This is a genomic window from Acinetobacter larvae, assembly GCF_001704115.1.
GTDB lineage: Bacteria > Pseudomonadota > Gammaproteobacteria > Pseudomonadales > Moraxellaceae > Acinetobacter > Acinetobacter larvae.
The window spans coordinates 1,211,101-2,133,846 of the sequence record NZ_CP016895.1 but is presented as its reverse complement, the minus strand read 5'-3'; the positions used below and the strand labels follow the sequence as shown (position 1 = coordinate 2,133,846).

General features: G+C 40.8%; 809 protein-coding genes, 4 tRNA genes, 39 pseudogenes, 1 riboswitch and 2 other annotated features (1 of these 855 only partly in view). Of the genes and pseudogenes, 326 read left to right on the top strand and 526 right to left on the bottom strand.

Annotated features, from left to right (window positions below; genetic code table 11):
* Together BFG52_RS09675 and BFG52_RS09670 are read left to right on the top strand one after the other, a co-directional pair.
* Positions 1 to 1,584 (top strand): annotated as a pseudogene (locus BFG52_RS09675) (ShlB/FhaC/HecB family hemolysin secretion/activation protein); it begins 164 nt to the left of the window's first position.
* Positions 1,585 to 1,655: 71 nt separating this feature from the next.
* Positions 1,656 to 2,192: pseudogene (locus tag BFG52_RS09670) on the top strand (two-partner secretion domain-containing protein); the annotation flags it as partial.
* Between the two features lie 22 nt (positions 2,193 to 2,214).
* Here the strand turns inward: BFG52_RS09670 and BFG52_RS09665 are convergent.
* Positions 2,215 to 3,077: pseudogene (locus BFG52_RS09665) on the bottom strand (IS982 family transposase).
* A gap of 152 nt (positions 3,078 to 3,229) precedes the next feature.
* Between BFG52_RS09665 and BFG52_RS09655 the strand changes: the two are divergent.
* Together BFG52_RS09655 and BFG52_RS09650 are read left to right on the top strand one after the other, a co-directional pair.
* Positions 3,230 to 4,449: pseudogene (locus tag BFG52_RS09655) on the top strand (IS3 family transposase).
* Positions 3,505 to 3,613 (top strand) — a sequence feature (AL1L pseudoknot). (Overlaps the previous pseudogene by 109 nt.)
* Before the next feature lie 122 nt (positions 4,450 to 4,571).
* Entirely contained in the window at positions 4,572 to 5,780 is a 1,209-nt protein-coding gene (locus tag BFG52_RS09650) for an IS256 family transposase (RefSeq protein WP_067555315.1), read from the top strand.
* A gap of 17 nt (positions 5,781 to 5,797) precedes the next feature.
* Here BFG52_RS09650 and BFG52_RS09645 read toward each other — a convergent pair whose 3' ends face one another.
* A complete protein-coding gene (locus BFG52_RS09645; protein WP_067555312.1) occupies positions 5,798 to 6,148 on the bottom strand; it encodes an HAD family hydrolase in 351 nt (116 codons plus the stop codon).
* A gap of 260 nt (positions 6,149 to 6,408) precedes the next feature.
* Between BFG52_RS09645 and BFG52_RS09640 the strand changes: the two genes are divergently transcribed.
* Positions 6,409 to 6,813, top strand: a complete 405-nt coding sequence (locus BFG52_RS09640) for a transposase family protein (protein ID WP_067552566.1) — start codon at positions 6,409 to 6,411, stop codon at positions 6,811 to 6,813.
* A complete protein-coding gene (locus BFG52_RS09635) occupies positions 6,746 to 7,258 on the top strand; it encodes a transposase family protein (protein ID WP_067552569.1) in 513 nt (170 codons plus the stop codon). Before BFG52_RS09640 ends, BFG52_RS09635 begins: the two co-directional genes overlap by 68 nt.
* Before the next feature lie 264 nt (positions 7,259 to 7,522).
* On the opposite strand, the gene BFG52_RS09630 is transcribed toward BFG52_RS09635, so the two are convergent.
* Positions 7,523 to 8,521 carry a DUF4349 domain-containing protein gene (locus BFG52_RS09630; RefSeq protein ID WP_067555309.1) on the bottom strand — a complete coding sequence of 333 codons (999 nt, stop codon included), beginning with the start codon at positions 8,519 to 8,521 and terminating at the stop codon, positions 7,523 to 7,525.
* Positions 8,522 to 8,941: 420 nt separating this feature from the next.
* Between BFG52_RS09630 and BFG52_RS09625 the strand changes: the two genes are divergently transcribed.
* The 16 genes from BFG52_RS09625 to BFG52_RS09550 all read left to right on the top strand — a co-directional run bounded on the left by BFG52_RS09625 (position 8,942) and on the right by BFG52_RS09550 (position 23,832).
* Complete coding sequence (locus tag BFG52_RS09625; RefSeq protein ID WP_067559409.1) at positions 8,942 to 9,718, top strand: HesA/MoeB/ThiF family protein; 777 nt, start codon at positions 8,942 to 8,944, stop codon at positions 9,716 to 9,718.
* Positions 9,719 to 9,852: 134 nt separating this feature from the next.
* Positions 9,853 to 11,151, top strand: coding sequence for an ABC1 kinase family protein (locus BFG52_RS09620; protein WP_067555306.1), 1,299 nt, complete (start codon positions 9,853 to 9,855; stop codon positions 11,149 to 11,151).
* Positions 11,152 to 11,333: 182 nt separating this feature from the next.
* Positions 11,334 to 11,714: a dihydroneopterin aldolase gene (gene folB, locus BFG52_RS09615; RefSeq protein ID WP_067555303.1), complete on the top strand. Its 381-nt coding sequence runs from the start codon at positions 11,334 to 11,336 to the stop codon at positions 11,712 to 11,714.
* Positions 11,671 to 12,141 (top strand): 2-amino-4-hydroxy-6-hydroxymethyldihydropteridine diphosphokinase, encoded by a 471-nt coding sequence (locus BFG52_RS09610; RefSeq protein WP_067555300.1) that lies wholly within the window; start codon positions 11,671 to 11,673, stop codon positions 12,139 to 12,141. Before folB ends, BFG52_RS09610 begins: the two co-directional genes overlap by 44 nt.
* Positions 12,142 to 12,400: 259 nt before the next feature.
* On the top strand, positions 12,401 to 13,462 hold the full coding sequence (locus tag BFG52_RS09605; RefSeq protein ID WP_067555297.1) for a DUF475 domain-containing protein: 1,062 nt from the start codon (positions 12,401 to 12,403) through the stop codon (positions 13,460 to 13,462).
* A gap of 409 nt (positions 13,463 to 13,871) precedes the next feature.
* Positions 13,872 to 15,125, top strand: coding sequence for an NADP-dependent isocitrate dehydrogenase (icd, locus tag BFG52_RS09600; protein WP_067555293.1), 1,254 nt, complete (start codon positions 13,872 to 13,874; stop codon positions 15,123 to 15,125).
* A gap of 427 nt (positions 15,126 to 15,552) precedes the next feature.
* Entirely contained in the window at positions 15,553 to 16,578 is a 1,026-nt protein-coding gene (gene moaA / locus BFG52_RS09595; RefSeq protein WP_067559406.1) for a GTP 3',8-cyclase MoaA, read from the top strand.
* Between the two features lie 222 nt (positions 16,579 to 16,800).
* Entirely contained in the window at positions 16,801 to 17,724 is a 924-nt protein-coding gene (gene moaCB, locus BFG52_RS09590; RefSeq protein ID WP_067555291.1) for a bifunctional molybdenum cofactor biosynthesis protein MoaC/MoaB, read from the top strand.
* Positions 17,721 to 19,007 (top strand): molybdopterin molybdotransferase MoeA, encoded by a 1,287-nt coding sequence (locus tag BFG52_RS09585; RefSeq protein ID WP_067555288.1) that lies wholly within the window; start codon positions 17,721 to 17,723, stop codon positions 19,005 to 19,007. The genes moaCB and BFG52_RS09585 overlap by 4 nt, the downstream gene beginning before the upstream one ends.
* A 104-nt stretch (positions 19,008 to 19,111) precedes the next feature.
* Positions 19,112 to 19,744, top strand: a complete 633-nt coding sequence (locus tag BFG52_RS09580; protein WP_067555285.1) for an NTP transferase domain-containing protein — start codon at positions 19,112 to 19,114, stop codon at positions 19,742 to 19,744.
* Positions 19,745 to 19,994: 250 nt separating this feature from the next.
* Positions 19,995 to 20,246 (top strand): MoaD/ThiS family protein, encoded by a 252-nt coding sequence (locus BFG52_RS09575; protein WP_067555282.1) that lies wholly within the window; start codon positions 19,995 to 19,997, stop codon positions 20,244 to 20,246.
* A 2-nt stretch (positions 20,247 to 20,248) separates the two neighbouring features.
* Positions 20,249 to 20,683, top strand: a complete 435-nt coding sequence (locus tag BFG52_RS09570) for a molybdenum cofactor biosynthesis protein MoaE (protein WP_081408675.1) — start codon at positions 20,249 to 20,251, stop codon at positions 20,681 to 20,683.
* Between the two features lie 228 nt (positions 20,684 to 20,911).
* A complete protein-coding gene (fdhD, locus tag BFG52_RS09565; RefSeq protein ID WP_067555279.1) occupies positions 20,912 to 21,697 on the top strand; it encodes a formate dehydrogenase accessory sulfurtransferase FdhD in 786 nt (261 codons plus the stop codon).
* A gap of 55 nt (positions 21,698 to 21,752) precedes the next feature.
* Positions 21,753 to 22,511, top strand: coding sequence for a molybdate ABC transporter substrate-binding protein (gene modA, locus BFG52_RS09560; protein ID WP_067555276.1), 759 nt, complete (start codon positions 21,753 to 21,755; stop codon positions 22,509 to 22,511).
* Positions 22,512 to 23,213, top strand: coding sequence for a molybdate ABC transporter permease subunit (gene modB / locus BFG52_RS09555; RefSeq protein WP_067555273.1), 702 nt, complete (start codon positions 22,512 to 22,514; stop codon positions 23,211 to 23,213).
* Positions 23,206 to 23,832, top strand: coding sequence for an ATP-binding cassette domain-containing protein (locus tag BFG52_RS09550; protein WP_067555270.1), 627 nt, complete (start codon positions 23,206 to 23,208; stop codon positions 23,830 to 23,832). Before modB ends, BFG52_RS09550 begins: the two co-directional genes overlap by 8 nt.
* 4 nt (positions 23,833 to 23,836) lie before the next feature.
* Here the strand turns inward: BFG52_RS09550 and BFG52_RS09545 are convergent, their stop codons facing one another.
* Complete coding sequence (locus BFG52_RS09545) at positions 23,837 to 24,868, bottom strand: AraC family transcriptional regulator (RefSeq protein WP_228703737.1); 1,032 nt, start codon at positions 24,866 to 24,868, stop codon at positions 23,837 to 23,839.
* A 914-nt stretch (positions 24,869 to 25,782) separates the two neighbouring features.
* Here BFG52_RS09545 and BFG52_RS09540 point away from each other — a divergent pair.
* The 4 genes from BFG52_RS09540 to proB all read left to right on the top strand — a co-directional run bounded on the left by BFG52_RS09540 (position 25,783) and on the right by proB (position 29,658).
* Positions 25,783 to 26,472 (top strand): hypothetical protein, encoded by a 690-nt coding sequence (locus tag BFG52_RS09540; RefSeq protein ID WP_067555264.1) that lies wholly within the window; start codon positions 25,783 to 25,785, stop codon positions 26,470 to 26,472.
* A gap of 224 nt (positions 26,473 to 26,696) precedes the next feature.
* Positions 26,697 to 27,098 carry a winged helix-turn-helix transcriptional regulator gene (locus BFG52_RS09535; RefSeq protein WP_067555261.1) on the top strand — a complete coding sequence of 134 codons (402 nt, stop codon included), beginning with the start codon at positions 26,697 to 26,699 and terminating at the stop codon, positions 27,096 to 27,098.
* Between the two features lie 199 nt (positions 27,099 to 27,297).
* Positions 27,298 to 28,506: an Obg family GTPase CgtA gene (gene cgtA / locus BFG52_RS09530; RefSeq protein ID WP_067555257.1), complete on the top strand. Its 1,209-nt coding sequence runs from the start codon at positions 27,298 to 27,300 to the stop codon at positions 28,504 to 28,506.
* A gap of 18 nt (positions 28,507 to 28,524) precedes the next feature.
* On the top strand, positions 28,525 to 29,658 hold the full coding sequence (proB, locus tag BFG52_RS09525; protein ID WP_067555254.1) for a glutamate 5-kinase: 1,134 nt from the start codon (positions 28,525 to 28,527) through the stop codon (positions 29,656 to 29,658).
* Positions 29,659 to 29,971: 313 nt separating this feature from the next.
* Here the strand turns inward: proB and BFG52_RS09520 are convergent, their stop codons facing one another.
* The 4 genes from BFG52_RS09520 to BFG52_RS09505 all read right to left on the bottom strand — a co-directional run bounded on the left by BFG52_RS09520 (position 29,972) and on the right by BFG52_RS09505 (position 33,313).
* The gene (locus BFG52_RS09520) at positions 29,972 to 31,072 is read right to left on the bottom strand and encodes a type VI immunity family protein (protein ID WP_067555251.1); all 1,101 of its coding nucleotides are present in this window, start codon (positions 31,070 to 31,072) and stop codon (positions 29,972 to 29,974) included.
* A 14-nt stretch (positions 31,073 to 31,086) separates the two neighbouring features.
* A complete protein-coding gene (locus tag BFG52_RS09515; RefSeq protein WP_267284024.1) occupies positions 31,087 to 31,401 on the bottom strand; it encodes a VRR-NUC domain-containing protein in 315 nt (104 codons plus the stop codon).
* 86 nt (positions 31,402 to 31,487) lie between these two features.
* The gene (locus BFG52_RS09510; protein WP_067555248.1) at positions 31,488 to 32,138 is read right to left on the bottom strand and encodes an HAD-IB family hydrolase; all 651 of its coding nucleotides are present in this window, start codon (positions 32,136 to 32,138) and stop codon (positions 31,488 to 31,490) included.
* Positions 32,105 to 33,313, bottom strand: coding sequence for a DUF1615 family protein (locus BFG52_RS09505; protein WP_067555246.1), 1,209 nt, complete (start codon positions 33,311 to 33,313; stop codon positions 32,105 to 32,107). Before BFG52_RS09505 ends, BFG52_RS09510 begins: the two co-directional genes overlap by 34 nt.
* Before the next feature lie 451 nt (positions 33,314 to 33,764).
* Here BFG52_RS09505 and BFG52_RS09500 point away from each other — a divergent pair, with 451 nt between their 5' ends.
* On the top strand, positions 33,765 to 34,118 hold the full coding sequence (locus tag BFG52_RS09500) for a hypothetical protein (RefSeq protein WP_067555243.1): 354 nt from the start codon (positions 33,765 to 33,767) through the stop codon (positions 34,116 to 34,118).
* Positions 34,119 to 34,245: 127 nt separating this feature from the next.
* Complete coding sequence (locus tag BFG52_RS09495) at positions 34,246 to 35,193, top strand: acyltransferase family protein (protein WP_067555240.1); 948 nt, start codon at positions 34,246 to 34,248, stop codon at positions 35,191 to 35,193.
* 183 nt (positions 35,194 to 35,376) lie between these two features.
* Here the strand turns inward: BFG52_RS09495 and BFG52_RS09490 are convergent, their stop codons facing one another.
* On the bottom strand, positions 35,377 to 36,081 hold the full coding sequence (locus BFG52_RS09490) for an XAC2610-related protein (protein ID WP_067555237.1): 705 nt from the start codon (positions 36,079 to 36,081) through the stop codon (positions 35,377 to 35,379).
* Positions 36,082 to 36,426: 345 nt separating this feature from the next.
* On the opposite strand from BFG52_RS09490, the gene BFG52_RS09485 reads away from it, so the two are divergent.
* Positions 36,427 to 36,741 carry a hypothetical protein gene (locus BFG52_RS09485; protein ID WP_067555234.1) on the top strand — a complete coding sequence of 105 codons (315 nt, stop codon included), beginning with the start codon at positions 36,427 to 36,429 and terminating at the stop codon, positions 36,739 to 36,741.
* A gap of 339 nt (positions 36,742 to 37,080) precedes the next feature.
* On the opposite strand, the gene BFG52_RS09480 is transcribed toward BFG52_RS09485, so the two are convergent.
* Positions 37,081 to 37,968 (bottom strand): DUF3829 domain-containing protein, encoded by an 888-nt coding sequence (locus tag BFG52_RS09480; RefSeq protein WP_067555231.1) that lies wholly within the window; start codon positions 37,966 to 37,968, stop codon positions 37,081 to 37,083.
* Positions 37,969 to 38,180: 212 nt separating this feature from the next.
* A complete protein-coding gene (locus BFG52_RS09475; RefSeq protein ID WP_067555228.1) occupies positions 38,181 to 38,642 on the bottom strand; it encodes a hypothetical protein in 462 nt (153 codons plus the stop codon).
* A 233-nt stretch (positions 38,643 to 38,875) separates the two neighbouring features.
* Between BFG52_RS09475 and BFG52_RS16890 the strand changes: the two genes are divergently transcribed.
* Both BFG52_RS16890 and BFG52_RS09470 read left to right on the top strand, forming a co-directional pair.
* Positions 38,876 to 39,076: a DUF2158 domain-containing protein gene (locus BFG52_RS16890; protein WP_081408672.1), complete on the top strand. Its 201-nt coding sequence runs from the start codon at positions 38,876 to 38,878 to the stop codon at positions 39,074 to 39,076.
* Between the two features lie 193 nt (positions 39,077 to 39,269).
* Positions 39,270 to 39,479 (top strand): hypothetical protein, encoded by a 210-nt coding sequence (locus BFG52_RS09470; protein WP_067555225.1) that lies wholly within the window; start codon positions 39,270 to 39,272, stop codon positions 39,477 to 39,479.
* A 155-nt stretch (positions 39,480 to 39,634) separates the two neighbouring features.
* On the opposite strand, the gene bioB is transcribed toward BFG52_RS09470, so the two are convergent.
* The 6 genes from bioB to BFG52_RS09440 form a co-directional block, all read right to left on the bottom strand.
* Entirely contained in the window at positions 39,635 to 40,624 is a 990-nt protein-coding gene (gene bioB / locus BFG52_RS09465; RefSeq protein ID WP_067555222.1) for a biotin synthase BioB, read from the bottom strand.
* A gap of 329 nt (positions 40,625 to 40,953) precedes the next feature.
* Positions 40,954 to 42,075, bottom strand: coding sequence for a tRNA epoxyqueuosine(34) reductase QueG (queG, locus tag BFG52_RS09460; RefSeq protein ID WP_067555219.1), 1,122 nt, complete (start codon positions 42,073 to 42,075; stop codon positions 40,954 to 40,956).
* A 229-nt stretch (positions 42,076 to 42,304) separates the two neighbouring features.
* Complete coding sequence (locus BFG52_RS09455; protein ID WP_067555216.1) at positions 42,305 to 42,727, bottom strand: HIT family protein; 423 nt, start codon at positions 42,725 to 42,727, stop codon at positions 42,305 to 42,307.
* Positions 42,728 to 42,748: 21 nt separating this feature from the next.
* Positions 42,749 to 43,009, bottom strand: a complete 261-nt coding sequence (locus BFG52_RS09450; protein ID WP_067555213.1) for a YARHG domain-containing protein — start codon at positions 43,007 to 43,009, stop codon at positions 42,749 to 42,751.
* Between the two features lie 76 nt (positions 43,010 to 43,085).
* Positions 43,086 to 43,958 carry an NAD(P)-dependent oxidoreductase gene (locus tag BFG52_RS09445; RefSeq protein WP_067555210.1) on the bottom strand — a complete coding sequence of 291 codons (873 nt, stop codon included), beginning with the start codon at positions 43,956 to 43,958 and terminating at the stop codon, positions 43,086 to 43,088.
* A gap of 134 nt (positions 43,959 to 44,092) precedes the next feature.
* Positions 44,093 to 45,208, bottom strand: coding sequence for an alpha/beta fold hydrolase (locus BFG52_RS09440; RefSeq protein WP_067555207.1), 1,116 nt, complete (start codon positions 45,206 to 45,208; stop codon positions 44,093 to 44,095).
* 153 nt (positions 45,209 to 45,361) lie between these two features.
* On the opposite strand from BFG52_RS09440, the gene BFG52_RS09435 reads away from it, so the two are divergent.
* From BFG52_RS09435 to BFG52_RS09410, 6 genes are all read left to right on the top strand, one after another.
* Entirely contained in the window at positions 45,362 to 46,555 is a 1,194-nt protein-coding gene (locus BFG52_RS09435) for an O-succinylhomoserine sulfhydrylase (RefSeq protein ID WP_067555204.1), read from the top strand.
* A gap of 68 nt (positions 46,556 to 46,623) precedes the next feature.
* The gene (locus BFG52_RS09430; protein WP_067555201.1) at positions 46,624 to 46,953 is read left to right on the top strand and encodes a YbaB/EbfC family nucleoid-associated protein; all 330 of its coding nucleotides are present in this window, start codon (positions 46,624 to 46,626) and stop codon (positions 46,951 to 46,953) included.
* Positions 46,954 to 46,962: 9 nt separating this feature from the next.
* Positions 46,963 to 47,559 carry a recombination mediator RecR gene (gene recR, locus BFG52_RS09425; protein WP_067555198.1) on the top strand — a complete coding sequence of 199 codons (597 nt, stop codon included), beginning with the start codon at positions 46,963 to 46,965 and terminating at the stop codon, positions 47,557 to 47,559.
* Positions 47,560 to 48,133: 574 nt separating this feature from the next.
* Positions 48,134 to 49,276: a ribonuclease D gene (locus BFG52_RS09420; RefSeq protein ID WP_067555195.1), complete on the top strand. Its 1,143-nt coding sequence runs from the start codon at positions 48,134 to 48,136 to the stop codon at positions 49,274 to 49,276.
* A 57-nt stretch (positions 49,277 to 49,333) separates the two neighbouring features.
* Positions 49,334 to 49,537, top strand: coding sequence for a hypothetical protein (locus tag BFG52_RS09415; RefSeq protein WP_067555192.1), 204 nt, complete (start codon positions 49,334 to 49,336; stop codon positions 49,535 to 49,537).
* Between the two features lie 260 nt (positions 49,538 to 49,797).
* A complete protein-coding gene (locus BFG52_RS09410) occupies positions 49,798 to 50,049 on the top strand; it encodes a hypothetical protein (RefSeq protein WP_157758095.1) in 252 nt (83 codons plus the stop codon).
* Between the two features lie 330 nt (positions 50,050 to 50,379).
* Here the strand turns inward: BFG52_RS09410 and BFG52_RS09405 are convergent, their stop codons facing one another.
* The 5 genes from BFG52_RS09405 to BFG52_RS09385 form a co-directional block, all read right to left on the bottom strand.
* Positions 50,380 to 53,568, bottom strand: coding sequence for an efflux RND transporter permease subunit (locus tag BFG52_RS09405; protein ID WP_067555186.1), 3,189 nt, complete (start codon positions 53,566 to 53,568; stop codon positions 50,380 to 50,382).
* Position 53,569: 1 nt separating this feature from the next.
* The gene (locus BFG52_RS09400) at positions 53,570 to 54,712 is read right to left on the bottom strand and encodes an efflux RND transporter periplasmic adaptor subunit (protein ID WP_407639250.1); all 1,143 of its coding nucleotides are present in this window, start codon (positions 54,710 to 54,712) and stop codon (positions 53,570 to 53,572) included.
* A 423-nt stretch (positions 54,713 to 55,135) separates the two neighbouring features.
* Positions 55,136 to 57,643: a TonB-dependent siderophore receptor gene (locus tag BFG52_RS09395; protein ID WP_067555180.1), complete on the bottom strand. Its 2,508-nt coding sequence runs from the start codon at positions 57,641 to 57,643 to the stop codon at positions 55,136 to 55,138.
* Positions 57,644 to 57,750: 107 nt separating this feature from the next.
* Positions 57,751 to 58,767: a FecR family protein gene (locus BFG52_RS09390; RefSeq protein ID WP_081408670.1), complete on the bottom strand. Its 1,017-nt coding sequence runs from the start codon at positions 58,765 to 58,767 to the stop codon at positions 57,751 to 57,753.
* 3 nt (positions 58,768 to 58,770) lie between these two features.
* Positions 58,771 to 59,295, bottom strand: a complete 525-nt coding sequence (locus BFG52_RS09385; protein WP_067555174.1) for an RNA polymerase sigma factor — start codon at positions 59,293 to 59,295, stop codon at positions 58,771 to 58,773.
* Between the two features lie 273 nt (positions 59,296 to 59,568).
* Between BFG52_RS09385 and BFG52_RS09380 the strand changes: the two genes are divergently transcribed.
* Positions 59,569 to 60,276: a response regulator gene (locus tag BFG52_RS09380; RefSeq protein ID WP_067555168.1), complete on the top strand. Its 708-nt coding sequence runs from the start codon at positions 59,569 to 59,571 to the stop codon at positions 60,274 to 60,276.
* Positions 60,277 to 60,301: 25 nt separating this feature from the next.
* On the opposite strand, the gene coq7 is transcribed toward BFG52_RS09380, so the two are convergent.
* Positions 60,302 to 60,940 carry a 2-polyprenyl-3-methyl-6-methoxy-1,4-benzoquinone monooxygenase gene (gene coq7 / locus BFG52_RS09375; protein WP_067555165.1) on the bottom strand — a complete coding sequence of 213 codons (639 nt, stop codon included), beginning with the start codon at positions 60,938 to 60,940 and terminating at the stop codon, positions 60,302 to 60,304.
* A 2-nt stretch (positions 60,941 to 60,942) separates the two neighbouring features.
* On the bottom strand, positions 60,943 to 62,265 hold the full coding sequence (locus BFG52_RS09370; protein WP_067555162.1) for an MFS transporter: 1,323 nt from the start codon (positions 62,263 to 62,265) through the stop codon (positions 60,943 to 60,945).
* A 248-nt stretch (positions 62,266 to 62,513) separates the two neighbouring features.
* Here BFG52_RS09370 and BFG52_RS09365 point away from each other — a divergent pair, with 248 nt between their 5' ends.
* The 3 genes from BFG52_RS09365 to BFG52_RS09355 all read left to right on the top strand — a co-directional run bounded on the left by BFG52_RS09365 (position 62,514) and on the right by BFG52_RS09355 (position 70,375).
* Positions 62,514 to 65,372 carry an autotransporter assembly complex protein TamA gene (locus tag BFG52_RS09365; protein WP_067555159.1) on the top strand — a complete coding sequence of 953 codons (2,859 nt, stop codon included), beginning with the start codon at positions 62,514 to 62,516 and terminating at the stop codon, positions 65,370 to 65,372.
* Positions 65,373 to 65,401: 29 nt separating this feature from the next.
* A complete protein-coding gene (locus BFG52_RS09360) occupies positions 65,402 to 69,907 on the top strand; it encodes a translocation/assembly module TamB domain-containing protein (RefSeq protein WP_067555148.1) in 4,506 nt (1,501 codons plus the stop codon).
* Positions 69,908 to 70,009: 102 nt separating this feature from the next.
* A complete protein-coding gene (locus BFG52_RS09355) occupies positions 70,010 to 70,375 on the top strand; it encodes a hypothetical protein (RefSeq protein WP_067555144.1) in 366 nt (121 codons plus the stop codon).
* A gap of 222 nt (positions 70,376 to 70,597) precedes the next feature.
* Here BFG52_RS09355 and map read toward each other — a convergent pair whose 3' ends face one another.
* Entirely contained in the window at positions 70,598 to 71,395 is a 798-nt protein-coding gene (gene map, locus BFG52_RS09350) for a type I methionyl aminopeptidase (protein ID WP_067555142.1), read from the bottom strand.
* Between the two features lie 586 nt (positions 71,396 to 71,981).
* Here map and BFG52_RS09345 point away from each other — a divergent pair.
* Positions 71,982 to 74,621, top strand: coding sequence for a bifunctional aconitate hydratase 2/2-methylisocitrate dehydratase (locus tag BFG52_RS09345; protein ID WP_067555139.1), 2,640 nt, complete (start codon positions 71,982 to 71,984; stop codon positions 74,619 to 74,621).
* A gap of 235 nt (positions 74,622 to 74,856) precedes the next feature.
* The gene (locus BFG52_RS09340; RefSeq protein WP_067555136.1) at positions 74,857 to 75,237 is read left to right on the top strand and encodes a DoxX-like family protein; all 381 of its coding nucleotides are present in this window, start codon (positions 74,857 to 74,859) and stop codon (positions 75,235 to 75,237) included.
* 182 nt (positions 75,238 to 75,419) lie between these two features.
* Here BFG52_RS09340 and BFG52_RS09335 read toward each other — a convergent pair whose 3' ends face one another.
* Positions 75,420 to 75,683, bottom strand: a complete 264-nt coding sequence (locus tag BFG52_RS09335; RefSeq protein WP_067555133.1) for a hypothetical protein — start codon at positions 75,681 to 75,683, stop codon at positions 75,420 to 75,422.
* Between the two features lie 165 nt (positions 75,684 to 75,848).
* A complete protein-coding gene (gene putA, locus BFG52_RS09330) occupies positions 75,849 to 79,619 on the bottom strand; it encodes a trifunctional transcriptional regulator/proline dehydrogenase/L-glutamate gamma-semialdehyde dehydrogenase (RefSeq protein WP_081408669.1) in 3,771 nt (1,256 codons plus the stop codon).
* A 123-nt stretch (positions 79,620 to 79,742) separates the two neighbouring features.
* Here putA and BFG52_RS09325 point away from each other — a divergent pair, with 123 nt between their 5' ends.
* Positions 79,743 to 80,249: a winged helix-turn-helix transcriptional regulator gene (locus BFG52_RS09325; RefSeq protein WP_067555127.1), complete on the top strand. Its 507-nt coding sequence runs from the start codon at positions 79,743 to 79,745 to the stop codon at positions 80,247 to 80,249.
* A 55-nt stretch (positions 80,250 to 80,304) separates the two neighbouring features.
* Here the strand turns inward: BFG52_RS09325 and putP are convergent, their stop codons facing one another.
* Together putP and ilvA are read right to left on the bottom strand one after the other, a co-directional pair.
* The gene (gene putP / locus BFG52_RS09320) at positions 80,305 to 81,819 is read right to left on the bottom strand and encodes a sodium/proline symporter PutP (RefSeq protein WP_067555124.1); all 1,515 of its coding nucleotides are present in this window, start codon (positions 81,817 to 81,819) and stop codon (positions 80,305 to 80,307) included.
* A gap of 380 nt (positions 81,820 to 82,199) precedes the next feature.
* Positions 82,200 to 83,744: a threonine ammonia-lyase, biosynthetic gene (gene ilvA, locus BFG52_RS09315; protein ID WP_171257345.1), complete on the bottom strand. Its 1,545-nt coding sequence runs from the start codon at positions 83,742 to 83,744 to the stop codon at positions 82,200 to 82,202.
* A gap of 110 nt (positions 83,745 to 83,854) precedes the next feature.
* On the opposite strand from ilvA, the gene rpiA reads away from it, so the two are divergent.
* A complete protein-coding gene (rpiA, locus tag BFG52_RS09310; RefSeq protein WP_067555118.1) occupies positions 83,855 to 84,532 on the top strand; it encodes a ribose-5-phosphate isomerase RpiA in 678 nt (225 codons plus the stop codon).
* A gap of 1 nt (position 84,533) precedes the next feature.
* On the top strand, positions 84,534 to 85,220 hold the full coding sequence (locus BFG52_RS09305) for a M48 family metallopeptidase (RefSeq protein ID WP_067555115.1): 687 nt from the start codon (positions 84,534 to 84,536) through the stop codon (positions 85,218 to 85,220).
* Between the two features lie 102 nt (positions 85,221 to 85,322).
* Here the strand turns inward: BFG52_RS09305 and BFG52_RS09300 are convergent, their stop codons facing one another.
* The 3 genes from BFG52_RS09300 to BFG52_RS09290 form a co-directional block, all read right to left on the bottom strand.
* A complete protein-coding gene (locus BFG52_RS09300) occupies positions 85,323 to 86,588 on the bottom strand; it encodes a mechanosensitive ion channel family protein (protein WP_067555112.1) in 1,266 nt (421 codons plus the stop codon).
* 201 nt (positions 86,589 to 86,789) lie between these two features.
* Positions 86,790 to 87,485, bottom strand: a complete 696-nt coding sequence (locus tag BFG52_RS09295; protein WP_067555109.1) for an LrgB family protein — start codon at positions 87,483 to 87,485, stop codon at positions 86,790 to 86,792.
* 2 nt (positions 87,486 to 87,487) lie between these two features.
* Entirely contained in the window at positions 87,488 to 87,937 is a 450-nt protein-coding gene (locus tag BFG52_RS09290; protein WP_067555106.1) for a CidA/LrgA family protein, read from the bottom strand.
* A gap of 112 nt (positions 87,938 to 88,049) precedes the next feature.
* Between BFG52_RS09290 and BFG52_RS09285 the strand changes: the two genes are divergently transcribed.
* Positions 88,050 to 88,949 (top strand): LysR family transcriptional regulator, encoded by a 900-nt coding sequence (locus BFG52_RS09285; RefSeq protein ID WP_067555103.1) that lies wholly within the window; start codon positions 88,050 to 88,052, stop codon positions 88,947 to 88,949.
* Between the two features lie 86 nt (positions 88,950 to 89,035).
* Here BFG52_RS09285 and BFG52_RS09280 read toward each other — a convergent pair whose 3' ends face one another.
* The 4 genes from BFG52_RS09280 to BFG52_RS09265 form a co-directional block, all read right to left on the bottom strand.
* The gene (locus BFG52_RS09280) at positions 89,036 to 89,572 is read right to left on the bottom strand and encodes a DUF2058 domain-containing protein (protein ID WP_067555100.1); all 537 of its coding nucleotides are present in this window, start codon (positions 89,570 to 89,572) and stop codon (positions 89,036 to 89,038) included.
* Positions 89,573 to 89,584: 12 nt separating this feature from the next.
* Complete coding sequence (locus BFG52_RS09275) at positions 89,585 to 90,262, bottom strand: YoaK family protein (RefSeq protein ID WP_067555098.1); 678 nt, start codon at positions 90,260 to 90,262, stop codon at positions 89,585 to 89,587.
* Between the two features lie 33 nt (positions 90,263 to 90,295).
* Positions 90,296 to 91,495, bottom strand: coding sequence for a serine/threonine transporter SstT (gene sstT / locus BFG52_RS09270; RefSeq protein WP_067555095.1), 1,200 nt, complete (start codon positions 91,493 to 91,495; stop codon positions 90,296 to 90,298).
* A gap of 226 nt (positions 91,496 to 91,721) precedes the next feature.
* Positions 91,722 to 93,452 (bottom strand): SulP family inorganic anion transporter, encoded by a 1,731-nt coding sequence (locus BFG52_RS09265; protein WP_218921007.1) that lies wholly within the window; start codon positions 93,450 to 93,452, stop codon positions 91,722 to 91,724.
* 414 nt (positions 93,453 to 93,866) lie between these two features.
* Between BFG52_RS09265 and BFG52_RS09260 the strand changes: the two genes are divergently transcribed.
* On the top strand, positions 93,867 to 95,015 hold the full coding sequence (locus BFG52_RS09260) for a diaminopropionate ammonia-lyase (RefSeq protein ID WP_067555092.1): 1,149 nt from the start codon (positions 93,867 to 93,869) through the stop codon (positions 95,013 to 95,015).
* 192 nt (positions 95,016 to 95,207) lie between these two features.
* Here the strand turns inward: BFG52_RS09260 and BFG52_RS09255 are convergent, their stop codons facing one another.
* The 4 genes and pseudogenes from BFG52_RS09255 to BFG52_RS09240 form a co-directional block, all read right to left on the bottom strand.
* The gene (locus BFG52_RS09255) at positions 95,208 to 96,704 is read right to left on the bottom strand and encodes a nicotinate phosphoribosyltransferase (protein WP_067555088.1); all 1,497 of its coding nucleotides are present in this window, start codon (positions 96,702 to 96,704) and stop codon (positions 95,208 to 95,210) included.
* Between the two features lie 134 nt (positions 96,705 to 96,838).
* A complete protein-coding gene (locus BFG52_RS09250; RefSeq protein ID WP_067555085.1) occupies positions 96,839 to 97,717 on the bottom strand; it encodes a phosphoribosyltransferase family protein in 879 nt (292 codons plus the stop codon).
* A 619-nt stretch (positions 97,718 to 98,336) separates the two neighbouring features.
* Positions 98,337 to 99,481, bottom strand: a protein-coding gene (locus tag BFG52_RS16885; RefSeq protein WP_099092664.1) for an IS3 family transposase whose coding sequence is annotated in 2 segments (ribosomal slippage) — positions 98,337 to 99,229 and positions 99,229 to 99,481 — 1,146 coding nt in all. Because the reading frame shifts where the segments join, the coding sequence is not laid out codon by codon here.
* 108 nt (positions 99,482 to 99,589) lie between these two features.
* Positions 99,590 to 100,060: pseudogene (locus BFG52_RS09240) on the bottom strand (transposase); the annotation flags it as partial.
* A 352-nt stretch (positions 100,061 to 100,412) separates the two neighbouring features.
* Here BFG52_RS09240 and BFG52_RS09235 point away from each other — a divergent pair.
* A complete protein-coding gene (locus BFG52_RS09235) occupies positions 100,413 to 101,009 on the top strand; it encodes a hypothetical protein (protein ID WP_067555082.1) in 597 nt (198 codons plus the stop codon).
* A gap of 182 nt (positions 101,010 to 101,191) precedes the next feature.
* On the opposite strand, the gene BFG52_RS09230 is transcribed toward BFG52_RS09235, so the two are convergent.
* The 6 genes from BFG52_RS09230 to BFG52_RS09205 form a co-directional block, all read right to left on the bottom strand.
* Positions 101,192 to 102,265, bottom strand: coding sequence for a fimbrial protein (locus BFG52_RS09230; RefSeq protein ID WP_067555079.1), 1,074 nt, complete (start codon positions 102,263 to 102,265; stop codon positions 101,192 to 101,194).
* On the bottom strand, positions 102,265 to 104,838 hold the full coding sequence (locus BFG52_RS09225) for a fimbria/pilus outer membrane usher protein (RefSeq protein ID WP_067555076.1): 2,574 nt from the start codon (positions 104,836 to 104,838) through the stop codon (positions 102,265 to 102,267). Before BFG52_RS09225 ends, BFG52_RS09230 begins: the two co-directional genes overlap by 1 nt.
* Positions 104,838 to 105,599 carry a fimbrial biogenesis chaperone gene (locus BFG52_RS09220; RefSeq protein WP_067555073.1) on the bottom strand — a complete coding sequence of 254 codons (762 nt, stop codon included), beginning with the start codon at positions 105,597 to 105,599 and terminating at the stop codon, positions 104,838 to 104,840. Before BFG52_RS09220 ends, BFG52_RS09225 begins: the two co-directional genes overlap by 1 nt.
* Positions 105,600 to 105,623: 24 nt before the next feature.
* On the bottom strand, positions 105,624 to 106,163 hold the full coding sequence (locus BFG52_RS09215; protein ID WP_067555070.1) for a fimbrial protein: 540 nt from the start codon (positions 106,161 to 106,163) through the stop codon (positions 105,624 to 105,626).
* A gap of 590 nt (positions 106,164 to 106,753) precedes the next feature.
* A complete protein-coding gene (locus BFG52_RS09210; RefSeq protein WP_067555067.1) occupies positions 106,754 to 107,203 on the bottom strand; it encodes a BLUF domain-containing protein in 450 nt (149 codons plus the stop codon).
* Positions 107,204 to 107,455: 252 nt separating this feature from the next.
* Positions 107,456 to 108,835 carry an amino acid permease gene (locus BFG52_RS09205; protein ID WP_067555064.1) on the bottom strand — a complete coding sequence of 460 codons (1,380 nt, stop codon included), beginning with the start codon at positions 108,833 to 108,835 and terminating at the stop codon, positions 107,456 to 107,458.
* 238 nt (positions 108,836 to 109,073) lie between these two features.
* Here BFG52_RS09205 and BFG52_RS09200 point away from each other — a divergent pair, with 238 nt between their 5' ends.
* A complete protein-coding gene (locus BFG52_RS09200; RefSeq protein WP_067555061.1) occupies positions 109,074 to 110,060 on the top strand; it encodes an ion transporter in 987 nt (328 codons plus the stop codon).
* A 23-nt stretch (positions 110,061 to 110,083) separates the two neighbouring features.
* Here BFG52_RS09200 and BFG52_RS09195 read toward each other — a convergent pair whose 3' ends face one another.
* From BFG52_RS09195 to metE, 3 genes are all read right to left on the bottom strand, one after another.
* Complete coding sequence (locus BFG52_RS09195) at positions 110,084 to 111,271, bottom strand: MFS transporter (protein WP_067555058.1); 1,188 nt, start codon at positions 111,269 to 111,271, stop codon at positions 110,084 to 110,086.
* A 217-nt stretch (positions 111,272 to 111,488) separates the two neighbouring features.
* Positions 111,489 to 112,148 carry an epoxyqueuosine reductase QueH gene (locus BFG52_RS09190; protein WP_067555056.1) on the bottom strand — a complete coding sequence of 220 codons (660 nt, stop codon included), beginning with the start codon at positions 112,146 to 112,148 and terminating at the stop codon, positions 111,489 to 111,491.
* A 212-nt stretch (positions 112,149 to 112,360) separates the two neighbouring features.
* Positions 112,361 to 114,658 (bottom strand): 5-methyltetrahydropteroyltriglutamate--homocysteine S-methyltransferase, encoded by a 2,298-nt coding sequence (gene metE, locus BFG52_RS09185; RefSeq protein WP_067555053.1) that lies wholly within the window; start codon positions 114,656 to 114,658, stop codon positions 112,361 to 112,363.
* A 140-nt stretch (positions 114,659 to 114,798) separates the two neighbouring features.
* On the opposite strand from metE, the gene BFG52_RS09180 reads away from it, so the two are divergent.
* Positions 114,799 to 115,719 carry a LysR family transcriptional regulator gene (locus tag BFG52_RS09180; RefSeq protein ID WP_067555050.1) on the top strand — a complete coding sequence of 307 codons (921 nt, stop codon included), beginning with the start codon at positions 114,799 to 114,801 and terminating at the stop codon, positions 115,717 to 115,719.
* Positions 115,720 to 115,794: 75 nt separating this feature from the next.
* Here BFG52_RS09180 and BFG52_RS09175 read toward each other — a convergent pair whose 3' ends face one another.
* Positions 115,795 to 116,253 (bottom strand): DUF441 domain-containing protein, encoded by a 459-nt coding sequence (locus BFG52_RS09175; RefSeq protein ID WP_067555047.1) that lies wholly within the window; start codon positions 116,251 to 116,253, stop codon positions 115,795 to 115,797.
* Between the two features lie 296 nt (positions 116,254 to 116,549).
* Here BFG52_RS09175 and BFG52_RS09170 point away from each other — a divergent pair.
* Positions 116,550 to 117,242, top strand: a pseudogene (locus tag BFG52_RS09170) (pseudouridine synthase); the annotation flags it as partial.
* A gap of 346 nt (positions 117,243 to 117,588) precedes the next feature.
* On the opposite strand, the gene BFG52_RS09165 reads toward BFG52_RS09170, so the two are convergent.
* Both BFG52_RS09165 and BFG52_RS09160 read right to left on the bottom strand, forming a co-directional pair.
* Positions 117,589 to 117,942: a type II toxin-antitoxin system RelB/DinJ family antitoxin gene (locus BFG52_RS09165; RefSeq protein ID WP_067555044.1), complete on the bottom strand. Its 354-nt coding sequence runs from the start codon at positions 117,940 to 117,942 to the stop codon at positions 117,589 to 117,591.
* Positions 117,943 to 118,046: 104 nt separating this feature from the next.
* Complete coding sequence (locus BFG52_RS09160) at positions 118,047 to 118,958, bottom strand: pseudouridine synthase (protein WP_067555042.1); 912 nt, start codon at positions 118,956 to 118,958, stop codon at positions 118,047 to 118,049.
* Positions 118,959 to 119,096: 138 nt separating this feature from the next.
* Here BFG52_RS09160 and tsaE point away from each other — a divergent pair, with 138 nt between their 5' ends.
* From tsaE to hfq, 4 genes are all read left to right on the top strand, one after another.
* Positions 119,097 to 119,582 (top strand): tRNA (adenosine(37)-N6)-threonylcarbamoyltransferase complex ATPase subunit type 1 TsaE, encoded by a 486-nt coding sequence (gene tsaE / locus BFG52_RS09155; RefSeq protein WP_067555039.1) that lies wholly within the window; start codon positions 119,097 to 119,099, stop codon positions 119,580 to 119,582.
* Between the two features lie 154 nt (positions 119,583 to 119,736).
* Positions 119,737 to 121,746, top strand: a complete 2,010-nt coding sequence (gene mutL, locus BFG52_RS09150; protein WP_067555035.1) for a DNA mismatch repair endonuclease MutL — start codon at positions 119,737 to 119,739, stop codon at positions 121,744 to 121,746.
* A gap of 18 nt (positions 121,747 to 121,764) precedes the next feature.
* Complete coding sequence (gene miaA / locus BFG52_RS09145; RefSeq protein WP_407639197.1) at positions 121,765 to 122,697, top strand: tRNA (adenosine(37)-N6)-dimethylallyltransferase MiaA; 933 nt, start codon at positions 121,765 to 121,767, stop codon at positions 122,695 to 122,697.
* A gap of 100 nt (positions 122,698 to 122,797) precedes the next feature.
* Complete coding sequence (gene hfq, locus BFG52_RS09140; protein ID WP_067555031.1) at positions 122,798 to 123,307, top strand: RNA chaperone Hfq; 510 nt, start codon at positions 122,798 to 122,800, stop codon at positions 123,305 to 123,307.
* 616 nt (positions 123,308 to 123,923) lie between these two features.
* On the opposite strand, the pseudogene BFG52_RS16635 reads toward hfq, so the two are convergent.
* Positions 123,924 to 124,132: pseudogene (locus tag BFG52_RS16635) on the bottom strand (transposase domain-containing protein); the annotation flags it as partial.
* A 764-nt stretch (positions 124,133 to 124,896) separates the two neighbouring features.
* On the opposite strand from BFG52_RS16635, the gene dusB reads away from it, so the two are divergent.
* From dusB to BFG52_RS09105, 7 genes are all read left to right on the top strand, one after another.
* Positions 124,897 to 125,898: a tRNA dihydrouridine synthase DusB gene (gene dusB / locus BFG52_RS09135; RefSeq protein ID WP_169817566.1), complete on the top strand. Its 1,002-nt coding sequence runs from the start codon at positions 124,897 to 124,899 to the stop codon at positions 125,896 to 125,898.
* A 413-nt stretch (positions 125,899 to 126,311) separates the two neighbouring features.
* Positions 126,312 to 127,727: a type I glutamate--ammonia ligase gene (gene glnA / locus BFG52_RS09130; protein ID WP_171257344.1), complete on the top strand. Its 1,416-nt coding sequence runs from the start codon at positions 126,312 to 126,314 to the stop codon at positions 127,725 to 127,727.
* A gap of 221 nt (positions 127,728 to 127,948) precedes the next feature.
* Complete coding sequence (hrpA, locus tag BFG52_RS09125; RefSeq protein ID WP_067559383.1) at positions 127,949 to 131,806, top strand: ATP-dependent RNA helicase HrpA; 3,858 nt, start codon at positions 127,949 to 127,951, stop codon at positions 131,804 to 131,806.
* A 67-nt stretch (positions 131,807 to 131,873) separates the two neighbouring features.
* Positions 131,874 to 132,989, top strand: a complete 1,116-nt coding sequence (locus BFG52_RS09120) for a beta-ketoacyl-ACP synthase III (protein WP_067555025.1) — start codon at positions 131,874 to 131,876, stop codon at positions 132,987 to 132,989.
* 186 nt (positions 132,990 to 133,175) lie between these two features.
* Positions 133,176 to 133,784 carry a glutathione S-transferase family protein gene (locus BFG52_RS09115; RefSeq protein WP_067555022.1) on the top strand — a complete coding sequence of 203 codons (609 nt, stop codon included), beginning with the start codon at positions 133,176 to 133,178 and terminating at the stop codon, positions 133,782 to 133,784.
* 459 nt (positions 133,785 to 134,243) lie between these two features.
* Complete coding sequence (locus BFG52_RS09110; RefSeq protein ID WP_407639249.1) at positions 134,244 to 136,562, top strand: TonB-dependent hemoglobin/transferrin/lactoferrin family receptor; 2,319 nt, start codon at positions 134,244 to 134,246, stop codon at positions 136,560 to 136,562.
* A 486-nt stretch (positions 136,563 to 137,048) separates the two neighbouring features.
* Positions 137,049 to 139,367: a TonB-dependent hemoglobin/transferrin/lactoferrin family receptor gene (locus BFG52_RS09105; RefSeq protein ID WP_407639248.1), complete on the top strand. Its 2,319-nt coding sequence runs from the start codon at positions 137,049 to 137,051 to the stop codon at positions 139,365 to 139,367.
* 150 nt (positions 139,368 to 139,517) lie between these two features.
* On the opposite strand, the gene BFG52_RS09100 is transcribed toward BFG52_RS09105, so the two are convergent.
* From BFG52_RS09100 to BFG52_RS09080, 5 genes are all read right to left on the bottom strand, one after another.
* A complete protein-coding gene (locus tag BFG52_RS09100; RefSeq protein WP_067555016.1) occupies positions 139,518 to 140,303 on the bottom strand; it encodes a thiazole synthase in 786 nt (261 codons plus the stop codon).
* A gap of 13 nt (positions 140,304 to 140,316) precedes the next feature.
* Positions 140,317 to 140,514 (bottom strand): sulfur carrier protein ThiS, encoded by a 198-nt coding sequence (gene thiS, locus BFG52_RS09095; protein ID WP_067555013.1) that lies wholly within the window; start codon positions 140,512 to 140,514, stop codon positions 140,317 to 140,319.
* Between the two features lie 93 nt (positions 140,515 to 140,607).
* On the bottom strand, positions 140,608 to 140,976 hold the full coding sequence (locus BFG52_RS09090) for a DUF423 domain-containing protein (RefSeq protein WP_067555010.1): 369 nt from the start codon (positions 140,974 to 140,976) through the stop codon (positions 140,608 to 140,610).
* 236 nt (positions 140,977 to 141,212) lie between these two features.
* Entirely contained in the window at positions 141,213 to 142,079 is an 867-nt protein-coding gene (gene rpoH, locus BFG52_RS09085; protein ID WP_067555007.1) for an RNA polymerase sigma factor RpoH, read from the bottom strand.
* Between the two features lie 138 nt (positions 142,080 to 142,217).
* A complete protein-coding gene (locus BFG52_RS09080) occupies positions 142,218 to 142,442 on the bottom strand; it encodes a sulfurtransferase TusA family protein (protein ID WP_067555004.1) in 225 nt (74 codons plus the stop codon).
* Positions 142,443 to 142,856: 414 nt separating this feature from the next.
* Here BFG52_RS09080 and BFG52_RS09075 point away from each other — a divergent pair, with 414 nt between their 5' ends.
* Complete coding sequence (locus BFG52_RS09075) at positions 142,857 to 143,069, top strand: cold-shock protein (RefSeq protein WP_067555000.1); 213 nt, start codon at positions 142,857 to 142,859, stop codon at positions 143,067 to 143,069.
* Between the two features lie 120 nt (positions 143,070 to 143,189).
* Positions 143,190 to 144,341 (top strand): ATP-dependent RNA helicase RhlB, encoded by a 1,152-nt coding sequence (rhlB, locus tag BFG52_RS09070; protein ID WP_067554997.1) that lies wholly within the window; start codon positions 143,190 to 143,192, stop codon positions 144,339 to 144,341.
* A gap of 149 nt (positions 144,342 to 144,490) precedes the next feature.
* On the opposite strand, the gene BFG52_RS09065 is transcribed toward rhlB, so the two are convergent.
* A complete protein-coding gene (locus tag BFG52_RS09065) occupies positions 144,491 to 145,279 on the bottom strand; it encodes a pseudouridine synthase (RefSeq protein WP_067554994.1) in 789 nt (262 codons plus the stop codon).
* Between the two features lie 186 nt (positions 145,280 to 145,465).
* Between BFG52_RS09065 and BFG52_RS17495 the strand changes: the two are divergent.
* Both BFG52_RS17495 and BFG52_RS09060 read left to right on the top strand, forming a co-directional pair.
* Positions 145,466 to 145,818 (top strand): annotated as a pseudogene (locus BFG52_RS17495) (structural cement protein Gp24).
* A gap of 141 nt (positions 145,819 to 145,959) precedes the next feature.
* Positions 145,960 to 146,241, top strand: a complete 282-nt coding sequence (locus tag BFG52_RS09060; protein WP_067554991.1) for a hypothetical protein — start codon at positions 145,960 to 145,962, stop codon at positions 146,239 to 146,241.
* 901 nt (positions 146,242 to 147,142) lie between these two features.
* Here the strand turns inward: BFG52_RS09060 and BFG52_RS09055 are convergent.
* The 4 genes from BFG52_RS09055 to BFG52_RS09035 form a co-directional block, all read right to left on the bottom strand.
* A complete protein-coding gene (locus tag BFG52_RS09055) occupies positions 147,143 to 148,147 on the bottom strand; it encodes a hypothetical protein (protein WP_067554989.1) in 1,005 nt (334 codons plus the stop codon).
* Positions 148,148 to 148,759: 612 nt separating this feature from the next.
* A complete protein-coding gene (locus BFG52_RS09045; RefSeq protein ID WP_067554986.1) occupies positions 148,760 to 149,416 on the bottom strand; it encodes an HNH endonuclease in 657 nt (218 codons plus the stop codon).
* Position 149,417: 1 nt separating this feature from the next.
* Entirely contained in the window at positions 149,418 to 150,800 is a 1,383-nt protein-coding gene (locus tag BFG52_RS09040; RefSeq protein ID WP_157758094.1) for an AAA family ATPase, read from the bottom strand.
* A gap of 446 nt (positions 150,801 to 151,246) precedes the next feature.
* Positions 151,247 to 151,510 (bottom strand): hypothetical protein, encoded by a 264-nt coding sequence (locus BFG52_RS09035; RefSeq protein ID WP_157758093.1) that lies wholly within the window; start codon positions 151,508 to 151,510, stop codon positions 151,247 to 151,249.
* A 175-nt stretch (positions 151,511 to 151,685) separates the two neighbouring features.
* Here BFG52_RS09035 and BFG52_RS09030 point away from each other — a divergent pair.
* Positions 151,686 to 152,548 (top strand): annotated as a pseudogene (locus BFG52_RS09030) (IS982 family transposase).
* Here BFG52_RS09030 and BFG52_RS09025 read toward each other — a convergent pair.
* The 3 genes from BFG52_RS09025 to BFG52_RS16880 all read right to left on the bottom strand — a co-directional run bounded on the left by BFG52_RS09025 (position 152,497) and on the right by BFG52_RS16880 (position 157,185).
* Positions 152,497 to 154,434 (bottom strand): DEAD/DEAH box helicase, encoded by a 1,938-nt coding sequence (locus tag BFG52_RS09025; protein ID WP_067554978.1) that lies wholly within the window; start codon positions 154,432 to 154,434, stop codon positions 152,497 to 152,499. The pseudogene BFG52_RS09030 and the gene BFG52_RS09025 overlap by 52 nt on opposite strands.
* A 59-nt stretch (positions 154,435 to 154,493) precedes the next feature.
* A complete protein-coding gene (locus BFG52_RS09020) occupies positions 154,494 to 155,705 on the bottom strand; it encodes a site-specific integrase (RefSeq protein WP_081408666.1) in 1,212 nt (403 codons plus the stop codon).
* 347 nt (positions 155,706 to 156,052) lie between these two features.
* Positions 156,053 to 157,185 (bottom strand): IS3 family transposase gene (locus BFG52_RS16880; protein ID WP_228703735.1). Its coding sequence is split into 2 segments (ribosomal slippage): positions 156,053 to 156,933 and positions 156,933 to 157,185, totalling 1,134 coding nucleotides; the frame shifts between segments, so codons are not numbered across the junction.
* A gap of 99 nt (positions 157,186 to 157,284) precedes the next feature.
* Between BFG52_RS16880 and BFG52_RS09005 the strand changes: the two genes are divergently transcribed.
* The gene (locus tag BFG52_RS09005; RefSeq protein ID WP_067554974.1) at positions 157,285 to 157,569 is read left to right on the top strand and encodes a hypothetical protein; all 285 of its coding nucleotides are present in this window, start codon (positions 157,285 to 157,287) and stop codon (positions 157,567 to 157,569) included.
* On the opposite strand, the gene BFG52_RS09000 is transcribed toward BFG52_RS09005, so the two are convergent.
* A complete protein-coding gene (locus BFG52_RS09000) occupies positions 157,555 to 158,067 on the bottom strand; it encodes a transposase family protein (protein WP_067552569.1) in 513 nt (170 codons plus the stop codon). The genes BFG52_RS09005 and BFG52_RS09000 overlap by 15 nt on opposite strands.
* Positions 158,000 to 158,404, bottom strand: a complete 405-nt coding sequence (locus tag BFG52_RS08995; protein WP_067552566.1) for a transposase family protein — start codon at positions 158,402 to 158,404, stop codon at positions 158,000 to 158,002. Before BFG52_RS08995 ends, BFG52_RS09000 begins: the two co-directional genes overlap by 68 nt.
* Positions 158,405 to 158,477: 73 nt before the next feature.
* Between BFG52_RS08995 and BFG52_RS08990 the strand changes: the two genes are divergently transcribed.
* On the top strand, positions 158,478 to 158,840 hold the full coding sequence (locus BFG52_RS08990) for a hypothetical protein (protein WP_157758092.1): 363 nt from the start codon (positions 158,478 to 158,480) through the stop codon (positions 158,838 to 158,840).
* A gap of 136 nt (positions 158,841 to 158,976) precedes the next feature.
* Positions 158,977 to 159,316, top strand: a pseudogene (locus tag BFG52_RS17490) (RHS repeat-associated core domain-containing protein); the annotation flags it as partial.
* 100 nt (positions 159,317 to 159,416) lie between these two features.
* Here the strand turns inward: BFG52_RS17490 and BFG52_RS08985 are convergent.
* Positions 159,417 to 160,665, bottom strand: a pseudogene (locus tag BFG52_RS08985) (IS256 family transposase).
* Positions 160,666 to 160,993: 328 nt separating this feature from the next.
* Here BFG52_RS08985 and BFG52_RS16870 point away from each other — a divergent pair.
* Positions 160,994 to 162,127, top strand: a pseudogene (locus BFG52_RS16870) (IS3 family transposase).
* 233 nt (positions 162,128 to 162,360) lie between these two features.
* Here BFG52_RS16870 and BFG52_RS08970 read toward each other — a convergent pair.
* From BFG52_RS08970 to BFG52_RS08955, 4 genes are all read right to left on the bottom strand, one after another.
* On the bottom strand, positions 162,361 to 163,170 hold the full coding sequence (locus tag BFG52_RS08970) for a siderophore-interacting protein (protein WP_067554968.1): 810 nt from the start codon (positions 163,168 to 163,170) through the stop codon (positions 162,361 to 162,363).
* Between the two features lie 1,040 nt (positions 163,171 to 164,210).
* Positions 164,211 to 166,733 (bottom strand): TonB-dependent siderophore receptor, encoded by a 2,523-nt coding sequence (locus tag BFG52_RS08965; RefSeq protein WP_067559369.1) that lies wholly within the window; start codon positions 166,731 to 166,733, stop codon positions 164,211 to 164,213.
* 179 nt (positions 166,734 to 166,912) lie between these two features.
* The gene (locus BFG52_RS08960; RefSeq protein ID WP_067554965.1) at positions 166,913 to 167,869 is read right to left on the bottom strand and encodes a FecR family protein; all 957 of its coding nucleotides are present in this window, start codon (positions 167,867 to 167,869) and stop codon (positions 166,913 to 166,915) included.
* A 24-nt stretch (positions 167,870 to 167,893) separates the two neighbouring features.
* Positions 167,894 to 168,406 carry a sigma-70 family RNA polymerase sigma factor gene (locus BFG52_RS08955; RefSeq protein WP_067554962.1) on the bottom strand — a complete coding sequence of 171 codons (513 nt, stop codon included), beginning with the start codon at positions 168,404 to 168,406 and terminating at the stop codon, positions 167,894 to 167,896.
* A gap of 230 nt (positions 168,407 to 168,636) precedes the next feature.
* Here BFG52_RS08955 and BFG52_RS08950 point away from each other — a divergent pair, with 230 nt between their 5' ends.
* The 8 genes from BFG52_RS08950 (at position 168,637) to BFG52_RS08915 (ending at position 180,478) form a co-directional block, all read left to right on the top strand.
* Positions 168,637 to 168,948, top strand: coding sequence for a hypothetical protein (locus BFG52_RS08950; protein WP_067554959.1), 312 nt, complete (start codon positions 168,637 to 168,639; stop codon positions 168,946 to 168,948).
* Positions 168,945 to 170,630 (top strand): PepSY-associated TM helix domain-containing protein, encoded by a 1,686-nt coding sequence (locus BFG52_RS08945; RefSeq protein WP_067554957.1) that lies wholly within the window; start codon positions 168,945 to 168,947, stop codon positions 170,628 to 170,630. The genes BFG52_RS08950 and BFG52_RS08945 overlap by 4 nt, the downstream gene beginning before the upstream one ends.
* Positions 170,627 to 170,980 (top strand): DUF3325 domain-containing protein, encoded by a 354-nt coding sequence (locus tag BFG52_RS08940; protein ID WP_067554954.1) that lies wholly within the window; start codon positions 170,627 to 170,629, stop codon positions 170,978 to 170,980. The genes BFG52_RS08945 and BFG52_RS08940 overlap by 4 nt, the downstream gene beginning before the upstream one ends.
* 8 nt (positions 170,981 to 170,988) lie before the next feature.
* Positions 170,989 to 172,194 (top strand): efflux RND transporter periplasmic adaptor subunit, encoded by a 1,206-nt coding sequence (locus BFG52_RS08935; RefSeq protein ID WP_067554951.1) that lies wholly within the window; start codon positions 170,989 to 170,991, stop codon positions 172,192 to 172,194.
* 3 nt (positions 172,195 to 172,197) lie between these two features.
* Positions 172,198 to 175,296: a multidrug efflux RND transporter permease subunit gene (locus BFG52_RS08930; RefSeq protein ID WP_067554948.1), complete on the top strand. Its 3,099-nt coding sequence runs from the start codon at positions 172,198 to 172,200 to the stop codon at positions 175,294 to 175,296.
* A complete protein-coding gene (locus BFG52_RS08925) occupies positions 175,293 to 178,397 on the top strand; it encodes an efflux RND transporter permease subunit (RefSeq protein WP_067554945.1) in 3,105 nt (1,034 codons plus the stop codon). The genes BFG52_RS08930 and BFG52_RS08925 overlap by 4 nt, the downstream gene beginning before the upstream one ends.
* Positions 178,398 to 178,409: 12 nt before the next feature.
* Positions 178,410 to 179,807 (top strand): efflux transporter outer membrane subunit, encoded by a 1,398-nt coding sequence (locus tag BFG52_RS08920; RefSeq protein WP_067554942.1) that lies wholly within the window; start codon positions 178,410 to 178,412, stop codon positions 179,805 to 179,807.
* Between the two features lie 197 nt (positions 179,808 to 180,004).
* Entirely contained in the window at positions 180,005 to 180,478 is a 474-nt protein-coding gene (locus BFG52_RS08915) for a hypothetical protein (protein WP_067554939.1), read from the top strand.
* 195 nt (positions 180,479 to 180,673) lie between these two features.
* Here BFG52_RS08915 and BFG52_RS08910 read toward each other — a convergent pair whose 3' ends face one another.
* The 4 genes from BFG52_RS08910 to dnaE form a co-directional block, all read right to left on the bottom strand.
* The gene (locus BFG52_RS08910) at positions 180,674 to 181,579 is read right to left on the bottom strand and encodes an ABUW_2363 family tetratricopeptide repeat lipoprotein (protein ID WP_067554936.1); all 906 of its coding nucleotides are present in this window, start codon (positions 181,577 to 181,579) and stop codon (positions 180,674 to 180,676) included.
* A 369-nt stretch (positions 181,580 to 181,948) separates the two neighbouring features.
* Complete coding sequence (gene cysE / locus BFG52_RS08905; protein WP_067554933.1) at positions 181,949 to 182,854, bottom strand: serine O-acetyltransferase; 906 nt, start codon at positions 182,852 to 182,854, stop codon at positions 181,949 to 181,951.
* The gene (locus tag BFG52_RS08900; RefSeq protein WP_067554931.1) at positions 182,839 to 183,708 is read right to left on the bottom strand and encodes an RNA methyltransferase; all 870 of its coding nucleotides are present in this window, start codon (positions 183,706 to 183,708) and stop codon (positions 182,839 to 182,841) included. The genes cysE and BFG52_RS08900 overlap by 16 nt, the downstream gene beginning before the upstream one ends.
* Positions 183,709 to 183,842: 134 nt before the next feature.
* Complete coding sequence (gene dnaE / locus BFG52_RS08895) at positions 183,843 to 187,418, bottom strand: DNA polymerase III subunit alpha (RefSeq protein ID WP_067554928.1); 3,576 nt, start codon at positions 187,416 to 187,418, stop codon at positions 183,843 to 183,845.
* A gap of 290 nt (positions 187,419 to 187,708) precedes the next feature.
* Between dnaE and BFG52_RS08890 the strand changes: the two genes are divergently transcribed.
* On the top strand, positions 187,709 to 188,692 hold the full coding sequence (locus tag BFG52_RS08890; protein ID WP_169817565.1) for a tetratricopeptide repeat protein: 984 nt from the start codon (positions 187,709 to 187,711) through the stop codon (positions 188,690 to 188,692).
* Between the two features lie 391 nt (positions 188,693 to 189,083).
* Here BFG52_RS08890 and BFG52_RS08885 read toward each other — a convergent pair whose 3' ends face one another.
* Positions 189,084 to 190,142 carry an asparaginase gene (locus tag BFG52_RS08885; RefSeq protein WP_067554922.1) on the bottom strand — a complete coding sequence of 353 codons (1,059 nt, stop codon included), beginning with the start codon at positions 190,140 to 190,142 and terminating at the stop codon, positions 189,084 to 189,086.
* Positions 190,143 to 190,429: 287 nt separating this feature from the next.
* A complete protein-coding gene (locus BFG52_RS08880; RefSeq protein ID WP_067554918.1) occupies positions 190,430 to 191,665 on the bottom strand; it encodes a pyridoxal phosphate-dependent aminotransferase in 1,236 nt (411 codons plus the stop codon).
* A 149-nt stretch (positions 191,666 to 191,814) separates the two neighbouring features.
* On the opposite strand from BFG52_RS08880, the gene msrB reads away from it, so the two are divergent.
* The gene (gene msrB / locus BFG52_RS08875; protein ID WP_067554916.1) at positions 191,815 to 192,234 is read left to right on the top strand and encodes a peptide-methionine (R)-S-oxide reductase MsrB; all 420 of its coding nucleotides are present in this window, start codon (positions 191,815 to 191,817) and stop codon (positions 192,232 to 192,234) included.
* A gap of 362 nt (positions 192,235 to 192,596) precedes the next feature.
* Here the strand turns inward: msrB and BFG52_RS08870 are convergent, their stop codons facing one another.
* Positions 192,597 to 193,238 (bottom strand): NAD(P)H-binding protein, encoded by a 642-nt coding sequence (locus BFG52_RS08870; protein ID WP_157758091.1) that lies wholly within the window; start codon positions 193,236 to 193,238, stop codon positions 192,597 to 192,599.
* 257 nt (positions 193,239 to 193,495) lie between these two features.
* Positions 193,496 to 194,260, bottom strand: a complete 765-nt coding sequence (locus tag BFG52_RS08865) for a DUF481 domain-containing protein (protein ID WP_081408663.1) — start codon at positions 194,258 to 194,260, stop codon at positions 193,496 to 193,498.
* Between the two features lie 398 nt (positions 194,261 to 194,658).
* On the opposite strand from BFG52_RS08865, the gene BFG52_RS08860 reads away from it, so the two are divergent.
* From BFG52_RS08860 to BFG52_RS08850, 3 genes are all read left to right on the top strand, one after another.
* Entirely contained in the window at positions 194,659 to 195,144 is a 486-nt protein-coding gene (locus tag BFG52_RS08860) for a glutathione peroxidase (protein WP_067554910.1), read from the top strand.
* Positions 195,145 to 195,282: 138 nt separating this feature from the next.
* Complete coding sequence (locus BFG52_RS08855) at positions 195,283 to 196,131, top strand: helix-turn-helix transcriptional regulator (protein WP_179946356.1); 849 nt, start codon at positions 195,283 to 195,285, stop codon at positions 196,129 to 196,131.
* 59 nt (positions 196,132 to 196,190) lie between these two features.
* Positions 196,191 to 196,802 carry a LysE family translocator gene (locus BFG52_RS08850; RefSeq protein ID WP_067554907.1) on the top strand — a complete coding sequence of 204 codons (612 nt, stop codon included), beginning with the start codon at positions 196,191 to 196,193 and terminating at the stop codon, positions 196,800 to 196,802.
* Between the two features lie 94 nt (positions 196,803 to 196,896).
* Here the strand turns inward: BFG52_RS08850 and dapC are convergent, their stop codons facing one another.
* The 3 genes from dapC to purT form a co-directional block, all read right to left on the bottom strand.
* Complete coding sequence (gene dapC / locus BFG52_RS08845) at positions 196,897 to 198,066, bottom strand: succinyldiaminopimelate transaminase (protein ID WP_067554903.1); 1,170 nt, start codon at positions 198,064 to 198,066, stop codon at positions 196,897 to 196,899.
* 143 nt (positions 198,067 to 198,209) lie between these two features.
* Positions 198,210 to 200,882, bottom strand: a complete 2,673-nt coding sequence (gene glnD, locus BFG52_RS08840; RefSeq protein ID WP_067554900.1) for a [protein-PII] uridylyltransferase — start codon at positions 200,880 to 200,882, stop codon at positions 198,210 to 198,212.
* Between the two features lie 288 nt (positions 200,883 to 201,170).
* A complete protein-coding gene (gene purT / locus BFG52_RS08835; protein ID WP_099092632.1) occupies positions 201,171 to 202,391 on the bottom strand; it encodes a formate-dependent phosphoribosylglycinamide formyltransferase in 1,221 nt (406 codons plus the stop codon).
* A 369-nt stretch (positions 202,392 to 202,760) separates the two neighbouring features.
* Here purT and BFG52_RS08830 point away from each other — a divergent pair, with 369 nt between their 5' ends.
* Positions 202,761 to 203,381, top strand: coding sequence for a DUF4198 domain-containing protein (locus BFG52_RS08830; protein ID WP_067554894.1), 621 nt, complete (start codon positions 202,761 to 202,763; stop codon positions 203,379 to 203,381).
* Between the two features lie 171 nt (positions 203,382 to 203,552).
* On the opposite strand, the gene BFG52_RS08825 is transcribed toward BFG52_RS08830, so the two are convergent.
* A complete protein-coding gene (locus BFG52_RS08825) occupies positions 203,553 to 204,566 on the bottom strand; it encodes an LLM class flavin-dependent oxidoreductase (RefSeq protein ID WP_067554891.1) in 1,014 nt (337 codons plus the stop codon).
* A 291-nt stretch (positions 204,567 to 204,857) separates the two neighbouring features.
* Positions 204,858 to 205,313 (bottom strand): glycine zipper domain-containing protein, encoded by a 456-nt coding sequence (locus BFG52_RS08820; RefSeq protein WP_067554888.1) that lies wholly within the window; start codon positions 205,311 to 205,313, stop codon positions 204,858 to 204,860.
* A gap of 382 nt (positions 205,314 to 205,695) precedes the next feature.
* Here BFG52_RS08820 and prfA point away from each other — a divergent pair, with 382 nt between their 5' ends.
* Both prfA and prmC read left to right on the top strand, forming a co-directional pair.
* Positions 205,696 to 206,784 carry a peptide chain release factor 1 gene (gene prfA / locus BFG52_RS08815; RefSeq protein ID WP_067554885.1) on the top strand — a complete coding sequence of 363 codons (1,089 nt, stop codon included), beginning with the start codon at positions 205,696 to 205,698 and terminating at the stop codon, positions 206,782 to 206,784.
* Positions 206,784 to 207,611, top strand: a complete 828-nt coding sequence (gene prmC / locus BFG52_RS08810; protein WP_067554883.1) for a peptide chain release factor N(5)-glutamine methyltransferase — start codon at positions 206,784 to 206,786, stop codon at positions 207,609 to 207,611. The genes prfA and prmC overlap by 1 nt, the downstream gene beginning before the upstream one ends.
* Before the next feature lie 139 nt (positions 207,612 to 207,750).
* Here prmC and BFG52_RS08805 read toward each other — a convergent pair whose 3' ends face one another.
* From BFG52_RS08805 to BFG52_RS08785, 5 genes are all read right to left on the bottom strand, one after another.
* Positions 207,751 to 208,188, bottom strand: a complete 438-nt coding sequence (locus tag BFG52_RS08805) for a putative hemolysin (RefSeq protein WP_067554880.1) — start codon at positions 208,186 to 208,188, stop codon at positions 207,751 to 207,753.
* A gap of 57 nt (positions 208,189 to 208,245) precedes the next feature.
* A complete protein-coding gene (locus tag BFG52_RS08800; RefSeq protein WP_067554876.1) occupies positions 208,246 to 209,163 on the bottom strand; it encodes an alpha/beta fold hydrolase in 918 nt (305 codons plus the stop codon).
* Between the two features lie 10 nt (positions 209,164 to 209,173).
* Positions 209,174 to 209,734: a PadR family transcriptional regulator gene (locus tag BFG52_RS08795; protein ID WP_067554872.1), complete on the bottom strand. Its 561-nt coding sequence runs from the start codon at positions 209,732 to 209,734 to the stop codon at positions 209,174 to 209,176.
* A gap of 459 nt (positions 209,735 to 210,193) precedes the next feature.
* Positions 210,194 to 210,577: a winged helix-turn-helix transcriptional regulator gene (locus BFG52_RS08790; protein ID WP_067554869.1), complete on the bottom strand. Its 384-nt coding sequence runs from the start codon at positions 210,575 to 210,577 to the stop codon at positions 210,194 to 210,196.
* Positions 210,578 to 210,711: 134 nt separating this feature from the next.
* Positions 210,712 to 211,365 (bottom strand): A1S_1983 family putative colistin resistance protein, encoded by a 654-nt coding sequence (locus BFG52_RS08785; protein ID WP_067554866.1) that lies wholly within the window; start codon positions 211,363 to 211,365, stop codon positions 210,712 to 210,714.
* Positions 211,366 to 211,466: 101 nt separating this feature from the next.
* On the opposite strand from BFG52_RS08785, the gene ispF reads away from it, so the two are divergent.
* Complete coding sequence (gene ispF / locus BFG52_RS08780) at positions 211,467 to 211,952, top strand: 2-C-methyl-D-erythritol 2,4-cyclodiphosphate synthase (protein ID WP_067554863.1); 486 nt, start codon at positions 211,467 to 211,469, stop codon at positions 211,950 to 211,952.
* 60 nt (positions 211,953 to 212,012) lie between these two features.
* Here ispF and BFG52_RS08775 read toward each other — a convergent pair whose 3' ends face one another.
* The 3 genes and pseudogenes from BFG52_RS08775 to BFG52_RS08765 form a co-directional block, all read right to left on the bottom strand.
* Positions 212,013 to 212,546, bottom strand: a complete 534-nt coding sequence (locus BFG52_RS08775) for a protein-tyrosine phosphatase family protein (RefSeq protein ID WP_067554860.1) — start codon at positions 212,544 to 212,546, stop codon at positions 212,013 to 212,015.
* Positions 212,547 to 212,769: 223 nt separating this feature from the next.
* Positions 212,770 to 213,861 (bottom strand): 3-deoxy-7-phosphoheptulonate synthase, encoded by a 1,092-nt coding sequence (locus BFG52_RS08770; protein ID WP_067554856.1) that lies wholly within the window; start codon positions 213,859 to 213,861, stop codon positions 212,770 to 212,772.
* A 203-nt stretch (positions 213,862 to 214,064) separates the two neighbouring features.
* Positions 214,065 to 214,868 (bottom strand): annotated as a pseudogene (locus tag BFG52_RS08765) (sulfite exporter TauE/SafE family protein); the annotation flags it as partial.
* A gap of 253 nt (positions 214,869 to 215,121) precedes the next feature.
* On the opposite strand from BFG52_RS08765, the gene lpxB reads away from it, so the two are divergent.
* Positions 215,122 to 216,291, top strand: coding sequence for a lipid-A-disaccharide synthase (lpxB, locus tag BFG52_RS08760; protein WP_099092662.1), 1,170 nt, complete (start codon positions 215,122 to 215,124; stop codon positions 216,289 to 216,291).
* Between the two features lie 279 nt (positions 216,292 to 216,570).
* Here lpxB and BFG52_RS08755 read toward each other — a convergent pair whose 3' ends face one another.
* On the bottom strand, positions 216,571 to 217,443 hold the full coding sequence (locus tag BFG52_RS08755) for a DUF2797 domain-containing protein (RefSeq protein WP_067554853.1): 873 nt from the start codon (positions 217,441 to 217,443) through the stop codon (positions 216,571 to 216,573).
* Between the two features lie 33 nt (positions 217,444 to 217,476).
* Between BFG52_RS08755 and BFG52_RS08750 the strand changes: the two genes are divergently transcribed.
* Positions 217,477 to 217,950 carry a DUF6231 family protein gene (locus BFG52_RS08750; RefSeq protein WP_067554850.1) on the top strand — a complete coding sequence of 158 codons (474 nt, stop codon included), beginning with the start codon at positions 217,477 to 217,479 and terminating at the stop codon, positions 217,948 to 217,950.
* 85 nt (positions 217,951 to 218,035) lie between these two features.
* On the opposite strand, the gene BFG52_RS08745 is transcribed toward BFG52_RS08750, so the two are convergent.
* The 3 genes from BFG52_RS08745 to BFG52_RS08735 form a co-directional block, all read right to left on the bottom strand.
* A complete protein-coding gene (locus BFG52_RS08745) occupies positions 218,036 to 218,665 on the bottom strand; it encodes an OB-fold-containig protein (RefSeq protein WP_067559356.1) in 630 nt (209 codons plus the stop codon).
* A 175-nt stretch (positions 218,666 to 218,840) separates the two neighbouring features.
* Positions 218,841 to 219,668 carry a hydroxyethylthiazole kinase gene (thiM, locus tag BFG52_RS08740; RefSeq protein WP_407639247.1) on the bottom strand — a complete coding sequence of 276 codons (828 nt, stop codon included), beginning with the start codon at positions 219,666 to 219,668 and terminating at the stop codon, positions 218,841 to 218,843.
* A 152-nt stretch (positions 219,669 to 219,820) separates the two neighbouring features.
* On the bottom strand, positions 219,821 to 220,981 hold the full coding sequence (locus BFG52_RS08735) for a hypothetical protein (protein ID WP_067554843.1): 1,161 nt from the start codon (positions 220,979 to 220,981) through the stop codon (positions 219,821 to 219,823).
* A 243-nt stretch (positions 220,982 to 221,224) separates the two neighbouring features.
* Here BFG52_RS08735 and pepN point away from each other — a divergent pair, with 243 nt between their 5' ends.
* A complete protein-coding gene (gene pepN, locus BFG52_RS08730) occupies positions 221,225 to 223,834 on the top strand; it encodes an aminopeptidase N (protein WP_067559351.1) in 2,610 nt (869 codons plus the stop codon).
* Between the two features lie 255 nt (positions 223,835 to 224,089).
* On the opposite strand, the gene rplI is transcribed toward pepN, so the two are convergent.
* Genes rplI through rpsF form a run of 3 tightly spaced genes read right to left on the bottom strand, consistent with a single transcriptional unit; the run spans position 224,090 to position 225,170 of the window.
* Positions 224,090 to 224,536, bottom strand: a complete 447-nt coding sequence (rplI, locus tag BFG52_RS08725; protein ID WP_067554840.1) for a 50S ribosomal protein L9 — start codon at positions 224,534 to 224,536, stop codon at positions 224,090 to 224,092.
* A gap of 8 nt (positions 224,537 to 224,544) precedes the next feature.
* Positions 224,545 to 224,772, bottom strand: a complete 228-nt coding sequence (gene rpsR / locus BFG52_RS08720) for a 30S ribosomal protein S18 (protein ID WP_004719336.1) — start codon at positions 224,770 to 224,772, stop codon at positions 224,545 to 224,547.
* 11 nt (positions 224,773 to 224,783) lie between these two features.
* Positions 224,784 to 225,170 (bottom strand): 30S ribosomal protein S6, encoded by a 387-nt coding sequence (rpsF, locus tag BFG52_RS08715; RefSeq protein WP_067554837.1) that lies wholly within the window; start codon positions 225,168 to 225,170, stop codon positions 224,784 to 224,786.
* A gap of 293 nt (positions 225,171 to 225,463) precedes the next feature.
* Here rpsF and BFG52_RS08710 point away from each other — a divergent pair, with 293 nt between their 5' ends.
* Entirely contained in the window at positions 225,464 to 225,952 is a 489-nt protein-coding gene (locus BFG52_RS08710) for a hypothetical protein (RefSeq protein ID WP_179946355.1), read from the top strand.
* A 129-nt stretch (positions 225,953 to 226,081) separates the two neighbouring features.
* On the opposite strand, the gene ntrR is transcribed toward BFG52_RS08710, so the two are convergent.
* Entirely contained in the window at positions 226,082 to 226,831 is a 750-nt protein-coding gene (gene ntrR, locus BFG52_RS08705; protein ID WP_067559342.1) for an ADPR responsive transcriptional repressor NtrR, read from the bottom strand.
* A 249-nt stretch (positions 226,832 to 227,080) separates the two neighbouring features.
* The gene (locus tag BFG52_RS08700) at positions 227,081 to 227,827 is read right to left on the bottom strand and encodes an IS5 family transposase (RefSeq protein WP_067554834.1); all 747 of its coding nucleotides are present in this window, start codon (positions 227,825 to 227,827) and stop codon (positions 227,081 to 227,083) included.
* A gap of 94 nt (positions 227,828 to 227,921) precedes the next feature.
* On the opposite strand from BFG52_RS08700, the gene BFG52_RS08695 reads away from it, so the two are divergent.
* The gene (locus BFG52_RS08695) at positions 227,922 to 228,389 is read left to right on the top strand and encodes a hypothetical protein (protein ID WP_067554832.1); all 468 of its coding nucleotides are present in this window, start codon (positions 227,922 to 227,924) and stop codon (positions 228,387 to 228,389) included.
* Positions 228,390 to 229,080: 691 nt separating this feature from the next.
* Here the strand turns inward: BFG52_RS08695 and BFG52_RS08685 are convergent.
* Positions 229,081 to 229,545 carry an Lrp/AsnC family transcriptional regulator gene (locus BFG52_RS08685; protein WP_067554826.1) on the bottom strand — a complete coding sequence of 155 codons (465 nt, stop codon included), beginning with the start codon at positions 229,543 to 229,545 and terminating at the stop codon, positions 229,081 to 229,083.
* 76 nt (positions 229,546 to 229,621) lie between these two features.
* Entirely contained in the window at positions 229,622 to 230,539 is a 918-nt protein-coding gene (locus BFG52_RS08680) for a LysR family transcriptional regulator (RefSeq protein WP_067554823.1), read from the bottom strand.
* Positions 230,540 to 230,628: 89 nt separating this feature from the next.
* Here BFG52_RS08680 and BFG52_RS08675 point away from each other — a divergent pair, with 89 nt between their 5' ends.
* From BFG52_RS08675 to BFG52_RS08630, 10 genes are all read left to right on the top strand, one after another.
* Positions 230,629 to 231,870, top strand: a complete 1,242-nt coding sequence (locus tag BFG52_RS08675; RefSeq protein WP_067554820.1) for an acyl-CoA dehydrogenase family protein — start codon at positions 230,629 to 230,631, stop codon at positions 231,868 to 231,870.
* A 249-nt stretch (positions 231,871 to 232,119) separates the two neighbouring features.
* A complete protein-coding gene (locus BFG52_RS08670; protein ID WP_067554817.1) occupies positions 232,120 to 233,241 on the top strand; it encodes a phosphotransferase family protein in 1,122 nt (373 codons plus the stop codon).
* Positions 233,238 to 233,936, top strand: coding sequence for a histidine phosphatase family protein (locus BFG52_RS08665; RefSeq protein WP_067554814.1), 699 nt, complete (start codon positions 233,238 to 233,240; stop codon positions 233,934 to 233,936). Before BFG52_RS08670 ends, BFG52_RS08665 begins: the two co-directional genes overlap by 4 nt.
* A 15-nt stretch (positions 233,937 to 233,951) precedes the next feature.
* A complete protein-coding gene (locus BFG52_RS08660) occupies positions 233,952 to 234,698 on the top strand; it encodes an SDR family oxidoreductase (protein ID WP_067554811.1) in 747 nt (248 codons plus the stop codon).
* A 94-nt stretch (positions 234,699 to 234,792) separates the two neighbouring features.
* The gene (locus BFG52_RS08655; protein WP_067554808.1) at positions 234,793 to 235,557 is read left to right on the top strand and encodes an SGNH/GDSL hydrolase family protein; all 765 of its coding nucleotides are present in this window, start codon (positions 234,793 to 234,795) and stop codon (positions 235,555 to 235,557) included.
* A 74-nt stretch (positions 235,558 to 235,631) separates the two neighbouring features.
* Positions 235,632 to 236,216, top strand: coding sequence for a uracil-DNA glycosylase family protein (locus tag BFG52_RS08650; RefSeq protein ID WP_067554805.1), 585 nt, complete (start codon positions 235,632 to 235,634; stop codon positions 236,214 to 236,216).
* A gap of 215 nt (positions 236,217 to 236,431) precedes the next feature.
* Positions 236,432 to 236,899, top strand: a complete 468-nt coding sequence (locus tag BFG52_RS08645; protein ID WP_067554802.1) for a VOC family protein — start codon at positions 236,432 to 236,434, stop codon at positions 236,897 to 236,899.
* Positions 236,900 to 237,033: 134 nt separating this feature from the next.
* Positions 237,034 to 237,543 (top strand): sigma-70 family RNA polymerase sigma factor, encoded by a 510-nt coding sequence (locus BFG52_RS08640; protein ID WP_067554799.1) that lies wholly within the window; start codon positions 237,034 to 237,036, stop codon positions 237,541 to 237,543.
* Positions 237,544 to 238,536 carry a FecR family protein gene (locus tag BFG52_RS08635; protein WP_067554797.1) on the top strand — a complete coding sequence of 331 codons (993 nt, stop codon included), beginning with the start codon at positions 237,544 to 237,546 and terminating at the stop codon, positions 238,534 to 238,536.
* 298 nt (positions 238,537 to 238,834) lie between these two features.
* A complete protein-coding gene (locus tag BFG52_RS08630) occupies positions 238,835 to 241,273 on the top strand; it encodes a TonB-dependent siderophore receptor (RefSeq protein ID WP_067554794.1) in 2,439 nt (812 codons plus the stop codon).
* 75 nt (positions 241,274 to 241,348) lie between these two features.
* On the opposite strand, the gene BFG52_RS08625 is transcribed toward BFG52_RS08630, so the two are convergent.
* Entirely contained in the window at positions 241,349 to 241,987 is a 639-nt protein-coding gene (locus BFG52_RS08625; RefSeq protein ID WP_067554791.1) for an FMN-binding negative transcriptional regulator, read from the bottom strand.
* A 65-nt stretch (positions 241,988 to 242,052) separates the two neighbouring features.
* Complete coding sequence (locus BFG52_RS08620) at positions 242,053 to 243,540, bottom strand: phospholipase D family protein (protein ID WP_067554788.1); 1,488 nt, start codon at positions 243,538 to 243,540, stop codon at positions 242,053 to 242,055.
* Positions 243,541 to 243,872: 332 nt separating this feature from the next.
* On the opposite strand from BFG52_RS08620, the gene BFG52_RS08615 reads away from it, so the two are divergent.
* From BFG52_RS08615 to cysK, 4 genes are all read left to right on the top strand, one after another.
* A complete protein-coding gene (locus BFG52_RS08615; RefSeq protein ID WP_067554785.1) occupies positions 243,873 to 244,646 on the top strand; it encodes an alpha/beta fold hydrolase in 774 nt (257 codons plus the stop codon).
* A gap of 447 nt (positions 244,647 to 245,093) precedes the next feature.
* On the top strand, positions 245,094 to 245,759 hold the full coding sequence (locus BFG52_RS08610; protein WP_067554782.1) for a hypothetical protein: 666 nt from the start codon (positions 245,094 to 245,096) through the stop codon (positions 245,757 to 245,759).
* A 311-nt stretch (positions 245,760 to 246,070) separates the two neighbouring features.
* Positions 246,071 to 246,784, top strand: coding sequence for an MgtC/SapB family protein (locus BFG52_RS08605; RefSeq protein ID WP_067554779.1), 714 nt, complete (start codon positions 246,071 to 246,073; stop codon positions 246,782 to 246,784).
* Between the two features lie 200 nt (positions 246,785 to 246,984).
* Positions 246,985 to 247,983 carry a cysteine synthase A gene (gene cysK / locus BFG52_RS08600; protein WP_067554776.1) on the top strand — a complete coding sequence of 333 codons (999 nt, stop codon included), beginning with the start codon at positions 246,985 to 246,987 and terminating at the stop codon, positions 247,981 to 247,983.
* Between the two features lie 143 nt (positions 247,984 to 248,126).
* Here cysK and gcvH read toward each other — a convergent pair whose 3' ends face one another.
* The 4 genes from gcvH to BFG52_RS08580 all read right to left on the bottom strand — a co-directional run bounded on the left by gcvH (position 248,127) and on the right by BFG52_RS08580 (position 252,361).
* Positions 248,127 to 248,501, bottom strand: a complete 375-nt coding sequence (gene gcvH / locus BFG52_RS08595) for a glycine cleavage system protein GcvH (RefSeq protein WP_067554773.1) — start codon at positions 248,499 to 248,501, stop codon at positions 248,127 to 248,129.
* 325 nt (positions 248,502 to 248,826) lie between these two features.
* A complete protein-coding gene (locus tag BFG52_RS08590; RefSeq protein ID WP_067554770.1) occupies positions 248,827 to 249,288 on the bottom strand; it encodes a MaoC family dehydratase in 462 nt (153 codons plus the stop codon).
* A 3-nt stretch (positions 249,289 to 249,291) separates the two neighbouring features.
* Positions 249,292 to 251,139 carry an ABC transporter ATP-binding protein gene (locus BFG52_RS08585; RefSeq protein WP_067554767.1) on the bottom strand — a complete coding sequence of 616 codons (1,848 nt, stop codon included), beginning with the start codon at positions 251,137 to 251,139 and terminating at the stop codon, positions 249,292 to 249,294.
* Positions 251,140 to 251,326: 187 nt separating this feature from the next.
* Complete coding sequence (locus BFG52_RS08580; RefSeq protein WP_067554764.1) at positions 251,327 to 252,361, bottom strand: SMP-30/gluconolactonase/LRE family protein; 1,035 nt, start codon at positions 252,359 to 252,361, stop codon at positions 251,327 to 251,329.
* A gap of 461 nt (positions 252,362 to 252,822) precedes the next feature.
* Between BFG52_RS08580 and BFG52_RS08575 the strand changes: the two genes are divergently transcribed.
* Both BFG52_RS08575 and BFG52_RS08570 read left to right on the top strand, forming a co-directional pair.
* The gene (locus BFG52_RS08575; protein ID WP_081408661.1) at positions 252,823 to 253,188 is read left to right on the top strand and encodes a hypothetical protein; all 366 of its coding nucleotides are present in this window, start codon (positions 252,823 to 252,825) and stop codon (positions 253,186 to 253,188) included.
* 270 nt (positions 253,189 to 253,458) lie between these two features.
* A complete protein-coding gene (locus BFG52_RS08570) occupies positions 253,459 to 253,815 on the top strand; it encodes a hypothetical protein (protein ID WP_157758090.1) in 357 nt (118 codons plus the stop codon).
* A 145-nt stretch (positions 253,816 to 253,960) separates the two neighbouring features.
* On the opposite strand, the gene BFG52_RS17075 is transcribed toward BFG52_RS08570, so the two are convergent.
* Positions 253,961 to 254,125, bottom strand: coding sequence for a hypothetical protein (locus BFG52_RS17075; RefSeq protein ID WP_157758089.1), 165 nt, complete (start codon positions 254,123 to 254,125; stop codon positions 253,961 to 253,963).
* Positions 254,122 to 255,384 carry a YbfB/YjiJ family MFS transporter gene (locus tag BFG52_RS08565; RefSeq protein WP_067554755.1) on the bottom strand — a complete coding sequence of 421 codons (1,263 nt, stop codon included), beginning with the start codon at positions 255,382 to 255,384 and terminating at the stop codon, positions 254,122 to 254,124. Before BFG52_RS08565 ends, BFG52_RS17075 begins: the two co-directional genes overlap by 4 nt.
* A 153-nt stretch (positions 255,385 to 255,537) precedes the next feature.
* Here BFG52_RS08565 and BFG52_RS08560 point away from each other — a divergent pair, with 153 nt between their 5' ends.
* Positions 255,538 to 256,404 carry a LysR family transcriptional regulator gene (locus BFG52_RS08560; RefSeq protein WP_228703731.1) on the top strand — a complete coding sequence of 289 codons (867 nt, stop codon included), beginning with the start codon at positions 255,538 to 255,540 and terminating at the stop codon, positions 256,402 to 256,404.
* Between the two features lie 267 nt (positions 256,405 to 256,671).
* Positions 256,672 to 258,660, top strand: coding sequence for a transketolase (gene tkt / locus BFG52_RS08555; protein WP_067554750.1), 1,989 nt, complete (start codon positions 256,672 to 256,674; stop codon positions 258,658 to 258,660).
* Between the two features lie 158 nt (positions 258,661 to 258,818).
* Here the strand turns inward: tkt and BFG52_RS08550 are convergent, their stop codons facing one another.
* From BFG52_RS08550 to BFG52_RS08535, 4 genes are all read right to left on the bottom strand, one after another.
* Entirely contained in the window at positions 258,819 to 260,402 is a 1,584-nt protein-coding gene (locus BFG52_RS08550) for an ATP-binding cassette domain-containing protein (protein WP_067554747.1), read from the bottom strand.
* A 663-nt stretch (positions 260,403 to 261,065) separates the two neighbouring features.
* On the bottom strand, positions 261,066 to 261,974 hold the full coding sequence (locus tag BFG52_RS08545) for a bile acid:sodium symporter family protein (RefSeq protein WP_067554746.1): 909 nt from the start codon (positions 261,972 to 261,974) through the stop codon (positions 261,066 to 261,068).
* A gap of 256 nt (positions 261,975 to 262,230) precedes the next feature.
* Positions 262,231 to 262,932 (bottom strand): DUF1826 domain-containing protein, encoded by a 702-nt coding sequence (locus BFG52_RS08540; RefSeq protein ID WP_067554742.1) that lies wholly within the window; start codon positions 262,930 to 262,932, stop codon positions 262,231 to 262,233.
* Positions 262,933 to 262,994: 62 nt separating this feature from the next.
* Complete coding sequence (locus BFG52_RS08535) at positions 262,995 to 263,888, bottom strand: LysR family transcriptional regulator (RefSeq protein ID WP_067554739.1); 894 nt, start codon at positions 263,886 to 263,888, stop codon at positions 262,995 to 262,997.
* Between the two features lie 106 nt (positions 263,889 to 263,994).
* Here BFG52_RS08535 and BFG52_RS08530 point away from each other — a divergent pair, with 106 nt between their 5' ends.
* Both BFG52_RS08530 and BFG52_RS08525 read left to right on the top strand, forming a co-directional pair.
* Positions 263,995 to 264,750 carry an SDR family oxidoreductase gene (locus BFG52_RS08530; RefSeq protein ID WP_067554736.1) on the top strand — a complete coding sequence of 252 codons (756 nt, stop codon included), beginning with the start codon at positions 263,995 to 263,997 and terminating at the stop codon, positions 264,748 to 264,750.
* Positions 264,751 to 265,346: 596 nt separating this feature from the next.
* Positions 265,347 to 268,742 carry a DEAD/DEAH box helicase gene (locus BFG52_RS08525; RefSeq protein WP_067554733.1) on the top strand — a complete coding sequence of 1,132 codons (3,396 nt, stop codon included), beginning with the start codon at positions 265,347 to 265,349 and terminating at the stop codon, positions 268,740 to 268,742.
* Between the two features lie 225 nt (positions 268,743 to 268,967).
* Here the strand turns inward: BFG52_RS08525 and BFG52_RS08520 are convergent, their stop codons facing one another.
* Complete coding sequence (locus tag BFG52_RS08520) at positions 268,968 to 270,308, bottom strand: D-serine ammonia-lyase (RefSeq protein ID WP_067554730.1); 1,341 nt, start codon at positions 270,306 to 270,308, stop codon at positions 268,968 to 268,970.
* Positions 270,309 to 270,419: 111 nt separating this feature from the next.
* Between BFG52_RS08520 and BFG52_RS08515 the strand changes: the two genes are divergently transcribed.
* The gene (locus BFG52_RS08515) at positions 270,420 to 271,400 is read left to right on the top strand and encodes a LysR substrate-binding domain-containing protein (RefSeq protein WP_081408761.1); all 981 of its coding nucleotides are present in this window, start codon (positions 270,420 to 270,422) and stop codon (positions 271,398 to 271,400) included.
* Between the two features lie 292 nt (positions 271,401 to 271,692).
* The gene (locus BFG52_RS08510) at positions 271,693 to 272,928 is read left to right on the top strand and encodes an NADH:flavin oxidoreductase/NADH oxidase family protein (protein ID WP_067559340.1); all 1,236 of its coding nucleotides are present in this window, start codon (positions 271,693 to 271,695) and stop codon (positions 272,926 to 272,928) included.
* Here BFG52_RS08510 and BFG52_RS08505 read toward each other — a convergent pair whose 3' ends face one another.
* Entirely contained in the window at positions 272,929 to 273,336 is a 408-nt protein-coding gene (locus tag BFG52_RS08505) for a MerR family transcriptional regulator (protein WP_067554727.1), read from the bottom strand.
* A gap of 335 nt (positions 273,337 to 273,671) precedes the next feature.
* Between BFG52_RS08505 and BFG52_RS08500 the strand changes: the two are divergent.
* Positions 273,672 to 274,088: pseudogene (locus tag BFG52_RS08500) on the top strand (M23 family metallopeptidase); the annotation flags it as partial.
* A gap of 133 nt (positions 274,089 to 274,221) precedes the next feature.
* On the opposite strand, the gene BFG52_RS08495 reads toward BFG52_RS08500, so the two are convergent.
* Entirely contained in the window at positions 274,222 to 276,951 is a 2,730-nt protein-coding gene (locus BFG52_RS08495; RefSeq protein WP_067554724.1) for a TonB-dependent receptor, read from the bottom strand.
* A 284-nt stretch (positions 276,952 to 277,235) separates the two neighbouring features.
* On the opposite strand from BFG52_RS08495, the gene amaB reads away from it, so the two are divergent.
* Entirely contained in the window at positions 277,236 to 278,729 is a 1,494-nt protein-coding gene (gene amaB / locus BFG52_RS08490) for an L-piperidine-6-carboxylate dehydrogenase (RefSeq protein WP_067554722.1), read from the top strand.
* Positions 278,730 to 278,818: 89 nt separating this feature from the next.
* Positions 278,819 to 280,120, top strand: a complete 1,302-nt coding sequence (amaA, locus tag BFG52_RS08485) for an L-pipecolate oxidase (RefSeq protein WP_228703821.1) — start codon at positions 278,819 to 278,821, stop codon at positions 280,118 to 280,120.
* Between the two features lie 140 nt (positions 280,121 to 280,260).
* Here amaA and BFG52_RS08480 read toward each other — a convergent pair whose 3' ends face one another.
* Positions 280,261 to 281,190 carry a LysR substrate-binding domain-containing protein gene (locus BFG52_RS08480; protein ID WP_067554716.1) on the bottom strand — a complete coding sequence of 310 codons (930 nt, stop codon included), beginning with the start codon at positions 281,188 to 281,190 and terminating at the stop codon, positions 280,261 to 280,263.
* A gap of 498 nt (positions 281,191 to 281,688) precedes the next feature.
* On the opposite strand from BFG52_RS08480, the gene BFG52_RS08475 reads away from it, so the two are divergent.
* Complete coding sequence (locus tag BFG52_RS08475) at positions 281,689 to 283,089, top strand: amino acid permease (RefSeq protein ID WP_067559336.1); 1,401 nt, start codon at positions 281,689 to 281,691, stop codon at positions 283,087 to 283,089.
* Between the two features lie 201 nt (positions 283,090 to 283,290).
* Here BFG52_RS08475 and BFG52_RS08470 read toward each other — a convergent pair whose 3' ends face one another.
* The gene (locus BFG52_RS08470; RefSeq protein WP_067554713.1) at positions 283,291 to 283,509 is read right to left on the bottom strand and encodes a YdcH family protein; all 219 of its coding nucleotides are present in this window, start codon (positions 283,507 to 283,509) and stop codon (positions 283,291 to 283,293) included.
* Positions 283,510 to 283,801: 292 nt separating this feature from the next.
* Here BFG52_RS08470 and BFG52_RS08465 point away from each other — a divergent pair, with 292 nt between their 5' ends.
* On the top strand, positions 283,802 to 285,274 hold the full coding sequence (locus tag BFG52_RS08465; RefSeq protein ID WP_228703820.1) for an FAD-binding oxidoreductase: 1,473 nt from the start codon (positions 283,802 to 283,804) through the stop codon (positions 285,272 to 285,274).
* 299 nt (positions 285,275 to 285,573) lie between these two features.
* Positions 285,574 to 286,503: a TauD/TfdA dioxygenase family protein gene (locus BFG52_RS08460; RefSeq protein WP_067554708.1), complete on the top strand. Its 930-nt coding sequence runs from the start codon at positions 285,574 to 285,576 to the stop codon at positions 286,501 to 286,503.
* A gap of 146 nt (positions 286,504 to 286,649) precedes the next feature.
* On the opposite strand, the pseudogene BFG52_RS08455 reads toward BFG52_RS08460, so the two are convergent.
* Positions 286,650 to 286,982, bottom strand: a pseudogene (locus BFG52_RS08455) (efflux RND transporter permease subunit); the annotation flags it as partial.
* Between the two features lie 346 nt (positions 286,983 to 287,328).
* A complete protein-coding gene (locus BFG52_RS08450) occupies positions 287,329 to 288,027 on the bottom strand; it encodes an alpha/beta fold hydrolase (protein ID WP_067554702.1) in 699 nt (232 codons plus the stop codon).
* A gap of 354 nt (positions 288,028 to 288,381) precedes the next feature.
* Between BFG52_RS08450 and BFG52_RS08445 the strand changes: the two genes are divergently transcribed.
* The 5 genes from BFG52_RS08445 to epsC (BFG52_RS08425) all read left to right on the top strand — a co-directional run bounded on the left by BFG52_RS08445 (position 288,382) and on the right by epsC (BFG52_RS08425) (position 291,560).
* On the top strand, positions 288,382 to 288,570 hold the full coding sequence (locus BFG52_RS08445; protein ID WP_067554699.1) for a Sec-independent protein translocase subunit TatA: 189 nt from the start codon (positions 288,382 to 288,384) through the stop codon (positions 288,568 to 288,570).
* A gap of 89 nt (positions 288,571 to 288,659) precedes the next feature.
* On the top strand, positions 288,660 to 289,079 hold the full coding sequence (locus tag BFG52_RS08440; RefSeq protein WP_067554696.1) for a hypothetical protein: 420 nt from the start codon (positions 288,660 to 288,662) through the stop codon (positions 289,077 to 289,079).
* Entirely contained in the window at positions 289,076 to 289,816 is a 741-nt protein-coding gene (tatC, locus tag BFG52_RS08435) for a twin-arginine translocase subunit TatC (RefSeq protein ID WP_067554693.1), read from the top strand. Before BFG52_RS08440 ends, tatC begins: the two co-directional genes overlap by 4 nt.
* A 166-nt stretch (positions 289,817 to 289,982) precedes the next feature.
* Positions 289,983 to 290,492, top strand: a complete 510-nt coding sequence (locus BFG52_RS08430; protein ID WP_067554690.1) for a rhodanese-like domain-containing protein — start codon at positions 289,983 to 289,985, stop codon at positions 290,490 to 290,492.
* 138 nt (positions 290,493 to 290,630) lie between these two features.
* Positions 290,631 to 291,560 (top strand): serine O-acetyltransferase EpsC, encoded by a 930-nt coding sequence (epsC, locus tag BFG52_RS08425; protein WP_067554687.1) that lies wholly within the window; start codon positions 290,631 to 290,633, stop codon positions 291,558 to 291,560.
* Positions 291,561 to 291,662: 102 nt separating this feature from the next.
* Here epsC (BFG52_RS08425) and BFG52_RS08420 read toward each other — a convergent pair whose 3' ends face one another.
* The 6 genes from BFG52_RS08420 to BFG52_RS08395 all read right to left on the bottom strand — a co-directional run bounded on the left by BFG52_RS08420 (position 291,663) and on the right by BFG52_RS08395 (position 298,888).
* A complete protein-coding gene (locus BFG52_RS08420; RefSeq protein WP_067554684.1) occupies positions 291,663 to 292,004 on the bottom strand; it encodes a DUF3325 domain-containing protein in 342 nt (113 codons plus the stop codon).
* 1 nt (position 292,005) lies between these two features.
* Positions 292,006 to 293,850, bottom strand: coding sequence for a PepSY-associated TM helix domain-containing protein (locus tag BFG52_RS08415; protein ID WP_067554682.1), 1,845 nt, complete (start codon positions 293,848 to 293,850; stop codon positions 292,006 to 292,008).
* Positions 293,851 to 293,856: 6 nt separating this feature from the next.
* Positions 293,857 to 294,180, bottom strand: coding sequence for a hypothetical protein (locus BFG52_RS08410; protein WP_067554680.1), 324 nt, complete (start codon positions 294,178 to 294,180; stop codon positions 293,857 to 293,859).
* A gap of 94 nt (positions 294,181 to 294,274) precedes the next feature.
* Complete coding sequence (locus BFG52_RS08405; protein ID WP_157758088.1) at positions 294,275 to 294,685, bottom strand: Fur family transcriptional regulator; 411 nt, start codon at positions 294,683 to 294,685, stop codon at positions 294,275 to 294,277.
* Between the two features lie 360 nt (positions 294,686 to 295,045).
* Positions 295,046 to 298,072 carry a TonB-dependent receptor gene (locus tag BFG52_RS08400; protein ID WP_067554674.1) on the bottom strand — a complete coding sequence of 1,009 codons (3,027 nt, stop codon included), beginning with the start codon at positions 298,070 to 298,072 and terminating at the stop codon, positions 295,046 to 295,048.
* A gap of 72 nt (positions 298,073 to 298,144) precedes the next feature.
* Positions 298,145 to 298,888, bottom strand: coding sequence for a FecR family protein (locus BFG52_RS08395; protein WP_067554670.1), 744 nt, complete (start codon positions 298,886 to 298,888; stop codon positions 298,145 to 298,147).
* A 56-nt stretch (positions 298,889 to 298,944) separates the two neighbouring features.
* Here BFG52_RS08395 and BFG52_RS08390 point away from each other — a divergent pair, with 56 nt between their 5' ends.
* The 3 genes from BFG52_RS08390 to BFG52_RS08380 all read left to right on the top strand — a co-directional run bounded on the left by BFG52_RS08390 (position 298,945) and on the right by BFG52_RS08380 (position 303,484).
* Entirely contained in the window at positions 298,945 to 300,177 is a 1,233-nt protein-coding gene (locus tag BFG52_RS08390; protein ID WP_157758087.1) for a TonB-dependent receptor domain-containing protein, read from the top strand.
* A 408-nt stretch (positions 300,178 to 300,585) separates the two neighbouring features.
* Positions 300,586 to 301,521 carry a family 2A encapsulin nanocompartment shell protein gene (locus tag BFG52_RS08385; RefSeq protein WP_067554663.1) on the top strand — a complete coding sequence of 312 codons (936 nt, stop codon included), beginning with the start codon at positions 300,586 to 300,588 and terminating at the stop codon, positions 301,519 to 301,521.
* Positions 301,496 to 303,484: a family 2A encapsulin nanocompartment cargo protein cysteine desulfurase gene (locus BFG52_RS08380; RefSeq protein ID WP_067554660.1), complete on the top strand. Its 1,989-nt coding sequence runs from the start codon at positions 301,496 to 301,498 to the stop codon at positions 303,482 to 303,484. Before BFG52_RS08385 ends, BFG52_RS08380 begins: the two co-directional genes overlap by 26 nt.
* Before the next feature lie 179 nt (positions 303,485 to 303,663).
* Here BFG52_RS08380 and BFG52_RS08375 read toward each other — a convergent pair whose 3' ends face one another.
* The 4 genes from BFG52_RS08375 to BFG52_RS08360 all read right to left on the bottom strand — a co-directional run bounded on the left by BFG52_RS08375 (position 303,664) and on the right by BFG52_RS08360 (position 310,767).
* The gene (locus tag BFG52_RS08375; RefSeq protein WP_067559332.1) at positions 303,664 to 305,901 is read right to left on the bottom strand and encodes a TonB-dependent receptor domain-containing protein; all 2,238 of its coding nucleotides are present in this window, start codon (positions 305,899 to 305,901) and stop codon (positions 303,664 to 303,666) included.
* Positions 305,902 to 306,505: 604 nt separating this feature from the next.
* The gene (locus tag BFG52_RS08370; RefSeq protein WP_067554657.1) at positions 306,506 to 308,953 is read right to left on the bottom strand and encodes a TonB-dependent siderophore receptor; all 2,448 of its coding nucleotides are present in this window, start codon (positions 308,951 to 308,953) and stop codon (positions 306,506 to 306,508) included.
* 186 nt (positions 308,954 to 309,139) lie between these two features.
* Positions 309,140 to 310,210 carry a FecR family protein gene (locus BFG52_RS08365; RefSeq protein ID WP_157758086.1) on the bottom strand — a complete coding sequence of 357 codons (1,071 nt, stop codon included), beginning with the start codon at positions 310,208 to 310,210 and terminating at the stop codon, positions 309,140 to 309,142.
* 20 nt (positions 310,211 to 310,230) lie between these two features.
* A complete protein-coding gene (locus tag BFG52_RS08360; protein ID WP_067559329.1) occupies positions 310,231 to 310,767 on the bottom strand; it encodes a sigma-70 family RNA polymerase sigma factor in 537 nt (178 codons plus the stop codon).
* A 193-nt stretch (positions 310,768 to 310,960) separates the two neighbouring features.
* Between BFG52_RS08360 and hutC the strand changes: the two genes are divergently transcribed.
* Positions 310,961 to 311,713 carry a histidine utilization repressor gene (gene hutC, locus BFG52_RS08355; RefSeq protein WP_067554650.1) on the top strand — a complete coding sequence of 251 codons (753 nt, stop codon included), beginning with the start codon at positions 310,961 to 310,963 and terminating at the stop codon, positions 311,711 to 311,713.
* Between the two features lie 64 nt (positions 311,714 to 311,777).
* On the opposite strand, the gene hutG is transcribed toward hutC, so the two are convergent.
* The 5 genes from hutG to hutU all read right to left on the bottom strand — a co-directional run bounded on the left by hutG (position 311,778) and on the right by hutU (position 319,153).
* Positions 311,778 to 312,797, bottom strand: coding sequence for a formimidoylglutamase (gene hutG, locus BFG52_RS08350; protein ID WP_067554647.1), 1,020 nt, complete (start codon positions 312,795 to 312,797; stop codon positions 311,778 to 311,780).
* A 126-nt stretch (positions 312,798 to 312,923) separates the two neighbouring features.
* Positions 312,924 to 314,138, bottom strand: a complete 1,215-nt coding sequence (gene hutI / locus BFG52_RS08345) for an imidazolonepropionase (protein ID WP_067554644.1) — start codon at positions 314,136 to 314,138, stop codon at positions 312,924 to 312,926.
* Between the two features lie 153 nt (positions 314,139 to 314,291).
* A complete protein-coding gene (locus BFG52_RS08340) occupies positions 314,292 to 315,719 on the bottom strand; it encodes an amino acid permease (protein ID WP_067554641.1) in 1,428 nt (475 codons plus the stop codon).
* 96 nt (positions 315,720 to 315,815) lie between these two features.
* A complete protein-coding gene (gene hutH, locus BFG52_RS08335) occupies positions 315,816 to 317,357 on the bottom strand; it encodes a histidine ammonia-lyase (RefSeq protein WP_067554638.1) in 1,542 nt (513 codons plus the stop codon).
* Between the two features lie 119 nt (positions 317,358 to 317,476).
* Positions 317,477 to 319,153 carry a urocanate hydratase gene (hutU, locus tag BFG52_RS08330; protein ID WP_067554635.1) on the bottom strand — a complete coding sequence of 559 codons (1,677 nt, stop codon included), beginning with the start codon at positions 319,151 to 319,153 and terminating at the stop codon, positions 317,477 to 317,479.
* A gap of 329 nt (positions 319,154 to 319,482) precedes the next feature.
* Here hutU and BFG52_RS17485 point away from each other — a divergent pair.
* From BFG52_RS17485 to BFG52_RS08315, 4 genes and pseudogenes are all read left to right on the top strand, one after another.
* Positions 319,483 to 319,768, top strand: a pseudogene (locus BFG52_RS17485) (serine O-acetyltransferase EpsC); the annotation flags it as partial.
* Between the two features lie 65 nt (positions 319,769 to 319,833).
* Positions 319,834 to 320,424 (top strand): annotated as a pseudogene (gene epsC, locus BFG52_RS17480) (serine O-acetyltransferase EpsC); the annotation flags it as partial.
* A 276-nt stretch (positions 320,425 to 320,700) separates the two neighbouring features.
* Positions 320,701 to 321,633 carry a family 2A encapsulin nanocompartment shell protein gene (locus tag BFG52_RS08320; protein ID WP_067554628.1) on the top strand — a complete coding sequence of 311 codons (933 nt, stop codon included), beginning with the start codon at positions 320,701 to 320,703 and terminating at the stop codon, positions 321,631 to 321,633.
* Positions 321,634 to 321,937: 304 nt separating this feature from the next.
* Positions 321,938 to 323,380, top strand: a pseudogene (locus tag BFG52_RS08315) (SufS family cysteine desulfurase); the annotation flags it as partial.
* A gap of 91 nt (positions 323,381 to 323,471) precedes the next feature.
* On the opposite strand, the gene BFG52_RS08310 reads toward BFG52_RS08315, so the two are convergent.
* Positions 323,472 to 324,533 carry a 3-deoxy-7-phosphoheptulonate synthase gene (locus BFG52_RS08310; protein WP_067554625.1) on the bottom strand — a complete coding sequence of 354 codons (1,062 nt, stop codon included), beginning with the start codon at positions 324,531 to 324,533 and terminating at the stop codon, positions 323,472 to 323,474.
* 620 nt (positions 324,534 to 325,153) lie between these two features.
* Here BFG52_RS08310 and BFG52_RS08305 point away from each other — a divergent pair.
* From BFG52_RS08305 to BFG52_RS16865, 4 genes and pseudogenes are all read left to right on the top strand, one after another.
* On the top strand, positions 325,154 to 327,058 hold the full coding sequence (locus tag BFG52_RS08305; RefSeq protein ID WP_067554622.1) for an acyltransferase family protein: 1,905 nt from the start codon (positions 325,154 to 325,156) through the stop codon (positions 327,056 to 327,058).
* A 205-nt stretch (positions 327,059 to 327,263) separates the two neighbouring features.
* Positions 327,264 to 328,127 (top strand): annotated as a pseudogene (locus BFG52_RS08300) (IS982 family transposase).
* Between the two features lie 159 nt (positions 328,128 to 328,286).
* Positions 328,287 to 328,817, top strand: a complete 531-nt coding sequence (locus BFG52_RS08295; protein WP_067554619.1) for a lecithin retinol acyltransferase family protein — start codon at positions 328,287 to 328,289, stop codon at positions 328,815 to 328,817.
* 86 nt (positions 328,818 to 328,903) lie between these two features.
* Positions 328,904 to 330,036, top strand: a protein-coding gene (locus tag BFG52_RS16865) for an IS3 family transposase (RefSeq protein ID WP_228703813.1) whose coding sequence is annotated in 2 segments (ribosomal slippage) — positions 328,904 to 329,156 and positions 329,156 to 330,036 — 1,134 coding nt in all. Because the reading frame shifts where the segments join, the coding sequence is not laid out codon by codon here.
* 69 nt (positions 330,037 to 330,105) lie between these two features.
* On the opposite strand, the pseudogene BFG52_RS08280 reads toward BFG52_RS16865, so the two are convergent.
* Both BFG52_RS08280 and BFG52_RS08275 read right to left on the bottom strand, forming a co-directional pair.
* Positions 330,106 to 330,375, bottom strand: a pseudogene (locus tag BFG52_RS08280) (transposase); the annotation flags it as partial.
* 474 nt (positions 330,376 to 330,849) lie between these two features.
* Positions 330,850 to 331,533 (bottom strand): superoxide dismutase, encoded by a 684-nt coding sequence (locus BFG52_RS08275; protein ID WP_067554613.1) that lies wholly within the window; start codon positions 331,531 to 331,533, stop codon positions 330,850 to 330,852.
* A gap of 347 nt (positions 331,534 to 331,880) precedes the next feature.
* Here BFG52_RS08275 and BFG52_RS08270 point away from each other — a divergent pair, with 347 nt between their 5' ends.
* Positions 331,881 to 333,188, top strand: coding sequence for an IS4 family transposase (locus BFG52_RS08270; RefSeq protein ID WP_067554610.1), 1,308 nt, complete (start codon positions 331,881 to 331,883; stop codon positions 333,186 to 333,188).
* A gap of 22 nt (positions 333,189 to 333,210) precedes the next feature.
* Here the strand turns inward: BFG52_RS08270 and BFG52_RS08265 are convergent, their stop codons facing one another.
* A complete protein-coding gene (locus BFG52_RS08265; protein ID WP_067554607.1) occupies positions 333,211 to 333,957 on the bottom strand; it encodes an IS5 family transposase in 747 nt (248 codons plus the stop codon).
* A 165-nt stretch (positions 333,958 to 334,122) separates the two neighbouring features.
* On the bottom strand, positions 334,123 to 334,326 hold the full coding sequence (locus BFG52_RS08260; protein WP_067554604.1) for a hypothetical protein: 204 nt from the start codon (positions 334,324 to 334,326) through the stop codon (positions 334,123 to 334,125).
* A 669-nt stretch (positions 334,327 to 334,995) separates the two neighbouring features.
* Here BFG52_RS08260 and BFG52_RS08255 point away from each other — a divergent pair.
* From BFG52_RS08255 to BFG52_RS08245, 3 genes are all read left to right on the top strand, one after another.
* Positions 334,996 to 335,072 (top strand) — tRNA-Val (locus BFG52_RS08255).
* Positions 335,073 to 335,224: 152 nt separating this feature from the next.
* Entirely contained in the window at positions 335,225 to 336,244 is a 1,020-nt protein-coding gene (locus BFG52_RS08250) for a tyrosine-type recombinase/integrase (protein ID WP_067554601.1), read from the top strand.
* A gap of 193 nt (positions 336,245 to 336,437) precedes the next feature.
* A complete protein-coding gene (locus BFG52_RS08245; protein WP_067554598.1) occupies positions 336,438 to 337,133 on the top strand; it encodes a hypothetical protein in 696 nt (231 codons plus the stop codon).
* A 158-nt stretch (positions 337,134 to 337,291) separates the two neighbouring features.
* On the opposite strand, the gene BFG52_RS08240 is transcribed toward BFG52_RS08245, so the two are convergent.
* The 28 genes from BFG52_RS08240 to BFG52_RS08105 all read right to left on the bottom strand — a co-directional run bounded on the left by BFG52_RS08240 (position 337,292) and on the right by BFG52_RS08105 (position 357,659).
* Positions 337,292 to 337,777 carry a hypothetical protein gene (locus BFG52_RS08240; RefSeq protein WP_067554595.1) on the bottom strand — a complete coding sequence of 162 codons (486 nt, stop codon included), beginning with the start codon at positions 337,775 to 337,777 and terminating at the stop codon, positions 337,292 to 337,294.
* Positions 337,774 to 338,283: a lysozyme gene (locus tag BFG52_RS08235; protein WP_067554592.1), complete on the bottom strand. Its 510-nt coding sequence runs from the start codon at positions 338,281 to 338,283 to the stop codon at positions 337,774 to 337,776. Before BFG52_RS08235 ends, BFG52_RS08240 begins: the two co-directional genes overlap by 4 nt.
* Complete coding sequence (locus tag BFG52_RS08230) at positions 338,273 to 338,554, bottom strand: phage holin family protein (protein ID WP_067554589.1); 282 nt, start codon at positions 338,552 to 338,554, stop codon at positions 338,273 to 338,275. Before BFG52_RS08230 ends, BFG52_RS08235 begins: the two co-directional genes overlap by 11 nt.
* A 63-nt stretch (positions 338,555 to 338,617) precedes the next feature.
* Positions 338,618 to 339,022 carry a hypothetical protein gene (locus tag BFG52_RS08225; RefSeq protein WP_067554586.1) on the bottom strand — a complete coding sequence of 135 codons (405 nt, stop codon included), beginning with the start codon at positions 339,020 to 339,022 and terminating at the stop codon, positions 338,618 to 338,620.
* Entirely contained in the window at positions 339,022 to 340,668 is a 1,647-nt protein-coding gene (locus BFG52_RS08220) for a tail fiber protein (RefSeq protein WP_067554583.1), read from the bottom strand. Before BFG52_RS08220 ends, BFG52_RS08225 begins: the two co-directional genes overlap by 1 nt.
* On the bottom strand, positions 340,668 to 341,273 hold the full coding sequence (locus tag BFG52_RS08215) for a DUF2612 domain-containing protein (protein WP_218921016.1): 606 nt from the start codon (positions 341,271 to 341,273) through the stop codon (positions 340,668 to 340,670). The genes BFG52_RS08220 and BFG52_RS08215 overlap by 1 nt, the downstream gene beginning before the upstream one ends.
* Before the next feature lie 20 nt (positions 341,274 to 341,293).
* Positions 341,294 to 342,490 carry a baseplate J/gp47 family protein gene (locus BFG52_RS08210; RefSeq protein WP_067554578.1) on the bottom strand — a complete coding sequence of 399 codons (1,197 nt, stop codon included), beginning with the start codon at positions 342,488 to 342,490 and terminating at the stop codon, positions 341,294 to 341,296.
* Positions 342,487 to 342,840, bottom strand: coding sequence for a hypothetical protein (locus BFG52_RS08205; protein ID WP_067554575.1), 354 nt, complete (start codon positions 342,838 to 342,840; stop codon positions 342,487 to 342,489). The genes BFG52_RS08210 and BFG52_RS08205 overlap by 4 nt, the downstream gene beginning before the upstream one ends.
* Positions 342,837 to 343,520: a Gp138 family membrane-puncturing spike protein gene (locus BFG52_RS08200; RefSeq protein WP_067554572.1), complete on the bottom strand. Its 684-nt coding sequence runs from the start codon at positions 343,518 to 343,520 to the stop codon at positions 342,837 to 342,839. Before BFG52_RS08200 ends, BFG52_RS08205 begins: the two co-directional genes overlap by 4 nt.
* Positions 343,504 to 344,376, bottom strand: a complete 873-nt coding sequence (locus BFG52_RS08195; protein WP_067554569.1) for a baseplate hub protein — start codon at positions 344,374 to 344,376, stop codon at positions 343,504 to 343,506. The genes BFG52_RS08200 and BFG52_RS08195 overlap by 17 nt, the downstream gene beginning before the upstream one ends.
* The gene (locus BFG52_RS08190) at positions 344,369 to 344,644 is read right to left on the bottom strand and encodes a phage baseplate plug family protein (RefSeq protein WP_067554566.1); all 276 of its coding nucleotides are present in this window, start codon (positions 344,642 to 344,644) and stop codon (positions 344,369 to 344,371) included. The genes BFG52_RS08195 and BFG52_RS08190 overlap by 8 nt, the downstream gene beginning before the upstream one ends.
* A 2-nt stretch (positions 344,645 to 344,646) precedes the next feature.
* A complete protein-coding gene (locus tag BFG52_RS08185) occupies positions 344,647 to 345,276 on the bottom strand; it encodes a phage baseplate protein (protein WP_067554563.1) in 630 nt (209 codons plus the stop codon).
* 373 nt (positions 345,277 to 345,649) lie between these two features.
* On the bottom strand, positions 345,650 to 346,036 hold the full coding sequence (locus BFG52_RS08180; protein ID WP_067554560.1) for a hypothetical protein: 387 nt from the start codon (positions 346,034 to 346,036) through the stop codon (positions 345,650 to 345,652).
* Positions 346,037 to 346,067: 31 nt separating this feature from the next.
* Entirely contained in the window at positions 346,068 to 346,265 is a 198-nt protein-coding gene (locus BFG52_RS08175) for a DUF4282 domain-containing protein (protein ID WP_267284036.1), read from the bottom strand.
* A gap of 166 nt (positions 346,266 to 346,431) precedes the next feature.
* A complete protein-coding gene (locus BFG52_RS08170; protein WP_157758085.1) occupies positions 346,432 to 346,929 on the bottom strand; it encodes a hypothetical protein in 498 nt (165 codons plus the stop codon).
* Positions 346,930 to 347,004: 75 nt separating this feature from the next.
* Complete coding sequence (locus BFG52_RS08165) at positions 347,005 to 347,421, bottom strand: hypothetical protein (protein WP_067554552.1); 417 nt, start codon at positions 347,419 to 347,421, stop codon at positions 347,005 to 347,007.
* Positions 347,421 to 350,417 carry a glycoside hydrolase family 19 protein gene (locus BFG52_RS08160; RefSeq protein ID WP_067554549.1) on the bottom strand — a complete coding sequence of 999 codons (2,997 nt, stop codon included), beginning with the start codon at positions 350,415 to 350,417 and terminating at the stop codon, positions 347,421 to 347,423. Before BFG52_RS08160 ends, BFG52_RS08165 begins: the two co-directional genes overlap by 1 nt.
* Before the next feature lie 195 nt (positions 350,418 to 350,612).
* A complete protein-coding gene (locus tag BFG52_RS08155; RefSeq protein WP_067554546.1) occupies positions 350,613 to 351,023 on the bottom strand; it encodes a hypothetical protein in 411 nt (136 codons plus the stop codon).
* Entirely contained in the window at positions 351,023 to 351,469 is a 447-nt protein-coding gene (locus BFG52_RS08150) for a phage tail fiber protein (RefSeq protein WP_081408655.1), read from the bottom strand. Before BFG52_RS08150 ends, BFG52_RS08155 begins: the two co-directional genes overlap by 1 nt.
* Before the next feature lie 11 nt (positions 351,470 to 351,480).
* Entirely contained in the window at positions 351,481 to 352,947 is a 1,467-nt protein-coding gene (locus tag BFG52_RS08145) for a DUF3383 domain-containing protein (protein ID WP_067554543.1), read from the bottom strand.
* A 1-nt stretch (position 352,948) separates the two neighbouring features.
* A complete protein-coding gene (locus BFG52_RS08140; RefSeq protein WP_067559319.1) occupies positions 352,949 to 353,440 on the bottom strand; it encodes a phage neck terminator protein in 492 nt (163 codons plus the stop codon).
* On the bottom strand, positions 353,428 to 353,811 hold the full coding sequence (locus BFG52_RS08135; RefSeq protein ID WP_218921015.1) for a hypothetical protein: 384 nt from the start codon (positions 353,809 to 353,811) through the stop codon (positions 353,428 to 353,430). The genes BFG52_RS08140 and BFG52_RS08135 overlap by 13 nt, the downstream gene beginning before the upstream one ends.
* Positions 353,801 to 354,226, bottom strand: coding sequence for a hypothetical protein (locus BFG52_RS08130; protein WP_067554540.1), 426 nt, complete (start codon positions 354,224 to 354,226; stop codon positions 353,801 to 353,803). Before BFG52_RS08130 ends, BFG52_RS08135 begins: the two co-directional genes overlap by 11 nt.
* A complete protein-coding gene (locus tag BFG52_RS08125) occupies positions 354,227 to 354,634 on the bottom strand; it encodes a DUF4054 domain-containing protein (protein ID WP_067554537.1) in 408 nt (135 codons plus the stop codon).
* A 1-nt stretch (position 354,635) separates the two neighbouring features.
* The gene (locus BFG52_RS08120; protein WP_067554534.1) at positions 354,636 to 354,986 is read right to left on the bottom strand and encodes a hypothetical protein; all 351 of its coding nucleotides are present in this window, start codon (positions 354,984 to 354,986) and stop codon (positions 354,636 to 354,638) included.
* A gap of 60 nt (positions 354,987 to 355,046) precedes the next feature.
* Positions 355,047 to 356,048: a DUF2184 domain-containing protein gene (locus tag BFG52_RS08115; protein WP_067554531.1), complete on the bottom strand. Its 1,002-nt coding sequence runs from the start codon at positions 356,046 to 356,048 to the stop codon at positions 355,047 to 355,049.
* Between the two features lie 11 nt (positions 356,049 to 356,059).
* The gene (locus BFG52_RS08110; RefSeq protein ID WP_067554528.1) at positions 356,060 to 356,533 is read right to left on the bottom strand and encodes a structural cement protein Gp24; all 474 of its coding nucleotides are present in this window, start codon (positions 356,531 to 356,533) and stop codon (positions 356,060 to 356,062) included.
* A 10-nt stretch (positions 356,534 to 356,543) separates the two neighbouring features.
* On the bottom strand, positions 356,544 to 357,659 hold the full coding sequence (locus tag BFG52_RS08105) for a DUF2213 domain-containing protein (RefSeq protein WP_067554525.1): 1,116 nt from the start codon (positions 357,657 to 357,659) through the stop codon (positions 356,544 to 356,546).
* 334 nt (positions 357,660 to 357,993) lie between these two features.
* Here BFG52_RS08105 and BFG52_RS08100 point away from each other — a divergent pair, with 334 nt between their 5' ends.
* Positions 357,994 to 358,182: a hypothetical protein gene (locus BFG52_RS08100; RefSeq protein ID WP_067554522.1), complete on the top strand. Its 189-nt coding sequence runs from the start codon at positions 357,994 to 357,996 to the stop codon at positions 358,180 to 358,182.
* Between the two features lies 1 nt (position 358,183).
* On the opposite strand, the gene BFG52_RS08095 is transcribed toward BFG52_RS08100, so the two are convergent.
* From BFG52_RS08095 to BFG52_RS07965, 26 genes and pseudogenes are all read right to left on the bottom strand, one after another.
* Entirely contained in the window at positions 358,184 to 358,366 is a 183-nt protein-coding gene (locus tag BFG52_RS08095; RefSeq protein ID WP_067554519.1) for a hypothetical protein, read from the bottom strand.
* On the bottom strand, positions 358,363 to 359,157 hold the full coding sequence (locus BFG52_RS08090) for a phage head morphogenesis protein (protein ID WP_071890110.1): 795 nt from the start codon (positions 359,155 to 359,157) through the stop codon (positions 358,363 to 358,365). The genes BFG52_RS08095 and BFG52_RS08090 overlap by 4 nt, the downstream gene beginning before the upstream one ends.
* Positions 359,123 to 360,331 (bottom strand): annotated as a pseudogene (locus BFG52_RS08085) (DUF1073 domain-containing protein). Before BFG52_RS08085 ends, BFG52_RS08090 begins: the two are co-directional and overlap by 35 nt.
* 292 nt (positions 360,332 to 360,623) lie before the next feature.
* On the bottom strand, positions 360,624 to 361,580 hold the full coding sequence (locus BFG52_RS08075) for a PBSX family phage terminase large subunit (protein WP_228703819.1): 957 nt from the start codon (positions 361,578 to 361,580) through the stop codon (positions 360,624 to 360,626).
* A complete protein-coding gene (locus BFG52_RS17285; protein WP_228703818.1) occupies positions 361,556 to 361,777 on the bottom strand; it encodes a hypothetical protein in 222 nt (73 codons plus the stop codon). Before BFG52_RS17285 ends, BFG52_RS08075 begins: the two co-directional genes overlap by 25 nt.
* Positions 361,778 to 361,878: 101 nt before the next feature.
* Positions 361,879 to 362,335 (bottom strand): annotated as a pseudogene (locus BFG52_RS08070) (DUF2280 domain-containing protein).
* Positions 362,336 to 362,393: 58 nt separating this feature from the next.
* A pseudogene (locus BFG52_RS08065) lies at positions 362,394 to 363,035 on the bottom strand (putative metallopeptidase).
* 222 nt (positions 363,036 to 363,257) lie between these two features.
* Positions 363,258 to 363,917 carry a hypothetical protein gene (locus tag BFG52_RS08060; protein ID WP_067554508.1) on the bottom strand — a complete coding sequence of 220 codons (660 nt, stop codon included), beginning with the start codon at positions 363,915 to 363,917 and terminating at the stop codon, positions 363,258 to 363,260.
* A 69-nt stretch (positions 363,918 to 363,986) separates the two neighbouring features.
* Positions 363,987 to 364,457, bottom strand: coding sequence for a terminase small subunit (locus BFG52_RS08055; protein WP_067554505.1), 471 nt, complete (start codon positions 364,455 to 364,457; stop codon positions 363,987 to 363,989).
* A 14-nt stretch (positions 364,458 to 364,471) separates the two neighbouring features.
* Positions 364,472 to 364,687, bottom strand: a pseudogene (locus BFG52_RS08050) (beta-sandwich lipoprotein); the annotation flags it as partial.
* Positions 364,688 to 364,891: 204 nt separating this feature from the next.
* The gene (locus BFG52_RS08040; RefSeq protein ID WP_067554502.1) at positions 364,892 to 365,206 is read right to left on the bottom strand and encodes a hypothetical protein; all 315 of its coding nucleotides are present in this window, start codon (positions 365,204 to 365,206) and stop codon (positions 364,892 to 364,894) included.
* An 83-nt stretch (positions 365,207 to 365,289) separates the two neighbouring features.
* On the bottom strand, positions 365,290 to 365,556 hold the full coding sequence (locus BFG52_RS08035) for a hypothetical protein (RefSeq protein ID WP_067554498.1): 267 nt from the start codon (positions 365,554 to 365,556) through the stop codon (positions 365,290 to 365,292).
* 466 nt (positions 365,557 to 366,022) lie between these two features.
* Positions 366,023 to 366,515 (bottom strand): annotated as a pseudogene (locus BFG52_RS08030) (hypothetical protein).
* 161 nt (positions 366,516 to 366,676) lie between these two features.
* On the bottom strand, positions 366,677 to 367,048 hold the full coding sequence (locus tag BFG52_RS08025; RefSeq protein ID WP_407639246.1) for a DUF559 domain-containing protein: 372 nt from the start codon (positions 367,046 to 367,048) through the stop codon (positions 366,677 to 366,679).
* A 32-nt stretch (positions 367,049 to 367,080) separates the two neighbouring features.
* Positions 367,081 to 367,308 carry a hypothetical protein gene (locus tag BFG52_RS08020; protein ID WP_067554490.1) on the bottom strand — a complete coding sequence of 76 codons (228 nt, stop codon included), beginning with the start codon at positions 367,306 to 367,308 and terminating at the stop codon, positions 367,081 to 367,083.
* 90 nt (positions 367,309 to 367,398) lie between these two features.
* Positions 367,399 to 367,791 carry an HNH endonuclease gene (locus BFG52_RS08015; protein WP_067554487.1) on the bottom strand — a complete coding sequence of 131 codons (393 nt, stop codon included), beginning with the start codon at positions 367,789 to 367,791 and terminating at the stop codon, positions 367,399 to 367,401.
* The gene (locus BFG52_RS08010) at positions 367,788 to 368,108 is read right to left on the bottom strand and encodes a hypothetical protein (protein ID WP_067554485.1); all 321 of its coding nucleotides are present in this window, start codon (positions 368,106 to 368,108) and stop codon (positions 367,788 to 367,790) included. Before BFG52_RS08010 ends, BFG52_RS08015 begins: the two co-directional genes overlap by 4 nt.
* Positions 368,095 to 368,313, bottom strand: coding sequence for a hypothetical protein (locus tag BFG52_RS08005; RefSeq protein WP_157758083.1), 219 nt, complete (start codon positions 368,311 to 368,313; stop codon positions 368,095 to 368,097). Before BFG52_RS08005 ends, BFG52_RS08010 begins: the two co-directional genes overlap by 14 nt.
* Positions 368,310 to 368,534: a hypothetical protein gene (locus BFG52_RS08000; RefSeq protein ID WP_067554477.1), complete on the bottom strand. Its 225-nt coding sequence runs from the start codon at positions 368,532 to 368,534 to the stop codon at positions 368,310 to 368,312. The genes BFG52_RS08005 and BFG52_RS08000 overlap by 4 nt, the downstream gene beginning before the upstream one ends.
* Positions 368,531 to 369,444: pseudogene (locus BFG52_RS07995) on the bottom strand (DNA cytosine methyltransferase). Before BFG52_RS07995 ends, BFG52_RS08000 begins: the two are co-directional and overlap by 4 nt.
* Before the next feature lie 56 nt (positions 369,445 to 369,500).
* On the bottom strand, positions 369,501 to 370,256 hold the full coding sequence (locus BFG52_RS07990) for an ATP-binding protein (RefSeq protein WP_067554474.1): 756 nt from the start codon (positions 370,254 to 370,256) through the stop codon (positions 369,501 to 369,503).
* Entirely contained in the window at positions 370,256 to 371,116 is an 861-nt protein-coding gene (locus tag BFG52_RS07985) for a hypothetical protein (RefSeq protein ID WP_067554471.1), read from the bottom strand. The genes BFG52_RS07990 and BFG52_RS07985 overlap by 1 nt, the downstream gene beginning before the upstream one ends.
* The gene (locus BFG52_RS07980; protein WP_067554468.1) at positions 371,113 to 371,412 is read right to left on the bottom strand and encodes a hypothetical protein; all 300 of its coding nucleotides are present in this window, start codon (positions 371,410 to 371,412) and stop codon (positions 371,113 to 371,115) included. Before BFG52_RS07980 ends, BFG52_RS07985 begins: the two co-directional genes overlap by 4 nt.
* Positions 371,409 to 371,669: a hypothetical protein gene (locus BFG52_RS07975; protein ID WP_067554465.1), complete on the bottom strand. Its 261-nt coding sequence runs from the start codon at positions 371,667 to 371,669 to the stop codon at positions 371,409 to 371,411. Before BFG52_RS07975 ends, BFG52_RS07980 begins: the two co-directional genes overlap by 4 nt.
* A gap of 58 nt (positions 371,670 to 371,727) precedes the next feature.
* Positions 371,728 to 372,012, bottom strand: a complete 285-nt coding sequence (locus BFG52_RS07970; RefSeq protein ID WP_067554461.1) for a hypothetical protein — start codon at positions 372,010 to 372,012, stop codon at positions 371,728 to 371,730.
* A gap of 9 nt (positions 372,013 to 372,021) precedes the next feature.
* The gene (locus BFG52_RS07965) at positions 372,022 to 372,231 is read right to left on the bottom strand and encodes a helix-turn-helix domain-containing protein (protein WP_067554458.1); all 210 of its coding nucleotides are present in this window, start codon (positions 372,229 to 372,231) and stop codon (positions 372,022 to 372,024) included.
* A 123-nt stretch (positions 372,232 to 372,354) separates the two neighbouring features.
* On the opposite strand from BFG52_RS07965, the gene BFG52_RS07960 reads away from it, so the two are divergent.
* The 7 genes from BFG52_RS07960 (at position 372,355) to BFG52_RS07930 (ending at position 379,231) form a co-directional block, all read left to right on the top strand.
* Positions 372,355 to 373,071 (top strand): S24 family peptidase, encoded by a 717-nt coding sequence (locus tag BFG52_RS07960; protein ID WP_067554455.1) that lies wholly within the window; start codon positions 372,355 to 372,357, stop codon positions 373,069 to 373,071.
* 139 nt (positions 373,072 to 373,210) lie between these two features.
* Positions 373,211 to 374,377 carry a type I restriction endonuclease gene (locus tag BFG52_RS07955; protein ID WP_067554452.1) on the top strand — a complete coding sequence of 389 codons (1,167 nt, stop codon included), beginning with the start codon at positions 373,211 to 373,213 and terminating at the stop codon, positions 374,375 to 374,377.
* 218 nt (positions 374,378 to 374,595) lie between these two features.
* Positions 374,596 to 375,057 (top strand): hypothetical protein, encoded by a 462-nt coding sequence (locus BFG52_RS07950; RefSeq protein ID WP_067554449.1) that lies wholly within the window; start codon positions 374,596 to 374,598, stop codon positions 375,055 to 375,057.
* Complete coding sequence (locus BFG52_RS07945; RefSeq protein ID WP_067554447.1) at positions 375,057 to 376,166, top strand: ATP-binding protein; 1,110 nt, start codon at positions 375,057 to 375,059, stop codon at positions 376,164 to 376,166. Before BFG52_RS07950 ends, BFG52_RS07945 begins: the two co-directional genes overlap by 1 nt.
* Positions 376,163 to 377,437 (top strand): hypothetical protein, encoded by a 1,275-nt coding sequence (locus tag BFG52_RS07940; RefSeq protein ID WP_067554444.1) that lies wholly within the window; start codon positions 376,163 to 376,165, stop codon positions 377,435 to 377,437. Before BFG52_RS07945 ends, BFG52_RS07940 begins: the two co-directional genes overlap by 4 nt.
* A 132-nt stretch (positions 377,438 to 377,569) precedes the next feature.
* Positions 377,570 to 377,857 carry a DNA-binding protein gene (locus BFG52_RS07935; protein WP_067554441.1) on the top strand — a complete coding sequence of 96 codons (288 nt, stop codon included), beginning with the start codon at positions 377,570 to 377,572 and terminating at the stop codon, positions 377,855 to 377,857.
* Positions 377,858 to 378,217: 360 nt separating this feature from the next.
* A complete protein-coding gene (locus BFG52_RS07930) occupies positions 378,218 to 379,231 on the top strand; it encodes a tyrosine-type recombinase/integrase (RefSeq protein ID WP_067554438.1) in 1,014 nt (337 codons plus the stop codon).
* Positions 379,232 to 379,826: 595 nt separating this feature from the next.
* Here BFG52_RS07930 and BFG52_RS07920 read toward each other — a convergent pair.
* From BFG52_RS07920 to BFG52_RS07910, 3 genes are all read right to left on the bottom strand, one after another.
* Positions 379,827 to 380,366: a hypothetical protein gene (locus tag BFG52_RS07920; protein ID WP_067554432.1), complete on the bottom strand. Its 540-nt coding sequence runs from the start codon at positions 380,364 to 380,366 to the stop codon at positions 379,827 to 379,829.
* Positions 380,366 to 380,884 carry a PAAR domain-containing protein gene (locus BFG52_RS07915; RefSeq protein WP_067554430.1) on the bottom strand — a complete coding sequence of 173 codons (519 nt, stop codon included), beginning with the start codon at positions 380,882 to 380,884 and terminating at the stop codon, positions 380,366 to 380,368. Before BFG52_RS07915 ends, BFG52_RS07920 begins: the two co-directional genes overlap by 1 nt.
* Positions 380,885 to 380,967: 83 nt before the next feature.
* A complete protein-coding gene (locus BFG52_RS07910) occupies positions 380,968 to 381,156 on the bottom strand; it encodes a hypothetical protein (protein ID WP_067554427.1) in 189 nt (62 codons plus the stop codon).
* A 492-nt stretch (positions 381,157 to 381,648) separates the two neighbouring features.
* On the opposite strand from BFG52_RS07910, the gene BFG52_RS07905 reads away from it, so the two are divergent.
* Entirely contained in the window at positions 381,649 to 382,827 is a 1,179-nt protein-coding gene (locus BFG52_RS07905; protein WP_067554424.1) for a hypothetical protein, read from the top strand.
* A gap of 13 nt (positions 382,828 to 382,840) precedes the next feature.
* On the opposite strand, the gene BFG52_RS07900 is transcribed toward BFG52_RS07905, so the two are convergent.
* The 37 genes from BFG52_RS07900 to BFG52_RS07720 form a co-directional block, all read right to left on the bottom strand.
* Positions 382,841 to 383,326: a hypothetical protein gene (locus BFG52_RS07900; protein WP_067554421.1), complete on the bottom strand. Its 486-nt coding sequence runs from the start codon at positions 383,324 to 383,326 to the stop codon at positions 382,841 to 382,843.
* Complete coding sequence (locus BFG52_RS07895) at positions 383,323 to 383,868, bottom strand: glycoside hydrolase family protein (protein ID WP_067554418.1); 546 nt, start codon at positions 383,866 to 383,868, stop codon at positions 383,323 to 383,325. Before BFG52_RS07895 ends, BFG52_RS07900 begins: the two co-directional genes overlap by 4 nt.
* Positions 383,855 to 384,139 carry a phage holin family protein gene (locus tag BFG52_RS07890; RefSeq protein WP_067554415.1) on the bottom strand — a complete coding sequence of 95 codons (285 nt, stop codon included), beginning with the start codon at positions 384,137 to 384,139 and terminating at the stop codon, positions 383,855 to 383,857. Before BFG52_RS07890 ends, BFG52_RS07895 begins: the two co-directional genes overlap by 14 nt.
* Positions 384,140 to 384,186: 47 nt before the next feature.
* Positions 384,187 to 386,673 carry an SGNH/GDSL hydrolase family protein gene (locus BFG52_RS07885; RefSeq protein WP_067554412.1) on the bottom strand — a complete coding sequence of 829 codons (2,487 nt, stop codon included), beginning with the start codon at positions 386,671 to 386,673 and terminating at the stop codon, positions 384,187 to 384,189.
* A gap of 56 nt (positions 386,674 to 386,729) precedes the next feature.
* Entirely contained in the window at positions 386,730 to 389,219 is a 2,490-nt protein-coding gene (locus tag BFG52_RS07880) for a phage tail protein (protein ID WP_067554409.1), read from the bottom strand.
* Positions 389,219 to 389,641, bottom strand: coding sequence for an NlpC/P60 family protein (locus BFG52_RS07875; protein ID WP_067554406.1), 423 nt, complete (start codon positions 389,639 to 389,641; stop codon positions 389,219 to 389,221). Before BFG52_RS07875 ends, BFG52_RS07880 begins: the two co-directional genes overlap by 1 nt.
* Positions 389,641 to 390,498 (bottom strand): DUF2163 domain-containing protein, encoded by an 858-nt coding sequence (locus BFG52_RS07870; RefSeq protein ID WP_067554403.1) that lies wholly within the window; start codon positions 390,496 to 390,498, stop codon positions 389,641 to 389,643. Before BFG52_RS07870 ends, BFG52_RS07875 begins: the two co-directional genes overlap by 1 nt.
* Complete coding sequence (locus BFG52_RS07865) at positions 390,495 to 391,145, bottom strand: DUF2460 domain-containing protein (RefSeq protein WP_067554400.1); 651 nt, start codon at positions 391,143 to 391,145, stop codon at positions 390,495 to 390,497. Before BFG52_RS07865 ends, BFG52_RS07870 begins: the two co-directional genes overlap by 4 nt.
* Before the next feature lie 10 nt (positions 391,146 to 391,155).
* Positions 391,156 to 394,905: a tape measure protein gene (locus BFG52_RS07860; RefSeq protein ID WP_067554397.1), complete on the bottom strand. Its 3,750-nt coding sequence runs from the start codon at positions 394,903 to 394,905 to the stop codon at positions 391,156 to 391,158.
* Between the two features lie 90 nt (positions 394,906 to 394,995).
* Positions 394,996 to 395,514, bottom strand: coding sequence for a hypothetical protein (locus BFG52_RS07855; RefSeq protein WP_067554394.1), 519 nt, complete (start codon positions 395,512 to 395,514; stop codon positions 394,996 to 394,998).
* Positions 395,515 to 395,609: 95 nt separating this feature from the next.
* Positions 395,610 to 396,047: a hypothetical protein gene (locus BFG52_RS07850; RefSeq protein WP_067554391.1), complete on the bottom strand. Its 438-nt coding sequence runs from the start codon at positions 396,045 to 396,047 to the stop codon at positions 395,610 to 395,612.
* An 84-nt stretch (positions 396,048 to 396,131) separates the two neighbouring features.
* Positions 396,132 to 396,368, bottom strand: coding sequence for a hypothetical protein (locus BFG52_RS07845; RefSeq protein ID WP_071890106.1), 237 nt, complete (start codon positions 396,366 to 396,368; stop codon positions 396,132 to 396,134).
* Positions 396,369 to 396,394: 26 nt separating this feature from the next.
* Positions 396,395 to 396,709 carry a hypothetical protein gene (locus tag BFG52_RS07840; RefSeq protein ID WP_067554385.1) on the bottom strand — a complete coding sequence of 105 codons (315 nt, stop codon included), beginning with the start codon at positions 396,707 to 396,709 and terminating at the stop codon, positions 396,395 to 396,397.
* A 6-nt stretch (positions 396,710 to 396,715) separates the two neighbouring features.
* Positions 396,716 to 397,480, bottom strand: a complete 765-nt coding sequence (locus tag BFG52_RS07835; RefSeq protein WP_067554382.1) for a hypothetical protein — start codon at positions 397,478 to 397,480, stop codon at positions 396,716 to 396,718.
* A 60-nt stretch (positions 397,481 to 397,540) separates the two neighbouring features.
* Entirely contained in the window at positions 397,541 to 397,981 is a 441-nt protein-coding gene (locus BFG52_RS07830; protein ID WP_067554379.1) for a hypothetical protein, read from the bottom strand.
* Positions 397,974 to 398,453, bottom strand: coding sequence for a hypothetical protein (locus BFG52_RS07825; protein WP_067554376.1), 480 nt, complete (start codon positions 398,451 to 398,453; stop codon positions 397,974 to 397,976). The genes BFG52_RS07830 and BFG52_RS07825 overlap by 8 nt, the downstream gene beginning before the upstream one ends.
* Positions 398,454 to 398,461: 8 nt before the next feature.
* Positions 398,462 to 398,650: a hypothetical protein gene (locus BFG52_RS07820; RefSeq protein WP_067554373.1), complete on the bottom strand. Its 189-nt coding sequence runs from the start codon at positions 398,648 to 398,650 to the stop codon at positions 398,462 to 398,464.
* 9 nt (positions 398,651 to 398,659) lie between these two features.
* Positions 398,660 to 399,043, bottom strand: coding sequence for a DUF4054 domain-containing protein (locus BFG52_RS07815; RefSeq protein ID WP_067554370.1), 384 nt, complete (start codon positions 399,041 to 399,043; stop codon positions 398,660 to 398,662).
* 7 nt (positions 399,044 to 399,050) lie between these two features.
* Positions 399,051 to 399,407, bottom strand: coding sequence for a hypothetical protein (locus tag BFG52_RS07810; protein ID WP_067554367.1), 357 nt, complete (start codon positions 399,405 to 399,407; stop codon positions 399,051 to 399,053).
* 13 nt (positions 399,408 to 399,420) lie between these two features.
* Positions 399,421 to 400,395 (bottom strand): DUF2184 domain-containing protein, encoded by a 975-nt coding sequence (locus BFG52_RS07805; RefSeq protein ID WP_067554363.1) that lies wholly within the window; start codon positions 400,393 to 400,395, stop codon positions 399,421 to 399,423.
* Positions 400,396 to 400,400: 5 nt separating this feature from the next.
* On the bottom strand, positions 400,401 to 400,871 hold the full coding sequence (locus BFG52_RS07800; RefSeq protein ID WP_067554360.1) for a structural cement protein Gp24: 471 nt from the start codon (positions 400,869 to 400,871) through the stop codon (positions 400,401 to 400,403).
* Between the two features lie 11 nt (positions 400,872 to 400,882).
* Entirely contained in the window at positions 400,883 to 402,073 is a 1,191-nt protein-coding gene (locus tag BFG52_RS07795) for a DUF2213 domain-containing protein (protein ID WP_067554357.1), read from the bottom strand.
* Between the two features lie 95 nt (positions 402,074 to 402,168).
* Entirely contained in the window at positions 402,169 to 403,110 is a 942-nt protein-coding gene (locus BFG52_RS07790; RefSeq protein ID WP_067554354.1) for a hypothetical protein, read from the bottom strand.
* A 43-nt stretch (positions 403,111 to 403,153) separates the two neighbouring features.
* Complete coding sequence (locus BFG52_RS07785; protein WP_067554351.1) at positions 403,154 to 403,963, bottom strand: phage head morphogenesis protein; 810 nt, start codon at positions 403,961 to 403,963, stop codon at positions 403,154 to 403,156.
* The gene (locus BFG52_RS07780) at positions 403,938 to 405,245 is read right to left on the bottom strand and encodes a DUF1073 domain-containing protein (protein WP_067554348.1); all 1,308 of its coding nucleotides are present in this window, start codon (positions 405,243 to 405,245) and stop codon (positions 403,938 to 403,940) included. Before BFG52_RS07780 ends, BFG52_RS07785 begins: the two co-directional genes overlap by 26 nt.
* An 8-nt stretch (positions 405,246 to 405,253) precedes the next feature.
* Entirely contained in the window at positions 405,254 to 406,780 is a 1,527-nt protein-coding gene (terL, locus tag BFG52_RS07775; protein WP_067554345.1) for a phage terminase large subunit, read from the bottom strand.
* Positions 406,758 to 407,234: a DUF2280 domain-containing protein gene (locus tag BFG52_RS07770; RefSeq protein ID WP_067554342.1), complete on the bottom strand. Its 477-nt coding sequence runs from the start codon at positions 407,232 to 407,234 to the stop codon at positions 406,758 to 406,760. The genes terL and BFG52_RS07770 overlap by 23 nt, the downstream gene beginning before the upstream one ends.
* A 46-nt stretch (positions 407,235 to 407,280) precedes the next feature.
* Complete coding sequence (locus BFG52_RS07765) at positions 407,281 to 407,913, bottom strand: putative metallopeptidase (protein ID WP_067554339.1); 633 nt, start codon at positions 407,911 to 407,913, stop codon at positions 407,281 to 407,283.
* A gap of 546 nt (positions 407,914 to 408,459) precedes the next feature.
* The gene (locus BFG52_RS07760) at positions 408,460 to 408,987 is read right to left on the bottom strand and encodes a hypothetical protein (protein WP_067554336.1); all 528 of its coding nucleotides are present in this window, start codon (positions 408,985 to 408,987) and stop codon (positions 408,460 to 408,462) included.
* Between the two features lie 3 nt (positions 408,988 to 408,990).
* Positions 408,991 to 409,392, bottom strand: coding sequence for a DUF559 domain-containing protein (locus tag BFG52_RS07755; RefSeq protein WP_067554333.1), 402 nt, complete (start codon positions 409,390 to 409,392; stop codon positions 408,991 to 408,993).
* Positions 409,393 to 409,504: 112 nt separating this feature from the next.
* Positions 409,505 to 409,801 (bottom strand): hypothetical protein, encoded by a 297-nt coding sequence (locus BFG52_RS07750; RefSeq protein WP_067554329.1) that lies wholly within the window; start codon positions 409,799 to 409,801, stop codon positions 409,505 to 409,507.
* Entirely contained in the window at positions 409,798 to 411,060 is a 1,263-nt protein-coding gene (locus tag BFG52_RS07745; RefSeq protein ID WP_067554326.1) for a DNA cytosine methyltransferase, read from the bottom strand. Before BFG52_RS07745 ends, BFG52_RS07750 begins: the two co-directional genes overlap by 4 nt.
* On the bottom strand, positions 411,057 to 412,004 hold the full coding sequence (locus BFG52_RS07740; protein WP_067554323.1) for a helix-turn-helix domain-containing protein: 948 nt from the start codon (positions 412,002 to 412,004) through the stop codon (positions 411,057 to 411,059). Before BFG52_RS07740 ends, BFG52_RS07745 begins: the two co-directional genes overlap by 4 nt.
* The gene (locus tag BFG52_RS07735) at positions 412,001 to 412,297 is read right to left on the bottom strand and encodes a hypothetical protein (RefSeq protein WP_067554320.1); all 297 of its coding nucleotides are present in this window, start codon (positions 412,295 to 412,297) and stop codon (positions 412,001 to 412,003) included. The genes BFG52_RS07740 and BFG52_RS07735 overlap by 4 nt, the downstream gene beginning before the upstream one ends.
* Positions 412,294 to 412,575, bottom strand: a complete 282-nt coding sequence (locus BFG52_RS07730) for a hypothetical protein (protein ID WP_067554317.1) — start codon at positions 412,573 to 412,575, stop codon at positions 412,294 to 412,296. Before BFG52_RS07730 ends, BFG52_RS07735 begins: the two co-directional genes overlap by 4 nt.
* A 54-nt stretch (positions 412,576 to 412,629) precedes the next feature.
* The gene (locus BFG52_RS07725) at positions 412,630 to 412,863 is read right to left on the bottom strand and encodes a hypothetical protein (protein WP_067554314.1); all 234 of its coding nucleotides are present in this window, start codon (positions 412,861 to 412,863) and stop codon (positions 412,630 to 412,632) included.
* A 16-nt stretch (positions 412,864 to 412,879) separates the two neighbouring features.
* Positions 412,880 to 413,068 (bottom strand): Cro/CI family transcriptional regulator, encoded by a 189-nt coding sequence (locus tag BFG52_RS07720; RefSeq protein WP_067554311.1) that lies wholly within the window; start codon positions 413,066 to 413,068, stop codon positions 412,880 to 412,882.
* A gap of 101 nt (positions 413,069 to 413,169) precedes the next feature.
* On the opposite strand from BFG52_RS07720, the gene BFG52_RS07715 reads away from it, so the two are divergent.
* From BFG52_RS07715 to BFG52_RS07680, 8 genes are all read left to right on the top strand, one after another.
* Complete coding sequence (locus BFG52_RS07715; protein ID WP_067554308.1) at positions 413,170 to 413,895, top strand: S24 family peptidase; 726 nt, start codon at positions 413,170 to 413,172, stop codon at positions 413,893 to 413,895.
* Positions 413,896 to 413,935: 40 nt separating this feature from the next.
* The gene (locus BFG52_RS07710) at positions 413,936 to 414,235 is read left to right on the top strand and encodes a hypothetical protein (RefSeq protein WP_067554305.1); all 300 of its coding nucleotides are present in this window, start codon (positions 413,936 to 413,938) and stop codon (positions 414,233 to 414,235) included.
* A 104-nt stretch (positions 414,236 to 414,339) separates the two neighbouring features.
* Positions 414,340 to 414,720 carry a hypothetical protein gene (locus BFG52_RS07705; protein ID WP_081408652.1) on the top strand — a complete coding sequence of 127 codons (381 nt, stop codon included), beginning with the start codon at positions 414,340 to 414,342 and terminating at the stop codon, positions 414,718 to 414,720.
* A gap of 92 nt (positions 414,721 to 414,812) precedes the next feature.
* The gene (locus BFG52_RS16610) at positions 414,813 to 415,049 is read left to right on the top strand and encodes a hypothetical protein (protein WP_071890103.1); all 237 of its coding nucleotides are present in this window, start codon (positions 414,813 to 414,815) and stop codon (positions 415,047 to 415,049) included.
* 333 nt (positions 415,050 to 415,382) lie between these two features.
* Positions 415,383 to 415,847 carry a hypothetical protein gene (locus BFG52_RS07695; RefSeq protein ID WP_067554299.1) on the top strand — a complete coding sequence of 155 codons (465 nt, stop codon included), beginning with the start codon at positions 415,383 to 415,385 and terminating at the stop codon, positions 415,845 to 415,847.
* Positions 415,847 to 416,956: an ATP-binding protein gene (locus tag BFG52_RS07690; protein ID WP_067554296.1), complete on the top strand. Its 1,110-nt coding sequence runs from the start codon at positions 415,847 to 415,849 to the stop codon at positions 416,954 to 416,956. Before BFG52_RS07695 ends, BFG52_RS07690 begins: the two co-directional genes overlap by 1 nt.
* Positions 416,953 to 418,227, top strand: a complete 1,275-nt coding sequence (locus BFG52_RS07685; protein WP_067554293.1) for a hypothetical protein — start codon at positions 416,953 to 416,955, stop codon at positions 418,225 to 418,227. The genes BFG52_RS07690 and BFG52_RS07685 overlap by 4 nt, the downstream gene beginning before the upstream one ends.
* 132 nt (positions 418,228 to 418,359) lie before the next feature.
* Positions 418,360 to 418,644, top strand: coding sequence for a hypothetical protein (locus BFG52_RS07680; RefSeq protein ID WP_067554291.1), 285 nt, complete (start codon positions 418,360 to 418,362; stop codon positions 418,642 to 418,644).
* 464 nt (positions 418,645 to 419,108) lie between these two features.
* Here the strand turns inward: BFG52_RS07680 and BFG52_RS07675 are convergent, their stop codons facing one another.
* The 14 genes from BFG52_RS07675 to BFG52_RS17275 all read right to left on the bottom strand — a co-directional run bounded on the left by BFG52_RS07675 (position 419,109) and on the right by BFG52_RS17275 (position 433,322).
* Entirely contained in the window at positions 419,109 to 419,474 is a 366-nt protein-coding gene (locus BFG52_RS07675) for a hypothetical protein (protein WP_067554288.1), read from the bottom strand.
* The gene (locus BFG52_RS07670) at positions 419,471 to 420,055 is read right to left on the bottom strand and encodes an N-acetylmuramidase family protein (protein WP_067554285.1); all 585 of its coding nucleotides are present in this window, start codon (positions 420,053 to 420,055) and stop codon (positions 419,471 to 419,473) included. The genes BFG52_RS07675 and BFG52_RS07670 overlap by 4 nt, the downstream gene beginning before the upstream one ends.
* A gap of 52 nt (positions 420,056 to 420,107) precedes the next feature.
* A complete protein-coding gene (locus BFG52_RS07665) occupies positions 420,108 to 420,485 on the bottom strand; it encodes a hypothetical protein (RefSeq protein WP_067554282.1) in 378 nt (125 codons plus the stop codon).
* A 55-nt stretch (positions 420,486 to 420,540) separates the two neighbouring features.
* Complete coding sequence (locus BFG52_RS07660) at positions 420,541 to 422,904, bottom strand: hypothetical protein (RefSeq protein WP_067554279.1); 2,364 nt, start codon at positions 422,902 to 422,904, stop codon at positions 420,541 to 420,543.
* 58 nt (positions 422,905 to 422,962) lie between these two features.
* Positions 422,963 to 425,824: a host specificity factor TipJ family phage tail protein gene (locus tag BFG52_RS07655; protein WP_067554276.1), complete on the bottom strand. Its 2,862-nt coding sequence runs from the start codon at positions 425,822 to 425,824 to the stop codon at positions 422,963 to 422,965.
* Positions 425,821 to 426,129 carry a hypothetical protein gene (locus BFG52_RS07650; RefSeq protein WP_067554273.1) on the bottom strand — a complete coding sequence of 103 codons (309 nt, stop codon included), beginning with the start codon at positions 426,127 to 426,129 and terminating at the stop codon, positions 425,821 to 425,823. Before BFG52_RS07650 ends, BFG52_RS07655 begins: the two co-directional genes overlap by 4 nt.
* Positions 426,126 to 426,611 (bottom strand): DUF1833 family protein, encoded by a 486-nt coding sequence (locus BFG52_RS07645; RefSeq protein ID WP_067554270.1) that lies wholly within the window; start codon positions 426,609 to 426,611, stop codon positions 426,126 to 426,128. Before BFG52_RS07645 ends, BFG52_RS07650 begins: the two co-directional genes overlap by 4 nt.
* A complete protein-coding gene (locus tag BFG52_RS07640; RefSeq protein ID WP_067554267.1) occupies positions 426,608 to 427,087 on the bottom strand; it encodes a hypothetical protein in 480 nt (159 codons plus the stop codon). Before BFG52_RS07640 ends, BFG52_RS07645 begins: the two co-directional genes overlap by 4 nt.
* A 71-nt stretch (positions 427,088 to 427,158) precedes the next feature.
* Complete coding sequence (locus BFG52_RS17065; RefSeq protein WP_157758082.1) at positions 427,159 to 427,332, bottom strand: hypothetical protein; 174 nt, start codon at positions 427,330 to 427,332, stop codon at positions 427,159 to 427,161.
* 119 nt (positions 427,333 to 427,451) lie between these two features.
* Complete coding sequence (locus tag BFG52_RS07635) at positions 427,452 to 427,895, bottom strand: Sbal_3080 family lipoprotein (RefSeq protein ID WP_067554264.1); 444 nt, start codon at positions 427,893 to 427,895, stop codon at positions 427,452 to 427,454.
* A gap of 81 nt (positions 427,896 to 427,976) precedes the next feature.
* Positions 427,977 to 431,822 (bottom strand): tape measure protein, encoded by a 3,846-nt coding sequence (locus BFG52_RS07630; protein WP_067554261.1) that lies wholly within the window; start codon positions 431,820 to 431,822, stop codon positions 427,977 to 427,979.
* An 81-nt stretch (positions 431,823 to 431,903) separates the two neighbouring features.
* A complete protein-coding gene (locus BFG52_RS07625) occupies positions 431,904 to 432,251 on the bottom strand; it encodes a hypothetical protein (protein WP_067554258.1) in 348 nt (115 codons plus the stop codon).
* 57 nt (positions 432,252 to 432,308) lie between these two features.
* Positions 432,309 to 432,647 carry a hypothetical protein gene (locus tag BFG52_RS07620; protein ID WP_067554255.1) on the bottom strand — a complete coding sequence of 113 codons (339 nt, stop codon included), beginning with the start codon at positions 432,645 to 432,647 and terminating at the stop codon, positions 432,309 to 432,311.
* A gap of 114 nt (positions 432,648 to 432,761) precedes the next feature.
* On the bottom strand, positions 432,762 to 433,322 hold the full coding sequence (locus BFG52_RS17275) for an Arc family DNA-binding protein (RefSeq protein WP_228703816.1): 561 nt from the start codon (positions 433,320 to 433,322) through the stop codon (positions 432,762 to 432,764).
* Between the two features lie 87 nt (positions 433,323 to 433,409).
* On the opposite strand from BFG52_RS17275, the gene BFG52_RS16995 reads away from it, so the two are divergent.
* The 3 genes from BFG52_RS16995 to BFG52_RS07605 all read left to right on the top strand — a co-directional run bounded on the left by BFG52_RS16995 (position 433,410) and on the right by BFG52_RS07605 (position 435,244).
* Complete coding sequence (locus tag BFG52_RS16995) at positions 433,410 to 433,574, top strand: DNA-binding protein (RefSeq protein WP_099092628.1); 165 nt, start codon at positions 433,410 to 433,412, stop codon at positions 433,572 to 433,574.
* Positions 433,571 to 434,368, top strand: coding sequence for an ORF6N domain-containing protein (locus tag BFG52_RS07610; protein WP_067554250.1), 798 nt, complete (start codon positions 433,571 to 433,573; stop codon positions 434,366 to 434,368). Before BFG52_RS16995 ends, BFG52_RS07610 begins: the two co-directional genes overlap by 4 nt.
* Before the next feature lie 84 nt (positions 434,369 to 434,452).
* Positions 434,453 to 435,244 (top strand): BRO-N domain-containing protein, encoded by a 792-nt coding sequence (locus BFG52_RS07605; protein ID WP_067554246.1) that lies wholly within the window; start codon positions 434,453 to 434,455, stop codon positions 435,242 to 435,244.
* An 18-nt stretch (positions 435,245 to 435,262) separates the two neighbouring features.
* Here the strand turns inward: BFG52_RS07605 and BFG52_RS07600 are convergent, their stop codons facing one another.
* Entirely contained in the window at positions 435,263 to 435,691 is a 429-nt protein-coding gene (locus BFG52_RS07600) for a hypothetical protein (protein ID WP_067554243.1), read from the bottom strand.
* Positions 435,692 to 435,773: 82 nt separating this feature from the next.
* Positions 435,774 to 436,385 (bottom strand): porin family protein, encoded by a 612-nt coding sequence (locus tag BFG52_RS07595; protein ID WP_067554241.1) that lies wholly within the window; start codon positions 436,383 to 436,385, stop codon positions 435,774 to 435,776.
* 174 nt (positions 436,386 to 436,559) lie between these two features.
* Between BFG52_RS07595 and BFG52_RS07590 the strand changes: the two genes are divergently transcribed.
* Positions 436,560 to 437,864 carry an IS4 family transposase gene (locus BFG52_RS07590; RefSeq protein ID WP_067553729.1) on the top strand — a complete coding sequence of 435 codons (1,305 nt, stop codon included), beginning with the start codon at positions 436,560 to 436,562 and terminating at the stop codon, positions 437,862 to 437,864.
* Positions 437,865 to 437,937: 73 nt separating this feature from the next.
* Here BFG52_RS07590 and BFG52_RS07585 read toward each other — a convergent pair whose 3' ends face one another.
* Together BFG52_RS07585 and BFG52_RS16595 are read right to left on the bottom strand one after the other, a co-directional pair.
* A complete protein-coding gene (locus tag BFG52_RS07585) occupies positions 437,938 to 438,828 on the bottom strand; it encodes a phage antirepressor N-terminal domain-containing protein (protein ID WP_081408757.1) in 891 nt (296 codons plus the stop codon).
* 74 nt (positions 438,829 to 438,902) lie between these two features.
* The gene (locus tag BFG52_RS16595; protein WP_071890097.1) at positions 438,903 to 439,055 is read right to left on the bottom strand and encodes a toxin-antitoxin system HicB family antitoxin; all 153 of its coding nucleotides are present in this window, start codon (positions 439,053 to 439,055) and stop codon (positions 438,903 to 438,905) included.
* A gap of 106 nt (positions 439,056 to 439,161) precedes the next feature.
* On the opposite strand from BFG52_RS16595, the gene BFG52_RS07580 reads away from it, so the two are divergent.
* Together BFG52_RS07580 and BFG52_RS17060 are read left to right on the top strand one after the other, a co-directional pair.
* Complete coding sequence (locus tag BFG52_RS07580; RefSeq protein WP_067554234.1) at positions 439,162 to 439,413, top strand: Arc family DNA-binding protein; 252 nt, start codon at positions 439,162 to 439,164, stop codon at positions 439,411 to 439,413.
* Between the two features lie 27 nt (positions 439,414 to 439,440).
* Positions 439,441 to 439,947: a hypothetical protein gene (locus tag BFG52_RS17060; RefSeq protein ID WP_067554232.1), complete on the top strand. Its 507-nt coding sequence runs from the start codon at positions 439,441 to 439,443 to the stop codon at positions 439,945 to 439,947.
* 289 nt (positions 439,948 to 440,236) lie between these two features.
* On the opposite strand, the gene BFG52_RS07570 is transcribed toward BFG52_RS17060, so the two are convergent.
* The 37 genes from BFG52_RS07570 to BFG52_RS07380 all read right to left on the bottom strand — a co-directional run bounded on the left by BFG52_RS07570 (position 440,237) and on the right by BFG52_RS07380 (position 462,221).
* The gene (locus tag BFG52_RS07570) at positions 440,237 to 441,019 is read right to left on the bottom strand and encodes a hypothetical protein (RefSeq protein ID WP_067554229.1); all 783 of its coding nucleotides are present in this window, start codon (positions 441,017 to 441,019) and stop codon (positions 440,237 to 440,239) included.
* Between the two features lie 14 nt (positions 441,020 to 441,033).
* On the bottom strand, positions 441,034 to 441,567 hold the full coding sequence (locus tag BFG52_RS07565) for a Panacea domain-containing protein (RefSeq protein WP_067554226.1): 534 nt from the start codon (positions 441,565 to 441,567) through the stop codon (positions 441,034 to 441,036).
* Positions 441,568 to 441,815: 248 nt separating this feature from the next.
* On the bottom strand, positions 441,816 to 442,055 hold the full coding sequence (locus BFG52_RS07560; protein ID WP_067554223.1) for a hypothetical protein: 240 nt from the start codon (positions 442,053 to 442,055) through the stop codon (positions 441,816 to 441,818).
* 29 nt (positions 442,056 to 442,084) lie between these two features.
* The gene (locus tag BFG52_RS07555) at positions 442,085 to 442,555 is read right to left on the bottom strand and encodes a hypothetical protein (protein ID WP_067554220.1); all 471 of its coding nucleotides are present in this window, start codon (positions 442,553 to 442,555) and stop codon (positions 442,085 to 442,087) included.
* A gap of 40 nt (positions 442,556 to 442,595) precedes the next feature.
* Positions 442,596 to 443,513, bottom strand: coding sequence for a phage tail tube protein (locus tag BFG52_RS07550; protein ID WP_067554217.1), 918 nt, complete (start codon positions 443,511 to 443,513; stop codon positions 442,596 to 442,598).
* An 85-nt stretch (positions 443,514 to 443,598) separates the two neighbouring features.
* Positions 443,599 to 444,141 carry an antA/AntB antirepressor family protein gene (locus BFG52_RS07545; RefSeq protein WP_067554214.1) on the bottom strand — a complete coding sequence of 181 codons (543 nt, stop codon included), beginning with the start codon at positions 444,139 to 444,141 and terminating at the stop codon, positions 443,599 to 443,601.
* A 177-nt stretch (positions 444,142 to 444,318) separates the two neighbouring features.
* A complete protein-coding gene (locus BFG52_RS07540; protein ID WP_067554211.1) occupies positions 444,319 to 444,537 on the bottom strand; it encodes a hypothetical protein in 219 nt (72 codons plus the stop codon).
* 1 nt (position 444,538) lies between these two features.
* Positions 444,539 to 444,946, bottom strand: coding sequence for a phage tail terminator-like protein (locus BFG52_RS07535; protein WP_067554208.1), 408 nt, complete (start codon positions 444,944 to 444,946; stop codon positions 444,539 to 444,541).
* Entirely contained in the window at positions 444,943 to 445,335 is a 393-nt protein-coding gene (locus BFG52_RS07530) for a hypothetical protein (RefSeq protein ID WP_067554205.1), read from the bottom strand. The genes BFG52_RS07535 and BFG52_RS07530 overlap by 4 nt, the downstream gene beginning before the upstream one ends.
* 35 nt (positions 445,336 to 445,370) lie before the next feature.
* Positions 445,371 to 445,973: a hypothetical protein gene (locus BFG52_RS07525; RefSeq protein ID WP_067554202.1), complete on the bottom strand. Its 603-nt coding sequence runs from the start codon at positions 445,971 to 445,973 to the stop codon at positions 445,371 to 445,373.
* Positions 445,974 to 446,030: 57 nt separating this feature from the next.
* Positions 446,031 to 446,408 (bottom strand): glutamate 5-kinase, encoded by a 378-nt coding sequence (locus tag BFG52_RS07520; RefSeq protein ID WP_067554199.1) that lies wholly within the window; start codon positions 446,406 to 446,408, stop codon positions 446,031 to 446,033.
* Entirely contained in the window at positions 446,408 to 446,785 is a 378-nt protein-coding gene (locus BFG52_RS07515; RefSeq protein ID WP_067554196.1) for a hypothetical protein, read from the bottom strand. Before BFG52_RS07515 ends, BFG52_RS07520 begins: the two co-directional genes overlap by 1 nt.
* Before the next feature lie 4 nt (positions 446,786 to 446,789).
* Positions 446,790 to 447,203 carry a hypothetical protein gene (locus tag BFG52_RS07510; RefSeq protein ID WP_067554193.1) on the bottom strand — a complete coding sequence of 138 codons (414 nt, stop codon included), beginning with the start codon at positions 447,201 to 447,203 and terminating at the stop codon, positions 446,790 to 446,792.
* A gap of 39 nt (positions 447,204 to 447,242) precedes the next feature.
* Positions 447,243 to 448,208: a phage coat protein gene (locus BFG52_RS07505; protein WP_067554190.1), complete on the bottom strand. Its 966-nt coding sequence runs from the start codon at positions 448,206 to 448,208 to the stop codon at positions 447,243 to 447,245.
* Between the two features lies 1 nt (position 448,209).
* Positions 448,210 to 448,935 (bottom strand): hypothetical protein, encoded by a 726-nt coding sequence (locus BFG52_RS07500; protein WP_067554187.1) that lies wholly within the window; start codon positions 448,933 to 448,935, stop codon positions 448,210 to 448,212.
* Positions 448,936 to 449,035: 100 nt separating this feature from the next.
* Entirely contained in the window at positions 449,036 to 449,458 is a 423-nt protein-coding gene (locus BFG52_RS07495) for a hypothetical protein (RefSeq protein WP_081408650.1), read from the bottom strand.
* Entirely contained in the window at positions 449,455 to 450,564 is a 1,110-nt protein-coding gene (locus BFG52_RS07490) for a phage minor head protein (RefSeq protein WP_081408649.1), read from the bottom strand. The genes BFG52_RS07495 and BFG52_RS07490 overlap by 4 nt, the downstream gene beginning before the upstream one ends.
* Positions 450,545 to 451,942 carry a DUF4055 domain-containing protein gene (locus BFG52_RS07485; RefSeq protein ID WP_067554181.1) on the bottom strand — a complete coding sequence of 466 codons (1,398 nt, stop codon included), beginning with the start codon at positions 451,940 to 451,942 and terminating at the stop codon, positions 450,545 to 450,547. Before BFG52_RS07485 ends, BFG52_RS07490 begins: the two co-directional genes overlap by 20 nt.
* Positions 451,943 to 451,981: 39 nt before the next feature.
* On the bottom strand, positions 451,982 to 453,268 hold the full coding sequence (locus BFG52_RS07480) for a terminase large subunit domain-containing protein (RefSeq protein WP_067554178.1): 1,287 nt from the start codon (positions 453,266 to 453,268) through the stop codon (positions 451,982 to 451,984).
* Positions 453,207 to 453,749 (bottom strand): DUF2280 domain-containing protein, encoded by a 543-nt coding sequence (locus BFG52_RS07475; RefSeq protein ID WP_067554176.1) that lies wholly within the window; start codon positions 453,747 to 453,749, stop codon positions 453,207 to 453,209. The genes BFG52_RS07480 and BFG52_RS07475 overlap by 62 nt, the downstream gene beginning before the upstream one ends.
* A 58-nt stretch (positions 453,750 to 453,807) precedes the next feature.
* Positions 453,808 to 454,449: a putative metallopeptidase gene (locus BFG52_RS07470; RefSeq protein WP_067554173.1), complete on the bottom strand. Its 642-nt coding sequence runs from the start codon at positions 454,447 to 454,449 to the stop codon at positions 453,808 to 453,810.
* 84 nt (positions 454,450 to 454,533) lie between these two features.
* Positions 454,534 to 454,776, bottom strand: coding sequence for a hypothetical protein (locus BFG52_RS07465; protein ID WP_067554171.1), 243 nt, complete (start codon positions 454,774 to 454,776; stop codon positions 454,534 to 454,536).
* 451 nt (positions 454,777 to 455,227) lie between these two features.
* Positions 455,228 to 456,133 carry a hypothetical protein gene (locus BFG52_RS07460; protein ID WP_067554168.1) on the bottom strand — a complete coding sequence of 302 codons (906 nt, stop codon included), beginning with the start codon at positions 456,131 to 456,133 and terminating at the stop codon, positions 455,228 to 455,230.
* Positions 456,134 to 456,210: 77 nt separating this feature from the next.
* On the bottom strand, positions 456,211 to 456,702 hold the full coding sequence (locus BFG52_RS07455; RefSeq protein WP_067559305.1) for a hypothetical protein: 492 nt from the start codon (positions 456,700 to 456,702) through the stop codon (positions 456,211 to 456,213).
* Positions 456,703 to 456,712: 10 nt separating this feature from the next.
* Entirely contained in the window at positions 456,713 to 456,979 is a 267-nt protein-coding gene (locus BFG52_RS07450; RefSeq protein WP_228703815.1) for a hypothetical protein, read from the bottom strand.
* A 2-nt stretch (positions 456,980 to 456,981) separates the two neighbouring features.
* A complete protein-coding gene (locus tag BFG52_RS07445; RefSeq protein WP_067554165.1) occupies positions 456,982 to 457,395 on the bottom strand; it encodes a hypothetical protein in 414 nt (137 codons plus the stop codon).
* Entirely contained in the window at positions 457,396 to 457,617 is a 222-nt protein-coding gene (locus BFG52_RS07440) for a hypothetical protein (RefSeq protein ID WP_067554162.1), read from the bottom strand. It lies immediately after the preceding gene.
* 96 nt (positions 457,618 to 457,713) lie between these two features.
* Positions 457,714 to 458,067 carry a hypothetical protein gene (locus BFG52_RS17270; RefSeq protein WP_228703814.1) on the bottom strand — a complete coding sequence of 118 codons (354 nt, stop codon included), beginning with the start codon at positions 458,065 to 458,067 and terminating at the stop codon, positions 457,714 to 457,716.
* 198 nt (positions 458,068 to 458,265) lie between these two features.
* Positions 458,266 to 458,547, bottom strand: a complete 282-nt coding sequence (locus BFG52_RS07425; protein WP_067554156.1) for a hypothetical protein — start codon at positions 458,545 to 458,547, stop codon at positions 458,266 to 458,268.
* A 198-nt stretch (positions 458,548 to 458,745) separates the two neighbouring features.
* Entirely contained in the window at positions 458,746 to 459,318 is a 573-nt protein-coding gene (locus tag BFG52_RS07415; RefSeq protein ID WP_067554152.1) for a hypothetical protein, read from the bottom strand.
* Positions 459,315 to 459,578 carry a hypothetical protein gene (locus BFG52_RS07410; RefSeq protein WP_067554149.1) on the bottom strand — a complete coding sequence of 88 codons (264 nt, stop codon included), beginning with the start codon at positions 459,576 to 459,578 and terminating at the stop codon, positions 459,315 to 459,317. The genes BFG52_RS07415 and BFG52_RS07410 overlap by 4 nt, the downstream gene beginning before the upstream one ends.
* Positions 459,575 to 459,868: a hypothetical protein gene (locus BFG52_RS07405; RefSeq protein WP_067554146.1), complete on the bottom strand. Its 294-nt coding sequence runs from the start codon at positions 459,866 to 459,868 to the stop codon at positions 459,575 to 459,577. The genes BFG52_RS07410 and BFG52_RS07405 overlap by 4 nt, the downstream gene beginning before the upstream one ends.
* Positions 459,865 to 460,608 carry a hypothetical protein gene (locus tag BFG52_RS07400; RefSeq protein ID WP_067554143.1) on the bottom strand — a complete coding sequence of 248 codons (744 nt, stop codon included), beginning with the start codon at positions 460,606 to 460,608 and terminating at the stop codon, positions 459,865 to 459,867. Before BFG52_RS07400 ends, BFG52_RS07405 begins: the two co-directional genes overlap by 4 nt.
* Positions 460,596 to 461,429: a replication protein gene (locus BFG52_RS07395; protein WP_067559296.1), complete on the bottom strand. Its 834-nt coding sequence runs from the start codon at positions 461,427 to 461,429 to the stop codon at positions 460,596 to 460,598. The genes BFG52_RS07400 and BFG52_RS07395 overlap by 13 nt, the downstream gene beginning before the upstream one ends.
* A complete protein-coding gene (locus BFG52_RS07390) occupies positions 461,426 to 461,686 on the bottom strand; it encodes a hypothetical protein (RefSeq protein ID WP_067554140.1) in 261 nt (86 codons plus the stop codon). The genes BFG52_RS07395 and BFG52_RS07390 overlap by 4 nt, the downstream gene beginning before the upstream one ends.
* 59 nt (positions 461,687 to 461,745) lie before the next feature.
* Entirely contained in the window at positions 461,746 to 462,021 is a 276-nt protein-coding gene (locus BFG52_RS07385) for a hypothetical protein (RefSeq protein WP_067554137.1), read from the bottom strand.
* Positions 462,022 to 462,029: 8 nt separating this feature from the next.
* A complete protein-coding gene (locus BFG52_RS07380) occupies positions 462,030 to 462,221 on the bottom strand; it encodes a Cro/CI family transcriptional regulator (RefSeq protein ID WP_067554134.1) in 192 nt (63 codons plus the stop codon).
* Positions 462,222 to 462,295: 74 nt separating this feature from the next.
* Between BFG52_RS07380 and BFG52_RS07375 the strand changes: the two genes are divergently transcribed.
* The 4 genes from BFG52_RS07375 to BFG52_RS07360 all read left to right on the top strand — a co-directional run bounded on the left by BFG52_RS07375 (position 462,296) and on the right by BFG52_RS07360 (position 465,215).
* Positions 462,296 to 462,964 (top strand): LexA family protein, encoded by a 669-nt coding sequence (locus BFG52_RS07375; RefSeq protein WP_067554132.1) that lies wholly within the window; start codon positions 462,296 to 462,298, stop codon positions 462,962 to 462,964.
* 11 nt (positions 462,965 to 462,975) lie between these two features.
* A complete protein-coding gene (locus BFG52_RS07370; RefSeq protein ID WP_067554129.1) occupies positions 462,976 to 463,278 on the top strand; it encodes a hypothetical protein in 303 nt (100 codons plus the stop codon).
* 147 nt (positions 463,279 to 463,425) lie between these two features.
* A complete protein-coding gene (locus BFG52_RS07365; RefSeq protein ID WP_067554126.1) occupies positions 463,426 to 464,478 on the top strand; it encodes a DUF262 domain-containing protein in 1,053 nt (350 codons plus the stop codon).
* Positions 464,479 to 464,480: 2 nt separating this feature from the next.
* Positions 464,481 to 465,215 carry an MAE_28990/MAE_18760 family HEPN-like nuclease gene (locus BFG52_RS07360; RefSeq protein WP_067554123.1) on the top strand — a complete coding sequence of 245 codons (735 nt, stop codon included), beginning with the start codon at positions 464,481 to 464,483 and terminating at the stop codon, positions 465,213 to 465,215.
* On the opposite strand, the gene BFG52_RS07355 is transcribed toward BFG52_RS07360, so the two are convergent.
* Positions 465,203 to 466,240 (bottom strand): DNA cytosine methyltransferase, encoded by a 1,038-nt coding sequence (locus tag BFG52_RS07355; protein ID WP_171257342.1) that lies wholly within the window; start codon positions 466,238 to 466,240, stop codon positions 465,203 to 465,205. The two genes, BFG52_RS07360 and BFG52_RS07355, sit on opposite strands and share 13 nt — an antisense overlap.
* Before the next feature lie 253 nt (positions 466,241 to 466,493).
* Between BFG52_RS07355 and BFG52_RS07350 the strand changes: the two genes are divergently transcribed.
* From BFG52_RS07350 to BFG52_RS07305, 10 genes are all read left to right on the top strand, one after another.
* On the top strand, positions 466,494 to 466,955 hold the full coding sequence (locus BFG52_RS07350) for a hypothetical protein (protein ID WP_067554120.1): 462 nt from the start codon (positions 466,494 to 466,496) through the stop codon (positions 466,953 to 466,955).
* 38 nt (positions 466,956 to 466,993) lie between these two features.
* Entirely contained in the window at positions 466,994 to 467,671 is a 678-nt protein-coding gene (locus BFG52_RS07345) for a DEAD/DEAH box helicase family protein (RefSeq protein WP_067554117.1), read from the top strand.
* Between the two features lie 20 nt (positions 467,672 to 467,691).
* The gene (locus BFG52_RS07340; RefSeq protein ID WP_067554114.1) at positions 467,692 to 468,420 is read left to right on the top strand and encodes a hypothetical protein; all 729 of its coding nucleotides are present in this window, start codon (positions 467,692 to 467,694) and stop codon (positions 468,418 to 468,420) included.
* 72 nt (positions 468,421 to 468,492) lie between these two features.
* Entirely contained in the window at positions 468,493 to 469,176 is a 684-nt protein-coding gene (locus BFG52_RS07335; RefSeq protein ID WP_067554111.1) for a 3'-5' exonuclease, read from the top strand.
* Positions 469,173 to 469,487, top strand: coding sequence for a hypothetical protein (locus BFG52_RS07330; RefSeq protein ID WP_067554108.1), 315 nt, complete (start codon positions 469,173 to 469,175; stop codon positions 469,485 to 469,487). The genes BFG52_RS07335 and BFG52_RS07330 overlap by 4 nt, the downstream gene beginning before the upstream one ends.
* Positions 469,484 to 469,858, top strand: a complete 375-nt coding sequence (locus BFG52_RS07325) for a nucleoside triphosphate pyrophosphohydrolase family protein (RefSeq protein ID WP_067554103.1) — start codon at positions 469,484 to 469,486, stop codon at positions 469,856 to 469,858. Before BFG52_RS07330 ends, BFG52_RS07325 begins: the two co-directional genes overlap by 4 nt.
* A 12-nt stretch (positions 469,859 to 469,870) precedes the next feature.
* Entirely contained in the window at positions 469,871 to 470,194 is a 324-nt protein-coding gene (locus tag BFG52_RS07320) for a hypothetical protein (RefSeq protein WP_067554100.1), read from the top strand.
* Complete coding sequence (locus tag BFG52_RS07315) at positions 470,194 to 470,523, top strand: hypothetical protein (RefSeq protein WP_067554097.1); 330 nt, start codon at positions 470,194 to 470,196, stop codon at positions 470,521 to 470,523. Before BFG52_RS07320 ends, BFG52_RS07315 begins: the two co-directional genes overlap by 1 nt.
* A complete protein-coding gene (locus tag BFG52_RS07310; RefSeq protein WP_081408648.1) occupies positions 470,520 to 471,218 on the top strand; it encodes a phage antirepressor KilAC domain-containing protein in 699 nt (232 codons plus the stop codon). Before BFG52_RS07315 ends, BFG52_RS07310 begins: the two co-directional genes overlap by 4 nt.
* A complete protein-coding gene (locus tag BFG52_RS07305) occupies positions 471,218 to 471,481 on the top strand; it encodes a hypothetical protein (protein ID WP_067554094.1) in 264 nt (87 codons plus the stop codon). The genes BFG52_RS07310 and BFG52_RS07305 overlap by 1 nt, the downstream gene beginning before the upstream one ends.
* A 39-nt stretch (positions 471,482 to 471,520) precedes the next feature.
* Here the strand turns inward: BFG52_RS07305 and BFG52_RS07300 are convergent, their stop codons facing one another.
* Complete coding sequence (locus tag BFG52_RS07300; protein ID WP_067554091.1) at positions 471,521 to 472,768, bottom strand: site-specific integrase; 1,248 nt, start codon at positions 472,766 to 472,768, stop codon at positions 471,521 to 471,523.
* 159 nt (positions 472,769 to 472,927) lie between these two features.
* Between BFG52_RS07300 and BFG52_RS07295 the strand changes: the two genes are divergently transcribed.
* Positions 472,928 to 473,004 (top strand) — tRNA-Ile (locus BFG52_RS07295).
* A gap of 39 nt (positions 473,005 to 473,043) precedes the next feature.
* On the top strand, positions 473,044 to 473,304 hold the full coding sequence (locus BFG52_RS17055) for a hypothetical protein (protein ID WP_157758081.1): 261 nt from the start codon (positions 473,044 to 473,046) through the stop codon (positions 473,302 to 473,304).
* 56 nt (positions 473,305 to 473,360) lie between these two features.
* On the opposite strand, the gene BFG52_RS16855 is transcribed toward BFG52_RS17055, so the two are convergent.
* Positions 473,361 to 474,874, bottom strand: a protein-coding gene (locus BFG52_RS16855; protein ID WP_099092610.1) for an IS3 family transposase whose coding sequence is annotated in 2 segments (ribosomal slippage) — positions 473,361 to 474,430 and positions 474,430 to 474,874 — 1,515 coding nt in all. Because the reading frame shifts where the segments join, the coding sequence is not laid out codon by codon here.
* Between the two features lie 76 nt (positions 474,875 to 474,950).
* Here BFG52_RS16855 and BFG52_RS07280 point away from each other — a divergent pair.
* The 4 genes and pseudogenes from BFG52_RS07280 to BFG52_RS16845 all read left to right on the top strand — a co-directional run bounded on the left by BFG52_RS07280 (position 474,951) and on the right by BFG52_RS16845 (position 477,927).
* The gene (locus BFG52_RS07280; RefSeq protein WP_067554088.1) at positions 474,951 to 475,292 is read left to right on the top strand and encodes a hypothetical protein; all 342 of its coding nucleotides are present in this window, start codon (positions 474,951 to 474,953) and stop codon (positions 475,290 to 475,292) included.
* Positions 475,293 to 475,352: 60 nt separating this feature from the next.
* Entirely contained in the window at positions 475,353 to 475,550 is a 198-nt protein-coding gene (locus tag BFG52_RS07275; RefSeq protein WP_179946360.1) for a hypothetical protein, read from the top strand.
* 91 nt (positions 475,551 to 475,641) lie between these two features.
* Positions 475,642 to 476,504: pseudogene (locus BFG52_RS07270) on the top strand (IS982 family transposase).
* A gap of 290 nt (positions 476,505 to 476,794) precedes the next feature.
* Positions 476,795 to 477,927 (top strand): IS3 family transposase gene (locus BFG52_RS16845; protein WP_228703813.1). Its coding sequence is split into 2 segments (ribosomal slippage): positions 476,795 to 477,047 and positions 477,047 to 477,927, totalling 1,134 coding nucleotides; the frame shifts between segments, so codons are not numbered across the junction.
* A gap of 61 nt (positions 477,928 to 477,988) precedes the next feature.
* Here the strand turns inward: BFG52_RS16845 and BFG52_RS16840 are convergent.
* The 16 genes and pseudogenes from BFG52_RS16840 to BFG52_RS07180 form a co-directional block, all read right to left on the bottom strand.
* A pseudogene (locus BFG52_RS16840) lies at positions 477,989 to 478,467 on the bottom strand (transposase); the annotation flags it as partial.
* A gap of 23 nt (positions 478,468 to 478,490) precedes the next feature.
* A complete protein-coding gene (locus BFG52_RS07250) occupies positions 478,491 to 478,844 on the bottom strand; it encodes a hypothetical protein (protein WP_067554082.1) in 354 nt (117 codons plus the stop codon).
* 596 nt (positions 478,845 to 479,440) lie between these two features.
* Positions 479,441 to 480,379, bottom strand: a complete 939-nt coding sequence (locus tag BFG52_RS07245; RefSeq protein ID WP_067554079.1) for a DUF6708 domain-containing protein — start codon at positions 480,377 to 480,379, stop codon at positions 479,441 to 479,443.
* On the bottom strand, positions 480,376 to 482,295 hold the full coding sequence (locus BFG52_RS07240; protein ID WP_067554075.1) for a hypothetical protein: 1,920 nt from the start codon (positions 482,293 to 482,295) through the stop codon (positions 480,376 to 480,378). Before BFG52_RS07240 ends, BFG52_RS07245 begins: the two co-directional genes overlap by 4 nt.
* A gap of 79 nt (positions 482,296 to 482,374) precedes the next feature.
* A complete protein-coding gene (locus BFG52_RS07235) occupies positions 482,375 to 483,238 on the bottom strand; it encodes an IS982 family transposase (protein ID WP_067554000.1) in 864 nt (287 codons plus the stop codon).
* Between the two features lie 86 nt (positions 483,239 to 483,324).
* The gene (locus BFG52_RS07230; protein ID WP_067554073.1) at positions 483,325 to 484,356 is read right to left on the bottom strand and encodes a toxin VasX; all 1,032 of its coding nucleotides are present in this window, start codon (positions 484,354 to 484,356) and stop codon (positions 483,325 to 483,327) included.
* The gene (locus BFG52_RS07225) at positions 484,349 to 485,200 is read right to left on the bottom strand and encodes a DUF4123 domain-containing protein (protein WP_067554070.1); all 852 of its coding nucleotides are present in this window, start codon (positions 485,198 to 485,200) and stop codon (positions 484,349 to 484,351) included. Before BFG52_RS07225 ends, BFG52_RS07230 begins: the two co-directional genes overlap by 8 nt.
* Positions 485,200 to 487,459, bottom strand: a pseudogene (locus BFG52_RS07220) (type VI secretion system Vgr family protein). Before BFG52_RS07220 ends, BFG52_RS07225 begins: the two are co-directional and overlap by 1 nt.
* Before the next feature lie 20 nt (positions 487,460 to 487,479).
* A pseudogene (locus tag BFG52_RS07215) lies at positions 487,480 to 490,118 on the bottom strand (ATP-binding protein).
* Positions 490,119 to 490,270: 152 nt separating this feature from the next.
* A complete protein-coding gene (gene kdpC / locus BFG52_RS07210; RefSeq protein WP_228703810.1) occupies positions 490,271 to 490,903 on the bottom strand; it encodes a potassium-transporting ATPase subunit KdpC in 633 nt (210 codons plus the stop codon).
* Positions 490,904 to 490,914: 11 nt separating this feature from the next.
* A complete protein-coding gene (gene kdpB / locus BFG52_RS07205; RefSeq protein WP_067554064.1) occupies positions 490,915 to 492,915 on the bottom strand; it encodes a potassium-transporting ATPase subunit KdpB in 2,001 nt (666 codons plus the stop codon).
* Between the two features lie 3 nt (positions 492,916 to 492,918).
* Positions 492,919 to 493,116: pseudogene (locus tag BFG52_RS16585) on the bottom strand (potassium-transporting ATPase subunit KdpA); the annotation flags it as partial.
* 23 nt (positions 493,117 to 493,139) lie between these two features.
* A protein-coding gene (locus tag BFG52_RS16835; RefSeq protein ID WP_099092610.1) for an IS3 family transposase occupies positions 493,140 to 494,653 on the bottom strand; the annotation gives its coding sequence in 2 pieces (ribosomal slippage) (positions 493,140 to 494,209 and positions 494,209 to 494,653; 1,515 coding nt in all).
* A gap of 59 nt (positions 494,654 to 494,712) precedes the next feature.
* Positions 494,713 to 496,338, bottom strand: a pseudogene (locus BFG52_RS07190) (potassium-transporting ATPase subunit KdpA); the annotation flags it as partial.
* Between the two features lie 505 nt (positions 496,339 to 496,843).
* Positions 496,844 to 498,328: a bifunctional ADP-dependent NAD(P)H-hydrate dehydratase/NAD(P)H-hydrate epimerase gene (locus BFG52_RS07185; protein ID WP_067559284.1), complete on the bottom strand. Its 1,485-nt coding sequence runs from the start codon at positions 498,326 to 498,328 to the stop codon at positions 496,844 to 496,846.
* Between the two features lie 152 nt (positions 498,329 to 498,480).
* A complete protein-coding gene (locus tag BFG52_RS07180; protein ID WP_067554058.1) occupies positions 498,481 to 500,655 on the bottom strand; it encodes a TonB-dependent receptor in 2,175 nt (724 codons plus the stop codon).
* A gap of 246 nt (positions 500,656 to 500,901) precedes the next feature.
* Here BFG52_RS07180 and BFG52_RS07175 point away from each other — a divergent pair, with 246 nt between their 5' ends.
* The 4 genes from BFG52_RS07175 to BFG52_RS07160 all read left to right on the top strand — a co-directional run bounded on the left by BFG52_RS07175 (position 500,902) and on the right by BFG52_RS07160 (position 503,794).
* Complete coding sequence (locus tag BFG52_RS07175; RefSeq protein ID WP_067554055.1) at positions 500,902 to 501,243, top strand: DUF5713 family protein; 342 nt, start codon at positions 500,902 to 500,904, stop codon at positions 501,241 to 501,243.
* 298 nt (positions 501,244 to 501,541) lie between these two features.
* Entirely contained in the window at positions 501,542 to 502,516 is a 975-nt protein-coding gene (locus BFG52_RS07170) for an NAD(P)H-dependent flavin oxidoreductase (protein WP_067554052.1), read from the top strand.
* A gap of 270 nt (positions 502,517 to 502,786) precedes the next feature.
* Positions 502,787 to 503,233 carry a hypothetical protein gene (locus tag BFG52_RS07165; protein WP_067554049.1) on the top strand — a complete coding sequence of 149 codons (447 nt, stop codon included), beginning with the start codon at positions 502,787 to 502,789 and terminating at the stop codon, positions 503,231 to 503,233.
* 3 nt (positions 503,234 to 503,236) lie between these two features.
* The gene (locus tag BFG52_RS07160) at positions 503,237 to 503,794 is read left to right on the top strand and encodes a toprim domain-containing protein (RefSeq protein ID WP_067554046.1); all 558 of its coding nucleotides are present in this window, start codon (positions 503,237 to 503,239) and stop codon (positions 503,792 to 503,794) included.
* Between the two features lie 81 nt (positions 503,795 to 503,875).
* On the opposite strand, the gene BFG52_RS07155 is transcribed toward BFG52_RS07160, so the two are convergent.
* From BFG52_RS07155 to atzF, 5 genes are all read right to left on the bottom strand, one after another.
* On the bottom strand, positions 503,876 to 504,688 hold the full coding sequence (locus BFG52_RS07155; RefSeq protein WP_067554043.1) for a MetQ/NlpA family ABC transporter substrate-binding protein: 813 nt from the start codon (positions 504,686 to 504,688) through the stop codon (positions 503,876 to 503,878).
* Positions 504,689 to 504,708: 20 nt separating this feature from the next.
* Positions 504,709 to 505,380, bottom strand: a complete 672-nt coding sequence (locus tag BFG52_RS07150; RefSeq protein WP_067554040.1) for a methionine ABC transporter permease — start codon at positions 505,378 to 505,380, stop codon at positions 504,709 to 504,711.
* Positions 505,381 to 506,412 (bottom strand): methionine ABC transporter ATP-binding protein, encoded by a 1,032-nt coding sequence (locus BFG52_RS07145; protein ID WP_067554037.1) that lies wholly within the window; start codon positions 506,410 to 506,412, stop codon positions 505,381 to 505,383.
* A gap of 328 nt (positions 506,413 to 506,740) precedes the next feature.
* The gene (uca, locus tag BFG52_RS07140) at positions 506,741 to 510,361 is read right to left on the bottom strand and encodes an urea carboxylase (RefSeq protein ID WP_067554035.1); all 3,621 of its coding nucleotides are present in this window, start codon (positions 510,359 to 510,361) and stop codon (positions 506,741 to 506,743) included.
* 111 nt (positions 510,362 to 510,472) lie between these two features.
* Positions 510,473 to 512,311, bottom strand: coding sequence for an allophanate hydrolase (gene atzF / locus BFG52_RS07135; protein ID WP_067554032.1), 1,839 nt, complete (start codon positions 512,309 to 512,311; stop codon positions 510,473 to 510,475).
* 262 nt (positions 512,312 to 512,573) lie between these two features.
* Here atzF and BFG52_RS07130 point away from each other — a divergent pair, with 262 nt between their 5' ends.
* Both BFG52_RS07130 and BFG52_RS07125 read left to right on the top strand, forming a co-directional pair.
* Entirely contained in the window at positions 512,574 to 514,196 is a 1,623-nt protein-coding gene (locus BFG52_RS07130; protein ID WP_067554029.1) for a purine-cytosine permease family protein, read from the top strand.
* 421 nt (positions 514,197 to 514,617) lie between these two features.
* Positions 514,618 to 515,589: an omptin family outer membrane protease gene (locus BFG52_RS07125; RefSeq protein ID WP_067554027.1), complete on the top strand. Its 972-nt coding sequence runs from the start codon at positions 514,618 to 514,620 to the stop codon at positions 515,587 to 515,589.
* Positions 515,590 to 515,756: 167 nt separating this feature from the next.
* On the opposite strand, the gene trpA is transcribed toward BFG52_RS07125, so the two are convergent.
* Both trpA and trpB read right to left on the bottom strand, forming a co-directional pair.
* The gene (gene trpA / locus BFG52_RS07120) at positions 515,757 to 516,536 is read right to left on the bottom strand and encodes a tryptophan synthase subunit alpha (RefSeq protein ID WP_067554024.1); all 780 of its coding nucleotides are present in this window, start codon (positions 516,534 to 516,536) and stop codon (positions 515,757 to 515,759) included.
* A complete protein-coding gene (gene trpB / locus BFG52_RS07115; RefSeq protein ID WP_067554021.1) occupies positions 516,533 to 517,741 on the bottom strand; it encodes a tryptophan synthase subunit beta in 1,209 nt (402 codons plus the stop codon). The genes trpA and trpB overlap by 4 nt, the downstream gene beginning before the upstream one ends.
* Positions 517,742 to 517,843: 102 nt before the next feature.
* On the opposite strand from trpB, the gene BFG52_RS07110 reads away from it, so the two are divergent.
* Positions 517,844 to 518,734 (top strand): LysR substrate-binding domain-containing protein, encoded by an 891-nt coding sequence (locus tag BFG52_RS07110; protein WP_067554018.1) that lies wholly within the window; start codon positions 517,844 to 517,846, stop codon positions 518,732 to 518,734.
* A 156-nt stretch (positions 518,735 to 518,890) separates the two neighbouring features.
* Here the strand turns inward: BFG52_RS07110 and BFG52_RS07105 are convergent, their stop codons facing one another.
* The 3 genes from BFG52_RS07105 to BFG52_RS07095 form a co-directional block, all read right to left on the bottom strand.
* The gene (locus BFG52_RS07105; RefSeq protein WP_067554015.1) at positions 518,891 to 521,464 is read right to left on the bottom strand and encodes a TonB-dependent siderophore receptor; all 2,574 of its coding nucleotides are present in this window, start codon (positions 521,462 to 521,464) and stop codon (positions 518,891 to 518,893) included.
* Positions 521,465 to 521,597: 133 nt separating this feature from the next.
* Positions 521,598 to 522,548 carry a FecR family protein gene (locus BFG52_RS07100; protein ID WP_067554012.1) on the bottom strand — a complete coding sequence of 317 codons (951 nt, stop codon included), beginning with the start codon at positions 522,546 to 522,548 and terminating at the stop codon, positions 521,598 to 521,600.
* A complete protein-coding gene (locus BFG52_RS07095) occupies positions 522,548 to 523,060 on the bottom strand; it encodes a sigma-70 family RNA polymerase sigma factor (RefSeq protein ID WP_067554009.1) in 513 nt (170 codons plus the stop codon). Before BFG52_RS07095 ends, BFG52_RS07100 begins: the two co-directional genes overlap by 1 nt.
* Positions 523,061 to 523,319: 259 nt before the next feature.
* Between BFG52_RS07095 and BFG52_RS07085 the strand changes: the two are divergent.
* A pseudogene (locus tag BFG52_RS07085) lies at positions 523,320 to 524,539 on the top strand (IS3 family transposase).
* Positions 523,595 to 523,703, top strand: a sequence feature (AL1L pseudoknot). (Overlaps the previous pseudogene by 109 nt.)
* Before the next feature lie 406 nt (positions 524,540 to 524,945).
* Here the strand turns inward: BFG52_RS07085 and BFG52_RS07080 are convergent.
* Positions 524,946 to 525,809, bottom strand: a complete 864-nt coding sequence (locus tag BFG52_RS07080) for an IS982 family transposase (RefSeq protein WP_067553485.1) — start codon at positions 525,807 to 525,809, stop codon at positions 524,946 to 524,948.
* A gap of 192 nt (positions 525,810 to 526,001) precedes the next feature.
* Between BFG52_RS07080 and BFG52_RS07075 the strand changes: the two genes are divergently transcribed.
* Together BFG52_RS07075 and BFG52_RS07070 are read left to right on the top strand one after the other, a co-directional pair.
* The gene (locus BFG52_RS07075) at positions 526,002 to 526,481 is read left to right on the top strand and encodes a DUF4349 domain-containing protein (RefSeq protein ID WP_067554003.1); all 480 of its coding nucleotides are present in this window, start codon (positions 526,002 to 526,004) and stop codon (positions 526,479 to 526,481) included.
* An 85-nt stretch (positions 526,482 to 526,566) separates the two neighbouring features.
* The gene (locus BFG52_RS07070) at positions 526,567 to 527,430 is read left to right on the top strand and encodes an IS982 family transposase (protein ID WP_067554000.1); all 864 of its coding nucleotides are present in this window, start codon (positions 526,567 to 526,569) and stop codon (positions 527,428 to 527,430) included.
* A gap of 191 nt (positions 527,431 to 527,621) precedes the next feature.
* Here the strand turns inward: BFG52_RS07070 and pgaD are convergent, their stop codons facing one another.
* The 7 genes from pgaD to BFG52_RS07035 all read right to left on the bottom strand — a co-directional run bounded on the left by pgaD (position 527,622) and on the right by BFG52_RS07035 (position 537,214).
* Complete coding sequence (pgaD, locus tag BFG52_RS07065; RefSeq protein ID WP_067553997.1) at positions 527,622 to 528,113, bottom strand: poly-beta-1,6-N-acetyl-D-glucosamine biosynthesis protein PgaD; 492 nt, start codon at positions 528,111 to 528,113, stop codon at positions 527,622 to 527,624.
* Positions 528,114 to 528,115: 2 nt separating this feature from the next.
* Positions 528,116 to 529,357 (bottom strand): poly-beta-1,6-N-acetyl-D-glucosamine synthase, encoded by a 1,242-nt coding sequence (pgaC, locus tag BFG52_RS07060; protein ID WP_067553994.1) that lies wholly within the window; start codon positions 529,355 to 529,357, stop codon positions 528,116 to 528,118.
* Positions 529,354 to 531,153 carry a poly-beta-1,6-N-acetyl-D-glucosamine N-deacetylase PgaB gene (gene pgaB, locus BFG52_RS07055; RefSeq protein WP_067553991.1) on the bottom strand — a complete coding sequence of 600 codons (1,800 nt, stop codon included), beginning with the start codon at positions 531,151 to 531,153 and terminating at the stop codon, positions 529,354 to 529,356. The genes pgaC and pgaB overlap by 4 nt, the downstream gene beginning before the upstream one ends.
* Positions 531,153 to 533,627 (bottom strand): poly-beta-1,6 N-acetyl-D-glucosamine export porin PgaA, encoded by a 2,475-nt coding sequence (gene pgaA, locus BFG52_RS07050; RefSeq protein WP_157758080.1) that lies wholly within the window; start codon positions 533,625 to 533,627, stop codon positions 531,153 to 531,155. Before pgaA ends, pgaB begins: the two co-directional genes overlap by 1 nt.
* A gap of 666 nt (positions 533,628 to 534,293) precedes the next feature.
* Entirely contained in the window at positions 534,294 to 536,168 is a 1,875-nt protein-coding gene (locus tag BFG52_RS07045; protein ID WP_067553988.1) for a SurA N-terminal domain-containing protein, read from the bottom strand.
* Positions 536,169 to 536,297: 129 nt separating this feature from the next.
* On the bottom strand, positions 536,298 to 536,570 hold the full coding sequence (locus BFG52_RS07040; RefSeq protein ID WP_067553985.1) for an HU family DNA-binding protein: 273 nt from the start codon (positions 536,568 to 536,570) through the stop codon (positions 536,298 to 536,300).
* Positions 536,571 to 536,728: 158 nt separating this feature from the next.
* Positions 536,729 to 537,214 carry a phasin family protein gene (locus BFG52_RS07035; RefSeq protein ID WP_067553982.1) on the bottom strand — a complete coding sequence of 162 codons (486 nt, stop codon included), beginning with the start codon at positions 537,212 to 537,214 and terminating at the stop codon, positions 536,729 to 536,731.
* Positions 537,215 to 537,417: 203 nt separating this feature from the next.
* Between BFG52_RS07035 and BFG52_RS07030 the strand changes: the two genes are divergently transcribed.
* The 8 genes from BFG52_RS07030 to fdx all read left to right on the top strand — a co-directional run bounded on the left by BFG52_RS07030 (position 537,418) and on the right by fdx (position 543,615).
* Positions 537,418 to 538,077, top strand: coding sequence for a hypothetical protein (locus tag BFG52_RS07030; protein ID WP_067553979.1), 660 nt, complete (start codon positions 537,418 to 537,420; stop codon positions 538,075 to 538,077).
* A 143-nt stretch (positions 538,078 to 538,220) separates the two neighbouring features.
* The gene (locus tag BFG52_RS07025) at positions 538,221 to 538,694 is read left to right on the top strand and encodes an Rrf2 family transcriptional regulator (protein ID WP_067553977.1); all 474 of its coding nucleotides are present in this window, start codon (positions 538,221 to 538,223) and stop codon (positions 538,692 to 538,694) included.
* 1 nt (position 538,695) lies between these two features.
* The gene (locus tag BFG52_RS07020) at positions 538,696 to 539,916 is read left to right on the top strand and encodes an IscS subfamily cysteine desulfurase (RefSeq protein WP_067553975.1); all 1,221 of its coding nucleotides are present in this window, start codon (positions 538,696 to 538,698) and stop codon (positions 539,914 to 539,916) included.
* 86 nt (positions 539,917 to 540,002) lie between these two features.
* A complete protein-coding gene (gene iscU, locus BFG52_RS07015; protein ID WP_067553972.1) occupies positions 540,003 to 540,389 on the top strand; it encodes a Fe-S cluster assembly scaffold IscU in 387 nt (128 codons plus the stop codon).
* A gap of 30 nt (positions 540,390 to 540,419) precedes the next feature.
* The gene (gene iscA / locus BFG52_RS07010) at positions 540,420 to 540,740 is read left to right on the top strand and encodes an iron-sulfur cluster assembly protein IscA (protein WP_067553969.1); all 321 of its coding nucleotides are present in this window, start codon (positions 540,420 to 540,422) and stop codon (positions 540,738 to 540,740) included.
* 107 nt (positions 540,741 to 540,847) lie between these two features.
* A complete protein-coding gene (gene hscB, locus BFG52_RS07005; protein WP_067553966.1) occupies positions 540,848 to 541,363 on the top strand; it encodes a Fe-S protein assembly co-chaperone HscB in 516 nt (171 codons plus the stop codon).
* Positions 541,364 to 541,397: 34 nt separating this feature from the next.
* Positions 541,398 to 543,263 carry a Fe-S protein assembly chaperone HscA gene (hscA, locus tag BFG52_RS07000; protein WP_067553964.1) on the top strand — a complete coding sequence of 622 codons (1,866 nt, stop codon included), beginning with the start codon at positions 541,398 to 541,400 and terminating at the stop codon, positions 543,261 to 543,263.
* 13 nt (positions 543,264 to 543,276) lie between these two features.
* On the top strand, positions 543,277 to 543,615 hold the full coding sequence (gene fdx / locus BFG52_RS06995) for an ISC system 2Fe-2S type ferredoxin (RefSeq protein ID WP_067553962.1): 339 nt from the start codon (positions 543,277 to 543,279) through the stop codon (positions 543,613 to 543,615).
* A gap of 41 nt (positions 543,616 to 543,656) precedes the next feature.
* Here fdx and BFG52_RS06990 read toward each other — a convergent pair whose 3' ends face one another.
* From BFG52_RS06990 to BFG52_RS06955, 8 genes are all read right to left on the bottom strand, one after another.
* The gene (locus BFG52_RS06990; RefSeq protein ID WP_067553959.1) at positions 543,657 to 545,138 is read right to left on the bottom strand and encodes an adenylate/guanylate cyclase domain-containing protein; all 1,482 of its coding nucleotides are present in this window, start codon (positions 545,136 to 545,138) and stop codon (positions 543,657 to 543,659) included.
* 45 nt (positions 545,139 to 545,183) lie between these two features.
* The gene (locus tag BFG52_RS06985) at positions 545,184 to 545,618 is read right to left on the bottom strand and encodes an HIT domain-containing protein (protein WP_067553956.1); all 435 of its coding nucleotides are present in this window, start codon (positions 545,616 to 545,618) and stop codon (positions 545,184 to 545,186) included.
* 193 nt (positions 545,619 to 545,811) lie between these two features.
* Positions 545,812 to 549,273 (bottom strand): transcription-repair coupling factor, encoded by a 3,462-nt coding sequence (gene mfd / locus BFG52_RS06980; protein WP_067553954.1) that lies wholly within the window; start codon positions 549,271 to 549,273, stop codon positions 545,812 to 545,814.
* A 202-nt stretch (positions 549,274 to 549,475) separates the two neighbouring features.
* On the bottom strand, positions 549,476 to 550,204 hold the full coding sequence (gene ispD / locus BFG52_RS06975; RefSeq protein WP_067553951.1) for a 2-C-methyl-D-erythritol 4-phosphate cytidylyltransferase: 729 nt from the start codon (positions 550,202 to 550,204) through the stop codon (positions 549,476 to 549,478).
* Entirely contained in the window at positions 550,167 to 550,559 is a 393-nt protein-coding gene (locus BFG52_RS06970) for a septum formation initiator family protein (RefSeq protein WP_067553948.1), read from the bottom strand. The genes ispD and BFG52_RS06970 overlap by 38 nt, the downstream gene beginning before the upstream one ends.
* 13 nt (positions 550,560 to 550,572) lie before the next feature.
* The gene (gene eno, locus BFG52_RS06965; RefSeq protein ID WP_067553946.1) at positions 550,573 to 551,862 is read right to left on the bottom strand and encodes a phosphopyruvate hydratase; all 1,290 of its coding nucleotides are present in this window, start codon (positions 551,860 to 551,862) and stop codon (positions 550,573 to 550,575) included.
* 45 nt (positions 551,863 to 551,907) lie between these two features.
* Entirely contained in the window at positions 551,908 to 552,765 is an 858-nt protein-coding gene (kdsA, locus tag BFG52_RS06960) for a 3-deoxy-8-phosphooctulonate synthase (RefSeq protein ID WP_067553943.1), read from the bottom strand.
* 62 nt (positions 552,766 to 552,827) lie between these two features.
* Positions 552,828 to 554,468, bottom strand: coding sequence for a CTP synthase (locus BFG52_RS06955; RefSeq protein WP_067553940.1), 1,641 nt, complete (start codon positions 554,466 to 554,468; stop codon positions 552,828 to 552,830).
* Between the two features lie 225 nt (positions 554,469 to 554,693).
* Between BFG52_RS06955 and BFG52_RS06950 the strand changes: the two genes are divergently transcribed.
* Positions 554,694 to 555,155, top strand: coding sequence for a hypothetical protein (locus BFG52_RS06950; RefSeq protein WP_067553937.1), 462 nt, complete (start codon positions 554,694 to 554,696; stop codon positions 555,153 to 555,155).
* Positions 555,156 to 555,340: 185 nt separating this feature from the next.
* Here the strand turns inward: BFG52_RS06950 and BFG52_RS06945 are convergent, their stop codons facing one another.
* Together BFG52_RS06945 and ybaK are read right to left on the bottom strand one after the other, a co-directional pair.
* Entirely contained in the window at positions 555,341 to 555,697 is a 357-nt protein-coding gene (locus tag BFG52_RS06945; protein ID WP_157758079.1) for a hypothetical protein, read from the bottom strand.
* Positions 555,698 to 555,798: 101 nt separating this feature from the next.
* Positions 555,799 to 556,269: a Cys-tRNA(Pro) deacylase gene (gene ybaK / locus BFG52_RS06940; protein WP_067553931.1), complete on the bottom strand. Its 471-nt coding sequence runs from the start codon at positions 556,267 to 556,269 to the stop codon at positions 555,799 to 555,801.
* A 5-nt stretch (positions 556,270 to 556,274) separates the two neighbouring features.
* On the opposite strand from ybaK, the gene BFG52_RS17150 reads away from it, so the two are divergent.
* The 5 genes from BFG52_RS17150 (at position 556,275) to BFG52_RS06920 (ending at position 560,583) form a co-directional block, all read left to right on the top strand.
* The gene (locus BFG52_RS17150) at positions 556,275 to 556,421 is read left to right on the top strand and encodes a hypothetical protein (RefSeq protein WP_169817564.1); all 147 of its coding nucleotides are present in this window, start codon (positions 556,275 to 556,277) and stop codon (positions 556,419 to 556,421) included.
* A 147-nt stretch (positions 556,422 to 556,568) separates the two neighbouring features.
* Complete coding sequence (locus BFG52_RS06935; protein WP_067553929.1) at positions 556,569 to 557,168, top strand: undecaprenyl-diphosphatase; 600 nt, start codon at positions 556,569 to 556,571, stop codon at positions 557,166 to 557,168.
* Between the two features lie 304 nt (positions 557,169 to 557,472).
* On the top strand, positions 557,473 to 558,120 hold the full coding sequence (locus BFG52_RS06930) for a lysophospholipid acyltransferase family protein (protein ID WP_067553926.1): 648 nt from the start codon (positions 557,473 to 557,475) through the stop codon (positions 558,118 to 558,120).
* A complete protein-coding gene (locus BFG52_RS06925; protein ID WP_067553923.1) occupies positions 558,117 to 559,067 on the top strand; it encodes a phosphatidate cytidylyltransferase in 951 nt (316 codons plus the stop codon). Before BFG52_RS06930 ends, BFG52_RS06925 begins: the two co-directional genes overlap by 4 nt.
* 430 nt (positions 559,068 to 559,497) lie before the next feature.
* Positions 559,498 to 560,583 carry a porin gene (locus BFG52_RS06920; RefSeq protein ID WP_067553921.1) on the top strand — a complete coding sequence of 362 codons (1,086 nt, stop codon included), beginning with the start codon at positions 559,498 to 559,500 and terminating at the stop codon, positions 560,581 to 560,583.
* A gap of 236 nt (positions 560,584 to 560,819) precedes the next feature.
* On the opposite strand, the gene BFG52_RS06915 is transcribed toward BFG52_RS06920, so the two are convergent.
* A complete protein-coding gene (locus BFG52_RS06915; RefSeq protein WP_067553918.1) occupies positions 560,820 to 562,085 on the bottom strand; it encodes a D-amino acid dehydrogenase in 1,266 nt (421 codons plus the stop codon).
* Positions 562,086 to 562,268: 183 nt separating this feature from the next.
* Positions 562,269 to 562,355: riboswitch (glycine riboswitch) on the bottom strand.
* A gap of 423 nt (positions 562,356 to 562,778) precedes the next feature.
* Here BFG52_RS06915 and mqo point away from each other — a divergent pair.
* Positions 562,779 to 564,437, top strand: coding sequence for a malate dehydrogenase (quinone) (gene mqo, locus BFG52_RS06910; protein WP_067553915.1), 1,659 nt, complete (start codon positions 562,779 to 562,781; stop codon positions 564,435 to 564,437).
* Positions 564,438 to 564,599: 162 nt separating this feature from the next.
* Here the strand turns inward: mqo and BFG52_RS06905 are convergent, their stop codons facing one another.
* Entirely contained in the window at positions 564,600 to 565,511 is a 912-nt protein-coding gene (locus tag BFG52_RS06905; protein WP_067553912.1) for a DMT family transporter, read from the bottom strand.
* Entirely contained in the window at positions 565,511 to 566,104 is a 594-nt protein-coding gene (locus BFG52_RS06900) for a TetR/AcrR family transcriptional regulator (protein ID WP_067559273.1), read from the bottom strand. Before BFG52_RS06900 ends, BFG52_RS06905 begins: the two co-directional genes overlap by 1 nt.
* Positions 566,105 to 566,236: 132 nt before the next feature.
* Here BFG52_RS06900 and BFG52_RS06895 point away from each other — a divergent pair, with 132 nt between their 5' ends.
* Entirely contained in the window at positions 566,237 to 566,545 is a 309-nt protein-coding gene (locus BFG52_RS06895; RefSeq protein ID WP_067553909.1) for a putative quinol monooxygenase, read from the top strand.
* 206 nt (positions 566,546 to 566,751) lie between these two features.
* Here BFG52_RS06895 and BFG52_RS06890 read toward each other — a convergent pair whose 3' ends face one another.
* The 7 genes from BFG52_RS06890 to BFG52_RS06860 form a co-directional block, all read right to left on the bottom strand.
* Positions 566,752 to 568,935: a TonB-dependent receptor gene (locus tag BFG52_RS06890; protein WP_081408643.1), complete on the bottom strand. Its 2,184-nt coding sequence runs from the start codon at positions 568,933 to 568,935 to the stop codon at positions 566,752 to 566,754.
* Positions 568,936 to 569,163: 228 nt separating this feature from the next.
* Positions 569,164 to 570,165 carry a siderophore ABC transporter substrate-binding protein gene (locus BFG52_RS06885; protein ID WP_067553906.1) on the bottom strand — a complete coding sequence of 334 codons (1,002 nt, stop codon included), beginning with the start codon at positions 570,163 to 570,165 and terminating at the stop codon, positions 569,164 to 569,166.
* 3 nt (positions 570,166 to 570,168) lie between these two features.
* Positions 570,169 to 570,939, bottom strand: a complete 771-nt coding sequence (locus BFG52_RS06880; RefSeq protein ID WP_067553903.1) for an iron ABC transporter ATP-binding protein — start codon at positions 570,937 to 570,939, stop codon at positions 570,169 to 570,171.
* Positions 570,936 to 571,883: an iron chelate uptake ABC transporter family permease subunit gene (locus BFG52_RS06875; protein WP_067553901.1), complete on the bottom strand. Its 948-nt coding sequence runs from the start codon at positions 571,881 to 571,883 to the stop codon at positions 570,936 to 570,938. The genes BFG52_RS06880 and BFG52_RS06875 overlap by 4 nt, the downstream gene beginning before the upstream one ends.
* Positions 571,880 to 572,854, bottom strand: a complete 975-nt coding sequence (locus BFG52_RS06870) for an ABC transporter permease (RefSeq protein ID WP_407639237.1) — start codon at positions 572,852 to 572,854, stop codon at positions 571,880 to 571,882. The genes BFG52_RS06875 and BFG52_RS06870 overlap by 4 nt, the downstream gene beginning before the upstream one ends.
* Complete coding sequence (locus BFG52_RS06865) at positions 572,851 to 574,593, bottom strand: ABC transporter ATP-binding protein (RefSeq protein ID WP_067553898.1); 1,743 nt, start codon at positions 574,591 to 574,593, stop codon at positions 572,851 to 572,853. Before BFG52_RS06865 ends, BFG52_RS06870 begins: the two co-directional genes overlap by 4 nt.
* Entirely contained in the window at positions 574,587 to 576,446 is a 1,860-nt protein-coding gene (locus BFG52_RS06860; protein ID WP_067553895.1) for an ABC transporter ATP-binding protein, read from the bottom strand. Before BFG52_RS06860 ends, BFG52_RS06865 begins: the two co-directional genes overlap by 7 nt.
* Before the next feature lie 280 nt (positions 576,447 to 576,726).
* Between BFG52_RS06860 and BFG52_RS06855 the strand changes: the two genes are divergently transcribed.
* Both BFG52_RS06855 and BFG52_RS06850 read left to right on the top strand, forming a co-directional pair.
* Positions 576,727 to 577,395, top strand: coding sequence for a TetR/AcrR family transcriptional regulator (locus tag BFG52_RS06855; protein WP_067553892.1), 669 nt, complete (start codon positions 576,727 to 576,729; stop codon positions 577,393 to 577,395).
* A gap of 386 nt (positions 577,396 to 577,781) precedes the next feature.
* A complete protein-coding gene (locus BFG52_RS06850; RefSeq protein WP_228703809.1) occupies positions 577,782 to 578,480 on the top strand; it encodes a hypothetical protein in 699 nt (232 codons plus the stop codon).
* A gap of 363 nt (positions 578,481 to 578,843) precedes the next feature.
* On the opposite strand, the gene aroC is transcribed toward BFG52_RS06850, so the two are convergent.
* From aroC to BFG52_RS06835, 3 genes are all read right to left on the bottom strand, one after another.
* Positions 578,844 to 579,935 carry a chorismate synthase gene (gene aroC / locus BFG52_RS06845; protein WP_067553889.1) on the bottom strand — a complete coding sequence of 364 codons (1,092 nt, stop codon included), beginning with the start codon at positions 579,933 to 579,935 and terminating at the stop codon, positions 578,844 to 578,846.
* Positions 579,936 to 579,941: 6 nt separating this feature from the next.
* The gene (gene prmB, locus BFG52_RS06840; RefSeq protein WP_067553886.1) at positions 579,942 to 580,967 is read right to left on the bottom strand and encodes a 50S ribosomal protein L3 N(5)-glutamine methyltransferase; all 1,026 of its coding nucleotides are present in this window, start codon (positions 580,965 to 580,967) and stop codon (positions 579,942 to 579,944) included.
* 222 nt (positions 580,968 to 581,189) lie between these two features.
* Positions 581,190 to 581,423: a hypothetical protein gene (locus BFG52_RS06835; RefSeq protein ID WP_067553883.1), complete on the bottom strand. Its 234-nt coding sequence runs from the start codon at positions 581,421 to 581,423 to the stop codon at positions 581,190 to 581,192.
* A 452-nt stretch (positions 581,424 to 581,875) separates the two neighbouring features.
* On the opposite strand from BFG52_RS06835, the gene BFG52_RS06830 reads away from it, so the two are divergent.
* Positions 581,876 to 582,181 carry a hypothetical protein gene (locus BFG52_RS06830; protein ID WP_067553881.1) on the top strand — a complete coding sequence of 102 codons (306 nt, stop codon included), beginning with the start codon at positions 581,876 to 581,878 and terminating at the stop codon, positions 582,179 to 582,181.
* Between the two features lie 115 nt (positions 582,182 to 582,296).
* Here BFG52_RS06830 and BFG52_RS06825 read toward each other — a convergent pair whose 3' ends face one another.
* Together BFG52_RS06825 and BFG52_RS06820 are read right to left on the bottom strand one after the other, a co-directional pair.
* Complete coding sequence (locus tag BFG52_RS06825; protein ID WP_067553878.1) at positions 582,297 to 583,058, bottom strand: class I SAM-dependent methyltransferase; 762 nt, start codon at positions 583,056 to 583,058, stop codon at positions 582,297 to 582,299.
* A 346-nt stretch (positions 583,059 to 583,404) separates the two neighbouring features.
* A complete protein-coding gene (locus BFG52_RS06820) occupies positions 583,405 to 583,914 on the bottom strand; it encodes a metal-dependent hydrolase (protein ID WP_067553875.1) in 510 nt (169 codons plus the stop codon).
* A 679-nt stretch (positions 583,915 to 584,593) separates the two neighbouring features.
* Here BFG52_RS06820 and BFG52_RS06815 point away from each other — a divergent pair.
* The 3 genes from BFG52_RS06815 (at position 584,594) to metK (ending at position 588,254) form a co-directional block, all read left to right on the top strand.
* Entirely contained in the window at positions 584,594 to 585,970 is a 1,377-nt protein-coding gene (locus tag BFG52_RS06815) for an ABC1 kinase family protein (protein WP_067553872.1), read from the top strand.
* Between the two features lie 385 nt (positions 585,971 to 586,355).
* Positions 586,356 to 586,844, top strand: coding sequence for a GNAT family N-acetyltransferase (locus BFG52_RS06805; RefSeq protein WP_067553867.1), 489 nt, complete (start codon positions 586,356 to 586,358; stop codon positions 586,842 to 586,844).
* 240 nt (positions 586,845 to 587,084) lie between these two features.
* Positions 587,085 to 588,254 carry a methionine adenosyltransferase gene (gene metK, locus BFG52_RS06800; protein ID WP_067553865.1) on the top strand — a complete coding sequence of 390 codons (1,170 nt, stop codon included), beginning with the start codon at positions 587,085 to 587,087 and terminating at the stop codon, positions 588,252 to 588,254.
* A gap of 98 nt (positions 588,255 to 588,352) precedes the next feature.
* Here metK and BFG52_RS06795 read toward each other — a convergent pair whose 3' ends face one another.
* Positions 588,353 to 588,604, bottom strand: coding sequence for a hypothetical protein (locus BFG52_RS06795; RefSeq protein WP_067553862.1), 252 nt, complete (start codon positions 588,602 to 588,604; stop codon positions 588,353 to 588,355).
* A 160-nt stretch (positions 588,605 to 588,764) separates the two neighbouring features.
* On the bottom strand, positions 588,765 to 589,820 hold the full coding sequence (locus BFG52_RS06790; RefSeq protein ID WP_067553860.1) for a Rieske 2Fe-2S domain-containing protein: 1,056 nt from the start codon (positions 589,818 to 589,820) through the stop codon (positions 588,765 to 588,767).
* A gap of 240 nt (positions 589,821 to 590,060) precedes the next feature.
* Between BFG52_RS06790 and BFG52_RS06785 the strand changes: the two genes are divergently transcribed.
* Entirely contained in the window at positions 590,061 to 591,017 is a 957-nt protein-coding gene (locus BFG52_RS06785) for a LysR family transcriptional regulator (RefSeq protein ID WP_067553858.1), read from the top strand.
* Between the two features lie 10 nt (positions 591,018 to 591,027).
* On the top strand, positions 591,028 to 591,954 hold the full coding sequence (puuE, locus tag BFG52_RS06780; protein ID WP_067553857.1) for an allantoinase PuuE: 927 nt from the start codon (positions 591,028 to 591,030) through the stop codon (positions 591,952 to 591,954).
* Here puuE and BFG52_RS06775 read toward each other — a convergent pair.
* Together BFG52_RS06775 and alc are read right to left on the bottom strand one after the other, a co-directional pair.
* Positions 591,951 to 592,484 carry an ureidoglycolate lyase gene (locus tag BFG52_RS06775; RefSeq protein ID WP_171257341.1) on the bottom strand — a complete coding sequence of 178 codons (534 nt, stop codon included), beginning with the start codon at positions 592,482 to 592,484 and terminating at the stop codon, positions 591,951 to 591,953. The genes puuE and BFG52_RS06775 overlap by 4 nt on opposite strands.
* 120 nt (positions 592,485 to 592,604) lie before the next feature.
* On the bottom strand, positions 592,605 to 593,666 hold the full coding sequence (gene alc, locus BFG52_RS06770) for an allantoicase (protein ID WP_067553855.1): 1,062 nt from the start codon (positions 593,664 to 593,666) through the stop codon (positions 592,605 to 592,607).
* Between the two features lie 300 nt (positions 593,667 to 593,966).
* On the opposite strand from alc, the gene hpxO reads away from it, so the two are divergent.
* Positions 593,967 to 595,124 (top strand): FAD-dependent urate hydroxylase HpxO, encoded by a 1,158-nt coding sequence (gene hpxO / locus BFG52_RS06765; RefSeq protein WP_067553853.1) that lies wholly within the window; start codon positions 593,967 to 593,969, stop codon positions 595,122 to 595,124.
* A gap of 140 nt (positions 595,125 to 595,264) precedes the next feature.
* On the opposite strand, the gene BFG52_RS06760 is transcribed toward hpxO, so the two are convergent.
* The 11 genes and pseudogenes from BFG52_RS06760 to BFG52_RS06710 all read right to left on the bottom strand — a co-directional run bounded on the left by BFG52_RS06760 (position 595,265) and on the right by BFG52_RS06710 (position 605,375).
* Positions 595,265 to 596,632, bottom strand: a complete 1,368-nt coding sequence (locus BFG52_RS06760) for a nucleobase:cation symporter-2 family protein (protein ID WP_067553851.1) — start codon at positions 596,630 to 596,632, stop codon at positions 595,265 to 595,267.
* A gap of 36 nt (positions 596,633 to 596,668) precedes the next feature.
* A complete protein-coding gene (uraH, locus tag BFG52_RS06755; RefSeq protein ID WP_067553849.1) occupies positions 596,669 to 597,004 on the bottom strand; it encodes a hydroxyisourate hydrolase in 336 nt (111 codons plus the stop codon).
* Entirely contained in the window at positions 597,005 to 597,541 is a 537-nt protein-coding gene (locus BFG52_RS06750; RefSeq protein ID WP_067553847.1) for a 2-oxo-4-hydroxy-4-carboxy-5-ureidoimidazoline decarboxylase, read from the bottom strand.
* Positions 597,542 to 597,861: 320 nt separating this feature from the next.
* Positions 597,862 to 599,403 carry an amidophosphoribosyltransferase gene (gene purF, locus BFG52_RS06745; RefSeq protein WP_067553845.1) on the bottom strand — a complete coding sequence of 514 codons (1,542 nt, stop codon included), beginning with the start codon at positions 599,401 to 599,403 and terminating at the stop codon, positions 597,862 to 597,864.
* A 24-nt stretch (positions 599,404 to 599,427) separates the two neighbouring features.
* Entirely contained in the window at positions 599,428 to 600,015 is a 588-nt protein-coding gene (locus BFG52_RS06740) for a CvpA family protein (RefSeq protein WP_067553843.1), read from the bottom strand.
* On the bottom strand, positions 600,012 to 601,022 hold the full coding sequence (locus tag BFG52_RS06735; RefSeq protein ID WP_067553841.1) for a quinone-dependent dihydroorotate dehydrogenase: 1,011 nt from the start codon (positions 601,020 to 601,022) through the stop codon (positions 600,012 to 600,014). Before BFG52_RS06735 ends, BFG52_RS06740 begins: the two co-directional genes overlap by 4 nt.
* Positions 601,023 to 601,112: 90 nt before the next feature.
* Positions 601,113 to 601,592, bottom strand: coding sequence for a type II secretion system protein GspM (gene gspM, locus BFG52_RS06730; protein ID WP_067553839.1), 480 nt, complete (start codon positions 601,590 to 601,592; stop codon positions 601,113 to 601,115).
* Entirely contained in the window at positions 601,589 to 602,791 is a 1,203-nt protein-coding gene (gene gspL, locus BFG52_RS06725) for a type II secretion system protein GspL (protein WP_169817563.1), read from the bottom strand. The genes gspM and gspL overlap by 4 nt, the downstream gene beginning before the upstream one ends.
* 101 nt (positions 602,792 to 602,892) lie before the next feature.
* Entirely contained in the window at positions 602,893 to 603,351 is a 459-nt protein-coding gene (locus tag BFG52_RS06720; RefSeq protein WP_067553835.1) for a phosphoglycerate mutase family protein, read from the bottom strand.
* A gap of 244 nt (positions 603,352 to 603,595) precedes the next feature.
* Positions 603,596 to 604,668, bottom strand: a pseudogene (locus tag BFG52_RS06715) (NAD(P)H-dependent glycerol-3-phosphate dehydrogenase).
* A 137-nt stretch (positions 604,669 to 604,805) separates the two neighbouring features.
* Complete coding sequence (locus BFG52_RS06710; RefSeq protein WP_067553830.1) at positions 604,806 to 605,375, bottom strand: nitroreductase family protein; 570 nt, start codon at positions 605,373 to 605,375, stop codon at positions 604,806 to 604,808.
* A 195-nt stretch (positions 605,376 to 605,570) separates the two neighbouring features.
* Between BFG52_RS06710 and BFG52_RS06705 the strand changes: the two genes are divergently transcribed.
* Positions 605,571 to 605,948: a hypothetical protein gene (locus tag BFG52_RS06705; RefSeq protein ID WP_067553828.1), complete on the top strand. Its 378-nt coding sequence runs from the start codon at positions 605,571 to 605,573 to the stop codon at positions 605,946 to 605,948.
* Between the two features lie 167 nt (positions 605,949 to 606,115).
* On the opposite strand, the gene BFG52_RS06700 is transcribed toward BFG52_RS06705, so the two are convergent.
* The gene (locus tag BFG52_RS06700) at positions 606,116 to 607,825 is read right to left on the bottom strand and encodes a M61 family metallopeptidase (protein ID WP_067553827.1); all 1,710 of its coding nucleotides are present in this window, start codon (positions 607,823 to 607,825) and stop codon (positions 606,116 to 606,118) included.
* Between the two features lie 224 nt (positions 607,826 to 608,049).
* Between BFG52_RS06700 and BFG52_RS06695 the strand changes: the two genes are divergently transcribed.
* The 3 genes from BFG52_RS06695 to slyD all read left to right on the top strand — a co-directional run bounded on the left by BFG52_RS06695 (position 608,050) and on the right by slyD (position 611,600).
* The gene (locus tag BFG52_RS06695) at positions 608,050 to 609,315 is read left to right on the top strand and encodes a D-alanyl-D-alanine carboxypeptidase family protein (protein ID WP_067553825.1); all 1,266 of its coding nucleotides are present in this window, start codon (positions 608,050 to 608,052) and stop codon (positions 609,313 to 609,315) included.
* Positions 609,316 to 609,513: 198 nt separating this feature from the next.
* Complete coding sequence (locus BFG52_RS06690) at positions 609,514 to 610,800, top strand: NAD(P)/FAD-dependent oxidoreductase (protein ID WP_067553823.1); 1,287 nt, start codon at positions 609,514 to 609,516, stop codon at positions 610,798 to 610,800.
* Between the two features lie 314 nt (positions 610,801 to 611,114).
* Complete coding sequence (gene slyD, locus BFG52_RS06685) at positions 611,115 to 611,600, top strand: peptidylprolyl isomerase (RefSeq protein ID WP_067553822.1); 486 nt, start codon at positions 611,115 to 611,117, stop codon at positions 611,598 to 611,600.
* 130 nt (positions 611,601 to 611,730) lie between these two features.
* On the opposite strand, the gene BFG52_RS06680 is transcribed toward slyD, so the two are convergent.
* The 3 genes from BFG52_RS06680 to BFG52_RS06670 form a co-directional block, all read right to left on the bottom strand.
* Positions 611,731 to 612,519, bottom strand: a complete 789-nt coding sequence (locus BFG52_RS06680; protein ID WP_067553820.1) for a Rossmann-like and DUF2520 domain-containing protein — start codon at positions 612,517 to 612,519, stop codon at positions 611,731 to 611,733.
* 134 nt (positions 612,520 to 612,653) lie between these two features.
* Positions 612,654 to 613,898 (bottom strand): dihydroorotase, encoded by a 1,245-nt coding sequence (locus BFG52_RS06675; RefSeq protein WP_067553819.1) that lies wholly within the window; start codon positions 613,896 to 613,898, stop codon positions 612,654 to 612,656.
* Positions 613,899 to 613,909: 11 nt separating this feature from the next.
* Positions 613,910 to 614,926, bottom strand: coding sequence for an aspartate carbamoyltransferase catalytic subunit (locus BFG52_RS06670; RefSeq protein ID WP_067553818.1), 1,017 nt, complete (start codon positions 614,924 to 614,926; stop codon positions 613,910 to 613,912).
* A 256-nt stretch (positions 614,927 to 615,182) separates the two neighbouring features.
* On the opposite strand from BFG52_RS06670, the gene rlmKL reads away from it, so the two are divergent.
* Entirely contained in the window at positions 615,183 to 617,390 is a 2,208-nt protein-coding gene (rlmKL, locus tag BFG52_RS06665; RefSeq protein WP_067553816.1) for a bifunctional 23S rRNA (guanine(2069)-N(7))-methyltransferase RlmK/23S rRNA (guanine(2445)-N(2))-methyltransferase RlmL, read from the top strand.
* A gap of 166 nt (positions 617,391 to 617,556) precedes the next feature.
* Here rlmKL and BFG52_RS06660 read toward each other — a convergent pair whose 3' ends face one another.
* The 7 genes from BFG52_RS06660 to BFG52_RS06630 all read right to left on the bottom strand — a co-directional run bounded on the left by BFG52_RS06660 (position 617,557) and on the right by BFG52_RS06630 (position 626,486).
* Positions 617,557 to 619,095 (bottom strand): GH3 family domain-containing protein, encoded by a 1,539-nt coding sequence (locus BFG52_RS06660; RefSeq protein WP_067553814.1) that lies wholly within the window; start codon positions 619,093 to 619,095, stop codon positions 617,557 to 617,559.
* A complete protein-coding gene (locus BFG52_RS06655; protein ID WP_067553813.1) occupies positions 619,095 to 619,931 on the bottom strand; it encodes a hypothetical protein in 837 nt (278 codons plus the stop codon). The genes BFG52_RS06660 and BFG52_RS06655 overlap by 1 nt, the downstream gene beginning before the upstream one ends.
* 293 nt (positions 619,932 to 620,224) lie before the next feature.
* Positions 620,225 to 621,070: a DMT family transporter gene (locus tag BFG52_RS06650; protein WP_067553811.1), complete on the bottom strand. Its 846-nt coding sequence runs from the start codon at positions 621,068 to 621,070 to the stop codon at positions 620,225 to 620,227.
* A 169-nt stretch (positions 621,071 to 621,239) separates the two neighbouring features.
* Positions 621,240 to 622,385 (bottom strand): hypothetical protein, encoded by a 1,146-nt coding sequence (locus BFG52_RS06645; protein WP_067553809.1) that lies wholly within the window; start codon positions 622,383 to 622,385, stop codon positions 621,240 to 621,242.
* Between the two features lie 222 nt (positions 622,386 to 622,607).
* Entirely contained in the window at positions 622,608 to 625,187 is a 2,580-nt protein-coding gene (gene clpB, locus BFG52_RS06640; protein WP_067553807.1) for an ATP-dependent chaperone ClpB, read from the bottom strand.
* 294 nt (positions 625,188 to 625,481) lie between these two features.
* Positions 625,482 to 625,913: a GNAT family N-acetyltransferase gene (locus BFG52_RS06635; protein ID WP_081408640.1), complete on the bottom strand. Its 432-nt coding sequence runs from the start codon at positions 625,911 to 625,913 to the stop codon at positions 625,482 to 625,484.
* A gap of 147 nt (positions 625,914 to 626,060) precedes the next feature.
* Positions 626,061 to 626,486: an OsmC family protein gene (locus BFG52_RS06630; protein ID WP_067553806.1), complete on the bottom strand. Its 426-nt coding sequence runs from the start codon at positions 626,484 to 626,486 to the stop codon at positions 626,061 to 626,063.
* A gap of 151 nt (positions 626,487 to 626,637) precedes the next feature.
* On the opposite strand from BFG52_RS06630, the gene crp reads away from it, so the two are divergent.
* Complete coding sequence (gene crp, locus BFG52_RS06625) at positions 626,638 to 627,339, top strand: cAMP-activated global transcriptional regulator CRP (protein WP_067559248.1); 702 nt, start codon at positions 626,638 to 626,640, stop codon at positions 627,337 to 627,339.
* Between the two features lie 207 nt (positions 627,340 to 627,546).
* Here crp and tsaD read toward each other — a convergent pair whose 3' ends face one another.
* Positions 627,547 to 628,557: a tRNA (adenosine(37)-N6)-threonylcarbamoyltransferase complex transferase subunit TsaD gene (gene tsaD, locus BFG52_RS06620; protein ID WP_067553804.1), complete on the bottom strand. Its 1,011-nt coding sequence runs from the start codon at positions 628,555 to 628,557 to the stop codon at positions 627,547 to 627,549.
* A gap of 141 nt (positions 628,558 to 628,698) precedes the next feature.
* Between tsaD and rpsU the strand changes: the two genes are divergently transcribed.
* Positions 628,699 to 628,914 (top strand): 30S ribosomal protein S21, encoded by a 216-nt coding sequence (gene rpsU / locus BFG52_RS06615; protein WP_001136722.1) that lies wholly within the window; start codon positions 628,699 to 628,701, stop codon positions 628,912 to 628,914.
* 33 nt (positions 628,915 to 628,947) lie between these two features.
* A complete protein-coding gene (locus BFG52_RS06610) occupies positions 628,948 to 629,394 on the top strand; it encodes a GatB/YqeY domain-containing protein (protein ID WP_067553802.1) in 447 nt (148 codons plus the stop codon).
* A 198-nt stretch (positions 629,395 to 629,592) separates the two neighbouring features.
* Here BFG52_RS06610 and BFG52_RS06605 read toward each other — a convergent pair whose 3' ends face one another.
* Both BFG52_RS06605 and BFG52_RS06600 read right to left on the bottom strand, forming a co-directional pair.
* The gene (locus BFG52_RS06605; RefSeq protein ID WP_456049103.1) at positions 629,593 to 631,071 is read right to left on the bottom strand and encodes a M48 family metalloprotease; all 1,479 of its coding nucleotides are present in this window, start codon (positions 631,069 to 631,071) and stop codon (positions 629,593 to 629,595) included.
* Between the two features lie 65 nt (positions 631,072 to 631,136).
* Positions 631,137 to 632,108 (bottom strand): 2-hydroxyacid dehydrogenase, encoded by a 972-nt coding sequence (locus BFG52_RS06600; protein ID WP_067559245.1) that lies wholly within the window; start codon positions 632,106 to 632,108, stop codon positions 631,137 to 631,139.
* 665 nt (positions 632,109 to 632,773) lie between these two features.
* Here BFG52_RS06600 and BFG52_RS06595 point away from each other — a divergent pair.
* Together BFG52_RS06595 and BFG52_RS06590 are read left to right on the top strand one after the other, a co-directional pair.
* Entirely contained in the window at positions 632,774 to 633,322 is a 549-nt protein-coding gene (locus BFG52_RS06595) for a sigma-70 family RNA polymerase sigma factor (RefSeq protein WP_067553798.1), read from the top strand.
* 59 nt (positions 633,323 to 633,381) lie between these two features.
* Positions 633,382 to 634,380, top strand: coding sequence for a FecR family protein (locus BFG52_RS06590; protein WP_067553796.1), 999 nt, complete (start codon positions 633,382 to 633,384; stop codon positions 634,378 to 634,380).
* 66 nt (positions 634,381 to 634,446) lie between these two features.
* Here BFG52_RS06590 and BFG52_RS06585 read toward each other — a convergent pair whose 3' ends face one another.
* Both BFG52_RS06585 and BFG52_RS06580 read right to left on the bottom strand, forming a co-directional pair.
* Positions 634,447 to 635,364 (bottom strand): transferrin-binding protein-like solute binding protein, encoded by a 918-nt coding sequence (locus BFG52_RS06585; protein WP_067553794.1) that lies wholly within the window; start codon positions 635,362 to 635,364, stop codon positions 634,447 to 634,449.
* Positions 635,365 to 635,459: 95 nt separating this feature from the next.
* On the bottom strand, positions 635,460 to 638,807 hold the full coding sequence (locus tag BFG52_RS06580; RefSeq protein WP_067553792.1) for a TonB-dependent receptor domain-containing protein: 3,348 nt from the start codon (positions 638,805 to 638,807) through the stop codon (positions 635,460 to 635,462).
* Between the two features lie 471 nt (positions 638,808 to 639,278).
* Here BFG52_RS06580 and BFG52_RS06575 point away from each other — a divergent pair, with 471 nt between their 5' ends.
* Positions 639,279 to 640,499, top strand: coding sequence for an MFS transporter (locus BFG52_RS06575; protein WP_067553790.1), 1,221 nt, complete (start codon positions 639,279 to 639,281; stop codon positions 640,497 to 640,499).
* A 142-nt stretch (positions 640,500 to 640,641) separates the two neighbouring features.
* On the opposite strand, the gene BFG52_RS17200 is transcribed toward BFG52_RS06575, so the two are convergent.
* Together BFG52_RS17200 and BFG52_RS17195 are read right to left on the bottom strand one after the other, a co-directional pair.
* Positions 640,642 to 641,469: a siderophore-interacting protein gene (locus tag BFG52_RS17200; RefSeq protein WP_067553788.1), complete on the bottom strand. Its 828-nt coding sequence runs from the start codon at positions 641,467 to 641,469 to the stop codon at positions 640,642 to 640,644.
* Positions 641,470 to 641,480: 11 nt separating this feature from the next.
* On the bottom strand, positions 641,481 to 641,957 hold the full coding sequence (locus tag BFG52_RS17195; protein WP_067553786.1) for a PadR family transcriptional regulator: 477 nt from the start codon (positions 641,955 to 641,957) through the stop codon (positions 641,481 to 641,483).
* Between the two features lie 433 nt (positions 641,958 to 642,390).
* On the opposite strand from BFG52_RS17195, the gene BFG52_RS06560 reads away from it, so the two are divergent.
* Genes BFG52_RS06560 through BFG52_RS06545 form a run of 4 tightly spaced genes read left to right on the top strand, consistent with a single transcriptional unit; the run spans position 642,391 to position 646,059 of the window.
* Positions 642,391 to 643,344: an ABC transporter permease gene (locus BFG52_RS06560; RefSeq protein ID WP_067553784.1), complete on the top strand. Its 954-nt coding sequence runs from the start codon at positions 642,391 to 642,393 to the stop codon at positions 643,342 to 643,344.
* The gene (locus BFG52_RS06555) at positions 643,337 to 644,311 is read left to right on the top strand and encodes an iron chelate uptake ABC transporter family permease subunit (RefSeq protein WP_067553782.1); all 975 of its coding nucleotides are present in this window, start codon (positions 643,337 to 643,339) and stop codon (positions 644,309 to 644,311) included. Before BFG52_RS06560 ends, BFG52_RS06555 begins: the two co-directional genes overlap by 8 nt.
* Positions 644,296 to 645,060 (top strand): iron ABC transporter ATP-binding protein, encoded by a 765-nt coding sequence (locus tag BFG52_RS06550; RefSeq protein ID WP_067553779.1) that lies wholly within the window; start codon positions 644,296 to 644,298, stop codon positions 645,058 to 645,060. The genes BFG52_RS06555 and BFG52_RS06550 overlap by 16 nt, the downstream gene beginning before the upstream one ends.
* A gap of 9 nt (positions 645,061 to 645,069) precedes the next feature.
* The gene (locus tag BFG52_RS06545) at positions 645,070 to 646,059 is read left to right on the top strand and encodes a siderophore ABC transporter substrate-binding protein (RefSeq protein ID WP_067553777.1); all 990 of its coding nucleotides are present in this window, start codon (positions 645,070 to 645,072) and stop codon (positions 646,057 to 646,059) included.
* Between the two features lie 243 nt (positions 646,060 to 646,302).
* Here BFG52_RS06545 and BFG52_RS06540 read toward each other — a convergent pair whose 3' ends face one another.
* Positions 646,303 to 647,214 carry a bestrophin family protein gene (locus tag BFG52_RS06540; protein WP_067553775.1) on the bottom strand — a complete coding sequence of 304 codons (912 nt, stop codon included), beginning with the start codon at positions 647,212 to 647,214 and terminating at the stop codon, positions 646,303 to 646,305.
* A 525-nt stretch (positions 647,215 to 647,739) separates the two neighbouring features.
* On the opposite strand from BFG52_RS06540, the gene BFG52_RS06535 reads away from it, so the two are divergent.
* Positions 647,740 to 648,798, top strand: coding sequence for a 2,3-butanediol dehydrogenase (locus BFG52_RS06535; RefSeq protein WP_067553774.1), 1,059 nt, complete (start codon positions 647,740 to 647,742; stop codon positions 648,796 to 648,798).
* 143 nt (positions 648,799 to 648,941) lie between these two features.
* On the opposite strand, the gene BFG52_RS06530 is transcribed toward BFG52_RS06535, so the two are convergent.
* The 7 genes from BFG52_RS06530 to BFG52_RS06500 form a co-directional block, all read right to left on the bottom strand.
* Positions 648,942 to 649,700, bottom strand: a complete 759-nt coding sequence (locus BFG52_RS06530) for an SDR family NAD(P)-dependent oxidoreductase (RefSeq protein WP_067559238.1) — start codon at positions 649,698 to 649,700, stop codon at positions 648,942 to 648,944.
* Positions 649,701 to 649,818: 118 nt separating this feature from the next.
* Positions 649,819 to 650,871 (bottom strand): enoyl-CoA hydratase/isomerase family protein, encoded by a 1,053-nt coding sequence (locus BFG52_RS06525; RefSeq protein ID WP_067553772.1) that lies wholly within the window; start codon positions 650,869 to 650,871, stop codon positions 649,819 to 649,821.
* A 175-nt stretch (positions 650,872 to 651,046) separates the two neighbouring features.
* Entirely contained in the window at positions 651,047 to 651,829 is a 783-nt protein-coding gene (locus BFG52_RS06520; protein ID WP_067553770.1) for an enoyl-CoA hydratase-related protein, read from the bottom strand.
* A 67-nt stretch (positions 651,830 to 651,896) separates the two neighbouring features.
* Complete coding sequence (locus tag BFG52_RS06515) at positions 651,897 to 653,030, bottom strand: acyl-CoA dehydrogenase family protein (protein ID WP_067553768.1); 1,134 nt, start codon at positions 653,028 to 653,030, stop codon at positions 651,897 to 651,899.
* A gap of 229 nt (positions 653,031 to 653,259) precedes the next feature.
* Positions 653,260 to 654,912 (bottom strand): AMP-binding protein, encoded by a 1,653-nt coding sequence (locus BFG52_RS06510; RefSeq protein WP_067553766.1) that lies wholly within the window; start codon positions 654,910 to 654,912, stop codon positions 653,260 to 653,262.
* Positions 654,913 to 655,188: 276 nt separating this feature from the next.
* Entirely contained in the window at positions 655,189 to 656,097 is a 909-nt protein-coding gene (gene mmsB / locus BFG52_RS06505; protein WP_067553764.1) for a 3-hydroxyisobutyrate dehydrogenase, read from the bottom strand.
* A 10-nt stretch (positions 656,098 to 656,107) separates the two neighbouring features.
* A complete protein-coding gene (locus BFG52_RS06500; RefSeq protein WP_099092653.1) occupies positions 656,108 to 657,622 on the bottom strand; it encodes a CoA-acylating methylmalonate-semialdehyde dehydrogenase in 1,515 nt (504 codons plus the stop codon).
* A gap of 197 nt (positions 657,623 to 657,819) precedes the next feature.
* On the opposite strand from BFG52_RS06500, the gene BFG52_RS06495 reads away from it, so the two are divergent.
* Positions 657,820 to 658,725: a LysR family transcriptional regulator gene (locus BFG52_RS06495; protein WP_067559235.1), complete on the top strand. Its 906-nt coding sequence runs from the start codon at positions 657,820 to 657,822 to the stop codon at positions 658,723 to 658,725.
* Positions 658,726 to 658,876: 151 nt separating this feature from the next.
* Here the strand turns inward: BFG52_RS06495 and BFG52_RS06490 are convergent, their stop codons facing one another.
* The 3 genes from BFG52_RS06490 to BFG52_RS06480 all read right to left on the bottom strand — a co-directional run bounded on the left by BFG52_RS06490 (position 658,877) and on the right by BFG52_RS06480 (position 662,067).
* Positions 658,877 to 659,185 (bottom strand): hypothetical protein, encoded by a 309-nt coding sequence (locus BFG52_RS06490; RefSeq protein ID WP_081408638.1) that lies wholly within the window; start codon positions 659,183 to 659,185, stop codon positions 658,877 to 658,879.
* Positions 659,186 to 659,577: 392 nt separating this feature from the next.
* Positions 659,578 to 660,732 (bottom strand): MFS transporter, encoded by a 1,155-nt coding sequence (locus BFG52_RS06485; RefSeq protein ID WP_157758078.1) that lies wholly within the window; start codon positions 660,730 to 660,732, stop codon positions 659,578 to 659,580.
* A 483-nt stretch (positions 660,733 to 661,215) separates the two neighbouring features.
* On the bottom strand, positions 661,216 to 662,067 hold the full coding sequence (locus BFG52_RS06480; protein ID WP_067553758.1) for a hypothetical protein: 852 nt from the start codon (positions 662,065 to 662,067) through the stop codon (positions 661,216 to 661,218).
* Between the two features lie 432 nt (positions 662,068 to 662,499).
* Between BFG52_RS06480 and BFG52_RS06475 the strand changes: the two genes are divergently transcribed.
* Positions 662,500 to 663,246 carry a YebC/PmpR family DNA-binding transcriptional regulator gene (locus BFG52_RS06475; RefSeq protein WP_067553756.1) on the top strand — a complete coding sequence of 249 codons (747 nt, stop codon included), beginning with the start codon at positions 662,500 to 662,502 and terminating at the stop codon, positions 663,244 to 663,246.
* Between the two features lie 127 nt (positions 663,247 to 663,373).
* On the opposite strand, the gene BFG52_RS06470 is transcribed toward BFG52_RS06475, so the two are convergent.
* The 13 genes and pseudogenes from BFG52_RS06470 to BFG52_RS06410 form a co-directional block, all read right to left on the bottom strand.
* On the bottom strand, positions 663,374 to 664,228 hold the full coding sequence (locus BFG52_RS06470; RefSeq protein WP_228703808.1) for a hypothetical protein: 855 nt from the start codon (positions 664,226 to 664,228) through the stop codon (positions 663,374 to 663,376).
* 73 nt (positions 664,229 to 664,301) lie between these two features.
* Positions 664,302 to 664,502: a helix-turn-helix transcriptional regulator gene (locus BFG52_RS06465; RefSeq protein ID WP_067553754.1), complete on the bottom strand. Its 201-nt coding sequence runs from the start codon at positions 664,500 to 664,502 to the stop codon at positions 664,302 to 664,304.
* Positions 664,499 to 664,876, bottom strand: coding sequence for a hypothetical protein (locus tag BFG52_RS06460; protein ID WP_067553752.1), 378 nt, complete (start codon positions 664,874 to 664,876; stop codon positions 664,499 to 664,501). Before BFG52_RS06460 ends, BFG52_RS06465 begins: the two co-directional genes overlap by 4 nt.
* 102 nt (positions 664,877 to 664,978) lie before the next feature.
* Positions 664,979 to 666,037, bottom strand: a pseudogene (locus BFG52_RS16985) (RHS repeat protein); the annotation flags it as partial.
* Between the two features lie 55 nt (positions 666,038 to 666,092).
* Positions 666,093 to 666,881, bottom strand: coding sequence for a tetratricopeptide repeat protein (locus BFG52_RS16980; protein ID WP_067553748.1), 789 nt, complete (start codon positions 666,879 to 666,881; stop codon positions 666,093 to 666,095).
* Positions 666,882 to 666,900: 19 nt separating this feature from the next.
* Positions 666,901 to 667,647: a hypothetical protein gene (locus BFG52_RS06445; protein ID WP_067553746.1), complete on the bottom strand. Its 747-nt coding sequence runs from the start codon at positions 667,645 to 667,647 to the stop codon at positions 666,901 to 666,903.
* A gap of 23 nt (positions 667,648 to 667,670) precedes the next feature.
* Positions 667,671 to 670,790 carry a type VI secretion system tip protein TssI/VgrG gene (gene tssI, locus BFG52_RS06440; RefSeq protein WP_067553744.1) on the bottom strand — a complete coding sequence of 1,040 codons (3,120 nt, stop codon included), beginning with the start codon at positions 670,788 to 670,790 and terminating at the stop codon, positions 667,671 to 667,673.
* 507 nt (positions 670,791 to 671,297) lie between these two features.
* Entirely contained in the window at positions 671,298 to 674,384 is a 3,087-nt protein-coding gene (locus BFG52_RS06435) for a MexW/MexI family multidrug efflux RND transporter permease subunit (protein ID WP_067553742.1), read from the bottom strand.
* Positions 674,381 to 675,499, bottom strand: a complete 1,119-nt coding sequence (locus BFG52_RS06430; protein ID WP_067553740.1) for an efflux RND transporter periplasmic adaptor subunit — start codon at positions 675,497 to 675,499, stop codon at positions 674,381 to 674,383. Before BFG52_RS06430 ends, BFG52_RS06435 begins: the two co-directional genes overlap by 4 nt.
* On the bottom strand, positions 675,499 to 675,933 hold the full coding sequence (locus BFG52_RS06425; RefSeq protein WP_067559230.1) for a DoxX family protein: 435 nt from the start codon (positions 675,931 to 675,933) through the stop codon (positions 675,499 to 675,501). The genes BFG52_RS06430 and BFG52_RS06425 overlap by 1 nt, the downstream gene beginning before the upstream one ends.
* Positions 675,934 to 676,245: 312 nt before the next feature.
* Positions 676,246 to 678,465 carry a TonB-dependent siderophore receptor gene (locus tag BFG52_RS06420; protein ID WP_067553739.1) on the bottom strand — a complete coding sequence of 740 codons (2,220 nt, stop codon included), beginning with the start codon at positions 678,463 to 678,465 and terminating at the stop codon, positions 676,246 to 676,248.
* Between the two features lie 119 nt (positions 678,466 to 678,584).
* Positions 678,585 to 678,941 carry a hypothetical protein gene (locus BFG52_RS06415; protein ID WP_067553737.1) on the bottom strand — a complete coding sequence of 119 codons (357 nt, stop codon included), beginning with the start codon at positions 678,939 to 678,941 and terminating at the stop codon, positions 678,585 to 678,587.
* Positions 678,942 to 679,120: 179 nt separating this feature from the next.
* On the bottom strand, positions 679,121 to 679,990 hold the full coding sequence (locus BFG52_RS06410) for an EamA family transporter (RefSeq protein ID WP_067553735.1): 870 nt from the start codon (positions 679,988 to 679,990) through the stop codon (positions 679,121 to 679,123).
* Between the two features lie 343 nt (positions 679,991 to 680,333).
* Here BFG52_RS06410 and BFG52_RS06405 point away from each other — a divergent pair, with 343 nt between their 5' ends.
* Positions 680,334 to 680,753 (top strand): hypothetical protein, encoded by a 420-nt coding sequence (locus tag BFG52_RS06405; protein WP_067553733.1) that lies wholly within the window; start codon positions 680,334 to 680,336, stop codon positions 680,751 to 680,753.
* A 136-nt stretch (positions 680,754 to 680,889) separates the two neighbouring features.
* Here BFG52_RS06405 and fba read toward each other — a convergent pair whose 3' ends face one another.
* Positions 680,890 to 681,924, bottom strand: a complete 1,035-nt coding sequence (fba, locus tag BFG52_RS06400; protein WP_067553731.1) for a class II fructose-bisphosphate aldolase — start codon at positions 681,922 to 681,924, stop codon at positions 680,890 to 680,892.
* Between the two features lie 168 nt (positions 681,925 to 682,092).
* Here fba and BFG52_RS06395 point away from each other — a divergent pair, with 168 nt between their 5' ends.
* Positions 682,093 to 683,397, top strand: coding sequence for an IS4 family transposase (locus tag BFG52_RS06395; RefSeq protein ID WP_067553729.1), 1,305 nt, complete (start codon positions 682,093 to 682,095; stop codon positions 683,395 to 683,397).
* Between the two features lie 49 nt (positions 683,398 to 683,446).
* Here the strand turns inward: BFG52_RS06395 and BFG52_RS06390 are convergent, their stop codons facing one another.
* Together BFG52_RS06390 and BFG52_RS06385 are read right to left on the bottom strand one after the other, a co-directional pair.
* The gene (locus BFG52_RS06390) at positions 683,447 to 683,725 is read right to left on the bottom strand and encodes a hypothetical protein (protein WP_067553727.1); all 279 of its coding nucleotides are present in this window, start codon (positions 683,723 to 683,725) and stop codon (positions 683,447 to 683,449) included.
* 135 nt (positions 683,726 to 683,860) lie between these two features.
* Positions 683,861 to 685,048 (bottom strand): phosphoglycerate kinase, encoded by a 1,188-nt coding sequence (locus BFG52_RS06385; RefSeq protein WP_067553725.1) that lies wholly within the window; start codon positions 685,046 to 685,048, stop codon positions 683,861 to 683,863.
* 138 nt (positions 685,049 to 685,186) lie between these two features.
* Here BFG52_RS06385 and BFG52_RS06380 point away from each other — a divergent pair, with 138 nt between their 5' ends.
* From BFG52_RS06380 to BFG52_RS06365, 4 genes are all read left to right on the top strand, one after another.
* The gene (locus BFG52_RS06380; RefSeq protein WP_067553723.1) at positions 685,187 to 685,570 is read left to right on the top strand and encodes a DUF2237 family protein; all 384 of its coding nucleotides are present in this window, start codon (positions 685,187 to 685,189) and stop codon (positions 685,568 to 685,570) included.
* On the top strand, positions 685,570 to 686,178 hold the full coding sequence (locus tag BFG52_RS06375; RefSeq protein WP_067553721.1) for a Maf family protein: 609 nt from the start codon (positions 685,570 to 685,572) through the stop codon (positions 686,176 to 686,178). Before BFG52_RS06380 ends, BFG52_RS06375 begins: the two co-directional genes overlap by 1 nt.
* Before the next feature lie 111 nt (positions 686,179 to 686,289).
* Positions 686,290 to 687,456 (top strand): cupin domain-containing protein, encoded by a 1,167-nt coding sequence (locus tag BFG52_RS06370; protein WP_067553719.1) that lies wholly within the window; start codon positions 686,290 to 686,292, stop codon positions 687,454 to 687,456.
* Between the two features lie 203 nt (positions 687,457 to 687,659).
* A complete protein-coding gene (locus BFG52_RS06365; RefSeq protein WP_067553717.1) occupies positions 687,660 to 689,330 on the top strand; it encodes an FMN-binding glutamate synthase family protein in 1,671 nt (556 codons plus the stop codon).
* Positions 689,331 to 689,484: 154 nt separating this feature from the next.
* On the opposite strand, the gene BFG52_RS06360 is transcribed toward BFG52_RS06365, so the two are convergent.
* The 4 genes from BFG52_RS06360 to BFG52_RS06345 are packed head-to-tail and all read right to left on the bottom strand — an operon-like array spanning position 689,485 to position 693,219.
* Positions 689,485 to 690,519, bottom strand: a complete 1,035-nt coding sequence (locus tag BFG52_RS06360) for an alpha/beta hydrolase (RefSeq protein WP_067553715.1) — start codon at positions 690,517 to 690,519, stop codon at positions 689,485 to 689,487.
* Positions 690,519 to 691,649 carry a YdcF family protein gene (locus BFG52_RS06355; protein WP_067553713.1) on the bottom strand — a complete coding sequence of 377 codons (1,131 nt, stop codon included), beginning with the start codon at positions 691,647 to 691,649 and terminating at the stop codon, positions 690,519 to 690,521. Before BFG52_RS06355 ends, BFG52_RS06360 begins: the two co-directional genes overlap by 1 nt.
* Entirely contained in the window at positions 691,646 to 692,689 is a 1,044-nt protein-coding gene (murB, locus tag BFG52_RS06350; protein WP_067553711.1) for a UDP-N-acetylmuramate dehydrogenase, read from the bottom strand. Before murB ends, BFG52_RS06355 begins: the two co-directional genes overlap by 4 nt.
* A gap of 11 nt (positions 692,690 to 692,700) precedes the next feature.
* Complete coding sequence (locus BFG52_RS06345) at positions 692,701 to 693,219, bottom strand: low molecular weight protein-tyrosine-phosphatase (protein ID WP_067553709.1); 519 nt, start codon at positions 693,217 to 693,219, stop codon at positions 692,701 to 692,703.
* A gap of 346 nt (positions 693,220 to 693,565) precedes the next feature.
* Here BFG52_RS06345 and BFG52_RS06340 point away from each other — a divergent pair, with 346 nt between their 5' ends.
* Positions 693,566 to 695,269 (top strand): Hsp70 family protein, encoded by a 1,704-nt coding sequence (locus BFG52_RS06340; protein ID WP_067553707.1) that lies wholly within the window; start codon positions 693,566 to 693,568, stop codon positions 695,267 to 695,269.
* A 249-nt stretch (positions 695,270 to 695,518) separates the two neighbouring features.
* Here the strand turns inward: BFG52_RS06340 and BFG52_RS06335 are convergent, their stop codons facing one another.
* The 4 genes from BFG52_RS06335 to BFG52_RS06320 all read right to left on the bottom strand — a co-directional run bounded on the left by BFG52_RS06335 (position 695,519) and on the right by BFG52_RS06320 (position 702,800).
* Positions 695,519 to 697,624 (bottom strand): hypothetical protein, encoded by a 2,106-nt coding sequence (locus BFG52_RS06335; protein ID WP_067553705.1) that lies wholly within the window; start codon positions 697,622 to 697,624, stop codon positions 695,519 to 695,521.
* Positions 697,625 to 697,878: 254 nt separating this feature from the next.
* Positions 697,879 to 700,209, bottom strand: a complete 2,331-nt coding sequence (dnaX, locus tag BFG52_RS06330) for a DNA polymerase III subunit gamma/tau (protein WP_067553703.1) — start codon at positions 700,207 to 700,209, stop codon at positions 697,879 to 697,881.
* A gap of 247 nt (positions 700,210 to 700,456) precedes the next feature.
* Entirely contained in the window at positions 700,457 to 701,323 is an 867-nt protein-coding gene (locus BFG52_RS06325; protein ID WP_067553701.1) for a MaoC family dehydratase, read from the bottom strand.
* Between the two features lie 85 nt (positions 701,324 to 701,408).
* Entirely contained in the window at positions 701,409 to 702,800 is a 1,392-nt protein-coding gene (locus BFG52_RS06320) for a 3-oxoacyl-ACP reductase (RefSeq protein WP_067553699.1), read from the bottom strand.
* A gap of 471 nt (positions 702,801 to 703,271) precedes the next feature.
* Here BFG52_RS06320 and BFG52_RS06315 point away from each other — a divergent pair, with 471 nt between their 5' ends.
* Positions 703,272 to 704,810, top strand: coding sequence for an acetyl-CoA C-acetyltransferase (locus BFG52_RS06315; RefSeq protein WP_067553698.1), 1,539 nt, complete (start codon positions 703,272 to 703,274; stop codon positions 704,808 to 704,810).
* A 119-nt stretch (positions 704,811 to 704,929) separates the two neighbouring features.
* Here the strand turns inward: BFG52_RS06315 and aceI are convergent, their stop codons facing one another.
* A complete protein-coding gene (aceI, locus tag BFG52_RS06310) occupies positions 704,930 to 705,361 on the bottom strand; it encodes a chlorhexidine efflux PACE transporter AceI (RefSeq protein ID WP_067559227.1) in 432 nt (143 codons plus the stop codon).
* A 141-nt stretch (positions 705,362 to 705,502) separates the two neighbouring features.
* On the opposite strand from aceI, the gene aceR reads away from it, so the two are divergent.
* From aceR to BFG52_RS06265, 9 genes are all read left to right on the top strand, one after another.
* Positions 705,503 to 706,393, top strand: a complete 891-nt coding sequence (gene aceR / locus BFG52_RS06305) for an HTH-type transcriptional regulator AceR (RefSeq protein ID WP_067553691.1) — start codon at positions 705,503 to 705,505, stop codon at positions 706,391 to 706,393.
* Between the two features lie 144 nt (positions 706,394 to 706,537).
* A complete protein-coding gene (gene tal, locus BFG52_RS06300) occupies positions 706,538 to 707,524 on the top strand; it encodes a transaldolase (RefSeq protein WP_067553690.1) in 987 nt (328 codons plus the stop codon).
* 259 nt (positions 707,525 to 707,783) lie between these two features.
* Complete coding sequence (gene leuE, locus BFG52_RS06295; RefSeq protein WP_067553688.1) at positions 707,784 to 708,443, top strand: leucine efflux protein LeuE; 660 nt, start codon at positions 707,784 to 707,786, stop codon at positions 708,441 to 708,443.
* A 143-nt stretch (positions 708,444 to 708,586) separates the two neighbouring features.
* Positions 708,587 to 709,756 (top strand): benzoate/H(+) symporter BenE family transporter, encoded by a 1,170-nt coding sequence (locus BFG52_RS06290; RefSeq protein WP_067553686.1) that lies wholly within the window; start codon positions 708,587 to 708,589, stop codon positions 709,754 to 709,756.
* A 270-nt stretch (positions 709,757 to 710,026) separates the two neighbouring features.
* Positions 710,027 to 711,337, top strand: coding sequence for a branched-chain amino acid transport system II carrier protein (gene brnQ / locus BFG52_RS06285; RefSeq protein ID WP_067553684.1), 1,311 nt, complete (start codon positions 710,027 to 710,029; stop codon positions 711,335 to 711,337).
* A 480-nt stretch (positions 711,338 to 711,817) separates the two neighbouring features.
* Entirely contained in the window at positions 711,818 to 712,057 is a 240-nt protein-coding gene (locus tag BFG52_RS06280; RefSeq protein ID WP_067553682.1) for a hypothetical protein, read from the top strand.
* A gap of 282 nt (positions 712,058 to 712,339) precedes the next feature.
* Positions 712,340 to 713,194, top strand: a complete 855-nt coding sequence (locus BFG52_RS06275; protein ID WP_067553680.1) for an alpha/beta hydrolase family protein — start codon at positions 712,340 to 712,342, stop codon at positions 713,192 to 713,194.
* A gap of 497 nt (positions 713,195 to 713,691) precedes the next feature.
* Positions 713,692 to 714,015, top strand: a complete 324-nt coding sequence (locus BFG52_RS06270) for a hypothetical protein (protein ID WP_157758075.1) — start codon at positions 713,692 to 713,694, stop codon at positions 714,013 to 714,015.
* 135 nt (positions 714,016 to 714,150) lie between these two features.
* A complete protein-coding gene (locus BFG52_RS06265) occupies positions 714,151 to 714,615 on the top strand; it encodes a MarR family winged helix-turn-helix transcriptional regulator (protein ID WP_067553678.1) in 465 nt (154 codons plus the stop codon).
* A gap of 253 nt (positions 714,616 to 714,868) precedes the next feature.
* Here the strand turns inward: BFG52_RS06265 and mnmG are convergent, their stop codons facing one another.
* A complete protein-coding gene (gene mnmG, locus BFG52_RS06260) occupies positions 714,869 to 716,749 on the bottom strand; it encodes a tRNA uridine-5-carboxymethylaminomethyl(34) synthesis enzyme MnmG (RefSeq protein WP_067553677.1) in 1,881 nt (626 codons plus the stop codon).
* A 215-nt stretch (positions 716,750 to 716,964) separates the two neighbouring features.
* On the opposite strand from mnmG, the gene prmA reads away from it, so the two are divergent.
* The 10 genes from prmA (at position 716,965) to ruvC (ending at position 727,291) form a co-directional block, all read left to right on the top strand.
* Positions 716,965 to 717,867, top strand: coding sequence for a 50S ribosomal protein L11 methyltransferase (gene prmA / locus BFG52_RS06255; protein ID WP_067553674.1), 903 nt, complete (start codon positions 716,965 to 716,967; stop codon positions 717,865 to 717,867).
* A 10-nt stretch (positions 717,868 to 717,877) separates the two neighbouring features.
* Positions 717,878 to 718,735, top strand: a complete 858-nt coding sequence (locus BFG52_RS06250; RefSeq protein ID WP_067553667.1) for a DUF3426 domain-containing protein — start codon at positions 717,878 to 717,880, stop codon at positions 718,733 to 718,735.
* 357 nt (positions 718,736 to 719,092) lie between these two features.
* A complete protein-coding gene (fis, locus tag BFG52_RS06245) occupies positions 719,093 to 719,362 on the top strand; it encodes a DNA-binding transcriptional regulator Fis (RefSeq protein WP_001086304.1) in 270 nt (89 codons plus the stop codon).
* 84 nt (positions 719,363 to 719,446) lie between these two features.
* Entirely contained in the window at positions 719,447 to 721,018 is a 1,572-nt protein-coding gene (gene purH, locus BFG52_RS06240; RefSeq protein WP_067553665.1) for a bifunctional phosphoribosylaminoimidazolecarboxamide formyltransferase/IMP cyclohydrolase, read from the top strand.
* Positions 721,019 to 721,175: 157 nt separating this feature from the next.
* The gene (gene purD / locus BFG52_RS06235) at positions 721,176 to 722,465 is read left to right on the top strand and encodes a phosphoribosylamine--glycine ligase (protein WP_067553663.1); all 1,290 of its coding nucleotides are present in this window, start codon (positions 721,176 to 721,178) and stop codon (positions 722,463 to 722,465) included.
* Between the two features lie 218 nt (positions 722,466 to 722,683).
* A complete protein-coding gene (locus tag BFG52_RS06230) occupies positions 722,684 to 723,739 on the top strand; it encodes an isopenicillin N synthase family dioxygenase (RefSeq protein ID WP_067553661.1) in 1,056 nt (351 codons plus the stop codon).
* Positions 723,740 to 723,767: 28 nt separating this feature from the next.
* A complete protein-coding gene (locus BFG52_RS06225; protein WP_067553660.1) occupies positions 723,768 to 724,640 on the top strand; it encodes a MetQ/NlpA family ABC transporter substrate-binding protein in 873 nt (290 codons plus the stop codon).
* Between the two features lie 69 nt (positions 724,641 to 724,709).
* Positions 724,710 to 725,738, top strand: coding sequence for a methionine ABC transporter ATP-binding protein (locus BFG52_RS06220; RefSeq protein ID WP_067553658.1), 1,029 nt, complete (start codon positions 724,710 to 724,712; stop codon positions 725,736 to 725,738).
* Complete coding sequence (locus BFG52_RS06215; RefSeq protein WP_067553656.1) at positions 725,735 to 726,430, top strand: methionine ABC transporter permease; 696 nt, start codon at positions 725,735 to 725,737, stop codon at positions 726,428 to 726,430. Before BFG52_RS06220 ends, BFG52_RS06215 begins: the two co-directional genes overlap by 4 nt.
* A 315-nt stretch (positions 726,431 to 726,745) precedes the next feature.
* Positions 726,746 to 727,291, top strand: coding sequence for a crossover junction endodeoxyribonuclease RuvC (gene ruvC, locus BFG52_RS06210; RefSeq protein ID WP_067553654.1), 546 nt, complete (start codon positions 726,746 to 726,748; stop codon positions 727,289 to 727,291).
* 160 nt (positions 727,292 to 727,451) lie between these two features.
* Here the strand turns inward: ruvC and BFG52_RS06205 are convergent, their stop codons facing one another.
* Complete coding sequence (locus tag BFG52_RS06205; protein ID WP_067559225.1) at positions 727,452 to 729,176, bottom strand: glutamine--tRNA ligase/YqeY domain fusion protein; 1,725 nt, start codon at positions 729,174 to 729,176, stop codon at positions 727,452 to 727,454.
* A gap of 160 nt (positions 729,177 to 729,336) precedes the next feature.
* Between BFG52_RS06205 and BFG52_RS06200 the strand changes: the two genes are divergently transcribed.
* Both BFG52_RS06200 and BFG52_RS06195 read left to right on the top strand, forming a co-directional pair.
* Complete coding sequence (locus BFG52_RS06200; protein ID WP_067553652.1) at positions 729,337 to 729,846, top strand: peptidylprolyl isomerase; 510 nt, start codon at positions 729,337 to 729,339, stop codon at positions 729,844 to 729,846.
* A 24-nt stretch (positions 729,847 to 729,870) separates the two neighbouring features.
* A complete protein-coding gene (locus BFG52_RS06195; RefSeq protein WP_067553650.1) occupies positions 729,871 to 730,590 on the top strand; it encodes a UDP-2,3-diacylglucosamine diphosphatase in 720 nt (239 codons plus the stop codon).
* A gap of 186 nt (positions 730,591 to 730,776) precedes the next feature.
* Here BFG52_RS06195 and BFG52_RS06190 read toward each other — a convergent pair whose 3' ends face one another.
* The 3 genes from BFG52_RS06190 to BFG52_RS06180 all read right to left on the bottom strand — a co-directional run bounded on the left by BFG52_RS06190 (position 730,777) and on the right by BFG52_RS06180 (position 735,626).
* Positions 730,777 to 732,942, bottom strand: coding sequence for a malate synthase G (locus BFG52_RS06190; protein ID WP_067553648.1), 2,166 nt, complete (start codon positions 732,940 to 732,942; stop codon positions 730,777 to 730,779).
* A gap of 404 nt (positions 732,943 to 733,346) precedes the next feature.
* Positions 733,347 to 734,501: a cell division protein ZapE gene (gene zapE, locus BFG52_RS06185; RefSeq protein WP_067553646.1), complete on the bottom strand. Its 1,155-nt coding sequence runs from the start codon at positions 734,499 to 734,501 to the stop codon at positions 733,347 to 733,349.
* An 81-nt stretch (positions 734,502 to 734,582) separates the two neighbouring features.
* Positions 734,583 to 735,626: a helix-turn-helix domain-containing protein gene (locus tag BFG52_RS06180; protein WP_067559222.1), complete on the bottom strand. Its 1,044-nt coding sequence runs from the start codon at positions 735,624 to 735,626 to the stop codon at positions 734,583 to 734,585.
* Between the two features lie 262 nt (positions 735,627 to 735,888).
* Here BFG52_RS06180 and BFG52_RS06175 point away from each other — a divergent pair, with 262 nt between their 5' ends.
* Entirely contained in the window at positions 735,889 to 736,797 is a 909-nt protein-coding gene (locus BFG52_RS06175; RefSeq protein ID WP_067553644.1) for a lysine exporter LysO family protein, read from the top strand.
* A gap of 126 nt (positions 736,798 to 736,923) precedes the next feature.
* On the opposite strand, the gene pyrF is transcribed toward BFG52_RS06175, so the two are convergent.
* The 25 genes and pseudogenes from pyrF to BFG52_RS06050 form a co-directional block, all read right to left on the bottom strand.
* Positions 736,924 to 737,619: an orotidine-5'-phosphate decarboxylase gene (gene pyrF / locus BFG52_RS06170; RefSeq protein ID WP_067553642.1), complete on the bottom strand. Its 696-nt coding sequence runs from the start codon at positions 737,617 to 737,619 to the stop codon at positions 736,924 to 736,926.
* Positions 737,620 to 737,965: 346 nt separating this feature from the next.
* Positions 737,966 to 738,331, bottom strand: coding sequence for a lipopolysaccharide assembly protein LapA domain-containing protein (locus BFG52_RS06165; RefSeq protein ID WP_067553641.1), 366 nt, complete (start codon positions 738,329 to 738,331; stop codon positions 737,966 to 737,968).
* A 20-nt stretch (positions 738,332 to 738,351) separates the two neighbouring features.
* Positions 738,352 to 738,657: an integration host factor subunit beta gene (locus tag BFG52_RS06160; RefSeq protein ID WP_067553640.1), complete on the bottom strand. Its 306-nt coding sequence runs from the start codon at positions 738,655 to 738,657 to the stop codon at positions 738,352 to 738,354.
* 164 nt (positions 738,658 to 738,821) lie between these two features.
* Positions 738,822 to 740,498 (bottom strand): 30S ribosomal protein S1, encoded by a 1,677-nt coding sequence (gene rpsA / locus BFG52_RS06155; protein WP_067553639.1) that lies wholly within the window; start codon positions 740,496 to 740,498, stop codon positions 738,822 to 738,824.
* A 107-nt stretch (positions 740,499 to 740,605) separates the two neighbouring features.
* Positions 740,606 to 741,301 carry a (d)CMP kinase gene (cmk, locus tag BFG52_RS06150; RefSeq protein WP_067553638.1) on the bottom strand — a complete coding sequence of 232 codons (696 nt, stop codon included), beginning with the start codon at positions 741,299 to 741,301 and terminating at the stop codon, positions 740,606 to 740,608.
* Positions 741,302 to 741,313: 12 nt separating this feature from the next.
* Entirely contained in the window at positions 741,314 to 741,745 is a 432-nt protein-coding gene (locus BFG52_RS06145; RefSeq protein ID WP_067553634.1) for an SRPBCC family protein, read from the bottom strand.
* A 70-nt stretch (positions 741,746 to 741,815) separates the two neighbouring features.
* Positions 741,816 to 742,346, bottom strand: coding sequence for a tRNA adenosine(34) deaminase TadA (gene tadA / locus BFG52_RS06140; protein ID WP_099092624.1), 531 nt, complete (start codon positions 742,344 to 742,346; stop codon positions 741,816 to 741,818).
* 39 nt (positions 742,347 to 742,385) lie between these two features.
* Positions 742,386 to 743,495, bottom strand: a complete 1,110-nt coding sequence (locus BFG52_RS06135; protein WP_407639236.1) for an enoyl-CoA hydratase/isomerase family protein — start codon at positions 743,493 to 743,495, stop codon at positions 742,386 to 742,388.
* A gap of 8 nt (positions 743,496 to 743,503) precedes the next feature.
* Entirely contained in the window at positions 743,504 to 744,217 is a 714-nt protein-coding gene (ung, locus tag BFG52_RS06130; RefSeq protein ID WP_067553629.1) for a uracil-DNA glycosylase, read from the bottom strand.
* A gap of 67 nt (positions 744,218 to 744,284) precedes the next feature.
* Positions 744,285 to 744,881 carry a 6-pyruvoyl trahydropterin synthase family protein gene (locus tag BFG52_RS06125; protein ID WP_067553627.1) on the bottom strand — a complete coding sequence of 199 codons (597 nt, stop codon included), beginning with the start codon at positions 744,879 to 744,881 and terminating at the stop codon, positions 744,285 to 744,287.
* 197 nt (positions 744,882 to 745,078) lie between these two features.
* Positions 745,079 to 746,044 (bottom strand): type II secretion system minor pseudopilin GspK, encoded by a 966-nt coding sequence (gene gspK / locus BFG52_RS06120; protein ID WP_067553625.1) that lies wholly within the window; start codon positions 746,042 to 746,044, stop codon positions 745,079 to 745,081.
* A 236-nt stretch (positions 746,045 to 746,280) separates the two neighbouring features.
* A complete protein-coding gene (gene gspJ / locus BFG52_RS06115) occupies positions 746,281 to 746,958 on the bottom strand; it encodes a type II secretion system minor pseudopilin GspJ (RefSeq protein WP_323807461.1) in 678 nt (225 codons plus the stop codon).
* Positions 746,959 to 747,097: 139 nt separating this feature from the next.
* Positions 747,098 to 747,457: pseudogene (gene gspI / locus BFG52_RS06110) on the bottom strand (type II secretion system minor pseudopilin GspI); the annotation flags it as partial.
* 40 nt (positions 747,458 to 747,497) lie between these two features.
* The gene (locus BFG52_RS06105; protein WP_067553620.1) at positions 747,498 to 748,112 is read right to left on the bottom strand and encodes a type II secretion system protein; all 615 of its coding nucleotides are present in this window, start codon (positions 748,110 to 748,112) and stop codon (positions 747,498 to 747,500) included.
* 3 nt (positions 748,113 to 748,115) lie between these two features.
* Positions 748,116 to 748,733, bottom strand: coding sequence for a TetR/AcrR family transcriptional regulator (locus tag BFG52_RS06100; protein ID WP_067553618.1), 618 nt, complete (start codon positions 748,731 to 748,733; stop codon positions 748,116 to 748,118).
* Positions 748,734 to 748,772: 39 nt separating this feature from the next.
* Positions 748,773 to 749,546, bottom strand: coding sequence for a TatD family hydrolase (locus tag BFG52_RS06095; RefSeq protein WP_067553616.1), 774 nt, complete (start codon positions 749,544 to 749,546; stop codon positions 748,773 to 748,775).
* A gap of 429 nt (positions 749,547 to 749,975) precedes the next feature.
* Positions 749,976 to 750,977 carry a DNA polymerase III subunit delta' gene (locus tag BFG52_RS06090; RefSeq protein WP_067553614.1) on the bottom strand — a complete coding sequence of 334 codons (1,002 nt, stop codon included), beginning with the start codon at positions 750,975 to 750,977 and terminating at the stop codon, positions 749,976 to 749,978.
* Positions 750,978 to 751,074: 97 nt separating this feature from the next.
* Positions 751,075 to 751,836 carry a 3-deoxy-manno-octulosonate cytidylyltransferase gene (gene kdsB, locus BFG52_RS06085; protein ID WP_067553612.1) on the bottom strand — a complete coding sequence of 254 codons (762 nt, stop codon included), beginning with the start codon at positions 751,834 to 751,836 and terminating at the stop codon, positions 751,075 to 751,077.
* 14 nt (positions 751,837 to 751,850) lie between these two features.
* Positions 751,851 to 752,867, bottom strand: coding sequence for a tetraacyldisaccharide 4'-kinase (lpxK, locus tag BFG52_RS06080; protein WP_067553610.1), 1,017 nt, complete (start codon positions 752,865 to 752,867; stop codon positions 751,851 to 751,853).
* A 3-nt stretch (positions 752,868 to 752,870) separates the two neighbouring features.
* Entirely contained in the window at positions 752,871 to 754,601 is a 1,731-nt protein-coding gene (gene msbA / locus BFG52_RS06075) for a lipid A export permease/ATP-binding protein MsbA (protein WP_067553608.1), read from the bottom strand.
* A gap of 461 nt (positions 754,602 to 755,062) precedes the next feature.
* Positions 755,063 to 755,956, bottom strand: coding sequence for a ParB/RepB/Spo0J family partition protein (locus tag BFG52_RS06070; protein ID WP_067553606.1), 894 nt, complete (start codon positions 755,954 to 755,956; stop codon positions 755,063 to 755,065).
* Between the two features lie 3 nt (positions 755,957 to 755,959).
* Entirely contained in the window at positions 755,960 to 756,733 is a 774-nt protein-coding gene (locus BFG52_RS06065; protein WP_067553605.1) for a ParA family protein, read from the bottom strand.
* Positions 756,734 to 756,824: 91 nt separating this feature from the next.
* Positions 756,825 to 757,457, bottom strand: a complete 633-nt coding sequence (rsmG, locus tag BFG52_RS06060; protein ID WP_067553604.1) for a 16S rRNA (guanine(527)-N(7))-methyltransferase RsmG — start codon at positions 757,455 to 757,457, stop codon at positions 756,825 to 756,827.
* 85 nt (positions 757,458 to 757,542) lie between these two features.
* Positions 757,543 to 758,238, bottom strand: a complete 696-nt coding sequence (gene murU, locus BFG52_RS06055; protein WP_067553603.1) for an N-acetylmuramate alpha-1-phosphate uridylyltransferase MurU — start codon at positions 758,236 to 758,238, stop codon at positions 757,543 to 757,545.
* Entirely contained in the window at positions 758,235 to 759,254 is a 1,020-nt protein-coding gene (locus BFG52_RS06050) for an aminoglycoside phosphotransferase family protein (protein ID WP_067553602.1), read from the bottom strand. Before BFG52_RS06050 ends, murU begins: the two co-directional genes overlap by 4 nt.
* A 119-nt stretch (positions 759,255 to 759,373) precedes the next feature.
* Here BFG52_RS06050 and BFG52_RS06045 point away from each other — a divergent pair, with 119 nt between their 5' ends.
* Positions 759,374 to 761,818, top strand: coding sequence for an LPS-assembly protein LptD (locus BFG52_RS06045; protein ID WP_067559220.1), 2,445 nt, complete (start codon positions 759,374 to 759,376; stop codon positions 761,816 to 761,818).
* Positions 761,818 to 763,149, top strand: a complete 1,332-nt coding sequence (locus tag BFG52_RS06040; protein WP_067553600.1) for a peptidylprolyl isomerase — start codon at positions 761,818 to 761,820, stop codon at positions 763,147 to 763,149. The genes BFG52_RS06045 and BFG52_RS06040 overlap by 1 nt, the downstream gene beginning before the upstream one ends.
* A gap of 273 nt (positions 763,150 to 763,422) precedes the next feature.
* On the opposite strand, the gene BFG52_RS06035 is transcribed toward BFG52_RS06040, so the two are convergent.
* The 8 genes and pseudogenes from BFG52_RS06035 to BFG52_RS05995 all read right to left on the bottom strand — a co-directional run bounded on the left by BFG52_RS06035 (position 763,423) and on the right by BFG52_RS05995 (position 774,553).
* Positions 763,423 to 764,136, bottom strand: a complete 714-nt coding sequence (locus BFG52_RS06035; RefSeq protein ID WP_067553598.1) for a hypothetical protein — start codon at positions 764,134 to 764,136, stop codon at positions 763,423 to 763,425.
* Positions 764,137 to 764,427: 291 nt separating this feature from the next.
* Positions 764,428 to 765,096 carry a hypothetical protein gene (locus BFG52_RS06030; protein ID WP_157758074.1) on the bottom strand — a complete coding sequence of 223 codons (669 nt, stop codon included), beginning with the start codon at positions 765,094 to 765,096 and terminating at the stop codon, positions 764,428 to 764,430.
* Between the two features lie 429 nt (positions 765,097 to 765,525).
* Positions 765,526 to 767,217, bottom strand: a complete 1,692-nt coding sequence (locus BFG52_RS06025; RefSeq protein WP_067553593.1) for a T6SS phospholipase effector Tle1-like catalytic domain-containing protein — start codon at positions 767,215 to 767,217, stop codon at positions 765,526 to 765,528.
* Positions 767,218 to 767,239: 22 nt separating this feature from the next.
* Positions 767,240 to 767,674 (bottom strand): hypothetical protein, encoded by a 435-nt coding sequence (locus BFG52_RS06020; protein WP_067559217.1) that lies wholly within the window; start codon positions 767,672 to 767,674, stop codon positions 767,240 to 767,242.
* A gap of 183 nt (positions 767,675 to 767,857) precedes the next feature.
* The gene (locus BFG52_RS06015) at positions 767,858 to 768,625 is read right to left on the bottom strand and encodes a DUF4123 domain-containing protein (RefSeq protein ID WP_323807460.1); all 768 of its coding nucleotides are present in this window, start codon (positions 768,623 to 768,625) and stop codon (positions 767,858 to 767,860) included.
* A pseudogene (locus BFG52_RS06010) lies at positions 768,625 to 771,249 on the bottom strand (type VI secretion system Vgr family protein). The gene BFG52_RS06015 and the pseudogene BFG52_RS06010 overlap by 1 nt, the downstream one beginning before the upstream one ends.
* 236 nt (positions 771,250 to 771,485) lie before the next feature.
* Positions 771,486 to 771,956 (bottom strand): Lrp/AsnC family transcriptional regulator, encoded by a 471-nt coding sequence (locus BFG52_RS06005; RefSeq protein WP_067553591.1) that lies wholly within the window; start codon positions 771,954 to 771,956, stop codon positions 771,486 to 771,488.
* A gap of 1,832 nt (positions 771,957 to 773,788) precedes the next feature.
* Positions 773,789 to 774,553, bottom strand: a complete 765-nt coding sequence (locus BFG52_RS05995) for a glutathione S-transferase family protein (protein ID WP_067553587.1) — start codon at positions 774,551 to 774,553, stop codon at positions 773,789 to 773,791.
* Positions 774,554 to 775,097: 544 nt separating this feature from the next.
* Here BFG52_RS05995 and BFG52_RS05985 point away from each other — a divergent pair.
* The 8 genes from BFG52_RS05985 (at position 775,098) to BFG52_RS17045 (ending at position 783,882) form a co-directional block, all read left to right on the top strand.
* A complete protein-coding gene (locus BFG52_RS05985) occupies positions 775,098 to 776,303 on the top strand; it encodes an SfnB family sulfur acquisition oxidoreductase (protein ID WP_067553583.1) in 1,206 nt (401 codons plus the stop codon).
* Between the two features lie 11 nt (positions 776,304 to 776,314).
* Positions 776,315 to 777,595, top strand: a complete 1,281-nt coding sequence (locus tag BFG52_RS05980; RefSeq protein ID WP_081408634.1) for an SfnB family sulfur acquisition oxidoreductase — start codon at positions 776,315 to 776,317, stop codon at positions 777,593 to 777,595.
* Positions 777,595 to 779,043 (top strand): LLM class flavin-dependent oxidoreductase, encoded by a 1,449-nt coding sequence (locus BFG52_RS05975; RefSeq protein WP_081408633.1) that lies wholly within the window; start codon positions 777,595 to 777,597, stop codon positions 779,041 to 779,043. The genes BFG52_RS05980 and BFG52_RS05975 overlap by 1 nt, the downstream gene beginning before the upstream one ends.
* Positions 779,044 to 779,163: 120 nt before the next feature.
* Positions 779,164 to 780,024 (top strand): MetQ/NlpA family ABC transporter substrate-binding protein, encoded by an 861-nt coding sequence (locus tag BFG52_RS05970; protein ID WP_067553581.1) that lies wholly within the window; start codon positions 779,164 to 779,166, stop codon positions 780,022 to 780,024.
* Between the two features lie 21 nt (positions 780,025 to 780,045).
* Complete coding sequence (locus BFG52_RS05965; protein WP_067553579.1) at positions 780,046 to 781,116, top strand: methionine ABC transporter ATP-binding protein; 1,071 nt, start codon at positions 780,046 to 780,048, stop codon at positions 781,114 to 781,116.
* Complete coding sequence (locus BFG52_RS05960; RefSeq protein ID WP_067553578.1) at positions 781,109 to 781,768, top strand: methionine ABC transporter permease; 660 nt, start codon at positions 781,109 to 781,111, stop codon at positions 781,766 to 781,768. Before BFG52_RS05965 ends, BFG52_RS05960 begins: the two co-directional genes overlap by 8 nt.
* A gap of 122 nt (positions 781,769 to 781,890) precedes the next feature.
* The gene (ychF, locus tag BFG52_RS05955; RefSeq protein WP_067553576.1) at positions 781,891 to 782,982 is read left to right on the top strand and encodes a redox-regulated ATPase YchF; all 1,092 of its coding nucleotides are present in this window, start codon (positions 781,891 to 781,893) and stop codon (positions 782,980 to 782,982) included.
* A 525-nt stretch (positions 782,983 to 783,507) separates the two neighbouring features.
* A complete protein-coding gene (locus BFG52_RS17045; RefSeq protein ID WP_157758073.1) occupies positions 783,508 to 783,882 on the top strand; it encodes a hypothetical protein in 375 nt (124 codons plus the stop codon).
* Between the two features lie 156 nt (positions 783,883 to 784,038).
* On the opposite strand, the gene BFG52_RS05950 is transcribed toward BFG52_RS17045, so the two are convergent.
* The gene (locus BFG52_RS05950; protein ID WP_067559205.1) at positions 784,039 to 784,500 is read right to left on the bottom strand and encodes a hypothetical protein; all 462 of its coding nucleotides are present in this window, start codon (positions 784,498 to 784,500) and stop codon (positions 784,039 to 784,041) included.
* 152 nt (positions 784,501 to 784,652) lie between these two features.
* On the opposite strand from BFG52_RS05950, the gene BFG52_RS05945 reads away from it, so the two are divergent.
* Complete coding sequence (locus BFG52_RS05945) at positions 784,653 to 785,408, top strand: AzlC family ABC transporter permease (RefSeq protein ID WP_067553574.1); 756 nt, start codon at positions 784,653 to 784,655, stop codon at positions 785,406 to 785,408.
* Positions 785,405 to 785,749, top strand: coding sequence for an L-valine transporter subunit YgaH (gene ygaH / locus BFG52_RS05940; RefSeq protein ID WP_067553572.1), 345 nt, complete (start codon positions 785,405 to 785,407; stop codon positions 785,747 to 785,749). The genes BFG52_RS05945 and ygaH overlap by 4 nt, the downstream gene beginning before the upstream one ends.
* Position 785,750: 1 nt before the next feature.
* Here the strand turns inward: ygaH and BFG52_RS05935 are convergent, their stop codons facing one another.
* A complete protein-coding gene (locus BFG52_RS05935; protein WP_157758072.1) occupies positions 785,751 to 786,566 on the bottom strand; it encodes a hypothetical protein in 816 nt (271 codons plus the stop codon).
* A 153-nt stretch (positions 786,567 to 786,719) separates the two neighbouring features.
* Positions 786,720 to 787,556 carry a posphoenolpyruvate synthetase regulatory kinase/phosphorylase PpsR gene (ppsR, locus tag BFG52_RS05930; RefSeq protein ID WP_067553568.1) on the bottom strand — a complete coding sequence of 279 codons (837 nt, stop codon included), beginning with the start codon at positions 787,554 to 787,556 and terminating at the stop codon, positions 786,720 to 786,722.
* Positions 787,557 to 787,710: 154 nt separating this feature from the next.
* On the opposite strand from ppsR, the gene ppsA reads away from it, so the two are divergent.
* The 7 genes from ppsA to cyoE all read left to right on the top strand — a co-directional run bounded on the left by ppsA (position 787,711) and on the right by cyoE (position 796,108).
* Positions 787,711 to 790,089 (top strand): phosphoenolpyruvate synthase, encoded by a 2,379-nt coding sequence (gene ppsA, locus BFG52_RS05925; protein WP_067553566.1) that lies wholly within the window; start codon positions 787,711 to 787,713, stop codon positions 790,087 to 790,089.
* A gap of 66 nt (positions 790,090 to 790,155) precedes the next feature.
* Positions 790,156 to 790,941, top strand: coding sequence for an RDD family protein (locus tag BFG52_RS05920; RefSeq protein ID WP_067559202.1), 786 nt, complete (start codon positions 790,156 to 790,158; stop codon positions 790,939 to 790,941).
* A gap of 292 nt (positions 790,942 to 791,233) precedes the next feature.
* Positions 791,234 to 792,286 (top strand): ubiquinol oxidase subunit II, encoded by a 1,053-nt coding sequence (cyoA, locus tag BFG52_RS05915; RefSeq protein WP_067553564.1) that lies wholly within the window; start codon positions 791,234 to 791,236, stop codon positions 792,284 to 792,286.
* Positions 792,287 to 792,289: 3 nt separating this feature from the next.
* Positions 792,290 to 794,272, top strand: coding sequence for a cytochrome o ubiquinol oxidase subunit I (cyoB, locus tag BFG52_RS05910; protein ID WP_067553562.1), 1,983 nt, complete (start codon positions 792,290 to 792,292; stop codon positions 794,270 to 794,272).
* Positions 794,273 to 794,276: 4 nt separating this feature from the next.
* Complete coding sequence (gene cyoC, locus BFG52_RS05905; RefSeq protein ID WP_067553560.1) at positions 794,277 to 794,891, top strand: cytochrome o ubiquinol oxidase subunit III; 615 nt, start codon at positions 794,277 to 794,279, stop codon at positions 794,889 to 794,891.
* Positions 794,891 to 795,220, top strand: coding sequence for a cytochrome o ubiquinol oxidase subunit IV (gene cyoD, locus BFG52_RS05900; RefSeq protein WP_067553558.1), 330 nt, complete (start codon positions 794,891 to 794,893; stop codon positions 795,218 to 795,220). Before cyoC ends, cyoD begins: the two co-directional genes overlap by 1 nt.
* A 9-nt stretch (positions 795,221 to 795,229) precedes the next feature.
* Positions 795,230 to 796,108, top strand: coding sequence for a heme o synthase (gene cyoE, locus BFG52_RS05895; RefSeq protein ID WP_067553556.1), 879 nt, complete (start codon positions 795,230 to 795,232; stop codon positions 796,106 to 796,108).
* A 259-nt stretch (positions 796,109 to 796,367) separates the two neighbouring features.
* On the opposite strand, the gene gloA is transcribed toward cyoE, so the two are convergent.
* Together gloA and BFG52_RS05885 are read right to left on the bottom strand one after the other, a co-directional pair.
* A complete protein-coding gene (gloA, locus tag BFG52_RS05890; RefSeq protein WP_067553555.1) occupies positions 796,368 to 796,895 on the bottom strand; it encodes a lactoylglutathione lyase in 528 nt (175 codons plus the stop codon).
* A 193-nt stretch (positions 796,896 to 797,088) separates the two neighbouring features.
* Positions 797,089 to 797,886, bottom strand: a complete 798-nt coding sequence (locus BFG52_RS05885) for an AraC family transcriptional regulator (protein WP_067553553.1) — start codon at positions 797,884 to 797,886, stop codon at positions 797,089 to 797,091.
* A 94-nt stretch (positions 797,887 to 797,980) separates the two neighbouring features.
* On the opposite strand from BFG52_RS05885, the gene BFG52_RS05880 reads away from it, so the two are divergent.
* From BFG52_RS05880 to BFG52_RS05845, 7 genes are all read left to right on the top strand, one after another.
* Entirely contained in the window at positions 797,981 to 799,162 is a 1,182-nt protein-coding gene (locus BFG52_RS05880; RefSeq protein ID WP_067559194.1) for an MFS transporter, read from the top strand.
* A gap of 458 nt (positions 799,163 to 799,620) precedes the next feature.
* Positions 799,621 to 800,226, top strand: coding sequence for an MptD family putative ECF transporter S component (locus tag BFG52_RS05870; RefSeq protein WP_067553550.1), 606 nt, complete (start codon positions 799,621 to 799,623; stop codon positions 800,224 to 800,226).
* A 15-nt stretch (positions 800,227 to 800,241) separates the two neighbouring features.
* Positions 800,242 to 800,910 carry an energy-coupling factor transporter transmembrane component T family protein gene (locus tag BFG52_RS05865; RefSeq protein WP_067553548.1) on the top strand — a complete coding sequence of 223 codons (669 nt, stop codon included), beginning with the start codon at positions 800,242 to 800,244 and terminating at the stop codon, positions 800,908 to 800,910.
* Positions 800,898 to 802,334, top strand: a complete 1,437-nt coding sequence (locus BFG52_RS05860; protein ID WP_067553546.1) for an ABC transporter ATP-binding protein — start codon at positions 800,898 to 800,900, stop codon at positions 802,332 to 802,334. Before BFG52_RS05865 ends, BFG52_RS05860 begins: the two co-directional genes overlap by 13 nt.
* 256 nt (positions 802,335 to 802,590) lie before the next feature.
* The gene (locus tag BFG52_RS05855; RefSeq protein WP_067553544.1) at positions 802,591 to 803,103 is read left to right on the top strand and encodes a sigma-70 family RNA polymerase sigma factor; all 513 of its coding nucleotides are present in this window, start codon (positions 802,591 to 802,593) and stop codon (positions 803,101 to 803,103) included.
* Between the two features lie 10 nt (positions 803,104 to 803,113).
* Positions 803,114 to 804,190 (top strand): FecR family protein, encoded by a 1,077-nt coding sequence (locus tag BFG52_RS05850; protein ID WP_067553542.1) that lies wholly within the window; start codon positions 803,114 to 803,116, stop codon positions 804,188 to 804,190.
* A gap of 211 nt (positions 804,191 to 804,401) precedes the next feature.
* Entirely contained in the window at positions 804,402 to 807,146 is a 2,745-nt protein-coding gene (locus BFG52_RS05845) for a TonB-dependent receptor (protein ID WP_067553540.1), read from the top strand.
* A gap of 211 nt (positions 807,147 to 807,357) precedes the next feature.
* Here the strand turns inward: BFG52_RS05845 and catM are convergent, their stop codons facing one another.
* Complete coding sequence (gene catM / locus BFG52_RS05840; protein WP_067553538.1) at positions 807,358 to 808,275, bottom strand: cis,cis-muconate-binding transcription regulator CatM; 918 nt, start codon at positions 808,273 to 808,275, stop codon at positions 807,358 to 807,360.
* Positions 808,276 to 808,376: 101 nt separating this feature from the next.
* Between catM and BFG52_RS05835 the strand changes: the two genes are divergently transcribed.
* The 6 genes from BFG52_RS05835 to pcaD all read left to right on the top strand — a co-directional run bounded on the left by BFG52_RS05835 (position 808,377) and on the right by pcaD (position 813,554).
* Positions 808,377 to 809,486, top strand: a complete 1,110-nt coding sequence (locus BFG52_RS05835; protein ID WP_067553536.1) for a muconate/chloromuconate family cycloisomerase — start codon at positions 808,377 to 808,379, stop codon at positions 809,484 to 809,486.
* 15 nt (positions 809,487 to 809,501) lie between these two features.
* Positions 809,502 to 809,792, top strand: coding sequence for a muconolactone Delta-isomerase (gene catC / locus BFG52_RS05830; RefSeq protein WP_067553534.1), 291 nt, complete (start codon positions 809,502 to 809,504; stop codon positions 809,790 to 809,792).
* Between the two features lie 138 nt (positions 809,793 to 809,930).
* Entirely contained in the window at positions 809,931 to 810,602 is a 672-nt protein-coding gene (locus tag BFG52_RS05825; protein WP_067553532.1) for a 3-oxoacid CoA-transferase subunit A, read from the top strand.
* A 17-nt stretch (positions 810,603 to 810,619) separates the two neighbouring features.
* The gene (locus BFG52_RS05820; RefSeq protein ID WP_067553531.1) at positions 810,620 to 811,264 is read left to right on the top strand and encodes a 3-oxoacid CoA-transferase subunit B; all 645 of its coding nucleotides are present in this window, start codon (positions 810,620 to 810,622) and stop codon (positions 811,262 to 811,264) included.
* 126 nt (positions 811,265 to 811,390) lie between these two features.
* A complete protein-coding gene (gene pcaF / locus BFG52_RS05815) occupies positions 811,391 to 812,596 on the top strand; it encodes a 3-oxoadipyl-CoA thiolase (protein ID WP_067559191.1) in 1,206 nt (401 codons plus the stop codon).
* Positions 812,597 to 812,774: 178 nt separating this feature from the next.
* Positions 812,775 to 813,554 (top strand): 3-oxoadipate enol-lactonase, encoded by a 780-nt coding sequence (gene pcaD, locus BFG52_RS05810; RefSeq protein WP_067553529.1) that lies wholly within the window; start codon positions 812,775 to 812,777, stop codon positions 813,552 to 813,554.
* Positions 813,555 to 813,971: 417 nt separating this feature from the next.
* Here pcaD and BFG52_RS05800 read toward each other — a convergent pair whose 3' ends face one another.
* Genes BFG52_RS05800 through catA form a run of 3 tightly spaced genes read right to left on the bottom strand, consistent with a single transcriptional unit; the run spans position 813,972 to position 817,792 of the window.
* Positions 813,972 to 815,525, bottom strand: a complete 1,554-nt coding sequence (locus BFG52_RS05800) for a GTPase (RefSeq protein ID WP_067553525.1) — start codon at positions 815,523 to 815,525, stop codon at positions 813,972 to 813,974.
* Positions 815,522 to 816,844, bottom strand: a complete 1,323-nt coding sequence (locus BFG52_RS05795; RefSeq protein ID WP_228703807.1) for a GTPase — start codon at positions 816,842 to 816,844, stop codon at positions 815,522 to 815,524. Before BFG52_RS05795 ends, BFG52_RS05800 begins: the two co-directional genes overlap by 4 nt.
* Positions 816,845 to 816,856: 12 nt before the next feature.
* Positions 816,857 to 817,792 (bottom strand): catechol 1,2-dioxygenase, encoded by a 936-nt coding sequence (gene catA / locus BFG52_RS05790; RefSeq protein ID WP_067553519.1) that lies wholly within the window; start codon positions 817,790 to 817,792, stop codon positions 816,857 to 816,859.
* A gap of 687 nt (positions 817,793 to 818,479) precedes the next feature.
* Here catA and BFG52_RS05785 point away from each other — a divergent pair.
* Positions 818,480 to 818,881 carry a hypothetical protein gene (locus BFG52_RS05785; protein WP_067553517.1) on the top strand — a complete coding sequence of 134 codons (402 nt, stop codon included), beginning with the start codon at positions 818,480 to 818,482 and terminating at the stop codon, positions 818,879 to 818,881.
* A gap of 184 nt (positions 818,882 to 819,065) precedes the next feature.
* Here BFG52_RS05785 and lptB read toward each other — a convergent pair whose 3' ends face one another.
* Genes lptB through BFG52_RS05760 form a run of 5 tightly spaced genes read right to left on the bottom strand, consistent with a single transcriptional unit; the run spans position 819,066 to position 822,471 of the window.
* On the bottom strand, positions 819,066 to 819,812 hold the full coding sequence (lptB, locus tag BFG52_RS05780; protein ID WP_067553512.1) for an LPS export ABC transporter ATP-binding protein: 747 nt from the start codon (positions 819,810 to 819,812) through the stop codon (positions 819,066 to 819,068).
* Positions 819,812 to 820,336, bottom strand: a complete 525-nt coding sequence (lptA, locus tag BFG52_RS05775; RefSeq protein ID WP_228703830.1) for a lipopolysaccharide transport periplasmic protein LptA — start codon at positions 820,334 to 820,336, stop codon at positions 819,812 to 819,814. The genes lptB and lptA overlap by 1 nt, the downstream gene beginning before the upstream one ends.
* 25 nt (positions 820,337 to 820,361) lie before the next feature.
* Complete coding sequence (gene lptC / locus BFG52_RS05770) at positions 820,362 to 820,904, bottom strand: LPS export ABC transporter periplasmic protein LptC (RefSeq protein WP_067553505.1); 543 nt, start codon at positions 820,902 to 820,904, stop codon at positions 820,362 to 820,364.
* A gap of 26 nt (positions 820,905 to 820,930) precedes the next feature.
* Entirely contained in the window at positions 820,931 to 821,476 is a 546-nt protein-coding gene (locus BFG52_RS05765; protein ID WP_067553503.1) for a KdsC family phosphatase, read from the bottom strand.
* Between the two features lie 2 nt (positions 821,477 to 821,478).
* Entirely contained in the window at positions 821,479 to 822,471 is a 993-nt protein-coding gene (locus tag BFG52_RS05760; protein ID WP_067553500.1) for a KpsF/GutQ family sugar-phosphate isomerase, read from the bottom strand.
* A gap of 192 nt (positions 822,472 to 822,663) precedes the next feature.
* On the opposite strand from BFG52_RS05760, the gene cysS reads away from it, so the two are divergent.
* The gene (cysS, locus tag BFG52_RS05755) at positions 822,664 to 824,082 is read left to right on the top strand and encodes a cysteine--tRNA ligase (protein ID WP_067553498.1); all 1,419 of its coding nucleotides are present in this window, start codon (positions 822,664 to 822,666) and stop codon (positions 824,080 to 824,082) included.
* Between the two features lie 65 nt (positions 824,083 to 824,147).
* A tRNA-Gly gene (locus BFG52_RS05750) sits at positions 824,148 to 824,223 on the top strand.
* A gap of 126 nt (positions 824,224 to 824,349) precedes the next feature.
* Here BFG52_RS05750 and BFG52_RS05745 read toward each other — a convergent pair.
* From BFG52_RS05745 to BFG52_RS05735, 3 genes and pseudogenes are all read right to left on the bottom strand, one after another.
* Positions 824,350 to 825,036 (bottom strand): tetratricopeptide repeat protein, encoded by a 687-nt coding sequence (locus BFG52_RS05745; protein WP_067553497.1) that lies wholly within the window; start codon positions 825,034 to 825,036, stop codon positions 824,350 to 824,352.
* A 303-nt stretch (positions 825,037 to 825,339) separates the two neighbouring features.
* Positions 825,340 to 825,897, bottom strand: a complete 558-nt coding sequence (locus BFG52_RS05740; RefSeq protein WP_067553495.1) for a hypothetical protein — start codon at positions 825,895 to 825,897, stop codon at positions 825,340 to 825,342.
* 763 nt (positions 825,898 to 826,660) lie between these two features.
* Positions 826,661 to 826,924 (bottom strand): annotated as a pseudogene (locus tag BFG52_RS05735) (PAAR domain-containing protein); the annotation flags it as partial.
* 380 nt (positions 826,925 to 827,304) lie between these two features.
* On the opposite strand from BFG52_RS05735, the gene BFG52_RS05730 reads away from it, so the two are divergent.
* Positions 827,305 to 827,586, top strand: a complete 282-nt coding sequence (locus tag BFG52_RS05730; RefSeq protein WP_067553493.1) for a YciI family protein — start codon at positions 827,305 to 827,307, stop codon at positions 827,584 to 827,586.
* A 441-nt stretch (positions 827,587 to 828,027) separates the two neighbouring features.
* A complete protein-coding gene (locus BFG52_RS05725; RefSeq protein WP_067553491.1) occupies positions 828,028 to 828,714 on the top strand; it encodes a hypothetical protein in 687 nt (228 codons plus the stop codon).
* A gap of 265 nt (positions 828,715 to 828,979) precedes the next feature.
* Here BFG52_RS05725 and BFG52_RS05720 read toward each other — a convergent pair whose 3' ends face one another.
* A complete protein-coding gene (locus BFG52_RS05720) occupies positions 828,980 to 829,237 on the bottom strand; it encodes a CPCC family cysteine-rich protein (RefSeq protein ID WP_067553489.1) in 258 nt (85 codons plus the stop codon).
* A gap of 642 nt (positions 829,238 to 829,879) precedes the next feature.
* Between BFG52_RS05720 and BFG52_RS05715 the strand changes: the two genes are divergently transcribed.
* Positions 829,880 to 830,230 (top strand): DUF3147 family protein, encoded by a 351-nt coding sequence (locus BFG52_RS05715; protein ID WP_067553487.1) that lies wholly within the window; start codon positions 829,880 to 829,882, stop codon positions 830,228 to 830,230.
* 249 nt (positions 830,231 to 830,479) lie between these two features.
* Here BFG52_RS05715 and BFG52_RS05710 read toward each other — a convergent pair whose 3' ends face one another.
* Together BFG52_RS05710 and BFG52_RS05705 are read right to left on the bottom strand one after the other, a co-directional pair.
* Entirely contained in the window at positions 830,480 to 831,343 is an 864-nt protein-coding gene (locus BFG52_RS05710; RefSeq protein ID WP_067553485.1) for an IS982 family transposase, read from the bottom strand.
* A gap of 208 nt (positions 831,344 to 831,551) precedes the next feature.
* Positions 831,552 to 831,641, bottom strand: a tRNA-Ser gene (locus BFG52_RS05705).
* A gap of 234 nt (positions 831,642 to 831,875) precedes the next feature.
* Here BFG52_RS05705 and greB point away from each other — a divergent pair.
* On the top strand, positions 831,876 to 832,367 hold the full coding sequence (gene greB, locus BFG52_RS05700) for a transcription elongation factor GreB (protein WP_067553484.1): 492 nt from the start codon (positions 831,876 to 831,878) through the stop codon (positions 832,365 to 832,367).
* Between the two features lie 61 nt (positions 832,368 to 832,428).
* Here greB and BFG52_RS05695 read toward each other — a convergent pair whose 3' ends face one another.
* Positions 832,429 to 833,772 carry an amidase gene (locus BFG52_RS05695; protein WP_067553482.1) on the bottom strand — a complete coding sequence of 448 codons (1,344 nt, stop codon included), beginning with the start codon at positions 833,770 to 833,772 and terminating at the stop codon, positions 832,429 to 832,431.
* Entirely contained in the window at positions 833,769 to 835,049 is a 1,281-nt protein-coding gene (locus tag BFG52_RS05690; protein ID WP_228703806.1) for an MFS transporter, read from the bottom strand. Before BFG52_RS05690 ends, BFG52_RS05695 begins: the two co-directional genes overlap by 4 nt.
* A gap of 111 nt (positions 835,050 to 835,160) precedes the next feature.
* Here BFG52_RS05690 and BFG52_RS05685 point away from each other — a divergent pair, with 111 nt between their 5' ends.
* Together BFG52_RS05685 and BFG52_RS05680 are read left to right on the top strand one after the other, a co-directional pair.
* Positions 835,161 to 836,117 carry an Lrp/AsnC family transcriptional regulator gene (locus BFG52_RS05685; protein WP_067553478.1) on the top strand — a complete coding sequence of 319 codons (957 nt, stop codon included), beginning with the start codon at positions 835,161 to 835,163 and terminating at the stop codon, positions 836,115 to 836,117.
* 770 nt (positions 836,118 to 836,887) lie between these two features.
* Positions 836,888 to 838,000, top strand: coding sequence for a transglycosylase SLT domain-containing protein (locus BFG52_RS05680; RefSeq protein ID WP_067553476.1), 1,113 nt, complete (start codon positions 836,888 to 836,890; stop codon positions 837,998 to 838,000).
* Between the two features lie 156 nt (positions 838,001 to 838,156).
* Here the strand turns inward: BFG52_RS05680 and BFG52_RS05675 are convergent, their stop codons facing one another.
* Together BFG52_RS05675 and ttcA are read right to left on the bottom strand one after the other, a co-directional pair.
* A complete protein-coding gene (locus BFG52_RS05675; RefSeq protein WP_067553474.1) occupies positions 838,157 to 838,540 on the bottom strand; it encodes an SCP2 sterol-binding domain-containing protein in 384 nt (127 codons plus the stop codon).
* 221 nt (positions 838,541 to 838,761) lie between these two features.
* Positions 838,762 to 839,676, bottom strand: coding sequence for a tRNA 2-thiocytidine(32) synthetase TtcA (gene ttcA, locus BFG52_RS05670; protein WP_067553472.1), 915 nt, complete (start codon positions 839,674 to 839,676; stop codon positions 838,762 to 838,764).
* Between the two features lie 458 nt (positions 839,677 to 840,134).
* On the opposite strand from ttcA, the gene BFG52_RS05665 reads away from it, so the two are divergent.
* Both BFG52_RS05665 and htpX read left to right on the top strand, forming a co-directional pair.
* The gene (locus BFG52_RS05665; RefSeq protein ID WP_067553471.1) at positions 840,135 to 840,995 is read left to right on the top strand and encodes a lytic transglycosylase domain-containing protein; all 861 of its coding nucleotides are present in this window, start codon (positions 840,135 to 840,137) and stop codon (positions 840,993 to 840,995) included.
* Between the two features lie 245 nt (positions 840,996 to 841,240).
* Positions 841,241 to 842,146 (top strand): protease HtpX, encoded by a 906-nt coding sequence (htpX, locus tag BFG52_RS05660; RefSeq protein ID WP_067553470.1) that lies wholly within the window; start codon positions 841,241 to 841,243, stop codon positions 842,144 to 842,146.
* A gap of 78 nt (positions 842,147 to 842,224) precedes the next feature.
* Here the strand turns inward: htpX and mgtE are convergent, their stop codons facing one another.
* The gene (gene mgtE / locus BFG52_RS05655; RefSeq protein WP_067553469.1) at positions 842,225 to 843,571 is read right to left on the bottom strand and encodes a magnesium transporter; all 1,347 of its coding nucleotides are present in this window, start codon (positions 843,569 to 843,571) and stop codon (positions 842,225 to 842,227) included.
* A 337-nt stretch (positions 843,572 to 843,908) separates the two neighbouring features.
* Positions 843,909 to 847,010 (bottom strand): multidrug efflux RND transporter permease subunit, encoded by a 3,102-nt coding sequence (locus BFG52_RS05650; RefSeq protein WP_067553468.1) that lies wholly within the window; start codon positions 847,008 to 847,010, stop codon positions 843,909 to 843,911.
* Positions 847,011 to 847,258: 248 nt separating this feature from the next.
* Here BFG52_RS05650 and BFG52_RS05645 point away from each other — a divergent pair, with 248 nt between their 5' ends.
* Positions 847,259 to 848,377 carry a glycerophosphodiester phosphodiesterase gene (locus BFG52_RS05645; protein ID WP_067553467.1) on the top strand — a complete coding sequence of 373 codons (1,119 nt, stop codon included), beginning with the start codon at positions 847,259 to 847,261 and terminating at the stop codon, positions 848,375 to 848,377.
* Positions 848,378 to 848,465: 88 nt separating this feature from the next.
* Positions 848,466 to 848,843, top strand: a complete 378-nt coding sequence (locus BFG52_RS05640; RefSeq protein ID WP_067553466.1) for a diacylglycerol kinase — start codon at positions 848,466 to 848,468, stop codon at positions 848,841 to 848,843.
* Positions 848,844 to 849,020: 177 nt separating this feature from the next.
* Here the strand turns inward: BFG52_RS05640 and BFG52_RS17260 are convergent, their stop codons facing one another.
* On the bottom strand, positions 849,021 to 850,844 hold the full coding sequence (locus BFG52_RS17260; RefSeq protein WP_067553465.1) for a YadA-like family protein: 1,824 nt from the start codon (positions 850,842 to 850,844) through the stop codon (positions 849,021 to 849,023).
* Positions 850,845 to 851,524: 680 nt separating this feature from the next.
* On the opposite strand from BFG52_RS17260, the gene BFG52_RS05630 reads away from it, so the two are divergent.
* Entirely contained in the window at positions 851,525 to 851,896 is a 372-nt protein-coding gene (locus BFG52_RS05630) for a transcriptional regulator (RefSeq protein WP_067559184.1), read from the top strand.
* Here the strand turns inward: BFG52_RS05630 and BFG52_RS05625 are convergent.
* The 4 genes from BFG52_RS05625 to BFG52_RS05610 all read right to left on the bottom strand — a co-directional run bounded on the left by BFG52_RS05625 (position 851,886) and on the right by BFG52_RS05610 (position 857,687).
* On the bottom strand, positions 851,886 to 852,074 hold the full coding sequence (locus BFG52_RS05625; protein WP_067553464.1) for a hypothetical protein: 189 nt from the start codon (positions 852,072 to 852,074) through the stop codon (positions 851,886 to 851,888). The genes BFG52_RS05630 and BFG52_RS05625 overlap by 11 nt on opposite strands.
* A gap of 548 nt (positions 852,075 to 852,622) precedes the next feature.
* Positions 852,623 to 854,092 (bottom strand): sulfatase-like hydrolase/transferase, encoded by a 1,470-nt coding sequence (locus BFG52_RS05620; RefSeq protein ID WP_067553463.1) that lies wholly within the window; start codon positions 854,090 to 854,092, stop codon positions 852,623 to 852,625.
* A 158-nt stretch (positions 854,093 to 854,250) separates the two neighbouring features.
* A complete protein-coding gene (locus tag BFG52_RS05615; RefSeq protein ID WP_081408631.1) occupies positions 854,251 to 856,566 on the bottom strand; it encodes a TonB-dependent receptor in 2,316 nt (771 codons plus the stop codon).
* Between the two features lie 53 nt (positions 856,567 to 856,619).
* Positions 856,620 to 857,687: an ABC transporter substrate-binding protein gene (locus BFG52_RS05610; protein WP_067553462.1), complete on the bottom strand. Its 1,068-nt coding sequence runs from the start codon at positions 857,685 to 857,687 to the stop codon at positions 856,620 to 856,622.
* 381 nt (positions 857,688 to 858,068) lie between these two features.
* Here BFG52_RS05610 and BFG52_RS05605 point away from each other — a divergent pair, with 381 nt between their 5' ends.
* Positions 858,069 to 858,905, top strand: coding sequence for a Crp/Fnr family transcriptional regulator (locus BFG52_RS05605; protein ID WP_067553461.1), 837 nt, complete (start codon positions 858,069 to 858,071; stop codon positions 858,903 to 858,905).
* A 12-nt stretch (positions 858,906 to 858,917) separates the two neighbouring features.
* Here BFG52_RS05605 and BFG52_RS05600 read toward each other — a convergent pair whose 3' ends face one another.
* The 9 genes and pseudogenes from BFG52_RS05600 to BFG52_RS05560 form a co-directional block, all read right to left on the bottom strand.
* On the bottom strand, positions 858,918 to 860,081 hold the full coding sequence (locus BFG52_RS05600) for an MFS transporter (RefSeq protein WP_067553460.1): 1,164 nt from the start codon (positions 860,079 to 860,081) through the stop codon (positions 858,918 to 858,920).
* Positions 860,082 to 860,208: 127 nt separating this feature from the next.
* On the bottom strand, positions 860,209 to 860,613 hold the full coding sequence (locus BFG52_RS05595) for an ExbD/TolR family protein (RefSeq protein ID WP_067553454.1): 405 nt from the start codon (positions 860,611 to 860,613) through the stop codon (positions 860,209 to 860,211).
* Positions 860,613 to 861,350 carry a MotA/TolQ/ExbB proton channel family protein gene (locus BFG52_RS05590; protein ID WP_067559178.1) on the bottom strand — a complete coding sequence of 246 codons (738 nt, stop codon included), beginning with the start codon at positions 861,348 to 861,350 and terminating at the stop codon, positions 860,613 to 860,615. The genes BFG52_RS05595 and BFG52_RS05590 overlap by 1 nt, the downstream gene beginning before the upstream one ends.
* 39 nt (positions 861,351 to 861,389) lie before the next feature.
* Positions 861,390 to 862,241: an energy transducer TonB gene (locus BFG52_RS05585; protein ID WP_067553453.1), complete on the bottom strand. Its 852-nt coding sequence runs from the start codon at positions 862,239 to 862,241 to the stop codon at positions 861,390 to 861,392.
* Between the two features lie 13 nt (positions 862,242 to 862,254).
* Positions 862,255 to 863,073, bottom strand: a complete 819-nt coding sequence (locus tag BFG52_RS05580) for an ABC transporter ATP-binding protein (protein ID WP_067553452.1) — start codon at positions 863,071 to 863,073, stop codon at positions 862,255 to 862,257.
* 3 nt (positions 863,074 to 863,076) lie between these two features.
* Positions 863,077 to 864,657 carry an ABC transporter permease gene (locus tag BFG52_RS05575; protein ID WP_407639245.1) on the bottom strand — a complete coding sequence of 527 codons (1,581 nt, stop codon included), beginning with the start codon at positions 864,655 to 864,657 and terminating at the stop codon, positions 863,077 to 863,079.
* Positions 864,658 to 865,000: 343 nt separating this feature from the next.
* Positions 865,001 to 865,810: an OmpA family protein gene (locus tag BFG52_RS05570; RefSeq protein ID WP_067553446.1), complete on the bottom strand. Its 810-nt coding sequence runs from the start codon at positions 865,808 to 865,810 to the stop codon at positions 865,001 to 865,003.
* A 69-nt stretch (positions 865,811 to 865,879) separates the two neighbouring features.
* Positions 865,880 to 874,933: an ESPR-type extended signal peptide-containing protein gene (locus BFG52_RS16975; RefSeq protein ID WP_067553440.1), complete on the bottom strand. Its 9,054-nt coding sequence runs from the start codon at positions 874,931 to 874,933 to the stop codon at positions 865,880 to 865,882.
* A 403-nt stretch (positions 874,934 to 875,336) separates the two neighbouring features.
* Positions 875,337 to 886,064, bottom strand: a pseudogene (locus tag BFG52_RS05560) (ESPR-type extended signal peptide-containing protein); the annotation flags it as partial.
* 1,305 nt (positions 886,065 to 887,369) lie between these two features.
* Between BFG52_RS05560 and BFG52_RS05555 the strand changes: the two are divergent.
* Positions 887,370 to 888,224 (top strand): hypothetical protein, encoded by an 855-nt coding sequence (locus BFG52_RS05555; RefSeq protein WP_067553438.1) that lies wholly within the window; start codon positions 887,370 to 887,372, stop codon positions 888,222 to 888,224.
* Positions 888,225 to 888,294: 70 nt separating this feature from the next.
* Here BFG52_RS05555 and tauD read toward each other — a convergent pair whose 3' ends face one another.
* From tauD to BFG52_RS05525, 5 genes are all read right to left on the bottom strand, one after another.
* Positions 888,295 to 889,155: a taurine dioxygenase gene (tauD, locus tag BFG52_RS05550; protein ID WP_407639244.1), complete on the bottom strand. Its 861-nt coding sequence runs from the start codon at positions 889,153 to 889,155 to the stop codon at positions 888,295 to 888,297.
* A gap of 1 nt (position 889,156) precedes the next feature.
* Positions 889,157 to 890,035 (bottom strand): taurine ABC transporter permease TauC, encoded by an 879-nt coding sequence (gene tauC / locus BFG52_RS05545; protein WP_081408628.1) that lies wholly within the window; start codon positions 890,033 to 890,035, stop codon positions 889,157 to 889,159.
* Complete coding sequence (locus BFG52_RS05540; protein ID WP_067553433.1) at positions 890,032 to 890,823, bottom strand: taurine ABC transporter ATP-binding protein; 792 nt, start codon at positions 890,821 to 890,823, stop codon at positions 890,032 to 890,034. The genes tauC and BFG52_RS05540 overlap by 4 nt, the downstream gene beginning before the upstream one ends.
* A 3-nt stretch (positions 890,824 to 890,826) precedes the next feature.
* Entirely contained in the window at positions 890,827 to 891,861 is a 1,035-nt protein-coding gene (gene tauA / locus BFG52_RS05535) for a taurine ABC transporter substrate-binding protein (protein WP_067553427.1), read from the bottom strand.
* Between the two features lie 277 nt (positions 891,862 to 892,138).
* Entirely contained in the window at positions 892,139 to 893,494 is a 1,356-nt protein-coding gene (locus tag BFG52_RS05525; RefSeq protein ID WP_067559169.1) for a dicarboxylate/amino acid:cation symporter, read from the bottom strand.
* Positions 893,495 to 894,119: 625 nt separating this feature from the next.
* On the opposite strand from BFG52_RS05525, the gene BFG52_RS05520 reads away from it, so the two are divergent.
* A complete protein-coding gene (locus tag BFG52_RS05520) occupies positions 894,120 to 895,139 on the top strand; it encodes a glycosyl transferase family protein (protein WP_067553423.1) in 1,020 nt (339 codons plus the stop codon).
* Positions 895,140 to 895,353: 214 nt separating this feature from the next.
* Here BFG52_RS05520 and BFG52_RS05515 read toward each other — a convergent pair whose 3' ends face one another.
* Complete coding sequence (locus tag BFG52_RS05515; protein ID WP_067553421.1) at positions 895,354 to 895,617, bottom strand: YeaC family protein; 264 nt, start codon at positions 895,615 to 895,617, stop codon at positions 895,354 to 895,356.
* Positions 895,614 to 896,525, bottom strand: coding sequence for an NAD(+) kinase (locus BFG52_RS05510; protein ID WP_067553420.1), 912 nt, complete (start codon positions 896,523 to 896,525; stop codon positions 895,614 to 895,616). The genes BFG52_RS05515 and BFG52_RS05510 overlap by 4 nt, the downstream gene beginning before the upstream one ends.
* 185 nt (positions 896,526 to 896,710) lie before the next feature.
* Between BFG52_RS05510 and mrcB the strand changes: the two genes are divergently transcribed.
* A complete protein-coding gene (gene mrcB / locus BFG52_RS05505) occupies positions 896,711 to 899,092 on the top strand; it encodes a penicillin-binding protein 1B (RefSeq protein ID WP_067553419.1) in 2,382 nt (793 codons plus the stop codon).
* A 9-nt stretch (positions 899,093 to 899,101) separates the two neighbouring features.
* Positions 899,102 to 899,695: a tetratricopeptide repeat protein gene (locus tag BFG52_RS05500; protein WP_228703805.1), complete on the top strand. Its 594-nt coding sequence runs from the start codon at positions 899,102 to 899,104 to the stop codon at positions 899,693 to 899,695.
* A gap of 167 nt (positions 899,696 to 899,862) precedes the next feature.
* On the opposite strand, the gene BFG52_RS05495 is transcribed toward BFG52_RS05500, so the two are convergent.
* Complete coding sequence (locus BFG52_RS05495; RefSeq protein WP_067553413.1) at positions 899,863 to 900,765, bottom strand: NUDIX domain-containing protein; 903 nt, start codon at positions 900,763 to 900,765, stop codon at positions 899,863 to 899,865.
* A 223-nt stretch (positions 900,766 to 900,988) separates the two neighbouring features.
* Between BFG52_RS05495 and hemP the strand changes: the two genes are divergently transcribed.
* Positions 900,989 to 901,159 carry a hemin uptake protein HemP gene (gene hemP / locus BFG52_RS05490; protein ID WP_067553412.1) on the top strand — a complete coding sequence of 57 codons (171 nt, stop codon included), beginning with the start codon at positions 900,989 to 900,991 and terminating at the stop codon, positions 901,157 to 901,159.
* A gap of 143 nt (positions 901,160 to 901,302) precedes the next feature.
* On the opposite strand, the gene BFG52_RS05485 is transcribed toward hemP, so the two are convergent.
* The 4 genes from BFG52_RS05485 to tsaA form a co-directional block, all read right to left on the bottom strand.
* The gene (locus BFG52_RS05485) at positions 901,303 to 902,670 is read right to left on the bottom strand and encodes a sensor histidine kinase (protein WP_067553410.1); all 1,368 of its coding nucleotides are present in this window, start codon (positions 902,668 to 902,670) and stop codon (positions 901,303 to 901,305) included.
* A 48-nt stretch (positions 902,671 to 902,718) separates the two neighbouring features.
* Entirely contained in the window at positions 902,719 to 903,381 is a 663-nt protein-coding gene (locus BFG52_RS05480) for a response regulator transcription factor (protein ID WP_067553409.1), read from the bottom strand.
* A gap of 59 nt (positions 903,382 to 903,440) precedes the next feature.
* Entirely contained in the window at positions 903,441 to 903,794 is a 354-nt protein-coding gene (locus tag BFG52_RS05475; RefSeq protein ID WP_407639243.1) for a NirD/YgiW/YdeI family stress tolerance protein, read from the bottom strand.
* Between the two features lie 194 nt (positions 903,795 to 903,988).
* Positions 903,989 to 904,693 (bottom strand): tRNA (N6-threonylcarbamoyladenosine(37)-N6)-methyltransferase TrmO, encoded by a 705-nt coding sequence (gene tsaA, locus BFG52_RS05470; RefSeq protein ID WP_171257363.1) that lies wholly within the window; start codon positions 904,691 to 904,693, stop codon positions 903,989 to 903,991.
* A gap of 118 nt (positions 904,694 to 904,811) precedes the next feature.
* Between tsaA and BFG52_RS05465 the strand changes: the two genes are divergently transcribed.
* Positions 904,812 to 905,591, top strand: a complete 780-nt coding sequence (locus BFG52_RS05465; protein ID WP_067553408.1) for a ferredoxin--NADP reductase — start codon at positions 904,812 to 904,814, stop codon at positions 905,589 to 905,591.
* A 96-nt stretch (positions 905,592 to 905,687) separates the two neighbouring features.
* On the opposite strand, the gene BFG52_RS05460 is transcribed toward BFG52_RS05465, so the two are convergent.
* The 5 genes from BFG52_RS05460 to BFG52_RS05440 form a co-directional block, all read right to left on the bottom strand.
* The gene (locus tag BFG52_RS05460; RefSeq protein ID WP_067553407.1) at positions 905,688 to 906,578 is read right to left on the bottom strand and encodes a hypothetical protein; all 891 of its coding nucleotides are present in this window, start codon (positions 906,576 to 906,578) and stop codon (positions 905,688 to 905,690) included.
* 73 nt (positions 906,579 to 906,651) lie between these two features.
* Positions 906,652 to 907,788 (bottom strand): toxic anion resistance protein, encoded by a 1,137-nt coding sequence (locus BFG52_RS05455; protein ID WP_067553406.1) that lies wholly within the window; start codon positions 907,786 to 907,788, stop codon positions 906,652 to 906,654.
* A gap of 9 nt (positions 907,789 to 907,797) precedes the next feature.
* On the bottom strand, positions 907,798 to 908,580 hold the full coding sequence (locus tag BFG52_RS05450; RefSeq protein ID WP_067553405.1) for a hypothetical protein: 783 nt from the start codon (positions 908,578 to 908,580) through the stop codon (positions 907,798 to 907,800).
* A gap of 277 nt (positions 908,581 to 908,857) precedes the next feature.
* The gene (hda, locus tag BFG52_RS05445; RefSeq protein WP_067553403.1) at positions 908,858 to 909,565 is read right to left on the bottom strand and encodes a DnaA regulatory inactivator Hda; all 708 of its coding nucleotides are present in this window, start codon (positions 909,563 to 909,565) and stop codon (positions 908,858 to 908,860) included.
* A 21-nt stretch (positions 909,566 to 909,586) separates the two neighbouring features.
* On the bottom strand, positions 909,587 to 910,783 hold the full coding sequence (locus BFG52_RS05440; RefSeq protein ID WP_067553402.1) for an AI-2E family transporter: 1,197 nt from the start codon (positions 910,781 to 910,783) through the stop codon (positions 909,587 to 909,589).
* A 136-nt stretch (positions 910,784 to 910,919) separates the two neighbouring features.
* On the opposite strand from BFG52_RS05440, the gene purM reads away from it, so the two are divergent.
* Positions 910,920 to 911,993 carry a phosphoribosylformylglycinamidine cyclo-ligase gene (gene purM / locus BFG52_RS05435; RefSeq protein ID WP_067553400.1) on the top strand — a complete coding sequence of 358 codons (1,074 nt, stop codon included), beginning with the start codon at positions 910,920 to 910,922 and terminating at the stop codon, positions 911,991 to 911,993.
* Complete coding sequence (gene purN / locus BFG52_RS05430; protein ID WP_067553399.1) at positions 911,990 to 912,622, top strand: phosphoribosylglycinamide formyltransferase; 633 nt, start codon at positions 911,990 to 911,992, stop codon at positions 912,620 to 912,622. The genes purM and purN overlap by 4 nt, the downstream gene beginning before the upstream one ends.
* A gap of 143 nt (positions 912,623 to 912,765) precedes the next feature.
* Here the strand turns inward: purN and BFG52_RS05425 are convergent, their stop codons facing one another.
* Together BFG52_RS05425 and sppA are read right to left on the bottom strand one after the other, a co-directional pair.
* The gene (locus BFG52_RS05425; protein WP_067553398.1) at positions 912,766 to 913,581 is read right to left on the bottom strand and encodes an alpha/beta fold hydrolase; all 816 of its coding nucleotides are present in this window, start codon (positions 913,579 to 913,581) and stop codon (positions 912,766 to 912,768) included.
* A 22-nt stretch (positions 913,582 to 913,603) separates the two neighbouring features.
* A complete protein-coding gene (sppA, locus tag BFG52_RS05420; RefSeq protein WP_067553396.1) occupies positions 913,604 to 914,638 on the bottom strand; it encodes a signal peptide peptidase SppA in 1,035 nt (344 codons plus the stop codon).
* Between the two features lie 143 nt (positions 914,639 to 914,781).
* On the opposite strand from sppA, the gene BFG52_RS05415 reads away from it, so the two are divergent.
* Entirely contained in the window at positions 914,782 to 915,762 is a 981-nt protein-coding gene (locus BFG52_RS05415; protein WP_067553394.1) for a lysophospholipid acyltransferase family protein, read from the top strand.
* Positions 915,763 to 915,832: 70 nt separating this feature from the next.
* Here BFG52_RS05415 and BFG52_RS05410 read toward each other — a convergent pair whose 3' ends face one another.
* The 3 genes from BFG52_RS05410 to BFG52_RS05400 all read right to left on the bottom strand — a co-directional run bounded on the left by BFG52_RS05410 (position 915,833) and on the right by BFG52_RS05400 (position 920,567).
* Positions 915,833 to 918,388 (bottom strand): DNA internalization-related competence protein ComEC/Rec2, encoded by a 2,556-nt coding sequence (locus BFG52_RS05410; RefSeq protein ID WP_067553392.1) that lies wholly within the window; start codon positions 918,386 to 918,388, stop codon positions 915,833 to 915,835.
* A gap of 270 nt (positions 918,389 to 918,658) precedes the next feature.
* Positions 918,659 to 919,339: a lipoprotein-releasing ABC transporter ATP-binding protein LolD gene (gene lolD / locus BFG52_RS05405; protein ID WP_067553389.1), complete on the bottom strand. Its 681-nt coding sequence runs from the start codon at positions 919,337 to 919,339 to the stop codon at positions 918,659 to 918,661.
* Complete coding sequence (locus BFG52_RS05400; RefSeq protein WP_067553387.1) at positions 919,332 to 920,567, bottom strand: lipoprotein-releasing ABC transporter permease subunit; 1,236 nt, start codon at positions 920,565 to 920,567, stop codon at positions 919,332 to 919,334. Before BFG52_RS05400 ends, lolD begins: the two co-directional genes overlap by 8 nt.
* Before the next feature lie 22 nt (positions 920,568 to 920,589).
* Here BFG52_RS05400 and BFG52_RS05395 point away from each other — a divergent pair, with 22 nt between their 5' ends.
* On the top strand, positions 920,590 to 921,201 hold the full coding sequence (locus BFG52_RS05395) for a hypothetical protein (protein ID WP_067553385.1): 612 nt from the start codon (positions 920,590 to 920,592) through the stop codon (positions 921,199 to 921,201).
* A gap of 48 nt (positions 921,202 to 921,249) precedes the next feature.
* On the opposite strand, the gene BFG52_RS05390 is transcribed toward BFG52_RS05395, so the two are convergent.
* Both BFG52_RS05390 and BFG52_RS05385 read right to left on the bottom strand, forming a co-directional pair.
* Complete coding sequence (locus BFG52_RS05390) at positions 921,250 to 922,143, bottom strand: DMT family transporter (protein WP_067553383.1); 894 nt, start codon at positions 922,141 to 922,143, stop codon at positions 921,250 to 921,252.
* Between the two features lie 106 nt (positions 922,144 to 922,249).
* Entirely contained in the window at positions 922,250 to 922,723 is a 474-nt protein-coding gene (locus BFG52_RS05385) for a YaiI/YqxD family protein (RefSeq protein WP_067553381.1), read from the bottom strand.
* Between the last annotated feature and the right edge of the window lie 23 nt (positions 922,724 to 922,746).

The window sequence follows — 922,746 nt, the reverse complement described above, 5'->3', positions numbered from 1 at the left end:
ACGCCTTGAGGCTGACAAAGCTGTAGCAGCTACGCAGCAATTGCAGTTTCTACAGTCACATAGTGAACAACTATGCTTTGCTATTAAAAACATTGAACTTGATGGGGAGGATGCGCAAAAATTTAAATTTGCCCTGAAGGCGATAACGCGTGGTGAGCATCGGATTATAGGGCGTTGCTTAGGGGTACAGGGCTTAAACCAAGCCGTAGATTTGGTACAAAATAACATTATTAGTCGGGGTTATGTCACAACGCGTGTAATGTTGCCACAACAAAATATTGCTTCAGGTGAAGTCGTTTTAAAGTTAATTGCTGGGCGGGTGAATCAAGTACAATTTGCTGAAAATACATCAAAGCGTGCACATCGTTGGAATGCGTTACCGATTCAAACTGGCGATCTATTAAATATTCGGGCATTAGAACAAGGTTTAGAAAACTTTAAAAGAGTACCGACAGTTGAGGCAGATTTTAAAATTCAACCTTCAGAAAGTAATGATGCGCCTGGTTATAGTGATGTCATTTTGGCATGGCAACAGGTCAAGCCTTATCGACTACATTTGGGGATTGATGATGCGGGTTCAAAATCAACAGGGAAATATCAGGGTACCGCAACATTATCTTTAGATCATTTACTCACATTAAATGATTTATTTTATATCAGTTATAACCATGATCTTGGCGGGGGTGATTCCGGTAAGCGTAGTACAGATGGTTTTTATGCAAGTTACAGCATTCCATTTGATTATTGATTATTGATTATTGGTTATTGAGTAGTAGTTATAGCCGTTCTAATTACTTACAAACTGTGGCTGGAGACAGTCAAAGCTATGAATATAGCGGTGAAAGCGAATTAATTTCTGCCGATTTAAGTCGATTAATTTATCGTGATGCACATCGTAAAACCACAGCGACTTTGGGTGGCTGGTATAGAAGCTCACGTAATTTTATTGAAGATGTAGAAGTTGAAGTTCAACGTCGTAAAACAGCGGGCTGGAAAGCGAGTATCGAGCATACAGAATATCTATCCAATGCCACAGTGAATGCGAATATCAGTTATAAACGGGGCACAGGAGCATTTTCTGCCTTGCGAGCTCCTGAAGAAGATTTTGCTGAAGCCTATACCCGCGTTGGTATTTTAAACGCTAATGCCAGTTTACAAGTACCTTTTAGGATAGGTGCACAAAACCTGCAGTATTTGGCTGAATGGCGTATGCAACATAGCGATAAACCCTTAACCGCACAGGATCGTTTCTCGATTGGTAACCGTTATAGCGTACGTGGTTTTGATGGTGAACAGACCTTGATGGCAGATAATGGTTTTTTAGTGCGCAATGAGCTGAGTGGTTCTATTTTTCAAAAACCACATTATTGGTATGCCGGCATTGATTATGGTGAAGTCGGCGGTCGAACAGCATATTCTCCCAATCCTTTACCTGGCACGAGTTTATTAGGGGCGGTACTTGGGCTGCGTGGTCAAATTAAATCGGTCAGTTACGATGCCTTTGTTGGGGCACCTTTAAAAAAGCCTGAGTATTTTAATAGCGATGATTATAGTGCTGGTTTTAGTCTGAACTGGTCATATTAATGAACCATATTAACGAACTATTTTTATTGAACTCCCATATTTAAAAATTTGAGTCTTAAGGTCGAACAAAAATGAATAAGAATGCTTATCGTATTATCTTTAGCCAAGCCCGTGGTATGTTTATTGCAGTTGCTGAAATTGTAAAAAGCCGCTGTAAAAGCACTGGTCAGTCGCAGAATAGCGTATCAGCCCTACAACAACAAGAAATAGTCAAACCGGTGCATTATAAAAAAATGAACCCATTGAATTTTGCGGTGATGCGTCTATTGGGGGCCGTCATTTATACATTACCGTTAAGTAATATTGCCAGTGCGCAGATTATTGCTGATCAAGGCGCACCGACTGCACAACAAGCAACGATTCTGAATAGTGGTAATGGCACGCCACAAGTGAATATTCAAACGCCGAGTGCAGGAGGCGTGTCTCGGAATACCTATAGCCAATTTGATGTGGGTGAGAAAGGTGCCATTTTAAATAACTCGCGCAATAATACGCAAACTCAAATTGGGGGATGGGTACAGGGCAATCCTTGGCTCGCCAAAGGTGAAGCCAAAGTTATTTTAAATGAGGTCAACAGTGCCAACCCAAGTCAGCTGAAAGGTTATTTAACCTGAGTTCGATGAAAAACGTTCAACCTTTCAGCATATTTTTGAAAGTTGGCTTATTCGGATTTAAACAATAAGCCACTACAGCAGCCATAATATTTACCATGAAATTATTCACAGAACGATGACGCGAATGGTCAAGTTGATGTAAGTTTTTTAACTGATCATTCACCGTTTCTATTAATCCTCTTCTGCCAAGCAATTGTTTTTCTTCTTCAGTTCGGAGTGGCTTGTTTTTCATATTCTTACGTGATGGAGTCAATATTTTTAATCCTCTTGCTGCTAAAGCCTCTGTCTTAGCTTTGCTTAAATAGCCTTTATCTCCTAATAAAACGCCTTTTAATTCTTTGGTTAAAGACTCTAGTACAGCAATATCATGGATATTCCCTGATGTTACTTTAATATTAATAATTCACCTAAGTTATTGATAACCACATGTAATTTAAAACCATAGAACCACCCAGTACTACTTTTTCCACGATTCGCTAAGCCTTTAAATACGCGGTTTCTTTTAATTCTAAGATTATGACAAACTACAAGTTTGGTTGAATCAATAATACTAATTCCTGTATCAGTTCCTTTAACCTGATGAAAAAAGCTACTCAAAGCTTGTAAACAACGTGGCATGATTTCAATAAAACGATTATAGTTCAGCAGCTTAGGAAATGCTGATTTCCAAAAAGGGATGACCATGTGGCAGTAAAAATATTTAAAGAATCTAAAACCTGATTGGTGAAATAAGATAACAATTGTCATGATCTCAGATAAACTTAAAGCTGACTTTTGAACTGGCTTATTTTGCTCAGGAATAAGAGCTTTCTCTAGAGATTCGTTAAATATTTTGCAAAAATCATCCACTTTACAGAATAATTCGGTAATATGATCCATAGAAAAGCCTTGTGTTTTAACTTTTGTCTTAAGAACCAATAAGTTACAAACATTAAGGCTTTTTTATACTTTTTTTATGTCGAACTCAGGTTAATATAGGAATGAACCGTACCGGGTTCGTCGGAGACCCAACTTTCTGAGAAACTACTCCGATGAAAAAAACAAACTATACCCCTGAGATCAGAGAACGTGCTGTTCGCTTAGTTCTAGAATCCAAAAAAGATTATCCCTCGAATTGGGCTGCAATCACTGCTATTGCGCCTAAAATAGGCTGTACTCCTGAAACACTTCGCACCTGGTATCAGAAACACCTTGATCTTCAAAATCCTAGCAAAGTTCAGAAGATGTCTGATCAAGAACGTATTAAAAAACTTGAGCGTGAAAATAAAGAACTACAACGTGCGAATGAGATTCTTCGTAAAGCAGCCACTTTTTTCGCCCAGGCGGAGCTCGACCGCCCACGCAAATAATGGTGGATTTTATTCACAACAATAAAATCAAATATGGCGTAGAAGCAATTTGCACCATATTGCCCATTACAGCATCAACTTATTATCGCCACTTAGAGTTGATTGAAAATCCAGATAAACGTTCCAAACGAGCTTTGCATGATAAGCATTATGCAGAAGAAATTAAGCGAATATAGCGTGATAGTTCAGGTCGTTATGGCGTTCGTAAAGTGTGGGAGCAATTGAAAAAAGAAGGCTATAGTATTGCACGTTGCCGTATTGCGCGATTAATGCAACAGCTTGGTATACAAGGGATATGGCGTGGTAAGAACAAACAAACCACGCGGAGTCGTGATGATCAAAAACGTGCGGATGATTTAGTTAAACGCGATTTTACAGCACAACACCCGAACAACCTCTGGGTGGCTGACTTCACCTATATTCAGACCAATTCAGGCTGGGTATATACGGCATTTATCATTGATGTATTTTCAAGGGCAATCGTGGGCTGGAAAGTTTCTACACGTATGAATACTGATATGGTCCTTGATGCATTAGAACAAGCATTACATGATCGAGGGATGCCAAAGAATGTGATTCATCATTCTGACAGAGGTGTGCAATATTTATCGATTCGCTATACCAATCGCCTAGAATCAGCAAATGTAAAAGCCTCCGTTGGTACTACAGGTGATTCATACGATAATGCTTTGGCTGAAACAGTGAATGGTTTATACAAAATGGAGGTGATTGAATATTTAAAATCTGATTGGACGGGTCTATCTGATGTTGAACTTGCAACATTGAATTGGGTGGATTGGTTTAATAAAAAACGGCTACATAGCGCAATTGGATATGTATCTCCATTTGAATATGAAACGATATACTATGCTAAGATGAATCGGTTAGGTCAAGTGGCCTAACTTAAATAAAAAGTCTCCGACAAACCCGGTACGGTTCAGAAAATCAGAGCCTGTAAATAAAATTGTGTAAATGCTTGGAAATAATGCCCTGCTAATGTAGGTCAAAAAAACAGGTATTTATCATGAATGAAACAACAATGATGGCATTGGCAAAAGAACTTGCTAAAGGCTTAAAAACAGAATCAGACTTAAATGATTTCACCCAAGCGTTGAAGAAACTGACGATCGAGACTGCTTTAAATGCGGAACTGACTGAGCATTTAGGACACGAAAAGCACAATCGTAAATCAGGAAGTAATACTCGCAATGGCTATACGTCAAAGCGCTTATTAACCAATGAAGGGGAATTTCAACTCGACACACCTAGAGATCGTGATGGTACATTTGAACCCGCTTTAATCAAGAAGAATCAGACCCGCATTACGACTATGGATAGTCAAATTCTATCCCTATACGCCAAAGGCATGACGACCAGAGAAATCGTTGCAACATTCAAGGAAATGTACGACGCTGACGTGTCTGCGACACTCATATCTAAGGTTACAGATTCAGTAAAAGAACAAGTAGTAGAGTGGCAAAATCGCCCCTTAGATGGGCTCTATCCAATCATATACATGGATTGTATTGTCGTTAAAGTAAGACAAGATGGCTCAGTCATCAACAAATCAGTATTTCTAGCATTAGGGGTGAATACAGAAGGTCAAAAGGAGTTACTTGGCTTGTGGCTTGCCGAAAATGAGGGGGCTAAATTCTGGTTATCGGTTCTGACAGAACTTAAAAATCGTGGCTTAAAAGATATTTTAATTGCCTGTATAGATGGTCTAAAAGGTTTTCCTGAAGCGATCAATACGATCTACCCCGATACCCATATCCAATTATGCATCGTTCATATGGTGCGCAACAACTTGAAGTATGTGAGCTGGAAGGACTATAAGGCTGTCACAGCAGATTTAAAGAAAATCTATCAATCTGCGACAGAAGACGCAGCGTTACAAGCCTTAGATGAATTTGGTGAGAAGTGGGATGGTCAGTATCCTCAGATCAGTAAATCGTGGCTCGCCAACTGGACCAATTTAAACACATTTTTTTCCTATCCCACCGATATACGCAAAGCGATTTATACAACTAATGCGATTGAATCACTCAACAGCGTTATCCGTCATGCGACGAAGAAAAGAAAGATATTTCCTACTGATGATTCTGTGAAGAAAGTGATATATTTAGCGATCATCTCAGCCAGCCAAGAATGGACGATGCCGATTCATAATTGGAAAGCGGCGATGAGTCGTTTCATTATCATGTTTGAAGATCGTATGGCTGATTATATGTAAGGTGTGTTTACACAGAATTATTTACAGGCTCGAAAATCATCTTCAATATCGTCACTATAGGTTGCATACCACGGTCCTTTTACACCACAAAGTTTTAGTCGTCTAAGTTTTTCATCATGTCTACAATGCTTCCCACCAACCCAACCACCAATTTTTCTTTTTAGCGGTGTTCCAATAACTTTAGCTTGTATACCTATTGATGCCACTAATACACTAGCAAGCTTTTCTGGTGCTGCTGTAACAACAATAACTTTTTTTCCATTCTTAACATGTTCATTCAGAATATGTATCCCATCTTTAAACCAATGTAACTCATCAAAATAGTCTGCCTTAATATTCTCAGAAAACTTTATTAAACTATTCTTCAATTAAGCATCATTTAAACCACATGTAGCTATCAAAAGAAATAAAGAAGTTCCAATAGATTTATATTTTTTAATTTTCATTAGAGGTATTGCTAATGGCATAATTAATACAGCACCTGAAAATATAAAAATATTCGATTTTAATGATTTCTTAATCCATATTTTAGTTGAATCACTAGACTTCCTTCATAAATTAAAAAATACACAGCTGTTTGATTACCAACTATACAGCTAAAAATCTAATTCTTAGCGATAATATCTCAATGAGATATAAAGACGTTAAAAAGTTACCTGATGATAAGTTTCGCAGACTTACAGGCATTAGTTGGTCCACATTTAATTTAATGATGGATGAATTAAGAGTTCAATTACCAGTCAATACTGGCAAGGGTCGCCCTCCAAAATTGCCCTTAGAAGACCGTCTTCTCTTGTGTTTAGAGTATTGGCGGGAATATAGAACGCTATTCCATGTCGGCATGAATTATGGTGTTTCAGAAACCAGTGCACTCCGAACCACCCGTAAGATTGAAGATATTCTGATTAAATCAGGGAAATTTAGTCTACCCAAACAAATGCCTGATCGAGAAGAAGCTAATTGGGATGTTGTTGTCGTTGACGCAACAGAGATTTTCGTGCAACGTCCAAAAAAAACAGAAAAAATGGTATAGCGGCAAAAAGAAACGTCACACGATTAAATTTCAAGTTTCAATGCACTATATGACCGGTAAAATACTGAGTGTTTGTTGCGATAAAGGTAGAGTTCATGATTTTAAGATATTTAATAAAAGTATTAAATATCTTAAATTTAAACCATTTTTTATAGTTGACAAGGGCTATTTAGGTATAGAAAAACTTGGATTTGGTTGCTTGGTTCCTTTTAAGGCTAAAAGAGGGTGTGCTCTAGATAAGCAGCTGAAAAAATTCAATAAAGAAATCAGCCGTAGACGAATTGGTATTGAGCATGTTTTTGGAAGAATGAAAATCTTTAAAATCTTATCCTGTGTGTACAGAAATCGGCGAAAAAGAATAAATTTAAGATTCAATTTATTAGCAGGTATATATAACCTTGAGTGGGCGGGAGATCAAAAAGATGGCTGTTTAAAAAATGATTAATGAAGGAAGTCTAATTGAAAGCAGTGTCCCATCTATATCAAAAACTACAACTTCAGTTATATTTACCTCTATAATTTATATACAAGATGGTTACTAAGTTTATTTATGCTTGGAAATTCCATAATACAGTTGGATCAATATTAATTTTATATTTATCAGAAACCACCATAGCGCAGTCGATCAATATCGCGCTATGGTGGTTTAAAAGAGACGGAGTTTTTATCGCTTAGTCGTTCAATATTCGACTGAAGCGATAAATGCTGATCATAAACTTTGATCTTTAGTATTATCTTTGGGATCTTCTGGTTTATTGTGTTGGTTGTTTGAGTGCTGTCTTATTGTGCTAAATTTATTGTAGTATGGCTTAATCAAACGATAAGCAAGGAGCAGCAATACTACAATTAAATAAATAGGCCAAATAGTAATAAGAAAGATCACTAAATTTAAAATAAAATACCAGCCTGTATATAAACCTTGCCAAGCACGTTGCCAAAAACTATTACCATGTTGAGCTGTCACAGCTGCAATATCAATATCTATGCGCTCACGCACCGTAGCAGGCTGATGGATATTCAATTGAATGGTACTGTAACGCACACGATCATTTACTTCTAACTGGGTTAATCGATCGATTTCATTGCGTTGTGGGTTAGGGGTGTTTTGTTCTACACGCTGCGTTTGTTGTATTTTTTGCTCTAATAATGTGAGTTCATAACGTTTTGCTGAGTACTGTTGTTGGTTTAGAAAAAACATTAGCGGTAAAAGTTGATTGACATATGCGGCAGTTTTTTCACTTGGGATACGAACAATAATATCGGCGAAAGGTTCGACTTTTTCGAATATTTTAATTTTACCATCACCAATATATTGCTGTTTATATTCGCTCACAGCATAACTGATATTTTTTTGTTCAACCAAACCTCCAGCATCTAAACTTAATTTATCAATGGCTAAAGTTGTTTTGATTAAGTCTTGTGTGGTGAAATCGATGCCGGCTTGCCGGACCATACGACGATATTGCTCAGCTGGATTGATACTGGCATCTAAAATCTGTTGAGGTTTATCGGTTGTGGCGGGTTGGGTGTCTACAGAAGGATCGGGTGACGGCGTTGTGTCATTTATCTCATTGCTTGTACGTTGTTGTGCTTGTGGCGATGCCGCGTCATTTTCAGCATGCTCCATCGGTTTGGAACATCCATTGAGTAATAAACCAATCAATAATACCAGTGTGAGTTTTTTATTTATATCAAGTCTTTTATTCATTTCAAGAGTGCTCTGAAAGTTTTAAGAATATAGGGGTGTCGTTAAATGGAGCATAGCATGCTCTATATTGTTCTTACTTAAACCTCTCAGAAAATGCCAGAATTTTAGAATATTCACAACACCCATAAGGCTTTGATTTTAACTCTAGATGCAATATCTGGATTTTAAGCATTTGATATAGGACCATAAGATCGGCTTATATCTGCAATTTAAAAACGAGAAGAAGGGCTTTGTTGGATTTTAATAGCAGCATGTCAATATACCCAATGGTGCTGCATGCCATGCTACTCAAACAGAGAAACTGCGGTTGAAGGTGGCTATTTTGCATCAGTCAGGATAAGAAAACTAATTTGGGTTTTGAGTTGCGTTTTATTTGCGTATAAGCTTTGTGCTTATGAGTGGTTTTGAGAAATGGATGTGATGACTGACACGCAAAGTTTAGATTTTTCTTTAACAGATGATGAACTACATTTATATAGCCGTCAGGTTTTACTCGCAGATTGGGATATCGAGGCACAAGAGAAATTAAAATTATCCAATATTTTAATCGTGGGGTGTGGTGGTTTGGGTTGTAGCAGTGCTGAGTATCTAGCACGTGCTGGGGTTGGTAAAATAACTTTGCTTGATGCAGATGTGATCGAAGTAAGCAATTTACAACGACAAATTGCTTTTGGACCGCAACATGTCGGATTTTATAAAGCGGAAGTTTTGGCAGAACGTCTGCGACAGATTAATCCGCATATTGAAATACAGTGTCATACGGTTAAATTACAAGAAGAGAATATTGAACATTTCTTTGCTGGGCAAGATTTGATTTTAGATGGTTGTGATAACTTTAGCACTCGCTACTTGGTTAACCAACACTGCGTTGCACAAGGCATTGCATTGATCAGTGCATCGGCGATTGCTTTGCAGGGGCAGATGTTTATGGTGATGCCAGATTCAGCATGTTATCAATGTCTATTTCCCAAACAACAACTGAGTGATGAAGGGCTACGTTGCGCAGATTCAGGGGTGTTGGCGACGACACCAGCGGTTATGGCGAGCTTACAAGCACACCATGCCTTATTATATTTAGGCTTGGGATTGACGCCATTAAAACAAAAATTATTACTTTGGGACGGACGCACTTTACAACAACGTATTTTGGATTTTCAAGCTGATCCAGATTGTCCTGTGTGCCAGCAGTCGTTGTAGTCGTTGCATAGAGACCGCTATTTGTTTTGTTAAGGTCGACCTACGATCGTGTTGATATGTGAATTGTTATCGGACGCTACTGTGATTTTTTAAAGTTTGCTACACTGTGGCAAACTCATGTTTATATAGATGCTATGAAAAAAAATATGTTGTTAGATGGGCTGCGTTCCATTGCGCGTATTGGAGAAACTGCAGTCATTGCAGCCAAAGCAGGAATACGTTATGCAGCAGAGAAACCCAGTAATGCCAAATTAATGCGTGAGACTTTTGAATCTTTGGGTTCAACTTATATTAAGTTAGGTCAGTTCATTGCCAGCACACCCTCCTTATTTCCACGTGAGTATGTTGAAGAATTTCAAGGCTGTTTAGATCAAACCCCCTCGTTACCTTTTAGTTATGTTGAGCAAGTACTACAAGAAGAATTTGCTGGTCGGGATCTCACTGAAATTTTTGCCAGTATTGAACCAACCCCATTGGCATCGGCATCTATTGCACAAGTCCATGCTGCCAAACTGGTGAGCGGCGAAGATGTGGTCATTAAAGTACAAAAACCCGGTGTAGAAACTATTTTATATACGGATCTCAATGTTTTGCATTGGGCAACCAAATTGTTAGAAAAAGCTGTACCCAAAGTCAAATTTGCTTCTTTGGCCGATATCGTAGAAGAAATTAAATTACGTATGGTGCGTGAAGTCGATTTTATTGAAGAAGCCAAAAACATTGATGACTTTAGAGATTATCTCAATGCGACGCAAAACCAAGTTGCCACAGCACCAAGGGTGTATCATCAATTTTCTACGCGCCGTGTCTTGACCATGCAACGTCTATATGGCGTGCCCTTGACTGATTTTGATGTGGTGCGTGATGTTGCAAAAGATCCGTCCCAAGTTTTAATCGCTGCCATGAATACTTGGTTTGGTAGTTTAATGTTATGCCAAAGTTTCCATGCCGATCTCCATGCGGGGAATTTAATGTTGTTGGATGACGGTCGTATTGGCTTTATCGATTTTGGCATCGTCGGGCAGCTTAATCCAGAAGTTTGGTCTGCATGTATTCAGTTTATGGATGCATTACAGAAAACAGATTATGCTGCGATGGCGCAAAATATGTTGAAAATGGGAATGACCGATCGTGCGGTAGATGTGACACGATTAACAGCAGATTTGGAACGTCTATTTAATGGCGTTTTACTGGGCGACCCACAGCAGCTGCTGAATAGTAAGCCAAATGATTTGAATGATATTATGCTCGATATTGTGGCGGTTGGTGAACGACATGGTATTCGCTTCCCGCGTGATTTTGCATTGTTGTTTAAACAAATGTTGTACTTCGATCGCTTCATGCGTGTTTTAGCACCTTATACTGATATCTATGCAGATCAACGTTTGCAATTGTTGCAAAATTTTGAACCTGCACAACAGTTTAAGCACTAAACCCTAAACCTTAAGCACTCAGTGTTAAACCCTTCGTGCTAACCGCAAAGCGCTAGACCCAAAGCACTGGGTTCTCAGCATTATGTTTGTTTAGTCAGCAATTCATGTGTGATTATGCGTTGCTGACTGCGCCGATTATTTTTCTATCCTGATTATTTCTCTGTATTGTAGGTCGAGTTGCTATGGATGCAATTGTTATTGAAGGTTTAAATGTCAATACCGTGATTGGTTGTTTTGATTGGGAGCGACAAATAGAGCAGCCTTTATCGATAGACCTAACTTTAAATACTAGCCTAGCACGTGTTGCTGAATCTGATCTTTTAGCAGACACGCTGAATTATGTTGAGATCTGTGAAATAACTGCACAAACGATTCAACAAGCACAGCCTAAAATGTTAGAACATGCAGCAAAATTGGTGATTGACGCGTTATTTACTACCTTTTCAACAGTAGAATCGATTATTATGGTCGTTCGCAAGCCAGCGATTCTTCCGCAAGCTAACTCTGTAGGAATTCGTCTTGAACGTCACAGAAACGATATTCGCGCTCGCGCTAGCGAGTAATTTACATCCTAAACAACATATTCAATATGCCATCGAACAGTTGCGCCCACATGGTTTAATGCAATTGTCTTCTATTTATGAAATCCCATGCCGCGATGGTGTGGGTGCTGACTATTATAATGCAGCAGCATTATTATCTAGTCATCAAAGTGTAGCGCAAATCCAAGATTTATTTAAACAGCTTGAGCAATCTTGTGGTCGGCATAGACCGAGTCATGACATTAGTTTAGATGTTGATTTAATCGCGTGGGGAGCGGATTTGCAGCAGATGCAATTTAATCCTAAAAAACTCCCTTTGGCATTGGATGTGAAAATACCACTCTATGAAATATGGCAACATGCAGATTTAAAACATATAGCACATCATTATCCGCAATTTAGTCTAGCAGATTTAGGGCAGAGCTCATTTGTGGCACAACCAGCTTAATTTACCTCAATACCGTTAATTTGACGGCTAAAGATCTAGCTTATTTAAATAGGGTCGCAAGATGTAATGTCTAAAGTCCTTCGCCTGACCTGCATAGTCGGTTAAAATAGCAAGCGAGCGTATTGCAATGAGGCAAGAAGCGATTTAAAAGTCATTTCAAATAATTAAAAGTCTATAAATGGGTTGCAGCTGTTGTTCAGCTAAGTCTGTTTTGTGGCTCGGTCTTGAAATGTGCTGACCATCATTTCAGAGCAAATCTATGAGACATTTTTCTTTTTCAATAATTTTTTCAATTATATGTTTGGCGATCGCCGCATATTGGGGCTTTAACCATGGTCCCGAAGCTGGTGTTTCGATGATGTTTAAAGCGTTATTTATTACTGCGATTTTAGCGATTATGGAAGTATCTTTATCTTTTGATAATGCCGTAGTCAATGCATCGGTGCTTAAACATTGGAATAAATTCTGGCGAACCTTATTTTTAACGGTTGGTATTTTGATTGCTGTCTTTGGTATGCGTTTATTATTTCCTTTATTGATTGTCGGAATTACCGCAGATATGGGAATTATCCAAGTTGCTCAATTGGCATTGAATGATCCAAAACAGTATTCAGAAAAATTGATGAATCATCATCCTGAAATTGCGGCTTTTGGGGGAATGTTCTTGTTATTGGTCTTTTTGAATTTCTTATTAGATGATGAAAAAGATACCCATTGGTTTCGTTTATTAGAAGAGCGTTTATCTAAACTCGCCAGTGTCCCTGCAATATCGGTATTTATTGCTTTAGTAAGTTTATTAATAACAACACATTTTGTGGCATTAGAGACTAAGCTCGCAGTCTTGTCTTCCGGTATTTGGGGAATAGTTGTTTATGTTGGCGTACAGGTTTTGGGTCATCTTTTAGAGAGTGGGCAACAGCCAGAAGGACAAGCCAATACAGCAGTTAAAAGTAATATGATCAAAGCAGGAATTGGTGGTTTTATTTATTTGGAAGTTCTAGATGCATCGTTTAGCTTTGATGGCGTGATCGGGGCTTTTGCGATTACCCAAGATGTTGTCATTATTATGTTGGGCTTGGCGATTGGTGCCATGTTTGTTCGTTCTATGACGGTATTTTTGGTCGAAAAAGAAACCTTGGATGCATATATTTTTTTAGAACATGGCGCGCATTATGCGATTGGCGCACTGGCATTTATTATGTTGGCGAGCGCAACCGGCATGCATATTTCTGAAGTGATCACCGGTTTGATTGGGGTGACTTTTATCGCATGGGCGGTACTCTCTTCCATTGCTTGGAATCGCAAACATCGTTTAAATTAAGTTAGCTACAACGCCATTCAACCTGAAAAAGAAGTCTTGTTAGATAAAATAATATTGCTTTTAAACATCAAGTAAAACCAAATAAAGCAAGGCTTCTTATGGACTCGATTGCCGAATTATTTTTTGCCTGTCCAGAATTCGTGTATTCGACCGTACTTGCTTAGAAGTGATGTTCACTGGCATTTATAGTATTTACAGTACTTATAGTATTTACAGTGGAGTGGCATTTTGCCAAGCCTAGAGACTGACCTACTATATTCTATTTAATTGGAAAATAATGTTATTTTCTATATAAATCTGAACAGATCAATATATCGACTAGAATAAAGAATATGCAAAAAAGTGCAAAATATTGTCGCTAGACAATTATTTTAAGATTCGCCAGCTACAACAGGGAGAACCATATAACATGGGTTATCAAAAGATCGTAGTGCCTGCGGATGGTACTAAAATAACAGTTAACGCAGATTTGTCATTAAACGTTCCCAATCATCCTATTATTCCATTTATTGAAGGGGATGGTATTGGTGTCGATATTAGTCCAGCAATGAAGGCTGTGGTCGATGCCGCAGTACAAAAGGCTTATGTAGGCAAACGTTCGATCGAATGGATGGAAGTATATTGCGGCGAAAAAGCCAATAAAATTTATGGCAGCTATATGCCAGAAGAAACTTTTGAAGCTTTGCGTGAATTTGTGATTTCAATTAAGGGACCATTAACAACGCCCGTTGGCGGTGGGATTCGCTCTTTAAATGTTGCGCTGCGCCAAGAACTTGATTTATATGTTTGTGTGCGTCCAGTACGTTGGTTTGAAGGTGTACCATCTCCCGTACAGCATCCAGAGTTAACCGATATGGTTATTTTCCGAGAAAACTCAGAAGATATTTATGCTGGAATAGAATGGCAAGCAGATTCTGAAGAAGCTAAAAAAGTTATTCGCTTTTTGCGTGAAGAAATGGGCGTGACCAAGATCCGTTTTCCTGAGGGATGTGGTATTGGGGTTAAACCTGTTTCTAAAGAAGGCACACAACGTTTAGTTCGTAAAGCCATTCAATTCGCGATTGATAATGATAAGCCCTCTGTGACGTTGGTACACAAGGGTAATATTATGAAATATACCGAAGGGGCTTTTAAAGAATGGGGCTATGAATTAGCCATGGATCGTTTCGGCGGAGTATTCATTGATGGTGGACCATGGATTAAAATCAAAAATCCTAAAAATGGGAAAGACATCATCATTAAAGATGTGATTGCAGATGCTTTCTTACAGCAAATTCTCATGCGCCCTGCGGATTATTCTGTTATTGCGACTTTAAATTTAAATGGTGATTATATCTCTGATGCTTTGGCGGCAGAGGTTGGTGGAATTGGTATTGCACCTGGTGCGAATATTGGTGGTGCTATTGCGGTATATGAAGCAACACATGGCACGGCGCCCAAATATGCGGGTCAAGATAAAGTAAACCCAGGTTCAATTATTTTATCCGCTGAAATGATGTTACGTGATATGGGGTGGGTTGAGGCTGCCGATTTGATTATCACAGGAATTTCCGGTGCAATTGCCGCCAAAACCGTAACCTATGACTTTGAGCGGTTAATGCCTGGTGCAACGTTATTACGCTGTTCTGAGTTTGCTAAAGCCATCATTGCAAATATGGATTAGTCGATTTACTTTGATCAAAGTATAAAAGTATCGAATCGCTTTGATGGGTTCTGGCGTGCTGTCAAGCAGGAAGCTGCGGTTGAATAAATGACTTAGGCTTGACAGCAGCCTATGTAAAAATATATTGAAATTGGCTAATATCTAGCATATTGTCATTTTATTGAATTAAAAAAATGAACGGTTAAAAATGCATTACAGTAAAAGAACGCTGATCATTGCATGAACATGAGTTAACAAATTAGCCAGTAAATTAGCCAACGAATGAACAAGAGAAGGTCGCAACTGGCTTCTTAAAGCACTTTATCATCGCTTATGGTATGAAGTTTAAATAAAAAGAGTTTGCATAAAAACGTGTAAATAAAAAATGTCTAAATAAAAAGAGCAATAGCATTTTCTATGGAGGGCGTAGACAATGGCATATATCCAAATGAGCAATTCGACTGGTTCAATACCGAACGATCAGCATTTGAGTTTGAACGATCCATTAAAACTTGTTGATCAGTATCAACGTCATAAAACTAAATTGCGTATTTCATTAACGGATCGTTGTAATTTCCGTTGTCTATATTGTATGCCTGAACATCCAGTTTGGTTAAATAAAAAAGAGATTTTAACCTTTGCACAGCTTTATAAATTTTGTCGCGTCATGGTGCAACTGGGGATTACGCATATTCGTTTGACTGGTGGTGAGCCATTAATGCGGCAAGGTGTTGTCGAGTTTATTCAGCATTTACAGCAACTTCGCGCTTTGGGTTTGCAGCGTATTTCGATGACCAGCAATGCTTTTTATTTAGCACCTTTAGCACATGCTTTGAAACAAGCAGGTTTAGATGATTTAAATATTAGCCTAGATAGTTTGGATGCTGACCATTTTTTGCATATGACACATAAAGCATTGCAACCGGTACTTGCTGGTATTAGCGCGGCATTAGAAGCCAATATTGCGCTAAAACTAAATTGTGTTTTGCTAAAAGGTGAAAATGATCAAGAGATTTTAAACTTAGTACATTGGGCTTATTTACAGCAAATACCATTGCGTTTTATAGAATATATGCCGCTCGATGCACCACAACATTGGCAACGTGAGAAGGTTGTAGATGAAGATGATATTATCGCTTTAGTTTCCCAACATTATCATGTGGAAAAGCAACAGCGCCAACATGATCCAGCAACCATTTATTTGCTGAATCAACACTATCCATTGGGTATTATCTCAACCATCAGTAAACCATTTTGTCTGAGTTGTAATCGTTTAAGGCTTACCGCAAACGGTGAATTTTTAAGTTGTTTGTTTTCCAATCAGGGTGGCTCTCTAAGCGACCTTTTGCGTGAACCAGATGAGCAAGCACTTATTCAGACAATTTTAAGCAGCGTATGGCATAAACCAGCGGGTTATATCGCTCACCAAGCAGCGCCGCAGCGTAAAATTACTATGCATAATATTGGCGGTTAATCTTTATCTTCGCGCTGAGCAATATACAAATGAGTCGTTTAGAGATCGATTTTTAAAATAAACCATTTAAAATAGACCGCCCTAAACAGGTTATTATAAAAACGAACTATTATAAAAACGAGCTATTAGAAAAACAGATGCGTAGAGAATAGATTATTAGAACTCGTTTTTAGAAAAATGCAATGCATGGATTTAGATAAAAAATATCTTTAGAGCATAAATATGAAAAATATAACCATGAAGCCAGAAAGTTACCGAATGGCGCAGGCAAGTTCAAGCGTATTGGCACCAGCACATTGTTTGGCATTATTAGCTGAAGGAAAGACGGAAAAAGGTGATGCTTTAAAAACTGCACGCATTGCAGGTATTTTGGCAGCGAAGCGTACCGATGAGTTGATCCCTTTGTGTCATCCTTTGCCCATTCATGCTGCAGAAGTAACATTTGAGTTATTGACTGATCGTGTGGTGATACATGCGACAGTCGAAACCATTGCTGCAACAGGGGTAGAGATGGAAGCGCTTACCGCAGCAAGTCTTGCAGCATTGACCATTTATGATATGTTGAAACCGCATTGCAGCGCACATGAGCTTAGTATTGCTGCCTGTCAATTAGATTTAAAAACAGGTGGTAAATCAAGTTTTAGCAGGAAGTTACATCGAAAAATTGCTGCGGCAGTGATTGTGCTATCTGACCGTGTTGCCGCGGGGAAAAAAACAGATACGGCAGGGCAATCTATAGTGTCTTGTTTAGAAGAAACAGGATTTTCCCCGATACACTATCAAATCATTGCCGATGATTCAGAAATACTTAAACAACTGATCACGCAATTAACGTCACGTTATGCATGCATTATTACCGTGGGAGGAACTGGGATCGGGCAACGAGATATTACTGTTGAAACTGTACAGCCCTTATTACAACAAGAATTACATGGTTTGATGGAAGCTGCACGTGCTTTTGGTCAAAAACGTACACCTTATGCAGCATTGTCTCGTGGTGTTGCTGGTTTTATTGATCAGGCATTGTTATTGACGTTGCCTGGTAGTCGTCGCGGAGCATCCGAAACGATGGCGGCGATCCTTCCGGCATTGATTCATATTTTTGCAGTTCGCGGTAATCTGCCACATGGTGGAGATTATCAATGACTCAACAAGATATGATTAGCATCGATCAAGCTTTTGAATTTTATGAACAATATTCAGTTAGCTCCATTTATACCTGTCCTTTATCTGAGGCACATCGACATTATTTAGCACAAGATGTCATTTCTCAGATTGCCTTACCGCTATTTGATCAAAGTGCTGTGGATGGCTATGCATTGTCTAGTCAAGATATTCTTGATGGAATCCGACAATTTGAATTATTGGGTGAAATCCGTGCAGGTGTTCGCAATTCTGTCGCAGTCACAACAGGGCAATGTTTGCGCATTTTTACAGGTGGATTATTGGCTGCTGGTACAGATAGCGTTGCACGTCAAGAAATAGTGAGTCTAGCACATGGAAAAATACAACTACATCAAACGATTGAAAAAGGCTGTGATGTACGTTATCAAGGTGAAGAACTAGGCGTGGGTACTGTATTAGCCCGTCGTGGACAATGGCTAAATAGTGGTCTCATTGCAGCATTAAGTATGGCGGGTGTAACGCAGCTAAGTGTATATCGTCGACCACGTATAGCCGTATTGATCACTGGTGATGAGGTTGCTACGACTTACGATCCAGCTCAGTATTCGAGGGTTGGTGATCCACCTAAAACGTCAATAGATCGAGAAGATCATCATGTCTATGATGCGAACGCCCCAATGATTTTAACTTGGCTGCAAGCCCAAGGTTATGCGGGGATTTATTTAGAGCATGTAGCAGATAATCACGAGGCGGTACAGCGGGCATTATCGAATGCGCTAAATCATTATGATGTGGTGATTAGTACTGGTGGTGTTTCGGTTGGTGATTATGATTTGATTCGCCCCGTGTCGAAGACTTTGGGTGCTGAAGAAATTTTTTGGAAAGTAGCACAAAAACCTGGTAAGCCGATGTATTTTGCACGTTATCAGCATGCTGGTCGGCATTGTTATTTATTGGGATTACCCGGTAATCCTGCTGCGGTTTGGGTGGCTTTATGGGTGCATGTGGCGACGTTATTGAATGCATTACAAGGCTGTCCAAGTGCTCGACCTAGATGGCAGATGGCAAAATTAAAGACTGGCAATATTTTAAAAATGGATTCAAGAGAACAACTGCTCAGGATGCGGTTAGATGTTGATGCGCATGGTCAAGGTATTGTATCGACTTTACATAAACAACAATCACATATGCTTAGTAACTTAGCCACGGCTAATGTGATTGCGCGTATACCTATTTTTAATGATCCTCAGCAAGCTCCAGATTATATTGCGTGTATACCAACAGTTGCCGAACCCTTGTTGTAAAGGCTTCTGTGCTAGTAAGCATGGTTAAGGCTATATCGATAGACCTTATTAACGACCATATCAAAAGAGCGTTTTTTAAAGACCTGCTGTTGGTAGGAGCAGCTATGGAAAAATCAAATTTTTTATATTATCCCGCAACAGACTTAGTCATTTTGGCGGGTGGTCAGGCGCGGCGTATGGGAGGGCAAAATAAATTACGACTTAATATAGATGGTGCACTACAATTTATTAAAATTTACCGAGCTTTTTATGATCAGGTTGCACAGATTTGGATTAATAGCAGTCAAGATATTGCCTATTATCGAGCAGTCTATCCCGCTTTAAAATATTTTGCAGATGATACGGCGGGGTACTATGGTCCGTTAATGGGAATGAAAAGCGCATGGTCTCATGTAAATACGGATTATATTTTATTTATACCTTGTGATATTACTTATATTGCAGCAGATATTTTATTGCATATGCATCGCTGTTTGGCGGCTCATCAATCATCACAGGTTGTCGTGGCATGCTGTAATGGACAGCTGCTTTATCCTTTTTGTTTGTTAAAACGTGCAAGTTTGTCTGCGCTGAAACAATCTCTACAACAGCAACAATTCAGTTTAAGGCGATGTTTTAAAGCATTGCATATGCAATCGATAGCAGTGCAATGCCCCACAGATTTTCATAGTATTAACTCAACCACAGCATTACTTGATTATCAGCAAGCCTTAAAAGCGATAGGTCATAAGATTTAGGCATAGAAAAACATTTGGTTTATATCAACAGCGGTTATATGGTTGTGAAGCTTGAATACACAGCGTTTAACCAACGATTGTTATTTAGAAAAGACCAATTCTACAATAGCCGCAGAATGAATAAAAATACTGAGCTAAAAGAGTAAAACGGCGAAGGGAAAGCGAATAAAACCTAGCATAGACAGCTTTTAAATAAAAATATGCGTAATACGCGTAACAACAGCATGATATCGTTTAAGAGGAATTGATTATGACAGCGCTTAGAATTCAGATTATGTGTTATGGCGCGGTAGAGAAATATTTGCCTGAAGGCTTAATACTGTATTGTACGCCACAAAATAGTGTAGCCAGTGTCTTGGAACAGTTGCACACTCAATATCCCGATGCGGTGGACCTAATCGAAAACTGTGCGTGTGCCATTGCTGAAAATATTGTGCAACGACAAGATATTTTGCAGCAGGATTGTATCTTGGTTCTTCTGTCACCAGTCGCAGGAGGATAATCATGCAACAACATCCTAGAATTCAAGAGCAGCCATTAAGTTTGGCGGATTTTGATGCTATTCAGCATTATCCAGAATGCGGCGGCACCAGTATTTTTATGGGCACGGTGCGTAATCATCAACAAGGACGCCGTGTTATCGCTTTGAAGTATACTGCTTATCGTCCCATTGCTGAAAAATGGATTCGAGAAATCGAAGACGCATTAAAACAAAAATATGCCGTGTCTTATATACGGGTGATCCATCGTATCGGTGTCTTGGAAGTTGGTGAATATGCCATTATGGCAGTGGTTTATGCTGCGCATAGGCAACAAGCTTTTCGTGCTTGTGAGGCATTAATCACTCGAGTTAAACATGAAGTTCCTATCTGGAAAGAAGAGTTTTACCAAGATGGTGACAGCCAATATGTGAGCGGTTGTTGTATTCGTCATGATTAAACTGATTACCCATCAAAGGGCGATTTAAAATAACAACAATAGTGAACACCGAACACTTCGATATTTAAAATCAAGGCACTTAAAGATCAAGATAGTCGAATTTTTAGTTTTCAAAACCTCAATTTTCAAAATCTCAATCTTAAAATCTAAGGGTTCGAAATCTAAATGTTCGACAACAGTATCGTTAAATATATGCCATAGAGAATGACCGTGGCGGTGGAGGTATGATTGGAGATTTTATTTGCAGGTTATGATGATGTACAGGTCACGCGTTACCATGCTGGGCAAATACAGCCACAGCAAGATCATGTGGTACAAGAATATCCCGTTGCACTGGTTTATAACGGGATTTCTCACGCCGTGATGATGGCGACACCGACTGATTTAAAACTATTTGCACAAGGCTTTAGTTTATCTGAAGGGATTATTAATCAGTTAAAACAACTGTATGCAATTGATATGATCAGACATGACGATGGTATTGAAATCATTATGGAAATTTCATCGCAAGCAATGATGGCACTCAAAAGTAAGCGTCGCGTGCTTACAGGGCGTAGCGGTTGTGGGTTATGTGGAATTGATAGTTTGCAACACCTCCAACAGGATTTACCCAAAGTGAGCCACCATTTACAGCAAAGATGGTTACAAGATATACCCAAAACTGTGCAAGCCTTATCTGCGCAGCAAACAATTAGTGCCGTGACTGGTGGGGCACATGCTGCGGCATGGATTGAAAATGGTCAGATCATGGCGGTATTCGAAGATGTGGGGCGGCATAATGCACTGGATAAATTATTAGGTTGGCTGAGTGTTGAACAACGTGATAGCGCCTGTGGTTTTGTGCTGATGACGAGCCGGGCCAGTTATGAGTTGATTCGTAAATGTGCTGTATTCAATATTGCATTATTGGCTACGATTTCTGCACCCACTTCTATGGCTATAGATTTGGCAAAATCAGCAGGTTTAAGTTTGGCTAGTTTTTGTCGGGGTGATAATTTTGTAATCTATAACTGATAACTGATAACTGATAACTGATAACTGATAACTGATAACTGATAAAGGAACGACGATGATAAGCATAAAATACTTTATTGCGAGCTGCGTATTTGTATGTATGACTAATCTGTATGCGCAAGCCCAAATTACAGTTTATGCCGCGGCTAGTTTAAGCAATGCACTAGATGAAATTGAACAGCGCTATAACCAGCAAAATAAATTAGAGATTAAACGTTCTTATGCTGCCTCCTCAACCTTAGCTAAACAGATTGAAGCAGGCGCACCTGCCAATTTATTTATTTCTGCTGATGAGCAATGGATGGATTATTTACAACAGAAAAAACTATTAAATGTACAAGATCGCGTCAATTTGCTGGGTAATCGTTTGGTGGTGATTCATCCTAAAAATCAATCCATCACTTTTAAAATGGAGAAAAGTTTTCAGCCTAGTACAGCATTTCAAGGAAAATGGTGTACCGGGCAAACCGATAGTGTTCCTGTGGGTAAATATGCCAAACAGGCTTTGACTTATTTTGGTTGGTGGAACAGTTTAAAACCACGCTTGGTTGAAACTTCAGATGTTCGTGCGGCATTAAATTTTGTTGCGCGAGGTGAATGTGCAATGGGCATTGTTTATGCAACAGATGCTGCTATTAGTGCTCAGGTCAAAGTTGCTGCAGTATTTCCGCAGCAGAGCCATACAGCGATTATTTATCCAATGGGGATATTAAAAAAAGATCCTGCTACGCTTAAATTTTATCAATATTTACAAGGCAGCGAAGCCGGTAGCATATTTAAAAAATACGGTTTTAGTGTGCTTGGACGTTCATAGATGATATTTACAGCGCTTTCTCCAGCAGAATTTAGCGTGCTTATTTTATCCTGTAAGGTGGCTGTTTTCTGTTTGCTCTTGAGTATTATGCCAGCGATTGCTTGCGCTTGGTTATTGGCACGAAAAGAGTTTTATGGCAAATCTCTGCTAGAGACCTGTATTTTTTTACCATTGATTCTACCCCCTGTGGTACCGGGCTATTTATTACTACAAGTATTTGGTCGAAATGGGGTATTGGGACAATCTCTAGCAGCAATGGGCATTGAGATAGCATTTAATTGGAAGGGTGCTGTATTGGCCTCAGCAGTGATGGGTTTTCCATTATTGGTACAGTCTATTCGTTTGGCAATAGAACTGGTTGATCAAAAGCTAGAAATGGCTGCTCAATCCTTAGGAGCTTCATCTTGGCATACATTTATACAAGTGACATTACCTTTGGCAAGCAGTGGTATATTGGTTGGTGCGATTTTATGTTTTTGTCGTAGTCTTGGAGAATTTGGTGCCACCATTACTTTTGTTGGCAATATAGAAAATGAGACCCGAACAATCGCAATCGCGATGTATAGCCTTATGCAGCAAGCTGATCAAGAGATTGCATTGCAACGCCTAATGCTGATTTCTTTATCGATCGCGTTTTTAGCGTTATGGTTTGCCCAATGGTTTAATCGTTATCAGAAGAAAAAGCGTGGTGCACATGCCTAAATATTTTGATTGTTGCTTGGATTTAAAATTAGGTACCTTTAATTTACGACAGTCATTTGCAACGGATGCGGTATCCATTGGTTTATTCGGTGCCTCTGGAGCAGGTAAGAGTAGTATTTTACATGCGGTGGCTGGTTTAATCAGACCTCAAGCTGGTTGGATTAAAATCAATCAACACATCTGGTTTGATCAGCGTAAGCATATTTGTTTATCTGTACAAAAGCGCCGTATTGGGTTGGTATTTCAAGATGCACAACTTTTTCCACATTATTCGGTACAGAAGAATTTATGCTTTGGTCTGAAACACGTCTCTCCTCCAGATCGTAAGTTTGATTTTAATGAAATCGTCGATTTATTTAAATTGGAACATTTGTTGACACGTATGCCTGCCAAGTTATCTGGTGGTGAGAAACAACGTGTGGCTTTTGCACGTGCCTTATTATATTCACCTGATCTTTTATTATTGGATGAACCCTTATCTGCATTAGATACAGCACATAAAAATGAAATTATTCCTTTTTTGCAGCTGATGAAAAATCAACTGCATATTCCTATGTTATATGTCAGCCATGATTTACAAGAATTGCAACATATAACCGAAACGATTTGGTATCTTTAACTTACTAAATCACATAGTCGATTTGATTTAGATTTTCTTGTCGCCATTGTAGCGGGCTAAGTCCAGTCCATGATTTGAAAGCACGATTAAATGAAGCAGGTTCGTGATAAGCCAATAAACTCGCAATATCACTAATATGTAATGAAGCATCTTCTAGATATTGTAAGGCAAGTGATTTACGAATCTGTGTTAAATGCTGAGAAAAATGGCTGTGATGTTGTTTTAGGCGATGTTGCAATAAACGGCTCGACATACCTAAAGATTCTGCTACGAAATGAATATCTGAACGATGTTGTTGTATGGCTTTAATAATGGCACGATTTATAATCTCATTAAAATCGGCATCCTCGGGATATTTAGATAGAAGCTGGTTAGCATTCTTTTCTAAAATGCGGTGTAATATCTGCGTATCACGTTGACAAGGTTGTTTTATTTTAAGCTGCAGCATAGCTTTGTCATATTCAATATAATTCACTGGTGCATTAAAATGAACAGGACAATGAAAAAATTGTTCATGTTGCTGTGTACTACTGGGAGCTGTTGTACTAAATGCCATATTTAATGGATAAAAATGAGCAGGTTCAACCAAGTGGTTTACAAAATTGACGATCATTGCAAAGGCCGTATCATTTACCAAACGTGCTTCATTATGTAGATCACCTGCTAAAATATAAGCTGGGCTTTGCCAGGTATAGCGAATACAGGTATTATTTTCTTGGACTTCAACGTTGGAAATGTGATACCAAATACGCTGATAACGTTGGATTAAATCGAATACTTCAGCCACTGTTGTGCAACTCATACAGAGATAAGCCACAATGCCAATATCGGAGGCTCGACTTATTTTGCCAAGGGCAATACCTAAATCCGGTTTTTGATAGCGTTCATTTAAATAAGTTAAAATACGATGCCATTCAGTTAATGGGATGCGCTCATCAACGTCATATATTTTATGAATAGGGCTTGTGATGTTGTGCTGTTCACAGAAACGATTGACCATATTGGTTAGGCTGCTGCTCACGCCTTTATTATCCATAAATGATTTCATGCTTTGATCTACTCACCCAATTTAGAAATGAACGGTTTTAAAAATTTATATAATTTTTCAAAGCTGTGTATAAACAGAAGCAAATATATCGCCGTATATTTATGTACACTACTATATTCTCACAGATGTTATTTCATGCCGAATAGTGGGAGAAAATAGCATGAAATAGATTATCTGTTATAACGTGCTTTTCAGTAAAACCGAATAGCGATGTCACTTATTATATTTGATGTAGCGCTAAAATGACTATCATACAGTGGTTTTAATGTTTACATTTTTGTGAATCGATGTGTGAATAAGAGCGGTGGTACTGCTCACTCTGTAGACGAATTAAGCCGCGTAAGTGAGATGCTAAAGAACGTTTCAGATACACCTGACGTTATTTGGGAGGCATCAAAACAATGAATTTTGAAGAATACATTATTAGTAAATATCCAAACAGATCACCAGCGGTTTTAACCCAACAGTTTAAAGATGCTGACGGGACCATGGTCTACAATCTTGAATCCACATCAAGAAAAAGGATTGGCTCCAAAACGTGAAATACAACGTGCTGTTTTAGAGGAAATTTATCTTAAAAGTATACCAAAAGCATTGAATAAAAATGAGATATCCAAGTAATAAGTTTATGAAGAGGAAGTTTTTCCTAGCCCTTTATCTTGGATCGTGGTCTTGACTTGCAATTATATGGTTTGTTTTTTTGATTACGATACTTAATTCAAACATTACTTTTGATGATGTGAGAGTTGGTAAAGTTATTGCTCTAGGAGCAGTTGCATTTCTATTAAGCCTACAAAGTAGAGAATAGTGTCTAACAATAAGACTCACTGTTCAATACTAAGTGCCACTCGGTGTCCACTTGAATAAGAATACGCACACAGCAGTAAACAGGGAGCTTATCTATGTTTTGGGTTTCGCGATTTTATGGGCAGATGTTGGTTTTTTTTACTGTGGTCATGTGTTTGGTCAGCTTGTTGTTCTGGGTATATTTAAATTTAAGCGCCTCGATGTCGGTCAGTGCAGACCATGCTAATATCCGTTTGTCAGATCAGCTAGCCACACATATACAGGTAAATCGACCTTTGGCTGCACATGCCGCGGGTACACTCGATACCGCAATCAATTTTAATCAACCCTTACATATTCCTTTGAAGGGACGTTATGCGGCAGATTTGACCTTTGCAACAACCACGATCATGCAGGTCGATATCGATTATGCCACGACCATAAACGTACAGAGTAATATGCCGCTAGAAACGAGTACGGACTTGGTTTATCAGCATAAATTTTTGCCCCGGTTGTCATTAAGCATGAATATTCCAATTCGACTGGCTGTGCCATTTCATTTAAAACGCCGTTATCACTTACCGGTTCGGATTCAATTTAATGGTCCGGTCGATTTTGCTTTTGATGAGCAATTAAACTTAGCTGTGCAACAGGTTTTGCATCCTAAGCTACAGATCAATGATGACTTGGTGATGCAGCAGATTAGTCATTTTAATGCCACGATGTACAATGTCCGCCGTGATACCAGCGCAAATTTGGCGATGCAATTGCAATTGCCATTACAACAGATTCAAATAAATCAGTAGGCTGATTGCTCAAATGGCTCAATAATCCATGCATAACGCGGATAAGGACTGGTTATTCATTAAGCATCCAGGTATGATGGCTTGAGTTAGAAACTATCTATAAGTAAGTTGCTTAATGCAAACCGACTTAATCTAAACTAACTTAATTTAAACCCGCTTAATCTAAACCCATAAGCCAAAATGTTTGGCACACAGCATTCGCTAAACTTTACTGGGAGCTTGTTATGAACCGTTATGCAAAAAGTGAATTGCTCGGACAAGTCTTGTCGAGTCAATGTCCATCCCGAATGGTTTTGGAGCATCTCACCAGTAAATGGTCGGTATTGGTTTTACATTGCCTGATGGATGGTGTACAGCGTTTTAGTGAATTGCGTAAACGCATAGAAGGGGTCAGCGAAAAAATGCTGGCACAAACCTTAAAAACATTAGAACAAGATGGTTTTGTCTTACGTACGGTTTATCCCGAAATTCCCCCCAAGGTTGAGTATCAACTGACCTTTTTAGGCGCGCAAGCTGCGGAAAAACTCAATTATTTTATCCAATGGATTGAGATGAATTTTCCAGATGTTGTTGCGGCACAACACGCCAGTCAGTCTTCATTACACAGTAATCTTCCAAGCATTTAGCGCTCATGCAGGCATTTTAGTCATTTAGTGATGGCGCGAATGCGCTTAGTGATGGGTGATATTCTTATATAAAATATCAGTTTGTCTAAAAACTAAGTGGCTAAAAGCAGTATTTTGCAAATTCTTGCATAATACTATTCGAGTAATTTGCTGAATTATGGCAAAATATGCGGCTTAGTCGTTTTTGAGGATTGGCAGTATGCGCTTTGTTGATGAAGCAGTCATTACCGTAGAGGCTGGCGACGGTGGCAATGGCGTAGCCAGTTTTCGCCGTGAAAAGTTTGTACCCTTTGGTGGACCAGATGGTGGTGATGGCGGACGTGGCGGAAGTATTTATATAGAGGCCGACGACAATACCAGTACATTGGTTGACTATCGTTATACCCGTAGATTCCGTGCTGAGCGCGGTAAAAATGGTTCTGGCGCCAATTGTGCTGGACGTGGTGGTGAATCTATTACATTAAAAGTTCCTGTTGGCACAACCATTGTCGACACGGAGTCGGGCGATATTATTGGTGACTTGGTTACACATGGTCAAAAAGTTTTAGTTGCTGCGGGCGGTGATGGTGGTTTGGGGAATACCCATTTTAAATCGTCGACCAACCGTGCACCACGCAAATGTACGCATGGTATTACTGGTGAATTCCGTGAAATTCGTCTGGAATTGAAAGTACTTGCCGATGTCGGTTTATTGGGGATGCCCAATGCGGGTAAATCTACTTTGATTCGTGCAGTGTCAGCTGCGAAACCTAAAGTTGCAGATTATCCATTTACCACGATGGTGCCAAACTTGGGTGTGGTCGATGCCGATCGTCATCGCTCATTTGTGATGGCAGATATACCCGGATTAATCGAAGGCGCTGCTGACGGTGCAGGACTTGGGATTCGTTTCTTAAAGCATTTGGCACGCAGCCGTATTTTGTTGCATATCGTTGATGTACAGCCTATAGATGGCTCAGATCCCGTCTATAATGCTAAAGCGATTATGCAAGAGCTCGCAAAGTTCTCTCCAACTTTGGCACAGTTACCTGTCGTGTTGGTGTTGAATAAACTAGATCAACTCGATGAAGATACGCGTGAAGAGTGGTGTCAACATATCTTAGATGAGCTTGAATGGACTGGTCCAGTCTTTAAAACCTCTGGTTTATTGGCTGAAGGGACCAAACAAGTGGTTTATTATTTGATGGATCAACTTGAGCAACAACGCGAACGCGAAGTTGAAGATCCGGATTATGCAGCACAAGTTAAAGCATTCCGTGAGCAGCTTGAAGCTGAAACACGTGAGCAAACCATTGCCGCCAAAGAAGCCTATCGTGCTATGCGTAAGGCACAGCGTAATGCTGGGCTAGACGATGATGATGACTTTGATGACGACGATGATGAAATGGAAGTGGTTTACGTACGCTAAGTACAACTGAGGAACATCATGATAGACGTGGTCGATGGGCAGCGCCAATTACAGGCGTGTAAACGAATCGTAGTGAAAATCGGATCGTCTCTACTCACTGCAAATGGGCAAGGTTTAGATTTGCAAGCAATTGCACATTGGGCTAAACAAATTGTCGATTTACATCAAGCAGGGCATGAGATCATTCTCGTTTCTTCTGGTGCAGTTGCCGAGGGAATGGTTCGTATGCAATTGCCGACACGACCGACTGACTTGCCCAGTTTGCAGGCCTGTGCCGCAATTGGGCAAATGGGATTGATTCAAACTTGGTCCAGCACTTTGGCTCAACATCAAGTCCAGTCTGCACAAATTTTGTTGACCCATGATGACCTCAGTGACCGTCGACGTTATCTTAATGCATGCGATACCTTACAGCATTTGATCGATTGGCGTGTCATTCCTGTGATTAATGAAAACGATACCGTCTCTACCGATGAAATTCGCTTCGGTGACAATGACACTTTGGCTGCTATGGTTGCTGGTCAGGTTCACGCAGATTTGCTCATTATTCTGACTGATCAACCCGGTATGTTTGATGCAGATCCCCGCAACAATCCCAATGCGCATCTGTTGCAGAGTGTGCGTGCCTTAGATGATCAGTTATTTGAAATGGCTGGTGGTGGCGGTAAATTAGGTCGCGGTGGTATGGTGACCAAAGTTCGTGCTGCGCGTTTAGCGGCTAAATCTGGTTGCCCAACTTTAATCGCCAGTGGTGATAGTGAAAATGTTTTAACCCGCTTGATGGCAGGTGAAAGCTTGGGGACATTGTTCTTAACCGACGATGATCGCATGACTGCCCACCAACAATGGTTAGCAGCACATTTGCAAACTGCAGGACGTCTGGTGATCGATGCTGGTGCCGTGCGTGCTATTAAACAACAACATCGCAGCTTATTGCCTGTGGGGGTTAAAGCGGTAGAAGGGCACTTTGATCGGGGTGATGTGGTGGAGTGTGTCGATCCAACAGGTCAGCGCATTGCGGTTGGACGTGTTAATTTTAGTTCACGTTCGGCAGAATTGGTCAAAGGTCTAGCTTCTGATAAAGTCTTCCAAGTCTTGGGTGAGTCACGTTCGCTGGAAATGATTCATCGCAATCATATGGCAATATATTAGCAAAAACCTACCATAACCAAACATAACGCTAAGGCTTGATTCTGAAAGGGATTGAGCCTTTTTGTTGTGTGGTGCAAAAACATTGCAACAGACTAGCAGGAGGTTGAAAATAATTCATTGCCATAAATGCAAAAAAATGATGATGATTTTTTGGGTGGTATTAGCGACTGAGCAAAAATTTCTGTTTAGTGTAAAAGATGAATGATTTTCTGAATGAGCATAGGCACATATATTTTCTATCATCCCATTGGGGTAAAAGTAAATGAGGATGATATGGCCTATGCAAAATGCGATTTAAGTTAGATCTTTAAACTTACCAGTCGATACGTTTATCTAAAAAGGCGTGTTTACCATTTAGCTTAGGTTCATTTTGTAATTTCCCAAAGTATTCGAGTTTTTGATCATCTTCAATATCAAAGCGTTTCATCCACGCTTCAGCACGATAACCTTTGATTAGAGGTATTTCATCAGTTGAGTAGTTCCCTCGATGTAGTGTTTGTATCTTATTGACTCGTAATGGCTTGAGAATACGATTAAGTAAGATATATGGAGCAGGTAATGGGTCTACCTCATCAGAACCGCTTAAAGGTAAATTACCCGCTTGAATCACAACACCCGTACCATAGTCATAACCAATAAACCAACTCATGGCTAACTCACTGTTTAGAACTTCTTGTTCTCGAATTTTATTAAACCATTCGTAGTTAATGGCAGTTAGCCAGCTCACCGTTTTTATTCCGTTGATTAAATGGCTTGCTTCAAGGAACGGATTACCGACATTCATTGCCCAAAATTTGCGAGAAAAGTAAGCTTCAGTCGGTTCATTTTTATCTTCTCGAATTTGAGAAATAATACAAGCATAGCCAGCATAGCCGTGATTGGCTTTTAAGCGTTGCGCGCAGTTGATAAATAACTTAATAAAGGCTTTCGTATTTTCTTCCACCCACTCAATAGGCATCGAAAAAGTTAAAACGCTTTGATATGTTCCATTTTCAGTTTGCCACTTACTCTTACCACCAATATTAAATTCCCATGCCCCTGTAGCAAATCGTTGTTTTCCACTAGTATATAAAAAACTAAGGGCTTTCATAGGACTATAAAACTTAAATATTTCACGTATGGGTTTTGCATTTCTAAATTCAGTACTGTCAGAACCTGCACCTTTTGGAGGTTCTGATAACCACAGCCATGTTAAATGATCTTTAGCATAGACCTTATAATCATCAAAACATTGAGCAATAGCTTCACGCATTTCATCGCTATAGCCTTCCTTAAAATAAAGTACAGCACGAATGGCAGGGATTGCTCCCACATAATCTTCAGGACCTTTGGGGGTAAAAATTCCCCCACCAATAGCCCCTTTTTCTTGTTGGTCAGCCCAAACTTTATAATCATCTTGATTTTTAAAATGCATAATTTTGTCCAAAATTACCAAGCTGGTGCTGGTTTAGGTAAAGGAAAGCGAGGTTTAGGCATTTTTCCTCGAGATAAAATATATAAAAGTGTTCCTGCTATCGCAGCAGCCCAAGCTCCGGCAGTAGAAACTTCTGTTGCATTACTCTCTTTTTGATTACTACAGTCACACTCGTCAGCATCTAAAAGTTTTACTTTATGTTCACCACCTGCAATCTTTGCATAATCCTCTTTTTGATCATGACTAAATACATCATTGCCAAATTTTATTTCAACCACATGCTTAATATTGTCTTGCGTAGGTGGTTTGGTTGGGTCTTTAATAATCACAACATCAGGTCTGCGAACCATGCCTTGCCCAGCTTCATAAGGATAACCTTATAGGTGGGGGCTAATTTTTGTTTTGAGCAAGTGCCTTAAGCACGTTGTTGCTGTCGTGATTTTAAGCAAGGTAATCTATGGTCTTGACCAACCATATAAGGATGATGGGCAAGTTGAAGCATGGCTAGATCCTCATGGCTATTGCCATAGGCATAAATTTTTTGATAATCCTGCAATGGATAATGCTGTTGTAAACGAATAGCTTTTTGCTCTGCGCTACAGTCGGGCGTCATCAATTGTCCTGTCAATTGCCCTTGTTTAACTTCAGTCTCAGTACAGATCAAGGCTATATTTAATAACTGGCAAATGGGTTGTAAATATAAATCAAGTGAAGCCGAAATCAACACCACGTCATCGCCCAATGCTTGGTGCTGCAATAACTGCTGATAGAGTTCGGGATTAAGCTCTACGATTAATTTTTCTGCATATTGTTGTGCAATCGCCGATATTTGTTTGGCATCTGCTTGTCCAAACATTGCTTGATATAATTTAGGACGCATCGCATGTGCGGGATAAATGTTGAGATAATAAGCTTGTATCCAAGGTAATATCTTCAAACCTTGTTTAACGATATGGCGTTTAGACAATGCGTAGAAAATAAACCCAGTAAAGCTATCTTTGGGACATAATGTTCCATCAAAATCAAATAGGGCTAAAGTTTTATTCGTTTTGCTTGATGCATGCATTTTTCATAGCGTCCATTGACTCGGCTGGCATACCAGTTGGTATTATAGTCCCGGCTTAATTTGGGACCAGAAATCACTACCTCTGGCATGATGGCATAGGGCGGATCTTTGTGCGTTTTTTCAGTATATAAAGTAGAAATAGCTGTGTAAGTTTGTGTTTTTTCAAAGCCTTGGGTCTTTTCTTTGCTGAGATCTTTACGTAATTGTTTAGCACTCATGAGAATTTGATGTTTGGCAAATACTGCCATGATTGCTTTTTCGGTTTCCGTCGTCATTACTCGAGGGTTGGCATTTTTATCATAAGATAATAAGTCACCATCTAAACTGAGATCAGTCTCTGCAATTTTATTAACCATTTTTTGAAATGCAGCATTACGGCTAGAATACATACCCGAGTTATAATCTGCGAAACGATAAATGGCTTTATCATATTGTGTTGGGTACAACATTAAACGATGAATGCCGTAGTATAAACCGCCATACTGGCTATATAAGTCATCACGTAATTCATTATTATTGACACTATTACGCTTATGATCACGAGCATATTGAATGTGTACTTGCATAGAACCCAATGTGGTAATTGGATTCATTTTTTCTGATAAATCTTGACCGACAAATTTAGCAGCACCAGTTAAAGCGCTTATATGATAGTGCTTAGACATATAGTCAAAAATTTCACGGTATAGTACATCAAGTTGTTGTTCATTTTTAACTTTGCCCATTTGTTTTAAATAGTTATCTTCGGGCGAGGGTTGGGTGCGCAGTACTTCTTCAAAATAACTGGCCAATGGACCGCCTAGGGTTTCTCCAAGTTTGTCCTCAAACTTTTCTTGTAAGCGAGAACTTACTTCTTTAACCGCTTTTTGCCCTAAACCAGGGACATTGGGGTTGGCAACAAAATTGGATTCTTGATCGACCACGGCAACGATACTGCAAATATTTTCTTTATTTGCGGGAATTTTAAGCTGTTGGCTAATCTGTGCGATATCATCAGCCCAACTCGCACGATCTTTAACGCGGCTTGGAATTAACTTTTTGATTTGTTCACTATTCAGTTGCGTATCTTCTGTTGATGACCACCAGGAGTTCTTTCCACAGCCAATCAGCAATACACTACTGGCAAGTACCGTGCTTAGACCTAGGATAGGCCATTGAAATTTATATCTGTGCATGAAGATAAAAACCATCGAAAATCAGGTGATCTAACTTCGCGCGATTATACTATGTTTACCGTATATTGTTTAATTATTATGTAATTGCAGCGATGTTAAATAATAAAACTTAAGCTCTTTTACAGGACTAAACCTTATTTTGCTATGCGCTATACTTGGGCTTATGGAAGTGTTTTTGTGGCTTAGAAATATGTAAAATATTGAAATAATTTAATATTTTATGGTGTAAAAATGATGATTCTTTATTTTCTGGCATATACGCTATGCCAGATCAACAGGGCTAAGATGTAATGGAATGTGAATAATACGGGCTAAAGTGAAAAAACAGGTTAGCATAAGTTGCTAGGTGATCGATTTAATTGTTTAACTTTTGATGATTTAACTTTTTATTATTTTGATATTGTTGCTTGGCTCAGGATGGTATAAGCATAAAATATGGGGAGTACGGTGAATGTGGGGCTATGATTATAAAAGTTTTTGGTATGAGGCACCGGATTTTCTTTTAGAATATTGTGAGGCACATCCAGAACAAAATAATGATGATGCATTACGCGCTTTCGGTTATGGCTCAGATGCCAATTTATTATTACGACAGGCAGAGCAATTACAAGGACCGTTAACCGTATTTCAGCAATCTGAACATGCGACTTTACCACGTTACTTGGTACGTTTTTTTCCATCAAAATCTTATTTAGAATATTTTGTTTGTGAAAATATCCCCAGTTTAATTGAGCTACTCAATAAATTGACGCCTCTTATACAGACCATGATCATATCAGATCAATCCATCATGCAAGCAGAATAAACTGATTAAAATATATTCCAGCTTGTATGATCGCGTGCTGGTGCTGGAATTGAGAGTGTGACACAGAAAAATTGAACTAAGTTGGTTACAATGACCAGTTATGATTATTGTTAGATAGATAAAAAATATGCGGGATCAATATTTAGATGCATGTAAAGGCATTTTGATTTTTTTAGTGGTCTTTGGGCATTTTTTAGAACGCTTTATGGGGTGGAATTTCACCGAAAGTAAATTTTTATTAAGTGCAATCTATAGTTTGCATATGCCTGCTTTTATTTTTATATCTGGTCTATTGTTTAAAGATAAACAGATCACCTTTAAAGTCTTATATTTCTTATCTTTACTAGTACCTTTTCAGTTGTTTTATATTGGGTTGGACTATGCTTTAACTGGGCATTGGTTTACTGCGTGGTATAGCAGACCCTATTGGATTTTATGGTATTTATTTGCAATGTTGGCTTGGGTAATATTAACACCGTTACTCAAAAAAACACCTTATCCGCTTGCTGTCGCATTGCTTCTGGCTTGTGCGATTGGATTTTCACCAATCAATAATTATATTCTCTCAATTGGGCGTATTTTTACTTTTTTACCGTTTTTTGTTGCTGGGCATTTATATGGCGCTACGATTGTACAGTGGTTAAGAACAAAATCTTTTCTTGTACTCAAAGGGTTTATCGCGCTGATGGTCATTGCAGTATTATGCCAATATTTTTCCATTCGACCTGCATGGCTATATGGTAGTTTCAGTTACCAGCAATTAGCAGTAACACCCGTAACGGGCAGTGTATTCCGTCTCATGTTATTGGGGTTATCGAGTATGGGGATTCTAGCAATTTTATCTTTCACGACAGGCTTCATTCAAGTATTTGCACGATTGGGACAAAAGTCTTTAAGCGTTTATTTATTTCATGGTCTTTGGATTATGTGTTTGACGACGCTATTTAAACCAGCTCTGCATCCGATTTATTTGCTCATACTATGCTTGGGGCTATCGATGATGAGCTGTATAATTTTTCAGGCAGAGATATTTGATAAGTTTTTAAAAAAGATCAGTTATAAAGTACGTCATTAATGCTGTTAAGGTAAGTAAAACTAGACTTGAACCACTATTTATGCGTGCAGTTCTGCAACCAATAATCGTTATTTAGTGCTGTGCTATTATGATGTTGTTGTAATGCTCATGCCTGTGAATGGTTTACTCAACACTGCTAATAGCGCTATGAATATCTTTGTTGTTGAATTTAGCTGATGAAGTTTATTCGAGATAATATTGATCAAGGTCATAATAACGTATGGTCTGTTGCCACCGTTGCTGATAGAGTTTGCGTTCAATCACTTTGACTTTTTCACCATTACTGTGGGTTGCATCTTCAATAAACTCACGAACCAGTTCTAAACCGCGTTGCGGAATAACATGGTATTCTTGAGTAATATGGTAGCAGCAGCCACTTTTGTTATAGGTGCGAATACGCTTCATATTCTTATCAATTTCAAACATGCCTAGACTGGTTAAAGTCAGTTCGGAAAGTTCTTTGCTATAAATAAATTTATGCTGTGTTTTATGCCAGACATATATGTCATAACTTGGACCATGATAAGCGCCATTATTGCCATTACGAATAGCCAAATCAGTTGAACCATCAAAATTAAAGTCATCAAAAATTAAACTGCTTTGCTCACCATAAAGTTCGACTTGATTGACAGAGGGTTGTAGCTCTTCATCAAGATATTGGGTTAAGTCCTCCGTATGAAATCGTTGTACTATCTCTGGTTGGGCATGTTTATAGAGTATGATTTCAGCAGGACCACCACATTGATCTTTTTGGCAAAGCACATTGATTTGAGCATCATATTCAGGTGATGCTGATTGAATAAAAAAGCTTTGTGCGTAGCCCGTCGACATCAACAATATATACAAGGCAGCTAGAGTGGTTAAGCGATATGATAAATTATTTTGCATAAGGTCTTTATCTTTATCATGATGACAATTGAAGGCTTTGCATAAAACGATAAGCACATTTTAAATAACACAATAAACAGCGTTTGTTTTAGTTTAATTATTAAACAATATCTTGGAGGGGAATTTCAACTAAAATATTATTTTTAATTAGCTTTTCGAAGTTTCCATCCTGATTGATCATAGCGATGTAGTGTAAATATGTAAATTGATTAAAATTCATACTAACATAAATTGGAATGTAATTTCTAGTAACTAGATACTCATACATGATATTGACCACTGTTAAACTATTGCATTATTCGATATTTTAAAGATTAACTCATATTTCTGTGCAAGGGAGTGCTGATGGCAAAATGTCAATCATGTGGGAAACGTTGGTGGTTTAGCCGTCAAGTAAAGTGTGATTGCGCTCAAGGCTTAGACCGTATTTTTGGACAACAGGTAACGATAAAACGTACGGTACAAAATGGCGTTGTTTCTCAGCAAGTTATTATTTATCAAACCAGCACATCACCTAGCATTTTTGATCAAAATTCTACCGTGAACCATGCTAGTGACCATCATCATTCACATGATTGCTCAAGCAGTAGCAGCACCAATCATAGTGATTCGGGCTGTAGTGATGCTGGTGGCTCTGATAGTTCATCTTCAAGTGATTAATTAACTTACGTTCGACATAAAAATGTGGTCTAGTCCTGAAGTTGATATGTATCTCAAGGATAGAATGCCTAATGAACTTTTATTATTTAAGGCAAAGTGAGGTCGTATTGTCTTGTCAATGTCTACAGACTCAGCAACTATTTTTATTGCTTTTTTTATTGTTTCTTCAATATTAGCAGGTTTGAACTAGCACATTTTATATTGACTTGATTTGCTGGCAAATAGTATTGCGTTTATCAGCTAGAACGGTTGGTGAATGCATTTAACAAGGTACTGCTAAGAACCACGTATCTTGATGTAGATATGTGGTTCTTAGCATTGGTCAATACCGACCATTCATCAACGGTTTGCTGACTTTACCGCACTGTTATAACCATCAATCATAAATTTAAAATCATATTGACTTTTAGTTTCTTTGAATTGACGATAATACTTCAAACAAGCAGTCAGATTACTGAGTACAGTATCTGCATTAATATTTGGATCTTGTGCTTTCTTTTTATTATATTCAGCATCTAATGCACTGAGTTCAGTTTGTAACTCAGCAGCAAATTGATCTGCTTGCTTGATTTTGTCAGCATTATTTAAGTCTGTTTCTGATTGGAATACACTGACTAAGTTTTCAGCAGTACTTAATGCAGCGCGACGATGGTAATTATAGTCATCGCCAGATGTTTTAAGTTTTTCCAACTCAGCTTTTTTCTGCTGTTGATAGATTACAGCAAGCTCTTGTTGAAATGCATCGAAACTATCAGAAGCTTGTTGAAAATGCTCACGAATAGAGGCATCTGCAGCTTTGCCTTTTGCCAGTTGGTCGGTTTTGTATTCACCACTACTATAGTAAAGATTGAAATCATTATAGTCTTTTTCTAATTGCGCAATCTTTTGCTTGAGATCAGCTGCTTTGCTTTCTAGGGCAGGATTATTTTTAGTGCTTTGTTCTGCTTGAGTGAACTGATCATTTAAGTATTTATAATTCATACTTGGATAGCTTAAAGCCTGACTAGGCATTGCTTGCGTAATATTTAACTTGTGATAGGCGTCCTGTGTTGCCTTTAAACCATTTAAGCCAATGAGCTGATTAGAAATCGCAATATAAGCATTGATATTTGAACTCTGTTCTGTTGTGGCAGTAGCAGCTTGCTCTTTCTGACCTTCCTTATTTCCACAAGCAGTTAAACTTAGGGCTGAAACGAATGCTGTGATAACCAGTGTATTAAAGCGCATAAAATAATCGATATCCATATTGAGGAATATTTATAATATCGTGAAATGTTTTATTTCTTTTAGTTTAGTTACATTAAACTAATAAAAATGCTTTTTAGCTTTAGATTAGATGGATATTTAAGCAAAATATAAAGCCAAGCCCAGACAGTTGCATATAGATTAAACATAATACATAAAGCCGTCGTGTGGCGGCTTTAATTTTAGGATGATATTTAAGGGCGTATAATCTCTTCATTATTTAATATTTTGAAAGTTCTTAGGTCGACAAAATCAGTGAGTTTATAGTTATGGTTTTTAAATAAATTAAAGCGAAAAGCACCCAGATATTCCAATTGAAAACGAGTTGTACAGCTATCAAACCATTCAATGAATGTTATGTTTGCATCAACTTGTCCAATCTTCTGTTGACGATATTTCATTTCAATATTTTTGGCTGCTTTTGTATCCATGACAAATGCTCTAGTACCGGGTAAGCAATCATGATGAATACCCACAAAGCAGCAGCGGCAATCATGATGAATCGTCGTAAGAATTTGAGCTTCTTGAATGGAGAATCGAGTACCATCTAGGCATGCACAGACAAGATTACTTCTGCCATCAAGTACACTCAGTAAAACGACTTGTTTAAAGCCTAAATCTCTCCAAACGCCTAAAGAATTCCTTATTATTTGCATGGTGTATTTCCTTGTTTAAATTTTATGCAATTGAATGCTTTTTTATACATTTTGTTGCTTATTCAAATAAAAATAATAAATGAAAATTCTCACTTAAGATATTATTAATTGAAGAATAGTTTGTTTTTTTTACAACTTCTTGGTCGTTAAATATTCACTTTATTTATTTTCAATCGTTTAAACTGATGTTATGTGCTTTGAACACCGTTAGAAGTTCATGTTTGAGGTGGTTTATGACAATAGAAATAGGCAGTGTTGTGGTCTTTGTTTTAGGAGGGCCAGAAATGATGGTTTATTCGGTTTCTATGAAAAGTGTAGCCTGTAAATGGATTTGTCCAGATGGGCATTTGCAAAAAGCTAAGTTTAAAAGAAATGAAATCATTGCAACAGGTCAAAAATTTTTACCAGAGGGTTCCAAAAATTTAATGATTTGACCTGCATTGTTGCTCTATCAGCCGCTATGCTATAGAAAAATCCCAACCTACATATTGGACGGCAATCAAGAACGTGTTATTGAGTAGATTGGAACGCTGTTATACTGAATTCAACGGCATGAGCACCTTAGGGTGCTTTTTTTAAATAACTCAGCTTAAAATAGCCTAAGCATATTAATCGGTCATTTTCACCATGAATAAAGACTTCCAAGCCATGCAATATATTGTCGATGATAATATTGCCGACACCATGCACTGGTTATTACAGCATCAAGATTGTTTTGATGAACTTTGCTTTGATGTACATTCACAACAGCTCAGGGTGATTCATGCCAATGGGACAGATATTATTCGTGAGGGGATGTATCTCAATGCTGGTTATGGTTTATTAATCACATCTTAAGCATCGAAATCTCGCCTTAACGTAGCGACAGTCAGTTGTTTGGGAGTTGGTGCGCCTATAAACTTTTATTTTCTTTAAAATAGCCTAAGCATAATTAAAATAGCGTTGTAAAATATGCAACGCTATAGAAAAATTTATTTTGATTAAAACTGAAATTAACTCGCCATTGCATCAACAGCAAGTTCAGCAACAGTTGCTTTGGCTTTTTCAGTTTTTAAACCTAATTTTGCAAAAAGTATTTGATCTTTATCGCCACCGGCATTGGGGGTAGTGAGTAGTTTTTCGCCCGAGAATAAAGAATTTGCACCAGCTAAAAATGCTAAAGCTTGATCTGAATCGGATAAGGCTTCTCGACCAGCAGATAATCGAATATAGCTTTTCGGCATAATAATACGCGCGACAGCAATGGTTCGAATCCACTCTGTAACATCTAACTTTTCTACATCGGCAAGTGGAGTTCCTTCAATTGGAACCAACATATTAATTGGAACCGATTCCGGATGAACTGCCAAAGTTGATAACTCATGTAATAGTCCAATGCGATCTTTGCGATTTTCGCCTAGTCCAACAATGCCACCACTACAGACCTTCATACCCGCAGCACGTACAGTGTCGAGCGTATCTAAACGATCATCAAAACTACGGGTGCTAATAATATGTGAATAGTATTCGCGTGAAGTATCTAAGTTGTGGTTGTAATAATCAAGCCCAGCATCTTTTAAACGTAAAGCCTGTGATTGGTTTAACATCCCCAAAGTCATGCAGGTTTCTAAACCAAGTGCCTTAACTTCTTTAACCATTTCTAAGACATAGGGCATATCACGTTCATGTGGGTTACGCCATGCAGCCCCCATGCAAAATCTCGAGGAGCCAGCAGCCAAAGCTTGTTTTGCTTCTTGAATGACTTTTTCAACAGCAATTCTTTTTTCAGCTTCTAGTTTAGAAGAGTAGCGCACAGATTGTGAACAGTATTTACAATCTTCAGGGCATTTTCCGGTCTTAATTGACAACAGTGTGCTGACCTGAATGGTATTGGCATCGAAATATTCACGATGAACACGTTGTGCTTCAAAAACTAAATTTAAAAAAGGTTGCTCATATAAAGCTTGAATTTGTTCACGGGTCCAATCATTGCGTACTTGCATATTTTATCCATGGAATTTTTTAAGACTATAAGAATCATACAGCATCTTTGCTAAGTTTGAAGTGTAAAAAAGTTCAATCTCATTATTTTTTAATCATATGATAATAAATGGTATTTTGGATTTTAAATTTATTTTACTTGCAAAGTATTGGTTTTTTCCACATTTTAGCTGCAAGTTTTTAGAACTTTTAAAAAAATAAGCTTTTTTTTATAGTTGCTTATTCTAACTTTAATTAAAACTTTGCAAGTATCTTTTGTTTTAAGATGGATTTCTATTTAAAAAATTAAGCATGGTAAAAACAGGTGTAGTTTACAAAGTTGAAAAATATCTTAATCCAAACCAAGGGCTATTTTAACTTGTTTGTTTTTTTGCTCATCTAATGCCCAATCAATATGTTGTTGTACTAGCGGAGATAATTCCGCGTAGCGTTGTACTAAGGCTTGGCTAATATCTGCATGAAATGGTGCATTGCCGAGCGCAATCGCGATATTTCTCATAAAACTCTCATAACCAGTACGACGTATAGGGCTGCCTGCAGTACGCTCTAAAAATGTTGTTTCATTCCATCGCCATAAATCGAGTAAATTAATGTGGTCTAAATCATGGCGCGCTTGAAAATCGTCAATCACTGCTAGCTTCGCATAGCGATTCCATGGGCAGATTAGCTGACAGTCATCACAACCAAATACCCGATTACCAATAGCGCGACGTAATGCTATGGGAATAACACCTTTATATTCGATGGTTAAATAAGCAATACATTTTCGTGCATCCAGCATATACGGTGCAACGATTGCCTGAGTCGGGCAGATATCAATACATGCATGACAAGAACCACAATGTGATGTGGTTGGGCGGTCAAAGGGCAATGCAAGTGAACAAAATAACTCTCCTAGCACAAAAAAAGATCCAGCTTTTTTCTGAATTAATAAAGTATGTTTACCTGTCCAGCCCATACCTGCACTTTCAGCCAGAGCCTTTTCAAAAATAGGCGCTGAATCGGCAAATGGTCGTGATTCAAAATCGCCGATTTTATCGCGTATTCGTTGTGCCAGAGTTTTAAGGCGACCACGCATGATTTTGTGGTAATCCCGACCACGCGCATAGCGTGCAATAATAGCCTGATTCGGTGCATAGGGAATATGCCGCGGTTTGGGGCTGGCAACCAAGTAGTCCATACGCACACAAATAATGCTTTTTGTGCCAGGGACCAATAGGCTTGGGTCAGCGCGTTTTTCTAAGTTTTCTGCCAGATAGCCCATTTCACCATGATAGCCACGCTTAAGATATTCTTTAAAACGTGACAACTCAGCACTGGCATCAGGTTTGGCAATCACACAATCGGCAAAACCAAGTTGTAAAGCTTGTTGTTTGATCCATTCTTTTAATTGTTCAGGATCATAAGGTTGTAGTGTAATTTGTTGCGTAGATAGCGCTGAGGTAGACGGCATGACACTGACTGATAGTAGAGTGATTGAGAAGTGGCAGCATAGTCTAGCATAAAAAGCTTTTAGAACTTTTTGCATAGCGTATGGGATAAGAGCTTAACTAGAGCAGCCCCACTTATAAATACGCTTTGAGTTGTTTAAAATACTGGAATCACCTCTAAAAAAAGAAGAAGCCGAAGCTTCTTCTTTTTTTTCAATTAGATAAAACACGCGTTTTAAGGTGTTCATTGGATCATTGTGTTGCTAAAGCAGCTTTAATTTTGTCAGCAAATGCTTGGATCACTGCAGGGTCACCCGGCGTCGCTGCATGGCGACCCAATTGATGGATGGAGCTGGGAATCAAATGAAAATGTACATGTGGCACAGTTTGACCCGCAGCAGCACCCGATAATTGCATTAAAACAATACCTTTGGCATCTAATGCTGACTCAATTGCTTTGGCAATTTTTTGCACCACTTGGATGGTATAGGCTGCGATCTCTGGGTCTAGATCTAGTAATGTGGTCGCTGGGGCTTTTGGAATGACCAAGGTGTGACCATCGGCTTGCGGCATAATGTCCATAAATGCAAGGACTTGATCATCTTCATACACTTTAAGTGCTGGAAGTTCGCCTGTTAAAATTTTTGCAAAAATATTTTGGTCATCATAGGCCATAGCACTTTCCTTATTGGTGAATTATTTACAATTCAGTTCTTTTTGACGTTCTTTAATTTCGTCAAGACGTTTCTGTTCTTTGTCTGAAAATTTTGGTTTGTTGGTAAAGCAGTTTTCATTACCGTGTTTGGCTTTGGCTTCTGGGTCTTTAAAACAAAATCCTTTTGAAGCATAGATGACATTATGTTCATCTTTCAGTTTTTGGCACTCTTGTTGTGCGTCTGCTGCATATAAGGCAGATGCCGCACATAGTGCGAATGCAGAGATAATAAGTTTCTTCATTGTTCTTCCTTTTATTTAGAACAGTAGAGCCTAAGCATCATTATAGGGACGAATTGTGTATATTCAATGCACAGCATTATTCTAATTTTATTTTGTTCAATGATTCATAAAGTTGTGCTGCGGTTGAGAAGTCACTGTCGGCGGGTTGTTGTTGCGCTGCGGCTTGAATTAAGCTTTGGCATAGTCCCATGAGGGGGGTGACCAATTTTGCCTGATGCACCAAATCAACTGCAATACGGGTATCTTTAGCCAATAAAGGCAATGCAAAGGTTAATGGAAATGAACGATTGAGTATTCGTTCTGGTAAGGCATGTTGGGTAATAAAGCTTTGACCACTAGATGCATTAATACAGTTTAAAGCCTTGTCTAAATTGACGCCATGTGCCTTGAGTGTACTGAAGCCTTCTGTTGCTGCACATAAATGCATTGCCATCATCATATTATTTACTGCTTTTACTGCAAAACCGGCACCGGAATGCCCGACATGTTGAATCAGTTGCCCCATTGCTTGCATGGCTGGGCGGGCTTGATGAAATGCGTGTTCATCGCCACCAACCATAAAGGTTAAACTTGCATTTTCTGCACCAATGGTTTGACCACTTACCGGTGCATCTAAAAATGCAACCTCAAATTGTTGTAAACGCTCTGCTTGAGCGCGTGCAGCTTGTGGTTCACCACTGGTACAGTCGACCCAAATTGCGCCTGCTTTGGGTTGGATTTGCTGGAGTATTTCATCTACTTGTTGGCTGGTGGGTAAGCAAGAGAAAATAATATCGGCGTCTGCAATTTGCGCTAAGGGCACAGCTTGGCTTTGGTATTGTTGCGCATGCTGTTGCGCTTTAGCAAAATTACGATTCCAGACATAGACCTGTGCAAAATGCTTGGGAAGGTGCGCCGCCATACGATAGCCCATTGCGCCAAGACCGATAAATGCTACAGTTGTTGTCATGATATGTTCCTCTTTTGCATGTGACCAAGAAATACAACAAATGGATGTCGTTCAAATGAAAGCCTGAGATTACAACATAGCCTAGTCGACGTGATGTTCTAAATTTCTGCTAACGATAGTCATTTTATTGCTTTTTAACAGTTTATGTTTTCGGTTGAGTCATTAACGGTACAACGTTGTTGTAACCATGCGAGTAAAAATGGCCAAAATTGTTGTGCACTTTGTTGGCTGGACATTAAACCGAGATGCCCGCCCGGAATCAGCTGAAAACTTAGGTCTTGGCTACTGGTCAAATAGGTGAGGGGATACACTGCTTCACGACTAACAATTTGATCATTTTGTCCTGCACCTACCAAAAGTGGGCAATCAATATTTTTTAGATCAAACTGACGATCTTGTAAGGTGATTTTTCCAGATAATAAAGCATTTTTAAGCCAGATCTGAAATAGCATGTCTTTGACAATACCACCAGGATAATCAAACATATGATTGAGAAAACTGCCCATGGTCGCATGTTCACGTACACTTTGCCGGTCTGCCAATTTGAGTAGCAGATTTTTTTGGGCATTGAACCAGCCTTTAGGATCGACCAATTTAAACGCTAAACTATTGAGAATACCTGATGTTTGCAGTAAATAGCTGGGAATTTTTTCTTGGTAACATATCTTGTGCAAAGTGGGCTGGCTGCGAATGATCCGGTCGAGTGTTTGGCATATTTTTCCAATATAACCAGAAGCATGACTATCGATAGGACTGCCTAAGACTACGAGATTTTTAACGCTTTGCTGGCTTTGTGCGCTGGTATATAGTGCTGCAAATAAACCAGCCATGCTCCAACCATGCAGGGTAATTTGCGCGCTATGGGCGTGTTGGCAAATCTGCTCAATACACTGTGGTAAATACTGTTCAATGAAAGATAAGAAATTAAGTTGGTGATGACTTTTGTTGATGACCCCCCAGTCGAGTAAATAAACCTCAAAGCCATGCTGGCTAAAATATTGCACTAAGGAGCGATATGGCAATAAATCATAAATAGACATATCAATTGCTAGAGGTGCGACAAAGACCAAGGGTTCCAGATAGCGTTTTTGCACAGCAGGATAGTAACGAACTTGTAAGTGTTCGAGGCGGTAAATCACATCAAATGGTTGTTGTTGTGAAAGACGTAATTGATGGGCATTAAAAAGACGTGCAGCAAGATTGTGTGCTTTGCGGTTTGATGCAGTAAAACGCTGATAGAGTGGCTTCATTCCTCATCCATTGTATTTGACTTGGTGGTGAATTTTGCAAAATCGCAAATCATCTCTGTAAAAATATAGATTTTACCTTGACCTGAAATGGCTAAAACGCTCAAAATGTTTGTAATTATTTAGCAGGGCAGTCCAAGTGACTGAAAAATAATCATGAATCACCACGATGATAATAGCTTTCAATTTAATACTTTGGCCATTCGCAGCGGACATACCCGTAGTTTTGAAGGCGAGCATGCAGAGCCAATTTTTTTAACATCATCGTTTACCTATCAAAGTGCAGCAGAAGCTGCGGCTAAATTTTCAGGTGAAAGTGCGGGTAATATTTACTCTCGTTTCACCAATCCAACGGTTAATACATTTGAAAAACGTCTTGCAGCGATGGAAGGTGCAGAACGTGCGGTAGCGACCAGTTCTGGTATGGCTGCCATTATGGCTGTGGCGATGACTTTCTTAAGTCAGGGCGATCATGTGATTTGCTCCCGTGCAGTATTTGGTTCAACCATTGCTTTATTTGAAAAATATATTCGTAAATTTGGTATCGATATCGACTTTGTCGACTTAATGGATGTATCGGCTTGGCAAAATGCGATGTGTAGTCAAACCAAGCTATTATTTGTTGAATCGCCATCCAATCCACTGAGTGAAGTTGCAGATATTGCCGCGCTATCACAGTTGGCAAAACAACATGGTGCTTTGTTGGCAATTGATAATACGATTTGTACCCCAATTTTTCAGCGTCCGCTACAGCTTGGTGCGGATTTGGTGATTTATTCAGGCACAAAATATTTAGATGGTCAAGGGCGTACTTTAGGTGGAGCTGTGTTGGGTAGTCAAGCTTTATTGGAAGAAGTACATGGCTATGTCCGTACTACTGGACCGTCTATGAGCCCATTTAATGCTTGGGTGTTATTAAAAGGTTTGGAAACTTTGCGTTTACGCATGATGGAACATAATCGTAATGCCTTACGCTTGGCTGAATGGTTACAACAACATCCCAAAGTTCATGCTGTACATTATGCAGGCTTAGCAGATCATCCAAGTCATGCTTTGGCAAAAAAACAGCAAACTGGTTTTAGTGGTATTGTCAGTTTTGAAGTGAAAGGTGGGCGTGAACAAGCATGGACGGTGATAGATCAAACCCAGTTTATTTCGATTACAGGAAATCTGGGCGATGCGAAAAGTACCATTACCCATCCTGCAACCACCACACATGGCAAATTATCCGTAGAGGCAAAACAGGCAGCAGGTATTTCTGAAGCTTTGATTCGTGTTTCTGTTGGCATAGAGGATATTAATGATATTATCCATGACCTTTCACGTGGCTTAGACTTGATAGCGCTCTAATCGACCGGATATCAAGTTAACCCTAACCTGTTGAAATATTTATTTTAGCCCTTTGCTTGGAGTGAATTATGAACATTAATATGCTTATGCAGCAAGCCCAGCGTATGCAAAAAGAAGTTGAGAACAACGTTAAAAAAGCCAAAGCTGAGTTGGCGCAAACCGAAGTTCAGGCTGAAGCAGGTGGTGGTCTGGTCAAAGTGACCATGACTTGTCGCAATGTTGTAAAACGTATCGAGATTAATCCTGAATTATTACAAGATGATCCAGAGATGATTGAAGATTTGATTGCTGCCGCAATCAATGATGCAGCGCGTCAAGTAGAAACCATCAGCGATGAAAAACTGAAATCTGCCAATTCTGGTATGGGCTTACCACCAGGTTTATCTGGTTTATTCTAGGATTCAACTGTGTTTAGTGATCGTTTTGATCAGTTGGTGCAGGCGTTGCGAATTTTGCCGAGCGTTGGGCCGAAATCGGCACAACGTATGGCTTTACATCTGATGATGAAAAATCGTGATGGCGCTGTACAGTTAGCACATGCTTTACATGAAGCCGCCAATTATATTCATGCGTGTCAAGTTTGTCATTCCTTAACCGAACATGATATTTGTGATATTTGTCAGTCTAAGGAACGCAACGCACAATTATTGTGTGTGGTTGAGTCGCCAGCAGATGTTTTGGCGATAGAGCAAAGTGGCAGCTTTAATGGGCGTTATCATGTACTTGGTGGTCACTTATCGCCCTTAGATGGTATTGGTCCAGATGAAATAGGTATTCCGCACTTATTACAGCGTTTGGCAGAAGAACCGATAGAGGAAGTGATTTTGGCGACCAATGCCACTGTAGAAGGGCAAGCAACCGCACATTATCTGCAGGAAGCAGCAAAGCATTTGGCTGTGCGAATGACACGTATTGCACAAGGTGTACCACAAGGTGGCGAGTTGGAATATGTCGATAGCCATACTTTAAGTCAGGCGGTACATAATCGAATGCAAATGAAATAAATTGTTTTGAGATGGGTGTGTTAACAATGCTTGGCAAGCCCATACCTTTATGCTAAATAATGAACCTATCATTGCTTTACAACTTATATTGATTTTCCAAATACTGATTTTCCAAACTACATTGCTTTCCGAGTGACTTAGCTTCTCCAAGCTGCTTCGTTTTAAAGTTAGTTTTAAAGCTTTTGCTAAAGATTGTTTTTTCTAAAAATTGCTTTTTGCATGATGTCTTTAAATGTGCACTGATTTAAAGTTTGACCAGCAGTACATCGTCTTCATTCATTGACATTATTTTAATATTGAGTTTCTACATTGATAAGCTTAATTATTCGACACTTAATTTATTAGATGAATTGAAAGCCTAATTTTGATCAACCTTGTGCTCGATATTAAACACAAACGCTGTCGTATTGTGATAAAGTGTGAGTTACTTGTTCAAAAAACAGATTGTAAAATCATTTTCGTTCAAAAAACTAACTTAATGAAAGACTTTAAAATGATCATAATGTATTTTAATTTTTTGAATTAAGTTAAAATCCCTTTTAATTTGAATATATTATTTTGACTCAAAATTCACATGTTTCAATTCATCCAACAACAGACAGAACTTGATCAAGTTCTGAATCTCATGAGTCAACACTCGATTTATGGCATCGATACCGAATTTATTAAGGTCGATACGTTTTGGCCAAAATTGGGTGTATTACAGATTAATATCAATGAACAGGTGTTTTTATTGGATGGCACCAGTTTAGATCTCAGTACTTTCTGGCATAAAGTTTTTCAAGCACAACAGAATATCTTCCACGCATGTAGTGAGGATATTGATTTGATTTACTACTATTCAAATAACAAAAAAATTGAAAATGTTTTTGATACGCAAATTGCGATGTCTTATTTGGGTTATGGTCTACAAGTGAGTTATCAGAATGCCTTAAAGCACGTTCTAAATATTGATATTGCCAAGGATCAAACGCGTTCTGATTGGTTAGCGCGTCCCTTGAGTTCTGATCAATTACAATATGCGGCCAATGATGTTTTATATATTACCCAGTTGGCAGAACAGATAAAGTCTCATTTGGTAGAAAAACAACTCTATGATTTTGTGCTTGAAGATTGCAAGCATTTGGCTTATGAAATTGCCCAAGAGGTACCCCAAGACAAACTATTTACTGAAGTTGGAAATTATCGCCATACACCAAAACAATTAATGCAGTTACAACAACTCAGTGTCTGGCGTGAACAGATGGTGAAAGCACTGAATCAGCCACGTAGCTTTATTTTAAAAAATGCCACCATGATTGATTTGGTTGAGAAGAGACCTAAGAATAATTTCCAATTGTCACAAATCAAAGGTATGCGTCCAGTCATTGTGCGTGAATATGGCAAAATCATTTTAGATTTACTGAATTATTTACCCGAACCAGATAAATGGCCACTGCGTTTGGCACGTCCCATTAAGCAGTCATCACAAGGTGTAACTTTGGTGGTGGACCAGCTGATTGCTCAGGTGTCTGAGCAGATACATGTGCCTAAAGAAGTATTAATGCGTAAGAAATGGCTCAATCAGCTGTATCAATATGTGGTATTTCAAGGTCAAGCACAAGATTTAAGCCCATATTTATTGGGCTGGCGTCATGAGTTATTAACCCAGCCGATTATTACGTTGTTACAGCAAGATGTTGACTATTTGAGCCGACAGATGAAACTGAGCGATTAATTTTACAGGATACATTGCCATAAATTGATTAAAAGTAATGCATGAAGGACATCTCATATGAATGATGTAGAAAATGAAATCTTGGCGCAACAGCAAGATCAACTTGATGCAAATAAAGAAAAAACCAGTGACTATACTGCTGCAATCAATCCAGATCCGATTGATGTTGTCGAGCTGGTCTTGGATGCGGGCAAGTTGGTGGTGGAAAGTGGAAAAGAAATCGTAACGACGATTGTAGAACATATCGATTTTAATTTTTAAGAAGACATCTACCCATAAGATCGAGTACGGTAATGCGCGTGGTCTTTAGGCTTTACTTAAAGGAAATATAAACCTAGGGAAAAATATAAACCCAAGGGGAAAATATAAAAGCGCCATCGCAAGTCTATATCGCGGTGTATCGTATTGTAAAAATACACGATGTTTTGAGAATATCGCCGTTTTAAACTACATTGTCGCAACAATTTTTTAAAAAATGCGATGCTATATTAACGATTTAAATTTCACAGATGGGCATTCAAATGCATACTAACAAGAAACATTGGTATTTGGTTTATGCGACATATGAAGACGCTAGAAATTCATCAAAACATATGGCTGAAGGTACTTTTTCACTGTCATCTACAAATATAAATAAATCGATGTTGGCAATCATTCGAACGGATTTAATAAAACGTGTCCTTGAACAAAATACCGATTTAGAGATTGAAAATTTTAAATTACATGCGTTGTCTTATTTGGGGGAAATGACTGAGCAAGCGTTTAATGCTTAGTCTAAACGTTTTAATACTTAGTCTGAAATCGCTTGAATATAGCATGAAGCATTCAAGGTTTAGCAAGTTGGATAAAATATAAAGCAGCGATGGCAATAGAAAAGCGTTGAACATCGTGATTGAATAGCCTGACCATTATTTATTTATAAAAATATTAGCCTGTCTAGATTTAAAGGTTGGTTTTAAGCAATGAATGGTCAGCGCATTTTATTTTAGTTGATATAAAAAGTTGATAGAAAAAATAGTAAACCGCTGGGCATGATGTTTTTAGTGAATGCACAAGCACTGAGAAAAAGCGTGTTTGTGCATTTTAGATCTTAACGCAAAGGCTTATGATTGCTTGACAACTTTTCCTTTTTTAAAGCAAGACAGCAACTTTTGTTTGATATCATCAATAACAGTATAGACCACAGGAATCACCAATAATGACAATAACGTACTGGTGATCAAACCACCAATTACGGCAATCGCCATGGGCGCTCTAAAACTTGGATCTGTACCAAATCCCAGTGCGATTGGCAACATACCTGCACCCATCGCCAAGGTGGTCATCACAATTGGACGTGCGCGTTTATGGCAAGCATCTAATAATGCATTGAAGCGTGAATAGTGATGCTTTTCTTGGGCCATAATGGCATAGTCCACCAGTAGAATAGAGTTTTTACTGGCAATACCCATTAACATAATCAAGCCGATCAGACTCGGCATAGAAAAATTACTCTGAGCCAAAAGCAGTAATAAAAAGGCGCCACCTAAGGACAGCGGTAAAGCCACTAAGATACTGATAGGCTGTAAAAAGTCTTTAAACAACAGGACTAAAACAACATAGATACAAAGTATTCCTGTCAACATAGCCAAACCGAAACTTGCAAATAACTCTAACATCGCCTCAGTATCACCTACATCTGTACGTTTTATACCAGGCGGTAGTTTTTGCATGATCGGAAGTTGCTCAACCGCATTGGTTACATCGCCAAGTGATTGATTATTTAATTCAATGCTAAAGTGGATATTACGTAAGCGATTGAAGCGATCAATTTGTGACGGTCCGCCTTCGATGTCGATGCTGGCAATACTGCCCAGCATTACAGCCCCCTTACTACCCGGTATCATTAAGCGTTTGATCAGTTCGCTGTCTTGCCGTGCGGTAAGCGGTAGTTTAATCACTATCGGGACTTGGCGTTGTGATAAATTTAATTTGGCAAGGTTCTGATCAAAATCGCCAGCAGTAGCTATGCGTAATGTATCGGCAATACTTTGTGTGGTGATGCCTAAATCTGCAGCTTTGGCAAAGTCTGGGCGTACCACTAATTCTGGTCGAATCAATGCTGTACTAGAAAGAACTGCACCGACATTTGGAATGCTACGCATTTCTCTTTCTAACTGTTGTGCGGTCTGGACTAATATTTCTGGATCATCACCAGAAAGCGACAATTGGTATTGATTATTCGCACCGGCATTGCCCACTTCAATACGCGCACCGGGTATAACAGCTAAGCGATCACGAAACTCACTTTCAATATCTTTTAAACTTTCAGAGCGTTCTGAACGGTTTAACAATTGAATCGTCAACGTTGCTTTACGTGGTTCACTGGCAATCCCGCCAGCAAAGATATCATTCGTTCCTGCGGTTCCTGCACCAATTGTGGTGTAAATGCTTTTAATATTGGGATTATCTTTAATCAGCTGACGGGCATATTCAGCGGCTTTCAGTGTTTCTGGAAATTGTGTTCCCGGTGGTAGCCCGATATTGACTTGTGTTTGTCCAGTATCTTCAGCCGGTAGAAATTCTGTTGGAACCAAAGGAATAAGAATCAACGAACCTATAAAAAACACAAAAGCTGCAAAAACAGTTAACCAGCGATGGTTTAAGCACCAGCTTACCCATTGCATATATTTTTGCATGATCGCACCGTCCTGTGCACGTTCTGCTGCCAATTGCTGGCTTCCTGCACCATGATCAAGATGTGTTACATCATGTTGTTCTGATGGATCAAATTTCTGTTGTTCGACAGCGCTGGTTTCCAGCTCTTTTGATGATTTCACCCAAGGCTTTAAGATATAAGCTGACATCATTGGGGTCAATAAACGTGCAACCAATAACGATGCAAAAATTGCCAAAGATGCAGTCCAGCCAAATTGGGCAAAGAAACGACCATTAATACCGCTCATAAAAGCGGTCGGTAGAAAAACCGCAATCAGGGTGAAGGTGGTCGCAATCACGGCCAAACCAATTTCATCCGCAGCTTCCATGGCTGCTTGATAGGGACTTTTACCCATTCGTAAATGCCGAATAATATTTTCTATCTCTACGATGGCGTCATCGACTAAAATTCCGACCACCAACGACAATGCTAAAAGCGTGATCATATTCAGACTAAAGTCCAAATAATACATGCCAATCAATGCCGGTAAAATTGAGAGCGGTAGGGCAATGGCTGCAATCAGTGTTGCACGCCAGTCACGTAGAAATAACCAAACCACTAAAATGGCTAAAATGGCGCCTTCATAGAGTAAAGCAATTGAACCCTCATAGTTATCAATCACAGGATTGACAAAGTTAAAGGCTTCAGTGAGTTGAATATCTGGATGTGCCAGTTTGAGTTTTTGCAGTGCTTGCTCGATCCCTTGCGCGACTTCGACCTCACTAGCACCCTTACTACGTGAAATTTCAAAACCAATTGCAGGCTGACCATTCAATAAAGCCGCACTGCGTCGTTCAGCTATACCATCACGCACGGTGGCAACTTGATCTAGACGTATCCGTTTGCCATTGCTTAGGGGAATATCCATTGCGGCAATTTCAGCCGCAGTTTTTACTGTTGCAATGGTGCGAATAGATTGTTCACTACCACCAATTTTAGTTTGACCACCTGATGTTTCTTGTTGTACTAAACGTAATTGCTGTGTTACATCTGCTGCTGTTGCATTCAATGCCAGTAATTTTTCTGGATCAAGTTCAACATTGACTTGGCGGGTTACGCCACCGACCCGTGAGACGGCACCAACCCCTTTGACTTGCAGCAGGGCACGCGCGACATTATAGTCGACAAACCATGATAGCGCCTCTTCATCCATCTGAGGGGATTGTATGGTATAGGTCAAGACTGGCATGCTGGATAAATCGACTTTACTTACAATCGGATCACGTAAGTCTAGCGGTAAATCAGAGCGTACTTGTGCAACGGCGTTGCGGACATCATCTAATGCTTCTTGGATTGGTTTTTCTAGTTGAAATTCGGCGGTAATCTGTACCACACCATCTTTGATGGTGGAATATTGATTTTTTAGACCTTGAATACTGGCAAGTGAATTTTCAATTTTACGCGCCACTTCTGTTTCAAGCTGCGGTGGTGCTGCACCTGGTAGGGCTGCAGCAATGGTCACCATGGGGAGTTCAACATCTGGAAATTGCTGAACTTTCATCCATTTAAAGCACATTAGACCCGCTAAGCCCAACATGATAAACAGTAGAATACCAGCAATAGGATTGCGTATAGACCAAGCAGAGAAATTCATATTATTTCTCCTGTTCCGTCGTCAGTTGCTTGGTTAAAGGCGTGTCGGGAATGGCTTTACTGATACTGACCAAATCACCATCTGCTAAGAATCCTACACCCGCAGCCACTAAGTTGACATTATCGGCATTGGCAAGATCGAGAACTTCAACACGATCATTGAGACGTCGCCCAATACTAACTTTTTGTTGGCGAATGTGCTTATCTGGACTAATAATAAAGACATAGCTAAAGCCATCACGCATTAAAATCGCACTTTGCGGTACAGTGATTGCCATTTTGTCGCCTAAATCAAACTCACCTTTGACATACATACCCATACGTAACGCATTATTAGGGGGCAGATCGACATAGACCAGACCATAGCGATTTTGCGGATCAATGGCAGGAGGCAACATACGAACAGTTGCTTTAATTGCAGCTTGATTGGGATCAGGTGGAATAACCTTAACTGACATACCTGGTTTTAATTGATATAAATCAGTTGAAGTCACTTCTGCTTGCCATTCCAAGCGATTATCGCGAATCAATCGAAACATCTCTTGTCCCGCTTGCGCCAAGGAGCCAACAGTTGCCGTCCGTGCAGAAATCACCCCTTGATCAGATGCAATAATTTGGGTTTGCTGCAGGCGAATTTTTTGGCTATTGATTTGTGCTTTTGCAGCATCAAGCTTGGCTTGAGCAGTTTGCGTGGTGGTCAGATATTGGTTGGCTTCTTGTTTTGAAATCGCACCAGTATCTTTAAGTTGTTGAATACGAGTCAGATTCGCTTTTGCCTCAGCCAATACTGCCTGAGCTTCCGCTGCATTGGCTTGTGCTGATGCCAGCTCTGCACGAATGCTATCACTATTGATCTCGGCAAGTAGTTGCCCTTTACGCACGTGATCTCCAACATTCACCATAACTTTGGTAATGCGTTGTCCGGAAAGCTCACTCCCAATAACAACTTCTTGCCAAGCCGCAACGTTACCGTTGGCATTGAACTGCTGCGGCCAATTTTGCCGTTCTGGTCGAACGGTATTTACACTCAAGACAGCCTTGCTACTTTGCGCAGCTGGACCTTCTTCTGCGATTTGCTTTGGAGAAGATTTTAAGAATTGATATGCCATAAAAATGACGAGCAATATTATAATGATCATCATCATTAAGCGTTTACGCGGTATTAGTTTTTTTTTCAAAGCATCATACACGGACATTTTTAGTATTTAAAAGAATGGAGAGGGCAGTGAGTATTAGATACACACCACAGTTCGTCAATAAAAATTGACATAATTAACAATAAATAAAACTTAATTTAATAATTTATATTACTTTAAAATAATGACAAATTTCATGGTTGTTGTATGCGAAAGTTATTTCTGTCTTTGCAGGAGAAATCTGTCTTGCAGTAGATTTATACTGTGCAATAGAATATCAACAAGCCGATATGATTTTAAGCCAAGCGCAACAACAGTACCAATCGATCATCTCCTGATTTCTTTGTTGTTGGACCTGGCTGAGTTTATTCACCACTGTAAATATCGCGAATCAATTGAATTATTGCCACAGCAATATTCGAGCTCTTTTATTTAAAATTTATATTTTGCAGTGATCATAAAATTTCGCGTTGCGCCAAAAGCAGTTCCGCCACTATTCCAACCTAAACTGGTATAGTAATTTTTGTTCAATAGGTTATTTAGATTGAATTGCAGATTGAGGTCTTTATTGACAGCATAGTTGCTATATAACGAAACCAACGCATAGCCAGCTTGGCGTATATGAGGATCATCACTTGATGAAGTTGCATTTTGTGCATAAATACTGCCACCGACTCGCCATTGGTTAAATTGAGCTGGAAGTTGATATTGCGTTGAGAGTTTAAATTGCTGCTTCGGGAGACTTGGATTAAATATTTTACCTACATTTTCAGCATTGCTGTCCTTACTATATTCGGTGTTGACATAGGTATAGCCTGCCGATAACTGCCAATACTCAGTTAATGCACCATTTAGCTCAAGCTCAAAACCTTTACTTTCCACTTCACCAGATGCTCTAGAACAGTAACCTTGCGTGTTACCTGGACAGGGATTAGGTCCCTCTAAATCACTGATGGAGCGGTTTTGTTGTTGTACCAAGAAGCCTGCAATGCTGGCATTGAGTTGACCATCAAAATATTCACCTTTTAGACCAATTTCATAGTTAACACCGGTAATGGGTTGCAATTGTTCACCATAACGGTCAACCGCACTTTGCGGTTCAAATATTTCAGTCCAACTGGCATAGACAGAATGTTGCGGATTGAGATCATAGATGATCCCTAAATAGGGCGTAAACTCAGCCTTTTGTTCATAACGGCTATTGTTGCGTAGGTTTTTACTGCTATACCAACTCCAACGGGAACCCAAAATAATTTTCAGTGGGTCCGCCAAGTTTAGCCGTGTCGCAGCATAAATACCTTGTTGATTGGTTTTGTTGTCGATATTCCATAAATCCATATCGATTTCTGGTCTGGTGACTTGCCAAGCATCCCAATGTGAAAGATCAATGGCAGGTGCTTGGTTTGTCCAAGCATAATCTGCCCAACCTCCCCAGTTTTTATTATGTTTTTCACGATGGCTCAGCCCAAACATAATGTCGTGTTTGCGTTGTAACAGTTGATAGTGCCCATCAACAGCCAAATCATAGCTGTCTGCAGTATTATCTAATTGGTAGGCTTGGCTATGTTGTCGCCAAGGTTGTTGGGTAGAAGCAGCTTGTAAACTGGTAAATAATAGATCTTGTTGTGGGCGTTTCCAAAGGCTGGAGAACTTAAGGTTCCAATCTTCATTGATCTTATAAAGAAGCTCAGAAAAAACAGATAGATCCTCTTGCTTCCAATAATCGAAAGCATTCGAAAGATTGCTTGTGGGGGTGAATTGTAAAAGCTCGCCATTGCTGATATTGGGTAAATTTTGTGAACCACCATGATTATCGACTTTGCGATAATGCACACCCAATGTGGCAAGTAACTGTGGGCTGAGGTCTGCTTCTACAATACCGTAAAACTGATAATTTTTCGCATCAGCTTGGTCGTAGAACTCATTACGATCTTGTGCTGAAACAACCGTTCTCGCACGTAAGGCACCTGAGCGATTGAGCGGTCCGGCATAATCAAGACTGGTTTTATAGTTTTGCCAACTTCCTAGACTTATGGTCGCGGCTCCTTGTGCTTGGGTGGTGGGGCGTTTACGCACAAGATTGATACTGGCAGATGGTGTACCTACACCGGTTGTCAAACCTGTTGCACCACGGACCACTTCAACACGATCATAAATATCTAAGGCATCATTATCGCCATTAAATGTGCCATTTGCGCCCAAGGTCATCGGCACACCATCGATCAAGATATTAGACAGGGGGAAACCACGGGCACTAATACTGCCTGAGTCACCGGTATAGTAGCCTTTTTGCATAACCAAACCGGTGACATTCTGCGCGGCATCATCCAATGTGGTCAGTGCTAAATCATCAATTTGCTGACGTGTCAGTACGCTTACAGACTGTGGCGTTTCGCGCATCGATAGCTTCAGTTTTGTCGCAGTATTCATTTGCCCCGTGGTATAGGAATTCCGACCTTCGGTTTTGGTGGTATCTTGTTGTGCTTGTAATTCGATCACAGCCAGTTCTGCTACGGTTGTTTCAGCATCGACTGCGGCAGCTTCAGGCGGGAGTTGAGTGACGGCTTGGGCGCTTGTATTTGGCTGTTGCGCTTTTTTGACGATAATATAACCTTGCGCAGTTTGTTGTGCCTGAAAAGCAGTATTGGCCAATAACGTATTAAAACCCTCTGGCACGCTATAAGACCCATGTAAACCAGCACTTTTATAGTGCGCTAATTGTGCACCATCCATCGCAATAGCAATGCCTGATTGTGCTGCGAAGAGGTTGAGGACTTGGTTCAGGTTGGCTGCAGCTATTTTATAATGACTGCGCTGCATGTGTTGTGCCGCAAATACAGCACTCTGTGTGGTATATAACCCCGCACATAACACCATCTGTAACGATATAACGATGGGTTTCAGTGTGATTTTTTTGTGTCGCTTGTGATAGAACGCCATTATTTTCACCAGACAAAAGATTGATAAATAGAAAGTTGCAATATTTTTCATCTATAGGTCGGTTGAAAAGTAAAAACACGCAAAAATAATTTAAATTTTTAGCGTAATTAGCGAGCTGCTTTGCGATAAATATGTTTACGTTTTAAAAAGTCTTGTTCGACCTGTATATCTAAGCTTTGTTGTAATAATTCTAACGCGCTACCATTTAAAGGTAACATTGCAGTGACTTTAATCGATTTGAGTTGATCCGGATCATATTTAAAGCGAGCAGCGTCGTAACTTTGCAAAATGGCAAGTACTTGATCCAGTGGCATTAAGTCGACCATGAGCATGTGTTTTTGCCAAGCGGTGTGGGCGAGTTCAACTGAAATGTGTTGTACAGGATGTATACCTTGATGATCAATAATGACTTGTTCACCCGCATGAATTTTCTGCTGAAGCTGTAAACCTGATGGTGTGGTCGTAGTGACTTCAGTTGTGGACTCCAACATGGTCAAAATAGTTGCATGTGCATGTTGTTGCACAATAAAGCGTGTGCCTAATGCTTTAATGTGCGCAAAGCGTGTTTGGATAATAAATGGGCGTTGAGCGTCTTTGGCAACATCGACCAATATGTTGCCATCGATTAAATCAACCACACGTTGTTGTTGATTAAACTGAATGTTATATGCCGATTTACCACTGATTTGAATATCAGAATGGTCTGGTAGCTGTTGTTGTGACCAATTTTGATAGTCTGAGCGGGTATCTGCCAACCAGTAATTGATCGGTAAGCATTGCCAAAGGACGCCAAAACCACAGAATACTGCCGCTATACTCAAGAGATGTAAGCGTTTAAAGCGCTGGTCTGTCTGACTTTGTTGGATGGCATCTTCAATGATGGTATGCGGAATCATCTGACTATGTTGCTGGCGCAGTTGATGAAGTTGCCCCAGTGATTGGCGCATTTGTTGAAAAACTTGTTCATGTTTGGGGTTTTCTTGCCGCCATTGCAAGCACGCTTGTTGGGTGGCCGCCGTACAGTCTTCACTTTCTAATTGTAATAGCCACAATGCAGCCTGTTCCATTAGCGCATCATCGCTAGCGCATTGATCTGTCTGCATTTTAGAATGTGAAGAATCCATAATTTAGTGATGTTGCTGTAGCCATTGATGGCAATGTACCATGGCTTTGGCCAAATCGTATTGTGTTGTGCGTACACTTACAGCAAAATGTTCTGCAATATATTTTTGACTACGACCTTCTAAGTAATAGAGTAATAAACTCATGCGTTGACGTTCGGCTAGATCATGAATGGCGTGACTTAAACGTTGTAATAACTCGATATACATGAAAAGTTGTTCTGGGCTGTTTACAACGTCATGTTGCTGGTTTTCACTTAGAAAGTTTAAGTATTGACGTTCAATGATTTCATGGCGGGTATGATCGATTAAAATACCGCGTGCAGTGGTGGCTAAATATGCTTTGGGTTCACAGATTAAATGGGCTTTTTGAGAAATAAATAATTTTAAGAAAGTATCTTGCACCAAATCTTCGAGATGTGTTTGTGATTTTAGATGACGATATAACCACTGGCAGAGCCAGCGATAATGATTGACATAAATATGTTGGAAGCACTGAGCTTCTTCTTCTGAAGATGCTTGAGCCGTCATGGTTTACCTCAGGGTGCGAGATGTGCAGTAAAGTATGCAAGTATACAGATGAATGAGAATTATTTTCAACATGATGCGGGGAAAGTACTGGTCTGGTCAAGGCGTGGGCATGAGGTCGTTATTCCCATTGCCGCCAATGCAGCATAGACTTGTAGGCAGATAGCATGAGTTTAAATTGAAAAGTCTTTCAAGTCTTTCAAGCTTTAGTTGGCGGCGATGGTCGTGCAGCTAAGCTTTTTATCCACGCTATAACGATTGAGGTTATTTGATACGATGGCAAATAGCACATCACGCCCACAAATTCTCATTATTGATGATGAATTGCAGGTGCAAAAATTTTTGGCAATTGCCTTAAAGGCACAAGGCTATCATGTATTACAAGCGGACTGTGCCGAACAAGGACTGCAACGTTTGGTGTTGCAAGGCGCTGATTTAGTCATTCTAGATTTGGGTTTGCCAGACCAAGATGGTCGGGATGTTTTAGCCGAAATTCGTAGCTGGTCACAGTTACCCGTTTTGGTGCTGTCGGTACGCGCAGATGAATCAGAAAAAGTTGCGCTCTTAGATGCTGGCGCCAATGACTATGTGACCAAGCCCTTTAGCATTCAAGAATTATTGGCAAGGATTCGGGTATTGTTGCGTCAGCAACCACAACAACGTGAAGCGGCAATTTTTGATGATGGTCAATTAAAAATTGATTTTGCCCAGCATCAAGTCTATTTACATGGTCAGGTACTGACTTTATCGCGTAAAGAGTATCAACTCTTGGCTTTATTGGCACAACACAGTGGTCAATTACTCACACAGCCGCATATTTTAAATGCACTTTGGGGGCCGAGCCATCAGCAAGATACGCATTATTTAAGAATTTTATTGGCTAAGATACGGCATAAACTGGCGGATGATCCAGTACATCCGCGCTATATTGCCACAGAACCGGGTGTTGGTTTGCGCTTTTTGGCAAAGTCAATGCTGCCGTAGAGGCTTAAATATAGAGGCTTAAATCTTAAATATAGTAACTGGTTTTGGTCATGAGCTTAGAGATAGCCGTCATGGTTATACGAACTGGTAGCGGTAGATCAACACCACCGGCATCAATTGCTGTATCACGATGATGCAGCTCATCTTCATTCATTTGCGCCAAGATTTTTTTGGAGCGCTCATCTTGTACAGGCAGTTGAGCAAGATGATCCAATAAATGCTGGCTGACTTGACGTTCTGTTTCTGCCACAAAGCCTAAGCTATATTCATCACCAGCTAGGCCAGCCAAGGCACCCATACTATATGACAGACCATACCACAGTGGATTGAGAATGCTGGTTGGACTGTTGAGCTCAACCAAGCGTTGTTCACACCATGCCAAGTGGTCTTGTTCCTCAATGGCTGCAAATTCCATTTCTTGGCGTACCCGTGGTAATTTGGCTGTTAACGCCTGCCCATGATACAGCGCTTGGGCACAGACCTCACCACTATGGTTAACACGCATGAGACCTGCAACATGGCGCGCCTCGTGTACGCTGAGTTGGGCGCGATCTTCACTTTGTGCAGGGCAGTCACGATGTGCTGTGGTACTGCCTGGAATGAGACTACGTAAAGCTTGATCAAAGGATTGGATCAATTTGTCAACTGGGCTGTATTGACGCATTTTTAATTCTCCAAAGATTGTTGTGCACTTGCTAATTTTGGTTTCAGCTTTTTCAGCAAGACATAGGTAAAGATGGCACTGAGTACTGCGGTACAACTAAATAAAATTCGAATGTCTAATTTCAGTATACTTAAAATAATGATAGAAAAAACAGCAGAGCTGACCATAAATAGTGCATTTAAAATATTATTGGCAGCAACAACACGCGCACGGTGACTTTGTGGTGCAAAGGCTTGCATCATGGTATAGAGCGGTACGATATAAAACCCGCCACAGATCCCCAGTAAAATAATAGCAAACATGACATGATAATAGGCTGCCCCGAGTTGGAATACATCGGCTATGCTTAAATACTGGCTACTATGATGTGGTGGAATAAAACTTAAGCTGATCACAAGATAAAATGCACAGACTGTAAGCCCTATTGCACCCGCGATGACAATCTTAATATTGGGGCGATCACCACCAATTTTACGACATAATAACGATCCAATCCCTATGCCGACAGAAAAGAAGGTCAATAATAAGCTCACCACATTTTCAGAGCCATGTAAGTTCTGCTGCGTCATTTGTGCAATTTGGGTGAGATAGGTGGCACCATAAAACCAGTACCATGAGTTACCCAATAAAATAATAAAGACCAATGGTAGGCTGCGTGCATAAGCTAAGGTCTTGAAACTGGTACGGAAGAAATTCCAATCAATGTCAAGTTTGGGGCTGGATACCGGTTGTTTTAAAATAGCGCGACTACAGCAATAACCTATAACGGCAATCGTCACAACGGTTAAACTAATCCACAACATATTGCCATGTGAGTTGGCAATAACAGCAGCACTTAAAATCATCCCTAATAAAATTGCAATCGATGTGCCTGATTGAAATAAAGCATTTCCTGAGATAAGTTCTTGTGGTTTTAGGATATCAGGTAAAATCGCATATTTAATCGGTCCAAAGAAGGTACTGTGGGTTCCCATTAAAAATAAAGCGAACAACAATAACCATAAATTGCCCGTTAAAAAGCCAACTGTGGCAATCAGCATAATCAAAATCTCTAAAATTTTAATCATACGAACTAAAAATGAACGTTCGTATTTATCTGCGATCTGCCCAGCAGTGGCTGAGAAAATAAAATAGGGTAAGATAAACAACAAAGCAGCAAGATTATTTAAGGTGCTAATGTGGCTATTCTGTAAATTAATCCATCCATAGGTAATTACCAGTAATAATGCGTTCTTAAATACATTATCATTAAGCGCTCCGAAGAACTGGGTGAGAAACATCGGCAAAAAACGCCGTGTAAACAAGATATGTTCTTTATTTTCCATTGATAACTTCACTGAGCTATATTAAGTTTTGAGTGATTTGAAACATTATATCTTGAAACTGCAGTATGATTTGATAGATGCTTAATTTGATGCGATTTATTTTACAATAGCGCCAATATAAGAGCCGTGTATGCTAGACAGTGACAGCTTTTATATCATTGTTGCTTTATGTAATTAAACCAATATGTTTTGGAAGATAAGCCACATTCGCCTTGTCATGATGCCATAAATTTTTTGTAGAGCTTGCAATGTCAGCCATTAAATTATTTAAAAAGACCACGCTCAACACTGCAATGCAGCATTTATGCAGCAGCCATGTGATACAGAAAGGCTGGTGCTGTAGTTTTATGCTGAGTTTGTGGGTATCACCCGCCTTATATGCTGAACAGCCGCGTTCTGCTCAGCCCAGTGCGGTCACGTCAGCATCTGAAAAAGCAAGCGTTGAGCATAATAGCCAGAGCATATCTACAGTGGCGCCCACCGCGCAAAGCCCAGCACAGTCGGCACAAGGCGCCGCAACAGATAGGCAAAAGACACCGCCCAATACGGCAGACGCTGTTGCTGCAGCACCTGCCGATGATGCTGATTTAACGGCTGAGGCACAAGCCGCTTTGACCTCAGCCCAACAACAGGCTCAAGCTGGTGTGTCGCCAGAAGCAGTAGATAGTGCACTATTATTACAACAGCAAGTGCAACATCCAGAACAATTACAAGAAATTTTCCAGCCCATCGAGTTTGAGGCGCTAGAAAACATGCCGATCATGCCGGTCGATCAAGCCATGGCGAATGAAATCTATGCAACAGCAGAAGAAGCAAAAAAACAAGCCAATGCCTTTCGTCAAGGTGCCAGCGCACAACCTGATCAGCCTGTTGCAGATATTAGCCAACAACAAATTCAAGAACTGGCACAGGCACCGATTGATGTTGAGCAGTTGGTAGAGAGTATTCAAGCAGATCGTGAGATTTTGGTCAGTGCGCCAGAAAAAGGTGAGATTATATTAGATCCGACTTGGCAAGATCCCGAGACTGAAGCAGAAAAAGGTAATTGGTTGCAACGGACGCTGGCGAAAATTCGCCCCAAAAATGACAATATCCCTGTGATTCCAAAGATTAGTGTGGCTGTCAATGGTGCACCGAGTGATTTGTCGAATAATATCAAAGCCAAATTGTCGACCTTTACGGTAGAAGCGTATTCGGACTATAACTCAGCCATTCCTCAAATTCGGGATATGTCTAAACAGGCTGCGCAAGCAGTAGGTTATTATGATGCGGAGTTTAAGTTTTTTAAACTTGATAGTAATCGGCTTTTAGTGCGTGTTAAACCGGGTGATCCGGTACGTGTTGCTGCACAAAATATTGAGTTTAGTGGGGATGGGCAAAACTTAGCGCAGTTTCAAGTTATTCGTTTCTTGCCTGATTTGAGTGAGGGCGACATTTTAAACCAAGGCAAATATGAAAATACCAAGAGCCGCATTGTAGAAGCAGCCAATAATAACGGTTTCTTTGATGCCTATTGGCGTTTACATGATGTGAAAGTCAAGCTGCCAGATGATACGGCAGATATCAATTTGCGTTATGACACGGGTGCGCGTTATACCATGGGTGAAGTGGAGTTCCGGATGAGTGATCCATCTAAACCCCTGCCAATTGACCTTGAGGTTTTAAAAACACTGGCACCATGGCAAGAAGGCGATGATTATACCTCTTGGCGTGTCAATACCTTAGCCAATAACCTAACCAATACCCGTTATTTTAATTATACTTTGGTCAATGCGGTTAAACCCGACCCATTGCTGAAAGCGCTAGAGCTACCCGATGATTTACAAGCATTGGTTGATCAGCAAAAAATTGAAAAATCAGCTTTTGCCGATAAGACTGAGCAGACGAAAGCAGCACTTGCAACAGCAGATGTTCCGGTTGAAGCACGGCAGCAAAAGGTTGATGAAAATCAGTTTGCCGGGACCAGTAATGAAGATATGCTGCGGCAAAGTCATAGTGATTCTATAGGCAAAAAACAAGAAGAAATTGAGAATGACCGACTCAAAGATTTGGCACGTGAGCAACGCCGTATTCCTGTGATCGTGACCTTAAATGCCGATAAACTCAATAGCTTAGAAACGGGTTTGGGTTATGGTACCGATACCAGTGTGCGTTTTCGTGGTCAATACCGCCGTGCCATTGTCAACCATTATGGTCATTCTTTCGATGCCAACTTAGAATTGTCTAAAATTCGTCAAGCAATCGATGGGCGTTATAACATTCCGTATAAGCATCCGCTGAATGACTACTTTAGTTTGGTCGGTGGGTATGAGCGTGAAGAGCGTGACGGGGTTGGACCTGATATGAACTTGGTGATTGAGTCTGGCGTTGCTGGGGCAGACCGTATCATTAAAAATGCTCGCAGTGATTGGCAGCTGGTTTATGGGGTACGTTATCGTTTAGACCGTATTACGCAAAATGGTGTGGTCGATAGCAGCAAGATTCCAGATGCCTTTTTGGTGCCCGGTGCGCAATCTGAGCAAGAAGCTCTTTTGCTCGGTGCAGAGGCAACCAAAATTAGCAGTAATAACCGCCTCAACCCAACCCGTGGTTTTAGACAAACCTATAAATTAGAGTTAGGCAGCCAGTCGGTGATTAGTGATACCGATATGGCAATCGTCAATGCGACGTGGCGCTTTATTTATTCGTTGGGCGATAATGATAACCATCAGTTTGTGGGGGGCAGTAATCTCGGTTATATCTTTGCCAAAGACTTCAATCAAGTCCCTTATAACTTACGTTATTTTGCTGGTGGTGACCAAAGTATCCGTGGTTTTGACTATAAGAGTTTATCGCCACGGGAATATGGCTATAAAGTTGGTGGGCAAGCATTGGCGGTGGGGAGCTTAGAATATAACTATCAATTTAAAGATGGCTGGCGCGCTGCTGTTTTTAGTGATGTCGGTAATGCCTATGACAAGGATTTCAACAATAAAACCGAATATAGCGTTGGGCTAGGGCTGCGCTGGCGTTCACCGATTGGTCCAATTCGGATTGATGTGGCATCTGGGATTTCTGATCCAGATAAACCGATTCGCGTACACTTCTTTATTGGTTCACAACTTTAATTAAACAAAAAGAGACTTCTGGAATTACTATGGCTGAACTCGAGCAACAGCAACCGTTGACAGAACAAGCGCCGAAAAAGAATAAAATTTTACGGCGGATTGCTTGGGGGGTGCTATTGCTGTTGCTGACACTGATTGTCAGTGTGATTGCAATGATCTCTACCGATCGTGGTAGTCGTTTCTTATTGGATCGGGTCATGAGCCAACAACAAATGATTCAGTACCAATATCATAGTGGTAATTTATTACGTGGTATTCGTCTTGATCATTTGCATATTCAGTTGCCTGAGCTTGAGATTAAAGCTGATAGTGCGGATGTCTCTTTGGGATGGCGGGCATTATTACAAAAAGAAATTCACTTAAGCCATGCAAATTTAAGCCAACTGCAAGTGATTAATCATGCGCCACCAAGCGATGAGCCATTTAAATTTAGCCCGATTGAGTTGCCTTTTGTACTTCGTATCGATAAAGCCAAACTGGATGCCTTGCATATTATTAATCAAAGCTCACGCTTAGAAATCAAGGATATAGCCCTTAAAGATGCGCTATGGAAAGGCACGCGTTTGAGCTTTGAAGATGCCGAATTAGATATGGGCTATTTGAATGTCAAAAAAGCCAAAGGCAGTATGCAGTTTGAGCAAAAATACCCGATCCAAGCGGATGCAATCTTACAGATTCCGGCTTTGGAAAGTTTAAATATTCAAGAGATTAACCTAAAGGCGCGTGGTAGTCTGGATCACTTGAAAGTTGGTGTAGCAACCCAGACCCCTGATTTATTGACCGGTTGGGCGGTACTACATCCAGTGCGTGATTTGGTGCCGATGCAAGCACAATTACAATTTAAAAATTATCATTGGCCGTTGCTGACAGATCAAGCATTGCTTTCCAAAGCGGGCACGCTTGATCTTAAGGGCAATATCGATCAATTAAATTTAGTGCTCAATACCGATTTGGCAGGTCAAGCGATTCCCAAAGGGCAGTATTTCGCAGAGATGCATACCGATTTGGTCAATAAGCTGGTAATCGATCGTTTTGATGGACAATTGATGCAAGGTGCAGTCGATTTAAAAGGGGAAGTCAATTGGGCGAAGACTGTCAATTGGGACATCAAAGGTCGTTTAAATCGCCTCAATGCCAAAGACCCAGTGATTCCAGCCGCTGTTGCAGATTTTCTACCGCATGATTTAGATGCTGCTATTGCCTCTACCGGGAATTTACAGGACGGCTTGCATGTACAGGCACAGCTTGATTTTGACCGACATGAAGCTTGGCAACTTAAACTTGATCAAGCTGAAGCAAAAAATGAGCATGCCGCACCGATGTTACTCAATGTGGCATGGCAAAAAATGAATCGTGAAATGCCTTATATTGGGTGGCTGCAAAGTGATCATGGGCAAGTGGATTTGGTTTTAAATGCACAGCAGCAAGACATTCAGCTCGATGCCAAGTTACAACAGCATGAAAAATCGATGCTGCCTGCTGGGCAATATCAAGCAAAAGTACAGGTTAAGGGCGATGATTTAAGCATTCCGAGCTTTAGCCTGAATACTGGCAAAGGTCGTTTGGCAGGGCAAGCACAGGTTGAACTGCCCACAGAGAAACGTCAGTTAAAATGGCAAGCCAAACTACAAGCACATGATTTTAATCCGCAAAGTATATCGCCACAAGCACCGTTGGATGTATTAACCGGTCAGATTGATGCCAGTGGTTTTGCCCGACCGCAACAACAAATTATCAGCTTAGATCGAATTGATCTGCAAGGTCATTTGGCTGGTGAGCAAGCCGATCATATTCACTTGACCGGCAAGAGTAGCATCGCTTTATTATTTGCCGATGAACAACAAGGCGGTGCTTTTAAAAGCTTTGGGGTGAACTATGCCGGTCATTTACAATCGACCAAGTTTTCACAAGGGAGTGGGACGCTCAATTTTGAGATTGCGGGTACGCCCGATGTGATTAAAGTTAATCATTTCAAACATGATGGTGCAGCTGGTAAGCTCAACCTCAGTGGGCTACTCAATTTAAAAAATGGTATTGGGTGGAATATCGATGCATCTTTATTGAACTTTAAGCCGCATTATTTTGTGTCTTCCATTCGAGGGGATATCTCGGGTCAGCTGAAATCTCAGGGGATTTGGGCAGAGAAGATTAAGCGCATGAGTGTGCAGCAGTTAAATCTGGCCGGGACCATTAATAACAAGATTTTACGCGGCAATGGTAATCTCGCCGTGGTTTTAGGTGGGGCGCAGCAAGGTCTATTGCCTGAGCAGTTTGAAGCCAACCATTTAAATCTGTTATATGCGGGCAATCAGTTACAAGTGACTGGTAATGCACAAAACTTACGCCTGAAAGTCGATGCACCTAAGTTATACGAGCTCTATCCTGGGCTGCGTGGCAGAATTAGTGGTTATTTAAATTTACAAGCGAAACCTCGTCTGAGTGCAACCGCCAATTTGGTGGTGGATGACTTTGGTCTGAATGACTTAAGCATTAAGCGCCTAAGCTTAATCGGTGAATTGCCAACCTCAGATCAAGTTGCTTCACAAATGAAAGCACAGTTAACGACTTTGCGTACCGGCGGACGAGAGATTCAACATGCGGCGGTGACTTTATCTGGAACGCGTAAAACACATTTATTGCAATTGCAGGGATGGAATAATTTCTCCAAATTTTATGTGCAGTTGTCGGGTGGTTTTAATGACAATAATGATTGGTTAGGGCAAATTCAAAAAGGTGAGTTTGACTCGGTACGGGCGCATTTATTCCAAAATGAAAATGCACCCGTTATTTATAATGCCGCGAAGTCTGAGCTTTATGTGGGGCAACATTGTTGGAGCAGTAAGCAAAGCCAATTGTGTTTTGATCAACCGGTACGTGTGAGCCAAGCTAAAGGTAATATTTCCTTTGTGTCAAATAACCTTGATTTAAAAGACTTTGAAGCTTTTATGCCAGAAGGCTTGGCGATGAGCGGTAAACTGAATGGTCATGCTAAAGCGTCATGGGCTCAAGGGAGTCATCCAAAAATAGATGCACAACTGGTAACCCGTAATGGTGAAATTGGTTTGGCAGCCGTTGATCCGGGTGATCCTGCTTCGACCATGCATTATGATGAAGCCAGTTTGGTCTTGAAAAGCATCCAAGATAAACTTTTATTGCGCGTAGATTTAAAAGCCCCCAATATCGGTACCGGTTATGCCAATGTGGTGATTAATCCTTATAGTGCCAACAAGGACATGCAAGGTGAGGTTGCCTTTAATCAAGTCCAGTTAAAACTATTTAAGCCCTTTGTTGCCGATATTCGTAAGCTAGAAGGAACTTTGTCAGTAGCGGGTAAAATTGGCGGTACATTGACGCAGCCATTATTTAATGGTGATTTGCGCGTCAAAAATGGCTCGATCAGTATGATTTCTTTGCCAGTCAACTTGAGTAATCTACAGTTGTATTCGGCAATTCGACAAGACAATGCCACGATTGACGGCGCATTTAACAGTGGTAAAGGTGTCGGTACGCTGAAAGGCAGTATCGACTGGCGAAATGAACCGCGTATTCAATTAAAACTTAAAGGCGATCAATTACAAATCCGTCAAGCACCGATGATTAATGCAGTGGTCAATAGTGAAGTTGATGTCAATATCTTGCCATTCAATCGTAAGATTACCGTACATGGGGATATTGACGTACCTGCGGCACTGATTTCCATGCCTGAAACTTCTGCAACGGTGATCAACGTTTCACCTGATGTCCGTGTGGTACGTGAAGGTGATGATCCACTGGCGATTTTAAGAGCAGCTAAACCATGGGATGTACGCGCAGATATCAATGTCAATTTAGGTAAAAAAGTTATTTTCCAAGGCTTTAATAGTCGTATTCCATTGGTAGGACGTCTTTACTTAACACAACGTGGTTTAGAAACCGCCATGAATGCCAATGGCGCTATTGGGGTGAGTCAAAAAGTAGTGATCGAGGCTTATGGTCAAAAGCTGAACTTAAACCGTGCCATTGCGCGTTTTAATGGCCCGATCTCTACACCGAGCCTAGATGTTGATGCCACCAAAATTGTGTCCGGCAGTACCGTTGGTGTTCGTGTCACGGGGACTGCTGCAGTACCGAGTATTCAAATTTATAATGATGCGGGTTTGTCTGAGCAAGAAGCATTGAATGCCTTGATTACAGGGCGGATCAATGAAGGTTCAAGTAGTGTCAGTCAAACTGAAGGTTTTAAGTCTGATGTCAACAATACCATTGCCGCGGCAGGAATTAGTTTGGGTCTAGGGGGAACACGTGCCTTTACCAATCAGATCGGTCGCACCTTTGGTTTAAGTGGTTTGGCATTTGATGCAGAAGGTACTGGTGATGATACCCAAGTGAGTTTGACGGGTTATATTACCCCAGATCTTTATATTCGTTATGGCGTTGGGGTCTTTACGCCAGTGAATAAACTGACTTTGCGTTATCAAATGAACCAGCGCTTATATCTAGAAGCGAGTCAGTCACTCGAAAAAGCCATTGATATCTTTTATCATTGGCGCTTCTAGAGCAAAACGCCGTAAGAGAGCCGCAAGAGAGAAGTTGCCTTAATCCATTGCATAGGATTAGGGCTCAGATTCAAGATGATATGGCGCTAAGGAGCGTGATGAATGAAGAAAATTTTGATTTTAATCGGAGCTTTAGTCGGGGCAGCATGTAGTGAAAAACCACCAGCGACACCTGAGCAGCGCTGGGAAGGTTATTGCCGTAGTGTCGGTTATGCTGCACGTACCATTAGCTTTGATCGTATCAATGGAATTAGTTTGGCAGAAGCCAAAGAACATGCTAATAAAATCAAAGATAAGACGACATTGACACTGATTAGCCAGCAAATTGAAAAGATTTATGCAGCGCCGATTGATGAACTTAGAGCGGATAAAGACAAGACCCAAGAGAAGTATCAGCAACAAGCCTTTGAACAATGTTTGGCAACACCGCATGATCCCAATCATATGCCAGACTATAAACCGTTTTAAGCCGGGCAGTTAGGTTGTTCAAAATTAAATGCTTAAAAATTATATGGTTAAAAATTAGATGGTTAAAAATAGAGTCATAACGGACTCTATTTTTTGCAGTCGATCAACATCGCACAACCATAACGAACAGACTGGTGCTACGGCAATTCACCACAATCATGGTGTTAGGTGCTTAATTTTGCATGTGTATTCGCCACGCTATGCATACTTAGGTGTTCGGTGTTAATTGTTGACCAGTGATTTATGTCCGAGTAAATGCTGAAAAGATTCTTCTGGTCGACGGGTGAGTACTTCCACGCCATGTTGTGTGACCAATACGGTATGTTCAAACTGGGCAGATAGTAACTGATCATGCGTGACCACCGTCCAACCATCGTCACGTACATATACGGTACGTTTACCCTGATTTAACATCGGCTCAATGGTAAAGGTCATACCTGCTTGTAAAATCATGCCAGTATGGGCACTGCCAAAATGAAGTACAGACGGTTCTTCATGCATTTTACGCCCAATACCATGACCACAATAATCGCGCACCACACTATAACCATGCTGTCGAGCATAGCTTTCAATGGCATGCCCGATATCGCCTAGGCGTGCACCGGCTTTGACTTGCGCAATCCCAATACACATGGCGGCATAGGTGGTATCGACTAGGCGTTTGGCTTCAGCAGAGACTGGACCGACACAATACATTTTACTAGAGTCTGCAATATAACCATTTTTTTCCAGCGTAATATCAAAATTGACTATATCGCCAGTTTTGAGAATGTCTTGCGCGGAGGGCACGCCGTGACAGACTACTTCGTTGATGGATGAATTTAACACGTAAGCAAAACCATACTGTCCTTTACTGGCGGGACGAGCCTTGAGTACATCGACAATATAACGTTCTACCAAGTCATTCACAGCTAAAGTGGACATGCCGGTTAAATCAAGTTGATCAATTTGTGCGAACACTAAGGACAATAAACGGCAAGATTCACGCATGAGCTGAATTTCTTTGGCGTTTTTAATCATGCTGTTTTTCCTGTATGGGTACATATGACGTTATGCTCACTCATGCTGTATTAAGGAGGTATTTATAATATATTTCATATATAAATCATGTCTGTAGTTTTGCCAAGCCCATCGGCGCTCAATGCATGTACGGATCAGTCTGGTCGGTGATAATCAATTAAAATAGCAAAACAGGCATTTGTTCTGCGCAGAGCATCAGCACATCTAGTAGTAGATAGTAGACCAGACCATGGGACTATCTTGCGTCTGTTGAGTTTATCGGCTAAGCGCTGATTTTGGCTCTGCTAGTGTATCATGCGTTTATTCTTGTAGGTGATTAGGATCACAACTTAGACTTTAGTGGTGCAGTGTTGAATAGATGAAACTGTTATAGTGCGCCCTGACATTGAAAAGTAGCAAGTTGCATAGGTTTGACAAGGCAGCCAAAGTCTTACCATTTATTTATAAAATAATGATCATCACGAATTAACACCTTGGCTGCATTAACTTTTGCCTTGATATTTAGTAATATTCGTCTATCCATATTATTGGTGAAGCTTAATCGCAGGAATTCACCAATAATTTTTTAAAGAAGAGGAATTACACCGTGCTAGAAGCTTACCGCCAACACGTTGCCGAACGTGCCGCACTCGGAGTCCCACCGAAACCACTTGATGAAGCTCAAACAGCTGCACTCGTTGAATTATTAAAAAACCCACCAGCTGGCGAAGAAGCTTTTTTAGTTGACTTACTTGAAAATCGCGTACCTGCTGGGGTTGACCAAGCTGCCTATGTCAAAGCTGCTTTTCTTGCTGCGGTTGCAAAAGGTGAAACAACTTCACCTTTGATTAGTAAAGAACGTGCGGTTTATTTGCTGGGTACGATGCTCGGTGGTTATAACGTTGCGCCATTGGTTGAGTTACTTGATGATGCTGCATTGGCTGAGCTTGCTGCAGAAGCACTGAAAAAAACTTTATTGGTATTTGATGCATTCCATGATGTGGCGGACAAAGCCAAAGCCGGTAATGCCAATGCAAAAGCGGTTTTACAATCTTGGGCTGATGCGGAATGGTTCACCAGTCGCCCAGACGTGCCAGAAGAAATTAAAATCACTGTGTTGAAAGTCACTGGTGAAACCAACACAGATGACTTGTCTCCTGCACAAGACGCTTGGAGTCGTCCAGATATTCCATTGCATGCCAATGCAATGTTGAAAAACGAACGTGATGGCATCTTCCCTGAAAAACCAGGTGAAGTCGGTCCATTAAAACAAATCGAAGCATTAAAAGCACAAGGTAACCAAGTCGCTTATGTGGGTGACGTTGTCGGTACCGGTTCTAGCCGTAAATCTGCAACAAACTCTGTACTGTGGTTTACAGGTGATGATATTCCACACATTCCGAACAAAAAGGATGGTGGTGTTTGCTTGGGTTCAAAAATTGCTCCGATTTTCTTCAACACCATGGAAGATGCAGGTGCGTTACCTGTTGAAATCGACGTGTCAAATATGAACATGGGCGATGAAGTAGTATTGAAAATCGATCATGCTGCAGCGAAAGTCACTGCATTTAAAGACGGCGCACAAATCGCTGATGCAGCATTGAAAACACCTGTATTGCTCGATGAAGTTCGTGCTGGTGGCCGTATTAACTTGATCATTGGTCGTGGTTTAACTGCGAAAGCACGTGAAGAACTCGGTTTGCCTGTTTCTACAGTATTCCGTAGCCCAGTACAACCAGAAGATACCCATAAAGGCTTTACTCAAGCGCAAAAAATGGTAGGCCGTGCATGTGGTCTTCCTGAAGGTCAAGGTATTCGTCCGGGTACATATTGCGAACCACGTATGACAACTGTCGGTTCTCAAGATACTACCGGTCCGATGACACGTGATGAATTGAAAGACTTAGCATGTCTTGGCTTCTCTGCTGATTTAGTGATGCAATCATTCTGTCATACGGCTGCTTATCCAAAACCTGTTGACGTACAAATGCAACACAGCTTGCCTGACTTCATCATGAACCGTGGTGGTGTGTCTCTACGTCCGGGTGATGGTATTATTCACTCTTGGTTAAACCGTATGTTGCTTCCAGATACCGTAGGTACAGGTGGTGACTCACATACCCGTTTCCCAATTGGTATTTCTTTCCCAGCGGGTTCTGGTTTGGTGGCATTCGCAGCAGCGACCGGTGTCATGCCACTCGATATGCCTGAATCGATCTTGGTGAAATTCAAAGGTAAAATGCAGCCTGGTATCACTTTACGTGACCTTGTACATGCTATTCCTTACTATGCCATCCAATCTGGCGATTTGACTGTAGAGAAAAAAGGTAAGAAAAACATTTTCTCTGGTCGTATTCTAGAAATCGACCTAACAGAAATGGAAACAGAATTAACCGTAGAGCAAGCATTTGAATTATCTGATGCGTCTGCTGAACGTTCTGCTGCGGGTTGTTCAATTACCTTGTCTGAAGAGAAAGTTGCTGAATACTTGCGTTCAAATATCACCATGTTGAAATGGATGATTTCTGAAGGCTATGGTGATGCACGTACGATGGCGCGCCGTGTGGAAAACATGGAAAAATGGTTGGCAAATCCAAGCCTACTACAAGCCGATGCCGATGCTGAATACACCAAAGTATTTGAAATCGATCTCGCTGACATTAAAGAACCTATTCTATGCTGCCCGAACGACCCAGATGACGCTAAATTATTGTCTGATGTACAAGGCGTGAAAATTGATGAAGTATTCGTCGGTTCATGTATGACCAACATTGGTCACTTCCGTGCTGCGGGTAAATTGCTCGATAAAGTACCGGGTGGCTCATTGTCTACACGTCTATGGTTGGCACCGCCAACTCGTATGGACGAACGTCAATTGATGGAAGAAGGTTTCTATAACATCTATGGTAAAGCGGGTGCACGTACCGAAATGCCAGGCTGTTCATTGTGTATGGGTAACCAAGCACGTGTTGCGCCAAATACTACTTGTGTATCGACCTCAACACGTAACTTCCCGAACCGTCTTGGTCAAGGTGCTAACGTTTATCTTGCCTCTGCTGAACTTGCTTCTGTTGCGGCAGTATTGGGTAAATTGCCAACACCTGCTGAATATCAAGAATATGCAGCACAGATCGACAGCATGTCTTCTGATATCTATAAGTACTTGAACTTCGATCATATGGAAGATTATATCGACGCAGCAGCTGAAGTAGATACTAAAAAAATCTCTGCAGCACAGTTATCTTAAGTCATATCGTCATGAGCATGGTTGAAATCTTAGATCGCCGTGCTTAGATCTCAATGAGGGCTGATTCATCAGCCCTCATTTTTTTTGAACGAGACACCAGATACTCGACCGTTTGGCAAATATTGTTGCTGGAATATCTGCGAGATGTATCTGATTATGGATAAAAAATTGACAAAAAAGTCGCGGCGCATTAATTTGACCAACATGATGATTCTTCTGATATAGGCAAAAAGCTATGCCACAGCAACAGATATTAAAATTGATCAATTATATGCTGGCGGCATTATGGGTTTATCAAGGTTTATTGCCGAAATTAATTTTTACGAATCCCGTAGAGATTGCTGTATGGCAATGGTTGGGTTTATCGGTACAGCAGGCGACATGGGCAGGGCAAGCCAGTGGCGTCATCGAAATATTATTTGGTTTAGCTATTATTTTTATCCGCCATCGCTTTATGCATTATTTGAGTATTTTCGGGTTATGCGGTCTTCTGGTTTTAATGGTGATGCTGATGCCAAGTAGTTTGGTTGCAGCATTTAATCCCGTAGTGATGAATGGTGCAATGATGGCATTGTCTGTGGTGGCACTGGCTGTATATCCCTCAGAAGGTATCTAAATGGGTTGATGCTGCCGATGTGCCCACAGACCTAGCCAGTGGTTCGTTTTTCTCATTTTTCGTCGGCATTCAAAATTCCAGTCTTTATCTATAGCACATGTGAAATAAAGAACACATGCGAAATAAAGACTGGGACAGGGTGATATTTACAATAGAAACGTCATAATCGGATGAAGTGCAGTTTAGCGTATATCGAATACCGGATATGGGCTATAGGGAGTGGCATGGTGTACGGTGCGAAAAACTTGGTTATTACGAATTTCATACTGTGGTAGCGCTAAAAAGCCATCACGATGCGTCACGGTACGGTAGATCAAATGATTACGAATGTGGTATTGGGCTAAAGGCAAATAACCTTCTTGGTGTTGTTGGGTGCGGAAAATTTGTTGGTCTTTGATATGAAACTGTGCAAGATGCGGTTGTTGATGATCATATAGACTTTGCATTGCTGTTTGATCCTTGTTGATTGTTATATATAGATATGCATAGAAATAAATCAAACACCAGTATAAAGATTTTAAGCAGATTTGTGTAGAAAATCATCGATAAAAAAATAGTGCAGTATAAATAAATGCTTATACTGCACTACGTGTTTGCTTATGTGATAGGGCTTAGCTTAAAGCCATCAGACTGGCATTGCCGCCTGCAGCCGCAGTATTAATACTGGTTGCCCGTTCAAAAACCAAACGTTCGATGGCAATGTCGTGCTGACTAAGGTGCTGATGATGAATAGCGATAATCGCACCTTGACGGTCGGCAATGGTCTTTTGTAGTGCCAGTAACTGTTCCTCAGAGCCATGGTGAAGCACCGCATCAAAGTGATCTCTTTCTAGGTCATCAATCATTCTAATCTGTTGCAACAGTGCATCGGGTAAATGTGCAACCAGATCTTGACTGACTTTGCAGGATTTCAATAAGACAATTTCAGCTGAAATCTGTAGTGCAAGACTGATTTGATAGAGTAAATCTTGCTTGTCGGTCGCGAGACATAAAATTTTTGGTCGGGCTAGTAGTAAATATTGGTTATCTTCACCAGTTGGCCCTTGTAAAATCATCACTTGACCCACAGGCAAAGCGGTTGCTTTTAACTGAAGCGTTGGCACATGTTGTTGGCACCATTGCAACAATTGATCATAGGCTTTGGGTAAGGGGTGTTTTGGATTAAACATTTTGGTCGCAAAAAGTGGATCAAGTTGTTTATGATTGCAAGCATGCATTAAACGATAGATGTACAGTGGACCACCTGCTTTCGGACCAGTACCAGATAATCCTTCGCCCCCAAAGGGTTGTACTCCAACAACTGCACCAACAATATTACGGTTGATGTAGAGATTGCCCACCTCAGCATTGTCGACCACGGTTTGAATGGTATCGTCAATGCGGGTATGTAAGCCCATGGTCAAACCATAGCCTTTATCATTAATTTGCTTTAATAGGTTATCTAATTGACCTTGTTTATAACGAATGACATGCAGAACAGGACCAAAAACTTCACGTTTGAGATCGTCTAAATGCGGTAACTCAATCAGGGTCGGATAAATAAAGGTACCATCAGCGAGTGCTACATCATCAACATTTGCAGCCAATTGCTCAACTTTATAGCCTTTGGCTTGCATTTTATCGATATGATTTTGAATATTGATTTGCGCTTCTTGGTCAATCACTGGACCAATATCTGTATTGAGATAATAAGGCTGACCTACTTTTAATTGCTGCATCGCGCCTTTCAGCATATTAATCACGCTATCGGCATTATCTTCTTGTACGCATAGAATACGTAGCGCAGAGCAACGTTGACCAGCACTATCAAAGGCGGAGTTGACCACATCTAACACCACTTGTTCAGTCAATGCCGATGAGTCAACAATCATGGCATTTTGTCCACCCGTTTCGGCAATAAGCGGAATGGATTGACCAAAACGGCTGACACGTTGTGCCAAGGTTCTTTGTAAAATTTTGGCAACTTCTGTCGATCCAGTAAACATAATGCCTTGAATACGAGGATCTTTGGTCAGCTGAGCACCGACTTTCTCGCCATCACCAGGCAATAGCTGCAAAATATCTTGTGGAATACCAGCTTGCCAGAATAAGTCCACCGCCAAGGCCGCAACCAAAGGTGTTTGTTCGGCTGGTTTGGCAATGACGCTATTGCCTGCCACCAAAGCGGCAGCCACTTGCCCACTGAAGATCGCCAATGGGAAGTTCCATGGGCTGATACACAGTACTGTACCCAGAGATTCGATTTTTGTATCGGCATCCAGTGCAATGATTTGCGCTGCATAATAACGTAGAAAGTCTATGGCTTCGCGCACTTCTGCTATGCCATTGGCATAGGTTTTACCACTTTCACGACTGAGTAATACCAACAGATGCAAGAGATGTTGTTGCATCAGATCGGCGGCACGTTGTAAGCAGGCAGCACGTTCATTTTTAGGACGTTGTGACCATGCAATTTGCGCTGCTTCTGCATTGTCGAGCGCCTGATTGATTTGTGCGCTATTGCTTTCAATGACCTCACCGACAAGATCCGAATGCAAGGCAGGATTGCGAATGGAGACTGCAAGTTGAGGATCAGCTAATTCGCTCAAGCCCAGCCCCATAGCACCAGCAGCCCATAGTTGTTTAGACCAACGTTGTGCATATTCATTGAGCTGTTTGAGGTCGACGTCGTTGGCTAAATCTATGCCATGCGAGTTGACACGGGTTGTACCATATAAATCTTTTGGCAATGCCAATGCTGGGTGCATTGCACCTACGACATGATGATCCGTTTGAGCCGCTGCTAAAATGTGTTGACGTGGATCTTGGATTAATTTTTCCAGATCCATATTTTTATCGGCAATTTGGTTGACAAAAGAACTATTGGCACCATTTTCAAGTAGGCGGCGAACCAGATAGGCGAGTAGTGTTTCATGGTTGCCCACAGGCGCATAAATTCGACATGGTACGCCCAATTTATGCTCTGACTTGCTGCCCACCACATGTTGATAGAGTGCTTCACCCATACCATGTAGGCATTGGAACTCATATTGACCTGGGTAATATTTGGCAGGATCGGCCAAGTTATAAATCGTTGCCATACTCAAGGCATTATGCGTTGCAAACTGCGGATAAACTTGTTCAGGTGCCGCCAATAATTTTTTAGCACAAGCAATATAAGATAAATCGGTATGCACTTTACGGGTAAAGACTGGATAATCTGCCATGCCATCTATTTGGGCTTTTTTGATTTCACTATCCCAATAAGCACCTTTAACCAAACGAATCATTAAGCGTTTTTGGCTGCGTTTTGCGAGATCAACAATATAATCGACCAAATAGAAACAACGTTTTTGATAGGCTTGGATCACAAAGCCTATACCTTTCCAACCTGCCAATTGTTCTTCAAAACACAGGCGTTCTAGCAGTTGTAAAGAGAGTTCTAGGCGCTCAGTTTCTTCAGCATCAATGTTTAAACCAATCCGATAATGCTTGGCAAGCTTAGCCAATTCCAAAACTTTCGCATAAAGCTCATCCAGCACACGCGTGACTTGGGCGCGTTGATAGCGTGGATGTAATGCTGATAATTTGATTGAAATCCCGGGACCGCTATATTCGTCTTCGCTATGAGAGGCTTTGCCAATGGCGTGAATGGCATTGAGATAGTCTTGGTAATAACGATCGGCATCTTGTTCTGTGAGTGCTGCTTCACCTAACATGTCATAAGAATAGCGAAATCCTTTGGCTTCAAGTGCTTTAGCATTTCTCAGTGCTTCATCGATGGTTTCGCCAGTAACAAATTGCTCGCCCATCATACGCATCGCACTATCTACCGCTTTACGTATAACACCACGACCACAGCGTTCTAGTAGACCCGTCAGCATGCTGGATAATGATTTTTGTTTGGGGGTTTCCATGAGTTTGCCTGTCAGCATTAAACCCCAAGCGGCTGCATTGACAAACATCATGCTACTTTGACCAACGTGTTCTTTCCAATTTCCTTGATTAATCTTGTCTCGAATCAATAGATCACGTGTGGCTTGGTCGGGAATACGCAACAGCGCTTCGGCCAGGCACATGAGGGCGATCCCTTCTTGGGAACTGAGCGAAAATTCTTGTAATAAGCCCTGTACGATGCCAGATTTACCCGAAGCACTTTTTTGATCACGTAATTGATGTGATAGCTCTAAGGCAAGATCGTGAATACGTTGATTGATTTCATCTGGTATTGCGCTGGCATTCAGCAGTGTTTCGACACATTCTGGCTCAGCACGACGCCAAGCGCGATTCAGCTCACGTTCAGCCTCATTTGCCGTGTGGAAGGTGGTAATAGCGTCGTTCTTAAAAATATCTTGTTGATTTTCAGAATTTTCAAGGTCTGCTGTCATATCCGTCATGTTCATTGCGTCCTGTAAAACGTATTTTTTGCTGTTCTATACTGAATTTTCTGAATCATGACAAAAAAAATGCTGAATATCTCACTATAATTCAGGTAAAATTTAGTGGATTATTCATAGAGTCTCCCAATGCACGTTCTAGACCGTATCGATATTAAAATTTTAGATTTACTACAGAATGATGGGCGTATCTCCAATGCTAAATTGGCCGAGGAAGTCAATCTTTCGCCAACCGCAGTATTGGCACGGGTGCAGAAACTGAGTCGTGATGGTTATATCTTGTCTTATCAGGCCAAACTCAATCCCAAACTGCTAAAACGCAGTTTTGTGGTTTTTGTGGAAGTCTTATTAGATAAGACCACGCCCAATGTATTAGAAGCTTTTTCCGATGCGATTTTACATTATTCAGAAATTGTAGAGTGTCATATGACCAGTGGAGGCTTTGATTTTCTGATTAAAATTCGCTGTCAAAATATGGAAGAATTCCGCAAAATTTCTGGGCAGATTTTATGGCAATTGCCTGGGATCAAAGAAACCCGCAGTTATCCAGTGATGGAAGTGATCAAGGAAAGTACGCAAATTAATTTAAAATATGCGCGTACCAATAGCACAAAAAAACTGTCTGGCAATAGCTAAAAAACCCGATGTTGCAGCGAGACAACATCGGGTTTGAGCAAGGGGGGATTGAGGGTTATTGACCAGTTTTCATGGCAGCGATTTCAGCTTTATAACGTTGATCTGCTTCTTCAAAACGTTGTTGTACGTCAGCAGCAGGGGCTTTGTCGATTAAGCTCACCACAAAAATTGCAATACTAGAAAATAAGAAACCAGGAATAATTTCATAGATCCCTAAATGATCCAGCGTATTTTTCCAGATAATCACCGTTGCAGCACCGACCACCATACCAACAATAGCAGCATTGAGGGTCATGCGTTTCCACAAGAGTGAGATGATGATCAATGGTCCAAAAGCAGCACCAAAACCAGCCCAAGCATAAGCGACTAAGCTCAAGACTTTGCTGTCTGGATTACTCGCCAAAAATATTGCCAAAATCGATACCGCCAAGACCATGAAGCGACCGACCCAAACCAGTTCTTTTTGTGAAGCATTCTTACGAATAAAGGGTTTGTATAAATCTTCAGTCAAGGTACTTGAGCAGACCAAAAGTTGACAGCTGAGCGTACTCATCACTGCAGCCAAAATACCGGCCAAGACCACACCTGCAATCCATGGATTAAATAGAATTTTAGTAAATTCCATAAAAATGGTTTCAGGATTGGCATTCACGGCAGCGGCTAACTCTGGATGAATCTTAAAGTAAGCAATACCGATATAACCGACAGCAACGGCACCACCTAAACAGAGAATCATCCATGTCATGGCAATACGGCGTGCAGCCGGAATAGCGCGTACCGATTCGGCAGCCATGAAACGGACCAAAATATGCGGTTGACCAAAATAGCCTAAGCCCCAGGCAACTGCAGATAAAATCGCGATACCACTGATACCAGAAAATAAAGCATTGGCATCGGGGCGAGCAGATGCAATGATCATTGTCACTTGATGGTGATTATCGCCAATCGCCAGATACGCCATAATCGGTGTGATTAACAAGGCAAAAATCATCAAACCAGCTTGAAAAGTATCCGTCCAACTGATCGCCAGGAAGCCACCGATACAGACATAACTGATTGTGGCAATAGCACTAATCCACAGCGCAGTGGTATAAGAAATACCAAAAATACTTTTGAAGAGTTGTGCGCCAGCGACCATACCAGATGCACAGTAAATCGCGAAGAAGATTAAAATGACCAAGGCCGAAATAACCCGTAATATCCGTTTATGATCGGAAAAACGGCTGGCAAAATAGTCGGGTAGGGTCAAGGCATTGTGTTGAATTTCAGTGTGAACGCGTAGACGACCCGCAACAAAAATCCAGTTTAACCATGCACCTACAGTCAAACCGATGGCAATCCAAGCTTCTGTGAGACCGGATAAATAAATGGCGCCGGGTAGCCCCATCAATAACCAACCACTCATGTCAGATGCCCCAGCGGATAAGGCTGTGACTAAACTACCTAGACTACGACCACCTAAAATATAATCAGAAAAATCATTTGTAGCTTTGTAGGCGTAAAGTCCGATTAGGACCATGGCCACGATATAAAATATAAACGTTATTAACGTTGGATTGAGTTGACTCATAAATCCTTCATCCTTCAGCTTTATGCTTGTGACATCTTTCCCAGATGTTATGTTTCCATTTCAGGAGCACGATTCAAGCACAAAAATAATTTTACGTACTGTAACATTTGCACGGTTTTTATGTGATAGTTTTGTAACTTAAATTTTGAACGGATAAATCTGATAAAAGTTATTTTATATCAATATATTATTTATATTTTTCCATTCAACTTTATTTTATTGGCTTTGGAGATTTGCACTAAAAGTTCAAAATTCAGTAAAAAAATGAATTTTTACAGCGCGAGTGTGATTATTGTGTAAGCGGAAAAATTATGTGAATCATAAAAAATGAGCCGATAAGGGCTCATTTTTCTGTAAAGATGCTTTTTAAGTCGACTGTTTTACTTTAAAAAACGTAAATAGCCTAAGTTGTTTGAAATTTCTTCAAACGGATAATCGATGCTTTGTAATGTCTCAATGAGACCATCTGGATTTTGCTGCGCATCGGTTGCTTCAAGTCCTACCAAAACCCGACCTTCTGCTGCACCATGGTTACGGTAATGGAACAGTGAAATATTGTGGTTAGGTCCTAGACGTTCTAAGAAGGTTAATAATGCCCCTGGGCGTTCTGGGAATTCCACACGGAATAAGCGTTCATTGGCAATTTTAGCATGACCACCAATCAGATAACGAATATGCAGCTTTGCAACTTCATCATCAGAAAGATCATCGACTTGATATTTCGCTTGTAGGGTTTCAAAGATCTCTAAACGTTCTTTTTCACCAAATTTTAAACTAATACCCACAAAAACATGGGCTTCATTTGATGCAGAAGCACGATAGTTAAACTCGGTAATATTACGTCCTTGTAAGGTACGACAGAATGCGAGGAAGGCCCCTTTGGTTTCTGGAATGGTGACAGCAAAAATGGCTTCACGACGTTCGCCTAACTCGGTACGTTCAGCAATATAACGAAGTCGGTCAAAATTCATATTTGCGCCGCAGATGATCGACACGATATTTTTATCACGGATACCTTGTTGAGCAACATATTTTTTAATGCCTGCCAATGCCATTGCACCAGAGGGTTCTACGATGCTGCGATTTTCATCAAAGGTATCTTTGATGGCTGCACAAATTTCATCGGTATTGACCAAAACGACATTGGGTTCCACGATGGGACCTGAGCGATCTGACTTCATCAATTGCAGTACTTCAAAAGGTTTGGCACCAATTTGTGCGACGGCTGTACCATCTGCAAATAAACCAACATGTGGCAATACAACACGTTGTTGGGTTTCGAAGGCAGCTTTTAAGCACGCAGACTCGTCATATTCAACGGGAATGACTTTGACATGCGGGGCAACCTCACCTAAATATGCAGCAACTCCTGCAATCAGCCCACCGCCACCCACAGCAACAAAGACGTAGTCTACATCACGCCATTGTCTTAAAATTTCATTGGCAATGGTGCCTTGACCGGCAATGACCAATTCATCGTCATAAGGGGGAATAAACGTTAAACCTTCTTGTTCAGCCTTTTGAATGGCGAAAGTATTGGCAATGTCAAAAGAATCGCCATGTAAAATGACTTCACCACCGAGTTGGCGCACAGCTTGTACTTTAATGTCGGGTGTTGTTTTCGGCATGACAATCACTGCACGAATACCCAGTTTTTTCCCAGACAGTGCCACACCTTGAGCATGGTTACCTGCTGAAGCCGTAATAACGCCACGTTGCAACTGAGATTTTGGCAATTGGCTAATACGGTTATAGGCACCGCGTAGCTTAAAAGAAAAAACCGGTTGCAAGTCTTCTCGCTTGAAACGAATGGTATTGTTGAGTTTTTGACTAATTCGTGGCGCTGCTTCGAGTGGAGTTTCGATTGCAACATCATAGACCGTTGCTTGTAAAATTTGTCGAACCAAACGAGACAGCATGTTCATTTTCCATTTAACAGTTTAAAATAGCGTTCCATTGTAACAAAAGCTTGCTATTTGTCGTGCTAAATTTGCACGGAAATGCAAAATGAATGAAATTAAACGAGTGATAGGCCATGGCTTTATATACGACCCAAGATCAAAAAAAACAAGCAGCTGCAGAAGCCGCTTTAAAACATTTACCCAAAGGGGGGATTTTGGGAGTGGGCACAGGGAGTACAGTAAACTTTCTGATTGACTTATTACCTGAACTACAGTTAGAAGCAGCTGTTGCGAGTTCTGAAGCAACAGCACAACGCCTGAAAAAACTCGGCATTGATGTGGTCGATATGAACCATGTGGGTGGTTTAGATGCCTATGTGGATGGCGCAGATGAAATTGATCGTCACTTACATATGATTAAAGGTGGTGGCGCAGCATTGACACGGGAAAAAATCGTAGCATCTATTGCGAAAAAATTTATCTGTATTGTAGACGACTCTAAATGGGTGAGTCAGTTAGGACGTGATTTTCCGTTACCCGTAGAAGTTATTCCGATGGCTCGCTCTGCCGTTGCGCGTAAATTGGTTGCAATGGGGGGAGATCCTGCATATCGTGAAGGGGTTGTGACTGACAATGCTAATGTCATTCTAGATGTCTATAATCTAAGTATCCTCAATGCCTTAGAACTTGAAAAAAGCATCAATGATATTCCCGGCGTTGTTACTAACGGTATTTTTGCGATCAATAAAGCAGATTTAGCGATAGTGGCAACAGATCACGGCATTGAGGAACGTACAGCCGTTATAGAATAGAATGCAAAGTCTGATTGTACAGCCAGAAATTAAGATTGTTCGCCATGCAAGCGCTAAACATATGCGCTTGCGGGTTGATGCGCATAGTATTCGTTTAACCGTGCCTAAATTCTGTCATGATCAACAGATCCAGCAGTTTTTGGCGCAACATCAACAATGGTTAGCACGGGTTTGGGCTCAGCAACAAGCCAAACTCAATACACAAACATCGCCAGATCATTTCACCTTATTTAATCGTCAAAATGCTGAGCAGCGCTTCCATATTCAAGCGGTCTCTACCCTAAAAACCTGGCAGCTCGACGTAGAGCAGCAGATTTTATATGTGAATGATCAAGCTGTGACGCTGCATTTTCGTAACTTTGTTTTAGCATATGCTAAAAAATATTTAGCGGGCTATCTACAACAGGTCGCTCAACAATGTGCTATCCATTATCAGCGGTGTAATATTCGTTTGGTCAAAACCCGTTGGGGCAGTTGTAGTCAACGTCATGCCATTATGCTCAATGCCAGTTTGGTTTTGTTGCCTGAAAAATTAGTGCGCTATGTTTGTGTACACGAGTTAGCGCATACGCGTCATTTTGATCATAGCCCAGCGTTTTGGGCTGAAGTGGCGCGGCATGATGCCGATTTTCAACAACATCGTCGTGCCCTGAAACAAATTCAATTGCCGCACTGTTTATATCGCTAAAAGCAAATAGGCCTGCCCATTGTCAATAGACCAAGTCTCGATAAGACTTGGTCTATTGATGGCGATCAAGTGATCCGTCAGCGTAGCAGGTATGTTTGCTGATTAGACATTCGGCGCAGTTGTATGTGGAGCCAATGCTAAGGATTTGACATCACTACCAGATGGCGCTTGGTAAATGCGGATTGAAAAATATGGTGCAATAGCCAAAATATGATCAAAAATATCTGCTTGAATGCCTTCATATGCGACCCATGCTGTGTTATTGGTAAAGGCATAGATTTCTAAGGGAATGCCTTCCGCTGTTGGCTGTAATTGACGTACCATCAAGGTTTGGGTTTCAGCAATGCCGGGATGTTGTGCCAAATATAATTTGATATAGGCACGAAATGTTCCGATATTGGTCAATTGACGCATATTCCAATGTGACTGCGCAGAAAACTGTTGATTAAACTGCTCTAATTCTGCTTGTTTCTCATCAAGATATGGATTCAAAATCACCAATTCACGCAATTTCTCAATTTCTTGTTGCGTTAACAGATGGACACTGGTTTGATCAATAAAAATGGAACGCTTAATACGACGTACGCCAGCATCAAACATGCCGCGCCAGTTTTTAAAGGTATCGACCACCAGTTTATTGGTCGGTATGGTGGTAAAGGTGCGATCAAAATTCTCAACGGTAACGGTGTGGAGGGACATATCGACCACAGTTCCATCGGCATTGAGGCTTGGCATTTCAATCCAGTCACCAATGCGAACCATGTCATAGGATGCAATTTGTACTGAGGCCACCAAAGATAGAATGGTATTTTGGAATACCAACATCAATACTGCCGCCATGGCACCAAAACCTGCCAATAGAGTGAAAATATCTTTTTTCAGGAAGGTTCCAACAATCAATAATGTGCAGACAATAAATACCAGCAGTTTGATTAACTGTAAGTAGCCTTTAATAGGTTTGTCGCGTGATTTTGCATTTTTCTGATACATCAAATTAAAGACATTGAGTAATTCACTTATACTCAGTGCAATGGTCAGAATAATAAATGCTTGGGCAAATAACTGCACTAAATCGACTAATTTAGCAGTAAGATGCGGGACGGTACTGATACCATTTAAAATAATGACCGCAGGTACGATATTGGCAATACGTCGAATAACACTATGTTGTGCGAAAATAGGCGTATTTTTAAATTTAAAACGATTAATCAGACTGCGTATGCCACGAACCACAATGTGCTTGGCAACAAAGTTGGCGAGCATTGCCAGTAAAATTAAAATAGCTAAATGAACGAACATTTCTAGCCATGGATATTGGTCTAACCAGTGCTTAAATATCTGGATAAATTTCAAGTCATCTAGCAAAATATACCCCTATTTCTGATTTATATATCGGCTGATTGTATCGGAAATTATTGGGCGGGTCGGATTGTTTAAACTTTTATATACAATCAAATGATTTTTTCTACTTGAAATTGCTATATTTCTATTTTGCAGTGCAAGCATTGTGCATGGGCAATCCCTTGCCATAACAGTATCTTTATAGGCTGTACTGAACGATCAAACCAATTAAGACAATACTTTTACAATAATATGTACCAAGAAGGGGCCAACCAACACCATAAATACCCCGGCCAGAACCATGGTTAAACTGGCAATCACACCTTGTTCACGATGGCGCGAATAAGCTTTGGATGTACCAAAACCATGTGCGGCATTGCCCAAAGATGCACCGAGCGCAAAATGTGATTTTAAACGAATTGCTGCCAATACACTGTCACCGATTAATATACCGACGACACCGGTAATCATGGTAAATAAAATGACCAGTTCTACTGAACCACCAATATGACGGGTTAATTCCATGGCAAACGGTGTGGAAATAGAGCGCGCCATTAAACTATAGGTGGTCGTTTGATCAAAGTGAAATAATGCTGCCAAATAAAATGAGCTAATCATGCCTGTGAGCATACCAATGACAATCCCCATACTGATGGCAAGTACGTGCTGTTTAATAATCTGACGATATTCATAAATAGGGATCGCAAAAGCCACTGTTGCCGGACCAAGCATCCAAACAATCCACTGTGCTTCATACATATAAGTATCATAAGAGATATGGGTGATCAGCAAGAGGATAATCAAAACAATGGGCGTAAAGAGTGCAGGGGATAACAGTAAATAAGGATATTTACGGTAGATTTTTTTGGCGATGAGGTAAAGTAATACTGTGACCACTACACATAAAAATGAAATCAGAGCCATGATTAATGCCCACCATGATGTATTGCGTCAGGGTCTGATGGCGTAAAATGTGCTTTTAGTTTCTGTTCCAGTTTAAAGCCTAGGTAAACACTATAAGCCGTGGTGACCATGACACAGATGGTTCCAATTGCAACTGCGACCAACAATTGCCAGCCTTCACTTAGAAATAGATCTTTGTACTTTAATACTGCGACAAAGCAAGGAATAAAAAATAAAACCAACTCAGCCAAAATAAAGTCAGCACCTCGTTTAATCCAATGTAATTTAATCAGCCCCGTAAGCAGAGCGATTAATACTAAAAATAAACCAACGACTGCACCAGAAACAGGAAGATGAAAAAAGGCTTGAACATAGCAACCCATCCACCAAAACAAAAATAATAGACCAATTTGTAAACTGACTTTGAGATAATGGCTATGTCTGAGGCTTTGCCCCAGTGGGCTATTTAACATTTTGGCACTGCTATTGAAGGAGATGCCTTATTTTAAGCCCAAAGTTTATGTTAAATTATGAATAATTTAATCAAGATTATTCTGATTAGGCATAATCAATTGAGGCGAATGTGTGGATTTAAAAAGTTTAAGAATCTTTGTTGAAGTCGTTGAGTGTCAGAGTTTTAGCCTTGCTGCGGAGCGTTTGTTTCTGACGCAGCCGAGTATTAGTAAAAGCATTAAAGCACTGGAGGATGAACTTGGAGAGGCATTATTTAAAAAAGGAGAAGCCAAGCGTAAACGGGATGTGGCGCTCACCTATAGTGGTGAATTAATTTATCAACATGCTTTAAAGATACTCAAAGAAGAAATGCGTCTTTATGATACGGTAGCACAGGTTAAACAGCTTCAAACAGGGACTTTAACCTTGGGTCTACCTCCCTTAGGTTCAGTATTATTTAGTTCCTTAATTGCGTTGTTTCACAAACAGTATCCCGATATACAACTGAGTTTCTTAGAAGTCGGTGCCAATGGGATTGATGAAGCCTTGGCAGATAAAAGTATTGATGTCGGTATTTTGCTTTCCAATTTAAGACCGAGTTTTCAAGCAATTCCTTTGGTAGATTCTCCGATGTGTTTATTATCGATTAAAGAATCGCATTGGAAAAATAAAGCCACGGTGGCTTTAAGTGAATTAAAAGAAGAGTCATTTTTATTATTTTCAGATACCTTTACTTTAAACAGTATGATTATTAAAGCTGCTAATAGTGTTGGTTTTGAGCCCAAAGTGGTATGTAAAAGTAGTCAATGGGAGTTTATTGCAAAAATGATTGAGTCCAATATGGGCATCGCTTTATTGCCACAGATGTATTGTGAGCAACTGGATTTAAATAAATATAATATTTCAAGATTGGTTAAACCCACTCTAAATTGGACTCTAAATATGGCTTGGAATAGCAGTGTCGCGATGAGTCCTGCAACACGCGCTTGGTTAAGTATTGTTGAGCAAAACCGTCATCAAATCCATTTTTAATATGCTTGGTTGTGCGGATCAACAAAAACACCATGTCGTATAACAACATGGTGTTTTTGTTGATCTAAAGGTATGACGGTGCCGTATTACCACATGAGATCATCAGGAATAACATATGCAGCATAGGGATCATCTTCTGCAGTGATCTCAGTATTTTTCTGGCTATTATCTACCAATATAAACCCTGTCATTTTTTGCTCAATACGTTCAGCCAACGCTTTGGGGAGATAAGCATAACTGTCATGATCTTTGGCAATCACCAAACTACCGCTGACCAAAGCATTATAAACTTGCTGATTGATATAAACTTTTTTGATTTTCTTATCATCAATGAATTGATAGTTAATATCACCGTCAAAATCTTTGATTTTATGCTGACTGATCATTTGAATGATCGCCGCTTGCAGGGCTTTTTCATCAAGAATACGTTGTTTTTCTTGATTTAAAGACTGATCTTTTTGCAATTTCTGTTGCTGGTCCTGTGCAATTTTAGCTTTAATTTCAGCTTCTTGACTTTGTCCAGTTCGAGACTCATGTTGAGCTTGTTTGGAGAGCTTTTTGGCTTTTTTATTGTCAACCAAACCGGCTTTGAGTAATTGCGCTTGTAAGGCATTTTTAACCATAACAACAACCTACTATTTAACTTGGTGAGACACTTTCTTTAAATAAATGCCCCAATACACCACACAGAGACTAAGACTCAATGCGGCAGGAATTAAGAATGCTTGTAATTGTAAATAAGGATAAGTTACCGATGCAATCGCGCCGCCCATTAAAAAACCTAAAATGATCAATAAATGCAGTGCAACGCGTCGCGGCTCAACCGCTAAGCCACGTAGTTTATAACCTAAGGCTAAGCCTAAATCTGTCAGTACACCAGATAAATGTGTGGTACGAATAATCATACCTTTATAATGGCTGATCATGGCGTTTTGCACACCCATTGCGGCAGTGGCCCATAATAAGCCATAACGCGGGTAATACGGTAAAAAAGCCCAACACAAAACAATAAAAGCAGCCACTAAGCACAGCGGCGTGCCATAACTACGCCCCAACTTAAAATGGCTGTTGCCTAAAATAAAACCACTATAGCTTGAACCGAGTACATAGCTACAGATAATCAAAAATAGATAAATAAAATTTTCAGAATGGCCTTGTACAATTGCTTCAGCCAATAAACTGACGTTTCCCGTCATATGGGATACCGCTTGGTGCAATACTGTAAATAACCCCAGTACGTTGATCATGCCAGCATTCATTGCCAGTAAAAAAGCCCCAAGTTGTATCCATAAAGGTAAATATTGTATTGGCATTTGCTTCAAACTTTTCAGTTTGCTGCAAAAGATCTACTGCTTGGCAAGATCCACTGCAGCAATAAATAAGATATCTGTTGATGAGTTTAGTGCGGTTTCAACAGAGTCTTGAATTACACTAATTACCATACCAATCGCAACCACTTGCATGGCGATTTCAGTGGGTATTTTAAATAAGCCACAGGCTACAGGAATCAGTAGCAAAGAACCGCCCGCTACGCCTGATGCGCCGCAGGCAGTAATGACCGCGGTGATACTCAGAATAATCATGGTACTGATATTGACATCAATATGTAGGGTATTGACAGCAGCTAAAGTTAAAACCGTAATGGTCACAGCAGCACCAGACATATTAATGGTTGCACCAAGAGGCACAGTAACGCTGGATAGAGTTTCATTCACTCCGAGCTTTTTTGCAAGTGCTAAATTTACTGGAATATTTGCTGCAGAGCTTCGAGTAAAGAACGCGGTTATACCACTTTCACGTAGACACTGAATCACCAACGGAAAAGGATTTTGTCGCATAACCAAACCCACCATAATGGGGTTAATGATGAAAGCAACAAACATCATGGTACCTACTAGCACTAAGATTAAATGCCCATAGCTTTTTAAAGTTGTCATACCTGCATCAGCAAAAGTCACCACCACTAAACCAAAAATCCCAAGTGGTGCAAAATTAATGACGATTTTAATAATATAACTAATCGCATTGGATAAATCGCCAATCATGGTTTTAGTGGTTTCAGCACTATGACGTAATGCTACACCGAGGGCAATTGCCCATGCCAAAATACCAATAAAATTAGCTTCACTAATCGCAGTGACAGGGTTACTAATAAAGCTTAATAATAAATTTTTTAAAATTTCTGCGACACCCGATGGTGCTTCAATCGGCGCAGCTAAATTTGTCGATAAAATTAATTGGCTAGGGAATAATATACTGCTCGCTACCGCACTAAGTGCAGCAAAAAACATCCCCAATAAATATAGAAGCATAATCGGTTTGAGTTTTTCACCGCCACCTTGATTGATTTTAAAATTGGCAATCGAAGACATCACCAAGATGAAAACTAATATTGGCGCAACTGATTTCAAAGCTTTAATAAATAGCTCACCCAATAAACTCACATAGGGACTAGCTTCTGGGAAAAAAAATGCAACATTGATACCGATTACAATAGCAATCATAATCCGAACGACAAGACTAAGACGGGCAAGGGCTGAAAACATAATCGAGCCTTATTTAAGTTATTGGGGCAAAATTGCTGGCTATTCTATACTGATTTATCCCGAATAAAACAAGAAAATCGTTGTCAACGCATATTCTATTGAATAAAAAGCATATCTTTAGTAATTTTTATGCAATAAAACCCGAGTATAGAATCGACAGACTGGGCGCAATGAATCTAATTGCAATGCCTAGCGCTAATCTTAGTGCCGAGTTATAGAACCTACTTCACGGTGGTGATGATCCATCCTGTTGCAATTGTTGTACAGCTTGGTAATGGGTTAAAAAGAATTGCCCCGTTAAGTCTTGTGGAAGTGTTGAATACTGTAATTTATCCATGACAGGTCCTTTCACTTCGGAGAAATGTAAGGCGATATCGAGCTTTTGTAGCTGGTGGTTAATATCTTCTAAGCTTTCTAAGGCACTGAGATCGATATTACTAATACTCGAACAATTGATAATAACGTGTTTTAAGCCATTATGCTGGCTGACTGTTGCAATAATAAATTCTTTGAGCGTATGTACATTGAGGAAGTTAAGGCTTTCATCTATACGAATAGAAATCAATTCTGGTGTAGTAATCACCTGATGGCGTTGTATATTTCTAAAATGCTGTGTACCTTGTACACGACCAATTACGGCAATATGTGGTCGGCTGACACGCCATAACATCAATAAAAAGGTAGAAGCAATTCCTAAGATTAAACCCGTTGAAATATCGATAAACAACACCGCAAAGAAAGTAATCCACATGGCAATACCATCTGCCTTAGAATAGCGCCAGGTATCAATAAACGGTTTGAAATCTACCAATTTCCAAATAGAGACTATAATGGTAGCAGCCAAAACCGTGAGTGGTAATAATTGTAGATATTGGCTTAAGTAAAAACTAGCAATCATCATCATGATTGAAGAGATAAAACCGGCTAATGGTGTTTTAGCACCCGCATCGGCATTTACCACGGTCCGCGATAAACTTCCAGTGACCGGAAATGCAGCACTAATGCCGGCGCTTATATTGGCAACACCGAGTGCAATAAGTTCTTGGTTACTGTTGAGCTGATGACGGTTTTGAAAGGCTGTGGCTTGTGCAATCGAAATAGATTCAACAAAACTCACCATCGCGATCATAAATGCACCCGGTAACAGTTGTAGTAGCATTTGCCATGACCAAAAAGGCATAGCGATGGGGGGCAATGCGGCAGGAATTTCCCCCACTACCTGAATGCCATATTCTGGTAAAGCAAAAACATAGGTAATGATAATAATCAAGATAATCACCAATAGCGGGATTAACTTCAGTACAATGGCTAAAAACTTATTGGGTAAAATATGCCCAAAACGGGTATGACGTAATAATTGCGGTAAACCTAATAATAATGCAATGGTTGATAAACCCAATGCCAAAGTCGCTAAATCGATAAAGCGCCAATAATGATAAAAACTAGTGAGAAATGCAGCAAGATTTTCGATGTCGAGCGGTATTGCCAAGAATAATTTGAACTGACTCAGTGCAATTAATAGTGCAGATGCAATAATAAAACTTTTAATGACGGGATGACTAATCAGACGAATCAAAAAACCAAAACGGAAAATACCCAATAGTAATGAGATCAATCCGACCAGTAAAGCCAATAAACACGCAGCTTGGATATAAGTTGGTGATCCAATTTGATAGAGGGGATTCAGTGTGGCGTAGACCATCATAGAAATAAGTGCCACAGGACCAATCGATAGCGTTGCGCTACCCCCCAAACAAGCATAGACCATCATCGGCAGTACGCTGGCATATAAACCTGTAATTGGCGGAAGACCAGCAACGATGGCATAGGCCATACCTTGCGGAATTAAGATCGCAATGACGATCAATGCGGCAATAAAATCAGCTTTAAATTGGCCGCTGTCATAACGTTTCAGCCATCGCCAGGCAGGAAATATAGTTGCTAGATCGAGGCGCAAGGTGCATACAACCCTAGAAAAAGATGAACTGCATTATTATGCAAGCAGACAATTGAAAAGTCATGTTTTAATCGATGATTGTGATTTAGCCAACAGAGCAGTAAGAGAAGCATTCAAAGGCACTGAAGTGGCACTATAAATAGCCTAAGACCTAAGTAAAGAAAGATCGGATACTCCCAATAGCGATCTAAATACTAAATAGCAGAGCAAATAGCGCCTGATCAACTCATCACTCCGAAATTATCCCAAGCAAAAAAGTTGCACAAAAAGCGTAATTAAGCAAAAAAATTGCAGACTGATTAGGCAATATAAGATAAAGCTGCATTTTTGATTTAAGTGAATGATTAATTTTGACTTTTTGGGTGGTGATTGCCAAGCTTTAGATCAAATAGCAGCGAATAGATAACATCATTTATGATTAGCAGTAAAATTAATCCACACCGAAAAGCGCATCATAGTGCGTTATTTAATGTAGCAATTGCACAGCAAATCCGTGGTTTACACGAAAAAATGCCGCAATACCGTAATACGCCCTTATTGAGTTTACAGAATTTGGCAGATCATCTGGGGCTCAAGCATATTTATGTGAAGAATGAAGCTGATCGATTAAGTTTAGGTGCATTTAAAGTTTTGGGAAGTGCTTATGCCTTGGCACGTTTGCTCAGTGAAAAACTGGCAATTCCTTTGGCTGATTTTGACTTTGAACAGATTGCAAGGGATCATGCACAGTCGATGGTTTTTATTACTGCTACCGCCGGAAATCATGGTCGTGGAGTGGCATGGATCGCCCGTGAAATGAAACAAAATGCAGTCATTCTCATGCCCAAAGGTTCATCACAAGCAAGCGTCGATAAAATACTGGCATTGGGCGCAAAATGCCACGTGAGTGATTTAAATTATGATGATACTGTGCGCTTGGCACAGCAATTGGCAGAACGTTATCAATGGGTTTTGGTCCAAGATACAGCATGGGAAACCTACCAAGAGATTCCAACATGGATTTCTCAGGGCTATATGACTATGGCAGATGAAGCGATACAACAGCTTTTATATATGGATTTAGCTCTGCCGAGTCATGTAATGTTGCAAGCTGGGGTTGGGGCAATGGCTGGTGGGGTATTGGGCTATTTGCTCGATCGCTTAGAGAACACAGCATCGGCCCCTTTAACAGTCATGTTGACCGAACCACAACAGGCGGCGTGTTTATTGCATTCTGCCCAGCAACCACAGGCAATACCAGTTGCGATTACTGGTGCATTAGAGTCCATCATGGCTGGGTTGGCATGTGGTGAGGTGAATCCTGTTACGTGGCCAGTATTAAGAGATGGCACAAGCATCTTTACGGCAGTATCGGATCAATTGACGCTACGAGGGATGGATTTATATGCTCATCCCATTGCAGGTGATCCTATTATTTCGAGTGGTCCATCTGGTGCCGTGACCCTAGGATTATTAGATTATATCTGCCGTGCCAAAGACAATGCAGCGATGCAACTCAAACAAGACTTTGGTTTAAACCAAGACAGTGTGGTGTTGTTATTTAATACAGAGGCTGCATTGTAAAACTACAATCCTTTGGCTCAAACTTGAACGGTGCAAGTCTGAAAAACTGAAATTTTGCGTTTGAAAATATTTCGATATGCATCTATAGCTTAAGCTACACGCGTCCCTGGTTGTAGACCTGTGCGATAAGCTTAAGCTGTTAGTTTACAGGATAAGGTATTCTATATTGATTCTTCATTAAAGCACAAAATATTACAGTGCTTCATTTAGGCGCTGTCGTATCTCTGCCAAGCGATGTTGAATATATAATTGCCCATTTTCAAATACTGTGTGTAATTCACCTAGCTGTTCTTGCTCTGGGCTTTGTTGATCAAAGAGCACATAACCATTCGTATTTTTTTCAACGCGCAGTAAACCTTTGGCAGATTTCTTAGTGCCATTATCGGTGATTGGGTCTTTGACTAAATCGCGTGCCACACCATTCACTTGCCCCCAAGTTGCTTTTACGGCGAAACCAAAACTATCACGGGTTATATAGTTATAAGTATAACTGCCGATGCCGAAGACTAGGTTGTTGGAGGCAAAACCTTGGGCTTCAAGTTGCATTAAAATGGCTTGTGCACGCGCTAAGGTAATGGAGTCACCATAAATTAATCCAATTCGTTCATGGAGCACCTTATAGCCTTTTGCTGTGGTTTGACCGCCAAATATTTCCCATAAGCACTGTACAGCACCTTTATAGGCTGGGCTATTTTGTGGCGCATCGGGATCACCACAAATAATTTTTATAGGGTCGCCTGAGTCTGGACGAAATACAACTTTTGCCAGACCGAGTGCATTGGGTTGGCGATTTAAAATATCTTGCTTTAATTGCACACTGAATTCGGTGATTACACGCCAGAAATCCCAAGTATCGGAAACAATACTGACAATCCCGCTTGGATATAAATCACAGATTAAGCGTCTAAAAGTTTCCAGTTCATGGTCTTCATTGCCCATGCACATCACGCTATGTTCTGTTGCGGGTACAGAAACCCCAATCACACCCTCGGCTTGATAATATTCTTCAACATAATCAATTGCAGCAACAGCATCTGTGCCAATAAAACTGGTTAAATGTCCTGCGCTGGATTGTGCTGCGTCATAAATACCACTCATACCACGACTGCTAAAATCATGGGCTTGTAGTATGACATTGTCGATTGGTGCTGCGGTTTTGTGTGCATATTGGGTCAGTAGTCTTTTGTATTCAAAAGCAATAGTGGCAGTAGTACAGCTTTTCCATAGTTCAGCACTGAGCACAGTTTCAATATAATTGGTTAACCAGAAAAATTCTGGCTTAGTATTGATGATGGTGAGTACGGGTACCCGCATATTAACCCGTGTACCTTCAGGAAGCGCTTTGATTTTAAGCGGTAAATAACCTAGGTCATGCAATGCTGCGATATGTTCTGTCGGAATGGCAGCTTCACCCAAAGCTAAGTCCATACGGCGCTGATAACGAGACAATACTTTTTCTTTATCCTGTTGAAAAAAACCTTCATTCCATGTCTCTATCAAGAAGTGTTGGATAAAACCTTGCAGTCCAAAGAACACAATTTTGTCATCAGAATCTGGCAACATCACCGCTAAACGTGCAGAGCGAGCTGTGAAGTTGGCATAAACATATTCTGTACCTTGAGGATATTGGCGTCTATGATCCGCTTTATAAAAATCAATGGCATGTAGTGGGTTAATTTGAAAGCTCATTTATTATTCTCCGAGATAATTGCTACGCAATATGATGCTTGAGATGGGGCTAAGCCGAAGCTTTGAGGCAAAGGGTGTACCGTAGGCTGTGATTGTTCAGACATTGTTTTTGAGCATGTATGGCCGATATCATATTAAAGTGCTTCAAAATCAATAATATTTAAGTGAGGGTGCTGGACTTGAGGACGGCTATTGCTACAAAATACTTGCTCTATTAACCCATCAAATACCTCGAGCCCGCGACTAAAGATGCCGTGTGTTACATATAAAACAATATGTTGGCAGTGCAGCGCACGTAGTTGTTTGGCAATGCCGATAAAGGTTGCACCACCATCGCAGATATCATCACAAATGATGGCGGTTTTGCCTCGCAAATCTTTTGCGTGTAAACAGCTAGACGTAATTTTTCCACTGCTGGGATCACGGACTTTATCGCAATAGATGACCTCAATGGCTTGTTGTCGCAATGGATTAAAATGCGCTGCAATGTCTTGGCTACGTGTGATGGCACCCTGATCAGGACAGACCAAAATGCTATGAGGGGCGGTTAGTAAAGCGCTTAACTCAGCGTCATGTTGCATGATTTTTGTTGCTGGAATATGGGTAATCTGATGAAAAGACTTGAGCTGTTGCAGTAAGTGTAATGTTACATCACTATGTACATCCCATAAGATAAGTTCTTTCTGATGTGTTGCAATTTCTTGATTGTCCAATAAGCGACAAAAAACTTGTAGAGAGAAGGCTTGTCCATCTGTGCATACCCGATCTTGTCTGGCGTAGGGGAAATAAGGAATTTCAAGACGAATATTTTTTTGATGTTGAATCAGAATATCTTCTAATAATAAGTAATCTAAAATGTCATGGCTTTGTAGTAGCTCGGCACGAATATTCACGTTTGGAGCGAGTGTTTTTAAGTCGTTAGGATCGAGTTGAATGTGGCGTTCACCGCCTGAAAATTGTTTAAAGTCGATGTTAGTCTTTTGCTTATTGGAAGAAAGTAATTGGATCGGCATAATATTTACTCTTTATAGTGGCTTAAAGCCAATAAACATATATTGGCATAAAGACACCTTTGTATAAAATAGCTATTTACATAAATTAACAATTGTTTGAATAGGGTGGATTAAGGCTCGTTTGCTTATCTCTTATTGCTTATTTGAATAGGAAGACGATGTATTATTATTTTAATGCAAATACTATGGTGCTCAGAGTACCGGGCAAGCTGTGATATTGTCGAAAAGTACTTTGTAATCACAAGAAAATCAAAGACTTTTAATTTGAAGTGGGTTTTAAAATATATTGTGAATATGCAAAAACAAAATAGTTAAGCCTGACCTATCATAGCTCAGTTGTACTGAATGGATGGGGTGATGACATGCCGAGTCTTTTTATTACTTATTTCTGATGTCTATGTGCGCAACTGAATCTTCAGTGCCAGTGATTCGGCAATCTACAATAAATGGTGACAACGATCTTGACACGTCCCCGCTATTTAAAAAGATGGTTTGTTTTAGAAAACAATTAAGTAAGGAATATGTGATTTAGAAGTGGCCCAGGAAATTTGATGTGGCTCCGTTAATTAGACCACTAAAACCATTTTTATAAGTAATAAATCCACTCTAAATATTCAAATTATGCTGCCATTAATTTTGGTAAATGTCGATCATAGAATTCATCTGGTGTTGCTTTGTTTAAACTTGAGTGTGACCGTTTTTGATTATAAAACTTGAAATAATCAGCGATCGATTGCTTCGCTATTTTAACCGTATCATAAGCCTTTAAATAAACTTCCTCATGCTTCAAACTGCGCCACAACCGCTCAATCATGACATTATCCATCCATCGCCCTTTACCATCCATGCTAATGCGGATATTACGCAATTTCAGTTCATTCAAGAACGCTTCGCTTGTAAATTGACTGCCTGAGCGGCACTGCTGCGCAAGGGTGTTAAACACTTCAGGGCAACCATATTTAACAATTGCTTCTTGTAAAGCTGCTATGCAAAAGTCCGTTTCCATACTAATAGAAACACGATGAGCCAAAACCTTGCGGCTATGCCAATCCATAATCGCACATAGATAGACAAAGCCCTTTGCCATCGGAATGTACGTTATATCTGTACACCAGACTTGATTAGAACGCTCTATAACCATGTTTTTCAACAGATACGGATAAATACGGTGTGCAAGATTTGGCTTGCTCGTATTCGGCTTAGGATACAAGGCATGTATTCCCATCAAGCCCATTAAACGCCGGACTTTACGCCGACCAATTTGATGCCCTTGACGTTGTAACATGTCACGTATCATTCGACTGCTCATAAACGGGTAATCGAGATGAATTTCATCGATCAGACGCATCAAACTCAAATCGGTTGATGAAACCTCTTTAGGCTTGTAATACAACGTACTACGATTGATCTGAACCAATTGTGCTTGTTGTCGCACCGAAAGTTTATGGGTCTTATCGATCATTTTTTGACGCTCAGTTGCCCTGTTTTTCTGAGCGCACCCTCTAAAAAATCAATTTGCAGTGCCTGATGTCCGATTTTGGCATGTAGGGCTTTTAGATCAATATCAGGTTCTTTATTTGGGCATGCCTGATCGAAAATGCTGCTTGATTGTTCAAGCAGTTGGTTCTTCCAGGCAATGATTTGATTCTGATGCAAATCAAACTCAGTAGAAAGCTCAGCGAGGGTATGATCGCCTTTGAGTGCAGCAAGTGCAACTTTAGCTTTGAACTCTGCTGAGTGGTTACGACGTTTTCTTCGTGTCATCTTTGACTCCAAAAACAAGCATTTCCCATGCTTATTGGGGAGTAGAATATCACTTATAGCCATGGTCTGAAATCTTGAGTCCACATCGTTTAAAAGCACAGTGGCAAGATGTTCATCTTGCCACTGTGCTTTTAAACGACTAATCGTATTCGAGGACAGACCTTGAGCATGTTCTCCAAGTAAGGCAGACAATGCTTCTTGGTAATCACCTGTGGAGATACCTTTTAAGTAAAGCCAAGGCAGTAGCTCCTCTACAGACCGTGTTCGCTTTAAATATGGTGGCAGTAATGAGCTATTGAAATGAATACCGGAACCACTACGATCTCGGACTTTAGGAACCTTGATTTCCACATCGCCAATGCCTGTTTGGATCGTGCGTTCAGGTAGATAGCCATTACGGACCACAGCTTTACGCCCATCATCTAGCAGTAGGTCTTGATGTTGTTGTAAAAGAACGTCTAGCTCAGCCTCGACAGCTTGAGCAATCAGCGCACGAGCACCACTTCTAAGCAAGGCAGAAAGTGGATCTGTTTCAATTTGTTGTGGCTGTTCAACCACGGATAGTTTAGAATTTTTCATAGCGTGTCCTTTGTGCTTTGTTCCGGCAAGAACTGTACTTAGGATACGCTACCTGATTTTCTCATACACCAGAAATGACTATAACTCCAACCGAATTAGATTACAGCACAAAGTCCTCTATTAGCAATGAAAAAATACCTTATTTATTGGACGAAAACTTAAAACATCAGCTAGATATGCAATCATGTAGTACATTTGTGATGTGTTTAGCTAATTTATAGAAATAGCTCGGTTAATATAATATATTTTCAAAATACTCAAACTGCAATGTGAAAAACCATATCAGTACTGTCTGTTCAATCCATAATTTTATAGCTCTAAGATTTAGTTGCTAAAATGTTTAGAGGAAAAAATGAAAAAAGCTTTGGTATCCATTACTTTTTTGCCAATACTATATTTGGCTGCTTGTAGCGCATCGAATCATATGTGGACGCAAACAGCAAATAGTGTGGGTGTACTCGCAGAGATTTTGAACGATGCCAACCCCTTCCTTGAAGAATCTAATGAATGGGAGGCTTATGGTATAAAAATGGCGCAACAAGACTTGTCCTATGTTCCTGCAAATTCAGCTGAGCAAGCTTTTGTCAGTAAAAAAATGGATCAAGAGTATCCTGCAGCAATCAATCGTCTAGCGGCAGCTTTTACCCGAACAGACAAAGCGCGTGAAGAATTGGCAAGAGAAAATCAGGGCTATCGTTTTAAATATAATCATGTGATTACGGTAAAAGATAAAAAGACGCAGCAGACTATAGGGTATTGTGCCAATTATGATGGTGATCGTTATCGTGAGGGTAAAATACTGCCTGAAACAGATAAAACACGAATAAGAAAAGATTTTGTTTTTATGACTCAGGATAAACCTTTATCGCTAACCACATCGAATAAAACCTTTATAAAAAGAGTTTGTGGTGAAGATTTTTATCGAAAATATAAAGATCCCCGAGAATAACTCATCACAAAAATCGATCTTCATGATAGAGCCCAAGTTGAGGATATAATGTTGAAGAGGCTGGTGGCATTGAAGCTAAATCATTTCAATAAATCAGAATCAATCGAATAAATAGGCTCACTCATCATATACTGTCGGACTAAAACTTGAGCTTCGGCAGTATATGATGAATGAGCCTCGTTCTATTTGTAAACCACGCTAAAAATCGCTTGACCATTGACTTTACCTGCGACCGTGGCTTGATTATTGCTCTTATAATAATTTACTCTAAATTGCTTTAATACCGTATTTTGTGAGGACGTTCCCGTAAATTGACCATAATCAAAATTATTTTGAAAGCTTATAGCTTGATTGGTTTTTACATCATATATTTTTAAAGCAACATTGCTGTTTTTATTGGCATTGCTCAAAATGTTGGAGTTGTTATTTAAATTACTACTGTCAACGATTTTAGCGACCAGTTTTTTACCACTTGCTTCTGTTGGACATCGCGTGGTAATGGTGAAATTGGTCGTACCAGCCTCATCGCCACTTTTCTTTAGCGTGTTAGCAGACAAAGTCGGCAGAGTAATGGTTTGACTATTGACACTACAGGTGGGGAATACGGGAGGATTATATTGGAAGCTTAAGTAAGCAACTTGCTGGTCACGGATAACATTATTATTATCTTGAGTTAAAGACAAATATAATGTGCCTAATTTTAGATTATTGATATTAATCTTAGTCGTGGGTTCTTGGTCAAAAATAATATTCGGCTTTATAATGGCTATACCTTGTGTTGATGATTCATTTTTTCCTGAAACGTTATTATAGAATGTAATTCTTGATGAAATATTGTGAAACTGGCTGCCACTTTTATTTTCTCGAATTTGAAAGGTGATATAACCATGCGCATTGGCAAATGCGTCATTGCTGCCGATTATTTTATAATAAGTCCTTGATGCAATGTTTAAGCTTTTTGCCAAATCTAGATTGCTTGATGATCCGTCTATATTGAAATATGAGCTTTTGTTTTTTGCACTATTATTTGCGATCATATTGATACAGTCTACGAGTTTACTGGCTGTATATTGTCCTGTTGCTTCAGGAGTCGGGGTATAGACACCATTGGTAATTTTGTTAGAAATATTCGCAGTAATGGTTGTAACATTTGCAGATAAGCTGTCTCTATTGCTATTACAGGGTGCTGCCCAGAGGGATGGAGCATAAATCAGCGTTAAAATAATGCTTATTGCAAATAAATAGGTGCTTTTCATTATTTGCACTCCACTTCGATAGATTTATAACCTGTCTTATTAATATGTACTGGCTGTGAGATTTGATCAATATGACAACTGTGTTGATTATTGCTTCCCCATTTGACTTGAATTTGTTCGTCTAATGCTTTGGCATCTTCTATAAATAGTAAGTTGGACTGTCCAAACATCGCCAAAGGGCGACCTTCTCGGTTTTTAACTTGTGTGCCAATAGGAATTTTTTGCTTGGGATGCACATTCACTTTCAATAAGATATTGCTACTCCGTTTGGTTTCAAATTCAATCAAAGTACTACTAAATAGACGTGGCGTAACGTATGTTTGGTTAGATTTAAACTGTAAGTCGACAGGAAGATTATTGCCATTCATTGCGATTTCATTGTGATTATAGGCAGAGATATTGGGATAAATAGCATTGCCAAAACGGTCTAATTTTACTCCCCATGCATTTTGTACATCGGCACCTTTGGCATCATTGGCATGAATAATGGTAAATGTTTCTGAAGGTTGGTTACCTAGTGTAATACCTTTAGGATGTGCAACAATTGCTCCCTTTGCCGATAATCCCAATTGCTTTTGTTGTGAGCCAAGACTTGAAATAATACCCAGTTGCATCTGTGGTAATAAATAATTGGCGTGGGTCGATAAGGTTTGTTGATGCTGATGATCTTGCCACTGACTTTGCGTAGAGAGTCCATAATTGAGCTGATTATGCTGACCATACACACCGGATAAGCCTAGAATAGCCGTGCTTTGATTATTTTGACCATATTGGTGTTGAATATTACTATTAAATTGGGTGCGTTTGTTTTTCCATTCTAATGGCATACTGAAACTTAAAGAAATACGTCGATCTTTATGTTGTTGAGCAAGCAATGCTGAACTTTGATTGATACTCAAAGCATAGCTCAATTGCTTCCAACGATTAGAATAACCTATATCATATTGCTTAAAGTCTTTGGTTTGTTGCCAATATTGCTGATGAGATAATCTTAAGTATAAAGTGCCGAATTTTTCTTTAAATAAGTTTTGATGAACGGAAAGATTAAAACGTTGTTTTAGCCCATAACTCAAATAGAAAGCATCACGTTCAGTTTGGTCAAGTTCATTTGGATTAACCAATGACATGCTATTGCTCAGGCTTAAAAAATGTTTATTTTGATACAGTATATCTGTATTGAGCGTAGTCCCAGATTTAACAAAATTATATTGATAGGCAACTTTATATTTTTGTCCTTGGCGCTGATGTGGTTTGAGCTGTGTTTTACTAAATTCACTTTCAAGATTAAAACCACCGATAGCGGTATTACTACTCAAGCCCAGTAATAGGCTTTTATAAGCTTTACTGACATTTGCACCCGAATAGGTACTGAGGTAATTATTGATCCCATACTCAATGCTGGCTTGCGCAATAACATCATTCAGGCTTTTTTGATTGAGTTTATAACGTCCTGCAGCAAAATTATAATTAAACTGATCGACGCGAAGCAGGTTAAAATTTCCTTGCATTGGAACAATAAAACCATGTTGCTCACCACCATTTTCGGTGACCAGCACAGTTAAATCTCCATTGTTTTGCATGAGCGTGAGATCATTAATTTCAAAACTACCTGCTGGCACCGTACGCTCATATAATATGCGACCATTTTGCGAAATAGTCACAAGCGCATTGGTATTGGCGATACCTTGAATTAAAGGTGCATAGCTTCGTTGTGACATTGGACGCATATTCGTGTCGGAAGCCAATTGTGCACCAATAATAGTTGCTGATTCTAAATGCGTTGGTGTGGTGCTAAATTCACCCAGCATTAAACGTGATTTTAACGCTAAAATGTCAGTCGATAGGGCATTGAGGTAAGATTGATATTGTCCTAAAGTTGTGTCTTGGGTGGACTGGAAATTTCCAGCATGTCTAAAGTTGAAACCTGCAATGTTTAAGCCCGCAGCTAAACCAAGATAAGTGTTTTGCTGCGTCTTTTGGGGGGCGGTATTGTGTTTGGATGAGCTGAGCTGATTATGATGCACGTTAAAATCATAGTTTAAATACGCTGCTGTGACGCCCTTATCAAACTGTGATGGTGCAATATAGCCGGCAGGGCGGTTATTGCTAATATTTAGGGGTAAAGAAATATACAGTGATAAGTTTGCAGCATCATAGTCAAAATAGGCATCTGCACTGAGATCTTTAAGGGTTAAACAGTCCTTTTGAGGGAGTTGTTTTAACAGATCAGCACGTAAATCGAATAACGACAATAAGCTTTCATCAACACATAGAGTTGCACCAGCACTGGCATCTAAATGGTCGAATTTAATCGTTAATGGTCCCAAGACTTTTTCATTTACTTGGGTCTGAAGAGAATAAATACCGGCAGTTATTGTTTCGCTAGAACTAAAATGATTTAAATCGATTTCTTTGTTCTGGCTACCAAATAAACCGCGTGCATCAAAGCTATAAAGCTTAGATTTAGATGGATGATATTGAATAGTCTGTAATGATGCAGATTCTAAATTATATTCATGAGCGAGTGCTGATTTTGTACAGCATAGCAAAATAATTTTGAAATAATATTTCATTAAGGGGTACTTTCTATGTGTTTTTCGAACGCTAAAGTGCCACCAAAATCATTAATCAAACTATATTTGACTTGCTTGAGGTGCATGGCATCTGGAAGTCGAATAGATTGTTGTGAAAATGGTGCCAGCATAAGTGTTTCGCTATATGCTGTTTTTTCAGATTGAGGGTTAAACGTTAAATCACTAAAGTTAATAAAATAGGGGCTTGGATTGGAAATATGGAGCAGTTGCTGTGCACTAGAATAGTTAAAACCCAGTGTCTCATATGCTTTTTCGGGGGAAGCTTTTAATTTTTTAGGTCGATAAAATACTTTGATACGGCTACGGATAGAAACTTGCAGTTTATTTTCTTCTTGATTTTCTTTATGACTATTTTCTTGATTGTTTTCATCTTGCATTACCGTTGTTGCAGGGATATCTAAAATATTAAACCAATATAAACTTTCACGATCTTGGGGGAGTTGATCGGTTTCTTTGGCAATCAGCCGAATCATTTGACCTTTTTGTGCCTCAATTCGAGTTAATGGTGGAGTCAGAATAAATGGAATACGATCTGCATCGGGTATGTCATTGGCATCGCCATCGTCTAGCCATGCCTGTATTAGGGCTGGTTGATCGGATGGGTTATTCAGTTGAATGGTTATACTATTTTGCTGAGCAGGAAAAATAATACGTGTACCAGTAATGGTGACGCCGGCAAATAACGTTTGAGTTGCAACAACATTTACGAGCAAAGCATAAATACTATGATGAATACGCATTATTAATCCTACCCAAATCTTGGTTTATTTATAGATGATGCTATAACTGGTAGATGAATTTACTTTGCCAGCTTCAGCTGCATCGGTTGCATAATATTGAGCGTAATAGCGATAAGTCGTGGTATCGCCGCTGGTATTGGCAGTAGCAAATTTTTGTTCATTGGCATCTTTGGATAGGTCAATAACCGCTTGATCTTGGTCTAAGATTTGAATATCAATATTTTTGGCATTGCCGGTATTAATGAGGCGACCACTACTATTAATTTTATTGAGTTCAGGTTCAAAATAAGGCTTTGCAACAACTTTATCTTGTACACATCCTGCGCCAGATAAACGAATTGAAAATGGTGTTGCACCAGCAGTCTGTGCAGCTGTTTTTAAAGCAGAAGCATTGATTGTTGGCAAAGACACTTCGCTGCTTGCCTGATTGGAACCATTGATATCTACATTACAGGTTTCTGCAACAATATTGCCGCTAAAGTTAATCGTACCATCTGCTGCCAGTGCCGATGTTGCATAAAGCGCTGTTGTACATAACGCTAGTCCAAGTTGGGTCTTTTTCATTGAAATGTCCTAAGTAATAATTAAATCTAATGTTGATGTGTCCGAACAGGTGTATTAGGTTTCGGTGTGAGCGTTATACATTTATTTTGGTATTTAATGCCATGAATTTCACATTATGCTGTATAGATCTTGCGATAATTAACAGTCGATAACATAGACTACACCGAAATGGTAGTTTTGTAAGTTATTGAATTTATTTAAATAAATGTTAAAATATCGTTCAAATAAAGATATATTTAAGTCTGTGAGTTATATGGTATTTTTGATTGTTTTTGCCAATAAAATAGAATTTAAAAATAAGAAATACCTAGAAATTTCTGTAAATTTATAACAATTGGTTGGTGAAAATTCAGAACAGTATTTTTGAATATTTATTTTAAGTTTTTGTTTAAATTATATTTTATAGAGATTGAGCAATTGTGTTGTGTCCTAATTAATCGTGTTCTATCGGAGCACGATGTTGAAATAGACTCAGGGGCTTGAGCGGTGGATTTGTATGAATGGTCTTGTAAGTGATTTGATCGCTATTGGATAAATCATAGCGCCACTTGTTGATCAAACTTAAGTATGCTTCAACAAGCAGCGCAGGCTTAAATTGTTTCGTGATAGTCTTCAATATGACAGGCTGGTTGATTGGCGAGGATCTCAATAAACTGCTGAACATTTTGTGTTGTTAACTGATAGGGATCAAAGTTGATCATATGCCGTTGTTGAAAGAAGTCGATAATTTTTTTATTAATGGGTGCAAATTTCATACTCCACTGCTTGAATAATTTTTCTTCACATGGTGCATAATGTAAAAGTTGGCAATTATAATGCCGTGGGTCTTTTAATATACGATTATAATATAGATTTTCAATGGTGCTTTTTTCCCCTTCAATACACTGCGTAAAATATCCATAACCATAATAAAGTACGCCTGAGACTTCCTGTCTTGAGTTAAAACGTACTGAGCTATTTAAAATGTCAAACAGCTGCGAGTAAACATCAGATTGGGCATCTGAAATTGTACTCGCATATAATAGCCGTACTAAGCCCATGATCCACCCCATTTATAAAAAATTAAAAAATAATAACTGCCTATATTTACCTTCTAGGTCTGTTAAATTTTAGCCTGTATTATAATTGTAGTGCAACCATGTAGTTAGTTTTAATGAAGCGCAGCATAAAAAAAGCTGCCTGACGATGCAGGCAGCTTAAACAATTTGTTAAATTAGACAGCTTGATTAAATTAGATAACCTACTAAAACAAATAAACTGAATCTTGTGATCTGTCTTAGATTATTGTCTGTTTATTCGTGGCGAGCAGGCGGTAAGTCCGCAGTCGAATTCGTTTTGCCTTTGAGTTTATACGCAATGATCAAACAGATTAACCAGATTGGTATTAGAATGACTGCAATACGCATATCCGGCGTCATCCACATTACCACTAAAATACCCAACATAAAAATGACACATAAATAATTGGTCAGTGGATAGGCAATACTTGGGAATAATGAGGATTTATGCTGTTGTTGCATTTTACGTTTAAAGCGCATGTGAGTAAGCGATAACATCATCCAGTTAATCACGATTGCTGAAACCACTAAGCTCATTAATAATTTAAAGGCTTTTTCTGGGAATACATAGTTAAGCACGACACAGATTGCAGTCACCAAAGCAGAACACAAAATCGCTGCATAGGGAATACCACGATGATTAATCTTGCTTAAAACACGTGGTGCATTCCCTTGTTGTGCTAAGCCCAATAACATACGACTAGTCCCGTAACTGGTGCCGTTATATACAGAAATAGCTGCGGTTAACACAATAAAGTTTAAAATCATCGCTACATAAACACTGCCTAGGGCATCAAAGATCAACACAAAAGGACTGCCGCCTTCAGCGATTTGATTCCATGGATAAAGTGAAAGTAGAATGAAAATAGTACCGATATAAAACAGTAAAATACGGTAAACAATTTGATTAATTGCTTTGGGAATGGTTTGGGTTGGGGTTTTAGTTTCAGCTGCTGCAATGCCGACCAACTCAATTCCACCAAAGGAGAACATAATGATCGCCATGGCCATAATCAGTCCAGTCACCCCATTGGGGAAAAAGCCACCCAATGCCCAGAGATTCGATACAGAGGCGGTTTCACTGGCATGACCACTGATCAGGATATATGCACCAAAAGCAATCATCCCGATAATCGCTAAAATTTTGATGATGGAAAATAAAAACTCCATTTCACCAAAGACTTTAACATGCAGTAAGTTAATGCCATTTATCAGCACAAAGAAGAATAAAGCAGAGACCCAACTGGGAATGTCGGGAAACCAATATTGCACATATAGCCCGATGGCACTGAGTTCAGCCATACAGACTAAAATATTGAGTACCCAATAATTCCAACCTGACATAAAGCCTGCAAAAGGGCTCCAATAACGATAAGCAAAATAACTGAAGGAACCACTGACCGGTTCTTCAACCACCATTTCACCCAACTGGCGCATCATAAAAAATGCAATCAAACCGGCAATAGCATAGCCCAATAATACTGACGGACCTGCCAATTTTATGGTCTGTGAAATCCCTAAGAACAATCCTGTGCCAATTGATCCGCCAAGCGCAATTAATTGAATATGACGATTGCTAAGCTCGTGTTTAAGCTTCCTTTGTTGTGAAGACATGACCTAACCCAAATGTGGTGGTTTAATACAAAAACCACAGCGATATAATCAAAAAAATTGCCTTACTATAATGAGCTTTTTCAAAATAATGAAATTTTATTTGTGAATGATGCGAAGATTCAGCTTTTAATCGAAAGTAGTGCTTGTGTATTAAATGTGAATTAGATCATTTTCAACGCTTGGCAAAGTGATTAATGAAAGATTAACATACGGCAAATTGCCCAATTAAGACGCGCTTATGATGTTGCAAGCATGGTTTAGCTTAAGAAAATTTGTATATAACAATTTACATAATGACGAGTATGAAACTAAGTTTAGCCGCTGCATTAACTATAGTCTGATTTTTTTAATCGTTGCCAATGTCATCGCTGTATTATTGGAGTCCGTCAATGATATCTATAAGTCTTATCAGCTCTATTTTGATATTTTTGAGAATTGTTCCATTATCATTTTCAGTGCCGAATATATTTTAAGATTTTGGAGTGTGGCTGATCAAAATCCAGCGCAGTCGGCTTGGCGTAACCGCTGGCAATGGGTGCGAAGTGGCGGTGCAATTATCGATTTATTGGCGATTTTACCGGCTTATATCAATTATTTCGTGCATTTCGATTTACGTATGTTACGTATTTTAAGATTGCTACGGTTATTGAAACTGACTCGTTATTTTGTTGCTTTACAGATTTTATTACGTGTGATTGAACGAGAGAAGAGTTCTTTCCAAGCAGTAATTTTTATTTTAATTATTATGATTGTGATGGCGGCAGCCGGCGTTTATGTGGTTGAAAATAAAACCCAGCCCGAAGTCTTTAGCTCTATTCCTGCCTCGATGTGGTGGGCGGTGGTGACCTTAACCACAGTAGGTTATGGCGATGTGACCCCAATTACCCCAGTCGGTCGTTTTTTGGGTGCCATGATTACCATTTTAGGGGTAGGTTTGGCGGCATTACCTGCGGGTATTTTAGCAACCGGTTTGGCGAATGAACTGGAAGGACGCAAACAACGTTTAGAAGAACAGTTTGAACATTTGATTCATAGTCGTGGTATCGATTTGATTCATGATCATCAAACCATTGAGCAAATCCGTCATCAAGTTGGTTTAACTGAAGAACAAACTGAACAGATTATTATCAATTTAATCCGTGAGCAGAAACAGAAGGCGGAACGTAAAAGCTGCTGTTACTGCCCACATTGTGGTCATCAACTGCCTCAAGATATATCTGATTAAACAGTTTGTTGAATATAGCGATGTCAAGCCTGACGTTTTTCAACCCACAATGCAAATAGAAAAATCATTAAACCGGCAAGACTGAGCACCACACCAACCCACATGGGAGCTGTCCAACCATAGTGTTGCTGAATCACCCAGCCACCTAAAAAGGCGCCGATGGCATTGGCAAAATTAAAGGCAGAGTGATTTAAAGACGCTGCCAAGGTTTGGGCTTCGCCAGCAACGTCCATTAGGTGAGTTTGTAGTGCACCACCAAGCCCAATTACCGAAAAGCCGATTAAAAATAGTGCCAATAGCGCCGTATAAAGATTCGCCATCATAAAACTGGTAATCACAAAGATCAGACTGGCATGGATTAAAATACCAATAATCGTGGCTTTTAAATGACGGTCCGCCAAGTAACCTGCGGTTAAGCCACCCAATACCATACCAGAGCCAAAGACAGCCAAGGCAATAGGGACCATTTCTATGCCTACTTTGGTGTATTCGGTCAAAATTGGTGAGGCATAACTATATACGGCAAACATGCCACCAAAGCCAATCGCACCAACGGCTAAACTGAGCCACATATTGAGGTTTTTTAGCCCGGCCAATTCAGTTTGAATACTGGCACTGGCGCGTAATGGAATATTGGGAACTGCATAGGCAATGGCAAATAAAGTTATCACAGCAATACTGGCTGAGAACTGAAAACCCGCCCGCCAGCCAAACTGTTGACCTAACCAAGTGGCCAGTGGTACGCCCAGCACGGTTGCAATGGTTAAACCTAACATGATTTGGGCAATCGCTGTGGCACGTTTATGTGGACCTGCCAGTTCAGCAGCAACCAAGGCGGCAATACCAAAATAAGCGCCGTGTGGAAAACCAGCAATAAAGCGCGAGATAAGAACGTGTGATGCTGTAGTGGCGTAGGCTGTCGCCAAATTGGCCAGTGCATAAAACAGCATCAATAAAATTAATAACCGTTTACGTGGGACTTTGGCGGCAAAAATCGCAATCAGTGGTGCACCAACAACAACACCGAGCGCATAGGCACTAATAAAATGCCCAGCTTGTGCCAAATCAATCTGTAGGTCGGTGGAAATTTCTTGGATCAGTCCCATCGCCACAAATTCAGTGGTACCAATACCGAAGCCACCAATGGCTAAAGCAAAAATAACGGCAAAGAGGGAGTAGGCAGGCGTAGAGCTTTGAGGGGCAGTATTCATGTTCAGCTTAAAGAGTTGGTAGAAAGGCGCAATGAGGTAAAACCTTTGCAGATTATACAAAACTGCGCACTTTTCAAATATCTTTCAGTGAAAATAAACAAAAACTTTGTTTGGTTAATGCTTTGCTGCTCTAGCTTGTCTCGTTCTGAAATAAGTTGAGAGAGATCATTTTGGGCGGTATCGGCTTTTGCCCAAGTCCAGTCAACGTGGTGACAGCTCAGTCTTCCATGGCATTGCTATAAAATTTGACCCCTAATTTAATCCGGTCTCGTCCTTGGCTTTTGCGCCAGCGATTGGTATCACGTAGAGAATAGACACAACCGCAATATTCTTGTTGATAAAATTCTTCCCGTTTACTGATTTCAATCATGCGACTCGAACCGCCATTTTTACGCCAGTTATAATCCCAATATTGAATTCCATCATAATGTTGTGCAGCACGATGCCCACAGTCATTAATCTGTTTCATATTTTTCCAACGTGAAATACCGAGTGAACTGCTGATTAAACTAAAACCATTTTCTGCGGCATATAATGCGGTACGTTCAAAGCGCATATCAAAACACATGGTACAGCGTATACCGCGTTCGGGTTCTTCTTCCATACCTTTGGCACGTTCAAACCAATTGTCTGTATCATAGTCACAGTCAATAAATGGGATATTGTGCTTTTCCGCGAAGCGAATATTTTCCTCTTTACGAATAAGATATTCTTTCACTGGATGAATATTGGGATTATAAAAGAAAATCGAAAAGGGAATTTCTGATGTAATCAGCGCTTCCATGACTTCACCAGAGCAAGGTGCACAACAAGAATGCAATAATAATTGCGAGTGACCTTCTGGAAGTTGTAGTTTTTCACGTGCGGCGTTGTTCATGTCTTTATTCAATCTCAAAGCATTGCTGGCTATTATAAAACTTATTCGACCTAAGCGGATGACTGTAATGTGAAATCTTTTCAGCCTAGGTAGAAGCGGCTATGTTATGCAGTTTGTGGACTGCTGGCAAGGAATACGGTCGCTCAGGCTTGCTGTCAGCGCATCAAAAAAACCGCTCGATTGAGCGGCGTGGAGTTAAAAAGTTCAGCGGCTTAGGACTGGGCGCTGAGTTCGGCACGTAGTTGCTTGGCCATGTGAACTAACTCGGTCAGTGCTGCACGCGTTTCTTCCCAGTTTCGTGTTTTGAGCCCACAGTCTGGATTGATCCAAAGACGTTCTGCAGGAATGCTTTGCAAAGCCTTGTCGATCACCTGACGCATATGTGCTGCATTCGGTGTGCGTGGGCTATGAATATCATAAACGCCCGGACCGACCGCATTGGGATAGGCATGTTGCTGGAATACATCCAGCAATTGCAAACCAGAGCGAGAGGTTTCGATGGTTATGACATCAGCATCCATTGCGCTAATCTGTGCGAGGCAATCTTTAAAGTCTGAATAGCACATATGGGTATGAATCTGGGTATCGACTCTGGCACTACTGGCGCAATGTTGAAAGGATTTTACTGCCCAATCCCAATATTCTGCTTGATCTGCTTTACGTAAAGGTAAACCCTCACGGAAGGCCGCTTCATCGATTTGAATAATCGCAATGCCTGCGTCTTGCAAGTCAGCTACTTCTAGGCGGATAGCTTCGGCGAGCTGTAAACAGACTTCACGACGACTGCGATGTGCCGGTGGGAAAGACCAGTTCAGCATTGTTACTGGACCCGTCAGCATTGCTTTGACGATTTTATTTGTAAGTCCGTTGGCATAGCAGATCCATTCAACAGTCATCGCTTGCGGGCGATGGATATCTGCCACAATGATCGGTGGGCGTACACAACGACTACCATAGCTTTGTACCCAGCCAAATTTAGATAGCCAAAAACCGTCTAGCAAACTGGCAAAATATTCAACCATATCGGTACGTTCTGCTTCGCCATGTACCAAGACATCCAGACCTAGCTGTTGTTGTTGCGCGATGGCATAGGCGATTTCTTTTTGCATTGCTGCGCGGTAATCGGCATCGGAGAGCTGACCTTTATTCCATGCGGCACGTGCAGCACGGATGCTACTGGTTTGTGGGAAAGAGCCAATGGTTGTGGTCGGTAGTAAAGGTAAGTTTAATTTTGCTTGCTGTGCTTTGAAGCGTACGGCAAAGGGTTCCGCGCGTGATTGGGCAAGTAAAGCAAAACTGTGGTCTGGTGTTGTGGTGGGTTGAGTCTTGCTGTCCAGACGCCCTTGTGCCAGACTGACCAGCTCATCCAGCTTCTGTCTGGCAAAAGCCAATTTACCAGCAATGTCTGCCGGAACCTGTTCTGAGCTTAAATCGACTGGGACATGGAGTAGTGAACAGCTGGTCGCAAGCCAAAGCCGATCGCCTAAGGCTTGTTCTGCAGTGCGTCGGATTTCATTCAGTGCCAGTAGATCACTGGCCCAGACACTACGACCATTGATAAGACCAATCGATAAAATTTTATGGGCTGGTAATTGGTCTATGACTTTTTTCCAGAAAAATTCTCCTGCTTTTTCACGACTGATATCGATGTGTAAGCCAGCAACAGGCAAATTGACAGCAAGATTGAGATTGGCGCCAAGCGTTTCAAAATAGCTGGTGAGGATCAGCCCTAAGTCATCACGGCGTTGCAGAACGTTATAGACCCGTTCAAAGGCAGCTTGCCATTCTACAGCAAGATCGAGTACTAAAATTGGCTCATCAATTTGTACATAGTCCACACCACGGGCTTTGAGCTGGTCAAATAAATCAGCATAAATCGGCAGTAAGGCATCAACAAATTGTAATGTTGTTGGGTCGGCATTGACGCTTGTATGATCATTGCCACAAGCACAGGCGGGGAGTACATGGCTGCTGTGCTCTGTTGCCACAATACGAGATAAGTATAGGAAGCTCAATAGACCAGGAAGTACCACTTTAATCGGGGTGTTGAAGGCTTTGGCACGGTCAACTTGGGCGAGTAGCTCACTAAAATCTGCCTTGAATTGTTGTTGTGGTACGAGTTCTGGAACCAAATAGTGGTAATTGGTATCAAACCATTTGGTCATTTCAAGCGCGGCAACATCTTGGCAGTTTGCTGCACGACCACGTGCCAAATAAAATTGTTGATCAAGCTGATTGAGTTTCGCCGCCTCTGTCGCGAAGCGTGCGGGTATTATACCCAGCCGAACAGCATGGGTTAAAATGGCATCATAATAGACAAAATCCCCAACTGTGAGCAATGACAGCCCAGCATCAATCTGTGCCTGCCAATTACTATGTTCTACAGCCTGTGCTTGTTGTAAAAGTTGCTGTTGTGAAATTTCACCTTTCCAATACTGTTCTTCGGCAAATTTTAATTGACGTTTTGCGCCTATACGGGGATACCCGAGAATATGTGTTTGTAGTGTCATAGGGTTTTACCTTTATAATCGGAATCTATAATCTGAATTGTTCGCTTTGATGGCATGAATTTATCATTAAATATTTTTTAAGCTGAGACAAACTAATAAATTTCACTGTATAATGAAAGAAATTCACTTGTGGCGTAGTCATGTTAGAAATCAGACATTTAAGAACATTATTGGCGCTTAGAGAACATGGTTCATTGGTGGCAGCAGCCAATGATCTGTGTTTGACACCTTCAGCAATTTCACATCAACTCAAAGAGCTAGACCATTGGTATGGTGTAGAGGTGGTGAATCGCCGTAGCCGTCCAGTCAGTTTTTCTAATGTCGGGCAGCGTTTGTTGGCGCTTGCCGATGATGTTATACCGCAGATTCAAATTGCCCAGACCGATATTACCCGTATTGTGCATGGTCAAACCGGGCGTATTGTATTTTCATCTGAGTGTCATAGCTGCTTTGATTGGCTGATGCCATTGCTGAATCAATATCGACAGCATTATCCCGATGTAGACCTTGATTTTGCATCTGGTTTTGAGGCAAACCCACATGAGTTATTGCAAACGGGTGAGTTTGATTTGCTGATTACCGCAGATCCAATCAAGCTAAAAGGCATTGAATATTTCCCAATCTTTGAATATGAATCACGTTTGGTGCTTTCCAGTACGCATCGTTTTGCACGACAAGAGCAGATTACGATCAAAGATTTGGCTGAAGAAACTTTAATTACCTATCCTGTAGATAAGCATCGGTTAGATATCATGGCGCATGTATTTATCCCTGCCAATGTGCAACCGAAACAGATTCGTACCACAGACTTAACCCAAATGTTAATTCAACTGGTTGCCAGCGGTCGAGGCATCGCCGCCTTACCAGATTGGGTGGTCAATGAGTATGAAGTCAAAGGTTGGGTGATTTCTAAACGTCTAGATTGTGTGGGAAAAAATGGTTTGAGGCGTACGCTGTATGCGGGCTATCGTAAAGCAGAAAAAGATAAGAATTATTTTGAAGGTTTTCTCAAGCAATTAGAACGGTTCTCGCAGCAACGTTCTAGCTATTATAACCACTAGTTCAGCTACTGGCGACGCATCATGAAGTTTCGCCAGTCAAACCTGTTCGCTTAGCTTATATACACCGCACGGTATTTACTTTAAGCCAAGGGCGAGTGATAGAATACCTGCGGCAATTAAGGGACCTACAGGAACTCCTCGTAATAATGCCACACCCGCTACAGTCCCTATTAATAAGCCTGCCACCACATCGGGTTGGCTACTCATCAATTTAACACCACGTCCACCGAGCCAAGCGACCAGTAAACCGACTGCAATCGCCATGAGCGATTTGAAACTTAAAAAAGATTTTAAAATGGCTTGCCCTGGAATAGTACCGCTGGCAATCGGAGTCAAAACACCAATGGTTAAGATTAGAATGCCTAGGTGTAAACCATATTGCTGTATGACTGGAAAATAAGCATCGAGTGGGGTGATTCGAACCACGATCAATACTGCGGCGGCAATACTAACAGCGCTGTTGTGACTTAAAATACCACAGGCTAATAGGACGATTAAGACCATCAAGTTGAGGTCTAATGCAGACAAACTCATAGTAGAAAACCAAATGTTGATACATCAAAAGCATGCAGCTGCGTAATATGCTGCCAAATACAATATGGGTCAGTAGAATTGATCATTGCATAGAAATATGCTGGTCAGTGCAAGCGTACGCATAGCAATTACGTGACTATACTAGCATTTTTCGCCCACAATAGCCGCCTATTGTGGGCGAAATTTCGGGCGCAAGTGAGTGTAAAAGTATTGCAATGCTATGACACAGCAAGATAAGGCTTGTATCTCCGACCTTGCTGCATACAATGGTGGCGATGCGATGAAGGGTGTAGCTCATGTTATTGGAAAAACTTTTACAGTCTCAAGGTTTTGGTTCACGGAAACACTGTCAGCAATTGATTCGGCAAGGTGCTGTCGCTGTGGCGGGAGAAACGCTGAGCAATCCGAAGCAAAATCTGGAGAGCCAAGATTTGTGTTTTGAGGTTTTTGGACAACAGTACCAATACCGTGAGAAAGTTTATATTGCCCTGCATAAAGCATCTGGCTACGAATGCTCACATCAGGCAACACATCATTTTAGTGTATTTGACTTATTTGATTCAGTTTTATTGCAAAGAGGTTTGCAATGTGTCGGGCGCTTAGATCAAGATACCTCAGGTCTATTACTCCTGACCGATGATGGGCAGTTTCTACAAGCCTTAACGCATCCTAAAAAGCATGTCCCTAAACGTTATCGTGCCGTATGTGCCGATCCTATCGATGCCGCACAAATCATGCAATTGCAACAGGGCGTTGCTTTGCATCAAGAAAAAGGTCTATTTGCCGCTACGGATATTGCTCTGCTCAGCCCTAAGCAGATTGAATTGACCATTCATCAAGGTGTTTATCATCAAGTCAAACGGATGCTGGCGGCTGTGGGCAATCGTGTAATGACCTTGCACCGTGTACAAGTGGGGCAATTGCAATTACAACATTTAGCAGCGGGCGAATGGTGTTACTTAGATGCAACGCAAATTGCTGCGGCAAAAAATACACTGAAAATTTTATCTCTTGCTGGCTCCGCGCAACAACTGCCAGCAGAACAGGATTTGGAGCAGATCGAGTCTGATCAGCAGCAGTATATCGTCATTTAAGTAAGCGCATTTAAATGAAAGACTCAGTCCGATTGCCAGCCATTGGTTTTCTGCTGGCGTGATGTGCTTGGGGAAAGCAGTATTCGATCAGTGCTTTTGAAATACAGTCTCTGCTTGTATACCATATACCGTGTGGCGTTTGAGACCTTTGTGATGGGGCATGCTGTCGGTATGACGGTCAATTGTGTGCTGAGTCTGGTTAATTTTTTAGGGATTAGCTTGTTTTGGGGATTAGCTTGTTTTAGGGATTATCTTGTTGGCTTTCCCCTAAAATGGCATTTAATTCGGCGAAAATATCTTCATGCTCATTGTGATCGGGATCTACTTGGCTGGATTGCGCTGTGTTGTGCTGTAGTGCCGTATCATGCTGCACGGCATAGTCCTGATCGAGTTTGCTTTTCTTGGGCTTGAGTAAGGTATCGGTATTGATGCTTTGGTTTTCAATGGCAAATGGAATGGACTTGGTCAAAACCACTTGTTTGAAGAATAAACGAACTGCTTGTGCAGGTGTAATCCCTAGCTGTTTAAATACAGCAAAAGCCTGTTTTTTTTCTTGTGAATCAAGGCGGACTTGATAGACTTCTGTCTTTCTCATAAATAAAACCAAACATTGTCAAGTTTGAATACATATATTAAACAAAGAGATTGTAGTGATATTGCCAGTCAAAATGCAAGTTTAATTTCGTAATTACATTGACATTATAATGACAGGTTAAAGTGTGAGTTATACTGCTGTACTGTGCCACTAAAGGGATCTTGAAAGCGAATCTGCTTGGCAAGTAACTGTAAGGGATGGCTAAAATCATCTGCTGCTTTATGTGAAATGTGCGGATAAAGGCGATCATTACGTATTGGTATGCCCAAGTGATTGAGGTGAACGCGCAATTGATGCTGTTTGCCCGTCTCTGGACAGAGTAAGTATTTTGCCCAGTCTTGCTGCCGTTCGATTAAGTTAATACGGGTACGAGAGTTTTGAGGTCCATCAACCATACGCATGGTATAAAAAGGCTCTGATTTAACCATTCTGAGGTTGAGTTGTAGTGGGAAGGCTAAATCAGCACGATATGGCGCAATGGCGTGGTATTGTTTTTCAACCAGGGCTTCTGCAAAGAGTTGTTGGTAGGCTGCGCGGCTACGGGCTTGTTTGGCAAATAATATTACCCCCGCCGTTTCACGGTCTAAGCGATGGATCGGGCTCAGTTCTGGGTTTTGTGTGGCTTTTTTCAGTCTGACCAATAAGCTTTGTTGTACATACTGTCCTGTAGGGCTCACTGTAAGAAAATGAGGTTTATCGACTACGAGTAAATGTTCATTTTCAAATAAAATTTTCTCTTGAAATGGTACCACCGCTTCATGTGCCAAAAAACGATAATAAAAAATATGCGTGTGCGCTAGATAGGCGCTGTGTTGTGTTAAGACTCGACCGGACTGATCGAAAATTAACTGCTGCTCAAAGCGGCGTTGCCATTCGCTGGCTGCAATATGTGAAAATTCTTGGCATAAGTATTCAAAAACAGTGGTCGCATCACTGTTGGGTAAATAGACTTGACTGGCACTAACACCATCACGCATCGGTGGCTGCCAAAGGCTATTGGAGGTGGAGCTATACATGATCAACGCATCGTATGGAGAGATAGAATGAAAATAAAAAGCAGCTATGACTTGGTCACGTCCACAGCAAAGACGACATAGGTTTTCAAGTGACCTAATGGTATCATACTGTTCATTTTGAATCATGTTGTGAGCAATATGCAGTACTCATTTCAAGCAAATCTTTCTTCAGAACAAGATACCCAGCAGATCGCAGCAATAATTGCGCACCATATTCAGCAAGGTGTAGTGTATTTGGTGGGTGATTTGGGCGCTGGGAAAACAACATTTACCCGTTATTGGTTACACAGTTTGGGTCACCGTGCTGCGGTTAAAAGCCCGACCTATACCTTGGTCGAGCCCTATCAATTGGCCGGAATAAATATCTTTCATTTCGATTTATATCGTTTAAATGATCCCTATGAATTGGAACTGATGGGGATTCGTGATTATGTTGAAGCAGACAATGCACTGTTGCTTTTTGAGTGGCCAAGTCGCGGTGGTGATGAAATTCCTGCAGCTGAACTCAATATTGTGTTAGAAAAACATGCAGATCATGATGAAAGTGCACAACGATATCTAAGGCTAGAAACAGATAATGCAGCGTTATTTACTGCGTTGCAGCAGTGGCAAGCTGCACGCTAAAGCAGACGAGTAGACAGACAAGTAAGATATTAGACCAGATTGGTAGATATGAGATCTATACTTTTATATCGATATCCTGATGTGATTCACCCACATAAGCACCAGCAGAAGTAAGAATTTAACTACAACATTATCCATCAGTCATGAGAGTACTATGAGCGAAGATCAAGTGCGTTATAAGCGTATTCATCATTTAAATCCAGCATTGGCAAACCAGATTGCAGCAGGTGAAGTGATTGAACGACCTAGCTCAGTGGTCAAAGAATTACTTGAAAATGCCATTGATGCTGGTGCAACCGAATTGACCATCCGTGTTGAACAAGGTGGTAGCACACTGATTGAAATCATTGACAATGGGCGCGGCATTCATGCAGAAGATTTGCCCTTGGCTGTGACACGACATGCGACCAGTAAGATTCAAACAGCCGATGATTTACATGCCATTGTCAGTTTAGGCTTTCGTGGTGAAGCACTGGCATCAATTGCAGCAGTTTCTCGTTTGACCATCTGTAGTAGTCAAGATGACTCTGGTATTGGTTATCAGCTCGAAGTCAATGGTACGGCTTATGATCATCAAGAAATTCAAGCACAAGCTATGCCGAAAGGTACACATATTCGGGTACAAGACTTATTTTTTAATGTACCTGCACGGCGTAAATTCCTCAAAAAACCAGCCACAGAGTTTGGGCATATCGAAGAAATTGTACGTCGTATGGCGCTGACGCATTTTGATATTCATTTTATTTTGGAGCATAACCAAAATATACGTTTAAATTTACCCATTGCGGATAGCGGGACTTTACGTTTTCAACGTGTTGAGCAGTTGTTAGGCAAAAAATTTACCGAAAACGCTTACTGGATCGACGCGGACAGTATCAGTATGCGTATCTCTGGTTGGTTAGGACATCCCTCCGATGCACGTTCACAAGCCGATTTACAATATGTCTATGTCAATGGGCGCATCGTCAAAGATAAGACCATTGCACATGCCTTACGTATGGCATATGACGGAATTTTACATGGTCATCAATATGCAGCGTATTTATTATTCTTAGAAATTGATCCTGAAAATATTGATGTCAATGTGCATCCGACCAAACATGAGATTCGCTTTATTAACCAACGTGAAGTGCATGAGTTTGTCCGTCATTTTGCCAAAGACACCTTGGCGCAGTTTCAAACCGCCAGCACTGATTTAGCGGCTGCAATGAAACAAACAGATCAACCGGCTCAGATCGCACAACCACGCTATCAGGAACAATTTAGTTTACATCGTGATACCACGGCAGATAGCATAGAAACGCCTAGCTCATCGCAATCTATGCCCGATACAGCTACGAATGCGCAGAACTTAAACGTTTTAACTGATTTTAGTCAAGCAACGCCGCAGGGAGTCGATTATACTTCCCGCCCTGCGCAAAGTCGCTCACAAGGACCCAGTACTGCTACAGTGAGCCAACAGGCGATTGAGAACTACTTGGCGCCGTTACGTGATGTTGCGGCTGTTCCGGTAACAGAAACGGATCAGGTCGAGGCAACGGCGGTGTTGGATACCACGATCAAGTCTGCTGTGGATGAGTACCCGCTTGGGGTGGCGATCGCTCAGCTGCATGGAATCTATGTCTTAGCACAAAATAGCGAAGGCTTAATCATTGTCGATATGCATGCTGCACATGAGCGTATTGTATTGCAACAAATGAAAGCAGCTTGGGATAAGCCAGAATTTTGGGTTTCACAACAACTTTTGATTCCCAAGGTGATTAGTATTACCCGTATGCAGGCTACACGGATTGAGGAGCTACAACCACAATTACAGCGTTTAGGCTTAGATATCGATCAGTATGGTGATGAGCAAGTCATTGTACGAGGGGTTCCTGCGATTTTATTAAAGGCTGATTATGCAGCGTTGCTGGCCGAGTTATTAAATGACTTGGATCCGAATGATCAAGCCTTGTTATTGCAGCAGAAACGAGACCAAATTTTAGCTGGCATGGCCTGCCATGGTGCGATTCGAGCGCATCGTATGCTAAGTCTATCTGAAATGAATGCGTTACTACGACAAATGGAACAGACTGAATTTGCGAGCCAGTGTAATCATGGCAGACCAACTTGGCGAGCATTTCCATTGTCACAACTCGATAAACTTTTTGCGCGAGGGGAATAAGGCGTGCTGGTCAACCATATGAACGTGATTAATTTGATGGGTCCAACGGCGAGTGGCAAAACAGCGTTGGCTTGTGAATTATATGAACGTGGTAATTTTGAATTGATCTCTGTGGATTCTGCCTTGGTTTATCAGGATATGGATATTGGAACAGCCAAGCCAACCAAGGCAGAGCAAGAACAGTATCCACATCATTTAATTGATATTATTACACCTTTACAAAGCTACTCAGCTGCTGAGTTTGTCAGCGATGCTTGTCGCTTGATCGATCAAATTCATCTGCAAGGTAAAACACCGATTTTAGTCGGTGGTACAATGTTGTATTTCAAGGCACTGCTAGAAGGATTATCAGATCATCTGCCGGCGGCTGATGCTGAAATTCGTGCGGAAATCGAGCAGATGGCAGCGCAACAGGGATGGGAAGCGGTACATGCAGAATTACAGCGCGTTGATCCTAAAGCTGGTGAAAAATTTAAAGTAAGTGATAAACAAAGAATTATTCGTGCCCTAGAAGTGTATCGCATGACAGGACGCCCCATTACGCAGTTACAAGCCGAGCAGCCCAAGCAACAAGATTACCGTTATCATTTTAAAAATTATGCTTTAATGCCTGATCGCGCAGAATTACATCAAAGAATTGAACAACGATTAAAAAAAATGTGGGATATCGGTTTTTTGCGTGAGGTCGAATTTATTATGGAAAAATACGATTTACCAGAAAATTTACCCGCTGCACGCTCTGTTGGGTATAGGCAGGCGATAGATTTTTTAAAAAATAGTGATAGAAGTCACGAAAATTTGTGTATTATGGAGGATAAGGCGTTGTTTGCGACACGACAATTAGCCAAACGTCAATACACTTGGTTACGTTCATTGCAAGAACAGCATAATTTTACTGTTTATTTAACAATAAACCATGCGCGAGAAGACTTGCGAAACTTATACGGATAAAGCAAAATTTACTGACTATCTTATTTATAAATTTTTATAAATTTTAATTGAAAAATAAAGATAGTTTTTGCGCTGATTTTTTATATTTTTGGAGTATTAAATGTCTAAAGGTCAAACTTTACAAGATCCGTTCTTAAATTCTCTCCGTAAAGAACGCATTCCAGTTTCTATTTTTTTGGTAAACGGGATTAAATTGCAAGGTCACATTGAATCATTTGACCAATACGTTGTGTTATTAAAAAATACCGTTAGTCAAATGGTATACAAGCATGCAATTTCTACAGTCGTTCCTGCACGTAATCCTCGCCCAGTTGGTGCACCTGCGGGTGGCGCACAATCTGCTGGTGGCTTCGGTGGTCAAGGCGGCTTCGGTGGTCAAGGCGGTTTCGGTGGTCAAGGTGGCTTCGGCGGTCAAGGTGGCTTCGGTGGTCAAGGTGGCTTCGGTGGTCAAAGCGGTTTTGGTGGTCAAGGCGGCTTCGGTGGTCAAGGTGGCTTCGGCAACCAAGGTGGCTTCGGCAACCAAGGTGGTTTCGGTGGTCAACCTGCAGCGCCTAGCTTTGACAATGAAGGTAAATTCGAAGACACACAAGACGACGAAAACAATCGTTAAAATGTGGGATCGTGACTGAGTTATCAGTTTCGTATTCAAGCCAATGACGTCAGTCATTGGCTTTTTTTTGTTTATTACTTTTGTTGGAAGCGTTCATGTGATCACTTTGCGGTTTAAGCACGAATGAAGAGGGGATTGTTTGGTCATCTTGTACTGTGGTGAGCAGACTGAATAAATTGGAAATTTCATTTAAATTTATAGTGAGTTTTTTGCTTATTTAAGGTCTATCTGATGCTTATCGTGTAGATAATCACCTATAGCATTGTTCAGCTGATTGATCGGTTTTGTTGAGACTTTCGATGTAAGTGAATATAACTTTTTGAAATATATAAATATGCTTTAAAATTCATGTCTAGAATTGCGTTGTAGCGGCAAATCATGCTGATGTTCAATCGATGCGATAGCAGGGTTATAGGATGACTCTGGTTTTTTTGTAATTTCACTCAAATTTATTATTGAATATTCATTTAATTTTGCAGTTTACTTTTGTCTTAGGTTTTGTCATAAGCTCAGGATTAAAAGACATTGTGCATTTAAATGTGCGTGTCTGGTATCTGGACGTCAGCTCTGATCCAACTCGGATGAGAGCACAGTAATGTAAGCATCTGCTCAAGCCCTATTGATTTTCTAAGGCTTGCCAGTTATGCGGTAGTAATTCTTCGATATTTTTCATTTTATGTGTTGGCAGACGTTTGAGTACATCACTCAGATAAGCATACCTAGACCGTTGAGTTTGGCTGATTGAATCAAGGTCATGATATTGGCAGCACGTTGCCCGCTACGAAATGATCCTGAAAATAGCCAGTTTTTAGCCCCTAAGCACTGTAATCGAGTATCATCAGATAACTTTGAATTACTAGGGCTGAATTACTACAACTTCTGTTATTCCCAAGTAGAAATGACCGCCTTTAAACTAAATAGAAATGTCCTATGTGCCTTCAGCAAAATCTTCCTGCAGACCAAATCGAATGATTCCACTTTCTTGATTTTGTTTAAATTTTAAAATAACCGTATTATTAATAACTAATATATTTTTGGCGTGACTTAGTAATAATTCACTATTAGGTGTTAGCTCTAGTAGTCTTCCGTGTTTTCTTAATAACTTGCAACTGGTTTTGACTCTCTGGAGCGCGACTAGCCAGTAGGGGCTTAACCATTAGATTGATCTCTAAAGTTGAAAGATGACGTTGATATTGTTGATCAGACTTCATCTAAATAATAATGATGAATAAATTGTTCTAAAGTTTTTGACACAGATGCTTGTTCAGGATTTAGAATAGCGGGGTTAATCAGTATCTCCGCCTTAATCCGCTTGATCCATTCTTGGGCTGGCTTCTTTGGCAAAAGTTCTTGTATGAATGAATATTGGTAAGCCTTTACGGTTTATTCGTATCTGTGCTCTATACTGTGTTTTACCATTGTGATGCGTTCAGCAATTGTACCTATGAATTTACGCCATATCTTTATTATGGTGCAAATATGGCGTAACCAAAGCGTAAAATAAGTCAATAACATGGCATTAAACGAAACAAATGAGGTTCAATAAATTGAGCAAAAACAAAGTAATTACTGCATTGTTCGATAAACCAATGGATCAGAAGATTTGGGTTGCTCCGATGGCAGGGGTAACGGATCGACCATTTCGAACATTATGTAAATATTTTGGTGCAGGTCATGCTGTTAGTGAAATGATGACGGCAGATAAAACGCTACGCATGAGTAAGAAAAGTTTATATCGCGCTAATTTTGATGGTGAAATTGCTCCCATTTCTGCTCAAATTGCTGGTTCAGATCCTGCTGAATTGGCAGAGGCGGCCCGATATCAAGTGGCTAACGGTGCACAGATTGTAGACATTAATATGGGGTGTCCTGCCAAAAAAGTGTGCAATAAACTGGCTGGTTCTGCGTTATTACAAGACGAAGACCTAGTTGCTCGAATATTAGATGCTGTTGTTGCTGCAGTTGATGTTCCTGTAACCCTTAAAACACGTTTAGGTTTTCTAAACGGTCAAGAAAATATTATGCGTATTGCAGATCAAGCAGAAAAGTCCGGTATTGCCGCATTGGTATTGCATGGGCGTACACGTGAAGATATGTATCTTAATACTGCACGTTATGAATTAATTAAACAGGTCAAATCCAGTATTCAAATTCCGGTGATTGCCAATGGAGATATTGATAGTCCTGAAAAAGCTCAATATGTGATGGATTACACCGGTGCAGATGCCATTATGATTGGTCGCGCTGCGCAAGGTCGACCATGGATTTTTCGGGAGATTGCACATTTTTTACGAACAGGACAGCATCTGGCTGCACCAGAAATATTAGAAGTTAAACAGGTGCTTATTGAGCATTTAAGTGAATTGTATCAGTTTTATGGTGAATATTCAGGTTGTCGTATCGCACGTAAACATATTGCTTGGTACACCAAAGGTTTATATGCCAGTAATGAGTTTCGACAAAATATGTATCAAGTTGAGAGTACCGCAACACAAGCTGCTGTTGTGGAAGCATATTTTGACCAATTGCTCAATCGGGGTAGCCGCATGAGCGATGTACAAGTGGATCAGGTCAACTTACTTGCTATTTAAATTGTGGGGCTCAATGAAGTTTCGGGTTTATCGCGAAATGCCTTACATGTTGGTCATGCGATGGATCGAATTTAAACTCGTTATCAGAACTAAATAGCAAATTCAATTTTTTAAAAAAATTTATATAAGCATCATGTGTTTGTTCTATGCTTTTTGATTTAAAGATAGATATTGCACTATTTTAGTACAAATAAAAAAAGTTTTTGATCAATTCGGAACAAGCATGGGTGAACATGGTGCATTTGTATGAGCAGCCAGTATAATGTGCCATAGCAAAACAGATATTGATCAGTGATCTCATAAGCGATTCATGATTTTAACGTTTTACTGTTAAGTTGGTACGGGAATTGCTTAGTCATGATCAACTACACAAACGCACTTGATAAGTGCAAGTAATAATTCACTGGAGCAAAATGAGCATGGCGAACAAGGTCCTTCAACTCATACAAGAAAGTGGCGCAAAATGGGTCGATTTTCGCTTTACAGATACCAAAGGGAAAGAGCAGCATGTGACTTATCCTGCTGACTCTGTGGATGAAGATACTTTTGAAGACGGTAAAATGTTTGATGGTTCTTCTATCGCAGGTTGGAAAGGCATCGAAGCTTCTGACATGATTTTGCGTCCAGATGCTGAAACAGGTTTTATCGACCCATTCTTTGCAGAACCTACCGTCGTTGTAACCTGTGATGTAATCGAGCCTTCAACAGGTCAAGGCTATGAACGTGATCCACGTTCTATTGCCCGTCGTGCTGAAGAGTATCTCAAAGCAACAGGTATCGGCGATACGGCTTATTTCGGTCCAGAGCCAGAATTCTTTGTTTTTGATGAAGTAAAATGGGATATTGACATGTCTGGTGCACGTCATACCCTCATCGCTGAAGAAGCAGCATGGTCTACTGGTAAAGATTACGAAGCGGGTAACTCGGGTCACCGCCCACGCGTAAAAGGTGGATACTTCCCAGTCCCACCAGTTGATTCTTCACAAGATATGCGCGCAGAAATGTGTGCCAAAATTGAAGAAATTATGGGACCTGGTCGTGTTGAAGTACATCATCATGAAGTTGCTTCTTGCCAGTTAGAAATCGGTGTGAGCTTCAATACCTTGGTACGTAAAGCTGATGAAGTTCAACAGTTTAAGTATGCAGTATGGAATGTGGCACATCAGTATGCCAAAACAGCAACCTTTATGCCTAAACCTATGGTGGGTGATAATGGTTCTGGTATGCATGTTCACGTTTCTATTTCTAAAGATGGTAAAAACTTATTTGCTGGTGATGAATATGCCGGTCTTTCAGAAACAGCATTGTATTTCATCGGTGGTGTGATTAAACATGCACGCGCTTTGAATGCGATTACCAATCCATCAACAAACTCTTATAAACGCCTTGTGCCACATTTTGAAGCACCGATTATGTTGGCCTATTCTGCACGTAACCGTTCCGCTTCAATCCGTATTCCTTATGTTTCCAGCCCCAAAGGTAAACGTATCGAAGCACGTTTCCCTGATCCAATGGCGAACCCATATTTAGCTTTTGCTGCTTTATTAATGGCAGGGCTTGATGGTATTCAAAACAAAATTCATCCAGGTGAAGCAGCAGATAAGAACTTATATGACTTACCGCCAGAAGAAGAAGCTAAAATCCCAACTGTGGCACATAGCTTAGATATGGCATTGGAAGCACTTGCTGAGGATCATGAGTTCTTATTAAAAGGCGGCGTATTTACGGAAGAAATGCTAAATGCGTATATTGAATTAAAAACTGAAGAAGTTCGTCGTTTAAATACTACGACACACCCAGTAGAATTCGATATGTATTACAGCTTATAAAATTGTTGATATTGGCGATATTGCACTAAATTGGTGTGATGTTGCATTAAAATAGCTCACTATTTTTGTGGGCTATTTTTTTTGCATAAAAGAATAAAGCTTTTGCAAGCGTGATCTTTAGTACAAATATTGAGATTTTGCTCAGCAATTGTAGCTATCGCAATTATGATTTTAAGCGTAAAATACGCGGTTCATTTGTGGGTTTTTAGGGTTTTATGGCTGTGCGTATAGATTTAAATGTCGATCAATTGGTACTTGCACGTGACCGTCATCGTTTAAATCGACTTCGTAAAGGTAAAGAAGCCAATCCTAAACTATGGCAAGCACTGTTTGAAAAATCGAATCAACAGGTACGACAACGCTTGGCAGCTTTGCCGCAGATTCGCCTCAATCAAGATCTTCCTGTGAGTCAATATGCAGATCGCCTGATTGCAGCCATTCAACAGCATCAAGTGATTATTGTGGCTGGGGAAACGGGTTCAGGTAAAACCACTCAACTCCCACAAATTGCAATGTTGGCAGGTCGTGGATTGACTGGCATGATTGGCCATACCCAGCCACGCCGCTTAGCTGCACGTAGTGTATCTGAACGAATTGCACAGGAGGTTGGACAAAAACTCGGTGCAGCGATCAGTTATAAAGTGCGTTTTAATGAACAGAGTTCAACACATTCAATCGTCCGCTTGATGACCGATGGTATTTTGCTGGCTGAATTAGCACATGATCGTTATCTACAAAAATATGACACGATTATTGTCGATGAAGCACATGAACGTTCGCTGAATATTGACTTCATTATGGGGTACTTAAAGCAATTACTCGCCAAACGCCCCGATTTAAAAGTGATTATCACCTCAGCAACCTTAGATGTTGAGCGTTTTAGCCGGTATTTTAACCAAGCCCCTATCTTTGAAGTCGAAGGGCGAAGCTATCCAGTTGAAGTGCGTTATCGCCCTGTATCAGAAATGAATATTGTGGGGAGTGATGATGATGACTTTGATGATTTTGAAGAAAATTTACCACGTGCTGTGGTACAAGCAGTTGAAGAATGTTATCAGGATGCACAAGCCAAAGGGCATGCCGAATATGCAGATATTCTAATTTTTGCCAGCACAGAACAAGAAATTCGTGAACTACAAGAAGCTTTACAGAAATACGGACCAAGACATACGCAAATTTTACCACTTTATGCACGCTTAGCGTTGGCCGAACAGCAAAAAATATTTAACCCTAGTGGTGGTGGGCGCAGAATTATTATTGCGACCAACGTTGCTGAGACAGCGTTGACTGTTCCCAATATTCGCTATGTGATTGATAGCGGATTTGCACGAATTTCCCGTTATAACTATCGTTCACGGGTACAACGTCTACCTATCGAGGCAGTGTCTCAAGCAGCAGCCAACCAGCGTAAAGGGCGCTGCGGGCGTATTGCAGCAGGTGTTTGTATTCGTTTATATAGTGAGGATGATTTTTTAGGTCGTCCAGAGTTTACAGAGCCAGAAATCAAACGCACCAATTTAGCTTCTGTCATTTTGCAAATGCAGAATTTGGGCTTGGGTGAGGTTGAGAACTTTGATTTTATTGATCCGCCAGATTATCGCTTGGTCAATGATGGTAAAAAGTTACTTTTAGAATTAGGGGCTTATCAGGAGAAACCCAAAGGTTTAACCAAAATTGGTCGCATGATGGCGAAGATGCCGATTGATCCTAGACTCGCACGTATGCTGATTGGAGGTTCACATTTTGGTGCACTCAATGAGGTATTGGTCATTGTAGCTGCGTTGGCAGTACAGGACCCAAGGGAACGACCTGCGGATAAACAAGCACAAGCCGATCAAAAGCATGCATTATTTAAACAGCCTGATTCAGATTTTTTATTTTATTTAAAATTATGGGATAGTTTAAACGACCCCAAACAAAATTTTACCGAAAATAAGCGCCGTCAATTTGCGCGTCAGCATTATCTTAGTTGGTTACGCCTACGAGAATGGCGTAAAACTTATGAGCAATTGCTGGATATGACACAAGCATTAAAATTATCCTTTAATGAGAAAACTACAGATTATGAAAATTTACACCGTGCATTATTAACAGGTCTCTTGTCTTTTATTGCCAATAAAACAGACGAAAAAAATGTTTATATGGCAGTTCGCCAGCAAAAAGCACGTATTTTTCCTGCTTCAACCTTGCATAAAGCCAATGCTGCTTGGGTTATGGCATTTGAAATGGTGGAAACCTCGCAAGTTTATTTAAGAACCCTTGCTAAAATTGAACCAGAATGGATTTTATTGGCAGCACCGGATTTATTAAAACATCATTATTTCGAGCCACACTGGTCGAAGAAAAATGGTGTGGTCAATGCATATGATCAAATTTCTTTATTTGGTTTGATTATTGAAGCGAAACGTCTTTGTAATTATGAAAAAATAGACCAGAGCGTTGCGCATGAGATTTTCCTACGTGATGCATTAACTACTGGGCATTTGGGTATTCAACCAGGTTTTTTACAGCATAATTTACAAAAGTTAGCAGAAGTTGAAAGGGTCGAAGATAAATTACGACGTCGTGATTTATTGGTAGATGAACAAACGATTTATGAGTTTTATGCTGCAAAAGTACCGGTAGAAATTGCGAGTCGGCGTAGTTTTGAAGATTGGCGTGCCACAATCGAAGCCGAACAACCGCGCCATCTCTATGTTGATGATGCAGCACTATGGCAAAATGATCGCCCAGCTACCACGAAACAGTTTCCAGATTATATTTTGAATGGTGCTCTACGTCTTGCAGTGAGCTATCGTTTTGACCCGAGTCATGACCAAGATGGTGCGACCGTGAAGATTCCATTGGTCGCACTGCCGCAAGTCGACGATAATATTTGGTCATGGGGCATACCGGGGTGGCGCCAAGCCTTAATAGAAGCTTTACTCAAAACCTTGAGTAAAGAAAAACGCCGTGCTTTAGTGCCAATTCCTGAGACTGCTGCCAAGTTAATGGCGCAGTTAACCGAAAAAGATTTACAACAACATATATTAAACTATTTATCTTTTCAGCTTCGTGCCGAACAAATTAAAGCAGAAGACTTTGATTTAAGTCGTGTAGATAATTATCTTATTCCATTTATTCAGATTATAGATGAGAAAGGTCGGATAATAGCCAAGGGGCGAGATTTAACGGAACTGATGGCGCGTTGCCGTACAGAAACACATCGACCCATACAGAAAATGCAAGGTGAGTTTAAAACTTTCCCAGAAGATTTTATTTTTGAAGCTGCACAGAAAGTATCTGGTGTAGTGGTTAAGCAATATCAAGCGCTGGTGCCTGTAACAGCATTTCAAGCGTTGGATATAAAATCGACTGCTGGGGTTGTCATTCAGCATTTTAATGATGCTGAGCAAGCTTTAGTACAACAGCGTTTGGGTGTAATACACCTACTTTATTTGCAACTGGGCGATTTAAACCGACAGCTTAAAAAGCAAATTTCAAAGCCTTTGGCTTTGGCATATTCACCTTTGGGTGATAAAAGCAAATTAGAACAAATGTTGATTTATGCGAGTTTAAGTTTAAGCTTAAAGAGCTTGCCGCAAGATGCCAAACATTTTGAAGAGGTCTTACAACAAGTAAAACGCGATTTTTTAAGCTGTGGTCAGCAAGCACTGGCGATCATGACGAATATTTTCACCCAATGGCAGCAAATAAGACAGCAACTTGCCTCACTCGATTCAACGGTATTTGCTAAAAGTATTGATGATATTGAAGATCAGCTCGACTTAATGCATTTGGCAGATTATGTTTACCGTTGTTCTAATGATGTTTGGGTTGAATATCCGCGTTATCTAAAAGCAGTTTTAGCACGACTTGAGCGCTTGCCACATAATCTAAACCGTGATATTGCTGCGATGAAAGAGGTAGATCCATGGATGGATCGGTTATTTGATCATCAGGATGATGAACGGTTAAAAGCATTATATTTTATGGTTGAAGAGTTTCGAATTTCTTTATTTGCCCAACCCATGAAAACCAAGATCCCGATCTCTGTAACCCGTTTACAAAAAGCGTGGGAACAACTCAATATCCGTTAATTTCTGCTTTGTGTTCTGGTTGAATATAAGCAAATCTATATTTAAATTTTTTAAGAAGGAGTTTTACATGGGCATACGTATTACTGGCACAGGGTTATATCATCCAGAGCATGTGATTACCAATGAAGAGTTGGTTGAGAGTTTAAATGCTTATGTGGAACAGTATAATCAAGCACATGCTGAAGACATTGCAGCGGAAACAGTTCCTGCTTTACGTGGTTCTAGCGCTGAATTTATTGAAAAAGCCTCTGGGGTTAAACGCCGCTATGTGGTCGAAAAAACAGGTATTCTAGATCCAGCGCGTATGCGTCCATATTTACGTGAGCGTGAAGACGATGAATTATCTTTACAAGCAGAGTGGGGGGTAATTGCTGCCAAACAAGCCATGGCAAATGCTGGGGTAACGGCTGAAGATATCGATGTGGTTATTTTGGCATGTTCAAATATGCAGCGTGCTTATCCTGCGGTCGCTATAGAGATTCAAACGGCTTTGGGAATACAAGGTTATGCCTATGATATGAATGTTGCGTGTTCTGCGGCGACTTTTGGATTGAAACAAGCACGTGATGCCATTCAATCGGGTGCTCGAGCAGTATTATTGGTCAATGTTGAAATTACATCCGGACATAATGATTTCCGCTCACGTGATTGTCATTTTATTTTTGGTGATGTTGCGACGGCATCTATTATTGAAAATACCGACCAAAAAACAGGATTTGATATTGTAGATACTTCACTTCACACCCAGTTCTCTAATAATATTCGCAATAACTTTGGCTTTTTAAATCGTAGCGAAGATGCTGTTAAAGATGACAAACATTTTCGTCAAGATGGTCGTAAAGTATTTAAAGAGGTCTGTCCTTTAGTTGCAAAAATGATTGCTCAGCAGCTCGAAAAAAATAATATTCAGCCTGACCAAGTAAAACGTTTTTGGCTGCATCAAGCCAATGCCAGTATGAATGAGTTAATTCTTAAATTGGTGGTTGGCAAAGCAAAAGCTGATGCTGATCCAAATTTAGTCCCTATTATCTTAGATGAATTTGCCAATACATCTTCTGCGGGTGTGATGATTGTGCTGCATCGTACCCAACATGAGGTAGCAGATGGTGAATATGGTGTCTTGTGTTCATTTGGTGCGGGGTATTCTGTTGGTGCAATTTTAGTTCAAAAGCATGTGGTTTAATATACTGGTACAGCATACAATCCAAAGCATGATTTGTGTTTTTGTCTAAATCTAAAGCAGTATTGTGATGCGATCATAATACTGCTTTTTTATATGATCGAAATTTATACGGAATAAAGCATGCAAGACTTGCATGCTGGCGCAAAGCGTTTTAAAACTAAAGAGAAGTCATAATCGAGAAATAAGATGAAATTATATTATTCGCCTGGCGCATGTTCATTAGCCGCACATATTTTGCTCAATGAGATTAATGTTGATTTTGATTTAGAGCGTGTTGATCTAAAAACGCATCTTACTGAAAAAGGTACAGACTTTTATCAAATTAATGCCAAAGGTTATGTGCCAGCCCTAGAGATTAATCCTGGTTTAGTTTTGACTGAAAACGTTGCAGTACTTCCTTTTTTGGCACAACACGATCCACAGCAAAATTTAATTCCACCATCAGGCTTAGGTCGTGCCAAAGTTTTAGAGTGGTTGGGCTATTTAAATTCCGAATTACATGATGCATATGCGGTATTTTTTACAGCGCAGTTAGATGAAACACAAAAAGCAGCTGCATATGCAGAGATTAATAAAATTTTAAATTATATTGAACTCTATTTGGAAAATAGTGATTTTGATTATTTGGTGAATGATAACTTTGGTCCAGCTGATGCATATTTATTTGTGTTGACGAACTGGTCGAAATTAATCCAGCATGATTTAGCACCGTTTAAACATATTGCTGCGCTAAGAGATAAAGTTGCACAGCGACCTTCTGTACAAATGGCTATGCGAGATGAAGGTTTAATTTAATTAAAAAGCCGATACTAAGCGAAAAGTCGTATCATCTAGAGATGATGCGACTTTTTGATTGAAAAATCATAAAAATAAACAATTGATTTTAAATTATTTATTTAATTTTATTACAATAAGTTCTTTTTAGTGGTTTACAAAACTGCAAATAAAAATAATAATTACTATTATTTACAAGGTTGTCATTATATGACTTTGCGATTTCGCGCTTTGTAATATTACTGCACCTTAAGAATGAAATGTCCTTATAAATGGATTATGACGACATTGGTGTGGTAATAAATCTTTTCTCCTACGTCTTATTTAATGTCGTATTGCTTATTGCATAAACAGCAATAGCGAAGCTATGCGTTTTAAATAACACTCATTCGGTTTTTCAGCATGCAACTGTCATCCAAGTTTTTTTATTCACGACCTAAACCCTTAAGTATATGTATGGCTTTATTGATGACGGGATTTATGGGCGGGCAACAAAGTTTTGCACAACAAAATCCTGTATTAAGTGCCACCGATCTAGAAACAAAGGCAATCGATAACATTAAGCCTAAAATGACGCCATCTCAGTCAGTCATGGCAACGCAAAATCATAAACGTGGTGTGGAAAATCAGATTTATGAGATGACACCGATTTATTTGCAGGCTCAAACCGAAGATACCATTCAGTTTGGTCAAAGTGTTTTAAATCAAAAAGCAATTGATCGATTCCAAGCCAATAATGTCGCGCAGTTATTAGATACCATGCCTGGAGTCGGTATGGCAGGTTCACCTCGACCTGGTGGGCAAACCATTAATATTCTTGGTATGGGAGGGCATGCAGATGTACCGATTACATTGGATGATTCGTTAAAGGGCTTTGATAAATATCGTCAGGGTTCAGTATTTGTGGAGCCGGAAATTTTAAAACGAATTACCGTGGATAAAGGTCCGCATAATGTAGAAGTGGGCAATGGTGGTTTTGGTGGAAAAGTAACCCTAGAAACTAAAGATGCACAAGATTTACTCAGAGAAGACCGTTTAATTGGGGCTTTCTTAAAATATTCTCGGTTTAGCAATAACAGCCAAAATACTTATACTGGTGCTGTATATGCTAAAGCTCCTAATAATATCATCGATGGTCTAATTTACTTTACCAAACGCGATAGCGGTAATGTCGAACGACCAGATGGTAGTAAGTTCCTGTTTTCTGAACAAGAGCAGGATACTTATATGGCAAAATTTAATTTCCGTCCAAGTGAGGGACACAAAATATTTATCAACGCGATGCAAAGTGGTCATAAAAGCTGGGAGCCTTTTGCCGCAATGCGTGATGTCGATTTAACCTCACCGACACAAGAAGAAATTGATGAATTAGGATATGACGAAGCTTGGCGGAGTAAGTTGGTTTATCGTGATCAGGATGATCGCAGTTATTCTATGGGGTATGAGTTTAATCCCTCAAATAATCCTTATATTAATTTCAAAGCCGTGGCTTCTTATTCCAAAACCAACCAGCACGATACTCGAACAGAACATGGTGTGATTAGTGCTGGAACATTAGGTAGCCAAAGTTGGATTGAATATACCAACAAAGCAATTAAGTTAAGCAACGTCAGTGAAATTGATAGTCGCTATGGTTCACATAAAGTAAAAGTTGGTGCGCAATATCAAAATATGTATCAGCAAGCCTTAAACTTTGTAGATACTAAAATTGATGATCCAGACTTTAACCATGGATATTATCAACCATACTTTATGCCAGAAGGTCAACAAACCATGTTGAGTGGTTTTATTGAAGATCAATATCAGATTGGTTCAGTCACCATTACGCCATCTCTAAGATACGACCATATCGTCAATAAAGGAAAAGAGAATTTAGCCAATGCCTATAATAAACCAGAGGTCGGGCATGATTATTCATCAAAAACCTATACTGGATGGTCGCCACGTTTAGCTTTATCATGGCAACAAGCTCAGTATTTAACATGGTTTGCCAATATTAGCCAAACATGGCGTTCACCGCGTATAGATGAACTCTATTCGGTACAGTATGACCGTGCGGCGGCACCATCAAGTAGTTTATATTTAAAACCTGAAAAAATGTTGGCGATTCGTTTGGGGAATGAAATGAATTTCCAAGATTTATTTGCAGAAGAAGATCATTTGCAAGTACGTTTAACCTATCATCATAATCGCGGTAAGAATGAGATTTTTAAAAACTTATCAACATTTTGTGAAGCACAAGTGATAGATAAACAAAATGGTGGTAAAGGAAATATTAGTGTGTGTGGCGGAGATTATGACCACGGTTGGTATCGTAATGTAAAAGACTACACCATTAAGGCATATGAAGCTGAGCTTTTTTATAATCAACCGATGTGGTTTGCAGGGATAACCTATGCTTATGTACGAGGGCAGCGTGATCAATCTCCAGTGAACCCGTGGTTAGGGCATAAAACTTGGATGACTGCTATTCCACCACGTAAAGCGACTGCAACATTAGGTATTACCGTGCCTGAACATCATTTAACCATGGGCTGGCGTGGTATTTTTGTCGATGCACAACGCCGTAGTTTAAGAGATGATGATGATGCAATCGCTGCACGAACTTATTCTCTTCCGAAAACTAAAGGTTATGCCTTACATGGTATTTTTACTGAATGGCAGCCATATGGAGATACCGGACCTACATTAAACTTCTCCATCGATAATCTATTTAATCGAGACTATAAAATGTATTTAGGGGAATATATGACAGGAACAGGACGAGATTTTAAACTCAGTATTAGTCAACGTTTCTAATCCTTGCACGCTCGTTTAGCTTATACATTCTCACGGATAAGAGTGATGGCTAAGCGAGCGTATCGTGCTCTACTTTTATTAGAGCATTATGGTGCATTGTCCTTGTGGCGAGTAGGTTATTTTTTTGCGCTAGTCCTTGGCGCAGAATAACGACTGTTATATTTAAATGCAGTTTTATATTTACATTCTATTAAATAAAAATGATAATTAATAACATTTGAATTTGGTCACAATGTTTTTGTTTCTATTTTAAACAATCATTAAAAGTGATTTGAATCAAAACAGCTGGATTGCGATTGGTCTTACAGTGTACCAATGCGATTTATAATGTGGTCATATGATGTCATATTCTCTCCCAATTATTTTCAGCATCATGCTTTATGGCCGAGTCAGGCTGTTGCTGATCATCAATTTTATGGTTTAAACATGCGTGTAATTTTAAATTCTTCCGCTCCTATACCGAAAAAACTGAGTATTGCTATTGCGATGGTAATTGCTCATAGCTGGGCAAGCCCCCATGTTTTTGCACAGTCGCCAATAGATCAATCCACAGTAATCGCCGCATATTCTGCTACTGAGGATGCATCTAAATTAGATCCAGTTGTACGTCAGAAGCAACAACGTACAGATAACCAAATTTATGAGATGACAACCATTCACTTGCAGGCTGATCATGATGAAACGATTCAGTTTGGGCAGAGTGTCCTCAATCAAAAAGCGATTGATCGTTATCAAGCCAATAATGTCGCGCAGTTATTAGATACCATGCCTGGTGTTGGGGCTGCGGGATCACCTCGACCTGGCGGACAAACCATTAATATTTTAGGTATGGGAGGTCCAGCAGATGTGCCGATTAGTTTGGATGACTCTTTAAAGAGTTTCGATAAATATCGCCAAGGGTCTGTATTTATTGAGCCTGAGATTTTAAAGCGCGTTACCGTAGATAAAGGACCACATAATGTCGAGGTGGGCAATGGTGGCTTTGGTGGTAAGGTGGCTTTAGAAACCAAAGATGCTACAGATTTATTAATAGATGATCATTTGATCGGAGCATTCTTAAAATATTCTCGCTTTAGCAATAACAGTCAAAATACCTATACCGGCGCAGTATATGCTAAAGCACCCAGTGGTATCGTTGACGCTATGATTTATTTTACCCAACGTGATAGTGGGGAAGTGAAACGACCAGATGGTAGTAAATTTATGTATTCTGCACAGACGCAGGATACATATTTGGCAAAATTTAATATTCATCCGAGTGATGGACATAAAATCTCGTTTAATGCGATGCAAAGTGGGCATAAGGCTTGGGAACCTTTTGCTGCAATGCGAGATGTGGATGCTTTCCCAACGACTGCCGAGATTGAAAAATATGGTTTAGATGAAGCGTGGAAGCGTAAATTGGTTTACCGTGATCAGGAGGATAGTAGTTATTCTGTTTCATATGAGTTTAATCCAGATCAAAATCCTTATTTAAACTTAAAAGCGACAGCTGCTTATTCTAAAACCAAACAACACGATACACGACCTGAATCGGCGAGTGCATTTTCTTCTGGAAATTTAGGTAATGAAAGCTGGGTTGATTATGTAAATACCACGTTTAAAATCAGCAATACCAGTGATTTGGCAACAGATTATGGTCTGCATAAATTAAAAGTTGGTGCGCAATTGCAACGTATGGAACAACAGTCTTTTATGCTCGATAAAAGCAAGTTAAAAAATGCAGATTATAATTATGGTTATTATCAGCCACCTTATATGCCGCAAGGCAAACAAGATATGTGGAGTGTTTTTGTAGAAGACCAATATCAAATTGGTGCTGTAACGATTACACCATCATTACGTTATGACCATATTCGAAATCAAGGCGAGGAAAATATTGCCAATGCATATAATGTACCAACAGTTGGGCATGATTATTCATCAAAGACCTATAGTGGTTGGTCACCGCGTTTGGCATTTGCTTGGCAACAAGCAGATTATATCAGTTGGTTTGCAAATATTAGCCAAACATGGCGCTCACCGCGTTTAGATGAGTTATATGCTGTTCAATATAGTCAAGCCGCAGCGCCAGCCACAAGCCTTTATTTAAAACCAGAAAAGATGTTGGCTATTCGCTTAGGGAATGAAATGAATTTTCAGGACTTACTGAGTGATGATGACCACTTACAAGTTCGTTTAACTTATCATCATAATCGCGGTAAAAATGAAATTTTCAAAAATTTATCTTCATTTTGCCAGGCTCAAGGTGAAGACCGTGCCAATGGTGGTAATGCTGGTATAGATGTTTGTCAGGGTGATTATGATCATGGTTGGTTTAGAAATGTTAAGGACTACACCATTAAAGCTTATGAGGCAGAGGTATTTTATAATCAGCCAATGTGGTTTGCAGGTTTAACCTATGCTTATATTCGTGGTCAACGCGATCAATCGCCAGTTAATCCATGGTTAGGGCGTAAAACATGGATGAGCAGTATTCCACCACGCAAAGCGACAGCAACATTGGGGGTTAATGTACCTGAGCATCATATAACAATGGGGTGGCGTGGTATTTTTGTTGATGCACAGCGCCGTAGTTTAAGAGATGATGATGATTCAGTGGCGGCAATGACGTATTCTTTGCCGAAAACAAAAGGTTATGCTCTACATGGTATATTTGTAGATTGGTCGCCTATTGGTGGGCGTGGGCCGCAACTAAATTTCTCTATTGATAATTTATTTAATCGAGATTATAGCGTTTATCTAGGCGAGGCAATGACTGGTACAGGTCGGGATTATAAATTCAGTATTACCCAACGTTTTTAAGATGATATATTGATCTGTATAGTTTAGCCCCTTATATAAAAAACCTGTATTTGAACTAAACCCCATAAGTTGGACACAACTTATGGGGTTGTTTTATGAAATACAATTTAACTGCTGAAGCATGAAATAGACTGGATGGTATTTCAAAAGTTATTTAAAGAAATACCCCGTTTCTGGTGAGCTGGCATTTGCCATGCGTTTGGTTGGCATACGACCCGCTAAATACGCTTCACGTCCTGCTTCAACGGCTTTACGCATAGCACTCGCCATGAGAATAGGGTTTTGAGCTGCGGCAATGGCTGTATTCATCAGTACACCATCACAACCTAATTCCATGGCAATAGCGGCGTCGCTTGCTGTTCCTACACCAGCATCAACCAAAATAGGCACCTTGGCATTTTCTTTAATAATGGACAGTGTATGTGGGTTTAAAATACCAAGCCCTGAGCCGATTAAACTTCCCAATGGCATAACAGCAACACAACCCATTTGCTCTAGTTCTAAAGCAATAATCGGATCATCTGAGGTATAAACCATCACTTCAAAACCATCATCAATGAGCCGTTTTGCGGCTTTTAAAGTTTCAGTAACATTGGGGTATAGGGTTTTATCGTCACCTAAAACTTCGAGTTTGACGAGGTTATGCCCATCCAATAATTCTCGAGCAAGCATACAAGTGCGTACAGCACTTTCTGCATCAAAGCAGCCGGCTGTATTGGGTAAAATCGTGTATTTTTCAGGTGGGATGACGGACAGTAAATTGGGCTGGTCAGCATGCTGACCAATATTTACCCGCCGTATAGCAACTGTGACAATTTCTGCAGCACTGGCTGTAATAGCCTGTTCGGTTTCTTGAAGATCTTTATATTTTCCAGTCCCGACCAATAAACGGGATTGAAAACTACGGCTACCAATCTGTAGAGGGGTATCTTGCATGCAAAGCTCCATATTAGCCGCCACCTACGGCATGAATAATTTCTATACGGTCATGTTCTGAAATAGCGGTCTGCTGCAGCTGACTTTTAGGAATAATATTTTGATTGAGTTCCACTGCAAAACGTTTACCTTCTAAATCCAATTGCTGAATCAGCTGGTTTAAGTTATTGGCATCACATGTTTGTAAGGCACCATTTAAATAAATCTGCATAGCGAACCTGATAGAGATATTAGAAATAAGCGATTAGATATTGGCTATATATTACAGTTAATAATATTACAGTTAATATATCTGAATATGGCTTTAGGCTTTAGAGGCTTTAAAAGCATTCCAAGCAAGGCTTAACCAACCTAAAATCATGAGTGCACCGCCGATTGGTGTAATCGCACCAAAATAACGTGGCACGCCCACGCCCATAAGATAAAGTGAACCGCAGAAGAAAATAATACCAATTTGAATACTGATAAAACTAAATTTAATGGGTATATTGGGAGATACTTTGTGGAGTATGGCTAAGCCAAATAATGCCAAACCATGGTAAAAGAAATAATCTGTGGCTGTTTTCCACCAGGCAATTTGTTCTGGGCTGGCAAAAGATTGTAAGCCATGTGCACCAAATGCACCAAGGGCTACGGCTAAGGCTAAATTAAGTGCTGCGATCACGATGAACATAGATGGTTTATCCCCATGCGAAGTGGTTTTACCATACCATAACTTAGGTAAGTCGAGAAGATAAAAGCCAGTGAGGAAGGTGTTACTACATGAAAAATAACCAGTATAGTTATTAGGTAAGCAAACTCATGCAACACTTTAAATGTTGTAGAGCTAAATTTGAAAGGAAGAGTGGGAGAGTAAAGAATATGCCCATCACATGGACTACATTGGCGTGATGAGCAGATAGATCAGATTTAATTGGAAGACATAGCAACTTTAATTTTTTCCATTGCATTTTTTTCGAGCTGGCGAATACGTTCGGCAGATACATTATATTCAGCAGCGAGCTCGTGGAGAGTCGATTTTTCATCATCTAACCAACGGCGTTGCAAAATATTGCGTGAACGATCATCCAACTGGCGCATGGCATCATGCAATGCAGATGTACTTTGTTCTTCATAATCTTCAGATTCAATTAAACGAGCTGGGTCATAACGGTTATCTTCAAGATAAAGTGCTGGTGCAACATGGTGGCTGTCTTCGTCATCATCACCTTGTGCTTCAAAAGCAGCATCATAAGCCGTTAACCGACCTTCCATCTCAAGTACTTGTTCGGGGGTAACATTGAGATCGTCAGCAATCGCTTGTGCTTCTTCGAGTGTTAAGTTCTTACTCGACTTTTTTAGGCTACGTAAGTTAAAAAATAATTTACGTTGGGCTTTGGTTGTCGCAATTTTAACAATACGCCAATTACGAATAACGTATTCATGGATTTCAGCTTTGATCCAATGTACAGCAAAAGAAACTAAACGGACACCCATGCTTGGATCAAAGCGTTTTACAGCTTTCATGAGACCGAGGTTGCCTTCTTGAATGAGATCACCTTGTGGGAGCCCATAACCTGCGTAACTACGTGCAATATGTACTACAAAACGTAGATGAGACATCACCAACATTTTTGCAGCTTCCAAATCCTGATCATAGAAATAACGTTCGGCAAGTTCTTTTTCTTGCTCTGCTGTAAGAATTGGGATTTGGTTGATGGTGCTGATGTAAGCACCAAGATTGACACCAGGCGCAGATAAGGACAGGGGCATCAATTGATTGCGGCTGTCACTCATAAGTTCTCCTTATCGGAAGCACGTTGTTTTAGCAATGCATCCATCTTAATGTGATTAACGTGGGTTAGTAAGCAAAATTGGGTAGAGAAATGTAAATTTAAATACATATTTTAGAAGCAAGAGTTTAAATGAAATTTTTTAAGATTCAATTAAGTAATGAAACTCAGACGCAGAGATTTTATGCATTTGGCAACGATATTGATGTACCTGACAATAGCGTAAAATATCGATTTCACTGTGTGGGTCTGAAGCCATTAACAGAAATTTTTGTGCGGTCGTTGTAGACTTAAGTGCGCGCTTTAGCATCAATAACGGCATTGGGCAGGGTTTGCCTAAAGCATCGATGAGAATCGGATTACACATGTAGAAATGATACTACCTTATATCAAAAAAAATTGCAGTGTTAATTAGCACAATAGTATAGCGCAAAAGCCCGTGAGAGCGATGGGGCAATGCAGAAAAAACCACGAATGACTGTTCTAAAAAGTGAGTAATGATATTTAAGTAAGCTTAAATAAACTTTTAATAAAAATTTATTTAAAAATTTCTATTATTTGCACGCACCCCATGGTAACATCGATGTGTACTTGGATTTTAGGATAATCTTTTGAATTGTTTTAAAAACCGAATACTTAATGGATGTAACCGGGAAATTTGTTGATAGTTTTAACAGAATGATTACAAGCTTTGAAATACAAAAATATTTTAAACACTTGTTTGCTCTGCTGTTTGCAACACCGGATGGTCCCTTTATCTAAAATAACTGAGGATTAACTTATGACAGCTCGCGAACAAGGCGTAGTGAAATGGTTTAATGACACAAAAGGTTTTGGCTTTATTCAACGCAGCGGTGGTGATGATGTATTTGTTCACTTTCGTGCTATCTTAGGTGACGGTCATCGTTCACTTCGTGATGGTCAACGCGTAGAGTTCAGTGTTGTACAAGGTCAAAAAGGCTTTCAAGCTGAAGAAGTTCAGCCGTTAGACTAAAACCGACTCTATAAGAAAACGATGACGCTCCAATTTTAATGAATTGGGGCGTTTTTTGTTTCTATCATTTGTTTATAATGGTTCCGTTTATTCCTGTTAGTTTGTGTAGAGTGCAGATATATGTCATCCAACTTCCAAACCCTTAATTTACATCCGCAATTAAAACAAGCGATCGATGCTTTAGGGTTTAAAGAAATGACCCCAATTCAACAAAAAGTGCTCAAGTATACCTTGGCTGGTCATGATGCGATTGGTCGTGCGCAGACTGGAACGGGTAAGACTGCCGCTTTTTTGATTAGTGTGATTAATGATCTGCTCAATCATCCCATTACAGAACAACGTTATCGCGGTGAGCCACGTGCAGTTATCTTAGCACCGACCCGTGAACTGGCGATTCAAATTGAAAGTGATGCGCGCGAGTTAACACGTTTTAGTAATCTCAATGTGATGCCTTTGGTGGGTGGTGTTGACTTTGATAAACAGCGCAAACAACTCGATCAAAATTTTATAGATATATTGGTTGCCACGCCAGGGCGTTTAATTGATTTTATTGAGCAGCGTGAAGTTTGGTTAGATCAAATCGAGTTCTTGGTCATTGATGAAGCTGATCGACTATTGGACATGGGTTTTATTCCCTCAGTAAAACGGATCGTGCGTTATGCGCCGAAAAAAGAGCAGCGTCAGACCCTAATGTTCTCAGCAACCTTTAGTTATGATGTGCTCAACTTAGTGAGACAATGGTTATATGAGCCAGTTACGGTAGAAATTGAACCGGAAAAGAAAACCAATACCGATGTAGAACAGCGGGTGTATATGGTTGCTAATAAAGATAAGTATAAATTATTGCGTGAAATTTTAAGAGATGAGCCGATTGAAAAAGTCATGATCTTCGCCAATCGCCGCGATCAGGTGCGTAAACTTTATGATCATCTCAAACGTGATGATTACAAAGTTGTGATGTTATCTGGTGAAATTGCCCAAGATCGTCGTTTAAAAATGCTCGATCAATTTAAAAATGGTAAACACAACATCATGATTGCTACTGATGTTGCTGGGCGCGGTATTCATGTTGATGGTGTATCACATGTGATTAATTTTACCTTACCTGAACAGTCTGACGATTATGTACATCGTATTGGTCGTACTGGACGTGCAGGAAGCCGTGGTGTGAGCATCAGTTTTCTATCTGAAGATGATGCTTTCTATTTGTCTGGAATTGAAAAAGCCATTGGTCAAAAACTACCACTGACACGCTTAGAAGGTTATTGTTAGGACTGTTGATATCATTAAATATTTGTTTAGTATGCATTTTTCTGAAGTATAAGTTAGCTCAAACGACACCAATGAATACTGAAAAACCGCTAATTTGAAAAGATTAACGGTTTTAGACAGATTAAGCTGTATGAATTAAGCGTTTTATCTTAGCTACGTTGTCGACGACCACGATTTTTGGTATTGGGGCGTGTCGTACCATTGGTTTTACGACGTGGCTTTTGATCTTCCTCCATTTGCCAAATACGTGGTGTACCACCAGATTTCTTTTTATTATTTTTATGTGCTGAACTTTTGCCTTTGTTTGGACTGGTGGATGCATCGGCTTTTTTAACATACGAACGCGGTGTATAAGGCTTATCTGCAGGTAAGTCTTTAAAGTCTGGATAAAGCAAAGGTTCTATTTCGAGCTGTTCACCAGGTTGTAAATTGAGTTGAACCAAATCAAGGGAACCAATGCGTGTGCGAATCAGTCGTAGCGTTGGGAAACCTACTGCAGCAGTCATACGGCGAACTTGACGATTACGACCTTCACAAATTTGAATTTCAATCCAAGAGGTTGGAATATTGGCACGGTAACGTACCGGCGGTTGGCGTTCCCAAAGCCAAGTTGGTTCGGCAACTTTTTCAACTTGGGCAGGCAAGGTTATACCATCATTCAATTCGATACCTTGACGTAATTTTGCAATTGATTGTTCATCGATATCGCCATCAACTTGTGCATAGTACGTTTTATATTTTTTATTGCTCGGCTGGGTGATGAATTGGTTAAGACCGCCATGATCGGTCAAAAAAATTAAACCTTCTGAGTCCATATCCAAACGACCTGCAATACGGAGACTTGGATCTTGTACATAGTGCGATACGGTGAGGTGACTTTCATCCTCACGAAACTGAGAAAGCACATTAAAAGGTTTGTTGAGAACGACGACTTTCACTTTAAATCTCTGATAAGTAATAACTAAAAATATATGGATTGGTACGTTACCCGTTGCGATGCCCGTTTTGGATGTGATAGGTAAAATATAGCCCACTAGATGTGGGCTACTATATCAGATTTGGGTTTATGCTCTTCAACTTTATTTTTTACGTAAGACGAGTACCAGAACACATCTTTTTCGGTGATGCGTATAGGTCGTAAATTGCATTCAATCATTGAAGCTCATATTGCCAAAGGAAAATTTGGCGCATTCGGGATTTTGGGGAAATTGATGGCGAATGGATTTGAGTCATTGGTTGCAGATGACGAAACCGTTCACGGCTTAATTATTCGTTCATATTCAACACTATCCGCTGTCAATGGTATGGGTGCGCAGCAGCGACACCAGAAGAGGGCATTATGCAGGTGCTGATCTTAAGCCTATTGGTGGAATTGAAGCAGTGGCTGATGCCAAACAATACAATTGAGCTGAAGAATGCCTTGTTTATGCATGATACGGACGCTCAGGGCAATGTAGAAATCTCTTATAACATTTAAGTAAATAGACATGGAACATGGCGCTTTAGGCGTCTTTTTTATGTCTGGAGAAAATGAATATATGAGTAAATTACTCTTAGCTACAACCATGGCACAAACTACTTGGTCCAAGCAGATGCCCTGATCCAAGAAAAGCTAATAATGCAGAAACTTTTAGATGCGGTGAGAAACTACAATGCTCAAATCAAACAAATTACTGTTGATGTTCGCGCCGCTGATCTTGCTGCAGATAGCTTGTCAAAGCAACTCAGTGAAGCCCAGCACCGTGTGCCCACAGCTACCACCAAAACCATCACTGAATACATTGATACCAGCGCAGGCGTACTCAAAGCGTGCATCGCTAAATATCGAACAGTGGCAGAAGCGGCTGACGGACACGCAGCTGATGCGCGGCGATTAAGTGATGGGTGGTCAGTAGATTAGACAAAGAGGGTGTTAGTGGGTTTTTTAGGATTTATTTTGTGTGCTTACATAGTGCTTACATGGAAAGCAGAAACAAAAAAGAACTTTCCGTATTTTAACGTAAGTCCTTGATATATATGGTGGGCCCACCCTGACTTGAACAGGGGACCAACGGATTATGAGTGGAGATAAGTTTTAATTATTTTACTATATAAAACAATGTCTTACATTCATATGGGATGGTCGTAACGAATAAAATCAAGGAGACCGCGGATAAATTTGCAAGTGTAAGAAAACTAAGGTTTTTGACTCTTCCACAGTACATATGAGCCAAATGTAAGTTTTGCTAGGTATAAGAATAATAAGCTGTTTTTTGTGCGAAAAGCTTACGAAAACCGCAAAAAGACCGCGGTCTACTACTGGACAGCAAAGATAGACCCCAGAAATACAAGAAGTTTTTTATAGACCGCAGAGACCATGCTTGCTTTGTAGACAAAGCGTTGGACTGCAACCCCTTGTTTTGATAGCTAAGAATCGTCAACTACATGCTATTATATGAGGTAACTGTATCGAATACCCGTCATCACAGATCAGATCACACATAAGAATTTTCTCAAAAATAACAAAACTCCCCCTATAGTTTTCTCACAAGCTGATGCCACTGAATACAAGCACAGATTTTGCCAATCACAAAAAAATCCCCCCACTGTAATGCTGCAACATTGTGCAGAATCCCAATATCTTCGGTTCGAGCCTCACCTCAAATGCGAGAGCGGAAAATATCGGGATTGTGGACATTTGCTGGGAAATGGCTATGGATGTAAAAAGAGTATCTGTCAAAATAAGTCTGAATATATACACTGAATGCTTCTTAAGTTGAAGTTGCAGACAATTTCAAGTTGTACTAGTTCACACTAAAGAGTTATCTATTTCTGCGAATAGTTCCTTCAGGTGCCCAATCTTCACCACCAATTGAAAAAAAACCTTTTCTTATTTCAGGATCTATTAGTTCAATAGAAATATTATGTTTTGTTTTCCGAGTAACTTTATCCGAATATAAGTAATAATTTAAGTTTGGTGTATTTTCATCGGCAGTCCAGAGTTTTATAAGTATTGCGCTAATATCAAATGTGTAACATTCAGCTAGTATTTTAGATTTCTTTGCAGGTAGATCTTTTTTTAATTTTTCATTATATTCAGGTTCAAAATATCGAATCAAAGCAGCCTCAATAATTGCAGTTTTCTGTTCTAAAGATAACTTAAAATTACTTATGCGAGTCAATCTAAAAAAATCCTCATCGTCAAATATTTTAGACTGATCCATTCCATCTACAAATGAATATAAACGTACTGGGCTAAAATTAAATAGTCCAATTAATACTGAACGATCAGGGTACTTTGCATTTCTATCAGCTAGAATTTTCTGTAATGTACTATGTTTTTTTACTCGTTCTAATGCATTTTTCTTTTGCTTAATTCCTGTGCTCTTACCGATATACAGTACTTTCATTGAAATAACATCCTGCATACCACTTATATATGCCAGCTTTAAGGCAGTACAAGACATGACTATATTATCATTAGCATCTAACAAGAGAATATCTGAATGAGGGTATTTATCAATTTTCACTTTTTTTATATTTGATTCGATTTCTAATTCATCTTTAAAATGAACTATTTTCTTCTTTCCATTAACTCTATATTCTAAAGACACGATATATGTGATTGTATTATCTAAAATTTCATATTCAAGAGAATCAGGAATAAAAGATATTCTTGGACAGTCGACAACACAATAAATATGGCATTCATCTATTTTTTTATCGTAAATTTCTGGAAACTTATGATCTAAAGAGTGAGAAGTAATGAAAATAAAATTATCATTACCTGTCTCAATACCAAAATTTGTCATGTAACTTTTATTCATAATTAAATTGCTTGTATAGTTTAAATTCTTCATTATTAAACATAATTATTTATTTTAAAATCATTATTTGGTGAGTATTTGTTACTAGTATTTATTGAAGTTTAAAATATTAACTTTTATTAATTTTTTATTAAGTATACCATTATAAAATTTAAAATTATTTCTGATGATTATTATGGGTAATCTACATATAATTCATCAGGGTTTTATATTTGGATATTAGGTAGATCTTTTTGTAAATTCTGCATGCCATGATCCTAGCCAAAATAGTGGACATGCTGTCCCTCTAAAGATAACGTAACGTACTTTGGAGATGTAAAAATGGCTAAACGCTTTAGTCCAGAATCTAAACAGCAAACAATTGATTATGCACTGTCAAACTCGCATGAATCTATGGTGGCTATCGCCCAAAAATTAGGTTCGTGCCTCACCTCAAACGCAAAAGCAGAAAATATTGGGATTGTGGACATTTGCTTGAAATGCTCCAAATTCTGATGTTTCCTACATCATTTAGAGAGTAGCTTATCACTTTATATGTACTGTTCAAATTTTTGAACCACTATTGTATTCAGCGAATACTTAAAATTTTATTAATATAAGTGATTATGAAAATTAGCAATCCAAATATTTTGGCGGTAAATTTCGGGGTAGTGCTGCCACGAAAAATGCTTTAGCACTTTCATGAGATAGACTTGAGTGAGAATCAATATAATCTGAAAAGGAAATAAGTAATTCTTCATTTATCTCTTCTGCATCATAAAACTGCATAGTGAAACGAAGTAAATTACAGTGATTAAAAACGGTTTTACCTTTATTCGTAATAGGAATATGCATGATTTTACCACTTGGGCTCTGAAGAATACGCATATGCTCACTATACTTATCAAAATGAGGATGAATAATAGAATATTTATCTGATTCCTTAGGATATTTCTTATATTTGTATGAGTGATTGGAAAAAACAGATTTATCTGATTTTTCATCATTACATTCCTTACATGAAAGACTGAGATTTTGTTTTTCAAATAAAAATGATGGAAATAATGCTTTTGGTACAATGTGCTCAACATCCCAAGTACAACCATGCTTTTCTTGCTTAAGCATTTTACAATAACAGCATCGATTTTTTTGTTGGGCTAAATAATGATTTCTTAAATTTAAACGTAATGGAGCAAGCTCTTTTACCTTAATTGACCAAAAATTATGATCAACCATATCATAAGTATCAATAATTGATTGCTCCTCATTGGTATAATTGTAATATTTCATATTATAGTTTCACCAATGCATTTATTTGCTCAATAAGAAATGATACAGGATCATCTGTAGGTAAATCACATAATATACTATTTAAAAGATTAAGATTCTCTGTATCTAATTCGTTGAGCTCTATTTTTTTTGAAATTTTAGATAAGATGGTTAACGCTACTCTAATTAAATATTCATTATTATATCCTGGTGAATTAAATATCTTTGCCAACTGAAAATCAGCAGATTTTTTTGAATATTCTTCTTTTGAAAATGTAATATTTTTTTCCAAGTCAATAATATATCCTGATTCTGAACTAAGACCCGAAACAATTTGAGGTGAATGTGTTGCAATTATGAAGTGACAACCTTTATAGTCTAAAAATAACTCTTGAAGTTGTATTATGAAATCCATTTGCCATTCTGGGTGTAAACTTATTTCAGGTTCATCTATACATATTAAACTATTATCCTCAATACAGCTTGATAAGCTTATAAAAATATTTAATAAGGCTTGCTGTCCTGAACTCAGATTGCTGAAGCTAATGAAATCATCAGTTAGTTTATTTATATTTAAAGGGCTTGGAATTTCTTCTGAGTACATTAGCAAATTTACGTCTGTAATTCTTAAGATATTATTCTCTAAAAGTATTTTTATCTCTTCATGTGAAAAAGCAGATGTGCGAGATCTGTAAGAATAATAATGATTAATATCAAATTTTTTAAATTTTACATGATTATTTCCGAAAAAAATATTATAGATAAGATTGAATTCACTTTGCTTTATACTCTTTTTTCTAAAATAAATTTTTCTTAATGTATAAAAAAAGAGTTGCTCATTTTCAGAAGGGCTTTCTGTGTTTAAAGTGAAATTGACATTATCAAAAAGTGAATAATATCTTTCGTGAATTTCTATTAACTCAAGTGGTGATAGAGTATTTTTTTTCAATGTGTGTGAAAGAGTTATCTTTAAGAAAGGTAAAAAACCTAGATAGTAAAAAGTATGACAAATACAATCATAATTAAGATCATCTCTCATCATTAGCTGTTTGATAGAGGCGTATCTATCATAGATAATACTGCCATTGGATTTATTACCAAAATATTCATATATGCGGGATTTACTATTCTTTTCTGGGAACTTATCGCTTAAAGCATTTGTTATTGCAATAATCTTATTTGGCATTTGAATCGGGTGATCAATCAAAATACTATCAACGTCATACATTTCATATTTTTTACTATAAATTAAGTATGACTGTATAATACTTGTGAGTAATCTACTTTTTCCTATAGCATTCATACCAGTAATTAATGAAAAAGTATGTTCTGAATTAAATTGGTGGTCTTTTGCTAATATTATATTTTGATTTTTGAATAGAAAATCATTAACTCGAAAAGCCATTTCTATATGTCTCATGTCATCTTTAAAAACAAATCATTTAAGTTTCAATTAACAATTAGTTGACTGAAAGCTATTTAAATTCCAAGATAACAAGAAATAATATTAAAGTCACTTGTTTTTAAAGGATTTATTCACTTTCAGCATGATTTTTTCTTATTAGCTGGCGTGATCATTATAATAGTTGTAACAGAATAATTTCTCAAAAATAACAAAACTCCCCCTACAGTTTCCTCACAAGCCGATGCCACCAAATACGAGTACAGCTTTTGTCATTCAAAAAAAAATCCCCCCACTGTAATGATGCAACATTGTGTAGAATCCCGATATCTTCGGCTCGAGCCTCACCTCAAACGCGAGAGCGGAAAATATCGGGATTGTGGACATTTGCTGGGATATAAAGATAACTTGGTTAGAGTTACAAGGCTTTTGACCCACGCATAATGTGATTACTTGCGTTTGATGACCTGACCACTATAGGGAGCGTATCGTTTACCATTCAGCTCAAAATCTACTTTTGTTGCTATAAAGGCATTTTGTAGATCGTGTATATGTAAATACTCAAAACCACCTACAGCAATACCATGAAATTCGAGATAACGTTTTTCAGGTTTGTTCTTATTACGATCTTTGACTTCAAAATAAGTCGCAATAAAGTTCAACGCTTTTCCTGCTGCTACCTCGATTTCATCTGTTTTGTAATTATAATGCATCCCTTTGATCAGTCGTTCTTTGATGATTGTATGCATTGGGAGATAGGTGTGTTTCTGCACAGCTTTAATGGTATTGGTAAGTAACCTGAGTTCGACATAAAAAAAGTAGAAAAAAAGCCTTAATGTTTATAACTTATTGGTTCTTAAGACAAAAGTTAAAACACAAGGCTTTTCTATGGATCATATTACCGAATTATTCTGTAAAGTGGATGATTTTTGCAAAATATTTAACGAATCTCTAGAGAAAGCTCTTATTCCTGAGCAAAATAAGCCAGTTCAAAAGTCAGCTTTAAGTTTATCTGAGATCATGACAATTGTTATCTTATTTCACCAATCAGGTTTTAGATTCTTTAAATATTTTTACTGCCACATGGTCATCCCTTTTTGGAAATCAGCATTTCCTAAGCTGCTGAGCTATAATCGTTTTATTGAAATCATGCCACGTTGTTTACAAGCTTTGAGTAGCTTTTTTCATCAGGTTAAAGGAACTGATACAGGAATTAGTATTATTGATTCAACCAAACTTGTAGTTTGTCATAATCTTAGAATTAAAAGAAACCGCGTATTTAAAGGCTTAGCGAATCGTGGAAAAAGTAGTACTGGGTGGTTCTATGGTTTTAAATTACACATGGTTATCAATAACTTAGGTGAATTATTAATATTAAAGTAACATCAGGGAATATCCATGATATTGCTGTACTAGAGTCTTTAACCAAAGAATTAAAAGGCATTTTATTAGGAGATAAAGGCTATTTAAGCAAAGCTAAGACAGAGGCTTTAGCAGCAAGAGGATTAAAAATATTGACTCCATCACGTAAGAATATGAAAAACAAGCCACTCCGAACTGAAGAAGAAAAACAATTGCTTGGCAGAAGAGGATTAATAGAAACGGTGAATGATCAGTTAAAAAACTTACATCAACTTGACCATTCGCGTCATCGTTCTGTGAATAATTTCATGGTAAATATTATGGCTGCTGTAGTGGCTTATTGTTTAAATCCGAATAAGCCAACTTTCAAAAATATGCTGAAAGGTTGAACGTTTTTCATCGAACTCAGGTTAAGTAATGTACTTGCCTGTGAACCAGTAATTTTATGCCCATCGCATAAATACTTCTCAGGGGTTCGGCCATAGAACTTTCGTAACATATGCCTTACAAATTCATTTTTTGCATATGCTTCAGCTACCTTGGAAATCTCACTAAATCTTTTCTGAATCAAAATCTCTTTGATGTCATGCAGGTTAGAGATATGTTGTGCCAAATAGATCGTTTCATTTAATACCCTAGCAGTTTGCTCATGGTGCGGAATATCATCACCAGCGAATAACACCAGATCATCTATATAGTCTTCGTTTTTTTGTTTGGTCTGAATGAACTTATCTGAAATTTCCTTTAAGGTCTTGGGCTTAAAGGTAGAAGACTGAAACTCATCAAGAAACATGCTGATTCCCAAATCTATGCTATTTGCGTAGGCTTGATCAGACAGGTTTTTTTGTTCATCAAAGAAGTCTTTGACATGTTGGGGTGTTTCAAGCTCATCATTTTCGATGAAAGTAATTTCACTATTAGGTAGAAATTTCTTGATGCGCCATGCAAGATATTCAAAGCTACTGTAAATATGTCCTGTATCCATTTGGTAGAGTGTAGATACTAAACTGGCAATATTTTGAATTGACTTACAGTTATAGACTGTAAATAGTTTGCAATCAAACCAATCTTTGAAACTCTCGTTCATACGATTGATTATGTCATAGATGTTTTGAATCTTTTCTTCATTTTGATAAAATTTATAATCATGAACCAAACGAGAAAGTCCTTCACCAATTTGGTATACCCTAGTGATAAATTCATCCATCATTTTTAGGTGTTTTTGGTGAACTGTTTCAATATCTTGGTTTGTCTGTAAAATCTCAGTATGCAATAAAATACAGCAAGGGACATTTGCCAAACGAAGTCTTCCAATGAATTGGACTAACTCTTCAACATGCGCCTGTTTACCTATCACAAATACTGAATCTATTTCAACTTGCTCATTATTTAGATTGACCGCCTCATCCATAATAGAAGTGGTAAAGACGATATCAATACCTTGAGGAATTTTTTGTGACTCAAAAATTTCTCGAACTTCAGAGTCATTTTTAGACTTACTATGTACCACTAAGCATTTAAGCTTATATTTTTTTTCAAAATAGCATCTAAAATTATGGCATTTCTCTCGTGAGTTGACACGTACAAGTATAGTCTTACGAGGGTGATTTTTAGGCAGTTTTTCATACTCTTTCTTAAGCTGCTTAATCCTTTTTTCAATGACAGCAATACTGGTATATTGGTCACCTTTGAGTAAAGAAATGACTTCAATATTTCGTACTATGGGGTCACTATGTTCAACAACATATTCATGATCAATTTTAATCTTTAATTGATTAAAGAGTTCATCAGTTTTAGTTGCAGTGAGACATAGTGCTGAGGGTATAGTTCTATTTTTCAAATGCCAAAGCACAGGTGTGAGTGCATCATCTCGAAATGACCCTGCTGAATAAAGTTTATGTGCTTCATCAACGACTAACAACGCCTTTGATTTTTGTGATGGCGTCATAAGCCCCATAATTTTGTCAAACTTATCATAAGTCGCAACAATGACACCTTTGAAGTTACGAACACTCTCATCGGGGCTATGGTTACCATAAAAAAATAAATATTTTGAAGTGACAGTACCATAATGGTTTTTCAGCTCAGAGACTTTGTTTTGAGTAGGAACTAAAATGACTACCAATTCAAATTGATGTCTGAGTTCTTCCATTGTATAAGTTGTCTTGCCAACTCCAGTTGGCGCGACCAAGAACGTAAATTGAGAAGCTGGAGTTTTTAAGTTCAAATCAGCCAAATATTGATCTTGTTCCAATACATATGATTTTTTAAGCATGACGAATCCTTAGAGCATATCGCTTTACGCCATATGCTCTGTAAAATGTGAGTTAAAGTTTAGGTATTAGGGCGAGCTTCGTTGATACGTTCAGCTAACATCTCTGAAGCATTACGTAGAGTGTCCTGACGTAGGTGGGCATAACGTTGTGTGGTTGTCGGCGAAGTATGTCCTAGCAAATGCTGAACAACATAGATATCGCAACCATTGTTAACAGCCATGCTGGCAAAGTTATGTCTAAGGTCATGGATACGAAAATTTTCAATTTGTGCTGCTTGCAGAATATTTTGAAAAGTTTTACGTATATCGTTATATGGCAAAGCGGTTGCTGGATTTGCAAAGACATACGGATATTTGCGTGACATCTTTCGTATGGTTTGCTGTGCTTGGCTATTCAACTGAATAATGCGTGGTTTACCAGACTTATTCTCATTGAGTTTCCAAAGGTGATTAACCTCATCAAGATCACTCCATTTTAAGTTAAGCACTTCACCTTTACGTGCTCCTGTTAGCAGTAGCATTTCTACAATGCCGACAATGATTTGATTATCAATTCCATAGTAGGCATGATTTGCAAGAACCTTCATTAAGCGCTTGAGTTCATCTTCAGATAAATAGCGCTCAATATGATTTTGCTCTACAAATTTTTTTACTCGACTCATTGGGCTAATATCAATCAGTTCACGCTCAAAGGCGAGATTGAACATGCTACTGAGTAGAGCTCTAGAACGGTTCACTGTGGCATTAGATCGATTTTCTCCTTTTACCGTCAACATTAAGTCACTTAACATTGCAGCGGTGATTTTATTCAGCTGAATAGCACCTAAGATGGGCTCAATATGATTTTTGAATCTTGAGATATCATCTTTCCAAGACTTTTTGTTGAGCTTGGCAAGAGGCAAGTAAGTTTTGTAAAAGAAATCACTTAATGTCGCTACATTTTCAAAATGCTCCAATTCTGCAATTGGATTAATGCCTTGCTTCATTTTCGCGAGAAATGTTAGAACAATATTAATCGCCTGATCTAACGTGAGATCAGGATATTTGCCAAGGACCTTGCTGATTTTCTTTCCTTGATAAACACCTCTGAACATAAATGTTTTACTGACTTTAGAGACAACCACTTTTAAGGATTGTTGATAAGGAACTGAGTATTCGACTTTAGATTTTCCTTCAGGTATTACAAGACTATTCACATCAAATATAATTGGGCTATTAACAACCAATCTATTAGTTTGTGAATGAAAATCATGGAGACTTCGGTGAGTCATTCTTCCTCCAGACAAAAAATAAGCGCACTAATCCCTGATCTTAAGACCATATCTTATGAAAAAGAGGGGGGAAGTGCGCTGGGTTAAAGATACTAGTTCAAAACTCTTGAGCTAGAAAAATGAGTATTTGTGGACCTTATTCATATCCAAGCTTATATTTGAAATCAAAATATTTGGGAGCTTTAGCATGTATATAACGACTTAACTCATAGTTATAACCAGTGTCTATCAAGCCCACAACTGAATTCTCTAAGTCATCATAACCAATACCCTCAAATATTAATATTAATGTGGCTCCGATGTTTTGAACAACTAAAAGTCTTTTTATAAGTGATATTCTGCTTTAGTTAAGCTACCTGTTTTTGTTTAGGTAACTGGTTATAGTAAAACTCATTCGGTGTTAATTTGTCTAGACTCGAATGAGGTCGTTTGTGATTATAAAAATCAATGTACAGCTTTAATTGGCATCTTGCATCAGCAACATTGCTGTACGCTTTGAGATAAACCTCCTCATATTTAACACTTCGCCATAAGCGTTCAACCATGACATTATCTATCCAACGACCTTTGCCATCCATACTGATTTTAATCTCATGTGTTGTAAGAACACTGATAAATGCATCACTGGTGAATTGACTCCCTTGATCCGTATTAAATATTTCTGGGGCACCATATTTTTGAATAACTTCATTTAAAGCCTCAATACAAAAATCTGACCCCATGCTAATCGATACTCGATGTGCCAACACTTTACGACTGTGCCAGTCTAAAATCGCGCATAAGTACACAAATCCTTTCGCCATTGGGATATAGGTGATGTCGGTTGCCCAGACCTGATTGCTATGCGTAATTTCAAGCCCCCTAAGTAAATAAGGGTACTTTCGATGAGCCTTATTTGGCTTACTCAAATTAGGCTTGCGATACAGCACACGTATCCCCATTTTTTTCATCAGTGTCCGAGTATGACGTCGGCCAATATGATGACCTTCTCCTCGCAATAGATCACGCATCATTCGGCTCCCTGCAAAGGGGTACATGAGATGTAACTCATCAATACGACGCATCAGCTTTAAATCTGAATCGCTTGTTGGTTTAGGGCGGTAGTAATAGCTACCACGAGAGACCTTCAGTAACTTGGCTTGCCTAGTCACTGAAAGCTGCTGTGAATCGTCTATTAACTTTTGTGGTTGAAGCGGCCCAGTTTCTTCAACACACTTTCTAAAAAATCAATTTCCAAAGCTTGTTCACCAATTTTAGCATGTAGCTTTTTTAAATCGACTTGCGGCTCTGTGTCCTTTTTAGGGTTTGCAAAGGCTTGTGCTGACGCAGCGATGAGTTGATTCTTCCAGTCTATAATTTGGTTCTGATGAATATCAAAGTCAGCACTTAGCTCAGCAAGTGTTTTTTCACCTTTGATTGCAGCAAGTGCTACCTTTGCTTTAAAGTCATCTGAATGATTTCTTCTTGGTCTACGCGCCATGAAATGCTCCATTTTTAGATGTTTCCCACATCGTTTAGGGGGCAGTTTATCACTTATACGTGTTGTTCAAATTTCCTGGGCCACTTCTAAATCTTACAAATGCGTGATATATCTGATTTACTAGCGATTAGTGATGATAATCATCCAGATTTTGGTATGAATGAGGTTAGTTTTGAATGCGGTAGGGAGAATAAAGAAGAAGATGAAGCTAAAAAATCTTATCAATGTTTTCGTCAAATTTTAGATCAAGCTAAAAAGAATGGATGGAATTTTTTTATTGATCTTGATAAGCCAAGAATTACGGGTAAAGACTCTTATGAGTTGCTCAATCATAATCTTAAAACACAGGGAGATATTAGACTTCCTTCATTAATCATTTTTTAAACAGCCATCTTTTTGATCTCCCGCCCACTCAAGGTTATATATACCTGCTAATAAATTGAATCTTAAATTTATTCTTTTTCGCCGATTTCTGTACACACAGGATAAGATTTTAAAGATTTTCATTCTTCCAAAAACATGCTCAATACCAATTCGTCTACGGCTGATTTCTTTATTGAATTTTTTCAGCTGCTTATCTAGAGCACACCCTCTTTTAGCCTTAAAAGGAACCAAGCAACCAAATCCAAGTTTTTCTATACCTAAATAGCCCTTGTCAACTATAAAAAATGGTTTAAATTTAAGATATTTAATACTTTTATTAAATATCTTAAAATCATGAACTCTACCTTTATCGCAACAAACACTCAGTATTTTACCGGTCATATAGTGCATTGAAACTTGAAATTTAATCGTGTGACGTTTCTTTTTGCCGCTATACCATTTTTTCTGTTTTTTTTGGACGTTGCACGAAAATCTCTGTTGCGTCAACGACAACAACATCCCAATTAGCTTCTTCTCGATCAGGCATTTGTTTGGGTAGACTAAATTTCCCTGATTTAATCAGAATATCTTCAATCTTACGGGTGGTTCGGAGTGCACTGGTTTCTGAAACACCATAATTCATGCCGACATGGAATAGCGTTCTATATTCCCGCCAATACTCTAAACACAAGAGAAGACGGTCTTCTAAGGGCAATTTTGGAGGGCGACCCTTGCCAGTATTGACTGGTAATTGAACTCTTAATTCATCCATCATTAAATTAAATGTGGACCAACTAATGCCTGTAAGTCTGCGAAACTTATCATCAGGTAACTTTTTAACGTCTTTATATCTCATTGAGATATTATCGCTAAGAATTAGATTTTTAGCTGTATAGTTGGTAATCAAACAGCTGTGTATTTTTTAATTTATGAAGGAAGTCTATTTTTTAGATCCATTTTATTTGGACTCTTTTGAGAAATGGTCATATTACTACCCATTGCTTGATAAGATGTCGCGTAATATGTATTTCTTTGAAAAAAATGGTGTTATTATTCAGGTGAACTATTATTCATCTTATTATGGTGGTGCTGAAATTCGTTTAATAAGCCCTTTAGCATACTATTATTTTAAATATGATGTTGAAGAAGCTGTACGGCGTAAAGAATGGAAAAACTATCTAAGAGAGGATTTAAAGAAATGGGAATTACAGCGCCAGAGTGAAGAAGATAAATATCGCAAGTTAGGGATTACGATAGATGAGAAATATCAAAACAAACCGCTAAGATTTTAATAAGAAAAGTGTTTTGATATTTTTATAGAAGGCTTTCGATGAAAATGGTCATCATCGTGAATATGGTTATAATACAACTCATCAATTAATCTGCTATATCGAACCGGTTGCGGTCAAAATATTCGTTATGACTCTACGTGCAGAACTGGAACGTACTTTATTTTATCACTGCGATCAAATTGGTACGCCACAGGTGTTAAGCAATGAACTTGGTGAGTCTGTTTAGGATATTTGTTTTAATACATGGGACCAAGCCTTAGAGATTAAAGCCAGTGATAATCTATTGGAACAAACCAATATTCATTTCCAAGGGCAATATTATGATGTAGAAACAGGATTACATTATAACCGCTACCGTTATTATGAACCGTATAGTGCACGATATATTGGGAAAGACCCGATTGGATTGAATGGTGGGTTAAATACTTCGGCTTATGTGAGTAATCCAAATGTTTGGATTGATCCGATGGAATTAAGAGGCGTCGGCGGTGCGAGAACGATTACAACATTACCAAGACAATCTATGAGAGAAAGGTGTTTTTGTTGAGATATAGTCAAATCTGGTGTATGGCTCCATTAGGCAGCGTCCCGATCTAACTGTTCTTGCACACCATCAATAAATCTGACTTGATCAATTACAAGCTGTAGCTTCTCAAATCCTCGTATTCTGCGCCAACGTTTCTCAGCGCTTTGTATCAACTTAAATACCATCACCAATACTGTCTCTCTGCTCCCGCAATTGCGACATTTGTTCGTTCTCAACCTCACTGTCGCAAAGGTCGATTCAATTGGATTGCTGGTCCGTATATGCTGCCAATGCTCTGCCGGAAAATCATAAAAAATCAGTAAAACATCACGATCTTTCCTGAGCTTTTCCATCGCTTTTGGATATTTAGCACTGTGCAAAGACACTGTATCATCAAAGGCTTTCTGCCTGCTCCCGTGTTGCAGCCATCCAAATATTATGCAAGTCAGCCTTTACTTTCGACTGCATTGACTTAGGCAGGGCGTTGAGTACATTTGCTGTCTTATGCACCCAACAGCGTTGATGTTTGGTTGTGGGAAACTGTTGGCTCAGCGCATTCCAGAAGCCTAAAGCGCCATCACCTATTGCAAGCTTTGGTGCTTTTGTTAGACCTCGCTGCTTTAGTTCTTGCAAGACCGTGACCCAGCTCGCTGTGGACTCTCGATAACCATCATCTATGGCGAGTAGTTCTTTTTTACCTTGAGCTGTCACCCCCATAATCACCAGTAAGCAAAGCTTATCCTGATCTAGTCGGATATTACTGTAGATACCATCTGCCCAAATATAGACATAGTGTTCAGTGCTTAAGTCTCGTCGTGACCATTGCCGATGTTCGTCTTGCCACCGTGCTTTTAAACGGCTAATCGTATTCGAGGACAGACCTTGAGCATGTTCTCCAAGTAAGGCAGACAATGCTTCTTGGTAATCACCTGTGGAGATACCTTTTAAGTAAAGCCAAGGCAGTAGCTCCTCTACAGACCGTGTTCGCTTTAAATATGGTGGCAGTAATAAGCTATTGAAATGAATACCGGAACCACTACGATCTCGGACTTTAGGAACCTTGATTTCCACATCGCCAATGCCTGTTTGGATCGTGCGTTCAGGTAGATAGCCATTACGGACCACAGCTTTACGCCCATCATCTAGCAGTAGGTCTTGATGTTGGTGTAAAAGAACGTCTAGCTCAGCCTCGACAGCTTGAGCAATCAGCGCACGAGCACCACTTCTGAGCAAGGCAGAAAGTGGATCTGTTTCAATTTGTTGTGGCTGTTCAACCACGGATAGTTTAGAATTTTTCATAGCGTGTCCTTTGTGCTTTGTTCCGGCAAGAACTGTACTTAGGATACGCTACCTGATTTTCTCATACACCAGAAATGACTATAACTCGTTTTTGTTCACCTTGTGGTGCAAGTATGAGATATTCCAGAAATCCACTGCCTTCAAATTATCCATCGCAAAGAGCTGAGGGAAGTATCAATATTAGAGATGCCTTTAATGCTAGAAACAAGCCAAATTTATTTGCAAGAAGTCATTACTTTCAGAAGTGGCCCAGGAAATTTGAACAACACGTATAAGTGATAAACTGCTCCCTAAACGATGTGGGAGACATCTAAAAATGGAGCATTTCATGGCGCGTAGACCAAGAAGAAATCATTCAGATGACTTTAAAGCAAAGGTAGCACTTGCTGCAATCAAAGGTGAAAAAACACTTGCTGAGCTAAGTGCTGACTTTGATATTCATCAGAACCAAATTATAGACTGGAAGAATCAACTCATCGCTGCGTCAGCACAAGCCTTTGCAAACCCTAAAAAGGACACAGAGCCGCAAGTCGATTTAAAAAAGCTACATGCTAAAATTGGTGAACAAGCTTTGGAAATTGATTTTTTAGAAAGTGTGTTGAAGAAACTGGGCCGCTTCAACCACAAAAGTTAATAGACGATTCACAGCAGCTTTCAGTGACTAGGCAAGCCAAGTTACTGAAGGTCTCTCGTGGTAGCTATTACTACCGCCCTAAACCAACAAGCGATTCAGATTTAAAGCTGATGCGTCGTATTGATGAGTTACATCTCATGTACCCCTTTGCAGGGAGCCGAATGATGCGTGATCTATTGCGAGGAGAAGGTCATCATATTGGCCGACGTCATACTCGGACACTGATGAAAAAAATGGGGGATACGTGTGCTGTATCGCAAGCCTAATTTGAGTAAGCCAAATAAGGCTTATCGAAAGTACCCTTATTTACTTAGGGGGCTTGAAATTACGCATAGCAATCAGGTCTGGGCAACCGACATCACCTATATCCCAATGGCGAAAGGATTTGTGTACTTATGCGCGATTTTAGACTGGCACAGTCGTAAAGTGTTGGCACATCGAGTATCGATTAGCATGGAGTCAGATTTTTGTATTGAGGCTTTAAATGAAGCTATTCAAAAATATGGTGCCCCAGAAATATTTAATACGGATCAAGGGAGTCAATTCACCAGTGATGCATTTATCAGTGTTCTTACAACACATGAGATTAAAATCAGTATGGATGGCAAAGGCCGTTGGATAGATAATGTCATGGTTGAACGCTTATGGCGAAGTGTTAAATATGAGGAGGTTTATCTCAAGGCGTACAGCAATGTTGCTGATGCAAGATGGCAATTAAAGCTGTACATTGATTTTTATAATCACAAACGACCTCATTCGAGTCTAGACAAATTAACACCGAATGAGTTTTACTATGACCAGTTACCTAAACAAAAACAGGTAGCTTAACTAAAGCAGAATATCACTTATAAAAAGACTTTTAGTTGTTCAAAACATCGGAGCCACCGCTAGCTTTAATATTATAAGAATAGCGCTTGTAGGTGAAATTGCACTGCAATATAGAGGGGCAGTTAAATCATCGTATGCAATAAGCCAGACATTCAGTGCTGCATCCACACTCGTCCAAGTTCGAGGCTGTAATCATGATGCAAAATAATGCAGACTATTTCACTATGCAGGAATTAATCATCAACGCGTTTAGATAAACGTTCACTGTCTTTTTTACCAATTTGCCAATAAGCACAGGCATAGCAGTCTTGTTTACTCCAGTCACTGTGCTGACGTAAAATATTTCGGCACGCGCGCACGGCTTGTAATTCGGCTGTAATATGTGCAAAGCGCGGAGCAGGCAATTGAATAAGCTCTGGATGTTGCGTTAGGCAATCTGCTAATAAACTATGTTGTAATGGATTGTCATTATTTAACCAGATTGTTTTGAGCTCAGCTTTACTTTGCAATGGGATGCGATCTGCATCGCTGGGCGTTTCTGCAATCACATAAGCTTTAGCATGATGATCTAGACTTTCTAAAATGGCTTGTGTGACAGCAAGACCTGTTGGGTCAGTAATGATTAAATAATGTGATAAAGCTGCGGGGACCAATTCTCTAGGCTGTTTTCCCATGGTAATGCCAATCTGATCGCCAACTTGAGCTTGATCAACCCATCGACAAGTTAGCGTATCTGTGCCATGCATGGCGAACTCTATGGTTAAGGTGTTTTCGAGCAAGTCTATTGCACGGTGGGTATAGGTTCGGATATGTGGCATGCATTCTGGATGCTCTACTCTCCATTTGCGTTGCTCAAAGTCAAATTGAGGTAATTCAATCTGTGATTGTGTCGCATCGGGAATAAAGAGTTTGTTATTATCGCCAATTGTAGTTTGACTAAACTGGTGCACATCTTCGCAATGAAAGATGATTCGAACATAATTGGGGCTGAGGTAAATTTTCTCTTTAACTTGAATAAAAGTACTTTGAAAGTTCGCGCTCATTAGTGGACTCCAGCTTATAAATAAAAACCATTCTCATTAGCCTATAAGCTTTAATACTTAAAATCTATCAAAAAGTTAAATTTACTGTGATTGTATGATTTACATGGATGGCACTTTGTGCAGAAAGGTATTCTCAGCTGGTCATTACATGCAGTGTTAAAGTTTAGAATTTAGAATGATGTTGCGTGCACAGCAAAGCAGAAGTTTGTGTGTGCTGAGTGTTTCAAAGGCATAGAACTTTTTGTAAAAACGATAGATTGTTGCAGTTTTAGTAAAGAGGCTGAATAACGCCATTGAAGCCATTCGGCTATGAGCAAAACCATTGCACAGCATCCATAATTGCATTTACAGACCCATTTACAGGTTGCTTTGTCGATTTGCATATAGACCATAGATTTGGCTATGCACCTTGCTGGATTGGACCTTTGCTTATCATCTGCTGTGGCGTAAACATCAAGGGTTTTATGCGCGTTTAGATGCTGTGATTCAATATTTACAGCAGTGATTATAAATAGCCTAAGCAATATTTTGCTAGAAGGTAAACATATAATCTCATTATAGAAAAATGTTACGTTTCTTCTAAACCATCAGTGCGATGGTGAACCCAAGCTCATCAAAATTGAATGAACAAGATACCTTCTAAACCATCAGTGCGATGGTGAACCACGTAGGTCATGAAGGGATGGTCGTTGATTTCTTCTAAACCATCAGTGCGATGGTGAACGATACTCATGAGAGGTTTCGATGTGACGTACTCTTCTAAACCATCAGTGCGATGGTGAACTGGAATATAAATCAAATTACACTCTATTTATTCAATATTTAGCTTGTTAATGAGTCAAAATACTTCAATGAAAAGATATTTTGTAAGCTTTTGATTTTATTTTAAAAAATATCAAGGCTTCAATTGAAGTTTAACAAAGCCTTGTGCTGTTTAAAAGTAAGTTATTTGCAGATTGTTAAATTTAGAATCATAAACCATAAAATCAAACGACAGTTCGCCTGATTTTATGGTGGAGAAGTTAAAACAGCTTCAGGCTTTACCAGTTATATTTTAATGCAACATTAAAATTGGTCGGAGCGCCATAATAGCTATTGCCAGCTGTGAGATAATATTTTTCATTGAACAGATTATTGACATTAAGGTTAAGGACTAAACTGTCTGAGACTTTATAACGCGCCATGAGGTCGACCAACGCGTAACTGCCTTGGGTAAAACGTGTTTTAAATGGTCCTTGATTGTCATTATAGATTTGACTTTGCCAGCGTACACCAGCACCAATGGTTAATGCATCGTCAAAGTATGGCAATTGGTAGGTACTAAATAACTTGGCAGTATTTTTAGGAATCTGGCTATTGAGTGAGTCACCTTTATTATCTTCGCTAAGATTACGACTAAAACTGCTGGAAATTTGCCATGCATTACTGATTTTTCCTGTGGCTTCAACTTCAAAACCGCGACTTTTACTACCAGATTCTGCACGATAAGCTTGTGAACCGTCTGGTGCTTTGACATCCGTGATCGCAACGGCCAAGTTGTCTTCTTTAGTCTGATAGATTGCTGCACCAATATTGAGTTGATTATCAAAAAACTCACCTTTGATCCCCAGTTCGGTACTGTTACCCAGCAATGGATCTAAATAGTCGCCAGCTTCATTTTTATAGTTTTGTGGCGCAAAAATATTGGTATAGCTGGCATATGCAGTCCAATGATCTGTGAGATCATAGGTGATGCCAAAATAGGGCGTCACTTTACCGGTTTCTTTGAGTTTTTTGATGTCAAGTTGATCGGTCTTCTGATCATAACTTGAGATTTTACGATCCCAGTTTTCAACACGTGCACCTAAAATAACGGCCAATGGGTCAATAATTTTAAAGCGTACCGTACTAAAGGCCGATAAATTATGTTCATTGGTACCATACCAACCACTGATCATGGTTTCTGGACGAGCTGGACGGCGACCATCCCAGCTAAAGATATCATCAATGTGGCTGTCCCAAGTGAAATTATTATTCCAGCCACTATAACTTGGGCGCTGACTTTCACTTTTACTATAAGTTGTGCCCATAACGATATCATGGCTTTGATTCCAAAGATCAAAAGAGCCATTTAAGGTGAGGTTAAATAAATCTTGTGTGGGTTTATACACCCAACGTGTCGCGTACATGATTACGCCTTTACCGGTTTCACGTTCTACGCCATCTGTGTTGTAGGCATAACCAACCACTTCATCTGAATCGGTAATAGTACGCGATACCACACCTTTTAAGCTCCAGCGTTCATTGAAGTGATGTTCGATATCGGCGAAGTAGGCGGTGGTACTGCGATCTGAATAGGTCCAGTCTGCTGCGGCAGAACGGGAACGTGACCAGTCAATTAAAGCACCATCTTGATAATACGAAGGTAGCCCACGACTGGCGATACCATGTAAATAAATCTGCTGAAAACTAGCACCTAAACTGGCTTTGGTTTGTGGTGTCAAGTCTGCTTCAACCACAGCATAAGCAATTTTACGTTCTTCATCAGCGCGGTCGATATAGGAATTAGCTGTTTGATAGGCGAGTACCATGCGCCCACGCACCGTCCCCTCGGCATTGAGTGGGCTAGATACATCAACTTCACTGCGGTATTTATCCCATGAACCAGCACTTAGCGTGACGGATGCTTTTAAATCTTCAAAAGGTTTTTTACGCACCATGTTCATACTGGCACTGGCTGAACCTGCACCTGTCATTAAGCCATTTGCACCACGCACGACTTCTACACGGTCAAATAATGCCATGTCCTGACTTTGGAAAATGCTGCTATAAGAGTTTAAGAGTTTGACACCATCTAATAGATAGTTATCTACTTTTTTCCCACGCGCATAGATATGGGAGCTGTCAGTACCTGCAGTACCCACTTGGTTTAAAGACAGCCCAGCCGTTTGACTGGCGACTTCGGTAAGTAAACTAATGTTCTGATCTTCCATTTGTTGTCGTGTCAAAACACTGACCAATTGCGGTGTTTGCTTCAGGCTGAGGGCTAGACCATTGGATGCTGTGGTTGCTTGTGCGGTATAAAGCCCAGTACCTTCGGTGGTGAGGGCAGAGCGGGCAGACAAGGTAATGGTTGGCAGTGCCGCAACATCACTGTCAGTCGTTACTGCATTGGATTGCGCTGCATTTTTTTGCTGAGCTGTTAGGTTGATGGTTTCAAGTTGTACGATTTGATTGGCATGGTTTGGTATGGGCTGAATGCTATAACCGCCATTATTGAGCCGTACCCAACGTAATTGATGCGGTTCTAAGAGAAGCTGCAGCGCTTGTTCAACAGAATATTGCCCTTGTAGCTGGGGGCTCTGCAATTTAGCCAAACGGTTTGCATCATAACTCAGTGTGCTACCGGTCTGAATCGCTAATTGTTGTAAGGCTTTATCTAAAGTGCTGTTGCTGATAGAAATAGTTTGTACAGTTGCCGCATAACTGGCATTTGTTGTGATACAGAGCATTGCAAGCGGTAGACCCGATAAGACCGCACGAATCGCAATGGCTAATGTTGTTGTGTTTTGACGTTGTTTCATGAGTTTGCTCATATCATGTACTTTCATATGCTAAGTCGAAGCAAAGTGAAAAACAGCTCAAAAATTTTTAATTTTGGTTCAATTTTTTTTAGATCTTGATTGGTGCTTTGGTTTAAGTATTTGTTTATATGGTATTTAAAGTAAATATTTTATAACGAATGTTTTGCTGCTTTGAGCCATCATTTTTGTTGGACACGTAACAAATAGGGGCTATAGAAGTTTAAGCTTAGGTTTTCCTGATAGGCGAGTACTTCCAGACTTTGTTCAATATCTTTGAGGGAGAATACCCCCGATACAGGTATTTTTGCCAAGCGTGGATCAAGCAGATACGTGCCTTTCTTATAGCGATAGAGCTCGGTGAGTACTTTGTCTAAAGGCCAATGTTCTACCACCAACAATTGCTGTGTCCAATAAGGTTGCTGGTTTTTTAGTTGACGTACTGTAGAGACATGATGTTCATCATATTGTGCGTATTGTCCGGCGCCAATGCGCTGACTGTGCGGTTGTTGCTTGGGTTGAATCGCCACAGCATGCTGATAAACATGGACTTGACTTTGTACGGCACGATCATCTTGTCTTACTGTAAATTGGGTGCCGAGTGCGGTGACATCACCATGATCTGTACGGACCACAAAGGGGCGATGTTGTGGATCTTTGGCTGTTTGGATGTAAATTTCACCAGAGATGAGTTCAATTTGCCGTTGTTGTTGGTCAAAGTGAATATTGATATAACTGTTACTCGCCAAAATCAGTTGTGAACCATCCGCTAAGTTTATTCTTTTAATTTCCCCCACCGCACTATATTGATCTGCCTGCCATTTATCCCAAGGTATGAGGTAGAGTGTGCCACCGAGTAGACAGAGCCCAGCAAGACCGAATACGATATTTTTCTTGATTTGATGAAAACTATGTTTGGCTTCTAGCAGTTGCTCAGGTTGAAAATGTGCGGGAAGTTGTGCGAGACCAGCAGTCATTTTTTCAATATACTGAATCGCTTGAGCATGGCGTGGGTCAGCCGCTTGCCAGTTTAGAAACTGCTGGTATTGCTGTTCGCTCAAATCTCCAGCGTGCAACAGCACCATCCAATCTGCAGCTTGTTCTAAGATTTGCGTAGGAAGGGCTGAGTTGTTCGGCATCATCAAGCAGTCGTTAAAATAAAATTACGCTTCATTATAAAGACTTATGCAGGCTAAGAAAGCTTGTTTCATATCTCTTTTGACCGTTGCCTCTGAAATGGTCAATTGTGCGGCGATCTCTTTATAACTGAGCCCATCCAATTGCGACAATAAAAATACCCGTGCAGCCCGCTGGGGGATTTTTTCTAACACCAGATGTACTTGATAGAGTGTTTCTCGAATACACAGTTCATGCTCAACCGAAGGATAGAATTGCTCAGGAAGCTGTGCTAAGGCTTCTAGATATAAGCGCTCGATATGCTGACGGCGCCAATGGTCAATAATCACATGTTTTGCAATGCCCATCAGCCATGCACGTGGCTCTTTGATCAACTGAAAATGATAGTCACTTTTGAGCGCCCGATAAAAAACCTCTTGGCTTAGGTCTTCAGATTGATGGTGTTGCTGTAATTTGTGTTTAAACCACGCCAGTAAGTTACTCTGATGTGTTTGATAAATTTGACTGAACCAAAGTTGCTTATCAACATCGATATTCATAAACTTTCCTCACCCGCATGATTGACCGTTCCCCCAAAATATAAAATAAATGCGCAAATATGGTTTTTTTACTATGAATTTTAATAATAATCATTATCATATGCAATGAGAGAAGTTACAAATCGCAACATTTAATTTGAGCTTTTTCATCTTTTCAACCGTCTAAGTAGTAAATAGCAATGGATGTTCGCAGTACGCCGTTACTGTGCTTAATCGAGTGAATAGTTTTAATGAAGCTTAAAAACGCTGATACACCGCATCAATTGGGTTATCGATTGCAGGTTTTAACACGCATTTTACTGGCAAGTATAGCGGGTTTTATCATTGCCAATCTATCGATCCCTGCAATCGCATTGTTCTTCCCAACTCAGCTGGCAATTGCAACCTATAGTGCCACTTTATTGAGTTTTATTATTTGGCTGGTTTTTATTATGAGCATGTTTACGATCAAGAAAATTCGACATTGTATCGGTCTAAGTATTTTGCTCATCGGGGGATTGGGTTGCTTGGTTTGGCTGCTGAAGTTGTGGGGGGCAGCATGAAGGAAGGATTTCGCCAATGTATGGCATGGTTGCATACTTGGACTGGCTTGGTGGTCGGTTGGGTACTATTTTTTGTATTTTTAACGGGTACTGCAGGTTATGTGCAAGTTGAACTGACACGTTGGATGCAGCCAGAACGTGCTTTGCTCAGTAATGATATTCCCAGTGTTGAACAACAGTTGAGCAAGGCCTATCAGTTTTTGCAAACTGATCCGCAAGCACAACAGGCTGAACGCTGGGGCATCAGTATCATGAGCAAGCATCGTGGTCAGGATGAGTTTGCGGTGAACTGGTCGATGCCTGCGGAAGAGGGGCAGCGCTATGGGCGTTATCAACAACAAGCTTTAGATCTACAGACTGGACAGGCTTTAGCCGACCAAGTCAAAGCCCGAGAAACAGGCGGCGGCTTTACTTTGTATCGGATGCATTATGCACTGCATTATTTACCCTATGATTGGGCGATCCGCATTGTAGGCATATGTACCATGTTTATGTTTGTGGCGATTATCACTGGCGTGATTACCCACAAAAAAATCTTCAAAGATTTCTTTACATTTAGACCCGCAAAAGGGCAACGCTCATGGCTAGATGTGCACAATGTGTTGAGTGTCATTGCCTTACCTTTTTATATCATGATCACTTATAGTGGTTTGATCTTCTTCTTGAATGCCTATATGCCACTGGGCATGCCAATGGTCTATGGCTTTGGTGATCAAGGGCGTGATCGTTATTATGCTGAGTTGTATCAGAGCAATCGTTATAGTTCTCAGCAAAACCAGCAGAAAATTCAGCCCTTGGGACAGAGTGCTAAACAGTTTGTGGAAATCATGCCGATTTTGCAGCAAGTGCAGCAGCAATGGGGGCCACAGCAAATCAGCAGTATCAATCTTTATCCGAGCAAATCGAATGATCCGGCCAAAATTGAGTTTTATAAGATCAATACGGACAAGGTTGCTCGTAGTCGGGATTCGTTACAGTTCAATTTAACGACGGGACAACAGATTCAAGAAGGTCAATCTAATCAAGATCGTGCTGCGATGCAATTCGGTAGTACAGTCTTGGGTTTACATGAAGGAAGCTTTGCTGCACCCTTGCTGCGTGTGTTGTATGTCATTACAGGTTTGTTGGGTACAGCCATGATTGCAACGGGCTTGGTGCTCTGGACGGTGAAGCGTCGTCCAAAACAAATTAAGGCTGGCAAAATGACTTTTGGTCATGCTTTGGTCGAACGCCTCAATATTGCTTTAGTTGCTGGTTTACCCTTGGCAATTGCCGTATATTTCTGGGCTAATCGTCTGATTCCTGCAAACTTTGCCGAGCGTGCTGCGTGGGAAGTACACAGCATGTATATCTGCTTATTGTTGTGCTTTATCTATGCGCTATGTCGACCAATCGTGCGTGCTTGGTTGGAAATTTTGTGCCTGGCGGCAGTGGCATATTTATTCTTGCCGATTTTGAACGTATTGACCTCAGCGCGACATTTAGGCGTTACCTTAGCACATGGCGATTATGCGCTGGCCAGTGTTGATATCGGCTTTTTCTTGTTCGGTTTGTTATTGGCTTGGGCGACATACGCCGTTTGGCGCAAACGTGCTGTTATTTTACAAAAACCGCAACCGAAAAAACGCGTGCCTGCAGCAAAAAATGTTGTTAGTTCAAAGACCTCTGAGGATGAATCATGAGTATTGAGCTGATGAATATATTGACTGCCCTCAGTTGTATGTATCTAGCGATGATGGCATTTAATTTGGCCATGGAACGTAATGCCAAACTGACCCTAAAACAGCCACTGTCTGCTCAATGGTCTCGTATGAGCTATGGTCTAGCATGGCTGCTTTTGGCTGGGTCAATCTTTGCAAGCGTTGCCGCATGGGGGCTTGCCGTTGGTTTAACTGCGAGTTGCGGTCTAGCGACCATGATGGTCGGCGCTATTATTTTTATACAGTCTTATCGACCACGTTGGGTGTGGTATATCGCCCAGATCACGGTTATTTTTGCCTTAGGGCTTCAGTTATTTAGAATTTTTACATAGAGGCTGTAATGAGCGAGCAACCCCTAAACCTTGAACCTCAAACGTCGTCACGTCGTGGCAAACTAAAATGGTTGATTGCCATTTTGTTGCTCATTGGCTTGGCGGCGCTGGCTTGGAATTATTGGCAAAAGTCCAAAGCGCAAAAACCACAAAGTTATAGTCAATGGGCGAAGCCAGTACCTGTTCGGGTGACGCCCGTGGTGCGTGGTGATATGCAATTACAAATCAAGGCTATTGGTACTGTGGTTCCCGCACAAGTGGTCAATGTCCAAAGTCAGGTGTCTGGCGTATTGCAGCAGTTGTATTTTCAAGAAGGTCAGCAGGTCAACAAAGGGCAGCTGCTCGCCCAAATTGATCCAGCACCTTTTCAAGTGGCTTTGGCGCAAGCACAAGGTAATTTGCAGCAAAATATCGCTCAACTCAATCATGCGCAGACTGAATTATCGCGTTATCAACTGTTGTATAAACAAGACTCTATTGCCAAGCAGCAGTTAGATCAACAACAGGCAACCGTCAATCAACTCAAAGGTCAGATTCAGGCCAATCAAGCACAGGTTGATGCAGCCAAGTTACAGCTTTCTTATACCAAGATTTATGCACCTGTTGCGGGGCGTGCAGGCTTTAGACAAAAAGATGTGGGCAACTTGGTACAAGCCAATGACAGCACCGCATTGCTGAGCATTACCCAAGTCCATCCGATTTATGTCCAGTTTGCAGTAGCGGAAAATTACTTAGATGTCGTCCGTGCACAAAATAAATTACAGGCATTAACGGTATCTGCTTGGGATCGTAGTGAAAGCAAACAACTGGCTGTGGGGCGTGTACAAGCTTTAGATAATCAAATTGATTTGACGACGGGGACACTGAAGCTCAAGGCGGTGTTTGAGAATAACGATGATGTGTTATTTCCCAACCAATTTGTCAATGTACGTTTAAATGCGCAAACCATTCAAAATGCCGTTCAGGTTCCGAGTGATGCCATTCAACGCGGTGCCAAAGGCGATTATGTTTATATCATCAATAAAGACAATAAAGCCGAAATCCGCATGTTAAAACTTGGTCTCAGCTCACAAGGGAAAACCCAAGTATTATCAGGGATTAATGCAAATGAACGGGTGGTATTAGAAGGAATCGACCGACTTTCTGAAGGCAAAGAAGCTCAAATTGTACAAGATGATACGCAAACTGCTGCGAGTGCTGTGCGCACCGGATAAATTATGAATATTTCTCGTTTCTTTATCCTTCGACCTGTTGCCACCACCTTGTTGATGCTGGCGTTGTTGGTCAGTGGTTTGTTGGTCTGGCGGATGCTGCCTGTATCGGCATTGCCACAAGTCGATTATCCTATTATTCAAGTTTTTAGCTTTCAACCTGGTGCCAATCCAGATACGGTGCAGCGTACGATCACCGCACCGCTGGAACGGGAAATGGGGAAAATATCCGGGCTGAAACAGATGTCATCGACCAGTTCGGTTGGGGCTTCTGTCATTACCTTGCAATTTGAGTTGAGCGCTGAGCTGGGCGTGGTCGAGCAAGAAGTACAGTCTGCACTGAGTACCGCTGGTAGTTTACTACCCAATGATTTACCCACACCGCCAATTTACCGTAAGGTCAACCCGGCAGATGTGCCAGTGATGACTTTGGCAATCAGCTCGAAGAGTCTGCCCTTGACCGAAGTCTATGACATGGTTGATACCCGTGTGGCGCAAAAACTATCGCAGTTGACTGGCGTGGGGATGGTCAGTTTGGCGGGGGGGCAGCGCCCTGCGATTCGGGTACAGATGAACCCGAGTGCATTGGCAGCTTATAAGTTGAGTGCCGAAGATGTGCGGAGCGCGATTCGTGCAGCCAATGCCAATCAACCCAAAGGTAGTTTTGATGGACCTTATCGTTCTACCATGCTGGACGCCAATGATCAGATTCGCAGTATTACGGATTATGAAAACTTGATTTTACGCTGGCAAGACAGTGCGCCCATTCGTTTAAAGGATGTGGCTAAAATTATTGAAGGCAGTGAAGACCGTTATATGGCGGCTTGGGCCGATAGTCAGTCTGCGATTTTGGTTAATGTACAACGTCAGCCCAATGCCAACGTGATTCAAGTGGCTGATCAAATCAAAGCGATCTTACCTGAATTGCAGAAAAACTTACCCGACAATGTTGAAATTCGGGTATTAACCGACCGTACCGATAGTATTCGTAGTGCAGTCAAGGATGTACAAAAAGAATTGGTCTTTGCTGTGTGCCTCGTGGTGATGGTGACTTTCTTATTTTTACGTAACTTGTCTGCTACGCTCATTCCAAGTATTGCGGTACCTTTATCGATCATCGGAACCTTTGTACTGATGTATTTCTTGGGTTTCTCAGTCAATAACCTAACCTTAATGGCACTGACCATTGCCACAGGTTTTGTGGTCGATGATGCCATTGTGATGCTGGAAAATATTGCCCGACATCGCGAGCAGGGTGAGAGCTTACTCAATGCCGCGCTTAAGGGGGCACATGAAATTGGTTTCACCTTAATTTCACTCACAGTATCTCTTATTGCGGTTTTGATTCCTTTACTGTTTATGGGTGATGTGGTGGGACGGTTGTTCCATGAGTTTGCCGTCACTCTGGCTGCCGCTATTGCTTTGTCCTTGTTGGTGTCGCTAACGCTCACCCCAATGATGTGTGCTTATTTACTCAAAGATCAGCCTAAGTCCAAAGAACAGACCGAGCAAAAAGCCGCTTCGAAATGGAATCTGGATGCTATAGTCAATGGCTATGGCAAAATGCTGCATTGGGTGCTGAAGCATCAAGCACTGACCATGACGGTGATGCTCAGTACAGTGGTTTTGGCTGGTGTATTGTATTGGTTTATTCCCAAAGGCTTTTTCCCAGTACAAGACAGTGGTGTGATTCAGGTGGTGACTGAAGCACCGGATGATATTTCGTTCCAAGCCATGAGTGAAAGTCAGCATCGTTTAGCCGATAAGATTTTAGAAAATCCTGCCGTGGCTAGTTTGTCGTCTTTTATTGGGGTTGATGCCAATAATCCTAAGCTCAGCAGTGGGCGGATTTTAATTAACTTAAAACCGCATAACGAACGTGAAAGCGCTGAAGCAGTCATGACGGATTTACGCGCTAAATTTAGTCAAGTGCAAGGCATAAAAGGTTGGATGCAACCGGTACAAGAACTGAGTATCGAAGACAAAATCAGTCGTACCCAATACCAAATGAGTGTTACGGCACCGCAAGCGCTACAGTTACAGCAATGGACTCCACAAATTGTCGAGGCTTTGCGTGAACATGCTGAGTTTGCTGATGTGAGCAGTGAGGATGAAGGGCATGCTTTACAGGCTTATATCGATATCAATCGCGATGCGGCAGCGCGATTGGGGCTGAGTATTGAAGACATTAGTTTGGCTTTGCAAAATTTATTTGCACAGCGACAAATCGCTACGCTCTATACCCAGTCTAACCAATATCGTATTGTGTTAGAGCTGGCACCTGAGTTGACCCAAGGCATCGAAGCACTGAATCAGACTTATATTCATAACAAAGCTGGGGAAACGGTGTTATTGAGTTCGGTGGCAAGTATTGCACAAAAGCGTGCACCGATTATTTTACAGCAGCAGTCACAGTTTCCTGCCAATGCCATTTCTTTCAATCTGGCCAAAGGGGTTTCTTTGGGTGAAGCTTTGGCGATCATTCAGCAAGTCGAGCAACAACTGCAATTGCCTGCGGATGTGCAGATACAATTACAAGGTGCGGCTGCTGCATTTGAAAACTCAATGCAACATACCTTCTGGTTGGTGGTGGCAGCCATTGTCACCATGTACATCGTGTTGGGTATGCTATACGAGAGCTTTATTCATCCGGTAACGATTTTGTCGACTTTACCCTCAGCTGCGATTGGTGCGCTGTTGGCATTGCTGATTTTAGATCGACCATTAGACATGATTGCCTTGATTGGGATTATTTTGCTGATTGGTCTGGTCAAAAAGAACGGCATTATGATGGTCGATTTTGCTTTGGCAGCACAGCGCAATGACGGGCTGGCACCGGAGCAAGCCATTTATCAAGCTGCATTGTTGCGTTTCCGCCCGATTTTAATGACCACTTTGGCAGCATTGGTGGGCGCGATTCCCTTGATGCTGGCAGCTGGTTCTGGGGCAGAGTTACGTCAGCCATTGGGCATCGTGATGGTGGGGGGCTTGATTGTGAGTCAGGTCTTGACTTTATTTACCACACCTGTGGTGTATTTGTTCTTTGATCGCTTACAAACACGAAAAAAGCAGCCTGATTCGGATCAAGCGGGAGTCGCCTCTTGAACTTTATCGCGACCTTTATTCAGCGTCCAATCGCCAGCTTCTTATTGGGCGTGGCTATTATTTTATTAGGGATTTTGGCTTATTTCAGACTTCCTGTGGCGGCTTTACCGGTAGCAGATATTCCAACCATTGTGGTGCAGGCGAGTCTGCCTGGTGCCAGCCCCGAGAGTATGTCGGCGACGGTGGCAACGCCTTTGGAGCGCGCCATGATGGGCGTGTCTGGGGTCAAAGCGATTAATTCCTCCAGTAACCAGAACTCGACTCAGGTGGTGCTACATTTTGACTTAAAAACCGATATCAATGAAGCAGCACGTGAAGTGCAGGCTGCCATTAATGCCGCGATGTCGCAGTTGCCCTCGGGGATGCCCAGCCCACCGCAATACTTTAAGATCAATCCCAGTCAAAAGGCGATTTATTATCTGGCATTGAGTTCCAAAAACTTATCTGCAGCCAAATTATATGAAATCGCCAGCCATCAGTTACAACCCAATTTGGCACAAATTCGCGGTGTGGGCAAAGTCAGTGTAGATGGTGCATCTATGCCTGCGGTACGCATTACCCTCAATCCCAATGCGTTGATTTCACAAGGTGTCTCTTTGGAGCAAGTGCGAGAGGCGCTGGTGCAAAGTAATGTCATTCAAGCCTTGGGCGTGGTGGAGCTGGAGCAAACACGCTGGCAGGTTGAATTATCTGCCAACTTAAAAGATGCCGATGACTTTGCCGAATTGGTGGTGGTACAACGTCCCAATGCGGCAGTACGTTTAAAGGATATTGCACAAGTTGAAGATTCGGTTGAAAACCGCTACGTCAATGGCTATCACAATGGTAAACCCGCGGTGATCTTAGGGATCAGCCGACAACCCAATGCCAATACAGTTGCCACCATTGATGAAATTAATAAACGTTTGCCGAGTCTGAGAAGCCTAATTCCTGCCGATGCTGAATTGACCGTGGTCATGGATGGTTCCAATGTAATTCGGTCCAGTTTGGATGAAGCACGGCATACTTTGTTATTTTCTATGTTGTTGGTGATTGTGGTCGTGGCTTTGATGTTGGGGCGTTTGCAAAGTGCCATTATTCCAACCATCGCCATGGGCGTTACCCTCATCGGTGTTTGTGCTTTGATTTATTTGGCAGGTTTTTCCCTTAATAATCTGTCGATTATGGCGATTATTGTTGCCACAGGACTGGTGGTGGATGATGCCATTGTGGTGCTGGAAAATATAGAACGTAATATTGAGCAAGGGCTTCAACCCTTGGCTGCGGCATTGCAAGGCATACGTGAAGTCGGTTTTACCTTGATTGCCATGAACCTAGCTTTGATTGTGATTTTCATTTCAGTGCTGTTTATGGGCGGGGTGATCGAGCGTTTATTCCGCGAGTTTTCGCTGACCTTGGTATTTGTGGTCTGTACCTCGGTATTTGTTTCTTTGATTTTAACCCCAAGTTTATCGGCACGATTTTTAAAGCCCTTGTCGGCCTATCAACATCAAAGGCTGTATCGGTCGAGTCATGCACTGTTACAGGCTTTAACGGATCGCTATATGCGTTCACTACGCTGGATTACCAAACACAGTTATGTGGTGGTGGTCTGCTGGATTGCTGCGATGAGTGCATCGGTCTATCTGTACAATACTTTGCCCAAACGCGTCTTGCCGGAGCAAGATACGGGGCGGGTTGAGGGCTTTATTCGCGGTGATGATGGTTTTTCATTTCAAGTGATGCAGCCGAAAATCTATGCATTTAACCAGTATTTATTGACAGACCCTGCGGTACAGGATGTGATTGGTATTGCTGGGGGCGAAACGGGATTGACCAACTCTTTCTTTATGGTGAGCTTAAAACCCAAGGCAGAACGTGACAGTCTATCGACGCATGAGGTCGTCGAGCGGATTAAACGCAATGCACCTTGGCAAGCCGGTTCAGTCTTCTCTGCGCGCGTGGTGCAGGACTTACAATTGGATGATCCTTTTGGCAGTGCCAATGCCCAAGAATATTTGTTATTGCTACAGTCCGATGATGTGACTTTATTACGTCAGTGGGTGCCTAAAGTTGCAGAGGCGATGAAGACCTTGCCAGAGCTGGAAGAAGTAGAAACCCAAGGCGATGAGGGGGCACAGCATGTGGTGCTGGATATTGACCGTGAAGCCGCGAAGCGCTTGGGTGTAGATTTATCGAGTATTGCGAGTGTGCTGAATAACTCATTTTCACAACGACAGATTTCGACCATTTATGATCAGACCAATCAGTTTCATGTGGTGATGGAAATCGATAAACATTTTACCGAACATCCGGAGTCTTTGGCGGATGTGCGGGTGCCGAATTTGACCGGTGGCTTTGTGCCGTTAAATAACTTTGCTACATGGTCTTATGGCATTAGTAATGATCGTGTGCATCGACGTAATCAGTATGCTGCCATGGGTATTGGTTATGTGGTGAAAGACGGATATAGCTATGAACAGGCGGATGCCGCCATTCGCAGTATCTTGCCTGATTTAATGCTCCCCAATCAGATCTTTATTACCACAGATCGTGATGCAGAGAGTGAAAGCTTACAAACAGGCTTGTCTACACCGATGTTAATTGTGGCGGTGATTATTTTGATCTTTATTGTACTGGGCGTAACTTACGAAAGTGTGGTGCATCCCTTTACCATTTTATCGACCATTCCCGCCGCCGCCGTAGGAGCACTGCTCATTTTATGGTTATTTAATATTCACTTTACCTTAATCGCTTTATTGGGCATGTTCCTCTTGATTGGGATTGTGGTGAAGAATGCCATTTTATTGATTGACTTTGCTTTATTGCAACAGCGCGCAGGAAAGTCCAGTGTCGAAGCCGTGTTGAGTGCGGCAAGATTACGCTTTAGACCCATTTTAATGACCAATGCTGCTGCATTACTTGGGGCAATTCCCTTGGCGTTGAGCTGGGGCGAGGGGGCAGAAATGCGTCAGCCACTGGGTGTTGTGATTGTCGGCGGTTTAATTTTGGGACAGTTACTCACTTTATATACCACACCGATTATGTTTTTAATCTTTGAAAATATCGCACAGCGCAGCAAAAAACTGCTGCGAAAACCGCAGCCACTTCAGCGAGATTAATGGGCATTAGTTATGAAATATTCAGTAATTCAGCTCAGTATTGTACTGAGTGGCAGCATGTTATTGAGCGCATGTCAATCGAGTTTAGAGCTTAAGCCCGCCGACTATGTTGTGCCCAGCATCGACAGCGCACAACGCTATAAATATGCCGATTTAAATTGGGTGTCGAGTGCGGATGTGGTCACTGAGGGGGATTGGTGGCAGCTCTACCAAGATCCAGTGCTCAGTCAGTTGATGCAACAGCTTAATCAGGACAACCTGAGTTTACAACAAGCTCAGGCGCGTTATCGTTCGGCGGCTGCATTGCTCGATGCTGAGCGCGCGCGACGCTCGGCACGTATTGATGTAACCGGCGATGCGAAGCGCAGTGGCGTCAAACACCAAGGCGCAGATAATCAATTTAGTGCTGGCATTCAAGCCAGTTGGGTACCCGATTTGTGGGGGCGCGTTGCCAAAGCGATTGAGGGGCAACAAGCCAATCTCATCGCTGCAGCGGCAGATCTCGCTGCGATTCGCTTAAATCAGCAATTACTTGCCGCAGATGCGTATTGGAATATACGGACTTTGGACTTACGTTTGGCGGTGCTTGATCAAACTGCTAAAAGTTATCAACGTTCAGTCACGATTTTAAATAACCAATACCAAGCGGGTTTTATTGCCCGTGCCGATGTGATTCAAGCCGAAACGCAGGCCAAACAAGTTGCTATTCAACAAACTGAATTACAGCGTGAGCGCAGCTTGCAGGAAAACGTTTTGGCTGTATTGTTAGGGCAAGCTGTGGTTGATTTTCAGTTGAATCGCAGTGCTTACCAATTTAAATTGCCACAGATTCCACAGCAAATTCCGAGTCGTATCTTGAGTCAACGCCCAGATGTGATTCGGGCTGAACGACAATTGGCGGCGCTCCATGCCGAATTAGGCTTAGCACAAACTGCATGGTTACCCGATGTCAATATTGGGGTGAATGCTGCGCTGAATAGCACCACGTTCAGCCACTTATTACAATCGCCGAATTATCTATGGTCGGTTGGTTTAAGTACCGTAGCCAATATTTTTGATGCTGGTAAACGCCAAGCTGACATCGCGCAAGCTGAGGCAAATTATCAAGAAAAACTTGCAGCGTATAAACAGAGCATCTTGACCGGATGGCAAGAGGTTGAGGATGCCTTGCTGCGTTCATCAAGCTTAGCGCAGCAAGCACAACAACAGCAGCAGTTATTGGATTTGGCAATTGAAAATGAGGGGGTGGTCACACGCCGTTATCAGGCGGGCTTGGTGAGTTATTTGGAAGTGGTGACTGCTCAGAATCTGCGTTTAAACAATGAACAGCAGAGCTTACAATTGCAACAGCAGCAAATGCACAATACGGTACAGCTTCTGGCGGCATTAGGCACGGGTTGGACGCAGTAACAGACCGCTGCCTTTTCGCTTTAGCAAGACTGATCTACTGGACTGCAAAATTCGCGCGCTCCCGTTGAGGATGAACGTGAATTTTGCAACTTTAAGTGGATTGCTTTGATTTGTTCTTTAAAAGTTATTTTTACATGCTATAGTCCTAAGCTATGCTAATTTATACTGTATAAATCTAGAGTTGATCCTGATAAATTATGAATAAAATCATCTTAATATCTACTGTTTTAAGCTTGGCTGCTGTTGGCACACATGCAGCTGAAACACCACAACCTGTCGCTGTTGCCACAAATGCGACACCCATTACCATTGAGACTCGCCCAGAAATTTTAGGATTGTGGGGCATGACCATTCAGGATAAAAATAAAAAATGTACGGAGTACTATAATTTCCGTGCCAATAACGAAGTTGTCATTCATAGTGCCAAAGAATGGTCTACCGGGATTTATCAGTATATTCCTTCACCCGACAATACCTTAAGCAAGGCACCGGTGTTGTTGATGGAAATTCAATATGATAATAATTTAAAAGATTGCTCTGGCATGCAAGAAGACCAGACTGGTGAAGTATCGCAATATTACATCCGTTGGGATGATGCCAAAACCATTCAGTTCTGTAACAATGAAAAAGCGGATAAGTGTTTTGCCATCCTACGCCGTGTTTCGCCTTAACCGCATTGCGGGAGAGGGTGAGATCAGGTCAGCACTGCGACAACATAGACCTTGATCAGCCATTATCTGAATCATCATCGATATAAAAAGCGCCTAAAGTTTGAACTCTAGGCGCTTTTTGATGTGACTGACTTTTGATGCGACTGATATGTTGATTGTGGCTCGCATGTCAGTCTGCATAATGGACTGTACGACTTAGTTTTTAAGCACTTGCCAGACGTTATAGCGACCTTTTTTATCGATTTCACTCAATAGACGGTCGACGACTTCTGCCTCGGATGGATATTTGACTTTATAATTTTTTAAAGTCTGAATCGCATTTTTCTTTTGTTCCATATAGATGTAGTTATTGGCAGCAGACAGATATGCTTCTTGTACACCTGCTTTCATTGCACGATCTAAATAAGGAATCGCTTCACGCTGACCACCACCTTCAGACAACGAGAAACCGAACCATAAATTGGCTTCAGGATCATCTTTGTTCATTTTTAAGATCCGCTGAGCATAGTTCAACGACTTGGTGGTATAAGCTGGGCCTAAGTCTAGGTTACGCCCTAAGATGCTGGCTTTGAATGCACGAATTAACACATCAAATGATGCATTCGGGCGTCCAGCCAATTGATCGAGTTCAGCAGAGACTTCTTTTAATTTACTTTCAAAACCATAGCGTTCTTGACGATCGGTGAAATTTGGTGGGTAATGACGTGCTTTGCCTTCAACCATTTGTAAGAAGTCATCAATCGCAGTAATGTCGATTTCATTTTGACCCGCCAAAACAGCATATTTTATGTTGCGGCTGTTGCTATTGATGGTGGGGATAATTAACTTATTGGTCTCTAGAATGATTTTTTTACCACTAGGATCAGTCACTTCCATTTTTTGGACCGGCGCTGCGGCAGCTTTTACCAATTCAAGTTCAAACACAGGCGGTTGATCATAATCAAATGGATTCAGTGCATAGAACGGAGGAGATAAATCAGGCTCAGTAAAAACGATAGGGTCGTTGTTATTGGTTGGCGTGTGTTTGCTAATACTTGGGGCATTACAGGCAGAAAGCAGGGATGCTGCGAGTAATGTCAATGCCAAGGGCTTTAGAGTCATATCCTTCATCCAATAATTTGTTGTAAAAAGTAAAGAATTTACCGCATACCAGTCTAAAAAAAGTCATTAGGACATGCAACTTGAAATGCCTGATGTTATTAAAATTAATACACTGAACACCTGAGTAATTTCATTTATGGTGTTTTTCGGCCATCCCGTTGCATCTCTCTGTCTATCGTATGCAGTTTTTGCTATTGCTCGATTTTTGCAATTACTCGATATGCTGTGACAATTCTAGTCTGTATCAGAAGTAATAGGCAATAATAGTGTGAGCAATAATACATTATTTAAAATGAATAGACAGTGGATCAAATGCTTTTGCACCACTGTCCAGTCAGTTTGTTGTTATTTGTCTGAAAATTAAGCGCATTAAGGGCTGGAGCTATTTTGTGCCTGACATTCACGGCGTAAGTTTTCCAAAATATCATGCTCTGCAGCAGTGAGTTTTTCTGGGTCATCTTGCTGAAAACTGGGGTCTAGCTGGCTTAAGCGTTGGCATAAAAATTGGATTTGTCGTTCATTGCTGTGTAGACGATCGAGTAATACCGCTAAACCTTGCAAGACTGGGTCAGACAAATCGTGGGTTGCTGCATAAGGTTCAAAACCAATACTGGCCGCATAATCTCGACGTTGTTGCTCCGCCGCATGTTGTTCCGCAGTATGGGGAATTGGCGAGACTGTGGGGCAAGGGGCCCGGTTTGCGTCTTTGACCTGCTCGCTGATGTGGTCTTTGGCTTGTTCTTTGATCTGATCTTTGGCTTGTTCTTTGAGAATGAAACGCGCTGGGTTGCCCACGGCTGTTGCACCGGCAGGCACGGCTTTGGTGACGACGGCATTGGAACCAATCTTCGCCCCTGCGCCAACGGTAAAGGGACCGAGGATTTTAGCCCCCGCACCAACGACCACACCATCTTCTAGCGTAGGATGGCGTTTGCCTTTATTCCATGTGGTGCCACCAAGGGTAACCCCATGATACAACGTGACATCATCACCAATTTTTGCTGTTTCACCAATCACCACACCCATACCGTGATCGATAAAAAAGCGTTTACCGATTTCAGCACCAGGATGAATCTCAATGCCCGTGACCATGCGATTGAATGAAGATAATATCCGTGCAGAGGTTTTACATTCTTTACGCCATAGTCGATGCGCGACACGGTGCATCATCAAGGCGTGAATGCCAGGATAAGTACTTAGGACTTCAAAGCTGTTACGTGCCGCTGGGTCACGTGCAAATACGGCTTGAATATCTTCTTTCAGCTGTTTGAGCATGCGTTGTCTTTCTCTTGCGGGGTTGATTTTTTCCAAGTGCCATGACTTAAGGCTTGTACTCGCGTGAATACGCCGCGTAGTAAATGATATTCCATACGATCTAATTGTATACGTCCAAAAAGGCGGCGCAAGCGCAAAGGCAATAATCTTGGGTTATTGGGGTCCATAAACTCAATATCGACCAACATTTTTTCTAAATGCGGGTAAAACTGTTGCATTTGTGCTTGATCAACCAGAGGTTCATCCCATTGCATCTGCGTTGTGTTGCCCAGTAGTGGCATTTGTTGTTGTGAATCTGGCTGTGCTGCTGGGGTGATTGCATGTTGCCGTGCCAGTTCAGCCATACGCATTTCATAGCAAATAATCTGAATGGCTTGCGCAACATTGAGCACACCATAGTCGTGATTGACCGGAATGGTGAGATGGTAGTGGGCAAGGGCGAGTTCTTCATTGGTGAGCCCGCGGTCTTCACGACCGAATATCACTGCGATTTGCTGTTGTTTTTCTGCCATGGCGTTAATGGCAAGCGCTGCAGCCGGTCTTGCTTCAAGTAAGGGCCAAGGAATGGTGCGGCTTCTGGCGCTGGTGCCAAAAACCAGATGGCAATCGGCAATGGCTTGTTGTAGCGTTTCCACCACTTCGATGTGTTCAATCAGATCTGCTGCACCTGCTGCCAAGGCATCGATATCTGGATGCGGAAAGTTTTTCGGTGCGACCAAAACCAGCCGTGATAAGCCCATGGTTTTCATTGCCCGTAATGCGCTACCAATATTGGCGGCAAGCGTGGTATTGACCATGACGATACGAATCTGCTGCAAGGCGGTATTGACTGCAGTATTGTGTGGTTCTTGCATAATTGTCCTAAATCTTGGGGTGAGCGATGTTCACTGTGCCGATCACGACTTTACTGATCATTATTTTGCTGATCCTTACTTTAGCGCTGATCATTTAGATCGTTTTTAGATCACTGGGATTAGGTGGAGCTTCGCTATTCGCTATATTGTGGCATATCTTGCGCCTCAAGCGATTGTTGATATTGATCCAGTGCCTGATCGATATCTTGGCTATGATCGAAGGTCTGTGCTGGATAGCTTTGCCGCTGCGGTTGTGCTGCTTTGGATTTTACTTGGTATTCAACATAAATATTGTCTTTACCGAAGTAGTCTCTTAATTGTGCCAATAGCGCATCTAAAGGTGCAACCAGACAGCGTTGGCTGAGTTGTAAATCGGCCGTGGCATACTCAAAGTCCAGATGGAGCAAAATCGGAATATGGCGATTATCATCGACCTGATGATAAGGTGCCAAGATCTTGGCTAATTCTTGTGCCAACTGGGCATGAAGATGATCCGCTGTGAGCTGGATCGCAATGTGTGTTGCACGTTTTTGTCGAATTTCATTGAGGCTAAAGGCTTTGGTCAAACGACCCATCGGGCGTTCATAGCCTTCACGCTCATAGATTTCACCTTCAATGACGACCAGTTTGTCATTTTGAATGATGTCTTTAAAACGTTGAAAACGTTCGTGGTTGGCAGAAATTTCTATACGCGCTGTACCATCATCGAGGGTGATCATGATACGGTTGGGGAAGTTGGCGACATCAACCACATAACCAGCAAAAACAGTGGTTACCCCGCGACGCGTTGGGCTGAGTTCATTAATTTTATGCGGAATAAAAGCTTTTAACTCTGCTTTATAGACATCGATAGGGTGACCCGTGAGATAAAGTCCTAAGGTGTCTTTTTCACCTTTTAACCGAACTTCATCACTCCACGGCTTCACTGGTTTCATCGGCTTACGTTGCACTTCTGCAACTTCACCAAATAAGTCCATGATGCCCGTTTCGCGGTTTTGCCGTGCTTGGTCTGCGGCTTGTACCGCTTCAGGCAGTTCCGCCATTAGGGTTGAACGCTCAGCACCCAAACAATCCAATGCACCGGCGCGAATCAAGGCTTCTAAAGTCCGTTTATTGATTTTTTTGAGGTCAATACGGTGACAGAAATCAAATAAATCTTTGAATTCACCATCTTGTTGGCGTGACTCAATCACGGATTGCATGGCTTGTTCGCCAACGCCTTTAATCGCACCTAAACCATATACAATGGTTTGCGCATCTATGGCGTGGAAACGATATAAAGATAAATTGACCGAAGGTGGCAGTACCGCTAGGCCGTTACTACGACAGTCATCGATAAGAAACACCACACTGTCTGTGTTTTGCATTTCCGATGACATAACCGCCGACATAAATTCGGCCGCATAATGTGCTTTTAGCCAAGCAGTTTGATAGGCAACCAGCGCATAGGCGGCGGCATGTGATTTGTTAAAACCATAGCCGGCGAATTTTTCCATATAGTCAAAGATATGGTTTGCTGTCGCTTCATCGATATCTTTTTTGGCAGCCCCTTCAATAAAAATCTGCCGCTGCTTAACCATTTCTTCGGGTTTCTTTTTCCCCATCGCACGGCGTAATAAATCCGCACCCCCAAGGGTATAACCCGCACAGTACTGCGCTGCCTGCATCACCTGTTCTTGGTAAACCATAATGCCGTAAGTGGGTTCTAATACGCCTTCTAGCAAAGGATGTAAGTACTCGAACTCACCGCCGTGCATACGGTGAATAAAGTCTGGGATGAGATCCATCGGACCGGGGCGGTATAAAGAAACGAAGGCAATAATTTCTTCAAATTTGCTTGGGCGTGCTTCTTTGAGCATGCGTTTCATACCGACGGATTCAAACTGGAATACCGCAGTGGTATTGGCTTCAGCAAAGATTCGGTACGCTGCTGCGTCATCAAGCGGGATGTGCTCAATGCGTAATGCGTGTTCGGTTGGAAGGCGTTTATTGATATTCTGGAGTGCATCTTCGATGACAGTCAGGTTTCTTAGCCCCAAGAAGTCAAACTTGACCAGCCCAGCAGCTTCTACATCGTCTTTATCGAATTGGGCAACACGGTTGGTACCATCTTCATCACACAGTACCGCAGAGAAGTCGGTAATTTTAGACGGTGAAATCACCACACCACCAGCATGTTTACCGGTATTTCGGGTAATGCCTTCGAGTTTAAGCGCCATTTCCCAAATTTCAGCAGCATCGTCATAATCTGGGTTGGATGGATTGGTGACAATGTCTTTAAGCTGTGGCTCCATATCGATGGCCGTTCGTAGATCGACGCCCAACGGTTTGGTGGGAACCATTTTCGAAATACGATCCGCCAGACCATAAGATTTACCCAAGACACGGGCAACATCTCGAATAGCACCTTTGGCTGCCATGGTCCCGAAGGTTGCAATCTGTGAGACCGCATCACGACCATAATGGCGTGAGACATAATCGATTACCCGGTCACGTCCAGCAATACAGAAGTCGACATCGAAGTCGGGCATTGAGACCCGTTCTGGGTTTAAGAAACGTTCAAAGAGTAGATCATAACGCAATGGGTCAAGGTCGGTAATTTTTAAGCTAAAGGCGACCAACGAACCGGCACCAGAACCACGACCAGGACCAACAGGTACGCCATTATTTTTCGACCACTGGATAAAGTCCATGACGATGAGAAAGTAACCCGGAAAACCCATGGAGTTAATGATATTAATCTCATAGGCCAAACGCTCATCATAAGGTTTACGCACCTCAGCCCAATCTTCAGCACGTTTTTCGAGCGGATAAAGTTGTAATAAACGTTCTTCTAGCCCTTGTTGTGAGATGTGCTCAAAGAAGGTGTCAATGGTATGACCTTCTGGAATAGGATAGTCGGGGAGATAATAGGTTCCGAGCTTGAGATTGACGGTACAACGCTGGGCAATGGCGTAGCTGTTGCTGATGGCTGTAGGAATATCTGCAAAAAGTTCAGCCATTTGTTCGGCTGTTTTAAAATACTGTTCTGCCGTATAGTTTTGTGGACGGCGTTGATCGGCTAAGACATAACCGTCGGCAATACAGACGCGCGCTTCGTGCGCTTCATAATCTTCTGGCTTAATAAAATGTACGTCATTATGCGCAACCACCCCAATTTGATACTGAGCAGCATAATGTAAGGCATGTTGAATAAAATCTTCTTCTTGTGGGCGTTGGGTGCGGGTAATGGCAAAATAAACCCGATTGCCAAACTTTTCAATCCACGCTTCTAATAAAGGTTCCGCTTTTTGTGGATTAGAAGAACAGAGCATTTTGCCCACATCACTGTGCATGCCCAATAATACAATCAGGTGTTCAGACTTTTCTAAAATCCATGATTTATCGACACAGGGAATACCTTGTTGTTGCCCTTTAATAAAGCCATCAGAAACAATCTCGGTCAGTGCCCGCCAGCCGTCATTGTTAATGGCATATAAGGTGGCTTTGTGTTCGGGATCATTTAAGCGAATGGTACTACCAAAGATTGGTTTGATTCCTGCACCGACACAGGCTTTATTAAACTTGACTGCGGCATGCAAGTTGCTCAAATCAGTAATCGCCAGCGCCGGCATCTGTTCCGCAGCTGCGACTTTAATCAATTCAGGTATTCTGACGATCGATTCAGTAATCGAAAATTCAGTATGAATGCCTAAGTGAACAAACTGCATGAGAAAACCCTAAAATAAAACCGCCGCTATTTTAGCATGCTCTGTAGCATGGCGGCAGCGTTAACTACAGCAAACACCGCTTTCTGCTGTTTGTTTGGGTAAATATCGTAGTATTGCGGGATAAGACTGGGAGAAAAACGCTGGGTAGATTAAAAAATAACACGTCAAGTGGGTGTGAGGATTTTAGCTGTATTGTTTAAATTCAAAAACTGAATGGCACTACTTTTCAAATTCTGAAAATACCCATAAGATAAACGAACTTATCTAAACCATTCATGTGTAGAGACTTCATGACAATAAAAAAACTTATGCAAGCCATTTGCCTATCTGGGGCAATGTTTGGATCAATGGCTTATGCTGCAACGGAAGCTGTAGAGCCGGAAGTGTACAGTCAGCAGTTGTTGCAAAAAGCCAAACAAGGTAATGCCGATGCGCAATACAATATTGGCGAAGCGTATTATCAAGGCTATGGCGTTGATGAGGACTTAGACGAAGCATTTAAATGGTATAAAAAAGCCGCAGCACAGGGTCAAGTCGAAGCGATTTATTCTATTGGCTACATGTATGACGAAGGTGAGTCGGTCGATGAAAACAATGTTGAAGCGGTTAAGTGGTATACTCAAGCCGCCAACAAAGGTCATAACTTGGCGGCTTATAATCTTGGCATCATGTATGAAGAAGGCGAAGAAGGTGTTGCCGCAAATGCCAAAAATGCTATCTTTTGGATGAAAAAAGCAGCCGATAATGGCTATGCCGATGCCCAATATCATTTGGCCAATCATTATGACAACGGGGATTATACTGCGGTTGATAAAGCCAAGGCGGTATATTATTTTAAACTCGCAGCAGATCAAGGTCTGGACGCTGCACAAAATAATCTTGGTGTAATGTACGAGCAAGGTGAGGGGGTAAAACAAAATTACGCAGAAGCAATGCGCTTATATAAAGCTGCGTCTGAACAAGGGCATGCCTTAGCAACTGCCAATCTCGCTAGCCTCTATGAAAATGGTTATGGTGTTGCCAAAGATTATAAAACTGCGGTCAAGTATTATGAACAAGCCAATGAGCTTGGGCATTATCAGGCATTGAATTCTTTGGCAAAGCTCTATGAAGAAGGGGGTTTTGGTTTAAAGAAAAATATTCGTAAAGCCAAGCAATATGCGGATGAGTTTATACAATACCAAGAATACTACGCAGAAGAAGTTGATGGCGAAGACGCTGATGAAGCAGCAGCCGAGGCTGTGGCAGATGCTGCGGCTGAAGCACTGGATTAAACCGTGATCATGCTATAACGTGATCACGCTATAAAAAGTCATAGCTTTTAAAAACAGCATGTTTAAAAGCAACATGCTGTTTTTTTGTTTTCTGATCAAAAAGAAAGACTTGTTTTTATAGTGATGGCATATCGCAAGGCGTTGGTCATCTTTTTTCGGCGACGCCTTTGCAAATAAGTTTTTTCTTCATAAGATAAGCGCTCATTGCCCAATGTGTCAGAAGTGTGCGAGGACCATTGAGCAATGTATGCGCCGCTTTATAACAATCTGTCTATGCCACAATAATAAATGACCGCCCTCATCTAAGCATGTTTAGATGAGGTTTTTTTCTGTTGCGACAGATTCGCTGCGTTGCAGTGAAATCACTTAAAATAGCGCCTTGCTATCAGTCTTAATATTCCCAAAACATGGTTTGTAATTGCTTGGCATCTTTGCTTTTCGTCAGCGCTAATGCGGTGAGTATACGGGCTTTTTGCGGGTTGAGATCATGTGCAACCACCCAGCCATATTGATCATCGGGTTGCTCGGCATTGCGCAGTACAAAACCGGCAGCAACCCGTGAAGCACGCACGATTTGTATCCCTTGTTGTTGTAATTGTTTTAGTGTTGGCACAATCTGTGCAGCAACCGAACCATTTCCCGTACCGGCATGAATAATCGCCTGCGCGCCATTTTTGGCATAGGCAAGATAAGCATCGGGTGACATATTGGTCGCAGCATAGACAATTTGCACATTGGGGAGCTGATCGCCCTGAATATTTTCAATATTAAATTCAGACTGTTGGTTGAAGCGCTTACTGACCTGTCTAAACCAATACGTTTTGCCTTCAACCACACTGCCTAAAGCGCCCCATTGGCTTTGAAAGGCATCCGTGTGGATATTAATACTTTTACTGACATCACGTGCTGCATAGATATTATCATTCATCATCACCAGCACGCCTTTGCCCCGCGCACTGTCACTGGCAGCCAAAGCCACAGCACTATAGAGGTTCAGTGGACCATCGGCAGATAAGGCGGTTGCTGGACGCATAGCGCCCACCAAGACGATGGGTTTGTCACTGGCAATGACCAGATTTAAGAAAAAAGCGGTTTCTTCTAAGGTGTCTGTACCATGGGTGATCACCACACCATGTACATCAGGTTTTTTTAGTAAGCTATTGACTTGGCGCGCTACGGACAATAGTTCTTTGTCGGTGATGCTTTCTGAGGCAATTTGCAGGGCTTGTACACCGCTCACATCAGCCAGTTCTTTGAGTTGTGGAATCGCGTTGATCAGTTGTTGCACGGGTACTTTGGCCGCAGTATAGGTCGCACTATTGCTGGCACTGGCACCAGCACCGGCAATGGTCCCGCCAGTTGCAACCACCACCACATGATTTTTAGCCCAGCTATTTAGGGGCAATAACAGACTTAAGCTTAAGCCGAGAACACTCCATGTTTTACGCATCTTTTTTCCTCATTGTTTTACACGTTTTGTTTTTTACAATCGTTGTTTTTGCAATCATTGCTTTTGCAAGCATTGTTTTGAAATTGTGCTATTGGCTGTTGCAAGAATAAATTCAAGATAGCTCATAGCAATATAATGCGAAATATCAGAATGCACTAGCCTCTAGGCGAAGATTTTAACGATGATGAGTTGAAATTGCAGTAGCACAGTACCCTGCAATTGCATTGCAGGGTACTGATTATGAGGGGTTTAGATTGTCTTTATTGGCTTTTGTTTCGCGTATCTATTTAGCGGATTTTGGCCAAGAAACGGCTAAGGCGCTGAATGGCTTCACGTAGTTCATTTTCAGCTGGTAGAAAGACTACACGGAAATGGTCTGGTGTTGGCCAGTTAAAACCGGTGCCTTGGACCAAAAGCACTTTTTCGGCACGCAATAGGTCAAGCATTAACTGTTCATCATCTTGGATGGGATAAACATCCGGGTCTAAGCGTGGGAAGCAGTACATTGCACCTTCAGGTTTAACACAACTTACACCAGGGATGTCATTGAGCATTTCCCAAGCGATATTGCGTTGTTCATATAAACGACCACCTGGGCGGATCAAGTCATTAATGGATTGATAACCGCCAAGCGCAGTTTGAATGGCGTATTGTGCTTGGTGATTGGCACATAGACGCATGGATGCCAACATATCTAGGCCTTCGATATAATCGGCGGCACGGCTTTTGTCACCAGTAATGACCATCCAGCCTGAACGAAAGCCAGCAATACGATAGGACTTAGATAGACCATTAAAGGTAATACACAGTTGATCACCAGCTAAGGCAGCGATAGACACGTGTTCGATGCCGTCATAGATGATTTTGTCGTAAATCTCATCTGCAAATAAAATCAGATCATATTTTTTCGCTAGACGCACCAATTGTTCTAAAATATGACGCGGATATACTGAACCTGTTGGATTATTGGGATTAATAATGACTAAGCCACGGGTATTGGGCGTAATTTTACTTTCAATATCGGCCAAGTCTGGATACCAGCTATTTTCTTCATCACATTTATAGTGAATCGCTGTACCACCAGAGAGATTAATCGCCGCGGTCCAGAGTGGGTAATCTGGCATTGGAACCAGCATTTCATCGCCGTCATCTAATAAGCCTTGCATGGCCATGACGATTAGCTCTGAAACCCCATTACCAATATAAACATCTTTGACGTTGAGGTCTAAGATACCTTTTTGCTGATAATATTGGCATACGGCTTTACGTGCTGGAAAAATTCCCTTGGAGTCGGTATAACCAATCGCATTGGGAAGGTTTAAAGCCACATCATTAATAATTTCTTGTGGGGCTTCAAAACCAAATGGCGCTGGGTTGCCAATATTTAGCTTGATAATTTTATGCCCGGCTTCTTCCATATCGTTGGCGGCTCGCAACACTGGTCCACGAATGTCATAGCAGACATGTTCTAATTTTGATGATTTTTTGATTTCGCGGGGTGATGTATAACCTAAAACGGACATAAGATGCATCCAGTGATGTGAGGATATAAAAATAGAGCGTATTTTGCTAAATCTCTATTGAAATTAGACTAGAAATTTAGCACGCTCTAGCGTAAATATGAAAGTCTTGAAGCATGACACTGAATGTTAAATATTTAAAGGAGTTAATCATGGGAAAACTCAATAAAACTGAGCGAGAGTGGCAAAGAGCATTATCGCCTGAGGAATTTCGAATTACCCGGCAAAAAGGTACTGAACCGGCATTTACGGGTAAATACTGGAATAGCCACCAACAAGGCATTTATGTTTGTCGTTGTTGCGGTGAGCCATTATTTTCTTCAGAGCACAAATACGATAGTGGTTGTGGTTGGCCGAGTTTTTATCGATCCATTGAAAATGCTGCGATTGAGGAGCATGAAGATCTTTCACATGGTATGCATCGCATAGAAATCGTTTGCCATCATTGTGATGCACACTTGGGGCATGTATTTGAAGATGGACCAGAGCCAACAGGGCTACGTTATTGCGTGAATTCGACTTCTTTGGACTTAAAAACCCAAGAGAAAAATGACGAAGATAATTACCCCTAAGATTATTGACCTTAAGGTCATTAGCCTTAAAGTCATTAGTATTAAGATCAATGGCTTTACGAGCATTGCCCTTAAGAACATGATCTTTAATGCGATCCTTGATCAAGGCATACGGAGTGAATTTTGATCGCGACTACAGATTTGAGCAAGCCCGCTGGGCGTGGATACAGGGAATAACATTTTGATTGTTTGACGTGCTTTCAACTTTAATATTTTGCATGAGCTATCGTGATTGATAGTGAATGAGGCGGTTTAAGTAAAATAGCGCTTGATGGTTTAAATCAAGCGCTATTGTTTTTTGACTGAAACATCGACTAAAACATTGTCTGAAAATAAGTTGTTGAAAAAAGTTACTGAAAAATTTACGAGAATAAATGCTGATTTTCTATAATAGATAAGCCTGGTGTTTGTGGCTGGATCAGGGCATTGACCAACGCAGCTGCCACAGTCTGGCTTTCCACTGCACGCCACTGTTTGGGAAAATAGCGTGCAATACCAGCAGTAATCTTTTCAACCAGTCGCCCATCATCGCGATGTCGAATTAAGATTGAGGGTCGTATAATGGTTAATTGTGGAAAATGCAGAGCAATGAGAGCCTGTTCTACTTGTCCTTTGACACGGTTATAAAAGAAGTGTGAATGGGTATAAGCACCATACGCACTGACCATGAGAAAATGTTGAGCACCTTGTTGTTTTGCCAATTGGGCAATCTTTAATGGGTAGTCGTGATCTATCTTGATATAATTTGCATCGGAGCCTGCTTGCTGGCGTGTGCTACCCAGCGCGCAAAAGACGGCATCACAATTAAAATAATCTGCATGTTGATCTAAAGCATCGAAGTCTACGATATAGTTACGAATCTTTGCACTTTGCGCTGTAAAAGCACGCCGTGTAATCACAATGATTTCTGTTATTTGCGCTTGCTGTTGCAGCGCTTTTACAATTTCTTGACCTACAGCACCTGTTGCGCCAACCACCAAGACCCGTTTGATCTCCTGCATCATACACCTCATGTTGAATTGGATTATTAGAAAGATTCTGATCGAATGACCTTAACATGCTGATGAGAAAAAAAGCACGCTTTTACGATGTGCTTTAGCTTCTACTTTGAGCTTCTACTGTGTGCTTCTACCGAGTGTATTGCAGAATATATTGCAGAATGGTTGATGTGTGCATATTGAGGATATGCAGGTGAAAAGACCCCAGCCCTAGGCTGGAGTCTACTTTAGGCTTGATGTGATCAAGCGCTTTGTCTTAGGTCTTAGTGGCTGTATTTTAAACCGACCGATAAGAGTGAATCGCGGTTATTACCAATATCTGCTTGGGTGTCTTTGAGTTGATAACTGACCAGACCAGACAGACTTTGTGTCAAGTGTGCGTTGACACTACTACGTGAACGTAAGACTTGAGACTTATCGCCGAACTCATAGCTTAAGTCTTGGTTAAAGCTTAGCGTAGGGTTAAATCGATATTGATAATACAGTCCTAGGGTACCGATTAATTCATTAAAATCATTATGAGGTGCATAGCGCTCTTTGCTATAACGATAACCTGCACCTGCTTCAGCGGTTAAATTTTGCTTTTGCTCTTTTAAAATATCAATGCCGAGTCCCGCAGTAAGGTTGGTCTGATAGTCGAAGCTGCTAGATAAGTCTTTGTCCCACTGTACCTTGGCAAATTGATAAAGCGTATCGGAACTGCGATGGAGTGCTTTACCAGATAACATATAACGTTCTACATTTTTGCCAGAATCGCCATCATCATTAGCACTTACTGCTTCAGCACGTATTTCTTGACCCCATACACCGACTTGACGTTGCCAGAGTAGATTGGCAGCCAGATTTTCTTTTTTTGTCGATGAGCCCTTAGACTTGGTGTTATTCAATAAATAACTTAAATCGCCTTCAAAACGATAAGGTTTATCCTGAGATAAATTAATATTTCCAACATATTCACGTGTTGGAGCAATGTCTGCAAATGCAAAACCAGAGAATGTTGCGAGCATAAGTAATGAATATTTTTTCATTGATAACTTGTTTCCGTTATTGAGTGATTTATATCGAGTTATGGTCCATAAGGTTTTTGAATATAGATTAAAATAATCATCTTATTGTAAGTTTTCTTTATAATAATGTGGTTTGTATCACATAATTTAAGATTGAAATTGTTTTACTGGCCTGTGCTCAGTATTTTTATTATCGTGACAGAGTCGGCACGCGCTGAAAGAATCGCGTCAAAAAATAACGGCAAAATAACCTTAAGATGATGCAGCCTGCTAGGCTGCTGCGAAACTCAAATTTAAGTTCGATTTTTAAGCAGTATTTAGAATTGCTTAACTTTTGTAACTTCATGAAAATAAAGCTATTAGTTTAAATATAAATATGCTTAGATTCAGTCTGGTTTGCATAAAAAGGATCCTTCATTATGACCAGTATTTATCAATTTGACGCTGAACGGCTGGATGGTCAAAACCAATCTTTTGCCGACTACCAAGGGCAGGTGCTTTTGATCGTAAATACTGCCAGCAAGTGTGGTTTTACCTCACAGCTCGCAGGCTTAGAAAAGCTTTATCAACACTATCAATCACAAGGTTTTGTGGTATTGGGTTTTCCATGTAATCAATTTGGTGGGCAAGACCCAGCGAGTAACGAAGAAATCGGCGCATTTTGTCAAAAAAACTATGGTGTGAGTTTTCCAATGTTTGCCAAGATTGATGTGAAAGGACCTGAAGCGCATGTGATTTTTCGTTATTTGACCAATAACAGTAAAGGTGTTTTGGGCAATGGCATTAAATGGAATTTCACCAAATTTTTAATCAATAAAAAAGGTGAAGTCATTGAGCGTTATGCACCGACCACGAAACCAGAAGCGATTGCCGCTGATATTGAAAAAGCTTTGGCTGAGCCATAAGGCGATGTTTGTGATGATGGTGTGATGAAAAATCTTAAAGCACATGACTTTAACGAGTGTGGTCTCAAAGCATCTAAACTGAAAGAATGTACCCTTGAAGCGCATAGGCTTAAATTGCCTAGAACTGGAATCTAAGTCATGTTCAATTCTTCAGCTGCTATAGAAGCTGAGTTTTTCTACGACCCGCGGATGCCTTATGTGGAAACACGACGGGCATGCCAAAGTCGTATTTGTTATCAAGCACATAGTCATGGCACTTTTTCTATAGGCGCCGTTGATGCTGGGCAGAGCCGGTTTAGTAGTTATTTACATGTAGAGACTGTGATTGAGCCGGGCTGTTTGGTGACTATTCCAGCACATGTGCAACATAGCTGTAATCCGTTGCCTGAGCAGCATTGGAGTTACCAGATGATGCATCTGGATGTGGTCTGGTTAGCACAATTATTACAAGAACATTTGCAACAACCGCTACAGCAGCATATTCCTTATTTCACACCACAAATATTAAGCAACCCACAGCATTACCGTGTGTTTAGTCAATTAAATGCTGCTCTATTTGATCGTAATCTTAGCATTGCCGCCAAGGAGCAGCTTTTAATTGAGGCATTAAGTCAAATTCTACTCAGCGATTTTACTTGGTCGAATAGTCATTATTTTAAAAATGAGCATGGTCTATTGGAGCAATTATTGTTCCAGATTGATCAGGCCGATCATGTTTTATCCTTGGCTGAGCTTGCCGAAACTGCGCAATGTAGTCGATTTGCCTTGATTCGCTTATTTAAACATTATTTGGGTTTGAGCCCGCATGCCTATCAGTTGAACCGTTGTGTACAGCTGGCACGACAAGCCCTCCAGCAAGGGCAGCCGGTAATTGAAGTCGCGTATCAGTTGGGTTTTAGCGACCAAAGTCATTTTCATCGTGTTTTTAAGGCGCACACAGGAGTAACGCCTAAGCAATATCAGCAAGGATATAAGGCTGCAATTTAATACAAGAATATCGACTAGCCCTTGTCTATAGTCAGCTCTGATTTTTGTTGGAGTGATAGATGACGCTATTTTTACTCATTGCTGTTACGCACTTTGTTGCCTTGTTATCGCCGGGACCTGATTTTTTTCTGATCTTAACCACTTTACTCAGACAAGGACGCCATGCCGCGGCTTGGGTCTGTTTGGGCATCGCGCTTGGTAATGCCGTGGTATTGCTGTTTATTTATTTGTGCATGCACGACTTACAACAGCTGAATCCAGATGTTATACAGGATATTCAATATATTGCAGCAGCTTATATGCTGTATTTGGCTTGGCGTTGTATACAAGCGACACAGCAGCCACCGCTACAATGGCAGTTTGAGCAGCCAATGGCTGTACGGCAGAGCTGGAAGCTGTTGGCACTTGGATTGCAGTCTAGTTTGTTTAATCCCAAAAATATCTTGTTTTATAGCAGCTTAATTTTGATGTTCTATCAGGAGCTGACGGGGTGGCAACATGCCAGTCTATCCGTGTGGATGGTCAGTGTAGTGCTGTTCTGGAATTTACTGTTGTTGAGGCTACTGAGCTTGCCGCAATGCATGCGCTATTTACAACAGTATGCAGTGTATTTACACGCGCTGGCTGCACTATGTTTTACTATTTTTGCGGGGCTGATGTTGTGCAGCTAATTCGTAGCATTGACCTTTTCAAATGATTTGATTTGCAGTGCTCTAGCGTGGGCTAGAGCAAGCAGTGGATTCTTGTGCGCGATTATGTTACTGATTATAAAATCGCTTTGAGTCGTGCAATGACTTGTTCACATTCATCGAGTCCAGCCACCAATGCCATACGGACATGCTGCTGACCTGGATTACCATTGGCTGTATCACGAGATAAATAACGACCAGGCAAAACTTTAATATGTGCCTTTTGCATTAACATTTTGGCAAAGGCTTCGTCATCATCAACGTTGAGCCAATAGTAAAAACCTGCATCTGGTTTTTTAAGGGCTAAAAGGTGAGACAGTTCTTGTTGAAATAAATCAAATTTACGGCGATACAATACTCGATTGTCTTCGACATGCTGTTCATCATTCCATGCCGCAATGGAAGCGAGTTGATGTTGTACTGGCATTGCCGCCCCGTGATAGGTGCGGTATTTCAAATAGGGTTTTAGCAGCGCTGCATCACCTGCCACAAAGCCGGAGCGCATGCCCGGTAAGTTAGAACGCTTAGATAAGGAATGGAAAACAATACAGTTTTTATAGTCATGTCGACCAATTTCAGCACAGACTTCAAGTAAACCTGTTGGGGCTTGATCAAACCAAAGTTCTGAATAGCATTCATCTGAGGCAATAACAAAATCATATTGATCAGACAAGGCAATCAGTTGCTTAAACTGTTGTTTGGATAAAACCGCTCCAGTGGGATTGCCTGGTGTGCAGACAAATAAAATCGCAGTACTTTGCCAAACTTCAGCAGGAACACTATCAAAGTCACCGATATAAGCATTTTCAGCAGTGCAATCAATAAAATAGGGCTGAGCACCAGCCAATAACGCCGCCCCTTCATAAATTTGATAAAAAGGATTGGGCATGACCACATACGGGGCTTTTTCACGTGATACTGTGGCTTGTACAAAAGAAAAGATTGCTTCACGTGTACCGGATACCGGTAAAATATTTTGCTCGGCATCTATGTGTTGCAAGTTAAAACGGCGACTTAACCAGTTGGCAATACTTTGACGTAATTCAGGCAAGCCTTTGCTATTGGGATAAGTCGATAAATGCTTAAAATTGTCTTGAATGGCTTGCTGGACAAAGGCGGGTGCCGGATGCTTGGGTTCACCAATGGCCAAAGAAATCAGTGGTAGATCTGCGACGGTAAGGTCTTGAAAGAGTGTATTGAGTTTTTCAAATGGATAGGGATGCAATAAGTCTAAGCTTGAGTTCATGACAAGTTTACCAGTCGTTATAAAGTACGCATAACGCCATCAAAGACATGACCAGGTGCAGGGCGAGTAGCTGAGATGCACCAGATCATGCTGCGATGACGTTAAATTTCATTGCTCATATTACACAGCCGTTGCACGAAATCCTAGTGCTCATGCGGTTGTACAATTTGTTGTGATGCCTCATCGAGTGCAGCCTTAAGCTGTTCAGCAAAGCGTTGTGCTTCTGCATCACTCATCATTTGGGCATGTTGTTTGGTGACAAAGAAGATATCTTCTGCCCGTTCTCCTAATGTTGCGATGCGTGCAGAATGAATATCGAGGCCTTGCATCATAAAGAGCCCACCGATTTTAGCCAAGAGACCCGGCTGATCGAGTGTTGCGATTTCAACTTGATGTTGCTGTAGATCATCTAGCCGGCTGATCTCGACTTTATTTTCAATTTCAAAATGACGTAATTGGCGTGGAATACGGCGTTCCATTACACCTGGGTATTGATCTGAATGACTGAGTGCTTGCACCAGCGCTTGTTGTACATGGTCTTTACGCTCAGGGTCAGTCAATAGGGTTCCAAAACGGTCTAGAACCACATAAGTATCTAGGCTAAAAGCTTTTTCAGCCGTGATAATGCGTGCATCTTGTACATCGAGATTCATACGATCAAGAATAGCCACTGTGGTGGCAAATAAATTGGGTTTATCTTGTGTATAAATAAAGATTTGTACGGCATCTTGCGCAGCCGTACGATGTGCGCGGATCATCACCAAGGGAGCAGGATTATCACCATGTTCCAAGATTGAACGGGTATGCCAAGCGATTTCATTGGCAGATTCTTTGAGAAAATATTCTTCTCCGAGGTCGCGCCAGACTTGATCGACTTGATCAAAAGAAAAGTCATTGACTAAGAGTTCACTGGCAGAAAACTTGGTTTCTTCAATATGCATCTGATAGTCTACCGGACGTCCGAGTCCCATACGAATCACATCCCGTGCATGGCTATAGAGTTGTCGCATTAGGGAGGAGCGCCAACTGTTCCAGAGTTTTGGATTGGTGGCATTGATGTCAGCAACAGTTAAACAATATAAATAGTTGAGATGCTCGATATCACCGAGTTGTTCGGAAAAGGCTTTCACCACATCTGGATCAGAAATATCTTTTTTCTGTGCAGTTAAAGACATCAGTAGATGATTGCGAATTAACCAAGCAACAATATTGCTGTCACGTTCATTGAAACCATGTTGATGGCAAAAGGCTAAAGCATCTGCGGCACCGAGCTCACTATGATCACCACCACGACCTTTGGCAATATCATGAAATAACGCCGCCACCAAGACAATGTCACGACGTAATAACCGTTGGAAAACCGAACTGACCAAGGGATAGTCTTTGGCAAATTCGGGTTCTTTAAAACGGTTGAGATTGCGAATTAATAGCAGGGTATGCGCATCTACGGTATAGATATGGAACAGATCATATTGCATCAGTCCCAAGATGTGACCAAAGGCTGGAATATAATTGCCCAATACCCCATAGCGTTTCATTGCCAATAAGGTTTCATAGAGTCGATAAGGTGATCGCATAATTTGCATGAATAAAGCTTGATGCTGGGGATTATCACGATAGGCTTGATCGATTCTTTTGGCGGCTAAAATGAGCAATCTCAGCGTGCGGGCACGAATGCCTTGTATCTCTGGGCGATTGGCCAAGATATAAAAAATTTCTAAAATTGAGCTGGGATTTTCAGCAAAGATTTTATGGTGCTGAACGGCCAGTTTGCCGTCGACCAATTTAAAATGTGCATTGATATTTTCAATTTGCCGTTCGTAATTGGGCAAGCGAGGGGCAATCACCGATTCACTAAAATATGCCAATAACAATTCATTGAGGGTGCTGACCTGCTGCGCAGTGCGGTAGTAGCGTTTCATGAATTGTTCAATCGGATAATTAGGATGTTGTTCTTCGCTGCGGCTATAACCAAATTTTGCTGCGATTTCACGTTGATAATCAAATAACAAACGGTTTTCATCACGTTTGGTCATACGGTGTAGATAATGGCGAATTTCCCAAAGAAAATTTTCAGCATCTTCTAAAACATGTAGTTCAAATTCAGAAATAAAACCGAGATGAACCAAGTCATAAATACGGTTGACGCGGAAATGCCGTTTGGCAATCCAGCCGATTTGGTTAATATCTCGTATACCGCCTGGCGCATTTTTAATATCAGGTTCGAGGTTGCTTTCAGTATTATTATGCTGTGCGTGACGCTTAGCTTGTTCTTGCATTTTTGCGTCATAAAAGGTTTTGTCTGTCCAAGTTTGTGAAACAACACGACGTGGCCATTTGGCTAAATGAGGGTTGCCACAAATCAAGCGTGCTTCAATCAGCGTTGTTGCAATGGTGAGGTCTTGGGTGGCTTGCTCAAAACAGCTTTGAATGGTGCGGACACTGGTGCCGGGTTTGAAATGCCCAACATCCCATAAAGTCGAAATAAAGTCGGAGACCTGCTGTTGTTGCGTCGTACTCAGTTCTTGCTCTGATAAAATCATAATATCAACATCAGAACAGGGCAGCATTTCACGGCGACCATAACCACCGACCGCAAACAATGCCAAACTGTCATCCAATTGAGCATGTTGCCACAGCAAGCTTAGAGCCTCATCGATGGATTGTGTTCGTGCCAATAAAATATCGCGGATCGGAGTCTTTTGATCAAATGCCTGTTCAAGTTGTTGCTCAACTTGTATACGCCAAGGTGTAATCGCTTGAATATCATCAGCTGTTGTTAAAAAATCACGTAGCGCTACAGTCTTGATCGTCATGTCCCAGGAGTCCTACAAAAGGTCTGATAGATAAATCGGTTAAATGCCTAGCTATACCCAATATACTTGTGTACTTGACGGAAGATTCCAGCGCGCAAGACAATATAGACTTTTATGGCTATTGCGCCGCGTACTTTCATGTTGAGTATCGTGTCAAGTATCTCATGTTGAGCCAAAGCCGATTACAGGGCTACTGCAAAACCACCGACAGTCTTGCAGTAACAGATCATGAAAATGATTCAGTGTGCTAGCTATACTCCTATACGCTATAGCTTAGCGCAAAGTCATTTATGCGGATGGCGCTTTGACCGAAACCAAAGCAGCTGCTTGTGCAGCCAATTGCCGTGCTTGATCTGTGTTTTCGGCACGTGCAGTGACCACACCCATACGGCGTTTTTGAAAGCCCTCGGGTTTAGCAAATAAACGCAGGTCTGTACGTGGATCTTGCAATGCCAGTTGTAGGTCGGCAAAAGCAAGGTTTGTGCCATCTACACCAGCATAGATTACCGCACTGGCTGCGGTACTATGGCGTGCGGTATTGACAGGAAGTCCCAGAATGGCGCGTGCATGTAATTCAAATTCACTTTGGTATTGTGAAGCGAGTGTGACCAAACCGGTGTCATGTGGGCGCGGTGAAACTTCGCTAAACCAGACTTGATCACCCTTTACAAACAGTTCTACCCCAAATACACCACAACCACCGAGTGCTGTGGTGACTTTGTCGGCAATGCGCTGCGCTTCTGCCAATGCAATTGCTGTCATGGCTTGTGGTTGCCAGCTTTCGACATAATCACCGCCGTCTTGACGATGGCCAATCGGGTCGCAGAAATGGGTTTCAATCGCGCCAGTTTCTGGGTTTTTGGCACGCACCGTGAGTAAGGTAATTTCAAAATCAAAATCAATTTTTGCTTCGACAATGACTTTACAGCCTTGTACGCGCCCAGCAGTCTGTGCATGTTGCCATGCGGCATCGACTTCAGCAAAGGATTTCACTTGTGATTGACCTTTCCCCGAAGATGACATCACCGGTTTAACAAAATTAGGATAACCAATGTCATCACAAGCTGCACGGAAGCTTTCCAATGAGTCAGCAAAACGATATGCCGAGGTTGCCAAGCCCAGTTCTTCTGCGGCCAATAAGCGTATGCCTTCACGGTGCATGGTCAGATTAACCGCTTTGGCTGAGGGAATCACTGTTGCTAGTTGGGCCTGTTCGACCTCAAGCAAAACCTCAGTGGCGATGGCTTCTATTTCTGGCACAATTAAATGCGGTTGAATGTTATCAATTAATTTTTTCAGAGCACTGGGGTCAGTCATGTCTAAGCAGTAATGAAAATGCGCCACTTGCATTGCAGGCGCATCGGCATAACGGTCTGCTGCGTGGACTTCTACGCCTAAACGTTGTAATGAAATCACAACTTCTTTGCCGAGTTCACCGGAACCTAATAATAAGACTTTAAATGCTGAAGATTGGAGGGGAGTACCAATGGTAATACTCATGCGCTTCATCCATGCCAAATTTACAAATAGGCATTTAGCATAGCAGAACTGAGCCCTGTGTTCAGTCTTGATTGCGAGAAATTTAGCATCTTCTATGGTCGCGCACATAGATGCACCATTTTGTGGCTGATTGCAGCTGAATCAATGCCTTCTGATACATTTTGAGGCAGTAATGGCAGTCGTCGTACGCTATAAATTAAACGAATTGACTGAAAAATCGATAAATGATATTGATTATTATTTTATTTAAGCTATGTTATCTAAAGTTAAATTTTGGCAATTTTGCGTACTCAAATACGCGCAGTGCTGCTTAGGCGCTATGATCTTGGTTTTGCCGATCAAAATCTGCATCACCATTTTTCTTTACAGGATAAATATATGAAAGTTATTCAAACTGCTGGTTTTGCAACATTGATGTTGTGCGCATTCAATTCACACGCTCATATGTTATGGTTAGAACAGCCTGATGCGCAAACTGTACGTGCGTACTTTGGTGAATATGCTGAAAGCCTCAGTGAAACACAGCAAGGTCCTTTAAAATCATTTAATGCTGCCGTAGCAACCCAAGATAAAAACACCTACAAACCTCAAGTACAAGAAAAATTTATAGAATACAAAGTTAAAGGCACAGGTGATGTGCGTGTACAACAAGATCTATTGCATGGCGAAATGCTAGCACAATTCCGTGCCAAAACAGGTCGTAGTTCTACACAACCTGTTGCAGAATTTGAAATCGTACCAACGCAAGCGAATGGCAATCAATTTACCGTGTATTTCCAAGGTAAACCTTTAGCAAAACAAGAGGTTGAAGTTGTAGCAGACAACCGTTGGACACAAAAATTCTATACCAATGAACAAGGGCAGTTCACCATCAATACACCTTGGAAAGGTCAGTATGTGCTTGAAGCAGGCAAACCTGTAGAAGAAGCTGGACAATTCCAAGCTAAGCCATATAAAACCAAGTACTTAGTAGCGACTTTAAGCTTTAACGTACAATAGTTTTCCATGTTAAGGTCAGTGCTGCTCCGTAACTGACCTTAACTTTTTTATGTTTATCTTGATGTTCATCATTTAAAAAGTTTAAAAATCAACACGACTGATGACTTAACTTAAAAGCGTGTAACTTGATTAATATACTGAATTAACATCCTAGGATTAACATGACGAATATTAGCTGGTTTTGAGCTGCATTAGACGCTCAAAGCTGCTAAGGCGTTTCGCCGGATCATAGACATCACAGGTGAAAATAAACTCATCGACTTGATAAGTCTCTTGTAATTGCGCTAAGCCAGCTTTGACCGTTGCAGCAGACCCAATCTGCGCTACAGCATAAAAATTATCAATGGTCATTTTTTCTGCTGCATTGCATAAACCCTGCATAGACTCAACCGGTGCTTTGAGTTTCATGCTTTGCCCGCGGATCATACTCAAGATACGTTGGTAAGCAGTGGTGGCTAGATAATGGGCTTCAGCATCACTCTCTGCCACAATACAAGGCACACCCATTGAAACATAAGGTGCAGCTAAATAAGAAGATGGCTTGAAATTTTCTCGATATAACGCGATTGCTGCAGCCAGCATGCGGGGAGCAAAATGTGATGCAAAAGAATAGGGTAGTCCCAATTCAGCAGCCAGTTGTGCACTAAATAAACTAGAACCCAATAGCCAAACAGGTACGTGACTATTTTGCCCTGGCGTGGCAACAATGGCTTGTCCTGCTGTGGGCTGATCAAAATAGCTTAATATTTCTCTAACATCTTGTGGAAACTGCTGCTCAGTTTCACGCCGCCCGCGTCGGAGGGCTTGCATGGTCACAGAGTCTGTGCCGGGTGCCCGTCCCAAACCTAATTCGATACGACCGGGATATAGCGCTTGTAGCGTACCGAATTGTTCTGCAACCACCAGAGGCGCATGATTTGGCAGCATAATTCCGCCTGAGCCTAAACGAATATGCTGGGTATTGGCTAATAGATAGGTCAATAATACTGCGGTAGCCGAGCTGGCAATGCCGTCCATATTGTGATGTTCAGCAAGCCAAAGCCGTTGATAACCAAGCTTTTCAGCATGTTGTGCCAGCTCTAAACTTTGGGTGAGTGCATCATGGATGCTTTGACCCTCACGTACGGGTGCTAACTCTAAGATCGAAAATGCAACATCAGATCGTTGTGGCGGGGTGGGATGCATGGCAACTCCTTGATCAAACCATGGATTGAGCATACGCCGAGATCAGTACTTTGTATATCGTTTATTTTCGATATATTGCCTATGATGCACTTTTTAATGACAATACCGTGCCTCGCATAGACTGTATTTAACCCAGTTGAGGTTTAACCAAGCTGTGGCTTAACCAAGCTTATGTTAAACCAAGCCAGCATAGAAAAACCAGGCATCAAATGACGCATATAAAAAAGCCCCACCGCGAGGGTGAGACAATGCTGGGTACTACAAAACTTAAAAGGATGGCATGATGCTGTTTTAACGACGATATCCGCGTGCATTATATTTATGACCGCGATAATGTCCTTTACGGTAGCCATTATTGCGTGAATTTTCATAGCGATTATCTTGAGAAATTTTGTTGCCGAGCGCTGAACCACCAGCAGCGCCCAATGCTGAACCGATGTATCCTCCCGTCGTGCCGCCGACTTGTTTACCTGCCGCATAACCGCCTGCACCACCTAAGCCACCACCGATTGCGGCTGAACTGCGATCTTGACGTTTACTGGCGACTGCCGCACCGCCAGCCCCACCGACAGCTGAACCAATTAATGCACCAGTATTGCCGCCCATTTCTTTACCAAGTGCTGTACCCACCACACTACCCAGTGCAGAAGTGGCTGCAACACGTGCACTATTGTCTGCAAAACTATGGCTACTAAATAATGCACCCAAAAAAATCGTGCTAGAGAGTAAAATCGTTTTAACTTGCATGAATGATGCACTCCATTGTTTTGATTGTTGGCTCACTTGCCCATGACCGACAATTTAACAAATACTGGCTGGAATAATATGGAGGCATATCTCTATAAACATGCGCTTTAGTAGCGCAATGTATGGCTTGTTTTAATTGTTCCCCATAATTGCTACATAATATTTCAGAATCGGCAGCCATACGCGCTTGCCATGTTGGAGCTGCGTGTTGAGCTAAAGCTATTTTTTAGCAAATAGCGGTGATCATGCGGAAAACTTGTACCTGTAGATATAGGATTTAAGCGCTAGAATCGTTACACTAAGCACAATTTTATGCATTCTATCGCCGCTTGCAGCGCTAGCGCAGTTGACGGTGATTATTCAGTTTTGAGACCTTATATTAATGAAAGAATCGTTACGCTTACGATTAGACCAATTGTGTGATCGCCATGAGGAACTGACTGCATTGCTTGCCGATGTAGAAGTGATTTCTGATAATAAACGCTTCCGTAATTTATCCCGTGAACATAATGATTTAACGGAAATTACAGAAGTGTGGAATAAATATAAACAAGCCGAAGCAGATATCGAAACTGCTGAAGCGATGTTGTCTGATCCAGACTTTAAAGATATGGCACAAGAAGAAATCAAGGACAATAAAGCGCTGATTGCGACATTAGAAGCTGAATTGAATATCCTGATGATTCCGAAAGATCCCAATGATGCCAACTCTGCCTATTTGGAGATTCGTGCAGGGACAGGGGGCGACGAAGCTGCTATTTTCTCTGGTGACTTATTCCGTATGTATAGCAAATATGCTGAAACACAAGGTTGGCGTATAGAAGTGCTTTCTGAAAATGAAGGTGAGCATGGCGGTTATAAAGAAGTTATTTGTTTAATCAATGGCGAGGGGGTATACGGGCGCTTAAAATTTGAAAGTGGTGCACATCGTGTACAACGTGTGCCTGCAACCGAATCGCAAGGTCGCGTACATACCTCAGCATGTACTGTTGCGATTTTACCAGAGATTGATGTCGACACCAGCGTCGAGATTAACCCAGCCGATTTACGCATCGATACTTACCGCGCCTCTGGTGCTGGTGGTCAGCATATTAACAAGACCGATTCTGCGGTGCGTATTACCCACTTACCTACGGGCACGGTGGTGGAATGTCAGGATGAACGCTCGCAGCATAAAAACAAAGCCAAAGCCATGGCTTTATTGGCTTCTCGTTTAGAAAATGCCAAACGTGCTGCCCAAGAAAGTGCAACTTCAGAAATGCGCCGTGATTTGGTGGGGAGTGGTGACCGTTCAGAACGTATTCGAACTTATAACTATCCGCAAGGGCGTATGACCGATCATCGTATTAACTTGACCTTGTATAAACTAGAGTCGGTGATGGAAGGTGATTTAACCGAGTTGTTAGATAGCTTGCATCGTGAGTATCAGGCCGATCAGTTGGCATCATTGGCACAACAGAATGGTGGCTAATGAATATTGCTGAAGCCTTGGCGCTACGTGGCGATGCTGACAGTTATGAGCGTCAAGAAAATGCTTGGTTATTGGCCCATATTTTGGATATGCCGCATCTACAGTTGCGACTTTATGCCACACAAAGCCTCACGGCAGATCAACAGCAACATTATCTGCAAGCGCTGGCACGGATTGAAGCGGGCGAGCCTCTGGCATATGTCACGGGTTCTCAGCCATTTTGGACTTTAGATTTAAAGGTCACTGCAGATACTTTAGTGCCGAGACCAGATACTGAAGTATTGGTTGAAAGTGCCTTAATGCTGGACTTAGCAGCACAGGCACGGGTATTGGATTTGGGTACAGGCAGTGGTGCCATTGCTTTGGCGCTAGCCAGCGAGCGACCTGCTTGGCAACTGACAGCCAGTGATTTATATCCAGCAACCTTAGCTGTTGCTCAGCACAATGCTGCGCAACATGCGCTAAAAAACGTTGAGTTTGTCTGTGGTGCATGGTATCAGGCATTGTCTGGTGTCGCTGATGCACGCTTTGATTTGATTGTTTCCAATCCACCTTATATTGACCCGGCGGATCCACATGTCCAAGCTTTGCAGGCAGAGCCACAGCATGCTTTGGTCGCAGGTAAAGCCGGTATGGCGGATCTAGAGCAGATTATTGTTGAAGGCTGGCATTGGTTAGCCAAAGATGCTTGGTTGATTGTTGAACATGGTTATGACCAAGCTGCCGCGGTACGTGCGCTATTTGCACAATGCGGTTATCAGCAGATTGATAGTCGGCAAGATTATGGTGGTAATGACCGCATTAGTCTGGCACAAAAGCGCGTTTAGTTGAGGGCTGGGATCGGTTTAGACTGGCAGATTAAATCAAAGCGCGAAGCTTCTTGAAAACTTTCCTGATCTGCTGAGTTTTGCTCGCGCTGTATCCAGCAAAACCGTATGGCTGTATTTACGTTGGTCTATAGACAAACTAACCACAATTGGCATGTACAATTTTTTGTGTTTTGGGATCAACAGTAACGGTAACACGTTGCGCGCTATAGTCGCTGGTCACTGCACCATCAGGAGTAGTGCGTCGCACCTGTTGCGCGTGAGTTCGTTGTTGAATTTCTGCATCAGAGAGATTATTTTGTCCAATTAACAGCTGTGCTGCTTCAGCTTGGCAAGTGTGCGCGCTACGAAACAATTGCCATTCTTCGATGACCTGACCATCAGTCAAGTGACATAAGCCGATTGCACCTTCTGTTTTTTGCACAATCTCTAAACGACCTTGTTGAGCAATACAATATTCACTGGCGGGGTTGGCTTTACCGATTAAAGGTGATTGAGTGGGGCGGTTAGCTTGGCTTTGACAAGCACTCAATAACACGGCACCGGCAATCAGTGCAAAAGAATGCAGGATATTCATATTGAAATTAACCACAAAAGTTGAGGATGAAATCATCCTAACACCAATGCTATTGCTTTAACCAGCAGGCGTCTGCAAAAATTTACGCAGCTCCAAAGCAAATTTTAGTGGTTCCGATAACAACGGCGTATGTCCTGATTTCTCAAAGATGATGCTTTGTGCCTGTTGCAATTGCTGGGCAATATTCAGTTGCCCTTGGTAGGGATACAAATTGGACTGTTGCCCAATAAAAAATGTAGTCGGGCAATCAAGCTGACAGAGTGCTTCTCGATAATCTTCGTTATGCTCTAAATAGGTGTTGACATACCAAGCCATATAATCCAAACGCTGTAAGGGCAGTAAATACTGTTGTAATTGATCGCGTTTTTGAGCCAGCTTAAATAAAAAAGGTGCGATACGATTATTGCCTTGCCATTGTACCAACTCGAACCAGCGTTGTAATAGCTGTGCTTTGATGGGGTGTTGCAATTGCATTAGGGTTTTGGCGTGCAAGGTTGCGCGAGTTAAACAGTCCGCCAAAGCGGCTAAACGTTGTTTAAACAGCGTGTGTTGCTGTGCAAATAGACCATAAGACCAGTGCTGATCTGTGACAATCTTGGGGCTTTGGTCGATATGTAAATAAGCATTGATTTGCTGACCGAAATTGGCATAGTGCATGCCATGCATGGCTACGGTTGCGCCCATTGAATAGGCCATGACTGTATAATCTTGTGTTGGTAATTGGGCTAATAGGCTAGTGACGTCGCGCCAATGGCTACTGATCGCATCTAAATCGCCAGGAATTTGGCAAGTTTGTGATCGCCCGAAGCCACGCCACTCCGGAATAATAAAACGAAATTGGCGATGATAAGGCAGAATATACGGCAGCCAATGATAGCTTTTCATGCCTAAACCAGACAGAATCAAGACGGGACGTCCTTGCCCTAACTCTCTGACAAATAAACTTTCACCATCTGCCATAATATACGTTGTCATATAGATATGCTCAATTGTTGTCACACTTTTGGGGCTGATCAATGTGCTGTAATTGTGGAATAAACAATTGCAGCCAATCAATCCACGTCTGCTCTAAGTTGATGCCTAATTGTAAGATCATACGATGAATGAGTAAGGTTCGATCTGTGGCACTAGCCTGTGCAAAGTCACGTTGATAGATCAGTTGATAGGTTGCCAAATTTTGCTGATGTAAAGCCAAATGCCGTTGTAATTCTGGCATGATGTGGTGCTGCTTTAATTGTGCTTCTGCACGTAACCTGACCATTAGCTCTTCACGGAGTTGTGCAGGCTGACTTTGTTGTAATAGCCATTCGGCAAGGGCTTGACGTCCACTGGCTTCAACTTGATAGGTTTTTTTACGCCCTTGATAATCGGCAGATTCTAAAGTGGAAATCCAACCCAGCTTTAGCATCTGATTGAGTTCACGATAGATCTGTTGATGTGTCGCATGCCAAAAATAGCCCATTGACTTATCAAATCGACGCGCCAGCTCAATGCCACTACTTGGTTTTTCAAGTAGGCTGGTAAGTAAGGTATAACTTAAAGACATAGACAATGCGATCTAGATAGAATGGAATATAGAATTATGCAAGATGTTGCATAAAAAGCAAAACTAGATTAATTGATAGTCTTAGCCTTTCGCAAGCCAAAAGCCAAACTGATAGCGGATAGTTTAAATAAGGTATTGTTTTTCATAGAACTGTAGCATTGTCTTGGCAATATGATTCTTGGCAGCACTCTGGCACCGATGTACGCAATCAAAATTGTGCATCGGTGCTAAGATTTTAAGCTCAAGCTTCGATTTAAAATATTTATCCCAAGAATTATCCACAAATTTTGTGGGTTATTTTCTATTGTAAGTAATTGATTTATATAGATCACATTGCGTTTTGATTAAAAAAAGCACGTTTATTTAACAATGGATTGATCAGATGTGAGTCTTTGCGGGCGGGTGTTGCATGGTGCTACTGTGATGGATGGTGCTACTGTGATGGATGGATAGGGAAGTTTAGCTTGAGCTGGTTTTAGTCGATGCCTGCGCTTGATGTAAGGCTGTGAGTTGTTCTGACCACGCTACGATCGCTTGCAATACTGGTTTAAAACTGTCTCCAAAATCTGTTAGTGCATAGACTACTTTGATCGGTGGTTTATCGCCATAAACCGTACGACTAATCAGTCCATCTTGTTCGAGTTGTTTTAATTGGCTACTCAGCGCTGTCTCTGTAATACTTGGAATTTGTTGACGAAGTTGACTAAAGCGTAAAGCCTGTTGATTGAGATGATATAAAATAATCCCTTTCCATTTTCCCCCAATGAGATCCATTGCCATACTCATGGGACAAGCATAATGTTTGCCATTGTGACTCAAACCGTTGTGACTATCATTGGTCATATTTTACCTATGCTCCATTCAATCAAATACTTATCTTTATGTCCGGTGTATTTTTAAAGCGATGATCAAAGCCTAGTCATCCCAGTCATATACAATAGAGTGTATGACTGGGCTTGCTTCCGTGAGCGTAGTGGCTAATCATAAAGACGATAATAGCCAACAAAACGATTACAGCTCTTTTGCTCGGATTTGATCTGTAGTAGTGCTTTGTCAAATTGTAATTGGTATTGGCAGCCTGAATCATTATCACGAATACGTTGTTTTTGTTCAGGTGTGGTATACGCCGTGAGATTAATCACTTGCTGTTCCGGGAGATTATTGGGATTTTGATAGGAAAACCCCTCAATTTTGATACGGTTTTTATTGAGCTGATGAATACGTAACTGAATCGCAGGATAGCTGAGATTGCCCTGATTAAATTTAAAATAATGTAGGGTCATACTTTGATTCATTGAGGTATAAAAATTAAGTTCATCAACACGCTGTTCAAATTGTTGCTTGCGGCAAGTCAAGCTTTTACATTGACGTACACGCTGCAACCATGCGCTTTGGCTATCACGTAAAAGTTGATTTGGTGCATCACTGACCAAGCTGGCAGCGAGTAACTGTTCATTGAGCGCTTTACGCTGTAAGTCTAAGTCTGCGATGCAAAGGGGTTGATCTTGTACTATCTGATCACCCAGTTTACATGAAGCTGCATAGGTTGAATGGGTTGCGAATCCTAAACTAGCGACAAAAAATAGGCTAAAAATCTTTTTCATAGACGGATAATCAGTTTTTAACAGCATGATCGCTTATACTTTCATTAATGTTGCGTACTTACTATAGCGAAAGAGAAAGTATGATTACAAGGTTATAGGGCAATAATCAATTTAAAAAGGAGCATTCTATGATGTTACCCATTCGTATTGGTCAGGGGATCGATGTACATGCCTTTACTGACGGCGATTTTATTACTTTAGCGGGCATAAAAATCGCACATACCCATGGTTTGAAAGCGCATTCTGATGGTGATGTGGTATTACACGCCTTAAGTGATGCCTTACTGGGTGCATTGGCTTTGGGCGATATCGGTCAGCACTTTCCCGATACTGATCCGCAATTTAAAGGCGCAGACAGCCGTAAGTTATTACAACATGTTTATCAATTGATTTTAGATCGTGGTTATCAGCTGAATAATGCTGATATTACCGTTGCCTGTGAGCGCCCTAAATTGGCCGCACACAATTTGAGTATGCGGCAAAGTATTGCCAATGTGCTCAATGTCGATGTTACACAGATTAGTATCAAAGCCACTACGACAGAAAAACTGGGTTTTACTGGGCGTCAAGAGGGCATTATGGCAACAGCAACAGTGTTATTACGCCAACAGTAAGATGCTGCTGAGCGGACGATCGCTTATGCTTTTAGGCAGAGCAACTGTATTGGGTCATAATTAGGCATCATGCGCTTGTTCCACTTGTGCTAAGGTTTGTTGCAGCTCTTGGGTGGCTTTACGCCCTTGTAGCTGCAGACCAATCACATGCATCAATCCTGTCCATGTTGCGTCGGGTTGCCAGTGTTGTTGTAGACAAGCATCGGCTTCAGCGATGTCAAACTGTAAATAATGCAAACGGTAGAGGTAGAGTAAGCAGGATACAATCTGAGTATTACCCTGTAACCAAAGCATTTTTTCTCGGCTAATATAATCGATCAAATCTAAGATCAATAAACATTGTTCATCTGCTGGTTGGCTAAGATCAAGCGGAATATGGATATATTTGAGCCCAGCATCGACACAATCCCGATCACAGGCTGTTTTGCTGGTCGTCGATGCCGTAGCAAAATCAATGTCGATGACACTATCAATACCATAAGCTTTGAGTAATGCCCATGCCGATGTTGGCAGTTGCTTAGAACTGAATAAATGCTGATGAATATATTGAAAGTCTGGACATTGGCAAAGTTGTTGTTCGAGATCGTCGCACATAATTAAACTAAATTGTTAAAACAATATAAATTCAGTAGACCTGAATTGGTGGCATAAAAGCAAGTCCAAAGTGACTTGTCATAGCGGTTTATGTAAAAGAAAACCCGTATTTAAAAAAAGCAGGCACTTTAAAGAAACCGGTATTTTAAAGAAACCAGTATTACACAGAGACATCGCTTAAAAAGAATAACGCCATCACGGGGATGGCGTTATAACGTAATCATTAACGTGTCGCTAAAATATCTTTTAAGGCTGCATCCATTTCAAGCAAAGCTTGTTCAGTGGTTTCCCAATCAATACAGCCATCGGTCACAGATTTACCATATTCTAAATCTTTTAAATCGGCTGGAATGTCTTGACGACCACCTTTGAGATGACTTTCAACCATAATCCCAACAATAGATTTATTGCCATTTTGAATTTGTTCAGTGATGTTTTTAAGCACCAAAGGTTGCAAATACGGATCTTTGTTGGAATTGGCATGACTGGTGTCAATCATGATTTTATTGCTGACTTTGGCTTTGTTCAACGCTTGTTCTGCATCTGCCACTGAGCCAGCATCATAGTTCGGTTTGCCATTCCCACCACGGAGTACCACGTGGGCATAAGGGTTACCTTTGGTCCGAATAATCGATACTTGACCTTGGTCATTTAGCCCTAAAAAACTATGACCGTGTTTGACCGATTGCATGGCATTGGTGGCAACCGTTAAACCACCATCAGTACCATTTTTAAAGCCCACAGGCGAAGATAGTCCTGAAGACATTTCACGGTGTGTTTGGCTCTCGGTCGTACGTGCACCAATTGCCGACCATGAAATTAAATCTTGATAATACTGCGGTGAGTTTGGATCTAGTGCTTCGGTGGCACAAGCCAAACCTTTTTGGTTGAGTTCTAATAATAATTTACGTCCAATACGTAGCCCTTTTTCGATATTAAAAGAGTCATTCATATCTGGATCATTAATCAGACCTTTCCAGCCAACCGTGGTACGGGGTTTTTCAAAATAAACCCGCATAATAATAAATAAAGTATCTTTTACTTTTTCACTGAGAGCTTTTAGACGTTCAGCATATTCATGTGCCGCAACAGGATCATGGATGGAACAGGGGCCAATGACCACGAAAAGACGTTTATCTGTGCCATCAAGAATATTACGGACAGTTTCACGACCATGTAATACACATTGGTAAGCTGCGTCATTTAATGGCAGTTCTAATTTAAGTTGTGCAGGAGTAATTAAAGGTTGAATGCTTTGAACATTCACATCATCAATTTGAGATTGATGTATAGGATTAGACTCAAGTGTATTCATTGCCGTCACTGGTATTAGATTATACAAAAGTTTGCGAGTAGTTCGAATATAGCACGATTTGATCTGGGTTTAACTAGTGCAACATGTACTAAATATACCAAGATCGTGAATATTTCCCTTAAAAACCGCTTTAATATGATGGATCGACCAACATCTTAAGGGATTGTGCCATGGCTGAAATTGGCTAACTCGACGCTTTAACGCAAAATGAAGTTAATGCCTAACAATAATAAAGTAATACCTAGCAGCTTACGAATCAGCTTCTCTGGTAAGCGTGAACTAACCAAAGTTCCAATGATAATCGCAGGAATCGAGCCGCATAATAGCCAACCGAGCAATTTAAAATCCACATTTCCTGAGGACAAATGCGCCAGTCCTGCTGCCAAGGTCAGTAATACTGCGTGCGCTACATCGGTACCAATAATACGGATCATGGGCAGATTTGGAAACATTAAAATCAAAGCCATGACACCAAAAGCCCCAGCACCGACTGAAGATAAGGTGACCGATACTCCCAATACAATACCCATGATCACAATATAGGGGCGACGTTGCGCTAAAATTTGTTCACGTTGCTGCAACGTCGTTGCACTGGCATCTTTACGCCAGCGTGCTACGAGACGCTCTATTTGACTACGAAAAATAATCGATATACCAGTCAGGGTGAGCATAAAACCAAGAACTGAGGTTAATACGGTTTTATATTGACTTGACTGGCTTAAATAGTTTTCTAGTACCCAGTGGGTTAAAAAAGATGCGGGAATACTGCCCAGTGCCAGCCAAAATACAATGGGCCAGACAACATTAAGTTTACTGGCATGCACCGTGGAGCCACAGAATTTCGAGATCGCGGCGTACAGTAAATCCGTACCAATTGCGATATGCGGTTCGATTTTAAATAAGCTAATTAAGATGGGGGTCATGAGCGAACCACCGCCAACACCGGTAATGCCTACGCAAAAGCCGACCAGCACACCAGCCGCAATATATTGAATTGCATCAATCATTTGTAGTGACGCTTTAGAATTAAAAAAACGGCTTATGGTATGGCTTTTTGAGTGCAATAGTTTTCTTGATTGTTGATTAACTTATGATAAAAAATGCTAAAACCTTAGATCTGCTATTTTTATGCGCCGCGTGATGCGGATTGATCAGGTATGTGTGGTTAACAGCAAGCATAATATACAAATTATTGCTAATGTTTGGCTGTGCTCAGGTGCGCTATGTTACACTGCCATGCTGCATGATGAGGGGATTGTCTTGAGCAAACGCAAACTAAGAATAGGAATTGTAGTCGGAGAGGTATCGGGAGATACGCTGGGCGTAAAATTAATGCGTAGCTTTCAAGCGCAAGGCATAGAGGTTGAGTTTGAAGGGGTTGGCGGCCCACAAATGATCGCTGCTGGCTTCAATAGCTTTTACGACATGGACATCTTTGCAGTGATGGGCATCGTAGAAGTGCTCAAAGATTTAAAAAAATTCTATGCTATTCGAGATGATCTGGTTGAGCGTTGGCAGAAAAATCCGATTGATATTTTTATAGGCATTGATGCCCCAGATTTTAATTTGCGTTTGTCTAAAGAAATAAAACAAAAGCATTTGCCCACCAAGACCGTGCAGTATGTTAGCCCATCAGTATGGGCTTGGCGTCAAGGGCGTGTTCATGGCATTAAAGCCAGCATCGATTTGGTATTGTGTTTATTGCCCTTTGAAAAAAGTTTTTATCAGCAGTTTGATGTGCCTGCAGCATTTGTTGGGCATCCTCTGGCGAGTGAGCTGCCACTGCATAACCCCATTGCTGAGGCAAAAACAGAATTGGGACTGGATGCACACCAACAGCATATTGCTTTATTGCCTGGGAGTCGCCGTGGGGAAGTCGAGCGACTAGGACCGGTATTATTTGATGCTGCCCATTTGATATTTCAGAAATACCCACAAACCCAGTTTATTGTGCCTGCCATTAATCAGGCACGTTTAGAACAAATCGAAGCGTTGTTGGATCAGTATCCTGAAGCATTGCGTAAACATGTGCATGTATTTGAAAATAGCCAAGCGGAGTTGAAAATTGGGCGTCAAGTCATGAATGCCGCAGATATTATTGCCTTGGCTTCAGGTACAGCGACTTTAGAAGCGATGCTATTACATCGTCCCATGGTAAGTTTTTATAAATTAAATTGGTTGACCTATTGGATTGTTAAATTGCTGGTGAAGATTCAATATTATGCTCTGCCTAATATTATTGGTGGTAAAAAAGTTATTCAAGAGCTAATACAGCAAGATGCCACAGCAGAAAATTTAGCGCATGAAATTGAGTTGCTTATGCATATTGAAAAAGCACAAATTCAAGTCATGCAGTTTAAAAGCATGCATAAACAGTTATTGGCAGGCAATAGTGAAGATCCAGTACAGGCCATTATGCAGTTATTATAGGAGCGCCATGCAGAGGGCTAATCTTAAAGGAAACAAGAGCTTAAATAAAACAATAGCTTAAAGAAAACACGCGCTTAAAGGGAAGACCAGCTAAAAGAAAACAGAACCTGATCTTGGGGTGAGTCGCAGGTTGTATTTAGTAAGTTGAATGTATTTTAGCGATACAAAGATCGTGATAATCGCGTACCGATTGCGCGGTATTGAAAGGCGTACATGCCTTATCAAACCTTATAATGACGTCTAAGATTATCACAAGGCATTGTACAGTGAGGTGAAGGCTTATTCAGTCCGAATAATCAGTTCATAGCCCGTATATTTACGGATATTAATCACACCAGTATCGAGCAATAAATATTGCCCCTTAATCCCTTGCAATTTTCCGCGGATGACTGGGGTTTTATCGAGATTATGTGATTTAATCTTTTCAGGATAATGCGCAACAGGATAGATAAATTGCCGTGCTGGTTCTTGCTCTAAGATTTCAATACTTTCATTGAACTGTAAGTTTTGGCTAAATTCATCACGAATTTTTTCAATCTGCGCTTGAAAAGAGCTGATGAGCTCATCTCGAATGGTTGGTAATTCAATGGGTTCAGCTTCACCTTTGAGTAATTTACGCCAATCTGTTTTATCGGCAACTTGGGTGCCAAATAAAATTTCTAGTTGCCCAGATAAACGTCTTGAACCGACTTTAAAAATCGGTAAGGCTTGTGTTGCACCTTGATCAAGCCAACGGGTAGGCATTTGTCCCAAACGGGTAATACCGACTTTTAATGCACTGGAATTGGCTAAATAGACAATATGCGGTTGGAAACAAACCTGTTCAGCAAAACTTTCTTCACGGCAGGTACCAAGATGATAATGACAGGTTTCGGGTTTCATAATACACATATCGCAGGATGCTTTGGTTTTAAAGCATTTAAAGCAATGTCCTTGTGCATACGATTTGGAGGTTTTTGCACCACAGGAAACACAGTATATTTTTCCAGTCCATTCAATTTCTAGCGATTGCCCAAGGGCAAAGGGAAGCTCGGTTTCTGAACGATCTAAAATAAATTTATATTCTACATGTGCTGTGTGAGTCGCTTGATCAGTTACACTAGCAGGAATTAATGCTGCATGCATTTTATGACAAATGCCTTGTAGTTCCATACGTTTATACTCACATTTAAAAGAGGTGCAGTTATGGCTTTGCAACAGGTCATCACTTCTATGCTAGACGATTTATCGCAACAACAGCCTATACAAACTGCACTTTGTATTGGTCAACAGGTCCAATACCAACAAGATACTATTCAATGGCAGCATTTTAACGCATCTGAGCTGTTAAATCTGCCCTTTACTCAGCGATATGATTTAGCTGTGGTATTTTTTTATAGTGAAGAATTTACCGTGTTGCCGTTGTCGCAGCAAAATCAGTTACTGGTGAAATTACGCGATTTATGGGCAAAACGTATTGTGCTCATTGCCCATCAAGCGCAAACCCCGCAATTACGTGCTTTAGGATTTCAGCAATTACTGGATGCTAGCGCTGGAAATACGGCGCAATATGCATTGCAGTGCTGGCAATTTAATATCTTGACCTATAAACAAGTACCCGATTGGTTAAATGCCAAGTTTTGGGCGAATCCTGAAAACTGGGACAAATACCGTTGGTAATGGGGAGGTACGGTATAAAGCGCAACTTGAGTATTTAAGCAAAGCTGGAATGTTATTCTCTTGCGCATTGTTCTTTTACGTATTGCTATAAAGAGGGTACTTTGGCCTTTAAGCCAAAGAGATGATTTGATGCACTGACTTTCTTGGCAATATAGTGGGTTTGAATATGGCGGATTAAGATTACTTGTGATTGCAGCTCGAGTTCGCCAAACTCAGGTTCAACCTGAACATAATGCAAACGACCAAACTCATCGCGTACCCGCGCTTGAGCAGAGAAGCCTGGTCGAGCACTACCACTAGAGATCGTGGCCAAACGACCGATTAAATTGACTGCATTGGTCGTGACTTTGGGTTTAATCACTTGATCTAAGCAGTGGATCATAAAGACGGTAAAGATAATCGCGAGAATTAAAGCAGGGATAATCGTGTAATACCACGGGCTAAAATGTTGTTGTGATGCATAAATACAAAACTGTAAAAAGTAACCTGCAAAACTTAGATTAAGCAATAGAAAAACCAAAATCAGGATTTTTGAAAATTTAATCTGTAATAATGGCGACTGACTAATCCATTGCGGTAATATCGGTTTTAAAAATGTACTGGGACGTAATTTAATATAATAGCCAACAATTTCAGCCGCACTTAAAATAAATAAGCTCAGTACACAGCAATGATAGGGTATGAGTTCTGGCTCAGCCCATAGACGTTGCAACATACTCAATTCTACAGCCATAAGAACAACCTATTTAAAAAAACCAATCCCTATTGCGGGGTGATGTTAAACCAATTTGATGGTAAGCCCTTGATGACCCTTTTATTTCAAATCTAAAAATGTTTCAAACAGCGGATTATACCTGAGTTCTGTGAGTGAAATGTACTGCATTGCCAGTTTAGTCTTTTAGAGGGCTTAAGTGCAGCTTTAAATGGCTTTGTAATTGCTGTGCATCTAGACTTTGAATGTGGTCCATGAATGCAACTGCAAAGTGACCTAAATGTTGATGTTGTTGTGCCGCCAGTTGTGCGGCAATGGCAAAATGGGCATGTGCAGCAATGGTAGCAATACCAACTTCTGCCACCGCACAATAGGCAGCAATCAAAGCTCCTAAAGCACAACCTGTTGCTGTTATGCGAGGTTGTAAAGCGCTACCACCATCTACTCGTACTAAGCAGTGTTGTGCACCCCATAAGATATAATCTGCTGCACCCGAAATAGCCACACAATCACTATATGCCAATAAACCTAGACAGTGCTGATAAACTTGTTCACTGGCTACGCTTGCGTCAACCCCTTTGGATTCAATCTGTTGTCCTGCCAATGCACTGAGTTCAGAGGCATTACCACGAATCACTTGTGGATGTAAGTCGAGTAACTGATCGACCATATGACTGCGCCAATGTAATACAGCACCATAGCCTACAGGGTCAAGTACCCAAGGGCGTTGCTGTTGTTTGGCAGCCTGTATGGCCAAAGGTATCGCTTGCATCTGTTGTTCAGTTGGCGTGCCAAGATTAATACTGAGTGCGGCACTGACCGAAGCAAAAGCGGCGGCTTCATGCGGGTTGTCAATCATTGCTGGTGAAGCACCTGCTGCCAATAAGACGTTGGCAACATAATTCGAAGCAACATGATTGGTAATACAGTGTACCAAGGGTTGTTGTACGATTAAATCATGATGGGCTTGTATGATCTGTTGGCAAATCTGATCTTGGGTGAGCAATGACATGGACAAATCCAGTGTAGTAAGCGACTGTTATGGCAAATATGGTATCAGGAATGTTGCTCAGCTGACTGAGCTAAAGTAGCCCAGTGTAAAACAAAATGCTATCCGGTGAAAATGTTATTGAGCGAAAATACTATCGGTAGACAATACTATTGGGTGAAATAGTGGTCTTGGTGATTACACAGCTCACAGCACAGTGATACATAATGTTGAGCATCATACTCCACCCGGAGCTGTTCAGACCCGCAATTCATACAACGTTTTTGTGAGTAAAATTTTAGGCGTGGTTCAATTTTTTTCCAGCTATGTAACATGGGCTGGAAAAAAATATGATCGTCGTAGCCTAAAAATTTATAAAATAAAATTAGACTCATTTGGCTCAGGGGCAATTGCTGTGGACGTGGTAGGGTTGGGGTTTCCCACTTTTCCTTGAGTCCACGTTCGCGATATTGTTGAATCGTCTTACGCAAAATATTGGTATTGATAAAATTGTCATTTTTAGCTTGTAAGGCTTTTTGTTGGTGGAGATATTCTAAAGCATTTTGTAATAGATAATAAATCTGACCTACTGCTAAATGGTCCAGTAAAGTAAAGCAATACTGTTGAAATTGGCGATTCCCGGCAATCTGTACTCCCCATGTTTTACAGTAATACTGCATAAACTGTATGACTTCTTGGTATAACACCATCTTTAAGGCAGATTGAACCTCATCGGCAGATTTAAAGGGCAGACCACGACTGAGATGATGATAAAAGTGTAGTCTAAGTTGTTGTACAACACTAAATAGACTGGGTTCACGGTATCCATCTAAACGTAAATTTAAATAATACTGCGCTTGCCCATAATCTTGGGCACGAGAAATTAAAATTTTTTGTTTGAGGAGTTGTTGCAGTAACTGATATTGAAAATAATAATTTGGCGTAATCGGGTAATATTTGATTTTTTCCCAATCTAAATATTCTGTATATTGTGCACCTTCTTGTACTGTTTCATCCAATAAGCTGAGTAAAAATAATTGCTGCATAAAGTTAAGCTGCTGTAGCTCATATTCATCCTTATGCTCATCTTGTTGGTACAGACGTTGTTCTTGTAGGCGTGTCGCTTGAATTTGTTTTTTACGCTGTTTTTGGCAGGCTTCGCAATGACAACTGCGTTGATCCTCAATATAGATTTGGTGTTGACAGTGACTGCATTGAAAATAGTTCAAGGGTTTATCATATTCTTCTGCTTCAATATAAAACATCGATGCGCGGCAGATCGGGCAAAGCTGACTCTCATCGAGTTGTTTATTGAGAATTTGTGCGAACATTGCCCCTCCTGATTGCACCATATTTGCCGTGAGTATACAGGGTATCGGGCTGTAATGATGTGTTATGAAGATCTTGCCGATCAAGTTGACTATTTATACAACAAAAAGGTCTTTTTATATGAAAGCAACGGGGCTAGACCATTGTAAAATTTTAAAATACCCCGATAAAGATTAACAATTGCAAATGATGCTGTTAAGGCTCATATTTTACAGCATGCGCATTCAGATTAGGATAACGATATGATGAACATCTCGGCGAATGCTACGCCAGCAATCGACTCAACGATTTATTTAAAAGATTACCAAAAACCTACTTTTGCCGTAGAGCATATTGATTTAGATATCCAAGTGCATGCCGATCATACGCGTGTTTTAGCCAAATTGCAGATGCAGCGTCAAAGCGCTGGAGAGCTGTGTTTATTGGGGCGTGATTTGCAACTTGTTGCTGTGCGTATAAATGGACGAGCCCTGACTGAAAAAGATTATCGACTCGATACCGAACAGCTGGTTATTTTAGATGCACCAGAGCAATTGCTGTTAGAAACAGAAGTGATAATCCATCCAGAAAATAATACCATGCTAGAGGGGTTATATCAGGCGGGTGATAATCTATATGTGACGCAAAATGAGCCGGAAGGTTTTCGTAAAATAACGTTTTATCCTGATCGCCCAGATGTTTTATCGGTTTTTACGACGCGTGTGGAAGCTGATAAAACATTTCCAGTTTTATTGGCCAATGGTAATCTTATTGAAACTGGTACAGTGGGAGATAATCGTCACTATGCTATTTGGCAAGACCCCACCAAAAAACCAAGTTATTTATTTGCCTGTGTGATTGGTGATTTAGCCGTGTTACGTGATCATTACGTCACGTCAGAAGGTCGTGATGTTGCACTAGAAATATATGCGGTCGAAAAAGATATTCCTAAATGCCATATTGCTATGCAAGCTTTAAAACATTCTATGCGTTGGGATGAAGAGCATTATGGGCGCCCTTATGATCTAGATAATTATATGATCGTGGCGGTGAGCCAATTCAATATGGGGGCGATGGAAAATAAAGGGCTTAATATTTTTAATACCTCATGCGTATTGGCAGACGAAGCCTATACGACCGATGCGGCGATTATGCGGGTGCAATCGGTGATAGCCCATGAATATTTTCACAACTGGACCGGTAACCGTATTACTTGCCGTGATTGGTTCCAGCTGTGCTTAAAAGAAGGTTTGACAGTATTTCGTGATCAATCTTTTTCAGAAGATCTACAGTCTGCAGCAGTACAACGTATTGATGATGTCGCTGTGCTCAAAGCACATCAATTTCCAGAAGATGCAGGACCTTTATCACATCCGCCACGACCAGATCATTTTGTTGAAATTAATAACTTTTATACCGCCACAGTCTATGAAAAAGGCGCTGAAATTAACCGCATGATGGCAACCTTGTTGGGCAAAGAAAAATATCGTGCAGGGACTGATGAATATTTCCGTCGTCATGATGGTCAAGCCGTTACGGTTGAGGATTGGATAGCCGCATTATCAGCCGGTTCTACAGTAGATTTATCGGCATTTTTAACATGGTATAACCAACCAGGCACACCAAAACTTGAAGTACGCGGGCATTATAATGCTGAGCAACAGAGCTACCGTTTAGACTTTAAACAAAGCTTGAAAGCACATGCCAAATACCCAGATTTAAAACCCGTGCCTATTCCAGTTGCTTTGGCACTATTTAACCCACATACGGGTGAGAAATATACCTTGCAACATGATGCATTGGTGGAAAATAACCAAACAGAGGCAGTATATTTATTTGATCAAGCCGAAGCGAGTCTGGAGTTTAAAGGCATTGATCAAGCGCCTGTCGCGTCATTACTGCGTAATTTCTCGGCGCCAGTCAATCTAGATTTTAACTATAGTGATCAAGATCTGGCGCTATTATTGCAGTATGAAAATAATGGCTTTAATCAATGGCAAGCGACGCAAACTTTATTAGAGCGTATTTTACTCAATGACCATCCTGCACAAATTTATTTTGATGCGATTACGGCAACTTTACCGAGTATTATTGCGCGAGATCCATTATTGGCATCACGGTTGTTGGATGTGCCAAGTGAAAGTTATTTAGGTAGCCGCATTGATGAGCATTATCAGCCGGAAATGATTCATGAGAAACGCGAAGCTTTATTGAATCAATTAGCCAAGGTGTTGGGTGAGCAGTGTAAAACAATTTACTTGTCATTAGATCCTGCTACAGAAAAAGATTTTTCACAAGCCATGGGCGTGCGTGCACTACGTAATATTATGCTGAGTTTAATTGCGCGTCAGGGTGACCTCAGTGTCTTTGAGTTGGCAGCACAACAGTTTAAAGACAGTCAAAATATGTCTGAACGATTGGGCGCACTTAAAATCTTGGTGTGGAATAATGCATCACAAGCACAAGATGCTTTGGCTGCGTTCTATCAACAATATCAAGATGAAGCCTTAGCGCTAGATCAGTGGTTCTTATTACAAGCGTCGCATCCTGAGGCTGATGTACAAAGCATTCAGGCTCTCACTGAACATCCGGATTATGATTTAAAAACACCGAACCGTATTCGTGCAGTCACAGGGGGCTTAAATGCACATCCTGTACATGCATGGAGTTTTGGTGTCGCGCATTTTATTGAGCTTGCAGCATATCTGGATGAGAAGAACCCAATTGTAGGGGCGCGGTTATTACAGAGTTTAAGCCGTTGGTATACTCTGGCTGAGCCACAACGCAGCACGGTACAACAGGCATTGCAACAGTTGCAAAGCAAAGTACAGTCTAAAAATGTGGTTGAAACTTTAAATAGTATGTTAGCTGTCTAAGTATTGATTGGCTAAATATGTCTTGAAGCGAACAAGCTTATAAGCCATTTAGGATTTAAAATGCCCAATGTGCAGTTTAACGTTGGGCGTTTTTTTAATATGTTATGTCATGAAGATATTAATTTGGCTTAGCAGTTTATACAAAATAAGAGGAGGTAATTTTCAAAGGCAAACAAGAAAAATGATAAATAGTGACCAGAGTGGATTTTTAAGCAAAAAAAAGCATGCCGAAGCATGCCTTTTTGAGTGCAAAACTTACTCAGACACGATGGTCACAAGTACGTCTGCTGCAACATCATGGTGTAATTGAATTACGATGTTGAACTCACCAGTGTGACGTAGCGCACCGTTCGGTAAGCGAACTTCTGAACGATCTACAGCAAGGCCAGCATTGGTTAAAGCGTCAGCGATATCACGAGTACCGATAGAACCGAACAGTTTACCTTCGTCACCAGCTTTCGCTGTAATCACGATGTTTACTTCGTTCAATTGATCAGCACGTGCTTGCGCAGCTGCTAGGATTTCAGCTTCTTGTTTCTCAAGCTCAGCACGACGCGCTTCAAAAGCAGTCGTGTTTGCTTCAGTTGCAGCTACCGCTTTACCTTGAGGGATCAAGAAGTTACGGCCGTAACCAGCTTTAACAGAAACTTTATCACCTAGTTTGCCTAGGTTTTTAATGCGTTGTAATAAGATAACGTCCACAGATCACCTCACTTATGGTTGTCAGTGTAAGGGATCAAAGCCAAATAACGCGCTTGTTTGATCGCGAGCGCTAATTGACGTTGATAACGAGCCTTAGTACCCGTGATACGGCTAGGAACGATCTTGCCGTTTTCAGTGATGTACTGTTTTAAAGTGTCGATATCTTTGTAGTCGATATAAGTCACGTTCTCAGCTGTAAAGCGGCAGAACTTGCGACGACGGTAAAAACGTGCCATTGAGGTTCTCCTTATGCTTCTACAGAATCTTGTGATTGCTGAGCTTCTTCACGTTGCGCTTTACGTGCACGTTTTTCTTCAGCACTTTTAGCAAGTAAAGATTCTTCAGTGATTGCGTGTTCACGACGGATGATGAGGCTACGAATGATTGCGTCGTTATAACGGAATAATTCTTCTAGCTCGTCAAGCGTAGTTTGGCTACTTTCAACATTCATTAAAATGTAGTGCGCTTTGTGAATCTTGTTAATTGGGTAAGCCAATTGGCGACGACCCCAATCTTCTAGACGGTGAATTTGACCATCAGCTTCTTTGATGTGAGAGATATAGCGTTCAACCATACCTACCACTTGATCGCTTTGGTCTGGATGTACCAAGAGTACGATTTCGTAGTGACGCATTGTCAGCTCCTTACGGTTTATACAGCCCCTAACATATTGGTCAGAAGCAAGGAGTCACAACTTTTTGCAAAGTTGCGTCGCAAAAATGCGAGACAGCATTATAAGGAGATTGGTATTGAATTACAAATAAATCTTTCTTTTTTACCGTGATGCAATGCTAATATGCCGATATTTCGATGGATATAGAGAAAATATAGAGATAAAGTCAGATTCCTTGCATTCAGAGCTTGTCGTTCTGATCTAGCGCACAGCATAATAGCGCCATTGCGAAAGTTGAATGGTGTAAGCACCCAATGATGTATAAAGATGACGCGCATAATTTAGAGCAGATTGAAGCTTATTTAGATTATGCGACAGAAGAAAGTTATTTAGATTTAATTTCAGGTAGAAATGATATCGTCATGAGGGTTGATTGGCGTGAGCTGGATGAGGAGATTATCCAATATTGCGAAGATATCTTAAATACAGAGCAATTATCTGTGGAATTGGTTAACCGCGATCATGCACGTGGTTTTGATTTAAGCATTTGCTATAAACATAAAAAATCTGTGGTGCCATTTGCCAGTGATGCGGCAGATCGTGATACTACGATTATTGCCCTCAATCAGATCTTACAACCAGAGTATGAAATACGCTTTTGTTTAGCATCAGAGGGCAATGACTGTTTAGAGTTCTTACCATTGAAGCAATCAAGCTGGGAGCGTCTAGAACGCAAATATGGCGCGACACTGTTACAACAATGCTTTGCCAAAGTTGAAGTAGGTGCTTGTTTCTTTGGTTAATTGTTTCTTCGGTTAATACAGTAAGATAGCGATCCTACACAGTGCGGGTGATATGTAGGATCGCGTTTGTTTTGCTCTTTTTTAAATATGGCATGTGGTGTTTTTCTTATATAGGGTGAGGGCTTCGGATCACTCGATTGCATTGGTATTTGGTCGTGGATATTCCAGCATGCGCGGGAAGTGAAAATCATACTGTTGTAGTGCAAAACGATATAATTGCGCAGGACGTTTGCCCGCGATTTTATGTTGTGCGGTTTGTTCTACCACGCCCGATTCAATCATGCGTCGGCGAAAAGATTTTTTCTCCAAACTCTGCCCTAAAATAATTTCATAAATACGTTGCAACTCGGTCAAAGTAAATAAGTCAGGCATAAGCCGAATCGGTAAAGTCGTATAGCGGGTTTTATTTTGTAGGCGTTCAAAGGCCAGTTGCAACAGCTGCGCATGATCAAAAGCTAAATCAAGATCTTGCGCATCGGTCAGATTGACCCATTCACTATATTCAAGATGATCATTGTGTTGAATAACCGTATTGAAATCAATGAGGGCAAAATACAATACCGTGATAGACCATCCCCGCGGATCACGTTGTGCATTGCCAATGCTGACAACTTGTTCTAAATAAGGTGAATCTACGCCAGTTTTTTGCAATAATTTACGTTTGGCAGATGCCATTAAATCTTGATCTTGTTTTAAGTCAACAAAGCCACCTGGTAATGCCCAGTGATCTTTGGCAGGGTAGTTGGAACGTTTAATCAATAAGATTTGTAATTGTCCCGCGTTTAGCGCAAAGATCGCCATATCGACCGTCATTAAAGGTGAGGGATAGTCTGTAGCTTGGTATTGGGAAAGATATTCTTGTTCAGAGGTAAAAGACACATGTTCACTCACTACAATCACATAAATGGATTCTAGCCTTAAATAACCGGAAAAGGCAGTCTTAAAATACTCATTATGTATGGAAAACAAAAATCTAAACAGATCCTTTATGAGTTGCATGACTTTGTAGAGAATGGTCAAGAGACTTTACTGACATCTGGTGATGGTTATATCAAACTCGAGAATGGCAATTGATCCTAGCCATATTATTAGCTAGGGTGTGTTGATATTTACAGTCGATAAATTGATCTAAAGAGGCAACCAAATATAGATACAAGCTAAGGCAACAGCACTTTGATAATTACGCTTTAGCTTGTCATATCGTGTAGCAACTCCTCTGAACTGTTTCAATCTGCAGAATGTATTCTCAACTAAGTGCCTGATTTTATACATATACCAGTCCATATAATCATTACTAGATTTTGTGTTGGATTTTTTAGGAATGTTCGCTTTTGTTTTAGTCGCTTCAATTTGATTTCTCAGACTTTCAGAGTCATAGCCTTTATCAGCACATAGTATTTCTGATTCAGTCAAATCCAGTTTTGATACTAGGGCTGGGGCAATTTTTATGTCATGAGATGTCCCGTCAGAAATAATAAAGTCTATTGGATTACCATTAGAATCAGTTGCTAAATGTATTTTAGAGCTATTACCACCGATACTTTTAGAAATGTCTTGATGCTTAATTCCTGTTGAATGTTGATGTGCTCTGACGTGACTGCCATCAATAAAAATCCATTCTTTGTCAGCATATTTACTAAATAACTTAAATATATTCATAAGCTTATCATTTTTAGCCCAGCGATTATATTTTTTAAAGATTGAATTATGATTACCAAATTCTTTAGGTAAATCTCTCCAAGGGCAGCCCGTTCTAATACGAAATAAGATGGCTTCAATAAAATTTCGTAAATTTAATTTGAGATAAATATTAAAATGTCTGAAAATAGATTTTAACTTAGACCAGTGTTGATCATTTAACATTGTACGAGGCATAGTGTGTGTAAAATTAGGTTTGGCGATTTGATTTTATTACCTCGCTATTTTTAATAATCCTGAAAATATTAAAAATAAGTATGTGAAAAAGGCAATGGAAATTTTTAAACGATTTTCTAATCAAAATATGCAATATCCAAAACACGTTTATAGGGATATTATGAAAGAGTTATTTGAGTTTTTCTTAAAAAGAAGTAGTGAGTCTGATATTGTAATTGAAGAGATTAGTGATATTTTTGGGGTGAATGTAGAAAAAGCCACACCTGAGATTATTGCTTTTTATCATGTATATGAAGCAGTAATCAGAAAGAATGAATCAGATGCTGGATATGATAAAATTCAGCGTTTTACATATAATGTTGGAAAACAGTATAGCTCAACAAAAATAGGGACTGATATTGCTCAATACGGCGGAGAGATCGTTGACTTAATAAAAGATGGAGCTGATGTTTGGGAGGATTCAAAATCAGATATGGAGGCAAATAATTTAGGTCAAACTTATGGGGGGGAGTTATATAAGAAATACCATCCAGTAAGGGCTGCAATAAGAAGTCTAGACTAATATGAAAAACAAGATACTTTATATGGCCTACATAATATTTAGTTTGTATATCCTGTTTAATCTTTTTTATGGGTTTTCTGGTATTATGAATAATTATGATATGCGTGGAACGAATGGTTATGATGAATTTATTGCAAGTTATGTAGGTGATATAAGAATATTTTTAATCAATATTTTTGTTTCATATGTGATTTTATTTTTTTTATTTTTTCTTTTATTTAAAGGAAAAAAATTATTTTTTAAATATTTATCAATAATAAATTCCATTTTGTTTTTATATGGGAGTATTAGGTTAATTTACGAGAATTACTATCGTAATTATATAGAACTCTATGAGTTAAACTCATTTGTTGTTTTAATAGATAAGTATGGGAGTATAATAAACTTAACATACTGTTTCCCTCTAACACTTGCCATTGCAAATATATCTTTTCTAATGTGGATGAATTTAAAAACAAGAAGGTAGAAAAATAAGTAGCAATAGTTAATAGCGTTGATTGGTTTTGTTGAATGTACACTTAAAAGTTGATTTATTCCTTATGTCAAGAATTTAAGGAATAAATATGGACCAGCTAAAACATGCGGTGCAAATGAATGTGCACGAAGTTCGGTAAAACACTTATCACAGTGTCTTCAGCTCTATAGCTAATGTCTTAGAATTATCATCACTTGCCTAAGCATTCGCTACATATTAAAAGAAAGGCAATGCCAGTGAGGCTTTATCTTGCTGCATTACAACCAAACTTTTAAATTTTTTTACATTATCATGTTGTATAAATAACTGTTCGCTGAGTTGTGTATATTGCTGCATATCACGGAGTTTAAAAATCAAAATAAAGTCCCATTCACCGGTGACATAATAACTGTGTTGAATCGCAGGGCACTCAAGAAAAGACTGGCGTAGGGCAGATAAAGCAAGCTGACTTTCATCATTGACCTCTAATAGCGCAATCACACTCAAATGAATACCCAATGCGCTTGGGTCGATTTCAGCTTGATAAGCGCGTATAACGCCTGCATCATCCAAGCGTTTGAGGCGACGACTTACTGCTGCAGTTGATAAATGTATTCGTTGCCCCAGCTCTTGCTGAGAGATCCGCGCATTATCTTGCACCAGTTGTAAAATCTTTAAATCAAAGGTGTCTAACTCAAACATAACAGAAGCTACTCAAATAACATCGCTATAACTCAATATCTCGATACAGCATATAACTGTGAATAGGCTAAATAGCCTAAGCAAATATAGAAAATATTTGCTCGCGTAAATACTGAATCCTAGAATTTTGTTGCAACTCCTTGGCACTAAATAAACCGAGCTGCATTTTCGGTATTTCAAAGGGTAAATCAAATACGTGTAATCGAGAATCTAAACTAAATTGCTGCAAGATACTATAGGGTAAGGTCAGCATTAAATCGGCTTGTTGCCTTAATATCTCAATTGCTGTGGCATAATGCTGACAACGTAATCTTAATTGACGAGAATGTTGTAAACGATTGAGGTAAATATCTTCAATTAACATACCACTACGCCGCGATGATACACCGATATGTTGTGCCGCTAAATATTGTTGCAAGCTCATATTGTCTTGTTGACTACACACCACAAAATGATCTGCCAATAAAGCATCAAAATGAACTTTATGGCCAAAATCTTGTTCTAGATCGATAAAAAAATCAATTTGCTGTGTTACCAGATCGGTTACCACATTTTTTCGATCGAGTTTAATACTACTTAGTTCTACTTGAAGCTGTAATTGCTCAAAATGCGCAACCAATTTGGGTAAAATTAACGGTTCTATTTCATCATGCAATGCGATCTTAAAGGTATTGATCATGCTTGGATCAAATTTCTGTTGTTGTAGGGCAACGTGTTGAATGTCCAATAATGCCTGTCGAATCACAGGATAAATCTGTGTGGCGAAAGCGGTGGCACACATTTGCGCGCCGACGCGTACAAATAAATCATCTTTAAAATGATTACGTAAGCGCTGTAATGCATGACTCGCAGCAGACTGGCTGATATATAAGCTCAGTGCAGCTTTAGAAATACTTTTCTGTTCATAAATAGCAATAAAAAGCGGGTATAAATTGATATCAATGCCGTGGAATAAGGATAAATCCAAGGCGTGTTGATTATGAATATTGTGCATTATGCAATATCTAATTAATTCATTTCATTCATATTAGTTTTTAGGCTATGTTGTGTAAAGAACTTATTGGAAAATAAAGGCGATGGATTATGTTTGAACTCAGCCCACGTGCACAAGATTTTTTAGAAAGAACACGCAAGTTTATTGATGAAGAAATCGCCCCCGTTGAACCACAATTTTGGGATGATGTACATCGTTTAAATCCAGATGGTGATTGGCGTAGCTGGCAATGGCCTGAACAATTAGAGCAACTCAAACAGAAGGCACGCCAAGCAGGACTTTGGAACATGTTCTTACCCGATCCTGAATTGGGTGCAGGGTTGTCTGTACAAGAATATGCGCATATTGCAGAATGCTCTGGTCGTAGTTTATTGGCACCGACCGTTTTGAATTGTAATGCGCCAGACAGCGGTAATATGGAAGTATTGTGGCGTTATGGTTCAGAACAACAACAGCAACAATGGCTAAGCCCTTTATTGGCAGGTGAGATTCGTTCAGTATTTTGTATGACTGAGCCACAAGTTGCATCAAGCGATGCCACCAATATGCAAGCGACGGCGATTGTAGAAGGCGATGAAATCGTCCTTAATGGTCGTAAATGGTGGGCATCTGGTTTGGGTGATCCCAATGCCAAAGTCATGATTTTTATGGCACATACACCAGATCCAAGTAAAGATCGTCATCATCAACATTCGATGGTATTGGTTCCTGCCAATACACCGGGTGTACAGATTGAGCGGATGTTGCCAGTATTTGGGGATTATGATGCACCGCATGGACATGGCGAGGTGAGTTTCAACAATGTTCGCGTGCCACTTGATCATTTTATTGGTGGACCTGGGCAAGGTTTTGAAATTGCACAAGGGCGCTTAGGACCTGGACGTATTCACCATTGTATGCGCTGTATCGGTGCTGCAGAAAAAGCTTTAGAACTGATGATAGACCGGGGCATGGAGCGTACAGCATTTGGTGGTACACCCTTATTAAAGCTGGGTGGTAACTTAGAGCGTGTGGCTGAAGCCCGTGTTGCCATAGACCAAGCACGTTTATTAACCTTGTATGCTGCCTATAAAATGGATACTTTAGGAAATATGGCGGCTTTAACTGAAATCTCAGCGATTAAAGTTGTGGCACCGCGAGTATTACAGCAAGTTGTTGACATGGCGATACAAATTCACGGCGGTGCAGGTTTATCACGCGATACCGCACTGACAGGTTTCTTTGCACAAGCGCGTGCGCTACGTTTGGCCGATGGACCAGATGAAGTACATAAAGCCATGATTGCTAAACTCGAGCTGAAAAAGCGTGGCTATGGTCGTCGCCCTAAATAACTGCAAGAACCTAGAACCTAGAACCTAGAACCTAGAACCTAGAACCTAGAACCTAGAACCTAGAACCTAGAACCTAGAACCTAGAACCTAGAACCTAGAACCTAGAAAATATGCTTCAATTCTTATCGGTTGCAAAGTAGTTTATAGGTTTTAAAAAAGTGTATAAGTTTCAAAATAGATAGACAGCAAAGACGTAATACAAGCATCACAACCATCGCGATTTAGTATGAAGTACAAGGATTTATAAACATGTCAGTTATCGATGTTGCCGGTAAAGTCCGTCAGGGTGAAGAGTTAGATGTTGCTGCAGTTGAACAATGGCTGCAACAACAAAATATCACAGTAGAAGGTCCTGTACAGCTCACACAATATTCTGGAGGGGCATCTAACTGGACCTATCGCTTGCATTATAAAAATGCAGATTTAATTTTGCGTCGCCCACCCAAAGGCACGAAAGCCAAGTCTGCCCATGATATGGCGCGTGAATATCATGTGCAGCATCATTTAAAGCCGTATTATCCTGTGGTACCGACCATGTTGGCACTGTGCCAAGATCAAACTGTATTGGGCTGTGATTTTTATGTGATGCAACGCATAGAGGGCATTATTCCGCGTGCCGAATTACCCAGTGAGATTGCTTTAAATACGGAGCAAGTCGAACAACTGTGCCGTAACTTCTTTGATCAATTGATTGCATTACATCAAATTGATTATCAAACAACGGCGCTGGCAGATTTAGGCAAAGGCGAAGGATATTGTAAACGTCAGGTGGAAGGCTGGAATCAGCGCTATGAAAAAGCCCAAACACCGAATGTACCGTCATTTGACTATGTTAGAAACTGGCTACAAGAAAATATTCCGGCAGATTCTGCGACCTGTATTATCCATAATGACTGGCGTATGGATAATGTGATTTTAGATCCGGCAGATCCAACCCAAATCATTGGTATTTTAGATTGGGAAATGGCGACCTTAGGTGATCCGCTGATGGATCTTGGTGCGGCATTGGCCTATTGGGTGGAAGCAGATGATCATTTTATTTTTAAATCTACACGTCGTCAGCCTTCACATTTAAAAGGCATGTTCAGTCGTCAGCAGGTTGTAGAATATTATTTAGCCAAAACTGGGCTCAAACCCGAAAACTGGAATTTCTATGAAGTATTTGGAATTTTCCGTTTAGCGGTGATTGCACAGCAAATTTATTATCGTTATTACCATAAACAAACCGATAACCCCGCATTTAAAGATTTTTGGGTGATTATTCATGCCTTGCATATTCGTGCATTAAAATTGATCGCGCAGCAAAAAATTGAGGCTAATCATTTGGTGCAAAAGTATTTACCGAAACTACAGGAATTGCTTGGTCGATGAGTACAGTTTATCTGATTCGGCATGGTCAGGCATCATTTGGCGCCGACAATTATGATTGTTTGTCTGATAAAGGGCGTTTACAGGCACAATTGCTTGGGCGTCATTTGGCAGATCTGCTCAAACATCCGCCGCATGTTATCGCGGGGAGTATGCAGCGGCACCAAGATACGGCTAAGCTGGCTTTAACAGAAAGTTTTCCAGATGCTGTGATCCACACTGATGCACAGTGGAATGAATTTGATCATCATCAAGTCTTCGCCAAATATGATCAACGTTTTGAAAGTCCCGCCTTGCTCAAACAAGCCATTGTCGAGGCTGATAATCCAAGTGCATATTTTGATGAGCTTTTTAGTGCAGCAGCAGGACAATGGTCCAATCCCACATATGCGCATCTTTATCAAGAATCTTGGCAGCAATTTCAGCAACGCATTGCTCAAGCCTTAGAACAGCTCATTGTATATTTAACAACGCAGCCCACGGCGAATGTTTTGCTCTTTAGCTCTGGTGGGGTTATTTCTACTGCGGTCGGACAATTATTAGATTTAACCATGCTCAAGACATTTCAGTTAAATTGGTCGATTGCCAATTGCAGTATCAGCAGCATACGGATTCAAGACTTAAAAGCACAGCTGTTAAGTTTAAATGAACATCAATTTATCAAAGTACACGCGCCACATTTACTGACGTGGCTTTAATTTAGGGACATCATCATGACAAAAACAATTTTAATTACAGGTGCAAGTTCTGGTCTAGGTGCAGGAATGGCGAGAGAGTTTGCCAGTAAAGGCTATAATCTGGCTATTTGCGCACGGCGTTTAGAGCGACTAGAGCAATTACAACAAGAACTGCAACAGCAATACGGCATCAAAGTCGTTGCTCGTAGTTTGGATGTGACGGATTATGATCAGGTTTTTAGCGTCTTTAAAGCCTTTCAGCAAGATTTTACTCAAATTGACCGTATCATTGTCAATGCCGGGATAGGCAATGGTCGGCGTATAGGTAAAGGAAACTTTGAGATCAACCGCGCAACAGCAGAAACCAACTTTATCTCTGCATTGGCACAATGTGAAGCCGCCATGGAAATCTTTAGAGCACAAAATTCAGGGCATTTAGTGGTGATGTCTTCCATGAGTGCTATGCGTGGTCTCCCCAAACATCTGTCTACCTATGCTGCAAGTAAAGCCGCTGTGGCGCACTTGGCAGAAGGGATTCGCGCAGAATTACTCAATAGTCCAATCAAAGTTTCTACTATTTTCCCCGGCTATATCCGCACCGAGTTGAATGAGGGTGCCAAACATTTACCTTTTGAAATTGATGAAAAAACCGGGGCTAAATTACTGGTTAAAGCCATTGAAAAACAACCTGCCAAAGCCTATGTTCCACAATGGCCATGGTTACCCTTAGGTTTGGCGATGAAAGTTTTACCACTACGCTTGGTGAATAAACTCAACGGTTAAAGACAAAGGCTAGGCGACTTGCGTGATTGATAGTATGCTAAAAATCATTTTATTCCATTGATTTTGCGATCTATCATCGTATAAGGAAAGACCGATGCTCAAGTTAATGACCTATGCCTTATTTCCAGTCATCGCCGTACAGGGGTATTTTATGAAAAAAAATACCCCGCGTTTAAGTGAACCCCAAGGTGATCGTGCTGGCTGTATTGGGCAAGGTCGACCCTTATCGATTTTAATCTTAGGTGATTCTGCCGCGGCTGGTGTCGGTGTAGATGAACAGCAGCAGGCATTATTGGGTAATTTATTATCCGAATTGCAAGATTATTATACTGTGCATTATCAACTACATGCCAAAACAGGGCGTACCAGTTCACAACTGTTAAAGGTGATACAACAGTTTGAGGCGCAACATTTTGATGTTGTCATTAGCTCTATTGGGGTGAATGATGTGACGCGCATGACCTCACCCCAAGATTGGATGGTCTTGCAGCAAGATATTTATGCCGAGATTGAACAACGTTTTAGCCCATTACTGGTACTCTGTACTGAAGTGCCACCACTGAATGATTTCCCCGCACTTAAAGCACCATTATCTTGGTTATGCGGTCAATATGTAAAACAAATGAATCACGCCTTAGCGTATTATGTAGATCAAAAACCGAATTATCAGTTAATCCGTTATGAGTTAGAAAAATTTCAAGCACTGAAATTAGAAATGGCTGCTGATGGTTTTCATCCAAGCCAATCGATGTATCAATTATGGGCTGAACAATTGGCTGATCATATTTTAAATACTTTTTCCTATAGTGGGGATAATAACAAGCAAGTCAATCATGACACTGGCAAAGCAAGCCCCTAAACTCAGAGTATGACTTTGTCTCACAATTATGTTTTACTCATACCTTCATTGATATAGCATGATATAGAACAGCGATGTGTGATATTGAAACGCACCCTTTAGCGCCTTATTTACCTGCCTCAGCAAAACTGTTGATGTTGGGAAGTTTTCCGCCGCCGCAAATACGTTGGAAAATGGATTTTTATTATCCAAACTTTCAAAATGATATGTGGCGTATTTTAGGCGCAATTTTTTATGATGATCGTGATTATTTTATCGACACGACTGCAAAGCAGTTTAAACTGGCTGAGATCAAACAATTCCTAGACCATACAGGAATCGCTATTTACGATAGCGCCTATCAAGTACGACGTTTAAAAGGCAATGCAGCAGATAAATTCCTAGAGGTTGTGCAAGCAACAGACCTAGAAAAACTACTGCTCAAAATTCCTGACTGTCATCATCTGATGACCACCGGGGATAAAGCGACCGAAACACTGATGCAGTCTTTTCCTACTGACACCATTAAACCCGTTATCGGTCGATCGAGTCAGGCTCGTTTGGCAGGGCGCGAACTCACTTTGCATCGCATGCCATCTTCATCTCGGGCTTACCCATTGGCTTTAGCAGATAAAATCATTGCCTATAAAAACTTTTTTAAAGAAATAAACTTACTATAAGTAAGTAGAAGTTTGGTTTTAATATAATAGCTTTATTTTCACATAATAGCTTTATTTTAATCGAGGGTTGATTTTAATAGCTGCTAGGGACGTTTTAGTTTGCTAGCACGCTTTTGATGAAATTAATCCGATCAATGCGTTGGCTTTTCTAGTAAATGTCATCTCATTCAACTATTGTATAAAGCGTCTGAGTGAATCCTTAATGTGAGTGAATTATGACGCAATTCGATGATATTCAAGTATTATTTGTAGCTGGTTTCGGACCTATCGTCAAAGACATCAAAAAAAGTAAAGCATTCTATGCCGATATCTTAGAGTTACCCTTAAAAGCTTTAGCCCAAAATAATCATTATTTTTTAACAGAACAAGATGCGCTTTCAGGTGTAAAGCACTTTGCATTATGGTCATTAAGTGATGTGGCGGAATGCTGTTTTAGTGCCAGTGAATGGCCTCAAGATTTACCAGTTCCACAAGCATGGATTGACTTTGAAGTGGCAGATTTAAAAATTGCCACACAAAAATTACTTAACAAAGGATTTCATCTGTTTATTGCCAATCGTGAGGAACCTTGGGGGCAGAACGTAACGCGTTTACTCAGCCCAGAAGGTTTGTTGGTTGGATTAACCATAACACCATGGTTACGCGATTTAAAAACAGCGCAGGCAACACAGGATTTTGAGTGAGCAGATTCATTGCAACCGCAAAAGCATGACCTGATTTTTCAGCTCACATGCAGTTAAGATTAAAAGGGGATTGCAATATAGTAGCAATAAATTGATAATAATTATCATTCATTTATTGCCAATACTTTATTTCAATGGTTTCCTTGTCTCAACATGGCGTAGCTCACTTATATCGAGAGCATCATTCTTGGATTTATCAATGGCTCTATCATCGGCTTGGTAACTCAGCAGATGCAGCAGATTTAGCACATGATACTTTTTTAAGAGTAATGGTTCGTGAGCATCAATATCATATTGAACAACCCCGTGCCTATTTAACAGTAGTTGCCAAAGGCTTAATGGTCAGTTGGTTTAGGCGTAAGCATATTGAACGTAATTATCTTGTACTTTTAGCTGAACGCTCCGAGCAAACCCATCCTTCAACTGAACAGCATTATTTAATCATAGAAACTCTAGTCGAAATTTCATTATTATTGGAAGATCTTCCGCATGAAGTACGCTTAAGTTTTTTATATGCTCAACTCGAGGGGTTAAAATATCAAGACATTGCGGATAAACTCAATCTTTCATTAAGCACTGTAAAGCGTCATGTGAAAAAAGCCTATTTGCACTGTTTAACTGCGATGATGGATCATGATTGCTAAATGACCCCATTCAAACACCAAGCTTCTAAGCAAGAAGCTGCGCCACAACACGCAGAAATACTCGAACAAGCGGTAGATTGGTTATTGTGCCAACAACAAGGTCAACTCAGCGCGGCAGAACAACAACAGTTTGAAGCTTGGTTGGCGCAAAGTGCAACACACCGTAAAGTGTGGAATCATGCACAACGTTTGCAAGATAAATTGCAGCTTATCCCGAACGATGCGGTACTCCCTGTATTGGCAACTGATCAGCCACAGGTGGATTGGAAAAAATATCTATGGCTCTTGGCATTCTTGCCGCTTGGTGGATTATCGTATTATGGACAACAGCAGCACTGGTTGGCTGATTATCGTAATGGACAACAAACACCAAAACGTATTTATTTAAGCGATGGTAGCGAGATTTTATTGCATAACGATAGCGCAATCGATGTGAATTATAATCAGAATAAGCGTGAAATCCATTTATTAAAAGGTGAGATTTGGATTAAAACCCAACATGATCCAGCACAACGACCGTTTTCCGTGCGTACGGCGCAAGGTCAAGCCATTGCCTTGGGAACGGAATATCTGGTCGCACAGCATAAACATGCTACCGATGTGGCGGTTGAACTGGGTGCTGTATTATTACAACCACAGCATCATCCGACTCAGGCTGTACGTTTAGAAGTCAACCAACAAGCGCAGTTTAATACTGAGCAGGTGAGTGCACAAAAACCATTAGACTTACAACAGGTGGCGTGGCGACGTGGTTTCTTAATGGTGAATGAAATGCCATTGGCACAGTTTATACAGCGTATCCAAGATTATCATACTGGGCATATTCAACTGGATCATCGCCTAGAGCAGATTAAAATTTCAGGGAGCTATCCAATTGATGATCGGGATAAGATTTTAGAAATGTTGGCGCAGGATTATGCATTGCAGATCGATCAATATGCTGCGGGTTATTGGCTTAGTATTTCACCCAAAACCCAGCCAAAGCAAAAATAAAAGTCGCATCTTTCAATGCGAACATTTTAAAATGCAAAAAAATTTTAAATAGCTGACACTTTTTAGCATCTCATGCGGCAAACACTATGAATAACGCTATTGCGTTACCACATTGCTTGTTTATTGACTGTTTAAAGAGGGCTTTCCAGTGCGTCATGACCATCACCGCCATTGCATAACGAGATTAAGTATAAAGAGATTAAAGACAAATATATTGAACAACAATATATTGAGTAAAAAAGTATTGAGTAAAAAACTTTTAAGCCGAAAGCTTTTAAGTCGAACGATACAGTCCATCATGCTGAGTAGTGTTTTGGGCAGTAGTATCGGCATCACCATTGCGGCTGATTTACCTGTGCAAGCGCATCATTATCAAGTTGCAGCGGGTAATTTAGGTCAGGTCTTATCAAGTTTTGCCTTACAGTCAGGCGTTGCATTATCTTTTAATCCTGAAATGACCAAAAATTATAATAGTGCGGGTTTACATGGCTATTATTCGGTTGAAGAAGGCTTTGTAGAATTACTGCAACAAACGCCCTTTAAATTATCGCAACGTAGTAATCAAACTTGGACGATTATTGTTGATCCCAATATCAAGTCAGCATCGACTATTACCACTACACAAGCGCTAGATTCCGCTACAGCAGATCCAGCGATGACGGTATTGCCGACATTGGTCATGAAAGCCAACCAGTTGGGTGAGATTACTGAAGGAAGTGCTTCCTATACATCTGGGAAAATTGCCACAGCAACACGGTTATCTTTAACGCCCAAAGAAACCCCACAAACAATTACCGTGATAAGCCGACAGCATATTGATGATTATCAGTTAAATAATATTGACGATATCATGTCTCATACGCCAGGTATTACGGTTTCAGCCTATGACAGTGAACGAACCAGCTATTATTCTCGTGGCTTTGCCATAAACAATTTTCAATATGATGGTATTCCATCTACAACACGTAATGTTGGCTATGCAGCAGGTAATACCCTTAGTGATTCGGCCATTTATGACCGTGTTGAAGTATTAAAAGGTGCAACAGGCCTATTAACTGGCGTCGGTTCTTTGGGGGCGACCATTAATTTGGTTCGTAAAAAACCAACGGCAGATGTAGAGGGTGCAGTTAATCTCAGTGCAGGGTCATGGAATAACTATCGAGCTATGTTTGATATTAGCGGCTCACTCAATGACGCACAAACTGTACGTGGTCGCTTGGTGACAGCAGGTCAAGATAAAGAATCTTTTATGGACCGTTATGAACGCAAAAGTACGGTTTTTTATGGCATCCTTGAGGTTGATTTAACTGAAAATACTTTATTGACGCTTGGCGCAGACTATCAAGATAATAAACCCAAAGCATCAACATGGTCCGGTTCATTTCCATTATTTAATGAGGAAGGGCAACGGAATCCTGATCCATCTTATAAATTTAATAATGCTGCCAATTGGAGTAAATGGAAGCAATATACTCGTACGGTATTTGCCAACCTACATCATCAGTTTAATGATGACTGGCAAGTAACCATGCAATATGACCATAAAATTAATGGTTATGACGCACCCTTGGGAACCATCCAAGGTTATTATCCAAATTTGGATGGAAGTGCCGAAATTTGGCCATCTAAATATAAAGGCCGCACAGTCAGTGATTCCTTAGAACTCTATACCACAGGTAAATTCAATTTATTTGAACGACAACATGATCTGGTATTGGGCGCCAGTGCTGCTTATTCAAAATGGAAAGGCGATGATTGGTATTCTTTTGACGATTATGACAGTAGCCTCCCAAGCTATCAGGATTGGGATGGTGATATTGCTGAGCCAAATTGGGGCGAGCCTAAATCTCATACCTTAGATAAAACCACGCAAATAGGCGCTTATGCCACCACTCGCTTACATTTAACCGATCAGCTCAAAGCGCTAGTGGGGACACGTTATATCAATTATAAAATGGATGGTCTGAGTGGAACGGTCAAAGAGAATAATCGTTTTATTCCATTCTTTGGATTGGTCTATGATATCAATGACCAAGTGGCTGCCTATGCCAGTTTAAGTGATATTTTTATGCCATATGATATTTGGTATAAAACAGCCAATAATGTCATTTTAAAGCCGAACCAAGGTAAGAACTATGAAGTCGGTTTTAAATTGCAACCTTGGGGGGATAAATTCAATGCCAGTGCCGCTTATTTTGAAATTCATGAATCCAATCGTGCCATAGAGGACATTATTTATAATGGTAATCCAAGCAATCCAGCAGTCGATTATGCTTGGTTGGGCAGTGACGCCAAAACCAAAGGCGTAGAAATAGAAGCATCAGGAGAACTTTTACCCAATTTACAAATGCAAGCTGGATATACCTATAAACGGATTAAAGATCAAAATGGTGAAAAACTATCGACTTGGGAACCCGAGCATCAGTTTAATCTTTCGACCCAATACCAATTGACTGGTATATTGGCAAATCTAAAAATTGGTAGCAATATCCGTTGGCAAGATAAAGGATGGCAAACGGTATATAACCGTAAAAAAGACCGTTTAGAAAATATTACTCAGAATGCTTTTGTTGTGGTTGATTTAATGGCAGATTATAAAATTAACCAACAGCTCAGTGCGGCAGTTAATTTTAATAATATTTTTGATAAACGTTATTTTACCAATGTCGGCTTTTATAATTCAGGGGTCTACGGCACACCACGCCATGTTTTAGTGAGCCTAAAATATACTTTCTAGACAGTAATAGAGCGACGCGTGTATTGATGCGTCTCTTGATTAACCTATCGCATTGCTTGTGCTCTCCTCACACCATCAAGATGCATTTTGATTGTGTGAGGGCAATGCTAGCATGCTTTCAGCGAGTGCATCTTCACCACGTTGCTGCAATTCTTGTACGACATTATCAAAGTCAATCTGGCTTCGATTTTGACTTAACTTAGATTTTGCCAATACGCGGTCGACGGTAATTTCAAATACACTCAATTCAGTTAAGCGTTGTGCTAGATAATCTTTGGGGGCATCAGACATTTTCCAAGCTTGATCGCCATGAGCACGTTGCTCCCGTTGTTTGGTTAACTGACCTAGTGCTGCAATTTTTGATTTATCATCGTGTAAAAAAACAAGGCGACCATAAACATGGACTGCTTGATAATTCCATGTTGGCACTTTTTGATGGTCGATTTGCTTGCTCGGATAATAATTGGCAGAAATATAAGCATTTGCACCTTGGAAAATGCATAAGACTTCTTGATGGTCTGCGAGCAAATGGTTCATTTCATTGAGCAAAGCCATATGACCTAACAAACATTGCGGATTTTTCCAAATCAGGGGAATATGACAAGCCAGCAGTCCTTGCGAGGTATGGGCGATAATACTCGCCAATGGATAATCTTGCTTTATTTTAAATATTTCTTCTGTTCTTACTTCTTTAAACTCATCAGGAATATACATAATGCCGTGCCTTATATCGGTATTGCAATGTGAAATAAATGATCTTTCGTGTTGGTTGCGCTTGTCTACATTAACCATTCCAAAGGAAGATAAGCAATACTATACATCATCAATCTTTCAAAACGACTACTTTGGGGATCATGTTTATACTCCACAACCTGCCCATTACCTTGATCATCGCGCCAGATTATATTTTCTTTGTCATCCAAAACTAAGGCATAGGCAACCTTGGTTAAACTAGCATCCAAAATACCTTGCATATGTAAGCTTAGATCTTTGGACTCTATAAACAAGCCCACTTCAGTATTTAAATGCGCTGAGCGGGGATCGAAATTAAATGAACCAATAAATGCTTTATCGTCAACGCTCAAAAACTTGGCATGTAGACTGGATTTATTTTTACCTTTGGCGGGAATTACATTACCTGTAACCACCTCATACCAACTACGCCGTTTACGTAAAATATACGGTTTAAACTCATATAGTTTTACTCCACTTTGTAGTAGTTGTTTGCGATATTTTTGATAATACGCATGTACCAGTACCACATCATTGGCCAATAAACTATTGGTTAAAACCCGTGTTTGAATCTGATGCTGCGCCAATTGTGCCAAATAATGTGCGCCATAAAGCGTCGGTACAAAATAAGCAGAGACTACCGCAAAGCGATGCTTGGGTACACCCATATACTGGCGAATTTGATGCACAATCAGTTGATCACCGTATGCGTTGGCCAACGTTTTTTCTGGGCTATCGGCTAGAAAATGTGCTTTTACCCATTTTAATTTATGCTGTTGAAATAGCGTTTCCTCAATATATTTTCGATTCTTCTCGATTTTTTTATCGATTTGCACTTGTTGTTCGTCATATATTTTTAAACCAATCCGGAACTTTGCCAGTATATCTGCCAGAGAGGGGATCTTAATGAGGTTTTCAACTGGCATACTGAGTTTATGTTGCCAAAAATCGATGAACACTTGGTTGGCTTGTTCTACGGCAGCGCCTAAAAATAAAATATCCATATCGGTAAACTGAAAGGACTCACTGGCTTCAAAATATTCACTGCTGATATTACGTCCGCCAGTTACCGCAATTGAACCATCGGCAATAATCAGTTTATTGTGCATACGGCGATTTATCTTAGCCGCGCGGTAAATATAATCTATAAATCGAAAAACTCTGAATTTATAAGGATTGTAGAGTTTAATTTCAAATTTAGGATGTTGTTTTAATGCCTGAAAATGTGCATCCAGCTGGCGACCATTTTGATCATCAATCAAAATACGGATGTGTACCCCGCGGTCAGCAGCTTGTAGTAGCTCATGGAAGATTAAATTGCCAATATAATCATTGGACCAAATATAATATTGTAAGTCTAAACAGTACTTGGCTTGCCGGATGATAAAAATGCGTGCAGCAATACTCAAAAACGCATCATCCATCGCCAGATAACCACTTTGTTGTTGTTTAATTTTGGCGAGTATGTCCTCAGAATAAAACTCATGGTCAAATCGCGCAGTTGATTTTTGTGTGGCAGTAGATGTTGTTACCATCATAACGATCCTCAACAACTAAAATGAATTTTATAAGATAGCAGTATGCGCTAATGTATAATCGATCTGATGGCATCGTCACCGCTCATATCTGGCCATCATCTAAAGCTAAGGGTTCATTGAATATAACATTTCAACGGTCTACTGTCGGCTTAAATATTTTTTTAAATATGCTTTGGTTTCTAACTATTTTGGGGCAAGAATATCGTGTTTGAGCACGGCGACACTGTAGATTGCCACCCCATATTGAAGCGCTAATGCCGCTTGAGCAGGTAGCAGGCAAGCTCTATACTTTCCATCCAATAATCGCTACAGATTTTTAGGATGCAATGATGATATTGAATTATGAGCTGGTACGCAGTGAACACGCCTGTTCTGACACCCCCATAGTCTTGATTCATGGGCTTTTTGGTAGTTTAAGTAATTTGGGTGTAATTGCACGTGCATTACAAGCGCAATATCATACCATTCAAGTTGATGTGCGTAACCACGGTTTATCTGCGCATGATGCCGCGATGAATTATCGTTTAATGGCACAGGATATTTTAGAAACATTGACGCATTTAAATATCGATAAATTTTCAGCAATCGGGCATTCCATGGGGGGCAAAATTGCTATGCAATTGGCTGCCCTAGCTGGTGAGCGATTAGAAAAATTGGTGGTATTGGATATGGCACCCTATGCTTATACCGAAAATCATCATGATCAGATTTTTAAAGGGCTATTTGCAGTACAGCAACAACAGCCACATGACCGTAAACAGGCTAATCACATCATGGCTGAATATATTGCCGAACCGATGGTTTGTCAGTTTTTACTGAAATCGTTTGATCGTCAAAATGGACGTTGGTTATTCAATTTAGATGCTCTCTATGCCAACTATTCTCAGATTCTAGCGTGGCAGGAAAATACGGCGTGGACCAAAACGGCGTTATTTTTAAGAGGTGAAAATTCCGATTATTTGGCTGCAACCACTCAAGCAAGTCTCTACGCGCAGTTTCCACAAGCACAGTTATACTGTATTGCCAATGCTGGGCATTGGTTACATGCAGAGCAGCCACAATTGGTGTTGCAATATATTCTAGACTATTTAAATGCGGCATAACCGATTTACAAGCAGTCTAGCTTAAAACATCTGGTGGCTTTATCCTGACTTGATTAAGCCACCAATCTAAAGCTTAAATCTAAGGTCAATCTCAGTGTTCAATCATTATAGAGCGCAGTATTAATCAGATTATTTGCGCAAAACAATTGTCTATTGCGATTTTATCGATATAATGTCCACAAATTTGTAAGCGGAGACCCTAAGTGGGAAGTTGTTCGAGTGAGCGTCGGTGTGATAACCGCCAAATACTAGCCGATTAAACCAGACTGCTTACAACTCCGTCATGTGGTCTTGCAATAAGACGCCACTATTTGTCTGTTATTCCTTCCATATTCATCTAAACGATTGCACTGTTAAAATACTGTGCTCAGTTTTGTTGTGCACAAAATTTTAATGGTGATCCATCTCACTTAGTCCTTTGCGACCACGTTGTATGGGAGAGTAAGGATGTATTATTTATACGCAAGTGTTTCGTTTTATTTTGCACTGGCTGTTATTTCAATCTGTGGCGTGGTCTATTCAGCACCCTTGTTTAACACAGATGATGCCGGCATTGTCGATCAAGGTCAGTGCCAAATAGAATTAGACCAAGCATTTTATAAACAACAGCAGCGGGCGGCACATTTAACCCCTGCATGTCAGTTAATTCATGGGGTAGAGTTGGCTTTACCTGTGGCATATGAGGATGATCTACAGCAATATGCCATTGCAGCCAAAGTGCCTTTTTTACAGACAGATTATTTTGCGATTGCTGCAAGTGTGGAATGGCAGCCCAAACAAACTGACCAAGAAAGACAATGGCGTTTTAATATTCCATTGTCTTGGTATGCGTCTGAGCGCTGGCAATTTGATGTCAATATTGGACAGCAACGTTTTGCAGATGGTCATGAGAATACTTGGGCTGTTGCCAGTCATTATCAGTTCAATGCATTGCATCAACTGTCTTTAGAGTTTTTTCAAAACGAAAGCCAACACCGACAAAGTCAATTGCTGTATCAGTATCAAGCCATTCCAGAAAAAGTCGCCTTATTTACATCTTTCGGTGTACCGATTCAAAATAGTCATGATTCTGCTTGGCTGGGTGTAGGCTTGAGCTGGTTAATGGCTAAATAAACATGTCCTTGCCTATATTATTGTGATCTATATACGCCAAAAATCAGCATTGATCACAGCCATTATTGGTCTTGTACAAAGGATTTTAAGTTTGGATAATTTTTAAACTTAGACAATAATGTTAAAGATTGAAAATTAAAATCTCTTTTCTACAAGGCTGCAATGTTATTGCCATAACTTCATCCTATATTGCTGGATTAGACGATCTACCGCTTTATATACAACATATACAGCATTTATATTTGCAGCGTATGTAGCGTATATAAAGCTGTAACTCCATGGTGAAAATGCCGCTGGGCTGAATATTTAATATGAAATTTTTACAACATCTACAACTCGATAACTTTATAGATACCACCATTAGTTTAACGACAGCCTTTATCTTGGGTGCCTTGATTGGAATAGAACGCCAGTATCGACAACGTACTGCGGGTTTAAGAACCAATGTATTGGTTGCGGTCGGTGCAGCTATTTTTGTCGACATTGCCATGGCATTAAATGGTGCTGACGGTGCGGTACGGGTAATTGCCTATGTGGTTTCAGGAATTGGTTTTCTCGGTGCAGGGGTAATCATGCGTCAAGAAGGCAGTATTCACGGCTTAAATACCGCTGCTACTTTATGGTGTTCTGCTGCAGTCGGTGCCGCTGCAGGCGCTGATTTAGTATTAGAAGCTATTTTGGCGACAGTATTTATTTTGGCTGCAAATACATTATTGCGACCAATTGTGCAAGTTATGGATCGTCGACCATTAGATGATGATGCTGAATCGCTTAACGTGATTTATATTATCTGTGCGCGGCAAGCGAGTAAATCAGTGATGGAGCAATTAAATCTCGTATTGAAACGTCATCAATATCCACCCAAAGATATAGAAGTTGAACCTTTTGGGGAAACAGAAGTGCAAATAGAAGCCACCCTCATTGCTACGTCGATTGAAACCGAAGAAGTGCAAACTATTTTAGATTTACTCAATGATATGCCCGGGGTACGGCATGCCTATTGGGATAAAAATATTTTATCGTGATGGGTTGAAATGGAACGATGGCTTATTTTAAAGCTTACTTTTAAAGCCGATAGCGACTGTCTTATTCTAGATTTGCAAAAACATATCAGAAAACAGTATAGATTGATGATAAAGATTGTTGATTTAAGCCGCGGCTGGTTGTAACTTGTTGTTCAGAAAGCGCTATTATAAACATTAACGAAGGACTTCTAGGAAAAGTTATGAGCAATCAGTCACAGTTCCCACATATTGAAAACGCTGGTATTGCAGTTTATAACAACAATGCTGAAGCGATTGGTAATACTCCTCTTATTCGTATTCAACGTGCCATTCAAAGCCCTGCAACAGTATTGGCTAAAATAGAAGGTCGTAATCCGGCATTCTCGGTAAAGTGTCGTGTGGGTGCAGCATTGATTGCTGATGCTGAAGCCAAAGGCTTGTTGAAGCCCGGCGTACATATCGTTGAACCCACCAGTGGTAATACGGGGATTGCTTTGGCCTTTGTTGCCGCAGCCAAAGGCTATGCTATTACCTTAACCATGCCTGCCAGCATGAGTATCGAACGCCGTAAAGTCTTAAAAGCGCTTGGTGCAAATTTGCTACTGACCGATCCTGCCAAGGGTATGAAAGGGGCAGTCGATGAAGCACAACGTTTATTCGATGAAAACCCAGGGCAATATTTCTTACCGCAACAGTTCGAAAACCCAGCCAACCCACAAATCCATGAAGAAAGCACAGGACCTGAAATCTGGGAAGCGACAGGTGGTAAAGTTGATATTTTAATATCAGGTGTCGGTACAGGGGGAACCATTACAGGAATTTCACGCTATTTTGAGAAAGTAAAAAATCAAGCGTTATATTCTGTTGCGGTTGAACCCGCAGAATCACCAATTATCGGTCAAGCCAAACGTGGTGAAAGCTTAACGCCGGGACCCCATAAAATCCAAGGCATTGGCGCGAACTTTATCCCTAAAAACCTTGATTTAGATTTAGTTGATGAAGTTATTGCAATTCCAAGTGCTGAAGCAATTGAATGGGCACGTAAATCTGCCACACAAGAGGGCATTTTGGTCGGTATTTCCAGTGGTGCTGCATTGGCTGCTGCTGCGCAGCTGGCACAACGACCTGAAAATGCGGGCAAAACCATTGTTGTGATCTTACCTGATGGTGCTGAGCGCTATTTATCTTCTGTTTTATTTGAAGATATTTCAGCAGAATAACTGCTTGCCTATCTAGGGTCTAACTAGATAGCGCTACTCGCTCCAGATAGACTCTTTAGACAAATAGACCCGCTCATAAAAAACTCGATCAATGGATCGAGTTTTTTATGAGCTACAATGTTTTGCTATCGATAAGGCTCGGCTTAAAGCCCAGCTTCATAAGCAGTATGGCTTAATAATTGTTCTAGCTCGGCAGGATTGGATATTTTTATTTTATAAATCCAGCCCTTACCATAAGGTTCATCGTTAATAAAATCTGGATCATCTTCAAGTGCAGTATTTACTTCAACCACCACACCCGATACTGGGGCATGAATATCGGATGCGGTTTTAACCGATTCAACCACACCAACAGCTTCACCAGCAGTCACTTCACGATTGAGTTCAGGGATTTCAACATAGACCAAATCCCCCAAAGCATCTTGTGCATGATCGCTGATCCCTGTAATCACAAGATCTCCTTCAACACGTACCCATTCATGGGTTACGGCATATTTAAGCTCTGAAGGGTGGTTCATAAGGGCTCCTTAAATGCTGATCAATCCTCAATAGAATCAATAGCACAACAATAAATAGTAAATGAATTAAACTGATGAATAGCAAAATAAAATTGCCTGGCAACGCCATGCGTGCTGAGCATGGTTATTTTAAGTGTAGTCGCGGCAGTCTGGCAAATATCAAAATATGAAAAAGCTTGAAATAGCATCGATATTCACTGCACATGCCGTCGACCTACACGGTTGTTAACCACTGCTCACGTTCAAGACTGTTCAAGTTCAAGACTGTTCAAGTTATTCTCAATGGGTCTTGTCATGTATAGAGCATAAAACAACGGTCAAAATTTTATTGTTCAGCGCTTTCAGCAAAAGCACCACGGCGAAATACTAAAATTTTGGTGGTTGAAATCATCATGACATCATCATTTTGATTAAAAGTTTGGGTTATATAACTGACGATAGCACGGTCATCTTTGCTTTTAGACGGCGTAATCGCGGCAATTTCGACAACGACACGAAGTTGATCGCCAGGGCGTGTGGGCTTAGGCCAACGAATATTGGCCTCAGAACCAATCAAACCATAGGCTACAGGAAAACATTCTGTCCATAAGCGCATGGTCACAGCAGCCGTATGCCAACCGCTTGCGGCTAAGCCTTGAAATACAGGGTGTTCTGCTGCTTGTTGTGGGTCGGTATGAAAAGCTTGTGGGTCATATTGTCCCGCAAATTGTAAAATCTCATCCAAAGACATTTCATAGGCGCGACTTTCAAAACGATCGCCAACGTTTAAGTCTTCTAGATACAACATTTTTTACTCCTTAGATTCAACATGGTCATTCGGTGTTAAAAAACCACCCGTTTGACGTTTCCATAATTTTGCATAGATCCCATTCATAGCAATTAATTGTTCATGTGTGCCTTGTTCAGCAATATGACCTTGATCCATAACAATTAAACGGTCCATTTGTGCAATGGTCGATAACCGATGCGCAATCGCAATTACGGTTTTATCTGCCATCAATTGATCAAGACTGGCTTGAATCGCAGCCTCAACTTCTGAATCTAAGGCACTGGTGGCTTCGTCTAAAATTAAGATAGGTGCATCTTTTAAGAACACACGAGCAATTGCAATCCGTTGTCGTTGCCCACCAGAGAGTTTCACTCCACGCTCACCAACATAAGCGTCATAGCCTTTTTGACCGCGTAAATCACTGAGATTTTCAATAAAATCTTCTGCCTTTGCCAGTTGTACCGCTTTTTTCATCTCCGCTACGCTGGCATCGGGACGACCATATAAAATATTTTCTGCTACAGTACGATGCAATAAAGAAGTATCTTGCGTCACCATGGCAATATTACGTCTTAAACTATCTTGACTAATGTCTTTGATATTTTGACCATCGATGCAAATTTTACCTTGTTGCAGATCATAAAAACGCAACAACAGTTGGATGAGGGTTGATTTGCCAGCACCAGAACGACCGACAATACCAATTTTTTCTCCAGGAGAAATGGTTAAATTAAAATGATCAATGACTTTTTTATCATTATAGGAAAAACTGACATCATCAAAACTGATCTGACCCGCTTTGACCTCTAGCGCTGGCGCATGCGGGCGATCTTGTACGGCAATTGTTTTGCCTAAAGTTTTCATACCATCTTGGATGGTACCGACATTTTCAAATAACGCTGTGGTTTGCCACAATAAAAACCCAGTCATACTGCTGAGTTTAAGTACCATCGCCGTTGCGGCAGCAATCACACCAACAGCAGCCAAACCTTGTAACCATAGATAGACCGCAGTTCCCAGCACGCCAGCAAACAATACCACCGTCAGTAACAGCGTACAGATCTCATAATAGGTCCCATAACGCATTTGCACATACACTGTGCGCATAAAGGTTTGCATAGACTGTTTGGCATATTGGGTTTCACGTCCAGCATGCGCAAAAAGTTTTACTGTTTGAATATTGGTATAGGCATCGGTAATTCGCCCGGTCATAACCGCACGGGCATCTGCCTGTTTCTTGGAAATCTTGCTTAAACGTGGAATAAAATAAATAGCGTTGCATATAAACAAGAGCAACCAGATGACTAAAGGTATCAGTAAAATTGGAGAAACCGCGGCCAGTACCACACTAATGGTGACAAAGTAAATTAAAACATAAGTGAGGATATCCCCCAAAATCACCCAAAACTCACGGACAGCCAATGCTGTTTGAAAGACTTTGGCAGATAAACGCCCAGCAAAGTCACTATTAAAAAAATCTACGCTTTGCAATAACAGTAAATTGTGAAAGCGCCAACGCAAACGCATTGGAAAAGTACTATATAAAATTTGATGACGAATGATGGATTGTGCGCTGGCAAAAAATACTTGTGCCAACAGAACAGACAATAAAATAATGAGGTTATTGCGATGTTTGCTTAAGAAAGTATCTGGACTTGATTGACTGAGCCAATCAACCAAATGACCAATCTGCGAAAAGAATAATGCCTCAAAACTGGCAGTTGCAGCCGTTAAAATGACCAATAACAATAGAAACCGTTTTAAGCCACTGGCAGCACTCCATACAAAGGCAAAGAAACTTGTGGGTAATGGTTTGTTTAAATCTTTACTGGGATAAGGATCAACGCGCTTTTCAAACCACTGCAGCATAGTAATCAACCTAATTTGATATTTGTTTTGAAGACATAAACGATTCGGTTTTAGCACGTGGCAAGAGGGGGCGAGGCGCTAAAACCATGTTCAAGAGCATAGCAGAAAAGCAGTTTTCACAACTAACTTATTTAGCGAGTCACTTATTTTTAGTAAGTAACTTATTTAATAAGGGTTTAATGAGGGTTTAATGAGGGGCTTTTAGCGCGCCATCAACGAGTACATTGAGTTGGTAAAGATAACGGTCGCCTGTGATATAAATGACTTTTTGTTGATCTGGGGTGGTGGCAAAAACTAAATTGGCGACGGGGTGAGAAAATTCCAGCACACCCAATTGCTCACCTTGGGCAGAAATAATAAAAATCTTATTCCCTGAAGTCGCCCATATATTCCCCTTGGCATCGACTTTTAAGCCATCCGGAATACCTGTTTTAAGGTCTATTAATCTATGCCCTTTGCTTAAGTTTTTATGCTGATCCAGCGCATAGGCGACAATATGTCGCGATTGATGATTGGCATCATGTGCGGCAGCAGCATCAGAAATATATAGCGTTTTTTGATCTGGACTTAAAGCAATACCATTGGGCGTATGAACATCTGGCGTGACAAGTTGGGTCAATTGCTGCGTTTTGGGATTAAAACGATAGCTATATTCGCCTCCGATGACAGCATTCCCACCATAACCTTCATTGGCTTTTTTAATCCCAAATGTGGGGTCAGTAAACCAGATCTCGCCGTCACGATCTACAATGAGGTCATTGGGACTATTGAGTTTCTTGTCACCATAGAGATCAACCAGTATTTCCCATTTCCCTTGATGATCTAAACGCTCAATCGCACGTTTACCATGAGATGCAGCCAATAAACGCCCTTGTTGATCAATGGCATGACCATTTTGAAATTGTGCAGGGGATAACCATGTCTGGGTTTGTTGCTGTAGGTTCCATGTTAATACCCGGTTATTGACGATATCACTCCAAATCAGTTGACCATTCTGTAAAACAATAGGACCTTCTGCCCAAGCACTTGCATTGGATAATAACTTTAACTGTGCGTTGCTGGGGATTAATTGTGTTAATTTCTTAGATATCCGCTCGATTTTAAAATCATGCTGCGCGCGTGTTGTGTGATCGCTGGTAGTCGTAGCTGCATGACTATATGCTGAATTGAGTAGCATAAATACTGCAAGCGCCGAACTTAAATGATGTATTTTTAATTTCATTTTTTGCCTCAATACTCATATTGTGATGTTGTTAAGAATAATTAAACCAATATCATTAAACCAATAATGCTCTTTTCGATTGAAATCATCATGGCACTGTATAAACAGTGATGCTTATTGTGACGTATACCGTGCTCGATATTATGTTTTATTGCGTTAATATATGCAGAATTTGATCGTACTCAGTGCGTTTAATTGTGATAATTACCTGGCGAAAAAAAATGCAGTTAAATGTTTTTAAAATTTATACATAGATTAGAGTATGTTATTATCCGCGCCCATTTTTTAATTTATTTAAATGATGTTGAATCCTTTTCTATAATCAGTTTTAGGGCTTCTATCGTGTAAGCCAGCAAGATGATTTTAGAAAAGGCTATGACAGATGGTGTAAAGTTTATAAATTCTCCCTTGCTAAACTTTAATATAACTGCTTGTAATCCATGTTAATCATCGGAGTGAATATGAAAAATATATTATTGATACTACCATTATTATGCTTAACGGCTTGTACATCACATTGGGTTGCACAAGATAATCATGCCCCCAATTTAAAATCTAGTAAGAAACTATGTGAGATATTGGCTGAAGAAAAATTTCCAGTCAAAAATGAAGTTGCAATGCGTACCGAGCAAAAAGATGTTTATATACCATGCCCCAAAAAAGAAGACTGTGATGGTAAATCCTATACCTATGAAAAAATGCCACAATTACAAAGTTATGTACTCGATGTCAATGCAAGTGACCGCTATTCTTCTTTTAGACAGTGTATGGCCGATAAAGGTTGGAAACAAAAATATCGTATGCTGAAAACAGACGATTTCTTTTAAGCTGTGACATCCTCACTGAGAATTCAATAAACACCGATAATAAATTTCTCAACGGACAGTTGCCTATTTTCATTCTTTTTACGTTCTTGGTCGAAATTGAAATGGGCTGCTGTCCTTATTTATGGCAATTTTATTGTACTAGCTTAATAGGCTTAATTATTTTAGACCGTTTAAATCGCTGAAACAATTGAGATGAGTGTATAGATAATTTTTCCGATGCTGTATTTGCAGCAAATTCTTAAGTCATAAAATAACTTCAATAGAGAAAATATGAAAAATTTCAAAATCATTATTTTACTTGGATACATCGTCACTGCTTTAACAGCTTGTATGAGTTCGTCTTGGCGTGCAGGTGAAAATCCTCAAGATTTCGAGCAAAGTAAGCAACGTTGTCAGCTGCTAGCGGATGAACAATATCCTCCATCAAGAGATGAGCAGGAGAGACCGACAAGTTTGAGTGGTTTAGATACTTCACATTGCACATTTCAAAAAGCAAATAATATCTGTATGCCCCGACATGTATCTAAAACAACGCCGCCGCATCGCAACCAAATAAATCGATCAACTTATTTTCATCAATGTATGGCTGAGAAAGGCTGGATTCAGGAGGGCTGGACGGCTTTATAACATTAGCTTTATAACATTACATAGCATTACCGCTAAATACAGGATATAGCATATGCTCATCCTGTATTTAGCCTGCGCTGTAGGTTTACCTCCAGCAGCGATATTGAGGACCTCAGCTCAAAGTTGATTCAAGCATTCCCACGGGTTAGTTTAAAAACTCAGGGTTAATCGGGCGATGACAGTCGGTTGTTCCCTTTGGGCATGGTGTTTGATCAGTTTTGAACTGATAGCGCAAATCAATCTGTTGTAACAACAACACCAAGACAATAACCAATAGGCTGAAAGCAATTTGATAAAATGCTGTTTTCATCTTTTAGACTCCTGTTGTTTAGCTGATAGATCAGTCATTGCCTGTAAACTCAAACTACATAAAAAGGCAATGACCATGAGCGCAGCGGCAAATAAAAACAATTGTTGATAATCAAATTGTAGGTCTCGTAAATAACTCATCAATAAACCACCAATCAGCTGAGCAACGGCGAAGGCGATGGTTGCCATTCCCCAAAAACTGCGATGATGTGTTATGCCAAGATAAGCAGCCAATAAACTAGAACTTAAAGAGACGATTGCAGGATTTAACATTCCTGTCGTGATAGAAGATAGACTAATTGCCCACGCTTGCTGGCAAAATGCAGGCAAGGCGATTGCCAGTCCATAGCTGCTATACAGGCAGCACATTGCAGTTTTTAGGCTAAAGCGTCTTAATAATAAATACGTGAGTAAGGCACCGAGCATGGAACCAAAACCATAAAACATCCATTGGCGATTCGCATATTGAACGCTTAAATCTAAATGGTGTATGAGATAATCTACCCAAAATAATGAATGGGGAATATACGCAATAGCACTTAAGGCATAGCAGAAAATAATCAGCCCAGCGATACGATAATGACGCGCATTTAATGTCCTCGCAGCAGCCTGTTGCATAGATTGGGGGATTGAAGGCTGTCGTTGTAAGGGGTGATCCTGTGATTGCGACGGTTGTTGCTGTTTTAAAGACAGTAACTGCGAGGCATGTTGCCGCAAGCCCCAAAATATTAAGGCACTGATGATAAAACTTAAAATCCCCAATACAAACCATGCACGTGCTAGGTCTTGCTGCGCTAGAAGTGGTAAAAAGGTTGTGCTAAATACTATTCCCAAACCAATACCACTAAAGCTAATAAAACTGAATAAGTTTTTATGTTGTTGTGCCACATATTGCAGCGCATAACTTGGACCGAGTACCATCAATAAACCGCCAGCAACGCCAGAGATAATCCGCCAGCATAAATACCAATACAGTGGCATGGCTTGAATTCCACAACAGATTAAACTCAAACTGCCCAATAACGCGGAGAATAAGACACTCTGCCGAATATAAGCATGGGGAATAGCACGAAATGCCAACAGTGCGCCGAGTAAATATCCCAACAAATTAGCGCTGGCTAAATAACTGGCGAAACGGGCACTCCACCAATGTAGGTCGACGCTCAAAGCCAAGAGTGCGGTATATGAAAAACGGAATAACCCTATTCCTAAACAGGTTGCCCCCAATGCAATAATGCATAAATATCTAAAATCCTTCACTTTGTCATCCTAGACTGGTGCTGACTTGATTGAATAATAATTATGGTATCTTGTAAAATGATTTGAATTGATAGTATCTATCTCAAAATGAGATAGTTGCGATATCTAGGAAATCAATATAATCAGTATGCGGATGAATCGTGAAGGAAGTCGATGATGCAATTGAAGTCATTACAAGTTTTTTTAACCGTCATCGAACAAGGTAGTTTTTCTGCGGCAGCACAAAGCTTACATACAGTTCAGTCGAATATTACCAATCACATCAAAAAACTTGAAGCTGAATTACAGTGTGAATTAATTAGTCGACAGCAACCGATTCGTATTACCAGCGCAGGGCAGCAACTACAGCATTATGCAACGCAAATTTTGCAGCTTCATCAAGATGCATTGAATCATTTTTTGCATCAAAACCAGCAACTGCCAGATGTGCTGAATATTGGCAGTATGGAAACCACCGCAGCTTTTCGTTTACCTGAGTTATTTCATCAAATCAAACAACAATACCCACAGCTGCGATTAAATGTATTAAGCCAACCGTCGCGACAATTAATCGATGCCGTGCTAGCACATGAGTTGGACTGTGCGTTTATTGCCAATAGCCATCCTTTGCCTAATTTATATAATTTACCGATCTGGCAAGAAAAACTGGTCTTGGTTATGGCCAAGCATATTGAACTGGAATTATGCGCCGATCAATTAATGCAGCATCAGTTTATTGTCTTTCGGCAAGGCTGTTCTTATCGGCACAGTATAGAAAACTTATTGGCTTATTATAATTTGCCCAGTAGTTTGATGGTTGAAATGGGCAGTTTAGATGGCATTATGGGCTGTGTATCCTTGGGCATGGGTTTATCCATTTTGCCCGAAGCCTATGTCAATCACACCCGTTATAGTGATCGGTTGAAATTAGTCCCCATCGAAGAGCATATTGCACAAGTTACCACCTATCTGATTGCTCAACGCCCAGAAACATGGCGCAGTGGCATGCATGCCTTTATGAGCTATATGCAAAAGCATTAGCACTATTAACTATTAAACTATTAAATAGCAGCTAAACAACAGCTAAACAGCAGCGCTACAACAGCTTGTTGCGCTCGCAATGAATTTTTACCGTATAAACTGATATTTTAATTGCTTAAAGCTGTTGTTTTTTAACTGAAATGACATAAGTTTATAGAATTCTAGGATAAAACCTTTACCGCATGCGCTTTTTTTAAGACAATAGTAGCCTGCTGTGAATATCTATTCATGATTGTTCTCTTTTAAAAACCTTATTGGACTTTATTTATGACAACCCCGCTTCATGAACGTCGTATTGCGAACGCTATTCGTGTATTGGCAATGGATGCTGTGCAAAAAGCTAATTCTGGTCACCCAGGTGCACCAATGGGAATGGCTGACATCGCCGAAGTGGTTTGGCGTGAATTCCTCAACCACAACCCAACCAATCCACAATGGCCAAACCGCGATCGTTTTGTGTTGTCAAATGGTCATGGCTCAATGCTGCATTATGCCTTATTGCATTTGACTGGTTATGACCTAAGTCTTGAAGATCTCAAACAATTCCGCCAGTTGCATGCTAAAACCCCAGGTCATCCAGAATACGGTTATGCGCCTGGTGTAGAAACTACAACTGGACCTTTAGGACAAGGTATTGCCAATGCTGTTGGTTTTGCCTTAGCAGAGAAAACCTTAGCTGCTCAATTCAATACCGCTGACTTCAATGTAGTGGACCACTTTACCTATTGCTTCTTGGGTGATGGTTGTTTAATGGAAGGTATTTCCCATGAAGTGTGTTCATTGGCGGGTACCCTAGGTTTAGGCAAACTCATTGCCTATTATGATGACAATGGCATTTCCATCGATGGTGAAGTTGAAGCATGGTTCTCTGATGATACTGAACAACGTTTCTTAGCCTATGGTTGGCAAGTGATTCGTGTTGACGGTCATGATGCCGCGGCAATTCACCAAGCAACAGTAGACGCCAAAGCAGAGTCCAACAAACCAAGTTTAATTATCTGTAAAACGGTGATTGGTCTAGGTTCTCCCAATAAACAAGGAAAAGAAGACTGTCACGGCGCACCATTGGGGCAAGATGAAATTGCATTAACGCGTCAAGCATTGGGCTGGGCTGAGGCTGCATTTGATATTCCTGCTGACATCTATGCGGCATGGGATGCCAAAGAAAAAGGCAAACAATCTGAAGCACAATGGAATACTTTGTTTGCTCAATACCAAGCAAGCTACCCAAGCCAAGCAGAACAATTGTTACGCCGTCTAACAGGTGATTTACCTGCGGATTTCAATGACAAAGCAAATGCTTATATTGCTGAAACCAATGAAAAAGCAGAAACGATTGCCAGTCGTAAAGCCAGTCAAAATGCATTGCAAGCATTCGGTCCATTGTTACCAGAACTGCTTGGCGGTTCAGCTGATCTGGCTGGATCAAACTTAACCCTGTGGAAGGGATGTCAAAGTGTTGAAGCTGATGCCGCAGGTAACTATGTCCACTATGGTGTACGCGAATTCGGTATGACCGCAATTGCCAATGGTATTGCACTACACGGCGGTTTTATTCCTTATGTAGCAACATTCCTAATGTTCATGGAATATGCACGTAATGCCGTACGTATGTCTGCCTTGATGAAACAACGTGTGATCCATGTTTATACCCATGACTCAATTGGTCTCGGTGAAGACGGTCCGACACACCAACCGGTTGAACAAATTGCATCATTACGTGGTACACCAAACCTCAACACTTGGCGTCCAGCAGATACTGTAGAAACGGCAACGGCATGGAAATCTGCATTACAACGTAAAGATGGTCCAACTGCCTTAATTTTATCGCGTCAAAACTTAGCATTCCAAAACCGTGATCAAGCCCAAATTGCCGATATCGCCAAAGGTGCTTATATTCTAGGTCAGGAAAAAGGCGAGCTAAAAGCAATTATTATTGCCACGGGTTCTGAAGTGGGTCTTGCCATGGATGCTTATGCGCAACTTGAAGGAGTTCGTGTAGTCTCTATGCCATGTGCTGAAATCTTTGTACAACAAGACCCTGCTTATCGTGAAGCAGTCTTGCCAAGCCATATACGTGCCCGTGTTGCAATCGAAGCTGCACATGTAGACTATTGGTGGAAGTTTGTCGGTCTGGATGGCAAAGTCATTGGTATGCAAAGCTATGGTGAATCTGCACCGGCCAAAGATTTATATCAACACTTTGGTATTACTACAGATGCAGTGGTTGCCGCGGTACAAGAATTAACCGCTTAAGCTAAGCTATGCGATCAGCTTAAACGTTGCAATGTTCATGTTTAAGCCAGTCTCATCGATGAGGCATCAGACTTATCTGAATCAAAAAGATCCCAGCACTTGACTGGGATCTTTTTGATGTTGGGGGAGCTAAGTGGAAAATAGTGGATTTTGTAGTATCAAGACAGCTGATAGACTTTCACAATGCCACAATCACGAACAAACTGACGATCGTGTGATACTAAAATGACGCTACCAGGGTAAGCCCGTATGGCATCTGCTAGTATTTCTTTTGATGCGATATCAAGGTGATTTTCGGGTTCATCCAATAATAATAAACCCACCTCAGCACTGATCTGACTCATATAGAGTAGGGCAACTTTTAATTGCTCTCCACCACTGAGTTGAGCCAGCGGACAGCAGGCTTTCTCTGCTTTGAGCTGTAATTGCCCCAATAAACGGCGATAGTGCAAATCAGTTGGTTTCGGATACAGCCGTCGTAGATTATCTACAGCACTTTGTGTGCGATCTAACATACTAAAATGTTGATCGATATAAAGTACATCGACCGCACAATATAGCTTTTCTGTATCGCAAATTGCCTGTGCTGCAATTAGCGCCAATAAAGTTGATTTGCCACAACCATTGTTGCCCGCCAACTGGATTTTTTCTCCAGCATTTAAGGCAAAGCTAATGGCGGCGTGCTGAAGTTGGGGCAGTTGTAAGTGCTTGCAGCGTAAAATCTCAGCGCTTTTACGCTGTGTACCCCATAGCAATTGCAAGCGCTGTGCCTTAACCTGAAAGAGCTGTTGTTGATGCGCCTGCAATTGCGTGGTTGCTTTATGGTGTTGTTGGGAAAATTGCTTTTGCCGTGCCGCCATTGATTGTTGGGCTTGTTCTTTTTTGAAATCCAATAAAATTTTGGCTTGTGAACCCGACTGCCGAATTTTATTGCCGCTTTGTTGTCTTTTTTCTGCCTTACGTTGTGCCTGTTGCTGCTGTTGCACCATATACGTCAGTTGTTTCTGCCCATCCGCAACCCGTTGCTCAAGTGCTGCGCGTTGTAACTGTTGTTGTTGCTGATAATGTGTATAGTTCCCACGAACATGGTGTAGCTGCTGTTGTGATAAGGCATAAATATGTTGAACTTGATCGAGCAGTTCTCGGTCATGACTGACCAACAGGCATCCGGCAGGATGTTGCTGTATTGCTTTGATTAACCATGCGCGACTATGCTGGTCTAAATGGTTACTCGGTTCATCCAATAATAAATAATGCTGCTTGAATTGAAATAACTGACATAACGCCAATTTAGTTCGTTGACCTTCACTTAACTGGGCAATAGGATAATCTAAATCTGTCGGTAACTGTGCATCTTGCAATAACTGCTGCCACAGTATCGGCAAATGCCAATGTCCATCAACAGCATCTAAGGCTTCTGCATCGGTCTGTCCTTGTGCAATATGTTTAAAATGCTTAGCCAATACCGCTACACCCAATGCTTCAGCGATGGTATTGGCATCTAAGCGTTGTAGCTGAGCTAAATAGGCAAATTGAGTCTGCCACTGTATTTGTCCGCTAGCGCTTATATTCGGTATGGTACGCTGTGCCAATAAAGATAATAGGAGAGATTTACCTTGACCATTGGCACCAATCAAGGCAGAACATTGTCCGTGATATAACTGAAAATTTAGGGATGTTAAAATTTTTCGATCTTGGATCATTAAATCCAATTGAGAGATCACACAAGCAGTCTGAGTCATACTTACTCCAAAACAACTTGCACAATATAAAACGTGACGCTTATGTTTATCCGTTGCGCTATTTTGCACGCCGTTTGCATGCCATCTTATAGCCTATTCATAATGCATTGGTATTCACCATGATCTAATGATCAGCATAGCGTGATCAACAACACAGAGTGATGCAATAGCATCTTAGCGCAAGGCAATTGAGAGGATTTAAAGTCAAAAGCGAAAAAGAAAGATTAGGCAAGCAACCAATCACGTCGTTCTATATTGCACATCAAAAAAATAGGGTTGATGAGAAAAATAGAACTTACTTCATTGGCAGATACTCAATTATGGCAAAAAATGCAAATAGAATGGAGAGCTATAATCTCTGAGCAGGAGGAATATAAACAGATTTGATTATATTTAAAAACAATTTCCTGCGATGTAGTGCGTTACAGAGATTTTGCGCAAGTCTAAATCAATAAAATAAACAATGCAAATAGAAAAACTATTCGGCTAGAACAAAGTATTCAGTACTATAGCTGTAAAGATGAGATGTCATGCACATAACACACTAAATTCACTTTAGTTTGATAATCTATTTATAGCTTTATAGATTTATAGATTTGATTAGAGCGCCATACGCTTGCTCAATAGTGCATATGGCGGTCATTTACAGGTATAGGGAATGGGCTAGCTTTTAAGGTCTTCGATGGGCTGTTGAGTGGCTGTGACTATTGGTATTGCCTTTTGTTTTTCTTGCCCAATGATGAAGCCAAATGCAGTCGCGAAAATATACATAAAGATAGAATAAACCGCTGCTGGCATAGCCATTGTGGTACTGGACAAAATACTCAGTGCTATTGTCATCGCCAAAGTACTATTATGAATACCGATCTCAAATGCACAGGCACGTGCTTGAAATGAGGGAACTCCAAATAAACGCGGTATGCTATAACCTATTGCGAGACTAAATATACAAAATAATGCTGTTGCCAAACCAACTTGAGTCATGTACTGCATGATATTGTCTTTTTCTTTAAATAGCGCAAAGGCAATAATCAGGACTAAGAAAACAATAGAAAATACCCGAAAAGGTCGATTTAAAGCCTCGGTCAATTGCGGGCGATAATGCCGCAATAACATCCCGACGATTACTGGAAGTAAAATAATCACAAAAACTTGGATCACTTTAGCTAACTGCAATCCAATTTGTTGTTGATCTTGCATAAAGTGCAATAAAGCAAGATTTACAATAAAGGGTAAGCTAAATGCCGCCACGACAGAATTAATCGCAGTTAAACTGATATTGAGCGCAATATCTCCTTTAAATAAATAACTAAAGATATTGGCCGTTGGTCCACCCGGTGAAGCCGCCAATAGCATCAAACCTACAGCAAGTAAGGGCGGTAAATTCAGTATTTTTGCCAGTATAAATGCAATAGCGACCAAGATGACCAGTTGGCAGAACAACGCTATAAATATCGCTTTAGGATATTTACTTACACGGACAAAATCTTTTAACGTTAACTCAAAACCTAAACCCATCATAATAATTGCTAGGGCAAGGGGTAATAAAATAGTGATGATTCCTGCATCCATATCTAAATCCTTTTTAAATGACACATGGTCGTATTTTTTTTATGCAATTTAGTTATACCGCAATCATTGGAATAAATCATCTCAGATCTTGAACTGAATCGTTTATTGAAAAACTTTTGGTAAATATTTGAACTTTAAAGCCATGCAAAAGCTATACATTGGTCAGATGCAAAACCTCATCGCGCAGCATAAACCTCATGCCATGCAATATTTGGAGGGGGAGATTAGAGATCAGAGTATTGGATTTAAGGCTATCTCAACATATCAGTAATAAGCGATATACGCCGTCTTCAGCCGGTGCACGATGCACGCAAGGTTCTGCTTGTTGGGTTGGATGATCGACAGCCAATCGCCACAGATGCCCACAGCCTAAATTCACAGCTTTGGCATTGGCTTTGGCTTGATAATGTAAATCAAAAAAATATTCTTCTAAAAATGCGTCAAACTCCGATTCAGGACCGCTATAAAGCTTTTTCAGTTTTTGTCTAATTTCTGGGATTAAAATTTTTTGTTCAACTTGATCATTCGGAAGAATATCGCTGGCAGGTCCATAATAGGTGCACAAGAAGGTATCGGTTTCTATTGGCGAGCGATCGACATGATAAGAATACACATCGGTTGTAATAAAATCTAAGCTATCATCACGTTCATACTGTTTTAGTAAATTAAGAACAGGGGATGCCCCAAAATCTGTTAATAGCTGTATATCCTGTATGATAATTTCTCTGGCTAAATCACCTTGTGCAGAGAGTTTTAAAGCCCGAAGATCCGCTATCGAAACTTCCGTAATATCTTCTTTTTCTTTGAATAGCAATTTCTCGACAATCTCTTGAAAGTCGCCCATTAATGTTCTAGACCAACAAATTGCATTCATTTTCCCCTGAAAATGGAGTTGGACTAAGTCAGAAAAATTATTGACCACACGAATTTGCGTGTGCTCAGACCATGTGCGCTGCATCATATCGGAGCGAAATCAAGAGTTAACCAAAACGCATTATATGCAAGAGTGGATGTGCTTATCTAGGAGCCTACCATTTTTTCTTTCAATAAATGATCTAACCAATCAATAAAAAATTGGAAATACTTGGGACGATACTGTCGATCTGTCAGTAAAATATTAATGGGTAAGCTTAGACAAGGAATATCTTTAAATAATTGTACTAACTTACTCTGTTGTACATATGGTACGGCATCAAACTCAGGAATTTGTATAATCCCCAAACCCTCTAATGCAGCTTGAATATAAGCTTCAGTATTATTGACCAATAAACGATATGGCATTTTTATACTCTGATCTCGAAATTGTAATTCACTCCATTCTTGATAATGCTTTTTAATATGATAATCGACAGAAAAATGCTGTTCTAGCTCAAGCAGTGTTTTGGGTTCACCCAGTTCTGCTAAATATGCTGGAGAGGCGAGTGTCCATATTTTTGTTTGGCAAATCGGTTTGATCAAAAGATATTGATCCTGTACCTGTCCGACACGTATCACACAATCCAATTGCTGCTCAATTAAATGAGTGAAATCATCATCGGCATGCATCAATATTTTGACGTTAGGATAGTGCCGATAAAAGTCGAGTAAATAAGGCATCACAAGCTCAGTCGCTAAACGGTTTGGCATACCAATACTAATGCTTCCTTCTTGACTACGCGCATGGGTTTTAAAGCGATCGAGTTCTTTGAGTTGCTTAATTAAACCTGTAGCTTCTTGATAAAATATATTACCTTCATGAGTCGGCGATACTTTACGCGTGGTTCTATAAAATAATAGGACTTGATATTCTTTCTCAAGGGATTGAATAGCATAGCTTACATTGGATCTTGGTAGGCCTAATTGCTTTGCTGCCTGTGCAAAAGACCGCTTCTCTACAACCAAACAAAAGACTTTGAGTCGATCAATTTTGTCCATTTTATTATCCAACTATTTTGCATAATGAGTGCAATAATAACTGCTATTTCACAAAATTAAATTCATTTATGCTAATTACTCATTAATCATCATAGCGAGCATAATCGTGTCACAACATAATTTAAAAGGACAAACAGTCTTGGTCGCTGGCGGCGCCAAAAACTTAGGTGGGCTGATTTCACGAAAGTTTGCCGAACAAGGTGCCAACTTATTGATTCATTATCATAGTGCATCGGCTCAAGAAGAAGCAGAAAACACCTTAAAAGCGGTTCAAGCATTTGGCGTAAATGCTATTTTGGTTCAAGCAGATTTATCAAATATTCAAAATATAGAACAGCTATTTATCAGAGCCAAAGCAGAATTTGGAGGAATAGATATTGCGATTAATACCGTGGGACGAGTACTAAAAAAACCATTTTTAGACACAACGGAACAAGAATTTGATGTCATGAATGATGTTAATAATAAAATCGCCTATTTTTTTATTCAATCAGCTGGGCGTCATCTCAATCATCACGGCAAAATATGCACCATTGTCACCAGTTTATTGGCAGCATATACCGGTCTTTATTCTACTTATGAAGGATTAAAAGCACCTGTAGAACATTATACGCGAGCTGCTTCTAAAGAGTTTGGTGATCGCGGCATTTCTGTGACTGCTGTTGCACCGGGTCCAATGGATACACCGTTTTTCTATGGGCAGGAAGCAGCGGAGGCGATTTCTTATCATAAAGCAGCGGCTGCACTTGGTGGCTTAACGCAAATTGAGGATATAGAACCCTTAGTACGCTTTTTAGTAACAGATGGCTGGTGGATTACAGGGCAAACAATTTTTGCCAATGGCGGTTATACCACACGTTAAGATGGTTCAATGTAGCCCTATTTTAAGAAGTAGGGCTGCTTATTATGCACTTTTTAGGATGCATCATTTAGCTTAAAGGCTGATTATATTATGTTATTTAGGATACACTTGACGGCAAGATCGTTTATGATCGAAACCGTCAGGTGCAGCACCAACACTAACTTGCGCAGCAGCGCTGCTCATGTCTTGGATATCTTATTTAACATAAAATGAAGCTATGTGACTTCAGGATAAATTATTTAATTAGAGCATTGTGGGTACAACTATGGACTTAAGCTATGCGCTTGAATCGGATGGATTTGTGTTTAGATTCGATTCAAGTCATATTCTCATGGTTCATTATTTAATAATAAACCCGCAGTATGAAAGGAGGATTAACGATAATAGAATATCGCTGATGAATATGTTTGCGGTTATTCAAAATATCGCGACCACCTTTGTTTGGACGTTTTTTTCAGATTAGTTGATTCTTTTAACCCGTTTAAAACTGTCACAGCTTATGCTTGAATTCGCCCAACGACATGACGACAGAAGGACATTATGCTAGTTTATACTGCGGATAACGAATCGCTTGATCATATTGTCTGGGACTGATAATGCGTATAAATTTTAAAGAAACACTGAATAACTTATTGAATCGTAAAAAATCCTTTAAAAAAAACACCTTGGATAACGATAGCCAAGCTCAAGAAAATACTGACCTTTCCACTATAGAAAATAAAATACGTTGTGAAAAAATATTAAATTATTGGTTGGATGTAGAATTATTTGATTTGCCAGAGTGTCCTTTTAAAAACAATAAAGACATTTTAAGTGAAGAAGCAGAAAGTTTTACAGCTAAAATAGCAACCGATTTGGTTGTTAAAATAAAAAATAATTCAGACTATATTCATGATGAGAGCCGTTTGGTCATTATGTTTCAGTGTCATAAAGCTGGATATATTGCAGAAAACATTGATTTACACCCAAATTTTATTATTCCCAAAACTTATCTTGTGGCACATAGTTTTGTACCACATTACGATCCAAAGGTAGGCACGATACAATGGTCATTATCTACCGAAGATAAAGATTTAATTATTAATTTATCAACGATACGGACCATATACCGTAAATGCCCACCGAGTACGGCACATAATCTAAGTTTATCTGAATGGATTGCTGCACGTGTCGATGAAATCGAAAATTTATTCAAAATAAATTTTAGCGATCCCGAACAAAAAGATTTATTCACCACAGAAATATTGCAGGATAAAATTAAAAAGATTAATCGAACATTGAGCAATAAGTTTTGGCCAGAAAAAACAGCACGAGACTTTATGATGTTACACTGTCAAGCGCTCGAAAGTGAGTATGCACATGATGTTCTCGATCAGCCTGCTATCACAACGCAGGGCGATTTAACGTTTAGATGGCGTTTTAGTTTTTATCCTGAGGGTAATGAATCACAGCAATTAGGTCCATTCTTTGTAAAAGATCTAGAACACTGCATTAATCAATTAGATCAAAAAGGGCTTTCAGGCTTATCTATGCCTTTACAAAAATATTTATGCGGTACGCAACAAAGAACATATATTCCAGAAGCGGTAGGGCATGGTCATTTTTATGTTCCACTTACTCACCGCATTGCATTAGGACGTTGGCCAACCAATGCTAAATATGGTTTAAGTTTATTACAAACACTCGCTGTAAATGTTGCCAAAGAAACAATACAAAATCCTGTGGTTGCTGTAAATGGACCACCAGGTACAGGAAAGACCACCTTATTAAAGGATATTATTGCGGAACGATTTGTATTACGCACTGTACAGTTGTTGAAGTTTTATACAAAAAATAATGAAGCTGCATTATTAGACAATACAGAACTTTTAGATCAGGTTATGAACTACAGTATTTTAGTTGCTTCAAGTAACAATAAAGCTGTAGAGAATATATCGAAAGAATTGCCATCTTTAAATAGTATTGCTGAAGAATTTAAAGCAGACCTTAAACATTTTTCTCATATTGCTGCACAAGACGAATGGGGATTATTTTGTGCAGTACTAGGCAATGCAAATAATCGTAAAAACTTTAAAAAAACCTTAGCCGAGCTTTCAGCTTATTTTAGGTTTATAAATGATCGTTATCGCTTGAATCTCTTTACAAAGCAGATATCAAATACCGATGATATTTCGCAAAAACTTATATATTTAAAAAAACAAATTGAGTTTTGGAAGCAGAATCAACTGATATTTGATCTATTTGCTGACTTCGAACAATGCTCGAATTTTAAAACGCATCTCGACTTTTTTAAACCGCTACGTGAGGCTTTGTATAAGGTTGCGCAGGATAAGTTACAAATAGCAGAATTTTTAGAGTTTGCTCAAGCCATGCAAGCACCAGAGTGGGATAAACTGACTTTTGCATTTATTGACGTTAAGAAGCAATGGTTTGCTAAAAAACTATATATAAAGCACCAAGAAAATAAGTTAAATGCCGCTATAAGCGATTTCCAACAGACTTTTAAGGAACTTAATCAATGTTTAGGCGCTGCTGAACAGTTTATTGTCAGTACTGAAAATCTAGATATGTGGCAATTGGATGCTCAAGAACACCTGAGTAACGCGTCAGCATATAAGCTCTCAGGTTCTATAGACCCATCTGAATTTGAATCGATTTTGCAGAAAAGTACACCATTTAGCTCTGAAAAAATAAATCAATGCCGTAGCCAGTTATTTATTCATGCATTGGCGCTAAATGAAGCAATTCTAGAAACACAAAGCGCAGAATTGAAAAAATATTGGAGTGACTTAGAGGCTTTATTGGATGGGCATTTAGAGTCAAATGAGCAACCGGTATATCATCAACGTTTATGGAGTATGTTGTTCTTATTTTTTCCTGTCTTAAGTACGTCTTTGTCTTCGGTTGAAAATCAATTTAAGCTGATGCAACAGGTCGAAGGTTTTGGTTTAGCCTTATTAGATGAAGCTGGGCAGGCGGTAAATTATCAAGTCGTTGGGTTATTACAGCGCTGTAAACAAGTCGTTTTTGTTGGAGATCCAATACAGCTCGAACCTGTTATTAATATTCCATATCAAATAGATCGATCTATTGCAGAAGACTATATGCTTTTGGCACATCAATATGCTAAGCAGGAATGGGGCGATTTATATTTGGTTTCGACCCAGTCTGCACAAACTATTGCCGATCGTGCAAGTCAATATTATGCAAAAATTGGTGAACGTGAAGTCGGAATTCCCCTGTTAGTACATCGTCGTTGTTTAGAGCCGATGTTTTCTATCGCAAATCGCATTGCTTATGATAATAAAATGGTGGCAGCGACGAGCATACAGCATATGCAGGATGTACATTTTATTCCAAGTGGCTGGATTCATGTAGAAGAACGAGCAGAAAATCTAAATGCTAAAGGTTATGCTAATCGTGCTGAGGCAAGTGTTGCTTTAAAAGTAATTCAATATTTGGCAGAAAATCAGGCAGCAATGCTAGCAGGCGGTGTATTTATTATTACACCTTTTACTCAAATGAAAAATGAAATCATAAAAGAATGGCGTAAACAAGCAAAAGACCCCAATAATCATGCTTGGATGAATTGTGCATTGGGCGAAAAGGCACAACATAAAAACTATGATCATTTTTGGAGAGAAAACATTGGAACAGTACATAGCTTTCAAGGTAAAGAAGCTTCAACTGTAATCGTCTGTACGGCAGCTTCGGTGCTGCGCAGAAAAACAGGGGGGATTAAATGGGTGAATAGCAAGCCTAATCTATTAAATGTTGCTGTGACACGTGCCAAATCACACTTATTTGTGATTGGTCATCTACGCGATTGGTCTACAGGTAAATTATCAATAGAATTACAAGATGACATGATGTATTGCTATCAAAGTTTTCAGGCTTTTGTTGAGCAACCTACGATTGATTATCAGCAATTAAAAGCCAAGCCTCATATGATGAATCACAATGAATCGACAACATTTTATTTTGGCGGTTAAGATCGATGACAGAATTTAATCCGTCGATTCAGCGAAAGTTGTATGATATGTAAATATAAATACAGTAAATTAAATATTTGTTTTATATTTAAATTTACTAGAATAAATGCAACTAAGCACGATGGTAAGTCGCATATGGCTGCGCATCGTGCTTAATGATGGAAATAAAAAACTCTCTCTGTTTTCTATGTTGTGTAGCGTTAAGTGGTTATCATTGATCATCGTTTAGGTTTTAGATTTATGCCGATCATAAATTTCTTGACCGATGCGTTGAAATTTTTGCATTTCTTGTTGAGGGACTAGGCACCCCCCAGTGCTCCAGATGACGTGTGTCGCCTGAGCGATCACAATGTTGTGGCTGTTGAGGTAGTCTTGAGCGGCGGGGTGGTTGAGCCAGACAGGACCTTGCAATGCTGCCGCAGCAGAAGGTTCAACCTCAATTTGTTCAAGGTGCTTGAGCTGATATAAATTTTGGTATAGCTGTGGGTCTTCTACCGTAAAAACCCCAGACAATTGTGCGCGCATCAGTGGGCTGACCAGTGTAGAAGCTAAACCGACGGCCAAACCATCTGCCTCGGTTTTATTATCTAAACCAATGTCATAGACCGAAACTGCTTGATCTGTATTGGCTGCCAGTTGCACGAGCATGCAAGGAGAGGCGACAGGCTCGGCAAAGAAACAATGCACAGCATCTCCAAAAATGGCTTTTAGACCATAGCAAATCCCTCCTGGCGCACCTCCGACACCACAGGGGATATAGACGATTAAGGGATGTTCACGATCAATCTGGCGTTGCTGTTGTTGTAACTGTTGGGCAAGATGAGTAGCAGCAGCGGCATAACCTAAGAATAACAATGTTGATTGCTCATCATCGACAAAATGACATTTGGGATGCGTTGCTGCTTCGGCACGCCCACCCGCAACAGCAGCGGCATAATCACCACGGTGTTCAACGACCTCGACACCACGATCGCGCAAGCGTTGCTTTTTCCATTCTTTGGCTTCGACCGACATATGTACCACAGCTTTAAAGCCCAACGCTGCCGCCATAATGCCTATACTCAAACCTAAGTTACCTGTGCTACCCACACTGATGGTGTATTCAGCAAAGCAGGCTTTGGCAGATGCCGTGCTTAACGCAAGGAGGTCTTGCTCTGCGGTTATCAGTTGCTGCTCAAGCGCGATCTGTTCAGCAATGGCGATGACTTCATGAAAGCCGCCACGGGCTTTGATTGAGCCGGCAATGGGCAAGGCATGATCCGCTTTAAGATAAATGGCTTGCTTGCTGAGTTTCGGCTGGGTAAAAAGCGCGGGTTCAGCCTGATTGAGAGCAATTAAATCAGATTCTATTTGACCTTGGCTGGCAGCAAGCTCTGGAAATAAATGCTGTAACAAGGCTTGGCTTCGTTGTAAGCGATCCTGTGCCGCCTGAATTGCATGTACACTGGGTGCATCATTGGGCAGCGCACAACCCAGGTAGGGATTAAGCCAGAGCATGGCCGTTTTCTGTTGTAGCTGTTGAATCAGTGTGTGATCAAGTGTGCTGTGGGGTGAATTCTCAAACATATGCTGATCATTCCTAAAGCGTAGCGTTATAAGATAAGTCTGATAATAATAGAGACAAGGACTTTTAAAAAATGATATTTTCTAAGGAACCCATTAGTAGAATTAATGCATATGCGATTGCAACAGATTAACTTTGAGGCATTAAAAACCTTTCAGATCGCGGCTCAAAGCCTAAGCTTTACCCAAGCCGCTCAGCGGTTGCATATTACCCAAAGTGCGGTGAGCCAACAAATCCGTAGTTTAGAACAAGGCTTGGGATTTGCATTGTTTATCCGGAAAAGTCGGAGTTTACGCTTGACTGAACAGGGACAAATTTTACTCGATTGTGTGAATCGATCATTTGCCGATATTTACCAAACACTGAAGCAACTGCAAGGTGAAAATCATGCACTTCATATTAACTGCTTACCGTCATTGGCATTACAGTGGCTAATGCCAAGACTGAGTGATTTCCATCTGGCGCATCGTGATATCGTGGTGAAACTCAAAGCTGAATTTCAAGCACTCGATCGTGAAGTCATGCAAAATCAACAGATTGATTTAGGCATTCGTTATGATCCACATCCGTTTAATCCAGATGCCGCGGAGGTGATATTGGATGAATATTTAATCGCAGTTGCGACGCCAGACTATTTAGCACAGCATCCAGCTTTTGCTCAAGCGCAAAGTCTTGCGGGGGTGACGTTATTGCATGATGCGATGCCATGGATTGGCGCACCAGCCTATATTGAGTGGCAAACTTACTTGGAACAGTTTAAACCACAATGGTTAGATGGTATTTCAGGGATCGAGTTTAACTTATCGAGTTTGGCAATCAGTGCAGCGCTCAATCATCAAGGGGTTGCTATAGGGCGTAGTGCTTTGGTTTTAGATGAACTGTTGAGTGGCCGCTTAGTAAATGTCTTTGATGTCGTGGTAAAGAGTAAAGCAAATTATAAATTGCTTTATCCACACCATGCACATGCTGATGTCGAGGTTTTTACCCAATGGCTACAACAGCAAACACAATATTTTGCGCAGCAACGGCTGCATTACTTCACACAGCAGCAGGTGAAATATCTTACAGCTTCGTCGTCTTTGGGGAATGGCTAAACTATTCGATATTCGATATTCGATATTCGATATTCGATATTCGATGTTTTATCAGTGTCCGCGCATGAATTCGATCTCAGCTGATCTCAGCAGCATCAAAGTGCTAAAGAATTGCAGTAAAAAAATTACAGTAAAAAAATTACAGAAAAAAGAAGCTCAGAAAAAGCAGTGCAGTGAAGAGCGGGACGAAACCTGCATCGGTCAAGCGAGTGGTAAAATCTGCAACTTTTTTCTTGACCTTAAAGTCTACTTTAATCTTAGAGTAGGCTTATTCTCTGACAAGGGCTTGAAAATGACATTATTTGCACCGTTATTATTGTCCAATGGACGCCGTATTCAAAATCGTATTGCCAAAGCTGCGATGGAAGAAAATATGGCAGATCACAATCATGCGCCATCTGATGCTTTATTACGCTTATATCAGGCTTGGGCAGCAGGGGGTGTGGGATTGATTATTACAGGCAATGTCATGGTTGATCGCCGTGCGATGACTGGACCTGCGGGTGTGGTGCTTGAAAATGAGCAACATTTATCTGCTTTTCGGAAATGGGCAGACGTCAGCCGTGCACATGGCGCACAGGTTTGGATGCAAATCAATCATCCTGGGCGGCAAATGCAAGCAAATTTGGGACAGCAAACCTGGGCACCTTCTGCGGTTGCCATGAATTTAGGCAATATGTCCAAGCGTTTTAATCGCCCCATTGCCATGACTGAAGCGATGATCACAGAGCTGATTCAGCGTTTTAGCCGTACAGCACAATTGGCTGAGCAAGCGGGTTTTGATGGCGTTGAAGTTCATGCCGCACATGGTTATTTGCTGAGCCAGTTTTTATCACCATTAACCAATCAACGACAAGACCGCTGGGGCGGTTCACTGGAAAATCGTGCACGTTTGTTATTGGAGATTATTCGCGCAATTCGCGCTGTGGTTTCCAAAAACTTTGCTGTAGCAGTCAAATTGAACTCTGCAGATTTTCAACGCGGCGGTTTTAGCCCAGCAGAAGCACAACAAGTCGTCAGTATGCTCAATGCTGAAGCGGTCGATTTGGTCGAGATTTCTGGTGGCAGCTATGAAGCACCGGCAATGCAAGGGAAGACTCGTGATGAGCGTAGTTTGGCACGAGAAGCTTATTTCTTGGAATTTGCCACAGAGATTGTCAATGTGGCACACATGCCAGTGATGTTGACTGGTGGTATACGCCGTAAAGCGGTTGCTGAACAGGTATTATCAGATGGTATTGCCATGGTGGGGATCGCTACAGCTTTGGCATTGATGCCTGATTTAGTCACTTTATGGCAACATGATGATCCCGTAGCAGCACAATTGCCGCCAATCCAATGGTCCAACAAAACCTTAGCCGCTTTGGTCGAGATGGCACGCGTAAAGTATCAGTTACAACGTCATAGCCGAGGGCTAGCTGCCAAGCCCAATGTTGCACCGTGGTGGGCATTGCTTAAAGAACAACAGATGCTAGCTTGTCGTAGTCGACTTTATCGTAAGCAAATGCAGCGAGTTGCCCTAACATGATCAATCTTTGACGGCATATTGTTTCAGCAAACGTTCAGCATTTTCTTCACAACTGATTTCTGCTGGCTTATCGGTGATGGCATCGATCATGCTTTGTAAGTTGCGTTTGCTCTGTTGTAATTGGTGTTGCAATTGCTCGATGTCCTTTATTTTGCCATTGAGCGTATCGAGCAATTGGCTATGATTCCATTGTTTGATATTGGTAGGTAACAGTGCCTTGATTTCAGCGAGGCTAAAACCAACTTGTTGTGCTTGCTGAATCAAGATCAATTGTTTTAGGTCATCGTCATGATATTCGCGATAGCCATTGGCTTTCCGTTTCACCTTGGCTAAGAGTTTAATGTGCTCATAGTAGCGAATGGTCGATGGGGTAACACCACTTAATTTGGCTAAAGTACTAATATTCATTCTACTGCTCAGCAATATATCCGTAATATCCGTATGCTTGATGTCCGGATACTTGGGGTTAGAGGCATTGCGATATCGGCATAGATTATGCCCCAGTGCAACATAATCTAGCAACCGGCTTGCATAAACCGGCATGATTTGTAGCAGGCATGAGAAATATGTATTTACAAAATCAACGCGAACCTTATTTTTTATAGCTAATTTGTTATGTTATAACATGACATTGTTTTTTACGAGCGATAAGATTTATGATGATGACATTGTCGAAGTTGAAGTTTTTTTCTTGTGCGATATTGACCGCGATGATTTCTTGCTCGGCACTGGCCAATCAAAAACTATCAGCCTCATCTTTAGGGTCATGGTTTGTAAAGCATCCTTTACCCAATTCAACAGTGAGCTCAGAGTTTGGGCAACGCGTGATGAATGGTAAGGTTGAAGGACATTCTGGCTTGGATTTGGCCGCCAAAGCCGGCACAGAAATTTATGCAACGGGACCTGGCATCGTAACCAAATCGGGTTGGGGCAAAGGCTATGGTAACTATATTGAGATAGATCACCGCAATGGTTATTTTACCCGCTATGCTCATGCGTCTAAATTGCATGTTGAAATTGGCGATCAGGTTCATGCAGGACAACACATTGCTGACGTTGGGTGTACTGGACGTTGTACAGGTCCGCATTTGCATTTCGAGGTGGTGAAAGCTGGGAAAAGACAAAATCCATCTTCTTATTTGGCATTACTCCCTGAGTAAAACGACGCAAGCAAAAACAATCTAAATCAAACGGTATTGCCTGATAAGCAGCCATAACTTTTACAAATTATGGCTGCTTGTTGCGTTGCGTTTAATAAAGGCTATAAAGCCTTAAGCCTCGTGTCGAGCTGGTTTAAAACTTCAACTCTACGCCTGCTTTAAAGGTACGCCCTGGAATCGGCATACTGATAACGGTGCCTTGATCATAGTTATAACGGTTGGTGAGGTTATCTATATTAAATGAGAATTCCAGATTGGGGTTATAACGATAACTGGCAAAGGCATCGACGACCGTTTCTGAAGACAGTTCCGTCACTGCACGTCCAGCAATTCCTGTACCTTGTAGCCAATCTTTAGGATTTTTCTTTTCAGAATGGTATCGGGCGCGCGCACCGACATTGAGTTTATTTTCAAAGAAGCTTTTACCGACGGTAATATTAAAGATTTTACGCGGTGGTAGACGTGTGGTCATGAGACTCCATGTTCCACCAACTTGGTTACACTCGTCAGATGAATGAGCACAGACTTTGGGTGCTTGATATAGCGTACCATTTAAACTCACAAAAAAGCTCGGCAGTGTATAGCTTAAATCCAGCTCCACACCTTTTAATACCACCCGATCATAATTGGCAAAGGTATATGATGTGGTATAGGGCAGAATGAAGTTTGGTGTTATGACGTTCGGGATGTCTTTTTGTATGGTTTCTTGGGTCAGGAAGTTATTGGTCTGATTACGGAAATAATTCAGGTTTAACTTGATTTGATCATTGTTCAAAAATAAATTGTCACGTTGACCTATAAAACCAAATTCCACAATGCGCGAGTTTTCAGCGCGAATAGGCAAGTCTGGATCATAAGTAAAAGTTTGTCCGGACACACTGGATTCAAATAAGCTTGGGCTGCGGTACATACTCGATAGTTTTCCGTAAACATCAAAGCCATCAACGATTTGATAATTTAGCTGTCCCATCCAATCAAATTTACCGCCATATTTGCGTACGGCATAGCCTTTGCTGCCAATATCTGGATTTTGTACTGGGCGCATCGGTACTTCTTGGTCAGCATAGTCCTCGACTTCTGCGTTATGCCACTTGCCTCCCAAGCTTAAAGTGAAGTCTTTAAACTGATAGTCACCATTTAAGAAGATCGAAGTTTCTTTACGTAAGGCATCACGAGAAGCTTCTGTATGATACATATTACGCGGTTTCATGCGTTGTTCGTCATAGGTGAAGCCGTAGTTTAGCAGCAGACCCAGTGCATCAAATCGACTGTTGTTTTCGAGATTGATGCCAGTACGAAAGTCCTGATAACTCCCACGGTATTGATCACCTTGATGGGCAGCACCACCATTGATATTTACGGTATTGCCCATACCATTATTCTGATCATATTTGGCACGGGTTTGCCACAGCCCCAGTTCCAAATCTAGCAATGGGTTATCTTTGGGCTTATAGGTATAACTGGCACTGAATGCATTCACAGCTGCTTTCCCCATCGGCCATTGCGTCATATTGTAGAGATCGGGAATATCGGCTTGTGGAATATAAATTAGATTGCCTTGATCGTCATGATCATAACGTCCAGGAGGGGAATTGGGATCTTTGACAGGATAACGTCCCCAATAAAATGACAACACCTCTCCAGCCTTTTGCACATGGCGTCGGGTATTGACTTCAATACGATGCTCATCCGTTAAATTTAGCCCCACTTTAATGATGCCTGAATCACTTTGATAGCCGGTATTGACGACTTCCTGACCGCCATCAAGTTCATACATATCTTTTTCTTTATAAAAGTCTAAACCATGTTTACCGGCAAAATAGTTTCCCACCTCACGTTTACTATAGGCAGTCACGACATCAATAAAGTCATTTTTAAAGGCAAAGGCGACAGTACCAGCACCATTTTGGAAGTTAGTGGAAGACAGTTTATTGCGAATAATATAATTGACTTGTTCTTTTTCATTGTCAGAGACTACTGGGCTCTTGTTATTATTATAAAAACTGCCTTTGAGCATGACACCGCTTTGCCGACCAGGCAATAAAATATCATCTACGCCCAAGGTACGCATTTTGACCACACCGCCAATACCGCCGACGCTAAATTTAGCGCGTGATGCACCTTTTTCAACTTCAATATTGCTGATGAGATCCATATCGATATAGGTACGGTCACTTTCTCCTTGGTAGCCGCGGAATGCATGACTAGACTGTAAACTGCCATCAATAATCACAGGCACACGACCTTCACCTTGCATACCACGAATGCCGATATCTAAGGCACCAGCTTCATTACGCATACTGTTGACTTGTAAGCCAGCAATATCACCAAAGACATCGCCGTTACCTGTACCACGGAAACGGTTGATTTGCTCACGGTCTTTGTGAGTGGTATTGACTCTTTTCGGTTCAGCATTGAGGGTAATCACCGGCAGGCTGGCAATCGTGTTTTCTGTAAGTGGTAATGCTGCGGACGGATCTGCTGTTACAGAGGTCGGTATAAGCAATGCATTGTTTTGCGGCTTTGCTGCGGTATTTGGTTTTAAGAGAAATACCGAGCCTTGTTTTTCAATATGATAAGGTTGTTCGGACAGAATATGTTCGAAGCCTTTTTGTATAGAATAATTCCCTTGAATTCCCTTGCTTTTTAAACCTTTTACCATATTGGGATCGTAGCTTAAAGGTACGCCAGACTGCACTGCAAAATTGGAGAGCACACGACCTAGATCATTCTCAGGAATTTGATAATACCTTTCGGTATTGCTGTTTACAGCAGTTTGCGTACTCGCCGGACTACTGGCATATGCGCCATGAATGAAAAAACAATGTATCAGGACGACCAGTGTTTGTTTTCTGAATGACATTAGAAAAAGACCTTTATGGCAATGATTTACATTCTCAATATCTATTACCCACTTGGCTAGAAAAACCTGACAAATTTATTTGCAAAATTTTTAATGGGTCTGCTGTGAGCTAGAAGCAATGCTGAGGCTAAGAAAAAAAGGAATGCAGCGTATATTTTAATTCGTTTGTCCAATTTCAATGCGCAGGATTTAATGGATCTATAGATAAGCTTACTGCAATGGAATCTCGTATTTGCGAAGGAAAGCTTGATATAGCAGTCTCATTAAGGATGTAGGAAAAGATCATGATACAGGATTTATTAGACAAACTTGGCGTTGCAAAACAAAGCTATCAGTCTGGGACATTGACGGTGAGCACTCCGATTACAGGGCAAGTGCTTGCTAAAGTCGTTGAACATCGTGTTGCCGAAGCCGATCAAGCCATACAGCAAGCACAACAAGCTTTTGAGGCATGGCGTAAAGTGCCCGCACCGCGTCGCGGTGAACTCATTCGAATTTTCGCGCAGGTGTTACGTGATTATAAAAAAGAATTAGCGACTTTGGTGTCATGGGAAGCCGGTAAAATCGAGCAAGAAGGTCTAGGTGAAGTTCAGGAAATGATTGATATCTGCGACTTTGCTGTAGGGTTGTCGCGTCAGTTATATGGTTTGACCATCGCATCTGAGCGCCCAGGGCATCATATGCGTGAAACTTGGCATCCATTAGGGATTGTCGGTGTTATTTCTGCATTTAATTTTCCTGTCGCAGTGTGGTCTTGGAATACGGCTTTGGCTTTAATCTGCGGTAATGCCGTCATTTGGAAACCGTCAGAGAAAACACCATTAACGGCTTTGGCCTGCCAAGCTTTGTTTGATCAAGCCATTGAGCAATTTGGTCGTGATGCACCCGCAAACTTATCACAACTATTGATTGGTGGGGCTGATCTTGGTGATCGCTTGGTGAGTGATGCGCGTGTAGCACTGATTAGTGCAACTGGTAGTACCGCCATGGGGAAATTGGTCGCGCCCAAAGTGGCACAACGTTTTGGGAAATGCATTTTAGAACTGGGCGGCAATAATGCCATGATTTTGGCGCCAAGCGCAGATTTAGACTTGGCTATACGGGGTATTTTATTTTCTGCGGTGGGTACAGCAGGTCAGCGTTGTACCACCCTAAGACGTTTGATTGTGCATCGTTCTATTCAAGCAGATGTTGTTGAAAAACTGAAAAAAGCTTATCAATCTGTGTCGATTGGTCATCCTTTAGAGGGCAATTTGGTGGGACCTTTAATTGATCAACACATCTTTGAGCAAATGCAAACGATACTGCAACGAGCAAGGGCGGCAGGTGCCACCGTAACAGGAGGCGAACGTCTATTGGCAGCACAATATCCTGATGCATACTATGTACAGCCTGCAATTGTAGAAATTGCACAACAAAACGAGATTGTCAAAACAGAAACTTTCGCACCGATTTTATATATCATGCCTTATGATGATTTTGAACAGGCATTGACCATTCAAAATGATGTACCACAAGGCTTGTCATCTTGTATCTTTAGCAATGATTTGCGTGAGGCTGAGGCATTTATGAGCGCGCAGGGCAGTGATTGTGGTATTGCCAATGTCAATATCGGTACCAGTGGTGCAGAAATTGGTGGCGCTTTTGGGGGCGAGAAAGAAACCGGTGGCGGTCGTGAGTCAGGTTCAGATGCATGGAAAAACTATATGCGTCGTCAGACCAATACCATCAACTACTCCGGTGAATTACCCTTAGCGCAAGGGATTAACTTCGGTTAAGTTATATTCTGTGATGGCGTGGTGCATCTTGTTTACTCACTGGAGCATCACGCCATATCTGTGTAATTCCTAAGGATAGGGTCATCACGATGTTAAACAATACAATGTTAAACAATCAGGTCTTATGGAAAAGTTTGGTCGCAGCACCTACAAAATTTCCGACATTATCGGCAGAAGTGACAACGGATGTCTGTGTTATTGGTGCGGGTTTTACCGGTTTATCTGCTGCCATACATCTAGCTGAAGCGGGTTATACGGTTACGGTATTAGAGGCAGCCGAAGTCGGTGCGGGTGGGTCTGGGCGCAATGTCGGTTTGGTCAATGCTGGCACTTGGGCACAGCCCGATGAACTCAATCAATATTTGGGTGAAAAAGTAGGTGAAAAACTTACAGCCGCTTTGGCTGAAGCACCACGATTGGTCTTTGATCTGATTGACCGTTTGGGCATCGATGCACAAGATCATCGCACGGGTAATTTACATATGGCACATAATGCCGAAGGTGAGCGCGATGTCGAGGTACGTTATGCACAATTGCGGCGTCGAGGTGCGGATGTTGAGCTACTGACGGGTGATAAATGCCATGAATATTGCGGAACGAGGTCTATTCAAAAAGCATTATTGGACCGCCGTGCAGGCACTGTAAATCCTTATGCCTATGTGACGGGTCTAGCACAGGCAGCGCAAAAGCTTCCGGTTAATATCTATGAAAACTCTCCTGTTACAGGGATTGTTCAGCAGCAACAACAACAATGGTGTGTGCAGAGCAAACAGGGTCAGGTTTTGGCTGATAAAGTTATTATTGCCACCAATGCTTATACCGAAGGTGAATGGACCGAGATTTTAAAAACCATTTACTTTGTAAAATATTATCAAATTGCGACAACACCATTAAGTGGTCCAGTAGCTGATCGAATCTTGCCATATAAAAATGGCTCATGGGATACTCGTTTGGCGTTATCCAGTATCCGTCGCGACAAAGACGGGCGTTTATTATTGGGCACTGTGGGGGATTATCAAACCAATCCAGCAATTTATTTACGTTGGGCCAATTTGATGCTGCAGAAGTATTTTCCAGATTTAAAACCTCAGGGTTGGCAATATCAATGGTCAGGTCAATTTGGTTTTACCAGTGATCATATTATGCGTTTATTTGAACCTGCACCCGGCATTGTCGCCGCGACAGCTTTTAATGGACGTGGTATTACCACTGGAACTTTGGTGGGAAAAGCATTTGCGGATTATTTACAAGCGGATGATCCAGAAAAACTACCATTGCCTTTGGTGGATTTAGCGGGTAATAAAGTCGCGTTTCGCCGTGCGCGTTCATTATTTTATGATTGCGGTATTACGCTCTATCATGCCGGACAATGTCTTAAAATCGTGGCTTAATCGCACATAGGCTATGATTTTTTTGTTGTCAACTGATGGGCTCTAAATTAAGTCGCGCAGCCCTAGTTAAAAAAACCGCTGGATTGTCAGGATCAAGCGGTTTTTTTAATGGTCGAGTAATCGTTAATACGGACAGACTATCAAAGCGAAGCAGAGTGGGTTGGCGGTGTTGGTGTGGAATGTAAATGATTTTGAATCCAATGCACCACCGTTGCAACTTTGGGGATTTTCGCCATTGAGGTGGGGTAAGTCATATAATAGGCATTATGGCTATTCATTTCATAAGACCATGCCAAGATTAACTCACCTGAGTCGAGTTCTTTTTCGACGAGGAACTTAGGAATTAAGGCAATGCCACAACCTGTTATTGCGGCATTGATACAGGAATAAAATGTATCAAAGCGCGGTCCAATAAAAGGCTGTTCGTTGATAAAACCTTGGCTTTGAAAATACTCATCCCAAGCACGTGGTCGAGAACGCGATTGAATCAACACATGGCAGCAAAAATCTTCTAAATGACTAAATGCTTGGGGAATAAGCTCAGGAGAACATACGGCAACGCAGCGCTCTTCAAAGAGTTTGACACTGGTCATATCGCGCCAAATCCCTTCACCATATAAAAAGGCAATATCGGTTTGCTGGTTTTCTATTTCAGTCGAGGTAATCTGTTCTTGAATGTCTAAATGGATCTGTGGATGTTGCTGCCCAAAGCCTTTTAAGATTTGGATTAACCAGCGTGCACATAGCGTTGGATGGGCGGCGATATTAACGGCTTCTGCTTCGCTGCCATAAGCCAAGATATTGAGCACCGAAATTTCGATTTTATTTAAGATCAGTTGTGTCTGTTGTAAAAATAACTTTCCGGTTGGTGTCAGCGCTAAGCCTTTTAATGTTCGCTCAAATAAACAGGTATTGAGATTGTCTTCTAAGTGTGCGACCTGTTTACTGACTGCGCTTTGCGTCATATGTAGAACCTGCGCAGCTTTGGTAAAGCTTAAAAATCGTGCTGATGCTTCAAAACAGCGTAAAGACATGGTGGATGGATAGGTCCTTGCAGTAATTTTGTGCATCAAATAATTCTCCCTTATTTGGTAAAACACGCTTTATTAAGGCGTTCAAGCTATCCTATAGCAACACTTTCATTATTTTTGCTAATGTAGCATAAGCTGAGCTTATAAAGACTGAGCGCATCGAAAATATTAATTTATTTCAATATTCTTACGCGAAATTGTTATGCGAATCACCGTAAAAAACGCGAATAAAAACGCGCAGAACAGCTGAGGGAAACAGCTAAGAAAAAAGTAAGCATCTAAGAAAATAAGTTGTGTCGATAGTATTTTTTTTCGCTTGTGAACATCGCCGTGCAAATTGATACTCCAATGATGAGGGTGGAATGGATTATACCGCCTAGTAATAAACAGCACGGTGATACAAGCCGCTTGAACCATATGTTTCTATATAGCACTCGCTATGATGTATCTATGATTTTATCAATGCATCATGTGCGCTTGCGGTTTGATCAACGTGCCATCTATTCGAAAATAAGGGATCGTATGGAAACAAAGCACATGAATAGCAATCCGCATGCTGATTCGACCAAATTGGAACATGGTTTATCAAGTCGTCAAGTCACGATGATTACCATTGGTGGCATTATTGGGGCTGGCTTATTTATTGGCTCATCTTCAGCAATCGCCTTAGCGGGACCAGCCATTATTATTTCTTATGCACTCACAGGTTTATTGGTGTTCTTAGTGATGCGGATGTTGGGGGAAATGGCTGTTATGCAACCTGACTCTGGCTCATTTTCAACTTATGCAGCCAAAGCAATTGGTCCTTGGGCTGGGTTTTCGATTGGTTGGTTATATTGGTGGTTTTGGGTACTGATTATTCCCGTTGAAGCCATCGCCGGTGCCGATATTTTACATGCATGGTTTCCAATGCTGCCATCATGGTGTTATGCCATTTTAATTTTGGCTGGGCTCAGCATGACCAATTTATTTAATGTGAAAAATTTTGGTGAATTTGAATTTTGGTTTGCTTTAATCAAAGTCGTGGCAATCATTGCTTTTATTATTGTAGCGACGATGGCCATATTTGGCTGGTGGCCCTTAGCACCGCAGATCAGTGGTATTGCCAAGATTTATGATAATAATGGCTTTATGCCCAATGGTTTTAGTGCCGTTCTATATGGTGTGTTGGTCACGATTTTCTCTTTTTTTGGTGCGGAAGTGGTATCTATTGCTGCGGCAGAATCGCAAGACCCACAGAAACAAATTCGTCGTGCTACCAACTTGGTGATTTATCGTATCGCCATTTTCTATTTGTTGTCGATTTTTCTGGTTGTCGCGTTGGTCAGTTGGGATGATCCTGGCTTAAAACAAATGGGAACCTTCCAATATGTATTACATGTATTAAATATTCCGGGTACCAAAGCCATTATGGATATCGTGGTATTTGTTGCAGTCTGTAGTTGTATGAATTCTGGATTATATATAGCTTCACGCATGTTATATTCATTGGGAACACGTGGTGATGCACCTGCGGCAGCAGCAAAATTAACTCATAAAGGCGTGCCTAAAATAGCCGTATTGGCATCCAGTGTAGCGGGGTTTGTCGGTGCCTTTGCCAATTATGCATTTCCGGGACAAGTCTTTGGCTTTCTCTTATCGACCACAGGTGCGATTGCGCTGATTGTTTATTTAGTTATTGCCATCTCGCAATACCGTATGCGTAGTCATTATGAAGCACTTGGTCAGCAACTCGACTTTAAAATGTGGTGTTTCCCATGGTTAACATGGCTGGTGATTTTCTTTATTTTACTGGTTCTCGCATTTATGGGCTTTTCTGAAAATTATCGTTATGAAACTTTATTAACTTTTGCTGTCACAACGGTGATTCTCATCGCCAGTGTGCTGGTAACGCGTAAACGCACATATATTAAGCCTTGGCGGCAGTTAGACAAATAACTCAATTAACAAGTTGAAAATCGTGCATTGGACAGAGAGTGGGTAGAGCGAGGATAAATCATAAGCAAGGGCATCAATCATAATAAAATAGTAAATAAAGGCAAAACAGGTGCAAGGGCTGAGTTGAGCAAGCCCTTGCACATAACTTGCGAACAAAATAAATTTTAGATTGTGCCATCCTATGAATCTATGGCGGTAAAGCTAACTCACTTGTGCACGTTTGATGAGTACATAAAGTTCATCTTTTAATTTTAACTTCTGTTTTTTCAAAACTTCAATTTGATCTGAGCCACTGGTAACCGGATTTTGTTCTAGACGAATAATTTCATGGTCTATAGCATTATGTTCTTCAAAGACTTTGGCAAAGTGCGCATCTTTTTGTTTCAATTGGCTGATTAAATCGCGATATTCTGGAAACATATTGGATATACCTATGTGTGACTGATGAACTTTATGTATTTATTATTGCTTAATTTTTATAAAAATACATTGTAAAACAAATACTTTCTATTCAAATTAAAACCTTAATTTCTTTATGGAAATATAGTAGAATATTGGGTCTTCTACAAAAGACTCATCTTTAAAATAGCATTGCGTTGTGTTGGCAACATGGCGGGTATTTTTGCTTGATGTGAATAGGCTGCTTGCACTAAATGGTCCAATTTTGCGATGATTGCCAACAAAGCATCGATTTGAATATGCAATGAGCAATATGAATAAAAAAATATATGTAATGTTGCTTATTTTATTTTTAGCACTGATGGCAATTCCAAGTGGTTATTTAATTCGGGTTAAATTGAATGAAGCAAAATCGAATTCGGCATTATTGCCAGCGATTTACCGAGATGATGCCAGCCATTTAAATTTAACCCGAGTACGGTTATTGGTGAATGCTGCTGAACAGCCTGAACAGCTCCACAAACAACTCAAAGCATTACTACAATATGCCCAGCAGAATCATTTAAACATTGCACTGGCTGGTGCTAAACACAGCATGGGTGGGCAAAGTATCTCGCCTGATGGGATTGTGATTAATATGCTGCCGTATCGCGCAATGCAGTTTGATGTGGAGCAAAATATTTTAACGATAGGTTCGGGTGCGACCTGGCAGGATGCTATACAGTATTTAGATCGTTATGGTAAATCGATTGCTATCATGCAGTCTTTTAGTAATTTCTCTATCGGTGGTTCAATCAGTGTCAATGGGCATGGCTGGCAAAAGAACGCAGCACCTATTTCTTCAAGCATTGTATCCTTTACGCTTATGCTGGCTGATGGGAATATTGTCAATTGTAGTCGGCAGCAGAACCCTGAGTTATTTAAATTGGTTATTGGGGGATATGGGCTATTCGGTATTATTTTGGATGTCAAATTAAAAGTTGTTGATAACACTGCATTAAAATTTCATTCCGTGTCATTAAAACCCGCACAATATCATGAAACATATCAGGCTTTGGTGACTGAGCAAGAACATATCCAATTTGCTTATGGACGTTTAAAAATTTCAAATAAAGGTTTTTTACAACAAGCGACTTTAAACTATTTTGAAAAGACAAACCAAGCACCGGTTGCCTTAGCGCAGCAAGCGCCTAAAAATGAAGAAATCCGCCGTATTGTGTTTCGGGGATCGGTCAATAATGAATATGGCAAACGCTTACGTTGGGATTTAGAAAATGCATTAAATCTAATATTACCCTATAGCACTTTTAGCCGTAATGAAATTCTCAGTGAAGATGCAGCCTTAATAGAGAATCATGATCCCAATTCGACCGATATTTTACATGAGTACTTTATTCCCAAGCAGCAGCTTGCTGGGTTTATTGAGGATATCAAGCCAATCCTACACAATAGCCCATTGGACTTATTAAATATTACCATCCGTGAAGTCAAAAAAGATTCAGATGCATATATGAATTACGCGCGTGAGGATGTATTCGGACTGGTGTTTTTATTTAATCAGCGCAAAAATGTGCAGCAAGAACAACAAATGAAAGTTTTAAGTAATCAATTATTAGATGTTGCCTTACAGCATCACGGCACATTTTACTTGCCTTATCGTTTGCATATTTCCCCAGAAAAAATGCGCCGTGCCTATCCACAAGCACAGCAATTTTTTGCGCTGAAGAAAAAATATGATCCAAATGAAATATTCAGTAATCAGTTATATAACTACTATGCGCCGTGAAGCTCAATGACCAGATTCAATTCTGCGCTCATTGCAAGCAGATAGATTTAGCGTGAATTCTGCTATGGATAGCGGAATTAATAGCAATAACAGTCTAGAAACAGACAGAGTATCAAGTTGATCTTTTGCATAATCGCAGCACCAGATGATTTTTTCAGCCCGTCAAGAACATATTTTTTTATTTAAGTCATTGATTTATAGGTTTCATAACCAGCACTAGCAGCCAGCGGGCATAACACTATAGATGATTTAAATGAATCGGTTTGATCTATGCGGTCGTATGTAATAAGGAATAAAAAATGAGCGTATTAACCCAGTTATCCTTTTCAATTCAAAACTCGCCAAGATGGCATGAGTCTGTTGTGCAGCAGCCTGAAATATTGCAGATCGACGCTTTACCAGCGGCATTGGGGGCAGTGGTGACCGGTTTCGACGCTAGTTTGCCACAAAGCGCAGAAAGTATTTTAAAACTAAAACAAGCACTGCAAGATCATTTGATTTTGATCTTTAAGCAACAACACCTGAGTGATGAGCAGTTTCTAGCCTTTGCCAGTTATTTTGGTGCCATATTTAAACCGCCGGTTGATGTAAAAGTTTTGGCTACACAAAATGACTCTGGCTTACCGCCAGATGTCGTGCCTGTATCCAATGCTGTTGGTGAGGGCGATTACACTGGGCATGGCGAGCTTACGCCACATAGTGATCATCACTGGACCCCACAACCATCGAGTGCTTCATTGTTATATGCGCTTGAAGTTCCTCAAGATGGTGGTGCAACAACATGGTATAACACGGTACAAGCCTATGCCGATTTAGATGATGCGACCAAAGCTGAAATTCAGCATTTACAACTGATTACCTATAATCCTTTTTTACGTTTTGGTGGCGGAGTACACCCAAGCTATCGTTTTTCAGATCAGGAAGCATTAGGCGCCGCATTTCCTCATCCTTTGGTGCGTACCCATCCTGAAAGTAAAAAACAAGCATTGTATTTAGATACACATACTGAAGTTGAAGTGGTGGGCTATAGTGATCAAAAAGGGGCTGCTCTCATTGCCAGTTTACGTGAACACATTGTGCAAGATAAATATCGCTACCAACATCAATGGTCAGTGGGTGATATTGTATTTTGGGATAATCAAGTGACGTTACATTCGAGGACGGCATTTCCAGCAGAACAACGCCGTTTATTAAAACGTGTTAGTTTGGCGGGTGGGCGACCGTTTTAAATATTTGCTTTGATGTACAAGAAAATTCCAGAAATAGTATGGTCGAGCAATCAGAAATGCAGAAGAGATGAGAAAAGTTGGTCTATATTCTTAGACCAACTTTTTGATGAAGGCAAATGATTTGAATAAAAAATAAAGCTTAAATTTTAATTGCGGACCTTAAACTTAGCCACTAAGCATTGATAAAAATCATCAACATAAGTAAATATTACCGGAATAACCACCAGACTGAGTAAGGTTGAGGTAATTAAGCCACCAATAACCACAACTGCGGTAGGCTGTCTAAAACTGGGTTCAGCACCCAGCCCTAGCGCATTGGGTAACATGCCAGCACCCATGGCAATGGTGGTCATGAGAATGGGGCGGGCACGTTTACGGCAGGCATCTATAACGGCATCGAAACGACTGAGACCATATTGCCGACGTGCAATAATTGTGTAATCTACTAATAAAATTGAGTTCTTTGTGACAATTCCCATTGTTGACGTTGATCATAGACCAACGTGAATTATAATCGCAGATATTCACGTTGCTGAGCTGTGGCAACAAACAGTGCTGTATGTAGACCACAGTCTCAGATATCTTATTTAACATAATATACATTATGCGAAATCCTATATAAAGTTAAAACGAGTATGAGCAGCTAGCAAGCTTTGGCTATTTATATAGTTCGCTCATAAGTTTATAAATCTGTCATTTGATATTTTGCTGCATGTATCATGTCTATAAATTTTCTGTTTACTGCCAATAGTTGATGCTTGCATCTAAATAAATTTTCTTCTTTGGCACTACCTTAAATCTTGAGAATGGTTCGCCATTATTGTGCTAACCCCACTTTTGATGACTTAACCAAGATGCAATGGTTTGTGCTAAAGCTTTCGGTTGCTCAAGTGGTATCATATGCCCACTGTTTTTGATATATACCAATTTAGCACTTAAGTATTGTTTGAGCTCGAGCGCTTCTTCTGCTGATCGTAATTGATCATTCTTTGCAGCAATAACCAAGGTTGGAAAATTCAGTGTCTTTTGTGGTGGATAGCGCTGTAATATCGATTGTTGAGCAAAGACTTGATAACCTAATTGCAATCCCATATTTTGAATTGTTTGAATCAGTTCTTTATTTTGATTGGACTGGGGATGCAATGTCTTGGCAATGCTGCCTGTACTCAGACCACGGAAATTATGTTGATTATAAAGTTGCACTGCGTGTAATTTCTGATGTTGCTGTGCAATCGTATCAGCTCTTAATGAAGATGCTATGACAATCAATGCTTTAACTTGGGCTGGAAATTGCTCTGCAATTGAGCGAGCAATATAAGCACCTAAAGAAAAACCGATGACAACATACTGTGCTGGTCTATCTTTCATAATCGACTGTGCAATTTCATCGATATTTGGACCGTGTAAGTGACTTACACAATCTATGTCATATATCGTTGGTAAAAACCCTTTAACCTTATCCCATAAGCTCGCATTAAGCATAAAACCAGGAATTAAAAGAATTTTTAACGATTTTTCCTGCATAGGATGAGCTGCCAAACTAAGATTAACTACGAATAATAGCATTGTAGAGATTCGCAATAATATGGTCTAGCAATGCGACTAAATTTCAATAGCAAAATTAAAGATTAAGTGATTGAAATAATATTATTATTTTCCTTATAGCAGGTTTTTGATATCGATTGATCTTATTATGATTTCGTCAATTGATCTCTATGTGCTATTTATCATATTCGCTGTAAAAACGCTTAATTTAGCAAGAGAATAATTGCAAAACAGCAGAATATTGATCTCATGGTAGATCATTATTATCCAATTCTAGCAATTCCCAATTCTTGCAATTGGAAAAGTCAAAGAGTTTAGCTTGGAGTTTATAAAATGGGGCTGTCAATCTGGCATATTCTATTATTTGCCTTGGTCATAATCTTAATATTTGGTACATCAAAGCTTAAAAACCTAGGTAAAGATCTGGGTGGTGCTTTAAAAGATTTTAAAAATGTATTAGACGAGCCACATATTAAAAATGAAAAATCTTTAAAAAATGAAAATAACTCAAATAATTCATAGCATTCTTAATGCATCAACACAATTTAATTATGAATACAACGATACCTACAACACCAATCAGAAAATATATCGACAGGATATCTCCCACCATGTTAAATGTTAGTTTTACTGAATTAGTCTTATTGGTTGCTATCGCTCTGATTATATTAGGACCAGACAAGTTATTAAGCGGTCTAAACAGATTACTTAGCCAATATCGAAACTTAAAAATAAGCTTAATTAAAATTCAGCAAGATATTGAAAATGAAGTGGAATTAATAGATTTAAAACAAAGAATTCATCACGAAATTGAAAATATCAGAGCAAGTGAACAACGCTTAGAACAGCGTTTACAGCAAATTCAGTATGATATGACATGGATACAACAACAAGAGCAGCAAGATATTTCTTGGCCGGCATCTTTATTCTTTAGACCACCATTGCGCTTAATCGTAGAAAATTTAGTCTATATTCCTTATCAGATTAACTATGTCAAAGTATTGAATCTTCATCAGGCTGAAGCAGCATGATAAAAAATAATGATACAGCACAACATAAGCCCAATCCTTATACCACACATTTAATCGAATTAAGAAAACGCTTAATCTATAGTTTTACCAGCATTTTGGTTATTTTTATTTTACTTATTCCCTTTGCTCAATATAACTACAATACCCTATCCCAGCCTTTAGTTTCGATTTTACCGCAGCATGGACATCTTATTGCAACTAATCTCACGGCGAATTTTGTTGTACCACTTCAATTAAATTTCTGTGTCGCGCTATTCATTACCGCACCCTTCTTGCTCTATCAATTTTGGCGTTTTATTGCACCGGGCTTATATCATTATGAAAAAAAACGCGTTTTTGCAATTATATTGACCAGCATCATCTTGTTTTATAGCAGCATTATCTTGACGTTTTTCATGATCTTGCCTATGGCTTTACATTTTTTTATTCATATCTCTCCTGAGAGTGTTATTCCCATGACAGATATGAACCAGTATCTGATTTTTTGCCTTAATCTTTGCTTTATAATTGCTACGGTATTTCAGATTCCAGTCCTGATCTTTGTCTTATTACTTGTTGGTATTTTTAAAGTTGATCAATTGGTACAGTATCGAAAATACATTATTGTAATGTTCTTTTTTATTGCTATGTTTATTAGCCCACCTGACGCACTAAGCATGCTATTTCTGGCAACAGCGATGTGCTTATTATTTGAATTTGGTCTAATGCTTAGCAAATATATATTAAAAAACAAATAATTAAGGCATGTTTTAGCATTAATCAATATGCCATCCGCCATCTATACGGATTCAATATATACAGAAAAAAGATATAGAAATAGATTTTCTTTGTTTTTAGAAATAAAAAAACCGGCGTAGCATCAATTGCGTTGTTTGATATAGATATGCTTTTGAGGAACACGCCATGAATATACAACTCAACCCCACACCCACCCTACCTTTGGATCACGGCACTAACAGTACACAGCAAAGCACAGAGGATATTTTGGCACAAGCCCAACATGATGCTCAGGCGTCGCAGTTAAACTTTAGTGGCAGTTTAAGCCCTATAGATGCATGGGCATTGGTGCAACGTGGCGATGCTGTTTTAATCGATGTAAGAACCAATGAAGAACGTAAATTCGTAGGTTATATTGAGGAAAGTATACATGTTGCTTGGGCCACTGGCACCGCCTTTAATCGAAATCCGCGCTTTCTAAAAGAATTAGAACATAAAGTCTCTAAACAACAAGTCGTTTTATTACTTTGTCGTAGCGGTAAACGCTCTGCTCTAGCTGCAGAAGCGGCATTTAAAGCTGGTTTTGAACAGGTATATAACGTTCTCGAGGGTTTCGAAGGCGAACTCGATGCAAAACAGCAGCGTAATCAATATAATGGCTGGAAAGCACGTCATTTACCGTGGCAACAAGAATAAAGCCATAGCGCGATAAAAGGTTCAAAAAATTCCATGTCTTCATAGCATATTTATAAAGACTTGATAACAATACAAATATACATCGTAGATCATCACAGTAATTGATGGCATAGCCAGCAGATATCATAAGGAAAAACAGTGACTCAGTGGAATATACAACCTGTCATCCAAGGTTTACAGCAAGCTAGGCATGAATGGCGTGAACGTCAGCATCGTTTCAAAGAAATTGGTGGTCGTGAATTACCTTCAAAACAGGTTTTACAAGACATACTCGATGGCTTATGCGGTATTTTATTTCCAATGCGCTTAGGACCTGCCGATTTACGACAAGAAACTGAAGACTATTATATTAGTTATACTTTGCATCAGGTTCTCGATAGCTTACTGGAGCAGGTTCATCTTACTTTGCATTATCAGCATAAACGTCAAGACAGTCGCTATGCAACCGAGCAACTCGATGAAGAAGCAGAGCTCAATGAACTTAGCCATCAAATTGTGCAGCAATTTGCCAATGCACTAGCCAATATAAGACGCTTACTTGATGCTGACGTTTGTGCTGCATTTGAAGGTGATCCTGCGGCACATAGTGTCGATGAAGTATTACTTTGTTATCCTGGTATTTTTGCAATTATCTATCACCGTATTGCACATCAATTGTATCCAGCTGTCCCCTTACTTTCGCGCATGATTGCAGAAATTGCGCATTCAGCGACGGGAATTGACATTCACCCAGGTGCACAAATTGGTCAAGCCTTCTTTATTGACCATGGAACGGGTGTCGTGATTGGAGAAACCTGTGTTATTGGTGAGCGAGTCCGGATTTATCAGGCAGTTACACTGGGCGCCAAACGTTTTGAAGTAACTGAAAGCGGTAGTTTAAAAAAAGACTATGTTCGCCATCCTATTGTTGAAGATGATGTAGTGATTTATGCTGGGGCAACCATATTGGGTGCAATCCGTATAGGTCGAGGTTCTATCATCGGTGGAAATGTCTGGTTAACACATAGCGTAGCTGCTGGCAGTCAGATTCTACAGTCGCCATCCGCGACTTATGCTAAGACTGAATAAACCGCACACATAACAATCAATTATGCACGCAGAGTAAACTCAAACGTGCATAACCAACGGGTTCATAAAACATTCATTTATGAACGATTGATTGATAAAGCATTAATCTATAAAAACAGAACAAATGCAGAGCACAATAAACAAGGTCGCAATTGCAAGATTGAACTGTAAAATATATTTGGCACGATAACTTAAAGTTAAACCGACAGCTAAAGCTGCAAAAGATAATACGCCAACCCATTCAGATAAACCAACCGATAAACCCGAGTAAAAAATAGCCGGCACTGCTGAGGCAATTACAATTCCCCAGCCGATTATGTATAAAAATTGACTCTGCCGTGCAGAAATAGCATGCGCGAAAATATCGCGTTGATGTTTGCTCATACTGGCAGCTAGGCAACTTAAACCGCAAATCGTCATACACCACAATAACCACAGTTTCATATTATAAGTCTCCTGTTGTGGTGCTTGCTGCTTGAGTTTTGCTGGTTACTTTTTTGGCACGAATTGGCGTTTTGGGGTACCGCTTTAATTTATAGAATGCATAGAGCAACACTAAGCCAAGTAATACACAGGCCAAATCAAAATTCGCGACCACCCATTGCCCATAATAGAGACTCCCCCACAATCCCCGACCACCTGTCAGTGGGTTTAAAATCGGAATCAATAAAAATAATACGCTAGCCAATGCCAGTTGTTCTAACCATGCTTGGCGATGTGGACGTATTGCAGCATGAATTAAGCTTAGACACCACGCAATAAAAAAGCATTTTATTTCCCATTCACTGCGTCCTTCCATCTGGGCTGGAATAACGCGGTTAGCCCAAAAATAAACTGCACAGGCGATGGGTAAACCAACAATACTGCTAACATTGAGTATTTCAACCAAGCGATGCCCCCAAGGTTTATAACCGCGTTTTTGCACATCAACTTGTCGTTTCACTACCCACAGCACTAAGCCCGTTGCAATCATTAAGGTTCCCAAAATACCAGATAAGAACAATAACCAACGTAAAGCTAAACTCACCCCACGTGCTTGGTGTAACCAGGTCGTTAAATTATAAATAGCAGCAGGCACAGTACTTGGACTATTCTTTTGGTCCGTTGCAATTAAGGCACCAGAGACCGCATTAAATTTAAAACTCGGTGTTTGGTCTCGCTGTACCAAACTCTCAGAAGCAACCGCACGAATTTCGACTTGCGCATTGGCACTATTGGGTGCGGTCACAATGACACTCGAAACCACATTTTTGCCTGCCCATTGCTGTTGAGCGTAGCTCAGCATGGCAATGATATCTGCCATTGGCACTGGTGCAGCCGATTTAGTATCTAATTGCTCAGCATGCATAGTTTGACCATCACGCTTGGTAGGACCTCCCATGCGTTGACCTTCAGTATGCGCAAAAGCTGGATTGCCAGCATGACCTTCGCGTCCTGTTGCACCCTCTCCTGCTGCAGTCGAACGTGCCATCCTCCCTTCATCACGGTTTAGCGATTGTCTTGCTGCGCCTGTATCACGGTTTTGTTGCCGGTCAGGTGTGACAGTATTTGAATTTTGTGCTTGTAAGAACTCTCGCCGTCCGCCTTCGAAAACCTGATCTACCCCCCAAGGCATAATAGTAAACATCAATAATAATAAACCACTAAAGGTGATCATCAGATGAAAGGGTAAGGCAAATACGGCGGTGGCATTATGTGCATCTAACCAAGAACGTTGACCTTTGCCGGGTCTAAAGGTAAAGAAATCCTTAAAGATTTTTTTATGGGTAATAATTCCGCTAATAATAGCAACAAACATAAATAAAGTAGCGAGTCCAACCAGCCAACGTGCGGTATTCCGTTCCATACCGTATAGCTCAAAATGAAAACGATATAAAAAACCACCACCACGGGTATCACGCGCTTTTATTTCTTCCCCTGTTACCGTGTCATAGTTTTGACCACCGCGACGACCGCCACCACCACGTTGTCCTTGTTGCTCATCCGCTTGTTGAACAGAAATGCTGGTTGTGGTTTGTCGTGCTGTCGGTAAATTAATACTCCAGCCTGCGGCATGTGGTGAGTTTTCTTGTAATCGATGCAGTGCTGTTGCCAATTGTTGTTGCTGGCTTTGATAGGTCAAAGACTGATGTAATTCTGGTTTCATCCAAATGGTAATTTCATTTTGGAAAAAACTTAAAGTTCCTGTTAAAAAAATGGCATATAATAACCAGCCCAATAATAAACTCATCCATGTATGTAACCATGACATCGACTGGCGTGGTCCTTCCTTCTTTGCATCAACTCTCATAGGGCATTATCCTTTTAAATATATATAAATCAGGTAAGCCATAATGATTGGAATTATGACGCCAAGACTTGCTTTTAATGTGGAATTGACCATAAAGGTCCAAATAAAAACAGCACAGTGAATAATAAATGCCAACATCGTGGCACTCATTACTGCACTGGCTGGATGTTGAGAAAATGCTAGACTAATAAACATGGCACTGAATGATGCCAATAGATAACCACCCACCAATGCCAATATAAAACGATAGAATATTTTTAATCGATAGCTTAAATAATAGGGCTTTTTATTGAATAACGCCTGAATTTCATTTATATTAAAAGAAATCATTTTAAATACTCCACAAAAAATACAGACAATAATTTGCGGATATTTTATTTTACGAATGTGAATAAATTATGGGCTTTTAAAAATTAAACCTAATTTATTTCTTATAAATTACTAACTCAATACTTTCTACCTCTATGTCCAAGCCTAAATCAGCAATAAACTGTTTTAGACTTTTATTTACGACTGTTTTATCCAAAGATATGATTTCCGAGTCTTTATTGGAAATAATCTTGCAATAAAAGAAATCATTATTAATTTTATAAAAACTTTTATTGCGTCCCAATGTAATACAACGAATAAGTTTCTTAGACTCTAACTCAGATAAAGTTTTATAAATGGAGGTCAAACTTATATCATTATTTGCAATTGCAAAATCTCGATATAAATGATCTGCCGAGACCTCCTGTTTGGCATTGAGTAATGCTTTTAAAATATGAGTTCTAGAATAAGTCGCCCTTAATCCACTTTGCCGTAACTGTTGAATTACATCCTCATGAATATCCATAAAAGTCAAATCACCACATTTCACAAAACATGCTAGCCCGCTTACAACAACAGACTAAGCTTATTAATTTACACATCCGTACTGCTTTATCTCAGCAAAATCCTTCCTGCATAATCAATAACGAATCATCAATGACGAATCATCAATAATTATCGGCATGGGGATCTTGCAGACAATAAAGCCATGATTGGCTTCATAACATCACTACAGCTTGGCTGTAATGATGCACATCGCTATCGCAAAGAAAAAATCTTTTCACTATCTATGCCAGTTGAAATCAAAAACTCGCTCATGCATATGAGAAAAAAATGCAAAATATGCGATATTTTTAAGTAAGTTGTTGTTTTTAATTAATTTGTATTAAAAAGAAAATTTAAGATTTAAATAATACTGTTGTAATCTGGGATCTGCATAGGCACTGATATAGTCTTGTGACATATCGACTGCATACTGATTAAATAAATTTTTAATCCCGATACTCAAGCTAGCGCCAGTGTGTTTAGGCTGTTTGGGCATTTGATAGCGAATAAAAATATCATGGAAAATCTGACTGGCGACCCGATCATTCCCCTGCGCAGCGATTGCTGTTTGATTGCCGGTTGGAATTTTATATTGACCATAATATTGCATTCCCCAACCCAAAGACCATTGATCTGTTAAATGTAATATAGCCGATGCAGCCAAACGATTTTTAGAGTTTTGTGTATCGCGTACATCAATATTCTCGATTGAATGCTTATTTAAATCGACACGCAATTTATAGTTATACATATGGCTATAATCTACAGCAATGTTTAAACCACTTAAAATATCTGCCAAATACATAGAAAAAGCTACGTCTAAAGTAGATGTAGTTAAATCCAGCGCATTAAATGGTGTGGTATTCATTCTTGTTATATTGTTTTTTTCATCTTGCTCGATAAGCTCAGTGAGTGCATGGGCATTGTTAAATATGTCTTGTGCACTGAGCGTGGTGATACTATTATTTTTTTGAATTTTATAATAGTCTATAGACCACCTAATATCTGGAAACCGCTTTGGTATATAAACAAAGCCAATATTTATATTTTTAATTTTTTCTGATTTTAAATCAGGATTTCCACCTGAATTGACATAGGTCGAGATACTTTCTCCATTTGCTGGATTGGTAATATAAATCGGTCGAGTACTCGAAATGCTTTCAGCACGTTGTGATAAAGTCGGATGATTATAAGCCAGACTATAAGAGCCTCTAAATATAAAGTCATCATGCGGAATCCATTTCAAACCCATCGTCGGCAAAGTGGCATCAAAGTTCACTGCACGTTTTTCAATGTTGATTTTTTCATAACGTGCTGCCAATTGTAAGACTAAGCTTTTAAACCCAGGCAGCTGTTTTTGTTCTGAGAGTAAAGGTACATTCCATTCTGTATAAATACTCTGTACATTCTGCTTTTGCTGATGAAATACGGGTTGTTCGCTATATTCAGGAATTCCTTGACTATGAATAGTTTGATACTCCACTCCCCAAACGGCGTTAATTTTACCAGCGTACCATCGATTAAAAGATCCAGTACTGCGTAATAAATAACTTTGTAATACTTCATCGGTATAGGTACTAGAAACTTTCCAATAATTGCCAATCATCGTCTGAAATGTTGTGGTGTCACGTAAAAAATCAATCACCCCAGCATTATAATCATCGGCAAATTTGTCACTTAATAAGCGTGGATGAGCCATATCAATATGTGCAGATGACCACATGTATTCTAGATCAATACGCCAATTCTCACTGGGGCGATATAAAAAACCTGTAATTATTTTTTTGTTTTTATTTTGAATATTCCGATATCGCTGTGGTGCATCTTGCCAACGAATGGGATAGGAAATTAAAATTGTTTTGCCAAATGGATTATTCTTAGCATTAGCATCTAAAGTTATAATACCTAAGCGATCATAAGTCGCCCTCGCTGTCTGCACTGTCGAGTGGTCATAAGATACATCTAAAAAATAATCGAGTTTTTGCTGAATCGGTTGCAACAGATGAATTGCCAAGGATTCACTACGATTACCAGCCAATAAAGTAGCATCACGGCTATAAGCTGACAAACCGTCATAGGCTTCAAGGTTATATTTCCCTAAGCTGTCTTTTAATGGTTCAAAACCATCCTGAGCATAGCCGGCATAGCCTTGTGGTAAATAGGCAAATGAGGCATCACTATACTGTGGTAGTAGTGCCGATCCATCTTGGGTCTTGATATTGACCAACGATCCTGCTGGTGGATTATAGTGTCCACCAGCAGTATATATTTGACCGGAGTCATTGGCTAAGATCTGCGCTCGCTGCTGTGCTTGAAATGCTCTATCACCATTGAGCATTTCATTGGCTAATGTTTTTTGTCCTGTAATTAAAATACTGGTTTGACTGCTTTGCAACAGCATACCTTTCATAAAATTTATGGTTTTTACAGCACTATCACTATCAAAGCTATTTTCATAACTTAAGCTTAATTCATTCCCAATATATTGCTTGCGTAATACCACATTAATAACACCGCCAATTGCTGAACCACCATAAATTGCTGCAGCAGTTGTGGGTAAAATTTCTATGCGCTCAATCGCAGCCAAAGGAATATTATTGATATTTTGTTGATCGGTACTTTCTGATGAGCCACGATAACCGGTACCCGCAGCGCGTCGACCATTCACTAAGATCAAGGTATATTGTGTACCTAAGCCACGTAAATTTACTTGCGTGGTATTGCCCATAAAACCGCGACCATTCCAATTTTGTGTGGCGTGATTACTCAATAATACCTTTTGCAGCAGTTCATTTACGCTACTCGCGGCACTTTGCCCGATGGCAGCTCGATCAATAATTTTATAAGGTTGTATATCATTGATTGAATGAACGAGATCTAGATTATTCTGTTCTGCTTTTTGCGTATTTTCATTTTTAGTTGTGCGCGGCGTATCTGCTTTTAAATAAATAGGCTCTAATACAACGGGGCTGGCAGTTTGTATAGCATCTGATACTGGATTTGAGGCGAACTGTTTTTGAATACTCCATGTTCCATCACCATCGGCCACCAATTGTAAAGATGTTCCGAGCAAGAGTTGATCAAAGCCCTCTTGCACACCATAATGCCCTTTTAGACCCGTGGTCATTAAGTTCTCGGTTAATGTTGTATCAAAAGACAATGCAATGCCATTTTGCATCGCAAAATTAGCCAATGCCTGACTCAACCGCCCTGCTGGAATCTCATAATATGCCGCTGGACGAGTGCCTAAGTTCTGTTTTGCGTGGACCGGCACATTGACCATGCACCCCAATACACAAATCAATAAATAGCGCATAGATTGGAATAATGCTTTGTCATGCGAGAGAAAAACGGCGTGAATTAACATAACAAAGACCGACATCCCTCAAAATAGCGATGATTCCATTTCATGATCTCGTGCAATCTCTATGCCCTCAGGTTATTTTTTTTGAATATATTTAAAATAACCACCCATATACTCATCAATCTCTAAGCCATAGGTTTTTGCAATCATTTTGTAGGTCTTGTCTAAATCATCAATTGGATAAGATCCCGAAATCTTAATCTGTGCCACCTTCGGATCTATACGCAACACACAATTTTGATAAGGTTTTAATTGGTTCATAAAATCTTTTAACGCGACGGCGTCTACGGTAATAAAGCCCGAGACCCAAGTAATATGCTTTTGATCCAACGGTACTGGTTGCTGTACATGATTTTGATTAAAGCGACTTTGCTGATTTAAACCAATCAGCTGTTGTTGTTGACTTTGCTGTGTCGTAATTTTAACCGCACCTTGAACCACGCCAACATAAACATCTTTGGGCTCTTTTTTAACCCAGTATTTGGTGCCCAATGCTTGTGCAACACCTTGTGGGGTATAGACCATAAAGGGACGTTTTAATGGATCTGGCTGGGTTTCTATCCATATTTCACCTTTACGTAAAATAATACGGCGTTGCTGTGCAGAATACTGCACATCAATGGCACTACGACTATTTAAAATAATCTTGCCACCATCTGGTAATACGATCGTTTTACGCTCACCCACAGGGCTGCGATAATCTGCCAACCATTGTTGTTGTTCATTCGCAAAAAATAAAGCCGTTATCACTGGTATAAACGCCAACAACCAAAGATATTTTTTGGCGGCTTGTGCTTGTACATGTTGTAATTTGCCCATCACTGGCAATGCTAATTGCAGCGGAATCTCTGAATATTTATTTTGTAATTGTAATTATGAGTACACAACAACTCTATGATTATTCATTACGTTCATCAGGAAGCATTGCCAACTGGTATGCAGACAAAATTAATCTCGCCAGTGGGCTAGAATATCGTGAACTCAAAACCAAAGGTCATGCAGAACATAGCGTACCTGCGACAATTACCAAGGGTGAACAAAATACCACGAGTTTTTATTCTGAACTCAATGTGCCGTTCATTTCACCTCAAATGCAGCTTCCTTTTGCAAAGTTACTGGAAGTGCAACTTGCTGGTCGTTATGAAAAATTTGATATTAAAAGCAATGGCGCCAGTTTCGATGCGACAACGCCAACCATTGGTTTTAGATTTAAACCTAACGACACTATTATGCTGCGTGGTTCCTACGGTGAAGGCTTCGTTTCCCCATCGGTTAGCCAGTTAAATGCACCAAGTATTGCCGATCCGAGTGATCAAGTCGTGAATGGCAATATTTATCAAAATGTCATTAAAAAATCTGGCGGAAATCCCAACCTTGAACCTGAAAGCTCTGAAACCATCAATGCCGGGATTATATTAACACCAAGTTTTATCCCTAATTTACGGATGTCTATCGATTATTATAAAATCGAGAAAGACAATAATATTATTACGCCAGATAATGATTTATTGGCCAAATATTTCCCTGATCGTATTCAATATGACAGCGCTGGCAATATTACTGAAATCGATGCTTCAGTTTTAAATGCGGGGAGTCTTAAAACCAGCGGTATTGACACCAACTTATCTTACTTCTTAACCACCTCTCTCGGTGATCTATCTTTGAATGCCAATTACACATGGGTACACAGCTATAAGCAACAAGCCAAACCGGGAGCAGATTTTGAAGAAAAAGTGAATATTCCAACTGGCGGTCCAGTAAAAAATCGAGCTAATTTCTCAGCTTACTTACAAGCCACAGACAACTGGGGCTTTGGATGGAATAGCCAATTTGTTGGCGCCTACCGTCTTGCAGGTGCTGAAGATTCTGAAGTCATTCAACTGCAAGGTAGTAATAAAGTAGAGCATCAAATATTTCATGATGTTTTTGCCCGATACAAAGTACCGGCCAATATTGCTGCACGTTATGGACATCCTGAAATTACGCTTGGCGTCAATAATATCTTTAAAAGCTACGAAAAAGACTTATCCCGTGGGCAGACTTATATTAGCCGCTATGCTGATCCAAGACTTACCACCTATTTTTTAAACCTAAAATTTTCGTATTAAAGCTTTTGCTGTAGTAATGATATCCACTTGATAATTTTGATCATCAGGATGAGTGATGACATCTCATGCACTCATCCATGACAACATGGTGGTGCTGCGCATGTTGTACTCCATGAGCACCAGCCTTACAGCACGATGAGCATTTATGACGATTACAAATATGATTATTACAAATATGGTTATTACAAATCGGATGCAGCCCTTGGGCTATAAAACAGAAATTCACAATACAGCATTCTATATCATTAAAAATATTATTATATTTATTTCAATAGCTTATAAGGTATTCATATTTTTATCATGTGACGAAGCAGCTTAGTCTATTCCTGATAAGTACAAGGTTTAAAATGATTTTTTAAAATTAGACTTATTTGCACAAAAATGACTAGATAACAGGAATAATCCTTCATGACGAATACCTCGATTGATAAATCGCAATTGGCTTTAGGCGATCATGCTGCGCGCCAGCTGGCCAATGCCAGCAAAACTGCACCACAACTGGCAACCATTAGCCCCCGTTGGTTGACGCATTTCTTACAATGGGTGCCCGTAGAAGCTGGTATTTATCGTGTTAACCGCGTTAATAATACGGAAGACATTCAAGTTGCCTGTACTCAACGAGACCAAGCCAGCTTACCACAAACCTTTGTTGACTATGACCCACAGGCACGTGAGTACTTTTTGAATGGTGTCTCAACCATTTTAGATATACATACCCGTGTTGCCGACTTATATAGTAGCCCGCATGATCAAATCAAAGAACAATTACGGCTCACGATTGAAACCATTAAAGAACGTCAAGAAAGCGAACTGATTAATAATCCCGAATATGGTTTATTGGCAAGTGTTGCAGATGAACAACGTATTGCAACTTTAAATGGTCCACCGACACCAGACGATTTAGATGATTTACTCCGTAAAGTTTGGAAAGAACCTGGTTTTTTTCTGGCACACCCTGATGCAATTGCGGCTTTTGGACGTGAATGTACGCGCCGTGGTGTACCGCCACCAACAGTTAGTTTATTTGGCTCACAATTTATCACTTGGCGTGGTATTCCACTGATTCCATCCAATAAAATCGCAGTAGAAGATGGCAAAAGTAAAATTTTATTATTGAGAGTCGGTGAAAAACGTCAAGGCATTGTTGGGCTCTTTCAGCCGGGCTTAGCTGGAGAGCAATCTCCTGGGTTATCTGTACGTTTTATGGGTATCAACCGTAATGCAATTGCCTCATACCTCATTTCATTGTATTGCTCTTTGGCGGTATTAACAGAAGATGCTTTGGCTGTTTTAGATGATGTGGAGGTGGACAAATATCATGACTACCCAGTTATATACAAATAATTCTCAGCTAAAACAGGATACATCAGATCTGGCGGCATTTAGCCCGCCAGCACATCTGCCTGACGAAGCAACTTTGGCGCGACTCGCCACTGCATTGTTTGCAGAACAGTCGCCCCTCAATACAACCTCCACTACTGGACAACATTCGGAGCTAAACGTAGATGCAGCGAATATCACCCCACCCCCGCATCCACCACAAGCAGCGGAACCGCTCAGTGCTTTGAGTGGACGCGCCCCCAATATTGCTTATCAAAAAAGTTTAAATCAGGAATATCCCACGCAAATTCCACTTTATCCTGATAACCCAGAACGACGAGCGATTGCATCTGCACCGATTATTGGGGGGGCAAATTTACCCCGCCCTCCGCTAGAGCCTCATTTTACCTCGATTGGTGCGCATAGCCATGCGATTCCACAACTCGATTTAAATGACGCCAAGCCAAGTCATGATGCGCCTTTTTATTTTTTAAACTTTGCACAAACTGATCAAAGCACAGCAACGGCAGCAAATACAGCAGTTCAGCACACGGCTCAACAACAGCCTTCTGCAACAGATGCTACCACACTGCCTCAAACAGCAGGCTATGCCAATCCTTTGAATCGACCACAGCAACAGGAGCAACAATTCTATTTTTTAGATCATGCTCATGTGGATGTAGCCCATCACAAGACATCTATTGATCCGTTAGCAACACCCTTGCAGCGCTCTGGCGATGGGCTGCGATCATTTGATGTACAGGCGATCCGTCGTGATTTTCCAATTTTACAGCAACGGGTACATGGTCATCCCTTAATCTGGCTAGATAATGCTGCGACCACCCATAAACCGCAAGTGGTGATTGATCGTATTGCTCATTTTTATCAATATGAAAATTCCAATATTCATCGCGCAGCGCATGAGCTTGCTGCACGGGCTACAGATGCTTATGAACATGCACGCCAAGTCGTTGCACGTTTTATTGGTGCGCCGTCGGTTCGGGACATTATCTTTGTACGCGGAACCACGGAAGGGATCAATTTAATCGCCAAAAGCTGGGGAGAACAGAACATTGCGGCAGGTGATGAAATTATTCTTTCCCATCTTGAGCACCATGCCAATATTGTGCCGTGGTATCAATTGAGTCAAAAAACTGGTGCAAAATTACGTATCATCCCTGTGGATGATGATGGGCAAATTATGGTGTCAGCACTGGCACAGCTCATTAATAAACGGACCAAACTGATTGCAATAACCCAAGTATCGAATGCACTCGGTACAATTACCCCAATTGCCGAGGTGATTCAATTGGCCCATGCCAACGGTGTTCGAGTATTGGTAGACGGCGCACAGTCAGTCTCTCATTTACCTACCAATGTACAAGCACTGGATGCCGATTTTTTTGTCTTTTCTGGGCATAAAGTCTTTGCACCTACGGGCATCGGTGTGGTGTATGCCAAAGCAGAATTATTAGACAGTATGCCGGTATGGGAAGGTGGCGGGAATATGATTCAAGATGTCACCTTTGAGCAGGTGATTTATCAGCCCGCCCCCAATAAATTTGAAGCAGGCACAGGCAATATCGCCGATGCTGTTGGCTTAGGCGCTGCCTTAGAGTATGTCGAGGCGATTGGAATAGACAATATTGCACGTTATGAGCATGATTTATTGCAATATGGTCAATATGCACTGCGGAGTGTAGCAGGACTACGCCCTATTGGTACGGCAAAACAGAAAGCAAGTGTCTTGTCCTTTACACTGGATGGCTTTAGTACTGAACAAGTTGGGCAGGCTCTCAATCAACATGGAATCGCTGTACGATCTGGACATCATTGTGCTCAACCAATTTTACGGCGTTTTGGTGTTGAACAAACGGTACGACCCTCTTTGGCTTTTTATAATACGACAGAGGAAATTGACAGCATGGTTGCGGTATTACAGCAACTCACACAAATTAAGCAGCGTAGATCAATACAATTGAGATAGATGTCTGCACCTCTAAACCGAAATCGCTTAAATACCCCGAAAGGGAAAGCGTATAACGCAAAAGAGGCTATCATATGACAGCCTCTTTTGAATATGTGCTTAAGCTACTCAATATACTCAGTACAAAAGCAGGAATACACACTGAGCTATAAAAATAAGCGTATCAGAGCAAGAATGCTTTAGAAGTTATAACTTAGCGCTAACCAATAATTGCGGTCTGGGATATAGGTTCCTTCTGTTGATCGTCCAGTCTTTTGATATAAAAACGCATTCACGCTTTCACCGCGGCTATTTTGAAAAGTTTTATAGTCACCAAAATCTTTATTGAGCAAATTATTTACCCGTGCCGATAAGGTCACTTGTGAATTCACTTTATAAGCAGCACCTAAATTCAGTAAAGCATAAGCTTTTAATTGGTTATGGGTGACATCTGCTTCACGAATAGTATCGACACTACTGTTTGGATCGGTAAAACGTAAACGTTTTGCTTTATATTCTGTTTCCAACCAGGTAGAGAATTGATCATTGACCAACCATGTGCCGGTTAAATTGGCTGCATGTTTAGGGGTATTCTCAATGGCTTGCCCTTTGCTTTTACCAGAAGTAATTTCGGATTCCATCCATGTATAATTCGCTTTGACATTAAATTGCGGGCTAATCTCATAACGCGCACTGAATTCTACCCCGTAGCTTTTCGCTTTATCGGCATTGCCTTTAAAACCAAAGTTTTGTTGATAATCAAAGTTCCCGACTCTCATACAATTGCTTGCCGCCGCTTGTCCTGCTGGACGGTCCGCCCACAAACAGTTTTCCACAATATTGGCATTACTCACAATAATGTCTTTAAATTGCGTATAGAAACCGGTCGTGGTTAAACTAAAATTCGTTAAGTTATCAAATACCATTGCCAACTCATAGTTGGTGGTTTTTTCTGGTTTTAAATCTTTATTGCCTAAAATCACGGAACGACCTTGTGCAGTAAAACCATTAATCCCATCATGTAAATCGTTGGCTGTTGGTACTTTATATCCAGTGCTGACACCACCTTTTAAGGTAACATAGTCATGTGCATTCCAAACCAGATAGGCTCGAGGGGTAAAATGCCCACCAAAAGCACTATGATGCTCATAACGACCACCAAAGGTAAATGCTAAATTATCTAATAAACTCCATTCATCTTCAGCAAAAACTGACCAAGAATGTTGTTTAAATTTTTGTCCCTGTCCTGCAGCGCCATCGATGGTTTGGTTGTTTTTATATTCTGTACCGACCGTCAGTTTATGTTGTGCTAATGGCATAATTAGACGGCTGTCTAAGGTAATATCTTTGGTTTCCAGTTGCCGTGCTTGAGAGCCATCTGAGTAATAATTAAAATCGGCAGCTTGACCAATCGGTAAACGACGCCCTTTTTGTTCTGATTTAACTTGTGAAGCAAATGTTTTCCATTGCCCCCATGCTAGATCTGCATCTAAACCTGTAGAAATACGATGACGTAAAAATTTTAATTCATCTGCATAAGAGCCAATATTGGCAATACCGCCAGTACGTTTATATTCATATAACTCACCTAAGCGACCATCACGGTTATCATAGCGTTGCTGAGCATAATCATAATCGACCCAAGCATTATAATCGTCGTTAATTTTATAATTGAGCTTGGAGCCTAGGCTAAAATTATCCGCTTCAACATTGCGTGGATCTCGTCCTTGTGAACCAATAGTAATATCCTTGGTCGGTGTAACCAAACGATCAGACTGATCGCGATGATAAAAATCACCCCGTAATTGCACCCCTAAACGATCTTTTAATAATGGACCGCTGATGACCGCACTGGTTTTTGCACTATTACCAATTGCGCTATTTTCTTGAAAAGTATGTTCTGCACTTAAACCGCCATGCCATTCATCGCTAACTTTTTTGGTAATAATATTAATAACACCGCCCATGGCATCTGAACCATATAAAGTCGACATTGGTCCACGAATTACCTCAATGCGCTCAATTGCGGACATTGGTGGCATAAAACTGGTGGAATACTCACCAAAACCATTGGGTGAAATATCACCCGAGGTATTTTGACGCTGACCATCAATTAAGATCAAGGTGTATGCCTGATTTAAACCACGCATTTGAATATTTAAACCACCTGTTTTACCTTGACCATTTCGGACATCGACACCAGGCACATCTGTTAAAACATCAGCAATATTGGTGGCACCTTTTTTCTGTAAATCCTCTGCAGTAATAACAGTAATACTGGCGGGAGCTTTTTTAATATCTTGTTCATAACCTGAAGCAGAAACAACAATGGTTGGTAATTGCATGATTGATTCTAATGAAGCATTTTGTTGCTGGGCAAAAGTCGAAGTTGCGACTAAAAGTGCGACAGCCATAGGGCAAAGCTTAAATATACGCATAAGATTTCCAAAGCGGATCAAAAAATCAAAAAGAACATCATCAAAAAATATAGACCTGATAGCAGCTGGAATATGCATCACCATCTCAATAAATGCTAAATCATAGCCAACAGAGATAATAAAATAGACGCCTATTCAAGGCGCATCAAAGTCATGCAATATTCCGGCTATAGCTTGTGGTTTAACGGTAAACATCACAAAAAAATATAGCGCTATCATCTAGATGAATGATAAGAATTATCATTTGAATAATAGAATTGTTCTAAGCTTTTTATGTAACACCATAAATCAAACATCTGCCTATACTTTTTAATAAATCTCTTGTAAATCAAAAAAATATTAAAATTAAAATCAGGGAATTGAGGCTACATAAAAATCAGCTCTGTATATTTTCTGTTTCAAATGCTGCTAAAAAGCGTTATTTGTGGAGTAAATTAGGAGATGTTTTTGTTTTGACTATTTTGCATTTTGATTGTTTTGACTGAGTTAGAGCGAGCTGATTTTAATCGTGTGCTTTGGGTTTTAATGTGCTCTCTCCCGCATCAATACATAATCCCCATGGTCTATGGGAATCATGTATTTAGATACGGTCAATAATCTAGCGTTAATATTTTGCCCGTAGTGTCAACATGACATTACGGGGCGCTGCATAAATATTATAAAAGTTAGCATTACCAGGATAAGTCAAATAGCTTTTATCCAACAGGTTATTGACCTGTAAAGATGCCTGCCAATATGGATTAATCTCATAGCCTATACGCATTGAAAATGTGCTAAAACCGGGACGTGTTGTCGTGGTATTGTAGGTATTGCTCTGAGCCTGTACACCAAAGCCAGCATCAAAACCATGCAATGCCCCATTTAGATAACGTTCATCAAATTTATACAGTGTCCAAAGCTTAAACATTTGTTTGGGAATTGCATCGGCACCAAAACGTCGACCGACATTTTCAGGATCACTGTCAGATAAAGTTTTAATATCGTTATAGGTATAACTTGCACTGAGATTGAACTGATCTGTCGGTTTACCAACAATCTCTAACTCGATCCCCCTAGATTGCACTTCACCCGCAGCACGATAACATTCACCAGTTGCTGAACCCGCGCAGCCAACGTGGTCGGGATCTAACATTGAACGATTTTTATCGCGGATTTGAAAGATTGCCGCATTGGTTGTTAATGCACCATCTAAGAAATCTGCTTTCACTCCAGTTTCTATTTGCCATCCTATTCTTGGGTCTAAGGTTTTGGCTTCAAAGTTTTGTTGTGACTGAGGTACAAATGAATCGGCATAACTGGCATACCAGGTAAATTGCGGGTTAATATCCCATACTATGCCAAGATACGGTGTAAATTCCCCCTTGGCTTGTGCATCACTTTTTTGCCAAGGCGTCGCATTTTGTCCAACGGTACGCTCTTTCATACGATAATCAGACCAACGCCCGCCAATAATCACCGTCAATGGATCCAATACTTTTAATTTGGCAGAGGCATAAATACCAGATTGTTGGGTCAGGCTATTACCACTATTGAGAATATTTGAATCGATATAAGCACTATAGTCATGATGATGTAAAATATCCCAATCGGGAATTTTGACATATCTTGCACCACTGAGGGAATCACTTTTCCATTGGTTATATCCCAAGAGCAATTGATGTTCTCTGCCCCATAATTGCACTGGTCCAGATAGATTAATATCAAAAGATGTGTTGGTATATTCTTGTTCAATATATCCAACATTGGCAGTTGTTCGTCCATTGACATCCATTCCCTCAGAGGCATAAGTGCCATAGTTATTATGATTGATACGATTATAGTTATAGGCTGCTTTGGCAATCCATTGGTTATCAAAATGGTAGCTAAAATCAGCGGCAATTTGTTTTTGTTCTAACTTTGATAATTTATTATACCCGGCAAAATCTTTACGATCGGGTACACGCCCATCTAGAAATTGCGGTAATCCCCAAAAATTAATATATTCTTGTTGAATATAAGTTGTCGCCAAACCAAAAGTCGCGCGCTCAGTTAAATCATAATCTACCGCGGCATAGAGCGTGGTTTTATCATCATCTTTCTCATCGTTTCTGAACTTACCTTTATGGTCTCGAATACCAATCAAACGTGCCCTTAAACGTCCCTCCTGATCTAATTGATCACTAACATCAAACTCACTACGATAACTTCCCCATGAACCGGCGCTTAATGCAAATGACGCTGAGGTATCGGCCACAGGGCGTTTACGTACAAAGTTGATGGAACCACTGGGATTACCACTGCCAGTTAATAAGCCAGAAGGACCACGCAATATCTCGATCTGTTCATAGAGTGCGGGATCTTCATTGGAAATATTATTGGCTTGAGGAACACCATTAACCTGCACATTGGCATCGGCAAAACGGACTTGATAATTTTCTGAGCCACTATAACCATAGGCAATTACCCCGGTCGCTTGATTTAAAGTATCTGCCATGGTGTTAAAACCTTGGTCTTCAATCTGCTGTTTTTTAATAACTGAAACCGACTGGGGGATTTCTTTTAAGCTTTGATTTATTTTACCAATACTGACTTGTTTGGCGACATAGCTCTGGTCGTCAGCCTGTAATTGAATAATCGGTAATTCTGCAACATCAGAATTTTGCTTGCTATTTCGAGCATATAAACTAATTTTTTCAAGTTCTACAATATCTTGTCCACCTGCTGCCAATGCGCCTGTCGCCTGTGTTTCAGATAGGGAATCTGCTCTTAAAATATAGCCCTGAGTGGTTTTAACAACGTGATAATTTGTACCTTTTAAAAGTTCAGCAAAACCTTGTTCGACTGAATACTGACCTTGTACACCTACACTCTGTATGCCCTTTATTTTATTTGCATCGACGATAATCGCCGTACCTGATTGTTGGGCAAATTTTGTTAAGACATTGGATAAACTTCCTGCATCGACATGATAGGTTTTTAATGCTGGTGATGCATATGCGGTATTTAAATATAATCCTCCACTTCCGAGAATCATTAAATGTAAAGCCAATGCGAGCGGTTTAATCTGCAACATAAGCAGCCCCTAAAAATATACGGATTCATTATTTATTGTGATCAGAAAAAATCACCACAATGCCCAAGCACAACAACCATGATCGATTTCACTCGCCACCATTGCTGCTTTTAATCACTATGACAATTGAGAAGCCAAAAACTGGAACCTATTTTTTGATTTTTTTTGATTTTTTTTTGATTAATTTTAATTTTGTGTAGCTGTGGTATCGGGATTGGCTATATCTACCCAATACACATAATTTGCAATGTGTTTTACCGTTAATTGCGGCAATGCCTGTTGTAAAAGCTGCATAGCATTGGCACTGTGATTTAATGGCACCACCGCTGTAACACGTATTTTTGCCATTTTTTTGCGGTCATAATAAATCTTGCCACGATGGTGCTGATCTAATTCAGCTAAAACATCGAGTAAAGGTCGTTCTTCTGCAACCAATGTCTGTTTATTCCACTGATAGCGAATATTTTCAACATCAACATTGGGCAAAGTTTGAATGCCAGAAGCGGTTAAATACGCACGTTGTCCCACAATCAATTGTTTTTGCTGTAAGCGGTTTTGATCGAGCTGCTGTGTATTTGAACGCAATAATACTTTCGATTCCAACATGATTAAATCGGTATGATCTGCCGCATAATGCACACTAAACTGAGTGCCTAAAGCACGGATTGAACCCTGTTCGACTTGTACGCTAAATGGCCGTGTTGGGTCTGCTGCGACGTGGACTAAAATATCACCCTGAATCAGTTGAATCACACGTTGCTGTTTGGAATAATCCACATTAAAGGCAGTTTTATTTTTTAAAGTAATCTGCGTCCCATCGGCTAAAATTTCTGTGCGCCATTCTCCAGTATTACTGTGTATATCTGCCAATAAATAACCTGGTGAATTCTGCTGGAGATAAAGTGCAATGGGTAACATGCCTAGCAGTGCGAACACACCATATTTAATGCGTTGTCTGCCTTTGCCCGTTTTATTATTTTTATGCGCATTTTGAAATAAAGGCTGCATAATTTTTTTATGTGCTATCGATTGCTGCTGTAATAACAGCATTTGGGCAAAGCTCTCTTCAATTTTTTCAGCAATATGCACATCATCTGGATGTTGTAACTTCCATTGTTGATAGGCGTGTTCAGCTTGTTGTCGTGCTTGTCCCTGTTCACCATGAATTTGAATCAGCCAATCTGAAATCATTTCAACGATCAAGGCATCTTGCACATGATCTAACTGTGGCTGTTGCTCAGAAGCGTGTTTATTCAAATCATGGTCCAATATGCCCGTTAAGCGTTGATGAATTCTAATTGGCAACGGATGTCATAACAAGCCATTAAACACTGTGATAAATATTTTTGAATCATTTTGGTCGATACACCAAGTTGCTGAGCAATTTCCACATAGGTATAACCATCTAAAAAATGTGCCACAAAAGCCAAACGGGCTTTGTCAGAAACTTTTTTTAAGGCCAAGCTTAATTGCTCAATCGCTTGTAATAACATCATGCTGTGCTCTAAAGAATTTTGCTCAAGTAATAACTGCTGTACTTGTTGTAATTCCGATAAATAATGTGCTTCGAATTGTTCTCTTTTAAAACGGTTAATTAAAATATTTTTCGCCGTAGTGGTTAAAAAAGCACGAGGCTCCTTTATCTCAAATAAGCACTGATGCGATTGTAAAATCTTGGTAAAAGTATCCTGCGCAATATCTTCTGCATTGTGCATATTACCGGTTTTTTTGCGTAACCATAAATAGAGCCACTGATAATGTTCTTGATACAGTAATGCCAGCGGCAGTGTGGTGTTGTGACCATCAATTGTCAATTTAACAGCCCAATGCAATATAGTGTGATCAAAATATATTAATGCAATTAATAATGATTATCAATTTTAAGTTTGCTATTTAGCCCTACTGAGCCAGTGTCGCAAAATGCATCTAGTTTATCTGCCACTTGTATATACAGGTTATTATAGAATGCGTAGAATAAGAATCTTGGCAAGAAATGGGAATTTAAACATGTGTTCTGCAAAAAATAACTTAACTGAGCAGCTGAGTTTCGACAGCAATAGTCCGACACCCATTTATATGCAAGTTAAGCTCTTAATTACAAATAAAATTAAAGATGGTACTTGGACGGTCAACACCAAGATTCCATCGGAAAGTGAGTTGGTAAAATCTCTAGGCTGTAGTCGTATGACCATTAACCGGGCACTGCGAGAACTCACTGCTGAAGGCGTCTTACTGCGCGTGCAAGGGATAGGCTCATTTGTCGCCGAAGAAAAACGCCATACCGCACTATTTGAAATTAATAATATTGCAGATGAAATTCTAGCGCGTCAGCAACAACATCATGCCCAAGTTGTAGTCTTAGAAAAAATAGCAGCAGATAGCCATCAAGCATTAACCCTGCAAATACGTGAAGGTCAGGATATTTATCATTCGATTATTGTCCATTATGAAAATGCTATTCCTGTTCAGATTGAAGATCGTTTGATCAATGCCACGATTATCCCCGATTATTTACAACAGGATTTTAGCAGCCTAACGCCGCATGCTTATTTAATGTCTATCGCCCCGATGACCGAGGGTGAGCATATTGTCAAAGCCATTGTCGCCTCTGCTCAAGAATGTAAATGGTTAAAAATTACCAAAAATGAACCTTGTTTATTTATTCAACGGCGTACTTGGTCAAACCAGCATATCGTTTCCAGCGCACGTTTAATCTACCCCGGTAGTCGTTATCAGCTTGAAGGCAAATTTAATGCTTAAATTGCAGCAATAGCAATGCCTTCAAGCAGTGATAGCATCGGTTTAGCGACTATTGTCATATCATTTAAGTCGTCACAGTGCCAGATATTGCAGCATGCGTTACGGCAGTATTTAAATACTCGAAAATAATATAAGCGGCCAGTTTGGCAGTACGTTGGTCTATATCAAAAACAGGATTGCATTCGGCAATATCTAAAATACGCACTTTGCCACTACGTAGAATCCATGCAAATAGTTGTTCAAAATCACCGAGTGTAATTCCTCTCCATGCAGGCGCACTAACCCCCGGTGCAATGCTGGCAGCAAATACATCTAAATCTACCGTAATATAAAGATAATCGACCTGATCGATAAACTGCTGCAACTGCGCCAATAACTGTGGCATATTGGCGCTATGAATCTGTTGATCATAAATATAGTGACACTTTAACTGATCGGCTGTTTCAAATAATATCTTGGTATTGGCATGTTTCCCCACACCAATACAAAGATAATGAAAGTCCTGCTGATACTGCTGACAACGCTGTGCTGCTTGTAAAAAAGGTGTGCCCGACGTGGCAACATCATGCTGGCGTAAATCAAAATGCGCGTCAAAATTAATAATACCCATGTGTTTCTGTGGCTCATTTTGCTGTAGATAATCAAATAATCCACAAAAACTGGCAAAACCAAGCTCATGCCCGCCCCCCAATACAATGGGCATTTCCCCTTGCGTCAAGATCTGTGTTAAACGCTCGGCCAATGCCTGTTGAGCTTGTTCTAACTGCTGTCCCTGACAGTAGATATCGCCGTCATCACGCAATTGCAAGGCATGATGGACAGGTAAATTTGCCAATTGCTGGCGAATATAATGGGGAGCTGTGGCGGCGCCAATACGCCCATGATTGCGTCTTACCCCTTCATCACTACAAAAACCCAGCAACACATAAGCATTAGACTCTGTGTGCCTAGCCCGCTCTTGCACTGCTGTTGTCGTTGTTTGATGAATAATCTGGTGTAAACGTAACTGTGACGCTTGTTCGCCATCATGACGACCTTTCCACTCAAAGCGTTGTGCCCTTGGTGGGGAAGCATTTTCTGGCATATCAACCTCCTCTAGCATCTCAAGCTCTCACTATAAAAATATCGATTCATTCAAAGCATTTATTCGTTAAAAGCATTTATTCACTTAAAACATCGATTGGTTATATTGGTTATTTTGCTGCGCAAACTACAGTGAACTGGCTGAACGTTCTTCCCCATGATAAATCACCCGTTTATTTAAATCGCCACCCAGCCAATACACTATCTCGGCCGGATGGTCGATATCCCAAGCAATAAAATCGGCAAACTTACCCACTTCTAAACTGCCATGGCTGTCTTGCAAGCCCAAAGCCTGAGCCGCATGGAGCGTGACTCCAGCTAAGACTTGTTCTGGTGTTAACTTAAATAAAGTACTGGCCATATTCATAATTAAACGAATCGATAGCACAGGTGAAGTCCCTGGGTTTAAATCTGTTGAGAGCGCAATCTTGACCCCATGGCGCTGCAACGCGGCGATATCTGGTAATTTACTTTCTCTTAAAAAATAAAATGCACCAGGTAGCAACACCGCGACTGTTCCTGCTTTAGCCATCGCCTGCGCATCTTGTTCGGTTAAATATTCCAGATGATCGGCAGACAATGCCTGATAACGCGCAGCAAGACTAGCACCATGTTGTGCTGACAGTTGTTCAGCGTGAATTTTAACTGGCAGTCCCAATGCCTGCGCACAAGCAAAAACACGTTGTACCTGAGATGGGCTAAAAGCCAAATGTTCGCAAAAAGCATCCACCGCATCGATCAAGCCCTCGGCATGTAAACGCGGCAGCATCTCTTGGCAGACCATTGCAATATAATCATCGGCACGATGCTGATATTCGGGGGGTAATGCATGAGCAGCCAAACAAGTCGCCTGAATATCAACCGCCAGATCGGCAGCCAATTGACGAATCACGCGTAGCATTTTTGCCTCATTGTCTAAATCTAAACCATAACCAGATTTGATTTCTAAGGCGGTCACCCCTTCATTTAAAAGTTGGATAATACGTTTACGGGCAGATTGATACAGTTCTGCTGCGCTGGCTGCTCGTGTCGCCCGCACCGTACTGGCAATGCCACCCCCTTGGGCAGCAATTTCGGCATAACTCATCCCCTCTAAGCGCTGTTCAAACTCGATACTGCGATTGCCGCCAAAAACACTATGGGTATGACAATCGATCAACCCCGGTGTAACCCAAGCACCAGCTAAATCAATCCACTGTGCCTCAGCCATGCCGGTCAATGCAGCAGATTCACCAATCCAAACAATACGCTGTTGATGACTCACAATCGCAGCATGGTGAATCATATGATAATGACCATCTTGCATGGTGACGACATGACAGTTATGCCAAATTTTTTGCATCGACGATACTCCCAATAACGCTCAAAAGCGATCTCTAAGCCTAATCATTAAGCCCATAAGACCTATAAAATAAATAACGTAAAATCAATAATATATAACCAGAAACATATAATCAAAAAACATAAAATCAATAAGCAACGGCTATACTTAGTTTTATGGTTGTGGGTCAATGGATGTTTGTTCTAGCATCACTTTATTGTCATCTTTAATGCTTTGTTGCGGTTTAATCCAGATCAAATAAGCAATGCCAAGTAATGCCAACCAGCTTAGTCCAACATAGATTGCAGGTCTTGATTCAGGGAAATAACCCATCATGCAGAGGATAAACAGCATAAAGCAGATGGCAAATGCAGGGAGTAGCGGCCAACCTATCACAGGAAAATCTAAGTTTTTAATTTCTTGTGCAGATAATTGACGGCGCATTGCCACCTGAGAGCATAAAATCATCAACCACACCCAAACCGTTGCAAAAGTAGCAATCGAGGCAATAATCACAAAGATATTTTTGGGAATAAAATAGTTTAAGGCTACGCCCAGTAATAACACGGACATCATGACCACGACCGTCATCCATGGCACACCATTTTTAGATAGCTTGGTAAAAATACGTGGTGCTTGCCCCTGTTGCGCCATCCCATATAACATCCGTCCCGCGCCAAATACATCACTGTTAATGGCAGATATAGCAGCGCTAATCACCACGATATTTAAAATTGTTGCAGCAGATGTTATGCCTAAGTTTTGGAAAATTTGTACAAAGGGACTGCCTTGTGTGCCGATTTGATTCCAAGGAAAAATCGACATCAAAATAAAAATGGTACCGACATAAAATAATAAAATCCGCATGGGTACTGCATTGATTGCTTTGGGAATAGTCTGTTTGGGATGTTGTGATTCACCAGCAGTAATCCCAATAATTTCAATACCACCAAAAGCAAATACCACCACGGATAAACAGGCAATTAATCCGCCTATGCCATTGGGCATAAAGCCATCATGAATCCAAAGATTGGAAATTCCAGCACTAAAGCCGCCCTCGGCAGTATTGCCCGTTTGAAAACCATAGAGCATCAGTGCAAAGCCACCAAGAATCATGGCAACAATTGCCATCACTTTGATAATCGACAACCAGAATTCTAACTCGCCAAAGACTTTCACATGGATGAGATTAATGGCACCTAAAAAGAAGATCAGTGACATAATCCAAATCCAACGATCGACTTCGGGATACCAAAAACCCATATAGATTGAAAATGCGGTAACATCCGCCAAAGCGACTATGATCATTTCAAAAACATAGGTCCATCCAGTGCTAAAGCCTGCAAAACGACCTAAATATTGCGATGCATAATGGCTAAAAGATCCTGAGATTGGATTGCGAACCGACATTTCCCCCAAAGCTCGCATAACGATATAAATTGCAATCCCTGCGATCAGATATGCGATCAATACTGAAGGACCCGCCATTTGTATGGCCGTCGCAGAGCCATAAAATAACCCCGTACCGATGGCAGAGCCTAACGCTAAAAAACGAATGTGGCGTGTGTTTAAGCCACGTTGTAATGTATTATTCTGTGACATTTCATTCTCCAATCCATGAAGAGTTCTAAAATATCAGTCACGTCTTGTGACTGAATAGCAGTGATAACTGTCTAAAATAGAGCAAAAACAGGGGCATCAACCATCCTGTAGCAGACTGGGCAGTAAATCAGGAATAAGCAGTGTATTGAGTTGACCACTGGCCAAAATTTGACTGGCTTCAGCAATATCTGGTGCAAAAAAGCGGTCTTCACTGTAATAAGGCACTTTGTCGCGTAAAATCTGCCGTGCTTGTTCTAACTTACTGGAACTTTTTAGCCCCGTTCTAAAATCTAAACCTTGACATGCCCCTAGCCATTCCACAGCCAAAATACCACGTACATTTTCAGCCATAGCCCATAACCGTTTACCCGCATTGGGAGCCATAGAAACATGATCTTCCTGATTGGCAGAGGTGGGTAAACTGTCAACACTGGCAGGATGAGCCAAAGCTTTGTTGTCACTTGCCAATGCTGCTGCGGTCACCTGTGCAATCATAAAACCTGAATTGACACCGCCGTTATCGACCAAAAATGGCGGCAGCTGTGACATATGACGGTCCATCATCATCGAGATCCGACGCTCAGATAAGGCACCTATTTCAGCCAATGCTAAAGCTAAGTTATCTGCTGCCATCGCTACAGGTTCAGCATGAAAATTACCACCAGAGATAACATCGCCTTGCTCTGCAAACACCAAAGGATTATCAGAAACAGCATTGGCTTCTATGGCTAACACTTCAGCAGCCTGACGAATTTGTGTCAGGCATGCACCCATCACTTGTGGCTGACAACGTAAAGAGTATGGATCTTGTACCTTGCTACAGTTTTGGTGGGAAAGAGAAATTTCGCTGTCCGTGCTTAATAGATCTCGATACGCCCTTGCTACATCAATTTGTCCATGTTGCCCACGAACAGCATGAACGCGCTCATCAAAGGGAGAACGTGATCCCAACATGGCTTCCACACTTAAAGCACCACAAACAGTGGCTGCGGCAAATAAATCTTCTGCTTCAAATAAGCCACGTAATGCATAAGCGGTTGATACTTGCGTACCATTTAATAGTGCCAAACCTTCTTTGGCCGCCAGTGCAATGGGGGCTAAACCAGCAATTTTGAGTGCGTCTTTGGCATCTAACCATTCTCCGCGATAACGTGCTTTACTTTCACCAAGGAGTAATAAAGACATGTGGGCCAAAGGGGCTAAATCACCCGAAGCACCGACTGAACCTTTGAGCGGAATATGTGGATAGACTTCAGCATTTACTAAGGTCAGCAACATGTCGATCACTTGACGGCGTATACCAGAATAACCACGTGCCAAGCTATTTGCTTTGAGCAGCATAATTAAACGGACCATATTGTCATCCAAAGCCTCTCCTACACCTGCCGCATGTGAGAGCACCAAGGAGCGTTGTAATTTTTCTAGATCATGATTGGCTATTTTAGTCGATGCCAATAGCCCAAAACCGGTATTGATACCGTAGGCTGTACGACCTTCTTGAATAATATTTTCAACACAGGTCACACTGGCTTCAATCGCAGCGCTGGCACTGTCGTCCAATTGCACTGTAACCGGATGAAAATAAACTTGGCGTAATGCTGCAAGTGTTAATTTACCGGGTTGCATCAGTAATTCCATTTCTGCTTCCTTTATGTGTTCTATTCGCTATGATTGATGTTGTCTATTGATGCGATCCCGTAGCTGAAGCACCGTGCCGCGCTTTGGCACTTCTCTGGTACGGGTTGCGTTAGCTGGGTTTATCGGGTAATCATCGGCAAATGTAAATCTTGTTCATGGGCGCAATTGATGGCAATGTCATATCCAGCATCGGCATGACGCATAACACCTGTTGCTGGGTCATTGGTGAGTACTCGTGCAATACGCGCCGCTGCTTCATCCGTACCGTCACAAACAATCACGACCCCTGAATGCTGTGAGAATCCCATGCCAACGCCACCACCATGATGTAAAGAGACCCACGTTGCGCCACCCGCAGTATTTAATAAGGCATTTAACAGCGGCCAATCTGAAACAGCATCCGAACCATCCTGCATTGCCTCGGTCTCTCGGTTAGGACTTGCCACAGAACCTGAGTCTAAATGGTCTCGCCCAATCACAATGGGAGCAGAGAGTTCACCGCTACGGACCATTTCATTAAACGCTAGCCCCAGTTTGGCGCGTAAGCCTAAACCCACCCAACAAATCCGTGCGGGTAAACCCTGAAAACGAATCCGTTCACGTGCCATATCTAACCAATGGTGTAAATGTGTATCATCGGGAATCAGTTCTTTTACTTTGGCATCCGTTTTATAAATATCTTCTGGATCACCAGACAGTGCCACCCAACGAAATGGTCCAATGCCACGGCAAAACAGCGGTCGAATATAGGCAGGTACAAAGCCGGGGAAATCAAAAGCATTTTCCACACCTTCTTCTTGCGCCATCTGACGAATATTATTGCCATAATCAAAAGTGGGGATTCCCATTTTTTGAAAATCTAGCATGGCCTGCACATGTACAGCCATAGATTGCTTTGCTGCTTTTACTACCGCATTGGGCTCGGTCTGTGCACGGTCTTTATAGTCTTGCCATGTCCATCCTATGGGCAAATAACCATTTAAGGGATCATGTGCACTGGTTTGATCGGTCACCATATCTGGGCGCACACCACGGCGTACCAATTCGGGTAAAATTTCTGCTGCATTACCGTGCAAAGCAATCGATACCGCTTTTTTCTCTGTGGTATATTTGGCTATACGTGCCAAGGCATCATCTAAATCCGTTGCTTGTTCATCGACATATTGAGTACGTAAACGGAAATCTATACTGGCTTGTTGACATTCTATATTGAGAGAACAAGCACCTGCCAAGGTTGCAGCCAAAGGCTGTGCACCCCCCATCCCTCCGAGTCCTGCGGTCAAAACCCAGCGACCGGCTAAATCGCCTTGATAATGCTGACGTCCAGCTTCAACAAAAGTCTCATATGTACCCTGTACAATGCCCTGACTGCCAATATAAATCCATGAACCTGCGGTCATTTGACCATACATCGCCAGACCTTGTGCATCTAAGGCATTAAAATGTTTCCAGTTTGCCCAATGGGGTACCAAATTAGAATTGGCAATTAAGACGCGTGGTGCATCTGTGTGGGTTTTAAAAACACCAACCGGTTTGCCGGACTGCACCAATAGCGTTTCATCATTGGCTAGATGCCGCAGTGTTTCTATAATTTTATCGAAACACTCCCAATTGCGTGCCGCACGACCTATGCCGCCATAGACCACCAATTCTTTCGGGTTTTCAGCAACATCAGGATCTAAATTGTTCATTAACATCCGTAGTGGTGCTTCTGTTAACCAACTTTTAGCACTGAGCGTCGTCCCGCGTGGCGCACGAATCTCTGTATCACGAAATTTTGTTGTTTGATCTAACATGGTGGGCTCCTTCCATTGAATATTTAAGCGAGGGCTTGATTATCCTTGTCTATATTTACATCTACCTGTATATACATCTATATACTACACAAAAAATTATTGTTGAAAAGAGTTGAACGCAGTTTTTTTTCATTTTTGTGAAATATACGAGTGCAATAAAAGAAAATGCCTTGCTTAGCAGATTTAAAACTGTAATCAACGCAATAAGCGGCTTATTTATGAAGCAATTCAGCGTTAAATTGCTTCGGCTTGTCAATATTGCTTCTCTTTGTGTTAAAAATATTTTTAAAATAGCGATTTATGCTCAATCATGTACTCAAGGAGGCAACATGGCACAATGGGACATACAACATGTCATGCTGGATCTGAAGCAAGCCAGACAAGACTGGCGCAAGTCACAACAACGCTTGCGTGAAATGGGCGGAAGAGAGTTGCCATCCAAACAACAACTAAAAAATATACTCAATCAACTCTGCGGTATTTTATTTCCGATGCGTCTGGGACCAGCCGATTTACGTCAGGAAACAGAGGATCATTATATTGCTTATAGCTTAGATCGTGTACTCAGTGATCTATTACAGCAAGTAAAACTGACGTTGGCATATCGGCAAAAATACCATCAAGCCATTGATACTGGCACAGTATCTCAGAGTGATTGGCAAAACAATCTCTCACGGCATGCAGAAGATATCGTACAAGATTTTGCCAATAACCTAGCAAAAATCCGCCGTTTAATTGATGCAGATGTGGCTGCTGCCTACCGTGGTGATCCGGCTGCACATAGTGTCGATGAAGTTTTATTATGCTATCCCGGCATTTTTGCCATGATTTATCATCGTATTTCCCACCAGTTATATCCTGATGTACCCCTATTGTCGCGCGTGATTTCAGAACTTGCTCATTCGGCTACCGGCATCGATATTCATCCTGGTGCTCAGATTGGTCAAGGCTGCTTTATCGACCATGGTACAGGCGTGGTGATTGGTGAAACATGTATTATTGGCGAACGAGTCAGGATTTATCAAGCCGTGACTTTGGGGGCGAAACGTTTTGAGCTGACAGAAGCTGGGCAACTCAAAAAAGATTATGCCCGTCATCCGATTATTGAAAATGATGTGGTGATTTATGCTGGAGCAACTTTATTGGGTCGAATTACCATTGGTGAAGGTTCAACTATTGGCGGTAATGTATGGTTGACCCATAGTGTTCCTGCCAATAGTTCCATTATGCAATCACCTACTGCGTCACAACAAAAATCAAAAAGCACATGAATTAATCAAAAGATTTTTAGATGGTAAATAATATTTATCCTGTTTAACGCGCTGGTACTAAACGTTATTTACCTATAAAAATCATTCAACATATTAAATAAATTAACCATATAAACAAATACTTAAAAAATATATACCCGCACGACACGCCTGAAGATTCAAGGCAAGCGGTTTTTCTTGATGTGTTTTCTTCCTACACTAACGCTGCAAAAGCAACAACGCACATAACAAACAACGCTTCTCCATTGAGAAAATAAAAACAACAGGTACAGTGCTATGACAACATATAACGATAAAAGCCAACATTCACTTGGTGATCATGCCGCACGGCAATTGGCAAATGCCACAAAAACGGTACCGCAATTATCTAGTATTAGCCCGCGTTGGTTAACGCAGCTTTTACAATGGATTCCGGTTGAAGCTGGTATTTATCGGGTCAACCAAGTTTGTAATACCGAAGATATCCAAGTTGCTTGTACACAACGTGATGAAGCCACGCTACCGCAAACTTTTGTAAATTATGATAGCCAACCGCGCGAATATTTTTTAAATGGTGTATCGACGGTACTGGACATTCACACCCGTGTTGCCGATTTATATAGTAGCCCACACGATCAAATCAAAGAACAATTACGTTTGACCATTGAAACCATCAAAGAACGGCAAGAAAGTGAGCTCATTAATAACCCAGAATATGGTTTATTAGCCAGCGTAGCAGATCAACAGCGCCTAAGCACTTTGCATGGTGCACCTACACCAGATGATTTAGACGACTTATTACGTTTAGTTTGGAAGGAACCTGGTTTTTTTCTAGCACATCCCCATGCGATTGCTGCTTTTGGTCGTGAATGTACACGCCGTGGTGTACCACCACCAACAGTCAGTTTATTTGGCTCACAATTTATCACTTGGCGCGGTGTACCATTGATCCCAACCAATAAAATCCCTGTAGAAGACGGTAAAACAAAGATTTTACTGCTTCGGGTCGGTGAAAAACGTCAAGGTATCGTCGGTCTTTTCCAGCCAGGACTTGCTGGTGAACAATCACCGGGTTTATCGGTGCGCTTTATGGGCATCAACCGCAATGCCATTGCTTCATATTTAATTTCATTATATTGCTCTTTGGCGGTTTTAACCGAAGATGCTTTAGCTGTTTTAGATGATGTGGAGGTCGATAAATATCATGACTATCCAACAAACTATCGTTAAGTCGCCTGAAATGGATGCTACCGATATGCAAGCCAGTCGTAGATCCCATCATGCCGCCGCCCCAAGCATCGCTGACGAAGATTTTTTAAATCGCATGGCGGATGCTTTTTTTGCAGCATTGTCGCCCGCCGCACTACACGATGCTCAGGCAATTGATCAGCATAACCTATCAGAGCACGTGGCAGCAGCAACACAGACTACGCCACACTATGCAATTGATCGGCTCGAAAGCAATGCTCCACCACGCATTGATCAGTCTAGACATAGCCCTTTTTATCAACGCTTACTCAATACCACTGCGCCAAATAGCTTACAGCCTGATTTGCCCATTGATGCACTGGAGGCAAATGCTTCGCCGCAGCACCAAGCGCATTCTATTGATGCATCAGCAAGGGATTATTATTTTCTTTTTGATCAGGAGCATTTACAGCCAACAACTGCTACTCATTCAAGCCATACAGAAAAACCAGATGTCATCACAGCAGACCGATTTGCACAGACCACAGCCAATGGCTTGGTTTTTGAGCAAATTCGCCGTGATTTCCCCATCTTGCAACAAAAAGTAAATGGTCATGCATTGATCTGGCTCGACAGCGCAGCAACCACCCAAAAACCACAAGCGGTGATAGATCGTCTAGTTTATTTTTATCAGAATGAAAATTCTAATATTCACCGTGCGGCACATCAGCTGGCTGCACGCGCTACCGATGCTTATGAACATGCTCGACAAGTTGTGGCGGATTTTATTCACGCAGCATCTACCGATAATATTGTTTTTGTTCGTGGTACTACGGAGGCGATTAATTTAGTTGCCAAAAGCTGGGGTGTTCACAATATTGGCGCGGGAGATGAAATTATAATTTCCCATTTAGAACATCATGCCAATATCGTGCCGTGGTATCAGCTTTGCCAGCAGCAAGGTGCAGTACTGCGAGTCATTCCTGTCGATGATACTGGGCAAATCGATCTCATCGCACTTGCTAAATTAATGAATAGCAGAACCAAACTTTTAGCCATTACACAAGTGTCAAATGCTTTGGGAACGATTACCCCCATACAGCAAGTCATTGAGATGGCACATCAACAGCATATTCCTGTTTTGGTCGATGCGGCGCAATCCATTGCCCATATGCCGACAGATGTACAAGCCTTAGATGCAGATTTTCTAGTCTTTTCAGGGCACAAAGTCTTTGGTCCAACCGGTATAGGAGTACTTTATGCCAAAACAGCAATTTTAGAGAGTATGCCAGTATGGGAAGGTGGTGGCAATATGATTGCCGATGTTCGTTTTGAACATGTGATCTATCAAGATCCTCCCAATAAGTTTGAAGCTGGTACAGGCAATATTGCAGATGCGGTTGGACTGGCAGCAGCCTTAAACTATATTCAAAAAATTGGCTTACAGCATATTGCGCAGTATGAACATGAATTATTGCAGTATAGTTTACAACGTTTGCAAACGGTGCCCAGTCTACGCTTGATCGGTAACCCACAACACAGAGCCAGTGTGATGTCTTTTGTGATGACTGACTATAGCCCTGAACAAATAGGTCGATGTTTAAATGAACAGGGTATCGCCGTTCGTGCAGGTCATCATTGCGCACAGCCGATACTCAGACGTTTTGGGGTCGAGAAAACCGTACGCCCTTCTATTGCTTTTTATAATCAACATGATGAGATCAATCAAATGGTCGATGTATTGCAACATTTACATCGACAACGCCATCAAGAGCGCTCTTCATTTTAAGTATTAAATCAATGCGTAGATCAACATATGGGCTATTAAAACTTAATTTTAATAGCCCATAAAATCTAAACCCAGAATCAGGACAACGATGCTAGCCCAAGATAGACAGCTTATGATGATCTTGTTGTGCCAGTAACGCTGACATTTCTGTTAATAACGTCGCCGTTTTTTCCCAGCCCAAACAACCATCGGTAATCGACTGACCGTAGCACATCTGATCTGATATTTTTTGCTGACCGTCTACCAAATGACTTTCAAGCATAACGCCTTTAACCTGAGTCAGATGACGTTCAGCAATAATCTGTGCCAGAATTTGCGGTTGTTTTAAAGGGTCTTTGCCACTATTACCATGGCTACAATCAATGACCAAAGCAGGTAGTTGACCTTGGTGTTGCTGTTTTAGTTGAGCAATACTGTGCGCATCATAGTTGGTGCCATGATTGGCGCCACGTAAAATGAGATGTGCTGCGGGGTTACCGACACTGGTTAAAATACTCGGTAAGCCATTTTGGCTCATTCCCAAAAAATGATGGCTATTAGATGCTGACTGTATAGCATCCAAGGCAATCTGAACAGAACCATCGGTGCCATTTTTAAAACCAATGCTATAAGGCATTAAACTGGCAATTTCACGATGGATTTGTGATTCACTGGTTCGCGCACCAATCGCCCCCCAAGCAATCAGATCATCAAAATATGCTGTCGCCATTGGATTTAACACTTCCGTTGCGAGCGGCAAACCCAATTCAATCAATTGTAAATAAAGCTGACGTGATCGAGATAGACCATGTTGTAGATTGGCAGAACCATCTAAATCTGGATCGTATAAGAACCCCTTCCAACCGACTGTGGTCCGTGGTTTTTCGATATAAGCGCGCATGACCAATAACATTTGATCTGCAACTTGGCTTTGCAGTTGTTTTAATCTTTCTGCATATTCGAGCACTGCAATGGGGTCATGAACTGAACATGGTCCAACAATAACCAATAAACGATGGTCTTTCCCAGTTAATATTTGATGAATATGATGTCTTTGTTGTGCAATATGTTGTTGCTGTATCGCCGTTAATGGTAATTGCGTTTTAAGTTGTTGTGGCGAACTGAGTTGTACTTCTTTAGTCTGTTTTGTTAATAAGTGTTGAATAGCATTCATAGGTCTTTTCCTTTGGGCAATAGCATCTGCCCGATCTTTTATTTGAGCATTCTGGGTCTATGCGAGAGTTTAGAAAGTGTCTTACGGTATGAAGACCAATAAAACTGACCAAAATAAGCAAAATATAATGTACCCATGACGAACTCCAATATTGAGTAGTTTAAATGACGATTGTTACAGCAAAAAAAAACCTGACCGAAGTTGCCGATCAGGTATAAAATTGATGGGCAACTTCTACATTGCCCAGAACACGCTTAGGCAACCTATTAAAAGTATTGCCAAAAATAATAACGGTTTGTGGTTAAAATTTGCTGTAACATGTCTATTGTCTAAAAATGAAAGCTTAGAAAACACAATACGCACTGTTTTCTCGTTTGACAAGTACTTTCTTGCATTAATTATAAAAAATTGTAGTCACGCAAATAAGAATATTGCAACTCGCTATTTTTAGCATGGTGAGTGAGCGCCGTATTAGATCAGTAGATTGGCATTTCTCACCCTACCCAACTCAATAGCAAGTAATTGTATTTACATAAAAAATTCATCAACTTACATTGAGTCGAATTGAATTAAAATATAAAAAAAATTAGAATGCATTTTTTGAAAACTGTAATCTGCATATGCACTTTCGGTATGATATAAACGGCTTAAGAGCATATGCTGTTTTATTTGTTGTCTTATTTCACTTCGGTATTGGTGGTTTCGGCGCTGGCTTTATTGGTGTTGATATTTTCTTTGTCATTTCTGGTTATTTAATGACAAAAATTATTATGCAGGGTCTCGAAGCACAACGTTTTTCATTGCTACGCTTTTATAGCAATCGCGGAATACGCATCATTCCAGCTTTGGTGGTACTATGTATAGCGTTATTATTCTACGGTTGGTTTTTTCTCATTGCCAGCGAGTATCAAACGCTCGCTAAAGATATTATAAGCAGTCTTAGCTTTAGTTCTAATATCTTTTATTGGCTCAATGCTGGTTATTTTGACAGTTCTTCACATCAAAAATTATTATTACATAGCTGGTCACTATCCGTAGAATGGCAGTTTTATCTATTATTACCCATATTCACGCTGCTAGCTTATCGCTATTTTCAACAAAAATTACTTTGGCTATATGTTTTAGTTTTTGCGCTATCATTATGTACAGCACAATATTTAGCTTATGCTCAACCTGATGCTGCATATTATTTACTGCCAAGCCGAGCTTGGGAAATGATTCTAGGTGGGATTGTTTATTTTCTGCCAAAATATCGTTTGCATACAACACAACAAATCGCTTTAGAATCTTTAGGGATCATACTGATTGTCATTGCCTTATGCAGTTTTGATCAAACCACACCATGGGCAAGTTGTTATAGCCTGATTCCGACATTCGCAGCAGCCTGTATTTTATATGCTCAAAGACAAAACTCATATTGGACCAATAACTTTTTTTGCCAATTTTTGGGGGCTAGCTCCTATTCAATCTATTTATGGCACTGGCCGATTGTCGCGATATTAAACCAACAACAATTACAACATAATGGCTATTATATCTTTGCTGGTTTGCTAAGTTCTATTCTTTTAGGCTATTTATCTGCACATTATATTGAAAATAATTTAGGCAACGCTCTAAAGCGTTTAAATGATTTAAAAATAAACTTAATCATAATAGCCAGCTGTGGCAGTATTATATTGCTCAGTATTGTTATTTATTATAGTCATGGCGCCAACACTGTATTACGTCCAGCAACAAAGAGTGCCAAAGCGCAGTTTATCGAAAAGTATAAAAACTTACACCAAAACCTTGATGATGCCTATTGGTTAAAATGTGATGCCTACTTTAATCTAAATAAAAATGGTCAAAATAAAATTGACCCGAGTTGTATTCAAGCACACTCAACTACTCACAGTATATTTTTATGGGGTGACTCACATGCACAAGCACTATCTTTAGGGCTAAGACAGGCTTTTCCACAACAAGCCTTTTATCAAGTCACGTCCTCAGGCTGTAAAGCCAGTTTGACACCTTCCGCAATGCGAGGAGAATTTAAACAAGCCTGTGATTATGCCAATAAGCAAGCCATAGAAAGTATTCAAACGCTTAAACCGTATCGTGTGGTGATTGCTCAGCAAAATTTACATCACCAAAATGATTGGTCGGCTTTGATTAAACAACTAAAAAATTTAGGTGTACAACGGATTAGTATTATTGGGGCTGTACCACAATGGCAACCGTCTTTGCCTGAAATCGTTGCCAAAGACTTAACAAAAACTTTAACTCAGGTCGAGTTAAGCAATACTGGACTGATGCAAAGCATTATAAAAGATGATGCGCAAGCCAAACAAATTGTTGATGCACTCGCTGAACCACAGGTGCAATATATCTCCTTAATCAGTCAAATGTGCTATCAAGACCAGCAGCAATTCGCCTGTCGTTTTCAGGATGGTCATGGTGAGTTATTACAAGTCGATTATGGTCATTTAAGCCCGATTGGATCTAATTATGTTGTTGAACATTATATTAAAAAATTACTAAATTGAGTTTTTGTATGATATGGGATATTGGTGTGTTGGTCTCAACTTAGTTCTAAATTTGCTTAGGCTATTTTAAAAATATCAGCAAAAATGTCAGTAAAAGTTCAATTGTTAAACATAACCTGAGTTCGACATAAAAAAGTAGAAAAAAAGCCTTAATGTTTGTAACTTATTGGTTCTTAAGACAAAAGTTAAAACACAAGGCTTTTCTATGGATCATATTACTGAATTATTCTGTAAAGTGGATGATTTTTGCAAAATATTTAACGAATCTCTAGAGAAAGCTCTTATTCCTGAGCAAAATAAGCCAGTTCAAAAGTCAGCTTTAAGTTTATCTGAGATCATGACAATTGTTATCTTATTTCACCAATCAGGTTTTAGATTCTTTAAATATTTTTACTGCCACATGGTCATCCCTTTTTGGAAATCAGCATTTCCTAAGCTGCTGAGCTAGAATCGTTTTATTGAAATCATGCCACGTTGTTTACAAGCTTTGAGTAGCTTTTTTCATCAGGTTAAAGGAACTGATACAGGAATTAGTATTATTGATTCAACCAAACTTGTAGTTTGTCATAATCTTAGAATTAAAAGAAACCGCGTATTTAAAGGCTTAGCGAATCGTGGAAAAAGTAGTACTGGGTGGTTCTATGGTTTTAAATTACATGTGGTTATCAATAACTTAGGTGAAATTATTAATATTAAAGTAACATCAGGGAATATCCATGATATTGCTGTACTAGAGTCTTTAACCAAAGAATTAAAAGGCATTTTATTAGGAGATAAAGGCTATTTAAGCAAAGCTAAGACAGAGGCTTTAGCAGCAAGAGGATTAAAAATATTGACTCCATCACGTAAGAATATGAAAAACAAGCCACTCCGAACTGAAGAAGAAAAACAATTGCTTGGCAGAAGAGGATTAATAGAAACGGTGAATGATCAGTTAAAAAACTTACATCAACTTGACCATTCGCGTCATCGTTCTGTGAATAATTTCATGGTAAATATTATGGCTGCTGTAGTGGCTTATTGTTTAAATCCGAATAAGCCAACTTTCAAAAATATGCTGAAAGGTTGAACGTTTTTCATCGAACTCAGGTTAAACATAGCTGATGCTCATATGACCTTAGTTTGCCTTTTGCGTGGTGTTGCGGCGAAACATCTCGCTTAAAATCTATGTATAATGAACTGCTTTTCAATAAAAGACTAAGGACGCACAATTTGTTGGAAATCTGATATGCAGAACAGAGCTAAGAAATACCCACTGGGTGCACATTTGATGGTTAAAAATTTTGGTTATACCCATCATGGCATCTATGCAGGCAAAGGTCGTGTTATTCATTATTCGGGCTTCGCGCATTTCTTTAAAAAGAAACCGATAGAAATCACCTCCTTGGCACAATTTGCACGACATCGCAAGATTAGCATACGAGAATATCACCACCCCAAATACAAAGGTCGTTTGGTGGTTCGCCGCATGCGTAGCCGTATGCATGAAAATAGCTATCATTTAATTATTAACAACTGCGAACATCTATGCACCTGGGCAATCACGGGGGTTGAAAGTAGCCCGCAGGTGGTAAAAATGATGAATCGTCTAGCAACTGTTGGTTATATTAGCTCTATTATGAGTTATATGAATGGTTTAATGCTAACCGTTGCAACCACATGCTTTGCTTTGGTGTTTTATATCAAAATGAAATTACGTCATCAAGCAAAACTTAAAATGCCAACCTACTTATTTTTACAACGACAACAAAAAAAATAGAAGTGGCCCAGGAAATTTGAACAACACGTATAAGTGATAAACTGCCCCCTAAACGATGTGGGAAACATCTAAAAATGGAGCATTTCATGGCGCGTAGACCAAGAAGAAATCATTCAGATGACTTTAAAGCAAAGGTAGCACTTGCTGCAATCAAAGGTGAAAAAACACTTGCTGAGCTAAGTGCTGACTTTGATATTCATCAGAACCAAATTATAGACTGGAAGAATCAACTCATCGCTGCGTCAGCACAAGCCTTTGCAAACCCTAAAAAGGACACAGAGCCGCAAGTCGATTTAAAAAAGCTACATGCTAAAATTGGTGAACAAGCTTTGGAAATTGATTTTTTAGAAAGTGTGTTGAAGAAACTGGGCCGCTTCAACCACAAAAGTTAATAGACGATTCACAGCAGCTTTCAGTGACTAGGCAAGCCAAGTTACTGAAGGTCTCTCGTGGTAGCTATTACTACCGCCCTAAACCAACAAGCGATTCAGATTTAAAGCTGATGCGTCGTATTGATGAGTTACATCTCATGTACCCCTTTGCAGGGAGCCGAATGATGCGTGATCTATTGCGAGGAGAAGGTCATCATATTGGCCGACGTCATACTCGGACACTGATGAAAAAAATGGGGATACGTGTGCTGTATCGCAAGCCTAATTTGAGTAAGCCAAATAAGGCTCATCGAAAGTACCCTTATTTACTTAGGGGGCTTGAAATTACGCATAGCAATCAGGTCTGGGCAACCGACATCACCTATATCCCAATGGCGAAAGGATTTGTGTACTTATGCGCGATTTTAGACTGGCACAGTCGTAAAGTGTTGGCACATCGAGTATCGATTAGCATGGAGTCAGATTTTTGTATTGAGGCTTTAAATGAAGCTATTCAAAAATATGGTGCCCCAGAAATATTTAATACGGATCAAGGGAGTCAATTCACCAGTGATGCATTTATCAGTGTTCTTACAACACATGAGATTAAAATCAGTATGGATGGCAAAGGTCGTTGGATAGATAATGTCATGGTTGAACGCTTATGGCGAAGTGTTAAATATGAGGAGGTTTATCTCAAAGCGTACAGCAATGTTGCTGATGCAAGATGCCAATTAAAGCTGTACATTGATTTTTATAATCACAAACGACCTCATTCGAGTCTAGACAAATTAACACCGAATGAGTTTTACTATAACCAGTTACCTAAACAAAAACAGGTAGCTTAACTAAAGCAGAATATCACTTATAAAAAGACTTTTAGTTGTTCAAAACATCGGAGCCACATTACTTTCTAAAAAATCAATTTCCAAAGCTTGTTCACCAATTTTAGCATGTAGCTTTTTTAAATCGACTTGCGGCTCTGTGTCCTTTTTAGGGTTTGCAAAGGCTTGTGCTGACGCAGCGATGAGTTGATTCTTCCAGTCTATAATTTGGTTCTGATGAATATCAAAGTCAGCACTTAGCTCAGCAAGTGTTTTTTCACCTTTGATTGCAGCAAGTGCTACCTTTGCTTTAAAGTCATCTGAATGATTTCTTCTTGGTCTACGCGCCATGAAATGCTCCATTTTTAGATGTTTCCCACATCGTTTAGGGAGCAGTTTATCACTTATACGTGTTGTTCAAATTTCCTGGCCCACTTCTGCTTGCACAATAGAAAATAATTAAAAAAAATACGTAGCGTGTAAACACGCTACGTATAAGTGAGTAACTCTCTAGGAAACACCAACGTAAAATAAAATCTGCGTAGTATTAGGCTATAGATGGTCATATATAGTAAGAACCATTTATGCTATCTCAAACGCACAAAATACAAGCAACAGCAGCAGTATTACCAATAAAAATAATTATAAAGGACAACATTATTTAAATCTTGTTCATTACAACACGATGATTTGTCATCTCATACATAAATCATATGTTATATATGATGGGCATAGAATGAAAGCACTCGAAAGTGCTTTCATTGAAAATGATCATATTGTTTTTATAAATCAATAGATCTTAAAATAAAGTAAATACTTGAAGCCAACTATTTTAAATCAAGCACTCAGAAAATCTGCATAACGTTCATTTACTTTATTCCAGTTCACTACACTCCAGAATGCTTTAGTATAGTCTGCCCGACGGTTTTGGTATTTTAAATAATAAGCATGCTCCCAAACATCAAGCCCTAATAAGGGTGTACCTTGTTGTTCGGCAATATCCATAAGTGGATTATCTTGATATGGTGTAGAGCTCACCACCAAAGTACCATCATCCTTAACACTTAACCATGCCCAACCTGAACCAAAACGACTGGTTGCAGCATCATTAAACTTTGTTTGAAAATTTTCGAATGAACCAAAATCTTCATTAATTTTTTTCAATAGTTCAGCAGATGGCTCACCGGCTGTTGCTGACGGTGCCAAACATTCCCAAAAGAAACTATGGTTAAAATGTCCACCACCATTATTACGTACAGCGACATTATATTTTGAAATCTGTTTTTGAAGATCTTCTATTGATAATTTTGCTAACTCAGGAAAATTTTTAATTTGACCATTTAAGTTATCAACATAGGTTTTATGATGTTTGCCATAATGAATTTCCATCGTGGCTGTATCGATCGCAGGTTCCAATGCATCTACACTATAAGGTAATGGCAATTGCTTGTATTCTGTATTCACAGAAGAACCTGACTCTGCCCCTGCAGCGGTGGCTGCAACTTTATCTTTTTCGCTCATTGAACTTCCATTGCAAATGATAATTGAAATCATTTACAAACTATAGCGATTTGACACGTCTGTCAATTATCCTTAAGACCTTTTAGTGATAAAAAAAGCAATTCGTGACAAGATTTTACTAAATTAATCCCTTAATTTTTTTTAGGTTTTTTAAAATAACTGATCAACTTATTATATTTGCTAAGTTCAATCAACATATCCTATTTAGAGTTTAGCTTATACAATTAAAATCATCAATAACGTGGTGCTATAGATCATGATTGTAATTGCATACTCCCACCCTAATCCATAGTTGTACCCATAATGCTTAATTCCTGTTAAATTTCTACTATTTAATGAACTCTTCAATGTGGGCTGAGCAGGAAATGGGTAATATTGATTTAGGCGATCGCCGAAGAACGATTCGACTGTGTGAATTTCTAAACAAAGCCAGTCAAAACTTCCAAGCCAGTGTCTCTCAATTGTCTAAAGATCAACATACACGTAAAGCCTATTATCGGTTAATTGAAAACCCTAAACTCGATAAAAATATTGTTTTGGAAGAACACATTAAGGCTGTTCAACTCAGAGCAAAAGAACACGACACCGTACTATGTATTCAAGATACAACCGAATTAGATTACAGCACAAAGTCCTCAATCAAAGGCTTAGGTCGCTTGAATTACGAAGCCCGTCAAGGCATGTATTTACACCCAACATTGATGATTACACCCGAAGGTGTACCTTTGGGTATTACCGATATGTGGTCATGGGCGAGGAAGGCTAAAGATGAACCAGATATCAAAGAAAGTTTACGTTGGAAAGAAGGCTACGAAAGGGTTTGTGAACTAGCCGAGGACAATCCCGAAACTCATTATGTTTATATTGCTGATCGTGAAGGTGACTTGCACGATATCATTGAATTAGCTGAGCAAAAACAATGTCCTGCAGATTATTTGATACGTGCAAAACATTCAAGATTACTACAGGATGGTAGTAAATTATTCGATATCACTAAAGCAGAAAATATACTTGGACAGATCGAATTTACTGTATCAAGTGGACGAGGTAAGCCAAGTCGTAAAGCTACTCAAACGATTTATAGTAAACGCGTTCAACTCAAAAGTGGCTTCTGGGTAACGATTATTATCGCTAAAGAAAATAATCCACCGAAAGGAAGTACAGCAGTGATATGGCGCTTGTTGAGCAATCGCATTGTGAATGAGCTTGATGAGGCAAGCCAATTAATAGACTGGTATCGCCAGCGTTGGCAGATAGAAATTTTATTTAACATTCTAAAAACGGGTTGTCTGATTGAAGAAAGGCAGTTCAATAGCATTGATAAGCTAGAGAAATTATTTTTACTTTATTTATTGATATCATACAGGATATTACTGGTTACGATGCTTTCTAGAGAGCTTCCTGACTCAAGTTGTGAAATATTATTTGATAGAGAAGAATGGCATGTTGCCTACAAACTTTATTATGAAAAAAAGCCACCAACGAAGCCACCGAAGTTAAAACAAATGGTAAGTATTATTGCTCAACTTGGAGGGCATATGGGCAGAAAAGGAGATGGAGACCCTGGCGTAAAAACCATTTGGCGGGGTCTAATGCAAGTACAGACATCTTTGCACATGGTAAATATTCTAACAAAAATAAATAGGGTGTGTTGACATTTACAGTCGATAAATTGATCTAAAGAGGCAACCAAATATAGATACAAGCTAAGGCAACAGCACTTTGATAATTACGCTTTAGCTTGTCATATCGTGTAGCAACTCCTCTGAACTGTTTCAATCTGCAGAATGTATTTTCAACTAAGTGCCTGATTTTATACATATACCAGTCCATATAATCATTACTAGATTTTGTGTTGAATTTTTTAGGAATGTTCGCTTTTGTTTTAGTCGCTTCAATTTGATTTCTCAGACTTTCAGAGTCATAACCTTTATCAGCACATAGTATTTCTGATTCAGTCAAATCCAGTTTTGATACTAGGGCTGGGGCAATTTTTATGTCATGAGATGTCCCGTCAGAAATAATAAAGTCTATTGGATTACCATTAGAATCAGTTGCTAAATGTATTTTAGAGCTATTACCACCGATACTTTTAGAAATGTCTTGATGCTTAATTCCTGCTGAATGTTGATGTGCTCTGACGTGACTGCCATCAATAAAGATCCATTCTTTGTCAGCATGTTTACTAAATAACTTAAATATATTCATAAGCTTATCATTTTTAGACCAGCGATTATATTTTTTAAAAATTGAATTATGATTACCAAATTCTTTAGGTAAATCTCTCCAAGGACATCCCGTTCTAATACGAAATAAGATGGCTTCAATAAAATTTCGTAAATTTAATTTGAGATAAATATTAAAATGTCTGAAAATAGATTTTAACTTAGACCAGTGTTGATCATTTAACATTGTACGAGGCATAGCGAGTGTAAAATTACGTTTGGCGATTTGATTTTACTACCTCGCTATTTTTTTAGGCAACAAATGTCAACAGACCCTAATTAGAGTGTTGTGGGTACAACTATGACCCTAATCCTAGCGATTGGGGTGGGAAAAAGGTATGTTTTAAGTTCCAATACCACCTTCTTAGCTCTGTGTGGGAATTTCTAGTTCAGTATCTGTTGCCAATATAACAGATGTTAAAATTGGAATACCCAAAATAAATGGTACTGTAAAAATCCACATGACAATCGTCGTATCCCCTGACGTCAAGAAATGAATTGCGATTGCTGCTAAAATTAAAAATACCAGAAGAACACCAGCAAAACGAATAATAAAGCTTTTAGGCATACTTTTCTTACCTCTACTATAAGATATAAATATTATCAAATAGTATATCTTAAATCTTCGAAGACTAATGATCTAATTACAGCCAATAACTCTATTTTTTGCAAAAAATAACCAAGAGAATTAGTCGGATTTATATACTTAGGCTATTTTATTTCAACAATAATTCTATATTATTAAAATATTAAAACTAAGCTATATTTATATTAAAATTATTTAAAGCAACAAACTAATAATTAAATACTTTCTGCACTTTAATAATAAAAACAAACCTCGAATACATCTAAAATAAAAATTATTTGAATTTAAAAATTTAGATAGATATAACAACATTCAATATGCTTAAAATTTAGAAAACATGCAATTCAAAGGCGCTTAGAAATTAATTCTATTATAGTAACAGGGTTGGCCCAAAATTAACGTCATCATATCAACCAAGCTCCAAAATCAAAGCAGATGAAATAAGACAATTCGTTAGAGATCGAATAATATTTATTCAAAATTAATCACAAAGCATAGCGATAGAATAGAGATAAACCATAAGGATTCTGAAGATATATTGCGATATCATGTCAAAAAAGCAACAAGATGAATAAATAATATGCGTCTAAACCATTTTTTTTGAAAAAAGCTTGTCATCCATTTAAAAACTTACTATTATTCACAGCACTTAGGCGTATAGCTCAGTTGGTTAGAGCGCTACGTTGACATCGTAGAGGTCTCCAGTTCAAATCTGGATATGCCTACCAAATTCTAATTAACAAAATCAAAGACTTACAGTTAATATCAATAACTTGTAGGTCTTTTTTTTGCGCCTAAATTGCGGCAATATCTTTAAAAGCTGTAAAAAATAACGATTTTGCAGCATAATTTACGCCAAGATTACGCCAAGATTTTTGATATGAAAATTCCAAAACCAAGAAAAAGAGGTGATGCTTACAGAATTGAGATTATGATCAATGGTAAGCGTCTTTCTGCCACTCGTGATACAGCGAGAGAATGTGAGCAATGGGCGGCAACAAAATTACTTGAACATAAGTCTAGCAATGGTCAGACTGTAGAAAATGATGCTAAACCACCCTACTCATTCAAACAATTATTTGATGAATACTGGGATAAAGTTGGTAAGCACTCAAAATCAAAAAACTGGATCTTATCCCAATACAATACTTTCGACAGAAAGCTTGGCGTAATTGCGCACAAAAGTATCTATGAAATTACGCCACAAGATTTAACCCTATGGCGAAATAAAAGAATTAAAGAAGTTTCAGATAACACTGTACTCAAAGAAATTTCACTTTATTCTGCAATGTTCACCTACGCACAGAAAGAAATGTTTCTGTTGGATTCAAATGTGTGGATGCAGATCACCAAGCCAAGTAAACCAGAATCGAGATATAGACGAATTTCACAAGATGAAATCAATACAATGCTCGAACTACTAGAGTACGAAATTGGTCAGGTGCCCAGTAAGCCACAACATTATGTTGCATGGGGTTTCTTGTTTGCTATCGAGACAGCAATGCGCCGTGGTGAAATCCTGAGTATGCAGCGCAGTGAGATATATGACGGTTATGTACACTTACCCAAAACTAAAAATGGTACCAAACGAAATGTGCCGCTTTCATTGTTTGCCAAAGAATTACTTAATCTGATACCCCATGAAGATGAAAAGATAATTCCTCAGACTTCAGATGCTTTTAGGCAGTTATGGGAAAGACGAAAATTAAAATCAAATATAGATGATCTGCATTTTCATGACACGCGACATGAAGCGATTTCAAGAATGGTTAAAGATCGAAAGTTACCTGTCGAGATCTTAGCGAAGATCACTGGTCACAAGAAAATAGAAGTACTGGTTAATGTTTACTATAACCCCGATGCCGATGAACTTGTTGAGATGTTTAACTCACAGGGCTAAAGCCACTTGGTTGACAAAACTCATTTTTTTCAATGATTTTTGGTTGACGGATTGGTGGTTTAGCCTTAATTCAAGTTTTAACCTAGCCATTTATAAGAGAGAAGTTTTGATTAAACTTCTCTAAAATTAACTTAATATCGCTTATACGGATATGAGATAATTTTTAATTTGAAAAACTTAAAGGGGTTTGTTTGTGAAAAAAGAAAAGTACAACATCCATGAAGATTACAATTTAGGTAATTCTCTTTTTGAGGGTTTTAATGATAATAGAGGTGTAATGATTTGTGGATACGAGTATGGGGATGCTAAAAGAATTCAGCACCTTGATTTTTCTACTTGTGATAACGAAGCAAAATATACTTTTTTTGATAAAAAACCAAGATTTAAAAAAGATCTCAACTCAGTCTATGATAGAAATGTTAAAAAGTGGATATTTGACTTATGGCAGATCAATACACCACCAATAGAGAATTTCGAAAAGTATTTTATTCAGACTAACTGGGCTTTAGGTTCACAACCAACAAAGAGAGAGCCTGGGGAATATAGAGAATATGATGAGAATTTCATCAGCCATATTAAGTTTTTAAACCCTTCTGTTATTTTGTTTTTTGGATCAGAGTTAGCTGATAACTTTAATCGAATTAAGGAAAGAGAAGATGTTAAAGAGATATTAGGGAATCAAATTGGCAATACTAGAATAGAGCAACGTGATGTTAAAAAAAATGATGGCTCTAGTTATATAAAGTTCAAAATAAGTTTTTACGATTTTGAAAATTGTAAAATAGTAGTATTTCCAAATGCAGGTGGTTCAATGGGGTTAGCTGACAAATATTTTTTAGCGTTTAAAGACGATATGAAAAAGGTTTTTGAAGTAGGCGTATTCAGATAATTTACTGAATTAGTATAGGAATTCTTATTTAAGAAAATCTAAACCCAATAGAATACACCCATAAGCGCCTTAGCCTCCTGAATAAAGCGCTTTTATTTATAGGATTTCACGTCTACTATTCACCCAGACTTCTACACTTGCTATAAAGATGACATGAACTACTCAGACCACCCCTCAATCAATCGCCGTGCATCAGCTGCGTGTCCGTCAGCTGCTTCTGCCACTGTTCGATATTCAGCGACGCACGCTTTGAGTACGTCTGCGCTGGTATCAATGTATTCAACGATGGTTTTGGTGGTAGCTGTGGGCACACGGCGTTGGGCTTCACTGAGTTGCTTTGACAAGCTGTCTGCAGCAAGATCAGCGGCATGAGCATCAGCAGTAATTTGTTTGATTTGAGCATTATAGTTTCTCTCCGCATCTAAGAGTTTTTGTGTCATTGCCTTTTCTTGGGCTACAGCATCGGCTTGAGCTTGGGCCAGTAATTTGTCCTGGTTAACAACATAAGTTTGATGTTTTGCCTCAGACTTTATGAGCTTTGATTTTTCACTATTGAGCAGCGCCATAACCAGCAGCAATAAAAAAGCGAGAAGTCCGATTAAGATTTCTCGCCAAAACTTTGCAGCAATGTATAAATATGTCATGAGTTTGCCCCCATGCATTTGCTATGTCGTTCGACTTGTCGGGTCCAGACGCCCCAGCAATTATTAGATCGGACTGAACAATCCTTTTTCGCAACATATTTCCATTTCAAAAGTGCATCACAGGCTTGCCGATGTTGACCTTGAATGAGTAAGCGGCGCATCGATGAGCTATTCCAGTTCGCCTGGCCGAAGTTGTATGTAAAATCTAAATAGACGTCGTATTCAGTTTGACTGAGCTTTACACCCGGTAGTGATTTTCGAAATGCAATTTCATCTTTAGATACATGAGCTTTAGATATTTCAATTGCCCGTTCTTTAGTGACTGGCTTATCAGTCATTTTGACGCGTTGTCCGTTTTCATACGCCGTGGAGCCAATGCCGATAGTCGGTACTCCACCACTGTCTTTATAGGGTTTTGAGCTATAACCCTCATAGCCAATTAAAGCCACAAAAAAAGCCGCAGATGCGGCTAGGGTTTTGATCGGGACTTTCGTGTTATTTGACATCACAATCCTCTTCCAGTTTTCGCTTTGTGAGCTCATGAATCTCCTGCTCACGTTTATTTTTCTGACGTTGATATTTGAGATTTACAAAGAAATTACAAACACTGATTACACCACCGATGACTGCAACGCAGATACTGACTATGGCGATCCAGTCTAACGATGCAAACCATGCGACAAAGCCGACACTGCCGCCGACCATTGCAGTTTTTGAGGACAAAGAAGTTACTGCTGCTGACGCCGTATCGACGACAACACTACTGTTTTCAGACATGATCTTTCCTAATTACAGGCACAAAAAAAGACGCTTAAGCGCCCTCGTCCATGCCTGTATTTGTTAAAGTGTTAAAGCGTGTTCCCACATTTGATTAATTTGATCCTCAGTCAGACCAAGTAGATCGCACATAACCTGAATCGACTCACTGGTACGATGGAACTCAGTACCTTCCTGGTACTCAATTTGAATGTATTGACGTAGATAATCATCTTGAATTGCTGCTATTTCTGATTCAATCTTTTCAAGTAAATCATTTTCAAGCAATGCTAATTTAAATCGACGGCGCGTAAGAACACCAAGCGAGTTTTTCTTAATTTCCCAGCGTTGCTCATCCGTCAGATAATTTTGTGGATTGATATGTCGATCCAATTCATTGCCGAGCAATTCTACACATTCATCAGTAATTAAATGCTCTTGGTCCACATCATATGCATAGATTGAGTCATCTTTTTTAAAGTATCGCATTAAACTTCCCTCCTAAATTCATCCCATTGTTCTATTATAGGATTTGCTGTTGGATTTTTATCTGCTCTTAGCTCATAAATAGACTTCGGAGGAACAATAATAATTTTACTGAGCAACCAACTCTCTTGCCACACCATTTCACCATCCACATACATAGCTGGCGATTCAACATCTAAAGAACCTGATCCTTTTTTTGCTGAAACTGCAATAAATATTGGTGCGCCAGATGTATTGGTGTAAATGGTATTAAATTTACGCTGGCTCTTCAGATCAACCCATTTTTGATTCACACCAAAACCGCCATCAACAAAATTTGTTTTATCAATAATAGTTGGAACAGTTTTTGTAACGTCTGTAAATTTCACGACATCAGTAATTTTATAAGATGAAAGCAAATCTACATAAAAACATTGTGTTATGCTCCCTGTCTGTCTCTTAAAAATGTAAAAGTAACCGTTTTGCTTTTCTGAGTCCCATAAAACAGTCGGACCAATATAGAAGAGGTTTTCTATATTTAAACCGATATGTGTACATTTAAGCTCGCCTTTGGGGATATATTTGTCCCGACCAGTAGCGTAACCCAAACCACCAATCATGACCATTGAGCCAATAATGTCTACAAACCCATCTGTAGCAGCAACGACTTTTACTGTGATCTCACCATTAAACCCTTTCGGTAAATCTACACGAGTGGTCTGAATTGAACCCATATTAAGCTCAATGTGGCGATATGATCGCTTCATATCATATAAGGCTTGCTCTAATGAAAGCTTTGATTCATTTAAAATCTTACCTTGTTTTGCTGTTAGTGCTTCTGTTGCGCTATCACTCGTCAGCGTATCACCCAGCTTTACAATACCGCTTTCAGTCGTAGAAGCAGATTTAATATCACTCAAATCAACTCCTGTAACTTGTCCTTTATCATTCACCGTGAGTACAGGAAATTGCGATGCAGAACCATACTTTCCAGCTTTTACGCCACTAGCTTTAAGCGTTAATTGGCACTCAACATCCTTGGAGCCGTCGAATAATAGACTTCCAGTTGCATCACCGTTGTAAGTGATTTTACGTGCTGTTTCCAACTTTTTAGCTGAGGCTATAGTGTCATTTTTTCCGAGTTTTTGCTCTACTAATTCTTTTAAAGCTTTACCTTGTTTTGCTGTCAACGCTTCCGTCGTGCTATCACTCGTCAGCGTATTATTTAGCTTTACAATTCCAGCTTGACTGGTTGATGCATCCTCAATTTTAGTGTCACCACCAGCATAGACTTTCCAGCCTTCAGGATTTTTATTCGGGTTGCTTTTATTGCCATCAATAAGACATAAAAACTCAACCATCCCATCATCCGACTGAAGTATAGCCCCTTTATTATAACCGCCGATCTGCTCTACAAAGTTAGCATCAAATTTATAACGACCACCTTTTGCTAAAAATGCAGCATTGTCTGAAAGCTCATAAAATACGCCATTAAAATCTAAACCCTTAGGTGGTAGACCACCATCTTCAATAGCAGTCATCGTAATACGAGGGAAACCCTGTGACCACGTTGCATCCTCTGGATCTTGACCATTTTCACGGGCAATATTAATTTTGTTTTTCATACCATTTGATGCAAATGGTACGGCAATTAGTGCTGGATTTTTCATTAAGCAAAAACTCCTTGATTAAATGGCTGAAAACCCGTTCCAGAGAACCCAAAAATTTTCCCGATAGGACTTTCTAAATACTCGACTAGAACACCGCTCGGTCTTGGTAATAAATTAAGTTTAAAAACGATGATTCGCTCCAATGGACTTAGCTTAAATTCAAAAACATAACGAGCTGTCATATGACCTGTTATAAGAAAATAGCAACGATCATTAAAAATCATCTTCAAAAATTTATTGATGTTCGGTGCTGTTGCCAAAGTTAAATTTGCGGCAGCTTTTATTAGAATTAATCGACGATATTGTTCATCACTCAACTTGAAGGATGCGAACTTAGTTCCAGCACCACTAAAAGGGCGTTGATTAAATGGATAAAATGACGGCTTTTTAGACTTAAAACCAAACGCCTCTGCTTCAGGGCTTGATGTACCAATATTTCGATTTATTCCGACAATACGTCCCCATAGGTCTAACCCAAAACCTTTGGCTGTATGCACGTTCCAAACTATTCGGTAAAAATCATCAATGTTTTTGGATGGATCAATACATTCATTCAGTCCCTCAATCATTTTGAGCAATACTGGACTATTTGCATATTGTGACATCAAAGTTTCATAGACATTTATCATTGCACGAACTCGATATATTCTCCTGAAGTACAGGGAAACTCGTCCACCCCAAACTCCAAAACATCAGTAAAATTAATACCATCTCTACTAATTCGTAATGATTCTAGAACCAAATCAGCTACAGCAGAAATACGACAGACATAACGTAATGCAATCACAGGTAACCCTATATTCATCTTTGTTTTCCCTGATTTTGTGGCATCAATCAACGCATCTTTTATATTTGACTCATCATGAAATGAGAGTTCTGATAGATCCTCTAAAACAATCTTGAAATAAACAGGTACTGCCGTAGGACGCAAAATTTTAACTTTGTAAGTTGGCGGTCTAATCTGGAAATTCTCAGTATCTTTAACGATTACCTCTGTGTTACCGTTAAATGAGCAGCCTGATCCAGCTTTAATCAATAAAGTATTAGCTATTTCATAATCGTCACCCCCCATCACAGAAACTAAAATACTATTGCGAATTAATGGGTACCGAGTGATACCACTATGTACAGTTTCATCTGTTGGATTATCCTCAACATACAAACTCACAACACCGTCGATATCAGCTACGGCGCCATAAGTTGCCGCATTGGTGTTTTTTGCATTCAGTGCTACTGATAAACGTCGACGCTCTTCAAAATCAATCCGCCCCTCTTCTTCACGCCCAAGTTGGGCAGCTTTCGGGTTTGTTAAACGATCGATACCAGAAATTGATTTAACCAATGTGTTAATTGAATGTGCTGCTGCAGAAATCTGTCCTGGTGTTGTACATTCAGCCTTTACAGCCGCTATTCCTGATTCATCAATCGTTACATCATTCAAAGTTTTCCAGACATAACCAAGACTATCGGAAAACTGAGTACCTGCCGCAACCTTAACACCACGTAGCCCCATCACACTCAGTTCAACTGTTGAATATGTTTCGCGCTTACGATTCAAAAAATAGATATTGCCAATACCTTCTTGCCACACGCCTTTTGAATAACGTGGATCTGTCATATTGAGTAATTCAATCATCTGATTACGTTCATCTTGAATCATGGCAGCTAATGATGTTACGAGCTGACCTTGTGGTGTACGCATGTCAATATTTAGATCATCACCAAAGGCTTGTTTAAATAAGTCCCACAAGCCAGCAACCACGGCATCGGTAGTTGGAGCAATTACGCCTTTTTCGGTAATCTCAATAAGGGGGAAGGTCATAAATCAATAACTCCTGTTTTTCCGTCTTTATCTTTAAATTGGATTGCCCCCCGTAACAGGCGGTTATTAAGAGGATATAAATCGACCTTAACCTCTGTAACACCTTCGATTGAAAGCGCGGCATCAGTTAAATGTTTACGGTACAGCGCTAGTGAGTATTTACCTTTACCTAAGATATCTTCTAGATAAGGAATACCTTCAGTTTGATTGAAATACATGTCTTGTTTAAAAACTCGGCAAGCACTGGCAATGTCCTGGGCACGTTGATAAGTTGATGTTGCTGTGGCTAAATTTCCATGCACATCAAGCGCTAAATCCCACGTATTGGGCATTAAAAATAAAGTCTTCATTGCGCGGGTCCTGTGCTTGAACTGCCATTTTGAACGCCCGGATGTTTATGCGTAATAAGGCTGATAGCCTTAGCCATCACATCAGCTAATGATTTGATAATGCCTTGCGCCGTTATAGATTTTTCGACCGTAACATCACCAGCAACCGCTAAATTGCCTGTCGTTTCAACATCAGGGGCATCAAGAATGATTTTATTGGGGGAATAGACCTTAATATGGTCCTTTGCAAATTGAATGTATTGCACTGGGGTGTCATTCAAGAATCCACCAATGTATAAACCATCCGACCAATCGTATTGGCGTTTGCTTGCTGGTGGTGCTGCTGCTTTGGTTCGTTTCACAGCTGAAATATCGCGCGAGCAAAATGCGCACAGACCAATGTCTCCGACCTGTGGATCAAGTACTACCGCATTTTTCCCACCCTGCAGACGAAAAAAAGGGACGTTATGTATTGTCCCATGTTCAATAATATTATCTGCCCCATCCAGCATAGACACCATAGGTCTGACACTAACCGAGCCAACAGGCTCCACCCCTTCGCCCTGTACAGAGGTAATTTCAACCAGCATAATCGTCTGCATCTTTCCTGTCAGGTGGCGGAATACAGCATTAAATTGAGCTGCTCCTCCCATAGCCTGCTCGGGCTTCAGCAAACCCATATTTTCATTTTTTGACTGCATTTGCGCTATCCTTGAATGTTGCGTTGACTTCGCAAAACCAATTACCATTTGGTGTATTAGAATCTAGATATATATCTACGCCATAGACTCGCCAATCACCATTGCATACCGTAATTTCACTATCACTAATAGAGACTGTCCCACCGAAACGAATTGCAGGGTCATAAAGACATTTAAATGAAACTCCACGTAAATCAGGTGTTGGATAGCCAATTAAACCTGCTTTCGGAGAAATGGTCGGAACCTTGATATTTCTGCTACCGCCTTTCGGCGCAATAGCTATTAGATTTTGTTCAATATAAAGATCTATATCTGCGGCTTGTGCAATGTTTTGAATCTTTGCGATACTACTATCTGCTAAATATTGACCTTCAATAATTTGCGTTACAGCATTATTTTCAAACTGATATCCCATATCTTTACAGATAGTTTCAATCATAGTTGCTACATCATTCTCCCCTTCAAATGATGTAGATGGCACTGGCTTCATATTTTCAAAAACAGCAGATTGCGACTCAATAACTAAGGCAACATTCGGCGCATTACTCATGTCAGGATAAGCAAAAGTGATATTACCCTCAAACACTTTGACAAGATCTCCACCCTCTTCGCCCGCATCGATCCGCACGCGATTCATGAGCGCTTTCATTTCATTCCATCGAACGCGTAGCAGCTTTAAGCAATTTTCTAGCTTTAAGCCATAGATCTTAATTTGTGCAAAGGGCATGAGTGCACCGTTACCAAACATGACCGATACAGATGTTTTTAAGCCAGTAAAAGTTAATGTGTTATCACCGGAATCATTAAAATTATCGTCATTGAGCATCACCGATACTTTGATTATTTTCTTATTCATTTCTCCACACCAATTTAAAGCACCCATTAGGACCAATATCTGAGTAGATCGGATCTTGACTACCATCCAAATCAATAAATACAAAGTTCCTAGTAATTGGAGCAGATGCTAGACAAATGCGATTAGCAATAATTAGTCCAGCATTATCTTCAATCGTTGCATAAAGCTGATCTAACCGTGTTTCAAGTGTAATGCGGTATTGCTTGCCATTTATTGTCGTGCTGACCGTTTGATTAGGCACGGCGTCGAGCGGGATTGTATATATCATGACTAATTTCCAAAAATACCTTTAACCGCATCTGCTGCTTTTTTCAGTATCGATGCATTGCCGCTGGCATCCTGTGGCTGACGCTCTCCGCCGTCCTTTGTTTTGGCATCGTCAGGTTTTTTAACTTCCTCAAATGAATAATCAACTTTAGCCTCCATAACCTCCTCAAGATCAATGTTAACCTTAATGAGTTGTGCGCCGTCCTCTGCGGATCGAGCATTACTATGCCGCACTATAGTAGCGTTGGTATAAACGTAATCAGGCGTAACGATATTAAATTTGAGTGTACTGTTTGCAAGCATGTCAATCTGAGCAAGAAAAGCGCCGCGCGCCAAGGTTCCTCCGCTGCCTTTACTCAATTGTACCGTTGCCTTAAAAGGCTCCTTTACTTTGTTATAGCTAACAAATCCGCCTTTTTCGACCGGTGCATTACAAATTTGAAATGATTCAGAATGGTTTAACGAGACAACGTTATCAGCTAAAAGAATAGGTACGCCGTACTCGTTAAATATTCCCCAATAATTTCCTAGAACAGTATTGATTAGCGCAGCACCACCAAGGCTAATCCCCGCATCAGTTCCAGAGGTGGCTAGCCCCTTAAAATCAGGTATGTCGGGCATTCCTTCCATCATGGTTAATCTCCAAATTTTAGGCATTAAAAAACCGACCTTGAATTAGGTCGGTTTTAATTTAAATATTTCATATGTTCAGACCAGCCCCATATAATGACTTGCAACCTGAATTGCAAAGCGCGAAAACATAATAAACACAGCAATCAATGCAAGGTGCCAAAAGATTTTTACAAAACTATTGGGCTTCAAGTTTATGGCTTCCATAAATACTCCTAGGAACTTAAACGAAAATTTGTTATCTTTATCAAACATATAATTTTATCCATCCTCTTTTTGGGTTGATATACAAAAACCCCGGTGCGGCAAACATCGGGGTTTTTTCTTTGGGTATTAAAAAACCACCCGAAGGTGGTGTGTATAACTTGATATCAGACTATCTTAATGCTTTCTTCATACAATCCTTAGACGTATCATCATGAAACTTCATAAGCGCCTTCTTCATTTCTTCTTCAGATGAATAAATAGGCTTGTTGTAGGCTTCATTTAAAAGCATTTTGAAGTAAGTTTTCTTTATGTTAGGTATCTCTTGACTTTCATTTATGTAATCAAGAAGAATTTTCTTATCTTCACCACGGTAATGCCCCTCAAGTGCTACTGCTGCAAAATAACTAGCTGCTTCGCATAACTGTTTATCATCACTTAAAACATATCTTGACTGATTAGCATGAGATAACCCTGAGATAATTAAAATCAAAGTAGTCACTAAAAGCTTATTCATATTCAAAATTCCTTGAATTTTAATCAAGATACTAATTTTCATTGTAAAAAACCACCCGAAGGCGGTTTTTGTTTTAAAGGATATTATTCCGTCGCTCTAACGCCTCAGCAGTACGCCGTGTATTCTGCTGAATCTTAAATATTACAACCATGAATTCAGCCCATAGTCGAGCAATCAGAGTGCCGAAAATAATCACAGCAATTCCAGCAATAATCCCAAGACCACCGCTAAACTGCAAATGTCCAGAGGCTTGATTACCAACAACGATCAATCCAATCCCTAAAATCCAAATAAAAGCATGACCCAGTAGATCAGTGTGATTATCTTTGTCGAAAGTACCGCATCAAAAAAAAAGAAATTTTTCAAAACTTCACCCCGTTATTAAAATGTTTCAATATCACTTTTAAATTATCTATTATCGTGGTGGCTTAAAGCCCTTACTCAGCCTCACTTAAACATTCAGCCAAACCTTGTTTAAATGAAAATTCACCGCCAATAATCAAATCATTAATTTTACAAGCAGCGCCATCACAGTCCATCTGATAGATTAAAGAACGACTTTCCATGTCCTCCGTTTGGCCAATTACAACAGCTACATGACGATCATCAATTTGTTCTAAAAATAACTCAGCACCCTCAGCATCACCATTTGTCAGCCACATTAAATCAATTTCTATACAGCCTAGCTCGCCTGTCCGTTCCATGAGTTGGTCATCAGCGATAAAGAGTTGTTTTAAATCTTTAGTAGCAAATTTCGCTAATAAGTTATTGCTATCGTAATCTCGAAAATGTTTATTCATTTCCATTGAATGGCTATATAGAGCTTGAATTGTTCGAATTGGCCCAGCGTCATCTGCATTTGCAAATGAAGACATTGAGCAAGAAATTGCAAATAAGCATATGACCTGCCACTTCTTTAAAAGAGCAAATTTCATAAAATTGTTGTTCCCCGTTAACCCGTTAATAAAACATCTAAATATTTATCTATTTTTATATTTTGGATACATTAATTAAATCATAAACTCATCATCCCATTTCGCTTGAGCCTCATTAACACACTGTACGTATGTTAAATAGGTATCACCTTTCGACACAGTAACACCCGAATGAACTGCATGCTCTTCATTCATTCGATCAATACTGTCTGTCACATGATATTCATAAGCACCGTTTTTAAAAAGCATCCCTGCCCACATGTGGCTTCCCATGCCATCCCACCGCGGCGATTGTTTAATAACTTGGGCTTTGCTATTTCGAAAAACGAGTTCTGGATTATTCGGCTTTCCGAAGCTGTACTGATAATAATCACCAATTTTAGTAATTTTTACTTGCTTGCCGCCTTTAACATCACAAAGAAAAACCACGTTGCTGGCAGCTTCAATACCAAATGAAGCAAGTAAAAAACAAAGCCCAAGTATTTTTTTCATCACACAATCATCCCCGTCATTAACTGATTAACACCGTCTTTGGCAGCCGCAAAACCGTCTTGGACAGTTCCAGTGACTGTATTCGATGCTGTCATAACGCTAATATCACCAATATTGACATCAATCTTTTTTTGATTATTATTCATAGTCGGTGATTGCTTATTATTCAGCATGTTACCAGTATTTTGAAAAGATTGTAGTCTAGATAGTGCATCATTATTGACTAGTGATGAATTCTTTGTATTTGTATTTTTTAACAATTCTTGGTAACGGCGTAAAACATCATCCATACCAATTTCATCCCCGTTCACAAGTTTTCTAGCTTTTTTAATATCACCTTCTTTAGCAGCTTTGGATGCAGATTTTCTATAAACACTCCAATACCACGCAGCAGAGTCAGCAGCTAGATGCTTATCTGTTGCAAGAAGATCGGGGTTACTCATAATATCTTGTCGATTCGCATAATTTGCATATGCTTGATAGTTAGCACGCCCAGTCAACTGAATTGCTCCACGCCCCTTGAACTTAGCACCTTCACCAGGCTTGTTACCGTTCATTCCTTCATACATAATGTTAAGCTTGTCTGTTGCGGATAATTTTTTGAAATCTGCTTCAGTATGTGCTTTTAACCAATTTCTTACATTTTCTTGGCGTGGTGAAATATTTTTCCACCCCTTATACGAATATCGCATATCTTCTGATAGCTTTTTACCATCCCCCGTTTCATGCCCGACAATAGCCATAAACGCAGCACGCTCTCTTACATCTTTTATGTTGTACTTATCTGCCGCCGCAGACATCAAATCATTGAAATCCCTCCCACTATTATTCCCACCCATCATTTGCAACGTTTTAAGATGTAATGCGACTGCTTCAAGAGCCATGTTCTGATGAGTATTTGGCGGCGTTGCAGCATGTGCACCACTAATCAAGCTAGGCATTTTAAATCCGCCGTTTGAAGCAGGTTTAGCAACGGGAGTCGAACGGCGCGCAATTGTCGGCTTTAATGTGCCAGCTTTGATTGCATCGAAATAACCCTTCCCGCCAGCGCCTGTATTTCCGTACTTTTCCCCCTGCATAAAATCTGACACCCAACCTTTTTCTGTGTAAATAGCAACATGACCCGCCTCAACTTTATGCTTTTTGATTTGTTGCGCTTTGTGCGCAGGACTATAAGCGCCCATCGACATTACATCCCCGATTTGTGGCACATAGTCTTTGTTGTATTCGACTTTTTTAAACCCTTGATTACTTTTAATTAAGTTGCCCGCAACTTCTTTACCGTGCCCCCAGATTTTAAAGCCTTGTGAGCGTAAAGAATCATTCACATATTTTGCGCATTTTCCTTCACTCGCTTTTAGCGCATGGGCAACTGCATAATCAGCAGCTGCAACTGTTTCTTTAGATGCTTTTTCAAGCACTGGCGAGCTTCCACCACTCACCAATTCTGGTAGTTTTGGATTAGGCAACTGGACTTTTCTTGCCTCAGAAACAGCTGATTTAGTATCAAGGTTGTATTTACCGACCGTAGATGTAAGCGAATTTTCTGCATTAGGGTCGTTACCCGCAATCGTGTCCGTAACCTCAAGTACCTTATCTTTCACAGCGTTAAATGTGGAATCAACACGCTCAGCAAAGTTTTCCATCATCTGCCCAGCTTCTTCCATCGCGCCTTTAAAATCACCGCTAAAGATTTTGGTGATGATCGACGCATAGCCTTTCAAAGTTGGGATAACTTTATCTAACATTTCTCTAGCAAGATTTTTAAACCCCTTAATCAATGAATCAACCGACAAACCATTTTCATCAATAAAGCCCTTCAAACGTAACCATTCTGTTGATTTACTGGTCGCGCTCGCAACCCAGTCTTGATAGCCATTTTTAAGATCATGGAAACCTTTTTTGAGTTTATCAACGGTTTCAACAGTCGTCGTAAAGAACTTTTTAAACTTACCCCAGTCTAAAAGCGACTCACCACCTTCAGCCCAAGTTTTATAGTCGTCGTATAACAAGATAAATGCAGCACCCAATGCACCGACTAGTAGAATCATAGGCATGAACGGCGCCATCAAAGCCCACGCCGCTGTAGCTGCGGCATATAAAACAGGAATTAATACCGCGCCAATGACAACAGCAATCCCTTCAAAGACATGCTTAATGGTATTTTGATGCTTCTGAAAAAACTCGAACATTTGATTAAACAGTTTTACAAGCTTTGTTAAAACTGGCGTCAAAGCATTACCAATCATCAGCTTCATGGAATTCCAGTGCGCATTCATGATGGCTTGTTGCTTCGTTAGCTCGCGGCTGTTCTCTAAATCTTCTTTGCTGGAACTGTACATGCTATTTTGCAGATCCAGCGTTTCCTTTAACGCATCTCGACCTTGCAACAGCATGTTAATTGTACCCTCATCAAAACCCATGCTAGAGGCAAGACTATAGGCTTGTTGCTGGTTCATACCAGATAATGATTCAGACATATCAAGCAGTACATCGTTCATATCTCTCGCTTTACCATTCGCATCAACCATACTCACGCCCATGGCATTGAAGTATGGAAGCATTGAGGCATCGCCCATCACAACAAAATCGTTGATTGAACGAGAAAGACCTTTTAATGTCGCCGTCATTCCCTCAGCTGAACCACCCATCGCATCAGCAGCACCACGCCATGCAGATATAGATTGAGCCGACATATTGAGGTTTTTTTCTAAGAAATACAGTTCATCATTGGCTTGGCGTGCCTCTTGGGCGAGTTTAGCAAGACCAGTACCTGCCACAATCACGGCGGCCATTCCTGCCACTGTTTTAGTGACTGCTGACAAAACACCTTTTAAGCCATCCAGTGCCTTTCCTGCGGTAATAGATTGCTGCTCAACTTTATCGAGAGACTTTTCAAGTTTATTATTTTGATCTACAGCCTTTTTTGCATCTTCTGTATAACCATTGGTGTCTAAACCAAGCTGAACAAAAAGAGCCTCTACAATATTACTCATGAGCAGCACCTCTAATAATTTGTTTGTTAAATTCAGCAACTTGATGCACTTCAATTACATTGAGTACATCCTCAAGCCCTAACACGCTATCTAATTCAACATAAGTCACCATGCCAGTCTGTAAAGCTTGACTGGCTGTGGTGCTTACATTGATGGTTTTAGCAAGGACATCGTCACGGATTGGCAGTCCAGCTTTTAGTTGCTCGAATCTTGGGAACTGCCTGAAGTTAAAAAATCGATATGCAACATTAAGGCTTCTTTTCGCAGCACAAATAACGTTGAAATATCTTCAACATCATCATCCCAGAGCACATCGCGGGATACACCACCACTCGGCACAATCTTGATGCATTCAAGTAATTCATTGAGCAGCTCAATGCCTTCATCACTATTTAGTCCCTTGATTGCAGACGTAGCGACTTTCGCCATCTCAAGCATTCCACCGCTTGGATCAATGCCATCGATATCAGTACCGCCTTTGGCTAAGGCGAATAATGCGCGCATTGCCCATTGATCTGCCTTCATAATTGGCATTTCAGTGATTAGAAATGATTTACCTACATCACGACCTTTTTCAATTTTTACAACTTTTTCTTTACGTGCCATTACATCTGTTCTCCGCCGTTATCTACCAGGCGGAAGTTATATTGACTGCCCGCTAAAATTTTCTGCCCTGATGGACCACCAGTGAGATTCACCCAGAAACCAGATGCTTCATGACGACTGCCAATAGATGGAATCTCAACTACGATATCAATCAAACGTGTTTCCATATTTTGGTTAAAATCCTTGCGGATATTTTCCATCACAGCAACAGATGGACTATTTGCCTCTAAGTACAAAGTCCACGGCGTTTCATGTGGTGTATAACCACCAGATTGCTGTCCATCCACACCCATGCGTGTTTCACCGATAGTCGCCTCACCAAATGCCCAAGCATTGTCTGCCTGAAATCCCTGTAATCGAGTAAAGCTGTCATAAACACCTTTGCAGCGAATCATCACCACAGCATTAGCGGATGTTAATGTTTTTGGATTATGGCCCATTCCCATGATTCTTCTCCTTATTGCACGTTAATTGAAGCAAGGTTAACCGTGTGAACACTACCGCCGTCGGTGTACCAAAGCTTAAGCGGTAGCGATGCACGTTTTCCGCGAATTTGTGGTGTCGCATCGCCAACTGACATTGCTACGCCGTTTGAATAGAGTTGACTTGCTGCATCAAATCCCGCTTCACGATTGATCAGTGCTTTTTGTTGACTCGATAAGGTGACACCTGCCTGAATCCCACCAAAATTAAACATCTGATCGATTGGATCCTTGGCGGCTGCGCGGTGAATGGCTTTGCCTTCAGCGTTATAAGGGACTGACTTATAGTTTTTTAGCATCGTCACATAAGCCAGTTGTAGCTGTGAGTTGAAGTAAACTTGATTTAAATAAGCATCCACCCATTTAAACTTGCCTGACACTACGGTATGACGGAAAAAGACAAAACGATCATTGGCTGTAGCCCATGCGCCATAATAAGCATATCCATTGCTTTCTAGTGCTTTAGCATCATCTTGATCGGTAATTGTGGCAGCCATGCCTGATTGACCTTTAAAATCCATGGTCGCACGACCGTTGATTTCATTAAAATTGATCGAAGCAGCATAACTGCAAGCTAGGGCAGCTTGCTCTAAACCACCATAAATTGGCGTAGTACCATCGATTTCATATTCTTTGAGCCATGCACCAAAACAAGTGTCATTATTTGGCATAAGCGCCGTAGGTTCTTCATTGTAATAAACAAACCAATAACGACTATTTTGCTGGCTATTCCATTTAGCAATCTGCTTACATAGATCAATATTAAAATAGTGACCAATATAAGTAATGGAAGCAAAATTTAGGGTATAGCCTGTAATTCGTTTTACAGTAGACTCAACCGTGTCCGTTGTTGATGCATTATCAACAATAGCACCAGATTGTTTCGATAATCCTAGACTGTCAGCCACATCACCAGTTGCGAAGGATAATGCAGAGCTTCCCCCTGTACTGGTCGACTTGATAATAAAGGCTTGAATTTGCGTATCAAAATAACAAAGCACGCCTACTAGCGTCGTAATCACCTCTGCTGCATTGCTAAAGCTTGTTGCTCTAGATAGATCAATCGCGGCAGCCATAACAACACCATCAACTGAAATATTGAGCTGACCTTTAATTTTTTGGATATCCGCAAGCTCTCGCGTTCGCAAGCTTGCGCCAATTAATTTTGCAGCAACATCACCAGTATTATATTTAGCAATAAATAATGACTCTGGAACCAGTGTGGCATTTTCAATACCATTGAAATAAATCTGAGCGAAACGATGTTCGTGACTATTAATACCAAACGCATCTGCAACAGCATCGGCATTATTGTATTCACGAATGGGGTAAATACTGCTATCGCTTAATACCACCGCATTGAGTGCTAATGGTGTTCCCCCTGTGCCGACAACGGCGGGATTAATGTTGACGATATTACTTGCAGGAATTGATGGAAGCATCTTAAGCCCTCTCTGTACTAATTATTGGTAGATCAAGAAAAGCTTGATCCTGTTTAAATTCAGGGTTGTATTGCAGATAAACTTCTAACAGCCAACGCTGTTCATTTTGGTTTTGTTCATTCACAAATGGCAATCGCACAGGTTGTTTGCTATACAGTGGTTGGCAAGTGTTCAGTGCTGAAGTTGTGTATTCGCTCCGCCAAAAATTGGCAATTTGTCTGGCTCGGCTTGCAGCCCAATCCCCGTAAAAATCAAGCTGCAGCATGACTTCAACAGAGTTCTGCACGTAAGCAGTACCCTCTTCTTCTTGGTAATAACTAGCTGCTTGATCTGTATCACGTTCACTGATAATCGTCATAACAACGCCGTTCTGCGGCAACGGCGAATCATTCTGATAGCCTTTAATAACTTCACATGAAAAAAGCCCGATCAAATATGACCGGACTTCTTTGTAGATTGCATTGTGATAGTCAATGTTATTCATTGTCGCCATAAAAGTACCTTGACCCATGTTGGATAAGACTCAATCACCTTGGTTACATTCCAAACCACATCATCATCCTCGCCATACGGTTTAAATATCAATTGCTCTGAGCCTTTACCGAGCGCACGGCGTAGTGCAGAGATACACCCATTTGCATAAGCGTAAATAAACTGACCTTGCTGATTAACTAAGTTGAGATGCTCTAGATCTTTTGTCTCGAGACTTTGCGTTTGAATAATGATTTTATGCTCTGAATACTTGGGCACTTGATCACCACAATCATTGACATCGTACCCGTCATTTACTTTGAGCACGGCTGAAATATTCGGATTTACTGCAGTGATAATACTATTGGCTATACCGCGTAAATTAATCATCATTCACCTCAACACTGAATGATCTTGATAACTGCCCGCTATCGCGCAGCGGTGCATCAAATCCTTTTTTAGCAATAGTGTATGGCGCATTAGGTGGATCACTCCAACTCAGTACAGATTCAACCAATTGACCTTTGATCTGCTCGCCAACCAATAACATAGAGCGCCGTGGATCACCAGTTTGCTGAACCAGATTACCAATACTTTTAATCCAGTTGTCTTTTTGTGCATGTACTAATGTCCGAAAGAATGGTCGTGGTGGCGCTCGCTTTGTGCCGTACTCATTCCAAAAAGCCACCTGAGCAACTGGCAAGCCATCAGGATAAGTTGCTTCCTCCAGCACGCCAACACGCATCGACACACTAGGTTTGGCGTACTTGGCTAAAGCAGCCGCCAAATTACCTGTTTTCTTAACCATTTAACGCCTCACTGGCATTGGATAATTTGTCACAACATACAAAGCAGAACGATAGCGTGCCGTCAGCTGCCAGTACTTTGCACCATACGGCGTTTGCACATACCATTTTTCACCAGGCGTAGTTTGACCATAGTCCATTGATACCGACACACTACCTTCCGACGCACTCCCCACACGACCAACTGCCTCATTACCAGAATCTAGTCGGGCTTGTAGTGTGGCGAGATGTGCAACCAGTAAGAAAAGCAATAATTCACGCTCGACTAAGCTTTTGACACAACTGCATGGTGTGTTATTCAAAAGCATAGTTGCTTCCAAGAAAAACATATCGAGCTGCGCGTCATTAAAATCCAATTTTGGATAAAGCTGCCTAAATTTGTCTTTATCAAAAACAACTACGCCGTCCATGCTAATCCACCTCTTCCACACCTGTAGATTTATCTTTGGGGTCCAAAGGTTCAGTGCCTGAGTTATTATCAGACTTTTCTTTCGCTTCAGCTGCAGTTGATTTCGCTGATTCATGCGCAAAGACAAAACCACCAGTGCAAAGTTTCCGATCTTTATTTTCAGCAAGCCAAGCTTCCCAAAAATCTTTTGGCACTTTCTCTGTAATGCCATGACTACCAATAACCGTGCTTTTATTAAAGCCGTTAATGGTTAGAGTGGTATTGTCGACCTGCATAATGAAACCGTTAGCTAATTTACATCCCACTGTTACTGTTTCTACTGCTTTCGTGCGTGTGCGTGGTTGTGACGCCATTTTATAATCTCCAAAAATGATTAAGCCGCCATAACGGCGGCATTTTACTTATAGATCAACCTAACCAACTAAGGCAGATGCAATAAACAATGGACGGTAAATAATTGCACCAAAAGTACCTTGCGAACGTTTTTGCTCCCAACCAGATTTGCCTTGAATAAGCGGATGCACACGCATTTTTTCAGTAAATGCAAGTTCCGCCGTTTTTTGACCTTGATATTCATCAACGATCAGTTGTAGCAACTCCCCTGCACCTGTTGAGTATTCAGGTACGGTGACAATACTAAGGTTTGGAAAGTTCTTTTTGAGCTGGTCAGTGACGTTCACGTTGTACTGATTGGTTTTAGTGAATTCAGTATCCATATCAGGTGAAAGAATTAAGGTCATCTTTTCACTACGATCAATTAGACCACCAGTTTGCTTAACCAATTGCTTAAACAGTTTTTGAATTGATTCGTAAATTTCACCACCATCCTTGGTAGTCCAATCAGTGTCGGTAATAGATGGCAATAAATTAGGATCATTGATCATGCCGTAGTTCTCTAGACCTTTAACGCCATAGATATACGATTTATTTTGAAACTTATTCAAAGTTAGTACGGCGGAAATCTGTTTACGACTTGCCCAGTCAATTTTAGCCGCACCCATAATTTCCATTTCACGTTCACCAACGCGGATAATGGTCTGGTAGTGGTATGGCTGACGAGATGGAAACGAGGTGTTCGCATCACTCATACCGTTTTCATTGAAATCGCCGTAACCTGAGGTTTCACCAACTGACTCAACCATCGGGAACATTGCCGAACTTGTAGTCCAATCACCTTTTTTTACTTCCGTAAATGCTTCAGCCATTTTCATTGGCTCAACAAGTACTTCAATAACATGCGGATCTACCCACTGCGTAAATAATGCAGGAATACCGGCATTCGGTGTTGTAATTAAACCGCTGTCCATAGCCATACTATGGCGTACGCGAGCATCAAGCTCTTGTACTTGATGTCCTGTTGAAAAGACGATACCAGCGCTTCGCTGTAACGCTTGAATATTTAAAGGTTGTGGCATTTTTACTTCCCTTATTTTGTGATTTTAGCCAGATTGCCCACAGCAGCATTTGATGCTACTTTAAAGCCCGTATCTGTGTGCCCAGCAGGCGCAGAGTCTGCAGCTTGCACGGTACCATCTGTATCGCTTGCAAATACGCTTTGACCAATGGTTGCACCTTCTTCAAAACGTGCCCAAAAATCACCACCGTCGTACAAAGTTACACCAAAACCTTTCGGCACTTTTAGTGATGATTCAGCAAGATATTCGACAATGATTGCTGTCTGCTCACGGCGTACAAAACCAATTACGCCTCCTTCAATTTTTTTATTGCTCACCATCCCTGTTTCTGGATCTGCCCAAGCAAAACGCCCTACTGTTACACTTGCCTCACCTGCAGTTAAGGCTCCCTCTCCAGCTAATACAGAATGATAAGGATTGGTTGATGCGAAATCGCCTTCAACACCGAGAGGTAAATCGCGATTTAATGTTTGTTGAAATGACATATATTCCCCTTTAGCCGAAACGGCTTACCAGTTTGTTTGTACGCTCATCAAGCTCAGTGAATGCTGAATCTAATGCGACTGTTGGTGATGTTGTTTGCTTTAACAATAAACCAGCCATAGACTTGTACGCACTTGGATGGACACCAGCCGTATCAATGCCATGTTTTTTTAATGCAAATTCATACACGGCTTCGGCACTATCCATTGCCACTACACCCACTAATGGTTCAACTTGTTTACGCGCTTCGAATAATGCTGTTACACGCGCTACAGCGCGATTTTCAGCATCTAATGCGATTTGCACAGAATCCATCGCAGGCTTTTTACTTTCATCAGAGTTAGCCGCTTTTTTATCGTCGTCTTTGTCTTGAGCTTTTTTGCTATCTTCATCATTCGCATCAGGGTCGGCTGGATCATTATCTTTAGCCTTCGGTTCATCTTCGATGCTATCGCCGACGGTTTTCACAACTTCCTCGACTGTATCCTCGGTAATGTCCGAGTCTTGAGCAATGCGCTGTAGCAAAGCTAGAATTTTCGGCGTTGAGCCTTTTTTTAACTTCATGTTTTTTTCCCTTAGTTCAGGTGGTAAGTGGTCAGCAATAATCGCGTCACGACCAATGCGACCATACTCGACTAGCGCTACGTGATTTCCGTGAATACTTCGCATCACACCGTCATAGTGTTCGCCGTTGTAATCACCAGAAGTCATGTCAGCGGCATATGCGTAACCCGCTGACAACTCTTGCAATTTTTTAGATTCAATCAAGTCTATTGCTTCTTGATCCCATATCCGCATTGATGCAACGACATCATCACCTTCCATGGCTACATCGGTGCCAATTGCACCCACTGTTAGCGTCTTACTTGGCTCATCCGCATTAACAGGGATGTGCTTAATCAGCAATTGAATACCCTTGAATGTATCTAAAGCATTTTGTAATTCCGCTGGATCTCGAAGCAGCATATAAGTTTTTTTAGGGTCAAGCCCTAGCTGCTCAAAGTTGGGGATTTCTTTACCTTTGTATGGATTAATCGCAGCTTTTGAAATGATGGTCTTTTCTACAATCAAATGACCGTTGCCATCGTAACGGCGCATCGATTTATCCATGGCGATTTTTATATTCATTTACTCACCGTTCAGGCATAAAAAAACCACCCGAAGGTGGTTAAGTAAAATTTAGATAATAAAAAAGCCCACAAAAGTGAGCTTTTTCAAAGAATTCTATTGACTCAAATTGTAGGTTAACCTACAATGAGTCTATCAACGCAATTAAGCAATGATGACCGTAACAGCTTAATGTTACAAATGCCTTGGAGAGATACGATGAAACACCTTATCAAGATCATCGTTATTGTTCTCTTAGTTTTGATCTCAAGATCAGCTAACTAAGACAACAAGGGTTAGATAGTTCCAGCTATCTAGCCTCTCCTCCAAGTAATATCAACTATAGGACAAAACTATGACTAAATCAAGATCAGAAATTCAGCACGCCAGTGACTTAAAACGCAATGTCAAAGTTAAAGGCTTCAAACTTAAACTCGATGATATCGCATACATTGAAGATGTGGCAAAACGTCACAACTTAAGTCACAATGAATTGCTTATCCAAGCAATTCAATTTTTTGATGAGAATAAGAGGGTTAATTAATTTAGGTTTTTTGCAATTTACCATCAGCAATATACTTGGTTATTTTATCAATGTCAGCTAAATATGCCAAAGCATCACCACCATACTGATCTATAAGCAAGTGTTTAAACTCAATAACAAGCTGAAGCCTGATATCTTGTTTTTCTAAATTTTCTTTCCCCGTAAAACTATGATCCAGCATCATCCAACAATCCCCTCAATAATTGCTTTACTGCCACAACGACAATTTATTTCTTGTCCCGGTAATACCCACTTACCATCCAAATACATACCTTTCGATATATCAAATGCTTTACCATGCGCCGCCAAGTGTGATGGTCTAGGTTTCTTGCCTGCATGGCTATGTAGCCAAATTGCTTCTGTGATGCCCAATTCTTTACGCCGTGCCTGTTCAATAACGGCATGGGCTTTAGCACCTTGATCTCGTGCAATAAATGCGGCACGGCGCTCTGACACGCCAAAATCTTTTTGCAGATTTTTAGACAAAGTACCAAGATCATAGCCACTGGTTACACATTGCCAAACATGTGTTTGCACGTTTGCTAAATACTGTGTGCCAATCGATTTAATCAGTCCGATATTCTCTGCAAGCACAGCCTTTAGTGCTTCTTCTTGCATTAGTGATAACTGTATACGAACCGTAAAGCCAGCACTGCGCAAATGCCGCTTAAACTGGACATCATAATTAACTAAGCTTTTGTTTAAGAAAAGCTCTGCTATCTTTGGTCCAAGCAAATCGAGCTTTCTAGTCCATCGGTCAACAAGCAAGTCAATAACATGAGCTGCCCAGTCTGATATGCCATCCATGGCTATCTTCTCGCGCCGTGCAGAATCCTTAAACTCTTTAAGCAGTGTTATCCTTACATCTTCCTGCATATCGCGTATTACGGCGAAAATTGCCCGTTGATAAGCTCGCTCAACTCCAGCATTAGGTATTATCTCAGGCAGCGTTAACGGTTTCTTGATTACCTTCATAATCTAAATCCATAGGATCAGGCAACTTATCTTTATCTATACCGCTGTAATCACCCGATTCATCTTTCGACAATGTATCGCGTACCTCATCCTGACCAATCACACCCGAACTGATAAGAATTTGTGCTGCCTCAGCTTTGGTTTTATTCACTGTTGCTTGTTGTTCATCATTCAGTTGATGTAGTGATGCAAACTCAAAGAAGATGTTTTCATCAATTTCACCAAATAAATCCAGCTGAACAAGATTCAAGATCACTTCAAGCTGCGGTCGCATAAACGACTCTTGTAACGATGAAATATAATCGTTATAGACGCGTATCTCGCCGTCACTATTCGCATTTAGACCGCTAGGGGTAATCCCTAGTAATTTAACCAGCGGCGTATGTGATGGTCCTGCCATTTGTTCCTGTGACTTTTGAATAAGTGAATCTAACGTCGTCAACGGCGTATTAATCTGAAAAAGTTCTTCACTTTCTTTATCAATTAACATCGTATTGAGGTTTTCGCGCAGCATTGAGAATAGTTGTGCACGCATGACAAGTTGCGCACTGCTTCCCTCACCACCAGATAGAACGTTATCCATGCTGGTTTTTAACCCAGTGATTGAAAATGCCTTAATTAAAGCGCTCACACTATCGACCGTCCGCTGCCAGCGCTCAACATAGGGCTGCATCAACTGCAACATTGATACGCCGCTAAAGTTATAAGCAGGCTTCAGCATGTCCGGCACTGGTCGAGTAATCAACGTCAATAACCGATCATCATGAATCTCCTTGCCAAGTACAAAACCATTTACTGGGCTTGAAGAAATCATCAGCTATAGGTTACTTGCATTGTAAGCACTCGGTGTTGACCAAATTGGTTCAATATGGCTAAAACTTTGTAGACTTCCCTTCGGTACACCTGATGGAGAAATTACTAATGGTACATCGGCTTTATTTTCATGCCCTTTGATACTGATCGCCAATTGTGAGCGACCAAAAGTCATCTCACACTCGATATGTTTTCGCATCAGTTCACGAACTTTAAGTTTCTTTAATCTTTTCTCAATCAATACAATTCGATCAGCTAATTGATCATCGCCGTCCCCTTTGATTTTAACCTTGCCCCATGCACGCGTCATCTCGTTCGCCGTGGTTTCAGGAACGGCGCGATAGTCACTAGACTGTGACATTAGTGCAAGGCGTTGATAGCCTAAAAATCCGCTATAAAATTGTGGTCCTGTTGGCATAAGCATCAAAACCACAACTATCTTGCGCAATCGCCGCCGTCTTACCTTTAGGTACCACGGGGGGTGAATCTCAGGCAATGAATAACCAGCATTTGACGTTGGTTGATTACTATTCAATTGACTAATCAAACTCACCATTTGCTGATTAATCTTATTTTGCTTTTCGAGTGCTGCAACCTCTCTAGCTTTTAAACTCAGCCCATTCTTTCGAGCAGATTTTTATGTTTTTTCATATTTAACGCAGTCCGTTCAAAATGGATGGATTGATTTTTAAACCAGTCTTACGCTTCATGACTTTTTCAAGTGCATAACGTAATGAATCAATATAGTGGTTCCAGTCATCAACAATAATCGGCAGCACTTCATCTGTGAGGCGATCTTTTTTATATGAGTAATTGCGAAATTCTTTAAGTGTTTCTTTGCATCGCGAATGGATATAAACACATTTAAATGACTTAATGTGTTCGATACCATCCTCAACAGAGCCCTTACCCTTTTCACAAGCCCGCATGCGTATTAAACCTTTACCACGTAAATGGCTAATAGATTCAGGCCTCGCGTTATCAGCATAGGTCGGGTATTTCTCAAAGTCAGGAATCTTATTACAGATAAAAGGCTTGGTATCATCAAGCTCCAATCCCACCGCACCTGCTTCATACTCAATCCATAGGCAATCATCATGTATCCATGATCTTGTGGCCGCGGTTGGATCTTTCGCAAAGCCGAAGTCTAAGCCCTGATATGGTCCATCCCACGTTTGTGGGTCAGGTTCAAAATCCTTAATCTCGAACTTATTCCTAAATATCTGCGCTTCCGATAACTCAAGATAATCACCTTCCCAGATCCAGCGATAGGTTGCATCGTCTTGGTTGGCTTGATCTTGCCGCCGTTCAATTTCTAAGACTTCAGGGAACCATGGGTTATCGCTGTAATTCATCTCACAGCCGACGCCGATTAGTTCACCGGTCAGCTCATCGAATATCTGCTCATGCCGAAATCGCTTGCTTGTGGCACTATCACGGCGTTCAGGGTTCCATGTCACCCAGACCTCTGAGCCATCCTCACGTACCGTCGGCAAAAGCTTACGCCAAGCAATTTCGCTGACGGTTTCAGCTTCATCGACCCAACATAGTAAAATGCGTGCTTTTGGACTTGATACTATCCAAGTTATGCCGCAGACCAGCAAAACCATAACTCACACGGCGATTCTTCGTCCGTATATAGTTCTCGCCCATTCTCGTAATAAGCTTTAAGAAAAGGGACTGAGCGAATGGCTTGCTTAATCTCCTCCATAGAAGATTCAGACAGCGTATTCATAAACTCACGTGCACCAAGGATTAAACCGCTTATCCCCGCCTCAGCAAACATATAACCCTTAATCGCCGTCATGAGTGCAAACGTTCTCGTTTTAGCTGATCCACGGCCGCCCCATGATGATCTATATCGGACGTTCGCCGTGCTGAAGATTGGTATTAATTTTGGGTGGTAGCTCAATCTGTACCTTCTGTTGTTTTGACATTGGGTGCCACCAGTTCGATTAAAGTAGGCTTGATGCTATTGATAGACTCGCCGTTTGTTGTGACGTCATGCTTGGTCACTCGCCCATCGGTCTCTTGAAAAGCTTGCTTTAGTAAATTCTGCTTAGCTCGCTTATTTTTACCTGAATCGTCATACATCTTTTGCAGTTCACGCAAACGAAAAGCCTTGTTCGCAATTGCAATGTCTTCAATATTTCTCGGAAATCCTTGCGAGTGCGGTCGAATAAGTCCTTTAATTTCTTACTAAGATTTCGACCCGAGTATTTAGTGGGTCATAGCCCTCACACTGTCTGCGATCAATTTCTATGCCATATTCTTGTTTGACAGCATCTGCTACCTGTTGAGGGGTTTCAAAGCAAGCAAGAGACTGAACTATAAAGATTTTTACAGGCTCTTTAAGTGCCGCCATAAACTCACCTTTGTCCTGCTACGTCCAACAAAATAGGCAAAAAAAAGAGCCTTTCGGCTCAATTGATTACGCAGTTTCCGCAGCATTTTTGCTATGTCTAAATCTGGTACAAACGGCGGATTCTGTGCGACCTCGACTAATCGTTTAACGCTTTCGCTTGCTCCCCATCGTTTGACCACACCGATAAATCTTCGACATCATGGCCTGCTAAGTAATGTTTGGGTAACCCAGTATGATCGCTGTAAATGATTTCGCCGTCTTCATCACGTTCTACGCCGATGTGATATAGCTCATGATCGATCAGGGCGCAAAAATCACGGTCAGAAGCTTGTTCACAGAATGAAGCGTCTACAGTGATTAAATAGACCGGTACGGCGCCGAACCAGTCGCGCATCTGTTGTTCCTGTCGTGCTTTCTTCCATCCGCCCTGATTAAACATCACCTTTTCACATTGACCTAACACCATACGCTTTTTAGCCACGGCGGCAGATGATGCCCACGCAAAAGCTAAAAATGTTTCATCATCATGTAATAACTCAGCAATGTGGTCATGGTCTGGATTATGTAGCGCGCCACCAAGCGTTAAAAAGTTATCGACTACCCACTGTTTTAAATCCACGGCGGGTACCAATCGTATTGCTTCTTCTTCCTCCGCCTGATCAATGAAGTCAGTCGGGGGGAATGGTCGGATCTGGTCCATAAATCTCACCCATTAAAAAACCCTCCGAAGGTGGCATGTAAATATAAATTATCTGGCAGGATGCGAACCCTGCATGAATGGCTGAGATAAGCCGATGTTTACTGGTACATTCGAAAACCTTGCTACGCATCCCCATTCTGGTTCAGGACATTGCTTTCTCTCTCACCGTGTCGCCCACGTATTCAGACAATATTGGGAAATAAAAAAACCATTGTTGTGAGTTTATGCGTTTTTTACCTGTAATTCTTTACAAACATCGTTTAACTGATCTATTTTGCTAGCGTTTTTAGTAAGCTCTTTTGTATTTTCAAATATTGGACTGAGAAATTCGTATTCTCTTTTAGATTTATGATTCATCGTAAATGCACCCTGAATGTCATAAAACTCATTATTTACTTTGTTTAATGAATCTACGATATCATTTGCTTGTTGAATAAAATTTAAAGCACAATCATTTTCTTCCTTGAGGAGTTTAATGTAGTTTCTTACCCTCATCATATCTACAGTTAACAATTCCATAGACATATTAACCCTCAATCCCTCAGTCTCTTCTAGCGTAGCTTTTGTACATATACTCATTCTAACTTCGTATAGTTTTAGGTAAATTTCCTGTATCGCTTTAAAGATTGATTCACTATCTGCTTCTAGTTTTTTTTCAATATGCTCTCCACGCCAGTCATTAAAAAGAACATAGGCAAAGACAGGACCCAAAAAAGCAGAAAAGAATGCAACTGTATCTTTGACCAGCTCGTAAATTTTAGACAAATCCAGCTTTGGCCCATCGCTTTTTAACAGCGCTCCAATTACAAAAAATGCAACTGATGCAAATGCTACATTTTTAATTGCTCTGATCAGTTTTGTTTTTAATGAAACTCTAATCATACATCCCCCATACAGTTTCAAAGGGATATTAATTTAGAGTGTGAAAATAAACTACCCAAATTTTAATTATTAACTTTTCAGTTGCGAGCCTAATGTTCCAAATTTCCCGCCACCATTTGCAGTACTTTTAGCTGCATCTTCTTTAGTTTCTTTCTTGCCCTTTTCAGCTACTTTGCCGTGGACGTATGGGAGTGCTGATTTGGCAGCATGAAGCCGCAAGCCCATTTCATTCTCTTTGTCGTTCATAACGTCAATTAGAAATTGAAGTGGATCATCTTGGGCATAATTGCCTTCAAAGGGATTATCATTTTCACAACTTGATTCAGGTTTAACTTGCAGCTTACTTGGAGTTAAAGAACGACCTTCTTTTTCGGCCTTTAACTTTTCGATGTAGATAATAATTTCAGAATCATTTTTGAGTTTCGACCCCTGTTGAGATGCTGTCTTTTCTGCGTAACCTGCTGAAATAGCTGCTTCTTTGTTTGTTGCACCATCAACAATGGCGCGAGCAAACTTTTTCATTTTCTCGGTTAATGCCATGAGCCTTATCAACAATCTCGCGTACGTTCGCTTACAGCATCAAACGAGCACTTACCTTCAATCGTGAGAATATACTCACCCGTAATGCCATTATAAAAAACCACACGGCGATCAAGTTGAAAGTTATCAGCTGCATAAGAAAGGTTTTTAGATGCCATCTGTGCATCACGTGCACAACCTACAAGTGCTGCAGCACCTAGAATCCCAACTGCTAAAATTTTCAATTTCAATTCTCAGACTCCTAGAATGCAAAAACCCGCTCACGGCGGGTAAAGGTATCGAATTCGATAGGTTTAAAATGGTGTGATTACACCTGATTAGAATATGGCGCGCCTAACAGGATTCAAACCTGTGACCACCCACTTAGAAGGCGGATGCTCTATCCAACTGAGCTATAGGTATATTCATTTCAAAAAATAAGAAGAAATTTATAGCTATTTGGCTTTACTTGTTTCCTCAAATTCAAATTTTTCTTCAGCTGCATAAAACGTCTTTGAACTCTGAGAAATTACCCTTGCATTATATTTCTTCCAATACTCAAACCACCCTGAATCATATCTATTTTTAATCAACTGAACATTATTAAGCTTAAATGTAGGATCAATGATCACTTCACCAGTCTCAAGTTCAGTGAAGTTATTATCATGCTCATAATGATGCTTGTACTTTCTTGACTCAATCATTAAAAATGCATTTTTTGAAAGGTTAAATGAAATTGATAAATCTTCTTCTTCGTTATTGCTATACATAATTAAACTTTTATCTGATAACAAACAAATTTCATCATCATAAATAAATAAATAAGTATAAATATAGTTTTTATTATTAGTGTTTAGAAAGTTTTCAATAACTTATCTAAAAATGTTGAATTGCTTCCATGATTATTATCCACTACTATAAAATAGAATATTATTTTCAGCCATTTTTTATAATCATCTTCACTCACAGAAAATTCATCTAAAATTTTAGGCAAAACACTTAGTTCATCAATTTTCGCATATTCAGCTTCGTAACCGTGAACTGGATTATCGTATCTAAGCACAAATCCGAAATTTTCGACAACAAAACGAATACTCCAAGGGTTACGTAATAAATTCATAAACTTTGCTGTAATTAAGTCTAAAAACTCCTTAGCAGGAAAATCATTAGTATTCAGCAGGTTATTTGTTGTCGCATATATCTTATCTTCGTAACGCTTAAAGAAATTTTCATAATTCTCCCTGGTACGATCGTCTTTAATAAAAAAACTATATAAGTCATCAATGCTAGATTTTTCTCAATTTTAATTCCACTGAGGCTTACAAGATCAAACTCCAAAGTATATTTATTTGTAATGTTAAACTGAAAATACGACGATTTTCCTTATTTACATTACTATCGATCGCATTAATCTTGCTCACATTGAGAAACATAATGTTGGTTTTTTGTCGTATTCTCAAACATACATACTCCCGCATATAAAAACCCCCGCAAGTGCGAGGCTTTAAACGGCGTTAAATACATAAATCGCCAACTTAACACAAATATGCCATACCCTGTATATACAGTCAAGAGTGTTAAATATTTTAACTTTTAGTCTTGGTAAATTTCTCAATCTCAAAATTAGGGTAACGGGATTTAATAAATGCCAAGCCGCATCTAATATCCTGCTGTATTTGGGCCACATAAGTGTTATTACTGCTTGCGATGTCACGAATCGACTCACCCATAACATAATGCCACCAGATTGCCCCAATCCACTCTTGAACAATTTCATCATCAACCGACTGAAGGTCAATTAAAAGCTTTTGAATTGCACGCGCTTCATTACTATCCAATTGACAACATGTACCCCTACGGCGCACGCATAATCGGTCTTTTAAGTCTTCATCACTCATATACATGGCCAGTAACTTTTCTCTATGTTTTTGAGTAATTCCGTTTTAGCGGCATGGTTTTTACGACACGCACCATGGTTTCGTTATCACCATTGATCCATGCACCTAGCTGTCGGCACCATTCTTCAAAACTGTATTTCTTCCAATCTGTTGCTTGCATAATCGTTACTGCTGCACCCATCGCCACCACCTCACTTAAACCATTTACACGTATGCTGCGTACCACTAACCCAATACACATCCTGCGTTTTACAGACTTGAATCGTGTTGTATGCATCGAATGCCACAGCACAAATCGCAAATACAATAAATACCAAGATATGCAGCCATTGGTTATTATTCCTACGCATTACCCACCATCCCCTTAATACTTTCTATCGCTCCACCACTCTTCACATCCGCCGTGCTAAACCTTAGTACCGTATAGCCCAGCATCGTTGCCGCGTTGTACTTCTCCATATCTGCCTGATAACCCTTACCGCGTGTATGCCTGCCACCTGACCAAATCCCACCTTCCACTTCGACAAGCAATTTATGCCCAACGATATGAAAATCAGCCCGCCATTTTCGCGTCTCGCAGAATTTAAACTCTTGAACAAACTCAATGCCATGGGCCTTTAGATGCTGAGCCAGTGTTGCTTCACCTTCACTAACAGTCTTAGTACCACGGCGCACCGGACGCCGTGATTTAACCTTAGGTCTGGCTTTGATCATCTTTCGATATTCAGCTAATGGAATGCTGCTCACTAATCACCAGTCCCAATAAGTGCGCGCTGAATAGCTTTCAATGTCATTTCAGGATTGTCTTTATTAAACCGAAAATGACTATCTACAAGCGATTTAGCGCTAGCATTACGCTGTTTATACATCCTTGCTTGATCTCGATACATATTTCGCTCACGATCAATGCGCTCATTGAATGCAAGTAATTCATTGAACTCGCTCTGTAAATCTCGATCTGTCGTCATGTTCATAGATACGCCACAGCATGATTAACCGACTCAGACCCATTAGCCACGGCGCACAGCACCAAATACACAACGATCGCCAGCGCTAGAATGTTTTTATCTTTCATTTGATGCCTCCCGAATAACATCAGGTGTGCCATACCTTTCAAAATAAAAAACTACTGGTTGAGTTGTCTCCTTGACTTGCCCAAACATGAGGGCCAAACGATAATTAGCTACATATTTGGTTAATTTTCTATTTGCATCCTCGAGTGTTTTTCGCCAGTACTCCAAAGGATATGAATGCTTATTTTTATTGCATACAGGACAAGCTGGCATAAGGTTTTGAAATACATCAAGCTCAGGATTTAAACATGTACCATCGTTATTACGGCGTATAGGTTCAAAATGATCAGCATGCCACTTGTCGCTTAATGTGCACCCACAATAAGCACAATGACCGCCGTACTTTTGCTTAAGCTGTTCGCGTTGTTCTTTTGTTAATTTCACTGGCAGCTCTCCACGTCGGCAATGGCTTTTCGCAACTCTCCGATGTTGACAGTCTTATCGTGAACACCAGAACCACCCAATACCCATGAATAGTAATGATCATCACTAGGTGCATTGGCTACGATTTCCTTAGACTTCTCCAGCCCGTGAATCGCAACAATCTCATGCGACTCAACGAGGCGCTTAAGATCATTAACGTGAAATTTAAACAGCAAATCCCCATCCCTCGACTTGTACTCAACAACACCAGAATAGTGATTTACGACCGAGCACGCTTTTAACCAGCCAAGCTGCTTAACAAACTCATTCGCTTTCATTGATCACCTCCAAACGACGTCCTGCTGCGATTTCTTCTGGTGTTGCAGGCCTGAAATCACATGGAAGGCCAATTAACGCAAAACTCCTATCTGCCGTTATTGCTCTTAATGCATTACTGCTAACTCGCTCAACAGTACATAAACTTCTATCCATTGGATGAACAGCAACCACCAAATCCCCCACTTTAAAGTCAGTCATAGTCATGCCTTAGTCCCTTTTAATTTTGTCGTCTTAATAACGCCAGTTTTCAACGCCCAAGCCATACATTTTTCACAACGACAACTGCGCTTTTTATACTGATCGCTTGTGCCATGTTTAACCTTGACAGGCTCATTGACGATCTGCTTGACCTTCCCACCCTTCGCTAAAAACTTTTCAACTTCCGCCGCCAATGCCGCGCTTTCTAATTGTTTTTGATGGATCATGCTGCACCGCCTAATATTTCAAATGCGCTTCTTGCCACTTCTGAAACTTGCCCATTGCCAATGGCTTTAAGTCTGTCCACCCGATGGGCCACCCCATTAGCCACTCGACCCAGTCGGGTTCAACATGCCACCAGCTCCCCCTTGGGGTGATACCGCTGTATTGAGTCGCACTTGTCTGCCCTTGGCTTTGCGTTCCTCCAGAGACTCGTTGCTCCACTTGTTTGCATCCGATGCTGTTGGAGTAGGAAAATTCATCACCGCACCCGGTAAACCATTGCGTGGATCTGCACTGACTTTGCCGCGTTTGTTCCAATCTGATGCTTTGGGTGTCGGCCATGTATGAACTATTGCGCTTAGTCCGGGCGATTTGCGATTGAAATCTGCTGGTGATGTTCTGTTCTTGTGATCTGACGCCTTGGGTGTGGGCAACAATCCAGAGCCGATCGCGTTGATGGGGCGCTCCAAAGTTGGATGCTGAAAGACGAGCCCATTTTGCGTCATACCCCATTTGGGTAAGATCACCAATGACTCTGGTAAGTCCTCTTCCCACAAGCATTGGTGAGTTTTCCACGAACACGAATGCCGGTCGTACTTCACTGATAATTCGCGCCATCTCCAACCAAAGTCCTGAGCGCTCCCCATCGATTCCAGCACCCTTTCCGGCCGAACTGATGTCCTGGCATGGAAATCCGCCAGATATAACGTCAATAATTCCTCGCCACGGCTTTCCGTCAAAAGTTGTAACGTCAGACCAAATCGGGAAAGGCTTGAGAATTCCATCGTTTTGTCGTTGCGCCAGAACTTGTGCGGCGTAGGCATCACGTTCAACTGCGCAGACTGTGTTCCATCCCATGAGATGCGATCCGAGTATTCCACCACCAGCGCCTGCGAAAAGAGCCAACTCATTCAAACCACCTTTTGTAATTTCTTCACACCAATCGAGAGTTTTATTATCTAAAGGATCTTTCACGCCACTTCCCCCACTCGCTGATCAGCCCAATTACACTCAACCACCGTCAAACCGTCATGCTGAAAACGAGACCAAAGACGGTCGCCTAAGTCTTTCTGTAAATCAGCCATGGTGAAATTTGAAATCAACATCGTTGGCTTACCAGCGTCATAGCGTGCATACAAAACTTTATGAACCAGCTCTAGACGTTTTTCACGATCATGTAACCCATATTCATCCAAGATAAGTAAGTGATACTGTGTGAAATCATGGATTATTGATTCCTCTGATTGACCTTTGCTGTCCCTATCCCAAGCATTCATGATTCGCTGGGCTAGCTCTTCACTTGTGATGTAGCGTACAAACATGCCTTTGTTGAGCAATGTGCGCGCCGTGGCAACCGCCAAATGGGTTTTACCCGTCCCAGTACTACCAACCATGATTAAATTCGATTTAACGCCTGCAGCAATCGATTTCGTATAATTCACACATTGGCTTCTTGCATTCGCCTGACCAAGGTTGTTTGGGTTAATTATGTAATTCTTAAAACCAGAGTCGGCATGACGCACTGGAAGCATGGCACCTGAGAAATGTTTTTCACGAACCATGCGATCAATTTCCGCCTGACGATTTCTGTTATTTGATTCAACTTCAATCACGGCGCACTTAGGGCAAATTTGATGTGATCCAGCTTGAACCTTTGCAACTTGATGTGTTGCGCAATATTCTTGGGTTTGTTGAAAACCTTGGTTAATTAGAGAGATTGCATTCATCAGATAAAATCCTCCGGTATTTCAGTGTGCTCAACTGGTCCTTGATACCGTGGTTGATTAGCCCATGCATCATTGACATTGCGGTTCAATGCGCCTGTTGATCGTGATGTTTGGCTTTTCCTAGTCCCAGTAATCAGAGGTGTGTTTTGCTTACGATCTACCCATTGCACCAACTTCCCTAGTACTTGGTTTTTTACCATCTCACCACGATGCCCATATTCCAAATACATCGCATCCAAAAGCTCACTGAGCTCAGCCTGAGTGATTTCTTGCAAACCTCGCATTTTTAATCTTGTATTCGCAGTGGTTAAATCTATTGCAAAACGCGAATCTGACTCAGTCGAATTTTGCTCATTCGCTAAGAGAGATATATTTGAAGTATTCTCTGTAGTAATCTTGTGTATAACGAATTGCGCATCCGTATCCCCCCGAACTGCGCTTTCGTATTCCCCCGAATTGCGTTTTCGTCGTTCGGGAGTTTCACTATCCGCATCTCGCGAATTACATTTTTGTTGTTCGCCAATTCGCTTAAAATTAGTACAGTTTTCAAACCACAGATCAAACTTATTTATGTTGAGTTTGAAGTACAATTTATGTTCTAAACGTTTTTCAGTTTCAGTTATAAGACCTAATTTTTTGAGCAATGTGCGTGCTGTTGCCTGCTGTCTGTAAGACAGTCCTGTTTCCTCTGTCCACTCCTCTGAAGTCTTATAAACCCCAAGTTCATTCTCAGTTTTATCATGCCAATAAATTAACTGGCTTAAGAAAATACCTGCCAATGGATTACCTAAATAAATGCCAAGCTGGGGGAAGTAAGCGATCGCTCTCCCCAAGCTAGCTAGCGTTGCATAGTGGCTCATACCCGCACCACCTTGGGCTTTACATAGCTACCAAATGATTCAACAACCCCGGCATTCACCATGCTTTTAACAATCCGCTGCGCTAAAAAATTGGCAATACGAAAATAACGCTCCATCGAACGTGCTAACTCCTCTTTCGTCACTGCAGCATTGTTTTCGTTATAACCACGGCGTCTAAGATTTTCTTTCTTGCGCTCCAGCATGTCATTCAGCATTCTTAATGCTGGCTCATGGAAAGATTGGATATTCTGCTGTTGCCAGTGGTCCACCGACGGTGCTTGAAATTGTGTATTCATGCGATCAACACCCCATTTGTTGAAATGTCTAAACGGCGCCGTGCGGTAATTTCAGCCGTGGTCGCGTGGCGGATGTGGGTTGCATGAACTAACTGACCACCTGCAAGCCAGTAATGATCATCTGGCTGGTAAGCTTCAATTGTTTGAAGAGAGGATAAGCCGATAATCCCATCCTCATAAACAACCACATCACCAACAATGTAATCTGTCGCCGTGTCATTGCTTGCTACGGATGGTTTTGATATATTTGATTTCATATTTGAATCTCACGATTTAAGTTACTGACCGCTTTCCAGTTCCCGCTGGAAGCGGTTTTTATTTGTCCAATTTCCGTTCGCAGTGTTCGCAAAGTTCAGTTCGTCTGAACGGATTTATCTGTTCTCTTGGTGTACCAGATACATACGCCGTAAGATCATCGTCATCTTCACAACGCTTCTTATCTTGTATGGCTAACCATCTTAAATACTGGCTATTTGACCATTCACGCTCATACGCCTTAGTAGCAATATGCTCTGCAACCTCATCATCCAAGTGTGTTGACATGCAGATAGTTTTCTTTTCATTTCTTTTTGGTCGGAAGCGACCAGTAGATTTAGGCATTGGATTCTCCTATGCAATTAATTTGCTATCACTTTGGTTTTTTGTTTGTTCACTACTGACAAGAATATCTAGAGCAATGCCTTTTCGGTATGTCACATCAGATTGCTCACCATTTTCTATTTTAGAAACTGAGCTTTGGGAAATTCCTGTGAATGCACAGATCTGAGACTGGGTTAATCCCCGACCTCTTAAAAACAAAATTTTTTCTTGAATATTCATAAGATTCCTCCTTTACACCTATTTTATTCATTAGTGAATAGAAGTCAATGCATAAGTGAATTATATCTTTATGAAATATTCTTTTTTGAATAAAATGAATTATTGATTTGGAGTTCTTGCTTTATGTTTCTTAAATCCAATATTGAGTACTTGCTAGAAAAACATAAGACCAATCCGAATGAGTTGAGTAAAGAGCATAATATTCCTCAAGCTACAGTCTTTCGGATTCAACAAGGTCTTACGGAAAACCCAAGAAGAAGCACACTAGAAGCTCTTTCAGCTTGGTCTGGATATACGCCTGGTGATTTACTTGATATTGATATTCAATTACTTGAAAAAACAGGCGGCAAGCAAAAAGAATTTGTTCGTGTAGAATCTTGGGATGAAACAACACCTTTGGATGATGATGAGGTAGAGATTCCCTTCTTTAAGGATTTTTCCTTTGCATGTGGTTCTGGGTGTATTAACGAATATATTGCAAACGAAACACGCAAATTAAGAATACCTAAAGCAACTCTAAGAAATCTATCCATCACAAAAGAAAATGCTGTAGCTGCAACAGCCTCAGGCGATTCAATGAGCCCAACTATTAGTGATGGCGATACGATTCATGTTGATCTGGGACGCAAAACTATTAAAGATGGCAAGATTTTCGCAGTATGCATTGGTGGGCTTCACTATGCCAAACGCCTATACAACCTGCCTTTTGGTGGGGTTCGAATTGTTTCTGATAATGATGCCGAATTCCCAGAGATCACACTAACAGCCAATGAAATTGCAAGCCAGCAGTTTGAGGTTATTGGCTGGGTTTGGCAGATTGCTAGAATAGAGAAATGGTAAAAGCATGCATTAAATACAAGCAAGCTCTTATTGTTGAGTAATTGCAAAACTGAAACTAATATTTGTCTGGAAACCACATTAAGTCGTTCAGCAAAACAAATATAGTGAAATCTTAACTGTTAATTTATTTGGGGTAAAAATGGATAATTTTGTCGAAAGATTAAAGAATCATATTGAGCATGTTAAAAAAGTTGGTACACACTGCACTACAGAGGAAACTACTAAGCAAGCTTTAATCTTGCCACTTCTTGATATATTGGGGTTTAGCCCTTATGACCCAACCAAAGTTTTAGCAGAATTTGCAGCAGACTTTCCTGGAGTTAAAGCTACAGAAAGGGTTGATTATGCTCTATATTGTAACAATCAACCTGTTATGTTTATTGAGGCAAAATCCTATTCTGCTGATTTAACTAATCACGCACCTCAACTGTCTAGATATTTTAATAGTAGTCTTGGTGTAACTATTGGGGCTATTACTAATGGGCGAGAATGGAGATTCTTTACCGATTTAATTAATACAAATGTAATGGACGAGAAACCATTTTTAACTATCGATTTCACTAAGTCGAGACCAGAAGATTTAATACAGCTAGCAGAATTTAGACATGATAACTTTCATGCAGAAAAGTTACGTTTTTTTGCAGAAGAAAACCAATATATCCAACAATTTAAAGCTGTTATTAGAAAATGTATTAATGAGGCTGATATAGATTTTGTACGTTATGTTGCCCAACAAGCCAGCATTCCTCGCCAACTTAATACTAAGTTTTTAGAATCCATTCAGCCATTTGTTAAGCAAGCTGTGCAACAAGTAATTAGTGATACTGTTGTTAAGGGATTATCTTCCCCGACGATTATTACAGCTCAACCAATTGAACAAAAACAGCAAGTAGATGAAACAGACTCCAATGTTGTTGATCATGTGGATTATATTGTAAATCCTGATAATGATAAAATCATCACAACTAAGGATGAATTAGATTTGCAAAAAATCGTCACCGAACTTTTCCCCGATGTGGATCTGGTTGCAAAAGATACAGAAAGCTATTTTTCAATGCTATATCAAGGCAAAAATAATCGATGGCTTTTTAGATACGATGTGAATAGAAAACGACCAACAATACATTTTAATATACCTATAGATCAGATTAAGCGTTCTGAGCTAGATCGGGCTGGACTTGAGGTTCAAGCCAATGGCTCCATATTTTTAGATAAACCTGAATATATCTATCGTGCAGTTGGCATATTAAGGGATTCTTTAGAATATTGTATGAATGACGAAAATTTTAAACGCAGCTCTTCGTAAAGTCTATTAAAAATATATTTTTATACCTCAACACCCACTCTTGCAGTGGGTTTTTATTTATCCAAGAATAAAAAAAGATCAATAAATAGACAAATAATTCACTAATGAATTATTTAATATTGAATAATCCTATTCAATAGTGAATAATAAGCCCATCAAACAACAAAAAGCCCCACTCTTTGGACGGACGCGGGGCTTTTCACAACAACAGGTGGATTATGAACGCAAAACCCATTTCTTTCAATCCCGGTTTATCGGGTGTTACAACTCTTGTACGCCGTCGACCATTTAGCGCGCTTGTTCTATGTAGCGCATTGGGTGCTGTCGGCTTTAGTACCGTTAAATCCGACGCCGTGGCTCCAGTGGCTTCCCCTGCTGCGATTCCTTCTACCTACGAATTGCAGTCCCTTGTCTTAACTGGTGACAACTCTGGCACGGCGAATATTCTGCTCGATGACTTTGCTTTGAATGTGTCTTTCGACTTTGAAGCTATTCCAGACAGTTACGGCGTACCAGGTTCTGAGTTCACTGCTATCGATGTGACCCAGCTTAGCGTGAATACAGTAACCACACGCGATGGCAACCAGTTCAGCGATTTCACTGACTACAACGATCACCGCAATATCAATGCTTTGATAGCTGGTTACATGATGAAAAACCGTCTTGGGGAGGATGCGTAATGTCAGTATTTTTCAAAAAAGCAGAACGTAAAAACGCTAAATTGCGCCTCGCACTCTCTGGCCCTACTGGTTCAGGTAAAACAATGGGTGCACTACTCATTGCTAAAGGCATTGGGGGTAAGATTGCTGTAGTAGATACAGAAAATAGTAGTGCTGAACTTTATGCCGATGTTGTTGAGTTCGATACAGCAAATATTCAACCACCTTATTCACCAGAGAAGTTTATTTCCGCAATTCAAGCTGCTGAACACGCTGGATATTCAACTGTTATTTTAGACAGTATTACACATGAATGGTCGGGTGTTGGCGGTTGTTTAGAAATCGTAGATGCACTTGGCAAAGGAAAGTTTAAAGGTAATACGTGGGGTGCATGGAGTGAGGTTACTCCGCGCCATCGTAAATTTATTGATGCAATGCTGCACTCAAGTATCAACATCATTGTCACTATGCGCAGCAAAATGGACACCGTGCAAACCAATGATACCAACGGTAAAAAGAAAGTTGAAAAGCTTGGACTCAAATCAGAGCAACGTGATGGTATCGAATATGAGTTCACTACCGTTCTAGATATTACTCACGGCGACTACTATGCAAATGCAACAAAAGATCGTACCGGACTATTCGTTCAACCAGAACAAATTACAGAGCAAACTGGCATCCGCTTAAAGCAATGGCTTGAGTCAGGATCTGCCGACGCAACAATAAACGGCGATCAATACCTAGAAATTGAAAACCTAATGATTCAAGCCGGTGTGAATATTGATAATTATTGCGCTAAGCGCCAAATGAACAGCTTGCTAGACCTACAGCAGCAGAAATTCGAAGAAACTCGCAACAGCCTAATCTCTATTATTCAAAAAAGAGAGCAAGCTAATCGAGAGCATGAGGCTCAGTTACACCAGCAGAATTACCAACCTGCAAATGAAACGGAAGCAATGACAGTTGAGCAGCGTAACGAGTTGCAACAGCTAATTGCATCACGCGGTCTTGATGTTAAATCAACATGCGAATACTTGGGAATTGATTCACTGATGCAGATCCACCCATCACGCCTATCTGAAGTTATAGCTGATATTGAAAAATATGCACGCGAGGTAAATGTGGCATGAACAATCTAATTTCTGCTCAAGAAGCTTTTAACGCAGTAATGTCCGGCAAGCATGTGCTTTGCCGTGCTGCAGGTGAAATGCTTGAATTTGATGATTTGGACCAATTCCCTGCGACCATTTTTGCCAAGTCTGGTTATGAATTTTGCATCAAGATTGAAACAATTGAAATCGCTGGTATTACTTTCACTAAGCCATTGACCTTTGATGAAATTGTTGAAGGTCAGGAAATCTATATCGTTAATACGCATGATACATCTATTCACATTAGTGAGTTTAATAAAGCTACTTTCTCAAAGCTAGTTAAAGCAATTAATAGCGGTTTTGCGCAACGAGATGAAGATAATGCTAAACGGCAGTTACAGGCATTTAGTAGGGTTTTAGGTCGCGAGCTGGTTGGCGACTGCCCTGTTGTCCGATTAGATGACGAAAAACCCAAGCAGACTCGAAAACCAAGAGTTAAAAAGGAAGCGGCACAAACTGCAATTAGTGATGCTCAAGATACAACCTCGACCGATGCTGCCATTGAGTCATTAAAGGCAGCTGAACCTGATGCCGTAACCATCACAGCTGTCGGCGATACCGTTGTTAAGACGGATAACTTGATTGATTTCAGCAACAATAAAGATGAAATCAAGATTCTACGTGAACGTATTGCTGCAGCCACTTCAGTTGAAGAACTAGAAGCCCTGCTGCCTGATCTTCGTAATTTACACGGCGAACAAGGTCATTTGTTAATGACCACATACGATGAACGTAAGAAAGTACTGGCTTCAATTTCAGATGAATTAAACCCTTTGAACATTGCTAAGCAAATTAAAGCTGATGTGGCAAAGGCATCAAGCAAAGATGAACTGGAACGCTTAAAGAACTCTGTTGCGCAATCCCGCATGTTTACCAACAGCATTCTGAAAGATTTAGAGGATGCATTTGACGAACGCGAATATCAAATCAAACTCGATGATCTGCTTGTTGATGTAGTAAATGCACAAACACCGACAGAAGCCAATGCGCCAGTTCGCTATACAACTGCATGGAGCGAAGAGCAACGTAAACCATTATTGGTTGCTATTAGTAAACGTTTATCACAGTTCGAGCAGTCAGTAAGTTCCGAAGCTCCAAGCCTTATGCGTGATATTCAAAATGCAGCAGATCTCACGGCACTTGATGCACTTGAAATAGATATCAGTGCCAGAGCACCGGATATGCAGAAGAAGTTGATGGCTGAGGTTTATAAACGCCGTGCAGCACTGGAGCGTGAACATGAAGTTTAGCTATTCATCGATCAGCCGGACACTTACTGTGTTCGGCAACAAAATGACCCATATATTTCATAATGTTTATTTATATGAAATTGAAGAATTAATAACTGAATCGAAATTTAAAGAAGCGATGTGGAGAGAGTGATGGGCGTACAACAATATATTGTTATTTTAGAGGCGAATACTCCACCACAAATTACGTTGGGGCAGAATATCTGCGGTGCGACTGTCACTAAACTAGAGAAAGCTAAACAAGAGTTAGTTACTGCGGCTCAGTTAGCAAAGATGCATAATATCTCAGTTGATACTATTCGCCGAAAACTATCATCTATTAATCAAGGGACCATAGGAAAGGCTTTATACGATCCAGAACTGGCTTCTGGAATACTTCAAGGAGCCTCATCTAAGCGAGGAAGAAAGAGAGCAAGTTAGCTCTCTTTTTTAATATCTTTAATATGATAAAATACACTACAAACTAATAAATAATATTGTGGATAACTTCACATTTACGCCAAAATTACGCCAATTAAACATAAGTAATTGTTTTAATTGCAATTCTCATTCCTTGACATCGTAGAGGTCTCCAGTTCAAATCTGGATATGCCTACCAAGTTTAAAGCCTTACGGCTAAAAGGTTTCAAGTTATATCAATAGCTTGGAGCCTTTTTTAATGCCTGCTATTACATCACCCTATTTCCTCAATTTCCTTGTTTTCCCCAATTTATTGGGAAATTGGGGAATAAATTGTCCCAAGATTGCCCCAAGGTTATCCTGCTTTTCAGGGGGTAATCTATGAAAATTCCAAAGCCAGAAAAACGTGGTAGTTCGTACCGCATAAAGATCATGATCAATGGTGAAAGACTGTCGTGCACCAGAGACACGATTAAAGAATGCGAACAATGGGCTGCTCAGAAAATTCTTGAAAGCAAGGCAAGACTCTCTGATAAAGAATCTGACATAAAACCTCACTACCCTTTTAAAACCCTATTTTATAAATATTATGAAAATGTAGGGAAAAGCCTACGCGGTGCGATCTATGTCAAAGAGCAGTTAAAATCTTTTGAGGATAAATTTGGTGAGTTGGCAAACATGTCCATTTACGATATCACGCCACGCCATTTAACAAACTGGCGCAACACAAGATTAAAAGTGGTTGGACCAAATACCGTATTAAGAGAAATAGCATTATATAGTGCAGTTTTTTCATATGCCGTGAAAGAGCTATTTCTAATTGATTCCAACCCTTGGCTGCTGATAAAAAAACCAACCAAGCCCAAAGCAAGGAATCGCAGAATTAGAGATGATGAGATTAAGAAAATTTTAGAGGCTCTTAATTATCAATTTGATCAAATCCCTAGTGATCCAGAGCATTATGTTGCATGGGCATTTTTATTTGCACTTGAAACTGCTATGCGCCGTGGGGAAATTCTAAATATTAAGATGACTGATATTTTTGATCGGCATATTCACCTTTCGGAAACAAAAAATGGCGACTCTAGAAATGTGCCCCTGACCAAAAAAGCTTTAGCTCTTCTCAGCCTAATTCAACATGATAATGAAAGGCTTATCCCTCAATCAGAAAATGCTTTTCGTTTAATGTGGGAAAGAAGGAAAAGTAAAGTAGGACTTAGTGATCTTCACTTTCACGACACCCGGCACGAAGCAATTACTAGATTTGTGAATAATCAGAAACTCCCTGTTGAGGTTTTAGCAAAAGTCACCGGTCATCGAAATATAAAAATGTTAGTCAATACTTACTACAACCCTGATATTGATGATATTGCAGATATGCTAGATGCCCAATAACTCTTTAAGGCAAATTCACTTAGTTGACAAATCCCCTTTTTAGCCATAAATCTTGGTTGACAAATTGGGGATTTAGCCTTAATTCAGGTTTTAGTATCAAATTTCCGAGTAAATTGATGTCGGCAATACCAACATTAGGTCAGCGTAAAACTTCTGTTGATTTTAATTTATGAGAATCCATCATTTATTAGAATAGAAATAACAATGTCATCTCGCTTTTAAAAATCTTTTCTTATAAATACACTCAATAATCAAAGATATAGGACTACTTATAATCAAATACAATACAAATATGCTTCCAATATACATATAAACAAAATTCTCTAATGAAATATTGGCAGTTGGCTTATTTGATATTTGGGTAAAAAATCCAACCAAGCTTGCAGACAGCGAAATAATAATAAAATTTTTTAGAGTAAGCACTTTCTGAAATTTCATAAATATTATAAAAAGTATATTACATATTATAACTACCGCCCATATGTAGCCTATATAGCCCTCACCAATATAAAAATATTTTATCGTTGAAAAACTTAAAATTAAACCAATACTAATCTGCAAATTCAATAATATAAAATCCAAAATTAGTAGCTTCTTATTCATTTGTATTCCTTGCAATTCTTATGGGTGTTGATATTTTATCCAGCTGTCTTTTGAGTGAGGATGGTAAAAAAACATCTTGATCTATACTCTTAAACACACCAATCCCAGCAACGGCATTTGATACACATTTGGTACAACTAAAAGAACCTCCACATCTCACTTGATCATAAATTCTTTTTTGTACCTCATCAAACTCATTTTTACTTACATGAAATGTATAGATATAAACGTCTTCACCTTCAACATGCTGAAAATCTAAATATTTTTTAAAAATGTCTTTTTGAGTTTTATGGTCAGTGATATCTACTGGGAAAACGCGCATTGTGCCTTCTGCAATACCTTCATAGTGAAAATTACCGTTTGGGTCATATAGCTCATATCCTTTTGGGCTTATTAATAACATTCCTGCATGAGTACCAGTAATTATAAAATTATTATTTAAAATAATGTATATTCGGTATCTTGTTTTAACTAAAATTTTAACAGGTTCTTTTTCTCTATTATCCGGCCTTAAAGTTCTCGATATTTTCATTATAATAAATCCTTTAAATCCACATCACCCCCAACAACCTCAATTGTAACCACCTCAGCATTGTTGTCATTTAAAATATTTTGTGTATAACCATTATTATCAGTCTTTCCTTCTATAATATCCCCACTTTCTCTATAAATTTTATAATGCTGATTAATAAGTGGCTCAGATGTACTTTCATCTAAAAGCTGATATTTATCAGAGTAACTTAAAATTTCCACTTTTAAATTGTCAACACCAGTATAATTAACCCCTCCACTATCTCCCACAACATGAGATTGCTGTGGTTGAATAGTTGCACCGCAAGTTAACTTGTCCCCTGCATAAGCCACAGCCTTACCATCAAAGATTATGAGATCGTGGCTTTTGATTACTGTAGACCAGCATTTACACTTAGGGCAAAAATGACCATCACCAGCACGTACAAATAAATTGCCTTGCTGTGAGCTTCTAACCTGAGTCGATGGAATTAAACCGCCGTGATCCGTTGGGGCATTATGAATTGCAAAACCTTTCATCGTTCTTCTTTTCTAAAATATTTTGCATATTTTTATCATAATCAAATACAAGTCTCAATTTTGTTGTGTAAATTTAGAGTGGCCTAATCTATTGGCCACCCCTCACTCAATCGCCGTGCATCAGCTGCGTGTCCGTCAGCTGCTTCTGCCACTGTTCGATATTCAGCGACGCACGCTTTGAGTACGTCTGCGCTGGCATCGATGTATTCAACGATGGTTTTGGTGGTAGCTGTGGGCACACGGCGTTGGGCTTCACTGAGTTGCTTTGACAAGCTGTCAGCAACGTAGACTGCTTTTCACTGCCTTTAAATTTAGACAATAAAAAAACCCCAAGGCTTATATGCTTGGGGTTTTTTATAGAATCTAAGATTCTGAATCTTGGTCCCGAGGGTCGGGGAAATTATTAAAATAAATATCATATAGTTAGGTTAATACATGTGGAAAAATGCGGAATATTAAAAATGAATCCTAACCAGGAAAGATGCAGGGATAAATTTAAGGGGTGATGGGAGTTGAACCCGTTTCAATGAATTGCTATTAAACTCTATTATTTTTATATTCATGTTTTTCAATATGTTATGTTTTATTTTTGATAGTGTATCACTATCTAGAATTATAAGCTGTCAAGAAACCTGTCGTAAACTACCACATTATTTACAACAACAAAATTAGGTGACAACATCGTACGCTAATCTCAAACCGTCATACATATTTTAAATTATCATGTTACCCTTCTGATTGTTTTAATTAAGGTTAGTTAGAATATGCCTAGATTTGTATTAGCAGACCATGTTTTGTTCGAAGAGTGTTTATACTACTTGCGATCAGATTTATACAACAAGAATCAGGAATTCCAATTTGGTGAAAAACAACCATCATTTAGTTGTATAAGCACAACTTTTGAAATAAGTAAACCTTGGAAACTTGCGGATTTCACCATTCAACCAAGTATAAGTATTAGTCTTCCTGCTTCTTATAAATCGCTTTTTAGTTTTCTTGAAAATCCTAATTGGATATTAAATAAACTATCCACACAACCACATCTGTTTGGAGAAATTCTTAGTACATTAGTCAGTTTTGTGACGCTAACCCCAGTTAAAAGCCCACGAAATGGCTACGGATTAGAGTTTAATGACATTAATAATATTCCACAGCACTGTATCGATGAAGTTGCATTAACTCTTCCATTCTTAGCAGCTGGCCCAGGAGCTCATATCAGCTTACTTAAAACAGATGAAGAGGATTGTTTTATACTCGAATTAAATGAACTTATTGAAAATTTAAAAACCATTAGCGAAAAGAACTATGTAATTTTTCTTCAGTCTATACGGTTACTTCAATTATCTCTGGTTTTTAAAAGAGACGATTTTGGTTTAGCATATTTATTATTGATTTCAGCTATTGAGGCTGTTGCTCAGAACAACAAAAACAGTCTAAAAGTTGAACGTAACATTGATACAAGGCTTAAAGAAAGTCACTGGCAAGAACTAACTAAAGGCGATCCATCACTCGAGGAATTATTTGCAGAATATAAAAGAATTAGACATGCAAATGACAAGAAAGCTTTGACTGATATCTTTACTGATTTTATTTTTGAATTTGCTCCCCCTGAAATTTGGGAGAATATAGTTATCTCAAGATATGATTGGAATGAATATCCATATGACTCATCATCTGAATTTCACCCTTCAAAAATGCAAAAAAATGATCTGATATCTATCATCAAAAAGACATATGCTTATAGAAGCGGCTTTGTGCACGCAGGTAAACAACCACCCCATACAGACCCACAATCAATTTACAATAAATTTTTTGAAACTATACAATTTTCTGAAACTCAGGATAAAACCATTGAGAAATTAGTGACCCCTACATACGAATTAATGTTAGGGATCGCTAAAACATCAATATCACAATGGTTATTAACTTTGCAGAAATACTAAATAATCAAAACCATTACTCCGAAGGCCAAGCATCGATTAATCGCTTTGCATCAGCTGCGTGCCCGTCAGCTGCTTCTGCCAGCGTTCGATATTCAGCGACACACTCTTTAAGTATGTCTGAGCTGGTATTGACGTACTTAATGATGGTCTCACGGGGAGCTGTGGACATACGGCTTTTGGCTGTATCGAGTTGCTTTGACAAGCTGTCAGCAGCGGACTGAGCACTAGCAGCATCAGCAGCGATTTGTTTAATTCGAACATTGTAATTTCTCTCCGCTTTTAACAGTTGTTCAGACCATTGCTTTTCTTTAACAGCAGCATCGGCCCGTGCCAGCACTAACAGTTTTTCTTGGTTATCGATATAAGCTTGATGTTTTGCCTCGGCCGTACGCAACTCACCACCTAAATGATTGGTATAAGCCACTTGCCCAAGGTACATAAAAGAAAGGACCGCGATTGCGATCCAGTGTTTGTATTTCCAAATCAGGTACCAGTTCATTGTGCCTCCAAGCATTTCTTATGCCGATCGACTTGTCGGGTCCAGACGCCATAGCAGCCATTCGAGCGAATAGAACAGTTACGACCAGACGAAAACTTGTATAGCAAAAGCGACTTACAGGCTTGCGTATATTGTCCTGCTTTCAAGTTGCGAAGCATTGATGATGATTGCCAGTTACCAATACCGAAGTTGTAAACAAAGTCCATATAAAGGTCGTACTCTGCCTGAGACACCTTCACCCCATTTAATGAATTGTTAAACCCTCTGGCTTCCTGATTTATATGTGTTTTCAAGTATTCATGCGCTTGCTTACGTGTAATTTCTGGATCTGACATTTTAACTCGTACCCCATTAGGGTATTTTGTCGTGCCGTGACCAATCGTGGGCACATCCCCTTTTACTGGAATAATTGGCTTTGCTGTGAACCCTTCTGCTTTTGCAGTCTCTTGCACCTGCTGATCACTTACACCAGATATAAAAAAACCGCCTGCGGTAAGCGAGGCGGCTAGTGTTCCAGCAATGAGATATTTACTTTTTGACATTGCAATCCCCTTCCAGTTTTCGCTTTGTGAGCTCATGAATCTCCTGCTCACGTTTATTTTTTTGACGTTGATATTTGAGATTTACAAAGAAATTGCAAACGCTGATTACACCACCAACAACTGCAACGCAGATACTGACTATTGCAATCCAATCAAGTGATGCAAACCATGCAACAAAGCCGACACTGCCGCCGACCATTGCAGTTTTTGAGGACAAAGAAGTTACTGCTGCTGACGCCGTTTCGACGACAACACTACTGTTTTCAGACATGATCTTTCCTGAATTTAGACGTAAAAAAAGACGCTATATGCGCCATACTATTTTTGATCAACAATATTTCGCTTTATATTCTCAAACATCACTCGATAGCCGTAATCATTCGGATGCAATCCATCTTTTAAGAAATCAACTTTATCAAGCTTCAATTGCTGGGTTGCTTCATAATTACTAATAAAGCTTAATTTCTTTTCATCAGCGATTTGCTTAATTGCTGAGTTGATTGTTTTCATTGAACTATGTTGATTATTTTCTGACGTCGGATAGTCATTTAATGTGACCGCGTTAGCACACATTAGAATAACTTTTGCATTGCCGTTTGATAATGTATCTATATCATCAACAATTTTTCGAAGTTCAGTTGAAAAAGAGTTTAGTGAATAATCATTAGCACTACCATATCCACGGTTATTTGTACCAAGCTGCACAAATACATAATCATCATTATGTTTAATTGACTCAGATAACTTGACACGTTCTAACCAGGATTTTGTCGTACTTCCAATAATTCCGTCATTACTTACTTTTACAGATTTTTTGACAACTATATTCTGAATACGCATAGCACTCATTATTGAACTTTCATTTTTGATCGTAATTAAATGCTTACCGTTATTTGGTAGTGTTATAACTTCTTCATAATTAAATGCAGTTGTATCAGCAGTAAGCTCAATCTTTTTATGCAGAACGCCATCAATATAAACATTCGCAAAATATGTCTCTGGTGTACCTGTTGCGAATTTAGCCAAAACAATCTTAAAACCCGAACCATTCATTTCAAATGAAAATTCAGAAGGATAATTTGATGGATAAGTTGGTGGAACAATATCTAAATATTCCTTGCTATCTACTGCTGCACCTTTGATTAACGTTCTTATATATTCCGTTGTAAATTTTACAGTTTTATTAGGATTTGCAAATTTGAATAGATTTGCATCTTTAGAGAGAATAATTATATTTTCACTTTCACCATACGCACTACCTGGTGCATCTTCTATCAACTGCCCATCTGTAAACGTGGTTACCAAATACTGGCGCAATAAGTTAGCCCAAGTTGGGCTTTTTGGGTCTGTGGTATTTCGTGGATCAGTTAACCTCCCTGTTCGTGGGGATGATGCAGAAACATTGCTTGCACCTGTCCCCCATGTGATTGAGTCACCAACTAACTTAATATTCACAGACATCAATGGATTGTGTAAATCAGCATAAAGACTTTGCAATGTTGATGTAAACTTATCTTGCTTTTTCTCTTCTAACCCTCTTAATTCACTATTTATCTTTGATACATCAGCAGTATTTTTTACACTGCGTAAATACAAATAACTCAGAATTGTTGCATCACTCACGCGCTCAAAAGACGGGTAGTAAGTATCTGATAGTGAAATCTGAGACTTGTAGCCTTTAATGTCAGCAGTATATGAGATCCAGTACCCGCTGATGTACATTACATTTGGAGCATCAGCGCCTACACGTGCGCCAATCAGACTATTATTTATATAAGAGTCAGGGTACTTAGCTTGATCTAGAACAACATTACGTTGCTCTGAAAAGTATAATCGTACAGTTGAGCTAAGCTGATTGAAGTCAAATTCTCTAGCATCTAATGTTTTAAAGTTTGCATAATCTGAGTTGTTTGCGCTTGCTTTTCCGAAATACGCCCTTGCACCACCACCCGTACCGAAGTCAAATACACCCGTAGGATCGCAAACTAGAATAGCTAGTATATAGTGCATACTGTTTCTTATTTTGCGATCAAACAAAGATACTTGTGCAAAACCACCACGCTTTCCAAGCGGATCTAACTTTTGAGCATGTCGAATACCAAGGCTCTGCAACGTTGTGTCGTTAATAGCAACAACTGGTGCGGAATCTGGACTGTCTGGACTATTAAATGCATAAAGAAAGTCAAGTGGTAACTCAGGAACTAAACGTGCATTAAGCACTTCATTAGATAGCTTGGGAATTACATTTGTTTCATTCTTATACTTAACAGCATATTCAGATGCGAAGCGGCCATGATACGCAACACCGATCAAAGTTTCACTACCACTTTTCGGGCGAACACTTGCTTGCGAGAATGTTATTTCATGCGTATCGAAATTATAATAAAGAGTATAAGCATATCCGTATCCCTCTGGTGCAAAAATGAATTCACTATCATATAGTTTCATAGCACCGACTTTCATTGCATAGAAAGACGGAATAGTTACAACGCCATCGCTGTCAACTGAAATTGATGTTGTAAATACTAAAACAGGGTTGTTGATAATATCTTTCGCCAAATCTAAATCACTCAGCCCCGCATCATTCCAGCGTGCGCCGTCCCAGCGCCAGACCTTTCCACTATCTAAAGTTTTGGCGTGGCGTCCAACTGTAGGCTTAAATAGCTTCAGCTGACTTTCTTCATCTAGAATTAAACTCTCTTGTTCGGCATCTTTTAGATAATCAACAATATTATCCATTCCACTTTTAAACTGCGATTCGGAAACATTGCTTCCAGTCATTTGCTCTTTTGATGGTATTGGCATTTCATTACCCCATAAAAAAACCCACCGTGTGGTGGGTTTTGGTTGAAACTAAAAATCTAAGCCTCAGCTGTAGATTGTGTAATCCGATCTGAATAATTCCAAGTTGTTGCTTTCCATACGTCACGTGCAGCTACACGCACATAGTACGTTGTGGTTGATTGCAGATTGCTGATCGTGCATGTAGTCGCAGTACCGATCCACGCGGATGCAGTTCGTTCAGGATTAAAGTTTGCATCTGTACTAATCCAAACCTCATAATCCTTTAAATCCGGTGCATCGCTTGGCACCCAACTTATAGTTACTGAATCCTTAGTTGCCGAGCTATAAACATTTAATAGTTTATCTGGCACTGGGTTGCTAATTGAAAGCTCAGCGTAGCTGCTTATGCCATCCCTATTCTTACTGGCGACACGAATATCATATGAACGCTCAATGCCGTCGACTTTCGCTTCCTCAATAGAGTAGCTATAGTCCAAGTTTGCTGCGTCCACTTCTCGCAGCATCCGGCCATTCGACCAGACTTGCACGGCGTAACCAATCGCACCCGTTGCACTGAGCCACTGCACTTTAAAGCTCGTACCGAGAAACGGCGACTGTAGGGATAAACCTTTGACACCTGCAGGTTTTCCACCCTTAACCGTATAGCTATATGCTGATACCTCATCTAGTGATTGCTCTTTTTGCTGTAGACCATTGAAGCTGGTGAATTTCAAGTAAATACGCTTACCAATTAAATTACTATTGATTGAATACTCAAAGATGGCCCGATCGATACGCACAAATGACTCACCGGTATTATGTGCCTGCGCATCATCAAAACGACCACGCAGTAGTCCATCTAGCGTATATAAACCCGCTCCATTTAAAGTTGCCTGTTGATAATTGACATACTCATCACCGAGCTTGCACAGCGTTGCATCGACTTGAGCATCAGCCAAAGTCCCACCAAATATCTGTCCTGAAGTATTTAACTGTACTTGCATTGAGGTTGCTTCAGCATCAACCCCATCTTTGAGATACCCGTAACGTGCTGATCCGTATACAGTGCCAATCATTTCATAGGTCGCATTATCTAAGCTGGCCCAAACATTACAACCACCCCAATTGATACCACCAGATACAGCCACATAAATCGCATTTTGGCCGCCGGTTAACTCTAATGGTGGCTCAAAGATTACTGGCGCATTTACATTTCCCGGCTCTTCATTACCGCCTTGGTATCCATTTGACGATTGCAAATCGTATTCAACAGCAGATCTGGAGCCGATAGCTAATTCTTCAGCCGTGACTGTCAGCAAGCCTTCATCATCTTCTTCTACGCGAGTTATGCGAACAGGAAAGCGATTAAGCCCTATGTCCCAATCTGTGAGCGTTACGATATCCATTGGCTCAAGACGGCAATATTTCCACCCCAATTTAAACTCGTACTCATTGCGCACATACAGCAAACGCTGCAGGCGGAGCTGGCAGGCATGTCTAGCGATCTTAGGCTCACAAAAGAATGCTTGCTTCACCGGATCTTCAGTGCGTAAGCCAAACATTTCTATATTTGCCTGATCTTTAGCCTCTACAGTTTCAGTGTTGTATTGGTTGTAACGATTCACATACTCAATCTGAGTGTGGTTATAAGCATCGGTATCACGGCTACGGCGCACTCTAATTGGTTCGTCTTCACCGATAAAATCATCGTCGGTAAGGTGATAGACCGGTGCTAGATCTGGCGTGAATGTCACACCATTTCCCGTGATTGCGCTATCTCCAAACGATTTAATTTTTAGACCATCTGGGCTTGGCACTACGGCGCAATTTACCGCATTAACAATTTCATCAATGGTTTCTGCTGCTTTGTTCTGCTCCGTAAACGCAGGACTAATCAATAAATTAGCAGCCCGACAGTAGGTGCGAAATTCCGATAAATCTTCAATGTTAATATTGGGCGCTGCGCCGTACTGCGGATTTGTTATAAAGTCTTTGATCACATCAGCTGGATTAGCATCATGGATCGTATCTGAAAGCGTAATAGTACTAATCACTTCAAAGGTGTGATTTGAGAGGCTTGCACTATCACCTAGGTCGTAATTGGCACTGGCCACATAGCCAAGATATGGATAATTCAGTGCTTCATCGGGGTGTTTGGTCTGTAAATAACCCCATCGAGAATTATTCTTGCCATCAAACAACTCAAAACCAAGTTGATCGATCGGCTGCAATTTAATTCCATTTTCTTGCTTTTCAACCAATTGTTCTTTATTACGCCACACGATACCAATATCTTTAATTGGATTCTCACATAGCCCCAGCATTAATGATGCGCTATAGGTATAGGTGGTATTACGTGTTTTGGTTTTACCGCCCTTACCGCCCGATTTAGTGGTTGTAGTATGTGCTATGGCAGTGAAATCGCCGTACCAAAACATATTAGCCGTGATGCGTGTCTTACCATACACCAGTGGCTGACATAGACCATAGGCTGATTGCTGAATCCGCATCGAGTTAATGCGGGTATCAGACATGCTGATCGTTGCACCTTTAAAAAGTCCGCCCATTATTCTTTTAGCCTCTTCATACGAAAAAACCCAGCTATTCGCCGGGCTAAACTTCCTTTGGTACCATCTTGGAGAATGACACCTTGATGGATATACGAATGAATGATCGTGGGCCATTCAACAACAATTGCGCCGTGGCTAATGCACTTGCCAAAATGGTATAAAACAATATCACCCGGCTGCGGCTCAGTAACTTCAAAGCAGACACTTTTCACATGCTCAAGATAGCGTTGACCAAGTTGATGCATATGCCAGTCTGGTGGATATGGGCGCGGATCTAAATGATCCATTAGCCCAACACGCTCATACACTTCACAAATTAAAGTTCCGCAATCCACACCAACACCTTTCACCCGCCCTTGATGGTGATACGGCGTACCCAGCCAAGTCATAGCCTCAGCTACTGCATCTAGGTTTCTCATTAAACTGCGGTCTCCGGTACTGGTATAAAAGGTTGCCCACGAAAATGATCACGGTTGTTAAATCGATTCATGCAGGTATCAAGCCGCTTATCACATCCTGGATAAACCTTAATAAGCTCACCCACCGCAGGCATATCTAGCAAGGGTAGAGTCAATAACAATGCGCCCGACTCATGTAGTCGCACTGTACGTTTAAGACCTTTATTTACACCTTGGGTAAATTCAACAACACCTTGCGTAAACCAACCTTGCGGCTGACTTAGCTGACATAGCAATCGATATTCCGTACTACCAGTCTCAAGCGTTGCATTCACGGCGTATTCTGATCGCAATAATCCACAGCCACCGTCAAATAAGGTGTTTAAGCAGCTTGGCTGGTAAAGATTACGCGGCATCTGCACATTTAAAACATCGGTATCCGATGCCACATGCGCATCAATACTATTACGATCAAATTCAGGCTCAATGATGCGCCCCTCAAATAACTTAATAGTTCCGGCGCTGGTATCACCGGGATTCATATAATTTAAAAATACACGCTCCAACTTGAAGCGCGCACCATCCAATACGCCGTTATGAAATGCCTGTACCATGCGAATTTGATCTAATGATTCTTCACCGGTAACTTGAATCGAAATAGATAGCGAGTCTACTTCCACACCTAATGACAGTGATATGCCTTCACGGCTAATGATTGGACCATCTGCGCGATAGAGCAAACCACTCACCGTTAAATGTGTATCAAAATTGGTATAACGATAAACATCACCCTGAATGGTCGTAATCGTGTATAGATCAGCCATCAAGAACTGATCAGCATCTAATAATGCAATAAGTTTTGCTGAGGCTTTTCTCATAGCTTATTCCCCAATGATCCTACCAATTGCACCTTATTGGCTTTCCAGAGCTTATACATGAAATTGGTATATTGCTGCTCATCATCTTTAAAGCGGCAGCGATAGTAATAAGTGCCGCTGATCGACATCGTTTGTCCATCTTCTAGCGGCTCAGACAATATGACCTGACCATTTTTGGTGACACCCGCCGTGGCTTTATTCCACATTGGCTTTTGAGCATTACCATCCCACATCGATTTCACTGGTCTCTTATTCCACATCAATGGGTTTACTGGTCGTGAAAAAGACTGGCTATGACTCAATGGGATTTGCGCCGTATGCATGTTTTTATAAAGCTGAAAAATGCTTGTGTAGCCATCGCCAATATAGGTACAGTCAAATTGATGATCATCTGGCATCTTCAGCAAGAATGAATCAAAAGCACCACGGCGTTCTAAAAAGAAGCCTTCAAGTTGCTGCAGCTCAGTTCGCCCTTTGGACTCCCGCAGGAACCCAAAGGACAAAGTAATGTCATATTTAGGGATGGCCTGATAACTTGCTCTAAGTTCACGACCATTGATCGAGGTCATGATTTTAGTATTAAAGCTTGGGGCTTTGGTTAAGTCCCATTCCAACCCCGGCAATTCAGGAAACAATACATCAGACACATCTCACTCCTCATTTACCAAAGTTACGACCATACCCCTTTAGACCACCAGCCAACTCACGCCCATGCTTACGCATAAAACGGCGAATATCGCTAGAATCCCATGCTTGAATATTAATCGTAGACATACCACCACCATCACCAGCCATTGCAGGTTGTTCCATTCCGCCATTACGCATTGATCGCCCTAAAGCACGAATGGTGTTGGCATGTTGTTTGGGCAACACCATTTCTTCTTCATGCAATTGGGTTACTGGATTCACACCCGCAGGAATATCATAACCACCGCGAGCAGACTTAATTTTACCGGCTAAACCACCAACCAATGCTAATGCTGCAGCGCCAGCACCTACGGCGAGAAATGGCCCAATATATGGGATTGATACCATCGCTTTGAATGCCCCAGCCATTGCTTCCCATGCATACATCATGATCGATTTAATTGCTTCGCCAGCCTTAAGCGCCAAACGTGCCAATACACCAGTCGCCGTAGCTGCCGTTTTAACTCCTTCACCTGCAACTACTGCAGTTGTTTGAGCTGCTTGCCCACCAACTTCAGCCGCCGTTTCAGTTTTAATAAAACCTAGCTTTATCGCCATACGTTGAGCTAAACCTGTCATATAGACGCGCAATGGTTCAGTCACCATCTTCTGAAGAAAGAATCCAGCCATATCTGTTAAAACGGCGTTAGTCGCATTGCTCCAAGTCAAGGTACCATTCATCATGGCTTGAATGCCTTTATCCCAAAGACCAGAGATCCGATTGGTTAAGCCACCAAATTTATCTTCAAAATCTTTCATTTGAGCATCATTAATCAGACCAGGCATTAAGGTGTCAGAAATGGTCTTTTCATTATCTAGAGCCGCTATGCTTTCATTGGCATTATGTACGCCGTCACTCTTACCACTAAAAGCACTCTTGCTCATTTCCAGTGATAAGCGATCTTCCAAGGCATTCCGCTTAGTTTGATAAAGCTTATCTTCCAGCTGCTTCTCAAGCTGCAGTCTCTGCGAATTGGAGATTTGCTTAGCTTCAAATAAAGCCTGAGTCTGTGCCATTTCCAGCTCGTAGATCCGCTGTGCCAGTAGCTCTTTACCCTCAATAATCTGTTCAGACATATCTTGAGTATTTTCCAACTCCTCCAGCTCGATCGCCTTGATCTTGTCGGCAGCTTCTTTTTTAGCTTTTACAGCAAAGTCTTCTTTTTCGCTTTTGCTTAAAGTTGACTCTCGAATCGCCGCCAATTCCTCCTCTAAATCAAGCTCGACCTGTTTTCTCTGTGAAGCGTATTTGTGCTGTAGGTTTAGCTTGTTTTTTTCAGCATCAACGAATGCTTGATAGCTATCTTTACTTGATGAGGTATTACTCCCTTTACTAGCACCACCTTTAACTTTTTGCATCATTGCTGGGATCTGATGCATTAAATCAAGCACCACACCATTCTCAAAAAATACCCTTGAAGTATAACCACCTGTTTCAGACACCATTTTTTGTACATCTTTCACGGCGGCATTCGTCGTAATTTCTGTACCAGCTGGTGCAGAAAAATCCCAGCCCCCGTGCTTTCCTCGGCTCCCCCTGTCTTCACCGTATGGGTGTTTAGACATACTTGGTTTAAGCGTCTGCCCCCCTAACTGTAACAAAGCCATGTCTTGTGCAGTAACACCGCCTTTCCCTGATCCTTTGGGGTATTGCAAATGAAGATGGTTACCCGTGCTACGCCCAGTACTCCCAACAAGACCAACTAGACGATTACCGGTCTGCTTATTATTTGCCGCCTCACTTTTCTTTTTTGCATCTAAGGCTTTTTTTTCCGCCTCTTGCCGTGCTTTTTCCTGCTGCTTAAGGTCCCATGAGGCTTGCTCGGCATCCAGAAGCTCCTTTGGCATCACACCATCTTTATTGGTAAATCCCATACCAGCAGCTTCACGCGCATCAGCACGATGTTCTGCACGCTCACGCGATATGCCAGTAACTGCCATATTAGTCTGTACATAACGTTCACGCCCAGCTGTCTTATTAACACCATCTACATATTGACGCTGTTTCTCAGTTAAATTTGCATAAGCGTTAGCTTTTTCATTGACTGAATTGGTATGTGCTTTATTATCAATCGTTGATTGACGCGTCACATTGCTATATGACTTCAGTACATCCAATGCTTTAAAGACTGCTTCTTGCTCTTTAGTCAAAGATTTTGATTTTTCATCAATAGTAGATTTATGCTTTTCTTCGACCGACTTAAGATTATTGATACCGGTTGCAAGCTGATCAGCTTTGATCTTGCCATCAAGATACTGGTCATATAGTTCTTTGGCCTTTTTCTTATCCTCATATGTAGCATCAGAATGGTTGATCACGGCGCGTACTAAGCCCAATAAAGCAATCTCTTGCTTTTTAAAACCTTCTTCTGCAGTTGTAAGATCAGCCTTGGTCTGACGCGTCAGTACGCGCTGTTGGGCGGCATCTAAGCGATCATATTCTGCCTTTAGCTCAGCAACAGATTTACCCTGACTTTCAAGCGATGGTTCTACTTGATCGCTACTTTTTTTCAGATATAAGAATGCAGCGCCAGCTGCAATACCTTGCACCGCCAACATACCTAAGCCAGCAGGACCGCCGAGCACCGCCATTGCACCACGTAATACAGCTAGACTACGTGTTGTTAACGTTGCTTGGGCGGATAAACCGGCCAAACTCGCCTGATTTCTAATATTTTCGATAGTAGCAGCAACTGTCGTCTTGATCGATAGTGCCATCTGTGTAATATATTTAGTCGCCAACACTGCAGCTACAGCACTGACTCCCGCAACAACAGTACTAATATTTTTACCTAGAGCAACAAGCACGGCAGCTATTTTTCCGGTAACTGCATGCGCCTCATTGGCCTTACCAATAAATACGGTCAATTCAGTCTTTAGTACGCGCAAGCCATCATTAACACTGTTTTCCATATCATTAGCAAAGCCCTCATTTGCCTCGCGACTATCATTAAAAGCTTTCTTGAGCTGGTTGCCTGTGATCTTGCCTGCATTCCCCATTTCAAGAATTTTATCTTTAGATTCCCCCATGCTTGTAGATAAATCATCAACAATGCTTGGTATAGCTGATAGCATAGTGACAAAGGCATCACCAGAAACCTTATTGCTATAAATACTTTTCATAAAAGCGTTGGTTGCTGATGCCGCTTTATCTGATGCTGTTGCGTTATGGGTAAAACTAAACGATAAGCTGTCAGTAATACGCAAAGCTTCTTCTGTGGTGGATCCAAACGCCTTTAAAGCACCACCCACATCAAGGTAAACCTGTTGTGCTTCTTCAAGTGAGCGATATGTTGTATTTGCTGTTTCTAGTAAATGATCTTGGACTTTATTGTATTCAACCATATCAGTAGAAGCTTTACGAATCTGCGCACCCATTTGCCCATAGCTATCTGCCATATCAATGACATTACTAACAGTTAGGGTACCAGCTAAAAGCGTACTCACAGATTTAAATGAGCTGGAAATCGAAGCAAAGCTTTTATTAAATGAATCACTAATATTCGTGCTAAGTTTTTGCATATTGCCCTGCACATTACGAGACATATCTGTAAAACTTTTTTCAATAATAGATGTATCAATATTAATTTTCAGGCTTTTACCAGCATTCTCCATTTCTTTTACAGTTTTACTAACAACCTCACCTGACTCTTTCATGCCAGTTTTAAGCTCGGAAGTGTTAGCACCAATACTTACTTCTACCTTATTACCATTCGCCATAACTACCTCGCAGGCATAAAAAAACCGCCGTGATGGCGGTGATAAAATCTTTTTGAGTATTCTTAAAATATTTAAGTCTTACCTAAGCAACTAATCAGACAATGGAATCTTCGTGAAGTTTTTATTACGATCTGACCACATGTAGATTACGCAAGCTGACTCTATGTAGCAAAATTGGATACTAGGCTTGGATATCTTAAACTTCCGAATTTCATTCTGTTGGCATTCCCAATAACCTTTTTCACAAGCGCTATCCCATACCTCATTAGATGGATCTAATAATTCTATTGCCATGCTTTGGGCAGAAATTGAATCATTTTGATCGAGGTTAAATCGCTTTATATTATCTCCATCTGAAATATCGACAATAAGCCGATATCCCGTAGAGGAATTATTTTTTAATAATATTTGCGCTCTATCAGTTTTACCATCACCATTAAAATCTGCCTCAACACGACTCGGTGAATTAAATCTCGCCCAATCATCTATTGCATCCTCACTTGTTGGTAATCGCCAACCATCAGGAAGGTTAAAAGTTGCCTCTTTGGGAGTTGTTGCACATGCAGATAAGAAGAGAGTTAAAAATCCTAATACTTTCAATTTTTTCATATCGTCACACTTGTACTAACTCGGAGTTAGTTAATCTTCAGGGGTATTTTAATTATCAGAGAGCATGGGGTCGCAATCCACTATCAGACCCTAAATTAATTATCTATAGGCGCAACATCAATCGGAGCAGCAGAATTAGTATTGTTAGACGAATCATCCACTGGGAATTTGTCCAAATATGCTTTATCGCAAAACGAGGCTACGACAGCATTAAAATATTGATTATCAGGATTATCAAATACCACTTTTCCATTATCTCGCTTAAACACGAACCTTGAAAAGCCAGCATATGCTCCGTATGAGTTCTTAGAGTTCACCTCACCACAATTACCAATAACATTCCTAAATCTAGCTGATTCCCCATCCTTCAACATATACTTAACGGCATCTTCTACTTTTTTTAAATCCGCCTCTTTCTCAGCTTTTAATTGGGCTTCAGTTTCAGATTTTTTTTCCAAATCAATTTCTTCTTGAGATTTGCTACAAGCACTAACCAAACTCAACACCAAAAGTGTAAGTATTAATTTCTTCATTATGAACACCTCAAATAAGGGTTTATAAAATAACAATAAAATATAAAATAATCTATTGAAGAATACCACTTCCCGCCAGTAGCCTTAACCACCCTGCGGAAAGTTTCTTAGATCATTTAACAATTCATCGTCATCATCATTATTTTCTACATTATCTTGTTCATCATCTTCAATGCCCATAAATGCCTCTATTAATAATCGAATGCGATGAATATTGATAGGCACGGGAGGTATTCTACGATTGCACGCCGTTAATGCATTTAAACGGGGAATATCAAAATCACTGCGGATATATTCAAAATCTCTCCCCGTTGTGAGCACCAAATGCGCGTATAGCTCCTCCCAGTCTATTCCCCCGACTGTTCACCAGTCTTTTCGCCGTTATGAGTTAGACCTGAACTATTGATGATTAAGCCCAACACCTCTTCCATGTTTGCCATATCTAGAATTTCATCAGCAATAAATTCTCGCTGAATATCAGGATAATTGCGCTTTAAGGAAATATGTGCCACATCAATAATTGTCGTGATCGGTACACTCGCCGAACTCAATTGATCTTGATATTTTTCAATGGCACCCAATGGTAACGGCGCAAACACTAGTTTATGACCAGCAATTACTTTTTCATTGCCACGCGGATAATCAACTTGCTTTAATTCCATGCGTTATTACTCCGAAGTAGTCCAATTGAACACACGACCCAAATCATCAGCCATCGGCTGAAACTCAAACTCTGGTAGATCGTAATCATCTTGCTTAGAGTTAAAAGCAAGCTTATTACTGGTGCAGCGGAAGAAATCCATTTGCATGATCTTACCCTTATAATCACGCATCAGATCCACTGCGAACTCCGGTGTATAACCCATATCTAGGTTGGTCACTAAACCAGATTTAGCACCAGCAACCGTTGCCGAATATTTAAAGCTGATAAATACGGTTTTTCCAACATCCGCCGTGGCAAAAGTATATGAACCTGTAGCATCAACTGCATATTGCCCTGCTTCTGGTGTACCAGACACACGTACCAACGGCACCGCTTTAGTATTGGTTACGCCAAGATCACGAACAAAGGTACCGGAATTAGGAACAGTGGGCTTAACGATTCCACCAGAGGCAATCACTTCACCATTCATGGTTTGAGCAATGGTTTCAACACCGCCTTCAGATACCACGCCCCCAAAGAAAATAGAATTGAGTAAAGCGCCGTTAATACGCCCCATCGTGGCTTTACACTTGATTGAGCCCTTGCCGCGTGCTGCATCAACAGCAAACTGGCCACGACCATAGAGCTCTTTTAAGTCATAACTGATATCAACCGATACTGACTGTAATACACCCACTTCAACCGGTGTTGCATCACTAATCGGCTGACCATATATATCTTGCAACGGCGTAGCAAACACTTTGCCAGCGCCAAATAAATATTGAGCCATATTTTTAAGCCTCTTAAAATGAGAAAACCGCCGTGATGGCGGTCATTTAAATGTTTGTGATTAATTGGTTGTTAAAATTCGCACCGGAATAATGGCAATGCCTTGGTCATCCAGCATATTCTCTGCTGCCTCATACACTTCAATCGTCCCCTCGATCCAGCAATGTTCCACCAAACCACCTAAGGTTTGATATTCACACACTTCGGGATAATCTGGCGCAATCGCATCACGAACCTTATCAATCATGCGATTCAACTGTATGGATGGCGCAATCGCTGGATCTGATTCATGAATATACAAGTAAACCTCAGCTTCCAACTGCACCTTGGCATTTAAACCTTTTACCGGTGCTTCCTGTTGATTGCCTTGCGTAATAAACAATGCCGGACGTTGCTCAGAAGGTACCTGATTAAAATGCCGTAGACGGCGACTGGTTGTTACTACGCCGTCTATCTGAGAAAGGCGCTGATAAAGTGCTTGGTATATTGCTTCACTATCCATGAATACCTCGCTGAATGGCATTATCAATATTCTTAGGTACGATCTTGGCGATCTGATCCAATGAATCGCGCATGAAACAGCGTTCACGCAGATTCATTGTTCGACTAAAACTTCCCACCATGATCTGCTTTGGCGTAATCGGTCGACCAAATGCTTTTTTAATATTGCGCAAATGAGCTTTTACCGTGACAGCTCCTTTAAAGCCAAACTCATGGGCTGGTGCATAAGGTACCAGTGCGCCACCAGCCCCCACTGTCCCCTCTATCGAATCCGCCGTTTCATCAACTTTAGAAGAGATCGAGCCACGTAACCGACCAGACTGCACATTGAGACGTTGACCGGTCAGCATATCTTCCTGCACTGTTCGCTGTAGCTTAAGTGTTAAAGCATTCACTGTACGGCGTATTTCAAATCGTACCCGATCGTTCATCGCATTAAAGTCAACATCAGCATTTACACGGATATCGCTCATAATACACCTTAGTTTTTAACTGCAGCTGTAGGCTTCTTGGCTACAGACCCGTTATAACGACTAAAGCCCAAAGGGACCAACAATGGATAGATATCATCGACTGATTCAATGACACCATCTGTAACTTGATGGGCTTTACCAGCGATAACCAAAGTTTTAGCTTTGTAATGCACTGGTGCTTGATATTTAAATGACATGATGTGCTCCTACACAACAAAGGCACTTACACCCAAGCGATTGGGATTAGTACCTTGCTCATCAATGGGGATAGAGTTTTTAAGGGCTAAATAGCGCTGACCATAAATACTGTGGCTGTAAAAAGATTCTGTGTTGGATCGTGAATAGCTCACCGATTGCCCCGCAATAGACATCGATGCAGCATCGTTAAAGCCAGCGCCGTTTTTTGATTTGATTGCGACTTTTAAAATATGTGCTGCATATAGACCCACAGCACGTTCTTTTAATGCGCCAAATTGCAGTGTTGATACAACAAGGTCGGCTTCCTCCAAGGCATCTGCAATTTCTGCGTCTGGCAAGTTGAGAAGCGCCGTGTCGTATTTGAATTTTTGCCGGAATGCCTGTGGATCCATACATCACCTATTCAGTTGCTTGTGCGAGCTTGGCTTGCAGTTGCTCCAATGCTTCATCATCGGCATACATGATGTCTAGATCTTTAAGTGCAGCACGTACCTCGTTCAGCTCTGTGCCTGCGGCATCTGCTGGCTTAGCACCTTTGGTGTTACCTGATCCACGGCGACCACCAGTTGCCTTAGGTTCTTCCACTTCGGTAATAGTCAACTCACCCACTTCCAGCAAATGCTCTACAAACTTGTTTTTCGCCAAAGATTTATGTTCTTTATCTTCAAGCATCACGGCGACACCTGCAGGTAAAACACAAACACCAGACAAAATAAAAGCGGCTTGTGGGCCGCTGTAGGTATATGAATAACGCATGTTGTTTTAATCCTTATTGATGGTCCAAGTAACGTAGTGAATCAACGCGCTTTAACCATACGCCTTGATATTTATAATGACCTGGTACCTTAATGTCCAAGTCCACAGGCTGAGCTGCCAAGAACTGCACATCATCGGCTTTCATCTGGATGCAGCTTGGATCACGGCGATAGATAATAGAACGATCACTACCAGCTGTACCTTGTTTATTGGAACGACCTAAACCGCGAATAGTTAAAGGTTTAGATTGCGTGGCAAAGATATTATTTTCTTCAATAAACTTCAGGAAGGTTTTACCACCTGAGTCAGGTACCACACGTGTAGATAAGTGCATGTACTGGTTGGAGGCCATCAAATAAGTATCGGGTTGTACTGATGCATCGTTATCAAAGATTTCATCTGCGTCAGCTAAACTGGCGTTAAAATCAGCCAAGACCTGTTCAATGGTCGCCGTTGCCCAATTATGCTGTGCCGATACGACCGTTACACCGGTTTGGTTAAGAAAGCCAGTGATGCCTGCCAATGGATTACCATACCAAGCAATTTGCGATAGATGCTTTTCTGCCGCCAAGCGTGCTGCCTGAACTTTATCTGATTCAAGCTGAATATTGAGCTTTTGTGCTGCCGCCAATTCCATAATTGAATAGCGATAACCAATCACACCTACTTTAATCGGTAATGACACGGTATCAAATTCAACTTCAGCCAGTGGCACGTCATTCCCTGTACCTGAATAGTCTTTCCCCATCCCCACGCCACGTTTACGTGATAAGACTTCACCACCACCAAATACGCCGTTTACACCAGTGACAGGAATATACTTGGCATAATCCATAACCTGCTCAAGCTGAGGGGTTATTTCGTTAATTTCTTCAAGCTTAACGAAGAGCTGCGCTAATGCATCAATATTGAATGCATCACCCACTTGTGCCTGAACGATTTGTGCTACGGGTGTTAAGCGTAGCTTCATGTGAGCAATTTTACTCATGTTTGTTAAGCCCCTAATAAGCGAACAATGGCAAGACCTTGTTCATTTGAAATACTTTCCCAAGATGCATTTGGGAATTCAGTGCCATCCGTGTCAGTGGATGATAAAGATCCTAACGGCGCAACATCAGTAGCATTCGCCGTTTTCACATACACCTTGGCGTTAATATCCGTCACAGGTGCCGTGGTTTTCACCCAAATAGAACCAATGGTCATGATTGGCGCTACATCACCTTGCTGATAGGCTTCTTTGCCTGCAGCGTTACGACCGGACTTGCCTACGCCGTGACGTAAACAGATCCCAAACTTGGTGTTAGTCGCATCAGTCACGGTTGAAACCGTTTTACCATCAGCATTACGAATCACCACCTCACCATCGGTAAATACACCATCTCCCGATACATGAATGGACAATACGTCCTCTGGACCACTGATCCGGGCACGCATACCCGGTAATTGATCAATTTGCTTAACCATAGACTGCCCCCTTAAATGGTTTTATAAGCATCGGCTTTGTTATAGCCTTGCTGTTGATTGGCACTTGGATCAGCATCACCGACCTGTTGTTTTTGGAATGTTTGCAGTGCATCACCCACGGCGTTGGTGGGCGTGGTTGCTTTCACTGCTGACAATGCACGAAACACCGTATCGATCTGATCCGGCTTGGCGTCACCCACAGCGACCCCACCAAGCACCGCCGCGACCAAAGCATCGCCAGCTTTGGTGGCAATCACATCACGCTTGATCTGCTCACAGCTACAGCCTTCGGTTTTTACACCTGGTGCAATAGCTTTCGCATCAGCAACCACGGCGGCACGTTCTGCCACAACTTGATCCAACTTTTCAGGGGTAATCTGATTCTTTTCCAAATCCCCGACTTGCTGCTTAAGTTGAGCATTTTCAGCCTGCAAGGTATTGACCACCGCTTGTACTGCCGGCAGTTCGTCTCCGATCGCAAATTGCTGATCACCCACTTTGAGTTTTGCGGCTTTAAGATTCTCTAACTGCTCTTGCTGCAGCTTGAGGGCATCCGCCAATGGCTTGTTATCGCCAATATCAAAACGAATGCCGTTTACAAGTACTTCCATGGTTTCCCCCTTTGGGTTTGGTTTTTCATCACCGATACGACAGTCACCGCCACAGCGACCATATTTGACCAGTGCCACGTGATTGCCCTTAAAATTAATGAACTTAGCCTGATACGGTGTACCATCTGGCGCCGTGCCATTTTCAAGCATCAGATCTGCGCCATAGCCGAGTGAGATTTCAATGCGCTCATTGCTCTGGATCAAGTCAATGCTGTTCTTGTCTTTAATCAGAAGATCACCAACTAGATAGCCTTCTTCCACACGCACGTTCTCGCATGTTCCTGTGTGGTACTCCTTCCAGTTCGAGGCATTGATCTCGTTCTTGGGTGGGTGATAATCCGTGGTATCCACACCGTTAAAGCTCAGCACCACTTCGGGCTTAAACAGCTCCTCTGCAGGTGTGTAGACATTAATGATCTGATCCGCCGTGAATCCTGTTAGACTTGGAAATTCATAAGCGTAGTACTGACGTACTTGTGGCGCTTTGGCCAAACGAACATTCACGCACTTCAGATACCCTTCTTTGGTAAATGAGCGTGATGATTCACTCGGAGCAAAGTCTCCGATTTTGAGTTGGTAGAGTATTTTCATAAATTGCGCTCAATAAAAAAACCCAAAAAGCACAAAACCCCATAAGTTGTGCCTTACGACTCACAGGGTTTTGTTTGCCTAACGGGCCCTATTTTTTAAAAATTTGCAATTTCTAAGGGATAGTAAATAAATTTCTTTAAATCATCCTCACTTATAAATGCTTTAATGCCATCCCCTTTATTAAAAAAATATTCATCAGGGATAAGGTATTCAGTTCCATTTATTTGAAATTGATAATCTAATCTACGATACAAACACTCCATTAACTTCTCCTCTCCATTTGTATCAGGTACAAAATCAGAAATGAAACATTTTTGCCTATCAATCATATATCCATTATTACAAATCTCTATAATTTCACCTTGAACTATATTTCTATTAGAATGTGTAATTGTTTTCCATTGGTTGTTCAGTGATTTTAAACTAGTTGTTTTTTTATTATCAAAACCATAAGAAATTTTTTTAACATTCTTAACCAAATCAGCATACAGATAATTTAAAACAATTCTGTTATATAAATGCTTCATGTTATTTTTAAGACAATACCATACGATATAAATACTCAGCCTGACCCCATTTTCAGTAATTACAAGATTTTCATCACCTTTAACGGTCAAATTTCTGTGATCATCCCAACTTAATCCACCAAATTTATCATGATGAAATTTATTTCGTATAAGTCTTAAAATATTATAAATCTCTATCAGGACTTTAGTTGCGTCATCTTGCCCCCTTATCTTCTGACCCAATTTAAAAAAACTTACATTACTTAAATGAGGATAATCAGCATAAAATTTTGATACCAAACAATGAAATGCCGATTCAACTTTAAAATTAATTTCAACATCTCTATGTGGTGTTCTAACATTGTTAGCTGACAAAGTTGGGCAAAAAGCTTCGTGCTTTATTTTTTTTTCACCCTTACCATCATATGAAATCAAAACCGTATCTGGTTTATCTTGATGTAAGGATATTCGGGGATTCATTACTTCTAAATAATTCGCATAGAAACTGGAAACACCATCAAATTTCAACATATGCAACACCTAAAACCATTATATTTATCATTATAAATCAATATTATTCAAGTGCTAAACCATAATAATTCGGCAACGCCGTGCAACGACATCGAATCGGCTCACCAGGATGACCGCCACTTGGTGGATCATTCCAACGAAATGTTTTACCCTGTTTATTCCGATGGTCCGTTCGCACTCGCTCATCTTTAGCCGATTGCCACACATAAGTCTCAACACCCATAGAAACCTGACGAGCTTGATTGATCTGGCCATTAATCTTACCCATTTGATCACTGGCTATGAGTCGACAACGATAGTCTGTTGATACACCTAACTGCTTAATTGCTTGAGCTAACTCTTCATTGGTCTGCCCTGTCTGATAAGCATGCATAACCAATGCTTCAAGCTTATCCACATATTGATTCGGGATAGACTTAATCAAAGATACGTTGGCAGCAATATTACGATCAACCACATCCTGAATATCTGCAGCACGGTAGAATGGAGTCAAATCCACACCAATAATAGACTTAGTGTGCTTGGCGATCTGTCCATCAACATCAGCACGCACATCAACTACAACTTTGGTGGCCAATGGCTCAGCAGATTTAACCGTATACCGAACGATCCGATCTTTTAGCTTCGCAAATAATTCAGAAAACCAACTGTCACCAATGTTTTGGCCTACAACTGGCAATACCAACTCATCAGCCTGTTCCTGACAGTATTTGGATATAGCCAATAACTGCCGTGTGTAATAAAGCTCTACACGGCGATTAACTTTTACAGGCTTTAACTTGGCCTTACGCCCACGTTTTGATTTTTTAATCTGCTGTAGCTGTGGTTTAAGTAATTGGAATATCGTCGTCATGCAGTTTCACCATCATTTCCAACTCTTTGATATGTTGCTCATCAATCACTGAGTAAACACCATCTATCTGTAATTGCCGTGCGATCTGAGGCTCAGTAACAATGGCCATTTCTAAATACTTGGCATCACGCTCAGAGTTTGCCTTTTCTACTTCCGCACGTACCTTGGCGTCTAATTGCCACAATGGATTAAATACAATATCAAGCTTAGGGATTTGCCGACCAAAGGTAGACTGGCAAATCACCGCAAGAAACCGCATTAAAATCGGCTTCAATTGCCAGACCTGCTTAGTTGCAATGGAGTCATAATAGTTTCGCGTATCATGCTCACCAGTTGCATTTAAACCTGCAGGTGCTTGACCGAACAATATGGTGTATGGAATCTCTGCCGCCCCAGCTGCTTGAATAGAATATTCACGCATTAGATCTGGTAAACCAGCAAAGTTGTAAGTCTTAGAGTCGTACTCTTCATCTTTATCAAGTACCAATAAGCCATTTAGACCTTTGAGCAAACCAACACTCATAAAACGCTCTACAACAGCTTTCATATCATCTTTGATCTTTGCAACTAGATCTGGTGTACGAATCACATCGATCTTAGATTCATGTACCAGACTGGCGGATCCTTTCTTGACACTGGCATGATCAAGTAGATCTTCATACACTTCCTGCAAAATGCTTTGTGGTTCCTCATTCACGACATCTGCATAGCGAAATGGGATTAAACGACTGTAGTGGATTCTTTGACGCCCTTTACCATCATTCATTTGCAAATCGTAAAATTCAGGCTGTTTAAGCAAACCACAGCATGCTGATGGGGGCATATAAGTATTTTTATCAGCCTTAAGATATTTCTTCTTAATCACAGTAAAGAACTCTAAGCGCCCTTGGCCTAATTTATCCAACTCCAAAGGTTCATCTAAAGCCTTACCATCCGCCGTGCCAAGTAATACATAAACTTCACCATAGAGGCGTGACAGTATCAAACCAGACATAAGCACGTGGTTTAAGTGATAATGCTTACAAGCCTCTTCAAGCTTGGATAGATCACTATCTTGAATGCCCTCGTAGTACCAACCAGCACGCAACATATCCGAAGCTGGTCGATTGACAATACGTTTGGCCAGCCAATGCTGATACACCGCCTCAAGCTGATCATCTGGGATATCACGACGCACAAAATGCCCATGCGATGCTTTGTCACGCCCGGTACCAATATTAGAGACAAAGTTTGTATATGCGCCCGCATCACCAATGGCGTCGGGCTTCTTCGATTTAGCCATAAGTTTTCCTAATCAAATACGGTTGGCTTTTTCGCCAAGGTGTCATTAATAGCATCAATGGTCGGGTCCCACTGGTCATCATGATCATGAGTCATATCCGCCGTGAGCCCTTCGATTTCTTCGATATAGTTCAATAACCACGGCGCAGATACAGGTAGCAACACATTGCCATCCTCAACGTAAAACACCACATCCATGGTCCGTGTCAGCTTGTCTATACCGCGTTGAACAGCTCTGATTGGTAATGTGGTCTGCCGTGATACAGTTTGAATCAAGGTGGTACCAGATGATTTATCTTCAATTGCCATATAGCGCAGTTTGCCAATCTTGGTATTACTATCCTTGTGCTTATTGATAAATGCCTTGGCTTCCTTAATCAGCTCTGGCGATTCCCACTTACCACGGCGTACGTCGATGATATAAAGCCGATTGTCATGACCTAGCCCCGCACATAAGAACACTGAATAGTCGTTGTGCTCTTTGGTTTTCTGCGCCGTATCAGCCCAGATCGCCCGCCACTTCAGGACTGGTAGTTCAACATAACGACCGAACCATTCAGCTTTAACCAGATCACCACCGAGCTTTTTCGGCTGCTGTTGGTACTGGCTGCTGAATGTATAGCGCGATACTGTGGCGCCGTCTTTATCTTGACCACCTTGCTCAAGCTGCAGTAGAGACTGTAATGATTCTTTTAGTGGCCAATAACTTTGGCGACCTCTTTCATCACGCTCTACATCACGTGGCACTTTTTTGCGGATATGCTCAGGTAACTTAGCAATATAAGCATCATCAATTAATGCTGGTACCGTGATTTGGTGCCATTGACCAGGTACATTGCCGGTCATCACAAAATTGGTCGGATCTTCAACATGCAAACGCTGCATGATCAGAATAATCGGTGTAGATGACTTGGCTTTACGCGAGTTGACCGTGTTTAGGATTTTACGATTGGCTTTCTTACGTGCTGACTGACTAAAAGCATCCTCTGGCTTTAATGGGTCATCTAGAATAATGGCACCAGTAAAGCCATTATCCGCTAATGTTCCTGCACGGCGACCGGTAACCTGACCGCCCATCGATGCAGAATAGACATGCCCCGCTTCATAGCCGTCTACGGTCGTTTTCCAACTGGCTTTAGCGTCTGTACTAGTTGAAATACTAACCGGCCAAAGCCCTTGGAAATCCTCAGACTTAACGATATTACGCGCTGTACTCGATACATCCTCAACCAGTGACTGCGAAAATGATAAATATAAGAATCGCGATCGAGCATTACGTGCAATACCACGTGCGATTAAATTGGTCAGTAACTCGGTCTTTCCTGATCCGGGTGGAACATTAATAACAAGGTTTTCTATTCGTCCGGCAATGACTTCATCAATGGCCCAAGCAATATATTCATGATGCCAATTGACCGAGAACTTAAAGCCCATGCGGGGCATAAAAAAACGCCGTGTAAAGAATAAATGTTCTTTCTCACAGCGTTCTTGTTCAATCTGCACTTCAAGCAGGCTAGTATTTGCTTTCGAGTTCATCCCACACCTGCTTGATATCTTCAGGCGTTGCTTTTACATAGGTTGTATTTTCACTTTGTAGTGGTCCACCACCTGCACCGGTTATTTCCTGCTTATTGGTATATTGATTGCCCATTTCTTTGGCCGCCTGTTCTGCCCATTTTGGGGTGAATACGGGGTTATTCGGATAGGCATCAACAAGATTTTGCAGCAGCTGTAAGCGGTACCGTTTATTGGCGATCGGGATTGCTTCCAGCTCATCATTGGCCTTACGGCGGTACTCAAAAAATAAATCTCGTAGTTCTTGGCTGAGGTCCTGACCAGTTCGTTTGGTTGGATCATATGCTTCGCATTGCTGTGGTGTTACATCAACATTAAAAACTTCTTTTGCGGTTTTTGATGTCTGTGTCGGGGATTCAAATTCAGCAAGCATTCGAACGATGAACAATTTCACCTTTTTAGTAATACGTGCCATTTCCACCATTCCATCCAAGTACATCCAAGAAGAATGGCAAAAAAATTTAAACCACTCTTAAAAAGCAAGTGCCGCAAGCATGATGAACATTGGCCCTTGATAGCTCAGGTTTCTGATTAGCAGCCTCTACCATTCGTTTAACCTCTTCACTGGCACCGTAACGGCGTACAACGCCTGTAAACTCTTCAACATCATGTCCGCGTATTTCTAAGTTGGGCTTTCCAGTTTCTCGGTTATACGACAAAAAACCAAATCGATCGCGCTTGTGAGCAATGTGATACAGCTCATGTTCTATTAGGGCGCAAAAGCTTATATCGTCACACTCAGCACAAAACTGAGCATCCAAGGTAATTAGGTAATCCGGTACGGTTCCAAACCAATCAATCAATTGAACTTCTTGCCGATCCTTTTTCCATCCCGATGCGTTGATCATAATTCTCTCAGCTTGGCCAACAACAATACGGCCCTGTTTTTTAAATCCGCCATTCGCCCATAGCACGGCGATATGCTGGAAGTTAAAAGCACCTAAATGTGCATGATCTGGATTAAAAAGTTGATGATCTGGGTTTAAAAATACTGCTTTGATCCACCCCCACACCTCAGGCGCAGGAACAAATGCAGCATCATAGATCCCTGTGATCGATTCAGGTGGTTGTGGTCTTTTCATTAATTTTTCCATTAAAAAACCCACCGAAGTGGGCCCACTTAAAACGGAATATTCTCAAATAGCAAAACCAAAACATCATATACTTTGTAGAGAATGATCCCCACCTTAATAGTGTTTTGAATTGGCTTGATTGTCTTCTTAATAAGTGTTTTTAATTTTAATATACTATTCATTATTTTCCTTTCTTTTATATTTTCTTCTTATAGGTCGCGCGCGTCCCAAATGTAAGGCTAGCTTGCTCACCTTTTCTAAGTACCCGAACGGGGACCTAAGTGAAAAATATAATTGATTAGAAATTAATAAGTTATATACCAAAAATTAAACGTGTGTAGTACAGCACTATTTGACTTTCCTTTCAAGATCAGTTGAAACCGTTTGGTTATTTATTACACCCATTGATTTAGTAATTTTTTCCATTAAGTCTAATGACCTCACGGAATATCGACACCTGCAAAAACAACAAAACCCCGCAATTGCGAGGCTTATCCAGTGAATTACTATAACTTCGTCCACTATGCCATAAATATAGCGTTTGCTTTCCTGAGGGTCAAGTCTCAATCACTTGTATGCAATGAATTTATACCGAGAGTGCAGAACAGCTAGACCACACTTAACATCTTGCTCCGCTCCATATTTAGAACGGATGATTGTTGGGTTATCAACATATCCAACTTTAATCACCATTTCCGACCAACTATTAAAATAAAAATAGCGATCGACAATTGCATCAAGCCATTCATCCATCACATCCGACTGCCCCCGTAAATCCAAAACTAGACGCTGCACGGCGCGCGCTTCATTGTCTGTTATTTCACAAACTATATCTTTAGGGGTTTGCTTCTTAATTGGCATGAAATCAATATCGCTCAACATAGCGTCTGCGGTTATTTGGCGTTTTTTTCTAATACCCAATTTAAGTTTTTTCCGTTTTACAACAGCCTGATCCATGGCAGCAGCAATAGGATTTAATGATTTTCCACAAGTTCCCTGCACTGTGTTCTGCCACGCCCCGAATTGATATAGCCATCCTTCTAAATCGTATTTACCCCAATCCGTAGCCTGCATAATCGTTACAGCTGCATTCATACCTTACTTCTCCACCAATTCTAAAATGCCTTTAATCGCCCCACCACTCTTCACATCAGCCGTGCTAAACCTTAGTACCGTATAACCCAGTATTGTTGCCGCGTTGTACTTCTCTATATCTGCCTGATACCCCTTACCGCGTGTATGCCTGCCACCTGACCAAATCCCACCTTCCACTTCGACAAGCAATTTATGCCCAACGATATGAAAATCAGCCCGCCATTTTCGCGTTTCACAGAATTTGAACTCTTGATCAAACGCAATGCCGTGGGCTTTTAAATGCTGTGCAAGTGTTGCCTCACCTTCGCTTTCAACTTTGGCACCACGGCGCACTGGACGCCGTGATTTAGCCTTAGGTTTAGCTTTGATCATCTTTCGATACTCAGCTAATGGAATGCTGCTCATAGATATGCCAACGCATGATGTGTTGAATTGCTGCCATTGCCACTAGTCGCAGTTGCCCACACTGAAAACGTAAGTATCAGTAAAATGAGCAATGCAAATTTATCCTGGTCTTTCATCGTGATGCCTCAAGAATGACTTTTGGTGTGCCTGTTTGATATTTAGGTCCATCAATAGTTTTAGACGTTGAAAACAATGCTCTAGCCATTTCCGTTGCTTCATAGTGATAAATCGATACGCGCTTTAAATAACCCAACTCAACGAGATCAGTTAAACAGTTTGAAGCTGTATGCAAACTTGCATTGATTACATGTAAAGCAATGTCTTTACGCATGAATGGCTTAGTCGCATGCACGGCGTAAATAATGATATCTAAGCGTTTCTCAAATGATTTTTGTGATGTTATGGTCATGCTGCAGCCCCCTGTACTTTCTCGATTCTCTGTCCGATCCAATGCATAACGGGTACCGCCATAGAATTACCCATTGCTTTATATCGAGCTACTTTTGATGCGCCTGGTATATTCGTATAGTTGTCTGGGAACCCCTGTAGTCGCTCACATTCAATTTCAGTTAAATATCTGGCTAAATAAGAAATATAGACATTCTCTTGTCCACTATTTCGCCCTAAACAGTGGGCATATTTACTGGATAAAATCGGGTCTTGTGTCCCGTGAATAACTACGCCGTGTCTATCAGACATTGTGAGTGTTGGTGCCTGTTCTGAACTTAAACCAATGATATTTCTTTGAATACCACAAGAATGAATCACGTAGCCTCGATCATTATTGCTTAGTAAAGTTGCAGATTTTTCCTCAGTAACAGCCGCATTTGAATTGCACCCACCAACGCCAATTGCATGCCCAATGTAATAGTCACCGCTAAATGCTTCTTGATTGCCAAGCCACATTTTTTCGCCATGTGATGCTAAGGGTGGAGGTGTTATTCTTTTACCGCTAAGAGTCTGGCCTGTAGCTCCAATGTAATTACCACCACTTCTGGTAAAATCTTCCCCCTTGCTTTTGCTCGTCTTAAAATCCCCAAGCACGCTTTTGCGCTCAAAAAGTACTTCTGCGATACATTCTGTTCGAGCACTTGCGACAACAAACACTCGTTTACGTCGTTGGGCGAGTCCGAAATATTGAGCATCAAGGACTCTCCAAGCAATTTGTCGTTGTGGTCCAAACACACAACCTGCGTTCGTCCATTTTTTCCCTGTCGGCTGCAATTCACTCCCTTCACCCGAAAGCGCTCCCAAAAAACAGCCGAAAGCGTTGTCTTTTGTGCTGAGCACACCGGGGACATTTTCCCAAACAATAATGGATGGCTTGAATCCTTGAATAAGTCTTGCTGAATCAATTTCATTTGCTAATCTCACGAACTCAAGGCTTAATTGCCCTCGATCGTCTTCTAACGAGTTTCTTAAACCAGCAACAGAGAAAGCTTGACATGGCGTGCCACCGACCAAGACATCTGGTGCTTCGATTTTTTCACTCCTAACCATTTCTGCGATTTTTTTCATATCACCTAAGTTCGGAATATCTGGATAGTGATGCGCTAAAACTTGTGAAGGAAATTTTTCAATTTCTGCAAACCATGTTGGAGTCCAACCCAGTGATTGCCATGCAACACTTGCAGCTTCGACACCAGAACAAACTGATCCATATTTCATGCTGAACCCTCCAACACACCTGTGAAGCCGACTTGTTTTAAATACCCTTCCCATTTCTTCGCCTGTGCTGGATCTTCAAGCTTCACGGCGATCTTTGCCGCTAGTTTCTCGTATGAATCACCTGGTTCGCTGTATCGGCCTGCAAACTCGGGATGATGTGCAAGCTTGGTCGCAAATACATGAATTTGTTTTTCAGAGAGTTGGTTGGCTTTCGCTGCAGTAGAGAATTTAGATCCTTGACTCTTGGCCGAATCTGAATATTTACTTCGATATGCATTGATCAGCCAGTCAGCAAAATAGAAATTCATCAAGTCATCACAAAGGTTCTTTTCTGCGTTGTAAATCTCGAATGCTCGTTTTTCACGACCAGCCCATGTTGATTTCGCGATAACTGCAAAATCGATACTGCCATCAGCTTCTCGAATTTCATTTTCAAGTTTTTTAAAACAAAGCCAGTCTTTTTTATTTTTAGATTCATCTGAAAGATTCTTTAAAAGATTCCGTGTCCCAACGTTGGGACTCTTTCCGCGGAACGTTGGGACTCTTTCATCGGATTGTTGGGACGGTTCCATTGTTGGAACTGTTCCATTATTGGGACTCTTTAATTCATTATTTTTAGTGTCAAGGTGTACCAATGTTGGGACAGTTTCACGACCATTTACCCCCATTAAGCGATAAACTTTTACTTGTTTCGTGCGACCTTTTCGCTCACCGGTATCTAAAATTAATCCGTCTTCGATTAACTCATCGATTATTTTAAGCACGGTTTTACGATCCATCTCCGTATCTTCTACCAGACGCCCCACGCTTGGATAACAGCAATGATCCTCACCTGCACGATCTGCAAGTGAGAGTAAAAGTAATTTTTTAAGTGGCTTTGAACTGCCGCCTTTCTTTTGCTGTAGCTGAACTCGCCAAGCCCAATTGGTTGCATCTAAACTCATAACACCACCTTAGGCTTTACATAGCTACCAAATGATTCAACAACCCCGGCATTCACCATGCTTTTAACAATCCGCTGCGCTAAAAAATTGGCAATACGAAAATAACGCTCCATCGAACGTGCTAACTCCTCTTTCGTCACTGCAGCATTGTTTTCGTTATAACCACGGCGTCTAAGATTTTCTTTCTTGCGCTCCAGCATGTCATTCAGCATTCTTAGTGCTGGCTCATGGAAAGATTGGATATTCTGCTGTTGCCAGTGGTCCACTGACGGTGCGTGAATTTGTGTATTCATGCGATCAACACCCCATTTGTTGAAATGTCTAAACGGCGCCGTGCAGTAATTTCGGCGGTAGTCGCATGGCGGATATCACTGATCCAAACGGATAACATTTTTGCTTTGCATGGCTTGGTGATGTAACACTTTGCATTTAGAACAGTATTTACTTTCGAGAACTCATAAAGTGTGTTGTCATCGCCATTGATTAACACAACCGCATCGCCTCGGACGAAATCTGTCGCCGTGTCATTGCTTGCTACGGCTGGTTTTGATATATTTGATTTCATATTCATTGGTTTCCTAATTAGTGAATTACTGACCGCTTCTATTCACAGTAGAAGCGGTTTTTATTTGCCTAAAACTCGCAAATCCCTTACATCCCCCTGATTCCCCGTCAATCCCAAGCGATTCATTTTTTTGGCTGTTACATTTACAACATGCCACTTAGCCATGATCATCATCTCTAAAAAGATCGCAGCTTGAGCAGCTATTTCGTTTTCATCTAAATCAGCCAAAACAGAGAGACGGCTATGCATATCCACTTCGATACGAACATGAATAGATTTTTTTTCGAGGCTCATAAATTCACCTATGTAATTATGCGATTAATGTTTGTAGATCAGCTTTTAGCTTGCCTTTTGTTAGGACTTCAAAGGTAGCTTGGGTGCGAGGTGGGATGCCGTTTTGCTCCCATGCGGTCACGGTTGATCTTGCAACACCTATTATGTTTGCTAGATGCGACTTATTTTTAGCTTCATAGAAAGCCATTAATTGCTCTACCGTCATATTCAATTACTCAAACAAAAATACTTCAATCATTTGAACATTTTGTTCAAGCAATTGTCAATACGTTTGTTCATAATTCTGAACAAATAGGAGATTATTAAATGCAACAGACAGTTTCAGATAGAATTAGATTACGGATGTCTGAACTTGGCATGAATCAAGCAGACTTAATGCGTCTCACAGGGGCTGCAAGAGGTACGATTTCTGGGTGGTTCAATGGATCGAATAGCCCTAGCGCAAAACACATTGGTGCTCTATCTACAGCTCTAAAAACAACACCTCAATGGCTTTTAGATGGTGCTGGCTCACCAACTCAAGATGATAGCCAGCTTGAAGGTGTTAAATGCAAACCTGTACTAGCATGGGAAGCTCCCGAGGATTTAGATCCAAATGTTTATGTGATTATTCCTCATGTTGATGTTAAGTTTTCTGCTGGCAATGGACATATCGTTGAGTTTGAGCCTGCTAGGCAAGAGCTAGGCACAGCTCAATTACTAGATTGGATTCACAAGAAAAGAGTTTCACCTAAGAACTTAATAACGGTTGATATTGATGGCGATAGCATGGAACCAAGAATTCCGAATGGTAGTGTTGTTACGCTGGATAAATCCATAAACACATTGCAGCAAATTCAATCAGGTAGAGTTTATGCTATTCGCTATGGCAACGAATTAAAAATTAAGCGCTTATCTCTTCGGTACGATGGCGCCTTAATAATTGATAGTGATAACCCCGCATATGAGCGTGAAATTGTAGATCCTGATCAATTAGAGCATATTAGTGTAATTGGAAAATATATATCCCACTCTTATGATGGTGAAATTTAAGAAGGTCTTATGATGAAAATTATTAAAGAAGGAAATCACAATGATCGCAACACTTAATAAATCCAAAACCGCGCTAACGATTAATCGTCAAGAATTTAAAATGGCATTGGCTAAAATGGGCGATGGAATCGACAAGCAAATTGCAGCGCTTAAAAGAGCTAAACAGAGCTATGACGCTGCAGAAATGGCAAATGAGGTCATTGCTGAGGCTAATATCTTTGAAGCCATTATTGAGGGTTTTAACGAAGCTGAGGGCACTAGTTTAAAACTGGCTGACATAACAAATCGTGAGGCGGTGCAAGGCTGGATTGATGAGTTTTTAGAGAAGTACTCGGAGTAATAAGGTGCCTAGAGTAGTGCTTCGGCATAATAAGAAGTAATTAATTTAAACCTGCAACCCGATGCAATCTTTGCAACGGGTTTCCTTTAAATTTTAGGAAAATTATGTTTCAAATACCGAAAGACATGCTGCCTAATGCGTCAAAGCCACCCCAAATAAAAAGAACCCTATTAACCATTGAGACAATTAAAAAACTTTCAGATGATGAACTGCTTAAGCTTCTTAGTGGTGAATCTAGGGATGGTTTGATTTCTGCCCCATTACTTCAAGCTATCAGCTATGAATTAACTTCTCGTCAAATTCAAAGGTCAAGCAAACCTCACTGGACAGTTACGCCCACGTTTATTGTTGGGTGTATTGCATCACTACTGGCTGCTATTTCAATCCTTGTGACTATATATTTTTCAGTATTTTATAAGACAGAAAATGATAATAAACATGCAGATCAAAGTTACGCTATTGAAAAAAATAGTAGCCCAAAGTAAACGCTTAACAATTAAAGATTCGTTTTTATTCATGAAACACCTTTACTGTGAATATAGCGAGTCCTTTCGGAAAAAGATTAGCTGGAGATATTATGATTGAAGTTTCTTTAATAGAGTTTGAACAAGGTGCCGAAAAGGCTTTGTATGCACATAAATTTGAAAACCTTCCGAGAATCGGTGAATGGATAGTCCTATCCAACGATAAGACTTATGAGGTTTTGATGGTGCTTCACCATGAACACCCTGAATCTGGCGTGGATGTATGCGTAAAATATCTTGGCAACAAGCTAGATTGTGTTGATCGTCTGGGCTCTGGTAACGCACTTTAACCTTGATGAGCTCTTGAGGGAGCTCTTCTGGATCACAGATAAGAATGCCCACCAATCTAGTTCCGCCCTTAGGTCCATCTTTAGATATCTCTATTAGCTCACCACTTTTGGTAATGCCAATCATATTAACAAACTCCATCTAACCCGCCCTGTGCGGGTTTTCTTTTGTCTATTAAAACATATAAGTTCAATATACTGAATAAATAGATATACAATATTTCGAACAAAGTCTTGACACTTTAGTTCAATTAGTTGAACATACTATTCATCAAGACAACAAAAAAGCACACCGACCGTCAAATCAAATGTGCTTTTTCTAACAACAGGTGGATTATGAACGCAAAACCCATTTCTTTCAATCCTAGTTTATCGGGTGTTACAACTCTTGTACGCCGTCGACCATTTAGCACGCTTGTTTTAGTTGGTGCTTTAAGCGTTGTCGGCTTAACAGCACTTAAAACAAATGCAGTTCAAGCACCAGTGGCTTCCCCTGCTGCGATTCCTTCTACCTACGAATTACAGTCCCTTGTCTTAACTGGTGACAACTCTGGCACGGCGAATATTCTGCTCGATGACTTTGTTCTGAATGTGTCTTTCGACTTCGAAGCGCATGAAGATAGTTACGGCGTACTGGGTTCTGAGTTCACTGCTATCGATGTGACTCAGCTTAGCGTGAATAGCGTAGTAACGCGTGATGGTACTCAATTCAGCGATTTCACTGATTCTAGTGATCACCGCAATATCAATGCTTTGATTGCTGGCTACATGATGAAAAACCGTCTTGGGGAGGATGCGTAATGTCAGTATTCTTCAAAAAAGCAGAACGTAAAAACGCTAAATTGCGCCTCGCACTCTCTGGCCCTACTGGTTCAGGTAAAACAATGGGTGCACTACTCATTGCTAAAGGCATTGGGGGTAAGATTGCTGTAGTAGATACAGAAAATAGTAGTGCTGAACTTTATGCCGATGTTGTTGAGTTCGATACAGCAAATATTCAACCACCTTATTCACCAGAGAAGTTTATTTCCGCAATTCAAGCTGCTGAACACGCTGGATATTCAACTGTTATTTTAGACAGTATTACACATGAATGGTCGGGTGTTGGCGGTTGTTTAGAAATCGTAGATGCTCTTGGCAAAGGAAAGTTTAAAGGTAATACGTGGGGTGCATGGAGTGAGGTTACTCCGCGCCATCGTAAATTTATTGATGCAATGCTGCACTCAAGTATCAACATCATTGTCACTATGCGCAGCAAAATGGACACCGTGCAAACCAATGATACCAACGGTAAAAAGAAAGTTGAAAAGCTTGGACTCAAATCAGAGCAACGTGATGGTATCGAATATGAGTTCACTACCGTTCTAGATATTACTCACGGCGACTACTATGCAAATGCGACAAAAGATCGTACCGGACTATTCGTTCAACCAGAACAAATTACAGAGCAAACTGGCATCCGCTTAAAGCAATGGCTTGAGTCAGGATCTGCCGACGCAACAATAAACGGCGATCAATACCTAGAAATTGAAAACCTAATGATTCAAGCCGGTGTGAATATTGATAATTATTGCGCTAAGCGCCAAATGAACAGCTTGCTAGACCTACAGCAGCAGAAATTCGAAGAAACTCGCAACAGCCTAATCTCTATTATTCAAAAAAGAGAGCAAGCTAATCGAGAGCATGAGGCTCAGTTACACCAGCAGAATTACCAGCCTGCAAATGAAACGGAAGCAATGACAATCGAGCAGCGTAACGAGTTGCAACAGCTAATTGCATCACGCGGTCTTGATGTTAAATCAACATGCGAATACTTGGGAATTGATTCACTGATGCAGATCCACCCATCACGCCTATCTGAAGTTATAGCTGATATTGAAAAATACGCACGCGAGGTAAATGTGGCATGAACAATCTAATTTCTGCTCAAGAAGCTTTTAACGCAGTTATGGCCGGCAAGCATGTGCTTTGCCGTGCTGCAGGTGAAATGCTTGAATTTGATGACTTGGACCAATTCCCTGCGACCATTTTTGCCAAGTCTGGTTATGAATTTTGCATCAAGATTGAAACAATAGAAGTCGCCGGTATTACTTTCACTAAGCCATTGACCTTTGATGAAATTATTGAAGGTCAGGAAATCTATATCGTTAATACGCATGATACATCTATTCACATTAGCGAGTTTAATAAAGCTACTTTCTCAAAGTTAGTCAAAGCAATTAATAGCGGCTTTGCGCAACGAGATGAAGATAATGCTAAACAGCAGTTACAGGCATTTAGTAGGGTTTTAGGTCGCGAGCTGGTTGGCGACTGCCCTGTTGTTCGATTAGATGACGAAAAACCCAAGCAGACTCGAAAACCAAGAGTTAAAAAGGAAGCGGCACAAACTGCAATTAGTGATGTTCAAGATACAACACTGACCGATGCTGCCATTGAATCATTAAAGGCAGCTGAACCTGATGCCGTAACTATCACAGCTGTCGGCGATACCGTTGTTGAGACGGATAACTTGATTGATTTTAGCAACAACAAAGATGAAATCAAGATTCTACGTGAACGTATTGCTACAGCCACTTCAGTTGAAGAACTAGAAGCCCTGCTGCCTGATCTTCGTAATTTACACGGCGAACAAGGTCATTTGTTAATGACCACATACGATGAACGCAAGAAAGTACTGGCTTCGATTTCAGATGAATTAAATCCTTTGAACATTGCTAAGCAAATTAAAGCTGATGTGGCAAAGGCATCAAGCAAAGATGAACTGGAACGCTTAAAGAACTCTGTTGCGCAATCCCGCATGTTTACCAACAGCATTCTGAAAGATTTAGAGGATGCATTTGACGAACGCGAATATCAAATCAAACTCGATGATCTGCTTGTTGATGTAGTAAATGCACAAACACCGACCGAAGCCAATGCGCCAGTTCGCTATACAACTGCATGGAGCGAAGAGCAACGTAAACCATTATTGGTTGCTATCAGTAAACGTTTATCACAGTTCGAGCAGTCAGTAAGTTCCGAAGCTCCAAGCCTTATGCGTGATATTCAAAATGCAGCAGATCTCACGGCGCTTGATGCACTTGAAATAGATATCAGTGCCAGAGCACCAGATATGCAGAAGAAGTTAATGGCTGAGGTTTATAAACGCCGTGCAGCACTGGAGCGTGAACATGAAGTTTAGCTATTCATCGATCAGCCAGACACTTACTGTGTTCGGCAACAAAATGACCCATATATTTCATAATGTTTATTTATATGAAATTGAAGAATTAATAACTGAATCGAAATTTAAAGAAGCGATGTGGAGAGAGTGATGGGAGTAGGTATTTACGCTATTACGGTGCAAGGTGAGGCACCAGCCTTACATGTAGGTGCAGAAATTGGTGGTGCTAAAGTCATATCAATTAAAGATATTAGCCCTCAATTGGTATCAGCAGCTTATTTATCGAAACAATACAATCTAGATGTTAAGACCATCAGGAGCCGCTTATTACCAATAAATAAAGGAACACCAAATAAGCATTTATACAATCCAGAAGAAGCAGAACGTATCCTAAGTTTAGGTAAACAAAAGACAGGTAGAAAGAGGGTTAATTAACCCTCTTTCTTCTTTTATAAGACATGTATAATAGTCATTAAAATCATCAATTTATTGTGGATAACTTTGCAATTGTCCCAATATTGCCCCAAATAAACTTAAGCTATTGATTTATATAGATATACATTACCTTGACATCGTAGAGGTCTCCAGTTCAAATCTGGATATGCCTACCAAATTTAGTTGTTAAATCAACACGTTAAAGCCCATCTTAAAAAGTGGGCTTTTTTGTTAGGGGCATTTTCGGGGTTCTTTCGGGGTATTAAGTAGCTCCCATCTGTTGATAAGGTCGGCTTAGAATTCAATTTAGTTAATCCTCCACCCCTCAATCAATCACCCTCACCACCGCCCCATGCCTCGCCTTACACTCATTATATTTAATGACAACATCCACAGCCCAAAGAATCACGGCACTAGCCTGCCCTGATTCTAGCTTTTGCAGATCAGGGCAAGGTGTGAGTAGGTTAGCTGGAATCGACGGCGATAAGACTGTTGATTGCTGACACGCCGTCATCATCAAAACACTGATTGAGATAAACAGGACGATCAATGATCTTTTGCACTTCACGTGTAACGGTTTCTGTTTTGACTCGTTGCTCGGATTTGAGTTTTTCATAGTCGGCACTCGCTTGATTGAGTTTGTTTTGTTGTGCGGTTAGAGCTTTGGCATTGTCAGCGTGAATCTTGTCGATTTTGGCTGTGCACGCTGCCTCAGCTTTACGCAGCTCACCACCCAAATGATTGGTATAAGCCAATTGCCCTAAACAGATAAAAGAAAGGACCGCGATTGCGATCCAGTGTTTGTATTTCCAGAGTAGGTACCAGTTCATTTACCACCCCACTTTTTATATGCTGCAGCAAGTTTTACATCATATTTATTCGCTGCGTATGCTGGACCGTTATAACCACGTGCGAAGGCTTTCCAATCTTTATTCTGCAAAGCTTTAATAAGATTATTTACTTTGATATAGCGACACATCGTCTCAAGCTGCGAGGCTTCATTGCGATACATGGCATTGATAAAGCTTTGTAGTGAAGCGTAACCTAGTGATTTCCAATGATAGCCCATCACCTGGCCAAGCCCCCAGCTTGCAGATTCTAATGCTGAATCACGATGATATTGAGCTGCCACATTTAAGCGTCCATGCTGAGCTGAATATAAGCCATAGTTGCCAGATGATGTATTGCAGAGATCTGGACGTTCACGCATGGCTTTGGCTGCGATATTAGCTTTGCCATTCGCAATCAATCGCTGCCGAAATACATGACACTCAAATAGAATGACGGGTGTACCATCTGAATTAAAGCCCGAATTACGACATTCAACTTCAATCACGGCGCGTAATGCTGCAACTGAAACACCGAGCGCCGTGGCTTGTACTTCGATTTGCTGTTGTGTGAGTTTTTTCATTTCACTTATCCCTAATTAAAAACCGCCTTTCGGCGGCTTAAATTTATTTAAATTATTCATCTTTCATCTTCTTGAGTTCTTTCACTACCTCAACAATCGTTTTCCCCTCTTGTCGATTTATGAAGTTAAAGGTCCAGCGCACAATTGCCCATCCTGGTAAACCGCAGACGAAAAAAAAACCCCCAAGGGCAATCATTCCCCAGATATCAGTGACCCATTCATGCAGACCATATTTAACGATGATGAATGAGCCACCAGCTAGGCTTGATACCACTGTGCAAATTAAGCCGACTGCCCATTCTTGTGGTGAGCGAGGAAAGCGCATCATGATAACAACCGTAGCCACAAGCGCGATTGCCAAGGTCACGGCGATTGCTGCGCCGTAGAATTTTAAAAAGGCAGTCAAGCTGCCTGTGGACACTGGTTCCATTGGTTTTCCTGAATTTTGGGTGTAAAAAAACCGCTTTCGCGGCACAATGAGTCTGCTATTCCATAAAATATGTTGATGCATCATAGACTAATACATTGGCAGTTTTACCAAGCCTATTCCAGATAAAAGAGCTATCTGTATTAAGTGGCTTAGGTATTTCGGTGCTTTGAATAGAAAAGCCCATTCGCCATGAGTAACTATCAACCGTTGTCATAAGCAGTGGCTTTGCAGAAATTGCAGCAGCATAAATCTTAGTATTACTAGAACCACCTCCTCTAAACCGCTTAGCATTATTGCTGATCTGTGAACCATCCCCTAACCCAACTGTTTTGTCATACCATGATACCCATTGAGTATTATTTCCCTGTAAAACCATTGCCCAACAATTAGGATAATCTTTATAAATCCCTGAGTCTTGAGTTGGGTCAAAAGGTACTCTATGTGCATACTGTCCATCTAAAAATAACCAACTTTCTTGCAAGCCTTGGCTAAAGGTCTGTAGACCATTATCTCCTCGGACATTTACATCTTCTAACTTTTTATTAAAACAAGTAACACACCAAGAGCCATCCTTAAAATCGATCATGAAATTCTGCTGTATCACGTAGCGGCCAGGTGTATTATCTACTTGAATCGTATTGCAAGCATGTAGACGATTAGAAATATTTATCTTTACAGAATCAGTTATTCCGCTTTGATTTTTAGACATATCAATAGCATTACCACCTAGTATGATTTGATAGTTGTCGTTTATCGCAGTTTTAAATCCGCCAGCACTACCACTTGTCCCGTGATTTCCACCTGTGTAGATAGATGGAAGATCGGGTGCAGTAGGATTATCAACAGCATCAATAATCAGTGGGGGTAATACATCGGATGCATAACTCTGAATCAAAACCCACTCAGTGTCATTAATTCCCTTTTTCGATAAAGATGTAAAATTAGGCAGATCATTAAACCCGTTTATTCCAAACACTTGGCTATATAATGTTTTTCCATTTTGCCATGTAAGTGTTAATCGTTTTCGAGTAGTGTTATAGCTATAACCAATACCAGAGATACTCGGAATAACAATTTCATCCTCTGCAAAATCGTAATAAATGGGATGTATTACAAATGAATAGGAAGGGTCTGTAGGCAAGTTATAACGCATAAATGAACCGTAATTTGGCAGCCGATCAACATCAATTGTTAAATCTATAATTTCACTACTGCGTGGAGATTTTAAAGTAATCTTTTGAATCCCTTTTGCAACACGATCTAAAATTTGAGTTGGTACATCCGTATTCGTAATAATCAATGAAACTGCATTATCTTGATTCTCATAATTATCTTTTGCAATTTTCTCAATACGCCAACCTTCTGGGTGAGATCCCGATAAAGCTGTACTACCATTCACGAAATAGGCGATGCGATAGAAAAAACCCTCTTGAGCATTAATTACTTTTACACCAAGTAAGATATTATTTAACCCTGCTGATGGCTCTGAACTAATATTGTTTCGCTTCTTTTGTAACAAAGGAATGTTCTTGCCGCGATTTAACTCCAATGAATTTAACTTAATATTCTCATTGGTCACAATAGTATTGACCTCGGCTTCTGATGTTGATGTCTTATATATGTAAAATGCAGGGTCGATGATTAATGCATAAGCAGTTTGGGTTGGATTGATTGCTCTAAAAGTTCCGGTAGCAATATTAGTGTCAATTGTTACGATGATGCGTATATCGTTATATGCTGCAGCTGTTGGCGTTAAAACAATAGTCTGAATATCAGTATTATTTTTCCAAATTGGCTGTGCATGAGTATTAGTGATAATTCGCGTTGATGTGTCTTTTTTATCAAAATCCAAAACATCACACTCTTCGATAATCCAACGGCATGGATAAGTTGTATCAGTTGCTGTGTATGCTGTTGCAATGCGATAGTATTTATTAGCTCTAGCATTTTGTACTTCAACTTTTAATACTTTGCTCATTACCCATGCAGATGATGTGTTATCTAGATCAACTTCGGTATTAATGTTATTACGTGGCAAAAACTTGAAAGGCGTTTTATTGCCTTGGTTGAGTCTCAATGCCCCTAAGCTTCTAGTGAAATCATTCGCCTGATCCAACTCACTCAAACCCGTGTCGTTCCAGCGCGTGCCGTCCCATAGCCAAATCTTTTTAGTGTCCAAAGCTTTGGCAGCGCTCGGGTTGATCGCCGGAACATAAGCAAGCAATTCAGATTCTGTCGCAAATGGCTTAAACCCACCGTTTTCCATCAATTGGCGAATCGCATTAGGCATTGTCGGGTACTCTTTACCACGGCGCGTTTTTACCGTGTCGTACTCTCCACCACTAATCACGTCATCAAGCGAATCACAGTCTTTATCAGCATCTTGCAGCTTTTGCACAGTTACAATTTTATCTGCCATCTTACTTTTCCCCTGGCAATAAAAAACCGCCTTTCGGCGGCTTATGGATTTCAATTAATTAGAAAAAACGGTGATCATCTTTGTAGTATCGATCATCGTAGTTGATTGCTGTGATGTTGTTTGTCATGCGACTTGCTAGATCCATCTCTGTCAACATGAATGCGTTTGTATTACCATCACCAAGCGAGCTGACTATCTGATACGTCGTCTTGGCATATCGATCATCATCAACGACAAGCGGCAACCGAGGCGGTCGAGATAGTACGACTTGATACGGCGCATGCTTGGAGCAAGGCACAATATCTACAGTGCCATCACTCAACTGCAAACAGATCTTGTATGATGCGTTATCTTGCATCTCAACATCTTGAGAAAGCAGTAAAACAAGACCATTGACTGCATCCACTCCACCATCTTGCGTCCGCAAACTACAGTTATCAGCAACTAGAATCTTGTCATTTCTAGCAAGTAGATTTGACTCGTCAAGCGCTTCAAACTTTGTTGTCACACGGCGATACTGCAGCTTATTCCACTCACGCCAAGCTCGCGTTTTAGCTTGCTCATGATTACGGATACCTGTGGTCTTGATGGTCATCGGATTGCGTGCACCCTCACCCTCATACGCTTGATCTGTGTTGATGTCATACCAAATGTAATACTTGATACGAGCGTCATCACTTGGATCGGTGTATTCAAGCTCTAGACCGTCATAATCTTTCTCGATCTGTTGCGTCCTTGTGCGAGTCTCAGACTGCGGCACCTTATTGCGATGATTAAAAAGCAAAACTGCAATTTCTTGCGGCTTTTCAAATTTCAATCTGAGCTTAGAACCAAAGCGATACGGCTCACAGAACACGGCGCTTGCAATCATCCCTGCAATTTCTTCAAATGACAGATTGGCATCATCAATCGTGTAGCAAAACTCAGCAGCCTTTTCAGAACCAAAGTAGCTTTTTACCGCTTGAATCTCTGATTTAATTTGCTGAATATCAACTTCACTGATTGAGCGCCGACCATTCTTACCATCAAGTGCAAGATTAATCAGCGCTTGCCCAGCATCACGCGTCGGTACTAACGGACCGGTACCATCGACTGGCAGCTTCCGAGTCACTAAAAGATTGAGCTTTTTCTCTTTAAGAGATAACGCCCCATCGGTCCCAGAACTTTCTAGCCGCAATACAGTGACATCGCCATAGTTAACTTTCGTGCTTTTTGCGACCGCATAAACATCTTTGATCTTGCACAAATCCTGAGATTTATCATTCTTCGTTGGTGTTGTTCGCGCTAAACGGAAACGCACCGAGTCGTTGTAAGGCAATTCAATGCGAACAGTAGTACCGAACGGTGATTTAGACTTTTTATTTATATGTCTTGTCTCTTGAAAGACTTCACCGATCGGCTGATTTGCATCATTGATATACTGATATTCAATCAATACATCCATCCATTCAGCCCAAACACCACCTTTACTATCCTGATAAAACAAGCCGTTTTGAAAGAAAAAGTTAAAAACAATTTCCTCGGTTTCCGGCATTTCTAAGTTGTGCCAGCCAACCCAGACGCTATCTAAGAGATCAAGTCGAATAGATTTGAGCTGGTCGACTGTTGAGTGATTTGGTAGCGATAGAAGTTGAAGCCAACCACCGTTCACCTGGTCAGGATCTTTTAAGATAATCCGATCATCTGTGACACTATCAATCTGATAAGAACCACTTAAATTGATCGCCAACTTATTATTGGTCAACTTGACACCAGCAATTGCCGTTTCATTTTTTGTGATAAAACGCCAGTTTGAGTTGACTTCAAGTGCATTAGCTAAAGTAATTTCGTAGCGGAAAGTATTGCCCATATTCTCTTTTGAAATATTGGCAACACGATATTGCCCTGAAATATCTTTATATGTGGTGATAAATTTTGGCGGCTCACCCTCTTCCTCAGGCAACACCTCTGTAATGATTTCAATCAAAGCGCCATTTAAGATCACACCTTTAAAATCATCTACAGAATCTACATTTTGCACAGAATTCACAATGATCTTGCGATCTGTTGTAAACAGCGTTGTACCTGACCACTGCACATCTTCAACGCCAAATTCAGCGCCGTAGATCGCAATATTATCTTTGGCATTAAAAAGGCTGGTAAATTGAAGATTGCTGCGAGCTTTGATTAGGTTTGGGTAAACAAAGTAAATGTCTGTTGATTCAATCTTTTGATCATTCGGCATTTCTAGCGTTTGACCATTGATTGATTTTGATTTCAACGTCACTGGTGGATAGTAATCAAATTTTTCACCGACTTGGTAGATTGCATCACCCATGATTGAGGTAAATGGATCGTAAACAGAGACTTTGTAGCCTTGGATGTCATGCACATCAGTTGAGTCTTCACGGCAATCATGAATATCGTAGTAGCCACGACCGATGACCATTAGACTTACTTCAATTTCTTTGTCATCAGCATTGTAGAAAACGTAAGAAGCGGCGATCATGTCGGGATAGCAGCGTATGGTACCGAATATTTCAGGAACACGACCGCCAACACGAATTTGATTCTGCCGCGATGCCATGTCGTTGTTTGCTGACTGTGCCGCCGAAACTTGCGGCTTAGGCATTGTCATGTATGTGTAGACAGAGAATGCGGCAACAATAGCCATCACAACCAGTACTGCAATCTCCATAGCACCATATCCAGCCTCAATAACTACATAGAAGTCACCTTCCAGCCGCTCCAGTCTTTTCTCTGACTCTTCATCACACGGCGTTACATCGTTTTCAAGTGCAATCGCATTGTGATAAATGCGACCAGTTTCTGGAAAGTAATCAAGTTTAAGCTGCTCTCGCAGATACTCCGTGATGTTTTCAACTTCGATAAACTCTTCGTTTAAATCGACTGTCGTTTTTTTAATACAAACTCTTTTCATCGATAAAACTCACACTGATCAAAGCCGAAAATAAGATCTAGCGGCACATATTGTGCGGCATTCGCCAGATGCAAAACCTTGCCGGAATAAAAAAGCCCGACATGGTTTTCATATCGGGCACTAGAGAAATAAACTAGACACGGCGAGACTGGTTCATCTAGTCGTTCAAGCAATTTACGATGATTTTGATGGTCTAGTAATCGTTGAGCTAGATCCTCACCAGTGATCAGCTCCCACGCTTCATTTACAAAATCTTGGCAATCATAATCAGCGCGCCGTTCACGATTTAATAGCTGCTCAATCATATTGTGTATCTCAGCATTGGAAAACGCTCAAACGTATATGTATCACCAGTCCTAACACTATTCAGTTCAGGCGCTTTCGCTTCAAACGTCACATTACCTTTGCTGTCTTTAGACATACTCGTCACATGCAGGGTTTGTAGCACAATCATCGGAGAATCAAGATTGTTATCGCGGTAAATACGTTGTCTAAACTCAACTGGGCGCTTATCTTGAATATTGTTATATGCTTCAATTAATCGATCATCAAAATCATTGATCGTCATTTTTACAACTTGCTCTAGATCGTTATTGACGTTGGATCGATCAATCTGCATCGGCAAATAAACGTAGAACTGACGCTGACCATTCTCATGCGTTACAGCGAATGTATCTTCATCGTATGACTGCAAAAAAAAGCTGAACGTTGGGTGCTTAATCTCAATGCAATTTACTTCAGCAACAGTACCAGGTGCATTCAGATAAAATGATGTGTATTCACTCATTTAATATTCCTTAATGCGTTTGGTAATGCCACGTTTACAAGATGGTCAAGCGGATTAAGAATGTCATTAATATCCACTCCCTCATTGCCAGCTTCCACAATCACTTGATTCAAATCACGATCAACAATCGGCTTAACGATGAACTGCGCTGACACATTGAAGATAGGTCCTTCTTTGCTGTCCAAACCAAATGAATCGGGTACAAAATGGCATGTGTAAGCTTTATATTCAGGACCATCGACAATCAAATTGGCATAAAATGGCTGGCTTGGGTTTTCACACCACACTTCATGAAATGCGCACAAGTATTGATAGCCCGATGCTCTAACAGTCCAGCTTACATTGACCGTACGCCAATTATTTCGTGCAATACGGCGCATACGTGGTGCACCGCCGTCTAATTGCTGCGCGATAACACCACTCGGATGACGCAACGAATATCCAGACTGTTTAACGCATTTAAGTAAAATATTCATAGAATCACCGAATTGTGGGTATTAAAAAACCGACCTCGTAGTGGGTCGGTTTAGATATTAATTTTCATGATTTAAGCCATATATTTAAATAGTCCAGTTATTGCAATGATCGATCCTGCAAAACTACCTATCACCAATGATATAGACTTTCCCCAAGCCATAATGATTGCAACTTTTCCTGCATCTTTACTGCTCATTTTTCCCTCTATGCTAATATTGGGTTTGATGTTAGAATATTTATTCATAGATTCTTGTTTATCCTCCTCTGGGTAGATACAAAAAACCCCGATGTTTGCCGCATCGGGGTTTTTCTTTGGGTATTAAAAAGCCCCACTGGTGTGAGGCTTCTACGAATTAAAGATTTTTATTTTGGTTCCGTTTTTCCAAGTAACTGGTCAACCAATTCATTGATCTTGGTTTCTGTACTACGCCATTTATTAAGTGCTAACCCTCCATTCCCCTTTAATCTAAATGAGGCTTCAGATACTTGGCGCCCATCCTGAATGAGATTAAATTGAGCCGAAACCATGTATGGTGCAAGATCCCAGCTTCTAAGAGCTGTGTAATGTAAGATGGTTTGGCATTGGCTCTGATCATCAGTATCTTTAATTGTTCTTGCTTGAATGTTGTAGCGACCGAAACTTTTTTCTGTCAAGTAATTGAAGTCTTTAATAATTACTTTAGGGTTATCAACAATACAAACTTGCTGTATAGAGGTTGGGTTAAAACCACTTGTATTGTTAACCTGAATGCTTGTACATCCAACTAAAGCCAACCCTAAAACCCCAAATAAAAAGATATTTTTCATTTTTAATCACCTGTATTTAGTGCATGTAAAATATCAACATAGTAAGAAAAAAGCCACCTAAGTGGCTAATCTTCATAAAATTTAACGGCGAGGTTTTACATCGAAGTTTTGACGAACTTGCTTAGACTCATGCGAATTGGATTGCCCGACCCGATCCCATGACTGCTTAACAGCATCTCGCGCCTCACGCCGTACAACATCAATCGTTATCGCGCCGTCAGCTCCTGTACTGGTTTCAGCATAGGTGCCAGGTGGTGTATTGATGATGATTTTAGGTTGTACGGTCGTGCTACTCGCAGACTGATTTTCTCGAATAGCCTTGGATTGCTGAATCTCGCGGTTTGGGTTGCTTGTTCGCATAGACTCGACATTGCTGACGCCACCCCATCGCTTAATGTCATCCTGCGACCAGACCACTTCACCGCGATGGACGATACCCGCAGGATCGTATTTACCGCCGTAGCCAGTGAATCCACCGGATGAGAAGCCAGATAAATTGGTTTTCTTGATGCTTGCAGCTTGTGCAACCTGAGCTGCCGCAGCCGCAGCCCCCATAACTGGCGCCATGTATGGACCAACATAAGGGATACCAACTACAGCATTGTATGCTTTTGAATAAGATTCAGGGATAGCCATCATTGCCTTAGCAACAGCAAAACCTTTCTCTAAAGCAAACATAGCTTTGTATGCGGTAGACTGCTCCCCCATCATATCGCCAAACAAACCAGCCCAAGTACCAAGTGTTTCCTGCGCCTGCGTTAATTGAAGATTGAGCGAATCCTTTTGATATGCTTTTTCAACCTCAGCCTGTCTAGCCACGTGCTCATCATAGATAGCTTGCCGTGTTTGCAGCGCCGTCTGTAAAATCAATGTCTTCTGGTCCTCAAACTCTTGCTGAGTAATGAGCTCTTGATTCAATTGATCTTGAATGCGTTGTAATGCACCTTGTTCGCCGTTATCAACAGCTACCATCTGTGAATCAAATACATTCTGCGATGCATCCAGCCTGCTAAACCGATCCTGTTCAACTTGCATCATTCCACTGGAGTTACGCATCTGTGCCTGCACCTGATCCCAAGCCATGGCAGCATCATTCATGCGCTTTCTAGTTTCCTCCTCTTGCTTTAAGCGGATCATTGCGCGCTGAAAGTTTCGCTCCTGCAGATCGTTGATATTGACCAGTTCAGCCTCTTCGAGTCTGTAGCGCTCTTGCATTGCCTGCGCTTCAGACATGAATTGAGATCGGATTTGAAATAGGCGTTGCTCTTTTGCCATTTCAAGCAAAGCCTGTTCTCGCTTTAACTGCTCATCAAGAAGCGATACGGCTTTTTGCCGTTCTTCTTTACTCAACTCAATATCATTTGCGGCGTAAAACTTCTTCTGCATAAAACTCTTTTCAAGCAATTCAGATTCTGAACGCTGAAAATCTTTATAGTCATCAAGTTTTGTCTGCAATGCATATTCAGCTAAAGCAATCTCAGCATCAGCACGTTCGCGATATTGAGCGATTAATTTAGCGGTCTCCTCAGGCGAAAAGCCAGCTTGGCTGATTTCCTTAATATCTTCTTGCAATCGAGCCTCAATGCGCGTTTTTTCATCCGCGACGGCAAGTGCGAGTTGAATGCGTTGATTGGCTTGAGCATCTTCACGGCGTTGAATCTCATCATAAATATCCAAGTCAGCAACCGCTCCAGCTTGCCCCTTTTTACGCCCTGTCACACTAACATGCATATGTCCACCTGTTGCGTGTTTAGATGGATTCTTATATTCATCTAAAGTTTTCACAACGTAGCCATATTTATCAGCTAATGCTTTAATTTGAGCGTTTACTTTTGCACTATCGGAACCGCCGTTTAGACGAATATCAAATGCCTGACCTTGCGGATGTCTACCCCCTTTACCCTTATGAAACTTGTCATTAAACCCTGTGAAAGTATTGATTGAGCTTTTCAATTCTTTACCAAGAATTTGAGCAAATTCCGCTGTATAACCGCGAACACTACCGCCAGCAATGGACTCACGGCTTTTGATTGGTAATCCTTTTAAGTGTGAGTTACTCACTAGACCATTACCAAGGTTTTTAGTCAGTTTGGCTTGCTTGTTGAGTTCGCTGTTCTGCGCTTGAATGGATTTTGTAATATCATCCTGAACTTTCTTTCGCGCTTGCTCAAGATTATATTCTTTGTATGCAATTTTGAGCTGTTCATCGCTCAAATGAGTGTCTGACGCAATGTTGTTGCGGCTACGCCATGACTCCATAAAGTTGCCCCAATCAAGCCCTTTTTGCCCACCACCAGCAGCCTTAACATTCCGTAGCCATAATTCATTTTTGGCATTTTGCTGCTCGCTACTTTGATTAAGATCATCCAATGCTTTCTTTTTACGTTGTAGCGCCGCCGTCTCATTATCATGAGAATTGACAGTATCTTTAGAGCGCCCTAGAAACAAATCACGAAGCTGAATAGCTTTTTCATAAGCTTTATTTGCTAAAGATGTAGCGTTTGCCTGCTTATCAATACTTTCTTTAAGATCCTTATTAACTGAATTTAGTTTATTTAAACCAGATGCAAATTGCTCTGCGCTGATCTTGCCATTTATATATTGATCATAAAGAGACTTTGCTGCATCTCGATCTTTTAAAGTTAGGTCTGTGTTATTGATAACAACACGACCAAGACCAGTTAATGCTAGATATTGCTTTTTATGAGCCTCACTTAACTCTTGGACATCTGCTATTTGCTCTCGCAATGCCTGTCTTTTTTGAGCTTCGTCCAATTTGTCATACTCGGCAACCAGATCCTTAACCTCTTTTGCTTGTTTTTCTAGCACTGGGGTAGTTTCTTTTGCTGCGTCTCTTAGTGAATATATTGATGCGGCAGCACCAACAACAGCCACTGTCAAACCTACAGGACCACCGAGCGCAAGATACAGGTTGTTTGCTGCTGTTTTTGCGCCAATCATTGCCCCCGTTTGTGTAATCAAAGCGGCAGTATTCCATGCTGCTTTTTGTGCAGACACTACAAACGCAGCAGCTAGGCGACCAGCATAAATCGATGCTGCAACACCCCCTAAGATTGCCACTTTATCTATATTTTCACCCAAGATACCCAATGCTGCTGCTGCTGAATTTGTAGCTCCAGTTGATTGGTTTATATTTCCAAGAAATACAGTCAATGAGTTAGAGAGAGCTGTCAAACCATCTGCAAGACTGTTTTCCATATTGTTCGCTAATTGCTCACTTTTTTCCCGACTTTCGTCAAAAGCACGAGTTAATTGCTCTCTTGTAATTTGACCAGCATTACCCATTGTTAAAATAATATCTTTCGACTTTTCCATGCTTGTTGATAAGTCATCAACAATACTTGGTATGGCGGAAAGTATTGATCTAAACTGCTCACCAGTCGCCTGACCGCTGTAGACACTTGCCATAAATGCGTTTGTAGCAGTTGCTGCTTTATCCGCAGCTGTAGCATTGTGCGTAAAACTAAACGATAAGCTATCAGTGATCCTTAAAGCCTGTTCGGTTGTGTATCCATACGCTTTAAGGGAGCCTCCCACATCTAAATATACTTGCTGAGCCTCCTTAAGGGAGCGATAAGTAGTATTAGCTGTTTCAAGTAAATGCTTTTGAACCTTATCGTATTCTGCGGCACTAGTTGTAGCATTTCTTATTTGGGCGGCCATTTGAACATACCCATCAGCCATGCTGACGGCCTTATCAATTGTAATAAGTGTTGCTGTATATTTAAGGAGCTCTTTGGCAGCACTACTTGCTGTTCTAAGTGAGCCACCGAGATTCTCAGCAGATTTCCCAGCACGATCGCCGTATGTTGTCATATTTACTAATTGCTGATTGAGCTTAAGCGCTTCTTTTTTTGCCTCAACAGCATCAATTCTTATCAATAAACCAGATACTTGTTCTGCCATTTCGGTTCCTCTAGGTAATAAAAAAGCTCGTAAAAACGAGCCCTGTAGTTGAGTGTAAAAAGTTGTATTAGTGGTTAGCAGTTAAATACTTTTTGCCTTATCTATAATCCAGACAGCTAATTCTGTTCCAATATCCCCACATGCCATTAATTGATATGCGTTTTCAGGTGTATATTTTTCTGTTTCAAAACCATGCTTATCAGTAAATTGCAGAGTGATATTTTCCCAGTCCTGAATGACATGCTCAGCAATGATCTTAATAAACTCTTGGTAAAATCCAGTTCCCTCTATTCCCAAGATGTTTTTTCGTAACATAAGCATGCCTAAAGCCTTAGAACACTCTATATTGCTAAATGGCTTCAATCGAAAGCAGCCTACCTGTTTACCATTGCTCTGTTTATACACAAACCACTTTGATTTATCTTTCATTTCACTTTCCTTTAGGCATAAAAAAACCCGCAATTTGCGGGTCTTAATTAATTAAAACTATTTGGCATAACTAACGCAATACTCCCTCCATGCGTCATCAAACTCTTTTGGATCCATATTATCCTCCATAACTACCAACTCATCACTAGCAGCTATATATCGCTTAAATCCCGTATATGCACCAAAACTATTTTTTGCATTAACTTCACCGCAAAATGCTACTTGATTTTGAAATTTCGCAGATCCACCATCCTTAAGTTTAGCAATTACTCGCTCCTTGCCGATTCGATTAACCTTAATCTCTGTCATTTCTTTTTTAGACTTAGCTTTTTCTGCCTCAGACTGCCCACACCCCACCAAAGCCAACCCAACGGCGATTAACAATACCTTTCTCATAATAATCTCTATTTAAACAATGAGATCATTATCAACAAATGAGCGTAAAAAAACCACCCTTCAAACTGGACTGGAAGCCAATTTTTGAGGGCGGTTCAGAAAGTGGGTTTTAAATTACTTCTTTTTAACATCAACTACATCATTTTTTTTGAATTTATATTTTGAACCAATTCTATCCTCATAATCTTCAAAATAGTTTATATCCAATGTAACCCCAATCAGTTCGGCAATGCCTATCTCGCCATCATATTCAAGAACACTAAAATTGCCAAATCTACTATTATTTGATTCCCCGAATGTGAAATTTAACTTAATTGTGTCACCAACTGCGATAGCCTTGTTGGTGGGTTTTGAATAGGGCAATATTTTTATCTCTTCAAATTTTGGAGCAAATCCGTCATATATAAGTTTTGACATTTTTAATAAATCCTTACGCATCCCTATAAGCTCTTTATATAGATCCTTATCAATTATCATTTCATTTTGACGCAACTCAACACCAGCTTGATCAAAACTTTGTTCCAGTCTTGCCACAACATCAGCATTTATAGATCGACCAAGACTTGCTGCTGATTCAGTAATTTTATCTTTCAATTCCAGCGGCAATCTAAGCTTTAACTGGGGATCTACTCTGCTCATATAAATTACAACCATATACCACAAAATAATATTCATTTTATACCACCGTGGGGTATTGACAATAGAACCACCGTGGTTCAGTTTTAATTCAAATGAACCACTGTGGTTCATTGGAGATTAAACATGTCTACCGAAACAATTGCTCACCCACAAATGAAGATTAGAGTCATTGATCCCAATGATCATGAATGGCTTAAACAACACGCAAATAAACACGATCGCTCGATTAACTTTATAGTTAATCAGGCGATTAAACTTTATAAACAAATTCAAGGAGCAGCAGTATGAATGCATTAATTAACACCCCTGTCTGTATCGCCGACAAGCAAACATCAATTATTGAGTATCAATCTGTACCTGTTATGACTACTGAGCAGTTGGCAGATTTTTATGGCACTGAGACCGATAATGTAAAAAAGAACTTCTCAAATAACACCAGTCGATTTATTGAAGGTAAGCACTATTTTAAAGTTGAAGGCGCTGAACTCAAAGCTTTTAAGAACATGGTAACTGGTATTCACCATGTTCCAAAACATACAGCACGACTAATGCTCTGGACTGAAAAAGGTGCAGCACGACATGCCAAGATTTTAGACACTGATCAGTCTTGGAATGTATTTGAACAACTTGAAGACTGCTACTTTAATTTTAAAAAGCAATCACAGCAGAATGACTTAACCCTGCCAAACTTCGCTGATCCTGCCGAGGCTGCTATTGCTTGGGCTGCTGAATACAAAGCAAAGCAAATTGCACAACAGGAACGTGACCATGCTGTAGCAACTAAAGCTGAAATCGGTAAACGCCGTGAAGCTACCGCAATGGCAACTGCATCAGCAAAAAGTCGTGAAGCTGAAAAACTAAAAGAGCAACTGGGCGAATCCAAAAACTACGCTTCAATTAAAGCTGTTGAGACTGTAACTGGTGAAAAGTTCAACTGGCGCACTCTAAAAAAATGGTGCCAGGATAACGGCAAGAAAATCAAAGATATTTATGATGCTAATTACGGATCAGTAAAAACTTACCCTAAAGATGCGTGGCAAGCAGTTTATGGCATCAAATTAAATAGTATCTTTCGAGCATAATTATGAATATCTCAGACAACAAAAAAGCCCAGACTTTGCACGGCGAGGGCTTAATTGATGTCAACAACTTAAAGGAAAGTCAACATGGCTAATCTAACACAATTCACTTTTCATGATCAACACGACATCCGTATCATTGATATAAACGGCGAGCTTTGGTTTGTTGCTACAGATGTTGCAAATGCTTTAGATTATCGTATGGCAAGCGACATGACTCGTTTCTTAGATGATGATGAAAAGGGTACGCACAATCTGCGTACCCCCTCTGGAAGCCAAGATTTATCTATCATCAACGAATCTGGTCTCTATTCAGCGATTTTAAAAAGTCGAAAACCTGAAGCAAAAAGATTCAAAAAATGGGTAACCTCTGAAGTTTTACCAGCTATCCGTAAAACTGGCAAATATGAAGCCCCTAAACCTATTGAAAAGCGCAACTATATCAACAACAACGATATGCTGAATTTAAAGCGTCTTATTTGGTGCTGTGCTGGATATTTGGATCATAAGAGATCATTTACAAATGCTGTCTATCACTCGCTACGCCATGTCACTGGCGTACCTAGCCCTGCCAAGTTTGAAGTCGAACACTTACCAGCGATGGCGCAAGAGTTTCAACGCATTTTAAACATCATTGAGCCTTATATTGAAGTTCGCCGTGAATGTGAAACAAAACTTATTAAAAGACTGCTTTTAAATCGCGGCGATTCGGAGGGCACACTCAGCAAGTGGCTTGACGATATGAAAAAGTCAGCATTTGAGGCAGATCAGTATTTACAATCCAAGTTGCCTTTAGTCTTCAATGAGGGATGTATGTCCTTACTTCAGCGAAACCCAGCAGGTACGAATATGTATGATGGTTTTGAGGAACTAGCGTAACCCCAACAAAAAAGCACCCTAGGGTGCTTTGCTTGCCTTATTAATCTCGCTCAATTTAATTATGCTTCCTATGTTGAAATAACCACCAGATCCGCATTTCTCACCAATAAAAACAACTTTCTCCTTAGTTTTTAAGAGTGTTGACAGGTGGTTATTTCCATCAAAATTCAACCCTTTCAGGTCTTTTTTGTAAATAAATAATCCATCTGGGGAGTGATTGTTTTTTGTGATAATCTCCACGTTCCCATCATAAGCTGTATAGTTAAAAGACTTAATTTCATCTATAAAAATATCAGCGGTGCAACTGGGATCATTATCCCACCCAAGGTAAGTAACACCATTTACTGAGGAGGCTTCTCCTTTGCTGTCCCACTCTAGAAGGAAAGTTGGAGCCGCCCACACAGGCTGATTAAGCAAAATTAAAAAGAATAAAGCTATCTTTTTCATAATAACCCCAATTTAAACAATGAGATCATTATCGTTAATTGGGTGATAAAAAACCACCTTTGGGTGGTTTTTATTGTGCTATTTAAAAATTATAACGCAAGCCTGCCTTATAGGTGACGCCATCAAAATCACCTATACTATTCGAAGCGTAATAATAGTTCACCCCACCATGATGAGAACAAGATCCGGATCCAGAACTATTGCTTGTTGAGCCGTCATTACAACGAGTTTTATCATTATTACTTACATCAAAAGCCCACTTGTACCCAACACCGCCGTAAACAGAAAAGTTTTTATTTAAATTAACCCCAGCTTCCAACCCTAAGGGAATCGTAATGTAAGATGTATTATCAAAACTATCAACATCCAATACACCAACCCCCAAACCAACCGTACCAAGTGCATAAAAGCGATCATTGCTCAAAAAGTTATAATGACCACCGCCTGAAACTTCGTAATAATCGCCATCAAAATCACTATTGCTCTGATATTCAAACTTACCCCACCAACCGCTTGCTTGCGGTGAAGATGAAAGTCCAATACCAAAACCATTCATATCAACCCCATTATCATTCTCAAAATCACCCTTTTGATAGGAGTATTCTGCAAATACCGACTTTGGTGATAGGTTTCCAGCCTGTGCATTTGAGCAAATAGCGAAACTAGCCAATATGGCAACAAATAATTTATTCATAATATTTCTGCTTTGTTAAATTGCGTAAACATGATAACAAAGAATAAAGATAACTATAAGATTTATTAGACTAAATTATAAAAGCAAAAACCGCTATAAGGCTAATGCTGATCAGTTAAGACAAAAAGTCTAAAATATAGTAAAAATGAGCGTATCAAATTACGCTCATTTTTTATGTCTTTTGCTCAAAATATAGATTCAGTCTTGCAACAATCAATACCTAGCCTAGATAAGTTTAGTGAACTTATTGATCATGACTGGATTGAAAAAAGCTTATCCGAAACAGGAAAAGCTTCAATCCGAAAAAGAAAGTTGCCTGCCGAACATGTCGTCTGGCTTGTGATAGGACTTGCTTTATTTCGAAATCAGCCCATTTGGTTTGTTGTCGAGCAATTACAATTAGTCTTTGGATCTCAACCTCCGTGTGCCCCAAGTGCATCTGTTCAAGCTAGACAGCGCCTAGGTTTAGAGCCATTAAAAGTGCTCTTTAATCAATTGAGTCAATCATGGTCTAAAGAATCATTCTCTCAATACGCAACTTTCCATGAGTTAAATGTCTGTGCAGTTGATGGCGTGGTTTGGTTAATGCCACATACCCCTGAAAACTTTGCTCACTTTGGTTCATCTAAAGGTAAAACAGAAGTAGCCCCTTGGCCCCAAGTGCGGGCGACTTGCCTCATCAATACCAATACACATGAAATTATCGATGCTCAAATTGGGGATATGGGCAAAGGTGAACTCACATTAGCAAAAGAGTTACTCGTTCCTGATCAAAGCATTACTTTGTTTGATCGAGCGTATTTCTCTGCAGATTTTCTGATTCATTGGCAATCTACAGGTGTAAATAGCCATTGGTTAATGCGCGCCAAAGATAACTTACGTTATGAACTTATTTCGAAAAACTCAAAGCAAGATTTCTTGGTTCGTATGCCAATTTCACCAAGAGCGCAAAAGTTAAATCCTGAATTAGGTCAGTTCTGGGAAGCACGTCTGATTGAAGTTCAGCACCAAGGTCGAACTCGACGTTACATAACATCACTATTAGATTCAAAGCTTTACCCAATGAAAGATTTAGCTGATCTATACATTCAGCGTTGGGAAATAGAGATGTGTTATCGAGAGATAAAGAGCGATTTACAGGACGGACTGAATTTAAGAAGCAAGCAACCTGAATTGGTTTATCAAGAATTATGGGGGGTATTGATTGCTTACAATGTGTTGAGAAGACAAATAAAGGTTATGGCTCAAACGCAAAATATAAGCCCATTAAGAATTAGCTTTCATATTGCCTCAATAGCCATTATCAATATATTAAGACATACACCCTTAGAATCAGCAGGGAACCTTCCAAAGCATTTAGCTCGTTTATTGGATCAGTCAGCCATGTTCATTATCCCTGAAAGAAGGCAGAGAAGTTGCCCAAGGGTAGTGAAAGGCAAACCTAAAAAATATCCGAAAAAAATGCCAGTCAAGCCTTAACTGACTGGCATTAGCTATAAGGCGGCTTTTGCTTTACATAGGCTTAAAATTTAAGGGTTGCTGAATCAAAAAATTAAGCTTCGCAGTTAAACCAGTTCGGTCGAGCCACGAACCGCTGACCTGTTGAAAGAGCAATTACTCTGCAAGATTGGTCAATCAAAGGCTCGCCCAAGCCATTTCTAAAATCAAGCGCTCTACTCACTTTTCTTGCTGCTTCATTCGCACACACTACTCGATGCGCATAAAATGCATACTTCCTCTCATCTATAATCTTTATAGCAGATAACAAAGGCACGATTTCATCATTTTCAAGAATAACTGCTTCAGTCAATTTTCGCACAAGCTCATAAGTTGCTTTGTCTTCAAATACTACCATGCTTAATTGCTGCTCAGGTTTTGCTTTGATCTCCATTGTTTCAAGATAACTGATAGCTTCGGGAAAATGGATTGATAGAAGCTGACTGTACTTTGCAATCTTGAAATGCTGATTATGCCGAGCCCACATTTCAGCCATTGCTTTGCGCTCTCCACCTGAACGGCGCGCTACAATTGCCTGTAGTGACGCCTGTTGTTCAGGGGTGATTGACTGGCGCTTGTTGATCGCTTGCCCCTTTGTCCAATAATCCCAGAGCACATCGTCGCATTCCTCTTGGTACTTAATTACAGTATCTCGAAGTTCTGGTTTTACTTTGTTTGCGTGAATTGAATAAAGCCACGCTGGTAGTTTTCGCAGAAGTAAGCAAGTGTGAGAACGTGCCTGATCGTCTCCTAATATCTGCATGGTGATTTCCACCACGCAGGTCGAAAATCGCTGTTTTAGCTTAACAAACTGACTTTTCCAATCCAACCCAATGCCCTGCACAATTGAGCGCATGGGGACATAAGGTTGCCCATCATGTTCAACCAAATATAGTTCAGCATTATGGAAAGGCACTGTGATTTGTTGTAGACTCATAGTTGTCATAATATTTTCCTTTATGTTGACATCAATTAAGCCCTGTCCGCCAAGATCATGGGCTTTTTTGTTGTCTGCTGGTTTCATGCTTTCGCACTCTCTGGTTTCAATAAAAGTTCAATTGCCTTATTAATCAAGTAATTCATTGAACGCTCTTCTTTTAAAGATTTCTCTTTAAGTTGTTTATGAAGTTCAGGTGGCACACGTATCGCAACCTGAGTATCAGTTCTTGCCATTTCAACCTCAAATAAAGCACCGTGATCACATTAAAGCACAGTGCTTTATTGATGTAAAGCACTGTGATGCAATAATATCTAACGAGTGTTAGATTTTGGATTCACCATGGCTCGCAACGATCCGCAAATGAACCTTCGCGTTCCAATGGAACTTAAGGAAAAAATTGAAAAAGCTGCGCTGGAGAATGGTAGAACCATAACGGCGGAAGCTGTTTATCGATTAGAAGAAAGCTTTAAAAATACAGATTCAAACTCATGGGAAGTTGATGATCTTAGAAAAATGCTAAATCAAAGCATGGAGAGTAATCGTAAATACTTTCAAATGATCACAGATCTTTTAAAAAACCAAGAAAAGTAAAACACTACTAATCAACACGGACGTTTCATGATTTTAGATCGACAGCTGCAATTAGAATTATTGAAAAAGATGGAGAGCTCATATCCAAACCATTATAAATTTGATGAGGAGTATGATTTTGGCACAGAGGAGTACTGTATAGCTGTAGCAAATCTTTATTATCTAATGCAGCACGGATTGGTTGAGCACACCAGTGTAAATATCTCCCGAAGCCTTGATGACAAGGGTAATAGATCTTTTCAATTTCAAACACCAACCATTAACCAAAAGGGATTAGATTTTCTTGCTGATGATGGTGGACTGTCGGCAATTCTAGGGGTTGTCACAATAAAATTTGAAGCAGATCAGTTGAAGCTTTTACTTGAATCTAAAATCATGGCAACAGATTTACCACCTGCTGATAAGCGTAAATTGATTGATGGGCTTCGATCGCTTTCTGCCGAGAGTATAAAACACCTGACAACGAAAATTGTGGACTTGGGTTGGGATAATCTTGAGACACTAATTCGCATAATTCAAAGCAGCCTTTCTTAGCAATTTGTTTAAACTTTAAATACCCAATCGGATTTATGTGATTTCCAACAGGTACGAAAAACTCATCGCCATCATAAGGTATATCTTCAAAATAGATCTGTGTCGAATTATCATGCAGACGATTTTCGACTAACACGATATTCTCTAGTTTCATTGTTACTCCTAATAAGAAAACTCAAAAATTACAGAGTTTTGATAAATTACTGTTGGCCATAAAGAACACCCTAGGGTGCTTTACCTTGCTGGTATTAAAAAACCACCCGAAGGTGGTTTTTGTTTGGGCGAATTTCTACATTAACCTATAGGCCGATATTAAAAACATTATTCCACTAACTACCAACACAGCAGAATATATCTTTAAATAGACTCTATCTCGCCAGCGCGCCTCTCCTAGCCCTTTAACCTCATTCAACCATGACATCAACATAACCAGAAGTGTGGATATAGATGCCACCAATACGCTTGTTAGTAATAGTATAGTTGTAAGTTTAGGTCTGTTCTCGCTAGCTAAAAGAGAATTCACAGCACTAATTAAGTTAACAGCCCCAAATAAAGCAAAAATAATTGTAGCAAATATACCCAGAATTGTTATGTAGCTTACTACGGAATCCTTTAACTCCTTCTTGGTAGCATCAGCTAAACTTTCAGCCTCTTTAGCTGTATTTGAGGCTTTTTCAGCTACTGTTTTAGCATCCCTAGTAACCTCTGTAATAAAATTCTTTTGTCTTACAGCAAGTAAAATGTGCCTTGTTAGCTTACGGTAGGAAATAGTAACTTGAATATCATTTCCTTTTTCAACATAAGGATGAACAGTATTCACGAATGTTGATAGTGATTCAAAAAATATTGTATTTTTATGATTGTATATTTCATCAGCAATTTTATCATATGGTAAATTATAGTTTGGGTGACCATTTTTATCAATTTTAATCAAAGCATCTTTATGTTTGTGTATTAATTGACAAATAATGTGCGAAGCATCCTCAACCACATGCATATACTCTTTGTGATTGAGAAATACATTTATTAAAATCTTTATACCATCTACAGTGGGTGGGGATATCTTAGTCATAAAAATTTCAAGTTTTAAAAAGGTAGACCACTTCTGCTTTCTTTTTGATAAAAGCTTTTAATCTCATCATCACCATACTCCAACCCCCTTTCACCACTTAAGATTCTATCCTCATAATCCTTCCACATTGGCTCTTTATGAGTAAACTCAACCATCTTAAATGGATCTTCTTCAATCCATTTATTAATAATTTTTTGAATTGAACTGCTTACTCTAAACTCAGAATTAATTAAATTTGGATCAAACTTTTTTTCTATAAGTTGCAACCGACCATCAATAAATGTTACATCAAACTCTTCCTTAGGTTTACTTATACTAAAAAATCCATAATCTTTAAACGCATGATAAACCGAAGGAACAACTGGCCCATATTGCCATTTTTCAATAGAATCTGAAAAAAGTCGATCATTACACCCTATTAAGTATTCAACATAGGAAAAATATAAAAATTTTTGAAGCTGAAGATTCGTTATGCTTAACTCTAAGCTATTATTTGCAAACCAAATAATATAATTTGCAATGTCCATTGCCGCATATGTTTTTGTCATAATACACCTCCACAATAAGCCCCAAAACCAACACCTAAAGAGTAGAACAACTTAAGGCTTAACATTGTCGTAGCTTAGTGAACGCTTTCATGATAACTCCTAAATATTCAATAATTTGTCATAATTTAAATACGACAAAAGGTAAGATGCCTTACCCTTTATTAATATATACCACAAATAATAAATTACAAATCACTAAATAGCTCCTACGACAAACAATGTCGTAAAAAATAGTAAATTATCCTCCATCACTTCTTCTCACAAGCCTTTTCAATGAACAAATCATCTAGCATGAAGATGGCTTCTACAAAGATGTGTAGCTCAATTGGGCAGTCATACATATCGATATAGCTTTCAATATCAGCAATTGAGATAGATAGCGGAATACCTTGCTCGTAACGCCGTGAGCGCGAAATCATGTGATACGCACCCAATAGATCGGCAGCTATATGCGAATATTCAGGCGATGGGACTTCTTTAATCCCCATCGCCTTGCGTTGCTTTTTTTGATGTTCGGTTAGGATTCCGTGCTGGGTTTGCCACTCGTAGAGCTTTCGGACTTTCCCAAGGTATCAAGCTTTACCTTGTTGGCTTCTTCTTGAATCTTTACGGCTTGCTCTTTGATAAAGGCCCAAAGATAAATGCCAATATCGCCACTTGTGAGCAGCTTGATAGCTGCTTCTTTAGAATACGGCGGTTCAATTACTTCGCCATTTTCGTCAAATGTGACGCCTTTCCAATCTTTGATTAAGTGGCATGCTACAGCTTCCATTAACAATTCGTGATACAACTTATCACTAGCATCTGCCGCAGTAACATCAAAGCCCTTTTGGTTAATCTGATTTGACGCACGCTCCACGGCGACCAAATACGCTTTGTTGTTGATACCATTGATCTGAAACTCTGCCAGCACATTGCCTTCGACATCCTTGTACTCTTTCCACTGGCAAACTTGCTTGCTTTTTTCGATTTGAACTTTTAAAGCCATTTTTCATATTCCAAAAATATACCGCCCGTAGGCGGCTTTCTTAAACAATAACGCGAGTGATTTTTGGTGAAACTTCAATATGATTGAAATTTACATCCAGTGTAATCATGTCATCACCACCGCCATCAGGATGGTTCGCTTCAGATACTTCAAGTTGTGGGAACTCAAATGCATAACCATTGCCTTTGCTATCTTCGATAGAAAATTCAAGCGGCATCGTATCTCGCGTTTTTACGAAATCTAAATATGATGCGGACTGAGCTGAGAATGCATATTGTGTATTCGCGGTAATATCAACAATTTTCTCTAAATACGTTGTTGCTGTGAGTTTTTTCGAACCAATACAGCGTACAGCTTCATAGTTGTTATTGATTGATAATTCTAGCGACTGCATGCAAGCCGAGCCAACAACGGTCTCGCCGTTAACTTTTAAATCACCAACATTGATTGCAGATGCAAGCACAACGTCTGGCACTGGTAATGGATCAACAACTGGATTTGTTGTAGTTCGCTCAAAGACGGTACCAACAAGACCAAATGTCGCCGTAATTTTTCCGGTTGTCGCAATAGATAGACCAGCTTCACCAATGCGAATGCCGCGATAAATAAAGACTTGACCAATATCTTCAAACAACTTCACAAAGGTAAAGGTTTTGCGAACATTGCCACCAAATTCAAGCGAATCACTGGTCCATTCATTCATTGCAACAGCGGACCAGAAGTCATCAAACAGCCCAACCGCAAGTTCAACTTCTAATGACCCAGTGATTTCCGCTTCCGTAGCAACACCGCCTTGGCGGAAACGTGTATCTGCAACACTATTCGATGTCTCCGTGGTGACAGATTCCGACAAACCATCAGTTACACGGCGTACAGTTTTCCAAATGGGTGCAGCAGGTAAATTTTCTGGCGTCTCTTCCTCTGCATAGTAGAGACGAATTTTAGCGCCACTCGACATGGCATCCTCCTTATTTTGGATGTAAAAAACCTCCGCTAAGGAGGTGGGTGGGATTTATTTGGGTGACATTTAAAATGCTACCCTTTTAAGATTCATCTTCATCATTCTCTTTGAAGTCTAACTGTGGCTGGGCTTTTTTAATCAGCTCATCCAATTCTTTAAGCATGGCTGGCTTAGTTTGCTTACCATTAACTGAAAGGAAACGCCCTGCTTCAGACAAACACTGTGTCATCAGATCAACTTGCGCTGAAAGCTTACCAATTCGCACCTGCATTCCGTCTTTAAGCTGACGAGCCAATTCCTCCTGCTCAATATAGTAAAGACGTACTTCACGCCCACGATCCGTACACTCAACCATGGACAACTCTTTAGCCATATCTACAGTAAGTAAGTATTCTGTTTTATGCTTTGCCCCACTAACACCCTGCTCCACCACTTGATGGATCAGGTAGTCCATGTTTTCTTGAAATTTGTACTTAGCAATTCGTCTTTTTATCCATGTTGAAAAATCCTGCTTACTCTCAAGCCAGCGGTGTAGGTCGCGAGCATTAACACCAAACTGCACCTTCCCATTTAATTCAACCTCAATAAAAGGGGTTTGACCTTCAATTTTTACGATTGCATTCATTGATATGCTCCAGACACTCATAGAAAAAGAACATTGGCAAGAAGATGCAATGAGTGCCGAAACGACCATCTTCAGTTCAGGAGCTACCCTAGCCAGTGGTAAACAGAAAATTCAGGCATAAAAAAACCTGTCGCTATGGACAGGTTTGGTTAGAAGTAGATCGGATTTGTTGGGTAATTACGGCTTGTAGTCGAGTTCTACACTTACGCTCGTTACGATGTTCTGTTTTGGTCCACCAATGCAGGAGACATTCGCTAATCGAACACCCACATCAAGTACGCAAAGCCCATTATCACGCTGCCATTGGGCTAATTCACGACCGACCACATTAGCCAGATGGCGCTCAAGCTCTTGGCGTTTAAACTCTATTTCTTCTAGTGTTTGGTTAAAAGGCATATTAATTCACTCGAAATTCAGCTCTGATTATTTTAGCGTAAAAATCTTTATCATCGATGTCTTGTGGTGCATGGACCTTGTAGATCTCTAAACGATCCGCCGTGAATGATTGCAAGAATGCACGCCACTGATCACACAGCTTTGTCATTTCAGTCGTGCCAGTATTCAACGGCGTAAAGCATTGCACATTGATAAAACCTATATCGCGAATGCAAAGCTCATTAGCAATACCAGCAATTTGACTATCAGCGTATTGAATTGTTACTCGACACCATGGCTTATTTGCTGGCGCTTTAAACGGTGTACCATTCCGGTTCAATTGATTCATCAATCGCAAGTTATCTTTCTCTACGCCGTCAAACTGCCCGATATGCCCATAGATGATTTGCTCAGCATCGCTTAATTTCATTTGTACTTACTCGCAACTGATAAAAATGTGAGTGCATAAATGCCCGATGGTGCTTGTTGTGACCAGCCATTTTCTAGACGCAGTGCATAAGGCAGATTGTTTTGAATGTAGACAGTATCACCAATCTTGGCTTGCAATATCTCTTTGGCACCGTCATTAAATGTTTGCTGATCTAGTGTCCCTTTAGGTGCTTTATTTCCATTACTAGGAACAGTTTCAGTGGTTGTTTGATTAACGGTAACTCTGTGATTGCATCTAAAGCCACCTTCATCTACTGGACTCGCCAAAATCACACCCTGCAGCATTTCAGCCGATACACGGCGTAAGTGCTCATCGCCGTCTTTGAGAATCTGTAGAGCAAAGTTGGTAGGTGGGTTTTTCCAAGACATAATCAATCACCTGTATTATTTGAAGTTACGCACCATTAAACATGCAGAATCTCAATCTTCTTTACGATCGAAAGTAATTCAAAATGCTCCTGCATGACCTCACCTCCAATGTCATCACTATATTGGACTGGGTTTCTATGTTTTTTAAAATTTTTACCTTGTGACTTTAATAACCTAGATGCAACCATATTAAGAGTATAGAGATTCTCTTTTAATTGTAGAGCCCTCCTGTTAACCCCTTTTAATCTTAATGCAAGACTTCTAATTTCAGCCAGCAAGTTAATATACTCGTCTTGTTTTTTCTTAAATGAGTCCTCACTTTCTTCAACTGAGGGGAAACAATGAAAAGATAAGATTTCAAGATCTGTAACCTTATCGCGAATTATCATGCTAAACTTTTCATTACTAATTAAAGAGTGCTCTAATCTCCAATCATTAAAAAGAACAAATGCAGCAACTGGCGCAAGAAAGGATGCAGCCAAAGTCAAGGTATCTTTAAGAAGCTCATAAACCTTTTTCCCCTCAAAGCTCACACCATTAGTGATTAAGAAAATACCTATCACGAAGTAAATAGCTGCAAATAAAATCAACCAACCTGCAGCAATGAATACTTTTTCTTTTAAATTTTCACTAGCCATAAATCCCCCTAAAATTTAAAGGGATGTTAATTTACGCAATAAAAATAAGCTATTAATTTAACTAACTTTCCGTAGCTGCACTTTCCAAGTCACACCCACCGGATCTGCACCGATGTCAATAACTTTAAACTGCCCTTTCGCCGTTTCCCACACATCATTGATCTGCGGTACCGCTGTGACTTCATTTTGCAGCACAGTAGCTTTTGAGTCTGTCACTTCATAATCTGTCGGCTTCACTAAGTCGCGCTGATATGAGCCGAATAGGACGCCTCTGCCTGTGTATGAAGCATCTTCTTGATGCTCATATGTCTGAGTTGCGAAATCAAAGTCACCGGAGTAGATGATTTTGATGCAAGTAAATTGGTGCACGGCGTCGGCTAAATCATCACTAAATGCTTCTGCAATATCTGCTTGGATTTCATCGCGTAGACCCATTATATTCTCCGCAAAAACTGTATAGCACTTTTCTTGGTGAATGGCTTGATTAGATCAAGAATGTACTGCTCGGTTGCACTAATTGCTACGGCACCATCCTGATATTCCTTTTCAGATTCAACCTCTGCCTTCACTCTTTTGCGCTTTAATGCCGGTTCTTTATTGATGTATAACTCGCCAGCCATAATGCCTTTGATGATTTCATACGATGCATCTTTAAGTGGCTCCGGCACTTCTTCCACATCATCATACGGCTTAACATTGCGGGCGATTAAATACGCTGCGCTCTTCTTAATATATTGAGCCTTATCACGCTCAGACAAAGCGGAAAAGCCATCAATATTCTGTTCTGCTTCTTGTGTGGTGATAAAGCTCATATTTTTAACCTGCAGTTTGCTTATCTTCTAATGCTTTTGTACGTGCAGACAATGCTTGAGCAAAGTTCTGCAAATTGGTTGCAGCAGCCAAACCACTTGCTGTGTGCGCTTTAATCGCATGATCGTGATCGCCTTTTGCAGCAGTGGTAGCCGTGGTGCCCAGTTCTAGAAAACTAGGTTTGCCTTGGATATCAGCCCAATTCACGGTACTACTCCCATTAGGTGGCTGAGCACTGGTAGGTAATTCATCTAAAATCTTAATTTTTGCAGACTCATAAGCCTGTTTAATTTCTGGATCATCACCATCAATAAATACAGCAGTCGCACCTGAGACAGCACCGAAAAAATCATCTAACTTGCGATATGTAATGCCTTGAACCTTTTCGATATCAGCATCTGAATACACAACAATAGTCATGTGTTTTATCTCCTAAAATGGGGCTTTCGCCCCTATGGCTTAACCGCTGATAACGGCTGCGAATGGCACCAATTTACGATCAAATTCGCGTTTCCAATTGGCAGGATCAGAGAACTGAGCAATAGTTGGTGTTTTATTTGGATCATCTTCACCAATCCAAGAAAAACCAGCAGGCTGCAAGATATATGTCTTGCGCTCCACGATGATTTCAGCACCACCACCATTACCACCCAAGGCATCGCGTTGAACTTCTACAGGATTGGTTGGAGTTCCTTCGCCGTAACCAAATGCACCCGAGCCGAAGAACATTGATAAATACTTACCAGTACCATAGGTCAAACCATCATCCATAAAGATAGGCTTCCCAAGATAAGTGGTTAAAATGACGTTACCCTGCGAGTCTTTGATGTACTCGATCAAGTCTTTCTGCACCATTTGCTTCATGACTACAGAGTGCACACCAATCGCTGAGAATTGGTCAGCTGCATCACCTGCAGTAAATGCTGCATCCTGCATGGCAGTTGCCGTCATTGCGGCACCAGCATCAATGACCATATCACCACCATCATTGGCAATATTAGATGCAATTACACCGCGTGCTGCACCAAGCAAGTAACGCTGCCATTGACGTTCCCAGTATTTACCATAGCGATTGCGGATGTGCTGCATTGGCTCACTGTTGGCAAGTTCGGTTGTTAAGTCAGTGGTCCCATAAGGTTTGTTCAAATAAAGCGTACGTGCACGCATGGTACCTTGAGTTGCTTTACCAACTTTACCCTTTTGATCAGGATCATCCGTGGTGATGTTGGCTTCCTCATTGGCATCCAAATCCTGCCAATAAGAAATCGTTGAGGTGCCTTGACCATTACTGGCAACAGCATCTAAAGCATCATTCTTTGCGATGATGCCAGATTGGTACACGGCGGTTTTTTCGGGTGAATTTACTGGCTGTAAAGTTTGATAGTAATCACCAACGAAGATATCTGCTAAACGAGTTGCAGGCATATTAATTATCCTTTGTCTTTAATAACTGTTGAAATTGGTTTGGATTGTCGCGAGCAATTGCAGCTCGCTCTAATTCTGAGTAGTCAGACCACTTTTTAACTGTGGTGCCAGAACCAGGTGCATTCGTTCCATTCGCGCGTGGGAAGAAGTAAGGCTTGTTTTCCTTAAGGTTTTCCACCCATTCTTTAGGACTTAATGGGTTGGTCCCATCTTTACCAATGATTGGCTCACCATCTGCACCTATCATGACCGCATTGCCATTCTCATCGAGGGCAAACTGAGACAATGCCAACGCCGTGACATCATCTGTAGCTTCAGCTAGACCACCAATACCGCTAAAGGCTTGGGCAATCTGCCCTTTGACCACCGATTGTTTAAACTGATTGGCATAGGCTTCTGCTTTAGCTGCCTTTTCAGTTAAAGCATTCACTTGCTTTTCGTGGTCTTGGCGCATCTTTTCAGTACGTTTCTGAATGACTTCATCAATCTTGCCCTCGGCAATGAGTTTTGATTCTTCATCCTGACCCGCCTTATTCAGCAAGTCCTTGACTGCTGTCAGATCAACACCATCAAGCTGGGACTTAATCCCGCTTAATTCATCTTTAAGGTCTTTGTTGGTTTGGATAAGCTCACCATTCTTAGCTTTTAAGCCTTGCACTTGCTCATCTACTGCCTTTTGAATGGCTGCTTGTACTTCTGGACTGTTTAGATCGATTTGATCCGGCATTTTGATATTCCTTGAATAACCGCCTAGCGGATTTTGTTGGTGCCCTTGGCTTTGCTTTGGGCAATAAAAAACCGCCTTTCGGCGGTCATCTTTTGTTCAGTTAATAGCATTTATTCCTTGGGTCATGTAATTTACGATTTATATCTTTCAAACCTGTATTCCATTCTTGCTTAGTTGTTTTCTCAAATAATGGCATATTATCTTTGACAGCAATTTCATATCTATCAAAGTTTTCAAGGACATAAGTTGCATAATTCTTAGCAGCTTTCCACATTAAACAATCTCGCTCAGCCTGCGTTTTGAACCTAGTCTCTGGGTTGACCTCTCTTCCATCTACATACTTATATATTCCATTACTATTTGATTTTGCTCTTATATAAATATTCAAAAGGTCATAATACCTACTTTCAAAAATCTTTTGACTTAAGGTAGCAAGGCTACTAGTTGAGCATAACACCCCTAAAACTAAAATTAAATATTTCATTGAAGTAATAACCCTTATCTTTTGATAATTATACTTCACAATCCCAGATCCTTAAATGTTTGCTCATCCATATCTCGAAGTTCACTTAACGTAAATTTTCGCCCAGTCAGTGGATCAATAAAACGATCAATTGGATAATCGCCTTTTTTGTATAGCTCGTATCTCTTTGGACCAAGCCAATTCTTTTGATACTCAACACTTTGACGATCAAACCATTGCTTATAGGTCGTATTTGCATCTGTTTGCCCAATCTTATCTGCACGTTCATCTTTAGGGATGTTCTTAACAGATCGATCATCAGCAACAAAAGGACGTACACCACTTAGATCTCCGTCAGCATCACAGCCGACTTGCACAGTCCGACAACGATAGTGATACGGCGGCTTTTGATGCCCCTCTCCAAGCTTTTGTACACGACCATCACGACTAGCGCATAACGGCGTAGTACGACCATCTAACGTTGCTACATCCTTGGTGTACTCAAAGCCTAGGGCTTTCCATGTATCAAGATAAACCTCTGAGCTTAAATGTGCCCGCGCCGTGCGAACTTCAGAATCAATCACTGTGCGAGTTTTATCGAGTAAACCATCTGAATAGTTTAATTTCTTGGTGCCTTTAATCCGCTGAATGATCTGCTGATTGGTTTGCCCATTACTAATCCCATCACGTATGGTTCGCTCAACCTTATCTCTTAAATCTTGAGCAACATCAGGGAACATATAAGACAATAACTTACCACCAACATACGGCACCTTATTCGCCTTTTTGAACTGCGACTCTCCTGTTATTGCTGGTGCTTTCTTGTTTGCCAGCTTGTAAATGTACGCCACTTCATAGGCAGCTAAACCTATCGCTGACTCAGTAAAAAGCTCAGGTAACGATTCACTGATCGATTGCTGCCATGCTTTTAAAGTGCCTTGCAACTCCTTTAATTGTGGTGTGGTGTAGCGTGCACCAGATAAAGCCACAAGTTCAGGTTCGCTCAATTCTTCAAGTTGATCGCGTAATATACGAAGCATCTGCAAAGATACTTGATCAAACTTTTGTAGCAACGCCATAACCGCTGTGGTTGACAATCTCTGCAAGTATGTATTGTGCTGCGTTAAAGCATCAATTAACGCTTGGTCAACCTGATTGCTCATCATCTACATCCTGAAATGGAATATATCCGCCGTTAGGTCTTGAAGCTATCTCTTGCTCAACCAACTCCAATTCTTCCTTGTAGTCTCGTTCAGGCATCTTGCCAGTCGCCAAGTACTCCCAGTAGGTTTGGAATGCGTTTCGACTCGCCAATGCGCCTTCGAGCAATTGCTTAGCAAGCTCAATGTCATAGGATTTATTTGAGAACTCAGGCTTAACTGTGAATACACAATCATCGGGATTTAGTCCAAGCCACTGAGCTGCGTATTTAAGTGCCTGCTCAATGGCTTCAGCTGCACAGGTCACAATGCTATGCAAACTCGCATGCTGATCATCCTGACGCGCACGGCGTGCCTCACCCGACTCTTGCGAGTTGGTATCGATAACCTTGGCACCCGCTTCTAATGCGGCATTCTTTTGAGCATCCATTTCGGCTTTGGTTTTATCAATACCCACGCCATTAATTTCGAGATACCCGCATGTCGAATCCTTGGGTAATAGCCAAGTCGCCATTGGACCAGTCACACTTAAGTCACCACCATCATCACCATTCATATTGCTAATCCATGGTTGAGGATGCGCCGTGTGGTGTAGTGACTGGAAGTAATCTGCTGACAATTGATAATACTTGATCGCAGCCTTAGCCATGGTTAATAGAGGAATCGTACCAACATCGGGCGAGTTATCCGTGGCACCCACAAATACAAACAAGGTGAAATTAAGTCTTTTATCACCAATCGACGGGGTTTTATCTTCAATTGTATCGCCGTCATAAAGCTGAACAACCAGCTCACCATTGACCAGTTTTAATACACGGCGTACTGTCCTGGTGTTATGACCAAACTCATCTTCACTATTGTTGTATTGCTCCTCGAGCACCACTAAGTTCAGATCACGGCGACCACCTACACTGTTTTCCTTCCAGTTTATAATTGATAGCGCATCGTATAGGGCAAAGTAAGGCTTGCCCTGATCATCAACATCAATATAAATCCCGCAACGCCCAGACCGAAGCACTTGATCCACCACCCGTATGAGCAGCTGCTTAAGTCCAAAGCCATCACTTGTGGCATTTTGCTCTAGGTGCGCCAGTAATGGGCTTTTGATCTGAATATCTGGTGTGAGCTTAGATACTAGACCAATCATTGTACGCAATGAGTCTTGTACCCATAATGGATACTGAGCACGCATCAAATACCCATCGTAAATACTGCGGTTTAAGATATCCTGGCGCTCAGCCTCTATCATTCCTGCGGATTTTGGCAGGTAGGTTGTAGTTGCCAATTTAATCGTATCTTCACCAGCTACAGAACTCGCATCCTGCATAATTTGCCAGCTTTTTTTAGTCGCAGCATACTGCGGATGTTGATCTGTAACTGCCATATAAATACCAATAAAAAAGCACCCAACTGGATGCGTTGTTTAAAACATGCCTCTGATACGGCGAACACTAACAACTCTCCGTATAATCGGAAAACGCTTAGCCAATGGATATCCACCAGCATCACCAACATGGTCCAAGCCAGCAGTCTTATCAGGCATACCAAACTTGTCATAAACTTGCTGTTCTAGCGTCTCAGTGAAACGTGGACATTTGTTTGTATTGACCTTGAGTGTCCGCTCTCCATCGCCGTTCAAAATCAAAGCATTCACGGCGTTAATACGATCTTTAATCGCAGGGTTTGTGCCATCAACTTCAACTCTAAAGCCATGCTCCCTTAAAATTGCATGATCTGACTCACTACTGTTTTTAGATGACTTGGCTTGACCTGCGGCATCGGGTATCACCGTAATTTCATGGAATGGGAAACGCTCATTAATCAGTTTAGCCATCGTTGGTGTGTCTCTCGCATCTACCAACTCATCAAGCGCCAATGGCTTACCTTCACGTATCACGTAAACCACTGCAGCCATCTTCAATACGTTAAAGTCCATACCAATGATCAACGGCTCTCTAGACTTAATTTCCTCGTCCGTATGGTTAAGTTTTCGATCAAAATCAGGATAAACGGCGCCACTGGTCAAGTTAACGAACTGACCCTTTAAATATGCCGAGATTAACTGCGGCGGATATGACTCAAATAACGATGAAATATAATCATCAGGTAGATTTTTAGCATTGTCATAAGTTGAGGCTTGTATCATGCCGTAGAGTGCACGTTTCTCAGATGTTGAGTTTGCTTCTTTTACGAATTGCTCATAAGTAAATTTAAAGCCCTCTGGTGTGGTTGCAACATCAATGCCATTGATTAGACCAGGATGATTCACACGCATACGCGCAATAATCTTACGCCATGCCTGTTGAGCCTTATCCTTATTCATGACATCTAATTCATCAATTAAAGAGTGACCAACCTTAAAACCTACGATCGTATGTGGCTTCTCCATTGATCGGCAAAGTATTTTGCTGCGCCATTGCCTACCATAATAAAGATCAACTTCTTTGTTTGACTCGTAGATCTTAGCCTTTAACCCCCAGTCAAATGCCACCTCTTCAATGGTTGGAAAGAAGATATCTCGAATCTGTGGATAGGTTGGAGCAAAATAACCCAAAGGTACTTTCGGGAACTCCCAAGACTTATCACATAGGCTTGAACACCCGACCCAAGTTTTACCGCTACCAAAACCAGCAACAAAGGCGCGAAACTTATTCGGAAGTTGTAGAAACCTCGCCTGAGGCACATTCAGCGTCGGGTTGATATTCGGCATTATCTTTACTCGCATCTACAACTTGAATCGTGACTTTGACTGGCGTTGGATCATCTGCGCCGTCCCCGTCACCTGTTTTAATTCGCTCAATTTCAAGCTGCTTTAACTGAATATCTAAAAGTTGAATCTCGTAACCCTGCATTTCATCTTTAACCTGCCTGATTAGCTTAGTTCTCAGAATCCGATTTACCTTAGGGTCGTTATATATCTTCTGTAGCTCAGTAAGGCGTACTGCTTTATTGGCTAAAGGGATATCAAAAACATTGGTTTTAAAATCATTTCTAGTTTTATGAAATAAGTCTTTTAACTTCTTGCTAAGATTCCGCCCTGCAACCTTGGTTGGATCATAAAGTGCGACCTGCTGACGTGTAATTTCAATCCCATATTCTTGCTTTACAGCCTCTACAACTTGTTGGGGTGTGTCGAAGCATGCAAGAGACTGAACTATAAAGATTTTTACAGGCTCTTTTAGTGCTGCCATAAACTCACCTTTGTATAGCTACGTATAGCAAGATAGGCAAAAAAAAGAGCCTTTCGGCTCAATTGATTACGCAGTTTCCGCAGCATTTTGCTATGTCTAAATCTGGTACAAACGGCGGATTCTGTGCGACCTCGACTAATCGTTTAACGCTTTCGCTTGCTCCCCATCGTTTGACCACACCGATAAATTCTTCGACATCATGACCAGCTAAGTAATGTTTAGGTAAGCCAGTATGATCGCTGTAAATAATTTCGCCGTCTTCGTCACGTTCAACACCAATATGATAAAGCTCATGATCGATCAAAGCACAGAAATCACGGTCTGAGGTTTGCTCACAGAATGAAGCATCAATGGTAATTAAATAAACCGGTACGGCGCCGAACCAGTCGCGCATCTGTTGTTCCTGTCGTGCTTTCTTCCATCCGCCCTGATTAAACATCACCTTTTCACATTGGCCTAACACCATGCGCTTTTTAGCCACGGCGGCAGATGATGCCCATGCAAAGGCTAAAAAGGTTTCGTCATCATGTAATAACTCAGCAACGTGGTCATGGTCAGGATTATGTAAAGCACCGCCAAGCGTTAAAAAGTTATCTACTACCCACTGTTTTAGATCGACGGCGGGTACCAAGCGTATAGCTTCTTCTTCCTCAGCCTGATCAATGAAGTCAGTTGGTGGGAATGGTCTGATTTGGTCCATTGCTCTACCCATAAAAAAACCACCCTAAGATGGTTTTTGTTAATCACTTATTCATGTCATTATTCAACTTAAGGTAATGACACACTAATAACCGAATGTAACTAAATCATGGTCCACACCATTAATCTTGACGATTACTTCTGGATTAACAGGGTCACGATTAAATCCAGTTATAGAATCAAGTACTTTAATCAGCTCAGCATCACTCACTCTCTCTTTATTATTATCATCCAACCACGCTAGAACCTCAGGTGAAGATAGGTATTGATGATAAGATACTTCTTGAGAGGTTTTCTGATTTCTCAACGTTAAATGTCTTGTATGCATAAAGCATCACCTTGAATCTCGAAAATGATTTTCCAAAATACACCAATTTATCAAACTATTTGTTATACGTTTGATCATTATATGTATGTATATTTTTGAGAATCATAACATATGGTGATCAATAATATGTTACCCAAGATTTAGCGAGTCATAAAAAATTTCGAACCAGATAAACAGATGCTCTATCCACTGAGCTATAGGCGCAAATTGCCTGTATCGACACGAACAGGCGGTCGTCATGAAACTTCACTAGAGTTGTCTAATTCGTTACGCACCTATGATGTGCTAGACAAGGAAATCTAATGCCACGAACTGAGGCTTACGACAATGTTAAAACTAAAAAAGTTCCAACAAAAAAGCTCGCATTTCTGCGAGCTTCTTAACTAGTGACTTACTTACACTTCGGTCACTATGCCATAAATATGCCATGTGCCTTGATCAAGGTCAAGCATTATGCAAATTTTTCCGCAAAACTCTCAACCTTCAAAATTTCACTATGTTTAGTAAACAGCTCTCTTAGTTGTAGCAGGTTGTCTTTGGTGAAAAGTTTATTTCCACCTTCGCAGAATTCTTTTAATAGCCTTAAATTTTGATCATAGTTCCGCATTTTTTTACTCAGGCTTTTAACTTGTTCTGTAGACATATGGTCTGGATTTTTGATTTCACGATGAATCCTCCAAAAGTAATCTCTTAAATTGTCAGCTTCATGCCATTTAGCAATTAAATCGTAGTTTTTTATCTCAGCAACTACTTTACGTCGAGTACTAGATATTCTCCTATGTCTCCCATTACTCATCAGCTTTTCAGCATCTATCTCATCCTGAGATTTAAACTCTTCTCGCTTAATCACCCCTAAAGCTGAAACCTCTCTGCCAATGATTTGCCGCATCCAGTAATCAAACGCGTCACCTTGGAATGCCTTCACCGCATTTTTTATTTCAACATAAGTTAATCGCCCAGATTTATTTATGACTAAATTATATGTAGCCTCTAATCTCTCTAAATTTTCGTACGTCTCCTTAATTAAGACATACTGTCGCACATTCTCCCTGAGATGCTTATACTGATTTTCTTTCTCATCAAACGTAATGCCAAAATATTTTTTACCACAGTTATGACCAAGAATAATCTCGCTACCATTTGACAAGACAGCTAGATATCCTTTTTGATGCTGAGTACCGCAGCTTGAAATACCACACTTCACCTTGTTCTTCAGCAAATAATATCCAGCCAAATCTTGAAGCTTAACCCCATCACTAACACTATCATCTAAAACTGCCTTTTCTATAAACCTTGGTCTAGATGTTATTTCTTCATATTTTGTAATTAACTTAATTGGCTTCTGATGATCTGTCATACTTAAAATTCACCTATTTTCTAACACGGCTATTAATATATGAATTGGGCTTTATAGATAATAAACAAGTAGTTAACTTAAATCTTTCCTCTAGTAAAGCGTATTTGAGGGTTTCTGTTGTGTAAAACAGCTAAGCCACACCGAATATCATATTTTGCATCCATAACCGTTCTATGATTGGTCTTCATTTCTGACCATGATCTTAATTTAAAGTATCTACAAATAATCGCATCCATCCACTCCAGCATAACTTCACTTTCTGTGTAATCTACTATATCTAAAACCAACCGCTGAACTGCTCGTGCTTCATCATCAGTAATTAAACACACAGCCCTTGATCCTCTCACGTTATCATTAAAGTTTTCGTCACATAAATAATATGCAATTATTTTACACCTATCTTTTTCAGATAACTTTAACTTAGCCTTGCGCATGGCTTGATAAATTGGGTTTTCACCACCACCACTGACAAATACTGAGTTTTGCCACAAGCCAAACTGTTTTAGCCAATCTTGTAAATCATACTTAGACCAATCAACCGCTTGCATAATCGTCACCGCCGCATTCATACCCATCACCTTAATACTTTTCACACTGCTCAATCTTTTTGCGAACTTTTTCGCGATTCGCTTCACCGCTTGCGATCTGCTTATAGACACCCTTTAAATGCCAAAGCATCCAAATCAAAAGGATTGGTGAAAATAAAAACCGCAAAAGTATCAGGAAGAATTTTGCAGTCGCTTCTAGATAATCTAGGGCGTCATACCACTGGTCCTTAAACCAACCTTTTAAAAACTGCTTCTGCCAGCGATACGCCAAATTCAATGCATCCTTATCCAAACTCACGCTTACACCATCCCCCAAATCAACATAGCCGCATCCCTCGTTTCCTGATTACTTCGACCAGTCCAGCCAGTAATCCGCTTAAAATCTTCAGCATTCTTTTTCGATCTAGTTGGTCTAACCAGCACTACTTTTAACCCCAAGCTTTCAGCCATATCAGCCAGATGCATGCCCGTTGCATGATTCAGCCCAACTCTACGAGCGATTTGCTCACCTACGCTTTTACGCTGTCCTACGGCGCCGTGATGATTGGCTTTCTTGTTCAACCAACCAGCCTCAATGACTACCTTTTTAATGTTTGCTTGCTCGCTGCTAAATAACTTAACAACCTCAGCAAATGTTAGATTTCTTAGCTCAAGTGATGGGCTAAGAATAGCCACACCACTTTTTGTTAAATCAGGATCAATGCCGATGATCATTCAATCACCAGTCCCAATAAGTGCGCGTTGAATAGCTTTCAATGTCATCTCGGGATTGTCTTTATTGAACCGAAAATGACTATCTACAAGCGATTTAGCGCTAGCATTACGCTGCCTATACATCCTTGATTGATCTCGATACATATTTCGCTCACGATCAATCTTCTCATTAAAAGCAAGCAGCTCATTGAATTCACTTTGTAGATCTTGATTAGTATTCATATTTATAAATACCCCACCGCATGATTAACTGACTCAGACCCATTAGCCACGGCGCACAGCACTAGATATGCAATAAGAGCGAGTGCAATGATGTTTTTATCTTTCATGTGATGCCTCTGCTTTATTTAACCGCTTAATAGCACTTTTAATCCTTGGACTTAATCTCTCCCATGTCCACTGCCTAATAACCGATGCTCTCATAGCACTTAAAGACCTAACCGCATTGAGCCTTCTTTCAAGCTCAGCAATTCGCGTATTTTTTTGATCAATCTCAGCCTGTCGGGATTGCCAAGCCGCTTTAAAATAATCCTTATATGTTGGCTGTTCACCCTCAATTGTTGCCAAAGCTTTAGGTAGTCTTTTTTCTTCACCTAATGCTTTAAAACCATCAATAAGCTCTTGTTTTTGCTTATCGAACTTTTTATTAAACTCAATGATTGACTTATCCATTCGATGCCTCCCGAATAACGTCAGGGACTAGCTCGACCAACTCATACGTTCCAAGAAATTCACCATTCCCTAAATTTCTACTTGCAATTGCATGCTCTGGAGAAACGGCTTCGACCTCATAAAACTCTATCTCACCCCGATCTCTATTCGAGTCATCTTCAACGATGTAAAATTTCACAGTTCTTTCAGATATAATTCTCACTGACAAGCCTCCACATCAGAGATTGCACTACTCACAACAAGAACATAAAACACATTAGGATTTGGAAGCCTCTCCTCAAGTTCGACCCTGTTCTTCGCCTTTTCTAGTCCACCGCATTCATCAACCAACTCATGCGACTCGACGAGGCGTTTTAGGTCATACACACATATCTCAGAGTTGTCATGGATAAAATACTTGTCACCAAGTAGCTCACAATCACCCACTATCTGCCTAACAGCATCCCACCCAAACTTCTTCACAAACTCATTCGCTTTCATTGGTCACTCCTAAACGGCGGTTAGCTGCGACTTCTTCGGCTGTGGCAGGTCTAAACCAGTGCTTTGAATAGCAGTAACTCCGCCCATGTTTACACTTCAAAAGAACTCTGCCGTCCGTCATGTAGCTAGAGAAAGTGAACACTCGATCATCACCATTGATTGCTACAACCAAATCCCCCACCTTAAAGTCAGTCTTAGTCATGCTGCTTCTCCCAAAACTCTTAACTTTTGTGCTTCTTTGAAATACAGATAGTCAGCTGCATTATTGAAAGCCGTCTCTACACGCATCAATGCATAGCTATGCACGCGCTCAAAGCCCGCTGGAACCTCTGTCAATAGGATTGCATCTAACTCGGCGCTAATGCCTCTCCAACGTGTTTTAAGACCATGACCACGATCGACTTTCACATCGCAACCAAATCGGAAGTCTTCAAAGCTCATAAGCGGCATCTGGAACTGCGCTGGAATTGTTAAAACTTCATCTTTTTCGATGCTGTAGTAGTGAGAATCAACACCTAGAAACCATTCTTGTTCTTGTGGAATTAAGAGGTTTTTAAGGCAAATAATTAGGTCGCCGTGATACACGCCATACACAACATGTTTTGGAGTTAATTCTTTATCTACCAAACCATTTGCTTCACGCCATTCATCTACACGACCATTGACCTCATCAATATTGAATGTCATTTCAAGTACATGCTTTTGGGCTGATTGAGCGCGATATGCATTAGCCAATTTATTCGGATTGTATTTCTTATTACGTTTCTTCATGATTTAGCTCCACAACGCACACAAGCCCCAGTTTTAGTGTTGTGCAGACAAATACCGTGTTCATCACACCAGTACGAAAAAGTTTTACGCTTATGGTTCCTAGCCAATGCAGCCAATTCACTTTTAGACTTATCAAAGCAAGGACTGCGGAAAGTTACATAGTGACTGCGTGGCAATACATCAACCTTCCCACCCTTCGCCAAAAACTTTTCAACTTCCGCCGCCAATGCAGCGCTTTCTAATTGCTTTTGATGGATCATGCTGTAGTCCTCAAGTTGAGTTGAACACCAAAACTACGCGCCTCAATTTCCAATTCAGAAAGCATGTCATCTAGACCAAATTGATTTAATCGCATGGCTAAACGACGGATAAAATTTTCCATTTCTTCGCTGATCGCATCTTTGCAATCACATACCTCACATTCATGCGATTCACATTCTGAGCATTCAAACTCATAGCCAGCGTCCACTAACTCATCAGCAATTGCATTCAAGTCGGAGTGTTTTGCGGTCCATACAAAATCTAGAACATCATTTAGAGATATTTTCACGCCACTTCCCCCATCTTATTCAAGCTACCCACGGCGCCCGTAATCTCCTCTTGTGCCTGCTTAAAGGCATCACCAAAGCCAAGACCACTAGCCATAAGCTCAGTAGTACGAGCTGAAATTTTTTGCTGTTCTGGTGTTTGATTCTTTAAAAGACCCTTTGGTTTATCTGCTGTGATGACAGGTGTTGACTTACCCTCAACCGCTTTAGGTTTTGCCCATACATCTTGCGCAATGCCTTGCTCAACAAGTTCTCTAACCACGTCGACGTAATTATCTTTAAATGCTTCATATGCGTAGTACTGGGCGCGATTTACATCTTTTGCCCACTGAATATCTGCAAACATGTTGTAACAGCGGTCATAAGCCTGTTTCTCAGCGTTGGTTATCTCTGTGCGACCCTTTGAGCTAAGCCAGTTGAGAATGTTCGCCAAAGCCCCACGCTTCCCCTTAAACGAATCTACGGCACGTTGTTGCTCAGAACCGAACCCAGTAATACCCAAACACCACTTGCGGAACATTGCTGGATCTGGGCAAAAACCGTTATCACGGACCACGGCGATACCTGCTTGAATCTGCTCGTAACTCAAGCCATCGATACAAACTTTGAACGCCGTCGCAATATGGACCTCTTTCATCCCCTCAAAAGTTTTTTCAAACGATCTTGGAGTGATTGCCTTCACGATTTCAGCAACGTCGATCACCGACAACTGGCGACCATTTGGGGTGGTTAAATTAGCCATTGGTCACCACCTTGATTTCGAAGTTGCTCAAAGCCTTCCATACGACTGTGTGATGATTGTTGTTGAGCAAGCTGTGGTTTTGGTTGGAATACACCCTGATAATTTCCAATGATTGAGTTTTCGAGGGATTGATTGGCTAGGTCTCCAAAATCAACAAGTTTCCTCAAAATCAAATTCACTGCGTTTTCAGTAAGAGGTTTTTTGTTTTCAGAACGCATGTCAGCAAACTGGTTCCACAAATCACGATTCACGTTCACTGGAAGATCAATTGACTTGGCATCAAAAGAATTTTTGCTTACAGGTTTTTTAGGTTGAGTAACGTCATCACTTTTTTTATTTATTTTTTTAATCTTTGTAGAGTGTTTATTGATAGTGATAGTTTGTGTGTAAAAATTTTTTACTAGCAGAGGTAAAATATTTTTACTAGCGTAGTTAAATTTTTTTACTAGCAATGGTAAAGATTTTTTACTAGTAGATTCCTGATTTTCATCTAGTAAAATATTTTTACTAGGGAAATTAACGACCAAACCGATGCTTGTTTCATCACCAAGTTTGTAGGTATTTCCGTGGAACGTGCTTTTTAATTCCACGACTAAACCAACCTTAATGAGCTCACGAAGACACTTGATCACTGTTGGTCGTGACTTGCCTGTGATTTCCTCAAATTGAGTCAAGGAGATTGCATCGTATTCTTTGTTCCAGCCGCGTGTTTTGCGGCAAATAACGAGGTACATTTTGCATGCAGCATCGGAGATCTTATCTAAAACCTCGTCAACAAATGCATTCGGCACTTGAAATGCGTTAGGTGTGAAAGAACTCATGCTGTAAGTACTCCATCTAAAGAAACGCTGAGACGGCGCCGTGCTGTAATTTCGGCCGTGGTCGCATGGCGGATATGGCTTACATGAACTAACTGACCACCTGCAAGCCAGTAATGATCATCTGGCTGGTAGGCTTCAATTGTTTGAAGAGAGGACAAGCCAGTAATCCCATCCTCATAAACAACTACATCACCAACAATGTAATCTGTCGCCGTGTCATTGCTTGCTACGGCTGGTTTTGATATATTTGATTTCATATTCTTTCTCCAAAGATTGAATTACTGACCGCTTTCCAGTTCGCCCTGGTGAGCGGTTTTTATTTGCCTACGACTTTTAAACTTTCTCTTTGCCCTTCTTCACCCTGACTTGACCAGCTTGTCACTTGCGTGCCCTCGTGTGCCCGCAGCCGCTTATTTCTTTCAATGCGCTCGAGTGCAACAATTACTGCATGGTGCTCACCCACCAACGCCTTTTCCACTAACAAGGTAAGTTGCTTGTTTTGATCCATGCCATTAAATGCAGCTATGTCGATTAATCTAGCTTTCATATCTGAAGATAGTTTCAGGCGGGCATCTTCTTTATCTAAACTCATGAGGTTTCCTATGCGATTTTGATTTGTTCTAGGCAGCCAATAGGCTTTTTACCTACTGCTAAATCTCGTATTTGGTATTCGCGAGCAACTGGAATTTTATCTTTGGGCCATTGGTAAACTGCCGCAGGCTCTATACCTAAAAGACGAGCTAACCCAACACCATTAACATTGAGTAGCTTGTAAGCTTCCTGTTTAGTCATAAAATCACCTTAAATAAGATTTCTTATTATTAAATCAAAGAAATCTTATTTTTACAAGATGTAAGATAACTTATATGAACACTAATACAATCGGGCAGCGCATTCGGGCCCTTCGAAGATCGAAAAAATTAACGCAAGCTCAATTAGCGAAGGTTGCGGGGGTTAGTTCGCCCGCAGTTACTGAGTGGGAGAAAGACGGATACCAACCTAAAGCCGCCTCTCTGGAAGCAATGGCTAACCTTTTTGGGGTTACAGCAGAATACATATTAACTGGTAAAGAACCACCCAATAAGCCAGCCTTTGATAATAACGTCAACCTAAGTCAGAAGATCGGACTTGAAGGTCGCCCTATACCTGTTATTTCATGGGTTGCCGCAGGGTCGTTTTCACCAACCGAGACGATCATTAGTGATGCTGAGGTTTGCGAGTGGTTGCCACCTAATAAGGATTGCGGGAAGAATGGATATGGCTTAATTGTTACAGGTATCTCAATGTCACCAAAATTTGAAATCGATGATCGAATTTACGTGAACCCAGATGTTCAAACCTTTGACCTTCATAGCGGAGATCTTGTTATTGTTTCATGTGCTGGTGATACAGAAGCGACATTTAAAAAATTAATTATTGAAGGTAGTAATAAATATTTGCAGCCTCTTAATCCAGATTGGCCTGATCAAATAATTAAACTGACCGATGATTGTCGACTTGTCGGCAAGGTTGTTGGTTTATATCGAAAAATCTAAAGGAAATCACAATGATCGCGACACTTAATAAATCCAAAACCGCGCTAACGATTAATCGTCAAGAATTTAAAATGGCATTGGCTAAAATGGGCGATGGAATTGATAAGCAAATTGCAGCACTTAAAAGAGCCAAACAGAGCTATGACGCTGCAGAAATGGCAAATGAGGTCATTGCTGAGGCTAATATCTTTGAAGCCATTATTGAGGGTTTTAACGAAGCAGAAGGCACTAGCCTGAAGCTGGCTGACATAACAAATCGTGAGGCGGTGCAAGGCTGGATTGATGAGTTTTTGGAAAAGTATGCTGAGAGATAAATCATAAAAGCCCAACCTATTGGCCGTTTAACTGCGACCCGACGCAGGACTTTTGAAAGTTCGGGTGTGTGATTAATTTTTAACTATATATTTGGTAACCTATAAGTTTATTAACCATATGTAGTAATTAAAGTTATTGGAGAAATTATGATTGACGAAGAAACACTTAAAGCAGCGGAGCTACAACTCCAAAATTATTCAAAAAAAATAGATTTTTATACGTCTGAATACACAATTGAAATTTTAGCTCAAAAAGTTGCTGAAAAAGAATATACAGTTCCAGATTATCAACGTGAATTTACATGGGAGGGACCAAGGAAAAGTAAATTTATTGAATCTATTCTAATTGGACTACCAATTCCTTTTGTGTTCTTTTGGATGAATGATAAGACAGGTAAGCTTGAAATCGTTGATGGTTCACAACGACTGAGAACTATTGAGGAATATTTAGGAGGGCGCTTAATTCTAGAGGATTTAGAGCGTTTAGATTTACTAAATGGCACCTCCTTTTTTGATCTCCCTTTATCTCGACGTAGGAAAATATTAAATATCTCTATCAGAGGAATTATTCTTTCAGAGAAAACCGATATGGAGGCTAGAGTAGATCTATTTGAAAGAATTAATACTGGTCCTAAGGTTGCTAATCCTGCTGAGATTAGACGCGGTGCTCTCCGTGGTAATTTTATGAATTTTGTTAATCGTTTAGCATCACATGAGTTGTTTTTAAAAATAGCCCCTATTACAACTAAACAGAAAAAAGAACGAGAGGCAGAGGAGTTAGTTACAAGATTTTTTGCATATTCTGATGGCTTAGATGGGTATAAAGATGATGTTTCAGCTTTTATATTCAGGTATATAAAGAAAATGAATGATGCATTTGATAGAGATCCTAATTTAGAAATCAAATATGAGCAGCGCTTCCAAAGAATGGTTGAATTTGTAGATAAGTCTTTTGAACTTGGATTTAGAAAAACACCGGGAGCTAAAACAACACCAAGGGCAAGGTATGAATCTATAGCATTAGGCTCTCACTTCGCATTAGAAGAAAAGCCAGATCTAAGTGTGGATATTCAAAAAACGAACTCAATTCTGGATCATAATGACTTTAAGAAAGAAGTTAGCTCAGATGGTGCCAATGCAAGACGTAAATTAACTGGAAGAATTGATTACATGCGCAATGCATTGCTTGAAGAGGATTAATTATGGAGTTGGTGCGATCAATTTTTAATGATAGAGTTAGTGACATTGAGAGCTATTTTGAGTTAGTTCATAACATTGAACTAGCGATTAGTACTGGTAATGCTGTCTTACGTTTTAATGATAATAACTATATGATACAACCAGAACAACAGAAAATTTTGTATTCTAGTATCTACCTTCATCTATATAATTTAATTGAGTCTACTATTTCTTCTCTAATTAAAGCAATTGAGAGGCATGCAACCTTGGGTATTGATGGTCAGTTAAATTTATTAACCGAAAAAATGCGTAAATTGTATGTTACTTCAGTTACTGCTCCGTATGAATTACTAAATAATGAGAAGAGACTTGAAAAAGCCATATTATTATTTGAGCAGGTTCTTAATTTAAAACCATTTGATATCAAGATTCCATTAGGTGGTGGTGGGAATTGGGATGTTAGTGAGATATCAAAATTAAGTAATAATATTGGTGTAGAAATTAGACTATCTGGATCATTAAGACAAAAAGTAATGCAACCTTTTAGAGATGATAAAGCTCCAATTAGATTGATTAAAGAAATAAGAAATAAACTAGCCCATGGATCAATTTCATTTACAGAATGTGGGAATAATCATGTCGCTAGTGATTTTAGAAGACTAATTGATATAGTTAAAGATTATTTAGGTTATATCATTGATCAGTATGATGCTTACATCAATTATCAGGGGTATAGATCCCCCACTCAGACAACATAATTCGTCTGCAAGGAGTTAATAATACTTAATCCTACTATCTCTCCTAACCTCACAGGAACAGCATTACCAATCATTCGACCAATTGTATGAAAAACTACAGATTTATCAATAGGTGTGAATTGATAGTTTAAGGGAAATGTTTGGAATAATGCAGCCTCTCTTAAGCTAATAGCGCGATCTTGTTCTGGATGTCCAAATCGACCATTTCCAAATCCATAGCACAGTGTAGTCATTGTCGGTGCGGGTTGATCCCAATGCATACGACCATACACAGCAGAGTAAAACCTGCCAGACACTTTTTTATGACATTCTGCGCGTAAGTCCTCTGGCCAATCCCTCCAAGTCCCACCGGGCTTTGATGCTCTAATACGCTTTAAATTGATCTCACTAAGTCTAGAAGATACATGTAATGGATCGCTTTTGGATTTTTGGCCTGCTTCTAGATTTTCAAGATCAAAAATTGTCTCTCTCACTGTAATTGGTTGTTTATGAGTAGGTTTGACCAGTTCAATTTTACTAAGTTTCGAAGCTAAAACTACATGTCTACGCCGTGTTTGTGGTACGCCATAATCAACGCAAGCAACCTCTTGGGCGGTAATTACATATCCTAGATTTTCTAACTCATCAATAAAATCACAATAAACTTTATGCTTCGTAACATCTGGAACATTTTCCATCGTCACTAATTCTGGTTCAACTTCTTTAATTAAACGAGAGAAGTGATATAGCAGTGGCCATTTTTTATCAGTTGTAGTGTCTTTTCCTTTGTTATATGTAGAAAAAGGCTGGCACGGTGCACAACCAGCCAATAAGCGAATTGCACCAGTCGAATACCACTGCTTAATTTCATCACCAGTAACTTCCGCTACATCCTTATGTATAAACCTAGCCTTATTATTAAATTCGTAAGCATGACGACAAGCTAGCTCAATATCATAACCAGCTTTAACTTGGATTCCAGACTTTAGTAACCCTGCGGTTAGTCCACCCACCCCACAGAACAGATCAACAGCTTCTATTTTCATAATCCAACATACACCTCTGCTTAAGCATATCATACCTTGTTTTTCTTAAAACATTGAGGATGGAATCGCTTTTGTTTACCCGCCCCGTGCGGGTTTTCTTTTGTCTATTAAAACACAAAAAATAAGTTAACTTAAATAAAATAAGATTTCTTATTGACAATAAAACTAAGATTTCTTATATTTATATCCATCAAACAACAAAAAGCCCCACTCTTTGGACGGACGCGGGGCTTTTTCTAACAACAGGTGGATTATGAACGCAAAACCCATTTCTTTCAATCCCGGTTTATCGGGTGTTACAACTCTTGTACGCCGTCGACCATTAAGTACTCTATTACTTGTCAGCTCTTTAAGCCTCGTTGGCTTAACAGCTTTCAATACTAATGCTGTGCAAGCACCAGCCGCTATTCCAACGAATGCCCCCTCTACCTACGAATTACAGTCCCTTATCTTAACTGGTGACAACTCTGGCACGGCGAATATTCTGCTCGATGACTTTGTTTTGAACGTGTCATTCGACTTTGAAGTAGTTCCAGACAGTTACGGCGTACCAGGTTCTGAGTTCACTGCTATCGATGTGACCCAGCTTAGTGTGAATACAGTAACCACACGCGATGGTACTGAATTCAGCGATTTCACTGATTCTAATGATCATCGCAATATCAATGCTTTGATTGCTGGCTACATGATGAAAAACCGTCTAGTAGAAGCGTAAGCAATAAAGAATAAATACTGAATAGTGAGTAATGAATAATGAGTATAGCAACATTTATTTTAGGGCAATCAGGCACAGGAAAATCAACAAGCCTTGCGCACCTAAACCCGAAACACGTTTTATTAATCCAATCAATCAAAAAGCCACTACCATTCAGATCTAAAGGCTGGCAATACATCACCCCTGAAACACCAACCGGGTCAATCATGGTTAGCGATCAACCCGATGAGATCATTAAAGCAATCCTTGGCACAAAGCGCCCAATTGTCATTATTGATGACTTTCAATACGTCATGGCTAATGAGTTCATGCGTCGTAGCGTCGAGCGTGGCTTTGATAAGTTCACGGAAATTGGTCGCCATGCGTGGGATGTATTGAATGCAGCTATCACAGCACATGAGCATAAACGCGTCTACATTCTCAGTCATACCGAAGAAACGGACGGTCGAACTAAGATCAAAACTATCGGCAAGATGCTTGATGAAAAAATTACGCTAGAGGGCATGGTGACCATCTGCCTACAAACCGCTGTTATTAATGAACAGTACGTTTTTATGACCAAAAATAACGGCAATACGACTGTTAAATCACCCATGGGGCTTTTTGAGTCAGAGCATGTAGATAACGACTTAAATGCAGTCGATCAAGCCATTTGCGAATACTACGACATCCCCAGACCTGTAACCCAAGATCAGCAACAAACTAACGCAGCTTAACCATAAATAGGAATTTTAAAATGCAATATCAACCTTTTGTTTTAGACCAAGAATCAGCAAAACAAGCAGATGCGGGCGGCCGAATTGAGAATGGCGGTGAATATGTCGGAACAATTAAGTCTATGGAGTTTATTACCGCAAATACTGGCACCCAAGGCTTTGAGATTGAATTTGAAACAGATTCTAGGGAACATGCAAATATTACTATTTGGACAACCAAGTCAGATGGCACGCCACTATCTGGATCTCATAAAGTAAATGCTCTTTTGGCTTGTATTGGTGTCCGTGGGTTAACACCAACAGATAAAAAAATGGAAAAGTATGACTTTGAGTCTAAGCAGCGCGTTGTTCAAGTGTGTGTTGTTGCTCCTGAAGCTGAAGGTAAACGGGTTGGGCTTTTGTTGCAGCGTGAAAATTACACAAATAAATCTGGCCAACCACGTCATCAAATGAATTTCTATGCATCATTTCAGGAAAAAACAAAGCTGATGGCTAAAGAAATACTTGATCGAAAAACAACAGCAGAGTTATTTCCAAAAGCTTTAGATCGCCTAATGCTCAATCCTACTGTTGATCGCAAGGGCAATAGCACACAGCAAAATCAAAATAGCGGCAATGGGTATTCTAACTCATCACCAGGTTACGGCGGTCAACCAGATTATGGATTTGGCAATACGCAAGGTTATGAGAATCAACCACCTATTAACAATCGCCAATCACCAGATTTAGATGATGATCTTCCGTTCTAGACATCTACTTCAGATTAGAGCCTTGCTTGACTTGGCTCTAGCATCGCTAGGTTTACTTTGGGGTTGAAATACATGAAAGCAATAATTTTAGATACAGAAACACATTCTTTAAATGGTCTTCCAGTTGAAATCGCATACGTGCCTTTTCAATTGGAAAATGGCAATGCATCCATGTTTGCCGACCAGTGTTTTGATGAATTCTATAGCGTTGGTGAACCAATCTCTTACGGCGCTATGGCTGTGCACCACATCATTGAAAGCGATATTGCAGATAAGCCAAGTTATAAGACTTTTGAATTACCTGGCGATGTTGAGTACATCATTGGTCATAACGTTGATTATGACATTGCTGCTATCCAGCGCTGTGGTATCGATACGGCGAACATAAAAGCTATTTGTACATTGGCTTTGGCTCGTAAAGCATGGCCAAGCGCTGAGGCTCACAACCTAAGTGCCCTACTCTACATGTTGATGAACGGCAGCGACTTGGCACGACAAAAACTGCGTAATGCGCATAATGCCAAACATGATGTTTTGATGACTGGATTTATTCTTAAAAGCATTGTTAGAGAGCTGAGTATTCAGTCTATTGAAGATTTGTACGCCGTTTCTGAGGTGGCTCGCATCCCGACCACTATCACTTTTGGAAAGCATAAAGGCTTACCGATCTCATCACTGCCAGCTGACTATAAAGCATGGTTGTTAGGCAAGTCAGATATTGATCCGTATTTGCGTAAAGCATTGGAGGCGGCATGAAAACTCTACCAGCAAACATCGCCCAACCATTCTTCGTATGGATGGAAAACGGCGGTTATGAGGCGCAAATTAAAATGGATTGCGTTGTGATGAAGAAAGGTCGCGCCGTTGCCAAGGTGTTTTATGGCAAGGAAGAACAGCCGCGCTATGTGATTAATGATCATTGTGCTGAACGTCTGGATTTGTTTTTAAGACAATATTTGAAAAATGGCAAAGGCTTTATCGGTGAATTAAAGGCTAAGGCTGAATTTCAGACTAAGCGGAATATGCAAAAGGTGCGTGAGTTGGGATATTTAGGAGTGGCGGCGTGAAAGACTTAATTAAAAAGATACATGAACAAAATGTTAAAGCGGGCTGGTGGACTGATCTACAAACCGGTGAATCACTTCAATCCACGGCTACCGAGCCAGCAAAACGAAATGTTCCTGAAATGCTATGCCTTGTGCATTCGGAAATCAGTGAAGCCATGGAGGGTTACCGTAAAAACTTGATGGACGACAAGCTACCACACCGCCCTATGCTTGAAGTAGAGCTTGCTGATGCTGTTATTCGTATTTGTGATATGGCAGGCGGTCTTGGTCTGGATCTTGAAGGCGCTATACATGAAAAGCTTGCGTTTAATGCAAGTCGCGCAGATCACAAGATTGAAAACCGTGTTTTAGAAAATGGCAAGAAGTTTTAGGGTGGCGGCGTGATGCAAACTCCTAAAACCCATGTTCACCACATCCCTGCTAAAAACAATGTCGATTCAATTGATGTCTTTATCACTTGGTATAGAGATCAAGCTTTTCAAATAACTATACGTTGCTGGGACCATGCTTGGACTGCTTACCGTGGTGGTTGTGGACACGAAAGACTGGAAGATTACTTCATAGAGTGCTGGTTTGAGCGCGAGATTAAAGAACATTTGATTAATCTTTTTACGAGACCAACCCGATGCGGTAAGCGTGAAGAAAAGTGGCTAGCTCAAATTCTCGAAAATATGTGTGAGCATTTTAAAAATCTTGAGGTGAAGTGATGGATATTCAAAAAGAACGGGCGGCTTTTGAGTTGGCCTATATTGCATCTAGAAAAGACTGCCCTTTGGCGAAAAGTGACCTCCTTGAATATGATGGGTCGTACTTAGTTAGTCGGGTCAATGATTCGTGGAATATGTGGCTGCATGTCAAAGCTCACGCCGTGCCGGAAGGTTTTGTGTTGGTGCCAAAAGAATCATTAAAAGTTGCCTTGTCTTGGATGGATGATGACATTGATCCGTGGCAAATGGGTGGTGATAGTTTCGCTCAACTGTATGAACACAAGCCAATTCTTGAAAAAGCCATGATCGAAGCTGCGGAGGTCGAATGAACGCTATTGTTAATTTTAATTCTCAAACCATGAGCAGCAAAGATTTATTGGAAATAATCAATGCTGTTCGTGCTGAGTTTAATGAAAAGCCTGTTCGCCTAAATGATTTCAATAATCGCATTGCGGATGAGCTTGAGGGTGAGCACTACGAAAGTTTCGTAGTTCAAAATTTAAACAATACAACATCGATTGCTTATAGCCTGACAATTGATCAATGCACCTTAATTGGTATGCGTGAATCTAAAGGTGTCCGTAAAAATGTACTTGCTAAGCTCAAAAGCTTGGCGGTGCCGCAGTCTTTCGCGGAAGCATTACAGCTTGCAGCAGATCAAGCCAAACAAATTGAGTTGGCACAGTCACAGATTGCAACGCTGGAACCTAAGGCTAAAGCGCTCGACGTAATAGCAGACACAACTAATATTTATACAATTCGTGATTGTGCCAAAACTATTGGAATAGGTGAGCGTAAATTAATCCAGCTGCTCATTGATAAAAAGTGGATTTATCGAGAAGAACATGGGCGACTACAGCCATATGCTGACAAAGTGGCAAGCGGTGTGTTTGTGAATAAAGCATCGCCTGTAGTGGTGAATAAATACGGTGAGGAAAAGGTGCATTTGCATATGCGTGTCACGGCGTTCGGGTTGACGCGTATTACTGGGTTGGTTGAGAAGATTAAGGGGGTTGCGGCGTAATGGCAAGATTGACAAAGATAGATAAAATGACAGAGGCTCAAAAAAAAGAGCTGATTAGTGATTACCGTGATGCATCACCTGATACTGAGTTTCCACCTGAAGTTATTTCTTTGGTATACCATCTTTCACTGCCATGGTTACAAAAGAAGCGATGTGAAGGTGGCGGCATTCCATTCACCAAGCCTTCAGCAAAAACGGTTTTGTATAGAAAACAAGATGTTTTGCAATATATGGATGATAATCGACTCAAACACACCGGATGAAGAAAAGCCCTTGAATAAAGGGCTTTATTTTTTTGGTGCCTATCGCAACTCTTCAAGCAGCTTATCCCTGTATTCACCCAATACAGTCTTTTCGATTTCATTCATAGCCTCTCTTAGTTTCCGCTCACTCACCTGGATGTAACCAGAAGTCACATCCCTATCACCATCCTCTTTGTGGTTGAGAAGTTTTTTGATTGTATAGCGGCCATAATCTAAATTCTCAGCTATTGATCCAAAAGTCCTTCTAAGATCATGAAATGAAAACTTAACGCCGCACTGATTGTTAATTTTTTGACGTACCTTAGATATATTGACTATATGGCCGGATGCGGATTTAGCTGAGGGGAATACCCAATCGCCAGTAATTTGTCTACGCCTTTTTGTCATCATTGCCAGTAAAAAATCACCCATTGGCAGTGTGTGAGGCTCACCATTCTTGGGGTCGATTGATGTGATGCGGCCGTACCTAAGATCTACGTCGCTCCATGCGATTGACTCACACTCTTGGCGTCGAAATCCAGTTAGAATGAGTGTTAGAAGGAAATCCCTATTCGTTTCAAGCTGCTGCCCTCTATCTTGATATTCTAAAACAGCCTTAATCCAATCTGGCAATTGATCCTCGTTGATATATGTTTTTCTACGGCGAATCTTGTTCCAAGTTTTTTTTGCACTAAGTGTTTTTGTTGGATTCTGTGCATCAAGAATTGGCTTGTCATCTTCACCAAGATAATGCTCGACAGAAAAATTATAAATTGCCCTGAACACACGCATTGCCAGATTTGCTTGAGCTTTGCTTGCTTTAGATAGTTCAGCATGCTTGGATTGAATCATTGTCCTGGTAATTGAATCAATTTTTAAATCCACCCAATCTGAAAAGTATACATTTACTGACTTATTGTAGTCTTCAACTGTTCTCGGTTTTAATTCCTTAAACTCTAAATAAGCTTGATACGCCACAGCAAGTGTAGGTTTAGATTGTTGAAGGTTATCTTTGTTTTTTTCATCAATAATGGCTTGTCTTTTTTGATCGTTTGGGTTTATACCTTGCGCCATCTGTGAAAGTTTATCGCGGGCGATCTCTCTAGCTTGAATCAGTGTTAAGTTGCCATGTAGACCGATAGTAGACCGAACTGCTTTACCTAAAATCTTTTTTTCTACAATATAGGTCTTGCATGTCGCGTTCACCCTAAGAGCAAACCCTATTAGTTCGCTATCACGGTAAATAGCTGGTGTCATCTCTAACTGGTCAATAAATGTCTTGGTAAGCTTTACTCTTGAAGTTGACATGGCTAAAATCACTGATTCCGTAATACCTCGCAATATAGCACAATATTTTCTGCGGTCTACTATGCGTCTACTTGCAAATAAATGTTGATTATTTTAAAAATATTAGATAGTATTACTTCAACCCAAAGCAGTTGATATCAAAAGCTTTGAGATATTATAGGGCCTATAGCTCAGTTGGTTAGAGCAGCGGACTCATAATCCGTTGGTCCCCCGTTCAAGTCGGGGTGGGCCCACCATATTAAACCTCGTAGATCATTGATTTATGAGGTTTTTTGTTGCCTGCGATTTTTAGCCCATCGGATTTTACGGTCTATTTTGTGGTCCATTTATTTGATAGTCCGTTGGTCTATCAACAGTCGCGGTCTTTTCTAACCGCAAATACTTTCCTCAACTCATTTCAGCTTTCCCCACAGACCACGACTAGCACTCTGGCTTACCACTCGATCTACGACACAGATGTATCCTCTGCGGTCTTGACCATCGGGCGTAAAGCGCGTGGAAAACGGAAGGCTTGGGGGGATTTTTCTATTTCTTGAATTACCTGTTAGGCTCAGGCGGTAAATGTCAAGGTAGTTGTCACCCTTTGTTGATTTTAAGCCGCTATTTTTAATCGCTCAGGATTAAGCATAACAACATCTTTTCTGTGCCAGTTTCTAATCTGCTTTGACCAGCGTTCTGGTTTTGCTTCTCGCGCTATACGATATACTTCAGACCGTTGCGCTAATAACCCAATATCCTCACCTTTATGCCGTTGTGATGGCGTAACATAACTAATACCACTATGACGATGTTCTTCGTTATACCAGTGAATAAAACCGTCAACCCAAACTCGGGCTTGATCTAAACTTTCAAAGCCTGACGATGGCCAATAAGGTACGTATTTCAAGGTCTTAAATAATGACTCAACATAGGCATTGTCATTACTCACCCGCGGTCTACTGTGTGAAGGCGAGATATTTAAATCCGTTAACTTCACCTGTAAAGTTTGAGATTTCATTGCAGCCCCATTATCTGCATGCAGTATTAATGGTTGGCGATAGCATTGCTCACGCAGTACCGTACGATGAACGAGTTCAGCCGCAAGCTCACCACTCTCAACTTCATGTACTTCAGCTCCAGTAATCTTGCGACTAAATATATCTTCAATCAGATACAAGTAATACCAACGACCACGGACCTTTGAGGGGAGCCAAGTAATATCCCAACTCCACACCTGACATGAGGTGTGGGCTTTGAAAGTTGTCGGTGGTTTTATGTTCCTTGGTTTGTGCTGTCGTCCTCGGTGATGAATCTCCCCATGGCGTCGAAGCACTCTATAAAATGTAGACTCACTGGCGATGTAAATGCCTTGATCTGCAAGCCTTGGAACAATTTGAGAAGGTGGAAGCTCAGCATATCGAGGCTGATGACAGATCTCTAATATCTGTTGTTCTTCTTCAATACTCAATCGGTTGACTGGTGTTGGGCGGATAACAGTCGTTCTACGATCTTCACTCGATTTCTGCCATCTACGCCAAGTCCGTAAACTTAAATTAACCTCTTTAAGGGCTATTTTTAAGCGCGCACCTGCTGTTACTGCTTCACCAATCCATAAAATAATTAGCTGGCGATGATCAATACTCGTTAATTGTCCTCGTCGACTTCCCCGTAATAATCGTTGAGCTTTTTTCGAAGAACCAGAATCGCTGCCGCCTCAGCTAGTGCTTTTTCTTTACGAATCAGTTCTCTTTTTAATTTTGCATTTTCACTTTTCACTTTTTTAAGCTCATTTTTACTGACTTTTTCAGGTATGTCTAAGAAATTACTTTTCCATTCGATGAGTTGAGAAGGATAAAGTCCTTTTTTACGACAGTATTCAGCAATTTCAGCTTCACTCATGGTTGCAGTTTCAACGATCACAGCAAATCGAGCCTCGACAGGCCATTGTTCAGTTGTAATATTCGTACCTGGCACAGGAATTCCTTTGGCTTTAGCTTGTTGTCGCCAATTATAAAGGGTTGATTCAGAAATACCTTCCATTTGAGCAACAGCTGCTACAGTCATATTGTAAGGTGGTAATAATTTAGCTAAGACACTCGTTTTTCGTTCAGATGAAATATGTTTCATTTGTCACTCCTTTACCCTCATAAATTTAGTTTCAGAGGGGGTGACAACTATCCTGACAGTGAGAGGGAGGATGGTAATGCAGTACATCAAGATGCACTCTGAATTAACTAAAGTTGTGAATGACTCTATACGAGGGAGTATTGCTTTACACATGCATACTCTTGCTGAGCAATATGCTGAACCCTATCAAGCTACTCTACATGGATGGTTTGTAGTTTGTGAGCATGACGCCGACCTACTGGAGCCATTCACTGGACTAAGTTTTAGTCTTTCTGAAAAATTACAATTAGGCGAGGTCGAATTTGTCGACAAAAAACAGGACTGGTATGAGGTCTATATTTTGTTGAATGACAATGAAGGTATCCTTATCTATGTTCCGACAGCAATATTGGAACGCCATAAAATCCTTCAGATCTAGTTCTACCACAACAGCAACCCTAGCACATTTCTAACATTAATTTTTATTTGAGGATTTTCTATGACAAGGCGATGTCTATTCGCTTTGAGCCAAGTCATGTCTACGCCCAATGCTTTGGAACTACTGACCAAGAAAAATATAGACCTTTTAGCCCTACTGCAACGTCATCAAACTGGCGATTGGGGTGATCTAAATGAGACAGATCGAGAAACCAATGAAGATGCCCTTGTGACTCACTCAAGAATCTTGTCTAGCTAACCTGAGTTCGACATAAAAAAAGTAGAAAAAAAGCCTTAATGTTTGTAACTTATTGGTTCTTAAGACAAAAGTTAAAACACAAGGCTTTTCTATGGATCATATTACTGAATTATTCTGTAAAGTGGATGATTTTTGCAAAATATTTAACGAATCTCTAGAGAAAGCTCTTATTCCTGAGCAAAATAAGCCAGTTCAAAAGTCAGCTTTAAGTTTATCTGAGATCATGACAATTGTTATCTTATTTCACCAATCAGGTTTTAGATTCTTTAAATATTTTTACTGCCACATGGTCATCCCTTTTTGGAAATCAGCATTTCCTAAGCTGCTGAGCTAGAATCGTTTTATTGAAATCATGCCACGTTGTTTACAAGCTTTGAGTAGCTTTTTTCATCAGGTTAAAGGAACTGATACAGGAATTAGTATTATTGATTCAACCAAACTTGTAGTTTGTCATAATCTTAGAATTAAAAGAAACCGCGTATTTAAAGGCTTAGCGAATCGTGGAAAAAGTAGTACTGGGTGGTTCTATGGTTTTAAATTACACATGGTTATCAATAACTTAGGTGAATTATTAATATTAAAGTAACATCAGGGAATATCCATGATATTGCTGTACTAGAGTCTTTAACCAAAGAATTAAAAGGCATTTTATTAGGAGATAAAGGCTATTTAAGCAAAGCTAAGACAGAGGCTTTAGCAGCAAGAGGATTAAAAATATTGACTCCATCACGTAAGAATATGAAAAACAAGCCACTCCGAACTGAAGAAGAAAAACAATTGCTTGGCAGAAGAGGATTAATAGAAACGGTGAATGATCAGTTAAAAAACTTACATCAACTTGACCATTCGCGTCATCGTTCTGTGAATAATTTCATGGTAAATATTATGGCTGCTGTAGTGGCTTATTGTTTAAATCCGAATAAGCCAACTTTCAAAAATATGCTGAAAGGTTGAACGTTTTTCATCGAACTCAGGTTAGCTACTTATTTGGCCAAGATAAAATTTGGATTATCACTGAGGCTGATCGATCATTGACTACCATCTTATTACCTCAAGATTACTAGCAGGACCGTAATATAGCCCCCAAAGTTGAATTAGCTTCGGGGGTCCATATTATCTTTTAAAGTGAGTTAAAGATTTATGAGTTTTTTAGATAAGAAGTGGCCCAGGAAATTTGAACAACACGTATAAGTGATAAACTGCCCCCTAAACGATGTGGGAAACATCTAAAAATGGAGCATTTCATGGCGCGTAGACCAAGAAGAAATCATTCAGATGACTTTAAAGCAAAGGTAGCACTTGCTGCAATCAAAGGTGAAAAAACACTTGCTGAGCTAAGTGCTGACTTTGATATTCATCAGAACCAAATTATAGACTGGAAGAATCAACTCATCGCTGCGTCAGCACAAGCCTTTGCAAACCCTAAAAAGGACACAGAGCCGCAAGTCGATTTAAAAAAGCTACATGCTAAAATTGGTGAACAAGCTTTGGAAATTGATTTTTTAGAAAGTGTGTTGAAGAAACTGGGCCGCTTCAACCACAAAAGTTAATAGACGATTCACAGCAGCTTTCAGTGACTAGGCAAGCCAAGTTACTGAAGGTCTCTCGTGGTAGCTATTACTACCGCCCTAAACCAACAAGCGATTCAGATTTAAAGCTGATGCGTCGTATTGATGAGTTACATCTCATGTACCCCTTTGCAGGGAGCCGAATGATGCGTGATCTATTGCGAGGAGAAGGTCATCATATTGGCCGACGTCATACTCGGACACTGATGAAAAAAATGGGGATACGTGTGCTGTATCGCAAGCCTAATTTGAGTAAGCCAAATAAGGCTCATCGAAAGTACCCTTATTTACTTAGGGGGCTTGAAATTACGCATAGCAATCAGGTCTGGGCAACCGACATCACCTATATCCCAATGGCGAAAGGATTTGTGTACTTATGCGCGATTTTAGACTGGCACAGTCGTAAAGTGTTGGCACATCGAGTATCGATTAGCATGGAGTCAGATTTTTGTATTGAGGCTTTAAATGAAGCTATTCAAAAATATGGTGCCCCAGAAATATTTAATACGGATCAAGGGAGTCAATTCACCAGTGATGCATTTATCAGTGTTCTTACAACACATGAGATTAAAATCAGTATGGATGGCAAAGGTCGTTGGATAGATAATGTCATGGTTGAACGCTTATGGCGAAGTGTTAAATATGAGGAGGTTTATCTCAAAGCGTACAGCAATGTTGCTGATGCAAGATGCCAATTAAAGCTGTACATTGATTTTTATAATCACAAACGACCTCATTCGAGTCTAGACAAATTAACACCGAATGAGTTTTACTATAACCAGTTACCTAAACAAAAACAGGTAGCTTAACTAAAGCAGAATATCACTTATAAAAAGACTTTTAGTTGTTCAAAACATCGGAGCCACATTACATGTCATAGACCAATGATGGGGCACCTAAACGAGCATGATGCTCCCAGTAAAGTAACTGTAAATCATTGAGTTGTTTCTGACACCTAGGAGCTCGTTTAAGCCACGCATAATAGCCTGATCGACTCACACCAATGTAATCACAGGCGGAGGTAACAGAAACAATCTTTGGTGCTATTCCTTTGATTAACGTGTATTTCTCTTGGCATCCTCGGTGAGAAAGTACACATGCGCTTTTTTTAATATGTCATTCGCCTCGCGGAGACGTTTATTCTCTTTTTCTAAATCCAGAATACGCTGCTGCTCAGGTGTAAACTGACGTTTGCTAGAGCCAGCCTCGCTAGATTGACGAACCCATTTATCAAGTGTTGAGTAACCAATACCAAGCTTATTGGCGATTGCTGCTATAGATTCACTTGAGTTCGCTAAGGCGTAATCAATTGCTTGTTGTTTAAATTCAGGACTAAAACGTTTAGCCATATTTACATCTCCAAAGATTAAAACTAAATTATCTTCAGAGGGATCAATTGTCTATTATTTTGGCTAGGATCATTTAAGTCTACAGTTTGCCACCATTGTCCTGTCTGAGCTTGTTCTTTAAAAACCAACTTATCTGATATTTCTTTTCCCCCCAATAAGACTTCAACCGTCATACGATTTAAACTTTGATGAGTATTTTTCATCCATTCTTCTTTAACATCTCGACCGATTACATTTCCATTTTCATCTACAATATTAGCAAATTCAATTTTTTCTCGATCAATATAAAATAATAGAGCTTTATCTTTATTTTCATTAATTGCTAGGTTACCACCATTAAAATTATCTTGCGCAAACTCAAATTCAGTTGCCCACACTAGATTGCAGCCAGTAAATAAAAAAAGATACTGATTAAAAAGATAAAATATTTACTCTTAAACATAGATTAATCCTAAAATCATGATTTCACATTATCGCTGGCTTTATTTAGTCCTTCTTTGTTAGCATCTAATATTTAGCGAATGCATATATAAGGAGGAATTCAAACATGAGGTGCGACAGATTTTAAAGTATTATGATAATCAACTAATTCGGATATTTTTCCAAAGGAGTTTGCCAATATAATTCTTTTTAACCGTTAATTTAACCATATATCCAATACATCACCATGATGTTAAACTCGTATATGCCACACCCCCAAAAGAATGCCAGCATCAACGTTGATATGACCACTAAGCCAACAGGCATAGATAAAACTTCCATAAAACTAAAATTTAAGGGTCCTAAATTTCTCTTTTTACCGGTTGAATCATAGGGGTCATTTTCACTGATTTCACATTCTTTTTATTCGGCTTACTCATTTCAAATGGTTGACCTAGTGTCGACATACTACCTTCATAATCTTCTTTTAGCATGATTTAATTACTCAGTTTGTTATATTCTCTCTGTTCCACTGCTATAAATCAGAACACGGTTAAATCTGATTATTTCGATAGTCTATTTGTTCAGATCGTTCACGATCATAGTCATTTTCACGACGCACTTGCTCAGGCCAAACAGGAACTGATTTTAGGTTGAGTATAATTCGACGACCAACAAAGCTAAAACAATCTAAAGGGAAAGCGACGATACGGAATAGTAAATTGTCCCGATAAATCACCCGCATGGCTTGCCAAGTCTCTTTATAAGATTCCTTTGCTCCAACTAAGCGATGACAGTAAATCAACTCTTTGCTTTTTTTATCAACAATATTATATTTAGGATAAAGCTGTTCAGGACCGTGCTGCATATAATGACAAATAAAATTCCATAAACCATAGTTTTTGGCTTTATTTATCACGGGGAACCCAACCAAGAAGGTTTGTTTGACCAAACCATCTTCTACAATATGTGCCTGAATTTCATAAATTGGTGCTCCACCTGCACCATCGGTAAAGGACATTACCCAAACAACATCTTTCCAAGGCATAGCAAGATATTCATTTTTATTGATATAAAAATATACGTATTGAGTATTTCTATTAAATAAAATTGGTGAGCAAATATCTTTAGTGTATTCTTTAGATTTTATATACCATCCAAACCACATTAAATTTACAATCAATAAAATAAAAACAAATCCACATATTGGCAATAATTCATAAGATGCATTTAAAAAAATAATAAAAATAAAAAATAAAAATTGCATTGACAGTATTAATATAATTAAAAAGGCTCCAACACCCTTGCCATTCCAAGCATATTTTTGATCAATTACTTCTAAAAAATCATTATTTATCTTTAAAATTGAATGATTATGAAAAACATCATATTCAGATGAACTTCCAGTTAATAGCTTCTCTTTTTCACCAATGCTAAACTTAACATCTTTTTTAAATATATGGTAACAGTAAATACCAGGTATTCTTTTCACTTATATAACTCCTTTAAATTATCACATTGGTCATCAAAGTTTTTAAAATGTTCAATAGTATTATCAATACTAATCATACATCTCCGAGTCCATCGTATAAACTTATCATCTCTAATAACACTTGCAACAATAGAATAAGTTATTGCTAAAAATAAAAAAACAACACCTATAATTGGAACCCCCATAAATAAATAAAAACTACCAATCATCAAAAATAAACCACTTGCTGCCAAAAAAAATCCGAAATTTTTTTCTCCATTATTATATGCTTTATATCCATTATAAATATCATAAAAACCAAATACAAACCCGCCTATTAATCCAAGACCTCTCCACATCATAGATTTAAAGCTAATACCCTCAACAAACTCAAGTGCGATATTATTATAAACTCTAAGTGCAGCACTTTTAGTTAAAAGTCCATCAAAAGTTTTTAAAATCATAGTAGAAAATTCAACAAAGCTTGTGAATAAGCCTAAAGTTGCAGCAAAGCGCCGCCCAGATTTTTCATAAAGATTGTCATCTGATAAACTGTTATCACTAAATATTGTAGTAAAAGCCCAGACTTGTAAACACCCCACTCCAGTTTTAGCAATACTAAAACGCATCATTTTACTGTCTTTAATGGGATCTATTGAATTATCAACCTTAACACGACCACCACTATCAAGTTTCATTTCAGATTTAGTTAACTGCTTGATAAACTCTTTGTAAATACCTGAATATTGCTTCGGCATATTCGCCAATGTATTTTTATCAATATCTAGAACGGGTACAGAGGCAACACCTGTTCTTAAATACCGTTGATATACTTCATTCCAATACGGATGTTTATCTACCATCTTTAATAGTGTTTGTGTAGAAATATCATTTTTCACATTTAATAATTTATTTATATTTTTTAAATACCCTACTACAAACCTATTAAACGCAGTCCTTTGTGCACCAGCATTTTTCGCATTCAGTTTGAAGCTTAATACTTTAATCTCTTGCTGCGTTGCAATTACTGTTGTAATGGGAAGCAATGGATGAATTTTAAAATTTTTAGGGGGCTTATAACCACTGATATGAATTAATGATTTTTCTAAAAACACTAAAACCGTGTTCTTAATTCTTTCACTCATTTTACCTAACCAAGAATTTATACCATTCAATAAATCTGCAAAATGTTGTGTTGCTAGAGTTCCTAAAATATTATTTGAGTTTGTATTTTGTACTGCCTCATTAACTGTTTCTCGAGTTGACATATTATTCAATGATATAGCATTTAAAATATAATTATTTGTATCATTTATATCATACATTTTCTGTGAAATATAAGCATTGATTTTAGCAGATACTTTACAACTCCCTAAAATGGTTTCTAGGTGAGATAGCAAAGATGCACAATCAAAAATATTGTTTTTTTGAATATTACAACAAATATGTTTATCTAATATATTTGTTTCGAGAAAATCCTTACCCAAAAGATCTAAATGATCTGCTAAGTTTGCTTGTTTCTTTTTCTTTGATTTTAAGCTAACTATAGAGCTATTATAAGCTTCCTTGTTCAAAACACTAAAATACTCTTTCTCCCACTTGAGGTTCATATTTTTTTGTTCAGCAGCCTTTTTGCTTCTTTCCTTACTCAATATCTGTTCAGGTGATAGGTCTTTATCCCAATTTTCTTGTAATGCTCCACCTATTCCTGCTCCTATTCCATTATACATGTTGAGCATAGAATCCACTGCTTCTTGCTTCCGAATTTCTTGTTCATTATAATAAGGATCATCATTAATCCCTATATAATCTGCTTTAATTAATTCAAGAGTGTTAACTGTTTTTTCCACATTATCATATTCCGAATCATCAACAAGTACGCCACTTATAGTGGAACTTATGTCCATCACTGTTGCGACAGGATCATGAATAGTCACCAATGCACCAAATATTTTTCTAATTTTCTTTTCATCTTCAAGTGCACTCTCTAAATAACCTGAGTTCGATGAAAAACGTTCAACCTTTCAGCATATTTTTGAAAGTTGGCTTATTCGGATTTAAACAATAAGCCACTACAGCAGCCATAATATTTACCATGAAATTATTCACAGAACGATGACGCGAATGGTCAAGTTGATGTAAGTTTTTTAACTGATCATTCACCGTTTCTATTAATCCTCTTCTGCCAAGCAATTGTTTTTCTTCTTCAGTTCGGAGTGGCTTGTTTTTCATATTCTTACGTGATGGAGTCAATATTTTTAATCCTCTTGCTGCTAAAGCCTCTGTCTTAGCTTTGCTTAAATAGCCTTTATCTCCTAATAAAATGCCTTTTAATTCTTTGGTTAAAGACTCTAGTACAGCAATATCATGGATATTCCCTGATGTTACTTTAATATTAATAATTTCACCTAAGTTATTGATAACCACATGTAATTTAAAACCATAGAACCACCCAGTACTACTTTTTCCACGATTCGCTAAGCCTTTAAATACGCGGTTTCTTTTAATTCTAAGATTATGACAAACTACAAGTTTGGTTGAATCAATAATACTAATTCCTGTATCAGTTCCTTTAACCTGATGAAAAAAGCTACTCAAAGCTTGTAAACAACGTGGCATGATTTCAATAAAACGATTATAGCTCAGCAGCTTAGGAAATGCTGATTTCCAAAAAGGGATGACCATGTGGCAGTAAAAATATTTAAAGAATCTAAAACCTGATTGGTGAAATAAGATAACAATTGTCATGATCTCAGATAAACTTAAAGCTGACTTTTGAACTGGCTTATTTTGCTCAGGAATAAGAGCTTTCTCTAGAGATTCGTTAAATATTTTGCAAAAATCATCCACTTTACAGAATAATTCGGTAATATGATCCATAGAAAAGCCTTGTGTTTTAACTTTTGTCTTAAGAACCAATAAGTTACAAACATTAAGGCTTTTTTTCTACTTTTTTTATGTCGAACTCAGGTTAAATAATCTTTATCATAATAACTAAGTATTGAATTAAGATAGTCATTATCCTCATCATTACTTCCATTTATATCAGCATCTATATTCTTTATAGAAATCATATCTACAAGTGATTTAATCTTAGAGTTCACGTTATATTCGTATAGCTCTTTTTGATCCTCTTTATTTATTTCCGATCCATTTCTTTTCGCTATATCATCCATTATCATATCCATTGGTCGACCAGACAAATAGCTTAATGCAGATTTAATATCAACATTCTTTTTAGATAGGTTAAATTTCAGAAAGTTATTAACAGTTTTTCCATCTTTATATTCAATATGCTGATCAACATTAAAATGTTCCAACCCCTCCAATAAAGGGAAAACACCTATTTCAGACTTAGCATTCAAAAAATTTGAAACGCTAAAACAATCCATGTTTTCTAAATATTTGCTTTTATTTATTGCCCTCCTCTCATTACTCCATTTATTTTCTGAATATTTAAAATAAACATTATTAGCTTCATCTGGATTTGGTACAAAAATTGTTAGTGCGTTTGCTCGATGTACAATTTTAGAACATGGTTCTTTTTCATCCTCTTGTAACATTGAATGATCATTTATATTAAAAAAATTATGTTCATTAATTCTTTTTAAAAAACCTGAATTAGATATTTCATATTCTTGCCAAGCTTTGTCTTGTAAGTGCTCCATATATACATATAAATATCCACGTCGTAATATTGTTCCTTTATAACAATAGTTATCAACCTCTTTGTCACCATATACATTTTTATAACCTTCCTCACTCGCAAGCATATTAATGATTTTCAATTCCTTTATACCAGCATCATTTATTTTTACTGAGCTTTCTGTACTTCCGAAATAAGAATTTAATAAATCTTTTTCTTTTTCTGTTTTATACAGTGAGCTTTCAATTCCAATATTTTTTGTTTCTTTATTGCTGAGTATATATCTATTTAAAAAAACTCTTAACCCTTCATCACGTTTACAAAAATCACATGGAGTTGATTCATTAGACATACATCACCTTTTCTTTAATAGCATCTTCAATATAATCATAGTTTTGGAAAAAATTATTCCAATCCAATTTTATTACTCTTTGACTTGCTATTGCATAGCCTTTGGAGTGATCTTTTAATTTTATAAAAAATTTAGTTTCCAAGTACTGAACACCTAATAATTCAACATGATAGAGCGTACTAATGATGTCATCCTGTTTTTTTAGCCCAATATTTTTTATTTTATGGATTAGATTAAATCTCTTCTCAACTTCAATCAAATATTGCTCAAAATTTAAAATTCTTAAACCTTTTTTAAGTATTAAACGGTTATTTATATTGATATTAAACAAAATATCAGGATCAACTTCATTTATGCTCCCTTCATACCTAGGAATAAAAAACAAATACTGATAACCGAGCAATCCAATCTGAATATATTGAAAATTCTTATTTTTAAAAATAAAATCATTTGTTTTGAAAAAATTTAATAATATCCAAATTTTAGGGTCGTAAAATCTATAAAGATATTTTTTTTCATTCATTTCAAAAATAATTGATAGCCTTAAGTGCTCAACAATATCAGGCTCACGTGTTGGGTAACTTTTAAATTTTAGGATAAAAAAAGGTTCAAAACCTTGAGCCACACACTTTTCATCATCTTTTATTATTCGCTCTAATAAATCTTCATCTATATTATTTAAGTTTATTAAATAGGGAAAGGAATCTGAAATTTTTTGTGCGTAGTCAGGTGCCAAAGAAATAAGATGACCTTCTAGTTCATATAAATAATTCGAGTTTAAATTTGGATCGACTAAGGCATAATCAAATTCAATATTTTGTTCTTTAATTGGATTAACAAGCATTAGGATAACTCCACTAAAGCATCCCCTTTAGTTGCACCACCAGCAATACGCATTTCACATATTGGTAAATCTGGTACTTCTTCAACGACCTTAACACCCCCTTCAAAGATATGTTGACCTGCTTTGCTTTGAAAAAGCCGCGATGTGGTCGGGAAAACCCCATTGCCATTGATTTTGATTTGTGAGCTTTCAGCAGTCATACAGATTTCTTCTGGGCTGGTCAGATAGATTGAATCTTCAGTTGAGATCACCCGTATTTTTTGACGTGCAACCGTTTGCAACTCACCATCTTGGGTCTGTAACTCGACTTTGCCTTGTGCCGCATAAAAACGTGCACCAGCTTGGGCTGCAAAAAGGCTTATTTTTTTACCAGCATGCGCCAATAAAGCATTTTGCGTACTCATATTGATACTCTGCTGTGCCGTTTGATTGATTTGCCCATCTGCTGCAATATGAATATTTTCACTACTACTGATTGCGACACTCTGTGGTGCTGTGAGAAGCATAATCGCTTGCTTAAACTGCGCTGCTTTGCTATGACCAGCATCGGATTGATCTGCATCTAAATCTGCGATAAACGCTTTGAGATAACCCAGATGTTGTAAGGGATCGGTTTGTTGATTCTTCGCAGTATCACTCAATGCTTTCGCACGATTTAAACTCGACTCTAACTGCTGCTTGGCTTGTGCCGTATCGAGATGCACGCCGCTAGCTTCACCTTGCTGATGGGTGCTTAAAAGTAAACCTTGCCCCGCACGGACTGCACCCCATTGGTCTGTCCTTAACTCAAAGCCTTCTCCTCGCCCGTCACTTGCTTCGGCAGATTTGGGATGACTTAAATTTCCCAAATTGAGCTGACTGGCACCATGACTACTTTGCAATTGCGTACTAATCTGCCCCGCGGTATCATCAAAACGCAGTTGCCCATAGCCTCCGCCGCCCACTTCATTGGAGCGTATACCACTTAAACGTCGGGTATCCGGCAGTTGACCCATTGTGTCAAACTGGGTTGGGCTACGCTGTGCCTCATGTAATCGCCCGGTTACAAAGGGACGATCCACATTGCCATCAAAAAAGTCGATCGCCACAATCTCACCAATCCGCGGTAAGAACCGTGCCCCGTAGCCTTCGCCTGCCCATGGTATCAGTACATCGACCCAAGCGGAATCACTGTCATTGTCATTGCTGCCGGCACCACCATCGTGGCTATGATCTTCGCTTCGGGTAAATAAGAAACGTGCTTTGATCCGCCCCCATTCATCTACATGAATGCTCTCACCTGCTGGTCCAACCACACGCACACGCTGTGGGTAGGCTGCTGGACGATGCTGTAAGGGATTGTATTCGGGCACAATTGCAATATTGCGACGCTGTAAAGTCAAGCTATTGGCTTGACGTTCATCCGACGGTGTAGACTGTTGCCATTGGCTTTTGCTGACTAAAGCTTGGACTTGAGCATTGAGGTCTTTGGGCAGGTTATTTTGATTATAAAAAGACTTGGCAATAATCAGGAATTCTTTGTCTGCACCACTGTGGCTGTCTATTTCTGGATGCTCTTCAAAGCTAAACCAATAGCCAACTTGTGCATCACGTACTGTCGACTGTGCAATAAATTGTTTCGCCTGTGCATTGTGATAGGCGCTGATATTTTTATTGAGATCTTCCACTTGGCGATTGCCTGATGGCGTTGCCCCATCCTCGCCTTTTAGGTCTTGCATCCAAGCGGGGCTGATGGCCCATGCATCTTCTAGGTCCAAACTGGCACTATCTTGTTGGCTACAATTAACTGTGCTTCATCAATTAACCAATTAATGCCTTCAGCACGTATTTTTGCTGCCATTCTTTAAATAGCGCTTGGATCACATCGACCATGCTTTTATTCATAAATACACGGCTATTACGACGTTTATGCCATAGCGTCGTGGCATCTTGTAGGGTCAATTTATAGACCGTCAAAGCCCCATCACTTTGCCCCTGACTGGCTGCACTAGTAATGCCTGTACTACGAAATAATTCCCCTCGATCAGTCACTTGATCTACTGCAAGCTGACAACCGATAAATTCTTTGAGCGCAATCGTGGCATCTAAAGATAAACAGATCAGCTCAGCAGTGAATCCCTGATTGAGACCATGCTCCCCTTCAATACGTTGTAAGAATACTTTTTCATTGAGCGATGAATTGGAAAACTGTGCGTGTATGGCGCGCTTCTGTGCGCTCAATCCTAAATCAGCCAAGATATTTTGGATATTATTGAACATAATATTAGATCTCTTGAATATTAGATTTCTTGAGGTTGAATCGGCAAATACATGCGGATACACGTTCCTAATTGCTGCCGTCCAGCACTGGCTTGAATATGTCCCTGATGCGCAGCCACTATTGCTTTTACAATGGTCAACCCTAAGCCTGTACCCGCATGCCCTCGGTCACCGCGTTGCATACTGTAAAACATATCAAAAATTTGTGTTCTTTCTGCTGCTGGAATTCCGACACCTTGATCTTCAATCATGATCTCAATCTGTTCAGCATCAATTTGTTGCACTTGTACATAAACTGCTGTATGCAAGGGTGAGAACTTAGCGGCATTTTCCAGAACATTAAAAATAGCTTGTTCAATTAGCGCTGCATGCACATAAATTGGTATCGGCGCTGTTGCAAAGTGCAAATCATAAGAAAATTCTGGTAAATAACGCTGTAAACGGCGTAATGCAGACCCAATCAGCTCATCTACACCAATCCAATCCCGTTGTAGGCTGAGTCCCTGATGCCCCAAACGCGTCATATCTAACAAATTTTGAATATAACGGTCTAAACGCTCTCCCTCTAAATGTATGGTATCTAGCAAGCTTTCTTGGTCTAATGCACTGACATCTTGGTGATAATAACGTAAAGTTTCTGCTGCCCCAATAATCGCAGCCAACGGTGAACGCAAATCATGCGATACCGAACTGAGCAATGCCGATCTTAATTTTTCTGTTTCAGAGCTCAGCTCAGCATTGGCCAATTGTTGACTCAATTGAATGCGCCAAATGGCTTGCGCAATACTATCGAACATTGCTTCGGACAATTGTTTTTGGCTGCTACTCAAATGGTGTTGCCCAGCATAGTCTAGCCCAATTAGCCCCACACATTGTTTTGCTGCCCATAAAGGCATAAAACGCCACGGACTATCTTGTAGAGTTTGGGTAAAACGACCACTCGCCTGTTGCTGCTGTAAACTCCATTGTGCGGAAATCTGCGCTTTCTCACTAAGCTCAGCAGCGATTAATTGCTGCCCATCCGTGAGTTTTAACCAGCATTTGGCTTGTAAATGGTGATGTATAAATTGCTGCGCCAACATGGCAACATCACTAAGATTGACCGCACTCGACAGCTTTTGCCCCAAATCTCGCATAATACTGTGATAGCGATTCGCCTGTTTTAATGCCAATACCTGTTGCCGCAGCGCGGCTGCCAATCGACCCGCGATCAGCGCTGCAGCCAAAAATGCCAATACGGTAATGATGCCTTGATGTGCCGAAATCTGTAAGGTAAAACGCGGGCTAATATAGAAAAAATTATAGGCAAAGAAAAAAACCAACGCTGAGCACACTGCAGCCAACATACGCGTTCTTGATGCCACAAACACGACGGCGGTAATAAAAATAACCGAAAGTTCTTGTATACCTAACCAGCGCTCGCCAAGACTTGCCAATATAATGCTAAGCCCCGTGATTGCCGCAATTAACCCAAGTTCACGATAACTCAATGCCGCGATCGACTCTATCGCATGCCACTTCGTCGTGGGATCACGCTGAATCGCCAGTACACACACATCATAAATCGGCTGCAACTGTAATAAACGCTGTATAGGCTGACGCCGCCAAAACCATTGCCGACGATCCTGCGGTAATAACAAAGTAGAAACAGCTTGTTGTAAGGCATAGGCATGTAAGGCTTGTATATGTTGCCGTCCAAACAAAATTTCTGTTTCAGCTCCTAACTGCCGTGCCAAATGTAAAGCAGCATCAATTTCATGTTGCTGTTTTGAACGACTACTTCGCATACTGCCTGCCGGTTGTGCAAAACACACTATACCGTCCATTTGGCTGTATACTTTTCCGCTACGCGACAACTGGCACGAACGATTGTTGCAGATTGCCCACGCCCATCAATTACAGCCAGTACATGGGTCTGCAATGCCAGCGCAGCCTGAGCTGTTAAGGCAGAGCTTTCACGTAAATCATTGTCGACATATTGTGCCACGGTTTGAATGGCCAATTCCCGCAATGCATTGAGATTGGATGGGCTAAAAAAACCATGCAAAGCCGATTGAATATGTTCTGGCACATAGACTTTTCCCTGTTCTAAGCGCTCTAATAGCTCATTGACGGGTAAATCGATCAAACGGATATCGCGGATATGCTGCAAGATCAGGTCAGGCACGGTTTCCTGCACCCGTATATGGGTGATTTGCAGCACAACATCACCTAAACTTTCAAGATGCTGGATATTCATGGCACTGAGTACATCAATCCCGGCATCTAATAGCTCTTGTACATCCTGCCAACGTTTGCTATGGCGACTTCCTGCGGCATTATGGTGTGCGAGTTCATCAACGATCACCACCTTAGGCTGCCGTGCCAAAATGGCGTCCAGATCCATTTCCTCCCAAATACGCCCCTGAGCTTGCCACTGACTACGCGGTATCATGGGCAAGCCCTGTAAAAGTTGCTCCGTTTCGACACGACCATGGGTTTCAATATAGCCAATCACCACATCTTGCTGCTGTGCCAATAACGCATGCGCACGCACCAACATGGCATAACTTTTTCCAACACCTGGTGCTGCACCTAAAAATAAGGTTAAGCGACCAGACTGTTGTCGATGTAGCTGCTCCAGTAAAAGATCAGCCTTCGCTTGACGATACTGCGCCATGTTTTTCCCTGCACTGTGGTTCTGACTTTATGGCTTTACCTTACACTGCGACTATTTGCTGTATAACACAACATCTTTCATTCATTTTTCATTCATCTCAAGCGATGTGGTCTAAGCCTATGCTATGGTTTTACTTGCACCAAGCCTTGTCATCAATGCGCATACGATGGATGCTGGGCAGCATAAGCATCTAAGGCAAGATTTAACTGCAATACATTGACCCGCGCTTGTCCCAGCAAACCCCAAGTCGGCGCTTCAATATGCTCAACCAGCAAAACCTCTAATGCCGCTTGAGGAATATGCCGTGCCGTCGCAATGCCTTTCAATTGTAAGCGCGCTGCCGCCACACTGATATGCGGATCAATACCGCTGGCAGATGTAGTGATTAAATCTGCTGGAATGTCAGTGGCCGGACGCTGTGTCTGTTGCATCCAAAGCTGTTGTCGAGTGCTCAATTGAGTCGTTAAATTGACATCGCTTTGGGCAAGATTACTGCCCGACATTGTCATTACATTGTAATTCGATGCGGATGGTCGCCCCTGAAAATAGTGCGGGCTTTGTATATCTTGCCCAACCCAATATGAACCACGCACATGCTGTTGTTGTATGATCAGACTGCCATTGGCGGCATTGGGAAAAAGCAACTGCGCCATTCCCGTTGCAACCATGCTATAGAGTAGACCACAGCCCAATAGCGCAATTAAGGTCAATGCTAATGCTGCGCGGCAGTACGCTAAGATGCGACGCATGCTATGCTGCATCGCATCGTATTGAAGTATTTTCATTGCTGGATCTCTCAAAAAAATAAGCTCAGGAACAGATCAATGGCTTTAATTCCGACAAAGGACAAAATCACGCCACCCACACCATAAATCAACATATTACGTGCTAATAACTGACTGGCACTGTCTGAATGAAAGACCACACCACGCAATGCCAATGGAATAAGTGCGGGAATAATCAGTGCATTGAAGACTAAGGCAGACACAATTGCGCTTTCGGGACTATGCAATTGCATCACATTGAACTGTTGCATACTGGGTAATGCCACGGCGAAAATCGCAGGTAAAATGGCAAAATATTTCGCCACATCATTGGCTAATGAAAAAGTCGTTAATGCACCACGCGTCAACAATTGCTGTTTTCCAATCGCCACCACAGCCAACAACTTGGTGGGATCAGAATCGAGATCGACCATATTGCCTGCCTCTTTGGCTGCTTGTGTACCGCTGTTCATCGCCAGTCCAATATCTGCTTGGGCTAAAGCCGGCGCGTCATTGCTGCCATCGCCAACCATAGCAACCAAGTGACCTGCTGCTTGATGCTGACGTATACAATGGAGTTTATCTTCTGGTCGTGCTTCAGCAATATAATCATCTACACCAGCTTCTGCAGCGATTGCCGCTGCTGTGAGCGGATTATCGCCTGTCACCATAATCGTTTTGATGCCCATATGACTTAACTGGGCAAATTTATCTCGGATGTCTGGCTTGATTACATCGGATAGCGCGACAACGCCAAGAATATCGTGGTTTTCTGCCACCACCAGCGGTGTTGCACCACGGCTTGCTACTTGTTCTACCCGGGTTTTAAGCTCAATTTGCTGCCCAATAGACTGTTGACTAAAAGCCAAGATGGCATCTAATGCTCCTTTACGAAACTGTTGTCCATCCTCAAGATCAACACCAGAAATACGTGTCGCGGCACTAAAAGCAATAAATCTGGCTTGAGCAGGTACACAAAGCTCAAGCCCCAGCTGCTTGGCCAAACTCACGATTGACTTGCCTTCGGGAGTGGGATCTGCCAATGAACTCAGCATCGCCGCCATGGCCAAGCGACTTTGTGTCACGCCAGTTAAGGGATAGAAATCTGTCGCTTGGCGATCACCAAAAGTAATGGTGCCGGTTTTATCCAGTAATAACACATCGACATCGCCTGCAACCTCAACTGCTTTGCCAGATTTGGCAATAATATTGGCAGCCAATGCCCGGTTCATTCCCGCAATGCCAATCGCGGGTAATAAACCCGCAATGGTGGTCGGAATCAAACATACCAACAGCGCAATTAACAATAATGGATCAATATTAAATCCTAGGAACTGAGCAAAAACTGGCAAAGTCAGCACCACGATGATAAAAGTCAAGGTCATCACGCCAAGCAACCAGCCTAAGGCCATTTCATTGGGGGTTTTTTGTCGTTGTGCACCTTCGACCATGGCAATCATTCGGTCTAAAAAACTATGTCCAGCATCTGCGGTAACTTGTACCCAGATACAATCGGTCAATACTTGGGTCCCAGCGATTACCCCTGAACGATCGGTTGCCGCCTCACGCAATACTGGCGCTGATTCCCCGGTAATGGCCGCTTCATTAATAGTGGCAAAACCCTGAATGATTTCACCATCTGCGGCAATATATTCACCTGCACGTACTTCAATTAAGTCATTGATTTTAAGCTGTGTGGCTGCCAACATCACTGGATGAGTATCGCTGGGATGGGTGACTTTACGCGCACTCAGCTTTTGTCGCGCCTGTTTTAAGGCTGCTGCCTGCCCATGTCCTTTGGCTTCAGCAATGGCTTCTGCATAATTGGCAAACAAAATAGTCAATAATAAAATCAAACTAATACTCAGCCCCCAATACAGTGGACTCGCCCCGATTGCCGTGACGAGCATTGCCATAACCGTCGCTAACCAAACAACTGCCATGACTTTATTTTTAAAGGCGTGTTGCGGTAATAATTTCAGCACGGCACTGCGTAAAGCAGCTATTTGTAATAATCCTCCTAAACTCTTCATGATTTATATGCTCCCTTGCTGTTGTAACCACAACAAATGATCGGCAACAGGTCCCAACAACAAAGCGGGCATAAATTGCAATAAGGTTAATAACAACATGATGGCGATCATGGTTAGTGCAAAGATTGGCGTCTCGACCTGTAATTGCCCATCAGCATTGGGATTGCTTTTCTTATCTGCCAGACGTCGGTAAATGTCAAGGTAGTTGTCACCCTTTGTTGATTTTAAGCCGCTATTTTTAATCGCTCAGGATTAAGCATAACAACATCTTTTCTGTGCCAGTTTCTAATCTGCTTTGACCAGCGTTCTGGTTTTGCTTCTCGCGCTATACGATATACTTCAGACCGTTGCGCTAATAACCCAATATCCTCACCTTTATGCCGTTGTGATGGCGTAACATAACTAATACCACTATGACGATGTTCTTCGTTATACCAGTGAATAAAACCGTCAACCCAAACTCGGGCTTGATCTAAACTTTCAAAGCCTGACGATGGCCAATAAGGTACGTATTTCAAGGTCTTAAATAATGACTCAACATAGGCATTGTCATTACTCACCCGCGGTCTACTGTGTGAAGGCGAGATATTTAAATCCGTTAACTTCACCTGTAAAGTTTGAGATTTCATTGCAGCCCCATTATCTGCATGCAGTATTAATGGTTGGCGATAGCATTGCTCACGCAGTACCGTACGATGAACGAGTTCAGCCGCAAGCTCACCACTCTCAACTTCATGTACTTCAGCTCCAGTAATCTTGCGACTAAATATATCTTCAATCAGATACAAGTAATACCAACGACCACGGACCTTTGAGGGGAGCCAAGTAATATCCCAACTCCACACCTGACATGAGGTGTGGGCTTTGAAAGTTGTCGGTGGTTTTATGTTCCTTGGTTTGTGCTGTCGTCCTCGGTGATGAATCTCCCCATGGCGTCGAAGCACTCTATAAAATGTAGACTCACTGGCGATGTAAATGCCTTGATCTGCAAGCCTTGGAACAATTTGAGAAGGTGGAAGCTCAGCATATCGAGGCTGATGACAGATCTCTAATATCTGTTGTTCTTCTTCAATACTCAATCGGTTGACTGGTGTTGGGCGGATAACAGTCGTTCTACGATCTTCACTCGATTTCTGCCATCTACGCCAAGTCCGTAAACTTAAATTAACCTCTTTAAGGGCTATTTTTAAGCGCGCACCTGCTGTTACTGCTTCACCAATCCATAAAATAATTAGCTGGCGATGATCAATACTCGTTAATTGTCCTCGTCGACTTCCCCGTAATAATCGTTGAGCTTTTTTCGAAGAACCAGAATCGCTGCCGCCTCAGCTAGTGCTTTTTCTTTACGAATCAGTTCTCTTTTTAATTTTGCATTTTCACTTTTCACTTTTTTAAGCTCATTTTTACTGACTTTTTCAGGTATGTCTAAGAAATTACTTTTCCATTCGATGAGTTGAGAAGGATAAAGTCCTTTTTTACGACAGTATTCAGCAATTTCAGCTTCACTCATGGTTGCAGTTTCAACGATCACAGCAAATCGAGCCTCGACAGGCCATTGTTCAGTTGTAATATTCGTACCTGGCACAGGAATTCCTTTGGCTTTAGCTTGTTGTCGCCAATTATAAAGGGTTGATTCAGAAATACCTTCCATTTGAGCAACAGCTGCTACAGTCATATTGTAAGGTGGTAATAATTTAGCTAAGACACTCGTTTTTCGTTCAGATGAAATATGTTTCATTTGTCACTCCTTTACCCTCATAAATTTAGTTTCAGAGGGGGTGACAACTATCCTGACAGTGAGAGACGTGCTGCAATCCATAAAGGAATAATCAACGTCGGAAAGCGTCCGAGTAATAAAGCCAGACCACAACTCACATTCCACCAAATACTATTGTCGGCGAGCCCTTCTAAACCAGAGCCGTTATTGGCATAGGCAGCGCTATATTCATAGAGCACACGACTCAAATCATGAAAAGATGCTGTTGAACTTCCCTGTGATAAACCTCCCAAGGATAGTGGAAATGCCAATGTAATCGCGGTCAAACCCAAGACCACCGCAGGTTGTAGCACGATCAATATCGCCAGATATTTAATTTCTGTTGCCTCAAGTTTTCGTCCAAAAACTTCAGGTGTACGCCCAGTCATTAAGCCTGCAATAAACACTGCCAGCCATAGATAAACCAAGAATTGCATTACACCACTACCAATACCACCCCATATACAGTTGAGTAGCATGTTTAGCAGGGTCATAAGAATACTCAGCGGCGCAGCCGAGTCATGCATCATATTGACAGAGCCATTATTGACTTGTGTAGTGAACGCTGCCCACAGCGCTGAATCGGTCCAACCCAAACGTTGTTCTTTGCCTTCCATCAAACTGGCAATTTGCACACCATCTATGCCAAATTTAGCTTCGGTCAATAACAAAACCAATCCTGAGCTAATCGATAGCAACAACATACAGCCCAACATGAAATAGCTCAGTTTCATTCTGCGGGTAAAAAAGCCCACCATCCACAGCACGGCCATCGGAATTAAAATAATGGCAAACATTTCCATGGCATTGCTCAAAGGCGTGGGGTTTTCTAACGGCACGGCACTATTGCTGCCATACCAGCCACCACCATTACTGCCAAGTTGTTTAATGGCAACCAATGGCGCAACAGGACCTAAAGGTAATTTTTGCTGCTGTACTTCAGCGTGTGGGTCTAAGACCTGATAAACAGGACCTGCCGCCAATGTTGCCGGCACGCCTTGGCTATTGAGCAGCAGACTCCACAACAAGCACAAAGGTAATAAAAAACGAAAGCTGGGTCGGATCACATCCGCCCAGAAATTTCCCACCGTGAGCGACTGTTGCACAGTCTTACTGGGCTGCTGCATGCTCGATGTAGCGCTTAGCCGCGTATGCGCTGGGTCTTGTGGCATGTCCTGTTGCAGGGATGGCATGCTTTGCGGAAATAACGCTCTTAAGGTTGCCACCAACATCGCCAAGCCCATCATGGGCGTAATCACTTGTAAAGCCACAATCGCAGTCATCTGCGAAAAATAAGAAAGCTGTAGTTGTCCAGCATAATGTTGCTGATTGGTATTGGTCAGAAATGAAATCATGGTATGCAAGGCCAAATCCCATGACATATTGCCAATATGATCGGGATTAAATGGCAAAATAGCTTGATTCATTAAGATCAGCCAAACCAAGACACCCAACGCCACACAGCTAGAACCAAAGCAAGCAATATACTGAGATACCGTCATGCGCTGCTGTGGGTTAATCCCCAATAAGCGATAAATCGGTTGCTCCACAACATAAAATAGCCCATCAATAGGCATCTTTTCTGCACGCATAATCGCAGCTAGATATTTTCCCAGTGGATAAGCACAGAACATGGCCAGAGCCAGAAGAATAAGCATCATCCACATGTCTTATCTCCTAGCACGGCGTGGCAGCATGTTGCATCCAAGCTGCTGCGCAGATGTATCGTACTGACCATATCGTGGTATGACAGCCAGCCGCTGCCCAGACCATGGTACATTTCGCTTAAGCCAGCGCATAAGCCCCTCTCTGATTTCAATTCAACGTGTAATCAGTATCCTGAGAGCTTGCGTAAAATCGCTAGTTTACAAAGTTAGCTGTGGCGTAAAATCTGCGTAAATTTTTAGACAAAAAGCAGCAATGTGGCGCTAAAGGCTGCTGCGATCAGCAGCCTAGCTGGCATAAAACCCTGTCGAGCTGGCATAAAATCATGACCAGAATATGACGCTGAAAAAGTTATCCCAATATTTATCCGCAGTTTTTGTGGATTAATTTTGACGTGACTTGGTCACTTCAAGCTAAAAAGCAGTCTTTTGTTTAAATAAGCAACAAAGCGAGGCAAGGCGGCGTTGCCCGATTAAAATCGGCTAGCCACCGTACTGCGTCAGGCTGTTATTTGACATTGACCAATTGATAAATCGCATGTTTCATATCTTGTGCCTGTAAACCACGCATGCCGTGCTGTGCCAATACATCACCCGCCATGGCATGTAAGCTAACAATTTGATGTAACGCGATTTGTGTATGGAACTGTGCTTTTAAACCCGCAATCATGCCGGCCAATACATCACCCATTCCACCCGTGCCCATACCGGCATTACCTGCGCTACAGATCCACAATTGTTGTTCTAAGATCAGGCTTCCAGAACCTTTTAACACCCATTGCCCAGCGTATTTTTGTTGCAGTTGTTGGATGGCAAAAATACGATCAGACTCGATTGCTGCAATGGTGGTATTGAGTAAAGTTGCCGCCTCACCCACATGCGGTGTGGCATAGTGATTGGCATGTAACGACAAGGGCTGTTTGGCCAGAAACCATAATGCATCTGCATCATAGACCACATCTAAAGTAGATTGGCTTAAAGCCTTAAACCAGTTTTGAAAATGTTGCCCAGCCCACGCATCACGACCTAAGCCCATACCAAAACTCACTGCATCGGCACGTTGTATAAAAGCTTCGATCTCTGCTGCGGTAATGTGGTCTATATCGGCTAGCATCAAATTGGGGGCGCGACTTAAAATCGCACTATGATGTTTTGCATGACAAACGACCGTAACTTTTCCAGCGCCTGTTGCCGATGCCGCTTCTGCCGCCATCATCACTGCGCCGCCCATATTGGCATGCCCTCCCACAATCAGCACATGCCCATAATTGCCTTTATGTGCAAAAGCCTGACGCTGAGGAAGATAAATCTGTTGTGGGCTTAAGTAAGCGCGTGCTTTTAATGCTGGATCAGGTGGAATCAATGCCAATAGCTCAACCTGTCCGGTATATTCTTGAGCTTGTCCGGTATATAAGCCTGCTTTTAAGCCCAAAACGCTAAAACTATAATCGGCTTTAATGGCGCAAGCTAAAGCTTGTCCAGTATTGGCATCTAAGCCACTGGGAATATCAATCGCTATTTTTAGACCCGATCGTTGATTGATACGATGAATAATCTGTTGCCAAGACTGATCCAAATCTCTGTTTAAACCAATACCAAACAATGCATCAATATACACATCATATTCTTGCTGAAAATCAAAACCTGTGATGATCTTCAGCTGCGCAGCCTTGGCGGCTAAATAAGCCTGCTGCAAGGACAACGATGTCCCGCGTTGTGCCGCATAAATTTCTACCTCAAAACCTGCTTGGGTCAAATAAACTGCGGTGAGATAACCATCCCCTGCATTATTGCCCGAACCACAACAGATGGCGATTTTGGGTTTATGCTGTTGCTGTGCTGCAGATGGGCTCGTTTGGCGCAGTATGCTGATTAAACGCTGTGATAATGTCCATGCCACTTGTTGCATTAGTCCATAAGCACTATTTCCCTGTGCAAACCAACGTTGTTCCCAAGCTCGAATATCACGACTATGATAGATCGGCTGTTGCATATATCGATCCTTTTTTGCTGCTGTACGACTTTGTTTTGCTACGATCTGTTCGTCAAATTTAATATCGGTTTGCAGATTATTTTTAAAGATCCAATCGTGCATACGTCACGATTTGAATATCCCCATTTGAAGCATCCCCATGATGCATCCAGTTAAAAATCCACGCTCCATGTCAGCTGTGCAGTACGTGGTGAACCTAAAAATAAATAATCATCGCCTAAAAAACCACCCGCATCACGCCAATATTTTTGATTAAAGAGATTATCAATATTAAAACGAAGCTGATGGGCTAAACCATGGGCTTGAAATTGATATGCTGCTCCTAAATCAAAGACTGTATACCCAGAGACCTTGGCCGTCGCTGTTTTATTGGCAAATTTACTCGCGCTATACTGCATCCCCGCCAATAACCGTAAACCTTCGAACTGCGGCACTTGATAAGCGAGATGACTCGTAAAACGTACTTTGGGCATATTTTGACTTTGATGCCCGGTATATTCCGGACCAGATAGATCGGTCAAACGAGAACGTATCAAGGCAAGACTGGTCGCAATATCGAGATGATCGCTTAACTGCCCTTGCAAACCCAATTCTAAACCAAGATTATGCTGTTTTCCTTCAGCAACAAAAATGTTATCGGCATTGTTATATTGGTGATCTTGTTTTAAATCAAACAATGCCGCGGTCAATAATAAGTGATGCCATTGTTGTTTTAAGCCGAGCTCGTATTGCGTAGAATGTAACGGCGCTAAGGTTTCAAGTGCATTATCGCTATACCATGGTGCTTGAGCACCATCACTTAACCCTTTGGCATAAGAGAGATAGAAATGGGTGTTTTGCCAAGGTTGATACAGCACTGCCCCTTGTGGCAAAAAGCGATGCAAATCTGTGCTTCGACTTTTTTCTCCACCTGCCAAATAAGCACTTTCATTGAGGTGCAGTAATTTCCCCCCCAGTAGCACTGACCAAGCGGGATTAAAATCGATCTGATCCAATAAATTCAATGCCGTTTGTTGGCTTTTTAAGGAGGTATAATGTCGCCCCACCGATACATCATCTGCCGGTAGATACGTCACACTATCCTGCGCAATATTCCCTGTGCCGATGAGTGTATTTGCCCCTTCATATTGTGAATGACGTTTACGCGATGCAGACAGCTCCATATTTAAATGGTGTTGCCATGCAGCGGTAGCAAACGTACCTTTAAGCCCCGTTTTAAATTGGGTGCTTTGATAACGATCATCAGGACTCCGAAAATCATAAAGATCATAATTCCCATGCTGATCAAAACTATTCCCCAAACCCGTGCTTTGACAAATACTGCTATAACATCCCCATGGAAAAGCCGAATAATCATCTACCACCACACGGCTATAAGATGCCGCGAGATAACTTTCCCAATCATCATTGATTTGATGGCTGTACTTTAAACTGCTATTAAGGCTTCTATTGGTAATGGCATTACTCCAACTTTGATAACCCAGTAAGCGATCCCAACTGACATTTTGTGGCACTTGGCTGCCATCCAATAACTGATAACCTGGCACCGAGCGTTGTCGCTGACGTTGCGATTCAATATCAAACATTAAGGTCGACGCCGTGGAAATATTCCAATCGAAAGCAAGCGCTGCAAATGTACGTTTGCCGTTTGCATGATCGACATAAGGGTGCATTTCTTCTTGTGCGACATTGAGCCGATAACCAAACTGTTGTTCTTCGCCGAAAAACCCACCCAAATCTGTCGCAATACGATAACCACCGCGACTGTCACCCGATGCAGCAATGGAACGAATATCTTGCGGACGTTTCGTGACATAATTTACTACACCGCCTGGCGTAGACATGCCACTTTGCATGGCACTAATGCCTTTTAAAATCTCTACTTGTTGTTTATTTTCTAGGGCAACATTTTGCTCACCACGAAGTAAATGCCCATTCAATAAATAACTTGATCCTAAATTGAGTGCAAAACCGCGCATCATAAAGTTGCCATAATAACCAATCGGCGCATAGCCCTCACCAACAGCAGCATCGTTTTTAACCACATCGCTCAATGTTTTTGCCTGCTGATCGGCTAAGCGTTCTGCACTAATACGCTGAATTGATGCTGGAATTTCGGCAATATTCTGTTGGGCAAAACCCGACAACTGTACTGTGGTCTGATCATCGCTAGAATGGTTTGGCTCAGCTGTGAGCACAATGGTTTCAAGCTGTGAAAGATCCTGTGCTACCGCGGCATGTACGGTCATGTTATATAAACTAAAACTACCACAATAACCCAGTGCCCATAATGCGGTCGATAAACGAGAGAATGAATTGTTTTTCACAGTCCTTGCCTTAAAATCCCAAAATAATTTTACGCTAAATGCATTCGCAAATGAGTATTGACAATTTTGGTAAAGTGAACAAGTGTTTATGCAAAGATTTAGCAATATTTTTAATATCAGCCCTTCGCTTCATGCATTGCAATACCAGCAGTGCCCCTTATAAAAGTAATTTAACTTTTAAATCATTAATGCTAGAGTCGGCTATTACTCTTATTTACTTTAAATCATTGCGCAATTGAGATTTATATGGCGATTCAAAATAAACAAATTTTAGACTATCTATTTTTAGCAGAGATGTATCAGGATGGATATTATCCCAACCACTTAGTCGATCAAGTCAAAGAGATTCTACTCGGACTGTGTCTGCAAATAGAGCAACAACAGCCACAAAATTTAGCATCATTATATTCATTGACACATGCTGCAACTGAAAAAGTAAATGACTTGCAAGAAGCTTTTGACGCAGCAGACAGTGAAATTGAAACAGTGGCGCGCGACTGTATTGGGATGGATTTTTATTTTATTGCCAAAGCCTATGACTTTGCAGATGCCGATGTTGAGGAACTGATTGCACCACGCGATTGGTGAGCAAAATATAAGCGCAATATGCTGACAAAGCAAAATATCGTTCAAAGATCAATATCAATTGCTAACATTCAGCATAATGCACGTGACTGCTGCATATAATCATCAGGCTATCATTATTTTAGGCACTTCAGCTATATTGAAATACCACGCCTGTAGCATCGCAATGATGACTTCTAACATCAAATAAGCTGCTGAATAGATATATTTATGTTCACTGGGCTTTCTCATTCAGTGTACTGAGATCGCAATTCAGGCGCTTATTGTACTGGCAAGTGTAATCGACAAAAGGAAATAGATAATGTCAAATATTCCAGATATATTGCAAAACCTGAGACTCCCCGTTATTGCTTCCCCATTATTTATTATCAGTACGCCTAAATCGGTATTGGCACAATGTAAAGCAGGTATTGTTGGTGCGATGCCAGCCTTAAATGCCAGACCTGCAGAAAAATTGGAAGAATGGCTCAAAGAAATTACTGAAGGTATTGCAGAACATAATGCCTTACATCCCGATCGCCCAGCTGCACCCTTTGCAATCAATCAAATAGTACACCGTAGTAATAATCGCCTCGAACATGATATGGAACTGATCGTCAAATATAAGGTGCCTATTGTTATTACGTCGCTCGGTGCACGTACTGAAATTAATGATGCCACCCATAGTTATGGCGGGATTGTTTTACATGATGTGATTAATAATCGCTTTGCCCAAAAAGCAATTGAAAAAGGTGCAGATGGCTTAATTGCAGTCGCTGCCGGTGCGGGTGGTCATGCTGGTGTGAAAAGCCCCTTTGCCTTAATACAAGAAATCCGTGAATGGTTTGATGGACCATTGGCATTATCTGGTTCTATTGCCACTGGCAATGGTATTTTAGCAGCCCAAGCAATGGGCGCTGATTTTGCATATATAGGTTCAGCATTTATTGCAACCGATGAAGCCAATGCCAGCGCAGAATATAAACAAGCCATTGTCGAACATAACTCCGATGATATTGTCTATTCCAACTTATTTACCGGTGTGCATGGTAATTATTTAGCCCCGAGTATTCGTGCTGCTGGCTTAGATCCAGATCATTTACCTGAAGGTAATTTAAAAGACATGGACTTTAGTACCCCGAGTGATGATGGTACCCAACATAAAGTCAAAGCATGGCGTGATATTTGGGGTTGTGGTCAAGGTTTAAATGCCGTGAAGGCAACTACATCCGTTGCAGAATTGGTCGCGCGTTTGGAAAAAGAATATATTGCAGCACGTCAAAGCTTATTGGGCTAAAGGCGCAAGGTATTAGAGCAATGCTAGCTCTTATTATTGCTACGCAACCTGCATGGCATAGTCGGTAAAAAAATAGTATGGATGCGATAAATCACTGTAGCATGGACGCTACAAAGCAGATGAAGCTTGCTTTGCTGGCTAAATATCGCCACAAAGAAAATAATTGCAATAAAATAGTTGTTCTTAATAATTGTTCTTAATAAAAACAATAGCGTCCATTATAATCAACGCACTCAATATCTGCTATTTCTTGCGCATAGGATAAACTCCATGAAATATACCTCAATTATTCTTCTGCTGTGCAGCAGTTTATATGCCTATACGGCATCGGCGCAGAGCTCACTCAATGATATAGAGAAAACGCCTGTACCCGACATCAGTTATATGCAAGCCCCCTTAAGCGCTGAGTATTCACAATGTAATGCACAAAGCCGAGGCATGACTGATCAATTACTAATCTGCTTAGACATTGAATATGCGCGGCATGAACAATTGATCCGTGATGCGGTGGCTCAGATTATCGATGCACCAGACAGTATAGAAAAAGATCAACGTTTGGATGAGATTGCTCAATGGTGGCAAGACACCGAACAACATTGCCAATGGGACGCAGCAACAGAAGGTCAAGGGCAAAGGCTAGATGCTGCTTCTTGTCGACTCAATCGCGCCGCCAATTTAGCACAAAAGTTAAAGCACACGACACAGATTGGTCAGTAGAACATGATCATCATACCACCCACAGCTCCAGCAACCTTGCCCTTGCTGGCGCATTTACATAAGCGCAATTTTTCACCCGACTTATATCACAATATCGTTCTCGATCACTGCAATCAGCGCCTCACAGTCTATTTGAATAATCTTTCCGGGCAATTTGTCGGCTATCAACAGTACAATCCTCGCTGTAGCGATAAAACATTTAATCTGCCACATCTGGGCAGATATTATACGGTGGTAACGGCAAAACAAATTGCACTATGGGGCTTAGAAACGCTTAAACCCCAACAAAAAATTTGTTTTGTGGTGGAAGGAATATTTAAAGCAGCGTGTTTACATCAGTTAGGTTATAACGCCATTGCTGTTTTATGTAATAATCCCGTACAGATGCATGCTTGGTTTTATGCCATGCCCTATCAATTCATTGCGATTGGAGATGCGGATCAGGCAGGCGAACAACTGGTAAAATGCGTCGGTCATGGTACAGTATTTGCAAAAGATCTTGATGAATATGCACCAGCCGATTTAGATTTAGCATTACAACATTATCTCAATCAACTATAGCAGATTTAAATGTAACGCTACAGCATTCACTCAATCAACCACATTCGAGCAAACTACGATGCCATAGACACAGTGTTTTTGTTAAAATGCGCTATAGATTTCGCCCTTAAACCGTTGCTGAATAAATTGTCGTGTGGCATCGCTATTTAAAGCCTTGGCTATTTTTTGGATTTCAGGTCGATTTTGATCGCCAGAGCGGACCACCAGATATTCAGCCCAAATATTTTTACCATCTTGTCCATTTTCAATATACAGCGATTTTTTGATATCCAGCTTTGACTCAAGCACATAATTACTATTTAACGCTGCAATATCCACTTGTGACAAAATGCGTGGCAGCATTGCTGAATCAAGTTCTTTAATTTTTAAGTGCTTTGGATTAGACGCTATATCTCTTACGCTCGGTAGTTTATCTGTAGGAAGTGCCAATTGTTTGAATGGTGCTTTTAAAGTGATTAATTTTAACTTTGCCAATAATAATAAACCTCGTCCGCCATTCACAGGATCACTAGGAATTGCAACAGTCGCACCATCTTTTAATTGGTTCAAATGGTTTATTTTAACGGAATATAGCAAAAATGGCTCAGTATGTACGGCAACGACAGGAACTAAATTTGCTTTGTTCTTGGCATTAAAATCATTTAAAAAAGGTCGATATTGGAAATAATTCGCGTCTAATTTCTTAGCAACCAATTGGGTATTGGGCTGTACATAGTCTGCGTATACTTTGATTTTTAAGTCGATGCCTTGCTTAGCCAATTCAGGTTTAATATGTTCTAAAATGACTGCATGTGGTGTTGCGCTGGCACCAATCGTAACGGTTTGATTCGCCCACAATGCTGCTGAAAATAGCGTCGTGCCGATCAATAACGATGTTTTTTTGAAAAGCTTCATAAAGTACCTATTGTTTAAGATTAAGTATATTTTTTTGAGAAATACAATACAGCGCTATGACCAATCAACTGCATCAACTGCACGATCAAGATTAATAAACCAACAGTGACGAGCATAATTTCTGTTTCATAACGTTGATAACCATAACGTATTGCAAGGTCGCCTAATCCACCACCACCAATGACGCCAGATACCGCGGTATAATCAACCAATGCGATGGCAGTAATGGTGATGGCTGCAATAATCGGTGCTCTTGCCTCAGGTAAAAGCACGCCCGTGACCATTTGCCAATAATTCACCCCCATAGACTGCGCCGCTTCTATCACGCCATGATCGACTTCTTGTAATGCTGTTTCGGTCAAACGTGCAAAAAATGCGATTCCAGCCACTGTAATAGGCGGAATAACACCAGCCACATCAATGGTTGTTCCTGTCAGCCATTCTGTCAGCGGCATTAATAAAATCATTAAAATAATAAAAGGAATCGATCGAATAATATTGATCAAAAAAGATAGCAGGTGATACAGTATTGGAATTTTTTTAATCCGGCTATCCGCAAATGAATACATCAAAATACCCAGCGGCAACCCCAACACGACAATAAAGCCCAACGACCATAACAACATTTGCGCTGTTGCTTGAGTGGCTTCCCATAACTCCAAATAGTTGATATTACTTAACAGTTCTAACATTTAGGCAGCCTCTTCTATGTTTTGAGGCTTCTGTAATGAGAATTCAATAACGTCTACATGTGCTCCCAAAGCGTTTAACTGTTGCAGGAATACATCGACAGAGCCGCCATTGAGTGCCAAAATCGTTTGGCTATAAAGAGACCTTTTACTACGCTCGACTCTAGACTCAACGATTTGATAATCTACCTTGGTCATTTGCGCAATGCTTTCATAGTTTGGACGCTTGGCGAATTCCCCCAGCGCTGTCACACGAATCAGCATCGAAGATGCTGGAACATCGATATGATTTAAATCTAATTCGCCTAAAATCAAAGAACGTGCTACAGGATGAATCGGATGTAGTAATACCTCATCGACCATACCCTGTTCCACGATACGACCTCGATCAAGCACCACAACACGATCGCAAATCTGACGAATCACGCTCATTTCATGCGTAATCAGCACCAAGGTAATCGCTAATTCACGATTGATTTTTAATAATAAATTAAGGATCTCATGGGTCGTTACGGGGTCCAAAGCACTGGTCGCTTCATCACATAATAAGATTTTCGGTGAATTTGCGATGGCGCGTGCAATGCCTACACGTTGTTTCTGCCCACCCGATAACTGTTTTGGGTATTTCTGTAGATGTTCCGTCAAACCTAATTGAGCAGCTAAAGTGGTAACGCGTTGTTGAATCTGCTGACGGTTGAACTTAGCATCTAAGCCCAATGGAAAGGCAATATTCTCAAAGACCGTTTTGCTTTTTAATAAATTAAAATGCTGAAAAATCATAGCAACTTGCTTTCTTAGGATTTTTAATTGCTGATTGGATGCTTTGGACAGTGTCTGTCCCAGCACGGTGACATCACCCTGATCGACTTGTTCTAGACCATTGATCAAGCGAAGTAAAGTTGACTTCCCCGCACCAGAATGTCCAATAATCCCGACGATTTCAGAAGGCTCGATATTTAAATTAATCTGATCTAATGCAATTATTTTATTATTCTTCACATTAAAATTTTTGTAAGCATTGTTGATCTGAATCATGATGTATAAACCGTTATAACGATGGCAACAACATAAATAAAAATTCAGATTAAAAAAACAATTTAAATTGGATATTTATATCAAGAAATCATAATTAATAAACCATGATATATTTATTGGAATTGTTGATTTCATATACACCCAACAGGCGCTATCTTATTTCAGTAAACTTGCTCTTAGATGAGTTGAAAATAAATACAGATTAAAAGTGCTTGAATCGAATCTAAACACAAATCCATCCGATTCAAGCGCATAGCTTAAGTTCTAAGATCAAAACGCATTATGCGCCCGCATTACGCTAACCCATCCATGTCAAAGCTTGGACGGTTTATGCCATATAAAGTAAAGGCTCACCACAATGAACGGTTTGCCCTGCCCGACATAAAATAGCTTTCACTACACCGTCATCGGTAGCATAAACAGGTAATTCCATCTTCATGGCTTCAATAATGGCAATGGTTTCGCCCTTTTTAACACATTGTTCTTGTTCAACCAATATTTTCCATATATTGCCCGTCATTGATGCGGTTAAAGCGGTTAAATGACTATAGTCTTGTGTCACAAAATTTTCATCTTCAACCTGCTGTATCGTGACTTCTTGCTGCTGCCATAATTCTGCTTGTTGCTGAAAAGCCTGTTGTTGTTTGTGCTGAAATGCATCAATACTCGGTTGTTGATCCAGCAAGAATTGTTGATAGGCAGCATAATCAAATACCGTTTCCTCAATCTCAATCTGCCTTAAACCTTGCTCAAAATCCGCACGCCATAGACTCAACTCAGCCTCGCTAACAGGGAAATATTTAATTTGATCAAAAAATCTTAAAAACCAAGGTTGCTGCGCAAATTGCGGATGAGCTTGATATTTGTTCCAAATCGGTAAAGTACGTCCGACCAATTGATAACCTCCTGGTGAGTCCATACCATAGATACACATATACATGCCGCCAATTCCAACTGTGCCTTCGGGCGTAAAGGTTCGTGCTGGATTATATTTAGAGCCCAATAAACGATGTCTTGGATCTAGCGGTACAGCACACGGCGCCGACAAATACACATCCCCCAGACCTAAAATGAGATAATGTGCCGAATAAAGAATATCTTTAACTTGCTCTCGATGGTCCAAACCATTAATTTGCTGTAAGAAATCTACATTATTGGGCAACCATGGTGCTTGCGCACAAACACTTTGTTGATAACGTGCCACAGCACCCAAGGTTGCCGCATCTTCAAATGCCATTGGTAAATGTAAAATACGAGATGGGATTTTTAGCTGTGATGTGTCTTCTAACTGATATTCAAGTTTGATCAACAATTCAAGCAACTGTGCTTGTGGCAATTGCAAACTGTCATACTTAATCTGTAATGAACGCACCCCAGGTGCCAGCTCCAAAATCCCGACGGTATCTGTATTTTCAATCTGCTGCATCAATTGGTGTACCCGCAAACGCAAGCCCAAATCTAAAATATCTTCACCATATTCAAGCAAGATATACTGGTCCCCTGCTTGTCGATACTGCACTTGTGGCTGACCGCCCTCAGCAGCAATACTGGCTAAAATACAATCTCCTAAATCGGCGATGGTACGCAATGTGCTCGGGTCTGTGGATGCAACCCTGCTGGCACTTGGTTTTTCAGGTGCTGTTGTAAAATTGGCTATTTGTGCCTGTTGTGTCCGCGCCATTTGATTGGCTTCTGCAATGCTAACCGGATAAAAGCTGACCCGGTCATCGGCTTTGAGTTGTCCCATTTTCCAAAGCTCAGCCGATGCAATGGTCAAGGGGCAAACAAAGCCGCCTAAACTTGGACCGTCCTTCGCCAAAATCACCGCAAAATCACCAGTAAAATTAATCGCGCCAATCGCATATTCACAATCATGCACATTAGAGGGATGCAAGCCAGCCTCACCACCATGCGGGCGTGTCCAACGTGGTGTAGGACCACTCAGGCGAATGCCTAAACGGTTAGAGTTAAAGTGTACCGTCCACGCTGTGCTAAAAAATTCTTCTATACTGTCTGGCTGAAAAAAATCAGGCGCACCATGTGGGCCATAGAGTACAGCAATATGCCAGTGTTGTGGATAATCTGGAATATAGCTACTGTGCATGGCTTGCGCAACCTGATGATGTGCTGTTGGTTTGCCATCAAAAATAGCAATCATATCACCGAGCTGTAAGCAACGTCCGGCATGACCACCCAAAGCCCCCAAACTAAAAGTTGCTCGGCTTCCCAAATAAAGCGGAACATCTAAACCATGTTGTACCGCCAAATAACTCCGACAACCAGCTGTTTGCGCCCCCAAGCTCAACACTTGACCGGCGCTAACTGCAATAGGCTGCCAGAACGCCACGGCTATACCATCTAAAGTTGCTTGACACGGCGCACCAGTAATCGCAATCACTGCATCACAATGAAACTTTAAACTCGGTCCATACAAACTAAACTCAAATCCGGCTGCTGTCGGATCATTTCCAACGATTTGATTTGCCATACGAAAAGCATAGTCATCCATCGGTCCCGAGGGCGGCACCCCAATATCCCAATAACCAACACGACCAGGATAATCCTGGATACTGCTCTGCGCGCCTGCTGCCAGCACCTCAATCATATGCGGTTGATATTTAAAATCATCTAACAAACGCGTAAACATCTGGGCAGCTTGGAAATGCGGATCTTGCAAAACTTTTTGGACATAATCCAAATTGGTACAAATACCACTTAATCGGGTTGCAGCCAAAGCACGCTGTAATTTTGCAATCGCACGTGGGCGATCTTCTGCATGAACAATCACTTTGGCCAGCATGGGATCAAAATATGTCGAGACCTCAGTCCCTGCGCTGAGCCAATGATCTACCCGAACGTCCTCAGGGAAATAAACCTCGGTCAATCTACCAGGGCTCGGCTGAAAGTCTTTGATCGGATTCTCAGCATATAGACGCGCCTCTATGGCACAGCCTTGTTGCGCAACACCGTTCAGGGCTGCCCAGTCTAAGCATTCTCCTGCTGCAATACGGATCATGCAAGCAACCAAATCGATCCCCGTCACCATTTCCGTAATCGGATGCTCAACTTGTAAACGGGTATTGACCTCTAAAAAATAAAATTCATCGCGCTGCACTTCATAAATAAACTCTACTGTCGCAGCACTCAAATAATTCACCGATTGTGCCAACGCAACTGCGGCTTGTTGCATTTTTTGTCGTGTACTTGCTGGTAGATTCGGCGCTGGCGTTTCTTCAATCACTTTCTGATTACGGCGTTGTAAAGAACAATCCCGCTCGCCCAAAGCAACCACTTGACCTTGCCCATCTCCTAAAATTTGTACTTCAATATGCCGTGCCTGTTCGATATAACGTTCCAGAAAGACACCCGCATCTTTAAAATATTGCTGCCCTAAACGCTTGACCTGAGCAAAAGCCTGTTGTAATTGCTGTTGATTTTGACAACAACACAGCCCAATACCACCGCCACCGGCTGTGCTCTTTAGCATAATCGGATAGCCTATCTGCTGGGCAGCTGCAAGCGCTTCCTCGATATCATTTAATAAAGCACTGCCAGGTGTCATCGGTACCTGTGCTGCTGCGGCCAAGAGACGTGCCTGATGTTTTAAACCAAATTGACGAATATGTTCAGCGCGAGGTCCAATAAATACAATCCCCGCGTGCTGACAAGCCGTTGCAAATTCGGCACTTTCTGACAAGAAGCCATACCCAGGAAAAATTGCATCTGCGGCACTGTCTTTGGCCGCTTGTATGATTTTTTCAATAGACAAATAACTGTCTGCAGCATGCGATGCTTGTAAATCAATTGCCAGATCAGCGTCTTTGACATGTTGGGCATAACGATCCGTTTCTGCATAGACCGCAACTGTGCGAATGCCCATTTTTTTACAAGTTCGTATAGCACGTAGCGCAATTTCACCACGATTGGCAATGAGTATGGTATGAAACATGCTTATTCTCCAGAATCATTCGCGTTGTTTAAGGCTTTATTTTTAAGACCTTGTTTTAAGGCTTTGTTTTAAAATGATGCTTTGTGGTAATGACCATGTATCGACATTGCCCTAGGCACTTTGTTGTTCTATGTAATAACGCCAACCACTGAGTGTGCTAATATCTTCCGCCGACTCAATGGCATAATTTTCACAGATAAATCCTTTTACCCAGCGACCATCAATCAGTTCTAGATTACCAATGGCCAATGGTGCAGGAATTTCAGCGACGAATGCGCCAAAATATGCTTTGGGGATTTGCCAGATTTCTACTTCGATCGAATAAGCCGGTTGTTTTTGTCTCACCAAGCCGGGTTTAGCAGGATCTGTACCACTGAGGGCATATAGACTATATTGAGCAGCGGTATATGTGGTTTCGATATAAACGGCTTGACGACTGGTTAACTGATAATTCAAAGGCATACCGCTTAAATGCGCACCAACCACAGCAATTGAAACATGATGAGGGCTGTGCTCAACCAAGAGAGGTTGAGTAGACATACTGGGTTGATATTCTTTGCGCAAAGCGCCTAAAGGCAAGGCTAAATGCTGTTGCCATACAATACCAAAATCCAGTAAAGCTTGGTCATACCAAGCATTGGCTATCAGACTTATACCAAAAGGTAAGCCATCTGCGCGAAAACCTGCTGGCAGTGCCAAAGCAGATAAATCGGCTAAATTGGTGAAATTGGTATAGCGCCCAAGATCTGCATTGCGCTGAATAGGCTGTGCTGCGATGTCGGCAAGCCGATAGATCGTTGCTGCGGTTGGCACAAGTAAAGCATCAAATTGAGACAATGTTTGTTGAATACAACGGGCTAAATCCTGTTGCAAATATAGTGCACGATAGGCATCAATCGCAGAGAAATCATAGCCTTTACCAATAATTTCAAGCACTGTTGCATCAAAAGATTTGGCATCATGCAACAAATAAGGCTCTACTGCCGCCGTGCGTTCTGCAACCCATGCCCCTTCATAGAGCTGCGCTGCAAGACGCTCAAAATCGGCAAAATCAATTCGGGTGATTTTGACACCAAGCTGCTGTAATTGCAGCAAACATGCAGCAAATGCTTGCTCTGCATCTAGGTCTCCTAAAAAGTCTAATTGTTGCGGTATCGCAAAATGTACGGGAGGTGCAAACTTTGCTGCGGTATTTTGCGGATGCCGACGAGAATAACTGTCATGCACATCATAGGCTTCGAGTAGATGCCCAACCAAGGCAACATCTGTGACCGTCAATGCAAAGACTGCTATACAATCTAAAGACTTACAGGCAGGAAAAACGCCACGATTGGAAAAACGTCCTTTGGTCGGTTTTAAACCGACAATATTATTGAATGCCGCAGGTACACGCCCCGAACCCGCCGTATCGGTCGCCAATGCAAAAGGCACGAAACCACGCGCAACCACCGATGCCGAACCAGAGCTAGAACCACCACTGATATAATCTGCATTAAAACTATTGGGGACCGCGCCAAAAGGCGATCGCGTCCCCACTAAACCCGTTGCAAACTGATCTAAATTGGTTTTAGCCACCACAATCGCACCAGCTTGTTTCAATAAACGCACTGCTTCGGCATCAACTTGAACCGCGTGCTGCGCCAAAGCAATACCAACGGTACTGACAAAGCCAGCCACATCAATATTGTCTTTTACGGCAAAGGGAATACCAAACAAAGGCCAGCGTTGTAATAACTGCGCTGCTGGCAGTGCGATATCTTGCCCAATATGTTGTTTTAAATCATCAATCTGCTTACGTATTTGCTCAGCACTGGCTAGACTAATCCACGCCGGATCATCTGCCGGCCAAGTCGCCACATAATCAATTAAATCATCTAACTGTACGACTGAATGTCGATAAGCATGTTGCCATTCGGCAATGGTCCATCCTGCGAGGATATGCTGACTCACGGTGTTGTCTCCAACTCTTGTCAAGATCAGCAAATGCCTTGCAGAAAGCATGCCAATCTGGCAATTGCACAATATCCCAGCAGCCTCGTCCGATGCCCATGCCCATGCCCATGCGTAGCAAGCTAACACGAAGCCCGCCTCACCCACATAAGCCTCATCCACATAAACTGTGAGCTCAGTATAATAAATTCGATCACTCACTCACCGACATGGCATAGCTTTTGCTCTTTGCCCATCATCCCTATCGGTTGAGGAACTCAACATGCAAAATCATTCCTTCACGGATCATATTGAAGAAAAAATAGAAGATAAAAAAGTTGAGCAAGTCATTCAAGACAGCCTTGAAGACTATACCTTACGCTATGCACCGCAACGCTTTCGCGTGTGGAGTCCAAGCGTCATTGCGCTAAGCGCATTGGGAGGTATCGCCTATTTAGCAGATTTTTCGATTGGTGCCAGCATTGGCATTGCTTATGGCACCACCAATGCACTGCTAGCCATCTTATGTGCAGCCTTATTAATTTTTATTACTGCGCTACCACTGGCTTATTATGCTGCCCGTTATAATATTGACTTAGATTTAATAAGTCGTAGCGCTGGGTTTGGTTATCTTGGTTCAGTGATCACCAGCATCATCTTTGCATCTTTTACATTTATATTTTTTGCACTCGAAGGTGCCATCATGGCACAAGGTCTATGGGTCGGTTTAAGCATCCCATTATGGCTGGGTTATTTGATTTCCACATTCATGGTCATTCCTTTGGTGGTCTATGGCATGAAAGCGCTAACCAAAATGCAAGTTTGGACGACGCCAATCTGGTTATTGCTGATGGTCGTCCCTGTCGCATATCTCATGTTAAAACAACCTGAACTGGTCTATAGCTGGCGTAACTTTCAAGGGCAGGCAGGCTATCAAACTGTAGATTTCGCCGCTATTATGCTCGGTGCAGGCGTTGTTTTAGCTTTAATTGCGCAAATTGGTGAACAGATAGATTATTTACGCTTTATGCCCAATAAAACACCCGAAAATACCAAGCAATGGTGGTTCGCCGTGATTTCCGCTGGTCCGGGCTGGGTCATCCTTGGTGCAATAAAGCAAATCATTGGTGCATTTTTAGGCTTTTATTTATTGGTACAATTTCCAGCAGTGAACCAAACTGAGCCTGTACAACAATTTGTCTCTACCTTTGAGTTTATGATGAATCCTTGGTTGGCCATGTGTTTTGCAGTGATTTTAGTAGTGATTTCACAGATTAAAATCAATGTTAGCAATGCCTATTCTGGTTCTTTGGCTTGGACCAGCGCTTATGCGCGTTGCCGCAAACGCTATCCGGGTAGAATTATTTTTGTATTAATCAATCTAGCCTGTGCCTTAGCCTTGATGGAAATGGATATGTTTTCCTTCTTGCACAAAATCCTGAGCTTTTATGCTAACTGTGCGATTGCTTGGATTAGTGTGGTGGCCACGGATATCGTCATCAATAAATACCTTTTAAAATTATCCCCGAAAATTCCCGAATACCGCCGTGATATGATCTACAACTTTAACCCTGTCGGCTTAATTGCCTTTGGTTTGGCGACCACGCTGTCTATTGCAGCATATTTTGGTTTATTTGGAGCGGTGCTTGCATCCTATTCGCCCCTTATTGCCTTATCCATTGCTGTTTGCTGTACCCCACTGCTCTGTTGGATTACCAAGGGAAAATACTATATTAAACAACATGATGATGGCATTGCCACAGCAAGATATGACGCACAAGGCAATGCCAATAAGCAGTTATATTGCTGTGCTGTCTGTCAGCAACATTATGAACGTCCAGATGTAATGTACTGCCAAAAACAGCAGGCGATACTCTGTTCCTTATGTAAAACCATGCAAATTTAACCCTATACATCCATTAAACCGTAAAGTTTTTCAATCTCTAAACCCGACCATCCTCCCAGATGGTCTTTTGCTGATGTTTGTATTTTTTAAATGCATTATGCTGACCATTTTAACCATCGCTAGAAATCGCAGCGCGAATTATTTCACGCTGCTTTCATTGATTTAAATTGACTCAAAATATTCCATTTATATAAACCAAACAATCCATTACATTCATATCTATATTAAAAAACATAAAACAATAAAACCGTGATTAACTTCACGATAAAATGCTGCACTTTTCGAGACTTGTAATCTTTTAATATTGATCGAGATATTTTAAAGCACACATTAAAAGCCTGTTCGCCATAAACTTTTCTGTAAACAGCCTTTTTGCATTGCAACACAATTTACGCTTCTATCTTATGATTTTGGGAAACACATGAACAAATTATCTTTTTCTTTATTTGCTCTTTATTTGGCTGGTTTTAGCTTCAATACACATGCAGTCGCAAGTACTGCTTTTAGCCCCGAAAAAGTTTCTATCGCGCTCTCCTCGGGTATTTTAACGGGAGGAACTGCCAAAGAATTTTCTTTTGATGAGGAGTTTGGGCAATTATCACAACTAGATTGGTCGATTAAAAATACTCCCATCGGCAAAGCAGATATTACTTGGGATCTCCACCCACGCCTCTCACTCAGTGCCAAAGGTTGGACGACTTTAGCCAGTGGTCAATCACATATGGATGATTATGATTGGCTTAATCTTGAAGATCGTTCTCAGATTACCGATTGGTCAACCCATTCAAATACCCATCTAAATCATGCCAATGAATTTGACTTAAATATGAATTTCTGGATGCTGAATAATAATCCATTTAAATTAGGTCTTTTGGCTGGCTATCAAGAAAATCGTTTTAGTTGGTCCGCATTTGGTGGTCATGCCAAATACAGCGAGTCTGATGAGGATGGAGATTATATTCCAGATACCGCACAAAGTATTGAATATGACTTTGCAGATGATGCAATGGTCATTGGCTATAAACAAAAATATAGCATGCCTTATCTGGGACTTAATACACAATATCAATTTAATAAATTTGAAATCAGTGCCCAATTAAAATATAGCCCTTGGGTTAAAGCAAAAGACCGAGATATTCACTATGAACGTGAAAACCTTTATCTCAATAAAGCCAGTAAATCTTCTAAATATTATGGTGCAAGTATCAATATGGGCTACAACATTATTCCTAGCACCAAATTATTTGCAGAATATAACTGGAGTAAATATGATATGGCTCGATCAGATACCCTTATTTTAAATGTAAATGAAGAACCATATCTCAATGAAAATGGCGGTGGTATTTCCAATAAACATCAAACTGTACAAGTCGGCATACAATATAAATTCTAACTATGCTCAGAACTGCGCGTTTATGGGGCTTTATCTATAGAGCGATGCTTGGCTTAGCGCTAGAGATTTAGCTACATGCAATCATCCGCGTTCAAGATGAACAGCGGATGATTTTTATTGTTTTAACAATAGCTCAAAGATTAACCACAGTAGCCACGATCTTTAGATTAATCCAGCAAAGCTGCAGCAAAACCACGCACCCTTGTTAATGTTGCCTCGACACCGTGTTCAAAGAAACAATTCACCAATACCGAACCCACCACAACCAAATCAGCATGTTGTGCCACAGCACGGACCTGTTGCTCATTTTTAATCCCGAAGCCCACAGCAACAGGAATATCAAAATGCGGACGAATGTGTTGCAGTTTTTCGATTAAAGGTGCTAGATGTAATTCCCCACCCGTCACAGCATTTTCAGCCACATGATATAAAAAGCCACTGGCGCTCTGTGCAATTTCTGCCAATTTCTGATCATCAGTACTTGGCGCGGATAAACGAATACAATGTACAGACTGCGCAGCCAATGCTTCAGCTAAACCAAGATGACTGCGTACAGGTAAATCAACCACCAATACACCATCAACAATGCCAGCACAATCTTGGGCAAATTTTTCAAAACCATACTGCATAATCGGATTTAAATATCCCATCAGTACGATTGGGGTCGTTTGGTCGACCTCTCGAATCTGTTGGACCAACAATAAAGTTTTTGCCAAGTTCTGCCCAGCAGCTAAAGCCCGTAAATGCGCAGCTTGAATCACTTCGCCATCTGCCACAGGATCCGAAAAAGGCATACCAATTTCAATGATATCGGCACCGGCTGCCCCCAATTGCTGCAACAAGTTCAAACTCTGTGCATAGTCAGGATCTCCAGCGGTAAAATAACAAACCAAACCACTACGCTGTTGCTGTTTAAGTTGCTGCGTTTTTTCTGCTAAACGATTCATTGCTTGGCTCCTATGCTCATATAGTGTTGTACTGTGGCAAGGTCTTTATCTCCACGACCGCTGAGATTGACAATTATAATTTTCTCAGCAGGCAATGTCGCAGCTAACTTACAGGCATAAGCGATGGCATGTGAACTTTCTAGCGCAGGAATAATGCCTTCTTCACGACTCAATAAACGATAAGCAGAAATCGCTTCATCATCTGTTACTGCAACATACTGCACTCGACCACTGTCATGTAATAAAGCATGCTCAGGACCGACACCTGGATAGTCCAAACCAGCAGAAACTGAATGTGCTTCTGCGATTTGCCCATCTTCATTTTGTAATAAATAAGTCAAATTACCGTGCAATACCCCAGGTTTACCTTTACAGATTGCAGCAGCATGTTGCGCACTGTCCAAACCATGACCCGCAGCTTCAACCCCAAAACATTGAATTTCTGGCTCGGCTAAAAATGGATGCATGAGCCCAATCGCATTGGAACCACCACCGATACAAGCCACTAGAGCATCAGGCAAACGACCTTCTTTTTCTAAAATTTGTGCTTTGGCCTCTACACCAATAATGGTTTGGAAAGAGCGGACCATACGAGGATAAGGATGGGGTCCAGCACCAGTTCCTAATAAATAATAGCTATCATCAATATGGCTAATCCAATCACGAATCGCTTCATTCATGGCTTCTTTGAGTGTGGCACTGCCTTTTTTGACTGCACGAACTTCCGCACCCAAGAGTTTCATGCGTTGCACATTGCTTTGTTGGCGCTGTACATCCACATCCCCCATAAAAATCACACAGTCCATTTTAAATAAAGCACAAACAGTTGCGGTTGCTACACCGTGTTGCCCAGCGCCAGTTTCTGCAATAATTCTGCGTTTTCCCATCCGTTGTGCCAATAAAATTTGTCCAACACAGTTATTAATTTTATGTGCACCAGTATGGTTTAGGTCTTCACGCTTTAAATAAATTTTTGCTCCACCCACATATTCAGTCAGGTTTTGTGCAAAAAACAATGGACTCGGACGCCCAACATAATCGGTTAATATCTGGTGATATTGAGCCCAAAAAGCTTGATCATTTTCGCTACGTTCTAATTCTTGTTCTAAGGCTTGTAATGCTGGAATTAGACTCTCAGGCATATATTGACCGCCATATGGACCAAAATTACCACTCAAATCTGGACCTTCTCCCTGATATGACATCGATTTACACTCATTGCTGACTTAATATCTGCCATCATAGGCTTTTTATTCAAATTGAAAATTGATATATTCTCATGCCAAGTTGTTAGTTTTTTTTACATCATGAAACGCCGTCACTTACCGCCCTTAAATGCATTACGGATGTTCGAAGCTGTCGCTCGACACCGTAGCCTCAGCCTCGCAGCTGAAGAGTTGTGTGTGACACACAGTGCGGTCAGCCATCAGATTAAAATCTTAGAACAATGGTTTGAACAAAAATTATTTACACGTCATGCGCATGGTGTGGCACTTACCCATGCAGGTCTGCAACTTTTCACCGTCTGTGTGCAATCCTTCAATGATTTAGAAAACTGTATTGCACAATTAGCGCAGCATAATGCTCCCAATAGCATCAGCATTGGTGCACCACATAGTTTTTTAGCCAATTGGCTGATTGCACGTTTGGAACATTTTGAGTTAGAACATCGTGATATACAGATTAAATTAATGACCTGCAATGACATTAAAGCTTTAGAAAAAGATCAAATCGATATCTATATTGCTAACCAAGCACGAGACGAAGCAATCGCAACACATTTACAACGGCATTTATTATTTGAAGATAAAATTGGTCCAGTATCTAATCTGGAAAAAATAGCGTTGCTTCATCATCCCAAGGATCTGCTCAACCAAACCTTATTGCACACCAAATCAAATCCAGAAGCATGGTCTTTATGGCTACAACAACATAATATTCAGCTTGAGCAGGTGAAGCAGCAACGGTCTTTTGACCATTTAAATCTTATGCTTGAAGCTGCAGCATCAGGGCTTGGCATTGCCATTGCCCCGCAGTTATTACTCAGTAAAGAATTGGAAAATCAGCGGCTGTATGCGCCTTTGGGTTTCATGCCATGTGGGCGTGATTTTTATAGCATCGTCAAAAAATCTAAAGCCAGCCAGACGCATATTCAACAGTTTATGCAATGGTTACACACAGCAGTTATTAAGACATAAACCTGTAGAAACCAATCTAGCATCTACTGTACGCTCTTGAGTGAATGCGCTATTGAATCAATACAGTTTTGACTAAGACAATAAAAATCACCGCGTACACACTTGTCCAATATCCCGAACACTGACTGGACAAGCAGTTATCAGACGCAAGTCATATTAAAATGTGCTACGTAAGCTCAGCATAAAATTACGCGGCTCACCATACATCCAACGGTTTGCGGCATAGCCCATACTGGCAAAATAATGTTTATCAAATAGGTTATTGATATTCAGTGCTACATCCAGCTGCGGATTCACCTTATAGCCAATATGCGCATTAAACACACTAAAACCGGCATTACGTTGATTGGTGGTTGAATCATATAAATGTGACTGTGCATTTAAACCCCCACCCACATTCCAACCATTGTTGAAATTATAGGTTGACCATAATTTCACGGCATGTTTGGGGGTTGATGGGGAAAAATTACTGCCTACGGCATAATCCCACGATGAGGTTGAGTTACTACGAATAACTTCTGAATCCGTATAAATATAACTCATGATTAAATCCCATTGCTCTGTGAGTTTACCGACCAATTCTAATTCAACGCCTTGGGTCTGATTTTCTCCTCCCGCAATTGAACAGCCTAATGTCGCTATATCCAGCGGATCACCTTGACAATGTGGGTTGGGATAATGGCTTGGATCACGGTCTACTGTCGCCCGATTTTCATCTCTCAAACGAAACACCGCAAGCGTGGACTGTAAATCACCGTCAAAGAATTCAGCTTTTACACCCGTTTCCACTTGCCATCCCACCCGTGGTTTTACCGTTGCCCCAGTCCATTCTTTTTGAGTCTGTGGGCTAAAAATATCGGTATAGCTGACATACCAAGACATGTCTTTGCTAAAGTTCCAAACCAATCCCGCATAAGGTGTAAACTCCATACTGGCTTTGGCCGCAGATTTTTCCCAATCACTGCTATTTTGAGCACCAATACCACGGCTTTTCTCATCGTAATTACTGAAGCGTCCTCCCAATGTCAAAGTTAAATCATCAAGCAGTTTATATTTCACAGCACCGTATAAACTAGATTTCTGCACTTCAGTTTGGGTTTTATTCAGATTTGGATCAGGAATATCATTGGGATCAACCCGAGGATGCATTAAAAAATCTGAATTCCAATATTCTGATCGATCAGGATTATCATAGCTGGTTGAACTCCCAATTTTCTGATCACTCCGCGACCAAGTTCCACCAAAGATCAGATCATGTTCACGATCAAATAACTCAAATTTACCCGCAATACTTAGTTCTCCGCCATATAGCACCTGACGGCTATCTTTTTTATATCCATAGTAACTGGTTCTTTGGGTCTGGGCATTCGGTGTTGTTGCAATCGCCATTTGTGATTTTAGCTGTTGGTCTTGATAAATACTGGCAAATTTCACTTTCCAGGCATCATTCAACGCATGTTCAATATCAAAACGTGCTTCAAAAGCATTGGGTACTTTGGTTTTATTCCAATCTGCACCAAAAAAATCTTTACGACTAAAATCACCACCTCGTGGTGGCCAACCATAAAAAGGTACGCTATCGGACTGACTATAATTGATCGAAGAGGTGACTAAAGTATGCTCGCCAACATCCGCCTCTACTATTGCATAAGCAGAATTACGATGTTCTTCAGCAGAATCGTAGAAAAAATCTTTTTGTTGATGGGTTAAAATAGCTCGCCCGCGGATACGACCATCTGCTGTTAAACGATCATTTGCACCGACACTAACACGCATATTATTCCATGAACCATAGGAAAGATTGACAAAACCTTCTGGCTCAGCAGTCGGGCGACGGCGCACCATATTGATCACACCACTTGGGTCGCCATTGCCTTCTAATAGCCCAGCGGGACCTCTTAAAATTTCAATACGATCATAGATTTCCATATCTCTCGCTGGTGCAATACTATATGAATCGTTAGCACCCACAGACAAACCATCTTGTTGTTGAGTTGCCTGATAACCACGCATTTGGTAGCCCGTTTCAGCAAATGCGCCATTGCTGGTTACCGTCACACCCGTTGCCTGAGTCATCGCTTCTTTTAGATTACTAATATTCTGATCATCAAGTTGTTTTCGCGTCATCACCGACATAGATTGAGGTGTTTCTCTTAATGACTGTTCAAATTTTCCAGTCGTTACTTTCGGTGTGGTATAGCGCTGGCTCCCTTCAGTCCGTGCTGTTTGCGGGCGTGCCGATAGACTAATCACGGGTAATTCTGCAACATCAGAAGCAGTCTGTGTACTTGGGCGAATTGCCTCTGACCTTGCTTTTAGCTGAATCGTTGCCAATTGCACAATCGCTTGTGGTTGATCCGGCGTTTTTTCACGAATCGACCAGCTTGCATCTTCATGCTGCACCAATTGCAAATTTGTTCCTGCCAATAATGTTAAAAAACCTTGCTGTACGTTATAGGCTCCCTGAAGCCCAGAACTTAGCAAGCCCTGTGTTAGTTTTGGATCAAATGACAATGCCACATGGCTTTGCATTGCAAAATCAGCCAAGACATCCCCTAACTGACCTGCAGCGATTGCATAGGGTTGTGTTGACTGTGCTGGTGCTGCAAAAATATATGTTATTGGTGCAGCAAGTACAGCGCCTAACATCATGACACGTATTGCTTGCACTAAGGAATTATCATCTAGCTTAAGTTTGCTTGATTTTAAATTGGTATTTTGCGCGTACATAAAGTCCTCATCATCTAAGAATGAAACGCTTTCTTAGTGATAGACAATCGAACTTTAAAAACAGCTCAATTTATTTTAAATTCTCTGAATTTTCGATAGGACTACTAACTTCGCTAGATGTTTTACTCGTTTGTTAATGAGCTTGTTTTTGAATATAAACCCAATGCCCATGCATATAATGTGAAATCTCAACACCATAAGTATGCTGCAACATTTTATAAAGTTTAGCTAAATCATCAATCGGATAATTTCCAGAAATGCGTAATTGCTGCAAAGCAGGGTCTAGATAGATATAGCCTTTTTGATAAGGCTTGATACGCTCAACAAACTGCTGTAGAGGCATATCTTTCACCAAAAGAAAGCCCTGAGTCCAGCTCAACTGTTGTGGATGAAGTTGCTCTACCTTTTTAATCTGATCGACATTAAAATAAACTTGTTGCCCTGCAGATAAATACTGTTGTTGACCACTTAAACTTTGAATTGCCACCGCACCTTGTTGAACAGCAACATAAGCTTGTTGTTGTTCTATTTTGACCAAATACTTTGTACCTAGGGCTTGTGCCGCACCTTGAGGAGTTTTTACCCAAAAAGGACGTTGTAATACATCATGTTGGGTTTCAATCCAAATCTCGCCTTTTCTTAAAATAATACTACGGCTATTGCGACTATAATCGATATCAATCGCCGTGTTTGCATTGAGTAAAATACGCCCACCATCCTCTAATTGCACTGTTTTGCGCTCACCTGTCGTGGTGCGATAATCCGCACTCCATTGCTGTATGCTATTTAGATAATATAAAATCAGCAAACTCGGTAACGTTGCCAACAGCATCAATAAATGTTTCACTTCAACTTTATAGGTCCGCTGTTTCTTTATAACAGGTGCGGCAATCTCTGTTGGAAGCTGTTGAAACTTCTGTTGTAATTGCTCAATATTTTGCCATGCTTGAGCATGAAACGTACTTTGTTGCAACCATTGTTCAAATTGTTGTTGCTCAGCCGAACTTAAATCTCTTTGCTGCACCAATAATGCCCAAGCAGCGGCTTGTTCTATAATATTTATTTTCTCTTGTTTGCTATACATCACAGCTCATGATCCATCATCACCAACAAACAGTGGGTATAAGCTTTTTGAATATAACGTTTAACCGTACTCAACGAAATACCCATACGATCAGCAATATCTTGGTATTTCATCCCTTCAAGTTGGGCATATAAAAAAGTATCACGTACGGTATCGGGTAAACTATTGAGTAAAGTGGTTACCTCGACCAAACTTTCTATAATTTCACATGCATATTCTGGTGAAGGCTGCTCTAATTCAGGTTGTGTAGCTAATACTTCCAGATAAGCACGCTCAATCTGCTTTCGATGAAACCAGTTAATCATTAAGCTTTTGGCAACACTGGTTAAATAAGCACGCGGTTGTTCAATCTCTACAGCCTGCTTTCTCGTCATGACCCGTACAAAAGTATCTTGTGCCAAATCTGCTGCATCCGCTGAATTCCCCAATCGATGATATAGCCAACGATAAATCCATGAATGATGTTGTTGATATAAAGCTAAAATATGTTTTTGAGCTTGAGAAGACGGCATGTTGTGATGCACACATCAGTATTAATGTTGATAATTATTATCATATAAAAAACAGACAAGATACAGCCTATTTGGGCAAAAATCCTATCAGCTTTGCTATTGTAAAACTTCATATTCGAAAAATTTAGGTCAGTATCTACTGACCTAAACAAGTACTTTTAATTTATATGAAACGAATTTAGCAAATCTACAGCGATCAAGACTCAATATGAACCGTACCGGGTTTGTCGGAGACCCAACTTTCTGAGAAACTACTCCGATGAAAAAAACAAACTATACCCCTGAGATCAGAGAACGTGCTGTTCGCTTAGTTCTAGAATCCAAAAAAGATTATCCCTCGAATTGGGCTGCAATCACTGCTATTGCGCCTAAAATAGGCTGTACTCCTGAAACACTTCGCACCTGGTATCAGAAACACCTTGATCTTCAAAATCCTAGCAAAGTTCAGCAGATGTCCGATCAAGAACGTATTAAAAAACTTGAGCGTGAAAATAAAGAACTACAACGTGCGAATGAGATTCTTCGTAAAGCAGCCGCTTTTTTCGCCCAGGCGGAGCTCGACCGCCCACGCAAATAATGGTGGATTTTATTCACAACAATAAAATCAAATATGGCGTAGAAGCAATTTGCACCATATTGCCCATTACAGCATCAACTTATTATCGCCACTTAGAGTTGATTGAAAATCCAGATAAACGTTCCAAACGAGCTTTGCATGATAAGCATTATGCAGAAGAAATTAAGCGAATATGGCGTGATAGTTCAGGTCGTTATGGCGTTCGTAAAGTGTGGGAGCAATTGAAAAAAGAAGGCTATAGTATTGCACGTTGCCGTATTGCGCGATTAATGCAACAGCTTGGTATACAAGGGATATGGCGTGGTAAGAACAAACAAACCACGCGGAGTCGCGATGATCAAAAACGTGCGGATGATTTAGTTAAACGCGATTTTACAGCACAACACCCGAACAACCTCTGGGTGGCTGACTTCACCTATATTCAGACCAATTCAGGCTGGGTATATACGGCATTTATCATTGATGTATTTTCAAGGGCTATCGTGGGCTGGAAAGTTTCTACACGTATGAATACTGATATGGTCCTTGATGCATTAGAACAAGCATTACATGATTGAGGGATGCCAAAGAATGTGATTCATCATTCTGACAGAGGTGTGCAATATTTATCGATTCGCTATACCAATCGCCTAGAATCAGCAAATGTAAAAGCCTCCGTTGGTACTACAGGTGATTCATACGATAATGCTTTGGCTGAAACAGTGAATGGTTTATACAAAATGGAGGTGATTGAATATTTAAAATCTGATTGGACGGGTCTATCTGATGTTGAACTTGCAACATTGAATTGGGTGGATTGGTTTAATAAAAAACGGCTACATAGCGCAATTGGATATGTATCTCCATTTGAATATGAAACGATATACTATGCTAAGATGAATCGGTTAGGTCAAGTGGCCTAACTTAAATAAAAAGTCTCCGACAAACCCGGTACGGTTCAATATTTTTCATTTTTAATCACCTGTATTTAGTGCATGTAAAATATCAACATAGTAAGAAAAAAGCCACCTAGGTGGCTAATCTTCATAAAATTTAACGGCGAGGTTTTACATCGAAGTTTTGACGAACTTGCTTAGACTCATGCGAATTGGATTGCCCGACCCGCCCCCAAGACTCTTTAACAGCATCTCGCGCCTCACGCCGTACAACATCAATCGTTATCGCGCTATCAGCTCCTGTAGTGGTTTCAGCATAGGTGCCGGGTGGCGTATTGATAATGATTTTAGGCTGTACGGTCGCGCTACTAGCAGACTGATTTTCTCGAATAGCCTTGGATTTTCTACTTAACCTGAGTTCGATGAAAAACGTTCAACCTTTCAGCATATTTTTGAAAGTTGGCTTATTCGGATTTAAACAATAAGCCACTACAGCAGCCATAATATTTACCATGAAATTATTCACAGAACGATGACGCGAATGGTCAAGTTGATGTAAGTTTTTTAACTGATCATTCACCGTTTCTATTAATCCTCTTCTGCCAAGCAATTGTTTTTCTTCTTCAGTTCGGAGTGGCTTGTTTTTCATATTCTTACGTGATGGAGTCAATATTTTTAATCCTCTTGCTGCTAAAGCCTCTGTCTTAGCTTTGCTTAAATAGCCTTTATCTCCTAATAAAATGCCTTTTAATTCTTTGGTTAAAGACTCTAGTACAGCAATATCATGGATATTCCCTGATGTTACTTTAATATTAATAATTTCACCTAAGTTATTGATAACCATGTGTAATTTAAAACCATAGAACCACCCAGTACTACTTTTTCCACGATTCGCTAAGCCTTTAAATACGCGGTTTCTTTTAATTCTAAGATTATGACAAACTACAAGTTTGGTTGAATCAATAATACTAATTCCTGTATCAGTTCCTTTAACCTGATGAAAAAAGCTACTCAAAGCTTGTAAACAACGTGGCATGATTTCAATAAAACGATTATAGCTCAGCAGCTTAGGAAATGCTGATTTCCAAAAAGGGATGACCATGTGGCAGTAAAAATATTTAAAGAATCTAAAACCTGATTGGTGAAATAAGATAACAATTGTCATGATCTCAGATAAACTTAAAGCTGACTTTTGAACTGGCTTATTTTGCTCAGGAATAAGAGCTTTCTCTAGAGATTCGTTAAATATTTTGCAAAAATCATCCACTTTACAGAATAATTCGGTAATATGATCCATAGAAAAGCCTTGTGTTTTAACTTTTGTCTTAAGAACCAATAAGTTATAAACATTAAGGCTTTTTTTCTACTTTTTTTATGTCGAACTCAGGTTAAAATTAAAATATTCGAAAAAGTCGAACCTTTCGCCGATATTATTGTTCGTATCCCAAGTGAAAAAACTGCCGCATATGTCAATCAACTTTTACCGCTAATGTTTTTTCTAAACCAACAACAGTACTCAGCAAAACGTTATGAACTCACATTATTAGAGCAAAAAATACAACAAACGCAGCGTGTAGAACAAAATACCCCTAACCCACAACGCAATGAAATCGATCGATTAACCCAGTTAGAAGTAAATGATCGTGTGCGTTACAGTACCATTCAATTGAATATCCATCAGCCTGCTACGGTGCGTGAGCGCATAGATATTGATATTGCAGCTGTGGCAGCTCAACATGGTAATAGTTTTTGGCAACGTGCTTGGCAAGGTTTATATACAGGCTGGTATTTTATTTTAAATTTAGTGATCTTTCTTATTACTATTTGGCCTATTTATTTAATTGTAGTATTGCTGCTCCTTGCTTATCGTTTGATTAAGCCATACTACAATAAATTTAGCACAATAAGACAGCACTCAAACAACCAACACAATAAACCAGAAGATCCCAAAGATAATACTAAAACCTGAGTTCGACATAAAAAAGTAGAAAAAAAGCCTTAATGTTTGTAACTTATTGGTTCTTAAGACAAAAGTTAAAACACAAGGCTTTTCTATGGATCATATTACCGAATTATTCTGTAAAGTGGATGATTTTTGCAAAATATTTAACGAATCTCTAGAGAAAGCTCTTATTCCTGAGCAAAATAAGCCAGTTCAAAAGTCAGCTTTAAGTTTATCTGAGATCATGACAATTGTTATCTTATTTCACCAATCAGGTTTTAGATTCTTTAAATATTTTTACTGCCACATGGTCATCCCTTTTTGGAAATCAGCATTTCCTAAGCTGCTGAGCTATAATCGTTTTATTGAAATCATGCCACGTTGTTTACAAGCTTTGAGTAGCTTTTTTCATCAGGTTAAAGGAACTGATACAGGAATTAGTATTATTGATTCAACCAAACTTGTAGTTTGTCATAATCTTAGAATTAAAAGAAACCGCGTATTTAAAGGCTTAGCGAATCGTGGAAAAAGTAGTACTGGGTGGTTCTATGGTTTTAAATTACATGTGGTTATCAATAACTTAGGTGAAATTATTAATATTAAAGTAACATCAGGGAATATCCATGATATTGCTGTACTAGAGTCTTTAACCAAAGAATTAAAAGGCATTTTATTAGGAGATAAAGGCTATTTAAGCAAAGCTAAGACAGAGGCTTTAGCAGCAAGAGGATTAAAAATATTGACTCCATCACGTAAGAATATGAAAAACAAGCCACTCCGAACTGAAGAAGAAAAACAATTGCTTGGCAGAAGAGGATTAATAGAAACGGTGAATGATCAGTTAAAAAACTTACATCAACTTGACCATTCGCGTCATCGTTCTGTGAATAATTTCATGGTAAATATTATGGCTGCTGTAGTGGCTTATTGTTTAAATCCGAATAAGCCAACTTTCAAAAATATGCTGAAAGGTTGAACGTTTTTCATCGAACTCAGGTTACTAAAGATCAAAGTTTATGATCAGCATTTATCGCTTCAGTCGAATATTGAACGACTAAGCGATAAAAACTCCGTCTCTTTTAAACCACCATAGCGCGATATTGATCGACTGCGCTATGGTGGTTTCTGATAAAGTGAGGAATATTCATAGTACTTGTAGTATTTGCGCTAGCTCATATCATTAACATCATAGCTATACAGCTTGCCAAATTGATCATAATATAAAGTGAGATTGTGGCTAGTCTTAAGCTGTATATATTGCGCTATGTTAATATCGAAATGAGTAACAAACTGCTCTGCCGAAATATTATTGAAGAAAAAACGTCGTTCCATATGACTAAAACGCAGCCAGTTATAGCAAGCCCATAGTATCAATATCAAGCCACAGCACAAGATTAACAAACTGATATTTACTAAGTTATCCATTCGCGCTGAACTATAGTCTATAAAGATATAATGTTGAATTGTGGTAATCTCAAACCACCATAAAAACAATGTGGCTACCGGTAATAAGATCAACATAAATATCGTCCAACCCACCACCTGTAAACTATATCCTGCCAGCTTGTTTTTTACATAATGTGGTTTATCGATATACTGTGGTATATCTAATAAACTCTCATCTTCAATGAGCTGGTATTCCTGCTGTGGTATTGTCATGATTATTCTCCATTAAAACCGCGATCAGGGCTTACCCAACGGGCACGTTTTTTCTTTTGAAATATGGTTTTAGGTAATGCACAAACTGTAGTTAAAGTCGTGATAAACCAGAAAAATAATGGATACCAAATCACCCAAAAATAATTCAGTACAAAGCGTTTATTACCATCATAACGTTTGTCAATCCACAAGCTTACTGCAAACTGCACCAAACAAGTCAGCCCTAACATTGCACCATACCATTCAGGTAATAAGGATTTTATATATAAGCCCTCTGGCAGATAGATAAATAAACCGAGAAAATAAAGCACAATAATAAAGATAATGGTATAAGACCAAATAATACTCACCATAATTTCTAAAATTACTGGCCACATACGACGTAAACGCCATCTGAGTATTTTATGAAAATAGCTTATTAAGACCTCTATGCCCCCTTGCGCCCAACGTAAACGTTGTTTCCATAGACCTGTAAATGTTTCTGGCATATAGATATAACAAAGCGCTTGTGGGATATATTGCACATCCCAATGGTCAAACTGCAATTTCCAAGAGATATCAATATCCTCCGTAATCTTATCATCAGACCAAAAACCGACACGTGCCAATGCTGTTTTTCTAAAACCTGCAATAACGCCAGATACCGTAAAAATGCGCCCATAGGTTCGCTGTGCACGTTTAATCAAACCAATAATCGATGAAAACTCTCCAACTTGGAGTTTGCCTAAAATACTAGAGCGATTAATAATTCTCGGATTACCTGTTACTGCACCAACACGCGGTAAATTCACCATCTGTGGCATCATCCATAACACAGCATGCGGATGTAATAAGGCATCACCATCAATACATACCAAATACTCATATTGGCTGACCAATGCACCGGAACGTAATGCGACCGCTTTACCTTGGTTTTCAGCCAAATGTACTACCCGCAATTGCGGATGTATTAACTGCAACTCATCTAAAATCGCTGCTGTTTGATCAGAACTTCCATCATTTACTGCAATAACTTCAAATAAAGGATATTGTGTTTGCAAGGCATAACGAATCGTTTCACGAACCTGTGCTTGTTCGTTAAAACACGGAATGATAATGCTACACCCCTCTTCCGTTGGCTGCGGCAATTTCGGTTTAGGGAATTCTCGTTTAAAAAAGAACCACAGCCCCCCGATAATCCAGATCCACGCCATTAATAATGGATAATAAAAAGCAAAATCGAATAAATAATCTAACCAACTCATGGACTTTTCTCCTGAGTCATTTGGAAATAAGGATCTTGATATAAAACCGGACTATCGTTTTGGCTGAGTGGATCATATAAATATTCAAAAACCTGTTGACGATTGGCAAAGCCATACTGTTGCACGCCAATATTTTGTAAGCCTAACCGTTGCATTTCGACTAAGAATTGCTGTGCTCTTTGCCAATCTTTGGGCGTATTTAGATTAGATAAATCAACATGTATCGCAATGCGGTTTTTATAATTCTGTGCTAAGGGTTGTAAACTCTGCTGTAACTGAGCCCATTGTTTTTTATCTAAATTCGGCTGAATGGTCACATCAATAAAATCTACATATTGAAGTAGTGTCGGTAATGCGGCTATAAACTGCGGACTATCTTGTGTATTTAACTGCCCTGCCAATGCAATATCAAATGGATAACTGACACTAGAATAATGTAAAGCAACTTTTTTAATATCTTTGAGCATCTGTAATTGGCGTTGTACTTCCACATTAGATGGTTGTAAATATCCTGCAAATTGATCAGCGGTATCAAACTGTATACCCAATAATCGCGTATTATTTTTCATTAAATCTGCGCTAAAACGAGCAAGATAATCTGGCTGAGCAGTAAAGAAAGCCATCGGAATTTGAGCATAAACATTATTGAATGTTCTGGTCATCATCTGCCAGGTCATACGGTTCATCAAATCCTGTTTAACAGGAAAAATACTATTCGGTACAAAAGCATAAATACCATTTTTATCCTGATGCAAAACATTTAACACCACACGATCAACACGTTGTGCTTGAATACTATTGAGCATTGCCCCCAGTTTTTGATCTGCTTGTTGTGGATCAGCTTCAACCAGTTCATTGAGATTTAAGCCAATGCTGTGGAACTGTTCGATCTTTTTATCATCATGATAATGAATGATATTCAGCATATTTTGTCGTAATCCCTCAGCTGTAGGATTGTCATTGACTAAATAGCGACGGAGTACTGCATCAGACACCGTATTTAAACCGGTATCGCCCAAACTAAAAGACAAAGGCAAGCCCACTTCATGTGCAATTTGTTCTACTTCTGGGGTGACAGCACCATAAGGCCAAATCATTGCAATGGTGTTAATCCCAATATTTTGATCTAAAAGTTTTTTAGACGTCGCTAAATCTTGATAAATACGTTGGCGATATTCCTGATCTGTTTCATAACGCTTTAAATGATGAAAATATTGTCTAGAAATCGCAGCAGGTTCTTCATTATTTTGCGGATTAGCAATTACGCCTTGATGTAGACTATGTGAATGACTAGCAAATTCCACCAAGCCCGAAGCTTGCATTTCACGCATTTGTGCCCAAGTCATCATGTTATTTTTACCATAAGCAATCTCACCGCCAGGATTACTCCCTTCGGTCCAACTGGTGACGATGGCAAATACTGCAGGAAGCTGGTACTGCTTCAATAAGGGAAAGGTGTGGCTATAACTGCTTAACATACCATCATCAAAACTCAGTAAAACTGCATGTTCTGGCAGTTTAGTTTTCCCTTGTCTTGCCTCTAAAATCTGTTTTAAAGTAACCGGTTGCCATTTTGATGTACTCAACCAAGCCAAAAAATCAGCTAAGTTTTTGCTACTGATCGCAAAGGGATCACGGTCACCAACTCGCAATACATCATCTCTCACATCATGAAAATTTAGCGCAAATGATTGATTCTCTTTTAAGGAGTCATGAAATTCTTCTGCATAGCCCATACTGGACTGAACAGCCAAAGCCAGCAGGCACAACTTTGTCATTTTTAATAATATTTTCATTAAAAAACTCCCTCGAAACCCAATAATCCATAAACATTATTTTCCATTTGCCCATCATAGGCGCGGCGGCTCCACCCTATGCCATATTGCAAATTCCACGTTCGAGACAGCGACCACTGATGTAAATACTGTGCATGTACGATGGCTTTATTGGCATAGTCTTGTTGAGCATAGATCCCAGCGCCCACAGTAAACTTCTGATAAAAATCACGCTCATACTTTCGCCAAGTTAGCCAGTCATACTGCAAGCTGAAATCAACTTGATAAAATGCACTAGGATTAAAATAAACGGCATTGTCCAGGGTGTTTTTGCCATATTCACTGCTCAAACGCGCATCCACAAGATGATGTGGGCGTGCCCATACACGCTCTGTCCATGCGGCAGACCAAATGTGTTGTCGATTATCATCACTACTTTGAGTCTGTTGATAGCCGGCTTGAATAGCGCGTGATTCATTTTGTTTCCATAACACATCCGCAGCAAAACGTTGACCATGTGCATGCTCAGCAAGGGCTTGCAATGCAATAGGTGCACGGCTGTTATATTGCAATTGATATTGCCAGTGATCGTTGAGCCAATGTGACCATGACAGATCTACGCCAAAATCCTGTTGCTTATTATTTTGACTCAGCGCTAAACTAAAGTTTTTACGTTGTGCAGCCCATTCCATACCGGCACCATAACGCTGTTCTTGAATTTTATTTTGCTCATACTCTCCCATCCGGGTTTGATACAAGGCAAAAACCCGATAATTTTCATTCATCCAAGGTGAATTAATGCGTGTTTCGGTATCTAAATCTCGGCTCGCTTTGAGATTGGGATTCAGTTTATCGGTGCTACTTTTACCAGCCATACTTTCATGCTGAATGCTAAAATGTTCACGGTCATGTAGCTGCTTCCGGCTAAGCATCACACTACTATCTGTTGGATATAGCTGTAAAAGCTTCATTAAATCAGCACGCCACGCCGAAATATTTTCTAAAGCTTGATCATTTTGCATCTGATTAATTTGTGTTGCTTTATCAATTGGCATCCGCCCATTTAAGCGCGCTAAATTCTGCTGAGCCGTGAGTGGCAGCCCTCGCCAACGCTGAATCTTGACCAAATCATTACGTAAGGTTTCATTATCTGGTGCTTTTGCCAATAGCGCTTGATAGTGTTGCTCTGCTTGAGACAGTTGATTGCGATATGCTAAGTTTAGACCTTGTAAACTCATATATTCATAACGATCTGCTGCAGTCGTTTTATCAACACCTTTGGCATGACTATAAATAAAAACTGGAATCAGCTGATCTACAGCTTTGACCAGTCGTTGTGCTTTGGCATAGTTTTCTTGTTCAATATAGGCATAATACAAACTGCTATATAGTTCTATATCTGGATAATTTTTCTCATGCAAAAGACTTTCATAAAGCTGCTGTGCTTGTCGCGGTTGTCGCTGAGCCAGATAAGCATTTGCCAATGCATGTCTAACGTAGGCAGGCATCTGGTAGACATCAAGTTTCGATTCTATAGCCAGCGCTATGGCGCCTTGGGCATCACCTCGCACGCTCAAAGCATAAATCGTGTTATAACGCCAATTTAAATATTGTGTGGCATTGGCTGCCATACTGGCACGTAATTGCTCAGCATAAGCAAGACTATCATCTAATGCTTGGTAACTGAGTGCGTCCGACTCACCCTGCAAGCTCAGAAACTTATAACGTTGTATCGCATCCCGAATGCGTTTACTCAGTTCTTGTAGTTGTACATCACGGACCAGATCTGGGTTTTGTTGCGCTAAGTCAGATCCTTCTAATAAAGACAATGCCTGCGTGCTATTGCCTAAAGCCATCAACACATAGACATATTCTTCAAGCATCGCAGCATGATCGGCTTGTATAGCATAAGCTTTTTGGACCACATTTAGACTTTCTATCGGTTGATCAAGCAAACGATACGCATATGAAACTGCCAGTAGCTCTGATAGATTCAGCTCAGACCAAACCAATGCTTTTAAATGTGCCATCGCTGGTTCTTTCTGAGTCGCTTCGGCATACAGTACTGCTTGTAATACCGCGATATTTAAGCTGGGTTGCTGTTGTTGAAAACGCTTTGCCCAATCTAAAGCCAACTGATATTGTGCCGCATGTCTTAGTCCTTGAAGAACTGCTGCATAGGCATAGCTTGGAAAAGTATCCAATTGAATAGCAGATAATCTCACCAAGTCTGCTTGATCGAAAGCTTGTAGTTGTGCGCGTAACATCAAATAATCTGCCAGTAGTAAGTTATCCGCTGGATACAAGGCAAGTAATTGTTGTAAACGTTTTAAGCTTTCAGTTGTTGAGCCACTATAATACAGCGCAACAGCCTGTTCTCTTTGTTGGGTTACATTGGGTAATGGAGTGGCATAGCCATGCGTGGTTAAAGCGCTGCAAATATAAAGCGGTATAGGAAGTAAACCGAATAAGAATTTATTATTTATAAATATCACAATCGCACCTAGCCAATATAAATTAAATATTGTGTGATTTGTGTCACACTCTTATATATGGCTGGATTATTGCACAGCAATTTGTAACGACTTGTAGGTGTTACTGGCGATTTTGATTTATACCAAACGATAAAATTACACTTTTAAAAATAATTAACATATACCATTACATTAATCACATTATATAAACCACGTAAGCTATAACATTGATATTCTTGTTAAATTTTAGAGTATTCACTCAGTTTTTTAACATTTACAATCTAAACTGATTATTTTAAATGCTCTTTTTTTATGTCTTTAGCTCCCATTACCCAGCGCAGACCCTGTATTTTCTCTAACAAAATGCTCATATTCAAGCCAGCTACATTCAAGTTAAATCTAGCGCATTTTGCCTGCAGTAATGTTTTAATCTTCACATAAGAATACGCACATCAATCACAAGAATTGCTGCCTGTTCTTTTTCTTTTGAGCAGTTTATGATGAATTGCTGCCACATATTTTGCCCTTTGTCTTTGATTGCAGCTTTGAGCCATATGGTCAAAACATTGCCAAAAGCTTAGCCATCAGCATAAAAAACGGCATTGTATGAAATGCCGTTTTTCGCGTTGAATGAATATTTAGTGTGTAGCGCTTGCCTAAATCAAGTGGCTTTTATATTTACACAATTTATTTGATTTTAGCTTTCGATTTTAAATACTCAGCATAATCATTTAACAATTGCTGACCACGCAAACCTTCATAGAAAGCTTTTTGTTGTTTCAACACTTCTGCTGGAAGTTTGTTGATATCATCTTTTTGTACATCAGCTACTGCCACAACAATCAAATCATTGTCCAAAGCCACAGTATCGACGGACCATTTACCTGCTGCAGGCTGCGGTAAACTAAATGCAACGCGTTGCACTTCAAGCGTTACCTGTCCACGATTCCGTATGCCTATATGTTCAAAGTTCAATTTACTGGTTGCTAAAGCTTGTTGTGCAGGTTGTGATTTAAATGCGGCTAAACTTTGCTGCAAATCTTTCTTGGCAGCTTCATAAGCTTTTTTCTCTATCAATTTCGCTTGTACTTTGGCTTTTACCTGTGCAAGATCCTGCACTTTGCTTGGATAGTACTGACGAACTTTTACCCAAACAATATCACCTTGAGGACCAACTTGAATGTTGCTTGAGGCATTACGATCACCATTCACAACATCTTCATTAAATAATTTCACTTTCACTGCTGGATCAGACAGCACAGGATGTTGAGTAAATAAGGTGAAATCTTTGACGGTATCGATACGAGCTGCTTTAACTTGTTGGGTTACCACATCTAAGGCATCGTTATCGACAACCAATTCATTGAGCTTGTTGACGGTATCGCGGAACAGATTATCAGACTTGGTTTGCTGAACTTCAGCACTCAAACGCGCTTTTTCAGCTTCAAAACTCGCTACCTGACTTGCCTGAGCTTTTGCGACAATTAAATGATAGCCATAATCTGTTTTGACTGGTGCTGTGACTTTGTCCTGACTACTGAGTACTGCCTGATCAAATGCGGCACCAAATGCTCCCGCAGTATAATTAATTTTACCGCCTTCAGTTTTACTTAGGCTATCTTCAGAATATTGCTTAACCGCTTCAGCAAAGCTTAAACCCGCTTGGATTTTTGCATAAACTTCATCTGCAACTTTTTTGGCTTTGGCTGGATCATTATCATGTTGATCTAAACTAATCAGCAATTGTTTCACATCGTACTGCTGATTTTTTTTAGCCTCAGCAACATACTGTTGATAAGCCTGTTGTAACTCTTGCTCAGTAACTGGCGTCACTTGTGCTGCTAACATCGCGGGCTGTACAACAACATAATCAACATCCACGCGTGCGGCTTGTTTATACTGCGCCTGATGTTTGTTGTAATAGTCCTGTACTTCTTGAGCTGAAACCTTAACCTTTTGCTTATAATCATCCAATTGCACTTTGGCTAAAAATAAATCGCGTTTTTCAGTTTGTAAGTTTAGGAACTGTTGCACATCAATATTATTGACCAGTGCATTTTGGGCAATGCCTGCAGCGAGCATATTATATGCATGGTCTTTACGTAAATCATTAATCAAAGCTTGTTTCGAAAGCCCATTACCGCGTAAGTATTGCTCAAACCTAGCTTGAGAAAATTTACCATTTTCTTGAAAAGTTGGTTGCTGTGCAAGCATTTGAGAAATTTGCGCATCACTTAAACCCAAACCAAGATTGATTGCTTGTTGAGTTAATAAAGTTAATGAAATCAAATCTTCTAAAGCTAGATTTTCAATAAAAGGCTGATTGAGTAAAGTTTCATCACCATTCACTTTATTGTCTTTTAATAATTGTGAATTATATAACTTAACTCTGTTTTCTAATTCTTTTTTAGAAATCTCTTGCCCATTGACCACTTTGACTACGTCTGCCTTAGACCCCCCACTGAAATAGCCCTCTATGCCAATAAAAGCAAAGGGGGTTAAAAACAAAATGAGAAGGAGCTTACCAAACCAGCCCCTAATGAGTGTACGAAACGCTTCCATAGTTAATCCAGTATTTTATTTGCTTGCGATTTTAACTGAAATCGGGTAACGAATGAATCTACAAATTAGCTTTATTTGAAATAATAAGAAAAAACGCGCCCCAGCGGCGCGTTTTTAGAAAGTAATCACTTAAGCGACTGTGTCTTTTAAACCTTTACCCGCTTTGAAGCTCGGAACTTTACTTGCTTTAATTTGTAATTCTTCACCTGTTTTAGGGTTACGTCCAGTACGTGCAGCGCGATCTTTTACGCTAAATGTACCGAAACCAACTAAAGTAACTGTATCACCATTTTTCAATGCTTCACTGATCGAAGCAATCGTTGCGTCTAGCGCTTTACCAGCATCGGACTTAGATAATCCCCCTTTTTCCGCAATGACGTCGATTAATTCTGATTTATTCATGAAAAATAATTCCTCTTATATCGTTTGTTTAAGATTCAAGGCTTAAAATTAAAAAGGCCATGCAACTTTATAGCAATGCTTGAGGGTGAAGTGCAATACTAGAGCCGTGCTTTTCACAAAAATAAATCACATAAAGTGTTAAATAAAGGCCTTTTCGACTATTTTATATCAATTTCAGTCGTATCAGATTTCAACTTATGATTTTCTTCAATGAGTAGATCAACTTTTTGCTGTAATTGCAAAATTAAATTTTCTAAACGTTGAATATCTTTTACTGTGACTAAGCCTATCCGATTTAAAGGATGATTCATACCATGTTCAGCATTTTTTTCAGTTTTTTCTTTTAAATGCTCTTTATCACGCTGCTGTTCAGAATGCCCCAAAGCCGTAGATTGTTCATAAGCTTTATCACTGCTAAACTCAACTTCCTCACCGGCTTTGACCAAGGAGTCAAATAATTTATTGCCTTCTTCTTCTGCGCGTGAAAAAGCCCCTAATCCAGCCAGCCAAATTTGCTTGGTATACTTTCTAAAATCTAGCGCATTTCTTCTAATGCTTACTTTACGCTTTGATTTTATTTTTTTTTCAGTCAAATCTGCAGCATGTTGTAGCGAAATATTTTTAACGTTGATTTTTTGATCCATCACATGCAACTCCTGATATATTTTGCGAGCAAGCACTATATTCACGCTATTTATTGTTATATTAACAAAGAAATCACTTGAAGCTTGCGCAAAACTGTTCTACAAAGCACATATTAAAACTGTCTTTATGTGAAAAATATCACACAATCAGCACAGCGCCAACAGATTTTATAGCTCTGAAAAAGGAATTAAAGGAATATCTTATGATTAAATCGAAACAACAGCCTGGTCAAACTCGTTTGTTGTTAAACATGATCATGATCATTTTAGAAACTTGTTATTCCTTTATATTAAAATATGATCACATCGTCGCTGCGCAAACTGCAAAATTTGTGCAGCGCAATGTGAAATTAAAGATTAACAGTTATTTGCCCTATTTTGATTTCTACGTCGTGTTTACAGAACAAGGAATTTTGTTTGATCTCAATGCGCCAGAACAACCGGTCGATCTAACACTCAACAGTACTCTCATCGAACTGATTAAGATTTTTGTCTTTGCCAATCCACGCTCAATTCGCAAAATGCGTTTTGATGGTGATAAAGAAATCCGGGCTCAATTTAAAGATATGCTGTTGAGTTTAACTTTACCGAAAATCTTAGCCAATAGCAGTTCTTGGCTTGCAGTATTAGGTCTGCGCTGGTCTGAAGCTAAATTTAATCAGCGTGTATCGCATTTAGTCGACAAAATAGACGAGCAACGCACTGAAATATCAACATTAAAGGTTGAGCTAAAACAACACAAAAATCGCGTACGACATCTACAGAAACGTCAAACTTGGCTCATACGTTTATTGGTTGTGATAACACTATGTCTTCTTGCGTTATTGCTGTACAATATGTTCGGTGTAATTTCTCATAAATGAAATAAATAAAACAATCACTAAGATTAAAAATGGGTTAAAGCATGATCTAAAATTGAATGCTCAAAATTGTTCTTAAAAAAACTTGACTATTTTAGTCAGGATTCTTAAAATTTGCCTATCTAGTCTTAAATGTGTATCAGATCATGCGCTTAACCACCCGCGGTCGCTACGCAGTGACTGCACTACTGGACCTGGCATTGCAGCCCACTGAGCAAACGATTACGCTTGCTGAAATCGCCAATCGCCAATCAATATCTGTTGCGTACCTAGAACAACTCTTCGCAAAACTCAAACGCCACGGCTTAGTCGCCAGTGTTCGAGGCGCAAATGGAGGATATTATCTGGCACGCCAATCTAGCGAAATTACCATTTTAGAAATTATTGAAGCGGTTAACGAAAAAGTTGACGCAACCCGATGTGATCATAAAGGTAATTGCCAAAATGGTGCGATGTGTTTAACCCATGATCTTTGGCATGAACTCTCGATGCATATCGCTGACTACCTCTCTAAAATTACGCTTGCTGACCTAGTAGCACGTGACAACGTACAAACCGTTGCCTTACGCCAAAATTCAACACCATTTGATTCAGCCATATTATCGGCTACAGGTATTTAACATGACTAAACGTCCAATTTATCTTGACTATGCGGCAACTACACCTGTAGATCCGCAAGTAGCAGAACGTATGATGGAATGTCTTACATTTGACGGCACTTTTGGTAATGCTGCCTCTCGTTCGCATGCTTTCGGCTGGCAGGCTGAAGAAAAGGTAGAATATGCGCGTGAACAAGTTGCAAACCTTATCAAAGCAGATCCACGAGAAATCATTTGGACCTCAGGTGCAACAGAGTCAGACAATTTAGCGTTGAAAGGCGTGGCACAGTTTTACAAAAACCGTGGCAAGCACATTATTACCAGTAAGATTGAACATAAAGCAATTTTAGATCCTTGTCGTGAGCTTGAATCCGAAGGTTTTGAAATTACCTATATCGAACCTGAACCTAAAACAGGTCTAATCACACCTGACATGGTAAAGGCTGCACTTCGCCCAGATACCATCCTGGTTTCATTAATGATGGTCAATAATGAACTTGGTACCATCACTGATGTTGCTGCGATTGGTGAACTGACTCGTGCCAATAAAACCTTTTTCCATGTCGATGCCGCACAAGCTGCAGGTAAAATTGACATTGACCTCAGCACCATGAAAGTAGACCTCATGAGTTTTTCGAGCCATAAAGTCTATGGTCCTAAAGGGATTGGCGCACTTTACGTTCGTCGTTCACCACGTGTCCGTTTAAAAGCTCAAATCCATGGTGGTGGTCATGAACGTGGTATGCGTTCAGGTACATTAGCCACACACCAAATTGTGGGGATGGGTGAGGCATTTGAAATTGCAGGTAAAACGATGGCTGCAGAGCAACAACGCCTACGTAAACTACGTGACAAACTTTGGAATGGTCTACAAGATTTAGACCAAATATTCCTTAATGGTCACCCAACCTATAACGTTGCCAACTATCTCAATGTCAGCTTTAACTTTGTTGAGGGTGAATCATTGATGATGGCTTTAAAAGATATTGCGGTATCTTCTGGTTCTGCTTGTACATCTGCAACATTAGAACCTTCTTATGTATTACGTGCACTGGGACTATCTGATGAATTAGCACACAGCTCAATTCGCTTTAGTTTCGGTCACTACACAACAGAAGAAGATATCGATCACGTCCTCAGCGTCACCAAAACTGCCGTTGATAAATTACGTGCGTTATCACCACTGTGGGATATGTACCAAGAAGGCGTGGATCTCAGTACCGTTGAATGGGCTGAACACTAATCGTTTTTTAGGCTGAACGTTGAAATACAACAGAATGCCCAAATATCAACATAATCACGGCTGACCCCGAGGTTTGGAGAAGCAACATGGCTTATAGTGACAAAGTAATCGATCATTACGAAAATCCTCGTAATGTTGGCGTTTTAGACAAAAATGCAGATAATGTTGGTACAGGCATGGTCGGTGCACCTGCTTGTGGCGATGTCATGCGTCTACAAATTCAAGTTAATGACAGTGGTGTAATCGAAGAAGCACGTTTTAAAACTTATGGTTGTGGCTCTGCGATTGCATCAAGCTCATTGGTAACCGAATGGTTAAAAGGTAAAACCCTAGACGAAGCTCAGGCAATTAAAAATATCGATATTGCTACTGAACTGGCACTTCCACCCGTGAAAGTACACTGTTCAGTTCTTGCTGAAGATGCGATTAAGGCTGCTGTTGAAGATTACCGCAGCAAAAAAGCTAAAGCTTGATGATTGTCTCTGTTAAACATTGGAGTTTTCATGATCAATTTAACTGAAAATGCTGCAGCACATATTGGCAATTATCTAAAGAATCGCGGTAAAGGTGCAGGTATTCGCATTGGTGTGAAAACTTCTGGATGTTCGGGGTTGGCCTATGTACTGGAATTTGTAGATGACATCGATGTACATGATGTCGTGTTTGAACACTTTGGTGTCAAAGTTTTTGTCGACCCTAAAAGCTTAGTCTATTTAGATGGTTTAGAAATGGACTATGTCAAAAATGGTCTAAATGAAGGCTTTGAATTTAACAACCCAAATAAAAAAGGTGAATGTGGTTGCGGTGAATCCTTTACGGTTTAATCGCCACCCTTTCCCTCCTAAAACACACTAATCTACTGACAATTAAATCAATAACTTCATCTATTGATTATTGATTTAATTGTGCTACCCTCCGGACAGCCCCAGCAATGAACTATTTTGAATTATTTGAACTGCCAATCGCACTCGATCTAGATGAGAAGCAACTCAAAGCGAAGTATCTTAGCCTACAACAACAATTCCACCCCGATGTTGCCGCAGACAAAGAACAAGCTGTGGTCCGTTCTAGTGAAATCAACCAAGCCTTCAAAGCGCTTAGCAATGTTGATAGTCGTGCAGCGTATTTACTAGCACTCAACAAACAAGATCACCATTTAGATGAATCTATACATGATTTTGAGTTTTTACAGTCTGCGCTAGAAATCCGTGAACAATTAGATGACGCAATCGATGCTGAGCAACTGACTGGGCTTAAACATGATGTTGGTCAATGGTTAAATAGTCTTATTCGCGAGTTTAAACTAGATTATGATGAAGAAGATTGGATTGAAGCGCGCGAAACCGTGCGCAAGTTAAGATTCTTTCAAAAGGTTCTGGCCGATATAGACAAAAAAGAAGATCAGTTATTAGATGATGAAGATTTCAGTCTAGATGACGATTTTTAATACTGTAACATTGAATTTTTAAGGATTTAGCGTCATGGCACTCTTGCAAATTGCAGAACCTGGTCAATCAAGTGCGCCACATGAACACCGTATTGCGATTGGTATCGATTTAGGTACCACACACTCTTTGGTCGCCACGGTACGTTCTGGTCAAGCCCAAGTGCTCAATGATGAACAAGGTCGTGTGTTATTTCCCTCTATTGTGCACTACGCTGCCGAGCAAACCATAAGTGGTGAAGCTGCCAAGGCTTATCTATTGACTGATCCACAAAATACTATTGTTTCTGTAAAACGCTTTATGGGACGCTCTCAGTCAGATATCAAGTTTCAACACCCTTATCATTTGCTAGGCAACGACCAGCAAATGCCAGCATTCGAGACAGCACAAGGTCATAAGACTCCTGTTGAAATTTCAGCAGTGATCTTACAGCAGCTGAAATTACGGGCAGAAAAAACTTTAGCGCAACCTATTTTTGGTGCAGTCATTACAGTTCCTGCTTATTTTGATGAAGCACAACGCCAAGCAACGCGCGATGCTGCACAATTGGCTGGCTTAAATGTATTGCGTCTACTGAATGAGCCGACTGCCGCTGCTGTCGCATATGGCTTAGACCAACAACATGCTTTAGACCACGATCAAAATTATGTGATTTATGACTTAGGTGGCGGTACTTTTGATGTGTCCATCTTACGCTTTAGCCAAGGTGTTTTCGAGGTTTTAGCGACGGGTGGTCATACAGCATTAGGTGGCGATGATCTTGACCGTTTGATCGTAAAATGGGCAAAAAAACAGCTCAATATCGAACAGTTGAATGACACAGAATATGCACATTTTATTAGTGCTGCTCGTCAAGCCAAAGAAGCGCTTAGCCAACAACAGCAAGTTGATCTACATATTTTACAACATCAACTGCACTTGACCCGCAGCGACTTTGAAAACATCATCCAGATTGCTTTAGACAAAACCATTCAGGTATGCAAACGCGTATTACGTGATGCCAAATTAACGACCAATGATGTACAAGCTGTAGTTTTGGTTGGTGGTTCAACACGCTCTTATGCCGTACAAAATGCAGTAGAACAATTTTTTGCTCAACAGCCCTTATGTTCTCTGAATCCAGATGAAGTGGTGGCGCTCGGTGCAGCAATTACTGCCAATCAATTGGCTGGTAACAGTCAAGAGAATGCCTTATTGCTAGATGTTACGCCACTGTCATTGGGACTAGAGACCATGGGTGGCTTGGTTGAACGCATTATTTCTCGCAATACCGCCATTCCTGTGACACGACGTCAAGAATTTACCACCTATCAAGATGGCCAAAGTGCCATGCTGATCCATGTGGTACAAGGTGAACGAGATCTGGTGGAGCACTGTCGAAGTTTAGGTCGTGTGATTCTTAGCGGAATCCCCCCCATGGTAGCGGGTCAAGCGCGTATCGAAGTAACCTTCCAAGTCGATGCCGATGGTTTACTCAGTGTTACTGCCAAAGAAACAAGCTCTGGCGTGCAAGCGCATATCGATATCAAACCGAGCTACGGCTTATCTGATGCAGATACCGAACGACTATTGCTCGAGGCCTATCAGTTTGCCGAACAAGACAAACAATCCCGTCATTTTAATGAAACCAAACTCGAAGCTGAACGTGAGCTAGAGGCTCTCGAACAAGCTTTGAACAAAGATGCACATTTACTGACTAACGATCAATTCAATGCTCTCAATCAGGCCAAACTTCAACTTCAAAACGTACTCACCCAGAGTGATAACGCAACTGATATTGAAGCAGCGGCGCAACAATTGAAAGTTCATAGTGATGCTTTTGCTGCGACTCGTATGAATCAACATATTGATAATGCACTTAAAGGCACCAAGCTTGAAGATTGGTCAAACTCAAATCAATAGATAGGTAAAGACTATGCCGCGTATTAAAGTACTCCCGCATGCGCAATACTGCCCCGAAGGCGCTGAGTTTGAAGTTGAGCATAATGCCAACCTATGTAAAAGCCTATTAGATCACAACATCAAAATTGAGCATGCTTGTGATATGTCCCGTGCTTGTACTACATGCCATGTGATTGTTCGTAAAGGCTTTAATAGCCTTGAAGAAATGGGAGATGAAGAAGCCGATCTACTTGACCGTGCTTGGGGCTTAGAAGCAGACTCGCGCTTATCTTGTCAAGTGATTGTAGAAGATGAAGATTTAGAAGTGGAAATTCCTAAGTATAGTCTGAACCATGCTTCAGAAAACCACTAAAGTTGCTGCTTCGCTGATGCGATGCACATCCATGGCCACCACTAGGTGGCCTTTTTAACGACTTTGCTATGCTGCACGTGATCCAGATCGGTTATTTCATCTTCGAGCTGTAACTTTGCCACACCCGCGCTATCTGTCAGTTGTTGTTGTAATTGAATCCGTTTAATCATTTGTTCAAGCACTTGTATCAGCTCATTGTATTCATAGTTTTGCACAGCTTCTAGATTTAACAATAAATGAAAGCCTTTATACTCATAATCAAACCAATGCTGTATATCTTGAGACTCAGCATTGAGTTTTTCTACCACTTGCCAGCTTTTTACTAAACCTTGAATCCCCTTAAGCTCGGCCGCGGCTTTAGGACTACACAGATAATTGTTTTTAACCAACTTAAATGTTTCATCTGAAATTAAAATTTCATCGATTTCAGCCAAACTCTGTAAACGTGCCGCCAAGTTGGCATCTCGACCAACAATGGTATAAGTCATGCGATGAATCGTGCCATAGTTGCCAACGTGGCAATATCCTGTACTAATCCCCATCCGTATATGCAGTTCAGGATAGCCCATTTTTAACCAACGTTGTCGCAGAAACTTCATTTGCTGACGCATTGCCAATGCCATATCGACGCAATTGATCGCATCCTGCTCCACCCCTTTAGAATCTGGATCGCCAAAGAAGATTAGGATTGCATCGCCCATAAACTTATCGATGGTTGCGCCATATTGGCGTGCAATATCTGTCATTTGACTGAGATAATCGTTGAGTAAAAAAGCCAAATCATCTGGGATTAAGCGTTCACTTAACTCGGTAAAGCCTTGGATATCTGAGAAGAAGATGGTTATTTTTTTACGTTTATATTCTAATTTTGCTTCTGTTTCACCGCGCATAATCGCTTGCCATAATTGTAAAGGTGCATAGCGACTGAGCTGATTGGATAGCTCAATATAGCGGTTCATTTCATTAAAATAATTGTCTTTTTCATCCTTCAGTTGGCGGAAATTATTTTGGTGATAATATTCACCAACACCGACAAATAAAATCAGACCAATTCCAGTTAATGTGGTAATTTCCACTGCACTGGCCTGGAAATAGTCGGAAAAACCAAAAATTAAAATAATATTGAGATAAAAGATAATGACTGCAATTAGACTAAACATTGAAACCATTAGCAATGAAATACGATAAATCATTGCGGCATAGATCAAACATAAAACCAATGCAAAGCTAATAGATAAATCTAGATGTACAGCAGCCAGTACCACTGAAACCACAATAACATCGCATAAAAATAAGATATTACGACGTACCTGAGATTTATATTTATATTGTAGCCAACGCGAGAATTTTAAAATACTCAAAAAAACCACAGCAATAAATACAGGCACATAAATCTGATACTGTGTACCTTCAGTGCTAAAGTAATACACAGTAACAAGCAAGCCAATCAGTAAATAACCCATTAAGCGTTGATATAGCTCGAATTTTCTAGGTCCCTGATAGATCATACTGTTTAATAGCACGATTTAGCTTACTCCAAATTTATGCTCGCAAACTGCTGGCAGCGTTTAATCCATTCTCCAGTCAAATGGCATATCGCCTTGTCCACGTAGTGCTAACATCAGTGTCTGGCGCATATGCGCTAAAACTTCATTGCTATACGGTACAGCGGTATTGCCCCATACTGGTTTTGGCCATGCGACATCATTTTGATAACGCACCACATGATGAAAATGCAATTGTGGTACGACATTACCTAAAGCCGCAACGTTCATTTTGTCTGCACGAAATACACGTGATAACTGACTTGATAACCAGCTTGACTCACGTAAAAACTGCTCTTGGTCAGCTTGAGATAATTCGTACAGTTCGCTAATACCCGCGACTCGAGGAATGAGAATTAACCACGGAAACTGCATATCATTCATTAAACGACATGTAGAAAGCGGAAAATCACCGACAAAAAAAGTATCTTGAGCAAGTTGAGGATGCAAACTAAACATATCTTTATAAATGACATAACGAAGATGATGGCTAATACTACCACAACACGCCCACAGTGAATATTATTCTGCGGCGCTTTTCATACAAAATCCGTACTTTTGCCACAATGAGAATCAACTACTTAGAACGATTAAATCGCATTGGGCGAGCTTGTACAAAAAGCCGCCCTTAAAGCACTGATAGCACGGCAAACTAGGCTGCGTTCAAGAGCTGTGCCAGCAATTGCTCTAAAAATGCTATGCGTTGTGCATAGTCCTCTAGATTGACCGTGACTTTCAAGCGTTGCCCACCCTCCATCCGGTAATAGGTCGGATTTTTTTGCATTAATTGAATAATCGTAATTGCTTGTACTGGTGTGTCTGGCGCGAACTCAAGACTACCGCCTTGTGCAGCCACATCGATCTTGGTAATACCCAATTGCTCCGCTTGAATACGCAGTTTATGTACACTAAACAACTGCTTCACAGGCTGTGGTAATTGTCCAAAACGATCGATCAATTCCATACGAATATGATCCAACTGCTCTTGAGAAGCGGTATTACTAATCCGTTTATAAAATAATAAACGTTGATGAACATCGCCTAAATAATCATCAGGAATTAAGGCCGGCATATGTAAGCTAATTTCTGCGGTTAAGCTTAACGGTGCATCCAGATTTGGGGTTTTACCTTGCTGAATGGCTTTGGTTGCCTTCTCTAGCATTTCCATATAAAGACTATAACCAATGGCTTGCATAGAACCACTCTGCTGTTCACCCAGCAGTTCCCCTGCACCACGAATTTCCAAATCTTCGGTCGCCAAAATAAAACCGGCCCCCAAATTGGCAGCACGCTGGATCGCATCCAAACGTTTTTCCGCATCGCCTTTCAGCCCCTTGATCGACGGTACCATGAGGTAGGCATAAGCTTGATGATGTGAACGTCCAACTCGACCACGCAATTGATGCAATTGTGCCAAGCCCAATTTATCTGCGCGCTCAATAATAATGGTATTGGCATTGGGAACATCAATCCCCGTTTCAATAATAGTAGAACAAACCAAGACATTATATTCTTTGTGATAAAACTGCTGCATGACCTGCTCTAGCTCACGTTCACGCATTTGCCCATGCGCCACCGCCACACGAGCCTCTGGAATCAACTCACGTAAATTTTCTGCAGCACGCTCTATGCTATCGACTTCATTGTGCAGAACATAAACCTGCCCTCCACGTAATAATTCACGTAATATCGCTTCTTTTAAAGTCGCGTCAGTTTGTTCCATCACAAAAGTTTTGACTGCCAAACGTCGAGCCGGAGGTGTGGCAATGATGGATAAATCACGCATCCCCGAAAATGCCATATTTAAGGTCCGTGGAATCGGTGTAGCCGTCAGGGTCAACATGTCGATATCGGCACGCATGGCTTTGATACGTTCTTTATCACGTACACCAAAACGATGTTCTTCATCAACAATCATGAGTCCCAGTTGTTTAAACTGAATGTTCTCTTGCAAAATCTTATGGGTACCTATCACGATATCCACTTTGGCATTGGCAAGATCTTCAATGATTTGCTGATGTTTTTTACTAGAACCAAAACGCGATAACACCTCGATACGAATTGGCCAATCGGCAAAACGATCACGGAAAGACTCATAATGTTGTTGTGCCAATAAAGTTGTGGGCACAAGCACCGCAACTTGCAAACCATTTTGCACCGCAACAAAGGCTGCCCGCATTGCCACTTCGGTCTTACCAAAGCCCACATCACCACAGACCAAGCGGTCCATGGGCTTGGCACGCTGCATATCTGCTAACGTTGCTTCAATGGCATTGGCCTGATCCGGTGTTTCCTCATAAGCAAACCCACTGCTAAACTGTCGATAAGCAGCTTCATCCAAGGCAAAGCTTAAACCTGCTTTGGACTGGCGACGCGCTTGAATATGCAATAATTCAGCAGCAACATCATGAATCTGCTCCATCGCTTTACGTTTGGCTTTATTCCACGCATCTGTGCCCAGTTTATGTAAAGGTGCCAGATCTGGATCACCCCCACTATAACGACTAATCAAATGCAAGTGCGTAACAGGTACATAAACTTTGGCGGCATCGGCATAATCAAGTTGCAAAAACTCGTGGTCTTGTTCATCTATACATAAAGTCACCAAGCCCGCATAGCGCCCAACACCATGATCGATATGTACCACGGGTGCCCCTATACTTAATTCCGTTAAACTGCGAATGAGGAATTCTTCAGAAATTTCTTGTTGACGTTTACGACGACGTTGTACTACACGATGTTCATACAGTTGGTTTTCTGCAATAACCGATATTTCACCCGCAATGGATAATCCGCGATCTAAAGGTGCTGTCGTAATAGCAACATTGTTGTTTGCAGTGATCTGTAAAAAGTCTGCAAAACTCGCAACCACTGGGATATCACCGATCACCGCTCTAAGTGCATCACGCATACTTTCACGACGCCCAGCACTCTCTGCGACAAAGAGCACGGCATTTTCACGCTGCTGTAAATAGTGCTCCACCTGCTGGAATGGGCGCGCATGTTTAGGATCGACGGCCAAACGTGGTGGTGGTTCAACGGGTAAATTCACCACGCCCGCTCGCGGCACAATCTCTTGCTCAGACACAACCAAACGCGGGAATTGGTTTAAATCGTGAAGTAATTGCTGCTGCGGAATAAATAAATCTTCTGGTGCTAAAATCGGTTGATCGATATTATGTCGACGGTCTTCATAGCGTCGCATAATATCCACCCAAAAGCGACTCAGATGATCATCAAGATGTTCATCACTTACAATCAGGGCATGACGGGGTAAATAATGACTAAAATGGCTTTCTTGCTGCATTTGCTGTTCAGTAAAGAACAAGGGAAAATAAAAATCTAAGCCAGGCGATGCTATCCCCTCAAGCGCATCTAAATAAATCGGATTTTTCTTAGGATTGGCACGACTAAAAACTTGCGCATAACGGTCTCTAAATAATGAGCGCGCATCTTTGAGTGGGAATTCTTTGGCGGGTAATACGGTAAAGTGTTTTAATTGCTCAGTTGTCCGCTGCGTTTCTGGATCAAAGAATTTTAAACTATCAATTTCATCATCAAATAAATCAATGCGAATTGGCTGTTTTTGCCCAGATGCATAAATATCTAAAATACTCCCGCGTACAGCAAACTCCCCATGATCATATACTGTATCGACCAAATGATAACCCGCTTGTATCAGTTTCGCTTTTTGTTTTTCTAAATCCAGTTTTTGCCCAACAGCAATATCAAAGTGTTCGCCCAGTACCCAAGATAGTGGTGCAACACGCTGTGCCAAGGTCTGTGCTGAAAGCAATACAATGCCCTGTTGTGGCATATTAGAGAGTATCGACAGTCGTTCAGATACAATGTCTTGATGTGGTGATAAGCGATCATAGGGCAAAATTTCCCAATCAGGAAATACCACAGCTTTTTGTCCGTAAAACTCCAACTCACTTTCCAACTGCGCCAAATGCTGATTATTTTTTGCGACCACCACCAGCAGTTGCTGTGGTTGTTTGGCAATCTCTCCTAATAATAATGCAGCGGCAGAACCTAAAGCCTGACCTATCCATCGTTTTTCTTTGGCTTTAAGTTGTTTTAAATTCAGTTGTGAAATAACGTTTTGAAACATAAAACTGGGACTATACTGAGATCGACAGGGCACTATAGTATCATGCTAGATTTTAATTTAAGCGTTTTTATTATCGAATTGCCGCTATTGTTTTTTCATTATTATAGTAACTATAGCATTTATGATGGCTATATTATTTTACTCAGTCCTTGGCTGCTTATTTTACTGAGTCCTCGACTGGGCAGAGAAGCCATTGTGCAGATTAAACACTTTGCTGTTGTATTAATATCATCTCCGCCAACAATAAATCTTCTGGATAAGTAATTTTAATATTATCTGCTCGTCCCTGTACCAAATGTACAGGTTGCTGACAATATTCTAAAGCACTCGCCTCATCGGTAAGCAAACAATCATCAGCCATAGCGCGCTGTAAAGCCCGACATAACACAGCATATTGTGCGATTTGTGGTGTCTGTGCCTGCCATAACTGTTCACGACTGACTGTATGCTCAATTTGATCGGCTTGATGCTGCGCTTTCTTTAAAGTATCCCGTACTGGGGTAGCTAAAATTGCGCTGTGCTGGGTCTGTTGTGCCGTAGCCAGTAGTTCAAGCAGATTATCAAGATGTACACAAGGTCGTGCAGCATCATGCACCAACACCCAGTCATCATCGGCAGCATAATCTGCCAGATACATTAACGCATTATATACACTCTGCACACGCTCTTGCCCACCAACACAACGGTGCATCCGTGTTGGCTGTGCAAATTGTAATGTTTGTAAATAATCGTCCTGCTGCGCACAGGCAATCACATAACCAGCCAGCGGCAATTGATTTAAGCGCGCCACACTATGCTGCAACACACTTTGTCCTGCAATCTCTTGATATTGCTTTAGATGCTTAGATGAAAAACGCTGTCCCGAACCTGCGGCTGGAATAATAGCCCATAGTTTACTGCTGGAATTCAGGTGCAGGGTCGTCATCTTCATTATTTCTTAAATCTTGATCGGCTGTAGAGTCGATATATATCGGTTGATACTGTGTACTAATGGTGCTCATTTGTACAAAGGTTTCGTGCGGCTTAATTAGACCTAAATCTAATCGAGCATGTTCTTCAATGGCTTCAGCACCGTTTTTTAAGTCATAAACTTCGGCAGCCAAGATGCGATTGCTTTCCTTAACTTCTTCATTCTTATCTGCTTCTTCTTGAATGCGTTCCATTAAGGCTTGGTGAGGGAAATAGCCCCCCTCACCATTCCAAAATTGGTATTGCAGCCAGCTGACGACAATAATCGTCAGCAGCAATAACAATTTACTTGAAGTTGTTTTAAAGACTTCTAACATGAGTATACAAAGCTTAGTTCAGACCTTTGAATTCAGCTTTACCGCGATACACGGCTTTAGTCAACTCTTCGATACGCAATAATTGGTTATATTTCGCAACACGGTCAGAACGACAAAGTGAACCTGTCTTGATTTGACCTGCAGCCGTACCCACAGCAAGATCAGCAATCGTCGAATCTTCTGTTTCGCCAGAACGGTGTGAAATCACGGTGTTATAACCATTCGCTTTGGCTAAATAGATTGCATCTAAAGTTTCAGACAACGTACCAATTTGGTTATATTTGATCAGAATAGCATTACCAACTTTCTCATCAATACCACGTTGTAAGATTTTTGGATTGGTAACGAATAAATCATCACCCACCAATTGAATCTTATCACCCAGAATTGATGTTAAATATGCCCAGCCTTCCCAATCAGATTCATCCAAACCATCTTCAATTGAGATAATCGGATATTGTGCAGCCAAACCTGCCAAGTAATCAGAGAACTGGTTACTGGTAAATGCTTTATTGCCTTCACCCGCTAAAATATACTGACCATCTTTATAAAACTCAGAAGATGCGCAGTCTAATGCCAACATAATGTCAGAACCAGCCTTATAACCAGTTTTTTCAATTGCTTGTAAAATGACTGTGATGGCTTCTTCATTGGAACGTAAGTTCGGTGCAAAGCCCCCCTCATCACCTACCGCAGTATTCAAGCCTTGTTTTTTCAAAACTGATTTCAAAGCATGAAATACTTCTGCGCCAGCACGCAAGCTTTCTGCAAAACTACTGAATCCGACGGGCTCAATCATAAACTCTTGAATATCAACGGTGTTATCGGCATGTGCACCACCATTTAAGATATTCATCATCGGCACAGGCATAGACAATGTGCTTTGTCCACGCAAATCAGCGATATATTGATATAACTCTACTTTTTTCTCAGTCGCCGCTGCGCGTGCTGCAGCCAAAGACACTGCAAGCGTTGCATTGGCACCAAGTTTTTCTTTATTTTCTGTACCGTCTAAGGCGATCATTTTGTTATCTAATGCTTTTTGTTCAAAAACATTTTCACCTAACAAGGCATCACGAATAGCGGTTTTAACATTTTCAACTGCTTGGCGAACACCTTTACCTAAGTAACGATTTGCATCGCCATCACGGAGTTCCAAAGCCTCACGAGAACCTGTTGAAGCACCAGATGGTGCAGATGCACGGCCGACTACACCAGAATCTAAAACGACATCAGCTTCGATCGTGGGGTTACCACGAGAGTCCAAAATTTCACGTGCACGTATGTCAACGATTTGGCTCATGAATATTTCCTCAGTTGATTAAATGACAGCGATACTTAAATAGTATCAATGAGTATCTAGTTGTTTGAATCCTTTGACCAAAGAATCCAATTGTTTGATCTGTTCTAAAAACGGTTCAAGTTGTGTCAATCGCAGCGCACAAGGACCGTCGCATTTTGCTTGTTCAGGATCTGGATGTGCTTCTAAAAATAACCCAGCCAGCCCTGTTGCCATGCCTGCTCGCGCTAAAGTTGTAATTTGCGCGCGACGTCCACCAGCTGAATCAGCGCGTCCACCTGGGGTTTGTAAGGCATGCGTCACATCAAAAAAGACTGGCACATCAAAGGCTTTCATGCTATCAAAAGCCAGCATATCCACCACTAGGTTGTTATAACCGAATGCTGAACCTCGCTCACACAAAATAAGTTTGTCATTACCTGCTTCTAAGCATTTATGCAGGATATGCCGCATTTCATGTGGGGCAAGAAACTGTGCTTTTTTGATATTAATGATCGCTTGCGTCTTTGCCATGGCTTCAACCAAGTCGGTTTGACGGCTCAAAAAAGCTGGTAACTGGATAATATCTGCAACCTCTGCTACAGCAGCGGCTTGATAAGGCTCATGTACATCGGTAATTACCGGTACATTAAAATGCTGTTTAATCTCTGCCAACCATTGCATGCCTTTTTCTAAGCCCGGACCGCGAAAAGAATGCAGACTAGAACGGTTCGCCTTATCAAAACTAGCCTTAAATACATATGGAATGTCTAAACGCTGACAGATATCGACATAGGTCGCTGCGATTTCAAATGCCAAGTCTTTAGACTCAAGCACGTTCATGCCACCAAACAACACAAAAGGCAAATGGTTTGCGATATTGATATCACCTAAACGCACAATGTGTTGTGCTTGTAGTTGTGACATGAAGAATCCCTCTTATAATGAATGAAGAAATGGCATAAACTAAAACACATGCATACATAACATTAATGGCTTTTCTGATAATGCACTTTTGCCGCATCAATAAAGCTAGCAAATAATGGATGTCCATCACGTGGCGAGCTGGTAAATTCTGGGTGGAATTGTACCGCAATAAACCATGGATGTTCTGGAATTTCAATAGTTTCAACTAAATGTTGTACTGCTGAATAACCAGAAACTTTCATACCCGCCTGTTCTACCGCTTCAATAAAACGATTATTCATTTCATAACGATGACGATGACGCTCTACAATTTCTGCTTGAGCATAAATTTCACGTGTTTTTGTGCCTGCGACTAACTCAGACTTTTGCGCACCCAAGCGCATAGTACCGCCTAAATCAGACTCAACACTACGTTGTTGCACTTCACCACGCTCATCTAACCATTCTGTAATGAGACCAATCAATGGATATTTGGTGGCACGGTTAAATTCTGTTGATGTTGCTTCTGGCATGCCTGCAACATGACGCGCAAACTCAATCACTGCCAATTGCATCCCCAAACAAATGCCTAAGAAGGGTACGCCATTTTCACGCGCATATTGAATGGCTTTCATTTTGCCTTCAGTACCACGCTCACCAAAACCACCTGGCACCAAGATTGCATCGGCAGATTTTAATACCTGTGCAACATCTTGTTGCTCAAGTTCTTCGGCATTAACATAGTCAATTTCGACTTTGACCCGATTTTGTATACCCGCATGTAATAATGCTTCATTGACAGATTTATAAGCATCTGGCAATTCGACGTATTTACCGACCATGGCAATACGAACAACATATTCAGGATTTAAAAGCGCTTCCACAACATTATCCCAATCTTCTAAATTGGCTTCTGGTGCATCAGCATAACCAAAACGTTCACAGATTAAATCGTCAACATCTTGCTCATAGAAAGTACGCGGAATCTGATAAATTGTTTTGGCATCTTGGCAAACCACTACCGCACGAGCTTCAACGTTGGTAAACAATGCAATTTTACGGATCGTTTCAGCATCCACTTCATGCTCAGTACGACAGATTAAAATATCGGGCTGAATACCAATCGATAACAACTCTTTTACTGAGTGCTGCGTTGGTTTAGTTTTTAATTCTTGAGCAGAACGAATATAAGGCAATAAAGTCAAGTGCATAAGCATGCTGCGCTTATGACCAAGCTCAACCAAGAGCTGACGTACCGCTTCCATAAAGGGTAGAGACTCGATATCGCCAACCGTACCGCCAATTTCAACGATCGCAACATCATAGCCTTCACCAGCTAAAAGCACGCGTTCTTTGATATTGTCTGTGATATGCGGAATAACCTGAACTGTGCCACCCAAGTAATCACCACGACGCTCTTTATTGAGTACATCTTGGTATACACGACCAGATGTAAAGTTATTGCGTTTGGTCATTTTGGCATGACGTAAGAAACGTTCGTAATAGCCCAAATCCAAATCAGTTTCGGCACCATCTTCTGTTACAAAGACTTCACCATGTTGAAAAGGACTCATCGTCCCTGGATCGACATTAATATATGGATCCATTTTAACCATGGTAACTTTTAATCCACGGGCTTCTAAAAGAGCGGCAACAGAAGCAGCTGAAATACCTTTACCTAGTGATGAAACCACACCGCCAGTGACAAATATAAAATGGGTCATTGAGTCTCTCGTACAATCGAGCCGAATCGGCTTACAATGTTGCGCAATTTTACTTTACTATGCCCCTATAAAGCAAAGTCAAAGCGCATCAATTCAAATAACTGCAAACAATCGGTTATTTTATCAACATTCCCGATTATTTCTTTTCACTAAAGACAATGATTTTTATCTTTAATTTTACTGCTATAATAAATGAAATTTTTGATGAACCATGTAAGAGTCGCCATGAATAACAAACTTTTACTCTGCGGTGTGATCGCAGCCACACTTTTAGTTGCTGCATGTGTTAAAAAAGAGCCGCCGAAAGAAGAACAGCAAACCGAAACGCAAACTGAGCAAACTGCACCTGCTGAATTCCAAAATCTAAATAGTGTAGATGCCAGCAATACCAGCACTGAGCCACAACAGCCTGCTCCTCTTGCTACGCCAGCACCAAGTGAAAGCACGCAACATGAGCCAGAACAACACGCGCAACCAGCACAGCCAAGCATTGAACAAACGCCACCGGCTGCTAGCAATGAAAATAATAGCCCTGCAGCTACAGTAAAAACAGAAAATACCAAAGACAAAGAAGCTACTGCTGCACCCAAAAATAGCAGTACAACGGCTAAATCTAGCGCAGCACAATCAGAAGATGATGCTGTTGCCGCTGCCATTGCTGCGGCAACCCCAGCATTAAAAAACTAACTTAAGCCTGTGCTGTGACGTCAAAACGATCTTGATCAGTAGTTCTGGCAAAAATAAAAAGCGATATGTCAGTGATATATCGCTTTTTAGTTGGGAAATATCTTTAAAATTTTAAATAAACACTTTATTTAAATAAACACTTTAAATGAGAGGAAAGTTCACAGGCTAAAATGCCGACTTGTAGACTAAAGCTCTGTAGCAGATCTTGTATCTGGCACATCAAACTCATCATCATCCATACAAGATTGCAGCACTTCCCGACCAAAACCTTTGACTGCCAATTGTTTTTCCTGATCCGACTTAAAAATAGGCAGCGCATATGCAGCTCTAATCACATCACTTAACATTTCACCGTGTTCGCCACCATGTTGCGCTTCAGCAACGATATCGTAAACTTGTTGTTGTGAGGTATTACTTTGCCGCGCAATCATAATCCACTCAGCTTGAATCGCTAAATTTTCACACATTTCACGATCATCATGGCTATAAGCGTGAAAACTTAGCACGCTCATCAAGGTCATCAATACTATTTTTTTCATCATATTTCACATTTTTATTGAGCATAATACTGTTTATTAGGCTGTGACAGTATTTGGCTATTGCAGAGTTTTTTAACAATTTAACAATCACAGCCTCAGTAAGTTTATGGGGTCTCTACGATATCGGCATATTGAGCACCCAATACCGCGATGAGATCATCTGGTTTCAGTCCGATGTCTAAACCTCTTTTTCCACCACTGACATAGACCTTATCGAGTGCAGCTGCGCTAGAGCATATCACCGTTTTTAAACGCTTTTTTTGAGCAAAAGGGCTAATCCCCCCGACTAAATACCCTGTTAAACGTTCTGCATCTTTGGGTTCAGCCATCTGTACTTTTTTACGGGCAAAAACTGCAGCGACTTTCTTTAGGTTCAGCTGATGTGCCACAGGCAAAATCGCCACAAAGTAGTGTTTATCATCGCAGACCAATAAGGTCTTAAAAACTTCATGTATGGCCAAACCAAGCTTTTCAGCCGCTTCCAAACCAAAGTTCTTTGCCTGCGGATCATGCTCATAGCTATGAATACTGAAATCGATTTTTTGTGTTTTTAAAAACTTACATGCAGGGGTCATAATCAATGAAATTAAAAGTTGAACGCAGCATTATGCTAATCGGGCTGGTACAACAGAGCAAGTTTTTAACTGAGATGGATTTTATATTTTGTGATAAAAAACCGCTTATACACTGGAATAATGCACAAATTTTAAGAGATAACGCACAGTAACTGGCTAACTTATAGACTTAAAATAGCAATATGCCGACAAAATAAGCAAAATTTTAATATTTTTGTAATATTCTCGCTGTGATACAAGATAAAGCTGGGCGCATGGCTATAATACGGGACTATTTTACTATGCCTTGCTGGGAAAATATGTCGCTCGAACACCTCAATATCACACTTTTTCAATATATCAATGCACCGATTAGCGCTTCAAATTTTGATATTCATTTAGCCATTTTTCTGGCAAAAGATACGCTTTATTTGCTGGCGATTTTTTTATTGGCTTATTGGGCATTTGGACAATATACGCAGAAATCTTTAGCACTAAAAGCCATGATCAATTGTGCTATTGCCCTCTTGGTAGGTTATTTGATTTCTTTAGTTTATCCACATCCTAGACCTTTTGTTTTAGGTGTTGGGCAAAACCTCATCGAACACGCGGCAACCTATTCTTTTCCAAGCAACCATATGTTGATATTTAGTTCGGTATTATTTAGTTTTTTATTGGCAAAAAAATATGCCATTGCCATTATACTTGGTGCAACGACTTTTCTAATGGCGTGGTCACGTATTTATGTTGGCGTACACTTTCCATTTGATATGTTCGGTGCACTAATGGTCACTGCATGCTGTAGTTATGTGGTGCATTATGTTTGGCCATATTGCCAAGGACCAATCATGCATTATAGCCTTTATATCTACCACCTTATTTTTCGCCCATTTATTCATCGGGGCTGGCTATCTAAATAAACACATCTCGTCATGGCTCTATATTGGAACAATACAGAGCCATTGAACAGCTAGCTTTTATAAGGGTTTAAGTATAAGCGTTTAAGCAGCCACCCTAGAACATATATACAGCTTCAACACGCTAAAATTACGGTACAATATTAAGCCCATCGACATATTGCCATACATACTAAAATAATTTTTAGAAATATATCTACATGCTACAATCATTTAAATTTTATAATACACATCATAGGATATTGCTGTGAGCTCTCATTCCAACCTTAGGGACAGCAAAGATAAAGCAGCTCCTAAACATAACGTCATGAGTCAATCATTAGCACGTTTTATTGCTTTTTTAACCAGACGCAGTGCACGTTTTATTACGGGTGCACGCAGTATGTGGGTCGGCTGTCAACCCGAACCCAAACAACGTATTTATTATGCCAACCATAATAGCCATATTGACTTTATCTTATTATGGTCATCACTGCCCAAAGCCATTCGCAAAGAAACACGCCCTATTGCAGCTTCAGATTACTGGGCTAAAGATCGTTTTCGACGTTTTTTAATTGAAGATACTTTTTGTGGTGTTACCATTCAACGCCAGCGTCAACAAAATAGTGAATTATCCGACCCTTTAGCACCGATTAAAACCGTACTGAGCGAAGGATCTTCAATTATTTTCTTTCCCGAAGGCACGCGCAACTTAGAAGATGATGTCGATCTGCTGAAGTTTAAAAGTGGCTTATACCATCTTCATCAACAATTCCCAGATATCGAAATTATCCCCGTTTGGATTTCCAACTTAAAACGTGTGATGCCCAAAGGTTCTTTTATTCCTCTCCCCCTACTCTCCACGGTTATTTTTGGTGAGCCTTTAACCGTAACGCTCGACATGGATAAACAAGCATTTTTAGACCACGCTGCAGCGCAACTACTGAAACTAAAAGATATTGAGCATCAAGCATGAATAATCTACATCAAAGTTACGTACTCTTTGCCATCTTTGCCGCTATTTTAGTATTTGCCTCAAGCGTAGGTTATATTCTTAAAAAACGTCAAAATAATAGTCAAAACAATAAAAGCTCAGCCGTCATAGATAATCTCAATGCACGAATTAATGCATGGTGGGTTATGCTCATCGTCTTAGCAGCCGCAGTATTCTTAGGTAAAATCGCATTTATTATTTTATTTGGCATTATTTCCTTTTTTGCTTTACGTGAATTTATTAGTTTACTACCCACACGACGTGGCGATTATTTCCCACTCTTGGTGGGTTTTTATTTTGTTATTCCTTATCAATATTATCTGGTTTATATCGACTGGTATGGAATGGCTTCAATTTTTATTCCACTCTATGTTTTTTTATTGATACCAATTGCCAGTTTAAAGCAAGAAGATACTACGCATTTTTTAGAACGCAGTGCCAAAATCCAATGGGGATTAATGGTTTGTGTTTATTGTATCGCGCATGTTCCAGCTATTTTAAATCTCAAACTCACAGGTTTTACTGGAGAAAAAATCTGGTTAGCGATTTGGCTCATCATGGTGGTACAGACCTCCGATGTATTGCAATATGTCTGCGGAAAACTATTTGGGAAACATAAAGTTGCTCCAACACTGTCCCCCTCTAAAACAGTCGAAGGCTTAGTTGGCGGGATCGCCTTAGCGACTTTATTGGGTGTGGCAATGCACTGGTTAACACCTTTTAATTATTGGCAAGCAGCGTTAATCGGTTTTATTGTTTGTATTTTTGGCTTCCTAGGTGGTTTGGTTATGTCTGCGATTAAACGTGATCGTGGTGTGAAAGATTGGGGGCAGTTAATCCATGGTCATGGTGGCATGCTGGACCGAATAGACTCCATTTGCTTTTCTGCTCCCATTTTCTTCCATATTTTACGTTATTGGTGGAACTAAACCGCTACGACCAAAGCTGATTGTGCAAACTCAATCAGCATCCAGCCCCTTCATTTAAATACGCCTTATTTTCCAGATAGTGCCTATACTTATTTATAGGCACATTGATAGTTTATAGGCATATTGGTAGGCATACCTCATAACTTGAGGAATTCGCAACCTTATTGGATCAAAAACCAGATTGGATCAAAAACTAGAAAACGCTTAAGGCATATGCTGCTGTGCAATACAAAAAGACCTCACTTATTTCAAGACTAGACATCATTTTTTCACGTTTCATTTCATCAAACTGTCATCGAAAGTTCACCGCTACGTCACATAACTTGCAGATACTGCTTAGCAAGTTGAGTAAGCGCCACAAGCTTTCGTTTATTCAATATTGATTACATCAGGCTCGTGCCATTTTGGACATGTTTTTGGAGAGAACCCAATGAAAAAAGTGCTACTCGCTGCAGCAGTTGCATCAATTAGCTTTAGCGCAGCGCATGCAGCGCCTACACTATATGGAAAATTAAACGTTTCATTGAATCAAGTCGATAACAATGATTTTAAAGGCAATGACCAAACACAATTAAATTCAAATGCTTCACGTATTGGGGTCAAAGGGGAAGAAAAACTTACTGATAATATCGGTGTTGTGTACTTGGCTGAATGGTCTATCTCTACAGATGGCTCAGGTTCAGATACGGACTTAAGCGCACGTAACCGTTATTTAGGCTTAAAGTTTAAAGATATCGGTACAGTAAAAGCAGGTTATTTTGACTCATACCTTAAAACCATTGCAGGCGATAACCAAGACATCTTCAATGATGACACCAACCTTGATATTACCAAAACCATGTATGGTGAAGAACGCTTAAAAAACGCTATTGGTTTTGAATCAGACAAAAACCTCCTCCCTATTCCATTACGCTTTAATGTAATGGCTGAGATGGGTGAGGACAACAGCTCAAAATATACCACCAAAAAACGTAATGGTTTTGGTAGTGGCGTAGCAACATCTTTAGTTTATGACAATAAAGATGCTGGTTTTAACGTTGCAATTGCCGGTAACTTCGGGGTGCAAGGTAAATATAATGCTTCTGATATCTCAGACAAAATTGAATCAGATTCTTATCGTTTTACCACCTCTTGGGATTTAACCAAAATAGGTGTCGATGGATTAACTCTCGGTGCTTTATACCAATATACCGAGCCGTCCAATTCTCCGTCTAAAGATCAATTAAAAGCACTGGGTTTAAAAACTTCAGCGGCATCTTTGGATGAAAAAGCCTGGGTTCTACAAGCAACTTACCGTGTTCCAAGCACACCTTGGGCCGTCAAAGGTCAATATCAATCTGCTAAGACATCATGGGATGAAGATGACCGTAAAATTGACCAATATGGTGTAGGTCTTGATTATAACTTTAATAAACAAGGGCGTTTTTATGCAGTATTGGCTCAACAAAAACGTAACTGGCTGAAAGAAGATGATAAGAAAACTGTATTTGGTGTAGGGATGATTTACAGTTTCTAATCTACGCTCGCAATAAACAGCATATTAAAAATGCCCATACTGTTTTATGGGCATTTTTATCATTTTATATATTTATATATCCTTTTGTCTGCTATATCGTCTTATATCTGGTCTTATATATCATCTCGTACCTTGTCTCATCTGGTTAATTGCATTCGGGTATTGAGCTGATTTAATTATTCCCAGTTCATTATTCCTCAGATTGTCCGATCCAATATATCTATGCAAGCACAGGATTAAGTATGGGCCGGATAATGTTGAGCAATCGTTTGTGCCAACATCACGGCTGTTGCCGCAGATAAAGTCCAGCCCAAATGACCATGCCCTGTATTATAAAAAATACCCCTTTGTTTACCTTTACCCACTACAGGCAGCATATTGGGCATCATCGGTCTTAATCCTGCCCATGGAATAACATGCTCGGTCGACACCCTAAAATGTTGATTCACCCAATCAATTAGTGGCTGTATACGATCTGCGCGAATATCTCGATTATAACCATTAAACTCAGCTGTACCCGCCACCCGAAGCCGCTGTTGACCGAGTCTAGAAGTCACAATCTTAGCACCTTCATCTAATAAGCTCACCCACGGCGCAGCAGCAATGCTCTGTTGATCTTGCAATTGAATGGTAATTGAATAGCCTTTGACTGGATAAACCTGTACCCGATCCCCGCACTGTTGTGCCAAGTGATAACTTTCCACACCTGCACAAACGACAATGGCATCGGCATGTAGATATTCTAGGTCTTGGCTAGTAGCAGCCACATGTTCCGGACTGGGTTGTAGTGTCAGGCTGATCTGCTGAGAATTGATCTGCTGAGAATCAGGCGCAATGTGCTGTACTTGCCATCCCATACGGTATTGAACACCATATTTTAGACTGGCATTTGCCAAGCCCACACTAAATTTATGAATATCCCCGGTAGCATCATCTGGACAATAAAAACCGCCGTAATAGTTTTGCTGTAAGGCAGGTTCGATCTGCTTTATTTCCTCAGCACTGACAGCATAACGATGTAATCCTCCCTGACACAACAGCTGGTTGACTTTGCTTGCCACCGCATAATCTTGCTGATTATGAAAAAAATGTAGAATGCCGCGTTTTTCTAAATCGAAATCAATACCTTCCTGATCTGCTATTGCAAATAAACGTTCACGCGCCAATAAAGCCAAACGTACCGTTTCTAAGGTATTGGCTTGATAATCTTTGATATGTCTTAAGAAAGCGATAAGCCAACTATATTTTTGTACACTAAAACTGGGGTTGAGTAACAACGGTGCATCTTTTTGCGCCATCCATTTTAGTCCCTTGATCACCGTAGACTTCTGATTCCACACCTCAGCATTACAAGCAGATAACTGCCCGCCATTGGCAAAAGAGGTTTCCATTGCCACATACAGATGTCGATCGATAACCGTAACCTCAAACCCTAATAAAGCCAACTCGTAGGCTGTCGTGACACCAGTAATACCTGCGCCAATGACTACGATATGTGTCATATTTATGCTCCTTTGAAATGTTAAAACATTTCAAGTCACACCCCATCTGTCACTGCTACCTGAGAGCTTCGACAATGCTTCAGCGCTATGCTTGATTTAAATCGGCTTAGATCAGCTGAAAATTCCCTTCCCCTTCGGTGAGTATTTTGATACGACGAACAAAATACTACTCTCCAGATTGTTATCATTATTACAGTCCTTTTGCCTGAGAGATTCCGGGGCTGTTGCTCCTTCGGCGGGCTCATTACGCCTCTCTTCTGCAATAATATATGAATCTATCCATTGTTATGCTGAGCAATACTTGTGCCAATCTCGTTATGCTTCCGATACGATTCAATTTGAAATCTTGCGAAATATGTGCTCATAATAGTGCCGTCATTTTTGCTTAAATATACCGCAATATCCTAATGACAAATTAACCTGCTTCGCAGACCAAGGCAATGAAAATTCAACACCAACTGCTACGAATAACAATCTAAATAATCTCTATATTCGTAGCCCACCCTGTACCGCCCTAAGGTGTAACGTTTTAGTAAAAATATCGTGAAATTTAATCAAGACCTGCGACTTGCTTATCCTTTGTTAGATTTTTAACGTAAACTATACAATTTAGTTACAAAAAACTTGGATGACCAATTGTCGGGCTTCATTAAATAATTAAACTAACAAATTCGAAAACCATAAGGTTTATTTATGAAAAAATTCCTCAAATATTTGGTCATTATTTTGATCATTTTGTTGATTTTGATCATCGCGTTTTTATATCGGCCTATTGCCAGTAAAGCGGTGAAAAATACAGCAGACGAGACCGTTGTAGATGTCGTATTGGTTGGTGGCGGTATTATGAGTGCTACCCTTGGTACCTATTTACAAGAGCTACAGCCCAATTGGACCATTCAGATGTTTGAACGGATGGACCAAGTTGCACAAGAAAGTTCCCAAGCTTTCAACAATGCAGGTACAGGTCATTCCGGCTTTATGGAAATGAATTATACCAGTGAAAAAGATGGCAAAATGGATATTAGCAAAGCCGTTAATACCGCTTCACAGTTTGAGATCAGTAAACAATTTTGGTCTTATCAAGTGAAAGAAGGCGTGCTACGTAATCCAAAAAGCTTTATCAATCCTGTTCCACATATCGCTTTTGTTTGGGGAGATAATGTAGATTTCCTTAAGAAGCGCTATGCAGCAATGACTGAAAATCCTCTGTTTTATGGTATGCAATACACCGATAACGCTGCCGAATTAAAACAATGGGCACCTTTGGTCATGCAAGGTCGTGAAGCCAACCAAAAAGTTGCTGCGACTCGCATGGATGTGGGCTCAGATGTTAACTATGGTGAAATCACCACACAGTTAATCAAAAATCTCACTAACAAACCTCAGTTTAAGCTCAGTACTTCAACAGAAGTAACCGGTATTAGCCGTAACGAAGATAAAACATGGACCATCAGTTTTAAAGATCTTAAAACGGCCAAAGAAGGTCATATCAAAACACGTTTTGTCTTTATTGGTGCGGGCGGTGCAGCGGTACGTTTATTGCAAATGACAGGCTTAGAAGAAACCAAACAATATGCCGGCTTCCCAATTGGTGGCGTCTTCTTAATGACGGACAATCCAGCAGTTACTGCACAACATAGCGCTAAGGTCTATGGTCGTGCTGAACTTGGTGCACCACCGATGTCTGTTCCGCATATCGATACACGTTATGTGAATGGTAAAAAATATGTTTTATTTGGTCCATTTGCAACATACTCCAACAAATTCTTGAAACATGGTTCACAACTCGATCTGATTGAATCGACCAACAAAAATAACGTCGGTGCGATGACAGCAGTCGGAGTACAGAACTTAGACTTAGTCAAATACTTGCTGAGCCAAGTTTCCATGTCCAAAGAAGATCAATTCGAAGAATTGAAAAAATATTACCCAGATGCAAAAATTGAAGACTGGACGCCATCACAAGGTGGTCAACGTGTTCAAATCATTAAAAAAGAACCTGGTAAAGAGGCCAAACTACAATTTGGTACTGAAATCTTTGTCTCTAAAGATGCCAGCGTAACGGGATTATTGGGTGCCTCTCCAGGTGCATCAACTTCACCGTATATTATGTTGGGCTTACTGGAAAAAGCATTCCCACAATATGTGAATGGTCCTTGGAATGCTAAATTACATGAGATTATCAAATCTTATAATCAAGATTTGAGTAAAGATCCGGTATTACTCGACCAAGTTCGTCAATATACCAGCAGTACCTTGGGTTTAAATTATAGCCCGCGTGTGAATCATCAAATCGCTGCACCCGCGCAAGCTGCCGCTACGGTACAGCATCATGCCGAAGCAGCACATTAATTCACACTCAGTATTTATGCTATAAGTGCTATTTTTATAAGTGCTATTTTTCTCTCAACACAGGTCGCTACCAGCGGCCTGTGTTTTTTCATAGCGGATGTAGCGAAGTTGAGATGCCTTTTTTAAGACTTAGGTCTTAAAACTGAGTGCTTAACAACGATGTTATTGCTCAGCCGTTTTAGACTGTAAAATCAAACATAGACCAATGAGTGCAATGCCACACCAGCCCAACAAAGACAATTGCTCTTTTACCACCAACATCGCAAATATTGCGGCAACAACAGGTTCAAATAAGGTGAGGGTCACAGCCTGACTCGCTGGGACGGTTTTTAAGCCGTAGCCAAATAATAAATATCCCAAGAACATTGGAATAAAAACCATATACAACAATACCCACAGATGGATCTGAGCATCGAAAATATTGCCTCCCGTCATCACTGCAATGGGAATTAATAAAATCGCGCCACAGCCAAAAACCAGACCAATCGCAGCTTTACTATGAAAACCTTTAGAAATCAGCATTTTGGCGACCCATGCATAGCAGGCATAAGTCAGTGCCGCCAACAAGCCCAATGCAATGCCATAATATTGTTGGTATGGCAGCTGGTTTTCTGAAAACTGTGGCGCTTGCTGTGGTTGTTGTGCCAAGGTCAATAGACCTATGCCCAATGCTCCAAAAATAAAACTTAGAATCCAACGCCGAGATAGTTTTTTCTTTTCAAAAGCCCATTCCAACACCGCACTAAACAACGGTGCACTGCCAATTGACACGACCGTACCAACCGTAATACCCGCCAAATGCATAGAAGAATAAAAAGCCAAAGGATAAATCGCAACAGATATGGCACCCAAAATGAGCAGTCCAATATTGGCGCGAATCTGATCACGAAAAGCGGCTATATGCCGCCATGCCAACAAAGCTTGTAATAGACCACTGCCCCCCATCGCAACGGCGCCAATGGTTAATGGGCTTAAGTTGGGTGCAAAGGCTGCGGCCGTACCGGTCGTTCCCCAAAAAATAGAAGCCAATAAAATAGCCCAGAAACCGAGGTTCACTGTGTTCACTTTAGCCATCAATGTGGGAAATCCTGAGCAAGTTGTTGTTGTACCATTTGCTTGGCTGCAAGCATTTTATCGCTGCACCCCTCTAAGCCCGCACGTGCAATCGCACCCTCTAAAATAAAAGACAGCAACTGCGCTTGTTGCGCACATTGGTTCTGATCTGTATATAACGCGGCTAAGTGTGTCTTTAAAATCTGTTCAACCTGTTCTTTATGCTGACGAACAGCCTGACGTTCAGGGCTATGGGCTGGAAATTCTGCCGCAGCATTGAGCAAACCACAGCCTCGAAAACCTTTTAGATAATCACCCTCTGCATGATCTTGATAAGCCTCAAATACTGCAATAACTTTCGCTACAGCATGCTCTGCTTGGGCTAAACGCGCAGCATATAAATCTAACCATTGTTGATGACGGGCTTCGATATAAGCCGCTATCAAATCGGATTTGGTCGGGAAATTATTATATAAGGACATTTTGGCCACACCCGCTTGCGCCGTAATGGTATTGATGCCGGTAGGATGAATTCCATCGTTATAAAATAAATTTGCTGCTGCATCCAAAAGCTTTTGCTTGGCATTGCGCTTCTGCGTACTGGTATTTTTCATGACACCCATAATATAAGTAGACCGACCTACCCAATATTAATTTAATACTTGCAAAATGCAAGTTCCAATTTTTACTTGCTGTATTATGCATTTGTATTTATGCTCTTTTTTCACTCATCAGGCTGAAGAGATATGCTCAAACTCATTGCTGAAGATTTTATTGCACCCGATAAAATTCAACAGGTTTTACCACTTTATGATGAATTGGTCAGACAAACCAAATTAGAGGCAGGATGTATCGCCTATGATCTTTATCATGATTTACGTGATCAGGGACATTTTGTTTTTATAGAGGAATGGCAAGATCGTGCCGCACTCGATGCGCATGTGGCATCAGAACACTTTCAAAGACTGGTAGCGCAAATCGACCAATTTACCCGAGATGATGCAAAGTTCACACATATGCAGAGTTATACTGAGCTTCTTAAGCCCTCGTTGTAAAAAGCCAATCGTGATAAAAACCAATTGGCTTTTTTATTAAGTATGTCCCGCCCTAAACAAGTTCCACCCTAAATAAGCTCAAGAGCAGTAAAACACCACCACACCACCGTGATCATCTTTTACTGCGAATTGAGGTCTCATTCTCCAGAGCCAAAGCTTGACTCGGCGATGTCTGATCATGACATTGAGCGACCAATCAAAGCAGGTTAAAAATCTATGCTCGCCGATAACATCAAGGTACGTGGTGCGCCAAGTGCGAGGTTAGACAATAACGGCATTCCCCAATAAGACTTATTGGTAATATTGTGCAGGGTACCGCGCAAGGTCAATGGATGATTGGCAAGCATGGTGTTATAGCGTGCACCGACATCATACAGCGTACGTCCAGCAACAGAAATTTCATTGTCTGCAGTAATATATTGCTTAGATACTGCGGTTGCATTGGCGATTAAAGTCACACCTTGTAACATCGGCAGATCCCATTCAGCAGCAAGCTTCGCCTGAGTCTTGGCAACACCAGTCGCAATTTTTCCTTGGTTTATGCCCGATTGTGTCCGTGTCAGCTTCGGTTCGACATAGGCAACGCCTCCCATCAAACGCACATGATCCATCGCTTCGCCAAAGAACCCCCACTCGATTCCACGGTTACGCTGCTCCCCGCCAAAAGAATAGATATTACTGAAGGGGTCGGTATAACCATTGGGCTTTTTAATTTGGAAAGCACTGAGTGTATGGCTAAAACGTCCTAAATCAAGTTTTGCCCCTATTTCATATTGTTTGGTTTTATAGGGTTCAAACTCTTCAAAGGCATTCTCTGCATCCCACGGCGCGCGACCACCTTCACTTAAACCCTCGATATAATTTCCATAAAGAGAGAGTTGATCAGTTGCTTTTAGCAAGAGTGCAACTGCAGGCGTAATGGCATGTTGTTGACTACCAGTCAAAGTTTTAACGTCTTGGCGACGTAAGCCCAAGGTCAACTGTATGCGCTGCTGTGCCAACGATAAAGTATCGGCCAAACCATAACTGCTCAGCCGCGCACCGGAATGTGAGATATGCGGGGTGATAAATTCTGCGGCGTCCCCCCAGCTTGGATCATAAATATTGGTAACATGATCGGCGCCCGGTACAGTACGGCGTCCATAATCATCTTGCGTGCGTTTATGATAGCTTGCATTGACAGCCCATTGATGTTGAATTGCCCCAGTATTGAACTGACCTTTTAAGCCAACATCTGCAGATTTTTTATCAATGTCAAAAGCAAGCTGCCCTATGCTGGTCTTATAATTTCCTTGATCATCCAACAGCGTTGCCAGCATGGTCCCGTTATATTTATATTCAGATTTCGCCTGCCCAAAAGACGCATAAAGCTGTAGATCATTGCGAATATCATATTCAGCACGCAGTACATAACCGCGGTCTTTTGACTCGGCAAATCCCCAGTCTGGATTGAGCAAAGTATTGGCTTTCGGTGCTTTGGGAATGTCTAAACCTGCTGCTAAATTAATGCCGCGTGTTGGTCCATCTATATGATCTTCTGTGGTGTATAAATCGGCAGAAAGTCGTAATTGCTCGGTTTTCCAATCTAGCCCCAAAGATGCCAACTGCACTTTTTTATCTTGTTTCTTAATCGCCCCCTCACCATCACGGTACGCAGTATTGAAACGAATACCCAATTGCTGCTGTTCACCAAAACGGCGTGCGACATCAAGGTGTCCACCAAATTGTGCATTGGACATATAATTGAGCGTTAAGCGTGTTAAAGGATCTGCTCCTGCATGTTTCGGTAACAGGTTAATCGCACCACCGACAGAACCTCCTGGCGGCATACCATTTAACAATGCAGTCGGTCCTTTCATCACTTCAATATGTTCAAACATTTCTGGTGAACTACGATAATTCGGTGCCATGCCGACCAAGCCAGCATACATCATGTCACTGGTATTGCTATTAAAACCACGAATTGAATAATTTTCACTCCACGCACCCGTTACGCCATTACTAAATACCGTCGGGTCTGTTGCCGCAATCACTTCGGTAATATCTTTGGCTTGGCGATCTGCAATAAATTGCTCGGTATAACTCACCACACTAAAGGGAGTTTCCATGATGGTTTTATTACCCAGCAGCCCAACGCGACCACCACTTGCAACTTGCCCACCCGCATAGGCGGCGGTGACGTCATTGGCTTGCGCCTTTAGGGTAATAACTGGGAGCGTATTTTCCTCAGCAGTCACAGCTGTACTGGCAAACAGCACACCATGACTTAAACTAAGACTCAACCCCAATAGGACTTGTGCTTGAGCAATATGATTGAGTTTAAAATAGCGACCGATCGGCGCTTGTGCTGATCTACAAGTGCGCGTTTTGAGAGATGCTTGATGTTTCATATATTGAACTTCCTTAGGTTTTTTAAAGCGAACGACCCCTAGCACGCAATATTTTCAAAATTGCATGGCTTTGATCTGTTCATGGATCAATGCTGTTGGCTGGGTAGAAAAACCTGGCGATGAATCAGTGTTAAAGCACGATGCTCAGCGCGTGGGATTAACACGTGGCATGATGTAACGTGCATAGACGTACATAATAGATATGAGCTGCTTTGCAGCGGCTCTGTGTTAGAACGTACTGGGCTGGGGAGTGGCATAGCCTTTGAGTACGTCATCAATCACGATATGCAGTGACCGTACGCTGGCTGCTGTCACATACCAAGCATCGGCATCGACAAAAATAACGCGACCATTTTTCCATGCTTTGGTTTGGCGTAACAATGGATTGCTCACTTGATCTGCAGCAATAACAGGTCGATGTTCCATCACCGCAGTGCGATCAATGATATAAAGAATATCTGGATCGGCATGTTGAATAAATTCACTGCTAATCGGTTGTCCATGAACACTAGACGCATTAACCTGACTGGCTGACTTCACCCCGAGTTGATCAAAAACAAAGGCATAACGCGATTGTGGTCCAAAAGCGCTAAAAGCCCCATTGTTATGCATCACCACCAATGCTTTTTCTGGACGATTCGCAAGCTGTTGTTGGGCGGTATTTAGCTTGTGCTCTAAGGCAGTAATTTTCTGCTGAGCCAATGCTTCCTTATCAAAAATTTTGCCTAGATCAAGTAGATGCTGCTTAACAATATTAAAATGCTGACCTTGGCTATTGCTATAATCGACGTCGTAATACAATGTTGGTGCAATTTCACTGAGCTCTTGATAATGATTCGCCTGATTGGCTGTCATCAAAATTAAATCGGGCTGTAATGCATGGACACGTTCCATATTGGGTTGCACGATGGCACCAAGATCTTGTACCGTAGCATCATGTTGATACTTCTCTAAAAAGTGTGGAATAAAATCTTTCACCATACCGGCGATGGGCACTTCCAGCTGATCTAGAAAATCAACTTCATTCATATCTAATGCAGCAACGCGTTGTGGACGAGTGGTCAGCTGAGTGACACCCATCTGGTGTTGAATTTCAATTGGACTCGCCAAACCTTGTGCAGATTTATGCGCGGTATTGTCAGCGTCAGCTGTTTGCTTCTGACAAGCGCTCAATAAGCAGGCACTGAACAATGTGCATACTGTGATTCGAGCAATATTTTGCCAACTCATGGGTTATTCTCCCCTAGGATTAAAGTAATTACACAACCTACCCTGCGCATCTTGCACAATGGAAAATGTTAAGTCGTATAAGTCACTGAGTTTTTGTTCGGTCACGGTTTCTTCAACCGTGCCGCTAAAATGAATTCTGCCGTCTTTCAATGCCAAGATATAATCGGCATAGCTGGCAGCAAAATTAATATCATGGATCACTAAAATCACCGTACGCCCTTGCTCATCACAAAGCCGACGCAGTGCACGCATCAATTGCACCGCGTGTTTCATGTCTAAATTGTTCAGTGGTTCATCTAGTAACAGCACAGGTGTTTGTTGGGCAATGACCAGCGCCAGAAAAGCCATTTGTCTTTGCCCACCACTTAACTGATCTAGCGTCTTTTCGGCCAAAGCACTCAACCCCAGAAACTGTAAAGACTCAGCAATGATTTGATGATCTTGTGCATTTAAATGACCTTTGCTATAGGGAAAACGCCCAAAAGCCACCAATTCTTGTACCTGTAACTTTAAATGAAAGCCCGGAAACTGCCTGAGCGTTGCAACTTGCTTGGCATAATCTGCCAGTTTGATCTGGCGAATATCCTGCTGATTCAATAAAATCTGACCTTGACTCGGCTGTTGTAAACCTGCGAGTTGCATCAATAAGGTCGATTTACCCGCACCATTGGGACCAATCAATGCAGTCAATGCATGCGCAGCAAAGGTGATATTGATATCTTGCAATACGCTTTGGCGATCATATTGATATGCCAAATCTCGTACTTCAATCATGTGATACTCCCACGTCGGTACAGCATCAAACCCAGAAAATAAATGCCACAGAGTAAATTGATTAAAATACTCACCGTGGTTTTATAGTTAAAAAGGTGCTCAACCAAAAGTTGTGCAGTTAAGAAAATCACCATGGCCACCACACAGCCAAAAGCCAAGGTCAGCGCATGACGATGACGCTGTGCCAAGGCATAAGCGATATTGGCAATAAAAATCCCCATAAATGCGACAGGACCAATCAGACTGGTCGAAATCGCTACCAAAACGGCAAGCAAAGCCATATAAAAACGCAAATAACCCTGATGATTGACCCCAAGAGACAAAGCTTGCTCACGCCCCAATGCCATCACATCTAAAACCGCACAGCCGGAACGAATAAAATATAAAATCACCAGCAAAACAGTGGTAGAGATCAATAGCGTATCGGGACGGACACGGTTAAAAGAGGCATAACTCAAACCCTGAAATACGGTAAATTCACCAGGGCTGATTTTCAGTTGAATAAATTGGCTAATCGTCAGCATAACCATGCTCAAGACCAGTCCCAGCAATAACAGCTGATATACGTCTGTTTGCGCACGTGCCAATACTGTTCGCTGCAAGAGCAAGGAATACAGCAACATCAACAGCGCCCCCAGCACAAACTGTCCAAGACTGCCCAATAGCGTCAGTCCAGCGCTGCCCAAGACATATAACAACAGCGATTGCCATAACAGATACACCGCCTCATAGCCCATCACCGCAGGTGTCAAAATACGATGTCCAACCAGACTTTGAAAAATAATGGCAGAACACGCCACACAACAGGCTGCAACGGCTATAGCACCAAGCCTTAAGAAGCGCTTGCTCAGGATGTAATGCCAATCCCCTTCAGCACCATAGAACACAAAGCCTATGCAAAGCAGTAATAGCAATATGCAGAGCAGCAACAAACGTCGATTCATCGTTGTGCCCCACGTAAAATAAACAACAAGAAAATAATCCCGCCCAAGATACCCGCGGTTAAACCAATCGGAACTTCGTAGGGATACAGTATTAAGCGACTCGCAATATCACAACTGATCAATAAACTTGCGCCACTCAATGCAATGATGGGCAAGGTTGTTTTAAGATGATCGCCATAGCGCAAAGCCACTAAATTGGGCACAACTAAGCCAATAAAAGGAATTGCCCCCACGGTAATGACCGTGGCGCCAACCGTTACAGCAACCAAGACCAGCCCCAAAGCAGCAATTGCAGCATAATGAATGCCGAGACTTCGGCTCATTGCGTCCCCCATAGCCACAATGGTAAAGCGCTGCGCATAGACATAGGTCAGTATCACAATCGGTAGAATTACATAGATCATTTCATAATGACCTTGTACGATCCGTGAAAAATCTCCCATTAACCACGTTTGCATGCTTTGTAAAATTTGCTGCTGATAGGCATAAAACTCTGCAATCGCACTTAAAACACTGCCATACATCAAGCCGATGACAGGCACCAAGACTTGCTGACTCAAGCGAATCCGACGAATAATGGCGATATAAATTAAGCTTGCCAAAAAGCAAAACAATATTGCACTCAACATCCGCAACATATGCGTAGCATGTGGCAGAGTGCCAATGGCCACTAAAATCCCTAATTTCGCCGCATCTAAACCACCAGATGTTGCGGGCTCTACAAATTTATTGCGTACAATATGCTGTAAAATTACACCGCATACCGACAAGCCCACACCAGTTAGGATCAACGCCAGTAAACGGGGCACGCGACTGGCAGTAATAGTCAGCCAAAACTGTTCTGTGTTGAACCCAGTGTTTTGCCATAAAGGTTGTGACCCAATTCCCAAAGATAGGACACAGAGACCGAAAAAAAGGCACACTAATCCTAGGGGCAGCCGAGAACTGCCCACTTTTAGCTGTTGATTCATTCGATATGCCAGCCCTTGACCCGTTGTTGTTGCTGTAAAAATTCAGCATAGTGCCCTTGCTGTGCAAGCAGTTGCTCAGGCGCACCTTGCTCAACAACCCGACCCTGCTCCAGCACGACAATCTGATCGGCATCCGTAATGGTCGCCAGTTGGTGTGCGATCACTAAAATGGTGCGTTGACCTTTGAGTTGCAACAATAAATTGCTAATCAATGCTTGGTTTTCGGCATCTAAGGCAGCGGTTGCTTCATCGACCAGTAAAATTGCAGCATCCTTCATCAATGCCCGCGCAATAGCGATACGTTGTCGCTCCCCTCCTGATAAACGCGCCCCACCTTCGCCCACCAAACTATGTATGCCTTCCGGTAGCCTGTGCAATAAGGGTTGTAGTCCGACTTGATGTGCCATCGCGATAATCTCTGCATCGCTGGCATGGGCTTTGGCAATGCCAATATTGTCGGCAATACTGCCTGCAAAGAGATAATTATCTTGGAAAATCTGACTGATTTGTGCAGCAAGTTGAGCCGTTGGCATGCTACGCACATCCACCCCGCCAATCATAATCTTGCCAGCTTGTGGATCAAAAAATCGTGCAATTAACCGTGCCAAAGTACTTTTACCCGAACCCGATGTCCCGATCAGTGCGGTCATACTTCCTGCCGGCAAATATAGGTGAATGTCTTGCAGTACAGCAGGTTGTTGATCGTGATAGCGAAAAGATAACTGTTCAATCGTAATGCTGTGGTCTAACAAGACTTGTGGCTGTGATGCCTCCGTTAAAGCTTGGGCTGCAAAAATCTGTTCAAGCTGTTGTATCTGCTCAGTAGCACTGCGGATCACCTCACTGTATCCAGCCAATTCCAACAACGGCTCAATAAAACGAAAAATCACCAAGATAGCCGCCAAGGTCAGCCATAAATCCGCCAATGGAATAGCTGCTGCAGAGAACAAACTTAAACCCTGCAAGGTCACAAGAAATAGTACGGCAAAAAGCGACTGTACGACCCACGCATTACATAGCGCAGCACAGGAGGATAGTAAAATCAGTTTAAAACCCGATTGATGCTGTTGATCTACTGCTTGTTGCAGCAGGCGTGTACTTTGTCCTTCAGCATTAAATGCCCGTAATACCGATTGTGCCTGAGCAAATTCCACGATCCGTTGACTGGCAGCGGCAAAACGTTGTTGGAATGCTGCATCTGCTTGTGCAGAAAGATAAGCACTTACTTTAAACATCAGGACTAAAATGGCTAAGCCACATAGGGCAATTGCCCCTAAGATCGGATTTATGCAAAACAGCGCCAACATCATCATGACTGCGATTACCATAGCGACCAACACTGGGGTAAAAACATGTGCTGGCAGTTGTGCTATTACCATCACCCCATGATTCACGATATGACTAAACTGCGTATTATTGTGTTGATTAAACCAACCCACTGGCAACGTCGCAACGTGCTGTCCAAGACGCTGCCGCAGACCTTGCAAAAGCTTTACCCCAACCGCAATACCGGCTTGCTCTACCTGTGCGCGCCAATACCAACACAGTGCAACCGCAAGAATCAGCACAACAAGCCATAACAGCAGATTGATCTGCCCACCATGCAAAAGCTGTAACAATAGCCACAAACTCAAGCCCATCATCAGACCACACAACACCGCATACGCCACACATAAAGCAACATAGCGACGAAATTGTGCAGCATCATCTGCTAATAGTCCTATAAATTTTTTTAGCATGATCTTGCTCCGGTACTTGTATTTGTACTTGTAGCACTTAGCAGATCATCCGCTGTGGTCACGACCAGCGCTGGTGCAGCTTGTGGTTGCGCTGCAAGTCGCCACAAGGCAGCATATCGACCATTTTGCTGTAATAATTGCTGATGACGACCTTGTTCGATAATTTTTCCATCATCCATCACCAAGATTTGTGCGGCATGCATAATGCTCTGTAAGCGATGTGCAATAATCAGGACTGTACGATTTTGTGCAAACTGTGATAGCGCCTGTTGAATAGCAACTTCACTGGCTGCATCAACAGCTGCGGTTGCTTCATCCAAGACTAAAATCGGAGGGTCCAACAACATGGCACGTGCCAAACTGATGCGCTGTTGTTCACCTCCTGAAAATTTCACATCAACACCGACTATAGCGTCATAGCCTTTTTCCTCAGCCATAATACGCTCGTGAATATGTGCTGCACGTGCAACCGCTTCGACTTCTGCTGCGGTTGCAGATAAACGCCCAAGTGCAATATTGTCGCGTACACTGGCATGAATCAGTTGTACATCTTGTAAGACAAATCCGATATGCTGATACAAACTTGCTGGACTTAAGGCACGGATATCGACACCACCTAGGCTAATTCGCCCTGCTGTGACATCAAAAAAGCGTAATAATAATTGCGCGATGGTAGACTTTCCTGCTCCCGAAGCGCCCACAATAGCCGTCACCTGATTGGCCGCTAAATGAAAATTTAAATTGTGCAATAACACCTGCTCATCATGATAAGCAAAGCTGACATTTTCAAAGCGCACGCTATGGTCTTGAATTTGTGCTGCTTGGTCTGGTATTGGATAAGATAAAATCTCTACATCAAATAAAGCCAATACCCGCTGTGCTGCCGCAGTACTGCTTTGTAAATCATGCAATAAAGTATGTAATAGCAATACTGGTGCGCATATTGCCGGTGCAATGATGGCAAAAGGATATAACTGAAGTACACTGCCCCAGCCCATCTCAACAAATACAGCAATAGCGATGACCACCACAGCTAAAATCGTGACTGGGGCAATCATGGCATGGGCGTGAGCCATTGCAGCCACCAAAGGTCGTGTAAATTCTTGAAATGCCAGTGCAAATGCATCTACGGCTTGACGATAACGTCTGGATGCTTGCCCACTTTGTGCAAAGGTTTTGAGTACAGGAATCGCTTGTGAAAACTCCACAGTCGTCGTTTGTATGGCTGCCATTTTCGTAGCAAAATCCTGAAACTTATCCTGGCTTGCCCGCATGGCATACGCTAAGAACCAGACAAAAGCTAAAAATGGCAATAACACCACGATTGTCATACGCCAATCGATCCATAACATGCACAACACAGCCATGACAATACTGCCGACAGCACGCCCTACAGCCGGATAAAAATGTGCCGTTAAGCTATGTAACATGGCAATATCATCTTGCAAAATCTGCTTTACTTCGCCAGAACTATGCTGTCTAAACCAACCTAAAGGTAGTTGCGACAGGTGTTCAGCAAGCTTTAAGCGTAAACCTTGCGTCATCCGGTTATCCGCAATATGCGCCACCATTTCACCCGCAGTCATCAACAGCATCCCCAACAATAAACTCAACACACTGATTGTTGTTATGGTCGCGATGCTATAGTCTATATTGGCATGTAATATCGCATGACTACCACGCAGCAACAGATGCTCTAACAGATAGGCAATTCCGAGCATAGGCAACAATGTCAACATTGCCCCCACAGCGGCAAGCAATGTTGCCAGCATCAATGGTCGGTAAATGGGTGCAAGAACTTGCCGTATTGGGCTCACATGCTGTGTTACAGTTGTTTTATCACCACCATGCATATTGAATCTATCCAGAAAATCAAACAGAATTTGGAATGCTTAACCATCAACAACGTGACGAACAAACATGGCCTACCTCATCTTCATCAAACCAGCATCGTCTGTTTTAAGCATCTCTGAATTCCCTATATTTTGTCGGGAATCAAGGTTTTTCTAAAACAGAATCATTATCAGTAAGCGAATTAGTTGCATTGTAGTAAACTAATTCAACAAAGTAAACTATTTGACCCATTGCCTGCAAAATGGCAACATGGCAGCCCTTACCGATTACGGAGTCATTATGTCCATTTCCGCACAGCCTTCGACACGTGGACGCCCACGTACCATTACCCATGAACGCATTACCAATGCAGGGATTGAGATTGGTTTGTCGAATATTACTTTTGTCGGTGTGGCTGCTGCTTTGGGTGTAAGTCATATGGCACTGTATAAACATGTGCCCAGCTTAGAAGTATTAAAATATTTAGTTGCCGAAGAAATTTTTAAACGTTGGCAAATTCCGGTACCCGAAGCAAAAACAGCCGATGCAGCCGCCTTGGCAGGTTTAAAAGAATATCTACTTGACTTCACAGCATCTTTACGTGAGCTAGTTAAAAATAATCCAGGGCTTACGCCCTATTTGTTGCGTCGAGTTGCATCAACACAGTCCATGATTAATAAAATTAGACAGCACCATCAAGAAGTTTCTGAGCGCTATCAATTACCAATCGATCAAGCACGCTGGATCAGTGCCACCATTGCTTTTCATTGTATTGCAGTAGCGGATACTGTTTATTCAGTTGCGGGGCGTGATCCTATTTCTGAAGTGGATCGCGCAGCAGAAGAAGCTGAAATGGAAAGTGAATTTGCACAAAGTATGCAAGCGCTGATTGTTGGTGCATTGACGCTACTCGAAAGCAATCAAATTGATACCCGTTTTCATACTGCACAACAGCAAGCAAGCCCTTAAGACACATAGATGTGATCATGCTGGCAAGTGATAATATTGCTTAGGCTATTTCAAACAAGTCTTTTAATATATCACTAGGTTATTGAGTGATCTTATGTTTTAATAGGCGCAGTATGAGATGAGCCTCTTACAGTATATGTACTCGATACCTATACGCCGTGCCCCTAACCATGGGGCATTTTTATTTTATAAATTAACAACTTAAATTATATTGGCGTATTTTTGCTGTAAACGCGCTACGATCCATAGCAAACTTGATCGGTAAGATCTAAACGATTCATCGTCTAGACTCTATTGCACTCCTGATTTTCAACACTGGCATCCAACATCTTGAGATGATCTATTGAGATTATTTTTCTACAATTCAATATGTGGCATTATCAAAAATGTATATCGATAACGAAAATAGCCAATCTACAAATATTATGAAAAAAATAATATTAGGCATTTTTTTGTTTTTAAGTGCTATAAGCTACCCCATCTATAACAAAATAGTGAATGCTTTTGAGGAAACAAATATCTTAAGCTTTTCTTTTAATGTCGATAAAAATAGTGACTTAAATGATTTAAGAGTAAATCTTTATCTCTTGAATTCTGCTACAGCTTCCGAATGGTATGCATACCGCAAAGCGATAACAGTTATAGATAAAGGTAAAGTACTATCAGAGCTTAAATCTAAATATATTTTAATGTATGAAATAGAAGTAGCCAGTTTATCAAAAAACTTATACCTGACTAAGCTATCAGATAATGTCTTTTATCGGAAAATGGATTATAAGGTAAAATATGAATTTCCTAATGATTTCAATCTTTTCACAAATACTGATAATAATATTGAACACACAACAACTTTAAAAAATATTAAAAATGTAAAATATTATAATCCAGAATTAGCTTGCTTTGAAATATCAGAAATCACAGAGAGCACACTGCATATACTCCAATCAAAATCATTTGATGAACTAAAAGCAGCAGGAAAAATCAAAGCTAAGGATATTCTAAAATTAAATCAATTAACGAATGATGAAAAAACTAGATTATTAAAAATCCATAATCTAAAAAAATTCGATAAACCACTAGAATAAAATTTTAAATATTTATTATTCCTTTTGCAAATCATCATTACTTAGCCCCATTTAAAATGGTTATTTATATCGCACTTCAAGTTTTAGCCCGCCCAGTTTTTTAGCCAAGCACAATTATTTGAGCAGGAAAAAGTAGTCTAGACATTTTCCCTCAAAACCAAAATATATTATATGTCCAGTGTGATCATTAGCGCTCAAGAGTTGCTTGCTAAAATCATGAAAACCGAGTTAATCACTTAACTCGGCTTCAACTAAAACACGACCAACCCATTTTAAACTGGAAGCATTCTACCCCAATGATTGGCGTTGTTTATTTCCGCAGCTGCTTCAGATTTTATTGCCAAAGCATCATTGGCTGTATTTTTAAGGTGCTATGGCTGTAAAAGGTGCGATGACATCTGCATTCTGCGCACGATGTCTTAAAAAATGATCCATCAATACCATGGCTAACATCGCTTCTGCAATTGGTGTTGCACGTACACCGACACAGGGATCATGACGACCTTTGGTGATGACTTCTGTATTTTCACCCTGTAGATTAATACTTTGACCAGCGGTTGTAATGCTTGCTGTCGGTTTGAGTGCAATCGCAACACGAATCTGTTGTCCAGAAGAAATGCCGCCCAATATACCACCCGCATGATTAGCCAAGAAACCATTCTGACTCAATTCATCACGGCTTTCATGACCAAACTGTCCTGCTACAGCAAAACCATCGCCAATTTCCACCGCTTTCACCGCATTAATACTCATCATGGCATGTGCAATATCGGCATCTAAACGATCAAATACTGGCTCCCCCCAACCCACTGGCACATTTTCAGCGAATAACTCTAATTTTGCACCACAACTGGTGCCACGCTCACGTAAAGAAGTGACCAGTGCTTCAAAACGAATAACAGCCTCCGCATCGGCACAGAAAAATGGGTTATCTTCGACTATTGACCAATCTATTGATGTGGCATATTCATTGCCAATTTGAGTAATATGGCCACGAATGACAATCCCAAATTTCTCAGCTAAATATTTTTTAGCAATTGCCCCCGCAGCAACACGCATTGCTGTCTCACGCGCACTTGAACGACCACCACCACGATAATCACGGAAACCATATTTTTGTGTATAGGTATAATCGGCATGACCCGGTCTAAACGTTTCAGCAATATTGCCGTAGTCTTTTGATTTTTGGTCACTATTACGAATTAACAAACCAATCGGTGTACCTGTAGTTTTCCCTTCAAATACGCCAGAGATAATTTCAACTTCATCCGGTTCTTTGCGTTGCGTAGCGAATTTTGATGTACCTGGTTTACGTCGATCCAGATCCACTTGTAAATCTGCAGCACTTAATGCTAAACCTGGTGGTACTCCATCAACAATCGCCATTAAACCTACGCCATGTGATTCCCCACATGTCGTGACACGAAATAATTGTCCAATACTATTCCCAGCCATTTTTATTTACTCCTGAGGCGATGTCAGTGATGCTAAAAACACTTCACGATACTGGCGACATTGTGCAGCAGTTAAAGCAAAAATACCGCGACCCCCTTTACTAAAATTCAACCAATGCAAATCAACTTGATGGAAGTTTTGTTTCATTGCCCATTCAGAATTGCCCACTTCAATCACAATCAAGCCATCCTCGCTAAGGTAATCGGCAGCTTGAGCCAGCATTTTACGAACGAGGTCCAAACCATCTTGACCGGCTGCAAGAGCAAGTTCTGGCTCATGCAAAAACTCTGCTGCCAAGTCGGCCATATCTTCTGCATCGACATAAGGTGGGTTAGAAACAATTAAATCATATTGATTTTCTGCGGGAATTTTATCAAAGAGGTCTGACTCAAGTAGTGCAACCTGATATTGCATATGGTGATGTTCAGCATTAATTGCCGCAACTTGTAACGCATCTTTAGAAATATCTGTTGCATCAACTTCAGCATCTGGAAAGGCATAAGCAAGTGCAATTGCAATACACCCAGACCCCGTGCACAGATCTAGAATACGTTGCGGTGTTTTGGGCTGTGCGTGGGCTGGTTCTGGCAAACCATTTTCTGCAGCAGCGATTTGACCATTTTCATCGGCAAAATATGGCGCAAAACGGTTTTGAATCAATTCGGCAATCGGGGAACGTGGAATCAAAACACGCTCATCCACATAAAAAGGTTTATCGCAGAAATAAGCTAAATTTAATAAATAACAGGTTGGAATTTTTTGATTAATACGCTGTTCTAAAAGATCTAAAAATTGTTGTTTTTCACTTGGCAATAACACTGCATCTAAAATCTCAGCATCAGCATTCCACTCTAAAGACAATGTTTGTAAGACCAAAGCCGAACTTTCAGCAAAATAATCTTCTGTTCCTTGCCCCAAGTGTGCATCATATTGACGTAATGCTGACACCCCAAAACGAATAAAATCACGAATAGTATTGAGGTGTTGTGCAGCTTCCTGCAGTTGTTCAGGACGAATAGTCGGTTGATCCACTTGCGGTGTCTCCAGAGCAATCAATTAAAGCCTTGTATCATACCTCTTTTTCAGTTTTTTTTTAATGATTTCTACTGCTATCCATTGCACCCATGCCGTCGCTCACAACAAGTTTTTATCACTTTGCTCAGTTATATTGCCGCACTTAAGTGCTGATTGAGCAATTCTACTCCAAGCAAGTTTGCCAAAAACTGTTGCGAGATCAGCAATGCAAAAAATCAATTATTTTACTTTAAAATGATATTTTTCAGTGATCAGCTTGATCCGGATACCACGATATAAATGATGTTTATCATCGGCGCTTTTACTGATATGTTTAAAAAAATCATCGTCCTCAGCTAATCTGGCATAAGTGCGATAACCAAATTCAAGTTTCTCTGGTGTTTTACCTTGCGCTTTGAAGGCTTCAATGAGCTTATCAACTTTGCTCTTATTTAAATCAATTGTCTGACCCATAAATTTACATCACTTTAAAAAATATCATCTATTATTAACAGCTTAATCTTACATTTTCATTAAATTCATTGCGAAAGTAACCATAATACTCCGATGAGAAAATGTAAAGTTTGATTCACTGTTCAGTCACATTTTCCATCGTGTGACTTATCCTCATGTTTGATTATTCCGTCATCATTATGTTTTTATGCTGCTATTATACTAAGTGCTTTTACTCGGGCTGGAGCAGAATATTTGTATTTAAAAGTAAAAATACAGCATAAGCTAAAGCTTAACAGGCATATGAATTGACTATTAAAAATATACGCTATGACATAAAGCAATGATATAAAGAACATTATCTAAAGCCTATGCATGGAAACATTAAAAATTTCCGGGCGTATTGTATTTTTCAGATTGAGCACCATAATATAAAATGCTTTCCTTAATTTATAGAGAACCTATAGACACTTATGAGCTATAAACATAATAATTTAGCGGCTATACGCCAACGCTATTGGCATGATGAAACCAATCCAGACGTCCTGATTGAAAAAAATTTTTTACAGCAATTATTACGCGAACAATCTATTTTTGCAGCCCCAAGCCTTGAGGACGCCAAATACTTATTTTTTGCACTACCAAGCATTATTATTGTCAAAGGATATGCGCTTGGCTTTTTACATGATACGGTAAAAAATATGATCATTAACTATATACAAGATCATAAACAGCAACTAATGCTCAGACAATCACTTAAAGTACAATATCGCCTATAACACAGCAAAGCTAATCGACAGAGTCCTGCTCAATATCCTGATTATCAATTCTGCTGCAATAATAAAATCCTCACCCGATATGCTAAAGCTTTAAATACGGTTTAATATCATTCCATCATATGATATTTACGCTGCCGGCTCGAATTGTGAGTGGCCAAGTAATTTTTTTCTTCGTTTTAGCATTTCCCCATTGGCGGCGTAATTTGTCTTGCAACTGATCTACTGGATTATATCCAAGTACTTCTTGTGCACGATGAACAGCAGACCAGGTCTTTAAATATCCAATCAATTCTTCGAGATCCCAATAAGCATACATATTGATGGGAGGAACAGTTATTTCGGCAAAGGGAAAATATAAACTTTGATACCCATCTTCCACATGCTTCCTCTCTATGGGCCAGTATTCACTGATTGTTTGATAATAAAATTGTTGCAGCGCGCTATCCTCTGCACCATCTACATGTAAAATCCCATAACTTATTAAGGCAATAACCGCATTGGGACGCGCCACGCGCTGTACCTCATGATAGAACGCATCTAAATCAAGCCAATGTGCAGCTTGTGCAACCGTAATTAAATCAACAGATTGATCCGCTAGCCCACTCTCTTCTGCACCTGCTACTTTATAAAGAACCCCTGCCTTGCTTTCTGCCTGTTCAATTTGTGCTGCACTTGCATCTGTCGCAATCACCTCGTTAAATCTTTCGGCTAAAAGAACCGAAAGTTGTCCTGTACCACAGGCGCAATCTAAGACACGTTGATGTGAAGAACACAAATTCGCCAATTTATTTATAAGATCAGTGGGATAACTTGGGCGATACAGCGCATAACCCACAGCATTTTTAGAAAAATAATCTTTGAAGCATAAATCTTTCATAGGCATACCTATTATTTAAGCTTAAAACGAGATAACCAGACTTCTAGCATGTAGTATAAATTAAGCCATACAGCTATTTATAAACGAATTATACACCCCATTGTACAGCTAAAAATTTGTTTATTTTTGCTTAAATCAGGCAGACCAGAACGGTTTTAACCCCCGTCGCGAGGTTGTTAAATACGTGACCAAGAAAAGCATTAGATTGGCAAATGCCTTTGGAAAAATTACCCCAATGATTTAATGATCATAATGCTTTGAAATCTGTCACGACTCATGCTTTCTGGTCCGGATATTAACTTAAGATTGGTTTACTGCAGATTGGTTTATTGCGCGTATAGGCGGCTTATGGTTTAGTCTGCACTTTATTTTTAAAATAAAGGAAAATGGCCATACTACAAATCATCAGCTCGACCAAAAAAGACCAGTGGAAAATAAAATTTAACCACCACGGTTGATAGCGTGGCGTTACTTCAAAAAAAACATATGATTTATCGATAAATGGCGCAAATAACCAAACATCTCCAACAAAGGTATCCAAACAGATATGCAGAAGCGCAGCGCTCGAAAATAACAGCACGATATAAGCATACTTTGCAAAGTGCTTCGAAAATTTATAATACAAATACGATATGAAAAAAATGATAAGCCACAAAGAGAACCAATGTAAAAAATATTTATGATGATGCACAGATCTACCATCAAAAAAGTAAAAATAAAAAAGATCAATATCTGGAAAAACTGATCCAAGCATAATACTGGTAAAAAAAACTGTTTTACTGATTTTATTTTGCTGCAATTTTTGATTTAAAACTTTTGCTAAAATATAACCTGAGGGTAAATGAGCAATAAACATTTTATTTTTTCTCTAGCTTACATGGATACATATCAACACCCTAAAAACACATATTATTTAAACCCTTAAACCCTTAAACTTTTAAATAAGTTTTCCAAACAGCTTAATGTACGGCGCTCTCATCGCGCAATAATAACAGTTATTGGCTAAGTTTTCTTCGCATACCAGAGCGAGTAAACTCGCAGCAAAAGTAATGCATTGATGATTTACATGATACGCTAAAAAGCCTGCCGATTAACAACATACACGATAATGGACAAAAACTATGCTGTACTGAATATTCAAAAGGCTATGTTATCTCCCGAGAAGGCTAGAAATTCGCTAGACCAATAAGCGCATTGAGCAGATATTCTGCAAGGTTGGCATAATGCCTGATCCTCTATCCTTCACATTACACGGTTATGCTCATGATTTACACGATGACTTGGCTTGGCAGTAGGTATGAGAATTGCTAAACTAATTAAATATTATATTGATATGCAATTTTTGTGCTTATCGGCATAATGCAACGCAACAGGCAAGATAAACACCAAATTTTTCTTGGTAAATCTTATAGTCATCAGCGAAGACTTGCTTTCAACAAGATTAGGGACGAACCGTTATAGCATTATGTTATATTTAGCTTAATGCGCGTTTCGTTAAGATTTTTGATCCCACTAGCCTATAGGATTTATTGTTCATGTCAGATCGGGACGATAAGCTAAAACAGTTAAAAACCTCTTCTATTGACCGACGCTTATCGATTGCTAAAGCATCTTTACTGGCAGGAACACGATGGGCTGCCTCCAATGCCACATCACTCTTTCTGAGCGATGAAGATAAAGACAAAAAGCGCAAAAAAGCCATGAAAGAACAGGCTGATTATTTGGTCTCCGAAATCGGTAAACTCAAAGGTTCTATCGTAAAAATTGGTCAAATGATGGCACTGTATGGTGAGCATTTTTTACCAGAAGAAATCACCCAAGCGCTCAATACCTTAAACAATCAAACTGTTGCCTTAGCATGGTCTGCAATTGAACCACATTTACGTGCTCAATTGGGCGATCGTCTAAATGATCTTATTGTAGATCCTGAACCCATAGGCACAGCCTCTCTGGCACAAGTGCATCGTGCTCGACGGATATCGGACAATCTAGAACTCGTTTTAAAAATACAATATCCGGGTGTCGCTGATGCCATTGACTCGGATATGAACCTCTTTAAAAACATGTTAAAACTCACCCGCATGGTGCCGCAAACCCGTGAGTTTGACCAATGGTTTGAAGAAGTCCGCGAAATGATGCATCGCGAGGTAGACTACGCGGTTGAAGCCGCAACAACACAACGTTTTGCTGAGCGTTTGGCGCATGACCCGCGTTATATCGTGCCCCGTATTGTTGATGACTATTGTTCAGCGCAAGTTTTATGTATGACCTATGAACATGGGGTTCCGATTAACAGTCCAGTAATGCTGTCACTGCCTCAGCAACGTCGCAACCTACTTGGTGAAGCGTCATTAGAAATTGCGGTACGGGAAATTTTTGAATGGGGTGAGATGCAGACTGATCCAAACTTTGGAAATTATCTGGTTCGCTTAGGCAATGGTAGCGACCAACCAGATCGTATTGTGCTACTTGATTTTGGCGCGATACGACAATTTGATCAACAATTACTCAGTGTCGCAAAAAAGCTGATCGTTGCGGGTTATGCACATAACTTAGCAGATATGGTCAACGCGATGACTGGTTTTAGCTTCTTTGATGCGATGCCTGACCATATTAAACCAGATATGGCCAAGGTGTTTTTACTTGCTACTGAGGCATTTAGTTGCCCAAGTAATAATCCTGATTTACCCGCAGATGTAATGGATGAACATAACCGTTATGACTGGAAAAAAAGTCATTTGCATCATCGCGTGATCCAACGTGCATCAAAATCGATGGCGTCACGTTATTTCAGTGTGCCCCCCAAAGAGTTTATGTTTATTAGTCGTAAGTTTATCGGTGCCTACACCTTCATGACCGTGATTGATGCAAAAACCAATGTCCGGCGCATGATCACACCATTTATTTCTTAACCGCTTATTTCTTAACTGCTTGTTTCCTAATCACTTGTTTCTTAATCATTTGTTTCTTAATTATTGATTGCCTCATTTTTGACTTGCTCATTATTCCGTAAATGAGCAAGACTTTTCTTCTGAGGGCAATCGCGAAGTAACAACTGAACTCTAAAACCTTCAATAACTTCGCTTCTTCATAACATCTCACAACATGAGCGAAAGCCCGTCGACCAAATCGGCTTTCGCATAGAGCCCAATGCCCCGACCTCAACACGTCCAACACGCCATTCCCTCAACATGGTAGTGAGACAAGCATATCTTGCAATATTTTTTCTAAAATATGCTTAAAAATCCGATTTTTTTGTTATAAATCTAAAGCTGTTTTTTTAATGGTGTATGACCGATGAGCTATTCTCTCCGACTGATCAAAGCGCAGGATAATGCAGCCATTGCCCAAATTATTCGTCAAGTTTCTCAAGAGTTTGGTTTAGCCGCAGCGTCTGGCTTTGCAGTCGCCGATGCAGTTTTAGATGATTTATATCATTTTTATAATCAAGAACATGCGCAATACTGGGTGGTTGTCGATGTGCACGATCAAATCTATGGCGGTGGTGGATGCGCAGCATTACAAGGCGACAACAGTTTACTTGAAATTCAAAAAATGTATTTTCTCTCCGCATTACGTGGTCATGGTTTTGCTAAGAAAATCTTGCAACATTGCTTTGACTTTGCTCAACAACATGGCTTTAGTGGTTGTTATTTAGAAACCACAAAAAATTTAAGCCAAGCTGTCGGGCTATATGAAAAACTTGGTTTTGAGCAGCTAGATCAACCACGTGGTGAAACAGGTCATAGCCATGCCTGTGAAATACGTATGTTAAAAGCTTTATAAAAGCTCAATATTGATTACTAAATAAGCAATTGAATTTGGGCAAGCATTTAGAGAAAAAGTTATATTATTCAATGAAAGCCCCCAAATTCTTAGTACTTTGTATAGATGTTGCGCAGATCTATACAACAAAAAATATTCAATTGAAATAAATTCATCTAAATTGTTCAGGTTAAGCTAGTCCTAATGCTTAAGTCGAGGTAACATAATGCGTCTTTATAAGTAAACTGTGATAGGACCTACATGCGTGAGTACGCCGTATTTACTTCGGAATCTGTAAGCGAAGGCCATCCTGATAAAATGGCTGATCAAATCAGTGATGCGATTTTGGATGCAATCTTAAAAGAAGACCCATATGCTCGGGTGGCTTGTGAAACGTTAGTAAAGACAGGCGCCGTAGTACTTGCAGGTGAAATTTCAACCACTGCCAATATCGACTTTGAAGCTGTCGTCAGAACGACTGTGAATGGGATTGGTTATCATCATACCGATTTGGGTTTTGATGGATCAACATGTGCCATTATCAACATGTTAGGCAAACAATCTCCTGAAATTGCTCAGGGCGTGGATCGACTAAAACCAGAAGATCAAGGTGCAGGTGACCAAGGCTTAATGTTTGGTTATGCTAGCCGTGAAACCGATGTGCTCATGCCAGCACCGATCTCATATGCTCACCGTTTGATGGAAAAACAAGCGGAGCTTCGTCGTAATGGTCAACTTCCGTGGTTACGTCCAGATGCCAAGAGCCAAGTCACCTTTGCCTATGAAAATGGCAAACCGGTCCGTTTAGATGCTGTCGTCTTATCGACACAACATGACCCTGAGATTTCTCAAGCAATGCTCAAAGAAGCAGTGATTGAAGAAATCATCAAACCGATTATCCCAACAGAAATGTTCCACACTGCGACTAAATTCCACATTAACCCGACGGGCTTATTTGTTATTGGTGGTCCTGTTGGTGACTGTGGTTTAACGGGTCGTAAAATTATTGTCGATACCTATGGTGGTATGGCAAGACACGGCGGTGGTGCATTCTCGGGTAAAGATCCATCCAAAGTTGACCGCTCTGCTGCTTATGCTGGTCGCTATGTCGCAAAAAATATTGTGGCTGCCGGTCTGGCAGATAAATGTGAAATCCAAGTGTCTTATGCAATTGGTGTTGCGGAGCCAACCTCTATCTCCATTAATACATTCAATACCGGTAAAGTATCTGATGAGCTGATTATTCAGTTGATCCGTGAGCATTTTGATCTACGTCCATATGGCATTACGCGTATGCTTGATCTATTACAACCGATGTATAAACAAACTGCTGCTTATGGTCACTTTGGTCGTCAAGGCAGTGATCACGCCTTTACTTGGGAAAAAACAGATAAAGTTGACGCATTAAAAGCATCTGTCAACTTGGCTTAAACAGCACTTTATCTACAGCTGCAAGCAAATCCCAAACAAAAAGCCCAAGCCTCAGACTTGGGCTTTTTAACACATACATGTTGCGCCTTGAAATCTTCTTATCGAGATTCAGCTGGATGCGCTTTGTCTTTGAGCACATCCAGCAAACTCGGTGCTGTTGGTATATCATTTTGTTGTGCTTTATAGCCATGATAAAGCTGTATGACCAATACTGCGACCAAACAAGCAATCAAACCAAATACCCATAAATGAATAGAACTCTGAATATATTGAGAACCACAATAAGGGCAGCACTTGTCTGAGCGCGTTACAGCCTTATTACAACATGCACAGCGATAATGAATAATCATAATCTGGTCCCCCCCTATTATGATGTTCCGTTTTATATTTACTGTTATTAATCTCGCAATACGCTATGTTGTAACACATTAATATCTTAAAGTGGTGATAACAATGAAATCCAGCCAATTATTTTATGATTTTAAAGCAACCGTACAGGAAAGTTAAAATCTACACTGTATAACGTTTGCTTAAGCCCCATTCTGCCAATATCTGCCGATACAATGCAGATGAACGATCTGCTGCAAAATGTGCTTCCATGGTTAAATCTAGCGGTAAATCCTCTGGTCGTTGACTCTCCACCATGTGCTGATCCTCTGCAAAAATTTGCGCATTAAAATCATATACCGCTTGTATATCACCCGTGGTATCAAAATTACGCGTTAGAGGAGAAAAGAGTCTGGTTTGACGATGTGATGTTGGACAACAAGCATTTAAAATATTTAATTGTCCGCCATTTGGAAAGTCTATCGACAATAATGCTGAAAATGGCGGGTAAACATCAAATACCCGTTTCCATAAAAAATCTGCTGGCGCCAAATGTTGTAAGCCATGCGGATAATTACTGACCGTGCTGATATATTCGCTATGCAAACCATAGTCGGTGCGCTGAGCGAGATATTGTGGCACAACAGCATTATTGCGGTCAGCAAAGGCTTGGTGATGTACCCAAGCAAAATGCGCAACATCAATAAATCCTTCTAGCTGACGTCCACTAGAACCGGCAATATCGACATAAGGTGGCAAAATACTTTGTTGATCTGGTTGTTGCCATGTTGGCATATATGGCAAGACGGCATTGTCTACATCACGTGCTAAAAGACTGGTCCAGACTAAGCCATAACGCAATAGCACAGGAAAACACAGCAACGAAAAACGTTCCGATATTTTTTTAAGCTCGGGCTGTGCTGGAATCTTGATACACTTTCCTGCACCATTAAAATGTAAACCATGATAAGGACAAATCAACTGCTCACCTTCGACCCAGCCTTTGCTTAAGGGGACGCCACGATGCGGACACATATCCCGCACCAAATGAATCTCACCTGCTGCTGTTTGATACACAGCCATTTTCACATCCAATAACTTAACTTGTTGTGGCTGAGTTGATACGTCTTCAATTCGTGCCACAGGATACCAATGCTGTGCCAAAATCTCCCAGTCTTGGTTGTCAAATTGGCTACTATCGGGTTTGCTGGGCATATTCAATATCGGAATAGCATTCATCGCTTATTCTCCACGGTTCATTTTGATCGATTACATACAACATCGAATACCATCGTGCATGAAGCTGATCAGCGCTTTGATGGTGTATGACTTAGATGATGTAAGACTTCGAAAAAATTGTGAAAGATTCAACGCGTATCGTCTATTACAATGATTGCTACGAGGCATTCTAAAAATCAGTACAACTTGGTTTGATTATTGCTTAAACAAAGCTCTAGCCTCTATGTTGTAGCCATCACGATGTCACTCCATCTGCCTTTCTCACGATTTTCCGACTATTTTATTGCTGTCGCACAAACAGGGAATTTACGTAAAGCCGCTGAACAGTGCTATATATCGGTATCTGCCGTGCATCGACAAATTGTTTTGGCAGAAACACAACTGGGGATTCCCTTATTTGAGCGTTTGCCCAGTGGCTTGAAATTGACCTTGGCCGGTGAGTTACTCTACGCTGATTTATTACGTTGGCAAAAAGACTTTCAACAGACACAAAATCGTTTCCATGAAATTCAAGGGCTACAGCGCGGTCAGGTCAATTGGGGCTTAATTTCAGCACTCAGTGAAGACTTTTGTCATCAAGCACTGCTGCATTTTCGGCAGCATTATCCTTGGATCAATTTTAATGTTCATATTCTAGAGAGTGAACGCATCGCACAGATGGTGATGCAGAATGATATCGATTTCGGTCTGATTTTAAACCCGCAACAGCAACAACATTTAAAAGTCGATTATTTTATTGAAGTTCCGTTGGGCTTTGTCATTCCTAAGCAACATGTCTTGGCACAGCACAAGAAGATTCGCTTTGCCGATACCTTAGAACAGAGCCATTTACTTGCCACAGCCGCACTGACGGTGCATGCACAAATCGATGCATGGTATAAAAAGCATCGTTTCCAGCCTAGACATAGCTTACAATGTAATGACATTAGAATGATGATTGCATTATTAAAACAAAACTACGGCATCGCCATCCTAAGTTATCTAGATGTTTATCCATGGATAATCAGTGGAGATTTTATCTTTCAGCCCATTATAGAGCCTGGTTTACCCCCCCTCACTCTCGCCTTATGCACTGCACCAAAACGACAAATTTCGCGCGTTGCGCAAATGATGATGAGCTTACTCATCGAAAAAATGCAGTACATCAAACACAGCATCCCCGCGACTCAAACCGCATCGATCATCAGCAGTGAATAGGAAAAACTACATGACAACACAAGACTACCCACGTGATATGGTGGGATATGCAGCACAACCACCACATGCCCAATGGCCCAATGCTGCCAAAATTGCCGTTCAATTTGTGCTCAATTATGAAGAAGGTGCTGAGCGGCATATCCTACATGGTGATGCTGGCTCAGAGCAATTTTTATCGGAAATCCACGCTGCTGAAAGCTATGCAGCACGCCATCTGTCGATGGATTCACTCTATGAATATGGTTCACGCGTGGGATTTTGGCGTATACAACAAGAGTTTGCACGGCGCCAATTGCCCTTAAGCATATTTGCTGTAGCAATGGCACTACAACGCAATCCATCCGTTGTCGCCGCAATTCAACAGCATCAATACGACGTGGTTGCACATGGTTTACGCTGGATTCATTATCAAAATATCGATATTGCAACTGAGCGCCAACATATGGCAGCAGCGATCGAGATTATTACCCAGCTTATAGGACGCTCTCCAACTGGCTGGTATACCGGACGTGATAGTCCCAATACTCGCCAGTTACTGGCGGAATATCCCTTGATACAGTATGACAGTGATTATTATGGTGATGACTTACCTTTTTGGATACAGCTTACCAATACTCAGCAACAAACACGTCCACATCTGATTATTCCCTATAGCTTAGACTGCAATGATATGAAATTTGCTTCAGCAACAGGATTTCGTTGTAGTAGCGACTTTTTTCAATATTTAAAAGATGCTTTCGATGTACTCTATGCCGAAGGCACATACTCTCCCAAAATGCTCTCTATTGGTATGCATTGCCGTATTTTAGGTCGCCCGGCTCGATTTAAAGCATTGCTACAGTTTTTAGATTATATTCAATCACATACCCATGTATGGATCTGTACGCGACAACAAATTGCAGCACATTGGTATCAGTTCCATCCAGCAACATTTTAAAGATCCAATGACAGAATTAATCCGGCTTGCGCTAATTGGCATTGTTCACAGTTTTCTCCTGCACCAATTCGATCGACAACCAAAAAATCACTATGGTCGCTCAAACTCAATAAGGGGTGATGCCACCCCCCTTGCCGATAATGAATGCCTTGCCGTCCATTACTGATAAATGCATGAAGATGCTGGCTGCTCAGCACTTCTTGAGCCACAGGCAGCGCCACCACAATCAGGAATTTTTGCTGCTGCAAGGGAATAAAACTCTGCGAACCCAAAGGATGACGCTCTAACATATCGATGACACAAGGCAAAGTTGTTGCATGACGTTGATGAAAAATACTCAATGCAACGGCGGCTTGCTCGCCACTGGCTTGCACCACAGACAAGGCATGATAGCGCCGTGTTCTACCTTGATTAATATTGATAAAATCATTTCCTTCGCTGCTAATGACAGCACCAAATGGAGCAAAGTTTGCTGCATTCAGTGGTTGTAACCTGATGTGTTGTCTATTGATCTGCATCTTTTTTGTCATACCCTAATAAAACCTAACAGCTAACAACTCAGCTCTCAAATCCAATCATTAAAGTCTACTCATTAGACAAGAAGCTATAGCGTGACTGCATCACCAAAGTGGAACTGATCACTGCATGGCTTAATCACTCGAATCACTCAAAGTACCCCACAAACGCAAACGGCTAATGCCGCCATCTGGGTACATATTTAAACGGATATAATTGATTTTCTGATGTGGCAAAATTTCTCCACGCTTTTCTATATGATTTTTTATACGACTTTCTATACCACTGTTGATGCGGTAATGATGAAGCTGATCCATTGATAGTATCTGCTCAGGCAACAACACTGACCAGAACAGACTTTGTGGCACTAACTGAGCATCAATTGCTGCCCTAACATAGGCTGCCTGTATACTACAGCTGGCTGGAAAATTTCCTTTAAAATGCGCAGTATCTACTGTGATCTCTGTAATATGCCCAGCCTGCCCCAAGGCAATAATGCACCAATCATGACCAGGTTCACGGCGTCGTTGCGTCTCCCAACCATCTCCCATATTTTGTGCAGGATCAGGATTGAGTAAATGACTGGGATGCCCAAAATGGGCATCACTATAGGCAACTATACGACCACCATTTTTTAATGCGATTAAATCTAAAACTGCATCTGCTTGCTGTGGATTGAGGATGACCCGACCATATACACGCAAACGGGCAATGCCCCCATCGGGAAAGATATTTAAACGAATATGACTTAACTTCTGTGCAGTCACCTGAAAAAAATGATGTTGATCTGCGGTCAAAGCACTGTTAGCGACCAAATGCTGCCAATCGGCTTCTGCTGGATGATCATCAGCGACATAACAGCCTTCAATACTGGCCGATACTGGATAATTTCCAGTAAAGAAAGATGTGTCGATGTCAAAACCATGCACCTCTCCAGGCACCCCTAAGCGAATGATGCACCAATCATAGCCAGCTTCACGCTTGCGTCGCGTCTCCCAACCATCCATCCATTTACCATGATCATCGTACTTTCCTGCAATAAATCTAGCAGGATCACTCTGTAGCATGCGTTCAGCTTTGGCAAAAAATTCATCTGAGCACGCCAGTACACTGGCACCAATTTTGACATCTGCCAAATTGGTTAACCCATGTAAAGCCGCTGGCAAAACTGCGGCTTTGGCAATCACGGTACTCATTTCATGTGGATTTATCTCTGATATGCTCATTGTTCGCCCTAAAAGATTGCAATGTGCTATGCACATGCAAAAACCAATCCAGCATGGGGTGCTTTTATCTTAGTCTATATCTATTTCTATTTCTATTTAGTCTATATCTATCTTAGTCTGCATCTATCTTAGTCTGCATCGATCTTAATCTGTATCGATCGTAGTCTGTATCAATGCCGGTATCTGCACACAATCATCTTCAAATCCAATTGGCATAGTTCTCGCTTTATAGGCTGATCCATATTTTATGATGTTCGATAGGTATAAATGATGAATATAGCGATTATTGGTGCAGGCATTGGTGGGCTTACCGCGGGGATTGCATTAAAAAAATTTGGTCACCAAGTAACTATTTATGAACAAGCAGCCGAAATTTTAGCAGTGGGTGCAGCGATTTCCTTATGGTCCAATGGTGTCAAATGTTTGAATTACCTTGGCTTAACCGAAAAAATTCAATCCCTAGGTGGACAGATGGACAGCTTAGCGTATATCGATGGGCTCAACCAACAGACCATGACTCAGTTTAGCTTAGCGCCTTTATATCAGGAAGTTGGACAACGTGCCTATCCTGTGGCACGAAGTGATTTACAACAATTACTCATGGCAGAATTTGGACATGAACAGATCGTACTCAATAAACGTATGATCCAACTACAACAATACCCACAACATGTCAGTATCCGCTTTCAAGATGGTGATCACAGCACAGCTGACTTAGTCATTGGTGCCGATGGTACCCATTCAATCACACGACTACATGTTTTAGGTGAAAACCGACAACGTCGTTATGCCGGCTACGTCAACTGGAATGGACTCATCGCAATAGATGAACACATTGCACCAGCACAACAATGGACAAGCTATGTTGGTGAAGGCAAACGTGTCTCCTTAATGCCTGTTGCTGGTGATCGTTTTTATGTGTTTTTCGATATTCCCTTAGCCGCAGGTTTGATGCATGATCCTGCACAATATGGCAATGTATTGCAGCAGCATTTTTCCCACTGGTGCGTGCCAGTACAGCGCTTAATCAACTGTTTAGATCCACAGCATCTTAATCGCGTCGAAATTCATGATATTGAACCCTTTATGACTTTTTACCGAGGGCGAGTCGTCTTATTAGGTGATGCTGCACACAGTACCACACCCGATATTGGCCAAGGCGGCTGTCAAGCAATGGAAGATGCAATTTATCTAGCACGCTCTTTGCAGATCAACACACTGGGCTTGGAGGATGCGCTGCGCCGCTATCAAAACAAACGCAATCAACGTTGTAAAGAATTACTTTTACGGGCTAGAAAACGCTGTGACATTACCCATATGAAAGATCGCCAGCTTACCGAACACTGGTATCAAACGCTTTATAGCGAACAAGGGTCGCATATTATGCAAGGTATTTTAAATAATATCCTTGGCAATCCGCTCGATTAAAGTTTAAAGCCGCAATGCATGAGGCGAATGCTAGCAACACCCACTTTAATCGAATCTACGCCCCATTGACCCGTTGCTACCCACTTTCGTCGCAGCAGAAGCATTTAAATACATGCCCATGTGCTCATTCCAGCAAGCCATCATGAAGAAGGTGTATCTGAAGGCAACGATGCAATAGCGATTTTTTTCTGTGCCTTCAGTAGATGGTGAAACAATAGATTTAATAAAATGGCACTGATACAAGCCGCACTAATACCCGAATGAAATAAGGTTTGGAACCACATGGGAAATTGCGCATAAAATTCTTGGTTGACAATTGGAATCATTCCCATCGCCAAAGATGTTGCCACGATGATCATATTTTTGTGGTCATGATAATCGACCTTAGCTAATGTTCTGATCCCACTGGCTGCAACCGTTCCAAATAAAACAAGACCCGCACCCCCCAAAACCGGCAGTGGAATGGCTGCGACCAAACGCCCAATCACTGGCAACAAACCGAGTAACATTAAAATAATGCCTGCACTAGCCACCACAAAACGACTCTTAATTCCAGTGATCGCAACCAGACCAACATTCTGCGCGAAAGCACTTTGCATAAATGAACCCAAACACGGTGAAATCGCACTCGACAGCATATCGGCTCTTAAGCCATCGCCAATCCGTTTTGCACTCACAGGCGTACCCACAATTTCACCAATGGCGATAATATCTGCCGTGGTTTCGGTCATCACCACCAAGCTCACGATTAACATGGCAAGAATTGCTGTAAAATCAAAGGCAGGCAGCCCAAAATGAAAAAATCTGGGCCATGCAAATAGCGTACCCTGCAACACCGTTGAGAAGTCTGCATATCCGAGTACGTAGGCTATAAGTGTTGCCAGCACCATGCCCAGTAAAACCGCAAGACGTCGTAATACCGGATTCGACAACAGATTAAAAGCCAATATAATGGCTAAGGTCAGCATCGCCAAAGCGATGTTGGTAGGATCACCCCAATCAGGCGCATGGTTATTTCCGCCCATCATCCAACGAACTGCCACAGGGATCAACGCAATACCAATCATGGTAATCACACAGCCCGTCACCACAGCCGGAAAAAAGACAATAATCCTCGCAAAGAACGGTGTTAGCAACAGCCCAAAGATTGCTGCCACAATAACGGCACCATACACTTCAGGCAGACCACCTCCCGTGGCAATAATTGCCGACATACTGGCCACACCCGAAAAAGATACTCCTTGTACAATCGGTAATTGCGCACCAAAATATTTCACGCCCAAACTTTGCAACAATGTTGCAGCACCTCCCACAAATAATGCAGCAGCCAGCAATAAACCTGTTTCTGCGCTGTCTAACCCTACTGCGGAAGCCAGTATGAGCGGTGGCGCAATGATGCCACCATACATGGTCAAGACATGTTGTAACCCATAGGCGATATTTTTATTTAGCCCTAAATATTCATGCTCTGATGATTTCATCACAGTTGAATGGTCGTGTTGATGCATCGTGTTCTCCTCAAAGCAAAAGAGCCTAAATCTGCCTTAGCAACCGCGATAAGTCGTATAAGAAAATGGGCTCAATAACAACGGCAGATGATAATGTTGATCAGCTGAGCTCAGCCGAAAATCGATACAAATCCGTGGATACAAATAATGTCGGACTTGATCAAGTTCATGTTGCTCAAGTTCAAAGCGTAATTGATACTCGCCTAAAACATATTCCCTCAGTCTAAAATGTTGAATACGTCCCTGTTGATCTGTGCTTTTGCTATCAAGCCATTGATACTGACCGGCTTGGTGATAAAAAAGTTGTACCAGAACATTGGGCAATGGTTGCCCCAAGCTGGCATCTAATATATGTGTACTGATTGTGAACATTTATCGCACCACCTGTTTTAAGCGTATGAGCGTGATCTCGATCAATTGCTGTTTGATTTCTTGTTGTTCAGTGATGACATCATGCTTTAGTCGCCGTTGTAATTCGGCTAAAATTTCCGCAGCACTGCGCTGGCTGGCGCGTATCAAGAAAATATGACCAAATTTATTTTCATAAGCTTGATGAGCCAGCAAGATGACCTGTTGTAAAGCATTATGTTCCGAGATCGTCTGTGATGTATCAGCATGCAGCTGTGCGCTGAAACGAGCTTGTTCATATTGAGAAAACTGTAAGGCTTGCTCCGATAGTGGCTGCGCCGCAGTTTGCTCTCCTAGCCGTGGATGATGTGCCAATGCAGTCCATAGCTCCGGCCATTGCCATTGCTGCGCCAACATATAGGCCGCTTGATAGAGCTGCTCACAATCCTGATAAGGACGACCTGCCAGCAATTGTTTGCTCCAGGTCGTCAAGGGTACACAGCTCAATAATACTTGCGTGGCAAGATGTGCCTGTAATTGATTGAATTGTACTAAAGTCATTTTCGCTCCATGTGGCGGGTATAAAGTCTAAGCAACCCGAGACATTGAGATGAGCAAATTACATGCCATAGACTTTTATCTTTTATCTTTTATCTTTTATCTTTTATCTTTTATCTTTTATCTTTTATCTTTTATCTTTTATCTTTTATCTTTTATCTTTTATCTTTTATCTTTTATCTTTTATCTTTTATCTGCGTAATCAAAGCATGGTGCATTCAAAAGATCGACATAAAAAAGCGGACCTAAGCCCGCTGATTTACATTAGTTTTGAAACCTGAAGCCGAAATTGCTAGATCAGCTACAGCTTTGGATAATGCACATTAATTTTCTTTAATACCAGTTAAGTCCACAGAGGCAGTATCAATATTGACATCAATATAGCCAACTTGACCTTTTTTGGCATTGTCATTGCGACTTTGTTCCAAGGCATCGAGATATTCAGCATCGATATCCCCTGTCACATACACACCATCAAATACCGAACAGTCAAACTCAGTAATTAAAGGTACTTTGGTGGTGCGCACAGCATCTTTTAAATCTTCTAAATCTTGGAAGATCAAACGATCAGCCTCAATGATTTCACGGATTTCTTCAACATTACGTTGTGAAGCAATCAGTTCATCTTTGGCTGGCATATCGATCCCATAGACGTTTGGATATTTCACCATCGGTGCAGCTGACGCAAAGAATACATTTTTTGCACCAGCATCACGCGCCATTTGAATGATTTCATTACAGGTGGTACCCCGTACAATCGAGTCGTCAACCAATAAGACATTTTTGCCTTTGAACTCTAGCTCAACCGGGTTGAGTTTCTGACGTACTGATTTCTTCCGCTGCTGTTGACCCGGCATAATGAAGGTACGACCAATATAGCGGTTCTTCATAAAGCCTTCGCGGAATTTCACCCCTAAGACATTGGCCAATTCTAAAGCAGAAGTCCGACTGGTATCTGGAATCGGAATCACCACATCGATCTGATGTTCTTCACCCCATTCTTTGAGGATTTTATGTGCTAATTTTTCACCCATTTTTAAACGGGCTTTATATACAGAAATCCCATCAATAGTCGCATCTGGACGAGCAAAATACACATATTCAAAAATACAAGGGCGATAGCGCGATTCAGCAGCACATTGCTGTACAAATAGCTCGCCTTTCTCATTGATATAAATCGCTTCGCCTGGTGCCACATCACGCTCAACTTTAAAACCTAGCGCAGTAATGGCAACTGACTCGGATGCCAAGATATACTCTGTTGCACCACTTTCTGTTTGGCGTGAACCATAAATCAAGGGGCGAATACCATTCGGGTCACGAAAACCCACCATGCCATGACCATTAACCATCGCCACAACCGCATAAGCACCTTTACAACGCTCATGTACTCGGCTCACCGTGTGGAAAATATCTTGCGGAGAAGGTAATAAACTGCCACATTTATGCAACTCATGTGCAAAGACGTTGAGCAATACCTCCGAATCAGAATCGGTATTCATATGACGTAAGTCGGCACGAAATAAGTCATCATGAATCTCAGCAGCATTGGTTAAATTACCATTGTGCGCCAAGGTGATCCCATAAGGTGAGTTGACATAAAAAGGCTGCGCTTCGGCACTGCTCGATGAGCCAGCTGTAGGATAACGCACATGACCGATGCCGTAATTGCCTTGCAATGCACGCATATGGCGAGTATGGAAAACATCACGCACCATGCCGTTGTCTTTACGCAAGAACAAACGACCATTATGGTAAGTCACTATCCCAGCCGCATCTTGCCCACGGTGTTGTAACATCGTTAACGCATCAAATAACATTTGGTTCACTGGTGATTTACCGGCTATACCAACGACTCCACACATAGCTACCTCGCAGACCAGCTAGGATTAATAAAAAGGGTTTTGAGTTTGGTTTGAATTTTGCTCAGCATTATTTTTTTGCTGAACAGGACGATTCGTTTCAGGGGTTTTAAAGCTATTCGGTGCTTGCATCTCGGTATAAACCTGATGTGCAGCATTTTTGGATATCTCTGTTGCTAAGGGTGCAAAAGGCATTAGGCTTTGTACTAATTTGGATTGTCGCCAATGCGGTGAACTATCAACCCAGCTACCAACACCTTGCATGGTAATCAAAACAATCATCAAGCCTTTAAAACTGCCAAAGCCACCACCCACCAGACGATTGAGTGGTCCCAATTTTAAACTCTTAAACGCACTATTTAAAAAGGCGCCAAAAAGCCACGTCGCCACGACAATGAGCATGACAATAAAAGCGAAAGCTGCAATTTTTTGAATGACTGGATCTAGACTTAATCCAGACATCATTGGTGCCAACGCTGCAGCATATCTTGCAGCGAGCACCAATGCTACGACCCAGCCCACCAAATTTGCAAAGGCTTTAATAAATCCTTGGCGCAAACCGTTGAGCCCTCCTAGCATTACGATGCTGATAATAACAATATCAAGTGCATTCATACAGTTGTCATAGCATCTACGCAATCACGAACCAATTGAGGACCGGTATAAATCAAGCCGCTATACAGTTGTACCAACTGGGCACCTGCCTGTTGTTTGGCGAGCGCTTGTTCACCGGATAAAATACCGCCAACACCAATTAAGGGTACACGACCTTGTAACTGTTTTGCAAAAACTTCTAGGCATGCCGTACTTCTTTCAAATACAGGCGCACCCGATAAGCCACCAGTTTCATCACCATGTTTTAGGTTTTCCACACCGTCTCGCGCTAAAGTCGTATTGGTCACAATTAAGCCATCAATTTTAAATTGGATGAGCTGTGAGGCAATAAATTTTACATCAGACGCAGTTAAATCAGGTGCAACTTTTAAAACTAAGGGGACATAGTGCTGATATTGCTCAGCCAATTCTAACTGACGTTTTTTGAGTTGTTGTAGTAAATCAGTCAATGCAGCTCCACTTTGGAGGCTACGCAAATTTTTGGTATTGGGTGAAGAAATATTCACTGTCACATAAGAGGCGTAGTTATACACTTTCTCTAAGCAAATTAAATAATCTGTAGTCGCTTGTTCAACTGGGGTGTCGGCATTTTTACCGATATTAATCCCCAATATGCCTTTATAACGCGCAGCTTTAATATTTTTAATCAGCTGGTCAACCCCATGGTTATTAAATCCCATACGGTTAATAATGGCTTTGGCTTCAGGGATACGAAATAAACGAGGATGTGGATTACCAGCCTGCGGACGCGGTGTGACCGTACCAACTTCCAGAAAACCAAAACCCATGCTGGCTAAGGCATCTATATATTCACCATTTTTATCCAAACCCGCAGCCAAGCCAACAGGATTGGCAAACTCAATGCCCATACACAATACAGGCTTTGGTTGGATTTTTTGTCGCATGACACCCAACTTATAAGTGGATTTCAATAACAACAAGCTCACTTCATGTGCGCGCTCAGGCGCCATAGAAAATAATATCGGGCGAGCTAAAGAATACAACATATCTATAAAAGTCTGCAGCTTTTTAAGTAGCACATATTATAGGCTGGGAGCCGCTAAAACACCATGCTTGACAAAGCATTATTTTTGCTCTCAATACACTGTCGCTGTTAATTTAATCTGCATATCTTGTTTATTTAAGCTGAGCTGTTCAATCGTTAGACCATGCTGCGTCATTTGCATTAAAAAATTTGCCAATATCGCGTAATTTTCATGCGTGACTTCAATCATGATTTTATCGGCTTGTTGTTGTGATGCAACTGAAATACCCTGTTCGGTTGCAGCACGTTGTACCTTGTCAGCTGCAGACAAAGCGAGATCATCCGCGGTTCGCATACGGAGCACTTGGCTTTGCATTGACACAATTTGTTTTTTTAAATCGTCATAACGTTGTTGCTGCTGATCTGCCAACTGATGCATCTGCCAAATACTCCAGCCAATCACACTCAATAGCGCAAAAATGACGGTAAAGATCACCAACACTCGCTCACGGGGGTTTAAACGATCCAAAGCATCATTGATTTTTTCCAGCAACTGTTCACGACGTTGTTTGAGCTGATCGATGACTTTCATGATTTCACCCGCAACATACCCAACACTTGCCCATTGCTTTGACTCTGGATATTGCCCAACTCCACCTGAAAACCCTGTTGATTCATTTCCGTTACCAAGCTTTGTAAGATATCGGCATTATTGGCCGCTATAGCCAAGTCCAACACACGGTCACTATAACGCACTTGTTGTGCTAATAATTGATGTTGCATCAATACCGGTCCAACCCGACTTAATAATTGCAGCATATGCATATCGGCATTTTTGTTGGCTGTGACTTTTCGTTTAAATTGTTCTGCCAAATTGGCTTCTGTCAATTGTGCATCACGCCCAAACCAATCTTGATATTGCTGCAATGCCGTTGCTGCGGTTTGATCTGCCAGATTTTTATAACGGTACCAATGCATTGCATCCAAACTAAACTGTGCTATCAACAACGCTGTAAAAACAGCTGCGCACGCACGCCAATAGCCCGACTTAAAGCGATCTTGGCGATGCTGTTTAGGCAATACATTAAAGGCATGGCGCCGTAGTTTTACATCGACTGTAAACTGATAATCAAAAACCGCTACTGTACAGTGAGTGTCAGAGGATAAAGTTAAACGCTCTACTGCAATACCACTAGAATACATGGTCATCGCGGCTATGGCAGTCGATTGTGACGTTGCAGACTGCTCTGACAATGCCATACTGACCATCGACTCAGAAGACTGAGCGAAGTTGAACTGCTGTATAAATACATCAAGGTCATCAATTGATTGACCATGATGACTGCCATCACGATACAAATAACGCCCAGCGATATTGGCAATATAACACTGCCCAACATCTGGCGTCGGCAGGATCAGAAAGTCTGGCAACAATGCCACCAGTTTAATCGGCAATAGCGCCAAACTATGTTGCAAGCCCTCAACTTGATGACGCGCGATCCCAAGCAATGATAAACGATCTGGCTGTTGAAAATGACTAAAAACCGCCAGCTGATCAATCGGCTGAATAACGTATTCTTCTAAGAGATAACTCAGACCAGCACTGTCTAATTGTTTAAATTGTGCTTTGCTTAATTGTTGCTGTAATAACTGTACATGACGACTGGGAAAAAACACCATAGCTTCTTCCGATGGCTGTAAAGATGCCTGTGCGATTAATTCTTCAGGATGAGCAGCCGCCGTCCAAGCTTCACCGCGTGACCAATACCAAGCGCCATTTTGTTCGGGCATCCATATTGCTAACATCAATCGAAATCTACCATTTTATTTTTAATCTTTGCTCAGCTGATTCAGCTTTATCTTGTTCATCTTTATGCAGTAGTAAGCGATATTTATACGCTCGGAATAAAGCTCTGACGACAAGTCGATAAGCCAGTTGCAATCACACTTTGCTCATATACGCGAACTTCAGCCAAAGCAAAAGGATGGAAGTTTTCTGTGGTCAGTAACTCTTCCATATGTGCCACGACATTCATGTGGCAAAAAACCACTATATTTTCAAAGGGTAGCTGTGCCAACCACTCAACAGCAGCGCTGGCAGCATCATCTGGTTTAATGCGATCACAAACTAAAACAGGGACATCAGGAAAATAGGCTTGAGCATATGCCATGGTTTGTTGGGCACGCAACAACGGACTCACCACCAATACATCGGGCACACACCCTAAGTCACGAATATAATCTGCACTTTGCTGTGCTTGTTGTTGCCCGCGTTGTGTGAGTGGGCGTTTGCTGTCATTGGCATTGATGGCTGGCGCTGCTTCACCATGGCGTACTAAAGTCAATCGCATTGTTATTCCTTTAAGTTTTTCGAGATTATAGAGAGCGTTTATGACAATTTGATCTAATTTAATCTAAATTAAGTTTGATCTAAACTGTAGCGAAACATCATCCATAAATAAAGCTTTTCACTAGAAGCCCAGCAAATATTTTAGCTGGGCTACTTCTGGTCACTCACGATTTTCTAAACAGTTGCGGGTCATGACGTTGTAAAATCCTACCCACAAACATCATCTTGATCGCACTTAGCGCATACTAGACCGCTTGATGTGGCAACACGAACTCAACATCACTACGATGCCCAGTTTTCATCAACTCAACCGCCACATGCAGGGCTGGCATATGTTCATAAATGACTTCATATAACGCTTTGGTAATGGGCATATAGACATCGAGCTGTTGTGCACGGCTATGTACTTGCACAATGGTATTAATCCCCTCTGCTGTTTGTCCCAGTTCCGAGGTCGCTTGCGCTAAACTTTTACCACTCCCCAAGGCAAAGCCAACCTGATAATTACGACTCAATGGGCTATTACAAGTTGCGAATAAATCCCCCACTCCAGATAAACCTAAGAAAGTTAATGGGTTTGCACCCAGTTTTACCGCAAAACGACTCATTTCAGCCAATGCACGGGTTAGAATCATACTCTTGGTATTTTCACCAACCTGATATGCCGCAGCCATGCCCATTGCCACGGCATAGATATTTTTGAGTGCACCACCGAGTTCCACACCATAAACATCATCACTGCCAAAAACCCGAAATAACGCACTATGTAAAGCTTGTTGCACAGCATAACGTACCAATTCAGAGTCACTGGCAATCACCGTTCCCGCCGGCATACCTTGGACAATTTCTTTGGCCAAATTGGGACCAGACAATACCCCAAAAGGCACCTCAGGCAATTCCTCCTGAATGATATCACTCATAAAACTAAAGCTTTCTGCCTCGATTCCTTTGGTTAAAGAAATCACCGCTTGTGACGTGATATACGGTTTGATTTGACGTAATACATCTCGAAAAGAATGACTTGGAATGGCCACTAAAATAATATCGCGATCACGTACAGCCCGTTCGATATCCCACTCAGCAGATAAAGCTGCTTCCAACTGAAAATCTGGCAAATAGCGGGCATTCACATGGCTACGGTTAATTTCTTCGGCAACAGCTTGATCTCGAATCCAGATTTTGGTGTCACAACCATTACGTACCGCAGTATTGGCCATAGCAGTACCAAAGCTGCCCCCCCTAACACGGTGACACGTAATGCAGTCTTCTGATCTAACTGCACAGGTTGTACTAAATCTTTAAACAGATCTGTTGTCATGTTTGATTGTCCTAAAACCAACTGAGCTGCGATCACAGGGTCACCGCAAGCTCGTTTTATGCCTAAACTATTTATCTTTTGCCACAATAACACAAAGCACACGACTTTCAGCGCTTGCACCCCATGTCACAGCGAAGTTACCAATATTGCACGAAGGGAGATAAATCAATCTCTTCACGCGCAGCAATGGTTTTGGCTGCAGTGCCAATATAAATAAAACCAGAAATTAAATCTTGAGCTTGTAACGAAAAATGCTGCTTTAACCACGCCGACTCAACCACAGCACCGGTACGCCACATGGTTTGAAAACCTTGCGCTTGCAAAGACAATAAGAAATTTTCAATGGCCGCACCGCTACTTAAAATTTGCTCATAATGCGGTACTTTAGGATGCTGTTGTAAACGGGTAATCGCTATAACCATTAAGGGTGCACGAAAAGGATGTTTTTTTACCCGTTCAATTTGTGCTGGATCGATATCGCCGAGATCGGCCATCGCCTGTGACAGCACCTCGCCCAAAGCGGCGCGCTTTTCAGCAGCAATCACGATAAACCGTGTTGGCTTTAAACGATGATGATCAGGCGCCGCCAAGGCTGCCTGAAAAGCTAAAGTCAGTTGTTCCGCATTGGGCGCTGGCGCTACGAGTTGCCCAATGGATTGTCGCTGTTGAATATTGTCATGAATATTTTGCACATATGTCGTAGACATCACACACTCACGATCATGGATAAATGACCGATTAGCTTAGCATAATTTACAAAAAACACTCTAGCAATCAGCAGGATAAAATGCCACACCAACATAAAATGTAATAAAAATTTCGTGATTAATACAAAGCCACTATGATTCACACCTCATGTTATGATCAAATGCAGATTATCGAAAAACATTCAAGACTGTATGATGAAAAAAAACTTAGCCATCGTTGGTACATTTTGTGCTATTACCCTACTTGCTGCATGTAATACTGCACCCAAAAATAGCTTAGCCATTCAAAATGCTAACAATGAATACGAAGTAACAGGTTTAGGTAAATCTCAAGTGATTGCGAAAAATAATGCCATTGCGGCAGCCAATAAAACCTGTGGTCAACGCGCTACCCCCATTCTTATTCATGAAAAATCCGAATTTAATGGCGCACTCAAAGGTGTCGTCGATGACAAAACTGGACAAGTCATTAATGCCGCCGCTGGTGTTATTGGATCGGTCTTAGGCACAGGCAATAGCCTTGAAAAAGATACCGATTATCAGCATAGCTTAACCTTTAAATGCCAAAGCTAAATACCGAAGTGCTCAACCAAAGTGCTAAAAGCCCATTGCTGTTAGCTCATCCAAGTTATTCTTAGCTCACCCAAACAGCCGCAAGATTATTTTTCGCGGCTGTTTTTTTAACATCTTAATGATTTCACTTGTTCGTATTTTAACGTGTTGATTTTGGCGTGTAGCGCTTATGACTGCGCGGCTAACCACGCACTGAGTTTATGCTCATCCACGACAGACAATTCGACGCGTGGCAGAGCCGTTTGTGTCATATCTACCTCAAACTGCATCAACTCATCTCGACGAAAAGCATGCACAGTCACACGTCCACCTTGTTCGGCATAGGCTTCAATTTTTTTCACCGTTGCTTTATAGCCATCAATCGCGATAATCACATCATGCGCAGCCAAACCAGCGTGTGCAGCACTGCCCTCACGGCGCGCTTGCTGCACCAAAACACCTGCGGTTTGCTCGCTAAGTTTTAGTCCTAAAGCTAATGACTTATCTGTTTTTTCTAGATATTCCACACCAAATTCAGGTAATAACTCTGTCAAAGGCAATGCATCGGTACTGTCAATTAAAAAGCCTAAACGCTCACGCCAATCTTGCCCTGTTAACTGTTGGCATAACTCAAACATGGTGTTGTCATTGACTTGTATCCCCTGCTGCGCACGCTGGTAGAGTCGTTGTAATAACGCATCCAAACTGGAACCATGGATTCTTAATCCCAAATCCAGACAAAGTGCAATCAAGGCGCCTTTATTATAATAACTGGTCCCTGCTTGGTTAGAGTTTTCATCTTGACGATAAAATTTAATCCAAGTATCAAAACTTGACTCCATCACCGTTTGTACTTTTCGCCCGGGGTTTTGTAAATAACGATCAATTTGCGCAGTCAATAATTTAAAATAAGCATCGCGTGAAATCACCCCACTACGATACAACATCAAGTCATCATAATATGAGGTAATCCCCTCAAACACCCAAAGTAAATGCGTATAACTTTCTTGATGCAGATTATAATTTACAAAGTTTTCTGGGCGTATAAACTTCACCAACCAAGCATGAAAATACTCATGGCTGCATAAGCCTAAAAAGCGTTGATAAGACTCCGAAGGTTGGTCTGCTTCATGCTGCTTGGGTAAATCGTCACGCGGGGTAATCAGGCTGGTACTATTGGGATGCTCTAAGCCGCCATAACTATTGGCTGTTGCCATGGTCATAAAAATATAGTTTTGAAAAGGTGCACCAGCAAATAAATCAATTTGTGCCGCACAAATTTTTTCTAAATCTTGTTGTAAGCGTTCAGCATTCATGGCGTGACGACCCGACACCACAAAGCGATGCGGAATATCTGCGACGCTAAAATCAAATCCAGTCTGTTCAGCGAGTTCAAATGGGCTATCAATCAGCTGCATATAATCTTGTGCACGCAGGGTATAACGCCCTTTGACCAGACTACGTTGACTTAAACCGGTGGCCAATTGAAAATGTTGCAATGCTTGCGGTACAAAGAGATCAACCTCTATCGGTTTTTGTTCTTGATCTTGTAGTGCTAAGCACACACAGGCGGGATTGACATATAAACGATTGGCATCGACATAAGCACCACGCACCGACAAATCATAGGCATATACATCATACTCGACCGTAATCAGTTCATGATCGGTGTTATATAAGCGCCATTTATTTTTTTCAAATTTATCGATTTTAAGTATACGCCCTGCTTCATCAAAGGCTTGCACCGATTCAATGTGCTTGGCAAACTCACGAATTAAATAACTACCTGGGATCCAAGTGGGTAACCACAGCACTTGCGTTGGATTGGCTAAAAACCGCATGGTGACATGGATAAGATGTTGATGATAATCGTCAAATTCAATCTGATAATGCAACATAATTTAGATTCGTCATACTTAAAATAGAAAAGGCTAGGCGCAGGATACAGGCTTGGCACATAGACCAATCTGTACAAGCATTGCTTAGGTTAGCACTTTTTTTGTTATTGTGTCCTGTATAAACGCAAATCTGAATGTGAAGCACTAGCACTGCTATCGAAAAAAGCATAGCATTCGCAATGCTTTTATCTGAATCCCATCAAGTACGGTTTAAGGAAATCCCCTTGAGATCAATCACCACGTTCTTCGCATTTATCAGTTTATTTTGGGCTAGCTGCCTACATGCTAGCTTACTTCATATTGCCCCCAGCAGCGTAGAAGCTGAGGCTTGGACTATTTTAGATAGTCAATCCGGACAAATTATTGCGTCGCATAATAGTGAGCAACAACGCGCTCCGGCATCTCTGACTAAAATGATGGTGGCTTATATTAGTCTGAAAGAAATTCAGGCTGGTCGGTTGAAGAAAGAGGAGATTATTCGCGCGACACCAGTGGTCAATATGGTGCAGCCTGATGAATCACAAATGTATTTAAAAGTGGGTGAGCAGATTTCTGTCGATCAGTTACTTGCTGGTCTCATCGTGATGTCAGCCAATGATGCTGCGGTGACTTTGGCGGAACGTATTTCAGGGAATGTGCCTGCTTTTGTACAACGTATGAATCAAGAAGCGCAAGCCTTGGGCATGCACAATACCCATTTTACCAACCCTGCTGGAATTACCATGCCCGCACATTATTCCAGTGCGCATGATATGGCATTGCTGGGGCAAAAACTCACCCAGCAAACACCAGACTATCTAAGCTACTCCATTCAACCAGATTTTCGCTATAAAGAACATTTTCATCACGCCACCAATCTTGCATTGAAAACAGATCCTAGTGTTGACGGGCTCAAAACAGGATATACCCAAGCTGCTGGCTATAATCTCGCACTGACAGCACATCGTCCAAGCGGACTGCCGAACCAACCAGATCGACGTATTATTGTGGTGGTGATGGGCACAAAAAGTGCAGTCAAACGCAGTCAAATTGCAGAACAACTGCTGAATCTGGCTTATGTCTATAGTCGTAATGAAATCGCCATTCAAGAAAAGCAGCAACTCGCTGAACTGCCCGTAATTCGTTCAACTTTAAAAATCTTTAAAATTCAATCTCCACAACCGCATATCGTCACAACCTCACTGTATAACCACAGCAACCCGATCCTACTGACTCAGTTTGATCCAACACGTCAGCTCTTGGTTATACAAGATCAACAGCATCAACCACAAATCATCGCACCTGCACAAAATACCCAAACTCATTTTGATGTAGAACTAACTCAAAAATCCTTAACAGCACCTCTTGCTGGTCCAATGGAGCTCGCCAAAGTCCATGTCTACCAAAATCAACAACTCCTACAAACTTTTAATATTCAAGACAATGTCATCTTAGAGCAGGCACATTGGTGGCAACGTCTCTGGATGTGGTTGATTGGCCTTTTTGCCTAAATTTTCCGTAAGTAGTGTTCGCATCTAGCAATACATTTAAAAATCACAACTTAATTAAAAAAACCTATCAAAAATACACAAAACCAAGCACTACGCTTGGTTTTTTTGTATTTCTGTAACAAAAGATAATAAACCTTTGAATTTAGATGAAAACTAGCTTATTTAATTAGTCGAATATCATAAAAATGAAGCATGATTATGTCTCAACAACATCGTATCGTCATTGTCGGTGGTGGTGCTGGCGGCCTAGAGCTCGCCACCCAGCTTGGTAATCGTTTGGCCAACAACCCTCAGATTGAAATTAGCTTAGTTGACAAAAAGTTAACCCATATCTGGAAACCGTTATTGCATGAGATTGCAGCGGGTACGCTGAATATTAATGCAGAAGAAACCAATTATTATGCCCATGCAGCCAAACATCATTATCAGTTTATTTGGGCTAAGCTCGAACAAATCGATGCGGCAAGAAAATGCATCATCCTTAAAACACAGTCCTCATCTAAGTCTGAACAAGGTGATCAGCAATTTGAACTGCACTATGACACCCTCATTCTAGCAGTCGGCTCTATTTCCAATGATTTTGGTACACCAGGGGTCAAACAGTACTGTCATTATCTCGATAGTTTGCAACAGGCACAAACTTTCCAACAAGACCTACTGCATCTTTATCTCGATGCACAACATCATAATATCGATCGTGAATTACATATTGGTATTATTGGCGCGGGCGCAACAGGTGTCGAGCTCGCAGCAGAATTGGTACAAGCCAAAAAGAACTTTTATCAGTACGGTCTCAACAAAATCAAACCCAACCAAGTCAAGATTAGTTTGATTGAAGGCGCACCCAGAATTTTACCCGCCCTCTCAGAAAAGATGTCCAAACATTGCCACAAACATTTAGAACGTATGGGGGTACAAGTCCTGACCAATAAACGGGTTGCAAAAATAGATGCTGAACGCATCTATTTTAGTGATGACACCAGTATTATTGCTGAATTAAAGGTTTGGGCAGCGGGTATTAAGGCACCGCCGGTTATTGCCAACCTAGAAGGTTTTGCCAAAGATAGAATGGGACGCCTAGAAGTCTTTGCCACTTTGCAAACCAAATCAGATCCTAATATCTTTGCTTTTGGTGATTGCGCACATTGTATTCCCGATGCCTCACAACCACCGCTTGCACCACGGGCACAAGTTGCCAGCCAACAAGCCAGCTTTTTGGTCGATGCGATGCTGGCACGGATTAAAGGTGCGCCACAACCCATGTTCCAATTTAATGACCGCGGTTCCTTGGTCTCCTTAACCCGGAGTACCGCATTTGGGGAAGTCTTAGGGCAAGTCAATGTACAAGGTTTTATTGCCAAATCGATGTATGTCTCTTTATATCGGCTACATCAAGCAACAATCTATGGGTATACCCATGCCGGTTTACTCGCCACCAAGGATTTTATGACGCGTAAGATCGCACCAAAAATAAAATTGCATTAAACTAGAAACATGCTACCGCAGATACACCTGCCTTGAAATGATCGCACGCAATACATGAAGCGCTTTGCATCATCTCAAGCGCAGCCTGTATCCTGCCGCTATTTTTAAAAGCCTTTGCAGTCTAGTGCGCATCGGAATGCGCGCTCGACGCTACTTTTGAACTTTAGATTTCGCAGATTTACGCACTTATGCAACTGATCTGTGAAAATTTTCAGCAGAAAAACAGCTAAATTGCTTTTTTTTGCTAATTTTAGTCTACAAACACTACATTTCAATTTATGATGTAGTCTTAAAATATCAAATGGATCAATACAATGACTGATGCAATTGCAAATAATCACGTGGTATCTTTCCACTACACTTTGACAAATGCCGAAGGTGAAGTACTTGATAAATCTCAAGGCGAGCCACTACCCTATTTGCATGGTGCAGGCAACATCATTCCTGGTTTAGAAAAAGCTTTGGAAGGTAAAAAAGTTGGCGACAAATTTGTGGTAAACGTACCTGCAGCTGAAGGTTACGGTGAATACAATCCTGATCTCGTACAAGAAGTGCCAAAGAACATGTTCCAAGGCGTAGACAACATCGAAGCAGGTATGCAATTCCAAGCACAAACTGATGACGGTGTTCAAATCGTTACCGTTAAAGCGGTTGAAGGCGAAACCATCTTAGTTGATGCCAACTTCCCGCTTGCTGGTCAAGACTTAACTTTTGATGTCGAAATCGTCGACATCCGTGAAGCTTCTGCTGAAGAACTAGAGCACGGTCATGTACACGGTGCTGGTGGTCACCACCATTAATAAACCCATAGCCATATGACTGCACATTGAGCCGTTCATACGCTAAAAAGCGAGCAATTTGCTCGCTTTTTTATGTGTGCGCTTTTGATGTGCTCACTTTTTAATGGTTGCACATCTCAATCAGGTGGTGTTAGCGCTGAATCAATGCCTGTTGTCGCTGTAGAATAGCCTGACTCATTAACTGATACAGTGCTTGCAGATCGGGGCGTTCAGCTTGCTCGAGCAAAGCCCGATGCAAAGCCAAAATTGCTAGATCTCCCCGCGCCGCTGGACCAGTTTGTACCCATTCAGGCGACTGTTCAGTTGCTTTCTGTGCCGTTGCTAAAATTAAGGGCGACAAGAGCGAGCGATCAACCTGTTGCACCGCCAACAATTGCGCCGCGGCATCATAGCAGTAATTGGCAAAATTACTGGCAAAAACTGCGGCTAAATGCAGCGTCAAACGTTGCTCAGTGTCATAACAATAGATCCGTTGACTCAGTTCTGCCGCCAACTGCTGTAGGCATTGCAATGCTATCGGATGATTCGCTTCTAACAACAAGGGAACCTGCGACCAGTCAACTGTCGCTCCCAAGCTAAAACTCTGTAATGGATAAAAAACACCATATCGCTGAAAACGCTGTAAGACAGATAAGGGTGTACTGCCAGAGCAATGTACCACCACACAATGTTCAGACAGTACAGGTAGCGCCGCCACCACTTGCTCAATCGCCGCATCGGCAACTGCAATCATCAACACATCACAATCTGGATCTAGATGGTCTAAATGATCTAAAGCTTCAGCAGCGCAGGTCTTGGCCAATTGTTCAGCATGTGCCAAACGACGACTATAAATCTGCAGCAGTTGATGCTGACCTTGCTGTAAGGCATGGACGAAATGACTTGCCACACGTCCTGCACCAACGAAACTAATACGCATCTTGCCACTCCTTGCTGACAATGACCGCGACTCAACACAAGAGTGCATCCAAAGCTGCAAGCATGTTGGTATGAACATGCTTGCTAAACCATCATAAAGAACCTATTGCACTTGATTGGCAATGCCGTCTAAGGCTAGAGACTTGGAATAAAGCTACGGCGGACTTTTCCAGTCAAGTTTTGATTCAACAATGGGGTATTTTTACCATGTGACAACATACTGTCCTGATCTAGACGCCATTGCAATTTAGGATCGACCAATACCCAACCGGCTTGTTGTTGCCATTGTTCAAAGATCTGCGCCACACGTGCTGGTGCCACCGTAACTTTTTCTACCCACTGCAAGGGTTCAAACAAACCTTCATTGACCAACTGAATACCCAAAGCCACATAACTGTCAAAGGCACTAATACCAGATTCGGTTTCAGCAAAGGGCGCCAATTTTGCCGAGGCATTGAGTGGTTCATGATGGGTACAAATCGCATCAATCACACCCGCTTTCAGTGCTGCACGGAGTTGCTGTTTGTCTTGCTCAGCACGTAAAGGCGGACGCACATGTGCTAAGGCATTAAAACCATCAATTTCTGTATCTGTTAAATGCAATTGATGCATTGCCACATCACAACTTACCGCAAGCCCTTTGGCTTTGGCAGCGGCAATCAAAGCAATTGATGCGCCAGATGATAACAGACCGAAATGGGCACGGACACCTGTGGCTTCAATCATCAGTAAATATTTGGCAATGGCAACGGTTTCTGCCAAAGCTGGAATCATGGCTAAACCTTGACGAGATGCAGTAAAGCCTTCATGTACACAGCCATCTTTGGCAATTTCAGGTTCTTCCGCGTAGAACACCACAGTTAAATCCAACCCAGCCGCATATTCTAAGGTACGCAAGACCACATCATCATCAGCAAAGGGTGCATAGGCATTCGACACTGAAGCACAACCACCTTTTTTTAACGCCGCCATATTGGCCGGTTGTTTGCCCAGTAAACCTTGCGTCTGTGCACCAATAATTTTTAGATAAATTCCACCGTCCAATTGCGCTTTTTCCACCAAGCCATGAATCAGTGCGCCATTGTCTTGGACAATCGGCTTAGAATCTGGGGGCGTAAACACATGCAAAATGCCATTGGCACGCGCAGCATGACCTTCTGATTTTAAAGTCCCATGCTGCTGCTGACCTGGTTCACGTAGACGTGCACAAAGATCGACCATGGTTGGCATTAACCAATGCCCTGTTGCATCAATCACTTCCGATACCGGAGCACTTGCTGCATTGACCAAACGACCATTTTCAATATAAACCGTCGTGACTTGATCACGTTGATGTACTGGATCTAAAACACGAACGTTTTCAATTTGAATGACTGACATTTTTCGATCCTTTACTGCGCTATTGCTTCAATTAAACCTTGTTCTTCTAATTGCCCTTGCATAGCCAATGCCAAAACGGCCATACGCACGGCAATCCCGTTGGTCACTTGATTTAAAATCACGGAACGGGGACCATCGGCAATACTAGACTCAATCTCAACACCTCGATTCATTGGACCAGGATGCATGACGATACAATCATCTTTGGCCAATGCCAGACGCTGCGGATTGAGACCATACATTTTATAAAACTCAGATTGAGACGCCAATGCCGGCGAATTAATCCGTTCATTTTGAATACGTAAGGTAATGATCACATCACAATCTGCGATGCCTTGTTCCATCTGATTAAATAAGCGCACACCCGGACCAAAAGCTTCAAAACCATAAGGCAACAAGGTGTTCGGAGCAATTACCCGAATGTCACGACACCCCAATGTCTGTAAAGCAGCAACATCTGAACGTGCCACACGGGAGTGCTTGATATCGCCTATAATTGCCACACTGAGTTCAGAAAAATCTTTTTGGGTTTCACGACGAATGGTTAGCATATCTAACATCGCCTGTGTCGGATGGGCATGACGACCATCCCCAGCATTGATAATGGCAACCTGAGGACATACCGTTTGTGCAATAAAATGTGCCGCACCCGATGAAGAGTGACGTACCACAAATAGGTCAGCCGCCATGGCTTCTAAATTCCATAAAGTGTCTCTTAAAGTCTCACCTTTGGACGTACTGGAACGTGCAATATCTATATTGAGCACATTGGCCGATAAGCGCTTTGCCGCAGCTTCGAATGTGGTGCGTGTTCGTGTGGAGTTTTCAAAGAAAAGATTCATCACGGTACGCCCTTCCAATAATGGCGTGGTGATCAATTGATTATTAGCATTAAAAAAGCTTTGCGCTGTATCGAGAATTTTACTGAGTGTGGCTTTGGAAAGCCCTTCTATCGTGAGAAAATGTTTGAGGTGACCGTGTCGATTGAGTTGAATCTGGCTCGGTGTATGCAATGCCGCCAAGTGCATGAGAGATTCCTTGTCTGCTAAGTTGCGTTATTATAGCCAAAAGCACAGTAATAGGCTTAGGCTTTTTTAGAGTTTTTTCACCTTACTCAGGGCAAAAGCGATTATCTTCAGCAACTTGTTCTAGCCATTGCCAGTCCGATCTCGATCTGGCAACGAGATGATCGCAGGGATTGTGTGCGAAAAGTTCAGTCGCATTCACTTTTGCGATTAAAAATACGTTAAAATGCGCAATTGCTGAATCGCCTTGGACATATGAATGAACTCGAATCTCCGCTTATCAACCTATTGGGTGAGTTGTGCCGACGGGCTCGAACGATTATTAGAACAAGAATTACAAGATTTGGGTATTCACCCGAGTGAATGTTTAGCGGGTCGTATCGTTTTTAAAGGCACTTTAGAACAAGCATATCGCGTCTGCATGTGGTCACGCTTAGCCTCACGGGTACTCCTCCCGATTCACTTTTTTGATATTGAACACAGCCATGATGCACGTGATGTGGCAGAAGAATTATACCAAGGTGCGCTCAGTTTCGATTGGTCTCTGATTTTTTCACCGCAAAGTACCTTTGCGATTCGGCTACATTTAGAACGCGATATTAAGGTCAACAGTCAATTTGCCACCTTAAGGGTCAAAGATGGCGTGGTCGATTCCTTTATGGATGCTGTTGGACGCCGTCCTAGCATTGACACCAAACAACCAGAAATCACCTTATCGGTGGTGGCTGGTAAGCATCAACACAGCTTTTGCCTAGATTTATCAGGTGATTCTTTACATAAACGTGGCTATCGCCGCTACATGACCGATGCCCCGATCAAAGAAAATCTTGCTGCGGCAATCTTAGAAAAAGCTCAACTCAAACAACTACATCCCGATATTATTCTCGATCCAATGTGTGGTTCGGGAACTTTTATTATCGAAGCACTGATGATTTTGACAGATCGTGCGCCCGGCTTAGTCCGTCGCTTTGGTTTTAATGGTTGGCAAGGTCATGACCAGGAATTATGGATGTCGATCAAAGCCGAAGCCGCTGAGCGCCATCAACACGCCCTGCAGCAAGATTTACCACAGTTTTATGCCTTTGATGCTGATTGGGATGCAGTAAAAGCCACACGACAAAATATCATTGCCGCAGGTTTTGAATCATTACTAGATCACATCAAGCTCGAAGAGCGTACGCTTGCCGATTGGCCCGATTTTAAACTGGGACAACAACGTGCGTTTATTGTCACCAATCCACCTTATGGTGAACGTCTTGGTGAGAAATCATCTAACCGCGCTTTGTACCTTGGTTTATCCAATCAATTACAACAACACTTTGCACAACAACATACAGCGATTATTGCTGCTCATATTGAACAAGCGGATGTACTGGCTTTAAACGATCCACAAACCTTACGTTTAATGAATGGTCGTCTACCGATTTACGTCCGTTTGGGGCAAATTAAAGCCGCCCCTGTGACTGCCCCCTTCCTAAGCACATGGGAACCCGCAACATTTGAAGCCATCGACGGCGCAGTCGACTTCACCAATCGCTTGCAAAAAAATATGCAAACCTTGAAAAAATGGGCCAGTAAAGAACAAGTCTATTGCCTACGTTTGTATGATGCCGATCTACCAGACTTTAATATTGCGGTTGATTTATATGGCGATCGTTTACACGTGCAAGAATATGCGCCACCGAAAAGTATTGATCCAGAAAAAGCCAAAAAACGCTTTAACTTAGCCTTGGCGGGCATCCGTGCTGTAACCGGTTTAACACGCGATAAAATTTTTATTAAAACCCGTGCACGGCAAGAAGGTAAAAACCAATATCTCAAACAAAGTACTGCATCAAAACGGATTATTGTGCAAGAAGGTCGCGCCAAAATTTTGGTAAACCTTACCGACTATCTCGATACCGGTCTTTTCTTGGACCATCGTCAAATGCGCCTACGTATTGCCCAAGAAGCACAAGGCAAGCATGTGCTCAACCTTTATAGTTATACCTCAACAGCAAGCCTACATGCTGCGCTTGGCGGTGCTGCCAGTACCACCAGCGTTGACTTGTCCAATACCTATCTCAATTGGTCTAAAGAAAACTTTGTTCTCAATGGTCTCACCGTTGATCACCCAGACCAACAGCATCAATTCTTTGCCAGTGATTGTTTTGAATGGCTCAAAGAAGGTCATGAACAATATGATCTGATTTTTATCGATCCACCCACCTTCTCTAACTCGAAAAAGTTTTATGGTACTTTTGATGTACAACGCGACCATGTCTCCTTGCTGAAACGTGCAATGAATCGCTTGTCCAGCCATGGCACCTTGTACTTCTCCAACAACTATCGCGGTTTTGAGATGGATGAAGAAATCGAAGCATTATTTGATACCCAAGAGATTAGTGACTATACCATTGGTCCTGATTTCAAACGCAATCGTAAAATCCACCGTGCTTGGAAAATTACCCACCCTCAAGCGCATTAACATTATTTTATTTTTGCGATTTTATTTTCACGCATTCATTTGTGTAGGTTCGATCTAGACCACTATTCGACCTAGACCACTATTCGACCTAGACTAAGTGGTAGTGGTGTACACAGCACATGCTGTGTACACGCCATACTAGCTAGTCGTACCGTGTTTGATCAAGCTAAAAATACTGGGCAAATTGCTTCAATGGTTCGGGTTTAATATTGCCTTCAACCATGCCATTATGCATTGCCAAACGCTTATAATGTGCCCAACCATCCGCTACGTGTAAGACCATTGGTGCAGCCAACTGCCCCAAATCTCGTGCCAGCTCATAATGAAAGTTACGCTTCAGCAAATGATCAAGTTCAGCCGCACTGGGTTGTTGCTCTGCATCACCTTCACTGAGCAAAGCATAATAAGGCTTATACTGCTCTCCTCCAGCAATTCCCAACAAACTTAAAGTTCGATAACCCTCTGTTTGCAATTGCTGTAAAAGCTGTTGTGCTGTGACATGATCAATTTTCTCACCCACCATATCGACTGTGAGTTTACGACCTAAAAATTTAAAACAAGGTACATCTTTTATAAATCCAGTCACTTGCAATTCATCATCGATGATATAGCGCAATAGACCAGCGGCAGTGGTCACCACAGGACTAACAATTTGATCTTGTTGCAATTGCCATGCTGGCAAAACCTGACCATCTGTTGTTAAAAACTCATAAAAATGAGCATGGTACATCAAGGGAAAATATTGCTGATAGGGAATGGTGACCACTGCCTCTGTCGCCCATAGCCCCTTCGCCTGAAAAGAAACATGAGGCAAACGTTGCTGCAACTGTATTGCCCAAGATGAAGCACTGGCGGTATCCCAGCTAGATAATAAACAAAGCTTAGGCCACAGCTGTTGCCAGGCCTGACTCGTTTTTAAATCCAAACGAGCAAACTGTTTTGCCCGTTGTGGTCGATGCGGTGCTTTTAACTTGGCAAAGTTCTGGTTTGGCCACTGCCCCGAACGCAAGACCCCGACAATCTCATGTTGTTTCTGGCTGATTAAATCTAATAACTGCAAGGCAAAAGTTGGACTCCACACAGAAATCAGTGCCAGTTTTGGGTCCGCGACCAGATACACGGCTGTTGCAAACATGGCAGCCTCAGCGGTTTTGGCATACGCAATATCGGTTGGCACTGACTGGGTTAAACCACTCAATAGCCGTTTAGAGAAGTTCAATAAAGCATGATCATTATTGAGATTTTCCCGCTCTCCATGCTGCCGCAGACTCTCAGGAAGCCAAGACACTGACCAATAATGGGTGCCTTGTTTTAAAGCCGGATATTGCTGATATAAATCATAAATCCACAATGCAATCGCTTGATCCAGTTCTTTTAAAAAACCAGCCGTATAAGGGATATACTTAAGCTGCTCACTAGAACCACTGGTCGGCTGAAAACGCTGAATAACTTCTTTGCCTAAAGCATTGCGCCCACTCAGGCGTGATTGTTCAATGACTTCACGCCATGCAGCATAGCGGGTTAAGGGATAGTGTTGTTGAAACTGCTGATAGTTCAGATCAGTTTTACCCAAAAGCTTTAAAATTTCAGAAAGCTTTTGCTGTTGAATAAACTGCAAATTGTCTGCATTGGCGACAAAGCGCTTAGCCGTATACTTGCTCGCAAAAGCCAAAATACCATGTGCAGCAGTTAAGATCATTCCCATCAAGCCACCTGCTGTAAAGGGGCAAGCGTTGTAGACACATGTGGTTTCAGTTCAATAAAGTCATCTTGCGCATCTGCCCGCCCTTTACTAATGGGTTTGAGCAAATGACCTTTGATTGCCGCAAACATATCTCGCCAAGTTACCTCTCCAATGCAAGGTAATTCAGTCCCTTGTACCCAAGTTGGATTGCACTGTTCAAAAAAATCTATCTTGAGATGCTGCTGACGTAATGATGCATGAATCGGTGCAACCTGTTGTTTAAGTGCTTGATAGTCATCACCAAAATTTAGTAGACCAGTACGACTATCATAATAAGACTTAAAATAGGTCTCACAATAAGACTGCACATAATCTTTTAAATATGAATGATGATGATCGAGGTTGGGATAATAACGCTGATAATTATTAGCGAGCAATAGATAGGTTTTAAAGCCTTTCGAGATCAGCAACCAATAAACAGATTGCGTGGGGTATTTCAGTTTATAACGAAAAATATAACGCATCATGGCGCGCTGTAGGGCACGCGTCCCCCAATATTCTTTTTCAATAATCGTATCACCACTAAAAAAACCGTGTTGTGCTTTTTCACCTACTAAAAAGTCGCGCTCAGTAATGGTAGAAAAACCAACCACCCGTTGATGAATGGGCGCAAATATTAAAAATACACCAGTCTTTTGCAAAAAATCAGATTCAAATAATTCAAAACTGGTATTTTCATAATATTTTTTATAAATGTTATACATCTGTTTAAGTTGTAGTACGGTGATTTGTTTGACGTCTTTATATTCACTATAAGGCTGTTTACTGGCTTTGCGCCATAATTTAAATTCTAACATTGCAAAATTCCTTTTTATTGTATTGATATCTACCACACTAAACATCACACATCGCTGTATGTTTATTTTTATTCATTTTAAATAATTTTTATTTATTTTAAATAAGAATGAAGTAGATCAAATAATCATGCGGTCACATTCACTTTCAGCAAAGCAATTTCAGCGCGCCCAAATAGCGTATTCAGTCATACAAAAACTGTCAAGCAAGATGAGATAATCGGTAGTAATCTCTATCTGGACTTACTATATTGCCCAAGAATATGGAAAAAGATTATTGAATTCACATTAAAAAATTATTGTAGGTTTGACTTTTTATATACTGCACTTAATCCAGCTGCCACAATGAAGATAATCCCCATCATCGCAGACCACGTCATTGATTCACTAAAAAAGACATAGCCGAGTATCACCGCAAAAATAATTTGATTATAAGACAATACCGCCACGGTCATGACATTGCCATGCCCATAAGCACGGGTCAATGCAAACTGCCCCATTGTTCCCAATAAGCCTATTGCTACAATCCCCAGTAGTGTCTCTGAATCTACAGCGCTGAATCCAGTCATTAACGTAACAGCGACCAAACTAAATACCGTTCCAACCAAGGAAAAATTAAAAATAATTAAAAATTCTGACTCTCCAGCACGCACTAACTTTCCAACATTAAAATAAGCCAATGCGGTAAATAAACCCGATAATAAACCAATGCAAGTTGCCCACATATTCGGATTGGAGAACTTTGGATTTAATAAAATCAAACACCCTAAAAACCCCAAAACAACAGCAAGAATTTGAAACTTCCCAATCAAAGCCCGTTGTGTCAAACATGCAATCAGCGTCTGAAAAATTGGATGCGTATAGGATAAAGTCATAGCTGTTGCTAAAGGCAAATGAATTAGGGCATAGAAACCACAATACATTGCAAGCACGCCCAAAAGTGAACGTAAAAAGTGCAAACTAAAACGTTGGGTTTTAAATGACAGCCCTTTAACGCGAATCACCGTACTGATCAGGATTAAATTGATGAGAGAACGATAAAAAAGGATTTCTAAAATGCCGATCTTTAAAGCAGTATATTTGATTACAGCACTCATTAATGCAAAGAAAACACAAGCAGCAATAATCCACAAACTCGCCATGTCTACCCCGAATATCTATGCAGAACACCTTATAAAGACGCTCACTCAGTCTATCGTAAAAAATCACTAAAGCAGATGTTTAATATACACTTAAAATCGCGTCTGAGTAGTTTATACCATGCAATATGCAACAAAGCCGTTAGAACATCGCAAATGCAGACGGTCAGGATTAAATACGTGCGACATCAATATAACTGATTTTTTGTCGGTCAAAATATTGTGTAGGGTCTGCCTGAAAACTATGTAAGCTATGAATTGCATGAATAATTTCAGCTGTAGCTTGCTCCATCACATAACGGCGCGGATCATTTTCTGCCAAGCTTAAACTCAGGATTTGATGATTTTGTGCTTTGGCACTTTGCATCGCATGATGCAACATAAACTCAAAAACATCCGCGCGATGTGGTGAACAAAATGGTCCCTGCATCAATAAGTACTCAAAACACTGCCGGACTTTAGGTAATGTCATCTTACCGCATAGCGTTGCATAAAGATTATACAGCGGTTTCACCAGTTTCAGTGGATAGTGATAATCAAGCACTCTAATTCTTTTAATATGCTTTTGATCCCATAATCCATATAACCCTACAATCTGGTTAGATTCATCAACAACTATATAAAAATCGTTATAGCTCAGACCCTGCCAAAATTTTTGATCTGTGTGAATATTTTTAAAATCGTAAATAGTGAGGAAATTATAATACTGCTGTAAATCGGCTAAAAATTCGAGCACAGCATCGATATGACCTTCTTCTAGAGGCACGACATTTAGATAATGTGGTAAATCAATCGCCTTAAAATGACTGATATTATAAGTATAGATATTGTCCCAAATATAAGGTGAAAAATAATGCTCCCGAGTGACATGGAATACTTTACGTGCCAACACATTATCCGCCAAAATAATGCTTTGATAAAAATTATGCTGCGGAAAAGTTGCCGCCAAATAATCCATAATTAAACGAACATTTCTCTTCCCTCTCAGTTCTTTACGAAAACGTAAGTCACAGATATAACATAAAGCATAATGCTGCGGTGCCGTACCACACTGTTTCCATGCCAATAAAAACATTCCTAAAATTTGATCAGGGCGAGTTTCCTTGACGATGACCAAGCATTGCCGAGTATGTCCCAAAATAGTAGATGCAGATAAATAACTATTGACCCGCTCAAAAGATAAACTCATACGATTGCTCGGCATGACTTCTTTGATCACCTCTAATAATTGTGCATCATCGCCTATCTCAGCACTACGCAATACCAAATCAGGCACAGCGGGTGAGCGAAAATAAATATTCTGCTGCAAGTTCATCATAATTTCCTTTTTATCATTGTAGTTAGACACTATTTTATCGTTTCTTATAGGACGGATCGCCTGAATCATTGACAGATGAAAGACCACCCGAATACACAGTCTAGGCAGCAAAGTCATATACTGTCAATTATCACAGCAGCGAGTTGAAAAGCTTACTTTATAGAATCAAAAAATCGGTCCGTAGACCGATTTTTTTGCACTTTCGTTTAATCTTGCGATCACTTAACTGACACGTACTTTTTCAAAGTCTAAACGACCATCATGACTGGTGACCAAAATCGTATCACCAGCTTGATAATCGCCAGCGAGAATTTTCTGTGCCAATGGATTTTCGATCTGTTGTTGGATCGCACGTTTCAATGGGCGTGCGCCATACACAGGATCAAAACCAGCTTCAATCAAGAAATCAAATGCAGCATCATCTACCTTAAGGCGTAAATCACGCTCTTGTAAACGATCACGTAAACGATCCAATTGAATATCGGCAATACCGCGAATTTGCGATTTTTTCAACGCATGGAAAATCACTAACTCATCGATACGGTTAATAAATTCTGGACGGAAATGGTTGCTCACTGCATTCATCACGACGTTACGAATTTCATCATTCGATGCATTTTCACCCAACTCGCGGACATCATGTGAACCTAAGTTCGATGTCATCACAATCACCGTATTTTTAAAGTCGACTACCCGACCTTGTGAATCTGTCAGACGACCATCATCCAAAACTTGTAGCAAGATATTGAAGACATCGGGATGTGCTTTCTCCACTTCATCAAACAATACCACGCTATAAGGCTTACGACGCACAGCCTCCGTCAATACACCGCCTTCCTCATAACCGACATAGCCTGGAGGCGCACCAACCAAACGGCTGACGGAGTGTTTTTCCATAAACTCACTCATATCGATCCGAATCATGGCATCATCACTGTCAAACATAAAGTTTGCCAAGGCTTTGGTTAATTCTGTTTTCCCCACCCCCGTTGGTCCAAGCAACAAGAAAGAACCACTTGGACGATTTGGGTCAGATAAGCCTGCACGTGAACGACGAATTGCATTGGATACAGCAACCACAGCTTCATCTTGCCCAACGACACGATTATGTAAGAACTCTTCCATTTGCAACAGTTTCTCACGTTCACCTTGCAACATTTTGCTTACTGGAATGCCGGTTGCCGCACTGACTACTTCAGCAATCTCATTTTCGGTTACTTTGGTACGAATCAATTTCGGCTCTTCGCTTTCCTCTGCAACTTCTTCTTGTTCAAGCTGTTTTTGCAACTCTGGAATTACGCCATATTGAATACGACTTGCCTCAGCCCAGTCTCCTTCACGTTGTGCTTTTTCCAAGGCGATACGCGCCTGATCCAGAGCAACTTGTGCTTTATTGGTGCCTTCAATTAAGGTTTTTTCAGCACGCCAGACTTCTTCGAGGTCATTGTACTCTTGTTGCACTTCAGCAATTTGTTTTTCCAGATGTGTTACTTCTGCTTTACTAACCGAGTCCTCATCTTTCTTCACGGCTTCTAGCTGCATTTTTAACTGTATCAGGCGGCGATCTAAACGGTCTAATGATTCTGGTTTAGAGTCGATCTCCATTTTGATACGTGAAGCAGCTTCATCAATCAAATCAATAGCTTTGTCGGGTAATTGCCGATCAGTAATATAGCGATGTGACATTTTTGCTGCAGCGATAATGGCAGAGTCTAAAATTTGCACACCATGATGCGTTGCATATTTTTCTTTTAAACCCCGTAAAATGGCAATCGTGTCTTCCACAGTTGGCTCATCAACCAAAACTTTTTGGAAACGACGTTCTAATGCAGCATCTTTTTCAATGAACTGACGATATTCATCAAGCGTTGTCGCACCCACACAACGCAACTCACCACGCGCCAGCGCTGGTTTTAACATATTTCCAGCATCCATTGCGCCATCGCCTTTACCAGCGCCCACCAAAGTATGTAATTCATCAATAAATAGAATCACTTGGCCATCTTGTTTAGAAAGATCTTTTAAGACTGCTTTTAAGCGTTCCTCAAATTCACCACGATATTTAGCCCCAGCTAATAAAGAACCTAAATCTAGGGACAAAACACGTTTGCCTTTAAGACTCTCAGGGACTTCACCATTAACTATACGCTGTGCCAACCCTTCCACAATCGCCGTTTTACCAACACCAGGTTCCCCAATCAATACTGGATTATTTTTAGTCCGACGTGATAACACTTGAATCGTACGACGAATCTCTTCATCACGCCCAATCACAGGGTCTAATTTACCAGCAAGTGCGCGCTCAGTTAGATCAATGGTATATTTATCAAGTGAGTCACGTTGGTCTTCATGATTATTACTCATGACTTTTTCATCACCTCTAATTTTTTCAATCACGTTTTTGAGCTGCGCGACTTGAACACCGACAGCATGTAATAAAGTTTTGCTTTGACCGACTTCAGCCAAAGCCAATAATAACCAGTCTGTAGATAGAAATTCATCACCCGCTTTTTGTGCATAACTATCTGCTAGATTCAATGCCTTGACTGCATCTGGGTCTAAGTTGATATCTCCTGTCGGATTCGTCAACATTGCAGCATTGGCAAGTGCTTCAGCTATTTTTGTTTGCAACTCAGGTAATCGCGCACCCGCTTGTTGTAACAAACTGACATTGGCAGCCTCTTCCAGTAAAACAGCCAATAAATGAATTGTTGAAATTGCCGTATGGTCTTTACCCATCGCCAACGATTGAGCATCAGACAATGTTTGCTGTAGGCGGTTGGTAAATTTTTCAAAACGCATTGTAATTATTCCTCACCACTAATTTTTAACTTAATACATAGATGGGATTGATTTGAATTTTTTCAAATGTTTTTCTGAAAAAAACTAAATATTTTCAGCTAGATACATAATAATTAGCCCAAATAGACTATCGCATTAATATGGTGGTTATCACACAATTATTCAAGTTTTAAATTGCTAAAATATATATACAAAAGGTCAACTATCTCACTCTTTCCAGCAAAATAGCTAAAAATCCCCTAACAAATGAAAGGTTTAGTTTGGTCAATCCGATTTAATCAAAAGCATTGTACTTTATAATTTTTTTCTGAAATATTTCGGCGACTCAATAAAACCATATTTAGAATAAAAAGTATGCGCGAGTAATCGACTTTGATCACAATGTAAAATCATACGATCACATCGTTGTTCCTGAACATAGGCTTCAGCATGATGCAATAATTTTGTCCCTAAACCCAAGCGCTGTTGCCTTGGATCAATGGCTAAAAAATTAATCGATGCAAAGTCCCCTAGTACACCTAATTGTGGTATCAAGTACAAACTAATGAAACCACTGACTTGATCTTCCACGCAAACCACCCACTGTGCAGCCCGAGTATCTATCAATAGTTGTTGTAACTTCAACTCAATAGACTCAAGCTCTAATGGATAACCCAAAACTGATAATAAGCTTTGAATTGCCATAGCATCCTGCAGTTGCACTGGGCGTATAACGATTTTCTTCATTTATTTGATTTAGTTTTTTGATTTAGTTTTTTGATTTAGTTTTTTGATTTAGTTTTTTGATTTAGTTTTTTGATTTAATTTTATTAACTACAACTTAACAATGTTGCAAAATAAGCACCCTTTTGGCATGCTTATTTTGACTAAATATCAAGCATCAATCTCGATAATTTCAAAATCATGACTGATTTCTACACCGCCATCTGCCAACATTTTACTCGCAGAACAATATTTTTCAGCAGATAATTCAACCGCTTTTGCCACTTGTTTCTCTTTGATATTTCGCCCTTTTACAATAAAGTGCAAATGAATCTTGGTAAAAACAGCAGGAATGCTATCTGCACGTTGAGCATTAAGCTCACAACTTATGTCTATCACGTCTTGTCGTGATTTTTTAAGGATAGTCACAATATCAAAGGACGCACACCCACCAAGTCCCATTAATATCATTTCCATAGGACGTGGTCCACGGTTTTCACCACCGTATTCAGCAGAACCATCCATCACCACTTGATGCCCACTTTCAGATTTTGCCTGAAAAGCAACATTCTCTAACCAATGTACACTTGTTTGCATTGCAACTACCTAAAAAAATCTATAAATTTACAGGGTAGCTGTAACACTAGCATAAAAAGAGTTGATACGGAATTTCATCTCTATGCTTCCACGTGACGAGTTAATTTTAGGTCATCAGACCTGGTTTTTATCCAATTTGGAATTTATAAGCATGGCTTCAAATTTTTCCTATTTAAGCACCGACGCTTTGTCTCCAGGGCAACTGCCTGAATCAGTCAAAGCACTCCTCAAACGTGCAAATATCAATCGTTTCCCCAAACGAATGACCATCATCGATGCTGGGACTGAATCTAAGTCTCTTTATCTGATTTTAAAAGGTTCAGTTTCTATTATTTTACGAGAAGACGATGACCGTGAAATTGTAGTCGCTTATCTGAATCCTGGTGATTTTTTTGGCGAGATGGGTTTATTCGAACCGCACTCTCTGCGTACTGCCGAAGTCAGAACACGAGATACCTGTGAAATTGCTGAAATCAGTTATGAAAATTTTCATCAACTCAGCCAACAATATCCAGACCTCAGCTATGCTGTTTTTGCGCAACTTGTTCGTCGTTTGAAGAACACCACACGTAAAGTTACGGATTTAGCCTTTATCGATGTTTCTGGTCGTATTGCACGTTGTTTGATTGACCTTTCTGCACAACCAGAAGCAATGATCTTACCAAACGGTCGCCAAATTCGTATTACCCGTCAAGAAATTGGTCGTATTGTTGGATGTTCTCGTGAAATGGTTGGACGTGTCTTGAAGACCTTAGAAGAACAAGGCATGATCGAAACAGACGGTAAAGCCATCTTGATTTTTGATAGCTCACTTGAAGAAGCAGAGTCAGAATCAACAGCCAATGATGCTTAATCTGTCCTAGGTGATACCTAAATATCTGTGCAAATCCTTCAGATTTGCACAGAAAAAAATTATCAATTCAATTGATTAAATAAAAAACTGCGGTTGAATAAAACCCCAAGCTAGTCCGTACCGCATTTAAACTTTAAGTCTTAGATTGATCCGACCTTAGTTTGGTTAGATGCCATGAATGTCTTAACAATGAGATGAGAAGTGCAGTTATTCAGCACGCGTCAACTCAGTCATTGGCCAACGTGGTGTTGTCGTCACCGCCAAACCATCCTGCTGCCCGACTTTTAAGCGCTGATATCCGGCAAATGCAATCATTGCGCCATTGTCTGTACACAATGCTGGTTCAGCATAATGCACGGATGCTTTAATTTTTTTCAATGCCACCTCCAGCTGTTCCCTTAATACCAGATTGGCACTGACCCCACCCGCAATCACCAAAGTTTTTAAGCCCGTTTGTTTTAAAGCTTTCACTGATTTTTTTACCAATGTGTCAACCAAGGCTTCTTGAAAGGAAGCAGCAATGTCTGCATCACGGTTTTCGCCTGCTAACTTCTTAAGCTGAACAGATACCGCTGTTTTTAAACCGCTAAAAGAAAAATCTAAACCTTGATGTAAAATAGGTCTAGGAAAATCAAAAGCTTTTGCATCACCGTTTAAAGCCAATTTCGCGATATTCGGACCACCGGGATAAGCTAAATTCAGCATTTTTGCGACTTTATCGAAGGCTTCACCCGCAGCATCATCAATGGATTCACCCAGCATTTCATAATGACCAATAGCATATGCAGCCATTAATTGTGTATGACCGCCTGAAACCAATAAAGCAACAAAGGGGAACGCTGGCGGATGTGCAGACAATAGCGGTGCCAACATATGCCCTTCCATATGATGGACCCCTATGGCAGGAATATTTAAAGCATATGCCAAGCTACGTCCAAACAATGCGCCGGTCATTAACGCGCCCATCAGTCCAGGACCACGAGTATAGGCAATGGCATCTATTTCAGATTTTTTAACTTGACTCTGTGCCAAGAGCTGATTGATCAGTGGAATGAGTTTACGAACATGATCTCGTGATGCCAACTCCGGAACCACACCACCATATTCTGCATGTAATTTAATCTGACTATAAAGCACCTGACCGCGTAAACCTTGTTCACTGTCATAGAGTGCCAAGCCTGTTTCATCACAGGAAGTTTCTAAGCCGAGTACGATCATGAGCGCTTTTTTCCATTGCAAATTTAAGCCGAGGCTATTATAGACTTGTGATATGAGTTGTAAATGAGTAAAATACTGACCTTCACTTGTGATCTAAAGCAATTCTGCTTAGATCTTATCCATTCATAATGAGGATTCTTCATGCCACAAGTTAAATTGAAAGAAGGCGAACCAGTAGACGTAGCTATCCGTCGTTTTAAACGTTCTTGCGAGAAAGCAGGCGTATTAGCAGACGTTCGTAAACGTGAATTTTACGAAAAACCAACACAAGAACGTAAACGCAAAAAAGCTGCTGCCGTGAAACGCTACCAAAAGAAATTGGCGCGTGAATCAGTACGTACTACTCGCCTTTACTAATTAATTTGTGATTGACTGCTTGGGAAGAACAACATGTCCGATTTAAAAAACCAAATCACTGAAGCATTAAAAAGCGCTATGCGCGCCAAAGATATGTTAACAGTAACGGTCATTCGGAGTGTCCAAGCAGCAATTAAGCAAATCGAAATTGATAAGCGCACGACACTTGATCAAGATCAAGTTCTTTCGGTTATTGAAAAACAAGTTAAACAACGCAAAGAGTCGGTCAAAGCATTTAGTGCGGCTGGCCGCGATGAACTCGCTAGTAAAGAACAAGCCGAAATTGAAATCTTATCTCAATTTCTACCAGAAGCTATGACTGAGGAAGAGCTTGATTCTCTCATTGAGCAAACGATTACTGCTCAAAGTGCAACTAGCATGAAAGATATGGGTAAGGTGATGAATTCTCTGCGTCCGCTCATAGCCGGGCGCGCCGATCCTGCACAAGTATCTGCCAAAATTAAAGCCAAGCTTGGCTAGGTCTTCGCACTAGACTGTGGTGCTGCTGACAACGCTCTTGTCTTCCCCCTACCCAAAGCTATTCTGCATCATTCCACTACGCAGCAAAACGGCATATTCTATTTTGGTGTTTTTATCTTGGTGCTTATCTTAGTATTTGGTGCTTATCTTAGGATATAGCTTGATTGAGCCATGATTACTCGATTGCCCAAGCAATTTTTAAATTTTCAATTCACGCTCTGCTTGCATTTTTTCTAAGCGCTGATCGATCTTGGCCAACATCATTTGATTCCCTTTGGCTAAACGCTGTGCATGCAGCAAAGACTTAATCCCTGCAATCTCATCACCAGACCAATATTCTGCTTCTGCACGATAACGCAGGACATTAACAGTACGCATTGGATGATTACTATCTGCGTCGGCTGCTTGTTGCAACAATTGCCAAGCAACAACATCTCGCGCATTATTTTTTACCAAGCGATTTAATAAATTTGTTGCAGCTTGGGTTTGTTTTTGCCGCACTAAAACTTCTGCCAACTTTAAACTCAATGCGCGATTTTCTGGTGCAATCTTTTGCTGCGGATTAATACTGGCAAAAGCCTGATCTAGTTTATTCTGATCTAAATAAATATCGGTTTGAATTAAATTTAATAGACTATGATTGCTGTCGATTTGTTTGGCTAAATTTAAATTTGCTTGTGCATCCGCATAATCACCCTTTTTTAAATAATATTTAGCCAATGCCAAATAACTGGCATAATTTTTTTGCTTGGCTAAACTTAGCAATTGTTGTTCACTGGCCTGCTCTGTAATGACTGCGGTATACCATTTAATCACTTCAAAATTTTGCTGCTGGTTTGAAAATGCGATTGCTGGCAATTGATTGGCTCTTAAACGTGCTTCACTCATACGCTCAGAAGTCAAAGGGTGAGTTAACCAAAAATCAGGTAAAAAACTCACCATGCGAGTTGAACGATTCATGGTTTCAAAAAAGTCTGCCATCGCCTGTGGGTTATAGCCTGCACCATACATAAACTGCATACCAATGCGGTCAGCTTCACGTTCTTGGTCGCGACTATAGCTTAATTGACGATCCAATAATGCAGCCTGCGTTCCCATCATCACAGCTCCGCCGACATCGCCATTAGACTTCGAGGCCAATGCAATCCCAGCCAGAATCCCAGCCATCGCAAGTAAACCCTGACCTTTGAATTTTTCTTGCGAACGACTAAAATGACGCTGCGCAACGTGGGCAATTTCATGCCCCATCACACTGGCGACTTCGTCCATATTTTTGGCAGCGGTCACCATACCGCTATTAATCGCAAATAAACCACCCGGCACAGCAAAAGCATTAATTTGTGGATCTTTAATCACAATGAGCCCAACAGGTTTTCCCAACTGGGTTTGACTCAATAACCGTGTAAAAACAAACATGAACTGATCTTCTAACCACGGATCATTGAGGACTGGATAATGCAAACGGACTTCGCGATAAACTTTTTCACCAATTTGATGTTCTTTTTGTTTATCGATAATCCCCACACCACCGCCAATGGTCGGCACATCAAAATTAGGTGCTGTGTGAGTAAAAGTGGGCTCAGTGGCTTGTACAGTGCCATAAACACTTAAACTCAACATCAACAAGATTTTTTTCACGTTTCGCACCTTAAAAATTTTATTCAATATAGCCGTCATACACCGTGCAAATATCTATGCCATGTTATGTGATGTATTAAATATTTTACAATTCATTTACTGTACTATGAATGATAGTCTGGATTGACCAAATATGCAGGCTTTTGCCCATTTAAGGCGGTGACTAAGTTTTGATAGGCTAATTGTGCCATTTTTTGCCGTGTGGCTACTGTAGCAGAACCAATATGCGGTAAAGTCACGACATTATCTAAAGCGAATAATGGCGATTGTTGTAACGGTTCTTTTTGATAAACATCTAAGCCAGCAGCAAAAATTTGACCTTGCTGTAATGCGACATAGAGTGCTTGTTCGTCAATCACACTGCCACGCGCAATATTAATCAATACCGCATGTGCTTGCATCATTGCCAGTTGTTCAGCAGCAATCAACGCTTGAGAACTTGCGTTTAAATCGACTGCGATCACCACAAAGTCTGAACGCCGTAACAGCTCTTCCAGCGAACAATAGCTGGCATTAAATGCTTGAGCAACAGCCAAATTTTCACGGCGATTATGATAGAGTATGTCCATATTAAAGCCATAAAAAGCCCGCCGAGCTATCGCAGCACCAATATTTCCCAAACCAATAATGCCAAGTTTTTTACCAAAAATATCCTGACCAAATTGTGCGACTTGTACAGTGCGTTGCCACTGCCCAGCTTTGGTCCATGCATCGAGATGTGCAACCTGACGCGCAGCACTCATCAATAAAGTAAAAGCCAAATCCGCAGTGGTTTCTGTTAAAACATGTGGTGTATGTGCCAACCAAATTTTGCGTTGATTTAAATAAGCAACATCGTAATTATCATATCCCACACTGACAGAAGAAATAATCTTTAACCGTGTTGCAGACTGCAAATGCTGAGCATTGAGCTGACGACCTGCACCAATCATGCCATCAGCATCGCTCACTGCCTCTGCAAGTTGTTGATCAACCTGACCAAGCTTAGGGTTAATTTGCACCACCTCAAATTGTTCATGAAGCTGTGCCAGAATATCAGCATCTAAACGACTAAAGACTACTACTTTTTTACCCATCGCCATTTCTCCATCGCCTCCTTAAACAATATCGTCTCTTCAAAACATTTTCTCTTAAACAATAAAGATAATCTATTTCGAGACAATATGGAAAAGCATTGGCAATGATTTTAAAGCAATGCAATAACCCAATTAGATCAAGACAGCTCTATGGTCTTATTATTGTCCAGTTATTATTGTTTTAAAGCGTGCCGCGCTGATTCAGCATCTGTGATTTCCAGACCATAAAACCATCTTGACCCAATTGAACTATGCAACCGCAGTCTATAAGGCAAAGCCCATATCTTACGGCGTAGATCACACAGAAACCCTTCGGAAAAGATAAACTCCATATGATCGTTAGCACCGGTTATCAATACCCCAAAAACAGATAATTGATAACTTGCGATAACAAAGCGCTATTAAAAATACCGCCTATACTCACTATGTCGGATGAAAGTGAAAAAACACGCAAAAATAAATTTATTTTTTTGATTTATATTCAAAATAATGAAAAAAAGTCTAAAACAAAGGAGTTTTGATTAATACTTAACCAGCACGTCTTAAACACCCTCTACTTTCTCCAGATATCCCCAATAATATGGGGACAAAAAATCATCTACGCATTGCTTTTTAGTTCATGATAAACAATAATAATTCCTATTTATTTTCGAGTGCTTATCACCATGGCTGATCAGGCTAGAATTCTTGAAAGTAACACCGTCATTGCCAATCAAATGTATCTTCAGCATCACGATTGGTTGCAGCAATGGTTACAATCAAAAATTAGTTATCCGCTCAACGCTGCCGATATTGTACAAGATACCTTTGTCAAAATATTACAAACCAAACAACGTCTTTTGGGCATACAAGAACCGCGTGCCTATTTAGTCAATGCCGCTAAATATATTTTAATAGATCAGCAACGCCGTTATTATGTTGAAAAAAATTATTTAGAATCGCTTAAGCCTGTGGAAGACATTGATGAGCTCAGCAATAGTTCTGTTGAACAAGCCATTCAAATTTTAGATTTTTTAACAGTCGCATTATCCAGTATACAACCTGCATCACGGCAAGCCTTTATTATGTATTATCTAGAAGGGTATAATCAGGCTGAAATCGCGCAACATTGCAATAAATCTTTGCGCTGTATTCAAAACTATTTAGCCGATTGTTTAAGCTTATGCTATGAAGCTCGACAGCGCTTATACAATGAAAATAGTATGCTCGATTAACTTTTCATTCTTCTCTGGTATTAATCTTTTCGAGCATTAATCTTCTCAGGTATTCATTTGTGAAAAAAAATAGGCAATTGCCACCTGAAATCGCATTATGGATTATTCGTTTAGAATGTGATGATCCGGTAGAACAACGACAAGCCCAACAAGAATTTAATCACTGGCTTGACCAACATCCAGAATATCAAGAACTGGTTCAAGATGCTGTGCATTTTAATCAAAATATACAGGCGCTCCCCAAACAGCACCAAATATCTGGTGAAGTATTGGATGCCACACTGAATGCAGTAAATCAAAATAAACGACAGTTATTTAAGTCCTTTACACATACAACGCTAGCAATCGCAAGTCTAGCGCTATTGGGCAGCTTACTCTATCAAGCCCTACCACTTGATTATTATTTTTCAGATTATCGAACACAAAGCGCGGAAGGTAAAAATATTGTACTAGAAGATGGTACCAAAATATCGCTTAATGCAAATTCAGCAATTAATGTAGATTACTCCACCCAGCAACGTACAATAAAATTGGTACGGGGGGATATTTATGTCGATGTCGCAAAAGACCCCAATAGACCCCTGGTGGTTTATGGCAGTGAGGCTCAGTTTAAAGCACTGGGAACACGTTTTATTGTTCATCAATATTATCAACGTAATACGCTACGAATGCTGCATTCAAAAGTACGTGTCAGCAGCGCTAGCCCCTCATCACAATCACAAGTTATTCACGCTGGGCAAAGTATAGACATACGCCCTGAGGGCTTGGGGGCAGTAAAAAACACCCCAATTGATAGCAGCTTATTTTCATGGCAGCAACAACAGATTATCGCGGATAAGCTTCCTTTACCTGATGTGCTGGATCGTTTAAATGCTTATCACTCGGGCTATATAATATATAGCCGTAAAAAATTAGAGCATATTAAGGTGACTGGTATTATCAATACTCAGCAAGATTTAACCCTGACTTTACAGCTCTTAAAAACCCAATATCCTGAATTAGAATTCGATCAAGTCGCAGGGCTGTTCGTACATGCTTACAGCACTGCGACGCGCTAGATTAGATTGCTGGCACAATAGTGGTACTGATCATTATTGAGTATAGAATATGCATTATGTCCTTCATTACTGTATTTTACTGCCACCAAAGGCGGTATTCAGCTGACTGTTACCATGAAAAACTGCATGACCTGCAACCGCAGCAGCATTAGCCCCAAAGAAGTTCCCTCGCGCTTCGCCATTCACCGTACCATTGGCAATCGCAGAACCAGCAAAGCTACCGTTATTATAGATTGCAGCATTAATCTTAACCGTATTTGCAGTGCCTGCCGTAGAAACCACGCGTTTCAAAGTATCTGCATCCGACAGCGTTTTTAAGGTTCTATTATTAAAATCTGCAGTAAGGACCCCATGGAGTAAATTATTGGGCGCAGCTTCCGTACCACTCCCAACCCAACCACTCAGAATACCCGTGACTGTACCATTATATTGGTTTATGCCAATGACCTGATATTTAGCAGTACCTGAAGTTGGCAAACTGAGATTATCACTACTACCAATAAAAAAGGTGGTACGGGTATTATCACTTGCTGACGTAGCCGTAGGTTGATGCCACTCACCAAAGAATACGCTCTGTGCTCTATCATTTGGATCTAACTGGATCTGTTTATAAGTAAATTTTCCTAAAATACTATGATCAGGGACTGGCTTTGGGATATTCCATTTATTGAAATCTAATTGCACAATGCCAGATTGATCTAAGCCGCCTAAATTAACGACAGCCTTAACATAATTTGATTCAACCGTATCACGTAAGTTATTTAAATCAATAAGCGTATTATTGACCTCTCTGGCTGTATTGGTTTCATTAATCACTGCGATGCCAGGTACACCCGGTTGGTCATTCGGATGCTTAATAATATTCCCCACCGCACCCACTTTAATTCTACTCGAATTACTGGTTGCCCCAACAGTATTGGCTGCTTGAGCATGAATTGCAGCAGAAGTTACCACAGTCGCCAATAATAATTTTATCAATTGCATATGATCTCCCCTCGAGATACAGTTTTCATGAATAATAATCATTAACTTTCTTATAGCTCAGCATAAGTTTTATAGAACTTATCGCCATTTAAAAACTAGAATTTATAATCGAATGCCACTTTAAATGTACGTCCTGGTGAAGGAATTGCAGTACGGGTTAAAGCATCGGGATAATACTCATTCAACAAATTGGTGCCGATCAAAGATATTTTAAATGCTGCTGTCAGCCAATAATCAGCATAAGCATCTACTGTCCAATATGATTTCCAACCATAACTATCTAAACCTTGGTTTGGAAATACCCATCCCTCTGTACTTTGTTTTTTAAGATTTGACATCGAATGATAAGAAAGCCGCGTCCCCAATATCAGTCTGTCATCTAATATACGTGCCCCTAAATTTGTACTCATCGCATGTTTAGGCGGAATTGCACCACGTAAATAGCCCCCAGGAAAACCACCCATAAAACAAGTCGGCGCATCTAAATAAATAGGTGATAATTGTGCAGCATAATCTTTATCACACATTTCACTTTTGATCAGATAACTATAACCTAGATCACCAAAGATTAATCCTTGGTCAAAACCTACTTGTAATTCTAAGCCTTGCGTTTTTAACTGATCATATTGCGCAAAGCTGCCAGTACTGTAATTTCTATCAATTATATCATTGATTTTATTGTAATAATAATTAATTTTTAAATCAGCATTACGCCAGTTTCTCAGCCATTGTTTTAGGTCATGCACATAGCCAAATTCAATATTTTGAGCATGTTCTGGCACAAAGCCTTGTGTACGAATATTTTCCGCAAAACCCACAGTGCTTTCATATAAAGATGGGAAACGTGTTGCCTCTACATAACGCGCATAAACACGTGAAAATTCATGGAATGTGTAGCTAAGTGATAAGGATGGATCAAATTGTTGGTCGCGACGCTTTCCAACAGGAGCATATTGCTCTTCTTCTGTCATTGGACGATAATGCGTTGCAGCAATATCGTTTAAACCACCACCCAACAGCGCAATAATTTTTTCGCCATCCTTTAATGCAATAGTGCCTGGTGCATTATGGGCATGTAATACACCATTTTCATCCGCCTCCCAATATATATATTTATACTTCCAATAACCGCTATCACTGTTATAACTCTGACCATCATAGCCCTGTGACTTTATATAGCCTTCATGATCATAATATTCATCCCATTGTTGTGATGCATCACTCCAGACACGGTGATAAAACGGTGTTGTTTTCATTTCTTCTTCCGCCATTTTGATATCATACGGCGTTAGTTGTTCATAGGTTTTGGCGGCGAGGATTTTTGGACGTGACCATTGTCGTGTTTTTAGTTTTTCATCTAATTGGGTATCTAAACTCCAATATCTGCCCCAACGACCACCAATATTAATGGTGAACTGATTATTCACATGCCAATCTAAATTAAACCAGGTGCTATATTCTTGTCGTTCACCACTTTTAGGACCAAACACAAAAGGCATGCTTTTACAAAAGTTAATTTGCTCAATATCTGAACAGATTAATGGCGCTTCATCTATATTACGGGCATTCAGCTTTTCCTTTTGCAAACTTCCGCCAACCTGAAGCTCCAATTGTGAATGTAGGGTAAAACTATTGCTAAAATCTATACCCCAGCGATCATTGGCAGATATTTGTAAGGCTGGATTGACCAGTTTAAAGCGTTCATCGTTATAATCTGCATGACCAATTAACGCATTGGCAGACTGGATAATATCTGGACTCACTTGGCAATTGCGATCAATCCCATTTTCGCCAAGGCAGCCCGCTTTTTGCAGAACATGGGCAGCCCAAAACGAGCTTAGAAATTTGGGGGAAATCGGCGGAGCACCCGTACTATTATTGCGGCTATCGGTATTATTATACCAAGCCCCTACTTTTAAATTAATCCATCTAAAATCATCTGCATTCCACTCATAATCTATACGCCCCGCATGCTGTTTTACCTTCGCTAAGGGCCATTGGGCGGCATGCCGTGCTTCACTCTCAAGCAGCTGATCAACAACATAACCATACACAGCTCGCGAGTTCATAATCTCGCCATAAGCAATATCACTATGACGCCAACTTAATTTTAATTTTTGATGATTGCCGAAGTACCAATTATTTTTAAATAATGCAGAGCGATTATGACTGGAGCTATTGGTGACTTCATAACCTGGCGGTGCAATATCGGCAGTATTTAAAATAATGTCTGCATGATGTGCATGATCAAACCGAGTTTGATAGACATTTCCTCCGCGCTTTCCTGAAAAATAATTTCCTTGCTCACGCTGACTATAAGCCAACATAATATCGGTTAAATCATTTTTAGCGGCAATAGCAAGACGAAAAGCATGATCTTGAAAAAATTTATTTTTACCCTGACGCGCTAGAGCTTGGTACAGCTGAGGGTTTAAATCGCCCAATACTGCCGACCAATTTTCTGGTGTACGATAATCTTCACCATAGTTTAAGTCGGCCATGCGTGCTTTGGTCGAATTATTATTCGTTTCATAGCGCAGATTTATTCCCCAATCTTTTCCTGCGGCAATCACATCATCACCATTTAGAGTATTGAGCATTACCGCACCTCCGATTGCCGGAGGTATGGCATAGTTCAATTCAGTTGCACCTTTATAAACCGTCGTTTCACTGAGTAAATTGGGATCAATATAAGTACGATTATGCACACCCGCATAACCTCGGTAAACTGACACTTCTTGCTGCGTACCATCAACAATCACAGGGACCCGACCCTGACCTTGTAAACCACGTACATTGGGAGAAATTGCCCCACTATTACGTGCATCACTGCTATAAACCCCGGGAATACCACTTAAAATATCGGCAGGATGACTGCCTTTGAAATGCTCAAGCTCATCTTTATTTTTATAAATATTGACTATATCTTTTTGAAACTGATCATCTTTCCCCTGCGCATAACGATCTTTATCGGCATTCAACTCAATGGTCGATAAGACCACATCCACCTCAGCCGCATCGCTCCTAGCAACCGCGGTGCTTAAATTTGTCGAAGATAGCGATTCGCTCATTGTTGCACCAGCAACGGCTCGCTTTGGTAGATCCTGAGCTACGGAGGATTGCTGCAACAAATAGCCAGCAGCTGTACTTTGAATGTGAAAAGGTGTTTTTTCTAATAGTTTTTCAAAAGCTTGTTCTGGCGTGTAATGACCGATTAACGATGCCACTGCATAGAGATCGGTATGCTGTGCATCAAATAACAAGCTGACATTGCTTTGTAATGCCACTTCATTGAGTGCATTGGTCAAGGTATTTGCTGGTATTTGATAATAAATACTCGGTTGATTGGCCTTACACGCTTGCGATGCTCCCCCCATCCATAAAACAATACACAGAGTTAAGGGTTTCAATGCGACCTGCGCTGCGATGAAACAAGTTTTCATCGGACTGGTCCATTGACAAGGTTCAGTTCAAGGTTAAAGTCTATCTCAAGGCGAATTAGCAGCATCCACTTCACAATACTATCTCAATAGATCTGCGCCATAATGCAGCACCCAAATCACAAAAATCATATTTATTCAAAAACTTAACACCACACTAACCACATAAATCACACGCTACAGCACTGACATATCACCAATTACGTTGCATTAAGGTCGTTGTATTCGGGTATCAAGTTGGGCTAAGTATAATTTTAGATATTATTTAATCAATTGAATACTCAATAATTTTTCAGTTTTTATCACGCTTTGCATCACGATGGCTGCAACGACTTTTATTGCTATTGCTTTATCGTTATCGTTTTAGTCGTTAGCGCTAGCCCCAACAGCAAATCATCTCAAGCGCTAACACAGCACCTTACCGCAAAAATGTGGTATAAAATAATCAATTACGGCACTTACATGTAACATGCTATGAGATCTTCAAATATTTACACACCAACCATTATCTTAATGGCTGTTGCAGCAGGTATTTGTTCCGGGAGTAATTATTTTAGTCAACCACTGGTGCATTCCATCGCCATTGCCTTGCAGCAAGATGAAACGACTGTTGCTTGGGTACCCGCACTTGCACAGATTGCTTATGCCTGTGGCTTATTATTACTCATGCCTTTGGGAGATATTTTAGAAAAGCGTCGTTTATTGTTTATCTTAATGCTCTTGGCAGCATTCGGGCTGATAATGAGTGGTTTTGCCACGAAAGTATCATGGTTAATTGTTGGCACTTTAATTACAGGCGTTTTTTCTATTTCCGCACAATTGTTATTACCTCTGGCGGCAAGCCTTGCTCCGGTACAACATAGTGGGCGTGTGGTCGGATTTCTGATTAGTGCGCTGATGGTGGGTATTTTATTAGCACGATCTCTAGCCGGGATTATGTCAAGTTTATTGGATTGGCATATTATTTATCTGATCAGCGGCAGTATTTTATTGGGCATCGCCGTGTTGCTATATAAAAATATTCCTCAATACCCAGCCACACGCACAGAAAGTTATTTTAAAACCATTGCATCGCTGCCAAAGATATTTAAACAAAATAAAAGACTCCGTTTAAGAACAAGTATTGGCTTTCTCATTTTTGCTTGTATGAGCATGGCTTTTACCACCATGTCGATGTTATTGGCACCCGCACCTTATCTGATGAGCGATTATCAAATTGGTTTATTTGGTTTGACTGGTATTATTGGTACGATCATTGCCAATTTTGCAGGAGAGTTTATTGACATGGGCCATATGCATGTTATCTCAATTTTCTGTGCAGTTACTTTAATCTTAAGTTGGATTTGTTTTGGTTTATTAGACTATAGCTTTGTATTTTATATTGTCGCGACAATCTTATTATATTCTTCTTTATCTGCCATTCATGTCACCAATCAAAGCATTGTCTTTAAATTAAACCAAGCATTGAAATCACGCTTTAATGCATTGTATATGACCGGTTATTTTACTGGTGGTGCAGTCGGTACAACGGCTGGAAGTTATGCATGGCATCATTTTGGTTGGCTTGGTGTTTGCATTAGCGGTTTGAGTCTCGCCAGTTTGAGCTTAATATTTTGTATACTGGACCGTAAAGCAGCAGCAGCTGATAGCGGTAATATACGCTTAAATACCTCATCCAATGAACGAGGCACTTAATCATAATCAACATAAACGCTATCAGGTTATTAGATCCATAATGATCTTGGATCAATCGCAACCTATTAGCGCCCAGCTGAGATATGTGATGGCTCGTATGATGGCGAGCATAAACGTTGATTGCTCTTTATTATTTTTCTTATTATTTTTCGTCGTCATCAGGCAAAGTCTGCCCACTATTGGCACTGCCCTTTTGCCAGTAAGACGCCGCTTTAATACAGGCTTTATCTACCGCGAAATCATTCACCAAACGTTTTCTTAAATGGCGAGCAACATTTAACTCGGCAGCAATCCAAATATAATAATCTTGTTGGGGTAAAACAATACGCTGCAATGCTTGCTCAAATAAATCTGCACTGGCAATGTCTGCGCCATTACGGTGTAGCCAATGAATGTCCAGTTGCGCAGCACTATGCAGAGCAATTTGATCGTCTAATTGATTCACCTCAGCCAATACTAGCGCATGTGCGGATGCAGGTAGTTCTGCCAAACGCCGCGCAATCGCAGGCAGAGCCGTTTCATCCCCCAATAAAATATGATGCTGATAACTGTCTGGAATAACCATGGAACCCCGCGGTCCTGCAATCGCAACGTCATCCCCGACTTGACTATTTAATGCCCAATGCGTTGCTGGTCCAGCTTCATGAATGGCAAATTCTAAGGTGAGAGTTTTAGCAATGTTATCAAAGGCACGTGGGGTATAATCGCGTGCAATCGGACGCTTATCTTCTGGGAACTGTATGCCCTGTGGACCAATACTCGGGATGACGTATTCGCCTGTTTCAGGATCGGGAACAAATAATTTGACATGATCGTCAAAGCCTACACTACAAAAATCAGCCAAATCTTCACCTGTTAAGATGATCTGCATCAGGGATGGGCTCAATTGCTGTTTAGACTGTACGGTTAACTGACGTAATTTCAGTTCATGTTTTACGCGATACGGTTTTTTGTCTGTCATAGTGGTCATGCACTACTCCTCTAATCTTCTAAGTTTTTAATCTGTTGTAAAGCATTGTTGAGAATTGCAATCACTTGATCTGCTTGTTGCATATTTAAGGTCTTTTCCTGTAATACATCATGTAAGTCATACCGAAAACCTTCTAATGCCTGTGATAAGTGCTTAGGGTATTGCGCGCGATGATGCACCCATTGCAACACTTCCTGAATATGTAACTCCTGATCTTGGTAGGCTTGTTGACCACGCGCAGTCAGTTGATAACACTGCTTACGTCCATCAGCAGACGGCGCTGAGTCAATCCAATTACGTTCTTGTAATTCAGTTAATAAGGGATAAAGTACGCCGGGGCTAGGGCGATAACTGCCTTGGGTCAGCTCATCAATGGTTTTCATCAGTTGATAACCATGTTGGGCTTGTTGCTGTAAGAGGTGCAATACGATTAAACGTAAGCCACCATGCCCAAAACCGCGTTGCCGCTTGATTTTTTTAGCTTGCATTGCCTTGTCATCACCGTAGATCGTGCAAAAAAGATATATCTTTTTATTGTGCTTGGCAAGTCATTCTCCCCATTCTTTGAAAAAAAAGATATATCTAAAGATCAACCAACGCACTGACTGCGTATACCGAGCCATGCGCTTAAAATGGCGTTAAGGCATTGAATAGTTTTGCCATAGCATATGCCAATTTTTTAGCCTCTGGCTAAATCGCAGTGAGTAGCACCAAGACATCTACTGGCAATTACAAACAATTACTGGCAATTTTTATAAGCAATACTTTAAATCACGATTTAATTGATAAAATTTACATTTGAGAATGATTTTTAATTAAATTTGCGCTATGGTTAAAGATCGTGCTCGGATTTGAATCAAAGCAAAACCCTGCGTCGCACATTTACATCACTCTTACCGTGTAAATTCTGACTTTAAATACATGCTAAAACGTCGTTATCTATTACTTATTCTGATTCCTCTTGCGCTCAGCTCACTGTTTGTCGGTGTTGCTGAAATGAAGCTCACTGCACTCATCGCTGGGCAGAAGGAAGCTTGGCAATTGCTATGGACCAGTCGCTTACCGCGACTAATGGCTATTTTAATGGCGGGTGCTGGTTTAAGTGTTTGTGGTCTGATTATGCAGACACTCAGCCGTAACCGTTTTGTGTCGCCAACCACAGCAGGCTTATTTGATTGCGCACGTTTAGGGGTATTGCTGGCCATTATTATTATTCCTGGCGCCTCTATTTTAATAAAAGCTGGTTTTGCCATGCTGGTTACCTTAGCCGGCTGCATTTGCTTTATGAGTATTTTGGCAACTCTAAAACATCGTGATCCAATTTTTGTTCCCTTGGTGGGCATGATTTTTGGCGGCATTATTTCAGCTGTAACCACCTTTATCGCGCTACAACTCGACTTACTACAAAATATTATCGGTTGGATGCAAGGCGATTTTTCTAGCATTTTAAATGGGCACTACGAACTGATTTATTTGAGCCTACCCTTATTGGCGGCGATTTATTTCTTTGCCAATCGTTTTATTTTGGTTGGACTCGGTCAAGACTTTGCAACCAATTTAGGCGTTGCTTATAAATCAACCTTAATGATCGGACTATTACTGATCTCTACCATGACCGCAATCGTGGTGGTCACGGTAGGCGCAATTCCATTTTTAGGTTTAATTATTCCAAATATTGTCAGTTTATATCTTGGAGATCATTTACGTAGCACACTTTCACATACGGCATTATTGGGTGCTTTACTGGTTTTAGCCTGTGATATTTTCGGTCGTTTGATTATCTTCCCCTACGAACTTTCAATCAGTGTGATTATGGGGGTGATTGGCAGTGTCGTATTCTTATGGTTATTACTGCGGAGGTATCAACATGCTTAATCTGCGGTCTAATCATTTTAAACTCTGGCTACTGGCAGCAGTGGTCTTGTTGTTAATACTGGGCTATTTGTTTTGGGATATCGGCAGCGCCTGGCAATATGCCATAAAACTCAGACTCAGAACCATTGCGGCTATTATCGTTTCTGGTTTAGCCGTCGGCACTGGCACGATGATCTTCCATAGTATTGTCAATAATCGAGTGGTCACACCACAAGCACTGGGTCTAGACAAACTGTTTGAGCTTTCTAAAACCCTAGTTATTTATTTCTTTGGTGCAAGTGCTTTATTGGCATTACACCCCATCACCGATTATCTGATGAGTGTCAGCATAATGCTGATCTTCGCACTGCTACTTTATCAACTGGTTTTTAAACGTGTTGCCCAAACACAAATGTATTTTCTACTGTTGATTGGTCTGATCTGCGCCACCTTATTTGATAGTTTAACGACCTTTTTACAAGTGCTGCTTAACCCTGATGAATTTCAAATTGCAGCCTATGCTGGATTTGCCAGTTTTAATACCGTCAAAATGCCTGCACTGTATTTATCGATGATCAGTATTTTACCCATCGTGATTTATGCCAGTTTACGTACGCGACAACTCGATGTCATGGCTTTGGGACGTGATCATGCGCTTAATTTAGGGATCCATTATGATGCCATGAGTTTAAAGCTCTTGGTTTTGGTGGTATTGGCACTGGCATCTGCCACGGCACTGGCAGGACCAATGATGTTTTTAGGCTTGTTGGTACTTAATATTAGTTTGCAGCTTTTTAAAACCCATCAACACCGTATTTTATTGCCCGGCATTATTTTAATCAGTATTGCTGTACTGATGATCGGACAGTTTATCGTACTTCATCTACTCAATTTAAAAACCACACTCAGTGTGATTATCAATTTTGTCGGTGGTATTTACTTCTTCTGGATTCTATTGAAGGAAAATAAAAAGTGGCAATTCTCCTAAAAAACATTAGCAAATCCTATCAGCAACATAAAGTGGTAGATGATGTGTCTTTGCGCATAGAAAAAGGACAATTTACCGCATTTATTGGTCCCAATGGCGCTGGGAAAAGTACCCTACTGTCGATTATTAGCCGTCTCATCACTGCCGATCATGGTGAAATTTATTTAGATGATGAAAATATCCAAGACATGAAAAGCATCGACATTGCCAAAAAACTTGCCATTCTAAAACAATCCAACCATACCGAACTGCGGTTGAGTGTGGCAGAACTGGTAGCATTTGGACGCTTTCCCTATTCGCAAGGGCATTTGAGTCATATTGACCATAACAAGATTAAACAAGCGATTGCCTATATGGACTTGGAAACATTGCAACATCAACAACTGTCGGAGCTTTCGGGCGGACAACGGCAACGTGCTTATATTGCCATGATTTTGGCACAAGATACCGATTATATTTTATTGGATGAACCTTTAAATAACCTCGATATGAAACACGCTGCACAAATGATGCAGCTATTGAAAAAACTCGCTGAACAGCATGGCAAATCGATTATTGTCGTGATTCATGATATTAATTTTGCCTCTGTTTATGCAGATCAAATCATCGCCATGAAAAATGGGCGTTTGCTTTATCAGCAACCCCCTGCACAGCTGATGAACGAAGAAACTTTGAACGATATTTTTGACTTTCACATCCCGATTCACCAAGTGAATCAACACAAGCTCGGATTATTTTTTATAAGTTAGGAGAACATTATGCTGTTTAAAGGTCAAAACTTTGCTAAGCACATCTTAGCATTGGGATTTGCCGCAGTCTTTGCAACAGGCTGCGGACAACAAAATAGCAACGGCGACACAACGCAAAAAACCGCGAGTGCTCCTGCCGACGCAACAACCGCCTCAGGGCAACAACACTTTAGCAGTAAAGCGGGTGAAATCACTATTCCAGAAAATCTCACCCGTATTGCAGCTTTAGATGGTAATGCCTTGGCAACGATTTTAGCTTTAGGGGCGGAAGATAAAGTGGTTGCCGTGTCTAAAGGCACAGTATTGCCCAAAGCCTTGCAACAGTTTGCAGACAAACAGTTTATCGATGCAGGCAGTGCTAAAGAAGCCAATTTAGAACGTGTGGCATCGAGTCAACCAGAGGTCATTTTCATCAATGGTCGCATGGAAAATCAGGTTCAGGCCTTGAAAGACATTGCACCGACTTATTTCTTGGATGTCGACTATAACAATCAATTTCCAAGCTTTAAACAACAGACCTTAAATATCGCCAAAATGGTGGGTAAAACTGCTGTAGCTGAAGAAAAACTGGCAAAACTTGAAGCAGATATTGCTGACATCAAAAGTAAAACTGGTGATAAAACAGCCTTGATCGTCATGGTCAATAACAATAAGCTGGCTGCTTATGGTCCACATTCTCGCTTTGGTGTGATTCATGACCTCTTTGGTTTTAAACCTGCCGATGACAGTATTAAAGTCGGTTTACACGGTATGGCGATCTCACCTGAATTTATTGCCGAGAAAAACCCCGATTATATCTTTGTGATTGACCGTGGTGCTGCCATTACCGATCAAAAAGATGCAGCCAAAAAAGTATTGGATAATGCATTGGTCAACAAAAGTAATGCGGCGAAAAATGGCAATATCGTATATTTAGATTCAGCCACATGGTATCTCATGACCGATAGTTTGTTGGGTATGCAAACCATGACAGATGAAGTGAGTCAGGCACTCAAATAAACCCGATCAACATTGATCAATAGATGCAGTGCCTTGCCTCGATTCAATCAAGGTTTAAGGTTTAAGGTTTAAAATTTAAAGCTTTAAAAAAACCCCATGCTCTATGCGCCAGCACAAGCATGGGGTTTTTACAGTTTTGTCACAGCTTTTTTTACAGCTTTTTGCAAAAGAATGCGCTTAGACTTTTATGTCTGAGTCAAACAAGTTTATGCAATCAAACTGGCTGATTCAGTCCAAGGTTTATTAGGTCAAATTGCCTTTTAGCGGTGTGGTGGGTGGTAAAATCTCTTCACCCAATGAACAGACCATTTCACGTTTAATAAGCCTGACGATTGAATCAAGTGGTAAATCATTTTCTTGCAAACCAAAAGGTTCTTCTAACTGTGCACTCAGAGCATCAAGTCCCAAGAATAAATAAGCAATTAAGCCCACCAATACTGGCGTTAAAATACCCAAACTGGCTTCTAAACTAAAGGGCAAAATAATACAGAAACAATATACTGTCCGATGCAATAACACAGAATACGCAAATGGCAATGGCGTAGATAAAATACGATCACAACCTGCCTGAATATTCCCCATTGCTACGGTATGCTGATTTAAAGTGCTATAGATAATATCGGAAATTTGCCCTTGTTTTAATAAACGGACTAAATCCTTTTGGATCATCTCTAATACCCATTGTGATGCATTTAAATGTTGTGGTAATGCAGCCAACATTTTTGCATCTAATGCTGTCGCATGAATATCGAGGTTAAAAGGAATATTCTGTTTACGTAGACGATCGCGTAATAAGTGGGTAAACAGCATGACGCGATACATCAGAATACGCCGTTCATCATCTGCTAAGACATAACTATCACGACTCATATGCCGAGAGTTGGCAATCAATGCACCCCATAATTTACGCCCTTCCCACCAACGGTCATAACAGGCATTATTACGAAAGCTTAGAAAGATCGATAAAATAATACCAAATACCGTAAAACCAATGGCCGGGACTTCTGGCGCTCGAACAATATTATGCGATGTGAGAAAACCAATGGCCGTGGACATTAACATCACAATAATTAAGGCAGGCAACACCTTGGGCAAAATGGTTCCTTGCCATGCAAATAGCAAAGCAAAGTTATTGGTTTTATCACGAACAATCATAATCTTATTAAATTCACTTAACGGTGAGTGCTCAGTTATAAGCCTTTTTTTTGCAAAAGCCTATAGTGCCAATGGATTAATCCCGAGTTAAACGCTGCTATTTTAATCTATCGTTGCTATTTTAACAGCTTTAAAAAAAGCTGTTCATGTAATGGCTGCTTTATAACAAACCTTTATCCAACCCGATGTAAATTATACTGAAGGATTCGACCATACTGATGGTCTTAAAAACAATATGACACTGTTAGCGCGTAATTTAATGCCAGCAAACAGTACATTTAATTTTTGGCAACTTCAGTATGGCAAAGTTGAATAATGATCAGCCTCGCTGAATCATTAATATGTTAGTTTTAATATAAGTTAAATCTACTGTATTTAGAGTGAATAAAGATAAGAAGCTTTTATTTCAGCTGGTTTCATATTCGCTCTCAATAAATACAGCCACGCCGACGCATTTACAAGCACTTCCAAAAGCTTGTGAACAACGCATGATTTAAATTTCAAACTGAATATTTGGAGAAAAACATGAAAGCAGCTCGATTTTATGACAAGGGTGATATTCGTATTGAAGATATCCCTGAACCAGAAGTTGCGCCAGGTACCGTAGGTATTCAAGTTGCATGGTGTGGTATTTGTGGTACAGATTTACATGAATTTATGGACGGTCCAATTTTCATTCCACCTTGTGGTCACCCACACCCTATCTCTGGCGAAGAAGCGCCGATTACCATGGGACATGAGTTCTCTGGTGTCGTCTATGCCGTCGGTGAAGGGGTTGATGACATCGAAGTGGGTCAACATGTAGTGGTTGAACCCTACATCATTGGCGATGACGTACCCACCGGTCCGGGTGACCAATATCACTTGTCTAAAGATATGAACTTTATTGGCTTAGGTGGTCGTGGTGGCGGTTTATCTGAAAAAATTGCAGTAAAACGCCGTTGGGTGCACCCTGTAGCCAAACACGTTCCGCTTGATCAAGCTGCTTTGATTGAACCTCTATCTGTTGGTCACCACGCCTTTGTGCGCAGTGGTGCCAAAAGCGGTGATGTAGCATTGGTCGGCGGTGCAGGACCGATTGGTCTATTGCTGTCTGCGATTTTAAAAGCCAAAGGTTTGACAGTAATCATGACGGAGCTCAGTGCCAAACGTAAAGAAAAAGCTTTAGAATCTGGTGTTGCGGATTATATTTTAGACCCAACCCAAGTTGACGTTGTGGCTGAAGTCATGAAACTCACTGATGGCAAGGGTGCTGACGTTGCTTATGAATGCACCAGTGTCAATAAAGTACTCGAAACCTTGGTGGCGGCATGTAAACCAACTGGGGTCATTGTGATCTTATCGATCTGGAGCCACCCAGCCACTGTGAATATTCACAGTGTGGTGATGAAAGAGCTAGATATCCGCGGCACCATTGCCTATGTCAATGATCACCAAGAAACCATCAAATTGGTTGAACAAGGTAAAATCAACCTTGAACCGTTTATTACACAACGTATTCAGCTCGATGACTTGGTGTCTAAAGGTTTTGACACCCTTATTCACAACAATGAATCTGCGGTAAAAATTATTGTTCATCCATAAGTTATGCCAATAACTGCGCTGAGTATCTCGATCACGTCGTGCATCCTCAGCAGCTTAGGCTATTGAGATGACAGCCCCACGGTGGACTGTCATCTAGGCTGCCATCTCATTGTGATTGACTGCAATGCATTATGATTACGCCATTATTGTGCTGCCATGCGAATAGCCCCATCCAAACGAATCACCTCACCATTTAAATAAGCATTTTCTATAATATGCTGTACCAATCTGGCAAATTCTTCAGCCTCGCCCAAACGTTTGGGAAATGGCACCATCTCCGCCAAAGCACGCTGTACAGGTTCTGGCATATTTTTTAACATCGGCGTTGCCATAATACCCGGTGCAATGGTCATGACACGAATAGCATGTCGTGCCAGCTCTCTTGCCATCGGTAAGGTCATACTGACTATCGCGCCCTTAGAGGCTGCATAAGCAACTTGTCCAATCTGCCCCTCATAGGCAGCCACCGATGCAGTCTGAATAATCACGCCACGCTCCCCTTGCTGTAAAGGTTGCTGTGCCATCGCTGCTGCAGCATAACGCGCCATATTAAAACTACCCACCACATTAATATTTAAAGTCTGTTGAAAACTCGCCAGCTGGTGTATAGCATCTTTTTTTAATAATTTTTCTGCCGGTGCAATACCCGCACAGTTGATCAAACCCGCCAATGGCACTGTAGATAACTGTGCAAAAAAATCTGCCACCTGCTGTTCATCTGTTACATCGAGCTGTTGTACGCTTGCCCCTGTTCCCAAGTCTTGTGCCAGTGCGTGTAAGGCATCGATCTTTAGATCAACCAAATAGACCTGTGCCTGTTCAGCAATTAAACGGCGTGCCACCGCTTCCCCCAAACCCGATGCCGCGCCTGTCACAATAAATGCCTTACTTTTTATCTGCATAACTTCAGCTCCACTATTTTTTAGCGCCAATACTTCAGGCACCAATATTTCAACTCCAATATTTTAGCGCCAATACGTCAGTCTCAATATTGCTTATGATCTGCAAAGAGAGTCGCCACTAAACACTGCTGCTGGCAGTATAAGCCTGACAAATTTGCAAGGTTTTTTGTAGCAATGCTGGATTGGCAGCTTGCCATTGCGGATTTTTATCTTTGTCTACAATCAACGCGCGAATGCCCTCGATAATATCTCCTTGCTCACACCAAATATTTTGTAAATCACGTTCCAGTTGCATGGCGTCTTCACGTTCTAACTGCGCGCCATAATGCTGCAATAACAAACTGACTTGTTTGGCCAATAACGAACGCTGTTGCAAAGTAGCAGCTAACTGCTGTGCCCAAGCCTGATCGGCAGGATCTTGCTCTTGGGCAAGACTCTGCTCGATGTCCTCGACTGTGGACAAGGAAAAATGTTTGCGAATACAAGCTTCTTTTTGTTTGAGTGCACTTTCGCCAGGCAATGCAGCAAAATCCGTCAGAATATAACGAATATTGGCAACGCTAGGCTGTGTACTCGACAACAGTACTTGCTGTAGTTCTGCCCATTGACTGCTCTCGACCAAATAATCAATAAAAGCATAGTGCAAAGCATCTTGACTACTGATCTGTTCACCACTCAACGCCATATAACAACCAACTTCCTGACGACGTGATAAGAAATAAGTTGCCCCAACATCGGGGAAATAACCAATCGCTGTTTCAGGCATGGCAAAGCGTGACTTTTCCGTGCTCACACAAATATGACAGGCATTGGCAAGACCAAAACCTCCTCCCAAAACATAGCCATCCAATAAAGCCACAACCGGTTTGCTATAGTGCTGCAATTGATCCAGCATGGCATACTCGGCACAAAAATAATCCCGATAATCTGCCGTTTGCTGAACAAAGCTATCATATAAGTGCCGTATATCGCCGCCAGCACAAAAGGCTTTTGGGCTGTTGGAACTGATTAAAATCGCTTCGATTTTGTCATCTGTTGCCCAATGCTGTAGCTGCTGACGAATGCCTTGAATCATTTCATAAGACAAGGCATTGAGATGTTGTGTACGATCCAGCTGAATTGTGCCCCATGCACCGTGTTGTGCAATGCACAAATGCTGTTGTTGTGTCATAACTGCCTCCGGTCTTTCGGTCAAAGATGCGTTCATCTTTATAGTAAGTATTTGGTTTATGGTGAGTCTTTGGTTTTTGCGAAGTCTTTGAGCTAAATGTTTACGCTGCATCTTGATGCTAAGTTGTATGCGGAATCGAAGCACTCAAGCTTTAGCCTCAATGCTTCGCTTGATTTTACTCAGATGACTCAGGTTTAAATTTTGCCGGTCGCTTTTCAATAAACGCACGCATGCCTTCTTTTTGCTCAGCGCTGGCAAAAATGGCATGGAAGATTCGGCGTTCAAAACGTAGTCCCTCTGCCAGACTCACCTCAAAACTACGGTTGATCGACTCTTTGATCATCATCAAGGAGGTCAGTGATTTTTGTGCAATTTGCTCGGCAGCCGCTAAGCTTTCAATCAGCAGCTGCTCTTTGGCAAATACCTGAGCCACCAAACCACTTTGCTCCGCTTCTTGTGCTCCCATTTGTCTCCCAGTCAGGCACATTTCCATCGCTTTCGCCTTGCCAATGGCACGGGTTAAGCGTTGTGTCCCACCAATGCCTGGCAATACCCCCAATGTCACCTCAGGTAAGGCAAACTTGGCATTATCTGCACAATAAATAAAATCGCACATCAAGGCCAATTCACAGCCGCCACCCAAAGCATAGCCACTCACCGCAGCAATCAAAGGTTTACGGCGCTGCGCCACACGGTCTGCCAAATGAAAAAAATCATCAAGATAGATTTCTGGAAAGGATAAATCGACCATTTCCTTAATATCCGCACCCGCGGCAAAGGCTTTTTCTGCACCGGTAATTACCATACAGCCAATGCTGTTATCTTGTTCTAATAAATCCAGTGCTTGATTGAGCTCTTGGATCAACTCACTATTGAGTGCATTGAATGCTTGTGGGCGGTTGAGCGTAATCAAACCCACGCCTTTTTCTTGTTTCAGTTGTATGCTATTCCACTGCATGCCTTGCTCCTTTTTCGTTATGTCAATTTGATTTATTGTAAAGCCTTAAGCTCGAGTTCCAAGCAGCTTAGCGCGCTAAACTGCGTGCGATCACCAAACGTTGCACATCACTGGTGCCTTCATAGATTTGACATATACGTGCATCACGATAAATCCGCTCTATTGGAAAATCTTTGAGATAACCATAGCCACCAAAGACCTGTAAAGCTTGTGAACACACACGCTCAGTCATTTCAGAGGCAAATAATTTAGCCATCGATGCCTCTGTTAAACAGGGTTGCCCCGCCTCTTTTAAACGCGCTGCATAGTGTACCAGTTGCCGTGCTGCCTCTATTTCGGTTGCCATACTGGCTAGGCGAAAGGCCAAAGCTTGATGTTGGAAAATAGGCTGACCAAAAGTCTCGCGTTGCTGGGCATACTGTGTGGCTTCTTCGAGTGCCGCCCGTGCCAAACCGACCGCTTGCGCTGCAATGCCAATCCGTCCGCCTTCTAAGTTGGACAAGGCAATTTTAAGCCCTTGCCCTTCCTCCCCCAAACGTAGACTTTCATGAATACGCACATCGCTAAGGGCTATTTGACAGGTATCAGAGGCATGTAAACCCAATTTTTCCTCAACACGAATCACGTCATAGCCCGGTGTATCCCGTGGCAGCAAAAAAGCCGTCATACCTTTTTTACCCGCACTCGGGTCTGTGATGGCAAATACAATAATGACCCCGGCATTATGACCTGAGGTAATAAATTGCTTGGCACCATTTAAAATATAGTGCTCGCCATCTTTTACTGCACGGGTTTTAATGGCGACTGCATCTGAGCCTGTATGCGGCTCAGTCAGTGCAAACGCAGCAATCATTTTGCCTTCTGCTAGCGGTACTAGAAATTGCTGCTTTTGTGCCTCCGTACCGTACTTTAAAATCGGTACACAGCCCACAGAATTGTGCACACTCATAATGGTCGAGGTCGCACCATCTGCTGCCGCGATTTCTTCGAGTGCCAGTACATAGGCTAAATTACCAGTATCTGAGCCGCCCCATTGCGTGGGGACCAACATGCCCAATAATCCGAGCTCCCCCATTTGTGCCAAAGTTTGCGCAGGAAAAGTACCCTGCCGATCCCATTGACTGGCATGTGGTTTAATTTGTTGCTGCGCAAAGCTACGCGCCATATCCTGAATTAACACTTGTTCTTCGCTCAAAAGCATCATTTCATCCTTGTTCATTTTTTATCGCTTTGACTTTTTGGGCTTAGCTTTTATCCCTTGAGCTTTTATCGGTTTAGCTGCTGGATTGAGCTTGCAAGCCCTCTGACGACGGCGTTTTTGCCCTGCCGATTTTTGTCATGCTCGTTTTCGTCATGCCTGTTTTTGTCGTGCCTATTTTTGTCGTGCATTGTTTTGCCACGCCGCTTTTGCCACGTAGCTTTTATCCTCATTATGTTGTGAGCTGTTGTTTGGCAATCTCTTGTTGACGTAATAAAAAACGTTGAATTTTGCCACTCGGGGTTTTAGGCAACTCACGAACAAACTCAACCAAACGTGGATAAGCATGGGCAGATAATCGTTTTTTTACAAACAAGCCCAGTTCTTCGGCCAAGGCATCAGTCGCAGCAGCATGTTCAGTCAAAATCACAAAGGCTTTGACCACTTCAGTACGTTCTGGGTCAGGTACACCAATCACCGCAGCTTCAATGACTACATCATGTTCCAATAAGGCGCTTTCTACATCAAAGGGTCCGATACGGTAGCCTGATGTGGTAATCACATCATCACTGCGTCCCACAAAACTCATACTGCCATCGGCATGAATTTCGGCACTATCACCGGTCAAATAATATTGCCCCACAAATGGTGATTTACGCGACTCTTGGTAGCCAGAAAACCACATTAAAGGCGATTGCTGTAAATCGACTGCCAAAATACCGACTGTATCTGCAGCAAGCTCTTGCCCTTGTTCATCGACCACGGCAATACGGTAGCCTGGTGTAGCAAAACCAGCTGAACCATGCCGCACAGCATGACTTAAGCCATGATGGTTACAGACCACCATACCCACTTCAGTCTGCCCATAATGATCATAAATCGGGGCATCCAACACCTGTTCAAACCAACGAATCACTTCTGGGTTGAGCGGCTCACCCGCACTACTGACCACGCGGAACTGACCTTTGAGTGGTGCAATCTCTGCTGGATCTGCTGCCATCATCATGCGATAAGCCGTGGGGGCGCCAGCGAGATTATTGATTTGATATTCTTTGACGATTCTACACAGACTGTCGATGCTAAAGCCGCCCTCATAAAACAAGGTGGCATGTCCCAATAACAACGGTCCAGTAATGCCATAATACAAACCATAAGCCCAACCGGGGTCGGCAATATTCCAGAATGAATCCTCATCCCGTAGCCCTACCGCATCACGCATATAGGCAGCGAATGCAACCAAAGCTTTTAAGGGCACGGCCAAAGGCTTCGCTGGACCAGTCGTGCCAGAGGTAAACATCAATAAAAATGGCTCGTCAATCGTCAGCATCTGCAACTCACACTGCTCTGACTGACGCAATAGCACTTTCCAGAAATTGAGATCATCTGCATAACGTGGCTGTTCTTCTTCCCCAGTGACACAAACCACTGTGGGACAATCTGCCACCTCCAAAAGTTTATCGCGATTGCCCAGATCGGTAACGACCAATTTACTTTGGGCTAAATGCAAACGATGTTCTATGGCTTTCGGTCCAAATGCGGTAAATAACGGTTGATACACCGCACCGATACGCCATGCAGCCAAAATGGTAATCATCAGCTCTGGGGTACGGGGTAATAAACCAGAAATCCGATCCCCTTTGCCGATGCCTTGCGCTTTTAAGAAGTTGGCAAACTGGCTAGAATAACGTTGTAACTCACTAAAGCTAAACTGTTTTTTCTGACCATGTTTAGATTGCCAATATAAAGCAATTTTATGCGGTTGCTGTTCTGCATGGCGATCACAACATTCATAACAGGCGTTAAGCTGTTGTGCACTACCCGACAATACCTTTTGCGTTGCTCTGGCAAAATCAAAATTTTCTGCTGCAGTTTGATAATCCTTCATAATGCACCTCTATCCACAATTTATTGTTATCCAGCGCGGTTATGTTTTGGCTGTCATATCCCGCGATGCTCCTTGCATCTGGTCGATTGCGGTCATCTTCCTATGACCCAAAGAGACAATCGATCGTTTTTTGTTGTTACGATGCTAAACGCTCGTCTAAGCGCTAAGTTCTAAGTTCTAAGTTCTAAGTTCTAAGTTCTAAGTTCTAAGCAGTTAGAATGCAGTTCTTTCAGTTGTTATTGAAGTCATTTAAAGCGTTTAAGCATAGAAATTCAGCTACTGGTCAATACCCGTCAAGTCGCTATTGCTGCAGTATTGCTGAATAATACTGGAAAAATCTAAACGACCATGCCCTTGCATACAGCGTTGTTGATACAGCTGTTGTACCAATGCACCTAAGACGATCGGCTGCTGCGCTTGAGCTGCTGCCTCCACAGCCAGCCCTAAATCTTTGAGCATTAACTGTGTGGCAAAACCATCCTGATAATCCCGTGCCGCAGGCGCATTGGAGCTAATACCCGGCCACGGATTACAGACTTCGGAACTCCAGCAATGCCCACTCGAGCTATTGATCACACCAGCCAAAGCCTGTGGATCAATTCCCAGTTTTGCGCCCAAAGCCATGCCTTCAGCAACAGCGGTCATGGAAATACCCAAGATTAAGTTATTGCATATTTTCGCAATCTGTCCAGTACCAATTGCACCACAATGCACAATATTTTTCCCCATAAATTGCAAAACATTGTGTGCTGCATTAAAGGTTGCTAGATCGGCACCCACCATAAACGTCAATGTGGCAGCCTGTGCGCCAATGGTGCCGCCCGATACGGGTGCATCACAAAGATTGATGCATTTGGCTTGTGCCTGCTGCGCTAGATCTTGAATGGTTTTGGGATCAATCGTACTGCAATCAATACACAAGGTCCCAGCTTTGGCATGTGCCAAAATCCCATCATCCTCCTGATATACACGGCGTACATGCTGTGCCGCTGGCAACATGCTCATCACCACATCGACATCTGCTACCAACGCAGCAATGCTGTCATAGACTTCACCACCTGCGGCAGCAAATTGTTGCAAAGCCTTGGAATTGAGATCAAAGCCTTTGACGGCTTGCTGTGCTTTGAGCAGATTGTGCGCCATGGCACCGCCCATATTACCCAGACCAATAAATGCTATTTTCATACTCATCTCCTTAGTCTAGATGAATGGTGGTATTGACTTTATGTTGGGCAGGTTGCTCATCAAACCAACGACTGGTAATGGTCTTGGTTTGTGTATAGAACTGCACAGCTTGTTTGCCATATGGACCAAGATCACCCAGCTTAGAGCCACGTGACCCAGTAAAGCTAAAGAATGGTACTGGAACTGGAATGGGAATATTAATGCCCACTTGCCCGATATCGATACGGTTTTGGAAAGTTCTTGCGGTTGCACCACTCTGCGTAAATAAACCCACACCATTGCCAAATGGATTGGCATTGACCAAAGCAATAGCCTCATCAAGGGTATCAACGCAAATAATTGCCAATACTGGACCAAAGACTTCTTCGCGATAAATACGCATTGTCGTGCCGACATCGCTCAAAATAGTTGGTCCCACAAAATTACCGTGTTCATAGCCCTTAACCACGACCCCACGCCCATCCAGCAATAAACTCGCACCTTCACTAACCGCACTCGCAATCAAGTCTTCAGTCCGTGCTTTCGCCCGTGCAGAAATCAAAGGGCCGACATCTGTTGCAGCTTCATGCCCGGCATTGACCGACAAGCCTTTGGACTTTTCCACCAGCGCATCAATCCAGTGTTTACTGTCACCCACCATCACCGCAACCGACAGTGCCATACAACGTTGCCCTGCGGCACCAAAAGCAGCACCGACTAAGGCATTGAGGCTTTGTTCTTTGTTGGCATCTGGCATCACCACAGCATGGTTTTTGGCACCCATCATGGCTTGTACACGTTTGCCATGTTGCCCTGCCAAGTGATAGACATGGGTTCCCACGGCCGTTGAACCCACAAAAGAAATGGCTTTAATATCTTCATGACAGCACAACAGATCAACCACGTCTTTACCACCATGTACCACATTGAGCACCCCGGCAGGCACACCAGCCTGTACCGCAAGCTCAACCAGCATCATGGTAGACAATGGATCTTGCTCAGAAGGTTTCAGCACAAAAGTATTGCCACAGACGATGGCCATAGGAAACATCCACAAGGGAATCATGGCAGGGAAATTAAAAGGTGTAATACCCGCACAGACGCCTAAGGGCTGTTGAAGGGTATAACAGTCTACACCGCGCGCCACCCCCTCAATATATTCGCCCATTTGCAATGTGCCAATTGAACAGGCATGTTCCACAACTTCCAAACCACGTTGAATATCCCCTTCAGCATCTGCCAAGGTTTTGCCTTGTTCAGCAGTCAGTACTTTAGCGATTTCTTTGCTGTGCTCACGAATCAATTGCTGAAATTTCAGCATAATACGCATACGTGTCTGGATCGGAGTATCGCGCCAAGTGCTAAATGCTTGTTTGGCCGCAGCAATGGCAGCATTGACTTCTTCATGGCTGGCAAAAGGAACGCTGCCTAGGCGTTGCTGCGTTGCAGGATTGATAATATCTTGCCAATGTTGACTCTTTGACTCGACAAATTCACCTTGAATCAACAGTTTGACACGGTCTTGTACGGCTATAGCATTTTGCATTGCGTTCATGGTCGCTCCTTGTTGCATTTGTTATTATTGATCGTCTTGATCATTGATGACACATGGGCATCAGCCCTATTATTCCTGATATGGCGCATTATCCTTGTACGCTCAAAATCAGCCTAACAAAGAAAACTTTGACGACCAACGGAAAATGTTGCACGATGGTTGTGCATAAAAACACAGGATGTGCAGCAATGACCATGGATTGGAACCATTTACGCTCATTTTTAGTGCTAGCACGGGCGAAAACCTTGACCAATGCGGCACGGATCATCGGGGTTGAGCACAGTACAGTCGCAAGACGTATCTTGGCATTAGAAGAAGCATTCGGCACGCAACTGTTCAAACGAGAACCCAGCGGGTATGAATTGACGCTTGATGGTCTCGCCTTGGTGCCACGCGTAGAGAAAATGGAACAAGCGTACTTACAGATTGAAAATAATCATCATCCTTTACAAGGTCGTGTGCGTATTGGCACACCTGAAGGTTTTGGTACCGCTTTTCTGGCACGGTTATTGGCGCAATGTAGTCAACAATATCCGCAGTTATCGATTGACCTGATCCCTATTCCCAAGATGATCAAGCTCTCACATCGGGAGGCAGATATTGTTATCTCGATAGATCGCCCCAAATCTGGACCTTATATTATTACGCGACTTTCTGACTATAGTTTAAAGATTTATGGCAGTCGTGATTACCTTACACAAAGCGCTCCGATCGATAGTTTGTCTGACCTCACCCAACATCGTTTTGTCAATTATATCGATGACTTAGTTTATAGCTCAGGGCTATACTGTTTGGAACGCTTAGATTTACCCGTCAATGCACATTTTAGGAGCAGCAGTATTTTGGCACAACAAATTGCGGTCAGCGCAGGTGCTGGACTGGCGATTTTACCGAAATTTTTAGCCCACGATAAACCCGAATTACAAGCTGTACTGGCAGATCAGGTCAGTTTTAAGCACACTTTTTGGATGCTAACTTTTGTTGATTTACAACACGATGCACGCATTAAACGGGTTTGGGACTTTTTACGACAACAGGCTGAACAACAACAAAGCATATTATTGGATGACAGCCTCACAGCAACATCATGCTAAATGCTAAATGTCGCTCCACACAGTTCTAGGCGTTGATCAACTATTCGATTTATTTGATTTAAAACTGTTGATGTGGCTTAAATTTATTGGTTTTGAAGCGGTTAACTGGATTGAAAACAGCACAGTTGATTTAAAGTAATCAAGCTAGTTTTTATGATTGATCTGCTTTGAAATAACCACACTGTGGGCAACGCAGCCCATGCTGAAAAGGCGAAGGTAAATTTAAAAAGAAAAACAGTGCAAATGCGATACGCCATCTTTGGCTGGCTGCTTGTAGTTTTTGCTGGGGGCAATACGGACAATAAGCATCAAGCTGTTGCCATTCTTGCTCAGAGAGTTGTAGTGCCTCACGTAATGCTGCGCTATGGTCCGTATTTAATAGCGTTTGGGCACGTACAACATAATCTTTGGGCACCATCACGCTCACGCCACCGACTGCGTGTGAATAGAGCCAGTCCATATTAATCAAATGTTCATTTGCTAGATATACTGGAATATCAGCAGCTTATAGCTGGCTTCGTGCCAGTTGCCCTTGGTAAGCCAAACTAAAGTTGGCTATCTCGATCCATGTTGACATTATGCATCCTCTCTTGTGCAGGCTGTAGTCATATTGCAGTTGACGAATAACTTTGGCTGTAATTTATACGGTATGACTGCACCCGACTTACTATAATCAATAAGCATTATTTGACTTACATTAATACTGTGCTGCATCGCCGCACGATATTGAGTTTAACCGATGTTGGTCTTTATCACGACGTCCTGTACTTCTGTTCTATGTCGATTCTTCTGTTGCCCCCACTGACTCAAGCATATTGATATTTTCTTTATAGATGATAGTCATAATGTTTTTTAGTCATGTTTCACCTTTATTAAAAGAGAGATTAAAATTAAAATTGCTATGCTGGGTAATATCCATTGTTCTAGATTATCGATATAGGAGAGTAATATTCCAAAAAGCAGACTTCCCAACGACTGAAATAAAATATAAACAAGCGTACTGGTTTTTCCTATTCTTTCTGCATCAGCATGATTATTTGCTAAATCAATAAGTTTTTCCTTGACCTGTATTCTCAATACGCTCACACAAAACCCTATTCCTAAGCAAAAAATAGGCATAAGATAAATAGATTTATTTACAACAAACAAAATATCAAACGACAGCAAAGCCAATAAAAATAAAATGCCGTCTTTATAATGAACTTTGAAAAATACAGACAAGAATGCTCCAATACCAACAAAGCCACTAGCCACTCCAAATGCTGCAGCACTCCAATGGTTAATATTTTGAAAAATAATTGGCGTAGTTAAAATAAAAACTGAAATATGTAAAGCAATAAAACCAATATTGATACATAAACCATAAAACAGTCTCAAGTTAATATTAGAGCTGAGATTACCAAACTCTTTTTTAATATCTCCACCAAATATTTTAAACTTATCTTTAAATAAAAATAAACAGATACAAGAAATAAATATGTCGAGTAGTGCAATGAGCAATACTATTATTTTAAAATCTAAAACCTTGAGCAGTATGCCGCCAATCAACGCGCCAGAAAAACTACCGATCTGAATGACCGTCTGCATGATACGAGCGGCATGATTTGATGATACCTTTTGCCATAGCACCAACTGCGTATTCATACGCTCGTAATTGCTGAGTAATGTTATACTCAATAGCCCTAATAGGATAGCCAGTATAAAAAAACTAATTTTGTGCTCTCCCATCCATAAACCAACCATAATCACAGCAATATAAATATAAACTCTTAATTGCATCAGTTGATTTAAGGAAAGATTCAGTATATCTAATTTCCAAAAAATCTTTTTTAAGATAAATGGACATATTGCACTGAGTGACAACATCATTCCCAAAAATAGAGCTGAAGAGGTACTTTGATACGACAACCACAGTACCAACATCAATAATGCAATATCACTACAATAAAAAAACATTAGACTTATATACAAACGAATAATATCTTTTTCTAAAATTATTTTTTTCATTTTAAATGTCATTTTTACATTTAAAGGATAGATTGCTTTTTAAACTCCACCTCATTCAACACTTTAAACACAATTAGCCGTATTTTACATGACGCATATTGATGACATATTTTTAAAATCATTGATTCAATGAAATTATTCCTTATATTTCAATAAAATCATATAACAACTCTTTTTATTATGATAGTCATATTAAAAGTTACCATTATGTCTTCGCTATTGCAATTTTTAATATAAGATATAATGTGACTTTCACATCATATTTTAAAAAAAAGACTTCTAATCACAGCTATATTCTAATCTTTAGAAGAAAGAACTGCATAGGTGACACCGCTTCTACTGAGCAAAATTGCATCATGCAATAAATGATTTTTCGTCGCTGTGTCACTGCCGTTATTTCTTTATAGATATTGCTCTATAGCGATAGATATTGCTCTAGAGCGGTTTCTATATAATCGGTATCAAGCGTAGACATTAGACAATTTAGCTAATGACTTTTGATGCAATTTTTAATACTGTGCCAGCACCGGGTACTACCGTACTGGCTAATTCTGCACTCAATTCGACTAAGTTATCGCGCGTAAATGTGCCCTCAAAAGTCTCTTTAAACCAATGCCCATTTTCTATAATCTCCCCCGTCAAACCATCGACTTCTATCACCCCGATTTTATCGGCAGAAGACCAATGATATTCAAAAGCATATACCGGTCTAAAATATAAATACAGCGCACTAATTTCTTCTAAATCATGTTCAATACTGGTGGCATTAATGACTTGATTTTGTAGTTCAGCCCGCACCATACTGGTTAATGCATCGACGGTAAGTTGTGGTTGCACCACATTGTCTAAATTAACCTGTTGCACATCTTCATGTTGGAATTTCTTGATATATTCAGACCAGATACTCTGCTTCATATCGCGTTTCAGACCATCAAAATATTGGCTAAATTCAATGCTACGATGACATTGCTCAATGACTTGTACATCAATTTTTGCCTTATCTTGTTGCCGAATCACGGGATAAACACTTGCCTCAGTATCTTTAATTTCGACAGCAGTGACATGTGGATTATGTACAGGAATCGCATAAGTCACCGCACAGGTATAATCCAAATTTCGGCGACTTGAAATAAACCAAAAAGGTTCATATCGTAATACCTGATTCTTGAGCAAAACTGTCTCATCGGTTGGACGTTTTAATGGATTAAACTTTGCAAATAAACCAAAAGCATTTAGTTTTTTCTTCTCTGCTTGCTGCTTTGCAGAAGCAAATTCAAATACCTTATGAAAGACAAATATTTTATGATTCTCTGGTTTAACCTGTAATTTAGACATGTAACGCCCCATCTGATTTTATATAGTACTGTGTCATTGTCATCTATGTTTATCTTTAGCCTTCATTCAATAACAAAGCTTGCTTATTTATGCAAGAAATTGATGATAGCAAAGGCTAGTCATATAATTTAACTTGCACGCGTGCCCTTGCATACGTGCTTGTGCTATTGTTTGATTATCTCAATTTCACTTTTTAGTACTCTTCAAAACGCACAACAGCACTCATTCAAAACAGCCAATAATAGCGTATAAATAGGCAAAGATTTTGGCAAAATACGCTATAAACGCAATTGAATTGCTTAAAAGTCTAGCAATACAAAGTAAATAACAACAAAAAGCTGCGTTGGCATATTTCTCAAAAAAAAGTAGCTATGCTAAAATCCTTTCCATTTGATCTGGCAGTTTGCCAATCCATTAAGGAGCATATATCACATGGCGGGTCATTCAAAGTGGGCCAATATTAAGCATCGTAAAGCAAAACAAGATGCTAGCCGCGGTAAAGTTTTTACCAAATATATTCGTGAGTTGGTCACAGCAGCTAAACTCGGTGGACCCGATCCTGCAAGCAACCCACGTTTACGTGCCGTCGTTGAGAAAGCTTTATCGGTAAATATGACACGCGACACCATTAACCGCGCAATTCAACGTGGTGCTGGTGGTGACGATAATGATGATTTAAAAGAAATCACTTATGAAGGTTATGGCGTGGGTGGTGTAGCGGTATTGGTTGAAACCATGACAGACAACCTTAATCGCACTGTTCCTGATGTACGTCACTGTTTCTCTAAAACCAACGGTAACTTAGGAACCTCTGGTTCTGTAGCGTATTTATTTACCAAACGAGGCGAAATCAGCTTTGAAGATTTGAGTTTAGAAGATCAAATCATGGAAGTTGCGTTAGAAGCTGGTGCTGATGACATTGAGGTGAGTGACGATATCTTAGTCATCACCAGTCCTGAAAGTTTTGGTGAGGTACAAGATGCCCTCACTGCGGCAGGCTTAAAATCTGACAATGCTGAAGTGGTCATGAGCCCATCAACCAAAGCCGAGATTAATGATATCGATCAAGCGAAACAAATCATGAAAATGATTGATATGCTTGAAGACTTAGATGACGTACAAAACGTTTATACCAACGTTGAGTTCTCCGATGAGGTCTTAGAACAGTTAGATGCATAAGCACAGTTAAACTGTCTATTACTCAGATAAAATGCCACCTCTGATCACAGCGGTGGCATTTTATTATCTATGTGAGAGCTTGAGTATCAACTGACTAAAACGATATTATCGTTTAAAATTAATACGATTAGCGCTGAGCTAATTGTGCTTTGATTAATGGTACATAATGCATAATAGTTCGAACTTGCGCAGTATTAAAACCTATATTTCGTTTTCCACCAGATCCACCTTTACATGCAGATGTCATAATGTTGGTAGACGTTTTAATTGTTGCAGTAGGCTCACAAATATGATTCAAACCAAAAGCATGCCCCATTTCATGTTCTTCAGGCGACTGTACATTATGATTAAGCCTATGCCAATCTAGAAAAATAAATGGTCTATTTAAATTTCGTTTTCCATAACTATTTGCACTGGCAAAGCCTTTACGCTCATTATACTCATCAAATATATAAATATTAATAGCATTCTTATCTTTAACTTTTCTATCCTGACAATGGTTAAATAAAACGGTAGCTGAATCTAAACTAAATGCCCTGCGTGCATCACCAAGGTCTACAATTTTACAAGATGAGTTTTTTAAATCATCATAGAAGGTCACACTTTTAAATCTAAACTTTACAATAGAACGTCCATCATCTGCTATAAAATATTGGTTTAATATATTCACTTCTTCTTTTAATTGAGATAATGTAGCCTTCGCTTTTGCATTAGGATTATTACTAAGTACTGAAAAATGTACATCAAAAGTTTCTAAGTTTTCTGCACTAACAATACTCGGTTGGAATATAACCATCAACAGCCATGTGTATAAAAAAAATTTTGATGCATATTCTCGCATGTTTAATGTACCACCTATTCCTGTCTGTACCCGAATAGTCATTCCTGTTCCTAAGATACCGCTGATAATAATATTTAAAAATACTGGGATTAAGAGAGATAAACCGAAATAACTTAGGATGACTTTTAACAAAATCGTCATATTCGCCTATACTTAAGGCGGTATAAACATATATTGCGAGATAATCAAAACCTACTCCTTTGCTGAGCTAAAGTTATTCCACATCATCTGCCTGAAAAATATCATGGATCGACAAAGCGAAGGCTTTGGAGAGTTTAAATGCTAAAGGTAAACTCGGATCATAACGTTGTTTTTCGATGGCATTAATGGTTTGTCGTGACACATCTAAGCGTTCCGCCAAGTGCTGTTGTGACCAACCGCGTTCAGCGCGTAATGCTGCAATAATATTTTTCATCGATAACGCCACACACCAATTGCGATACCCACGCCCCATAAGCTTGCCATCATCGGCCAAATCACAAACATGCTCAATTGCGGAAAACCAATATTCTCTAAAAAACCATAACTAAAACTAAGTAAAGCGGTTGCGACAAAAGCGAAGGCAAAAGCCTGCAAATGAATCTGCCGTTGCATTTCATCTAAACGGGATAATAATCTAAGTACGGTCCAAATCACCAATAAACATGGCAAAACTGGTAATAGAGTCACCACAAGACGCATTGGATCACGCAATACGTTATGTTTTAAATAACTCAGTGAAGCAACCAATACCAATAGGTAAACAGCAAGTGCCGCTGCCATCTCAAATAAATAACGATAATTTTTCATAGCAATTCATGTAAAGTAAGCTTTACATAAACTATAATTCCATTTCCATTAGATGTAAAGTAAGCTTTACATAAAAAGTATTAAGGCAGCAAATTAGAATAACTGAAACAAACCTGCTGGATTATACTGATATGCCGTCGGTTTATTCTGAGAATTATAATGCTTTAATAAACGCCCTTCTTGATCGCGCTCAAAGCGCTCCATTAAACCATCCGCATAAATAACTGCTTTGAGCTGACCTTTATCTGCTCCGCTTTGGCTATATTGGTATTGTGTTTTGATACCATTTGCTGATATTTCTGCAATTAAACGACCTCGGTCATCATATTCCCAACTCGAGGTTTTTCCCGAACAATCCGTAAAAGAGCTTGCTTGCCCGAGGGCATTATATTGAATCTTTTTCTGACCACCTAGCGCATCTGTAATCTCGATAAGTTGACCTTGATCATTATATTTAAATTGGGTTTTATGATTCAGTGGATCAATCTGCTCGCTGATATTACCTTTGGCATCATATTGCTGTCGCCAGATATTGCCCTCAGGGTCTTTAATCTCGACCAACTGACCTTGCTCATCATAGGCAAATCGAACCACACCACCATTCGGTTGAACGATTTTATTTAATAAGCCTTGCTCATTATATTCTTGCTGAGTTTCTCGGCCAAAGAAATCAATTTGACGGGTAATACATTTTTGTTGATCACGGCTATACCAAGACTCACGTCCATCGGCTAAACGGGTTCGATAGGTAAAACCATCAAGGTCAAAATAATAATGGGTCGGAACATCATCGGCATTATAGACGGTGACTTGACGTAAACGATCATGCCATTCTAAACGGGTTTTAAAGCTGCCATCATCTCTCCATTCTTCAACGGCTTTTGCATCCGCTGCGGTAGAGTCATAACGAATATTTTGACCACGACCGGTTCGATCGGTATAGCGGATTAATTGATGAGCTGTGTTATAGCGATACTCACGATGATGACCATTTTCATCGAAAGCCTTAATCAAATTACCCTGCTGATCATATTCATAACGTGCCAATGCTTCGACTTGGTCATCTACAAACACCGCCATGATTTTAAGCTGATCGTTATAAGCAAATTTTAAAGTCTGTGTAGCCGATTTAAGCTGAAATTCAACCTGCTGTAAAAATGCCTCTTACAATGGTTTTCCTAATCAATCATTGCTATTGGTCATAATATTCAATTAATTACTCTTCCTGCATTAAACGATTTAGCCCTTCTTCAGCTTGCTGAATTCCATTATCTAGAGCCTTTGTATACCAAAATATAGCTTGCTTTTTGTCATTAAAAACCCTTTCATATATTAAAGCTAAATTATACTGTGCTTCAGGAAGATCTTGTTCTGCTGACTTTTGATATAATTCAAAAGCTTTTTGTTCATCCTTTTCCAAGGAATCACTTCCATCTAAATATATATCAGCTAGATTATATTGTGCAGCAGCAAAGTTTTGATTTGATGCTTTCTGATATAATTCAATAGCTTTTTTTTCATTCTTAGGAACACCATTACCACTTAAATATAAGTTTGCTAGATTAAATTGCGCCGCAGCAAAATTTTGATCTGCGGCTTGGATATATAATTCAACTGCTTTTGACTGATCTTTTTTTACAATAACTCCTTGTTCATAAATAACACCCAAATTATATTGAGCCTCAGGAAATTTTTGTTTTGCAGCTTTATCTATCCAATAAAATGCTTTTTGGTCATTGGGTTCAACACCCAAACCACTTTTATACATTGCACCTAAGTTATTTTGAGCAATTGCCAAACCTTTATTTGCTGATTCACCAATTAATTCAAATGCTTTTTTATAATCCTGAGTAACTTCTTTACCCAATAAATACTTCTGCCCTTCATCATATAAAACTTCAGCACTTTTCTCATGCACTATTGTTGTTTTTGGTGATACTTGTTTGTCACAAGCAAACAACCCTAAACAGCTTAAACCAATAGTAATCAAAATATTAAATTTCATTAAGACTTCACCATTCTATTTAATCCGCCCCTAATGTATGCCATTCTAACATTGGATTCTTTTTATATTCACGTTCTCTTCGTTTCCTCTCTGCCTCAGCCTCTTTTTTATCTAGATCTTGAAGTGTTTTTATAACAACTGATGCAAGTTCTTCTCCTGTTTCAGTTTTCCCTACTACTGTACCCAACGCCTTTCCACCACCCTTAAGTGAATAAACAGCTGCTGCGTAGCATGCTAATCCTGCAACAGCAACACGCTTAGGCTGCACTCTTTTAATTGCCAAATTTGTACATTTACCAGCCAAAGCCAAACCGATGGTCTCTCCACCTTTTTCTAATACTATTTCAGACGTTTTTTGCGATAATGCTTTAGGATCATCATTTTTGATTGCTACAAAAATTTCAGCACCATTAGTAATCTTGCCTAATCTATCTCCAAGCTTACCAACTTTATCTGCTGTAGTACCTATATTAGAAACACCTCTATATTGATTACCATAAAATACTCTCCCTGTTTCAGGATTTACAAAATAGACCTTCATATTCTTAACTTGTGCCATGTGATCTAGACTAAATGGTACTGTAGTCTTAGAATGAAGTAATCCCCATGAAAAATTATGCTTTTCTACTAGTTTTGCACCATCAGTCGTATAAGTAATTGCGTCCTGTATATTTCCACTTAAGTCTATAACTTTATTAAAGTTATCTTCACTGATTACAAGCACAGAACGACCATTTTGATTTTTCTGTTGTTCTTCATTTGCCATAATAAAAGCCTTTCCATTTAAAGTTATTTAGAATAATTACTTCTTAAGTAACTGCCTTTTTCATCAGTATCCTTTAACAATTCTATCTCTTTTAAAATTTTAGGACTAATAAAAGTAATATCTCTAACAAAGTTATTTTCAATTCTCACAATTGGTTTAAACTCAGTACCAATTATCTTTTTTACAGACAGTAGCGGAAATTCAACATCGGGGGTTCTAAAAATTGCTCTACCACCTTGATTGGTTTTCCCTTGTAGAACTTCCTTATTATTTTCATCACTTAATCTAAAAATTAAATTCGGTATTGGCTCACCAGAAAAATCTAAAAAAAGGATTCTTGTATCTTCATTTCTAGTTCCTCCAAAGTCATCAATATAGTATAACCATTCATCACCACCTATCAGCACTTTAACTTTTCCACCTGTGCTAGCTCTAAATCTATCAGTTCTTCCATATTTATCTAAAGAACCACGTTGAAAATTTCCATTTTCATACAAAGCTGAATACTCAAAATTGTTTAAATCATTTAATTTATCAAAATTAAAGAAGTTATAGACATCAATTTTATTGCTATATGGAAGGAAGACTGGAGGAATATTTGGCATTGGTAAACTCAACTTCTCCCCTCCCTTAAACACATGCTGCCCGGCTTTAGCTTCAAATTTTTGACTAGTCCGAAATATAATCCCAGCTCCACTAATCTCTATTTGAGATGATCCTGCAGTTAATACGATTTTCTTTTCCGCAATCAGCTCGATCTGATCTTCTGTCGAGATAATCTGAACTTTTTTACGTGCAATAATATCTGCACCATCTCCTTGGGCCTGTATTTCAATATTACCTTGACCAGCATACAATCTTGCGCCTTCTGTTGCGGCAAACAGACTAATTTTAGATTGAGCATGCGCGAGTAAAGCATTTTGAGTACTGAGATTAATGCTATCTCCTGCACTGTGGCTTATTTGTCCATCTGAAGATAAATGAACATCTTGACTAGAACTCACAGCAATACTCTGTGGCGCAGTGAATAACATAATTGCTTCTTTAAATGCAGCAGCTTTGCTTTGATCTTGTTGCTCTAAATTTTCGATATAACCTTTTAGGTTGTCTAAGACTTCTAATGGATCGGTTTGTTGATTCTTCGCCGTATCACTCAATGCTTTCGCACGATTTAAACTCGACTCTAACTGTTGCTTGGCTTGTGCCGTATCGAGATGCACGCCGCTAGCTTCACCTTGCTGATGGGTGCTTAAAAGTAAACCTTGCCCCGCACGGACTGCACCCCATTGGTCTGTCCTTAACTCAAAGCCTTCACCACGCCCGTCACTTTCTTCGGCAGATTTGGGATGACTTAAATTTCCCAAATTGAGCTGGCTGGCGCCATGACTACTTTGCAACTGGGTACTAATTTGCCCCGAGGTATCATCAAAGCGTAATTGCCCATAGCCCCCACCACCCACTTCATTAGAGCGTATACCACTTAAACGTCGGGTATCCGGCAGTTGACCCATTGTGTCAAACTGGGTTGGGCTACGCTGTGCTTCGTGAATCCGACCTAATACGAAAGGTCGATCAACATTGCCATCAAAAAAGTCGATCGCCACAATCTCACCAATCCGCGGCAAGAACCTTGCCCCGTAGCCTTCACCCGCCCAAGGCGTCAGTACATCCACCCAAGCGGAATCGCTGTCATTGTCATTGCTGCCGGCACCACCATCGTGGCTATGATCTTCGCTTCGGGTAAATAAGAAACGTACTTTGATCCGCCCCCATTCATCTACATGAATGCTCTCACCTGCTGGTCCAACCACGCGCGCACGCTGTGGATAGGCTACTGGACGATGCTGCAAGGGATTGTATTCGGGCACAATTGCAATATTGCGACGCTGTAAAGTCAAGCTATTGGCTTGACGTTCATCCGACGGTGTAGACCGTTGCCATTGGCTTTTGCTGACTAAAGCTTGGACTTGAGCATTGAGGTCTTTGGGCAGGTTATTTTGATTATAAAAAGACTTGGCAATAATCAGGAATTCTTTGTCTGCACCACTGTGGCTGTCGATCTCTGGATGCTCTTCAAAGCTAAACCAATAGCCAACTTGTGCATCACGTACTGTCGACTGTGCAATAAATTGTTTCGCCTGTGCATTGTGATAGGCACTGATATTTTTATTGAGATCTTCTACTTGGCGATTACCCGAAGGCGTTGCGCCATCCTCGCCTTTTAGGTCTTGCATCCATGCTGGGCTGATAGCCCATGCATCTTCTAGCCCCAAACTGGCACTGTCTTGTTGGCTAGAATGTTGCTGTGTGGTCAACACAGAACCTGCACCCTCATCGACATCCAAGGCATCGGCTTGCCAACGATTAACATAAACCGCTGTCGGCTGTAAGCTACGCTGCGCAACAAAACGGGTAATACTGTCAAATTGCTCAGTGGCGTCACTGCGATGAAAACGTATTGAGCGTCTATTGAGTGCTTGATACTGATCATTGCTATCGATCAAGCGAAGTTTTTGTGCTTGAATCGATTCAGAAGAATTGGCTACGATTAGCTGTGCTTCATCAATTAACCAATTAATGCCTTCAGCACGCATTAAGCGCGTCAAAAAGTCATAATCGGTTTCATTGGCCTGCATAATAAAAGGTCGAATATCGTAGTCTTTGCTTAAACCGCTTAAATCTAATTTTAAACTGGCGGCAAAGAGTGGGCTTTTTTGCTGCCATTCTTTAAATAGCGCTTGAATTACATCGACCACGCTTTTATTCATAAATACACGACTATTACGACGTTTATGCCATAGCGTCGTGGCATCTTGTAGGGTCAATTTATAGACCGTCAAAGCCCCATCACTTTGCCCTTGACTGGCTGCACTAACAATGCCTGTGCTACGAAATAATTCCCCTCGATCAGTCACTTGATCTACTGCAAGCTGACAACCGATAAATTCTTTGAGCGCAATCGTGGCATCTAAAGATAAACAGATCAGCTCAGCAGTGAATCCCTGATTGAGACCATGTTCCCCTTCAATACGTTGTAAGAATACTTTTTCATTGAGCGATGAATTGGAAAACTGTGCGTGTATGGCGCGCTTCTGTGCGCTCAATCCTAAATCAGCCAAGATATTTTGGATATTATTGAACATATAAATTATAAATATAAAAAAACAGATTAGTTATGCATAATAAATCACTATTTTTAACAAAAACAACAGATAAAATGTAAAATTATTTGGGCTGGCTCAAACTTGAAGCTTAAAAGTCCCTCAATCATCAATTGACTGCCAGAATATTTTTATTTTTAAATCAATGAATAAACCAATCAATCAACAATCTAGCATAAACCTGTGAGCATACTCGATCTATAGCAATGCTTTAAGTCGTCATTAAAATAATAATCTCTTGTTGAGCTTTCTAAAATACTATCAGATCTCTTTTTTCAAACGCTGTTGACGCTGTTTCAAGAACATCCCAGATAATCTGAGCAACTGTTGAATAACTTAAACCTTGATGGATATACCAAATCGCTCATGTAATTGAACACGGACGTATTCTGCATTAAGCGAGCTGACATTTTTAATTTAAAAATAAAACTGGCGGATTATCACAACCCGCCCAGTAAAAATATTTAATTTTATGATTGCAGACTTTTGCTATTCAGTTAATTCCAATTCAGCTTTGGCTAAAGCTTTATAGCGCTTGCTCTGTGACAGTTGTTGATGGTCACGGGCTAAAAAACTATAAATCGTGGGTAAAACAAATAGCGTAAATAAAGTCCCAATAAGCATACCGCTGACAATGACCACACCCAGCCCATAACGACTATGCGCACCTGCCCCACTGGCAAATAATAGCGGAATTAAGCCAAATACCATGGCAGCAGTCGTCATTAAAATCGGTCTTAAACGAATTTTTGCGGCTTTAATAATAGCTTGATAAGGGCTTAAATGATGCTGAACTTGTAGTTCATTGGCGAACTCAACCATCAAAATACCATGCTTACTGATTAAACCAATTAAAGTCACTAAACCAATTTGCGTATAGATATTCATACTAGATGCCCCCAATGCCAATGGGATCAATGCCCCACAAATCGATAAGGGTACGGTAATTAAAATAATAAACGGGTCTTTTAAGCTTTCATATTGCGCAGCCAAAACCATATAAATGACCAATAATGCTGCCGCAAATGCCCACATCAAGCTATTACCTTCTTGCACATACTGACGCGCATCGGCTTGCCAATCATAACTAAAGCCTGCTGGTAACTCAGCCAAAGTGGTTTCTAAGAAACTGAGAGCTTGCCCTAAAGATACTCCCGCTGCTGGAATAGCCTGAAAGGTTGCAGCATTTTGCTGGTCAAATTGCGTCAGTTTATTGGGCTGAACTTGCATTTCCAACGTAACAATGGTGGATAATGGAATAAACTGCCCATTCTCAGCCCGAACGAATTGCTGGGCTAAAGCTTCTGGACTCATGCGTTGTTGCTGAATACTTTGTGGAATAACATCATAGGCACGCCCTTCTAAAGCAAAACGGTTAATATAGTTTTCCCCAACCATGGTTGATAAGGTATCGGCAATATCCTGCATGCGAATGCCTAAACTATTGGCTTTATTGCGATCAATGCGAATCTGCAACATCGGATTGTTATAGTCTAAGTCACTATCTACCACCACAAATAAACCACTGTCACGTGCTTTTTGTTTAATGTCTTGCATGGTCTGATACAGCAAAGGATAGTCATGCGCAGTGCGCAATACCATTTGCACTGGTAAACCACCAGTTGAACCCGGCAATGCCGGTAACTGAAATACAAAAATACTATTTCCTTCTACATCACCAACTTTCGCTTGTAGCTCATGCTGTATAGCGGTGGCATCACGTGTTCTATCCTGCCAATTAGTCAAGGTTGCACCACCAAAACTGGATGCGGGTCCATCGGTACCATTGATAATCCAGCTATCAGCAGTTTCTGGAATAGTCCAAAACAATTCGTCCAATTTGTAGGCAAATTTTTCAACATAATTTAAATTGGCATGTTGTGGAGACTTAATTGCAGTCAAGACTCCCGCCTGATCTTCAGTCGGTGCCAATTCTTTTTGTGGTAATTGATATAAAACGGGTAAAGCCAATAAAATAATCACCGCAATGGTCGCAGTCATCCAACGTTGTGACAGTGAAAATGTCAACAATCGTCCATAGTGATGAGACAACCCCTGAAAAAATCGCTCTGCATACTGCGCAACTTTGCCCTCATGCTGCTGTCGATCCAATAAAAATGAACTCATCATCGGCGATAAAGTCAAAGCAATAATGCCTGAGACCAGCACAGCGCCTGCCAAAGTAAAAGCAAATTCTTTAAATAAAGAACCCGTTAAACCGCCCATTAAGCCAATTGGCGCATACACCGCTGCCAAGGTAATGGTCATGGCGATGACGGGCCCTGCAACTTCACGTGCCCCCAATAATGCAGCAGCGACCGGGCTTTGACCCGACTCAATATGTCGATGCACATTTTCGACCACCACAATGGCATCATCAACCACTAAACCAATGGCCAAAACCATTGCCAATAAGGTCAGTAAATTAATACTAAAGCCAAACAGCAACATGATCGCCATTGCTCCAAGCAAGGACAGAGGAATGGTCACAATGGGAATAATAACGCTTTTAAAAGACCCTAAGCAGAGATAAATCACTACAATCACGATGATTAAGGCTTCCATAAAGGTATGCAGTACTTCTTGAATAGAGGCATCAATAAAGCGTGCTGTCTCAAAAGCCAAATCTACTTCAATGCCAGGCGGCAAAGTCTTTTTAATCTCGGGTAATAAGGTCTTGATGCCATCCACAATCACCAAAGGATTACCTTTGGGAGTGGCTTGTAAACCTAAAAATACTGCCGGTGTGCCATTCATGACGGCACTGGTTTCTGTTGATGCCGCACCTAACTCAACCGTTGCCACATCTTTTAAATAAACTAAACCCTGTTCATCGTTACGCAGTACCAAATGATTAAAGTCCGCAATGCTACTTAAATCTGTGCTGACACTGACATTGGCAACAACGTATTCACCTTTGACTTGACCGGGTGCAGCCTGATAATTATTGCGTTGCAACGCTTGTGATACATCACTCACACTGATGCCACGACCAGCCATTCGATGATTATCCAACCAAATCCGCATTGATAAACGTTGCGCGCCATAACTTTGTACTTTGGCAACCCCTTCAATACTCGCCAACATCGGCTCTACCACACGTGAGAGATAATCAGTTAATGCTGCTAAATTACCACTTTGACTACGAAAACCGATATAAGCAACATCGGTCGATTCACCAGATGAACGCTCAATCACTGGATCAAAAGCACGTTCGGGTAACTTATAGCGAACCTGATTGACCTTCGCCATTACTTCAGTGAGTGCTTGCGTGGAATCTCGGTTGAGCTGCATACGCAAAGTCACCACACTCCGTCCTTGTACCGTTGAGGAACTTAGATAGTCCACCCCTTCAACCGATGCAACCGCTTGAGCGATCGGTTGGGTAACAAAACCTTGCATCAGTTCAGCATTCGCCCCAGGATATTCTGTAGCAATGCTAATGGTCGAACTTTCCAATAGTGGATATTGCCGTATCGACAAGCGATCAAAAGCAAAGAATCCCGCAAGTAAAATCAAACAACTGACTACAAAAGCGAGTACTGGTCGTTTGACAAAGAGGTCCGTAAACTTCATGTATGTGCCTCCGATGCCGCGCCTTGATCTGTTCCTGTCTCTAAGGTATCGCCTTTCATAAGCTCAACCGCAGCACCATCCGAAAGCTTCAATTGACCAGAAGTCACCACACGTTGCCCTTGTTTTAAACCTGAGCTCACCTCAACCCAACCATCAGCGCGCTGTCCTGTTTTCACAGCAACTTTCTTGACCTGCCATTGCGCTTGTTGCGCTGTGGCAACAAAGACGGTTTCGCCATAAGCGCTATAACTAATGGCACTTTCAGGTACCATCAAAGCATTAACCCGTTGCTGATCAATCAAGACATTGGCAAACATACCTGCTTTAAATTGCTGTTTTGGATTGGGTAATTGTGCTTGAACTTGCAATAAGCGCGCTTTAGAAATTAAAGGATCTATTGCGGTAACTTTGGCTTTAAATTGCTGTCCTGCAAAGGCATCCAATTGCACATTAAGTTGTTGTCCCAAAGCAATATCGGGCACCACACGCTCATCTAGACTAAAATTGAGCAAAAGATTTTGGGTATCAACCAAACTAACGATCGGCTCACCCACTTGTAAATATTGCCCTTGGTGCACACGGCGTATGCCGATTTGCCCAGCAAACGGCGCTCGAATCGCCTTTTGCTGAATTCTGGCGCGCAATTGTTGAATTTTTCCTAAAGTTACATCACGATTCGACAAGGCCTCATCCACTTCTGCACGAGACATGGCATTGACCTGAGACAATTCTTGCCCACGGCGATATACAGCTTGGTCTAATTTTAATTTGGCTTGTAATTGTGCCAGCTCAGCCTGTTCGACATCATCATTCAGCTGAAGCAAAAGTTGACCTTGATGGACAAATTGCCCAGACTGAAAATATATTTTTTCAATACGCCCAGCAACCTCAGAAGCCAACTGAATCTGTTTGGCCGCTTCCAATTCACCAATCGCATGAATCGTTCGTGGTGCTTGGCTCCATTTGACCTGTGCAACAGCTACTTTGATCGGTGGATAAGCAGCACCTGCTGCCGCTTTTGAGTTTTTGCTTGTTAAATACCAGAGGAGCAATGCCGCTAAAAAAACTAAAATAAAAACAACCCATAAAATCGGTTTCAGGAGAGATTTACGCATTAAGCCCATACTCCTGCACGCATTTGGGAGAGTAATTTACGATAATGACTAGCCATCGCCATTGCCATCAGTCCCGCAATCACCGCCAGATGTTCAACAGCAAAATACATCGACAACTTGGCTGCCTCGGCATCCATACGCCAGAACTGATGCACGATCAAAATTGTCAATAATAAAAATACCGCTAGCATCCCAGCACCAAACCATAAGGCACGATCAAACAAGACGAAATAACTGCCCAATAGCAGCACCAAGGCACTGGCATAATTAAATAACCATGCAGGATGCAAACCCGCAGCAGTCATCTCGGCAAAACTTCCTTCAACATCAATTAACTTGGCAAAACCGGAAAGTAAAAACAGTAACACCATCAAACAACGTGCCAGAAGCCACAGCTTGGGATGTTCTATCATGGACTGAATAAAATTTGGCATCGCAAAATCCCCGACTAAACCATAGAGCGCTACTTTGCAAAGCGGATTCCACTTACAAAGCATTAACAAAGTAACTGCACTATAAAAGGTCAAGTTAACTTGAGGTCAAGCTTTATTTGAGAAAGTTTTTCATCTGCAAAATTTTAATATTATTTTATATTTTTCATATATTTATAGTTATTTTATGGCAATTTAAAACGATATATTAACGCTAAAATATCGGGTTCTAAGTGCACAAAAAAACGCAGCAATCCTCAGGGACAATTGCTGCGTGTACTTTAGACTAGATAAAACAATCAAACTTTGCAGTGCTTAGAAATGTGCTCGCAAAGTAAGTGTCACATTACGAGGTTCACCCCAGAAAATACCATTATAGAAACCAACTTTTTCATAGTATTTTTTGTCAAATAAGTTATTTACACTTAAATTGGCACTAAAATTTTCATTATAACGATAGCCAATATTGGCATTTGCCAACATATAGGCTTTTTGTTTTATGTAGCCATCGCCAACACTATTGGCAGGAGCACCACCCCATTTATTTTTAATTTCACTTTGCCATGTTCCGCCAAAGCCAACATTAAACTTCTCCGCACCATCAAATAAAGCATTCGGTAATTGATAGTTGGTATAGAGTTTCACCAAATTACGCGGTATTTCATTATCTGCTTTGGCAATTTCCGTTCCATCCACACCTAAATAGGTATAGCCCGCGGTAATATTCCATGTTGGGGTAATCTGTCCAATCGTTTCAAGTTCAAATCCAGTAACGGTTAATCCTTCACCTGAAGACATCATCGGGTCACCCCCATCATCCGTCTTCATACCAAGATCAATTGCTTCTTTATCGCGTACTGCGACATTTTCTTTTTCACTTCTAAATACAGCCGCTGTCGATAGCAAACGATCATCAAACCAACCTGCTTTTAAACCAAGTTCGTAATTTTTACCTGTTTCAGGTTCAAGATAACTGCTATTGCGATCTTTTTTATCGCTTGGTTTAAACATATCACTATAGCTTGCATAAGCAGTCAGCTGATCGGTTAAAGCATAGGTAAGCCCCACAAATGGGGTAAATTTATCTGCAGTTACATCGGCTTTATTACCATTGGTTGCTTTATATTCACTATAACGCCCTCCTAAAATAACCTTCAACGGATCGGTAATATTAAGACGAAGTGTCGCATAAGCACCATAGTTTTGTTGCTTACTGTCTTTACCACGGTTAGTTATTTCATAATCTGGTTTTGATGTTGCATGACCATCCCAAGTACGCCAATCATTAATGGTACATGCGCCATTGCTATTACATGTGGCTTGATCACCAAAATCAAGATTGGTTAAACGTCCAGAAATACTCTCGCTTTTACGGCTAAAACCATTGGCACCAATCACTAGCTCATGTTCACGATTAAATAGCTTAAATGGTCCTGAAGCATAAATTTCTGCATTGAGTTTTTTAGATTCAGAATTCGGAAAAACGGTATTCCATAAACCAATCCCTGTTCCATCATCTTTCGCAAAGCCTGAGCCCCCATAGGACATCAGCCAAAAACTTTTAGACCATGAATAAGAACTGGATGCTTTCAGCAACCAGCCATTATCAAAGTTATAGGCTAAGTCCGTAAATACAGTACGATCGCTTTCACGAATGGTATTCCAGCTGTTCGCAAAACTAAAACTACGTGGCGTATCGATATGTTCGCCTTTGGCATTCCAATACGGCACTGCACCCCAAGTTGAGCCTTTGGGTTTATTATTTTGGTACTGTAAGCCAATGCTCCCGACAAGGTTTGCTGTGAAATCAGCTTCAATAACGGCCATTGCTGCATCGGAGTTTTTACGATAATAATCGATGTAAGTATCACCTTGCTCATGCATTGCCATTACCCGACTCCGCACCCGACCATCTTGGGTCAGTGGTACAGAGACATCGACTTCTGAGCGAATCGTATCCCAACGACTCAAAGAGACCGCTGCCTCACCAGTGAGCATTTTACTGGGTTTTTTACGGATCATATTGATGGTTGCCGAAGGATCTCCTGTTGCCCCCATTAAACCAGATGCACCCTTAATCACTTCAACACGGTCATAAAAGAAGGTATCACTTAGTGGCGCATTCTCACCAATCGGCATGCCATTAATTTGATAGTTACCAATACCATAACCTCTCGCTTTGTATTCATGACGCTGCGTATCTAGACGTCCACCGACAATACCTGGGGTGGCATCAAGTACTTTGCTGATATCGTTTAAGTTACGCTGCTGCATTTGCTCATGCGTCACCACACTGACAGACTGCGGTGTTTCTTTTAAACTTAAATTTAAACGCGTTGCAGAGCGTGAAGCCTTGGCTTTATAACTGCCCGTTGCTTCGGTTTGCTCGCCATTGTCAGCATGTAATTGAATAACAGGTAAATCCTGTACATCGCTTGTATTTTGATCTTCTGCAAAAGCCATCGGAGAGATAATACTCATGCACAGTACGGCATGTATTGCTTGAGTTAAATATTTAATTTGAAAGTGACGCATATAAAATAGCCGCGCGTATTATTGAGAATGGTTATTATTATTAAAAATATATTTGTTGTAAATAAAAAACTTTCTCATTAATCAATGTAAAATCCGATTAAAATTCATAGATATATATTTTAGCCATTGATTTCGACCAACTGCGAGTGTCCTGTCGATAGATCACCATTTAGCCACTGCCAACTTTCTTGTAATATCAATTTACCATCTGGCGCAATACAAATAGTACTCTCGCATTGTCCAACTCTTAATTCGCCATTGAGGTTCAAGTGATGATAGACCATGTGAAAGCGATCTGGTGCAGTCATTCTCCCCATTAAATGTCCAGTCAATACCACACCACCTCGATAATCAGCTTCGATCACATCACCCTGTTGACTGTAATAAAAAATAGTTTGTGTATCGACCTCACCATTTTCAGTGTTCTGTGTATTGATAAAAGTTTTTCCAGATAAATTAAATGGTGTTATCTTCATGTTATGCCTCATCCCTCTCGCTTTCTTATAATGCTCAATCCTATAACGCTCAGCCCAAGCACGTCAGCTTTCTCTTTGATCTATGTCAGGATCATCTTTATCCTTATAACCAGCAAGCACTAACCGATGCAACCACAATGTAATAAGCAACGCTTCAACATTGAGCATCAGCTTGTTTTCTACTGAGTAATCGCTTTGGCCAAACAGAGCAAAGCCGCAATGGCGAACAGTAGTGCAGCAACGGACAGTTTGTGTAGTTTCTCTTTGAAGATCAGAACACCAGCCAACAAGCCCAGTACCACCACAAAAATATTCATACTGGCAAATACTATAGCAGGGCTGTCTTTCAGCAACTGATGTGCCTTTACATAAAGTGCAATATTGGCAAAATTAAAACTTCCCAATGCCAAGCCCGCCCATATTGCTTGAGTTTGCCAACGACGGCGTCGATACAGTACAAAAATCGATACAAAAATAAAAGCTAAAATAAAACTTAAATTTAAGCTCAAGCTAAATTGCAACCCTAAGCTACTACAGTATTTTAATAAAATATCAACTGTCGCATAACCAACCCAAACCAGCAACAAATCACGCGTTGCCAATCGTGCATTTTGCTGTTGTGGCTTGGTTTGCCCCGTCTTGAGCTGTGCCAGCAAAACGCAAATCACCGCAGCTAAGCCCAAGGCAATCCCTAGAAATTTAAGATGATTGAACTGTTCTTGAAACAAGACATAAGCAGCCAATAAAGACAACACCACCGATAAACGCTGTGCGATTTCAGTCTTTACCACACCAGCATGGTTCAAAGCTTGCCCTAAACACCAAAAAATACTCGGTAAAACCACAGCCAAACTTATAATCACCCACCAAGGTGTTGCAGACCAAGATAGATGTGCAAAATCAGGTTTAAACCACCACGCACACCAGAGGCTTGCTGCCACATAATTCCAAGCAATACTCTGAAGTAAATCAATATTTTTGGCTTTACACCATTTGAGATAGATCGACACCCACACGCTAAAACATGCTGCCAGTACAATTAAAGCCATTTAATATTTACACTCCAAACTTACCGATACGATCTATGCTTAGATTTAGATGCTCACAGATCTTTGCTTTACCGTAGCAATTTTGCTTTGAACGCCAAAGCACTTTTTAATCGATAGCATTATATCGACCTCAACAAAACTATTGCTCTAAAAACAACTACATACCTCAATGTACATCTTGATCCCAATACAATCACTTGGACTTCAACCATCTTGTTTTCATTACATTGTAATGACAATGCCATAGCAAAAATGAGAAGCAGCATGCCGCATAGGATGCCAAATTCAATAGAATGCCAAACAATGTTAAATTAAGTGCAACTTTAATACTGCGTTATCACACATGATATCTATTCAGATAAAAATCAGCCTTGTTAAATTCGCCACACTCAGTTTAAGCCTTAGCCTATTATCTGCTTGTCAGCAGCATCCCTACAACGTAGAGACATCAAATACCTGGCAACAACAACAACTTTATCGCTTAACACCACGCAAGACTAGTCTTGCCACGGTACAACAACGTTGCCAACAAACATTTCATAACCCTTGTCATCAGCATGTTTTTGCTAGCATTGATCTGAACAATGGTCCTGCACTATATGGCGTCGATCTCCAAGCCCACGGCTATCACAGCATGGTCTATAGCCCGCTCCCACATGCACCAAATCAAAACTCAAATTCTTATCAACGCGTTGCCTTATGGTTTTTTGATGTTAGTGGCCGCTTGCAACAGATTATGATCCAACAACACAAGGCAGAATAAAAAATCACGATAAAAAAACCGGACTATGACAATCCGGTTTTTTGATCAAGATCGTTGCAGCGATATTTATCAAGCTTTGATATCGATACATTCTGATATTTATAAAGCCTAAATAACCATGCTGTCATCGGTATGCTTAATAACGCTCAACCATTTTCTCTAAAGAAATTGGACGAATCTTGTCGGCATGACCCGCACTGCCAAAGGCAGTATAACGATCAACACAAATTTGCTGCATCGCTTTTACCGACTCAGTGAAGTATTTACGTGGATCAAATTCGCTTGGTTTTTCAGCCAACATACGACGAATCGCACCTGTAGAAGCCAAACGTAAATCGGTATCGATGTTGATCTTACGCACACCATGTTTAATCGCTTCAACCAACTGGTCTACCGGTACACCATAGGTTTCTTTGATGTCACCGCCATATTGGTTAATCACAGCCAACCATTCTTGTGGTACAGAGCTTGAACCATGCATCACCAAATGGGTATTGGGGAGTGCATCGTGGATCTCTTTAATACGATCGATGGCTAGAATATCCCCTGTCGGTGGACGGGTAAATTTATAGGCACCGTGCGATGTTCCCACTGCGATTGCTAAGGCATCTACATTGGTATCGGCAACAAAACGTACCGCTTCATCTACAGAAGTCAATAATTGAGAATGATCCAGTACACCTTCAGCACCCACACCATCTTCTTCACCTGCCATACCGGTTTCGAGACTACCCAAGCAGCCGATCTCACCTTCAACCGAAACACCACAAGCATGTGCCATTTCAACTGTACGACGTGTTACATCAACGTTATATTCATAACTGGTTGGTGTTTTACCATCTTCACCCAATGAACCGTCCATCATCACTGAGCTAAAACCCAATTGAATAGAACGTTGGCAAATTGCTGGGCTTGTCCCGTGATCTTGGTGCATCACCACTGGAATGTGCGGCCATTCTTCAGTTGCGGCTAAAATAAGATGACGTAAAAAAGCGGCGCCGGCATATTTACGGGCACCTGCAGATGCTTGCACAATCACTGGTGAGTTGGTTGCATCAGCGGCCAACATAATTGCGCGCATTTGTTCTAAGTTGTTAACGTTAAATGCTGGTACGCCGTAATTGTTTTCTGCGGCGTGATCCAAGAGCTGGCGCAAAGAAATAAGAGCCATAATATCCTCCCAGGTAGTGCTGCATATTCTACCCTGTCATGTGTTCTATTTCAGCTTTTAATCACATGTTTTTATAAAAAAACCCTGCAATGGCAGTAATGCTGATCAGTTAAGACAAAAAGTCTAAAATATAGTAAAAATGAGCGTATCAAATTACGCTCATTTTTTATGTCTTTTGCTCAAAATATAGATTCAGTCTTGCAACAATCAATACCTAGCCTAGATAAGTTTAGTGAACTTATTGATCATGACTGGATTGAAAAAAGCTTATCCGAAACAGGAAAAGCTTCAATCCGAAAAAGAAAGTTGCCTGCCGAACATGTCGTCTGGCTTGTGATAGGACTTGCTTTATTTCGAAATCAGCCCATTTGGTTTGTTGTCGAGCAATTACAATTAGTCTTTGGATCTCAACCTCCGTGTGCCCCAAGTGCATCTGTTCAAGCTAGACAGCGCCTAGGTTTAGAGCCATTAAAAGTGCTCTTTAATCAATTGAGTCAATCATGGTCTAAAGAATCATTCTCTCAATACGCAACTTTCCATGAGTTAAATGTCTGTGCAGTTGATGGCGTGGTTTGGTTAATGCCACATACCCCTGAAAACTTTGCTCACTTTGGTTCATCTAAAGGTAAAACAGAAGTAGCCCCTTGGCCCCAAGTGCGGGCGACTTGCCTCATCAATACCAATACACATGAAATTATCGATGCTCAAATTGGGGATATGGGCAAAGGTGAACTCACATTAGCAAAAGAGTTACTCGTTCCTGATCAAAGCATTACTTTGTTTGATCGAGCGTATTTCTCTGCAGATTTTCTGATTCATTGGCAATCTACAGGTGTAAATAGCCATTGGTTAATGCGCGCCAAAGATAACTTACGTTATGAACTTATTTCGAAAAACTCAAAGCAAGATTTCTTGGTTCGTATGCCAATTTCACCAAGAGCGCAAAAGTTAAATCCTGAATTAGGTCAGTTCTGGGAAGCACGTCTGATTGAAGTTCAGCACCAAGGTCGAACTCGACGTTACATAACATCACTATTAGATTCAAAGCTTTACCCAATGAAAGATTTAGCTGATCTATACATTCAGCGTTGGGAAATAGAGATGTGTTATCGAGAGATAAAGAGCGATTTACAGGACGGACTGAATTTAAGAAGCAAGCAACCTGAATTGGTTTATCAAGAATTATGGGGGGTATTGATTGCTTACAATGTGTTGAGAAGACAAATAAAGGTTATGGCTCAAACGCAAAATATAAGCCCATTAAGAATTAGCTTTCATATTGCCTCAATAGCCATTATCAATATATTAAGACATACACCCTTAGAATCAGCAGGGAACCTTCCAAAGCATTTAGCTCGTTTATTGGATCAGTCAGCCATGTTCATTATCCCTGAAAGAAGGCAGAGAAGTTGCCCAAGGGTAGTGAAAGGCAAACCTAAAAAATATCCGAAAAAAATGCCAGTCAAGCCTTAACTGACTGGCATTACTGCAATGGCAGGGTTTTTTAGACAAATGTAAAATCTTAATGTGCTGCTGCTTCAGATTCATCCGCGGCAGTGGCTGGTTCAGCAGGTGCATTGGCTTTTTCTGCAGGAACATCAGTATTTTTTTCATCCAACTCAGGTTTGTCGATGGCATCAATCGCAGCTTGTTGTTGTGGTGTAATTTGTTCTGTCGTTTCAACCACAACTTCAACTTCTGAACTGCTTTGACCTGCAGCGGGTGTTTTATCTTGTTTTGAACACGCCATTAATGCCAAAGGTGCAATACACAACGCAGCAATTAAAACTTTAAATTTCATCCCATATCTCTATTTGGTTATTCAACTTCGCTTAATTTATTGCAGCGATATGACAATTTAATGACTTACATAAAAAAAGTGAGGCTGATCGCCTCACTTCCATGGATAATTCAAGTCTTTACATTAGGATAATTTTTAAGCACGCGCCAATAGGGCTGCAACAGCTGGTAAAGTTTTGCCTTCCACAAACTCTAAGAATGCACCACCGCCTGTCGAGATATAGCCCACTTGATCAGCGATCGCATATTTATCAATCGCAGCCAAGGTATCCCCACCACCAGCAATTGAGAATGCTGTAGATTGAGCAATGGCATGAGACAGTGTTTGGGTTCCTGCGCCAAATTGATCGACTTCAAAAACACCCACTGGACCATTCCATAAAATGGTTTTGGATTCCGCTAAAATCGCAGCAAATGCTTTGGCGGTGTCTGGACCAATATCCAAAATCATATCGGTATCGGCAATATCACTCACTGCTTTCACCACAGCCTGACTTTGTGCCAATGAACCGAGAAAATCATCAAAATTAATTTGCCCAGCATCCGCCACTACCACATCTGTTGGTAATGGAACAGAAACTTTCGCGGCAATGGCTTTGGCTGTGTCTATCAAATCAGCTTCATATAAAGATTTACCAACGTTATAACCTGCTGCTGCTAAGAAAGTATTGGCAATACCACCACCAACAATCAATTGATCACACACTTGTGCCAAAGAATTCAAAACATCAAGTTTGGTTGATACTTTAGAGCCAGCAACAATTGCCACCATTGGTTTTTCAGGCTGTTGTAGGGCACGACCCAAAGCATCTAACTCAGCCGCCAGTAAAGGACCCGCTGCAGCGACTTTGGCATAACGTGCCACACCTTCAGTAGAGGCTTCTGCACGGTGTGCTGTACCAAAAGCGTCCATCACAAATACATCACAGAGTGCAGCATATTGTTGGGCAAGCGCTGCATTGTTTTTCTTTTCACCGACATTAAAGCGTACATTCTCTAACAAACAGATTTGACCAGCTTGAATATCCACCCCAGATAAATAATCTGTCATCAAGGCAACATCCTGTCCCAAAGCATTGCTCAGATAAGCGGCAACAGGGGCTAAAGATTGTTCTGTTTTAGGCTCACCTTCGACTGGACGACCGAGGTGTGAGCAGACCATTACCGCAGCACCTTGTTGTAAGGCTGCTTTAATTGTGGGTAATGCTGCACGTAAACGCGCATCGCTGCTAATTTTGCCATCTTTGACGGGAACGTTTAAATCTTCACGGATCAATACACGTTTACCGGCTAGATCTAGATCGGTCATACGCTGAAAGTTCATGTCGAGCTCACTTTTAGATACAAAAATCGTCACGATTCTAAATGATTACACAAAAAAAGGTTAGTCAGTTTTGTGGAAAAGCTGTAGAAATATGAAGTTTTGATTATCATAGCGCTTGAATATTTAATGGTGTGAACTATGTCGATACATCCTGATCCGCTGATCAACCGCTTAAATGTGTTGGGCGAACCTTTGGCCAGCTGTTGTTTTGATCCAATTACTGGTTATTTTCGTAACGGTTTTTGTCATACCGATAATCAAGATATCGGACTCCATACGGTATGTGCTGAAATGTCCGCAGAATTTTTAAGTTTTTCTCAAAAAATTGGCAATGACCTGATTAGCCCATTACCTGAGCTTGGTTTTCCTGGGCTGCAACCCGGTGATTTCTGGTGCATTTGTGTGACTCGATGGGTGGAAGCCTATGAAGCCAATATGGCACCACGCATTAAACTCAGTGCTTGCCACCAAGCGACACTCGCTTATGTCCCCTTGGACGTATTGATGGATTATGCAATCTGATGAAAGCAATCGCCCCTCAACACCGAGAGATTATTTTGGCGTCATCTAGCAGCACCCGTAAAGCGCTATTGGATCGCTTGGGCCTAGATTATCGTTGCATTGCGCCTGACATTGATGAAAGCCCCAAAGGTGAACAACATGCTGATGCCTTGGCACTACGCTTAGCTTATGAAAAAGCTCAACATATCGCACAGGCTTACCCTGAGGCGATTGTGATTGGTTCAGATCAGGTGGCTTGGCGTACACAAACACCGCAAATTTTTCTTGGTAAACCACTTACTGTAGACCGTGCCATTGCACAACTGAGCGACAATGCTGGTCAATGGCTTAACTTTAGTACGGGACTCTCCGTACAATGCTTGGCCCGTCAATTTGCACAGAGCGTGGTGGCACATTATCGCGTACAATTGCGCGATCTGAGTCGTGCTGAGATTGAGCGCTACGTTGCACAAGAACAGCCCTTACACTGTGCTGGTAGTTTTAAATGTGAGGGTTTGGGGATTAGTTTATTTGCTCAGATGCAAGGCAATGATCAAACCACACTGATGGGCTTACCTTTAATTGAACTGTGTACTCTCTTACGCCAATTGGGCTTGCAACTGCCTTAATCTGCTCTAATCTATGTCAGCTCCGCTCAATCTTCAAATTCTAATCTTTAGACTTGCGTCATTGCGGCTTCTCAAGGGACAATACAGCAAAATTTCATCGGTATTTTTCTTATGTCTCAACCGTTAGATATCTTAGGTGGTATCAGTGCCGAACAGTTCTTGTCAGAATATTGGCAAAAAAAACCGCTACTGGTGCGTGCGGCAATGCCTGAGATTGTCGGCTTACTCGAACCCGAAGATGTCAAACAATTGGCACTTGAGGACCATGTTACTGCGCGACTGATTCAACAACATGCCGCCCAGCAATGGCAAGTCAAAAACGCTCCACTACAGCCCAAAGACTTTAAAAAACTTGCTGCACATTGGACGCTCTTGGTACAAGCAGTGGATCATTTCAGTCTTGACCTCGCTGCACTCTGGCAGAAATTTGATTTTCTACCACAATGGCGACGTGATGATATTATGGTGTCTTATGCGCCCAAAGGGGGATCTGTAGGTCAACATTTTGATTTTTATGATGTATTTCTAGTGCAAAGTTATGGTCATCGCCGCTGGCAACTCGGGCAAATGTGTGATGAGCACAGTGCATTTCTTGCCGATCAACCCATCAAACTGCTACCAGACATGAACGTCTATTTTGATGAAATCTTGGCACCCGGTGATTTACTCTATGTACCACCTGGGTTATCACATCATGGCGTTGCTGAAGATGACTGCCTCACCTGCTCTTTTGGTTTTCGCATGCCCAATCCCGCCAACCTATTAGACCGCGTGAGTGACCATTTCGCCGATAACAACTCACTAAAAAATCCTTTTGTTGATTTAACACGACGTCCTAGTCAGCAATCTGGTGCGATTGAAGCTGCAGAAATCGCTTTTTTAAAAGCGCAATTGATTGAAAAAATCCAGCACAGTACAGATTTTGATGCCGTACTTGCCAGTCTAATGTCTGAGCCAAACTTCCCTGATCATATCCCCGAAGCTGATGAATTGACCGTAGACGACTTAGCGCAGTTGCTCAATACTGGTTTCCAAATTCAACGTGAACCCGCTTCACGTTTGCTGTATCTCCCGACCGCAAATCCAGCCAAGTTCTATGCCAATGGTGAAGCATTATATATTGATGCCGAACAAGCACCTATCTTACAACGCTTGGCCGATGGTGCATGTTTAGATTTCGATGATCAATTCCTATGCCCCGAACTCGACTGTTGGCTAGATCTGATTAATGATGCGGTATTGACGCTGCTTGAACCGCAAGTACATCCCAGCATTTAATTTAATTTAATTGAATTTAATCCGATACCCTACACATTGCTTTTAAGCCTTTCTTCCAAAACGCCTGTGATTGGATTTTAGGCTTAGCCTGATGCAGATCACATAATTAAAATATTCTCATTCTCAGGTCTAACAATTCTCTACTTGTACTGATTGCGCTTTATTGGCAGTTTAGGCACTAACTGTTTGATGGTAAAAGAGAAATGTCTAGTCCTGCACAAGTGGTTCGTTCCAAACTTTTGAATACATTTTTTTCACGATATTCAGTTTGGTTTATTGCTATTTTTATCGCGCTATATTTGAGTTGGGTCATCCTCTTTCATCAAAGCCATTATATTTATTATTTTTTCTCAGACACTGTACTGAACTGTGCTTGGGTGATTTGTATAGTACTCAGCTTACTGGGTTTATATGATGTGCTACAAACACGCCATGCTATTTTACGCAACTACCCGATTATGGGGCACTTTCGTTTTATCTTTGAAAGCTTCCGCTTGGAAATCCGCCAATATTTTATTGAATCTGATCAAGATGCTTTACCCTTTTCACGAATGCAACGCAGCCTAGTCTATCAACGTGCCAAAAATGAAAATGCGGACAAGCCCTTCGGTTCAATTATTGATGTGTATCAGCAAGATTACCGGTTTTTGGTACATTCCTTACAACCGTGTCAACCAGCAGATCCAGATCATTTTCGGATTCAAATTGGCAATGCACAATGCCGTCAGCCTTATTCATGCTCAATTTTAAATATTTCTGCGATGAGTTTTGGCAGTTTGAGTGCCAATGCCATTCGTGCCCTTAACCAAGGGGCCAAACTTGGCAACTTTTATCACGATACCGGTGAAGGCAGCTTAAGCCCATATCATCTGGAATTTGGTGGTGATATCGTCTGGGAAATTGCCAGTGGCTATTTTGGTTGTCGTGATGCCGAAGGCAAATTCGATCCACAGCGCTTCCAACAACAAGCCGCTATTCCACAGATCAAAATGATTGAGATTAAACTCTCACAAGGTGCCAAACCTGGTCATGGCGGTATCTTACCTAAAGATAAAATCAGTGAAGAGATTGCACAGATTCGTGGTATTCCACGTGACCGAGATTGCGTCTCGCCACCGCAACACTCGGCATTTAGCACCCCAATAGAAATGTTACAGTTTATCCAACAATTAAGAGAGCTGTCTGAAGGTAAACCAGTTGGTTTTAAACTCTGTATTGGCCAGCCTTGGCAGTTTATGAGCATCGTCAAAGCCATGCTCGAAACCAAGATCATTCCTGATTTTATTGTGGTGGATGGCTCTGAAGGCGGTACAGGTGCAGCCCCCGTTGAACTTATTAACCATATGGGTACACCCTTACGTGAAGGCTTACTTTTTGTTCACAACACCTTAGTCGGTGCGGGTTTACGTGATCAAATTAAAATTGCTGCCAGTGGCAAAATCATCAGTGCATTTGATATTGCCAATGTCATGGCGATTGGTGCAGATTGGGTCAATTCAGCACGTGGCTTTATGTTTGCCATTGGCTGTATTCAAGCACAAAGTTGTCATACCAACCAATGCCCCGTCGGCGTTGCCACACAAGATGCTGAACGTCAACGCGCCTTAGATGTACCCAGCAAAGCCCTCAGGGTCTCTCATTTCCATCGCAATACCCTAAAAGCTTTGGCTGAAATGTTAGCGGCTTCCGGACTCAGCCATCCAGAACAAATCGAAGCGCATCATTTGGCACAACGGGTGAACGACCGTGAAATTAAAAATTATGCACAACTGCATTATTGGTTAAAACCGGGTGAGCTCTTAACCGCCAATCTACCAGAAGAAGCGGCATTCTATCATCGCATGTGGCAACTTGCCGATCCACAGCGTTTTTAGCAGCTAAGCAGCTCTCAATCTAGCGGCGATGGCGCCCATCGTCACAGTGCATTTTTTTATATAGAAACAGCGAGTTTTATATATCTTATTATAGAAACAGCGAGGCGAATCAAATTTTGATTCGCCTCATATGAGTTAAGCATACTTGTACAGCTTAAGCATAGTAGTCATCACTACTTTGCGCATGTAAAAATGCTGGAATCAATCCCGTCAGCGCAGCGCGAATATCGGCACGTTCATTGATCAATTGATGCGAACCTTCTTCGAGCATCAACAAAGTTTGCAAACGAAATTTTTGTCTAATAAATTCAACATTGTAACGCCAATCCACAGTTTGATCTTGAGCACCTTGTGCCAACCAAACCGGAATACGACAGGCTGGACGTTGTTCCATTTCTTGCATCCATTTCGACATCGCCAAGATCCAATCCATGCCCATCATGCGCGGCTGTAAAGGATCGGTCAGGCGCACAAAGCGCAAGAATTCAGGATTGTGGTTATTCCGGCGAAAATGCCGTGGTACTTCACGTTTAATGCGGCGAATAATACCGAGACCAATACTGTTGTGCCACCAAGCCGATTTGGCAGGTCGAATCAAAGGTGATAACAGCAATACTCTTTGCACAATTGGATTTTGACGTTGTTGTGCATAAGCCAAAATATGATGCATTAAAATTGCTGCACCCGTACTTTGCCCAATGCCTAACCACGGCTTCGGTAACTGATCGGCAAAACGTACATATTGATGTACTGCCAATAAAACATCTTGATAATGATCAAAGTTTTCAATATTGGCAGGCGAGCCATCGGTCAAACCATGTCCAGGCAAATCATAAGTCAGTACACTAAAACCTTGTTCAAGTAACTCTTTGATAATTGGCTGATAAATACCGCTATGCTCCAGATAGCCATGTAGTAACCAGACCGTTCCCTTAATCTGCTCACATGGCGGTACAAAAACTTGTACATGTAACTTAAACAAGGTCATTTGTATATAACCTTGCCAATGCTGGCATTGCAGTTGATCAAAACCATAAAGACGGCGATAAGCCATAATGTCGCGTGATGGTGTTTCGAGTCGATTAAGATTTAAAGCGGGTAATAATTGTGGCGTTTGTTCTCTATTGGGTACCGGTAAATCTAATTGTTTTAGTATACTTGGGTTTAGAAATGGAATGTTTTCAGGCATTAAGGAACCTCTCTACAACCGCTTGAGCCAATCAGCATATCACGGATGGTTGCCAATAATTCATAGTTTGCACGGCGACTATGATCATAATTTTGTTTACTGGGTTGCCATGCTGTTAATTGGGTTGGCATTGGCGCATCGACTGGAATGGTTTCAATACCACTCAATGCAAATAACCGTCGCGTTCTCGGCATATGATAACGATCTGTCACCAAATACACCGTCGGTGCTCCCCCTTTCTTTTGCAACAACAATGAACTAAAGCGAGTATTTTCACAAGTATTCATGCTTTTATTTTCAAGCAAACTGGCTTGTACACCATGTTGTGCTAACCACTTTTGCATATATGGCGCTTCCACACCACTCAATACAATCGGAAGATGGCTGCTTTTTTCCAATTGCATGGTGGTTTTTAAGCGTAATTCGGTATAGGCATTGGGAATGATCGATGCATCTTGTGGATCTTTAACTAAACCACCGCCCAAGACCACGATGGCATACGGTATGGCTGGGTTTTTGCTACTGTGTGCAAGGTGCGTTGCTTGTGCTGGATTAACTTGTGCAATATCTTGCAACAATGCATCGTCTACCAGCAGCAATGCCTGCTCCGGCACTTGATGATGCTCAAGAAAATATTGATACTGGTCCAGAATGTCTTTATTGGCAAAAGCTTCTAGTGGAAAATCTGTTACCACCTCACTCGCACCATCTATCACCACGTCAGAACTCGGTAGCATGAGTTTGGGCACAAAGGGCGGTTTCGCCTGTTGCGGTTCTTGTTGATTGCGGGCTTGGATAATATCTTCACGTAAAATTTTATAACGTGCATGAATCAACGGCAGCTGTTGGGTGCGTTGCTGCTGGATATGTTGTTGTAACACATTTAAATAAGCTTGACGGGCAATCCATAAATCCGAACCAGGTTCTAAGTTTTCATGGTCACTGAGCACCGATAAGCGTTGGCTTTTTGCCGCCACCTGATTGACTTGTACAGGCACCCAACGATCTAATAGTTTCACCACCATATTTGAATAAAACGGTGTATACCAAAAAATAATCACAGCAGCAAAAATGACGAGTAAAACGCTAAAAATACGCAACAAACCAACAATGCCGTGTTTAGAGGTCATAGATCACGATCCACATGGGGTTGAACAGTACCATCAACTGCAAATAACACCGGTTCCGGCTCAAGGTGAATGGCAAATTTTTCAAAAACATCTTGCTGTACACAACGATAAGTTTGCTGAACCGCTTCAAGCTGCGTTGCAGCATAGTTCACCAAAACTAAGGCTTGGCGGTCAAACATGCCCACCGCCCCCAAACGCTTACCTTTCCATCCCGCTTGTTCGATGAGCCAACCTGCAGCAATTTTATATTGCTCATTGGCTTGAGGATAATGCGGGATATTGGGATGCTGAGCGATGATTTGCTCAAACTGCGTTGCACTCAATACTGGATTCTTAAAAAAGCTCCCCACATTGGCGTAGACAGCTGGATCAGGTAATTTACGCTGACGAATTGCGATCACTTGTTGCTGTAAATTTTCTGGGCTAAGCTGATCCCCCATCGCCTGTTTTAAGTCCGCATACTGCAATTTGAGTTGCGGCTGTTTCAGGAGTTTGAAAATAACCGCATGGATAATATAGCGTCCAGCTTGATGCTTAAAAATACTATCCCGATAAGCAAACTGGCAGGCTGCTGCGCTTAAAGTACAAAAACAGTGTTGCTGACGATCATATACCTCGACTTCGTCAATAAACTCAGCTACTTCCACACCATAAGCACCAATATTCTGTACCGGGCAAGCCCCCACCCGACCAGGAATCAACGCTAAATTTTGTAGACCATAATAGCCATGTGCCGTACTCCACAGCACCCACTGATGCCAGTTTTCACCCGCTGCAACTCGTATACGCTGTGTGGTGTCATCACCCTCTAAACAACGAATGCCCAGATTATTCATATGTATAACCAAAGCATTTAGGTGCGCCGGCAATAGAACATTACTTCCACCCGACAACACCATGACTTGCAGTTGCTCAGCCGCGGCAAAAGCTAAGGCTGCTGGAATTTGCTCCGCTTCAGTCAAGGCCAGATAGTAGGCTGCGACTGCATCTAGAGACAACGTATTAAAAGTCTTTAAAGCTACATTTTGGGAGATTTTCATTTTATTTCAATTCATTTTACCGCATTGCTTTGCAAATCTTGTGCTAACACCGCAGCCCATGCTGCACTACTCGATTCACACTGATCCAATACCCGTTCAAAATCTTGCGCTGCACCGTAGTATGGATCTGGTACTGCTTGACCACAATATGCTGGATCGTGTGCACTCATCAATGCCACATCTGCTTTTAAGTGATGGGCATATTGCTGCTGTGCTTGTTGCTGTAGTTTTTGTAAATCTTTGAGATTGTCCAAATCCATGGCTAAAATCAAATCGAAGTTTGCAAAATCAGCCAACTGAATTTGTCGTGCACGTAAACTGCTTATATCATAACCCCGCTGTTTGGCATGCTGCTGACTGCGTATATCGGGTGCTTTATTGGGATGGTAATTACTGGTGCCTGCTGAATCGACCCAAACATTTAAGCCGCGTTGCTGACAGGCATGTTGTAATACCACCTCAGCAGTAGGCGAACGACAAATATTTCCTAAACAAACACATAACACCTTATAAGGCGCCTGAAACGTCATAACGACCTCAATCGTAAATTGGCATGGAAATATTTGCTATGTTAAGTGATTTAAATATTGAATCCTAGTAGCTATTTTTAGCTGAATGGTATTTGTTCTCAGTTATTTATGAAATATTCTTGTCACATCACAAAAATAGTGTTAAGCATTTGAATCATTAAATCATCGCGTTATAGCCCATGCCTATAGCGCAAAATGAAAAAGATTGTTTTTTAAACGATTATCTGTTTTTTTAAAATTAGAATACTTTTCAACAGCATAAGAAATAGTTGATTGCTATATAAAATAAATAAAATCAAGTAATATAAGCAAATTCAATTTAGACTATCTATAGAACTGAATAAAAATGACAGCACTAAAACCTATGATTGCCATTGATTTGGGCACCAGTAACTCCTTGGTTGGTGTATTTGAAAATGGTGAAGCACGAATTTTAACCAATGCCTACGGTGAAAAACTCACCCCCTCTGCAATTGCTTTAGATGAAGAACAACAACTGTTAATTGGTCAAGCGGCACTCGAATTACGCCATTTGGGTCATCCAGTACTCACCAGTTTCAAACGTTTAATGGGCAGTACACAAAATTTAAAATTGGGGCAGCAATACTTTAATGCCATAGAGCTCTCCTCACTGATCTTAAAATCCTTAAAACAAGATGCGGAACAAGCATTAGCCACGACCGTTGATGAAGCGGTGATTACAGTACCAGCATATTTTAATGATATACAACGCCAAGCCACGATTTCTGCCGCAGAATTGGCTGGTCTAAAAGTGAGCCGTCTCATCAATGAGCCAACAGCAGCTGCATTGGCTTATGGTTTAGGGCAAAGCGATGATAACTGTTTTCTCATCTTCGACTTGGGTGGGGGCACCTTTGACGTCTCAATCGTAGAGCTATTCGATGGCGTCATCGAGGTACGTGCCAGTGCTGGTGATAACTATTTGGGCGGTGATGATTTCACCCAGCTGATCATCAAACAATTCTGGAAAAAATATGCCCATGCTTTCAATCTGGAACAAGGGCTTATTCCCAATGACATCGAAGTCGCCCTGAAAGCCAAAGCGCAACATGCCATTCATTGCCTCAGTAAAGACAGCCAGACCACACTACGCTTCAAATGGCAATCACTCGACTTAAGCTTTGAAATTCAACAAAGTGAGTTTGCACAATGGGCAGAACCCCTATTACAACGTTTAAGACGTCCACTAGAGCGAGCACTACGCGATGCACGCATTCGCCCAGAACAAATCGATCAAGTGGTTTTAGTTGGCGGGGCAACCCGTATGCCCTTGGTCCGCAAGTTGGTGACCAAATTATTTGGACGTTTCCCATCAACCAGTGTACAACCCGATGAAGCTGTGGTGCGCGGCGCGTGTATACAAGCTGGCTTAAAAGCCAAAGACCAGACCTTACAAGAAGTGGTATTAACCGATGTCTGCCCTTTTAGTCTCGGAATCGCCGTGGGTGATGACGATCAATTCTCCCCCATCTTAGAACGCAATATCGTCATTCCAGCCAGTCGCGTCAATAGCTATTACACCATGCAAAAAAGCCAGCGCCAGATTAATGTACGGATTTACCAAGGCGAACATCGGCTTTGCAAAGAAAATGTATTTTTGGGCGAACTGGAAGTCAAACTCCCCCCCAGCGATGATCATGAAAGTATTGAGGTTCGTTTTTCCTATAACCCCAATGGTATTTTAGATGTCGATGTCGAAATTCCATCTACAGGTCAAAAACTACAAAAAGTGGTGATTAATCAGCAAAATGTCATGAGCCCTGAGAAAATTGCTGCTGCACGCGCACAATTACAGCAACTCAAATTGCACCCCCGAGATAACTTAATCAACAAAAGCCTATTGCTTCGTGCTGAAAGACTGTTTAGTGAGCATACAGGTGATTTACGCCTACAAATTGGCGAACAGACCCAGCAATTTAACCAAGTCTTGGCACAACAAGACGAACGAAAAATTCGTGAAGTACGCCAATACTTTGATGCATTTTTAAATGAAATCGAGGACCTGAAGCTGTTTGACGATTATGACTAATGGCAATGAAGCGTGACGATAACAAAATACCATGATGAAGCGTGATGCTATGGCATGACGCTAAGCAATATCTTGAAAATTCATCACATGCGGCATCCATCATATCGATTCAACGCGTCCAGCAAATTAAATCGTCGACGTGCAGAAGATAAACATTGCAGCACCCAGCATCTTTGGCTTTAGGATGCTGAGCGCTATTTTTGATCGGCGGTATTGCGCAAAGTAAAATCTTGGCAAGCCAAGCTCGCTTTAAATGCTATGTGGTTGATGATGCCTCAAACGACAACTCTTTATCACATAATAAATTAATATGATGGGGATGATCACGCTCGGCAAAGTTAATGCGATGAGCACAATATATGCTAAATATTTTAATATGCTAGAAATATAACGCATCTGTACCATCGCCAGTATTAAGCTGATAAAGCACATACTCGCCAACAACATCGTTGGCTGACTCTTGGGATGACTAAACCACAGGCTATAGCCTAAAATCACTGCACAACGTAATGAAATAATTGCAAAATTTCGTAGCGCAGGATATTTGCGATCAGGGTCATAAGAGCCAAAACGATAAGCCATCTGACTTAATGAATCAGACATCAATAACAAAGCCAAAGGGATCAAACTAAAAACAATTAACCACGGATAATCCGTTGCACCCACATGATAAAATAGCCATGCCACACATGCACTGACACATATACTGCCAACAATAATCATCCATTGATCAATTTTAAGCTGCGCACTTTGTAACAGTTGATTCATATAAGGGTGCGCCACCAATTGTAAAGCCGTCAGTAAAATCAGGCTATAAGACAGCCAGACATAGGTCAGCATATGGTGTGCCCATGGATGAATATGGCTGCTCAAGACCAACAACCCCACCCCACTCAAAAACCAAAATAAACTTAAACGCTCTAAACGATCCTCATACTGCGCACCACGACACAGATAGGCATGTAACGGCGCAAGAATACATGGCACATAGAGGAAAGCTCCAACCAACAAAAAGAACCCCAGCTGATTGATGAATCCCAAAGGCTTGATAAAGAAGTAACTGCTGACCACAAAGAGAATATTGGCCCAGAGATAATGCTTCCACTGGTTAATACTTTTTAAGAAAAGATAATTGCCATTGTTAAAAACATGATGCAATTGCAACTGCATGATTTGCTCAATCACAGGCTTAGTCGAACGTTGTGCAAACATTTGTTGTAATTTCAGCATCTGCAATGGTTTAAAAGGCTGATCCCCAGATAGCAATGCAATGCTAGCCACACAATCTTTGGGAATGTTATCCCATAGTCGCTGATGTTGTAGTGCGGCAAGAATCCGTCGTTGCAGCTGTACTGCATCCTCGTCATCTACATAACGGCTAGCATCTTCAGGATAATCTTGATACCAACGCAATAAAAAACGCATATATGACCATGCTGTACTGTCGTGCTCTACTTGAGCCAACGCAGCAAGTAACTGATCCTTGATGTAAATTTGTTCTGTAAGCACCAATTGTGGTAATTGTGCCAACAACTGATTAAACCGTGTATAACAATCATCCTCTACATCTTGTTGCCACAGGGCATCTGTAACCTGCTCGAGCAAGAGCAATACCTGATCAGTCTCCGCCGCCTCAGCAAGCACTGTCTCTATGCTGGGCAGTGGCTCTACACTGGGCTGTAGTTCTATGCTGGACAACGACTCTACACTGGACTGTGCATCTATAGTTGAATGGCTTTCGTCGCGTGGGGTACGAATCGGTGAATCTTGCACTTGTAGCAGATCAACAAAATCTGCCAAATCTTCTAAAACCAAGAAATCAATCAATTGCGCCAAATAACCATGCTGCCTGTCTGGCGGCAGTAGTAACAGTTCATCTTTAAAATGTTGTAAGGCATCAATGAAATCAAAATGAACATCACGCTGTACAATATGTTGTTGTAATTGTTCTAATTGCTCAGAAATATAATGTTCTGCAGCGGCTGCAGAACAATGCTGCTGTTGGGCATATTGTTGCGCTACAAGCTGCTCTGGTGGTTGCTGGTTCGGCTCAAAATTCCCATCATCATGCCTTGCATCCTGCGCAGCCACCACATGGGCATCAGCCACCGCATCTGCTGATAAAAAGTTAGTTTGAAAAATATCGTCATTCTGCGTCTGATCTCCATCAGGCGACTCTGCATCTACATCCACATACTGCGCTGCATATTGCGCGTGTTCTAAGGCTTCACGTAGTGCAATAAATGCTTCAGTTTGAGTATCCTGATCGATTTTCTTTAGTTGTTTAGCATAGGCTCTTTTTATCGCTCTTAAATCAGCGGTTGGCGCTATTGCAAGACGTTGCCAGCAAGTCATTCAAATTCTCAGACAAAAATTAATCACGCAATTTTAATCGGGTTTTTAAACACATAAAATGACCATTACTCTATTCTTTCAGGCATTACCAACAATAAAGGAGAGATGTATCACAAAAGTTTAAATACCCTAAACCATAAAGATGCCAACAGCGACCAAATAAGATGGCACCACGACATCACTTACCACACTAAACAACTGAAAAACCATAAAAAATAACCACTGACAGGCAGTGCTGAGATGAATACTCGCAATTACTTCAACTGTATATTTAACAGCTGTGCATCAAATAACTGGATAAATTGTTTCACCACAGTTTCTTGTTGCAACATCTGCTCTGCACGTTGGAATGCCATATGTTTGCGTTGTTGCTGCAAACGATAAGGCGTCACATCCTGCAAAGGCGTAAAACGTACTGAAAATATCGTTTCTGGCCAATTTTCTAATAACGCCTGCTGCAGCTCATGTTGAGTTTGTTGCAATAGCTGTTCGTATTGAGGTGGAATCTGGAAAACAGATTGTGCGTTGATTTCACCCGTCATCACACCATGTTGTGCCAACTCTTGAATCGCTGGTGATAGACTACTTTGCCTAAACCAATACTCCCATTTTTCCACAGTCCACACGCCTGTCAAATCATGGACTGGCAATTGTAAAATCTGCTGTGGTGTCAACTGCGTTGTCTGCGCAGCAGGCTGACGCAACATCAAGTGATCAGTATTATTATCATCAGCCGCTATGGTGGTCTGCTCAAACAGCTGTTCTGGTGTTTCGGCGCGCAATACGACCGTCTCTGACGATGCATCATGCCATTGTTTTGGTTTTAAAAATAACAACTCTTGCTCTGAACAGTGTTGCACATCCAATGCTTGTGAACGCTGCGATGCCTGAAAAGCGGCTAATCCAAAATCTTGTAAAATATGCGACGGTGGATTCAGGTGCGCTACATTTGATCTGATATCCAATTCGGCTGATGTGCTTTGTTTTACCTCAAGCTCTTCAGCCGTTAGGTGCGGCGAAAGCTGCTGTGTTGCCCGCATTTCGCTCTGCGCTATATTTTGCCCAGCGACAGCAGCGGTTTCTGAATGTGCAACATCCGTCGCATCAACTGTAGCCTCTAAGGACTGTGCTGCTAAAGGCGCTTGCCGCTGCTCAGAGATATGCCTTTGTGCATTGTCTTGTACATGGTTCTGCACATTGTCTGTCGTGCGATTTGATGGGCTAGTCGACCTAACATCTACAACAGGCGCTGAGTTTTGCATGGAAGGTGCATCTGCAATGACGTGATGGTCCGTTTCAGATCGTGGCAAACTCTCCGTTTGCTGCACTTCCTGTCGGCTTTCACTGTGTTGGCTTGTATTGTGTTGCCTTGTATTGTGCTGACGAACATCTTGTCGACTTTCACTGTGTTGGCTGGCCGCATGCGAAGCCGTGTGATCTAAATGCGGCGCCGTAGTCTGCTGTGCTGGAGGCTGCGTAGCTACTGCTATTTCATCTACAGCCAAGGGGCGAAATGCCAATAACCGCAGCACAGCCATTTCAAAACCTTGCACCTGACTGACTGCCAATTGTAAGTCCGCGCGTCCTTTACAAGCGATTTGATAATACAACTGTATATCTTCTGGCGCTATTTGCTGTGCCAACTGCTGAATTTTTTGATTAATTTCAGCACTATAATTTAAAGACAGCTCAGGAAGATGATGTAACAATGCCAGTTCATGCAGAGTCGAGATCAACTGATCAAGCACCATATTGACATCTAAAGCTTGCTGACGGAACTGTAATAATAACTGACTAACCTGCTGACGACGGTTTTGATGAATCGCAGCAATCAGATCATAAATAATGGTTCGATCAATCAAGCCCAACATGTCTTTGACATCTTGGTGATGAATCTCCCCTTGCCCATAGGCAATGGCTTGATCGGTCAATGACAGTGCATCACGTAACGAACCTTGTGCTGCATCTGCAATCTGCCAAACGGCATCCGACTCCGTCGCGATCTGTTCTGTCGCCAAAATTTCCGTGAGATGTTGGCTAATTTCCTCAACCGTCAGTGGTCTTAAGGTGAATTGTAGACAACGTGAAATCACTGTAATTGGGAGTTTTTGCGGGTCTGTGGTGGCAAATAAAAACTTCACATGCTCTGGCGGTTCTTCTAATGTTTTTAATAATGCATTGAAGGAATGTGTCGAGAGCATATGCACTTCATCGATCAGATAAACTTTATAACGCCCTTGCGTTGGTGCATAAGGAACGTTATCGAGCAGTTCCCGCGTATCTTCAACTTTGGTGCGCGAAGCAGCATCAATTTCGATGAGGTCAATAAAACGCCCTTCATTGACGGCTTTACAGGTGGCACAGTTTTCACAAGGGGTCGCTGTGACGCCTGTTTCACAGTTTAGACATTTGGCTAAAATCCGTGCAATCGTGGTCTTTCCCACCCCGCGAGTCCCTGTAAACAGGTAAGCGTGATGCAAGCGTCCACGCGCCAAGGCACTGGTCAGAGCACGTGAAACATGGTTTTGACCCACCAATTGGGTAAAATTACGTGGACGATATTTACGGGCAAGAACCTGATACATGGAAACTCCTTGTGACAGGTCTAAGCATACTGTTTTTTGCCAAGTCTGTGAATCGTTGTCGTATAAACATTAGACGCCAAAAGCGATTTTGCCGGGATTCTCATCGCGCGGTCCCATAAACCAGCGCAAGCAACAAAGATTGCGTAATGTGAATCGCCAGCAAAACTGCTGGCGATTTTGTGATAGCGCTGAGCTGCTCGACGCTAGCTAGCCAAGCCGATGAATCTCAGCCGAACATACCCATCGCTTAGGATAGACGAATTACAACGCCTTGTACGTGTGGTTTATGGGAGTGTTCATTTTCAATCAGAAAGTCTTGCTGCCCAGCGTGTTCTGCCACCAAAAAATTCACCGTAGAAGGTAAATACACAGGCAGCTTAAATTGTACATCAGCCTGATAAGCATCTGCTAAAGGTAAGCTTGCCAAAGCACGCGCATTGGTCCACATACCATGTGCAATAGCACGTTTAAAGCCAAAGGCTTTGGCAGTCAAGGCATGCAGATGGATCAGGTTGAAATCACCCGAGATCAGAGCATAGCGACGTCCGATATTTTCATCTATATGCCACAGCGCACGTTGCACATAATCTGGCGTCGCCTGATCTGCCGAAACAACAACTTGTGCTAAGCGCGCACTCGGATTTTTTTGTTTTGATAAATACGTCGATACCGCCTGCACCACCAACTCAGTACCCACATAAACCTCGGTGATGAAGTCGAATTGCATACCTTTATGGTGTGGACGCAGCTCACCAAAACGACAATCTAAACGCAACTTTTCTTTGCTGGCAATCTTACGTAGCTGTTTGATTTGATTACTCAAATGCACTAGACCCAAGATTGGATAGTTAAAATCTTCGCTGGTCATCATATGCATTTGTAGGCTTTGAGACAGCACAGCCAAGTAAATGGCAGGAATATAGCCATTGTCTTTAAAACCACAGACACGATTATAAGCCTTCAAATGTGCTTCATCGACTTGAAACTGATCCACAACATAACTTAGCTCAGGCAATGCATGCTGCTGGGCTTTCTTTTTAAAAATTAAGCCTTGTACCACCTTGGGATAACTCAAATAAGCTTTGGGTAAAGTACGAAAATGACGTGTATTCATATTATATTTATCTCAACAATGACGCGGAGCAAAGACCCTCTTCGCAAGAAGAGGGTGATAAGTCATGGCTTAAATAGGCTTGATATTAAGCACCCAATAGACTTTGACCACAAACCCGTACCACATTGCCATTGAGTCCAGTTGATGCAGTCGATGTAAATAAGGCGATCGTTTCAGCCACATCAATCGGCAAACCACCTTGACTCATGGAATTCATACGGCGCCCTGCTTCACGGATCGCAAATGGAATCGCTGCGGTCATTTGCGTTTCAATAAAACCAGGTGCAACCGCATTGATGGTAATGCCTTTTTGTAAAATCGGCGCCGTAAATTTAACCAAACCAATCACACCAGCTTTTGAGGTTGCATAGTTGGTTTGTCCTAAATTACCCGCAATACCAGAAATAGAAGACACGCAAACAATACGACCGTTGCTGTTTAAGACTTCATGTGCCAGTAAATAGTCATTGATACGCTCAATAGAAGACAAGTTAATATTGATCACCGATGCCCATAATTCTGGCTTCATATTTGCCAATGTTTTATCGCGGGTGATACCCGCATTGTGCACAATAATGTCTAAGCCTTGTTGTGCCGCAACTGCCGCTTGAATTTTTTCACCCGCGTCTGCAGCGGTAATATCCAATGCCAGAACTGAACCCTCAATTTCAGCTGCAACACGTTCTAAATCCGCTTGTTGTTGTGGCACATCTAAACAAATCACATGTGCACCATCACGGGCTAACACATGCGCAATTGCCTCACCAATCCCACGACTTGCACCCGTTACCACGGCCGTTTTACCCGCAAGTGGTTTGCTCCAATCTACTTCAACTGTTTCAGCAGCTTGTACCCGCAGGACTTGCCCCGAAACATAGGCAGAACGCGGTGACAATAGAAAACGTAAACTTGATTCGATATTGGCTTCAGCGCCTTGATCAACGTACAGTAACTGCGCAGTAATGCCCTTTTTAAACTCTTTAGCAATCGACTTTACAAACCCCTCCAAAGCACGTTGTGCAATTGCTTTGGCCACTGTACCAGCAGTTTCAGGTTGTACCCCCACCACAATAACGCGACCAGAACGTTGAATTTGACGCGCAATCGGGTGAAAAAAGTCATATAAAGCAACCAATTGATCGCTGTTTTCGATACCAGATGCATCAAAAATAACCGCTTTAAATTTGGCTTCTTTATCGCCAGCATTGAAGGCTGACAAGTTCAGACCAATTTTTGCCGCCTGTTGCTGTAATGCTGCATCAGCGCCAGCATAACTATTGGCATGGATATTATTTAAAGTTTGGCTAATCGCGGCAGATACAGCACCAACTTTGGCAGCACCGAGTAATACAGCCCCTTGCAATACTGGGGTTGCAGAAACATAACGGTCAAGTACCACAGGAGATGGTAAACCCAAGTTTTTGATTACAAATTTACCGATGCCAGAGTTGGCAAATACTTGATATTGGTCACTCATGGAAATAATCTCTTTTTCTGCAATATAAATAATAGAATATGGACAATTCAGCGCTTGGTCACACAGTTCAACTAGAATACTTAGGCACTTAGCGGTTATTGTCTGAACATCTTGTCATGTGTGGTGCGGCGCATCAGGCAATATCACCAGCGCTTTTATAGCAAAAATGTTGTAGCAGCGTGCCTCAGCCTACATCGCTTCAATCCACACAAGATAAGAACATGGTGCACATTCGCAGTCTAACAAATGTTTGATCTAGAGATGTGTTCAACGATTGTAAGCTACCCCAAACAGCAGCCCGCGCATCCAGCATGCTAGCGGCGTTCATTTCATCAAAAGATCATACTGGAGTTCCGCTTTTGATGACTTGACCTGATTGTGCTGTTAAAGGGCATTTTAGTCAATTCTAGTGACATGCTATTATGCTACTGTAGTGATTAAAAATGACTTTATTATGCTTGGAAAAGCCTTATGAGCAAATCAACTCAAGATAATCCGACAGTTGAAGATGCAAGCGACCAATCTTTGTCAAATAAATCAAATGTTGCACCAACTGCATCCAAACGTCGCCGCAGTCCAAACGCAAAAACCACCAGTAGTACCACAAGTACGACACCGCGCACAGGTAACCGTACTTCAGGTTCTCGCAATGCGACTGCCGCGACCACTAAAACACCAAGAACCAGATCAACTGCTCGAGCTTCAGCAAAATCTGCACAGGAAAATACTATGAGCCATCAAGCTATACGCCGTGTTGCGATCATTGGCGGAAACCGTACACCTTTTGCCCGTTCTAACGGGGCTTACTTCAAAGCCAGCAATAGTGACATGCTCACTGCTGCATTAAATGGCTTAATTGAACGCTACCAATTACAAGGTCAACGTTTAGGTGAAGTGGTTGCCGGTGCAGTACTCAAACATAGCCGTGATTTTAATATGACACGTGAATGTGTACTCAGCACAAAATTAGCACCCGAAACACCTGCTTATGATCTACAACAAGCCTGTGCAACAGGTTTACAAGCCGCCTTTACCGTGGCAAATAAAATTGCATTAGGCCAAATCGAAGTCGGTATTGCCGGCGGGGTAGATACAACATCTGATGCACCCATCGCCTTTGGTGATGGCTTACGTAAAGCATTATTAGAACTCAATATTGCCAAAACCGCCAAAGACCGTCTCAAAGCATTATCTAAAATTAACTTTAAAAAACTATTAGATGCACCTCGCAATGGTGAGCCACGTACCAGTTTATCGATGGGAGACCATCAAGCATTAACCGCATTAGAATGGGGTATTTCTCGCGAAGCTCAAGACCAATTAGCGGTATCTTCACACCACAAAATGGCAAAGGCTTATGAAGAAGGGTTCTTTGATGATCTCATCACCCCATTTATGGGCTTAGAACGCGATAACAACTTACGCCCAGATTCATCGATTGAAAAATTGGCTAAGCTTAAACCTGTTTTTGGTAAGGGTGACAGCGCCACCATGACTGCTGCAAACTCGACCCCATTAACCGATGGTGCTTCAGTGGTGCTCTTAGCCTCGGAACAATGGGCAAAAGACAATGGTCATGAAATTCTAGCCTATCTCAGCTTCTCTGAAACCTCGGCAATCGACTTTGTTGGGAAAAAAGAAGGGCTGTTAATGGCACCAACCTATGCCGTACCTCGCATGCTAGAACGCGCTAAATTAAAATTGCAAGATTTTGATTATTATGAAATTCATGAAGCTTTTGCCTCACAAGTTTTGGCAACATTAAAAGCATGGGAAGATCCAGTATTCTGTAAGGAACGCCTAGGTCTAGATGCCCCCTTGGGCAGTATCGATCTCAACAAATTGAACGTTAAAGGTTCATCATTGGCTGCGGGTCATCCATTTGCTGCAACTGGCGGACGTCTATTGGCCACAGCAGCAAAATTACTCAATGAAAAAGGCTCTGGTCGTGTGTTGATTTCTATTTGTGCAGCTGGTGGTCAAGGTGTGACCGCCATCGTTGAGAAATAAAATCCAACTCACACCATAAAACGCTAAAAAGGGGTGAATCACAATGCTGATTCACCCCTTTTTTAAACACGTCGTTATAGACACTTTGCTGAAGGCTGAGTGACTTAGCTGTGAAATTTTTAAGCTTGCTGTTGCTGCATGGCTGGGAAATAACGCTCTTCGATCAGGTCATAACACCACTGGAAAATAAAGGTATAGACCAAAATACAGGTGGTCATACTGAGGTCCAATAAAATCGCCTGCAACATCGTCATCTCCATGGCATAGGCAACCATTGGAATAGTGACAAGCATTAAACCGCCTTCAAAGCCGATTGCATGGCAAACCCTTAGCATTACGGTACGTTTCAGTTTTCTTTTATGCTCAAATTTCTCAAAAAAGTGATTAAAGATCATATTCCAGATCACAGAGGTTAACGCCATTGCGATACCTAAGCCACCGGTTACATCTAAAGGAACTCTAAAAATAAAACTTAATGCGATAGCAATGATGACCAATAGAATTATTTCGTAGCTTAGGGCATGAATAATTCTTCTCTTGGAAATCAACATTTTTAACATCTCTTTGCTTATGATGGTGTTTATTTTAATGATATAGACTGATAAATCTAGTTAGATCCTTTCAACTTTATTGATAGGTCCGCACCGGTCATTTAAAATACCCTCTAACATTGCCTGAATACTCAACACCTTATGAATATCAACCAAGAACAATTAATCATTTTTAAAACGGTGATGGAAACAGGCTCCTTTTCTGCTGCGGCACGAAAATTAGGGAAAGTTCCATCGGCGATTAGCATGTCAATTGCCAATTTAGAAATCGATTTACATCTCACGCTATTTGAACGACAAGGGCGCGAGCCGCGCCCTACACCGCAAGCACGCACGCTCTATCACAAGACCGAACAACTGCTTATTGAAATGAAACAATGGCGTCAACATGCCAATGCGCTCAGTGCTGGCTTAGAATCAGAGTTAAATATTGTGGTGGTTTCTGAGTTATCACATAGTAACTGGACCGATTTTCTACCGGTATTGGCAGAGCAATTCCCTGAATTACAAGTCAATACTTTCTTTGCGCCACAAGAAGATGCCTTGAAGCTCCTGATGAATGAATCCGTGCAATTGGCTTTTATGTTTGAACGTGAGCAATTAGCCAGTAGTGAACAATTCGTTGAGGTCAATAAAGAAACTCTAATTGCGGTTGCGGCGAAGAACTCCGCTTTAGCCCAATATGATCAGGTCAGTTATGAGCAAATCCTACAAAGCCGACAAATCGTGGTTGCCAGCCGTGACCGACAACTTAAACCTGAATTATTATTTTCCAAACAAAATTGGCGTACCGACAATCACTATACTGCAGGTGCAATGATTTTAAGAGGTCTAGGCTGGGGCGTGCTGCCCTTAGATATGTTTAAAGAGAATCCAGTCTTGCAAAAACAGCTCAAAGTTTTGAAGTTTTCAGACTTCACCCCGAACTTTGAATATTATGTCGATCTGGTATGGAGCCGTGAAAGCCAACTCGGTGCCGCAGCACGTTTTCTCATTGATTATGCTCGCCAACGGCGTCAAGCCATTGAATAATTGCCATATCACAGCATATATATTTGATCTTATATTTGATCTTGATACACGCGATATTCATTTTTCTGCTGGCTTGTCAAAAACTATGTGATATAAAGAAATAAGCGTTTTTTTATTTTTTGCAATACCAACGATGATGATACGATGACACATTCTACATTAGATCAAATAAAAGCATTCACCACCATTGTTGCCGATACCGGTGATTTACAAGCTATTGAACAATTTCGCCCTTTGGATGCAACAACCAACCCTTCTTTGATTACTGCGGCCGCCAATCAAGCAGAAAATCGTTATTTAATTGAAGATGCCTATACACAAGCCAGCCAAGAAGGCTTACAGGGAGATGCCTTAATTGACCGTGCAATTGATATTTTGACGGTCAAATTAGGCGTAGAAATTTTAAAACGTATTAATGGTCGCGTGTCTACAGAAGTCGATGCTGCCCTCTCTTATGACACCGCGGCGACAATCAATAAAGCCAAACAATTGCTGGCACTATACCAAGATTATGGCGTTGAAAAGGAACGTATTTTAATTAAAATCGCGGCAACATGGCAAGGTATTCAAGCAGCCAAACAGCTTCAGGCCGAAGGCATACATTGCAATCTCACCCTATTGTTTAGTCTGCATCAAGCACATGCTTGTGCAGATGCCAAAGTCACTTTAATTTCTCCTTTTGTTGGTCGTATTTTAGATTGGTACAAAAAAGCTGAGCAAGTGACGCAGTATCCGATTGCGCAAGACCCGGGGGTCAACTCGGTGAAAGCAATTTTTAAATTCTATAAACAGCATCAAATCCGCACTGAAATTATGGGGGCAAGCTTCCGTAGCATTGACCAAGTGATCGCTCTAGCAGGTTGTGATCTGCTGACTGTTGCGCCAAATCTATTACAACAACTTGCACAAGAGCAACGCCCTGTACAAGACCAACTGAGCTTAGATACCGCGTTTGATAGTGCTCCCCCTCCGGCGGCACTCAATGAAGCAGACTTCAAACAGCAGCTACAGCATGACTTAATGGCCAGCCAATTACTACAAAGTGGGATCGATGGTTTTATCAAAGCCCGCGAACAACTTCACATCCTATTGGCACAATCCTTTGGTATTGATGCCAGCATCAAGGTCTAGCGGCATCAGAAAGTCTAGGCATTAAGTCTCAAATGTATATTCAGCATGGCATGTCTGCTAAGTTACGCTATAAGGCATGCCATGCTCTCCTGCAACAGCACATTCTGCGCATGGGTTTGCTATTCACATGAGCTCTTTATTTACATGGGTTTTCTATTTACATAGCACATAGATTGTTGATTAAATAGTTGCAGCCCGCTCATCGAATCCATAAAATACTGATGTTTATATTCGATTAACTTCTATAGGCTATCTTGCTGTGTTTGGTATTAGCGATTTGCTCAGTTTTATCATTGGCACAATTTTTATTGTGATTCTGCCGGGACCAAACTCACTTTATGTCATGTCAATTGCCTCAAAGCATGGCGTTAAAACAGGCTATCGTGGCGCTATGGGGGTATTTTGTGGTGATTCCATCTTAATGCTCTGTACCGTACTAGGTGCTGCATCTTTGCTGATGGCATTTCCATGGTTATTTACCGCAGTTAAAATTGTCGGTGCTGGTTACTTAACTTATATTGGTATACGTTTACTGATTGCAGCCTATCAAAATTTGCGACAACGACAGACACAACCAACAACAACACACTCCAACACCCCAGTCGTGCAGCGCAATCTACATCCATTTCGCTCAGCACTCACCATTAGTTTACTCAATCCCAAAGCAATTTTATTTTTCCTATCGTTTTTTATTCAGTTTGTCGATCCACAATATCCACATCCAGCCCTTAGTTTTGCAATTTTAGCCATTATCCTCCAATGCATTAGCATGACCTATTTGAGTCTATTAATTTTTACAGGCATTAAACTACAGCATTATTTTAGTCGCCATCGCAAACTCAGTGGCAGTATGGTGGCCTGTGTCGGTCTAATGTTTTGTGGTTTTAGTTATAAACTTGCAACTGCCAGTTTAATTTAGCGATATGCCAAGCAAACTTTATAGCGTTATTTGGGAGTTAAAATTAAAATAACATTAAAAATAAATGTTTAAATATTTCGATCTATCTTAAAAACCGCTAGTATAGTGCGGGTTTATTATCGCCCGAATGATTTCGTTGTCTCATGAGCAAATTAATACGTGACTTTAGCGTAACTGCTGCCTTTGCTGGTTTCTTAACTTTTCTGATTGGAATTAGTGTTTCTTCAGTGCTGGTCATCCAAGCAGCACGAGGTTTAGGTGCAGACGTTGCTGAAATTAGTTCTTGGTTCTGGGCATTAGGTATTGGTATCGGTAGCGCCGGTTTATTATTGTCTTGGCGTTTTAAATATCCCGTTGCAACGTCTTGGTCTACAGCTGGGCTTGCCTTAATTATTGCTGTTGCTGAAGGTTATCAATTGGCAGAAGCCATTGCCGCATTTTTAATCTGTGGGGCTTTAACCGCTGTTTTAGGTTTTCTTGGGGTTTTTCAACGTCTGCTGACGTCTATTCCACAAGCACTCACCAGCGCCATGCTGGCAGGGGTATTACTGAAATTTGGTATTGGCTTATTCGCCGATCTACAAAACCACTGGTCTTTTATTTTAAGTCTATTGGCAATCTATATCGTCGCAAAACGTTTTAGCCCACGCTATAGCTTGGTCATTACAGTGATTGCCGGTGTCATGCTCAGTTGCTTCATGCTGAACTTTAGTTTAAGCGCTTTAGATTGGCATCCGACAACACCCGTTTGGGTTCAGCCTGAATTTACTTGGGCAGCTTTACTTGGTTTAGCATTGCCATTATTTGTGATTAATATGGCATCACAGTATTTACCCGGCATTGCCATGATTCAAAATTATGGCTATAAACCACATGTTAATGGTTTAATTGGTTGGACCGGACTGATTCAAACATTGTTAGCACCCTTTGGTGCATTTTCAGTCAATATTGCAGCCATCAGTGCCGCAATCAGTTTAGATGAGCAAGTTCACCCAGAAAGCAGCAAACGTTATATTGCCGGTATGGTCTGTGGCTTGTGCTACATCATTATGGGTCTATTTGCTGCAACATTAACACAATTACTGCTCGCTTTCCCGAGTCTCTTCATCGCAACTTTGGCAGGTATTGCCTTATTGGCAACTATTAGTCACAACATTGTACTCGCCTTTCAAGATGTACAACATCGCGATGCAGCACTCATGACATTCCTATTTAGCGCCTCTGGCGTTCAATTCTTTGGTATAGGATCAGCTTTCTGGGGTTTATTATTTGGTCTAAGTGTTTATTGGATTTTTAAATTAAAATTCAAATAATATTTGACCAATCGATTACAAGATTTTTACCATGCCCTAAAGCAAATATGACAGCAAAGACAATCTCAGCTTGCATTTGGGATATACAACGAGTTATTTTGCGACACACCCCGACCTTGAATGCTTTGGATTATAAGCAGATTACTACTCCTTCATGCTAAGCATCGTGCTGCTTTAACTTTATTGCAGCATGCTGTTAAAAAATTATTTACACAACAGCTCTGAATTCCAATAAAATCCTTGCTTTCCCTTAACTCCCTCTTTTGTTGTATGACTAAATTAAGCACAAGAGATGTTATTGCCTTAAGTTTTATGACTTTTGCACTATTTATTGGTGCAGGCAATATTATCTTTCCACCTATTGTTGCGCAGCAAGCTGGTGAGCATGTTTGGTTGGCTGCAGCAGGATTTTTGATTACTGCTGTCGGTCTACCCGTTATCACCATTGTTGCTCTTTCTCGTACTGACGGTTCAATTACAATTTTGAGTTCACCTTTGGGTAAAACTGCAAGTTTATTGTTGACCATTATTTGTTATTTATCGGTTGGTCCTTTATTTGCCATTCCCAGAACAGCTTCTGTGTCATATGAAATTGGCTTCATGAACTATCTATCAAATTATGAACATCCAATTTTGATTTATAGTATTTGCTATTTCATTGTGGTCACCATTGTTGCGTTATATCCCAATAAACTGCTCGATAGTATCGGCAATATATTGGCACCATTAAAAATATTAGCTCTCGCCATTTTAGGCATTGCAGCATTTTTGATTCCAGCCCGTTTTATTCCAGATGCTGTTGGTGAATATGTCCATAGTCCGGTTTCGGAAGGCTTTATTAATGGCTATTTAACCATGGATACTTTGGCCGCTCTGGTCTTTGGTATTGTTATTATTAATGCCATTCGTTCACGTGGTGTGAGCGATAAAAAATTAATCATTAAATATGCCATTATTGCCGGTATTGCTTCTGGTGTTGGTCTCACCTTAGTTTATCTCAGCTTATTTAAACTGGGCATGGGTAGTCATGATGTTGCAGCCAATGCAAGTAATGGTGCGATTATTTTACATGCCTATGTCGAACATGCCTTCGGTGATCGCGGTGCATTATTTTTATCCATTATGATTTTCTTGGCCTGTATTGTGACTGCAATTGGTTTAACCTGTGCTTGCGCAGAATACTTCGCCAGTATTACCAAAATATCTTATCGTTCATGGGTTTTTATCTTTGTCATCTTTTCTTTTATTATTTCAAATCTAGGTTTGACCAAGCTGATTGCAGTTTCAGGTCCCATTTTAACTGCGCTTTATCCGCCAGCTATTGTGATGATTTTATTAAGCTTCTTAAATAAGTATTTTGCTAACCCATCCTCCATTATTGCACCAGTTACTGCTGTTGCATTTTTATTTGGTATTATTGAGGGCATTAAAAGTTCTCCATTTTCCGAAGCTTTACCGCACAATTTGTTGCAACTCATTCCATTAGAACAACAAAATTTGGGTTGGCTCGTTCCGGCACTCGCTGTTGGTATCATCATGTTTATGATAGATCGAGCACGTGCCTCTAAGCGTGTAGCTTAAACCCAATGCGTTGAACAGAATAACAATGGCATAGCAGTAAAAGATCACCCTCTCTACTGCCAATGCAGATGCAAATACTGATGCAGCTTTACCCAGATGTATTGGTATCAGAACATCAATAACTGTCATATTTTACCCAAATTGACAATTATTGATGTCCGTTGCAATCAACAAATGTAAGCTCCCCAAATACCACTCAAACCACAAGCTCAAACTACAAATAATGGTTTTAATGTGATAAATATCACTTTTAAATTAAATACCATCTTATATCCGACAAAAATTCAGCACAAAATATTATTACAAAATATGTATTTTAGATCATTTAATAGCCTATTGAGCAAATATTTCAGTTTTTGTCATATTAATTTAACAATATCCATGTTTAAGGCTTGCATTTCCAAATAAATCTCGCTACAACTACTAATTCAATTCTGACTAGAACAATATGTTTTGTCGTGTATGACAGGAGGAGTCGAGATGTCTAACTTACATTTCAACAAACAAGGCTTTGTGGATTCTTTAAAAACCAATAAAAATTTGGTGACCTATCTCAGCACAACCATCGGATTAATGTTGACATTACTGATGCACAGCCTCATTCAAGGTGACATCAAACTTGAATATTTTGCTTATGCCGTGGTGGTATCCTTTGCTTTCTATGTTTGGGCAGTGGTCGACAATCGCTATCGCAAAGAACCCTGCAAAATTTCGGATTAAATGATGGATGACTTTGTCATCCATCATCAAACAAGCCCTTATACAGCCCGCCAATCCAGCCCTTTTATCTCACAACTTTCCCGACACATTCATAATAAGCCCCTTAATTTATTCGCCCTTCAATTATTCGACTCTAAACGCATGCGCCCCTTATCAGCTTGAGTCTACGTCATCTTGTTATTTTCTTATTGTTAAGTGACCTTTAAGTCAAATAATTTGAACTATGTCATCACTAGCTTGTGTACAGTAGGCAACATTACTGTATTTCTGCTTTTGATCGTTATGGAAAATTATCAATCACTCAATATCAGTTGTGCCGATGGCTATAGCCTGAGTGCGCGCTTTTATCGACGCCAAGTTGGGCATAGGCTACACCCCATCTTGATTTGCCCTGCCACAGGCATCACACAAAATTTTTATCAAAAGTTTGCCCAATGGCTAACTCAGCAAGGTTTTGATGTACTCAGTTTTGACTTTCGTGGGATTGGTCAATCTTTGCATGGTCCACTCAAAAAAAGCAGCGCAAGTATTATTGATTGGGGGCAATTGGATATTCCGGCTGCTATCGATTGCCTCTGCCGACTCACCAATCAGCAACAGGTCTATTTACTCGGTCATAGTGCTGGAGGTCAGTTGCTGGGAGTCGCTGCAAACCATGCCAAAGTTGCTCAAGTGATTGCTGTTGCTGGTTCTACGGGTTATGTCAAAGCTTTAAAAGGTCGAACCAAAACACTGGCGCCGCTCATGTTCCAAGTCATTTTTCCCTTGTCTAATCTTTTGAAAGGCTATGGTGCAACCAAGATTTTAAATATGGGAGAAAACCTTCCCAAAAATGTTGCCAAACAATGGGCAGCTTTTTGCAGTAAACCTGGTTATATCGACAACGCCTGTAAGCGTAAGCAAGCCAATGATTTTCACGCACAAATTCACTGCCCGATTACGGTATATGCGGCAATAGATGATGAAATTGCCACCGCAGAAAATGTAAAGCAATTTCTGGCACTCTACCCCAATGCTAAAACCGACTATTGCCCTCTCCGACCGGTTGATTTTGCACAACAAAAAATCGGACACATGTTGATGTTCAAAAGTCATTATCAAGCGATATGGCCCAAATTAATAGAAAAACTGCTTTAACCTTTTGGCTATATTTTCATGCGATTTCAATGCGGCGAACTGCTCAAGGCAATACTCATTTTTTGGTGCAGTTCGTTGACTAACAAAACATATCTAGTTGATATTAAAAATAAACTTTTCTATTTATAAACAATTTTAGAACACCAATATATCTCGCACTTTATATCTTTCACCTCAAAAGGATTAACACTGGTACTTTTACATCTCTTTTTAACGTCGCTTGTCTAGGCAAAATCTGTCTTTAATAACGAGTTTAATACATTTAAATCCACTAAAATCAGACTATGCTTTTTAATGATTTAAAGCATTATTTTTATAATAAATATATTAATTTACTAAAATTATGACCTTTGAGACAGTAATTTTTTGCCACTTGGCCAAGACATTTTACAGTTTCTTTTCACTACAATCTTTTCTGGTTTTGCGCAGAAATTCTGTAATACATACCAAATGAAAAATTTACTTTCTACACGCCATGATGGATTGTATGAGAAGCAATGATAATGACACAAAGTAATCGTTTAAATTTTATAAGACCTTCCAAGAACCTTGAACAGACACGCTTTGAAGGTACTTACTTAAATCGCGATCTAAAACTAGATCATCACCAAATCAAGATCACTGCACACCAAGCACAGCAGCAATTCGATTTAATTTATCAAATTGTGTTGATGCATTTATCGCCGATTGCACAATACCAAGCTAATCAAATACTGCATCCTTTACGCCAACAAGAGGTTGATAATTTTGCCCAAAGTATAGTTGCATTTTATCAAGATAAAGATAGCTATAGCTTGTCTTTACTACATGGTTCAAACTAATTTTTAACAGCAAAAATTGGTGAATTTTCCCCTGTTTTTTATTCTAAAATCTATGCATATTGATTTTATAAGAAAAATGACAATAGTATTTAAAGTCGGTTTATAACGAATTAAAATTGAAAGGTTCTAGCAAAAATGACTAAAAAATTTATTAAATTTTTACCCACACCTGAAAACTTTAATAGTGAAAATTTTCCTTTTTATTGGATTACTCAGGTTCACTCTCAATATGTCTTAAATGTGGATCATGCACTTAAAAAATATGGCGTCGATCATTCACGTCGCCGCGTACTGACCGCATTGGCTGCACGCCCGCATGCCAGTGTTTCTGAACTATCCGAGATGATTGTCTCAAAAATGTCGACCACCACAAAAATCGTGTATCGACTTAAAGATGAAGGCTATGTAGAAACCTATGCTTGTGAAAATGATGCGCGCATTACACGTGTACATTTGACCGATTCAGGTGTCGCGATGGCGCATAAAATTAATGATTTTATGGCGGTGGTCTTGGAACAATCTTTTGAAGGTCTCACCCCGCTACAAATTGAAAAAACCATGGATTCACTCAAAGTGATTATGCGAAATTTATCACGTTAATAAGCAAAGGCTTTTTATACAGACTGTTTTTTTAACACGATTTAAACGTGATTTATATTTTATTATCTTACTGATTTTTAGAAAAAATTCAGTGATTTCTAAAGATCCACCACAACTTGAACCACGACTATGTATGCAAGCCCAGCCACACACTGTATAACCATTCAGGCTATACAGTGTGTATATGTTTAGACTCGACTGAGACCGTCAATATGCTGTAATTGACGCAAAATTGAATTGTTTCTAGTTAAGCTTAAGCCGATTTACGTGCTTGAGCATTTTTTCGAATCGTAATCATGATCAATTGCACCGCAGCAGGTGTTACACCAGGAATCCGACTGGCTTGTGCTAATGTTTCAGGTAATACCGCTTTTAACTTTTGCGTAATCTCGCGTGATAAACCTGAGACCACATCATAATCAAAATCATGTGGAATTTTAGATTCTTCTAAACGTTTTAGCTGGGCAACATCTTCATGCTGACGATGAATATAACCTTCATATTTCACCGCAATTTCAATTTGTTCGCCTACATGTGAGCTCACTGGAGAGTCCGTTAAAGCAGCGATGGTCGCAAAGTTGATATTAGGCCGTTTGAGTAGATCGATTGCACTGCACTCTTTACTTAAATCCGCACCAGTCATGTCTACAAACTTTTTACCCAGCACATTGCTTGGCGCCGCCCATAAATGTTGTAAACGCGCTTTTTCGGCCTCAATGGCTTCCATCTTCTGACTATACGCTGCCCAACGAACATCATCGACCAAACCTAACTCACGACCTATAGGCGTTAAACGTTGATCGGCATTATCTTCTCTAAGCATGAGGCGGTATTCGGCACGAGAGGTAAACATTCGATACGGTTCTTTGGTGCCCAAAGTAATTAAATCATCAACTAAAACACCCAAATACGCTTCATCGCGTTTAGGTGTCCATGCTTCTTGATCCCAAGCACGGCGTGCTGCGTTCAAGCCAGCCAAGACACCTTGTGCCCCAGCCTCTTCATACCCCGTTGTACCATTGATTTGCCCAGCAAAATACAGATTTTGAATGGCTTTGGTTTCCAGAGTATATTTCAAGGCTTGTGGATTAAAATAATCATATTCGATGGCATAACCTGGACGTAAAATATGTGCATTTTCCATACCCCGAATCGAACGAACCAAATCGAACTGCACATCAAAAGGCAATGATGTCGAGATACCATTTGGATATAACTCGTGAGTATCTAAACCCTCTGGTTCTAAAAAGACTTGATGTGAGTCTTTGTCTGAAAAACGATGAATTTTATCTTCAATCGATGGACAATAACGTGGTCCAACCCCTTCAATAACACCGGTGTACATCGGTGAGCGATCCAAACCACCACGAATAATCTCATGGGTTTTTTCATTGGTATGGGTAATATAGCAATTGACTTGCTCTGGATGCATCTCAGCATTGCCCATAAAAGACATGACCGGTGATGGAAAATCACCAGGCTGCGGAATCATCACTGAGAAATCCACACTACGTGCGTCGATACGTGGTGGTGTTCCTGTTTTTAACCGCCCAACAGGCAATTGCAACTCACGCAAACGGTCGGCCAAAGCGATAGACGGTGGATCACCGGCACGACCACCGCGTGATTGTTCCAAACCGACATGAATAATACCACCGAGGAAAGTTCCTGTTGTCAACACCACTGTTTTGGCATCAAAACGGATTCCCATTTGTGTGATCACGCCCTTAACTACATCTCCTTCAACAATCAAATCATCGGCAGCTTGTTGGAAAATATCGAGATGTGCTTGATTTTCTAAAATATGACGTACCGCTGCTTTATAGCGCACTCGGTCAGCTTGTGCACGGGTTGCACGTACTGCTGCACCTTTACGCGAGTTTAGAATACGAAATTGAATGCCACCTAAATCTGCGGCTAAGGCCATCGCCCCACCCAGCGCATCAATCTCACGAACGAGATGTGATTTACCAATACCACCAATCGCTGGATTACAGCTCATCTGCCCCAAAGTCTCTATGTTATGAGTTAGGAGCAAAGTCTCTCGGCCCATACGTGCCGCAGCCAATGCTGCTTCTGTACCTGCGTGACCGCCGCCAATAACAACGACATCGTAAACTTTAGGATAATGCATAGTAATCAAGGAAGGTGTAAAAGAAGTGAGTGCAAATTATAGCAAAAGTTTGAATTGAAGTAGATAACAAACGTTGAATTTCACAACAAACACATGGCATCTCATAGATTGCCATGTTCAGTAACTTGAATTGCAATCATTTATTGCCAATTTATCGCCCAGTAATCCTTTAATCCGCTACAATAACTCTTTTGCAATGAATTTAGGTTTATCCCGTGAATTGGCTACAAATACACATAACAGTTGACCAAGCCCAAGTTGAGCTCACAGAAACACTATTGAGCTCTTTGGGGGCAGTGAGTGTGACTTTAGATGATGCAGAAAACCAAGATCTGCTCGAACCCCTCCCGGGAGAAACACCATTGTGGAATAAAGTCATTGTAACGGGGATATATGCCCAACAAGATGACGAACAACTTGATGTCGCTGCTTTAGAAAGTTTTATTAAATTACAACTACCCGATGCACCACTGCGCAGCGAATTTCTTGCCGATCAAGTCTGGGAACGGACTTGGATGGACTATTATGAGCCGATTCAAGTCAGTGACAAATTATGGATTGTCCCAGAATGGCTGGAAGCGCCTGATGCCGAAGCTGTGAATATCATTTTAGATCCAGGACTCGCTTTTGGGACAGGTAACCACGCCAGCACCTTTTTATGCTTACAATGGTTAGCCCAAACCGATTTAAAAGATAAAATCGTCATCGATTTTGGTTGTGGTTCTGGTATTTTAGCAGTTGCGGCATTATTACTGGGCGCGCAAAAAGTATATGCCACTGATATTGATCCACAAGCCGTTCTAGCAACCCAACAAAATGCTGCGCTCAATGGCGTTGAACAAAATTTAGTGGTTGAACTACCTGAACAATTCCAAGCGCAACTGCAAGGCGCACAGGCCGATATTTTAGTCGCCAATATTTTGGCTGGTCCCTTGATGTCCTTGGCACCTGAGTTTGCCACATTGCTAAAAGCAGGCGGTGAATTTGCCTTAGCGGGAATTATTGAAGAGCAACTTGAAGATGTGACTGCAGTGTACAGCCAAGACTTTATTGTTCGTGATATCGCCAAGCGTGAAGAAACATGGTGCCGTGTTTCGGGTCAACGCAAAACGGCGTAAGAGGGCTGCTATGCCAGATAAACAAACCCAATGCCCTGCTTGTCACCGTATTTACCGTGTCAGTATTGCACAACTTGCCGTAGCGCAGGGCGAGGTTTGTTGTCCCAAGTGCCAACAGCAATTTAATGCCTTACAGTCGCTTATTGAATTACAAAGCCATGAACCAGCCGATATAGTCCAAGATAATCTGATCATGGCACAGCACAGTAAGTACTTTTTGCCAGCATCAAGTTTAGAGCAACAACAGATTCTTAACAGTTTTTATCACAAGTCCAAGGATGCCAACTTATCACTTAAAAATTATTTGAATACCACCAACCACTACAATGCCGCACCCGCCTCTTATTTTTTAAATTTACATCTGGCAACATCAAGCCCCAAATTTACACCATATCGCCATCGCAGATCTGGCATCTTCTATTTATTTTGGGCATTGGTACATCTGAGCCTCGTCAGTATTTTGCTGTTCCAACTGCTGTGGTTTAATCCCCGTTTATTAGAAAAGTCTGTCGTACTCAATCAACTATTTGTCTTAACCTGCGCCAAGTTCCAATGTGATTTAAGCGATAAGCGCTACCAACAGATTTCGATTATTGATTTTAAAGCTGATCATGACGATGCACAGTTAAATTTTAAAGGTTTACTTTTAAATCAATATGATAAAAGCCTAAAATTACCCTTATTGCAGCTGACTATTCGTGACAATCAAGCTGAAGAATCGATGATTATTCGCCCAAATGTGTATCTCAATGACCATACTACCGACATGGATCGCATACCCAGCAACCAGCCCTATCAATTTCAATTTAAAATTCAGCACCCCTATCGTGAAACACAACGTTACACCTTAAAAATCTTACCGCCTTAAGCAGAAATAAAAAAAATTTAAAAAAAATGTAGTTTTCTTGCTCATTTTTTTTCTGACAGTGCTATCATACGCGCCACAAACGCTTAGCCATTATAACTTTTCGCTTTTCATACAACATTATAATTCTAATCTTGTGCTTTATATTTGATATCGCGCAATTAGATTTTTTTTTGTGTAAAAGCGTGCTGTAACAATTATTAATTTATTGTTACGCTTATTTTTCGCTCAACAGTGAAGAGTTATGGCAAGCTAATTGTTATTGTTTTAGAGTGTCTTCTCTTTGTAGATTAGAGCTCATTTTTATACCACATTAGTATACTACTTATAGTAAGTAGTTTTGTTTTTGGATTAATTCGCATGAATAGCAAATCTCCTATTTTTACTGCACAATCAGATGTTGCTCTACGCATCCACGTAGATCGCGCAGTTCGCCATTATTTTGCACAATTGCAAGGTGAGCAGCCATCTCAAGTTTATGACATGGTGCTAGCAGAAATGGAGAAACCTCTATTATCGGTTGTGCTTGAATATACACGTGGTAACCAAACACGTGCTGCTGAGATCCTCGGTCTTAACCGCGGAACCTTACGCAAAAAACTGAAAGCTCACGGCTTAATGAGTGAATAAGTAATCTAGAAATGCTCGCGGTCTCTGTGGGCATTTTTTTTATCCCCTTCTCGCCTATCTATTTAAACTGTAGATTTGATAATCATGACTATTCAATGTGCTTTAATCTCTGTCTCTGATAAAACAGGGATCGTCGAATTTGCCCAACAACTTGCTCAGCTTGGTATTAAAATCCTTTCTACTGGCGGCACCTATCAATTGCTCAAAGCCAATGATATTGCCGTCGTTGAAGTATCTGAACATACCGGCTTCCCAGAAATGATGGACGGTCGCGTTAAAACCCTACACCCTAAAATCCACGGTGGTATTTTAGCGCGTCGCGGTTTAGACGAAGCGGTGATGCAAGAACATCAAATTGATGCGATTGACTTAGTGGTCGTCAACCTCTATCCATTTGCAGCCACAGTGGCTAAACCAAACTGTAGCTTAAGCGATGCGATTGAGAACATCGATATTGGTGGTCCAACCATGGTGCGTGCTGCAGCAAAAAACCATGCATCTGTCGGTATTGTCGTTAATGCCTCGGACTATGCTCATGTGATTGCTGAGTTACAAGAACAGGGCCAGCTCAGCGCTGCGACACGTTTTGACCTTGCTGTCAAAGCCTTTGAACATACAGCGCAGTATGACGGCATGATCGCATCTTATCTTGGTGCACGTTTACAGCAAGATGGCGAGATCGCGCAATTCCCACGAACCTTCAATACCCAACTCATCAAAGCGCAAGACTTGCGCTATGGAGAAAACCCACATCAAAGTGCTGCTTTCTATGTAGAAGAGACAGCCCGTGAAGCGTCTGTTGCCACAGCACAACAGCTTCAAGGCAAAGAATTGTCTTATAACAATATTGCCGATACCGATGCCGCATTAGAATGTGTGAAATCCTTTGCCAAACCGGCATGCGTTATTGTCAAACACGCCAACCCATGTGGCGTTGCCGTCTCTTTGGATGGCATTCAAACTGCATATGATCTTGCTTATGCAACAGATCCTGAATCTGCATTTGGTGGCATCATTGCGTTTAACCGTGAATTAGATGTTGCTACAGCAGAAGCCATTGTTGCACGTCAATTTGTAGAAGTGATCATTGCCCCAAGTATTGCAGACGGCGTCTTGGCGGTAACAGCTGCCAAGAAAAACGTTCGTGTTTTAGTCTGTGGTGACTTACCTGCAATAGATCAACGTCAAAGCCAATACGATTATAAACGTGTTAACGGCGGTCTCTTGGTTCAAGATCAAGACCTCGGTATGATCAGCAAAGACGATCTACGGGTAGTGACCAAACGTGCGCCAACTGAACAAGAATTAGATGACCTGATCTTTGCTTGGAAAGTTGCAAAATACGTTAAATCCAATGCCATTGTCTATGCGAAAAACCGTCAAACCATTGGTGTAGGCGCAGGACAAATGAGTCGTGTCAACTCTGCACGTATTGCTGCCATCAAAGCAGAACATGCTGGACTTGTGGTGGAAGGTGCAGTGATGGCTTCAGATGCATTCTTCCCTTTCCGTGATGGTATCGACAATGCCGCAGCAGCTGGCATTAAATGCATTATCCAACCGGGTGGTTCAATGCGTGATGAAGAAACCATTGCTGCAGCAGATGAACATGGTATTGCCATGGTCTTTACTGGCATGCGTCATTTCCGCCATTAATTCATCGTTAATTTATTATAAAAGCATTACAATTCATCGATCTGAGTTATAACTAGATCCTTAAACGATTTAAAACTTGATCTTTGACTTTCGCGTTGACCAATGATGCCTTGCATGATTGGTCAATGTTCGATTCAGATTCACGGAGTATGAAGCGGTGAATATTTTAGTTTTAGGCAATGGTGGTCGTGAACATGCTTTGGCATGGAAAATTGCACAAGATCCCAAAGTAAAACAAGTTTTTGTTGCACCAGGCAATGCGGGTAGCGCAACTGAAGCCAAATGCCAAAATATAGCGTTAAATATTTTAGACAATGCAGCGATTATTCAATTTGCGCAACAGCAACAGATCGATTTAATCGTGGTGGGACCAGAAGCACCCTTAGTCAATGGGGTAGTCGATGCCTGCCAAGCGGCAGGTCTTAAAATCTGGGGGCCTAGCCAATTCGCAGCACAACTCGAAGGTTCTAAAGCCTTTGCTAAACACTTTTTAAAACGCCATCATATTCCGACCGCATTTTATGACGTCTTCACTGAAGTCGAAGCAGCCAAAGCCTATGTCCAACACCATGGTGCGCCGATAGTCATCAAAGCAGACGGGCTTGCCGCGGGTAAAGGTGTAATTGTGGCGATGACTGAGCAAGAAGCCTTTGCTGCCATCGAAGACATGTTATCTTCCAACAAATTTGGTGATGCTGGCTCTCGGGTAGTGATTGAGGAATTCCTCGATGGTGAAGAAGCCTCTTTCATCTGTATGGTCGATGGTAGCCACGTCCTCCCGATGGCAACCTCTCAGGACCATAAACGGATCTTTGAAGCCGACCAAGGTCCTAATACAGGCGGTATGGGCGCATATTCTCCGGCACCAGTTGTAACCGATGAAGTCTATCAACGTGTTATGCACGATATTATTTATCCAACAGTACAAGGTATGGCCGCAGATGGTCATGTCTATACTGGCTTCCTCTATGCGGGTCTCATGATTGATGCATTGGGTAACCCGAAAGTTATCGAATTTAACTGTCGTTTTGGTGATCCAGAAACACAACCCATTATGATGCGTTTACAGTCTTCTCTCGTAGATTTAATAGCAGCCGGTATCGCAGGTCAATTGCCTGAAAATGCGCAATGGGATAGCCGTAAAACGGTGGGCATCGTTTTGGCTTCCCGTGGTTATCCAGAAAGCTCCAGCAAAGATGATGTGATTTCAGGTCTTGAGCCTGTCGCAGAAGATTGTAAAATCTTCCATGCTGGTACTGCCAACAATGATGCTGGTGATATTGTTACTGCCGGTGGTCGTGTACTCTGCGTGACTGCACTTGGCGACAGTATTGCCGACGCACAAAGCAAAGCATTGCAACTATGTCAACAAGTAAAATTTGATGGCATGCAATATCGTAAAGATATTGGCTACCGTGCCATTGCGCGTGAACAGCAAGACCATTAATCTGTGGCTTGAGCCATCAGCCTATACTAAAGCACCGTCAGGGTGCTTTAGTATAGAACCTGTATAACAACAAAATAAGCATCCCCTCTTGAACCACCGATGCAGCCAACACGCTATATCTTTAAAGTTCATATCAATCTAATCTTTTAATAATTTATTTGCATAGCAAAATAAATATACTTAGTTTTTACTTGATAAATAACTATATTTGAGGATCTATGCACACCACTGACTATGCTTTGCCTGTGATTGATTTAAATGATCTGCACACAAGTACAGATCATGGTGCTTTTTATCAGGGGCTAGGTCGTATCACACGAGATTCAGGTTTTTTTTACTTAAAAGGTCATGGCTTAGATGCAAAGATTATCCAAGATATACAACAACAAAGCCTAAAATTCTTTCAACTGCCTTTGCACGAAAAAAATAAAATCGCCATGCTGCATTCAGCACATTTTAGAGGCTATACCCGTGTTGCCTCAGAACGTACAGCGCAACGACCTGATTATCGTGAACAAATCGATATCGGCGCAGAATTACCTGCACTCACAGTCGATGCCCAGCAAGCCGCCTATTATCGCTTACAAGGTCCCAATCAATGGCCGGACTTAGTCGGTTTTAAAGAAGCGGTAGAAGCTTTTCAACAACAAGCACACCCTCTCAGTATTGCATTATTACGTCATTTTCTAATCGCCTTGCAACAAGATCCCCATGCATTAGATACACTGATCGACCCAGAGCGTCCTAGCCACTTGCTCAAGCTGATCCATTATCCTGCTGCACAAGATGCAAGCCAATCACAAGGTGTGGGTGCTCATAAAGATAGTGGTATCATTACCCTATTGCTGCAAGATCAAGTTGGTGGCTTACAAGTCAAGACGGCACAAGGCTGGAAAGATATTCCCTATCTGGAAGATGCTTGTATTGTCATTATTGGTGAAGCTTTAGAACTTGCCAGCAATGGCTATCTACATGGTAATATTCACCGTGTACAGGCGCCTCAAAATGGTCAAGATCGCTATTCAACGGCTTTCTTTTTAACACCAAATATTTTTGCTGGTGACATTCCCATCTTGCCACTGCCAGCAGAACTTGCAGCTTTGGCACAAGGGCCGGATTATGATCCAGATAATCCACTGTATCAGCAAATTGGTTTAAATACCCTAAAGGGTCGCTTACGATCACATTTAGATGTGACCGAAAAACATTATCCCCAAGAATACCTAAAGTTAACCCAGCAAACACCACGTTTGGTTGCCGAGACTGATTCTTGATCCTTTCAATTTATTGAGAATGTCTAAAATGAATAAAATTTTCAGTCTTTTGCTCAGTTTTAGCGTAGTCCTATTGGCTGCGTGTAGCAAAGCACCAGAAGACAAAGCTGCCCATAGCGCAGCTGATACTGCAGAAACGAAAAAAATCGTTATTGCTTCAAGCGGTTCAGATACTGATGTGTGGAAATTTATTGCCACATTACCTGAAACCAAAGCAGCAGGTCTAGACCTCGAAGTAAAAAATTTCAATGACTATGTGGCGATGAATAATGCAACTGCCAACAAAGAAGTTGATCTCAATGCCTTCCAGTCTTATAACTATATGCAAGCCTACAATGCCGAAAGTAAAGATAAGGTTGCCGCAGTTTCAACAACCTATATCGAGCCTATGGGCATTTACTCAGACAAATTTAAAGATGTTGCGAGTATTCCAGCCAAAGCGACCATTGCGATTCCAAATGATGCTGCCAATGAAGCGCGTGCCTTAAGTTTGTTACAAACAGCTGGTTTGATTAAGCTTAAAGCTGATTTCAACCCCATCCAAGGCACAACCCGTGATGTTATCGAAAATCCAAAACAATTACAGTTAAAAACCATTCCTATGGCAACAGCTGTACGGGTAAAAGGTGATGTCGATGCGATTGTATTAGGCAACACCTTGGCAATGGAAGGTGGTTTGAATGCATTGAAAGATTCAATCTTTAGAGAATCGATTGATCAATCAACCAAACTTTATGTAAACTTACTGGTTACTGCAGCTGGGCGTGAAAACGACCCGCAATTGATTAAAGTGGGGACACTCTATCACTTACCAGCAGTCAAAAAATATGTTGACGAGCACTTCGGTGGTACCAAGTTAGATGTTAATAAACCGATCGAATATCTAAACGCCGCAGAGTAATCGATTTATCATTCCGAAAAACAGGCAGTAAAACGCCTGTTTTTTATATTCTAAAAAAGTTTGGCAGATATGATCCAGTTTAAGAATATTTCAAAATACTATGAGCAGAATGGTCAACGTACGCCTGCGTTACAACAGATCAATTTGCAAATTCCTGAGGGCAGTATCTACGGTCTCATTGGGTATAGTGGTGCAGGCAAAAGCACATTAGTACGGTTAATTAATTTACTTGAGCGACCCACTTCTGGACAGGTCATCATCAACCAAAAAGACTACACTGCTTTGGATGCCAAAGCATTACGTCTAGAACGCGCCAATATTGGCATGGTTTTTCAGCACTTTAACTTATTGGAAAGTAAAACCGTTGCGGACAATATTGTCATGCCGCTCAAGTTGCTAGGTTATAGCAAAGATGAATGTGCGAAGCGCTTAGAAGAATTGCTCGATTTTATCGATCTAAAACATAAGAAAAATGCGTATCCTGACGAACTTTCTGGTGGACAAAAGCAACGTGTCGGTATTGCACGTGCTTTAGCCAATCACCCGAAAATCTTGCTTTGTGATGAAGCGACTTCGGCACTGGACCCGCAGACCACACGTTCAGTCTTGGCTTTATTGAAAAAAATCAACCGTGAACAGAACATTACCATTGTGATTGTCACCCATGAAATGGATGTGATTGAATCGATTTGCGACTATGTCGCAGTGATGGAATCTGGGCAAATTATCGAGTCGGGGAGTACCATCGATATCTTCCGTGATCCACAACACCCGACCACACAAAATTTTATTCAGACGGTATTACAACAGCATTTACCGGTCAATATTTTAAAAACCCTAGAGAACCAAAATCAAAATAGCATTTATTGCTTACAGTTCTTTGGGCAGTCTGCACAAGAAACGGTAGTACAAAAAGCAATTCAGCAATTTGATCTGCAACTCAATATTTTATTTGCCAATATGACTGAAATTAATGGCAATGTGATCGGTCAAATGTTTATTCAACTCTTAGGTGAAGCCGACGTTATTCGAGACTGTACCGCCTTTTTTGAACAACAAGGTGTACGTATTAAGCAATCTGGAGTAGAAGGCGCATGAGAGACTTTATCGTAACGCAACTGACTAAACTTACTGCACCTTTTTGGCATAGCTCATTGAGTATTGATCAGTTTGTGACTGCCATGCAAGAAACCTTATATATGGTGTTCTTTGCCATGCTGTTTGGCACGATCTGGGGCTTTATACAGGCTATTATTTTAAATGTGACACGCCCTAAAGGTATCTTGCCCAATCGCGTGATTTATCATGCTCTAAGCCCAATCGTCAATGCTTTGCGTTCGCTACCTTTTATTATCTTATTGATTGCCGTCATTCCATTAACCAAAGTGCTGGTTGGAAGTTCCATTGGAACATGGGCTGCGATCGTACCATTGACCATCTATATTGGTCCTTATATCGGTCGCTTAATTGAGATTTCTCTTTTAGAAGTCAACGACGGTATTATTGAATCAGCACAAGCAATGGGTGCTAGCCCGTGGCAAATTATTTTTAAATTTGTTATTCCTGAAGCACGTAGCTCACTGATTCTGAGCCTGACCACCGCCAGTATTAGCTTAATTGGTGCAACTGCGATGGCAGGTGCTGTTGGTGCAGGTGGTATAGGTGACTTAGCCATTTCTTATGGTTATCAACGTTTTGACAGTAGTGTAGTCACGCTCACTGTGATTATTTTATTGATCATGGTACAAGTCATTCAAAGTCTCGGTGAATGGCTAGCAAAATTGCGCTAAAACCACAATGACTAAGCGTTTGACGAGTCAGTAGCCAGTGCGGTTATGGCGCTTTGCGCTGCAATAGCTGCTGATTCACATACTTTTTTGTATGCTTCTTTTTTCCTATACTTTTTCGCATAAAAGCCAAGGCACTTGATCCTGGTTCTTATGCTTCAAGGTGCTCATCACATCTGCCCTCCCCACACAGTTCCTCAAGCACATAATCCATCTGTTTATTTAAGCCCGCTACAATGCCGAATAGCAGTGAAATACAGCACACCAATGGCGCTGAAGTGCTTATAATGGCAATATGTTTGCGATGATATCTTTATTATGTCTTTGATTATTGGAATAGATCCTGGTTCACGCCTGACTGGTTACGGCATTATTGAACAAAACGGACAACAACTAAAATTTATCGATGCCGGCACCATTCGTACCGAAACCACAGAAATTCCTGAGCGTTTAAAACGTATTTTTGCCGGACTTGACCGGATCGTAAAATTTCATGGTCCGACTGAAGCCGCTGTTGAACAAGTATTTATGGCACAAAATCCCGACTCTGCCCTCAAGCTCGGGCAAGCGCGTGGTGCTGCAATTGCGGCATTGGTCAACTTAGATTTACAAGTCGCAGAGTACACTGCACGTCAAATTAAACAGTCTGTGGTGGGCTATGGTGCGGCAGACAAAGAACAAGTGCAAATGATGGTCATGCAACTACTCAAACTCGAAATACGCCCACAAGCCGATGCCGCCGATGCCCTTGCCGCAGCAATTTGTCATGCACATGCCTCTGGCAGTATGAGCAAACTAGCTGTACTCAATGCCTTAGGTGGTATGGCACGTGGGCGTAGCCGCTACAGTAGCCGACGTCGCTAAATAAAAGTAAGTCACTTTATATTGCTTCGTATTGCTCTGATTGGCTATTGCCTATTGCTGGGTATTGCTAATGATTGAATATCTGAAATGGCATAAAAAAACTCAGTCCTCGCTGAGTTTTTTTATGGCAATCTTTAACTTTGACAAGAGCTTTAATTCACTATTTCGCTGGCTTAAAGCTATCACGTAAATCTAAGATACGGTTAAATACAGGTTTTTCTGCCTGATGATCGTAACGATCTGCTACAAAATAACCTTCACGCTCAAACTGGAAACGCTGCTCTGGTGCTGCCTGTGCCAATGCTGGCTCAATATAAGCCTGTAACACTTGCAAGGAGTTTGGATTGAGATGTTCAAGGAAATCATCACCTTGCTCAGGATCTGCTTGGCTAAATAAGCGATCATAAATCCGCACTTCGGCAGCGACCGCTTGACTGGCTGACACCCAATGAATCACCCCTTTAACCTTACGACCTTCTGGATTTTTACCCAAAGTTGCAGGATCAATTGAACATTTTAATTCAATTACTTCACCCGTTGCTGGGTCTTTAATGACTTCATCACAACGAATCACATAAGCATGACGCAGACGCACTTCACCCCCCGGAATCAAGCGCTTAAAGCCTTTGGGTGGAACTTCTTCAAAATCCTTACGGTCGATATATAAATCACTGGTCAATGGAATATCGCGCATGCCCATATCAACATTAGGGTGACGCGCATGTTGTAACTGCATCGCTTCAGGCAAGTTGGTTAAAGTTATCTTTAATGGATTCAACACCGCCATACCACGTGCAGCGGTATTCTCCAAAGATTGGCGAATACAGAACTCTAGCATCGCGACATCGACAATCCCGTCTGTTTTAGAGACACCCACTCGCTTACAAAAATCGCGCAAGCCTTCTGCTGTAAAACCACGACGACGCATGCCAACCACTGTAGGCATTCGAGGATCATCCCAACCATTGACAAAGCCACCTTCAACCAAACGGCGTAATTTACGTTTTGAAGTAATGGTATAGTCAATATTTAAACGACTCGATTCATATTGATGCGGTACTGCTGGTGACTGTACTTTCTCAACCACCCAATCATAAAATGGGCGATGATCTTGAAACTCAAGGGTGCAGAGTGAATGGGTAATGCCTTCTATTGCATCTGATAATGGATGCGCATAATCATACATTGGATAAATTTTCCAACGTTCACCAGTTTGGTGATGTGCGCTATGCAGTACACGATACAAAATCGGATCACGCATATGTACATTACGTGACTGCATATCGATTTTGGCACGCAATACCGCACCACCCTCGGCAATCTCACCATTGGTCATTTTTTCAAATAACGCCAAGTTTTCAGCGACGGTCTGATTACGCTGTGGCGAATCTTTGCCTGGCTCTTTAAAGGAACCACGGTTCATACGGATTTGCTCTGGTGTTTGTAGATCTACGTAGGCATCGCCTTGTTTTATAAGTTGTATTGCCCAAGCATAGAGTTGGTCAAAATAACTCGAAGCATAGCGTGGCTCACCTTGCCAGTTAAATCCTAACCATCGCACGTCATCGGCAATACCATCCACATATTCTTGTTCTTCAGCATCAGGGTTGGTGTCATCAAAACGTAGATTGCATAGACCTTGGAATTCTTCTGCAATCCCAAAGTTTAAGCAAATTGCTTTGACATGACCAATGTGTAAATAACCATTTGGCTCTGGCGGGAAACGCGTAATCACTTGTTTGGTGCGACCAGCCTCAAGGTCATCGCTAATCACCTGACGGATAAAATCCAAGCCTGCCTGTTGTTCTTGCTGTTGATCATCGACAGAAGAAGAAGGCTGTGTCGGGGTCATCGGCAATTTAGAGGCAACATCATTTGGATTCATAATCAATTCGTCACTTAAGAAGTAAAATTCATATAAAAACATTATTTGTACTTTTTAACAAAGAAAATAACGTTTTTGCTTGCCTTGTAGTTTACAGTTTGCTTATGCTTCTCACAACTGAAAAACCCATTGCATTTACGCATGGCTAGGAGATTATAGAATGAGTTTTCCTCAAGTCGAATTAAACACCAATAAAGGTCGTATTGTTCTTGAACTCAATGCTGAAAAAGCACCGCAAACAGTAGCAAACTTTTTACAATATGTCCGCGATGGTTTTTATGATGGCGTGATCTTTCACCGTGTTATTAATGACTTCATGATTCAAGGCGGTGGCATGGATGAAAACTTCAAAGAGAAAGCAACACGTGATGCGATTGAAAATGAAGCCGACAACGGTCTCAGCAATGATGTTGGTACCATTGCAATGGCACGTACGCAAGCACCACATTCTGCTTCAGCACAGTTCTTTATCAACGTTAAAAACAATTCTTTCTTAAACCACACCGCTAAAAATGCTCAAGGTTGGGGTTATGCCGTGTTTGGTAAAGTGGTTGATGGTTTAGATGTCGTTAATGACATTAAAACAGTACGTACGGGTAACCGTGGTTATCATGCTGATGTACCCTTAGAAAATGTTGTGATTGAATCGGCTAAAATTATTTCCGAATAGTTCTCGTCAGTATTCGGTATATTTGTGATGCATCTGTTTATTTCAGATCTACATTTATCCCCAGAACACCCTCGACTGATTCGGGGGTTTCTTGATTTTTTAAAGCATTATCAGAAACAACATGTACATCTTTATATTTTAGGGGATTGGTTTGATGCTTGGATCGGTGATGATGATCAAGCAGCATGGCTAGATGAGATTGTTATTGCCATGCAAGACTTTCATCGCAGTGGTAATCGGATCTATTTCCAAGTCGGTAATCGTGACTTTGCCTTGGGACAAAACTTTTTAGACCAATTTAATGGCATCTTATTGCCTGAAGTCGCTTATTTAAAAGTCGGTCAATATAATTACCGCATTGAACATGGTGATGCCCTCTGCACCGATGACTTATCCTATCAACGTTTTAAGAAAATTATCCGCCAGCCTTTGATTTTGGCGCTTTTAAAACGTACCCCACTCAACTTCCGTAAAAAACTTGCTGCAGGCTTTCGGCAAAAAAGCACCACGGCACAGCAATACAAAACAGCAGACATCATGGATGTCAATGACAAAGCCGTTGAACAAGCCATCCACAACGTCGATGTACTCATCCACGGTCATACCCATCGTCCCAATACCCATTCATTACAAGACAAAACACGTATCGTGCTGGGTGACTGGCGTGAACAAAGCGCTGAAGCGAAATACCTAAAAATCGATCACAACGGGCACTGGCAATTGCTAACTTGGGTAATCGCTTAAAGATCAGACGCATATATCCCACATAGAACCGATATGCATATTAGATCCTGTCAATCTGCTTGCGGACCAATCCATAACACAAAAAAGCGTATTTCAAGTCAATGAAATACGCTTCGATAGACCCACGCGATGTCAGATCGTGTATACCACAACACGATCCAACACTGCGAAGATTAGGTGGTGAAACTAGTCACCTTGATAACCTTTAAGCTTCAAACGCGCTTGATGTAATAAAGGTTCGGTATAACCCGATGGTTGTTCTGCACCTTTAAAGACCAAATCACAAGCTGCTTGGAAAGCAATGTTGTTATCAAAGTCTTGTGACATGGCGTTATACAGTGGATCACTGGCATTTTGTTGATCTACAATTTTAGCCATGCGACGCATCACTTCAGCGACCTGCTCTTTGCTGACAATGCCATGACGTAACCAGTTGGCGACGTGTTGAGATGAGATACGCAAAGTCGCACGGTCTTCCATCAACCCTACATCATTGATGTCTGGGACTTTAGAACAACCCACACCCAAATCGACCCAACGTACTACGTAGCCCAAAATTCCTTGACAGTTATTTTCAAGTTCTTTGGTTTTCTCTTCATCACTCCAATTGGTCACTGCTGCCAATGGTGGTGTTAACAGATCATCTAAAGACAATGCTGTAGTGCCCAACAATTCTTGTTGGCGCTTCGCCACACTCACTTGATGATAGTGAATCGCATGAATTACGGCACCTGTTGGTGACGGTACCCAAGCACAGTTCGCACCTGCTTCAGGATGCTCGATCTTGCTGTTATACATATCTAGCAACATATCTGGTTTTGGCCACATGCCTTTACCGATTTGCGCACGACCTTGTAGACCAGCTTGTAAACCAATCATCACATTACGATTTTCATAGGCTGCAAACCATTTTTCACCTTTTACTTCAGCCTTACGCACAAAGGGTCCAGCTTCCATAAAGGTATGAATTTCATCACCAGTACGGTCCATAAAACCGGTGTTGATAAAGATGGTACGGTCTTTAGCCTGTGCGATGCAGTTTTTCAAGTTCACAGACGTGCGACGTTCTTCGTCCATAATACCGATTTTCAATGATTTCGGTGCAAGACCAAGCGCTTGTTCAGCACGTTCGAATAACTCAACAGCAAAAGCTACTTCTTCAGGACCATGCATTTTCGGCTTAACGATGTACATTGACCCTTTGCGTGAGTTCTTAATGCTATTTTCACCGCGTAAATCAGCTACAGTTAATAATGGCGTGATTAACGCATCCATGATGCCTTCGTAGATCTCTGCACCATCCACTAAAATCGCCGGGTTGGTCATAAGATGCCCAACATTACGCAATAGCATCAATGAACGACCATGTACCGAACTTTCGCCACCGTCAAGGTTTTTGAAGTTACGGTCAGCATTGAGTTTACGGGTAATGGTTTTTCCATTTTTCTCAATGCTTTCTTCTAAAGTACCGCGCATCAAACCTAACCAGTTGCGGTAGCCCTCTACTTTTTCTTCCGCATCCACGGCAGCAACAGAGTCTTCTAAATCCTGAATTGTGGTGACAGCAGCTTCAAGGGTTAAATCTTTTACCCCGGCTGCATCGGTTTGACCAATAGGACTATTTGGATCGATTTCAATAATGACATGTAGACCATTATTTTTAAGTACCACTTGACTTGGTGTTGCAGCCGTACCATTAAAACCAACCAATTGCTCTGCTTGTGCCAACGTGGTTTGAGTGCCATCCTTGAGGCTCACCACAAGTTGCTGATCGGCAATCGCATATTGGGTTGCATCTGCATGTGAGCCTTGTTGTAGTGGGAAAGTTTGATCTAAAAAGTTTTTCGCAAAAGCGATTACTTTTGCCCCACGGACAGGATTATAACCCTTGCCTTTTTCAGCACCATCTTGTTCTGGGATCACATCAAAACCATACAAGGCGTCGTATAAAGAGCCCCAGCGCGCATTGGCTGCATTTAGGCTATAGCGCGCATTACGTACCGGTACCACCAACTGTGGACCTGCCAGTACCGCAATCTCTTCATCGACATTTTCAGTGCTGATTTTGAAATCTTCAACTTCGGGTAATAAGTAACCGATTTCTTTTAGGAAAGCTTTGTAAGCTTCTAATTCAAATGTGTTGTTACGATGCCATTCATCAATTTTAGCCTGTAGTTCCTCACGCTTTGCCAATAGCGCCTTGTTCTTTGGGCTAAGATCGACAACGACTTGTTCAAAATTTTTCCAGTAGGTTTCGCTGTCTAAACCTGAGCCTGGTAATGCTTCATTTTCGATAAAATCGTAAAGTTCCTTAGCAATCGCTAACTTGCCTTTTTGAATTCGTGCAGTCATTGTCTTTCCTAATATTGCTATTTTTTATAACAAGAGCTTGTAGTATACCGATTTAAACTTGACTGAATACGAATATCACGGTGCTAAATAGTAAGCATTTCAATGTGGATTATACTTGACAATTGCCATAAACCCGTTTCTTTAAGCTTTATTATTCAATAAGTTAAACCAGTACCCGCTCATCCCCTTGGTGGATTCCAACCTTGTGCTCTACGACCAAAGTTGAACACACATGCCATTCCATGCAACGCATGCTTGTGTTTGATTAAGCCATGAATTGTTTTAAATGTCGATCATTTACGCAAAAAGCAGCACTACCATAAAACATCAAAGGCGCTTCAGAGCGCCTTTGAGGATAGAATTTACAGCAGCATATTTTACCGATGAATGCCCAAGCAGAGGACTTAACTCTCTTGTTCAGCATGCAACTCTGAGTTATGCGATTGACGATGTTCAGCTTGGATATAATCATCGGATTGCATTTCTAACAAACGGGAACGCGTTCGTTCAATTTCAAATGCCAATTTTTCACCACTATAGATATGGATAATATTATCTTCAGAGGTCAGCAATAATTTGACACCACGATCATAAAACTCATCGACCAAATAAATAAAACGACGTGTTGCATCTGATAGCACATCGGTCAAGTGCGGTACATTGCTGACCAGCACAGTATTATAGGTATTGGCTATTTCAATAAAATCCGCAGGGCTACGTGGCTTAAGACATAAATCTGCAAACTCACACCATAAAACATCTTCAGTATGTGCAATCGTCTCAACCGTACGATTATTAATAACAATCGCTTGCTCAATCACAGTTTGCCCTTGGGTGAGCGCACTAAAACGACTTGCAATCCACTGCTGATGTTCATGATTTAAGGGAGACTTAAACAGCTGGGCTTGTTTTAACACACGCAACCGATAATCCACACCCGCATCGACATTTAAAATCACACAGTTTTGTTTAACCATTTCAATGGTCGGCAAAAAGCGATCACGATGGATACCATTTTTATAAAGACCGTCTGGTGCAATATTTGAGGTTGCGATTAAGGTAATACCACGCTGGAAAAGTTTCTGAAATAAATCACTTAATATCATTGCATCAGTGACATTCGAAACAAAGAACTCATCAAAACAAATGACCACAGCATCCGCATGAATTTGATCTGCAACCAGATCTAAGGGGTTTTGTTGTCCTGACAGTTTATTTAATTCTTTATGAACAAAACGCATAAAATGATGGAAATGCATACGGGTTTTACGCCGAAATGGAATAGACTCATAAAAATTGTCCATTAACCAAGTCTTGCCACGTCCAACGCCGCCCCACATATAAACCCCCTTAGGGATCTCATGTCTTTGAAAAAACCGGAATATTTTTTTAGAAGCTTTATAGCGGCTGAGTAACTGCTGCCATACACGATCGAGCTCAGCAACTGCCTGTGCTTGTGCTTCATCAGGCATAAATTTGCCAGATGCCAAAGCTTGCGCATATTGTTCTGCTGGAGATAAGGGTAAATGGCTAAAAGAAGTAGATTTATGATCTGACATAACATTCAAATTTGTTTAGACAATAAGAGTATAACCAATAATCAACCAAGTTAAATAAGACTTTTGAATCAAGGCTTGATCTTAGCTATAACGGCTTGTACTTTTATGAAACTGGCTTGGACTTTGTCCAAACCACCGTTTAAAGGCATGATTAAATGCTGCAGTTTCAGAATAACCCAAAATTTTTGCAATATGCACAATCGAATATTGTTTGGCTTGTACCATCGCCAAAGCTTTTTGTTGAATCACTTGTTCGCGAATTTGTTTGTAGCTACTACCAAGCTGTTGTAATTGGTAACGTAAAGTTCGCTCTGCGCGTTGCATCACCCGCGCTGTTGCTGTGACTGACGCCATACACCCCTGTTGTAAGTATAAATAGTCATACACTTGCTGCAACAAACGCTGTGAATGCTGCTGTTGTTGTAAACGATGCAATGCATGATGGCAATGTTTTAAGTAAATTCGATAGGCTAAAGGATCTGCCGTTTCAAGATGATGTTTTAGATCAACACCTGTTAAGTAAATTGCATTTTCTTTGGCAGCAAAGCAAATTTTATTGCCATAGCATTGTTGATAGGCTTGTAATAACGCAGCATCTTCTGGTTGTGGCATACTCAAGTGCAAGGTCATTTTTGGCAAAGTCAAACCGGCCAAATAATGTAAACCACGTATCAAATGATAAAGGCTGGCCATTTCACATAAACCGATCAAACAATGCGATTGCTGTTGACGATAGTCTGGCAAATCATAGCTCAGTACCAGCTGATCCTGCTGCATCTCTAAGCGTAAATTGCCGTGTAAATAAGTGATTTGCTGGAAATAAATGCCTTGATGGATTGCTTGCTCAACCGTTGCAGCACTGCGTAATAACATCAGCAAAGGTCCCTGACCCACCAAAAAACGATACTGACGCCCAATCAACAATGCATCTTCGACATGCAAACCCGCCAGTAAATGTTGATAGATCTTGGCTTGTAATTCAACATCAATCACCGCTTCTGCATCAAGTGTCTCGACAGCCAATCCGATGCTTTCTAAACGCAGAGTAATATCAATACCAGCACCTTGCATGGCATTAATGAGATAAATCAGTCCGTGTATCGACTTACGATGTTGCAAGTGCATAGCCATACTCTTTTGGTTTTTGATCCTTCAATTTACTCAGCTTGTTAATTGCTCAGATTAAGAGCATTACTTAATCATGAGTCCAGCCTAGACTCAAGCGCATAACTTAACAAAATCAAAGCTAAATCTTTAGTCCATCAACAGAAAGAGTATAATTGAACATAACTCGATGGTAGAGCACAAAGATTTGCTCGACTAAGCATGTTCAGTACCCTATGGCTTGGTTATAATGACTGCCTTCATGTATTGTTGGCTATCTCACATGCAATCGCTTTGGTTGATTTTACAATTATTAATCTGTCTATTTTTGGGTTTTATATTGGCAAAAAGAATGAGCCCACGCCTCATTCAATGGGTTTATAAGATACTGCCTTATTTTACCTATATTCTTTTAGTCGCCATTGCCATGGAATTTGCCGATACCATCAATAGCCTCGCACAGCCTACACATATTATTAAAAATGCATTTATTATTGCCAGTTTAACCTCTCTAGGCAGTTTTTTATGCTGTTATATTATTTTTAAAATACTTCGCTTCCAACCGCAGCACGGCAAAGTTTCAACAGAGTTGTTATTTAGCTCCTTGCTCAACATCAGTTATGCACTATTTGCGTTGATTGCTGGCTATTTTTTAGCAACTTATCTGAGCGCAGCAGATTATCCAGCCCACATCAATACTTGGTATTTATTACTGTTTTTCATGCTGTTGATTGGTATTGATTTAGCGCAATCTCCTATCAATAAAGCTTGGCTCAATTGGAAAATTCTTTTGGTTCCCGTTGCGTGTATTGTCGGATCAATTTTAGGTGCCTGCGCCGCATTATTGTGGATTGAGCAACTCAGTTTAAGTGAATTATTTTTACTTTCTCAGGGTTATGGTTTTTATTCCATGTCGAGCATTGTGATTAGCGAACTCAAGAACCCACAGCTTGGCAGTATTGCGCTGGTCAATGACTTATTACGTGAGGTTTTTGCAATTTTGTTGATGTACTTATTGGGATGGCGTTATCCACGTGCTGCGATTGCAACTGCTGGTGCGACAGCAATGGATGTGACCCTACCAATGGTCAAACAATCCTGTGGCAATCAGTTTATTCCACATGCCATGGTCAGTGGCTTTATTTTATCTATTGTCGCGCCCATTGCGGTCAGCATGCTGGCTGCACTCTAACTGCATGCTCATGCAATGCAACTACACATTTAAACTGTTCACAACACACAGATATAAACATTATTCCACCACACCATTGGGTGCAGTGGAATATGTAGTGTCTGAATATATGCCAGTAAAACTGCTTTAAATAGATTCGTTAGTTAAGCTGTGCAAAATATCCTGTAAACTTTGTTTTGGATGCGCAGACTGCGTAATAGGTCGTCCAATAACCAAATGGCTCGCACCATTCTCCATCGCTTGTTTGGGCGTAACGATGCGTTTTTGATCATCAGCCTGACTTCCCAATGGGCGAATACCAGGTGTAACCAAATTAAAATCTTGACCTAAATTGGCACGCAATAGCGGTGCTTCCTGGGCTGAACACACCACACCATCTAAACCACATTGCTGTGTCAAGCGTGCCAAACGTTGTACTTGCACTTGTGGATCGACATCCAAACCAAGTTCAATCAAATCTTCACGCCCCATCGAGGTTAATACCGTCACAGCAATTAACAAAGTATTATAACCACCTTGCTGTAAGCGTTGTACGCATGTCTCCATCATCTTGCGACCACCACAAGCATGCACATTGACCATCCATACACCCAGTTCAGCGGCTGCACATACTGCTTGTGCTGTGGTATTTGGAATATCATGGAATTTTAAATCAAGAAAAACATCAAACTTCCGATCGTGCAAAGCCTTGATAATACTAGGTCCTTCATGGGTGAATAACTCTTTTCCAACTTTAACCCGACACAATTCAGGATCTAATTGATCAGCAATCGTTAAAGCGTCATATTGGCTTTTTGCATCTAAGGCAACAATGATACTCAAGAGACTTTTCTTCCCAGCACAAACAAATTAAACGCATTATAAAGATTTTATAGGTTTGTACCCAGCCCTATTTTAATTTACTGCCACTGCGACGGGTATTTTCCACCCATGCTGTGGCATAAACGATTGAAATACCATCACCAAGTATAGACTAGCCACAGCTCAGCATCGATTCTTTACCGTACAATCTTTACCACGCAAGGATTTGTAATTTTTCAATGCCATAAAAAACGCTGTTTTGTGCTCTATACAAAACAGCGTTTGGGGATTTAGCTATCTCAGTGTAAATTTACTATAACAAAGCTTATAGCAGCTTAACTATAAAACTACAGTTAAAAAACCACGATTAAACTTGCGTCGAATTATTTTGATCACTTCTAATATCTAATACTGTTTTTTCATGACGCATATTGGCTGCAGCCTCAGCAGCAGCAGTTTGGGCAGCATGAATTTGCTCTTTGTGTAAATAATCAATCTCTTTACGTAGGCGCTTAATTTCCCAACTGTTTTGGAATACACGGAACACCTGTACCCCCAATAACAACCCCACCACGATACCAATGGATAATGTTAGCAACACCAAAAGACCTAGGCGCATGACCGGAACTTGAGTAAACAATAAGTCAACTTCAACTTCCGCACTATTTTGCAAGACCAATGCTAAAGCATATCCAAAAATAACAATTAATAGAGCAACTAGAATATAGCGCATAAGCACCCCAAAGTTATGATTTATTTATTCAAAGATTCATTCACCGCATCGCGTAAGGCTTTACCTGGTTTGAAATGAGGTACTGCTTTAGCAGACACTTCTACAGATTTTCCGGTTTTAGGATTACGTCCGACTCGAGGATCACGATGATGCAATGCAAAACTACCAAATCCACGGATTTCAATACGGTTATCAACTGATAATGCTGCGATCATTTGATCAACCATAATTTTAACAGCTTCCTCAACTAAAGGCTCTGGTAAATGTGGATTTTTTATTGCGATTCTCTCTATTAAGTCAGACTTATTTAATGCTCCAGTAGTCATTGACGTCCTCTTAATTAATCATATTACCTAGCGTAACAGCGAGAATAATAACCTGTTTAAATACAAAAAGGTAGCGCAGTAATTGATTACCACGCTACCTTTAACAGTATTTGTATAAAAAGTATTAATTAGTTACATTACAAAATACTTTTTTACAGCACTGCTTAGTTGTTCATTTGAGCTTTGATCAAATCACCAATGGTTTTAGGACCATTGTCTTGTGCTGCAGTGTTTTGACGCAAGCTTGCAACAGCTTCTTTCTCTTCAGCTTCATCTTTCGCTTTGATCGACAAGTTGATAGAGCGAGATTTACGATCAACGTTGATGATTTTCGCTTCAACTTCTTGACCAACTTCTAAGAATTTAGTTGCATCTTCAACGCGATCGCGGTTGATTTCAGATGCTTTCAATTGCGCTTCTACTTCGTCAGCCAATTTAACAGTTGCACCACGCGCATCAACTGCAGTAACCGTACCTTTAACCAAAGCACCACGTTCATTTGCAGCTAAGAAATCGTTGAATGGATCGCTGTTTAATTGTTTGATACCCAAGCTGATACGGTTACCTTCTGCATCAACAGAAAGGATAACGGCTTCAACTGTATCACCTTTTTTGTAGCGACGGATTGCTTCTTCGCCTGCTTCATTCCAAGAAATGTCAGAAAGGTGAACAAGACCATCGATACCACCTGGTAAACCGATGAAGATACCGAAATCAGTGATTGATTTGATTGTACCAGATACTTTTTCGCCTTTTTCATGCTCTTTAGCAAACTCTTCCCATGGGTTAGCACGAGTTTGTTTGATACCAAGAGAAATACGACGACGTTCTTCATCAACTTCAAGTACCATTACATCAACTTCATCACCGATCTGAACAACTTTAGATGGGTGGATGTTTTTGTTGGTGTGGTCCATTTCAGAAACGTGTACCAAACCTTCTACGCCTTCAGCAATTTCTGCAAAGCAACCGTAGTCAGTTAAGTTGGTAACACGTGCTTTAACGATAGAACCTTTAGGATAACGGTTCATGATCGCTAACCATGGATCTTCGCCAAGTTGTTTAAGACCTAGAGAAACACGGTTACGCTCTTTGTCAAATTTAAGAACTTTAACTGTAACTTCTTGACCAACTTCAACCACTTCAGATGGATGCTTGATACGTTTCCAAGCCATATCTGTGATGTGAAGTAAACCATCGATACCACCAAGATCAACGAACGCGCCGTAGTCTGTAAGGTTCTTGATTGTACCAGTAACAGTTTGACCTTCTTCGAGTTGAGCAAGCAATGCTTCACGGTCAGCTGAAGATTCAGCTTCCATAACAGCACGACGAGAAACAACTACGTTATTACGTTTAGCGTCAAGTTTAATTACTTTAAACTCGAGCTCTTTACCTTCAAGATGAGTCGTATCACGAATAGGACGAGTATCTACCAATGAACCTGGTAAGAATGCACGAACTGGACCGATGTCAACAGTGAAACCGCCTTTAACTTTACCAGAGATAACACCAGTAACGATTTCACCATCTTCAAAGATTTTTTCAAGTTTAGTCCATGTTTCAGCACGTTTCGCTTTTTCACGTGATAAAACAGTTTGACCCATACCATTGTCAAGTGCTTCAACAACAACGTCTACAGTGTCGCCAACTTGAACTTCAAGTTCACGTTGTTCATTTAAAAATTCAGAACGAGCTACAACACCTTCAGATTTAAGGCCTGTATCTACAGTTACCCAGTCAGAATCGATGCTAACAACAACACCTTGGATGACTGCACCCTTTTCAACGTTGAGGTTTAATTCACTTTCTTCAAAGAGGGCTGCAAAAGATTCGGTCATGTTATACCTAGAAAAGTCAGCGGTCTTGGATCAGACAAGGCCGGTTTAGTGAAGCAACAACATAGTCCCTATAGAACTGATCGAGCTATGCATCTGCTAATATTCAATTATTTTGCAATATGACGGTCTATATACTGGACCATCTGTTGAAAGACTGCCTCAATGCCTAAGTTTGAACTATCAATCACATAGGCATCCTCAGCAGCTTTCAGAGGCGCAACACTTCGCTGTGTATCGCGTTCATCCCGCGCCTGTATGTTTGCTAAAATGGTACATATATTAACATCCATACCCATGTCCCGCAACTGTTTTACCCGCCGCTCAGCACGTGATTGTGCGGATGCGGTTAAAAATATTTTGACCTGTGCTTCTGGGAAAATCGTGGTTGCCATATCGCGACCATCTGCAATCAACCCCGGCGCTTGAGCAAAATCACGTTGACGTTTATAGAGCGCCTCACGTAACACAGGAATCGCCGCTACACGCGAGGCATATTCACCCACTTGCTCAGTACGAATCTGCTCTGTTACCTCGATATCATTGAGTAAAACGCGTGTCTTGGTTGTGGCATCATCACTTAAAAAACAAATATTTAGATTTTGTGCAATGCTGGCAGACTGCTGCAAGCGATGTAAATCATCTAAGTCATCTAATAAATTTTGTTGTGACAAAGCTAAACCCAGTAAACGGTATAGCGCCCCAGAATCCAGCAAATGAAATTGGTAATGCTGTGCCAATTTGGCGGCCAAAGTTCCTTTTCCAGAACCACTTGGCCCATCGATAGTGATAATAGTAACAGTCATGAAGTATTTGAATTAAACCGACTTTGCTAATCTTGAAAGCCCTAGTTTAATCGCTCGGCACAGTTGTGCAAGCACTAATTTTGTGCCAAACGGTAGAGTCATTTGCAGTTCAATTTGATAGGTCACTTCAGTCTGGGTGTCATCTATTGCCACAAAAGCAATACTGCCCAAATGGTGTTGAATAAGCGGATTTTTAATGATGCGATATTGAATGAGTTGATCTTGTTCAAATACGGTAATTTGTTCTTGCAGTGGCTTCAAAAAACCATAGCCTAAACGGCGAATAGACCCAACGCCATCAGGCTGTTGTGGATCTTCTCCTATACGCGTGCGTACAACCTGTACAGGCGCAAAGGCAATATTATAATTGGCATGTTGTGAGCATAAGGCAAAAACCTGTCCAATAGGCGCAGCGAAAGTTTTTTTGACGGTTATGCGTTGCATTCAGTTCCCTATGATGAATAGTCAAATAAGAGGGGCTTAACTTGTCAGAGCACAGCCGTTTTGTAAATCATTATTTGTGATCGTGCATTGCAGCAGATTGTACTTCTTGTTTGCGTTGTTTTTTTTGCGCACGACGTTGTTTAAAAAAATCTGATAATAAAGCTGAACATTGCTGCGCCAAACAGCCGCCCTCATAAACAAACACATGATTATAATAACCATTTTCTAGTAAACGTCGCGCACTGACCAAAGAGCCAGCTTTAGGCTCCGTGGCTGCAAAGACTACCCGTTGAATACGGGCATGAATTAAAGCCCCCACACACATGGTACAGGGCTCTAGTGTGACATATAAAGTGGCTTGCGCTGGCAGACGATAATTTTCAGTATGCTGACATGCCGCACGTAAGGCTTGGATCTCTGCATGAGCAGTGGAGTCCAGTGTCGAGATTGGACAGTTATACCCCGCACCAATCACTTGACCTGCACTGACAATCACTGCCCCAACAGGAATTTCACCAAGGGCAGCAGCTTGCTCTGCTTGCGCATAAGCCAGCTGCATCCACTGTTGATCCTCTAAACTAAAGTCCTGCTGTTGCGTCATAGCGTGCATTTACGTTCTGGTTTGTATACAAAACTGCTTTTAGATCAATTGATGCTGGCGCAATAGATCATTCCAACTTTCAATGCTGGTCACTGGGGGATGATCTCCCAGAATCCCTTTGAGCGTCATATTGGGAACTGTTTGCCATTGCGGCGATAAGTCTTTATCGACCAAGCGTGCACGCACCCCTTCGACAAAGTCTGGGTGGCGAATTTTCCAATTTGAAATTTGAGTTTCCAAATCAAATACCTCACGCCATGGGTGTACTTGACGCCCCCACTGCCATAATAACCATGTAATGGCAGCAGTGCTGGGTGAGCCCTTTTGTAGATTTTCGCTGGCTTGACGTAACCAATCACTACGCGCATCGCGTAAATCTAAGATTGCTTCATAGTCTTGTTCAAAATTTTGACCGCGACAAACACTATGTATGACATCCAAAGAATTTTGTAATGGTCCTGGTGGCACAGGGCGATGTAAAGCATTTAAGGTGTCATCTAATGCTCTAAAATCACCTGCTGGATAATGATCCCAATCGATATCCAATAACTTTTGCAATACCACATCACGCTGCGCATCACAAATATGTGTTGCCCAACCAATTCCATAGGCACCCGCAGCAGTCATAATGGACCCGGTTAATCCCGTAAATAGACCAATCGGACCACGATCTGCCAAGAACCGACTAGCTCCCACATCTGGATAAAGACCAATATTGACTTCAGGCATTGCTAAACGAGAATAAGGAGTGACCAAACGGAAAGGTGCAGCCATAAACAGACCTAAACCGCCCCCCATCACATAGCCCTCACCCCAAACCACTATAGGCTTGGCGTAATTATGCAGCAGTAAATCTAAGGCATATTCTTGTTCAAAAAAGCGATTTGCTGTATCTGCCTCTTGGTTAATCACCAATTGGCGTAGTTTACGCACATCACCACCCGCACAAAATGCTTTAGGGGTGGTTGAATCTAGCCAAATTGCTTTGACTGAATCATCGTCATGATAATCCTGAAAAAGCTTAAGCAAAGCGGAAACAATAGACTCATCCAGTGCGTGCAGGGACTTAGGTCGATTTAAACGAATTACTCGCCAGCCATTCTTGGCTTCTTCAATCACTAAATCCTGATGATATTGTTGAGTGTTCATTGTATTGATCATAAGTCCAACTGCCAATCAATTGGCTCAATGCCATATTGTTTAAGATAAATATTTGTTTTTGAGAATGCCTTACAGCCGAAGAAGCCACCACGATTGGCAGCCAATGGTGATGGATGTGCTGCTTTTAAAATGAGATGCCGCTCGGGATCAATTTTCTGACCTTTACGCTGAGCATAAGCACCCCACAAAATAAAAACTACATGCTCACAATGCTGGTTAATCAATGCAATCACAGCATCGGTAAAATCTTCCCAACCTTGTTTTTGATGCGAGGTAGGTTGACCCGCTTCTACCGTAAGCACACTATTGAGCAACAAAACCCCTTGTTGTGCCCAAGCACTTAAATCGCCATGTTTGGCAGGTACCACACCCAGATCATTGTGTAATTCATGATAAATATTGCGTAATGATGGCGGTAAGGCAACACCACGCTGTACAGAAAAACTCAATCCATGGGCTTGGTTGGGACCGTGATAGGGATCTTGCCCAATAATAACCACTTTGACATGAGGCAAAGGCGTGGTATTTAAGGCGTTAAAAATCAAGTTACTCGGCGGATAAATCGTTCTATCTTCTGCTTTTTGTTGCCGCAAGAACTGCCGCAAATGATCCATCTTGGCGCTTAGCAAAAAATCAGCCAATGGTAACTTCCAGCTATCATCTAACCGAACCTGACTCAACTTCAACTGTTCCTGTTCAGTTAATTGCATAGTTGTTCACACCTTAATCCTTTATATGTCTTGTTTGCACCAGAACCATGCTCTCGTTCAAACGAAATTAAATGTCTACTTGTAAATCTACAGTAGGATTTTCAAATTTGATTCCTTGCTGTAACTTATGATACATCTGCGAATCAGCCCATTCTGCCTTGATCTGTTCAGAGAATATGATCTGGTCTAATGCCAAAACCCCCATCTGTTGGTTTTCAATATCCTCTAAAAAGCTTTGTGCATATCCAGTATCTGTTTCATGCACAATCACCGAATATACATCGACATCCCCCTCACCATTTTGTGTGACGGTTGCTTGTAAAATCTGCTGTACCAAGAAAAAAAAGATACGTGAAAACTGTTCAGCCGATGGAGATACCGGCAAACTGACCCAACGCGCACTAAACGTTTTGCACGCATCGATATAAGCAGGATCATCATTTTGCCAAAAGCAAATTGCATGATCAAAACTATCAATTAAATCTTTGATCACACCTTTTAATAGACCAAAATCATATACCATTTGACCATGATCTAACTTATTGGCTTTGAGCAACAGCTCGACTTTGTAGCTGTGCCCATGTATAGATCGCTTACAACGATCAGACGTACAATTGCGAACAATATGTGCGTTTTCAAATTTAAATAATTTACGAATTAACATGTGCCAAATACATCAACAAAGCGTTAAGAAAATCGATTATAAAACAAAAATCTTCGCCTGAGCGTAAAATTTAATAGTTCTATGCGTCCGAGCCTAGGCAAGCATAACATTGAATCTAAGTGTTATTTATTGCACTATCCAAGGTGATTGACACCCTAATGACTAGCATAACTGAGCAATATAAAAATACAAGTCAATCACATCGGTCTGGGTAATGCTGAAATTTGACGAGCATAAACATGGGTTTGCTGTCCTTTTCGCATTAAAGTGCTATATAAATAACGTTGCCGCTGATCGAATTGCAACATAACCTGCGTTTGGAAAAAGTTGGATTTTACATCAAATAGCGCTGCTGCCAGTGTTTTTGCTTCAGGACTAAGTTGTTGAAATGCCGATTGTTGCCATAACTCATCGACACTTTTGAAATGTTTTAGATTGGCTTTCATCGATTGCTGCATCTGCTCAATTTGATCGACATTTAACTTTTCATCTAAACTCGCCAAGAGCACTGCCGATGCCGTATTAATATTTATTTTTTGATCTTGCACAGGTAAAGCAGTGACATAAGGCGCAATTAATGCATAACGCTCTCCCTCAAAACCACGCACCAAACGCAATTGCTCAACCTGAATAAAAGCATGATTCGCCGCAAGATAGGGCTGACTTAAGCCACGATAATATGCGTTCTCGGCTCCCATTGCACCTGAGCTTTCATCATCGGCATCTTGCCAGTCGATAACCGCCTGACTTAAACTCGCAGGAAGACCGACACGCTGCAATAACTGTTCGAAAATCTTAAGGTTTTCAGCATGTATCATGCCATCTTCTTTTAACAAGCTATTGAGATTAAAGCGACCATTGAGATCTGTGAGTTGTACGCGAATGACTCCGCCCTCTATCGGCATCGGTGCCAAGGGTTGTGCCCAAGTCTGCAACACATGATCTGCGCCATTTTGTTTGCTGCTATTGCGCAACAGCTCTATCGCAAAAGACTCTGCGCTTTTCATATAAGCCAACATTTGATTTTGTCTTTGCAAATCCATGACATTTTCGGCACTTATACGTTGTTGCTTGGCGATCGTTGCTGCCAAAATAGTTGCCAAAGCAACCATCACCAAAATGGTGATCAAGGCAATTCCACGTTGCGACTTTAAATTTGGCATAACAGGTCGACTCTCAACAACAATACTATTTCTACATCAGGTCTAAAGAACTTTTAAAGAACCACAATTTTTGCATAACAACAAATTTTGAATAACAGCAAATTTCGAATAACAGCAAATTTTGAATAACAAAAAAAGTTTAATCATAGCAATCATATCTTTGTCTTGGCTCTCCCAACAAATCCAATCCCTCAGCATTTAAGTTGATGTGTGGCGTGTTGCAGTTTTAATATGAGCTAAGGTTCTTTGTTTGGTTGCTCAACCAAGCTAAAAATCCAAGTATATTCAGTCTCTGCGTAACGGAAATTAAATTTTAAGCCGCGAGGTAAGGCTAGTTGTACACCATGACTATATAAATTAGCCATGCCAGTCGGCCAAGTACTTTGTTCTTCTGGGTTGAGCGCAGTCATCTTGAGATCTTGCACATCACTCAACAGGACACTCGACAATGGCTGTGCTGTTGCCACCCGAGATAAATGACTGTATTTCAATCTATAAAGTTTGCTCTGCTGCGCATCATATTGATATTCAACACGCTCCAAAGGCGGTTTATCTTGTAATAACGGATCACTCACACCACCTTTACTAAACTGTAGCCGTTCAGAGTCTATGATCAGGGCAGATTGTCCTTGTCCTGCAACACTGGCAGGTGCTGCAACGGCTTGGGTTAAGTCACGCTGTATTTGCAAATAAGCTTGTTGTAACTGACTCAGTTGTTGCTCATGCTGCGCATTGCGTTGTTTAGACTGCAACACCATATCGAAGACTTTCCAACCCAAGGCTGCCAGCATGGCAAAAATCGCCAAAGCTACCAACAACTCTAATAAGGTAAAACCTTGCGATTTCACAGAAGTTTGCCTACAAACTTGATGAGAACTGACACTGCGAGTAGATTGCTGAACAGCCTTTTTCACGATCATTCCCTCATACTCAAGGTTGCAAAGACAAAGAATCGTCAGTATCGGTAATCTCGTCGTGCGCATGCGTTGTATCTTCAGAGACATCCGACGGCTCATGCGCATGTGTTGCGTCTTCAGAGGCACCTGACTGTAAATTAAAAAATATCATATTTGCCAAGCCTGACAGCACTTTGGCATCACTGCGATCATAAAGGCTCACGCGCATGTCTATGCGCTGCACATTAGGGCTGATTGTCTTAGATGCTTTTTTATCAATCTGCCACGTTTCACCTTGACTGGTCACTTGTTTAGATTCTTGACCACTCAACCATTGTTGTTGAATTTGCATCAATGCCACTTCATTTTGTGCCACAAACTGTGCTTTGCTCTGTAAAATGGACCGCGCAGTCGCTTGACTATATTGCATACTTATTTTAGTCAGTGCCACTGCAGCTAAGGCAAAAATCGCCAAAGCCGCAACCACTTCAATCAGGGTAAAACCAGCCGGTCGCAGCCTACGCTTTTGCATCGGCATTTTGTGCTGCAGCGATATTTTATTCTGCATCGATATTCCCCATATAATCGACCTGAATCGGTGCAGAGAGCATTTGATTTTTATAATAAAACTGAATATATACCGGCTTCACTTCCCCATTACCAAACCAAATCAACTGAGGCGCTCGGGCATCTAATAAATCTTGATTGCGACCGGTGAGCGGCTGACTGACATCTGTTACAGCACGAATATCGAAACTCACTTGTGTGGGAAGTTGCCGTACTGGCAGATATGCCAGTGGCTGCCAAGGGGGCTGTGCTGCGTTATCTGGACTGCTTTGAGGGCTGTTTATTGTTGCAGCGACGGCTCCACGGTGGGAATTATTTTGCAGCTGCCTCGCCTGATAGGCTAAGACTTGGTATTGAAAAGCTTGTGTTTCATTGGCTGGGCGTACAGCCAATGCATAAACTTGCCCTTGATCATTGGCAAGCCGTGTCATCTGTTTTAAATCGAGAATAAAGAGCTCACGTGCCTGCATGGCACGGCGATGATCAACACTGCGAATGCTCGGAATGGCAATCGCCAGCATAAGCCCCATAATCACTATGACCACCAGAATTTCGACTAGCGTAAAGCCCTGCGATGCGATTGCTCGACGCTGCCTAAACTGCATCGCTTAAGCCGTACTACTCATGGTATTTTGTGATAATTGCGGTAGAGTCAATGCTTGCTCAATCAAGGCGACCCGCAGCGTATCACGCGCACCCAGATAACGCTGATAAAAACTCGAATTGAGAATAGAAGCGCCACCCTGTGTGATCGCCCAAATCGCAGCCAAATAGTCACGTACTGTCATTTCACTGTCTTGTCCAGCCAAATGCTGTTCAGCCATAGGCACAATAATACGTAAACGTTGCTTGCGTATTTGATAGAGCTGATAAAACAAGTCATGTACACCTTGTGCAGTGGTCGACAAACGCTCTTCAATTTGATGAAACAACACGGTACGCTCAGGATGATGTAAATGATGCAACATAAAATATGCAACATGCTCTGGAAAGGTCTTATTTTGCTCCCGCACCATTTCCAGTAACATCTGCTCATTACGAATAATCAGCAACATATACAATTCATCTTTGCTTTGAAAATGTTTATATAGCGTTCCTTTGGCCAAATCTAATTCAGCTGCAAGCGCATCCAAAGTCATTCCTGACTCGCCATTTTCTAATAACAGTTGTTCCGCAACTTGAAATATTAAAGCTTCTCTCGCTCTAAATTGAGCTTGCCGATCCATCTTCATGCAAACACCTGCATCATTAAAACTTCCATTACATCACTGTTGACTAAGGAGATTATCAAAGTTCTGCGTTGTAATTAAAGCTATTTCTTCTAAAGTTTTACCCAAAACATCACTTAATGCTTGCGCAACATAAGGCACATACTTGGGTTCATTGGCTTTGCCACGATAAGGTACAGGCGCCAAATAAGGGCTGTCTGTTTCAATTAAAATACGATCTATGGGCATTTTTTTTGCCACATCACGTAATTGCTGCGCATTTTTAAAAGATACAATACCAGAAAAGGAAATATAATAACCACAGTCAAGCAATGCTTTGGCCATTTCCCAGTCTTCAGTAAAACAATGCAAAATCCCATGGTCCGATTGTTCAGCCCGTATAATCTCTAAAGTATCTTGTGCTGCGGCACGGGTATGAACCACCACGGGTTTCTTTAATATTTTAGATGCTTGAATATGCGCAGCAAATGCTTGTTTTTGTTCTGCAACAAAGTCCGTATTATGATAATAATCTAAGCCTGTTTCCCCTAAAGCCCAGACTTTGGGGTCCGCAGCAAGTCCCTGTAACCGTTCACATGTCACCTGTTGTAATTGCTCACCGGTTTCTGCTGGGTGTACGCCAACACTATAGCCCACATCGGCATGGCGCTGTGCAATCTCGGCGAGAACTTGATGATCTTCCAACGCAACTGAAATCGCCATAAAACGCGATACACCATTGTCTCTAGCCTGTTGTAAAGCGGCATCTAAATCCCCTTGATAAGGTGTTAGATCCAAGAGGTTGAGATGACAATGACTATCTACAAACACAATGTTTTCCTATGGTTAAAACATGACAATATGATAATAATAGAGCAATAGCAGCGAAAACACGCAGCCTCGGAACAATTTGGCTTTAGCCCCCCAACGCTCTAAACACTCTAAACAGCAATGCTCTAGGCTCAAAGCTTTAGACACCAGTGTTCTAGCTATTAAAACTTTGGAGACCAAACCAGCCCACTGCTATGCGGCGCTAGTTTGCGCTGCGATTGATACAACGCGATGACAAACTGTCAAATGCTGTACAAACCAACCTAATCTACGGTGCACTTGGCGCTATTTTTAAATATAAACCTTCACAAGCCAAAGCTTTAAATGCAAATTTTTCAAAGCTTAAAATTTGCAAGATCAAAAACATCAAAGCTTTCAAAATCAAAAACATCCAACTCGCAGCTCAGCCTCACACCAAGCTGCAAATCATCATGTTATAGCGCGCACATGCATTAATTGTACAAACAACTGATCAATAATTAAATTACTTTGCACATTTTGTTGCGATAATTGTTGCGCCTGTTGTAGCTGATCATACAATTCAAATAGTTTTTCTAATTCAAACTGTTGTGCAAGTGCAGTCAAGTCCAAATCGCTATTTTTAGGTGGCTGTTGTAACTTCATTGCAACCAGATCAGCCACAATATAACTCAGCAACTGTAGCATATCCGCCAAAGATAATTCTTTATGCCACTTACTGGCATATTGTAAAGGTGCATTTTTATGCTGCACCAAACGTGTCCAATCTTGCACAAACTCAGCACGCCGCACAAACCATGGCTGCGCCGATAACTCACATGCCAAGAGTGGCATCCCAGATGCCAACTCTAGCAATAATGCCAAGTGTTCTGAGTCAGATACAGCTTCAGCATGTTGCTGTACATAATGCATTGCTTGTGCCGGACTGACACGATCCAAGGCAAAATGCTGTAGACGGCTACGTACCGTTGCTGGCAATTTTGAAAAATGCTCCGCCAACAAAATAATCACAACACGCTCACCAGGTTCTTCCAATGTTTTCAATAAAGCATTGGCAGACGCTATATTTAAAGCTTCAGCAGGCTCAATCAAAACCACCCGCCAGCCATCGACGGTTTGCTGTACAAAAGGCAGTAGTTCACGAATGCTATCAATCTTAATCTTGGCATTGTTATTTTTGCTTGGCTCATCGTCATTGGAGATCCGCACATAATTGGGATGAGTACCAGACTTCAACCATAAGCAACTACTACACTGCCCACATGCCGCAGCTGTCTGTTTTTGTGTACACAGCACCCAGCTCAAAAAACGCTGTGCAAAAGCCGCTTTGGCACAGCCTTTACGACCATAAAACAAAAGCCCATGCCCCAAATGTGGAAAACGTTGTGTTAAGTTTTCCCAAACTGGCTGATGCCATGGATAAGGCTGTGATTGATCCTGTTCAACACTCATAGTTCATACGTATCTTATTGAAAGCCATCTTATTGAAAAAAATCCGATGAAAACTGATCTTGTTGGAAAGCACTCGATTGAAGCATTGCAAATCATGTTATTGAAAACATGTAATGTCCATTGCATTTAGACGATCCAAATCTGCTTGGGTGTCTACACCAGGTGGTAAATTGACTTGGGCAACAGCAATGGCAATGTGCTGACCATTTTCCAGTACACGCAATTGTTCCAAACTTTCCAATTGCTCAAGCTGCCCTGCTGGCCATTGAACAAATTGCTGCAACAGAGCCACGCGATAGGCATAGAGCCCCAAATGACGATAGGCTAAACGCGGTGCCGTGGCGGTGTGTTGCTGCCCGCGCGAGCGATCAAAAGGAATCGCTGCACGACTAAAATACAAAGCACGTTGCTGCTGCGTCATCACCACTTTAACGATGCTATCACGTTGTAATTCTTCCGTTGTATAGATGGGCTCACATAGCGTCGACATACTGCACTCAGGATGATCCTGTAATAGCTGAGCAACTTGTTGCACCAATGCAGCGGGAAGTAATGGTTCATCACCTTGAATATTGACAATAATATCCTCTGCATCCCAGCCCTTAATTTTAGCAACTTCACTTAAGCGATCCGTACCAGATGGATGGTCCGCGCGGGTCAATACCACATCTATCTGCTCTGCACGACAAATCGCCGCAATCCGTTCATCATCTGTCGCCACACAAAGATCATCAAAACCTTGTACTTTCTTGGCTTGATCCACCACACGCAGAACCATGGCTCGACCATGAATTTCCAATAATGCTTTGGCAGGCAAACGGGTACTCGCATAGCGTGCTGGAATGACAATATGTTTCATAAGAAAAACCTTATTTATGCAGAAGGAATATGAATCCCTAATTTTTCAAGCTGTTGATTAAAGAGAGTATAACAAGCTTCAGATAAACACGCCTCAACGGGAACCACCCAAATCTGACGGCGGTAATCAGCTTGGTCTTTAATGAGAGCCCAAATTTTAACCGCGTCTTTTTCTGTGGTAATAATTGGCATATCATCCTCAAACTGCAAGTCATCTAGCTCATAATCATAATGATCTGGAAATTCATGGCATTGAAAACGCTTAATTTGAATGCTTTCCAAGGTATTATAAAAACGCTGCGGATAGCCAATCCCCACCACCGCATAGTAGTCTAGATCGGCATCAAACAATTCACTGCGATCATCCCACGGATTGAGCAAATAAGGCTTTGCAACTTGCAAATGCATATGTAAGTCTGATTGCGGCTCGAAGCCATGCTCAATCACTGTACTTTGCTGTAAACGACTTATTGGCTCACGCAAATAGCCTTCTGGCAATAAGCGCTGGTTGCCTAAGCCTCGATTCTGATCGAGCACAATCCACTCTATTTGTCGCTGTAACGCCCAGTGCTGCAAACCATCATCACTAATAATTAAATCAAGCACATGATCTTGTAAGAGTAATTCAATACTGGCTTGACGATTCGGTCCTACGACCATCGGGACTTCAGTATTTTGGACAATTAAACAAGGCTCATCCCCTACTTGTTGTGGGATAGATGCCAAAGTAACTTTTTTAGGGAAAGGTCCTTGCCCACCATATCCACGGCTAATTACACCAACACGAATATGCTGTTGTTGTAGATATTTGACCAATTGAATTAACAGCGGGGTTTTGCCACTCCCTCCCACGGTAATATTGCCAATCACCATCACTGGGACTGGCGCAACATAGCGCTTTTTTATGCCTTTAAGATAAAGCTGTTTATTGAGCTGAAAAGCGGCAGCATATAAGCAGGATAAAGGGCGCAAAAGTATCAACCATTTCGCTTGTCGATTCCAAGCATCTTGAATTGTTTGCGCCAAGGACATGCTTTATTCCTCAAAATTACGTTGATATAACTGATAATACGCACCTTTTTGCGCCAGTAGCGCTTGGTGTGTACCCTGCTCAACGATCTGTCCTTGATCCATCACCACAATGAGATCGGCATTTTCAATCGTTGATAAACGATGTGCAATCACAATTGTGGTCTTGTTGTGGTCATCCATAGCTGCATCAAAAGCTTTTTGAATAAAATGTTCGGATTCGTTATCCAATGCACTGGTTGCTTCATCTAAAATCAGGATCGGTGCGTCCTTTAAGATGGCACGTGCAATGGCTATACGCTGCCGTTGCCCGCCTGACAAGGACAAACCTTGCGCACCCAATTGGGTATCATATCCTTGTGGTAACTGCATAATAAAATCATGTGCATAAGCCGCTTTCGCCGCTGCAATCACCGCTTCATCAGAAGCTCCTTCCAACTGACCATAAGCAATATTGTCACGCACACTTCGGTTAAACAACACAACCTGTTGATTCACCATAGCAATTTGACTACGCAAACAATTGAGCTCAATTTCACTCAGTGCGATGCCATCTAAATAAATCTGCCCAGATGATAGCTCTTGAAAACGCACCAGCATATTCACCAAAGAACTTTTACCAGCACCGGATCTTCCGACCAAAGCAACGGTCTGCCCAGCTTGGATATCTAGGTTAAAATCACGAATTGCAGCAATATTATTTTTATAGGTCAAGGTTGCTTGATCAAAGCGGATATGACCGTTTAAGGCTGGTTTTTCTGTTCCAGTATTTTTTTCTTCTGGTAAATCGAGTAATTCAAAGACAGAGTGTGCAGCCGCCATACCACGTTGTAATTTTTCATTGATATCGGTCAGGCTTTTGACTGGTTTACCCAATAAACCAGCTGCTGTTAAATAGGCAACAAACTCACCCGCCGTGGTCTCGCCAAAAATCTGCGGCCGCAAAGCAATCCAGATAATAGAAGCCATGGCGATAGAAATAATTAATTGCACAATGGGGCTATTAATATTTTGTACCACTACCATTTTAAGGCTGCGTTTTAAATTTTCTTGGGAAGATTCATAAAATAACTTCTGCTCATGTGCTTCACCAACAAAGCTTTTAACGATGGCTTGACCATTGACACTCTCTTGCACCACATGGTTTACATCGCCCATGGTATCCTGCACTTGCATCGAAAGTTTACGCATCCGTTTGGCTGCTTTACGCACCAATAAGCCGATAATCGGTAAGAAAATAAAAATACACAACGTTAAACGCCAGTTGCTATAAAACAAAAATCCCAGCAAACCGATGGTGATCAAGCCATCTTTGATCAAAACTTGTAGGGATTCTGAGGAAGCCGCCGTCACTTGCTCGACGTTATACATAATTTTGGCAGTAATATGACCCGAGGAATGATCGAGATAATACTGTGAAGGCAAACGCAGTAATTTGGCATAGACTTCTTGACGTAAACTAAAGACTAAACTGCGGTTAATCACTGCGGTAAAGTAGCCACCTAAAAACAACCCTAAACCACGAAAGAAAATTAACAATACAATCAATGCTGGGAATAAATTGAGGTTCTCGCGATTACCCGCTTGAATGGCATCAATAATATATTTCAGTAACCGCGCAACAGAGACTTCTGTCGCGGCATTAATCCCAAAACCGAGTATGATCAGTAAAGCAATACCCCAATAGGGTTTTAGATAGGCAATAAGGCGAAGATAAACCTTAAAATCATTTTTCACTGGCAATAAACCTCAATAGCGACTGCAGTGCAGAGCCGTTGCGTATCTGATAAAAAATGCAGTCTAGCATGCTTATAGGAGGGTTACGTAGTGATTTAGCGATGTGATTGTGCATAAAAAATACAGAGATATCATGCTACATCCTCAACCCTATAGATGACATAGGCATTGTGTCGAGTACATTCTATTTTCGGCACATCTCGCAGCGAGCATTGTAGCAAATCAACTTATTTCAGCAATAGCGAGAATCATCATGCTACACTCGCTATTGCCAGCGTATTCGCTTTGACCGCTTAGCTTTATCTAAAAGCTAAAGCACTCAAGATCTAAAACTTTGTAATGGTAAAAGCTATTGACCCAATGGGTTTATTGCCCGCAATGCTTATGACCTAAACACGAATGAGCACAAACGCTAATTAGCTCAAACACTTATTGATTCAAACGCTTATTGTTTCAAAAACTTACTGACCCTCTAGGCAAATATTAAGAATACCATCGAGCTCATCAAGGGAATGGTAATGAATAACCAGCTTGCCCTTGCCCTGTTTATTATGGTCAATTTTGACCTCAGCACGGAAACGCTCTGACAATTTTTGTGTCAGTTGTTCAATATCTGAACTAGCCTGCGTTTTACTTTTCTGGTTACTCTTCGGTTGTTGCAACTCGCGTACCAATTGCTCGGTTTGACGTACCGATAAGCCTTTGTCGAGTACGGTTTTGACCACCTGTTTTTGGGCATTTGCTGGCAATGTTAAAATTGCACGTGCATGCCCCATATCTAAGGCGCCTTGTTGCAATAAGGTCTTGATATCATCACTTAAACTCAATAAGCGCAACAGATTACTAATGGTGGTACGGGCTTTGCCGACAGTATCTGCAATTTCTTGATGGCTTAAACCAAATTCATCATGAAAGCGTTGTAATGCAAGGGCTTGATCGATGGGGTTTAAGTCCTGACGTTGAATATTTTCAATCAAAGCCAGTGCAATCGCGACCTGATCATTGAGATCGCGCACAATGGCAGGAATTTCAGTTAAACCCGCCAAACGTGCAGCACGCCAACGGCGCTCACCCGCAATAATTTCATAAGGATGCTCAGCATCATCAACCGGTCGAATCACGATCGGCTGCATAATGCCATGCTGAGCAATAGACTCGGCAAGTTCTTTCAGATCATCTTCATCAATAAAACGACGCGGTTGATAGACCCCACGCTTCAATAGATTCACGTCAATTTGTTTTAATTGACCATGGTCAGGAGTTTGTGTGTCTAATTGCAATTTTTCTTTCTGAATCGATCCGAGTAGAGCATCTAAGCCACGACCTTTTGCCAATCCACGCTTTTTAATGGTCATGTATTATGTCCTCTTTAACTTTGCTTTCTTTAAAATCTCGGCAGCCAAATTTAAATAGGCAATGGCGCCTTTGGAGCTCTTCTCAAAATATATAATTGGTAAACCATGCGCTGGCGCTTCTGCCAAACGCACATTACGCGGGACAACGGTATCGTATAATTTACGACCAAAATACTGTTCCAACTCTGCAGAAACATCTCGTGTCAAAGCATTACGTGCATCATACATGGTGCGTAACACCCCTAAAATTTCCAGTTTAGGGTTGAGTGCCTGTTGAATTTTATCAATTGTTTGAGTCAAGTCTGCCAAGCCTTCCAAGGCATAATATTCACACTGCATTGGAATGATCACAGCATCTACCGCAGCCAAAGCATTGACTGTAATCAAGCTTAAGCTCGGCGCACAGTCTACCAAAATATAATCAAATTTCTGAGCAACTTGTTGTAATGCATCGCGGAGAATGTATTCACGCCCATCCTGTTCAGCAATGGCTAATTCAACCCCAGCCAAATCGCGATTGGAACCCAATACTTTATAACCAACTTCGGACTGGGCAATTGCTGTCGCAACATCAACCTCACCTAACAAGACATCGGTAATAGAATGTTGTAGGTCATTTTTTTGAATACCAGACCCCATGGTGGCATTGCCCTGTGAGTCCATATCGACCAACAGAACACGCTTTTTAAGAACGGCTAATGATGCTGCCAGATTGACAGCTGTCGTGGTTTTCCCGACACCGCCTTTTTGATTGGCGATTGCAATAATATGAGCCATGGTTGTATAAATCTCTATTAATAGGTATTAAAATCAAAGTTTTAATGCGTTAAATCTTGAGCATTGAACATGTGTATTATGAGGACAGCGCTCATTTTTGTTTTAGCAATAATAAATGCCGCTGTTCTGGTAAACGCGGAACTTGCAAGGCAATACTGTCACATGACCACTCTGCTGCCAAGCTGGCAATTTCATCACTGGGTAATAGACCTTTCATCGCAGCAATGATGGTATTGGCATGGCTATAAGGCGCTGAAGCCGTGACAAAATCGACCAAAGATGCAAAGGCACGACTGGTGATCACATCAAACTGCCCCAATTGTGCAATACTCTCAGTATTTTCTACTCGCGTCTGCACTGCAATGACATTATCGAGTTTTAAATCAGCAATAAATTGTTTTAAGAATCTGATTTTTTTGCCATTCGAATCTAATAATACACAACTACGCTCAGGTTGACATAAGGCAATCATCATCCCTGGCATGCCACCACCTGTACCAATATCCAATAAACGACCAGCTGGCAGATGTTTGAGTATACTTAAACTGTCCAAGAGATGTTTCACCAACATGTCTTCTGGGTCACGAATAGCGGTTAAATTATAAGCTTTGTTCCACAACAACAAGGCATCTTGATATTGCAACAATTTCTGCAAAACATCGTCGCTCAATTGCAAGCCAAGTTTAGAACTATCTCGCTGAAGCACTTGAAAATACTGATGCATAGTTCAACAACATCTCAAAAAATTAGCTTGCAGTATAACGCTTTATTTGCCGTGGAACAGCTCCAAATGCTGGCTAATTACTCATTTAAGCATAAACACCCGCACGAATCTGCTGGTCAAGCTGCTTTAAACGCTCAGGGGTACCCACATCGACCCACGCTTCCTGCATTTTCTCTGCACTGATTTTCGCTTCACGCATTGCAGCCTGCAAAAGCGGTAGCATGGTACGTTTACCATCTGCCAAACCGGCAAACATTGCTGGAGAAAAAACAGCTAAACCACTATAGGTTAAGTGCTCTCCGACCTGTTGCTGTTCAAATAAATAAGCACGGCCATCTGCCGCCAAACAAAAATCACCCTGCGGATGCTGCGGCGGATTAGAGGTTAAAATTAAATGTGCCAAACAATCTGCTTGTAACCGATGTTGCTGCAAACGCGCAAAATCCATGCTGGTCCAGACATCGCCATTTAGCAATAGAAATGGCTGATCACCCAAAAGTGGTAGTGCACGAACAATGCCCCCTGCGGTTTCCAGACCTTCCCCTTCATGCGACCAGCAAATATTCACGCCCCAAGCAGAGCCATCGCCTAATTCCTCAACCAAGCGATGTCCTAACCATGCAGTATTAATAACAATATCGCGAATACCAAGGGCACTGAGTTTTTCAATATGCCAGACAATTAAGGGTTTATCTGCAACCGCCAACAAAGGCTTCGGTGTATGTAGCGTCAGTGGGCGCATGCGATTGCCCAAACCTGCCGCTAAAATCATCGCTTTCATGCAGTAACCTCTTGATAATCTCCAAATTCTGTAACAAATTTAGGAAGAACAACCTCATCAATATAGCCTGCAAATGCAGCAAGCTCTGGGAAAGTTTTCAGCTCTTGTTGCAAATACCACATCACACGCGGCATATCATTTAAATAATTACGCTTGCCATCACGTACAGCCAAACGCACAAATATCCCTAAAATTTTGATATGTCGTTGAATCGACATCACATCTGCATCACGTTTAAAATGTTGTAGATCACGCTGTTGTTTGCTGGTCGCTGGCAATAAAGCATAGAAATCTGCAAACCATTGCTCAACCTGTGCCGCAGGCCATTGTACATAGGCATCGCGGGTCAGGGAGATCAGGTCATAGCTATCTGCGCCAATCACAGCATCCTGAAAATCAATAATCCCTAAATCTGTTTCATCGGCAAGGATCATCAGATTCCGACTATGGAAATCACGATGTACAATGACTTGGGGTTGTTGCAAAACTTGATCAGCCACAAAGTCATAACTTTGCGCAATCATCTGTTGTTCAGCCACCGTTGGCTCAATCTGCAAAGCAGGCAATAACCAATCACTCAACAACTGCATCTCACGCATCAGCATGGCATAGTCATATAATGGTAAGTCTGCGGCACTGGCATCAATTGCCTGTAACTGGTGTAATTGTTTAAAACATTGCTGATAGTAAGCATCAACCGTATGCTGTTCAAGATAGCTCGATAGCAAGTTATCGCCAAAATCCTCTAGCAATAACAAACCTTGGCTTAAATCCTTGCCATGAATATGCGGTACCCGCAAGCCTTGTTGATCGAAAAACTCGTCAATTTTTACAAATGGCAAGCAATCTTCTTTGTCAGGTGGTGCATCCATCAGCATAAATGCTTTATCATTCAATTTAATTCTTGCATAACGACGGAAACTTGCATCTCCAGCTAAAAAGCTGATTTTAAACTGATCAGTCTCAAACAGAGTCGTCAACCATTGTTGTATCAATTGTTCGCGTTGTGTGTTCATTTGCAATAAAATCTAAGTCAGGCTACTTTTTTGAAGGACTAAGTGTAGCTAGTTATCAAGTTTTTCTCTATCATGCAACAATAATTAATTACGATCTGCTTACTTGGTTAATGAAACAAATGAAGCAACAGTTTAAATTTAATCCTTTAGCGACAGCTATTTTTAGCCTGCTTTGCGGTAGTTCAGTCGCAAGTTATGCCGAGTCAGCAGAACAGCCTTCATCCGCTGTAGATAACCGCGCCCTGAAAACAGCGATAGAAGAAGCTTATCCCGGACAAGCTTTTTTTGCGCAGCACTATGTCAGCAAAAATGACCCAGCTGCAGCATCACGAGATCTCAATAATCCAAGCAACCGTTGGTGCGATGGTGTTTGGGTAACGCCATTTGATAGCAATCAAGCAACACTGAGCCCAGAACAGGGTAGTTCCGTGATCACTGCGGATAATGCTTACTACAACCCTGCTGGTGATTCTGAAATCAGTGGCAATGTACTCATTAACCAGCAAGGGCGTTTATTGCGTGCGGACGAAGTCAAACTTGATCGTACCCAAACCTATGCCAAAGCAACTGGTAATGTACAACTCGCACAGGGTGGGCTGATTGCCCAAAGCGAAAAAATAGACTACAACCTCAGAGATGAAACTGGTCAGCTTGATGACAGTTTTTATATTTCAGAAGCAACACACGGGCATGGGCATGCCGAAAAAATAGAACGCACCTCACCCCAGCATTTGGTGTTAAGTAATGCCAGCTATACCACCTGCCCACCAGATGAAACACCAACGTGGAAAATCCAAGCTAAAAATATTGAAATCGATCAAGAAACTGGTCGTGGTGTCACTCGAAATACCAAGTTATATGTCAAAAATGTGCCCGTCATGGCCATTCCATATTTTAACTTTCCGATTGATGACCGACGTACCACCGGTTTGCTCAATCCCAACTTTGGTTATAGCAATGAAGGTGGTTTTCAAGTTGCGGCACCAGTTTACCTTAACTTAGCCCCCAATTACGATGCCACCATTACACCACGCCTATATAGTGATCGTGGTTTAATGCTAGATGGTGAATTTCGCTATTTAACTGAAAATTTTGGTCACGGTCAGTTCTCTGGCGGCTATTTGTACCAAGATAGAAAGTATGACGATAAAGACCGTAAAGATTTCCACTGGTTACATAGCTGGGCAATCACTCCACAATGGTCTGCCAATGCCGAATATAACTATGTATCGGATAAAGATTTCTTTGCTGACTTAAACAACAACCCGAATACCAAAACTGAACTCAATCAACGCCGTGCCTTAGCTTTAAATTATGGCAATGGCATACCAGGTCTGAGTGCGCAACTAAAAGTTGAAGATTTCCAAACCTTGGACAAAAGTATTGCGCAAGTTGACCGCCCTTATGCGCGCTTACCGCAATTTTTATTAAACTATGTCAACGGTAATCCGCTCGGTTTTGAATTTGAGTTTAGTAACGATACCGCTTATTTTAAAAAGAATATCGATGACTTTGAAACACAAGCTCAGCCCAATGGTACCCGTTTATATAACCAATTGGATCTACGTTATAACTATCGCACGCCGTATTCATTTGTGGTCCCGACTGCAACACTGCGTACTTTAAACACCTTTTATGATCAGGATACCATCAACAATTTTGGGCTAGATTCTAGTAATAAAAGCAAATCTGTTGTAGTACCACAATTCACCTTAGATGCAGGTCTTACCTTTGAGCGTGAAGGGACTTTCTTACAGACCATTAGCCCACGTGCATTTTATGCCTACGCTCCCTATAAGAAACAAGATGACTATCCAAACTTTGACACGACAACCGCATCCATTAACTATGACCAGCTCTTTAACCCTTATCGTTTCTATGGTCATGACCGTTTAGATGATAACAATTTCTTATCTCTAGGATTGAGCTATAGTCTATTTGACCGGATCGGTCTGGAACGTTTACGTGCCAGTGTTGGACAAAGTTATTATTTTGAAGACCGTCGAGTTACCCTGCAACAGAAAAATGATACATTTGATACTGAACGCAAAACAGGACCGATCGTTAGTGTAAGCAGTCAGTTATCTCAAAATATCAGTATTTCTGCCAATGCAGCATGGACCGCACATGGCGATAATGCTCAACGTGATTTTCAAGCATATTACGCAGGTGAGCGTGGAAACCTGTATAGTGTAGGTTATTTTAATCGTCGTGAATTGATCGACCGTCAAAAAGCCTATGATCAGGTGACTGCATCTTTTGTACAGCCTGTATTCAATAACTGGCGTATCATCGGTCATGCACAATATGACATCGACAATCATGTTGGACGCAACTATTTATTGGGGATCAATTACGAGTCATGTTGTTGGGGGGTATCTGTGTATGGTCGTTCCTACTATAACGATCTAGATAACGTCAATGAGCCTGGGGTTAAAGCCAAACGCGCCATCATGGCTGAATTTACATTTAAAGGGCTTGGCGGCTTAAACAATAAATTAAGCTCACTCTTAGACAATCGAGTTTTAGGATTCGAGAAAGTTAATCAATCTTGGACACATTAATGAAGACACAAATTTTTAAAAAACGTATTCAAGCAACGCTGCTAGCACTATTGATTTCTTCATCAATGAGCACCTTGAGCCATGCACAACCCGTGGATCAAGTGATCGCTGTGGTCGGTGATAGTGCAATTCTAAAAAGTGACCTTGATCTAAGTATTGCAGAAGCTGAACAACGTGCTAAATTACAAAATAAAGCTATTCCCTCTTATCACCAGCTTGCCGTACAAATGCTGGATCAGCTTATTTTACAAAATGCGCAGTTAGAGCAAGTCAAACGCTTTGGTCTACAGGTTAATGAGCAAGAACTCAATGATGCTGTGATGCGTATTGCCAGACAATCTGGTGAAAGCAATCTAATGAACTATCAGCAAAAATTAGATGCAATGGCGCCAGGAACCTATGAAATCTTGCGTAATCGTGTTGCGCAGCAATTGTTAATTCAGCAATTAAGCCAACAGCAAGTCATGTCACGTATTCGTATTAGTGACCAAGATATCGACAACTTCCTCAAATCACCAGAAGGTCAGGCCGTAACTGGCAACCAAGTACAAGTCATTCATTTACGTATTTCAGGTACAGCGCCAGCGGCTGAACTCAAGCAAACAGCGACGCAAGTCAGAGCTGCACTGAACCAAAGCAATGATATTCAAGCCATTCAGAATCAGTTTAAAACTGCAAATATTACTGTCGAAGGCAATGATATGGGGCTACGCTCTATTTCAAGTATGCCTGCTGAACTTGCTGCACGTGTGAGCTCTCTTAAGACCAATCAAACAACTGATTTAATTCAAGTCCAAGATGGTATTCACATCTTAAAGTTATTAGATCGGAAACAAAGTGCACAACAAGTCTTGGTCCCGCAGTTTAAGACGCAACACATTTTGATCAAGACTTCAGAAGTCGTCACGCCAGAAAATGCCAAACAAATGATTGATAGCATTTATAACCGCTTACAAGCAGGCAGTGACTTCAATACGCTGGCAGCAACCTATTCAAATGATCCAGGTTCTGCCGCAGATGGAGGTAATCTAGGTTGGGTTTCTCCAGGTATGATGGTGCCTGAATTTGACCAAATCATGCAGGATATTCCTGTAGGTCAAATCAGTCAGCCTTTCCAGACTCAGTTTGGTTGGCATATTCTGCGCGTGAATGAACAAAGACAGCAAGACATGACCCGTGAAAATCAACGAAACATGGCACGTCAAGTACTCGGTGAGCGTCAGTTTGATTCTGAAGTAGATAGTTGGTTACGTGAATTACGCGCCAATACTTATATTGAAATTCGTGATCCAAGCCTAGATCCTAAAAAACAAAATGGTCAAGCGCAATAATACTCGCCTATTTTAAAATCCCGTCTGAATGGCGGGATTTTTTTAGCAGATAAAAACTTTGTTGCATTCCCCCATGAGTAGGCAAACAGGTAAAAGTATTAATTTTTCAGATTTATTGTGAGGACTAAACTAGGCTATTTACCAGCCAATTACTTTGAGAGAAAACACGACAAGCTCGCTATAGAGGTGTCTGATTTTACTTGACCATTACAGACATATGCAAAGCGATTTACACAATCCATTGATATATAAGGTGTGTTTACATAGAGTTATTCACAAGTCACTAAAATCACATTTAAAACCTTTAGTCACATCACCATCAATGGCATGACACGATACCTTTATTATATTCGATTTTGTTGCCAAATTAGGAAGATGGTTATCATGTGATTCATGATACTGTGTAAAAATCTCAGTCGGCATACTATCATCCAAATAAAATAAATCAAATATCATTTTATCCCCAACATTATTAGGAATCTCAATAATGTATTCTAATTTATATTGATCACCTTTATTGAATCTAGCAAATAAACCAATATTTTCAGGTTTCGGTGAGTATACAATCGGCTCGTATGGTCCTCTTTGTTTATATGACCACCATTCAGGAAAAATTTTTAGAATATGTTTATTCTTTCCGATTAAGTAAATTTTATTTTCACTATATATCGACTTTTCCTCAAATCTAGGAATAAACCAATCCATTTCATCATTCTTTAATAAAACATTTACCTTTAGTTTAAATACATCCAGCTGAGAGACATTAATCTTTGCATTTACTACGGTCTTAAACGTGTGATAATCTTCATCAGACTCTAAAATATTATTTGGATTAAAATAAGAAAAAAGATAATTCATAAATATCTGATCATCTCTTTGAATCGCTTCTGGTAATATTTGCACCTCATCAGAATAAATATATTCTTTTGCTATTGAATTACGCACAAACATACTCAATAAAATAATTATAAAAAAATACTTAAACATCAAATACTCCTATATTGAATATTCGGTCTAACTGACGCTATTACATCTGGAAAAATTCTGCATAACTATCTGAATTTACCAATGTAGCAGAAGGAATATATTGCTAAGTACGTAAATTCGTCTATTCTACAAATCTTAGGATCAAACCCAGTTATCATATTTTCGCGCTTTATTTACTTAGTTATAAAAGAACTAATGAATTATATGATAGGGTTGTAAATATAAACGACTTCTTTTAGAAAAAAAATGACTAAAATAAGCCTTTAAGAGTAGGTTTATACAACTCTGCTATCATGAACTAAAATCACATTTAAAACCTTTAGTCACATCACCATCAATGGCATGACATGAAACTTTTATTATATTAGATTTTATTGCCATGATTGGTAGGTTTTCATCATATAACTCATTATACTTCATAAAAATTTCTGTTGGTATTGTATTATCCTGATAAAGCAAATCAAATATCAACTGCTCTTCATTTGTTTTTGGCAGGTCAACAATATACTCTAACTTATATTGATCTCCTTTATTAAATCTAGCAAATAAACCAATATGCGCCGGTTTTGGTGAGTATACAATCGGCTCATGTGGTCCTCGTGGTTTATAAGCCCACCACTCTGGAATTTTTTTTAGAGTAATTTTATCCTTAGAAATCAAATAAATTTTATTTTGACTAAATATCGACTTTTCCTCAAACCGAGGAATATACCAATCTGTTCGATCATTCTTTAATAAAACATTTACTTTTATTGTAAATGCATCTAGTTGATAAGCGAAAACTGTTGCACTAATAACAGGCTTAAATAAATGTACTCGATCATTAACATCAAGTATATTATTTTTATTAAGATAGGAAAAAATATGATCTAAAAATACCTGATCATCTCTTTGAATCGCTTCTGGTAATATCTGCACCTCATCAGAATAAATATATTCTTTTGCTATTGAATTACGCACAAACATACTCAATAAAATAATTATAAAAATATACTTAAACATTATATAGCTCTATATTTTATATTTGGTCTTAATGTTTGCATAACCTCTGCAAAAAACTCTGCATAGTTATCTGAATTACATAAAGCCGCACTGAGAATATTTTCAGCAAGTTCCTTACAATATTCAACCTCATAAGCTAAAAATAAATAGGATGACCAAGCATATATTAGTTCTCAATTTTATATACTCAAAATCATTAAAATTAAAATCAGCAAATAGTAACGCTGAATGATTTCTATTGAACGATTCCAACCTATGCACCGCATTGATTTTGAAATCACATGTTCTAGCACTCGGTATGATTCGATTTTCAAGCATATTTAAAAAGCTTAAAGACATTGTAGAACTTAAGTTAAATTTACGGTATGGTCGCCTGCATATTCATCATCATGATGCTTCTGCAAAATCAGATGAATTTTTCGCCTCCTGAAATGCATTTTTTAATTTTTCTTGGGTTTTAGCATCTGCAGCAACACATTCATTTTTTTGGCGAGTTAAAGCTTGATCGACCTCCTGACCTTTGCCGCTACGTCTAGATTCATAAATAGTACGCTGTCGAAAATAACTAAAAGGTTCAACATTGGCGAGAAAGCCATATTTTGAATCATGCACATATGCTTTATAAAAGTTCACGACATCATCATCCGCATCTTTTTCCCAGCTTTCTAAATGCCAACCCTCAACCTTTAATAAAAACTTATAAATTCTTGCAACAGGGCTAAAGACCACAAAGATTTTGCGCCAACCTTTTTGCTTCTCTAAACTGGTAAAATCTTCAATTGCTTTTAAACGAGAAATTTCTGTTGCCATATTGGCAGGCCCCCAAGGCACCAATTTTTGTGCCCAGGTTTTTTTAAGGTCTTTACGATCTCGTTGATTAGGGCTGGCAATGCCTTTACGCTGCATGGTGCCATAGGCACTATAGAACATCTTCATACTGGCTTGCACTTGCGACTCAATTGATCCATTGCTAGCCATTTTGCTTTGAACAGCATCATATAAACGCTGAGTGTCTGGTTGAATTTGGTATTGTAATTCAAAAAGTTCAATATGATTCTTCTTTAATTCATCATAACTGTAAAGTTTTACTCCAGCAGTCAATGCCTCATCCAACATTTTTTTTAAGGTAATCCGGGCAAAATTATCACTGACTCCATCGCCACTTGTATCTGGTTGATAGCCGCCACCAATATCAGAGTGCATGCCTGGATAAACTATCTCAGACCAATTAGGATTACGCATCGTACCATCTTTGCTGCTGATTAAATCCAGTGGAAAAGAAAAACGTTGTTCATTGCCAGCTACCAGCTGCACGCATTTTTGTACTCTCTCATCCACCACCAAATCGCGCCCTTCAAAGGTGACATTATTATTTAAATTGGTTGCAGGTAAACCAAAAGATGCAACCGTATCAAACAAACCTAAGAACTTAAACTCAATTGGATATGTCGCGTATTTTAGTCCATCGCAATCTGCATCACACTGCCAAATTATTTGATTGGTAAATGCTCGTGCCAAGGCTGCCCCGCGTGAAAAACCGATTGCAGAATAATTTATTTTTTTGATTAAACGATGCTGCGCTAAATTTTTATTCAACTCTGCAAAGGCCGTGTTTTTCTGTGATAGCGCATAGGCAGCCAATTCATTTTCTAATTTTTTAGCATTATTAATTAAAGTTTTTTGTAATGCGTCATCGACTTCAGATTGACCATATTCTAAACGACGCGTCCCACCATTACCCATCCCTAAGCCAGCTGGACCATCCTCAAGCATTGCACCAGCACGTTGAAATATACTTAACTCACCATTAAAACGGGTCCCCACTCCAGACACATAAATTGCATAATTGGGATATTTTTCCCCTACGGCATCCTTGGTTTCTTTTAAGGCTCTAGCATTACGCCATAGCCTAGCAGGATTTGCCCATTTCTTTAATGCTTCGTCTGCATCTTTATTATTGCCAGTACCATCAAAAAATACAGCCACATGCACAACATCACTGCAATCTTGTTTGGCATTACAGAGCGAATTAGTTACATCTTGATTATTTGCAATCACTCGATCTATATTATTCGACATTTTTCAATTATATCCTAATCAATCACTCTTTATTTTGCTTCATTTCATCTCTTAATTTTTTCTGCCATGCCAAGCCTTTTTCTGTTGGATCTGGCCAATGATCAGATGTAATAATCTCTACAGTTTCATCTGGATAAAGATGAGCAGCCAAATATTTCTTACCTTTTAATTGCTCCCGAGTGATAATCACTTCATTTTTTGCTTGGTGAACTCTTTTACTATTAGTTTCTTTCCAAGTCACCACTTGATGACCTACTTTAATTGGATCTGTTGATATTGCACCACCAAATCCCCCGCCAATTTCTACACCGTTTAGTCTAACCATATCACTCGTGTATCTTGGATCATAATTAAAAGAGGTTGTAGCCATATCATAAGTCGAAAAAGGCGTGGTAGCACAAGAAACCACCCCCATGAGTAGGGTGACAGGGAACAGTATTAATTTCTTCAGATTCATTTTATAAGTCCTCATTTTCATTTATTTGCATCATACTGAATAACTATTTTGACTTAAAAGCGACATCAGCTCATCCATGCTCATCTGCATCTGTTCAAGTTGAGATAAATAAGCTTGCAAAATCTCGTCTGTATAAAAGCGCTCTTTATAAAGTAACTTTAAACAAATAAAATTGAGCAAGTCTCATGTGCCATTTAAACCAAGTTGCCGCGCTTCAATAATATTTTCAACAACTAAATCATATCGTTGTAAATCACTCAGATTGTCGATTAAATAAGCATTATTTAATTTTAAATAATAAATAAGATGATCTGGTAAAGTAGCTTCAACCATATTTAGCTCTTGTTCAACTGTAAATATTAATGGTTGTGTTACCTCTTCAATCAGCTCTCTCTTTTCATCTAGACCAAAAATTGCTTGTATCTCACCTATTCGGTTCCAATACCACCAGCTTTGAATCGGTGCTAATAGATCATACTTTTGTTGTTCACTAAAAATAGGACCTTTGACATATAAACTATGATCTTCTTCATGTCCTAATAATGACGCAAGAACGACAGGATCCCAAAATGCTAGAAATAATTCTAAACCGCCCTCTAATTTAACGTCTAAAAACTGTCGTAAATGATTAAATAATTGCTTGAAACTTAATGATGTCACAATAAGGGTCATATGACTGGTCCCTGCGACATGTTTTGCCACCCATTGCCATTCTTTTTTTTCAAAGTCGACGGGTAGTTGTAGTAAATGAGGCGATACCTCACGTGCTTTGTCTCCAACAGCCTCTAGCAATAAACATTGGCTAGGCAACTTTGAAAGCGCTTTTGCTTTAAGAAACGTGGCATCTTGTGCAGCATCAGCTAAAGCAAAAATATTTAAACCCAAATCTTCAAGAGGATAATGCTCATAGGTCTTAAATAGAACCCTTAGAGCAGGATGAATCTTCCCCATTACTGACCATCCCCTTTATTAACGAAAGCACCACGTTGTGCCGAACGACGTGCTAAACATTCCCAGCAGATATTATTGGGGAATATTGGCAAAATAGCAGACTCAGTTGCAGCTCCAGTAAAAATATGTTGACCAGCCTTCGCGGTAAATAAACGTGGTGTAATCACTGTCACGCCATTACCATCAATACGTATAGCACTATCCTTGGCGCGCAATACAATCTCAGTCGGGCTATTAATCTCTACTTTTCCATCAGCAGAACTGATTTTTATGTCCGCACGAGCCATCATATTCAAAGCATTATCTTGAACTTGTACATCCATTTTTCCCTTTGCGGTATAGACTTTTAAATCCTCCTGTCCTACAAAAAAACTGGCTTTTTTCTTGGCATTTAAAACAAAATTCTCGTCACTACTCATATTGATCGACTGACCACTCGCCATGGTAATACCGTCCAAAGCATTAAGATGAATATCTTTTCCAGAGGCAAGCGCAATACTTTCTGGTGCAGCCAATAACATCACTGCATCTTGCATGGCTTTTAAATCCTTCCATTGCGACTCTATTTTCTGCATATAACTTTCGATGCGCTGCAACATATCTGCAGGATCTGCTTTTTGCTTCAGCGCATATTCTGATAAAGCTTTCATCCCCTCCAGACTTTCTGAAATCTGCTGTATTACTTCGCTATTTTCGAGCTGACTACTTTGCGCTTCGGATTGAATAAAAGTAGATAGATATAAACCTTTACTGCGAATTGCACCAGATAAATCACTCCTTAACTCAAAGCCTTCACCACGCCCGTCACTTGCTTCGGCAGATTTGGGATGACTTAAATTTCCCAAATTGAGCTGACTGGCGCCATGACTACTTTGCAACTGGGTACTAATTTGCCCTGCGGTATCGTCAAAGCGTAATTGCCCATAGCCTCTGCCGCCCACTTCATTGGAGCGTATACCACTTAAACGTCGGGTATCCGGCAGTTGACCCATTGTGTCAAACTGGGTTGGGCTACGCTGTGCTTCGTGAATCCGACCTAATACGAAAGGTCGATCAACATTGCCATCAAAAAAGTCGATCGCCACAATCTCGCCAATCCGCGGTAAGAACCGTGCACCATAACCTTCACCCGCCCAAGGTGTCAGTACATCCACCCAAGCGGAATCGCTGTCATTGTCATTGCTGCCGGCACCACCATCGTGGCTATGATCTTCGCTTCGGGTAAATAAGAAACGTACTTTGATCCGCCCCCATTCATCTACATGAATGCTCTCACCTGCTGGTCCAACCACGCGCGCACGCTGTGGGTAGGCTGCTGGACGATGCTGTAAGGGATTGTATTCGGGCACAATTGCAATATTGCGACGCTGTAAAGTCAAGCTATTGGCTTGACGTTCATCCGACGGTGTAGACTGTTGCCATTGGCTTTTGCTGACTAAGGCTTGGACTTGAGCATTGAGGTCTTTGGGCAGGTTATTTTGATTATAAAAAGACTTGGCAATAATCAGGAATTCTTTGTCTGCACCACTGTGGCTGTCTATTTCTGGATGCTCTTCAAAGCTAAACCAATAGCCAACTTGTGCATCACGTACTGTCGACTGTGCAATAAATTGTTTCGCCTGCGCATTGTGATAGGCGCTGATATTTTTATTGAGATCTTCTACTTGACGATTGCCCGACGGGGTTGCGCCATCTTCGCCTTTTAGGTCTTGCATCCAAGCGGGGCTGATAGCCCATGCATCTTCTAGCCCCAAACTGGCACTGTCTTGTTGGCTAGAATGTTACTGTGTGGTCAGCACCGAACCTGCACCGTCATCGACATCCAAGGCATCGGCTTGCCAACGATTAAGATAAACCGCTGTCGGCTGTAAGCTACGCTGCGCGACAAAACGGGTAATACTGTCAAATTGCTCAGTGGCGTCACTGCGATGAAAACGTATTGAGCGTCTATTGAGTGCTTGATACTGATCATTGCTATCGATCAAGCGAAGTTTTTGTGCTTGAATCGATTCAGAAGAATTGGCTACGATTAGCTGTGCTTCATCAATTAACCAATTAATGCCTTCAGCACGCATTAAGCGCGTCAAAAAGTCATAATCGGTTTCATTGGCCTGCATAATAAAAGGTCGAATATCGTAGTCTTTGCTTAAACCGCTTAAATCTAATTTTAAACTGGCGGCAAAGAGTGGGCTTTTTTGCTGCCATTCTTTAAATAGCGCTTGGATTACATCGACCACGCTTTTATTCATAAATACACGGCTATTACGACGTTTATGCCATAGCGTCGTGGCATCTTGTAGGGTCAATTTATAGACCGTCAAAGCCCCATCACTTTGTCCCTGACTGGCTGCACTAATAATGCCTGTACTACGAAATAATTCCCCTCGATCAGTCACTTGATCTACTGCAAGCTGACAACCGATAAATTCTTTGAGCGCAATCGTGGCATCTAAAGATAAACAGATCAGCTCAGCAGTGAATCCCCGATTGAGACCATGCTCCCCCTCAATACGTTGTAAGAATACTTTTTCATTGAGCGATGAATTGGAAAACTGCGCGTGTATGGCGCGCTTCTGTGCGCTCAATCCTAAGTCGGCGAGTATATTTTGGATATTGTTTAGCATGAATTTATATAATAAAAAATGGCGTAATTTTATTGAAAAGTATGCTTTATATACGAAACACTTTCAATTTTTTTAACAATAAGTACTAAAAACTTTTTATTTTAAAGTTAGCTCATATCTGGCTCTTATCATGTTGTTAGTATTTTGCTTATTTAAATCAATATTAAGATATAATAAAAGAAAGTAAACTATTGTTTTATATGGTTATTTAACTCATAGCATAAAATAGAAATCCATCATACTCGGCTGAGCATAGCACCGCAGTTAAATACATTATATTCTTTGATCACAAAACTAGAATGCAATGCCACGACATGCTCAATTTTCCCCATACGCTTCAGCAGGAAATCACTGTAATTTTCCATATCTTTTGCCACGACTTCGACCAAAAAGTCCGCCGATTGCCCTGTGACCAGAAAAGCATTAATCACTTCAGGAATGCTTTCCAGCTCTTCTAAGAACTTGGCAAAGGTATCGCTATCATGTTTACTCAGAGATACCTGTAAAATAATATGCAGACTAAAGCCTAATTTTTGATAGTTAATTTCTCGCTTTAATGCGCTAATAATATTATTTTCTAATAAATGTTTAATGCGGCGATGCACAGAACTTACAGAAAGATTAATACGTTCTGACAACTCATTGAGGTTAATATCTTCGTGACTTAATATCTCTAAAATTTGTTTATCAAAACGATCTAACTGCATTGTTAATCCCTGGTCTGATGTACAGAAGGTTATTGTAGGCTGCTCGTCTGCTTGCTGTCATCATTTTTAACATCTATTTGCATCTCAATGCAGTGTAATGGTCGTGCAAATAATGTTGAATCAATATTCCTAAATCTAGTCGCTATCCATTTCATAGCAATGCTCAGATGATATGGCATCTTTATTGATTTAAATCTGCGTAAATCAGTATATTTTGAGGGTATGGGGAAATAACTATAACAACGTGCTGTTGATAACATCGCGCCTGTGCCTATAAACTTGTGGTCTATAGCGTTCTTAGTTGAATTGAGACCTTGTGGGTTAATCTGAACCTTCTCCCAAAAGACAGACCTTACTCGCTTCAATTTCCCCTGATCACCCTTAGCCATTACTTTAACTACAATCGCTTTAAATGTTTTCCCTTAAAACCAATTATTTAGACAATTAAAAATATAATTTCCCAGAATTTGCGCAAATAATGAAAAATTATTCACATAGAACAGCTATTACCAAATAGATTTATTGATTATATGTAAATTACTGCATGATTTTACGTTACATCATGATGAAAATAAAAAACTTGAAGTGTTTTTGATTTTATTTCGCTTAGCGCTTGGCAAAATTTTACAGTGCCTGATGCACAACACTTGGCGAGAACAGAATAAGATTTGAAGCAGCCAGAAGATGAACGATTTTATTCTAGAATAGAAGCTGGATATTTATGCTTTGGAAATTGTCATTAATAGTAAATTTTTTAGGGTTATGGGGAAATGACTATAACAACGTGCTGTTGATAACATCGCGCCTATGCCTATAAACTTGTAGTCTATAGCGTTCTTAGTTGAATTGAGACCTTGTGGGTTAATCAGCGCCCTTCTCCCAAAAAGACTGATTAAACTCGCTTCAATTCCCCTATCACCCTGAGCACTAATTTAACAAGGCAGTATGTAAAATAATTCTCTTATTATTATAGAATTTGACGTTATTTTGAAATATTTTTTCATTTAAGCAATATTTTATACATTATTTTATCACTCAAGAGCTATTATCATTTAAATCATTGCAGATTTATCTAGATTTACGCGTTATATTGCGCAATCAAGCTACATGTTTGCATGCGCCGATACTAGGAACATTTACCGCTATATCGATCAAATGATTGTATATAGCATGGGAATCAAGCAAGGAATTGATGCGCAAAATTGAATTTTTTGTGCTGCGGTAGTTGGAGCGAGTTATGTGACTTGAGTGATATAGTTCTATTTGCAGAGATTATTCTAAAGTTGCTATTATTTTTTGTTGTGAACTAACTCAAAATTTTGAGGGTTTGGGGAAAACATTGTTGCTTACTATAACAACGCTATACCGGTAAGTATCGCGCCTGTGCCTATAAACTTGTGATTTATAGCGTTCTTAGTTGAATTGAGACCTTGTGGGTTAATCAGCGCCCTTCTCCCAAAAAGACTGATTAAACTCGCTTCAATCCCCTTATCACCCTGAACACTACTTTAATCAAAACCGAGACGAATTCTTTCTCTAAAAAACAAAGAAAACGCCCTGATCTGCAAATATTTATCACTTAAAATGTTTTATATGGGAAATACTGTCAGCTGTGAGCAATTTATAAATTTTATCTCATCATTTGCAATCAATGATTAAAAATATCACTCATGCTTTATGCTGTGCCATGCCGCCTATAGCGCCAAAATATTTTGTTATAGCGCGAATAAATGCTATAGGTCTGTTGCACTCTAAAGACATATTAAAAGATATTTAAAAGATATATCACGACTAAAATATCAGCTCAAAACGTCGCAATAAAGCACTAACCTTTAAACGCCACGCCAATCTACACGGGCACGCCGTTCAGTCATATAAATACGTTGTACATATTGTCCTAAGGGCAATGCTAAAAGCTGTTGTTTATACTCATTGAACTCATCGCTTTGCTGCACTTGGCTATCTCGTTCCCAAGGGGTTGTTTCAATTTCTAAAATAGGCGCCAACATTGAACACACGGCAATATCTGCCAATCCTAAGCGCTCAGAAACCAAATAACGACCATGATTTTCCACCAGTTGTTGATTTAACTGCTCAATGATGCTTTGCATCTGTGCCTTGGACGCGGCAGCGTCTTGCGGGGACAGTTGATAACTGCGTGACATCATAGTTTTTAAAATGGGTTTGCTATATTTTTCAAACTGACGTAAATAACCGCTTTCACCAATCATCACCTCCAAGGCACTATCATTCATCGCCAAAGCTTGTGATAGACTCCAACGTCGAACATGTACGCCAAGTTCATTGGCTAATTGATTGGTTTCCAGCGCTTGGTCTCGTAAGTCTTGTTGTGCACGTAAAAATGAATGTTCTGGATACTTTTCATCTAAATACAACGCAATCATGCTTGAGTCTGCAATCCACTGCTGTTGGTCTTTTAGAATCGGCAAGCTATTTTGTCTTGTTTTAAGCTGAGCAAAGGCACGATGCACGCCAGGAACAAGATTATGCGCAACATATTCCAATTGTTTAAAATCTAGTAACCAGCGAGCTTTTTCACAAAAATGTGAGAGAGGAAACTGGTAAAGAATACGCATATAAACTCCAATATCAGAACAGATAATATTTAATTGAACGATCCGAAACCAAAAAGTTTTCGGTCTAATTTTCTATTTAAAATTTCAGTATCAAGCCCATTACAGCGTATAGAAACAAGCGTCGTAACAAAGCAGTTATCCTATCATGACAAGCAAACAGTACAAATAGTTAAAATGATCAGTCAAAAATATTAAATCTGAGCCAGCACCTTGCAAATTAATTTTATCGACCAGCGATCTTTGAACACCATGCTCGGTATTTATTTTGGCGAATGAAGCGAATTTGCAGAAAATCAAAGCAATCCTGTTATAAGGGTTTATTGATTCAATATCAGGAAAAAGCATAAATCAGCTTTCATACCTGTAAAATTTAGCAGAAAATAAAAATATACTCTTTATAAACAATATCTTAATTTATCTATTTAAATAAATACCTTCTTCCAAAAATTCATAAAATAAATTTATCATAAGTACATCACAATACTTCGTTTAATTTTTACAACACAATTGCGTAGCGTGGCGGTATTGATAAAAAGGAATCGCCATGACAACTTCCAATACTGCGCCTGTGGCAAACATTATTGAAAATGATCAACAAGCACTGAATGCAGCCTATCAAATTGCAGACTTAGCATTGCTTGAGCGTAAACAACGCGATCAAAATGGAATTTTACCCTTTGATATCATGCGGCAATGGAGTCTAAAAGGGCTTGGTGCAATTCGCATTCCCAAACAATATGGCGGTGCATTTGTATCGAATCAGAGCTTAGCAAAAATTTTTAAAATCATTGCAAAAGCAGATGCCAGTGTGGGGCAAATTCCACAAAATCAGTTTGGACTGCTGAGTTCTATTGAACAGATTGCCTCGCCAGAACAGAAACAAAAAATTTATGCCGGGATTTTAGCGGGTAAACGTTTGGCAAATGGTGGTCCAGAACGCTATAGCCCAGACGTCCGTAGTATTAGCACCTATCTAGAAAATATTGAAGGTCAGTATTATCTCACTGGACAAAAATTTTATTCCACGGGTGCATCTTTTGCGGATTGGCTGGCTATTCGCGCCTTACATCCTGATGGTCATGTTGTACTTTGCATTATTGATGCCAAAGCAGACGGCGTCTCAATTTTAAATGATTGGAATGGTTTTGGACAACGCACCACAGCCAGCGGCAGCGTCAATCTCAGTCGTGTAGCTGTTGCAGCAGAGTTTATTTTTGATGAAAAAGCACTCGGTGAAGTGCATCAATACCGTGGTGCATTCTCTCAACTTTTACAGGTCGCTATTGATGTGGGGATTGCCGAAGCAGCTTATGCTGATACCTTAGCGGTCATTGCGAAAGCACGTCCTATTGCTGATGCCAAGGTCGAAAAAGCTAGTCAAGAACACTATAATTTACAAGAGGTTGGAAAGCTCTCTGTGTTATTAGAGGCAGCTAATCTCCTTTTGCAAGATGCAGCACGTTATTTAGATGAACTAGATGGCATCGACAAAGTCACTGAAGAGCAAGCAAAACAAGCTTCCATCATCGTGGCACTCGCCAAAGTCTATGCCAATGATGCAGCCTTAATGATTTCAGAAAAACTATTAGAACTTGGGGGAAGCCGCTCTAGTTTGGCTGAACACAATCTCGACCAGCACTGGCGCAATGCACGTGTACACACATTACATGATCCAATTCGTTGGAAGCTTCACGCCATCGGCAATTATTACCTTAACGGTCAACAAAATGCTCGTCACGCTTGGATTTAAAGGAATATCTCATGACTACTTATGCAAAAACCTTAGATACTAAAACCTTAGACAATAGCATCCAACATGTAACGAGCTCGGTTAAGCAAAATAATACGACAGCACATATTATTCAATCAGACCAAGAAGCTTTGGCATTGGTCAAACAATTTCGTCAACAGTTTGCCCAACATGCCAGCCAACGCGATTTAAATCGACAATTGCCTTTTGAGGAAATCGAGCAACTCAGTCAATCTGGGTTATTGGCGATTACCGTTCCCAAACAATATGGTGGTGCAGAAGTGTCCAATGTCACACTGGCTCGTGTGATTGCCGAGCTCAGTGCAGCCGATGGCTCAATTGGTCAAATACCACAAAATCACTTCTATGCGCTTGAAGTATTAAGACATACTGGTACTGAGCAACAAAAACAGAAATTCTATGCAGAAATTTTGGCGGGTAAACGTTTGGGTAATGCTCTAGCTGAATTTAAAACGGCCAATGCCAGTATCAAAACCACGCGCATTCGTCCTGAATTCCCAGAGCAATCACACAATGATCGTTATGTGATTCAAGGTGAAAAATTTTATTGCACAGGAAATCTATTTGCACATCGTATTCCGACATTGGTACAAGATGATCAGCAAAATGAATATCTCGCCTTTGTCAACGCAGACAGTACTGGCTTAGAGCGTATCGATAACTGGACTGGCTTTGGACAAAGAACCACCGGTAGCGGTACTGTTCGTCTTAATCAGGTATTGATTGAGCAAGATGAGCTTATTCCATTTGATCTAGCTTTTAGCACGCCAAGTTTAGTAGGTCCAATTGCGCAGCTGATGCATGCTGCGATTGAAGTGGGTATTGCCAGAGCAGCATTTGAAGAAACCTTAGTCCGTGTTCGAGCGGCTCGCCCTTGGATAGATGCACAAGTCGATTTTGCCCATCAAGATCCTTTGACCCTATATGAGCTCGGTCGTATCGCTGCCGATGTTCGTGCCAGTGAGCTACTGCTTGCACAGGCTGGTGCCGTGATTGATGCTGCGAAAAATAATATTGATGAACAGCATGTTGCAGAAGCCTCAATTGCCGTAGCCAAAGTCCGTGCCCATAGCACCGAGACTGCACTCAAAACAGCATCAAAACTGATTGAGCTCGCGGGAAGCCGTGGCAGTCAGCGCAATGACAACCTAGACCGTTATTGGCGTAATGCGCGGGTACATACCTTACATGACCCAGTGCGTTGGAAATACTATTTCATTGCCCAATATGAACTCAACGGTGTACTTCCGCCAAGAAGAGGGACATTGTAATGACCACAACACACACCCCTCATACACAGACTGAGGCTGAAACTCAGACCACAGCACAAGCCAAACACATTGCATTGAATGCCTTTGATATGAACTGTGTTGGACATATCAATCACGGTCTCTGGACACATCCGCGCGATCAATCTCATCGCTTTAATCAGTTGAGTTACTGGACTGAATTGGCTCAAATCTTAGAAAAAGGTTTATTTGACGGTTTATTTTTGGCAGATATTACTGGTGCTTATGATGTTTATGCCAATAATATTGATCTGACGCTACGCGAGTCGGTGCAATTACCGAGCCATGATCCAGCTCCAGTGATTTCTGCGATGGCAGCGGTGACGCAACATTTATCTTTTGGGGTAACAGTCAATTTAAGCTATGAACTGCCCTATCAGTTTGCACGGCGTTTCGCCACTTTAGATCATTTAACTGAAGGGCGTTTGGCGTGGAATATTGTGACCGGTTATTTAGATAGTGCCCAAAAGCTAGTTGGACAAGATCGACTACAGGCACATGACCAACGTTATGATCAAGCAGAAGATTTTCTCACACTCTGCTACCGTTTTTGGGAAGGTTCTTGGGAAGATGATGCCTTACAGATTGACAAACAGGCACGGCGTTTTGCTGACCCAGATAAAGTGCATTATATCCAACACCAAGGACCATTTTATCAAAGCCAAGGCGTGTTCCAAGTTGCACCGTCTAAGCAAAGAACACCCGTATTATTCCAAGCGGGTGCTTCACCGCGCGGGCTTGCCTTTGCCACGCGCCATGCAGAATGTATTTTTATTGGCGGCGACAAAATTGAGCACATTCAGAAACAAGTGCAAAAAATTCGTGAATTGACTGTTCAACAAGGTCGGCCAGTGGATGCCATTAAGATTTTCCTAGGCTGTACTGTGGTCAGTGCTGAAAGTTCTTCCCTTGCTCGTGATAAGTTCATCGAATATCAGCAATATGCGAGCCCAGAAGCTGGCTTAGCGCATTTTTCTGGGTCTATTGGTCTCGATTTATCGCAATTTGCCGAGGATGATGTGATTCCCTATCGCAACACCAATAGCATTGTCTCGGTCAATCAAAAATTTAAACAACAAGATATCACCCTTGCCGACTTAAAAGCACAACATCCGTTGGGCGGTCGTTATCCCGTCATTATCGGTAGTGGTGCAGAAGTTGCAGAACAATTGATTGATTTATTTGATCAAACGGGCATTGATGGTTTTAACCTAACCCGCACAGTCAGCCCAGAGTCGCATTTAGATTTTGTGCAATGGGTGATTCCCGAATTACAACAACGCGGGCGCTATAAAACTGCGTATCAAGACGGTAGCCTCAGACAAAAACTGTTTGCGCAAGGCGATCATTTACATCCAACGCATCCAGCAGATCAGTACCGATGTCAGCCCAGCGCCCAAGTAAATGATCAGCAACAAAAACGTGCCTAAGTGCTGTATGTCATGACAGTAAAACACTTGCTATGACAGCAAAAACCTAAGTACTGCATGTCATGACAGCAAGAAATAGTGCGAGCAGCAATTGATTTATCGATTTAAAAGAAGATTTTTATGAGTAAAACACAGAATACACAACATACACGGCGTAATTGGTTGATCGGTTTAGGACTTGTTGCGCTGGTTATCGCAGCCGTGGTTTGGAACAACAGTCGTGGACAACAACAACCTTTAAAAATTGCCATTAGCCCCTCCTTTGCCAGCTCACTACAAGTTGCTGTCAATGAAGCCAAGAAGCAAGGTTTAAACGTTGAACTCATTGAATTTTCAGACTGGAATACGCCTAATATCGCATTAAATAATGGCGATATTGATGCCAATTTTTTCCAACATCAGCCCTTCCTCAACAATGCAATTCAAAAAAGTGATTATAAATTAAAGCCTTTTGCCGTAGGTGCCGCATCACATGTCGGTTTATATTCAAAGAAATATAAATCTCTGGCAGAACTCCCGACGCAAGCCCGCGTGGTCATTCCCAATGATCCGGTAAACCAAGGTCGTGCCTTGTTATTACTACAACAAGCACAGCTGATCACCTTACAGCAACCCGGTAATCATTTATCCAATTTACAGCAAATTGCCAGCAATCCGAAACAACTGAAATTTATTGAAGTCGAAGGACCACAAACGGCACGTGCATTGGATGATGCAGACCTTGCCTTTGGCTACCCACATTATTTACGTTTGGCCAAAACAGCTGATCCCAACGATGCGCTACTTTTAGATGATAATAAAAGCGCTTTATATGCCATTTTATTTGTGGTGCGCGATGACTATGTCGACCAAGATGATCGTCTGGCTAAATTCGTAGAGATTTATCAGAACTCACCCGAAGTCAAAACAGCCTTAGATCAAGAGTTTGGCGCTAAATTATGGTTCCCTGCCTGGAAACTTCCAGCGCAGAAAGCGATCTAATCGCTCTATAGGAGATTGGCTATGGTTAGTTTTGGACAAGGAATCGATTTTCCGCAAGCACGTACACAACCACATATACAGATTCGCCATTTAAATAAATATTATTCGGTCAATGGTCAAGCGCTACACGCACTGAAAGATATCAATCTAGATATTCAAAGTGGCAAAATTTTAGGCATTATCGGTAAAAGCGGCGCAGGTAAATCTTCTTTACTGCGCACCCTCAATGGGCTCGAAGCCTTTGACTCAGGGAGTATTTTGTTACAACAGCAAGCTATTCAGCAGCTGTCACAACATGACTTAAATCAGTTACGCAAGAAAATCGGCATGATTTTCCAGCATTTTAATTTACTGTCCGCCAAAACCATTTGGCAAAATGTCGCCTTACCCTTAGTGATTAAACAAACCCCCGCGGATGTGATTGAATCACGAGTGCGTGAGCTACTACACTTGGTCGGTCTAGCTGATAAAGCAGACTACTACCCGTCACAACTTTCGGGCGGGCAAAAACAACGCGTCGGTATTGCCCGTGCATTGGTGAACCAACCCGATTTACTCCTGTGTGATGAAGCCACATCGGCATTAGATCCTGAAAGTACCGCTGCCATCTTGAGCTTGCTCAAATCGATCAACCAAAAGCTCGGCATTACGATCGTCTTGATCACCCATGAAATGCAGGTCATCCGTGATTTATGTGATGATGTCGTGGTCCTAGAGCAAGGGCAAATTATTGAGTCTGGTGCTGTACTCAATGTTTTTGCACAGCCTCAACACCCCACAACACGAGAATTTTTACAACAGCAATATCAGCATCACGATATTGCACTACACCACTCTCCAAGCGCAGCACAGCATCATACCGTGCTTCAACTGAATTATGCGCATCGTCTAGCACAGACACCAAACTTAAAAGAACTCTTTGCTGTATTCGATCAACCGGTACATTTATACCAAAGCCATGTCGATCCCGTTCAGCAGCATAGCTTAGGCTATTTAATCCTTGCGGTTGAAGACACCGCCCTAGAGCTTGAAGCATTACAAAAGCGTTTAAATCCCTTTGCTATTCAAGTGGAGATCTTAGGTTATGTATGATTATGTTTGGCCTTTATTGATCAGTGGCGGTATTGATACCGTTATTATGGTCGGTATCTCTGCTATTTTTACCTTACTGATTGGCTTACCCTTGGCTGTGATCTTGGTCATTACCGATCAACAGGGGATTTACCCTAAGCCTAAACTTAATGCAGTTTTGGCAGCTATTGTAAATATTACCCGCTCCATCCCTTTTCTAATCCTGATGGTGGCTTTAATTCCACTCACTCGGCTTTTGGTCGGAAGTAGCTATGGTGTCTGGGCAGCCATCGTGCCACTCAGTTTTGCTGCAATTCCTTTTTTTGCCCGAATTGCTGAAGTCAGTTTACGTGATGTCGATGCTGGTTTAATTGAAGCAGCACAAGCAATGGGCTGTAGTCGTCAACAGATCATTCGTCATGTGCTCTTGCCAGAGTCATTATCAGCCATTGTCGCGGGTTATACCGTTACCTTGATTACCATGATTAATTCTTCTGCTGTTGCTGGTGCCATTGGTGCGGGTGGTTTAGGTGATATTGCCTATCGTTATGGTTTTCAACGTTTTGATATGGTGGTCATGCTGGCCGTGATTGTTGTGTTGGTGGCCTTAGTGATGCTTATCCAAAAACTTGGCGATCATTTCGCCCTACAACTTGATAAAAAACGACTCTAATCTGAAACAACTCTGCCTGCATCGACTCGCGACCAAGAGGCAGGCAGATTTATGATTTCCCCTCAGCTCGGCTTTGATGTAAAATCACCGGCAATTTATGTCTATGCTTTGTGAGTCTGTTCATGGGTTTTAATTGTGGCATTGTTGGTTTACCCAATGTAGGTAAATCCACCCTTTTCAATGCATTAACCAAAGCTGCCATTGCAGCAGAAAACTTTCCATTTTGTACGATTGAGCCCAATACCGGGATTGTTCCTGTGCCGGATGCGCGTTTAGATAAGCTTGCAACAATTGTAAAACCGCAACGCATTTTGCCAACCACCATGGAATTTGTGGATATTGCTGGCTTGGTTGCCGGTGCCTCTAAAGGTGAAGGATTGGGTAACCAATTCTTGGCCAATATCCGTGAAACTGACGCAATTGCCCATGTTGTCCGTTGCTTTGAAGATGAAAATGTCATTCACGTCAATGGAAAAATTGACCCACTGGATGATATCGCAACCATTAATACAGAATTGGCACTTTCTGACTTAGAAACCGTCAATAAATCTTTAACGCGCCTCAGCAAAAGTGCCAAAGGCGGCGATAAAGAAGCGCTAGCGACCAAAGCAGCGTTAGAAAAGATTTTACCGCTCCTAGACGAAGGTAAACCTGCGCGTGCCGCAGAGCTTTCTGATGATGAACGTAAACTCATTCGTGGTTATGGCTTACTGACGTTAAAACCCACCATGTATATTGCCAACGTTGCTGAAGATGGTTTTGAAAACAACCCACATCTCGATGCGGTTAAAGCCTTGGCTGAATCTGAAAATGCTATTGTTGTCCCACTGTGCAACCAGATTGAAGCTGAGATCTCATTATTGGAAGATGATGAGCGCGCTGAATTCCTTGAAGCCATGGGGATGCAAGAACCGGGGCTCAATATCGTGATTCGTGCTGGCTATAAACTACTGGGTTTACAGACCTACTTTACTGCGGGTGTACAAGAAGTTCGTGCCTGGACCGTAAAAGTTGGTGCAACTGCACCGCAAGCCGCTGGTGTGATTCATACTGATTTTGAAAAAGGTTTTATTCGCGCTGAATGTATTGCTTATGATGATTTCATTCAATTCAATGGTGAAGCGGGTGCAAAAGAGGCTGGTAAATGGCGTCTTGAAGGCAAAACCTACGTTGTTCAAGATGGTGACGTCTTGCACTTCCGCTTTAATGTCTAAGGTTTTAAGCGCGAATGTTTTAGGGTTAAGCTCTAGAAGCAAAGCTTATGTCGCCTGATTGATCACTATACTGTCAGCACATAAACCTTTGTCCATCCAATTGACCGCTCAATGTAGCGGTCAATTTTTTACACAGACAAAATCATCTAACCATTCATCTAAGAATTCATCTAAAAATAAAGCACAACAATATCTTAACCTTAGTCTTAATCTTAGCCTCAGTCATGAGATCATACATGCACACAACTGCATATTTAGCTAAGTGAACACAACAAAAGCCAGCTGGGCAATTACAACCATAAGCTTTAGATTTGAATGATGCTGCTGATTGCGCAGTCCTGATGATACTTTGCCTAGCATCTGGCTTTAACCGCATGACTTTAATTGTATGGCTTTAATTGTATGGCTTTAATTGTATGGCTTTAATCGTATAGCTTGAACTATAAAAATTAATAGACTGAATTGAAAGCGTTCCAAATCAAAAACTTAAATTTCAAAAGCAAATTTTAAAAGAGTTGGCGATCAATGAATACACATCTCGTTATAGTGCTGGTTTATAGCGGCGTACTTGTTATGCTAAGCACCTTGCACTGGAGTCATGCCACTTGCCCACAAGGGCTGACCTACTTAAATATTCCCAGTAAAGCTGGAAAAATAGGCGCTTGCGTACAAGCCACCCCACAACACCCTACAGCACGATCAGTAAACAAAGGCGTTTATCCCTCACCCACAAACCGCCTCAATAGCAACAACCCGACTATTTTCGCCCAACGGCAACATCGCGATGTTATTACGACGCAGCAGATATCAAATGAACCACCGCAAGACCATACCACTGACAATCGACACAGCACAATATCCCGATTGCCCATAGCGCACAGCACAAAGCCACATCCCTAAGCTTTAAGTTGTGGAATGATACAGGATAGCAATATCGATAACAGAGATAATACCACTGCGCAGCGTCCCAGATCAGTAGCCAAGACCTGTCAGGCCAAGCACATACAGCATGATCTCTACGATGAGAGATACTGCAAAGTCAATCCTAAAACGATATTAAGTCGGTGAGGTATTCCCCAGCTCGGGTACGGCTAAGGCTTGTTGGCATTGCTTTTTATCTCGTTCATAATCGCTTTGCTTGTTTGGCTGTTGCGAGTCTTGTTCAATCACATTACGTGCCCATACATCTAGACTGGTTAAAGCTTTGCGGCACAGCGCGTATTTCCCTTCAGTCACAGAATCAGTCATTTTTACATGAATACGCCAATCTGTACTGAGTTTACGTAACTCAGGACGAACTTGTTGGACAATCTCTTCTGTCTGCCCTGCATAAACAATAGGGTCAAGATGATTCATTAATTCCCATGCAGCATGCGCATAGCTGGTGGCGTCATTTGTCAGTTTGGGTGCAGCTTTAATCTCAACTTTATTGGCTGGTTCTTGTTGATCTGGTGTACAGCCTGTAAGTAGCAACAGTACACATCCCAATCCCAGACTCAACTTTGCCAATGTTTGCATAAACATAATCAACCGCATCTTAGACATCAATGATGCACTATGCTATTCAATTCAGTTATAATTCTCAACTAAAATCCGCCCCTTTCGGGCTCTTCCTCATCCGCAATCATCAGCGACTTGATTGCTTTTTCTGTTGAATCATCAGGTGACTTGTGTCTGAATCACAGCAGCACGTAACACATCCCATAACACCTGCCAATTTCTGGCAAGGGGTTAAAGACAGTCAGGTGATTATTTTTACCTATCTTCCCGTTTCTTTTGCCTTTGGCGTCTCAGCAACACAGTTTGGCTTTAGTGCATGGGAGGCTCTCTTTTTATCTTGCACCATGTATGCTGGTGCTAGCCAGTTTCTGGTGGTGGCCTTATTGGGCAGTGGCACCTCAATTTGGATGACAGCAATTACTGTTATCGCTTTGGATATTCGGCATTTACTCTATGGTCCAGCTTTACACCAGCTGATTCCAAACAAATTGCAACTGAAAAAAACAGCAATTTGGGCTTGGGGTTTAACCGATGAAGTTTTTGCCAGTGGCATGATCCAGCTTTCTCAGCGTCGTCAGCAATGGTCAGAACAATGGATGATGGGCTTAAGCTTAAGCAGCTGGCTGTCATGGAGTATGGGCTCACTCTTTGGCGCATTATTTGCTGACCAAGTTTCACGCCTACCCGATTTTATCCAAGCCGCTTTAGACTTTCTTTTACCTGCCTTGTTCTTAAGTTTTTTATTGGCCGCTTTTGAAAAGAAACACTTCTTAGTGGTGATGACTGCGCTCAGTGTTGCAACTGTTGCTTGTTATAGCATTAGTTTATCTGCGGCGATTTTCTTGGGTATATTGTCGGGTATTTTGGCAGGTTTATTTAAACACTATGTACTCAAGCAAAAAGATATAGAGAGTGACCACGCATGAGTTTACAAATTATTTTAATTGGGATTATAGTCGGGATCGCCAATTTTTTATCACGTTTTGGTCCGCTTTATGTCATCGAGAAAACGCAACAGCGCCAAAATAAACGCGGTGCTATCTGGATTAAGGTTGCCCTCGGTAGTATCGGCATTGCCGCCATTAGTGCCATGTTGGTTGTAGCAGCCTTACCACCGATTATTGAAAACCCGCATAAAACCGTAGCGACAATTATTGGTTTTATAGTACTGAGTGCCTTGTATTTTAAATCGAAGAAAATTGTATTTTCTACCCTCACCGCGGCACTCAGTTATGGTTTGGTCTATACTTATTTGCCGTGGTTTTAACTTATCGGGTTGTGCTCGGTACAATACCACGATATTGAAAAATATCGCCCTGTTTTTGATAACGGAAATATTGATCTTGCGGAACCAAGTTTTTATCTAGTATTCGGATATCAATAAACTGTGTATCGGCAGAAAAACGAATCATCTCTTGATAAATTTTAGAATAATCTTGATAAAATGAATCTTGTGGACGAAAAGCCTTACAGTTATATGGCACAGCGATTTTACTCAAGGTTTGCTGTTGGGTTTTAAAAACTTTCGCCTCAGTTAAACCATGCTCACCTAAAGTATAGGCTCGCAAAGTGCTATCACCTTCACAACTGCTGTGAATCGCACTATCGACCAGTAAATACACAACCTGTTCGCCGAGCCGCGTTTGTCCAACGCGACGTAATAACGCGATATTGGCGAGTTTTTGTTGTTGTACTTTGTCAGCAACTTTATATTGGATCATATTTTCAAAAAAGCGCATGCTGCCGCCCGAAGAGGTATCCAGATTATAAATTTTTAATTTATGATCTGGACTATAAAACAGCCGCAGCATATTTTTTTGTCTTAGAGCTTTAAAATCATAACGAAAACTGCTGTTTGGTTGCTGAGATATGATTTTCTTTATGCCATCGGCAATCTGTCGATTATATTGATCGGCTTCAAAACGTCCACCTTGAAAATCGTCTTGGTAATATTGCGAGATAATTTTCTGCTCAAGTGTTTTTACTGTTTCTGCATAGAGTGCATGACCATATAATACACCACATAACACACTAGAACTGCATAACACACGAAAACCGCGGCATACGCATTGCCAATTTTTCATAACGTTACTTTAATCTTTAGCCCATAAAATTTGAGATTTACACTAAATGACAAACACTGCCCGTTGCAAATGAGTATTGCTGGATCATATAAATAATATATAAAAGTTAAAATGTAAAAACGCTATACTCATGAGGCAACAAAGCGTAGTGTTTTAACCAATACGACGTTTTAATCCAGTCAACTGTAAAATACGGGTAGAAATTTCTTCAATCGACATTTCAGAAACATTGAGATATTTAATCCCTTCTGAGATATAAATACCTTCAACTGCGCGTAGTTCCATTTGACATTGACTAAAACTAGCATAGCGACTATTGGCTTTACGTTCACTACGAATAGCAACCAAACGCTCTGCATCAATCATTAAACCAAATAATTTATTTTTATGTGGTCTCAATACTGCCGGAAGACGGTTATCGTCTAAATCTTCTTCAGTTAATGGATAATTTGCCACGCGAATACCAAACTGCAAAGATAAATAAATCGATGTTGGGGTTTTACCAGAACGAGAAACCCCTATTAAAATAATATCGGCCTTATCATAATGTCGTGTTCTAGCACCATCATCATTATCCAGTGCAAAATGTACCGCATCAATCCGCGCTTTATAATATTCGGAATCAGTGACTGCATGGGTTTGCCCAACTAAGGTGGTTGGTTGCGTGCCCAGTACATCGGAAAGTTTAGAAATAAGCCCTTCAAAAACATCTAAATTGACAGCATGTGCAGTATTAATAATATCGCGCACATATGGATCAACCAAAGTATCAAATACCAATGGCATTTGCCCATCTTTATCTGCACAACGATTTATGTCGGCAACCACCGTCATCGCAGCTTCTTCTGTGGTAATATACGGGATAATATGGATGTCGAAATCTACATTCGGAAACTGTGCTAAGAGCGAATGACCCAATGTTTCAGCAGTAATTGCAGTGCCATCAGAGATAAAAAACACACTACGCTTTATTTGTTTACTTTCTGGCATTAAAATACTCCTTAAATATTTGTCTTAGCACTATATTGTCTTTATAGTAAACTGATCTTACATGGCTGTCGCTTAGTAAACATAAAATACTAAGTTTTCTGTTATAATTTCATGCCAAGATATTGATTAATACTGCAAAAGTGGAGTAACAACTTTGGAAGCGCGCGTAATCGGTCTGGAAAAACTAGGGAAACACGACGTTGAGATCGTGGGTGGGAAGAACTCTTCACTCGGGGAAATGATCAGTCATTTATCAAATGCTGGTGTATCAGTTCCGGGTGGGTTTGCAACAACAGCTTCTGCATACCGTGAGTTCCTAGAACAAAGCGGCTTAAACACCAAAATTCAAGCAGAATTAAATCAATTGGACGTAGACGACGTCAATGCACTCGCCGAGACTGGTGCTAAAATTCGTCAATGGATTGTAGAAACCCCACTTACCGCTGAACTTGAAAAAGAAGTTCGTGCTGCATTTGCAGAATTGTCAAAAGGAAATCCTGACATTGCTGTCGCAGTACGTTCATCTGCAACTGCAGAAGATTTACCAGACGCATCTTTTGCAGGACAACAAGAAACGTTCCTAAATATTCGTGGCATCGACAATGTTTTGATTGCCATCAAAGAAGTCTTTGCTTCTTTATATAATGACCGCGCTATCGCTTACCGTGTGCACCAAAATTTTGATCATGACATTGTTGCCCTCTCTGCCGGTGTACAACGTATGGTTCGTTCTGAAACGGGTGCAGCAGGCGTGATGTTCACTTTGGACACCGAATCGGGTTTCCGTGAAGCAGTCTTTATTACCGCATCTTATGGTTTGGGTGAAATGGTGGTACAAGGTGCCGTCAACCCTGACGAATTCTATATTTCTAAGCCTTTGCTCCGTAATGGTAAACATGCCATTTTACGTCGCAACCTCGGTTCTAAGCACCAAAAAATGATTTATGGTGATGAAGCCGTTGCGGGTAAATCTGTTGTTGTGGTCGATGTAGAAAAAGCCGATCGTCTACAATTTGCTTTAAATGACCAAGAGCTTGAAAATCTTGCGAAACAAGCTTTGATCATTGAAGAACACTACCAAGCGCCAATGGATATCGAATGGGCAAAAGACGGTGATGATGGTCAAATCTACATCGTACAAGCACGTCCAGAAACGGTTAAAAGCCGTGAAAATGTTGGTACCATGGAACGCTATCTGTTGAAACAAAAAGGCAGCGTGATCTGTGAAGGTCGTTCAATCGGGCAACGTATTGGCTCAGGTAAAGTCCGCATTGTCACTTCTATCAAAGAAATGGACAAAGTTCAACCAGGCGATGTTCTTGTTTCTGATATGACCGATCCTGATTGGGAACCAGTCATGAAACGTGCTGCTGCCATCGTCACCAACCGTGGTGGTCGTACTTGTCACGCAGCAATCATCGCACGTGAACTCGGTGTGCCAGCCATTGTTGGCTGTGGTAATGCCACTGAAGTGCTCACGGATGGTCAGGAAGTTACTGTTTCTTGTGCCGAAGGTGATACAGGCTTTATTTATGAAGGTGCTTTGGACTTTGAAGTACAGCGCAACTCAATTGAATCTATGCCGAAACTTCCGTTCAAAATTATGATGAACGTCGGTAACCCAGACCGTGCTTTTGACTTTGCACAAATTCCAAATGAAGGGATTGGTCTTGCGCGTCTAGAATTCATCATCAACCGTATGATTGGTGTACATCCTAAAGCACTCTTAAACATCGATAGCTTACCTCGCGAAACACGTGCTGCTGTATTGGCACGTACTGCTGGTTACTCTTCTCCAATCGAATTTTATGTTGAGAAATTGGTTGAAGGTATCTCAACACTTGCTGCTGCATTTGCAGACAAGCCCGTCATTGTGCGTATGTCTGATTTCAAATCAAACGAATATGCCAACCTCATTGGCGGTAAGTTATACGAGCCAGAAGAAGAAAACCCAATGCTCGGTTTCCGTGGTGCGAGTCGCTATGTATCCGACAACTTCCGTGACTGCTTCGAACTAGAATGTCGTGCTTTGAAGAAAGTACGTGATGAAATGGGTCTCACCAACATCCAAATCATGATTCCATTTGTACGTACCGTTGCTGAAGCCAAACGTGTCATCGAACTATTAGGCTTAAATGGTCTGAAACGCGGTGAAAATGGTCTAAAAGTGATCATGATGTGTGAATTGCCAACCAATGCATTATTGGCTGAACAATTCCTTGAACACTTCGATGGTTTCTCTATCGGTTCAAACGACTTAACCCAATTAACCCTTGGCTTAGACCGTGACTCTGGCATTGTTTCTCATCTATTTGATGAGCGTGATGCAGCAGTAAAAGCCTTGCTCTCTATGGCAATTCATGCATGTCGTAAAGCGGGTAAATATGTTGGTATTTGTGGTCAAGGACCATCTGACCATCCAGATCTTGCTCGTTGGTTAATGGAACAAGGTATTGAATCTGTTTCTCTGAATCCAGACTCTGTTTTAGATACTTGGTTCTTCTTAGCTGAAGAAAAGACTAAACAACTTTAACAAAACATGTTAAAAGAGACCCCAGGAATGGGGTCTTTTTATTTCAATATTCGAGATTTTAGTTTTATGCAAATTTACTTGGCACGCAATAATCAACAAGCTGGTCCATATAGCCTCGAACAAATCAATCAAATGCTCGCGAATCAACAGATCTTATTGACAGATTTGGCTTGGCATCAGGGTATGAAGGAATGGAAAGCTTTAGGTGAATTAACGCAAGGCAAACTTGTGTATCAACCAGCACCCGAATTTTTGGTCGCTCCACCGAGCAAAACAACACAGACTCATTCGTCTACGACAGCAACAAATAACCAGCAGCTTGGCAGTGCAGTAACACAACAAAGTAAAGCACAAGTACTGGCATCCGTTGGCGCACGTTTCGCTGCCAAACTGATTGACCTTTTGTTATGGATACCAGCTTTTTCTCTACCGGCTTTCTTCTTAAATGCAGAACAAGCCCAACAACTTGAAAAATTACAAGAGCAGATTCCTCATATCACAACGGCAGTTCAAGCGACAGAATTTCGTCAGAGTGTTTATAGCCTCTTCCCTGAACAAGCTTGGTTTGCCATGTTTGCATACATCATTATTATGCTACTGATCCAAGCGTTCCTTTTAGCCAAATCAGGGCAATCAATCGGAAAAAAAGCCTTAAAGATTAAAATTGTAGATGCTCAGAGTGGTGGGCCTGTCAATCTGACCCGTATTTTCTTATTGCGTAGTGTGGTCTTTATGATCTTAAGTTATATCCTCACGCCTTTTGTCTTTATCATAGACTCATTGTTTATCTTTACTGAAAAGAAGCAAACATTGCACGATAAATTGGCAAAAACCAAGGTCATAAAACAGTAAATCAGGCGTTAAAATTTAGGGGTGCATCGCACCCTTTTTTACTATATTTAGTTGATTTAAAAATAAATAAAAAGCAAAAAAAAGTAATCCCGAGCGAAAAAATTGGTTTTATTACAAATATATAAACAGCCATTACATATAGCTAAGTTGAATGATATCAGGCATAATGCCTTACAACGTAGCTGTGTCCATTTTTTGCAGTTTAATTTTTATTTATAGCTGTAAAAGCACCGACACTACAATCGCTATCCCATATATTTTAGGGAATGGGACTCTTCACCGAGGTTGTAAAATGAGACAAACAATTTTGTCTGTATTGTCTTTATCAACGCTTGCCGTACTCTTAACCGGGTGTGGTGGTGATATCGTTCTACTCAATTCCAAAGGTCCTGTAGCGCAAGGTCAAAGTAACCTTATGCTCACAGCGATCGGTCTCATGTTATTGGTGGTGATTCCATCGATTCTCATGGCCATTGGATTTGGCTGGAAATATCGCGCGTCAAATAAAGCTGCAGACTATAAACCGACTTGGGCACATTCAACAAAAATTGAAGTTGTTGTTTGGGGCGTACCAATCATCATTATCGCTATTTTAGCTGCCTTAACTGTGTGGGGCTCACATCGATATGATCCATATCGTCCTGTAGAGTCTGCAACCAATCAAGCGCCAGTTAATATTCAAGTCATTGCTGAAGCATATAAATGGATATTCATCTATCCAGATCAAGAAATTGCCACAGTAAATGAAATGCGCTTCCCAGAGAAAACTCCTGTTAGCTTACGTTTAACCTCTAACTTCACGATGAACTCGTTCTTCATTCCACAGTTGGCTGGTCAAATTTACGCTATGGCGGGCATGCAGACCCATCTTAATTTGCTTGCAGACAATACAGGTGAATTCCGCGGTTTCTCATCAAACTATAGCGGTTATGGTTTCTCGCAAATGCGTTTCAAAGCGTACAGCGTAACTGAAACTGAATTTAAAGACTGGGTTGCAGCGATTAAAGCGAACAACGGTACTTCTGTTAATTCAGCAGCTATTCAGAAAGGTCTTTTAGATCAAACTGAATTTGCATCATTGCGTGATGGTATCCATTCAAAACAACAAATTGAATCGGCAAAAATCCACGCATCTACTGAAGCTCAACATGAGCATGCAGCGAAGATTGCAGCTGAAGGAACTTATCCAACTAAGCCACATCCTGTGACTTATTATTCTTCAGTTGAACCTAAATTGTTCGAATCAGTGATTAACAAATACATGAGTAATTACCATGGTGCAGACCATGATGTAGCTGCGACTCATGAAGATGTTAAACATGCGACTGCTTCTGTAGAGGAATAAGACATGTTTGGAAAGCTAGGTTGGGATGCGATACCGCACGATCCGATCGTGCAGGTAACCATCTTGTTTATGGTACTTGGTGCCATTGCAGTATTCGCAGGTGTCACCTACTTTAAAAAGTGGGGCTACTTGTGGAATGAATGGTTTACCTCTGTAGACCATAAAAAAATTGGTATCATGTATATCTTCGTATCACTGATCATGCTGTTGCGTGGTTTTGCTGATGCCATCATGATGCGCCTTCAATTGTTCCTTGCCAAAGGTGGCGGTGAAGGTTATTTACACCCAGAACACTATGACCAAATTTTTACCGCGCATGGCGTCATCATGATCTTCTTCGTGGCCATGGGTCTCGTTGTCGGTATGATGAACATTGTTGTGCCACTACAAATTGGTGCACGTGACGTTGCCTTCCCTTTACTTAACTCTTTAAGTTTTTGGTTGTTTGCAGGTTCTGCTGGTTTAGTGATGCTGTCTTTGGCATTGGGTGAATTTGCAGCAACAGGTTGGATGGCTTATCCACCGCTTTCTGGTATTCAATATTCACCAGGCGTCGGGGTTGACTACTATATCTGGTCGGTACAGGCTTCCGGTTTAGGGACCTTGCTGACAGGTGTTAACTTCTTCGTGACCATCATCAAGATGCGTACTCCTGGCATGAAATTGATGGATATGCCGATTTTCACTTGGACTGTACTTTGTACTGTCGTGTTAATCATTGCAGCATTCCCTGTGTTAACAGCTACTATTGCGATGTTAACTTTAGACCGTTACTTCGATTTCCACTTCTTCACCAATGAGCTTGGCGGTAGTCCAATGCTGTATGTGAACTTGATTTGGACTTGGGGTCACCCTGAAGTTTATATCTTGGTATTACCAGCATTTGGTCTATACTCAGAAATCACAGCAACATTCAGCCGCAAAGCACTGTTTGGCTATAAATCAATGGTTTATGCAACCGTTGCCATTACTGTGTTGTCTTTCGTAGTATGGGTGCATCACTTCTTTACCATGGGTGCTGGTGCCAACGTTAACGCCTTCTTCGGCTTAATGACGATGGTCATCGCAATCCCAACGGGTGTGAAAATCTTCTCATGGTTATTTACCATGTACAAAGGTCGTATCAGCTACACCTCCCCGATGCTTTGGACACTGGGCTTCCTGGTGACCTTTGGTATTGGTGGTATGACAGGCGTACTGATGGCTGTGCCACCCGCTGACTTCTTGGTTCACAACTCATTATTCTTGATCGCTCACTTCCATAACGTCATCATTGGTGGTGTGGTGTTTGCTGTTTTCGCTGGTTTGATTTACTACTGGCCCAAAATGTTTGGTTGGAAACTCAACGAAGCATGGGGTAAAGCAGCGTTCTGGTTCTGGTTCATTGGTTTCTACTTCGCATTCATGCCACTGTATATCCTTGGTTTCATGGGTATGACGCGTCGTCTAAACACCTATGACAACCCAGACTGGGATCCATACTTAGCCATTGCATTGGTCGGTGCGGTACTCATCGCCATCGGTATTGCATGTTTTGTTATGCAAGTTGTTGTGGGTTTCTTACAACGCAAAGACAACATGGACTATACCGGCGATCCATGGGGTGGCCGTACTTTAGAATGGTCAACCTCTTCTCCTGCACCGTTCTATAACTTCGCTTATCTTCCAAAAGGTGAAGGTATTGACCGTTTCTGGATCGAGAAGCAAGAAGGTACTGCCTACGTTCGCCCAGAAAAGTATGAAGATGTACATATGCCAACCAACCGTGTTGCTGGTTTTGGTATTTCAATCTTGATCACTATTATGTGTTTCGGTTTGATCTGGCACATCTGGTGGCTCGTCATTGCAACCTTCATTGCAACGATTGCCAGCTTTATTGCAAGTTCGTTCACTAAAAAAGTGGATTACTACGTACCTGCTGCTGAAGTTGAGCGTATCGAAAATGAGCATTTTGCAATGCTTGATAAACACTTGAAGAAGGACTAAGTAAATGGCTGACGTACTTCATCACAACCAGGATCATGCAGAACATCATCACGATGACTCTGACATCACGATCTTTGGTTTCTGGACTTACTTGATGAGTGACTTGATTATATTCGGTACACTCTTCATCGCGTACGCTGTGTTAAGCAGCCATATTCCTCTTGGAACACCAAGTGCTAAAGAGCTATTCGGTGATTCACTTGGCTTTGTATTGACTGAAACCTTTGCCCTACTGATTTCTTCAGTAACCTTTGGTTTTGCAGTACTGGCTTCTTACAAGAAAAACGTTGGCCAAGTACTCACTTGGTTAGCAATTACTTGGTTATTTGGTGCCGCATTTATCGGAATGGAACTATATGAGTTCTCTCACTTAGTTCACGAAGGTCATGGTCCAACAACAAGCGCATTCTTGTCAGCATTCTTTACACTTGTTGGTACGCATGGTATCCACGTCACTTCAGGTTTAGTGTGGATGATCGTATTGATGATTCAAATCAAAAATAATGGTTTGAATACTACCACTACACGTCGTCTTGCATGTTTAAGCTTGTTCTGGCACTTCCTTGACATCGTTTGGATCTGTGTATTCAGCGTCGTTTACTTAATGGGAGTTCTCTAATGAGTCACGAGCATAATGCTGCGGGTGCTTCGCACGGCAATACCAAGCAATATACGATTGGGTTTATCCTGTCGGTATTACTTACGGTGGTACCGTTCTATATGGTCATGAATAATGATTCATTTAGTCGTGGTGCGATTGTTGCAGCTATTACCATTACGGCTGTTGCTCAGGTTCTTGTGCAGTTAGTCTACTTCTTGCATATGAACTCCTCTTCAGAGCAACGTTGGAACGTGATTGCTTTTATCTACACCATTTTAACGGTCGCAGTCCTGCTAATCGGTTCGGTGTGGATTATGAATTACTTGCACTCTAATATGATGATCTAAACGGTTGTCATGTTAAAAAAGTATTTATTCCTGACCAAACCAGGAATTCTGTTCGGTAACTTCGTTACCACCTTGGGCGGCTTCTTTTTAGCCGCCCAAGGCGCTGTAGAATTCCTTTTACTTCTCTACACCCTGCTCGGTACAACATTAGTTGTTGCCTCAGGTTGTGTCGTCAATAATGTCATCGACCAAGACATTGACAGTAAAATGCAACGCACTCAAAACCGTGCTCTGGTTAAAAAAACCATTACACCCTTGATTGCTTTGATTTACGCCTTTGTTTTAGGTTTAGTTGGTTTTGGCATTTTGTGGTTTTTGGTCAACGCTTATGCCTTTGCTTTTGCCGCACTGGGTTATATCGTCTATGTGGTACTGTACAGTATGTGGAGTAAACGTAGCACGATTCATCAAACCCTGATTGGCAGTATCTCAGGCGCAAGCCCTCCGGTAATTGGTTATACCGCTGTTGCCCATCAATTCGATATCGCAGCGCTCCTGGTATTCTTGGCTTATGCCTTATGGCAAATGCCACATTCTTGGGCGATTGCAATCTATCGTTTTGAAGACTACAAAAACGCTGGCATTCCCATTTTACCTGTGGCACGTACAGTTTTACGCACCAAGATTGAATGCTTAATTTATGTGGTACTGTTTACGCTGGTCTTGAATGGATTATATTGTTTTGGCTATACCAATATTTTGTTTTTAATCACCTTTAATGCTCTATGCGCCTATTGGATTTACCTATCCTTGCTGGGCTTTAAAGCTGAAAATGAACAATTATGGGCGAAACGCTATTTTCTTTATTCTGTGATTTTAATTACTGCGCTCAGTATGAGTTTTGGCATTAGTTATATCTCACCTGCCCCCAACCTACCCATTTTCTAAGCAATGCTTTATAAGCAATATGGTACAGAACATTAGCTGTTAAACCCTATGTTCTGATACAGATCAAAGATAGAGGTTACCCTCTATCTTTTTTTTTGTGCCAGCATTTGGCATGATACACTTACTTTTAGATTGTTAATTACCTAAAATAAATCATAACGATGCGATCAAGATGCAATGCTATGCATAAGGCACATGTTATTCATAAAAAAACCGACCCTATCGATGTGATAGAGTCGGTTACAGATCATCGGTACATCTAGGCTGACAAAGGTGTAGGCTGCAAAATCTCAATCCAATAATCATCCGGATCTTTAATAAATGCAATGTAATTCATACGCCCTTCAGCAAGTTTCTTTTGGAAAGTTACACCAAGGCGTTCAAAACGTTGGCATTCTTTCACCACATCAGGCACTGAAATACATAAGTGTCCAAAGCCACGAGGGTCGCTATTGCCATTGTGATAATGAAAAGCGGGATCTTGTTCAGTACCATGATTATAGGTAAGTTCGAGTACCCCAGATTGCCCAAGCACCCATTCTTTACGCGCAGCATCATCCACTGGAATCTCCGTCAATGCACGGCGTACCATATATACAATTGTAAAAGCAGCGTCTTCGAAGACCTGTTCATATACTGGAATAAAGCCTAAAACATTGGCATAAAACTGAATGGATTGTTGTAGATCTTTGACACGAATCATGGTGTGGTTAAAAACATAATCCTTGGTTTCTGCTTCGACTTTTTCAGAAACTTGAAATTTATGCAATAAATCATGTAATGACATAAAGCCTTCCTCTAAAGATAAAACAAGCAAATGGGGTGCTTAAATATTGAGACCGTGCGCTTTGCATTTGGGCAAATTTGCGCTCAACCCCATTTCACATTTAATTTCACATCTATATGTTTTTATTCTACAGGGATTTAACATTAAATAGCGACCATTCAACTGCTATAGCGATCTTTTGTAATGTCTACTGTTATTTCTGCAAGGCGGCAAAATATTGGGTGGGTGACTGCCCTAGCGCTTTTTTAAACATGGTAATAAACGCTGTCACTGAGTCATAGCCCAAATTACCCGCGACATGTTGTACAGATAATCCATTGCTTAATTGCCGTAAGGCAATAATCAAATGCAATTGCTGGCGCCAACGACCAAAAGTAAGCCCAGTTTCTTGATGTATCAATCTTGCCAAGGTACGTTCGCTCATCGCCAATTGACTCGCCCAGTCTGCCAAAGTGGTACGATCCGATGGGTCTGCAATTAAACGCGCTGCGATATATCCAATCTTTGCATGACTGGATATAGGCAAATGTAACTGAGCAATGGGTTTGCTTGGCAACTGCTCCAATAACACCATCACCAAACGCCCCGTAGCACTCTCTAAATCATAGTCCGGGTCTTGCTGTGCCAAATACTCAATCATGGCACAGACCAAGGGATTCATCGCCAAAGTACAACATTGCTCAGGCATCTCAATCACATCGGGTTCGATAAATAAAAAGTAAATTTGAGCGTTATCCGTAGCGCGGTTGCTGTGCAACATACCACTTGGAATCCACACCGCATGATGTGGTGGCACCATCCACATGGCTTGGGATACTTCACAGGTTACCCCACCATGCATTGCCAAAATCAGTTGTCCCTTACGGTGGCGATGTAGTGGTTGCTCAACATGATTGTCAGCCACTTCTAAGCGTAAAGCCACCGCAGGTTGCGGATAATCATCTGGATCAAAACTGTTGATCGACAGATTTAAAGCCAAGCGTTTTGTCATAATTTAGCGATTTATTGATATGTTTTCTATATTAATAACTGTACTGGAAAAATACAATATAAACCAAATCCAAATATTGTTTATGGGACCTTATATGAATCATTCACAGACAGGATCCAGCCGTCGTCAATTGCTGATCTTTATTGGTATTTTATTGATTGCCACCAACTTACGTGCACCATTTACAGGGCTTCCGCCTTTACTCCCCTTAATCCAAACTGACTTTGCACTGAGCACCGTAGCAACGGGTGCACTGACCACCTTGCCGCTACTGGCTTTTGCTTTGCTTTCACCCGTCAGTGCCTTATTTGCGCGTAAATTTGGTTTAGAAAAAGCTTTGTTTATTGCTGTATTGACCATTGCAATCGGCATTTTGCTGCGCTCAGTGGGTCATGTCTGGAGCCTATTTTTGGGCACATGGGTTTTAGGCATGGGCATTGCAGCAGGCAATGTGCTACTCCCCAGTGTGGTAAAGCGTGATTTCCCCAATAAAGTTGCCGCGCTTACTGGTGCATATGCTTTAACCATGGGCATTGCAGCGGCATTGGGCTCAGCCACGGCCATACCCTTGGCACAACACTTTGGTTGGCAATGGGCATTATTGGCATTGTTGCTGCTCCCCATCAGCACCCTATTGGTGTGGAGTACCCAGCTTAAATCTGCACAAGCGATCGACAGCCACAACACGCAAATGTCCACACAAAATAGTATCTGGCGCTCAGCATTGGCCTGGCAAGTGACCTTATTTTTAGGTTTAAACTCAACTATTTATTATGTGATCGTCGGTTGGTTACCCAGTATTCTGGCCGATGCAGGTTTATCTGCCACTGAGGCAGGCTCTTTGCACGGCATCATGCAACTGGCAACAGCGCTACCCGGTTTAATCATTGCACCAATTTTACACCGTCTACATGACCAACGTATTCCAGCCGTAACGGTGGCGGCATGTTCTGCCATTGCACTACTCGGTTTATGGTTAGCGCCACAATTTGCCTTGTTATGGTCTATTTTCTTTGGCATAGGCACTGGCGCTGGGATTATTTTAGGCTTGGCTTTTATTGGTTTACGTACCCACAACGCACAGCAAGCTGCGGCTTTATCGGGCATGTCTCAATGTATCGGTTATTTACTGGCTGCTGTTGGACCAATGCTATTTGGCGCACTACATGATGTTTTTGCGGGCTGGCATGTCGTACTCATCCTCTGCACCCTACTGGCTGTGCTGATTGGCATCATTGGTTTATGGGTAGGTCGTAATCGCCAGATGACGGACTAAAATCCGATCAACCAGCATCTCGTCAATACGCAGTACATCGGCTCAGCCACTGCGGTGATACGCTAGCAACTACTTGCAGGAATATTCTTCGTCACCACAGTGATCTTGATGTTGTATTGCGAGATGCTATGGCTCGATTTGAGCCCACACGGTCATCTACTTTATCTTTTCACGATCCCAGCATGCTAATTGCAAATGATAATTGTACTTATTTAGCAATCTAATGACAGGATTTAGCAATTCATGGACTGGGCTTTTGCGTATGCTATCTTGCATGCCAACGGTGCGCATACTCCCTATACGCACGATATTCCAGCGTTCACACAGCACGACATGCTGACGTTGGGATCGCAAATTTCTTCTAAAACACGCATCTATTCAATGCTTGCAACTGATCACAACGCTAATCGGTTTGGCGTAGCTTTCTGCTTAAATTGCTTGATTAAAATGGTATCTCTATGAATAAAATCAATATTAAAGACCTCTCCATCATTGGTGTCTTGTCCAGTTTGGCTTTTTTATGCAACACCCTCGCCGCTTCATTTATTACCCCCTTACTGGGTGACATCGGTATTTATGCCCATGTCGGTCCATCACTCTTGTTAAGCGGTGTGATTTTTGTGGTCATGCTTAAAAAAGTCAGTAAAGCAGGTTGTTTTATTATTTTTGGCGCAGTGTTTTCGATTTTATATAGCCTGATTGGGGCATGGCAAATCAGTATGGTGATTATGCCTGCTGCCTTGATTGCTGAAATTTTATTAATGCGCCAAGGCTATCGTTCGTATCCGCGCATCGTTTTTGCCTATACCGTTTACGGCGCGATTTTCGCTTTACACCCAGGTTTCTTTGTTTGGGTGCTAGGTCAATCTGGCATTATGGCGCAATTCTCAGACATTTTTAATGAAGCACAAGCGCAGCAATTGGTATTGAATTATTCCAGTATTGGTTTTATTAGCAAAGTGGTAAGCTTTACTGCCGCTTTCGCCTTTGTAGGTGCATTACTTGGGGTCTTACTCTACCAAAAATATTTTACCGAACAGCACAAACTTAGCCAATTACACTAATCAGGTATATTGGACATGGTCTTAAAATTTGATCCACGCTTGATCTTTTTATTGATGCTGATTGCTGGGCTGGCTTTAGCCAGCGTCAGTCAGAATATTTTCTATAGCTTACTCACTGCCACCAGCCTGCTCTATATCTGTGCTGGCGGCAAACGTATTATATTTTTTAGTTGCTATTTTCTACTGAGCTACGCACTGCTCTATCTGTTACAACATTATGCCCATTCTGCTGCGATTAAATTCTTTGCCATTTTTATTTTTTTATCACATCGCATGATATTAATTTTACTGTTATCTGATCTGATGAAAAGCTATGCCACTGGGCAAATTATTGCAGCACTGCGAAAATTAAAACTGCCTATGCAGGTCATTATTCCGCTACTGATTGCTATGCGTTATTTTCCAGATTTAAAAGAGTCAATCCATAATATTAAAGATGCCATCCGCATTCGAAAATTACAGATTGGTCTTTTACACCCACTCAATAGTTTTCAATATCTTGTCATTCCACTGATCCATAAATCACTCAATACCGCAGGTGAAATTGCTGAATCGATTAGCAGTAAAGGAATTGAATACGCTGGGGAACGAAGCAGTTATCACCAACTGCATTTTGGTCTTTTAGACTATGCGGTATTGGCTATATTCCTTACAATTTTTATAGGTGGATTATGCTACGTTTAAATCGGGTCAATTTCCATTATGAAGATGGACGACATGTGATTAAAGATCTCGACTTGCATATTCAAGCAGGCGAATTGGTGCTGATTACTGGTCCCTCTGGATGTGGTAAAACCACACTCACCAAGATTATGAACGGCTTGATTCCCAAATATTATCAAGGGCATTTAAGCGGTGAAATCAGCTTATTGGGTAAAGCCATTGCGGATTATCCTGTCGGTGGCTTAGGCAAACTGATCGGCAATGTTTTTCAAAACCCCAAATCACAATTTCTCTGTGATCGTGTTGAAGATGAAATTGCCTTAATTGGTGAAAATTTTGCGATGCCACCCGCACAGCTTAAACAACGGGTGCATGCTGCATGTGCAGCGCTCAAGATTGAACATTTATTGGCACAAAAAGTGAGTCACTTGTCCTCGGGTGAAAAACAAAAAGTTGCCTTAGCCTCCAGTCTGGTCTATGACAATCCCTTGATTATTTTAGATGAACCTAGCGCTAACTTAGATTTAAAATCAGCAATTGAGCTTGGGCACTGTCTACAACAACTCAAACAACGTGGCAAAAGTATTGTGGTGTCTGAACATCGCTTATTTTTTCTCAAAGACTATATTGACCGTTTAATCGTGATGCAAGACGGTAAAATCTGCCAACAATATCACCGCCACGAGCTCGCCACACTGGATACTCAGGCCTTGGGTTTGCGCCCCTTGCACTATCAGCATTACCTTGCCCAACAACAGCCGAAAAACAGTCAAGAGATTGTACTCTGTGAAAATTTTAATCTGCAAAATACTCAGAAAGTTCTACTCCCACAGCTCAATTTACAGCTACAACAGGGTGAAGTAGTGGCTATTTTAGGGAAAAATGGCATTGGTAAAAGCACATTTGCCAAACAACTGTCCGGATTACTGCCCGTCAAAACAGGCAAATTGGGTACTGGTGAAACCGCGAAACAACGTCTGATGAACAGCTACTATGTTATGCAAGACAGTGATGCACAACTGTTTTTTGATACCATTGAAAAGGAATTTTTACTGGGTAGCACAACAGCGGCAGCGCGTGAATATGCTAAATATTTACTGCAACAACTCGATTTATGGGAAATGCGCACCAAATTGCCGCAAATGCGTTCGGGAGGAGAAAAACAACGTATTTGTATAGGTGCTGCCTGTATGTCGAACAGCCCATTTATTGTTCTAGATGAACCGAGCTCGGGCTTAGATTATGGTCGTATGCTACGCATCAAAGCGATACTACATGAAAAAGCGCAGCATGCTACGATTCTCATGATTAGCCATGACTATGAGTTTATTTTAGCGGCTTGTCATCGGGCAATTTTATTGACCCCTCAAGGTGCTGAGCTTATGACCGTGGCGGGTCATGAACAGCAAATATTTGCGTTTTTAGCCACCGGACAAACTGTCTAATCCAAAGAATTTAGCCCGGCTTAAGATCAATAAGCTGTGAGCTATTTACGATATTCACTGCATATCGGGTCATTTTAATTCTCAAAGCTTCGAGTATCTTTTGCTACAGTCTGGCTTGAATTAAAATGACTGCTAAACATAATCCTTAAGCCTCCTGAAGCGATCTGATAGATTATCTAAACAACACACTTGATAATAATTCTTATTCACAATAAAATAGCCAAATTCTTTTGATCATCTCCCCTATAGCAGCCTCATGGTTATCCCCGCAGATTTGACCGCATTGGTCGGTGATTTATATCAACAGCACCATTTTTGGCTCTATCAATGGCTACGCAATAAGCTCAGTTCAACTGATCGGGCTGAAGATGTTTTACAAGATACTTTTGTTCGAATCTTAAAATCTAAAGAATTATTTAAACTCAAAGAACCACGTGCTTTTTTATGTACTACCGCCAAGCATATTATTGTCGATCAAGCACGCCGTGAAAAAATAGAACAAAACTACCTGCACTATGCAAGCCAATGGGCTGATGAACAATTTTATCCCTCTCCGGAACAATTGTTGAGTGTGATTGAACTCCTCGATCAATTGGCACTTACCCTAAGTCGTTTAGAAGAACGTCCACGAAAAATCTTGTTATGGCATTATCTCGACGGTATTTCTCAAATTGAGATCGCTGCACAGTTACAGCTATCTGTCAAAACCGTACAACGCGATTTGACGAAAGCCTTGGTCTATTGCTATCAAATTCGCCAAGCTGGATAGTCTTCATAGCATGACGCCATCCATCCCAACGACCGCAACCGAATCGCCCCATGCTATTGCAGATGAGGTGATCGAACAGGCTGCTGCCTGGTTGGTGGAGATCAGCAGTGACGACTGTGATGCAGAACAATATGCCGCATTTCTACGCTGGCAAGATGCCGATCCCAGCCATGCCCAAGCCATCCGTAGTATGCAGGTGATGATTGATCAACTCGAACACTTACAGCAATTGCAACAGACACAATACCCTACGCCGCACATTCCAAGCGCAGTCGCTGAATCAACTGACAGTCATTTTGCACAGAGTGAGATCGTAGAACATGCTATTCAGGAACAGCAGCAATTGGAAAAGAAATTTTCTTATCGCTCTGCACTGTCCATGTTCTGTATATTGGGTATCTTGACAGTACTGTTCAGTTGGCAATTTTTACCAGTCAATTACTGGCTCGCCGATCAACGTAGTCATTATCAACAATGGTCTGAGCAACAATTGCTTGATCAAAGTCACATCAAGATCAGTGGGGAAAGTGCCTATAATATTCATTTTGACCCAACACAACGGCGCATTGAGCTACTCAGCGGCAATATTATGGTCGATGTTGCCAAAGATCCGCAGCGCCCATTTACCGTGAGCACCACATATGCAGACATACAAGCATTGGGCACACGTTTTATGGTACAGCATAGTGCCGAACAAAGTATCTTGACCATGTTGGAATCTAAAGTTGTCGTACACAGTAAGCAAACAGGACAAACTCAAATCATTCAAGCGGGTCAACAGGTGATGATTGATGGCAATGGCATACACGCCATACAGGCTATCAGCCCTGCTTTGTATCAACAGGCATGGCAACAGCATCGTCTCATTGTCGATCAAATGCCGCTCTCGCAAGTACTGGATATTCTGCAAAGTTATCAGCAAGATAAGATTTATTATCGCGCTGCCGATCTGCATGGCTTGCATGTAACCGCCATTTTACCCCTAGATGATCCACAACAGGCTTATACTTTATTGCAAGACAGTCTCCCGATCCAGATTAGACAACCCTTGCCCTATATTCGTTATGTTCATAGCATTAAAAAATAAGCAATGCCGTCATCGGGTACTCCAGCAAGCAGCTACGAACAATGCAGAGACAATGCCCCAAACATTAAACATCTAAAAAATAATGTTTATTTTCAATAATATAAACAATATTTTATAAAAAAATTAAAAAAATTGCGCAAAATCATGTCGTGATTTACGCAGAGCTTCGTCATACATAGTGTAAGAGACCCATTATATTTGAGGATGCGGTATGCAGGCGGATCAACATTCAAAAAGGCAATATTTCACACAACGGACAGCACTGAAACCTTTGGTGTTGGCCATACAACTCTGTCTTGCGAGCAGTGCATTGTATGCCAATCCCCCTGCTGCTGTGTCCCATTCAGCGCAACATTATCAAATTCAGCCCACCACATTACGCCAAGCACTGAGTGCTTTTGCTTTACAAGCGGGTGTGAATATCGCGATGAATGCAGATCAGTTACTCGATGCTCCCAGCGCAGGCTTGTCGGGACAATATACACTAGAACAAGGGTTTGCCGAGCTACTGCACAACACGCCCTATCGTGTAAAAGCATCGGGTAAAGGCTATGTGTTGGTCAAAAAAAACACCGACACAGCTCTCCCAGATCAGCAAGCGCACAATAATATTGTTCAACTACAGCCCATTGAGCTGTATGCGCAAGCTAACCCCTATCAAAGCCCAGCATCTATTTCCTATATTTCCAAACAAGATATGAATCGGTTTGGCGGCAGTAGCCCCGCAGATTTACTCAAAGGTGTGCCTGGCGTAGAAAGCTCAGATGGTAATAATGGCGGAACACTGGAAGTCAATATACGGGGGTTACAAATGCATAATCGCGTTGCGGTCAGCATTGATGGGGTCAAACAACAAACCTTCGAATACCATGGCTATGCGGGCGGGCAAAATAGAACCTATATCGATCCCAATTTGATTTCTTCTATTCGCGTACAAAAAGGCTATAGCCTTAATCCTTCTTCTTCAAATGCCAACGCAGGTGAAGTGGTAGCACAAACATTGCAAGTTGAAGATATTTTATTAGAAGGTAAAAAGTTTGGTGGCACCATTAAATTGGGCACCCAAAATAACTCGATTGCACCACATAGTAGCAACTATCCCACCTATAGTTCTTATGACCAATATACCTATGATCATTATGCCACCATGCCACAAGCGCGTAAGCAAAGTCAGTTTAAAGGCTGGAATGGTCTATTCGCCTTGGCCTATAGCGATACACAATGGGATCTATTAGCTGCGTATAGCCAAAATAACCGCGGTAACTATTTTACCGGTAAAAAAGGCGTCGCCAAATATGACTACGTCACCGAGTTTAATGGCAAAGTTTTACCCACCAATAAATTTATTGATCCAGGCAAAGAACAACCCAATACCTCTTTAGAGCAAGAATCGATCTTACTCAAATCAAAATATAAAATTTCATCTGAACAAGATATTGAACTGACCTATCGCCATCAATTACAGAAAAATGGTCAAATCATGGGCTCTCGCTACGGTTGGGATTGTCCATCGCTTTGGGGAGGGATTGATATTTGCGACAAAGAAAAAGCAGGCTCCCGAGGCTTTATCGAGTTTCCTCAATCTGAATCGGATATGCACAGTGCCAATTTAAGTTATCGTTATAATCCAGCGGATAATCCATTGCTTAATCTAAGCAGCAACGTCTGGCTTATGCGTAATACCGTTGAGGCATATACCAACTTTGCCATGTCACTCTATGTCGAGCAAAACTACAACCGTAAAAAAGAACAGCGCAATGGTTTTAATCTCAACAACATCTCGACTTGGCATGATGTGCCCTATTTAGGCGATGTTCAATTAGAACTCGGGGCTGCTTATGAAAATGCCAAGATAAATGCCAGTCTCTTACCTGAGCTAGAAAATAGCCAAGTCGATACCCAAAGTCTGAAGAATTCCTTGATCAATGCCGAATGGGAAGATATCAGCAGCACGGCCAACCTGATCATTCATCCATTAGATAAACTCACCCTACAAGGCGGCTTCCGGTTTAACCGCAGTCAGACCACCGATGATGCCAGTGATAAATACGAAAACGTACGTGAGAATGGTCAGGTCGTCAGCAAATCATTAGGGATGCATCAACAAAGTTATCGCTTATTTTCACCGGTTTTCGTTGCTGATTATCAGTTTATACCGAGCTTAAGCGCTTATTCACGCTATTCTATTGGTAAACGTGCGCCCAGCATTACAGAAAATACCGGTGCTGAAGGAACCAATGCACGTATGACTGGTCTAAAACCCGAAAGCACCAAAGCTTTTGAGGTGGGCATCAAGGGTCAGTTCAACAACCTGTTGAACGAACATGATCAGCTGAGTTATAAACTCTCTTATTACAACAACAAAACACGTAATTATATCAACCGGATCTATGCCGATGCCGAAGATGGCAGCTATGGTAACGCCATGCTGTCATGGTTTAACCTTGATTTACATCAGATCAAAGGCTATGAGCTTCAGCTCAATTATGATATGGACACCTTTTATACAGGTTTAAATGTGCACTATGCCAAAACCAAAATCTGTGATGCTTCCATGGGGGAAAGTGATCCCTATTTAAAACCGTCGACACCATGCGATACCGACTTTAGCTATTCTTATTATCAGCAACAAGTGCAACCCAAACAAATGGTGAACTTAATCTTGGGGACCCGGTTACTGGACCGTAAGTTAGATGCTGGGATCCGCATACGTTGGCAAGGTAAATCAGGTAATGGCTTAAGTATGACTGCAAACTCTGGACAACGTGCTTTATTTAATGGTGCGCCCTCACTGAGCTTTGTCGATTTATATATGGACTATAAAATCAATCAACATTGGACGACTAATTTGGCCGTTGACAATTTAACCGACCGTTATTATTTAAATCCGCAGTCTAAAATATGGATTGCGTCACCAGGGCGTACCATTCGTGCTTCGGTTCAGTACAAATGGTAAATCCATCAGCATGAACTCCAAACAAAAGTCATGCAATTCACTTAAAACAAGAAAACAAGAAAACAAGAAAACAAGAAAACAAGAAAACAAGAAATATAAGCATATAGGCTTATCTCTCCCAGCATCAGCCGCCGCGATAAGCGCCCGATCCAGATCGGCGTTTATCGCGGTTTTTTTATGGATTTTGGGATTTTGGATAAGTTTTATGGGCTTAGCTGTCTTCATTGTGCATGCTGATCTGTTCTTGCTGAAATACGCTTTGAATACAATCAAGAATTTTGGGAATATAACTGCTCTGGTCCATATTACGCACGGACAAAGAAATCGGGCTGTAGGCTTCAAGGTCTAAAATCGGTATATAAGCCAGATTTTTCATCCCAATATCACTGGCCGTTTCTGGAATTAAACAAATCCCCTCGCCAGATGCAACCAAGCCCAATGCCATATGAATTTCCCGCACCTCAATCATTTTTTTCGGTACCAATCCCAACTCAGTAAAAATACTTTGAATTGCAGTGGCAAAGTTTGGCTTGGGGGTCGCAGGATAAGAAAAAATCGCTTCATCTAAAATTTGTGATAAATAAATACCGCTATCGATATATTCAGCCAACGCATGATGTTTATGAATCGCCAGTTTTAACCGCTCTTTACGCAGCAAAATACGTTTAATAGAAGGATCAGTCAGCCTTAAACGCCCAAAGCCTAAATCGATTTTGCCACTTTTTAAGGCTTCGATTTGATCACGTGTCCCACACTCAATCAACTCAACATGTATATCGGGATACCGTTGTCGAAATAGATAAATAATTTGCGGCAGCAGCGCGTAGAGTAAGGAACTGACATAACCGATACGCACCGTTTGCTTGACCGCGCTAATACGCTGTGCCATCGAGGTCGCCTGTGCCGTATGGGTCAGGATCTGTACAGCATGCTCATAAAAAAACATCCCTGCTTCAGTGACTTTGACTGGACGTGAGCCGCGCTCAAATAAGCGAATACCAAGCTCTTCTTCCAGTTTCTGAATTTGTCGACTCAAAGGTGGCTGGGCAATACATAATTTTTCCGCAGCCTTGGTAATACTTTGTTCTTCAACCACCGTAACAAAATAACGTAAATGTCTTAATTCCATTTATATACCTTTTAAGTATCTAAAAATACCAGTTCAACTCTAGTGAAAGATATTACATTAACTTAGGGTATACAAATAGTTCATACCAAAGAAATATGCAGATGTATAAGTCGATAGAAACATTACTTGTCGAGATCCCGACCATCCGACCACATAAGATGGCAGTCGCGACCATGCAAACGCAGACCTTGGTTTTGGTCAAGATGAGCACACATGATGGGCTGGTGGGTTGGGGTGAAGCCACCACCATCGGTGGCTTGGGCTATGCAGAAGAAAGCCCAGAGAGTATCAAGACCAATATTAGCCGCTATTTTGCCCCTTTGCTCAACAGTTTGCGTGATTTAAATGTCGCGCAAAGCATGCAAGTGCTGCAAAAACATATCAATGGCAATCGCTTTGCCAAATGCGCCATTGAAACGGCATTGCTTGACATCCAAGCACAACGCTTAGCGCTGCCACTCAGTGAGCTTCTCGGCGGACGTCTTAGAGACAGTATTCCTGTGCTTTGGGTTTTGGCATCAGGGGATACCGACAAAGATATTGCCGAAGCGCAACAGATGATTGCCGCCAAGCGCCACAATATTTTCAAACTAAAAATTGGTTCACGCAGCGTCGAAGCCGATGTCGAGCACGTCTTGGCAATCAAACAGGCTTTGGGCAAAGACATATCCATTCGTGTAGATGTCAATCGTGCTTGGAGTGAACTAGAAGCCATCAAAGGCATCAAGATGTTGCAAGATGGTGGCATTGACCTGATCGAGCAGCCATGTGCAATAGAAAATATTGACGCCATGCAACGACTCACACGTAAATTTGACATCGCCATTATGGCGGATGAAGCATTAACAGGACCACACAGTGCTTATCAACTGGCCAAACGTAATGCTGCATCCGTTTTTGCCGTCAAAGTTGCCCAGTCTGGTGGTTTAAGTGCAGCCTGTGAGGTGGGCAAAATTGCCCGTTTGGCTGGCATCGATTTATATGGGGGTACCATGTTAGAAGGTCCTGTCGGCACCATTGCCGCAGCCCATGCTTTTGCCACCTTTGGACAACTGGCCTATGCCACAGAATTATTTGGTCCGCTGCTATTAACCGAACAGATTTTAACAACCCCATTGCAATACCGTGATTTTGAATTGCACATTCCACGCAGCCCGGGTTTAGGTATTCGCTTGGATGAAAACAAAATTGACCAATTCCGTCGCCACTAATACAAGGAATTTATTATGTTATTTCAAGTCCGTATGGATGTTCACCTGCCCACTGACATGCCCGTCGAACAAGCCAATCAGATTAAAGCGGTAGAGAAAGCCTATTCACAAGACCTACAACGCCAAGGCAAATGGCGTCATATCTGGCGGATCACTGGGCAATATTCAAATATCAGTATCTTTGATGTCGACAGCAATGAAGAACTGCATAACCTTTTACAAGGTTTACCACTTTATCCCTATATGGATATTACGGTGATGCCACTCAACCGCCACCCTTCTTCGATTCGTGAGGATGACCGTTAATGCCTGTAGGCTGTTGTCGTTAAGTGGCGTGCAGCAGCTCAGCAGCGCCAGCATCAACATGAGCATTAGTAGAACATTCAGAACATTATTCAGCAGACCGACCTAAGCCATAGGCATACAGATTAAGAGGTGTACGGCATGATTGATAAAAGTGCGCTGTCCATGATGGACGTGTTAGCAAAAATCCCAAGCGGTTCAACCATTATGATTGCTGGTTTTGGCACAGCAGGTCAACCGGCAGAGCTGATTGATGGTTTAATTGAATTGGGTGTGCGCGATTTGGTCATTGTCAATAACAATGCTGGCAATGCTGATTATGGACTAGCAAAACTGCTAAAAACCGGTGCGGTACGTAAAATTATTTGCTCTTTTCCTCGCCAGTCCGACTCCTATATTTTTGATGAATTGTATCGTGCTGGGAAAATTGAACTTGAGCTGGTTCCACAAGGCAATTTAGCCTGTCGTATTCAAGCGGCTGGCATGGGGCTTGGTCCCATCTATACGCCCACTGGTTTTGGTACCTTATTGGCCGAAGGCAAAGAAACACTTCATTATCAAGGCAAAGACTATGTGCTTGAAGAGCCCATCCGTGCTGATTTTGCCTTAATCAAAGCCCACCAAGGCGATCGTTGGGGCAATCTGGTTTACCGTAAAGCAGCACGGAACTTTGCGCCTATTATGGCCATGGCTGCTGATTGTAGCATTGCCCAAGTACAACAAGTCGTGGCACTGGGGGAGCTAGACCCAGAACATATTATTACCCCCGGCATTTTTGTACAGCATGTGGTTGCGCTTCATCCAGCACAATAAGGGATCAGGAGATCGAAATGTATCAAAAACTTAGCCGTGATCAAATTGCTGAAGCTGTAGCACAAGACATTCCTGATGGGGCTTATGTCAATCTTGGCATTGGCTTACCCACCAAAGTTGCCCACTATTTATCTGCCGACAAAGACGTGTTTTTACATTCAGAAAATGGCTTGCTGGCATTTGGCCCTCCGCCTGCCGCAGGTGAAGAAGACCCCGAACTGATTAATGCCGGCAAGGAATATGTCACCCTACTCACTGGAGGATGTTATTTTCATCACGGCGATTCTTTTGCCATGATGCGCGGTGGGCATCTGGATATTTGTGTTTTGGGCGCATTTCAGGTTGCTGCCAATGGTGACTTAGCCAACTGGCATACTGGTGCAGCTGATGCTATACCCGCAGTCGGTGGTGCAATGGACTTGGCGGTCGGTGCCAAAAAAGTCTTTGTGACCACAGACCATGTCACCAAAACGGGAGAAGCCAAAATTGTTGCGGAATTGAGCTATCCCGCCACGGGATTGCGCTGTGTCGACCGTATTTATACCGATCTTTGCGTCATCGATGTCTGCCCCGAAGGGCTAAAAGTCATCCGCAAAGTTGATGGTCTAAGTTTTGCAGAACTACAAAGCCTAACTGGCGCTGCGTTGCTGGATGCGACTTAATCCGATTGGATCGGATGTCATTGGATAGTATTTGATGCCATTGGATGGCATGGACGCGTAGCAAGCTGAGCACGCAGCACACAACAAGCAGCAGACCCACAATCGCTTTAAAGAGTAATTTTCATGATGAAAAATGCCTATATTATTGATGCCATTCGCACCCCTTTTGGACGCTACGGCGGTGCTTTGGCCAGTTTACGTGCCGACGATCTGGGGGCTTTGCCCATTAAAGCCCTTATGGCACGTCAGCCAGCAGTCGACTGGCAAAATGTCGATGATGTCATTTATGGCTGTGCCAACCAAGCGGGTGAAGATAACCGCAATGTAGCACGCATGTCGGCACTTTTGGCAGAACTGCCCTACCAAGTTCCAGCGACTACCATTAACCGCCTTTGTGGCTCGGCACTCGATGCCATTGCCATTGCCGCACGTGCCATCAAAGCAGGTGAAGCCAACTTAATCATTGCTGGCGGTGTAGAAAGCATGAGCCGTGCGCCCTATGTAATGGCAAAAGCCCAACAGGCTTTGGCTCGGCAACAACAACTCGAAGACACCACCATGGGCTGGCGTTTTATCAACCCCAAGCTCGAAGCATTGTATGGCGTCGACAGCATGCCGCAAACGGCGGAAAACGTGGCACAACAATTTAATATTTCACGTGCCGATCAGGATCTATTCGCCTTGCGCAGCCAACAACGTACTGCAGCCGCGCAAGCAGCTGGTTTTTTTGAGAAAGAAATCATTGCAGTAGAAGTAGCGCAAGCCAAGACAGCGCCTATACTTTTTGCACAAGATGAGCATCCACGTGCCAACACCAACATCGCCAGCTTAAGCAAACTCAAGGCAGTGGTGCATGCCGATGGCAGCGTCACTGCGGGCAATGCTTCTGGCATCAATGACGGTGCAGCAGCAGTGCTGATTGCCTCGGAGCAAGCTGTTCAACAATATGCCTTCAAACCACGCGGCAAAATTATTGCCGCAACGTGTGTTGGCATTGAACCGCGGATTATGGGCTTTGCCCCGGCACCCGCCATACAGAAACTACTCCAGCAAACGGGCTTAAACCTTGATGATATAGATGTGATTGAGCTGAATGAAGCTTTTGCTGCACAAGCCTTAGCCTGTACACGGGCGCTGGGTTTACCCGACGATTGCGATCGCGTCAACCCGAATGGTGGCGCCATTGCCATCGGTCATCCACTCGGGGCTTCTGGAGCACGTTTGGTCGCTACCGCCTTAAACCAATTGGAAGTCATACATGGACGTTATGCCTTGTGCGCCATGTGTATTGGAGTTGGGCAAGGTATTGCTATGATCATCGAACGGGTTTAGGCATTGCATCGCTTTCATCAGCAAATCGCTTTAACGATTCATTGGTTTAACGATCAAATCAGTATAAACATTTCATTGCTTTAAGCCTCAAACAACTTAAACCAATAGATCAGTTGAACCAACAAATAATAGACAACATCACAGCCTGTTATATAGACAGCTGCATAAGAGGAATGCTATGGCACACTTTAGATCTGACCAAGCCGAAATTCACTATCAAGTTTTTGGTGATCCAAACAAACCCGCCTTGGTATTTTCGAACTCTTTGGGCACAGCGCTGAGCATGTGGCAAGCGCAGATTGATTTTTTTCAACACAATTACTATGTCATTTGCTATGACAACCGTGGGCATGGACAATCTTCTGCACCAACGGGTCCTTATCAATTGGCACAGTTAGGACAAGACGTCATTGCACTACTTGATCATTTGGGCATTCAACGTGCACATTTTTGTGGAATTTCTATGGGTGGGCTAATTGGACAATGGCTCGCCATTGATGCCCCAACACGTTTTGATCGTGTCATCATTTGCAATAGTGCCGCCAAAGTCGGGCAAACTCAGGCCTGGTTAGAACGTGCCACAGCAGTGCGTCGCGATGGTTTAGCAGCAATAGCTGCTACGGCAGCGTCACGTTGGTTTAGGCCAGCATTTATTGCGCAACATCCCACATCTGTTCAAGACTTGGCAGCGCAACTTGCCGCTGGTAGTGCCGAGGGCTATGCCAGTTGTTGTGAGGCTTTGGCTGCCGCAGACCTACGCCAGCAGATTCAACAAATCACCACACCGGTCTTGATCATTGCAGGACAATATGACCCCATCACCACTGTGGCAGATGCCGATGCCATGCAAGCCGCTATTCCCCAGAGCCAGCGCTGTATTCTTGCTGCATCACATATTTCCAATATTGAGCAAGCCCAAGCCTTTAACCACGCCGTAGCAGATTTTCTCAAGGCTTGAGCGTGTAATTAACGCGAAAAATAAGCAATGGATTTGCCATCTTGCCCATATGGCAAATCCTAGCGAAACGCCCTCTTTGCTATGCAGCCCCTACCGCCCTAAAGCGCTACAAACTCAGCTTAAATATGAGAATATCAGCAGTAGCACGGGCAATATCATTTCGCCCAAAACTATATCCTGCCCAAAGCTATATATCCTACCCAAAGCTATATCCTGCTCAAAGCGATCTCCTACCCAAATATATTCAGCCCAAACATATTCAGCCCAATGCCATAGCATGTCCAAAGCGCTGTTATATTGAAGGCTAAAATATCTATTTTGGGCTGGGTCGTGTTCAAGCAGATCAAAAAAAATGCGCCAAGACATGGCGCAAAGCGTGTTCGTTTCAGAGAGATCCCAAACTTATGGGACGCTTGATTATGCAGCTTGGCGCATACGCATCTGCTCTGCTATGTGTTTTAACTCCTGCGCAGCCTCAGCTAAACAACGCTCAAAATCTGTCAGTTGCCGAGCAACCGTATCAAGTGATGCTGCGCAGTGTTCAAATACTGGTGCAATCTGTTGCTGTAGTTTATGTTGTAAATGTCCAACCAACTCGGCATGCAAACGGTCATACGCATAAGTAGGTTGATCCTCAGCAGTAAGCGCGGGAATACGCACATAACCGATATGATCCGGCAACGACCAATTGATCGCATGCAGTGGTTGAAATTGATAATCCACCAGTTGCACAGCAAGCTGTTCATTTAAAGCCTGATTTGCCCATTCACTCACGGTGCTATATACGGCATCGAGATCTTGTGTATAGGCATGTTGTTGTAATAAGGTCGGTAATTGCGGCACTACACGGCGCCATGCCTGTAAAATAACTTGTGCTTGTTGGCTTGGTAAGGCACGCTGCATGGCTAAATGTTGCTGTGTCAATTGCTGCAGCGCAGTTGTGCCAATCTCGCATATGGGCTGTAAAACTTTTTCCTGCAAATAATGTAAAAAAATTTCAGCCGCTTTACGTTGCTTATAGGCTTGCGCTGGGATCACCAAGCGCAATAATGCCGCAAAGAGTTGGCTCAGCCCAGAAGATAACATCGCTTGTGGGCTAAAACCTTCTTGTCTCAACATTTGCGCTGATATAGAAACTGCAGGACGTAGTAACTGCACATCTACGCCCATGGCGGCTAATTTCTGTTTGCTACGTTGTTCAACATCCTGTTGTTGCAGCGCACGTTGTGTCGGACTTTTATTGCAAAGTACCGTATGAATTGCGCCATCAATTTCATCTTCTTCAATCTGATCACTTCGGGTAATCACTGGTAATACGGGTTTATAACGCCCTAGCTCTTGCGCCAACGCCTCCAATTCTTGTACTTGCCCTGGTGAAGATGAACTGCTGAGCCACAAAACGCCATCTGCACTGTCCATAAAAAGTTGCGTCAAGGCAGCATTTTCAGCCGTTACCGAATGTAAGCCGGGGGTATCTAATAAAATAACCTGCTCCCCCAAACAAACACCTTGTAAACGTGCGGTGGTTTCTGTCGCCCCTTCTTTGAAGCCCGCTTGGCTCTCAATAATCTGACCGTTGTGCAGATACAAATATGTGACTTTTTGCTCTGCTAAACGAAAACACTCTGCCAATGCATTGCAGAGTGAACTTTTACCCGCATTAAATTTACCAAACACCAAAAACATGACTTTATCTTCAAAGCGTTGCGCTAATTCTTGTGCTGGCGCCAATGCCGTCCATTGCTGCTCCCACGTCGCCCTTTGACGGCGCAACTGACTTGATAGCGCAGTGAACTGTTGTTGCAACGGGCTGTGTTGTTGTAAACCATGGGCAACAAAACCTTGCTGGTCAATGCGCTGTGCCAGCACATCACGCCATGTCCGCATCTGGCTGAGCAATGCCGAAACATCTAATGAATGATCTGGTTTATCATGGCACTGCTGGATAAAATCTTGAACTGAAGTATTCATGCTATCGCCTCCAAGCATTGCAACGCATCCAAGGCATGTTGTTGCTGATCAATTTGACTTTGCAGATTCTTTAGTTGTGATGCCAACGCTTGGCGCGCATCAGAGAGTTCAAAATAATGTGCAAAATCACGACTAAGTCTTTCACGCCCAGCGGTTTCACAAAAAATTCGCTGTAGATCCTGACGGAATTTCACCGATACACCCAAGACTGCAATCATAATGGTATCAATACTGCGCACATGACTACGTTGCTGCACCGGCAAACTGACCACACCATGCTGGATCAATACACTATTGATCTCTAAACATGCCTTAGAATAAGCCACTTGAATACGTGCACGTTCTTGTTTCCCTGCCGTCATTTTGAACATATTTTCAAATGAATCTGCTATTAAAGCATCATCATCTGAGCGTGCACGAATAGTCTCTTGCAAATCCTCCGTGACTTTGTGCAATACACCTGCTAAGTCACGGTCAAAATCACAACGTTGTTGTTGCTGTAATTGCTGCAACTGTTGTTGCTGCAGCACCAGCACGTGTTGCTGTGCTGTTAAACTTTGCTGGAGTACACGACACAGCATCGCTTTTTCATGCTGGCGAGCTTGAGGAACAGCAGCCAAAGCGACATGCAATGCTTGTTGTAATGCCGCTATACCACTTTTTTGCTGCAACAAAGCTTTAGCACTTTGTAGCCCTTGGCGGTGACGTGTCGCAGAAACAGGGAACTGTTTTAAGCTTGGTGCTTGGGCACCAATAGACTGGCAGATCTGCTCATAGACGGCGCTATCAGCAACTTGATCAATTTGCGTCAGCACCAATAATGTTTGACGTTGGCTTTGTGCATCATCCTGTTGTAGCTGCTGCAATAATGGCTGCTCTGCCGCATCCAACTCGCCCTCTTTGAGCGAATGAACAAATAAGCGGATATCAGCCTGACACCATAATGCATCTTGCGCATAACGATCATCTTGCCCCACCACATCAGCATCCAATCCTGGTGCATCCAACCAACGTGCTTGTTGCTGAATATGCTCTGCCAAATTGACCGTTTCGCGTCGATCTGCCACAGCAAAAATATCATGCCCAATCAGCTCATTGAGTAAGCGACTTTTACCGTGGTTATATTTGCCAATTACTGTAATGGTCGCGGGTACGGCACTACATAAGACTTTTAAGCGGGTTAAATCGATAACGCGTTCAGGCAAAACATCCTGTATTTTTTGTACTGCTTGATCAAGCACTTGAATATCCATAACTTTATTCTCAGCATTCCTTGCATATAAATCGAGCTGGAGATAACCAGCAAGATTTATAGTCATTGTTTGATCAGATTAAGCTTGCAGACGTGGACGCTCCACCACTTGATTGTCTACACCATCGACCAATTTACTCAGTTTAAAATCAAATTCCATTTCACCAAATGCTTCAGTTAAACCATTGGCTTTGATCACGGCTTCATCGGTATGCTCAACCACTGGGACCACTAAACCTTCACGGGTTGCGTAGGCAAAATCATCATAAACATAGGGATCATCCGCCATATTTAACTGTGTGGTGAGTTTACGATGCCCCTCTGCTGTGATGAAAAAGTGGATATGTGCTGGACGGTTACCATGGCGCCCCAATTGATTTAAAAATTGCTGTGTAGGTCCTTCAGGCGGACAACCATAGCCTTTGGGTACAATACTTTGGAAACGATAACCACCATTTTCATCGGTAATAATGGTGCGACGCATATTGAAAGGTGTTTGTTCACCTGTCGGGTCAAAGTGTGAATAAAAGCCTTTGGTATTGGCATGCCAGACTTCTACTTGTGCACCAGCCAAAGGTTGACCTTCTGAATCATAGATCACACCATGCATCATCAGAGGATGACCATCTGGATCACTGCCATCATCTAAACGTGCAAAGCCATGTTCAACCGGTGCGCCAGCCACATACAATGGACCTTCAATTGTGCGCGGTGTACCAATTTCCACTCCCAATGCCGCATCTTGTGCATCCATACGCATATCGAGAAAACGATCAATGCCCAAACCTGGAGATAGCAAAGCAGCTTCTTGGCTGGTGCCCAATTGGTTGATGTAGGCAACAGCTGTCCAATATTCATCGGAAGTAATATCAAAATCTTCAATGGTTTTAAAAAGATCAGAAAGAATACGATGTGTGATTTGCTTGACGCGAGGGTTACCGCCCTCTTGTTCTAAACCGCTAGCTAGACGTAGAAAATTTTGCACTTCCTCTGTATCGAAAATTTTTACATTCATGGCTATCTCCTTCATAATGCCAAAAATAAGCTGATCCTGATCGCAACATACTTTGATTAGATACTGTTCCATCACCCAATTCGAGCATGATGCAATATCGGCGTGCTCAATCTGGGCTGTATCTGTTCGGTTAAATGCTACAAAAAACGAGATATCAGGGTTACATAACAGGGTTTTATATCTTGCAATGAAATTTATTATAGAGATTCGCAAAGCGATCACAACAACTCATAAAGTTTATATAAATACCTTTAAGGTATGCTATAGAACAAAATTCCAGCTTAAATCCAGCATCAGCTGCTGGGTTTGCTATGAGCAATGACTATCTTCTCAGTACATTTTGCTTCCATGCTTGCTTATCACATCTTTATCCTATGCATAGCACGCAACACCGTTTTTAGCATCCTTCCATCAAACGGATAAGTCTGCAATAGTCCCAAAGGTAGAACAGGGCAGCGCCAAATGAATAACAATTGCTTTAAAATCTTTTGCAGAAAAATCAGATATTCAATACTATAACTTATACTTGATGAACTGGAGCATGATGAACTAATGCTTGATCAACTTGAGCTGCATGCATTGATCATTCATACATTGATCGTTCATTTGTATCCATCGGGAACAGGCATCCATATCGGGTGTAGTGTAATTTCTTTAACGCGTGACTTTTAGCAATGGAACATGCCTATGACATTAAATCGCTGTCTTATTCTAATCAGTAGTGTTGTGGTTTTATCTGCTTGTCATTCCAATAGCGTCAATCGATTGGTTTATAATTTAGAATCACCACAAGGTGCTTATCATGTAGAGGTCAGACAATGCCGTGAAAACGATGCCATGTTTGGTCCGGCTACCAAGTTACAAGTATCTTTACTGCGAACAGGTGAATCAGAAAATTGTCGTGCCACCATCAAAGCCTTGTCGCAATTTAATGTCAATCAAATTGATCAACAGCTACAACTACAGTGGTTATCCGAATCAGAATTGCGCGCTTGGCATCCAAGCTTTAAAGCCAATGGACCGCGTGAACAATTTTATATTCAAAATCCACACGTTCGGATTGTCTTTACCCCCCAAGAGCATCCCTAAATCTATCACCGAAACACTATAATACGCATCGGTAGCGCCATACCACCAAGACTGTTGTCGTTAAAATCCCACACCTTGGTTATAAAATTGCCAACGTAGCGCATAGATAACAAAACATTCGCCATAAAAAACCCACTTATGGCGAAATGGGTTTTAGGCTGAAGCATTGGCACATTGCGTTTAGTTAAGGAACAAAGTCCTCACCAAGATAAACTTCGCGTACCATTTCATTGGCGAGCACCTCTTCGGGTGTTCCTTCGGCAATAACAGAGCCTTCACTCACAATATAAGCATGCTCGCAAATTGCCAAGGTTTCGCGCACATTATGATCGGTAATCAGTACCCCAATACCACGATCTTTTAAAGTACGAATAATGTCTTTGATGTCCCCAACAGAAATGGGATCTACCCCAGCAAAGGGCTCATCAAGCAACATAAATTTAGGGTCTGCCGCAAGTGCGCGAGCAATCTCGGCACGGCGACGCTCACCACCTGAAACACTCATGCCCAAGGAGTCTTTAATATGCGTGATTTTAAAATCTTCCAATAACTCATGTAAACGTTGTTGCCGTTGCTGTTTATTGAGATCTTTACGCGTCTCCAATATAGCCATGATATTATCGGCAATGCTGAGTTTTCTAAAAATCGAGGCTTCTTGTGGCAAGTAGCCTATACCTTTTTGCGCACGTTCATGCATGGCTAAATCTGAGATATCGTGTTCATCCAGATAAATCTCTCCTTTATCCATGCGAACCAGTCCCACAACCATATAGAAACTCGTGGTTTTTCCAGCACCATTGGGACCGAGCAAACCAACGATTTGTCCACTCTGCATATTGAATGAAACGTCCTTAACCACCCATCGTTTGTTATAATTTTTAGCCAAATGACGAATCGTTAAACTGCGTCCTTGTGGTGTATTCTGCTGCATTAGTCACGGGCTCCCGGAAAGGATTTGGTTGCAGATGGCGGGATAATAATTTCAATTCGCTTATTGCCTGTACCACCACCTGAGCTACCCGCCGCTTCAATATCACCTTTATTCATACTGTATTTTAAGGTATTACCACGAAAACTGGCTCCATCTTGGTAAATATAAGCATTGCCAAGCAGTGTGATAATACCCGATTCAGCATTATAGGTAATTTTCTGCGCTTCACCGCGGGTTAATCCTTTTTTACCTTCTTGCTGCTGTTGAAATTTAGCAGGCGCCCCCGTTGCAGTCACAGCACTAATTTGCTTATCTTTATTTAACTGCGCGACGATGGAAGCAGATTGTAATTTCAAAGTACCTTGCTGAATCACAACGTTACCACTATAAGTGGTGACACCGGTTTTATCATTATAGGTTGCACGGTCGGCAACCAATGAAATCGGCTGATTCCGATCACTGTCTAAAGCAAAACTATGCATAGAACAAAGCGTTGCGGCACAGAAAATAAATTGACGTAGCATATGATATGAACGCGTCACTGTAAAATTATGGGACATATTCCCCTCGAATATTGAAGAAATCATATTGACCAGAATTAAAATCTGCTTTTAAACCCTGACTAACAAACTGTGAACCAGGTGAGGTAATATTGATTCGTTGTTGCGTTTCCAGCTGACGTTGCTTCGGAAAGAGTGTGAGCTGATCCGTGGTAAAAATCATCTGACCAGTTTGTAACACTTTCGTAGCTTTGACATCACCTGACAATATAATTTTTTCATTCTGATTAAACCCAGCAGCGGTATTGGCCTTAAAGGTTGCATCAACTTGATTATTTAAATACATCGTCGCATCTATTTTTCTTAGCTTCGATGTATCATTTTGTAGATTTTGCTCTAAATGCTCAATCTCCGCACGAATATATAAATCACCTTGCTCATTGGTTTGCAGCACATCCAGCCCATCCGCAGAATAAACCATATTACTGCTATTTTGTGTTTCCAGTTTTTGACCTTTACCACTATAGTAATAATATGCTCCACTGATCGATGCAATGATCACAGCAGCCAAGTAAAGTATTCGTGTATCCATATAACCAAGCTCAAAGGTGCAAAGAATTAAGATGTATGTGGTGCTGCCACATATTTTTCAAGCAATGGCTGATAAGCGCCTTTAGCCATTAATAACATATCACAAACTTCGCGCACTGCACCACGCCCACCCATAGCTTGCGTGACCAAATCAGCGCGTCTGCGAACTTCAACATGACCATTTGGAACAGTCACTTTCATACCCGCAATTGCAAAAGCAGAAAGGTCTGGCCAATCATCCCCCATATACAAACAATCTTCTGGATCCAAAGCCAGTTGTTGGCAAGCTTGCGTTAAAGCCGTCCCTTTATCTTCACGACCTTGATAGAGTAAATCCACCCCAAGATCTTGCATACGTTTTTCAACAATATGACTTTTACGCCCAGTAATGACAATAACTTTCAAACCCGCTTGTTGCACCAATTTCATGCCCAAGCCATCTCGAATATCAAAAGATTTTATTTCATCACCACTATTGGTAAAACTCACAAAACCATCGCTTAAAATACCGTCGACATCTAGAACCAATGCTTCAATATGACGTGCTTGTTCAAGTAATACGTAGGATGCCATGTTTAATTTACCCCTGCTTGAATCAGATCGTGCATGCTAATCACGCCAATCGTGGTATTGTCAGCATCCACCACAATAAATTGGGTAATTTTTCGTTCATTCATTTTTTCTAAAGCTTCTACAGCACGTGCCTCACTGGAAATCGTTGCAGGCTGGCGAATCATCACTTCAGAAATAGGTAAATTGACATCAAAGCTTTGTTGACGATCGATTAAACGGCGCAAATCGCCATCTGTAAAGATACCTAATAGCTTATTATTGTGATCAACGATTGTCGTCATTCCCAAACGCTTATCTGAAATTTCATACAGTACTTTATTGAGCGGAGTATCTGGATAGACTTTCGGTAACGCATCACCGCTATGCATAAGGTGTTTGACGTGTAGTAATAGTCGTTTTCCTAATGCGCCAGCTGGATGCGAGCGTGCAAAATCATCTGCAGTAAAACCACGCGCATCTAATAAAGCTACGGCCAAAGCATCGCCTAAAGCCAAGGTAGCAGTTGTGGTTGAAGTCGGTGCCAACCCCAAGGGGCATGCCTCTTGTACCGGTCCTAAAGTGAGCGCAACATCGGCACTTTGTGGCATCGGTCCAGTAGCATCACCACTAATCGTAATGAGGGGAACTTGTAAGTGTTTTATCAGTGGCATCAACATCATGATTTCATCACTCTTACCAGAGTTGGAAATGGCAATCACAACATCACCGCGTACCAACATGCCTAGATCGCCGTGACCAGCCTCGCCCGGATGCATAAAAAACGAAGGGGTTCCAGTCGAGGCAAAAGTTGCGGCCATTTTGCGTCCAATATGACCAGATTTCCCCATGCCTGTCACCACTAAACGTCCTTTACATTGCAAAATAATCTCACATGCACGGCGAAAACGATGATCAATTTGTGTTGCGAGGATTTCTATTGCATGACGTTCCAAAGCCAAAGTTTCTAATGCGACTTTTTCAAAATCAATGGGTTCAAGACAATTCGATGAATTCAAGAGCGTAAACCTTTACTAAAACAGCTTTTAAAGCAGGATAAACCGAAGCTGTTAATTTTAACATAGCAGAAGCATTTCCTTATTCGATAAATGTATATTTTTCAATAAAAGCATAATTTCCCCCGCAGGGCTTTGTGAAATATTATGCTTAAGTTATGATAAAGCACCTTGTTAGACAGCTTGTGATTCACTATGCAACCTTTTGTTCTATATAACTCAGAGCAACGTCAGAAAGTAGAGTTTATTCCGCGTAACCCAGGCCATATAGATATGTATGTCTGCGGTATGACTGTTTATGATTATTGTCATATTGGTCATGCACGTGTCATGGTTGCTTTTGACTTTATTGTGCGTTTCTTGCGTAGCCAAGGTTGGAAAGTGCGTTACATTCGGAACATTACGGATATTGATGACAAAATCATTCGTCGTGCCAATGAGAACCAAGAAAGTATTGCGCAATTGACGGATCGTTTTATTCAAGCCATGAATGATGATGCCAATGCCTTAGGTTGCTTAGCACCAGACCAATCACCACGTGCCACACATTATATTGAGCAAATGCAGAATATGATTGGACAACTGGTCGATCAAGGTACAGCCTATCCATCTCGCAATGGTGATGTATATTTTCAAGTTGAAAAATTTAAGCAATACGGTCGTTTATCCGGTCGTAAACTGGATGACATGCAAGCGGGTGCATCTGAACGTGTTGATGTCGAAGTTGAAAAACAACACCCCTTTGACTTTGTGCTTTGGAAACATGCCAAAGAAAATGAACCTGCTTGGCCATCACCTTGGGGGCTTGGTCGTCCTGGTTGGCATATCGAGTGTTCTGCCATGTCAACCTGCTGCTTAGGTAACCATTTTGACATTCATGGCGGTGGTTCTGATCTATTATTTCCACATCATGAAAATGAAATCGCTCAAAGTGAAGCGGCGACAGGTGAACAATATGTTAACTATTGGATGCATGTTGGATTTATCAATGTTGATGGCGAAAAAATGTCAAAATCACTGGGTAATTTCTTCACCATTCGCGATGTCATGGATAAATTCCATCCAGAAGTGATCCGTTACTTTATCATTTCATCACACTATAGAAGCCCTGTTAATTTCTCGGACAGTGCCTTAAAAGAAGCAAAATCGGCACTCAGCCGCTTTTATCATGCTGCCAAAGCTTACCAACAAGCCTATACACAACAGCAATCCACACCATTCCCGGACATTATTGAACGTTTTAATGTCGCCATGCGTGATGACTTTAATACCCCTGAAGCCATCGCCGTACTATTTGAAGTCACCAAAGAGCTTAACCGTGCAGTCAAAGAACAAAATGCTGAACAGGCTGCAGCGTATTATGCAACCTTAAGATATCTTACTGATATTCTTGGTCTATTACAGCATGATGCCGATGACTTTTTAAAATCTGATATTGGTCAGCAAGCACTCAGCTTATCCGAAGCCGAAATAGCTGATTTTATTCAACAACGACAAGATGCCAAAAAAGCCAAAGACTTTGCTCGCGCTGACGAAATACGTCAGCAATTACTCGCACAAGGTATAGTCCTAGAAGATACCCGTCAAGGTACGATTTGGCGTCGTGCTGATTAAAGCAGCAGTTAAATAGGCTAAGCATTGACAGCTCAGCAAAACAATCTATAATGCTGATCCATATTGCGGGAATAGCTCAGTTGGTAGAGCATAACCTTGCCAAGGTTGGGGTCGGGAGTTCGAGTCTCCTTTCCCGCTCCAGATTTAAAGTAAGTAAAATCAATAGGTTGTAAGGTTTTAATTAACCTTACAGCCTGTTTTTTATTGTCGATCGGTCAGCTTTGGTTATTCAAAATAATCAAAATTCGCATTAAAAAACACTTAATACTAATCATCTTCAAAAAGAGATATAGCATCTTTATGTCCATTATCGGCTGCTTTTTTTAGCCATATTTCAGCCATTTCATTATTTTGGGCGATTCCATCACCTCGGTGATACATCATTCCCACTGTAAATTGGGCATCTACATTTCCTTGTTCAGCGGATTTACTGTACCACTCAAAAGCTTTTTTATAGTCTTGAGCGACACCATTACCATCTTCATAAAGAAATCCTAGATATTTTTGAGCATCAGCATTTCCTTGTTCAGCAGATTTGCTGTACCACTCAAAGGCTTTTTTATAATCTTGAGTTACGCCTTCACCATTGGCATAAGCTGCACCAAGGTTATTTTGAGCCTGAACATTTCCTTGTTCAGCAGCTTTGCTATACCACTGAAAAGCTTGCTTATCATCTTCCTCTACCCCATGACCATTTGCGTATAGTGCACCAAGGTTATTTTGCGCATCAACATTTCCTTGTTTAGCAGCTTTGCTGTACCACTCAAAGGCTTTTTTATAATCTTGAGTTACGCCTTCACCATTGGCATAAGCTTCACCTAGAAGCGCTTGTGACAAAGCATCTCCCTGATTTGCTAAGTTTTTAATATCTTCAAACTTAGATGTCTGACCACATGCAGATAAGGACAGAATTGATAAAATAATAATAATTTTTTTAGTAGGTACTAAATGCATAAAGCGGTGGCTCCAATGGAAAAATAGAGGGTGCTTTTCAATCAATCTCCTTAAAATATGTCTAAGCTTTATTGACCACTACATGTCTAAGTGTCATGAAATGCTCCATTTTTGATGTTTCCCACATCATTTAGGAGACAGTTTATCACTTATAGGTGTTGTTCAAATTTTCTGGACCACTTCTGTTTTTCAGAAAATCTCCTTAAATCAAGAGTATTCAATTTTCTACTTTTAAGTTCAATGATTTTAGGGAGCATTACCGGGTTCGCCTTTGTGCGATTCTTTAGTTGACCTTATCACAGGCTATGATAGCTGCAATTTCATTGTATACTCTAATGTACGCCCAGGTTTTACCCCCCACCCTTTTTTATACTCCACTACACCACATTTACTATCAGTACTCGAGTATGTAAATTCTTGAACGAAGTCTCCTTGCTCGCAAGCAAACATAGCGTGCGCCTCGTTTCCCTTATATTCCAAACGGATAAGTTTGGCCTGTGAAGTGCAGCTAGTACCAATTTTTGTGAAAGCGGTTGTTTTTGTTTCTGGACTAGGGTAAGAAGGTTTGTAGTTGGAACTTGCCTCACTTATTAGATTGGCTAATTGTTCTTCCTCCGGAAGTCTTAAGCTTAGAAACTTACAGTACCTAGAGGTCGCCCGCCCCATATCCATCTTAGAAAGACCAGTTGAAAGTGTTTCATAAAGATTGAAAAAACGAAATGGTGCTCTTATAGATATATCCCTACCAAGGTCTAAAAATTGCTCAGGAAAGCTTCTTATAGTGCGAGGTAAATCTTTTATATAGAGGGTAAACCACACGACCAATGGTATAATAACAAAATATCTTTTCTTAATTTTCATTTAGTCATCTACTTAATAATGGTGTTTTTGTAGTATCTTTTTGGTAATCAAAATTAAATTTACGGGCATAAATCGTAGGCATCTCGCAATCATATTTAATACAATAAGCTTCTGAAGCAGTCTGTTTTCCTGTTGCAATTTCTATACCCTTGCCCATTATCTTTATTCCAGCTTTGTAAACTGGATTGGTATTATCAGCATTCCAGCTATATGTATCCTTTTTAAATTCCACATATCCTTTAAATTGGAAATTTGGTTTACCAAGAGCATCAACACCAAGGTTCGTTAGTTTACCCTTAGCTATCCCAGCTAGCCTACCTAGAGGCCATTCTTTTGAGGTTACCGTTCTAAAATATTCACCACCAAACCCTAAGTTATCCCACACGACGTCAATGCTTTTACCTTTCGAAATTTTGGCTAAAGCTTTCCCAAGATCCCAATTTTTATCTACACTCCGTTGAATCATTTCTGGCAACTGTTCCATCGCTATCTGAACATCCCATGCTTTAGGGTCGATTTCATATATAATGGCTTCAGCACCATAAGCGTATTGCTTATGCATTGCATCAAAGTTTTCACTAAAAGTCTGCTTTTCTTGCGCTAAAGTTTCGGGCTTTGTGGATTCAAGTTCTCCCCACCACCACTTGTAATAAGCAATATTATTGACACGAGTGGGCTGATTTTCTTTACCTATGAGACTATTATTTAGATCTTGTTGAGAGCTTGCGGGCTGAAAAACTGGTGCAGAGCGATAGTTCACCCCTCCACTATCTCCCACGACATGAGATTGCTGCGGCTGAATAGTTGCACCGCAAGTTAACTTGTCACCCGCATAAGCTACCGCCTTACCATCAAAGATAATAAGGTCATGATTTTTTATTACCGTAGACCAGCATTTACATTTAGGGCAAAAATGGCCATCGCCAGCACGTACAAATAAATTGCCTTGCTGTGAGCTTCTAACCTGAGTCGATGGGATTAAACCGCCGTGATCCGTAGGGGCATTATGAATTGCAAAACCTTTCATCTTTCTTCTTTTCTAAAATATTTTCATATTTTTAGCATAATCAAATACAAGTCCCAATTTTGTTGTGTAAATTTAGAGTGACCTAATCTACTAACACTCCTCACTCAATCGCCCCTACCACCGCCCCATGCCTCGCCTTACACTCATTATACTTCGCCACGGTATCCACAAGCCCACAGCATAACGGCGCTAGCCTGCCCTGATCCTAGCTTTTGCAGATCAGAGCAAGGGTGTTTTTTTAAAACGGACATTTTTACTTTGGAGAAAATGGACATTTCTATTTTGACCTGACAAACTCTCATTACGCATAAGCACCATTATGCTAAATGGACAAAAAATTTAGTAAAATATTTAACTTATAGATCAAAAGTGGGCTAGAAATGATAGTAGTAACTCTTACTTATAAAAAACCATTAGCAAAAGTCGATATTTTCTTAAAAGATCATATAGTTTTTTTAGATCATTATTACAATTTAAAGAAGTTTTTAGCATCAGGTCGTAGAGAGAATCGAGTAGGAGGAGTAATTCTTGTTTTAAGTTCTTCTATTCAAGAAGCTCATGACATTATGAAAAATGATCCTTTTTATATTCACGATATTGCTGATTATGATTTTATGTGGTTTGAACCATCTAAATTTTTAAATGGGATTGATATTATTTAGTCATTCGTTTCTTCTAAAATTAACATAATACACCTTATGCGAAACCAAGTTGTTAGAAGCCATTTAAAGTGTCTATATCCTCACCAATAAAAATGTCTAGTTTATGATAGTTAAACCATCATGGACTGGATATAAAATATAGATGCTGATCACTATGTCTGACAAAGAAATTTAACGTCTTGCAGTACTGCAAGTACGTTCGAGATCAACATATTATTCAAGTTCGTGCAACAGCTGCTTCTGCCACTGTTCGATATTCAGCGAAGCACACTGCCTGCATTGATATCAATGTATTCAATGATGGTTTTGATGGTAGCTACAAGCACACGGCGCTGGACCTCACCTAGTTGACTCTCTGCTAAATTTTCTCATTGATAAAATTTTTCAAAATATGGTTGGTCTAATTATTAAACCTATTCACATGCCTATATGAGGAATAAAATGCCTAATTTCTTTTTAAATTCCCTTTTTTACAAAGCTTTATCGCGATCAGAAAATGATCTTGATGCGCAGATGCAGCTATTAGAAAAATTAATACGTGGCTTGCAAGTTATCAATCCAGTATTTAATAACTGGTATGTAAATAATGCCAAAAACTCACAGCCCCCCTTAGATTTACCATTTCCAAGCGAAAGTGCTGACAAATATTTTAAATTGCTTAAAAAGAACAATGAATTTAAGCCACTTTTATTATGGAATGGCCAAATCAATAACGATTATTATGCTAATATTGCCTTGCAGCTAATACATTTGAGTATTAGCTTAAATAAAACAATCCAACCTAGCGATCTTATAAAAGTTTTTTCCGTCATTTTAGAGGTTTTTTCGGTTAGGTACCTTTATTTATCCAATAATTTTAATAATGAAATCCGCGTTTTTGAGCACAGCTATCCTGTTTCATCTATTTGTTATTTACCTAAAATATTGAAGGATATAGCAATACCTCATCTTTATAAAAAAATCATAATTGATAATGAGGTAAATAAAGGTACGCTTCTAATTTTTGATGAAAATATATATGATGAATCAGATGAAATGAAGAAAAAAATACAAGAAAACACTTTAGCCTTAGTTGAGTTGGATTTAATACCTTCAACCAAGTTACCAGATAATTTTTTTGAAAAATAAATGGTTATCTAAGTTTAACCAAATCATTATATATCAGCTAGATTCTTAGCCCTCACTCCGAGGGCAAGCCTTAATCAAAGCCCCATGCCTCGCCTTGCACTCATTATACTTCGCCACGGTATCCACAAGCCCACAGCATAACGGCGCTAGCCTGCCCTGATCCTAGCTTTTGCAGATCAGAGCAAGGTGTGAATAGATTGTTTTTTGGATGACCAATTTAGCTTCTAACAAATGAATATCACATAAGTACTTATGTTAAATGGAGCTATTCAGACTCATATGGTGCTCGAACATTTTTTACGAATCTTTGTTCTATTGCTCCATATTTTTTAAAATTAATACGTGCTTGATTGAGAGATGGGATATTTGCTCCACCGCTAAACTTAGGATCGTCATTCTGCACAGGATCATCTTCCCAAAAGCAAACAGGACATATATCGTAATCCCCATTGCTCGGCTCAAACCTAGTTAGACAATCACAACATACGCATGGATATCTATCTGTTTCCAATTTGTCTACCATTAAGTTAACCTAAAAAAGTTTTCATGTAATAAAAATACTCTAGTCTAGACTGCTCAATGTACGTGACGCTTCTATTGCATGTTTAATTTAACGTTAGAACTTATATTTTCTAAAACTAATATAGTCGAAAACTAGTTTCTCCTGCATTTTCCGTCATTAAAAATGCACTTCATTATTAAGTTATTTTTAAATTAACATCATATATCTTAGTGCAAAACAAACTTAATAATATATTTTAAATCAAATGGTTAAATCTTATAAATAAGCCCTAGTCTTTATTTCAGGACCAGATATCCGTCGAAATCCTAGCCAAGATCACCGACCATAAAACCATGAGTATATTGATCAACACTTATCCCCCACCGCAAGAGAAATCACTAAAATGCTCAATACTGCTTAACAAAAATAGCCCGTCGTGTGTGGACCCCCACCAAACATCCTTAAGCTGGTCTGGATTCCATTAATTGTGGATCTAAGCACAGCGATCAGATTACTGATCTGGTTAACAAAACTCATTTTCTGCAATCATTCATGTTTTAAGATCAAATTTATAAGTAAATTAAAGTCAGTGACTTATGTTAATTTTTTTTCAAAAGTTTAAAATAATGACTATTTAGTTATTAGATTCACCAAGGTAGTCGAATGATCCATGTAATTATTAAATATGCTATTACTGCAGCAATGGTGATCCTAATCTCTGAAGTTGCAAAACGCAGTGATCGTTTAGGTGGACTACTTGCAGCACTTCCTCTTGTAACAGTTTTTGTTCTTATTTGGATGAAATTAGAAGGACAGAGTTCAGAAAAAATCGCCAATCATGCATGGTATACCTTTTGGTATGTTGTACCCACACTACCAATGTTTTTAATTTTCCCTCTGCTATATGATCGCTGTGGCTTTTGGGTAGCACTTGTTGCTTGCTGTGCAATCACTGTTATTATTTTCTTATTATGGGCAAAACTACTACAAGGCTTTGGGGTATATCTAATCTGAGCTCCAATAGATTCTGGACATTCAGTGACTAGACTGGGGGTTTATATCACTCAAGCCAAGCCCCACTCTAGAGCTTTCACAACTACCTCATATTCCCCCGCACCCATTCTATTTGATAATGACATCTGCCAAAGCAATAGCATGATTGCACTGCACCGCCCTGATTCTAATTACCGCAGATCAAGAAAACGTATCAGCAGATTCGCTGTTACCGGCAATGATAAGTAACCTGAGTTCGATGAAAAACGTTCAACCTTTCAGCATATTTTTGAAAGTTGGCTTATTCGGATTTAAACAATAAGCCACTACAGCAGCCATAATATTTACCATGAAATTATTCACAGAACGATGACGCGAATGGTCAAGTTGATGTAAGTTTTTTAACTGATCATTCACCGTTTCTATTAATCCTCTTCTGCCAAGCAATTGTTTTTCTTCTTCAGTTCGGAGTGGCTTGTTTTTCATATTCTTACGTGATGGAGTCAATATTTTTAATCCTCTTGCTGCTAAAGCCTCTGTCTTAGCTTTGCTTAAATAGCCTTTATCTCCTAATAAAATGCCTTTTAATTCTTTGGTTAAAGACTCTAGTACAGCAATATCATGGATATTCCCTGATGTTACTTTAATATTAATAATTTCACCTAAGTTATTGATAACCATGTGTAATTTAAAACCATAGAACCACCCAGTACTACTTTTTCCACGATTCGCTAAGCCTTTAAATACGCGGTTTCTTTTAATTCTAAGATTATGACAAACTACAAGTTTGGTTGAATCAATAATACTAATTCCTGTATCAGTTCCTTTAACCTGATGAAAAAAGCTACTCAAAGCTTGTAAACAACGTGGCATGATTTCAATAAAACGATTATAGCTCAGCAGCTTAGGAAATGCTGATTTCCAAAAAGGGATGACCATGTGGCAGTAAAAATATTTAAAGAATCTAAAACCTGATTGGTGAAATAAGATAACAATTGTCATGATCTCAGATAAACTTAAAGCTGACTTTTGAACTGGCTTATTTTGCTCAGGAATAAGAGCTTTCTCTAGAGATTCGTTAAATATTTTGCAAAAATCATCCACTTTACAGAATAATTCGGTAATATGATCCATAGAAAAGCCTTGTGTTTTAACTTTTGTCTTAAGAACCAATAAGTTATAAACATTAAGGCTTTTTTTCTACTTTTTTTATGTCGAACTCAGGTTAAGTAAGACAGTCATGGTCTAATAAACTCAAACCACAAAATAAAAAAGTAGAGTACGGGACAAAATCCTAAACAAGAAAAAAGCCCTTGTAACAACAAGGGCTTGATTCAGAATTTGGCGGAAGCGGTGAGATTCGAACTCACGGAGGGCGTGAACCCTCGTCGGTTTTCAAGACCGGTGCATTAAACCGCTCTGCCACGCTTCCAATGGCGGCTATCATATAAATAAAATCAGCAAATGGCAAATGCTTTTGGTCAGTTATGATCTATATGTCTAAAAATAATCCAATTTGGTTGTAAAAAACAGACCGCACAGCGCTTTGTTATACCTAGCCCCTCACCACATGCTATGATGGCAACTTACTTGATATTGCTTCATCGTAATAAAAGTCTTTAAAATACGTCAACTTATTACGTCTATAACCCATCGGATAATTGATATGAACCGTAAATTATTGACTGCAGAAGGTTATCAACGTTTACAAAATGAACTGAATGATCTGGTTCGCACTGAACGACCCGAAATTACCAAAATCGTAGCATGGGCAGCCAGTTTAGGCGATCGCTCTGAAAATGCTGATTATCATTATAATAAACGTAAATTACGTGAGATCGACCGACGTATTCGCTACTTAAGCAAACTCTTTGAGGTCGCTCAAAAAATCGAATATCGTCCAGAGCAAGAGGGTAAGGTCTATTTTGGCGCATGGGTTATATTAGAAAACGATGCAGAAGAAACTATTCAGTTTCGTATTGTGGGTGATGAAGAAATTTATGGTTCTAAAGACTATATTTCTTTACAAGCACCGCTCGCCAAAGCCTGCCTCGGCAAATCAGTCGATGACGAAGTGGAAGTACAAACACCAAATGGCAAAAAGCTTTGGTATATTGTGCAGATCAATTATCATCAAACAGATCTTTCGTCCATCTAAATAAAAAAGACTAAACCCCAGTCTCAACTGAGATTTAGTGCAGAAACTTAAGCAGCTTTGATTATGCTAAATCAGCAACCCGCCCTGCTAACGATAACGTTGTTGTGAGTTGTTGCAGATGCTGTAATAACAATTGATCCTTACCTTGTGCAGCAACGAGCTGTACACCTATCGGTAATTGCTCCGTAGAAAAACCAATCGGGTAAGCAACGCCTGGCGCATCTAAATAGTTAAATGGTCGAGTATAATCACCAACATGACGAAAGCCTTGATCTTCTGGGTCTAGAGCAGACGCAAATATCGGGCTTACCGGTAAAACTAAGCATGCATCACCCCCCAATGATTCAGCAAATGCTTGTTGATATTCCAGACGTTGTGCAAGCGCGAGTTGATATTCAGACACTGCGATGTCTTTGCCACGTAATACTCTTTGACGCACCACTTCCCACATTTTATTTTGCTTATTTTCAGCAGCTTTACCATGATTGTGGTAGCTTTCATAAGCAATAATGGTTGAGGTCAAATCAGACAAATGTGCAAAATCAAAATCCTTCGGTTTTTGCCAAGCTCGAAGCTGAATACCCTTTTGCTGCAACGCTTGTAAATGTTGCCGCCAAAGTTGCAATATTTCTGTTGCTAATGGATTTGGAAAATCCTTTTCATCTAAATAATAGATGCTGTTCAACGGCATTACTGCTAAATGACTTTGATCTTGTTTCAATAATTGATAAAACTCAATAATATCTTCCGATGCCAGTGCGATCGGTCCGAGGCTATCTAAAGATTGCGCTAGAGGAATTGCGCCACGCGCATTAATTTTATGGGCAGTTGGTTTAAAGCCCAATACTCCATTAAGCGCGGCGGGAGTACGAATCGATCCCCCAGTATCACCACCAATCGCAATGGGGCATAAACCCGCTGCAACAGCAACAGCAGATCCAGAAGATGAACCACCAGGAGATAGCACCTGCTTGGACCAAGGATTATGAGGAGTACCCTGTAATGGATTTTGCCCAGATAATCCAAAAGCCAATTCTGTCATTTTAGCTTTCGCTAAAATAATAAAACCAAGACTTTCCAGTTTATTAAACAAAGCGCAATTTTTATGTGCAATATGATCTAAATAAACAGTACCTGCATGGGTAATATAGCCCTGTACATGTAAATTATCTTTTAACACAATTGGAATACCATGAAATGGACTCAATTGTTTGCCTTTAGCCGTTAATAAATCTAATTTACGTGCCTGTATCAAAGCCTCGGATTCAAATAAATCTGAAATACAATTCAATGCCGCATATTGTTTAATGCGATCGATATAAAACTGTACCACATCAACACAACTTATTTGTTTCTCTGCAATACGGCGAGCTATTTCTAATGCAGATACATTTAAGAGATTCATTTTATATCTTCCAATCGTTTTCCAGCAGTTTCAGGCATTTTTAAGAAGGTGATTAATGTGAGCAAAGCACCAACCAATACCATAAAGTAAAAATAATCTTGCTTACCGATACTTTGTAACCAAGTCAGCACATAAGGTGTTGTCCCACCCAGCAATGCAACCATTAAGTTATAAGGTGCACCAATTCCAACTGCGCGAACTTCTGTGGGAAATTGCTCAGACATCACTGCAGGTCCAATTGCGGTATATAAGGCATAGAGCAATAGTCCAAAGAGTTCAGCCAATAAAATGGATGAGAAAGATCCATCCATCCATTTCATCACTGGATAGAAAAAGATTAAATATCCCAAACTAAAAACAATTAACTGAGGTTTACGTCCAAATTTATCGGACAACCAACCAAATAATGGTTGACTCAACATAAAGATAATCATGGCGATGGTATTGGCTGCAAAAGCAGTTTGTGGAGCTGCCTTCAGACTTTTTATCGCATAAGTAGGGACGTAAATCACGAAGATATAAAATGCAAAGGTGGTGAGTATCGAAATTCCCACAATACGCATGGTCTCTTTCGGATAGTTTTTAATTAGCTTACCCAGTGGATTACGTACCTTTTCTTTATTCTGGGTCATTTCACTATCGGGCACAGAATGACGAATCCAAATGCCGATTAATCCACCAACCGCCCCCATAATAAATGGAATACGCCATCCATACTGATTCATTTGTTGATCAGTCAATACTGTTGTCAATACCCAAGCTACACTTGATGCAAGTAAAATACCGATCGCGGAGCTAAAGAACATAAAGCTGGAATAAAAGCCACGTTTATGATCAGGTGCCATCTCTGCTAAATAAGTTGCAGCTGAAGCAAACTCCCCTCCTAAAGATAAGCCTTGTAATAAACGGGCTAAGACTAAAATAATAGGCGCCACAATACCGATGGTGGTATAAGTTGGGGAAAGCCCAATCATCAGTGATCCACCAGCCATCATTAAAATCGTTGCAGCCAAAGCCGCCTTACGACCAAAGCGATCAGAGAAAATCCCGAGAACAACGCCTCCCAATGGTCGCATAAAGAAACCCACTGCAAAAATAGCGAAGGTTGCGAGTAATGAAGCCGTTGGATCATCCGATGGGAAGAACTGCTTCGAGAAAAAGACTGCAAAAGTGGCATAGATTGTCCAATCAAACCATTCAATTGCATTACCAATCGTACCTGCAAGAATCACTTTCTTTTGTGATACATTGCTTGATGTGGAGCTTAATTTTTTCATAATTGACTCATCCATAAGCAACTACTCTGTGTTTAGACACTAATATTTGCTATATTTTGGTTTTTAGACTCAAAATCAGATTATATTTAATTTTTAGACAAGTCAACTTTTATGAATGAACTTTTAACGCTTGATGAAATTGATATTGCTTGCATGAATGCGCTGATGCAGAATCCACGCGGCTCTTGGCGTGAGCTCAGCCTTGCCTGTGATATTCCCGAGAAGAAACTTTCACGACGTATCAGTAAGCTTATAGATGATCAAATTATCCGAACATCAATTGAACTCAATCCCATTGTGGTCAATAAAGGCTTTACAGTACATGTCTGGATGAGTGTTAAATTCGGTAAAGAACAGCAGATTGCACAATTTCTAGCCCAGCGTCCTGAAGTCAGGATTGTATTCCTAACCACAGGACTTGCCGATATATTTTTAGAAATCGGTTTAGAAAAGCAAACTCAGTTAGCCCTTTGGATGCAAGATTTTGTTGCACAAATTCCGGATATTCACACTGTTGAGACACAGGTTGTGCTCAAACCCTTCTCTTGGGCAAGTAAGCCCAAAAACCATCTGCTCAACACCACGACAGCACAAAAAATTCGTCACATCACAGCAGATGAACGATCACTGATTCATGTACTTTCACATGATGGGCGGATCTCTATTAAAAGTTTAGCCGAGCAGATCGGCATGACGGAGCATAAAACACAAAAGCTATTAAATGATTTACTACAAGATGAAGTTTTTAATATCCGTATTGATTTCGAGCCGAGTTTGCTCGGTTTCAATACAGAAGCCATTATTCTTGTACAAAGCCGCCCTGAACATGCACAACATATTGCCCAAGCATTGACTGCATCGCCATATACCCGTTGTCTATTTGGGATGAGTGGTGAAGCACAATTTTTTTGGCATGTACTCTGTAAAGATCAAGCAGATTTATGGCAACTGACCATTGACGAGCTAGGTCAATTAGAGGGAATACAATCCTATAGCACCAACATGATTACCAATGCCTATAAGCGAGCTGGTTTCATGCGCAAAGGACTGAAAATTCAACTTTCTTAATTTTTTTTGTAACCGCACAGTTATTTAAATCACCAATGCATAAATTTATGTGTAATCTTAATAACTTAGCTTTCATTAAGTATTACACATATTTTTTAGCCATTGATCTATCTTGGTTAGAACTGCAATCTTGCGATTATGAAATAAAACTGATTAATCTCCTGCCACGCTTTCCTCTATTACACGCGTGCAATAACAGAGATTTTAATTCAGTTTTTTCTTATACAACACCAGAGATCAACGTTATTATCTTGGATAATATTTGCAAAAAATGAATACCAAGTCGAATTACCCCCTTATAAAATAAAAATAAATCATTTTATATCATATAGATATAAAATAATCACTTGTTATCGCCAATATCAACTGGGTAAAAGATTCTTGTCTTACTGATAGGAATCTATTTTATTTTTCTGCCTTAATTCCTTCATACTTTTTACAGATTACAGCAAACAAATCCTGTTTTATCTCATCAGAATTGTTTATAAATTGGCTCACTTTTTAAGCACAACATCGTACTGTTACCTATGTTAAGTATTTTTTATACAAAATTTGACAATATATTTTTTCGCGTATATTATTCGCCCACTTTTTAGCGAGATCATTTTTTGACCGAGCCAACCCAATATTTGTCAAATTCTTCCACATTCGTTCTACCAGTCTTATTGAATGGTGTTCATGCAGACCCGCCCTTATTGAATTTATCAACGTAATAAAATTGCCGTATTACCGCAATTTTATGGGCTGTAAATTATCGTAATGGAGACAACATGCACAGTAGTTCAACTTCTGGGTCGAGGCGTTGCCTATACTCACGTTTTACTTCAAATCTTCCAAAATTTCTTGTGATTGCTAGTCTAGCTGCAATTCCCTTTCACGGATCAAATGCCAATCGGATTCAATCTGCAATAGCACCGACCAGCCCCAACAAGCTTACAGTGGTCACCGTTGCCTCACCCAGCACAGTGTTGAATCAAGATGATTTCCGCTATGGTTTTGGCTATGATCTTGTGTATAAATATGCACAAAGTACTGACTTACAGCTTGATTTACATGTCGTTGCAGACAATGACACCGCTTTACAATGGGTCAAGCAAGGTAAAGCCAACTTGGCAATGACCACCCAACCGATTGATGAAATCAAAAGTAAAAGATTACGAGCGATTTCTGTAAGTTGTGATCATTACAGCATTTTGAGTCAACGGGGGTTAGACCACAATCTAAACTGGGTCGCGGCAAAGTCCAGCCCACAAATTGATCGCGCACAAAATTACCTTTGTGACAATCAACAAAGTGGTAACTTACAGCAATTAGCATCCTTCTATGATCGTAATGTCGTTTCTGAAGATGAATGGTTGCTACTCAACAAAATGCTCCATAAACGCATGCCGATTTATCGTGCCAGTTTAGAGCGTACTGCCGAAAATTATGCATTAGATTGGCATCTGCTGACCGCAATTGCCTTGCAAGAATCTCAGCTTAATCCACAATCTGTTTCACCCACTGGCGTCCGTGGCGTAATGATGCTAACCCATGCAACGGCCAAAGCCATGGGCGTACATAACCGCTTAGATCCCGAGCAGAGTATTCGCGGTGGTGCAAAATACTACGATCTCATGTTGCAAAAATATCAGGACATAGCCTTACCTGATCGTTATTGGTTCGCCTTGGTCGCTTATAATATGGGACCTGGCGCAGTTGATAAAATTCAACAGCAATTACAACAGCAAGGCAAAGATCCACAACAGTGGACCATGCTCTATGACTATTTGAATCGCCACCAAGCACAACATGGTCGCTATAAGCAAGCCATACAGTATGTAACACGTATACGCAGCTATCTGGAACGAATTAAAACCAATAGTGACTTTGTTGAAGTTTAAGCCGTCTCATTTACAGACGCTACAGCAATTCATATCTCATCCATCGGTGCAGCTGTGCGTTGCCCTAGCCCAAACATATTGTCATATTTCTGCAATGCTAAAATCAGGCATAAAAAAAGCTTAGTCCGTAAACTAAGCTTTTTTAAATATAATGACTTAAACAGTATGTTCCAAGATTTTTTTAAATAATGTTTTTTGCTCTTGGCTTGGTTTTGCAGTTTGTAATGCCATCAATTGTGACATATCGCCCTGAACCTTGATTTTACCTGTCATAAATGCCTGCATCGCAGCAGCCATATCAAACTCTAAAAACACTTTACGTAATGTTTCAGCGTCCATATTTAAGGTCGTTTTAGCATTTGCAGATGTGCCTTTTAAAATTTTACCACCATCTAATGATAGCTCAGTATTTCCTGAATCATCAGTGACTACTAAGTTAATGGCTAGATTGGCTAATGCTGGTGGTAAATTAAGATCACCGACTTCTGCTGTGAGTTTTTCAACCAAACCAAACCAATCATCTGTTAGAAATGCAGCCATGACTTTTCCTCAAAATTATTTATACATATGACGTGTTGTCTATCCAAACAACATCTTCGTAAATTCACTTACGTGAAGCATGTTATAGCATGATAATTTCAGTTTGGGCTAAACAAATTTGCACCAAGTGTTCACGTTTTATTAATTTTTTCATTTTTTTATTAAAATCGCGGCATTTGCTACTGCAAATGCCGCGATATAAAATCTCAAAATAATAAGGTTTATTCTGCAGCAAAACTCAAGTTCACCACATCTAAACGTTTCTTGAACTCTTCAGGACTACAGCTTTCGTCCTCCTCAACAATACGTTGAGAATCTAAGGCTTCAAAATCAAATAATTCGCGATCTGCGAGCTGCGAAGGTGAAACATTTTGTAAGGCACCAAAAATGCTATGCAAACGTTTTGGATATTTCTTATCCCATTCTCTTAACATATCATTGAGCATGGCACGCTGTAAGTTTTCTTGTGAACCACACAAGTTACATGGAATGATTGGAAACTTACGTAGTTCAGCATATTTAATAATATCTTTTTCTTCAACATAGGCTAAAGGTCGAATCAAGATATTACGCTTATCGGTAGACAATAGCTTGGGTGGCATCGCTTTCAAACTACCACCATGAAATAAGTTCAAAAAGAATGTCGCTAAGATATCATCACGATGATGACCTAAAGCAACTTTTGTCGCACCAATTTCTTGTGCAAAACCATAGAGAGAACCACGACGTAAACGCGAACACACTGCACAATAAGTCTTACCTTCTGGTGTTAAACGCTTCGTAATACTATAGGTATCTTTTTCTAAAATATAATATGGAATATTATTTTCTTCCATATAACGAGGGAGTACATCTTCTGGAAAACCAGGTTGTTTCTGATCTAGGTTAACAGCCACCACATCAAAGTTAATCGGTGCAATACGCTTAAATTGCAGCAAGATATCCAACAACGTGTAGCTGTCTTTGCCACCCGAAACACAAACCATTACTTTATCGCCCTCTTCAATCATTTGATAATCTCGAATCGCATGACCGACCTGGCGACGAAGTTTTTTTAATAAACGATAGTATGCCGAACTTGTCGGTAACTCTGGTTTAAAATTAAATCCTTGCTCGGACTCAAGTGGCGAATACATAAAAGCGCATAACCCAAAAAAAATTTGCCTAATTTTAGCCGATTCACCGATAAGACGCACCTATAACTTGCGTAATTTTAACAACAACACAAGAATTAATGCGGCATTAACAATATGACTTTTATGTTAAGAAAAATTAAGCTTAATACAGGCAAATAACGTGGTTTGGTTTTTTTCCACAGTTTTCCACAAAAGCTGTGGATAAAATTGTGGAAACTATAGGGCTTGACAAGTCTTTTACGCTGAAGATAGGGCATTCTCATTAGATTGTACGTTTTTTAATCGTTTTTTTATTCTATTAAATTCAATGGCTTACCTAAGTCAAGCAATCTATATTAAAAAAAAATTAAATTTTTTTTCGATTATTATGACAACAATCCAGACTTGATTTTTCTTTTACAAATTGATAAAAACAAGACTGGAGAATTTTGAATAATTTGCTGTAAAAGCGGCTCAATATGAATAAAACACATAAAAATAGCCCTGTCTATGCGAAGTTGATTTTTTTAACTATTTTTTTAAATTTAGGCAGTCTTGCACAGTATAGTCATGCTGAACAAATTTATAGTTATCGTGATCAACAAGGAACGACCTTACTGACCAATCAAAAACATAACGAACAAGGGCTCATTACTATAAAAGTGAACTATTATCCAGATAGTAATGTCCATCACTATAATAATTGGGGTAAAGACGAAGCCGCCGTATTGCCTAAGTTCGCACAAGGTAAAAATGCCTATGACGATTTAATTCAGCAAGCAGCAGCTCAGCACAATATTTCAGCTGGCTTAATAAAAGCTGTCATGCATACCGAATCTGGCTTCGATGTTCAAGCACGTTCGCCTGTGGGTGCACAAGGTTTAATGCAACTCATGCCTGCAACTGCAAAACGATTTAATGTCATAAACGCCTATGATCCTAAACAGAATATCTTTGCTGGCGCACAATACTTAAGCTGGTTGCTAAAACGCTTCAATGGACAAACTGAGCTTGCCCTCGCTGCGTATAATGCAGGTGAAGGGAATGTCAAAAAATATGGTGGGATTCCACCTTTTCGTGAGACACAGGACTATGTCAAACGAGTCAGTAGTCGTTATAACAACCTATATGCCGATGGCAACTATATCTCCAATAGCAACACAACATCTACCACACCATCCAAGCCAACCGCAACTGAACAAGCGCAAATGGCAAGCAATAATCGTTATAGCAATCGACCAATTATTGCCATCTCAAATCATCATTTTAGCAATAAAACCACAGGTTCTTATAGCACAGAACATGCAACTGCGACGGCAAAGATTATCATTGATCCTTAACAGCTGACTCAACTCAGCGATTTTCATTTGCTCATCCACTTCACTTTAGCTTAGCAATGTTCAAGATCATTGACATTATTCGATGAAATGCACAGAAATCAAGCTCATATCTCTAGGCTTTATCAGTATTTTTTTAAAGCTTTAACGGTTTTATTCTTGAATTTTGTGCCCTTCCCCCTCATATTCTATATTTGATTTGTAGCTTATAAATCAAATCTTTTACTATCTATAAGAGGATATTCTTGATGATGCGGATTGGTTTGTTTTTGCTTACCAACCTCGCGGTACTAGTTGTAGCTGGCTTAATCCTATCGATATTAGGTGTAGGAAGTTACCGTAGCGCTGGCGGTCTAAATTTAGGCAACTTAATGGTGATCTGTTTAGTCTTTGGTATGGTGGGATCAATGATTTCACTTTTCATGTCTAAATGGATGGCAATTAAAAGTACAGGTACGGTACTGATCGACCCTAATGCACCTCGTGATCAAGCTGAAGCATGGTTATTACAAGAGGTTGCGCAATTATCTCAACGTGCTGGTATTCAAATGCCTGAAGTTGGTATTTTTCCTTCCTATCAATCCAATGCATTTGCAACAGGCTGGAATAAAAACGATGCTTTAGTATCGGTTTCTTCTGGTTTGTTACAACGCATGAATAAGGATGAATTACGCGCAGTATTAGCCCATGAGATTGGACATGTTGCCAATGGTGATATGGTGACTTTGGCCTTGATTCAAGGTGTGGTAAACGCCTTCGTCATGTTCTTTGCCCGTATTGTTGGTGACTTTATTGACCGTAATGTCTTTGGTCGTGAAGAAGGTCAAGCACCTGGTTTAGCATTCTTTGCCATTACCATTGTGCTCGATATTGTTTTCGGTATTTTAGCCTCAGCCATTGTCATGTGGTTTTCACGCTATCGTGAATATCGTGCCGACGAAGCCGGAGCCAGACTTGCTGGAAAACAAGCTATGATCAATGCCTTGTTACGCTTACAAGCTGAATCAGAAATGCCAGATCAAATGCCAAGTGAAATGAAGGCTTTTGCCATCGCGGAAGGTAAGCAAGAAGGATTTAGTTTAGCCGCTTTATTCCAGACCCACCCAACGATCGAACAACGTGTTGCAGCCTTACAACAGCTCAATGTACAGTAATAAATAATCGCCCCAAAAAATAAACCTCAAATTGAGGTTTATTTTTTATTTATTTTAAGTTTTTATTTATTTTAAGCCCTAAACGGGTAAACCTAAAATCAAAGAAGCAATATATAAATAAACCAACACACCCGTGGCATCACAAATCGATGTAACCAATGGTGCTGAAGCGCTGGCTGGATCTAAGCCCAAACGATTTAATATAAAAGGTAAGCTCATGCCAATAATACAACCGAGTAAAACAATACCGACCATACTCAATGCCAAAACCAGAGACACTGCGGCATCACCACGATAATAGCCTAATAGCGATACCGCGATTGCCATGGTTCCCCCCAAACATAATGCCACCAAAACTTCACGGCACATCAGTGCAAACCAATCTCTGATTCCCACCTCACCGGTCGCTAATGCGCGTACCATTAATGTTGCAGATTGAGATCCAGCATTCCCGCCACTCCCGACTAATAAGGGTAAGAAAAATACCAATACGATGTGGGCAGCAATAATTTCCTCAAAATGGGCAATCCCAATCCCAGACAGTAAACTACCAAAAACTAAAAACACCAACCAAAAAACACGCTTACGATATAACAAATTAATGGGCGCAGTTTTTAAATTAATTTTACTGCTCGCCTGTACCGCACCAGCTTTTAAGAAATCCTCATTGGCTTCTTCAATCACCACATCCATAGCATCATCATAGGTTACGATCCCCACCATTTCACCATGCTCATCAACGATCGGGACTGCTATCAAATCATAACGTTCAATCATTTTAACGACTTCGACTTGATTTAAATCTACCTCTGCACAAATCACGTCTTTGGTCATTAAATTGGAAATAATCTGATTTTCTTGCGCCAGAATAAGTTGTTTTAAAGAAATTACTCCAATTAAACGTCTATGATCATCCAACACATAGGCAATATAAATGGTTTCTCGATCTGGTGCCTCCAGCCGAATCGTCCGTATTGCTTCTGTCACCGTCATTTCAGGCTTTAAAGTCACATATTCAGAGCTCATTAATGCCCCGGCAGTTCCTTCATGATAGGCGGCCAATTTACGGATATCTTCACGCTCTAACTGAGCTAAAGCGGGTAATAATGCATCTTGTTGTTCTGCAGTCAGACTTTTATATAAATCCACACGCTTATCGGAAGGCATTTCACCAATGATTTCAGCCAGAGTCGCACGCGTCATATGCTGGGCAAAATGAACTTGGTCTTCTGCGTCTAAATGCGAAAATACAAAGGCACGATCTGAGAGTTCTAATAATAAAATCAATGCATTGTCATGAGGGAGCTTAGCTAGCACTTCGGCCATATCGGCAGGCTGAAAAGTACTGACCGCATCTAAAGCCAGTTGGATATCTTTTTTTTCAAGTGAATCATTTAGTAAATAGATAAAATTATTGTAACGCATTCTGCCACCTATAAACTCCACACACTGAAGCCTATAGGTCTTCAATGGTGATTAGTTTAGCATTACCGTTGTGCAAGTTAGACACAGTCGGTTGGGATGATTGAGCTTAGTTCGATTTAAATAACAACTATGGCTGTCCATTGTGGATATTAAAACTCTCTAGTACGTGCCGCTTATCCGGCGCGCCAATACTACAAAAAAAATCATTGCAGCTCAACAGCCTAGCCATGCTAAGTTATTGAGCTATAGTGATTTCCACGCTTGGCACTGTTTTAGAAGCTAGGCTTAGCTTAGCTGATTTAGATGAAAAATACCGTTAAATCATGACTTTATTTATTTAAGTTATGCTGTTTCTATTCACTACTACTCTACGAATCATAACAAACATAAAAGGAATAAATACAAAGACCAATACCGTACCAAATAATACACCACCCAATATACTGGTACCAATTTCTTGACGACTCGCAGCCCCCGCCCCTGTTGCAAAAACCAAAGGTAAAATACCCGCCCCAAATGCAATCGAAGTCATCAAAATTGGGCGTAGTCGCAAACTTGCGCCTTGTAATGCCGCCTCCACTATTGAAGCACCTTTTTGTTGCGCTAATGCTGCAAACTCAACAATTAATATGGCATTTTTACAAGACAAACCAATGGTCGTCAGTAAGGCAATCTGAAAATAAATATCATTTGCCAAGCCAAACATACTACTGAAGACGATATTTCCGCCCATCCCCAGCGGAATGGCGGTCATCACTGCGGTAGGAATAGACCAACTTTCATATAGGGCTGCAAGGCATAAGAAAATAAAACCAATCGATGATAAATATAACCAAAGCGCTTGTTGTTTGGCTTGTTGCTCTTGTAGGGATAAACCACTCCAAGCCACACTAATTCCTGGGAATTGATCAACCAAATGTTGAATATCACGCATTGCTACACCCGTACTCGCATTGGCATGACTATCTGCTTCCATGGATAAAGCGCGATAGCCTTGGAAGCGATTCACGACATCAGGTCCACCATCCCAATTAATACTGGCAAAGTTACTAAACTCTATCATTTGATTATTTTGATTCCGCACCGCCCATTGTGCTAAATCTTCTGGTTTAGAGCGGTATGCAGCATCACCCTGCATATATACGCGCTTAATCTTACCGCGATCAATAAAGTCATTCACATAACTCCCTCCCCATGCCGTAGATAGGGTGCTATTAATAGCGGGTAACGGTACTTGATGTAATGCTGCTAAACGATGATCAATTTTGACATTTAACTTGGCTTTGTCTGGATTACTACGGTTTTGAAATTTCTCAAAACTGTCATATTCATTTGCTTTTAATTTAATCGCCTCATATTGCTGCTGCAAATATTGACGCCCTTGTCCATTTACATCTTGCAGCCAGAAATCAAGGCTATTGGTATCGCCTAAACCACTGACTGCAGCAGGTAAACTCACCAACACAAAAGAAACTTCTAAATGCTGTCTAAAATATTTTTCCGCACGTTGTTTAATCGCTAAGGCGGTTTGCTCTGGTGATTTACGCTGATCCCAAGATTTTAACGCCACAAAACCAGTACCAAGATTTTGTGCAGTGCCAGAAAAATTACGCCCATAACGCATCAGCACGATATCTACATTGGCTTTTTCTTGTTCTAAAAAATAACGTTGAATCTGTTCACCCACCACTACACTTTTACTCATCGGTGCACCATCCACTAAACGAAACTGTACACTCAGTATTCCTTGGTCTTCACTGGGTATAAAACTCGTAGGCAACGCGCGATACAATAAGCTAAAAACAGCGATAAGCGCGATAAAACAAATCATCATCGCCCATTTATAATTTAAAGTCAGGTGAATGGTTTTTCTATAATACGTATCGATACTCTTTAAAGTGTTATTAAATAGCTCAGCCCAACGCGCAGTTTTTTGTTTTGGTTTTAAAATAATTGCACAAAGTGCTGGTGTTAAGATTAAAGCTGTCAGCAGAGATAAACTCATTGCTGCGACTAAAGTAACCGAAAATTGTCGATAAATTACACCTGTTGCCCCGGGAAAAAATGCCATGGGAATAAATACTGCTGTCAGCACTAAAGTAATCCCAATTAATGCCCCACTCATGTCTTGCATGGATGCCAATGCTGCTTGCTGAGCATCCATGGCTTGTTCATGCATTAAGCGCTCGACGTTCTCCACCACAACAATGGCATCATCAACCAACAAACCAATAGCCAATACCAAGGCAAATAAAGTTAAGGTGTTAATACTCATTCCAAACACTGCTAAAATAGCAAAAGTTCCCAAAATCACCACAGGAACGGTAATCGTTGGAATAAGTGTTGCTCTCCAGCTTTGTAGAAATAAATACATCACCAGAACAACTAAAAGCATTGCTTCGATTAAGGTCTTAACGACCTCTTCTATTGAAGCTTGCACAAATGGTGTGTTATCACGTGGATATACAATTTTATAGCCTTGTGGTAATTGCGTTGCAAGCCGTGCCAATTCTGCTTTAATAATTTTTGATGTTGCCAACGCATTTGCACCGGATGCCAGCGAAATCGCCATACCAGCAGATGCATGTCCATTAATGGTATTAAATGATTGGTAGTTTTCCGCTCCCAATTCTACGCGTGCCACATCTTTTAAATATATCAAGCTACCATCAGGATTAGACTTGACAATAATTTCTTTAAACTCATCGGCTGTTTTAAGCCGTGAACCAGCAATAACTTTGGCATTGAGATATTGCTGATCTAGCGTTGGTAAATCACCAATTCCCCCTGCGGCAACTTGCGTATTTTGTGCTTCAATAGATGTCCGAATATCTGACGGCATTAATTGAAATTTTTTCAATGCATGTGGGTCTAACCAAATACGCATCGCATATTGCGAACCAAATACATCAACTTCCCCCACACCATCTAAACGCGCTAATTCTTGTTCAATATGATTGGTTAAATAATCCGATAATTCGATGTTATTCGCTGCACCACGCTCATCATATAAACCAATTACCATAAAGGTATCGCCCAATGATTTATATACATTGACCCCTTGTCGTTGTACGTCATCGGGTAAGCGGTTAATGGCGCTATTAATATTATTTTGAACTTGAACTTGGGCTGTATCTGGATTCGTCCCTGTTTCAAAACTGAGGCTAATGCGGCTACGACCAGATGAATCACTACTCGAATTAAAATATAATAAGTGATCGATTCCCTTTATTTGTTGCTCCAAAACTTGGGTAACACTTTCTTCTACCGTTTCGGCATCGGCACCCGCATAACTGGTAGAAATGGTAATTCTTGGTGGCGCGATATCCGGATAACGCTCAATGGGAAGGTTCAGCATTGCAAAAATACCAAACGCCATAACCATGATTGCCAGTACCCCAGCAAAAATTGGTCGCTGTATAAAAAACCTTGATAACATGTTGTATTCTTTATGTCTTGCAGCACAGTAAGCTTATGCTGTCGTTGATTTTAAATTCGATTAATAATCAATGAGTAAAATATAAAATTCAATCACTTTTACACAATATATGCCATAAAATGAAATTAAGAAGATATTGTGTAGTTTGCTCAGTTTAAATCATTCTGTCATCAAGCTTTCATCGCGATCATCTAAGTTAAGCGCGTTAAAATCGAGTACATAGACCTATTCACAATATCGAGAACAATATGAAAAAAATGATTTTGATGAGCGCTACTTTGATGCTTGCAGCGTGTGATGAGCAAGATAAAAATACATCTGACCAGAAAGCCTCAACACAACAAGCTATGCCGCTTATTATTGCACATCGTGGCGCCAGTGCACTGCGACCAGAACATACTTTAGCTGCATATCAAAAGGCGATCGATGATGGCGCAGATTTTATTGAACCAGACCTCGTCGCAACGCAAGATGGTTATTTAATTGCCCGTCATGAAAACGAGATCGGAAGCACAACCAATATTGCCAGCCTACCACAATTTGCATCACGCAAAACCACTAAAGTCATTGATGGTACTGAACTGAATGGTTGGTTTACTGAAGATTTGAGCCTAAATGAATTAAAGCAACTCAAAGCGCGCGAACGAATTGCTGATATTCGCCCAGATAATACACGCTATAATGATTTATATGAAATTCCGACATTGGAACAAATCATCGACCTCGCCGAACAGCACTATAAAAAAACCGGAAAAGTCATCGGACTATATATAGAAACAAAGCATCCTACGTATTTTCAAAATAAAAACTTAGCACTAGAAGATAGACTGTTAAAAACCTTAGCACAACACCATTATACTCGCGAGATTGCGCCTATTTATTTACAATCTTTTGAAGTAAATAATTTAAAATATATGAGCGATCAACTTAAACAACATCGTTCTGTAAAACACGCCAAAATTATCCAACTGTATGATGAGAAAAAAATGTCACCTGCAGATCTTGCTGGTGCGACGCAATATGCCAGCATGGCAACTGCCGCAGGTTTAAAAAATGTTGCCAGCTATGCCGATGGCGTTGGTCCTAGTAAAGACTATATTATTGACAACAATGCTCAGGTTACTAGCTTTGTAAAAGATGCGCACGCTGTAGGATTAAAAGTTCATCCTTATACTTTTAGACCCGAAAACCAATTTTTAAATAGCGCATTAAAATGCCCTGGCGCTGCCAAATTACGCTGCGTCACAGGGGCAGAAAAAGAGTTGTCATTATTTTTTAAAGCAGGTGTAGATGGCGTATTTGCGGATGATCCAGCCCTTGCCCGTCAGGCACTGACAAAATATATCAACGCACAAACAAATAGATAATTTAATCAGTTCTCGAGCTATTTGAAATAGGATTTATAGCCATTCGAAGGTATGATATCTGTAATATTAAAATTATATTTTTATGGTTATGGATCATTTCTCACCTTTAAAAGGTAAAACAGGTATAAAGCGCATCTTCAATGCCGCTCGATATTCACTTTCTGGTTTCAAAGCTGCTTTTAAACATGAGGCAGCTTTTAGACAAATCATCTTCATTAACATGCTTCTCATACCATTGAGTTTTTATTTTGATGTCAGTCGTGCAGAGCGTGCAATCATGATTATGGTCTGTTTACTGGCGATTATTGTTGAACTGTTTAATTCTGCGATTGAAGCTGTTGTCGATCGAATTTCTTTAGACCAACATCCATTATCAAAAAATGCCAAAGATATGGGGAGCGCAGCGCAATTTATTGCGCTTAGTATTATTTTTCTAAGCTGGTTAATTATTTTACTGCCCTATTAATTCGAATCCATAATTCGAATCCAGCCATGCAATAGAACGCATGGCTATTACATCTTTTCTTTAGAATATCTTTAGGCATTTAGCTTTGTTTAATCTTTTTTCTATTGCAAAAAAAACTGAACCCAATAAGGGTTCAGTCTCTTGTTATCTATGGATAAATCATTTTAAGATAATGACTTATTTTCCACCGAATACATAAGATACACCGATACGACCACCAACTTCACCGCCGCCCGCTACACCGAATGCACCGCTGAATGAAGTACGACCATCTGGAAGTACAGTTGCGATACCTAAAGCACCAGCACCTTCACTCTTATACACACCTGCACCACCAAACACAGCAGTTTGACCTGCGCCTAGGTTAGGAATAGCTTGTTGAGCAGCCAACGCAATTGCAACACCACGGTAAGCAGTTTTCTCAACGTCATCAATACGGTTGTTCAAGTCAGAAGCAACGCTATTGAATTGTTGTAAACGTTGATCAACTTCTACAATTTTCTTATCGATTTCTGCAGTCGCTTTACCCACCGAAGTGTCGATTGATTCAACGATACTTTGACCATTGATTTGATAGTCAGCCGCGTTGATTACACCAGTAGTAGAAATACCATCAGCAGTTACAGTTGTTTTTGCTGTTTCGCCTTTTTCGTTGGTTTTCGCAACTTCTAAGCCATATTTGTTAGACTTATCTTCGTTTTGACCAATGATACCGGTAGAAACAGATTGCTGTGATTGCAATTTAGTTTTATCGCCACCAAATTCAGAAAGTACGTTTGTAGTTGAACCACCTGGTGTTGTAATACCAGCATTCACAACAGTTTTGTCTGTTGTATAAGTAGATTCACTATAAGTCACATTCTGGTTGGTTACAGTATTGTGAGTTTTAGATGTTTGCCAAGTACCTTCGTTATATTCTGCAGTACCAGTTTTAGTATGTGTACCAGCTACAGGTTTATCACCTTTATACTCAACGAGCGTACCATTTGAATATTCATAGAACTTAGACTCGAGCTCATTGCCTTTGTCATTGTTATAGATTTCAACAACAGTTTTGCCACCAACGTCGTATTGACGTGATTTTTGCGTACCGCTCACTTTAGAGTCAATTAATTTATCATTGGTAATGACACTACCGTCAGTTTGCAATTGACCATTATTTGATAAATCAGCTAAAGCAATACCATTACCAGTCATCATAGTCACGTTATTGTTATCACGTGCACTCACACCATAAATATTTTTTGATGGGTCAATTTGTGGACCACGACCAGTATTGGCTAAAATACCTGATTGCACATAACGAACATCAGTCGCTTGTGCTGTAGTTTGACCAAAGTTGCCTTTGACTTTTTCTTCTGTACCGTCTGGGTTAACGATGGTACCGTCTACACCACCAGTTTGGTTAACTTTAGCACCTTGATAACCATAAAGTACATGCTCACCATTCACGACTTTGTTTTCAAAACCTGAATTCAGTGTCGCACCTGTAGTTCCTTCAATTTGACCACCTTTTTCCAAGGTTTTTACGTCAACTTTGCCAGTATAAGCAACTAGATCATTACCAGATTTAACAAAGTAACCTGAAGATTCACCTGTTGTAGGGTTAACAAACTCAAAAACAGTTTCATTATTGCTGCCTTTATATTTAAAGACGTCATATTTAATCGCGTTACCAGCAGTTGTTGAACCGACAGTATTACTACCGAGATCAATACCTACCCATTGACCAGCACTATTGTTGACATCTTTAATTGTTGGCAAATAGTTATTGGCATAATGTGGTGCACCATACTTCTGGTCATCTTGTGTAGCATGTACGCCATAAACAGGAGCTTGCACATAACCTTGGTTTGTACCGCCAATATGAGTAGGACCTTGGTAAATTGACTCACCAGAAACTAGACCATCTGTTACCTGTACTGGTTTTGCTTGTTGCGCACTTACTGAAGCTGCTACTAGCGCCAAACTTGCTGCTAAAAATGTTTTCTGAAGTTTCATATAAATTCCTTCAATTTTTGTAAAAAGACTGGCTTACCCTAGGATGATGTAAACCAGCAAAACTGAGACGAATGCGTGGTTATTCAGGAAGTTCGCCATCCTTACCCAGTCGCCACTATGCGACACTGGTGTAATCATATACAAAACAGAACCATTTTACCAATCAAAACTTGATTAAAATTTCAATTATTAATTGATTGTATTTATTTTTTTATTATATATCTTTAAGAAACAATATCTTACATAAAAGACATTTGAGCGTTTATTGTTCAATTTTCGCAATTTTATCTTTTTCAACATACCCATTTTTAGTCATAGCTGCTTAAATTTATGATCCTTACTATCTGATATTATTAGCTTTAATCTTATAGAGTCATTTTTATTGATTAAAAATGACTTAGAAGTTCTAGATCATGAATAGCCAATAGGATTTTTAGCCATTTCCTGCAAAAAAAATCTGTGCTGACTAAAGTTAAACTTAGTATAAGATCACGGTTTTAAATAAAAATTTGAAATTAAAAATAATATTTATCAAATAAATAGGCTACAATCTTTAGATGCAATAGCACTTTACATTTTATCGATATAATCCATCAAATATGAAGAAAAAATAACAATTTATAAAAGTTAAAAAGCAGAAAATGTATATAATTGATAGCAGTTTAGCCGAATGTTTTAATATGAGTAACCAGCAAGAAAAAGTCGCATTTTCAAAACGCCTGAATAAGGCGTTACTTGATTGTAAGCATCCAATTAGTCCAACCTATTTAGCCAACGAATTTAATAATCGCTATCATGGTCAGAGTATAAGTATTCAATCTGCAAATAATTGGTTGCAAGGCAAAGCTATCCCCAGTCAAGATAAACTTTCTATACTGGCATTATGGCTCAATGTTTCAAATCAATGGCTACGTTTTGGTGACTCAGAAATGAGCAATTCGACCTCATATACCGCAGCTGCAGATGATATTGACTATTTACTTAAATTTAAAAAGCTCTCAGCACAACAGAAGAAAATCATCCTTTCAATTATTGATGAATTTATTTCATAATTTTTTCATCAATTAAACTTAAAAAATATTCACGTTCCTGCTGATATTTTTGAATCAATAGCTCATACTCAGATAACTTCTTATACAGATTTTGAAGTTCATGCTTAGCTATTAAAATGTGATCTGGCGGCAATGCTTCACGCAGTTTTTCTCTGCAATTTTCATTTATTATAGACATATTACAAAAGTATTAATCATTAATGGCGTAACTATAAACTAAAAACAATATTTATGTCAAAGTAAAAATTTATTTGCTATTAGCAGCTTAAACTCTTTATATTGCAAATAGTTATGTATAACATTTGATCAAATTAACTCATTTTTATTAGCGCTGGCTACACGCACTCCTCCAGCCAAACTAAATTAAATACCAAGCATCATCGAAAATATTTTTAGATATCTCAATTTAAAATAAGACAGATTATTCTCGCTTCTTTATAATAATTATTTTAAATATTTTTAAACATAACAAATATTACAAATTAAATATAAACAATATCATTATACCCTCAACAGATTTTATTGAGGGCTTTGCTGATAACATCTTGGTCTGATCTTTATAAATAAACTTAACTGGCTATAGCTCTATTTATAAGACTGAACGATGTACACGCGTTATACAAGGTACCCGTCTTAACACTCAACATGGATAAAGAACGCTGTAAAGCCTATAACTTAGCCCCCTCTTAGTCTATTTGCAGAACACCCAGAAAATTAGCAATAATACTATGGATGCGGTAAATCGATCTGCGTTATTTTTGCGGCTACTACGGCAGGTATTTCATCTTCTGTTTCAATAAGCCACTGCAGTAATTGATCTCTTAAATGATGTATTATTTCGATATATTCTGGCTGATCGATTAAGTTTGTCGTTTCATGCGGGTCTTCACAACGATCATATAGCTCATGCTGCTCATATAATCGCCAAACATAGCTCCAATGTTGGGTTCGAATACAAGCAACTTTTCCCACCAGCTTAGGATTCATGTGCTGTATTTTACCTTTGAGGTCATATGGGTAAGGTGGATCTTCCAAAATATCCTTTTCATTGCAATTAAATCCCCCCTCGCTAAATACCGCATGACGATGCTGTTGTTCGGGATTCGACAATAATGCTTTAAAACTTTTGCCATAATGCCGATGCTTACTTTCTATACCGGCCAGTTCTAAGAGTGTTGGGAAGACATCAATCAATTCAATTAATGCGCTTGATTGTTTGTTTTGCTGAATATCTTTACCTGCAATAATTAATGGCGAACGTGTTAAACACTCATGTACACCACTCGGCCACTTTTCAACGGCACCATAATCACCTAAATATTCGCCATGATCCGAAAATATTACAAAATAAGTATTTTCATCCAAATGGTGTTTTTGCAGTGCCTGTCTGATTTTGCCGATATTATCGTCCAATCGCGATACCATACCATAATATACCGCCTTAATTTCTTGCCAATCTGCATCACTATACTGGTCCCAGCCATGCATTTGACTTAGAGCTGATAAATATTTCGGTTGATAGCCATACCCTTGTCGAGGTAAAGATAAGGTCTCGCGCTCATACATCGAAAACCAAGGTTCCTCTACATCAAAAGGCGGGTGTGGATCAAATAATGGTACATATAATAGCCACGGTTTTTCTTTGGTTTTAGCTTTTGCAGCCCATTGCTGCACAGTTTCTACACAAGCGCTATCAAAAGTCATATCATCATCAGATGATTTACCATGATAGAAAGCACGCGATAATGGGTGTTTGGCAATAGCATTTTGCACATCAATAGGATCTGTTTTAAAGATTTTCCCAATTGAAAAACTTTTTACACTGTTAAAATCTGTATTGGAAAAACCATGATAAGAAACTGACTCCTCAGCGGCTTGGTCCTCAAAAGTATGTCCACGTTCTCCAATATGGACAACATCATAACCATTTTGTTTAAAATCTTTGAGAAAGTTTGGCTGATTGGGCTGAATTAAATTCACCAATGTTCGATGCCCATGCACATGTGGATAATAACCACTTATAAAAGAGACCCGTGATGGAGAACAAACGCTATGTTGCGTAAATACTTCCGAAAAAGCGATCCCTTGTTGGGCTAAAGCATCGATATGCGGCGTCTGAACAACAGTATTACCAAATATAGATAATGCATCAGCTCGGAGTTGATCAGCTACAATAATAACAAAATTAGGTTTCATCTTGATCTCAGAAAATAGAATAGAAAATATAAGACCAGCTAGAACTTCACGATAAAACCGTAAACCCAATCGTTTATACTCGACTACATTGCGGTGTTTGCGGCGTTATCGTTAGCTTAACCATTGGCTTTAAAAACCTCAGTTTTAAAGCCCTCAGCTTAAAAATCTTTATGAAAAGATATGCCTAAATAACGTTGATCATCTCGCGGGACATTTCGATATAATCCATAACTCGTCGCTGCCAGTCTGGCGCTATAAGACTTATCTAGAATATTGCGTACTAAAAATGCGACGCGCCAATGCGCAGCAGTATCGCTCAGTCCAAGACTTGCATTCCAAATCCCATAACTCGGTTGAATAGTCAGTTCATTCTGACCAATATCAAACTGTGTTTGACTTTGCCAAGCATATTGTGAAGACAGCTCAATACGGCGATGTGCTGTGAGTGGGATATATTGATTCACTTGCGCGCTTAACTTCCAATCTGGAGAATTAGGTAAAGTTTTACCATTGACATTGGGGCAGGCAGCATCGGCAGGTGGGCATTTAAAATTGTCAATACGCGCATGAATATTGGCAGCAGCTAAACTGAGGTATAAATTCTCATTGACTTGATAATGACTATCTAGCTCAAATCCTTTGGTTGATACCGCACCAGCATTGATTAAACGTGTACTTGCTCCACCAGCATTGTCAATCACACGGAAATTAGCCTGAAAATTGTCATATTCGGTATAGAATGCAGCTAAGTTTAAACGTAAGGTATTATTCAACCATTGCGTTTTAAGCCCCAGCTCATAGGCATTCGAGGTTTCAGGATCAATCACTGGTGTATCGATATTCCTCATATTGAAATAAACATTATAGGCTGGTCCCTTATAACCGCGGGAATACGTTAAATAACTATTGATGGTTGGAGAAATATCAAACTGGATGCCTGCACGCCCCGATAGCCCAGTTTCTGTTGTAGAACCAGAATTAGCAACTGCTGTGCGAATATTATTACGTGACTCTAAATAGCTTGGTACAGTTGCTTGTCTATTATGATAAAAAGATAATTCATCTCGTGTTAAACGTAAGCCAGTAATGAAACGCAGCCGTTGATTTAAATTCCAAGTCCCTTCACCAAAAATCGCGTAATTACGACTTTCAGTACCAAAATATGCCAATGCATAATCATCGGCATAATCCTGAATCGTTGCATCGTACCAATGTGCATAGCGTTGCGTTTTTTCATCATTATCATTTTTAGAAAAATACGCACCGACCACATAATTTACCCGTCCCTCACCTAAACTTGAAAGCCGCAACTCTTGTGAAAACTGCTTAGAATCTACCTCACCACGATCATGAATAAGTGCAAATTGCTGCGTCGCTTCTGGTAAATAGTTATAAATGGGTCGTTGATCATTTTTCCATTGTCTTAAAGCCGTAATTGAAGAAATTTGATGATGATCCAAAAACCAGTCTGCGGTCAAGGCAATGCCTTGGTTGGTATCGTCTATTGTCTCCTCGGGGCTATTGACCGTACGATTCTCTGAAGATGCAATAACTGGAGCGATGCTTTCGAGATAATCTGTATTGCTACTACTCACTAAAGCGCCAAAAGGTGCTGTACTCTTTTTATGTACATAATCCAATGCCAAACCTAAACTCACTGCATCATTTGGATTATATTCAAACTTACTCCGTATACCTTGTGTACGATAACCATTTACATCTTGCTGCATTTTAAAATTATAGATATTGCCATCAAAGTTACTCAATAATGCACTCACATTGGCTTTTAAAATGCCTGGAATTAAAGCCCCAGATGCACCCAGTTTAACGCGTTGTTCATGGTCATCGCTAAAATAGACATCAACATATGCTTCTGGCTTTTCCGTTGGGTTTTTAGTCACAATATTAACAACACCAGCAGTAGCATTTTTACCAAATAAAGTACCCTGTGGACCTCTTAAGACTTCGATACGATCAATATCAAGTAGGTCTAATGTTGCTTGCCCAGGACGACTTAATACCACACCATCTATTACTGTAGATACAGAAGGTTCTACGCCTGGAGATGTAGAAATAGTACCAATACCCCGAATAAACAAGGAGGAGTCCTTATTGGTTGACATCGTATTAAAATTGACAGAAGGGATTTCTTTGATGATAGCCTCTAGCGAATTTTGCTGTTTTTCATCCAATGCTTTACCCTGAATAATTGATACAGCGACAGGAACTTTTTGCAAGGATTGTTCTCGTCGTGTTGCCGTCACAACAACTGTATCTAACTGAATAATATCTTTGGATTTCTCTACATCATTTGCAGCAATATGCGCCGTTGTCGCAGTGTCATATTGTTCCTGTGCGTGACTATAGTGCTGTAAACAAAATAAAATACTACTACTCAATAAACTATATTTCAGCCCCAGCTGTAATACGTTTGGGTTTATTTTAAATGCTGTAGCGATTTGCTTTAATCTCATGAGATATCCTTAAAATATGTATTGGCAAATAGATTTTGATGACCCTATAGATCTCACTTCTGAATGCGGTGTTGATATTGCGCTACGGGTTGCCAATAACCATTTAGCTTCAATTGATTTAAAGCTTGATTTAAGAACTTCGGATTAAGCCAAGTTTGTACATTAACTTGATTGCGGATGAGATTATTTTCTTTGGCGAGCGTTACTTTGCCCTGTAGTTGATTGATATAATAAGCATCAAATAATGGCGAATTAGCAAACTTTAAATCTATCGCTTGCAAGATCTCTCGATATACTGAACTTGGGAAAGAGGCTTGATTGGCAAACAAATTTATCTGTGCTTCTCTATTTTTTTCTTGAGATAACCAATAAGCACTTCGAACGACTTGAGTAATAAACTGTTGTGTCTGTTCAGGATATTGCTTAATAAACGCTCCACGCCCAACCACAACACCTAAACCAGAACCGGCGCCATTAAGTTGATTACTATTTAGCGCCAACTTAACCACGCCTTTATCACGTAAACCAAAAAATAAAGGCCCCCATGATGCATCAATACGCTTCGCTGCCAATGCCGCTGTCGTCGCAGAAAAATCCATATTGACTATACGAATATCTTTAATGCTTAGTCCTTGACTCTGTAATGCAGCAATAAACCCCAGTTCATCCGCACCACCTCGTAAAAAGCCTACACGTTTACCTTTTAAATCTGACAGTTTTGTAATATTAAGATCAGAACGTACTGCCAAATAACTGGTACTGGCACGCCCACTCGCCAATAATAATTGTGTATCTAACCCAGCAGATTTCGCAATAATGGCTGGAAAATCGCCTAAAATAGCGAAATCCACTTGTCCATTTGCCAATGCCTCATTAATTGCAGGACCAGCTCCTTTAAAAAATAACCACTGTACTTTGATGTTTTTCTTGGCAAACTCTTGCTCTAGCCATTTATTGGCATATAGAACATTCACTGTCCCTAAACCTGCATGCTTAGAACCTGCGCTTACATCTGGTGAAGCAATACGAATTACTTGTGGTTGTTGCGCCAATAATAGCGGTGAACTGATTAATAATAGCAATAACACAATCGATGAATAAAATCTGACTATATACTTCATCTCTTCCCCCAATCATTTTTATCTAATCAAGCAAATACACCTGCTAAAAAATGTCAGCGTATATTGCTCATGTCATGTAGGAAAATTTAAAACATTCAGCGTCAAATAATCTGTGGCTATTATCTCAAACCATTGAGTATTTATTGATTTGGATAGTATTAAAAAAGATAAGAACCATATTGTTTCAATTTAATTATTTTAAATATAAGCTGTTTATTTTTTAACAGCATTAAGTTTTGCTTTTTCTTATATAAATTAAGTCAATATTCTGCATTATAAGCTTTATGATTTCCGTTAAACTTTTTCAGTGACAAATCATTTAGCCAGCTAATTTACGCTATTTCGCAAAATTAGCAAGTCATGTTTAAGGATTATGCAGCGATGAATATATTTAGTTTTCCATCTATTTTAGCTAAGGATCAGGTAGCACATGATCGTAATGCTCAGCAATCTTTAATCCAGAATCTTCATTGTGTCACAACTGATTATTATCAATATGCTATGGAGTTATTAAAGGAGTATAAGTTTTTTCAACTCTGCACTGAACAACAACAGCAAATGATAGCTCATCATCTCAAAATCCAGCATTATCCTGCAGGGCACTATATCTATACTGCCAATCAAAACTGCCAGAATATAGCGATTATTTTAAAGGGTATTATTCGAACGGCTTGGACCTCGCCGGAAGGGAAGCATCATATTTATAAATTTTTACCTGCCGGGTTATTGACCAATATCGTACCAACCGTAACGGGACAATGCTTTGGGCATGACCATATTAGTCATGAGCCTACAGTACTTGCCAGTATTCCAGCGAATATCTTTCTCGACATACTGGAAAAAAATACTAAAGTGCTGTACGTAATCTTCCAACTGATCTGTAACCGCACGCATTTACATTATTCAGATTCATACTATCAAGCAACTCAGCCCTTAGCTGTACGACTGGCACGTGAATTAATTTATTTGGTTGACTTCTTTTCCTTTCAACTTGATTCTGATATTAAAATCAAAATCAAGCTCAGCCAAGAAAATCTCGCAGACTTGTTAAATAGTTCCAGAAAGAATATTAATAAAGAACTGTCTTTACTGGCACAACAGGGCATTGTTAAGGTGAGATATCATCAAATACATATACTCGATTTAAAACGCTTAAGAGCACTTATTTCAGAGACAGATATGAATGACCATTCCATCAAAACAGGTACCCAATGCTAAATTAAATCGCACTTACTGAGCATTTCGTTCTTGATGCTGAATATTTTTCGGTAAGTGCATCACAGCAAATAAGCCAATTAAACAAGAGACGCCTGCCAACATAAAAATAAGCTCGCCGGAAAGAATCTGCCAATAGCGACCTGCCAATATACTCCCCAAAGCAACACCCATGCCCCACATCGTACTATAGAGTGCCTGCCCTCGCCCTTGCTGTCCCGCAGTAAAATTCTGAAAAATAATACGCATCGCAATCAAATGAAAAAGTCCGAAACTAAAGGCATGAATGCATTGTGCTAAAAACTGCATCGGCATCGACAGTGGAAATAATCCCACCATAAACCAACGTATTGCGGTGAGCAATAAACAGGCTATCACCAGAGTACGCCAAGAAAAGCGCTGAAAAAAATAATTTGCACAAGCAAACATTATAATTTCTGCAACCACGCCTACAGACCATAAAAACCCAATTTGAGAGGTGTGATAACCGACTTGTTGTAAGTAATTACTATAAAAACTATAAAAAGGGGCGTGAGAAAATAATAAAATAAACTCGATTAGAAAAAAACTTGCCACAACGGGTCTTTTGATAATCGGTAAAATCGGCTCTAAGCGTTGTTGTGCCTGCGGTGCATTGTGCGGTTCAGCAATACTAAATGACCAAATAAAAGCAAATGTAGCGATGATCAGCAATAAAATAGGCAACATGCGTATAGAAATTGATTCTAAAATAAAACCAACGATAAATACCCCCGCAATAAATCCAACCGAGCCCCATTTCCGTACTTGACCATAGCGTTGCTGGCGTTGATCTCCGAGCCAAAATAACGTCACACCTTCAAATTGCGCCAAAATAGCATTTTGAAAGAAACTAAAGACCAACATAATCAACGCAATGGTCTGAAAGTTTTTCGCGATAAAAAAAATCGTCAGCCAAACTGCTGCTTCTACACAGGTGGCCAAACGCACCCATAACATACGCTTACCGGTACGATCTGCCAGCCAGCCCCACACAAAAGGTGCGACAAAACGGGTTAAAATAGCAATTGCGCTGAGTAAACCAATTTCAAAATGCGTAAACCGCTCATGTTCTAAATAGAGGCTCCAGTACGGCATAAACGTACCCACAATCGCATAATAGCAAAAATAAAATCCAGCCAATCTAAATGCTATGGGCATAGCTTATTACTCAGTCACGAATATTGACGCTTATCATATGTCGAACATATTATAAAATCTGTGTTTTTTTCCTCAGATCAGCAAAGTCATCTTAAAATACAGCAATGCTTTTATTGAGAGCTAGTAATTATTGAGGAGTAGTAATCACCGAGAGTTTCTCTACCCCGACCCGTTCAATACTCGCCAACAACTTTGCGACCGTACCATAAGGTACCGTTTCATCAGCATTTAAGTTTAATGCCAATGTATGATCTGCACGCTTACGTGCTTGAATCTCATTTTCAAAGTCATTTAATGCTACTTTTTGCTGATCTAGAAAAATCTCTCCTTGTGGATTAACACTAATCACCAACGCTTTATTTTGCGGGGTAGTTTGAGTCGGAGCTGCCTTCGGTAAATTAACTTTAACGCTATTGGTTAATAAGGGGGCAGTGACGATAAAAACGATCAGCAAGACCAACATCACATCAACTAAAGGTGTGATATTTATTTCACTAACAACGTCATCATCTTGTGAAGTTGAAATAGCCATTATGCAAATGCCTCCTGTTCTTTGACATCATCTGAGGTATTGCTCAATGTTTTCCCTAGGGTATTTTGTGTTTTGACAACAGTAGCCTGAATCTGAAAACCTGATTTCTGATTCAAACTCACAAAATCAGTTGCAAAATCATCTAAATCTGCGCCGATCCCTTTGACTTTACGTACAAAATAGTTATAAGCCAATACCGCAGGTACAGCGACGGCAATACCAATTCCTGTAGCGATTAATGCTGCGCCAATCGGTCCAGCGACCACATCCATACTGGCATTACCCGATTGAGCAATGGCTTGTAAAGCATGAATAATACCGAATACCGTACCAAATAATCCGATAAATGGTGCGTTATTACCGATAGATGCCAAGATAGCTGAACCTTTTTCTAAATGACGACGTTCAGTCAAAATTTGTTTGCGCAAGTGACGTTCGAGTAAGTCTTGACGACTCCATGTTTGCTGTAAGTCTTGATGTGTTTGGTCATCAGCATCTAGTAAGGTTTGAAAACCAACTTGCGCAATTCGTGCAGCAGGACCTTCGACTTGCTTGGCATATTTGACTGCATCTTGGATATTTTTACTTTTCCAAAATTGTTCTATAAATTGCTTATTTTGTTGCGTGGCTTTTTGACTTTGCACGACTTTGATTAAAATTAATAACCAAGTCACGATCGATAAGAGCACCAATAGACCAATGGTGGCATCGTGAATTAAAGTATTGATATCAGTCATTTGTTGTTCCTCAATAATAAAAAAATTTTCTTGCAAACACTAGCGCGGTAAACGATAGTCAATTGGTACATCAACCCAACCTTCAATCGCAGTGGCGCCACGCATGGCTGGAGAAAACTTCCAGCGTTTCACCGTACGAATTGCGGCATCATCTAAAACTTTACGACCACTGCCTCGTTTTATACTGACACTCAGGGGCAGCCCAGCTGCCGAAACATTGACTCGTAACATCACTGAGCCTTCCCAGCCACGATCCAAAGCAATCTCTGGATAATCGGGTGCTGGATTACTGAGATAACCGGCATAACCTTTGGCTTCTGTCAGCGGCAAATTAGGCTGTGTGGCTAGACTTTCAGCTGGTGCAGGCGATGCTGGAGCTACGGCAACTGGCTGTGTATTAGGACTTGTCGCTGATCGAGCTGGTGCAATATTGGTTGTCGCCACAGCTTTGCTTTGATCGATCGCTGCTGTAACCACTTTGCTTGGTGCTGGTCTTGGGCTAGTCGGCACTTTATCTGGTTTTGCTGGTACAGCAGCTTTTGTTGAAACCGGTGGAATCTTCGGTTTAATAACCTCTGGTTCAATGACCTTAGCGGGTTCTTGCTGCGGCTCAGGCTGTACAATTTCCACAACTACTGGTGTAGCCTTTTTGTCTAATAAGGGCTGCGTCGGAAACTGTTGTGCCACATACCATATTGCAGTATGTGCCAGCACGACCAAAGCGATAGCCGCCGCTATTTTTTGCCGAGGAACAGTAGCTATGCGTTGATTCATCCTGCTCTGCTGCGCGCGAAAAGGATCGACATACTGCACAGGATCAACAACTGCGTTATAAACAACAGGGTGAGCCAGAAAAGCCTGTTGATAAAAACCTCGTCTAGAACCATTCATCAACTTTCTCCCACTAGATAATTTTATCTTCTGTCAAAATTTTGAATATCCGCTCTTTGAGTTGATGCAATTCAAAACTGGCACGATTTCTTGGACGGGTTAAATTGACCTCTATAATTTGCGCTATACGTCCTGGCTTGGGTTTTAAAATAACCACCCGATCTGCCAGTGTTACTGCCTCTTCCACATCATGCGTAATAAAAATAGTGGTCATTTTTTGCTGCGATTGAATCCGCAATAATTCATTCTGCATTTGATGACGGGTTAATGCATCCAAAGCACCAAAAGGCTCATCCAATAAAAATATTTTCGGCTGTGTAACCAAGCTACGCGCAATCGCAACACGCTGTGCCATACCACCGGACAACTGATGCGGATAAGCCTTTTCAAAATGCTGCAACCCGATTAACTCAATTGCATTTTTAATATGCTCTCGTTTATGGGCAGCACTTATATTTTCATTTAATAACCCTAACTCAATATTTTGTTCAACAGTCAGCCAAGGAAACAAACGATGTTCTTGAAATACCACAGCACGATCTTTGGCAATACCTTGAATAGGTTTGCCATCAATAATAATCTCCCCTTCAAAATCAGCATCAAGCCCAGCCAATAGCCTTAATAAAGTCGATTTACCACAGCCACTACTGCCCACAATTGCGATAAATTCCCCCTCATTGATATTCAAATTAAAGTTTTCAATTACTTTGACTGGCTGTTGATTAACTACAAAATACTTTTGAATATTTCTTAAACTCAGCAAAGCTTGATGCGAACCTAATGGTAGCGTTACACGTGCTTGCTCAGATTGATAATTGACACTCGAATTCATTTGCTATCCCTTATGACGACGCCATGTCGTTGCACGATTTTCTGTTATTTTTCCAAGCCAGGTTAAGATTGCACCCAGTATGGTGACTAAAAGAGTGGCTGCGATTACGCGGTCCATTTCAAAATATTGCTGTGCAGCCATCATATAACTGCCTATTCCGTTACCCGATCCCATCAAGTATTCCGCGCCAAAAGATGCCAACCATGAATACAGCAGTGCCAAACGTAAACCTGCAAATATTGCGGGGTTAATACTAGGGAGAATTAAAATTTTTACTTTTTGCCAGATGCTGAGTTTTAAAATATCTGCCGCTTCATTTAATTGTTGTGGGACATTTAACATCCCTTTCCACGATGCAATAAACATTGGGAAAAATGTTGCCAAGGCAATAAAAATGATTTTGGATGCATCACCTAAACCAAACCATGCAGTCAATAAAGGAATCCAAGCAAATATTGCGATCAATCTCAGCGTATTCAGTGTAGGTGCAAAAATGTCTTGTAAAGGTTTAAATAAACCAAGCACAATGCCGGTAATTATTCCAACGACACTACCTAAAGCTAAGCCCAATAAAGCATGATATAAACTGTAATACATCGCAGACAGTAAAGTTCCATCTGTTATGCCAGCAAATAATGCCTGCCCTACTGCAAATGGTGTCGGTAATATATCTGCCGACAGCCACTGTTGTGCTGTAGACAAAAACCAAAATACAACCAATACAACTGGAATTAGCCAAGCTTTATAAACTTGAGCCTTAGATTTTCTCTCTACAGCATGTGCAGTCAGTGCTGCATGTGGCCAAAATACAAAACGACGCTCTAAACTTTGCAACAGCAAATCAGAAAAAATACCCACTAAGCCAATCATAAAAATGCTGACAAAGACGATATCGAGCTGAAATAATTGTCGCCCCGTTACCATGAGATAACCAATACCTTCCGATGAAGCCAAAAGTTCCACAGCAATAAGCGATGTCCAACCAGCAGCCATTGCCAGTCTTAAACCAGTAAAGAAATAACTCAGGCTGGCGGGTAATAATAATTTCAGAAAAGTCATCTGGGGTGATAACCTTAATATTGCTGCCGTCTCTTTTAATTTAGGCGGTATATCACGTACCCCTGCCTGCGTATGTATTGCAATTGGAATTAATGTTGCTTTAAAAATAATAAAAATCTTCAAAGCATCTTCAATTCCCAACCAAATCATGAATAGCGGGAGCCAGGCCAAGGTTGGAATAATCGCCAAGGCATAAAAAGTAGCAGAAAAATACTGTTCGACTGTGCGGCTATATCCCAATAAGCTACCTAAAATAATGCCACCACATATACCCAAACTTAAACCTGTCACAAACAACTTTAAACTGCGACCCAGTTGCCACCATAAATCATTGGCGGATAAATCCTTAAAGGTCTGCCAAGTTATTTCAGGGCTTGGTAAAATTTGTACAGGCATCCAAGCATTATGCGCAGCAATCCACCACAACATAAACAAGGTCACGGGCAGTAAGCAATAAATAGCATACTGCCGCAACTGCTCAAGCCATGCGGTGACTTTTCCTGATTTTTTGGCGTTCAAGCCCATTATTTGTTGCGCTATGCTGGTATCTGACATAAGCCTACGAGCTCACTTCTGATCTGTGCCTTTAAGATAAAGTTATTGTGGCAAAGACAATCTTTGTAGACTGTGTCAGAGGTTACAGTTATTTAAGTTTATTTTTATGTGGTTATCTTTATCTTATATATCTAATTTTATGATAGAAAAAGATTATTTTTTAATTTTAGCAGATACTTTTATTTTTGCTGAACGTTCATAATGGGTTACCAAAAATTGTACCGTTTATAAAAATATCAACAGTTCCTCATAAAATAAAAAGGCTTACCTGCTATAAGCAAGTAAGCCTTTTTAAAAACCTAATTCTTAGAAATTACTTTTTCATCCCTGTAATTTCAACACTGACACGACGGTCAGGCTGTAAACAGGCTTTTTGGGCATTGCCTGCTTTCACATCATAGCAACCATTGCTAATAGGCTGACTTTTTCCTGCGCTGGCAACACTCATCACTTGTTCTGGAATACCATGACTTAGCAAATATTGGCGTACGGTTTCTGCACGCTGTAAGCCCAATTGATAATTATAGGAATCATTTCCTAAACGATCGGTATGTCCCACCAAATGTATGCGGCTTACATTGGTGTAATTTGAACCAATCGCATTCGCTAATTGATTTAACTCATTTTTACCCTGTGGCAATAAATCGGCTGTGCTCGAACCATTAAATTTAAACAATGCATCTGCACTTAAATTTAAAATTTCAGTTGGTTTTTCTGCAACAACGACAGGTTGTTTAGGATACATAAAATCTTGACAGTCTTGTCCTTTCCAAGACAAACGTTCAGACAAAGTCTCTTTATCAAAATCAATCCGTAACTGGCAACGCTTATAATCTTGTGTATCTGGAATACGAATATCTAAAACATAGTTCCACGTTTTTACAAAAAATAGACCTTCGCTAAAATGCGGATTTCCTAAAACATGACGAAATTGGTCTTTGGTTAAGCCCGTACTTAGGCGTGCTACATCGTTATATTCATAACGATTGACTTGTTTTAAATAGCTTTTGTCTATTTCAGGAAACGTCACTTCTTGTTGCTCAGCGCTTTCTGTCTGAGCAATCGCAGTCAATGACAAGGCTGAAATAATCCCAATAGATAATGCTTTTACGATTAGATTCATAGTCTTTACTCTTTAAATGGTTACTGGGGAAACAGCATCCGAAGATGCTGTTTACAAACAGTTATCTACTTAGTCAATCACACCGCTGATACCAATACGGACGCTTGGATCACCTTGTGAGGCTGCTGCAACACCGCCAGTAATTGACCAACGACCATTGTCAGAAGTTTTACGTAATGTCACACCAATTGCATTTTCACCACCATGGTATGCTGCACCCGCTGCATAGGTATATTTACCCGCTACAAATGGTGCACTTTCCATTGCCATCGCAGCTGCGATACCGGCATTGGCTTTTTTCTCAACATTATCGATACGTTTGTTGGTGTCATAGAACACTTGTTCCATGCGGTCTCCCAAGTTGGTGATTTGATCACCCATATTGGTCACTGCACCATTTAGACTACCAATAGCATCGTTAATGTTGTCCTTACCAGTACCACCAATATCTTTATTGGTATAAGTACCTGTTTCAGGGTTATACGTGGTATTACCACCAATGATGTTTTTCACACCTTCGCCATGTGCATAAAGCTGACCACCATTGACTGCATCTTTAGAGTCTTTGGCAATCGTACCATCTGCAACATTGGTAACTTTTTGACCACCAGCGTTAATGCCATCTTTGTCAATTTGAACATTACCCACCGTAACCTTATCTGAAGTTACACTCTTGAAGTTTACGTCATCAGCAGTTTCAACCGTATAAATGGTTTGACCATTGGCACCGGTTTTACTATTCACAACCATATTTTTACCAGCTTCCACTTCAGTTTTCGCTGCAGCAGTTGCGGTACCGACGGTATTACGTAAGTCATCAACATTGACAGCATTGTTACCATCTGCATGTGCAAGATCAGTTTTATTACCATCTTTGTCTTTCAAACCGCTATCAACACCAGTAATGGTTTTACCACCCGCATCAATACCGTCTTTGGTCACGCTTGGACCACCGGCAATGGTGAGCCCATTATCATTAATGCTTGTATCGCCCGTAGTAATGCTGTCAACATTAAGGTCCTTAGCAAGTTCAACAGTAACATTATTGCCATCATTAGATACCTTAATGTTATCGTCACCTTTAAAGGTCACTGTATCACCAGGTTTCACATTACTTGCTTTACCATTCTCCGTTGCAACATTCCAACCACTGTTCGCAGTTTCAGCATCTTTACGAATTGAATCAATTGCATCGTGAATATTATTTTTACCAGTATTACCAACATTAGAAGTTGTGATGGTACCGTCATTATTTACAACAGTTTCACCGCCAATACTATTACCGATACTATTTGAAATATCGCTAATTTGACCACCATTGACTGCATCTTTAGAGTCTTTTGCAATCACACCATTCGCAACATTCATAATAATGGTATTGCCTGCATTAATACCGCCTGCAGTAATACTCGGACCATAAATATTGCCTTCTGCATTAATAAAACTTAGACCATTTTGATTAAGAATAGTACTATTACCATCTTTGTCTTTAGCAACTAAGCCTTTAGCACCATAATGTGATTCATCACCATCTTCGTCTTTAACATTGGTGCCTGTTTTATCAAGAACAGTAATATTACCTTTACCATCGTCAATTGTTACGCTATCAAGATTTAAATCTTTTTTAGTCGCAACAGTATAGATGCTCTGACCATCCTTACCAGTGGTTGAAGTTACCTCAATATTATCACCTTCAACAACTTCAGTTTTAGCAGCTTTTGCAGTTTTATTAATCGACAAAATTGCATCATGAACATTGGTAGTACCCGTACCACCAAGGTTTGTTGTTGAAATATCACCGTTATCGTTGATCGTCGTATTACCACCAATGTTTTTCTTAATATTATTTCTAATATTATCTGCAATTGCTTGGATTTGACCGCCATTTACTGCGTCTGTTGAATCTTTTGCAATTGTACCATTGGCAACATTAGTAATAATCTTATTACCAGCATTAACGCCTTCAGTTGTAATACTTGGACCATTCTTAATGGTTAAACCATTATTATTAATCGTTGTATTACCAACTTCTAATGATTCAAGACCAGTTAAGTTTTTCGCTAATTGAATTTCTAACTTGCCATCTTTGTTAACAGTTGTAATGTTCTCTGCGCTTGAGGATTTACCTTTAGCTAAACCACCTACAATTTCTAACTCTTGATTAAGTTTCTTGTCGATGCTTTCGCCTTGGTTACCCTTGAATTTCAAGCCATCATTTAATGTAGCGACTTCTTCAGTTGTACCATCTGGTTTTTTATAAACAATACGGGTATTGCCATCTTTACCATCTAGACCAGGCTTACCATCTTGCGCACTGAGACTTAAACCATCTGTTCCATTTAAACCATCTTTACCTGTTAAGGTAATTTGATTCGTTGTAACAGTCTCTGTTTTAAAGTCTTTGTCTAATGCAATAGTGATATTGCCTTTATCGTCTGCAATGGTTTTGATATTTGCAGCGCTGTATTGGTCATCAGCTTTCTCACCCTCACCTTTAATAGTGACTTTCTCACCAAGGTCACGATGGAATTCGCCAGAGTTTCCTGCAAAATCCAAACCTTTTACGGTTAGATCTTTACCAGCATCTTTCAACTGATCCACATTAACCGCATCTTTGCCATCTTTACCAGCAGCCACATTATTAATGACTTTATTACCAGCATTGATGCCATCAACAGTAATACTTGGACCATTATTAATAGTCAAACCATTATTATTGATCGTTGTATTACCAACTTCTAATGATTCAAGACCAGTTAAGTTTTTCGCTAATTGAATTTCTAGCTTACCGTCTTTATTCACAGTTGTAATGTTTTCAGAACTTGCAGCTTTATCATTAGCCAAACTACCAACGATTTCTAACTCTTGATTGAGTTTCTTGTCGATACTTTCGCCTTGGTTACCCTTGAATTTCAAACCATCATTTAATGTAGCAACTTCTTCAGTCGTACCATCTGGTTTTTTATAAACAATACGGGTATTGCCATCTTTACCATCTAGACCTGGCTTACCATCTTGTGCACTGAGACTTAAACCATCTGTTCCATTTAAACCATCTTTACCTGTTAAGGTAATTTGATTCGTTGTAACAGTCTCTGTTTTAAAGTCTTTGTCTAATGCAATAGTGATATTGCCTTTATCGTCTGCAATAGTTTTGATATTTGCAGCACTGTATTGGTCATCAGCTTTCTCACCTTCACCTTTAATAGTGACTTTCTCACCAAGATCACGATGGAATTCGCCAGAGTTTCCTGCAAAGTTTAGACCTTTCGCTGTTAATTCTTCACCAGTCTTTTCAAGTTGGCTTACGTTTACAGCATCAGTTGCATCCGTACCAGCTGCAACATTAATAACTTTATTACCAGCTACATCTACTTTATTTGTAGTAAATGATGGACCGTTATTAATGGTTAAACCTGAACCATTAACAATCGTTGTTCCATTATTATCTTTAATATTCACAACACCTGAACTTACAGTTGTTCTATTACCATGAATATCTTCTACTGCAGTCCCCCCAGCAACCATTGTAGTCGTGTTGCCAAGCGTATCTTTAACTTGAGTACCAGCTGCTGTTGTATATGTCTTATTACCCAGACCATCTTCAACAGTTACAGACTCTAGACCAGTTAGGTTCTTCGCTAATTGAATTTCTAACTTGCCATCTTTATTGACAGTTGTAATGTTTTCTGAACTTGCAGATTTATCATCAGCCAAACCACCAACAATCTCTAACTCTTGATTGAGTTTCTTCTCGATGCTACTGCCTTGGTTACCCTTGAATTTCAAACCATCATTTAATGTAGCAACTTCTTCAGTCGTACCATCTGGTTTTTTATAAACAATACGGGTATTGCCATCTTTACCATCTAGACCTGGTTTACCATCTTGTGCACTGAGACTTAAACCATCTGTTCCATTTAAACCATCTTTACCTGTTAAGGTAATTTGATTCGTTGTAACAGTCTCTGTTTTAAAGTCTTTGTCTAATGCAATAGTAATATTGCCTTTATCATCTGCAATGGTTTTGATATTTGCAGCGCTGTATTGGTCATCAGCTTTCTCACCTTTACCTTTAATAGTGACTTTCTCACCAAGGTCACGATGGAATTCGCCAGAGTTACCTGCAAAGTTTAAACCTTTCTCTGTTAAATCTTTGCCTGTATTAATAACAGCATTGTTCAAGTCACCTGCGTTCACCGCATTGCTTGCATTAGCTACATCAGTGTAGTCACCTGCACTTGCAACGTTGGTTAACTGCGTACCACCTGTGGTTGTGATAACACCTGTGGTTTGATCTTGGTTCGATATGGCTACTGTGCCTTTATCTCCACCTAAAGTAACGCGATCGTAGTTGACGGTGTCATCGCTATTCTTGTCATATTTAACAGCAAAATCATCTGTCTTATCTGCCGCATCTTTAACAAGTTTTAATTGCTCTTCAGTCGCTGCTCGACCTTTCTCTGCAAAATCTGCTGCTGAAAGATCTTTATTGCTTAAACCTTCGATGGTATTGCTTGAACCGTTAATATAAACATCACCAACTTTCGCTGATTCTAGACCTGTTAGATTTTTCGCCAATTCAATTTCTAATTGACCTTTATCATTGGTCTTGGTTTTGATGTTTTCTGAACTTGATGCTTTACCAGCAGCCAATCCACCAACGATGTCTAATGTTGCACCCAAGTCTTTGTGAATTGCTGTACCTGTGTTACCTGCAAAGTTTAAGCCTTTCGCTGTTAAATCTTTGCCTGTATTAATGACAGCATTGTTCAAGTCACCTGCGTTCACCGCATTGCTTGCATTAGCTACATCAGTATAGTCACCTGCGCTTGCAACGTTGGTTAACTGCGTACCACCTGTGGTTGTGATAACACCTGTGGTTTGATCTTGGTTCGATATGGCTACTGTGCCTTTATCGCCACCTAAAGTAACGCGATCGTAGTTGACGGTGTCATCGCTATTCTTGTCATATTTAACAGCAAAATCGTCTGTCTTATCTGCCGCATCTTTAACAAGTTTTAATTGCTCTTCAGTCGCTGCTCGACCTTTCTCTGCAAAATCTGCTGCTGAAAGATCTTTATTGCTTAAACCTTCAATGGTATTGCTTGCACCGTTAATATAAACATCACCAACTTTCGCTGATTCTAGACCTGTTAGATTTTTCGCCAATTCAATTTCTAATTGACCTTTATCATTGGTCTTGGTTTTGATGTTTTCTGAACTTGATGCTTTACCAGCAGCCAATCCACCAACGATGTCTAATGTTGCACCCAAGTCTTTGTGAATTGCTGTACCTGTGTTACCTGCAAAGTTTAAGCCTTTCGCTGTTAAATCTTTGCCTGTATTAATGACAGCATTGTTCAAGTCACCTGCGTTCACCGCATTGCTTGCATTAGCTACATCAGTATAGTCACCTGCGCTTGCAACGTTGGTTAACTGCGTACCACCTGTGGTTGTGATAACACCTGTGGTTTGATCTTGGTTCGATATGGCTACTGTGCCTTTATCTCCACCTAAAGTAACGCGATCGTAGTTGACGGTGTCATCGCTATTCTTGTCATATTTAACAGCAAAATCATCTGTCTTATCTGCCGCATCTTTAACAAGTTTTAATTGCTCTTCAGTCGCTGCTCGACCTTTCTCTGCAAAATCTGCTGCTGAAAGATCTTTATTGCTTAAACCTTCGATGGTATTGCTTGAACCGTTAATATAAACATCACCAACTTTCGCTGATTCTAGACCTGTTAGATTTTTCGCCAATTCAATTTCTAATTGACCTTTATCATTGGTCTTGGTTTTGATGTTTTCTGAACTTGATGCTTTACCAGCAGCCAATCCACCAACGATGTCTAATGTTGCACCCAAGTCTTTGTGAATTGCTGTACCTGTGTTACCTGCAAAGTTTAAGCCTTTCGCTGTTAAATCTTTGCCTGTATTAATGACAGCATTGTTCAAGTCACCTGCGTTCACCGCATTGCTTGCATTAGCTACATCAGTATAGTCACCTGCGCTTGCAACGTTGGTTAACTGCGTACCACCTGTGGTTGTGATAACACCTGTGGTTTGATCTTGGTTCGATATGGCTACTGTGCCTTTATCTCCACCTAAAGTAACGCGATCGTAGTTGACGGTGTCATCGCTATTCTTGTCATATTTAACAGCAAAATCATCTGTCTTATCTGCCGCATCTTTAACAAGTTTTAATTGCTCTTCAGTCGCTGCTCGACCTTTCTCTGCAAAATCTGCTGCTGAAAGATCTTTATTGCTTAAACCTTCGATGGTATTGCTTGAACCGTTAATATAAACATCACCAACTTTCGCTGATTCTAGACCTGTTAGATTTTTCGCCAATTCAATTTCTAATTGACCTTTATCATTGGTCTTGGTTTTGATGTTTTCTGAACTTGATGCTTTACCAGCAGCCAATCCACCAACGATGTCTAATGTTGCACCCAAGTCTTTGTGAATTGCTGTACCTGTGTTACCTGCAAAGTTTAAGCCTTTCGCTGTTAAATCTTTGCCTGTATTAATGACAGCATTGTTCAAGTCACCTGCGTTCACCGCATTGCTTGCATTAGCTACATCAGTATAGTCACCTGCGCTTGCAACGTTGGTTAACTGCGTACCACCTGTGGTTGTGATAACACCTGTGGTTTGATCTTGGTTCGATATGGCTACTGTGCCTTTATCTCCACCTAAAGTAACGCGATCGTAGTTGACGGTGTCATCGCTATTCTTGTCATATTTAACAGCAAAATCATCTGTCTTATCTGCCGCATCTTTAACAAGTTTTAATTGCTCTTCAGTCGCTGCTCGACCTTTCTCTGCAAAATCTGCTGCTGAAAGATCTTTATTGCTTAAACCTTCGATGGTATTGCTTGAACCGTTAATATAAACATCACCAACTTTCGCTGATTCTAGACCTGTTAGATTTTTCGCCAATTCAATTTCTAATTGACCTTTATCATTGGTCTTGGTTTTGATGTTTTCTGAACTTGATGCTTTACCAGCAGCCAATCCACCAACGATGTCTAATGTTGCACCCAAGTCTTTGTGAATTGCTGTACCTGTGTTACCTGCAAAGTTTAAGCCTTTCGCTGTTAAATCTTTGCCTGTATTAATGACAGCATTGTTCAAGTCACCTGCGTTCACCGCATTGCTTGCATTAGCTACATCAGTATAGTCACCTGCGCTTGCAACGTTGGTTAACTGCGTACCACCTGTGGTTGTGATAACACCTGTGGTTTGATCTTGGTTCGATATGGCTACTGTGCCTTTATCTCCACCTAAAGTAACGCGATCGTAGTTGACGGTGTCATCGCTATTCTTGTCATATTTAACAGCAAAATCATCTGTCTTATCTGCCGCATCTTTAACAAGTTTTAATTGCTCTTCAGTCGCTGCTCGACCTTTCTCTGCAAAATCTGCTGCTGAAAGATCTTTATTGCTTAAACCTTCAATGGTATTTACTGTCTTGTCTATTACTACACTACCAACAGTCACTTTATCAAAGTTAACGTCCTTTTGCGTTTCTACTTTATAAATTGATTGACCATCATTACCTGTTGTTTGAGTAACCTTAATGTTATCGCCTTGAACAACTTCTGTCTTTGTTGCTTTTAATGCTCCCTCAACAGTAGTGTAGGTATTACCACCAACTTTATAATTTGGAGCACTAATTGCGCCAGTTTCAGCATTAAATTTTGAATCACCACCTAAGTTGTTAGCAATATCATTTCCGGTTTTATCAGTAATTGCTTTATGTTTTTTTAATTGAGATACGTTCACACCATCAGTGTCTAAAGAACCCGCTGCAACATTTTGCAAGCGTCGTTCATTTCCAACGGTACCAAAAGACACGCCACCATCTGCTTTTGCACCAGCAACGCCCTCATTATAAAGATATGCTGTCGTTGTATAATCACTTGTTTTAGAGTTTTCACCAATTGCAATACTATTTAAATGATTAACTTCCGCACCAGTACCAAGTGCCACACTGTTTTCATAATTAGCTTTTGCATTCACACCAACAGCAATAGAATTTTTTTCTTTTGCAGTAGATAAACCACCGATTGCTAAAGCATTTTCGCCTAGACCTTGAGATTCACCGCCCATAGCAAAAGCATTTTTACCAGTTGCTTTAGATTGAGAACCCATTGCATAAGCATTTTCACCAGAAGCTTCTGAGCTTGCACCCATGGCAAAGGCATTATTTGCTTTAGCACTTGCCTCACGACCTAATGCAAAAGAATCAGCACCAGTTGCTGTAGACTTATAGCCCATCGCAGTAGAATCTTTACCTTCAGCTTTTGCATGCGCACCAACTGCCAAAGCATTGTCTTTTGTTGCTTTTGCTGCTGCACCAATCGCAATTGAGTCCTTACCTTCAGATAAAGTCTGATCTTTGGTTTGATAATCCGTACCTTGTTGGTTTGGATCAGTACTGGTAGCACTATCAATATCAGCAGAACCAATCGCAATTGAGCGATTTCCAGTTGAAGTAGCAGAGTGTCCAACAGCCAAAGAACCTTTACCAGTAGCTGCCGCAACGTTACCAATCGCTTGTGCATAGTCCTTGGTTGCTGCTGATTGTCGACCAAGCGCTAATGATGTATTACCAGTTGACATCGCTGCAACGCCGATTGCAACAGCTGCTGTATTACTAGCAGTGGCATAAGTACCAATCGCTGTAGCTAATCCCGTATCATTCATACCTGCACTAGCACCACTACCAATAGCAGTATTTCCACCAGTCCCAGATACCCAATTTGTTCCCGATGCACCAGGTCTTTTTTGATTGTATGGGTTTTTACGATCGTATATTCCGTTATTACTACCCGCCTCTGCATTACACCCTATCGCAACAGAATTACTACCGACACTGTTTGCTGCTTTATCTCCGCCACTAGTCGCAGTACAAGATGAAATTACGGTTCCACTTCCACTACCACCGTTACTAGCAGCCGCAAAAGCATCAGCTGAGAAACTCACTAATCCTGCTAATGCAACAGCATTAACAATAGATTTTGTAGTTGATTTAGATTTTGACTTTGCTAGTTCTGAAACTGCAACCCAAGCTCCAAGTGAAGCATTCCAAACAACCCTATAGACTTTATTCATAATACCAACCCCAATGAGTTTCTCAATGAACTCAATTTTAAATAGTGATACAAATCACGCTTTGATCAAAAACATCGCAATCATACACTACAAATGTAATTTTTAAACATTTTTTGTATAACATATGTTCAATTAGATCATTTTTTGTATTTTTATCGTCCTTTTAGTCATTAATTTCAGTGTTATCAATAAAATTAAAATATAAACAAACTAGTACTCATTTCTAGGAATTTGTATGCAAAGTTAGAAAATTGCTCCCCAAAAAAAAGACCACCTCCGCAGAGGTGATCTTTTTTGTTTCAAAAAATTAATGAGATTGGTGTTTTTTAGCAGTATTTACTTACCATACGCGACTCACACCAGCACCAACGGTAGATTTGTCTTGGCTGTTAAATGCCGCACTGCCTTTGAAGACCCATTTGCCATCATCAGATGAGAACGAACCACCGACAGCAATCGCATTTTGACCACGATAGCTACCAACACCGACCCCTAATGACTTCTGACCACCAGCCATAACTTGTGGAATGTTCGCCATGGCCGACACGCCCGCAATACCGGCACGAGAATGTTTGTCGACATTATAAACATAGCGGTTTGTATCATTAATTTGTTGTGTGAAGACCTCTTGCGTTTCGGCAAGTGTAGATTTCACATCATTTAATTGCGATACATTCACGGCATCAGTCGCCTTGGTTCCCGCTGCAACATTGGTAATTTGACGTTCTTTGCCTTCACTACCAACAGAGACGGTATTCTCACGATCTGCAACTGAGCCCTGACCGAGTGCTACGCTATTTTTGCCTTTGGCAACCGCATTATTACCCAATGCGACTGCATTTTCAGCACTTGCCTCTGCACCACTACCACCAGCAAGTGTGTTTTCAGCAGTTGCTTTTGGTTTAACTGCAGGTGCTTGGGTATTGACTTGGAACATCCCGTCTTTACCCTCTTTGAGGTTATTTACATCAGTTTTCACATTGCTAATGTCTTCACTCATACCATTGGTCACGTCATTAATACGCTGATCGGTATAGTCTTTGGCATCAGATAAAGTTTTGTCTAATTGGCCTTTATTGACTGCATCAGAAGCGGTAACACCGTTCGCAACATTTTGAATGGTTGTACCACCAGAAGTCACGACACTATTCCCTTTACTGTCTTTAGCAATGTTTGCTGGTTTGCCAGCTAACTCCAATTTGTCTTTATCAACCTGACCATTTCCATCAACAGCATAACTTACAGTGCCTTCAGATTTGGCGACAATATTATTGACTTGACCTTGGATCGTACTCACTCGACCATCGATATTGCTTAATGCACCACCGATATTGGTAAAGACTTGACCACCTATCTGATAATTAGGTCCAATGAGATTGCCGTTATTGTCTAGCATTGCACCTCCGCCCAAGGCTTTGGCAAGGTTCTCATTACTGGTAAAGAGTTGACCACCATTAATCGCATCACGAGAATCTTTCGCAATTTTGCCATTAGCAACATTGGTCAATGTACTGCCTTGACCGGCATTGTCATTGAGGCTCACTTTGCCGCTTTCATCATAAGTTACGACATTTAAGAGTTTGCCATCTTCACCCAAAATACCAACGTCTTTTAAGCTCTTGTCTAACTGACCTTTGCTCACTGCATCACCAGCATTGATACCGTCTTTGATGTTACTGATTACCGTACCTGCCGCATCAATACCATCTTTAGTTATTGATGGACCATTGGCGCCAATTTTAATGCCATCTTTGACTGTCAGCTGATCTGCCAAGTTAAATTGGAAGTCCGTACCACTTTGCGTAATGTTAATATTGCCATCTTTATTGGTGTAGTCGATGGTTGCATCTTTGGCAACCTTCACCGCACCCGTACCATTGGCAGATACACTAAAGGCACCTTGGTTTAGGGTCTCAGTGATGCTCGTAATGCTGCTGGTGTTATCTGTTACACGACCATCAACATTGCTAATCGCATCACCGAGGTTATTGACGGTTTTACCATCCACGCTATAGCTTGGCGCAGTGACTTTACCATCTGTACCAACCGTTGCACCACCACCTAAGGCATTCGCTACAGATTGATTGCTGCTATAGATCTGAGCGCCATTGACAGCCTCTGTAGAGTCTGCAGCAACTGTGCCAGCAGCAACATTACTAATCGTTGTGCCTTTACCAGCATTTTCTCTAAGCGTTACAACGCCTTGATCATCATAGGTTACGGCATTGCCAATAATGCCTGAATTGATAATTTTGTCATTTAAATCTTTGATTTTTTCATTCGATTCAAATAATTGACTACCAATTACTGCATCGGTAGAACCTGCTGTCAGTGCGCCTTTAGCAAGATTTGTCACTCTAGTGCCACCAGCATTAATACCACCTTGCGTAATACTTGGTCCATCGACAATTTCTAAGCCCTTATTGGTTAATGCAACATTGTTACCAACTTTCACCGCATTTGCGACATTCACGTTATCGACTTTTATAGTGTCGGCTAGATCGAACTCAAAATCTGTACCACTTTGCGTAATGTTAATATTGCCATCTTTATTGGCATAGTTAATGGTTGCATCTTTCTCAACCTTCACCGCACCCGTACCATTGGCAGAAACACTAAAGGCACCTTTGTCTAGGGTTTCAGTGATGTTGGTTACGCGGTTATCAACATTGGTAATAGATTTATCGACATTGGTAATGGCATCACCGAGGTTATTCACGGTTTTACCATCAACGGTATAAGTTGGTGCAGTGACTTTACCATCGGCATCAACCGTAGCACCACCACCTAAGGCATCCGCTACAGATTTATTGCTGTTATAAATCTGAGCACCATTGACTGCATCTGTTGAGGTTGCAGTTATTGTACCTGCGGCAACATTGCGAATATGACTCGCTTTACCATCTTTGCCTTTCAGCACAACATTACCATCTTCACCATAAGTCACTGCAGCAATTGCATTACCGTCTTTATCGAGAACGCCTGCACTTTCTAAGCGCTTGTCTAATTGACCTTTGCTCACTGCATCGCCAGCATTGATACCGTCTTTGATGTTACTGATTACCGTACCTGCTGCATCAATACCATCTTTACCAAGCGAAGGACCATCAGTACCGACTTTAATGCCGTCTTTGACTGTCAATTGATCTGCCAAGTTAAATTGGAAGTCCGTACCACTTTGCGTAATGTTAATATTGCCATCTTTATTGGCATAGTTAATGGTTGCATCTTTCTCAACCTTCACTGCACCCGTACCATTGGCAGAAACACTAAAGGCACCTTTGTCTAGGGTTTCAGTGATGTTGGTTACGCGGTTATCAACATTGGTAATAGATTTATCGACATTGGTAATGGCATCACCGAGATTATTCACCGTTTTACCATCAACGGTATAAGTTGGTGCAGTGACTTTACCATCGGCATCAACCGTAGCACCACCACCTAAGGCATCCGCTACAGCTTTATTGCTGTTATAAATCTGAGCACCATTGACTGCATCTGTTGAGGTTGCAGTTATTGTACCTGCCGCAACATTGCGAATATGACTCGCTTTACCATCTTTGCCTTTCAGCACAACATTACCATCTTCACCATAAGTCACTGCAGCAATTGCATTACCGTCTTTATCGAGAACGCCTGCACTTTCTAAGCGCTTGTCTAATTGACCTTTGCTCACTGCATCGCCAGCATTGATACCATCTTTGATGTTACTGATTACCGTACCTGCTGCATCAATACCATCTTTACCAAGCGAAGGACCATCAGTACCGACTTTAATGCCGTCTTTGACTGTCAATTGATCTGCCAAGTTAAATTGGAAGTCCGTACCACTTTGCGTAATCTTAATATTGCCATCTTTATTGGCATAGTTAATGGTTGCATCTTTCTCAACCTTCACCGCACCCGTACCATTGGCAGATACACTGAAGGCACCTTGATTTAAGGTTTCAGTGATGTTGGTAATGTTGGTGGTGTTATCTGTTACACGACCATCAACATTGCTAATGGCATCACCAAGGTTATTTACGGTTTTACCATCAACGGTATAGCTTGGTGCAGTCACTTTACCATCAGCACCAATCGTTGCACCGCCACCGAGCGCATCGGCTACAGATTTACCAGTCGCGTACAGCTGGCTACCATTGACCGCTTCGGTTGATTGATCAGTAATTTTTCCTGCACCGAGATTGCTAATCACGCTACCATCTTTGCCTTTCAGCACAACATTGTCGTCATCACCATAAGTCACTGCAGCAATTGTATTACCGTCTTTATCGAGAACGCCTGCACTTTCTAAGCGCTTGTCTAATTGACCCTTGCTTACTGCATCGCCAGCATTAACACCATCTTTGATGTTACTGATTACCGTACCTGCTGCATCAATACCATCTTTACCAAGCGAAGGACCATCAGTACCGACTTTAATGCCGTCTTTAACTGTCAATTGATCTGCCAAGTTAAATTGGAAGTCCGTACCACTTTGCGTAATGTTAATATTGCCATCTTTATTGGTGTAGTCGATGGTTGCATCTTTAGCAACCTTCACCGCACCCGTACCATTGGCAGATACACTAAAGGCACCTTGGTTTAGTGTTTCAGTGATGTTGCTAATGTTGGTGGTGTTATCTGTTACACGACCATCAACATTGCTGATCGCATCGCCAACACTTTTCACTTCTTTGCCATCAACGGTATAAGTAGGCGCAGTGACTTTACCATCTGTACCAACAGTTGAACCACCACCTAAAGCATCTGCTACAGCTTTATTGGTATCGTACAATTGTCCACCAGTCACAGCATCTGAAGAACCTTCTTTCAAGGCACCTTTACCGATATTGGTTACTCTTGTGCCACCAGCATTAATTCCACCTTGAGTAATGTTTGGCCCATTGCTGATATCCAAACCTTTATCAGATAAAGTAATGCCACCAACTTGTATCTCTTTTTTAACACGTATAGTGTCTGCTAGGTCGAACTCAAAATCTGTGCCACTTTGTGTAATCTTAATATTGCCATCTTTATTGGTGTAGTCGATGGTTGCATCTTTGGCAACCTTCACCGCACCCGTACCATTGGCAGATACACTAAAGGCACCTTGGTTTAAGGTTTCAGTGATGTTGCTAATGCTGCTGGTGTTATCAGTTACACGACCATCAACATTGCTGATGGCATCACCAACACTTTTCACTTCTTTACCATCAACGGTATAAGTAGGCGCAGTCACTTTACCATCAGCACCAATCGTTGCACCGCCACCGAGCGCATCGGCTACAGATTTACCCGTTGCATACAGCTGGCTACCATTAATGGCTTCGCTTGAATTTGCTGCGATGCTACCACCTGTAACATTGCTGATCAGACTACCGTCTTTACCAGTTAATACAACATTACCGTTTTTATCATAAGTTACCGCAGCGATTGCCTTACCATCATCTCCGATCAAACCTGAATCTTTGATTTTGTCATCAAGCTCTTTGATTTTTTCATTCGATGTAAAGAGTTGATCACCTGTCACTGCATCCTTAGAACCAGCACCTACCGTACCAGCACCAACATTACTAATAACTTTGTTTGCCGCATCGATACCATCTTTACCGAGTGAAGGACCATCAGTACCGACTTTAATGCCGTCTTTGACTGTCAGTTGATCTGCCAAGTTAAATTGGAAGTCAGTACCACTTTGCGTAATCTTAATATTGCCATCTTTATTGGTGTAGTCGATGGTTGCATCTTTGGCAACCTTCACCGCACCCGTACCATTGGCAGATACACTAAAGGCACCTTGGTTTAAGGTTTCAGTGATGTTGCTAATGCTGCTGGTGTTATCAGTTACACGACCATCAACATTGCTAATCGCATCGCCAACACTTTTCACTTCTTTACCATCAACGGTATAAGTTGGCGCAGTCACTTTACCATCAGCATCAATCGTTGCACCGCCACCTAAGGCATCTGCTACAGATTTACCCGTTGCATACAGCTGGCTACCATTAATAGCTTCGCTTGAATTTGCTGCGATGCTACCACCTTTAACATTGCTGATCAGACTACCGTCTTTACCAGTTAGTACAACATTACCGTTTTTATCATAAGTTACCGCAGCGATTGCTTTACCATCATCTCCGATCAAACCTGAATCTTTGATTTTGTCATCAAGCTCTTTGATTTTTTCATTCGATGTAAAGAGTTGATCACCTGTCACTGCATCCTTAGAACCAGCACCTACTGTACCAGTACCAACATTACTAATGACTTTGTTTGCTGCATCGATACCGTCTTTACCAAGCGAAGGACCATCAGTGCCGACTTTAATGCCGTCTTTGACTGTCAGTTGATCTGCCAAGTTAAATTGGAAGTCTGTACCACTTTGCGTAATGTTAATATTGCCATCTTTATTGGTGTAGTCGATGATTGCATCTTTGGCTACCTTCACTGCACCCGTACCATTGGCAGATACACTAAAGGCACCTTGGTTTAAGGTTTCAGTGATGTTGCTAATGCTGCTGGTGTTATCTGTTACACGACCATCAACATTGCTAATGGCATCGCCAACACTCTTCACTTCTTTACCATCAACGGTATAAGTTGGCGCAGTCACTTTACCATCAGCATCAATCGTTGCACCGCCACCTAAGGCATCTGCTACAGATTTACCCGTTGCATACAGCTGGCTACCATTAATAGCTTCGCTTGAATTTGCTGCGATGCTACCACCTTTAACATTGCTGATCAGACTACCGTCTTTACCAGTTAGTACAACATTACCGTTTTTATCATAAGTTACCGCAGCAATCGCTTTACCGTCTTTATCGAGAACGCCTGCACTTTCTAAGCGCTTGTCTAATTGACCTTTGCTTACTGCATCGCCAGCATTAACACCATCTTTGATGTTACTGATTACCGTACCTGCTGCATCAATACCATCTTTACCAAGCGAAGGACCATCAGTGCCGACTTTAATGCCGTCTTTGACTGTCAGTTGATCTGCCAAGTTAAATTGGAAGTCAGTACCACTTTGCGTAATCTTAATATTGCCATCTTTATTGGTGTAGTCGATGGTTGCATCTTTGGCAACCTTCACCGCACCCGTACCATTGGCAGATACACTAAAGGCACCTTGGTTTAAGGTTTCAGTGATGTTGCTAATGCTGCTGGTGTTATCAGTTACACGACCATCAACATTGCTAATCGCATCGCCAACACTTTTCACTTCTTTACCATCAACGGTATAAGTTGGCGCAGTCACTTTACCATCAGCATCAATCGTTGCACCGCCACCTAAGGCATCTGCTACAGATTTACCCGTTGCATACAGCTGGCTACCATTAATAGCTTCGCTTGAATTTGCTGCGATGCTACCACCTTTAACATTGCTGATCAGACTACCGTCTTTACCAGTTAGTACAACATTACCGTTTTTATCATAAGTTACCGCAGCGATTGCCTTACCATCATCTCCGATCAAACCTGAATCTTTGATTTTGTCATCAAGCTCTTTGATTTTTTCATTCGATGTAAAGAGTTGATCACCTGTCACGGCATCTTTAGAACCAGCACCTACCGTACCAGCACCAACATTACTAATGACCTTGTTTGCCGCATCAATACCATCTTTACCGAGTGATGGACCATCAGTGCCGACTTTAATGCCGTCTTTGACTGTCAGCTGATCTGCCAAGTTAAATTGGAAGTCTGTGCCACTTTGCGTAATGTTAATATTGCCATCTTTATTGGTGTAGTCGATGGTTGCATCTTTGGCAACCTTCACCGCACCCGTACCATTGGCAGATACACTAAAGGCACCTTGGTTTAGTGTTTCAGTGATGCTTGTAATGCTGCTAGTGTTATCTGTTACACGACCATCAACATTGCTAATGGCATCGCCAACACTCTTCACTTCTTTACCATCAACGGTATAAGTTGGCGCAGTCACTTTACCATCAGCACCAATCGTTGCACCGCCACCGAGCGCATCGGCTACAGATTTACCCGTTGCATATAGCTGACTACCATTAATGGCTTCGCTTGAATTTGCTGCAATGCTACCACCTGTAACATTGCTGATCAGACTACCGTCTTTACCAGTTAGTACAACATTACCGTTTTTATCATAAGTTACCGCAGCGATTGCCTTACCATCATCTCCGATCAAACCTGAATCTTTGATTTTGTCATCAAGCTCTTTGATTTTTTCATTCGATGTAAAGAGTTGATCACCTGTCACTGCATCCTTAGAACCAGCACCTACCGTACCAGTACCAACATTACTAATAACTTTGTTTGCTGCATCAATACCATCTTTACCAAGCGAAGGACCATCAGTACCGACTTTAATGCCGTCTTTGACTGTCAATTGATCTGCCAAGTTAAATTGGAAGTCTGTACCACTTTGCGTGATGTTAATATTGCCATCTTTATTGGTGTAATCGATGGTTGCATCTTTGGCAACCTTCACCGCACCCGTACCATTGGCAGATACACTAAAGGCACCTTGGTTTAAGGTTTCAGTGATGTTGCTAATGTTGGTGGTGTTATCTGTTACACGACCATCAACATTGCTGATCGCATCGCCAACACTTTTCACTTCTTTACCATCAACGGTATAAGTAGGCGCAGTCACTTTACCATCAGCACCAATCGTTGCACCGCCACCGAGCGCATCGGCTACAGATTTACCCGTTGCATACAGCTGACTACCATTGACCGCATCGACTGAATCCTCAGAGATTATACCTTTATTGACATTAGTCAATTTTCTTTGCAGAGTTTCATTACCAAAAGATACGGTATCTGCTGCTGTAGCTGTTGAGGCATTACCAATCGCAATACTATTTTGTGCTGTAACCGATGAACCATTACCTAAAGCAATACTATTTTCAGCTTTTGCTAGGGCATCTCGACCAATAGCTGTTGACTTATTATTTGCCAACGCATTACGACCTACTGCAACAGCACTATCACCCGCTACAGTTAACGTACCTATAGCAGTTCCACTACCCTTAGCATATCCACTAGCACCTAAGACAACCGATCCATAACTTTCTCCTCTCGCATTACTACCAATTAAAACAGCACCACCATGCTTGGTCCCTCCGTCAGGGTTTTCAATAACAGCATTTTCCCCCATTAAAATACTATTCCCAACAGCAACGTTGGTTCCACCGGTAGTAACTTTATCTTTGTAATATTCATCACTCAACAATAGCCAATCATCTTTATTTCTGATAGTCATATCACCACTCGTCGAAGTGGAAATTGGCACTGCTACACTGCCATTCGATGTCGATATTTGATCGCTTAACTCAGAAAGCGCAGCACCCACATTGGTGACATTTTTTCCGTTAACTGTATAGCTTGGTCCTGTGATGCTACCATCGGCATTGAGCTTAGATCCACCACCTAAACTGTCTGCTAGTTTGCTATTGGTAAGATAAAGCTGACTACCATTGACTGCATCAAAAGATGCATTCGCAATTGCACCTGGTGCTACAAAAGTCAATTTACGTTGTAAACTCGAACTACCAAAAGATACGGTATTGGCAGCACTTGTTAATGAGGCTGCACCGATAGCGATTGCATTTTCATGTACTGCTTTAGCATTACGTCCTAAAGCAATAGCATCGTTTTTGTCGACTGTTGCAAAACGTCCAATCGCCACACCACCAGTACTGACAGCCGAGGAAATTGCACCTATTGCCACACTATTTGTATTAGCAATTGCCTCCCTTCCTACAGCAACACCTTGCGATTTACCTACCGAAAAAGCACCCAATGCAATACCACCATTGGCTGTTGCAGCAGCACCCATAGCAATACTATGAGAACCTTCTGCTAGCGTTGAATCACCAAATGCAATGTTTGCATTTCCTTTATTATTGTTAGAAGTAGAATTTCTTACAATTGCATCACGACCTATCGCATAACCATAAAAGTACTTTTCACTAAGGCCAGCTTGATCCAATTTAATATCATCACGCCCTGAAAGAGTACCCCAATACTGACCATTCGTTTGAAAACTGAAAGCGGCATCTGTCTGCAAAACAGGTGTACCGCCATTTGCTGATGTCGATATTTGATTGCTTAACTCAGAAAGTGCCGCACCTACATTGGTGATATTTTTCCCATTAACCGTATAGCTTGGTCCTGTGATGCTACCGTCGGCATTTAACTTAGATCCGCCACCTAAACTGTCTGCTAGTTTGCTATTGGTGAGGAAGAGCTGACTACCATTGACTGCATCAAAAGATGCGTTAGCAACTGCACCGGGTGCCACAAAAGTCAATTTACGCTGTAAACTCGAACTACCAAAAGATACAGTATTTGCTAACGTGGCCTGCGAATTAGAACCTATTGCTACAGAATCTGTGGCACTCGCCGAGCTCCCCATCCCTAATGCAACAGCCTTTACTGCTCCAGACTTACTTTCAGCACCAATAGATATCGCGCCTTTCGATCCTGCTCCAATCTTAGTACCAACACCTAATGCGATTGAATCTCCTGAATTAGCACCAATCTCAATCGTATCCCCGACCGCAACACTACGAGCACTTGTTTTATCACCATAAAGCTTTGATTGATTATCCAAATCAGCCAGCGAGCTAATAGTATTACCATTTAAAATAGTAATTTTATTTCCTATTGCTACTGATGAACCAGATAAAATGGCATTAGATGTTCCTATTGAGGTAACATATCTTGCTGCAATATTTCCATAAAAATTAGTTGCAGTTGTTGCTAACCCTAGTCCACTTTTTATAGTATTTGAATTTAGATTTACAGTGGCTAAGTTAATTGACGTACTGCTAGAATGTCCACCTATGACTGTAGCGTTTTCGCCAGCCGCAACAGTATTTTCCCCTAAGGCAATAGAATTATTGCCTATGGGTTTTGCATTTTTACCTAATGTAATGGAGTTTGTACCCGCTGCATTCACATGACTTAACGACGATAAAGCTAACGTCAACGCCGTAACACTCAATAATAAAATACTTTTACTGGTTGCTTTTGGTGTAGATTTACACCCCACCTCATTCACGGATGATTTTGTTTTCTTTTTTGAACTCGCCAGTTCGGAAACAGCGACCCAAGTACCTAATGAAGCATTCCAAATACATTTGTATACTTTATTCATCTTATGCACACCTTAATTACCCAACATTTTCTTTTGTGTTCTTTTATTGCCTGCATAAAACATCGTCTAATTATCATTTATAGACATAATTTTTGTGTAAAACACATAAGCAATAAAAGTTATTGTTTGACATACATTAATTTCTATATACGCTTTTAAAAACCCAACTTTTAAATATAACTAAATTGTTATGCGTATTTTTTAAGTTAATGTGATATTTATCAAACTTAAGATTGCATGTTATTAAATAAATCCAACTGATTTGTATAAATTACATTCATAAAAAAACCATAAAAATGAGAAACAATTGAGTTTTTATAAACAAAGTACAAAAACCAATAAATATTATTTATATTTTTCAGCATCTTATATTTTATTAAAATTAAATTACTTCATTTTATTGATTTTTTATCAATTATCTCGAATTACAATTGTTAAATAAGATTACACTTAAGCCTAATAAATAAACAAAAGTATAATTTTCAATCACTTGATTTTTTCAATAAATTGCGAAAGTTTTGATTAAAAACCAAGCAAAAATAATATTAAGCGATTCAATATAATAGATTTAATTTTAAACATTATTTGAGCAATAAAATGATTAAAAAAAAGCTACCTGTTCAAGGCAGCTTTAAAATTAGTCATAGATACGATATTTTTTGGAAAATTGCGCTTATTTAATGACCTAATAAACAGTATTCATAAACCAATCTATTGACAATTCAATATAAATATAGTTTTAAAAAATAAGATTTCATTATAAAAATCTGCTTTAAGGGGCCGTCATTTAAAAAAAACAGTTATTTACATGCAACCCAGCTCTTCAGTTGTCAATTATTTAATTCGCCCCAAAACCAATCTCCCCCATAAAATTATTAACTATATCTACACCATAATCCCATCTACCACATACATAGGCAGTTAAATGCTTTGCAGCACGGATAAACCAATAAAAGAAGTCGATCTGATCGCAATGAAAAAGTATTCAGTACACCTTAATATTTAGCCATACTTCATAAAAAATCATCAGAGGTTTCGCTTAAACTCGCTGTTTTGTTAATTTTATGTAAACAAAAAATGTGATTACACACAAAAACAATAAGTTAAATAAAATATAAAAAACAGTTATTTATGATTAATTAAATCAAAACTTAATTTAAGAAACAAATAAAAACTCACTTGTTCATTTATTTTTTATCAGATAAGTAATTGAACATTACAATAAGTAATTTGTTTATAAAAATACTTAACAATAGAATACTTAGTCTAAATTCCTAACCCTGTGCTAGATCAATATAGAGAAGAATGATGAACAATCATGTTGCCAATAAATTCTATCAAAATGACCCAGCAGATTTCGTATCAACGACAACTGAGGCTGCTTCGACTTTAGAGTGCTCCTTGGAGATCATGCAAGAAATCGCACAGTGGTTAATTAAATCTGGAATTGGTTATAACGAATTTAGCAGTGCACTTAAGCCATTATTCTATAAAGCCGCCATACAAGAAGCGGACCGCATAGAGCAGAAGAAAACAGATTCTTCCTTGAGCTTACTTGCAGGTTTACACCGTAAAGATATCCGTCAATATCGTTTATTAGAAGAAAACCATCAGACCATCGATAGCGATCTAGAAAAAAACTTTGCAAGCAACATTCCTACACGTGTTGTCGCCAAATGGCTGGAAAAAAAACTACCGTTTCGTATTGCAACTGTCGGTGAACAAAGCTTCGAGCAATTGGTAAAAGAAATAACAACAGAAAAACACCCGCGCTCTATTTTATTAGAAATGAAACGCTTAGAGCTTGTTTCAGAACAACATGGTGAAATCACTCTACAATGCTTTTCTTCACTCGATAAAGTCAATCAATCACTACGCCAGCAATGTTTGAGTCAAAATTTAACCACCCACTTAAAAGCAGGGTTATTTAATATATTTGATTGTGAGCAATATTTTTTAGAACAAGCGATTTCGATCGATCACTTAAGTTTAAATTCCATTGAAAAACTCAGAGTACTGAGTCAAATACTTTGGGATAATTTGTCACATGAATTTCAAATTGCAGCACAGCAGTGCATAGAAAAAGATCGCCATGATCCCAATGCACAATATGCAATTCAATTAGGTATTTATAGCCACAACACCTTAAAAAGCCAATAAGATAGCGCCCAAAAGCATAACAAGGTTTCAAGTATCTCCCTGAAACCTTGTTATGCTTAAGCTTTACAGATTATGAAGCAATTTCATAATAGGGAATGTCACCATTAATGGTGGCACGATGCATAATTCGATGCGCATCACCATAATCAAATAATGCTTTGTGCTGCGTGCAGCGATTATCCCATATTGCGACATCACCATTGTGCCATTGCCATCGAATATGAAAGCGTGGTGCGGTACTATGTGCAAATAAAAATGTCAATAATTCATCACTTTCGGCTGGATCTAAGCCATCGATCTGTGTTGTAAAACCTTCACTAATAAATAAAATTTCTTCTCCAGTAACGGGATGACTACGCACCACAGGATGATGAACTGGTGGATTACGTTTAAAAGTTTGCACTAATTTTTCACGCTCAACTTCATTTTGTGCAAAACGTTCTAAAGGAAAAGATTTGCGGATATCGTGTGTTGCCGTTAAACCACGTAATTTTTGTTGTAAATCTTGATCTAGCGCCGCAAAAGCTGCTGTAGCACTTGACCATAAAGTATCACCGCCATGTTCAGGAATCTTAATTGCTTGTAATACACAACCTAAAGGCGGGCGCTGACTAAAGGTTACATCGGTATGCCACAATTCATTATCACGTAAATCTTGTTGCCAACTATCAAGTACAATAATTTCTGGGACATCTGCGACCGTTGGAAAAATTGGGTGAATATGCAAACTGCCAAAAGCGCGTGCTAATTCAGCCTGTGCTATCGCAGATAATTGCTGCCCACGGAAAAAAATCACTTGGTAATCTAACAAGGCTTGCTGGATCTGCGTCAGGCTGTCAGCATGTAATTGACTGAGATCAATATCATGAATAATTGCACCTATATTTGCATTAAGTTGTTCAATCTGTAGTGTTGTCATCGCGATGCCTATCTTAAAGTTGCTGACCATACCAAGGTGAAAGTTGTTGTTGAATCCAACGTAAAAAAAGCTCAAATGCTACAGCAACAACAGCAATCACAATAATACCGAGCACGACGGTATCGGTAATGAGAAATTGTGCTGCCGACTGCACCATAAAACCGATGCCACGATCTGCTGCGACCAATTCTGCAGCAACCAAGGTTGACCACCCCACCCCCAAACCAATACGAATACCCGTAATAATATGTGGCAGTGCTGTCGGTAAAATCACGTAGCGCAATACCTGACTACGGCTAGCTCCTAGGGATTGTGCAGCACGTTCACGATTTAATTGATGGCTCATTACACCGTGAGTACTGCTGATAATGATGGGTGCCAAAATAGAAAAGAAAATCAGTAAAACTTTTGTGCTCTCGCCTATTCCAAACCAAATCACCAATAAAGGTAAATAAGCCAATGGTGGGATCGGGCGTAACAGCTCAACCAAAGGGTCTAAAATAGCGCGCGCATACTTGTTGAGTCCCATCCACAAACCCAGAGGTACACCAACCACAATTGCCGCAAATAGGGCCAACATGACACGTCCAATACTGGCTGCCAGATGCTGCCATAATGTGGCTTGCATAAAGCCTTGTTGACTCACGCTCATGAACTTATGCCACACGGCGCTTGGGCTAGGTAAAAATAATGCAGGTACCCATTGCAAGGCACTGAGCAAGAACCACAATATAAGCAGCACCAACACACTACTCAGGCTCAATATACGATTGCGTTGTTGTTTCAACACACGCTGTAAGCTACTGCTAAACTCCGCTTTCAGCACTGGATCACTTACTTTGACGGCATCATCTGATATTTTACTTATGCTTGGATCGACTGGCTGGCTCATTGCAGTACCTCACGTTGTTGCTGCTGGGTTGCACTCAATTGCTCAAATAAACGCTCTCTTAAAGCGATAAACTCTGGATCAGATTTAATCTGTCGAATAGACTGACCATTACGATAACGTTCAGCAAAATCCAATCGCAGCGTTTGCACGATACGTCCTGGTCGAGCGCTCATGAGTACCAACTGTTGTCCCAGTAATAAGGCTTCTTCAATATCATGGGTAATGAGGAAAAATCCTTTGCCTTGTGCAATCCACAAATCTAAAACCAGTTGTTGCATACTCTCCCGAGTAAAGGCATCTAATGCTGCAAAAGGCTCATCTAATAAAATAAAATTAGCATGACTCATTAAAGCTCTAGCAATGCCTACCCGTTGCTTCATGCCACCCGACAATTGCCATATATTGGCGGTCGCAACATGGCTCAAACCGACAATTTTTAAAATATTGTCGACATGCTGTTGGGTTTGTGCGGCATTGATGCCTTTCAACTTCAAAGCAAATGCAACATTTTCAGCGACATTTAACCATGGCATAAGCGCATGCTCTTGAAAGACCACGGCGCGTCGTGCATCTGGACCCGATACGGTATCATGGTCTATTTTTACCACCCCACGACTTGGTGCTTGAAAACCCGCCAAAATATTGAGCAAACTGGTTTTACCACAACCAGATTCCCCTAAAATGACGGTGAGCTCACCTTCGGCAACTTCGAGTTGAATATCTTCTAAAATAGCGATAGGATTTTGCTCAAAATTAAGACCAATCTGCTGTGCGCGTAATATAGGCATGGCTTAGTCTCCCAATTCGATATAATCTGCCGTCACATAATCTTTATAATCAGCTTTTACCTGATCAACCTTAGCTTGTGATTTTAAAAATTGCGCGGTATCTAAAATATTTTGAGCCAATACGCTTTGTAATACTTGCTGCTGCTGCGTCGCATTTAAATAATCATTACCCGCCAATAAAGTAATCACATCGGCCTGATCAGAACCTGTCAATGCTGCAATTTTGTGAATCTTGTTGTCATCTGCGACATAGGCGATAGGATCTTTTTGATAAGCATCAAATTGTTTTAAGCTGGTTTTTACAAATGATTTAAGGAATTCCGGATTTTTTGCCGCAAAATCTTTACGTACCACCCATAAATCATACGTCGGTGCGCCCCACTCTCCAACTTGTTTGGAATGTGTTAATACCTGCCCCTGATTGTTTTTTAAACGGCTCAAAGTAGGCTCCCAGACATAAGCACCATCAATATCACCACGTTGCCAAGCTGCTGCAATTTCAGGTGGACGTAAATTGATGATTTTGACTTGATTACTGTCAATGCCCCAGTGTTTTAAAGCCATTAATAAGCTGTAATGGGTGGTCGAGACAAAAGGAACGGCGATTTTTTTACCGATTAAATCTTGCGCTGTTTTGATCTTGGCACGATCCGCCACCACAAAAGATTCAGACTCCCCCAAACGCGACGCCACAAAAAACACTTCAACAGGAAGATTCTGGCTCGCAGCGGCTGCCATAGGACTAGAGCCAATATTCCCGATAACCACATCACCTGATGCTAAGGCATTAATCACATCTGAACCCGCATCAAATTTTTTCCATTGAATTTGACGTGCACTATCTCGTTCATAATCACCATCGGCTTGCGCCACTTTACTGGGATCAATACCCGTTTGATAAGCAATGACCACAGCTTTTTGATCCGTTGTCGTATGCTTCGTGTTAGCAACAAAATAATTTTGATAAACAATGAAACCCACAATAGCAATGATCACAATTGCGGTAATAACTAAAGGACGTGTGGATTTACCAGTCATAACATTTCATTTAATAAAGATTATTGGCATATGTTATGAACTGTAGCTTAGCAATTAAAATAATAATTTTTGCGTTACTTATTCAATATTCATCAATCTGCATCAAAAACGCGGGGTTGTGCTGCAAAAAAGCACCGCTATGACACTTAGCTTTTTTTAATTCCTTATAAAAACAATGGATTAAAAAATCAAAAGCCGAACTATAAAAACTATAGCTCGGCTGTTTAAAGCGACTTAAAAATAAGGCATCGCTTTTAAAAATTAATTTACTTGTCAATTAAGCTGAAGCTTTAGCATCCTCTTCAGGCTCTTCTAACATCATACGGTCAACTTCGTTAGGGTTATTCAGAGCAAATTGTAGTTTTTCTTCGTCTAATTCACCCACAAATTTTGCCACCACAATCGTTGCCAAGCAGTTACCCACCAAGTTGGTCAATGCGCGTGCTTCAGACATAAAGCGGTCGATCCCGAGTATTAAAGCCAAACCAGCAACAGGTATATGACCAACAGCCGCCAAAGTTGCAGCCATCACAATGAAGCCAGAACCAGTAACACCTGCCGCGCCTTTGGATGAAATCAATAACACAACCAAAAGGGTAATTTGATGTGTGAGATCAAGCTGAGTATTGGTCGCTTGTGCAATAAAGATCGCAGCCATGGTCAGATAAATTGATGTTCCATCTAAGTTAAAAGAATAACCCGTTGGAATAACCAAACCGACTACTGACTTTTCACAGCCTACAATATTGAGTTTTTTCAACATCCGCGGCAATACAGATTCAGAAGATGAGGTACCCAATACAATCAATAACTCTTCACGAATCATGCGGATCATTTTTAAAATACTAAATCCACATAATCGGCTGATGCTGCCTAAGATAATGAAGATAAAGAGTAAACACGTCACATAGAAGCAAATAATTAACTTAAATAATTGCTCTAAGCTACTGATACCGTATTTACCGATGGTAAATGCCATGGCACCAAAAGCACCAATTGGCGCTAATTTCATGATCATATTGACGATATTGAAAAAAACTTGTGCAATCTGATCAATAAAAACAAGGACTGGACGACCTTTAACACCCAGACGGTGTAAGGCAAAACCAAAGATAACCGCAAACATCAGCACTTGCAGAATATCACCGTTAGCAAACGCACCAACGACGGTATCTGGAATGATATGCATCAAGAAATCAATGGTTGATTGCGACTCGCCCGAAGCAACGTATTTGGAAATACTATTAAAATCCAAAGTTGCAGGGTCTACGTTCATGCCCACACCTGGTTTAGCGATATTAATCACTACTAAACCAATGATCAGTGCAATTGTTGAAACAATCTCAAAGTATAGTAAAGCAAAGCCACCAGTTTTACCCACTGATTTCATGCTTTCCATACCCGCAATACCACTCACGACCGTACAGAAAATCACTGGCGCAATGATCATTTTGATCAATTTAATAAAAGCATCACCTAGTGGTTTTAATTGTTCACCGAATCCTGGTACATGTTGTTCTACATTATTAATAATTTGTGTGCTACTAGGGAAATAATGTCCAATCAGGACACCTGCTATAATTGCGACAATCACTTGAAAATAAAGTGATTTATACAAAGGTTTTTTAGCCATACTAAGTACTTCTGTATGATCAGATGCGAGAATACCGCAGTACCGCATACCGAATGAATGAACCGTCCTTTTAAAATACTAAAAAGACCCTAATTTAAAGATGAATCAACTTTCGTCTTCAATGCAGACACCGTGCTCTGTTTATAAACCAGTCAGTCAATAACCTACTTTGCAGAGCTTTATAGATATGAAAGCGAGCTTATTCTAATAAAGTTTTCAATTTCTGTTCTTGATTTTTGTGAAAAATAGACTATTTTTTAAGCAGCACATCACTAGACATTAGTCTAATATCACGCAAATAAATGTAGATTAAAAAATACTCAATATTGAGTGATATATATCACAATAAAATAAACAATTGTGATTGGTAATATAATCTCATAATTTTCATTGTGTTAGCTTGAAAGCTTGCTGGCATCGTGCTTTGGCACAGTAAAAATTATTTTCTAGCAACACAACACACATTTTAAGCATGTTGCGCAATGAACTGTTTGGAATTGATGATTTTTAACACAAAAAATGCTTATTTTTTAGCTACTTTTCAAGCTTGCTAGATTGTGAAATTTACTGCTATGGTGAGGGGTATTTTTTCCCATTATGACAGCATGCTGGCTGAGTAATCTATATGTCCAATCAACGCAATCTATATCAACACGTCGAACATCCTTTTGCACACTACGTACGTATACTCGGTAAAGGTAAACATGGTTCACGTTCATTAAGCTTTGATGAAGCTTATGAGGCTTTTGGCATGATTCTGCGTCGGGAAGCATTGGATGTACAGCTCGGGGCATTTTTAATGTTGCTCCGTGTTAAAGAAGAATCTGTTGATGAACTGGCAGGTTTTGTACAAGCCACCAAGGACCAATTACAATTCCCTCCCCTTGAGGTCGATTTAGACTGGTCATCTTATGCAGGTAAACGCAAACATTATCCTTGGTTTATTTTGGCAGCACTGACACTGGCACAACATGGTTATCGGATTGTCATGCATGGCGCAGCGGGCCATACCATCAATCGCCTCTATACAGAACAAGTATTGCAAGCCTTAGGTTATCCGCTCTGTGAAACTGCAACTGCGGTCGCAGAACAGTTACAACTACACAACTTTGCTTATATGCCTTTAGCCGCAATCTCACCAGTTTTAGATGAGCTGATTGCGCTACGCAATATTATGGGCGTGCGCTCTCCTGTACATACCTTGGCACGACTGATTAACCCATTTCAAGCCAAAGCGACTCTACAAGCCATTTTCCATCCAGCCTATCGTCAATCACACCAACAAGCAGCGGCACGCTTAGGCTATCAAAATAGTGCCGTCATCAAGGGCGAAGGCGGAGAGTTTGAACGTAACCCTGATGCCAAAACGCTGATCTGTGGCATACGTCAGGGTGAGTTATATGAATATGAACTGCCTAAACTTACTGCACTACGCAGTGAGGCTGAAAATGATTTAGATCTAGATAGATTTAAAGCTGTTTGGGAAGGTCGTATGGATCATGCTTATGCGAACCATGCCGTGGTAGAAACCATGGGCATTGCTCTATATACCATGGGGATCTATGATAATTACCCTCAAGCCATGCAACAAGCACAGCAGCTCTGGCAACAACGCGCCAAAAACATCTCTCAAGATCCAATATAACCCTGATGATCTTCTTAAATGAATGAACAGCTTTAAATTCATCAACGGCTTTAAATTAATAAGCCTGTTAAAAAAAGCCAGTACTATAGGATAGTAACTGGCTTTGGGGCTTTGCACGGTCTAGCAACAATGCTAACGAGGCAAACGCTAACGCTAAATAAGCATAAACCCGATATCAACGCTTTCGCTTGTACAATCGGTCTAGGCTTAACTCTTAAATAAAGCGTATCGGTAAGTCCTGTTGCGGTTGATCATCTTCACAGACCTCACCTTCATGCTTAGTGCCTTTGTCGATATAACCACTACGTTCTGTTTCAGCAAGATTTTGATGTTCCCAAGCGATCACCGCTTGCATGCAAATCTGGCGCTGTTCAGCAGTTAAAGCCACGCCATTGGGCCATTTGCCTATTTCAACTGCAGTTTTTAAACGGGCAACGATATCGTGGTCTAACACGCTAAGCATTTGTTCAATATTCATGTTTCATCCTGCTGTTGCAATGCATCAAAATCTTGGTTCCACCCCAATTTGGTTCGACATGCCATATAAAAGTCATAACCTGGTGGATGTAAAAGGGTCAATTTAAAGGGATGCTTACGAATATGCAAGCTATCACCGACACTTAGAGAAACGCTGGCCTGACCATCAGCACTCACCATCGGTAAGACACGGTTCTCTCGTATATTTATTTTTATTTCACTTTGCCCCCCCACCACGATAGGACGTGAAGACAACGTGTGAGGATGCATGGGCACTAGGGCAATAGCGTCTAAGCTAGGATGTAGAATTGGACCACCGCCAGACAACGCATAAGCGGTTGAACCCGTTGGGGTCGACACAATTAAACCATCACTGTGTTGCCGATAAACATATTGACCATCGATATTCAGTTCGAAGTCAATCATATGTACCGACTTTCCTGAATGTAGCACAATATCATTTAATGCCACTGCCTGATAGATGACTTCATTTTGACTACGGATTTCTAACTCTAATAAAAAACGACGATCGAGTTGGAACTTGCCTTTTAACACCTGATCAAGTTTAAAAATAACTTCAGCAGGTTTGATGTCTGTCAAAAAACCTAAGCGCCCGCGGTTAACGCCCAGTACTGGGGTATTGTATTTGACTAAGGCTCGTGCCGCATGTAGTAAAGAACCATCTCCTCCCACAACAATGACCAAATCGACAACTTCACCTAATAAATGACGACTTACTGTTTGGGTGTTTTCAAAAGGGACCAGTTCTGCTGTTTCACTATCTAAAACTGGATGTAAGCCTAGACCAAGTAAGTGATCATGAATAAGACATAATGTATCTACGACCGAGGCTTTGTCTGGCCGTCCCATTAAACCGATATTTCGAAACTTTTTGGGTGATATGTGCACCGACGTTCAAACCCCACCATAATCAAGCTTAAATAATAGCAATACAATCGTTTGAAAAACAAATGTTACACCAATTTTGTATGCTTTGTATCTGACCATCGCTAATATTTCACAGTTTAATTATTGCAAATTGAGGAAAAGCTTCGCATGATAAACAGAAATAAATTGGGCATTTACGTGTATTTATGAAGTTTCAACGTGGTATTAGCTTAATTGGACTGATTATTTTCATTCTTGTTATTGCAGGTTTCCTTGCATTCTGCATCTATATTGTTCGATTAGACGACATTATTAGAGATAAATTCGAAGGTAAAAGATGGGATATTCCCGCCAAGGTATTTGCACGCCCCTTAGAAATCTATAGTAATGCGCCAGTCTCAAGTAATGATGTTGAACAAGAACTGAAATTACTCGGCTATAAATCTAGCCAAGCCTATGACAAACCCGGTAGTTATGTGGTTTCAGATCAGAAGCTTTATGTGCATACACGCGGTTTTGATTTCGGTGATCATGTCGATCCAGAACAGGTATTGCAAATTTCTTTTGCCAACCAACAGGTTTCTGATGTCAAATCGACTAAGCCATCTTCAACCGGCATTGCGCGCTTAGAACCCCTATTGATTGGTGGTATTTACCCACAACATAATGAAGACCGCGTACTGATCAAGCTCGATAAAGTGCCCAAAGGTCTTATAGAAGCATTGATCGCAACAGAAGATCGTAACTTCTATCACCATCACGGTATTTCTATCCGTGGTACGGCACGTGCAGTGGTGAGTAATATCACTGGTGGACGTCGTCAAGGTGGATCAACCTTGACGCAGCAATTGATTAAGAACTTTTATTTAAGCCCTGAGCGTACATTAAAACGTAAAGTCAATGAAGCACTCATGGCTATACTGCTTGAACTACACTACAGCAAAGATGAAATCTTAGAAGCTTACCTCAATGAAGTAAACTTAGGCCAAAATGGTAATTACTCCATCAATGGCTATGGTCTTGCGGCACAATTTTATTTCGGTCAACCACTTAGAGAACTCAATACCTCACAATTGGCATATTTGGTGGGTTTAGTACAAGGTCCGTCATTGTATAACCCGTGGCGAAACCCTGAAGCCGCACTAAAACGCCGCAATGTGGTGCTGCATAATATGCTGGTCATGGGCTATCTCACAGAACAACAATATCAAAAAGAAGTAGATAGACCACTTAATATCATTAAGAAGCCAACCACAGGTCCAGCACGTTTCCCAGATTTTCTTGACATCGTACGTCGGCAGTTGAAAAAAGATTATCAAGAATCTGATCTAACCAATCAGGGTTTGCGCATCTTTACCACACTAGATCCAATTGCACAGAGCCGTGTACAAGAAAGCTTCCGTGCAACCGTCACACGTATCGCAAAATCCAATCCCAAACGCCTAAAAGACTTACAAGGTGCTGTTTTGGTTAGCCATCCTGAAAATGGTGAATTGGTTGCCGCGGTAGGTTCAACCCAAGACTTCACGGGTTTTAACCGTACGGTCGATGCAAAACGCCAAGTCGGTTCACTCCTTAAACCGGTTATTTACCTCAGTGCGCTCGAATCTGGTCGTTATAACTGGAGCAGCCTCATCGAAGACAGCCCAATAAGCATCAATGCAGGCGGTAAAAACTGGACACCGAAAAACTATAGTGGTACGCCCTATGGCAGTGTACCAATGCTCAAAGCCCTATCACATTCTTATAACCTGAGCGCCGTGCGTTTAGGTCAGGAATTTGGCGTTAATACATTTAGAAATCAACTTATTAAATTTGGTGTCAGCAGTGATGTTCCCAGTTATCCATCAATCTTCTTGGGTGCAGTTGATATGTCCCCTATGGAAATGATGAGTATTTATGGTAACTTTGCCACGGGTGGCTTTAAATATCCGACCAATGCGATTCGCTCAGTGGTCGATGCCAATGGCAATTTGCTGACACGTTATAATCTCAATGTGCAACAAACCATCGATCCTTCTGCGGCCTATCTATTAAACTATGGCTTACAGCAAGTCATGTCACAAGGTACCGGTCGCTCTGCCTATAATAGCCTGTCACCAGAACTCAAGCTTGCCGGTAAATCTGGTACTACCAATGACACCCGAGATTCATGGTTCGCAGGTTATTCAGGCAACTATCTCACTGTGGTATGGCTCGGCCTAGATGACAATAAAGTCACGGGCTTAACGGGATCATCAGGCGCACTTCCCGTTTGGATTAATGTCATGAAGCAATTGAGACAAAAACCCGTCAATCTCACCCAGACACAGCAAATACAGTGGCATTGGATTGATATTGCAACAGGTCATCTTTCTGCTGCTGAATGTGAAGGTGCCGTATTTATTCCTTTATTGGTCAAAAATGTTCCAAATCAAGCCACTGCATGCGGCTTACCGCATTATGAAGTCGCTGCACCGGATGATTATGGTTTTGATCCCAATACCGCCCCTACCGATGACATCAATACGATCATCAATGAACAAGAGCAACGTATGCAGCAAGATTTGTCCAATCACCAACAGATGAATAATCAGAACCAATTTTAACAAGGGTCTATGATGAAACGACATAATAAACTGATCTTAACCACCAGTGCGCTGCTCAGCTTGGCTCTGGCTGGGTGTCAACAGCAGCAAGTGCTTACACCACCCGTGCAACCGAGCCCTCCAACAGCCAATGAAGTACCTAAGGTACTCAAGCCTAGCGCTGGGGTGGAAATTACCCCCTACCCAACCACAGAGATTGAAAGAAAACCGGCACCGCCCACACCAGCACCGGTTATTGTCAAACCTAAAGTGCTGGTAAATCCTAGCAGCTCACAAAAATTTGATGATGGCAGCAATCTTCCTGTGGTCAAACAAATGCTGATACAGGCCAAAGCGGCAGCACAACAAGGTCAATGGGATAAAGTAGAAGAAAATGCGCTACATGCGCAGCGTCTAGCACCACAATCTGCAGAAACTTTCTTGTATTTGGCTATGGTTGCCAATCAACGCCAACAAGCCTCACAGGCAGAAGCATTGGCACGACGTGGTCTCAGCTACGCACAGTCCAATGCCGTGCAAAAACAATTGTGGCAAGTTTTACTCAAATCAGGACAACTACAAAACAAAGCCGCTTTAGTCCAAGAAGCGCAGCAGCATTTATAGCATATAGCAGCATAGGGTATAACAGCATAGATCGATAATTTATATGCCGTTATACCCTACTCTTTTGGGTCTAGCTTTTCTTGGTTTAGCCTTTATTGGTCTAGCTTTTTTTTTATGGGTGTAGTTTTTTTATTGGTCTAGCCTTTTTGTTTGCTGTTGCAAAAAGTTTAAAAAGCACGGATTCCTGCTACGCCAAAACCATGATGGCGTTGCACTTGATCTAAATCACGTTTATGCATTCCCCCCAAGGCAAAAACGGGTAAATCGCTCTGTGCTGCAATGGCTTGGAATTGTTGCCATCCCAGCGCATCTTGCTCAGGGTGTGATGCCGTCTTTAACACAGGACTCAGCAGTATGGCATCAAATCCAAGCGCATGAGCCTGTTGCACCGCGGCGGCATCATGACAAGCTGCCAGATAGCGCTGTTGTGCTAAGCGTGGCAGTGCACTCAATGTTTGAAATTGATGCTGCTTAAAATGAATGGTATGGATCTGTTGCTGTAACTGCGGAGTCAACGCTTGCCAATGCCTAATATTGAGCATCAGAGCCTGTAATTGTAGCGGACTATAGGTGGTCAAGGGCGTGTAATCAAGCGGCTCTTGATCATCAGGGCGCCAATACAACAAATGGTCCGATGCGAGCGTTGTTAAAGCATCATGCTCAGCGCTGATCTTTATATAATGTGGCCAACACAATTGCTGCACAATGCGCTGATTGGCTTTGGGAAATTTTAAATGTAGCAGCTGTTCACGGTTGTACCATTGCCACGCTCCACGTCGTTGCGTGAGTTGTTCACGCGGGCAATAAGCACTAAAAAAATCTAATTCTAAGCTGAGATCATCATAGCGATGCTGGATGGAAGTGATTGGATGCCATTGGCGAATATCCAGCCCCGTTTCTTCAAGGATTTCACGGCGACAGGCTTGTTCTGCACTTTCGCCTGCTTCGACTTTCCCCCCCGGAAACTCATAGCGATTGCCTTGATGTTGCGCAGCATTACGCCATCCCACCAGTACTTGACCTTGATAATACACGAGCCCAATTGCAATTTTTAATACATCCTGCTTCACGTGCACGTGCCTCTTTTCGTCTATAGATTTTCAAGCATGCATCTCATCATGCAAGGTCAAGTATTCTAACGTGAATCTATCTTATGACAAGGCTGTGCTGACATGATTAAACGGTAAAATTTCCTGCTAAATATTTTTTTAAGATATATAGAAAATTTAATTGACAGACCTACCTGATAATGATTATCATTTGTGTATTCCAACACACCACGGAGTTCCAATAATGAACGCACCATTCAGCCTATTCACACGCAACAATGAAACTACGCATTCATTACCTATGCTACATTCCAACAACCTCTTTGCCCTAGGTCGTGAAATTCGCATTCTACATGCTGGTGAAGAATACCGTTTACGTTTAACACGCAATAATCGTCTTATTCTCACCAAATAAGCAGCATAACATCTGTTAAATAATAATAAACGTGGAAACAAGCAGTATGAAATCAGCGCGTACTGCTTTTTTAGTCTACAGTAAAATAAATCTGAAACTAAAGCAGTATCCAGTGAATGATATAAAGCCCCCATTGATCATGATCATCTCGCTACTCGATTAAAACGTAGGCAAACTTTTAAACCACCGTAACTCGAAATAGCGTAATACAATTGCCCATGATGAATTGCCATAATCTGATGACAAATCGATAAACCCAAGCCAGAGCCTTGGGTTTTACTCCCTAAAGCACGATAAAAACGCTCCCCCAAATGCGTCAAAACTTCAGCATTTATTTCCCCACTATTTTCTATATAAATTTGGATCGCCTGATGCGTTTGTTCTGCACTCACATAGAGATCTCCCTGCTGCGGCATATAGCGAATGGCATTATCTAAAATATTGCGTAGACAAGTAAAAATTAATTCTGGATTCCCCTGAATAAACAGCGGCGCTAACACCACATGTAATTGGCTTTGCCGCTGTTGGATCTGTGGTTGCAATAGCGCCAAAGCGTCCTCAAGCAGTTCTGGGAGATTGATCAACTGCTGCGGTAAATCCTGTAAATCTGTTGGATCAAGTCGCGCCAATAATAGCAACTGCTCTAATATTTGCGTACTCCGTGTTAGGTCCTGCTGCATACGCTCTAAATCCTCTAACAGATTTGGATTTTCATCTGCGTACTTACGGCTTAACAATTGTAGACGCATCGATAAAGCAGACAGCGGTGAACGTAATTCATGTGATGCATCTGCGGTAAAGCGTTGCTCTGCTTGTAAAGCTCGATCCAAGCCCTGCAATAAATAATTGAGTTGCTGCACAATGGGTTGTAATTCGATTAACGCAGGTTGCGGTGCAATAATCGGGCTTAAATCATGGCTACTCTTGTCGGCAATAGCTTGCGAGAGCTGCTTAAACGGTGCCAATTGTTGTGCTATCGATCGCCGTAACAACAACCATAATATCCCCCATAAAACCAATAAAATCAAAGCAAATAGCAGCATACTATGCAGCATTTCTTGAAAACGTGAACTTAAAGGCTGATATAAAGTAACCGCTAAAGCTTGTTCAGATTGCGTCGCCTGATAACGGCGCCACAACTGTCCATCGGCAATCAGAAATGAGAAAACCTCGTCATCATCATGCTGCGCTAGCTGCTGCGGTATAGTAGTTGGAAGAAAAGTGGGATAATCTTCAGATTGTGCCAATAGCTGTTGTTGACCATATAACTGATAATGCACATCGAACTCATCGCTCAGTTCCTCTAATTGCTGCGCAGAAATGCTATTTAAATCGCTGATCATCAGCATATCTGCAATTTCATCCATGATCTGGTCATGGGTTTGCATTGCTTGATAGAGTGAAATCGCAACCATCAGTAACCAAGCCAATAAACCTGCCAAAATGGAGCTGTGCATAGCTTTTTGAATCAGGCTTTGCTGTAAAGAAATCGCTGGCTGCGCTGCTTTCATAACATGTCCATTGGCACGGGCCCTTCTGCTACTCAACATTCGATTGGGTTATACACTTTGCTGCATGCGGTAGCCCAAACCACGAATCGTCTGTATGCGTTGACTGCCTATTTTTTTACGGAGTTGATAAATAAAGACTTCAATGGCATTACTTTCGATTTCTTCACCCCAAGCATATAAGCTACTTTCCAATTGTTCTCGGGTAAAAATATGCGTCGGTCTCTGCATCAATTTATATAAAATCTGAAACTCACGACTGGTCAGATTGAGCAGTTGTTCCGCACGGTACACGGTTTTAGCCTCTGGATCTAAACGCAAATCACCACATTGTAGCTGTTGGGTAGATTGTGCGTGGCGTAAACGCAGTTGGCTGCGAATGCGCGCTGAAAGCTCTTCCAAGCTAAAGGGTTTCACCAGATAATCATTGGCACCTAAATCCAAGCCCTGTACACGTTGTTGAATGCTATCTTGCGCGCTAATAAAAATAATCGCGATATCTGGATGTTTCTGCCGCACCTGCTGCAAGATCTCATCCCCCGTTGCTTTGGGCAAACCACGATCGAGCAATAGACAATCATAATGATGCTCAGCAATCGCCCACAATGCATGATCACCACGCTCGACCCAATCGACCTGATAACCATCCATTTCTAACCAGTTCTTAATGCTATCAGCTTGTGAATGGTCATCTTCGGCCAGTAATATCCGCATCTTATTACATCCCTCTCTGCTCAATAAACTGACCGAATGATCACAGCTATACCATCCGTTTAAAACTGCACACCATCTACATCAATTTCTACACGTTTCATCGGCTTATAGTCAATATCGACCTCTCCCCAGATGGTAATTGGGGTATTGGCTGAAATCGCGCGACCTTGCCACAGTTCATCATCGATATCGACAGTGATGGTGCCTGTTTGGTCACGGAATTGATATTTTTCATCACCGATGGCTTTGACCACATAACCGCGCAATTTTACTTTACGATCATCCGCATAATTTAATGCTTGTTGCACCGTACTCAGTGTCATCGCAGCAATGGCATCTTGATTGACTGCGTGTTGTTGTGCTTGTGCTGCGGCTACAGCATTCGAATTTACTGTATGTTGATTGGCAGCCATACTCTGCATTGCGATTGCGCCCACCACAGTTATAGCACTCAGTGTCAAGAGCGTTTTTTTCAAGGTTGTTTTTTTCAAGGTTGTTTTTTTCAAGCTAGGCATGTTCTGTTCCTCATTTCAATATTGGTTAACAAATACATTAAAGCGCAACAACATGAGCTGAATCTTAAGATGACAGACTAAATTTTTAAGCTTCAATCCAATAAACTCAAATGCTCAATCTGAACCTGATCGGTACTCACCGTAAATTTGACATTGAAATTGGCAAAACTAAGACCATAAACGCGCTGTGCATCTTGTTGATACGCAGGACGCGGATCTAATGCCAATACTTGCTGTAACTCTTGAATATGCTGTGGATCAATACATTGTGCTGCCAATAACTGTTGGCATTGTTGCTGTGCTGGCATTTGCCAACACACCTTCTTTACCATCGGTTGCTGTTGTGCATAGCCACTCTGTGCATCGAGAATAGCATCTGAATACTGAATATAAGGTTTAATATCCAGTATCGGTGTACCATCCAGTAAATCACTGCCACGGACATAGACCCGTAACGCACTACCTTGTTTGACTATTTTTTCAAATCTCACCACCGACAAGCCAATTGCCGCAGGTCGATACATGCTGCGTGAAGCAAATACACCTATTTTTTGATTTCCCCCCAAACGCGGTGGGCGCACTTGGGCACGAAAAGTATCAGTTGCTGTCACAGACTTATTGTCATGAAATTGCCACAGCAACCATAAATGACTAAATTGCTCTATGCCTGCAAATGCTTGCAAATCGTTGTACGGTGGACATAATTCCACATAAGATTGTACATCAACCAGATTAGGCTGCCGTGGAATGCCGAATTTCTCACGATAAGGGCTGTGCATATACGCAATCACCGGCATTGAAATCTGTTTCATCATCATTTTTTCTAATAAGCTCAATTAAATATATTCAGTTTATCGAGAATGATTTTAGTTTAGAATAGCCAACTGTTTATATTTGAAATTATTGAGACTTTTAATGGCTGCTTTTAACGTCGAAAAGATTACTCACGTGCATCACTGGAATGACACATTATTCAGTTTTAAAACCACTCGTGATACCGCATTGCGTTTCAAGAATGGTCAATTTGTGATGATTGGATTAGAAGTCAATGGTAAGCCACTGATGCGCGCCTATTCTATTGCCAGCGCGAACTACGAAGAAGAACTCGAGTTTTTCTCTATTAAAGTACCAGATGGTCCACTCACGTCTATTTTACAAAAAGTTAAAGTTGGCGACGAACTCTTAGTTTCTAAAAAACCAACAGGGACTTTGGTACTAGATGATTTAAATCCTGGTAAAAATCTTTATTTACTCTCTTCAGGTACCGGTCTTGCACCCTTTTTATCCGTGATTCGTGACCCAGAAACATATCAACAATTTGAAAAAGTAATCGTGGTACACGGTACACGCTTTGTTTCTGAGTTGGCTTATCAAGATTTGATCTTAAACGAGCTCCCTAACCATGAATTCTTCCAAGAATTGGGGATTCAAGAAAAATTGGTTTATTACCCAACCGTGACCCGTGAAGAATTCCATACCCGCGGTCGTGTAACCCATGCCATTGAATCGGGTGAACTCTTCGAAAAAATTGGCTTAGAACGTTTTAATCCAGAAACTGACCGCGCCATGCTATGTGGTAGCCCCCATTTCTTGACTGACGTTGCTGCATTACTTGATCAACACGGTCTAAAAGAATCACCACGTATGGGGCAATTGGGTGACTATGTGATCGAACGTGCATTCGTCGAAAAATAAGCTATTCTGAGTGCTCAGGCATAGCGAGATGACCAAAACCGAGCCCGTGCATTGGCTCGGTTTTTTATGTGCTTTTATCTGGTAGAGAGACTCGTTTTAGTCCAATGCCTGTTGAATACGGACTAAACGTTGTTGTAAATGACGTGCCAACCCTGCACAGCAGAGCGCCACAAAGGATGCTCCCCCGAATGTGATTAGACTCAACCAATACATCAGAGCACTATACTGTGTAGCACGATTGATTTTGCTTTGTAATGCTGGGCTATTGGGTAAAATATTTTTAGCATAGACTTGCTGCTGCATCGTCCACAATTGCTCTTCTTGCAAACCATAGTGACTTATCCGCTCTGCGTCCGCAATGGGCAGTATGCGTTGTAAATAAAAATCTGCCGCCGTGCGATCGATGGGGCGATGCAATAATGCTGTTTGTGCCAAGACGTAAGATTGTACAAAGTCACTTTGCTGCGATTGTTTCAAATAATTAGCAATAGGGCTTTGCTGAATATTCTGTTTGTATTGAATCAAACCCGCATAAGCCACTGGCGCTTGTTTGGCATATTGTACATAACTCAAAACGCTCCACGCCAAGATAAAACCAATCAACCATGCCACAAAGGTCAATACTTTTGATTGCATGCGTTGGCGCGCCGCTTTAAACAGACGTAGCACGCGAATAAACACAAATGCCGCAATCATAGAGACTGGAATTTTGAGCAAGAACCACCCCACCCAACTCAAAGCACGATCCAAATAACCATCGACTTGATCTGTGGCAGAAATGTTTAAGGCCAGACTGACTGGAAGATGTAAATATTCGATATCTAAGCCCAAACCAACCAATGCATAGGCTAGTTGCTGACGCACCAAAAACAATGCCAACATCAAACATGCCAGCAACACAGCAAATACAGCCCAAAATCGAACACGGCGTTGTCTGTGCTTTAAAGCCAGTAGTTGGGTTTGTAAACTCGGCGATAATTGTTGCATAACTCTAGAAACCTCATGATTCGCGTTCGCTCAAAGCACATAGACATCCCCTAGCTTGCTGGGTGATGCCGTTTTATTGGCGTGGTACTTGCTGATGCACCAGTTGTTGTAAATCTTGTTGCAAGCTTCGTATACGTTGTGCAGCTTCATCGCGTTTTTGCATGCCTTCTTTTTGAATCTGAATCACATCTTGTACGGTATTGATCAGGCTATTTTGTACATGCTCCAAGGTTTCGATATCAATGACCGCACGCTGATTGGCTTTGGCGGTATCGACTGAGTTTTTATGTAATAGATCGGCATTACTGCGTAATAGCGCATTGGTTGCATCATCAATTTTATTGGCTAATTGCACGCTATTTTGCTGTTCTTGTAGTGAAATCGCCAGACTAATCTGATTTTTCCAAGCCGGTAAGGTGATATTTTTAATCGCATAAAACTTATCGATGAGCATCAAGTTATTGGACTGAATAATCCGAATCATCGGCAAAGTCTGCATCGCTGATTGCTGTAAAACCTGTAAATCACTGATTCTTTTTTCGAGATTGTTGGCCAAATGATTTAAGTCATAAATTTGCTGTGTCCGCTGCGGATCTTGTGCTGCATCATGTTGTGATAACGCGGTCAGTTCGGTTTGAATATCCTGTAATTTCAAACGCCCAGCAGCAACATAAACGCCCAGTTGCTTATATTCATCTTGCACCCCATGAAACATCTGTCCTAATGTTTCAACGCGTGCTTTTAAGCCACCTTGGGTTTGCTCAATCTCTTGTACCAAACGTTCGATATGCTGACGGGTACTGTCAAATTGTTGTTCAAAATTTTGTTTGGCATTGCGAAACTTATTTAAAATACTACCAATAAAGCCTTGGTTCTTATTGGCATTCAGCAAGGTATTGTGATTGAGCTGCTGTGCAACCTGCAATACTTCATTCAGTTTTTGCCCAGTCTCATCTAAGGATTTATTTTTCACTGCATTGAGCAATTCATCGGTATAACTTGCTGTTTTATTGGCAATGTCTTTACCATATTCAGCCACACTATGCTGGCTTAATTGGCTTAACTCCTGTTGAGCCGTTTGTACTGCCGAGAAATCTTCTGGGTTCAATCCCATTTCGACTAAATTAAGTTGTTCATAACGTTGTTGTGGGCTTAAATCATGGTGCGTATCGTTATGGTCTAGGTCTAAAGGCTTTTGATCTGAATGCATTGATGTACCCTATTGCTTTAAAGTATGAATGAGGCTGTTGATGAGTTTGTCCCGATCACCTTGTAATTGCTGAATATCACGAATATTGGCACGGTCTTGATTTTGTCGCAGCTGCTGTTGCCATGCAGGTAATAATACCTGTTGTGCTTCTTTGAAACGATCGAGCAACTGTAACGCTAACTGCTCATTGAGCTGCATTTGTGCATAAGCTAAATCATGATTGTGTTGTAAACGCTGTAAAGTTTCAATCTTTTTACTTAGACGCTGCTCAAAGCTATCGAAATTATTATCATTGGCTTGAAATAAAGGATATTGCTGTAAAAATTGTTGTGCAGCCACAATCGCATGTGCCATCTCACGGCGTAGCTGTACATAGTGTTGTCGACGCTGACTGGACTGTGCCAACTGTAATTTTAGTTTTTGACTTAAATGATTGGCTTGATCGACATAAGCATCCAGTCGATCTAGATATTTTATCTTCGTCACATCTGATTCAATATCAAGCCCTAACCAGCGTTGCAAAGCATTGAAACGGCGAGTTTTTAGCTGTGTTGTAGCCTGCTGCAAATGCTTTAATAGTTGCGCAATAGTCTGACTCAATTGCTGTGTCAATTCAGCATCAATGACAATCAGTTGCGCACTTTGTGCCTGAACCACTGCGTCAGCATAATAGTTCAGTTGAATCGGGGCATCCCGTAAAGGCAATAGCTGTTCACGCTGTAAATACAGCAACCGTTGTGGATCTAAGTCAATCTCAGTCAATGCTGGAAGTTGGCGCGAAGATTGTGTCATAAGCCTCTATGCAGTGCATAACAATCAAAATAATCATACTATAGCAAAAGACTAGATTGATCAGAATAATGTTAGAAAACTCAATACAATACTTATATAACTTAGATACAGCGATACCCACCAGATAGGGACCACATGACAACATCATATTGTTGCAGCAGAATACTGTCCTGTGAGATCGCTTTAACTTATTCTGGGTAGTTTTAACTTATTTCTGGTTGGTTTTAACTTATTCTTTTAACTCATTCGGATGAGTCTAAATACATTGTGATTGGTTTTAGCTTTGATATTCGTCAATCAATGCATAAATTTGTCGCAGTGTGGCATTGGAGAGTTTGGTTTTCTCACCTTTTAATAGCTTTTCCAATTGCTCTACACACTGCAACAACATACTGGTCTGATGTGGTCCATGCTCAAGTAAATAATCAAAAATATGTTGATCAAAATGTACGCCTCTACGCATAAGCACGGAATGCAGTAAAGCATAGCGATCGGCAAAATCATCGCCCGTCGGCACAGCCACACTGACCGCTTGATTTAAACGCGAACCTAAATCACGTAATTCGAGTTTTAATTCTTTCGGTGCAAAGCGTGAGGAAAATACCAACTGCCCGCCACCGGCATTATTGTTATTAATCAAATGAAAGACTGCGGTTTGCCAATGCGGCACACCACAAATTGCTTCGATATCATCCAGTGCCACCAAGTCATAACTTTCTAAGGCACTAATGGCTTCAATCGGTGCATCTAGCAATTCTAATAAAGATACTTTAATGGCTGACTTACCCACTTCAAGATAAGACTCGCAAATTGCCGATAATAAATGGCTTTTACCAGTCCCTGCCCCACCATAAACATAAAAGCGATTGACTAAACCTGCATGTAGCTGCCGCACCGCATCAATGACAGCAGCCCATCCAGGCCCAGAAAAATCACTAATCCGGGCATCGAGATGAGGTTCAATATCCAACTGCAATTGACGCATCGCTGTGTACTATCCTATAAGCTACTGATCTTTGATATCAGTTGATGAGTTATCTGTATCTTGCTGTTTTTTAATCTCAATATCAAGGTGCACTTGCTCACTTTCCAAGATGACGCGCTCTGATTCAGCGCTTTTTTCAATACTTAACTGCGGTGTGGGTTGATAAAACTGGCTATGCTGATAACTTTCATTGATATGCCGCAATAGCACCACGATCACAGCAGCAACAGGCAATGCAACTAACATCCCAACGAAGCCAGCCAGTTGTGCACCTGCCAAAACCGCAAAAACCACAGCTACCGGTGGTAAACCGATTTTATCACCCAGCAAGAATGGTTGTAGCACATAGCCTTCAACCACCTGCCCCACCATAAATACCACACCGATTAAAGCCAAATGCGTCCAGTCCAAACCGAATTGGAAGAAGCAAGCAATAACCGCAGATAAAATACCCACTGCAAAGCCCAAATAAGGGATGATACTGGCTAAGCCTGCCACCATACCGATAATCAGACCAACCCCCAAACCAACCATCTGCAAACCAACAGCATAGATGCAGCCGAGTAAGACCATCACCAAAAACTGACCTTTGACAAAGGCACCAAGCACTTGGTGGCATTCTTGTACAATTTGCAAGGTTTTTGCTTGATAACGTGGTGGAATCATGCCACGCATGCGATTGAGCATACGCTCCCAATCCAATAAGAAATAAAAGGCAATAATTGGAATCAGTACCAACGTCCCACCAATCTGAATAAAATTAATTCCTGATTGCAATACCTGTAACAACATGGCTTGGACACTGTCGACGCTATAGTTGGTCTGCACATAGTCCATCACAATTTTGCTGACCTGATCTGGGTCAATAATCATGTTGTCCACACCAAAGGTATGCGATGCCCAAGGCAAAACCTCATAGTTGATCCAATGTACCACGGTCGGCACACTGTCACGGGCATACATCAGTTGTTTCCACACGATCGGACCAATATACCAGATCACCAATGTCAGAATAGCAGCGATGCCTAAGAACACCACGGAAATCGCTAACCAACGCGGTAGAAAACGCGCCAATTGTTTGACCAATGGGCTAAATAAATAGGCCATTAAAAATGCGCCTAGAAAAGGAAGTAATACTGGTTTGAGCAAAACAACAAGCCAAGCCAGCACAACCACTACCGCCACAATGAGTAAGCGCTTTAAGGTCCGATCGTGCATGCAATAACGCCTTTTTCAGATTTATTGGTTATTGAAAATAAAATATTTTAATTAAGATAGCATTTTAGTACAGAATTCGCATATGCGTCTCGTATATTCAGGTATAATCGCCACGCCAATGCGGAGACTTCATATTATGAGCAACTCAACTTCTAATCAATCTACCACTGGTTTAAGCTACAAAGATGCTGGTGTCGATATTGAAGCGGGCGATGCCCTGGTCGATCGAATCAAATCCGTCGCCAAAAAAACCACACGTCCTGAAGTAATGGGCGGGCTAGGTGGCTTCGGTGCCCTATGCAAAATACCCAAAGGCTACGATGAACCGGTATTGGTTTCGGGTACCGACGGTGTTGGAACCAAATTACGCCTCGCTCTCAATTTAAATCGTCATGACACGATTGGTCAAGACTTAGTTGCGATGTGTGTCAACGATCTTTTGGTCTGTGGTGCTGAACCTTTATTTTTCCTTGATTACTATGCTACAGGTCATTTAAATGTCGATGTTGCTGCCAATGTAGTGACAGGGATTGGTAAAGGCTGTGAACTCGCCGGTTGTGCACTGGTCGGTGGTGAAACAGCGGAAATGCCCGGCATGTATGAAGGCGAAGACTATGATCTTGCAGGCTTCTCAGTCGGTGTTGTCGAACAAGCCAAAATCATTGACGGTACACAAGTCAAAGCAGGTGATGTATTAATTGCTGTCGCTTCTTCTGGCGCACACTCAAACGGTTATTCTTTATTACGTAAAATCATCGATGTTAAAAATCTCGATCTCGACCAATTGGTCGATGGTCGTCCTTTAGCCGATGTGGTGATGGAACCGACCCGTATCTATGTCAAACCGATTCTAGCATTATGCAAAGCAGTGAATGTACATGCAATGGCGCATATCACCGGTGGTGGTTTACCGGGTAACTTACCCCGTGTATTACCCAACGGTGCACAAGCCGTGATCAATGAAGCATCTTGGCAGTGGCCAAGTTTGTTCCAACTACTGCAACAAGCTGGTGGCGTAGAACAATTTGAAATGTATCGCACCTTTAACTGTGGCGTTGGGATGGTGATCGTAGTCGATGCAGCTGATGCAGCGCAAACCATTGACTTGCTCAAAGCACAAGGTGAACACGCATGGGCATTGGGTCATATCCAAGAAAATGCTGACTCGGTTGCCGGCGCTGATGAAAAAATCCGTGTGATCTTTGCATGATGCGAATTGCTGTACTGGTTTCAGGCAATGGTAGTAACCTACAAGCCTTGCTCGATGCAGGCTTGTCTGGTGAAATTGTTGGGGTCATGAGCAACAAAGCAGATGCCTATGCCTTGCAACGTGCGCAACACGCCAATATTGCCAGCGTGATTATTGAACATAAAGCCTATCCCGATCGTGAAAGTTTTGATCAAGTCATGCAGCAACAATTGCTCGATTGGCAAGTAGATTTAGTCATCTTGGCAGGCTTTATGCGAATTTTAAGCCCTAAATTTGTAGCGCAATGGCAAGGTCGCATGCTCAATATTCACCCATCCTTACTCCCCGCCTACAAAGGAATGCACACCCACCAACGCGTGCTCCACAGTGGTGAACGCTATCATGGTTGTACTGTGCATTTTGTCACGGCGGAATTAGATGCTGGTCAAGCCATTGCACAAGCTGTGCTTGAGATCAAGCCGCATGACACGGCACAAAGCTTGGCGCAGCGTGTCCATCAGATGGAACACTTTATCTATCCACAAGCGGTAGAGTGGGTTTGTCGCGGTGATATACAGTTTATCGATCAACAAGTCCATTATCGTGGTCAAGTTTTAACGCATCCCATTCAATTTGCTGCATTGCATTAAGCTACGCAGCATTGCAAGTCTTCTATTCGTGAGCAATGCATTTGCATTCAAAAGGCTGCCGCGGCAGCCTTTTGATTGACGATGATCATCACTATAAAACCATTAACAAAAACAATAATATAGCGCTATAGCAGTACGTCACTTTAGTTTTGTTGTGCAATTAACTGCTTAATAATATTTACCGTCTGCTGTGGATGTTCTAAGGGGAACATATGACTGCCCTGTGTCAAAGTATAGTCCAGCCCCCACTTCGCCTTGGCCATTTGAATAAAACCACGTTGATAAAACTGACTTTTATCACCCACCACCACATGCATGGGCGTTGTTGCCTTCGCACTCGGCAACCACCAATGTGATGGATTGGTTCTAAAAATTTGCACTTCATCGGCTTTAGGAATGCTTAAACAGACCCCACCCCGCGCATCATCACGTAAGGCATGCTGAATATATGCGTCAAAACATGCTGCATCAAAATCTTTATAAAAGCCTTTGGGGCGTAATAAAGCGGCGGCTTGTTCTCGTGACTCCCAATGATCACGACGTCGCTTCGACAAACCCGCTGGGGTAATCTGATCGACCATTTTGGGTCGCAATAACTTGGTAAAATGGAAAAACAACGATTGTTTACCCATAATGAGTGGTGGATCTAACAAGATCACCTGTTTAAACAAGTCTGGGCGTCTTTTGGCAGCTTGCATGGTCAGGATGGAGCCGAGTGAATGCCCCAAGCCTATGACGTTTCGCCCCGGTGTTTGCTGTACAACACTATCAATGATCTGATCCACCAAATCATGCCATTGATTGCTAATTGGATAACGTTTGTCAGGTCCAATCATCGGCACATAGCGAATGTCATACTCATCTTGTAGTAAATCAAATAGTTTTTGATAAACCTTGGATGGCACGCCATTGGCGTGCGCAAAATGAATAATGGCTTTGGCTGGCTGGGGATGTGTCATTTCAATTCCCTTTAGGTCTGACTTATTGCAATTTAGGTTGTTGTTCAGTATGCATTTCTTGCATGAGATGTGAAGCCATGCCTTGACCTACTGAAGCCCCCATTTTGCCAAAGATCGAATCTAAAGGCGAACGCTCAATGGTATAATTCACTGTTTTATCAATTTTTAATTGACGTTTTAAGCTTTCTATACTGCCGGTTTTATCGGCAATCCCCAAGGCAATGGCTTGCTCACCCGTCCAAAATAAACCGGAGAAAATTTTAGGATCATTGGAACGTAATTTTGCACCACGCCCAGTTTTTACTGCCTGAATAAAGTGTTGATGCACATTGTCCAATAAGGCTTGCACATGGGCTTTCTGTTCAGGATTGACGGGTTTGGTCATGCTGAGTATATCTTTATTATCACCTGCCGTTAAAGTACGATCTTCCACACCCAGTTTTTGGGTGAGCTGTGATATACCGTAGTTCGGCATAATGACCCCAATCGAACCAATTAAACTGGATGGATTGACCCAAATCTCATCTGCTGCGGAGGCAATATAATACGCACCTGAAGCACCGATATCGCCTACCACTGCATAGACTTTTTTGTTTGGATATTGCTGTTTTAAATAGCGAATTTCTTGCCAAATATAATCAGACTGCACGGGTGAACCACCCGGTGAGTTAATCTCCAACACCACAGCTTGTGCGCTTTTGGCCGCAAAAGCACGATTCAGTGACTTGATGGTATCGCTACTATTGACGCCTTGTTTGGATGAATCAATGGTGCCGATAATATTCACCACAGCCAAATGACTTTGACTACTCCCCACAACGCCCTCTTCATCACTGCCCGTACCGCATGCTTTGAGCATAAAGCCGAGAATAATTAGAATATATAAGCAGGTCATCAAACGAAAGAAGATATTCCACCGCCTGCTACGGCGTTGTTCAACCACTGAAGCCAATAGCATCTTTTCCAAAATCTGCCATTCTTTGCCAGCATGCTGCGGCTCAACGGGTTGAGTCTGTGTAGTGGGCTGCGATTCCTGTTTGGGTGGCCAATCAGACATAGGTGTATTCTCATTCAATTGAAATCGCTTAAGCACCAGCGCTTAAGCTTAAATAGTAAAATTGTCTATATCACTAGAATTAACATATAATAGTCACAATTTTACCGCGCTATTTAATATCTCTCACATGATTATGATTCAAAATGACTGAAAAACAAACCACAGCTACCACGCGCCTTCTTGATTTTTTCAGTCGTTTACCGATGTTGTTTTTGCGTGCCTTTGCGCGTGTGCTTGCGAGCTTAGTCAATGCACTACACATCAGTCAAACGTCTAAAACCATACGTCGTAATATCGAAATCTGCTTTCCAGACCTCAGTGATCAAGAGCGAGAGCGCATCAGTCGTGCTGCTATTCATAATGAATTACAGTCCTATATGGAGTTTTTCAATATTTGGGGCAGTAGCAATGCAAAAAATATTGCGCGAATCCGCCATATTACAGGTGAACATTATGTACACCAAGCATTGGCGGAAAATAAGGGCTTAGTGCTGATCGTGCCACATTTCGGCACCTGGGAGGTTATGAATGCTTGGTTTGCGCAGCATACGCAAATGACCATCATGTATAAACCGATCAAAAACCCTGATGCCGACCAATTTGTACGTCAAGCACGCAGCCGCGAACGTGCCAATTTGGTGCCTACCGATGAATCTGGTGTAAGACAGATCTTTAAAGCCTTGAAACAAGGGGGAACTACCGTAATTTTACCCGATCACACCCCTAAACAAGGCGGTGAGATGATTGAGTATTTTGGTGTGCCACTGGCTTCGAGTAATTTAACCGCCAAACTGATTCAGAAAACCAAAGCCCGTGCACTACTGCTCTATGCGATTCGCAATCAAGATGATAGCTTTAACATGTTTATTGAACCCATGGATGAAGCAATCTATAGCGGCAGTGCCAATGATGGCACGTTGGTGATTCATCATCGCATTGAACAACTGATTCAACGTTTTCCAGAACATTATCATTGGAGCTATAAACGTTTTAAAGCCAACCCAGCATTGCAATGTATTTACAACGATAGCAGTGATGAGGCAATTGCCAGAGTCAAAGAAATCCATCAACAACAAGCACATGCTGCACAGCACATGCAGCAAGCAGATGAGACCACCGTGTAGCCTCATCTTGATATCAGCAATCTGCTGCTCATACTGCCTTGTTGGCGCGGATTGCTGTATGAAAAACCGATTAACGCTCACGCTGTAACCAGCGGTAGCGCATACGCCTCGCCTGAAGTGTCATGTGATGAGGGCGTGAGGCATTGACTGCAAATTCAATACTGCCTTGCTCTATGCTAGACCACATTGCAATGCCCAGTGCTTTGGCACGCGCCTCAACCTGCGCATGGGGATGCCCATAACGATTGGCAAAACCCGCACTGGCAATTAACATTTTCGGTTTATAATGTGCCAAAAAATCATAGGCTGAACTCTGCCGACTACCATGATGACCCAGCACCAATACATCAACTTTTAAATCGGGATAGTGTTGTAATAATTGATATTCTGTTTGCCAGCCGGCATCCCCCATCAGCAAAAAATTCTGATAGGGCTTGACGCCAGTATATTGTATATACAGCACACAGGATAATTCATTTTTATGCTGTGCCACCTGTGCTAACTGCTCCACTGCCGGGGAAAGTACGCGTACACTTAAATCCCCATATTGCCAATGTTGCCCGGCATGACAATAGTCAAAATCAACCCCCTTAAACACTGGGTCATACTGATTCGCCATGACTTTTTTGATGTCTAGCTGTGCTGCCATACCCTGCCAGCCAATCATATGGTCTTGGTCTAAATGACTCATGATCACCCGCTCCACGCTTTTAGATCCTTGTTGCATCATAAAAGGCAATAAAATACGCTCAGCAACTGCTGTGCTTGATGCAGCCGAGGTATTCGAAACGCTTTGCTGCGCTTGCCCGGCATAGACCACGGGTCCCCCCATATCAATCCAGAATTGGCTGTCGGCATGGCGCAGAAAAATAGCTTGCCCTTGCCCAACATCCAGTACTGTCAATTGAAAAATTTGTTGATCACCGCGCTGAGCAAAACACAGTGCCAATGCGGTGACCAAACTCCATGCTCGGGGAACAATACCACGTGGCAAAAAGATGATCAGCACAGTGATACTGAGCAATAGCATCTGTAGCGGTGTCATGGCAAACCACAGCAAAGGGTCTGAATACAGTGTATTTAAACGTTGTAATAACCTCAATGCCAGTTGCAAGATCTGATGACTCAGGTCAAAAAAGAATGCTGCCACAGTCTGTGATATCAAATAAGACAGTGCCGCAAGAATTAATAAGGGCAGCACCACACTGCCCAAAATGGGAATGGCAATTACATTGGCAAACAAAGCCAATATCGAAACTTGTTGAAAGATAAACAAAAGCAAAGGAATGAGTGCAATATAAATTTTCAATTGCCCCCGTATAAACAGCACACTCAAATGATAGATCCGCCACCACAGATTAAAGATCACATAAGGGTGCTGCAGCATTGTCTGATATAAACCCAGTAAAATAAAACAAGAGACATAAGACAACCAAAATGAAGTCGCTAAAATACTAAAAGGATCTAAAATCAGTAGGCTACTGGCACTCAATAATAAGACCTTTAATCTTGCGAGGTTCTGTTGCAGTAAAAACAAACTACTACACAGCACTGTGGTCAATAAGGTTCTTAAGGCGGGGATTTCAAACCCAACAAAGGCACAATAAAGCACCACACAAGCCAGAAAAGGCAGCCACATGAGACTCGGTCTGGCATAGCGTAGATATATTCTGGGGACAAAATATTCAATGATTTTGCGCAGTAGCCAACAACATAACATCGCAGCCAATAACACATGCGGTCCAGAAATAGCCAATAAATGACTTAGACCTAAATTTTTAAATAAAGTCTCTGTATCACTGGATAATAAGCTCTGATCACCTGTTAATAAGCCCAGCACCAAGCCTGCTTGTGCATAATGCTGGGCTGCAATATAGCTCCGAAAGTCTAAACGCTGTTGCTCAATTGCCAATAGCCATGGTTGCCAGATGGATAACTGCTGCTGATGCTGGAGAACCCTATGCCGATCCGCTGTGTGCTGGATCGCTTGTATCTGTTTTACCCGCATCTGCGCCATAATATTTTGTTGTAAAAACCAACGTTCTAGATCAAAAACGCCGGCGACCGCATAGCCATGTGCTTCACGGACTTCACCACTGACCCGATAGTACTGCCCTAACTGTAATGCTGGCTGCCCCTGAGCTTTGAATCGAAGCAACCATTTTTGTGCTGGCTGATTGGGTAACAAGACCACGGCAACCTGCTGGATCAGACCTAGCTGAGCATTGACTTGATCAATCTGTTCGATATAAACCAACTGGCTTTGTTCTGCAACCCCCAGAAAACGCTGTGCTAAACGTTGTTCTAAAGCATGCGCTGCATAGCACAATGCCAAGATAAAAACCAACAGCATATCAGCAAGATAGCGGCTCTGTAGCATAATCTTGCGACAATACGACCACATCCGACGCCGCCACAACGGATGATGACCTGCACGATTAAAATGAGACTGCGACTGTGCGCTAGCAGCACGGGTAGCATGATATTTTAAAGCCATCAAAAACAGCAGATAAAATACTATAGCCAACAACACTGGCATGGCATAGCGCGTTAAAAACTGCCAGTTTTGATCGCCCATGGTCGATATACCAGCAATCCATGCGACACATATTGCCACTAAGCGCATTGCTCAACACCTGCCACTGACCAGCCAAGACCCTCTAGTGCATTAGATGTCAAGCGCGTTGAGCAAACAAGCACATTGGTCTGTTTTATGGCAATTCACGATCAAAGCACTCGCAACAAAACCACAAGCTCACGCTCTAAATCGCACCGTGCAGGCAAAAAATAACCCGAAAAAAATCGGGTTATTGGGGATGGGAGTAGCTGATCTATCTACTTATCTATCTATAAGTGCTATAAGTCTATAAGTCTATAAGTGCTATAAGCAGAGAGCTTAATACCACACACCATCTTGCATATGCATAATCTGATCGGCAGATTTCGCCAATTGTTCATCATGAGTTACGATGAGCATTGCCATATTCAGCTCTTGTTGTAGGTCTTTGAGTAACGCAAAAATCCCATCTGCTGTCTTGCGGTCTAGGTTCCCCGTTGGCTCATCGGCTAACATCAACTTCGGTTCGGTCACCAAAGCCCGTGCCAATGCCACACGCTGTCTTTCCCCACCTGACAATTCACCAGGTTTATGGGTCAAACGATGACTGAGCCCAACACGCTCTAACAGATATTTAACACGTTGTTCCACCTCGGCATAACGGCTATGGCGACGTAACATCAAAGGCATCGCCACATTTTCTAAAGCGGTGAACTCTGGCAATAGATGATGAAACTGATACACAAAACCTAAATGCAAATTACGTTGCTCGCCACGCTCAGCTTCACCCAGACTATCAAAACGTGCGCCGTTGAGGTAAATTTCCCCTTCACTTGGGCGATCTAAGCCGCCCAAAATATGCAATAAGGTACTTTTACCAGAACCACTGGCACCCACAATAGAAACAAACTCACCAGCATGAATATCCAAACTTAAGTTTTTCAATACTTCAACGCGATTTTTACCATCGGCAAAGTGTTTGCTCACATCACGCGCTGCTAAAACCACAGAACTATTCATAGCGTAATGCCTCCGCAGGCTGAATTTTTGCAGCACGTAATGCTGGATAAATGGTTGCTACAAAACTCAAGACCAAAGATACACTGACAATTAACAAGACATCTTGCCAACGTAAATAAGAAGGTAAGTAGTTAATAAAATAGGCATCAAATAAATGTAAGCCCAAGGCATGATTGAGCCAATCAATGATATTACTAATGCTGGATGCAAAAATAACCCCCAGCACCGCACCGGCTAAAGTCCCCACCACACCAATCACCGTCCCTTGCACCATAAAAATACGGGTAATGGTGCTCGGCGAAGCCCCTAAGGTACGTAGAATTGCAATGTCAGCTTTTTTATCTGTGACCACCATCACCAGTGAAGAAACAATATTAAAAGCAGCAACCAATACGATCAGGAATAATAATAAACTGACCATGGCTTTTTCCATCTGAATCGCGCTAAACAAATTACCATGGGTATAGGTCCAGTCTGACGGATAATACGCCCCAGGTAAGCTACGAGCGACATCACGTGATACTTGCGGTGCAGCAAAAATATCATCGAGTTTGAGTCGTAAACCTTGTGCTCCAGCAGGTAGACGCAATAATGTCGCAGCATCATTTAACGCAATATAGCCAATTGTTGAATCAACATCGGCACCAATACTGAAAATCCCAACAATTTTAAACCGTTTAAAACGAGGAACCACACCCGCAGGTGACGGCGTTGCTTCGGGTAAAACCAAAGTCACATAATCATTCAGCTCTAAGCCTAAGCCATCTGTGAGTGCCTGTCCTAAGACAATCCCAAACTCGCCAGCTTTTAAGCTATCGATGCTACCGCGTACCATATGATTCTGAATAATTGATACTTTTTTCTCGTAACTGGGTTCAATCCCATTGACCAATAAACCTGAAACTCGCCCTTGCGCAGTTAACATGCCCTGTAATTGGGTAAAAGGAGCAACGCCAACAACATGCGGCTGTTGATCGACTTGCTTTGCAAGATCTGGCCAATCTGTTAAGATTTCGTTGGAAGAAACCGTCGCTTGTGGCACCATGCCCAAAACGCGATTTTTTAATTCCCGGTCAAAACCATTCATCACAGATAAGACCGTAATTAATACGGCAACCCCTAAGGTCAGACCGATCATAGAGACCAAAGCAATAAAAGAAATAAAGTGATTACTACGCCTTGCGCGTGTATATCTCAACCCTATATACAGCGAGATAGGTTTAAACATACCAATCTAATCCGAGGTTTTTATGAATATTTCACAGCATCAATCGAGTACTTTAGAACGTCGTATGATGTCTCGTATCGATGCTGCACTAAGGATAAATTATCAGATTATCAGTGATGAAGCCGCGCTGCGCGATCCATATGATCCCAATTTTATCTTGCCGCGCTATTTTCTACTACTTGCCGAATTAGATCAATTTGATCACGCACTTAAATACGAATTACAACAATTAAATGAAAAAGATCAACATATTGCTCAAATCCTGAACTTATTCAATCAAAAGCTCAACTTAATTACCGGCGCATTATATGACTCGACCGTGCAAAGCCTACTCCCTTCCCCGCAACAAGTAAACTTTTCCGAAAGTGGCTTTAGTTTCTATCATGATCAAGCGCTCAAAACAGGATGTCACTTACATGTCACTCTAAGTCATCCAGATCACGCCTTTCATATTGCAGCCACAGCACAAATTGCCTACGCCGAAAGTACCGAGCAAGGACCTTATCGCATAGGTGCTTATTTTGTCAGTTTACATCCCAACGATCGGGTCAAATTGGCTGCCTGTATACGACAACATCAACAAGAACAAGCCAGTGATTATAACAATGACGCGACCTTTCATCCCTCGATATAACATTCAGCAACAGCACTACAGCACAGCACCGAATACCTGCAATCCGTGCTAAACACGCGCACCGAACATACGCATAAAGTAAATTAACAGCCCAGATAACAATAAGACTGCCCCTAAAAGTACCCAAGCATTGGGGATTTCATTGTTCAATAGCGCACCCAATAACAACGCCAACAAAGGCGTCATGACAGTGGTTAAAGACAGCGTGGTTGCTTGAATATTTTTCACCAATTTAAAATAGCAATACATCGCCAACATCGATGCCATCACCACAGTATAAATCAGAGACAGCATGGTTTTGAGGGATGGTAATTGCGTCGGTGCATATTGCCAAATAAACGGTAATAATAACAACGCCAGCAAGGTGGAGACTAAAATAGAGCCCGTTGCCTGTGCCATGACATCGAGTTGTGCATTGACTTTCTTGACCCAAAATATTGAAAGCGAGTAAAAAAATACGCTAAACAACATCAAGATAATACCCGTCAGTTGCACATGCTGCCCCGTTCCAGCACTCAGACAAATCACTGCCAAACCCGATACCGCCACACACATGCCAAGCCATTGCACGGCATGCAAACGCTGTGAAAAAGCAAAGTGTCCAATTAAACCCGCCATGATCGGTGCCAGTCCAAACATCAGCGCCAGAATACCCGAGCTCAAATATTGGGTTGCCGCATAGGTAAAAATCTGCGAACCAATCAAACTAAAAGCACCCGCCAAATAACTGTGTAGCGCCTGACGATTGCATGGCAAGTTAATTCTAAACAGCAGCAATAAACTGCCAGACAACAGCAAAGCCAATACAAAGCGCAGTAATAACGCCCACATGATATGAAGATCAGTGACACTCCAAACAATGGCCAATGGGGTTGTGGACCAAATCACCACCAATAACATATATGTCAAAACGATGTTGCTGGTGGATGCTGTACTAGACATGAAAAATCCTTTGCCGCGCGCTCAATATAGACTATAGACTGTGATCTGAACCCAATAAATGATTTAACGACGAACACATAAGCTCAGTATCGTTACTGCTTCAGCTTTAGGGTGCTGAAGACAGACGTATCTGTTTTTGGATCAGTTGATCTAAATGGCTGGAAAATTCACGCTTATCACGTTCAGAAATTGGCGCTGGACCACCGGTTTGTACCCCAGCACCGCGTAATACATCCATATAATCTCTTAAATGCAAACGTGCTTTGACATTGGCGGCAGTATAGATTTCACCACGCGGATGTAAAGCTACGCCTCCCTGAGCAATCACTTCAGCGGCTAAGGGAATATCTTGCGTAATCACAATATCATGCGCTTGCATACGTGCCACAATTTCCTGATCGGCTTTGTCGGCACCAGACATAACCTGTATGCTTTGTACACGGGTAGAATTGGCAATACCGGTCGCTTGATTGGCAACAAAAAATACTTGCAACTGATAACGATCAGATGCTCTTAAAATAATTTCTCTTAAAATCCGCGGCAGCGCATCGGCATCAACCCATAATTTAAATAACAACACCAGAGCACACCCATTTACACAGA

What these genes read in the sequence shown, in the direction of transcription:
- BFG52_RS06465 (WP_067553754.1), bottom strand. Translation starts at nt 664,502, where the DNA reads ATGAAAAATATTATTGCAGCATTACGCGCTGAACGCGGTTGGTCACAA.
- BFG52_RS08950 (WP_067554959.1), top strand. Translation starts at nt 168,637, where the DNA reads ATGAAGCTTAAAAACGCTGATACACCGCATCAATTGGGTTATCGATTG.
- BFG52_RS06515 (WP_067553768.1), bottom strand. Translation starts at nt 653,030, where the DNA reads ATGCTTTTGAGCGAAGAACAAGTGTTAATTCAGGATATGGCGCGTAGC.
- BFG52_RS09455 (WP_067555216.1), bottom strand. Translation starts at nt 42,727, where the DNA reads ATGGCCTATGATGACCAAAATATTTTTGCAAAAATTTTAACAGGCGAA.
- BFG52_RS07670 (WP_067554285.1), bottom strand. Translation starts at nt 420,055, where the DNA reads ATGAAAAAACTCACACAACAGCAAATCGAAGTACAAGCCACGGCGCTC.
- BFG52_RS08505 (WP_067554727.1), bottom strand. Translation starts at nt 273,336, where the DNA reads ATGAATATTAGTACTTTAGCCAAATTAAGTGGTGTTACCCCATCGACC.
- BFG52_RS05950 (WP_067559205.1), bottom strand. Translation starts at nt 784,500, where the DNA reads ATGCAAACATTGGCAAAGTTGAGTCTGGGATTGGGATGTGTACTGTTG.
- BFG52_RS08560 (WP_228703731.1), top strand. Translation starts at nt 255,538, where the DNA reads ATGATGCAATTGAAGTCATTACAAGTTTTTTTAACCGTCATCGAACAA.
- BFG52_RS07875 (WP_067554406.1), bottom strand. Translation starts at nt 389,641, where the DNA reads ATGAGAAACCTAGATGCAGTAGCTGAGGCTATGACTTGGCTGGGTACG.
- BFG52_RS09365 (WP_067555159.1), top strand. Translation starts at nt 62,514, where the DNA reads ATGTCAGCCATTAAATTATTTAAAAAGACCACGCTCAACACTGCAATG.
- BFG52_RS08685 (WP_067554826.1), bottom strand. Translation starts at nt 229,545, where the DNA reads ATGTTTGAGTTAGACACCTTTGATTTAAAGATTTTACAACTGGTGCAA.
- hutG (WP_067554647.1), bottom strand. Translation starts at nt 312,797, where the DNA reads ATGCCAGAAAATGCTTCCCCACCAAGGGCACAACGCTTTGAGTGGAAA.
- BFG52_RS05685 (WP_067553478.1), top strand. Translation starts at nt 835,161, where the DNA reads ATGAATGAACTTTTAACGCTTGATGAAATTGATATTGCTTGCATGAAT.
- BFG52_RS08430 (WP_067554690.1), top strand. Translation starts at nt 289,983, where the DNA reads ATGAATATACAACTCAACCCCACACCCACCCTACCTTTGGATCACGGC.
- BFG52_RS07235 (WP_067554000.1), bottom strand. Translation starts at nt 483,238, where the DNA reads ATGGATCATATTACCGAATTATTCTGTAAAGTGGATGATTTTTGCAAA.
- BFG52_RS07650 (WP_067554273.1), bottom strand. Translation starts at nt 426,129, where the DNA reads ATGATTGAGCAGCTATTAAATCGTGAACGGCGCGCTGATTATGATTGC.
- moaA (WP_067559406.1), top strand. Translation starts at nt 15,553, where the DNA reads ATGAGCAATTCGACTGGTTCAATACCGAACGATCAGCATTTGAGTTTG.
- BFG52_RS09520 (WP_067555251.1), bottom strand. Translation starts at nt 31,072, where the DNA reads ATGCATTTTAAAAATCAAGATGATTATAAAGTTTGGGCTGACCAACAA.
- BFG52_RS07890 (WP_067554415.1), bottom strand. Translation starts at nt 384,139, where the DNA reads ATGTCTGAAAACAGTAGTGTTGTCGTCGAAACGGCGTCAGCAGCAGTA.
- BFG52_RS08820 (WP_067554888.1), bottom strand. Translation starts at nt 205,313, where the DNA reads ATGCAAGTTAAAACGATTTTACTCTCTAGCACGATTTTTTTGGGTGCA.
- amaA (WP_228703821.1), top strand. Translation starts at nt 278,819, where the DNA reads ATGTTAAACAATACAATGTTAAACAATCAGGTCTTATGGAAAAGTTTG.
- BFG52_RS06520 (WP_067553770.1), bottom strand. Translation starts at nt 651,829, where the DNA reads ATGCAGTGGAATAGCATACAACTGAAACAAGAAAAAGGCGTGGGTTTG.
- terL (WP_067554345.1), bottom strand. Translation starts at nt 406,780, where the DNA reads ATGAACTCGAAAGCAAATACTAGCCTGCTTGAAGTGCAGATTGAACAA.
- BFG52_RS05845 (WP_067553540.1), top strand. Translation starts at nt 804,402, where the DNA reads ATGCAGGCGGATCAACATTCAAAAAGGCAATATTTCACACAACGGACA.
- BFG52_RS06315 (WP_067553698.1), top strand. Translation starts at nt 703,272, where the DNA reads ATGAGCAAATCAACTCAAGATAATCCGACAGTTGAAGATGCAAGCGAC.
- BFG52_RS05585 (WP_067553453.1), bottom strand. Translation starts at nt 862,241, where the DNA reads ATGAATGGTTCTAGACGAGGTTTTTATCAACAGGCTTTTCTGGCTCAC.
- BFG52_RS05740 (WP_067553495.1), bottom strand. Translation starts at nt 825,897, where the DNA reads ATGAAAATTAAGAAAAGATATTTTGTTATTATACCATTGGTCGTGTGG.
- BFG52_RS09325 (WP_067555127.1), top strand. Translation starts at nt 79,743, where the DNA reads ATGCACGTTCTAGACCGTATCGATATTAAAATTTTAGATTTACTACAG.
- BFG52_RS08390 (WP_157758087.1), top strand. Translation starts at nt 298,945, where the DNA reads ATGAGTACACAACAACTCTATGATTATTCATTACGTTCATCAGGAAGC.
- BFG52_RS05765 (WP_067553503.1), bottom strand. Translation starts at nt 821,476, where the DNA reads ATGGCATCCTACGTATTACTTGAACAAGCACGTCATATTGAAGCATTG.
- BFG52_RS07630 (WP_067554261.1), bottom strand. Translation starts at nt 431,822, where the DNA reads ATGGCAGAACAAGTATCTGGTTTATTGATAAGAATTGATGCTGTTGAG.
- BFG52_RS07985 (WP_067554471.1), bottom strand. Translation starts at nt 371,116, where the DNA reads ATGAGCCACTATGCAACGCTAGCTAGCTTGGGGAGAGCGATCGCTTAC.
- BFG52_RS08220 (WP_067554583.1), bottom strand. Translation starts at nt 340,668, where the DNA reads ATGAAAAATCCAGCACTAATTGCCGTACCATTTGCATCAAATGGTATG.
- BFG52_RS16995 (WP_099092628.1), top strand. Translation starts at nt 433,410, where the DNA reads ATGTCTACCGAAACAATTGCTCACCCACAAATGAAGATTAGAGTCATT.
- BFG52_RS06105 (WP_067553620.1), bottom strand. Translation starts at nt 748,112, where the DNA reads ATGCAGTTTAGGCAGCGTCGAGCAATCGCATCGCAGGGCTTTACGCTA.
- BFG52_RS07340 (WP_067554114.1), top strand. Translation starts at nt 467,692, where the DNA reads ATGCAATATCAACCTTTTGTTTTAGACCAAGAATCAGCAAAACAAGCA.
- BFG52_RS06890 (WP_081408643.1), bottom strand. Translation starts at nt 568,935, where the DNA reads ATGAAACATCAAGCATCTCTCAAAACGCGCACTTGTAGATCAGCACAA.
- BFG52_RS07150 (WP_067554040.1), bottom strand. Translation starts at nt 505,380, where the DNA reads ATGTTAGAACTGTTAAGTAATATCAACTATTTGGAGTTATGGGAAGCC.
- BFG52_RS07490 (WP_081408649.1), bottom strand. Translation starts at nt 450,564, where the DNA reads ATGATGAGCAATCAGGTTGACCAAGCGTTAATTGATGCTTTAACGCAG.
- BFG52_RS07730 (WP_067554317.1), bottom strand. Translation starts at nt 412,575, where the DNA reads ATGAATATGAAATCAAATATATCAAAACCAGCCGTAGCAAGCAATGAC.
- BFG52_RS06355 (WP_067553713.1), bottom strand. Translation starts at nt 691,649, where the DNA reads ATGACCTCTAAACACGGCATTGTTGGTTTGTTGCGTATTTTTAGCGTT.
- hutH (WP_067554638.1), bottom strand. Translation starts at nt 317,357, where the DNA reads ATGGAATTACTGATGCAACCCGGTAAATTAACACTTGCAGCATTACGC.
- BFG52_RS17270 (WP_228703814.1), bottom strand. Translation starts at nt 458,067, where the DNA reads ATGGATAAGTCAATCATTGAGTTTAATAAAAAGTTCGATAAGCAAAAA.
- BFG52_RS06005 (WP_067553591.1), bottom strand. Translation starts at nt 771,956, where the DNA reads ATGCAGTTAGATCGTTTTGATAAACAAATTTTAGAGATATTAAGTCAC.
- BFG52_RS08005 (WP_157758083.1), bottom strand. Translation starts at nt 368,313, where the DNA reads ATGACTATGACTGACTTTAAAGTGGGGGATTTGGTGGTTGCTGTTCAT.
- hemP (WP_067553412.1), top strand. Translation starts at nt 900,989, where the DNA reads ATGAACGCACCATTCAGCCTATTCACACGCAACAATGAAACTACGCAT.
- BFG52_RS09390 (WP_081408670.1), bottom strand. Translation starts at nt 58,767, where the DNA reads ATGGATTCTTCACATTCTAAAATGCAGACAGATCAATGCGCTAGCGAT.
- glnA (WP_171257344.1), top strand. Translation starts at nt 126,312, where the DNA reads ATGAGCATGGCGAACAAGGTCCTTCAACTCATACAAGAAAGTGGCGCA.
- BFG52_RS06775 (WP_171257341.1), bottom strand. Translation starts at nt 592,484, where the DNA reads ATGACAAAAAAGATGCAGATCAATAGACAACACATCAGGTTACAACCA.
- BFG52_RS08395 (WP_067554670.1), bottom strand. Translation starts at nt 298,888, where the DNA reads ATGGGCAAATTACAACATGTACAAGCACAAGCCGCCAAAAAATATCTT.
- BFG52_RS08170 (WP_157758085.1), bottom strand. Translation starts at nt 346,929, where the DNA reads ATGAAATTTGCTCTTTTAAAGAAGTGGCAGGTCATATGCTTATTTGCA.
- BFG52_RS09495 (WP_067555240.1), top strand. Translation starts at nt 34,246, where the DNA reads ATGCGGGATCAATATTTAGATGCATGTAAAGGCATTTTGATTTTTTTA.
- prfA (WP_067554885.1), top strand. Translation starts at nt 205,696, where the DNA reads ATGAAAGAATCGTTACGCTTACGATTAGACCAATTGTGTGATCGCCAT.
- BFG52_RS07300 (WP_067554091.1), bottom strand. Translation starts at nt 472,768, where the DNA reads ATGTCAACTTCAAGAGTAAAGCTTACCAAGACATTTATTGACCAGTTA.
- BFG52_RS08130 (WP_067554540.1), bottom strand. Translation starts at nt 354,226, where the DNA reads ATGGTTAAGAAAACAGGTAATTTGGCGGCTGCTTTAGCCAAGTACGCC.
- BFG52_RS07075 (WP_067554003.1), top strand. Translation starts at nt 526,002, where the DNA reads ATGTTTTTTCTAAACCAACAACAGTACTCAGCAAAACGTTATGAACTC.
- BFG52_RS06865 (WP_067553898.1), bottom strand. Translation starts at nt 574,593, where the DNA reads ATGCTAAAAAAATTTATAGGACTATTAGCAGATGATGCTGCACAATTT.
- BFG52_RS07035 (WP_067553982.1), bottom strand. Translation starts at nt 537,214, where the DNA reads ATGGATCAAAAAATCAACGTTAAAAATATTTCGCTACAACATGCTGCA.
- BFG52_RS07580 (WP_067554234.1), top strand. Translation starts at nt 439,162, where the DNA reads ATGGCTCGCAACGATCCGCAAATGAACCTTCGCGTTCCAATGGAACTT.
- BFG52_RS09370 (WP_067555162.1), bottom strand. Translation starts at nt 62,265, where the DNA reads ATGGAAAATAAAGAACATATCTTGTTTACACGGCGTTTTTTGCCGATG.
- BFG52_RS06610 (WP_067553802.1), top strand. Translation starts at nt 628,948, where the DNA reads ATGTCCGATTTAAAAAACCAAATCACTGAAGCATTAAAAAGCGCTATG.
- BFG52_RS07940 (WP_067554444.1), top strand. Translation starts at nt 376,163, where the DNA reads ATGAACAATCTAATTTCTGCTCAAGAAGCTTTTAACGCAGTAATGTCC.
- BFG52_RS09505 (WP_067555246.1), bottom strand. Translation starts at nt 33,313, where the DNA reads ATGCACAGATATAAATTTCAATGGCCTATCCTAGGTCTAAGCACGGTA.
- fis (WP_001086304.1), top strand. Translation starts at nt 719,093, where the DNA reads ATGAATAGCAAATCTCCTATTTTTACTGCACAATCAGATGTTGCTCTA.
- dusB (WP_169817566.1), top strand. Translation starts at nt 124,897, where the DNA reads ATGGATCAGAAGATTTGGGTTGCTCCGATGGCAGGGGTAACGGATCGA.
- cysE (WP_067554933.1), bottom strand. Translation starts at nt 182,854, where the DNA reads ATGCTCAAACAGCTGAAAGAAGATATTCAAGCCGTATTTGCACGTGAC.
- BFG52_RS06705 (WP_067553828.1), top strand. Translation starts at nt 605,571, where the DNA reads ATGAAAAAAAACTTAGCCATCGTTGGTACATTTTGTGCTATTACCCTA.
- metK (WP_067553865.1), top strand. Translation starts at nt 587,085, where the DNA reads ATGCGTGAGTACGCCGTATTTACTTCGGAATCTGTAAGCGAAGGCCAT.
- BFG52_RS09400 (WP_407639250.1), bottom strand. Translation starts at nt 54,712, where the DNA reads ATGATGATGATCATTATAATATTGCTCGTCATTTTTATGGCATATCAA.
- BFG52_RS09650 (WP_067555315.1), top strand. Translation starts at nt 4,572, where the DNA reads ATGAATGAAACAACAATGATGGCATTGGCAAAAGAACTTGCTAAAGGC.
- BFG52_RS07860 (WP_067554397.1), bottom strand. Translation starts at nt 394,905, where the DNA reads ATGGCGAATGGTAATAAGGTAGAAGTAAGTATTGGTGCTAACACTTCC.
- BFG52_RS09235 (WP_067555082.1), top strand. Translation starts at nt 100,413, where the DNA reads ATGAAAAAAGCTTTGGTATCCATTACTTTTTTGCCAATACTATATTTG.
- iscU (WP_067553972.1), top strand. Translation starts at nt 540,003, where the DNA reads ATGGCTTATAGTGACAAAGTAATCGATCATTACGAAAATCCTCGTAAT.
- hscB (WP_067553966.1), top strand. Translation starts at nt 540,848, where the DNA reads ATGAACTATTTTGAATTATTTGAACTGCCAATCGCACTCGATCTAGAT.
- pgaD (WP_067553997.1), bottom strand. Translation starts at nt 528,113, where the DNA reads ATGACAATACCACAGCAGGAATACCAGCTCATTGAAGATGAGAGTTTA.
- BFG52_RS09395 (WP_067555180.1), bottom strand. Translation starts at nt 57,643, where the DNA reads ATGGCGTTCTATCACAAGCGACACAAAAAAATCACACTGAAACCCATC.
- aceR (WP_067553691.1), top strand. Translation starts at nt 705,503, where the DNA reads ATGAATATCAACCAAGAACAATTAATCATTTTTAAAACGGTGATGGAA.
- BFG52_RS07315 (WP_067554097.1), top strand. Translation starts at nt 470,194, where the DNA reads ATGGATATTCAAAAAGAACGGGCGGCTTTTGAGTTGGCCTATATTGCA.
- purH (WP_067553665.1), top strand. Translation starts at nt 719,447, where the DNA reads ATGACTATTCAATGTGCTTTAATCTCTGTCTCTGATAAAACAGGGATC.
- BFG52_RS17285 (WP_228703818.1), bottom strand. Translation starts at nt 361,777, where the DNA reads ATGACGGCGATTAAGGGTTATATGTTTGCTGAGGCGGGGATAAGCGGT.
- BFG52_RS07645 (WP_067554270.1), bottom strand. Translation starts at nt 426,611, where the DNA reads ATGAGTGAATACACATCATTTTATCTGAATGCACCTGGTACTGTTGCT.
- BFG52_RS06915 (WP_067553918.1), bottom strand. Translation starts at nt 562,085, where the DNA reads ATGACACATATCGTAGTCATTGGCGCAGGTATTACTGGTGTCACGACA.
- BFG52_RS07070 (WP_067554000.1), top strand. Translation starts at nt 526,567, where the DNA reads ATGGATCATATTACCGAATTATTCTGTAAAGTGGATGATTTTTGCAAA.
- BFG52_RS09180 (WP_067555050.1), top strand. Translation starts at nt 114,799, where the DNA reads ATGTTAGAAATCAGACATTTAAGAACATTATTGGCGCTTAGAGAACAT.
- BFG52_RS17200 (WP_067553788.1), bottom strand. Translation starts at nt 641,469, where the DNA reads ATGACCACTATGACAGACAAAAAACCGTATCGCGTAAAACATGAACTG.
- BFG52_RS17150 (WP_169817564.1), top strand. Translation starts at nt 556,275, where the DNA reads ATGAAATTAAAAGTTGAACGCAGCATTATGCTAATCGGGCTGGTACAA.
- BFG52_RS06205 (WP_067559225.1), bottom strand. Translation starts at nt 729,176, where the DNA reads ATGAATCCAAATGATGTTGCCTCTAAATTGCCGATGACCCCGACACAG.
- gcvH (WP_067554773.1), bottom strand. Translation starts at nt 248,501, where the DNA reads ATGAACCACCCTTCAGAGCTTAAATATGCCGTAACCCATGAATGGGTA.
- BFG52_RS07455 (WP_067559305.1), bottom strand. Translation starts at nt 456,702, where the DNA reads ATGAATGCGGCGGTGACGATTATGCAAGCGGTTGATTGGTCTAAGTAT.
- BFG52_RS07555 (WP_067554220.1), bottom strand. Translation starts at nt 442,555, where the DNA reads ATGGCTTTAAAAGTTCAAATCGAAAAAAGCAAGCAAGTTTGCCAGTGG.
- purM (WP_067553400.1), top strand. Translation starts at nt 910,920, where the DNA reads ATGAGCAACTCAACTTCTAATCAATCTACCACTGGTTTAAGCTACAAA.
- BFG52_RS05600 (WP_067553460.1), bottom strand. Translation starts at nt 860,081, where the DNA reads ATGCCCATAGCATTTAGATTGGCTGGATTTTATTTTTGCTATTATGCG.
- BFG52_RS08095 (WP_067554519.1), bottom strand. Translation starts at nt 358,366, where the DNA reads ATGATGCTGGATCATAGTTTTACGGGGAAAGAAAATTTAGAAAAACAA.
- trpA (WP_067554024.1), bottom strand. Translation starts at nt 516,536, where the DNA reads ATGAATCGTTTAGCAGAAAAAACGCAGCAACTTAAACAGCAACAGCGT.
- BFG52_RS07465 (WP_067554171.1), bottom strand. Translation starts at nt 454,776, where the DNA reads ATGCATACAAGACATTTAACGTTGAGAAATCAGAAAACCTCTCAAGAA.
- dnaX (WP_067553703.1), bottom strand. Translation starts at nt 700,209, where the DNA reads ATGTATCAGGTTCTTGCCCGTAAATATCGTCCACGTAATTTTACCCAA.
- BFG52_RS08385 (WP_067554663.1), top strand. Translation starts at nt 300,586, where the DNA reads ATGACGAATACCTCGATTGATAAATCGCAATTGGCTTTAGGCGATCAT.
- BFG52_RS06100 (WP_067553618.1), bottom strand. Translation starts at nt 748,733, where the DNA reads ATGGATCGGCAAGCTCAATTTAGAGCGAGAGAAGCTTTAATATTTCAA.
- BFG52_RS06860 (WP_067553895.1), bottom strand. Translation starts at nt 576,446, where the DNA reads ATGCATGGTGGTGATAAAACAACTGTAACACAGCATGTGAGCCCAATA.
- modB (WP_067555273.1), top strand. Translation starts at nt 22,512, where the DNA reads ATGATATTTACAGCGCTTTCTCCAGCAGAATTTAGCGTGCTTATTTTA.
- BFG52_RS06090 (WP_067553614.1), bottom strand. Translation starts at nt 750,977, where the DNA reads ATGAGTGTTGAACAGGATCAATCACAGCCTTATCCATGGCATCAGCCA.
- BFG52_RS05625 (WP_067553464.1), bottom strand. Translation starts at nt 852,074, where the DNA reads ATGTCTATAATAAATGAAAATTGCAGAGAAAAACTGCGTGAAGCATTG.
- BFG52_RS08880 (WP_067554918.1), bottom strand. Translation starts at nt 191,665, where the DNA reads ATGTCCGTTTTAGGTTATACATCACCCCGCGAAATCAAAAAATCATCA.
- BFG52_RS06740 (WP_067553843.1), bottom strand. Translation starts at nt 600,015, where the DNA reads ATGAATGCACTTGATATTGTTATTATCAGCATCGTAATGCTAGGAGGG.
- queG (WP_067555219.1), bottom strand. Translation starts at nt 42,075, where the DNA reads ATGCCGTCTACCTCAGCGCTATCTACGCAACAAATTACACTACAACCT.
- BFG52_RS08800 (WP_067554876.1), bottom strand. Translation starts at nt 209,163, where the DNA reads ATGACAACGTATATTATGGCAGATGGTGAAAGTTTATTTGTCAGAGAG.
- BFG52_RS06905 (WP_067553912.1), bottom strand. Translation starts at nt 565,511, where the DNA reads ATGGCTAAAGTGAACACAGTGAACCTCGGTTTCTGGGCTATTTTATTG.
- BFG52_RS08650 (WP_067554805.1), top strand. Translation starts at nt 235,632, where the DNA reads ATGTGTGATATTGAAACGCACCCTTTAGCGCCTTATTTACCTGCCTCA.
- BFG52_RS07025 (WP_067553977.1), top strand. Translation starts at nt 538,221, where the DNA reads ATGCGCTTAACCACCCGCGGTCGCTACGCAGTGACTGCACTACTGGAC.
- cyoD (WP_067553558.1), top strand. Translation starts at nt 794,891, where the DNA reads ATGAGTCACGAGCATAATGCTGCGGGTGCTTCGCACGGCAATACCAAG.
- ispD (WP_067553951.1), bottom strand. Translation starts at nt 550,204, where the DNA reads ATGAAGATGACGACCCTGCACCTGAATTCCAGCAGTAAACTATGGGCT.
- BFG52_RS06600 (WP_067559245.1), bottom strand. Translation starts at nt 632,108, where the DNA reads ATGGGTAAAAAAGTAGTAGTCTTTAGTCGTTTAGATGCTGATATTCTG.
- BFG52_RS07780 (WP_067554348.1), bottom strand. Translation starts at nt 405,245, where the DNA reads ATGGCTAAATCGAAGAAGCCCGACGCCATTGGTGATGCGGGCGCATAT.
- BFG52_RS08670 (WP_067554817.1), top strand. Translation starts at nt 232,120, where the DNA reads ATGTCAGTTATCGATGTTGCCGGTAAAGTCCGTCAGGGTGAAGAGTTA.
- moaCB (WP_067555291.1), top strand. Translation starts at nt 16,801, where the DNA reads ATGAAAAATATAACCATGAAGCCAGAAAGTTACCGAATGGCGCAGGCA.
- lptA (WP_228703830.1), bottom strand. Translation starts at nt 820,336, where the DNA reads ATGCTACGTCAATTTATTTTCTGTGCCGCAACGCTTTGTTCTATGCAT.
- BFG52_RS06930 (WP_067553926.1), top strand. Translation starts at nt 557,473, where the DNA reads ATGAGTCAATCATTAGCACGTTTTATTGCTTTTTTAACCAGACGCAGT.
- BFG52_RS06955 (WP_067553940.1), bottom strand. Translation starts at nt 554,468, where the DNA reads ATGACCCATTTTATATTTGTCACTGGCGGTGTGGTTTCATCACTAGGT.
- BFG52_RS06880 (WP_067553903.1), bottom strand. Translation starts at nt 570,939, where the DNA reads ATGATTGAAGTACGAGATTTGGCATATCAATATGATCGCCAAAGCGTA.
- BFG52_RS06895 (WP_067553909.1), top strand. Translation starts at nt 566,237, where the DNA reads ATGCTCAAACTCATTGCTGAAGATTTTATTGCACCCGATAAAATTCAA.
- BFG52_RS08180 (WP_067554560.1), bottom strand. Translation starts at nt 346,036, where the DNA reads ATGAAAATTAGTATCTTGATTAAAATTCAAGGAATTTTGAATATGAAT.
- tadA (WP_099092624.1), bottom strand. Translation starts at nt 742,346, where the DNA reads ATGACGCAACAGCAGGACTTTAGTTTAGAGGATCAACAGTGGATGCAG.
- BFG52_RS06645 (WP_067553809.1), bottom strand. Translation starts at nt 622,385, where the DNA reads ATGATGAACTTGCAGCAGAATATTTATTTTCGCTCACCCGCTGTGCCT.
- rpsF (WP_067554837.1), bottom strand. Translation starts at nt 225,170, where the DNA reads ATGCGTCACTACGAAATCGTACTCTTGGTACATCCAGACCAAAGCGAT.
- BFG52_RS09355 (WP_067555144.1), top strand. Translation starts at nt 70,010, where the DNA reads ATGAAGAAAATTTTGATTTTAATCGGAGCTTTAGTCGGGGCAGCATGT.
- BFG52_RS09035 (WP_157758093.1), bottom strand. Translation starts at nt 151,510, where the DNA reads ATGCATTATAATTACAAAACAGATGAAATCGAGGTAGCAGCAGGAAAA.
- BFG52_RS07365 (WP_067554126.1), top strand. Translation starts at nt 463,426, where the DNA reads ATGATTGACGAAGAAACACTTAAAGCAGCGGAGCTACAACTCCAAAAT.
- BFG52_RS05540 (WP_067553433.1), bottom strand. Translation starts at nt 890,823, where the DNA reads ATGCCTATATTACGCGCACAGCAGATTGGTCTTAATTTTGAGCAAAAT.
- BFG52_RS06375 (WP_067553721.1), top strand. Translation starts at nt 685,570, where the DNA reads ATGAAAGCAATCGCCCCTCAACACCGAGAGATTATTTTGGCGTCATCT.
- BFG52_RS08370 (WP_067554657.1), bottom strand. Translation starts at nt 308,953, where the DNA reads ATGTTGCAGATTAAACCGCTCGCATTGGCTTTACATTTAATGATTCTC.
- ttcA (WP_067553472.1), bottom strand. Translation starts at nt 839,676, where the DNA reads ATGTATTCGCCACTTGAGTCCGAGCAAGGATTTAATTTTAAACCAGAG.
- BFG52_RS07540 (WP_067554211.1), bottom strand. Translation starts at nt 444,537, where the DNA reads ATGCCTTTTAACCAAACACTAGAAGAAATAGAGTTTAAACGCCAAGAG.
- BFG52_RS09620 (WP_067555306.1), top strand. Translation starts at nt 9,853, where the DNA reads ATGAAAAAAAATATGTTGTTAGATGGGCTGCGTTCCATTGCGCGTATT.
- BFG52_RS08055 (WP_067554505.1), bottom strand. Translation starts at nt 364,457, where the DNA reads ATGGCATTAACCGAGAAAATGAAAAAGTTTGCTCGCGCCATTGTTGAT.
- hpxO (WP_067553853.1), top strand. Translation starts at nt 593,967, where the DNA reads ATGAATATAGCGATTATTGGTGCAGGCATTGGTGGGCTTACCGCGGGG.
- BFG52_RS07795 (WP_067554357.1), bottom strand. Translation starts at nt 402,073, where the DNA reads ATGAAAATACTCTACCAACTCAAAATCGGAGACTTTGCTCCGAGTGAA.
- icd (WP_067555293.1), top strand. Translation starts at nt 13,872, where the DNA reads ATGGGTTATCAAAAGATCGTAGTGCCTGCGGATGGTACTAAAATAACA.
- BFG52_RS06855 (WP_067553892.1), top strand. Translation starts at nt 576,727, where the DNA reads ATGTCCATTTCCGCACAGCCTTCGACACGTGGACGCCCACGTACCATT.
- BFG52_RS05590 (WP_067559178.1), bottom strand. Translation starts at nt 861,350, where the DNA reads ATGACTGATATCAATACTTTAATTCACGATGCCACCATTGGTCTATTG.
- BFG52_RS07410 (WP_067554149.1), bottom strand. Translation starts at nt 459,578, where the DNA reads ATGATCCATCAAAAGCAATTAGAAAGCGCTGCATTGGCGGCGGAAGTT.
- BFG52_RS05935 (WP_157758072.1), bottom strand. Translation starts at nt 786,566, where the DNA reads ATGAAAAATTGGCAATGCGTATGCCGCGGTTTTCGTGTGTTATGCAGT.
- BFG52_RS06190 (WP_067553648.1), bottom strand. Translation starts at nt 732,942, where the DNA reads ATGACTGCACGAATTCAAAAAGGCAAGTTAGCGATTGCTAAGGAACTT.
- BFG52_RS07610 (WP_067554250.1), top strand. Translation starts at nt 433,571, where the DNA reads ATGAATGCATTAATTAACACCCCTGTCTGTATCGCCGACAAGCAAACA.
- BFG52_RS05960 (WP_067553578.1), top strand. Translation starts at nt 781,109, where the DNA reads ATGTATGATTATGTTTGGCCTTTATTGATCAGTGGCGGTATTGATACC.
- BFG52_RS16610 (WP_071890103.1), top strand. Translation starts at nt 414,813, where the DNA reads ATGATTGAAGTTTCTTTAATAGAGTTTGAACAAGGTGCCGAAAAGGCT.
- BFG52_RS08590 (WP_067554770.1), bottom strand. Translation starts at nt 249,288, where the DNA reads ATGTTGTATCTAGAAGACTTAAACGTTGGCGATCGTTTTGAAAGTCGC.
- BFG52_RS09540 (WP_067555264.1), top strand. Translation starts at nt 25,783, where the DNA reads ATGTTTTGGGTTTCGCGATTTTATGGGCAGATGTTGGTTTTTTTTACT.
- clpB (WP_067553807.1), bottom strand. Translation starts at nt 625,187, where the DNA reads ATGCGTTTTGAAAAATTTACCAACCGCCTACAGCAAACATTGTCTGAT.
- BFG52_RS08185 (WP_067554563.1), bottom strand. Translation starts at nt 345,276, where the DNA reads ATGATGGAAGGAATGCCCGACATACCTGATTTTAAGGGGCTAGCCACC.
- BFG52_RS06415 (WP_067553737.1), bottom strand. Translation starts at nt 678,941, where the DNA reads ATGAAGATAACACCATTTAATTTATCTGGAAAAACTTTTATCAATACA.
- BFG52_RS08310 (WP_067554625.1), bottom strand. Translation starts at nt 324,533, where the DNA reads ATGAATGCTATTCAACACTTATTAACAAAACAGACTAAAGAAGTACAA.
- BFG52_RS07330 (WP_067554108.1), top strand. Translation starts at nt 469,173, where the DNA reads ATGAAAACTCTACCAGCAAACATCGCCCAACCATTCTTCGTATGGATG.
- BFG52_RS07080 (WP_067553485.1), bottom strand. Translation starts at nt 525,809, where the DNA reads ATGGATCATATTACCGAATTATTCTGTAAAGTGGATGATTTTTGCAAA.
- BFG52_RS09290 (WP_067555106.1), bottom strand. Translation starts at nt 87,937, where the DNA reads ATGTTAAATAGCCCACTGGGGCAAAGCCTCAGACATAGCCATTATCTC.
- BFG52_RS05580 (WP_067553452.1), bottom strand. Translation starts at nt 863,073, where the DNA reads ATGAATTCGAGTGTCAATTATCAATCTGAGCAAGCACGTGTAACGCTA.
- BFG52_RS08205 (WP_067554575.1), bottom strand. Translation starts at nt 342,840, where the DNA reads ATGAAGACTTTATTTTTAATGCCCAATACGTGGGATTTAGCGCTTGAT.
- BFG52_RS08610 (WP_067554782.1), top strand. Translation starts at nt 245,094, where the DNA reads ATGTATTATTTATACGCAAGTGTTTCGTTTTATTTTGCACTGGCTGTT.
- BFG52_RS09160 (WP_067555042.1), bottom strand. Translation starts at nt 118,958, where the DNA reads ATGTATAGCTCCACCTCCAATAGCCTTTGGCAGCCACCGATGCGTGAT.
- BFG52_RS06215 (WP_067553656.1), top strand. Translation starts at nt 725,735, where the DNA reads ATGAGAGACTTTATCGTAACGCAACTGACTAAACTTACTGCACCTTTT.
- BFG52_RS16595 (WP_071890097.1), bottom strand. Translation starts at nt 439,055, where the DNA reads ATGGCAAGAACTGATACTCAGGTTGCGATACGTGTGCCACCTGAACTT.
- kdpC (WP_228703810.1), bottom strand. Translation starts at nt 490,903, where the DNA reads ATGAAAATACTTCAATACGATGCGATGCAGCATAGCATGCGTCGCATC.
- BFG52_RS06535 (WP_067553774.1), top strand. Translation starts at nt 647,740, where the DNA reads ATGAAAGCAGCTCGATTTTATGACAAGGGTGATATTCGTATTGAAGAT.
- BFG52_RS05500 (WP_228703805.1), top strand. Translation starts at nt 899,102, where the DNA reads ATGATGAAACGACATAATAAACTGATCTTAACCACCAGTGCGCTGCTC.
- thiS (WP_067555013.1), bottom strand. Translation starts at nt 140,514, where the DNA reads ATGCAGATTTATTTAAATGGTGCCTTACAAACATGTGATGCCAATAAC.
- BFG52_RS06320 (WP_067553699.1), bottom strand. Translation starts at nt 702,800, where the DNA reads ATGAGTGACCAATATCAAGTATTTGCCAACTCTGGCATCGGTAAATTT.
- BFG52_RS09605 (WP_067555297.1), top strand. Translation starts at nt 12,401, where the DNA reads ATGAGACATTTTTCTTTTTCAATAATTTTTTCAATTATATGTTTGGCG.
- BFG52_RS06985 (WP_067553956.1), bottom strand. Translation starts at nt 545,618, where the DNA reads ATGTTTAGTTTGCATCCTCAACTTGCTCAAGATACTTTTTTTGTCGGT.
- BFG52_RS05690 (WP_228703806.1), bottom strand. Translation starts at nt 835,049, where the DNA reads ATGAAAAAATTAAGCTCCACATCAAGCAATGTATCACAAAAGAAAGTG.
- BFG52_RS08340 (WP_067554641.1), bottom strand. Translation starts at nt 315,719, where the DNA reads ATGTCACAGAATAATACATTACAACGTGGCTTAAACACACGCCACATT.
- tsaE (WP_067555039.1), top strand. Translation starts at nt 119,097, where the DNA reads ATGCAGTACTCATTTCAAGCAAATCTTTCTTCAGAACAAGATACCCAG.
- BFG52_RS17075 (WP_157758089.1), bottom strand. Translation starts at nt 254,125, where the DNA reads ATGAAAACAGCATTTTATCAAATTGCTTTCAGCCTATTGGTTATTGTC.
- BFG52_RS07160 (WP_067554046.1), top strand. Translation starts at nt 503,237, where the DNA reads ATGATCATCATACCACCCACAGCTCCAGCAACCTTGCCCTTGCTGGCG.
- BFG52_RS08195 (WP_067554569.1), bottom strand. Translation starts at nt 344,376, where the DNA reads ATGAATAAGAAAATAATCAAAGTATCGGTGATGCTCAATGACGATAAT.
- BFG52_RS07360 (WP_067554123.1), top strand. Translation starts at nt 464,481, where the DNA reads ATGGAGTTGGTGCGATCAATTTTTAATGATAGAGTTAGTGACATTGAG.
- BFG52_RS05675 (WP_067553474.1), bottom strand. Translation starts at nt 838,540, where the DNA reads ATGGCTGCATTTCTAACAGATGATTGGTTTGGTTTGGTTGAAAAACTC.
- BFG52_RS08135 (WP_218921015.1), bottom strand. Translation starts at nt 353,811, where the DNA reads ATGATGATTAATTTACGCGGTATAGCCAATAGTATTATCACTGCAGTA.
- BFG52_RS07960 (WP_067554455.1), top strand. Translation starts at nt 372,355, where the DNA reads ATGTTTCTTAAATCCAATATTGAGTACTTGCTAGAAAAACATAAGACC.
- BFG52_RS07170 (WP_067554052.1), top strand. Translation starts at nt 501,542, where the DNA reads ATGTCAAATATTCCAGATATATTGCAAAACCTGAGACTCCCCGTTATT.
- BFG52_RS07800 (WP_067554360.1), bottom strand. Translation starts at nt 400,871, where the DNA reads ATGGTTAAGCAAATTGATCAATTACCGGGTATGCGTGCCCGGATCAGT.
- BFG52_RS09225 (WP_067555076.1), bottom strand. Translation starts at nt 104,838, where the DNA reads ATGAAATATTATTTCAAAATTATTTTGCTATGCTGTACAAAATCAGCA.
- BFG52_RS06900 (WP_067559273.1), bottom strand. Translation starts at nt 566,104, where the DNA reads ATGAAAAATACCAGTACGCAGAAGCGCAATGCCAAGCAAAAGCTTTTG.
- BFG52_RS09510 (WP_067555248.1), bottom strand. Translation starts at nt 32,138, where the DNA reads ATGCATGCATCAAGCAAAACGAATAAAACTTTAGCCCTATTTGATTTT.
- BFG52_RS08470 (WP_067554713.1), bottom strand. Translation starts at nt 283,509, where the DNA reads ATGTTTCCAGAATATCGCGATTTAATCAGCCAATTGAAACAAAAAGAT.
- BFG52_RS07855 (WP_067554394.1), bottom strand. Translation starts at nt 395,514, where the DNA reads ATGAAAAAATTGAAAGTATTAGGATTTTTAACTCTCTTCTTATCTGCA.
- BFG52_RS07475 (WP_067554176.1), bottom strand. Translation starts at nt 453,749, where the DNA reads ATGGCAGCACTAAAAGAGCCTGTAAAAATCTTTATAGTTCAGTCTCTT.
- BFG52_RS08115 (WP_067554531.1), bottom strand. Translation starts at nt 356,048, where the DNA reads ATGCCACAACCTTTAAATATTCAAGCGTTACAGCGAAGCGCTGGTATC.
- mgtE (WP_067553469.1), bottom strand. Translation starts at nt 843,571, where the DNA reads ATGCGTTACAATAATTTTATCTATTTACTAAATGATTCACTTGAAAAA.
- cysS (WP_067553498.1), top strand. Translation starts at nt 822,664, where the DNA reads ATGCAACCTTTTGTTCTATATAACTCAGAGCAACGTCAGAAAGTAGAG.
- BFG52_RS08515 (WP_081408761.1), top strand. Translation starts at nt 270,420, where the DNA reads ATGCGATTGCAACAGATTAACTTTGAGGCATTAAAAACCTTTCAGATC.
- BFG52_RS07895 (WP_067554418.1), bottom strand. Translation starts at nt 383,868, where the DNA reads ATGTCAAAAAGTAAATATCTCATTGCTGGAACACTAGCCGCCTCGCTT.
- BFG52_RS08850 (WP_067554907.1), top strand. Translation starts at nt 196,191, where the DNA reads ATGACGCTATTTTTACTCATTGCTGTTACGCACTTTGTTGCCTTGTTA.
- BFG52_RS06870 (WP_407639237.1), bottom strand. Translation starts at nt 572,854, where the DNA reads ATGAATCAACAGCTAAAAGTGGGCAGTTCTCGGCTGCCCCTAGGATTA.
- BFG52_RS08225 (WP_067554586.1), bottom strand. Translation starts at nt 339,022, where the DNA reads ATGCGATACTTTAAAAAAGATGACTCAATCTATGCATATGATGTGGAC.
- BFG52_RS07460 (WP_067554168.1), bottom strand. Translation starts at nt 456,133, where the DNA reads ATGACAGATCATCAGAAGCCAATTAAGTTAATTACAAAATATGAAGAA.
- BFG52_RS07040 (WP_067553985.1), bottom strand. Translation starts at nt 536,570, where the DNA reads ATGAATAAATCAGAATTAATCGACGTCATTGCGGAAAAAGGGGGATTA.
- BFG52_RS07030 (WP_067553979.1), top strand. Translation starts at nt 537,418, where the DNA reads ATGATTAAATCGAAACAACAGCCTGGTCAAACTCGTTTGTTGTTAAAC.
- BFG52_RS06345 (WP_067553709.1), bottom strand. Translation starts at nt 693,219, where the DNA reads ATGACGTTTCAGGCGCCTTATAAGGTGTTATGTGTTTGTTTAGGAAAT.
- BFG52_RS06815 (WP_067553872.1), top strand. Translation starts at nt 584,594, where the DNA reads ATGTCAGATCGGGACGATAAGCTAAAACAGTTAAAAACCTCTTCTATT.
- BFG52_RS09585 (WP_067555288.1), top strand. Translation starts at nt 17,721, where the DNA reads ATGACTCAACAAGATATGATTAGCATCGATCAAGCTTTTGAATTTTAT.
- murU (WP_067553603.1), bottom strand. Translation starts at nt 758,238, where the DNA reads ATGAAAGCGATGATTTTAGCGGCAGGTTTGGGCAATCGCATGCGCCCA.
- BFG52_RS08475 (WP_067559336.1), top strand. Translation starts at nt 281,689, where the DNA reads ATGAATAGCAATCCGCATGCTGATTCGACCAAATTGGAACATGGTTTA.
- BFG52_RS09105 (WP_407639248.1), top strand. Translation starts at nt 137,049, where the DNA reads ATGGTAATTGCTCATAGCTGGGCAAGCCCCCATGTTTTTGCACAGTCG.
- cyoC (WP_067553560.1), top strand. Translation starts at nt 794,277, where the DNA reads ATGGCTGACGTACTTCATCACAACCAGGATCATGCAGAACATCATCAC.
- BFG52_RS07710 (WP_067554305.1), top strand. Translation starts at nt 413,936, where the DNA reads ATGATCGCAACACTTAATAAATCCAAAACCGCGCTAACGATTAATCGT.
- BFG52_RS07535 (WP_067554208.1), bottom strand. Translation starts at nt 444,946, where the DNA reads ATGAAATTAAGCGATGCTGAGCAAATCATCTATGGGCATATCGGGCAG.
- BFG52_RS07660 (WP_067554279.1), bottom strand. Translation starts at nt 422,904, where the DNA reads ATGGCAGATAAAATTGTAACTGTGCAAAAGCTGCAAGATGCTGATAAA.
- BFG52_RS06690 (WP_067553823.1), top strand. Translation starts at nt 609,514, where the DNA reads ATGTCTCAACAACATCGTATCGTCATTGTCGGTGGTGGTGCTGGCGGC.
- cysK (WP_067554776.1), top strand. Translation starts at nt 246,985, where the DNA reads ATGAGCAATCAGTCACAGTTCCCACATATTGAAAACGCTGGTATTGCA.
- BFG52_RS07605 (WP_067554246.1), top strand. Translation starts at nt 434,453, where the DNA reads ATGGCTAATCTAACACAATTCACTTTTCATGATCAACACGACATCCGT.
- BFG52_RS06675 (WP_067553819.1), bottom strand. Translation starts at nt 613,898, where the DNA reads ATGTCAGTCATTCAAATTGAAAACGTTCGTGTTTTAGATCCAGTACAT.
- ruvC (WP_067553654.1), top strand. Translation starts at nt 726,746, where the DNA reads ATGTCTTTGATTATTGGAATAGATCCTGGTTCACGCCTGACTGGTTAC.
- BFG52_RS06950 (WP_067553937.1), top strand. Translation starts at nt 554,694, where the DNA reads ATGAATAACAAACTTTTACTCTGCGGTGTGATCGCAGCCACACTTTTA.
- BFG52_RS07520 (WP_067554199.1), bottom strand. Translation starts at nt 446,408, where the DNA reads ATGGGTCTACGCGATGAAATCCAAGCAGATATTGCAGAAGCATTTAGT.
- hfq (WP_067555031.1), top strand. Translation starts at nt 122,798, where the DNA reads ATGTCTAAAGGTCAAACTTTACAAGATCCGTTCTTAAATTCTCTCCGT.
- BFG52_RS17060 (WP_067554232.1), top strand. Translation starts at nt 439,441, where the DNA reads ATGATTTTAGATCGACAGCTGCAATTAGAATTATTGAAAAAGATGGAG.
- BFG52_RS05795 (WP_228703807.1), bottom strand. Translation starts at nt 816,844, where the DNA reads ATGACTATAAATCTTGCTGGTTATCTCCAGCTCGATTTATATGCAAGG.
- BFG52_RS09110 (WP_407639249.1), top strand. Translation starts at nt 134,244, where the DNA reads ATGGGCGGGCAACAAAGTTTTGCACAACAAAATCCTGTATTAAGTGCC.
- BFG52_RS08615 (WP_067554785.1), top strand. Translation starts at nt 243,873, where the DNA reads ATGATATTGAATTATGAGCTGGTACGCAGTGAACACGCCTGTTCTGAC.
- BFG52_RS07640 (WP_067554267.1), bottom strand. Translation starts at nt 427,087, where the DNA reads ATGAATATTTTACTTAAATGCGTTAAACAGTCTGGATATTCGTTGCGT.
- BFG52_RS07125 (WP_067554027.1), top strand. Translation starts at nt 514,618, where the DNA reads ATGAACAAATTATCTTTTTCTTTATTTGCTCTTTATTTGGCTGGTTTT.
- BFG52_RS05970 (WP_067553581.1), top strand. Translation starts at nt 779,164, where the DNA reads ATGAGTAAAACACAGAATACACAACATACACGGCGTAATTGGTTGATC.
- BFG52_RS09280 (WP_067555100.1), bottom strand. Translation starts at nt 89,572, where the DNA reads ATGGTTAAAAATGCCTTACAAGCGCAATTACTCAAAGCCGGTTTGGTT.
- BFG52_RS08400 (WP_067554674.1), bottom strand. Translation starts at nt 298,072, where the DNA reads ATGTTAATTCACGCCGTTTTTCTCTCGCATGACAAAGCATTATTCCAA.
- BFG52_RS09120 (WP_067555025.1), top strand. Translation starts at nt 131,874, where the DNA reads ATGGGCATACGTATTACTGGCACAGGGTTATATCATCCAGAGCATGTG.
- BFG52_RS05695 (WP_067553482.1), bottom strand. Translation starts at nt 833,772, where the DNA reads ATGAATCTCTTAAATGTATCTGCATTAGAAATAGCTCGCCGTATTGCA.
- BFG52_RS08890 (WP_169817565.1), top strand. Translation starts at nt 187,709, where the DNA reads ATGACAATAAAAAAACTTATGCAAGCCATTTGCCTATCTGGGGCAATG.
- BFG52_RS08825 (WP_067554891.1), bottom strand. Translation starts at nt 204,566, where the DNA reads ATGCATCCCACCCCGCCACAACGATCTGATGTTGCATTTTCGATCTTA.
- dapC (WP_067554903.1), bottom strand. Translation starts at nt 198,066, where the DNA reads ATGAACTCAAGCTTAGACTTATTGCATCCCTATCCATTTGAAAAACTC.
- mqo (WP_067553915.1), top strand. Translation starts at nt 562,779, where the DNA reads ATGAAAAAATTCCTCAAATATTTGGTCATTATTTTGATCATTTTGTTG.
- miaA (WP_407639197.1), top strand. Translation starts at nt 121,765, where the DNA reads ATGAACGTGATTAATTTGATGGGTCCAACGGCGAGTGGCAAAACAGCG.
- BFG52_RS09475 (WP_067555228.1), bottom strand. Translation starts at nt 38,642, where the DNA reads ATGCAAATAATAAGGAATTCTTTAGGCGTTTGGAGAGATTTAGGCTTT.
- BFG52_RS05390 (WP_067553383.1), bottom strand. Translation starts at nt 922,143, where the DNA reads ATGTCTAGTACAGCATCCACCAGCAACATCGTTTTGACATATATGTTA.
- BFG52_RS07100 (WP_067554012.1), bottom strand. Translation starts at nt 522,548, where the DNA reads ATGTATAGCAAACAAGAGAAAATAAATATTATAGAACAAGCCGCTGCT.
- BFG52_RS06790 (WP_067553860.1), bottom strand. Translation starts at nt 589,820, where the DNA reads ATGAATGCTATTCCGATATTGAATATGCCCAGCAAACCCGATAGTAGC.
- BFG52_RS06070 (WP_067553606.1), bottom strand. Translation starts at nt 755,956, where the DNA reads ATGACCATTAAAAAGCGTGGATTGGCAAAAGGTCGTGGCTTAGATGCT.
- BFG52_RS06390 (WP_067553727.1), bottom strand. Translation starts at nt 683,725, where the DNA reads ATGAAATTTAAAGTTTTAATTGCTGCGTTGTGTATTGCACCTTTGGCA.
- BFG52_RS07635 (WP_067554264.1), bottom strand. Translation starts at nt 427,895, where the DNA reads ATGAAAAATATCTTTTTATTTGGGGTTTTAGGGTTGGCTTTAGTTGGA.
- BFG52_RS08830 (WP_067554894.1), top strand. Translation starts at nt 202,761, where the DNA reads ATGAAAGTTATTCAAACTGCTGGTTTTGCAACATTGATGTTGTGCGCA.
- BFG52_RS08865 (WP_081408663.1), bottom strand. Translation starts at nt 194,260, where the DNA reads ATGAAAAAATATTCATTACTTATGCTCGCAACATTCTCTGGTTTTGCA.
- ilvA (WP_171257345.1), bottom strand. Translation starts at nt 83,744, where the DNA reads ATGAACATGCTGTCTCGTTTGGTTCGACAAATTTTACAAGCAACGGTC.
- BFG52_RS08140 (WP_067559319.1), bottom strand. Translation starts at nt 353,440, where the DNA reads ATGGCGACAATGAATAACATTGACTATCACAATGCAATCTACAAAGAA.
- BFG52_RS09625 (WP_067559409.1), top strand. Translation starts at nt 8,942, where the DNA reads ATGACTGACACGCAAAGTTTAGATTTTTCTTTAACAGATGATGAACTA.
- BFG52_RS06270 (WP_157758075.1), top strand. Translation starts at nt 713,692, where the DNA reads ATGATAATGACACAAAGTAATCGTTTAAATTTTATAAGACCTTCCAAG.
- slyD (WP_067553822.1), top strand. Translation starts at nt 611,115, where the DNA reads ATGACTGATGCAATTGCAAATAATCACGTGGTATCTTTCCACTACACT.
- BFG52_RS09080 (WP_067555004.1), bottom strand. Translation starts at nt 142,442, where the DNA reads ATGTGTAATCCGATTCTCATCGATGCTTTAGGCAAACCCTGCCCAATG.
- BFG52_RS05395 (WP_067553385.1), top strand. Translation starts at nt 920,590, where the DNA reads ATGAATATTTCACAGCATCAATCGAGTACTTTAGAACGTCGTATGATG.
- BFG52_RS08575 (WP_081408661.1), top strand. Translation starts at nt 252,823, where the DNA reads ATGAAAAATATATTATTGATACTACCATTATTATGCTTAACGGCTTGT.
- cyoE (WP_067553556.1), top strand. Translation starts at nt 795,230, where the DNA reads ATGTTAAAAAAGTATTTATTCCTGACCAAACCAGGAATTCTGTTCGGT.
- BFG52_RS07045 (WP_067553988.1), bottom strand. Translation starts at nt 536,168, where the DNA reads ATGGAAGCGTTTCGTACACTCATTAGGGGCTGGTTTGGTAAGCTCCTT.
- kdsB (WP_067553612.1), bottom strand. Translation starts at nt 751,836, where the DNA reads ATGAAACATATTGTCATTCCAGCACGCTATGCGAGTACCCGTTTGCCT.
- uca (WP_067554035.1), bottom strand. Translation starts at nt 510,361, where the DNA reads ATGTTTCATACCATACTCATTGCCAATCGTGGTGAAATTGCGCTACGT.
- BFG52_RS05920 (WP_067559202.1), top strand. Translation starts at nt 790,156, where the DNA reads ATGCAAATTTACTTGGCACGCAATAATCAACAAGCTGGTCCATATAGC.
- lptC (WP_067553505.1), bottom strand. Translation starts at nt 820,904, where the DNA reads ATGGATACACGAATACTTTACTTGGCTGCTGTGATCATTGCATCGATC.
- BFG52_RS07480 (WP_067554178.1), bottom strand. Translation starts at nt 453,268, where the DNA reads ATGCCGAATATCAACCCGACGCTGAATGTGCCTCAGGCGAGGTTTCTA.
- BFG52_RS08125 (WP_067554537.1), bottom strand. Translation starts at nt 354,634, where the DNA reads ATGGACGGCGTAGTTGTTTTTGATAAAGACAAATTTAGGCAGCTTTAT.
- BFG52_RS08545 (WP_067554746.1), bottom strand. Translation starts at nt 261,974, where the DNA reads ATGGATGCAGGAATCATCACTATTTTATTACCCCTTGCCCTAGCAATT.
- BFG52_RS17045 (WP_157758073.1), top strand. Translation starts at nt 783,508, where the DNA reads ATGAATACACATCTCGTTATAGTGCTGGTTTATAGCGGCGTACTTGTT.
- BFG52_RS08900 (WP_067554931.1), bottom strand. Translation starts at nt 183,708, where the DNA reads ATGCAAGAACCACACAATACTGCAGTCAATACCGCCTTGCAGCAGATT.
- BFG52_RS17260 (WP_067553465.1), bottom strand. Translation starts at nt 850,844, where the DNA reads ATGAAACTTCAGAAAACATTTTTAGCAGCAAGTTTGGCGCTAGTAGCA.
- lolD (WP_067553389.1), bottom strand. Translation starts at nt 919,339, where the DNA reads ATGAATAGTTCTGTGGTTTTAGCAGCGCGTGATGTGAGCAAACACTTT.
- BFG52_RS06460 (WP_067553752.1), bottom strand. Translation starts at nt 664,876, where the DNA reads ATGAAAAATTATCGTTATTTATTTGAGATGGCAGCGGCACTTGCTGTT.
- BFG52_RS06050 (WP_067553602.1), bottom strand. Translation starts at nt 759,254, where the DNA reads ATGAACACACAACGCGAACAATTGATACAACAATGGTTGACGACTCTG.
- BFG52_RS07165 (WP_067554049.1), top strand. Translation starts at nt 502,787, where the DNA reads ATGAAATATACCTCAATTATTCTTCTGCTGTGCAGCAGTTTATATGCC.
- BFG52_RS08745 (WP_067559356.1), bottom strand. Translation starts at nt 218,665, where the DNA reads ATGTTGCAACGTCTATGGGCTGAGCCAGAACTCATACCCTATCATTGC.
- BFG52_RS09205 (WP_067555064.1), bottom strand. Translation starts at nt 108,835, where the DNA reads ATGTCTTCACAACAAAGGAAGCTTAAACACGAGCTTAGCAATCGTCAT.
- BFG52_RS09470 (WP_067555225.1), top strand. Translation starts at nt 39,270, where the DNA reads ATGAATAAAGACTTCCAAGCCATGCAATATATTGTCGATGATAATATT.
- hda (WP_067553403.1), bottom strand. Translation starts at nt 909,565, where the DNA reads ATGCGTCAATTGCAGTTGGATATTGAACCTCATCTCGATGCCCGGATT.
- BFG52_RS09575 (WP_067555282.1), top strand. Translation starts at nt 19,995, where the DNA reads ATGACAGCGCTTAGAATTCAGATTATGTGTTATGGCGCGGTAGAGAAA.
- BFG52_RS08700 (WP_067554834.1), bottom strand. Translation starts at nt 227,827, where the DNA reads ATGCCTCGTACAATGTTAAATGATCAACACTGGTCTAAGTTAAAATCT.
- BFG52_RS07830 (WP_067554379.1), bottom strand. Translation starts at nt 397,981, where the DNA reads ATGGATAGTGAAGCAATATACCAAGCACTTTATCAGCGCCTTTCTCAG.
- BFG52_RS08585 (WP_067554767.1), bottom strand. Translation starts at nt 251,139, where the DNA reads ATGCTGCAGTGGTTTGAAAAGCGCGTTGATCCTTATCCCAGTAAAGAT.
- BFG52_RS09480 (WP_067555231.1), bottom strand. Translation starts at nt 37,968, where the DNA reads ATGCGCTTTAATACACTGGTTATCACAGCATTCGTTTCAGCCCTAAGT.
- BFG52_RS05800 (WP_067553525.1), bottom strand. Translation starts at nt 815,525, where the DNA reads ATGAATACTTCAGTTCAAGATTTTATCCAGCAGTGCCATGATAAACCA.
- gspM (WP_067553839.1), bottom strand. Translation starts at nt 601,592, where the DNA reads ATGAAAGTCATCGATCAGCTCAAACAACGTCGTGAACAGTTGCTGGAA.
- BFG52_RS08190 (WP_067554566.1), bottom strand. Translation starts at nt 344,644, where the DNA reads ATGATATATACAATCCCGCTCGACGCCGTGCCTAATCAAACGGTCAGC.
- BFG52_RS06875 (WP_067553901.1), bottom strand. Translation starts at nt 571,883, where the DNA reads ATGAATCGACGTTTGTTGCTGCTCTGCATATTGCTATTACTGCTTTGC.
- cmk (WP_067553638.1), bottom strand. Translation starts at nt 741,301, where the DNA reads ATGACTGTTACTATTATCACTATCGATGGGCCAAGTGGTTCTGGAAAA.
- cyoA (WP_067553564.1), top strand. Translation starts at nt 791,234, where the DNA reads ATGAGACAAACAATTTTGTCTGTATTGTCTTTATCAACGCTTGCCGTA.
- BFG52_RS09430 (WP_067555201.1), top strand. Translation starts at nt 46,624, where the DNA reads ATGAACATTAATATGCTTATGCAGCAAGCCCAGCGTATGCAAAAAGAA.
- BFG52_RS06510 (WP_067553766.1), bottom strand. Translation starts at nt 654,912, where the DNA reads ATGAAGGATTATCAAACTGCAGCAGAAAATTTTGATTTTGCCAGAGCA.
- BFG52_RS09255 (WP_067555088.1), bottom strand. Translation starts at nt 96,704, where the DNA reads ATGAGCTTTCAAATTAACCCACTACATGCCATTGATTTTTATAAAGCG.
- BFG52_RS08535 (WP_067554739.1), bottom strand. Translation starts at nt 263,888, where the DNA reads ATGGACAAAATTGATCGACTCAAAGTCTTTTGTTTGGTTGTAGAGAAG.
- BFG52_RS08240 (WP_067554595.1), bottom strand. Translation starts at nt 337,777, where the DNA reads ATGACATATTTATACATTGCTGCAAAGTTTTGGCGAGAAATCTTAATC.
- BFG52_RS06200 (WP_067553652.1), top strand. Translation starts at nt 729,337, where the DNA reads ATGAGTTTTCCTCAAGTCGAATTAAACACCAATAAAGGTCGTATTGTT.
- BFG52_RS08645 (WP_067554802.1), top strand. Translation starts at nt 236,432, where the DNA reads ATGACGCAATTCGATGATATTCAAGTATTATTTGTAGCTGGTTTCGGA.
- mutL (WP_067555035.1), top strand. Translation starts at nt 119,737, where the DNA reads ATGAGCGAAGATCAAGTGCGTTATAAGCGTATTCATCATTTAAATCCA.
- lpxK (WP_067553610.1), bottom strand. Translation starts at nt 752,867, where the DNA reads ATGTCCTTGGCGCAAACAATTCAAGATGCTTGGAATCGACAAGCGAAA.
- BFG52_RS07920 (WP_067554432.1), bottom strand. Translation starts at nt 380,366, where the DNA reads ATGAAAATATCGAGAACTTTAAGGCCGGATAATAGAGAAAAAGAACCT.
- BFG52_RS07745 (WP_067554326.1), bottom strand. Translation starts at nt 411,060, where the DNA reads ATGAAATATGGATCAGTTTGTTCTGGTGTCGAAGCTGCAAGTGTTGCA.
- BFG52_RS07935 (WP_067554441.1), top strand. Translation starts at nt 377,570, where the DNA reads ATGGGCGTACAACAATATATTGTTATTTTAGAGGCGAATACTCCACCA.
- BFG52_RS09445 (WP_067555210.1), bottom strand. Translation starts at nt 43,958, where the DNA reads ATGACAACAACTGTAGCATTTATCGGTCTTGGCGCAATGGGCTATCGT.
- BFG52_RS07155 (WP_067554043.1), bottom strand. Translation starts at nt 504,688, where the DNA reads ATGAAGCTTTTCAAAAAAACATCGTTATTGATCGGCACGACGCTATTT.
- BFG52_RS07280 (WP_067554088.1), top strand. Translation starts at nt 474,951, where the DNA reads ATGCAGTACATCAAGATGCACTCTGAATTAACTAAAGTTGTGAATGAC.
- BFG52_RS06735 (WP_067553841.1), bottom strand. Translation starts at nt 601,022, where the DNA reads ATGTTGTATTCTTTAGCTCGCCCGATATTATTTTCTATGGCGCCTGAG.
- BFG52_RS07095 (WP_067554009.1), bottom strand. Translation starts at nt 523,060, where the DNA reads ATGCCGTCTTCTCAAGCTCAAAAACATATTTTAGCTTTATATCAACAA.
- BFG52_RS06045 (WP_067559220.1), top strand. Translation starts at nt 759,374, where the DNA reads ATGAAGCAACAGTTTAAATTTAATCCTTTAGCGACAGCTATTTTTAGC.
- BFG52_RS06435 (WP_067553742.1), bottom strand. Translation starts at nt 674,384, where the DNA reads ATGAAGTTTACGGACCTCTTTGTCAAACGACCAGTACTCGCTTTTGTA.
- BFG52_RS06760 (WP_067553851.1), bottom strand. Translation starts at nt 596,632, where the DNA reads ATGCATCAACACGACCATTCAACTGTGATGAAATCATCAGAGCATGAA.
- sstT (WP_067555095.1), bottom strand. Translation starts at nt 91,495, where the DNA reads ATGTTTTCAGCCCTTGCCCGTCTTAGTCTTGTCGTTCGGATTATGATT.
- BFG52_RS06420 (WP_067553739.1), bottom strand. Translation starts at nt 678,465, where the DNA reads ATGCGTCACTTTCAAATTAAATATTTAACTCAAGCAATACATGCCGTA.
- BFG52_RS07385 (WP_067554137.1), bottom strand. Translation starts at nt 462,021, where the DNA reads ATGAGTTTAGATAAAGAAGATGCCCGCCTGAAACTATCTTCAGATATG.
- BFG52_RS09535 (WP_067555261.1), top strand. Translation starts at nt 26,697, where the DNA reads ATGAACCGTTATGCAAAAAGTGAATTGCTCGGACAAGTCTTGTCGAGT.
- BFG52_RS09295 (WP_067555109.1), bottom strand. Translation starts at nt 87,485, where the DNA reads ATGGCTCTGATTTCATTTTTATGTGTAGTGGTCACAGTATTACTTTAC.
- BFG52_RS06125 (WP_067553627.1), bottom strand. Translation starts at nt 744,881, where the DNA reads ATGTTAATTCGTAAATTATTTAAATTTGAAAACGCACATATTGTTCGC.
- pcaD (WP_067553529.1), top strand. Translation starts at nt 812,775, where the DNA reads ATGGCACACTTTAGATCTGACCAAGCCGAAATTCACTATCAAGTTTTT.
- BFG52_RS09420 (WP_067555195.1), top strand. Translation starts at nt 48,134, where the DNA reads ATGTTTCAATTCATCCAACAACAGACAGAACTTGATCAAGTTCTGAAT.
- BFG52_RS05965 (WP_067553579.1), top strand. Translation starts at nt 780,046, where the DNA reads ATGGTTAGTTTTGGACAAGGAATCGATTTTCCGCAAGCACGTACACAA.
- BFG52_RS06835 (WP_067553883.1), bottom strand. Translation starts at nt 581,423, where the DNA reads ATGGGTCAGACAATTGATTTAAATAAGAGCAAAGTTGATAAGCTCATT.
- BFG52_RS08635 (WP_067554797.1), top strand. Translation starts at nt 237,544, where the DNA reads ATGACCCCATTCAAACACCAAGCTTCTAAGCAAGAAGCTGCGCCACAA.
- BFG52_RS06805 (WP_067553867.1), top strand. Translation starts at nt 586,356, where the DNA reads ATGAGCTATTCTCTCCGACTGATCAAAGCGCAGGATAATGCAGCCATT.
- BFG52_RS05650 (WP_067553468.1), bottom strand. Translation starts at nt 847,010, where the DNA reads ATGTTATCAAGGTTTTTTATACAGCGACCAATTTTTGCTGGGGTACTG.
- ung (WP_067553629.1), bottom strand. Translation starts at nt 744,217, where the DNA reads ATGCAATTAACTGAACAGGAACAGTTGAAGTTGAGTCAGGTTCGGTTA.
- BFG52_RS16975 (WP_067553440.1), bottom strand. Translation starts at nt 874,933, where the DNA reads ATGAATAAAGTCTATAGGGTTGTTTGGAATGCTTCACTTGGAGCTTGG.
- BFG52_RS09025 (WP_067554978.1), bottom strand. Translation starts at nt 154,434, where the DNA reads ATGCTTAAAAAATCATATGTATTGGAACAAGATCAATATTTGGCTGAT.
- BFG52_RS07370 (WP_067554129.1), top strand. Translation starts at nt 462,976, where the DNA reads ATGATCGCGACACTTAATAAATCCAAAACCGCGCTAACGATTAATCGT.
- BFG52_RS05595 (WP_067553454.1), bottom strand. Translation starts at nt 860,613, where the DNA reads ATGGCTATTTCAACTTCACAAGATGATGACGTTGTTAGTGAAATAAAT.
- BFG52_RS07145 (WP_067554037.1), bottom strand. Translation starts at nt 506,412, where the DNA reads ATGATTCAGATCAACAATGCTTACAAAAATTTTAATGTGAAGAATAAT.
- BFG52_RS08440 (WP_067554696.1), top strand. Translation starts at nt 288,660, where the DNA reads ATGTTAAATGTTAGTTTTACTGAATTAGTCTTATTGGTTGCTATCGCT.
- BFG52_RS07380 (WP_067554134.1), bottom strand. Translation starts at nt 462,221, where the DNA reads ATGACTAAACAGGAAGCTTACAAGCTACTCAATGTTAATGGTGTTGGG.
- BFG52_RS08785 (WP_067554866.1), bottom strand. Translation starts at nt 211,365, where the DNA reads ATGCTGTTAAAAACTGATTATCCGTCTATGAAAAAGATTTTTAGCCTA.
- BFG52_RS07565 (WP_067554226.1), bottom strand. Translation starts at nt 441,567, where the DNA reads ATGACAAAAACATATGCGGCAATGGACATTGCAAATTATATTATTTGG.
- BFG52_RS07850 (WP_067554391.1), bottom strand. Translation starts at nt 396,047, where the DNA reads ATGAAGAAATTAATACTTACACTTTTGGTGTTGAGTTTGGTTAGTGCT.
- BFG52_RS05615 (WP_081408631.1), bottom strand. Translation starts at nt 856,566, where the DNA reads ATGAGATTAAAGCAAATCGCTACAGCATTTAAAATAAACCCAAACGTA.
- BFG52_RS08860 (WP_067554910.1), top strand. Translation starts at nt 194,659, where the DNA reads ATGACCAGTATTTATCAATTTGACGCTGAACGGCTGGATGGTCAAAAC.
- BFG52_RS07510 (WP_067554193.1), bottom strand. Translation starts at nt 447,203, where the DNA reads ATGACTATTGTTGTGTATTCAGATGCTGATATCGAAAAGGTTCAAGGC.
- BFG52_RS08305 (WP_067554622.1), top strand. Translation starts at nt 325,154, where the DNA reads ATGCACTTTCGGTATGATATAAACGGCTTAAGAGCATATGCTGTTTTA.
- BFG52_RS09545 (WP_228703737.1), bottom strand. Translation starts at nt 24,868, where the DNA reads ATGGATAATAAAGGCGTGAGCAGCAGCCTAACCAATATGGTCAATCGT.
- BFG52_RS08260 (WP_067554604.1), bottom strand. Translation starts at nt 334,326, where the DNA reads ATGCCTAAAAGCTTTATTATTCGTTTTGCTGGTGTTCTTCTGGTATTT.
- BFG52_RS09440 (WP_067555207.1), bottom strand. Translation starts at nt 45,208, where the DNA reads ATGAAGCCACTCTATCAGCGTTTTACTGCATCAAACCGCAAAGCACAC.
- BFG52_RS07835 (WP_067554382.1), bottom strand. Translation starts at nt 397,480, where the DNA reads ATGGCTCAATATTTATTTGGCGCTGGCAAAGTGTTTGCTACGCCGTTG.
- glnD (WP_067554900.1), bottom strand. Translation starts at nt 200,882, where the DNA reads ATGACGATCAAGACTGTAGCGCTACGTGATTTTTTAACAACAGCTGAT.
- BFG52_RS06040 (WP_067553600.1), top strand. Translation starts at nt 761,818, where the DNA reads ATGAAGACACAAATTTTTAAAAAACGTATTCAAGCAACGCTGCTAGCA.
- tauA (WP_067553427.1), bottom strand. Translation starts at nt 891,861, where the DNA reads ATGACTGGTAAATCCACACGTCCTTTAGTTATTACCGCAATTGTGATC.
- BFG52_RS07600 (WP_067554243.1), bottom strand. Translation starts at nt 435,691, where the DNA reads ATGAAAAAGATAGCTTTATTCTTTTTAATTTTGCTTAATCAGCCTGTG.
- BFG52_RS06225 (WP_067553660.1), top strand. Translation starts at nt 723,768, where the DNA reads ATGAATAAAATTTTCAGTCTTTTGCTCAGTTTTAGCGTAGTCCTATTG.
- BFG52_RS08510 (WP_067559340.1), top strand. Translation starts at nt 271,693, where the DNA reads ATGACATTATTTGCACCGTTATTATTGTCCAATGGACGCCGTATTCAA.
- BFG52_RS08625 (WP_067554791.1), bottom strand. Translation starts at nt 241,987, where the DNA reads ATGTATATTCCTGATGAGTTTAAAGAAGTAAGAACAGAAGAAATATTT.
- BFG52_RS06230 (WP_067553661.1), top strand. Translation starts at nt 722,684, where the DNA reads ATGCACACCACTGACTATGCTTTGCCTGTGATTGATTTAAATGATCTG.
- crp (WP_067559248.1), top strand. Translation starts at nt 626,638, where the DNA reads ATGGCTTCAAATTTTTCCTATTTAAGCACCGACGCTTTGTCTCCAGGG.
- BFG52_RS09060 (WP_067554991.1), top strand. Translation starts at nt 145,960, where the DNA reads ATGCAGAAACTTTTAGATGCGGTGAGAAACTACAATGCTCAAATCAAA.
- BFG52_RS08230 (WP_067554589.1), bottom strand. Translation starts at nt 338,554, where the DNA reads ATGTCTGAAAACAGTAGTGTTGTCGTCGATACGGCGTCAGCAGCAGTA.
- BFG52_RS06340 (WP_067553707.1), top strand. Translation starts at nt 693,566, where the DNA reads ATGACAGCACTAAAACCTATGATTGCCATTGATTTGGGCACCAGTAAC.
- trpB (WP_067554021.1), bottom strand. Translation starts at nt 517,741, where the DNA reads ATGTCATATCAGGGAGAAGGTCCAGATTTGAGTGGTAATTTTGGTCCA.
- BFG52_RS08480 (WP_067554716.1), bottom strand. Translation starts at nt 281,190, where the DNA reads ATGCACAAAATTACTGCAAGGACCTATCCATCCACCATGTCTTTACGC.
- BFG52_RS06475 (WP_067553756.1), top strand. Translation starts at nt 662,500, where the DNA reads ATGGCGGGTCATTCAAAGTGGGCCAATATTAAGCATCGTAAAGCAAAA.
- BFG52_RS08945 (WP_067554957.1), top strand. Translation starts at nt 168,945, where the DNA reads ATGAAGGAAGGATTTCGCCAATGTATGGCATGGTTGCATACTTGGACT.
- BFG52_RS06530 (WP_067559238.1), bottom strand. Translation starts at nt 649,700, where the DNA reads ATGCAGATAAAAAGTAAGGCATTTATTGTGACAGGCGCGGCATCGGGT.
- alc (WP_067553855.1), bottom strand. Translation starts at nt 593,666, where the DNA reads ATGAGTACCGTGATTGCCAAAGCCGCAGTTTTGCCAGCGGCTTTACAT.
- BFG52_RS08250 (WP_067554601.1), top strand. Translation starts at nt 335,225, where the DNA reads ATGAAAATTCCAAAACCAAGAAAAAGAGGTGATGCTTACAGAATTGAG.
- tsaA (WP_171257363.1), bottom strand. Translation starts at nt 904,693, where the DNA reads ATGCCGGTGATTGCGTATATGCACAGCCCTTATCGTGAGAAATTCGGC.
- BFG52_RS05720 (WP_067553489.1), bottom strand. Translation starts at nt 829,237, where the DNA reads ATGGTAGACAAATTGGAAACAGATAGATATCCATGCGTATGTTGTGAT.
- BFG52_RS06025 (WP_067553593.1), bottom strand. Translation starts at nt 767,217, where the DNA reads ATGTCGAATAATATAGATCGAGTGATTGCAAATAATCAAGATGTAACT.
- BFG52_RS07765 (WP_067554339.1), bottom strand. Translation starts at nt 407,913, where the DNA reads ATGGAAAAATTAATGAAAAGACCACAACCACCTGAATCGATCACAGGG.
- BFG52_RS09055 (WP_067554989.1), bottom strand. Translation starts at nt 148,147, where the DNA reads ATGAATAAAAGTTACATGACAAATTTTGGTATTGAGACAGGTAATGAT.
- BFG52_RS06470 (WP_228703808.1), bottom strand. Translation starts at nt 664,228, where the DNA reads ATGACGATTTTGTTAAAAGTCATCCTAAGTTATTTCGGTTTATCTCTC.
- mrcB (WP_067553419.1), top strand. Translation starts at nt 896,711, where the DNA reads ATGAAGTTTCAACGTGGTATTAGCTTAATTGGACTGATTATTTTCATT.
- BFG52_RS06425 (WP_067559230.1), bottom strand. Translation starts at nt 675,933, where the DNA reads ATGCCAAATTTTATTCAGTCCATGATAGAACATCCCAAGCTGTGGCTT.
- BFG52_RS07445 (WP_067554165.1), bottom strand. Translation starts at nt 457,395, where the DNA reads ATGATCATCGGCATTGATCCTGATTTAACAAAAAGTGGTGTGGCTATT.
- tal (WP_067553690.1), top strand. Translation starts at nt 706,538, where the DNA reads ATGACACATTCTACATTAGATCAAATAAAAGCATTCACCACCATTGTT.
- ygaH (WP_067553572.1), top strand. Translation starts at nt 785,405, where the DNA reads ATGAGTTTACAAATTATTTTAATTGGGATTATAGTCGGGATCGCCAAT.
- BFG52_RS07945 (WP_067554447.1), top strand. Translation starts at nt 375,057, where the DNA reads ATGTCAGTATTTTTCAAAAAAGCAGAACGTAAAAACGCTAAATTGCGC.
- pgaB (WP_067553991.1), bottom strand. Translation starts at nt 531,153, where the DNA reads ATGAAAATATTATTAAAAATGACAAAGTTGTGCCTGCTGGCTTTGGCT.
- BFG52_RS07840 (WP_067554385.1), bottom strand. Translation starts at nt 396,709, where the DNA reads ATGGAATTAAAGCAAGTTGATTATCCGCGTGGCAATGAAAAAGTAATT.
- BFG52_RS05455 (WP_067553406.1), bottom strand. Translation starts at nt 907,788, where the DNA reads ATGCATTCAGATCAAAAGCCTTTAGACCTAGACCATAACGATACGCAC.
- BFG52_RS06580 (WP_067553792.1), bottom strand. Translation starts at nt 638,807, where the DNA reads ATGAAAACTTGTTTCATCGCAGCGCAGGTCGCATTGAAACCCTTAACT.
- pcaF (WP_067559191.1), top strand. Translation starts at nt 811,391, where the DNA reads ATGAAAAATGCCTATATTATTGATGCCATTCGCACCCCTTTTGGACGC.
- BFG52_RS05850 (WP_067553542.1), top strand. Translation starts at nt 803,114, where the DNA reads ATGACGCCATCCATCCCAACGACCGCAACCGAATCGCCCCATGCTATT.
- BFG52_RS06885 (WP_067553906.1), bottom strand. Translation starts at nt 570,165, where the DNA reads ATGAGTTGGCAAAATATTGCTCGAATCACAGTATGCACATTGTTCAGT.
- BFG52_RS09410 (WP_157758095.1), top strand. Translation starts at nt 49,798, where the DNA reads ATGCATACTAACAAGAAACATTGGTATTTGGTTTATGCGACATATGAA.
- brnQ (WP_067553684.1), top strand. Translation starts at nt 710,027, where the DNA reads ATGACTAAATTAAGCACAAGAGATGTTATTGCCTTAAGTTTTATGACT.
- pgaC (WP_067553994.1), bottom strand. Translation starts at nt 529,357, where the DNA reads ATGAGTTGGTTAGATTATTTATTCGATTTTGCTTTTTATTATCCATTA.
- BFG52_RS05820 (WP_067553531.1), top strand. Translation starts at nt 810,620, where the DNA reads ATGTATCAAAAACTTAGCCGTGATCAAATTGCTGAAGCTGTAGCACAA.
- dnaE (WP_067554928.1), bottom strand. Translation starts at nt 187,418, where the DNA reads ATGCAGTTTGTTCACTTAGGCATTCATACTGAATTTTCGATTACTGAA.
- BFG52_RS05605 (WP_067553461.1), top strand. Translation starts at nt 858,069, where the DNA reads ATGAATATATTTAGTTTTCCATCTATTTTAGCTAAGGATCAGGTAGCA.
- BFG52_RS05640 (WP_067553466.1), top strand. Translation starts at nt 848,466, where the DNA reads ATGGATCATTTCTCACCTTTAAAAGGTAAAACAGGTATAAAGCGCATC.
- BFG52_RS07760 (WP_067554336.1), bottom strand. Translation starts at nt 408,987, where the DNA reads ATGAATGCAGCTGTAACGATTATGCAGGCTACGGATTGGGGTAAATAC.
- BFG52_RS08010 (WP_067554485.1), bottom strand. Translation starts at nt 368,108, where the DNA reads ATGAAAGCGAATGAGTTTGTTAAGCAGCTTGGCTGGTTAAAAGCGTGC.
- BFG52_RS07320 (WP_067554100.1), top strand. Translation starts at nt 469,871, where the DNA reads ATGCAAACTCCTAAAACCCATGTTCACCACATCCCTGCTAAAAACAAT.
- BFG52_RS09200 (WP_067555061.1), top strand. Translation starts at nt 109,074, where the DNA reads ATGATGTTGCAAGCATGGTTTAGCTTAAGAAAATTTGTATATAACAAT.
- BFG52_RS07305 (WP_067554094.1), top strand. Translation starts at nt 471,218, where the DNA reads ATGGCAAGATTGACAAAGATAGATAAAATGACAGAGGCTCAAAAAAAA.
- BFG52_RS05520 (WP_067553423.1), top strand. Translation starts at nt 894,120, where the DNA reads ATGTCCAATCAACGCAATCTATATCAACACGTCGAACATCCTTTTGCA.
- BFG52_RS08655 (WP_067554808.1), top strand. Translation starts at nt 234,793, where the DNA reads ATGCTCAAGTTAATGACCTATGCCTTATTTCCAGTCATCGCCGTACAG.
- BFG52_RS05475 (WP_407639243.1), bottom strand. Translation starts at nt 903,794, where the DNA reads ATGGCTGCCAATCAACATACAGTAAATTCGAATGCTGTAGCCGCAGCA.
- BFG52_RS07400 (WP_067554143.1), bottom strand. Translation starts at nt 460,608, where the DNA reads ATGGCTAATTTAACCACCCCAAATGGTCGCCAGTTGTCGGTGATCGAC.
- map (WP_067555142.1), bottom strand. Translation starts at nt 71,395, where the DNA reads ATGATTAAAAACGCCAAAGAAATTCAGCTCATGCGTGAATCTTGCCGT.
- BFG52_RS09220 (WP_067555073.1), bottom strand. Translation starts at nt 105,599, where the DNA reads ATGCGTATTCATCATAGTATTTATGCTTTGCTCGTAAATGTTGTTGCA.
- BFG52_RS08930 (WP_067554948.1), top strand. Translation starts at nt 172,198, where the DNA reads ATGAATATTTCTCGTTTCTTTATCCTTCGACCTGTTGCCACCACCTTG.
- BFG52_RS06585 (WP_067553794.1), bottom strand. Translation starts at nt 635,364, where the DNA reads ATGCAATTGATAAAATTATTATTGGCGACTGTGGTAACTTCTGCTGCA.
- BFG52_RS05995 (WP_067553587.1), bottom strand. Translation starts at nt 774,553, where the DNA reads ATGCGTATTCTTTACCAGTTTCCTCTCTCACATTTTTGTGAAAAAGCT.
- BFG52_RS07825 (WP_067554376.1), bottom strand. Translation starts at nt 398,453, where the DNA reads ATGAGCGATATCCGTGTAAATGCTGATGTTGACTTTAATGCGATGAAC.
- BFG52_RS08580 (WP_067554764.1), bottom strand. Translation starts at nt 252,361, where the DNA reads ATGAAATTAAAAATACATCATTTAAGTTCGGCGCTTGCAGTATTTATG.
- mnmG (WP_067553677.1), bottom strand. Translation starts at nt 716,749, where the DNA reads ATGCATTATCCTAAAGTTTACGATGTCGTTGTTATTGGCGGCGGTCAC.
- BFG52_RS07870 (WP_067554403.1), bottom strand. Translation starts at nt 390,498, where the DNA reads ATGAGAAAAGCCTCAGCAAAACTTATTGCATTATTAGATGCTGATCAG.
- BFG52_RS07755 (WP_067554333.1), bottom strand. Translation starts at nt 409,392, where the DNA reads ATGAGCAGCATTCCATTAGCTGAGTATCGAAAGATGATCAAAGCTAAA.
- BFG52_RS05745 (WP_067553497.1), bottom strand. Translation starts at nt 825,036, where the DNA reads ATGCATTTAGTACCTACTAAAAAAATTATTATTATTTTATCAATTCTG.
- BFG52_RS06720 (WP_067553835.1), bottom strand. Translation starts at nt 603,351, where the DNA reads ATGCGATTGACTTTAGTACGCCATGGTGAAGCAGCGCCAGCCATCAAT.
- BFG52_RS17065 (WP_157758082.1), bottom strand. Translation starts at nt 427,332, where the DNA reads ATGAATAAATATTCTAACATCAAACCCAATATTAGCATAGAGGGAAAA.
- BFG52_RS07820 (WP_067554373.1), bottom strand. Translation starts at nt 398,650, where the DNA reads ATGTCATTTAAATATCAAGCACCAGTGCATTACAAAGCTAAAACTTTG.
- BFG52_RS07675 (WP_067554288.1), bottom strand. Translation starts at nt 419,474, where the DNA reads ATGAACTGGTACCTACTCTGGAAATACAAACACTGGATCGCAATCGCG.
- BFG52_RS06325 (WP_067553701.1), bottom strand. Translation starts at nt 701,323, where the DNA reads ATGAATACACGTCATTTTCGTACTTTACCCAAAGCTTATTTGAGTTAT.
- BFG52_RS08550 (WP_067554747.1), bottom strand. Translation starts at nt 260,402, where the DNA reads ATGACTCAGACTGCTTGTGTGATCTCTCAATTGGATTTAATGATCCAA.
- metE (WP_067555053.1), bottom strand. Translation starts at nt 114,658, where the DNA reads ATGACACTACAAACACATATTCTCGGGTATCCCCGTATAGGCGCAAAA.
- BFG52_RS08275 (WP_067554613.1), bottom strand. Translation starts at nt 331,533, where the DNA reads ATGAGCGAAAAAGATAAAGTTGCAGCCACCGCTGCAGGGGCAGAGTCA.
- BFG52_RS08035 (WP_067554498.1), bottom strand. Translation starts at nt 365,556, where the DNA reads ATGAATTTATTACGTAACCCTTGGAGTATTCGTTTTGTTGTCGAAAAT.
- BFG52_RS08210 (WP_067554578.1), bottom strand. Translation starts at nt 342,490, where the DNA reads ATGACCTTCCCCCTTATTGAGATTACCGAAAAAGGCGTAATTGCTCCA.
- BFG52_RS06395 (WP_067553729.1), top strand. Translation starts at nt 682,093, where the DNA reads ATGTCTTTTGCTCAAAATATAGATTCAGTCTTGCAACAATCAATACCT.
- BFG52_RS08995 (WP_067552566.1), bottom strand. Translation starts at nt 158,404, where the DNA reads ATGAGATATAAAGACGTTAAAAAGTTACCTGATGATAAGTTTCGCAGA.
- BFG52_RS08520 (WP_067554730.1), bottom strand. Translation starts at nt 270,308, where the DNA reads ATGTTTGAGAATTCACCCCACAGCACACTTGATCACACACTGATTCAA.
- BFG52_RS05525 (WP_067559169.1), bottom strand. Translation starts at nt 893,494, where the DNA reads ATGGCTAAAAAACCTTTGTATAAATCACTTTATTTTCAAGTGATTGTC.
- folB (WP_067555303.1), top strand. Translation starts at nt 11,334, where the DNA reads ATGGATGCAATTGTTATTGAAGGTTTAAATGTCAATACCGTGATTGGT.
- BFG52_RS07230 (WP_067554073.1), bottom strand. Translation starts at nt 484,356, where the DNA reads ATGTCTAATGAATCAACTCCATGTGATTTTTGTAAACGTGATGAAGGG.
- fba (WP_067553731.1), bottom strand. Translation starts at nt 681,924, where the DNA reads ATGGCTCTTATTTCTTTGCGCCAGCTCTTGGATCACGCCGCAGAAAAC.
- rlmKL (WP_067553816.1), top strand. Translation starts at nt 615,183, where the DNA reads ATGAACTCGAATCTCCGCTTATCAACCTATTGGGTGAGTTGTGCCGAC.
- BFG52_RS05870 (WP_067553550.1), top strand. Translation starts at nt 799,621, where the DNA reads ATGAATAAAATCAATATTAAAGACCTCTCCATCATTGGTGTCTTGTCC.
- BFG52_RS08735 (WP_067554843.1), bottom strand. Translation starts at nt 220,981, where the DNA reads ATGTTCGCACAAATTCTCAATAAACAACTCGATGAGAGTCAGCTTTGC.
- BFG52_RS07570 (WP_067554229.1), bottom strand. Translation starts at nt 441,019, where the DNA reads ATGACTAAGATATCCCCACCCACTGTAGATGGTATAAAGATTTTAATA.
- BFG52_RS06265 (WP_067553678.1), top strand. Translation starts at nt 714,151, where the DNA reads ATGACTAAAAAATTTATTAAATTTTTACCCACACCTGAAAACTTTAAT.
- BFG52_RS09250 (WP_067555085.1), bottom strand. Translation starts at nt 97,717, where the DNA reads ATGCCGATCCAATTACTTTCTTCCAATAAGCAAAAGACTAACATCGAC.
- BFG52_RS09550 (WP_067555270.1), top strand. Translation starts at nt 23,206, where the DNA reads ATGCCTAAATATTTTGATTGTTGCTTGGATTTAAAATTAGGTACCTTT.
- BFG52_RS06945 (WP_157758079.1), bottom strand. Translation starts at nt 555,697, where the DNA reads ATGATGAAAAAAATAGTATTGATGACCTTGATGAGCGTGCTAAGTTTT.
- BFG52_RS08465 (WP_228703820.1), top strand. Translation starts at nt 283,802, where the DNA reads ATGAATAAAAAAATATATGTAATGTTGCTTATTTTATTTTTAGCACTG.
- BFG52_RS05415 (WP_067553394.1), top strand. Translation starts at nt 914,782, where the DNA reads ATGACTGAAAAACAAACCACAGCTACCACGCGCCTTCTTGATTTTTTC.
- BFG52_RS09360 (WP_067555148.1), top strand. Translation starts at nt 65,402, where the DNA reads ATGGCTGAACTCGAGCAACAGCAACCGTTGACAGAACAAGCGCCGAAA.
- BFG52_RS07950 (WP_067554449.1), top strand. Translation starts at nt 374,596, where the DNA reads ATGAACGCAAAACCCATTTCTTTCAATCCCGGTTTATCGGGTGTTACA.
- BFG52_RS08120 (WP_067554534.1), bottom strand. Translation starts at nt 354,986, where the DNA reads ATGGCGTCACAACCACGCACACGCACGAAAGCAGTAGAAACAGTAACA.
- BFG52_RS07955 (WP_067554452.1), top strand. Translation starts at nt 373,211, where the DNA reads ATGGATAATTTTGTCGAAAGATTAAAGAATCATATTGAGCATGTTAAA.
- BFG52_RS06785 (WP_067553858.1), top strand. Translation starts at nt 590,061, where the DNA reads ATGTCACTCCATCTGCCTTTCTCACGATTTTCCGACTATTTTATTGCT.
- bioB (WP_067555222.1), bottom strand. Translation starts at nt 40,624, where the DNA reads ATGCAAGTACGCAATGATTGGACCCGTGAACAAATTCAAGCTTTATAT.
- murB (WP_067553711.1), bottom strand. Translation starts at nt 692,689, where the DNA reads ATGAAAATCTCCCAAAATGTAGCTTTAAAGACTTTTAATACGTTGTCT.
- ppsR (WP_067553568.1), bottom strand. Translation starts at nt 787,556, where the DNA reads ATGCCAGAAAGTAAACAAATAAAGCGTAGTGTGTTTTTTATCTCTGAT.
- BFG52_RS07500 (WP_067554187.1), bottom strand. Translation starts at nt 448,935, where the DNA reads ATGCCGGATCAAATCGATCTAAACAGTCCAGAAGTACAAGCAGCCATT.
- BFG52_RS08755 (WP_067554853.1), bottom strand. Translation starts at nt 217,443, where the DNA reads ATGGAACTACAAGGCATTTGTCATAAAATGCATGCAGCATTAATTCCT.
- rpsR (WP_004719336.1), bottom strand. Translation starts at nt 224,772, where the DNA reads ATGGCACGTTTTTACCGTCGTCGCAAGTTCTGCCGCTTTACAGCTGAG.
- BFG52_RS08090 (WP_071890110.1), bottom strand. Translation starts at nt 359,157, where the DNA reads ATGAAGGTAATCAAGAAACCGTTAACGCTGCCTGAGATAATACCTAAT.
- BFG52_RS07345 (WP_067554117.1), top strand. Translation starts at nt 466,994, where the DNA reads ATGAGTATAGCAACATTTATTTTAGGGCAATCAGGCACAGGAAAATCA.
- BFG52_RS06385 (WP_067553725.1), bottom strand. Translation starts at nt 685,048, where the DNA reads ATGAACTTTCAGCGTATGACCGATCTAGATCTAGCCGGTAAACGTGTA.
- BFG52_RS08020 (WP_067554490.1), bottom strand. Translation starts at nt 367,308, where the DNA reads ATGAACATGACGACAGATCGAGATTTACAGAGCGAGTTCAATGAATTA.
- BFG52_RS05975 (WP_081408633.1), top strand. Translation starts at nt 777,595, where the DNA reads ATGACCACAACACACACCCCTCATACACAGACTGAGGCTGAAACTCAG.
- BFG52_RS06795 (WP_067553862.1), bottom strand. Translation starts at nt 588,604, where the DNA reads ATGATTATTCATTATCGCTGTGCATGTTGTAATAAGGCTGTAACGCGC.
- ychF (WP_067553576.1), top strand. Translation starts at nt 781,891, where the DNA reads ATGGGTTTTAATTGTGGCATTGTTGGTTTACCCAATGTAGGTAAATCC.
- BFG52_RS06935 (WP_067553929.1), top strand. Translation starts at nt 556,569, where the DNA reads ATGTCGCTCGAACACCTCAATATCACACTTTTTCAATATATCAATGCA.
- msrB (WP_067554916.1), top strand. Translation starts at nt 191,815, where the DNA reads ATGGGAAAACTCAATAAAACTGAGCGAGAGTGGCAAAGAGCATTATCG.
- BFG52_RS09635 (WP_067552569.1), top strand. Translation starts at nt 6,746, where the DNA reads ATGTTGTTGTCGTTGACGCAACAGAGATTTTCGTGCAACGTCCAAAAA.
- BFG52_RS08940 (WP_067554954.1), top strand. Translation starts at nt 170,627, where the DNA reads ATGAGTATTGAGCTGATGAATATATTGACTGCCCTCAGTTGTATGTAT.
- BFG52_RS09380 (WP_067555168.1), top strand. Translation starts at nt 59,569, where the DNA reads ATGGCAAATAGCACATCACGCCCACAAATTCTCATTATTGATGATGAA.
- BFG52_RS08110 (WP_067554528.1), bottom strand. Translation starts at nt 356,533, where the DNA reads ATGTCATTTCAACAAACATTAAATCGCGATTTACCTCTCGGTGTTGAA.
- BFG52_RS16980 (WP_067553748.1), bottom strand. Translation starts at nt 666,881, where the DNA reads ATGAAATTTAATATTTTGATTACTATTGGTTTAAGCTGTTTAGGGTTG.
- BFG52_RS08640 (WP_067554799.1), top strand. Translation starts at nt 237,034, where the DNA reads ATGGTTTCCTTGTCTCAACATGGCGTAGCTCACTTATATCGAGAGCAT.
- BFG52_RS07105 (WP_067554015.1), bottom strand. Translation starts at nt 521,464, where the DNA reads ATGTACGCGCAAAATACCAATTTAAAATCAAGCAAACTTAAGCTAGAT.
- BFG52_RS06655 (WP_067553813.1), bottom strand. Translation starts at nt 619,931, where the DNA reads ATGTTAGAATTTAAATTATGGCGCAAAGCCAGTAAACAGCCTTATAGT.
- BFG52_RS06660 (WP_067553814.1), bottom strand. Translation starts at nt 619,095, where the DNA reads ATGGGAATGATCTTAACTGCTGCACATGGTATTTTGGCTTTTGCGAGC.
- tsaD (WP_067553804.1), bottom strand. Translation starts at nt 628,557, where the DNA reads ATGATCGTACTCGGCTTAGAAACTTCCTGTGATGAAACAGGCTTGGCA.
- BFG52_RS06700 (WP_067553827.1), bottom strand. Translation starts at nt 607,825, where the DNA reads ATGTTGCATTATCAGATTGAATTTGACGATTATCATCAACATCTTATC.
- BFG52_RS06165 (WP_067553641.1), bottom strand. Translation starts at nt 738,331, where the DNA reads ATGCGCTATATTCTAGTTGCTCTATTAATTGTTATTTTTGGATATGCT.
- BFG52_RS09405 (WP_067555186.1), bottom strand. Translation starts at nt 53,568, where the DNA reads ATGAATTTCTCTGCTTGGTCTATACGCAATCCTATTGCTGGTATTCTA.
- BFG52_RS06250 (WP_067553667.1), top strand. Translation starts at nt 717,878, where the DNA reads ATGCCAGATAAACAAACCCAATGCCCTGCTTGTCACCGTATTTACCGT.
- BFG52_RS06360 (WP_067553715.1), bottom strand. Translation starts at nt 690,519, where the DNA reads ATGCCTGAAAACATTCCATTTCTAAACCCAAGTATACTAAAACAATTA.
- BFG52_RS08665 (WP_067554814.1), top strand. Translation starts at nt 233,238, where the DNA reads ATGAGTACAGTTTATCTGATTCGGCATGGTCAGGCATCATTTGGCGCC.
- BFG52_RS08410 (WP_067554680.1), bottom strand. Translation starts at nt 294,180, where the DNA reads ATGATTTCTTTTAATATAAATGAAATTCAGGCGTTATTCAATAAAAAG.
- BFG52_RS07185 (WP_067559284.1), bottom strand. Translation starts at nt 498,328, where the DNA reads ATGCAACAGCCGATCTATCATAGTCGTGATATTCGAGCTTGGGAACAA.
- BFG52_RS06970 (WP_067553948.1), bottom strand. Translation starts at nt 550,559, where the DNA reads ATGTTAGAAGTCTTTAAAACAACTTCAAGTAAATTGTTATTGCTGCTG.
- hutI (WP_067554644.1), bottom strand. Translation starts at nt 314,138, where the DNA reads ATGCAAAAAATTTGGCATAACTGTCATGTCGTCACCATGCAAGATGGT.
- BFG52_RS05410 (WP_067553392.1), bottom strand. Translation starts at nt 918,388, where the DNA reads ATGCGCTTAGTGGCAATATGTGTCGCATGGATTGCTGGTATATCGACC.
- BFG52_RS07335 (WP_067554111.1), top strand. Translation starts at nt 468,493, where the DNA reads ATGAAAGCAATAATTTTAGATACAGAAACACATTCTTTAAATGGTCTT.
- BFG52_RS06525 (WP_067553772.1), bottom strand. Translation starts at nt 650,871, where the DNA reads ATGACACAACAACAGCATTTGTGCATTGCACAACACGGTGCATGGGGC.
- BFG52_RS07130 (WP_067554029.1), top strand. Translation starts at nt 512,574, where the DNA reads ATGCAAAATCATTCCTTCACGGATCATATTGAAGAAAAAATAGAAGAT.
- BFG52_RS09570 (WP_081408675.1), top strand. Translation starts at nt 20,249, where the DNA reads ATGCAACAACATCCTAGAATTCAAGAGCAGCCATTAAGTTTGGCGGAT.
- BFG52_RS08450 (WP_067554702.1), bottom strand. Translation starts at nt 288,027, where the DNA reads ATGCAGGAAAAATCGTTAAAAATTCTTTTAATTCCTGGTTTTATGCTT.
- BFG52_RS06365 (WP_067553717.1), top strand. Translation starts at nt 687,660, where the DNA reads ATGTCTAGTCCTGCACAAGTGGTTCGTTCCAAACTTTTGAATACATTT.
- BFG52_RS08525 (WP_067554733.1), top strand. Translation starts at nt 265,347, where the DNA reads ATGCGTATAAATTTTAAAGAAACACTGAATAACTTATTGAATCGTAAA.
- catC (WP_067553534.1), top strand. Translation starts at nt 809,502, where the DNA reads ATGTTATTTCAAGTCCGTATGGATGTTCACCTGCCCACTGACATGCCC.
- BFG52_RS07545 (WP_067554214.1), bottom strand. Translation starts at nt 444,141, where the DNA reads ATGAATGCAATCGTAAAAATTGAAGGTCAAACCCCTTTTATTGAGGTT.
- BFG52_RS08750 (WP_067554850.1), top strand. Translation starts at nt 217,477, where the DNA reads ATGGCTTTGCAACAGGTCATCACTTCTATGCTAGACGATTTATCGCAA.
- BFG52_RS07690 (WP_067554296.1), top strand. Translation starts at nt 415,847, where the DNA reads ATGTCAGTATTCTTCAAAAAAGCAGAACGTAAAAACGCTAAATTGCGC.
- BFG52_RS09000 (WP_067552569.1), bottom strand. Translation starts at nt 158,067, where the DNA reads ATGTTGTTGTCGTTGACGCAACAGAGATTTTCGTGCAACGTCCAAAAA.
- BFG52_RS08105 (WP_067554525.1), bottom strand. Translation starts at nt 357,659, where the DNA reads ATGAATATAAAAATCGCCATGGATAAATCGATGCGCCGTTACGATGGC.
- rpsU (WP_001136722.1), top strand. Translation starts at nt 628,699, where the DNA reads ATGCCACAAGTTAAATTGAAAGAAGGCGAACCAGTAGACGTAGCTATC.
- BFG52_RS08885 (WP_067554922.1), bottom strand. Translation starts at nt 190,142, where the DNA reads ATGCGTAAAACATGGAGTGTTCTCGGCTTAAGCTTAAGTCTGTTATTG.
- kdsA (WP_067553943.1), bottom strand. Translation starts at nt 552,765, where the DNA reads ATGTCACAACTACAAGCACAACACATTGTGCGTTTAGGTGATATCAAT.
- BFG52_RS05880 (WP_067559194.1), top strand. Translation starts at nt 797,981, where the DNA reads ATGAATCATTCACAGACAGGATCCAGCCGTCGTCAATTGCTGATCTTT.
- BFG52_RS05575 (WP_407639245.1), bottom strand. Translation starts at nt 864,657, where the DNA reads ATGGGCTTGAACGCCAAAAAATCAGGAAAAGTCACCGCATGGCTTGAG.
- BFG52_RS08540 (WP_067554742.1), bottom strand. Translation starts at nt 262,932, where the DNA reads ATGCAGCGCACATGGTCTGAGCACACGCAAATTCGTGTGGTCAATAAT.
- BFG52_RS09075 (WP_067555000.1), top strand. Translation starts at nt 142,857, where the DNA reads ATGACAGCTCGCGAACAAGGCGTAGTGAAATGGTTTAATGACACAAAA.
- BFG52_RS06405 (WP_067553733.1), top strand. Translation starts at nt 680,334, where the DNA reads ATGATATCTATTCAGATAAAAATCAGCCTTGTTAAATTCGCCACACTC.
- BFG52_RS06275 (WP_067553680.1), top strand. Translation starts at nt 712,340, where the DNA reads ATGGAAAATTATCAATCACTCAATATCAGTTGTGCCGATGGCTATAGC.
- BFG52_RS08145 (WP_067554543.1), bottom strand. Translation starts at nt 352,947, where the DNA reads ATGCTTCCATCAATTCCTGCAAGTAATATCGTCAACATTAATCCCGCC.
- modA (WP_067555276.1), top strand. Translation starts at nt 21,753, where the DNA reads ATGATAAGCATAAAATACTTTATTGCGAGCTGCGTATTTGTATGTATG.
- BFG52_RS06670 (WP_067553818.1), bottom strand. Translation starts at nt 614,926, where the DNA reads ATGCACTTGGCGGCATTGCATACACCGAGCCAGATTCAACTCAATCGA.
- BFG52_RS07915 (WP_067554430.1), bottom strand. Translation starts at nt 380,884, where the DNA reads ATGAAAGGTTTTGCAATTCATAATGCCCCAACGGATCACGGCGGTTTA.
- BFG52_RS09485 (WP_067555234.1), top strand. Translation starts at nt 36,427, where the DNA reads ATGGCAAAATGTCAATCATGTGGGAAACGTTGGTGGTTTAGCCGTCAA.
- BFG52_RS08570 (WP_157758090.1), top strand. Translation starts at nt 253,459, where the DNA reads ATGAAAAATTTCAAAATCATTATTTTACTTGGATACATCGTCACTGCT.
- BFG52_RS08375 (WP_067559332.1), bottom strand. Translation starts at nt 305,901, where the DNA reads ATGCGTATATTTAAGCTTTGCCCTATGGCTGTCGCACTTTTAGTCGCA.
- putP (WP_067555124.1), bottom strand. Translation starts at nt 81,819, where the DNA reads ATGAGTCAACTCAATCCAACGTTAATAACGTTTATATTTTATATCGTG.
- prmC (WP_067554883.1), top strand. Translation starts at nt 206,784, where the DNA reads ATGAATATTGCTGAAGCCTTGGCGCTACGTGGCGATGCTGACAGTTAT.
- BFG52_RS07980 (WP_067554468.1), bottom strand. Translation starts at nt 371,412, where the DNA reads ATGAATACACAATTTCAAGCACCGTCGGTGGACCACTGGCAACAGCAG.
- BFG52_RS07470 (WP_067554173.1), bottom strand. Translation starts at nt 454,449, where the DNA reads ATGGACCAAATCAGACCATTCCCACCAACTGACTTCATTGATCAGGCT.
- BFG52_RS06750 (WP_067553847.1), bottom strand. Translation starts at nt 597,541, where the DNA reads ATGACTTTAGTACAATTCAATCAATTACAGGCACATCTTGCCACGCAA.
- BFG52_RS06680 (WP_067553820.1), bottom strand. Translation starts at nt 612,519, where the DNA reads ATGCGTATTAGTTTCGTTGGTGCAGGACGTGTGGCAAGTCATTTCGTC.
- BFG52_RS09640 (WP_067552566.1), top strand. Translation starts at nt 6,409, where the DNA reads ATGAGATATAAAGACGTTAAAAAGTTACCTGATGATAAGTTTCGCAGA.
- BFG52_RS05515 (WP_067553421.1), bottom strand. Translation starts at nt 895,617, where the DNA reads ATGAATATTGAACAAATGCTTAGCGTGTTAGACCACGATATCGTTGCC.
- BFG52_RS09415 (WP_067555192.1), top strand. Translation starts at nt 49,334, where the DNA reads ATGAATGATGTAGAAAATGAAATCTTGGCGCAACAGCAAGATCAACTT.
- BFG52_RS09005 (WP_067554974.1), top strand. Translation starts at nt 157,285, where the DNA reads ATGCGTGATATATCTGATTTACTAGCGATTAGTGATGATAATCATCCA.
- rsmG (WP_067553604.1), bottom strand. Translation starts at nt 757,457, where the DNA reads ATGCATCAGTATTTTCAAGTGCTTCAGCGAGATAGTTCTAAACTTGGC.
- fdx (WP_067553962.1), top strand. Translation starts at nt 543,277, where the DNA reads ATGCCGCGTATTAAAGTACTCCCGCATGCGCAATACTGCCCCGAAGGC.
- BFG52_RS06220 (WP_067553658.1), top strand. Translation starts at nt 724,710, where the DNA reads ATGATCCAGTTTAAGAATATTTCAAAATACTATGAGCAGAATGGTCAA.
- BFG52_RS06605 (WP_456049103.1), bottom strand. Translation starts at nt 631,071, where the DNA reads ATGACGGCTATATTGAATAAAATTTTTAAGGTGCGAAACGTGAAAAAA.
- BFG52_RS17275 (WP_228703816.1), bottom strand. Translation starts at nt 433,322, where the DNA reads ATGAATATTATTTTGTGGTATATGGTTGTAATTTATATGAGCAGAGTA.
- BFG52_RS08495 (WP_067554724.1), bottom strand. Translation starts at nt 276,951, where the DNA reads ATGTCATTCAGAAAACAAACACTGGTCGTCCTGATACATTGTTTTTTC.
- gspL (WP_169817563.1), bottom strand. Translation starts at nt 602,791, where the DNA reads ATGCCCGAACAAAATGGCGCTTGGTATTGGTCACGCGGTGAAGCTTGG.
- BFG52_RS07485 (WP_067554181.1), bottom strand. Translation starts at nt 451,942, where the DNA reads ATGGCAGTTACAGATCAACATCCGCAGTATGCTGCGACTAAAAAAAGC.
- BFG52_RS06480 (WP_067553758.1), bottom strand. Translation starts at nt 662,067, where the DNA reads ATGTCTAAATTACAGGTTAAACCAGAGAATCATAAAATATTTGTCTTT.
- BFG52_RS06555 (WP_067553782.1), top strand. Translation starts at nt 643,337, where the DNA reads ATGCTTAATCTGCGGTCTAATCATTTTAAACTCTGGCTACTGGCAGCA.
- rhlB (WP_067554997.1), top strand. Translation starts at nt 143,190, where the DNA reads ATGTCATCCAACTTCCAAACCCTTAATTTACATCCGCAATTAAAACAA.
- BFG52_RS08405 (WP_157758088.1), bottom strand. Translation starts at nt 294,685, where the DNA reads ATGGATATTCATGAGGATGTAATTCAACAGTTACGGCAAAGTGGATTA.
- BFG52_RS05485 (WP_067553410.1), bottom strand. Translation starts at nt 902,670, where the DNA reads ATGAAAGCAGCGCAGCCAGCGATTTCTTTACAGCAAAGCCTGATTCAA.
- BFG52_RS06560 (WP_067553784.1), top strand. Translation starts at nt 642,391, where the DNA reads ATGCTAAAACGTCGTTATCTATTACTTATTCTGATTCCTCTTGCGCTC.
- cyoB (WP_067553562.1), top strand. Translation starts at nt 792,290, where the DNA reads ATGTTTGGAAAGCTAGGTTGGGATGCGATACCGCACGATCCGATCGTG.
- BFG52_RS07785 (WP_067554351.1), bottom strand. Translation starts at nt 403,963, where the DNA reads ATGACGACGATATTCCAATTACTTAAACCACAGCTACAGCAGATTAAA.
- BFG52_RS07740 (WP_067554323.1), bottom strand. Translation starts at nt 412,004, where the DNA reads ATGAGTTTAGATGCAACCAATTGGGCTTGGCGAGTTCAGCTACAGCAA.
- BFG52_RS07310 (WP_081408648.1), top strand. Translation starts at nt 470,520, where the DNA reads ATGAACGCTATTGTTAATTTTAATTCTCAAACCATGAGCAGCAAAGAT.
- BFG52_RS08460 (WP_067554708.1), top strand. Translation starts at nt 285,574, where the DNA reads ATGAGCGTATTAACCCAGTTATCCTTTTCAATTCAAAACTCGCCAAGA.
- BFG52_RS06135 (WP_407639236.1), bottom strand. Translation starts at nt 743,495, where the DNA reads ATGAACACTCAACAATATCATCAGGATTTAGTGATTGAAGAAGCCAAG.
- BFG52_RS07880 (WP_067554409.1), bottom strand. Translation starts at nt 389,219, where the DNA reads ATGGGCGGACTTTTTAAAGGTGCAACGATCAGCATGTCTGATACCCGC.
- BFG52_RS05785 (WP_067553517.1), top strand. Translation starts at nt 818,480, where the DNA reads ATGACATTAAATCGCTGTCTTATTCTAATCAGTAGTGTTGTGGTTTTA.
- BFG52_RS09385 (WP_067555174.1), bottom strand. Translation starts at nt 59,295, where the DNA reads ATGACGGCTCAAGCATCTTCAGAAGAAGAAGCTCAGTGCTTCCAACAT.
- BFG52_RS07505 (WP_067554190.1), bottom strand. Translation starts at nt 448,208, where the DNA reads ATGCCTGCAACTCGTTTAGCAGATATCTTCGTTGGTGATTACTATCAA.
- BFG52_RS07590 (WP_067553729.1), top strand. Translation starts at nt 436,560, where the DNA reads ATGTCTTTTGCTCAAAATATAGATTCAGTCTTGCAACAATCAATACCT.
- tssI (WP_067553744.1), bottom strand. Translation starts at nt 670,790, where the DNA reads ATGTTCAATAATATCCAAAATATCTTGGCTGATTTAGGATTGAGCGCA.
- BFG52_RS05865 (WP_067553548.1), top strand. Translation starts at nt 800,242, where the DNA reads ATGGTCTTAAAATTTGATCCACGCTTGATCTTTTTATTGATGCTGATT.
- BFG52_RS05610 (WP_067553462.1), bottom strand. Translation starts at nt 857,687, where the DNA reads ATGAAGTATATAGTCAGATTTTATTCATCGATTGTGTTATTGCTATTA.
- catA (WP_067553519.1), bottom strand. Translation starts at nt 817,792, where the DNA reads ATGAATGTAAAAATTTTCGATACAGAGGAAGTGCAAAATTTTCTACGT.
- BFG52_RS07930 (WP_067554438.1), top strand. Translation starts at nt 378,218, where the DNA reads ATGAAAATTCCAAAGCCAGAAAAACGTGGTAGTTCGTACCGCATAAAG.
- lptB (WP_067553512.1), bottom strand. Translation starts at nt 819,812, where the DNA reads ATGCAGCAGAATACACCACAAGGACGCAGTTTAACGATTCGTCATTTG.
- BFG52_RS08150 (WP_081408655.1), bottom strand. Translation starts at nt 351,469, where the DNA reads ATGGGAATGGGCCATAATCCAAAAACATTAACATCCGCTAATGCTGTG.
- BFG52_RS09500 (WP_067555243.1), top strand. Translation starts at nt 33,765, where the DNA reads ATGTGGGGCTATGATTATAAAAGTTTTTGGTATGAGGCACCGGATTTT.
- BFG52_RS17195 (WP_067553786.1), bottom strand. Translation starts at nt 641,957, where the DNA reads ATGCAAGCTAAAAAAATCAAGCGGCAACGCGGTTTTGGGCATGGTGGC.
- BFG52_RS09165 (WP_067555044.1), bottom strand. Translation starts at nt 117,942, where the DNA reads ATGAGAAAGACAGAAGTCTATCAAGTCCGCCTTGATTCACAAGAAAAA.
- BFG52_RS06020 (WP_067559217.1), bottom strand. Translation starts at nt 767,674, where the DNA reads ATGAATCTGAAGAAATTAATACTGTTCCCTGTCACCCTACTCATGGGG.
- BFG52_RS09305 (WP_067555115.1), top strand. Translation starts at nt 84,534, where the DNA reads ATGCAAAGTCTGATTGTACAGCCAGAAATTAAGATTGTTCGCCATGCA.
- BFG52_RS09630 (WP_067555309.1), bottom strand. Translation starts at nt 8,521, where the DNA reads ATGAATAAAAGACTTGATATAAATAAAAAACTCACACTGGTATTATTG.
- rpiA (WP_067555118.1), top strand. Translation starts at nt 83,855, where the DNA reads ATGGCTTTATATACGACCCAAGATCAAAAAAAACAAGCAGCTGCAGAA.
- BFG52_RS08855 (WP_179946356.1), top strand. Translation starts at nt 195,283, where the DNA reads ATGTTCAATTCTTCAGCTGCTATAGAAGCTGAGTTTTTCTACGACCCG.
- BFG52_RS09215 (WP_067555070.1), bottom strand. Translation starts at nt 106,163, where the DNA reads ATGAAAAAGACCCAACTTGGACTAGCGTTATGTACAACAGCGCTTTAT.
- BFG52_RS09020 (WP_081408666.1), bottom strand. Translation starts at nt 155,705, where the DNA reads ATGACTCACCGAAGTCTCCATGATTTTCATTCACAAACTAATAGATTG.
- BFG52_RS08870 (WP_157758091.1), bottom strand. Translation starts at nt 193,238, where the DNA reads ATGATGCAGGAGATCAAACGGGTCTTGGTGGTTGGCGCAACAGGTGCT.
- BFG52_RS08965 (WP_067559369.1), bottom strand. Translation starts at nt 166,733, where the DNA reads ATGAAACAACGTCAAAACACAACAACATTAGCCATTGCGATTCGTGCG.
- BFG52_RS06430 (WP_067553740.1), bottom strand. Translation starts at nt 675,499, where the DNA reads ATGCGTAAATCTCTCCTGAAACCGATTTTATGGGTTGTTTTTATTTTA.
- BFG52_RS08075 (WP_228703819.1), bottom strand. Translation starts at nt 361,580, where the DNA reads ATGGTTTTGCTGGTCTGCGGCATAACTTGGATAGTATCAAGTCCAAAA.
- putA (WP_081408669.1), bottom strand. Translation starts at nt 79,619, where the DNA reads ATGAACATGACGGATATGACAGCAGACCTTGAAAATTCTGAAAATCAA.
- BFG52_RS08155 (WP_067554546.1), bottom strand. Translation starts at nt 351,023, where the DNA reads ATGGCACGTAAAGAAAAAGTTGTAAAAATTGAAAAAGGTCGTGATGTA.
- tauC (WP_081408628.1), bottom strand. Translation starts at nt 890,035, where the DNA reads ATGAGCCAGCCAGTCGATCCAAGCATAAGTAAAATATCAGATGATGCC.
- ispF (WP_067554863.1), top strand. Translation starts at nt 211,467, where the DNA reads ATGATGTTACCCATTCGTATTGGTCAGGGGATCGATGTACATGCCTTT.
- BFG52_RS09490 (WP_067555237.1), bottom strand. Translation starts at nt 36,081, where the DNA reads ATGCAAAATAATTTATCATATCGCTTAACCACTCTAGCTGCCTTGTAT.
- BFG52_RS07990 (WP_067554474.1), bottom strand. Translation starts at nt 370,256, where the DNA reads ATGAATGCAATCTCTCTAATTAACCAAGGTTTTCAACAAACCCAAGAA.
- BFG52_RS07975 (WP_067554465.1), bottom strand. Translation starts at nt 371,669, where the DNA reads ATGAAATCAAATATATCAAAACCATCCGTAGCAAGCAATGACACGGCG.
- BFG52_RS16890 (WP_081408672.1), top strand. Translation starts at nt 38,876, where the DNA reads ATGACAATAGAAATAGGCAGTGTTGTGGTCTTTGTTTTAGGAGGGCCA.
- BFG52_RS06495 (WP_067559235.1), top strand. Translation starts at nt 657,820, where the DNA reads ATGACCATGGATTGGAACCATTTACGCTCATTTTTAGTGCTAGCACGG.
- BFG52_RS06145 (WP_067553634.1), bottom strand. Translation starts at nt 741,745, where the DNA reads ATGCAACGCATAACCGTCAAAAAAACTTTCGCTGCGCCTATTGGACAG.
- BFG52_RS05630 (WP_067559184.1), top strand. Translation starts at nt 851,525, where the DNA reads ATGAGTAACCAGCAAGAAAAAGTCGCATTTTCAAAACGCCTGAATAAG.
- BFG52_RS06825 (WP_067553878.1), bottom strand. Translation starts at nt 583,058, where the DNA reads ATGAAAGATTTATGCTTCAAAGATTATTTTTCTAAAAATGCTGTGGGT.
- BFG52_RS07970 (WP_067554461.1), bottom strand. Translation starts at nt 372,012, where the DNA reads ATGCCTAAATCTACTGGTCGCTTCCGACCAAAAAGAAATGAAAAGAAA.
- BFG52_RS05835 (WP_067553536.1), top strand. Translation starts at nt 808,377, where the DNA reads ATGTATAAGTCGATAGAAACATTACTTGTCGAGATCCCGACCATCCGA.
- BFG52_RS06500 (WP_099092653.1), bottom strand. Translation starts at nt 657,622, where the DNA reads ATGCAAAATGCTATAGCCGTACAAGACCGTGTCAAACTGTTGATTCAA.
- proB (WP_067555254.1), top strand. Translation starts at nt 28,525, where the DNA reads ATGATAGACGTGGTCGATGGGCAGCGCCAATTACAGGCGTGTAAACGA.
- BFG52_RS05725 (WP_067553491.1), top strand. Translation starts at nt 828,028, where the DNA reads ATGCCTAATTTCTTTTTAAATTCCCTTTTTTACAAAGCTTTATCGCGA.
- BFG52_RS08295 (WP_067554619.1), top strand. Translation starts at nt 328,287, where the DNA reads ATGCAGAACAGAGCTAAGAAATACCCACTGGGTGCACATTTGATGGTT.
- BFG52_RS07620 (WP_067554255.1), bottom strand. Translation starts at nt 432,647, where the DNA reads ATGAGAAAGGTATTGTTAATCGCCGTTGGGTTGGCTTTGGTGGGGTGT.
- BFG52_RS05620 (WP_067553463.1), bottom strand. Translation starts at nt 854,092, where the DNA reads ATGAAACCTAATTTTGTTATTATTGTAGCTGATCAACTCCGAGCTGAT.
- BFG52_RS08060 (WP_067554508.1), bottom strand. Translation starts at nt 363,917, where the DNA reads ATGATTAGAGTTTCATTAAAAACAAAACTGATCAGAGCAATTAAAAAT.
- BFG52_RS06710 (WP_067553830.1), bottom strand. Translation starts at nt 605,375, where the DNA reads ATGTCTACGACATATGTGCAAAATATTCATGACAATATTCAACAGCGA.
- BFG52_RS06410 (WP_067553735.1), bottom strand. Translation starts at nt 679,990, where the DNA reads ATGGCTTTAATTGTACTGGCAGCATGTTTTAGCGTGTGGGTGTCGATC.
- BFG52_RS08415 (WP_067554682.1), bottom strand. Translation starts at nt 293,850, where the DNA reads ATGAGAGTTGATGCAAAGAAGGAAGGACCACGCCAGTCGATGTCATGG.
- BFG52_RS08960 (WP_067554965.1), bottom strand. Translation starts at nt 167,869, where the DNA reads ATGCCGAACAACTCAGCCCTTCCTACGCAAATCTTAGAACAAGCTGCA.
- BFG52_RS08160 (WP_067554549.1), bottom strand. Translation starts at nt 350,417, where the DNA reads ATGAGTAATATTGTAGAGGCTCTTTTTGTTCAGCTTGGTTTAGACACC.
- BFG52_RS05450 (WP_067553405.1), bottom strand. Translation starts at nt 908,580, where the DNA reads ATGACACAATCTTCGCGCCAACTTCCAGCATTGACTGAGATTGACTTA.
- BFG52_RS09175 (WP_067555047.1), bottom strand. Translation starts at nt 116,253, where the DNA reads ATGAGTTTGTCTGCATTAGACCTCAACTTGATGGTCTTAATCGTCCTA.
- BFG52_RS06830 (WP_067553881.1), top strand. Translation starts at nt 581,876, where the DNA reads ATGAGCTATAAACATAATAATTTAGCGGCTATACGCCAACGCTATTGG.
- BFG52_RS08990 (WP_157758092.1), top strand. Translation starts at nt 158,478, where the DNA reads ATGAAGGAAGTCTATTTTTTAGATCCATTTTATTTGGACTCTTTTGAG.
- BFG52_RS09435 (WP_067555204.1), top strand. Translation starts at nt 45,362, where the DNA reads ATGAATCACCACGATGATAATAGCTTTCAATTTAATACTTTGGCCATT.
- BFG52_RS08025 (WP_407639246.1), bottom strand. Translation starts at nt 367,048, where the DNA reads ATGATCAAAGCCAGACCTAAGGTTAAATCACGGCGTCCGGTGCGCCGT.
- BFG52_RS07175 (WP_067554055.1), top strand. Translation starts at nt 500,902, where the DNA reads ATGGCGATTCAAAATAAACAAATTTTAGACTATCTATTTTTAGCAGAG.
- BFG52_RS07350 (WP_067554120.1), top strand. Translation starts at nt 466,494, where the DNA reads ATGAACGCAAAACCCATTTCTTTCAATCCCGGTTTATCGGGTGTTACA.
- rpoH (WP_067555007.1), bottom strand. Translation starts at nt 142,079, where the DNA reads ATGAGTGACAGCCGCAATCAATTGATGCCCCTGTCCTTATCTGCGCCT.
- mfd (WP_067553954.1), bottom strand. Translation starts at nt 549,273, where the DNA reads ATGTTTCAAAACGTTATTTCACAACTGAATTTAAAACAACTTAAAGCC.
- BFG52_RS05465 (WP_067553408.1), top strand. Translation starts at nt 904,812, where the DNA reads ATGGCTGCTTTTAACGTCGAAAAGATTACTCACGTGCATCACTGGAAT.
- BFG52_RS05665 (WP_067553471.1), top strand. Translation starts at nt 840,135, where the DNA reads ATGAATAAAACACATAAAAATAGCCCTGTCTATGCGAAGTTGATTTTT.
- BFG52_RS08420 (WP_067554684.1), bottom strand. Translation starts at nt 292,004, where the DNA reads ATGAAACTGTGGTTATTGTGGTGTATGACGATTTGCGGTTTAAGTTGC.
- BFG52_RS07595 (WP_067554241.1), bottom strand. Translation starts at nt 436,385, where the DNA reads ATGAATAAATTATTTGTTGCCATATTGGCTAGTTTCGCTATTTGCTCA.
- BFG52_RS09195 (WP_067555058.1), bottom strand. Translation starts at nt 111,271, where the DNA reads ATGAATACTGCCCCTCAAAGCTCTACGCCTGCCTACTCCCTCTTTGCC.
- BFG52_RS08805 (WP_067554880.1), bottom strand. Translation starts at nt 208,188, where the DNA reads ATGAATATCCTGCATTCTTTTGCACTGATTGCCGGTGCCGTGTTATTG.
- BFG52_RS06485 (WP_157758078.1), bottom strand. Translation starts at nt 660,732, where the DNA reads ATGAAAAAAATAATTTTAGAAAAAGATATTATTCGTTTGTATATAAGT.
- BFG52_RS09580 (WP_067555285.1), top strand. Translation starts at nt 19,112, where the DNA reads ATGGAAAAATCAAATTTTTTATATTATCCCGCAACAGACTTAGTCATT.
- BFG52_RS07680 (WP_067554291.1), top strand. Translation starts at nt 418,360, where the DNA reads ATGGGAGTAGGTATTTACGCTATTACGGTGCAAGGTGAGGCACCAGCC.
- coq7 (WP_067555165.1), bottom strand. Translation starts at nt 60,940, where the DNA reads ATGCGTCAATACAGCCCAGTTGACAAATTGATCCAATCCTTTGATCAA.
- BFG52_RS05440 (WP_067553402.1), bottom strand. Translation starts at nt 910,783, where the DNA reads ATGCACGATCGGACCTTAAAGCGCTTACTCATTGTGGCGGTAGTGGTT.
- BFG52_RS07735 (WP_067554320.1), bottom strand. Translation starts at nt 412,297, where the DNA reads ATGAATACACAAATTCACGCACCGTCAGTGGACCACTGGCAACAGCAG.
- BFG52_RS06925 (WP_067553923.1), top strand. Translation starts at nt 558,117, where the DNA reads ATGAATAATCTACATCAAAGTTACGTACTCTTTGCCATCTTTGCCGCT.
- BFG52_RS07355 (WP_171257342.1), bottom strand. Translation starts at nt 466,240, where the DNA reads ATGAAAATAGAAGCTGTTGATCTGTTCTGTGGGGTGGGTGGACTAACC.
- BFG52_RS07225 (WP_067554070.1), bottom strand. Translation starts at nt 485,200, where the DNA reads ATGCTTGTTAATCCAATTAAAGAACAAAATATTGAATTTGATTATGCC.
- BFG52_RS09100 (WP_067555016.1), bottom strand. Translation starts at nt 140,303, where the DNA reads ATGCAAGATACCCCTCTACAGATTGGTAGCCGTAGTTTTCAATCCCGT.
- BFG52_RS08320 (WP_067554628.1), top strand. Translation starts at nt 320,701, where the DNA reads ATGACAACATATAACGATAAAAGCCAACATTCACTTGGTGATCATGCC.
- BFG52_RS09340 (WP_067555136.1), top strand. Translation starts at nt 74,857, where the DNA reads ATGCCACAGCAACAGATATTAAAATTGATCAATTATATGCTGGCGGCA.
- BFG52_RS08605 (WP_067554779.1), top strand. Translation starts at nt 246,071, where the DNA reads ATGAAATTTTTACAACATCTACAACTCGATAACTTTATAGATACCACC.
- cgtA (WP_067555257.1), top strand. Translation starts at nt 27,298, where the DNA reads ATGCGCTTTGTTGATGAAGCAGTCATTACCGTAGAGGCTGGCGACGGT.
- BFG52_RS08215 (WP_218921016.1), bottom strand. Translation starts at nt 341,273, where the DNA reads ATGTCACAATATGCAAATAGTCCAGTATTGCTCAAAATGATTGAGGGA.
- BFG52_RS07705 (WP_081408652.1), top strand. Translation starts at nt 414,340, where the DNA reads ATGTTTCAAATACCGAAAGACATGCTGCCTAATGCGTCAAAGCCACCC.
- BFG52_RS07965 (WP_067554458.1), bottom strand. Translation starts at nt 372,231, where the DNA reads ATGAATATTCAAGAAAAAATTTTGTTTTTAAGAGGTCGGGGATTAACC.
- BFG52_RS07715 (WP_067554308.1), top strand. Translation starts at nt 413,170, where the DNA reads ATGCAACAGACAGTTTCAGATAGAATTAGATTACGGATGTCTGAACTT.
- BFG52_RS07395 (WP_067559296.1), bottom strand. Translation starts at nt 461,429, where the DNA reads ATGAGTTCTTTCACACCTAACGCATTTCAAGTGCCGAATGCATTTGTT.
- BFG52_RS09450 (WP_067555213.1), bottom strand. Translation starts at nt 43,009, where the DNA reads ATGAAGAAACTTATTATCTCTGCATTCGCACTATGTGCGGCATCTGCC.
- BFG52_RS07110 (WP_067554018.1), top strand. Translation starts at nt 517,844, where the DNA reads ATGAAACGCCGTCACTTACCGCCCTTAAATGCATTACGGATGTTCGAA.
- BFG52_RS09040 (WP_157758094.1), bottom strand. Translation starts at nt 150,800, where the DNA reads ATGGCTTTTCGAGTTAATGATTTTCTATTCAAAAATCAAAATATAATA.
- BFG52_RS05860 (WP_067553546.1), top strand. Translation starts at nt 800,898, where the DNA reads ATGCTACGTTTAAATCGGGTCAATTTCCATTATGAAGATGGACGACAT.
- BFG52_RS05855 (WP_067553544.1), top strand. Translation starts at nt 802,591, where the DNA reads ATGGTTATCCCCGCAGATTTGACCGCATTGGTCGGTGATTTATATCAA.
- BFG52_RS06370 (WP_067553719.1), top strand. Translation starts at nt 686,290, where the DNA reads ATGTCTCAACCGTTAGATATCTTAGGTGGTATCAGTGCCGAACAGTTC.
- BFG52_RS06575 (WP_067553790.1), top strand. Translation starts at nt 639,279, where the DNA reads ATGAGATCTTCAAATATTTACACACCAACCATTATCTTAATGGCTGTT.
- BFG52_RS09190 (WP_067555056.1), bottom strand. Translation starts at nt 112,148, where the DNA reads ATGAACAACGCCGCACGTGAAAAACTACAACTTCCAGAAGGTCACTCG.
- BFG52_RS06630 (WP_067553806.1), bottom strand. Translation starts at nt 626,486, where the DNA reads ATGCAAACAAGTGTACATTGGTTAGAGAATGTTGCTTTTCAGGCAAAA.
- hutC (WP_067554650.1), top strand. Translation starts at nt 310,961, where the DNA reads ATGTGTTCTGCAAAAAATAACTTAACTGAGCAGCTGAGTTTCGACAGC.
- BFG52_RS07560 (WP_067554223.1), bottom strand. Translation starts at nt 442,055, where the DNA reads ATGGGGATTAAAGAAGTCCCATCGCCTGAATATTCGCATATAGCTGCC.
- BFG52_RS05425 (WP_067553398.1), bottom strand. Translation starts at nt 913,581, where the DNA reads ATGACACATCCCCAGCCAGCCAAAGCCATTATTCATTTTGCGCACGCC.
- BFG52_RS07725 (WP_067554314.1), bottom strand. Translation starts at nt 412,863, where the DNA reads ATGAGCCTCGAAAAAAAATCTATTCATGTTCGTATCGAAGTGGATATG.
- kdpB (WP_067554064.1), bottom strand. Translation starts at nt 492,915, where the DNA reads ATGAAGAGTTTAGGAGGATTATTACAAATAGCTGCTTTACGCAGTGCC.
- puuE (WP_067553857.1), top strand. Translation starts at nt 591,028, where the DNA reads ATGACAACACAAGACTACCCACGTGATATGGTGGGATATGCAGCACAA.
- pepN (WP_067559351.1), top strand. Translation starts at nt 221,225, where the DNA reads ATGAACATCTCGGCGAATGCTACGCCAGCAATCGACTCAACGATTTAT.
- BFG52_RS07390 (WP_067554140.1), bottom strand. Translation starts at nt 461,686, where the DNA reads ATGAAATCAAATATATCAAAACCAGCCGTAGCAAGCAATGACACGGCG.
- BFG52_RS05825 (WP_067553532.1), top strand. Translation starts at nt 809,931, where the DNA reads ATGATTGATAAAAGTGCGCTGTCCATGATGGACGTGTTAGCAAAAATC.
- BFG52_RS08675 (WP_067554820.1), top strand. Translation starts at nt 230,629, where the DNA reads ATGTTTGAACTCAGCCCACGTGCACAAGATTTTTTAGAAAGAACACGC.
- BFG52_RS08915 (WP_067554939.1), top strand. Translation starts at nt 180,005, where the DNA reads ATGAATAAAATCATCTTAATATCTACTGTTTTAAGCTTGGCTGCTGTT.
- BFG52_RS06175 (WP_067553644.1), top strand. Translation starts at nt 735,889, where the DNA reads ATGCAATCGCTTTGGTTGATTTTACAATTATTAATCTGTCTATTTTTG.
- BFG52_RS07275 (WP_179946360.1), top strand. Translation starts at nt 475,353, where the DNA reads ATGACAAGGCGATGTCTATTCGCTTTGAGCCAAGTCATGTCTACGCCC.
- BFG52_RS08790 (WP_067554869.1), bottom strand. Translation starts at nt 210,577, where the DNA reads ATGACCAATGATAGTCACAACGGTTTGAGTCACAATGGCAAACATTAT.
- BFG52_RS07905 (WP_067554424.1), top strand. Translation starts at nt 381,649, where the DNA reads ATGCCTAGATTTGTATTAGCAGACCATGTTTTGTTCGAAGAGTGTTTA.
- BFG52_RS06280 (WP_067553682.1), top strand. Translation starts at nt 711,818, where the DNA reads ATGTCTAACTTACATTTCAACAAACAAGGCTTTGTGGATTCTTTAAAA.
- eno (WP_067553946.1), bottom strand. Translation starts at nt 551,862, where the DNA reads ATGAGCCAAATCGTTGACATACGTGCACGTGAAATTTTGGACTCTCGT.
- BFG52_RS06015 (WP_323807460.1), bottom strand. Translation starts at nt 768,625, where the DNA reads ATGGGGAAGATTCATCCTGCTCTAAGGGTTCTATTTAAGACCTATGAG.
- BFG52_RS07770 (WP_067554342.1), bottom strand. Translation starts at nt 407,234, where the DNA reads ATGGCACGTATTACTAAAAAGGTGAAATTGTTCATCGTTCGAATGCTT.
- BFG52_RS09335 (WP_067555133.1), bottom strand. Translation starts at nt 75,683, where the DNA reads ATGCAAAGTCTATATGATCATCAACAACCGCATCTTGCACAGTTTCAT.
- BFG52_RS06540 (WP_067553775.1), bottom strand. Translation starts at nt 647,214, where the DNA reads ATGATTGTTCGTGATAAAACCAATAACTTTGCTTTGCTATTTGCATGG.
- BFG52_RS06595 (WP_067553798.1), top strand. Translation starts at nt 632,774, where the DNA reads ATGGCTGATCAGGCTAGAATTCTTGAAAGTAACACCGTCATTGCCAAT.
- tkt (WP_067554750.1), top strand. Translation starts at nt 256,672, where the DNA reads ATGACAACCCCGCTTCATGAACGTCGTATTGCGAACGCTATTCGTGTA.
- BFG52_RS07425 (WP_067554156.1), bottom strand. Translation starts at nt 458,547, where the DNA reads ATGAAAGCGAATGAGTTTGTGAAGAAGTTTGGGTGGGATGCTGTTAGG.
- BFG52_RS06065 (WP_067553605.1), bottom strand. Translation starts at nt 756,733, where the DNA reads ATGGCTCATATTATTGCAATCGCCAATCAAAAAGGCGGTGTCGGGAAA.
- hscA (WP_067553964.1), top strand. Translation starts at nt 541,398, where the DNA reads ATGGCACTCTTGCAAATTGCAGAACCTGGTCAATCAAGTGCGCCACAT.
- BFG52_RS07440 (WP_067554162.1), bottom strand. Translation starts at nt 457,617, where the DNA reads ATGAATACTAATCAAGATCTACAAAGTGAATTCAATGAGCTGCTTGCT.
- hutU (WP_067554635.1), bottom strand. Translation starts at nt 319,153, where the DNA reads ATGTTAGATCAAACAACAAAATTTCGTGATACAGAGATTCGTGCGCCA.
- BFG52_RS05715 (WP_067553487.1), top strand. Translation starts at nt 829,880, where the DNA reads ATGATCCATGTAATTATTAAATATGCTATTACTGCAGCAATGGTGATC.
- BFG52_RS07665 (WP_067554282.1), bottom strand. Translation starts at nt 420,485, where the DNA reads ATGGAACCAGTGTCCACAGGCAGCTTGACTGCCTTTTTAAAATTCTAC.
- BFG52_RS06850 (WP_228703809.1), top strand. Translation starts at nt 577,782, where the DNA reads ATGTATATCGATAACGAAAATAGCCAATCTACAAATATTATGAAAAAA.
- BFG52_RS08955 (WP_067554962.1), bottom strand. Translation starts at nt 168,406, where the DNA reads ATGAATATCGATGTTGATAAGCAACTTTGGTTCAGTCAAATTTATCAA.
- BFG52_RS08935 (WP_067554951.1), top strand. Translation starts at nt 170,989, where the DNA reads ATGAGCGAGCAACCCCTAAACCTTGAACCTCAAACGTCGTCACGTCGT.
- BFG52_RS08770 (WP_067554856.1), bottom strand. Translation starts at nt 213,861, where the DNA reads ATGAATACACTTGAGTCTAATCCTATACATCAATCTCAAATTGATGAT.
- BFG52_RS07515 (WP_067554196.1), bottom strand. Translation starts at nt 446,785, where the DNA reads ATGAGCTTTATCACCACACAAGAAGCAGAACAGAATATTGATGGCTTT.
- iscA (WP_067553969.1), top strand. Translation starts at nt 540,420, where the DNA reads ATGATCAATTTAACTGAAAATGCTGCAGCACATATTGGCAATTATCTA.
- BFG52_RS08100 (WP_067554522.1), top strand. Translation starts at nt 357,994, where the DNA reads ATGACTAAATCAAGATCAGAAATTCAGCACGCCAGTGACTTAAAACGC.
- purF (WP_067553845.1), bottom strand. Translation starts at nt 599,403, where the DNA reads ATGTGTGGAGTCGTTGGTATAGCCGGTAAATCACCAGTGAACCAAATG.
- BFG52_RS08380 (WP_067554660.1), top strand. Translation starts at nt 301,496, where the DNA reads ATGACTACCCAGTTATATACAAATAATTCTCAGCTAAAACAGGATACA.
- BFG52_RS06035 (WP_067553598.1), bottom strand. Translation starts at nt 764,136, where the DNA reads ATGTTTAAGTATTTTTTTATAATTATTTTATTGAGTATGTTTGTGCGT.
- BFG52_RS08660 (WP_067554811.1), top strand. Translation starts at nt 233,952, where the DNA reads ATGACAAAAACAATTTTAATTACAGGTGCAAGTTCTGGTCTAGGTGCA.
- BFG52_RS09090 (WP_067555010.1), bottom strand. Translation starts at nt 140,976, where the DNA reads ATGTTCATCGTGATCGCAGCACTTAATTTAGCCTTAGCCGTAGCCCTT.
- BFG52_RS06650 (WP_067553811.1), bottom strand. Translation starts at nt 621,070, where the DNA reads ATGGCGAGTTTGTGGATTATTGCTGCTTGTGTTTTCTTTGCATTAATG.
- BFG52_RS05480 (WP_067553409.1), bottom strand. Translation starts at nt 903,381, where the DNA reads ATGCGGATATTACTGGCCGAAGATGACCATTCACAAGCTGATAGCATT.
- gloA (WP_067553555.1), bottom strand. Translation starts at nt 796,895, where the DNA reads ATGTCATTACATGATTTATTGCATAAATTTCAAGTTTCTGAAAAAGTC.
- BFG52_RS05885 (WP_067553553.1), bottom strand. Translation starts at nt 797,886, where the DNA reads ATGACAAAACGCTTGGCTTTAAATCTGTCGATCAACAGTTTTGATCCA.
- BFG52_RS05730 (WP_067553493.1), top strand. Translation starts at nt 827,305, where the DNA reads ATGATAGTAGTAACTCTTACTTATAAAAAACCATTAGCAAAAGTCGAT.
- BFG52_RS05555 (WP_067553438.1), top strand. Translation starts at nt 887,370, where the DNA reads ATGATGAACAATCATGTTGCCAATAAATTCTATCAAAATGACCCAGCA.
- catM (WP_067553538.1), bottom strand. Translation starts at nt 808,275, where the DNA reads ATGGAATTAAGACATTTACGTTATTTTGTTACGGTGGTTGAAGAACAA.
- greB (WP_067553484.1), top strand. Translation starts at nt 831,876, where the DNA reads ATGAACCGTAAATTATTGACTGCAGAAGGTTATCAACGTTTACAAAAT.
- BFG52_RS06380 (WP_067553723.1), top strand. Translation starts at nt 685,187, where the DNA reads ATGTCGATACATCCTGATCCGCTGATCAACCGCTTAAATGTGTTGGGC.
- BFG52_RS06920 (WP_067553921.1), top strand. Translation starts at nt 559,498, where the DNA reads ATGAAAAAAGTGCTACTCGCTGCAGCAGTTGCATCAATTAGCTTTAGC.
- BFG52_RS06160 (WP_067553640.1), bottom strand. Translation starts at nt 738,657, where the DNA reads ATGACTACTGGAGCATTAAATAAGTCTGACTTAATAGAGAGAATCGCA.
- BFG52_RS07550 (WP_067554217.1), bottom strand. Translation starts at nt 443,513, where the DNA reads ATGTCGAGTGGCGCTAAAATTCGTCTCTACTATGCAGAGGAAGAGACG.
- BFG52_RS07415 (WP_067554152.1), bottom strand. Translation starts at nt 459,318, where the DNA reads ATGAAGAAACGTAATAAGAAATACAATCCGAATAAATTGGCTAATGCA.
- mmsB (WP_067553764.1), bottom strand. Translation starts at nt 656,097, where the DNA reads ATGAAAATAGCATTTATTGGTCTGGGTAATATGGGCGGTGCCATGGCG.
- uraH (WP_067553849.1), bottom strand. Translation starts at nt 597,004, where the DNA reads ATGTTCACAATCAGTACACATATATTAGATGCCAGCTTGGGGCAACCA.
- BFG52_RS09115 (WP_067555022.1), top strand. Translation starts at nt 133,176, where the DNA reads ATGAAATTATATTATTCGCCTGGCGCATGTTCATTAGCCGCACATATT.
- zapE (WP_067553646.1), bottom strand. Translation starts at nt 734,501, where the DNA reads ATGTCAGATCATAAATCTACTTCTTTTAGCCATTTACCCTTATCTCCA.
- sppA (WP_067553396.1), bottom strand. Translation starts at nt 914,638, where the DNA reads ATGTCTGATTGGCCACCCAAACAGGAATCGCAGCCCACTACACAGACT.
- BFG52_RS07750 (WP_067554329.1), bottom strand. Translation starts at nt 409,801, where the DNA reads ATGACCATAACATCACAAAAATCATTTGAGAAACGCTTAGATATCATT.
- htpX (WP_067553470.1), top strand. Translation starts at nt 841,241, where the DNA reads ATGATGCGGATTGGTTTGTTTTTGCTTACCAACCTCGCGGTACTAGTT.
- BFG52_RS05710 (WP_067553485.1), bottom strand. Translation starts at nt 831,343, where the DNA reads ATGGATCATATTACCGAATTATTCTGTAAAGTGGATGATTTTTGCAAA.
- BFG52_RS08620 (WP_067554788.1), bottom strand. Translation starts at nt 243,540, where the DNA reads ATGGTAACAACATCTACTGCCACACAAAAATCAACTGCGCGATTTGAC.
- BFG52_RS07655 (WP_067554276.1), bottom strand. Translation starts at nt 425,824, where the DNA reads ATGAAAAGAGTTTGTATTAAAAAAACGACAGTCGATTTAAACGAAGAG.
- rpsA (WP_067553639.1), bottom strand. Translation starts at nt 740,498, where the DNA reads ATGACCGAATCTTTTGCAGCCCTCTTTGAAGAAAGTGAATTAAACCTC.
- BFG52_RS07805 (WP_067554363.1), bottom strand. Translation starts at nt 400,395, where the DNA reads ATGAGTAAAATTGCTCACATGAAGCTACGCTTAACACCCGTAGCACAA.
- BFG52_RS08910 (WP_067554936.1), bottom strand. Translation starts at nt 181,579, where the DNA reads ATGACTCTAAAGCCCTTGGCATTGACATTACTCGCAGCATCCCTGCTT.
- ybaK (WP_067553931.1), bottom strand. Translation starts at nt 556,269, where the DNA reads ATGACCCCTGCATGTAAGTTTTTAAAAACACAAAAAATCGATTTCAGT.
- BFG52_RS08200 (WP_067554572.1), bottom strand. Translation starts at nt 343,520, where the DNA reads ATGCAGTCAAAAAATGAAAATATGGGTTTGCTGAAGCCCGAGCAGGCT.
- BFG52_RS05985 (WP_067553583.1), top strand. Translation starts at nt 775,098, where the DNA reads ATGACAACTTCCAATACTGCGCCTGTGGCAAACATTATTGAAAATGAT.
- BFG52_RS07585 (WP_081408757.1), bottom strand. Translation starts at nt 438,828, where the DNA reads ATGACAACTATGAGTCTACAACAAATCACAGTGCCTTTCCATAATGCT.
- BFG52_RS09260 (WP_067555092.1), top strand. Translation starts at nt 93,867, where the DNA reads ATGATTAGCAGTAAAATTAATCCACACCGAAAAGCGCATCATAGTGCG.
- BFG52_RS05980 (WP_081408634.1), top strand. Translation starts at nt 776,315, where the DNA reads ATGACTACTTATGCAAAAACCTTAGATACTAAAACCTTAGACAATAGC.
- BFG52_RS05680 (WP_067553476.1), top strand. Translation starts at nt 836,888, where the DNA reads ATGCACAGTAGTTCAACTTCTGGGTCGAGGCGTTGCCTATACTCACGT.
- BFG52_RS06635 (WP_081408640.1), bottom strand. Translation starts at nt 625,913, where the DNA reads ATGAAGAAAATCGTTATACGCCCAGTGCAACTGCAGGATGCTATGGCA.
- BFG52_RS05460 (WP_067553407.1), bottom strand. Translation starts at nt 906,578, where the DNA reads ATGCAACAATTATCGCCGAGTTTACAAACCCAACTACTGGCTTTAAAG.
- BFG52_RS08920 (WP_067554942.1), top strand. Translation starts at nt 178,410, where the DNA reads ATGAAATATTCAGTAATTCAGCTCAGTATTGTACTGAGTGGCAGCATG.
- BFG52_RS05400 (WP_067553387.1), bottom strand. Translation starts at nt 920,567, where the DNA reads ATGTTTAAACCTATCTCGCTGTATATAGGGTTGAGATATACACGCGCA.
- BFG52_RS08680 (WP_067554823.1), bottom strand. Translation starts at nt 230,539, where the DNA reads ATGCACAATATTCATAATCAACACGCCTTGGATTTATCCTTATTCCAC.
- purT (WP_099092632.1), bottom strand. Translation starts at nt 202,391, where the DNA reads ATGAAGCGCATGAGTATTACCATTGGTACTCCCCTCCAATCTTCAGCA.
- BFG52_RS08630 (WP_067554794.1), top strand. Translation starts at nt 238,835, where the DNA reads ATGCTGAGTAGTGTTTTGGGCAGTAGTATCGGCATCACCATTGCGGCT.
- BFG52_RS07810 (WP_067554367.1), bottom strand. Translation starts at nt 399,407, where the DNA reads ATGCGTTATTCATATACCTACAGCGGCCCACAAGCCGCTTTTATTTTG.
- BFG52_RS08235 (WP_067554592.1), bottom strand. Translation starts at nt 338,283, where the DNA reads ATGTCAAATAACACGAAAGTCCCGATCAAAACCCTAGCCGCATCTGCG.
- BFG52_RS09210 (WP_067555067.1), bottom strand. Translation starts at nt 107,203, where the DNA reads ATGGGCTTAGTACGGCTATTATATGCGAGTACAATTTCAGATGCCCAA.
- BFG52_RS06820 (WP_067553875.1), bottom strand. Translation starts at nt 583,914, where the DNA reads ATGTTTATTGCTCATTTACCCTCAGGTTATATTTTAGCAAAAGTTTTA.
- BFG52_RS08270 (WP_067554610.1), top strand. Translation starts at nt 331,881, where the DNA reads ATGTGGGCTGAGCAGGAAATGGGTAATATTGATTTAGGCGATCGCCGA.
- purN (WP_067553399.1), top strand. Translation starts at nt 911,990, where the DNA reads ATGATGCGAATTGCTGTACTGGTTTCAGGCAATGGTAGTAACCTACAA.
- BFG52_RS09275 (WP_067555098.1), bottom strand. Translation starts at nt 90,262, where the DNA reads ATGCCAATACAATATTTACCTTTATGGATACAACTTGGGGCTTTTTTA.
- BFG52_RS06490 (WP_081408638.1), bottom strand. Translation starts at nt 659,185, where the DNA reads ATGGACTGGCTCTATTCACACGCAGTCGGTGGCGTGAGCGTGATGGTG.
- tatC (WP_067554693.1), top strand. Translation starts at nt 289,076, where the DNA reads ATGATAAAAAATAATGATACAGCACAACATAAGCCCAATCCTTATACC.
- BFG52_RS07685 (WP_067554293.1), top strand. Translation starts at nt 416,953, where the DNA reads ATGAACAATCTAATTTCTGCTCAAGAAGCTTTTAACGCAGTTATGGCC.
- BFG52_RS07695 (WP_067554299.1), top strand. Translation starts at nt 415,383, where the DNA reads ATGAACGCAAAACCCATTTCTTTCAATCCTAGTTTATCGGGTGTTACA.
- BFG52_RS07020 (WP_067553975.1), top strand. Translation starts at nt 538,696, where the DNA reads ATGACTAAACGTCCAATTTATCTTGACTATGCGGCAACTACACCTGTA.
- BFG52_RS06445 (WP_067553746.1), bottom strand. Translation starts at nt 667,647, where the DNA reads ATGGCAAATGAAGAACAACAGAAAAATCAAAATGGTCGTTCTGTGCTT.
- BFG52_RS06290 (WP_067553686.1), top strand. Translation starts at nt 708,587, where the DNA reads ATGAGCAAATTAATACGTGACTTTAGCGTAACTGCTGCCTTTGCTGGT.
- BFG52_RS08795 (WP_067554872.1), bottom strand. Translation starts at nt 209,734, where the DNA reads ATGTCTTTAAGTTATACCTTACTTACCAGCCTACTTGAAAAACCAAGT.
- gspK (WP_067553625.1), bottom strand. Translation starts at nt 746,044, where the DNA reads ATGCCAAATTTAAAGTCGCAACGTGGAATTGCCTTGATCACCATTTTG.
- BFG52_RS06545 (WP_067553777.1), top strand. Translation starts at nt 645,070, where the DNA reads ATGCTGTTTAAAGGTCAAAACTTTGCTAAGCACATCTTAGCATTGGGA.
- BFG52_RS08000 (WP_067554477.1), bottom strand. Translation starts at nt 368,534, where the DNA reads ATGATCCATCAAAAACAATTAGAAAGCGCGGCATTGGCGGCGGAAGTT.
- BFG52_RS06180 (WP_067559222.1), bottom strand. Translation starts at nt 735,626, where the DNA reads ATGCACTTGCAACATCGTAAGTCGATACACGGACTGATTTATCTCATT.
- BFG52_RS08970 (WP_067554968.1), bottom strand. Translation starts at nt 163,170, where the DNA reads ATGAGCGCGAACTTTCAAAGTACTTTTATTCAAGTTAAAGAGAAAATT.
- aceI (WP_067559227.1), bottom strand. Translation starts at nt 705,361, where the DNA reads ATGTTGATTTCCAAGAGAAGAATTATTCATGCCCTAAGCTACGAAATA.
- BFG52_RS08265 (WP_067554607.1), bottom strand. Translation starts at nt 333,957, where the DNA reads ATGCCTCGTACAATGTTAAATGATCAACACTGGTCTAAGTTAAAATCT.
- BFG52_RS08710 (WP_179946355.1), top strand. Translation starts at nt 225,464, where the DNA reads ATGATGTATAAAGATGACGCGCATAATTTAGAGCAGATTGAAGCTTAT.
- BFG52_RS08445 (WP_067554699.1), top strand. Translation starts at nt 288,382, where the DNA reads ATGGGGCTGTCAATCTGGCATATTCTATTATTTGCCTTGGTCATAATC.
- BFG52_RS07900 (WP_067554421.1), bottom strand. Translation starts at nt 383,326, where the DNA reads ATGAACTGGTACCTGATTTGGAAATACAAACACTGGATCGCAATCGCG.
- BFG52_RS09230 (WP_067555079.1), bottom strand. Translation starts at nt 102,265, where the DNA reads ATGAAAAGCACCTATTTATTTGCAATAAGCATTATTTTAACGCTGATT.
- BFG52_RS07530 (WP_067554205.1), bottom strand. Translation starts at nt 445,335, where the DNA reads ATGTCTTGGAAAAACCCACCTACCAACTTTGCTCTACAGATTCTCAAA.
- BFG52_RS08165 (WP_067554552.1), bottom strand. Translation starts at nt 347,421, where the DNA reads ATGAAAAAAATACTTGGGCTTTGTTTTTTACTTGCTTCATTTGGTATT.
- BFG52_RS08695 (WP_067554832.1), top strand. Translation starts at nt 227,922, where the DNA reads ATGGAAATTTTTAAACGATTTTCTAATCAAAATATGCAATATCCAAAA.
- BFG52_RS05645 (WP_067553467.1), top strand. Translation starts at nt 847,259, where the DNA reads ATGAAAAAAATGATTTTGATGAGCGCTACTTTGATGCTTGCAGCGTGT.
- BFG52_RS07625 (WP_067554258.1), bottom strand. Translation starts at nt 432,251, where the DNA reads ATGAAAGATAAATCAAAGTGGTTTGTGTATAAACAGAGCAATGGTAAA.
- BFG52_RS08775 (WP_067554860.1), bottom strand. Translation starts at nt 212,546, where the DNA reads ATGTGCGACGATCTCGAACAACAACTTTGCCAATGTCCAGACTTTCAA.
- BFG52_RS07375 (WP_067554132.1), top strand. Translation starts at nt 462,296, where the DNA reads ATGAACACTAATACAATCGGGCAGCGCATTCGGGCCCTTCGAAGATCG.
- BFG52_RS07885 (WP_067554412.1), bottom strand. Translation starts at nt 386,673, where the DNA reads ATGCCAATACCATCAAAAGAGCAAATGACTGGAAGCAATGTTTCCGAA.
- amaB (WP_067554722.1), top strand. Translation starts at nt 277,236, where the DNA reads ATGATACAGGATTTATTAGACAAACTTGGCGTTGCAAAACAAAGCTAT.
- BFG52_RS05570 (WP_067553446.1), bottom strand. Translation starts at nt 865,810, where the DNA reads ATGAATCTAATCGTAAAAGCATTATCTATTGGGATTATTTCAGCCTTG.
- BFG52_RS07815 (WP_067554370.1), bottom strand. Translation starts at nt 399,043, where the DNA reads ATGGATCCACAGGCATTCCGGCAAAAATTCAAATACGACACGGCGCTT.
- BFG52_RS07525 (WP_067554202.1), bottom strand. Translation starts at nt 445,973, where the DNA reads ATGGCTAGTGAAAATTTAAAAGAAAAAGTATTCATTGCTGCAGGTTGG.
- BFG52_RS07790 (WP_067554354.1), bottom strand. Translation starts at nt 403,110, where the DNA reads ATGTTGAAATTTGATGGTGTTTCCAGTTTCTATGCGAATTATTTAGAA.
- BFG52_RS08040 (WP_067554502.1), bottom strand. Translation starts at nt 365,206, where the DNA reads ATGTATAGCAATAACGAAGAAGAAGATTTATCAATTTCATTTAACCTT.
- aroC (WP_067553889.1), bottom strand. Translation starts at nt 579,935, where the DNA reads ATGGCTGGGAATAGTATTGGACAATTATTTCGTGTCACGACATGTGGG.
- BFG52_RS09045 (WP_067554986.1), bottom strand. Translation starts at nt 149,416, where the DNA reads ATGAAATATTACAATTATACCAATGAGGAGCAATCAATTATTGATACT.
- BFG52_RS06335 (WP_067553705.1), bottom strand. Translation starts at nt 697,624, where the DNA reads ATGACTTGCTGGCAACGTCTTGCAATAGCGCCAACCGCTGATTTAAGA.
- BFG52_RS07720 (WP_067554311.1), bottom strand. Translation starts at nt 413,068, where the DNA reads ATGACGGTAGAGCAATTAATGGCTTTCTATGAAGCTAAAAATAAGTCG.